The organism is Arthrobacter sp. U41, from assembly GCF_001750145.1.
In the GTDB taxonomy this organism is placed as follows: Bacteria; Actinomycetota; Actinomycetes; order Actinomycetales; family Micrococcaceae; genus Arthrobacter.
The window spans coordinates 730,999-1,648,264 of record NZ_CP015732.1; the positions used below are offsets into that span (position 1 = coordinate 730,999).

Annotated in this window: 814 protein-coding genes, 8 tRNA genes, 6 rRNA genes, 27 pseudogenes and 4 riboswitches (2 of these 859 running past the window's edge); of the genes and pseudogenes, 426 read left to right on the forward strand and 429 right to left on the reverse strand. The window is 66.5% G+C overall.

Features of this window, described 5'->3' with window-relative positions; translation table 11 throughout:
* Positions 1-3,553: the 5' portion of a methionine synthase gene (gene metH / locus ASPU41_RS03515; RefSeq protein WP_069949746.1), read on the reverse strand. 98 nt of this gene lie to the left of the window's left edge; 3,553 of the gene's 3,651 nt are visible here — the first part of the coding sequence; its start codon is at positions 3,551-3,553; the stop codon falls past the left edge of the window.
* A gap of 1,113 nt (positions 3,554-4,666) precedes the next feature.
* Here metH and ASPU41_RS03520 point away from each other — a divergent pair.
* From ASPU41_RS03520 to ASPU41_RS22975, 3 genes are all read left to right on the forward strand, one after another.
* On the forward strand, positions 4,667-5,782 hold the full coding sequence (locus ASPU41_RS03520; RefSeq protein ID WP_083266336.1) for a HupE/UreJ family protein: 1,116 nt from the start codon (positions 4,667-4,669) through the stop codon (positions 5,780-5,782).
* Positions 5,779-8,367: an outer membrane protein assembly factor BamB family protein gene (locus ASPU41_RS03525; RefSeq protein WP_069949747.1), complete on the forward strand. Its 2,589-nt coding sequence runs from the start codon at positions 5,779-5,781 to the stop codon at positions 8,365-8,367. Before ASPU41_RS03520 ends, ASPU41_RS03525 begins: the two co-directional genes overlap by 4 nt.
* A gap of 505 nt (positions 8,368-8,872) precedes the next feature.
* Positions 8,873-8,980 (forward strand): TetR/AcrR family transcriptional regulator, encoded by a 108-nt coding sequence (locus ASPU41_RS22975; protein ID WP_231941465.1) that lies wholly within the window; start codon positions 8,873-8,875, stop codon positions 8,978-8,980.
* Between the two features lie 256 nt (positions 8,981-9,236).
* On the opposite strand, the gene ASPU41_RS03530 is transcribed toward ASPU41_RS22975, so the two are convergent.
* From ASPU41_RS03530 to ASPU41_RS03565, 8 genes are all read right to left on the reverse strand, one after another.
* Positions 9,237-10,340, reverse strand: a complete 1,104-nt coding sequence (locus ASPU41_RS03530; protein WP_197515743.1) for an oxidoreductase — start codon at positions 10,338-10,340, stop codon at positions 9,237-9,239.
* 218 nt (positions 10,341-10,558) lie between these two features.
* Complete coding sequence (locus ASPU41_RS03535) at positions 10,559-10,777, reverse strand: hypothetical protein (protein ID WP_069949749.1); 219 nt, start codon at positions 10,775-10,777, stop codon at positions 10,559-10,561.
* A 68-nt stretch (positions 10,778-10,845) separates the two neighbouring features.
* The gene (locus tag ASPU41_RS03540; RefSeq protein ID WP_157356920.1) at positions 10,846-11,205 is read right to left on the reverse strand and encodes a hypothetical protein; all 360 of its coding nucleotides are present in this window, start codon (positions 11,203-11,205) and stop codon (positions 10,846-10,848) included.
* Between the two features lie 14 nt (positions 11,206-11,219).
* Positions 11,220-11,942, reverse strand: a complete 723-nt coding sequence (locus tag ASPU41_RS03545) for an SDR family NAD(P)-dependent oxidoreductase (RefSeq protein ID WP_069949751.1) — start codon at positions 11,940-11,942, stop codon at positions 11,220-11,222.
* A 20-nt stretch (positions 11,943-11,962) separates the two neighbouring features.
* A complete protein-coding gene (locus ASPU41_RS03550) occupies positions 11,963-12,730 on the reverse strand; it encodes an SDR family NAD(P)-dependent oxidoreductase (RefSeq protein WP_069949752.1) in 768 nt (255 codons plus the stop codon).
* A complete protein-coding gene (locus ASPU41_RS03555; protein ID WP_083266337.1) occupies positions 12,727-14,121 on the reverse strand; it encodes an MFS transporter in 1,395 nt (464 codons plus the stop codon). Before ASPU41_RS03555 ends, ASPU41_RS03550 begins: the two co-directional genes overlap by 4 nt.
* Positions 14,121-15,008, reverse strand: coding sequence for a polysaccharide deacetylase family protein (locus tag ASPU41_RS03560; RefSeq protein WP_069949753.1), 888 nt, complete (start codon positions 15,006-15,008; stop codon positions 14,121-14,123). Before ASPU41_RS03560 ends, ASPU41_RS03555 begins: the two co-directional genes overlap by 1 nt.
* Positions 15,009-15,084: 76 nt before the next feature.
* Entirely contained in the window at positions 15,085-16,104 is a 1,020-nt protein-coding gene (locus ASPU41_RS03565; protein ID WP_069949754.1) for an asparaginase, read from the reverse strand.
* A gap of 290 nt (positions 16,105-16,394) precedes the next feature.
* Between ASPU41_RS03565 and ASPU41_RS03570 the strand changes: the two genes are divergently transcribed.
* Entirely contained in the window at positions 16,395-17,450 is a 1,056-nt protein-coding gene (locus ASPU41_RS03570) for a LacI family DNA-binding transcriptional regulator (RefSeq protein ID WP_069949755.1), read from the forward strand.
* A gap of 266 nt (positions 17,451-17,716) precedes the next feature.
* Here the strand turns inward: ASPU41_RS03570 and ASPU41_RS03575 are convergent, their stop codons facing one another.
* Positions 17,717-19,162 (reverse strand): PucR family transcriptional regulator, encoded by a 1,446-nt coding sequence (locus tag ASPU41_RS03575; RefSeq protein WP_197515744.1) that lies wholly within the window; start codon positions 19,160-19,162, stop codon positions 17,717-17,719.
* 120 nt (positions 19,163-19,282) lie between these two features.
* Between ASPU41_RS03575 and pxpA the strand changes: the two genes are divergently transcribed.
* The 5 genes from pxpA to ASPU41_RS03600 are packed head-to-tail and all read left to right on the forward strand — an operon-like array spanning position 19,283 to position 23,533.
* Entirely contained in the window at positions 19,283-20,026 is a 744-nt protein-coding gene (pxpA, locus tag ASPU41_RS03580; protein WP_069949757.1) for a 5-oxoprolinase subunit PxpA, read from the forward strand.
* Positions 20,027-20,063: 37 nt separating this feature from the next.
* A complete protein-coding gene (locus ASPU41_RS03585; RefSeq protein ID WP_069949758.1) occupies positions 20,064-20,309 on the forward strand; it encodes an acetyl-CoA carboxylase in 246 nt (81 codons plus the stop codon).
* The gene (locus ASPU41_RS03590) at positions 20,306-21,655 is read left to right on the forward strand and encodes an acetyl-CoA carboxylase biotin carboxylase subunit (protein WP_069949759.1); all 1,350 of its coding nucleotides are present in this window, start codon (positions 20,306-20,308) and stop codon (positions 21,653-21,655) included. The genes ASPU41_RS03585 and ASPU41_RS03590 overlap by 4 nt, the downstream gene beginning before the upstream one ends.
* Complete coding sequence (locus ASPU41_RS03595) at positions 21,652-22,557, forward strand: 5-oxoprolinase subunit B family protein (RefSeq protein WP_069949760.1); 906 nt, start codon at positions 21,652-21,654, stop codon at positions 22,555-22,557. Before ASPU41_RS03590 ends, ASPU41_RS03595 begins: the two co-directional genes overlap by 4 nt.
* Entirely contained in the window at positions 22,547-23,533 is a 987-nt protein-coding gene (locus ASPU41_RS03600; RefSeq protein WP_069949761.1) for a biotin-dependent carboxyltransferase family protein, read from the forward strand. The genes ASPU41_RS03595 and ASPU41_RS03600 overlap by 11 nt, the downstream gene beginning before the upstream one ends.
* An 828-nt stretch (positions 23,534-24,361) precedes the next feature.
* Here ASPU41_RS03600 and ASPU41_RS03605 read toward each other — a convergent pair.
* The 10 genes and pseudogenes from ASPU41_RS03605 to ASPU41_RS21920 all read right to left on the reverse strand — a co-directional run bounded on the left by ASPU41_RS03605 (position 24,362) and on the right by ASPU41_RS21920 (position 34,170).
* On the reverse strand, positions 24,362-25,843 hold the full coding sequence (locus ASPU41_RS03605) for an NAD-dependent succinate-semialdehyde dehydrogenase (protein WP_069949762.1): 1,482 nt from the start codon (positions 25,841-25,843) through the stop codon (positions 24,362-24,364).
* 147 nt (positions 25,844-25,990) lie between these two features.
* Positions 25,991-27,325: an aspartate aminotransferase family protein gene (locus ASPU41_RS03610; RefSeq protein ID WP_231941160.1), complete on the reverse strand. Its 1,335-nt coding sequence runs from the start codon at positions 27,323-27,325 to the stop codon at positions 25,991-25,993.
* A gap of 286 nt (positions 27,326-27,611) precedes the next feature.
* Positions 27,612-28,589, reverse strand: coding sequence for a biotin-dependent carboxyltransferase family protein (locus ASPU41_RS03615; protein WP_069949764.1), 978 nt, complete (start codon positions 28,587-28,589; stop codon positions 27,612-27,614).
* The gene (locus ASPU41_RS03620; RefSeq protein WP_069949765.1) at positions 28,586-29,488 is read right to left on the reverse strand and encodes a 5-oxoprolinase subunit B family protein; all 903 of its coding nucleotides are present in this window, start codon (positions 29,486-29,488) and stop codon (positions 28,586-28,588) included. The genes ASPU41_RS03615 and ASPU41_RS03620 overlap by 4 nt, the downstream gene beginning before the upstream one ends.
* Before the next feature lies 1 nt (position 29,489).
* Positions 29,490-30,251, reverse strand: a complete 762-nt coding sequence (locus ASPU41_RS03625) for a 5-oxoprolinase subunit PxpA (RefSeq protein ID WP_069949766.1) — start codon at positions 30,249-30,251, stop codon at positions 29,490-29,492.
* Between the two features lie 68 nt (positions 30,252-30,319).
* Positions 30,320-31,564 (reverse strand): sugar ABC transporter substrate-binding protein, encoded by a 1,245-nt coding sequence (locus tag ASPU41_RS03630; RefSeq protein WP_197515745.1) that lies wholly within the window; start codon positions 31,562-31,564, stop codon positions 30,320-30,322.
* Positions 31,565-31,637: 73 nt separating this feature from the next.
* On the reverse strand, positions 31,638-32,669 hold the full coding sequence (locus ASPU41_RS03635; RefSeq protein WP_197515746.1) for an ABC transporter permease: 1,032 nt from the start codon (positions 32,667-32,669) through the stop codon (positions 31,638-31,640).
* Positions 32,666-33,403: an ABC transporter permease gene (locus ASPU41_RS03640; protein ID WP_197515747.1), complete on the reverse strand. Its 738-nt coding sequence runs from the start codon at positions 33,401-33,403 to the stop codon at positions 32,666-32,668. Before ASPU41_RS03640 ends, ASPU41_RS03635 begins: the two co-directional genes overlap by 4 nt.
* Before the next feature lie 153 nt (positions 33,404-33,556).
* Positions 33,557-33,982, reverse strand: a pseudogene (locus ASPU41_RS03645) (DUF4913 domain-containing protein).
* On the reverse strand, positions 33,979-34,170 hold the full coding sequence (locus ASPU41_RS21920) for a hypothetical protein (protein WP_083266341.1): 192 nt from the start codon (positions 34,168-34,170) through the stop codon (positions 33,979-33,981). The pseudogene ASPU41_RS03645 and the gene ASPU41_RS21920 overlap by 4 nt, the downstream one beginning before the upstream one ends.
* On the opposite strand from ASPU41_RS21920, the gene ASPU41_RS23230 reads away from it, so the two are divergent.
* The 4 genes from ASPU41_RS23230 to ASPU41_RS03660 are packed head-to-tail and all read left to right on the forward strand — an operon-like array spanning position 34,145 to position 37,157.
* A complete protein-coding gene (locus ASPU41_RS23230; protein ID WP_231941161.1) occupies positions 34,145-34,930 on the forward strand; it encodes a hypothetical protein in 786 nt (261 codons plus the stop codon). The genes ASPU41_RS21920 and ASPU41_RS23230 overlap by 26 nt on opposite strands.
* 35 nt (positions 34,931-34,965) lie before the next feature.
* Complete coding sequence (locus ASPU41_RS23235) at positions 34,966-35,586, forward strand: hypothetical protein (protein WP_231941162.1); 621 nt, start codon at positions 34,966-34,968, stop codon at positions 35,584-35,586.
* Positions 35,583-36,737 carry a winged helix DNA-binding domain-containing protein gene (locus tag ASPU41_RS03655; RefSeq protein ID WP_069949768.1) on the forward strand — a complete coding sequence of 385 codons (1,155 nt, stop codon included), beginning with the start codon at positions 35,583-35,585 and terminating at the stop codon, positions 36,735-36,737. Before ASPU41_RS23235 ends, ASPU41_RS03655 begins: the two co-directional genes overlap by 4 nt.
* A 30-nt stretch (positions 36,738-36,767) precedes the next feature.
* Positions 36,768-37,157, forward strand: coding sequence for a VOC family protein (locus ASPU41_RS03660; RefSeq protein ID WP_069949769.1), 390 nt, complete (start codon positions 36,768-36,770; stop codon positions 37,155-37,157).
* 186 nt (positions 37,158-37,343) lie between these two features.
* Here the strand turns inward: ASPU41_RS03660 and ASPU41_RS23965 are convergent, their stop codons facing one another.
* The 7 genes from ASPU41_RS23965 to ASPU41_RS03695 form a co-directional block, all read right to left on the reverse strand.
* Positions 37,344-37,463 carry a DUF4913 domain-containing protein gene (locus ASPU41_RS23965; protein ID WP_157357083.1) on the reverse strand — a complete coding sequence of 40 codons (120 nt, stop codon included), beginning with the start codon at positions 37,461-37,463 and terminating at the stop codon, positions 37,344-37,346.
* A gap of 552 nt (positions 37,464-38,015) precedes the next feature.
* Positions 38,016-38,897: an aminotransferase class IV gene (locus tag ASPU41_RS03670; protein ID WP_197515748.1), complete on the reverse strand. Its 882-nt coding sequence runs from the start codon at positions 38,895-38,897 to the stop codon at positions 38,016-38,018.
* Positions 38,898-38,919: 22 nt separating this feature from the next.
* Entirely contained in the window at positions 38,920-39,696 is a 777-nt protein-coding gene (locus tag ASPU41_RS03675; protein WP_069949771.1) for a creatininase family protein, read from the reverse strand.
* Entirely contained in the window at positions 39,693-40,799 is a 1,107-nt protein-coding gene (locus ASPU41_RS03680; RefSeq protein ID WP_069949772.1) for a mandelate racemase/muconate lactonizing enzyme family protein, read from the reverse strand. The genes ASPU41_RS03675 and ASPU41_RS03680 overlap by 4 nt, the downstream gene beginning before the upstream one ends.
* Complete coding sequence (locus ASPU41_RS03685; RefSeq protein ID WP_069949773.1) at positions 40,796-41,608, reverse strand: amidohydrolase family protein; 813 nt, start codon at positions 41,606-41,608, stop codon at positions 40,796-40,798. The genes ASPU41_RS03680 and ASPU41_RS03685 overlap by 4 nt, the downstream gene beginning before the upstream one ends.
* Complete coding sequence (locus ASPU41_RS03690; RefSeq protein WP_069949774.1) at positions 41,608-42,387, reverse strand: amidohydrolase family protein; 780 nt, start codon at positions 42,385-42,387, stop codon at positions 41,608-41,610. Before ASPU41_RS03690 ends, ASPU41_RS03685 begins: the two co-directional genes overlap by 1 nt.
* A complete protein-coding gene (locus ASPU41_RS03695; RefSeq protein WP_069949775.1) occupies positions 42,384-43,307 on the reverse strand; it encodes an NAD-dependent epimerase/dehydratase family protein in 924 nt (307 codons plus the stop codon). The genes ASPU41_RS03690 and ASPU41_RS03695 overlap by 4 nt, the downstream gene beginning before the upstream one ends.
* 151 nt (positions 43,308-43,458) lie before the next feature.
* Here ASPU41_RS03695 and ASPU41_RS03700 point away from each other — a divergent pair, with 151 nt between their 5' ends.
* The 18 genes from ASPU41_RS03700 (at position 43,459) to ASPU41_RS22510 (ending at position 61,251) form a co-directional block, all read left to right on the forward strand.
* Positions 43,459-44,145, forward strand: coding sequence for a GntR family transcriptional regulator (locus ASPU41_RS03700; RefSeq protein ID WP_069949776.1), 687 nt, complete (start codon positions 43,459-43,461; stop codon positions 44,143-44,145).
* A 41-nt stretch (positions 44,146-44,186) separates the two neighbouring features.
* Positions 44,187-45,050 (forward strand): dihydrodipicolinate synthase family protein, encoded by an 864-nt coding sequence (locus ASPU41_RS03705; protein ID WP_231941163.1) that lies wholly within the window; start codon positions 44,187-44,189, stop codon positions 45,048-45,050.
* Positions 45,050-45,823, forward strand: coding sequence for an SDR family oxidoreductase (locus ASPU41_RS03710; protein ID WP_069949778.1), 774 nt, complete (start codon positions 45,050-45,052; stop codon positions 45,821-45,823). The genes ASPU41_RS03705 and ASPU41_RS03710 overlap by 1 nt, the downstream gene beginning before the upstream one ends.
* 154 nt (positions 45,824-45,977) lie before the next feature.
* Positions 45,978-47,516 (forward strand): ABC transporter substrate-binding protein, encoded by a 1,539-nt coding sequence (locus ASPU41_RS03715; protein WP_197515749.1) that lies wholly within the window; start codon positions 45,978-45,980, stop codon positions 47,514-47,516.
* A gap of 77 nt (positions 47,517-47,593) precedes the next feature.
* Positions 47,594-48,655, forward strand: coding sequence for an ABC transporter ATP-binding protein (locus tag ASPU41_RS03720; protein ID WP_083266345.1), 1,062 nt, complete (start codon positions 47,594-47,596; stop codon positions 48,653-48,655).
* Positions 48,652-49,665 carry an ABC transporter ATP-binding protein gene (locus ASPU41_RS03725; RefSeq protein ID WP_069949780.1) on the forward strand — a complete coding sequence of 338 codons (1,014 nt, stop codon included), beginning with the start codon at positions 48,652-48,654 and terminating at the stop codon, positions 49,663-49,665. Before ASPU41_RS03720 ends, ASPU41_RS03725 begins: the two co-directional genes overlap by 4 nt.
* Positions 49,662-50,609 carry an ABC transporter permease gene (locus ASPU41_RS03730; RefSeq protein ID WP_069949781.1) on the forward strand — a complete coding sequence of 316 codons (948 nt, stop codon included), beginning with the start codon at positions 49,662-49,664 and terminating at the stop codon, positions 50,607-50,609. Before ASPU41_RS03725 ends, ASPU41_RS03730 begins: the two co-directional genes overlap by 4 nt.
* Before the next feature lie 62 nt (positions 50,610-50,671).
* Positions 50,672-51,517 (forward strand): ABC transporter permease, encoded by an 846-nt coding sequence (locus ASPU41_RS03735; protein ID WP_197515820.1) that lies wholly within the window; start codon positions 50,672-50,674, stop codon positions 51,515-51,517.
* Complete coding sequence (locus tag ASPU41_RS03740) at positions 51,517-52,476, forward strand: D-2-hydroxyacid dehydrogenase (RefSeq protein WP_083266347.1); 960 nt, start codon at positions 51,517-51,519, stop codon at positions 52,474-52,476. Before ASPU41_RS03735 ends, ASPU41_RS03740 begins: the two co-directional genes overlap by 1 nt.
* 35 nt (positions 52,477-52,511) lie before the next feature.
* Positions 52,512-53,438: a D-2-hydroxyacid dehydrogenase gene (locus ASPU41_RS03745; RefSeq protein ID WP_197515750.1), complete on the forward strand. Its 927-nt coding sequence runs from the start codon at positions 52,512-52,514 to the stop codon at positions 53,436-53,438.
* A gap of 133 nt (positions 53,439-53,571) precedes the next feature.
* Positions 53,572-54,321, forward strand: coding sequence for a fumarylacetoacetate hydrolase family protein (locus ASPU41_RS03750; RefSeq protein ID WP_231941164.1), 750 nt, complete (start codon positions 53,572-53,574; stop codon positions 54,319-54,321).
* 2 nt (positions 54,322-54,323) lie between these two features.
* The gene (locus tag ASPU41_RS03755; RefSeq protein WP_069949785.1) at positions 54,324-55,598 is read left to right on the forward strand and encodes an amino acid deaminase; all 1,275 of its coding nucleotides are present in this window, start codon (positions 54,324-54,326) and stop codon (positions 55,596-55,598) included.
* A 14-nt stretch (positions 55,599-55,612) separates the two neighbouring features.
* A complete protein-coding gene (locus tag ASPU41_RS03760; protein WP_069949786.1) occupies positions 55,613-55,993 on the forward strand; it encodes a RidA family protein in 381 nt (126 codons plus the stop codon).
* Positions 55,986-57,599 (forward strand): N-acyl-D-amino-acid deacylase family protein, encoded by a 1,614-nt coding sequence (locus ASPU41_RS03765; protein ID WP_069949787.1) that lies wholly within the window; start codon positions 55,986-55,988, stop codon positions 57,597-57,599. Before ASPU41_RS03760 ends, ASPU41_RS03765 begins: the two co-directional genes overlap by 8 nt.
* Positions 57,596-58,822 (forward strand): hypothetical protein, encoded by a 1,227-nt coding sequence (locus ASPU41_RS03770; protein ID WP_069949788.1) that lies wholly within the window; start codon positions 57,596-57,598, stop codon positions 58,820-58,822. Before ASPU41_RS03765 ends, ASPU41_RS03770 begins: the two co-directional genes overlap by 4 nt.
* Before the next feature lie 171 nt (positions 58,823-58,993).
* Positions 58,994-59,362 (forward strand): chorismate mutase, encoded by a 369-nt coding sequence (locus tag ASPU41_RS03775; protein WP_069949789.1) that lies wholly within the window; start codon positions 58,994-58,996, stop codon positions 59,360-59,362.
* Positions 59,363-60,120: 758 nt separating this feature from the next.
* Complete coding sequence (locus tag ASPU41_RS03780) at positions 60,121-60,993, forward strand: hypothetical protein (RefSeq protein WP_069949790.1); 873 nt, start codon at positions 60,121-60,123, stop codon at positions 60,991-60,993.
* Positions 60,994-61,068: 75 nt separating this feature from the next.
* Entirely contained in the window at positions 61,069-61,251 is a 183-nt protein-coding gene (locus ASPU41_RS22510) for a hypothetical protein (RefSeq protein ID WP_157356926.1), read from the forward strand.
* A gap of 182 nt (positions 61,252-61,433) precedes the next feature.
* Here ASPU41_RS22510 and ASPU41_RS03785 read toward each other — a convergent pair whose 3' ends face one another.
* Together ASPU41_RS03785 and ASPU41_RS03790 are read right to left on the reverse strand one after the other, a co-directional pair.
* Positions 61,434-62,420 carry an IS3 family transposase gene (locus ASPU41_RS03785; RefSeq protein WP_231941082.1) on the reverse strand — a complete coding sequence of 329 codons (987 nt, stop codon included), beginning with the start codon at positions 62,418-62,420 and terminating at the stop codon, positions 61,434-61,436.
* A 17-nt stretch (positions 62,421-62,437) separates the two neighbouring features.
* Positions 62,438-62,941: a transposase gene (locus ASPU41_RS03790; protein ID WP_197515666.1), complete on the reverse strand. Its 504-nt coding sequence runs from the start codon at positions 62,939-62,941 to the stop codon at positions 62,438-62,440.
* A 194-nt stretch (positions 62,942-63,135) separates the two neighbouring features.
* Between ASPU41_RS03790 and ASPU41_RS03795 the strand changes: the two genes are divergently transcribed.
* A complete protein-coding gene (locus tag ASPU41_RS03795) occupies positions 63,136-63,549 on the forward strand; it encodes a DUF6924 domain-containing protein (protein WP_069949791.1) in 414 nt (137 codons plus the stop codon).
* Here ASPU41_RS03795 and ASPU41_RS03800 read toward each other — a convergent pair.
* The 7 genes from ASPU41_RS03800 to ASPU41_RS03830 form a co-directional block, all read right to left on the reverse strand.
* Positions 63,533-65,002 carry a Fis family transcriptional regulator gene (locus ASPU41_RS03800; protein ID WP_069949792.1) on the reverse strand — a complete coding sequence of 490 codons (1,470 nt, stop codon included), beginning with the start codon at positions 65,000-65,002 and terminating at the stop codon, positions 63,533-63,535. The two genes, ASPU41_RS03795 and ASPU41_RS03800, sit on opposite strands and share 17 nt — an antisense overlap.
* Entirely contained in the window at positions 64,995-65,348 is a 354-nt protein-coding gene (locus ASPU41_RS03805; protein WP_069949793.1) for a helix-turn-helix domain-containing protein, read from the reverse strand. The genes ASPU41_RS03800 and ASPU41_RS03805 overlap by 8 nt, the downstream gene beginning before the upstream one ends.
* Positions 65,341-66,432, reverse strand: a complete 1,092-nt coding sequence (locus ASPU41_RS03810; RefSeq protein WP_069949794.1) for a tyrosine-type recombinase/integrase — start codon at positions 66,430-66,432, stop codon at positions 65,341-65,343. The genes ASPU41_RS03805 and ASPU41_RS03810 overlap by 8 nt, the downstream gene beginning before the upstream one ends.
* A 308-nt stretch (positions 66,433-66,740) precedes the next feature.
* Positions 66,741-68,780: an ABC transporter ATP-binding protein gene (locus tag ASPU41_RS03815; RefSeq protein ID WP_069949795.1), complete on the reverse strand. Its 2,040-nt coding sequence runs from the start codon at positions 68,778-68,780 to the stop codon at positions 66,741-66,743.
* Positions 68,777-70,516 (reverse strand): ABC transporter ATP-binding protein, encoded by a 1,740-nt coding sequence (locus tag ASPU41_RS03820; RefSeq protein ID WP_069949796.1) that lies wholly within the window; start codon positions 70,514-70,516, stop codon positions 68,777-68,779. The genes ASPU41_RS03815 and ASPU41_RS03820 overlap by 4 nt, the downstream gene beginning before the upstream one ends.
* Before the next feature lie 139 nt (positions 70,517-70,655).
* Positions 70,656-71,681 (reverse strand): DUF808 domain-containing protein, encoded by a 1,026-nt coding sequence (locus ASPU41_RS03825; protein WP_069949797.1) that lies wholly within the window; start codon positions 71,679-71,681, stop codon positions 70,656-70,658.
* Positions 71,682-71,869: 188 nt separating this feature from the next.
* Entirely contained in the window at positions 71,870-72,790 is a 921-nt protein-coding gene (locus ASPU41_RS03830) for a 2-hydroxyacid dehydrogenase (RefSeq protein WP_069949798.1), read from the reverse strand.
* A gap of 218 nt (positions 72,791-73,008) precedes the next feature.
* Here ASPU41_RS03830 and ASPU41_RS03835 point away from each other — a divergent pair, with 218 nt between their 5' ends.
* Positions 73,009-73,929, forward strand: coding sequence for a serine hydrolase (locus ASPU41_RS03835; protein WP_083266349.1), 921 nt, complete (start codon positions 73,009-73,011; stop codon positions 73,927-73,929).
* Positions 73,930-74,002: 73 nt separating this feature from the next.
* On the opposite strand, the gene ASPU41_RS22980 is transcribed toward ASPU41_RS03835, so the two are convergent.
* Positions 74,003-74,170, reverse strand: a complete 168-nt coding sequence (locus ASPU41_RS22980; protein ID WP_192815714.1) for a hypothetical protein — start codon at positions 74,168-74,170, stop codon at positions 74,003-74,005.
* Between the two features lie 179 nt (positions 74,171-74,349).
* Between ASPU41_RS22980 and ASPU41_RS03840 the strand changes: the two genes are divergently transcribed.
* Entirely contained in the window at positions 74,350-75,195 is an 846-nt protein-coding gene (locus tag ASPU41_RS03840) for an alpha/beta fold hydrolase (protein WP_069949799.1), read from the forward strand.
* A gap of 281 nt (positions 75,196-75,476) precedes the next feature.
* Positions 75,477-75,989: a hypothetical protein gene (locus tag ASPU41_RS03845; RefSeq protein ID WP_157356928.1), complete on the forward strand. Its 513-nt coding sequence runs from the start codon at positions 75,477-75,479 to the stop codon at positions 75,987-75,989.
* 201 nt (positions 75,990-76,190) lie between these two features.
* On the opposite strand, the gene ASPU41_RS03850 is transcribed toward ASPU41_RS03845, so the two are convergent.
* Complete coding sequence (locus tag ASPU41_RS03850; protein WP_083266350.1) at positions 76,191-76,448, reverse strand: hypothetical protein; 258 nt, start codon at positions 76,446-76,448, stop codon at positions 76,191-76,193.
* A gap of 128 nt (positions 76,449-76,576) precedes the next feature.
* Here ASPU41_RS03850 and uraD point away from each other — a divergent pair, with 128 nt between their 5' ends.
* From uraD to nboR, 3 genes are read left to right on the forward strand one after another with little or no spacing between them, the layout of a single operon-like run.
* Positions 76,577-77,074 (forward strand): 2-oxo-4-hydroxy-4-carboxy-5-ureidoimidazoline decarboxylase, encoded by a 498-nt coding sequence (gene uraD / locus ASPU41_RS03855; protein ID WP_069949801.1) that lies wholly within the window; start codon positions 76,577-76,579, stop codon positions 77,072-77,074.
* Entirely contained in the window at positions 77,071-77,412 is a 342-nt protein-coding gene (gene uraH / locus ASPU41_RS03860) for a hydroxyisourate hydrolase (protein WP_069949802.1), read from the forward strand. Before uraD ends, uraH begins: the two co-directional genes overlap by 4 nt.
* 31 nt (positions 77,413-77,443) lie before the next feature.
* Positions 77,444-78,052 carry a nicotine blue oxidoreductase gene (gene nboR, locus ASPU41_RS03865; RefSeq protein ID WP_069949803.1) on the forward strand — a complete coding sequence of 203 codons (609 nt, stop codon included), beginning with the start codon at positions 77,444-77,446 and terminating at the stop codon, positions 78,050-78,052.
* Between the two features lie 81 nt (positions 78,053-78,133).
* On the opposite strand, the gene ASPU41_RS03870 is transcribed toward nboR, so the two are convergent.
* Positions 78,134-78,775 (reverse strand): uracil-DNA glycosylase, encoded by a 642-nt coding sequence (locus tag ASPU41_RS03870; RefSeq protein ID WP_069949804.1) that lies wholly within the window; start codon positions 78,773-78,775, stop codon positions 78,134-78,136.
* 117 nt (positions 78,776-78,892) lie between these two features.
* Between ASPU41_RS03870 and ASPU41_RS03875 the strand changes: the two genes are divergently transcribed.
* Positions 78,893-79,420, forward strand: coding sequence for a DUF488 domain-containing protein (locus ASPU41_RS03875; protein ID WP_069949805.1), 528 nt, complete (start codon positions 78,893-78,895; stop codon positions 79,418-79,420).
* Positions 79,421-79,515: 95 nt separating this feature from the next.
* Here the strand turns inward: ASPU41_RS03875 and ASPU41_RS03880 are convergent, their stop codons facing one another.
* The 4 genes from ASPU41_RS03880 to ASPU41_RS03895 form a co-directional block, all read right to left on the reverse strand.
* Positions 79,516-80,499, reverse strand: a complete 984-nt coding sequence (locus ASPU41_RS03880) for an aldo/keto reductase (protein WP_069952465.1) — start codon at positions 80,497-80,499, stop codon at positions 79,516-79,518.
* A gap of 89 nt (positions 80,500-80,588) precedes the next feature.
* Complete coding sequence (locus ASPU41_RS03885) at positions 80,589-83,429, reverse strand: molybdopterin-dependent oxidoreductase (protein ID WP_069949806.1); 2,841 nt, start codon at positions 83,427-83,429, stop codon at positions 80,589-80,591.
* A 2-nt stretch (positions 83,430-83,431) separates the two neighbouring features.
* On the reverse strand, positions 83,432-84,388 hold the full coding sequence (locus ASPU41_RS03890; protein ID WP_069949807.1) for an FAD binding domain-containing protein: 957 nt from the start codon (positions 84,386-84,388) through the stop codon (positions 83,432-83,434).
* A 122-nt stretch (positions 84,389-84,510) separates the two neighbouring features.
* On the reverse strand, positions 84,511-85,005 hold the full coding sequence (locus ASPU41_RS03895; RefSeq protein ID WP_069949808.1) for a nucleoside deaminase: 495 nt from the start codon (positions 85,003-85,005) through the stop codon (positions 84,511-84,513).
* A 459-nt stretch (positions 85,006-85,464) separates the two neighbouring features.
* Here ASPU41_RS03895 and pucL point away from each other — a divergent pair, with 459 nt between their 5' ends.
* The 8 genes from pucL to allB all read left to right on the forward strand — a co-directional run bounded on the left by pucL (position 85,465) and on the right by allB (position 93,058).
* Entirely contained in the window at positions 85,465-86,373 is a 909-nt protein-coding gene (gene pucL / locus ASPU41_RS03900) for a factor-independent urate hydroxylase (RefSeq protein WP_069949809.1), read from the forward strand.
* A 123-nt stretch (positions 86,374-86,496) separates the two neighbouring features.
* Entirely contained in the window at positions 86,497-86,673 is a 177-nt protein-coding gene (locus tag ASPU41_RS22515) for a hypothetical protein (RefSeq protein ID WP_157356929.1), read from the forward strand.
* Between the two features lie 3 nt (positions 86,674-86,676).
* Positions 86,677-87,990, forward strand: coding sequence for a DUF6986 family protein (locus ASPU41_RS03905; protein ID WP_069949810.1), 1,314 nt, complete (start codon positions 86,677-86,679; stop codon positions 87,988-87,990).
* On the forward strand, positions 87,987-88,838 hold the full coding sequence (locus ASPU41_RS03910; protein ID WP_069949811.1) for a bifunctional allantoicase/(S)-ureidoglycine aminohydrolase: 852 nt from the start codon (positions 87,987-87,989) through the stop codon (positions 88,836-88,838). The genes ASPU41_RS03905 and ASPU41_RS03910 overlap by 4 nt, the downstream gene beginning before the upstream one ends.
* 52 nt (positions 88,839-88,890) lie before the next feature.
* Positions 88,891-90,264 (forward strand): aspartate aminotransferase family protein, encoded by a 1,374-nt coding sequence (locus ASPU41_RS03915; protein ID WP_069949812.1) that lies wholly within the window; start codon positions 88,891-88,893, stop codon positions 90,262-90,264.
* A gap of 123 nt (positions 90,265-90,387) precedes the next feature.
* Positions 90,388-90,549, forward strand: a complete 162-nt coding sequence (locus tag ASPU41_RS22520) for a glycine zipper domain-containing protein (protein ID WP_157356930.1) — start codon at positions 90,388-90,390, stop codon at positions 90,547-90,549.
* 33 nt (positions 90,550-90,582) lie between these two features.
* Complete coding sequence (locus tag ASPU41_RS03920) at positions 90,583-91,383, forward strand: hydroxypyruvate isomerase family protein (protein ID WP_069949813.1); 801 nt, start codon at positions 90,583-90,585, stop codon at positions 91,381-91,383.
* 292 nt (positions 91,384-91,675) lie between these two features.
* Complete coding sequence (allB, locus tag ASPU41_RS03925; protein WP_069949814.1) at positions 91,676-93,058, forward strand: allantoinase AllB; 1,383 nt, start codon at positions 91,676-91,678, stop codon at positions 93,056-93,058.
* A 100-nt stretch (positions 93,059-93,158) separates the two neighbouring features.
* Here allB and ASPU41_RS03930 read toward each other — a convergent pair whose 3' ends face one another.
* Positions 93,159-94,007 carry a class I SAM-dependent methyltransferase gene (locus tag ASPU41_RS03930; RefSeq protein WP_069949815.1) on the reverse strand — a complete coding sequence of 283 codons (849 nt, stop codon included), beginning with the start codon at positions 94,005-94,007 and terminating at the stop codon, positions 93,159-93,161.
* Between the two features lie 95 nt (positions 94,008-94,102).
* On the opposite strand from ASPU41_RS03930, the gene ASPU41_RS03935 reads away from it, so the two are divergent.
* From ASPU41_RS03935 to purM, 3 genes are all read left to right on the forward strand, one after another.
* Positions 94,103-94,447 carry a hypothetical protein gene (locus tag ASPU41_RS03935; RefSeq protein ID WP_069949816.1) on the forward strand — a complete coding sequence of 115 codons (345 nt, stop codon included), beginning with the start codon at positions 94,103-94,105 and terminating at the stop codon, positions 94,445-94,447.
* Between the two features lie 65 nt (positions 94,448-94,512).
* Positions 94,513-96,195 carry an amidophosphoribosyltransferase gene (gene purF, locus ASPU41_RS03940; RefSeq protein ID WP_069949817.1) on the forward strand — a complete coding sequence of 561 codons (1,683 nt, stop codon included), beginning with the start codon at positions 94,513-94,515 and terminating at the stop codon, positions 96,193-96,195.
* Positions 96,192-97,364 carry a phosphoribosylformylglycinamidine cyclo-ligase gene (purM, locus tag ASPU41_RS03945; RefSeq protein ID WP_069949818.1) on the forward strand — a complete coding sequence of 391 codons (1,173 nt, stop codon included), beginning with the start codon at positions 96,192-96,194 and terminating at the stop codon, positions 97,362-97,364. The genes purF and purM overlap by 4 nt, the downstream gene beginning before the upstream one ends.
* 70 nt (positions 97,365-97,434) lie before the next feature.
* Here the strand turns inward: purM and ASPU41_RS03950 are convergent, their stop codons facing one another.
* On the reverse strand, positions 97,435-98,217 hold the full coding sequence (locus ASPU41_RS03950) for a VOC family protein (protein ID WP_069949819.1): 783 nt from the start codon (positions 98,215-98,217) through the stop codon (positions 97,435-97,437).
* Positions 98,218-98,423: 206 nt separating this feature from the next.
* Positions 98,424-98,657, reverse strand: coding sequence for a DUF3073 domain-containing protein (locus tag ASPU41_RS21925; RefSeq protein ID WP_083266351.1), 234 nt, complete (start codon positions 98,655-98,657; stop codon positions 98,424-98,426).
* Positions 98,658-99,141: 484 nt separating this feature from the next.
* Between ASPU41_RS21925 and ASPU41_RS03955 the strand changes: the two genes are divergently transcribed.
* Complete coding sequence (locus ASPU41_RS03955; RefSeq protein ID WP_157356931.1) at positions 99,142-99,894, forward strand: septum formation family protein; 753 nt, start codon at positions 99,142-99,144, stop codon at positions 99,892-99,894.
* A gap of 105 nt (positions 99,895-99,999) precedes the next feature.
* Here the strand turns inward: ASPU41_RS03955 and clpB are convergent, their stop codons facing one another.
* Positions 100,000-102,669 carry an ATP-dependent chaperone ClpB gene (clpB, locus tag ASPU41_RS03960; RefSeq protein ID WP_069949821.1) on the reverse strand — a complete coding sequence of 890 codons (2,670 nt, stop codon included), beginning with the start codon at positions 102,667-102,669 and terminating at the stop codon, positions 100,000-100,002.
* A gap of 555 nt (positions 102,670-103,224) precedes the next feature.
* Between clpB and ASPU41_RS03965 the strand changes: the two genes are divergently transcribed.
* Complete coding sequence (locus tag ASPU41_RS03965) at positions 103,225-103,716, forward strand: carboxymuconolactone decarboxylase family protein (RefSeq protein WP_069952466.1); 492 nt, start codon at positions 103,225-103,227, stop codon at positions 103,714-103,716.
* A gap of 80 nt (positions 103,717-103,796) precedes the next feature.
* On the opposite strand, the gene ASPU41_RS23970 is transcribed toward ASPU41_RS03965, so the two are convergent.
* From ASPU41_RS23970 to ASPU41_RS03985, 4 genes are read right to left on the reverse strand one after another with little or no spacing between them, the layout of a single operon-like run.
* Entirely contained in the window at positions 103,797-104,846 is a 1,050-nt protein-coding gene (locus tag ASPU41_RS23970; RefSeq protein ID WP_069949822.1) for a sulfate/molybdate ABC transporter ATP-binding protein, read from the reverse strand.
* The gene (locus ASPU41_RS03975) at positions 104,843-105,694 is read right to left on the reverse strand and encodes an ABC transporter permease (protein WP_069949823.1); all 852 of its coding nucleotides are present in this window, start codon (positions 105,692-105,694) and stop codon (positions 104,843-104,845) included. Before ASPU41_RS03975 ends, ASPU41_RS23970 begins: the two co-directional genes overlap by 4 nt.
* Positions 105,695-105,700: 6 nt before the next feature.
* A complete protein-coding gene (gene modA / locus ASPU41_RS03980) occupies positions 105,701-106,501 on the reverse strand; it encodes a molybdate ABC transporter substrate-binding protein (RefSeq protein WP_069949824.1) in 801 nt (266 codons plus the stop codon).
* Positions 106,498-106,908 (reverse strand): TOBE domain-containing protein, encoded by a 411-nt coding sequence (locus ASPU41_RS03985; RefSeq protein WP_069949825.1) that lies wholly within the window; start codon positions 106,906-106,908, stop codon positions 106,498-106,500. Before ASPU41_RS03985 ends, modA begins: the two co-directional genes overlap by 4 nt.
* A 175-nt stretch (positions 106,909-107,083) precedes the next feature.
* Here ASPU41_RS03985 and ASPU41_RS03990 point away from each other — a divergent pair, with 175 nt between their 5' ends.
* The 3 genes from ASPU41_RS03990 to ASPU41_RS04000 all read left to right on the forward strand — a co-directional run bounded on the left by ASPU41_RS03990 (position 107,084) and on the right by ASPU41_RS04000 (position 110,589).
* Positions 107,084-108,415, forward strand: a complete 1,332-nt coding sequence (locus tag ASPU41_RS03990) for an FAD-binding oxidoreductase (protein ID WP_231941472.1) — start codon at positions 107,084-107,086, stop codon at positions 108,413-108,415.
* A gap of 85 nt (positions 108,416-108,500) precedes the next feature.
* Positions 108,501-109,694 (forward strand): AI-2E family transporter, encoded by a 1,194-nt coding sequence (locus tag ASPU41_RS03995; RefSeq protein WP_069949827.1) that lies wholly within the window; start codon positions 108,501-108,503, stop codon positions 109,692-109,694.
* Positions 109,695-109,719: 25 nt separating this feature from the next.
* Positions 109,720-110,589, forward strand: a complete 870-nt coding sequence (locus ASPU41_RS04000; RefSeq protein WP_069949828.1) for a DUF4031 domain-containing protein — start codon at positions 109,720-109,722, stop codon at positions 110,587-110,589.
* 88 nt (positions 110,590-110,677) lie between these two features.
* On the opposite strand, the gene ASPU41_RS04005 is transcribed toward ASPU41_RS04000, so the two are convergent.
* Complete coding sequence (locus ASPU41_RS04005; RefSeq protein WP_083266353.1) at positions 110,678-111,190, reverse strand: SRPBCC family protein; 513 nt, start codon at positions 111,188-111,190, stop codon at positions 110,678-110,680.
* A gap of 26 nt (positions 111,191-111,216) precedes the next feature.
* The gene (locus ASPU41_RS04010; protein WP_069949830.1) at positions 111,217-111,630 is read right to left on the reverse strand and encodes a YccF domain-containing protein; all 414 of its coding nucleotides are present in this window, start codon (positions 111,628-111,630) and stop codon (positions 111,217-111,219) included.
* 132 nt (positions 111,631-111,762) lie between these two features.
* On the opposite strand from ASPU41_RS04010, the gene ASPU41_RS22985 reads away from it, so the two are divergent.
* Together ASPU41_RS22985 and ASPU41_RS04015 are read left to right on the forward strand one after the other, a co-directional pair.
* Positions 111,763-111,921 carry a hypothetical protein gene (locus tag ASPU41_RS22985; protein ID WP_197515751.1) on the forward strand — a complete coding sequence of 53 codons (159 nt, stop codon included), beginning with the start codon at positions 111,763-111,765 and terminating at the stop codon, positions 111,919-111,921.
* 25 nt (positions 111,922-111,946) lie between these two features.
* Entirely contained in the window at positions 111,947-112,342 is a 396-nt protein-coding gene (locus ASPU41_RS04015) for a hypothetical protein (protein ID WP_069949831.1), read from the forward strand.
* 14 nt (positions 112,343-112,356) lie between these two features.
* Here the strand turns inward: ASPU41_RS04015 and ASPU41_RS04020 are convergent, their stop codons facing one another.
* The 3 genes from ASPU41_RS04020 to ASPU41_RS04030 form a co-directional block, all read right to left on the reverse strand.
* A complete protein-coding gene (locus ASPU41_RS04020; protein ID WP_069949832.1) occupies positions 112,357-112,902 on the reverse strand; it encodes a YceI family protein in 546 nt (181 codons plus the stop codon).
* 198 nt (positions 112,903-113,100) lie between these two features.
* On the reverse strand, positions 113,101-114,138 hold the full coding sequence (locus tag ASPU41_RS04025) for an LLM class flavin-dependent oxidoreductase (protein WP_069949833.1): 1,038 nt from the start codon (positions 114,136-114,138) through the stop codon (positions 113,101-113,103).
* A gap of 46 nt (positions 114,139-114,184) precedes the next feature.
* Positions 114,185-114,796 carry a phosphoribosylanthranilate isomerase gene (locus ASPU41_RS04030; RefSeq protein WP_069949834.1) on the reverse strand — a complete coding sequence of 204 codons (612 nt, stop codon included), beginning with the start codon at positions 114,794-114,796 and terminating at the stop codon, positions 114,185-114,187.
* Between the two features lie 205 nt (positions 114,797-115,001).
* Between ASPU41_RS04030 and ASPU41_RS04035 the strand changes: the two genes are divergently transcribed.
* On the forward strand, positions 115,002-115,670 hold the full coding sequence (locus ASPU41_RS04035; RefSeq protein ID WP_069949835.1) for a HutD/Ves family protein: 669 nt from the start codon (positions 115,002-115,004) through the stop codon (positions 115,668-115,670).
* A 132-nt stretch (positions 115,671-115,802) separates the two neighbouring features.
* Here the strand turns inward: ASPU41_RS04035 and ASPU41_RS04040 are convergent, their stop codons facing one another.
* Positions 115,803-117,023, reverse strand: a complete 1,221-nt coding sequence (locus ASPU41_RS04040; protein ID WP_069949836.1) for an IS481 family transposase — start codon at positions 117,021-117,023, stop codon at positions 115,803-115,805.
* A 222-nt stretch (positions 117,024-117,245) separates the two neighbouring features.
* Positions 117,246-117,311, forward strand: a riboswitch (guanidine-III (ykkC-III) riboswitch).
* Between the two features lie 9 nt (positions 117,312-117,320).
* On the opposite strand from ASPU41_RS04040, the gene ASPU41_RS04045 reads away from it, so the two are divergent.
* The 4 genes and pseudogenes from ASPU41_RS04045 (at position 117,321) to ASPU41_RS04060 (ending at position 119,860) form a co-directional block, all read left to right on the forward strand.
* Positions 117,321-117,644 carry a DMT family transporter gene (locus ASPU41_RS04045; RefSeq protein WP_069949837.1) on the forward strand — a complete coding sequence of 108 codons (324 nt, stop codon included), beginning with the start codon at positions 117,321-117,323 and terminating at the stop codon, positions 117,642-117,644.
* Between the two features lie 2 nt (positions 117,645-117,646).
* Positions 117,647-118,042 (forward strand): DMT family transporter, encoded by a 396-nt coding sequence (locus tag ASPU41_RS04050; protein WP_069949838.1) that lies wholly within the window; start codon positions 117,647-117,649, stop codon positions 118,040-118,042.
* Between the two features lie 134 nt (positions 118,043-118,176).
* Positions 118,177-119,187: pseudogene (locus ASPU41_RS04055) on the forward strand (aldo/keto reductase).
* A gap of 22 nt (positions 119,188-119,209) precedes the next feature.
* Positions 119,210-119,860 (forward strand): MBL fold metallo-hydrolase, encoded by a 651-nt coding sequence (locus ASPU41_RS04060; protein WP_069949839.1) that lies wholly within the window; start codon positions 119,210-119,212, stop codon positions 119,858-119,860.
* Between the two features lie 96 nt (positions 119,861-119,956).
* Here ASPU41_RS04060 and ASPU41_RS04065 read toward each other — a convergent pair whose 3' ends face one another.
* Together ASPU41_RS04065 and ASPU41_RS23255 are read right to left on the reverse strand one after the other, a co-directional pair.
* Positions 119,957-121,855 carry a DEAD/DEAH box helicase gene (locus ASPU41_RS04065; RefSeq protein ID WP_069949840.1) on the reverse strand — a complete coding sequence of 633 codons (1,899 nt, stop codon included), beginning with the start codon at positions 121,853-121,855 and terminating at the stop codon, positions 119,957-119,959.
* 335 nt (positions 121,856-122,190) lie between these two features.
* Complete coding sequence (locus ASPU41_RS23255; protein WP_231941166.1) at positions 122,191-122,577, reverse strand: hypothetical protein; 387 nt, start codon at positions 122,575-122,577, stop codon at positions 122,191-122,193.
* A gap of 217 nt (positions 122,578-122,794) precedes the next feature.
* On the opposite strand from ASPU41_RS23255, the gene ASPU41_RS04075 reads away from it, so the two are divergent.
* Positions 122,795-123,454 carry an SAM-dependent methyltransferase gene (locus tag ASPU41_RS04075; RefSeq protein ID WP_069949841.1) on the forward strand — a complete coding sequence of 220 codons (660 nt, stop codon included), beginning with the start codon at positions 122,795-122,797 and terminating at the stop codon, positions 123,452-123,454.
* 514 nt (positions 123,455-123,968) lie between these two features.
* Here the strand turns inward: ASPU41_RS04075 and ASPU41_RS04080 are convergent.
* Both ASPU41_RS04080 and ASPU41_RS04090 read right to left on the reverse strand, forming a co-directional pair.
* Positions 123,969-124,556 (reverse strand): hypothetical protein, encoded by a 588-nt coding sequence (locus tag ASPU41_RS04080; RefSeq protein ID WP_157356932.1) that lies wholly within the window; start codon positions 124,554-124,556, stop codon positions 123,969-123,971.
* Positions 124,557-125,588: 1,032 nt separating this feature from the next.
* Positions 125,589-127,028, reverse strand: coding sequence for an MFS transporter (locus tag ASPU41_RS04090; protein ID WP_069949844.1), 1,440 nt, complete (start codon positions 127,026-127,028; stop codon positions 125,589-125,591).
* A 537-nt stretch (positions 127,029-127,565) separates the two neighbouring features.
* On the opposite strand from ASPU41_RS04090, the gene ASPU41_RS04095 reads away from it, so the two are divergent.
* Together ASPU41_RS04095 and ASPU41_RS04100 are read left to right on the forward strand one after the other, a co-directional pair.
* The gene (locus ASPU41_RS04095; protein WP_231941167.1) at positions 127,566-128,792 is read left to right on the forward strand and encodes a hypothetical protein; all 1,227 of its coding nucleotides are present in this window, start codon (positions 127,566-127,568) and stop codon (positions 128,790-128,792) included.
* Positions 128,789-130,192: a hypothetical protein gene (locus ASPU41_RS04100; protein WP_157356933.1), complete on the forward strand. Its 1,404-nt coding sequence runs from the start codon at positions 128,789-128,791 to the stop codon at positions 130,190-130,192. Before ASPU41_RS04095 ends, ASPU41_RS04100 begins: the two co-directional genes overlap by 4 nt.
* A 2-nt stretch (positions 130,193-130,194) precedes the next feature.
* On the opposite strand, the gene ASPU41_RS04105 is transcribed toward ASPU41_RS04100, so the two are convergent.
* Positions 130,195-131,427 carry an MFS transporter gene (locus ASPU41_RS04105; protein ID WP_231941480.1) on the reverse strand — a complete coding sequence of 411 codons (1,233 nt, stop codon included), beginning with the start codon at positions 131,425-131,427 and terminating at the stop codon, positions 130,195-130,197.
* Positions 131,428-131,611: 184 nt separating this feature from the next.
* On the opposite strand from ASPU41_RS04105, the gene trmB reads away from it, so the two are divergent.
* The 3 genes from trmB (at position 131,612) to nagA (ending at position 134,756) form a co-directional block, all read left to right on the forward strand.
* Positions 131,612-132,535: a tRNA (guanosine(46)-N7)-methyltransferase TrmB gene (gene trmB, locus ASPU41_RS04110; RefSeq protein WP_069949847.1), complete on the forward strand. Its 924-nt coding sequence runs from the start codon at positions 131,612-131,614 to the stop codon at positions 132,533-132,535.
* Between the two features lie 92 nt (positions 132,536-132,627).
* Positions 132,628-133,503 (forward strand): DUF1206 domain-containing protein, encoded by an 876-nt coding sequence (locus ASPU41_RS04115; protein WP_069949848.1) that lies wholly within the window; start codon positions 132,628-132,630, stop codon positions 133,501-133,503.
* Positions 133,503-134,756, forward strand: a complete 1,254-nt coding sequence (nagA, locus tag ASPU41_RS04120) for an N-acetylglucosamine-6-phosphate deacetylase (protein ID WP_069949849.1) — start codon at positions 133,503-133,505, stop codon at positions 134,754-134,756. Before ASPU41_RS04115 ends, nagA begins: the two co-directional genes overlap by 1 nt.
* On the opposite strand, the gene ASPU41_RS04125 is transcribed toward nagA, so the two are convergent.
* The 3 genes from ASPU41_RS04125 to ASPU41_RS04135 form a co-directional block, all read right to left on the reverse strand.
* Positions 134,746-136,515, reverse strand: coding sequence for a hypothetical protein (locus ASPU41_RS04125; RefSeq protein WP_069949850.1), 1,770 nt, complete (start codon positions 136,513-136,515; stop codon positions 134,746-134,748). The two genes, nagA and ASPU41_RS04125, sit on opposite strands and share 11 nt — an antisense overlap.
* Positions 136,516-136,673: 158 nt before the next feature.
* Positions 136,674-137,363 (reverse strand): anti-sigma factor family protein, encoded by a 690-nt coding sequence (locus ASPU41_RS04130; protein WP_069949851.1) that lies wholly within the window; start codon positions 137,361-137,363, stop codon positions 136,674-136,676.
* Entirely contained in the window at positions 137,360-137,860 is a 501-nt protein-coding gene (locus ASPU41_RS04135; RefSeq protein WP_069949852.1) for a sigma-70 family RNA polymerase sigma factor, read from the reverse strand. The genes ASPU41_RS04130 and ASPU41_RS04135 overlap by 4 nt, the downstream gene beginning before the upstream one ends.
* Positions 137,861-138,051: 191 nt before the next feature.
* On the opposite strand from ASPU41_RS04135, the gene ASPU41_RS04140 reads away from it, so the two are divergent.
* Positions 138,052-138,591 (forward strand): COG4315 family predicted lipoprotein, encoded by a 540-nt coding sequence (locus tag ASPU41_RS04140; RefSeq protein ID WP_069949853.1) that lies wholly within the window; start codon positions 138,052-138,054, stop codon positions 138,589-138,591.
* A gap of 25 nt (positions 138,592-138,616) precedes the next feature.
* Here the strand turns inward: ASPU41_RS04140 and ASPU41_RS04145 are convergent, their stop codons facing one another.
* Positions 138,617-139,492, reverse strand: coding sequence for a DMP19 family protein (locus ASPU41_RS04145; protein ID WP_231941168.1), 876 nt, complete (start codon positions 139,490-139,492; stop codon positions 138,617-138,619).
* A gap of 226 nt (positions 139,493-139,718) precedes the next feature.
* On the opposite strand from ASPU41_RS04145, the gene ASPU41_RS04150 reads away from it, so the two are divergent.
* The gene (locus tag ASPU41_RS04150) at positions 139,719-143,243 is read left to right on the forward strand and encodes a DEAD/DEAH box helicase (RefSeq protein WP_069949854.1); all 3,525 of its coding nucleotides are present in this window, start codon (positions 139,719-139,721) and stop codon (positions 143,241-143,243) included.
* A gap of 477 nt (positions 143,244-143,720) precedes the next feature.
* Here the strand turns inward: ASPU41_RS04150 and ASPU41_RS04155 are convergent, their stop codons facing one another.
* From ASPU41_RS04155 to ASPU41_RS04185, 7 genes are all read right to left on the reverse strand, one after another.
* Entirely contained in the window at positions 143,721-144,326 is a 606-nt protein-coding gene (locus ASPU41_RS04155) for a bifunctional 4-hydroxy-2-oxoglutarate aldolase/2-dehydro-3-deoxy-phosphogluconate aldolase (RefSeq protein ID WP_069949855.1), read from the reverse strand.
* Positions 144,316-145,353, reverse strand: a complete 1,038-nt coding sequence (locus ASPU41_RS04160) for a sugar kinase (protein WP_083266354.1) — start codon at positions 145,351-145,353, stop codon at positions 144,316-144,318. Before ASPU41_RS04160 ends, ASPU41_RS04155 begins: the two co-directional genes overlap by 11 nt.
* Before the next feature lie 29 nt (positions 145,354-145,382).
* A complete protein-coding gene (locus ASPU41_RS04165) occupies positions 145,383-146,567 on the reverse strand; it encodes an ABC transporter ATP-binding protein (RefSeq protein ID WP_069949856.1) in 1,185 nt (394 codons plus the stop codon).
* A 4-nt stretch (positions 146,568-146,571) separates the two neighbouring features.
* Positions 146,572-147,408: a carbohydrate ABC transporter permease gene (locus ASPU41_RS04170; protein WP_069949857.1), complete on the reverse strand. Its 837-nt coding sequence runs from the start codon at positions 147,406-147,408 to the stop codon at positions 146,572-146,574.
* Entirely contained in the window at positions 147,405-148,343 is a 939-nt protein-coding gene (locus ASPU41_RS04175) for a carbohydrate ABC transporter permease (RefSeq protein WP_069949858.1), read from the reverse strand. Before ASPU41_RS04175 ends, ASPU41_RS04170 begins: the two co-directional genes overlap by 4 nt.
* A gap of 68 nt (positions 148,344-148,411) precedes the next feature.
* Positions 148,412-149,680, reverse strand: coding sequence for an ABC transporter substrate-binding protein (locus ASPU41_RS04180; RefSeq protein WP_069949859.1), 1,269 nt, complete (start codon positions 149,678-149,680; stop codon positions 148,412-148,414).
* Positions 149,681-149,784: 104 nt separating this feature from the next.
* A complete protein-coding gene (locus ASPU41_RS04185) occupies positions 149,785-151,386 on the reverse strand; it encodes an N-acyl-D-amino-acid deacylase family protein (RefSeq protein ID WP_069949860.1) in 1,602 nt (533 codons plus the stop codon).
* A 98-nt stretch (positions 151,387-151,484) separates the two neighbouring features.
* Here ASPU41_RS04185 and ASPU41_RS04190 point away from each other — a divergent pair, with 98 nt between their 5' ends.
* The 4 genes from ASPU41_RS04190 to ASPU41_RS04205 are packed head-to-tail and all read left to right on the forward strand — an operon-like array spanning position 151,485 to position 154,874.
* Complete coding sequence (locus ASPU41_RS04190; RefSeq protein WP_197515752.1) at positions 151,485-152,207, forward strand: IclR family transcriptional regulator; 723 nt, start codon at positions 151,485-151,487, stop codon at positions 152,205-152,207.
* A 19-nt stretch (positions 152,208-152,226) separates the two neighbouring features.
* Positions 152,227-153,354, forward strand: coding sequence for an aminotransferase class V-fold PLP-dependent enzyme (locus tag ASPU41_RS04195; protein WP_069949862.1), 1,128 nt, complete (start codon positions 152,227-152,229; stop codon positions 153,352-153,354).
* Between the two features lie 42 nt (positions 153,355-153,396).
* Positions 153,397-153,777 carry a RidA family protein gene (locus ASPU41_RS04200; protein WP_069949863.1) on the forward strand — a complete coding sequence of 127 codons (381 nt, stop codon included), beginning with the start codon at positions 153,397-153,399 and terminating at the stop codon, positions 153,775-153,777.
* Between the two features lie 56 nt (positions 153,778-153,833).
* Complete coding sequence (locus tag ASPU41_RS04205) at positions 153,834-154,874, forward strand: Gfo/Idh/MocA family protein (protein WP_197515753.1); 1,041 nt, start codon at positions 153,834-153,836, stop codon at positions 154,872-154,874.
* A gap of 465 nt (positions 154,875-155,339) precedes the next feature.
* Here ASPU41_RS04205 and ASPU41_RS04210 read toward each other — a convergent pair whose 3' ends face one another.
* Entirely contained in the window at positions 155,340-157,241 is a 1,902-nt protein-coding gene (locus ASPU41_RS04210) for an FAD-binding monooxygenase (RefSeq protein ID WP_069949865.1), read from the reverse strand.
* Between the two features lie 239 nt (positions 157,242-157,480).
* Here ASPU41_RS04210 and ASPU41_RS04215 point away from each other — a divergent pair, with 239 nt between their 5' ends.
* The 6 genes from ASPU41_RS04215 (at position 157,481) to ASPU41_RS04240 (ending at position 164,097) form a co-directional block, all read left to right on the forward strand.
* A complete protein-coding gene (locus ASPU41_RS04215) occupies positions 157,481-159,025 on the forward strand; it encodes a fumarylacetoacetate hydrolase family protein (RefSeq protein WP_069949866.1) in 1,545 nt (514 codons plus the stop codon).
* Complete coding sequence (locus ASPU41_RS04220; protein WP_069949867.1) at positions 159,018-159,716, forward strand: GntR family transcriptional regulator; 699 nt, start codon at positions 159,018-159,020, stop codon at positions 159,714-159,716. The genes ASPU41_RS04215 and ASPU41_RS04220 overlap by 8 nt, the downstream gene beginning before the upstream one ends.
* A gap of 56 nt (positions 159,717-159,772) precedes the next feature.
* Positions 159,773-161,317, forward strand: coding sequence for a 5-carboxymethyl-2-hydroxymuconate semialdehyde dehydrogenase (gene hpaE, locus ASPU41_RS04225; RefSeq protein WP_069949868.1), 1,545 nt, complete (start codon positions 159,773-159,775; stop codon positions 161,315-161,317).
* 34 nt (positions 161,318-161,351) lie between these two features.
* Positions 161,352-162,437, forward strand: a complete 1,086-nt coding sequence (gene hpaD, locus ASPU41_RS04230; protein WP_069949869.1) for a 3,4-dihydroxyphenylacetate 2,3-dioxygenase — start codon at positions 161,352-161,354, stop codon at positions 162,435-162,437.
* Between the two features lie 80 nt (positions 162,438-162,517).
* Positions 162,518-163,303, forward strand: a complete 786-nt coding sequence (gene hpaH / locus ASPU41_RS04235) for a 2-oxo-hept-4-ene-1,7-dioate hydratase (protein WP_069949870.1) — start codon at positions 162,518-162,520, stop codon at positions 163,301-163,303.
* Positions 163,288-164,097 carry an HpcH/HpaI aldolase family protein gene (locus ASPU41_RS04240; RefSeq protein ID WP_197515754.1) on the forward strand — a complete coding sequence of 270 codons (810 nt, stop codon included), beginning with the start codon at positions 163,288-163,290 and terminating at the stop codon, positions 164,095-164,097. Before hpaH ends, ASPU41_RS04240 begins: the two co-directional genes overlap by 16 nt.
* A 75-nt stretch (positions 164,098-164,172) precedes the next feature.
* Here the strand turns inward: ASPU41_RS04240 and ASPU41_RS04245 are convergent, their stop codons facing one another.
* The 7 genes from ASPU41_RS04245 to ASPU41_RS04275 all read right to left on the reverse strand — a co-directional run bounded on the left by ASPU41_RS04245 (position 164,173) and on the right by ASPU41_RS04275 (position 170,451).
* Positions 164,173-164,571 (reverse strand): hypothetical protein, encoded by a 399-nt coding sequence (locus ASPU41_RS04245; protein ID WP_197515755.1) that lies wholly within the window; start codon positions 164,569-164,571, stop codon positions 164,173-164,175.
* Between the two features lie 290 nt (positions 164,572-164,861).
* Entirely contained in the window at positions 164,862-165,284 is a 423-nt protein-coding gene (locus ASPU41_RS04250; RefSeq protein WP_069949872.1) for a heat shock protein transcriptional repressor HspR, read from the reverse strand.
* Between the two features lie 15 nt (positions 165,285-165,299).
* The gene (locus ASPU41_RS04255; RefSeq protein WP_197515756.1) at positions 165,300-166,283 is read right to left on the reverse strand and encodes a DnaJ C-terminal domain-containing protein; all 984 of its coding nucleotides are present in this window, start codon (positions 166,281-166,283) and stop codon (positions 165,300-165,302) included.
* 94 nt (positions 166,284-166,377) lie between these two features.
* Positions 166,378-167,052 (reverse strand): nucleotide exchange factor GrpE, encoded by a 675-nt coding sequence (locus ASPU41_RS04260; protein WP_069949874.1) that lies wholly within the window; start codon positions 167,050-167,052, stop codon positions 166,378-166,380.
* 2 nt (positions 167,053-167,054) lie between these two features.
* Entirely contained in the window at positions 167,055-168,917 is a 1,863-nt protein-coding gene (gene dnaK, locus ASPU41_RS04265; RefSeq protein WP_069949875.1) for a molecular chaperone DnaK, read from the reverse strand.
* Between the two features lie 259 nt (positions 168,918-169,176).
* A complete protein-coding gene (locus ASPU41_RS04270; protein ID WP_069949876.1) occupies positions 169,177-169,572 on the reverse strand; it encodes a hypothetical protein in 396 nt (131 codons plus the stop codon).
* Positions 169,573-169,701: 129 nt separating this feature from the next.
* Positions 169,702-170,451 (reverse strand): TetR/AcrR family transcriptional regulator, encoded by a 750-nt coding sequence (locus ASPU41_RS04275; protein ID WP_069949877.1) that lies wholly within the window; start codon positions 170,449-170,451, stop codon positions 169,702-169,704.
* A 204-nt stretch (positions 170,452-170,655) separates the two neighbouring features.
* Here ASPU41_RS04275 and ASPU41_RS04280 point away from each other — a divergent pair, with 204 nt between their 5' ends.
* Positions 170,656-171,618, forward strand: a complete 963-nt coding sequence (locus ASPU41_RS04280; protein ID WP_197515757.1) for an NAD-dependent epimerase/dehydratase family protein — start codon at positions 170,656-170,658, stop codon at positions 171,616-171,618.
* A gap of 33 nt (positions 171,619-171,651) precedes the next feature.
* Here the strand turns inward: ASPU41_RS04280 and ASPU41_RS04285 are convergent, their stop codons facing one another.
* Complete coding sequence (locus ASPU41_RS04285) at positions 171,652-173,910, reverse strand: MMPL family transporter (protein ID WP_069949878.1); 2,259 nt, start codon at positions 173,908-173,910, stop codon at positions 171,652-171,654.
* A 205-nt stretch (positions 173,911-174,115) separates the two neighbouring features.
* Between ASPU41_RS04285 and ASPU41_RS04290 the strand changes: the two genes are divergently transcribed.
* The gene (locus ASPU41_RS04290) at positions 174,116-174,634 is read left to right on the forward strand and encodes a MarR family winged helix-turn-helix transcriptional regulator (RefSeq protein WP_069949879.1); all 519 of its coding nucleotides are present in this window, start codon (positions 174,116-174,118) and stop codon (positions 174,632-174,634) included.
* A gap of 65 nt (positions 174,635-174,699) precedes the next feature.
* Here the strand turns inward: ASPU41_RS04290 and ASPU41_RS04295 are convergent, their stop codons facing one another.
* Positions 174,700-176,016, reverse strand: coding sequence for a YjiH family protein (locus ASPU41_RS04295; RefSeq protein WP_069949880.1), 1,317 nt, complete (start codon positions 176,014-176,016; stop codon positions 174,700-174,702).
* Positions 176,017-176,168: 152 nt separating this feature from the next.
* Between ASPU41_RS04295 and ASPU41_RS04300 the strand changes: the two genes are divergently transcribed.
* From ASPU41_RS04300 to ASPU41_RS04310, 3 genes are all read left to right on the forward strand, one after another.
* Positions 176,169-176,999: an IclR family transcriptional regulator gene (locus ASPU41_RS04300; RefSeq protein WP_069949881.1), complete on the forward strand. Its 831-nt coding sequence runs from the start codon at positions 176,169-176,171 to the stop codon at positions 176,997-176,999.
* A 25-nt stretch (positions 177,000-177,024) separates the two neighbouring features.
* Positions 177,025-177,840 (forward strand): methyltransferase domain-containing protein, encoded by an 816-nt coding sequence (locus ASPU41_RS04305; RefSeq protein WP_069949882.1) that lies wholly within the window; start codon positions 177,025-177,027, stop codon positions 177,838-177,840.
* A gap of 177 nt (positions 177,841-178,017) precedes the next feature.
* Positions 178,018-179,283, forward strand: a complete 1,266-nt coding sequence (locus ASPU41_RS04310; RefSeq protein ID WP_069949883.1) for a glycoside hydrolase family 26 protein — start codon at positions 178,018-178,020, stop codon at positions 179,281-179,283.
* Here ASPU41_RS04310 and opgC read toward each other — a convergent pair.
* Entirely contained in the window at positions 179,280-181,778 is a 2,499-nt protein-coding gene (opgC, locus tag ASPU41_RS04315; protein ID WP_083266356.1) for an OpgC domain-containing protein, read from the reverse strand. The two genes, ASPU41_RS04310 and opgC, sit on opposite strands and share 4 nt — an antisense overlap.
* Positions 181,779-181,847: 69 nt before the next feature.
* Between opgC and ASPU41_RS04320 the strand changes: the two genes are divergently transcribed.
* Positions 181,848-182,471, forward strand: a complete 624-nt coding sequence (locus ASPU41_RS04320; RefSeq protein ID WP_069949884.1) for a LysE family transporter — start codon at positions 181,848-181,850, stop codon at positions 182,469-182,471.
* A 20-nt stretch (positions 182,472-182,491) separates the two neighbouring features.
* On the opposite strand, the gene ASPU41_RS04325 is transcribed toward ASPU41_RS04320, so the two are convergent.
* The 6 genes and pseudogenes from ASPU41_RS04325 to ASPU41_RS04350 all read right to left on the reverse strand — a co-directional run bounded on the left by ASPU41_RS04325 (position 182,492) and on the right by ASPU41_RS04350 (position 189,163).
* Positions 182,492-184,066: an acyl-CoA synthetase gene (locus tag ASPU41_RS04325; RefSeq protein WP_069949885.1), complete on the reverse strand. Its 1,575-nt coding sequence runs from the start codon at positions 184,064-184,066 to the stop codon at positions 182,492-182,494.
* Between the two features lie 53 nt (positions 184,067-184,119).
* Entirely contained in the window at positions 184,120-185,487 is a 1,368-nt protein-coding gene (locus tag ASPU41_RS04330) for an MFS transporter (protein WP_069949886.1), read from the reverse strand.
* Between the two features lie 39 nt (positions 185,488-185,526).
* Entirely contained in the window at positions 185,527-185,982 is a 456-nt protein-coding gene (locus ASPU41_RS04335) for a MaoC family dehydratase (RefSeq protein WP_069949887.1), read from the reverse strand.
* 87 nt (positions 185,983-186,069) lie between these two features.
* Positions 186,070-187,331: pseudogene (locus tag ASPU41_RS04340) on the reverse strand (acyl-CoA dehydrogenase family protein).
* Between the two features lies 1 nt (position 187,332).
* The gene (locus ASPU41_RS04345; RefSeq protein ID WP_069949888.1) at positions 187,333-188,226 is read right to left on the reverse strand and encodes an amidohydrolase family protein; all 894 of its coding nucleotides are present in this window, start codon (positions 188,224-188,226) and stop codon (positions 187,333-187,335) included.
* 1 nt (position 188,227) lies between these two features.
* Positions 188,228-189,163 carry an SDR family NAD(P)-dependent oxidoreductase gene (locus ASPU41_RS04350; RefSeq protein ID WP_069949889.1) on the reverse strand — a complete coding sequence of 312 codons (936 nt, stop codon included), beginning with the start codon at positions 189,161-189,163 and terminating at the stop codon, positions 188,228-188,230.
* Positions 189,164-189,366: 203 nt separating this feature from the next.
* Here ASPU41_RS04350 and ASPU41_RS04355 point away from each other — a divergent pair, with 203 nt between their 5' ends.
* Entirely contained in the window at positions 189,367-189,861 is a 495-nt protein-coding gene (locus tag ASPU41_RS04355) for a MarR family winged helix-turn-helix transcriptional regulator (RefSeq protein WP_069949890.1), read from the forward strand.
* 25 nt (positions 189,862-189,886) lie between these two features.
* On the opposite strand, the gene ASPU41_RS04360 is transcribed toward ASPU41_RS04355, so the two are convergent.
* A complete protein-coding gene (locus ASPU41_RS04360; protein WP_069949891.1) occupies positions 189,887-190,711 on the reverse strand; it encodes a S1C family serine protease in 825 nt (274 codons plus the stop codon).
* Positions 190,712-190,959: 248 nt separating this feature from the next.
* Between ASPU41_RS04360 and ASPU41_RS04365 the strand changes: the two genes are divergently transcribed.
* Together ASPU41_RS04365 and ASPU41_RS04370 are read left to right on the forward strand one after the other, a co-directional pair.
* Entirely contained in the window at positions 190,960-191,529 is a 570-nt protein-coding gene (locus tag ASPU41_RS04365) for a low molecular weight protein-tyrosine-phosphatase (RefSeq protein ID WP_069949892.1), read from the forward strand.
* Positions 191,526-193,571, forward strand: a complete 2,046-nt coding sequence (locus tag ASPU41_RS04370; RefSeq protein WP_069949893.1) for a chorismate-binding protein — start codon at positions 191,526-191,528, stop codon at positions 193,569-193,571. The genes ASPU41_RS04365 and ASPU41_RS04370 overlap by 4 nt, the downstream gene beginning before the upstream one ends.
* A 46-nt stretch (positions 193,572-193,617) precedes the next feature.
* Here the strand turns inward: ASPU41_RS04370 and cls are convergent, their stop codons facing one another.
* Complete coding sequence (cls, locus tag ASPU41_RS04375) at positions 193,618-195,093, reverse strand: cardiolipin synthase (RefSeq protein ID WP_197515758.1); 1,476 nt, start codon at positions 195,091-195,093, stop codon at positions 193,618-193,620.
* A 93-nt stretch (positions 195,094-195,186) separates the two neighbouring features.
* On the opposite strand from cls, the gene ASPU41_RS04380 reads away from it, so the two are divergent.
* From ASPU41_RS04380 to ASPU41_RS04395, 4 genes are all read left to right on the forward strand, one after another.
* On the forward strand, positions 195,187-196,146 hold the full coding sequence (locus ASPU41_RS04380) for an aminodeoxychorismate lyase (protein WP_069949894.1): 960 nt from the start codon (positions 195,187-195,189) through the stop codon (positions 196,144-196,146).
* A gap of 179 nt (positions 196,147-196,325) precedes the next feature.
* Positions 196,326-196,440: riboswitch (SAM riboswitch) on the forward strand.
* A 13-nt stretch (positions 196,441-196,453) separates the two neighbouring features.
* Entirely contained in the window at positions 196,454-196,762 is a 309-nt protein-coding gene (locus ASPU41_RS04385) for a DUF1737 domain-containing protein (RefSeq protein ID WP_069949895.1), read from the forward strand.
* Positions 196,759-197,178 carry a rhodanese-like domain-containing protein gene (locus tag ASPU41_RS04390; RefSeq protein WP_069949896.1) on the forward strand — a complete coding sequence of 140 codons (420 nt, stop codon included), beginning with the start codon at positions 196,759-196,761 and terminating at the stop codon, positions 197,176-197,178. The genes ASPU41_RS04385 and ASPU41_RS04390 overlap by 4 nt, the downstream gene beginning before the upstream one ends.
* Positions 197,179-198,387 (forward strand): O-succinylhomoserine sulfhydrylase, encoded by a 1,209-nt coding sequence (locus ASPU41_RS04395; protein ID WP_069949897.1) that lies wholly within the window; start codon positions 197,179-197,181, stop codon positions 198,385-198,387.
* A 31-nt stretch (positions 198,388-198,418) separates the two neighbouring features.
* Here ASPU41_RS04395 and ASPU41_RS04400 read toward each other — a convergent pair whose 3' ends face one another.
* From ASPU41_RS04400 to ASPU41_RS04420, 5 genes are all read right to left on the reverse strand, one after another.
* Positions 198,419-199,603: a glutamate--cysteine ligase 2 gene (locus tag ASPU41_RS04400; RefSeq protein ID WP_069949898.1), complete on the reverse strand. Its 1,185-nt coding sequence runs from the start codon at positions 199,601-199,603 to the stop codon at positions 198,419-198,421.
* Between the two features lie 166 nt (positions 199,604-199,769).
* On the reverse strand, positions 199,770-201,293 hold the full coding sequence (locus tag ASPU41_RS04405) for a UDP-N-acetylglucosamine 1-carboxyvinyltransferase (protein WP_069952474.1): 1,524 nt from the start codon (positions 201,291-201,293) through the stop codon (positions 199,770-199,772).
* Between the two features lie 96 nt (positions 201,294-201,389).
* Positions 201,390-202,193, reverse strand: a complete 804-nt coding sequence (locus ASPU41_RS04410) for an energy-coupling factor transporter transmembrane component T family protein (protein ID WP_069949899.1) — start codon at positions 202,191-202,193, stop codon at positions 201,390-201,392.
* A complete protein-coding gene (locus ASPU41_RS04415) occupies positions 202,190-203,821 on the reverse strand; it encodes an ABC transporter ATP-binding protein (protein WP_069949900.1) in 1,632 nt (543 codons plus the stop codon). Before ASPU41_RS04415 ends, ASPU41_RS04410 begins: the two co-directional genes overlap by 4 nt.
* Positions 203,821-204,453 (reverse strand): ECF transporter S component, encoded by a 633-nt coding sequence (locus ASPU41_RS04420; RefSeq protein ID WP_069949901.1) that lies wholly within the window; start codon positions 204,451-204,453, stop codon positions 203,821-203,823. Before ASPU41_RS04420 ends, ASPU41_RS04415 begins: the two co-directional genes overlap by 1 nt.
* Positions 204,454-204,519: 66 nt before the next feature.
* A riboswitch (TPP riboswitch) is annotated at positions 204,520-204,663 on the reverse strand.
* 181 nt (positions 204,664-204,844) lie between these two features.
* Between ASPU41_RS04420 and ASPU41_RS04425 the strand changes: the two genes are divergently transcribed.
* Both ASPU41_RS04425 and ASPU41_RS04430 read left to right on the forward strand, forming a co-directional pair.
* On the forward strand, positions 204,845-205,390 hold the full coding sequence (locus tag ASPU41_RS04425; protein WP_083266358.1) for a heme-degrading domain-containing protein: 546 nt from the start codon (positions 204,845-204,847) through the stop codon (positions 205,388-205,390).
* A 129-nt stretch (positions 205,391-205,519) separates the two neighbouring features.
* Positions 205,520-205,783 carry a DUF4235 domain-containing protein gene (locus ASPU41_RS04430; protein ID WP_069949902.1) on the forward strand — a complete coding sequence of 88 codons (264 nt, stop codon included), beginning with the start codon at positions 205,520-205,522 and terminating at the stop codon, positions 205,781-205,783.
* Between the two features lie 3 nt (positions 205,784-205,786).
* Here ASPU41_RS04430 and mnhG read toward each other — a convergent pair whose 3' ends face one another.
* From mnhG to ASPU41_RS04460, 6 genes are read right to left on the reverse strand one after another with little or no spacing between them, the layout of a single operon-like run.
* Complete coding sequence (mnhG, locus tag ASPU41_RS04435; protein ID WP_069949903.1) at positions 205,787-206,203, reverse strand: monovalent cation/H(+) antiporter subunit G; 417 nt, start codon at positions 206,201-206,203, stop codon at positions 205,787-205,789.
* A complete protein-coding gene (locus ASPU41_RS04440) occupies positions 206,193-206,471 on the reverse strand; it encodes a monovalent cation/H+ antiporter complex subunit F (protein WP_069949904.1) in 279 nt (92 codons plus the stop codon). The genes mnhG and ASPU41_RS04440 overlap by 11 nt, the downstream gene beginning before the upstream one ends.
* Complete coding sequence (locus ASPU41_RS04445; RefSeq protein WP_069949905.1) at positions 206,468-207,013, reverse strand: Na+/H+ antiporter subunit E; 546 nt, start codon at positions 207,011-207,013, stop codon at positions 206,468-206,470. The genes ASPU41_RS04440 and ASPU41_RS04445 overlap by 4 nt, the downstream gene beginning before the upstream one ends.
* Positions 207,010-208,656, reverse strand: a complete 1,647-nt coding sequence (locus tag ASPU41_RS04450; protein WP_069949906.1) for a Na+/H+ antiporter subunit D — start codon at positions 208,654-208,656, stop codon at positions 207,010-207,012. The genes ASPU41_RS04445 and ASPU41_RS04450 overlap by 4 nt, the downstream gene beginning before the upstream one ends.
* Positions 208,653-209,231, reverse strand: coding sequence for a Na(+)/H(+) antiporter subunit C (locus ASPU41_RS04455; RefSeq protein WP_069949907.1), 579 nt, complete (start codon positions 209,229-209,231; stop codon positions 208,653-208,655). Before ASPU41_RS04455 ends, ASPU41_RS04450 begins: the two co-directional genes overlap by 4 nt.
* Positions 209,228-212,275 carry a Na+/H+ antiporter subunit A gene (locus ASPU41_RS04460; RefSeq protein WP_069949908.1) on the reverse strand — a complete coding sequence of 1,016 codons (3,048 nt, stop codon included), beginning with the start codon at positions 212,273-212,275 and terminating at the stop codon, positions 209,228-209,230. Before ASPU41_RS04460 ends, ASPU41_RS04455 begins: the two co-directional genes overlap by 4 nt.
* 153 nt (positions 212,276-212,428) lie before the next feature.
* On the opposite strand from ASPU41_RS04460, the gene ASPU41_RS04465 reads away from it, so the two are divergent.
* The 3 genes from ASPU41_RS04465 to ASPU41_RS04475 are packed head-to-tail and all read left to right on the forward strand — an operon-like array spanning position 212,429 to position 215,555.
* Positions 212,429-213,832, forward strand: a complete 1,404-nt coding sequence (locus ASPU41_RS04465) for an MFS transporter (protein WP_069949909.1) — start codon at positions 212,429-212,431, stop codon at positions 213,830-213,832.
* A 39-nt stretch (positions 213,833-213,871) separates the two neighbouring features.
* A complete protein-coding gene (locus ASPU41_RS04470) occupies positions 213,872-214,354 on the forward strand; it encodes a cation:proton antiporter regulatory subunit (RefSeq protein WP_069949910.1) in 483 nt (160 codons plus the stop codon).
* A gap of 4 nt (positions 214,355-214,358) precedes the next feature.
* A complete protein-coding gene (locus tag ASPU41_RS04475; protein WP_069949911.1) occupies positions 214,359-215,555 on the forward strand; it encodes a cation:proton antiporter in 1,197 nt (398 codons plus the stop codon).
* On the opposite strand, the gene dcd is transcribed toward ASPU41_RS04475, so the two are convergent.
* Positions 215,552-216,127 carry a dCTP deaminase gene (gene dcd, locus ASPU41_RS04480; RefSeq protein ID WP_069949912.1) on the reverse strand — a complete coding sequence of 192 codons (576 nt, stop codon included), beginning with the start codon at positions 216,125-216,127 and terminating at the stop codon, positions 215,552-215,554. The two genes, ASPU41_RS04475 and dcd, sit on opposite strands and share 4 nt — an antisense overlap.
* Positions 216,128-216,190: 63 nt before the next feature.
* Positions 216,191-216,634, reverse strand: coding sequence for an SRPBCC family protein (locus ASPU41_RS04485; protein WP_069949913.1), 444 nt, complete (start codon positions 216,632-216,634; stop codon positions 216,191-216,193).
* Positions 216,635-217,041: 407 nt separating this feature from the next.
* Between ASPU41_RS04485 and ASPU41_RS04490 the strand changes: the two genes are divergently transcribed.
* From ASPU41_RS04490 to ASPU41_RS04495, 3 genes are all read left to right on the forward strand, one after another.
* Positions 217,042-217,115 (forward strand) — tRNA-Gly (locus tag ASPU41_RS04490).
* A gap of 102 nt (positions 217,116-217,217) precedes the next feature.
* Positions 217,218-217,364 (forward strand): hypothetical protein, encoded by a 147-nt coding sequence (locus ASPU41_RS22990; RefSeq protein ID WP_197515759.1) that lies wholly within the window; start codon positions 217,218-217,220, stop codon positions 217,362-217,364.
* On the forward strand, positions 217,361-218,521 hold the full coding sequence (locus tag ASPU41_RS04495; protein ID WP_069949914.1) for a N(5)-(carboxyethyl)ornithine synthase: 1,161 nt from the start codon (positions 217,361-217,363) through the stop codon (positions 218,519-218,521). The genes ASPU41_RS22990 and ASPU41_RS04495 overlap by 4 nt, the downstream gene beginning before the upstream one ends.
* An 82-nt stretch (positions 218,522-218,603) precedes the next feature.
* On the opposite strand, the gene ASPU41_RS04500 is transcribed toward ASPU41_RS04495, so the two are convergent.
* On the reverse strand, positions 218,604-219,959 hold the full coding sequence (locus ASPU41_RS04500; protein WP_069949915.1) for an MFS transporter: 1,356 nt from the start codon (positions 219,957-219,959) through the stop codon (positions 218,604-218,606).
* Positions 219,960-220,099: 140 nt separating this feature from the next.
* Between ASPU41_RS04500 and ASPU41_RS04505 the strand changes: the two genes are divergently transcribed.
* Complete coding sequence (locus ASPU41_RS04505) at positions 220,100-220,954, forward strand: LysR substrate-binding domain-containing protein (protein WP_069952476.1); 855 nt, start codon at positions 220,100-220,102, stop codon at positions 220,952-220,954.
* Between the two features lie 266 nt (positions 220,955-221,220).
* The gene (locus tag ASPU41_RS04510) at positions 221,221-221,517 is read left to right on the forward strand and encodes a hypothetical protein (RefSeq protein WP_083266359.1); all 297 of its coding nucleotides are present in this window, start codon (positions 221,221-221,223) and stop codon (positions 221,515-221,517) included.
* 114 nt (positions 221,518-221,631) lie between these two features.
* Here the strand turns inward: ASPU41_RS04510 and ASPU41_RS04515 are convergent, their stop codons facing one another.
* Together ASPU41_RS04515 and ASPU41_RS04520 are read right to left on the reverse strand one after the other, a co-directional pair.
* Positions 221,632-225,174, reverse strand: a complete 3,543-nt coding sequence (locus ASPU41_RS04515) for a proline dehydrogenase family protein (RefSeq protein WP_083266360.1) — start codon at positions 225,172-225,174, stop codon at positions 221,632-221,634.
* A gap of 248 nt (positions 225,175-225,422) precedes the next feature.
* Positions 225,423-226,886 (reverse strand): amino acid permease, encoded by a 1,464-nt coding sequence (locus tag ASPU41_RS04520; RefSeq protein WP_069949917.1) that lies wholly within the window; start codon positions 226,884-226,886, stop codon positions 225,423-225,425.
* Between the two features lie 143 nt (positions 226,887-227,029).
* Between ASPU41_RS04520 and ASPU41_RS04525 the strand changes: the two genes are divergently transcribed.
* The 5 genes from ASPU41_RS04525 (at position 227,030) to ASPU41_RS04545 (ending at position 231,863) form a co-directional block, all read left to right on the forward strand.
* Positions 227,030-227,941 carry a LysR family transcriptional regulator gene (locus ASPU41_RS04525; RefSeq protein WP_069949918.1) on the forward strand — a complete coding sequence of 304 codons (912 nt, stop codon included), beginning with the start codon at positions 227,030-227,032 and terminating at the stop codon, positions 227,939-227,941.
* A 64-nt stretch (positions 227,942-228,005) separates the two neighbouring features.
* Positions 228,006-228,434 carry an aspartate 1-decarboxylase gene (panD, locus tag ASPU41_RS04530; RefSeq protein ID WP_197515760.1) on the forward strand — a complete coding sequence of 143 codons (429 nt, stop codon included), beginning with the start codon at positions 228,006-228,008 and terminating at the stop codon, positions 228,432-228,434.
* A gap of 116 nt (positions 228,435-228,550) precedes the next feature.
* Positions 228,551-229,477: an AEC family transporter gene (locus ASPU41_RS04535; protein ID WP_069949919.1), complete on the forward strand. Its 927-nt coding sequence runs from the start codon at positions 228,551-228,553 to the stop codon at positions 229,475-229,477.
* 70 nt (positions 229,478-229,547) lie between these two features.
* Entirely contained in the window at positions 229,548-230,798 is a 1,251-nt protein-coding gene (locus ASPU41_RS04540; protein WP_083266361.1) for an FAD-dependent oxidoreductase, read from the forward strand.
* 45 nt (positions 230,799-230,843) lie between these two features.
* Positions 230,844-231,863 carry a GmrSD restriction endonuclease domain-containing protein gene (locus ASPU41_RS04545; protein ID WP_083266362.1) on the forward strand — a complete coding sequence of 340 codons (1,020 nt, stop codon included), beginning with the start codon at positions 230,844-230,846 and terminating at the stop codon, positions 231,861-231,863.
* 48 nt (positions 231,864-231,911) lie between these two features.
* Here the strand turns inward: ASPU41_RS04545 and ASPU41_RS04550 are convergent, their stop codons facing one another.
* The 4 genes from ASPU41_RS04550 to ASPU41_RS04565 form a co-directional block, all read right to left on the reverse strand.
* Positions 231,912-234,539: a trehalase-like domain-containing protein gene (locus tag ASPU41_RS04550; protein WP_069949920.1), complete on the reverse strand. Its 2,628-nt coding sequence runs from the start codon at positions 234,537-234,539 to the stop codon at positions 231,912-231,914.
* A gap of 454 nt (positions 234,540-234,993) precedes the next feature.
* Entirely contained in the window at positions 234,994-235,983 is a 990-nt protein-coding gene (locus tag ASPU41_RS04555) for an LLM class flavin-dependent oxidoreductase (protein WP_069949921.1), read from the reverse strand.
* A 245-nt stretch (positions 235,984-236,228) separates the two neighbouring features.
* Positions 236,229-238,571, reverse strand: coding sequence for a chromosome segregation ATPase (locus ASPU41_RS04560; RefSeq protein WP_069949922.1), 2,343 nt, complete (start codon positions 238,569-238,571; stop codon positions 236,229-236,231).
* Positions 238,572-238,803: 232 nt separating this feature from the next.
* Positions 238,804-239,613: a hypothetical protein gene (locus ASPU41_RS04565; protein WP_069949923.1), complete on the reverse strand. Its 810-nt coding sequence runs from the start codon at positions 239,611-239,613 to the stop codon at positions 238,804-238,806.
* 247 nt (positions 239,614-239,860) lie between these two features.
* Here ASPU41_RS04565 and ASPU41_RS04570 point away from each other — a divergent pair, with 247 nt between their 5' ends.
* From ASPU41_RS04570 to ASPU41_RS04580, 3 genes are all read left to right on the forward strand, one after another.
* Entirely contained in the window at positions 239,861-240,562 is a 702-nt protein-coding gene (locus tag ASPU41_RS04570; RefSeq protein ID WP_069949924.1) for a type 1 glutamine amidotransferase domain-containing protein, read from the forward strand.
* Positions 240,563-240,620: 58 nt separating this feature from the next.
* On the forward strand, positions 240,621-242,300 hold the full coding sequence (locus tag ASPU41_RS04575) for a helicase HerA-like domain-containing protein (RefSeq protein WP_069949925.1): 1,680 nt from the start codon (positions 240,621-240,623) through the stop codon (positions 242,298-242,300).
* A 114-nt stretch (positions 242,301-242,414) separates the two neighbouring features.
* On the forward strand, positions 242,415-243,407 hold the full coding sequence (locus ASPU41_RS04580; protein ID WP_069949926.1) for a hypothetical protein: 993 nt from the start codon (positions 242,415-242,417) through the stop codon (positions 243,405-243,407).
* A gap of 147 nt (positions 243,408-243,554) precedes the next feature.
* Here the strand turns inward: ASPU41_RS04580 and ASPU41_RS04585 are convergent, their stop codons facing one another.
* The 7 genes from ASPU41_RS04585 to ASPU41_RS04615 form a co-directional block, all read right to left on the reverse strand.
* Complete coding sequence (locus ASPU41_RS04585; RefSeq protein WP_231941169.1) at positions 243,555-244,217, reverse strand: endonuclease domain-containing protein; 663 nt, start codon at positions 244,215-244,217, stop codon at positions 243,555-243,557.
* A 369-nt stretch (positions 244,218-244,586) separates the two neighbouring features.
* The gene (locus ASPU41_RS04590) at positions 244,587-246,548 is read right to left on the reverse strand and encodes an NHL domain-containing thioredoxin family protein (RefSeq protein WP_069949927.1); all 1,962 of its coding nucleotides are present in this window, start codon (positions 246,546-246,548) and stop codon (positions 244,587-244,589) included.
* Positions 246,545-248,704 carry a cytochrome c oxidase assembly protein gene (locus ASPU41_RS04595; protein ID WP_069949928.1) on the reverse strand — a complete coding sequence of 720 codons (2,160 nt, stop codon included), beginning with the start codon at positions 248,702-248,704 and terminating at the stop codon, positions 246,545-246,547. The genes ASPU41_RS04590 and ASPU41_RS04595 overlap by 4 nt, the downstream gene beginning before the upstream one ends.
* Before the next feature lie 144 nt (positions 248,705-248,848).
* Positions 248,849-249,136: an HU family DNA-binding protein gene (locus ASPU41_RS04600; RefSeq protein ID WP_069949929.1), complete on the reverse strand. Its 288-nt coding sequence runs from the start codon at positions 249,134-249,136 to the stop codon at positions 248,849-248,851.
* 392 nt (positions 249,137-249,528) lie between these two features.
* A 5S ribosomal RNA gene (gene rrf, locus ASPU41_RS04605) occupies positions 249,529-249,645 on the reverse strand.
* Positions 249,646-249,887: 242 nt separating this feature from the next.
* Positions 249,888-253,034, reverse strand: a 23S ribosomal RNA gene (locus ASPU41_RS04610).
* Positions 253,035-253,525: 491 nt separating this feature from the next.
* A 16S ribosomal RNA gene (locus ASPU41_RS04615) occupies positions 253,526-255,049 on the reverse strand.
* Together the 16S, 23S and 5S rRNA genes form the textbook arrangement of a ribosomal RNA operon.
* A gap of 584 nt (positions 255,050-255,633) precedes the next feature.
* Between ASPU41_RS04615 and ASPU41_RS04620 the strand changes: the two genes are divergently transcribed.
* Positions 255,634-258,090, forward strand: coding sequence for an HAD-IC family P-type ATPase (locus ASPU41_RS04620; RefSeq protein WP_069952480.1), 2,457 nt, complete (start codon positions 255,634-255,636; stop codon positions 258,088-258,090).
* A 135-nt stretch (positions 258,091-258,225) separates the two neighbouring features.
* Here ASPU41_RS04620 and rrf (ASPU41_RS04625) read toward each other — a convergent pair.
* The 6 genes from rrf (ASPU41_RS04625) to rpmB all read right to left on the reverse strand — a co-directional run bounded on the left by rrf (ASPU41_RS04625) (position 258,226) and on the right by rpmB (position 265,113).
* Positions 258,226-258,342 (reverse strand): 5S ribosomal RNA (gene rrf / locus ASPU41_RS04625).
* A 242-nt stretch (positions 258,343-258,584) separates the two neighbouring features.
* Positions 258,585-261,731 (reverse strand): 23S ribosomal RNA (locus tag ASPU41_RS04630).
* Positions 261,732-262,222: 491 nt separating this feature from the next.
* Positions 262,223-263,746 (reverse strand): 16S ribosomal RNA (locus ASPU41_RS04635).
* A gap of 654 nt (positions 263,747-264,400) precedes the next feature.
* Positions 264,401-264,706: a 30S ribosomal protein S14 gene (rpsN, locus tag ASPU41_RS04640; RefSeq protein ID WP_069949930.1), complete on the reverse strand. Its 306-nt coding sequence runs from the start codon at positions 264,704-264,706 to the stop codon at positions 264,401-264,403.
* Between the two features lie 3 nt (positions 264,707-264,709).
* Positions 264,710-264,877, reverse strand: a complete 168-nt coding sequence (gene rpmG / locus ASPU41_RS04645) for a 50S ribosomal protein L33 (protein WP_011693743.1) — start codon at positions 264,875-264,877, stop codon at positions 264,710-264,712.
* On the reverse strand, positions 264,877-265,113 hold the full coding sequence (gene rpmB / locus ASPU41_RS04650; protein WP_056342125.1) for a 50S ribosomal protein L28: 237 nt from the start codon (positions 265,111-265,113) through the stop codon (positions 264,877-264,879). Before rpmB ends, rpmG begins: the two co-directional genes overlap by 1 nt.
* A gap of 480 nt (positions 265,114-265,593) precedes the next feature.
* Between rpmB and ASPU41_RS04655 the strand changes: the two genes are divergently transcribed.
* From ASPU41_RS04655 to ASPU41_RS04665, 3 genes are all read left to right on the forward strand, one after another.
* Complete coding sequence (locus tag ASPU41_RS04655) at positions 265,594-267,030, forward strand: ferredoxin reductase family protein (RefSeq protein ID WP_083266363.1); 1,437 nt, start codon at positions 265,594-265,596, stop codon at positions 267,028-267,030.
* Positions 267,027-267,467, forward strand: a complete 441-nt coding sequence (locus ASPU41_RS04660; protein WP_069949932.1) for an FMN-binding protein — start codon at positions 267,027-267,029, stop codon at positions 267,465-267,467. Before ASPU41_RS04655 ends, ASPU41_RS04660 begins: the two co-directional genes overlap by 4 nt.
* Before the next feature lie 79 nt (positions 267,468-267,546).
* The gene (locus ASPU41_RS04665) at positions 267,547-268,308 is read left to right on the forward strand and encodes an FAD:protein FMN transferase (RefSeq protein WP_069949933.1); all 762 of its coding nucleotides are present in this window, start codon (positions 267,547-267,549) and stop codon (positions 268,306-268,308) included.
* On the opposite strand, the gene ASPU41_RS04670 is transcribed toward ASPU41_RS04665, so the two are convergent.
* From ASPU41_RS04670 to ASPU41_RS04680, 3 genes are read right to left on the reverse strand one after another with little or no spacing between them, the layout of a single operon-like run.
* Positions 268,305-269,066, reverse strand: a complete 762-nt coding sequence (locus ASPU41_RS04670; protein ID WP_069949934.1) for an SGNH/GDSL hydrolase family protein — start codon at positions 269,064-269,066, stop codon at positions 268,305-268,307. The two genes, ASPU41_RS04665 and ASPU41_RS04670, sit on opposite strands and share 4 nt — an antisense overlap.
* Positions 269,067-269,114: 48 nt before the next feature.
* Positions 269,115-270,932 carry a glutaminase A gene (glsA, locus tag ASPU41_RS04675; protein ID WP_069949935.1) on the reverse strand — a complete coding sequence of 606 codons (1,818 nt, stop codon included), beginning with the start codon at positions 270,930-270,932 and terminating at the stop codon, positions 269,115-269,117.
* 48 nt (positions 270,933-270,980) lie between these two features.
* Positions 270,981-271,469 carry a MarR family winged helix-turn-helix transcriptional regulator gene (locus ASPU41_RS04680; protein ID WP_069949936.1) on the reverse strand — a complete coding sequence of 163 codons (489 nt, stop codon included), beginning with the start codon at positions 271,467-271,469 and terminating at the stop codon, positions 270,981-270,983.
* A 101-nt stretch (positions 271,470-271,570) separates the two neighbouring features.
* Here ASPU41_RS04680 and ASPU41_RS04685 point away from each other — a divergent pair, with 101 nt between their 5' ends.
* On the forward strand, positions 271,571-271,858 hold the full coding sequence (locus ASPU41_RS04685) for a YciI family protein (RefSeq protein ID WP_069949937.1): 288 nt from the start codon (positions 271,571-271,573) through the stop codon (positions 271,856-271,858).
* 14 nt (positions 271,859-271,872) lie between these two features.
* Here the strand turns inward: ASPU41_RS04685 and ASPU41_RS04690 are convergent, their stop codons facing one another.
* The 9 genes and pseudogenes from ASPU41_RS04690 to ASPU41_RS04730 form a co-directional block, all read right to left on the reverse strand.
* On the reverse strand, positions 271,873-272,709 hold the full coding sequence (locus ASPU41_RS04690; RefSeq protein ID WP_069949938.1) for an SGNH/GDSL hydrolase family protein: 837 nt from the start codon (positions 272,707-272,709) through the stop codon (positions 271,873-271,875).
* Positions 272,710-272,904: 195 nt separating this feature from the next.
* Positions 272,905-273,915, reverse strand: coding sequence for a siderophore-interacting protein (locus ASPU41_RS04695; RefSeq protein WP_442856244.1), 1,011 nt, complete (start codon positions 273,913-273,915; stop codon positions 272,905-272,907).
* A 65-nt stretch (positions 273,916-273,980) separates the two neighbouring features.
* On the reverse strand, positions 273,981-274,817 hold the full coding sequence (locus ASPU41_RS04700) for an ABC transporter ATP-binding protein (protein WP_069949940.1): 837 nt from the start codon (positions 274,815-274,817) through the stop codon (positions 273,981-273,983).
* A 1-nt stretch (position 274,818) separates the two neighbouring features.
* Entirely contained in the window at positions 274,819-275,871 is a 1,053-nt protein-coding gene (locus ASPU41_RS04705) for a FecCD family ABC transporter permease (protein ID WP_231941170.1), read from the reverse strand.
* 86 nt (positions 275,872-275,957) lie between these two features.
* Positions 275,958-277,031, reverse strand: coding sequence for a FecCD family ABC transporter permease (locus ASPU41_RS04710; RefSeq protein ID WP_069949942.1), 1,074 nt, complete (start codon positions 277,029-277,031; stop codon positions 275,958-275,960).
* Positions 277,032-277,042: 11 nt separating this feature from the next.
* Complete coding sequence (locus tag ASPU41_RS04715; protein WP_069949943.1) at positions 277,043-278,143, reverse strand: iron-siderophore ABC transporter substrate-binding protein; 1,101 nt, start codon at positions 278,141-278,143, stop codon at positions 277,043-277,045.
* 227 nt (positions 278,144-278,370) lie between these two features.
* Positions 278,371-281,847: pseudogene (locus ASPU41_RS04720) on the reverse strand (ATP-binding protein).
* On the reverse strand, positions 281,844-282,806 hold the full coding sequence (locus ASPU41_RS04725; protein ID WP_069949944.1) for a DUF4194 domain-containing protein: 963 nt from the start codon (positions 282,804-282,806) through the stop codon (positions 281,844-281,846). The pseudogene ASPU41_RS04720 and the gene ASPU41_RS04725 overlap by 4 nt, the downstream one beginning before the upstream one ends.
* 2 nt (positions 282,807-282,808) lie before the next feature.
* The gene (locus ASPU41_RS04730; protein WP_069949945.1) at positions 282,809-284,257 is read right to left on the reverse strand and encodes a DUF3375 family protein; all 1,449 of its coding nucleotides are present in this window, start codon (positions 284,255-284,257) and stop codon (positions 282,809-282,811) included.
* A 263-nt stretch (positions 284,258-284,520) separates the two neighbouring features.
* Between ASPU41_RS04730 and ASPU41_RS04735 the strand changes: the two genes are divergently transcribed.
* The 3 genes from ASPU41_RS04735 to ASPU41_RS04745 all read left to right on the forward strand — a co-directional run bounded on the left by ASPU41_RS04735 (position 284,521) and on the right by ASPU41_RS04745 (position 288,058).
* On the forward strand, positions 284,521-284,847 hold the full coding sequence (locus ASPU41_RS04735) for a hypothetical protein (RefSeq protein ID WP_069949946.1): 327 nt from the start codon (positions 284,521-284,523) through the stop codon (positions 284,845-284,847).
* Positions 284,848-284,911: 64 nt separating this feature from the next.
* Positions 284,912-286,924, forward strand: a complete 2,013-nt coding sequence (locus ASPU41_RS04740; protein ID WP_069949947.1) for an acyl-CoA dehydrogenase family protein — start codon at positions 284,912-284,914, stop codon at positions 286,922-286,924.
* Positions 286,925-287,188: 264 nt separating this feature from the next.
* Positions 287,189-288,058, forward strand: coding sequence for a hypothetical protein (locus ASPU41_RS04745; protein ID WP_069949948.1), 870 nt, complete (start codon positions 287,189-287,191; stop codon positions 288,056-288,058).
* 77 nt (positions 288,059-288,135) lie between these two features.
* Here ASPU41_RS04745 and ASPU41_RS04750 read toward each other — a convergent pair whose 3' ends face one another.
* Positions 288,136-288,510, reverse strand: coding sequence for a YchJ family protein (locus ASPU41_RS04750; RefSeq protein ID WP_069952481.1), 375 nt, complete (start codon positions 288,508-288,510; stop codon positions 288,136-288,138).
* A gap of 303 nt (positions 288,511-288,813) precedes the next feature.
* On the opposite strand from ASPU41_RS04750, the gene ASPU41_RS04755 reads away from it, so the two are divergent.
* The 4 genes from ASPU41_RS04755 (at position 288,814) to ASPU41_RS04770 (ending at position 292,661) form a co-directional block, all read left to right on the forward strand.
* Positions 288,814-289,509 (forward strand): hypothetical protein, encoded by a 696-nt coding sequence (locus ASPU41_RS04755; RefSeq protein WP_069949949.1) that lies wholly within the window; start codon positions 288,814-288,816, stop codon positions 289,507-289,509.
* 40 nt (positions 289,510-289,549) lie between these two features.
* The gene (locus ASPU41_RS04760) at positions 289,550-290,554 is read left to right on the forward strand and encodes an aldo/keto reductase family protein (RefSeq protein ID WP_069949950.1); all 1,005 of its coding nucleotides are present in this window, start codon (positions 289,550-289,552) and stop codon (positions 290,552-290,554) included.
* A 3-nt stretch (positions 290,555-290,557) separates the two neighbouring features.
* Positions 290,558-291,412 carry an SDR family oxidoreductase gene (locus tag ASPU41_RS04765; protein ID WP_069949951.1) on the forward strand — a complete coding sequence of 285 codons (855 nt, stop codon included), beginning with the start codon at positions 290,558-290,560 and terminating at the stop codon, positions 291,410-291,412.
* A gap of 130 nt (positions 291,413-291,542) precedes the next feature.
* Complete coding sequence (locus ASPU41_RS04770; protein ID WP_069952482.1) at positions 291,543-292,661, forward strand: sulfite oxidase; 1,119 nt, start codon at positions 291,543-291,545, stop codon at positions 292,659-292,661.
* A 9-nt stretch (positions 292,662-292,670) separates the two neighbouring features.
* On the opposite strand, the gene ASPU41_RS04775 is transcribed toward ASPU41_RS04770, so the two are convergent.
* From ASPU41_RS04775 to ASPU41_RS04790, 4 genes and pseudogenes are all read right to left on the reverse strand, one after another.
* Entirely contained in the window at positions 292,671-293,135 is a 465-nt protein-coding gene (locus tag ASPU41_RS04775) for a ribose-5-phosphate isomerase (RefSeq protein ID WP_069952483.1), read from the reverse strand.
* A 59-nt stretch (positions 293,136-293,194) separates the two neighbouring features.
* Positions 293,195-294,936 (reverse strand): annotated as a pseudogene (locus ASPU41_RS04780) (dihydroxyacetone kinase family protein).
* A 34-nt stretch (positions 294,937-294,970) separates the two neighbouring features.
* Entirely contained in the window at positions 294,971-295,747 is a 777-nt protein-coding gene (locus ASPU41_RS04785; RefSeq protein WP_069949952.1) for an SDR family NAD(P)-dependent oxidoreductase, read from the reverse strand.
* 101 nt (positions 295,748-295,848) lie between these two features.
* A complete protein-coding gene (locus tag ASPU41_RS04790) occupies positions 295,849-296,673 on the reverse strand; it encodes a sugar phosphate isomerase/epimerase family protein (protein ID WP_069949953.1) in 825 nt (274 codons plus the stop codon).
* A gap of 193 nt (positions 296,674-296,866) precedes the next feature.
* Here ASPU41_RS04790 and ASPU41_RS04795 point away from each other — a divergent pair, with 193 nt between their 5' ends.
* The 4 genes from ASPU41_RS04795 (at position 296,867) to ASPU41_RS04810 (ending at position 300,886) form a co-directional block, all read left to right on the forward strand.
* Positions 296,867-298,204 carry an MFS transporter gene (locus tag ASPU41_RS04795; protein WP_069949954.1) on the forward strand — a complete coding sequence of 446 codons (1,338 nt, stop codon included), beginning with the start codon at positions 296,867-296,869 and terminating at the stop codon, positions 298,202-298,204.
* The gene (locus tag ASPU41_RS04800) at positions 298,204-299,106 is read left to right on the forward strand and encodes a transketolase (RefSeq protein WP_069949955.1); all 903 of its coding nucleotides are present in this window, start codon (positions 298,204-298,206) and stop codon (positions 299,104-299,106) included. The genes ASPU41_RS04795 and ASPU41_RS04800 overlap by 1 nt, the downstream gene beginning before the upstream one ends.
* Positions 299,103-300,095, forward strand: a complete 993-nt coding sequence (locus ASPU41_RS04805) for a transketolase family protein (RefSeq protein ID WP_069949956.1) — start codon at positions 299,103-299,105, stop codon at positions 300,093-300,095. The genes ASPU41_RS04800 and ASPU41_RS04805 overlap by 4 nt, the downstream gene beginning before the upstream one ends.
* A gap of 131 nt (positions 300,096-300,226) precedes the next feature.
* Positions 300,227-300,886: a GntR family transcriptional regulator gene (locus tag ASPU41_RS04810; protein WP_069949957.1), complete on the forward strand. Its 660-nt coding sequence runs from the start codon at positions 300,227-300,229 to the stop codon at positions 300,884-300,886.
* Positions 300,887-300,889: 3 nt separating this feature from the next.
* Here the strand turns inward: ASPU41_RS04810 and ASPU41_RS04815 are convergent, their stop codons facing one another.
* The 9 genes from ASPU41_RS04815 to ASPU41_RS04855 all read right to left on the reverse strand — a co-directional run bounded on the left by ASPU41_RS04815 (position 300,890) and on the right by ASPU41_RS04855 (position 308,696).
* Positions 300,890-301,669 carry an SDR family NAD(P)-dependent oxidoreductase gene (locus ASPU41_RS04815; RefSeq protein ID WP_069949958.1) on the reverse strand — a complete coding sequence of 260 codons (780 nt, stop codon included), beginning with the start codon at positions 301,667-301,669 and terminating at the stop codon, positions 300,890-300,892.
* Positions 301,670-301,751: 82 nt separating this feature from the next.
* Entirely contained in the window at positions 301,752-302,549 is a 798-nt protein-coding gene (locus ASPU41_RS04820) for an anti-sigma factor domain-containing protein (RefSeq protein ID WP_069949959.1), read from the reverse strand.
* A complete protein-coding gene (locus ASPU41_RS04825) occupies positions 302,536-303,165 on the reverse strand; it encodes an RNA polymerase sigma factor (protein WP_069949960.1) in 630 nt (209 codons plus the stop codon). The genes ASPU41_RS04820 and ASPU41_RS04825 overlap by 14 nt, the downstream gene beginning before the upstream one ends.
* The gene (locus tag ASPU41_RS04830) at positions 303,162-303,926 is read right to left on the reverse strand and encodes a class F sortase (RefSeq protein WP_083266364.1); all 765 of its coding nucleotides are present in this window, start codon (positions 303,924-303,926) and stop codon (positions 303,162-303,164) included. Before ASPU41_RS04830 ends, ASPU41_RS04825 begins: the two co-directional genes overlap by 4 nt.
* A 79-nt stretch (positions 303,927-304,005) precedes the next feature.
* Positions 304,006-304,830 (reverse strand): DUF4397 domain-containing protein, encoded by an 825-nt coding sequence (locus tag ASPU41_RS04835; protein WP_069949961.1) that lies wholly within the window; start codon positions 304,828-304,830, stop codon positions 304,006-304,008.
* 232 nt (positions 304,831-305,062) lie between these two features.
* A complete protein-coding gene (locus ASPU41_RS04840; protein WP_083266365.1) occupies positions 305,063-306,793 on the reverse strand; it encodes a DUF4389 domain-containing protein in 1,731 nt (576 codons plus the stop codon).
* 36 nt (positions 306,794-306,829) lie between these two features.
* Positions 306,830-307,276 (reverse strand): flavodoxin family protein, encoded by a 447-nt coding sequence (locus tag ASPU41_RS04845; RefSeq protein WP_069949963.1) that lies wholly within the window; start codon positions 307,274-307,276, stop codon positions 306,830-306,832.
* Positions 307,273-308,328 carry a zinc-dependent alcohol dehydrogenase family protein gene (locus ASPU41_RS04850; RefSeq protein WP_069949964.1) on the reverse strand — a complete coding sequence of 352 codons (1,056 nt, stop codon included), beginning with the start codon at positions 308,326-308,328 and terminating at the stop codon, positions 307,273-307,275. The genes ASPU41_RS04845 and ASPU41_RS04850 overlap by 4 nt, the downstream gene beginning before the upstream one ends.
* Entirely contained in the window at positions 308,325-308,696 is a 372-nt protein-coding gene (locus ASPU41_RS04855) for a hypothetical protein (RefSeq protein WP_069949965.1), read from the reverse strand. The genes ASPU41_RS04850 and ASPU41_RS04855 overlap by 4 nt, the downstream gene beginning before the upstream one ends.
* 356 nt (positions 308,697-309,052) lie before the next feature.
* Here ASPU41_RS04855 and ASPU41_RS04860 point away from each other — a divergent pair, with 356 nt between their 5' ends.
* Complete coding sequence (locus ASPU41_RS04860) at positions 309,053-310,558, forward strand: amidohydrolase (RefSeq protein WP_069949966.1); 1,506 nt, start codon at positions 309,053-309,055, stop codon at positions 310,556-310,558.
* Between the two features lie 9 nt (positions 310,559-310,567).
* On the opposite strand, the gene ASPU41_RS04865 is transcribed toward ASPU41_RS04860, so the two are convergent.
* Positions 310,568-311,077: a hypothetical protein gene (locus tag ASPU41_RS04865; protein WP_069949967.1), complete on the reverse strand. Its 510-nt coding sequence runs from the start codon at positions 311,075-311,077 to the stop codon at positions 310,568-310,570.
* A 118-nt stretch (positions 311,078-311,195) separates the two neighbouring features.
* Entirely contained in the window at positions 311,196-313,328 is a 2,133-nt protein-coding gene (locus ASPU41_RS04870; RefSeq protein ID WP_197515762.1) for a beta-glucosidase family protein, read from the reverse strand.
* A gap of 500 nt (positions 313,329-313,828) precedes the next feature.
* Between ASPU41_RS04870 and ASPU41_RS04875 the strand changes: the two genes are divergently transcribed.
* The 3 genes from ASPU41_RS04875 to ASPU41_RS04885 all read left to right on the forward strand — a co-directional run bounded on the left by ASPU41_RS04875 (position 313,829) and on the right by ASPU41_RS04885 (position 316,330).
* On the forward strand, positions 313,829-314,446 hold the full coding sequence (locus tag ASPU41_RS04875; RefSeq protein WP_069949969.1) for a uracil-DNA glycosylase: 618 nt from the start codon (positions 313,829-313,831) through the stop codon (positions 314,444-314,446).
* Between the two features lie 166 nt (positions 314,447-314,612).
* Entirely contained in the window at positions 314,613-315,356 is a 744-nt protein-coding gene (locus ASPU41_RS04880) for a glucose 1-dehydrogenase (protein WP_069949970.1), read from the forward strand.
* A gap of 17 nt (positions 315,357-315,373) precedes the next feature.
* Positions 315,374-316,330, forward strand: a complete 957-nt coding sequence (locus ASPU41_RS04885) for an L-lactate dehydrogenase (RefSeq protein ID WP_069949971.1) — start codon at positions 315,374-315,376, stop codon at positions 316,328-316,330.
* On the opposite strand, the gene ASPU41_RS04890 is transcribed toward ASPU41_RS04885, so the two are convergent.
* Together ASPU41_RS04890 and ASPU41_RS04895 are read right to left on the reverse strand one after the other, a co-directional pair.
* Positions 316,327-317,469: a cation diffusion facilitator family transporter gene (locus ASPU41_RS04890; protein WP_083266366.1), complete on the reverse strand. Its 1,143-nt coding sequence runs from the start codon at positions 317,467-317,469 to the stop codon at positions 316,327-316,329. The genes ASPU41_RS04885 and ASPU41_RS04890 overlap by 4 nt on opposite strands.
* Complete coding sequence (locus ASPU41_RS04895; RefSeq protein ID WP_069949972.1) at positions 317,466-317,801, reverse strand: ArsR/SmtB family transcription factor; 336 nt, start codon at positions 317,799-317,801, stop codon at positions 317,466-317,468. Before ASPU41_RS04895 ends, ASPU41_RS04890 begins: the two co-directional genes overlap by 4 nt.
* A gap of 138 nt (positions 317,802-317,939) precedes the next feature.
* On the opposite strand from ASPU41_RS04895, the gene ASPU41_RS22525 reads away from it, so the two are divergent.
* The 4 genes from ASPU41_RS22525 to ASPU41_RS04915 all read left to right on the forward strand — a co-directional run bounded on the left by ASPU41_RS22525 (position 317,940) and on the right by ASPU41_RS04915 (position 321,177).
* Positions 317,940-318,323 carry a hypothetical protein gene (locus ASPU41_RS22525; protein WP_157356936.1) on the forward strand — a complete coding sequence of 128 codons (384 nt, stop codon included), beginning with the start codon at positions 317,940-317,942 and terminating at the stop codon, positions 318,321-318,323.
* Entirely contained in the window at positions 318,320-318,922 is a 603-nt protein-coding gene (locus ASPU41_RS04905) for a DUF305 domain-containing protein (protein ID WP_069949974.1), read from the forward strand. The genes ASPU41_RS22525 and ASPU41_RS04905 overlap by 4 nt, the downstream gene beginning before the upstream one ends.
* A gap of 204 nt (positions 318,923-319,126) precedes the next feature.
* Positions 319,127-320,443, forward strand: coding sequence for an ATP-binding protein (locus ASPU41_RS04910; RefSeq protein ID WP_069949975.1), 1,317 nt, complete (start codon positions 319,127-319,129; stop codon positions 320,441-320,443).
* A gap of 92 nt (positions 320,444-320,535) precedes the next feature.
* Entirely contained in the window at positions 320,536-321,177 is a 642-nt protein-coding gene (locus tag ASPU41_RS04915) for a transmembrane-type terpene cyclase (protein ID WP_069949976.1), read from the forward strand.
* Here the strand turns inward: ASPU41_RS04915 and ASPU41_RS04920 are convergent.
* Positions 321,151-321,849, reverse strand: a complete 699-nt coding sequence (locus ASPU41_RS04920) for an HD domain-containing protein (protein WP_069949977.1) — start codon at positions 321,847-321,849, stop codon at positions 321,151-321,153. The two genes, ASPU41_RS04915 and ASPU41_RS04920, sit on opposite strands and share 27 nt — an antisense overlap.
* Before the next feature lie 9 nt (positions 321,850-321,858).
* The gene (gene gluQRS / locus ASPU41_RS04925) at positions 321,859-322,755 is read right to left on the reverse strand and encodes a tRNA glutamyl-Q(34) synthetase GluQRS (protein ID WP_069949978.1); all 897 of its coding nucleotides are present in this window, start codon (positions 322,753-322,755) and stop codon (positions 321,859-321,861) included.
* A gap of 396 nt (positions 322,756-323,151) precedes the next feature.
* Between gluQRS and ASPU41_RS04930 the strand changes: the two genes are divergently transcribed.
* Complete coding sequence (locus ASPU41_RS04930; protein WP_197515824.1) at positions 323,152-323,610, forward strand: Lrp/AsnC family transcriptional regulator; 459 nt, start codon at positions 323,152-323,154, stop codon at positions 323,608-323,610.
* A gap of 18 nt (positions 323,611-323,628) precedes the next feature.
* Here ASPU41_RS04930 and ASPU41_RS04935 read toward each other — a convergent pair whose 3' ends face one another.
* Entirely contained in the window at positions 323,629-324,084 is a 456-nt protein-coding gene (locus ASPU41_RS04935) for an Lrp/AsnC family transcriptional regulator (RefSeq protein WP_083266367.1), read from the reverse strand.
* Between the two features lie 103 nt (positions 324,085-324,187).
* Here ASPU41_RS04935 and ASPU41_RS04940 point away from each other — a divergent pair, with 103 nt between their 5' ends.
* Positions 324,188-324,838, forward strand: coding sequence for a LysE family translocator (locus ASPU41_RS04940; protein ID WP_069949980.1), 651 nt, complete (start codon positions 324,188-324,190; stop codon positions 324,836-324,838).
* 35 nt (positions 324,839-324,873) lie between these two features.
* On the opposite strand, the gene ASPU41_RS04945 is transcribed toward ASPU41_RS04940, so the two are convergent.
* The 6 genes from ASPU41_RS04945 to ASPU41_RS04970 form a co-directional block, all read right to left on the reverse strand.
* Positions 324,874-325,230 (reverse strand): nuclear transport factor 2 family protein, encoded by a 357-nt coding sequence (locus tag ASPU41_RS04945; RefSeq protein WP_069949981.1) that lies wholly within the window; start codon positions 325,228-325,230, stop codon positions 324,874-324,876.
* 62 nt (positions 325,231-325,292) lie between these two features.
* Positions 325,293-326,282: a hypothetical protein gene (locus ASPU41_RS04950; protein ID WP_069949982.1), complete on the reverse strand. Its 990-nt coding sequence runs from the start codon at positions 326,280-326,282 to the stop codon at positions 325,293-325,295.
* A 47-nt stretch (positions 326,283-326,329) separates the two neighbouring features.
* Positions 326,330-326,830 carry a DUF456 domain-containing protein gene (locus tag ASPU41_RS04955; RefSeq protein WP_069949983.1) on the reverse strand — a complete coding sequence of 167 codons (501 nt, stop codon included), beginning with the start codon at positions 326,828-326,830 and terminating at the stop codon, positions 326,330-326,332.
* Between the two features lie 125 nt (positions 326,831-326,955).
* Entirely contained in the window at positions 326,956-328,167 is a 1,212-nt protein-coding gene (locus ASPU41_RS04960) for an NAD(P)-dependent malic enzyme (RefSeq protein ID WP_069949984.1), read from the reverse strand.
* A 303-nt stretch (positions 328,168-328,470) separates the two neighbouring features.
* Positions 328,471-329,136, reverse strand: coding sequence for a helix-turn-helix domain-containing protein (locus ASPU41_RS04965; protein WP_069949985.1), 666 nt, complete (start codon positions 329,134-329,136; stop codon positions 328,471-328,473).
* A 163-nt stretch (positions 329,137-329,299) separates the two neighbouring features.
* A complete protein-coding gene (locus tag ASPU41_RS04970) occupies positions 329,300-330,616 on the reverse strand; it encodes an MFS transporter (RefSeq protein ID WP_069949986.1) in 1,317 nt (438 codons plus the stop codon).
* A gap of 108 nt (positions 330,617-330,724) precedes the next feature.
* Here ASPU41_RS04970 and rraA point away from each other — a divergent pair, with 108 nt between their 5' ends.
* Together rraA and ASPU41_RS04980 are read left to right on the forward strand one after the other, a co-directional pair.
* A complete protein-coding gene (rraA, locus tag ASPU41_RS04975) occupies positions 330,725-331,201 on the forward strand; it encodes a ribonuclease E activity regulator RraA (RefSeq protein WP_069949987.1) in 477 nt (158 codons plus the stop codon).
* Positions 331,202-331,448: 247 nt separating this feature from the next.
* Positions 331,449-332,900, forward strand: a complete 1,452-nt coding sequence (locus ASPU41_RS04980; RefSeq protein ID WP_069949988.1) for a sugar porter family MFS transporter — start codon at positions 331,449-331,451, stop codon at positions 332,898-332,900.
* Between the two features lie 105 nt (positions 332,901-333,005).
* On the opposite strand, the gene ASPU41_RS04985 is transcribed toward ASPU41_RS04980, so the two are convergent.
* From ASPU41_RS04985 to ASPU41_RS05000, 4 genes are all read right to left on the reverse strand, one after another.
* Positions 333,006-333,530 (reverse strand): GNAT family N-acetyltransferase, encoded by a 525-nt coding sequence (locus ASPU41_RS04985; protein ID WP_069952487.1) that lies wholly within the window; start codon positions 333,528-333,530, stop codon positions 333,006-333,008.
* Positions 333,531-333,700: 170 nt separating this feature from the next.
* On the reverse strand, positions 333,701-334,849 hold the full coding sequence (locus ASPU41_RS04990) for a mannitol-1-phosphate 5-dehydrogenase (protein WP_069949989.1): 1,149 nt from the start codon (positions 334,847-334,849) through the stop codon (positions 333,701-333,703).
* Complete coding sequence (locus tag ASPU41_RS04995) at positions 334,849-336,810, reverse strand: PTS mannitol transporter subunit IICBA (protein ID WP_069949990.1); 1,962 nt, start codon at positions 336,808-336,810, stop codon at positions 334,849-334,851. Before ASPU41_RS04995 ends, ASPU41_RS04990 begins: the two co-directional genes overlap by 1 nt.
* Positions 336,811-336,869: 59 nt before the next feature.
* Complete coding sequence (locus ASPU41_RS05000) at positions 336,870-337,589, reverse strand: TetR/AcrR family transcriptional regulator (protein ID WP_069949991.1); 720 nt, start codon at positions 337,587-337,589, stop codon at positions 336,870-336,872.
* Between the two features lie 204 nt (positions 337,590-337,793).
* Between ASPU41_RS05000 and ptsP the strand changes: the two genes are divergently transcribed.
* The 3 genes from ptsP (at position 337,794) to ASPU41_RS22995 (ending at position 340,341) form a co-directional block, all read left to right on the forward strand.
* Positions 337,794-339,479, forward strand: coding sequence for a phosphoenolpyruvate--protein phosphotransferase (gene ptsP, locus ASPU41_RS05005; RefSeq protein WP_069949992.1), 1,686 nt, complete (start codon positions 337,794-337,796; stop codon positions 339,477-339,479).
* 56 nt (positions 339,480-339,535) lie between these two features.
* The gene (locus tag ASPU41_RS05010) at positions 339,536-339,964 is read left to right on the forward strand and encodes a helix-turn-helix domain-containing protein (RefSeq protein WP_069952488.1); all 429 of its coding nucleotides are present in this window, start codon (positions 339,536-339,538) and stop codon (positions 339,962-339,964) included.
* Positions 339,965-340,038: 74 nt separating this feature from the next.
* Positions 340,039-340,341: a hypothetical protein gene (locus tag ASPU41_RS22995; protein ID WP_197515763.1), complete on the forward strand. Its 303-nt coding sequence runs from the start codon at positions 340,039-340,041 to the stop codon at positions 340,339-340,341.
* Positions 340,342-340,357: 16 nt separating this feature from the next.
* Here the strand turns inward: ASPU41_RS22995 and ASPU41_RS05020 are convergent, their stop codons facing one another.
* Entirely contained in the window at positions 340,358-341,578 is a 1,221-nt protein-coding gene (locus tag ASPU41_RS05020) for a PucR family transcriptional regulator (protein ID WP_069949993.1), read from the reverse strand.
* Between the two features lie 257 nt (positions 341,579-341,835).
* On the opposite strand from ASPU41_RS05020, the gene ald reads away from it, so the two are divergent.
* The gene (gene ald, locus ASPU41_RS05025; RefSeq protein WP_069949994.1) at positions 341,836-342,954 is read left to right on the forward strand and encodes an alanine dehydrogenase; all 1,119 of its coding nucleotides are present in this window, start codon (positions 341,836-341,838) and stop codon (positions 342,952-342,954) included.
* A gap of 80 nt (positions 342,955-343,034) precedes the next feature.
* On the opposite strand, the gene ASPU41_RS05030 is transcribed toward ald, so the two are convergent.
* Entirely contained in the window at positions 343,035-344,090 is a 1,056-nt protein-coding gene (locus tag ASPU41_RS05030) for a Gfo/Idh/MocA family protein (protein WP_069949995.1), read from the reverse strand.
* A gap of 94 nt (positions 344,091-344,184) precedes the next feature.
* A complete protein-coding gene (locus ASPU41_RS05035; RefSeq protein ID WP_197515764.1) occupies positions 344,185-344,781 on the reverse strand; it encodes a TetR/AcrR family transcriptional regulator in 597 nt (198 codons plus the stop codon).
* 125 nt (positions 344,782-344,906) lie between these two features.
* On the opposite strand from ASPU41_RS05035, the gene ASPU41_RS05040 reads away from it, so the two are divergent.
* The 3 genes from ASPU41_RS05040 (at position 344,907) to ASPU41_RS05050 (ending at position 347,387) form a co-directional block, all read left to right on the forward strand.
* Positions 344,907-345,470 carry an NAD(P)H-dependent oxidoreductase gene (locus tag ASPU41_RS05040; RefSeq protein WP_069949996.1) on the forward strand — a complete coding sequence of 188 codons (564 nt, stop codon included), beginning with the start codon at positions 344,907-344,909 and terminating at the stop codon, positions 345,468-345,470.
* A 139-nt stretch (positions 345,471-345,609) separates the two neighbouring features.
* The gene (locus ASPU41_RS05045) at positions 345,610-346,902 is read left to right on the forward strand and encodes an aminotransferase-like domain-containing protein (RefSeq protein WP_069949997.1); all 1,293 of its coding nucleotides are present in this window, start codon (positions 345,610-345,612) and stop codon (positions 346,900-346,902) included.
* A gap of 53 nt (positions 346,903-346,955) precedes the next feature.
* Positions 346,956-347,387: a universal stress protein gene (locus ASPU41_RS05050; protein ID WP_069949998.1), complete on the forward strand. Its 432-nt coding sequence runs from the start codon at positions 346,956-346,958 to the stop codon at positions 347,385-347,387.
* Positions 347,388-347,401: 14 nt separating this feature from the next.
* Here the strand turns inward: ASPU41_RS05050 and ASPU41_RS05055 are convergent, their stop codons facing one another.
* From ASPU41_RS05055 to ASPU41_RS05080, 6 genes are all read right to left on the reverse strand, one after another.
* Complete coding sequence (locus ASPU41_RS05055; RefSeq protein ID WP_069949999.1) at positions 347,402-347,650, reverse strand: CPBP family intramembrane glutamic endopeptidase; 249 nt, start codon at positions 347,648-347,650, stop codon at positions 347,402-347,404.
* A gap of 43 nt (positions 347,651-347,693) precedes the next feature.
* On the reverse strand, positions 347,694-348,245 hold the full coding sequence (locus tag ASPU41_RS05060; RefSeq protein ID WP_069950000.1) for a hypothetical protein: 552 nt from the start codon (positions 348,243-348,245) through the stop codon (positions 347,694-347,696).
* Between the two features lie 17 nt (positions 348,246-348,262).
* Complete coding sequence (locus tag ASPU41_RS05065) at positions 348,263-348,544, reverse strand: hypothetical protein (protein ID WP_069950001.1); 282 nt, start codon at positions 348,542-348,544, stop codon at positions 348,263-348,265.
* Positions 348,541-348,891, reverse strand: a complete 351-nt coding sequence (locus ASPU41_RS05070; protein WP_157356938.1) for a hypothetical protein — start codon at positions 348,889-348,891, stop codon at positions 348,541-348,543. Before ASPU41_RS05070 ends, ASPU41_RS05065 begins: the two co-directional genes overlap by 4 nt.
* 241 nt (positions 348,892-349,132) lie before the next feature.
* Positions 349,133-349,522, reverse strand: coding sequence for a YegP family protein (locus ASPU41_RS05075; protein ID WP_069950003.1), 390 nt, complete (start codon positions 349,520-349,522; stop codon positions 349,133-349,135).
* A 168-nt stretch (positions 349,523-349,690) separates the two neighbouring features.
* Positions 349,691-351,289, reverse strand: coding sequence for an AMP-binding protein (locus ASPU41_RS05080; protein WP_069950004.1), 1,599 nt, complete (start codon positions 351,287-351,289; stop codon positions 349,691-349,693).
* 218 nt (positions 351,290-351,507) lie between these two features.
* On the opposite strand from ASPU41_RS05080, the gene ASPU41_RS05085 reads away from it, so the two are divergent.
* Positions 351,508-351,846, forward strand: coding sequence for a hypothetical protein (locus ASPU41_RS05085; protein WP_069950005.1), 339 nt, complete (start codon positions 351,508-351,510; stop codon positions 351,844-351,846).
* A 55-nt stretch (positions 351,847-351,901) separates the two neighbouring features.
* Here ASPU41_RS05085 and ASPU41_RS05090 read toward each other — a convergent pair whose 3' ends face one another.
* The 9 genes from ASPU41_RS05090 to ASPU41_RS05130 form a co-directional block, all read right to left on the reverse strand.
* Complete coding sequence (locus tag ASPU41_RS05090) at positions 351,902-352,480, reverse strand: flavin reductase family protein (RefSeq protein WP_069950006.1); 579 nt, start codon at positions 352,478-352,480, stop codon at positions 351,902-351,904.
* Positions 352,481-352,633: 153 nt separating this feature from the next.
* On the reverse strand, positions 352,634-353,482 hold the full coding sequence (catA, locus tag ASPU41_RS05095) for a catechol 1,2-dioxygenase (RefSeq protein ID WP_069950007.1): 849 nt from the start codon (positions 353,480-353,482) through the stop codon (positions 352,634-352,636).
* A gap of 197 nt (positions 353,483-353,679) precedes the next feature.
* Positions 353,680-353,958, reverse strand: coding sequence for a muconolactone Delta-isomerase (gene catC / locus ASPU41_RS05100; RefSeq protein WP_069950008.1), 279 nt, complete (start codon positions 353,956-353,958; stop codon positions 353,680-353,682).
* A 54-nt stretch (positions 353,959-354,012) separates the two neighbouring features.
* Entirely contained in the window at positions 354,013-355,113 is a 1,101-nt protein-coding gene (locus tag ASPU41_RS05105) for a mandelate racemase/muconate lactonizing enzyme family protein (RefSeq protein WP_069950009.1), read from the reverse strand.
* The gene (locus tag ASPU41_RS05110) at positions 355,110-356,087 is read right to left on the reverse strand and encodes a LysR substrate-binding domain-containing protein (protein ID WP_069950010.1); all 978 of its coding nucleotides are present in this window, start codon (positions 356,085-356,087) and stop codon (positions 355,110-355,112) included. Before ASPU41_RS05110 ends, ASPU41_RS05105 begins: the two co-directional genes overlap by 4 nt.
* A gap of 144 nt (positions 356,088-356,231) precedes the next feature.
* Entirely contained in the window at positions 356,232-357,785 is a 1,554-nt protein-coding gene (locus tag ASPU41_RS05115) for a dihydrolipoamide acetyltransferase family protein (protein WP_069950011.1), read from the reverse strand.
* Positions 357,786-357,824: 39 nt separating this feature from the next.
* Positions 357,825-358,805, reverse strand: coding sequence for an alpha-ketoacid dehydrogenase subunit beta (locus ASPU41_RS05120; RefSeq protein WP_069950012.1), 981 nt, complete (start codon positions 358,803-358,805; stop codon positions 357,825-357,827).
* A complete protein-coding gene (gene pdhA, locus ASPU41_RS05125) occupies positions 358,805-360,070 on the reverse strand; it encodes a pyruvate dehydrogenase (acetyl-transferring) E1 component subunit alpha (protein ID WP_069950013.1) in 1,266 nt (421 codons plus the stop codon). The genes ASPU41_RS05120 and pdhA overlap by 1 nt, the downstream gene beginning before the upstream one ends.
* Before the next feature lie 148 nt (positions 360,071-360,218).
* Positions 360,219-361,337 carry a histidinol-phosphate transaminase gene (locus ASPU41_RS05130; RefSeq protein ID WP_197515765.1) on the reverse strand — a complete coding sequence of 373 codons (1,119 nt, stop codon included), beginning with the start codon at positions 361,335-361,337 and terminating at the stop codon, positions 360,219-360,221.
* A 97-nt stretch (positions 361,338-361,434) separates the two neighbouring features.
* Between ASPU41_RS05130 and ASPU41_RS05135 the strand changes: the two genes are divergently transcribed.
* A complete protein-coding gene (locus ASPU41_RS05135) occupies positions 361,435-361,821 on the forward strand; it encodes a phage holin family protein (protein WP_069950014.1) in 387 nt (128 codons plus the stop codon).
* On the opposite strand, the gene ASPU41_RS05140 is transcribed toward ASPU41_RS05135, so the two are convergent.
* Positions 361,772-363,289 (reverse strand): hypothetical protein, encoded by a 1,518-nt coding sequence (locus tag ASPU41_RS05140; protein ID WP_069950015.1) that lies wholly within the window; start codon positions 363,287-363,289, stop codon positions 361,772-361,774. The two genes, ASPU41_RS05135 and ASPU41_RS05140, sit on opposite strands and share 50 nt — an antisense overlap.
* Positions 363,289-363,660 carry a hypothetical protein gene (locus tag ASPU41_RS05145; protein ID WP_231941172.1) on the reverse strand — a complete coding sequence of 124 codons (372 nt, stop codon included), beginning with the start codon at positions 363,658-363,660 and terminating at the stop codon, positions 363,289-363,291. The genes ASPU41_RS05140 and ASPU41_RS05145 overlap by 1 nt, the downstream gene beginning before the upstream one ends.
* A 150-nt stretch (positions 363,661-363,810) precedes the next feature.
* On the opposite strand from ASPU41_RS05145, the gene purB reads away from it, so the two are divergent.
* From purB to ASPU41_RS05160, 3 genes are all read left to right on the forward strand, one after another.
* A complete protein-coding gene (gene purB / locus ASPU41_RS05150; RefSeq protein WP_069950016.1) occupies positions 363,811-365,253 on the forward strand; it encodes an adenylosuccinate lyase in 1,443 nt (480 codons plus the stop codon).
* Positions 365,250-365,918, forward strand: coding sequence for a histidine phosphatase family protein (locus ASPU41_RS05155; protein WP_069950017.1), 669 nt, complete (start codon positions 365,250-365,252; stop codon positions 365,916-365,918). Before purB ends, ASPU41_RS05155 begins: the two co-directional genes overlap by 4 nt.
* A 92-nt stretch (positions 365,919-366,010) precedes the next feature.
* On the forward strand, positions 366,011-366,514 hold the full coding sequence (locus tag ASPU41_RS05160; protein WP_069950018.1) for a GNAT family N-acetyltransferase: 504 nt from the start codon (positions 366,011-366,013) through the stop codon (positions 366,512-366,514).
* A gap of 12 nt (positions 366,515-366,526) precedes the next feature.
* Here the strand turns inward: ASPU41_RS05160 and ASPU41_RS05165 are convergent, their stop codons facing one another.
* Entirely contained in the window at positions 366,527-367,570 is a 1,044-nt protein-coding gene (locus ASPU41_RS05165) for an FAD-dependent monooxygenase (protein ID WP_197515766.1), read from the reverse strand.
* 115 nt (positions 367,571-367,685) lie between these two features.
* Here ASPU41_RS05165 and ASPU41_RS05170 point away from each other — a divergent pair, with 115 nt between their 5' ends.
* The 4 genes from ASPU41_RS05170 to ASPU41_RS05185 all read left to right on the forward strand — a co-directional run bounded on the left by ASPU41_RS05170 (position 367,686) and on the right by ASPU41_RS05185 (position 372,388).
* The gene (locus tag ASPU41_RS05170; protein WP_083266370.1) at positions 367,686-368,120 is read left to right on the forward strand and encodes an acyl-CoA thioesterase; all 435 of its coding nucleotides are present in this window, start codon (positions 367,686-367,688) and stop codon (positions 368,118-368,120) included.
* Positions 368,121-368,333: 213 nt separating this feature from the next.
* A complete protein-coding gene (locus ASPU41_RS05175) occupies positions 368,334-369,416 on the forward strand; it encodes an extracellular solute-binding protein (RefSeq protein ID WP_442856245.1) in 1,083 nt (360 codons plus the stop codon).
* Positions 369,417-369,515: 99 nt separating this feature from the next.
* A complete protein-coding gene (locus ASPU41_RS05180; protein WP_069950021.1) occupies positions 369,516-370,583 on the forward strand; it encodes an ABC transporter ATP-binding protein in 1,068 nt (355 codons plus the stop codon).
* A gap of 35 nt (positions 370,584-370,618) precedes the next feature.
* Positions 370,619-372,388, forward strand: coding sequence for an ABC transporter permease (locus tag ASPU41_RS05185; protein WP_069952493.1), 1,770 nt, complete (start codon positions 370,619-370,621; stop codon positions 372,386-372,388).
* Here the strand turns inward: ASPU41_RS05185 and ASPU41_RS05190 are convergent.
* Both ASPU41_RS05190 and ASPU41_RS05195 read right to left on the reverse strand, forming a co-directional pair.
* Complete coding sequence (locus tag ASPU41_RS05190; protein WP_069950022.1) at positions 372,385-373,584, reverse strand: 4-hydroxybenzoate 3-monooxygenase; 1,200 nt, start codon at positions 373,582-373,584, stop codon at positions 372,385-372,387. The genes ASPU41_RS05185 and ASPU41_RS05190 overlap by 4 nt on opposite strands.
* Positions 373,585-373,678: 94 nt before the next feature.
* Entirely contained in the window at positions 373,679-374,458 is a 780-nt protein-coding gene (locus ASPU41_RS05195; RefSeq protein ID WP_069950023.1) for an IclR family transcriptional regulator, read from the reverse strand.
* A 209-nt stretch (positions 374,459-374,667) separates the two neighbouring features.
* On the opposite strand from ASPU41_RS05195, the gene mscL reads away from it, so the two are divergent.
* Entirely contained in the window at positions 374,668-375,129 is a 462-nt protein-coding gene (gene mscL / locus ASPU41_RS05200) for a large conductance mechanosensitive channel protein MscL (protein ID WP_069950024.1), read from the forward strand.
* Positions 375,130-375,236: 107 nt separating this feature from the next.
* Positions 375,237-376,112, forward strand: coding sequence for an amino acid-binding protein (locus ASPU41_RS05205; RefSeq protein ID WP_069950025.1), 876 nt, complete (start codon positions 375,237-375,239; stop codon positions 376,110-376,112).
* Between the two features lie 45 nt (positions 376,113-376,157).
* Here the strand turns inward: ASPU41_RS05205 and ASPU41_RS05210 are convergent, their stop codons facing one another.
* The 13 genes from ASPU41_RS05210 to ASPU41_RS05270 form a co-directional block, all read right to left on the reverse strand.
* On the reverse strand, positions 376,158-376,940 hold the full coding sequence (locus ASPU41_RS05210; RefSeq protein ID WP_157356939.1) for a hypothetical protein: 783 nt from the start codon (positions 376,938-376,940) through the stop codon (positions 376,158-376,160).
* Between the two features lie 67 nt (positions 376,941-377,007).
* Positions 377,008-378,228, reverse strand: a complete 1,221-nt coding sequence (locus tag ASPU41_RS05215) for an O-antigen ligase family protein (protein ID WP_231941236.1) — start codon at positions 378,226-378,228, stop codon at positions 377,008-377,010.
* Between the two features lie 143 nt (positions 378,229-378,371).
* Positions 378,372-380,993, reverse strand: a complete 2,622-nt coding sequence (locus ASPU41_RS21930; protein WP_083266371.1) for a WecB/TagA/CpsF family glycosyltransferase — start codon at positions 380,991-380,993, stop codon at positions 378,372-378,374.
* 9 nt (positions 380,994-381,002) lie between these two features.
* Positions 381,003-381,599 (reverse strand): acyltransferase, encoded by a 597-nt coding sequence (locus ASPU41_RS05225; RefSeq protein ID WP_069952495.1) that lies wholly within the window; start codon positions 381,597-381,599, stop codon positions 381,003-381,005.
* Between the two features lie 182 nt (positions 381,600-381,781).
* Complete coding sequence (locus tag ASPU41_RS05230) at positions 381,782-382,915, reverse strand: DegT/DnrJ/EryC1/StrS family aminotransferase (protein ID WP_069950028.1); 1,134 nt, start codon at positions 382,913-382,915, stop codon at positions 381,782-381,784.
* Positions 382,916-382,917: 2 nt separating this feature from the next.
* Positions 382,918-384,435 (reverse strand): lipopolysaccharide biosynthesis protein, encoded by a 1,518-nt coding sequence (locus tag ASPU41_RS05235; protein ID WP_069950029.1) that lies wholly within the window; start codon positions 384,433-384,435, stop codon positions 382,918-382,920.
* Positions 384,432-385,514, reverse strand: coding sequence for a glycosyltransferase family 2 protein (locus tag ASPU41_RS05240; protein ID WP_069950030.1), 1,083 nt, complete (start codon positions 385,512-385,514; stop codon positions 384,432-384,434). The genes ASPU41_RS05235 and ASPU41_RS05240 overlap by 4 nt, the downstream gene beginning before the upstream one ends.
* A gap of 1 nt (position 385,515) precedes the next feature.
* The gene (locus ASPU41_RS05245; protein WP_069950031.1) at positions 385,516-386,193 is read right to left on the reverse strand and encodes an acetyltransferase; all 678 of its coding nucleotides are present in this window, start codon (positions 386,191-386,193) and stop codon (positions 385,516-385,518) included.
* Positions 386,186-387,316: a DegT/DnrJ/EryC1/StrS aminotransferase family protein gene (locus ASPU41_RS05250; protein ID WP_197515826.1), complete on the reverse strand. Its 1,131-nt coding sequence runs from the start codon at positions 387,314-387,316 to the stop codon at positions 386,186-386,188. The genes ASPU41_RS05245 and ASPU41_RS05250 overlap by 8 nt, the downstream gene beginning before the upstream one ends.
* A 38-nt stretch (positions 387,317-387,354) precedes the next feature.
* Positions 387,355-388,350: an NAD-dependent epimerase/dehydratase family protein gene (locus ASPU41_RS05255; protein ID WP_069950033.1), complete on the reverse strand. Its 996-nt coding sequence runs from the start codon at positions 388,348-388,350 to the stop codon at positions 387,355-387,357.
* Positions 388,347-389,459, reverse strand: coding sequence for a Gfo/Idh/MocA family protein (locus tag ASPU41_RS05260; RefSeq protein WP_069950034.1), 1,113 nt, complete (start codon positions 389,457-389,459; stop codon positions 388,347-388,349). Before ASPU41_RS05260 ends, ASPU41_RS05255 begins: the two co-directional genes overlap by 4 nt.
* A 17-nt stretch (positions 389,460-389,476) precedes the next feature.
* A complete protein-coding gene (locus ASPU41_RS05265; RefSeq protein ID WP_083266664.1) occupies positions 389,477-391,126 on the reverse strand; it encodes a sugar transferase in 1,650 nt (549 codons plus the stop codon).
* 360 nt (positions 391,127-391,486) lie between these two features.
* Positions 391,487-392,443 (reverse strand): diacylglycerol/lipid kinase family protein, encoded by a 957-nt coding sequence (locus tag ASPU41_RS05270; RefSeq protein ID WP_069950035.1) that lies wholly within the window; start codon positions 392,441-392,443, stop codon positions 391,487-391,489.
* A 229-nt stretch (positions 392,444-392,672) separates the two neighbouring features.
* Here ASPU41_RS05270 and ASPU41_RS05275 point away from each other — a divergent pair, with 229 nt between their 5' ends.
* Positions 392,673-392,912: a hypothetical protein gene (locus ASPU41_RS05275; RefSeq protein ID WP_069950036.1), complete on the forward strand. Its 240-nt coding sequence runs from the start codon at positions 392,673-392,675 to the stop codon at positions 392,910-392,912.
* A 1-nt stretch (position 392,913) separates the two neighbouring features.
* On the opposite strand, the gene ASPU41_RS05280 is transcribed toward ASPU41_RS05275, so the two are convergent.
* The 12 genes from ASPU41_RS05280 to ASPU41_RS05335 form a co-directional block, all read right to left on the reverse strand.
* Entirely contained in the window at positions 392,914-393,729 is an 816-nt protein-coding gene (locus ASPU41_RS05280) for an IclR family transcriptional regulator domain-containing protein (protein ID WP_069952497.1), read from the reverse strand.
* A gap of 47 nt (positions 393,730-393,776) precedes the next feature.
* Positions 393,777-394,481, reverse strand: a complete 705-nt coding sequence (locus ASPU41_RS05285; protein ID WP_069950037.1) for a 3-oxoacid CoA-transferase subunit B — start codon at positions 394,479-394,481, stop codon at positions 393,777-393,779.
* Position 394,482: 1 nt separating this feature from the next.
* Positions 394,483-395,142, reverse strand: coding sequence for a 3-oxoacid CoA-transferase subunit A (locus ASPU41_RS05290; protein ID WP_069950038.1), 660 nt, complete (start codon positions 395,140-395,142; stop codon positions 394,483-394,485).
* Positions 395,143-395,145: 3 nt separating this feature from the next.
* Complete coding sequence (locus ASPU41_RS05295; protein ID WP_231941174.1) at positions 395,146-396,408, reverse strand: thiolase family protein; 1,263 nt, start codon at positions 396,406-396,408, stop codon at positions 395,146-395,148.
* The gene (gene pcaC / locus ASPU41_RS05300) at positions 396,405-396,875 is read right to left on the reverse strand and encodes a 4-carboxymuconolactone decarboxylase (protein ID WP_069950039.1); all 471 of its coding nucleotides are present in this window, start codon (positions 396,873-396,875) and stop codon (positions 396,405-396,407) included. The genes ASPU41_RS05295 and pcaC overlap by 4 nt, the downstream gene beginning before the upstream one ends.
* Positions 396,872-397,690: an alpha/beta fold hydrolase gene (locus ASPU41_RS05305; RefSeq protein ID WP_069950040.1), complete on the reverse strand. Its 819-nt coding sequence runs from the start codon at positions 397,688-397,690 to the stop codon at positions 396,872-396,874. Before ASPU41_RS05305 ends, pcaC begins: the two co-directional genes overlap by 4 nt.
* Entirely contained in the window at positions 397,683-399,200 is a 1,518-nt protein-coding gene (locus ASPU41_RS05310; RefSeq protein WP_069950041.1) for a lyase family protein, read from the reverse strand. The genes ASPU41_RS05305 and ASPU41_RS05310 overlap by 8 nt, the downstream gene beginning before the upstream one ends.
* The gene (pcaG, locus tag ASPU41_RS05315) at positions 399,197-399,763 is read right to left on the reverse strand and encodes a protocatechuate 3,4-dioxygenase subunit alpha (RefSeq protein ID WP_069950042.1); all 567 of its coding nucleotides are present in this window, start codon (positions 399,761-399,763) and stop codon (positions 399,197-399,199) included. The genes ASPU41_RS05310 and pcaG overlap by 4 nt, the downstream gene beginning before the upstream one ends.
* 7 nt (positions 399,764-399,770) lie before the next feature.
* The gene (gene pcaH / locus ASPU41_RS05320; protein WP_157356941.1) at positions 399,771-400,667 is read right to left on the reverse strand and encodes a protocatechuate 3,4-dioxygenase subunit beta; all 897 of its coding nucleotides are present in this window, start codon (positions 400,665-400,667) and stop codon (positions 399,771-399,773) included.
* A 39-nt stretch (positions 400,668-400,706) separates the two neighbouring features.
* A complete protein-coding gene (locus ASPU41_RS05325) occupies positions 400,707-402,662 on the reverse strand; it encodes a bifunctional sugar phosphate isomerase/epimerase/4-hydroxyphenylpyruvate dioxygenase family protein (RefSeq protein WP_069950043.1) in 1,956 nt (651 codons plus the stop codon).
* Positions 402,662-403,543, reverse strand: coding sequence for a shikimate dehydrogenase (locus ASPU41_RS05330; RefSeq protein ID WP_069950044.1), 882 nt, complete (start codon positions 403,541-403,543; stop codon positions 402,662-402,664). Before ASPU41_RS05330 ends, ASPU41_RS05325 begins: the two co-directional genes overlap by 1 nt.
* A gap of 163 nt (positions 403,544-403,706) precedes the next feature.
* Positions 403,707-404,549 carry an IclR family transcriptional regulator gene (locus ASPU41_RS05335; RefSeq protein ID WP_083266374.1) on the reverse strand — a complete coding sequence of 281 codons (843 nt, stop codon included), beginning with the start codon at positions 404,547-404,549 and terminating at the stop codon, positions 403,707-403,709.
* A 225-nt stretch (positions 404,550-404,774) separates the two neighbouring features.
* Here ASPU41_RS05335 and ASPU41_RS05340 point away from each other — a divergent pair, with 225 nt between their 5' ends.
* Entirely contained in the window at positions 404,775-406,094 is a 1,320-nt protein-coding gene (locus tag ASPU41_RS05340; RefSeq protein WP_069950046.1) for an MFS transporter, read from the forward strand.
* A gap of 161 nt (positions 406,095-406,255) precedes the next feature.
* On the opposite strand, the gene ASPU41_RS05345 is transcribed toward ASPU41_RS05340, so the two are convergent.
* Positions 406,256-407,332, reverse strand: a complete 1,077-nt coding sequence (locus tag ASPU41_RS05345) for an ATP-dependent DNA ligase (RefSeq protein WP_069950047.1) — start codon at positions 407,330-407,332, stop codon at positions 406,256-406,258.
* Between the two features lie 94 nt (positions 407,333-407,426).
* Between ASPU41_RS05345 and ASPU41_RS05350 the strand changes: the two genes are divergently transcribed.
* The 3 genes from ASPU41_RS05350 to ASPU41_RS05360 all read left to right on the forward strand — a co-directional run bounded on the left by ASPU41_RS05350 (position 407,427) and on the right by ASPU41_RS05360 (position 410,518).
* Positions 407,427-408,422 carry a TIGR03885 family FMN-dependent LLM class oxidoreductase gene (locus tag ASPU41_RS05350; RefSeq protein ID WP_069950048.1) on the forward strand — a complete coding sequence of 332 codons (996 nt, stop codon included), beginning with the start codon at positions 407,427-407,429 and terminating at the stop codon, positions 408,420-408,422.
* On the forward strand, positions 408,419-410,113 hold the full coding sequence (locus tag ASPU41_RS05355) for an alpha-amylase family protein (protein WP_069950049.1): 1,695 nt from the start codon (positions 408,419-408,421) through the stop codon (positions 410,111-410,113). The genes ASPU41_RS05350 and ASPU41_RS05355 overlap by 4 nt, the downstream gene beginning before the upstream one ends.
* 168 nt (positions 410,114-410,281) lie before the next feature.
* Complete coding sequence (locus ASPU41_RS05360) at positions 410,282-410,518, forward strand: hypothetical protein (protein WP_069950050.1); 237 nt, start codon at positions 410,282-410,284, stop codon at positions 410,516-410,518.
* Between the two features lie 613 nt (positions 410,519-411,131).
* Here ASPU41_RS05360 and ASPU41_RS05365 read toward each other — a convergent pair.
* From ASPU41_RS05365 to ASPU41_RS05375, 3 genes are all read right to left on the reverse strand, one after another.
* Positions 411,132-411,419, reverse strand: coding sequence for a MoaD/ThiS family protein (locus tag ASPU41_RS05365; RefSeq protein ID WP_069950051.1), 288 nt, complete (start codon positions 411,417-411,419; stop codon positions 411,132-411,134).
* A 6-nt stretch (positions 411,420-411,425) separates the two neighbouring features.
* Positions 411,426-412,565: a WD40/YVTN/BNR-like repeat-containing protein gene (locus ASPU41_RS05370; RefSeq protein WP_069950052.1), complete on the reverse strand. Its 1,140-nt coding sequence runs from the start codon at positions 412,563-412,565 to the stop codon at positions 411,426-411,428.
* Between the two features lie 67 nt (positions 412,566-412,632).
* A complete protein-coding gene (locus ASPU41_RS05375; RefSeq protein ID WP_069952499.1) occupies positions 412,633-412,833 on the reverse strand; it encodes a hypothetical protein in 201 nt (66 codons plus the stop codon).
* Positions 412,834-412,998: 165 nt separating this feature from the next.
* On the opposite strand from ASPU41_RS05375, the gene ASPU41_RS05380 reads away from it, so the two are divergent.
* The 5 genes from ASPU41_RS05380 (at position 412,999) to ASPU41_RS05400 (ending at position 417,338) form a co-directional block, all read left to right on the forward strand.
* A complete protein-coding gene (locus tag ASPU41_RS05380; protein WP_069950053.1) occupies positions 412,999-413,511 on the forward strand; it encodes a universal stress protein in 513 nt (170 codons plus the stop codon).
* Between the two features lie 23 nt (positions 413,512-413,534).
* Complete coding sequence (locus tag ASPU41_RS05385) at positions 413,535-414,092, forward strand: DinB family protein (protein WP_231941175.1); 558 nt, start codon at positions 413,535-413,537, stop codon at positions 414,090-414,092.
* Between the two features lie 225 nt (positions 414,093-414,317).
* A complete protein-coding gene (locus ASPU41_RS05390) occupies positions 414,318-414,665 on the forward strand; it encodes a metal-sensitive transcriptional regulator (RefSeq protein WP_069950054.1) in 348 nt (115 codons plus the stop codon).
* Positions 414,666-414,732: 67 nt separating this feature from the next.
* Positions 414,733-414,963 carry a heavy-metal-associated domain-containing protein gene (locus tag ASPU41_RS05395; protein ID WP_069950055.1) on the forward strand — a complete coding sequence of 77 codons (231 nt, stop codon included), beginning with the start codon at positions 414,733-414,735 and terminating at the stop codon, positions 414,961-414,963.
* Positions 414,964-415,016: 53 nt separating this feature from the next.
* Positions 415,017-417,338 carry a heavy metal translocating P-type ATPase gene (locus tag ASPU41_RS05400; protein ID WP_069950056.1) on the forward strand — a complete coding sequence of 774 codons (2,322 nt, stop codon included), beginning with the start codon at positions 415,017-415,019 and terminating at the stop codon, positions 417,336-417,338.
* A gap of 27 nt (positions 417,339-417,365) precedes the next feature.
* Here the strand turns inward: ASPU41_RS05400 and ASPU41_RS05405 are convergent, their stop codons facing one another.
* A complete protein-coding gene (locus tag ASPU41_RS05405; protein ID WP_069950057.1) occupies positions 417,366-417,638 on the reverse strand; it encodes a DUF2277 domain-containing protein in 273 nt (90 codons plus the stop codon).
* 221 nt (positions 417,639-417,859) lie between these two features.
* Between ASPU41_RS05405 and ASPU41_RS05410 the strand changes: the two genes are divergently transcribed.
* Positions 417,860-418,123, forward strand: coding sequence for a hypothetical protein (locus tag ASPU41_RS05410; RefSeq protein ID WP_069950058.1), 264 nt, complete (start codon positions 417,860-417,862; stop codon positions 418,121-418,123).
* 64 nt (positions 418,124-418,187) lie between these two features.
* Here ASPU41_RS05410 and ASPU41_RS05415 read toward each other — a convergent pair whose 3' ends face one another.
* The gene (locus tag ASPU41_RS05415; RefSeq protein WP_069952501.1) at positions 418,188-419,150 is read right to left on the reverse strand and encodes an EamA family transporter; all 963 of its coding nucleotides are present in this window, start codon (positions 419,148-419,150) and stop codon (positions 418,188-418,190) included.
* 177 nt (positions 419,151-419,327) lie between these two features.
* Here ASPU41_RS05415 and ASPU41_RS05420 point away from each other — a divergent pair, with 177 nt between their 5' ends.
* The gene (locus ASPU41_RS05420; protein ID WP_069950059.1) at positions 419,328-419,870 is read left to right on the forward strand and encodes a CGNR zinc finger domain-containing protein; all 543 of its coding nucleotides are present in this window, start codon (positions 419,328-419,330) and stop codon (positions 419,868-419,870) included.
* 64 nt (positions 419,871-419,934) lie between these two features.
* On the opposite strand, the gene ASPU41_RS05425 is transcribed toward ASPU41_RS05420, so the two are convergent.
* The 3 genes from ASPU41_RS05425 to ASPU41_RS05435 form a co-directional block, all read right to left on the reverse strand.
* Positions 419,935-420,300, reverse strand: a complete 366-nt coding sequence (locus ASPU41_RS05425) for a hypothetical protein (protein ID WP_069950060.1) — start codon at positions 420,298-420,300, stop codon at positions 419,935-419,937.
* 83 nt (positions 420,301-420,383) lie between these two features.
* Positions 420,384-420,977, reverse strand: coding sequence for a hypothetical protein (locus ASPU41_RS05430; RefSeq protein ID WP_069950061.1), 594 nt, complete (start codon positions 420,975-420,977; stop codon positions 420,384-420,386).
* An 83-nt stretch (positions 420,978-421,060) separates the two neighbouring features.
* Complete coding sequence (locus tag ASPU41_RS05435) at positions 421,061-422,416, reverse strand: MATE family efflux transporter (protein ID WP_069950062.1); 1,356 nt, start codon at positions 422,414-422,416, stop codon at positions 421,061-421,063.
* A gap of 147 nt (positions 422,417-422,563) precedes the next feature.
* On the opposite strand from ASPU41_RS05435, the gene ASPU41_RS05440 reads away from it, so the two are divergent.
* Together ASPU41_RS05440 and ASPU41_RS05445 are read left to right on the forward strand one after the other, a co-directional pair.
* Entirely contained in the window at positions 422,564-422,998 is a 435-nt protein-coding gene (locus ASPU41_RS05440) for a DoxX family protein (protein ID WP_069950063.1), read from the forward strand.
* A 164-nt stretch (positions 422,999-423,162) separates the two neighbouring features.
* Positions 423,163-424,137, forward strand: a complete 975-nt coding sequence (locus ASPU41_RS05445; RefSeq protein WP_069950064.1) for an acyl-CoA thioesterase — start codon at positions 423,163-423,165, stop codon at positions 424,135-424,137.
* A 3-nt stretch (positions 424,138-424,140) separates the two neighbouring features.
* On the opposite strand, the gene dnaB is transcribed toward ASPU41_RS05445, so the two are convergent.
* A complete protein-coding gene (gene dnaB, locus ASPU41_RS05450; protein ID WP_024367946.1) occupies positions 424,141-425,523 on the reverse strand; it encodes a replicative DNA helicase in 1,383 nt (460 codons plus the stop codon).
* 636 nt (positions 425,524-426,159) lie between these two features.
* Here dnaB and ASPU41_RS05455 point away from each other — a divergent pair.
* Both ASPU41_RS05455 and ASPU41_RS05460 read left to right on the forward strand, forming a co-directional pair.
* On the forward strand, positions 426,160-426,627 hold the full coding sequence (locus tag ASPU41_RS05455; protein WP_069950065.1) for a hypothetical protein: 468 nt from the start codon (positions 426,160-426,162) through the stop codon (positions 426,625-426,627).
* A gap of 4 nt (positions 426,628-426,631) precedes the next feature.
* Positions 426,632-427,204, forward strand: a complete 573-nt coding sequence (locus ASPU41_RS05460; protein ID WP_069950066.1) for a hypothetical protein — start codon at positions 426,632-426,634, stop codon at positions 427,202-427,204.
* 15 nt (positions 427,205-427,219) lie between these two features.
* Here the strand turns inward: ASPU41_RS05460 and ASPU41_RS05465 are convergent, their stop codons facing one another.
* The 3 genes from ASPU41_RS05465 to ASPU41_RS05475 form a co-directional block, all read right to left on the reverse strand.
* On the reverse strand, positions 427,220-427,567 hold the full coding sequence (locus ASPU41_RS05465; protein ID WP_231941176.1) for a TFIIB-type zinc ribbon-containing protein: 348 nt from the start codon (positions 427,565-427,567) through the stop codon (positions 427,220-427,222).
* 85 nt (positions 427,568-427,652) lie between these two features.
* Positions 427,653-428,279, reverse strand: a complete 627-nt coding sequence (locus ASPU41_RS05470; RefSeq protein ID WP_069950068.1) for an FMN reductase — start codon at positions 428,277-428,279, stop codon at positions 427,653-427,655.
* Between the two features lie 197 nt (positions 428,280-428,476).
* A complete protein-coding gene (locus ASPU41_RS05475; RefSeq protein ID WP_069950069.1) occupies positions 428,477-429,337 on the reverse strand; it encodes a PhzF family phenazine biosynthesis protein in 861 nt (286 codons plus the stop codon).
* Between the two features lie 65 nt (positions 429,338-429,402).
* Here ASPU41_RS05475 and ASPU41_RS05480 point away from each other — a divergent pair, with 65 nt between their 5' ends.
* A complete protein-coding gene (locus ASPU41_RS05480; protein WP_069950070.1) occupies positions 429,403-429,837 on the forward strand; it encodes a DUF1801 domain-containing protein in 435 nt (144 codons plus the stop codon).
* Positions 429,838-430,013: 176 nt separating this feature from the next.
* Here ASPU41_RS05480 and rplI read toward each other — a convergent pair whose 3' ends face one another.
* The 4 genes from rplI to rpsF all read right to left on the reverse strand — a co-directional run bounded on the left by rplI (position 430,014) and on the right by rpsF (position 431,809).
* Complete coding sequence (gene rplI / locus ASPU41_RS05485) at positions 430,014-430,466, reverse strand: 50S ribosomal protein L9 (RefSeq protein ID WP_069950071.1); 453 nt, start codon at positions 430,464-430,466, stop codon at positions 430,014-430,016.
* 17 nt (positions 430,467-430,483) lie between these two features.
* Positions 430,484-430,723 (reverse strand): 30S ribosomal protein S18, encoded by a 240-nt coding sequence (rpsR, locus tag ASPU41_RS05490; protein ID WP_003800144.1) that lies wholly within the window; start codon positions 430,721-430,723, stop codon positions 430,484-430,486.
* Positions 430,724-430,848: 125 nt separating this feature from the next.
* Positions 430,849-431,448, reverse strand: a complete 600-nt coding sequence (locus tag ASPU41_RS05495) for a single-stranded DNA-binding protein (protein WP_069950072.1) — start codon at positions 431,446-431,448, stop codon at positions 430,849-430,851.
* Between the two features lie 55 nt (positions 431,449-431,503).
* On the reverse strand, positions 431,504-431,809 hold the full coding sequence (gene rpsF / locus ASPU41_RS05500; RefSeq protein WP_069950073.1) for a 30S ribosomal protein S6: 306 nt from the start codon (positions 431,807-431,809) through the stop codon (positions 431,504-431,506).
* A 241-nt stretch (positions 431,810-432,050) separates the two neighbouring features.
* Here rpsF and ASPU41_RS05505 point away from each other — a divergent pair, with 241 nt between their 5' ends.
* From ASPU41_RS05505 to ASPU41_RS05520, 5 genes are all read left to right on the forward strand, one after another.
* Entirely contained in the window at positions 432,051-432,734 is a 684-nt protein-coding gene (locus ASPU41_RS05505) for a DUF1345 domain-containing protein (RefSeq protein WP_069950074.1), read from the forward strand.
* A 315-nt stretch (positions 432,735-433,049) separates the two neighbouring features.
* Entirely contained in the window at positions 433,050-433,205 is a 156-nt protein-coding gene (locus ASPU41_RS22530; protein WP_157356942.1) for a hypothetical protein, read from the forward strand.
* A 15-nt stretch (positions 433,206-433,220) separates the two neighbouring features.
* Positions 433,221-434,126, forward strand: coding sequence for a DUF6492 family protein (locus tag ASPU41_RS05510; RefSeq protein ID WP_231941177.1), 906 nt, complete (start codon positions 433,221-433,223; stop codon positions 434,124-434,126).
* Positions 434,127-434,128: 2 nt separating this feature from the next.
* Positions 434,129-435,364, forward strand: a complete 1,236-nt coding sequence (locus ASPU41_RS05515) for a rhamnosyltransferase WsaF family glycosyltransferase (RefSeq protein ID WP_069950075.1) — start codon at positions 434,129-434,131, stop codon at positions 435,362-435,364.
* A gap of 505 nt (positions 435,365-435,869) precedes the next feature.
* Entirely contained in the window at positions 435,870-437,051 is a 1,182-nt protein-coding gene (locus ASPU41_RS05520; protein ID WP_231941178.1) for a hypothetical protein, read from the forward strand.
* Between the two features lie 28 nt (positions 437,052-437,079).
* Here the strand turns inward: ASPU41_RS05520 and ASPU41_RS05525 are convergent, their stop codons facing one another.
* The 8 genes and pseudogenes from ASPU41_RS05525 to ASPU41_RS05560 form a co-directional block, all read right to left on the reverse strand.
* The gene (locus ASPU41_RS05525; protein ID WP_069950077.1) at positions 437,080-438,390 is read right to left on the reverse strand and encodes a M18 family aminopeptidase; all 1,311 of its coding nucleotides are present in this window, start codon (positions 438,388-438,390) and stop codon (positions 437,080-437,082) included.
* 39 nt (positions 438,391-438,429) lie between these two features.
* Positions 438,430-439,336: pseudogene (locus ASPU41_RS05530) on the reverse strand (intradiol ring-cleavage dioxygenase).
* A 258-nt stretch (positions 439,337-439,594) separates the two neighbouring features.
* The gene (locus ASPU41_RS05535) at positions 439,595-441,067 is read right to left on the reverse strand and encodes an amino acid permease (protein WP_069950078.1); all 1,473 of its coding nucleotides are present in this window, start codon (positions 441,065-441,067) and stop codon (positions 439,595-439,597) included.
* 258 nt (positions 441,068-441,325) lie between these two features.
* Positions 441,326-442,066, reverse strand: a complete 741-nt coding sequence (locus ASPU41_RS05540) for a response regulator (protein WP_069950079.1) — start codon at positions 442,064-442,066, stop codon at positions 441,326-441,328.
* 38 nt (positions 442,067-442,104) lie between these two features.
* Positions 442,105-443,427: a sensor histidine kinase gene (locus tag ASPU41_RS05545; protein ID WP_069950080.1), complete on the reverse strand. Its 1,323-nt coding sequence runs from the start codon at positions 443,425-443,427 to the stop codon at positions 442,105-442,107.
* A gap of 28 nt (positions 443,428-443,455) precedes the next feature.
* Positions 443,456-444,355, reverse strand: coding sequence for an ABC transporter (locus ASPU41_RS05550; protein WP_069950081.1), 900 nt, complete (start codon positions 444,353-444,355; stop codon positions 443,456-443,458).
* Positions 444,356-444,358: 3 nt separating this feature from the next.
* Positions 444,359-445,303, reverse strand: coding sequence for an ABC transporter ATP-binding protein (locus tag ASPU41_RS05555; protein ID WP_069950082.1), 945 nt, complete (start codon positions 445,301-445,303; stop codon positions 444,359-444,361).
* A 131-nt stretch (positions 445,304-445,434) separates the two neighbouring features.
* A complete protein-coding gene (locus tag ASPU41_RS05560) occupies positions 445,435-446,931 on the reverse strand; it encodes a bifunctional phosphatase PAP2/diacylglycerol kinase family protein (RefSeq protein WP_069950083.1) in 1,497 nt (498 codons plus the stop codon).
* Positions 446,932-447,046: 115 nt separating this feature from the next.
* Between ASPU41_RS05560 and ASPU41_RS05565 the strand changes: the two genes are divergently transcribed.
* Positions 447,047-447,760, forward strand: a complete 714-nt coding sequence (locus ASPU41_RS05565) for a phosphatase PAP2 family protein (RefSeq protein ID WP_069950084.1) — start codon at positions 447,047-447,049, stop codon at positions 447,758-447,760.
* Here the strand turns inward: ASPU41_RS05565 and ASPU41_RS05570 are convergent.
* The 4 genes from ASPU41_RS05570 to ASPU41_RS05585 all read right to left on the reverse strand — a co-directional run bounded on the left by ASPU41_RS05570 (position 447,696) and on the right by ASPU41_RS05585 (position 454,411).
* Positions 447,696-448,883, reverse strand: a complete 1,188-nt coding sequence (locus ASPU41_RS05570; RefSeq protein ID WP_069950085.1) for an MFS transporter — start codon at positions 448,881-448,883, stop codon at positions 447,696-447,698. The two genes, ASPU41_RS05565 and ASPU41_RS05570, sit on opposite strands and share 65 nt — an antisense overlap.
* Complete coding sequence (locus tag ASPU41_RS05575) at positions 448,880-449,653, reverse strand: DeoR/GlpR family DNA-binding transcription regulator (RefSeq protein ID WP_069950086.1); 774 nt, start codon at positions 449,651-449,653, stop codon at positions 448,880-448,882. Before ASPU41_RS05575 ends, ASPU41_RS05570 begins: the two co-directional genes overlap by 4 nt.
* A 172-nt stretch (positions 449,654-449,825) precedes the next feature.
* Positions 449,826-452,651, reverse strand: a complete 2,826-nt coding sequence (locus ASPU41_RS05580) for an FAD-binding and (Fe-S)-binding domain-containing protein (RefSeq protein ID WP_069950087.1) — start codon at positions 452,649-452,651, stop codon at positions 449,826-449,828.
* Positions 452,651-454,411, reverse strand: coding sequence for an L-lactate permease (locus tag ASPU41_RS05585; protein ID WP_069950088.1), 1,761 nt, complete (start codon positions 454,409-454,411; stop codon positions 452,651-452,653). The genes ASPU41_RS05580 and ASPU41_RS05585 overlap by 1 nt, the downstream gene beginning before the upstream one ends.
* A gap of 144 nt (positions 454,412-454,555) precedes the next feature.
* On the opposite strand from ASPU41_RS05585, the gene ASPU41_RS05590 reads away from it, so the two are divergent.
* Complete coding sequence (locus ASPU41_RS05590; protein WP_069950089.1) at positions 454,556-455,248, forward strand: GntR family transcriptional regulator; 693 nt, start codon at positions 454,556-454,558, stop codon at positions 455,246-455,248.
* 85 nt (positions 455,249-455,333) lie between these two features.
* On the opposite strand, the gene ASPU41_RS05595 is transcribed toward ASPU41_RS05590, so the two are convergent.
* The 9 genes from ASPU41_RS05595 to ASPU41_RS05635 all read right to left on the reverse strand — a co-directional run bounded on the left by ASPU41_RS05595 (position 455,334) and on the right by ASPU41_RS05635 (position 467,193).
* Complete coding sequence (locus tag ASPU41_RS05595) at positions 455,334-457,016, reverse strand: ABC-F family ATP-binding cassette domain-containing protein (RefSeq protein ID WP_069950090.1); 1,683 nt, start codon at positions 457,014-457,016, stop codon at positions 455,334-455,336.
* A 43-nt stretch (positions 457,017-457,059) separates the two neighbouring features.
* The gene (locus tag ASPU41_RS05600; RefSeq protein WP_069952503.1) at positions 457,060-459,057 is read right to left on the reverse strand and encodes a penicillin-binding transpeptidase domain-containing protein; all 1,998 of its coding nucleotides are present in this window, start codon (positions 459,055-459,057) and stop codon (positions 457,060-457,062) included.
* 86 nt (positions 459,058-459,143) lie between these two features.
* Positions 459,144-459,800, reverse strand: a complete 657-nt coding sequence (locus ASPU41_RS05605) for a response regulator (protein ID WP_069950091.1) — start codon at positions 459,798-459,800, stop codon at positions 459,144-459,146.
* Positions 459,797-461,215 (reverse strand): sensor histidine kinase, encoded by a 1,419-nt coding sequence (locus ASPU41_RS05610; protein ID WP_069950092.1) that lies wholly within the window; start codon positions 461,213-461,215, stop codon positions 459,797-459,799. Before ASPU41_RS05610 ends, ASPU41_RS05605 begins: the two co-directional genes overlap by 4 nt.
* Before the next feature lie 56 nt (positions 461,216-461,271).
* Positions 461,272-462,711, reverse strand: a complete 1,440-nt coding sequence (locus tag ASPU41_RS05615; protein WP_069950093.1) for a phytoene desaturase family protein — start codon at positions 462,709-462,711, stop codon at positions 461,272-461,274.
* Entirely contained in the window at positions 462,704-464,173 is a 1,470-nt protein-coding gene (locus ASPU41_RS05620; RefSeq protein ID WP_069950094.1) for a glycosyltransferase family 87 protein, read from the reverse strand. Before ASPU41_RS05620 ends, ASPU41_RS05615 begins: the two co-directional genes overlap by 8 nt.
* Before the next feature lie 175 nt (positions 464,174-464,348).
* The gene (locus ASPU41_RS05625; RefSeq protein WP_069950095.1) at positions 464,349-464,552 is read right to left on the reverse strand and encodes a hypothetical protein; all 204 of its coding nucleotides are present in this window, start codon (positions 464,550-464,552) and stop codon (positions 464,349-464,351) included.
* A gap of 589 nt (positions 464,553-465,141) precedes the next feature.
* Complete coding sequence (locus ASPU41_RS05630; protein WP_197515768.1) at positions 465,142-465,726, reverse strand: histidine phosphatase family protein; 585 nt, start codon at positions 465,724-465,726, stop codon at positions 465,142-465,144.
* Complete coding sequence (locus ASPU41_RS05635; protein ID WP_069950096.1) at positions 465,727-467,193, reverse strand: CCA tRNA nucleotidyltransferase; 1,467 nt, start codon at positions 467,191-467,193, stop codon at positions 465,727-465,729.
* A gap of 171 nt (positions 467,194-467,364) precedes the next feature.
* Here ASPU41_RS05635 and ASPU41_RS05640 point away from each other — a divergent pair, with 171 nt between their 5' ends.
* From ASPU41_RS05640 to trxA, 5 genes are all read left to right on the forward strand, one after another.
* The gene (locus ASPU41_RS05640; RefSeq protein WP_442856235.1) at positions 467,365-467,913 is read left to right on the forward strand and encodes an NUDIX hydrolase; all 549 of its coding nucleotides are present in this window, start codon (positions 467,365-467,367) and stop codon (positions 467,911-467,913) included.
* A 70-nt stretch (positions 467,914-467,983) separates the two neighbouring features.
* A complete protein-coding gene (murJ, locus tag ASPU41_RS05645; RefSeq protein ID WP_069952505.1) occupies positions 467,984-470,029 on the forward strand; it encodes a murein biosynthesis integral membrane protein MurJ in 2,046 nt (681 codons plus the stop codon).
* Between the two features lie 172 nt (positions 470,030-470,201).
* The gene (locus tag ASPU41_RS23000) at positions 470,202-471,842 is read left to right on the forward strand and encodes an ABC transporter substrate-binding protein (protein ID WP_069950098.1); all 1,641 of its coding nucleotides are present in this window, start codon (positions 470,202-470,204) and stop codon (positions 471,840-471,842) included.
* A gap of 171 nt (positions 471,843-472,013) precedes the next feature.
* Positions 472,014-472,970: a thioredoxin-disulfide reductase gene (gene trxB / locus ASPU41_RS05655; RefSeq protein ID WP_069950099.1), complete on the forward strand. Its 957-nt coding sequence runs from the start codon at positions 472,014-472,016 to the stop codon at positions 472,968-472,970.
* Between the two features lie 38 nt (positions 472,971-473,008).
* Complete coding sequence (trxA, locus tag ASPU41_RS05660; protein WP_069950100.1) at positions 473,009-473,335, forward strand: thioredoxin; 327 nt, start codon at positions 473,009-473,011, stop codon at positions 473,333-473,335.
* A 4,395-nt stretch (positions 473,336-477,730) separates the two neighbouring features.
* Here trxA and ASPU41_RS05665 read toward each other — a convergent pair.
* The 8 genes from ASPU41_RS05665 to rpmH all read right to left on the reverse strand — a co-directional run bounded on the left by ASPU41_RS05665 (position 477,731) and on the right by rpmH (position 483,434).
* On the reverse strand, positions 477,731-478,966 hold the full coding sequence (locus ASPU41_RS05665) for a ParB/RepB/Spo0J family partition protein (protein ID WP_069950101.1): 1,236 nt from the start codon (positions 478,964-478,966) through the stop codon (positions 477,731-477,733).
* 68 nt (positions 478,967-479,034) lie between these two features.
* A complete protein-coding gene (locus tag ASPU41_RS05670) occupies positions 479,035-480,102 on the reverse strand; it encodes a ParA family protein (protein ID WP_269450079.1) in 1,068 nt (355 codons plus the stop codon).
* A gap of 86 nt (positions 480,103-480,188) precedes the next feature.
* On the reverse strand, positions 480,189-480,839 hold the full coding sequence (rsmG, locus tag ASPU41_RS05675; RefSeq protein ID WP_069950102.1) for a 16S rRNA (guanine(527)-N(7))-methyltransferase RsmG: 651 nt from the start codon (positions 480,837-480,839) through the stop codon (positions 480,189-480,191).
* An 18-nt stretch (positions 480,840-480,857) separates the two neighbouring features.
* Positions 480,858-481,460 (reverse strand): Jag family protein, encoded by a 603-nt coding sequence (locus tag ASPU41_RS05680; RefSeq protein WP_069950103.1) that lies wholly within the window; start codon positions 481,458-481,460, stop codon positions 480,858-480,860.
* Positions 481,460-482,440 carry a membrane protein insertase YidC gene (gene yidC / locus ASPU41_RS05685; protein ID WP_069950104.1) on the reverse strand — a complete coding sequence of 327 codons (981 nt, stop codon included), beginning with the start codon at positions 482,438-482,440 and terminating at the stop codon, positions 481,460-481,462. The genes ASPU41_RS05680 and yidC overlap by 1 nt, the downstream gene beginning before the upstream one ends.
* A gap of 16 nt (positions 482,441-482,456) precedes the next feature.
* Positions 482,457-482,852: a membrane protein insertion efficiency factor YidD gene (yidD, locus tag ASPU41_RS05690; RefSeq protein ID WP_197515769.1), complete on the reverse strand. Its 396-nt coding sequence runs from the start codon at positions 482,850-482,852 to the stop codon at positions 482,457-482,459.
* Positions 482,845-483,255 (reverse strand): ribonuclease P protein component, encoded by a 411-nt coding sequence (gene rnpA, locus ASPU41_RS05695; protein ID WP_069950106.1) that lies wholly within the window; start codon positions 483,253-483,255, stop codon positions 482,845-482,847. Before rnpA ends, yidD begins: the two co-directional genes overlap by 8 nt.
* A gap of 41 nt (positions 483,256-483,296) precedes the next feature.
* Positions 483,297-483,434 (reverse strand): 50S ribosomal protein L34, encoded by a 138-nt coding sequence (gene rpmH, locus ASPU41_RS21935; RefSeq protein WP_003800212.1) that lies wholly within the window; start codon positions 483,432-483,434, stop codon positions 483,297-483,299.
* 462 nt (positions 483,435-483,896) lie between these two features.
* Here rpmH and dnaA point away from each other — a divergent pair, with 462 nt between their 5' ends.
* The 11 genes from dnaA (at position 483,897) to ASPU41_RS05745 (ending at position 496,173) form a co-directional block, all read left to right on the forward strand.
* Positions 483,897-485,318 carry a chromosomal replication initiator protein DnaA gene (gene dnaA, locus ASPU41_RS05700; RefSeq protein ID WP_069950107.1) on the forward strand — a complete coding sequence of 474 codons (1,422 nt, stop codon included), beginning with the start codon at positions 483,897-483,899 and terminating at the stop codon, positions 485,316-485,318.
* Between the two features lie 520 nt (positions 485,319-485,838).
* On the forward strand, positions 485,839-486,963 hold the full coding sequence (gene dnaN, locus ASPU41_RS05705) for a DNA polymerase III subunit beta (protein WP_069950108.1): 1,125 nt from the start codon (positions 485,839-485,841) through the stop codon (positions 486,961-486,963).
* Positions 486,964-487,066: 103 nt separating this feature from the next.
* Positions 487,067-487,951 (forward strand): phosphogluconate dehydrogenase (NAD(+)-dependent, decarboxylating), encoded by an 885-nt coding sequence (gene gnd / locus ASPU41_RS05710; protein ID WP_069950109.1) that lies wholly within the window; start codon positions 487,067-487,069, stop codon positions 487,949-487,951.
* Between the two features lie 26 nt (positions 487,952-487,977).
* Complete coding sequence (gene recF / locus ASPU41_RS05715; protein ID WP_069950110.1) at positions 487,978-489,189, forward strand: DNA replication/repair protein RecF; 1,212 nt, start codon at positions 487,978-487,980, stop codon at positions 489,187-489,189.
* Positions 489,186-489,749 (forward strand): DUF721 domain-containing protein, encoded by a 564-nt coding sequence (locus ASPU41_RS05720; protein WP_069950111.1) that lies wholly within the window; start codon positions 489,186-489,188, stop codon positions 489,747-489,749. Before recF ends, ASPU41_RS05720 begins: the two co-directional genes overlap by 4 nt.
* 413 nt (positions 489,750-490,162) lie before the next feature.
* Complete coding sequence (gyrB, locus tag ASPU41_RS05725) at positions 490,163-492,247, forward strand: DNA topoisomerase (ATP-hydrolyzing) subunit B (RefSeq protein ID WP_069950112.1); 2,085 nt, start codon at positions 490,163-490,165, stop codon at positions 492,245-492,247.
* A 63-nt stretch (positions 492,248-492,310) separates the two neighbouring features.
* Positions 492,311-495,034, forward strand: a complete 2,724-nt coding sequence (gyrA, locus tag ASPU41_RS05730) for a DNA gyrase subunit A (protein WP_069950113.1) — start codon at positions 492,311-492,313, stop codon at positions 495,032-495,034.
* Entirely contained in the window at positions 495,031-495,666 is a 636-nt protein-coding gene (locus ASPU41_RS05735; protein WP_069950114.1) for a DUF3566 domain-containing protein, read from the forward strand. The genes gyrA and ASPU41_RS05735 overlap by 4 nt, the downstream gene beginning before the upstream one ends.
* Positions 495,667-495,764: 98 nt before the next feature.
* Positions 495,765-495,838 (forward strand) — tRNA-Ile (locus ASPU41_RS05740).
* Between the two features lie 70 nt (positions 495,839-495,908).
* Positions 495,909-496,025, forward strand: a complete 117-nt coding sequence (locus ASPU41_RS23265) for a DLW-39 family protein (protein WP_231941180.1) — start codon at positions 495,909-495,911, stop codon at positions 496,023-496,025.
* A gap of 72 nt (positions 496,026-496,097) precedes the next feature.
* Positions 496,098-496,173, forward strand: a tRNA-Ala gene (locus tag ASPU41_RS05745).
* Positions 496,174-496,258: 85 nt separating this feature from the next.
* On the opposite strand, the gene ASPU41_RS05750 is transcribed toward ASPU41_RS05745, so the two are convergent.
* Positions 496,259-496,627 carry a cupin domain-containing protein gene (locus ASPU41_RS05750; RefSeq protein WP_069950115.1) on the reverse strand — a complete coding sequence of 123 codons (369 nt, stop codon included), beginning with the start codon at positions 496,625-496,627 and terminating at the stop codon, positions 496,259-496,261.
* Between the two features lie 117 nt (positions 496,628-496,744).
* On the opposite strand from ASPU41_RS05750, the gene ASPU41_RS05755 reads away from it, so the two are divergent.
* On the forward strand, positions 496,745-497,659 hold the full coding sequence (locus ASPU41_RS05755) for a DMT family transporter (protein WP_069952507.1): 915 nt from the start codon (positions 496,745-496,747) through the stop codon (positions 497,657-497,659).
* A 25-nt stretch (positions 497,660-497,684) separates the two neighbouring features.
* Here ASPU41_RS05755 and ASPU41_RS05760 read toward each other — a convergent pair whose 3' ends face one another.
* Together ASPU41_RS05760 and ASPU41_RS05765 are read right to left on the reverse strand one after the other, a co-directional pair.
* Positions 497,685-498,560 carry a glycosyltransferase gene (locus ASPU41_RS05760; protein WP_069950116.1) on the reverse strand — a complete coding sequence of 292 codons (876 nt, stop codon included), beginning with the start codon at positions 498,558-498,560 and terminating at the stop codon, positions 497,685-497,687.
* Positions 498,561-498,741: 181 nt separating this feature from the next.
* On the reverse strand, positions 498,742-499,722 hold the full coding sequence (locus ASPU41_RS05765; RefSeq protein WP_069950117.1) for a hypothetical protein: 981 nt from the start codon (positions 499,720-499,722) through the stop codon (positions 498,742-498,744).
* 155 nt (positions 499,723-499,877) lie between these two features.
* Here ASPU41_RS05765 and ASPU41_RS05770 point away from each other — a divergent pair, with 155 nt between their 5' ends.
* Positions 499,878-500,423 (forward strand): peptidylprolyl isomerase, encoded by a 546-nt coding sequence (locus ASPU41_RS05770; protein WP_069950118.1) that lies wholly within the window; start codon positions 499,878-499,880, stop codon positions 500,421-500,423.
* 9 nt (positions 500,424-500,432) lie between these two features.
* Entirely contained in the window at positions 500,433-501,314 is an 882-nt protein-coding gene (locus tag ASPU41_RS05775) for a rhomboid family intramembrane serine protease (RefSeq protein WP_069950119.1), read from the forward strand.
* A gap of 1,158 nt (positions 501,315-502,472) precedes the next feature.
* Here ASPU41_RS05775 and ASPU41_RS05780 read toward each other — a convergent pair.
* The gene (locus ASPU41_RS05780; protein ID WP_069950120.1) at positions 502,473-503,078 is read right to left on the reverse strand and encodes a DNA-3-methyladenine glycosylase I; all 606 of its coding nucleotides are present in this window, start codon (positions 503,076-503,078) and stop codon (positions 502,473-502,475) included.
* 119 nt (positions 503,079-503,197) lie between these two features.
* The gene (locus ASPU41_RS05785; protein WP_069950121.1) at positions 503,198-503,452 is read right to left on the reverse strand and encodes a cell division protein CrgA; all 255 of its coding nucleotides are present in this window, start codon (positions 503,450-503,452) and stop codon (positions 503,198-503,200) included.
* 249 nt (positions 503,453-503,701) lie between these two features.
* On the opposite strand from ASPU41_RS05785, the gene ASPU41_RS05790 reads away from it, so the two are divergent.
* Positions 503,702-504,343: an aminodeoxychorismate/anthranilate synthase component II gene (locus ASPU41_RS05790; protein WP_069950122.1), complete on the forward strand. Its 642-nt coding sequence runs from the start codon at positions 503,702-503,704 to the stop codon at positions 504,341-504,343.
* A 16-nt stretch (positions 504,344-504,359) separates the two neighbouring features.
* Here the strand turns inward: ASPU41_RS05790 and pknB are convergent, their stop codons facing one another.
* From pknB to ASPU41_RS05825, 7 genes are read right to left on the reverse strand one after another with little or no spacing between them, the layout of a single operon-like run.
* On the reverse strand, positions 504,360-506,315 hold the full coding sequence (pknB, locus tag ASPU41_RS05795) for a Stk1 family PASTA domain-containing Ser/Thr kinase (RefSeq protein WP_069950123.1): 1,956 nt from the start codon (positions 506,313-506,315) through the stop codon (positions 504,360-504,362).
* Positions 506,316-506,321: 6 nt separating this feature from the next.
* On the reverse strand, positions 506,322-508,151 hold the full coding sequence (locus ASPU41_RS05800) for a protein kinase domain-containing protein (RefSeq protein ID WP_069950124.1): 1,830 nt from the start codon (positions 508,149-508,151) through the stop codon (positions 506,322-506,324).
* Positions 508,148-509,605: a peptidoglycan D,D-transpeptidase FtsI family protein gene (locus ASPU41_RS05805; RefSeq protein WP_069950125.1), complete on the reverse strand. Its 1,458-nt coding sequence runs from the start codon at positions 509,603-509,605 to the stop codon at positions 508,148-508,150. Before ASPU41_RS05805 ends, ASPU41_RS05800 begins: the two co-directional genes overlap by 4 nt.
* Complete coding sequence (locus ASPU41_RS05810; protein ID WP_069950126.1) at positions 509,602-511,053, reverse strand: FtsW/RodA/SpoVE family cell cycle protein; 1,452 nt, start codon at positions 511,051-511,053, stop codon at positions 509,602-509,604. The genes ASPU41_RS05805 and ASPU41_RS05810 overlap by 4 nt, the downstream gene beginning before the upstream one ends.
* A complete protein-coding gene (locus ASPU41_RS05815; protein WP_069950127.1) occupies positions 511,050-512,696 on the reverse strand; it encodes a PP2C family protein-serine/threonine phosphatase in 1,647 nt (548 codons plus the stop codon). The genes ASPU41_RS05810 and ASPU41_RS05815 overlap by 4 nt, the downstream gene beginning before the upstream one ends.
* Before the next feature lie 2 nt (positions 512,697-512,698).
* The gene (locus ASPU41_RS05820; RefSeq protein WP_069950128.1) at positions 512,699-513,178 is read right to left on the reverse strand and encodes an FHA domain-containing protein FhaB/FipA; all 480 of its coding nucleotides are present in this window, start codon (positions 513,176-513,178) and stop codon (positions 512,699-512,701) included.
* Positions 513,175-513,921, reverse strand: coding sequence for an FhaA domain-containing protein (locus ASPU41_RS05825; RefSeq protein ID WP_069950129.1), 747 nt, complete (start codon positions 513,919-513,921; stop codon positions 513,175-513,177). Before ASPU41_RS05825 ends, ASPU41_RS05820 begins: the two co-directional genes overlap by 4 nt.
* A 329-nt stretch (positions 513,922-514,250) precedes the next feature.
* Between ASPU41_RS05825 and ASPU41_RS05830 the strand changes: the two genes are divergently transcribed.
* Positions 514,251-514,333 (forward strand) — tRNA-Leu (locus ASPU41_RS05830).
* A gap of 85 nt (positions 514,334-514,418) precedes the next feature.
* Here the strand turns inward: ASPU41_RS05830 and ASPU41_RS05835 are convergent.
* A complete protein-coding gene (locus ASPU41_RS05835; RefSeq protein ID WP_157356946.1) occupies positions 514,419-515,105 on the reverse strand; it encodes a TetR/AcrR family transcriptional regulator in 687 nt (228 codons plus the stop codon).
* Between the two features lie 168 nt (positions 515,106-515,273).
* On the opposite strand from ASPU41_RS05835, the gene ASPU41_RS05840 reads away from it, so the two are divergent.
* The 4 genes from ASPU41_RS05840 (at position 515,274) to ASPU41_RS05855 (ending at position 519,774) form a co-directional block, all read left to right on the forward strand.
* Positions 515,274-516,686, forward strand: coding sequence for a flavin monoamine oxidase family protein (locus ASPU41_RS05840; protein ID WP_069950131.1), 1,413 nt, complete (start codon positions 515,274-515,276; stop codon positions 516,684-516,686).
* A 49-nt stretch (positions 516,687-516,735) separates the two neighbouring features.
* The gene (locus ASPU41_RS05845; protein WP_069950132.1) at positions 516,736-517,650 is read left to right on the forward strand and encodes a universal stress protein; all 915 of its coding nucleotides are present in this window, start codon (positions 516,736-516,738) and stop codon (positions 517,648-517,650) included.
* Positions 517,647-519,167 (forward strand): APC family permease, encoded by a 1,521-nt coding sequence (locus ASPU41_RS05850; protein ID WP_069950133.1) that lies wholly within the window; start codon positions 517,647-517,649, stop codon positions 519,165-519,167. The genes ASPU41_RS05845 and ASPU41_RS05850 overlap by 4 nt, the downstream gene beginning before the upstream one ends.
* A gap of 124 nt (positions 519,168-519,291) precedes the next feature.
* On the forward strand, positions 519,292-519,774 hold the full coding sequence (locus tag ASPU41_RS05855; RefSeq protein ID WP_069950134.1) for a pyridoxamine 5'-phosphate oxidase family protein: 483 nt from the start codon (positions 519,292-519,294) through the stop codon (positions 519,772-519,774).
* 19 nt (positions 519,775-519,793) lie between these two features.
* Here ASPU41_RS05855 and ASPU41_RS05860 read toward each other — a convergent pair whose 3' ends face one another.
* Positions 519,794-520,432, reverse strand: a complete 639-nt coding sequence (locus ASPU41_RS05860; RefSeq protein ID WP_069950135.1) for an NADPH-dependent F420 reductase — start codon at positions 520,430-520,432, stop codon at positions 519,794-519,796.
* A gap of 66 nt (positions 520,433-520,498) precedes the next feature.
* Positions 520,499-521,128 carry a hypothetical protein gene (locus ASPU41_RS05865; protein WP_083266377.1) on the reverse strand — a complete coding sequence of 210 codons (630 nt, stop codon included), beginning with the start codon at positions 521,126-521,128 and terminating at the stop codon, positions 520,499-520,501.
* A gap of 157 nt (positions 521,129-521,285) precedes the next feature.
* Between ASPU41_RS05865 and ASPU41_RS05870 the strand changes: the two genes are divergently transcribed.
* Positions 521,286-521,657 carry a VOC family protein gene (locus ASPU41_RS05870; protein WP_231941181.1) on the forward strand — a complete coding sequence of 124 codons (372 nt, stop codon included), beginning with the start codon at positions 521,286-521,288 and terminating at the stop codon, positions 521,655-521,657.
* Between the two features lie 90 nt (positions 521,658-521,747).
* Here the strand turns inward: ASPU41_RS05870 and ASPU41_RS21940 are convergent.
* Positions 521,748-521,936, reverse strand: a pseudogene (locus ASPU41_RS21940) (NADPH-dependent FMN reductase); the annotation flags it as partial.
* Between the two features lie 108 nt (positions 521,937-522,044).
* Complete coding sequence (locus ASPU41_RS05875) at positions 522,045-522,449, reverse strand: DUF5997 family protein (protein ID WP_069950137.1); 405 nt, start codon at positions 522,447-522,449, stop codon at positions 522,045-522,047.
* A gap of 89 nt (positions 522,450-522,538) precedes the next feature.
* Between ASPU41_RS05875 and ASPU41_RS05880 the strand changes: the two genes are divergently transcribed.
* Positions 522,539-523,291, forward strand: a complete 753-nt coding sequence (locus tag ASPU41_RS05880; RefSeq protein ID WP_069950138.1) for a LysR family transcriptional regulator substrate-binding protein — start codon at positions 522,539-522,541, stop codon at positions 523,289-523,291.
* Positions 523,292-523,313: 22 nt separating this feature from the next.
* Here the strand turns inward: ASPU41_RS05880 and ASPU41_RS05885 are convergent, their stop codons facing one another.
* On the reverse strand, positions 523,314-523,649 hold the full coding sequence (locus ASPU41_RS05885; protein ID WP_069950139.1) for a hypothetical protein: 336 nt from the start codon (positions 523,647-523,649) through the stop codon (positions 523,314-523,316).
* 102 nt (positions 523,650-523,751) lie between these two features.
* Here ASPU41_RS05885 and ASPU41_RS05890 point away from each other — a divergent pair, with 102 nt between their 5' ends.
* A complete protein-coding gene (locus ASPU41_RS05890) occupies positions 523,752-524,336 on the forward strand; it encodes a histidine phosphatase family protein (RefSeq protein ID WP_069950140.1) in 585 nt (194 codons plus the stop codon).
* A gap of 185 nt (positions 524,337-524,521) precedes the next feature.
* The gene (locus tag ASPU41_RS05895; RefSeq protein ID WP_069950141.1) at positions 524,522-525,238 is read left to right on the forward strand and encodes a GntR family transcriptional regulator; all 717 of its coding nucleotides are present in this window, start codon (positions 524,522-524,524) and stop codon (positions 525,236-525,238) included.
* 88 nt (positions 525,239-525,326) lie between these two features.
* Here the strand turns inward: ASPU41_RS05895 and ASPU41_RS05900 are convergent, their stop codons facing one another.
* From ASPU41_RS05900 to ASPU41_RS05910, 3 genes are all read right to left on the reverse strand, one after another.
* Entirely contained in the window at positions 525,327-526,139 is an 813-nt protein-coding gene (locus ASPU41_RS05900; protein WP_231941182.1) for a putative hydro-lyase, read from the reverse strand.
* A gap of 20 nt (positions 526,140-526,159) precedes the next feature.
* On the reverse strand, positions 526,160-527,377 hold the full coding sequence (locus tag ASPU41_RS05905; RefSeq protein WP_069950143.1) for an NRAMP family divalent metal transporter: 1,218 nt from the start codon (positions 527,375-527,377) through the stop codon (positions 526,160-526,162).
* 116 nt (positions 527,378-527,493) lie between these two features.
* Positions 527,494-528,237: a GntR family transcriptional regulator gene (locus ASPU41_RS05910; RefSeq protein ID WP_083266378.1), complete on the reverse strand. Its 744-nt coding sequence runs from the start codon at positions 528,235-528,237 to the stop codon at positions 527,494-527,496.
* Positions 528,238-528,343: 106 nt separating this feature from the next.
* On the opposite strand from ASPU41_RS05910, the gene ASPU41_RS05915 reads away from it, so the two are divergent.
* The 6 genes and pseudogenes from ASPU41_RS05915 (at position 528,344) to ASPU41_RS05940 (ending at position 536,312) form a co-directional block, all read left to right on the forward strand.
* A complete protein-coding gene (locus tag ASPU41_RS05915; RefSeq protein WP_069950144.1) occupies positions 528,344-529,108 on the forward strand; it encodes a LamB/YcsF family protein in 765 nt (254 codons plus the stop codon).
* Between the two features lie 46 nt (positions 529,109-529,154).
* Complete coding sequence (locus ASPU41_RS05920; protein WP_197515770.1) at positions 529,155-530,849, forward strand: carboxyltransferase domain-containing protein; 1,695 nt, start codon at positions 529,155-529,157, stop codon at positions 530,847-530,849.
* Positions 530,849-532,609 carry an acetyl/propionyl/methylcrotonyl-CoA carboxylase subunit alpha gene (locus ASPU41_RS05925; protein WP_069950145.1) on the forward strand — a complete coding sequence of 587 codons (1,761 nt, stop codon included), beginning with the start codon at positions 530,849-530,851 and terminating at the stop codon, positions 532,607-532,609. Before ASPU41_RS05920 ends, ASPU41_RS05925 begins: the two co-directional genes overlap by 1 nt.
* Positions 532,610-532,652: 43 nt before the next feature.
* A pseudogene (locus tag ASPU41_RS05930) lies at positions 532,653-534,121 on the forward strand (ATP/GTP-binding protein).
* Complete coding sequence (locus ASPU41_RS05935) at positions 534,118-535,887, forward strand: type IV secretory system conjugative DNA transfer family protein (protein ID WP_069950146.1); 1,770 nt, start codon at positions 534,118-534,120, stop codon at positions 535,885-535,887. The pseudogene ASPU41_RS05930 and the gene ASPU41_RS05935 overlap by 4 nt, the downstream one beginning before the upstream one ends.
* Positions 535,884-536,312: a DUF4913 domain-containing protein gene (locus ASPU41_RS05940; RefSeq protein WP_083266379.1), complete on the forward strand. Its 429-nt coding sequence runs from the start codon at positions 535,884-535,886 to the stop codon at positions 536,310-536,312. The genes ASPU41_RS05935 and ASPU41_RS05940 overlap by 4 nt, the downstream gene beginning before the upstream one ends.
* A 466-nt stretch (positions 536,313-536,778) precedes the next feature.
* Here ASPU41_RS05940 and ASPU41_RS05945 read toward each other — a convergent pair whose 3' ends face one another.
* The 12 genes from ASPU41_RS05945 to ASPU41_RS06000 form a co-directional block, all read right to left on the reverse strand.
* A complete protein-coding gene (locus ASPU41_RS05945) occupies positions 536,779-537,195 on the reverse strand; it encodes a DMT family transporter (RefSeq protein WP_083266665.1) in 417 nt (138 codons plus the stop codon).
* Between the two features lie 26 nt (positions 537,196-537,221).
* Entirely contained in the window at positions 537,222-537,545 is a 324-nt protein-coding gene (locus ASPU41_RS05950) for a DMT family transporter (RefSeq protein ID WP_069950147.1), read from the reverse strand.
* 463 nt (positions 537,546-538,008) lie between these two features.
* Positions 538,009-539,043, reverse strand: a complete 1,035-nt coding sequence (locus tag ASPU41_RS05955; RefSeq protein WP_069952410.1) for an IS30 family transposase — start codon at positions 539,041-539,043, stop codon at positions 538,009-538,011.
* Positions 539,044-539,152: 109 nt separating this feature from the next.
* Positions 539,153-539,821 (reverse strand): DUF5134 domain-containing protein, encoded by a 669-nt coding sequence (locus tag ASPU41_RS05960; protein ID WP_069950148.1) that lies wholly within the window; start codon positions 539,819-539,821, stop codon positions 539,153-539,155.
* 157 nt (positions 539,822-539,978) lie between these two features.
* On the reverse strand, positions 539,979-541,946 hold the full coding sequence (locus ASPU41_RS05965) for a primary-amine oxidase (RefSeq protein WP_069950149.1): 1,968 nt from the start codon (positions 541,944-541,946) through the stop codon (positions 539,979-539,981).
* 350 nt (positions 541,947-542,296) lie between these two features.
* Positions 542,297-543,295 carry a heme-dependent oxidative N-demethylase family protein gene (locus ASPU41_RS05970; RefSeq protein WP_083266380.1) on the reverse strand — a complete coding sequence of 333 codons (999 nt, stop codon included), beginning with the start codon at positions 543,293-543,295 and terminating at the stop codon, positions 542,297-542,299.
* Complete coding sequence (locus ASPU41_RS05975) at positions 543,292-544,278, reverse strand: PDR/VanB family oxidoreductase (protein ID WP_069950150.1); 987 nt, start codon at positions 544,276-544,278, stop codon at positions 543,292-543,294. The genes ASPU41_RS05970 and ASPU41_RS05975 overlap by 4 nt, the downstream gene beginning before the upstream one ends.
* Positions 544,275-544,760 carry a dimethylamine monooxygenase subunit DmmA family protein gene (locus ASPU41_RS23700; protein ID WP_069950151.1) on the reverse strand — a complete coding sequence of 162 codons (486 nt, stop codon included), beginning with the start codon at positions 544,758-544,760 and terminating at the stop codon, positions 544,275-544,277. The genes ASPU41_RS05975 and ASPU41_RS23700 overlap by 4 nt, the downstream gene beginning before the upstream one ends.
* A 9-nt stretch (positions 544,761-544,769) precedes the next feature.
* Positions 544,770-545,150 carry a cupin domain-containing protein gene (locus ASPU41_RS05985; RefSeq protein ID WP_197515771.1) on the reverse strand — a complete coding sequence of 127 codons (381 nt, stop codon included), beginning with the start codon at positions 545,148-545,150 and terminating at the stop codon, positions 544,770-544,772.
* Positions 545,151-545,600: 450 nt separating this feature from the next.
* Complete coding sequence (locus ASPU41_RS05990; protein WP_069950153.1) at positions 545,601-547,097, reverse strand: APC family permease; 1,497 nt, start codon at positions 547,095-547,097, stop codon at positions 545,601-545,603.
* Positions 547,098-547,490: 393 nt separating this feature from the next.
* A complete protein-coding gene (locus tag ASPU41_RS05995) occupies positions 547,491-548,282 on the reverse strand; it encodes a cache domain-containing protein (RefSeq protein WP_197515772.1) in 792 nt (263 codons plus the stop codon).
* A gap of 169 nt (positions 548,283-548,451) precedes the next feature.
* A complete protein-coding gene (locus ASPU41_RS06000) occupies positions 548,452-549,225 on the reverse strand; it encodes a FadR/GntR family transcriptional regulator (RefSeq protein ID WP_069950154.1) in 774 nt (257 codons plus the stop codon).
* A gap of 385 nt (positions 549,226-549,610) precedes the next feature.
* On the opposite strand from ASPU41_RS06000, the gene hxlB reads away from it, so the two are divergent.
* From hxlB to ASPU41_RS06035, 6 genes are all read left to right on the forward strand, one after another.
* On the forward strand, positions 549,611-550,210 hold the full coding sequence (hxlB, locus tag ASPU41_RS06005) for a 6-phospho-3-hexuloisomerase (protein ID WP_069950155.1): 600 nt from the start codon (positions 549,611-549,613) through the stop codon (positions 550,208-550,210).
* Between the two features lie 82 nt (positions 550,211-550,292).
* The gene (hxlA, locus tag ASPU41_RS06010) at positions 550,293-550,916 is read left to right on the forward strand and encodes a 3-hexulose-6-phosphate synthase (RefSeq protein ID WP_069950156.1); all 624 of its coding nucleotides are present in this window, start codon (positions 550,293-550,295) and stop codon (positions 550,914-550,916) included.
* A gap of 528 nt (positions 550,917-551,444) precedes the next feature.
* The gene (zwf, locus tag ASPU41_RS06020) at positions 551,445-553,022 is read left to right on the forward strand and encodes a glucose-6-phosphate dehydrogenase (RefSeq protein WP_083266381.1); all 1,578 of its coding nucleotides are present in this window, start codon (positions 551,445-551,447) and stop codon (positions 553,020-553,022) included.
* Positions 553,019-554,011, forward strand: a complete 993-nt coding sequence (locus tag ASPU41_RS06025; RefSeq protein WP_231941183.1) for a glucose-6-phosphate dehydrogenase assembly protein OpcA — start codon at positions 553,019-553,021, stop codon at positions 554,009-554,011. The genes zwf and ASPU41_RS06025 overlap by 4 nt, the downstream gene beginning before the upstream one ends.
* Positions 554,012-554,112: 101 nt before the next feature.
* Positions 554,113-555,219 (forward strand): S-(hydroxymethyl)mycothiol dehydrogenase, encoded by a 1,107-nt coding sequence (locus tag ASPU41_RS06030; protein WP_069950159.1) that lies wholly within the window; start codon positions 554,113-554,115, stop codon positions 555,217-555,219.
* A complete protein-coding gene (locus ASPU41_RS06035; RefSeq protein ID WP_069950160.1) occupies positions 555,216-555,836 on the forward strand; it encodes an MBL fold metallo-hydrolase in 621 nt (206 codons plus the stop codon). Before ASPU41_RS06030 ends, ASPU41_RS06035 begins: the two co-directional genes overlap by 4 nt.
* A gap of 255 nt (positions 555,837-556,091) precedes the next feature.
* On the opposite strand, the gene ASPU41_RS21945 is transcribed toward ASPU41_RS06035, so the two are convergent.
* Positions 556,092-556,829, reverse strand: a complete 738-nt coding sequence (locus tag ASPU41_RS21945) for an IclR family transcriptional regulator (RefSeq protein ID WP_083266382.1) — start codon at positions 556,827-556,829, stop codon at positions 556,092-556,094.
* The gene (locus ASPU41_RS06040) at positions 556,826-558,175 is read right to left on the reverse strand and encodes an APC family permease (protein ID WP_231941184.1); all 1,350 of its coding nucleotides are present in this window, start codon (positions 558,173-558,175) and stop codon (positions 556,826-556,828) included. The genes ASPU41_RS21945 and ASPU41_RS06040 overlap by 4 nt, the downstream gene beginning before the upstream one ends.
* Positions 558,176-558,789: 614 nt before the next feature.
* Between ASPU41_RS06040 and ASPU41_RS06045 the strand changes: the two genes are divergently transcribed.
* From ASPU41_RS06045 to ASPU41_RS06055, 3 genes are all read left to right on the forward strand, one after another.
* Positions 558,790-560,748, forward strand: coding sequence for a primary-amine oxidase (locus tag ASPU41_RS06045; RefSeq protein WP_069950161.1), 1,959 nt, complete (start codon positions 558,790-558,792; stop codon positions 560,746-560,748).
* Positions 560,745-562,394 carry an APC family permease gene (locus ASPU41_RS06050; RefSeq protein ID WP_069950162.1) on the forward strand — a complete coding sequence of 550 codons (1,650 nt, stop codon included), beginning with the start codon at positions 560,745-560,747 and terminating at the stop codon, positions 562,392-562,394. The genes ASPU41_RS06045 and ASPU41_RS06050 overlap by 4 nt, the downstream gene beginning before the upstream one ends.
* 84 nt (positions 562,395-562,478) lie before the next feature.
* Complete coding sequence (locus ASPU41_RS06055; RefSeq protein WP_069950163.1) at positions 562,479-563,135, forward strand: DUF5134 domain-containing protein; 657 nt, start codon at positions 562,479-562,481, stop codon at positions 563,133-563,135.
* Positions 563,136-563,262: 127 nt separating this feature from the next.
* Here ASPU41_RS06055 and ASPU41_RS06060 read toward each other — a convergent pair whose 3' ends face one another.
* Both ASPU41_RS06060 and ASPU41_RS06065 read right to left on the reverse strand, forming a co-directional pair.
* On the reverse strand, positions 563,263-564,507 hold the full coding sequence (locus ASPU41_RS06060; protein ID WP_069949528.1) for an ISL3 family transposase: 1,245 nt from the start codon (positions 564,505-564,507) through the stop codon (positions 563,263-563,265).
* A 271-nt stretch (positions 564,508-564,778) separates the two neighbouring features.
* Positions 564,779-566,083 (reverse strand): helix-turn-helix transcriptional regulator, encoded by a 1,305-nt coding sequence (locus tag ASPU41_RS06065; protein ID WP_069950164.1) that lies wholly within the window; start codon positions 566,081-566,083, stop codon positions 564,779-564,781.
* 293 nt (positions 566,084-566,376) lie between these two features.
* Here ASPU41_RS06065 and istA point away from each other — a divergent pair.
* From istA to ASPU41_RS06120, 11 genes and pseudogenes are all read left to right on the forward strand, one after another.
* Positions 566,377-567,045, forward strand: a pseudogene (gene istA, locus ASPU41_RS06070) (IS21 family transposase); the annotation flags it as partial.
* Positions 567,046-567,119: 74 nt separating this feature from the next.
* A complete protein-coding gene (locus tag ASPU41_RS23005; protein WP_197515666.1) occupies positions 567,120-567,623 on the forward strand; it encodes a transposase in 504 nt (167 codons plus the stop codon).
* A gap of 17 nt (positions 567,624-567,640) precedes the next feature.
* Positions 567,641-568,627: an IS3 family transposase gene (locus ASPU41_RS06080; RefSeq protein WP_231941082.1), complete on the forward strand. Its 987-nt coding sequence runs from the start codon at positions 567,641-567,643 to the stop codon at positions 568,625-568,627.
* Between the two features lie 14 nt (positions 568,628-568,641).
* Positions 568,642-569,442 (forward strand): annotated as a pseudogene (locus ASPU41_RS06085) (IS21 family transposase); the annotation flags it as partial.
* Positions 569,439-570,170 carry an IS21-like element helper ATPase IstB gene (gene istB, locus ASPU41_RS06090; RefSeq protein WP_197515774.1) on the forward strand — a complete coding sequence of 244 codons (732 nt, stop codon included), beginning with the start codon at positions 569,439-569,441 and terminating at the stop codon, positions 570,168-570,170. The pseudogene ASPU41_RS06085 and the gene istB, both read left to right, overlap by 4 nt.
* Before the next feature lie 250 nt (positions 570,171-570,420).
* Positions 570,421-572,553 carry a transketolase gene (gene tkt, locus ASPU41_RS06095; protein WP_069950167.1) on the forward strand — a complete coding sequence of 711 codons (2,133 nt, stop codon included), beginning with the start codon at positions 570,421-570,423 and terminating at the stop codon, positions 572,551-572,553.
* Between the two features lie 102 nt (positions 572,554-572,655).
* Positions 572,656-573,777 (forward strand): transaldolase, encoded by a 1,122-nt coding sequence (gene tal / locus ASPU41_RS06100; protein WP_069950168.1) that lies wholly within the window; start codon positions 572,656-572,658, stop codon positions 573,775-573,777.
* A gap of 37 nt (positions 573,778-573,814) precedes the next feature.
* Complete coding sequence (rpe, locus tag ASPU41_RS06105; protein WP_069950169.1) at positions 573,815-574,531, forward strand: ribulose-phosphate 3-epimerase; 717 nt, start codon at positions 573,815-573,817, stop codon at positions 574,529-574,531.
* Positions 574,532-574,541: 10 nt separating this feature from the next.
* A complete protein-coding gene (locus ASPU41_RS06110; protein ID WP_069950170.1) occupies positions 574,542-575,015 on the forward strand; it encodes a ribose-5-phosphate isomerase in 474 nt (157 codons plus the stop codon).
* 137 nt (positions 575,016-575,152) lie between these two features.
* Positions 575,153-576,172: a class II fructose-bisphosphate aldolase gene (gene fbaA / locus ASPU41_RS06115; protein WP_069950171.1), complete on the forward strand. Its 1,020-nt coding sequence runs from the start codon at positions 575,153-575,155 to the stop codon at positions 576,170-576,172.
* A 98-nt stretch (positions 576,173-576,270) separates the two neighbouring features.
* Entirely contained in the window at positions 576,271-577,266 is a 996-nt protein-coding gene (locus ASPU41_RS06120) for a Gfo/Idh/MocA family protein (protein WP_069950172.1), read from the forward strand.
* 117 nt (positions 577,267-577,383) lie between these two features.
* On the opposite strand, the pseudogene ASPU41_RS06125 reads toward ASPU41_RS06120, so the two are convergent.
* The 7 genes and pseudogenes from ASPU41_RS06125 to ASPU41_RS06150 all read right to left on the reverse strand — a co-directional run bounded on the left by ASPU41_RS06125 (position 577,384) and on the right by ASPU41_RS06150 (position 585,114).
* Positions 577,384-578,410, reverse strand: a pseudogene (locus ASPU41_RS06125) (ATP-dependent 6-phosphofructokinase).
* A gap of 339 nt (positions 578,411-578,749) precedes the next feature.
* Positions 578,750-579,049, reverse strand: a pseudogene (locus ASPU41_RS06130) (catalase-related domain-containing protein); the annotation flags it as partial.
* A gap of 142 nt (positions 579,050-579,191) precedes the next feature.
* Positions 579,192-580,649, reverse strand: coding sequence for a glyceraldehyde-3-phosphate dehydrogenase (locus tag ASPU41_RS06135; RefSeq protein WP_069950174.1), 1,458 nt, complete (start codon positions 580,647-580,649; stop codon positions 579,192-579,194).
* 383 nt (positions 580,650-581,032) lie between these two features.
* Positions 581,033-581,168: pseudogene (locus tag ASPU41_RS23975) on the reverse strand (IS3 family transposase); the annotation flags it as partial.
* Between the two features lie 437 nt (positions 581,169-581,605).
* Entirely contained in the window at positions 581,606-582,193 is a 588-nt protein-coding gene (locus tag ASPU41_RS06140) for a TetR/AcrR family transcriptional regulator (protein WP_083266384.1), read from the reverse strand.
* 793 nt (positions 582,194-582,986) lie between these two features.
* Positions 582,987-584,387, reverse strand: a complete 1,401-nt coding sequence (locus ASPU41_RS06145; protein WP_069950175.1) for an NAD(P)-binding domain-containing protein — start codon at positions 584,385-584,387, stop codon at positions 582,987-582,989.
* Between the two features lie 346 nt (positions 584,388-584,733).
* Positions 584,734-585,114 (reverse strand): cupin domain-containing protein, encoded by a 381-nt coding sequence (locus ASPU41_RS06150; RefSeq protein WP_069950176.1) that lies wholly within the window; start codon positions 585,112-585,114, stop codon positions 584,734-584,736.
* A 495-nt stretch (positions 585,115-585,609) separates the two neighbouring features.
* Between ASPU41_RS06150 and ASPU41_RS06155 the strand changes: the two genes are divergently transcribed.
* On the forward strand, positions 585,610-585,948 hold the full coding sequence (locus ASPU41_RS06155) for a cupin domain-containing protein (RefSeq protein ID WP_069952516.1): 339 nt from the start codon (positions 585,610-585,612) through the stop codon (positions 585,946-585,948).
* Positions 585,949-586,194: 246 nt separating this feature from the next.
* Positions 586,195-586,789 (forward strand): annotated as a pseudogene (locus ASPU41_RS06160) (thiazole synthase).
* A gap of 123 nt (positions 586,790-586,912) precedes the next feature.
* Here ASPU41_RS06160 and ASPU41_RS06165 read toward each other — a convergent pair.
* A pseudogene (locus ASPU41_RS06165) lies at positions 586,913-588,732 on the reverse strand (glycoside hydrolase family 15 protein).
* Positions 588,733-589,411: 679 nt separating this feature from the next.
* Here ASPU41_RS06165 and ASPU41_RS06170 point away from each other — a divergent pair.
* The 5 genes from ASPU41_RS06170 to ASPU41_RS06195 all read left to right on the forward strand — a co-directional run bounded on the left by ASPU41_RS06170 (position 589,412) and on the right by ASPU41_RS06195 (position 595,170).
* Complete coding sequence (locus ASPU41_RS06170) at positions 589,412-589,774, forward strand: cupin domain-containing protein (protein WP_069950177.1); 363 nt, start codon at positions 589,412-589,414, stop codon at positions 589,772-589,774.
* Between the two features lie 680 nt (positions 589,775-590,454).
* Positions 590,455-591,411 (forward strand): HAD-IIA family hydrolase, encoded by a 957-nt coding sequence (locus tag ASPU41_RS06175; protein ID WP_069952517.1) that lies wholly within the window; start codon positions 590,455-590,457, stop codon positions 591,409-591,411.
* Positions 591,412-591,586: 175 nt separating this feature from the next.
* Entirely contained in the window at positions 591,587-593,023 is a 1,437-nt protein-coding gene (gene gndA, locus ASPU41_RS06180; RefSeq protein WP_069950178.1) for an NADP-dependent phosphogluconate dehydrogenase, read from the forward strand.
* Between the two features lie 667 nt (positions 593,024-593,690).
* Positions 593,691-594,755 carry a PDDEXK nuclease domain-containing protein gene (locus ASPU41_RS06190; RefSeq protein ID WP_069950180.1) on the forward strand — a complete coding sequence of 355 codons (1,065 nt, stop codon included), beginning with the start codon at positions 593,691-593,693 and terminating at the stop codon, positions 594,753-594,755.
* Positions 594,756-594,867: 112 nt separating this feature from the next.
* Positions 594,868-595,170: a DUF4193 domain-containing protein gene (locus ASPU41_RS06195; protein ID WP_069950181.1), complete on the forward strand. Its 303-nt coding sequence runs from the start codon at positions 594,868-594,870 to the stop codon at positions 595,168-595,170.
* 688 nt (positions 595,171-595,858) lie between these two features.
* Here the strand turns inward: ASPU41_RS06195 and ASPU41_RS21955 are convergent.
* The 3 genes and pseudogenes from ASPU41_RS21955 to ASPU41_RS06205 all read right to left on the reverse strand — a co-directional run.
* Positions 595,859-596,245, reverse strand: a pseudogene (locus ASPU41_RS21955) (integrase core domain-containing protein); the annotation flags it as partial.
* Positions 596,246-596,303: 58 nt separating this feature from the next.
* Positions 596,304-598,058 (reverse strand): IS30 family transposase, encoded by a 1,755-nt coding sequence (locus tag ASPU41_RS06200; protein ID WP_083266386.1) that lies wholly within the window; start codon positions 598,056-598,058, stop codon positions 596,304-596,306.
* Between the two features lie 214 nt (positions 598,059-598,272).
* The gene (locus ASPU41_RS06205) at positions 598,273-599,151 is read right to left on the reverse strand and encodes a helix-turn-helix transcriptional regulator (protein WP_069950182.1); all 879 of its coding nucleotides are present in this window, start codon (positions 599,149-599,151) and stop codon (positions 598,273-598,275) included.
* A 190-nt stretch (positions 599,152-599,341) separates the two neighbouring features.
* Between ASPU41_RS06205 and ASPU41_RS06210 the strand changes: the two genes are divergently transcribed.
* Complete coding sequence (locus tag ASPU41_RS06210; protein ID WP_069950183.1) at positions 599,342-600,385, forward strand: NAD(P)-dependent alcohol dehydrogenase; 1,044 nt, start codon at positions 599,342-599,344, stop codon at positions 600,383-600,385.
* 166 nt (positions 600,386-600,551) lie between these two features.
* Here the strand turns inward: ASPU41_RS06210 and ASPU41_RS06215 are convergent, their stop codons facing one another.
* Positions 600,552-601,598 (reverse strand): hypothetical protein, encoded by a 1,047-nt coding sequence (locus ASPU41_RS06215; RefSeq protein ID WP_069950184.1) that lies wholly within the window; start codon positions 601,596-601,598, stop codon positions 600,552-600,554.
* A 255-nt stretch (positions 601,599-601,853) separates the two neighbouring features.
* Here ASPU41_RS06215 and ASPU41_RS06220 point away from each other — a divergent pair, with 255 nt between their 5' ends.
* The gene (locus tag ASPU41_RS06220) at positions 601,854-602,540 is read left to right on the forward strand and encodes an HD domain-containing protein (protein ID WP_069950185.1); all 687 of its coding nucleotides are present in this window, start codon (positions 601,854-601,856) and stop codon (positions 602,538-602,540) included.
* Positions 602,541-602,602: 62 nt separating this feature from the next.
* On the opposite strand, the gene ASPU41_RS06225 is transcribed toward ASPU41_RS06220, so the two are convergent.
* The 3 genes from ASPU41_RS06225 to ASPU41_RS06235 form a co-directional block, all read right to left on the reverse strand.
* Positions 602,603-604,108, reverse strand: coding sequence for a carboxyl transferase domain-containing protein (locus ASPU41_RS06225; RefSeq protein ID WP_069950186.1), 1,506 nt, complete (start codon positions 604,106-604,108; stop codon positions 602,603-602,605).
* Between the two features lie 2 nt (positions 604,109-604,110).
* Complete coding sequence (locus tag ASPU41_RS06230) at positions 604,111-605,343, reverse strand: CaiB/BaiF CoA transferase family protein (protein WP_069950187.1); 1,233 nt, start codon at positions 605,341-605,343, stop codon at positions 604,111-604,113.
* Positions 605,344-605,413: 70 nt separating this feature from the next.
* Positions 605,414-606,808, reverse strand: coding sequence for an SLC13 family permease (locus tag ASPU41_RS06235; protein WP_069950188.1), 1,395 nt, complete (start codon positions 606,806-606,808; stop codon positions 605,414-605,416).
* A 124-nt stretch (positions 606,809-606,932) separates the two neighbouring features.
* Here ASPU41_RS06235 and ASPU41_RS06240 point away from each other — a divergent pair, with 124 nt between their 5' ends.
* The gene (locus tag ASPU41_RS06240) at positions 606,933-607,634 is read left to right on the forward strand and encodes a FadR/GntR family transcriptional regulator (RefSeq protein ID WP_069950189.1); all 702 of its coding nucleotides are present in this window, start codon (positions 606,933-606,935) and stop codon (positions 607,632-607,634) included.
* 29 nt (positions 607,635-607,663) lie between these two features.
* Positions 607,664-610,033 (forward strand): ATP-binding cassette domain-containing protein, encoded by a 2,370-nt coding sequence (locus ASPU41_RS06245; protein WP_231941185.1) that lies wholly within the window; start codon positions 607,664-607,666, stop codon positions 610,031-610,033.
* 367 nt (positions 610,034-610,400) lie between these two features.
* Here the strand turns inward: ASPU41_RS06245 and ASPU41_RS23270 are convergent, their stop codons facing one another.
* The gene (locus ASPU41_RS23270; RefSeq protein WP_231941186.1) at positions 610,401-610,628 is read right to left on the reverse strand and encodes a hypothetical protein; all 228 of its coding nucleotides are present in this window, start codon (positions 610,626-610,628) and stop codon (positions 610,401-610,403) included.
* Positions 610,629-610,787: 159 nt separating this feature from the next.
* Between ASPU41_RS23270 and ASPU41_RS23275 the strand changes: the two genes are divergently transcribed.
* Positions 610,788-611,528 carry a hypothetical protein gene (locus tag ASPU41_RS23275; protein ID WP_231941187.1) on the forward strand — a complete coding sequence of 247 codons (741 nt, stop codon included), beginning with the start codon at positions 610,788-610,790 and terminating at the stop codon, positions 611,526-611,528.
* A gap of 40 nt (positions 611,529-611,568) precedes the next feature.
* Here ASPU41_RS23275 and ASPU41_RS06255 read toward each other — a convergent pair whose 3' ends face one another.
* Together ASPU41_RS06255 and ASPU41_RS06260 are read right to left on the reverse strand one after the other, a co-directional pair.
* Complete coding sequence (locus ASPU41_RS06255; protein WP_197515775.1) at positions 611,569-612,057, reverse strand: hypothetical protein; 489 nt, start codon at positions 612,055-612,057, stop codon at positions 611,569-611,571.
* Positions 612,058-612,072: 15 nt separating this feature from the next.
* A complete protein-coding gene (locus ASPU41_RS06260) occupies positions 612,073-612,564 on the reverse strand; it encodes a hypothetical protein (RefSeq protein WP_069950191.1) in 492 nt (163 codons plus the stop codon).
* Positions 612,565-612,737: 173 nt separating this feature from the next.
* Between ASPU41_RS06260 and ASPU41_RS06265 the strand changes: the two genes are divergently transcribed.
* From ASPU41_RS06265 to ASPU41_RS06290, 6 genes are all read left to right on the forward strand, one after another.
* Positions 612,738-613,142, forward strand: a complete 405-nt coding sequence (locus ASPU41_RS06265; RefSeq protein WP_069950192.1) for a hypothetical protein — start codon at positions 612,738-612,740, stop codon at positions 613,140-613,142.
* A 343-nt stretch (positions 613,143-613,485) separates the two neighbouring features.
* Entirely contained in the window at positions 613,486-614,562 is a 1,077-nt protein-coding gene (locus ASPU41_RS06270) for a 3-hydroxyacyl-CoA dehydrogenase family protein (protein ID WP_069950193.1), read from the forward strand.
* A gap of 69 nt (positions 614,563-614,631) precedes the next feature.
* On the forward strand, positions 614,632-615,822 hold the full coding sequence (locus ASPU41_RS06275; RefSeq protein ID WP_069950194.1) for an acyl-CoA dehydrogenase family protein: 1,191 nt from the start codon (positions 614,632-614,634) through the stop codon (positions 615,820-615,822).
* 10 nt (positions 615,823-615,832) lie between these two features.
* Positions 615,833-617,467 carry an AMP-binding protein gene (locus tag ASPU41_RS06280; protein WP_069950195.1) on the forward strand — a complete coding sequence of 545 codons (1,635 nt, stop codon included), beginning with the start codon at positions 615,833-615,835 and terminating at the stop codon, positions 617,465-617,467.
* Positions 617,464-618,663, forward strand: coding sequence for an acetyl-CoA C-acyltransferase (locus ASPU41_RS06285; RefSeq protein ID WP_069950196.1), 1,200 nt, complete (start codon positions 617,464-617,466; stop codon positions 618,661-618,663). The genes ASPU41_RS06280 and ASPU41_RS06285 overlap by 4 nt, the downstream gene beginning before the upstream one ends.
* On the forward strand, positions 618,647-619,330 hold the full coding sequence (locus tag ASPU41_RS06290) for a TetR/AcrR family transcriptional regulator (protein ID WP_069950197.1): 684 nt from the start codon (positions 618,647-618,649) through the stop codon (positions 619,328-619,330). Before ASPU41_RS06285 ends, ASPU41_RS06290 begins: the two co-directional genes overlap by 17 nt.
* 75 nt (positions 619,331-619,405) lie before the next feature.
* Here the strand turns inward: ASPU41_RS06290 and ASPU41_RS06295 are convergent, their stop codons facing one another.
* Positions 619,406-620,899 carry a GntP family permease gene (locus ASPU41_RS06295; RefSeq protein WP_069952520.1) on the reverse strand — a complete coding sequence of 498 codons (1,494 nt, stop codon included), beginning with the start codon at positions 620,897-620,899 and terminating at the stop codon, positions 619,406-619,408.
* A 149-nt stretch (positions 620,900-621,048) separates the two neighbouring features.
* Between ASPU41_RS06295 and ASPU41_RS06300 the strand changes: the two genes are divergently transcribed.
* From ASPU41_RS06300 to ASPU41_RS23015, 4 genes are all read left to right on the forward strand, one after another.
* On the forward strand, positions 621,049-621,777 hold the full coding sequence (locus ASPU41_RS06300; protein ID WP_069950198.1) for a FadR/GntR family transcriptional regulator: 729 nt from the start codon (positions 621,049-621,051) through the stop codon (positions 621,775-621,777).
* On the forward strand, positions 621,774-622,550 hold the full coding sequence (locus ASPU41_RS06305; protein WP_069950199.1) for an SDR family NAD(P)-dependent oxidoreductase: 777 nt from the start codon (positions 621,774-621,776) through the stop codon (positions 622,548-622,550). The genes ASPU41_RS06300 and ASPU41_RS06305 overlap by 4 nt, the downstream gene beginning before the upstream one ends.
* Before the next feature lie 43 nt (positions 622,551-622,593).
* Entirely contained in the window at positions 622,594-622,746 is a 153-nt protein-coding gene (locus ASPU41_RS23010; RefSeq protein ID WP_197515776.1) for a hypothetical protein, read from the forward strand.
* Between the two features lie 227 nt (positions 622,747-622,973).
* The gene (locus ASPU41_RS23015) at positions 622,974-626,057 is read left to right on the forward strand and encodes a PKD domain-containing protein (RefSeq protein ID WP_069950200.1); all 3,084 of its coding nucleotides are present in this window, start codon (positions 622,974-622,976) and stop codon (positions 626,055-626,057) included.
* Between the two features lie 85 nt (positions 626,058-626,142).
* Here ASPU41_RS23015 and ASPU41_RS06315 read toward each other — a convergent pair whose 3' ends face one another.
* Positions 626,143-628,809 (reverse strand): PEP/pyruvate-binding domain-containing protein, encoded by a 2,667-nt coding sequence (locus ASPU41_RS06315; protein ID WP_069950201.1) that lies wholly within the window; start codon positions 628,807-628,809, stop codon positions 626,143-626,145.
* 143 nt (positions 628,810-628,952) lie between these two features.
* Between ASPU41_RS06315 and ASPU41_RS06320 the strand changes: the two genes are divergently transcribed.
* Positions 628,953-629,303: a DUF3846 domain-containing protein gene (locus ASPU41_RS06320; RefSeq protein WP_069950202.1), complete on the forward strand. Its 351-nt coding sequence runs from the start codon at positions 628,953-628,955 to the stop codon at positions 629,301-629,303.
* Positions 629,304-629,329: 26 nt separating this feature from the next.
* Here ASPU41_RS06320 and ASPU41_RS06325 read toward each other — a convergent pair whose 3' ends face one another.
* Positions 629,330-630,076: a FadR/GntR family transcriptional regulator gene (locus ASPU41_RS06325; RefSeq protein ID WP_069950203.1), complete on the reverse strand. Its 747-nt coding sequence runs from the start codon at positions 630,074-630,076 to the stop codon at positions 629,330-629,332.
* Between the two features lie 91 nt (positions 630,077-630,167).
* Between ASPU41_RS06325 and ASPU41_RS06330 the strand changes: the two genes are divergently transcribed.
* Complete coding sequence (locus tag ASPU41_RS06330; RefSeq protein WP_157356948.1) at positions 630,168-630,845, forward strand: hypothetical protein; 678 nt, start codon at positions 630,168-630,170, stop codon at positions 630,843-630,845.
* Between the two features lie 231 nt (positions 630,846-631,076).
* Here ASPU41_RS06330 and ASPU41_RS06335 read toward each other — a convergent pair whose 3' ends face one another.
* A complete protein-coding gene (locus ASPU41_RS06335) occupies positions 631,077-632,363 on the reverse strand; it encodes an MFS transporter (protein ID WP_069950205.1) in 1,287 nt (428 codons plus the stop codon).
* A 22-nt stretch (positions 632,364-632,385) separates the two neighbouring features.
* The gene (locus ASPU41_RS06340; protein ID WP_069950206.1) at positions 632,386-633,624 is read right to left on the reverse strand and encodes a M20 metallopeptidase family protein; all 1,239 of its coding nucleotides are present in this window, start codon (positions 633,622-633,624) and stop codon (positions 632,386-632,388) included.
* A 137-nt stretch (positions 633,625-633,761) separates the two neighbouring features.
* On the opposite strand from ASPU41_RS06340, the gene ASPU41_RS06345 reads away from it, so the two are divergent.
* A complete protein-coding gene (locus ASPU41_RS06345; protein WP_069950207.1) occupies positions 633,762-634,793 on the forward strand; it encodes an Lrp/AsnC family transcriptional regulator in 1,032 nt (343 codons plus the stop codon).
* 276 nt (positions 634,794-635,069) lie between these two features.
* Here the strand turns inward: ASPU41_RS06345 and purU are convergent, their stop codons facing one another.
* From purU to ASPU41_RS23980, 5 genes and pseudogenes are all read right to left on the reverse strand, one after another.
* Positions 635,070-635,975, reverse strand: a complete 906-nt coding sequence (gene purU / locus ASPU41_RS06350) for a formyltetrahydrofolate deformylase (RefSeq protein ID WP_069950208.1) — start codon at positions 635,973-635,975, stop codon at positions 635,070-635,072.
* Positions 635,972-637,435 (reverse strand): amino acid permease, encoded by a 1,464-nt coding sequence (locus ASPU41_RS06355; protein ID WP_069950209.1) that lies wholly within the window; start codon positions 637,433-637,435, stop codon positions 635,972-635,974. The genes purU and ASPU41_RS06355 overlap by 4 nt, the downstream gene beginning before the upstream one ends.
* Entirely contained in the window at positions 637,432-638,259 is an 828-nt protein-coding gene (locus tag ASPU41_RS06360) for a methylenetetrahydrofolate reductase (RefSeq protein WP_069950210.1), read from the reverse strand. The genes ASPU41_RS06355 and ASPU41_RS06360 overlap by 4 nt, the downstream gene beginning before the upstream one ends.
* Positions 638,260-638,278: 19 nt before the next feature.
* The gene (lipA, locus tag ASPU41_RS06365) at positions 638,279-639,292 is read right to left on the reverse strand and encodes a lipoyl synthase (RefSeq protein WP_069950211.1); all 1,014 of its coding nucleotides are present in this window, start codon (positions 639,290-639,292) and stop codon (positions 638,279-638,281) included.
* 224 nt (positions 639,293-639,516) lie between these two features.
* Positions 639,517-639,614, reverse strand: a riboswitch (glycine riboswitch).
* 542 nt (positions 639,615-640,156) lie between these two features.
* Positions 640,157-640,246: pseudogene (locus ASPU41_RS23980) on the reverse strand (formyltetrahydrofolate deformylase); the annotation flags it as partial.
* Between the two features lie 2 nt (positions 640,247-640,248).
* Here ASPU41_RS23980 and ASPU41_RS06370 point away from each other — a divergent pair.
* The 11 genes and pseudogenes from ASPU41_RS06370 to ASPU41_RS06420 all read left to right on the forward strand — a co-directional run.
* Positions 640,249-640,803, forward strand: a pseudogene (locus ASPU41_RS06370) (cytosine permease); the annotation flags it as partial.
* Positions 640,804-641,285: 482 nt separating this feature from the next.
* Positions 641,286-642,080, forward strand: coding sequence for an IclR family transcriptional regulator (locus tag ASPU41_RS06375; protein WP_069950212.1), 795 nt, complete (start codon positions 641,286-641,288; stop codon positions 642,078-642,080).
* 333 nt (positions 642,081-642,413) lie between these two features.
* Complete coding sequence (locus ASPU41_RS06380; protein ID WP_069950213.1) at positions 642,414-643,691, forward strand: cytochrome P450; 1,278 nt, start codon at positions 642,414-642,416, stop codon at positions 643,689-643,691.
* 5 nt (positions 643,692-643,696) lie between these two features.
* On the forward strand, positions 643,697-644,857 hold the full coding sequence (locus ASPU41_RS06385; protein WP_069950214.1) for a PEP/pyruvate-binding domain-containing protein: 1,161 nt from the start codon (positions 643,697-643,699) through the stop codon (positions 644,855-644,857).
* Between the two features lie 69 nt (positions 644,858-644,926).
* Positions 644,927-646,807: a PEP-utilizing enzyme gene (locus ASPU41_RS06390; protein WP_069950215.1), complete on the forward strand. Its 1,881-nt coding sequence runs from the start codon at positions 644,927-644,929 to the stop codon at positions 646,805-646,807.
* Positions 646,800-647,588, forward strand: coding sequence for an SDR family NAD(P)-dependent oxidoreductase (locus ASPU41_RS06395; RefSeq protein ID WP_069950216.1), 789 nt, complete (start codon positions 646,800-646,802; stop codon positions 647,586-647,588). The genes ASPU41_RS06390 and ASPU41_RS06395 overlap by 8 nt, the downstream gene beginning before the upstream one ends.
* A 54-nt stretch (positions 647,589-647,642) precedes the next feature.
* The gene (locus ASPU41_RS06400) at positions 647,643-647,963 is read left to right on the forward strand and encodes a 2Fe-2S iron-sulfur cluster-binding protein (protein ID WP_069950217.1); all 321 of its coding nucleotides are present in this window, start codon (positions 647,643-647,645) and stop codon (positions 647,961-647,963) included.
* Between the two features lie 2 nt (positions 647,964-647,965).
* Positions 647,966-649,309, forward strand: a complete 1,344-nt coding sequence (locus tag ASPU41_RS06405) for an NAD(P)/FAD-dependent oxidoreductase (RefSeq protein WP_157356949.1) — start codon at positions 647,966-647,968, stop codon at positions 649,307-649,309.
* A 31-nt stretch (positions 649,310-649,340) separates the two neighbouring features.
* Positions 649,341-650,105 carry an HD domain-containing protein gene (locus ASPU41_RS06410; RefSeq protein WP_069950218.1) on the forward strand — a complete coding sequence of 255 codons (765 nt, stop codon included), beginning with the start codon at positions 649,341-649,343 and terminating at the stop codon, positions 650,103-650,105.
* Positions 650,102-651,622 (forward strand): aldehyde dehydrogenase family protein, encoded by a 1,521-nt coding sequence (locus ASPU41_RS06415; protein ID WP_069950219.1) that lies wholly within the window; start codon positions 650,102-650,104, stop codon positions 651,620-651,622. Before ASPU41_RS06410 ends, ASPU41_RS06415 begins: the two co-directional genes overlap by 4 nt.
* Positions 651,623-651,800: 178 nt before the next feature.
* A complete protein-coding gene (locus ASPU41_RS06420) occupies positions 651,801-652,109 on the forward strand; it encodes an antibiotic biosynthesis monooxygenase family protein (RefSeq protein WP_069950220.1) in 309 nt (102 codons plus the stop codon).
* A 124-nt stretch (positions 652,110-652,233) separates the two neighbouring features.
* Here the strand turns inward: ASPU41_RS06420 and ASPU41_RS06425 are convergent, their stop codons facing one another.
* Positions 652,234-652,941 (reverse strand): ferritin-like domain-containing protein, encoded by a 708-nt coding sequence (locus tag ASPU41_RS06425; RefSeq protein WP_069950221.1) that lies wholly within the window; start codon positions 652,939-652,941, stop codon positions 652,234-652,236.
* A 149-nt stretch (positions 652,942-653,090) separates the two neighbouring features.
* On the opposite strand from ASPU41_RS06425, the pseudogene ASPU41_RS23985 reads away from it, so the two are divergent.
* The 3 genes and pseudogenes from ASPU41_RS23985 to ASPU41_RS06435 all read left to right on the forward strand — a co-directional run.
* A pseudogene (locus tag ASPU41_RS23985) lies at positions 653,091-653,360 on the forward strand (response regulator transcription factor); the annotation flags it as partial.
* A gap of 158 nt (positions 653,361-653,518) precedes the next feature.
* Complete coding sequence (locus tag ASPU41_RS23990; RefSeq protein ID WP_442856236.1) at positions 653,519-653,779, forward strand: winged helix-turn-helix domain-containing protein; 261 nt, start codon at positions 653,519-653,521, stop codon at positions 653,777-653,779.
* Positions 653,776-655,134, forward strand: coding sequence for a sensor histidine kinase (locus ASPU41_RS06435; RefSeq protein WP_069950222.1), 1,359 nt, complete (start codon positions 653,776-653,778; stop codon positions 655,132-655,134). The genes ASPU41_RS23990 and ASPU41_RS06435 overlap by 4 nt, the downstream gene beginning before the upstream one ends.
* A gap of 79 nt (positions 655,135-655,213) precedes the next feature.
* Here the strand turns inward: ASPU41_RS06435 and ASPU41_RS06440 are convergent, their stop codons facing one another.
* The 4 genes from ASPU41_RS06440 to ASPU41_RS06455 form a co-directional block, all read right to left on the reverse strand.
* On the reverse strand, positions 655,214-656,515 hold the full coding sequence (locus ASPU41_RS06440; RefSeq protein ID WP_083266388.1) for a Dyp-type peroxidase: 1,302 nt from the start codon (positions 656,513-656,515) through the stop codon (positions 655,214-655,216).
* A complete protein-coding gene (locus ASPU41_RS06445) occupies positions 656,515-657,123 on the reverse strand; it encodes a copper chaperone PCu(A)C (protein WP_069950223.1) in 609 nt (202 codons plus the stop codon). The genes ASPU41_RS06440 and ASPU41_RS06445 overlap by 1 nt, the downstream gene beginning before the upstream one ends.
* Before the next feature lie 53 nt (positions 657,124-657,176).
* Entirely contained in the window at positions 657,177-657,734 is a 558-nt protein-coding gene (locus ASPU41_RS06450; protein ID WP_069950224.1) for a copper resistance CopC family protein, read from the reverse strand.
* A 106-nt stretch (positions 657,735-657,840) separates the two neighbouring features.
* Positions 657,841-658,452 (reverse strand): hypothetical protein, encoded by a 612-nt coding sequence (locus ASPU41_RS06455; protein WP_069950225.1) that lies wholly within the window; start codon positions 658,450-658,452, stop codon positions 657,841-657,843.
* Between the two features lie 296 nt (positions 658,453-658,748).
* On the opposite strand from ASPU41_RS06455, the gene ASPU41_RS06460 reads away from it, so the two are divergent.
* Positions 658,749-659,528: a GntR family transcriptional regulator gene (locus ASPU41_RS06460; protein WP_069950226.1), complete on the forward strand. Its 780-nt coding sequence runs from the start codon at positions 658,749-658,751 to the stop codon at positions 659,526-659,528.
* Here the strand turns inward: ASPU41_RS06460 and ASPU41_RS06465 are convergent.
* Genes ASPU41_RS06465 through ASPU41_RS06475 form a run of 3 tightly spaced genes read right to left on the reverse strand, consistent with a single transcriptional unit; the run spans position 659,525 to position 661,754 of the window.
* Positions 659,525-660,073: a hypothetical protein gene (locus ASPU41_RS06465; protein ID WP_069950227.1), complete on the reverse strand. Its 549-nt coding sequence runs from the start codon at positions 660,071-660,073 to the stop codon at positions 659,525-659,527. The genes ASPU41_RS06460 and ASPU41_RS06465 overlap by 4 nt on opposite strands.
* Positions 660,070-660,999 carry a cytochrome c biogenesis CcdA family protein gene (locus ASPU41_RS06470; protein ID WP_197515778.1) on the reverse strand — a complete coding sequence of 310 codons (930 nt, stop codon included), beginning with the start codon at positions 660,997-660,999 and terminating at the stop codon, positions 660,070-660,072. The genes ASPU41_RS06465 and ASPU41_RS06470 overlap by 4 nt, the downstream gene beginning before the upstream one ends.
* Positions 660,999-661,754 (reverse strand): DsbA family protein, encoded by a 756-nt coding sequence (locus ASPU41_RS06475; protein ID WP_069950228.1) that lies wholly within the window; start codon positions 661,752-661,754, stop codon positions 660,999-661,001. The genes ASPU41_RS06470 and ASPU41_RS06475 overlap by 1 nt, the downstream gene beginning before the upstream one ends.
* Before the next feature lie 252 nt (positions 661,755-662,006).
* Here ASPU41_RS06475 and ASPU41_RS06480 point away from each other — a divergent pair, with 252 nt between their 5' ends.
* Positions 662,007-662,432 (forward strand): DsrE family protein, encoded by a 426-nt coding sequence (locus ASPU41_RS06480; protein ID WP_231941188.1) that lies wholly within the window; start codon positions 662,007-662,009, stop codon positions 662,430-662,432.
* Positions 662,433-662,457: 25 nt separating this feature from the next.
* Here the strand turns inward: ASPU41_RS06480 and ASPU41_RS06485 are convergent, their stop codons facing one another.
* The gene (locus tag ASPU41_RS06485; RefSeq protein WP_069950229.1) at positions 662,458-663,003 is read right to left on the reverse strand and encodes a hypothetical protein; all 546 of its coding nucleotides are present in this window, start codon (positions 663,001-663,003) and stop codon (positions 662,458-662,460) included.
* A complete protein-coding gene (locus ASPU41_RS06490; protein WP_083266392.1) occupies positions 663,000-664,316 on the reverse strand; it encodes an MFS transporter in 1,317 nt (438 codons plus the stop codon). Before ASPU41_RS06490 ends, ASPU41_RS06485 begins: the two co-directional genes overlap by 4 nt.
* 402 nt (positions 664,317-664,718) lie before the next feature.
* Between ASPU41_RS06490 and ASPU41_RS06495 the strand changes: the two genes are divergently transcribed.
* Positions 664,719-665,312, forward strand: coding sequence for a LacI family DNA-binding transcriptional regulator (locus ASPU41_RS06495; RefSeq protein ID WP_069950230.1), 594 nt, complete (start codon positions 664,719-664,721; stop codon positions 665,310-665,312).
* A 253-nt stretch (positions 665,313-665,565) separates the two neighbouring features.
* The gene (locus ASPU41_RS06500; protein WP_197515779.1) at positions 665,566-667,182 is read left to right on the forward strand and encodes a SulP family inorganic anion transporter; all 1,617 of its coding nucleotides are present in this window, start codon (positions 665,566-665,568) and stop codon (positions 667,180-667,182) included.
* Between the two features lie 25 nt (positions 667,183-667,207).
* On the opposite strand, the gene ASPU41_RS22565 is transcribed toward ASPU41_RS06500, so the two are convergent.
* Complete coding sequence (locus tag ASPU41_RS22565) at positions 667,208-667,384, reverse strand: hypothetical protein (protein WP_157356950.1); 177 nt, start codon at positions 667,382-667,384, stop codon at positions 667,208-667,210.
* Between the two features lie 132 nt (positions 667,385-667,516).
* Here ASPU41_RS22565 and ASPU41_RS06505 point away from each other — a divergent pair, with 132 nt between their 5' ends.
* The 6 genes from ASPU41_RS06505 (at position 667,517) to ASPU41_RS06530 (ending at position 673,974) form a co-directional block, all read left to right on the forward strand.
* On the forward strand, positions 667,517-667,957 hold the full coding sequence (locus ASPU41_RS06505; protein ID WP_069950231.1) for a protein-tyrosine phosphatase family protein: 441 nt from the start codon (positions 667,517-667,519) through the stop codon (positions 667,955-667,957).
* 143 nt (positions 667,958-668,100) lie between these two features.
* Positions 668,101-668,385: a DUF1540 domain-containing protein gene (locus tag ASPU41_RS06510; RefSeq protein ID WP_069950232.1), complete on the forward strand. Its 285-nt coding sequence runs from the start codon at positions 668,101-668,103 to the stop codon at positions 668,383-668,385.
* A gap of 135 nt (positions 668,386-668,520) precedes the next feature.
* Positions 668,521-670,095 carry a pyridoxal phosphate-dependent decarboxylase family protein gene (locus ASPU41_RS06515; protein WP_069950233.1) on the forward strand — a complete coding sequence of 525 codons (1,575 nt, stop codon included), beginning with the start codon at positions 668,521-668,523 and terminating at the stop codon, positions 670,093-670,095.
* Complete coding sequence (locus ASPU41_RS06520; protein ID WP_069950234.1) at positions 670,092-671,462, forward strand: lysine N(6)-hydroxylase/L-ornithine N(5)-oxygenase family protein; 1,371 nt, start codon at positions 670,092-670,094, stop codon at positions 671,460-671,462. Before ASPU41_RS06515 ends, ASPU41_RS06520 begins: the two co-directional genes overlap by 4 nt.
* A complete protein-coding gene (locus ASPU41_RS06525; RefSeq protein WP_069950235.1) occupies positions 671,459-672,019 on the forward strand; it encodes a GNAT family N-acetyltransferase in 561 nt (186 codons plus the stop codon). The genes ASPU41_RS06520 and ASPU41_RS06525 overlap by 4 nt, the downstream gene beginning before the upstream one ends.
* On the forward strand, positions 672,019-673,974 hold the full coding sequence (locus ASPU41_RS06530; RefSeq protein ID WP_069950236.1) for an IucA/IucC family protein: 1,956 nt from the start codon (positions 672,019-672,021) through the stop codon (positions 673,972-673,974). The genes ASPU41_RS06525 and ASPU41_RS06530 overlap by 1 nt, the downstream gene beginning before the upstream one ends.
* 220 nt (positions 673,975-674,194) lie before the next feature.
* Here ASPU41_RS06530 and ASPU41_RS06535 read toward each other — a convergent pair whose 3' ends face one another.
* Both ASPU41_RS06535 and ASPU41_RS06540 read right to left on the reverse strand, forming a co-directional pair.
* Positions 674,195-674,620 (reverse strand): hypothetical protein, encoded by a 426-nt coding sequence (locus ASPU41_RS06535; protein ID WP_157356951.1) that lies wholly within the window; start codon positions 674,618-674,620, stop codon positions 674,195-674,197.
* A gap of 54 nt (positions 674,621-674,674) precedes the next feature.
* Positions 674,675-675,781: a GTP pyrophosphokinase gene (locus ASPU41_RS06540; RefSeq protein WP_069950238.1), complete on the reverse strand. Its 1,107-nt coding sequence runs from the start codon at positions 675,779-675,781 to the stop codon at positions 674,675-674,677.
* Positions 675,782-675,955: 174 nt separating this feature from the next.
* Here ASPU41_RS06540 and ASPU41_RS06545 point away from each other — a divergent pair, with 174 nt between their 5' ends.
* The 8 genes and pseudogenes from ASPU41_RS06545 to ASPU41_RS06580 all read left to right on the forward strand — a co-directional run.
* Positions 675,956-676,750 carry an alpha/beta hydrolase gene (locus tag ASPU41_RS06545; RefSeq protein WP_069950239.1) on the forward strand — a complete coding sequence of 265 codons (795 nt, stop codon included), beginning with the start codon at positions 675,956-675,958 and terminating at the stop codon, positions 676,748-676,750.
* Between the two features lie 43 nt (positions 676,751-676,793).
* Entirely contained in the window at positions 676,794-678,185 is a 1,392-nt protein-coding gene (locus ASPU41_RS06550) for a TrkH family potassium uptake protein (protein ID WP_083266393.1), read from the forward strand.
* Positions 678,178-678,873, forward strand: coding sequence for a potassium channel family protein (locus tag ASPU41_RS06555; RefSeq protein ID WP_197515780.1), 696 nt, complete (start codon positions 678,178-678,180; stop codon positions 678,871-678,873). Before ASPU41_RS06550 ends, ASPU41_RS06555 begins: the two co-directional genes overlap by 8 nt.
* Before the next feature lie 77 nt (positions 678,874-678,950).
* The gene (gene nhaA, locus ASPU41_RS06560; RefSeq protein WP_069950240.1) at positions 678,951-680,297 is read left to right on the forward strand and encodes a Na+/H+ antiporter NhaA; all 1,347 of its coding nucleotides are present in this window, start codon (positions 678,951-678,953) and stop codon (positions 680,295-680,297) included.
* Positions 680,298-680,346: 49 nt separating this feature from the next.
* The gene (locus ASPU41_RS06565) at positions 680,347-683,034 is read left to right on the forward strand and encodes a cation-translocating P-type ATPase (RefSeq protein ID WP_069950241.1); all 2,688 of its coding nucleotides are present in this window, start codon (positions 680,347-680,349) and stop codon (positions 683,032-683,034) included.
* A 134-nt stretch (positions 683,035-683,168) separates the two neighbouring features.
* Positions 683,169-683,882: pseudogene (locus tag ASPU41_RS06570) on the forward strand (MBL fold metallo-hydrolase); the annotation flags it as partial.
* A 210-nt stretch (positions 683,883-684,092) separates the two neighbouring features.
* Complete coding sequence (locus ASPU41_RS06575; RefSeq protein ID WP_069952527.1) at positions 684,093-685,319, forward strand: IS110 family transposase; 1,227 nt, start codon at positions 684,093-684,095, stop codon at positions 685,317-685,319.
* 253 nt (positions 685,320-685,572) lie between these two features.
* A pseudogene (locus ASPU41_RS06580) lies at positions 685,573-685,755 on the forward strand (IS256 family transposase); the annotation flags it as partial.
* A 194-nt stretch (positions 685,756-685,949) separates the two neighbouring features.
* Here ASPU41_RS06580 and ASPU41_RS06585 read toward each other — a convergent pair.
* The gene (locus ASPU41_RS06585) at positions 685,950-686,651 is read right to left on the reverse strand and encodes a FadR/GntR family transcriptional regulator (protein ID WP_069950243.1); all 702 of its coding nucleotides are present in this window, start codon (positions 686,649-686,651) and stop codon (positions 685,950-685,952) included.
* Between the two features lie 159 nt (positions 686,652-686,810).
* Here ASPU41_RS06585 and ASPU41_RS06590 point away from each other — a divergent pair, with 159 nt between their 5' ends.
* Both ASPU41_RS06590 and ASPU41_RS06595 read left to right on the forward strand, forming a co-directional pair.
* On the forward strand, positions 686,811-687,722 hold the full coding sequence (locus ASPU41_RS06590; RefSeq protein ID WP_069950244.1) for an NAD(P)-dependent oxidoreductase: 912 nt from the start codon (positions 686,811-686,813) through the stop codon (positions 687,720-687,722).
* Positions 687,723-687,741: 19 nt separating this feature from the next.
* Positions 687,742-688,596, forward strand: a complete 855-nt coding sequence (locus tag ASPU41_RS06595; RefSeq protein ID WP_069950245.1) for a class II fructose-bisphosphate aldolase — start codon at positions 687,742-687,744, stop codon at positions 688,594-688,596.
* 149 nt (positions 688,597-688,745) lie between these two features.
* On the opposite strand, the gene ASPU41_RS06600 is transcribed toward ASPU41_RS06595, so the two are convergent.
* Positions 688,746-689,582 carry an aldo/keto reductase gene (locus ASPU41_RS06600; protein WP_069950246.1) on the reverse strand — a complete coding sequence of 279 codons (837 nt, stop codon included), beginning with the start codon at positions 689,580-689,582 and terminating at the stop codon, positions 688,746-688,748.
* Between the two features lie 132 nt (positions 689,583-689,714).
* Positions 689,715-690,692, reverse strand: a complete 978-nt coding sequence (locus tag ASPU41_RS06605) for an aldo/keto reductase (RefSeq protein WP_069950247.1) — start codon at positions 690,690-690,692, stop codon at positions 689,715-689,717.
* Between the two features lie 217 nt (positions 690,693-690,909).
* On the opposite strand from ASPU41_RS06605, the pseudogene ASPU41_RS23995 reads away from it, so the two are divergent.
* The 3 genes and pseudogenes from ASPU41_RS23995 to ASPU41_RS06615 all read left to right on the forward strand — a co-directional run.
* Positions 690,910-691,560 (forward strand): annotated as a pseudogene (locus ASPU41_RS23995) (four-carbon acid sugar kinase family protein); the annotation flags it as partial.
* A gap of 195 nt (positions 691,561-691,755) precedes the next feature.
* Positions 691,756-693,266, forward strand: a pseudogene (pdxA, locus tag ASPU41_RS23025) (4-hydroxythreonine-4-phosphate dehydrogenase PdxA); the annotation flags it as partial.
* A gap of 36 nt (positions 693,267-693,302) precedes the next feature.
* On the forward strand, positions 693,303-694,079 hold the full coding sequence (locus ASPU41_RS06615) for a DeoR/GlpR family DNA-binding transcription regulator (RefSeq protein ID WP_069950248.1): 777 nt from the start codon (positions 693,303-693,305) through the stop codon (positions 694,077-694,079).
* Positions 694,080-694,220: 141 nt separating this feature from the next.
* On the opposite strand, the gene ASPU41_RS22570 is transcribed toward ASPU41_RS06615, so the two are convergent.
* Positions 694,221-694,388, reverse strand: a complete 168-nt coding sequence (locus ASPU41_RS22570) for a hypothetical protein (RefSeq protein ID WP_157356952.1) — start codon at positions 694,386-694,388, stop codon at positions 694,221-694,223.
* Between the two features lie 408 nt (positions 694,389-694,796).
* Here ASPU41_RS22570 and ASPU41_RS06620 point away from each other — a divergent pair, with 408 nt between their 5' ends.
* From ASPU41_RS06620 to ASPU41_RS06655, 9 genes and pseudogenes are all read left to right on the forward strand, one after another.
* Complete coding sequence (locus tag ASPU41_RS06620; protein WP_069950249.1) at positions 694,797-695,483, forward strand: aspartate/glutamate racemase family protein; 687 nt, start codon at positions 694,797-694,799, stop codon at positions 695,481-695,483.
* A gap of 17 nt (positions 695,484-695,500) precedes the next feature.
* On the forward strand, positions 695,501-697,000 hold the full coding sequence (locus ASPU41_RS06625) for a four-carbon acid sugar kinase family protein (RefSeq protein WP_157356953.1): 1,500 nt from the start codon (positions 695,501-695,503) through the stop codon (positions 696,998-697,000).
* 135 nt (positions 697,001-697,135) lie between these two features.
* Positions 697,136-698,116 (forward strand): sugar-binding protein, encoded by a 981-nt coding sequence (locus ASPU41_RS06630; protein WP_083266395.1) that lies wholly within the window; start codon positions 697,136-697,138, stop codon positions 698,114-698,116.
* 75 nt (positions 698,117-698,191) lie between these two features.
* The gene (locus tag ASPU41_RS06635; RefSeq protein WP_069950251.1) at positions 698,192-699,706 is read left to right on the forward strand and encodes a sugar ABC transporter ATP-binding protein; all 1,515 of its coding nucleotides are present in this window, start codon (positions 698,192-698,194) and stop codon (positions 699,704-699,706) included.
* Positions 699,707-699,726: 20 nt separating this feature from the next.
* Positions 699,727-700,752, forward strand: coding sequence for an ABC transporter permease (locus tag ASPU41_RS06640; protein WP_197515783.1), 1,026 nt, complete (start codon positions 699,727-699,729; stop codon positions 700,750-700,752).
* A 52-nt stretch (positions 700,753-700,804) separates the two neighbouring features.
* The gene (locus ASPU41_RS06645; protein ID WP_069950253.1) at positions 700,805-701,692 is read left to right on the forward strand and encodes an NAD-dependent epimerase/dehydratase family protein; all 888 of its coding nucleotides are present in this window, start codon (positions 700,805-700,807) and stop codon (positions 701,690-701,692) included.
* 120 nt (positions 701,693-701,812) lie between these two features.
* The gene (gene rbsD / locus ASPU41_RS06650) at positions 701,813-702,217 is read left to right on the forward strand and encodes a D-ribose pyranase (protein WP_069950254.1); all 405 of its coding nucleotides are present in this window, start codon (positions 701,813-701,815) and stop codon (positions 702,215-702,217) included.
* A 120-nt stretch (positions 702,218-702,337) separates the two neighbouring features.
* Positions 702,338-702,479: pseudogene (locus ASPU41_RS23280) on the forward strand (IS110 family transposase); the annotation flags it as partial.
* A gap of 122 nt (positions 702,480-702,601) precedes the next feature.
* Positions 702,602-702,898: a hypothetical protein gene (locus ASPU41_RS06655; protein WP_069950255.1), complete on the forward strand. Its 297-nt coding sequence runs from the start codon at positions 702,602-702,604 to the stop codon at positions 702,896-702,898.
* A gap of 717 nt (positions 702,899-703,615) precedes the next feature.
* On the opposite strand, the gene ASPU41_RS06665 is transcribed toward ASPU41_RS06655, so the two are convergent.
* Complete coding sequence (locus ASPU41_RS06665; protein ID WP_069950257.1) at positions 703,616-704,290, reverse strand: SDR family NAD(P)-dependent oxidoreductase; 675 nt, start codon at positions 704,288-704,290, stop codon at positions 703,616-703,618.
* A gap of 371 nt (positions 704,291-704,661) precedes the next feature.
* Here ASPU41_RS06665 and ASPU41_RS06670 point away from each other — a divergent pair, with 371 nt between their 5' ends.
* The 6 genes from ASPU41_RS06670 to ASPU41_RS06695 all read left to right on the forward strand — a co-directional run bounded on the left by ASPU41_RS06670 (position 704,662) and on the right by ASPU41_RS06695 (position 709,172).
* On the forward strand, positions 704,662-705,342 hold the full coding sequence (locus tag ASPU41_RS06670) for a rhodanese-like domain-containing protein (RefSeq protein ID WP_083266397.1): 681 nt from the start codon (positions 704,662-704,664) through the stop codon (positions 705,340-705,342).
* Between the two features lie 61 nt (positions 705,343-705,403).
* The gene (locus tag ASPU41_RS06675) at positions 705,404-706,408 is read left to right on the forward strand and encodes a carbohydrate kinase family protein (protein ID WP_083266672.1); all 1,005 of its coding nucleotides are present in this window, start codon (positions 705,404-705,406) and stop codon (positions 706,406-706,408) included.
* Positions 706,409-706,417: 9 nt separating this feature from the next.
* Positions 706,418-706,930, forward strand: a complete 513-nt coding sequence (locus tag ASPU41_RS06680; RefSeq protein ID WP_069950259.1) for a YbhB/YbcL family Raf kinase inhibitor-like protein — start codon at positions 706,418-706,420, stop codon at positions 706,928-706,930.
* A 165-nt stretch (positions 706,931-707,095) separates the two neighbouring features.
* Positions 707,096-707,914, forward strand: a complete 819-nt coding sequence (locus ASPU41_RS06685) for a Cof-type HAD-IIB family hydrolase (RefSeq protein WP_069950260.1) — start codon at positions 707,096-707,098, stop codon at positions 707,912-707,914.
* A 160-nt stretch (positions 707,915-708,074) separates the two neighbouring features.
* Complete coding sequence (locus tag ASPU41_RS06690) at positions 708,075-708,323, forward strand: hypothetical protein (protein WP_069952529.1); 249 nt, start codon at positions 708,075-708,077, stop codon at positions 708,321-708,323.
* Positions 708,324-708,428: 105 nt separating this feature from the next.
* Positions 708,429-709,172 carry a glycerophosphodiester phosphodiesterase gene (locus tag ASPU41_RS06695; RefSeq protein ID WP_197515831.1) on the forward strand — a complete coding sequence of 248 codons (744 nt, stop codon included), beginning with the start codon at positions 708,429-708,431 and terminating at the stop codon, positions 709,170-709,172.
* An 18-nt stretch (positions 709,173-709,190) separates the two neighbouring features.
* On the opposite strand, the gene ASPU41_RS06700 is transcribed toward ASPU41_RS06695, so the two are convergent.
* Both ASPU41_RS06700 and ASPU41_RS06705 read right to left on the reverse strand, forming a co-directional pair.
* A complete protein-coding gene (locus ASPU41_RS06700) occupies positions 709,191-710,150 on the reverse strand; it encodes an ADP-dependent NAD(P)H-hydrate dehydratase (RefSeq protein ID WP_197515784.1) in 960 nt (319 codons plus the stop codon).
* Positions 710,134-710,883: a histidine phosphatase family protein gene (locus ASPU41_RS06705; protein WP_069950262.1), complete on the reverse strand. Its 750-nt coding sequence runs from the start codon at positions 710,881-710,883 to the stop codon at positions 710,134-710,136. Before ASPU41_RS06705 ends, ASPU41_RS06700 begins: the two co-directional genes overlap by 17 nt.
* Positions 710,884-711,064: 181 nt before the next feature.
* Between ASPU41_RS06705 and ASPU41_RS06710 the strand changes: the two genes are divergently transcribed.
* The gene (locus ASPU41_RS06710; protein ID WP_069950263.1) at positions 711,065-712,189 is read left to right on the forward strand and encodes a glycerate kinase; all 1,125 of its coding nucleotides are present in this window, start codon (positions 711,065-711,067) and stop codon (positions 712,187-712,189) included.
* A gap of 4 nt (positions 712,190-712,193) precedes the next feature.
* Here ASPU41_RS06710 and ASPU41_RS06715 read toward each other — a convergent pair whose 3' ends face one another.
* A complete protein-coding gene (locus ASPU41_RS06715; protein WP_069950264.1) occupies positions 712,194-712,901 on the reverse strand; it encodes a DUF6766 family protein in 708 nt (235 codons plus the stop codon).
* Positions 712,902-712,903: 2 nt separating this feature from the next.
* Positions 712,904-713,416: a DUF6328 family protein gene (locus ASPU41_RS06720; protein WP_069950265.1), complete on the reverse strand. Its 513-nt coding sequence runs from the start codon at positions 713,414-713,416 to the stop codon at positions 712,904-712,906.
* Positions 713,417-713,630: 214 nt separating this feature from the next.
* Here ASPU41_RS06720 and ASPU41_RS06725 point away from each other — a divergent pair, with 214 nt between their 5' ends.
* Positions 713,631-714,530 (forward strand): SDR family oxidoreductase, encoded by a 900-nt coding sequence (locus ASPU41_RS06725; protein ID WP_069950266.1) that lies wholly within the window; start codon positions 713,631-713,633, stop codon positions 714,528-714,530.
* 88 nt (positions 714,531-714,618) lie between these two features.
* Complete coding sequence (locus tag ASPU41_RS06730; protein WP_069950267.1) at positions 714,619-715,140, forward strand: hypothetical protein; 522 nt, start codon at positions 714,619-714,621, stop codon at positions 715,138-715,140.
* Between the two features lie 189 nt (positions 715,141-715,329).
* On the opposite strand, the gene ASPU41_RS06735 is transcribed toward ASPU41_RS06730, so the two are convergent.
* Both ASPU41_RS06735 and ASPU41_RS06740 read right to left on the reverse strand, forming a co-directional pair.
* Complete coding sequence (locus ASPU41_RS06735; protein ID WP_083266398.1) at positions 715,330-717,117, reverse strand: HNH endonuclease signature motif containing protein; 1,788 nt, start codon at positions 717,115-717,117, stop codon at positions 715,330-715,332.
* A 130-nt stretch (positions 717,118-717,247) separates the two neighbouring features.
* Positions 717,248-718,585 (reverse strand): uracil-xanthine permease family protein, encoded by a 1,338-nt coding sequence (locus ASPU41_RS06740; RefSeq protein WP_069950269.1) that lies wholly within the window; start codon positions 718,583-718,585, stop codon positions 717,248-717,250.
* 215 nt (positions 718,586-718,800) lie between these two features.
* On the opposite strand from ASPU41_RS06740, the gene ASPU41_RS06745 reads away from it, so the two are divergent.
* Entirely contained in the window at positions 718,801-719,406 is a 606-nt protein-coding gene (locus ASPU41_RS06745) for a malonic semialdehyde reductase (RefSeq protein ID WP_069950270.1), read from the forward strand.
* Between the two features lie 315 nt (positions 719,407-719,721).
* Positions 719,722-720,885 carry a GGDEF domain-containing protein gene (locus ASPU41_RS06750; protein ID WP_069950271.1) on the forward strand — a complete coding sequence of 388 codons (1,164 nt, stop codon included), beginning with the start codon at positions 719,722-719,724 and terminating at the stop codon, positions 720,883-720,885.
* 62 nt (positions 720,886-720,947) lie between these two features.
* Here the strand turns inward: ASPU41_RS06750 and pgm are convergent, their stop codons facing one another.
* Entirely contained in the window at positions 720,948-722,609 is a 1,662-nt protein-coding gene (gene pgm / locus ASPU41_RS06755) for a phosphoglucomutase (alpha-D-glucose-1,6-bisphosphate-dependent) (RefSeq protein ID WP_069950272.1), read from the reverse strand.
* A gap of 126 nt (positions 722,610-722,735) precedes the next feature.
* On the opposite strand from pgm, the gene ASPU41_RS06760 reads away from it, so the two are divergent.
* Positions 722,736-723,371, forward strand: coding sequence for a DUF4190 domain-containing protein (locus tag ASPU41_RS06760; protein WP_069950273.1), 636 nt, complete (start codon positions 722,736-722,738; stop codon positions 723,369-723,371).
* Between the two features lie 9 nt (positions 723,372-723,380).
* On the opposite strand, the gene ASPU41_RS06765 is transcribed toward ASPU41_RS06760, so the two are convergent.
* The 3 genes from ASPU41_RS06765 to ASPU41_RS06775 all read right to left on the reverse strand — a co-directional run bounded on the left by ASPU41_RS06765 (position 723,381) and on the right by ASPU41_RS06775 (position 726,901).
* Positions 723,381-724,226 carry a phosphotransferase gene (locus tag ASPU41_RS06765; protein WP_069950274.1) on the reverse strand — a complete coding sequence of 282 codons (846 nt, stop codon included), beginning with the start codon at positions 724,224-724,226 and terminating at the stop codon, positions 723,381-723,383.
* 7 nt (positions 724,227-724,233) lie between these two features.
* Positions 724,234-725,346, reverse strand: coding sequence for an alcohol dehydrogenase catalytic domain-containing protein (locus ASPU41_RS06770; RefSeq protein ID WP_069950275.1), 1,113 nt, complete (start codon positions 725,344-725,346; stop codon positions 724,234-724,236).
* Positions 725,347-725,455: 109 nt separating this feature from the next.
* Positions 725,456-726,901, reverse strand: coding sequence for an amidase (locus ASPU41_RS06775; RefSeq protein ID WP_069950276.1), 1,446 nt, complete (start codon positions 726,899-726,901; stop codon positions 725,456-725,458).
* A 279-nt stretch (positions 726,902-727,180) separates the two neighbouring features.
* On the opposite strand from ASPU41_RS06775, the gene ASPU41_RS06780 reads away from it, so the two are divergent.
* From ASPU41_RS06780 to ASPU41_RS06790, 3 genes are all read left to right on the forward strand, one after another.
* Positions 727,181-727,507: a rhodanese-like domain-containing protein gene (locus ASPU41_RS06780; RefSeq protein ID WP_069950277.1), complete on the forward strand. Its 327-nt coding sequence runs from the start codon at positions 727,181-727,183 to the stop codon at positions 727,505-727,507.
* 18 nt (positions 727,508-727,525) lie between these two features.
* The gene (gene pheA, locus ASPU41_RS06785) at positions 727,526-728,506 is read left to right on the forward strand and encodes a prephenate dehydratase (protein WP_069950278.1); all 981 of its coding nucleotides are present in this window, start codon (positions 727,526-727,528) and stop codon (positions 728,504-728,506) included.
* A gap of 93 nt (positions 728,507-728,599) precedes the next feature.
* Positions 728,600-728,824 (forward strand): hypothetical protein, encoded by a 225-nt coding sequence (locus tag ASPU41_RS06790; protein ID WP_069950279.1) that lies wholly within the window; start codon positions 728,600-728,602, stop codon positions 728,822-728,824.
* A 12-nt stretch (positions 728,825-728,836) separates the two neighbouring features.
* Here the strand turns inward: ASPU41_RS06790 and ASPU41_RS06795 are convergent, their stop codons facing one another.
* Positions 728,837-729,901 (reverse strand): diacylglycerol/lipid kinase family protein, encoded by a 1,065-nt coding sequence (locus ASPU41_RS06795; RefSeq protein WP_069950280.1) that lies wholly within the window; start codon positions 729,899-729,901, stop codon positions 728,837-728,839.
* 89 nt (positions 729,902-729,990) lie between these two features.
* On the opposite strand from ASPU41_RS06795, the gene serS reads away from it, so the two are divergent.
* Positions 729,991-731,271: a serine--tRNA ligase gene (gene serS / locus ASPU41_RS06800; RefSeq protein WP_069950281.1), complete on the forward strand. Its 1,281-nt coding sequence runs from the start codon at positions 729,991-729,993 to the stop codon at positions 731,269-731,271.
* 137 nt (positions 731,272-731,408) lie between these two features.
* Positions 731,409-732,281, forward strand: a complete 873-nt coding sequence (locus ASPU41_RS06805) for an HAD family hydrolase (protein WP_069950282.1) — start codon at positions 731,409-731,411, stop codon at positions 732,279-732,281.
* Between the two features lie 33 nt (positions 732,282-732,314).
* Here the strand turns inward: ASPU41_RS06805 and ASPU41_RS06810 are convergent, their stop codons facing one another.
* Complete coding sequence (locus ASPU41_RS06810) at positions 732,315-732,914, reverse strand: MarR family transcriptional regulator (protein ID WP_069950283.1); 600 nt, start codon at positions 732,912-732,914, stop codon at positions 732,315-732,317.
* 232 nt (positions 732,915-733,146) lie between these two features.
* Between ASPU41_RS06810 and ASPU41_RS06815 the strand changes: the two genes are divergently transcribed.
* Complete coding sequence (locus ASPU41_RS06815; protein ID WP_231941248.1) at positions 733,147-735,528, forward strand: phosphoketolase family protein; 2,382 nt, start codon at positions 733,147-733,149, stop codon at positions 735,526-735,528.
* A gap of 135 nt (positions 735,529-735,663) precedes the next feature.
* A complete protein-coding gene (locus ASPU41_RS06820; protein ID WP_083266399.1) occupies positions 735,664-737,058 on the forward strand; it encodes an IS1380 family transposase in 1,395 nt (464 codons plus the stop codon).
* 150 nt (positions 737,059-737,208) lie between these two features.
* On the opposite strand, the gene ASPU41_RS06825 is transcribed toward ASPU41_RS06820, so the two are convergent.
* The 3 genes from ASPU41_RS06825 to ASPU41_RS06835 all read right to left on the reverse strand — a co-directional run bounded on the left by ASPU41_RS06825 (position 737,209) and on the right by ASPU41_RS06835 (position 739,991).
* Positions 737,209-737,970, reverse strand: coding sequence for a DUF429 domain-containing protein (locus ASPU41_RS06825; RefSeq protein WP_069950284.1), 762 nt, complete (start codon positions 737,968-737,970; stop codon positions 737,209-737,211).
* Positions 737,971-738,028: 58 nt separating this feature from the next.
* The gene (locus ASPU41_RS06830; protein WP_069950285.1) at positions 738,029-739,354 is read right to left on the reverse strand and encodes a carboxylesterase family protein; all 1,326 of its coding nucleotides are present in this window, start codon (positions 739,352-739,354) and stop codon (positions 738,029-738,031) included.
* A gap of 148 nt (positions 739,355-739,502) precedes the next feature.
* Positions 739,503-739,991 (reverse strand): inorganic diphosphatase, encoded by a 489-nt coding sequence (locus tag ASPU41_RS06835; RefSeq protein WP_069950286.1) that lies wholly within the window; start codon positions 739,989-739,991, stop codon positions 739,503-739,505.
* Between the two features lie 157 nt (positions 739,992-740,148).
* Here ASPU41_RS06835 and dacB point away from each other — a divergent pair, with 157 nt between their 5' ends.
* From dacB to panC, 14 genes are all read left to right on the forward strand, one after another.
* Entirely contained in the window at positions 740,149-741,669 is a 1,521-nt protein-coding gene (gene dacB, locus ASPU41_RS06840; RefSeq protein WP_069950287.1) for a D-alanyl-D-alanine carboxypeptidase/D-alanyl-D-alanine endopeptidase, read from the forward strand.
* 78 nt (positions 741,670-741,747) lie between these two features.
* On the forward strand, positions 741,748-742,866 hold the full coding sequence (locus tag ASPU41_RS06845) for a zinc-dependent metalloprotease (protein WP_069950288.1): 1,119 nt from the start codon (positions 741,748-741,750) through the stop codon (positions 742,864-742,866).
* Between the two features lie 80 nt (positions 742,867-742,946).
* A complete protein-coding gene (gene tilS, locus ASPU41_RS06850; RefSeq protein WP_197515832.1) occupies positions 742,947-743,984 on the forward strand; it encodes a tRNA lysidine(34) synthetase TilS in 1,038 nt (345 codons plus the stop codon).
* Between the two features lie 29 nt (positions 743,985-744,013).
* Positions 744,014-744,565 (forward strand): hypoxanthine phosphoribosyltransferase, encoded by a 552-nt coding sequence (gene hpt, locus ASPU41_RS06855; RefSeq protein WP_069950289.1) that lies wholly within the window; start codon positions 744,014-744,016, stop codon positions 744,563-744,565.
* Between the two features lie 213 nt (positions 744,566-744,778).
* The gene (gene ftsH, locus ASPU41_RS06860; protein WP_069950290.1) at positions 744,779-746,845 is read left to right on the forward strand and encodes an ATP-dependent zinc metalloprotease FtsH; all 2,067 of its coding nucleotides are present in this window, start codon (positions 744,779-744,781) and stop codon (positions 746,843-746,845) included.
* 57 nt (positions 746,846-746,902) lie between these two features.
* Positions 746,903-747,499, forward strand: coding sequence for a GTP cyclohydrolase I FolE (gene folE, locus ASPU41_RS06865; RefSeq protein WP_069952534.1), 597 nt, complete (start codon positions 746,903-746,905; stop codon positions 747,497-747,499).
* 11 nt (positions 747,500-747,510) lie between these two features.
* Positions 747,511-748,434: a dihydropteroate synthase gene (gene folP / locus ASPU41_RS06870; protein ID WP_069950291.1), complete on the forward strand. Its 924-nt coding sequence runs from the start codon at positions 747,511-747,513 to the stop codon at positions 748,432-748,434.
* Positions 748,435-748,448: 14 nt separating this feature from the next.
* Complete coding sequence (gene folB, locus ASPU41_RS06875) at positions 748,449-748,817, forward strand: dihydroneopterin aldolase (RefSeq protein ID WP_069950292.1); 369 nt, start codon at positions 748,449-748,451, stop codon at positions 748,815-748,817.
* A complete protein-coding gene (folK, locus tag ASPU41_RS06880; RefSeq protein WP_069950293.1) occupies positions 748,814-749,341 on the forward strand; it encodes a 2-amino-4-hydroxy-6-hydroxymethyldihydropteridine diphosphokinase in 528 nt (175 codons plus the stop codon). Before folB ends, folK begins: the two co-directional genes overlap by 4 nt.
* On the forward strand, positions 749,341-749,862 hold the full coding sequence (locus ASPU41_RS06885) for a DUF3180 domain-containing protein (RefSeq protein ID WP_069952535.1): 522 nt from the start codon (positions 749,341-749,343) through the stop codon (positions 749,860-749,862). Before folK ends, ASPU41_RS06885 begins: the two co-directional genes overlap by 1 nt.
* Positions 749,843-750,355, forward strand: coding sequence for a PH domain-containing protein (locus ASPU41_RS06890; protein ID WP_069950294.1), 513 nt, complete (start codon positions 749,843-749,845; stop codon positions 750,353-750,355). Before ASPU41_RS06885 ends, ASPU41_RS06890 begins: the two co-directional genes overlap by 20 nt.
* 36 nt (positions 750,356-750,391) lie before the next feature.
* The gene (locus ASPU41_RS06895; protein ID WP_069950295.1) at positions 750,392-751,948 is read left to right on the forward strand and encodes a PH domain-containing protein; all 1,557 of its coding nucleotides are present in this window, start codon (positions 750,392-750,394) and stop codon (positions 751,946-751,948) included.
* The gene (locus ASPU41_RS06900; RefSeq protein WP_069950296.1) at positions 751,941-752,849 is read left to right on the forward strand and encodes a Rossmann-like and DUF2520 domain-containing protein; all 909 of its coding nucleotides are present in this window, start codon (positions 751,941-751,943) and stop codon (positions 752,847-752,849) included. The genes ASPU41_RS06895 and ASPU41_RS06900 overlap by 8 nt, the downstream gene beginning before the upstream one ends.
* Before the next feature lie 14 nt (positions 752,850-752,863).
* Entirely contained in the window at positions 752,864-753,763 is a 900-nt protein-coding gene (gene panC / locus ASPU41_RS06905; protein WP_069950297.1) for a pantoate--beta-alanine ligase, read from the forward strand.
* Here panC and ASPU41_RS06910 read toward each other — a convergent pair.
* Complete coding sequence (locus ASPU41_RS06910; protein ID WP_069950298.1) at positions 753,760-754,215, reverse strand: SRPBCC family protein; 456 nt, start codon at positions 754,213-754,215, stop codon at positions 753,760-753,762. The genes panC and ASPU41_RS06910 overlap by 4 nt on opposite strands.
* A 238-nt stretch (positions 754,216-754,453) precedes the next feature.
* On the opposite strand from ASPU41_RS06910, the pseudogene ASPU41_RS06915 reads away from it, so the two are divergent.
* Positions 754,454-755,939, forward strand: a pseudogene (locus tag ASPU41_RS06915) (DHA2 family efflux MFS transporter permease subunit).
* A gap of 99 nt (positions 755,940-756,038) precedes the next feature.
* On the opposite strand, the gene ASPU41_RS06920 reads toward ASPU41_RS06915, so the two are convergent.
* Complete coding sequence (locus ASPU41_RS06920) at positions 756,039-756,872, reverse strand: alpha/beta fold hydrolase (protein WP_069950299.1); 834 nt, start codon at positions 756,870-756,872, stop codon at positions 756,039-756,041.
* A 57-nt stretch (positions 756,873-756,929) separates the two neighbouring features.
* Positions 756,930-757,556, reverse strand: coding sequence for a thymidine kinase (locus ASPU41_RS06925; protein ID WP_069950300.1), 627 nt, complete (start codon positions 757,554-757,556; stop codon positions 756,930-756,932).
* 233 nt (positions 757,557-757,789) lie between these two features.
* Between ASPU41_RS06925 and lysS the strand changes: the two genes are divergently transcribed.
* From lysS to dhaM, 9 genes are all read left to right on the forward strand, one after another.
* The gene (gene lysS, locus ASPU41_RS06930; RefSeq protein WP_069950301.1) at positions 757,790-759,322 is read left to right on the forward strand and encodes a lysine--tRNA ligase; all 1,533 of its coding nucleotides are present in this window, start codon (positions 757,790-757,792) and stop codon (positions 759,320-759,322) included.
* 2 nt (positions 759,323-759,324) lie between these two features.
* A complete protein-coding gene (locus ASPU41_RS06935; protein WP_069950302.1) occupies positions 759,325-759,528 on the forward strand; it encodes a hypothetical protein in 204 nt (67 codons plus the stop codon).
* A gap of 133 nt (positions 759,529-759,661) precedes the next feature.
* A complete protein-coding gene (locus ASPU41_RS06940) occupies positions 759,662-759,988 on the forward strand; it encodes a histone-like nucleoid-structuring protein Lsr2 (RefSeq protein WP_069950303.1) in 327 nt (108 codons plus the stop codon).
* Between the two features lie 434 nt (positions 759,989-760,422).
* On the forward strand, positions 760,423-762,915 hold the full coding sequence (locus ASPU41_RS06945; RefSeq protein ID WP_069950304.1) for an ATP-dependent Clp protease ATP-binding subunit: 2,493 nt from the start codon (positions 760,423-760,425) through the stop codon (positions 762,913-762,915).
* Positions 762,916-763,098: 183 nt separating this feature from the next.
* The gene (locus ASPU41_RS06950) at positions 763,099-765,261 is read left to right on the forward strand and encodes a S9 family peptidase (RefSeq protein WP_197515785.1); all 2,163 of its coding nucleotides are present in this window, start codon (positions 763,099-763,101) and stop codon (positions 765,259-765,261) included.
* 69 nt (positions 765,262-765,330) lie between these two features.
* Positions 765,331-765,840, forward strand: a complete 510-nt coding sequence (locus tag ASPU41_RS06955) for an amino-acid N-acetyltransferase (protein WP_069950306.1) — start codon at positions 765,331-765,333, stop codon at positions 765,838-765,840.
* 525 nt (positions 765,841-766,365) lie between these two features.
* Positions 766,366-767,367, forward strand: coding sequence for a dihydroxyacetone kinase subunit DhaK (dhaK, locus tag ASPU41_RS06960; protein ID WP_069950307.1), 1,002 nt, complete (start codon positions 766,366-766,368; stop codon positions 767,365-767,367).
* A gap of 2 nt (positions 767,368-767,369) precedes the next feature.
* Complete coding sequence (gene dhaL / locus ASPU41_RS06965) at positions 767,370-767,996, forward strand: dihydroxyacetone kinase subunit DhaL (RefSeq protein WP_069950308.1); 627 nt, start codon at positions 767,370-767,372, stop codon at positions 767,994-767,996.
* Positions 767,993-768,667: a dihydroxyacetone kinase phosphoryl donor subunit DhaM gene (dhaM, locus tag ASPU41_RS06970; RefSeq protein WP_069950309.1), complete on the forward strand. Its 675-nt coding sequence runs from the start codon at positions 767,993-767,995 to the stop codon at positions 768,665-768,667. Before dhaL ends, dhaM begins: the two co-directional genes overlap by 4 nt.
* 4 nt (positions 768,668-768,671) lie before the next feature.
* Here the strand turns inward: dhaM and ASPU41_RS06975 are convergent, their stop codons facing one another.
* Genes ASPU41_RS06975 through ASPU41_RS06985 form a run of 3 tightly spaced genes read right to left on the reverse strand, consistent with a single transcriptional unit; the run spans position 768,672 to position 770,969 of the window.
* A complete protein-coding gene (locus tag ASPU41_RS06975) occupies positions 768,672-769,364 on the reverse strand; it encodes a hypothetical protein (RefSeq protein WP_157356954.1) in 693 nt (230 codons plus the stop codon).
* Positions 769,365-769,389: 25 nt separating this feature from the next.
* A complete protein-coding gene (locus tag ASPU41_RS06980; protein WP_069950311.1) occupies positions 769,390-769,887 on the reverse strand; it encodes a hypothetical protein in 498 nt (165 codons plus the stop codon).
* A gap of 56 nt (positions 769,888-769,943) precedes the next feature.
* Positions 769,944-770,969, reverse strand: a complete 1,026-nt coding sequence (locus tag ASPU41_RS06985; protein ID WP_442856237.1) for an A/G-specific adenine glycosylase — start codon at positions 770,967-770,969, stop codon at positions 769,944-769,946.
* Between the two features lie 57 nt (positions 770,970-771,026).
* Here ASPU41_RS06985 and ASPU41_RS06990 point away from each other — a divergent pair, with 57 nt between their 5' ends.
* Positions 771,027-771,770 (forward strand): hypothetical protein, encoded by a 744-nt coding sequence (locus ASPU41_RS06990; protein WP_069950312.1) that lies wholly within the window; start codon positions 771,027-771,029, stop codon positions 771,768-771,770.
* 99 nt (positions 771,771-771,869) lie between these two features.
* Here ASPU41_RS06990 and ASPU41_RS06995 read toward each other — a convergent pair whose 3' ends face one another.
* Both ASPU41_RS06995 and disA read right to left on the reverse strand, forming a co-directional pair.
* The gene (locus ASPU41_RS06995) at positions 771,870-773,090 is read right to left on the reverse strand and encodes an IS481 family transposase (RefSeq protein ID WP_069949836.1); all 1,221 of its coding nucleotides are present in this window, start codon (positions 773,088-773,090) and stop codon (positions 771,870-771,872) included.
* A 171-nt stretch (positions 773,091-773,261) separates the two neighbouring features.
* Positions 773,262-774,338 carry a DNA integrity scanning diadenylate cyclase DisA gene (gene disA / locus ASPU41_RS07000; RefSeq protein WP_069950313.1) on the reverse strand — a complete coding sequence of 359 codons (1,077 nt, stop codon included), beginning with the start codon at positions 774,336-774,338 and terminating at the stop codon, positions 773,262-773,264.
* Between the two features lie 438 nt (positions 774,339-774,776).
* Here disA and ASPU41_RS07005 point away from each other — a divergent pair, with 438 nt between their 5' ends.
* Together ASPU41_RS07005 and ASPU41_RS07010 are read left to right on the forward strand one after the other, a co-directional pair.
* Positions 774,777-776,390 carry a peptide chain release factor 3 gene (locus ASPU41_RS07005; RefSeq protein WP_069950314.1) on the forward strand — a complete coding sequence of 538 codons (1,614 nt, stop codon included), beginning with the start codon at positions 774,777-774,779 and terminating at the stop codon, positions 776,388-776,390.
* A gap of 203 nt (positions 776,391-776,593) precedes the next feature.
* On the forward strand, positions 776,594-777,952 hold the full coding sequence (locus tag ASPU41_RS07010; RefSeq protein ID WP_069950315.1) for a GAF domain-containing serine/threonine-protein kinase: 1,359 nt from the start codon (positions 776,594-776,596) through the stop codon (positions 777,950-777,952).
* Positions 777,953-778,072: 120 nt separating this feature from the next.
* Here ASPU41_RS07010 and ASPU41_RS07015 read toward each other — a convergent pair whose 3' ends face one another.
* Positions 778,073-779,275: a PucR family transcriptional regulator gene (locus ASPU41_RS07015; RefSeq protein ID WP_069952537.1), complete on the reverse strand. Its 1,203-nt coding sequence runs from the start codon at positions 779,273-779,275 to the stop codon at positions 778,073-778,075.
* Between the two features lie 100 nt (positions 779,276-779,375).
* Between ASPU41_RS07015 and ASPU41_RS07020 the strand changes: the two genes are divergently transcribed.
* On the forward strand, positions 779,376-780,449 hold the full coding sequence (locus ASPU41_RS07020) for a ferredoxin reductase (RefSeq protein WP_069950316.1): 1,074 nt from the start codon (positions 779,376-779,378) through the stop codon (positions 780,447-780,449).
* A gap of 11 nt (positions 780,450-780,460) precedes the next feature.
* Entirely contained in the window at positions 780,461-781,651 is a 1,191-nt protein-coding gene (locus tag ASPU41_RS07025; protein ID WP_197515786.1) for a fatty acid desaturase family protein, read from the forward strand.
* Between the two features lie 97 nt (positions 781,652-781,748).
* Here ASPU41_RS07025 and ASPU41_RS07030 read toward each other — a convergent pair whose 3' ends face one another.
* The 7 genes and pseudogenes from ASPU41_RS07030 to ASPU41_RS07055 form a co-directional block, all read right to left on the reverse strand.
* The gene (locus ASPU41_RS07030; protein WP_069952539.1) at positions 781,749-782,384 is read right to left on the reverse strand and encodes a class I SAM-dependent methyltransferase; all 636 of its coding nucleotides are present in this window, start codon (positions 782,382-782,384) and stop codon (positions 781,749-781,751) included.
* A 5-nt stretch (positions 782,385-782,389) separates the two neighbouring features.
* A pseudogene (locus ASPU41_RS07035) lies at positions 782,390-784,439 on the reverse strand (heavy metal translocating P-type ATPase).
* Positions 784,440-784,566: 127 nt separating this feature from the next.
* A complete protein-coding gene (locus ASPU41_RS23850; protein WP_331712771.1) occupies positions 784,567-785,484 on the reverse strand; it encodes a multicopper oxidase family protein in 918 nt (305 codons plus the stop codon).
* Positions 785,481-786,074, reverse strand: coding sequence for a multicopper oxidase domain-containing protein (locus ASPU41_RS23855; RefSeq protein WP_331712772.1), 594 nt, complete (start codon positions 786,072-786,074; stop codon positions 785,481-785,483). The genes ASPU41_RS23850 and ASPU41_RS23855 overlap by 4 nt, the downstream gene beginning before the upstream one ends.
* The gene (locus tag ASPU41_RS07045; protein WP_069950317.1) at positions 786,074-786,358 is read right to left on the reverse strand and encodes an SHOCT domain-containing protein; all 285 of its coding nucleotides are present in this window, start codon (positions 786,356-786,358) and stop codon (positions 786,074-786,076) included. Before ASPU41_RS07045 ends, ASPU41_RS23855 begins: the two co-directional genes overlap by 1 nt.
* A gap of 135 nt (positions 786,359-786,493) precedes the next feature.
* Positions 786,494-787,867 (reverse strand): DNA repair protein RadA, encoded by a 1,374-nt coding sequence (gene radA / locus ASPU41_RS07050; RefSeq protein ID WP_069950318.1) that lies wholly within the window; start codon positions 787,865-787,867, stop codon positions 786,494-786,496.
* A 47-nt stretch (positions 787,868-787,914) separates the two neighbouring features.
* On the reverse strand, positions 787,915-789,042 hold the full coding sequence (locus ASPU41_RS07055) for an FUSC family protein (protein ID WP_069950319.1): 1,128 nt from the start codon (positions 789,040-789,042) through the stop codon (positions 787,915-787,917).
* A gap of 254 nt (positions 789,043-789,296) precedes the next feature.
* Here ASPU41_RS07055 and pstS point away from each other — a divergent pair, with 254 nt between their 5' ends.
* The 4 genes from pstS (at position 789,297) to pstB (ending at position 793,436) form a co-directional block, all read left to right on the forward strand.
* Positions 789,297-790,415, forward strand: a complete 1,119-nt coding sequence (pstS, locus tag ASPU41_RS07060; RefSeq protein ID WP_069950320.1) for a phosphate ABC transporter substrate-binding protein PstS — start codon at positions 789,297-789,299, stop codon at positions 790,413-790,415.
* A gap of 142 nt (positions 790,416-790,557) precedes the next feature.
* Positions 790,558-791,490, forward strand: coding sequence for a phosphate ABC transporter permease subunit PstC (gene pstC / locus ASPU41_RS07065; RefSeq protein ID WP_069950321.1), 933 nt, complete (start codon positions 790,558-790,560; stop codon positions 791,488-791,490).
* Positions 791,491-792,600: a phosphate ABC transporter permease PstA gene (pstA, locus tag ASPU41_RS07070; protein ID WP_069950322.1), complete on the forward strand. Its 1,110-nt coding sequence runs from the start codon at positions 791,491-791,493 to the stop codon at positions 792,598-792,600.
* Between the two features lie 56 nt (positions 792,601-792,656).
* A complete protein-coding gene (gene pstB / locus ASPU41_RS07075) occupies positions 792,657-793,436 on the forward strand; it encodes a phosphate ABC transporter ATP-binding protein PstB (protein WP_069950323.1) in 780 nt (259 codons plus the stop codon).
* 99 nt (positions 793,437-793,535) lie between these two features.
* Here the strand turns inward: pstB and ASPU41_RS07080 are convergent, their stop codons facing one another.
* The 4 genes from ASPU41_RS07080 to ASPU41_RS07095 all read right to left on the reverse strand — a co-directional run bounded on the left by ASPU41_RS07080 (position 793,536) and on the right by ASPU41_RS07095 (position 796,922).
* On the reverse strand, positions 793,536-794,552 hold the full coding sequence (locus tag ASPU41_RS07080) for an inorganic phosphate transporter (RefSeq protein WP_069950324.1): 1,017 nt from the start codon (positions 794,550-794,552) through the stop codon (positions 793,536-793,538).
* A 1-nt stretch (position 794,553) separates the two neighbouring features.
* Entirely contained in the window at positions 794,554-795,171 is a 618-nt protein-coding gene (locus tag ASPU41_RS07085; protein ID WP_069950325.1) for a DUF47 domain-containing protein, read from the reverse strand.
* A 392-nt stretch (positions 795,172-795,563) separates the two neighbouring features.
* On the reverse strand, positions 795,564-796,220 hold the full coding sequence (locus ASPU41_RS07090; RefSeq protein WP_069950326.1) for a hypothetical protein: 657 nt from the start codon (positions 796,218-796,220) through the stop codon (positions 795,564-795,566).
* Between the two features lie 261 nt (positions 796,221-796,481).
* Positions 796,482-796,922 carry a recombinase family protein gene (locus ASPU41_RS07095; RefSeq protein ID WP_069950327.1) on the reverse strand — a complete coding sequence of 147 codons (441 nt, stop codon included), beginning with the start codon at positions 796,920-796,922 and terminating at the stop codon, positions 796,482-796,484.
* An 80-nt stretch (positions 796,923-797,002) separates the two neighbouring features.
* Here ASPU41_RS07095 and ASPU41_RS22575 point away from each other — a divergent pair, with 80 nt between their 5' ends.
* Positions 797,003-797,326, forward strand: coding sequence for a hypothetical protein (locus ASPU41_RS22575; RefSeq protein ID WP_069950328.1), 324 nt, complete (start codon positions 797,003-797,005; stop codon positions 797,324-797,326).
* 240 nt (positions 797,327-797,566) lie between these two features.
* Here the strand turns inward: ASPU41_RS22575 and ASPU41_RS07105 are convergent, their stop codons facing one another.
* Positions 797,567-798,130 carry a dihydrofolate reductase family protein gene (locus tag ASPU41_RS07105; RefSeq protein ID WP_069950329.1) on the reverse strand — a complete coding sequence of 188 codons (564 nt, stop codon included), beginning with the start codon at positions 798,128-798,130 and terminating at the stop codon, positions 797,567-797,569.
* Positions 798,131-798,360: 230 nt separating this feature from the next.
* Entirely contained in the window at positions 798,361-798,798 is a 438-nt protein-coding gene (locus ASPU41_RS07110) for a VOC family protein (protein WP_069950330.1), read from the reverse strand.
* A gap of 549 nt (positions 798,799-799,347) precedes the next feature.
* On the opposite strand from ASPU41_RS07110, the gene ASPU41_RS23285 reads away from it, so the two are divergent.
* From ASPU41_RS23285 to ASPU41_RS07135, 6 genes are all read left to right on the forward strand, one after another.
* On the forward strand, positions 799,348-799,503 hold the full coding sequence (locus tag ASPU41_RS23285) for a hypothetical protein (RefSeq protein ID WP_231941189.1): 156 nt from the start codon (positions 799,348-799,350) through the stop codon (positions 799,501-799,503).
* Between the two features lie 22 nt (positions 799,504-799,525).
* Positions 799,526-799,945 (forward strand): GNAT family N-acetyltransferase, encoded by a 420-nt coding sequence (locus tag ASPU41_RS07115; RefSeq protein ID WP_231941190.1) that lies wholly within the window; start codon positions 799,526-799,528, stop codon positions 799,943-799,945.
* A gap of 237 nt (positions 799,946-800,182) precedes the next feature.
* Positions 800,183-800,255: transfer RNA gene (locus tag ASPU41_RS07120), tRNA-Lys, on the forward strand.
* A gap of 123 nt (positions 800,256-800,378) precedes the next feature.
* A complete protein-coding gene (locus tag ASPU41_RS07125) occupies positions 800,379-800,906 on the forward strand; it encodes a MarR family winged helix-turn-helix transcriptional regulator (protein ID WP_069950331.1) in 528 nt (175 codons plus the stop codon).
* A 129-nt stretch (positions 800,907-801,035) separates the two neighbouring features.
* Entirely contained in the window at positions 801,036-801,200 is a 165-nt protein-coding gene (locus tag ASPU41_RS07130) for a hypothetical protein (protein WP_157356955.1), read from the forward strand.
* Positions 801,201-801,307: 107 nt separating this feature from the next.
* Positions 801,308-802,330: a PHP domain-containing protein gene (locus tag ASPU41_RS07135; protein ID WP_069950333.1), complete on the forward strand. Its 1,023-nt coding sequence runs from the start codon at positions 801,308-801,310 to the stop codon at positions 802,328-802,330.
* A 139-nt stretch (positions 802,331-802,469) separates the two neighbouring features.
* Here ASPU41_RS07135 and ASPU41_RS07140 read toward each other — a convergent pair whose 3' ends face one another.
* Positions 802,470-803,552, reverse strand: a complete 1,083-nt coding sequence (locus ASPU41_RS07140; RefSeq protein WP_197515833.1) for a beta-propeller fold lactonase family protein — start codon at positions 803,550-803,552, stop codon at positions 802,470-802,472.
* A 78-nt stretch (positions 803,553-803,630) separates the two neighbouring features.
* Here ASPU41_RS07140 and ASPU41_RS07145 point away from each other — a divergent pair, with 78 nt between their 5' ends.
* Positions 803,631-804,464, forward strand: coding sequence for a putative protein N(5)-glutamine methyltransferase (locus ASPU41_RS07145; protein ID WP_069950334.1), 834 nt, complete (start codon positions 803,631-803,633; stop codon positions 804,462-804,464).
* A 26-nt stretch (positions 804,465-804,490) separates the two neighbouring features.
* Here the strand turns inward: ASPU41_RS07145 and ASPU41_RS07150 are convergent, their stop codons facing one another.
* From ASPU41_RS07150 to ASPU41_RS07170, 5 genes are all read right to left on the reverse strand, one after another.
* The gene (locus tag ASPU41_RS07150) at positions 804,491-805,030 is read right to left on the reverse strand and encodes a hypothetical protein (protein ID WP_069950335.1); all 540 of its coding nucleotides are present in this window, start codon (positions 805,028-805,030) and stop codon (positions 804,491-804,493) included.
* A gap of 131 nt (positions 805,031-805,161) precedes the next feature.
* On the reverse strand, positions 805,162-805,425 hold the full coding sequence (locus ASPU41_RS07155) for a GlsB/YeaQ/YmgE family stress response membrane protein (protein WP_069950336.1): 264 nt from the start codon (positions 805,423-805,425) through the stop codon (positions 805,162-805,164).
* Between the two features lie 214 nt (positions 805,426-805,639).
* Positions 805,640-806,611: an aldo/keto reductase gene (locus tag ASPU41_RS07160; protein ID WP_069952541.1), complete on the reverse strand. Its 972-nt coding sequence runs from the start codon at positions 806,609-806,611 to the stop codon at positions 805,640-805,642.
* Positions 806,612-806,732: 121 nt separating this feature from the next.
* Positions 806,733-806,942: a dodecin gene (locus ASPU41_RS07165; RefSeq protein ID WP_069950337.1), complete on the reverse strand. Its 210-nt coding sequence runs from the start codon at positions 806,940-806,942 to the stop codon at positions 806,733-806,735.
* Positions 806,943-807,038: 96 nt separating this feature from the next.
* The gene (locus ASPU41_RS07170; protein WP_083266400.1) at positions 807,039-807,809 is read right to left on the reverse strand and encodes an SGNH/GDSL hydrolase family protein; all 771 of its coding nucleotides are present in this window, start codon (positions 807,807-807,809) and stop codon (positions 807,039-807,041) included.
* 300 nt (positions 807,810-808,109) lie between these two features.
* Here ASPU41_RS07170 and ASPU41_RS07175 point away from each other — a divergent pair, with 300 nt between their 5' ends.
* The gene (locus tag ASPU41_RS07175; RefSeq protein WP_069950339.1) at positions 808,110-808,367 is read left to right on the forward strand and encodes a metal-sensitive transcriptional regulator; all 258 of its coding nucleotides are present in this window, start codon (positions 808,110-808,112) and stop codon (positions 808,365-808,367) included.
* Between the two features lie 27 nt (positions 808,368-808,394).
* Here the strand turns inward: ASPU41_RS07175 and ASPU41_RS07180 are convergent, their stop codons facing one another.
* Positions 808,395-809,105: a FadR/GntR family transcriptional regulator gene (locus ASPU41_RS07180; RefSeq protein ID WP_069950340.1), complete on the reverse strand. Its 711-nt coding sequence runs from the start codon at positions 809,103-809,105 to the stop codon at positions 808,395-808,397.
* 147 nt (positions 809,106-809,252) lie between these two features.
* Between ASPU41_RS07180 and ASPU41_RS07185 the strand changes: the two genes are divergently transcribed.
* The 8 genes and pseudogenes from ASPU41_RS07185 (at position 809,253) to ASPU41_RS07220 (ending at position 817,629) form a co-directional block, all read left to right on the forward strand.
* Positions 809,253-810,761 (forward strand): four-carbon acid sugar kinase family protein, encoded by a 1,509-nt coding sequence (locus ASPU41_RS07185; protein WP_069950341.1) that lies wholly within the window; start codon positions 809,253-809,255, stop codon positions 810,759-810,761.
* Positions 810,762-810,792: 31 nt separating this feature from the next.
* Positions 810,793-811,688, forward strand: a pseudogene (locus tag ASPU41_RS07190) (NAD(P)-dependent oxidoreductase).
* Between the two features lie 125 nt (positions 811,689-811,813).
* Complete coding sequence (locus ASPU41_RS07195; RefSeq protein ID WP_069950342.1) at positions 811,814-813,229, forward strand: GntP family transporter; 1,416 nt, start codon at positions 811,814-811,816, stop codon at positions 813,227-813,229.
* Complete coding sequence (locus ASPU41_RS07200) at positions 813,229-814,107, forward strand: class II fructose-bisphosphate aldolase (RefSeq protein ID WP_069950343.1); 879 nt, start codon at positions 813,229-813,231, stop codon at positions 814,105-814,107. Before ASPU41_RS07195 ends, ASPU41_RS07200 begins: the two co-directional genes overlap by 1 nt.
* A gap of 142 nt (positions 814,108-814,249) precedes the next feature.
* The gene (locus ASPU41_RS07205; protein ID WP_069950344.1) at positions 814,250-815,584 is read left to right on the forward strand and encodes an acyltransferase family protein; all 1,335 of its coding nucleotides are present in this window, start codon (positions 814,250-814,252) and stop codon (positions 815,582-815,584) included.
* Positions 815,581-815,925 carry a GNAT family N-acetyltransferase gene (locus ASPU41_RS07210; protein ID WP_069950345.1) on the forward strand — a complete coding sequence of 115 codons (345 nt, stop codon included), beginning with the start codon at positions 815,581-815,583 and terminating at the stop codon, positions 815,923-815,925. The genes ASPU41_RS07205 and ASPU41_RS07210 overlap by 4 nt, the downstream gene beginning before the upstream one ends.
* A gap of 123 nt (positions 815,926-816,048) precedes the next feature.
* A complete protein-coding gene (locus tag ASPU41_RS07215) occupies positions 816,049-816,819 on the forward strand; it encodes a hypothetical protein (RefSeq protein WP_069950346.1) in 771 nt (256 codons plus the stop codon).
* A 30-nt stretch (positions 816,820-816,849) separates the two neighbouring features.
* Positions 816,850-817,629, forward strand: a complete 780-nt coding sequence (locus ASPU41_RS07220) for an SDR family NAD(P)-dependent oxidoreductase (protein ID WP_069950347.1) — start codon at positions 816,850-816,852, stop codon at positions 817,627-817,629.
* 205 nt (positions 817,630-817,834) lie between these two features.
* On the opposite strand, the gene ASPU41_RS07225 is transcribed toward ASPU41_RS07220, so the two are convergent.
* Positions 817,835-819,448: an MFS transporter gene (locus ASPU41_RS07225; RefSeq protein ID WP_069950348.1), complete on the reverse strand. Its 1,614-nt coding sequence runs from the start codon at positions 819,446-819,448 to the stop codon at positions 817,835-817,837.
* A 397-nt stretch (positions 819,449-819,845) separates the two neighbouring features.
* Here ASPU41_RS07225 and ASPU41_RS07230 point away from each other — a divergent pair, with 397 nt between their 5' ends.
* Both ASPU41_RS07230 and ASPU41_RS07235 read left to right on the forward strand, forming a co-directional pair.
* The gene (locus ASPU41_RS07230) at positions 819,846-820,079 is read left to right on the forward strand and encodes a hypothetical protein (protein WP_069950349.1); all 234 of its coding nucleotides are present in this window, start codon (positions 819,846-819,848) and stop codon (positions 820,077-820,079) included.
* Positions 820,080-820,163: 84 nt separating this feature from the next.
* Positions 820,164-820,415 carry a hypothetical protein gene (locus tag ASPU41_RS07235; RefSeq protein WP_069950350.1) on the forward strand — a complete coding sequence of 84 codons (252 nt, stop codon included), beginning with the start codon at positions 820,164-820,166 and terminating at the stop codon, positions 820,413-820,415.
* A 36-nt stretch (positions 820,416-820,451) separates the two neighbouring features.
* Here ASPU41_RS07235 and ASPU41_RS07240 read toward each other — a convergent pair whose 3' ends face one another.
* Entirely contained in the window at positions 820,452-822,917 is a 2,466-nt protein-coding gene (locus ASPU41_RS07240) for an ATP-dependent DNA ligase (RefSeq protein ID WP_231941279.1), read from the reverse strand.
* Positions 822,918-823,041: 124 nt separating this feature from the next.
* On the opposite strand from ASPU41_RS07240, the gene ku reads away from it, so the two are divergent.
* Positions 823,042-824,040: a non-homologous end joining protein Ku gene (gene ku, locus ASPU41_RS07245; RefSeq protein ID WP_069950351.1), complete on the forward strand. Its 999-nt coding sequence runs from the start codon at positions 823,042-823,044 to the stop codon at positions 824,038-824,040.
* 32 nt (positions 824,041-824,072) lie between these two features.
* Here ku and ASPU41_RS07250 read toward each other — a convergent pair whose 3' ends face one another.
* The 7 genes from ASPU41_RS07250 to ASPU41_RS07280 all read right to left on the reverse strand — a co-directional run bounded on the left by ASPU41_RS07250 (position 824,073) and on the right by ASPU41_RS07280 (position 829,976).
* Entirely contained in the window at positions 824,073-824,360 is a 288-nt protein-coding gene (locus tag ASPU41_RS07250) for a DUF7218 family protein (protein WP_069950352.1), read from the reverse strand.
* A 2-nt stretch (positions 824,361-824,362) separates the two neighbouring features.
* Complete coding sequence (locus ASPU41_RS07255) at positions 824,363-824,863, reverse strand: SRPBCC family protein (protein WP_069950353.1); 501 nt, start codon at positions 824,861-824,863, stop codon at positions 824,363-824,365.
* Positions 824,864-825,102: 239 nt separating this feature from the next.
* Positions 825,103-825,381, reverse strand: coding sequence for an HPr family phosphocarrier protein (locus tag ASPU41_RS07260; protein WP_056428072.1), 279 nt, complete (start codon positions 825,379-825,381; stop codon positions 825,103-825,105).
* Positions 825,382-825,439: 58 nt separating this feature from the next.
* Positions 825,440-827,479 (reverse strand): PTS fructose transporter subunit IIABC, encoded by a 2,040-nt coding sequence (locus tag ASPU41_RS07265; RefSeq protein ID WP_069950354.1) that lies wholly within the window; start codon positions 827,477-827,479, stop codon positions 825,440-825,442.
* Between the two features lie 2 nt (positions 827,480-827,481).
* Complete coding sequence (locus tag ASPU41_RS07270; RefSeq protein ID WP_069950355.1) at positions 827,482-828,468, reverse strand: 1-phosphofructokinase family hexose kinase; 987 nt, start codon at positions 828,466-828,468, stop codon at positions 827,482-827,484.
* Positions 828,465-829,268 (reverse strand): DeoR/GlpR family DNA-binding transcription regulator, encoded by an 804-nt coding sequence (locus ASPU41_RS07275; protein WP_069950356.1) that lies wholly within the window; start codon positions 829,266-829,268, stop codon positions 828,465-828,467. The genes ASPU41_RS07270 and ASPU41_RS07275 overlap by 4 nt, the downstream gene beginning before the upstream one ends.
* Positions 829,269-829,712: 444 nt before the next feature.
* Positions 829,713-829,976, reverse strand: coding sequence for a DUF6458 family protein (locus tag ASPU41_RS07280; protein ID WP_069950357.1), 264 nt, complete (start codon positions 829,974-829,976; stop codon positions 829,713-829,715).
* 261 nt (positions 829,977-830,237) lie between these two features.
* On the opposite strand from ASPU41_RS07280, the gene ASPU41_RS07285 reads away from it, so the two are divergent.
* The 4 genes from ASPU41_RS07285 (at position 830,238) to ASPU41_RS07305 (ending at position 835,784) form a co-directional block, all read left to right on the forward strand.
* Complete coding sequence (locus ASPU41_RS07285) at positions 830,238-831,458, forward strand: beta-ketoacyl-[acyl-carrier-protein] synthase family protein (protein ID WP_069950358.1); 1,221 nt, start codon at positions 830,238-830,240, stop codon at positions 831,456-831,458.
* 9 nt (positions 831,459-831,467) lie between these two features.
* Complete coding sequence (locus ASPU41_RS07290) at positions 831,468-832,094, forward strand: alpha/beta hydrolase (RefSeq protein WP_069950359.1); 627 nt, start codon at positions 831,468-831,470, stop codon at positions 832,092-832,094.
* Positions 832,095-832,632: 538 nt separating this feature from the next.
* On the forward strand, positions 832,633-833,370 hold the full coding sequence (locus tag ASPU41_RS07300; RefSeq protein ID WP_069950361.1) for an HAD family hydrolase: 738 nt from the start codon (positions 832,633-832,635) through the stop codon (positions 833,368-833,370).
* 83 nt (positions 833,371-833,453) lie between these two features.
* The gene (locus ASPU41_RS07305) at positions 833,454-835,784 is read left to right on the forward strand and encodes a glycoside hydrolase family 65 protein (protein WP_069950362.1); all 2,331 of its coding nucleotides are present in this window, start codon (positions 833,454-833,456) and stop codon (positions 835,782-835,784) included.
* Positions 835,785-835,861: 77 nt separating this feature from the next.
* Here ASPU41_RS07305 and ASPU41_RS07310 read toward each other — a convergent pair whose 3' ends face one another.
* Positions 835,862-837,238 (reverse strand): MFS transporter, encoded by a 1,377-nt coding sequence (locus ASPU41_RS07310; protein WP_069950363.1) that lies wholly within the window; start codon positions 837,236-837,238, stop codon positions 835,862-835,864.
* A gap of 131 nt (positions 837,239-837,369) precedes the next feature.
* Between ASPU41_RS07310 and ASPU41_RS07315 the strand changes: the two genes are divergently transcribed.
* The 7 genes from ASPU41_RS07315 to ASPU41_RS07345 all read left to right on the forward strand — a co-directional run bounded on the left by ASPU41_RS07315 (position 837,370) and on the right by ASPU41_RS07345 (position 847,303).
* Entirely contained in the window at positions 837,370-838,272 is a 903-nt protein-coding gene (locus ASPU41_RS07315) for a hypothetical protein (RefSeq protein ID WP_069952543.1), read from the forward strand.
* On the forward strand, positions 838,263-839,012 hold the full coding sequence (locus ASPU41_RS07320) for a LamB/YcsF family protein (protein ID WP_069950364.1): 750 nt from the start codon (positions 838,263-838,265) through the stop codon (positions 839,010-839,012). Before ASPU41_RS07315 ends, ASPU41_RS07320 begins: the two co-directional genes overlap by 10 nt.
* Positions 839,013-839,127: 115 nt before the next feature.
* On the forward strand, positions 839,128-842,838 hold the full coding sequence (locus tag ASPU41_RS07325) for a nitrate reductase subunit alpha (protein WP_069950365.1): 3,711 nt from the start codon (positions 839,128-839,130) through the stop codon (positions 842,836-842,838).
* Positions 842,838-844,565, forward strand: coding sequence for a nitrate reductase subunit beta (gene narH, locus ASPU41_RS07330; protein WP_069950366.1), 1,728 nt, complete (start codon positions 842,838-842,840; stop codon positions 844,563-844,565). Before ASPU41_RS07325 ends, narH begins: the two co-directional genes overlap by 1 nt.
* Entirely contained in the window at positions 844,562-845,182 is a 621-nt protein-coding gene (gene narJ / locus ASPU41_RS07335; RefSeq protein ID WP_069950367.1) for a nitrate reductase molybdenum cofactor assembly chaperone, read from the forward strand. The genes narH and narJ overlap by 4 nt, the downstream gene beginning before the upstream one ends.
* Positions 845,183-845,184: 2 nt before the next feature.
* On the forward strand, positions 845,185-846,018 hold the full coding sequence (narI, locus tag ASPU41_RS07340; RefSeq protein ID WP_069950368.1) for a respiratory nitrate reductase subunit gamma: 834 nt from the start codon (positions 845,185-845,187) through the stop codon (positions 846,016-846,018).
* A 61-nt stretch (positions 846,019-846,079) separates the two neighbouring features.
* Positions 846,080-847,303: an MFS transporter gene (locus tag ASPU41_RS07345; RefSeq protein WP_069950369.1), complete on the forward strand. Its 1,224-nt coding sequence runs from the start codon at positions 846,080-846,082 to the stop codon at positions 847,301-847,303.
* 19 nt (positions 847,304-847,322) lie between these two features.
* On the opposite strand, the gene ASPU41_RS07350 is transcribed toward ASPU41_RS07345, so the two are convergent.
* Positions 847,323-848,660: a DUF445 domain-containing protein gene (locus ASPU41_RS07350; protein WP_069950370.1), complete on the reverse strand. Its 1,338-nt coding sequence runs from the start codon at positions 848,658-848,660 to the stop codon at positions 847,323-847,325.
* A gap of 50 nt (positions 848,661-848,710) precedes the next feature.
* Here ASPU41_RS07350 and ASPU41_RS07355 point away from each other — a divergent pair, with 50 nt between their 5' ends.
* Entirely contained in the window at positions 848,711-849,610 is a 900-nt protein-coding gene (locus ASPU41_RS07355; protein ID WP_069950371.1) for a glycerophosphodiester phosphodiesterase, read from the forward strand.
* 18 nt (positions 849,611-849,628) lie between these two features.
* On the opposite strand, the gene ASPU41_RS07360 is transcribed toward ASPU41_RS07355, so the two are convergent.
* Complete coding sequence (locus ASPU41_RS07360; RefSeq protein ID WP_069950372.1) at positions 849,629-851,221, reverse strand: ABC transporter permease; 1,593 nt, start codon at positions 851,219-851,221, stop codon at positions 849,629-849,631.
* Complete coding sequence (locus tag ASPU41_RS07365; protein WP_069950373.1) at positions 851,214-852,185, reverse strand: ABC transporter ATP-binding protein; 972 nt, start codon at positions 852,183-852,185, stop codon at positions 851,214-851,216. The genes ASPU41_RS07360 and ASPU41_RS07365 overlap by 8 nt, the downstream gene beginning before the upstream one ends.
* Positions 852,186-852,294: 109 nt before the next feature.
* Here ASPU41_RS07365 and ASPU41_RS07370 point away from each other — a divergent pair, with 109 nt between their 5' ends.
* The 4 genes from ASPU41_RS07370 to ASPU41_RS07385 all read left to right on the forward strand — a co-directional run bounded on the left by ASPU41_RS07370 (position 852,295) and on the right by ASPU41_RS07385 (position 854,082).
* Positions 852,295-852,768 carry a DoxX family protein gene (locus tag ASPU41_RS07370; protein WP_069950374.1) on the forward strand — a complete coding sequence of 158 codons (474 nt, stop codon included), beginning with the start codon at positions 852,295-852,297 and terminating at the stop codon, positions 852,766-852,768.
* Positions 852,765-853,505 carry an AzlC family ABC transporter permease gene (locus ASPU41_RS07375; RefSeq protein ID WP_069950375.1) on the forward strand — a complete coding sequence of 247 codons (741 nt, stop codon included), beginning with the start codon at positions 852,765-852,767 and terminating at the stop codon, positions 853,503-853,505. The genes ASPU41_RS07370 and ASPU41_RS07375 overlap by 4 nt, the downstream gene beginning before the upstream one ends.
* Complete coding sequence (locus ASPU41_RS07380; RefSeq protein WP_069950376.1) at positions 853,502-853,813, forward strand: AzlD domain-containing protein; 312 nt, start codon at positions 853,502-853,504, stop codon at positions 853,811-853,813. Before ASPU41_RS07375 ends, ASPU41_RS07380 begins: the two co-directional genes overlap by 4 nt.
* A gap of 74 nt (positions 853,814-853,887) precedes the next feature.
* A complete protein-coding gene (locus ASPU41_RS07385; RefSeq protein WP_069950377.1) occupies positions 853,888-854,082 on the forward strand; it encodes a hypothetical protein in 195 nt (64 codons plus the stop codon).
* Between the two features lie 4 nt (positions 854,083-854,086).
* Here ASPU41_RS07385 and ASPU41_RS07390 read toward each other — a convergent pair whose 3' ends face one another.
* On the reverse strand, positions 854,087-854,488 hold the full coding sequence (locus ASPU41_RS07390; protein ID WP_331712773.1) for a YkvA family protein: 402 nt from the start codon (positions 854,486-854,488) through the stop codon (positions 854,087-854,089).
* 20 nt (positions 854,489-854,508) lie between these two features.
* The gene (locus ASPU41_RS07395) at positions 854,509-855,141 is read right to left on the reverse strand and encodes a TetR/AcrR family transcriptional regulator (RefSeq protein WP_069950379.1); all 633 of its coding nucleotides are present in this window, start codon (positions 855,139-855,141) and stop codon (positions 854,509-854,511) included.
* Positions 855,142-855,308: 167 nt separating this feature from the next.
* On the opposite strand from ASPU41_RS07395, the gene ASPU41_RS07400 reads away from it, so the two are divergent.
* Positions 855,309-855,656 (forward strand): thiamine-binding protein, encoded by a 348-nt coding sequence (locus ASPU41_RS07400; RefSeq protein WP_069950380.1) that lies wholly within the window; start codon positions 855,309-855,311, stop codon positions 855,654-855,656.
* Between the two features lie 193 nt (positions 855,657-855,849).
* Here the strand turns inward: ASPU41_RS07400 and ASPU41_RS07405 are convergent, their stop codons facing one another.
* Positions 855,850-857,643: an HNH endonuclease signature motif containing protein gene (locus ASPU41_RS07405; protein WP_083266404.1), complete on the reverse strand. Its 1,794-nt coding sequence runs from the start codon at positions 857,641-857,643 to the stop codon at positions 855,850-855,852.
* A gap of 160 nt (positions 857,644-857,803) precedes the next feature.
* Between ASPU41_RS07405 and ASPU41_RS07410 the strand changes: the two genes are divergently transcribed.
* The 4 genes from ASPU41_RS07410 (at position 857,804) to ASPU41_RS07425 (ending at position 861,971) form a co-directional block, all read left to right on the forward strand.
* The gene (locus tag ASPU41_RS07410) at positions 857,804-858,481 is read left to right on the forward strand and encodes an O-methyltransferase (protein ID WP_069950382.1); all 678 of its coding nucleotides are present in this window, start codon (positions 857,804-857,806) and stop codon (positions 858,479-858,481) included.
* A 162-nt stretch (positions 858,482-858,643) separates the two neighbouring features.
* Positions 858,644-859,747, forward strand: coding sequence for an acyl-CoA dehydrogenase family protein (locus tag ASPU41_RS07415; protein WP_069950383.1), 1,104 nt, complete (start codon positions 858,644-858,646; stop codon positions 859,745-859,747).
* Entirely contained in the window at positions 859,741-861,171 is a 1,431-nt protein-coding gene (locus ASPU41_RS07420) for a bifunctional PIG-L family deacetylase/class I SAM-dependent methyltransferase (protein WP_069950384.1), read from the forward strand. The genes ASPU41_RS07415 and ASPU41_RS07420 overlap by 7 nt, the downstream gene beginning before the upstream one ends.
* Positions 861,172-861,176: 5 nt before the next feature.
* Positions 861,177-861,971, forward strand: coding sequence for a glycosyltransferase (locus ASPU41_RS07425; RefSeq protein ID WP_069950385.1), 795 nt, complete (start codon positions 861,177-861,179; stop codon positions 861,969-861,971).
* A gap of 180 nt (positions 861,972-862,151) precedes the next feature.
* Here the strand turns inward: ASPU41_RS07425 and ASPU41_RS07430 are convergent, their stop codons facing one another.
* The 6 genes from ASPU41_RS07430 to ASPU41_RS07455 are packed head-to-tail and all read right to left on the reverse strand — an operon-like array spanning position 862,152 to position 869,191.
* Positions 862,152-863,378: a fumarylacetoacetate hydrolase family protein gene (locus ASPU41_RS07430; protein ID WP_069950386.1), complete on the reverse strand. Its 1,227-nt coding sequence runs from the start codon at positions 863,376-863,378 to the stop codon at positions 862,152-862,154.
* Between the two features lies 1 nt (position 863,379).
* Positions 863,380-864,924: an aldehyde dehydrogenase (NADP(+)) gene (locus ASPU41_RS07435; protein WP_083266405.1), complete on the reverse strand. Its 1,545-nt coding sequence runs from the start codon at positions 864,922-864,924 to the stop codon at positions 863,380-863,382.
* Positions 864,924-866,252: an enolase C-terminal domain-like protein gene (locus ASPU41_RS07440; RefSeq protein ID WP_069950387.1), complete on the reverse strand. Its 1,329-nt coding sequence runs from the start codon at positions 866,250-866,252 to the stop codon at positions 864,924-864,926. The genes ASPU41_RS07435 and ASPU41_RS07440 overlap by 1 nt, the downstream gene beginning before the upstream one ends.
* A 21-nt stretch (positions 866,253-866,273) precedes the next feature.
* Entirely contained in the window at positions 866,274-867,554 is a 1,281-nt protein-coding gene (locus ASPU41_RS07445; protein ID WP_069950388.1) for a TRAP transporter large permease, read from the reverse strand.
* Between the two features lie 9 nt (positions 867,555-867,563).
* Positions 867,564-868,157, reverse strand: coding sequence for a TRAP transporter small permease (locus tag ASPU41_RS07450; RefSeq protein ID WP_069950389.1), 594 nt, complete (start codon positions 868,155-868,157; stop codon positions 867,564-867,566).
* Complete coding sequence (locus tag ASPU41_RS07455) at positions 868,154-869,191, reverse strand: sialic acid TRAP transporter substrate-binding protein SiaP (RefSeq protein ID WP_069950390.1); 1,038 nt, start codon at positions 869,189-869,191, stop codon at positions 868,154-868,156. Before ASPU41_RS07455 ends, ASPU41_RS07450 begins: the two co-directional genes overlap by 4 nt.
* A gap of 173 nt (positions 869,192-869,364) precedes the next feature.
* On the opposite strand from ASPU41_RS07455, the gene ASPU41_RS07460 reads away from it, so the two are divergent.
* The 3 genes from ASPU41_RS07460 (at position 869,365) to ppsA (ending at position 875,460) form a co-directional block, all read left to right on the forward strand.
* Positions 869,365-870,081, forward strand: a complete 717-nt coding sequence (locus tag ASPU41_RS07460; protein WP_231941192.1) for a GntR family transcriptional regulator — start codon at positions 869,365-869,367, stop codon at positions 870,079-870,081.
* A gap of 263 nt (positions 870,082-870,344) precedes the next feature.
* Positions 870,345-872,975 (forward strand): cation-translocating P-type ATPase, encoded by a 2,631-nt coding sequence (locus ASPU41_RS07465; protein ID WP_069950391.1) that lies wholly within the window; start codon positions 870,345-870,347, stop codon positions 872,973-872,975.
* A gap of 94 nt (positions 872,976-873,069) precedes the next feature.
* Complete coding sequence (ppsA, locus tag ASPU41_RS07470) at positions 873,070-875,460, forward strand: phosphoenolpyruvate synthase (RefSeq protein ID WP_069950392.1); 2,391 nt, start codon at positions 873,070-873,072, stop codon at positions 875,458-875,460.
* Here ppsA and ASPU41_RS07475 read toward each other — a convergent pair.
* Positions 875,408-877,405, reverse strand: coding sequence for a heavy metal translocating P-type ATPase (locus ASPU41_RS07475; RefSeq protein WP_083266406.1), 1,998 nt, complete (start codon positions 877,403-877,405; stop codon positions 875,408-875,410). The two genes, ppsA and ASPU41_RS07475, sit on opposite strands and share 53 nt — an antisense overlap.
* A 183-nt stretch (positions 877,406-877,588) precedes the next feature.
* Here ASPU41_RS07475 and ASPU41_RS23290 point away from each other — a divergent pair, with 183 nt between their 5' ends.
* From ASPU41_RS23290 to ASPU41_RS07490, 3 genes are all read left to right on the forward strand, one after another.
* Complete coding sequence (locus ASPU41_RS23290; RefSeq protein ID WP_231941194.1) at positions 877,589-877,762, forward strand: hypothetical protein; 174 nt, start codon at positions 877,589-877,591, stop codon at positions 877,760-877,762.
* Between the two features lie 135 nt (positions 877,763-877,897).
* Entirely contained in the window at positions 877,898-878,905 is a 1,008-nt protein-coding gene (locus ASPU41_RS07485; protein WP_069950394.1) for a polysaccharide deacetylase family protein, read from the forward strand.
* A gap of 85 nt (positions 878,906-878,990) precedes the next feature.
* On the forward strand, positions 878,991-882,164 hold the full coding sequence (locus tag ASPU41_RS07490) for an HAD family hydrolase (RefSeq protein ID WP_069950395.1): 3,174 nt from the start codon (positions 878,991-878,993) through the stop codon (positions 882,162-882,164).
* 20 nt (positions 882,165-882,184) lie between these two features.
* Here the strand turns inward: ASPU41_RS07490 and ASPU41_RS07495 are convergent, their stop codons facing one another.
* The 6 genes from ASPU41_RS07495 to ASPU41_RS07520 form a co-directional block, all read right to left on the reverse strand.
* Complete coding sequence (locus ASPU41_RS07495) at positions 882,185-883,159, reverse strand: zinc-dependent alcohol dehydrogenase family protein (RefSeq protein ID WP_231941195.1); 975 nt, start codon at positions 883,157-883,159, stop codon at positions 882,185-882,187.
* Between the two features lie 95 nt (positions 883,160-883,254).
* The gene (locus tag ASPU41_RS23705; protein ID WP_069950397.1) at positions 883,255-884,181 is read right to left on the reverse strand and encodes a universal stress protein; all 927 of its coding nucleotides are present in this window, start codon (positions 884,179-884,181) and stop codon (positions 883,255-883,257) included.
* A gap of 74 nt (positions 884,182-884,255) precedes the next feature.
* The gene (locus ASPU41_RS07505; protein ID WP_083266407.1) at positions 884,256-885,422 is read right to left on the reverse strand and encodes a YihY/virulence factor BrkB family protein; all 1,167 of its coding nucleotides are present in this window, start codon (positions 885,420-885,422) and stop codon (positions 884,256-884,258) included.
* Between the two features lie 83 nt (positions 885,423-885,505).
* On the reverse strand, positions 885,506-886,114 hold the full coding sequence (locus tag ASPU41_RS07510; RefSeq protein WP_069950398.1) for a DUF3618 domain-containing protein: 609 nt from the start codon (positions 886,112-886,114) through the stop codon (positions 885,506-885,508).
* Positions 886,115-886,133: 19 nt separating this feature from the next.
* On the reverse strand, positions 886,134-886,547 hold the full coding sequence (locus ASPU41_RS07515) for a phage holin family protein (protein WP_069950399.1): 414 nt from the start codon (positions 886,545-886,547) through the stop codon (positions 886,134-886,136).
* Positions 886,544-887,410, reverse strand: coding sequence for a hypothetical protein (locus tag ASPU41_RS07520; RefSeq protein WP_069950400.1), 867 nt, complete (start codon positions 887,408-887,410; stop codon positions 886,544-886,546). Before ASPU41_RS07520 ends, ASPU41_RS07515 begins: the two co-directional genes overlap by 4 nt.
* Before the next feature lie 204 nt (positions 887,411-887,614).
* Between ASPU41_RS07520 and ASPU41_RS07525 the strand changes: the two genes are divergently transcribed.
* A complete protein-coding gene (locus ASPU41_RS07525; protein WP_069952546.1) occupies positions 887,615-888,535 on the forward strand; it encodes a spermidine synthase in 921 nt (306 codons plus the stop codon).
* Positions 888,536-888,563: 28 nt separating this feature from the next.
* Here the strand turns inward: ASPU41_RS07525 and ASPU41_RS07530 are convergent, their stop codons facing one another.
* Positions 888,564-889,481 (reverse strand): LysR family transcriptional regulator, encoded by a 918-nt coding sequence (locus ASPU41_RS07530; RefSeq protein WP_069950401.1) that lies wholly within the window; start codon positions 889,479-889,481, stop codon positions 888,564-888,566.
* Between the two features lie 141 nt (positions 889,482-889,622).
* Between ASPU41_RS07530 and ASPU41_RS07535 the strand changes: the two genes are divergently transcribed.
* The gene (locus tag ASPU41_RS07535) at positions 889,623-890,372 is read left to right on the forward strand and encodes a 3-hydroxybutyrate dehydrogenase (protein WP_069950402.1); all 750 of its coding nucleotides are present in this window, start codon (positions 889,623-889,625) and stop codon (positions 890,370-890,372) included.
* 11 nt (positions 890,373-890,383) lie between these two features.
* On the opposite strand, the gene ASPU41_RS07540 is transcribed toward ASPU41_RS07535, so the two are convergent.
* Both ASPU41_RS07540 and ASPU41_RS22585 read right to left on the reverse strand, forming a co-directional pair.
* Positions 890,384-890,608, reverse strand: a complete 225-nt coding sequence (locus ASPU41_RS07540) for a helix-turn-helix domain-containing protein (RefSeq protein WP_069950403.1) — start codon at positions 890,606-890,608, stop codon at positions 890,384-890,386.
* 17 nt (positions 890,609-890,625) lie between these two features.
* On the reverse strand, positions 890,626-890,817 hold the full coding sequence (locus ASPU41_RS22585) for a hypothetical protein (RefSeq protein WP_157356957.1): 192 nt from the start codon (positions 890,815-890,817) through the stop codon (positions 890,626-890,628).
* A gap of 382 nt (positions 890,818-891,199) precedes the next feature.
* Here ASPU41_RS22585 and ASPU41_RS07545 point away from each other — a divergent pair, with 382 nt between their 5' ends.
* Entirely contained in the window at positions 891,200-892,168 is a 969-nt protein-coding gene (locus ASPU41_RS07545) for an NAD(P)-dependent alcohol dehydrogenase (RefSeq protein WP_069950404.1), read from the forward strand.
* Between the two features lie 11 nt (positions 892,169-892,179).
* On the opposite strand, the gene ASPU41_RS07550 is transcribed toward ASPU41_RS07545, so the two are convergent.
* Positions 892,180-892,515 carry a hypothetical protein gene (locus ASPU41_RS07550; RefSeq protein ID WP_069950405.1) on the reverse strand — a complete coding sequence of 112 codons (336 nt, stop codon included), beginning with the start codon at positions 892,513-892,515 and terminating at the stop codon, positions 892,180-892,182.
* Between the two features lie 228 nt (positions 892,516-892,743).
* Here ASPU41_RS07550 and ASPU41_RS07555 point away from each other — a divergent pair, with 228 nt between their 5' ends.
* The 5 genes from ASPU41_RS07555 (at position 892,744) to ASPU41_RS07575 (ending at position 898,962) form a co-directional block, all read left to right on the forward strand.
* Entirely contained in the window at positions 892,744-893,583 is an 840-nt protein-coding gene (locus ASPU41_RS07555; RefSeq protein WP_069950406.1) for an IclR family transcriptional regulator, read from the forward strand.
* 153 nt (positions 893,584-893,736) lie between these two features.
* Entirely contained in the window at positions 893,737-895,434 is a 1,698-nt protein-coding gene (locus ASPU41_RS07560) for a urocanate hydratase (protein WP_069950407.1), read from the forward strand.
* A gap of 108 nt (positions 895,435-895,542) precedes the next feature.
* Positions 895,543-897,147: a histidine ammonia-lyase gene (hutH, locus tag ASPU41_RS07565; protein ID WP_069950408.1), complete on the forward strand. Its 1,605-nt coding sequence runs from the start codon at positions 895,543-895,545 to the stop codon at positions 897,145-897,147.
* A 150-nt stretch (positions 897,148-897,297) separates the two neighbouring features.
* Positions 897,298-897,543 carry a hypothetical protein gene (locus ASPU41_RS07570; protein ID WP_069950409.1) on the forward strand — a complete coding sequence of 82 codons (246 nt, stop codon included), beginning with the start codon at positions 897,298-897,300 and terminating at the stop codon, positions 897,541-897,543.
* 114 nt (positions 897,544-897,657) lie between these two features.
* The gene (locus ASPU41_RS07575; RefSeq protein WP_069950410.1) at positions 897,658-898,962 is read left to right on the forward strand and encodes a cation:proton antiporter; all 1,305 of its coding nucleotides are present in this window, start codon (positions 897,658-897,660) and stop codon (positions 898,960-898,962) included.
* A 33-nt stretch (positions 898,963-898,995) separates the two neighbouring features.
* On the opposite strand, the gene hutG is transcribed toward ASPU41_RS07575, so the two are convergent.
* Positions 898,996-899,958, reverse strand: coding sequence for a formimidoylglutamase (hutG, locus tag ASPU41_RS07580; RefSeq protein ID WP_069950411.1), 963 nt, complete (start codon positions 899,956-899,958; stop codon positions 898,996-898,998).
* 237 nt (positions 899,959-900,195) lie between these two features.
* On the reverse strand, positions 900,196-901,638 hold the full coding sequence (locus ASPU41_RS07585; RefSeq protein ID WP_069950412.1) for an NCS2 family permease: 1,443 nt from the start codon (positions 901,636-901,638) through the stop codon (positions 900,196-900,198).
* A 109-nt stretch (positions 901,639-901,747) separates the two neighbouring features.
* Here ASPU41_RS07585 and ASPU41_RS07590 point away from each other — a divergent pair, with 109 nt between their 5' ends.
* A complete protein-coding gene (locus ASPU41_RS07590; RefSeq protein ID WP_069950413.1) occupies positions 901,748-902,341 on the forward strand; it encodes a copper resistance CopC family protein in 594 nt (197 codons plus the stop codon).
* A 121-nt stretch (positions 902,342-902,462) separates the two neighbouring features.
* Here ASPU41_RS07590 and ASPU41_RS07595 read toward each other — a convergent pair whose 3' ends face one another.
* On the reverse strand, positions 902,463-903,086 hold the full coding sequence (locus tag ASPU41_RS07595) for an FAD-dependent monooxygenase (protein WP_069950414.1): 624 nt from the start codon (positions 903,084-903,086) through the stop codon (positions 902,463-902,465).
* 479 nt (positions 903,087-903,565) lie between these two features.
* Here ASPU41_RS07595 and ASPU41_RS07600 point away from each other — a divergent pair, with 479 nt between their 5' ends.
* The 5 genes from ASPU41_RS07600 (at position 903,566) to ASPU41_RS07620 (ending at position 910,553) form a co-directional block, all read left to right on the forward strand.
* Entirely contained in the window at positions 903,566-904,603 is a 1,038-nt protein-coding gene (locus tag ASPU41_RS07600; protein WP_069950415.1) for a universal stress protein, read from the forward strand.
* Positions 904,604-904,644: 41 nt separating this feature from the next.
* Positions 904,645-907,392: a PEP/pyruvate-binding domain-containing protein gene (locus tag ASPU41_RS07605; protein WP_069950416.1), complete on the forward strand. Its 2,748-nt coding sequence runs from the start codon at positions 904,645-904,647 to the stop codon at positions 907,390-907,392.
* 60 nt (positions 907,393-907,452) lie between these two features.
* A complete protein-coding gene (locus ASPU41_RS07610; protein ID WP_069950417.1) occupies positions 907,453-908,613 on the forward strand; it encodes a LolA family protein in 1,161 nt (386 codons plus the stop codon).
* A 19-nt stretch (positions 908,614-908,632) separates the two neighbouring features.
* Complete coding sequence (locus ASPU41_RS07615) at positions 908,633-909,646, forward strand: ABC transporter ATP-binding protein (RefSeq protein WP_069950418.1); 1,014 nt, start codon at positions 908,633-908,635, stop codon at positions 909,644-909,646.
* A gap of 157 nt (positions 909,647-909,803) precedes the next feature.
* Complete coding sequence (locus ASPU41_RS07620; protein WP_069952547.1) at positions 909,804-910,553, forward strand: ABC transporter permease; 750 nt, start codon at positions 909,804-909,806, stop codon at positions 910,551-910,553.
* A gap of 15 nt (positions 910,554-910,568) precedes the next feature.
* On the opposite strand, the gene ASPU41_RS07625 is transcribed toward ASPU41_RS07620, so the two are convergent.
* The 4 genes from ASPU41_RS07625 to ASPU41_RS07640 all read right to left on the reverse strand — a co-directional run bounded on the left by ASPU41_RS07625 (position 910,569) and on the right by ASPU41_RS07640 (position 913,960).
* Positions 910,569-911,495 (reverse strand): cation diffusion facilitator family transporter, encoded by a 927-nt coding sequence (locus ASPU41_RS07625; RefSeq protein WP_069950419.1) that lies wholly within the window; start codon positions 911,493-911,495, stop codon positions 910,569-910,571.
* Between the two features lie 10 nt (positions 911,496-911,505).
* A complete protein-coding gene (locus ASPU41_RS07630; RefSeq protein WP_069950420.1) occupies positions 911,506-911,958 on the reverse strand; it encodes a metallopeptidase family protein in 453 nt (150 codons plus the stop codon).
* 21 nt (positions 911,959-911,979) lie between these two features.
* Positions 911,980-912,981, reverse strand: coding sequence for a DMT family transporter (locus tag ASPU41_RS07635; RefSeq protein ID WP_083266409.1), 1,002 nt, complete (start codon positions 912,979-912,981; stop codon positions 911,980-911,982).
* Between the two features lie 97 nt (positions 912,982-913,078).
* Positions 913,079-913,960 (reverse strand): ArgP/LysG family DNA-binding transcriptional regulator, encoded by an 882-nt coding sequence (locus ASPU41_RS07640; protein WP_069950421.1) that lies wholly within the window; start codon positions 913,958-913,960, stop codon positions 913,079-913,081.
* A gap of 69 nt (positions 913,961-914,029) precedes the next feature.
* On the opposite strand from ASPU41_RS07640, the gene ASPU41_RS07645 reads away from it, so the two are divergent.
* The 6 genes from ASPU41_RS07645 to ASPU41_RS07670 all read left to right on the forward strand — a co-directional run.
* Positions 914,030-914,632 carry a LysE/ArgO family amino acid transporter gene (locus tag ASPU41_RS07645; protein WP_069950422.1) on the forward strand — a complete coding sequence of 201 codons (603 nt, stop codon included), beginning with the start codon at positions 914,030-914,032 and terminating at the stop codon, positions 914,630-914,632.
* A gap of 54 nt (positions 914,633-914,686) precedes the next feature.
* Positions 914,687-915,325: an FMN-binding negative transcriptional regulator gene (locus ASPU41_RS07650; protein WP_069950423.1), complete on the forward strand. Its 639-nt coding sequence runs from the start codon at positions 914,687-914,689 to the stop codon at positions 915,323-915,325.
* A 158-nt stretch (positions 915,326-915,483) separates the two neighbouring features.
* Positions 915,484-915,556, forward strand: a tRNA-Glu gene (locus ASPU41_RS07655).
* 96 nt (positions 915,557-915,652) lie between these two features.
* Positions 915,653-915,726 (forward strand) — tRNA-Asp (locus tag ASPU41_RS07660).
* A gap of 48 nt (positions 915,727-915,774) precedes the next feature.
* Positions 915,775-915,850: transfer RNA gene (locus tag ASPU41_RS07665), tRNA-Phe, on the forward strand.
* Between the two features lie 379 nt (positions 915,851-916,229).
* Positions 916,230-917,266, forward strand: partial view of an IS256 family transposase gene (locus ASPU41_RS07670; protein ID WP_069950424.1) — the 5' portion only. The gene runs 214 nt beyond the window's last position; the window shows 1,037 of its 1,251 coding nt (coding positions 1-1,037); it begins with the start codon at positions 916,230-916,232; its stop codon lies off the right edge, out of view.

Here is a 917,266-nt window from a genome sequence, read left to right on the forward strand (position 1 = left end):
TCCGCTCGGGTTTCAGGAGCTCCGTCACCTTGCGGCGGTCCTCCATGTCAGGGCACGCGGGGTACCCGAGCGAGAACCGCGCACCGCGGTAATCGAGCTTGAACAGGCCGGCCTTGTCCTTCGGCTCCTCGGCCGCGAAACCCAGCTCTGAGCGGATGCGCGCATGCCAGAATTCCGCCAGCGCCTCGGTGAGCTGCATGACCAGGCCGTTGAGCTCGTAGTAGTCGCGGTAGTGGTTCCCGGCGAACAGCTCGGAAGTCACCTCCTCGATCTTCGAGCCGGCGGTGACCAGCTGCACCGGAAGCACGTCCACCTGGCCCGATTCGCGCGAGCGCACGAAGTCGGCGAGGCACAGGTGCCGGTCGCGGCGTTGGCGCGGGAAGTCGAACCGCAGCCGCTCGGTGCCGATCGGACCGCCGGATCCGCCGTCGGGGGCGAGCAGTCCCGCGGTGCCGAGGACGCCGTCGTGGTCCTCTCCGTGGTGCAGCACCACCACCTGCTCCCCCTCGGAGACCACCGGGAAATAGCCGTAGGCGACGGACGCATCGAGCATGCCTTCGCCGAGGATGCGGTCCAGCCAGTACCGCAGGCGCGGCCGGCCTTCACGTTCCACCAGTTCCTCATAGGAGGCGCCGTCATCGCCGCGGCCGGGCTTGAGCCCCCACTGCCCCATGAAGGTGGCGCGCTCGTCGAGCATGGCCGCGTAGTCGTGGAGTGCCACGCCGCGAACGATGCGTGTGCCCCAGAACGGCGGCGACGGCACGTGGTTGTCGGCGGCGACGTCGGAACGGCCGGGCATTGCCTCCGGTTCGGTCACCGTGAACTTCGGGCCGCCTTTGTGGATCCGTTTCTTCAGCGGCGGAAGGCCGACGGTGTCCGGGTCAGCGCCGCGGGCCACCTGCACCAGCGGTTCCATGAGTGCGAGGCCCTCAAAGGCGTCCTTGGCGTATCTGACGGTTCCTTCGAACTGCTCCGCCAGGTCCTGCTCCACGTAGGCGCGGGTCAGGGCTGCGCCGCCGAGGATGATGGGCCACTTCTTCGCGAGGCCACGGGACTGCAGTTCGGCGAGGTTCTCCTTCATCACCACAGTGGACTTCACCAGCAGGCCGGACATGCCGATCACGTCGGCGTTATGGTCCTCGGCTGCGGCCATGATCTCGGCGATCCCCTGCTTGATGCCGATGTTGATGACTTTGTAGCCGTTGTTGGTGAGGATGATGTCCACCAGGTTCTTGCCGATGTCGTGCACATCGCCGCGCACAGTGGCGATCACCATGGTGCCCTTACCCGAAGAATCCGACTTCTCCATGTGCGGCTCAAGCAGGGCGACAGCGTTCTTCATCACCTCGGCGGACTGCAGCACGAACGGCAGCTGCATCTCGCCGGCACCGAAGCGCTCGCCCACAACCTTCATGCCCTCGAGCAGCTGGTCGTTGATGATGCCGAGCGGGGTCATGCCCTCGGCGCGCGCCAGGTCGAGGTCCTCTTCGAGGCCCTTGCCTTCGCCGTCGATGATGCGCCGTTGCAGGCGTTCGCCGGTGGGCAGCGCCGCAAGTTCCGCGGCGCGCTGGTCCTTCAGCGCTGCGGTGTCGACGCCGGCGAAAAGGTCCAGCATGCTATTCAGGGGGTCGTACGTGACGTTGCCGTCGGCGTCGTATTCCCGGCGGTCCCAGACGAGGTCCAGCGCCACCTTGCGCTGCTCCTCCGGAAGGGAAGCGAGCGGCACGATCTTGGCGGCGTCGATGATGCCGCTGGACAGGCCGGCCTGCACGGCCTCGTGCAGGAACACCGAGTTCAGGGCCATGCGCGCCGCCGGGTTCAGGCCGAACGACACGTTCGAGACGCCGAGCGTGGTGTGGATTCCGGGGTACTTCGCGGTGATCTGGCGGATGGCCTCGATCGTTTCGATGCCGTCCCGGCGGGTCTCTTCCTGGCCGGTGGCGATGGGGAAGGTCAGGGCGTCGACGATGATGTCTTCCACGCGCATGCCCCATTCGCCCACCAGAGCGTCGATGAGGCGGGAGGCGATGGCCACCTTGCCCTCGGTGGTGCGTGCCTGGCCCTGCTCGTCGATGGTCAGGGCGATCACGGCGGTACCGTGTTCCTTCACGAGCGGCATGATGCGCCCGAAGCGGCTGTCCGGGCCGTCGCCGTCCTCGTAGTTGACGGAGTTAATCACGGGGCGTCCGCCGATGAGTTCGAGCCCGGCCTGCAGCACGGGCGGTTCGGTGGAGTCGATGACGAGCGGGAGCGTGGAGGCCGACGCGAAACGGGAGACGATCTCCTTCATGTCGGCGACGCCGTCGCGCCCCACATAGTCAATACAGACATCGAGCAGGTGCGCACCGACGCGGACCTGCCCGCGGGCGATGTCGACGCAATCGTCCCAGCGCTCGTCGAGCATCGCCTGGCGGAACGCCTTCGAACCGTTAGCGTTGGTGCGTTCGCCAATGGCGAGGTACGCGGACTCCTGGTCGAAATTCACATGATGGTAGAGGGAAGCGATGCCGGCTTCACGCTCGGTGGGAACGCGGCTGCCGTCGGCGCCCCTCCCGCCGCTGGTGACGGCGGCGCTGGTGCGCAAGGGCGCAAGACGTTCGACGACGGCGGCCATGTGCTCCGGCGTCGTACCGCAGCAGCCGCCCACCAGGCCGAGGCCGAATTCCCGCACGAACTGCTCGTGCGCGGTGGCGAGTTCGGTGGGCGAGAGCGGATAGTGCGCGCCGTTGGCACCAAGGACGGGCAGGCCGGCGTTGGGCATGCAGGCGATCGCCACGGAGGACTGTTTGGAGAGGTGGCGCAGGTGCTCGCTCATCTCATCCGGCCCGGTGGCACAGTTCAGGCCGATGGCGTCGACGCCGAGCGGCTCGAGCGCGGTGAGCGCGGCGCCGATCTCGGAGCCCATCAGCATGGTTCCGGTGGTTTCGACGGTCACCTCGACGAAGATCGGGAGCCGGATGCCGCGGGCCACGATCGCCTGCTTGCAGCCGTTGACCGCGGCTTTGGTCTGCAGGAGGTCCTGGCTTGTCTCGATGAGGAAGGCATCCGCTCCCCCGTCGATGAGGCCCCCGGCCTGCAGGGCGAAGGTCTGCTTGAGGTAGTCGTAGCTGGTGTGGCCGAGGCTGGGGAGCTTGGTGCCCGGACCCATCGAGCCCAGGACCCAGCGCATCCGTCCGTCTGTTTTTTCTGCCGCCTCAGCGCGTTCGCGGGCGATCCCCGCCCCCTTGCGGGCGAGCTCCTCAATCCGGTCGTCGATGCCGTAGTCGGAGAGGTTTGACCAGTTGGCGCCGAAGGTGTTGGTTTCCACCGCATCGATGCCCACGGCGAAGTACGCGTCATGAATGTCCGCGAGGACATCCGGTCGCGTGGCATTGAGGATCTCGTTGCAGCCTTCCAGCCCCAGGAAATCGGCCTCAAGCGACAGTTCCCGGTCCTGCAACATGGTGCCCATCGCCCCGTCGGCAATGACGACCCGGTGGTTCACTGCATCCAGCAGTTCCTGCGAACGGACGGGGCGTGGGACGGACTCAATATCAAGCGCAAAACGAGGCATCTAAACAGACTACGGGCGGGGCCGGGAACGTTGCGATGTGTGTCCACGTACTACGACGGCTCGACAGTCTTGACTACCGCAAAGACGGCGCGGACGACGGCGAGGTCTCCCCGCGTCGACCGCTTGCGTTGGGTGCCGCGCACCTACAGCGGGGCTGCGCGAGGCGGCAGTCGCCGGGGTTTCCGTTCTGCCCGATCTCGCGGTCACGCGCGGCTGGCTGCAGCTGATCGCCGAACACCCCGGGCTGGCCTGCCGGAGCTACGAGGCTCTGGCGCCGTAGCGGGACAGCACCGGGAATACCTGGTTTCGGTCCGTGTCCGCGACGACGTTTGAGACCCGGATGCAGTGGGCCGCGGCACCTGCCGGATCCGGATCCGGTGCCGTATTTGGTGGCGGCGGTTGGGGTGCTGCGTCTGCCAGCCACGTAGTGGTGGCAAAACAAATCAAACGCTCCGGACTTGAACAAGCAGACCGAAAACTTTGCTACAAACTGGCCGATATCGGATCTTACGGAAGGTCCGCTTGACGAAATCACGCATATCGGCCTGTGAAAATGTCCGGTCTCAGTTTTGTTGGCAAAAATCTCAATAGACGTGGCAACCTACGGGTTTTCGTCCTTGTCTCACTCGAGTTGGCAACGCAGGTCGGCGGCGCCCATGGAGCCCGCGGGCCGAAGGGCTGCGCTCCAGCGCCGAGACGCATACGGAATTGCCAACTTAAGTGAGACAAGGGCCGCACGATCTGTCTCAGTCAACTTGGCAAAACCCCACGTCAGCGTTGCCAACTTCACTGAGACCGGACACAGCACCCGCCGAAACACCCTTTCCGCATATGGCCCACTTGGCCATGCAAAACAGCGCCATTACGGGGGTCTGCACCCATCCCGTGAGGGCGTCGATCAGATGCCGGCCCAAGTCTGGCGGTCATGAACACCACGACGAGCGATCCCACCCGATCCGCGGGGAGCAGCCCAACGCCACCCTGACGCTTGGGAGTACCGTAATCATTCCGCCGTCTGGGAAGATGCTGGCGTTAACCTGAGAGCCACCTGGAAGACGAACCCCGAGAGTAGGTTGGCTTACGCCCGCCGGATCCCTCTCTAATTGAGTTCCCGTGTTCGTCCTGCGCCACCGCGCCTCGCTCTTCACCCTCCCCTGCTCGCTGGCCCTGTTGACAGCCGTCCTGCTGACCCTTGGTGCACCGCCAGCTTCCGCCCACGTGCGGGAAAGTCCGGGTTACTCGACGGTCCGCGGCGAGGGCGCGCAGGTGGTCTACACCCTCAGCCTGGAGTATGAGCTGCTGGCCCGGGCCGTGGACCTGGGCCCGGAGGCGGCCGCCGCCGCAGACGACTCCGCCCGGCGGGGGGCGCTGCAGAACGCCCGCCCGGCCCTGCAGACGTATCTGGCTGAGCGGCTCACCGTCTCCCTCGATAACGCCCGCTGCGCGCCGGAGCTCGCCGGCACCTCCACGGAAGAGCACGATGGCGCGCCCTTTGCCCGCCTGGACCTTCGCTACAGCTGCCCCGGTGAGAACGGCGAGTACCGCATTCGCTACGACGTCTTCTCCCCTAGGGACGCCGTCGTCGATGGGCACACCAACATCGTCGACTACAGCCTCAGTGGCGCCCAGGGACGCGAGATGTTGGATGCTGGCCACCGGGAATTCGTGGCGGGCAGCTCTTCCCCGGCCGCGGCCGTCGGCCGCTTCGGCGCCATGGGAGTGGAGCACCTGCTCACAGGCATGGACCATGTCCTCTTCGTCGTCGCCCTCCTGCTGGGGGCGGCACGGCCGCGGCAGCTTGTGGCGGTACTGTCCATGTTCACCCTCGCGCACAGCCTCACCCTGGGAGCGGCGCTACTGGGCCTGGTCCACGTCCCCGCCGAGATCGTGGAGCCCCTCATCGCGCTCTCCATCGTCTTCGTGGCGGTGGAAAACCTGCTCGGCGCCCGCGGCCGTATGCCCGTGACCTTTCTGTTCGGCCTGGTCCATGGCCTCGGCTTCGCCGGGAGCCTGCAGGTCGACGGCCGGGTGGACTGGTCCATGCTGCTTTCCCTGTTCAGCTTCAACCTCGGCATCGAAGTCGCCCAGCTGTTGCTGGTGCTCGTCGGCTTCCCCCTGATCCTGCTCGTGCGCCGGACCCGCTTCGCGGTTCCGGCGGTACGCGGGGCGACCACCACGGTCGCAGTCATAGGCTTCTTCTGGTTCGTCGAAAGGTTCTTTTCCGGATGAAAATTCAATCTACTTCTCACCCAAAGCGGCTCCGGCTGGCGCTCTACTCCGGCACCGCCGCCCTGTCCGCGCTCGTCATCGCCGCGCCCCTGACCGCGGCGGTCGCCGAGACCGTCAGCCCACCACCCAGCGCCACCATCTCGGGCCAGGTCTTCGAGGACCGCAACGGCAACGAGGCGCGCGACGCGGGCGAGCCGGCCCTGGCGGACGTCAGCGTCTCGGACGGCAACAGCGTGGCTGTTACAGACGCGGACGGCCGTTATAGCCTCACCATCTCAACCGAGCGCCGCGGCACGGATCTAGTGTTCGTTACCCAGCCCACGGGCTATTCCGTGGGCTTGGACGAGTTTAAATCTCCCAAGTTCTACCGCAACGTCGGCGCCCTCGCCGCCGGCGATGCCAAGACCGCTGACTTCGCCCTGCTCAAGGACACCAAGTCCGCTGGCGGCAACTTCACCTTCGGAAACGTTGCGGATCCGCACGTGAACGCCCAGCTGCCGGACCAGATCGCCGAGATCAACTCCACCCAGCAGGACCTGGCCTTCATCCAAGTCAGCGGTGACCTGACCAACAACGCCACAGACACCCAGTTCAACACCTACAAGGCCGGCACGGCTAAGTCCAAGGTGCCGGTCTGGCCGGCCGTGGGCAACCACGAGTACTCCGCCGGAACGGACTACTCCGCCCGAATCAACAACTACCGTAACCACGTCGGCCCCGAATGGTACTCCTTCGACTACGGCGACCGTCACTTCCTCGTGCTCGAAAACAACGGCGCGGCCCCGTTTGAGGAACAGCTCGCCTGGGCCAAACAGGACCTAAAGCGCAACGTCAAGGACGGCAAGCACCTGGTGGTGCTCACCCACCAGCCGATGAATGTCCCATTCGGCTCCAAGGAGGTCTACGACCAGTACGGCTCGCTGCTGGAGCAGTACAAGGCCGAACTGATCCTTGTGGGTCATGAGCACTCCAACGACGTCGAACCGAACAGCGCTTTCGCTGGCACGGCCAAGCACGTCCAGACCACGTCGAGCTCCTACACAATCGACAACGCTCCGCGCGGCTTCCGCTACGTGCACATGACGGACGAGTCCTTCGACAACCCCTTCCGCATGTATTCGGCCGAGAAGGAGCTCACCATCACCAGCCCGGCCGACGGCGCCCCCGTTCCGCTCGCCGGCTTCCCCGGCATTCAGGCCGATGCCTACGACACCACCGACGCCCCTGTGAAGGGCCAGTTCAGGGTCGACGGCGGAAATTGGCGCCCGCTGCAGCACACCGGCGAGTTCACCTGGTTCTCTGAACTGCCGGCGGACTTGCGCCGGCTGGGCCAGCACACCGTCGACGTGCAGATCTTCGACGCCACCGGCGCCTCCTGGACCAAGACCTCCACCTTCACCCTCACCGACGAGAAGCCCCTGACGCCGGTGCCCGGAGCCGACTGGGCCCAGCACCACGGCGACGCCGCCCACACTGGCGCGGCGGCCGACGTCGTCGGCTCCGGCCAGCGCCTGGCCTGGTCCTACCGCACAGCCGGCAGCTTCCTGACCGGTTCCCCCGTGATCGTTGACGGTGTCATCTACGCCGGCACCCGCGACGAGAACGGCGACGGCAACAGCGAGGTCCACGCCGTGGAACAGTCCACAGGCAAAAAGCTGTGGAGCTACAAGGTACCGTCCTCCGTGCACGGCAGCATCGCAGTCGCTGAGGGTACGGTGTACGTTCCCACGCTGCGCGGCACGCTCTTCGCCGTCGATACGGCCACCGGCCAGCTGAAGTGGCAGCACGATCCCGAGCCCGCCCCGGCAGGCTTCAACCAGCGCACCTACGGCTACTACGGCGTCACCGTCGCCGACGGCAAGGTCCTGTACCCGTACCAGACCCGCCACGGCGAGGCCAAGACCGGCCTCCTGCTCGCCCTGGATACCAAGACCGGCCAGCGCGTCTGGGCCTCGGCAATGAGCGGGTCAACCATGAGCGACGGCACCCCTGCCGTGGCAGACGGCAGAGTCTATGTTGGCAGCCAGACTGCGGACCGCGTCCTGGCTTACGACCTGAAGACCGGCGCCAGGCTCTGGCAGTCCGGGGCCGAGCTCGGCGGCTGGCAGGACGGCATCCCGGCGGCCGCTAACGGCAAGGTCTTCATCGGCTCCAACAACGGCATTATCGCCCGCGACGGAGCGACGGGCGCGACCCTGTGGACCTACCGCAGCCCGAACCCGTCGCTGATAAACGGCGGTGCCACCCCGGCCGCTCCGACCATCCGCGGCAATGTGGTCTACATGGGCTTCCCCAGCGGCGAGGTCGCGGCGCTGGACGCCACGACGGGCTCGGTGCTCTGGACGAAGCTGCTCCCGGGCAATCTGGACCGCGGCGGCGTACACACCTCCCCAGCGGTGTCCGGAGACTCGCTGTTCGTCGGCTCCAACAACGGCAGTTTCTACTCCCTCGATGCCAACACGGGCCAGGTCACCTGGGAGTACGGCATCGGCGCGTGGGTTTCGGCCGGGCCGGCCGTGAGCGGGAACACGGTCGTTGCCGGCTCTTTCGACGGGAACCTGTATGCGTTCACCTCGACCAAGTGACCTGAGGTTGGACGGTATGCGGTAGGTAACTGCCGCTCCGACAACGGCGGGGGACGGCTCCGATGGGCCATCCCCCGCCGCTATGCCTTAACGCTCCGTCTGTCGAGAGGGACCTCCGCTAGCCTGAGGCCGCCCAATCGGGGCAGCCTTTTGACAGGCATTGTTCTCCCTAAGAGGGCTGATCCAGCGCCCGGTCAGAAATCCCGGCGGATCGTCCAAGGCCGTAGGAAGGATCGCCTCAGAAGCTGCCTTTGCCCTGCAGCCGGCGACATGTTGGGCGCCGCGTCTCAGCGGTTGCGAATTTCTTCCAACGCCAAACCCAGCACGAGCACGTCGGATTCTGAGAGCGTATGCAGAGCATGGATGAACGCTTCGATGTCCAAAGCGTCGACGTCACGTCCGTATGACGAGAACCTGATCCAGATGTCTCACAGGGTGAAGTCGCCACCTTCCAATCCGGATGCGCGGAAACCTGGTGGCAGCGCAGATGGTGGGGCTGATGCTGATGCGGTACGTAATCCGGCTCGATCGCCTCGCTTGGACGTCCCAAGACGATGTGGTGCGTCTCGTCGCGCCGAACGTCCAGCACTATCTCACGGGCGACCCTACCTAGCGCTTACATCGCATCCAGGGTCGTTGCGGCCGGGACGTCGACGCTTTGATGCCTTTGCCCCCTGAAAGGAGCGCGACGGCCGGGCGAAGTTTGCCGCGGTGGTCCGCGCGACGGGCACGATTGGACGGTACGCCCCGGCCTTTGCTGCATGACAGCCGGACAGGGCCACCTCATCGGCAGACCATCGATCCATCCCAAGGACAGGGCGGCCTGGTTCGAGGCCTCATGCCGGGGCCGGTCCGTTTGCAGTGCTGCCTTACGCGGGAAGCTCCAGTTCCCAGTCCTTGACATCCGCTACCGGAGCGAAGATGCTGGCGTCGAGCTCGTCAAAGGGCAGGTTATTCCGTACGCGGTGCGGCCAGTTCCGATTAGCCAGGGCCCCCTTGCCCAGGGCGACAACGTCCGCACTGCCGTCGCGCAACATGGACACGGCCGTTTCCGGGTCGTCAAGGTTGCCATTGGCTATCACGGTTAACCCCGAGTGTTGTTTGGCCAGGGCAGCCAACGACTCAGGCCCGTCCGCGAATGCCGGGGCCGCGGCCCGGTATTCGGTGGTGTGGATAAAATCAATTCCCGTTGCCCCCAGGGTTTCAAAGATGATCCGGGCTTCCTCAGCGCCCCCGCTCCACCGGTGTTCGTTGTCGCTCACCTTGGACTGGGAAATACGGATTCCCACGGTCATGTCCGGGCCTACTGCCGCGCGTACGGCGCGGCAGATCTCGGCGGCGAAACGCACCCTGTTATCGGGCGTGCCCCCGTAGTTGTCAGTCCTGTGGTTCAGGTAGTCCGTGAGGAACTGATCAAGGAGATACCCGTTGGCGCCGTGGATTTCGACGCCGTCGAATCCGGCCTGCTTGGCATGAAGCGCCGCCGTGACGAAACCGTCCCGGACCTCGTCCATCTGCGCCGCGGTGATCTCTCCCGGGACAGGGTAGGGGCCTTTTCCGCGGTAGAAGGTTAGCTGTTCGCCCTTGGGTGCAACAGCTGACGGACCCACGGAGGAGTCAACGTACCGGTTCCCCTGGGACTGTGCCCCTGCATGCATGAGCTGGGCGAATATGCGGGCACCGGCCAAGTGGACAGCCTCCACGACCTTTGCCCAGGACTGTGCTTGTTCCTTGGTGGCTATGCCGGGCTGGAACAGATAGCCCTGGCTGTACGCGGTGTCAGGGTAGATACCCTCGGTGATCAGCAGCCCGAAGTCACCGCGAGCATACGCCTGATAGTACGAGACCATTCTCTCGGTCGCGTGACCGTCCTCGGTGGCACTGATGCGTGTCATGGGAGCCAGGGCAACACGGTTGGACAGCCCGGTTGGGCCGATCTGCATAGGGGACCAGAGCGGTGCGAAATTCGGCACGAATATCTCCTTCATTTTTTGGGGATTTCTAATGAAAGGGAGGCCGCCATCGCAGTGAAGGGGGCTCCGTAAGAGCGAAAACGACGGGGCACAGGCCTGTTTTTCAGCGCGATCGGCCAGTCCGCCGGCAAGTCCCAGCCCCGCTAGCTAGAAACTGTTCCACCGGAGTGGTTCCGGTTGCCTTGGCGGCCGGGCTTGTTGTTTGTCGCGGACTCACTTCACCATTCCTGGCGTTCTCGGGTCAGGCCGAAGGGCACGGTCTCGCTGAGCTCGACGGTGAAGCAATTGGGTCCGTGGCGTGTGACGAGAATTCCTCGGCATCGTTCGCGCATTGCGCGCTCCCGTGCGGCAGTCACCGCTTCGTCGAGCTCGCGGTCCATGCTGGCACGGTCCGTGGCCGTCACCGTTAGCGTCAGGTCGGGTGTGGTGGTTCTCACGTGGCTCTCCTTCTGATTCTCTGTAGATTGTGGGCCCGCCACCGGCGCCGAGGATAATTTGCCGGCGTTTATACGGCGGCCCTTGCTGTAAGTCCGCTGCCCACTTGGGCGGTGCGCGCCGGCAGGCCCTCGTTGTCCGGGTCATCCGCATAGGCCTGTTGGTGCTTGAGCAGACGGCTCAGGAGGGATGGATCCGTGAAGACACTGATGACGGCGGCCCACACCTCTTCGACGGTATGGCATATCCGTTTTGACCCTGTGGGGGCTGAAAGCAGCCAACCGTCGGACAGCGCCGTGACGTAGGGCACTCCAGGCTGTCCCTTGCTTATCGCGTTCACCGTCTGGGCCACGATCAGGTGCTGCCGGGTGGTCCGCACTACTCCAAGCACCGGGTCCGGTACGGTCGTTCTTCCACAGGCGCCGCACATGGTTCCCCCCTTTCTTAAGGCATCACATCGCCGGAGTTTGGGCCGAGGGTTTGTCCGACGAAGAGGTTACCTCCGGGGTCGCTGGCCAGCAGTAGTGCTGTGGGCGCCACCTCCGCGGTCGTTCCGAACCTTCCCAGTGGGAGTTCCTCCCGCTTGGCGGCTTTCCAGCTCTCGGAGATGCCGTTGACCAGCGGCGTCTCGATGGGGCCCGGGGCGATGCTGTTGACGAGCACGTTGTCTGCGGCGGTTTCCAGAGCCAGAGCCTTGGTCAGGCCTACGACCCCGGCCTTGGCGGCGCTGTAGTGGCTGAGCCCGGTGCCGCCCTTGATGGCCAACTGGGAGGCGATGTTGATGATGCGGCCCCACTTCTGCTGCCGCATCTCCCCCACCACCTCCCGGCAGCAGAGGAAGACGCCCGTCAGGTCGACGGCAATCGTTTCGTTCCACATGGCCAGGGTCATATCCTCGAGCGGTGATTCGGTCAGCAGTCCTGCGCTGTTCACGAGAATATCGATGCTCCCGAGCTGCGCACGGGCGGCGGCGAAGGCGGTCCGCACGCTGGCTTCGTCGGAGACATCGACGGCGATTGTTCCCGCCGCGCCGGACCGGTCGAGGACAGCCACTCTGTCGCCGTTGGCGGTGAAGGCTTCGGCGATGGCTTTGCCGATGCCGCTGGCTCCGCCTGTGACCACTACAGCGCGTCCCTTCGTGTGAAGGGAGGCGTCGGGGTTGTTCATTCTTGTCCTTCCGGGCTTTTTCAGGCGCGCATCTTGATGGTAAGACCGCCGTCGACGATCAGGGACTGGCCGGTGACGTAGGAGGCGTCATCTGAGGTCAGGAAGCCGATCACGCTGGCGACCTCCTCGGGCCGTCCGACCCGGCCCCAGGGGATTTCCAGCCCGGCGCGTTGCAGTCCGTCAGGACCGAGCGAGTTCACCGGGTCCAGGGACTGGGGCGTCTCGATGAGTCCGGGAATCACGGCGTTGGCGCGGATGCCGCGCGGTCCCAGCTCTGCGGCCACGCTGCGGATCAACCCGAGCACGCCGGCCTTCGCGGCCGCGTAATGGGCATGTTCCTCCCATCCGTAGACTCCTCCGGCAATGGAGGACACGGCAACCATCGCTCCGCCGCCGGTCATCCGCGCGGACCCGGCCCGCAGTGTCCGCATCACCCCGGTGAGGTCGACGTCTAGCATATCGTCCCAGCGCTCATCGGTCATCTCGCCCAGGGGCGAGTTGCGCAGGATTCCTGCGTTGGCCACCGCGTAGTCCAGACGGCCGTACTCCGCCAGGGCGCGTTCGGCGAACGCATCGACGGACGGGGTGCTGCGGACATCCACTTCGTGGACGACTCCCTGGCCGCCTGCGTCCTTCACCAGGCGGAGGGTTTCTTCCGGGTCGTGCGGGTCCCCGGGAAAGGTGCCGATCACCGCGTGCACGCCGCGTTGGGCGTAGTGGACCGCGAGTGCCCGTCCAATGCCACTGGCAGCTCCGGTGATCACGGCCACCTTGGTTTCCGGTGTCATGCTTCGACTTCGTGCGGGTGGTCCTCGAGCAGGGCTTCTACGGGCGGCTTGGCGGCGATCATCAGGAGTCCGGAGAACAGCGTTCCGGCGGCGCCGACCCACAGGGCTGCAGTGCCGGTTCCCGCGCTGGCTGTCGCAGCTGTGAACAGTGCACCGCCGAGAATGATGCCGGGCTGGCTCATCGCGCCGATGAAGGCGGTGCCCGTGGCTCGGCAGCTGACGGGGTAGCACTCGGCCATGAAGTACTGGATTGCGGCGTAGGGTCCGACCAGGAAGAACAGTCCGGCTCCGTAGGTGACGATGATCATGAAGGGGCTCGTGGCGAAGGGGCTGAGCATGATGCTGAACGAAATGCCGGAGAGAATCCAGCCGCCGATGATGGTCCGTTTGCGGCCGATCTTGTCACCGAGCCATCCGTGGAAGACGTAGCCGAAGTAGGCCAGCATGTTGATGACGATCAGCATCCAGAAGGCGTCGGAGAGTTCCACGCCCTTGGCGTTCTTCAGGACGGAGCTGCCGAGGATGCTGAAGATCATGATGCCGAAGAAGTTGAAGATCCAGGCCAGCGAGAAGACGATCGTGTTCCGGCGCAGGTGCGGTTCCCAGATGCGCTTGAGCGGGGCCGCGGAAGAGTGTTCGACGCCGTAGGCGCGGGCCAGGGAGTGGGCTTCCTCGGTCTTGCCGCTCTTCTCAAGTTCGGTCAGCTTGTGGTGCAGCTCGAACTGAGGTGTCTCCTTGAGCTTCTTGGCAATGGCCCACACGATGATCACGGCCGGAATAGTTGCCATGAGATAGAGGGCTCGCCATCCGAGGGACGGGAGGAAGGCGAGGGCAAGGGCACTGGCGAGCAGGAAGCCCAGCGGCCAGCCGCCCTGGATGAAGGAGTAGTGGAAGCCGGGGCGCTTGCGCTTATCGGCGACTTCGGTGACCTGGTAGACCTCGTTCATGTAGGTCGCGTTGACTGCCTGCTCCGAGAAACCGAGCCCGCCGAAGGAACGCACCAGCACGACCAGGGCGTTGCTGAGGAACGGGATTCCGGTCGGGATCAGGGCCGTCAGACCGGAGACAGCGGCGGTTCCGCCGACGGTGACCATCATGCCTTTGCGGCGGCCGAGCCTGTCGATGACGGGGCCGATGCCGAAGGCGACGACAGCGGTTCCTACGGCGATCCAGGTGTTGATTGCGTAGGCTTCGGTTTCGGTCCATCCAAACTCTTCCTGCATGGCCGGCAGGAGGGTTCCGAAAAGTCCGTAGTCGAACACGGCTACGGTCCAGGCAAGCAGGGCCAGCACGGTGGCGGTGGTCGTGTGGCGCTTGGAGAATACCGGGAAGCGGCGTTTCTCGTTGGGTGCGGGTGTCGTCAGGTCGACGCCGGGCTGCTGGATGGTCATTACTGGTTTTCCTTTCGGGGGCTGCGGGCGAGGAAGGAGTCTGCGATTTGGTCGAATGTGAGCCAGCTGACGCCCTCGTGGGAGTTGATGTGTTCGATGAGGCGTTCGAGCATGAGCAGGACCTGGGGGCGGCCCGAGACATCCGGGTGGATTGTCATGGTGAAGACGGCCTGGTCCATTTCCCGGTAGACCCAGTCGAACTGGTCGCGCCACATTTGTTCGATGTCCCGGGGGCTGACGAAGCCGTGGGAGTTCGGGGCGGCCTTGATGAACATCATGGGAGGAAGATCGTCCAGGTACCAGTTGGCCGGGATCTCGACGAGGTCGGTCTCCTTGCCCCGGACGAGCGGCTCCATCCAGGTCTCCGCGGCCTTGGTGTAATCGATCTTCTTCCAGCTGTCACCGACACGCACGTAGTAGGGCTCGAAATCGCGGTGCATCAGGGAGTGGTCGTACTTGATCCCGCGTTCCAGGAGGATCTCGTTGGTGACCGGGGAAAATTCCCACCAGGGAGCGACGTAGCCGGTGGGGCGGCGGCCGGAGACCTTTTCGATGAGTTCGATCGACCGGTCCAGGATGGCGGTCTCCTGATCGCGGGTCATGGCGATGGGGTTTTCATGCGAGTATCCGTGGACGCCGATTTCGTGTCCCGCGTCCACGATCATCCGGGTCAGGTCCGGGAAGGTCTCGATGGAGTGGCCGGGCACGAACCACGTGGCGGGAAGGCCGTACTTCTCGAAAAGGCGGATAAGGCGCGGGCCGCCGACCTCGCCGCTGAACAGGCCGCGGGAGATATCGCACGGGGAGTCCTCGCCCCCGTAGGAGCCGAGCATTCCGGCTACGGCGTCCACGTCGACGCCGAACGCGACTTGGATGTCCTTAGTCATGAGATCAACCTTTCACTGCGCTTGTTGTTAAGGTTTTGTCGTTGGGGTTTTGGTTTCGGGGTGGAACGGGGTGGAACTAGTCAGGAAGCATGCCCCGGCGGGCGAAGGTTTCCGCAATGCCGGCCGCGGGGGTATCCAGCCTGAGCAAAAGGCTCAGCAGGACCAGGGACTGGGATGGTCTGAGCAGCCCTGAGGGTATGGCACCAGCCGCGCTGAGGTCGGCACCGCCGCCGTCGCCGTAGCGGGGAACGACGGCGCCGGCTTCCACCCGCGTGCTCGTCACCACCACGACGCCGGCCGCGGTAGCATCGGCGATCTGAAGGCACAGGTCGCGGTTGGCGTTGCCGGTACCAGTCCCCTGGAGCACAATCCCGGCCGCGCCGGCCTGAAGGGAGGCCCGCAGGAGTGTTGAGTCCGCTCCCGGGTAGGCAGCTATCAGGTCCACGCGCGGCGATCCGGCACCGACGCCCGGCAACGGCAGGGGTGCTCGTCGGGACGGTGCCTGCTGCATCTGGACTTCGCCGGTGTCGGAGACCCATCCTGCTGTCCCAAAATCCGGGTTACCGAACGCATCAAGCCGGGTTGTGTGGTTCTTACGTACTCCCGCCGCCGGGAAGATGGTCCCGGCAAACGCCAGAAGTACGCCCCTGCCCCGGGCCTGCGGGGAACCGGCGACGGCGATCGCTCGCGACAGATTGCCGGGACCATCCGGCATCCGGGAGTCAGCCGCCTGCTGCGCCCCGGTGAACACCACCGGGCGGGGATCATCATGGACGAGATCGACAAGGTAGGCCGTCTCCTCCATCGTGTCCGTACCGTGGGAAACGACAACACCCAGAACCTGGGGGTCGGCCAGGGCCTTCCTGATCCATGCGCAGACGACGACCATGTCATCGACCGTCAGCAGGTATGAACCCTTCCGGAAGACATCGACCACACGGACCGGATGCGAGGCCGGGACTCCGATACTGGCGAACACCTGCTCGCCCGTGTCCGACGCCACGGCGGCTCCGGCGGTCCCCGACGCACGGGAAGAGATTGTTCCTCCCGTGGCCAGCAGCACCACGTGGGCCTCACGCAACTCTGTGACGGTCATTTTCACTCCGTTTGCTTTGCACCTTTTGCCAAGGCTCGTACCCAATCGATTGGGTTGATGGGTAAAAAAATATCCTTGCGATGTTTCCCGCCGGAACGCCCGGGCGTTTCCCCGATGTAAATACGTCCCCGCCAGGTTCCGGCACTAAGGCTACCCAATCGATTGGGTAGCCTGATGAACTGACTATAGAATGTGAAGTGCGGCACGTCAAGGGTCCGGAGGCCAGGGATACGCGGGCCAACGTGCACGCTTGATGATGAAGAGGTATTTGCGTTAGGGCAGGGGAACAAATGGAAGACAGCACAGTCACGCTGAAGGATCTCGCGAACGAGCTCGGCATCCACCCGTCGACCGTGTCCAGGATCCTGCACTCCGGCTCCGAAGTGGCGCGGGGGGCGGCCTCCGTTGCAACTGCCGAACGCGTGCGTGATCTGGCACGGAAGCGGGGCTACTCCCCGGACCCCCAGGCCGCCGGTCTGCGGACACGGCGCACCCACCTCCTGGGTGTCATCGTGCCCCGGCTTTCGGACCTCGTACTCGCCATCATGTACGAGGGCATTGAAGAGGCCTCAGCTGAGCTCGGCTATTCCACGTTTGTCATGAACTCCCGGGACGACCCGGAGGAACAACGCCGGAAAACGGACACCATGCTGGCCCGCCGGGTGGACGGGCTGATCATCGGAGACGCCCATCTGGACAGCAGCCTGTTGCGGGATCTGACCGCCCGCAAGGTCCCTTTCGTGCTCATGAACCGCCGCGCACCCGGTTACCCGTCCGCCACCTGCGACGACGTCCTGGGCGGCCAGCTTGTGGCCGACCATCTGTGGAGCAAAGGGCATCGAAACGTAGCCGTGATCGCCGGTGAGCCCTACGCCAGCACCGCCGTCGACCGGACAGCCGGTTTCGTCGACCGATGGCAATCCCTGGGCGGCAAGATTCCCCAGAAAGCCGTGGTCTGGTCCCGGTTCGACACTGCCGGCGGAAGGGAAGCGGCCGAGACAATCCTGACCGACGGCAATCCCCGTCCCACTGCCGTGTTCGCCGTCAATGACTTCGCAGCGATCGGCGCCATGGGATCATTGCGGTCCCATGGACTCACGGTCGGCCATGACATGGCGGTCGTGGGTTTCAATGACACATCCCTGGCCTCGGAGCTTCCGATCCCGCTGTCCTCGGTCCGTTCCCCCATGCTGGACATCGGGCGGACGGCGGTACAGCTCCTGCAGCGCGTCCTTGACGGCGAACACGTCGAATCCATCAGGTTGAAACCAACCCTGTGCGTGCGGGAAAGCAGCGCCCGGACGGAGCCCCCGGCCGCGGTTCCAGTGCCACCGGGCAGCATTTGATTCAGCCTCCAGGACATGGCCCGACCAACCGGCACAGGGGCGTCGCCGCTGTGGGCATATTCGTCCGGGTTTCACTGTCGCTACGACCTACAACCACATCCACTCCCTAACGTGCCGAGGCCTGGGAAGACTCGTGAGCGCACCGATAGAACGGCGTCCCGCCTTCAAAAGCGTCGCCGCCGCGGGCCCCGGACCCATCTCGGGCACACGAAATGCCCACAAGATCAGAAGACTTACGCGCATCGGGCCACGGTGCGACCACAGGATTATTGAAGCGCCGTGGCGATGCTCAGGGCGAGCATGCAAGTGGCCCGGACTTCGCCGTCGGACAAATCCAGTTTGAGGAGCTCCTCGATTTTCCGCAGCCTGTAGCTGAGCGTGTTCCGGTGGATGAAGAGCTCATCGCAGATCTCCCGGGACTTTCCGCTGTGGCGTAGATATGCGTCGAATGTCTCCCGCAAAGCGCTGCCGCCGTCGGCGGCCAACGGGGCTAACAGCCGCTGGCACATGGCCACCAGGCCCGGGCTGGGCAGCCCCTGCACAATGCCGGCGAGATCGGCCAGCGGCGCCTGGTGCACGCCGGCCGGCCCAACGTTTCGTCGGGCAAGCTGCAGCGCCAGCGGCAATTCGCTGAGGCTCAGGGATTCGGAGACGATGACGGACAATTCCGGGGCGTCCGTAAAAAACCCCCGCGTGGTCTCGAGCAGATCGGCTGCTCCGTGCCGATGCTGCAACAGAAGAGTCGTGAGCCCGGATTCCTCCATGAACCTCACCGTGCTGAACCCGGCCTGCAGCCCCACGCGTGCGCGCCAGGCGATGGCACGCAACTTTGCGGGGGCTACATCGTCCGAACTGCCGATCAGCACCGCGCCCCAGTCGCCGTCAGGGTCAAACCCGGATTCGTGGGCGTAGCGGCGCAACGGTGCCAACGGCTCACCGCGGTCCTCATAGAGTGCCTCAATGAAGCGTGCGGCCTCCCGGGAATGCAGGGGTGAATGCGACCCGAGGGTGTAGCTCAGCTGCATCGCGATGACTGCAGCGACGGGGCCAAGTATGGGCTGCAGCACGATGTCGCTCCCGATTCCCTCGATGGCAAGCCGGAATTGCTCGGAGTCGCCGCTGGGCAGGCGCAGCGCTGTTCGCGTGTGCCCGCCGTGAGCCGCGCCTGCGGAGACAAGCTCGAACGCATTGTGATCGATCACTGCCACCCGCGCGTTGACGACGTCCGCCACCCGCTCCAGAACCTCGGCCAGGGAATGCCCGCCGGCCGCCAACCGGGTGCATCCATCGGCCAGCTCCCAGCCCTTTCGCAACTCCTCGTATCGCTCGGCGGCGATGGCCTGCTCCACATGGCGCATGATCAGCACGAAGGGCACTTCCGGCGGGAGCTCCAGCAGTGGCAGGCCGTGCGCCTCGCAGGCCTGGACCAAGCCTGCCGGCAGCTCGCTGTGCGCGGCGCCCAGCCCGAATGCCAGCCCGGAGACAGGGACGGAGACCAGGCGTTCCACGTAAGCGTCCCAGATCCTGAAGTCCTTGACGTTCAGGCCCATGCCATTGGTCAGCACAAGGGCATTCACACTGAGGAAGGGCGTGGGGTCCATATGCTCGGTCGGAGCGCACCAGGTGATGGGTCGAGCCAACCGGCCTTCGCCGCCTGTAACGCGCAGGCGGATGTTGAGGTCGGCGTCGTTCGCCAAGTCTGAGATTCGCAAGGAGGCCTCCAAATGTGGCGGGAGTCGCCCGCCGAACAGTGCAATAAGCATAATGTATGCCGTTAGATTCAGCGGCCTGCACAATGTCGATAACCCGAAATGCTGAGTAGCGTTGCACCCATGCAAACAAGCGTGACTCCCGACACTCCCGGCCGTGTGCTCTTGAACTCCGATATGGGTGAAGGCCTCGGTCTTCACGAGTTCGGGCACGATGACGAACTTATGCGGATCATCGACGTCGCCAACGTCGCCTGCGGCTATCACGCCGGTGATCCGGACGTCATGAACCGGACCGTGGCTCTGGCCGCTGAGCATGGCGTGGCAGTGGGAGCGCACCCCGGCCTGCCTGACCTCGTGGGATTCGGACGCCGTCGAATGGTGCTGACCCCGGCTGAGGTCGAATCGATCATCCTCTTCCAAACCGGAGCCCTGACGGCTTTTCTGGCAAAGCACGGACTTGAACTGAACCACATCAAACCCCACGGCGCCCTCTACGGAATGCTGGCCGGCGACGAGGAACTGATGCAGGCCGCCGCCGGAACCGCCAAACAGTTTGGCGTCCCCTTCTACGGGCTCGCCGGGACCGCTCACGAATCCGTGTGCCGGGCCGTGGGGGTGGAGTTCGTGCCGGAACTCTATGTTGATCTCAATTACGGCTCGGCCGGCGAACTGCTGATCCAGCGCCGCCCGGTCCCCACGGACCCGGTCGCCGCTGCCGATCGCGTCAGCCGGGCGCTGGCGGGACAGCCCATTCTGGCCGTTGACGGCACCGAACTGGACATCTCGTTCCAGAGTATCTGCGTCCACTCCGACGCACCCAACTCTGTTGCAGTGGCCACCGCGGTGCGCGCGGTCCTGGGCTGACTCTGACTTATCCAACCATCTGAAAGCGAGCAACCTCTTGGCAACCATCGTCTCCCCGCTCCCCGGGATCTTTTACCGTAAGCCGGGCCCCGGCAAACCGCCGTTCGCCAACGAAGGCGACACCATCGAGATCGGCCAGACCCTGGGCATCGTCGAAATTATGAAGCAGTTTACCGAAATCCAATCCGATGTGGCCGGGGTCCTCGAGTCCTTCGAGGTCAATGAGGGCGACATGGTCAACCCGGGCGACGCCATCGTCGTCATCCGCGAAGGAGAGCTGTGAAGAAACTGCTCATCGCCAATCGCGGCGAAATCGCCGTCCGAGTTGCACGGACCGCACGCGAAATGGGCATCGAAACAGTCCTGGTCGCCAGCGAACCCGACGCCAATTCCCTTGCAGCCCGCACCGCCGATATCGTGGTGGTAGTGGGCCCGGCTCCTGCGCCGGCCAGCTACCTGAACCAGGACGCCATCATCTCCGCGGCCTTGGACAGCGGCTGCGATGCCGTCCACCCGGGCTACGGCTTCCTCTCCGAGAACTCCGCATTCGCCCGGAAGGTCGCAGATGCTGGGCTGACCTGGGTGGGTCCTGACGCGGATGCCATCGAAATGATGGGCAACAAGTCCATGGCCAGAGAATCCGCCCGCAAGGCCGGCGTCCCGGTACTCCGCGGCTCGGACGGACCAATGGACCCCGGGGCCGACGCCATTGAGGTGGCCCGCGGCATCGGCTACCCGCTGGTGGTGAAGGCCTCCGCCGGCGGCGGCGGCCGGGGCATCCGCTTCGTCAACAGCGAAGACGAGCTCCTGAAAACGATCGAGACGGCCCGCGGGGAGGCGGCATCCGTCTTCGGGGACCCCACGGTTTACCTGGAACGATTTGTGCAGCATGCCCGCCACGTGGAGGTGCAGATCCTCGGCGACGGAACCAGCTTCATCCACCTCGGAGACCGCGACTGCTCCATGCAAAGACGCTCGCAAAAAGTCATCGAAGAAGCACCAGCACCGGACCTTCCCGATGCCGTCCGCCGGAGGATCCGGGAATCCTCCGTGGAACTCGCCCGGGAATGCGGCTACAGCGGAGCCGGAACGGTCGAATTCCTCTACGACCCCATCAACCACGAAGCCGCATTCATCGAAATGAACACCCGGATCCAGGTTGAGCACCCCATTACCGAGCAAATCACCGGAATCGACCTGGTCCGCGAACAGCTACTGATAGCTTCCACAGGAGCAATGTCCATCCGACAGGATGACGTCCACTTCAGCGGGCACGCCATCGAATGCCGCATCAACGCCGAAGACCCGGAGCACAACTTCTTCCCCAGCCCGGGCCTCATCACGGCCATGGAGTGGCCCTCCGGCACAGGCATCAGGGTAGACACGGGCGTGGAAGCAGGATCCGTAGTGAGCCCGTACTACGACTCCCTGCTCGCCAAGCTGATCGTCCACGCACCCGACCGTGAAACGGCCATCGCAGCCATGCTGACAGCCTTGGACGGAACACACATCAAAGGTGTCAAGACCACCATCCCGGTGCACAAGACCCTTCTGGCGCGGCCCGAATTCGCCGCCGTGACCCACCACTCGAAATTCCTTGAAACCGCCGATCTCCTGGAGGCAAAATGAGCAGCCCGACACCCGCCTCACAGGAGGCACGCTACACCTGGGGCGGGGACGAATTCCTCTTCGTCGAAGTCTCAGAGTCAATGAGCCTGGCCGCCAACTTCAGGGTCATGTCCATTGCCGCGAAGCTCTCAGCCATGGAACTGCCAGGCATCGTGGACATCTGTCCCGCCAACGCCTCACTGCTCGTGAGGTTCGACCCCGACGTCCTGCCGCCGTCGACCCTCGAAAACACCGTACGAACCATCGAAGGGGACCTGACCCACCATCAGGAGCAGGCGCTCGAAACCCGGATCATCGAGGTGCCGGTCTGGTATAATGACCCCTTCACGGCGGAAGTAGCGCAGCGATTCCGCGAAGGGTTCCATCAGGAGCCGGGAGGTACCGACATTGACTACGCGGCCAAGGTCAACAACCTGAAGGATGCCGCCGAATTCATCCAGCGGCACCATGAGCAGCCGTGGCTTGTCTCCATGGTTGGCTTCGTGGCCGGCCTGCCGTTCCTCTTCCAGCTCGTCGAGCAAGAGAAACAACTGGAAGTCCCCAAGTATCTGAGCCCCCGCACCGATACCCCCAAACTGACGGTGGGCCACGGCGGCTGCTTTGGCTGCATCTATTCCGTGCGCGGTGCCGGCGGATACCAGATGTTCGGCGTTGCCGCCGCGCCAATCTTCGACCCGGCCCAGACACTGTCCGATTTCAAGGACTTCATGGTGTTCTTCCGCCCGGGAGACATCGTTAAGTTCAAGCCCGTCACCGAGGCCGAATATAACGGCATCCAGGCCGAAATCGCCGCGGGGACGTTCCGCTACCGGCAGGCACCGGTGATATTCGAGCTGTCCAAGGCCTTGGCGAATCCCGAAGGCTACAACCAGGAACTCATGGAGGCCCTCAATGGCGTTTGACCTCAAGAACCCCGGACTGGCCACCACGGTCCAGGACCAGGGCCGCACCGGCCACTACAACGTGGGTATCCCACAGAGCGGTTCCATGGACCAATACTCGGCCGAACTCGGCAATGCCCTCGTGGGCAACACCGCCAGAGAAGCCGTCCTTGAATGCACATACCTAGGCCCGGTGCTGACCACCGATACCGATGCCATCATCGCCGTCACCGGCGCCCCCGTAGAGGTCAAGGTCAACGGGGAACCCCGCCCCGAGTGGACCCGGCTCCAGCTGAATGCCGGCGACGAACTCAGCTTCGGGGTCATCCAGGGCGGCACGCGCTACTACATCGCAGTCCAGGGCGGCATCGACGTTCCCGAGGTACTCGGCAGCCGGTCCACCTACACCCTCGGCGCAATCGGCGGCTTCAACGGCCGAAAACTTCAGGCGGGAGACCTGGTTCCCGTCGGCAGCCCACTCAATGCCGGAAAACTCCCCGCCGCCGACACCGTTCCGGAAGAATTCCGCCCCGCGTTCGCGAAAGAACAGACTGTCAGGATCATGCTTGGCCTTTACGACCACCTCCTCACCGACGAAGGACTGGACAACCTTCTCAACGGCGAGTGGAAGCTGACCCCAGTCGCCGACCGAATGGGGCTGAGATACTCCGGCCCCGGCGTGAAGTGGAAAGAACGCGAGCAGCCGTTCGGGGCCGGTTCCGACCCGTCCAACATTGTGGATGCCGGCTACGCCGTCGGTTCCATCCAGATACCCGGCGGCACACAACCCATCATCCTGCACCGCGATGCCGTCTCCGGCGGCGGGTACGCCATGGTGGCCACGGTAATCAGCGCCGACATGGATCTCGTGGCCAGGGCTGCACCCGGGACGGCCACCAGGTTCGTCGCCGTCAGCCAAGACGAGGCCCTCGCGGCCCGCAAGGAACTTGCTGAACGAAAGAACAACGCGAGGGCAACCCTGGGTCCCAACAGCTGATTACAGAGGTGGTCTCTGGCCTGAAGACCACAGTTGAGTCCCCTGGGAAAGCTGCCTCCCTGAAGCGCAACCATCGTGTCTCGGCGTCAGCGCGGAACTCTTGTGCCACGGCGTTGATATCGTCCTCCCTCCGCACAGTATCGGATGGAACCCATCGAGGTTGCAGCGGGCACCCGTGGTTGGGCGTTTGATCTGATGACGACCCGCAGCAACAGTCCCGCCGAATAGTTCTAATCCGAATATGCAGTGTTACCAGTAGAACCATCCAATTCGCATCGGCTGCGAATTGGATGGTGCCCGTTGTCCTATTCGATCTCACTTGACGCACGGTCACGCTTCTTGTCGCACTGTGATGCCGGCGCCTTTACAGTTGAGGCATGTTCACCTCCGTGCCGGTGAATATACGCAGGCCGGTCGGACCCGGCCGCTGCGGCCCGGCCGCACTGCTCCCTGCAACCGAGGCCATACTTCGCAGCCGTGCGGCAACTGAATGAATAATTCCATGGCATCCGTTGCTTTTGATTGCCGATACAAGCCCCCGGTTGCTGGCGAAGTCTGCCGCATATCGGGCGTCCCGGGTGATACCGAACCGGGTAAAGACAGACTCGGCGCTTTCCCATGCCGAGCCAGATACAGCCGACCGCCGATCTCCAAACGTAACTTCGGACTAAAGGTTGACATAGTCAGTCATATTGATCCCGAGGCTCCCAAAAAGCAGCGGGCTGGGGCTCTCCCCGGCAATCCACCGGACCGCGCCAATGCCACCGCGATGGCTGGGCGCTCCGCCCGCCATCACAGATTAATCCATGAGGGTTTTCGTGGGCTGACTCAGCTGACGTACGGGTCGGCGATGCCGATGTACTGGGTGTAGAGGTATTCCTCGATGCCTTCGAGGCCGCCCTCACGGCCCAGGCCGGACTGCTTGACCCCGCCAAAGGGTGCCGCGGCGTTGGAGACCACGCCGGCGTTCAGGCCCAGCATGCCGGTCTCCAGGCGTTCGCCCATCCGGATGCCCCGGTTCAGGTCCCGGGTGAAAACGTAGGCCACCAGACCGTACTCGGTGTTGTTCGCCAGCCGGACCGCCTCATCCTCGGAGGAGAAGGTGATGATCGGGGCGACCGGCCCGAAGATTTCCTCGGACAGGATCCGGGTGCCCTCGGTGACGCCCTTGAGGATGGTGGGCTGGTAGAAGTAGCCCGGACCCTCGACGGCGGCGCCGCCGATCACCGCGACCGCACCGGCGGACACCGCATCGGAAACCAGCTCGTGGACCTTGTCCCGGCTCTTCGCATCGATCAGCGGGCCGACCTTGGACTCCGCCTCGGTGCCGCGGGCCGTGGTCATGTCCGCCATCTTCGCGGCGAACTTCTCCGCGAATTCGTCCGCGACGGACTCGTGCACGATGAACCGGTTCGCGGCCGTGCAGGCCTCGCCCATGTTCCGCAGCTTCGCCAGCATCGCCCCGGCGACGGCGGCGTCGACGTCGGCGTCCTCAAACACCACGAACGGGGCGTTCCCGCCGAGTTCCATCGAGGTCCGCAGCACGTTCTCGGACGCGTCGGCGAGCAGCCGGCGGCCGACCTCGGTGGAGCCGGTGAAGGAGAGCTTGCGCAGCCGGGAGTCCTTGATCAGCGGCCCCGTGGTGGCACCGGCCGTGGAGGTCGGGATGACGTTCAGCACCCCGGCGGGGAGTCCGGCCTCCATCATCACGGCCGCGAACAGCTGGGAGGTCAGCGGGGTCAGGTTCGCGGACTTCAGCACCATGGTGCAGCCGGCGGCGACGGCGGGGGCAACCTTGCGGGTCGCCATGGCCAGCGGGAAGTTCCACGGCGTGATCAGCAGGCAGGGGCCCACCGGCTTCTTCGTCACCAGCAGCCGGGACTTCCCGTCCGGGGATACCGAGTAGCGGCCGAAGGCCCGGACGGCTTCTTCGGAGAACCAGCGCAGGAACTCGGCGCCGTAGGTGACTTCGCCGCGGGCCTCGGCCAGCGGCTTGCCCATTTCCAGTGTCATCAGCAGCGCGAAGTCCTCCGCGCGTGCGGTGACGAGCTCGAAGGCCCGGCGCAGGATCTCCCCGCGCTCACGGGCCGGGACCTTCGCCCAGGAGTCCTGCGCGGCGGCCGCGGCATCCAGGGCCGCCGCCCCGTCCTCGGGGCCGGCGTCGGCGATGCTCAGCAGGACCTTGCCGGTCGAGGGGTCCTCCACGTCGAAGGTCTTACCAGAAGCGGCAGCCTGCCATTCGCCGTTGATAAGCAGGCCAGTAGGAACAGTCTTTAGAAGTTCGATCTCGTTGAGGATGGAAGTTGGCATGGTGCATGATCCGTTCAGAATAGCGCGACCGAGGAGTCTGGGATCCTTGATCGGTCGCAAGGCTGATGTTGAGTGGTCTGACATTGCTGTGCCGCCTATGTGGCTCACGTTAGGGCTGTTCTCGCCCGGCAACGCCCGAGACCTGCACTATCCATGAAGATCCTCCATAACGGCGCGGAAGCTCTCAAGAAACTCTTGAAGGTCGGAACCTGAAAAGACCAACGGCGGACGAATCTTCAAAACGTTCTCATCCTTACCGGAAGAACTGATAAGCACCCGGCGGCTCCTGAGTCCGTTGACAATTCGCACGGCGCCGGCCTGATCTGCTCGTCCAGTGCCGGAAGCATCCGTGACATCAACGCCATAGAACAGCCCGCAGCCCCTGACCGCCGACAGCATGGGGTAGTTTTGCGCAATCTCACGCAGACCAGATCCCAGGTTCTTGCCGACTCTTTTCGCGTTGCCGAGGAGATCCTGGTCTTCAATTACATCCAAGACTGCGTTAGCGGCAGCAATGCTGACAGAATTTCCCCCGAAAGTATTGAAGTAGCGCATGTCTTTTCCGAATCGGTCCAAGACTTCTGGTCGGCCCAGTACAGCTGAAATAGGCAACCCGTTGCCCATTGGCTTGCCTAGGACGACCAAGTCAGGAACGATACCGTGCCGGGCAAAGCCCCACCAAGACTCACCCGTGCGCCCGAACCCAGGCTGCACTTCGTCGGCGATGTACAAGCCGCCAGCGGCATGGACTACACGAGCGACAGGTTCAAGGAATCCTGCCGGATCCGTCTGGAGTCCGTCGCTGGAGAAAATCGAATCCACAATGAGAGCGGCAAACCCCACACCGTCAGCTTCGAGTTCTGCGATTGCTTCCGCAACCCGTGCTGCCAGCAGCGGCCCGGCGTCGGATCCTTCTGCAGATGTGTCCGGGGCATCGACATACCGTACCCAGTTGGCGACCGGCCGGTGCGGCCCGAGGCTTGGTGAGATGGTAGCCGCCTCCGTCGTTGTCCCGTGATAGGCATTCCGGGTGACGATGATCCCCTCCTTGCCGGTCTCGTACTTAGCGATACGAAGGGCCAGGTCCACCGCCTCGCTGCCGGTGCACGCGAAGATCACCTGTTGGATCTCATCGGGAAAAAGCCCAAGGAGCCGTTCCGAGTATTCGATGATCGGCATGGTCACATAGCGGGTATGAGTATTCAGCCGTGACATCTGTTCGCAAACGGCCTGGGTGACATGGGGATTCGCGTGACCGACGGCCGGAACGTTGTTGTAGGCATCAAGGTAGGACCTCCCCTGGCTGTCAAACAACCGAACGCCGCTCCCCCTGATGATTTCGACGGGTTCCTGGTAGAAAAGTCGGTAGGACGGTGCCAGCACTCGATTACGCCTATCTACCATTGCCCTGACTTCCGAGGGAATCAAGTCAATGGACGAAGGATCGAATGCGTTCGCCATATGGACGTTTTTGCTGGACAACGTTTCTCCTCAATAGCTTCTGATTACTAGGGTTGGTGCCCGTGGCGCTCCAGCAGGAAGATTTTGGGGTGCTACTGATGGCGTCATGGCATTAGGGGGTCAAACAGTGGAGCCCATCGCCATGCGCGGGCGGTCCGGTCACGTAGGCATCGAACACGAGTGTCAGGACCTCGGCGGTCCCACGCCCGCCATTCGCCGGCTCCCTGCCCAGGAGGCAAAGGCCGGAAGCCGGCGTGGCTGGCACGACCAGGCTCCAGGAGGTCAAGCAAGGTTCTGCGGGAATTCATTACCGCAGAATGGATGCGATTTCGCTTAGCGTCGCCTGGCGTTGCCGCCGCAGTTCCAGCGCTTGGCCTATGTCGACCCGGACAAACCGCACTTTGTCGGGAACCTTTGCCTGGGCCAGCAGGTCCAGATCGCGGCTAATCACTGTGCCAAGTGTGGCGTAACCGCCGCCCGTGACTGCGTCCCGGAGAAGGCAGATCGGCTCTGCACCGTCCGGCACCTGAATCGACCCAATGGGATACCCGAGATCCACGACGTTGCTCGGATTATCCCCCGTGCCCAAGAGGGGGCCACGGTCAACAAACTTGAGGCGTTCACCCTGCAACCGGTAGCCGGTGCGGTTGGCCTCGGGCGACACCTGGTACACGGAGGAGAAGAAAGTCTCGAGGCTCTCTGGCTGGAAGCGGTAATTACACAGTCCTTCAACGACCCTGAGTTCATATTCGCGGGACAGCTTCGGGAGAAACCGCTTATCTAAGCGGAAGCCGGGACGCGGCGCCGTCCATGTCGGGCGCAGGTCGCCCACCGGCAATTTATCCCCCTTTTTTAGGGGCCGACCGTCCAGACCCCCCATGGCAGAGGTCGAATACGTTGATCGGCTGCCCAGGAACGGCACCGTGTCGATGCCACCGGCTACGGCGATGTAAGCCCTGCAGCCAGCGCTCATCGAGCCGAATCTAAGTGTCTGCCCGGTCGATACCGACAGCGGTGCCCACTGTTCCGCGGGCTGGTCGTCCAGAAAAACGGGTACAGTTGCCCCCGTTACCGCTACGGTGGCGTCCTTTTGAAAAAGAAGTTCGGGTCCGAGGAAAGTGGCTTCCACTGTCGCAGCGGAATCGTCGTTTCCAACCAACATGTTTGCGATCGAATGGGAATACTGATCGAGTGCTCCGGAAGGTGGCATGCCGATGGCGTAGTAACCGTCGCGGCCCAGATCTTGGACGAGTGAGTGCAGGCCCGGAGAAACTACCTCAATCACGACAGCTCCCCCATCAGCCGGGTGTTGTATCCATCAATGTCCTGGATGAAATCGGCATAGTTGAAATGCACGGGGCTCCTTCGGTAGACGTACTGCCCGCATTCTGCGCTGGCACGGATTTCGAAGTACTCGTCATAGTCGATGGGCCGGTACTTGAAAATCGTTCCCGGTCGGGCGAGGACCATGGATTCTTCGAAACCGGGGTTCGACTGTGTGATGTCGAAAACCGGGACCGGGCTTCGTCCGATGAGCTGGTATCCGCCCGGGCTCTGAGCCGGATAAATGGTGGTGAAGGCTCCCCCATGGCCTACTGCTCTGGCGGGCGTTTCCGTCCGCGGGCTGACGTACTTTGGGGCCTGAATCTGGCGCTCCGCCGGAACCAGCTGGAAGCACTCCGCGTTACCGGGGACAAAGCATGGAAATGTCGTCATGAACGGACTACCGGAGTGTGCCGAAACAAAGTCTCCTACGCTGGAGAACCCGTTGGTTCGCGCAAGAAAGGCGATGTCAGTCTCAGCCGGCGACTGATGCCGCTCGCGGAATTTCATCAAGACTTCCGTGGTCCAGGGATCGTCGTAGAAGACAGGGATCTCGATAATCTCTGTTTCCACGACGGAATTTTCGGCATCAGGAAACTTTTCGTGGGCCTCACCCAAGGTCGCGACCAGATCGCGCGGGTCAGTACGGTTAGGATCCACTCGAATCATGTAGCTGATATGTGAAGGGCAGACGTCGAGGACGCCGGTCAGTTTCAACGAGGATATCTCGGTGGTAATCAGCTGGACCCTCAGTGCATCGACCAAGGACATGGATTCCGAAAGTTCAACAAAGATGAACTCATCAGCGCCGAAACTTATCCTCGACCCATCACGGAAATAGCGGTAAACCGGGCGGTCCAATTTAGCTCCCCGTTTCAAAGACGCTGCGAACGATGATTTCGGATTTCTCGAGTGCCTGCCGCACCACCCGGGCAATCTCCACAGCATTGGGACGATCGCCGTGGATGCACATGGACTGCACAGGCATAGGAATTACGGTCCCAGACACCGTCCTCGCCTGCCCGTTGGCCATCAGTAGTGCCTGAGCGGCTACCGCGTCGGGATCCTTCTGGGAGGGTGTCCTTTCGATAATGTTCTGCCCCTGATCGTCAAAATCCAGGTCGACGGCGTTTTCATGGACGACCGGCAGTCCCGCTTCTTTTAACGCCAAGGCGGACGCCCCGGGCGATATCAGGATTGGGAGTCCGGACTGGAGTCGTTGGAGCTGGATGCTCACCTCTACTGCCAGGCCGGGATTCCTGGCAACTTCGGCGTACAAGGATCCGTGAGGCTTTACATGGCTCAGACGAATGTTCTCGGAGGCCGCAATACCGTGGAGGGCGCCGACCTGGTAGAGAATGTAGTCGACAGCATCTGACTGCGTGACGGGAAGGGCTCGGCGGCCGAAGCCGAGCAGATCAGGGAACCCGGGATGTGCTCCGATTGCCAGTCCGCTGTCCCGTGCTCGGCAGAGGGTTTCCCGCATCGTGGATGGGTCACCCGCGTGGTATCCGCAGGCCACGTTCACCGTCGTTACGTACTTGAACAGTTCGGCGTCGTCGCCAAGTTTCCACCGGCCGAAGCTTTCGCCAGCATCCGCATTGATATCGAAGGTCTTCATCATTTCCGCTCAATTCAAGGACTTGTCCTGCGGCACATTTGGACCGCAGGACAAGTCACCATGAGATTTATCTATTGCTTGACGCAGCCACGGAGTCCGGCCGGCGTCTGGCCCGAGTCGACGTTTCCTTCGACCCATCCGGAATCGCAGGAGGCCCTGGTGTAGATCCTGCGGATCTCGGGCTGAGCAAATTTGCTCATGTCCGGCAACGGCTGGACCTTCGCTACGGGTGAGCCCGACTTTGCCGAATCCATGGAGCTTTCCGGAAGGAGCTCCTTCTGGAAGACCTCCGTGACAAAGGTGTCATCAGCCTGCGGGAAGAAATTGCACCCATCGGTAAACTCATTGCCCGTACACGCCTTGGCGGTATCGGTGGTCACCCAGGGAAGCGGCATTTCGATGTTCTTGGGAACGGATTCAGCCCCGTCCTCAAGGATCTTCAGCCCGACCTTCATGGCGACCGCAGCCTGAGCGGGCGGAGAACCCGAGGAGATGCCGGGCCAGCCTTCGCTAAGCCGCAGCCGGAAGTAGTTGCTGTTTTCCCCGGTCACCGGGATTTTCTTGCCCGCTGCTTCCAAAGCCTTGAGGACGCCGGCCTCACCGTCCTGGGACCATATGCCGTCCACATCGGGGTGCGCGGCGAGTGCCTTCGCGGTTTCCTGCTGGCTTACAGATGAATCCCATTTGCCGTAGTACTCAGAAACCACCTGGATGCCGGGATAGCGGTCGAAGACTGCCTTAGCAGTGTCGTAGTGCACCGTGTCTGTCGAAGTGCCCGGCACACCACGATTCATAAAGACCTTGCCCTTTTCCTGCAGCAGGTCTACCAGGGCCTGGGCCGTCTGCGCCCCGAAGAATGCCTTCTGGGGGTCATCCACCCGCGCTCCCGTAATGAAGGCCACGTTGTAGGCGCAGTCGGCGTTGACCGTGGAGTCGTAGAAAACGAACGTTACGCCGCGCTGGCATCCTTGCTTGACTACGGATTCCAAAGCCGTCGGCGAAATCGGGTAGGAAACGATCAGTTTCGCTCCCGAAGCGATCATGGACTGGAGGTCGGAGATCTGCTTCTGCACGTCGGTGCCGGAGATCTGTTTGACGACATCGTACTTCGCGGCGTTCTCAGGTGCCTTAGCAATGGACATGGCCAGGTTGGCCGCTTCATCCTGCCAGTTGTTGCCGCTATAGCTTAGGTTCAAATAGATCTTTTGCTTGTCGCCGGTGGACCCTGGCTGCCCAGAGCCGCCGCAAGCAGCGAGGCCTAAGACCATAGCTCCCGCGGCCACTGTCCGCAGAACGCTGCGTAACTTCTTGTTCATGATTCCCCTTTTTCTGGTGTTTGGGCTTTGTTGGTCTGGCTTGGATATCGCCTCAAGAACTTGGTTGACGGTCTCAACGGCCGCGCTGACTAAACCTCGCGCCGACGAGGGCCAATAGGATGATCACCCCGTACAGCACCTGCTTCGATCCTTCGGGGATGCCAGCAGCGGAAATGCAAATGCCGAGCAGCGTCAGCAGCACCGCGCCGCCGACTGTGCCCAGAAAAGACCCTGCGCCACCGCGGATCGAGGAGCCGCCGACAACAACGGCTGTAATGCTGGGAAGCAACCAACTGGCGCCGATGTTCAGGTCAGCCCCGGAGGAATAGCCGAGCAGCATCACGCCGGTGAGCCCGTAAAACGCGGCCGCTACGGCGTACACGGCAATGAGGGTTGCTGGCACAGACAATCCTGCAATTTGTGTTGCCCGGACGCTGTTGCCGACGCAGTAGGCCTGCCGTCCCAGGCGCGTTCGATTCTGAATCAGGAGTCCTAGCAGTACTACGATCACCAGCACGATAATTGGCGTCGGAACGCCCATGACCGCGATCCGCCCGCTGAATATGTCGGCCAGGACAGACGGCGACCTCTGTGCAGGTGCCCCCTTGCTCACACCCAGCAGAATCGACGCCAAAATGGTTCCTGAGGCAAGCGTGACGATGAATGGGGGAAACCCGGCGTATGCCACAAATAGGCCGTTAATGAAACCGAACAGGGCACTGAGGCCGATCGCGATGGCGGTGGCAGCAAGAACCGGAACTCCGGCATTGGCTAGGATGCCAGTTACGAAGGCTCCCAGGCCGATCACCGAGGCGACCGACAGGTCAATGCCTCCCGTTAGGATCACAAGACCCTGCCCGAAGCCCACTGCAACCAAGAATAGGCTTAGGATCAGGACACTGTTGATCTGGGTGAACGAGGGGAAGTTGGGGCTTACAATCCGCGAAAGCGGGATACAGACCAGGACAATGAGCCACACGATCGTGACTTGATTGATTCGGTCCCTTATTGACCAGCGCCGGCTGCTGATGGAAGCTTCGTGCCGTGTTTTCGCACGATCGATGTCAGCGATCTTCTCCGCCGGGATTTCCTGCTGAACCTTCACGTTGCCGCTCCTTGAGTGTCCCTTGCCGATTTTCCCGAAGCCGGGGCTTGCAGCTCGGCTAGATGTGCTCGCCCTTTCCTTGCCGCAGATCGCGAGCTCAGGCCGCGGGTCAGGACGGGGATGCTGAGGGCGGCTAGGATGATCAGGCCCTGGAAGGCCCCGACCCAGAAGTCCTCAATACCCAGACCGAACAGAAGCTTCGGTATGGTCATCAGGCTGGCCGCCCCCAGGATCGCGGCTACTGGGTTGCCTGCCCCGCCTCGGAAGCTGACCAGGCCCAAGGCCATGGCCGCGAAGGCTGTCAGCAGGAACGGCCTGCCGGCATTTGGATCGCCGGACGAAGTCACCGCCGTCAGGTAGACTCCGGCCGCCGCATACAATCCGCCAGCCAAGATATAGGCCGTAATCTCGCTTCGATTGACAGATATGCCCGACATGACGGCCGCGGGCCGATCGGCCCCGATCGCAAACAGGGAGTTACCGGTCCTTGTCCTGCGGAAGATGGACCAGAGGATTCCGATTGCGATCAATGCTAAAAGAGCCACCGGGATATCTCCGAAGGAGGCGAGTGCGACATTGGTGAATGCTGAGGGGGTTGAACCTCCGGGGGCTGGCAGGATCATCAGTGCAATTCCAGTGGTGCAAATGAAGGAAGCAAGAGTGACCGCCCGGCCGACATCACGGTATTGAACTTGGCCTATGATGCCTACAACCCTGACCACGAAAGAATTCATGGAACCTAGCCCACGAATTGCAGGCCTCGCTGCCATTCCCTTGGAGCTATTGCTTTCTTTCCCCCAGCAGCACCCTCGCGTGCCAGGTCAGATCCTGCCACTGCAGCCGAGTGCGCTCTTGCCATGTAGACGCGAAGCGCGTCCAGATAGTCTTTAGTCGGCGAAGACGCCTGCCTCCGGTGTGACGTGGGGCAGTGCTGCCTTCTCCGGCACCGGAGGCTTGTGCCCGTCGTAGGCGCATTTCTTGAAAGGTCCTTCTTTGTCCATGAGGATGCGCATGTGGGGGTCTGCGTGGTTGAGTCACCAAGTGCTGATCCCGAGGGCGGGTTCCAGGCGGAGGTGTTCCCACGCCCGCCAGATGGCTTCCATGCGGATGAGGGCCTCGGGGTGTTTGTACCATTCGGGGCACCAGGCGAAGGTCGCGCCCTCGTTGACTTCCCGCACGTAGGACTGGGCCAACAGCTCGGCGAAAAATTCAACAGCACTTGAGTAGACGAGTTCGGGCTTGGGCTCTATAGGGCCGTGACCACTAGTGGACTGGGCCTCGTCGCCGAACGCGTCCCCGAACTCTTCACTCATGCCTTGTCGCCATCAATCCAGGGGTTGTGTGCCGGAACGGTCACGGGATCCCGATGCAGCTGTTCCCCTGCGGCAAGGGAGTCTTTGACTTTCTGGGCGTGGGGGCCGTTCATCCAGGGGATGGTTTCGATCATGGTGGCAGGGGCGCCGGAGGCGAGCAGGATGGCCCCATGGAAGCGGCGGGACAAGAACAACCTGCCCGGCACCGGATCCGCCGCCGACCTCGGCGTGCAGATGACGTTGTTCGACCTGGCGCCCGATCCGAAGGTCATCGCAGCGCGTGCCCGCCTCGAAGACAGCGACCTGACCCGCTACTGCGCCGCCATCGTCCGTGAACACGCCGAGAGGGCCGGCTGGAGCAAGCGGCAACGCAACGACCTGACCCGCTCGCTGCGGCTGCTGCAGGGCCTGCGGCTCAGCCCGACCGCGAAGATCCGCGCCACCGACGTCCTCCAACTGCGCCAATACTCCGGCAACGTCATCTCCACCATCGACGTGCTGGCCGCGGCCGGCCCGCTCATCGAGGACCGGCCGACCCGGATCGAACGCTACTTCGCTGCCAAGACCAGCACCCTGCCGCCGGTCATGAAGGACCAGCTCGATATGTGGCTGCAAGTCCTGACCAACGGCGCCCACCAGGCGCCACGGCAGATCCCGCGCGACCCAAAGACCATCAGGGCGCACATCATGGGCATCGAACCCATCATCCACGCCTGGGCCGAGGCAGGCCTCCAGTCCTTCGCCGAGGTCACCCGCGCCGACATCACAGCCGCGCTGGACGAAACGACGGCCCGCCGCCACATCGCCGGGAACGGGCTCAAGTCGCTCTTCAGGACCCTCAAAGGCCGCCGGCTCATCTTCGCGAATCCGACCCGCTGGATGAAGGCGTCCCCGAAGGCCAGCACTATCCCTCTCGCTCTGGACGCCGCAGTGATCGCGAGGAGCTGAACTCCCCGAAGCCGGTCGTCGCCCTCGCGGTTGCCTTGGTCGCCTTCCACGCGCTGACCAAGAAACAGCTCAGCGAGCTGCGGCTCACCGACATCAGCGACGGACATCTGGTACTGGGCAACCGCGACATTCCGCTGGCCGCGCCCGTGCGCACCCGCCTGGCAGCCTGGCTCGATCAGCGCAACCGGACCTGGCCAGGCAGTGCCAACCCGCACCTGCTCATCAACCGGCGTACTGCGCCCAGGCTCCTCCCCGTCAGTCGCCAGTTCCCCTGGACCGGATTGACGCTGCGGCCCCAGGCGCTGCGCGAGGACCGTATCCTGCACGAGATCCACGCCACCGGCGGCGACATCCGCCGCATCTGCGACCTGTTCGGGCTCAGCGTTGAAGGAGCCACCCGCTACCTCAACACCGTCGAGCACCCCGACCTCACCATGCCGGGAGAGCGGTCCGTGCCGCCGTCGGAATCCACGAAGACTGCCAGAGTTGGGCACACTCAGGTTCTGGCAGGAGCCATCGGCACTCATAATGCACCGAAGCATCTGGGACGTTGGGCCACCCAAATACGGGTTCGGGTCGTATGGCTCTGGTGGGAGTATCCCCGCCGGTCCACGATTGCCCTGTGGCATACGCGGCGCGCTCGGCAGGTCCCATGAACCTGACCGCTGCTGCCACATGGCGGCAGCGCTTGGACTCGCCGGTCACCTCCTCGGCGGAGAGTATGCTGCGTGTGGTGCGCGATACCGTTGGGCTCCACTCGACTCTGCCTGGCACGCCGTATCTGTCGTTGAACGCACGAATCGGCGACTTCACGACCGATGACCTCGACATCGAGGTCTATGAACACCGCTCGCTTGTGCGCCTCAAGGTCATGCGTGGAACCGTGTTCCTGCTGACCCGGGACCTGGCCCAGATTGCTTTCGCTGCGATCGTTGAGCTCACCCTGGATCGCGATCGGAAGTGGCTTCGCATCGATCCGGGCGTTTATCGCCGCGTCGCACCCGTCGTTCTTAATGCCTTGGGTCAGGAGTCGCTGACCGCGTCGGAATTGCGCATCCAGGTGCACCACGCCGACTTGTCCGCTGTGGTTGCGCTCCTGTGCGAGGAGGCGAGAATCGTCCGCGATCGCCCGGCCCGTGGTCGCACCAGCACCAGCTACCGGTACCGCCGCTGGGACCAGGCCTTCCCGGACCTGGACCTCGCTGCCTATGACGGTGAGACTGCGACGGATGAGCTCATCCGCAGGTACATCGCCAGCTACGGACCCGTGTCGGTTGCAGATGTGGTGTGGTGGACGGGATTGCCGGCGAAGCGAGTCTGGGCCGCACTCGGCCGCGTGGCCGCCGAGTTGCAGACCATCGACGGCCCGCTCGCCGGGCACCAGTGGTTGAAGATCGGCGACACCAATTACGGGCAGCCCCTCCCGCGAGGACGCACGCCGCGGGTCCGGCTGCTGCCCCAACTGGACCCGTACACGATGGGCTATCGCGATCGTGAACGACTCATCGACGCAGAACATGAGGCTCTGGTCTACGACCGTGGCGGTAACGTCACCTCGGTCGTGCTCCAAGATGGGCGGATCACCGGCGTCTGGGACCTGACCGAATCGCCCACCTGCACCGGGCGAGTGATGCTGTTCGACCCGGCATCGGCAGTGAAGCGACAAGTCCTCGACCTGGTAGCCGAGACCGGCGCGTTCTGGTTCGGGCACAGCATTCCGGTGCGGGAGTACGTACAGATGGTGCCGTTTGATCAACGAACCGGAGTGATGCGCAAGCCACTCGACGGCGCCACCCCGGCAGCGTGACCACGAGTACCCGAATCCAAGGAGGCGAGAGTGACCGAACCGAACACATTCATCTGGAACGAACTGGTGACGCCCGACCAAGCAGCTGCCGGGCCGTTTTACAGCACCCTGTTCGGCTGGGAAAGACACGAGGTCGATGCCGGACCGCTCGGCACCTACACACTGTTCCGCCAGCGAGGCAAGGACGTCGCCGGGATGATGAACCCGACAGCACGAGACTATGCCGGATCGCCTCCGCCACGATGGATCGGCCACATCGCAGTTGCGGATGCCGACGCCACCGCCGCCAAGGTCTCGGAACTTGGCGGCAAGGTCCTGGAGGAGCCCCACGACGTCCCCGGCGTCGGTCGGGTCGGCATGTTCACGGACCCCGCCGGAGGGCTCGTCTATGTGATGCAACCCGAGGAAGGCGAGCCGTAGTGTCCGGTCCTCGCCCAGCAGGCGCAACCCCAGATCGCGGGCACCGAGCGCCCGAACACAGCGCCTGACGCCGGGCAAGTTCGGCGAACCTGAGCATCCATGGTGGTGGCCAGCCTGATGGACACTCACGTTCCGGCGGAAAGCGTCAAAATTCACGCGAACTTCTCAACGTTGGCGTGCCCGCGCTTATTTGTATCGTTCAGGGACGCCTCGATGGAGGTCAGGCCGATTTGGACGGAGGTGTTCCCAGGCCCGCCAGATGCTTTCCATACGGAGCAGGGCTTCGGAGTGTTTGTACCAATGCAGGCTGGTCCTGGAAGGAGATGAGTTTCTGCTGCTCCTGCCAGGAGAGTGGGATCGCTGCGGTCAACAGGAGCATCTCGGAGGCGACGATGCCGCCCAAAGATGACCATGCCGAAACGTTCAACGAATCGGCGGGCAGAAGGGGCCATTTTTGGACCTGGACCCAGTCCGAAACTGGCACGAACGGGTATTCATGGGCCGGGAGTAGCTTGGTCGCCCTCAGCGTTGCCGGCCGCCATAGGTTTCACGCCATAACCGACCGGACGAACGGGGACTGCCTTGGGCAAACAGCGGCTTAAGCCACAAGGACTTCAGCCTCCGGTCCCGATATGCCGGAGGGAGGCAAGGTCCGGGTCCTCGGCGTTTGTGGCCGTCGTAAGCGCATTTTTCAAGGGGCATTATTTCGTCCATGAGGATGCCCTGTGCGTGTCGGCGTGATTGAGGCACGAGGTGCTCAGGTCACAGATAGGATCTCCTCTTGTCATCCCGGATGAAGCGCCTTCTTCGTCCGGCAGCAGGTCGGCCACAAACGCGCAGCAAAGGATTCTACGCTTGTCAGGCGTGGTGGCCGAAGCGCAGGTGGTCGTTCAGTAGCCGGGTTAGCCCGGGGTCCGCCGACACCTCAGCGCCGTCGATGTGGTGCACGGGCAGTGCCAGGCTCCCGCTCCCCAGCATCCAGACGGCGTCCATGGTGAGGAGCTCGCCACGATGGATGTCGGCGTAGACCGGCTCGAAGCCGATCGATGGGGCGTAAGCGAAGGCATTCTGCTGAGTCGTGCCCTCGAGGATCCCAATGCCAGGAGCTGGCGTGAGCAGCTTGTCGCCGCGTTTCATCATGACCGAAGATGTCGGTCCCTCCATCACGAATCCCTCAACGGTAAGGAAGAGGGCCTCGTCCGCACCCCGGCGTCGCGCCTCCCGTGTGGCAGCCATGTTGAGCGCGTACGAGAGCGTCTTCGCACCCATGAGCAGCCATGGTGCCTCACGAGCTGCCGTGCGGGTCACACCTCGCGACATCGTCGCTAGGCTGATCCCCGCGTTTCGCCGAGTGGAGTGGTCCGCGGCGGCTTCGACGTGAACCCAGCTGCGAACCATTCCGTCATCGCCTTCATGATGACGGGCGAGCACCACCTTGACCGACAGTTCCGGCCAGGGGGGATGCTCCTCGACAGCGGAGAGAATTGTCGCCGTCCACAGATTGCGCCCGGGTTCTGCCATGTCGAGCTTGCGGGCAGAACCCGCCAGCCGGTCGAGGTGTTGATCGAGTGCTTGTGGGCGTCCGTCGAAGAAGGCGATGGTCTCGAACACTGCATCGCCCCTGGTGACGGCGAGGTCGGTGACCGGCAGGGCGGCCGACCGAGCGTCGGCGAATCGAACAGCCCAATCCCCGCCGATCGAGGTGAGGATCGCGAGTACGGCATCCGGTGAAGTGGCCACGCCAGGCCTGTCGTGGGACGACTCAGACATCAATTTGGGTGATGACTGCACCGGCAAAGTCCGCCAGGGCTTCGCGGGTGGCGTTCACGCAGATGGACAGGAATTCGGCCCCGCGTTCGGCCGAACCCGCATCCGGGCTGTCACTAAAACCGTCTGGGGCCCTGAAAGGCTCAGGGCTCGCGAAGTGATATGCCTTAGGGCCCACCCACCCGGCCGCCGGTCGTTCGCGATGGGGAACAGAGGACTGGCGAACGAGTTCGGGGTGGACCGCGAGCATCATCGAGGTTTCGAAGGCTCCGGCGTGGCCGGGGACCAGACCGATGTCGCCTGCGCCTGCAGCCTCGAGCTGCTCGGCGGCCAGCTGGAAGTACGAGCCGGAGCCAGCGAACGCGCCACGCCGGATGCCGACGTCCCTCGCGACGAGCTTTATGATTTCAACGTTGCCACCGTGCCCGTTCAGTAGGAAAACTGAAGCGAAGCCGCTCAACAGCAGGGACTCCACGGCGTCGGTCAGGACGTGGACGAGTGTGCCCGTAGAGAGGGACGCAGTCCCGCCGTAGGGCAGATGGTGGTCAGAGCTGCCGACAGTGAAAGTCGGGCCGACGACGGCTCCCGGCACAAGGGCTGCAGCCCGCTTGGCTACCTCTTCGACCAGGATCGCATCCGTCGCGAGCGGGAGGTGCGGGCCGTGTTGCTCAAACGCCCCGACGGGAAGCACGACGATGGTGCGTGCGGCGTGGTGCCGGGCATCTTCCCGTGTCCAGTGCGCGAGCAGACCCGGAGGTGTTTGTGTGGTCATGAGTCTTCCATTCGGAGTCGTATGAGCGCTTGAGCGTCGATTTCGACGCCAAGTCCGGGGCCTGTTGGAACAGCGACCGATCCCTGTTCTACGACGAGGGGCGTCGTGAGGATGTCGTCCGCGTGGTAGGCGAAGCCACAGACGTCACTCGCCAGACTGAGTCCGGGGATAGCGGCAGCGAGATGGGCGTTGGCCGCCGTTCCGAGGCCCAGCTCTGGCATGCTTCCCACCCACACCTCCATGCCGCTCGACCGAGCAAGTTCGGCTATGGTGCGCGCTTGGAGCAGGCCTCCGGCCTCGCTGAAATAGAGGTTCAGGACATCTGCTGCTCTTGCCCGTGTGATCTCCAGGGCATCCCGCAGGTTCCAGACGCTCTCATCCGCCGCTATCGGTAGGGCTGACACTCGCCGCAGCTCTGCCATGCCGGCCAGATTGTCACCGTGAAGCGGTTGTTCGACGAGCTCTACGTCGTATTCGCTCATCGCCGCGATCCGGCGGACGGCCTCGGAAACAGACGTCCACGCGCCGTTCACGTCCACGCGGATGGAAACGTCCGGTCCTACTGCTGCACGCACGGCGGCGAGTGATGCAAGGTCCTCTGCCCAGGTGCGACCCATCTTCACCTTGAGGGTGCCGTATCCGGCTGACGCGTAGTGCGCCGCCTCTGCCGCCATCTCTTCCGGGGCTTTGATGTGAAGCGAGTAGCTGACGGGGATACGTTCTCTGTAGGCTCCCCCAAGCAGTTGGTGCACCGGAACCCCTGCCTCTTTTCCGCAGATGTCTAGAAGCGCCATCTCGATGCCCGCTATGGCGGGGGCATCCTCGCGCCCTGGCAGAAGCTGCCGCATCCGGTCGCAGAGCAGGGACACTGCGCGGGGGTCTTCTCCAATCAGCGCGGGAGCGAGCAGCCGCTGCACGTCCCCGCACAGGCCGCTGCCCATCCGCCACCAGACGAGACAGATCTCGCCCCACCCGGTGATGCCCGTATCGGTGTCGATCCGTACGATCCCTGCTTCTGTGTATGCACGGGTCCCGAACGAGCTTTGGTCAGGGCGCTCACGCGGCACCCTCACGGGGATCGCCTCTACGCGCACGATCTTCATCGGCGGGCCTCCTCGATAACGCCGTCGACTACCCGTATTTTCAAGACACGTGCGAGGTTCTCATACAAGATGGCGGTCTTGACCGCCTCGGGGATATCCGCGTGAACCACCGCTCCAAGGATGATGCCGGGGTCGATGAACGGGCTATCGGAGCCCCAAGTGAGGCGGGTCGGGTCGGCGCGGTTGGCGAGGAGCTCGACGGCGTTGCAGTGACGTTGGATCGCCGTCATGTCGAGCAGCACATTGCTGGTGCGATCGAGCAGGGCAAGTGCGTTCTCCGTTCCGAGGTCCACGCCCGCATGCCCGAGAAAAATAGTTGCGTCGCGGTATCTCGCGGCAACGCCCTCGAATGTTGCGAGGCGGTCCCCGCCGAAATAGCTGTGGGAGAGCACGGGCAGGGCGTTCGCGTCCGCGAACTCCCACATCGCCCGATAGCCGGGGCCGTCGAGCGGGTAGTCACCGTGAAGCTCCGGGTGCACTTTGAACCCGCGAAAGCCGGGCTGACCGAAGCAGCGGGCAATCTCGCTCGCGGCGGTCCCGGGGTAGTTCGGGTTCACCACACAGAACCCGATGAGGCGATTCGGGTGGCGCCGGACGGCATCTGCCACAAGGCTATTGCCGTACTCCTGGTCCGCGGAGATTCCGGCGTGGTGGCTGACGCATGCGACGTCGATCCCGACAGCGTCGAAGCGGGCGATCATCCCCTCAGCGTCGTTGTTTGGGATCGCGAAGTTGCGGTAGTGCCCCATGTGGGCATGCCCGTCGATGATGGGCGACGTTTTCGTGTACCCCTTGTACGTGATTCCCATCAGAGGTTCACCTCCGAAAGCACGCGGTCGAGGTTGCCGTGGGCGATCAAGGCCTTTTCGGACTCGGAGACGCCGGCGGTCGCGACGTGGAAGACCGCTCCGGAGGGGGTCCAGTACGGGAACCCCGAGCCGAACAGGATCCGCTCAGGGCCGAACACGCTGCAGATCTTTTCGATTCCGTTGTGCACCCAGTAGCCTCCGCTCTCGATGTATACGTTGGCTGCACGGGTGAGCAGCGGGTAGAGCCCCCTGTCGCTCCTGCCGCCGGGGCGGATCAGCACGATGGGCAGGTCGGGGAAGGCGTCGGCGAGATCGTAGAGCCCGACCCAGTCGGCTTCGTCGCGCCGCCCGAGCTCGAAGTCCACGAATAGCGGGACCCGAGCCGTCTCGAGAACCTCGCAGATGGTCCCGATCACGCGAATATCGAACGGATACCGGTGCCCCGTGAGCGACGGGAACAGGCGGGCAGCGCGCGCTCCGCGTTCGCGCAGCTCGCCGAGGATGTCTTCCGGGTTCCAGAGCTCGCCAGTGAGCGGGGGCATGAGCGTGATGCAGGGAGTGAAGCGATCTGCCCCTTCCAGTTCCTTACGCAGCAGGTCGTTTCCGACCGATGGGGCATATTCTTTCGCGGCGACATGGGTGACGAGCGCCCTGTCAATTCCGAGGCGGTCGTATTCCCTGCAGAGAACGGGCACTGTGACACGTTCGGGGAAGTACTTGACGACGGAAGGCTGGCCGATGAAGGCGTTGCAGTCAAAGAAGGTTAGCCCGTCCATCATGCACCCACCCGTCCGCCGGCGGTCACGCTCTCTATGAGCAGCTTTTGGACGGCTGCCGCGTAGCGAACCTCTGAGTCATCCACTGGTCGGTAGCCGAAGACCTGCCTGGCCGATATGAGAGACCAGAACGCGCGCGTGTTGTTACTGATGCCGTAGACCACTTGCCAGGGAACCCCGTGCTCGTTCTCGATGTTCTCGGTCTCGATGCAGCGGACGAAGAGCTGTTGGGCGTCGCGCTCGGAGAGCCATGCGCCCAAGTCCCGCTTGAACCGCGCTATGCCGGTCGGGAACGCCGGACCCGGCTTCGGCGCGGGCGGCTCGTCTGCGGAGTAGTCGCCCCCATCGAGCTCCCGCGGAGCGCCGATCCGAACCTGCACCACCTCGAGAGGCCGCCCGAGTCCGCCGCAAGCATACACGAAGCCAAGGTGCTCATAGCACGCTTTGGACCAGCCGTAGAAATTGTCGGCCAGGGGGAGCTCGTAGGGGTCTATAACGTCTTTAAGTCCTTGGTGCACGAGTGTGTGCTCGTACCAGTCGGCGGCGTGGTTGGAACTCGCCACAACCACACGTCGCACCCCGGCATCGAGGGCGGCCCTATAGACGTTCTGCGCCATGCGGAGGTTTCCGAATTCGACCTCGAACTTGTCAACCGCCTGGACGCTGCCGTCGTAATTGCTGCCCGGGGCGGAGTGCTTGTACGCAAGATGCACGACTGTGTCGACGCCCTCGAACAGCCCAATCAGGGACGAAAGATCCGCTTGGAACAGATCGATCACTTCGATGTCCGTGCGGCCAGCGTTTGCGACATCGACTAAACGCACCCGGTAGCGCGAGTGCAGTGCCGGAACTATCTGCCGGCCCATATAGCCGTTTGCGCCGGTGACAAGGACGACGGGAGGTTGTGCAGACTCACTCGGCATAATTCGCTTCTTCCCTTTAGTGTCGACAACCGATCCAAAATCTTTACCTAGGCCCTACGAAATATACGATATCTCGGATATGGTGTCTAGCATGCCGAATATGAAATATGGCTCCAAAAGAAGCCGAAACGATTGCGGGACGGAGTAATCAGTGACCATTCCCCAGCTAATGCCCCTGGGCACCAGGCCCGAAAGCCTGTCGAATCTCGTCCTCGAACAGATCAAGTTAGCCATCGTCAATAAGGAGATCGCTCCTGGAACCAGGATTTCAGAGGCAGCGCTGGCTAAACAGCTCCAAGTCAGCAAGACTCCGGTCAGAGAGGCGCTGCTGAGGCTGAGGCACATCGGTCTTGTCTCCCCTCACGGGACTGGACTCCAGGTCGTGCAGCCATCGCGTGAGTCGATCCGCGAGGCGTACGAACTTCGGGGGGGCCTCGAGCGTGCATCGGCGCGCTTTGCATCCATGCGGTGCACGGAGAGCCAGCAGCTGCTCCTCGCCGAGCTGGCCGACGGTTCTCTCGAAACAACTCTCGCCGGGGACGCACGGGGGTTCAGGGAGTTCGACTCCAAGTTCCACCGCCACGTGGCGCTCTTCTCGGGGAATGAACTGTTGAACTCGGCGATCGACGACGCGCTCATGCTCACATCCGCCCTCCGTGCGCGGGATGTTCCCATGCCGAAAAACGATTCTGTGAGCTGTGCCAAGGAGCACGTCCGAATCGCGGAGGCGATCGCCCACGGCAGGGCGGACATCGCCGGAGAAGCGATGGAAGAACACGTCGGCCACGTGATGTCGATGGTTCTCGCCGTCTTCGACGAGACGGATTTGACGCGATGAACACGACGCCGGATCTTCTTAAACGCGGACTCTGGGGTGTCATGGCGACACCGTTTACCGGTGAATCACTGACCCTCGACGAACACGGCCTGCGGAGTCTTGTCACTCTTTACCGAGAGGCAGGAGCGCAGGGGCTCGTCCTGCTCGGTGTCTTCGGTGAGGGCGCGCAGCTCGACGATGCCGAGAGCGCCCGCATCGTCGAAATCGCGCTGGAACATGCACCGGGAATGCCCCTCGTACTCGGCCTCCCCGACCTCACGACAGAAACAGCCATCGCGAGAGCGAACCGCCTTCTCGCGGTCTGCGGGGACGCCAAACCTGCGCTCATGGTCCAGGTAAACACAGACGAAGTGGCCGAGCTTGCGGCCCACTTCGCGGCCATCCATGAAGCCACCGGCGCCGGCATACTCGTCCAGGACTACCCGGTCGCCAGTGGCGTGACGATTGCCAATGATGCACTTGCCGCCGTGGTGAACGCGAGTCCTTTCGTGGTCGGCATCAAAGCAGAAGCGCCGCCGACCGCCGTCGCCATCGGACGTCTCACGGCCCTCACCCGTGTTCCCGTATTCGGAGGTCTCGGAGGTCTTGGCCTGCTCGACGAGCTCGTGGCGGGAGCGGCGGGAGCGATGACAGGGTTCTCGTACCCGGAAGCTCTTGTCACGGTCGTCGAGGCATTCGACCGCGGCGGATTTACCGCCGCGCGGGAGGCATACCTTCCGTGGATGCCGCTCGTGAACTTCGAGGCCCAAGCCAAGGTCGGGCTCGCAATTCGCAAGGCAGTCTTCGTAGAGCGGGGAATCTTCGACGAGGGCGCAGTGCGTCCACCAAGCCAGGTTATGCCCGAGGAACTGCATCCTCTACTGTCCGCGCAGCTCGCGGCCGTCAACGAATCGGAGGCACTGTAATGGAGCTTGGACTGAAAGGCAAGGTTGCGTTCGTGGTCGGCTCGACGTCCGGACTTGGGCTCGGAATCGCAGAGGCGTTGAGTCATGAGGGAGCGTCGGTCGCGGTTACCGGCCGTCGGGGTGATCTCGCTCGTGCTCTCGCGGCCAACATGCCGTCGGCTGTCGGCGTCGAGCTCGATCTAACGAATGTCGCGAGCCGCATGGCAGCCATCGATCAGGTTGTTTCTACGCTCGGGCCCATCGATGTCCTGGTGCTCAACTCCGGTGGACCGCCCGCCGGACAGGCCGCACTCCTGCACCGGGATCAGATGATGTCGACGATTGACACTTTACTGATGGCACAGATCGACCTCGTCCAGGCCGCGCTACCGACCATGCGGGCGCAGGGCTGGGGACGCATCCTTGGCATCGGATCTCGGGGCGTGGAACAGCCGATTCCCAATCTCGCACAGTCGAACATCGCCAGATCGGCACTCGCCGCCTACCTCAAGACTCTCGCGGGCGAGGTCGCCCAAGACGGTGTCACTGTCAACATGATCCTGCCCGGGCGCATAGCGAGCGAGCGAGCCCTTTCCCTCGACGCCGGACAGGCGAAACGCGAGGGCACAACGGCTGAGGACGTGCGTGAGCGGTCGCAGAATAGTATTCCCGCCGGCCGGTACGGCACGGCCGAAGAATTCGGGAGTGTTGCGGCATTTCTGAGCAGTGTCAAGGCCTCGTACGTCACCGGCGCCCAGATCCGCGTGGATGGAGGCCTTATCTCGAGTATGTAACCGCGCACTGGGCCGCACTGCAGGGTCACGAAAAGAGCGCATCAGAAACATCGTTCTACCTCGAATTGCCCCCAGGGTCGACAGTCCATCGACCCTGGGGGTCCCTTGGATCACGTTGAAGCCGTGATCCAGCTCTAGAGAGGATATGAAGCACATGAGAATATCACGTTTCAGAGGAACGGCCGCCATTGGAGTGATGGCCGTCGCGCTCACGGTGATGACCGCTTGCGGCGGCGGCGTCCCGACCACGGGGAGCCAGGTGAGTGCAGGTACTAAGCTCGTCATCGCCGAAACCGTCTCGCCCCAGACCTTCGACCCGATCCAGTCGTCCCAGATCGCGACCATGTATGCCTGGCAGCTTGTGTACAACGGTCTCGTCAAAGTCAACGGCGAGGGCAAGGTCCAGCCGGAGATCGCGACGGACTGGACCGTGAGTGATGACCGCCTGACGTACGACTTCACCCTTCGGAGCGGTGCGAAGTTCTCCGACGGCAGCCCCCTGACCGCTGATGACGTCGAATTCTCGTTCCAGCGGCTGCTCGCAGAAGGGCTCCCGTACGCCAAGGCGCGGTTCGGGAGCCTGGCATCTGTCACTAAGGTCGACGAGACGCACGTACGGTTTCAGCTGAAGACCGCTGACGCGGGTTTCCTGCTCAATCTCGGCAGCCCCTTCCTTATCGGCTCAGGTATCGTGAGCAAGGCGTGGGCAGCATCTCACGACCTCAAGACCCAGGTCCTGGGAGCCGGCCCGTTCCAGGTCGTCTCTTACGCTCCGAACAGCCAGCTCGTCCTCAAGCGCAACGAGAACTATTGGGACGCCAGTGCCGCCCCGAAGTACACGGACCTGCAGGTCAAGTACATGCCGGACCAGGCTGCCCAGGTGGCCGCCGTGCAGGCGGGGCAGGTCGACCTGATCTTCCCGAGTGCCGAGAACGCCCTTCAGCTTAAGAACAGCAAAACAGTGCAGATCTCGAGTGTTCCCGGAACCAATACCGTGCGCCTGAACATTAACTCGTCTCGTGCCCCCTTCGACAACCCCGACGTCAGGGCTGCGATCTCACTCGCTCTGGACCGTGACGCCATCGTGAAGGGTGCCTTCCTCGGTGAGGCGGTGCCGAGCTCGCAGCTCCCCGCTTCGACCCCTTGGGGTCTACCCCTGGACCAGCTGGAAAACCAGACACGCGACGTCAACAAGGCGAAGCAACTGCTGTCAGCAGCTGGCCACCCGGATGGCGTTGACATCACTCTGACCCACCTTGCCGGATACGGAACGTATCTCGACCGGTTCGCTGATCTCGTGAAGACACAACTTGCAGAAGCGGGCATCAATGTCACCATCCAGGCCGAGCAGAACCCTGTGTGGCTTGATCGCCAGAACAAGGCCAACTACGACATCCTTGACAACGTCTACGCGTTCACCGGCGATCCCATGTCACTGCTTTCCCCCCGTCCCGGGCGCCAAGGGCCAACCCCGCCTGAGGTGACGGCCCTAATGGCGAAGGCCGCTCAGGGTGACCCGGCAGAGTACGGGGCAAACCTGCAGGAACTTATGCGGCTGGAAGACAAACTCGTTTTTCCCGACATCGCGGTGGCCGCGCCGAACGCGATGATCGCCTACGGCCCTAACGTCACCTCTGCAGCGCCGGACCCGACCCTCGCACGGCAGTTCCTCACCGACGTCACCGTCAAGTAGCACTCAATCCTTCGCCGTCCGGGTCGTTGAGGCGACCCGGACGGCGGAATCCACCACTTCATGGGCGGAGACGATTTATGAATACCACTGACACTGACCGGCTGCACGATCCGGCGGAAACCGTTGGCAAGGGTACGCCTGTACTCTCGGTGCGCGGCCTAAAGACCTGGTTCAATACGCCTGGCGGCGATGTCCGCGCCGTCGACGGTGTGAGCTTCGACGTGGCGGCGGGGGAAACCCTCGGCCTCGTCGGCGAATCCGGCTCGGGAAAAAGCGTGACCGCCAGCTCCATCCTCAGGCTCGTCCCTCAGCCAGGTCGGATCGTTGCCGGCGAGATCCGGTTCAACGGCAAGGACCTGAAAGAGCTGAGCCCCGAGCAGCTGAGGGAGGTCAGAGGATCTGATATCGGCATGGTCTTCCAGAACCCAATGACGGCGCTCAACCCTTCCTTTACCGTCGGATGGCAACTGGCGGAGGCGCTGCGCGCCCATGGCGGCCCCACCGGCCGCGAAGCCGAAGCCCGGATCGAACAGGCCTTGGCTGACGTCGGAATGCCTGACCCGGCCAGGCAACGCGCGTCGTTCCCTCACCAAATGTCCGGAGGCATGCGCCAGCGGGTCGTGATAGCCATCGGCATGATCAACAGCCCCCAACTGCTCATCGCCGACGAGCCGACTACGGCGCTCGACGTCACCATCCAGATGCAGGTCATCGCCCTGATGAAGCGCCTGACCGACGAGCGCGGCACCGCCCTGCTCCTGATAACTCACAACATGGGCGTCGTAGCGAAGATGTGTGATCGGGTTGCGGTGATGTATGCGGGCGAGATCGTCGAGCAGGCGCGCGTCGAACCCCTCTTCGCCGAGCCGCTACACCCCTACACCGCGGGCCTTCTCGACTCCCTTCCCCGGGCAGACCACGTGCGCGGCAGACTGCCCACGCTGCCCGGATTCCCACCGGACATGGCAAACGTCCCTAGCGGCTGCCGCTTCGCCGACCGCTGTCGCTTCGCGCAGGACCAATGCCGAACAACGCACCCAGAACTGGTTGAGATCGAACCTGGGCGCAGCACGCGCTGCTTGATCGTCCAACAGACCGGCAAGCCCGTCTCAGCCCTGACCCCGAGTGAGCCAACATGACCACAGCAGCCCTCCACACGCCACCGACCACCGCCCTGCTGGAGGTGCGGGACCTCAAAAAGCACTTTCCGGTCAGAGTCAGGGGCAAAGAACAGACCCTGTATGCCGTCGACGGCGTCTCCTTCACCATCAATCGAGGAGAGACGCTCGGCGTGATCGGGGAGTCCGGCTGCGGCAAGTCCACGGTAGCCCGGCTCGTCGTCGGTCTGATGAAGCCGTCGGGCGGAGCCGTGGAGATCGACGGTGGGGACATCTGGGCCCGGGGCGCCGAGGGCCGGGAGCGGCGGCTCGGCTTGCAGATGGTATTTCAGGACCCTGCAAGTTCGATGGACCCAAGACGCACAGTGGGGCAGGCGATCGCCGAACCCCTGCGTGCGCGACAGGCCAGGACGACCAACGAGCGAATCGCCGAAGTGCTGTCACTGGTCGGCCTGAAGCCTGAGATGGCCGGACGCATGCCGCACCAACTCTCGGGCGGACAGCAGCAGCGGGCCGCCATCGCCCGATCGCTCATCGCCGACCCCTCTCTTGTCGTGCACGACGAATCCATTGCCTCACTCGACATTTCGATCCAGGCCCAGATCCTCAACCTCATCGTCGACCTGCAGGACCGGCTGGGGGTCTCGTACCTCTTCATCAGCCACGACCTGGCGGCCGTACAGGCCATCAGTCACCGAATCGTCGTGATGTACCTCGGAGAGATCGTCGAGGCGGCTACGGCCGAGCAGTTCGTGGCGCGTCCCCTGCACCCATACTCCGTCGCACTGAGGGCTTCGGCCCTCACCCCGGACCCCCGGATTGAGCGTCATCGAGAATCCGTGGTGCTCGAGGGTGACGTCCCCAGCCCACTGAATCCCCCGAGCGGATGCCGCTTCCGCACGCGTTGCCCTCTCGCTCAAAAGATCTGCGAAGAGATCAAGCCTGCGCTCGCCCCCGCCGGCGACGGCCGCATGGTGGCCTGCCACTTCCCGGGCGAAGCGAAACTGACGATGCAGGAGCTGCCCCGATGACCGCCGGCAGGATTACCACGCGCCTTCTCAGCTTGGCAACCGTCTTGTTTGTGGTCTCCGTGCTGATCTTTATGCTCGGCACCCTCATCCCTGGCGACCTGGCCAGTGTGCTCGTGGGGCAGGAGGGGGCCACGCAGGAGCAGTTCGAAGAAGTGCGCCAACGGCTCGGACTGGACCAGCCGCTTATCATGCAGTATTTTCACTGGCTCACGTCGGCGATGCAGGGAGACCTTGGCACATCGCCCATCACCGGTCGAAACGTCTCAGCCGACCTCGCCCAGCAGATCCCGGTCTCTGCTGACCTCGCGATCCTCACGCTCGTATTCTCGACCCTCGTCGGTGTTCCCATCGGTATCATCGCCGCCGTCCACGCCAACAAGCGGGCGGACGTCGTCGCCCGCGGAGTTCTGCTGACAATCTTTTCGATTCCAGTCTTCGTGATCGGCATAGTTCTTCTTCTTGTGGTATCCGCGGTCGCGCCGGAGCTGTCTCAGGTGAGCTACATTCCCTTCACGGAGGATCCGGCAGGCAATCTTCGCTCCATGGCGCTTCCCGTGCTCGCGAACACCCTTCCGTTCGCCGCCATGACGATGCAGCTCACCCGGAGCGCCATGCTCGAGGTTCTCAGGAACCCGTTCATTGTCACCGCCAGAGCTGTCGGCGTGCGCAGCACCAGAATCCACTATCTCCACGCGCTACGGAACGCACTCCCGCCCCTCGTCACTTTCTTGGGCTTCCAGCTCGGTGTGATGCTCGGTGGGCTGATCGTCGTCGAGCAGCTGTTCGGGCTGCCCGGCCTCGGCCGGGGCTTACTCGAAGCGATCAACAACCGAGACTACCCCGCCGTCACCGCGACGACCATGGTGTTCGCCATTGCGTTCGTGCTGATCAATGCAATTATCGACATCCTTTACCCGATCCTCGATCCCCGACAGAGGCGATGATGAGTCAGACAATAACCCAAAGCGGCCCCCTGCCACGAGCTCGATCAGCCAAGAGCGGCGCGATGAGAAGTCTTGCGCGCAACCGGGCAGCCGTCGTGTCGTTTGCCGTCGTGCTGATCTTCACCCTGTTCGCCATCCTCTCGTCGGTGATCACCCCGTACGACCCCAACGTCGGAAACGTCGCCGACAGCCTGGTCTCGCCGTCGGGGGCCCATTGGCTCGGCACCGACGACCTCGGCCGTGACGTCTTCAGCCGGGTCATCGACGCATCGAAGATCGCTATGACGGTGTCGCTGCTATCGGTCGGCATCGCCCTGGTGATCGGGCTCGTCCTTGGTGTCATCGCCGGGTACACGGGCGGCGGTGTTGACGGCGTGATCAACCGCTCGCAAGACGTCCTCTTTGCCTTTCCTGAGCTGCTCCTCGCGATCATCATCGTCGCCGTCATGGGTCCCAGTCTTTTGAATGCCTCATTCGCGATCTCGCTGCTGTACATCCCCCGGTTTGTGCGCCTCAGCCGCTCAGCGACGCTACAGATCAAGACGAGCGAGTTCCTCGACGCGGCAAGACTGGCAGGCGTCCGGCCACTAAGGATTCTGTGGACCCATGTCGTACCGAACGTCTTCCCGTCCGTCATAGTGCTCGCCGCGCTCAGTATGTCCACGGCCCAGCTGGCCTACGCTTCGCTTGCCTTCCTCGGCCTCGGCGTGAGTCCTCCTCAGGCGGACTGGGGAGGGATGTTGTCGTCCGGGCGCAACTTCATCACGGTGGCGCCATGGATGGTGCTCGGGCCAAGTGTCGCGGTGGTAGCCCTAGTGCTCGCGTTCAACGTTCTCGGCGACGCGATCCGTGACGTGCTCGACCCGCGCAGCGAGAGCACTCGCGGTGCCGGGGTGCCAACAGTCTGATGGGAAAGAATTCGATGATAAGAGTTGTGGTCGACCCTGGATGCCCTGCGGGTGTTCCCGAGACCGTGGAGGCGATGCCGGGCCTGGACGTGGTCCTTGCGCCAGATCGAGATGCGGTCGCTGCAGAACTGGCAGCAGGTGCGGAGGTGCTCGTCACCTCGTACTGGAGAGACGACTTCCTGACGCAGAACCTGCGCTGGGTGGCGGGGAACGGCGCCGGCACCGAGCAGTATCCGCTGGAGCAGTTCAGGCGGAACGGTATCGAGCTCACGACGGCGCACGGCGTGCATGCCGCGTGCGTCGCTGAGCACGCGTTCGGGCTGCTTCTCGGCGTGACACGGGCAATCGGATTGGCCGGGCGGAACGCCGTGACGCACAGCTGGGCGCCCACGACGACGGACGAACTTGGCGGCAAGAAGATGGGGATCATCGGGCTCGGGCGCGTCGGCGAGGAGGTCGCCCGCAGAGCGATTGCGTGGGACATGGAGGTCGCCGGCCTCAAGCGGACGCCGGCGCGTTATGAAGGGTGCGTCTCGGTGGTCCGTGGGCCAGACGCTCTGCATGAGCTGTGCCGCTGGGCTGACGTCCTGATGATCACGGCCCCTGCAACGGACGAAACCCGCGGGCTGATCGGAACGGAAGAGCTCGCATTGCTGGGAGCGGGGTGGTTGGTGAATGTCGGTAGGGGGCCACTCGTCGACAGCGACGCCCTTCTCGTTGCACTACGTGACGGTGCGTTGCGCGGTGCGGGCATTGATGTGACCGATCCTGAGCCGCTGCCGCAGGATTCACCGCTCTGGGATCGCCCCGATCTCGTCATTACACCTCATATTGCGGGCGACGGCCCGAACTTCGCACCCAGATGGGCAAGGATTTTCGAGCGCAACCTGCATGCCTACGCCGGTGGCGGCAACTGGCAGAATCGGTTCGAGCACGTGGGGCCGGGGGCGGACGCATGACCACGCGGTTGGTGATGCTCCCCCCGCAGTCTGACTTGACACGCTCGTGGGCAGTCGAGCTCGCGGCCATCGACGGGCTGGAGGTGGTGATCGCTGAAGACGAGGGCGAGGCGACGGAACTGCTCCGCGGCGCCGAGGCCGCATACGGCACGCTCAACAGCAGGATGCTTGCAGTCGCCGGCAGGCTCAGGTGGCTCCAGGCCCCGATGGCTGCTCCGCCCCCCGGCTACTTCTTCGACGAACTCACCGTGCATCCCGTGACTGTGACCAACTTCAGGGGCATCTACAACGACCACGTTGCGACCCACGCCGTCGCACTCGTGCTGTCACTCGCCCGGAACATCCCCGTCTATGTCCGGCAGCAGGCTAACGGTGACTGGGACCGGCATCTGGCCGACTCCAGTGTCATGCACCTGCAGAATGCGACAGCACTTGTGGTCGGGGTCGGCGCGATCGGTGCAGAGATCTCTCGGATGCTCGCCGCATTCGGTGTCACCGTGCACGGGGTCGATCCGCAGCTGGCGGCCCCTCCCGACGGGGTGGTCGCCATGCACACCCCCGGGGAGCTCGATTCGCTGCTTCCGGGCGCCGACATTGTGCTCCTGACCCTGCCGCACACCCCGGAGAGCGAGGGACTCATCAACGCCCGCCGGATCTCCCTGATGCAACCCCACACGATGCTCGTCAATGTCGGCAGGGGTCCGACAGTCAGTCTCGAGGCCGTGAACGATGCCCTCGACCGCGGCGCCCTCGGCTCGGCCGCCCTCGATGTCTTTGAGGTCGAACCGCTCCCGCCCCAGCATCCGCTTTGGCGTCAACCCCGCGCGCTGCTGACACCCCATGTCGCCGTGGTCGGGCCCTACATCGACGATCGACGCCTGGGGGTGCTGAAGCGCAATGCAGAGGCATTCGTCCGGGGCGCGCCGCTCGAGAACATCGTGAACAAGACCCTCTGGTACTGACGGAATAGGTGGAAAAATGACAATGCATCTCGCAACGATCATCCGGAATGACGAAGCCAAAGCGGCCCTCGTGGACCCTCGGAGGGGGGTGGCTACGGTTGAAGACCTCGTCCCCGGGTTCAGCGGCGATGCCATGCTGCTTCTCGACGACAGACTCTTCACGGCGGCGTGTGCCGCTGCGGAGGACGCGCCCGAGGAGGTGTTCTCAGCGTGGGAGGACGTCGTCTTCACCGCACCGTACCGCTCGCCGCGCAAAATCTGGGGAATCGGCCTGAACTATCGGGCCCATGCCGGGGACCTGTCGGAAAACGTGCCGACGGAGCCGGCGTCATTTATCAAAGGCGACCACACGATCATCGGGCAGGACGGGCAGATAGTGCTTCCCGAGCAGAGCGGGCGGGTGACCGCAGAAGCCGAACTCGGCCTCGTGATCGGAAGCTACTGCCGCAATGTCTCAGAGGAAGAGGCGCTCGAATATGTTTGGGGAGTTGTTCCGATCCTTGACCAGACCGCAGAAGACATCCTTCAGCGCAACCCTCGCTTCTTGACACGCTCGAAGAATTTTCCGTCGTTCTTCTCGTTCGGCCCCGAAATCATTCCGCTCCATGAGGTGCTCGATGACCAGGGCAGCCTCGATAACGTTGTCGTGAAGACGGTGCGCAACGGCGAGGTCTGGCGAGAGAACACAATCTCGCAGATGACGTTCTCTCCCGCTTTCCTGGTGAGCTTCCACAGCAAGATCATGCCGTTGTACCCTGGAGACATCATCTCTCCAGGAACCCCAGGGGCAGCTGTCATCCGTGCAGGGGACGTGGTCGAAAGCAGCATTCCCGGGGTCGGAACACTCCGGAACACGGTCGTCGCGCCGAACACGGTCGCTTGATCATGGAACTCTCGGCCCTCGGGCAGACGACGCTCAACTGGAGATACAAAGGAGTTCCGCTCGGCGAGACGATAACGTTGTCCGAGATCGGAACCCGCGGCTGGAACGTGGCCGCCGGCGATCTCTCGCTCCCTGTCACCACTCTTCGTGTCGAAGCGGTCCGTCACAACGTCGCAGCGATGGCTGCCTATTGCGAACGAAACGGTGTTTCGCTCGCTCCCCACGGCAAGACAACGATGAGCCCGCAGCTGTTTGGTTGGCAGCTTGAAGCCGGTGCGTGGGCGATGACAGCCGCCACGCCCGGACAGGTTCAGATCATGCGTCATTTCGGGGTTCCCCGCGTCATCCTGGCAAACGAACTCGTCGAAGCGGACGCCCTGCGCTGGGTCGGCAAGGAGCTTGAGGACGACGACGGTTTCGAGCTCATCTGCCTCGTCGACTCGATCGAGACGGTTGCGTTGATGGATGCGGCGCTCGACGGTGTGCTCACGACGCGGCGTCTGCCGGTATTGCTCGAGGTCGGCGTCGCAGGGGGACGGACAGGCATACGCGACCTTGAGGATGCCCGTCGCTTGGCTAAATCGGTCGCCGCATCGCGAACGCTCGATCTGGTCGGTGTCGAAACCTACGAGGGGCTGGCAGGCCGGTCCGCGTCCGTCGAAGATATCGCCGCCGTCGATGACCTGCTCAGCGCTGTGCGCGAGCTCGTGATCTCCCTGTCCACTTCGGGGCTTTTCGCGCGAAACGAGGTGATCGTGAGCGCAGGGGGCAGCGTATATTTCGATCGTGTGGTCGAGAGCTTCAGGAACTGGCCGTTCGGAGAGGTTCCCCACATCGTCCTGAGAAGCGGATGCTACATCTCGCACGACGCGGGACGATATCACCGACTGTCACCGCTTGACGGCAGACGCGAATCCGACGAGACGCTGAGCCTGTGGAATGCCCTGGAGTCGTGGGCCGTCGTGCTCTCGGTCCCTGAGCCCGGACTCGTTATTCTCGGCACGGGAAAGCGGGACGTTCCATACGACGTCGACCTGCCGACGCCCATGCGCGTTCACCGCAAGAACGGCTCTGTCTCGGAACTTGAGAACTGCCACATTACCGGGCTGATGGACCAGCACGCCTTCATGTCGGTCGAGGCCTCGCTGTCGATCGCTCCCGGAGACATCGTCGCACTGGGGCTCTCGCACCCGTGCGGCGCATTCGACAAAATGCCCTTCATCCCGCTAGTCGACGACGCCTGGAACGTCGTCGACGGCGTCCTCACGTTCTTCTGACCAGGAGGTCACCCATGACTCGAATCTCGATCCCCGTCACCGACGGCCCGGCGCCAGGCGGCCCGTACTCCGCCAGTGTGCGTATCGGCAACGTCGTCGCCGTCGCCGGGCAGTGCGGCTACCTTCCCGATCGTTCACTCGTCGACGGAGTCACCGCGCAGACCAGGGTGACGATGCAGAACGTCGACTCTGCCCTTGCCGCCGCCGGCGCGAGCCTCGACGACGTCATCAGTACCAGCGTCTACCTGACCGACGTTGACGACTTCGCCGCGTTCAACGAGGTATATGCCCCCTTCTTCGCGGAGCCGTACCCGGCCCGGACCACGATCTACTGCGGGCTTCGCCCCGGCGTCCTGGTCGAAGTGAGCGTCATGGCGGTCCTCCCGGATGCGTGACATCGTCTTTCGCGGGGCGAGCGTCGTTGACGGCACGGGCGCTGCCGCTTTCACGGCCGATGTCTCTGTGGCCGACGGGAGGATCGATACCGTCGGTTCGGTTGCCCGCGGCTCGGCTGTTTCCGTCGACGCGCGCGGGATGGTATTGAGCCCCGGTTTCATCGATCTCCACACACACTCGGACTTCGCGCTGCCGATTTACCCCCGGGCATCTTCGATGACGCGTCAGGGCGTGACGACCCAGCTCACAGGCAACTGCGGCTTTTCGCCGTTCCCCGTCGTCGACGCACGGGCAGACATGCTGCGGGAGTACAGCGGGTTTCTCGATGCAGGGTTGCCGTGGGGCAGTTGGAGCAGCGCGTCGGAATACCTGAAGCTGTTGGACGCGCTGCCTCTCGCTGGGAACGTCGCCTGTCTGGTCGGGCACGGCACGGTGCGGATGGCTGTGATGGGCTTCGACACCGGGGTCCCGGACCCCTCCCAGCTCGAGGCGATGCGGGCCTTCGTCGAGGAGGGGATGCAGGCAGGGACCTTCGGTGTTTCGACGGGCCTCACCTACGCTCCCGCCAGCGCAGCGGCCATAGAGGAACTGGTCGCCGTCGCCGCGGCAGTGGCACCCTACGGCGGTTTCTACGCCACCCATATCAGGAGTGAGGCCACGACGCTCCTCGAGGCGGTGGCAGAGGCACTGGAAGTCGGGCGGCGAGGGCACGTTCCCGTGCAGCTAAGCCACCACAAAATCATGGGGCGCGACAACTGGCCAAAGCTCGCTGCATCCCTGGCGCTCATCGAATCAGCACGCGCAGATGGCCTCGACGTAATGCTCGACCAGTACCCATACACCGCCGGAAGCACGACCCTCGCAGTCATCCTCCCCCGCTGGGCGCTCGTCGGCGGCGTCGCGGCCATGCGGCAACGCCTCGCGAGCCCTGAAAACCGTGCGGAGATCCGTGCCGTGATCGCCGACCAACGACCGGAAGACCTCGTCGCGGGGCTGCGCGTGTTCGAACCAGACTTCGTCGTCATCGCAGAGGTCCCGGAGGGGCCGCTCGCCGAGTACATCGGCCTGACGGTCACGGATGTGGCGAGACGACGGAATCAGGAACCGGTGGACACGGTTCTCGACCTTCTGGCCGCAGCGGGTGGCGACATCCTCACTGTGGTGCACGGCCAATCAGAGGAAAACCTCAGGACGATCATGGCGAACGAGTTCACCGCGATTGCGAGCGACGGATGGACGCTCAGCCCGGAGGCCGGGGGGCGCCCACACCCCCGCAACTACGGCACATACGCGAGGGTCCTCGGCCGGTATGTTCGGGAGGAGCAGGTTTTGGGCCTCGAAGACGCCGTGCGGAAGATGACTTCGCTTCCCGCGTCTCGCATGGGCCTCAGCGACCGCGGGGTGATCAGAGAGGGGGCAGCAGCGGATCTTGTGCTGTTCGACCCGTCAACCGTCGCCGACCGGGCCGACTTCGACCGGCCGCACCAGTTCTCGGCGGGCGTGCGCACCGTTGTTGTCAACGGAAGAATCGTCATCGACGACGGCGAAGACACAGGAGCGGTCTCAGGAACGGTACTCCGCAAGAACGACAGGGGCAGAGCATGAAATCGTCGATGTTCGTCTTCGGCACAGACATCGTCGGCGAGGGGGTCGAGACGGTACTCGACAACATCACCTCGCGGGCTGCTGTCGACACCATCTCGTTCTCGGCGACATACCATAACGCCAGAGACGTCTTCCCGCACAACCCCCGCTATCGGGTCTATCGGCACGAGGGAGACATCGCCTGGTTCAAGCCGAGGGAGAAGTTGTACCCGGCCGGAACGGCGCCTCCGCTCGCTCGTGACGCAGAAGGCGCAAACGTGCTCGGTCTGGTGACGGAGGCCGCCCAGCGACGTGGCGCGGACGTGAATGCATGGACTATCTACTCTCATAATTCAAGATTGAGCAAGAATGTGCCTAGCAGTGGTGTCAGGAACGTCTTCGGTGACAGGATGCGGGGCGATCTGTGCCCGTCGAATCCGCTCGTGCAGGACCATTTCGCCGCGCTCACGGCCGACATCTGCAGCTACCCGATCTCGACTTTGTTGGCAGAGTGCCTGCACTACCGGTCATTTGAACACGGCGAGCACCACGAAAGGTACATGATCGACATCCCTGGCCATGTGCGCTCTGCGCTCGGGCTTTGCTTCTGCGAGTCATGTGCCGCAAAGGCGACCCTGCACGGCGTTGACGTGCCATTTCTCGAGACCGCGCTCCCTCACGCCATCGACGCGGCGCTCGCCGGGGCGACGGGGGACTTCGAGGCTTCGCTGGCTGAGGAGCTCGAACGATTTGCGGCTTCGAGGGTCGCGACGGTCACCGCGCTGACCAAAGACATTACGAGTGTTGCCACGGCTCACGGAGTACGGCTCAGTTTCATTGACCACTCGGGAGCGATGTCGCACGTGATGACCGATGTCACCCCTGAGGAGGCGACGTCCACGGCGGCACGGCGGCTCGGAATCGATCCGCGGGCTGCAGCGGGTGCTGCTGATGAGTATCTTGCCCTGATCTACACGGATGACCCTCAGCGAGCGGATATGATGATGAGGGGATACCGTGCCCTGCTCGGTGAAGCCGTGCCGATTTCCTACGGGATCAGACCGCTCAAGCCTGACTGCGCTGACGAGGGCAATCTCGCGGCCAAGGTCTCCGCCGCGCATGCCGCAGGGGCAGATCGGGTTGACTTTTATCACTACGCGATGATGCCGCTCGAACGACTTGACTGGATCGCCCGAGCGCTCGATGGCACGAAGAGCTCGCCTGCGGGCAGCTTTACATCATGAATCCTGGACTGCTGCTGCCAGGCGATTCAGAAGCCACGGACACGCTGATGAACGTAAGTCGAATACGGCCCTGTGTGGAAATCCGTTCCGCCCCCAGCCGCAGTTCCCACGGACGGGGGCGCACGACGTCCTGTGCCAGACGGTGCTCGGCTCAAGCTGAAAGATTTGGTTATGTCATCTCCCGATTCGCCATACCCCGCCAGCGGGAATGCGGCCGCAGAACTTGCTCAACTTCGAGCTAACGTGGACAGCATCGACTGCGCGCTAGTCCAAATCCTGGGGGTGCGGTTCAACATCACCCGACAAGTGAGCGAGCTCAAAGCGAAACATTCGCTCCCTGCCTCAGATCCTCAGCGCGAGGCCAAGCATTTGAACGAGCTCCGCACGTTGGCTGCCGCGCGAGGGCTCGAAGCTTCGGTGCTGGATCCGGTCTTTTCACTAATATACGGCCGCGTTGTGCGCTCACACCAGGACGTTGCCGCCTGGCACCGGATCCACGACGAGAAGGACCTTCCTCGACCGCACGATTACGAGAGATAAACGAAGAATCACGAAGATGCGCCAGAACGATTTCGTCACACCAGTTCGCGGCCCGGCGCAGCGGCGCGACGCTTTTGAAAACCTGATGCACGAGAACCGCAAGTTGGCCCTCCTCCGAGTTTGCCGCCAACGCGGAGGATTCCCCGCAGAGTACGACGAGGCCGACGCCGAGCCGCACTCGGGGCGAAGCTCGCCGCGAAATACTGAGCTGGAGCAAGGATTTCACGCAGGCCTTGGACTGGTCGACGCCGCCCTTGGCGAAGTGGCTCGTCGAAGGCGAGGTCAACGGGACTTACAAGGCTCTCGACCGCGTCGCCTTCGTGATCCCGCGCGGCGACGCCGTGGACACTGGAGACGCGATCGTGCAGGAACTCTGGAACCACATCAGCAAGGAGATCGGACCGATCGCCAGGCCCATGAACTGACGCAACAGTAGCGGTTCCGTCCCAAGGGAATACGAGCATGCGAACATTTTCGCATCTCCGCGGGGCCATGCCGAGCAGCTTCTCAGCCGCTCTAGCGCCACTCCCCGTCGAATTTTGAGCGCCGATAATGACCTTATGTCGGCGAGTATCCGATGAATCGCATCTGGTGAGAATTCGACGGACATTGATACCATCCCCCATTCGGTGCTCGGCGTGGGGTGAGCTTTCGGCGCGGAATCTTTGCGGGTTGGCGTAGCCGGTCCTCGCAGTGGCTTCCCCCTCTCGACGGCGCGCCAGCCGGTCGAGTCACAAGGGCCGCCGTAGGCTTCATGAGTGCAAAAACTTCATGAGGCCGTTGAGTTCTTTGGCCGTTGGTGGAAGACCTTCCTGACCATCGTCGGTGCGGTCATGGTCTTCATTGCGGGTTTTTTTGCTTTCCTCGGTGAGGATGACCCGGCACTAAGGGGTTGGTTAATCGCGCTCGGCCTCGTCGGTACGGGCCTTGCCGTCACCCTGTCCGTCAGCGAAACAAGAACGACCCATCGAAAGATCGTGGCACTGACAGCTGATCTCGATAGGGAGAAAACAAACGCGGCGCAGGCGGTAGAGGACGCGAAGCGCGAAGGGCGTGAGGAGTTCCTGCTTGTTGTGGACTTCGCGATCAGACCGCTGTTGGAGAAGCTCGGGCCTTTAGTACGATCTCGCTGGGCCGCAACGAGGATTAACCTTGCAACCGAGCTGAAACAGACGGCCCTCTCGGCGCTGAAGGAAGTGATCGACCCGTCGGTCCCGCGGCTTCGAGCGAACTATTTCAAGTTGAAGTACCCGCCGTCCCAAGACCAGGGTCCTTATCTTCAAGATGCTGCCTCAACCGCTACGGCCCCAAGGGATCGTTTCGACTTGGGCAATAAATCGTCTGAGTCTGACGCTATCCTCGAAATGCTGGCAAAGAACGCATACATCTTTACCCCCGATTGGGTGACGGACCCGCCAGCAGGCTTCGACACGACCCGCGAACGTAGCTATCGAACCTTCATCTCGGCGGCCGCTTCTGACGGCATGGACGTCGATGGAATGATCTCGGTAGACTCTCCGGAGAGTGGGAGTCTGAGCGAAGCCGACGCGGTGGTGGTCCAACTAGTGGGCACCATCATCGCTATATCGGAAGCTGTAAGGGACAACAAGAGGAACGACACAGAGGTGTAGTTGGCCTTAGTATGTCTAGGCCAAGGCTTGGACATATACAGTACGATTGGTAGACAACGTGAGGGAGCGTGGCCCATGGCAGTAGCACTGAAAGTGACCTCTAGTCGCGTCGAAGAGATGCAAAAGAATCCCCAAGAATACTTCCGAAAGGCGCGCGAAATAGCGCGCAAGCGGGCAGTCGCCCAGTTGAAAGCCGAGCAGCAACAGCGTGCAAATCGCAGTCGCCAGCAAAGCGGCCAGCGCTTGGCCGCTGGCTAACCGAGGATTCAACCACCAAGAGGCTCCGTCAGATGGCGGGGGCTCTTGTGTGTCCAGAGGTCGATCGAGCGACTCTCCTACCGATATTGAGTCGCCTCAAGCTTTGTGACTCGCTATGGCTGTACTTCGGCCTCTGCCGGCCTTGACTTACGTCCTTTATCAGGCCCTCGGAATTTGTCAAATCAAATGAGACGTAGTGGTTGTTGTAAATGCACCGAGGGCGCGGCTCTTTTTGCCGGGTCGTTGATCGCCGCCTTCAGCGGCAGCGGAGGTGCGGCAGGACGGCGGACAAACCGCTCGGGATGCGCGCCGTACGCCCGGTCCAGGGTGTGCTGGCGTTGTTCACGCACGTCCTCGGCTGTGCCGTAGTGCACGCTGGCCGGGGTGTGATAGCCGATCCCGGAATGCCTGTGCTCGTGGTTGTAGTAGGCGGTGAATCCTTCCATCCAGGTCCTGGCCTCGTTCACGGAGTCGAACCGTTCCGGGTAGTCAGAGGTGTATTTCATGGTCTTGAATTGGGCCTCGCTGAACGGATTGTCATTCGATGTATGGGCTCGGGAATGCGACCTGGTGATATCCATGTCCACCAGCATCGAGGCAAGGGCTTTGGACGTCATCGCCGCCCCACCATCGGCGTGCAGGTACCCCGGAGGGTTACCACCGGTCTCGGCGACAATCTCCTGCACGAGGTCCGCGGCCAGCTGGCCGTCCTCGATACGCTCGATGCGCCAGCCCACCACGTAACGGGAAAAAATATCCAGCACCACGTAGGCGTGATACCAGATTCCCTTCGCCGGGCCACGCATCTTCGTTATATCCCAGGACCACACTTCGCACGGTTTTGTGGCCATGAGCTCCGGAATCACCTTGGTCGGATGAGTGGCTTGCCGTCGGCGTTCCCCGCCCATCTTCGCGTCCGCCAGCACGCGATACATGGTGCGCTGCGAACACCAGTACCGCCCCTCGTCCAGCTCACGGACATAGACCTGGGTCGGTGAAAGGTTCGCGTAGTCTTGGCGGTTGAGCACCGACAGGATCTCGGCACGCTCGGCCGGCGAGAGCTCCGCCGGGTGCTGGGCCTTGGGCCAGGGCCCGTGCATCCGGGGCTTGGGCGCGGCCTGCCGGTGATGGGTGGCCCGGGAGCGGCCCACCAGCCTGCAGGCCCTCACCACCCCGAGGTGCCCGGTCAGTTCCGTTGCGGTTGCTGATTGCCACGACTGGTGTGCGGTGCTGGTGATTGCGCGTTCTTCGATGAGAGAGCTTCCAAGAACGCGACTCCTTTTCCCAAGGTATCCAGGGCGGCATCCGAGGAAGCCAACTTCCCGCGGGTCCGCTCGTGTGCGGCCCGCTCCGCGACCAGGTCCTTGGTCAGCTGGGCGATCTGGGCCTGCTCGTCCGTGTTCTTCGGCCGGCCCCGGCGTGCCGCCGGCTTCGCGAGCCTGCCCGCATCGAACGCGGCCCGCCATTCCTGGATATGGGAATCGTAGAGCCGTTCGCGGCGTAGCACTGCGCCCTTGGAACCGTTCGGTGCCGCATCGTATTCCTGGACGATCGCGCGTTTGAACTCGGCGGTAAAGGTCCTGCGTGCCGACCGGTTGGAACGCGGGCCCTGCTCCGCTGATCCTTGGTCCTGGCTGGCTATTTCTTCCGGTACGGGCTGTCCAGTCCCTGCTGGTGTGGATGTATTCATGGTGAAGTTTCCCTCCTGCCTCCAGCCTCTATTCTCGTTCAAGAAGCGGTCTCTAACGAGTCTGGCCGATAGGGCCTCCCCTAGCAGATTCAAACTGGCATGCGCGGGTATTCACGAGCCGGGAGTAGGTGCGCGGTGCTAACAACATGAGTCGTTTCTCGGACCGGCCCTGATTCGCATGGTTGGATAGCGGCATGCCGATTCTTCCAAGCACAGAGAATTCACTTTTGGTCCGTACGAGCTTCGCCGATGCCGAAGCTTGGGCCGATGCGCTTTCCGTTGTCCGGACTGAAAACGAAGACGGTTTCCGTGCCTACGTGGAAGTCGTTGACGATAATGCCTGGGAAGACGCTGATTGGGAGCAGGTCCGTCGTGCGGCTCTGGCAACCGACGAACAAGCAGCCGTCCTCTTCATTGTGGACAGCGCCGCTCTAGAACCGGACTATCCGGTGTTGGTAGTTGACTTGGGCGACTTGTCGCATGAACCGTTCCGGTGCGTTGCCAGTGAACTTTGGGGAGTCGATAACAACTTGAACATCGCCAACATGGACTGGGAAGAGTTCGCCGACATGACCGAGAGTGATGGGGTTTTTAGGGGTTTTGCCTGACAGCTCTTGCTGCAGCGACGTACTGGGCGTAAGCGGCGGCCGAACCGGTGGCGTGGCGTTCGATGGTGGTAGGCGAGTAGCCCAAGGTTTCGGCGATGATGGCCACGGGTGCGAGTTTGGTGAGTTCGTGGAGGGTTCCGAGTCGCGCCGCCCGGGTGCTGAACAACTTGCTGAGACGGGTTGTGAGGTGTCCGGGGTGGATGTGACGCCCAGGTGAGGCTCCGCGGAATACCCACTTGCTACTGGGGTGTGAGGCGGTCAGGTCGTGGCCCGGGTTTGCGGCGAGTTCGCGCCATGGCTCGGCCAGCGGATCCGGTAGTGCGATCCGGGTGGCCCCGAGCTGGATGGCCACCAGTTCTTCGGTGACGGTCACATCGTTCCAGGTCAGTCGTGCGATGTTTTCAGCCTGTTGTCCGAAGACGAGGATGAGGATCGCGGCGGCCCTGTCACGTGACTCGAGTCCGTCTTCGTGGATGACTCGTTTGAGTGCTTCATCCTGTCCGGGCTTGGCGAGTCGTGGGCTGGTGCCGCGCCGGTGCGGAACGATGATTAGCCCGGATGGGGCGGCTTTGGACTTGATGGCCCATTTGAGGAAGCGCTCAGCGATGCGCCGGGTTGTCGGACCCTCGGCTTGCCATACGTCGAGGGGGGATTGCTGCAGCTCGGGAAGTTTGATGTCATGTCCGGTGAGCCAGTTGAGGAGGTCTATGGCCACGGTGACTTCCTGTTTGGCGCGAAGGAAGGTGCCGCGGCTGACTTCGTCCATGTGGTTCATCCGTCGTTGGTGGTGCCAGCGGATGTAGCGGCGGACCACTTCCCGGTTCTGCGGGTCACTGACGCGTTCGAGGGCTTCCGCAGCCCACCTGTCATAGCGCATCCCGAGTTCGTCGCGTTGGGGGAGCACCCCATGTTCCGTGAGGAGGCCGCGGACGTAGTCGCGGGTGCGTGAGTCGGGCAGCTCGTCGAAAGTCTCGTGGGTGATCCTTGGTGCGACCGCGAGGTTGCGGAGGAATGCGGTGACGTGCTTTTGGCGGATCCAGGTCATGCCGCTGTTGGCCCGTTTCATCGACTTCAGCGCTGCCGCCAGCGGGATTAGTTCCGTGGCGATGGCTCCCGTGGCCGGGTCGGTGAGCAGGTCATCTACGACATTGCCGAGGACGCAGGTCCAGCAGCGCCCGCCGCTGTGAAGTTCGTCCTCGGCTCCGCAGGTCCGGCAGTCGACGTTGAGTCGGATGCCTGAGCATCGACGGCAGGCGGGTTGGTTATCGATGAGGCCGGGCAGGACGCCCTCGTGCCCGCAGGCGCAGATTCCTCGCGTGCGTTTGGCTTGCTGGTAGCAGTAGCCGCAGACTCCGCCGTCGGGCCATCGTGCGACGGTTTGGTGGTGCTGGCCGCAGCGGTTGCAGGGGACCGGCCAGCGGATGGGGTCCTCTGCTTTGCGTGGCCTACTCACCGTCCTCGGGTGTGACGAGGCGGATGCGCTTGGCTATCGGGTTACCTGGTTGGATTCCGAGGTCTTCGCTGCGCTGTGGTGCGTTGGCTGTCGCCGCGGCGCGCATCTCAACGAATGGTTCGAACAGGTCGTTCGGGGTGCAGTCCAGGATGTCGCAGAGCGCCGCGAATGTTCTGGCCGGGATGCGTTCCGGCGTGGCGGTGACCAGCCGGTAGACCTGGCTTTCGGAGAGATTGATTCCGCGGGATCTCAGAAGGGGCATCAACTCGGTGGTCTTCCAGAGGTTGCGCTTGGCCATGAGGGCACGCAAATTCCACCGGTAGCCGATCCGGCGTTGTTCAGGCATCTGGGTCCTCCAAGGTCGTGATGCGGCGTGCGATCATCTGCTGCACGGTTTTCTGCTTGAAGTCCGACGATACCGATGTGTAGAGGCCGGTGGTCGAGGCGTACGAGTGACCAACCTGGGTCTGCACGAATGCCGGGTCGTAGCCGGCTTCGATCAGGTGGGTCACATATGAATGCCTGAGGCAGTGCAGCCCCAGTTCCTTGGGCAACCCAACGGCGTCCCGTGCCGCTGCGAAGGCATCCCCGAAAGAACCAAGAGACATCCGGGCGCCCCGCTCGCTCGGCCAGAGAGCTGATGACCGGTCCGCTGTTGCGAAATTCGCCCGCATCCCGCCGGATGTCCACGTCCTCAGCTGATCCACGACCCAGTCGAACTCCGGCACGGTCAGAACGGTGCGTCGCCTGGGCCCGGAACCTGCCGTGCCTTTGGCAAACCGCACCTGGATGGCACCGAAGCGGCCATAGTCGGTGACGTGGGGATTCGGGCCGAAGTCCTCCAGATCCAGCATGGTCATCTCGCGCCGGCGAAGCCCATAGGCGTAGCAGACTTTGAACGCCACCGAATCACGGAACAGGGGCAGCCAGCGCTTGCTGCCGGCCGCGTATTCACGGTCGACGAGATCGTCGATGTAATCGAAAAGCCTTTGCAGTTCCGCCTTGGTGAACGCCCGGCGCTGTGCCGGGACGGCGTCATCGGTCGTGTGCCTGGGCGTGTTCCATTCAAAGCAGATCTGGCTTGGAATATCGCCGAAAGTGCGTTCGCAGAACTCACCCCATCCATAGCCAGGATGCGTCAGGTAGGAGCAGAACATCGCCACGGCATTGCTGTACGAGCGCAGCGTCTTCAGGCTGATCGGCTTCTCACCGGAACGCAGTCCTGCCAGGAAATCATCAACGTCTGCCGGCCTCCATTGCCACGGAAATTCACCCGTGAATCCCTGGAACCGTTCCAGCAGCTGACAGCGCTGCTTGATGGTCTGCGCCGTGAGCCCACGGGCCAGCATCTGTGCCCGCCAGCCATCCAGCATGGCCGTGAAAACCCGCTCGTCAGCTCGAAACAGCCCAACAGCCGGATCCACCAGCATCCGCGGGACGAAACCCGGAACGGCACTACTCACTGCAACCCCTAAACCGTGGAAACATGCATTAGATGCAGGAAACCTATAGCTTTCGGCCACAGAGGATCAAATCCAGATGACGTGCCTTGATCATGAACGAATGCGAAACTGCCTCTGGCCTGCGGAAACGCCTAATTCTTCAGCAGACGGGAGTTCTCGCATCCACTTCTACTCCCGTTATTTCTTAGCCGATAAGGGCCGTTACGTAAGGTTCGGGCGCGCAGAGGCGACACGAGCTGCTACCCCGCTACTGGGACAAGAAACGTATTGGACCCCTAAACCTCCGCCACAGGAGCCGCGAACTGCGCGGCATACAGCGCCGCGTAAGCCCCGCCCGCGGCCAGCAGCTCAGCGTGCGTGCCCTGCTCCACGATCTGGCCGGCCTCCATCACCAGGATGAGGTCGGCGTCGCGGATGGTGGACAGGCGGTGGGCGATCACGAAGCTCGTCCGGTCCGACCGCAGCGCGCTCATCGCCTTCTGCACCAGCACCTCGGTCCGTGTGTCCACAGAAGAAGTCGCTTCATCCAAAATCAAAACAGAGGGCCTGGCCAGGAACGCCCGGGCGATCGTCAGCAGCTGCTTCTCCCCCGCGGACACATTGGAGCCCTCGTCGTCCAGCACCGTGTCGTAGCCCTCCGGCAGGGAGCGCACGAACCGGTCCACGTACGTCGCCTTTGCGGCCTCGAGGATCTCCTCTTCAGTAGCAGCAGGCCGGCCGTAGACTATGTTGTCCCGGATGGTCCCGCCGAACAGCCAGGTGTCCTGCAGCACCATGCCCATCCGCGAGCGCAGCTCGTCGCGGGTCATCGTGGTGACGTCCACGCCGTCGAGCGTGATCCGGCCGGCGTCGAGCTCGTAGAAGCGCATCATCAGGTTCACCAGCGTGGTCTTCCCCGCCCCGGTCGGGCCGACAATCGCCACGGTCTGCCCCGGCTCGGCCACCAGACTCAGGTCCGTGATCAGCGGCTTCTCCGGCGAATAGGCGAACGAGACGTTCTCGAACACCAGCCGCCCCCGCGTCGCCGCCGGTGCCACCCCGGGCGCAGGATCAGGCGACTGCTCCTCGGTGTCCAGCAGCTCAAACACCCGCTCGGCCGATGCCACCCCGGACTGCAGCAGGTTCGCCATCGACCCCAGCTGGGCCAGCGGCTGGGTGAACTGCCGCGAGTACTGGATGAACGCCTGCACATCGCCGAGCTGCATCGCCCCGGCGGCCACCTGCAGGCCGCCCACCACGGCGATCCCCACATAGACCAGGTTCCCGATGAACGTCATGGCCGGCATGATCAGCCCGGACACGAACTGCGCGCCGAAACTGGCCTCATACAGCTCCGCGTTCTTCTGCCGGAACCGCTCCTCCACCTCCCGCTGCCGGCCGAACACCTTCACCAGCGCGTGCCCTGTGTACGTCTCCTCGATCTGCCCGTTCAGCTCCCCCGTGTGCTTCCACTGCGCCACGAACAGCTTCTGCGAGCGCTTGGCGATCACCGTCGTCGTCACCAGCGTCAGCGGCACGGTGATCAGCGCGATCAGCGCCAGCGTGGGCGAGAGGATGAACATCATCACCAGCACGCCCAGCACGGTCAGCAGCGAGGTGACCGCCTGGCTGATGGACTGCTGCAGGCTCTGCGAGATGTTGTCCACGTCGTTGGTGACCCGGCTGAGCAGCTCGCCGCGCTGCACGGTGTCGAAGTAGCGCAGCGGGAGCCGGTTGATCTTGGCCTCGATCCGCTCGCGCAGCCGGAACATGGTGCGCTGCACCACGCCGTTGAGGATATACGCCTGGATCCACATAAAGCCCGAGGCCAGCACGTACAGCACCAGCGCCCACAGCAGCACGGTGGCCAGCGCGGCGAAGTCGATCCCCGTGCCCGGCGTCAGCGTCATGGCACTGAGCATGTCCGCCTGCCGGTCCTCGCCCGCGGCGCGCAGCCCGGCGATCAGCTGCTCCTGGCTCATCCCGGCCGGCAGATCCCGGGACACGACGCCGGCGAAGATCAGGTTGGTGCCCTCGCCCAGCAGCCGCGGCCCGATCACCGAGAACGCCACACTCACCACCGCGAGCATCAGGACCAGCACCAGCCAGAGCCGCTCGGGCCGGAGCTGGCCCAGCAGCCGTCTGGCGGAGGGGCCGAAATTCATCGCCTTCTCCGCGGGCACGTTCATCCCGGCGAACGGCCCGCCGTGGCCGGGGCCGCCGCGCGGGCGGGGGATGCGTTCGACGGCGGGGGCGGCGCCGGGTGCCCCGGCTCCCCCGCCGGGCCCCGATCCGCCGGCCGGCGCGGCCGGCCCGGTGCGGTTGGCGGCGCTCATGCCGCCTCCTCCGCCGCCAGCTGGGAGTTCACAATCTCCTGGTACGTCTCCGAGGCCTCCAGCAGCTCCTGGTGCGTGCCGTGCGCGACGATCCGGCCGTCGTCGAGCACCAGGATCTGGTCCGCGTCCACAATGCTGGACACCCGCTGGGCGATGATCACCAGGGTGGCGCCGGCGGTGTGCTGCCGGAGCGCCTGCCGGAGCCGGGCGTCCGTGGCGGTGTCCAGCGAGGAGAAGGAATCGTCAAAGATGTAGAGCTCGGGCCGTTTCACCAGTGCCCGGGCGATCGCGATCCGCTGCCGCTGCCCGCCGGAGACGTTGGTGCCGCCCTGCGAGATCGGCGCGTCCAGCCCGCCGTCCATCTCCCGGACGAAGTCCTCCGCCTGCGCAATGGACAGCGCCTGCCAGAGTTCGTCCTCGGTGGCGTCCGGCTTGCCGTAGAGCAGGTTGCTGCGCACCGTGCCGGAGAACAGGTAGGGCCGCTGCGGGACCAGCCCGACGTGCCCCCAGAGCAGGTCCGGGTGCAGCTCCCGGACGTCCACGCCGTCGATCCGGACCGAGCCGGAGGTGGCGTCGAAGAGCCTCGGCATCAGGTTCACCAGGGTGGTCTTGCCGGAGCCGGTGGCGCCGATGAGCGCCGTCGTCTGCCCCGCCCGGGCGGTGAAGCTGATCCCGGACAGGACCGGCTGCTCGGCACCCGGGTAGGCGAACCCGACGTCGCGCATTTCCAGCTCGCCGCGGCCGGTGCGGCCGGAAAAGTCCAGCGGGTGTTCCGGCGGCCGGACGCTGGACTCGGTCCCCAGCACCTCGCCGATCCGGTCCGCGGAGACCGCCGCGCGCGGGATCATGATCGCCATGAACGTGGCCATCATGACGGACATCAGGATCTGCATGAGGTAGCTCAGGAACGCGATCATGGTGCCCACCTGCATGGAGCCGTCCTGGATCCGGAACGCGCCGAACCAGATCACGGCCACGGACGAGACGTTCAGCACCAGCATGACGGTGGGGAACGCGAGCGCCATCAGCCGGCCGGCGCGCAGGGCGGTGTCCGTGACGTCCTCGTTGGCCCGGCCGAAGCGGGCGGTCTCTACATCCTCGCGGACGAAGGCGCGGACCACGCGGATGCCGGTGAGCTGTTCGCGGAGCACCCGGTTCACGGTGTCGATCCGGGTCTGCATGAGCCGGAACAGCGGGACCATCCGGGTGATGATCAGCCCCACCGCCCCCATCAGCACCGGGACACTGACCGCGATCAGCCAGGAGAGCTGCACGTCCTGCCGGATCGCCATGATCACCCCGCCGACACTGAGCATGGGCGCGGCCACCATCAGGGTGGCGGAGACCAGCACCAATTGCTGGACCTGCTGGACGTCGTTGGTGGACCGGGTGATCAGGCTCGGTGCGCCGAAGCGGGTGATCTCCTGTTCGGAAAAGGCCGCGACCTGGCTGAAGATCGCCCCGCGCACGTCCCGGCCCATCGCCATCGCCGCTTTCGCCCCGAAGTACACGGCGGCGATGGCGCAGGCGATCTGCAGCAGGGTCACCAGCAGCATCACCCCGCCGACTCGCAGGATGTAGTCCGTGTCCCCCTTGGCCACGCCCTGGTCGATGATGTCCGCGTTCAGGGTGGGCAGGTACAGCGAGGCGATGGACTGCGCCAGCTGGAGGACGACGACGGCGAGCAGCAGCCCGCGCTGCGGCCGCAGGAATTCAACGAGCAGTTTCCAGAGCATCCGTACTCCCAGCCACGCGTTCCGCCGTGTGATCCGAAGGTCAGTTTACGTCCGGAGGCCGGGCGTGGGCCGGGTTCCTCTCACCGGGACCGGCGGTTCGCCCTCCGGCGACGGCGGGCGTGCGGGTCATGGGCACGAGTTAGGAGGCGGGATCGGCGTCGTGTTTCGCCGGCTGATGGCCGTCGACGGCGGCGCGGACGTCGCCCCCTTCATGCCCGTCCGTCTTCTTGCCGAACGGCAGCACTTTGAGCAGCGGGTGCAGGACGGCCATCACGAGGAGGCCCCAGGCGAGTCCGAGGACGGCGGAGCACAGGGTGTTCACGAGCCAGGCCAGGAAGCCGCCCGCCACCGCGATCCCGGCGAACGGAGCCTCGAGGACGTGGACCAGGTCATACGGCAGGTGCCAGCCGAGGTCGTAGGCGCCCTGCAGCATGATGTGGCCGCCCACCCACAGCATGGCGACCGTCCCGATCACGGTGATCGTGGTCAGCACGGCGGGCATCCCCTTGACGAGCAGCTCGCCGAAGCGCTTGGATCCCGCGGAGTCCTTGGTGGTCAGGTGCAGGCCGATGTCGTCCATCTTGACGATGAGTGCGACGGCGCCGTACACGGCCACCGTAATCGCGAGCGCCACGACAACCAGGATGGCCGCCCGGGCCCAAATGGACTCGGCGGAGATCTCGTTCATCGCGATGACCATGATCTCGCAGGAGAGGATGAAGTCGGTGGTGATGGCGCCCTTGGTGACCTTGGCCTCCGCCTCCGGGCCCCGGTCGACCGCCGGCGTGTCTTCCTCGGCCTCGTGCTGGCCGCGGAGCTTGTGCCAGACCTTCTCGGCACCCTCGTAGCAGAGGTACGTGCCGCCCAGCATGAGGATGAACGGAATGACGCCCGGGATGAAGGCGCTGATGAGCAGCAGCGCCGGCAGGATGATCAGCAGCTTGTTTCGGAGCGAGCCCCAGAAGATCTTCTTGATCATCGGCAGTTCGCGGGACGGGTCCGCCCCGGACACGTACTGAGGGGTGACTGCGGCGTCGTCAATGACGACGCCGGCTGCCTTGGCCCCCGCCTTGGCCGCTCCGGCCGCGACGTCGTCCACCGAGGCGGCCGCGATGCGGGCCAGGGCTGCGATGTCGTCCAGCAGGGCGACGAGACCGCCGCTCACAGCCCGCTTCCAAACTGCTCGACGGCGGACGGCTGGACGAGGTTGCCTCGGTCAAGGCTCGTGATTGGCATGCTCAAATTATAGGGTGGCGGGCAGCACGCCGACGGCAGTGGCGTGCGTTAGCCGGGACGGCGCCAGCCCACGGCTGCGCGCATTGACTCCGATTCAATCAGGACCCGGAGTGCCTTTTATGGGCCGAGCACCACGTTCACCGGCGGTTCGCCCGCCAGCATCAGCTCGATCTGCCGCTGGATGAGCTTTCCCATCCGCGGGCGCATCGCCGAGCTGGCCCCGCCCACGTGCGGGCTGATGATGACGCCGGGGGTCCGCCACAGCGGGTGGTCCTGCGGCAGCGGCTCGGGATCGGTGACGTCCAGGGCGGCGCGGATCCGTCCGGAGCTGGTGTGCCGGAGAAGGGCGTCGGTGTCCGCGACCGGTCCGCGGGCGACGTTGACGACCAGCGCGCCGTCGGGCATGGCCGCCAGGAAGGCATCGTCGACGAGGTGGCGGGTCGCGTCGCTGAGCGGAACGCCCACGATCACGATGTCGTGTTCCGGCAGCAGGGTGTGCAGCTCCGCGATGCCGTGGACGTGGCCGCGCGGGTCCGACCGTTCCCTGCTGGCCACCCGGGTCACGGTGGTTTCGAAGGGCAGCAGGCGGTCCTCGATGGCCTTGCCGACGCCCCCGTAGCCGACGATCAGCACACGCCGGTCCGCGAGGCTGGCGGTAGGCCGGGTCTCCCAGCGGCCCTCCTGCTGGTTCTGCAGCAGCCGCGGGAGCTCGCGCTGGCTGGCCAGGATCAGCGCCAGGGTCATTTCGGCGGTGGAGGTTTCGTGGACGCTGGCGGCGTTGGCGAACACCCTGCCCGCAGGCAGCCATTCCGTGACGCCGTCGTATCCGATCGACTGGCTCTGCACGAGAGCGGTGTCCACCGCTTCCAGGTTGCGCAGGACCTCCATGCCGCCCATGTACGGCGGGACCACGATCTCGATCCGCGGCCGGGGCGGTTCCCCGGTCAGGTCCCATTCCAGGACGGTGACGTCCGGGTGGGGCTGGAGGTACTCCCGCAGGGTCGGGTCCGGCAGGCTGACAGTAATTTTCCTCGGCATAGCTGCCAGCCTAATGGTGCGGCCGCCGCTTGCCGGTGCTCCCGGTGCGTACCGGTGCTTACCGGTGCTTCCGCTGCGGGCCGTGTCACATCTCCGGCCCGCTCCCGGCTGGGAGTTTGCCCTCAGCTTCGGGTCGCCCCGCGCGGCTTTTGGACATGCCCCCCGGCCGGGCATACATTGCAGGAAACCCCCTCTTGTGACGTGAAAGGTCCTGCACCATGAACACCTCGGGACCATCCCGTCCGGCCGCCCGTTCCCTCACCGCCGGGGCCAAGCTGCTCCTGGTCTGGGCGGCCACGGCCCTTGTGCTGCTGGGCGCGGTCTCCGTCGCCGTCGTCCGCACCGGGCCGACCCCCGGGACGGACTTCCTCGACAGCCCGCAGGGCCCGTGGCAGGAGCAGTCCGCAGCGGCCCAGGAAACGCAGGCCCCGGAGACGCAGGCCCCGCGGGCCGCCGTCGACCTCGACACCGAGATCCAGCGGATCCTGGCGGAAAACTCCGGCTACCGGATCGGCGTCGCGCTGGCGGACACCCGCGACGGGGAACAGCGCAGCTACGGCGACGGGTCCGAGTTCGTGGCCGCCAGCACCGCCAAGATCATCACCGCGGCGGCCTACTACCATCTGGTGGAAACCGGCGAGAAGTCGCTGGACGTGCCCCTGGGGAGCTTCGACGCCGCTTTCCAGGTCAAGTCGATGGTCAACGCGAGCAGCAACGACGCCTGGCTGCTGCTGATGCAGGACATCGGCTACCCCAAGCTGATCGAATACGCCGCGTCCATCGGGATCAGCTACGACCCCGAGCAGAACCTGCTGACGCCGGCCGAGATGACGGACCTGCTGAAGCAGCTCTCCACCGGGAAACTGCTCAATGCCGAGCACACCGAGGAGCTGCTCGGCTACATGCAGCAGACCAACAACGAACGGCTCATCCCCGCCGCCGTCGGCCCGGACATCACGGTCCGGCACAAGTACGGCGAGCTGGAGGGCTATGTCCACGACGCGGCCCTCCTGTCCTCCGGCGAGCGCTCGTACGCGCTGACTATCTACTCCTGGGGCGAGGACGGCGAGAGCGAGGAACGCCTGGCCATGATTCACGGACTGACAGAGGTTGTCACGAGGGCGCTGCTGGAGAAGTGAGGGCCGTTAACGGGCCGAGCCCCCGCTGCACAATGTGCAGCGGGGGCTCGGCGTTCCAGCTGGAGAACCGGGGCTAGCGGCCGAAGAGCTTGGCGAAGAAGCCGGTCTTGGTGCTGACTTCACCCTCGTGACCCTTGCAGCGGTCGGCGCTCTTGACGCCGCGCATGACCTGATCAACGTGCTGGCCGCAGCCAGCCCAGGTGGTCTTACCGCACTTCTTGCATGCAACCTGTCGGCACATCTGGTTCTCCTTATTGGTAGGTCCGTTATCACCACTATACCCCTAGGGGTATCTATGGCCAAAATGCGGATCCCGGGAACACGCTGTCGCCGCGCCGCGTTGGTTCCGTACAGTGGCACCAGCGCCGGGCCGCTCCTGCCCGGACTTACTTTGCGAACCGTACCGAGAGGACCGCTGACATGGCTTACATCAAGGTTGGAACCGAGAACAGCACCGACGTCGAGCTCCACTACGAGGACCACGGGACCGGGCAGCCGGTGGTCCTGATCCACGGCTACCCCCTGGACGGATCCTCCTGGGAGAAGCAGACCACGGCCCTGCTCGGCGCCGGCTATCGCGTCATCACCTACGACCGCCGCGGCTTCGGCCAGTCCAGCAAGCCCAGCGACGGCTATGACTACGACACTTTCGCCGCGGACCTGGACACCCTGCTCACCACTCTGGACCTGAACGACGCCGTGCTGGTGGGCTTCTCGATGGGAACCGGCGAGGTGGGCCGCTACCTCGGCACCTACGGTTCGGCCCGGGTGGCGAAGGCTGTGTTCCTCGCCTCGCTGGAACCCTACGTCCTGCAGGCCGAGGACAACCCCGGCGGCGTCCCGCAGGCCGTGTTCGACGGGCTGATGGAGGCTGTGACGGCCGACCGCTATGCCTTCTTCACCGAGTTCTTCCAGAACTTCTACAACAGCGATACCTTCCTCGGCACGCCCCGGCTCAGCGAGGAGGTCATGCGGGCGGGCTGGAACCTCGCCGCCTCGGCCGGGCCCACCGCCTCGGCCGCCGCGCAGCCCGCTTGGCTCACCGACTTCCGCGCCGACATCCCCAAGATCGACGTCCCCGCGCTGATCGTGCACGGCACCGCGGACAGAATCCTTCCGATCGACGTCACCGGCCGGCAGTTCACCAAGGCCCTGCCCAGTGCCGAGTACGTGGAGATCGAGGGCGCACCCCACGGCATGCTCTGGACCCACGCCGCCGAAGTCAACGAGGCGCTGCTGGGGTTCCTGGCGAAGCCGCAGGTTTAGGCTGAGTCGCCTGGGGCGGGCTGGGCGGGCGGCCTGGTGCGGTCCGGGCCGGCCCGCCCCGGGCCTATTGCTCACGGGCCGCAGCAGGCGCAGGATTGAAGGACAGGGTCCCTCAACTGGCTCGAGTGGACGCCGGTGTGACTCGCCGCAGACGACGGGCGAGGCAATTGAAGCTGGAGGGGATTGCCGCCGCGCTCACTTGCGGTGTTGCCGCGGTGTGATCATGGCGGGCTCCATCCAGGGCTAGAGATTCGGATCCTCAGTCACAAGGACCAAAACGAATGTCCATCATCAATTCACCAAGAAAATCCCCCCCGTTGGCGGCCAGGATCGTGCTCGTCCCGGCCCTCGCCTTGGGGCTCATCGGGGGATCTGTTGCATTGGCCGGGCCGGCCACCGCCTCAACCACCGAACGAGGCTGCACAGTGGATCCGCTGAAACCCACCCAGCACCACCATGAAGTGGACTTCCGGATCTATGTGGACTGCGACGGCAACAAGACCGTGGAGATCCGGCAACTGCGTTTCGAAGACGACGACCACGGACGTGACGATCTCCTAGGGAAGTCCACGTTCGAGGAGTCCTTCGGTCCCCGTGACGACTCCGTGACGCTGCACAGCTACTGGGACGTGCCGAAGAAATCGGACCACAACGAGGTCTACCAGCTCGTTTCCTTCCGCGTCCGCAGCGGCAACAGCGACAATTGGTCCGACTGGACCCGCTGGGAGAAGAGCGACGTGGCCAGGATCCACGACTGCCCCTGCAGCAGCGACTCCGCGCCAGGAGCCAGCTGACCTGTCCCCTGACTCCTCCGGCGGCCCCCGTGACGCCTGTTTGGGGCACTCCGGGTCACGTCCCGGCGCCAACCGGGGGCACTTCGACACGAAACGCCGGGCCTGGGGAGTCACTCTCCAGGCCGGGCGGCCGCAAAGTGCCGCCGGACCGCAGGGCCACGTCCCCCTCCACCCCGGCAGGGTGGAGCCTGGGTGTAATTCCTAGGTCTCTTCGTCCCACATGCCGGTGTCCGCGGCGTCTTCAGGTTTGTCCTCCGCCTCGGGGGCCCCCGAACCGACGTAGGCGGCGGGCACCGTCCCTGCGGCCTGGGTCAGCTGTTCCTCACGGATGTTCCCCTGGCGGCCGGGTTCGGCGTGCGGCTGGTGGACTTCGACAGCTTCGCGGGACTCGACGGCGTCCGGGTCGCCCGGGCCCCGCAGGCCGGCCGGATCGGTGCTGGGTTGATTCGGATCACTCACAACGGTGCCTTTCCTCTGTGGATTGGATCCTACCCACACTAACGTCGCGAGCGGACTGGCTGACTGACCGGTGGACATCCAGTCTGGAATTCGGAACTCGCGGAGCTGTCCCGTGTACCTTGAGTTCCATGGACCTTGAACAGTTCAACGCGGCCGGCCGGGCGGAGGCAGCCGGTTCCCTGCGCCCCTGCCTGGACATCCAGCGCTGGATCGATGAGCTCATCGACGCACGGCCCTACGCCAGCCTCAACGCGCTGCTCGAGGCGGGCCGCAGCGCCGCGGACCCGTTCACCCCGGCGGAGATTGAAGCGGCGCTCGCCCGCCACCCCCGGATCGGCGAGCAGGCGCAGGGATCCAGCACCGAGGCCGGGCTGTCCCAGTCGGAACAGGCCGGACTCGGTGAAGCCGATGCGGCCATGGCGGCGGCCCTGGCGGACGGCAACCGCGTCTATGAGGAGAAGTTCGGGCAGGTGTTCCTGATCCGCGCAGCCGGCCGCAGCCGCGGGGAGGTTCTGGCCGCGCTCCACACCCGGCTGACCCACACACCGGAGGAAGAACAGGCAATCATTGGCCAGCAGCTGCGTGAAATCGCGGTGCTCCGACTCGAACGACTGATGGGCAGATGAGCATGTCGCACGTAACCACCCATGTACTCGATACCGGCTCCGGCAGGCCGGCGGCGGACGTGCCGGTCACCCTCCATGCGCTCGACGGCGGACAGTGGGTCCAGATCGCGGCCGGCGCCACGGACTCCGACGGGCGCATCAGGCAGCTGGGTCCGGAACGGCTGCCCTCGGGCACATACCGCCTGGTCTTCGATACGGGAAAGTACTTCGCCGCCCGCGGCACCGAAACGTTCTTCCCCGAAGTCATTCTCACCTTTGAAGTGGCGGAGTCGGAGGGCCACTACCATGTGCCGCTCCTGCTGAGCCCGTTCGCCTATTCCACCTACCGGGGCAGCTGAGCCTGCCGCCGTCGGGCGTTAGGGTGGGCTGATGGGCGACAGCGGAGCACCACAAACGACGGCGGTGCTGCTCGCCGCCGGCGCCGGGACGCGGCTGGGGCTCGGGCCCAAGGCGCTGCTCCCGTTCCGCGGCCGCACGCTCGTTGAAGTGCTGGCAGACGTGCTGCTCGCGGGCGGCTGCCGGGAGGTGGTGACGGTGCTCGGCGCGGACGCGGCAGGGGTCCGCGCCGCCACCGACCTCAGCCGGCACCGGGTCATCGACAACCCGGACTGGGCCACCGGGATGGGCAGCTCGTTCCGGCTGGGCGTGGCCGCGGCAGCCCCGGAGGACCACGTGCTCATCGCGCTCGTGGACCAGCCCGGCCTGAGCCCTGAAGCTGTCTCACGCTTGCTGGCATCCCACCGGCCGGGGCGCGTCACTTCTGCCGCCTACCGCGAACCCGACGGGAAGCTGCGGCGGGGGCATCCGCTGCTCCTGGATTCCAGCCTGCGCGCCGGCGCCGCGGAAGCGGCAACGGGGGACGCCGGGGCGCGGGTCTTCCTGCAGGCCCATCCGGAGCTGATCGACCTTGTGGACTGCGGCGAGCTCTCCGGCGGCGAGGACCTCGACTCCCCCGAGCAGCTGCATCTCCTCGACTAGCGCTGCCAAACCACAACGCGGGGTCAGATACGGCCCATTGGACCCCTCCGGATGGGCCGCAACTGACCCCGCGTTGGGGTTTTACGGGGGCGCGAGCAGCTGCTGCAGTCCCCGTTTGAAACCGGACCGGCCGCCGTGGGCGGGGTGCCTGATTTTCGGCACGTCCAGGCCGCTGCGCTGCAGGCTTCGGTGCGCCACGTTGCCCACGGCCACCACCGCTTCGATTGCAAACTCCTCAGTCAGCGCCTGCCAGAACGGGGTTCCCAGCGCCGCTTCGGCTGCCGTCGGAGTGCGGTTGGACAGCGGCCGTCCCGGCACGTGGGTGTGCCAGGGGCAGGCACTCCAGAGCAGGGGAAGGAAGTCCAGCTCCGCCAGCACTTCCCACATCACCGTGGCCGTCGGCTCCGCCGCAACTCCCGCAGCTTCCGCCGGCAGCACGTATCCCTTCCCCGGCCCGAACAGCCCGAAGCTGTTGGCGGGTCCCTGGAGCATCGTGCGGTTGGTGAAGGGAACGCCGGTGATCCTCATGCCCCTGAAACCGGGGGCCTCCCCCACCAGAAGCACCGTGGGGGCGCGGTCCAGCATTTCCCGCAGGTAGATCGACAGGTTCCGGCGCCGCTGCGCATTCCCCGGCACGGTGTGATCGAAGAAGTTGGTGCACCCCGGCCCCGTTTCCACGGCCGCGAGCCGGTCAACAAAGCGGTCGATCGAGGATGAAGTCATTCCGTGCCCGTTCCCTTGGCAGCTTGTAAGCCACCCAGAATATCCGGGCTGCTGCGCCGGCGGCACAGGCCACTTCGCCCCCGGCACGTGGCGGAAGCGCCGCCTTAGCATGGTGGCATGAAGGACATGACCATTTTCACGGTGGGTCATTCCACTCATCCGATCGACGAATTCATCGACATCCTGCGGGCCCACGGGGTCAAGAAGCTGATCGATGTGCGCACCGTCCCCAAATCGCGGCACAATCCGCAGTTCAACGGTGACGCCCTGGCCGCGAGCGTGCGTGCCAGCGGGATCACGTACCGGCGGATGGAATCCCTCGGCGGCCTGCGGCACGCCCGGAAAGACAGCCCCAACGGCGCCTGGCGGAACGCGTCCTTCCGGGGGTACGCGGACTACATGCAGACCGAGGAGTTTTCCAGTGCCATCGAGCAGCTGATCGAACGCGGACGGACCAACAATGCCGCGATCATGTGCGCCGAAGCCGTCCCGTGGCGCTGCCACCGCTCGCTGATCGGTGACGCGCTGCTGGTCCGGAACGTCCAGGTCCTGGACATCATGACCGAGAAGTCCGCCAAGCCCCACACCCTGACCCCTTTCGCCCGCGTCGAGGGGCAAAGGCTCTGGTACCCCGCAGACCAGTAACGGCCGGTAACCCAAACCACAACGCGGGGTCAGCTACGGCCCAAGAAAGGCCCCAACATGGGCCGGATCTGACCCCGCGTTGGTTTGAGGAGGGGCTACCAGCGCGGGTGGATCGACTCGCGGAAGTAGCGGTCATAGATTTCGTGGACGCCGACGTCGAACGTTGCATCGATGCCGCTGACACCGGCGGCAGCGGCGTTGGAGCGCGCCTGGTCCACGTTCCGGGCGCCGGGGATCACCGTGCTGACGCCGTCCTGTGCCGCGATCCAGGCGAGGGCCGCCTGGGCGGTGCTGACGCCGTCGGGCACCAGTTCCTCGAACTCGGTCACCGCCTTGAGGCCCAGCGCGAAGTCCACGCCGGAGAAGGTCTCCCCGACGTCGAACGCTGAACCGGTGCGGTTGTAGTTCCGGTGGTCGTCCGCCGCGAAGGAGGTGTCCGCGGTGTATTTGCCGGAGAGCAGGCCCGAGGCGAGCGGAACGCGGGCGATGATGCCGACCCCGGCGGCCTCCGCCGCGGGAAGCACCTCGTCCAGCGGCTTGAGCCGGAAGGCGTTGAGGATGATCTGCACCGTGGCGGTGCCTGCGTGGCGCAGGGCTTCGAGGGCCTCGTCGGTCCGTTCCACGCTGACGCCGTAGTTCCGGATGGCACCCTCGGCCACGAGGGTGTCCAGCGCGTCGTAGACTTCGGCGTTGCTGTACACCGCGGTGGGCGGGCAGTGCAGCTGGACCAGGTCGAGCTGCTCCGTGCCCAGGTTGCGGCGTGACCGGTCCGTCCACTCGCGGAAGTTGGCGAGGTTGTAGTTCTCCGGCCGCTGCTCCACCCGGCGGCCCATCTTGGTGGCCACCGTGATCTCCAGGCCCGGATTGTCCGCCAGGAAGGCCCCGATTGCCTGCTCGCTGCGGCCGTCGCCGTAGACGTCCGCGGTGTCGAAGAACGTGACACCTGCTTCCGCGGAGGCGGCCAGGATGGCCCGGGCCTCCGCGGGGTCCACATTGCCCCAGTCCGCGCCAAGCTGCCAGGTCCCCAGTCCAACAATGGAGACGTTCCGTCCGGTTTTGCCCAAGATTCGCTGTTCCATCATCCGACTATAGGCCGGAACAGAAACGCGGGGTCAGATCCGGCCCAAGAACCCCCACAACATGGGCCGTATCTGACCCCGCGTTGGTGTTAGGGGGAGGCGGGCTGGCCTGCTTCCTTCAGGGCCAGGTAGATCCGGTCCCGGGCGATCGGCAGCTCCGCGAACCGGACCCCGGTGGCGTTCCGGATGGCGTTGGCCAGTGCCGGCGCGACCGGATTGAACGGGCTCTCGCTCATCGACTTCGCGCCCAGCGGCCCCAGCTTGTCGGACGTGTCGGCGAAGTACACCTCGCTGCGCGGCACGTCCGCGAAGGTCGGGATGTGGTACTGCCGGAGGATATCCGTGTTGACCCGTCCGGCGTCGTCGACCCTGACCTCCTCATACAGCGCCGCGCCCAGGGCCTGTGCGATGCCGCCTTCGATCTGCCCGCGGCACTGCCTCGGGTTGACCACCACTCCGGCGTCGGCCGCCTGGACGCTCTGCAGGATCCGCAGCTCCCCGGTCCCGGTGTTCACCGCCACCCGGAAGCCGTGCACGTTGAACGCCACCGACCGCGGGGTCCCGCCCCAATGCCCCTCGCCGGAAAGGTCGACGCCGGCCGCTGCGGCGGCGTCGTACAGTTCCGCCAGCGGCACCCGGGTTCCCTCGCAGCTGACCGCGTCATCCTCCAGCACGCACCCGGAGGCCTGGACCTGCCGGATCCCGGCGGCGAAGGCGCGGATGCGCACCGCCAGCTCCTCGGCCGCGGCCAGGGTGGCCTTCCCGGCCACCACCGTCCCGGCCGAGCCGAAGGCGCCAGAGTCGTGGTCCACGAGGTCCGTGTCCGACTGCCGGACCGTGATCCGGCCCGCGGTGGTGGAGAGGGCGGTGGCGGCGAGCTGCGCGTGCACCGTGGTGGTGCCGTTGCCGAACTCCGCGGTCCCCACGTCCACCTGGTAGCTGCCGTCCGGCAGGACCCGGATCCTGGAATGCGCGAAGTGGCCCCGCGGCGGGACGGTGTCGATCATGGACAGCGCGGAGCCCTCCCCGGTGACCCAGTCCGGGCCGAGGTCCCCGGGCCCGGCGTCGCGGTCGCGTTCCCGGCCGCGCGCCAGGGCGTCCTGCACCAGCTGCGTGCACTGGTCCAGCCCGTAGCTGCCATAGAACACGTCCTCCTGCGGGTCGGGGCGGGTGGAGAGCATGTCGTCGCCCTCGCGGACCATGTTGCGGCGGCGGAATTCCATCGGGTCCATACCGATCCCGGTGGCGAGCTCGTCGATGGCGGACTCGATCGCGAAGATCATCTGGCTCAGACCGTAGCCGCGGAAGGCGCCGGAGGGGACGGTGTTGGTGTAGACCGCGTGGGCGTCCACTTTCTTGTTGGCGCAGTTGTACACGCCCAGGGATTCGCCGCAGCCGTGGAACATGACGCCCACGGAATGGTTGCCGTAGGCGCCGGCGTTGGTCAGCACCTCCAGCTGCAGGGCCGTCAGTTGGCCCTCGCTGCTGGCGGCGGCTTTGAGCCCGATGGTGAACGGGTGCCGGGTGGTGGCCGCGGTGAACTGCTCGGTGCGGGTGAATTCGAGCTGCACCGGCCGCCGCAGTTTCAGCGCGGCGAGGGCCACGATGTCCTCGGTGAGGACTTCCTGTTTGCCGCCGAAGCCGCCGCCCACCCGGCCCGTGACCACCCGGATCCGGTCCACCGGGAGGCCGAAGACCCGGCCCAGGGTGCGCCGGACCAGGAAGGGCACCTGGCTGGAGGTGCGGACCTGGAGCCGGCCGTCGTCGTCGATCGCGGCGATGGCGGCATGGGTCTCCAGCGCCGTGTGCGCGACCCGCTGGGTGCGGTAGGTCTGCTCGTGGATGAAGTCCGCGGCGGCGAAGGCCGCCGCGACGTCGCCCAGTTCGGAGTGCAGTTCGGCCACGACGTTCCGCTCCGGCCTGCCGATGCGGGCGGTGCGGGCGTCCTTGTCCCCGTGGATCGCCGGGGCCCCGGGGCGCATCGCATCCTGCGGGGTGAACACCGCGTCCAGCACCTGGTACTGAACTTTCAGCGCCCGGACCCCGGCTTCGGCCGCGGCGACGGTGTCGGCGACGACGGCGGCGATCCGCTGCCCGACGAACCGGACGACGTCGTCCAGCACGCGGGTGTCGTCCGGGTCATCGGTGTAGAGCTCGTGCTGCGCCGTGGAAAACAGCTGCGCGGGCGAGTCCTCGTGGGTGAAGACCGCCTCCACGCCGGGGATCCGCAGGGCGTCGGCGGAATCGATGGACAGCACGCGGGCGTGGGCGTGCGGGGAGCGCAGGAGTTTCAGGTGCAGCAGCCCCGGAAGCTCCGACGCCGGGACGTCCAGGGTGTAGCGCGCCGCGCCGGTGACGAGCGCCTGGCTGGCGGGGGCCGGGACGTCGTCGCCGAGCTGGCCGGGACGCGGCCCGGGCTGGCCCTTTCCGGCGATTCCGGACCCCGTCCCGGCGGGGTCCGGGTGGCTCGATTCGCCGTGCGTGGCCTCGCCGCAGACGGCGTCCGCAATGGCCCGGTAGCCGGTGCAGCGGCACAGGTTCCCCTTGAGGTTCCGCGGCAGGTTGGCCTTCTGGTCCTCATCGAAGGTGGCCGCCGTCATCACGATGCCCGCGGTGCAGAAACCGCACTGAAAGCCCTGCCGCTCCATGAACTGCTGCTGCATCGGATGCAGGCCCGCGCCGCCTTCGGCGCCGGCCTCGGACCCGGCCAGGCCCTCAATGGTGGTCACGGAACGGCCCTCGGCGCGGACCGCGGGGTAGATGCAGCTGTGCACCGGGGTGCCGTCTACGTGGACGGTGCAGGCACCGCAGTCGCCGCCGTCGCAGCCTTTCTTCACGCCGAAGTTGCCCTGCTCCCGCAGGAACGTCCGCAGGCACTGCCCCGGCCTCGGGCCGGCCTGCGCCGGGGCGCCGTTGATTTCGATGGACATGCTCAGTCCCCGTCCTGCGGTGCCGGATCCTGCGGTGATGCGCGCCGCGGGGGCCAGAGGTCGCCGGACACGCGTGCGGGCCGGGTGCCCGCCGGGGCTGCCAGTTCGGCGCGGATTTCCTCGGCGAGCCGGTAGGTCATGTCCTTGCGCCAGTCGGGCAGGCCGTGGATGTCGTCGTGGTAGAGCCCGTCCGGGATGGCGGCATCCAGCGCTTCGGCAAGGGCTGCCGGCGACGTCGCGGCGCCGGCAGAGGTGCCGGTCGGCGCCGCGAGGCGCAGCTGCACGGGGCGCTGGGTGGCGGCGGTGACGGTGAGGACGAGTCCGCCGCCGGCGTCGAGCCTTCCGATCAGCAGCACTCCGGACCGTCCCAGGTTGCTCAGCGACAGCCGGCGGAACGCCACCCGGGAGGCGAGGGCCGACGCCGGGAGGTGGATGATGCGGAGCAGCTCGCCGGGTGCCAGGCAGTTGCGCCCGTTCCCGGTGACGAACTGCGCCACCGGGACGGTGCGGCGGGCACCGCCCGGACCGAGCACCGCGGCCACCCCGTCCAGGGCCGCGCAGAGCGAGATCATGGGACCGGCCGGCAGGGAGGTGCAGAGGTTCCCGCCCACGGTGGACATGTTCCAGACCTTGAAGGACGCCACGAACGAATCGCAGCACGGCCGGATCAGCTCCAGCGCAGGCCAGGCGGCCGCGTGCGTCCGGCCGGTGTCGCCGGCGGGAAGCGCATAGAGCTCCGCGACGGTGCAGGTGGCCGCGAGCTCAATCCCGGCTTCCGAGACCGTGATGGCCGGCCAGCCGGTGGAGCCGAGGTCCAGCAGCCGCCGGAGCGGTTCCGCACCGAAGGCGAAGCTGCCGTAGGAAAACAGCACGGTGCCGCCGGCCAGCCAGGCGTCCCCGGCCCGCCAGTCGGACGGATCCGCGGTGCGGACCACCGCCTCGATGGTGTTCATGTCCATGGCATCTCCTGTTTACGGCCGGCCAGGTGCGCCGGAAACCGCTGCGGATTCGGACGTTCGCGGCCCGGATCCCTGTCGCGCCGGTCTGAAAGCGCAGCGGAAACGGCAACCCCGGCCGAGGGCTAGTAGTCGGTCCGGCTCTGGAGCCGGTTCCAGGTGGTGAAGGGCTGCAGCACGGGCGGCGCGCCCGGACCGTCCAGCGTCAGCTGCCGCACGGGCAGGACGGCATCGGGCCGGTTGTTCTCGAAGAACTCGTAGAACACGGCGTCGTCGAATCCGACCGAGGCGGCGTCGTGGCGGTCGGCGGCGAAAACAACGCGGTCCACGCGGGCCCAGAGCGCTGAGGCCAGACACATGGGGCACGGTTCGCAGCTGGTGTACAGCGTTGATCCGCTGAGCTCGAACCGGCCCAGCTCCGTGCAGGCCCGGCGGATGGCCGTGACCTCGGCGTGGGCGGTGGGATCGTTGGTGGCGGTGACGCGGTTGACGCCGTCGAACGACAGTCCGTCCGCCGTGACGATGACGGCCCCAAAAGGACCTCCGCTGTCCAGGACGTTGGCCGTGGCCAGCTCGATGGACCGGGCGAGATACGCCTGCGCCGTGACGGTAACGGTCATGATGCGACTCCCTTTGCTGTGGAAGCCGGTTTCCCGAGGCGGACAGGTGAGCCAGCTGCGTCGGTTATCAGCTTCCGCGTGCGCGTTGAAGGATAAGTTGCGCCTGGTAGATAGCCTCCCGAGTCCCGGGTGCCCGCCTTTGACACCAGCGAGACTAGCAGCGGAATGGGGACTGCGCCATTGTCTTAGGGAAGATCAGTTCCGTGATGTGAAATGGGTGTTTCCGTGTTTTCACCATGCTGATCTTTTTGTGTACAGCACCGACCGGACGGGTTAGCCTGAGGGTAATTCGTGGCCCCGGCCGCGTGACCTGGGAGCAGCAGGCAGGGTTGTAATGAGCTGGCGTCAATTGGCGTCGGCTCTTTTTTGTGGGCCGGCGAGAAGGCAACGAACGCGAAACGCGGGCGAAATTTCTGTGTGGGACTTTGATTCCACCTACCGGAAGTTGGGAAATCCACCATGAACAACAAGATCGTCCTTGGACCGAACCAGTACGGCAAAGCCGAAGTCCGCGTCGTCAAGATCACCCGCGACACCCCGCGCCACGAGATCGAAGACCTCAACGTCACCTCACAGCTGCGCGGCGACTTCGCCGCGGCGCACCTTGCCGGCGACAACAGCCACGTGGTGGCCACGGACACGCAGAAGAACACCATTTACGCCTTCGCCCGGGAGGGCATCGGTTCCCCGGAGGCGTTCCTTCTCCGGCTCGGGGAGCATTTCACGTCGAGCTTCGACTGGGTGACCGGCGGCCGCTGGGAGGCCGAGTCCTACCGCTGGGACCGCATCCAGGCCCACGGCGCCGCCCACGACCACTCCTTCGTGCGCACCGGCCAGGAGGTCCGGACCGCAGTGCTGGTCCGCGACGGCGCGGACCGGCACCTCATCTCGGGGCTCAAGGACCTCACCGTCCTGAAGTCCACGCAGTCGGGCTTCGCCGGCTACCCGCGGGACAAGTACACCACCCTGCCGGAGACCGCCGACCGGATCCTCGCCACCGAGGTGTCCGCCCGCTGGCGCTACAAGACCGGGACGGATTTCGGTTCCCTCGATTTCAACAAGAGCTACGGGGACGTCAAGGCCCTCCTGCTGGAGGGTTTCGCCGAAAAGTACTCACACGCCCTGCAGCAGACCCTGTTCGACATGGGCGCCAAGGTCCTGGAAGCACACAGCGGGATCGATGAAATCAGGTTCTCGATGCCGAACAAGCACCACTTCCTGGTGGACCTCTCGCCGTTTGGCCTCGACAACCCCAACGAGGTTTTCTTTGCCGCTGACCGCCCGTACGGCCTGATCGAGGCGACGGTCCAGCGCGAAGATGCGGAGCCGGCCGAAGCCGCCTGGTCCGGCATCGCGGGATTCTGCTAGGAGCAGCCTTACGCCGCCGGGGACGCTAGTGTGTTCGCCATGACCAGGCTCCGCCGGAAAGCGTTCCGGTCATCGCCTGACGCCTGATTCGCAGCACGATTCGCAGCCTAGGAAAGGACCACGATGGCTCTCACCCTTTCAGCCCACTGCCCTGCTGACCGTGCGGAGGAGATTCCCACCCCCGAGGACCTGGTGTTCCTTGAGCAACTGCACCAGCGATTCGCCTGCACCCGCGGGGATCTGCTCTCCGGGGACTGCACGGACTTCCTCACCATTCCGGCCCACGAACTGGCGGGCTGAGCGGTGGCCCTGCCGCCGTCCGGGTCCCTGACGGGCGCCGACCTGGGCAGGATCGACGCCCAGCTCGCGGCGACGGACCTGCTGCTGGAGCGGGACTATCCGGGCGACGACGGCACCCGCCAGCCGGTGCACACCGTCTATGTCCCGGCGGACCGCTTCACTCCGGGCTTCGCAGCGGACTGGGGCGCGCAGGCGCTGGCCGCCGCCGAAGCCCACGGCGGGCTGGAGCGCCTTGGCGCCCTGCTCGGCCAGGACCCCGCGCTGGCCGCCGCCGTCGCACCCCGCGTGGCCGCGAAGCTCGGCGGCGAGCCGATCGAGGATCTCCGGCTGGACTTCGAGGACGGCTACGGGGACCGGGGTGACGACGCCGAAGACGCCGACGCCGTCGCCGCCGCGGCCGCCGTCGGGGCCGCGGCAGCGGACGGCACCGCGCCGCCGTTCATCGGGATCCGCTTCAAGTGCCTTGAGGCGGCAACCCGGGCCCGCGGGCTGCGCACCCTGGACCTGTTCATCTCCAGCCTGGCCGCCGCCGGCGAGCTCCCGGCAGGACTGGTCCTCACCCTGCCCAAGGTCACCACCGTGGCGCAGGTGCAGGCCATGGCGTACGCCGTGTCCCGGCTGGAGGAACTCCACTCGCTGCCCGCCGGCCGCCTGCGCTTTGAGGTCCAGGTGGAAACGCCGCAGCTGATCCTGGGCCCGGACGGCACGTCCCCGGTGGCGCAGCTGCCGCACGCGGTCCCCGGGCGGATCAGCGCCCTGCACTACGGCACCTACGACTACTCGGCGTCCCTGCAGATCTCCGCGGAATACCAGTCGATGGAACACCCGGCGGCGGATTACGCCAAGGAGGTGATGCAGCTCGCCGTCGCGGGAACCGGCATCCGGCTCTCCGACGGGTCCAGCAACGTCCTGCCCGTCGGCGACGGGGTGCTGGACGCCTGGCGGCTCCACGGCCGGCTGGTCCGCCGCTCGCTGGAACGCGGCTACTACCAGGGCTGGGACCTGCACCCGGCCCAGCTGCCGAGCCGCTTCGCCGCCACCTACGCGTTCTACCGGCAGGGCCTTCCGGCCGCCGCCGCGCGGCTCCGCAGCTACGGGGAGGGCACCGAGGGCGGCGTGCTGGACGAACCCGCCACCGCCAGGGCCCTGGCGGCCTTCGTGCTGCGCGGCATCCAGTGCGGGGCCGCCGGCGCGGAGGAAGTCCGCGAACTGACCGGGCTCGGGCTTCCCCGGCTCACCGTCCTGGCACACCCCCGGCTGGCGCAGGCCGCCGGCTCCCACAACCGCCGGCCCGCCCACCCAGGAGTGCACCCATGAGCAACTATTTCTCTCCCGACGGCGGGCTGCCGCCGCAGACCCAACTCCTCACCGACCGCGCCGTGGTCAAGGAGGCCTACACGGTCATCCCCAAGGGGGTGCTGCGCGACATCGTCACGTCCAACCTTCCCGGCTGGACCGGGACCCGGGCCTGGATCATCGCCCGGCCCATCGCCGGCTTCGCCACGACGTTCTCGCAGTTGATCGTGGAAGTCGCCCCGGGCGGCGGCAGCGACAAGCCCGAGGCGGAGGCCGGCGTCGAAGGCGTCATCTTCCTCACCAAAGGCGAGCTGACGCTGACGCTCGACGGCGGGACCCACCATCTGGAGGCCGGCGGCTACGCCTACCTCGCCGCGGGCTCGGACTGGAAGGTCTCCAACGATGCCGCCGGCGGGGACCCCGCCGGGGCTGCCGGAGGGGATAGCGGCGGGGCTGCCAGTTTCCAGTGGATCCGCAAGGCCTACGAGCCGCTGGACGGATACACCGCGAAGTCCTTCGTGACCCGGGACCAGGACATCGAGCCGCGGCCCATGCCGGACACCAACGGCGTCTGGGCGACCACCCGCTTTGTGGACCCGGACGATCTGGCCCACGACATGCACGTCAACATCGTCACCTTCCAGCCCGGCGGCACCATCCCGTTCGCCGAAACCCATGTGATGGAACACGGGCTCTTCGTCCTGGAGGGCAAAGCGGTCTACCGGCTCAACGACGACTGGGTGGAAGTCGAGGCCGGGGACTTCATGTGGCTCCGCGCCTTCTGCCCGCAGGCCTGCTACGCCGGCGGGCCGGGCCCGTTCCGCTACCTGCTCTACAAGGACGTCAACCGCCAGATCCGCCTTACCTGAGAATTTTTGCCTCCCGCAGAACGCCGGCCGGCCCCACCCCTGAAAGGGACAAATGACTTCCACGATTGACAACACCGTTCTGCCGCTCCGGCACGATCCCGACGGCGCCCGACGGGCGTACGAACTGGACCGCAAGCACGTCTTCCACTCATGGTCCGCCCAGGACCTCCTGGACCCGATGGTCATCACCGCGGCCGAGGGATCCCATGTCTGGGACGGTGAGGGCAAGAAGTATCTGGATTTCTCGTCCCAGCTGGTCAACACGAATATCGGCCACCAGCACCCTGCCGTCGTGGCCGCGATCACGGCCCAGGCCGCGAAGCTCTGCACCATCGCCCCGAGCTACGTCAATGACGCGCGCTCCGAGGCAGCCCGCCTGATCGCGGAGCGGACCCCCGGCGAGCTCGACAAGATCTTCTTCACCAACGGCGGAGCGGACGCCAACGAGCACGCCGTCCGGATGGCACGGCTGCACACCGGCCGGCACAAGGTCCTCTCCGCCTACCGCTCGTACCACGGCGGTACCGAGCTCGCCGTGAACCTCACGGGGGATCCGCGCCGCTGGGCCAGTGACAACGCGAGCACCGGCACCGTCCACTTCTTCCCGCCCTACCTGTACCGCACCGCCTTCCACGCCACGACGCAGGAGGAGGAAAGCCAGCGAGCCCTGGAACACCTCGAACAGCTCGTCAGTTTCGAAGGCCCGTCCACGATCGCGGCGCTGATGCTGGAATCGATTCCCGGGACCGCCGGCATCTACCTGCCCCCGCCCGGGTATCTCCAGGGAGTGCGGGAACTGTGCACCCGGCACGGCATCATCCTCATCGCCGACGAGGTCATGGCCGGTTTCGGCAGGACCGGCAAGTGGTTCGCCATCGAGCACTTCGACGTCGTCCCCGACCTGCTCACCTTCGCTAAAGGCGTGAACTCCGGCTATGTCCCGCTCGGCGGGGTGGCCATCAGCCCCGAAATCGCGGCCACGTTCGGAAAGCGTGTTTATCCGGGTGGCCTGACCTACTCCGGCCATCCGCTCGCCACCGCGGCCGCGGTGGCCACCATCAACGCGATGGAGGACGAACAGATCGTGCAGCAGGCAGCGTCGCTCGGTGAGACCGTGATCGGGCCGGCCCTGTCCGACTTCGCGGAAAACCATCGCTCGGTGGGCGAAGTCCGGGGAACCGGGGTGTTTTGGGCCATCGAACTGGTCAAGAACCGCGAGACCCGCGAGCCCATGGCCGCGTACGGCAGTTCCAGCCCGGAAATGAACCAGCTGGTGGCGGCCTGCAAGTCCCGCGGCTTGCTCCCGTTCGCAAATTTCAACCGTATTCACGTTGTGCCCCCGTGCAACATCAGCGCCGCCGACGCCCGAACCGGCCTGGCTATCCTGGACGAAGTTCTCGAAATCGCAGACGGTTTGACCAGCTGACGTTGCCGCCACGCCGTGACCTGCCGTCCCCGGGTTGGGTCGGCAGGTCACGGCGTTGTGGAGCGCAAGCGGGGCGGTACCGGTGCCGGTCAGCTGCTTGGCGGGGCTTGCTAGCCTGAGGGGGTGAAGTATGAGTCCCTGTGGATCGGAATGCTGATTGGCGCCGCGATCGGCCTTGTCATCGGAGTCGTTACCGCCGACAAGCCGTTCACCGGCCTGTTGATCGGCATTGCCGTCGGGGCGCTGGTGGGTCTGGCGGCCCGGAAGGACCCCACCAAGGGGTAGCGAAGTCCCCTTGCCCCACCGGAAGGACCCACCATGACGTACACCGTGAACTGCTCCATCCTGCTGACCGAACTGCCCCTGCTCGAGCGGCCCGCCGCGGCGAAGAATGCCGGCTTCGACGCCGTCGAGTTCTGGTGGCCCTTCGCGTCGTCAGTCCCCGGCGACGCCGAGCTCACGCGCTTCGAGCGGGCGGTCACCGACGCGGGCGTCCAGCTCACCGGCCTCAACTTCAATGCCGGGGACATGCCGGCCGGGGACCGGGGCCTGGTGTCCTGGCCGGGCCGCTCCTCCGAGTTCAGGGACAACATCGACGTCGTGGCCGGCATCGGCGGACGGCTCGGCTGCAAGTTGTTCAATGCGCTCCACGGCAACCGGGAGGACGGTCATACCCCGGAGTCCCAGGACGAGCTGGCGGTTGGCAACCTCGCGGCCGCGGCCGCCGGCGTGGCCCGCATTGGCGGCACCGTGCTGCTCGAACCGGTCAGCGGCGCCCCGCGCTACCCGCTCCGCACGGCCGAGGACGCCCTCCGGGTCATCTCCCGCGTGACGGCGGAAACGGGTGCCGGGAACATCAAGCTCCTCGCCGACTTCTATCACCTCTCGGTCAACGGCGACGACGTGGCCGCCGTCATCGAGAAGCACGCCCAGGACTTCGGCCACATCCAGATCGCCGACAGCCCGGGCCGCGGCGCTCCCGGGACCGGGGCGCTGCCCCTCGGCGACTGGATCGCGCGCAGCCGCCAGCTCGGCTACGAAGGCTACATCTCCCTCGAATACAAGGAACCGGCGGAAACCGCCTTCGACTGGATTGCCCGCCAGCGCGCGTCCTCCTGACCCCGTCTGCACCTGCGCCTGCGTTCCGGGGGCACATCGCCACGGACACGCCGGCCGCCGTCGTGATTTACGACGTCGGGGCCGCCAAAGTGCCCCTCGACGGTTGCCCGCCCGCGCCCGCTTGGACGGCGGCAGCGAACCCGGCGCGGTGCATCCTTTGCCGGAGCCCGAAAGCAAGGTAGACACAGGGGGAGCGGAGCGGCGGCGCTTCTGGAATGCCTGGGCCGGACGTCGGCCAGCGGCTGGTGGCCACGTCTGCAGAAGACCCGGCCTGTGAGCAAGGAGAGCCTGAATGTCTGAAGAAACCTTCGACCTCGTCATCCGGGGCCGGCGCGTTCTGACCGAGGCCGGGATCGCGCCGCGCGAAGTGGGAGTGCGCGGCGGCAAGGTGATGGCCCTTGAACCGCTCGGCAGCGGGCTGTCCGGCGCGGAGGTCATTGAACTCGCGGACGACGAAACCCTGCTTCCCGGACTCGTGGATACGCATGTCCACGTGAACGAGCCGGGCCGCACCGAGTGGGAGGGTTTTGCCTCCGCCACCCGGGCCGCGGCGGCCGGCGGCGTGACCACCATCATCGACATGCCGCTCAACAGCATCCCGCCCACCACCACGGTGGACGCCCTCAACCTCAAACGCGAGGCGGCAAAGGACCAGGCGTTCGTTGACGTGGGGTTCTGGGGCGGAGCCATTCCCGGCAACAAGGCGGACCTCCTCCCGCTGCACAACGAGGGCGTCTTCGGCTTCAAGTGTTTCCTGCTGCACTCCGGCGTGGACGAGTTCCCGCACCTTGACGCCGAGGAGCTGGAAGAGGACCTGGCCGAACTCAAGTCCTTCGATTCGCTCATGATCGTCCATGCCGAGGACGCCCACGCGATCGACCGCGCCCCGCACCCCGGCGGCAACCAGTACGCCACGTTCCTCGCCTCCCGGCCGCGCGGCGCCGAGAACAAGGCCATCGCCGAGGTGATCGAACGCGCCCGCTGGACCGGCGCCCGCGTGCACATCCTGCACCTGTCATCCTCGGATGCCCTGCCCATGATCGCCAGCGCCAAGCGCGACGGCGTGCACCTCACCGTGGAGACCTGCCCGCACTATCTCACCCTTACGGCCGAGGAAATCCCCAACGGGGCAACGGCCTACAAGTGCTGCCCGCCCATCCGAGAGGCCTCCAACCGGGAACTGCTCTGGAAGGGCCTCCAGGACGGCACCATCGACTGCATCGTCTCCGACCACTCCCCCAGCACCCTGGAGCTCAAGGACCTGGAACACGGCGACTTCGCCGTGGCATGGGGCGGGGTCTCCTCGCTGCAGCTAGGCCTGTCACTGGTCTGGACGCAGGCCCGGCACCGCGGCATCCCGCTGGAACAAGTGGTGTCCTGGATGGCGCAGAAGCCCGCCGAACTGGCCCGGCTGGGCAACAAGGGCCAGCTTGCCCTGGGATACGACGCCGACTTCGCCGTCTTCGCGCAGGACGAGGCCTACGTCGTGGACGTCGCCAAGCTCAAGCACAAGAACCCCATCACCCCCTACGACGGCAAGGCGCTCTCCGGCGTCGTCCGCAGAACCTTCCTGCGCGGCCAGGAGGTCGACGGCCGGACTCCCCGCGGAAGACTGCTCCGCGGCACGCCGGGGCCTGGTACTACGTCACCGCCCGGGGCCACGTCGCGGCGCTGACGGAAGAACTCGGCGTGTAGGCAGTACGATTCCGCGGCGGTTTCGGACGCACGCACCCCGGATCCGCGCCGCACCCGTCCGAAACCGCCGCGGAAACCGGCTACACCCGCGTCCCTGCCACGATGGTGGCGGTGGAACGGAGCCGGATGGCGCCGTCGTGTTCGTAGCGGCCCAGCAACTGGAAGACGTCGGAACGGATCAGCTCCCGGGATTCGCGGTCCGCCCCCGCCAGGCCCACGCCCACGGTGGTCGCAATCTCGGTCATGAACTCCCAGTAGAGCTCCGGTGACCCCTTGACCAGGTCGGTGGTGACCTTGCGTTCGCTGACCGCGGCCAGTCCGGCGTCCTTGAAGACCCTGGCCATGTATCCCGGCGCGGCGCACCGGAACAGCCCGGGGGCGCCCGTCGTGGGCACCGGCAGTTCGGTGTGGCGGGCGATCGTGCCGAGGATCAGGGTGGCCCACGGGTTCTCGGCGGCACGGCCCCAGACAGCGGCGCTGATCCGGGCGCCCGGCCTGGCGACGCGCGCCATTTCCTCCACCGCGGCGGAAACGCTGGGGAAGAACATCACACCGAAGCGGCAGAGGACCGCGTCGAAGGTGCCGTCGTCGAACGGCAGCCTGGCGGCGTCGCCGACTTCGGTGCGCACGTTGTCCAGCCCCCGGGCTGCTGCCTTCTCGGATGCAACCCGCAACATCCCCGCGGAGAGGTCCAGCAGGGTGACGCTGCCGCGCGGAACGAGGGCGGCCGCGGTGAGGCCCGGTTCGCCGGTTCCGGCTGCGACGTCGAGAACCGCGGAGTCCGGACGGAGCCTCGCCTCCTCGATGACCGCGTCGCCGAAGGGGGCATGCCAGCCGAGCACTTCAGCGTCCCATTTCCGCCAGCCGGTGGAAAACTCATCCCAAGTGCTGCGCTGCTGGTCCCTGATGCGCTCGGCTGAGGCTGACATGGCGCTCCTTGGCTGTTCCGTGCCCTCCCCCACCCCTAGTCTGCTCCCGGCGCCCCGGCGGTCGCAATGGCTGTCGGGGCAGTAGGCTTAACGGCATGTCTACCCCCGAAAACCCCGGCACCGCAGGCCAGCAGCACGTTCCCGAACGGCGCGAAATCACCGTGCGCCGGGCGCCGAAGTACGTGCCGATCCTGGTCCTGGGCGGGCTGCTGGGCTTCGGTGTGGCCGCCTTCCTCGCCTACGGGCTCCCGGGCGATGAGAGCTACGATGCCAGCGCCGTGTTTGGCTTCTTCATGATCCTGTGCGGCGCGGGCGGCGTCATTGTGGGTGGCCTCGCGGCGCTCATCCTGGACCGCCTGAGCGTCCGCCGGGCCAAGCGCGCCGTCGTCGAATCCGTTCCGGATTCCGTTCCTGATGCCGAGGACCAGCACGGCGCCTGAGCAGGGCCCAGGTCATAATCGGGCCCCCGGAAAAGACCCAGCGCACAACGTGAGATAATCGACCAGTGGCACGCGGCGATGGAAAACTCTCTCATGACCTTCTCTCTGGCGAAAAAGGCCCCCAGGACGCATGTGGCGTCTTCGGGGTCTGGGCTCCCGGTGAAGAGGTTGCAAAACTCACCTATTACGGGCTGTATGCACTACAGCACCGCGGTCAGGAGTCGGCTGGCATAGCCACCAGCGACGGCAAGCGGATCAACGTCTACAAGGACATGGGACTCGTATCCCAGGTCTTCGACGAGACGACGCTCAACACCCTGACCGGGCACCTGGCCGTCGGCCACTGCCGTTACTCCACCACCGGCGCCAGCCACTGGGCCAACGCGCAGCCCACCCTTGGCGCGACCGCGACCGGCACTGTGGCCCTGGCCCACAACGGCAACCTGACCAACACCGCCGAGCTCAAAGCCATGATCGTTGAACACAACGGCGGCCAGCTCACCGGTGAAATGAAGCAGGGCAACACCTCGGATACCGCCCTCGTCACCGCCCTGTTGGAGGGCGAAGAGGGCAAGTCGCTCGAAGAGACCGCGATGGACCTGTTGCCCAAAATCAAGGGCGGCTTCTGCTTTGTCTTCATGGATGAAGGCACCCTTTACGCAGCCCGCGACACCTACGGAATCCGCCCGCTCTGCCTGGGCAGGCTGGAGCGCGGCTGGGTGGTCGCCTCCGAGCAGTCCGCCCTGGCCACCGTCGGCGCCAGCTTCATCCGCGAAATCGAGCCCGGGGAGTTCATCGCGATCGACGAGGACGGCGTCCGCTCCCAGCGCTTCGCCGAGGCGACGCCGGCCGGCTGCGTCTTCGAGTACGTCTACCTCGCCCGCCCGGACGCCTCCATTGCAGGCCGTTCCGTGTACGAGTCCCGCGTGGAAATGGGCCGCCAGCTGGCCCGCGAAAACACCCAGGAAGCGGACATCGTCATCCCGGTCCCGGAATCGGGCACCCCCGCCGCCGTGGGCTACGCCGAGGAATCCGGCATCCCGTTCGCCCACGGCTTCGTCAAGAACTCCTACGTTGGCCGGACGTTCATCCAGCCCTCGCAGACGCTGCGCCAGCTGGGAATCCGGCTCAAGCTCAACGCGCTCGAATCCGTGATCCGCGGCAAGCGGGTGGTGGTCGTCGATGACTCGATCGTCCGCGGCAACACCCAGCGCGCGATCGTCAGGATGCTCCGCGAAGCCGGCGCCGCCAGCGTCCACATCAAGATTTCCTCCCCGCCGGTGAAGTGGCCGTGCTTCTACGGGATCGACTTCGCCTCCCGTGCGGAGCTGATTGCCAACGGTGCCACCGTCGAGGAAATCACCCAGGCGATCGGCGCCGATTCGCTGGCCTACATCTCCGAAGACGGCATGATCGGCGCCACCCAGCAGCCGCGCGAACGCCTGTGCACCGCCTGCTTCACCGGCAAGTACCCGATCGAACTGCCGGGTGCCGATAAGCTCGGCAAGAACCTGCTCGAGCGCACCGATCTCGGCGGGCTCCCCGCCGCCGGAGATGCCGCCCTCGGCGCTGCCGCGTCGGAATCCGCCGCCGAAGCCGCCGCCGGCATCAGCGCCGATGAGGATCCGGCCGAGAAGCCCGGTGCCACCGGCTGCGATCCGGGCCCGGACGCCGAATTCGAAGAACTGCTTACCGACGGCGATCGCATTGATCGTCCACTCGCTGCCGACAAGAAAGAGCCCGTATGACTTCCGCCTCCCCGGCCGCTGACATGAACGCCGCCCAGAACTCCGTCGGCATCACCTACGCTTCAGCCGGCGTCGACGTCGAAGCGGGCGACCGCGCCGTCGAACTCATGAAGGACGCCGTCAAGGCGACCCACAACTCCTCGGTGATCGGCGGCGTCGGCGGCTTCGCCGGCCTGTACGACGTCTCGAAGCTGCTCACGTACAAGCGCCCGCTGCTGGCCACCTCCACCGACGGTGTGGGCACCAAGGTCGCGATTGCGCAGGCCATGGACATCCACGACACGATCGGCTTCGACCTCGTCGGCATGGTGGTCGATGACATCGTCGTGGTGGGCGCCGAACCCCTGTTTATGACCGACTACATCGCCTGCGGCAAGGTTGTCCCGGAGCGCATCGCGGACATCGTCCGCGGCATCGCGGCCGCCTGCTCCGTTGCCGGCACCGCCCTGGTGGGCGGCGAAACCGCCGAGCATCCGGGGCTGCTGGGCGAGCACGAGTACGACGTCGCCGGTGCCGCCACCGGGGTTGTCGAAGCCGCCGACCTGCTGGGCCCGGACCGCGTCCGCGCCGGCGACGTGGTGATCGGCATGGCCTCCTCCGGGCTGCACTCCAACGGCTACTCCCTGGTCCGCCGCGTCATCAACCACGCCGGCTGGGCCCTGGACCGCCACGTGTCCGAATTCAGCCGCACGCTGGGTGAGGAACTCCTCGAACCCACCCGCGTCTACGCCGCCGACTGCCTGGACCTGGCCCGCACCTTCCCGGTGAACGGCTCCGCCGCCGGCCAGGCCGTGCACGGCTTCAGCCACGTGACCGGCGGCGGCCTCGCCGCCAACCTGGCCCGCGTCCTGCCGCAGGGCCTGCTGGCCACCGTGGACCGCGCCACCTGGCAGCTTCCGGCCATCTTCCGGCTCGTCGCCGAACTGGGCAACGTCCCGCTGGCCGACCTGGAGCGCACCCTGAACCTTGGCGTGGGCATGGTCGCGATCGTCTCCCCCGAGGCTGCCGACGCCGCCGTGAGCCGCCTCAACGAGCGCGGCCTGCCGGCCTGGGTGATGGGCACCGTGGAGCAGAATTCGGACTCGATCGTCAAGACCGGCCCGGACTACGTCCAGGGCGCCAAGGGCGTCGACGGCGGCGCCGTCCGGCTGGTCAACGCCTACGCCTAAAACCCCATCGAGTGCTCCGCAACGGCCGTTTAGCAGCTCCAAAACGGCCGTTGCGGAGCACTCGATCTGTTTAAACCTCCAGCACGCTGAACACGCCGCCCTGCGGATCCGCGAGGGTCGCGATGGTGCCGGCTTCCTCGACCTCGTCCGGTTCAATCAGGACCGTGCCGCCCGCAGCCACGGCCGCCGTGACCGCTTCCGCGACGCTCGACACCCCGAAGTAAACCTGCCAGCCCGGCTTGAGCGTGCCCTCGGCCTCCGCCGGGACAGCGGCGATCCCGGCCACCTCCGCGCCGCCCACCATCAACGTGGTGTACTTGCCGCCGTCGTCCTGCGGGTATTCCGTCACCTCGTGCCCGAACAGCTGCTGGAAGAATCCGACGGCGGCCTGCGGCTCGGGCGTCAGCAGCTCGGCCCACGCGAGCGTGCCGGGTTCCCCGCTGCGGGCGGTACCGAAGTGGCTTCCGGCCTGCCAGGCGCCGGTGGTGCCGCCTCCGGGCGGGGCGAAGAAGACCATCACCCCGGTGCCGTCCACGGCCTCGGGGCCAAATTCCAGGGTGCCGCCGGCGTGGACCAGGCCGTCAGCGAGCTCCCGGGCGTCAGAGGAGGCGAGGTACACGTTCCACTGCCCGGGAGCGCCGGCGGCCTGCTGCTGCGGATTCTGCGGCGCGATCACGGTAACCAGGTCCTCGCCCAGGAATGCCTGGGCATAGCTGCGCCCGTCGGGAGTGGGCAGGTCCTCGTAGCGCCAGCCGAAAACGGCGGCATAGAAGGCCTTGGCCGCGCCGACGTCGCTGGTCTGGAGATCCGTCCAGCAGATCTCGCCTTCGGTGAACCCCGTGCGCATGGTCATGGCAATCCCTCCGGAAAGTTGGTTCGGGCCGGTGGAGCCGGCAGCTTCAACCTAGCCTGAGGGTCCGGCCGGGACAACCGCGGACGGCCGCAGTCCGCGGGCAGCAGAAAACCCACCGTCCACACCCGTGTTGGGAGTGGCCGGCGGGCCTGAAATCATGTGGTCGGCAATCCGCTAGCGGAGGAGCATGCCGGGAAGAAGTCCGACTAACCTATCCGACGGGAATCTACTTCGTCGTCGTCATCTTCCACATCGTCCGCGTACTTATCCACATAAGCCGAATAATCTGGCTCAACCGGTTCACTCGAGAAGCGGCTCGGTGTACGAACCTCAGAGCTCTTGAGCTCACGCTGAAGCGCAGTGTAGTCAGTGTTCGGGGAGTAGTACTTGATGTCCCGAGCCTGCTTGGTAGCTTTTGCCTTTTGACGGCCGCGCCCCATGGCGTGACCCCCTTTTGTACTCGGACCGGAGGTGGTCACCATTGGCGTTAGTGAGGCCCCGGAATGTTTGGTCAATTTGTCGTACACCTAGATTACATGCTTTCAGCGGTAACTGCTCCCCGGGACGGCCGCCGCGGGCGGTATCGGGCGCGCCGCCAGTCCGCACGGTGCCCGGGCGGCGTGCGGCCCGCCCGGCATCTTAGATAGAGTTCCCTAGTGGACTCCCGGAAACGGGTACCTCCGTCGGGCGACCAGCCGCGGAAAAATGCACGGAAGTGGTGAATTCTCAGTGACCGAAGAGAACGAGAGGTCTGGCCGCCACGGCAGCCCTGGGGTTCCCCCTGCCGGCGGACCCGCCGAACGGTCCGCGCCTGCTGTCCCGCCTGCTGTTCCGTCAGTTGAACGGCCCGCAGTGCCCCCGAAACCGTCGACGCCGCCAACCTCCGCGACGCCCGTTGTGCCGTCAGCGGCGCCGGTTGCACCGTTGGCTGCCCCCATCACTCCGCCGCCTGTCCGCCCGCCCGCGCCGCCGGTCAACCCGGTCAACCGGCCCGCCGCCGGCCAGCCCGGCCCACGCCAGCCCGGCCCACGCCAGCCCGGCCCGCGCCAGCGCCGCGTCGCCGAGGGCGCCCAGGCCGCCACGGGGGCCGCCGGCGCCGCTCTGGCGGGAGCCGGCAAGGCCGCTTCGGAAAAGGCCTCGCAGCTGGGCGGCCTGGTACGCCGCCAGAGTGCCGCGAGAATCGGCGGCGCGGTTGCCGCCGTCGTGGTTATGGGTCTGCTGATCTGGCTGACCTCGCTGGGCGGCAGCACCAACCAGCCTGCCGCGGACGCCTCCCCGGCGGCCGCCGCCACGACGCCGTCCGCCCCTGCGGGCCGCGGGCCGCTTCCGCTGGAAGGGGTCGGCCCGCTGGATTTCCAGCTCGGCGACTGTTTCAAGGATTTCGACCCGGAGGCGCCGCAGTCCACCATCGTGGATTGCGCCGAGGGGCACTCGGCGCAGCTGATCGCCGTCGAACACTACGCGACAGCCGACTCCTACCCGGGCCTGTCGGCTCTGAAGGACAAAGGCCGCGAGACCTGCCGCAACGCGCAGCTGACCGCCGCCGCCACAACCTACGACCTGAAGCAGCGCAACGCCTACCCGAGCTCCACGAGCTGGGACAACGGCGACCGCCGCGTGGACTGCTACGTCACCGCGGATACCGGGAACATCATCACGGAGTCCCTGGTTCCCTAGGGAATTCGCGCGGGCCCTCAGGGACGCGGGCACTCAGGGGCCAGCGCCAAAAACTGCCAGCCGGACCAAAGTCAGGCTGGCAGCTCCGTTTGAGGCCGCGGGTCCTTACCCCTTGCGGCTGACGGACAGCCCGCTGCCGGTGGAGGCGCCGCCGTCGGGCCGGTCCGACCCTTCGGCCCCGCCCACGGTGAGCTCCGTGAGGTCCGGGGCGGTGTCCACGAGCACGGTGTCGCCATCGGTAATCGTCCCGGCCAGGATGGCCTTGGCCAGCCGGTCGCCGATTTCACGCTGCACCAGCCGGCGCAGCGGCCGGGCGCCGTAGGCGGGGTCGAAGCCGGTCACCGCGAGCCAGGCGCGGGCGCCCTCGGTCACTTCCAGGTTGAGCCGGCGGCCCTTGAGGCGTTCGCCCAGTTCCTTGACCTGCAGCTCGACGATCCGGGACAGCTCCTCGACGTTCAGCGGGTCGAACAGCACCACCTCATCGAGCCGGTTCAGGAACTCGGGCTTGAAGGAGGCGTGCACGGTGGCCATCACGGCCTCGCGCTTGGCGGCCGCATCCAGGGCCGGGTCCACCAGGAACTGGCTGCCCAGGTTGGAGGTCAGCACCAGGATCACGTTGCGGAAGTCCACGGTGCGGCCCTGGCCGTCGGTGAGGCGGCCGTCGTCGAGCACCTGCAGGAGGATGTCAAACACCTCGGGGTGGGCCTTTTCCACCTCATCCAGCAGCAGCACGGAGTACGGTCGGCGGCGGACGGCCTCGGTGAGCTGGCCGCCCTCCTCGTAGCCCACATAGCCGGGGGGCGCCCCGACGAGTCGGGCCACGGAGTGCTTTTCCGAATATTCGGACATGTCGATCCGCACCATGGCGCGTTCGTCGTCGAACAGGAAGTCGGCCAGCGCCTTCGCCAGCTCGGTCTTGCCGACGCCGGTGGGGCCGAGGAACAGGAACGAACCGGTGGGCCGGTTGGGGTCGCTGATCCCGGCACGGGCGCGGCGGACGGCGTCGGAGACCGCGGTGACAGCCTTGGCCTGGCCGATCAGCCGCTCGCCGATCACGTGTTCCATCTCCAGCAGCTTCTGGCTTTCGCCCTGCAGCATGCGGCCGGCGGGGATGCCGGTCCAGGCGGAAATCACCTCGGCGATGTCGTCCGCGGTGACCTCGTCCGCGACCATAAGGTCCTGCTTGGCACCGCCGCCGGCCACCCGGGCCGATTCCGCTTCGGCGGCTTCGTTGAGTTCCCGCTCCAGGGCGGGAAGTTCGCCGTACAGGATCCGTGAGGCCGCTTCGAGGTCGCCTTCACGCTGGTATTTCTCGGCGGCGGAGCGCAGTTCGTCGATCCGGGCTTTGAGGTCACCGACGCGGTTCAGGCCGGCTTTCTCGGCTTCCCAGCGGGCGTTCAGCGCGGAGAGCTCTTCCTTCTTGTCCGCCATGTCCGCCCGGATCGCGGCGAGCCGTTCCACCGAGGCGGGGTCGGTTTCGTTGGCCAGGGCGAGTTCCTCCATGGTGAGGCGGTCCACCTGGCGGCGCAGCTGGTCAATCTCCTCCGGGGCGGAATCGATCTCCATCCGCAGCCGGGAGGCGGCCTCGTCGACGAGGTCGATCGCTTTGTCCGGCAGCTGCCGGCCCGAGATGTAGCGGTTCGAGAGCGTGGCCGCGGCTACGAGGGCGGAGTCGGAGATGGCGACCTTGTGGTGCGCCTCGTAGCGTTCCTTGAGGCCGCGCAGGATGCCGATGGTGTCCTCCACGCTTGGCTCCCCGACGAAGACCTGCTGGAAGCGGCGTTCCAGTGCGGGGTCCTTTTCGATGTTCTCGCGGTATTCGTCCAGGGTGGTGGCGCCGATCAGCCGGAGCTCGCCGCGGGCCAGCATGGGCTCGAGCATATTGCCCGCGTCCATGGAGCTGTCCCCGGACGCGCCGGCCCCCACCACGGTGTGGATCTCGTCGATGAAGGTGACGATCTGGCCCTCGGAGCCCTTGATCTCCTCCAGGACGGCCTTGAGCCGTTCCTCGAATTCGCCGCGGTATTTGGCGCCGGCCACCATGGAGGCGAGGTCCAGGGCGATCAGGGTCTTGCCGCGCAGGCTCTCGGGGACGTCGCCGGCGACGATGCGCTGGGCCAGGCCTTCGACGACGGCGGTCTTGCCGACGCCGGGTTCGCCGATGATGACGGGGTTGTTCTTGGTCCGGCGGCTCAGCACCTGGATGATGCGGCGGATCTCGGCGTCGCGGCCGATCACCGGGTCCAGCTTGCCGGAGCGGGCAATCGCGGTGAGGTCGGTGCCGTACTTCTCCAGCGCCTGGAAGGTGTTTTCGGGGTCGGCGGTGTCCACCTTGCGGTCGCCGCGAACCCCCGGCAGGGCGGCGAGCAGCGCCTCGTGGGAGGCGCCGGCGTCGCGCATCAGCTTGCCGACGGCGTCACTTCCGGACGCGAGCCCCAGCAGCAGGTGCTCGGTGGAGACGAAGGTGTCGCCGAGCCGCTCGGCCTCGTTCTGGGCGTTCTTGATGGCCTGCAGGGCGGTGCGGGACAGCTGCGGCTGCTGCACCGAGGTGCCGGAGGTGGACGGCAGGGCCTTGATGGCAGTACTGGCCTGGACGCTGACGGAATCGGGATCCGTGCCGGTGGCGCGGAGGAGCGCCACGGCCACACCCTCGCGCTGGTCCATGAGCGCCTTGAGCAGGTGGGCGGGTTCGAGCTGGGGATTTCCCGCCGTCGAGGCGTTCATGGCGGCTGCCGCAAGAGCCTCCTGGCTCTTGGTGGTGAATTTGGCGTCCAAAGAGAGCTCCTTCCGGGAACATGCTGATATTAAAGTTGAGTCTACTCCGCTCAACTCTGCATTGGGTCCCTTTGGCTCCATGTTTGCCGACAGCGAAAGGACTGTCTAGGGCCAGAGTCCCCCGCCGGGCACCTGGCCACCTCCGCGGGACATGCCCTCCGCGCGCGCTGAGCGCTGGACATAGTCCCAACCTGCCCACCGGCCAGGTCCAGGACTGGACATGTCCCGCGGCCAGGTTGCCAGCCCTGGAACGCGCCTCGAGGAATTTCACCGCGCGAACAGGACATGCCCACCGGCCAGGTCCAGGACTGGACATGTCCCGCTCCGCTAACCCGGGTCCGGGACTGGGCGTGTCCCGTTAAAGCCATTCGACGGTCGGCTCCCCCAAGGAGCCGACCGTCGAATAATGGGGCCGGTCCGATGTCGGCGGACCAGTCCGTAGAGCGGTCGGGGGAACCGCTCCTGCAGGGAATTTCGCTGTTCATCCATCTTGTCACACACATGACAAGTCTGTCACGCGTGTCAACGAAGTTTCCGGTGGGTAGGCTTTGGATCATGGATGAGACCGCGGCAGCACAGCACCACACCACCCGATCCGTTTTCCTGGACAAGCAGCACCCGGCCGCCTGGCGCGCCCTGAACGGACTGGGCCTGAAAGCCAAGGAGGCCGCTGATGAGGCCGGCCTGGACCGGACCCTGATCGAGCTGCTGAATGTCCGCATCTCGCAGATCAACGGCTGCGCCTTTTGCCTGGATCTGCACGTCGGCGACGCCGTGAAGAACGGCGAGTCCGCCCAGCGGCTTGCAGTCCTCCCGGCCTGGCGCGATACGGACCTCTTCAGCGAGAAGGAACGCGCCGCCCTGACCCTGGCCGAGGCCATCACCAACATTTCGGACGCCGGCGCCCGGGAACACGAGGGTGCCGCCGCCAGGAAACACCTCACGGACGAGGAGTTCTCCGCCATCAGCTGGCTGGTGATCACCATGAACGCCTTCAACCGGGTTTCGATCGTCAGCCAGCACCCGGTCCGCAAAGACCGCGGCTAGCCGGACCCGGGACGCGGCTTCGCTTTCACGCTGCGCATTCCCGTCGTGAAGACGTCACGCCGATTGGATCTGTGACGCCGCTACGCCGGGTAGATCGACACCGCCGCCGCCTTGACCACGAAATAGACCGCGAGACCTGGAGCCAGCCCGAGGTCCGCCGAGGCAGCGGGGGTTACGTCCGCGGACAGCTCGCCGGCGCGGACCCGGATCTGGTCCCCGTGCGGCTCCAGGTCCGTGACCGTGACACGAAACGAGTTCCGCGGGCTGCCGTGTGCCTCGCTCAGGAAAACCGACACGGCCGACGGCGGGAATGCCGCCACGCCCGCCTGCCCGGCGGCGAGCGGAGCGTCGTGCTGGCCGGCAAACTCGAGGCCCCCGGGGGTCCGGATCCCGGCGGACGTCACGGTCCCCGGCACCAGGTTCAGCCCGGCCAGCCCCGCGGCGAAGCGGCTGCGCGGCCGCCGGAGGACCTCACGGGTGGGGCCCTCCTCGGTGATCCGGCCCTCCTCCATCACGATCACCCGGTCCGCGAGCATGTAGGCGTCCAGCACGTCGTGGGTGACGATAATGGCACTCCGGCCGCTCAGAACCCGCCTGAGCAGCCGCCGCAGCAGCGGAGCGGCGTGGATGTCCAGGGCGGACAGCGGCTCATCCAGCAGCAGCACCTCCGGGTTCGCGGCCAGCGCCCGGGCCACAGCCACGCGCTGCGCCTGCCCTCCGGACAGCTCCCCCGGCCGCCGGGCGGCGAGTTCCGAAGCGTCGACCTCGGCAAGCCAGTGCCGGGCAGCCTCCCGGGCCTCCCGTTTGGGCACCCCGCTGCTCCGGGGTCCAAAGGCCACGTTTTCAAGTGCGCTCAGGTGCGGAAAAAGCAGCGGATCCTGGGCCAGCAGGGCGGTTCCGCGGCGGTGCGGCGCGGTCCAGGCAGGCGCTCCCGCGCCCCGGTCGAACAGGACCCGGCCGTTCACCTCGGCCCGGCCGGTGTCCGGACGGAGCAGCCCGGCGATCACGGACAGCAGCGTGGATTTCCCCGCCCCGTTCGGCCCGAGCACCGCGACCGTCTCGCCGGGCGCCAGGCTGAGCGAGACCTCAAAGCGGCGGGCGGCCAGGGCGGCGTCGAAGGTGAAGGTCATGGCGCCACCCGCCCGGGGGTGCCCGCACTTCGGGCCGTTCTGCCGCCCGGGCCCGCCGGTGCGGGACCCCGGTAGGAGAGCCCGACGACGATGACCGCCACCGCGACCAGCAGCAGGGACAGCGCGACGGCGGCGTCGGCGTCGGTCTCGCGCTGCAGGTAGATTTCCAGCGGCAGGGTGCGGGTGACGCCCTGCAGGCTCCCGGCGAAGGTGAGGGTGGCGCCAAATTCGCCCAGGCTCCTGGCGAAGGAGAGCACGGCCCCGGACGCGAGTCCCGGCAGGACCAGCGGGAGGGTGACCCGGCGCAGCACGGTGGTGGGGCGCGCACCGAGGGTCGCGGCCACGGCCTCGTACCGGCTGCCGGCCGAACGGAGGGCACCCTCGAGGCTGACCACAAGGAACGGCAGGGCAACGAAGGTCTGGGCCAGCACCACCGCCGTCGTCGAGAACGCGATCTGGATGCCGGCGACTTCAAGGCTCCTGCCCAGGAGGCCCTGGCGGCCGAAGGCGTAGAGCAGCGCGATGCCGCCCACCACCGGGGGCAGCACCAGCGGCAGCAGCACGAAGGACCGCAGCAGCCGCTGGCCGGGGAAGTCGCCGCGGGCCAGCACCAGCGCCAGCGGCACCCCGAACAGCACGCACAGCGCCGTGCTCGCGGCTGCGGTGCGGAGGCTCAGCCCCAGGGCCGTGAGGGACGAGTCGGAGGTGACCAGCGGGATGAACTGCGGCCAGTTGACCCTGCCCACCATCGCCGCGAGCGGCAGCAGCACAAACAGCGCCCCGACGGCGGCCATGGCAAGGACCCAGCGCGGAATCCCGCTGTAGGCACTGTCTCTCCGGCGTTCCATGCGGTCCTACGGCGCTCCGAAGCCGGCATCGCTGAGCAACTGCCGGCCTTCGGGTCCCGTGACGGCCGCCAGGAAGGCGGCCGCCAGTTCCTTGTTCCTGCTGGTCCGCAGCACGGCGATCGGATAGGTGTTCACGGCCGCGGCGGACTCGGCGAACCGGATTTCTTTGACCCTGTTCCCGGCGGCCAGGACGTCCGTGACGTAGACCAGCCCGGCGTCGGCCTCTCCCGAAATGACTTTGCCCAGGACATCGGTCACGGACGATTCCTCACTGACCGGGTTCAGCGTGGTGCCGGTTTCCCTTTCGGCCACTTTCGCGGCCGCGCCGCACGGAACCTGCCCCGCGCAGATGACTGTCCGGACGCCGGGCCGGGCGAGGTCCGCGAAGGAGGTGATGGCCGCGGGGTTCGCCGGGGGAACGGCGATGGTCAGCACGTTGCTGGCGAAGTCCTGGGGTGGTCCTTCGAGCTGTCCCGCGCTGCTCAATTGGGCCATCGTGCCGGCATCGGCGGAGGCGAAGACATCCGCCGGGGCCCCCTGGCCGATCTGGGTGGCCAGGTCGGAGGAGCCCGCGAAGCTGAGCGCCACTGTGGTTCCCGGGTTCCCGGCCTCGAACTGCTCGGCAAGCGCCGTGAAGGGGGCCTTGAGGGAGGCTGCGGCGAAGACGGTGACAGTCTTGCCGGCGCCGCCGTCGCCGGAGACCGCGCCGCAGGAGGCGAGCGCGGCCGACAGCGTTCCCGCCGCCAGCAGGGCACCGAACCTCAGGGCGGCCGTCCGCAGGGCACCGAACCGCAGTGCGGCCCTCATATGACGCTCTTGCCCTTGGGGGTTTCGATGATCACCGTGGTGGCCTTGACGACGGCGGTCGCGACCGAGCCGAGTTCCAGGCCGAGCTCCCGCACGGCCTCGCTGCTCATCAGCGACACCACCCGGAACGGCCCGCACTGCAGTTCCACCTGCGCCATGACCGTGTCGGCGGTGATGGCCGTGACCAGTCCCACGAAGCGGTTGCGGGCCGAGCTGCCCGCCTTGGCCGGATCATCCGGAAGCTGGGCCTGCTCCCGGGCCAGCGACGCGAGTTCCAGCCCGTCCACGGCGAGCCGCCCGGCGTCGTCCCGGTGCGGGGTCAGGCTTCCGTTCTCGGTCCAGCGCCGGATGGTGTCATCGCTGACACCCAGCAGCCGGGCCGCCTCGGAAACGCGGATATTAGGCATATGGACACTCTAACCCGCATCTGCGGAGTTCTTCCGTCTTGCGGCCCGCAAATCCGGGAATAGCCGGCCGCGGCACCTGACCGGTCCGGAAAAGGATCCTCTGGCCCCGGCGCCCTCCCTGGACTTAAAATTTCTGCGAGGGGTGGAGCCTCGGTCGCCTAGGAGCACCGCCGTGATGTGGATCAAACCGGAAGACCCGGGCTATGACGAGTCCAGGACACTGTTCAACGCCATGATCGACCGCCGCCCGGCGGTGATTGCCCCCTGCAGCACCCCGGCCGACGTCGCCGAAGCGCTCAAATACGCCAAGGACCACAACCTTGCCGTCGCTGTCCGGGCCGGCGGTCATTCCGTGGCCGGTATGTCGATGAACGACGGCGGTCTCGTGGTCGATGTGCGGCCGATGAAATCCGCCCGGGTCGACCCGGAAACGCGCACCGCGACGGTCGGGGCCGGCCTGACCTGCGGGGAATTCGACCGGGCCACCCAGCAGCACGGCCTCGCCCTCACCGGAGGCCGGGTCTCCACCACGGGCCTCGCCGGCTTTACACTCGGCGGCGGCTCCGGCTGGCTGGAGCGTGCCTTCGGCTTCGCCTGTGACGACCTGATCTCCCTGGACCTGGTCACCGCCGACGGGGAACAGGTCACCGCCAGTGCAACGGAGAACCCCGAACTGTTCTGGGCCCTGCACGGCGGCGGCGGGAACTTCGGCGTCGTCACGTCCTTCACCTTCGGCCTGCACCGGCTCGGCCCGACGGTCCACGCGGGACTGATGCTGTGGCCCGGCGACGCGGCACCTGAGATCAGCCGCGGCTACCGGGAACTGGCACTCGCGGCGCCGAACGAGGAATGCGCGACCATCCTCTACCTGACCATCCCGCCCGAACCGGAGATGCCCCCGCAGATGGTCGGCAAGATGGCGGTCGGCGTCGTCTACGCCTACGCCGGGGACGCCGCGGAAGGTGCCGAGCACGCCAAGCCCTACCGCGAGCTGGGACCCGCCGTGGATCTCGTGGAGGACACCGGCTACGCGGACTTCCAGTGCTCACTGGACGACCCGCCGGGCAAGTACAACTACTGGAGTGCTGACTACCACGACGAACTCTCCGATGCCGCCCTGGATGTCATCCTCGACTCCGCCCGCAACCTGCCGGGGCCCAGTTCCCAGCAGCTCGTGGCCCACTGGGGCGGGGCGGTGAGCGGCCCGGCCGCGGCAGCCACCCCGCTGCTGAACCGGAACGCCAGCTGGGTGACCCACCCCTTCGGTCTGGGCGACACCCCGCAGGGCGGCCAGGAGGCGAAGGCCTGGGTCAAGAGGTTCCGCCAGGACATCGCGCCCTACGCGACCGGGGGCGTGTGGCTGAACTTCATCGGCGACGAGGGCCAGGAACGGGTCCGGGCGGCCTTCGGCGAGGAGAACTACAACCGGCTGGCCCAGGTGAAACGGGAGTTCGACCCGGAGAACACGTTCCGCGGGAACCAGAACATCCGGCCCGCCGATTCCTGAAAACGGGCCAGTCCCCGGGCTGGAGCCCCGGCTGTGAGACGGTTGGTAAGTAGCATGACCATCCGAGAGCGGGAGACAAAACAGCATGGGCAGTCCGGAGAAGACAACACCCTGGAGCGACAGCCTGGGCCGCGCCAGCATCAGGACCGCGCAGGTCCTCCTGCTACTGGTCCTGACCGTGGTGGTGGTCTATGCCCTGATCCAGGTGCGGCTCGTGGTGATTCCGGCGCTGCTGGCCCTGATTCTGGCCGCCGCGATCTCACCGTTCGTCCACTGGCTGCGCCGCCGCGGCTGGCCGAGCGCCGCCGCCACGGGCTTCTCGTTCGTGGCGCTCCTGCTCGCGTTCGGTGCCGTGATCACCGGCATCGTCTTCGCCGTGATGAGCCAGGCCGACGAACTGGCCAGCAAGGCCACGGAGGGATTCGACCGGGTCTATGACTTCATCCGCACCGGTCCCATCCCGGTCGATGACGCGCAGATCCAGCAGGTGCGCGACGCCGCCATCGACTTCGCCACCTCCAGCACCGTCGGAGCGGGCGCCATCTCCGGGCTCAGCGCCGCCGGCAACTTCATCACCGGCGCCCTGCTTATGGCCGTGATCCTGTTCTTCTTCCTGAAGGACGGCGAGCGCATCTGGGCGTTTGTGCTGCGGGCGTTCAAGGGCAGGAAGCTGGTGAAGGCACGCCGCGCCGGCGAGCGGAGCCTCAACGTGCTCGGCGGCTATGTGCGGGGAACATCCATTGTGGCCCTCGTGGATGCCTTCTTCATTGGCCTCGCGCTCGTGGTGATGGGGGTGCCGCTCGCCCTGCCGCTCTCCGCACTGACCTTCATCGGGGCCTTCATCCCGCTGATCGGCGCCACCCTGGCCGGCATCCTGGCGGCGCTCGTCGCGCTGGTCGCCAACGGTCCGCTCGCGGCCCTGATCGTCATCATCGTCGTGATCGTCGTCAACCAGCTGGAGGGCAACTTCCTTCAGCCCGTGGTGATGGGCCAGGCGCTCAACGTGCACGCCCTCGTCATCCTGCTCGCCCTCACGGCCGGCACCATCCTCGCCGGCATCATCGGCGCGATCCTTGCCGTCCCCCTCGTGGCGGTGGGCTGGGCCGCGATCAAGGCCTGGAACTCGGAGGAGACCATCACGCCCGAGGCCATCGCGGAGGCCGAGCATGAGACGCGGCTGAATGAACAGGGCGAAGGCGTGCGCTCCAAGCCGCTCAGCGCCCGGACCCAGTCGGAGAAGCAGTCCGACACCGCCGCCACCGACGCCAGCCAGGGCTGATCCGCAGCCGGATTAGACTTCCCCCATGGCCATCTATGTTGATCCTCCGCTCTGGCCGGCGCACGGAACGCACTTCTCGCACCTGATCTCGGACACCTCGCTGGAGGAGCTGCACAGCTTCGCCGCGGCTGCGGGGATCCCGGACAGGGCGTTCGACGGCGACCATTACGACGTCGCCGAGGCCCGGTACAGCGCCCTCGTGGCGGCGGGGGCCGTCCCGGTGGAGGGCCGGATCCTGGTGCGCAAGCTGATCGCCAGCGGACTGCGGATCCCGGCCCGGCGGCGCAGCAGCTCGCTCAAGCTCCCGCTGCTGACACGCTGGAACGAGGTCCTCCCGGGCCACGACGCGCTCTTTTTGGACCTGCTGGACCGCTGGGGCGAGGAGCACCGGAGGTACCACGGCCGCACGCACCTGCTGGCGGTCCTCGAGGCCCTGGACCTCCTCACCGCACCCGCCGGTCCGCCCCGGACCGTGCTGCTAGCCGCCTGGTTCCACGACGCCGTCTACCGCGGCATCGCGGGCCAGGACGAGGAGGAGTCGGCCCGGCTCGCCGAAGACCGCCTTGCCCATGCGGGCCTTCCCGCGGCCGAGGTGGACGAGGTGGCCCGTCTGGTGCGGATGACGGCGGAGCACCGGCCGGAGACAGGCGACGAGGCCGCTGCCCTGCTCAGCGACGCGGACCTCTCGGTGCTGGGCGGAACCCCGGCGGCGTACGCCCGGTATCTGGCCGCCGTCCGGCAGGATTTTGCGCATATCGGCGACGACGACTTTGCCGCCGGACGCGCCGCCGTCGTCCGCCGGCTCCTGGAGCTGGATCCGCTGTTTCACACCCAGCGGGGCCGGGAACTGTGGCGGGAAGCAGCGCGGCGGAACCTGCAGGGCGAACTCGGCTGAGCAACCCCCGCCACAGCGACGCAGGGTCACTCCGCGCCCATAAACCCAGTCCGGACGGGCGCGGAGTGACCCCGCGATGCCTGGTTGCTCAGGCGCTCCGGTGGAGGTGGTCGGCCAGGCGGTCGAAGGACTCGCGCCAGCCGACGCCGTGGCCGTCCCGGTTCTCGATCGTGTCGAAGGGGCCCTGGATGAACGTCATCCGGGTGCCACCGTCGACCTCGTCCAGCTGGAAGGTCACCTCGGTCTCAAAGCCGCGGGTTCCGTCGGGCTTGTCCCAGGCATGGGTGTAGACGAAGAGACTGGGCGGTTCGATGTCCGTGAACACCCCGCTCCACCAGTGCTCGTCCCCGCTGCTGTCCTGGACCATGCAGGCCCGGTAGAGGCCGCCGATTTCCAGGTCCGCGTCGATGCTCTCGCGGGGAGTGTGGAAACCGCGGGGGCCCCACCAGGCCGTCGCCTGTTCGGGGTCCGTCAGGGCGGACCACACCCGGGCGATGGGGGCCTGGAATTCGCGGGTGATGACCAGCATGAGATCTTCGGGCGGGGCGGGCGCTTCCCCCTGGCCGGACGTTGCTGGAACAGCTGTTACATGCTCGGACATTGTGCTACTCCTCCTCGGAAAAAGGGCTAGTGGTAGCCCCTGCTGTAGGCCGTCACGAAGGGCTTGTCACTCGGGACGATCTGTTTGCCCAGCGGCATAAGCGAAACCGGAATGAGCTTGAGGTTGGCGATCGCGAGCGGGATCCCAATGATGGTGATGGCCATGGCGAAGGCGGTGACCACGTGTCCGATCGCGATCCAGATCCCGGCGACGAGCAGCCAGATGACGTTTCCGAGCAGGGAGAACACCCCCGTGCCGCCCGGGCGGTCCACCACGGTGCGGCCGAACGGCCAGAGCGCGTAGTTCGCGATGCGGAAGGACGCGAGGCCCCACGGGATGGTGACGACCAGCAGGCAGCAGATGATCCCGGCCACGAAATAACCGAGTGCGAGCCACAGCCCGCCAAAGAGCAGCCAGATGATGTTGAGCAGAGTCTTCATGGCTCCATTCTCCCCCGCCGCGGGCCGATCCGGCCTAGGGGTTCACCCTGAACTGTTCCTGAATTGTGTCCCGTGACGCGGGCGGCAGCCGGGGAGCTTTGCGAACGCGGGAAAGAGCACAATACTTGGAGCATGCCTGCTCTCCTGAAGATTGCCCTGATCGTTGCCCTCGTCCTGCTGGTCGTCGGCCTTGTTGTTGAGGCCGTGCAGTTCCTGCTCTACGTTGGCCTTCTGATCCTGGTGGGCGCCGGCATCATGTTCTTCCTGCGCCGCTCGCGCACCACGCGCTGACGCCGCCGGCCCGGGACGCGCGCAGATGACAAGCATCGGGGACCTCCTCGGCCCCATCCTCGAAGTCATGACCTGGGTTGGTTTTGTCCTGGGCCTGCCGCTGCTGGTCTGGGGCTGGATTTCCCGACGGCGCCATTGCCAGTGGGCCGGGACCACCGGCACGGTAATCAGCGCCGGCGGGTTCACCGGATACAGCTGGACGGACCACCACGACGCCGACCACCGGTCGCTGCTGCCGGCGGCCGAGTCGCACGGCCTGGTGGTCGGGTCCGACGTCGACCTTTTCTATGACGTCTGCCATCCGTCCCGCTGGGGGCTCACCCCGCCAAAGCAGGACAACGCTGCGTGGGTCCTGGGCTGGATCCTCACCGGGGTGGGGATCGTCTCCACGGTCGGCGGCTTCGTCCTGCTGCTTTTCTAGACGCTGCCGCCCTGCTAGGCCTGCTTCACCATGGCCGCCTCGACACCGATCTTGACCTTGTCGCTGACCAGCAACCCGCCGGCTTCGAGCGCGGCGTTCCAGGTCAGGCCGAATTCCTTGCGGCTGATGTCCGCCTCAGCGCTGAACCCGGCGCGGGTGGCGCCGAACGGGTCCACCGCGATGCCGGTGAACTCCACTTCCAGGTCCACCGGCTTGGTGACGTCACGGATGGTCAGGTCTCCGGTGAGCACGTAGTCCTCGCCGTCGCCCCTGATTCCGGTGGCACGGAAGGTCATCTCCGGGTACTTTTCGACGTCGAAGAAGTCGGCGCCGCGGACGTGGGCATCGCGGTTGGCGTCGCCGGAGTCGAAGCTGGCGGTCTTGATGCTGGCATGCAGGCTGGACTCCGCGAGGGAGTCGCCCACCCGGGCCTCCGCCGTGGCCTCGTTGAAGCGGCCGCGGACCTTGCTGATGCCGGCATGGCGGACGCTGAAGCCAACTTCGCTGTGGGACATGTCCAGTGTCCAGACGCCGGGGGTCAAACCTTCGGGCAGTGTCACAACGGTCTCCTTCGCGCAGGGCAGGCGCTGCCCGCCGGGTCATCGGGGTACTCCCCAAGGAGCCATGCTAGCGACGGCGCCGCGGCCCGGCTAGCCTTTTGGCGGTGCCCGGACTTTTCCGGTGCCCGGCCCGGCTAGCCTTGGCGGTGCCCGGCGCCCGGCCCGGCTAGCCTTGGCGGTGCCCGGCGCCCGCCCGGGCTACGGCCGCGGCTTCGCTGCCCAGCCGATCGCCGGAGCGATATGCCGGACCACGGTGCCCAGCAGCTTGGCATTGAAGTCCAGGCCGAGCTGGTTGGGGACCGTCAGCAGCAGCGTGTCGGCCGCCTGCACGGCGGCGTCGGCGGCAAGCTCCGCGGCGATGGCGTCTGGCTCGCCGACGTAGCTCCGGCCGAACCGGGCCACGAGCCCGTCGATCACCCCGACCTGGTCGCGTTTCTCCCGCAGTGCGCTGAGGCCGAAGAACCGCCGGTCCTCATCGTCGGTGATCGGCAGGACGCTGCGGCTGACCGAGACGCGCGGCTCGTGCAGATGGCCGGCGTCGGCCCAGGCCTGGCGGAACATGCTGATCTGCTCGGCCTGAAGCTGGTCGAAGGGCACACCGGTGTCCTCGGTGAGCAGCGTGGAGCTCATCAGGTTCATGCCCTGTTCCGCGGTCCACACGGCGGTGGCCCGCGACCCGGCGCCCCACCAGATCCGCTCGCCGAGGCCCGCCGAATGCGGCTGGACGGGCAGCAGCCCGGACCCGCCGCCCGCGTAGCGCGGCTCCGCCTCCGCCATCCCGGCCCCCGAGATCGCGCGGCGGAACACCGCGGTGTGCCTCCGCGCCATGTCCGCGGCGGTCTCGCCCTCGGCGGGGACATGTCCGAAAGCGGCGGCGCCGTCGCGGGCAGGTTCGGGTGAGCCGCGGCTGATCCCCAGCTGCAGCCGCCCGCCGCTGATCAGGTCCGTCGCGGCGGCCTCCTCGGCCATGTACAGGGGGTTCTCGTAGCGCATGTCGACCACGCCGGTGCCCATTTCGATCCGGCTGGTCCGGGCGGCGACGGCGGCCAGGAGAGGGAACGGGGAGGCCTGCTGCCGGGCGAAGTGGTGCACGCGGAAGTAGGCACCGTCCACGCCCAGTTCCTCCGCGGCGACGGCCAGCTCAATGCCCTGAAGCAGGGCGTCGCGGGCGGTCCGGGTGCGGGAGCCCTCGCCGGGGCCCCAGTGTCCGAAGGACAAAAATCCGATGCGCTTCATGTCAGGGCCAACACGGTGCGGCCCGGCGGCATTCCTGCGGCCGCGTTCAGGGCCTGGCAGCCAGGGACTTGGCCGCCGTCACGAAGTCACGGATTTTGGCCAGGTCCTTCACCCCGCGGGAGGACTCGACGCCGGAGGAGACGTCCACACCCCAGGCGCCGGCCTGCGACGCGGCGCCGGCGACGTTGGCCGGGTCGAGCCCGCCGGCCAGCAGCCAGTGGCGCCCGGCGAGCCCCTTCGCGCGGACCGAGGCGTAGTCCCAGGCCTCGCCGGAGCCTGGGACGGCGGAGTCGATCAGGAGCAGTTCCTCGCCCCAGTCCTCGAACGCTTCGGGTGCGGCGGACATGGTGACGGCCCGGATGAGCTTGAACCCGGCGTCATGCACGGTCCGCACGTCTGCCGGGGTGCGGTCCCCGTGGAGCTGGACCCAGTCCAGCCCGGCTTCGCGGGCCACCGCGACGGCGTCCGCCGCGGCCTCGTGCCGGAAGACGCCGACCGCGGGGAGCCCCGCCGGGACGTGGGCCAGGAGACCCCGGACCTGCGCGGGGGTCACTTCGCGGGGGCTGCGGGTCAGGACGAAGCCGACGGCGTCCGCTCCGGACTCCGCCGCGGTCCGGACCGATTCGGGGGTGCTGAGCCCGCATACCTTGACGAACATTCGGCTCCTTTTGCAGTGTTTCGTTCCTTCGACGTTAGCAAGGACATTGGCGCGCCGCCTCACCCGCCCCCGAGGTGAGATTTGGCTCCCATGTTTGTCCGGCAAAGTCATATGGTCGTTGCAACGGCGCGAAGTCTGACCTCGGCGTTATTGGCAGCGGCACGGCCCCGCGACTACGTTCCCGGCCGGCGGATAGGGTGGAAGGATGGAGATCATCCGCTATGCCGAGCTGAACGCCCAACCCTGGCGCAACGGCGGCGGGGTGACTCGCGAACTGGCCAGCCATCCCCACGCTGCTTCCCCGCAGGCGAGCACGGCGCAGACGCCCGGCTGGGACTGGCGGGTGAGCATCGCCGAGGTGGCCAAGGCCGGTGACTTCTCGGCGTACCCCGGCATGGACCGCGTGCTCACCGTGGTGGAGGGCGAGCTGCTGCTGCTGAGCGTCGACGGGGCCGAGCACCCGCTCGAGAAGTACCGCCCGTTCCGGTTCTCCGGCGACGCCGCCGCGGCCGGGGCGCTGCCGACGGGCGACATCCGCGACCTGAACGTCATCACCCGCAGCGGCGCCTTCAAGGGCTACACCTCCATCATCGAACTCTCCAAGAAGCGGGCGCACCCCGTGTTCGAGGGCCAGCTGGGGATCCTGCTGCAGGGCCAGGCGACCGTCAGCCCCGGCACCGCCGGCGACGAGCCGGGCACAGCCACCGGTGCAGAGGCGGCCCAAAGCCCGGCGGCCGGCGCGTCTGAAACGGCCGCCGCCGAGCCGATCACGCTGAACCGCTATGACGCCGTCGTCGGTTCCGACACCGCCACACCGGAAATCCTGGGCCGCGGCTTCCTCGCCGTCGTCTCGATCGACCGCGTCGCGGACTAACCTCCGGACCACGGCGCTCCGACGCTGCCGGGACCCTCATCGAGTGCTCCGCAACCGCCGTTTTGAACCCTTGTCATGTCTCAGTACCTCGTGGACAGTTGATGTCTCAGTACCTCGTGGACGTTTCCTGTCTCAGCACTTCGTGGACGTTTGGTTGGCCATGAAGCCTCGGGGCTTGTTGTTCCCGACGTAGTTTGTGCCTATGGGCGGGCGCGGGTGGGTGATGATTTCCGTTCCGCGCCCGTCGAAGAACATGATCGTGGCCTCGTCGTAGAGGACATGGACGGTCGCGCCGACGTGGTCTTTACCCATGCCGAAATGCATGCCGATGACGGCAACGGAACCGTTTTTCCCGACCCGTCGCTGGACGCTGCGCCTGGTGGCGGGCACGGTGATTTCAGGGTTGGGCGGCTCGGGTGGCGTGGCTTTGGCCGTTGCATACCAGGCCTCCTGCGGGGTGGTGCCTGGTGGCAGTGATTGATGCTCACGTTCGGTGTTGTAGTACCGGTCAAACTCGTCGACATAGGCCTGGAGTTCTGCCATCGTGTGTGCCGGCGGTTGTTGATTCAGATACCTGTGCAGCGTCTGGTGGAAGCGTTCGTTCTTGCCCTGGGTGGTGGGTTTGTAGGGTTTGCCGGTGATCGGCTCCACTCCGTGGGACTTCAGATATTCCACCAACGCGCCGGTCCTTCCGCGTCTGGTCGGGTTCAGCGCGGCACCGTTGTCCGAAAGAAACTTCTGCGGGACGCCGTGGCGGGCGATGGCTGCCGATACGACGCGGATGGCGGCTTCGCTGGTCTCGCCGGTGGCTACCAACGATGCCAGTGCCAGTCGCGAATGATCGTCAATGAGTTGGAAGATCGCGACTTTCGTGTTGCCGGCCAACAGCCACTCGGTCGAGTCGATCTGCCAGCACCCGTTCGGCTCGGGATATACAAACCGCTGATAGGCGCTCCGGGGCTTCTTCCTCGGCTCCGGGACGACGACCCCGGCCCGGGTGAAGATCCGGGCCAGGGTCGCCCGTGACGGTGGTTCCAGACCTTGCCGACGCAGTTTTGCGGCAACGCTCAGTGGTCCGTAGTCGTGGCCCATCCTCTTCAAGGTTTCCCGCGTGTCCAGGACCAACTCGACCATCCGCGGGGTGACTTGGGCCGGGCTGGTCCGGGGTTTCGTGGAGCGCATCTCCATGGCCTTCATCGGGCCCTGAGCGGACGCAGCGGCCTTGATCTTGTAGAACCAGGCCCGGGAGACTTTGTGCTTGCGGCAGAACGCCGTCACTGAACCCCGAGGGGCATCCTCAGGCCACGACGCTACGAGATGACGGACCTTCATATCCAGATTGCGTTCGCTCATGAGATGAGCAAAACGCCATCGAGTGTCCACGATGTCCTGAGACACACTGTCCACGATGACTTGAGACAGAAGTGTCCATTAAGTCATGAGACTCCACAGCCGTTTTGAACCCTCTAAACGGCGGCTTCGGAGCAGTCGATGGGGGGTGGGTGGTGCGCTGTGACCCCGCGGTGACCCCTGGGAGGGAGTTCGCCTCACTGCGGGGGCGTTGCTAGGCTGGAATCAAGGCCCCTTCTTCGGGCCTCCGGACGACGGATCAGTACCCGGCACGCGACAAGACTGGCCACAGGAGCAGTTATGTCGTGGGTAATCCTCGTACTTTCCGGGTCACTGGAAGCAGTCTGGGCCGCAGCCCTGCACCGGACCGCGCAGGCCACGGGCCGACGCCGGATTGCACCGGCCGCACTCTTCCTCGTCTCCGTGCTGGCCAGTACCGGCGGCCTCGCGGTCGCCATGCAGTCCATCCCGACCGGCACCGCTTACGCCGTCTGGGTGGGCGTCGGCGTGGTGCTGACCTCCGCCTACGCCATGATCACCAAAGTTGAGCCCGCGACGGCGGCACGGATTCTGCTGCTCGGCGGGATCGTCGCCTGTGTGGCCGGCCTGAAGCTGGTGGCTTGAGGATGGCCCCGAACCGCGCGCCGATATCAGCCAACACGGCACCGCTGGCCTGGCCCATCCTGCTCGCCTCCGCCGTGCTGGAGGCGGTCTGGGCGACCGCCCTCGGGCTGTCCGACGGCTTCACCCGGCCACTGCCCACCCTGGTGTTTGCCCCGACAGCGACGCTGAGCATGGCGGGGCTGGGCCTGGCCGTGAGGAGCATCCCGCTCGGCACGGCCTACGCCGTCTGGGTGGGGATCGGCGCCGCCCTGACGGTCGGCTGGGCGATGGCGACCGGCGTCGAACCGGCCAGCCCGCTCAAATTGCTGTTCATCGCGGGGATTGTGGGCTGCGCGGCCGGCCTGAAGCTGCTGCCGGCCCGGGAATCCTCGGCTTCCCCGACGCTCCCGCCCAGTTAGTCCGCCCTTCGACCGGTAATTCCGGGCGACACGCCGTGGCTGCGGCCCGTCCGCTGGCGGCAACTGGGCGGGAGCGGCGGAATACACCGGCAAAGGCCGGGGTTGGGGGTAGAAACAACGAATGGAGACCGAAAATGAACGCAGCGAAAGTCCTACTCGGCGACGGATTGATGGTCAGCCCCCTGGGGTTCGGCGGCATGGCCCTGACCCCGGTGTACGGGGAGGTGGATCCGGCGGAGGCGCTGCAGACTCTGCACCACGCTGTGGATGCCGGCGTCAGCTTCATCGACACCGCGGACATCTAAGGCGGGGGCAGTAACGAGGAACTGATCGCCAAGCTTCTGAAGGAACGCCGCGGGGAGGTGCAACTGGCCACCAAGTTCAGCCTGGTTGGCACCCCGTCCGCCGGCTACTCGGACATCCGGGGCGACGCCGCCTACGTGCGCCAGGCCGTGGACCGCAGCCTGCAGCGCCTCGGCACCGACACCATCGACCTGTACTACATGCACCGCCGTGACCTCCGCGTTCCGATTGTGGAAACCGTGGAGGCCATGGCGGGTCTGGTGCAGGCCGGGAAAGTGCGGCATCTTGGCTTGTCTGAAGTGACGGCCGAGGAGCTGCGTGAAGCCAGCAGCGTTCACCCGATCGCCGCGGTCCAGAGCGAGTGGTCCATCTGGAGCCGCGATGTGGAACGCAACGTTGTCCCGGCGGCGGCCGAGCTTGGGGTGGGTTTTGTGCCCTATTCGCCGCTGGGCCGGGGATTCCTCACCGGCACCGTGGACGCGTCGAAGCTGGGCAGCAACGACTTCCGCCGCAACATCCCCCGCTTCGCCGAGGCGGCACTGGACGCCAACCAACAGGTGGTTGCCGCCGTGCAGGAAGTCGCGGCTGAACTTTCCGCTTCCGGGCAGGATGCAACTCCTGCCCAGGTCGCCCTGGCCTGGCTGCTCGCGCAGGGCCGGAAGCTGGGACTGCCCGTGGTCCCCATCCCCGGCACGCGCAGGGCGGACCGGATCGACCAGAACCTGGGGGCCCTGACGCTCGGGTTCACTGCGGCGCAACTGACGAAATTCGACGCCGCCGCGGACGCCGTCGTCGGGTCCCGCTCCGCAGACCCCAACTGGGTATCCGAGGGCCGTGAATAACAGCGTCCGTAGACTGAAGCCCATGGACTCGCTTATTCACTCTTTACGTGACATCACCATCCGCCGGATTTCGGTCGGCGAGATGGACAACAACGTCTATCTGCTCACCAGCAAGGCCTCCGGCGCGCAGCTCCTGATCGATGCGGCCGATGATCTGGCCGCCATCCAGGGGCTGCTTGCCGACGCCGCCGCGGATACCTCCGCGACGCCGAAGCTGGCGCTGGTTGCCACCACCCACCAGCACTGGGACCATGTCCGTGCGCTGCCGGGCCTGGTGGCGGCCACCGGGGTGAAGACAGCGGCCGGGGCGGATGATGCCCCGGAGCTGCCGGTGCCGGTGGATGTGCTGCTCAATCACGGGGACGTCGGCAACTTCGACGGCTTCGACGTGACCGCAGTGCACCTGCGCGGCCATACCCCGGGCTCGATCGCACTCGTGTACCAGGACCCGGAAGGCCCGGCGCACATCTTCTCCGGCGACTCACTGTTCCCGGGAGGCGTGGGCAACACCCAGAACGATCCTGAGCGGTTCGCGCAGCTGGTCAGCGATGTCAGCGAGCGGCTGTTCGAGGCTTATCCGGATGACACCGTGGTGCACCCGGGCCACGGAAAACCGACCACCCTGGGCGCGGAACGCCCGCATCTGGCGGAGTGGCGCGCCCGCGGCTGGTAGCCGGCGCTGCGCCTCCTGCTTTGCGCTGCGCTTTCGGACGGGCGCTACGGGGATCCCCGTAGCGCCCGTCCGTTTGCCTAGCGAAAACCCGAAGGCTTAGCGGCTGCGGCGTTCGTTCGACGCCGGGGCGGACGCGCGGCGGGGGCCGCCGCTGCGTGCCGGACGGCCTTCGCTGGAGCGGCCGTTGCCGCCGCCTGCGTAGGATCCGCCCGAGGTGCCGCCGGTGTTCGAGGACCAAACGGCCGCGTTGGATCCGGTTTTGCTTCCGCCGGTCTTGGCGCCGGCAGCTGCACGCTGGCCCGTTGCCGGACGTCCGCCGCGCTGACCGCCGGTTGCGCCGCCGGTGCGGGGTGCGCCGCCGGAGCGGGGTGCGCCGCTGCGGGGAGCCGAAGCGCCCCGGGCGTCGCTGCGTCCCTCTGCGGCGCGGCCGTCTGAACCACGGCCGGCCGATGCCCGGCCGCCTGCAGCCGGAACATCGTTGCGGTGAGTGCCGTACGAGGTTGAACGGCTGCGGACGCTGCGGCGCTCGGCGCGCTCGGCATCCTGCCGGTCCTCGTTGCGCTCGATGACACGCTCTGCGGCGTTGCGCGCGGCAGCCTGGCCTTCGTAGGCCACGGCACGGCGCTCGGCGCGGGGAAGATCGGTGCGGGGGGCCTCGGTTCCGACGCGTCCGCGTCCGCCACGGCCGCCTCGGCCACCCGCGGTGGGTGCAGCCTGGGTGGTGCGGCGGGCGCGCTTGCGCTCGGCGTTGGCGCCGGTGGAGCTGCCGCCGCCCTGGTTGGACTTGGCTGCCAGCAGCGCGGCACGGGTGCGCGGATCGATCTTGTCGGCCATTTCGCCGACCAGTTCTGCAACCAGCGGTGAGTTGGCGGTGACGCGCTCGAAGTTGACCTCGACGCCGGCAGCCTTCATGAGCTTCTTGACGTCGGACTGCTGCTCCGGCAGGGTCAGCGTGACCACGGTGCCGTCGGAGCCTGCGCGGGCAGTTCGGCCTGAGCGGTGCAGGTATGCCTTGTGCTCTGTGGGCGGATCCACGTGGATGACCAGCTCGACGTCGTCGACGTGGACACCGCGGGCGGCGACGTCGGTGGCGACCAGGACGCGGACCTCGCCGGAGGAGAACTCGGCCAGGTTGCGGTCACGGGCGTTCTGCGAGAGGTTGCCGTGCAGGTCGACGGCGGGGATGCCGGCGTCGGTCAGGGTCTTGGCAAGCTTGCGGGCGTGGTGCTTGGTGCGCAGGAAGAGCACCCGGCGGCCGGCACCCGAGGCGAGCTCGACGATCAGCTGCTTCTTGACGGTCTGGTCGTTGACGACGAGCACGTGGTGTTCCATGGTCGTCACCGCGGCCTGGGATTCATCCACCGCGTGGGTCAGCGGGTTGGAGAGGTAACGCTGGACGATCTTGTCCACGCCGTTGTCCAGGGTGGCGGAGAACAGCATGCGCTGGCCCTGGCTCGGGGTCATGTCCATGAGCTTCTTGACCACCGGGAGGAAGCCGAGGTCGGCCATGTGGTCGGCCTCGTCCAGCACGGTGATCTCGACACCTTCGAGGGTCAGGACGCGCTGGCGGATCAGGTCCTCAAGGCGGCCCGGGCAGGCGATGACGATGTCGACGCCGGCGCGCAGCGCCTTTTCCTGGCGGGCCTGGGAAATGCCGCCATAGATCACGGTGGTGTTCAGGCCCATGGCCGTGGCCATCGGTTCGATGGTGGCGTTGAGCTGGGTGGCCAGCTCGCGGGTCGGGGCGAGGACCAGGCCCATCGGGCGGCCGGGCTTGCGGAAGTGCTTGGCTTCCCGCTCAGCGAGTCGTGCTACAAGCGGGATGGCGAAGGCAATGGTCTTGCCCGAGCCGGTGCGGCCGCGGCCCAGGACGTCGCGTCCGGCCAGGGTGTCCGGCAGGGTCTTGACCTGGATGGGGAACGGTTCGACGATCCCCTGGGCGGTGAGCGTGTCGGCGAGGGCCTTGGGCGTGCCAAGGGCAGCAAAAGTAGTCATATGTTTCAAAGGTCTTTCAGGCGGTATCCGTGCGGATATCGGCCCCCGGTGCCGGTTGGCCCAGGGGTTCGCCGAAGAAAAGTCAGGTGATCAACCGGCCAGCTGCTAGGTAACACGGCGGCCAGGACCAAATAGAACGCGTTCATCGACGCAGGATGTGCCTCTCACATGAAAAAATCCCACTCCCTGAAGGCGGAATCCGGAAGGAATCCATCAGGGGAACCGGTTGATGAACCGGAACATCAGTGGGCATCACTGCACATCAAGTTTCACCAGTCTATCATCCGGCGGGCCCGGTGCAGTGTTCGCCCGCTCACGGCACCAGCCCCTCGCGCTCAAGTCACCAGGCTGGGGGCCTGGAACAGCGGGACGTGCGACGCCGGCACCCTGGCCGCCGGGGCCTCCCCCGCAGGCCTCCCGGACACCCCGACGGCGGCCACCGGACCGCAGCTGGCTGCCTGACCGGACGAGGCCGGGCCGAAGTTGGCTGCCGGACCGGACGTGGCTGTCCGGGCCGGGACCCGCAGGACCTCCAGGGCCTCGGCGTCAATCAGCCTCCGGGTGCCGGTCCGCTCATCCAGGATCCAGAAAAGGTCCGTGGCCGCCACCGTCCGGATCACCTCGCCCCGATGGAAGAGTTTTCCGTTATGCCATGCTTCGATCCGGTCCCCCACCGACAGCTCCCCGCACGATTTAACCTGCCGCGCATCTTCTGCAGTCATAGCCCGATCCTTCCTCGAATTCGGATTCACCCCAGCGTCATTCCGCTTTCCGGCTCCAGACTCCACCACCGAGGTTTCGGGAGCGTTTCCGGACCGTGGTTTTCACGTGTCGATTTTCTGCTGTGGCAAATGTGGCGATTGCCGGGTGTCTCCGGGAGCTCTCCCCTGCCATGATGTGGGAACGACATCAAGACCCCCGAGACCCCGAAGGACAACGATGACGGAGCACGAGCACCCCGAGGACAACAGCAACGTCAGTGCGGCCAAGGTGTGGGATGAGAAGTACCGCAGCCGGGCCAGGATCTGGAGCGGCGAGCCGAATCCGCAACTGATCGCCGAAGCCGCTCCCCTTCCTCCCGGAACGGCCCTTGACCTGGGTTGCGGAGAGGGCGCGGACGCCATCTGGCTGGCCAGCCGCGGCTGGAAAGTCACCGCCCTCGACGTCTCCGCCGTCGCGCTGGAACGGGCCGAGGCGCATGGGCAGGAACGCGGGCAGGGCGGGAACATCGAATGGGTGCAGCAGGATCTTGCCACCTGGGTCCCCGGGCAGCTCTATGACCTGGTCACGGCCCAGTTCCTGCATTCAACCGTGATGCCCTGGCAGCAGGCCCTGCAGCTGGCCGCCGCAGCGGTGCGGACCGGCGGAACCCTGCTGATCGTGGGCCACCACCCCGACGGGCTGCCGCAGTGGGGGCACCATCACGAGCCGGAGAAGTTCTACACGGCCGAGCAGCTGGCCCGCGAGCTGGGGATTGAAGCACCCGAGTGGCGGCTCGACGTCGTTGACACCCGGCACCGCAGCGCCACCGGTCCCGACGGCGAGGCTGCTGCCCTGACGGACGCGGTGCTGCGCGCCACCCGGCTCGCCGCCCACTGACCCCCGCCGCAGGGAGAACGAGCCTGCAGGACCAAGAACGCCGTGACCTGTGTGCCACTGGGCCACTTCGGAGGAGGAAACGGCGCTCGTTGCTCTTGCCGCCCGGGCATCTGACGGTCCCGAATTTGTTGGTCTCGGCTGCGTTTTCGGAGGCCTAATCCAAAGGGGCAGCCAAGGCTCGGAAGACCCGAGGCGGGGCACCGGACCTTGCCGATAGTTCCAGGTAGTAGGGACTGACCCAACGAATTCAGTTGAATCGTTCCCTTTACCGGTCAGTCGTCCATGCACTGGTGCCCCGTTCGAGCCGGTCAGCAAGTTGGCGGGCTAGAAGAGACTTTCTTCGGAGTCCTTAACGGCCCTCGACCGCAGCGCTGATAGTACTGACAAACCCTGACTCAATCTTGCAGCCCGATTTGGCTCGGCAATCGACAGTGTTGTTGTCCAGGGGATCAGGGTCAACGGGTGGAGAAAATATTGAAGCCCTTCGCTGTTCCGCGAGACGTCCGGTTTTGCTCTACGGGAGGGAGACGAATGAGCTGGCCATGTCGGTGAACTCGACTTCTCGAAAATCCCTGATTTCGAAGTACGGGAGGCCCACCATATACAAACGCCTGCCGCTGTACCAAGTGTGCTGAAAGAGAATGTTTCCCCCCCAGGCTTTGCCGGAGGAAGCAGTATCGTTGAATCTGTACGGGGACCACTTGAAGTTGGGCCACGTCACTGAAAAGAACTTGGAGCCACCTCCAAAGTTCGAGTCTCGGTAGAGTAGAGCCGAACCTATACCCCCAATCCGGTGGTACTCGTCCACGCGTTTGCGGTGTGATTTTTCCTCTAGCCCGTCGAGATCAAGCCCCAATAGTTCGTCGGTCTTGCTGCGGGAATGTTGAAGCAGAAAGTATTCCACTGTCATGTCCGGATTGGAAATGACTTCTTCCCTAGCGATCTCGATTCTTTTCTCTGCGGCCTTCAGTCGTTCTCCCAGAGCTGGATCCGCCTTTGATACAACCTCCAGGCTTTCCCTGACCGACAGTTCACGTATGATCTGTGGTTTTGAATCTCCCACTTGAAATGCAACGACGTTGTTTGAAGCATCATCTTCCACGATGACATCTCCTTTTCGGTTCCTGCGATCTCTTTTTGGATGGGTCGCATCCGTGGCTCGTGCCTGGATGGACCGATTTGAGCCAGTTGGCTCTGTGGCGTAGTCACCTCCTCGAAGATCAGGACGACGAGCCCCATTTCCGCGCTCTCGGGCACCTGGAATGGGGGGATTAGTTCAGAAGAGTGTGCACCTGAATGAACAGCCACAGGCTACTGCAGTAGCCAAGGAACCAGAGTATTTTTTTCGTCGCGGCCGGCCACCATCAGGAGGCCACTATATATAACCACCCTCGCCGCACAGAGGGGGACCATTCCACGCTGTCGCCCCAGAGGGTAAGTGCGATGGTGGCATCAGGACCTCCGATGCAACGGAAGCGGTATAGGGGAATCGGATCGCAGGAAATTAGGGGCGATCGTCGGAGTAAAAAGAGTCTTATACCCGTACACAGTTAATTCAGCTCCCACAATGGGCATCTCTGTGGAGAATACCTAGTTCCACTGAACACTGTCAATGACGCGACGAGAGTCACACATAGTGCCGCGAATTGAGGCGAGTGACTCATTTGGGAAATGCCCCAGGAGCGGTGATCCCGGGGCCCGGACCATATGGATGCGATTCTGTGCGGGTGCGAACGATCTTAGCTCTGAAACTTCGAGGCCATCGGGTCCGAAGCAAATTCCGTCCTTGACATTTACTGTCGATGGAGTCCCTTTGTCACTGCACATGCAAATCTGACTTACAGTTGCCCAAGCGGGAAGCGGCAGCCAGCCCTGAAGTCTCACCCACGGATTGACCACCCCGGTTGCGCTGACCGGTACGAGTTCATCGTCGTCATCGCGGCGGGGGCTGTCTGCCGGAGTGGACGATTCCACAGCTTCCTTGTGAGGGTGGACGAGAGAGAATGCCTTCGGCTTTGGGATCGAAGTACGCATCCGGCTTTGACCTTGGCGTCCGCGAACCGCGGGCGAAATGCCGGATCAGCTTGCAGGTCTTCCCTTCGTCCGCGACATAGGACCGCGGAGCCAGCGGGAACTAGGTGTCCGAGCGCGCCGCCGCCACGCGCGGTGCGACCGCGACCGCGGCGATCCCGATCAGCACTGTCAGGGCGAAGACACCGCCGAAGGACGCCGCCGTCGTCGGGAACGCGGCAAAAATGATACCCGTCGTGGCGAGGGACAGCGCCCCGCCGAGCGAGTCGGAAATGGACATTGCCGGACTGTTGAAGCCCTCGTTTTGCTTGTTGGAAAGGGCCAGGGTCATCACGCTCAGCCGCGCGTACATCAGCCCCATGCCGCCCCCGGCGAACACCCAGGCGATGATCGCGACGGCGGCCGGCCAGCCGAGGACCGTGGTCACCAGCACCAATATCACGCCGCCGAGTACGAGGGCTGCGCCGGTCCGGACCGCGCGGCGGTGATCCAGGCGCGCCCCGAGCCGGCCCTGGACCGCCGAGCCTGCGGCCCAGGAGACGGCTCCGCCCGTGAGCGCCAGGCCGGCGAAGGTGGGCGAGAATTCGTAGCGCTCCACCAGCAGGTACGGCAGGTAAACTTCGGCGCCAAAGAACGCGGCAGAAGCCAGGCCGCGGGTGAGGATGACGCTGGGCAGGCCGCGGCGGGCGCTCAAGGTTCCCCGCGGCACCAGCGGGCGGACCGCGAGGAGGGCCACGGCGACGGCCGCCACGGCCACGACCCCGCCGGCCGCCGGAAGCCTGACGGAAAGGTTCAGGCCGAGGACGGCGAGCGCCGCGAGCGCGGCCCAGGCCAGCCGGCCGGAGCCCGAGGACCTGCGCGCAGGACTGGACATGTCCCCCGGTGCGGCGCCGGCCGGGGTGCCGCGCTCGGGGGTGCCGTGCAGCCCGCGAAGGGCCGGCGCAATCATCAGCAGGGCCGGCACCACCAGCCCCACCACCCCGAGGAACACCCAGTGCCAGCTGAGCAACTGCGCCACGAGGCCGGCAGCGAAGGGACCCACCAGCGAGGGAATGACCCAGGCTGCGGAAAAGGCGGCGAAGATTTTCGGGTGCAGAACGGGCGGATAGACCCGGGCGATCACCACATACAGCGCCACCGTCAGGGCGCCGCCGCCCAGGCCCTGGACTAGCCGGCCGGCCACGAGGGCGGACATGCTCCCTGCTGTTCCTGCGATCAGCAGTCCCAGCACAAACATGGTGACGGAGGCGTAGAGGGGTCCCACCGGGCCGCGCCGGTCGGACCAGTTTCCGGCAGCCACCATCCCGATGACACCGGTGGCGAGCGGGCCGGCGAACGCCAGGGCGTACAGGGCGGCCCCGTCCAGCTCCCGGCTGACCAGCGGCATGATCGTGGTCACCGCCAGCGATTCGAAGGCGGCCAGGAACACGAGGGCACAGGCGCCCAGCGTCACCCACCGGTAGTCGCGGTGGAGGATGCCGGCTGATTCCAGCGTCGCGGCGGGGACGGAACGGGGCAAGGGCGTGGCCTGATCGGTAGTCATGGACGAAACCCCACCCGAGTCCAGGTCAGGGCTGGCTGCCGGGCGGAGGTTCCGGGAGCCGGGATGTTGGCTAAAGGGGAAGCATGCCACAGCCGGCGGGCGGCGCGCACCATTCCCGTCTGGTGACGCCGCCCCTCAGCGAAAATCCTCCCCGTCGGCCAGTACCTGCAGGCCGGCGGATCTGATCCTTGGGCGGGCGGTCCGGTCCCATGTGAGGCCCAAGTGCTCTGGCTGGGATTCTCAACTGAACCGTAGCCTGTGGCCTACAAGTAAAGGGGGCCTGCGATGTCCGCTCGGGCAGTTGAGACAGCTGGAACTTTCCGGACGGCGCCGGGGGCGAGGGACAGGCGGCGGCGTGCCTGCGTCGTCGCTGCCCTGCTGGTACTGGCGGGATGTTCCTCCGGGCCTTCGACGCCCGGCGGGCCGACGACGGCGGCTCCGTCGCCATCATCCGCCGGCACGCCCCCGGCGGGTACACAATCCGCCGGCACGCCGTCGGCAGGCACGCCCAGCAAGGTCTATACGGACCAGGAACTGATGGCGATCATCAATGCCGTGGCCCAGAACCGCCAATCGCAGGGATGGGCCCAGGACTCCCAGCGGATGCGGAGCGTGGCGGCGGGCGGCTCCATTCCCGGCGCTGAAACCGTGACGACGCCGGGCGACTGTGCGGTCTTCGCGTCCCAGAATCCCTTCGCCAAATGGGCGGACAAGAGCGTGAGCATGGCGGACGGTATGATGCCAGTCGCCGGAATGCGGGAGTCGGGACCGACGACAACCATCATCCTCACGCTCCAGAGCGCGGAGGCGCCCGCGATCGCCCAAGCCGACTTCAACTACACGGTCGAACTGGCTGCCCGCTGCAGCCAGTTCGACCTCGCGTCCACGGAGTCCGGCATGACCTCGACATACGCGGTCCAGCTCCTCAGCGCCCCGGATGCCGGGGAGAAGAGGTTCGCCTGGCTGCAGACCACAAAACCCCAGGGACCCGGGGATTTTGGCTGGGTCGGGCTCCGGGTGCTGGCGGGCACGATGTCCGTGAACCTGGGTCTCTCCGTTGCCGCAGCGGGCTCCGAGGCCGACGTCCGCCCTGCCCTCGATTCGATGGCCGCGCTGGCGCAGGAGCTCATCGACCAGGCTGCGCAGCACCCGCCGTCGGTGGCTGCGGCTCCGCCGAACTCCCGCACCCCGGATGATGTCGTCGCACTGCTTAAGGGCGTCGCGGGGCCAACCGGGAAAACAGTGGACATGCCGGCGGCTTCAGTCATCGGTTCGGAGCGTCCCGGCATTGATCTTGGCCAGCCGTCCCAGGGGCCGCGGCCGCCATGCAGCTTCAGCGGCGCCGCCTACCAGTCACCGATCGGCTCAGTGGTCGGCCAGGGGCAGATCCAGGGTGCCAGCAAGATGGATTTCATCGAGCTCGCAGTGATCAGCATGCCCACGACCGCGACGCCGCCCCACCCGTTCGACACCCAGGCCGCAGCGCTCCGGGACTGCCCGATGATGCAGGAGGACCTGGGCGAAGGCACGCGCCAGTGGTCGGCCATCAAACACCTGACCATGGCCGTTACCGGCGACTCAAGCTACGCCGTCGCTTACCAGCTGGCTGACGGGACCGGTCAATGGCACGTCCTCCTCGGCGCACGAAAGGGGACGCTGGCGGTGGAGGCGAGCACCATCAGGTCCTCGGAGGCCGACGCGCAGCCGGCCGCGGACGTGCTTGGCGGCGTCATCGGCCAGGTCTTCGCCAAAGCGGGCCTGTGATGCCACGTCCCGGCTGGACGGCCGGCGCCGTCGCGGCCCTAATGGCCCTCGCCGCCTGCTCCCCGGCACCCGGCGGCACATCCCCGTCGTCCTCGAGCGCGCCACCCGGCGCTGCGGCGCCGGGCGAGGTCTATGGCGACCAGCAGCTCGTTGAGCTGGCCACGACGGTGGTGCGCTCGCGTAACCTTCGGGGCCTCGTGGATGACACCCGGAACCTCCGCGAGACGGCCAAAGTCGCCACTCCGTCCGCCAGCACCGGCGTCACGAGGCCGGAGCAGTGCGCCGCCTTCCGGCTGCACGAGGAGACGGAGACCGCGATACGGCGTACCGCTCCGGACGTGAGCTTCGCGGAGGGCCGCATGCCCCTCACCGGGCAGTCTTCGCAAACGACAACCATCCTTTTCGTGATCAGGAGCGCCCCGCACGACAAACTCGCCGCCGCGGACTTCAACAAGACGGATGCCCTGGCCGCAGAGTGCGCCCACTTCGAGCGGAGCTACACCTACTCCATGGCCGGCGGAACCATGTCGGCAACGTACGAGGCCCAACTCCTGACGGCGCCGCCCGTCGGGCAGCAGGCCTACGCGACCACGCAGAAGGCGAAGGGACTGGGACCCAAGGACATCGGAACCGCCGGGCTGCAGGTGCTGGCCGGGACGGTCTCCATCGACATGGCGCTGACGGTCTGGCCGGTAAATTCAGAGACGACGGCACGGGCAGTGGACTCCATGGCGGGCTTCGCCCGGGACCTCATCGACGAGGCAGTGAAGAACCCGCCTGGCGCTCCGCAGCCGAATCCGGCGGGCGCCCGCAGCCCGGAGGAGCTGACCCAGCTGCTCAAGGGGGTGAAGGGAGGGGCCGGCCGGGAGCTCTACGTGACGCCGACCGAGGCCCGCGCGGTCACACGAGCCTCGGGGGCCTCCCCGCTTCCGTCACGGGCCAGCTGCGCCTACGATGACGCCGCCTACTACGGGGCACTCGCCGCCGGAGCGACCATGGCCCAGGCCATCGTCTCCACCGGCGACAAGTTGCTCTCGCTCGATGCGAGCATCATCAGCATGGGTTCAGCGGTCACGCAGCCCTACCCCTTCGACACCCGGACGTCGGCAATCAGCGGCTGCACGTCCATCCAGGCGAACGTCCTGGGCCAGGGCCAACTTTCCTGGTCAGCGGTGCAGCCCCTGGCCGTGCAGCTCGACGCCGATTCCAGCCATGCCTTCCGGTACCAGGCCCCGGACGGATCCGGCCGTTCCTACGTCCGTCTCGGTGCCCGGAAGGGGACGCTGTCGGTGGAGGCCAGCACGATGACGTACCGGCCGCTTGCGGAGGGCGAGGTGCAGGCCGCAGTCGACGCGGCAACCACCGTCATCGAGCAGGTGTTCGCGAAGGCGGGCGTGTAGGGTCAGCCGCCGATGAAGCGGTTCCGTCCGGCACGGTAGCCGAACACCGCGGCCAGCGATCCGACGGCGAGGAAGAGGGCACCCGCCGCGGCGAAGGACCCCGTGGCCTGGTGCAGTTGGCCGACCAGCAGGGTGCCGGTGGAGCCCACCCCGTAGCCCACGCCCTGCATCATCCCGGACAGGTGCGCGGCGGTGCGGCCGTCCCGGGTGCGGACCATGATCATGGTCAGGGCGACGGCGGTCAGGGCACCCTGGCCCAGGCCGAGCAGCCCGGTCCACAGCCAGATCAGCTCCAGCGGGCCGGAAATACTCAGCGCGAAGCCGAAGCCGGTCATGAGCGCCACCAAGGTGTTGATGGCGCGCTGGTCCCGGAGCCTGGCGGCGAGCGCCGGGGCGAACAGGGACCCCAGCATCTGCAGCACGATCGAGACGGAGACGATCACCCCGGCCGTGCCGCCGTCCACGCCGCGTTCACGCAGGATCGGGGCCAGCCAGGCGAAGACGCTGAAGGACATCATCGACTGCAGCACCATAAAGATGGTCACCTGCCAGGCGACCGCCGAGCGCCACACGTTCACGCCCCCGTGCAACACCTGGTGCCGGCCGTGGCGCTGCCGGATGGCCACCGGCAGGAACAGCAGAAGAACGACGCCGGCGGGCAGCGCCCAGAACTGCAGCGCCGCGGTCCACTCCCCCGTCGCGCTGAAGACCGGGTAGGTGAAGCCTGCGCCCAGGGCCGCGGAGGCGCAGATCGCCGTGGTGTAGAGGCCGCCCATCAGGCCGAGCCGGTGCGGGAAGTCACGCTTAACCAGGCCCGGCAGCAGCACGTTGCAGACCGAGATCGCGGCACCGCAGGCCGCCGTCCCGGCCAGCAGGGCCGGGAGGTGCCCGGCACCCCCGGCTTCCAGGGGCCGCAGCAGCAGTCCGGCCGTGAGCACTGCCATGGCACCCAGCAGCACGCGCTCGGCACCGAAGCGGCGGGCCAGGCCGGGCGCGAGCGGGGCGAAGACCCCGAGCAGCGTCACCGGGACCGTGGTGAGGACCACAACCGCCCAGCCCGGCAGCCCGGCGTCGGCCGTCACCTCGGGAAGAACCGCGGAGAAACTGGAGAAGACAGTGCGGAGATTCAGTCCGATCAGGACGAGGCACACGCCCAGGTAGGCCAGGCTGCGGCGGCCCCCGACCCGGGTGGGCTCCGCCGCGGGGACGTCATCGATCTCGGCGTCCACCAGCATGCCGGGGAGGTCGTCGATCCCAAGGTTGCTGGCGGTGGAGTCCCGGGAACTTTTCGGTGCAGTCACGGATCCCATTCTGGCAGGCTGCCCGGCCGTCTGCCGTGCCACCGGCACCCGGCCGGGCAATCCGGCCCGGCAACCCTGCCCAGCCGGGCGGGCGCCGGACTCCACTATTCTGGAGGGGATGAGTGAATCCCCAGAATCCCCCGAAACACCTCAGCCGCCGCGCCCGGTGACCCCCGGCAGCCAGGCCTCCTTCGGCACGTACGGAGGCCGCCCGGTCAGCTTTGTGCGCCGCGGCACCCGCCTGCAGGGCCGCCGGCAGGTCGCCTGGGAGGAACATTCAGACCGGTGGGCCGTCGACGTCCCCCGGCACATCGCCAACACCTCCGTGCACCCGGACTACGTCTTCGATGCCGAAGCCGAATTCGGCCGCACGGCCCCGCTGATCGTGGAGATCGGTTCCGGGCTCGGCGACGCCGTGTGCCACGCCGCCGAGGAGAACCCGGACAAGGACTTCCTTGCCGTTGAGGTCTACACCCCGGGGCTGGCCAACACGCTCATCAAGATCAACAGCCGCGGCCTGAGCAACGTCCGGGTCGTGGAGGCGAACGCCCCCGAGGTGCTGGCCACCATGCTGCCGGCCGGATCCGTCACGGAACTCTGGGTTTTCTTCCCCGACCCGTGGCACAAGTCCCGGCACCACAAGCGCCGCCTCATCCAGCCGGCCTTCGCCGAACTCGCCGCCCGGGCGCTCAGGCCGGGCGGCCTCTGGCGGATCGCGACGGACTGGTCCAACTACGCCGTCCACGTCCGCGAGGTCCTGGCCGGCTCCCCCGACTTCGAGAACCTGCACGACGGCGAGCGCAGCGGCACGGAGAGCCCGCTCACCCAGGTCTGGGAATCCGGCGTCGAGTCCCTCGTGGGCGGGGCCCCCGTCAAGGAGGGCCGCGCACCCGTGAGCACCGAACACACCGGCCCCAACGAGGGAACCGATGAGACCGGCGGCTGGGCCCCGCGGTTCGACGGCCGGATCCTGACCAGCTTTGAAAACAAGGCGCACGACGCCGGGCGGCTTGTTTTCGACCTCAGCTACCGCAGACTCTAGGTCCGCAACTGGTGTGGGGTGCCGTCGCAGGATCCTGATGGGCGGCTGTGCTGTTCCCGGCGGGCTTCGCGTGGCACGATTACCGAAGAGGCATGAACCGGGCCGAACTGAAGTCCGGCAGAACCACCGAGCCAGTTGAAGGATCGACCATCAAAAGAGAACTGAAGGGCGTCGCGGACGCGGCCGAGGACATCACCAACTCGCGGACCCTTGAGCTAGTCGCCCGGGCCGGTTTTGCCGTGAGCGGCATCCTGCATTTGCTGATCGGACTGGTCGCGATCCGGCTCGCCATGGGCGGCGAAGGCGAGGCTGACGTCAGCGGGGCAGTGGCGCAACTCGCCAGCCAGCCGGCCGGGCCCGTGCTGCTCTGGAGTTCCTTCGCGGCGTGTGTGGCCCTCGCCGTGTGGCAGGCGAGCGACGCCATTTTCGATTTTGAACACCTGCCGGCCAAGAAAAAGGCTGCCAAAAAGGCCAAGGCCGGTCTCCAGGCCGTGGTCTACGCCGGACTCGCCGTCACCCTGTTCTCCTTCGCCAGCGGCGCCGGCAAGGATCACAGCAGCTCCACGAGCGACCTCACGGCGTCCGTGATGACAGCCCCCGGCGGTTACGCGCTGCTGCTCGCCGTCGGCGCGGGCGTGGCCATCGCCGGAATCGTCTACGCCATCCGGGGCTTCCGGCAGTCCTTCGCCAAACACCTCCGCCTCCCCGCCGGGCAGAAGGCACGCTCCGCGGTAATCATCCTCGGCGTCGTTGGCTACGCCGCCAAAGGCATCGCCCTGTTGCTGGTGGGGCTGCTGGTCATCATCGCCACGATCAAAGTCCACCCCGAGGAATCCACCGGGCTCGACGGCGGCCTGAAGGCCCTCCGCGACCAGCCTTTCGGCCTGTACATCCTTGCGGCGATCGGCATTGGCCTGATCTGCTACGGCATCTTCATGATGGTGCGGGCCAAACTCGCCAAGATGTAATGCCCGATGCCTATGTCCTGTCCGGGACACTGATCTCGGACGGGCACACCTTCGCAGATTCCGTTGTCGCGGTGGCTGGCGGTCGGATCGCTTACGCCGGGCCCCGGAGCGGTTTCAGCGCCGCGGGCTTCCGGGGCGCGCGGGAGCTGAGGCTTCCGCCGGGCGGCTCGATCCTTCCCGGGCTCGTTGACCTCCACTGCCACGGCGCGGCGGGCGGCGGATTCCCCACCGGCGACAGCCGGGCGTGCCGCGCCGCCGTCGGATTCCTGCACCGCAGCGGAACTACGACGCTGCTGGCCAGCCTCGTCTCGGCGCCTGCGGAGGAGCTCGTCCGGGGAATCGGCGTGCTGAGGCCGCTCGCGGACGAAGGCCTCATCGCGGGCATCCACGCCGAGGGCCCGTTCCTCTCCCGGGCACGCTGCGGCGCGCAGAACCCGGAGTGGCTCCGGAACCCTGACCCGGCACTGCTCCGCCGGCTGCTGGACGCGGCCGGCGGCACCCTCAAGACCATGACCTATGCCCCAGAACTGCCCGGCGCCGCCGAGCTGGTCAGCATGCTCACCGGGAACGGCGTCACGCCCTCGCTGGGGCACACCGACGCCGGCGACCGCACCACCGCAGACTCCCTGACCGGCGCGGCCCAGTCCCTCAGGGCTGGCGGGGCTGCCCGGGCCTCCGGGGCCGCGGGCGCCGGAACGGGCCCGCGGCCGACAGTGACGCACCTGTTCAACGGGATGCCGCCGCTCCACCACCGGAGCCCCGGGCCGGTGGCGGCGTGCCTGCGTCTGGCGGCCGCAGGCACCGTTGCCGTGGAGCTCATCGGCGACGGCGTCCATCTGGATCCCGGGACGGTCCGGATGGTGTTCGGGCTCGTCGGCGCCGACAACATCGCCCTGGTCACCGATTCCATGGCGGCCACCGGCCTGCCCGACGGCGACTACGAGCTCGGCCCCTCCGCCGTGGTGGTGCGCGACGGCGTGGCGTCGCTGAAGAGCAACGGGGCCCTCGCCGGCGGCACGGCCACGCTGCTGGAGGTGGTCCGCCGGACCATCGAGGCCGGAGTGGCGCCCGCAGACGCCGTGAAGGCTGCGACCCTGGTTCCGGCCAGAATCCTGGGCCTGGAGACCGAAATCGGGAGCCTGAGGGCAGGAATGCGCGCCGACATCGTGGCGGTGGACCGAGACTTCGGGCTGGTCGAGGTCCTGCGCGGCGGGCAGCCCCTGGTCCGCCCCGCCGCCCGAATCAGGGCTTGAAGTCGTCGTGGACCACAACCCGGGACAGCTCCATCGTTCCGTCCGGCAGACGCCAGAAGTGCAGCCGCCGGGCCGATGCCACGTTCTGCTCGATTGCCGCGCGGAAGCACTTTGCCCCGTCCCCGCGCACCACCTGGGCGGTGTCTCCGCCCGGGTTCGCCCGCAGCGGGTGGACCTCCCGCGCCGCGTTCCGTTCCGCCGCCCCCGTCAGGACCTCCACCGCGGCCTTCAGTGCCTTCGCCACCACGCCCGGCTCGGTGAAGCTGTAGAGGGACGCCGCGAACTCCGGGCCCGCCGTCCAGCCCGGGGGCAGCGCCTGCCGTGCCTTCTCGGACGCCGGAACGTTTTTGGCCCAGGCGAGGTACACATCGTGCCGCAGGCGCTCTCCGGAGCTCGCGAACAGCCCGTCCGAATCCGCAGCCAGCGCACGTTTGAGCGAGGCCTGTGTGCGGCGCTTGTAGGCCTTGAGGCCCAGGAGTTCCTCCTGCCGCCGGGAGAGCCGGACCTCCGCATCCGCCAGCGCCGCACGGGCCGACTCCGCGATCAGCTGTTCCGCCGCCAGTTCCAGCCGAAGGGCGTCCTGCTGCCGCTGGAGGCTGACGATCCCCGCCCCGGCCCGGCTGGCGGCTGCGACCAGTTCCTGCAAAGCGGCGACCTTCCCCCGTTCAACTTCCAGCTGGAGCTGGGTGCTCATCAGGGCCGCCGACGGCTTTGGGGCCGGGCCCGCCGCCACCGCGGAACTTTCCAGGTCCGCGGCTCCGGGCGCCCCGGTGACGTTTGCGGACCCGGCCGGGAACGTCCGGCCCGAGGTGGACTGCTCGGCGAGGTTCCGTCCGGACCGCAGCCAGGGGGTACCGCCCGCCAGGAGCGCGGGCGCCTCGACGACGTCGGCGTCATCATCGACGTCGAGCAGCGACAACGCCACGGCGCCGTGTTCCCGCAGGAACCGCGCCACCACCACTTCGCCCTCCGTCACCAGGCTGTCCACGGTGTCGAGGGGGTTGGAGGAGACCCGGGCCTGTTCAACGGTCCAGCTGGAGCCCGGGTAGAGGGTGAGCCGCGTGTTCCTGGAGCCGACCTGTTCGGCCAGGGCGAGGACGAGGTCTCCGGGGCGGTAAAGCTCCGCGAGCCGGGGTGCGGTCTTCAGGCCGTTGATGTCGAGCGTCCTGTCCTCGTCGTTGAGATCGCCCTCGACGGACTGGCCGAGGTCCAGCATCCAGTCGAGGCGGACCGGGGGAACCACGTGCTCGCGCTGGATGGTGCAGCAGCTGCCGTCGCCCAGTTCGATGAGGGCCCGGGAACCCGCGCTGGCGAAGGCTTTGACGGTGCCCTGGACGCGCCGGGGCCTGGCGCGGGCTGTCGCCGGCTTCGGCGGGACCACGGTGATCAGGCGCAGCACGTCCTCGATGATGTCATCGGCCGCGCGGGCAGCCGTCTGGCGGTCGCGCGCCATTCGGAGCGGCCTTCGGTGCACGTCCGTCATCCAGCGAAGATCCTCCGAGTAGACGCGTGCCGCATTGCCGAACACGTGGGCCCCGGCCGGCAGGCTGTCGCCGAAGGCATAACTCTCCGCACCGTTTTCAAGCCAATAGACCTCGGCCAGCTCCCCGACTTCCCGGGCGATATGTTCCACGTCGATCCGGTTGCCCCGCTGCTCCGGGTGCCAGGAGATTACCGCCGCCGGTTTGGTCCGCCCGGCCGCCGTCAGGCGCAACGCAAGTTCTTTCCCCGAGGTGACAACCGCATAAGCCTGTTCCATAACGAATCCCCAATCGCCGGTGCGGACGTGCGTGCCGCAGGTGGTGGGGAAGCCGGCAGCTCCCCCACCTTGAGTAGAGCAGGAGGGGCCGACAGTTTGAGCGGGTCCTGACGACCTAAGCGGCCCGGCGGCCTTGAGTGGGGATTCGCGGGGGGCCGTTACCCCCGCGGCACGGCGATGACCGCCAGGGTCTGCTGCTGCCCGTTGCGCATCTCGACGCTGGCGATGTTGGAGAGCTGCAGGGGCGTGGCTCCGGTGATCCTGACCCTGCCACTGGGTGTTGCCGTCCACGCGCAGGCGCGGTCTTCGACGCCGTCGTTGTCCTTCACCCAGAGCGAGAAGGTGCCGTCCACCGGCAGGCTCCGGCCGTCGACCGCGAGCTCGGTGCCCCAGGTCTTCTTCACCATGCCCACCGTGAGCTGCAGTCCGTCGCTGGCCTGGACGGAGTAGCTGGCGTCCGGTCTGGGCGGCGGGTTGACCAGCGGCGCGGCCAGGATCCCGAGCGCGAGGCACGCCGCGGCCGCCGCAGCGAGCGCCGCGGTCCAGCGGCGTCGTGCCTTCCGGCGGCGCGTGGACAGTTCCTCGAGCATGCGCCGCGGCAGGGCGGCCGGCGCGGGATACGGCGTCGACGGTTCCCGCCCGGCAGCGGCAGGAGCGGCGGCGCCGAGCGCGACGGCGTCGGGCACCGGGAGCGCGTCCAGCAGCGCCGGAAGGCTGGCGAGTTCGTCCAGCTCCTGCCGGCAGTCAGCGCAGCTGCCCAGATGCTGCTCAAAGGCGGCGGCCTCCTCAGGCTCCAGACCGCCCAGCAGGTAGGCGCCGAGCGGCCGGTGCGGTTCCGTGGCGTTCACCGTTCCACCCCCATCTCGTCAAGGATCGTCCGGAGGGCCCGCACGGCGTAGAACGCTCGGGACTTCACTGTTCCGCTCGGGATATTCAAACTGACCGAGGCCTCCCGGACGGTGTAGCGGCGGTAATGGAGGGCCACGATGACCTCCCGGTGCTCCGCGCTGAGCCGCAGCAGCGCCTCTTCCATCAGCACCCGGTTGAGGAGTTCGTCGACGCGTTCTTCGCCCTCGGCCGGGTCGGCCAGGTCCCGGTCCGCCGTTTCGCGGGGCCGGCGCTGGGCCTTGCGGTAGTTGTCGATCATGATGTTGCGGGCGGTCCGGAACAGGTAGCTGCGCAGGCTTCCGGTGATGTGGGGCGCCTGCTGCCAGACCCGCAGGACGGTCTCTTGCACCACGTCATCCGCCAGTTGCGGATCCCGGCAGGCGCTGAGGACGAACCTCCTGAGGGCCGGCCCGTGGTCGCGGTAAATCGCCGCCACCACGTCTTCGTCCAGCGACATGACCGTCCTCCCCTGGCTCGTGGGCTTCTGGGCTTTGTGCCTTTATGACGTGCGGACCGCCGGAACGGTTCAGGCGCGCGTTTTCCGGGGTGCAGTCCACTGCCTGCTGTGAACCATTCTTCCCCCGGGGGCGTCGTAACGGTTAGCGCCGGCCGTGCCAGATTGGCCGGTTCGAGTCAAGGAGCAGCAAGATGAAAAAGCACCTCAGCATTGGCCTGTCCGCTTTCGCCCTGGCGGCAATGCTCTCCGGCTGTGCCGGCACTGGCGGGACCAGCACTTCCACGCCGCCGGCGGCCGCGACGACGGCGCCCGGCAGCGTTGCGGCGACGTCGGGCCCGGCGTCGACCTCATCCCCGGCCGCGGCCGCCACGGACCTGAAAGTCGCGGACTCTTCCGCCGGCCGGATCGTGGTCGATGGCAAGGGGATGAGCGTCTACTTCTACACCAAGGACGTCAGGGACTCCGGGACGAGCACCTGCACCGGCGGCTGCCTCGAGGCCTGGCCGCCGGTCCTGGCCGCCGCTGACACGCCAACGGCCGAAGGCGTCACCGGCACCGTGGGCACGCTTGCCACCCCTGAGGGCAGGAAGCAGCTGACCATCAACGGGATGCCCGTGTACTACTACGCCAAGGATCTGGCCGCCGGGGACATCCGGGGCCAGGGCGTCGGCGGCGTCTGGTACCTCGTGGCCCCTTCAGGTGACATGATCACCGCCGCCGCCGGGTATTAACAGCCGGGCCCGGCGGCCTTCAGGCTCAGTCGTCTTCGACCTCGACCTCGAACTCGACGGCGGCGAGGATCTCCTTGGTGTCCGGGTGGATCATGACCGCTTCCTGTTCATCGTCCAGCATGAGGAACTCGCCCTGGTCCGTGGTGAAATGCCACGCCAGGGTGGTCTGGCCGTCGTGGTCATAGTTGGGATCACCCATCGTGATCTTCAGGAGCGTGTGGCCGGCCACGTCGCAGAGCTCGCGGATGATCACCTCGAATTCCGGGGTGTCGAGCAGCTCATCTTCGGCGGCCTCGGCCTGGCGCTCGGCCAGGTTTGGGATCCGGGATACGCGCTCGGCGATGTGGCGGTCGAGTTCCTCCTCGTCCAGAATGAGGAGGTCCGCCTGGTCCCGGAGCCAGGCGGCGTTGAGCGCGGTGAGATCTTCGGTTTCCAGCAGGGTTTCGAACTCGCCGTCGAGTTCTTCCAGGTGCCGGACAGCGTCCGGGATGACGTCCGCGCCGTCGTCCAGGTCCGCGTCCCGGTCCAGATACGCGTCGGCTTCGTCCTCGGAAAGGGAATCGAAGGCGGCGGCGGTGCGGTTGAAGAGGTCCAGGTGCGCGGCGGCCCCCATCCCTTCGAGCCCGGCCCGGATGTAGGCGTCGATGTCCTCGCGTTCGGGCGCGGTGAACACGTACTGCGCGAACCCGCCGCCGAGTGACTGCGTCAGGTAGAAGTCGACGTAGTAGCTGCGCAGGGCGTTCGGTGCGATTTCCCCGAGGTCGAGCAACTCCGCGTACATGGCGTTGACGACGTCCACGTTCGCGTCAACGACGTCGGCGTCGCTGCCGTTGATGCTCTCCCGCGGCAGGACGGCGGCGTAATTTGTGGCGGGAAGGGTGGTGGAAAGGCCGTTGCTCATGGAAAATCCTCACTGCTGAAGGCGGGTGCCGCTCCGAACCCTTTTACGGTACGTGGCACCGCCGGCACAGCGGTTGAGCCTGAGCTGAACGTCCGGCGAAGTTTGGGTGTCCCGGTCGGCGCCTCCCCTGCCCTGGATATCCACATGGACGGGGAGCGACGTACGGGGAGTCCGGCCAGGCTCGCTAAGATGGATCAGATGACCAACTGCTGAAAGTAGTGCGCACATGCCATCCCATCCGGACGAGAGTGCGGCACTGGCAATACAGACTCCCGCGATCAACGACCGTTCCCTAGCGGCCGGACTTGCCTACGCCATGGGGAGCCGTGTTTCCGGGATTTCCTTCGATCCCGCCACCGGGCTCATGCTCGGCAAGGTGCGGGGCGGCTCCGACGTGCCGTATTCGACGACGGCGAAGCTGGTCCGCAAGGCGGGCGGCTGGAGCTGCACCGTGGGCGTCTGCAGCTGCCCGGTCCGGAAGGACTGCAAACATGTGGCCGCGCTCTTGTTCTCGGCCGAAGACAACCCCGCGATCCGGGTCCAGCTGCTCGCTCCCGCCGATTCCAGCCGGCTGTCCCGGCAGGCTCCCGTCCTTGAAGTTGCGGACTGGGAACAGGCGCTCAGCCCGCTGATCGCCCGGCCGGGAATCACGCAGTCCACCAACGGCATCCCGCTGGCGCTCCAGTTTGAGATCGAAGAACCCGCCCCGCATTTCTCCTACACCGGCCGGCGGGATCCGCTGCGCAGCGTGCGCCAGCTGAAGGCGCGTCCGGTCATCATGGGAGCCAAGGGCAAATGGATCCGCGGCGATGTCTCCTGGAACACCCTGAGCTACCTGAGCTACCGGCGCGAATGCAATGAGGCCCACGTCGAGTGGATGCAGGAGTTCCTCGCCTCGCACACGGCCCAGGCCAACCGCCAGCACGCCGGGACCGGGCTGTGGCTGGGCCTGAACACCTACGCCGGCAAGAACCTGTGGAGCCTGCTGGCCCAGGCCGGGAAAATCGGCGTCGCGCTGGTCCACAGCCGGGGTCCGGAGCCCGTACGGCTCGTTGAGCAGCCGGCCGCCGTCGGGCTCAACCTGACCCGGTTCGGCGCCGCGCCGGTCCGCACCGAGGGGGCCGACGCGGACGACGTTGCGCCGGCTGCCGGCGGGGACGAGGGCGGACTGTCCCTCGCACCGACCATCACGGTTGAGGACCGCGAGGTCGATCCGGCTTCCGTCGGGACCATCGGGCGCCCGGCCCACGGGATCTTCCTGACATCCGGGGCGGACGCCCTGCCGGGAGTCGCACCGGCGGATTCCGTCATCACGCTCGCCCCGCTGGAAAGCGGGCTCAGCGAGGAGCTCCTGACCTTCGTCACGGCCGGAACCACGCTGCACATTCCGGCCCGCGATGAGAGCCGCTTCCTGACCGGTTTCTATCCCAAGCTCAAGCAGAGCGCCCGGGTGACGGCCTCCGATGAGTCCGTGGAACTGCCCCAGCTCGCGGTTCCCACCCTGTCGCTGCTGGCGAACTATGGCGCCGACCACCGGGTCCGGCTGCACTGGGAATGGCATTACAAGTCCGGCAAACTCGTCACGGCCCAGCCGTTGTGGCGCCACCCCGGCGATCACGGCTATCGGGACGATGCTGCCGAGGCCCGGATCCTCGAAGCCGTGGGGCAGCCCTGGGACGTGGTGCCGGCTCTGGGCGAGTCCGCCACGGGCGGCTGGGGTACACCGCGGCTGGCAGCTTCGGCTGAACTCAGCGGCCTGGACACCCTGGCCTTCACCGAGGAGCTGCTCCCTGCGCTCCGTGAGGTCCCCGGCGTCGCAGTGGATACCTCCGGCGAAATCGCCGACTACCGGGAGGCCGAAGAGGCGCCGGTCGTGGCGATCTCGACCAAGGCCACCGACAGCCGGGACTGGTTCGATCTTGGCATTGTGATCACCCTGGAGGGCCAGCCGGTCTCCTTCGCGGCGCTGTTCTCCGCCCTCGCCGCGGGGCAGACCCGGATGCTGCTGCCCAGCGGCGCCTACTTCTCGCTTGACCTCCCCGAGCTGCACCAGCTCCGGGCGCTGATTGACGAAGCCCGCTCGCTGCAGGACAACCAGGGCAACAAGGATGCGCCGCTGCAGATCAGCCGCTTCCAGGCCGGGCTCTGGGACGAGCTGGCCCAGCTCGGCATCGTGGACGAGCAGGCATCGGCCTGGCGCGAGGCGGTGGGCGGGCTGCTGGAAGGCGGCGTGAAGGGCCTGCCGCTGCCGGCAACGCTGAACGCCGAGCTGCGCCCGTACCAGCTGGAGGGGTTCAACTGGCTCAGCTTCCTCTACCGCCACGGACTCGGCGGGGTGCTGGCCGATGACATGGGCCTGGGCAAGACCGTGCAGGCGCTGGCGCTGATCTGCGCCGCCAAGGTCGCGGCAGGCGTTCCCGGTGTAGCCTCCGACGGCGGCGCTGCCGCGGCGGGCGCCGCTGCCGCCGGAACTGCTGCTCCTGCGGATCCTGCTGGTGCCGTGCCCGGCGCTGCGCCCTTCCTCGTGGTGGCCCCCACAAGTGTCGTGGGCAACTGGGAGGCCGAGACGGCACGGTTCGCGCCCGGCCTCACGGTGCGCGCCATCAGCGAAACCTTCGCCAAGAGCGGCTCGGACCCGGTTTCGGCCATGGCGGGGGCGGACATCGTCATCACCTCCTACGCCCTGTTCCGGATCGACTACGAGGCCTACGCCTCCAAGGAATGGGCCGGCCTGGTGCTGGACGAGGCGCAGTTCGTCAAGAACCACCAGTCCAAGGCATACCAGTGCGCCCGGAAACTTCCGGCGGTGTTCAAACTGGCCATCACCGGCACCCCGCTGGAGAACAACCTGATGGAGTTCTGGGCGCTCACCTCGATCGTCGCGCCGGGGCTCTTTTCCAGCCCGAAGCGGTTCGCCGAGTACTACCAGAAGCCGGTCGAAAAGAACGGCGACAAGGCGCAGCTGGACAAGCTCCGGCGTCGGGTCCGTCCGCTGATGATGCGGCGCACCAAGGAGCAGGTCATCCACGACCTGCCGCCCAAGCAGGAGCAGATCCTCGAGGTCGTGCTGAACCCGCGGCACCAGAAGGTCTACCAGACCCACCTGCAGCGGGAACGGCAGAAGATCCTGGGCCTGATCGATGATGTCAATAAGAACCGCTTCACCATCTTCCAGTCCCTCACGCTGCTGCGGCAGCTCAGCCTGGACCCCTCGCTGATCGATCCATCGCTTTCCGGGGTGCGGTCCAGCAAGCTCGATGTGCTCTTCGAACAGCTGGAGGACCTCGTGGCGGAAGGGCACCGGGCCCTCATTTTCAGCCAGTTCACCGGCTTCCTGGGCAAGGTCCGCGAGCGGCTCGTCGAGGAGAAGATCGAGTTCTGCTACCTCGACGGCAGCACCCGCAACCGCACCGACGTCGTCAATGAGTTCAAGAACGGCGCCGCCCCGGTGTTCCTGATCAGCCTCAAGGCCGGCGGCTTCGGCCTGAACCTGACCGAGGCGGACTACGTTTTCCTGCTGGACCCGTGGTGGAACCCGGCTTCGGAGGCGCAGGCCGTGGACCGCACGCACCGGATCGGGCAGGCCCGCAACGTCATGGTCTACCGGCTCGTCGCCAAGGACACCATCGAGGAAAAGGTCATGGCGCTCAAGGCCAGGAAGTCCCAGCTGTTCGCCGACGTCATGGAAGGCGACGCCCTCTCCGGCGGGGCGCTCACGGCGGAGGACCTGGCCGGGCTGTTCACAGACTGACGGGTTTCGGCCGTGGGGCAGCCGCCGGTCTGCCCCACGGAGCCGGGCCAGAAAAGTCGTCGTCTCCATCTCGGCGTCTGACTCACCGGCTTACTGCACATGGCCGAAGTTCCCGCAACTCGGCCGCCACGGACTCCGAGCCGACCTCGGAGACGTGAGCATCTAACATCTGCTAGCCGACTACCGTTATGGACACCACGTCCAGTGGAAGTTAATATCCGATTGCAGAACCTAAGAGAATAGGGAATGGTGATGCTCCTTCACCTGCTTAGGGGCATCCGGGCATCTAAAGACGCGTTGTTACAGTGGTCCGAGTCAATCACGGACCTACGGATCCAGTGTGGCTACGACTTTTGCGGCCGATCCGGCCCATGACTGGGTCCGGGGGTTTGGGCTGCTCTCCCGCTCAGCTCATTACCGAACTCAATCGGCAACGCCAGGCCCAGAACAAGGAACAGCCGTCGGCACAGCGCGGGGTTAGCGCCTTGAAGCGATAATTTCAGCGACCATGTCTAACTGCCGCTCGTCGGCCAAGGCTGAGCCGACAGCAACGGTTGCCGCTCCAGCGTCAAGGAAGGCCGTGGCGTTCGAAGCGTCGACGCCGCCCGTGGCCACGAACGAGACATCGGGAAAGGGGCCCCGCATGGCCTTGAACCATGCGGGTCCGAGTACGGATGCCGGAAATGCCTTCACTACGGAGCAGCCGAGCCGCACAGCTGTCTGAATTTCACTGGCCGTGGCTACACCGGGCAGGTGGGGCAGGCCTGCTTCCCTGCATAGTTTGACGATTTCCTCATCGAGTCCGGGTGCCACGGTAAAGGCCACGCCGAACTGCACACATTTAAGGACCTGCTCGGACGAAATAATGGTCCCCGCTCCGACCATTTTGCCCCGCTCCGCGCCGGCTTTGACGACGGCGGCAAGAGAGGGGATTGCGTCCGGGGATTGAATCGGCACTTCCACCAGATCAATTCCCAAATCCCAGGCCCTTGTGGCTAGAGCGACCGATCGATGGGGATCCATATTGCGGAGGATGGCCATTACCGGCTGCCGGTGGATGATGTCGATGACTTCAGTCGTCATGTGAAGTTCCTTTGAGTAGGAGCAGATGCAAGTTGTTGAGATGGGAAGGGCCTAGCCGCATGTTCGCCCAACCTTCATCTTCCACGGCGCTGACTGCAAGGATGTCCTCGGCAGCAGGCATTGAAGGCAAATCACTTACGTGCTGCAGCGTGAGCCCAGCCATGAGATGACCGAGACGAAGCGATCGCGGAATATCAAATTTGCGCACGAGCCCTGAAAGAAATCCTGCCGCGAAAGCATCGCCGGCTCCGACAGGTTCCACGACGTCGGTTTTCAGCGCAGACTGGAAAGTTGCGAGACCCTGAGCGAAATGCGTCGCGCCGATAGCTGCGTCCTTAACTACGAGGTGAGCAGCGTCGGGAAGAATTTCTCGCACGTCTTCGGCCCGTGGTGTGCCCCAAAGAGTCTGGGCTTCATCTCGACCCACAACGACTATGTCGGCACCGCGGGCCAGCTCGAGGAGTCGGGGGGCAGCGTCGGCTTGCGACCAGAGGGCGGGCCGGTAATTGACGTCAAAACTGACCAGCCCGTCCCCCGGATTACGGTCGATGACCAACCTCTGCATAAGGTCATTAGCGCTGGCCGAAAGGGCGGCCGTTATACCGGAAACGTGGCAGAGCGTACGGCTTTCCAGGCGCAGGTGGGGTAGGTCCGCCGGGCCTAGGGCGGACGCAGCAGATCCGGACCGGTAGTAATAGACGTGGCTGTCTTCGTCGTCCCGATCTTTGAAGTAGATGCCCGTGGGGCGTGTCCGGTCTACCGCGACGTTCTCGAGAGAGACACCGCGCGCCCGCAGGAACTCGCAGATTATCCTCCCGAAGGGGTCGTTCCCGACTTTGCTGAACCATTCGACGTCGTGCCCCAGGTGGGCCAGCCCGGCGGCTACGTTGCTTTCGGCTCCTCCGACATGAATGCCAACGTGCCTGTTCTGCTCCAGGGAGCCTTCGTCAGGGGTGAGTAAAACCATCGTTTCCCCAATGCACAGCAGCTCCGGCACTTTGGTCGCCGCCGTTCTTTCTCTGATCATGCTAAATTTCCCACGCCCGTCCTCGTCGACTAACTCGATGCCATCTGCGCGCGTTCGAGGAGTATTCCACTGTCCGCGGAGTACCAAAGAACGTCCTCCGGATCGAACGAGATGCTGACCCTCTCACCGTGGGCAAGTACTACATCACCGACGAGCTTTGCGTAGAACAGGTCCTTTGACGCTCTTGCTCCGACCTCGGCTGCGTGCGGTTCAGCACCGAATTTGAAGCCCACTACCGTTTCCGCGCCGAGATGTTCCACAGTCAGGACGCGTGCGGGGTACTCCGGCAGTCCGTCGATCCTGCGGGACGTGTGAATGCGGACCTTTTCGGCACGAATCCCGAGTTGCACTGCCCCGGCGTCAGAAATTTCGGGGGATGCAAACGGCAAGGCGTTACCGAACATGTCCGCGTTGCCGTCCGTGAAAGTCACTGGAATGAGGTTCATTGGCGGTGAACCGATGAACTTCGCGACAAAGGTGTTGGCCGGCTTGTTGTAGATTTCTTTGGGCGTCCCGTATTGCTGAACGACGCCGTCGTTCAGCACGATGATCCGGGTCCCCATGGTCATTGCTTCGACCTGGTCATGAGTGACGTACACAAAGGTCTTTTGGACCCTGTCATGCAGCGCGGATATTTCCGCCCTCATCTGCGTCCGCAATTTGGCGTCGAGATTACTCAGGGGCTCGTCCAAGAGGTATAGCGCGGGTTCGCGGATCAGGGAGCGGGCTACGGCGACACGCTGGCGCTGTCCGCCGGAGAGGGCTTTGGGGCGCCGGTCCAGGTAGTCCGTCAGCTCCAGCATCTCGGCCACTTCATCGACTTTCCTTGCGATGTCGGCGCGCTTCATTAGCGAACGGCGTGCCAGACCGCCCACGAGCGGGATATGGTGCCACCATTTGAAATTGTCCATCACCAGCGGGAAGGCAACGTTGGCGCGGACGCTCATGTGCGGGTACAGGGCATAGGACTGGAAGACGAAGGCGATGTTCCGCTTCTTTGGCTCCAAATCGTTCACGACAACCCCGTCGAAACGCAGCTCGCCGGAGGAGATGTCCGTCAGCCCTGCGATCATCCGAAGCATGGTCGACTTACCGCAGCCCGAGGGCCCCAGGAGGACCAGGAACTCTTTGTCCGGAACCGTTGCATCGAATCCCTTGATGACGGTGTTGCCGGCGAAGTTTTTGCTGACTTGATCAAATTCAATCGTTGGCATGGATCTATCCCTTTACTGATCCGGCGGTAAGTCCGGAGACGATCTTGCGTTGCATGAGGAGGAAGAAAATTACTGCAGGGATCGTGAAGACCAGAGCTGCACTGAATACCGTGTCAAGGGGAGTTGAAAACTCGCCGATGAAAGAGGCGAGACCAGTCGACGCGACCCAGGATGAGCGGTCCTGAATGAATGTGGTGGCGAAGAGGTATTCATTCCAACCGTCAAAGAAGGTAATGACCGCTGCGGCCGCCATGGACGGCGCCACAAGCGGCACCACCATAAACTGCAGAATGCTCAAGGGACTGCAGCCGTCCACTCGGGCAGATTCCTCGAGTTCGTAGGGGACGTTATCAATTGCTGATTTGAGGATGAAGAGTGCCACCGGCATTGCAAAGGCTGAATTGACCAACACCAGCCCCGAGAGCTGGTTCAGTAGCCCGAGAGCGGCAAACAGTGAGTATAACGGCACTACGAGCAACGCTTCAGGAAGCATTTGGGTGGCAAAGAAAAGGAAACCCATGGGTCCCTTGCCCACGAACTTGTAACGGGACAGGGCGTAAGCGCCCATAGTTGCCATCAGCAGACTCAACATGGTGGTGCCGAAAGCGACGAAGGCGGAGTTGGCCATCCAGCCCAGGAACGGTGTGTCGGTAGTTAGCACGGAGAACAGATCCAAGGCCCGGGAGATGTCGGGCAAGGGCTTCTGCTGACCTTGGTAGAGATCATTTGTGGGGGTCATCGCTGTGTTGATGATCCAGTAAAGCGGGAAGCCCGCAAGGCAGGTGAGAAGCAGCGCGAGCAGGGCTCTTACTCCGGTGCTCAGACGTCGGCGCACAATCATGCGTGGACTCCGTTCTGCTTGTTGGCACGTTGTTCGGCGACAAAATAGACTGCAGTCACGATCAGCGATAGCAGCAGCCCGAGGACGCCTGCCGCGGCCGCCATGCCGAGTTCACTGTTGCTGAATGCATGCCGGTAGACGTCGATGACGATCGTCGTGGTGACATCCACAGGGCCGCCGCCGGTAAGCAGCCAGATGATTTCGAACCGTCTGAAGGACCAGATCGTCATCAGCAAAGCGACCACGCGCAGAGTCGGCAGCAGGAACGGCAGCACCACGAATTTGAATGTGCTGTAGCTATCGGCTCCGTCAATTCTTGTGGCTTCGTATAGATCCTCTGGGACTGACTGCAGGGCTGCCAATACCACCAGCATGACGAAGGGGGTGACTTTCCAGACGGTCGCAATCACGACGGAGAGCATGCCGTAGTTCGGATCGGTCAGCCAGCCCCTCTCCCCGAGCCCGAGTGCTGCGGTGGCTGCGTTGGCTACACCGGTGGAATCGTTGTAGATCCAGCGGAAGACGAGCACGACGGCAACCGTGGGCACTGCCCACGGCATGACCATGACAGCTCTGGCCAGTGTGCGACCGGGGAAGAAGCGGTTGATGACAAAGGCCGACACGGTGCCCAGTGTCAGGGATCCAACGACGGTGAAAACGGTGTATATAAGTGTGGTCGCCACCGACTTGAAGAAGGCTCCGCTGCTCAAAAGTTGGTTGTAGTTTTCGGTGCCGATGTACTTCCCGGCGGTCGGATTCAGCAGGCGAGTGTTCGTGAAGCTAAGGTCAAGGCCCTTCAGCAGCGGCAGCACAGCGAACACCAGCAGATACAGGACAGCCAGTCCTATGAACAGATAGGGGGTCCAGCTGAAGCGCCGGCGTCGAGACGGAGGCCGGGACGGAGCTTGCGTCCTGACGGGTGTGGTGACAGTCATCGCTACGTTCTCTCGATTCAGGAACAGGCTGCCCCGCACGGTTCTCCGTCCAGGGCAGCCTGCGGCTTCTAGGGGGTGAGGCTTGCGGCCTGTTGCTGGGCGGCGTCCATAGCGTCCTTAGCGGAAATTCCGGTAGTCAGCATTCTGGCCACCTGTGTGAGGACTATGGTCCGGACCTGCGGTGTCTTGGTTTCAAATCCCGGAATCACGACGGATGAAGAGTTGTCAAGCTGCTTGTAGAAGGCGTCGATCCAAGGATTGGCGTCGATCTTGGCCTGCGGAGCAGATACTCCGGTGGCGATACCGGAGGGGAACAGCGCGTCCGCAAACTTTGACTGCGTGTCGGCGGTCATCATCCACTTGATGAAGTCCTTGGCCAGCTCCTTGTTCTTAGAGTTGGCGTTGATGCCAATGGAGAATCCTGCATAGGCGGATCCCCCGCCGGGGAACGGTAGGACCGAGGCGGAGACCTGGGATGACTTCACGCCGTCTTTGCTTGAAACCATGGTCAGCAGGGCAGATGAATTGTCGATGACCATGCCGACCTGTCCGGCCGCGAATTTGCTGCGGTATGTCGAGGCGTCATCGCCTACGCCGAACCCACCGGACTTGTACGCCTTGAGGAAGGCGTCCGCAGCCGCAATGTTCTCTTCACTGTTGAGAGTCAGTTTTTTGCCATCAGACCATTTGCCGCCGAACCCGTAGGCCCAGTTGCTGTAGTCAGTGAACCACGGTGATTCCTCGTTGAGCTGGTGTCGGACGGCGAATCCCGTTTTGCCGGTTTTGTCCTTGATCGTTCGGGCGGCAGTGGCCAGCTCGTCCGGCGTGGTTGGGGGCTTGACGCCTGCCGCCGACATGATGTCGTTGTTATAGAACAGGGCGTACGGCACAGCCTCCCAGATGAGGCCCAGCTGCTTCCCATCGAATTTGTAGTTCTCATTCGTTTTGCGCAGTGCGCTTTCGCTGGCCGGATCAAGCACCCCGTCCAGTGGTTCGAGTGCTCCGCTGGACGCCAGTTCGGGGAAGAACGGGTCCGGAATGATAAGAATGTCCGGACCCGCCCCGGATCCGATCTGGGTGCTGATCGTCTTCTCGTAATCGGCGCGGGTGATCTCCTGCTTCTCGACTTTGGCCTTGGGGTTGGCACTTTCGTACTGCTTTACCGCGTCCAGAATGTTGGCCCCGCGACCTGGCTCTAGCCACTGCCAGTTGGCGAAGGTCAGTGTGCCGCCTTCCGCTGCCGGGGGGCCCGAGGCCTTGGCGGCTCCCCCGTCGGCGCCGCCGCTGCAGGCGCTCAGCGCCAGCCCCACCGCAACCGCCATGATTGCGCTCTTCATCGCTGTTCTAGTCTTCACTAACACTCCTGATGTGTGCATATGTTGCAACGCGTGTTGCGGTAGCTGCCATCCTGTCAGGTGCAATCCCGGCTTGTAAACAGTTTTTACAAAGAAGTCGGTCCTGGCGACCTGCGCACGGCCCGCCCGGGCCGGATTTCCGTCCTTTTTCCCCCCGCGATGGTGGGCTCCCCGTTAACGAATACGTACGGGATGCCATCTGGCCAGACTTTGGGGTTGTCGTACGTGGCGCGTGATCCCACAGTGCCGGGATCGAACACCACGAGATCGGCCCAGTTGCCTTCCGCCACCACTCCGCGGTCGGTCAGGCCCAGTCGCCTGGCAGGGCGTGACGTGGCGTGAAGCACCGCCTCCTCCAGGGTCATCACGCCCAGGTCGCGAACGTAGTGCCCCAGGAACCTCGGAAAAGTACCCCACCCGCGAGGGTGGGGACGTTCTCCGACCAGGATGCCGTCACTGCCGATGGTGTGGGCGGAGTGCCGCATTACGGCTTGGACATTCTCTTCATTGCCGACCTGTACCAGGCACCCGGCACCGAAGTTATCGTCAAGGAGGAGGTCCAGGAAAACCTCCCCGGCGGACGACAGCCGTTCCCCGGCCAGTTCCGTCACAGATTTTCCTACCGCCCAGTCGTTCTTGGGGTGCTGGGTCGACGCGATAACAATCGTTGACCAGTCCATGGGGACTCCATGGTGGCCGTCAGAGCCCTGCACCTCGATTTCCTGAAGAATAAGCGCGCGCGTTTCGGGGTCGCTCACACGGGCGCTCATCGCTTCATTCCCGCCTTCATGAACCCAGCTTGGCAGCAGCGCGGCAAGGTACGTGGCGCCGGCCAGATAGGGGTAGGAATCCAATGTGATGTCGATGCCGGCCGCAATCGCCTCGTCGAAGGCTGCGAGAACCTCGCCGGCGCGACCCTTGTTCTGGGGAAAATTGACGTGGCAGTGGGCCAGGTGGAGCGGCACCTCGGCGGCCCTGACTATTTCGAGGCAGGCACGGTAGCCTTCCACCACGTCAATACCGTAGTTCCGGTGGTGCGGACAGTAGTAGCCGCCGAGCTCCCTGACAGCGGCCAACGCGTGAATAATCTCCTCGTCGGAGGCGTACATTCCAGGCGTGTATGTCAGCCCGGTCGACATGCCCATGGCCCCGTCCCGTAAACCCTGAGCCACAATCTCGCGGATTCGCTCCAGCTCTCCGGGCGTCGCGGCCCGTGATGCGGTCCCCATGACTGCCATTCTGGCCGTTCCGTGCGGTACGAGCACGGCTACGTTGACAGCTGCACCTTGGTCTACCTGATCCAGATAGTCTGCTATGCTGCGCCAGGCGTAGTCGAGATCCGGAGTGCCATTCCACCCCGCGATCTGCTCTCTGGTCACGGCCATGACGGCATCAGTCACCGGCGCATATCCGAGCCCGTCCTGGCCAACTACCTCCAGCGTGACTCCTTGGGCAGCCTTGGCGACATGCGCGGGATCCGCTAGAACCGCCAGATCTGAGTGTGCATGCATGTCAATGAACCCGGGACAGACCACGAGTCCCGAGACGTCGATGTCCTCTCCGGCCGCCCCCTGCCCCGGAACTAGTATGCCTGCGATGCGGCCTTCGCTTATGCGAATGTCGGCCGCATAACGCGGCCCCCCTAGACCGTCAATGACGTAACCGCCGCGCAAAACCCAACTAGCCATAGTTGCCTCACTTCGGAATGATGTTGCATAGTATGCACATGTGTGTGCAAAATTGGACGAACTGGATCAGTATATAGGGGTGAAGAATGTCACAAGCTGTGCAACGGGCCACCGAAATACTGGACTTCCTCGGTGAAGGATCGCAAAGCCTCAGCGCGGTAGCGAAGCGATTTGACGTGCACCGGTCAACGGTCCTGCGCCAATTACAGACGCTGGAAGAAGCGGGATTCGTGCTTCGCCGCGGAAACGGCCATTACAGCATTGGACCCAAAATGATCTCCATTGCCCAGCAGGCCCTGGACAGTCTGGACCTGCCTTCCGTTGCCCACGACGAAATCCGAAAGCTGCACGCTCGCACTGGCAACACCATCCACCTTGCCCAACTCGTGGAATCAACGGTGATGTACGTGGACAAGGTGGAAGGTCAGGACAGCGTGCGGATGTACTCACGCATAGGCAAGACCGTTCTTCCCCACTGCACCGGCGTGGGCAAAGCGATACTCAGCCAGATCTCAGAAGCCCGTCGTGACGCAGTGCTCGCCGGTGCCGAATGGACACCCTTCACCGAGCACACCGTCGTTTCGAGGGAAGCCCTGGACGAGCAACTGGCTGTAATCGAGGCCCAGGGGTGGGGGGTCGATGACGGGGAATTCGAGGATTTCGTTAACTGCATCGCAGTTCCCGTCTCAAATACCAGCGCCACGATCGTCGGTGCTATTTCCCTCACCGCCATCAAGGCTGTGGCAACCATTGAGGACCTTAAGGTCTATCTGGAGGACATCCGCAGCACCGCCCGGGCAATTTCCCGGCAACTCGGCTAACTAGGATCTGAAAGACACTATGACCTTCTATTCCGATCTGGGCCTGAAACCCGTCATCAACGCAGCCACAACCTTCACCGCACTCGGCGGTTCGCTGATGCCCAAAGAGGTGCTGGATGCCATGAGCGACGCAGCAGGTTCGTTTGTGGACATGCACGAACTGCACCTGGCCGCCGGGAAACGGCTGGCACAGATCACTCGGAACGAGGCAGCATATGTCACGTCCGGTTGCGCCGCCGCGCTGATCCTGGCGCTGCTGGGGATCCGGACCAAGGGGGATCCCCAGGTTTTGACCTCGTTCCCAGGGCGGGACCTAGCACCGAGCGAAGTGATCATGCACGCTGCGCACCGCATTCCATATGATGCCGCCATTGCAATGGCGGGTGTAACCATCCGCCAGATCGGGAACATCCAACAGACTTTTGACTGGGAACTGGAGGCCGCCATCAACGACAATACGGCCGCCATCCTCTACGTGGCAGGTTCTCATCTGCCCCAAGTCGCCCTTCCTCTCTCTGAAGTGGTCCGCATCGCGAAGTCCCGTGGGGTGCCAGTCCTAGTCGATGCCGCCGCACAGCTGCCGCCCGTGGAAAACCTGTGGCACTTTACCCGCGAGGTGGGTGCTGACGTAGCCGTGTTCTCCGGCGGAAAGGCGCTGCGGGGTCCCCAAGCCAGCGGATTCATGGTCGGCCGCGCCGATATCATCGAGTCCGCACGCCAGAATGGAGCACCCTACCAGCGATGGGCCCGCGCCATGAAGGTGGGCAAGGAGGAAATCGCGGGTCTTGTCGCCGCAGTGGAACGCTTCATCGACCTGGATCACGCCTCCCTTCACGCGCAATGGCTAGCAACGGTAGGTGCCTGGTCCGACGCCTTGCTCGATCTTGATGGAGTTTCACTGCGAACCGAGATGCTAAATGAGGCCGGCCAGCCGGTGCCCCGGCTCTACGTGGGAATGTCGGACACCACCCACGCCGGCCGGACGCTTTCCGCGCTTGCGGAAGCGACGCCTCGGGTGGCAGTGCATCCGGATCTGCGCAACGGCACTCCGCACGGATTCTGGATTAGCCCCGACCTTCTCCAGGACGGTGAAGAGCAGATGGTCGAAGATGCCGTCCGCGCCGCCGTCGCCACCTCAACTGCCTAGCGAACCATCAAACCGCTCGAACACCACAACACCAGGAGCATCATGCCCAAGAAAGCCATCGTCATACCGAACGCCCCGGCCCCGGCCGGCCCCTACAGCCAGGGCATCGTGGCCAACGGTTTCCTCTACACAGCAGGCTTTGGCCCCCAGGATCCCATCACCGGCGAGGTCCCCGACGGAGTCGCGGCGCAGACCCGTCAAGTATTGAGGAACCTGGATGCGGTCCTCGCTGAGGCTGGCGCCACCTTCGCCGACGTTGTCAAGGTCACCACACACTTGCAGCACCTCAAAAGGGACTTCGACGAGTACAACCAGGCCTACGTTGAATTCTTTCCGGCTCCGTTCCCCGTCCGCACCACCGTCGGCTCGGACCTTTACGACATACTGGTGGAAATCGATGTTGTCGCGGCCCTCCCAGAGTAACGCCAGGCCGATCTGATGGTTTCGTAATGTCAGGATCAGCGGCCGCGGAACGGCCCGTGAGGATTGGTGTGATCGGGGCCGGCGTCATGGGACGCAAGCACGCTGAGGTTATTGCCCGCAACCCAAACGCGAGGCTTGCGGCGGTCGCGGACCCGGGCAGTCGTGCACTGGCAGCGGAGCACGCTGTCCCATACTTTTCCGGGCACGCCGCGCTGCTGGCGGCAGGAGAAGTGGATGCGGTGATAATAGCCAGTCCCAACGCCTTCCACGTCGACACGGCATTGGCCTGTCTGGACCGCGGTATTCCTTCCCTCCTGGAAAAACCGATGGCCACCTCCTATGCGGAAGCCGCGCGGCTCGTTCAGGTCGCTAAAGCGTCTGCCACACCCGTCCTCGTCGGCCATCACCGCCGCCACCACCCGGCAGTCAAGGCAGCAGGAGATCTCATTGCCGCCGGGGAATTAGGCAAATTGGTCGCCGTCAACGGCACTTGGCTCACCAAGAAAGCGGACAGCTACTTCCGTGAGCCTTGGCGCAAACGTCAGGGAGCAGGAGTGATGCTGATCAATCTGGTGCACGACCTGGATCTGTTCCGGCATCTGTGCGGGAATATCGTCGCTGTGCAGGCCAAAGTCAGCAACCGGACGCGCGGATTTGAAGTCGAGGACACAGCCGCAGTAATCGTCGAGTTCGAAAATGGCGCACTGGGGTCGTTCATTATCTCAGACACGGTTGTGGCCCCGTGGGGGTGGGACCAGGCGACAGAGGACGACCCGACGTTTCCCTTCAATCCCACCATTTCCTGCTATCAGATTGCCGGAACGCGCGGGTCCCTGGCGTTCCCACAGTTGGCCCGATATCATCACGAAGCACTCTCGGATTGGACGCAGCCACTGAGCATGGCCTTCGTGGAGAAGGCCACCGGCGATTCCTACAGTAACCAACTGAGTCACTTCATCGACGTCGTGCGTGGCGTTGTCGAGCCGTACGTAACAGTGGCCGACGCGGCACAGTCGGTGGCGGTCATCGAAGCCGCGAAACTCGCGGCCGCGACTGGCGGGTCGGTCGAGGTCTCAACTATCACGAACCTCTCCTAGCGAGGCCCCACGCCAAAATGCCACGGGGCCGCTTGTGGTGCGCATCGGGTCGATCAAACGACGAACGCCTGTTGTGGGTCAACAGGCTTCGCCGTCTGAAGGCTAAGTCCTTGGCCACCAGCGGCCCCTGGAAACGCCGGGCCGGAACACGATCGACGGTTTCAGCAAGAATGCGCAGAGCGCGGTCCGTGATGGTTTGCACGTGGCCCGACGGCGGGTTGTTGCGGCTGACAGCGATGAGTGGAACGAGCAAATTCGGCCCGCGGCCGTGGGCGTCGGCGCCCGGGCTCGGATAGCGGCTCATGTTGGAGCTGTTCCACAAGGGTCCGGGCCACCTCCACGGCCTGTCCCGGGCGCGGATGTTCATGTACCCTCGGCCCAGGCGGATGACCTGTTCCGCCGAGGGCATCCACTGTGCCCGCGTCCGCGTGAGCGGATCGGGCGCCGCGAGACCCCGCGTACGGGTCACACGGCCTTCCGCAGTCCTCCCTGCAGGAGCGCCGCAAAGAACGCGCCAAGCTCGGCCGTCGCCGACAGGGGCAGGACGTTCGCCACGTACTGGTCCGGTCGCACCACCACGACGACGCCGCCGCGGTCGAGGCCGCGCAGCTCGAAGATGTCCGCCCTCGGATCGGAGGCGTAGACCTTCTCGTAGTCCGTGAGCTGGAACGGACCCACCTGGGGCTTGAACACCGCCGGCACGGCGCCGATGTCGATGCTGGTGTGGTCCTGCTGGTAGATCACCTTCACATCGAACCACGCGTCCAGGTCGGCCCCCTCGGGGGTTGCGGCGAGCGGTGAGTCCGGAGCGTTCGCGATCCATTCGGCGAAATCGGCGAGCCGCGACGCCGGACCCGGCGTCGCGGCGTCGGCGAAGACGTAGATGCGCCACCGCCCGTCCGCCGTGGCGTGGTGGCCGAGGTGCATCGGGTTGGTGTCGCAGACCCGCACCACAGGCACGGACTTGAACCGCTTGCCGACGGGAAAACCGGTGGCAAGGTCCTGGTGGGTGGCCTCGCCGATGAGCATCGAGGGGGTGTACTGGGTCATGAATCCGGCCGGGAACTCCGCGGTACTCACGTAGAAGTCCTCGAGCTCGGAGGGGCTGTTGAATTCCTCGGGCTTCTTCGCCATCAGCGTCGACCACTCCTTGTCGAAGTCGATGAGGTTCTTCGCGATGACCTGGCGCTCGGCGGAATAGGTGGACAGCAGGCTCTCCGGGCTTCGGCCCTCGAGCACGTGCCCGAGCTTCCAGCCGAGGTTGAAGCCGTCCTGCATGGAGACGTTCATGCCCTGGCCGGCCTTGGCGCTGTGCGTGTGGCAGGCGTCGCCGGTGATGAAAACGCGCGGCGTGCGCGTGCCGAGCTGGTCCGGCAGAACGTCGTCGAACCGGTCGGTGAGGCGGTGCGCGACCTCATACACGCTGTGCCAGGCGACATTGCGGACATCGAGGGTATAGGGGTGGAGGATCTCGTTGGCCTGGGCGATGATCTGCTCGATGGTGGTGCTGCGCACGGCGCCCTTGTCCTCCTTGTCGACCTCGCCGAGATCGACGTACATGCGGAAGAGGAAGCCGCCTTCGCGCGGGATCAGCAGGATGCTGCCGCCGGTGCCGGACTGGATCGCGCACTTCGTGCGGATGTCCGGGAAGTCCGTGTTGGCCAGGACGTCCATGACGCCCCAGGCGTGGTTCGCCTGGTCGCCCGCGAGGGTGCAGCCGATCGAGTCCCGGACCTTGCTCTTGGCACCATCCGCGCCGACGACGTACTTCGCCTTCACGGCGCGCTCCCGGCCCGCGTCGGGGCCGACAGTGTGGACGAGGGTAACGGTGACGGGGTATTCCTCCCCGTCGGTGACCTTGAGGCCCCGGAACTCCAGGCCGTAGTCCGGCGACATGCGCGTGGGCGAGTTCGCCATGAACTCACCGAAGTAATCCAGGACGCGGGCCTGGTTGACGATGAGGTGCGGGAACTCGCTGATGCCGGTCGTGTCGTCCACGGCGCGGGCGCCACGGACAATCCGGGACGGGTCGGCGGGGTCCGGCTTCCAGAACGCCATCTCGGTGATGCGGTACGCCTCGGCGATGATCCGCTCGGCGAAGCCGAAAGCCTGGAAGGTCTCCACACTCCGGGCCTGGATGCCGTCGGCCTGGCCAATGGGGAGCCGCCCGCCGCGGCGCTCCACGATGCGCGTCGTGATGCCGGGGAACTGGGACAGCTGCGCGGCGGTGACCACGCCTGCAGGCCCGGTGCCCACGATGAGCACGTCGACCTCGTCGGGAAGTTCTGCGGGCCGGTCAATGCCGACGCCGGCTGCTGGCTGGACTCGCGGGTCACCGGATACGTAACCGTGGTGGTGGAACTGCACGGGCTTTCCTCACTTCGTCGTGTGGCACTTCGCTGTGTGGCGGACCGCTGCCGCCACCGCGTGTTCGATAATAGAACTTGATGTTCGATATTAGAATTTTGTCTCCATCCAAAACTCTACGCAGATATGACCCGCGTTACAAGTGCCGCGAAAACTCACCCCGAAGAGGGGGTTGACGATCCGCGGGTTTCTGGGCAATAGTCTTCGTATACGATTTCGTACTCGATGAGGAGTCATTCTTGGAACAGGTCACCGACCACACCCTGGCCGCGGCCCGCAAAGTCATCGCGGTGCATACCAACTACCCCAGCCGGGCAGCCCAGCGCGGCCGCACTCCCGAGCAGCCGTCGTATTTCCTGAAGCCTTCCTCCTCCCTGGCCCTCAGCGGTTCAACAGTGGAGCGCCCGGCCGACTGCGAACTCCTCGGCTACGAAGGCGAAATCGCCCTGATCATCGGCAAGCCCGCCCGCCGCGTGGGCATCGAGGACGCCTGGAGCCACGTCGAGTGGATCACCGCCAGCAACGACCTCGGCGTCTACGACCTCCGCTACGCCGACAAGGGCTCCAACCTCCGGTCCAAGGGCGGCGACGGCTTCACCCCCGTGGGCCCGGGACTGATCGCCGCCTCCGCCGTCGACCCCGCAAAACTCCGCATCCGCACCTGGCACAACGGCGACCCGGTCCAGGACGACACCACCGGGGACCTGCTCTTCCCGTTCGCCCGGCTGGTCGCGGACCTCTCCCAGCTGCTCACCCTCGAGGAGGGCGACATCATCCTGACCGGCACCCCCGCCGGGGCCTCCGTGGCCACGCCGGGCGACGTGCTCGAGGTTGAAGTCAGCGCCGTTGAAGTCAGCGCCGAAAGCACGACGGCGGGCGGCGGCGCTGCCGGCGGCCTCACCACGGGCCGCCTGGTCACGCTGGTGGCGGAAGGCACGACGCCGTTCGCTGACCTCGGCGCCCAGCCCAGGACTGATGACCTCCAGCGGGAGGAAGCCTACGGATCCCGCGCGGCGGCCGGGCTCGCGGCCGTCGGGCCTGTCCAGCCGGCAGAGGCGCCGCCCGCCGCCGTCGGACATGTCCTCTCCCCGGAGCTGAAGGCGAAGCTGGAAAGCGTCTGCACGGCCACCCTGTCCTCCCAGCTGCGCAAGCGCGGCCTGAACAACGTCAGCATCGACGGTCTCACCTCCACCCGCCCGGACAAACGGATCGTGGGGCTGGCCCGGACCCTGCGCTATGTGCCCAACCGCGAGGACCTCTTCAAAACCCACGGCGGCGGCTTCAACGCCCAGAAGAAGGCCATCGACTCCGTCAACGAAGGCGAAATCCTGGTGATGGAGGCCCGCGGTGAAAAGGGCACGGGCACCATCGGCGACATCCTGGCCCTGCGTGCCCAGGTCCGCGGCGCCGCCGCCGTTATCACCGACGGCGGTGTCCGCGACTTCTCCGCGGTGGCCGCGATGGACATGCCCACCTACTATGCCAACCCGCACCCCGCAGTGCTGGGACGCCGGCACATCCCGTGGGACACCGACATCACGATCGCCTGCGGCGGCACCACGGTCCAGCCCGGGGACATCATCGTGGCCGACGCGGACGGCATCCTGGTGATCCCGCCGGCGCTGGCCGAGGAGCTCGCGGATGATTCCATCGCCCAGGAGCGCGAGGAGGTCTTCATCGCCGAGATGGTGCAGCAGGGCCACAGTGTGGACGGCCTTTACCCCATGGACCCTGATTGGCGGGCCCGCTACGAGAATTGGGAAGCAGGCAAAGCCAATGAGTGACACCGCCATAGGCGCGCACACCGCCACCCACACCGGCAGCAAGTCCGAGCAGGCCTATGCGGCCGTCAAGGCACGGATCGTGGACGGGAGCTACTCCCCCGGCTACCGGCTGGTGCTGGCGAAGATCGCCGAGGATCTGGGCGTCAGTGTGGTGCCGGTCCGCGAAGCCATCCGCCGGCTCGAAGCCGAGGGCCTGGTGAAGTTCGAGCGGAATGTGGGCGCCACCGTGGCCGGCATTGACCCCACCGAGTACCTCTACACGATGCAGACCCTCAGCATTGTCGAGGGCGCCGCCACGGCCTTGTCCGCTCCCCTCATCGACGCCGTAGCAATCGCCCGGGCCCGGGACGTCAACGCCGAGCTGCGCGAATGCCTGGAGCACTTCGACCCCGTCCGGTTCACCCGGCTGAACCAGGACTTCCACAGCATCCTGTTCGAGCACTGCCCCAATCCCCACATCCTGGACCTGGTCCACCGGGGCTGGAACCGGCTGGCATCCCTCCGCTCCTCCACGTTCCGTTTCGTCCCCCGCCGCGCCCATGAGTCGGTGGACGAACATGAGGCGCTGCTCCGGCTCATCGAGTCCGGCGCCAGCGCCGACCAGATCGAAAAAGCCGCCCGCCTGCACCGCTCCGCCACCCTGGACGCCTACCTGGCCCAAAACAACGCGGGGTCAGATAGCGCCCATTAATGGGGCCCGCACGGGCCGTAAGTGACCCCGCGCTGCACTATCAGTAAGGAAAAACAATGACGTTCACCGCCGAAGACGCTCAAACCCATTACGTCCCGCAGGACCTGACCACCCACATCCAGCACTACATCAACGGCGAATTCGTTGACTCCGTCAGCGGCCGGACCTTCGATGTGCTGGACCCGGTGTCCAACACCAACTACGCCACCGCGGCCGCCGGCCAGAAGGAGGACATCGACCTCGCCGTCGCCGCCGCCCGGGAAGCGTTCGTCAGCGGCCCGTGGCCGCGGATGAAGCCCCGCGAACGCGCCCGCATCCTGAACAAGATCGCGGACGCCGTCGAGGCCCAGGAGGACCGGCTCGCGGAACTGGAGACCTTCGACACCGGGCTGCCGATCACCCAGGCCAGGGGCCAGGCCCTCCGCGCCGCGGAGAACTTCCGGTTCTTCGCGGACCTGATCGTGGCCCAGTTCGATGACGCCATGAAGGTCCCCGGCGCGCAGATCAACTACGTCAACCGCAAGCCGATCGGCGTCGCCGGGCTCATCACGCCCTGGAACACCCCGTTCATGCTCGAGTCCTGGAAGCTGGCCCCCGCACTGGCCACCGGCAACTGCGTGGTGCTCAAACCCGCCGAGTTCACGCCGCTCTCCGCGTCCCTCTGGGCCCGGATCTTCAAGGATGCCGGCCTGCCCGACGGCGTGTTCAACCTGGTCAACGGCCTCGGCGAGGAGGCCGGCGACGCGCTCGTGAAGCACCCGGACGTGCCGCTGATCTCCTTCACCGGCGAAACCACCACCGGCCAGACGATCTTCCGCAACGCCGCGGAAAACCTCAAGGGCCTGTCCATGGAGCTCGGCGGCAAGTCACCGTGTGTTGTGTTCGCCGACGCCGACCTGGACGCCGCGATCGACTCGGCCCTGTTCGGGGTCTTCTCGCTCAACGGCGAGCGCTGCACCGCCGGGTCCCGGATCCTGGTGGAGCGCGCCGTGTACGAGGAGTTCTGCGACAAGTACGCCGCCCGCGCCAAAAACATCGTGGTCGGTGACCCGCACGACCCCAGGACCGAGGTCGGCGCCCTGGTCCACCCCGAGCACTACGCCAAGGTGGCTTCCTACGTCGAGATCGGCAGGTCCGAGGGCCGGCTGCTGGCCGGCGGCGGGCGCCCGGACCACCTCCCCGAAGGCAACTACATTGCCCCCACGGTCTTCGCCGACGTCGCACCGGACGCCCGGATCTTCCAGGAGGAGATCTTCGGCCCCGTCGTCGCGATCACCCCGTTCGACAGCGACGAGGAAGCGCTGGCGCTGGCGAACAACACCCGGTACGGCCTGGCGGCCTACATCTGGACCCAGAACCTGACCCGGGCGCACAACTTCTCGCAGAACGTCGAAGCCGGCATGGTCTGGCTCAACAGCCACAACGTCCGGGACCTCCGAACCCCCTTCGGCGGCGTCAAGGCCTCCGGCCTCGGCCACGAGGGCGGCTACCGCTCGATCGACTTCTACACCGACCAGCAGGCCGTCCACATCACCCTCGGCACCGTGCACACGCCAAAGTTCGGCAGCGTCGAAGACGCCGCCGCCGGCGGCGACAGCTAATCCCCGCACCCCCTTTAAAGGAAGAGAGAGCATCATGACCAACTTCATCCCCAACCCCACCGTCCCGGCTCCGGACATCGTCCGCTGCGCCTACATGGAAATCGTCGTCACCGACCTCGCCAAGTCCCGCGCGTTCTACGTGGACGTCCTGGGGCTGCACGTGACCGAGGAAGACGAGAACAACATTTACCTGCGCTCCCTGGAGGAGTTCATCCACCACAACCTGGTGCTGCGCAAGGGCCCGATCGCAGCCGTTGCCGCGTTCGCATACCGGGTGAAGTCCCCCGCCGAGGTGGATGCCGCGGAGGCCTACTACAAGGAGCTCGGCTGCCGTACCGAACGCCGCAAAGAAGGCTTCACCAAGGGCATCGGCGACTCCGTCCGCGTCGAGGACCCGCTGGGCTTCCCCTACGAGTTCTTCTACGAAACCGAGCACGTCGAACGCCTGACCCAGCGCTATGACCTCTACTCCGCCGGCGAACTCGTCCGTCTGGACCACTTCAACCAGGTCACCCCGGACGTCCCCCGGGGCCGCAAGTACCTTGAGGATCTGGGCTTCCGGGTCTCGGAGGACATCCAGGATTCGGACGGCGTCAGCTACGCCGTCTGGATGCACCGCAAGCAGACCGTGCACGACACCGCCCTCACCGGCGGCAACGGCCCGCGCATGCACCACATCGCCTTCGCCACCCACGAGAAGCACAACATCATCCAGATCTGCGACAAGATGGGCGCGCTGCGGATCTCGGACCGGATCGAACGCGGCCCCGGCCGCCACGGCGTCTCCAACGCCTTCTACCTCTACATCCTGGATCCGGACGGCCACCGCGTGGAGATCTACACGCAGGACTACTACACCGGCGATCCGGACAACCCCGTCATCACCTGGGACGTGCACGACAACCAGCGGCGCGACTGGTGGGGCAACCCCGTGGTGCCGTCCTGGTACACCGAGGCCTCCCTGGTGCTGGACCTCGACGGGAACCCGCAGCCGGTCATCGTCCGCGAGGATAAGAGCGAAATGGCCGTGACCGTGGGCGCCGACGGGTTCTCCTACACCCGCAAGGACGGTTCCCCTGAAGGAGACAGGACGGGGTTCAAGCTCGGCGCGCAGCTCTAACGTCCATCCCCTTGACCGGTCCCGCATCCCAGGCTGCGGGACCGGTTGCCCGTCCCACCGACTGAACGGAACACGAACGAATGCTTGAGCCCGCAACGATCGAGGCCATCGCGGATGAGCTGCTGGAGGCCGGCCGAAGCCGGACTCCGGTCCCCCTGCTGACCGCCCGCTATCCGGGGATGACTGTCGAGGACTCCTACGCCGTCCAGCAGCTCTGGCGGCGCCGCAACGAGAACGCCGGGCGGAAGCTGGTGGGCCGCAAGATCGGCCTCACCTCCAAGGCCATGCAGGCCGCCACCGGCATCACCGAGCCGGACTACGGCGCCATCTTTGATGACATGGTGCTGGAGACGGGCTGCTCCGTGGAATGGGACAGGTATACCCATCCCCGGGTGGAAGTCGAACTGGCGTTTGTGCTGAAGAAGGACCTCACCGGCCCCGGCTGCACCATCTTCGATGTCCTGAATGCCACCGACTACGTCATTCCGGCCCTCGAGATCCTCGATTCCCGGATCCAAATGGAGGGCCGGACCATCGTGGACACCATCTCGGACAACGCCGCGATGGGGGCCATGGTGATCGGCGGCAACCCGGTCCGCCCCGATGCCGTGGACCTGCGCTGGGTCTCGGCCATCCTCTACAAGAACCAGACCGTGGAGGAAACCGGCGTCGCCGCCGGCGTCCTGGACCACCCCGCCAACGGCGTGCACTGGCTGGCCAACAAGATCGCCGCGCACGGGGACAGCATGAAGGCGGGCGACATCATCCTGGCCGGCTCCTTCACCCGGCCGATGTGGGTGTACAAGGGCGACACCGTCCACGCAGACTACGGACCCCTGGGAGTTGTGACATGCCGCTTCGAATAGAACCTCAGAACACTTTCCGGGAAGCCCTGGCGGCGGCGGACCGTCCGCTGGCCGGGATGTGGATCTGCTCCGGCAGCCCCCTGGTGGCCGAACTCTGCGCCGGATCAGGCCTGGACTGGCTCCTGGTCGATGCCGAACACAGCCCCAACGGGCTCGAATCCATCCTCGCCCAGCTGCAGGCCATCAACGGCTACCCGGTCCACACCCTGGTCCGCCCGCCGGTGAACGACACCGTGCTGATCAAGCAGTACCTGGACCTGGGCGTGCAGAACCTGCTGGTCCCGATGGTGAATTCAGCGGCCGAGGCGGAGGCCGCCGTGGCCGCCACCCGCTACCCGCCGCACGGGGTCCGCGGCGTCGGCTCCGCCCTGGCGCGCGCCGCACGCTGGAACCGGATCCCGGACTACCTCGCCCGCGCCAGTGAGACCATCAGCGTCACCGTGCAGATCGAGTCCAGTGCGGCTGTTGACGTGGTGGAGAACATCCTGGCGGTCGACGGCGTGGACGCGATCTTCCTGGGGCCCTCCGACCTCGCGGCCTCCATGGGCCTGCTCGGCCAGCAGGAACACCCCGAGGTCCGGGCCGCCGTCGAACGTTGCCTCTCCGCCGCCCAAGCGGCCGGCAAACCCGCCGGCGTCAACGCTTTCATCCCCGCCACGGCGCGCCAGTACCTGGCCGCAGGGGCGGCATTTGTCCTCGTGGGCGCCGATGTGGCGCTGCTTGCCCGCGGCTCCGAAGCCCTCGCGGCCGACTTCATCGCTCCGGCCGACAACGACACCCCCGCAAGTTACTGACGATCCAACGCGGGGTCACCTAGCGCCGGTAAAACCACCCGGGATGGGCGCGGAGTGACCCCGCGTTGCGGGGGGTCAGGCCGCGGCCGGCGCAGTCACGGACCGGGGGGCCGTCCGGGTCCGGAACCAGGTGGCCAGCTTCTTGCCCCTGCCCTTCCACCAGCTGTCCTCGTCACCGCCGTGGCGCCACCGGAAAGTCACCGCGACCATCATGAAGACTCCGCCCGCGACGTCCTGCCACGTCCCGCTCGCGGCGTCGATCAGCACACTGACCCCGCAGATCAGGATCGAGGGCCAGGCCAGCGTGGTGAAGACGGTGTTGGCCACGTAGCGGCGGTGGGACCGCGGTACGGAAAGGGCCCGAACCATGTCGAAGCAGACACACACAACGACGATTGCCTGGCCCAGGGACAACAGGATCGAGCCCGTCAGCGATCCGGCGAACATGGCCAGGGCCTGCAGCCCGGAGTTCATGACCGGCCCGCGGTCAGTGCAGGTTCGGGCGCCGATTCACCCGGCGTAAATGGATCAAACATGCAGTGCCCCCCGGCTGTCCTCGCTGTTTCGCTGGCTGTGGCGCCAGTCTTTTATGCCAGGACAATTCAAACGGCCGGGCGGCCCGGAAGTCACGCAATCGCTGTACCCGTCTTTGCAGCCTGCGACTACCCGGATGCGGGCGCGGGTACTCGTTCCGCGGGCCGCGGACTACGTGGACGGACCAGTGGACTTCTTGGAGGGGTGAAGGAACGCACAGCCCAGCGACGTTATTCGCTGTTCCGCGGCCTCCACACGACGACGGCCTGCGAGCGGGCGCGGGGCCGCTTGCCGCGGGCCAGGCTGACGACGTCGCCCGCGGCTCCGGCGGCGAAGATGCGGGATTCCAGGCTGCGGGGGCGGCGTTCGAGCTCCTCGCTTAGTTCGGTGACGCGGCGCTGCAGCGCGGCCACCTGGTTCTCCAGCTGGAGGATCCGTTTGATGCCTTCGAGGGAGACGCCCTCCTGCGAGAGCCGCTGCACCTCGCGGAGCATGTTGATGTCCCGCTGCGAGTAGCGGCGGGACTTGCCGGGGGCCCGGCTGGGCGAGACGATGCCCAGCCGGTCGTACTGCCGAAGCGTCTGGGGGTGCATGTCCGCCAGTTCCGCGGCCACGGAGATGACGAAGATCGGCTGCTCGAAGTCGATGGCCATGGCAGGCGTCCGTTCCTAGAGCCTGGCCTTGGCTGCCAGTTCGGCGCGGACGTCCTCGCCGGCGGTTGCCGCGGCGAAAGCCTTGACGGCCTCCTCGGCTTCCTTGTTCAGCTTCCGCGGAACGGCGACGTCGATGGTCACCAGCAGGTCGCCGGTGGCCTTGGCATGCTTGACGCCGCGTCCCTTGACCCGGAGGGTGCGGCCCGACGGTGTACCGGCCGGGACGCGGACCTTGACCTTGTCGCCGTCGATGGTCGGAACCTCGATGTCGGCGCCCAGGGCTGCCTCCGGGAAGGAGACCGGGACATGGATGCGCAGGTTGTCGCCGTCGCGGACGTAAAAATCGTGCGGCTTCACCGAGACGGTGACCATAAGGTCCCCGTAGCCGGCCGGACCGTTCTGGCCCTTGCCGCGGACCCGGACCTTCTGGCCGTCCTTGATGCCGGCCGGGATGCGCACGTCGATGACTTCGCCGTCCGGTTCGCGAAGGCCGATGGTGGTCCCGCGGATGGATCCGGCGAAGGAGATGGAGGTCGACGCCGTCCGGTCCGCACCCTTCTGCGGTGCACGCTGGAAGGACTGGCCGCCGCCGAAGCCGCCGCCACCGCCGAAGAGGTCGGCGAACTCCGGCGGAATGCCGCCGGAGGTGCTGTAGCCGCCGGAATGGCGTCCGCCGCCGCCGGTGAAGAGCCCGCCAAAGAGGTCCTCGAAGCCCGCACCGCCACCGGCCGCACCGCTGCCGCCGGGAGCGAACCGGGCTCCGCCGCCCATGGCCCGGATGGCGTCATACTGCTGGCGCTCGTCCGGATCGGAAAGCACGGAGTAGGCCTCGGAGATGTCCTTGAACTTCCGCTCCGAAGCGGTGTCCCCCGCGTTGGTGTCCGGGTGGTGCTGCCGCGCGAGCTTCCGGTAAGCCTTTTTGATGTCGGCGTCGGAAGCGTCCTTGGCGATTCCAAGGATCTTGTAAAAGTCCTTGTCCACCCAGTCCTGGCTAGCCAATGGCGTTTCCTTTCAAGTCTGTGTGCCGAGGTGACAGTTCGCGCCGATGTTTGGTCGAAACACGGGCGCGAACTGTCACCTCGATGGGGTACTGCTACGCCGGGACGGCCACGATGACCTGGGCTGCCCGCAGGACCCGGTCGCCGGTTTTGTACCCGGAGCGCAGGACCTGGCTGACGGTGTCGATCTCGACATCCGGGCCGGGCTGCTGGATGAGGGCCTCGTGGATCGTGGGATCGAACTCCACGCCGGTCTCATCGATGCGCACCAGGCCGTACGTCTTCAGCGCGTTCTCCAGCTTGGCGGCGATCGCGGCGAAGGGTCCGTCCGTGAGGTCACCGTGCTGGCGGGCGGCGTCGACGTCGTCCAGTACCGGGAGCAGGGAGTTCAGGACGCCGATGACGGCCATCTCCCCTGCCACGGCACGGTCGCGTTCGACGCGCTTGCGGTAGTTGACGTACTCGGCCTGGAGGCGGCGCAGGTCATTCCTGAGCTCCTCCGCCTCCGCAGCGCCGGCACCCTGGGCCACCGACTCCGCGGCCGGCACCTCAACACTGTTGAGGATGTCCTCCGCCTGGGACAGGGCGTCCCCGGAGTCTGAGTCCCCTGCGGCGGCGCGCTCCTGGTCGGGGTGGCGGGCCTGGCCGGTCTTCGGATCAACCTTGCGGTTGTCGTGGATGATCGGCTTCTGCGGCTCGTTCTCCTGCTGTTCAGCGTCGCGACGGCTCTCGGAAGAACCGTGCTCTTCTTCGTTACCGTGATGCGGCATGATTACTTCTTCTCGTCTTCGTCAACGATCTCGGCGTCGACGATGTCATCGTCGGCTCCTGCTGCCTTCTCACCGGCGGGTGCACCCTGGGCGCCGGTGGCGCCGTCCGGGGAACCTGCCTGGGCGTAGATGGCCTCGCCGAGCTTGGTCTGGGAAGCCTGCAGCTTCTCAAACGCGGTCTTCACCGCTGCGTCGTCGGTGCCTTCAAGGGCGGCCTTGAGGGCGTCGACGTCGGCCTTGACCTCGGTCTTGACCTCTTCGGGCAACTTGTCCGCGTTGTCGGCGATCAGCTTGTCCACGGAGTAGGCAAGCTGCTCGGCAGTGTTGCGGGTGTCGGCTGCCTCGCGGCGGGCCTTGTCCTCTGCTGCGTGCTCCTCGGCATCCTTGACCATGCGGTCGATGTCTTCCTTGGAGAGGCTGGAACCGCCCGTGATGGTCATGGACTGTTCCTTGCCGGTGCCCTTGTCCTTTGCGGAGACGTGCACGATGCCGTTGGCGTCGATGTCGAAGGTGACCTCGACCTGCGGGACACCGCGCGGGGCCGGAGCGATCCCGGTCAGCTCGAAGGTACCCAGCGGCTTGTTGTCGCGGGTGAACTCGCGCTCGCCCTGGAAGACCTGTATGGCCACGGACGGCTGGTTGTCATCCGCCGTGGTGAAGGTCTCGGACCGCTTGGTCGGGATGGCCGTGTTGCGCTCGATCAGGTGCGTCATGATGCCGCCCTTGGTTTCAATGCCGAGCGAGAGCGGGGTGACGTCGATCAGGAGGACGTCCTTGCGCTCGCCCTTCAGGACACCGGCCTGCAGCGCGGCGCCGACGGCGACGACCTCATCCGGGTTGACGCCCTTGTTCGGCTCCTTGCCGCCGGCGAGTTCCTTGACCAGGTCGTAGACAGCAGGCATACGGGTGGAACCGCCCACGAGCACGATGTGGTCGATTTCGGAGAGCTTGATGCCGGCTTCCTTGATGACGTCCTGGAAGGGCTTCTTGGTGCGGTCCAGCAGGTCCTTGGTGAGGTCCTGGAACTTGGCACGCGTGAGCTGCTCGTCCAGGTGCACCGGGCCGTCGGGGGTGACGGACAGGTACTGGAGGGAGATGTTGGTGCTCGAGGAGGAGGACAGTTCCTTCTTGGCCTGCTCGGAGGCCTCACGCAGGCGCTGCAGGGCGATCTTGTCCTTGGAGAGGTCGATGCCCTTGACCTTGAGCTGGTTCAGCAGGTAGTCAACGACACGCTGGTCCCAGTCGTCGCCGCCGAGGTGGTTGTCACCGGCGGTGGAGCGGACCTGGATCGTGGAGAAGTTGTCTTCGTCCTTGCCGACTTCGAGCAGGGAAACGTCGAAAGTTCCGCCGCCGAGGTCGAAGACGAGGATGAGCTCGTCTTCCTTGCCCTTGTCCAGGCCGTAAGCGAGGGCGGCCGCGGTGGGCTCGTTGACGATGCGGAGGACCTTCAGGCCCGCGATCTCGCCGGCCTCCTTGGTGGCCTGGCGCTGCGCGTCGTTGAAGTACGCGGGCACCGTGATAACGGCGTCGGTGACTTTTTCACCCAGGTAGGACTCGGCGTCGTTCTTGAGCTTCATGAGGATACGGGCGGAGATTTCCTGCGCCGTGTACTTCTTGTCGTCAATGGCGACACTCCAGTCGGTGCCCATGTGGCGCTTGACCGAGGCAATGGTGCGGTCAATGTTGTTGACGGCCTGGCGCTTCGCGATTTCACCAACGAGCACTTCGCCGGACTTGGAGAATGCAACAACCGACGGCGTGGTGCGGCCACCCTCGGCGTTGGCAATGACGGTGGGCTCGCCACCTTCGAGAACTGAGACGACGGAGTTGGTCGTTCCGAGGTCAATACCTACTGCACGTGACATGTGTTGCGTCCTTAACTTTCCGTGGAAACTTGCCGGTTTGGCTGCGGACCCAGAGGTCCGACCGTTATTGAGCGATCTACACTCAACTTTACTCAGACCCGTTTCAATGTCAATTCAAAGTTGAGCGCGGTGCGCTCAACTTTGAATTTCGGCCTGTCCGCAACCGTCCCCGGCGGCAATACTTCCCCGGAATTCCGGGCCTGCTCACACAATACCGAGGCAGGCGACTTGAGTGTTCGCTGAACGCGAAGCCTGTTGATCAGCGGTCCCCGCGGCCAGCCTCGCCTGCGGAGTCATCCCGGGCGGGTTCCGCCTCGGTTTCCCGGTTCACGGCGCGCCGGCCGCCCGCGCCGCCGGCGCCACCGTAGTCGCCTTCGGGATATTCGCCTTCTTCGGCGGCCGTCGCCGGCGTGCCGCCGGCACCCGCCGCGCCATAGTCGCCCGTGGGGTAGTCGCCTTCCTCCACTCCGACGGTGGTGGCGCCGCTGACGCCCGCAGCCCCGTAATCACCGGCAGGGTATTCGCCTTCGCCGGCCTGGGCCGGATTCTCCCCGGCGGTGCCCGCCGCACCGTAGTCGCCCTCGACGTACTGGCCCTCGGCGGTGGCCGCTTCGGATTCCGTTGCCTTTCGATCAATCTCGTTGTTTTCGGACATGGTTGGATCCTTCCGGGAAGCCTCGGCGCGCCCAGGCAGGCGCAGGGGCAGTCTATCGAGCGCCGCCGGGAGGCAACAGAGGCGAGTGTTACCCCGCCCCGGAGGCACTTCCGGGCCCCGGGTGTCCCGTCAGCGGGGCTGCTCCTCGGAGGGTCGAAGGCCCGCGAGTTCCGCCAGCACGGCCAGGTGGTGGGCGAACAGTTCATCCGGGGCGGCGAAGGTGTCCGCGCCGTACTGGCCGAAAACTTCGAAGCTGATGGCGCCGAATAGGGAGGTCCAGACAAGCGCGCCGCGCGCCAGCAGCCGGTCAGGCACGGCCAGTCCCATCCCGCTGCGGATACGTGCCAGGTCAGCGGCCAGCGGCGGCCCGACGGCGGCCTGGCCGCCGGGTTCCGCCAGCCGGCCCGCGCGGTAGGCGCCGTCGAGGATTGCCATCAGGGCGAGGATGACCCGGGTCCCCGGTCCCGTGGTCCGTTCAGCCGGCGCCCGGTATCCGGGCACGGGGCTGCCGAAGAGGAGTCCGTAGCAGGCCGGCTCGCGCAGCGCCCACCGCCGCACCGCGGAGCCCAGGGCATTGAACCGTCCGGCAAAGTCGGCCCCGGGCAGGGCGGCGACGGCGGCCTCCACGTCGTCGCCGAGTTCGTTGTAGGCGTCGATGAGCAGCAGGGTCAGCAGCTCCTCACGGTTCTCCACATACCGGTAGACCGCAGAGGAGACGACGCCGAGATCCCGGGCCACGGCGCGGAGGGACAGTGCGGCCGCACCGCGCGCCGCCAGATGCTCCCGGCCAAGGCGCACAATGTCCTCGATGGTCCGGACCCGGGCTCGCTCGCGGGGCGTGGGCGGCTTTACGGGAGGGGCGCTGGCGGGCTGCGGCATGGCTCCAGCATTCCACAAGGCAGAGCGGTGTCAACTAATGTGAGCACCGCTCTTGACTTCGCGGCCGACCAGGGCCATCCTGAATCCAGAGAGCACCGCTCTCTCTATGCGAGGGGGAACCCCGACCGGAGAGACGGCGGAGAGACGGCGGAGAGACACAGCCAGGCAGCCGAAACCCAAACAAACACGGAAAGTGAGCACTCGATGTCCCAGTCCGAATCCCCTGCGGCCCGCACCCCGGCCCTGTACGTCGTCACCGGCGCCGGCCCGGTCGGCTGGACGGTTGCCGAACAGCTCGCCGCGGCGGGACACCGGGTGCGGGTGCTTACCCGCTCCGGCAGCGGGCCCGAGCACCCGCTGGTCGAAAAACTGGCCGTTGATGTGTCCGACCGGTCGCAACTGGGCAGGCTGTTCCGCGGGGCCAGGGCCGTCTTCCACTGCATCCACGGCTCGCAGTACAGCGCCAAGGCCTGGGCGGAGGAACTGCCCGGCGCCGAGCAGACGGTCCTGGCCGCGGCGGGCGAGGCCGGCGCCGTCGTCGTCTTTCCGGAAAGCCTGTACTCCTACAGCGAGCCGAACCGGCCGATGACCGAGGAGGGCCCGCGGGACGCCCGGGGCGGCAAGCGGGGTATCCGCACCGCGCTGCTGAGGGCCCGTGCGGCGTCGGCAACAGACACCGTGAGCGTGGTGGCGGGCGATTTCTTCGGTCCCCGGGTCCGCGGTGCGCATGCCGGCGAGCGGATGCTGAAGCCGGTCCTGGCGGGAAAATCCCTGATGGTGGTCGGCAATGCGGGACTGCCGCATTCCTTCACCTATGTGCCCGATCTGGCCGCCGCCATGATCAGGGCCGCGCAGGATCCTGCGCTCTGGAACCGGGTCTGGCATGCACCGACCGGCCCGGCGCTGAGCCAGCGGAGGATCGCCCAAGCGTTCGCCGCCGCCGCCGGCGTCCGGACACCGCGTGTGGCCGCGGTCCCCGGCTGGGCCCTGCGGACCATGGGCATGGTCTCCGCCGGAACACGGGAACTGGCCGAGACCCTGTACCAGTTCGAGCACCCCTTCGTGATGGACTCGCGGGCCAGCGAGGCGGCCCTGGGGCTGCGACCCACCCCGCTCCAGGAGGCAGCCGCCGCCACCGTTGCCGGGTGGAGGGACCAGGCGCAGTGACGGCGGCCGCCTGTTCCGGCTCGCGGGTTCCGGCTAGCGGGTTCCCGCCTCCGCAGGTTCCGGTTCCGGCTCCGGGGCAGCCGGCAGGGCACGCGCGGCAGCATCCGTTTCAGGGCGGCCCAGCTTGCTCGGCCACCAGATCCGCGGCCCGATGTCGTAGGCCAGGGCCGGGACCAGCAGCGACCGGACCAGGACGGTGTCCAGCAGCACGCCGAAGGCCACAATGAAGGCCAGCTGCACCAGGAACATGATCGGGATGACACCCAGGGCCGCAAAGGTGGCCGCCAGGACCACTCCGGCGGAGGTGATGACGCCGCCGGTGACGCCAAGGCCTCGCAGGATGCCGGGCCGGGTGCCGTGCTTGATGGATTCCTCCCGGACCCGGCTCATCAGGAAGATGTTGTAGTCCACACCCAGGGCGACCAGGAAAACGAAGCCGAAGAGCGGAACGGTGGCATCGGCTCCCGGGAACCCGAAGAGGTTGTTGAACACGAAGGCGGAGACACCCATCGCGGCGCCGTAGGACAGGACGACCGAGGCCACCAGCAGGACCGGCGCCAGCACGGAGCGCAGCAGCAGCATCAGGATCACAAGGATGACCGCGAGGACCACCGGGATGATCGTGACAAGGTCACGCTGGGCGGTTGTGTTCGTGTCCAGGGCCGTCGCGGTCACGCCGCCCACCAGGGCTCCGCCGTCGACCTTCTTGAGTTCCTGTCGGAGGGCCACGACGACGTTTTCGGCCTCGGTGGAATCAGCGGCGAAGTTCAGCGTCGCGTTGATCAGGACCTTGCCGTCCCTGACCGCGGGCGCCGCGGGGACGCCGGGAGCCGTCGGCGCACCGGGCGCGGCAGGGGGCCCGGGCGCCGCGGGGGAACCGGCGATGATCGGCACCCCGCCGTCTGCCAGCAGGTAGGCGTCCCCGACGCCGTCGGTCGCTCTGGTCTTGTCGAGCACCGCCTGCGCCTGGGCCTCATCAGCGACGATCACGGCGGGGCTGCCGGTGCCGGCGTCGAAGTGCCGGGCCAGGGCGTCCTGGCCGTCGACGGCGTTGGAGGCGGTGAGGATGACATCGGTCTGCGGGACACCGTTGGCCTTGAGCTGCAGGACGCCGGCGGAGGCCACCAGCAGCAACAGCACGGAGGCAATCCAGACGGTCCGGGGCCGGCGCGAAACAAGGGAACCGGTGGCACGCCACAGGCCCTTCTGGCCCTCGAGCCCGGTGACGAGTTCCGGCTCGCGCTCGGTCTCCGGAAGGAGCTTGGGGCGGAAGGGCCAGAATGCGGCGCGGCCCAGCAGCGCCATCAGCGCAGGCAGCAAGGTCAGTGCGGCGAAGAGCGAACACAGGATGCCCGCTGCGGCCACCGGCCCGAGAGCCTTGTTGGAGTTGAGGTCGGAGAACAGCAGGCAGAGCAGCGCGATGATGACCGTGGCTCCGGAGGCGATGATGGGCTCCCACGACTTCTTCCACGCCGTCAGCGCCGCGGCCGTGCGGTCGGTGGTGTGCGACAGGGCTTCACGGAACCGTGCCACATAGAGCAGTGCGTAATCCGTGGCGGCACCGATCACCAGGATGGACAGGATGCCCTGGCTCTGGCCGTTGAGCTGGATCCAGCCGAGCTTGGCCATGCCAAAGACCAGCAGGATGGCGGCGCAAAGGGCGAAGACCGAGGTGAACAGCACGGCGATGGGCAGCAGCAGCGAGCGGTAGACGATCAACAGGATCAGGAACACCGCCCCGAGGGCCACGAGCAGCAGGATGCCGTCAATTCCGGCGAAGGCGCTCACGAGGTCCGCGGTAAGCCCCGCCGGACCGGTCACGAAGGTCTGCATTCCCTCCGGGGCGGACGCCTGCACCTCCTCGCGGAGCTCCTTGACAACTTCCTTCACTTCACCGGCGGAATCGATCGGGACTACAAACTGGACGGCCTTGGCGTCCTCTGACGGGATGGGGCCAATGACGGTGCTGCCGGCCCCCAGGGCCTCCAGCTTTCCCTTGAGGGCTGCCGCCTCGCCGAGCTGCGCGGGGGTGAAGGCTGATCCGCTTTCAATGACAATGACAGCAGGGATCTCGTTGGAGTCCCGGAATTTGGCCTGCCAGTCCTGGGCCTCCGTGGCCTCGGCTCCTGCCGGCAGGAAGGACGCCTGGTCGTTTGAGGAGACCTCGCTGAGCCGGCCAAAGGTGGGTCCGCCGATCCCGGCGATGGCGAGCCAGGTGACAACGAGCAGGACGGGAACCAGCCAGCGCAACCAGAAAGGGACACGGGCACTGCTGCGTGGGGTCTTGTTCATGGTTCCTTCTGGTGGTTGCCTCGGAGGAGTAGAATTTAGTCCATAGTAGACTATCTCCACCATGGAGATAAACCCGGCCGGGCTGAATTCTTGGCAAAGTTTGCGGGACCGGGCCGGGCCCGGGGCCGGTGGCCGCTGAAGTAAACTCCGGAGGGCGCCAACTGCGGAGCGGGCGTGACCGAGCCACAGGAGAGGAAGGCGCACCGTGACAGTCGATCCGTCGGGACGCCCCGAATCTTCCGGACCGCCTCCCCTGGTCCGGCTGCTGCAGGAATTCAGCCTGGAAGCCAACCGCTATGTGGATTCCGCCGGCGGACGCAACGACATGCACCGGACAGACCTCAATGCCCTGGCCGTGATCATGCAGCACACCGCAAGGAACCAGATCGTCACCCCCGGCGTCCTCCGCAAGGACCTCCACCTCAGCTCGCCCGCCACCACGGCGCTGATTGACCGGCTGGACAAGTCCGGCCACGTGGTCCGCGAACGGCAGGGCACCGACCGGCGGCAGGTCCAGCTCCGGATGACCCCCAAGGCCTACCGCGACGGCGGCGCCATGTTTCAGCCGCTGGCCCGCCACATGGGCGCCGCGATGGCCGAATTCACTCCCGAGGAACTGGAGATCGCCACACGCTTCATGATCTCGATGATCGAGGCGACGGTCAGGGCCGGGCAGGAGGCGGCGCAGCCGACGGCGCCGCCTCCAATAGCGCCCCGACGATGAATGGGATGCGCGCCGAACCCGCGCCGGCGTATCGGGCGGGTCTTCTTGCCGCCGAAGCCAGCCGGCTAAAAGAGGAGGAACGCGATGGGCGTCACCAGGATCAGCGTCAGCACGACGCGCTGGAACCAGATGATCACTAGCTTCCACACGGGAATGGGGATGTCAGTGGCCATGATGCACGGCACCAGGGCCGAGAAGAAAATGATGCCCGAGACGGACACCACTCCGATCACAAACTTCACCACCGGGGCCGCCTCGACGACCAGCAGGGCCGGCAGGAACATCTCTGCGATGCCCACCGCGCTGGCCTTTGCCACGAGCATCGGTTCGGGCAGTTGGAGCGCCCACGTGAACGGGTAGAACACGAACGCCAGCCAGTCAAAGACCGGTGTAAACGTGGCGAGAACCAGTCCAAGCAGCCCGATCGAGAGAATCGAAGGCAGGATTGCCATGGCCATCAGCAGCCCGTCGCGGACGTTGGTCCAGATATTGACCCCGAGCGAAGGCGCCGACGCTACCGTTTCCCGGGCCTCGCGCCACGCCACGTGCAGCCGCTTCCCCGTGACTTCCTCCTCCGGCTGCGGCTTTGCGTCCGGGTGGTACTCGTCGGGAATGCTGTTCAGCGGCCAGATCCGGACCGTAATGGCTGTAACCATAAAGGTCACCAGGAACGTCACCCAGAAGTAGGTCATCCACTGTCCCATCAGGTCCAGCGTCTTGGCCACGATGACCATGAAAGTGGCCGACACCGTGGAAAATCCGGTGGCGATGATGGCCGACTCCCTGGCCGTGTACTTGCCCTCCTTGTAGATACGGTTGGTGATCAGCAACCCCAGGGAGTAGCTGCCGACGAATGAGGCTACGGCGTCGATCGCGGAGCGGCCGGGAGTCCTCCAGATAGGACGCATGACCCGCTGAACCATAACGCCGATGAATTCCAGCAGGCCATAGCTGACCAACAAGGCGAGGAAGACAGCGCCGATGGGAACCAGCAGTCCCACCGGAATCACGAGTTTCTCAAAAAGAAACGGACCCATATCGGGCTTGAAGAGCCACGCAGGACCGACCCTGAAGACCATCATGAAGCCGACCGCCATGCCCGCAACCTTAAATGCAGAGAACACGCCGTCCACGACGGATCTTTTCCAGGATCCGGTGATGAAGGGATACACGGCTCCAGCCACAATGACCGCGAGTGCGTAGTAGGGCAGCACCGGGCCCAGGCTCGCCTGGAGGAACGTGACAATGTGGTCCAGCATGATGGTGTTCTTGCCGCCGATGGTCAACGGCACGAAGAACATGAACGCCCCGATCCCGCTGTACACAAAAAGTTTCCACATCTGCCGCGGCTTTGTTCGCGGGGCCTCCGAAGTGATGGCCATCGTCGTCTCCTGACACGTACGTGTGCCGCTGTCCGTCCGGACGCGGCCGTTTACTGTATAGAACCAATCAGACCTTTATCCGGAAGCAGGGACAATGGAATACCGGCGGAAGCGGTCTCACATATGAGATTCAGATCACTCGGAGGGCTGACATGGGAAACGACGCGGACACTTCCATGCGCTCCCTGCACGTCCTGAGCTACCTAGCCACCCAGGCAACCCCGGTGTCCGCGGCGCGGATAGCCGAGGCCATCGGCTCCCCCCGGTCCTCAACGTTTCGGCTCCTGCGCGGAATGCAGTCCCTGGGGTACGTCACGCATATTCCTGAACTCAAGTCCTACGCGTTGGGAATCGCAGCCCTGGAAATCGGACAGGCCTTCAGCATCCAGGCGCCGCTGGCGAGGTTCGGAAGGCCCGTCCTGGAGCGTTTGGTCCTCGCACTAGGAGAAACCGCCCACCTGGCAGTGCTGCACGGGCACGAAACCCTCTATATCCACGAACAGACAGCCCCCTTGCGGACGCCGCTGGTGACCGCCAAGGACGTCCGTCTCCCGGCCCACCTGACAGCCTCCGGACGGGTGATCCTGGCGGCCCTCGGGGAGGACCAGCTGCGGGCGCTGTTCCCGCCCAATTTTGCGTTCATCCGAAGAACGGGCAGAGGACCCGTCACTTATACCGATTTGCTGCAGCAACTGGATGCCGCGAGGAGGCAGGGCTTCGCGCGCGAGTTCGGGGAAGTGACCGCAGGCCTTGCATCCATTGCCAAGCCTGTCCGGGACAGGACCGGACGCACCGTCGCCTCCATTGCCGTCACACATGCCTACAGCACCGAGGCAGCGGCCACCCTTTCACGGTCCCCGCAGGTCCCGGCGCAGCAGACTATTCTGGCTGCCCTGGACCGGGCCACCCGTGAGTTGAGCCGTCGGCTCGGGTGGGAGGACACTTCCGAGAAGCATCCACTGGCGAGGAATGGCGGTGGATAACGGCGCGAAGCGGTAGCGTTTCCTTATGAGTGCGCAGCAGCCCGAAGATGTGTACACCCACGGCCACCACGAGTCGGTGGTCCGCGCCCATGCCTCGCGGACAGCGGAGAACTCCGCGGCGTTTGTGCTCCCGCATCTCACCCCCGGGGTTTCGGTGCTCGACGTCGGCTGCGGGCCGGGCAGCATCACATGCGATTTCGCCGTGCTCGTCGCCCCCGGGAAGGTCACCGGACTGGACCGCTCGCCCGAGGTGATCGGCCAGGCGACCGCCCTCGCGGCCGAGCGCGGCGTGCGGAATGTCGAGTTTGTCGCCGGGAACATCTACGATCTGGACTTTGAGGACGAATCGTTCGACGTCGTGCATGCCCACCAGGTGCTGCAGCACCTCACTGACCCGGTCGCGGCCCTGCGGGAAATGCGCAGGGTCGCCAAGCCCGGCGGGATCGTTGCGGTACGCGACGCGGATTTCCACGGCATGAGCTGGTTCCCGGCCGTCCCCGAGCTGGATGAATGGATGGAGCTCTACCAGCGGATCGCCCGCCGGAACGGGGCCGAGCCCGACGCCGGCCGCCGCCTGGTTTCCTGGGCCCAGTCCGCCGGGTTCACCGACGTCGCGCCGTCCAGCAGCAACTGGCTGTACGCCACCGGCCAGCAGCGCCGCTGGCAGGCGCGGGTCTGGGGCGAACGCGTGCTGCACTCGGCCTTCGCGGACCAGGCGCTCGAATACGGCTTCGCCAATGCCGCCGATCTGGCCCGCATTTCGGCCGGCTGGCACCTCTGGGGTTCAACGGAGGACGGCTGGTTCCTGATTCCCAACGGCGAGGTGATCGCCCGGGCCTGAGCCGCGGGCCTTACGGACATATTCGCTGCCTGCCAGGGACTCCGGGTGCGGGCAGCAAATAGCGGCGTTACGGGTGGTATTTTGAGCTACCGCGCTCAGGCGGTTGACTATCCACTGACGCGGTACCAGTCCATACACTGAAGCCGCGTCTTTCTGCGCTAGGGGCTGGGGAGTCTTATGGGACAGGCATTCAAATCATTGGTTATCGGGGCTGCGACGGTTCTGGCTCTGCTGCTGGGCGTGGTCCCGTCGGCGGGCGCCGCCACGGCGGGTCTCACGTTGAGCCCAAGTTCCGGGCCGGCCGGCACGTCCGTGAAGGTGACCGGAACAGGATTCCCGAAAAAATCGCAGGGAACGGTCAAGGCGGGCAGCAACAGCGTCAGCTTCACGTCCAGCGCTTCGGGCTGGTTCAGCGTGCCTGTTGTTATCCCGGAGTCCGCCAACGCTGTCGTGCTGATTACGGCCCAAGTGTCCGCCACCGCAGTGACGGCACCTTTCACCCTCACCCACAGTTCCCCCTCGGTCGGCGAGGGTGAGACCGCGCCGGACCCCGCTCCGGCCGCCGCAGTTCCTGCCATCAGTTCCGCAAGCCTGCGGTTCGGTGTGGGCACCCCCGGAGGCCCGGCAGCCTCGGCAGAACTGGATGCCGCCGCGTCGCTCGCCGGCGAAGCGCCGTCGATTGTTCTGTCGTATAAAGACTTCAACCAGGCCCCGCCGCTGTCCGAACTGGATGCCGTCCGTGCCCGGGGGGCCGTGACCTTGCTGACGTGGGAGCCGTGGGCCTGGGGCGGCGGGACCATTCAGCCGGCCTATTCGCTGGACCGGATCACCGCCGGAGACTTCGATGCCCATCTGGCACGGTGGGGCACCGCACTGGCGGGGTGGGGGCACCCCGTCCTGCTTCGCTTCGGCCATGAGATGAACGGCAACTGGTACCCGTGGGCCGAAGGCGTCAACGGCAACGGCCCCGGCGACTACGCGGCCGCCTGGCGGCACGTGCATGACGTGATTGCCTCCACCGGCGCCTCCAACGTGTCGTGGGTCTGGAACCCGAACGTTCCGTACTACGGTTCGACGCCGATGGAGGGCCTCTTTCCCGGCACCGGTTACGTTGATGCTGTGGCGCTGGACGGCTATAACTGGGGAACCTCCGCGAGCTGGAGCAGCTGGACCGCCCCGTCCGCCCTCTTCGGGACCGGCCTGGCCGAGCTAAGGTCGCTGGCTCCGGGCAAGCAGATCCTAATCGCGGAAACGTCCTCCGCGGAACAGGGCGGGTCCAAAGCCGACTGGAATGCCCAGCTGGTCAGCTATCTGGCGGGACAGCCGGACATCACTGCTTTGGTCTGGTTCCACTTCAACAAGGAAACGGACTGGCGGATCAACAGCAGCACGGCGTCCTCGAGCGCCTTCGCGGCCGCCCTGGCGGCGCGCCGAAGCGGTTAGCGGGGGATGACGCTGAACAGGAACCTGGTCTTGACCATCGTCCACACCAGGCCCAGCAGCAATATGTAGGCACCGGTGTTCAGCCAGAGGTTGCCCGGCTGCAGCACCGGGATATTGGCCAGGGCCAGGATCAGGAACACGTGGATGATGAAAACATACAGGGTGTTCTGCCCCAGCGGGATAAGGAACCAGCCCAGCGCACGCTCCAGCAGCTTCCAGTAGGCGGTCAAGAGGGTATACGCCGTGATGACCACCAGGAGGACATTGAGCAGCCGTCCCGCGCCAAGGTACGTCCGGCCGAAATAGCCGCTGTAGAGCATCTGGTGCAGGGCATCCGGCAGCAAAGCAAGGCGGACATCGTAGGCGTTGGAAAGGTACGGGTTGGACAGGGCGAACAGGGCAAAAAGTACTGTCAGCAGCACGCAGCAAGCCAGCACGCTCCTGCGCCGGGAAAACCAATCCACGAGGGGCCTGCGGTAATAGCCGGCAGTCACGCCAAGGACAAAGAGGATCTGCCAGACCATCAGGGGAAAGGAATCCTCGAACTGCGAGGGCAGGAGACGGATGCGGGACAAGGAGCCCACCGTATACAGGGCGCCGCTCACCAGCAGGACCAGCCATGCCAGCCTCCGGGACAGCGCCCAGAGAATCAGGGGGCTGAGGAGCAGGAGCACAACGTACAGGCCCATGATGTTGAACTGCCACGGACCGAACTCAAGCAGCAGGATTTTCGGGATCAGCCAGGCCGGGACCGGAAACTGCAGCAGCCCCTCCACCTCCGAATACATGTCATAGCTGCGGCCCGCCGCTGCAGCGCCCGCCGCACCGGTTCCTTGGTCCGTGAACCCGGTCAGGACCGAGCTTTGGACGAGCGGTATGAGGCTGATCAAGAAGGCCGCCATGACGACGGTCAGGGCCGTGACGTAGAGCTTCCAGGACCGGCCGGCTGTTTTGTCCACCACGTCCCCGGGATTGTCCTTGATCCTTGGCCCGTAGACCATGCCCAGCACCGTTCCGGAGAGCAGGACAAAGAATTCCGCGCCGGACACCGCGCCAATCGTTTCCTGGGTCAGCAGCTGAAACAACGAGGTGAGGCCAACATGGTTCACCACCACAAAAAGGATCGCCATGCCGCGCAGCATATCCACGCGCCGGTCCCTGAAAGTCTCTTCCTGATAGGCCCACGAGCGCGCTGCGGACCAGCGAAACGGCAGCACCCACAAAACGGCGGCCAGCGCCACGCCCGCCGCAGCAGCCATCCACGCCCAGCCGCCGGAAATCACCCCGCCGCCCGCGGGCGTGTCTGCCGTGGTTCCGCCTCCTCCTGCCGTCTCCGCGCCCGTCCGGAAGCTGGTCGCCGCCAGCGCGTCGGCCAGCACCGCAGCGGTGCCGGAATCTGCCGTCAGGCGCCAGTCGATGGCCACCTCCCCGGATGCGCGCTGTTCAACGGTTTCGTTCCAGAGCACGGCTCCGATGTTGTCGTATCCGGAGTCCGGCGATGCGAGTATCTGGCTCACCCAGGCACTTTTGATGTCCTTTTCAGTCGGTCCACCGCTTGCGGGGCTGTAAAAGGCTCCCGTTTCCAACAGCAGCGGCTTGTTCCTGGCCACGGCGTAGCCGGCGTAAAAGTCCAAGTCGACCGCGGCCTGGACCGGCTGCGCGGGTCCCAGCATGCGGGCAAGCCCGTCCGCAGCGGGCAGGGTGTTGGCCGGCGGTCCGCCGGCAGTGTCGTCATGGAACGCGGACAGCCCCACCCAGTCCACCGCGTCGTCCCCGGGGTAATACGGCGAGTAGGCCGCGTCCTCAGGGTTCCAGACGCCGTCGGAATTTGTGTCCAACGCGCTGAAGCCCGGGCTGCCGGGCTGCGCGGCATCGGGGGCCGGGACGAAGGGGTAGTCCCCGCCCTGGAACGGCGACCAGACCATCACCGGGTCTTCCAGCGTGTCGCGCATGGAGGCAGTGACGACGCGAAACGCCGCAATGTACTCCGCTGGCTTTTGACCCCAGGCCGGCCAGCCGGCATTCATGTCGGGGGCGAACCGGATGAACAGCCGGCCCGGAAACCCCTCAGCCATCGCTTTGATCTCCTGCGCCAGCTCAGCTGAGGTCTTCTCATCAACCTGCGCCAGGGGAATCCTCGGATTAACCGTGATCAGCGCATCGGCACCTTTGGACTGCGCTTGCTCCAGGAACTGCGGGATGAACGTCTTTTCCTGCTCCCGGACGGGCAGCGACAATTCATGGCCATAGAGAGCCGCCGGTTTCCCCAGACGCCCGGCATACCGGGCGGCGGAGTCCGTCGACCAGTCAAGCTGCACCCCCCACAGCGGCCCTTCTTCCCCCTGCCCGGAGGGCTTACGGTCCGCCTGCCCGCCCGCGCCGGGAACCGGGTCGGGGCCGCTGGCCTGCGCTGCTGCACCGGAGACGGAAGTGAAGGAAAGGACCAGCAGTAACAGCAGTAAGGCTAACGCGCGGCGCAGGATCACAGTCGCCATAGTAGCGACCCGGCAGCCCGGAGCCTCCGTCGGACGCGGGAGTCCCATTCACGGACGTAAACTGAATCAGTGCAACCCTCCCTGTGGCTGGCCCTAGCGGGCGCCGGCGTCCTGATCAGCTTCACTCCCGGCGCGGGCGCCATCAACACCATGAGCAATTCCCTGAACTCCGGCTTCCGGCGTTCCATCTGGGGAATCCTCGGCCAGCAGGCCGCCCTGATTGTGCACATCGTGATCGTGGCCCTCGGCGTCGGGGTGCTGGTGGCCAGCTCGCCGGTCGCGTTCAACGTCATCCGCTACGCCGGCGCCGCCTACCTGGTCTACCTGGGCATCCAGCAGTTCCGGCACAAACCCGATCTGGACCAGGAGAAGGCTGCCGCGCTGCGCAACGAGCCGGCCTTCTCCATGTTCCGCCGCGGCCTGTGGGTCAACCTGCTGAACCCCAAGGCAATCGTCTTCTTCCTGGCCTTTATGCCGCAGTTCATCCGCCCGGAGGCGCCGCTCCTGCCGCAGTACGTGACCCTGTCTGTCACCGTGGTGGTCATCGACATCCTGGTCATGTGGTTCTTCTTCGCCGCCGCCGCCAAGTCCTTCCAGCGCTTCACCCACGATGCCCGCGGGCAGCGGATCCTCAACCGGACGTTCGGCGTGCTGTTCATGGCCGTCGGCGTCGCGCTGGCCCTCATCCACTGACGGTCCAGCACGACACCCGGTCAGGGCTGGATGGAACTCAGTTTCCGAAGGTCGGCCTTCCTGATTTTGCCGCTGGCTGTCCGGGGCATCTCATCGACGAACACGACGGACTTGGGGATCTTGTAACGTGCCAGGCGTCCTTCCAGGTGGCGCCTGAGCTGCTCCTCCGTGAGTTGGGCGCCCTCGCGCAGCAGGACGACTGCCCGGGGCACTTCACCCCACTTCTCATCCGGCACACCAATCACGGCCACGCTTCCGACCGCATCGAGTTCGGTGATGGCCTGTTCCACTTCGGCGGGATAGATGTTCTCGCCGCCGGAGATGATCATGTCCTTGATCCGGTCTGAGACGAAGACGAACCCGTCGTCATCCTTGTAGCCCATGTCGCCTGACTTGAACCAGCCGCCCTCCGCGTATGACTCGGCGGTGGCGTCAGCCCGGTTCCAGTACTCGGGGATCACGTTCGGGCCCTTGATCTGGATCTCGCCGACTGTCCCCGGCGCAGCGGTGCTCCCGTCAAATGCTGCGATCCGCACATCGGTGAAGAACTGCGGAAGCCCGGCCGATCCAGCCTTGTCCCTGGACCGGGCTGCCGGCAGGGTGGTGGCGCCTGGCGCAGTCTCGGTCATGCCGTAGCCATTGGAGAACCGCAGGCCGCGCGCTTCGTACGCCTCCAGCACCCGCATCGGCACCGCTGATCCGCCACAGGTGAGCTTGTTCAGGGAGCTGAGGTCCGCCGTGGCCCACGCCGGGTGCTCGGCGAGCATCTGATAGGTGGTGGGTACCCCGCTGATGGTGGTCGCCCGGTGCCGCTCAATAAGCTCCAGCGTCCGGCCGGCGTCGAACTTCGGCTCCAGCACCACCGTTCCTCCCTTGAGCAGGGTCGGCAGGACGCCCATGTCCAGCGACGCCACGTGGAACATCGGCGAAATCATCAGCGCCACGTCCTGCGAGGAGAAGTCGAAATCCACGATCACGTTGAAGCAGTTCCACGTGACGTTGCCGTGGGTCAGCAGGGCCCCCTTGGGCCGGCCCGTGGTACCGGAGGTGTAGAGGATCATGGCACCGTCGTCCAGCGTGACCGGTTCATCGAGCGGCTGGTCCGAGCCGGAGGCCACCAGGTCCTCAAAGTCCTCCACCGCCGTCGGGCCCCCAGTGACTCCGGTCGCCACCGCCGGGCTACTGCCGTCGCCGGCAACGTCGGCGACGACGACGAGGGTCGCCACCGCCGTGCCGGCCGCCCCGCGGGCTGCCAAGTCTCCGAGGCTGCCTGCGTGAACCAGCGTCCCGGCGCCGCAGTCCTGCAGCTGGAACTGAATTTCCGGGGGTGCCAGCCGCGTGTTGAGCGGGACGAAGATTGCGCCCAGCGTGCCGCAAGCAAAGAGGGTCTCCAGGAAGGACGGGTGGTTCTCGCCCAGATAGGCAACCCTGTCGCCCTTGGCCACGCCGCGGGCCCGCAATGCGTTGGCGAGCCGGACGGTCCGGTCCGCGAACTGTTCGTAACTGACTTCCCGGTCTCCGCTGATGAGTGCGGTTTTGCTGCCGGACTTCGGGCGGCGACGCTGCAGCCACGAGCCGATGCCAAAATTCTCCACGGCGAATCCTTTCTACTGTGAGGTTAGCCCGTTTGCCGGGACCCGAAAAAGGGTCAGGCCTGGACGGTCTGGAGGTCGTTGTTCTTTGTTTCCCGGGTCAGCAGGATGAAGACGATTGAGACCACCGACATGATCGCCAGGTACCAGACCACCGATGTTGTGTCCTGCCCGGAGTCCTTGTAGATCTGCGCCACGATGCCCGGGGTGAAGCCGGCGCCCAGCAGGGTTGCCAGCTGGTAGCCCAGGGATGCGCCCGTGTAGCGGGAGGTGGTGCCGAACTGCTCGGACACGAAGGCCGCCAACGGCCCGAACAGGGTGGAGTGGATCATCAGGCCGATGGCGAAGGCCACGAAGATCAGCATGATGTTGTTGGAGGACAGCAGGGAGAACATGGGGATCAGGTAGATGATGAACAGCACCAGTCCGCCGATCATCACCGGGCGCCGGCCGAGTTTGTCGGAGAGCTTTCCGCCCAGGATGACAAACACAATGGACAGGGCCGAGGCTGCGGCGAACGCGTACAGCACGCCCTGCCGGTCCGCGCCCTTGGAGACTGCATACGTGACGGAGAACGTCGCCAGAACCACCTGGAGGGCGAAGCCGGCGGCGCCGGCGAGCATGGTGAAGATCAGAGTCTTCGGGCGCCGCAGCACCAGGAACAGCGGAATATCCCGCTTGGCGGTCATGCCCTGCCGGACGGCTTCCTGTTCGGCCTGAGCCTTCTCGGCCTCCTCCTGTTCCAGCGCCGCCTTGAAGATGGGGCTTTCGGAAACCTTAAGCCGGACGAACATGCCCACGCCCAGCAGCACGAAGGAGAGCAGGAACGGCACCCGCCAGCCCCAGGCGAGGAACTGATCGTTCGGCAGCGCGGAGAATGCGCCCATGATGAGGGTGCCCAGGACGGCACCGGTGGGCGCCCCGGCGTTGACGAACGAGGCGGCAAACCCGCGTTTGCCCGATTCGGAGTGCTCCAGCGCCATCAGGGCGGCCCCGCCCCATTCGCCGCCGACGGCGATGCCCTGGAAGACGCGAAGAATCACGAGAAGCACCGCACCCCATGGTCCGGCCACGGAGGCACCCGGGACCAGCCCGATCAGGGTGGAGGCCAGGCCCATGACCAGCATGGAGATGATCAGCATGCTCTTGCGGCCCATCCTGTCGCCGAAGTGGCCGAAGATGATGCCGCCCACCGGGCGTGCCACGTAGCCCGCGGCAAACGTGCCGTAGGCCGCCACGACACCCACCCAGTCGTCCATGCCGCTGAAGAAAACCTTCGGGAAAACGACCGCTGCGGCCGTGGCGTAGAGGAGGAAGTCGTAGTACTCGATCGTGCTGCCCAGGTAGCTGGAGGCAATGACCGTGCGCGCTTCCTTGCGACGCTCGGCGGTGCCCATAGCCTGAAGCTGAGTGAGTTGGGACATGGTTGTTCCTTTGAACAGAGGAAGGTTCTTGGCGGGCTTTTACTTGTAGAAGCGGGCGAGGAATTCGGCCACGACGGCGGGGCGCTCCTGGCCTTCGATCTCGATGGTGTTGGCGACCTTGATCTGGGCTCCGCCCTTGACCTCGGTGACTTCGGTGATGGTGGACCGCATCCGGATCCGCGCGCCCACCTTGACCGGGGAGGTGAAACGGACCTTGTCCAGTCCGTAGTTGACCTTCGTGGTGACGCCGTCGACGTCGAACAGCTCGCCCCAGAAGGGGATGATGAGGGAGAGGGTGAGGAAGCCGTGGGCGATCGGGGCGCCGAACGGACCGTCCTTGGCGCGTTCCGGGTCAACGTGGATCCACTGGTCGTCACCGGTGGCGTCGGCGAACTTGTTGATCTGTTCCTGGGTGATTTCGCGGTACCCGGTAACGCCGAGGTCGGTGCCGGCGAGGGTGAGCAGTTTGTCGAAATCGACGACGAGATTGGGCATGATGTCCTCCTGGAGGGCTGGGCGGGGTAGGGAAGGGTCCGACGGCGGTGCCGGAGCGGGGTGTGATGGTCGAGTTAGGTGCTGTGGTCAGCGGGTGAAGGCGCTTTCACCGGTCAGCGCCCGGCCCACGATGAGGGCGTTGATCTCGTGGGTGCCTTCGTACGAATAGACGGCCTCGGCGTCGGCGTGGAAGCGTGCGACATCCGTTTCCAGCGTGATGCCGTTGCCGCCGACCACTTCGCGGGCCAGGGCGACGGTTTCGCGCATCAGCAGGGACGTCTGCATCTTGGCCAGGGCGGAGTCCTGGTCGCGGTAGATGCCCTTGGACTGCTGTTCGGTCAGCCGCACCACCAGGGACAGCGCCGAGGTGACGTTTCCAAGCATCCGGGCCAGTTTCTCCTGGACGAGCTGGAAGGATCCGAGCGTGCGCCCGAACTGCCGGCGCTCCGTGACATAGCGCAGGGCCGCCTCGAACGCGCCGGCCGCGATGCCGGTGGCGATCCAGGCGACGTCCGAGCGCATCGCGCACAGCATCGCCGCGACGTCCCGGAACGAGTTCACGTTGTGCAGACGCATGGATTCGGGAACCCGCACGCCGTCGAGGGTGATGTGGGCGTTCTGCATCATCCGTAACGCGGTCTTGCCGTGGATCTTCTCCAGCGTCACACCGGCGGCTTCCCGCTCGACGAGGAAGGACTTGACCTGGCCGTCGGAGACATCACGGGCAAATACGGCCAGGACATCCGCGGTGGCGGCACCGCCGATCCAGCGTTTGGCGCCGTCGAGGACCCAGCCGTCACCGTCGCCGCCCTGGACACGGCGGGCGGTGGTGGTGAGCCCGCCGGCGATGTCGGAGCCGGACTCCGGTTCTGTCAGCGAGAAGACGCCCTTCAGCGAGAAATCGATGACCTTCGGCATCCACTCGTCCTGCTGTTCCGCGGAGGCGCCGACCCGGATCGCGGTCCGGAACAGTCCGGCCTGGGCCGTGTAGAACGTGGCGAGCGAGGCGTCGGTGCGGGCGAGCTCGAAGATCCGGAAGCCCTGGTAGATTCCCCGGGCCGGTGTTCGCTCTGCACCCGGGGCGCCGGTCAGTTCTGCCGGTTCCATCAGGTCCAGGTCGATCAGCGGCTGTGCCAGCTGGTCCGGGAATTCGCCGCGTTCCCAATAATCCGCCAGCAGCGGCCGGGCCTTCTCGTCGAGGAAGGTCCGCAGCCTGCCCAGCACGCGGCGCTCGTCCGCCGTCAACAGGGACTCGGCGTCAACAGGGACTCGGCGTCGTAGTAGTCGCAGACGCCGTACAGCCTGGTTTGGTTTACAGCCTTTACGGACAGGCCCGTCTCTACCGACATCTCAGCCTCCCAGTCCGAGCAGGCGGACGGCGTTGTGTTTGAGGATCTTGGGCCGGACCTCGTCCTTGAGCGGCAGGTCCGCGAAGGCCCCCAGCCACTTCTGCGGGGTGATCAGCGGGAAGTCGGTACCGAAAAGCACCTTGTCCTGCAACACGGAGTTGGACATCCGCACCAGAGATTCCGGGAAGTACTTGGGCGACCAGCCGGAAAGATCGATGAAGACGTTGGACTTGTGTGTGGCAATGGAGTTTGCCTCGTCCTGCCACGGCACCGAGGGGTGGGCCATGATGATCTGCAGCTCCGGGAAGTCCGCCGCGACGGCGTCCAGCAGCAGCGGGTTGGAGTAGCCGAGCTTGATGCCGTAGCCGCCCGGGAGCCCTGCGCCCATGCCGTTTTGTCCGGTGTGGAAAATGGCCGGGAGACCGAGTTCCTGCAGCGCGTCCCAGAGCGGGTAGAACTGTTCGCTGGAGGGGTCGAAGCCCTGGAGGCTGGGATGGAATTTGAACCCGCGGGCGCCCAGGTCGATGGCCTGGTGCTTGGCGCCCTGGATGGCCTCGGCGCCGGTGCGTGGATCCACGCTGCCGAAGGGAATCAGCACATCGTTGTTCCGGGCGGCACCGGCGATGAGCTCCTGGATGCTGTTGGGCTCGTGCTTGAGCTGGGTGCGGGCATCCACGGTGAACACGACGGCGGCCATGTTCAGTCCGCGGTACACCTCCGCGATCCGGTCCAGCGACGGGGTCCGGTCCTCGGCCTTGAAATATTTGGCCGAGGCCTCTGTCAGGGCCGGCGGGAGGGACTGGTGGCCGTGGCCGTCCACCTCGAGGTGGACGTGCATGTCGATCGCGTCGAGCTTCGCGGCGTCGATGCCGAGTTCATAGCGCTGGGAGGCCATGTCAGCGGGCCTCAGCCGGTTCGGGCTTCAGCTCTTCCGGAAGCGGCAGGAATTCCTCGCCGACGCTTTGCAGCTTGTCGCCGAAGAGCGCGCCGAAGTCCTCCACCAGGTCCTGGTAGCCCCAGCCGCCCTCTCGGTACTCGGTGACCGAGGCCTCGGGGTGGGTCCAGAGCTGCAGGCGGTCCCCGCCGGCGCCGATCGCCTGGCCGGTGATGCCGGCAGCTTCGTCGGAAGCGAGGAAGGCAATGAGTCCCGCGACGTCGTCAGCGGTTCCGAAACCCAGATCGTGCCGGAAAAAGGCCGGCATGGTCTCGCCGCGCTCGTCCGCTTCGACCGCCTTCTGGAAGTACGGGACCGTCTTGGTCATGGCGGTGGCGGCCACCGGGATCACAGCGTTGGCAGTCACCCCGGCCTTCTTCATTTCCAGCGCCCAGGTGCGGACCATGCCGACGATCCCGGCCTTGGCCGCGGCGTAGTTGGTCTGGCCGAAGTTACCGCGCTGGCCTGTGGGCGAGCCAATGGTGATGATGCGGCCGGCGATGCCGTTTTCCTTGAAGTAGGCGAACGCTTCCCGAACGCAGGTGAAGGTGCCCTTCAGGTGGACATTAATCACGAGGTCGAAGTCCTCATCCGTCATCTTCAGCAGGGATTTGTCCCGCAGGATGCCGGCATTGGTGACGAGGATGTCGAGGCGGCCGAACTCCGCAACGGCGGCCTGCACCAACTGCTTGGCCACCTCCGTGCTACCGACGGGAGCGACGACGGCGGTGGCCTTCCCGCCGTCGGCCTCGATGGTCCGGACCGCTTCCGCGGCCACCCCGGCATCGACGTCGTTGATGACGACGGCGGCACCCTGGCGGGCGAGTTCCCGGGCGTAGGCCAGACCCAGGCCCCGGCCGCTTCCGGTGACGATTGCTACTTTTCCTGACAGGCTCATGTTGCTCCTTCGCACTGCGCCTTGCGGCGGCTATCCCCGGGAGCCTGCGGCGTGATGCGCGTCTCCCTTGAGTGCTTTCAATTAGAGGCCAAATCCTTGAAAATGTCAATCATTTATTTATGCATTCAATGTGCGTCGCCGCGTCCCGCGTGGGATCATTGAATAATTCAACGACCCGGCCGGCTACCCGCCCGAAAGGCACCATGACACAACAGGTAAATGACGCCACCGAAAGCTCCGGCGGGGCTTCAGCACGACTGGCGAAATCAAGCATCAGCACGGATATCGGCTTCCTTCTGGCCAAGCTGCACGCCGCCGGCAGCGTACTTAACAACGCCGCCCTTGCGGAGTTCGGGCTGAAGGAGCGGTCCTACTCCGTTCTGGCGCTGGCCTGTGGCAACCTGGGACCCACCCAGCGCGAACTGGCCGAGTTTCTCAGCCTTGACCCCAGCCAGATCGTGGCCCTCATCGACGAACTGGAACAGCGCGGCCTGGTCGAAAGAAGGCCGGGAATCTCGGACCGGCGCCAGAAACTGGTGGCCGCCACAAAGGCGGGCCGCACACTCCACGCTGCCGCCCAGAAGGCAACCCGGGCCGCGGAAGCGCGCCAGCTGGACATGCTCACCGGCGATGAGGTGGCATCCTTGCGGTCCATTCTCCACAAGGCGGTCTGGTCAGGAAATCCCGCAGACCGTTAGTTCCAGCGGTTCGCTTGCGAGCCCCTCAGCCTCCCGCGCGAAGGCCCGGGAGCAGGGACTTCACCGTGTCCGCCGCGATGGCGAAGCTGATCCCGTTCACCGAGACTTGCGCGGTGGACGTCGCCACCATGGTGTTGATGCCGATCACGTGGCCGCGGCTATCGATCAGGGGCCCGCCGGAGTCACCCGAGCTGATCGGCGCATCGGTCTGGAGCAGCTCGGTCAGTCTGGAACTGGTGCCCAGGCCCGTCGCCGCAACGGACGTCCGTCCGGTGGCCGAGATGATTCCCGTGGTGACACTTGGACCGCCGGCCAGGCCCAGGGCGTAGCCAATGGCGATCACGGCGTCACCGGGCGCCGCGGATCCCGAGTCCCCCAGCTCCAGCACGGGCAGGTTCCTCACGCCCTTGACCTTCAACAGTGCCAGGTCGTTCTCTGAGTCCGAGCCGACGATCTCGGCTGCGTGTTGGCTCGCGTCGTGGAACGTCACGGTCACGGTCGAGGCCCCGCCGACCACGCCCGTGACCAGATGCGCGTTCGTAATGATCTCCCCCGTGCTGCCAATCACGATGCCGGTCCCCTGCGCCATCACACGTCCGCCGCCACTAGGGTCCAGGAAGGGGTTGGACTGGGTGGTCGTGGCATGCACAGAGACCACGGCGGGCAGCGAGGCCGCCAGCAGGGCCTGGATATCCATGGGGTGATCCGACATCGCGCCGCCGGTGGTCAAGTACTGCCTGATCACGGTTTCGGTGCCCCAGCCGGTGGCACGCGCCACGACCAGCGCGGCCCCGGCACCGGTCAGCGCAGCAACCAGGAGCACGGCCAGCAGCGGGAGGAGTCCGAGCACGTATCGGCGGGGCCGCTTCGGCGGGTTCGGTGCCCCATCCACAGGCTGCGGCGCCACCCTCGCCGCGGAAACCGGAGGCGGTACGTTGGTTTCCAACGTCATAGGGATATGATCCGGCCACCGGCGGCCGACGGATAGGGGCAAAGGCCCCGCCCAACATGACAAACCCAAATACAAGCGTGACAAGCTTTGTAATACACGCTGCCCGGAAACTAGCCAAGAGGACCGGCATGATTCATGCTTGCACTATGACCTCACTGTCGAGCCAGTACCGGATCATCGCGGTCTGCACCGGGAACATCTGCCGGTCGCCGATGGCCGAACTGATGCTGGCGGAGGCCCTCGCCGCGGACGGCCTGGCCGGGGCGGTGGTGGATTCCGCCGGAATCACGGCCTATGAGGTGGGCCACCCGATCGACCCGCGGGCCGCCCGCAAGCTCACCGCCCACAGCATCTCCTCGGACCGTCACGTGGCGCGCGAATGGCGGGCAGAGTGGTTCCAGAGCCGCGAACTCATCCTGGCCCTGGACGTGGACCACTTCGGCTGGCTGCAGCAGGCGGCGCCTGACCGCGCGTCCCTGGCCAAGATTCGAATGCTGCGCAGCTTCGATCCGGCCGTCGCCGGCAAGGACCCCCTTGACCAAGGCATCGAGGACCCCTGGTACGGCGGCCACGCGGACTTCGACCTCACCTGGACCCTGATCCGCGCTGCCCTTCCCGGGATCGTGGCGCACGTCCGGGTAGAACTCGACCAGCGTCGAGGGCCGGACGGACAACAGCCCGGCAACGCAGGGCAGCGGGTACGCTCTATTTCATGAGCCCCGCACCCGTTATCATCGCCATCGACGGACGGTCCGGAGCAGGCAAGACCACCCTGGCGATCGAACTGGCGGCCCGGCTCCGCGAGCACCACAAGGTTTCCCTCTTCCATCTTGAGGACATCTACCCCGGCTGGAACGGACTCGCCGCCGGCATCGAACGCTACGTCTCAACGGTTCTGGCCCCGCTGCACCGCGGTGCGCCGGCCGAGTGGGTCAGCTGGGACTGGAAGGCGCACTACGACGGCGACGTCCGCACCACCCAGCCCGCCGAAATCGTCCTTGTGGAGGGCGTGGGCGCCGCCGCGGAGGCCGCACGCCCCTTCCTTTCCGCGGTGATCTGGGTCGATTCGCCCGAACAGGACCGGCGCACCAGGGCCCTGGCCCGCGACGGCGACAGCTACGAACCCTACTGGGACCAGTGGGCCGCCCAGGAGAAGGAGTGGCTGGCCGGGGACGACGTTCCCGCCCAGGCTGGTGTCAGGGTGCTGAACCTTGCCGACGGCGCCGCTCCGGCGGACGTGCTGCAGGCACTCCAGTACCTGCCGGCGCTGTCCCCGGTGCTGCTGCCGGAGCTGGCCGCCCGCCGTGGCCTCGAGCTCCGCGCCGAACGGATCGAGGCCGCGCCGGACCCTGCCCGGCTGTTCGAGTCCCTCTTCGGCCACTCGGCCAACGCCGTTTGGCTCGATTCCTCCCTGCCGCCGGAAGGCGACGCGGCGGAACGGAGCCGCTTCAGCATCCTGGCGGACGACGGCGGCCCGTTCGGCCAGTCGGTCCGGCACAGTTCGGGCAAAACCCAGGTGAGCGTAGGCAACGCCCTGGTCCGGACCGAAGGGCCGTTCTTCCGCTGGCTGGACGGAGTCTGGGGCCGCCGCGCCCTCCGCGGCCCCGAGGGCTACCCCTGCGAGTTCACGCTGGGCTGGCTCGGCTACCTCGGCTACGAACTCAAACGTGAGACCGGCGGCAGCGACGTCACGGCCGAAACCCCGGACGCCTGCCTGCTGTTCGCCGGCCGGGCCGTGGTGCTGGACCATGTGGAGCGCGCGGTCTGGCTGCTGGCCCTGGACAGCGCGGACGCCGGGGACTGGCTGGAGACGGCCCGCGCCGCCGTCGAGGCATCAACCGGACACCCCGGGGCGGGCGGCGGCGCCGTCGAACCATCCGCCCCCGGCCACGCCCCCCTGGACTTTGCCGCGCGGGACTCGGAAGTCTCCTACAAGTCCAAAATCACCGAGGCCCAGTACGAGATCACCGAGGGCAACACCTACGAGGTCTGCCTGACCACCGCACTGACCGCAGAGCTTCCCGCCGCCGCCCTGGACCCGCGGGAGGCCTACCTGGCACTGCGCCGGCGGAATCCCGCCCCGTTCGCCAGCTACCTGCGGTTCGGGGAGCTCACCGTGGCGAGCACCTCGCCGGAGCGTTTCCTGCGGATCGCGGCCGACGGCGGGATGCGCGCCGAGCCGATCAAGGGCACCCGGCACCGGGACGCCGATCCCGCCCGGGACGCGCTGCTGCGGCAGGAGCTCGAATCCTCGCCGAAGGACCGCGCCGAGAACATCATGATCGTGGACCTGCTGCGCAACGACCTGAGTCACTTCGCCGTGCCCGGCTCGGTGTCGGTCAGCCGGCTCTGCGCGATCGAAAGCTACGCCACGGTGCACCAGATGGTGAGCACCATCGATGCCCGGCTCAGGCCCGGGATGCCCCGGGCCGAGGCCGTCGCGGCCTGTTTCCCTGCCGGGTCCATGACCGGCGCCCCGAAGGTCAGCACCATGGCCATCCTGGACCGGCTGGAGGGCGCGCCCCGGGGTGTGTACTCCGGCGCGATCGGCTATTTCTCGCTCAATGGCGCGACCGACCTGGCCGTCGCGATCCGGACCCTCGTCCGCACCGAGCAGGCCGGCGGCCGCGCGGGACTCAGCCTCGGCGTTGGCGGCGCGATTACAGCGGATTCCTCCCCGCAGGAGGAGTACGAGGAAATCCGGACCAAGGCCTTCGGGGTCCTGTCGGCGCTCGGCGCGGAGTTCCCCGCCGGCTGACGCCGGCCGCGCGGGCCGCCGCAGGCGCACACCCGCGCGCCTGCGGCTACTGCAGAGTGGCCGTCAGCCGTGCCACGTTGTCGACGTATTTGACGCCCATCGGCCGCTTCATCCAGTCCTCAAGGATCAGTTCCTTCGAGATCGCCCGGTAGGCATCCTCAACAGCGCTGATGCGCCGCACGATGTCCTCGCCCAGGAGCATCACCGAGACTTCCAGGTTCAGCGAGAAGGAGCGCATGTCCATGTTGCTGGAGCCCAGCACGGCCACGTCGTTGTCAATGGTGAAGTGCTTGGCGTGCAGCACAAACGGCGCCTGGTACAGGTAGATCCGCACCCCGGCCTCCAGCAGCGCCTCGTAGTAGGACTGCTGGGCGTGGTGGACCAGGAACTGGTCGCCCTTTTCCGAGACGAAGAGTTCGACGTCCACGCCGCGCTGCGCCGCCGTCGTCACCGCATACAGCAGGGAATCATCCGGGACGAAGTAGGGGCTGCAGATCGAGATTTTGCGCTGCGCCGAGTAGATCAGCGTGTTGAAGAGCCGCAGGTTGTTTTCGGTGATGAAGCCGGGGCCGCTGGGCACCACCTGCGCCGTGATGTTGCCGGCGTGCAGTTCGGGCCGGTGCGCGAGCTGGCCTTCCAGGGACTCGTCGGTTTCGCTGAGCCAGTCGGTGGCGAAGACGACGTTGAGCGTGGTGACGATCGGCCCGCGCAGGCACGCCATCAGCTCGACCCATTCGCGGCCCACTTTGCGGTGACGCGGGTTGTTGTAGGAGGGCTCGATCAGGTTCTGCGAACCGGTGAAGGCGACCTCGCCGTCGATCACCATGATCTTGCGGTGGTTGCGCAGGTCCGGCCGGCGCCACTGCCCCTGCAGCGGGTTCAGCGGCAACATGGGCCGCCAGCGGATCTTGCTGGCCTTGAGCCGGGCAATGAGCCTGCGGTAGCCCTTGATGCGCAGCGTCCCCAGGTGGTCGAACAGCAGGCGGACTTCGACGCCGCGCTCTGCGGCTTCCTCCATCGCGGTCAGCAGATCGTCCGTGATGTGGTCCGAGCTCATGATGTAGAACTCCGCGTTGACGAAGGATTCAGCTTCACGGACGGCGGCCGCCATGGCCTTGATCGAGTCCGGGTAACCGGGCAGGAGCTCCACGTGGTTGCCGTCCACCATGGGAAGGGAGCCCAGGGTCTTGTTCAGTTCCGCCGCGGAGGACACCCATTCCGGGCCCTCGTAGCTGCTTTCCAGCATCGCCAGTTCCGAGGCGCCGGCGCGCACCCGGGCGTTCACCGCATCCTGCTGCGACCGGCGCTTGCGGGAGAGCCGGAAATTGCCGAAGAGCAGGAAGAGGACCAGGCCCACGGCCGGAACAAAGAAGATGATCAACAGCCAGGCCATGGCCGTGGTGGGACGGCGGTTTCCGGGGATGATACCGAGGGCCAGCACCCGGATGGCGAGGTCAACCACAGTCAGAATCAGGATCACCCAGGACGGAAGTGTTTCCGCCAGGGAAAATGGCCACAGCACAGGCGAACCCCTCAAGTTCCAGACCCGCGGAATAGTTCCGGAACGGGCAATCTTCAAATCCTATCCCGCGGCCTGCCGCACTAAGCTGAAGCCATGACTTCTCCTGCCCTTCCCGCCCCCGTCCCGGTGCTGGTCTTCCTGGATCCCGCCTTCGACGACGGCCGGCTGGCCGATGCGACCAAGCCGCAGCTGATGGCGACGGACCAGGGCGCCACCCGCGGCGACGGCGTCTTCGAGTCGCTGCTGGCAGTGGGCGGCCAGCCCCGCAAGCTCCAGGCACACCTGGACCGGCTGGCCGGGTCCGCCCGGCTGCTGGAGCTCGACATCCCCGCGGAGGGCGCCTGGCGCCGGGCCATCGCAACGGCGATCAGCGAATACCGGCGCCAGCATGCGCCCAGCGCCGCGGCCGTCAACGACGACGAACTGGTGGTCAAGCTCCTCGTGACCCGCGGCGTCGAGGGGGCGGCCGGGCCCACCTGCTGGGTCCAGGCCTCCGCCCCCGGCCCCACCGGGAGACGCCAGCGCGAGACCGGCGTCGACGTCATCCTGCTGGACCGCGGCTATGACAGCGATGTCGGGGAACGGGCCCCGTGGCTGCTGATGGGCGCCAAGACCCTCTCCTACGCCGTCAACATGGCGGCCCTGCGCTACGCGCACCGCCAGGGCGCGGACGACGTCATCTTCACCTCCGCGGACGGCCGGGTCCTGGAGGGTCCGACGTCGACCGTTCTGCTCGCGCACCTGGAAACCTCCGACGACGGGGCCGGCGGGGTCCGCACCGTCCGCCGGCTCATCACGCCCCAGCTCGACAGCGGGATCCTCCCCGGCACCTCGCAGGGAGCCCTGTTCACTGCGGCCAAGGCCGCCGGCTGGGAGCTGGGCTACGGCCCGCTGGAACCCCATGACCTGTACGACGCCGACGCCGTGTGGCTGATCTCCAGCATCCGGCTGCTGGCGCCCGTCAACCACATCGACGGCAAGGAAATCGGCACGCCGGAGCTGCGCCGGCAACTCACGGCGGAACTGAACGCGCTCTACGCCACCATCGAGTAGTCCCGCCCCGCACCCACCCCAACGCCGACCACAACGCCGACCACAACGCGGGGTCACTTTGCGCCCGTCCGGAGGCCCCGGATGGGCGCTACGTGACCCCGCGTTGCAGTTGGTCCCGTTACCTAACATGACGACGGCGGGTCTGCGGGCCGGCGTCGGAGGTGTTACGTTTTTTGGTGAGTAATGAGAACCGGCGCCAAGCCCTGACTGGCCGGTCGGCAACCCTCCCTTTCGCGGCGGGGTGCCTCAGGTGAATACTCGGCATATCGACCATTCGAGCTGCAAGCGTGAAAGAAGGAGATCCGTCATGCCTGACGCGTCCGCCCCCGCTGTCCCCGGTACAGCACCAGCCCCGTCCCCCGCACTCCACGGGTCCGCCGAGGAGAAACTGGCGTACCGCCTGTTCACCGGCCCCGATGACCGCGCCTTCTGCGAGCGCGTCTCGGCCGCCCTGGCCGACGGCTACGTGCTGCACGGCAGCCCGGCAGCCACATTCAACGGCGGCAGCGTCATCGTGGCCCAGGCCGTCGTGCTGCCGGCGGCAATCGCCAGCGCCGACGCCGCCGTCGCCAACGCCGTGGATGATCTTGAGTTCGACGGCGAGGGCCACGCGTGAGCTACGCCGGGGACCTCACCCCGCAGCAGGCCTGGGCCAAGCTCGAGGACGGCGCCATCCTGGTGGACGTCCGCACCGAGGGCGAATGGGCCCACATCGGCACCCCGGACACCGCCCCCGCAGGCGGGAAACGGAACGATCCGCTCTTCATCCAGTGGAATCTTGCCGGAGGCATCCCCAATTCGCAGTTCGTTGCGCAGCTGAAACAGCAGGCCGCCGGCGCCGAAGGCAACGAGCTGGTGTTCCTGTGCCGTTCGGGTGCCCGTTCCATCGCCGCTGCGGTCGCCGCGACGGAGGCCGGCTACACCTCCTATAACGTCCTCGAAGGTTTCGAAGGCGAACCGGACCGCGACGGCGAGCGCACTGTCAACGGCTGGAAGAACCGCGGCCTTCCCACCCAGTCCGGAAAGCACTAAGTGAGCTTCAACCCTGACGCCGCCGGCTGGAGCGCCGACACCCAGGCTGTCCGCGGCGGACTCGACCGCACCGCTTTCCAGGAAACGTCCGAGCCGATCTTCCTGAACTCCGGCTTCGTCTACGAATCCGCGGCCGCCGCGGAGCGGGCGTTCACCGGCGAGGACGAGCGCTTCGTGTACTCCCGCTACGGCAACCCCTCGGTGGCCACCTTCCAGGAACGGCTCCGGCTGCTCGAAGGCACCGAGGCATGTTTCGCCACCGCCTCGGGGATGTCCGCGGTCTTCACCGCCCTCGGCGCCCTGCTGGCCGCCGGCGACCGTGTGGTCGCGGCCCGTTCACTGTTCGGCTCCTGCTTCGTGATCCTCAACGAAATCCTTCCCCGCTGGGGTGTGGAGACGGTCTTCGTGGACGGCCCGGACCTGGAGCAGTGGCGGTCGGCGCTCTCGGAACCCACGACGGCGGTCTTCTTCGAGTCGCCGTCGAACCCGATGCAGGAAATCGTGGACATCGCGGCCGTGAGCGAACTGGCGCACGCCGCCGGGGCGACGGTCGTCGTCGACAATGTCTTTGCCACTCCCCTGCTGCAGCGCTGCGGGGACTTCGGTGCGGATGTGATCGTGTATTCCGGGACGAAGCACATCGACGGCCAGGGCCGGGTGCTTGGCGGCGCGATCCTGGGCACGAAGGAGTTCATCGGGGGCCCGGTCAAGCAGCTGATGCGCCACACCGGCCCGGCGCTCTCGGCCTTCAACGCGTGGGTGCTGACCAAGGGGCTGGAGACGATGGCCCTGCGGGTGAACCATTCCTCCGCCTCCGCGCTGCGGCTGGCCGGATGGCTTGAGGAGCAGCCCGCTGTCAGCTGGGTCAAGTACCCGCTGCTGCCGTCCCATCCGCAGTTCGAACTGGCCGCGCGGCAGATGAAGGCCGGCGGCACGGTGCTGACCTTCGAGCTCTCCCCGTCGGCCGGGCGTTCGGCGAAGGAAGCGGCCTTCGCGCTGCTGGATGCGCTGCGGATCATCGACATCTCCAACAACCTGGGCGATTCGAAGTCCCTCGTCACCCACCCCGCGACCACGACCCACCGCGCCATGGGGCCCGAGGGGCGCGCGGCGATCGGGCTCAGTGACGGCGTGGTGCGCCTCTCCGTGGGCCTTGAGGACGTCGAGGACCTGATCCGCGACCTCGGCCAGGCGCTCAAGCAGGTCTAGCTAGGGCCGGTCCGGTACGCCGGCTGGGAGGTCAGCCCCGGCGGACCCGGCCCAGGGACGAGCCCTCGTCGGCAGGGTCCCCGATGGCGGCTCCCCGCATGGTCACTTCGACGGCGTGTTCGACGACGGCGGCCAGCCCGCCGGACCGGAACGGTGCCCGTTGCAGCTGCGAACCGGTGCCCTCCGCCAGGATCCGGCCGACGCCCTCACGCACCAGGTCCAGCTCACCCTGTTCCTCCAGCACGGGGGCCAGGAAGTCCACCAGCGCCTGGACCACGTCCGCGGCCGGGGCTGGGGTAAAGGTTCCGAAGTCCAGCAGCTGCCCGCGCAGCCCGCAGTTGCTGGCCTGCCAGGCTGCCATCCGCAGCAGCAGCGTCGGCACCGGGGCGGGATCGATGCCGTCGTTCCATTCCCGGGACGCCGACTCCACCAGCGCCCGCACCAGCACGGCGATCACCGCCGCGTCCTCGGCCCGCAGGCAGACATCGGCGACCCGCACCTCCACGGTGGGATGATGCCGGCACAGCCGCGAGTCGAAATAGATCATCCCCTCGTCCATCAGGACGCCGCTTTCCACCAGCCGGGTCACTACCCTCCGGTACACCGGAAGGCTGCCGAAGATCATCGTCGGACCCGAGCCAGGCCAGCGGTTCCACGCCTGCGTACGGTAGCTTTCGAACCCTGTCTCCGCGCCGTTCCAGTAGGGGGAGTTCGCGCTGAGGGCGATCAGCACGGCGAGCTTGTCCCGGATCCGGTCCATCACCGCCACGCCCTCCTCCGGGGACTCCACGAACGTGTGGACGTGGAGCCCGCAGGTCAGCTGGTTCCGGACCGTGAGCCCGAAGCGCCGCTGCATGGTCACATAGCGCTGCTTCGGCGTCAGGTGCGTGGCGGAGCCGTGCGGCGAGGTGGCGAGGGCGGCGACCCGGCCGCCATGCACCCGGGCGGCGCGGTCGGCGAGGGCCCGGCCCTGCCGGAGCTGGCGGAGCAGTTCGGTGTAGTCCAGGCACGGCCGCGTCTGGGTTTCAATCTGTTCGAGCTTGAGCTCGAAGCTGAAGTCGGAGTCCTCATGGACCTGCTGCCAGGCCGGGTCGGCCGGATCGGCGGCCTGCCCGGACGGGACCAGGCTGGGGATCATGACATCGGCGAGGGCAAGCAGCATCCCGGTCTCGGGATCCACAATGAGCAGTTCTTCCTCCACGCCGAAGGTCCGCATGAATCTATTGTGCGTCAGGTTCCGCCGAAAAGCTCAACAACGCGGGGTCAGATAGCGCCCACGCAGAGCCCCCGGATGGGCGCTATCTGACCCCGCGTTGCCTGAGACGTGCCCAGCGGATTCAGCCGATTCAGCCGATTCAGCGGATTCAGCGGATTCAGCGGATTCAGTCTTGGAAATACTCGATCTTCGCGCCGATAGTGTTGAGCCGCTCGGCCAGATCCTCGTAGCCGCGTTCGATCACGTAGATGTTGCGCAGTTCGGAGACGCCCCGGGCCGCGAGCATCGCCAGCAGCAGGCAGGCCGCGGGGCGGAGTGCCGGCGGGCAGCCGACTTCGGCCGCGCGCCACCTGGTGGGCCCGTTGACGTAGATCCGGTGCGGGTCCAGCAGCTGCACCTGGGCGCCGAGTTTGTTCAGCTCGGTCAGGTAGATCGCGCGGTTGTCGTAGACCCAGTCGTGGATCATCGTCTGGCCGTGGGCATTCGCGGCGATCACCGCGAAGAACGGCAGGTTGTCGATGTTCAGCCCGGGAAAGGGCATGGGGTGGATCTTGTCTTCCGGGGCGCGCAGCTCCGAGGGCTTGGTGGTGACGTCCACCAGCCGGGTGCGCCCGTTGCGGGCCAGGTACTCGCCGGACACTTCGAGCCGCTGGCCCATCTGTTCCAGCGTCGCGAGCTCGATTTCCATGAACTCGATCGGGACGCGGCGGATGGTGACTTCCGAGTTCGTGACGATCCCGGCGGTGATCAGGCTCATCGCCTCGATCGGGTCTTCGGAGGGGAAGTACTCGATGTCGGCGTCGACCGAGGGCCGGCCGGTGATCTTCAGCGTCGTGGTGCCCACACCCTGGATCTCGACGCCGAGCATCTGCAGGTAGAAGCACAGGTCCTGCACCATGTAGTTGGGGCTGGCATTGCGGATGGTCGTGGTGCCGCTGCGGTGGGCGGCGGCCATGATGGCGTTTTCGGTGACGGTGTCGCCGCGTTCGCTGAGCACAAAGGAGCGGTCGCGCCCGTCCGCCGGAGGCGCCTGCACGGCGTAGAAACCGGAATTGGCGTCGACGCTGAGGCCGAACTGGCGCAGCGCCTGCATGTGCGGCTGCACGGTGCGGGTGCCAAGGTCGCAGCCGCCCGCGTAGGGCAACCGGTATTCACCGGCTTCGTCCAGGAGCGGGCCCAGCAGCATGATGACACTGCGGGTCCGGCGGGCGGCCTCAACGTCCATCGAGTCGAGGTCCAGGGCGGCGGGCCGGCGGATCTGCAGATCGGTGGCGTTGAGCCAGGTGCACTCGACGCCGATGCTGGTCAGCACCTCGACGATCCGGTTGACCTCTTCGATCCGGGCCAGCCTGCGCAGGGTCGTGGTGCCGCGGTTGATCAGGCTGGCGCACAGCAGGGCGACCCCGGCGTTCTTGCTGCTGTTGACGTCGACGGAGCCGGACAGGGTGCGGCCGCCCTCCACCCGGAGGTGCGTCATGGCCGGCCGCCCCACCTTAACGATGCTCCGGCCGAAAATGGATTCAAGCCGCTGGATCATTTTCAGGCTGAGGTTCTGCTTGCCCTGTTCCATCCGGGCGATGGCGCTCTGGCTGGTGCCCAGCTCGGCAGCGAGCTGCCCCTGGGTCCAGCCCTTCTGGCCGCGGGCCTCGCGGAGCAGGGCGCCAACATGTTCAGCGGTCTCTTGAGTCATACCCAAAAAATATCACGCATGACGTACTAGCGCCCGGAATTCCAGACCCGGTGCCGCGTATCTCACCGAAATACCCGCGCCGTGCGATAAAGGAGGCTACTGCCGTGCGAGGAAGACCATGTTCCAGGTCCCTGCGGCCAGAGCGGAAGCCACGGCGGCGCCGGCAATCAGCAGCCCGCCCAGGAACACCCAGGCGTCCAGGCCGCTGTAGGAGGATTTCCGGGCCCAGGTGCGTTGTGCGCCGCCGAAGCCCCGGGCCTCCATGGTGACCGCGAGCCGGGAGGCTCGCCGGACGGCCTGCACCAGCAGCCCAAAGCTCTGCCCCAGGGTGGCGCGAAGCCGTTGCAGCGGGTTCCCGTGCGAGCCCACGCCTCGGGCGCGCCGTGCCATCCCGATCGTCTGCCATTCCTCGGCCATCAGTCCCACGAGCCGCATCGCGGCCAGCGTCCCGAGGACGAAGCGGTGCGGGAGTTTCGCCTTCTGCGCCAGGGCGTCCGCCAGGTCCGTGGGGTCGGTGCAGCTCATCAGCAGCACGGCCGGCAGCGCGATGGCCAGGCCGCGGACCATAAAGCCCAGCCCGAGTTCGAGGGAACCCTCGCTGATGGACCAGATCCGGGCGTCCAGCAGGATGCTCCCGCTGTCGGGTGCGAGGATCGTGGTACTCCACCCGCCCAGCGTCGCGGCCAGGATCAACGGCCAGCCGCGCTGCCAGAGCAACACCAGGGTCAGTCCGGCCAGCGGCAGGAGCGCCAGTTCGAAGGCGAGCGCCACCGAGGCGGACACCCAGTCAATGGACAGCGCCAGGACCATCGTGATGAGCATAACGGCGGCGAACTTCGCCAGCGGGTTGGCCCGGGTCAGCAGGGCATGGTTGCCGCGCAAGGTCAGTTCCTGCCTCATGGCGCCGCGACCTTCCCCGGTTCCTGGCGCTCCGGGGCGCGGAGGCTCAGCTCGGTGCCGCCGAGGACCTCGCTGAATTCGGCATCGTGCGTCACGGACACGACGGCGGCGCCGTCGTCGAGGAGTTCGGAGAGGAAGGACGCGAGTTCGGCCCAGGTGTTGGCGTCCTGGCCGAAGGTCGGTTCGTCCAGGATCAGCACCTGGGGATGGGCGGCGAGCACGGTGGCCACGGACAGGCGCCGCTTTTCGCCGCCGGAGAGAGTGTAGGGATTGGCGTCCACCAGCCCGGTCAGGCGAAGCCGCTCCAGCAGTTCGTCCACCCGATCCTCGCCGCGGCCCAGGTGCCGGGGGCCGAACATCAGCTCATCCAGCACACGCCCGGTGACGAACTGGTGCTCGGGTTCCTGGAACACGGTGCCTATCCTGGCGATCAGCTGCTGCGCCTTCCACTTGTACGGATCGATCCCCGCGCCGGCACTGAGCTCCAGGGTGGCGGAGACCGTGCCGGACACCGGCGGGAGCAGGCCGGCGAGGGTCAGGGCGAAGGTGGACTTCCCCGAGCCGTTGGGGCCCGTGATGGTAAGGGCTTCGCCGGCGCGGACCTGGGCGATGATGCCGGACTGCACGGGCTCCGGCGGGATCGGCCGGAAGCCGCCGCGGAGACCGGCCCGCCGCGGACGTTCGCGCGACACGGCCAGATCCTCCGCGGCGAGCAGCAGCTGGCCCGCGGGCCCGGCACCGGGGGTGGCGCCGGGCCCGCCCCCGGCCCCCGCGGCGCGGGCCCGGGTCGGCGGCACGTAGCCGGGGACCCAGACGCCGGCTGCGGTGAGCATGTCCCGTGCCTCGGCCAGGACCCGGTCCGGCGGCCCGTCGATCAGCACGGCGGAGTCCGTCGCCGATCCGGGCTGCAGCACCACGATCCGGTCCACCAGGTCCTTCCAGACGGAAACCCTGTGCTCCACCACCACCAGGGTGGCCCCGGTCTTGTCCAGGCAGCGGCCGACGGCGTCGCGGACTTCCAGGACACCCGCGGGGTCCAGATTGGCGGTGGGTTCATCGAGCAGGATCAACCCCGGGCGCATCGCCAGGATGCCGGCGAGCGCCAGGCGCTGCTTCTGCCCGCCGGAAAGCGCCGACGTTGGGTGGTCCAGCGGCAGCCGGCCCAGCCCGACGTCGTCCAGCGCCTCCGCTACCCGCGGCCAGATCTCCGCCGGGGGCACGGACAGGTTTTCGGCGCCGAAGGCGACATCGTCGCCCAGGCGCGAGAGCACCACCTGGGTCTCCGGATCCTGCTGGACCAGCCCGGCCCGGCCGCGCCGGGCCCGGGGCGGGGCCCCGTCGACCAGCAGGCGGCCGGTCTCGTCGGCGTCCTCGGCGTCCACCGGTGCACCGGCACGGTCAGCGTCACCGGCGGAGCTGTCGCCCAGCACCCCGGCCAGGGCATGGAGCAGCGTGGACTTGCCGGCACCGGAAGGTCCCAGCAGCAGCACCCGCTCCCCGGGCCCGATGTCCAGGTCCAGGCCGCTGATGGCGGGCCGGAGCCGGCCGGCGTGCCGCCAGCCCCAGCCCCGCGCGGTGACCGTGGCCGGGCGGCCCCCGCTGCAGGCGGACGTGCTGTAGGCGGACATCAGGAGAAAACGGGCTCCGTGGCCGCCCTGCGGGAGGCAAAGGAACTCAGTACGCCCGTCCTGGCCAGGCCCCGGGTAGCGAGCCAGGACAGGCTGCCGGCGATCACCGCGCCGGAAACGGCCGTGAAGATGATGTAGGCGAGCTTGTCGCCGCCGGCATACGCGATGTTCCAGCCCCAAGGCATAAACGCATCGTTCAGCCCGCAGAACAGGCCCGCACCGGCACCGGCCAGCACCGACACCGGCAGGTTGAACTTCTTGTACACGAATGCGGCGAACACCAGCTCGGCGCCAAGGCCCTGCAGCAGGCCGGAAATGAGCACCGTGGTGCCGTATTGCGAGCCCATGATCAGCTCGCCGGTGGCGGCCACGGTTTCGCAGAACAGCGCGGCTCCCGGCTTGCGGATGATGAGCATTCCCAGCACCGCCGGGATCATCCAGCCGCCGGCGTAGAGCCCGGTCAGCGGCGGGTAGAACGCGTTGACGGGGGCGGAAATGAGGTTGGCGCCCTGGGACCAGGCCCAGAAGATCACGCCGCCGGCGACCGCGATCAACGCGGCCACCACAATGTCCACCACACGCCAGTTGTAGCCGCGTCGGGTGAGCGTCTGCTGGGCAGATGTATCAGTCATGTCGTCCTCCTGAGGAACAGGAGGGGAGAGTGCGCCGGGGTCCGCGGCTTCCGCCGCCGCTCCGGGCACTCTGAGAACTCGACTCCCTTGCGCCGGTACTAACCGGATCAGGTTCGAGGGTCTGCGGCTGTCCGCACTCTCAGCGCCCACCTGTGGTTTCCCCGGATTTCCCCGGTGATGCCCGACGGCGGCGCTCCCCTGTCGTATTTAATATCGCCCTTGTGGGCGTGGCCCAGTTTACACCCACCGGGCGCTGCTTTCTTAGGTTACCGTCACAATCCGCGGCCTCCGGTGCCGGTGACCCGGAAGCCTCTGCTTGGTAGAGTCGGCAAGGCATGGGAACCCCCGGATGCCGCCACCGCCGGCGGCTACCTAACGGAAGCTGAAACACTTGACCAACGCACCAGCGACTTCCCCCGACTATGACCCGGACTCCGAGGACGAGCAGCCGCACGGATCCCTGGGGGCGCTCATCGGACGCATCCTGGCCGAAATCGACGAGCTGCAGTTCCGGTCTTTCGGCAAGGACGATGCCCTGGACCTGGGCCTCCTCCTGGTTGAACTCGGCAGGCAACGCTCCCATCCGATCGCCATCGACATCACCAAGGGTGAGCAGGTGCTCTTCCACGCGGCGCTGGAGGGCGCCACGCCGGACAACGAACGCTGGGTCAGGGCCAAGCAGCGCACGGCCGTCCGCTACGAGGTCCCGTCGCTGCTGGTCGGTCTCCGGGCCCGGGCCGCCGGGACGAGGATCGAGGACAACGCATGGTTCGACCAGGCAGAGTTTGCCGCCCACGGCGGCGCCTTCCCCGTCTACGTGCGCGGGACCGGGATGGTCGCCACCGTCACGGTGTCGGGGTTGCCGCAGAAGGCCGACCATGAGCTGGTGGTCGAAGCCCTGTCCGAGATCCTCGGCCGCGCCGGGACCTCAGGCTAGCCTGCCGCCGCTGCCGCACCCCAGCCATGCGGGACCCCGCGGCATCAGCTCCTTTGCCCTGGCTGGACCGCCGGGCAAGGACCGCTAGGCTAGGGGAAGCCCTGTTTCCTCCCGCTAGGAGTCCGAAGAATGAACATCTTCATCAAACTGCTCGGCACCGGCATCAGCCTGCTCGCCGGCTTTGTCGGCACCAAGCTCGTTGACACCGTCTGGGAGAAATCCACGGGCAACAAGCCGCCCAAGGGCCACGACGACGATGTGCCCACCACGCTGCGCTCTGCCCTGACGTTCGCGCTGATCTCGGCATCCGTCAGCGCCATCATCCAGGTCCTCGCGAACCGCGGGACCCAGCGCGCGATCACCCGTTTCGCCAAGTCCCAGGACCTCGTCTAGCACTCACCGCCCGTCGGTGACCGCGTCGCCGTCGTCCTCGGTGAAACCGCGTGTGCCCGCCGCCTGCTGCACCACGGCCTCCAGCTCGTCCGTGCTGAGCAGCTCCGGGTGCAGGTGCTTGGTGCGGTACCCGGCCCGGCCCACCATGTGGGCCGACACCGGCACGGTGAGCAGCTGGAAGATCCAGGCGACCACCAGCACCGGCCAGACCCACCAGGTGCGCATTTGAAGTCCCAGCGCGAAGAGCAGCAGGAACAGCCCCAGCACCTGCGGCTTGGTGGCCGCATGCATCCGGGTCATGAGGTCCGGGAATCGGAGCAGCCCCACCGCCGCGGCGAGGGACATCAGCGCGCCGAGCACCATAAGGACCGCGGAGACGGCGTCGATCACGGTGTCGCCGGAGAAGGTTTCAGGATTCACGGGGCTGCTCCCGCCGGTCGGCAACGAAGCGGGCCACCGTGACGGAGCCGACGAACCCGATCAGGGACACCGCCACCAGCAGCATGAGGTTGTTCAGGTGACGGTTCACGGCCATGTCGATGCACAGGGCCGCCCCCACGATCGCCAGCAGCACATCGGCGGCGAGCACCCGGTCCAGCAGTGACGGGCCCCGCGCGATCCGGATGATCGCTCCTCCGGCGGCCAGGGTCAGCACCACCGTGGTCACGGTCAGGACAAGCTGCATCATGAGCCCACCTCCTGGTTGCGAGCCGACAGTTCGGCCTGGGTGCCCATGATCCGGATCAGCCCCGCCTCCGTATTGCGGACGCTTCGGCGCAGCTGCGCGGCATCTTCCGCGTTGCGGACGTTGATGCCGTGGATATACAGCGTGGACGTGGAACGGTCCACCTCCACCACGAGTGACCCCGGGATCAGCGCGGTCACGTGCCCCGTGGCAGTGACCAGCAGGTCGGAGTGGCTCCGCAGCGGGACGGCCACGACGGCGCTGATCACCTTGGGGCCCTTGGCCACGGCAAGGAACAGCACCTGAAAGCTTGCCGTCACCACCTTGGCGATGAAAAGCAGGGCGAACGGGACCGCGCGAAGCACGTTGAAGCGCCCGCCGAGCTCCACCGGCGGCAGGTAGAACAGCCGGGCCACGACGACTGCGACCAGTGCGCCGAAGAGCAGGTTCCCCGGGCTGAAGTCCTGCCACAGCGCGCCCCAGACAATCACGAGCCAGACCAGGAGCGGGAGTTCCTGGCGCAGCGATATCCGTTTCCGGTTCATTTGCGCTCCTGTCCGCTGGCCGGCGGAACGCCGGCGGGGGCCGGGTCCGGCTCCGGCCGGGAGATCGCGGGAACCGGCGCGTCCTCCCCGAGGACCGCGTGAATGTACGAGGTCCGGTCCAGCATGTCGACGGCGGACTGGTCCGCCACCTTGAACAGCGGACCGGCGAAGAGCGTCAGCCCGACGCCGAGGATGACCAGGCCCAGGGTGGAGCCCACCATGGTTCGCGGCAGCAGCGTGACGTTCGTCTTTCCGGCCCGGTCGCCGGTGGCCGAATCCGCGGGATCCGCCAGCAGCACGGGATCGGGGTGTTCGGCGTCCTCGGGCTTGCGCCAGAAGGCACGGTTCCAGACCCTGGCGATGGCCAGCAGGGTCAGCAGGCTGGTCAGTACACCGCCGATCACCAGCGCAAGGGCCAGCGGAGTTCCGAGCTGGATGCCGGCCTGCATCAGGCCGACTTTGCCCAGGAAACCGGAGAACGGCGGGATGCCGGCCAGGTTCATGGCCGGGACGAAGAACAGCACCGCCAGCAGCGGGGACAGCTTTGCCAGTCCGGCGACACGGTCCATCGAGGAACTGCCGCCGCGGCGCTCAATCAGGCCGGTCACCAGGAACAGGCTGGTCTGGATCGTGATGTGGTGGGCGACGTAGAAAACGGCGGCGCCCAGGCCGGCCACCGAGGACATCGCCAGGCCAAAGACCATGTACCCGATGTGGCTGACCAGTGTGAAGGACAGGAGTCGTTTGATGTCGCTCTGGGCCAGGGCGCCAAGGATGCCCACCAGCATGGTCAGCAGGGCGGCGACCATCAGCGGGCCGTTGAACGTGTCTCCCGGGAACAGCAGTGTTTCGGTCCGGACCATGGCGTACACGCCCACCTTGGTCAGCAGGCCGGCGAACACCGCCGTGACCGGCGCCGGCGCCGTCGGGTAGGAGTCAGGCAGCCAGAACGACAGCGGGAACACGGCGGCCTTGATCCCGAACGCCACGAGCAGCATCACGTGCAGCAGGTTCTGCGTGCCCTGGTCCAGGTCCGCGAGCTTGATGGCGAGGTCTGCCATGTTGATGGTTCCCGTGGCCCCGTAGATCATCGCGATCGCGATCAGGAACAGCACGGAGGACACGACCGAGACCACCAGGTAGGTCACTCCGGCCCGGATCCGCGGGCCCGTGCCGCCGAGGGTCATCAGCACATAGCTGGCGGTCAGCAGGATCTCGAAGCCCACATACAGGTTGAAGAGGTCCCCGGAGAGGAAAGCGTTGGACACGCCCGCCACCAGGATCAGGTAAGTGGGGTGGAAGATTGAGACCGGCGCGTCCCGGTCGCCGTCGGCCATGCCCTGCCCGGTGGCGTAGACCAGCACGGCGAGGCTCACGGAGGATGACACCACGAGCATCAGCGAGGAAAACTGGTCCACCACCATGACGATGCCCCACGGCGGGAGCCAACCGCCGATGTTCACCGCGGCGGTGCCACCCTCCCAGACGGAGGCCAGCAGCCAGCACTCCAGCAGCAGGGTCACGGAGAGCAGCACGATGCTGACGGTCCGCTGTGCCCGGGGATTCCGGATCAGCAGGAAGGTCAGGGCGGCGCCGAGCAGGGGAAGGATGACGGCGAGCGGGGCGAAACTGGCAATGTTCACTGTCCGCCTCCTTCCTGGCTGGGGGGCGCGACGTTCCGGGATCCGGGCTGTTCCTCCGAGGCGGCCACACCGGCATCGAGGGTGCGGTCGGCGACCTTGACGGTGGCTTCGGCCCCGGAAGGAACATCGGAGACCGATTGGCCGTCCGTGCCGATCATGGTCAGCGGGAATTCTGAGGTCTCCACCGGAATCACGGAGTCGTCCTCGGCGTCGAAGCTGGGGGTCTTGGCGACGCGGCGGTCTTCAGCGTCATCCTGGATTTCGTCCTGGCGGGCCAGCACCCAGGTGCGGTAGATGATGCCGAGCATAAACGCGGTGACGGCGAAGGAGATCACGATCGAAGTGAGGATCAGGGCCTGCGGCAGCGGGTCGTTGTACTCCGCGGGGTTGGTGTCCTTGCCGTACAGCGGCGCCAGACCCGCATAGCCGCCCGTGGTGAGGATCAGCAGGTTGGTGGCGTTGGCGAGCATCATCAGGCCCAGGAGGACGCGGGTGAGGCTGCGTTCCAGGAGCAGGTAGATGCCGCAGGCATACAGTGCACCCATCACCGTCAGCAGGGTCAGATTGACGCTCATACTCTCCCCTTGGCGGTGGTTTCGGCCGCTGTTGCGCCGGCCTCCTGCTCGTCGGACGGTCCTGCCGGGTCTTCCTCGAAGTGCTCGTCGATCTCGGCCCCCAGGCTGCGCAGCACATCCAGCACCAGGCCAACGACGACGATGTAGACGCCGATGTCGAAGATGGTGGAGGTGACGAACTTAACGTCGCCAAAGACCGGCAGCCAGAACTCGAGAATGGCGGTCTGGAAGACCTGGCCGCCCAGCAGCAGGGGCGCCACACCGGAGGCCGCCGCGGTGGCCAGGCCGATGCCCAGCAGGGCCCCGGCGCTGACCGGGGTGGCTTCGCGCAACTCGAAACGGCCGCCGGCCAGGTAGCGGATCGTGAGGGCCAGTCCGGCGGTGAGGCCGCCGGCGAAGCCTCCGCCGGGAAGGTTATGGCCGGCCAGCAGGAGGTAGACCGAGAAGACGATCATGGAGTGGAAGATGAGCCGCGTGACGACCTCGAAGATGATTGAGCGGCGTTCCGGGGCCAGGGTCCGCCCGGCCACGAGCCACGCATCGCGGCCGGAGGCGGCAAAGCGGCGGCTCATGGCCAGCGCGGCGTCGTCGCGGGTTTTGCCCCGGCCGGCGCTGCGGCTCGGCTGCCGGCGCCCGACAGAGCCTTCCTCCACCGTGGCGGAAGTACTGATCCGGTCCCCCCGGCCCCGGACGAAAATGAGGCTCGCGACCCCGGTGGCGGCCAGCGCCAGCACCGCAATTTCCCCGAAGGTGTCCCAGGCGCGGATATCCACCAGGGTGACGTTGACGATGTTCAGGCCCCCGCCACCCTCGTAGGCCAGTTTCGGGTACTCGAGCGAGACGGGCGCCGCCACCCGGGCGCCCAGGGCGTAGATGGCGGCGAAGACCATGGTGATGCCGAACGCGGCGCCGATGATCACCCGGACCACGCGGTATTTGCCCCCGGTGCGGTCGCGCAGCTGCGCGGGGAGGCTGCGCATGGCGAGGACAAAGGCCACCAGGATGATGGTTTCCACCAGCATCTGGGTCAGCGCCAGGTCCGGCGCTCCCTGCAGCGCGAACATCAACGCGATGCCGTAGCCGGAGACGGACACCATCAGGACGGCCAAAAAGCGCTTGTTGGCCCGTACGGCGGCCAGCGCGCTGATCACGATCCCGGCTCCCACCACGAGCTGCAGCGGGGCGTTGGGGTCGATGAAGTAGAGGTCTCCGGGCAGCGGCTTGTTGGCCAGCAGCAGCGCGGTCAGCGGCAGGGCGAACGCCACGGTCAGGATGACGGACAGGTAGAAGTACAGCGAACCCCGCTGGGTCCGGCCGGTGATCCAGACGGCGGCGTCGTCGAGGGCGCCGATCGCCAGCTGATAGCTGCGGTCGCCGTCGAGCCAGGCCGGGACCAGGCCCTGGAGCCGGGCGACGGCGTTGCGGCCGTAGAACATGGACAGGCCGAGCGCGAAGGTGATGGCGGTCAGCCCCAGGGCGGGGGTCACGCCATGCCACAGCGCCAGGTGCCCGGCGGCGGCCGCCGGGTCCTCGCCGTCGGGCACGAACAGCGCCGCGTACGGCTGGATCCAGCCGTCCACCGATGCCGGCCACAGCCCGTAGACAATGGTCAGCAGGCTCAGGATGGCAGGGGCGGCCAGAAATGCTGGCTTGATCGGTTTGAACGGGGTACTCTCGACGCCGGGCTTCACGGCAAAGGCGCCCCACATGAACCGTGCACTGTAGGCGAAGGCCAGGATGGATCCCAGGACCAGGCCCGCCAGGATCGCCAGCCCCCACGGGCCGGCCGAGGCGTCGGTGCTGTAGTGGACGAACGCTTCGAACACCGATTCCTTCGCCACGAAGCCGGCCAGCGGCGGGATGCCGGCCATCGAGGCGGCCCCGATCGCGGCCACGATCGCGAGGGCGCGGGAAGAACGGTAGACGCCGGATAGTTTGCGGATGTCACGGGTTCCGGCCTGATGGTCAATGATGCCCACCACCAGGAAGAGGGTGGCCTTGAAGAGTCCGTGCGCCAGGAGCAGGGCGAGGCCGGCCAGCGCCGCATCGGGTTTACCGAGGCCCACGACCATGGTCAGGAAGCCGAGCTGGCTGACCGTGCCGTAGGCCAGGATGAGCTTGATGTCCGTCTGCCTCAGCGCCCGGTAGCCGCCGACCAGCATGGTGGCCAGGCCAAAACCGAGCACCACCGGCAGCCAGTAGGGGGTTTCCGCGAACCCGGGCGCCAGCCGCGCCACGAGGTAGATGCCTGCCTTGACCATGGCCGCCGCGTGCAGGTAGGCGCTCACCGGGGTGGGGGCCGCCATGGCGCCGGGGAGACAGAAGTGGAAGGGGACGAGCGCCGATTTGGTGATCGCACCGACCAGGATGAGAACGACGGCGGCGGCCACGGCTCCGGCGGCGGGCCCGGTGACGAGGGTTGGTGCCAGTTCCAGGATGGTGGAGATCCGGTACGTTCCGGCGTTGAAGCCCAGGACGATCAGGCCCACCAGCATCGTCAGTCCGCCGGCGGTGGTCACCACGAGGGCCTGCAACGCGGAACGTCGTGCTGAGAGCCTGGTCCGGGCGTAGCCGATCAGCAGGTAGGACAGGACCGTGGTCAGCTCCCAGAAGATGAACATCAGGAGCAGGTCATCGGCCGTCACCAGGCCGAACATGGCCCCGGCGAAGGCGAGCAGCTGGGCGCCAAACCCGCCGAGGTATTCATCCTTGTCCTTGAAGTACCGGGCGCAGTAGACGAGGACCAGCGCGCCCACGCCGAGGACGAGCAGGGACATCACCCAGACCAGGGCGTCCATCCGGAAGGCGAGCTCAATCTTCAGCTCGGGGATCCAGGGCAGGACTTCGGCCGTTCCGGTGTTGGCGCTTCCGCCGCCCTGGACCGAGCCGGCGCCGGAATACACGGCTCCATGCTGCAGCATCAGCCAGGCGAACGAGCCCGCGGGCACCGCGGCGAGGGCGTAAAACGAATTCCGGCCGAACTTCCGGAAGAGAAATGGCGCCACAGCAGCCACCGCAAAGTGCACGGCAAGGACTGTGATCACTGGTGTCTCCGCAACGTCAGGAATTCGATTGTCAAAAAGTTGGAGCAGGCGGGGCATTAGTTAGGTTCAGTCCGGACAGTTTACCAAGCGTGGACAAATTCTTTTCGCAGCATGCGTCCCGGCCCCGCGCCGACTGCGGATAACATTCCAGCTATGAACTCCGCCGCTCCCCCAGAAGCCATGCGTCCCGGCTCGGAACTGGAATCCGGAGACCGGGTCTCCCAGAAGGGCCGCATCCTCGCCTGGGCAGCGTGGGACTGGGGTTCGGCCGCCTTCAACGCGGTGATGACCACCTTTGTGTTCACCGTGTACCTGACGTCCAACGCCTTCGGCGGGGAGGACCGTGCCTCTGCTGTCCTGGGCGGTGCACTCGCCATCGCCGGCGCCGCCGTCGCGCTGCTGGCACCGGTCACCGGGCAACGCTCCGATACCGGCGGGCGCCGGAAGCTCTGGCTGGGAGTCAACACCGGCGCCGTCGCGCTCCTCACCGCGCTGTGCTTTTTCGTCTTTCCGCGCCCGGAGTTCCTGCTGCTCGGCGTGACGCTGATCGCGCTGGGCAATGTCTTCTTCGAATTTGCGGGCGTGAACTACAACGCCATGCTTGCCCAGATCTCCACCCCGCGGAACATCGGCAAGGTCAGCGGCTTCGGCTGGGGCATGGGATACCTCGGCGGCATCGTGGCCCTGCTGCTGGTGCTCCAGCTGTTTGTCCAGCCCAGCTTCGAATGGTTTGGCTCCTCGACAGAGGACGGCCTGAATATCCGCCTGGTCGCGGTGTTCTCGGCCCTGTGGTTCTTCATCTTCGCGTTGCCCGTGCTGTTCGCCGTGCCGGAGCTTCCCAAAACCAGGCGCGGCTCGGGCCTCGGATTCCTGGCTTCCTACGGCCTGCTGCTGCGACGGATCAGGGCAATCTACCGGACCAGTCCGCACACCATTTACTTCCTGCTCGCCAGTGCGGTCTTCCGGGACGGGCTGGCCGCGGTGTTCACCTTCGGCGGCATCATCGCCGCGGGCACGTTCGGCTTCGAGCTCAAGGACGTCATTTTCTTCGCGATCTTCGGGAACGTCGTTGCCGCGGTCGGCGCCATTATCGGCGGCTTCCTCGATGACCGGGTCGGGCCGAAGGCGGTCATCATCGGTTCGCTGCTCGGGCTGCTGATGGCCGGCTCCGTGATCGTGGCCCTGGGCAACGGGAACTATTCCATCTTCGGCATGGACTGGGCCGGCAGCACCACATTCTGGATCTTTGGCCTGTTTCTGTGCCTTTTTGTCGGACCGGCACAGTCCTCCTCGCGGGCCTACCTGGCCCGGCTTGCCCCGCACGGCGAGTCCGGGGAGCTGTTTGGCCTGTACGCCACCACCGGCCGGGCCGTCAGCTTCCTCGCCCCGGCGCTGTTCACGCTGTGCATTGTGATCGCCGCCCCGCTTGTGGAGCCCGGCGGGGCGCAGCGCTGGGGCATCCTCGGCATCATGGTGGTGCTGCTGGCCGGGCTGCTGCTGCTGCTCCCGGTCAAGGCACCGGAGGAGACCGAAATCGCCGTCGTCCCCGCCGCCTGAAGCAACCCGAAAAGCGGTCCGGCGCACTAGGCTGGAGGAATGAACGTGGATGAAACAGACCTCCCGGGACTGGGCCGGCGCAAAGACTTCATGACCGCCTCCGGGCGGCGGATCGGCGTCGTGGAATACCGCGAAGGCCAAACCGAACTGATCGTCTCCACGTGGGATGATCCGGACACCTGCCAGGCGTCCATTCCGCTGACCGCCGACGAAGCCGCCGCGCTGGGGAACCTGCTTGGCGGACAGCGGCTGGCCCAGCAGCTCTCCGAAGCCCACCGCGAGGTCCCGGGCATTGTCACCCGGCAGTTCTCAATCGCTGCCGACTCCCCGTTTCATAACCAGCCGATGGGCAAGGCAGCCATCCGGACCCGCAGTGGCGTCTCGATCGTCGCCATCATGCGCGAGGGCGAGGTGCTCCCCTCCCCGGGACCGGACGTCGTCCTGCACCCCGGCGACCTCCTCGTTGCCGTAGGAACGCAAGAAGGCCTGGACACGGCGGCCCGCATCCTGCGCAACGGCTGACGGTATGGATCCGCTCGCACTGACCCTGATAGAGCTCGGGGCCGTCGTCTTTTGCCTCGGCCTGCTGGCGAGGCTGGCCGGGCGGATCGGCATGTCCCCTATACCGCTGTACCTCATCGGCGGCCTGTTCTTCGGCGCCGGCGGCATCGTCAAACTCGAAGGCATGCACGAATTCACCCATCTCTCGAGTGAGATCGGTGTCATCCTCCTGCTGCTTATGCTCGGATTGGAATATACGGCGGCGGAGCTGGTCACGGGGCTGCGCCGTTCCTGGCAGGCCGGTGTCCTGGACCTGGTCCTGAACTTTCTGCCGGGCGCAATCCTCGCGGTCCTGCTGGGCTGGGGACCCGTCGGAGCCATGGTGATGGGCGGTGTCACCTACATTTCGTCCTCGGGGATCGCTGCCAAGGTGATTACGGACCTTGGGCGGATCGGTAACCGCGAAACCCCGGTGGTGCTCTCGATCCTCGTTTTCGAGGACCTCGCGATGGCGGTCTACCTGCCGATCCTTACGGCGACCCTGGCCGGCGTCAGCTTCGTTGTGGGGCTGCAGACCGTCGGGATCTCACTCGCCGTCGTCACGGTGGTGCTGCTGGTGGCACTGCGCCACGGGCACCACGTGTCCAAAGCCGTGCACAGCGAGAACTCCGAGGTGTTCCTGCTCAACCTGCTGGGGGCCGCGCTGCTGGTCGCGGGGCTGGCCTCGGCCCTGCAGGTCTCCGCTGCGGTGGGGGCCTTTATGCTCGGAATCGCCATCTCGGGTGCCACCGCGCACAGCGCCACCAGAATTCTTGAGCCGTTGCGGGACCTCTTCGCCGCCATTTTCTTCGTGGTCTTTGGCCTCAATACCGATCCCAGCACCATCCCGCCCGTGCTCGGCTGGGCCCTGCTGCTGGCCTTCGTGACCGCGGCCACCAAGATGGTCACCGGGATCTGGGCGGCGAAGCGCGCCGGGATCGGCCTGCCTGGGCGTTTCCGCGCCGGCGCGGCGCTGATCGCCCGCGGCGAGTTCTCGATCGTCATTGCCGGCCTCGCGGTCGCCTCGGGCGTGGTGCCCCAGGAACTCGCTGCCCTGGCCACCGCCTACGTGCTGATCATGGCCGTGACCGGCCCGCTTGCCGCCCGGTTCGTCGAACCGGTGGTGGCAATGCTGCGCCGCCCGGCCAAACCGCCCGCCGTCCGGACCGCCGACGGAATCTAGACCTCGGTGCGGTGGAAGTTCAAGTGGCTGCGGCTCGCCGTCGGGCCGCGCTGGCCCTGGTAGCGGCTGCCGTACGGGCCGGATCCGTAGGGGTGCTCCGCGGCCGAGGTGAGCCGGAAGAAGCACAACTGGCCGATCTTCATGCCCGGCCACAGCTTGATTGGCAACGTCGCCATGTTGGACAGCTCCAGGGTCACGTGGCCGGAGAAGCCGGGATCGATGAATCCCGCCGTCGAGTGGGTGAGCAGGCCAAGCCGGCCCAGCGAGGACTTGCCCTCGAGCCGGGCGGCGATATCGTCGGGGAGCGTCACGGTCTCATAGGTGGAGCCCAGCACGAATTCCCCGGGGTGCAGGATAAAGGGTTCGCCGCGCTCAACCTCCACCAGGCGGGTCAGTTCGGGCTGTTCCTCCGCGGGGTCGATGTGGGCGTACTTGTGGTTGTCGAAGAGCCGGAAGAACTTATCGATCCGGACGTCCACCGAGGAGGGCTGGACCATGGCAGGGTCGAACGGCTCCAGAACGATCCGTTGGGAGTCAATTTCGGCACGAATGTCGCGGTCAGAGATCAGCACAGTCCCAAATTACCGTACTCGCCCGGGTCACCCGTGCGCCGGGCCAGTATTACAGCCCTTGCCTTACAGCTCTGCCCGGTCCTCAAGGACCGACTTGAGCTGCTCGAGCTGGCAGACTTCAGCCTTCATCCGCCGACGGAAGGGTGACTTCAGCCGGGCCAGGAAGCCCCGGGGCTCACTTTCCAGGGCGAAACGGACGCGGGTGCTCCCGCCTTCGGTGCTCAGGTAGTAGCCGCCGCGTGTCCGCTCGGGACCGGCAAGGACCCGGTACTGGATCTCCGCACCCGGCCGCGCCTCGGTGATCTCGAAATCTCCACAGACGGTCCGTCCGCCGGGACCCGCGATGGTCTGGCGGTACACGGCACCTCTGGAACCGGCAGCGCCGGATTCCAGTTCAATGCTGTGGACGCCGGACCGCCAGCTCGGCAGGTTCCGGGCGTCGAGCAGGAAGTCGTACACGCTCATGGCATCCCGCTTGATGACGACGTCGTATTCTGCGATGGCCACGGAAATCCTTGCTCGGCGGACGGCTGATGGGCGTAGCCCGCTTCCCCGGAACTGCAGCTAACTCCTTCAGGATAGACAGCCAGGCCCGTCCCCGCGCATTGCGGGGACGGGCCTTTATCGAAGAGTTACCGGACTCACCGGTTTATGTACTGGCCCGTGACTACCGCCCCGAACACGAACGCGGGGTCAGCTACGGCCCATCCGGGGGCCTCGGACCGGCGCGAGGTGACCCCGCGTTGGTGTGCGGAGTCGCAACAACCGGGCTGCGCGGGGCGCGCCACATGGCACGCCAGGGCGGCTGAGGGCGCAACGCGGGCCCGGCTGTTCTGAGAAGGCTTCCGACTGGGGTAAGGTAAATCTCGTCGTTTTCACCGGGATTATTGACCAGATTATTGGCTAGTCCCACTGCGGCTGTAGCTCAATGGTAGAGCGCTAGCTTCCCAAGCTTGATACGCGGGTTCGATTCCCGTCAGCCGCTCCAATCCCCGGCAGAAGCCCGCCCAGCGGAGGTCCTGAGGCCGTTAGGTCGCTACCTGTATCGTTCGAAGTCAGGAACTTCTTCGGTTCCGCTACAGGAGCGATCATGGCTGACAAATCCCCCCGCCAAGCAGCATCCCAGAAATCCGGCAAGTCCATCAAGGAAAAGCGGGCCGACAAGAGGAACGCCGCAGCGCCGCCCAGCTCCCTGGACAAGGCCACCAGCAAGCCGGCGAGCCCCAAGAAGAAGTGAGCGGCAATTTGAGCCACCTCACCCTCGGAGCCCTTGCCAGCACGCGGAAACCCGACGAGCGCCGCCTCCCGATCCATCCCCTCCACTTGGACCGCATCGCGCCGGAAATCCGGCAGCAGCTGATCCTGGAGGAGGGCTACGGGGTGCGTTTCGGCGTTGCGGACGCCCAGCTCGCACCGCTGGTGGGGCGCATCGTCCCCCGCACGCAGCTGCTGGCCGAGGCCGACGTCGTCCTCCTGCCCAAGCCGCAGCCCGAAGACCTGGCCGAACTCCGGGACGGGCAGGTCCTGTGGGGCTGGCCGCACTGCGTCCAGGACCGGGCGATCACCCGGCTGGCGATCGACAAGAAGCTCACCCTGATCGCCTTCGAGGCGATGAACCACTGGGCCAGCGACGGCGGCTTCGGCCTCCACGTCTTCCACAAAAACAACGAGCTGGCCGGCTACTGCTCGGTGCTGCATGCCCTGGCTCTGACCGGATCCACCGGAGTCTACGGCCGCCGCCTGAGCGCCGTCGTCATCGGTTTCGGTGCCACGGCCCGGGGTGCGGTCACGGCCCTCAACGCCCACGGCATCCACGACGTCCAGGTGCTGACCAACCGCGGGGTTGCTGCGGTTGGCTCCCCCATCCATTCGGTGCGGATTGCGCAGTTCGACCACGACGACAAGGCGCCCTTCCGCAGCGAGGTCATCACCGAGCGTGGCCGCGTGCCGCTCGCGCCGTTCCTTGCCGGGAGCGACATTGTGGTCAACTGCACCCTGCAGGACCCGAACGCGCCGCTCACGTACCTGCATACCGAGGACCTCGACGCGTTCCGGCCCGGCAGCCTGATCGTGGACGTGTCCTGCGACGAAGGCATGGGCTTCAGCTGGGCGAAAAGCACCACCTTCGCCGAGCCGATGTTCAAGGTCGGGGAGCACATCGACTACTACGCCGTGGACCACAGCCCGTCCTACCTGTGGAATTCCTCCAGCTGGGAGATCAGCGAGGCGCTGCTGCCCTTCCTGGAAACCGTGGTCTCCGGCCCCGAGGCCTGGTCCGCGAACGAAACCATCCGCCGCGCGATCGAAATCCGCGACGGCGTCGTCCGCAACCCCGAGGTGCTGCAGTTCCAGCAGCGCGAGCCGGAATACCCGCACGCCCCGCTGGCCGGCTAGCGCCGCCCCAAGGTTTCCGCTGCTAAAACGGACAGCCGCTGCGTGGATCCACGCAGCGGCTGTCCGAAAACGGTGCGGAAAGCTAGGATCCGGCGTCCTTGCGGACAATTCGCACGAGCCGCCGCCGCGCCTTCAGATCCACCTTGAGCATCAGCTGGTCGCGGCGCGCCAGCACGACGGCGACCGTCGCCGCGGCAAGTGCCGGCACCCCGCCGGAGACCAGGATGGCCGTGTGCGGATCCACATGCTCGGCCAGCCAACCGATCATCGGCCCGCCAATGGCCTGCCCGCCGATCAGCACCATGATATACAGGCTCATGACGCGCCCGCGGATGGCCAGATTGGAGCTGACCTGGACCAGCTGGTTGGCTGCTGTCAGGAACATCAGGCACCAGAACCCGGCGAGCACCATCGCCGCGCCGAACCACACCAGGGAGGGCGCCAGCGAGGCGAGGCAGAGCATCAGCCCGTACATTCCTGCCCCCAGCATCACCGAGCGAAGCCTCAGTTCCCGCCGGCGGGCAGAGGTGATGGCCCCCGCCAGCGCACCGAGGGCCACAAGAGCGTTCAGCAGCCCATAGCCGCCGGCGCCGACGTCGTAGACGTTGTCCGCGAAGGCCGCCAGCAGCACCGGCAGGCTCATCGCGAACACGGCAATGAAGCCGGCCATCAGCCACGGCCAGTAAATGGTGGGTTTGCTCAGCGCATAGTTCAGCCCCTCCCGCAGCATGCCCTTGCGCTTTGGCGCGGGCGTGCTGCTGTGCAGCTGGTCCTTCCGCAGCGTGAGCAGCATCGCGACGGTGAAGCAACAGGCGACGGCGTTCGCGGCGAAAGCCCAGCCGGCCCCCACCGCGGTGAGCAGCAGCCCGGCGAGCGCCGGTCCGATCAGGCCGCCGAGCTGGAACGTCGTGGAATTCACACTGATGGCGTTCCGGAGGTAGACCGGGCCCACGAGTTCATTGACGAAGACCTGCCGCGCCGGCTGGTCCAGCACGGTGACCAGGCCCAGTGCCAGGGCGATCACGTACACGTGCCAGACCTCGATCCGCTGGCTCAGCGCCAGCACCGCGAGGATGGCCGCCAGCACCGCTGCCACCGACTGGCACAGCATCAGGATCTTCCGCTTCGCGAAGCGGTCCGCCATCATGCCCGCCCACGGGCCCAGGAACAGCGAGGGCAGGAACTGCAGCGCCACCGTGATCCCGACGGCGGTGACGGAACCGGAGAGCTGGAGTACCAGCCAGTCCTGGGCAATCCGCTGCATCCAGATGGCGATCACGGCGATGAAGTGGCCGATCGCGAAGATGCGGAAATTGCGGACTTTCAGCGAGATGAAGGTGTGGCGCCACGGAAGCCGCTGGCTGACGACGGCGATGGGCTGGGTAATCGTGTCGGGCAGTGCAGTTACGTTGGCCTCTAACGGCGGAGGGGGTGCCACAGAAAGTCCTCAAAGGAGCGGGTGAGCGGGGATTCCCTAACGCTAAACTAGCCGCAACAGATTGTGGAAGCTTATTCACCGCATAACTCGCATTACGAAACGCAATGCGGCGCGAGAACGCCGCAGCTCAGGAGACCGCCATGTTCGAACCCGCCCAGCTTCGCTCCTTCCTGGCCGTGGCTGAAACACTGAGCTTCACCAGGGCCGCGGAACGGCTGGGCCTGGCGCAGCCGACGGTCAGCCAGCACGTGCGCAAGCTCGAGGCCGCCGCGAAGCGGGTCCTGGTGGCACGGGACACGAGGGACGTGCGCCTGACCGACAACGGGGACGCCATGGCCGGGTTCGCCCGCAGCATCCTGTCCGCGCACGACGCCGCCTCCCGCTACTTCTCCGGGTCGGCCATGCGCGGCCGGCTGCGTTTCGGCACGGCGGACGACCTCGCGATCACCGGCCTGCCGAGGATCCTGCGGGAGTTCCGGCAGGTCTACCCGCAGATCAATCTCGAACTGACAGTGGGCCAAAGCGACCAGCTCTACAAGCGGCTCAACGCCGGGCAGCTGGACCTTGTCTTCGTGAAATGGGTCGCCGGGGCCAAAGACGGCACGGTGGTGCAGCAGGACTCCTTCGCCTGGGTGGGCCTGGAACAGACCTCGCTGGACCCGGCCGAGTCCGTGCCGCTGATTGCCTACCCCGCTCCCAGCCTGAGCCGGAAGCTGGCCATCGACGCGCTGGAATCCGCTGGCCGGACCTGGCGGATCACGTGCACCACGCGGCAGATCAGCGGGGTGCTGGCCGCCGTCCGCGCCGGCATCGGGGTGGCGGTCATGCCGTCATCGCTGGTGCCGGACGACCTCAGGATCATCACCCGGCGGTTCCATCTGCCGCCGGTGGGCGACGTCGACTTCACCCTGATCCGCAATCCGCTGGCCAACACCGAGGTGATCGAGGCCCTGACCCAGACCATCGCGGGCCGGGCCCTGAAGCGCCCCGCCTAAGCGGCCGGGGGTCACCTGCGTACTCGATGGTGTACCTACTCGGGTTGCGTACTTACGCATACCATTGATCCACTCGGATTCGTGGCTTATCCTGAGTGTGTTGAAGGTCAAGCAGAGGCCTGTGACAACGATTCGAAATACGAACGCTGTCCTTTGTGTCTGCCACGCGGCGACTCACCGGAGGCGTTCGGGATAGGCCGACAATGACGCCAGCCATAAACCGACCACATCGTCCCGCAGCATCGGCAACCCGGAGCCTCAAACCGGTGGCCCCCCTTTCCCAGGCAGTGCACCGCGGCGCCGCCGCCCATCACCCCAGCCGCGGACGCCTGGACCCGCACCCGACGACCCTGGTTGAGGCCGAATACGTCGGCAGCCCATACTGCGAACGTTGCGGGACCGACGAGTTCATCTACCTCGAGACTTTTGTCCCGGCCACACACAACAGGGACGGTTCGATCAACAGACTGGGCGAAGTGACGTACTTCTGCTCGGGCTGCGACGACTTCTCCGCACATGCGGTGCCTGCCACCTGGGTTCCACCAGGCTGGTACTTCGGCTGATTCCGCGGGCGCCGCGCCGCACAGACAACGAGCCGGGCGGCCACCATTGGAGGGTGGCCGCCCGGCTCGTTTGTGCTGCCGGCGCGCTGGTGTTGCCGGCGCGGGAGGCAGCCCCTAGATCAGACCGTCCGAAAGATGGTTCGGCGTCCCGAAGCGGTGCGCGGTGATGCTGATGGCCTGCTCGTGCAGGAACGGCAGCAGCTCAACGCGTCCGGCTTCGGTGACCGGGTGGAAGTAGATGGCCAGGTCGGGACGTCCGCCGGTCGCCTCGGCCAGGGCCCTCGCATCCCCGCCGATAAGCCTGATCCGTGAGATGGGCAGCCGCCCCGCGCCGGCGAACCTGCCCGCCGAGGCCAGCCAGCCGGCGTCGTTCTCCACGGCCAGATCGATGCCGAGCCCGGAGAGCACGGTTCGCAACTGGGCGGGAAGCTCAACGGCGGTGGACACCGTCAGCTGCGAACCGGCCAGGACGCCGGCCGCCACTGTCCGGACCAGGTGGGCGAGGGGTTCACCTTCAGAGAGGCGCACCCTGACCGGCAGCGGGCGGTAGCGGAAGATGTTCCGTTCGGCGCTCAGCCCGGATACGTCCCTGGCCGTGCCGAATTCCTCCGTCCAGGCGAGGGCGTCGGAGGCCAGGGCTCGCTGCAGGGCTTCCAGTTCACCGGCGGACAGGAAGCCGCTGGCTGCCTGCTCGATCCGGCGGATGCCCGGGGTGGCGGGCGTGGCGGCACTGGACCCGGCCGCGGCGCTGGGCTTGCTGACCCATTCGCCAAGGCCGAGTAGGTAGTTGGGCCCGCCGGCTTTGGTGCCTGCCCCGACGGCGGACTTCTTCCAGCCGCCGAAGGGCTGGCGCTGCACGATCGCACCGGTGATGCCACGGTTGACGTAGAGGTTGCCAGCCTGGACCGTGTCGAGCCAGAGGTCAAGTTCCGCCGGGTTCAGCGAATGCAGTCCCGAGGTGAGGCCGTACTCGATCTGGTTCTGGATGGCGATGGCGTCCTCAAGGGACTCCGCGGTCATCACCCCCAGCACGGGGCCGAAGAATTCGGTGAGATGGAAGTAGGAGCCGCGGCGCACCCCGTGGCGGACGCCCGGGCTCCAGAGCCTGCCCGTCCCGTCCAGCTTCTTCGGCTCGACGGCCCAGCTTTCCCCTTCGCCCAGGGTGGTCAAAGCGTTGAGGAGCTTGCCGCCGGCGGGTTCGATGACCGGGCCCATCTGGCTGGTCGGGTCCTCGGGGTAGCCGACCTTGAGCGAGGTGACGGCGTCGATCAGCTGGTTGTGGAATCGCCGCGACTTGGCCACAGATCCGACGAGGATCACCAGCGACGCGGCGGAGCACTTCTGCCCGGCATGGCCGAAGGCGGAGTACGCGACGTCCTTGGCCGCAAGGTCAAGGTCGGCGCTTGGGGTGACGATGATGGCGTTTTTGCCGCTGGTCTCGGCCAGCAGCGGCAGGTCCTGGCGGAAGGTGCGGAACAGTTCGGCGGTTTCGTAGCCGCCGGTGAGGATCACGCGGTCCACCGCGGGGTGGGAGATCAGCTGGCGGCCAAGCTCCCGCTCGCCGAGCTGGACCATGGTCAGCACGTCCCGCGGGACGCCTGCCTCCCAGAGTGCCTCGATCATCACGGCACCGCTGCGCCGGGCCTGCTTGGCGGGCTTGATCACGACGGCGGAACCCGCGGCGAGGGCCGCCAGCGTGGAACCGGCCGGAATGGCCACCGGGAAGTTCCACGGCGGGGTCACCACGGTGAGCTTCGCCGGAACGAACGCGGCGCCGTCGACGTCGTCGAGCTTGCGGGCCGATTCTGCATAGTAGTGCGCGAAGTCAACAGCCTCGCTGACTTCCGGATCGCCCTGGTCGATGGTCTTGCCGGTTTCGCTGGCCATGACCTCAAGCAGTTCGGTGCGGCGGGCCTCCAGGACGTCGCCGGCGCGGTGCAGGATCGCGGCCCGCTCGCCACCGGAGAGGGCGCCCCAGGCCTTGCCCTGCTCCAGGGCGGTCTCGATCACGGTATTGAGGGTCGCCTCGTCGTTGATCGTGGCGGCCTCGACGGCGGCGTTGCCGAGGGTCGAGAACGGGACCCGCCCCAGGATGGCGCGGCCCCAGTCGCGGTTGGCCGGCAGCGAGGGGTCGGTGTCCGCGGTGTTCACGAAGGAGTCGTGCGGCATCGGTTCGGCCGGAAGGCTGCGGTTCTGCCGGCGGTTGGGCAACGGGACCTCGTCGTCGAGCCTGGCGAGGGAGGCGAGGAAGCGCTGCTTCTCGCGCTCGAAGAGCGTTTCGTTCTCGCTGAGCTCGAAGACCGCGGACATGAAGTTGTCCTGGCTGGCACCCTCCTCGAGCCGGCGGATCAGGTAGGCGATTGCGACGTCGAACTCGGCCGGGTGGACCACGGGGGTGTACAGGAGCAACGAGCCGACGTCTTGTCTGACGGCTTCCGCCTGTCCCTGGGCCATGCCGAGCAGCATCTCGAACTCGATGCTCTGCTGTGCGGTATCCGCGATGCCGCGCTGCTTGGCGAGCAGCCAGGCGAAGGCGATGTCGAAGAGGTTGTGGCCCGCGACGCCGATCCGGATGTTGCGGATCCGGTCCGGGTGCAGCGCGTAGCTGATGACGCGCTTGTAGTTGGTGTCCGAGTCCTGCTTGGTGTTCCAGGTCGCGAGCGGCCAGCCGTGCAGCGAGGCCTCCACCTGCTCCATCGGCAGGTTGGCGCCCTTGACCACCCGGACCTTGATCGCGGCGCCGCCGCCGGCGCGGCGGGCGGCGGCCCAGTCCTGCAGGCGGATCATGGCGGCGAGCGCGTCCGGGAGGTAGGCCTGCAGCACGATGCCGGCCTCGAGGTGCTTGAACTCCGGCTTGTCCAGGATCCGGGTGAAGACCGCAATGGTCATGTCCAGGTCCTTGTACTCCTCCATGTCCAGGTTGATGAACTTGGCCTTGTTTCCGCCGGCGGCAAAGGAGGCAGCGCGGGCGAACAGCGGCGTGAGCTTCTCGACGACGTGCTCCACCGCCTCATCGAAGGCCCAGGCCGAGTGCGGGGCCACCGTGGAGGAGACCTTGATCGAAACGTAGTCGACGTCGGGGCGGGCCAGCAGCTTGTGCGTTCCCTCGAGGCGGCGTGAGGCCTCGAGCTCGCCGAGCACGGCCTCGCCCAGGAGGTTGACGTTGAGCTTGATGCCGTCCTTGCGGATCTTGGCGATGGCGGGGCCCAGCTTGGCGTCCGTGGCGTCGACGATGAGGTGCCCGACCATCTCACGCAGCACACGGCGGGCGATCGGGATGACCACCTGCGGCAGCGCTGGAGCTATGGTGCCGCCGAGGCGGACGGCGCCGCGCATGTACCAGGGCAGGAACGCGGGGACCTTGGGGGCCAGCACGGCGAGGTTGCGGGCGGCGACCGCCAGGTCCTCGGGACGGACAACGCCGTCGACGAACCCGACCGTGAAGTCCAGGCCGTTGGGGTCCTTCAGGACGCCGGCGAGCTGCTCGGCGGAGGCGTCGGCCGGAACCTTGGCCGCCTCGGTGAGCCAGTGGCGTACCAGCCCGATGGTCTCCTCGGCGAGGGCTGCGGCCTCAAGGGCCGGAGAGCCCTCCGGGACGGGGGCGTGCCCGGCCGCGTTGCCCGCGGTCACACCGGACTCCGTTGAAATGTTGGTCATGGCTGGTACTCGTTCTTTCTCGAAAGCGGGACGTTCTAAATTCAGTATGGGTCCGGATTTTCATAAGATAAAGCGATCTTTTCCGAGCAATACTGGTCAGGAAACTCGAAGATTCCCGTCCGGGCGAACACCATCCGGAACCCACCCCCGGACGCTCCCTCACTACCGGCGGCGAAACGGCGAACCCTCCCCCACGAGGTGAGAGAGGGTTCGTCGTTTCGCCGCCGGATCTGGGGGAGCGTCGGGGGTCAGCCGGCGTGGCGGTGCATCTCCACGAGCTCCTCATGCCGCGGGCTGTCCGGATTCATCAGGGAGTGCTTGCGGCCGTAGCCGAAGTAGATGATCAGGCCGATCACGAGCCAAACCCCGAAGCGTGCCCAGGTCTCCCAGTGCAGCTGGAACATCAGGAACGCCGACGCCAGCACACCGAAGGCCGGAACCGCCGGCATCCACGGCAGGCGGAAGGTGCGCGGGGCATTGGGCTTCGTGTAGCGGAACACGATGACCGAGAAGCAGACGACGACGAACGCGGCCAGGATGCCGATGTTGGTGAGGTCGGCCACGGCCTTGATCGGGAAGACGCCGGCCAGCAGGGCGGAGCCGATCCCGGCGATCCAGGTGACGCGCTGCGGGGTGCCTCGGCTGTCGGTCTTGGCGAACCACCCCGGGAGCAGCCCGTCGCGGCTCATCGAGAACCAGACGCGGGTGACACCGAGCAGAAAGGTGAGCATCACGGTCAGGATGGACAGCACGGCAAAGACCGAGATAATCGTGGCGATGACCGGCAGGCCCACGCCGTTGAATGCGGAGGCGAACCCGGCCTTGGGGTCGATGTCCTGGTAGTTCTGCATGCCGGTGAGCACCAGGGTGGCCGCCACGTAGAGGAGCATCGCGATGATCAGGGACAGGATGATGGCCTTGGGCATGTGCTTCTTGCCGTCCTTCGCCTCTTCCGCGGCGGTGCTCATAGCGTCGTAACCGAACACGGCGAAGAACACCGTGGCTGCGCCCGCCACAACCGGGCCGAACCCGCTGGGCATAAACGGGTCGTAGTTTTCCGTATTGATGTAGAAGATTCCGAGGCCGATGATGAACAGGATCAGGATGACCTTGATCGCGACGGCCACGAGTTCGAAGCGGCCGAAGGTCTTGGTGCCGCGGGACAGGATCCAGGTCACGATCAGGCAGACCACAATCGCCGGAATGTTGACGATGCCGCCGGTGCCTTCATCCGGCGTCGCGGTCATCCAGACCGGCATCTGAATACCGATGCCGGCCAGGAAGGCAGCGAAATAACCGGAAATGCCGATGGCCACTACGGCCACGATCGCGATGTACTCCAGCAGCAGGTCCCAGCCAATGAACCAGCCGATGATTTCGCCGAGCGCCACGTAGCCGTACGTGTACGCCGAACCCGCCCGCGGGATCATGCCCGCGAACTCCGCGTAGGACAGCGCGGCGGCCGCGGAGGCGAGTCCCGCGATCAGGAAGGAGAACAGCACCGCCGGGCCGACTCCGGGTTCCGTTTCGCTGCCGTGGGCCACGAGGCCGGCCAGCGAGAAGATGCCGACGCCGATGATGCCGCCGACGCCGATGGCGGTCAGCTGCCAGAGCCCGAGGCTCTTCAGCAATCCGCTGTGTAGGTTTTCTTCCTCGATGTCGTCGATGGGCTTGCGCCGCATGATCGACTTACTTAAGTCTTTTGTGCTCATCAGGGTCTCCTGCTTAGGTGTGGCGCCCATCAATCCACCCTGTGATGGGAGTTACTGAACGACAACAGTATGCAAGCCGGATTGCATTAGATAAAGTGAATTCTCCTAATCAATAACCATTAGAATTCACAAAGGAAATAGCGATGCTGGATGTCCGGCGGTTGCGCCTGCTGCGCGAGCTGAAAATCCGCGGCACCCTGGCCGAAGTCGCGGAGGCGCTCCAGTACAGCCCTTCCTCGGTCTCACAACAACTGGCCCTCCTGGAGAAGGAAGCCGGCGTCGAGCTGCTGCGCAAAACCGGGCGCCGGGTCCAGCTCACCCCGCAGGCCGAAGTCCTGGTGGCCCACACGGCCCACCTGCTGGAAACGCTGGAGCAGGCGGAGGCCGACCTGGCAGCCTCCCTGACCACCGTGACAGGCACCGTCCGCATTGCAGTCTTCCAATCTGCGGCGCTGGCCCTGATGCCGGACGCCCTCACCCGGATGTCGTCGCGTTATCCCGCAGTGCGGATTGAAATGACCCAGCGGGAGCCGGAAACGGCACTCCACGAGACCTGGGCGCGGGACTTCGACCTGGTGATTGCCGAGCACTACCCCGGACACTCGGCACCGCGGTATGCCGAACTCGACCGGCTCCGGCTCACGGGTGATGCGATCCGCCTCGCGGTGCCTCCGCGCGCCCCCGGCCGGCCGGCCATAACGTCCCTCACGGATACCGCCGGGCTGGCCTGGGTGATGGAGCCCCGCGGCGCGGCGTCACGGCATTGGGCCGAGCAGGCCTGCCGAAGCGCCGGATTCGAGCCCGACGTCCGCTTCGAGACCGCTGACCTGCAGGCGCAGATCCGGCTGATCGAATCCGGAAATGCAGTAGCCCTCATGCCTGACCTCGTCTGGACCGGCAGAGGCACGACGTCGCAGCTAATCACCCTCCCGGGCGACCCGCACCGGAGCATCTTCACCTCGGTTCGGCGCTCCAGCATCAGGCGTCCGGCCATCCTGGCCACCCGCGAGATCCTGGCCGAGACTGCGGCGTCCATCCCGGCCGCCGGCCCGTAACCTGGAGGGCTGTGTTGGCTGGCTCACAGCGGTGCGGGCCGGCCGGCGCTAGACTGGACCCGTTATGAATCGCACAATATTCAAGTCCAAGATCCACCGCGCCACGGTCACGCACGCGGACCTCCACTATGTCGGTTCGGTCACCGTGGACCTGGACCTGCTGGAGGCGGCGGACATCCTTCCGGGCGAGCTGGTTTCCATTGTCGACGTCACCAACGGTGCCCGGCTGGAGACCTACACGATTGCCGGCGAGCGTGGTTCCGGGGTGATCGGAATCAACGGCGCCGCTGCGCACCTCATGCACGAGAACGACATCATCATTCTGATCACCTACGCCCAGATGACCACGGATGAAGCCAAGGCCTACAGCCCCAGGGTCGTCCATGTGGACAAGGACAACAGGATTGTCCAGATCGGCAGCGACCCCGCGGAGGGCCACACCCCCGGGATCATGCGCCCGCCGTACGCACTGAACAACGCCACGCTCAACTGACGGGCCCGGCCCGCCAGGGTTCCTGGGCCGTAACAGGCCTCAGGCGTCAATAAAGCTGATTACTCTGGAAGGGTGACTGCCGCCCTTCCACCGCCTCCGACGCCGCGGACTTCCGCATGCTAGGCGTCCTCGCCGGATTCTTCGTGGTCTGGTCGATCATCCTGGTGGGCATGTTCGTCGGCCGCCGCGGGATCCTGGGCGAGAACGCCCGCTCCGTGCTCAGTGCGCTGACATTCTTTGTTGCCAGCCCGGCACTGCTGTTCGACACCCTGAGCAAGGCCAGGGTCCACGACATCTTCGCCGCACCGCTGCTGGTATCGGCGGTCGGTGCCATCGCGACGGCGGCACTCTTCTTCAGCATCGTCCGCTTCCTGCTTAAGCGCTCCCTGCCGGAGTCCCTGATGTCCTCCATGAGCGCTTCGCTGGCCAACTCCGCCAACCTCGGCATCCCGATCGCCGTGTACGTCCTGGGGGATGCAAGCTACGTGGCCCCGCTGCTGATCTTCCAGCTGGCTTTCTTCACTCCCCTGTTCCTGATGGTCCTGGACGCCACCACCAGCAAACACCGGACCACCCCGTTGAGCTTCCTGCTGATGATCCTGCGCAATCCCATGATCGTGGGCTCCGGCCTGGGCCTGGCCGTGGCCGCAACCGGCTGGCAGGTGCCGCCACTGGCGATGGAGCCTATCCACCTGGTCGGCGGGGCCGCGATTCCGGCCATGCTCCTCGCGTTCGGGATGAGCCTGAACGGCTCCCGCCCGCTGCAGGCCTCGGCCGGGCGCCGGGCCGACACCCTGCTGGCCAGCGGCTTCAAGCTCATTGTCCATCCGCTGCTGGCCTACCTCTTCGCCCGGTTCGCCCTTCAGCTGGAGGGCCAGGCATTGTTCGCCGTGGTGGTCACCTCCGCCCTGCCCACCGCGCAGAACGTTTTTGTGATCGCCAACCGCTATCGGACAGGCCTCACCGTCGCCAAGGACACCATCCTGATCACGACCATCGTCGCCGTGCCGGGCATGATCGGCGTGGCCCTGCTGCTGGCCTGAATGCAGGCGTCCCGCGGCGCCCGTCCGCATCCCGAACCACACCACACCACACCACACCATCCGGAGGACCATGAGAACCCACCTGGACACCGTCATCATCGGAGGCGGGGCCATGGGCTCGGCCGCGGCCTGGGCCCTGGCCAGCCGCGGCCGTGCTGTTACCCTGCTGGAGCAGTTCAGCCCCGGGCACCGCAACGGCGCCTCCCACGGCGCCACCCGCAACCTCAACCCCGGCTACGCGAATCCGGACTATGTGGCCATGCTTGCCGAGGCCGTCCGCCTGTGGGACGAGCTCGAAGCCGACGCCGGCGAGCGCCTGCTGGCGCGCACCGGCGTCGTGAACCACGGAACCGATCCGGGGCTGGGCGAGGTGCGGCGGGCCCTGCACCGGGCCGGGCTGCGGGCCGAATTCCTAAGCGCCGCGGAAGCGGGCGAACGCTGGCGCGGCATCCGGTTCGACCAGCAGGTACTCCATATGCCCGACGGCGGGCAGTTGAATCCCGACGCCGCCCTGCCGGCACTGCAGCGCCTCGCCGTGGGCCGCGGGGCCGACATCCGGCACCGGGTTAGGGTGCTGGACCTCGCGGTGGAGGACGACGGCGTCCGGCTCACCATCGACGCCGACGGCTCCACCGAGGTGCTGACCGCCCGGCAGGCCGTGGTCACCGCCGGCGCCTGGACCTCTAAATTGCTCGGCGCGCTGGCGCCCCTTCCCCGGCTCACCGTCACGCAGGAACAACCGGCGCACTTCGCCGTTGCGGACGAGGGCGCAGTCTGGCCGGGGTTCAACCATGTCCCCGGCACGGGCGCGGAATACGCGGACTGGTACTCGCCGGTCTATGGCATGCAGACGCCCGCGGAGGGGATCAAAGCCGGCTGGCATGGCGTGGGGCCGGTGGTGGACCCCGACCGGAGGTCCTTCACGCCCGAGCCCGCGCAAATGGCCGCGCTGCAACGCTACGCGCGGCGGTGGCTGCCCGGAGTGGATGCCGACACCCTCGCCGACATCAGCTGCACCTACACCACCACCGTGGACGAGAACTTCATCCTCGACCGCATCGGACCGCTCGTGATCGGGGCGGGCTTCTCCGGCCACGGGTTCAAGTTCACGCCCGCCGTCGGGCGGATCCTCGCCGATCTCGTCACCGGTGCAGGCCCGGCGCCGGCGATCTTCTCGGCCTCCCGGCCGGGCGTCCGCTGCCCCTCACCCGCGGCACCTCAGCAGCGACGCGGGGTCACATCGCGCCCATCCGGGGCCCCGGGACCGGCGCAAGGTGACCCCGCGTTGCGGTGTGCGCCGGTAGGCTGGGACCGGTCTTAAGGCGTTGCGCGGGTATCCCCGGGCAACAGCACGAAATGGGGAGAATTGCACAGGGTCAAAACACGCGGCGGCGGCCGGTCCGGAGCTGTTGACTGGGTCGCGGCAGGGCTGGCCGGACTGCTGTTGGTCTCCGCGACGGCCTGCGCCAACACGGCGACGGCCCCGCCCGCCGCCCCGCCCGCCGCGAGCCCCAGCGCCAGCGCGTCCGCGGCTGCCTCACCGTCACCCGGCGTCCCGCTGGAGGCGGAGCCCGGCGCGAACGAGGGCCCCGCGTCTCAGCAGCCGGCCTCCGCGGCCAGTGCCCTGGACGTGCTGGCCACGATCCCGGTCAAGGGCCGGGCGCCCAAGACCGGCTACTCGCGCGACCAGTTCGGCCAGGCCTGGGCCGACACCGACCGCAACGGCTGCGACACGCGCAATGACATGCTCCGCCGGGACCTTACTGACCTCGCCCTCAAGCCCGGCACCCGGGACTGTGTTGTCCTCTCCGGCGTCCTGAACGACCCCTACACGGCAACCCTGGTCAACTTCCTCCGCGGCGAGAGCACGAGCGCCGCGGTGCAGATCGACCATGTGGTGGCCCTCAGCGATGCCTGGCAGAAGGGCGCCCAGCAACTCACCGCGTCCCAGCGGCTCTCCTTCGCCAACGATCCGCTGAACCTGCTCGCGGTGGACGGCCCCAGCAACCAGCAAAAAAGCGACGGCGACGCCGCCACCTGGCTGCCCGCAAACAAGTCGTACCGCTGCGACTACGTCGCCCGCCAAATCTCGGTCAAATCCAGCTACGGGCTGTGGGTCACCCGGGCCGAGCACGATGCGATGGCGCGGATCCTCGCCGGATGCCCGGGCCAGGCCGCACCCACCGGCCAGGAGCCGCCGCCTCCCCCAAGCCAGGCGGCGACTCCCGCGCCCGTCCCCGCAGCGCCGGCCCCCGCACCACCGGCACCGGCGTACTACGCCAATTGCGCCGCGGCCCGTGCCGCCGGCGCCGCACCGCTTCGGGCAGGCCAGCCCGGGTACCGGGAGCAGATGGACGGCGACCGCGACGGTGTCGCCTGCGAATAGCGGCAACAGCGGGCCCCGCGGGCAACAGATCGGGCTCCGGCGGAGCCCCTAGTTTTTCGGCAGGGCGTCCAGCAGCCGCGCGCAGCGGATGAAACCGAGATGGGAGTAGGCCTGCGGGTGGTTTCCCAGGTGCGTTTCGGTGCCCGGGTCGTATTCCTCGGGCAGGAGCCCGGTGGGGCCGAACAGGTTGACCAGCTGGTCGAACAGGTCCCATGCCTCCTCGATCCGGCCCACCGCGACATAGGCCTCGATCAGCCAGGTGGTGCAGATGTGGAAGCCGCCCTCCAAGCCCGGCAGGCCGTCGTCGTACCGGTAACGGAATACCGTGGGGCCCACGCGCAGTTCACGTTCCACCGCCGTGACGGTATCCAGGAAGCGCTGATCGCTGACGTCGAGCAGTCCGGAGAGACCAATGTGCAGCACCGCGGCGTCCAGATCCGGGCTGTCGTAGGCAACGGTGTAGGACTCCGCGCTCTCGTCCCAGCCTTCGCGCAGGACTTCGTCCCGGATGGTGGCAGCGGCGGGTTCCCAGGCGGGGACCGGTGTCCGGCCATGCCGCGCGGCGGCGCGCAGGGCCCGGTCCAGCGTCACCCAGCACATCACTTTGGTGTAGACGTGGTGCCGCGGCGCCCGTCGGGCCTCCCAGATCCCGTGGTCCGGCTCGTGCCAGCGGGCCAGGACGGCCGAGGCCATCTGCACCATCAGCTCCCAGTGGGCGTCGGACAGCTCTCCGCGCCGGGCGGCCAGGGCGTCGATCAGCTCGGCGATCGGCCCGAAGACGTCCAGCTGCACCTGGTGGTCGGCGGCGTTGCCGATCCGGACCGGGCGGGAGCCCGCGTAGCCGGGGAGGCTTTCGATGATGGCCTCGGTGGACAGCGGTGACCCGGTCACCGAATACAGCGGATGCAGCCATTCCGGGCCGGGGGCGTGGGCGAGGATCCGCCCCAGCCAGGCCAGGAATCCTTCCGCCTCCGCGGTGGAGCCCAGATCCACGAGTGCGTTGACGGTCATGGAGCCGTCCCGCAGCCAGCAGTACCGGTAGTCCCAGTTCCGGGTGCCGCCGATGCCCTCCGGCAGCGAGGTGGTGGGCGCCGCCAGGACCGCGCCGGTGGGCTCGTGGACCAGGGCACGGAGCACCAGGGCGGAACGCCGGACGAGGGAGGGCTTCACGGCCGGCAGCTGGAGCGCCTGCACCCAGCGCCGGGAATGGTGCGCGACGGCGGCGCGCCGCGAGTTTTCCTCGGGCGCTTCAGCGCGCTGGGGTTCCGTGTCGCCGCAGCGCAGGTTCAGCACCAGCGGGCCGTGCCGCAGGTTCACCTCGGCGGTGGCGGTGGCATGCCGCCCGTCCGAGGTGATGGCGAAGACGGCACCGGGCGCCAGCAAGCTGATGGGATCCGCGGTGCCCACTACGTGCAGCTCCTCCCCGCGGGCCTCCATGCTGAAGGGCGCATTCGCGTAGTCCGGCCGGGGCGCAAAGACAATCCGCGCCGTTCCCGTGCCCGAGAGCACCCGGACCAGGCTGGTAACACCTTCCGGCGCCGGTTCCAGGTAGTCAGTGACGGTAACATCCGCCCAGCGGGTCTCCACGATCATGGTGCTGTCCACATAGCGCTGGCCCAGGACCTGCGAGGCCTTCAGCGGTTCGACCGAAAAATGACCGGCCGCGTCGCCGCCGAGAAGGTGGGCGAAGAGGGATCCCGAGTCCGGCAGCGGGTGGCTCATCCAGCAGATCTTGGCGTCGGGGGTGATGAGTGCGGTGGAGGAGCCGTTGCCGATCAGTGAATGCCGCTCCAGGCCGACGGCGTCCTCCCCGAACAGCCAGGCCCGCCGCAGTTCAAAGAGGATGGCCAGCACCCGGGCGAAGGACTCCGGGTCCCGGAGCCGGTGCGCGGCCAGCGTCGGGCCCTCCCCCACCCGCAGCGCCATGTCCGGTCCGCGCAGAGTCGCCATCGCCAGCTCGTCGCTGGAGGCGTCCCCGGCGTAGAGGGCCGCGCTGACACCGAGCATGGAGCGCAGGTGTTCCAAAGCCGTGGCCTTGGACGGTTCCACCACGGAGAGGTCCAGGACCGAGCCGTCCACGATGAAGGACAGCCCGTGCGCCCGGGCGATTTCCTCCGCCTGCTGGGTGGCCAGCGCGACGACCTCGGGAGCGGCGGGGCGGGTGTGCACGGACACGGCCACGGGCTTCCGCTCGACGGTGATGCCGCGGTAGGCGCCCACGGTTTCGGCGAGCGCCTGGCTGGTCTGCTGCAGCACCGATTCTGTGGCCAGGGACAGCCCGTGGGCGTAGCCCATGTCGAACTCGGCGCCGTGCGAACCTACAAGGTGCACCTCTGCGGGGAGCCGCGAAACGGCGGCCAGGTCACGCAGGGAACGCCCCGAGATAACGGCAGCGTGGGTGTTCGGGAGGGCAGCCAGTGCCCGGAGGGCAATCGCGGCACTGCCCAGCGGCAGGGTCTCGGTGGAAATGCCTTCCGCTGTGCACAGCGTCCCGCCGTAGTTGCAGGCCACCAGCAGCCCGGGGGTGCGGGCCAGGATCTTGAGTTCCGCCAGCAGTTGTGGCGTGAGCCCGTCGTCGGCGGCGTTGGTCTGCACAAAGGCCCGGAGCAGGCCCAGCGGCAGGGATTTGGTCAGGAGGGCAGAGTCGGCCAGGGACTGGTTGAGTGGAGTGGGCATGGGCGGAGTCCTTTGAGTAGTCCCCAATGCCTGCGTGAGACCGTCCGTGAAGGACGTACTTCCAGTATCCTCCCGGCCGATTTCCCGCGGGTGTCCCGGCGGTTGCAGGTGTGTAACATCGCAACCGCCGGGACACCCGCGACGGTGCCGTCCTCGCCTAGCGGGCCACTGGCGATGAGGCCCTGCACACGGGAGTCCACGCCATAGGCGATCTGCGACTCGCCCGGCGTGGGGCTCCAGGCATTGTCCGGCCTGCCCGCCGCGAGCCGGCCCCCCGCCGGAGGGCGGCACGTAGCCGGCCGCGTCACGCAGGGCGGGTTATTGGCGCGGGAAATGCCGTCCTGCCGCGCCGGTCTGCGGCAGGACGGCGTCGAGCGACGCTAAAGCCTGCCGTGCGTGACGGACCCCGCGGCCCCGGACCGGTGACGGACCCCGCGGCGTGAGGGGACCCGTGCTAGACCCGGACCAGTCCGGCGACGTCGGCCAGCAGCTGGACCGAGCGGAGCCGCGCCTCGGTGCCGGTGCTCTGGTGCGCGACGATGAGCTCGTCGGCGTCGGCGTGGGCGGTAAATTCGTCCAGGTATTCCAGCACAGCGTCCGGGGTTCCCACGGCGGAGTACTTCATCATCTGGGTCACGTGCTGGCCCTGCGGCGAGTCCAGGATCATGTCCGCTTCGTCGTCGCTGAACTCGCGGCCGTTGCCGAAGAACAGCGAGACGCGGGCGCGTTTGGTGGCGTGGAACATCTCCTGCGCCTCGGCCGCGGAATCCGCGGCGATCACGTTGACGCCGGCGATCACGTGCGGGGCGTCCAGCTGTGCGGAGGGCCGGAAGTCGCGGCGGTAGCTGGCGACGGCGTCCTGGAGTGCGTTGGGCGCGAAGTGCGAGGCGAAGGCGTAGGGCAGGCCCAACTGCGCGGCGAGCCTGGCACCGAACAGCGAGGATCCCAGGATGTAGAGCGGCACGTTGGTGCCCTTGCCGGGGGTGGCCTCCACGCCCGGGATGCGGGTGGGGCCGGTCAGGTAGCCCTGGAGTTCCAGCACGTCCTGCGGGAAGCTGTCCGCGGACATCGGGTCGCGGCGCAGGGCCCGCAGCGTGTTCTGGTCACTGCCCGGCGCGCGCCCCAGGCCCAGGTCGATCCGTCCCGGGTGCAGGGTTTCAAGGGTGCCGAACTCCTCGGCGATGGTCAACGGGGAGTGGTTGGGCAGCATGACACCGCCGGCGCCGAGACGGATGCTCTCGGTCTGCGCGGCGATGTGGGCGATCAGCACGCTGGTGGCCGAGGAGGCGATGGCGGACATGTTGTGATGCTCGGCGTACCAGATGCGCCGGTAGCCAAGCTTCTCGGCGAGCTGCGCCATGGCCACGCTTCCCGCGAAGCTCTCTGCCGCCGTCTGGCCCTTGCCGATGGTTGCCAGGTCAAGGATGGAAAGCGGAACAGTCACGGAAAAGCCGGCCTTTCGTAGCGGGGAGTCTCAGGCGCTGCGCCGGATCCCGGCACGCGCACACTGTGGACAACGACGCCGGGCTCCCGGATATTTCTGCCTGCCCGCTGCGGCCGGCGGCCCCGCTGCCGGCCCCGCTGCCGTTTGCCACCACACGCGCCCCGGACGACGGACGGGACCGGCCGCTCTGGCCGGTCCCGTCCGTCGTCCGGCTGCGCCGGACCGTCAGTGCCTTGTCAGCACGTTCAGGCGGCGCAGCCTCCCAGGGCGATCTGTCCGTCGATGGACTTGATCTGGTTCTGGAGCGTGCCGAGCTGGTCCTGGAGGCCGGACACGATCGTCCTCTGCGCCGCGATGGCGTCCTTGTTGGCGTTCTTCTTTGCCTGCAGCGCCGCGAGGGTGGTGTTGGCATCAGTCAGCTTGAGGTCCAGTGCCGTCAGCTGCGCCTGGAGCTCCTTCAGCTGGGCTTCGGTGGCGCTGATCTCGCCGTTGAGGCGGTCCAGTTGAGCCAGCAGCGGAGCGACCTGGGCTTGGAGGTCGGTGATCTCGCGTTCCTTCGCGGCAATCTGCGCGTTCAGACCGGTGAGCTCCGCCACGAGGATATCCATCCGGGCGTTCAATGCCGTGATCTCTGCCTGCTTCGCGCTGACCGCCGCGGCAGCATCCTCCAGGGTCTGGGCCAGGCCCGGCAGCTGGGACTGCAGCCCGGCCAGCTCGGCGGCCTTGGCAGCGGCGGCAGCCTGGGTGGCGGAGAGCGCGGTGTTGGCGTCCGCCAGCTCGCCCTCCAACTGGCCGAGCACGAGCTTCTGCGCGGCGATCGCGTTCTGGCTCTCCGTGACGTTGTCGGTCAGTGCCGGCACGGCTGCCTCCAGGTCCGCCACAAGCTGCTCCTGCGCTGCCGCCGCACTGGCCGCGGTGGCTGCAGCGGCCTCCAGTGCGGGGAGCTGGGCCTGCAGGGCCGTGAGCTCGGTCTGCTTGCCGGCGACCGCGGCATTGGTGTCGCTGACAGCCGTCTGGAGCGTCGGGACCTGCGCCTTCAGCGCGGCGATTTCGCTTTCCTTGAGGGCGACGGCGTCGTTGGCGGCGGTCAGCGAGGACTGGAGCGGTGCGGCCTGCTGCTGCAGGTTACTGCTCTCCAGCTGCTTGGCCAGCAGCTTCGAATTGAGGCTGTTGACTTCCGTCTGGAGGGCGGCCAGGTCCCCCTGGTACCCGGCGATGAGGCCGTTCGTGGCCGTGATCTGGCCATTGACGGTGTCGAGCTCACCCTGCTTGACCACCTGCAGCGCGATCAGCTCACGCTTCTTCTTCGAATTCGAATTCTCTTCGAACTCGGCGATCTCAACAGTGAGCCGAGCGATCTCAGCCTCCAAGGTGGCTTTGGTGGTTTGCCGCGCGGCAAGCTCAGTCTGCGCGGCGGTGATCTGGCCCTCCTTGGCCGTGATCTCCGCGTTCTTCGCCGCGATCTGCTGCTCCAGCGCGGTGATCTCAGCTCCCAGCGCAGCGATGCTGTTCGTGTTGGCGGTAACGGCTGCAGCCGCGCTGCGGGCGGCGGCCTGCAGCGTGGTGAGCTCTGCCTCGGCCGCGGTGATGGTCGTTGTCATGGCGGCGAGCGCGTCGGCTGCGGCCTCGGCCTCGGCTTGCAGCGAGGTGAGCTCGGCCTGGGCCGCCGAGATCGCGGTGTTTTTGGCCGTGACGGCGCCCGCCGCTGCGGTGGCTGCACCCTGCAGCTCAACGAGGGTCGTCTTTGCGTCGCCGATCCTGGCCAGCTGGGCATCAAGCTCGGCCTGGGCGGCTGCACCCGTTGCCTCAAGTTTTTGAAGTTCCGATGCGGCTTCACTGACGGCGGTCCCGGCGGTGATGACGGCTGCAGCGGCGGCTGCTGCTGCGCCGGTCAGCGTAACGAGGTCATCTTCGGCAGCGGCAATCTCTGCCGTCTTGGCGTCAAGGGCTTCCGCAGCTGCACCGGCCGCCGCCGCCAGGACTTCCTTTTCATCCATTGCCACGCTGAGCTGGCTGGTCTTGGCTGCGATCCGGGCGTCAAGGTCGGCGGCGCGGCTCTGCAACTGCTCTTTGGCCGCCAGCGCCAGCGCCTCTTCGTCCTGCAGGGGTGCCAGCTGGTTCTCGGTCGTTATCTTTTCCGCTTCGAGATCTGCCAGGGTTCCCTGCAGTTCGAGCACGGCAGCGGCCGTGCTGGACTTTTCAAGGTCAAGTGCGGCGAGGTCATCCTGCACGGCCTTGATCTCAGCGTGGAGGGTCAGCTCGGCCTCCTCGATGGCGGCAATGGCGTCCTTTGCTTCACCGATCTGCACGCTCAAGGCAGCGGCGGTGGCCTGCAGGCCGGAGCGTTGGGCCTCCAGCCGCGCGATGATGTCGGCGTTCTTCTTGGCCGAGGCCTTGAGCAGGTTCTCCTGGACGGCGCCCCGGTGTGCCAGCTGGTTGACCACCCCGTTGCAGATGCCCGTGGCGGCGGGGTCCGTACCCGCCGTCGCCTGGCGGGCGAACAGCAGCATGCTGGTCAGCACGCCCGGGACGATGACGGCAGCGGCAAGGCGGCGGGTGAAGACAGAGTGGTGCGAAGGACTGAGCATTGAGACCCCTAGGCGAGACACGGTGAATGTGGCCCCCTGGCCGCATTTGATAGTCCTGATGCTATGCGTGGAAATACGCAGTTCGGGGGGGGTCGTCCCCACTCGACTTTTCGTTGGTCCTACGTGTCTTTTGCGGGGGTGTACTCACATTTTCGGAGCCGACTACTTGGTGTGCCATTTCTGCCGGAGACCAGAGTGCAGCCCGGGCAACTCGGAGGTCAGGTCCTGAGGCTCAGGGGCAGGAATAGTTGTAGTCCAGCCCGCCGGAGACGTACTGCGTCAGGGCGACGCGGCTGCCGGGAGTAAGCGCCGGCAAAGAGCAGTTGGACTTGGCACCCCTCAGGGACCGCGCACCCGCGAGCCAGCTCGGCAAGCCGGCGAGCGGGCTGCCGGACGGGACTGCCCCGGCGATCTGTCCCCACTGGTAGCCGGTGGAGTAGAGGCCGACGTCGGCGTTGATGCCCTTGAAGTAGGTGGCCATTCCCTCCAGGACGGCAACGTTGGCGGCCTTGTCGGGCTGCCAGCTGTTTTCGGTCTCGACGTCCAGCCACCACAGGTAGTCCTGCGGATTGTCGATCCCGCGGATAGTGGCGTCGTCGTAGGCTTTCGCGTAGCCGTACATGTAGGAGCAGGCTTTGAAATCGTCCGGGCCGCTGCCACAAACGCCGTAGGGGTTGACCACGTCCGCGCCGCCGTAGTGGTTCGAGGTGGGCCACCATGACCCCTGCAGGCCCGGGTTTGCCGTATTGACGTAGAGAGCCACCCGCGGCTGGGCGGTGAGTGCCGGGTCCGGTGAGGTGTTGGCCCATGCGAGCTGGGCTGCCAGGCACGGGTTGGTGGTGTTGGCCAGGCCGTTGTTCACCCCGACGATGGCGAATGCCGGCTTTTCGGGGAGGGTCTTTCCGCACTGGGGCCAGGAAACGTCGATGCCGACGGGCTCGGACGTCCGTGGCGGGGCCGCGGCGGCCGGACCCCCTCCCAGCAGGACAAGGCCAAGCGTGATGGCGGCGGTAGCAAGTTTGGTCAATACCCGGGAAGCCATACCCCAGTTTACTTCCGGGCCCCGCCCGGACCGGGAAACCCGGCACGCGAGTCGGCGAACGGAATACTCAGCCGGATTAGGGAGTTGCCGCCTCTATGGGCTCTGACAGCTCGCAGCATCCGGAAAAATCCGCCGGCCGCTGCCCGCATCGTCGTCGCTGACGCCAAGGAGTGCCGGTCCCGGAGCCGCGCCCTGAGCCCTAACTTTTCAACGCTGGCCCCCGTGGCCGGCAGAACAGGAGCCTGACATGGCCAACATCTTGATGGTTGTTTCCGCCGCCGATTCCCTCACCATGCGCGACGGGAGCGAACACCCCACCGGTTTCTGGGCCGAGGAACTGGTGGTCTCCCACCAGCTGCTGGTCGAAGCCGGTCACACGGTCCAGCTGGCCACTCCCGGCGGGGCGAAGCCCACGGTCGACGAGGTCAGCCTCGCCGCCGAGTCCGCCGGCGGCCAGGACCGCGCCGACGGCTTCCGGAAGTACCTCGCCGGGCTCGACGCCGAGCTGTCCGCTCCGCTGGCACTGGCCGACGTCGATCCCTCCGGCTACGCCGCGATCGTCCTGCCCGGCGGCCACGGCCCGATGACCGACCTCTACCGGGACGCCGACCTCGGCAAGATCCTGGTCGCGGCGAACACGGCCGGCAAGGTCATTGCCCCGTTCTGCCACGGCCCGGCCGGCTTGCTGAGCGCCACGGACGACGCCGGGGAGTTCGCCTTCGCGGGACGCCGCCTCACCGTTTTCACCAACGAGGAGGAACTCAACGGCGGCACCGGCCCCAACACTCCGTGGTTCGTGGAGGACGCGCTGAAGGACAAGGGCGCGATCGTCGAGAACGCCGCCGCCTGGACTTCCCACGTTGTGCGCGACGGCAATCTGGTCAGCGGCCAGAACCCGCAGTCCAGCGAGGACGTGGCGAAGGAAGTCCTCAAGGCCCTCGCGGAATAGCAGCCCGGGTGTAAGACCTGCCGGGTCCGGGATCCCCGGACCCGGCTAAGCTGTCGGCATGGCCATCAAACCCACTGCAGATAAAGTCGCCACGATCCAGAAGGGGTACACCCTCGAAGGCCCCACGATCGAGCTGGGTGCCGCGATTATCGACGGGGAAGTTCACAAGGATGCCCCCGTCCGGCTCCCGCTCTCCATGATGAACCGCCACGGGCTGGTGGCCGGCGCAACCGGTACGGGCAAGACCGTCACCCTGCACATGATGGCCGAACAGCTCTCCACCGCCGGCGTCCCGGTGTTCCTGGCGGATATTAAGGGCGACCTCTCCGGGCTGGCCACGGCCGCCACCGGCAGCGAAAAACTGATGGCCCGCACGGACGGGATCGGCCAGGTCTGGTCCGGCAAGACGTTCCCGGTGGAGTTCCTGGCGCTCGGCGGCGACGGCTACGGCATCCCGGTCCGCGCCACCATCACGTCCTTCGGCCCGATCCTGCTCTCGCGCATCATGGAACTCAACGACACGCAGGAATCGAGCCTGCAGCTGGTCTTCCACTTCGCGGACAAGAACGGCCTTGAGCTGATCGACCTGAAGGACCTGCGCGCGGTCATCCAGTTCCTCACGTCCAAGGAAGGCAAGGACGAACTCGAGGAACTTGGCGGGCTGTCCAAGGCCACCGCCGGGGTCATCCTCCGCGAACTCATCACGCTCGAGGCGCAGGGCATGGAGAAGTTCTTCGGCGAACCCGAGTTCGACACCGCCGAACTGATGCGAACCGCCCCGGACGGGCGCGGCGTCATCACCTGCCTGGAGCTGCCCACCCTGCAGACCAAGCCGATGCTGTTCTCCACCTTCCTGATGTGGCTGCTGGCCGATCTGTTCGAGGACCTGCCCGAGGCCGGCGACCTGGACAAGCCCAAACTGGTGTTCTTCCTGGACGAGGCCCACCTGTTGTTCAACGGCGCCTCGAAGGCTTTCCTCGACGCCATCACCACCACCGTCCGGCTGATCCGGTCCAAGGGCGTCGGCATCTTCTTCGTCACCCAGACCCCCAAGGATGTCCCCGCCGAGGTCCTGGGCCAGCTCGCGAACCGCGTGCAGCATGCCCTCCGGGCCTACACGCCGGAGGATGCCAAGGCGCTCAAAGCGACCGTATCCACCTTCCCGATGAGCGACTACGACCTTGAGGAAACCCTCACCTCCGCGGGGATCGGCGAAGCTGTCATCACCGTGATGAACGAGAAGGGCGCCCCGACGCCGGTGGCGCTCACCCGCCTGCGCGCGCCGGAATCCGTGATGGGCCCAAGCGCGGACGCCCTGATCGCCAGCACCGTGGCCGGCTCGGCGCTGCTGCCCAAGTACGGCACCGCCGTTGACAACGTCTCCGCTTTCGAAAGGATCGCCGGGAAGGCGTCGGCGGACACCGGCGCGGCGGCCCCGGCCGCGACGGGCCCAGGCGGCGGTACCTCCGACGTCGACGCCGAAGCGCGGCGGATCGAGGAGGACATCCTGGGCCGACCCAGCAGCCGGCCCGCTCCGGCACCCGAGCGCAAGGAACCTGAGCGCGCGGCACCCCGGCAGTCCCAGCGGCCGCCGTCGGACGGCGGCGGCCTCGCCGGGGCTCTGGGCGGCGCCCTCGGCGGCGGGCTCAAGAGCATGGCCCGGTCGCTGGGGACCCAGCTCGGACGCGAACTCCTGCGCGGAGTCTTCGGCACGGCACCCAAGCGCCGCCGCCGTTAGGAACCCTGGGCCGGGCCCAGGGGCGCCGGGCCGTAATCCGGGCGGCCCCCGTCACGCGGGTCCGCGCTGACAGGAAGATTCCGCTGGGGTGCAGGTAACGTAAGGTACGTGCAAATGAGTCAGGCGTTGGTCAGGATCGCAGCCTTGTGGCTGCTGGGCCTGATGCTCGCCGTGGCCGGGAGCATTGTCGCGGTCAATATCGTGAACGACACCATCGCGAGCCCGCAGCAGCCGGTCCGCGAATACCTCGAGGCTCTGCAGAATGGCGAGGGCGAGAAGGCGCTGGGCCTGTTGCGCGCCTCGGTGCCCCAGGGCAATCCCGCCATGCTGGACGGCACGGCACTGCAGACCGCCGCCGCGCGGATCAACGGCATAAAATACGGCGAGGCCGAGGACCGCGGCGGCAGTCAGGTCATGGTGCCTATTGACTTCACGATTGACGGCAGCCAACTGCGGACAGAGTTCCTGCTGGAGAAGTCCGGCGTCGAATGGCTGTTCTTCCACAAGTGGGCCTTCGTCCCGGCCGCGCTTCCGGTCCTGGACGTCACGGTGGTCAACGCCAACGAGGCCACCCTGAACGGGGTTCCGGTGAACATGCCCAACGGCCGGAACTCCTTCGCCGTTTTCTACCCGGGCGAGTACGAGGCCTCCCTGACCGGTGAGTACTTCTCCGCCCCGCCCACGAAGGCCACGCTGTCAGGCCGGGACGCGCCCGCAGCCCCGCTGAACCTGATGACCCAGGCCACGGACGGGCTGAAGGAAGCGGTGGGGGCCAAAGTGAAGGAGTTCCTGGACGGCTGTGCCGACACGGCCGACAAGCAGCAAAAACTCCAGCCCGACTGCCCGTTTTACCACACCACCAACAACCGCGTCATCGACGGCACCATCGACTGGAGCATCAGCGAGTACCCTGCCATCAGCATTGAGCCCTTTGGCGGACGCTGGGTGGTGGCGCCCCTGGACGGCAAAGCCCGGATCAAGGCCCAGCAGGTGGACCTGTTCACCGGGGCAGTGACGGAACTCAACGCTGTCCACGATTTCAGCTTCACCACCCGGCTGGACGTCGACTCCGCAACCGTCAAGGTCACCCCGCTCCTGAACTACTGAGCGTGCAGGCCCGCGGCGGCTGTTGCGGCACCGCGGCAACACCTGGCGTCACGCCGGGCGGTCTTTTGGCTCCGACGGCCCCACCGCAACCCGTCATTCCGCGAAATCCGCTGTCCCAAGCTGCCAAGAACCTGCCCGCCGTGACGCCTACACCGGCCCGGGCGGCCGGCCCAGGACTGCCAGGACCTCGGCCAGCATCCGCGCCGGGTGGTGCACAACGTCGTCATAGTAATACCGGAGCACGGAGTAGCCCCGGACCACGGACACGTTGTTGCGCCGCTGGTCCTTCTTCACCTGGACCCACTCACCGTGATGGCGACCATCCAGTTCCACAATCAGGGTGCCCTCCAGCAGGAGGTCCACATATCCGACGCCGTCGATGTGGACCTGCGCTTCAAGCCTGATCCCGGCCTGGCGGAAATACGTCCTGGCGAGGGTTTCCAGCAGGGATTCGGCTCCGCGGTCCACCCAGTCAAGGACCTGGCGGGCGCGGCCATTGCGCTTCGCGGGGAGCCGGTCCCGCAGGAACCCGAGCGTCATATCGCCCCGGCCGACGGCGCACTCCACCATGACCAAGGCTTCAGCGAACGGCAGGCACCTCATTGCGTGGATGAGCACATCGCCGAGGGCAGCAACAGGCCGGTAGGGGTGCGGTTCAAGGAGCAGTCCGTGGTGTCCGGCCTGCCCCGCGAAGACATCACCGCGGCTGTGATGCACATGGAGCGGACCGGCGGAGTTCACACACCAGAGCCGGTAGAAGGGCGCCGCGCTGCTGCACGTGAGGAGCTGCCGGTGCTGCAGCAGCGCCACATGGTCCGGCGCCGCCGTCGGGAGCGCATAGAGCCCCCGACGGCGGCAGGACGCCGGTCCTCACCGCGCGCCGCAGTGCGGCGTCGTCGATCCCCAAACGGGCCAGCGCAGGCCGCCGGGCCGCACCCCCGCAGATGGCCAAGGCCCTAAAAATATCCATGGGGCAATCGTTTCCCCGGCCGCGTGGCCCCGGCAGCCCGTTGACCCGCTATGTGGACATCTTCACGTCACCCGGCGCAGCGTTTTGCGGCCGCCAACACCGTGGAACTCCGGGATTCCGCGGATCCGGGGCCGGATTAAAGCCAAATGACTGCTGTCCGTGACGCCGAGTCACGAACAGCAGCCACAGCCGGGCCGCAGAGGCGGACGTCAGTCCATGCCGCGCAGGTCCAGCACCAGTTCGGTGTCGCCGTCGGCCTGCAGCAGCACCGGAATGCCCCAGTCCTGCTGGTACAGGTGGCAGGCGGCATGGTCCGGGATCTCGCCGTCCGCGTCCTCCGGGCCGTCGCAGGCAGCGGCGCGGGCGGTTATATGCAGCACGCCCTCCGGCACGTCGGAAGCGAGTTCCAGGGTGCGGAGCAGTCCCACCGAGGTCCCGCCGCCGGCCAGCAGCAGTCCCGGCGGGGTGGAGGAAATCTTCAGCTGCGTCGGGTCGCCCCAGCGGTCGTCCAGTTTCTGGCCGGTCGGCGCGGTGAACCGGACGGTCAGTTCCAGCAGCCCGGGGGCCACCGGGCTCTTGGGGCGGTGGGTCCGGGCCGCGCCCTCGTCCACCTGCTGCGCCTCCTTCGGGATCGGCACGTAGACCAGCTGGTGCTTGTTCGCCTCGACCACCACCAGGAGCGGCTCGGCGCCGGCGACCTGCGTGTGGTCCACAATCACGTCGGAGGGCTCGGACAACCCCCGCGCCAGCGTGGAGACCGTGCCCGAGGCCGGGTCGTAGCGCCGGACGGCACCGTTGTAAGTATCGGCAATCGCCACCGAGCCGTCCGGCAGCACGGTGACGCCCAGCGGGTGCTGCAGCCGGGCATCGGCGGCCTTCCCGTCGCGGAAGCCAAAGTCGAACAGTCCCTTGCCGACGGCGGACTCGACGGTGACTGCGCCGCCGTCGCCGATCACGAGCTTGCGCAGCGCCGAGGTTTCGGAGTCCGCCACCCAGATGTTGCCGTCGGCGTCCTCGGCGAGACCGGAGGACTGGGCGAACCAGGCCTCCTCGGCCGGTCCGTCGAGGAGGCCCTCAAGTCCGTTGCCGGCGATGATGGCCACGGCGCCGGAGCGCGGGTCGAAGCTGAAGATCTGGTGCACGCCGGCCATCGCGACCACGACGGCGTTCAGCTTGGCGGACCAGACAACGTCCCAGGGTGAGCTGAGGGAAACCTGCAGCGGGTCCGCTTCCAGCCGGGCACCGTAGGCGGCGCCTTCTTCGTCGACCCGGGCCGGTCCCGTCTCCAGGAGCCGCTGGACGCCGTTGCCGGCCAGCGTGCTGATGGTTCCGTCCGCGAGGTTCAGGCCGCGGAGCCGGTGGTTCACGGTGTCGGCCACCACAACGTCGTAGCCCGCCTCGGCGGCGGCGTCCTCCGGGAGCAGCATCAGGCCCTGGGGCTCGTTGAAGAGGGCCGTTGCGGCATTGCCGTCAGCATGGCCCTTGTCGCCGGAACCATAGGTGGCCAGCACGGTCTGGAAGTCTGTGGAGAGCTCCACGAGGCGGTGGTGCCCGGTATCGGTGACCAGCCAGGAACCTGCCTCGGAGGGGCTTCCGACGCCGCGGCCGTCCGGGAGGAACAGGGCCTTGCCGGGGAACCGCAGGGTGCCCGACGTCGGCTCCGGCGCCACATAGGGCCCGTCGCCGCGGTGCAGCGTGCCCTTGGCCTCGTGCTCGGCGATCAGCTCGGGGATGAGCACGGCGAGGCCGTCGGCGTGGCCTTCGCCGGAGAGGTGGGCCACGATGTAACCCTCGGGATCGATGACCACCAGCGTGGGCCAGGCGCGTGCCGTGTAGGCCTTCCACGTGTCCAGCTCGGGATCGTCCAGGACCGGGTGGCGGATCTCGTAGCGCTCGACGGCGGCGGCGAGGGCCACCGGATCAGCCTCGTGCTCGAACTTGGGAGAGTGGACACCGACCGTCACAAGGACGTCGGAGTACTGCTGCTCGAGCGGGCGGAGTTCGTCCAGGACGTGCAGGCAGTTGATGCAGCAGAAGGTCCAGAAGTCCAGCAGCACGATCTTGCCGCGCAGGGCTTCCAGGTCCAGGGACTTGCCTCCGGTGTTGAGCCAGTTGCGGCCCACCAGCTCGGAGGCCCGGACCCGGAGATGGGTGCGTACGGTTTCGGTCATGAGCGTCCTTCCAGCTTTGAGTTGCGTTCGGCCAGCTCGGCATCGCGCTCGGCCAGCCTGGCAAACATATCGTTGTAAGCGGTGAGATCGGCGTCGTTATTCCTGTCCGCCGCCCGGTCGGTGCGCTTGGACTCGCGGGCATCGGAGCGGGACCACATCACGGCGACGCCGATCGCCACCAGCAGTGTGGGCACTTCGCCGATGCCCCAGGCCACAGCGCCGCCCATCTGCTGGTCCAGCAGGGCCGAGGGGCCCCAGGTCCGGCCGAGGTTGCCGAAGTAGTCCGCGGCCAGCAGCCCGGTGCCGCCCATGATCGCGACGCCGAAGAAGGCATGGAAGCCCATCGTGGCCAGCAGGAGCAGCAGCCGCATGGGGTACGGCGCGCGCCGGGGCAGCGGGTCGGTGCCGATCATGGTCAGGACGAAGATGTAGCCGGTGAGGGCGAAGTGCAGGTTCATCAGCTCGTGGCCCACATGGTCCCGCATCGCATATCCGAACGCGTCCGAGTAATAGAACAGCACGATCGAGCCGGCGAAGTTGGCGGCGGCGAACAGCGGATGCGTCACGAGCTGGGAGAACTTCGAGTGGACGAAGATCAGCAGCCATTCCCGGGGGCCGCGGGAGCTGTCGCGCCGCGGCGTGAGTGCACGCAGCGCCAGCGTCACGGGGGCGCCGAGGACAAGGAAGATGGGGGCCACCATGGTCAGGGCCATGTGGTCCACCATGTGCGCCGAGAAGAGCACCCGGCCGTAGACTGCCGGCGGACCGGAGGTCACGTACGTCAGGACCCCGAGCCCGATTACCCAGTTGACGGCCCGGAACCAGGACCAGGAGTCCCCGCGCTGCAGCACCTTGCGCAGGCCAAGGCTGTAGGCCACGAGGCCAAAGACCGCGACGGCGACCCAGAGCCAGTCGGGGCGCCATTCGGTCAGCCAGCGCTCCGGTGTCAGCTCCGGCGGCAGATCGTAGCCAGAGATGATGAAGGCAGGGGAGGCGTCCGGTGCGAGGGCTTCACTCTGCGGCGGCGCGGAGCGGCCGAGCGCGACGGCGATGCCCGACGTCGCTCCCATGATGAGCAGCTCCGCGATGACGAGCTGCCAGAGCACGCGGCGTGCGGACAATCCACCGCCTTGGCTGCCCAGCTGCGGGATGACCCAGCGGCGGTGCATCAGCCCGACGCAGCCAAGGACGAGCGTCGCCGCGGCCTTGGCCAGGATCAGCTGCCCGTAGGCCGAGCCGAACAGGTCGTTCCAGGAGGTGAGGCGGATGCTGGAATTGATCACGCCGGAGGCGAAGACGAGGATGAAGGCGAAGCCGGCGAGGGAGGAGAAGCGCCGGAACGTCGGCTCGGTAATATCGGGGCGGTTGCCGGACATGGAGCCGGATGAGGCGCCTCCGAGGACCCCGGAGAGCAGGGCCAGCATGATGATGCCGCCGACCCAGGCCGATACCCCGACCAGGTGCAGGCCGAGCGAGTTGATGGCACCTTCGTGGTCGGCCGAACTGGCGGAGTGGCCGATCAGCGCTGACGGCACGAGTCCGATGAGGGAGAGCACCAGGATTGCCGCCAGGCCGCCCTGGGAGCGGACCCCAAAGAGTGCCGTAGTGACAACGGCGGCGATGATGACGACCGCCAGCCACGCGCGGCCGGTGTCGATGTCGCTCATGTAGTAGACCAGGGAGCGGGTGAACTCGGGGTCCCCGGAGACGCCCTGCCCGGCGATATCCGAGTAGCTCAGCACCAGGACGGCAATCGCTGACAGCGTCCAGACGGCGCCCGCGGCGGCCGCGACGGCCAGCGCCCGGGTGAAAGCTGGATGTTCCGGGAGGTCCTTGGCCTTGGACCTCGAGCCGGCAAGTGTGCGGGGCAGGATTCCGACGGCGAAGAGCAGCCCGCCGATCACGGTGGCCAGCGACGCGTTGTGTACGGCCTTGCTGACCGGGAGGCCCCACCGGACCAGGCCTCCCGGGTCGGAGACCCCGCGGGCGGCTGCGGCGCCGGAGAACAGCAGGGCGGCAACAAGACCCAGGAACAGCGCCGCGAGGCCCACAAAGAGCCATGGCCGGGAGATCGGGCCAGAACCCGACGCGGGACCCCGCGCTCCCCCGGTCGGGGTGGGAGCGGCTGTGGCACGGGGATTTGCTGCGGAAGGCACAGTTCCATTGTCCGCTACGCCCCGCCTGCTCACCGAATCGGGCGACGTCCCGCAACGGCCCTGGTGCGCCCGCGGGAGGGCGCCCTTAACGAAAAAGGAGCGGCGACCCATTGGGTCGCCGCTCCTTTCAAGCGTTCAAGAAGACTACTTCTTCTTGGAGACTGCAGCCTTCAGCTTGGAGCCGGCCGTCAGCTTCACGCTGTGGCCTGCGGCGATCTGAATGGTCTCGCCGGTCTGCGGGTTGCGGCCGGTGCGAGCTGCACGGTCGGTGCGCTCAACGGCAAGCCAGCCCGGGATGGTGATCTTTTCGCCCGAGGCGACGGAGGTCTCGAAGACCTCGAACAGTGCATCCAGCACGGAGTTGACGGCTGCCTGGCTGGTGCCGGCCTTGCCTGCTACCTCTGCAACAAGTTCACTTCGGTTCTTAGCCATTTATGTCCTCCTGGACGGTCATGATTCCTGGAGCCTGCACACGGCATGCGCACAAGCCACTGTTCGAAAACTTACCAGCTTGCCGCTGTCGAGGCGGCAAATTCCGCGTGTTTTCGGCCTTTTTTGAGGAAAAACACTTGATTCGGCGCCTTTCGGCCCAATATTTCGCCATCAGCGGACGCTCCCTCAGCTCCGGCAGGCTATGCCCCGACGCTCCCGCAGATCCTGCCTGATCCGGGGCCATCGCCCGGCTCGACGGTTCAGGCTGTCCCAAAGGCGAGGCGTCCGGGTTCGGGGGCCGGGTGGGCGGCGGTGATGGGGTTGTTTGGAGGGGTGGTTAAATGCGGGAGAGCCCCAACCGTGTGGTTGGGGCTCTCGACCGTTTAATGATGTTCCGGCGGTGACCTACTCTCCCACACCCTCCCGGGTGCAGTACCATCGGCGCTGTGGGTCTTAGCTTCCGGGTTCGGAATGGGACCGGGCGTTTCCCCCACGCTATGACCGCCGTAACCCTTGCTCCCGACCCCGGTGCGCCTGGTGGGCGTGAGGGGTGGGAAATCTGTGGTTACAACCTCGCTGCACCGGTACCCCTGGGGGTGGTGGTGCAGTTGTGGTGTTGTTATGTAGTTGTTCGTTCCTCAAGCAACGGGTTTGTTGTTTGGGAACCACATAGTGGACGCAAGCAGTCTTGTTTTCTTTTTACCCTTTTCATGGTGTGAACGTCTTTTGAATCCGTTCACGAAGAGGGTGTGTGGTGTAAGTTATCGGCCTATTAGTACCGGTCAGCTTCACGAGTCGTTAGTCCTCGCTTCCACATCCGGCCTATCAACCCAGTGGTCTGGCTGGGGGCCTCTCACACACAAGGTGTATGGAAATCTCATCTCGAAGCGAGCTTCCCGCTTAGATGCTTTCAGCGGTTATCCCATCCGAACGTAGCTAATCAGCGGTGCACTTGGCAGTACAACTGACACACCAGAGGTTCGTCCGTCCCGGTCCTCTCGTACTAAGGACAGCCCTTCTCAAATTTCCTGCGCGCGCAGCGGATAGGGACCGAACTGTCTCACGACGTTCTAAACCCAGCTCGCGTACCGCTTTAATGGGCGAACAGCCCAACCCTTGGGACCTACTCCAGCCCCAGGATGCGACGAGCCGACATCGAGGTGCCAAACCATGCCGTCGATATGGACTCTTGGGCAAGATCAGCCTGTTATCCCCGAGGTACCTTTTATCCGTTGAGCGACGGCCATTCCACAATGTACCGCCGGATCACTAGTCCCGACTTTCGTCCCTGCTCGAGATGTCTCTCTCACAGTCAAGCTCCCTTGTGCACTTACACTCGACACCTGATTGCCAACCAGGCTGAGGGAACCTTTGGGCGCCTCCGTTACTTTTTAGGAGGCAACCGCCCCAGTTAAACTACCCATCAGGCACTGTCCCTGACCCGGATTACGGGCCGAAGTTAGATGTCCAAAGTGACCAGAGTGGTATTTCAACGATGACTCCACCCGAACTGGCGTCCGGGCTTCAACGTCTCCCACCTATCCTACACAAGCCACTCCGAACACCAATACCAAACTATAGTAAAGGTCTCGGGGTCTTTCCGTCCTGCTGCGCGTAACGAGCATCTTTACTCGTACTGCAATTTCGCCGAGTTTATGGTTGAGACAGCGGGGAAGTCGTTACTCCATTCGTGCAGGTCGGAACTTACCCGACAAGGAATTTCGCTACCTTAGGATGGTTATAGTTACCACCGCCGTTTACTGGGGCTTGAATTCTCAGCTTCGCCTTGCGGCTAACCGGTCCTCTTAACCTTCCAGCACCGGGCAGGAGTCAGTCCGTATACATCGTCTTGCGACTTCGCACGGACCTGTGTTTTTAGTAAACAGTCGCTTCCCCCTGGTCTCTGCGGCCCCTGCACGCTCCGGACAGCTAGTGTCCATCACGATGGGGGCCCCCCTTCTCCCGAAGTTACGGGGGCATTTTGCCGAGTTCCTTAACCATAATTCTCTCGATCGCCTTAGTATTCTCTACCTGATCACCTGTGTCGGTTTGGGGTACGGGCGGCTAAAACCTCGCGTCGATGCTTTTCTAGGCAGCATAGGATCACCGAATCCCCCCTTACGGGAGTCCCATCGGGTCTCAGGCATCATGAACGGCGGATTTGCCTACCGTTCGCCCTACATCCTTAGACCGGGACAACCATCGCCCGGCTCGGCTACCTTCCTGCGTCACACCTGTTAATACGCTTGCCTCCCAGGATCAGGTCCCGCGCTCCACCAAAACCCTCCACCCACAAGGGGTGTCAGGCAGGTCTCGGGCGGTTAGTATCCCCTGTTCAGCATGGGCGGTTTTTCGCCGGTACGGGAATATCAACCCGTTGTCCATCGACTACGCCTGTCGGCCTCGCCTTAGGTCCCGACTTACCCAGGGCAGATTAGCTTGACCCTGGAACCCTTGATCATTCGGCGGACGGGTTTCTCACCCGTCTTTCGCTACTCATGCCTGCATTCTCACTCGTGTAGGCTCCACCGCTGGTTTACACCGCGACTTCACTGCCCACACGACGCTCCCCTACCACTCCAGACGCCTGAACCAACCCCACAAAGGAGGCGGCTTGGCTACTATCTGAAATCCACAACTTCGGCGGTGTACTTGAGCCCCGCTACATTGTCGGCGCGGAATCACTTGACCAGTGAGCTATTACGCACTCTTTTAAGGATGGCTGCTTCTAAGCCAACCTCCTGGTTGTCTTCGCAACTCCACATCCTTTCCCACTTAGCACACGCTTAGGGGCCTTAGTTGGTGGTCTGGGCTGTTTCCCTCTCGACTATGAAGCTTATCCCCCACAGTCTCACTGCTGCGCTCTCACTTACCGGCATTCGGAGTTTGGCTGACGTCAGTAACCTTGTAGGGCCCATTAGCCATCCAGTAGCTCTACCTCCGGTAAGAAACACGCAACGCTGCACCTAAATGCATTTCGGGGAGAACCAGCTATCACGAAGTTTGATTGGCCTTTCACCCCTACCCACAGCTCATCCCCTCCATTTTCAACTGAAGTGGGTTCGGTCCTCCACGACGTCTTACCGTCGCTTCAACCTGGCCATGGGTAGATCACTTCGCTTCGGGTCTAGATCACGCCACTGCAACGCCCTATTCAGACTCGCTTTCGCTACGGCTTCCCCACACGGGTTAACCTCGCGACGTAACACTAACTCGCAGGCTCATTCTTCAAAAGGCACGCCGTCACACCCATACAGCAAGCTGCAGATGCTCCGACGGATTGTAAGCACACGGTTTCAGGTACTGTTTCACTCCCCTCCCGGGGTACTTTTCACCTTTCCCTCACGGTACTGGTCCGCTATCGGTCATTAGGGAGTATTTAGGCTTATCAGGTGGTCCTGACAGATTCACACGGGATTTCTCGGGCCCCGTGCTACTTGGGATACTCCCCGGGCGGTACACAACATTTCGGTTACGGGGCTCACACCCTCTCTGGCCGGCCTTTCAAGACCGTTCACCTATGCCTGTACTACTCACCCCACTGTCCCGGCAGAGACAGAATGGGAAGTCCCACAACCCCGACCATGCAACGCCCGCCGGCTATCACACATGGAACGGTTTAGCCTGATCCGCGTTCGCTCGCCACTACTGACGGAATCACTATTGTTTTCTCTTCCTGCGGGTACTGAGATGTTTCACTTCCCCGCGTTCCCTCCACGCACCCTATGTGTTCAGATGCGGGTCACCAGGTAACTCGCGCCCCTGGCGGGGTTTCCCCATTCGGACACCCTGGGATCACAGTCCGGTTATCGACTCCCCCAGGCTTATCGCAGATTCCTACGTCCTTCTTCGGCTCCTAATGCCAAGGCATCCACCGTGTGCTCTTAAAAACTTGACCACAAAAGATCAAAAAAACTACTTCACGAGAGAACCATGAAAACCATCACCCCACCCCGAAGGATGGAACAACAGATCCAGGTTCATAATTCTTGGAAATTGCTTCTTATAAAAGATGCTCGCGTCCACTATGTAGTTCTCAAACAACAACCCCATACCACACACCCCACACACAAAAAAGTGCATGCCCGGTGCAGCCAGGAAACCAGAAACAAACAAACCCGGGAAAGAAACCCCTCCCGACCCTGTTGCCTCAGGACCCAACAGTGTGCCAAACACTAAACCGCCCGTACCCTCCCCGCACCGTTCCAGAACCACACCCCGAAGAGTGAACAGTCCGTACTGGGTGCCGGAAAAAACCGGCGGCCGCTATTCATTGATATTCCACCCGTGAGCACCCGCCGCAGAACTAGCGTCTGCGCAACGGGCGTACTCCTGACAACCCCGACACACTCACATACATGAGGCACGGTGATCGTAGGTGCTCCTTAGAAAGGAGGTGATCCAGCCGCACCTTCCGGTACGGCTACCTTGTTACGACTTAGTCCCAATCGCCAGTCCCACCTTCGACAGCTCCCTCCCACAAGGGGTTAGGCCACCGGCTTCGGGTGTTACCAACTTTCGTGACTTGACGGGCGGTGTGTACAAGGCCCGGGAACGTATTCACCGCAGCGTTGCTGATCTGCGATTACTAGCGACTCCGACTTCATGGGGTCGAGTTGCAGACCCCAATCCGAACTGAGACCGGCTTTTTGGGATTAGCTCCACCTCACAGTATCGCAACCCTTTGTACCGGCCATTGTAGCATGCGTGAAGCCCAAGACATAAGGGGCATGATGATTTGACGTCGTCCCCACCTTCCTCCGAGTTGACCCCGGCAGTCTCCTATGAGTCCCCGCCATAACGCGCTGGCAACATAGAACGAGGGTTGCGCTCGTTGCGGGACTTAACCCAACATCTCACGACACGAGCTGACGACAACCATGCACCACCTGTAAACCGACCGCAAGCGGGGCACCTGTTTCCAGGCGTTTCCGGTTCATGTCAAGCCTTGGTAAGGTTCTTCGCGTTGCATCGAATTAATCCGCATGCTCCGCCGCTTGTGCGGGCCCCCGTCAATTCCTTTGAGTTTTAGCCTTGCGGCCGTACTCCCCAGGCGGGGCACTTAATGCGTTAGCTACGGTACGGAAAACGTGGAATGTCCCCCACACCTAGTGCCCAACGTTTACGGCATGGACTACCAGGGTATCTAATCCTGTTCGCTCCCCATGCTTTCGCTCCTCAGCGTCAGTTAATGCCCAGAGACCTGCCTTCGCCATCGGTGTTCCTCCTGATATCTGCGCATTTCACCGCTACACCAGGAATTCCAGTCTCCCCTACATCACTCTAGTCTGCCCGTACCCACCGCAGATCCGGAGTTGAGCCCCGGACTTTCACGGCAGACGCGACAAACCGCCTACGAGCTCTTTACGCCCAATAATTCCGGATAACGCTTGCGCCCTACGTATTACCGCGGCTGCTGGCACGTAGTTAGCCGGCGCTTCTTCTGCAGGTACCGTCACTTTCGCTTCTTCCCTACTGAAAGAGGTTTACAACCCGAAGGCCGTCATCCCCCACGCGGCGTCGCTGCATCAGGCTTTCGCCCATTGTGCAATATTCCCCACTGCTGCCTCCCGTAGGAGTCTGGGCCGTGTCTCAGTCCCAGTGTGGCCGGTCACCCTCTCAGGCCGGCTACCCGTCGTCGCCTTGGTGAGCCATTACCTCACCAACAAGCTGATAGGCCGCGAGTCCATCCAAAACCACAATAAAGCTTTCCACCCCCCACCATGCGATGAGGAGTCATATCCGGTATTAGACCCAGTTTCCCAGGCTTATCCCAGAGTTAAGGGCAGGTTACTCACGTGTTACTCACCCGTTCGCCACTAATCCACCAGCAAGCTGGCATCATCGTTCGACTTGCATGTGTTAAGCACGCCGCCAGCGTTCATCCTGAGCCAGGATCAAACTCTCCGTTGAAGTAAAACAGACACAACCAACACCCCCGGGAAAACGGGACGTATTGGCTGCACAAAATTTGAAACCAGCTGTAAAAACCAGACCACACCACGGGGTGGCGGATCCAGTCAATTCAACCAATTCAATATAATAAATTGGTATCAACAAACTTGGCACACTATTGAGTTCTCAAACAACAGACACACCCGGCACCACCACAACCTCAGCCGTGGATCGCTCCGGAGCAACTTCCCAAACTTACCCGACTCCAAGGAACAACGCAAATCAGCGTTTCCGCGATTTCCAGTTCCAGGAATGGATCCCCACCCATACTCAGCACGCCAATCAGCGCGCCATTTCCAGGCTGTTCAGCAGGGGGTCGGTCGCAATCTCTCCGCATCAGCGGCGGCGACTCGAATTACTTTACACGCCCACCGCACCCCACACAAATCCACCCCCACCACGGCCCCCAACCCCCCAAAAACCCCGCCACCACACGGATCCCAAGCCCGCCGGCACCACCTCCCGCACCAAAACCCCCGAAAACCCTCCCTGTGCGCTGCATCACCCACAAGACGAAGCCCTCCGGCTACGATCAGGAGGTGATGGGAGAACGCCGGCGCCACAGACCCGAGCTGCTCCGTCGTCGTGTGTCCGGCCCCGCAGCGGCCGGCCTGTCCCAGGGCGAAGTCGCCTCCCGGATGCGGCACGGTCTTGCGAACCTTGTACCGGACACCACCAGCCGCAGCCTTTGGGAAATTATCCGAGCTAATGTGCTGACGCTGTTCAACGCGATCGTGGTCACGAGCTTTATCCTCCTCCTGCTGCTGGGCAGCTGGCAGGACGCTCTCTTTGGCCTGGCCGCCGTTGGCAATGCCGTCATTGGAGTCGTGCAGGAGTATCGCGCCAAACGGTCTCTGGACCGCCTCGCCGTCCTCGAGGCCCCGCTGGCCCGCGTCCTGCGCGATAGCACCGTGCAAGAGATCGCGACCGCCGACGTCGTGCTTGACGATGTCCTGGTCCTGCGGGCCGGCGACCAGGTCACGGCCGATGCCGTCGTCCTCGAGAGCGGCGGGCTGGAGGCCGATGAGTCCCTCCTCACCGGGGAGTCGGACCCCGTGGATAGGGGTACTGGCACTGAAGTGCTCTCCGGCTCGATTATTGTTGCCGGCCGGGGCACTGCGCGGGTGGTTCGGGTGGGGGCTGAATCGTTTGCCAGCAAGCTTGCCGCCGACGCGAAGCGGTTCTCGCTCGTCAACTCTGAGATCCGCAACAGTCTCAACCGGATCTTGGGCTGGCTCACCTGGGCGCTGTTGCCGGTTGCCCTCATCGTTGCCAACGGGGAGATGCAGTCCAGGGGCGGCTGGGAGGAGGCCATCGCCAGCGGCGCCTGGACATCCGCGCTGGTAGGGGTGATTGCGAGCGTCATCGCCATGGTTCCGCTGGGGCTGGTCCTGCTGTCAAGTGTGGCTTTCGCTGTTGGCGGGGTCCGTCTGGCCGGGAACAAGGTTCTCATCCAAGAGCTGGCGGCGGTAGAGGGGCTGGCCCGCGTGGATGTCCTCTGCCTCGACAAGACGGGGACGCTCACTGAAGGCCGAATCGTCTTCGACGGCGTGCACGAGCTTGCCGAGCATGCGGAACCTGGCTGGGAGCACGCCTTGGGGTGGTTCGCGACGGATCCGGAAGCAAACGCGACGTCGCGTTGCCTCGCGGCGGGTTTTGAACACGACGGCGGGAGCCCCGCGGTCTCGTCGGTTCCGTTCTCTTCCGCACGGAAGTGGAGTTCTGTGACGTTCGACGGCGGACGTACGCGCAGGGGCACATGGATCCTCGGCGCCCCGGAGGTAGTGCTGACGGACCGGTCTGCTGCCGGTCCGGATACCGGGTCCGGGACTGGCGCCGCTCTGGGCATGGCCGGCCGGCTCGCCGCCTCCGGCCTGCGGACCGTTGTGCTCGCCTACGCCGACGGCACCACCATCGCTGCCGGCGACGCAACGCTGCCGGCACAGGTGAAACCGGTCGTCATGCTCACGTTCCGGGAACAGATCCGCCCGGATGCCCGACAGACCCTGGCTTACTTCCGTGAGGAGGGCGTCGAACTAAAAGTCATTTCCGGGGACGACCCCCGGACGGTCGCGGCGATTGCCCGGGCCGTGGGCCTGGTGGTCGGGGACGGATACGATGCCCGGCATCTCCCGGCTGACCCCGGGTTGCTCGAAAAGATCATGGACACCAACACCGTCTTCGGCAGAGTGAGCCCGGAGCAGAAGAAGGACATGGTGGCAGCGCTGCAGCGTCGCGGGCATACGGTCGCGATGACCGGCGACGGCGTCAACGATGTGCTGGCTTTGAAAGAGGCGGACCTGGGCATTGCAATGAACTCCGCCGCGCCTGCCACGAAGGCTGTGGCCCGGCTGGTCTTGCTGGACGGACGCTTCGACCGGCTGCCCGGAGTGCTGGCCGAAGGCCGCCGGGTGATTGCCAACGTCGAGCGGGTGTCCAAGCTGTTCCTCAGCAAGACGGCCTACTCGGTCGCGATCGCAGTCACGTTCGGCCTCCTGAACCTGCAGTTTCCTTTCCTGCCTCGCCAGCTGTCCTTTACAGACGGACTGACGATCGGGATTCCCGCATTCTTCCTGGCACTATTTGCCAATACCCGCCGATACCGGCCCGGTTTCCTGCGCCGGTCGCTGTCCTTCTCTGTTCCCGCCGGGCTCATCGTTGCTGCTTCATTGCTGGGTTTAGCCGTGTATGCGAATACGGGCGGACACAGCGGGGCCGGGCCAGGGGCGCTGCAATCCGCATCGGTGCTGACCCTGGCTGGGATCGGGCTGTGGATACTCATGGTCGTCGCCCGGCCGCTCGATGCGAAGAAATCGGCAGTGGTGCTGGCAATGTGTGCGGCCCTCCTGATCCTGGTCAACCTGCCGCCCGCACAGGAGTTCTTCCACCTGGCGTTGCCTCCGGCAGACATGCTGCGGGCGGCCGCCGCCGCCGCGGTTGGCGGGGGACTCGCCATCGAGCTGCTGGCCTGGATCCACGGCAGGAAATTCCCGCGCTGACCCAGCCGGCTTCACCCGTTTCCCGGCTGGTAGGCGGCGGCAGGGCGGCTAAATGAAACGGATGTTTATGGAAGGGGTGGTTAAATGCGGGAGAGCCCCAACCGTGTGGTTGGGGCTCTCGACCGTTTAATGATGTTCCGGCGGTGACCTACTCTCCCACACCCTCCCGGGTGCAGTACCATCGGCGCTGTGGGTCTTAGCTTCCGGGTTCGGAATGGGACCGGGCGTTTCCCCCACGCTATGACCGCCGTAACCCTTGCTCCCGACCCCGGTGCGCCTGGTGGGCGTGAGGGGTGGGAAATCTGTGGTTACAACCTCGCTGCACCGCTACCCCTGGGGGTGGTGGTGCAGTTGTGGTGTTGTTATGTAGTTGTTCGTTCCTCAAGCAACGGGTTTGTTGTTTGGGAACCACATAGTGGACGCAAGCAGTCTTGTTTTCTTTTTACCCTTTTCATGGTGTGAACGTCTTTTGAATCCGTTCACGAAGAGGGTGTGTGGTGTAAGTTATCGGCCTATTAGTACCGGTCAGCTTCACGAGTCGTTAGTCCTCGCTTCCACATCCGGCCTATCAACCCAGTGGTCTGGCTGGGGGCCTCTCACACACAAGGTGTATGGAAATCTCATCTCGAAGCGAGCTTCCCGCTTAGATGCTTTCAGCGGTTATCCCATCCGAACGTAGCTAATCAGCGGTGCACTTGGCAGTACAACTGACACACCAGAGGTTCGTCCGTCCCGGTCCTCTCGTACTAAGGACAGCCCTTCTCAAATTTCCTGCGCGCGCAGCGGATAGGGACCGAACTGTCTCACGACGTTCTAAACCCAGCTCGCGTACCGCTTTAATGGGCGAACAGCCCAACCCTTGGGACCTACTCCAGCCCCAGGATGCGACGAGCCGACATCGAGGTGCCAAACCATGCCGTCGATATGGACTCTTGGGCAAGATCAGCCTGTTATCCCCGAGGTACCTTTTATCCGTTGAGCGACGGCCATTCCACAATGTACCGCCGGATCACTAGTCCCGACTTTCGTCCCTGCTCGAGATGTCTCTCTCACAGTCAAGCTCCCTTGTGCACTTACACTCGACACCTGATTGCCAACCAGGCTGAGGGAACCTTTGGGCGCCTCCGTTACTTTTTAGGAGGCAACCGCCCCAGTTAAACTACCCATCAGGCACTGTCCCTGACCCGGATTACGGGCCGAAGTTAGATGTCCAAAGTGACCAGAGTGGTATTTCAACGATGACTCCACCCGAACTGGCGTCCGGGCTTCAACGTCTCCCACCTATCCTACACAAGCCACTCCGAACACCAATACCAAACTATAGTAAAGGTCTCGGGGTCTTTCCGTCCTGCTGCGCGTAACGAGCATCTTTACTCGTACTGCAATTTCGCCGAGTTTATGGTTGAGACAGCGGGGAAGTCGTTACTCCATTCGTGCAGGTCGGAACTTACCCGACAAGGAATTTCGCTACCTTAGGATGGTTATAGTTACCACCGCCGTTTACTGGGGCTTGAATTCTCAGCTTCGCCTTGCGGCTAACCGGTCCTCTTAACCTTCCAGCACCGGGCAGGAGTCAGTCCGTATACATCGTCTTGCGACTTCGCACGGACCTGTGTTTTTAGTAAACAGTCGCTTCCCCCTGGTCTCTGCGGCCCCTGCACGCTCCGGACAGCTAGTGTCCATCACGATGGGGGCCCCCCTTCTCCCGAAGTTACGGGGGCATTTTGCCGAGTTCCTTAACCATAATTCTCTCGATCGCCTTAGTATTCTCTACCTGATCACCTGTGTCGGTTTGGGGTACGGGCGGCTAAAACCTCGCGTCGATGCTTTTCTAGGCAGCATAGGATCACCGAATCCCCCCTTACGGGAGTCCCATCGGGTCTCAGGCATCATGAACGGCGGATTTGCCTACCGTTCGCCCTACATCCTTAGACCGGGACAACCATCGCCCGGCTCGGCTACCTTCCTGCGTCACACCTGTTAATACGCTTGCCTCCCAGGATCAGGTCCCGCGCTCCACCAAAACCCTCCACCCACAAGGGGTGTCAGGCAGGTCTCGGGCGGTTAGTATCCCCTGTTCAGCATGGGCGGTTTTTCGCCGGTACGGGAATATCAACCCGTTGTCCATCGACTACGCCTGTCGGCCTCGCCTTAGGTCCCGACTTACCCAGGGCAGATTAGCTTGACCCTGGAACCCTTGATCATTCGGCGGACGGGTTTCTCACCCGTCTTTCGCTACTCATGCCTGCATTCTCACTCGTGTAGGCTCCACCGCTGGTTTACACCGCGACTTCACTGCCCACACGACGCTCCCCTACCACTCCAGACGCCTGAACCAACCCCACAAAGGAGGCGGCTTGGCTACTATCTGAAATCCACAACTTCGGCGGTGTACTTGAGCCCCGCTACATTGTCGGCGCGGAATCACTTGACCAGTGAGCTATTACGCACTCTTTTAAGGATGGCTGCTTCTAAGCCAACCTCCTGGTTGTCTTCGCAACTCCACATCCTTTCCCACTTAGCACACGCTTAGGGGCCTTAGTTGGTGGTCTGGGCTGTTTCCCTCTCGACTATGAAGCTTATCCCCCACAGTCTCACTGCTGCGCTCTCACTTACCGGCATTCGGAGTTTGGCTGACGTCAGTAACCTTGTAGGGCCCATTAGCCATCCAGTAGCTCTACCTCCGGTAAGAAACACGCAACGCTGCACCTAAATGCATTTCGGGGAGAACCAGCTATCACGAAGTTTGATTGGCCTTTCACCCCTACCCACAGCTCATCCCCTCCATTTTCAACTGAAGTGGGTTCGGTCCTCCACGACGTCTTACCGTCGCTTCAACCTGGCCATGGGTAGATCACTTCGCTTCGGGTCTAGATCACGCCACTGCAACGCCCTATTCAGACTCGCTTTCGCTACGGCTTCCCCACACGGGTTAACCTCGCGACGTAACACTAACTCGCAGGCTCATTCTTCAAAAGGCACGCCGTCACACCCATACAGCAAGCTGCAGATGCTCCGACGGATTGTAAGCACACGGTTTCAGGTACTGTTTCACTCCCCTCCCGGGGTACTTTTCACCTTTCCCTCACGGTACTGGTCCGCTATCGGTCATTAGGGAGTATTTAGGCTTATCAGGTGGTCCTGACAGATTCACACGGGATTTCTCGGGCCCCGTGCTACTTGGGATACTCCCCGGGCGGTACACAACATTTCGGTTACGGGGCTCACACCCTCTCTGGCCGGCCTTTCAAGACCGTTCACCTATGCCTGTACTACTCACCCCACTGTCCCGGCAGAGACAGAATGGGAAGTCCCACAACCCCGACCATGCAACGCCCGCCGGCTATCACACATGGAACGGTTTAGCCTGATCCGCGTTCGCTCGCCACTACTGACGGAATCACTATTGTTTTCTCTTCCTGCGGGTACTGAGATGTTTCACTTCCCCGCGTTCCCTCCACGCACCCTATGTGTTCAGATGCGGGTCACCAGGTAACTCGCGCCCCTGGCGGGGTTTCCCCATTCGGACACCCTGGGATCACAGTCCGGTTATCGACTCCCCCAGGCTTATCGCAGATTCCTACGTCCTTCTTCGGCTCCTAATGCCAAGGCATCCACCGTGTGCTCTTAAAAACTTGACCACAAAAGATCAAAAAAACTACTTCACGAGAGAACCATGAAAACCATCACCCCACCCCGAAGGATGGAACAACAGATCCAGGTTCATAATTCTTGGAAATTGCTTCTTATAAAAGATGCTCGCGTCCACTATGTAGTTCTCAAACAACAACCCCATACCACACACCCCACACACAAAAAAGTGCATGCCCGGTGCAGCCAGGAAACCAGAAACAAACAAACCCGGGAAAGAAACCCCTCCCGACCCTGTTGCCTCAGGACCCAACAGTGTGCCAAACACTAAACCGCCCGTACCCTCCCCGCACCGTTCCAGAACCACACCCCGAAGAGTGAACAGTCCGTACTGGGTGCCGGAAAAAACCGGCGGCCGCTATTCATTGATATTCCACCCGTGAGCACCCGCCGCAGAACTAGCGTCTGCGCAACGGGCGTACTCCTGACAACCCCGACACACTCACATACATGAGGCACGGTGATCGTAGGTGCTCCTTAGAAAGGAGGTGATCCAGCCGCACCTTCCGGTACGGCTACCTTGTTACGACTTAGTCCCAATCGCCAGTCCCACCTTCGACAGCTCCCTCCCACAAGGGGTTAGGCCACCGGCTTCGGGTGTTACCAACTTTCGTGACTTGACGGGCGGTGTGTACAAGGCCCGGGAACGTATTCACCGCAGCGTTGCTGATCTGCGATTACTAGCGACTCCGACTTCATGGGGTCGAGTTGCAGACCCCAATCCGAACTGAGACCGGCTTTTTGGGATTAGCTCCACCTCACAGTATCGCAACCCTTTGTACCGGCCATTGTAGCATGCGTGAAGCCCAAGACATAAGGGGCATGATGATTTGACGTCGTCCCCACCTTCCTCCGAGTTGACCCCGGCAGTCTCCTATGAGTCCCCGCCATAACGCGCTGGCAACATAGAACGAGGGTTGCGCTCGTTGCGGGACTTAACCCAACATCTCACGACACGAGCTGACGACAACCATGCACCACCTGTAAACCGACCGCAAGCGGGGCACCTGTTTCCAGGCGTTTCCGGTTCATGTCAAGCCTTGGTAAGGTTCTTCGCGTTGCATCGAATTAATCCGCATGCTCCGCCGCTTGTGCGGGCCCCCGTCAATTCCTTTGAGTTTTAGCCTTGCGGCCGTACTCCCCAGGCGGGGCACTTAATGCGTTAGCTACGGTACGGAAAACGTGGAATGTCCCCCACACCTAGTGCCCAACGTTTACGGCATGGACTACCAGGGTATCTAATCCTGTTCGCTCCCCATGCTTTCGCTCCTCAGCGTCAGTTAATGCCCAGAGACCTGCCTTCGCCATCGGTGTTCCTCCTGATATCTGCGCATTTCACCGCTACACCAGGAATTCCAGTCTCCCCTACATCACTCTAGTCTGCCCGTACCCACCGCAGATCCGGAGTTGAGCCCCGGACTTTCACGGCAGACGCGACAAACCGCCTACGAGCTCTTTACGCCCAATAATTCCGGATAACGCTTGCGCCCTACGTATTACCGCGGCTGCTGGCACGTAGTTAGCCGGCGCTTCTTCTGCAGGTACCGTCACTTTCGCTTCTTCCCTACTGAAAGAGGTTTACAACCCGAAGGCCGTCATCCCCCACGCGGCGTCGCTGCATCAGGCTTTCGCCCATTGTGCAATATTCCCCACTGCTGCCTCCCGTAGGAGTCTGGGCCGTGTCTCAGTCCCAGTGTGGCCGGTCACCCTCTCAGGCCGGCTACCCGTCGTCGCCTTGGTGAGCCATTACCTCACCAACAAGCTGATAGGCCGCGAGTCCATCCAAAACCACAATAAAGCTTTCCACCCCCCACCATGCGATGAGGAGTCATATCCGGTATTAGACCCAGTTTCCCAGGCTTATCCCAGAGTTAAGGGCAGGTTACTCACGTGTTACTCACCCGTTCGCCACTAATCCACCAGCAAGCTGGCATCATCGTTCGACTTGCATGTGTTAAGCACGCCGCCAGCGTTCATCCTGAGCCAGGATCAAACTCTCCGTTGAAGTAAAACAGACACAACCAACACCCCCGGGAAAACGGGACGTATTGGCTGCACAAAATTTGAAACCAGCTGTAAAAACCAGACCACACCACGGGGTGGCGGATCCAGTCAATTCAACCAATTCAATATAATAAATTGGTATCAACAAACTTGGCACACTATTGAGTTCTCAAACAACAGACACACCCGGCACCACCACAACCTCAGCCGTGGATCGCTCCGGAGCAACTTCCCAAACTTACCCGACTCCAAGGAACAACGCAAATCAGCGTTTCCGCGATTTCCAGTTCCAGGAATGGATCCCCACCCATACTCAGCACGCCAATCAGCGCGCCATGTCCAGGCTGTTCAGCAGGGGGTCGGTCGCAATCTCTCCGCATCAGCGGCGGCGACTCGAATTACTTTACACGCCCACCGCACCCCACACAAATCCACCCCCACCACGGCCCCCAACCCCCCAAAAACCCCGCCACCACACGGATCCCAAGCCCGCCGGCACCACCTCCCGCACCAAAACCCCCGAAAACCCTCCCTGTGCGCTGCATCACCCACAAGACGAAGCCCTCCGAATCCGCCGTCGAACCTTAAACGCAAGAAGGGCCGGCGCCAATAGGCGCCGGCCCTTCTTCAAGCCACTGGCAACAGGCGTGCTGAATTACCAGGAAGACTTCGTGATGCCCGGGAGCTCACCGCGGTGAGCCATGTCGCGGAAGCGAACACGGGAGATGCCAAACTTCTGGAAGGTCCCGCGGGGGCGGCCATCGATGATGTCGCGGTTACGCAGACGTACCGGTGAGGCGTTGCGGGGCAGCTTCTGCAGGCCAAGGCGCGCGGCTTCGCGCACTTCGTCGGTCGAGTTGGGGTCAACCAGAGCCTTCTTCAGTTCGAGGCGCTTTTCAGCGTAACGCTCGACGATGACTTTACGCTGTTCGTTCTTAGCGATCATTGACTTCTTAGCCATGTGTTAGCGCTCCTCTCGGAATTCGACGTGCTTGCGGATGCGGGGATCGTACTTCTTCAGAACCATGCGGTCCGGGTCGTTACGACGGTTCTTCCGCGTCACGTAGGTGTAACCCGTACCCGCAGTCGACTTGAGCTTGATGATCGGACGTACGTCCTTATCCTTAGCCATTAGAGCTTCACTCCTCGTGCCAGGATGGCGGCGACGACTACGTCGATGCCACGAACGTCGATGGTCTTGATGCCCTTTGCAGAGAGCTGCAGAGTGACATTACGGCGCAGGGACGGAACCCAGTAGCGCTTCTTCTGGATGTTCGGATCGAACCGACGCTTGTTGCGTCGGTGCGAGTGCGAAATGCTGTGTCCAAAGCCCGGCTCGGCTCCGGTCACCTGGCAGTGTGCTGCCATGACGACTCTCCTCAAAAATAAATGAAACGGTTGCGGAGTTCCCGCTAACCGTGCGACAGGCGGCGTTCGCATCCAGCTCCCACTGGGTTTCGGTAGTTCCGCAGTGTTCGGCAGACGGCGTAAACCGGCTGCTTTCCTCACTGCGGCGAAGATTGTGGGCCACGGGCACCGGGCTGCGGAATCCCTAGGGAAGACCACGGCGAAGCACCGGGATGCTGGGCGAATACAGGAGTGCACGCAACTTGAGCCCCTAACTACCGGCCACCAGGACTGCCAAAACTGCAGACAAATCCCGCCAACCGGAGCAATTGCACACGCTCCGCGCCACCTAGCGCCTACCAAGTCTACGAGCTGGACCAATTAAAGACCAATCCGGTGTTCGGAGGTGTATAAGGGACACCTCCCGATCCGGGCCGAAGTCACATCGGCACCTTAGCGCTTTCACAGCCAAATGAAAGGCTCCGGCCGGACCGTGGAACCATGAACCCTTCCCTACAGATGGCCGTGCCGGCCGCGGCCCGCCGCCCTCCCGTGGAGCGGTTCCGCGGCCAGTCCAGGAGCCGCATGCTCCGGACGGACCTGCTGGCCGTGCTCGCGTGGGCCTCGGTGGCCTTGGCCGTCGCGCTCTGGCTCGCCGACGGCGGCGCCGCCGGATTCTCGACGCTGGCCGGATCCTTCACGGCCCTGGGCATTGTCGCGGGCCTTGCCGGCATGGACCTTGTGCTGCTGATGTTGCTGCTGGCGGCGCGTATTCCTTTGGTTGATGGTGCCGTCGGGCACGACCGGGCCCTGGAATTCCACCGCAAACTCGGCAAGCCGTCGCTGTACCTGCTGCTCGCACACGGGATCCTGATCGCCATCGGGTATGGGATGGCAGAGGGGCTCGATCCGGTCAGTGAGCTGGCGGTCCTCTGGGCGCTGGTTCCCGACATGTCGCTCGCCATCGTGTCGCTGGGACTGTTCATCTCCGTCGTTGTAACCTCGCTGGTGGCGGTCCGACGCCGGTTCCCTTACGAGTTCTGGTACGCCATCCATCTGCTGACCTACGCCGCAGTTCTGACCGCGATCCCGCATCAGTTCAGCGCCGGCGCCCACTTCGCCGAGGGCACGTGGCAGCGCTGGTACTGGCTGGCCGTCTGCATCGCCACCGGAGCCGCCCTGGTGCACTACCGCGTCTTGGAACCCCTTGTGGCCACGGTCCGGCACCAGCTGAAGGTGAGCCGGACCGTGCCGGAGGCGCCCGGCGTCGTCAGTATTGAACTGACGGGCCGGCACCTCGACGAACTGGCCGGCCACGGCGGGAGGTTTTTCACCTGGAGGTTCCTCTCCCCGGGCACGTGGTGGCATCCGCACCCCTTCAGCCTCTCCGCGGAACCCGCACTGTCCGGTTCCTCGGGCCGGGGCAGGCTGCGCATTACCGTGCGGAACCTCGGCCACGGTTCGGCGCAGCTGGCACGGCTGAAGCCGGGGACCAGGGTGGCCATCGAGGGACCCTACGGGCTGTTCAGCACAGCGGCCCGGAGCCGGAACCGCGTGGTGCTGATCGGGGCAGGCATCGGAATCACGCCGATCCGCGCCCTGCTGGAGCGCACCCCCTTTGAACCGGGCAACGCCACGGTGATTCTCCGCGACCACAGTGAGGCGGAACTCTATCTGGGCGAGGAAATCCTGGAACTTTGCCGCCGCCGCGGCGCAACTTTGTTCCATCTCACCGGCGTCCGGAGCCCCGGCGGACAGAGCTGGCTGCCTGAGTCGGCCGTCCGCTCGGGGCCCCGGCTGGCGAGCTACGCCCCGGACGTCGCCGACGCGGACGTGTATATCTGCGGCCCGTCCGCCTGGGCGCGAACTGTGATCGGTGAAGCCCGTGCGGCCGGCGTCCGCGAAGAACAACTCCACTACGAAAGGTTCGACTGGTGAGAATACGAGCAGCGGTCTCAGCAGCACTGGCCTCCGCCGGGATCCTTCTGGCCGGCTGGCAGTCGGGCGCGCACGTCGCCGACACGGGGAAGGCAGCAGCGACCACATCGGCCGCGACGTCGTCCGGCGCGTTGTCCGGGTCGGGAACGGGCGGCGGGGCCGGGGGAACCTTTGCCGGCAGCGTGGTCCAGACCCGTTTCGGCGCCGTCCAGGTGCAGATCACCGTTAAAGCCGGCGCGATCACGGATGTCACGGCCCTCCGGCTCACCGACGACGACCGCAAGTCCGCGCAAATCAGCAAGCGGGCCGCACCCGTGCTGCGTGCCGCGGTCATCAAGGCCCAGTCCGCCCAGGTGCAGACGGTCAGCGGCGCCACCGTCACCAGTGACGCGTACCTGAGTTCGCTTCAGGCAGCCCTCGATGCAGCGAACCTCTAAGCCTTCGCCCGCCGAGAACACGGCGGAGGGCGCCCCCAACCGGAGCGGCCCGGTCCTGAAAAGCAGGACCTTCCAGTGCATGGGAACCGTCATCAGCCTCGCCCTGCCCACCGGAGCGTGCGGGGCGCCCGACGGCGGACCCGCGCTGGAGGGTGCCACGGCCGCCGTCGAACGCGTGTTCACCGGCCTTGATTCGATGTTCAGTCTCTACCGGCCCGATTCTGAGGCGAGCCGGATGGCCCGCGGCGAGGTCACGCTCCGGGACGCCTCGGCCGCCTTCCGCGCCCGCTTTGCGGATGCCACGGGCTGGCGGCTGCTCACCGACGGATTTTTCACCCCCGAGCGGCCCGACGGTGTGCTGGACCTCTCCGGAATCATCAAGGGTTACGCCATCGACCAGGCAGCGTCCGCCCTGGAGTCCGCGGGCGTCGAGGACTGGTGCCTGAACGCCGGCGGCGACGTGCTGGTGAGCGGCTCGCCCGTACCGGGGACAGGGTCCCCGTGGCTGGCCGGTATCGTGGATCCGCAGCATCGGGGGACGCTGCTCTCCGGCTTCCCGCTGGGCGGAGCCGGCCGCTTCGCCGCCTTGGCAACGTCCGGGACTGCTGAGCGCGGCGACCACATCTGGCGGGCCGGAGTGGGCCGCACGGAATTCCGCCGCACCGATTTCCGCCAGGTGTCGGTGGCAGCCGCGGACATCCTCACCGCGGACGTCCTGGCGACGGCGGTGGTCGCCGGCGGGCGGCGCATGCTGGACTGGGCTACTGACAGCTGGGACGTCGAGGTGCTGGCCGTCCTCGGCAACGGGGAACTGCTCGCGACCCCCGGGTTCCGGGTTTAGAGGTGCGTGAGCCGGGGGTAGCGCGGTGTCAGTCCGTCGCCTGAGGACTTCCCGGTGACCCGGCGGACCACCCACGGGCCGGCGAATTCGCGCACCCAGCGGGCATTGGCCCGGAGTGCCTCGGCCCGGTTCAGCTCCGGGACCGGGGTCATGGGCGGGACATCGATCGAGTGGTCGTGCTCCAGGACGGTGAGGACACGCTTGGCCATGTTCGCGTGGCCCGCGGCGGACATGTGCATCCGGTCCGTGGCCCACATTCCCCAGTCGTAGTACTCGCTGAAGCGCCAGTAGTCCACCAGGAGGGCGCCGTGATCCCCAGCGATGCCGCGGACCAGTTCGTTGTAGATTGCGGTGCGGCCGCGGGTCGTGCCGAAGATCTTCGAGCCGCGGGAGTCAAAACCGGTGAACATGACAATGGTCGCGCCGGTCGCCTTGAGCTTGCGGACGCCCGCGTCGTAGTCCACCAGGAGCTCGTCGATATCGACCCTGGGCCGGAGGATGTCGTTGGCCCCGGCGTAGATGCTCACCAGGGTGGGTTTGAGAGCGACGGCGGCATCGACCTGTTCGGCCATGATCTGGCGGAGCTTCCGGCCGCGGATGGCGAGGTTCGCGTACCCGAAACCCGGATCGGCGGCGCCGAGCTGCTCGGCCACCCGGTCCGCCCAGCCCCGGACGCCGTTGGGGCGGGTGGGGTCGTCGTCGCCGACGCCTTCCGTGAAGGAGTCGCCAAGGGCCACGTAGCGGGAGGTGAAATCCATGGACCCAGTCTGCCAGCAGTTACCCCAAGCAAACAAAGCAGGCTCCTGCTACTCGCGGATCCGGACCGCCGATTCACGCAGGTACTGCTCCACCCGGGTGTAGGCGTCCCGGGTCAGCGCCTTCCACAGGGCGAGGGCCAGCCGCGCGTCGGTCGCCTCCAGCTCGGCGATCGCCTCGGCACTGAGCACCATGACTTGGACCGGGCCCACCGCCCTGACGGTGGTTTCCTGCCGGTTCCCGCTGCCCAGCGCCAGTTCACCGAAGGTCATGCCGGCGCTGAGCGTATTCAGCTTCACCCGGTCCGCGGTGGGTCCCGGGGAGGTGCTGCTGACCCGGCCGGAGGTGATGAAGTAGACCCCGCCGAACCGCAGCCCGACGCGGCGGATGACGTCGCCGTCGTCGTAGGATTTTGGGGTCATGAGGGCTTCCAGCGCGGCGGCGTCCGCCTCGTCCAGCGGCGCCAGGGCCGGCGACGCGGTGACCGGCACGAGGTCCGGCAGCAGCAGGTGTTTCCCGTGCCGCTCCAGGAGGCGGTTTTCGCAGTATTCGACGGCGGCGCTCCGGGAGTCGAATGACGGCACCGGATGCTGCGCTGACGGTTCCAAAGCCTCCGCGACGGAACCGTCCGCCTCGATGAGCACGAGTTCCCGGCCGGCGCCGGACATACTTTGCCGGGACATTTCCAGCATGCGCACGGCGACCTCGCTGACCTGGTCGGTGCGGCGCAGGTCCAGGACCACCAGCTCGACCTCGTCCGCCAGGCTGCTGAGCTCGCGGACCATGGACTCGGTCCCGGCGAAGAGCAGGTCGCCGTTGAGTTCGATGATCCGGGCCCGGTGGCCGTGGGTGCGGAGGACGTCGGCGGCCTCGTCGTTCCGGCGGATGCCCGAGGGCGTCTCGGTCACGTCGTACGCGGCGAGGATGGCGGACCGTCCGGTCCGGGCGGCGCGGACGAAGTGCAGTTCCATGTCCCGGGAGAGCCGCTGCGCAGTCGCCAGTCCGCGGACGCTGCTGCCGTGCTCATCCAAGGGCGGCGAATACACTGCCAGGCCCACCTGGCCGGGCAGCACCGCGATGATCCCGCCGGCCACGCCGCTCTTTCCGGGCATGCCCACGCTGCTGATCCAGGCACCGGCGTCGTCGTACATGCCGGAGGTCATCATGACGGAGAGCACACGTTCCACCGGGCCGATCTCCAGCACCTGTTTGCCGCTGAGCGGGTTCCGTCCGCCGTTGGCGAGGGTGGCGGCCATGATCGAGAGGTCGAAGGAGTTCACCAGGACGGAGCACTGGCGGAAATAGTCCGCCAGGACCGGCGTGGGGTCATCCTCGATGATGTTGAAGGAGCGTAGCAGGTACGCGAGCGCGGTATTGCGGTGGCCGTGCTTGAGCTCGGATTCGAAGACCTTTTCGCTGACCGAGAGCTGCCGGCCTGCGAAAGCGGAGTACGTGCTGAGGATCCGCTTGAAGCCGGACTGCCCGCCGGATCCCCTGATCAGCGAGGTGGCAGTGAGCGCACCGGCGTTGATCATCGCATTGGCCGGCCGGCCCGTCCCCTCGGCAAGGGAGATCTCGTTGAAGGAATCGCCCGAGGGCTCCACGTCCACTTTGGCGTCCACGGCCTCGCTTCCCAGGTCCTCGAGCGCCAGCCCGTAGGTGAAGGGCTTGGAGATGGACTGGATGGTGAATTCCTCGCGGGTGTCACCGATCTCGTACACCTTGCCGTCCACGGTGGCGAGGGCGATACCGAAGTTGTCCGGGTCCACGTTGGCCATCGCCGGAATGGTGCTGTACGGCTTGCCGTCCTTGAGCTGGGCGATCTCGGCGTGGATCTGGCGCAGGTAGCTGTCGATCGGCGATTCCATAGTGCCAACACTAGGCGACGCCCTGCTGCGGAAATCCCTGCGCGGCTCTTAGACCTGCTGGCGCTCCCGCAGTATCCAGTGGTCCTTGTCAAGGCGGCCGACGATTTTCTCGCCGATCCGGGCAAGGTCGGCGACGTCTTGGTCGCTCAGGGCGTCGAGGAAGAGCTGACGGACGGACTCGACGTGGGCGGGGGCGAGCTCCCGGATGGTTTCCATTCCCGCGTCGGTGAGGTGCGCCGTCGTTACCCGCGCGTCGCCGGGGTGCGGACGGCGCTCCACCCAGCCGCGGGTCTGCAGTTTGGTGACAACATGCGAGAGCCGCGACAGGGAGGCGCTGGTGCGCGCGGCCAGTTCGCTCATGGGCAGAAAGCGGCCGTCGGCTTCGGAGAGCATCGCCAGGACGTTGTAGTCGAAGAGGGAGAGCTTGCGCGCGTGGTGCAGCTGGGTGTCCAGGGCTGCCGGCAGCAGGGTGTTGATGCTCATTTGGGCCAGCCAGGCCCGGCGTTCGTCGGCGTTCAGCCAGCGCGGTTCAGTCATGCCTACAGTCTAGAAGCATTAAAGATTGACGGTTCAACTTCGCCGGATTGTGAGGCGGAAATTTCCCGTCGGCGCCACGGGGCAGGCGGTAGGCTGACCCCATGTATGTAGTCTCCTTGACCTACAAGGTCCCCGAAGAGATCGTTGACTTCCACCTGCCGGCGCACGTCACCTGGCTGCAGGAGGCCTTCGACCAGGGCATTTTTATGGTCGCGGGGCGGAAGATTCCGCGCACCGGCGCTTTGCTGCTCTCCAACGCGGACCGCGACGCGCTGGATGCTTCGCTGGCCAGGGATCCGTTTTACATCAACGGCGTGGCCGAATTCGACGTCGAGGAGTTCCACGCGAGCCGGGTGGCGCCCGGCTTTGAGAACCTGTTGGACAGCTGAGCCGCCCGCCCTGTTTAGTCTGCAGGGATCCTGGCGGTCAGTTTTTTCAGTCCGGCCTTCGGCGGGACCCGGACCGGCTCCGGCCAGCGCGGGCTGAGCTCGTCCCCGAGCGTGACGCCCCGGAGTTTGCGCGCGAAGAGCGGCAGCACCCAGTCCCGGACCCAGCGCCGCTGCCGGCGTTCCCAATCGCGGAGGCCGAGTTTCGCCGGCGGTGCCCAGTCCTTGGGTTTGACCTTGTGCGGCACACCGAGCTGGTTGAGGACCTGGCCGGCGAGATACTTGTGGCCGGCCTTGGACATGTGCAGCCGGTCCGAGTCCCACATCCGCGGGTCGTAGAACGCGTCGAAGCACCAGTAGTCCACCAGCACAGCCTCGTATCTCGCCGCCACTTCGCGGACCCGCTGGTTGTAGACGGCGTTCCGCTTTTTGAGCGGTTCCAGCAGCGCCGAGACCCTGACGTCGAAACCGGTGAACAGCACCACGGTGGCCCCGCTGGCGGCGAGTCTGGCGACGAGGAACTCGTAGTCCTTCATCAGGGTGTAGATGTCGGTCCCGACATCCAGGATGTCGTTCCCGCCCGCGTACAGGGTGATCAGTGTTGGTTGCATGGCGAGCGCGGGATCCAGCTGTTCTGCGATGATGTGCCGCAGCCTCTTGCTGCGGATGGCGAGATTGGCGTATTTCCAGCCCGGGGCTGCCCTGGCCAGCTGCTCCGCCACCCGGTCCGCCCAACCGCGCACCCCGTTGGGAAGCCGGGAGTTGTAGTCCCCCACGCCCTCGGTGAAGGAATCCCCCAGGGCAACATAAACCCGCCGCCCATCAGCGCCCGGGGAGAGCAGGTTATCGGCCATGCCGCCACGCTAGCCCCGGAGGACGACATCGGGGTTAACACGCGGGGCACAGCAGGTGAGCCGGCCGCAGAAGCCCGGAAGGAACTGCGGGAGCGTCGGAGCGGGAACCGCCGAACGTGCGGGAGCGTCGGAGCGGGAACCGCCGAACGTGCGGGAGCGTCGGAGCGGGAACCGCCAAACGTGCGGGAGCGTCGGCTAGAGTTCGGCCTTCCCCTGCCGCCAGTACCCCATAAACGCCACCTGCTTCCGGTCGATCCCCACTTCCCGCACGAGGTACCGGCGCATCTCCTTCACGACCCCCGCCTCACCGGCAATCCACGCGTAGAACGGCATTGCCCCGGCGGGTTTGTCCGGATTCCTGCTGGCGCTGATCGCCGCGGCATCCATCCGGGCGGGTGTCTCCCACAGGATGTCGTGGTCCACGTTGACGTCCTCGGGCTCGGGGCCGGCGGCGGACCCTGTGGCTGATCTGAGCCCGACCCAGCCGGGAAGGGTGACGGCGGCGCGGACGGCTTCCTGCAGCATTTCGCCGTGCGGACGCGACCGGCCGATCGCTGCACCGCGCGCGAGCCAGGTGATCTCGACGTCGGCGGCTGTCGTGATGCCCTGGAAGTCGCCGGCTTCCGGAACCTCCAGGATGGCGTGCCCGCTGAAGTATGGCGGCAGGCTCTCGAGAATGGCGCTGATGGCAGGGACAGCCGTCTCATCTCCTGCCAGCAGGACCCGCTGGGCCATCCCCGGTCGCCATTCGATCCCGGAGTAGGTTTCGGCGGTGACGCAGTGCGCGGCCCGGTTGTTGGGTCCGATGAGGGTCAGGGTGTCCCCCGGTTTGGCGTTGAGGGCCCAGTTGGCGGCAGGTCCGCCGTGGCCGGCGTCGTCGAAGTGCATCACGAAGTCGACATCGAGTTCCGGGTAGACGGCGTCGAGGCGTTCCTGCCGCACCGTGTAGGTGCGCATGGACCCGCGGGTCTCAGGATCCATGGCCAGCCACTCGCGGTACCAGCCGGCCTGCTCCGTCCGGAATTCCGGCAACGGCAGCGCGGTGCCGTCGGGAGCCAGCGAGGGGATCATGAGTTTGATGCGCAGGTCCAGGGTTCTGCCATGGACACCGAAGTTCCGCAACGAATAGCCGCCCAGGGTGATCCGCCGGAAGTTCGGTCCGAGTTCCTGGACCGCCGTGACCTGCACGTCGAAGGCCTGGGTCATGGGCTCGGTGGCGGATGGCGTCTTGAGGACCGACCGGGTGCGGGCCGGGGTGGGGTTCGTGGCAGTCATGGGACCAGCTCCAGGGTGGTGGTTTGTGGGACATCGGCGTGGTGGCGTCCCAGCGGGATGATCAGGGGTGCACCGGACACCGGGTCGGGGAGCACCCGGGACGCCAGGCCGAACACCTCGCGGACGAGTTCCTCGGTGACCACCGCCCGGGCGGCGCCTTCGGCGACGATCTGTCCGTTCTTCATCGCGATGATGTGGTCGGCGTACCGGGCTGCGAGGTTGAGGTCGTGCAGCACGATCGCCACGGTGGTGCCGCGCTGCCGGTTCAGGTCCGTGATGAGGTCCAGGACCTCCACCTGATGGGTGAGGTCCAGGTAGGCGGTGGGCTCATCCAGCAGCAGCACTTCGGTTTCCTGCGCCAGGGCCATCGCGATCCACACCCGCTGCCGCTGCCCGCCGGAGAGTTCGTCCACGTTGCGCCCGGCAAGGTCCAGTGTTTCGGTGGCGGCCATCGCCTGCTGCACGGCACGCTCATCGTCCGGGGAGCCGCCCGCGGCCCCGGACCGGAAGAAACCCTGGTGCGGGTAGCGGCCGCGGCCCACGAGGTCCCGGACTGTGATGCCGTCCGGCGCCGTGGGATGCTGCGGGAGCAGGCCCAGGATGCGGGCCACCTCGCGGGCGGGACGGCGGTGGATGTCCTGCCCGTCGAGGGTGATCGTGCCGGCCGCAGGCTTGAGCAGCCGGGCGAGGCCCCGAAGCAGGGTGGACTTGCCACACGCGTTGGCGCCGACGATCATGGTCACCTTGCCCTCCGGGATTTCCGCCGAGAGCCCGTCGATCACGGTCCGCTGATCGTATTTGAGCCGCAGGCCGGAGGTCTGGAGAGTTGCCATCTCAGGCGTCCTTTCGGTTGGAGGTGACGAGCAGCCAGAGCAGGAACGGGGCGCCGAGGGCTCCGGTGACCACACCGACCGGCAGGACCGTTCCGGCCAGCAGCAGCGGCGCGATGTTGGCGGCAAAGTAGTCGGCGCTGAGGACGATCAGGACGCCGGTCAGGGCCGACGCCGGCAGGCTCGCCTTGCGGACGAACCGGCGGGCGATGGGCCCGGCAAGGAACGCGACGAACGCCACGGGTCCGGCTGCCGCCGTCGCCGCCGCGGCAAGGCCGACGGCGGTGACCACGATGCCCAGCCGGGCCGGACCGACCGGGACACCGAGGCCCGCGGCGGTGTCGTCGCCGAGTTCGAGCATGCGCAGCGGGCCGGCGAGGACCGCGACGGCGGGAACCAGGACGAGCAGTGCAATGCCGAGGACTCCGGCCCGCTCCCAGTTTGCGGAGTTGAGCGAACCGTTGAGCCAGATCAGGACCTCGGCGGCGGTCCGGATGTCCGCCCGGGTCATCAGGAAGCTGACCACGGCGTGGAGGGCGGCGGCAATGCCCACTCCGGCCAGGATCAGCCGGCTGCCGGCGGCGTCGCCCCGCTGTCCCCCGGAGCCGAGGGATCCGCTGCGGGAGATGCTGTAGATCAGCGCGGCCACACCGAGGGCACCGGCGAAGGCGGCGCCCGAAACCACGGCACCGGAGGCGCCGAAGACGACAATCGCCGTCACGGCGGCGGCGCTGGCCCCGTAGCTGATGCCGGTCACGTCCGGGCTGGCCAGGGGGTTGCGGAGCATGGTCTGGAACAGCGCGCCGGACAGCCCGAACGCGGCCCCGATCAGCGTCCCCACGACAGCGCGTGGCAGCTTGTGCTCCATCACGATGAAGCTTGCGCCGGGGATCTTCTGCCCGCCGGTGAAGTGCGCGGCCAGGATCCTGAAGAAGTCGGGGATGGTGACGGTGTAGCTGCCCAAAAGCACACTCGCGGCGAAGAGCACCACAACAGCAAGGGCCAACCCGGCGGTCCGGTTCAGCACAGCCCGGTTCAGCAGGGTCCGACTCCGCACAATCCGCCGAGGTGTCAGATAACGCCGATGTTCGGGCGGAACATGGGCGTTAAGTGTCACCTCGGCGGTGGTTTTGGGGCCGGTGCTCACAGTCCTGCCCCCTTGCCGCGCCGGACCAGCCAGACGAAGACCGGCGCACCGACGAGCGCGGTCATGATCCCGGCAGGGACTTCACCGGGGAGCAGAATGACGCGGCCGATCACGTCGGCGGCCAACAGCAGGGCCGGGGCCAGCAGCAGGGAGAAAGGCAGGATCCGGCGGTAGTCGGGACCGGTCAGGAAGCGGACAGCATGCGGAATCACGAGGCCCACGAAACCGATCGGGCCGGCCAGTGCCGTGGCCGAGCCGCAGAGCAGGACGATGCCGAGGGCGGTGATGCCGCGGGCCAGTCCCACGCGCTGGCCCAAGCCGCGGGCAATGTCGTCGCCGAGGGCGAGGTTGTTGAGGATCCGGCCGGTGGCCAGCACAACCGCGGCACCCAGGAGCAGGAACGGCAGGGCCGGGAGGATCACGGACCAGTCCCGGCCGGCGATCCCGCCGACCTGCCAGAACCTGAAACGGTCGAGGGTGTCCCGGCTGGACACCAGGATGACGTTCATCAGTGAGAAGAGCCCCGCGCTCAGGGCTGCGCCGGCGAGGGCGAGCTTTACCGGCGTCGCGCCGTCCCTGCCGAGCGACGCGATCAGGTAAACCACGACGGCGGCGGCCGCGGCACCGATGAACGCGAACCAGATGTAGCCGGTCAGCGAGGAAACGCCGAACACGTAGATTCCGGTGACGACTGCCAGCGCGGCGCCGGCGTTGATCCCGATAATGCCAGGGTCCGCGAGGGGATTGCGGGCAAGCCCCTGCATCGCGGCTCCCGCGACCCCGAGGGCGGCGCCGGCGAGCAGGCCCAGGACGGTGCGGGGAATGCGGGCATGGACCACTGCGTGGTCGCCGTTGGCCGGGTCGAAGTCGGTAAGCGCCTGCCAGACAGTGTCCAGGGCCAGGCCCCGGGCGCCGATGGCGAACGACGCCAGGGTCACCAGTGCCAGTACGACGACGGCGGCCAGCAGCCAGAGAGCGTGCCTGCCCCGGGCAGGGCGGGCCTCAGCCGGGGCTGTCTCCGGGACGGCCCCGGCGGCGGTGCTGCCCGCCGTCGTCGTAAGTGGATTCATGGACCGGGCGCCTACTTCACCGCGGCAGTGGCGTTGTCCGCCGCGCTGGCCAGCTGCGGCAGGAACGTGTCCAGCGCCCAGGGCAGGCTCAGCGGCGAGGAGGCGGAGATGGACAGCGTGAGGGTGTTGTCCGGGTCGGCGACGAGGGCCCCGGTCTTGATGGCCGGGATCTGGCTCAACAGGGGGTCAGTCTTGATCGATTCTGCCGTTGCCGCGTCCGGGACCCAGGTCACGAAGACGTCGGAGGTGAGTTCGTTGGCCTTCTCGGCGGACCACGGGATGAAGAACTCCGCGGAGCCCCTGGAGTTGTCCTCCACCACGGGGGCCAGCTTCATGCCGATCTCGCTGAGGAAGCGGGGGCGGTTGTCATTGGCGGTGTAGACGTTGACACCGTCGCCCTTGGCCGGTTCGAGGTTGCCGTAGATAAAGGTTTTGCCGGCCAGCTGCGGGTACTCCGCGACCTTGTCCTGGATTGTGGCCTCGGTGTCGGCGACCAGCCTGGCTGCTTCGGTTTCCTTGCCGAGGGCCTCGCCGATAATCGCGGTGGAATCCTGCCAGGACGTTCCGTACGCCACCTCGGGGTGGGCCACGACGGGGGCGATTTCGCTGAGCTTCTTGTAGTCCTCGCCCGTCAGGCCGGAGTAGGCGGCGAGGATAACGTCCGGGTTGAGCTTGGCGATCTCGGTGAAGTTGACGCCGTCGGCCTCGGAGAACTGGGCCGGCGCCTTCTCGGAACCGAAGCCGGCGCCGAGCTTCTCCAGTGCGGCGTCCTTCCAGGGAGTGGATCCCTTGTCGTCGCCGCCCCATTCGTTCTTCGGGACACCTACCGGAACCACGCCGAGGGCAATCGCCACGTCGTCATTGACCCAGGAAACGGTGACGACCCGCTTCGGCTGTTCGGGGATGGTGGTTTCGCCGAACGCATGCTTGATGGTCACCGGAAAAGCGGAGCCGGCCGACTGGCTGGGTGCGTCCGCCGCGGTCGAGTTTGCCGGGCCGGTGGAGCACGCGGTCAGGGAGAGGACGACGGCGGCCAGGGCAGCGGTTGCCTGGCCGGTGGCGCGGAGGAAGCGGCGCCGGGGCAGGGCGCTGCCCGGAAGGGGGAGTGGCATGGGATTCCTTAGGTCAGTGATGCGAACCTAAGTAAGGCTAGCCTACCCTTGGAGAAATAACGCAAACCTTTTGTAACCTAATCGGCGGAATCCCGGGGGCTTGTGCCGTTGACACAGCAACGCGGGGTCACTTACGGCCCATTCCGGCGGGGATTATGGGCCGTAAGTGACCCCGCGTTGCATGAGGTGAGACCGGAGGGGTGGGAGGGGTGGGAGGGGTCCGGGGGTCAGCGGAGGACGATGTCCACCGGGTTCGCCTCGGAGCGCCAGGTTCCCTCGGATCCGGGGCGGGGGCCGATCACGGGAGCGGTGAGCACGCCGGAACGGTTCGTGCGCTTGTCCCGCAGGATCTCGGTGACCGAGCCAAGGTGACGGGACAGGTCGATCACATTCTCCGGTGCGGCCAGGAGCAACTGGAAACCGAACTCATGCAGGGCCTTGATGCCGGCGCCGGCGAATTCCTCCGAGGCCAGCACAAAGGCCTCGTCCATCATCACCGTGCCGTAGGTGGTGAAGCCCTGCTCGGCGATGCCCAGCTGGTAGCTCAGCGCCGCTGCCATGATGAACGCGGTGAAGCGCTGCCGCTCCCCGCCGGACATCGAGCCGGTGTCGGCATGCATAAAGACCTCGGTCTTCTTCCGCCCGCCCTTCGCGGCGCCCGGTCCCTGGACCTCGCGGTGCTCCTTGCACTGAATGAAGAGGTGTCCGCGGACGTCCAGCACCTCGGCACGCCAGCGCCGGTCCTCCGGGGTCTGCGAACCGAGCCGCTTCACGAGTGTTTCAAGCGACTTGTAGCGGTTGGTGAGCTCGGCGTCGTCGTCCCCTTCCGTGGCGGAGGGCCCGGACGCCGGGACGGCGGCCTTTCCGGGACGGGCGTGTCGGACCTTGAGCGCGTTCTGGATCGCGTCCTTGAACTGTTTGGCGGTGGCGGGCAGGGTCTGCTTGATGTCCAGTTCCAGGAAGCTGCCCTCATGGAAGTTCACCTCGGACAGGATCCCGTTCAGCGGCAGGATGCGGCTGGTGATCGAGCGGCGCTCCTCGTCCAGCAGGTGCAGCAGCGTGCTGAAGGATTCGTGCGTGCGCTGGTTGAAGAACTGCCGGAATTCGGCCTCCTGCGCCGGCAGCCCGTCGCTGACGATGGCGTGGTACCGGGCCTCGAACTCCCCCGCGGCGCCGATCGACGTGCCGTGGTCCGCGGAAACCGCCGTTTCCCACTCGCGCACGAAGCCCTCGAAGCTGCGGGTCAGCCGCTCCGAGGTGGCCTGGCCGCGGGATTCGGCGGTGTGCAGCTCGGCGAGGAGCCGGGTGCGGACCTGGCCGGCAAGATTGTCCAGCTCGTGCATTTCCAGGACATCGCCAAAGTCGGTGAAGTACGGTTCCAGCGCGGCGACGGTGGCGTCTGCCGGCGGCGACTGCGCCAGGCGCGCCCGCGCGGCGTCCAGCAGCGAATCGGCGGCGGAAAGCCGAGAGTCGACAGCCTTGTATTCGCTCTGCAGCACGGCCGCGGCCTCGGTGCTGGACTGGTGCTTGTGCCGGGCCGTCTCGATGTTGGCGCGCAGCGGTTCCAGATCCGCCTGCGCGTCGAGCGCCGCCTTGAGCCGCTGTTCGATCCGGGCGAGTTCCTCCGCCGCCACGGCGGCCGAGACCTGTGCCCAGGGGCGGTGGTCCTCGGCCACCCGGCGCAGGGCCTCGAGCTGCCGGCTCATCCCCTGGTGCGATTCCTCCCGGCTTTGCGCCAGCTCGGCGGCCTTGGCCAGTTCCTGCTGCAGGTCCTCCACCTGCGCCGCCACGAGTTCCAGTTTGGAGGCGTTGTCGAAACCGAGGACGTAATCCTGGCGGCCGGTGAAACGGTCGTCCTTTTCCACCGTGTGGCGGTTTCGCTTGACCACGCCGCCCAGGCTCAGGCCCTTGTCCAGCCTGGCCAGTTCGTCGGGATCCTCAACGCACGGGTAGGCGAAATCGAGGGCGATCCGCTCGCGGATCCACTCTCCGGCCGCCGCGCCGGGTCCCATGGTGAGGATGTCCAGCCTGGTGAGCAGATCGCCGTCGGCCGCGTCCTGCACGGCCAGCGCACCGCCGGCAAGGGGCTTGGAGACGTCCACCGCGCGCAGCGCACCGCGGACGGAATGGTCGTTGAGGTAGCGGGTGACGGCGGCGAAGTGCTCACCCGGGACCAGCAGCGTGGTGGCGAGGCTGCGCAGCGCGCGCTCGGCGGCTGGCCGCCAGCGTTCCTGGCCTTCCGCGAGGTCGATCAGTTCGCCGCCGAACGGCATCTGTTCCTCGGGTACTCCCGTGGCTGCCGCGATGGCGCTGCGGTTTTCAATGCTCGACGGCGGCAGCAGGGATTTGCGTGTCCTGAGCGACACCAGTTCCTGCTGGGCGGCCGCGAGCTCAAGCTTCTTGGTGGCGTGGCCGTCGAAGGCCTCGAAACGCAGCTCCTTGAGGGCCTCCGAGTCGTCCGTCAGCTCGGCCGAGCGGGCGGCCGCGTGTGCGTGGGCCTGCTCCCAGCCGGCCGCGGACCACTGAAGTTCCAGGCCGGCGTCCGCGAATGCCTTGCGGGCTGATTCTTCCACCTACTGGCGGAGTTTGAGCCCCACCCGGGCGTTTTCGAGCGACTGCTCAATCGCGGAGATCGCATTGCCGCCCTGGTTGTTGTAGTCCGCCTCGAGCTCGCGCAGCTCCTTGGCCCGGCCGTCCCGGACGCCGCGCTCGGCACCGAGTTCCTTGGCTTTCGCCTGGGCCAGTTCCTTGAGCCGGACGAGCGATTTCTCGTGGACGGTGACGGCCAGCTGCTGCTTGTAGGCCTCGAATTCCTCGCCGGCGAGCTCCCGCAGCTTGTTGGCTTCGAGCAGGCACTGGGCGTACTCCTTGTTCAGCCCGGGGACCGGTTCAAGCTGGTCGCGCTGCTGCCGGACGTCCTCGAGCCGCTGCCGGATGGACATCAGGTTGCTGAATTCCTCGACGACGTCATCCGCCGCGGCCAGCGTGGCGGGCGCGTCCAGAACCTGGTCGCGGAAGAAGTTGTTGACGCTGCCGCCGAGGCCCTTGCCGGCCTGGATGACGCGCAGCAGCGGCAGGGCCTGGTCGGAATTGATCCCGAGCAGGCGCCGGAAGCGCTCCGCGAAGGCCTTGTGCACGTCAAAGATCTGGGCGTCCGGGAACATCGCATCGAGCGCCGACTTGGTGAAGCGCTTCTCCGCGATGCCCTCAATGGCCATAAGGTCCAGCGGCTTGTTGTCGATCAGGTAGTACCGGCCGACGCTGGACTCCGTGCCGTTCTTGGGCAGGTCAAACAGCGCCGACACCGTCACCCGTGTGCCGGCGGCGTTGTCGAAGGTCAGGGCGACGGCGGACCAGGTGGCGCCGGGGCGCTGGAACGCACTGGCCGAGCCCTCGCCCACGGCCTTGTCCCCCACCTTGCCGCGCATGTACGTGAACGTGGTCCGCTTGTCCTCGACCGCGCCGCCCGCACGCTGGGCGGCGGCCTCGTTGGAGCGCGGCCTCGCATCGAAGACCCGGAGCATCGCGTCGAACAGGGTGGACTTGCCCACTCCGGAATTGCCGGTGAGCAGGGTGCCGTTGCGGTCGACGTGCATCGTGTGGGCGCCGTGGAAGGTGCCCCAGTTGACCACCTGGACGAGGGCGAGGCGCATCTGGCCGGGGTTGGTGAGCTCGCCCATCGGGAGCATGGTTGCGATGCTCATTTGATTTCCTCCGGTGCGTTGGTCACGCCCTGGTGGTCGCCTTCCGCGGCGCCACCGGACACATGCTCTGCATGCTCGCTCGTTCCTCGCTTAGACGCATGCTGCCGCATGTCCCCGGCGTCACCGCTGCTGTCAGTCACCGAATCGTCGTCGTCGGTGGTCACGTCACCTTGAGCGTCGTCTTCGGTGTCGTCCTCTGCGGGGTTGCCGCCGTCGAGCTCGATCAGGGGTTCGGTGCCGGAGGGGTCGGTGCTGGCGGCTACCAGGGCGTCGATTTGGGCGGGGATGTCACCGATGTTGTCGAACGGGAGGGCCAGGGGCAGGGCGTTGGAGATGGTGTAGACCTCGTCCAGGCCGGTGGTGAGGAGGAGCTGGCGGGCCAGGAGCTTGGTGATGGCGCGGTTGGCGACGTCGGAATCGCGGAGGGCGTCCTGCTGGCCGGCCGGCTGGTAGTGGGCCACGAGTTCGGCGATTTCCTCGCGGGTGATCGTGGGGTCTGTCTGGGCGGTGACGTGGCGGTCCAGGAGCAGGCGCAGGCGGAGCAGCACGATGGTTTCCACCCGGCTCAGGGCCCGCTGCTGGCGCAGGATGCTGGAACGGGTGCCACCGCCGATTGCCTCGGGGTCCACCGGGCGCAGTACGGCCACTTTGCGTTCGTGGTCCAGCTGCAGGGTGAGGAAGAGTTCGGACAGGCGGCTGCGCAGGATCAGCTGGTTGTCCAGCAGTGTGGTCCAGAGCTTTTCGTCCCGGCCGCCATCGATGTACGGGCCCTTCAGGAGCTTCACGAGGGCCTGGCGGACCTTCATCGGGAGCACCCCGGTGTCCCCCGGGAAGAGCGCGGCACCGTCGACGAAGCTGTCGCGCGGGGTGACCGTAAAGGGGTCCGGGTGGACGTGCTGGGCAGGCTCCGGCACCACTGCCGGCTGGCCCTGCGCTGCTTCCTGGGAAAGTTCAGTCATCTTCAGTCCTTCTTAAGCGTGACGACCGGCAGGTACGCGGTGCGCGTGGAGCCGTCGATCTGTTCGAAGTCGAGTGTGTCCCAGGCCGCGCGGTCAAAGCCGGCACCCTGGTGCAGGGCGTGCGAGAGCAGCGCGCGGATCGAGTTGATGTGCTGTTCCCCGGGCGGGAGCTGCCCCCAGGCCTCGGCCAGGGTGGCAGCGCCGGCGAACGCGGCACGGATCGCCGCGGGGCTGGCTTTGCCGGTCCTCGGCGAGCGCACCCGGTCCGCGTCGCTGAAGGCGATCGGGTCGGCCAGCTTGGGCGGGGCGGCGAACTCGTCCGGGTCGAACAGCTTCACCATGGCCAGGGATTCGAAGCCGGCGTTGAACAGCACCGGCCCGCGGACCAGTCCGGGGCGTTCGCGCTCGAACGGCAGGGACCGGATGGCCTGCTCGGCCTCGCGGAGCACCTTGCGGAGCCGGACGGACTGGCGGAAGTCGTCGCTCTGGATGTAGGTGTTCAGGCTTTCGCTGAGCTTGCCGTAAATCCGCTGGATCTGGCTGTGCTGGGTCCGCAATTCCGCCACGAGGTTCTTCAGCGTCTCACGCTCCTCATGGCTGAGGTCATCCGCGAACTGCCGGCTCAGCACCTCGCCGATCGCCGAACGGAAGCGCAGCTGCTGCTGCGGGTCCTCCAGGAACGCCGTGAAGGACCGGAAGGTCCTCCCCTCCGGGCTCTGCCGGAGCCGTTTGTCCGCCTCCAGCACCTGGGCCATCGTGGCGCCCTTGCTCAGGGACTCCTCGATAATCTGGTTGCGGAGCTCCCCCACCAGCTCTTCGATCCGGTCACGCATCTTCTTGTAGTCAGCGGGCAGGCTCGCGGCGAGGTCCAGGATGTTCCCGGCAGCCTCCACGGCCTCCTCATCGTCGAGGACGCCGTCAAAGTCACCGGAGCTGATGTCGTCGATCAGCTGGCGCCGTTCGCCGATCTCTTCCTGCAGGGATTCCAGCCGGGCGCTCTGGTCCGGGTTGGTCTCATTGGCGAGTTTCTCGACGTCGCCCAGCAGCGTGCCGAGCCGTGACCCGTTGAGCGTGGAGCGTTCGCTGGAGAGGCTGTCCAGGAAGGCGAGGACACGGGCAGCAGGCTCGGTGACCTCGTAGACAATCTGCCCGGACTGGTTCCGCCGGGTCAGGAAGTTCTTGCGCGTCCACTCATCACCAAACGACTTCCCGTTGGCGGCGCCGCCCAGCCCGGGTTCCTGGCGGCGGAGCTGCTCGAGGAAGGCGTCGACGTCGGCGTGGAACTGTTCCAGCGGAAGCTGCGGCCGGATGCGGGTAAAGGATGCCTGCAGCACGGCGATCACCCACGGCGCCGATCGGGTCAGTGCCCAGGCGGGACCTTTGGTGAGGAGTTCGAGGTCTCTCAGCCGGGCGCTGATGGCGTCGGCGGAGGACAGGGCGGAGCGGGACACGCACACTCTCCTTCAGCTGCCGCGGGATGGGGATCGGGCAGCGGATGCGGAAAAACTGCCAGCTACAAGGTTAACGCAGGCCCCGGCTGCTATTTTCGGCCGCGCAACCTGAAGCTGCCGCAACCGCCCCGTGACCTACGCCCCGGTAGCATTTCGATCCCGTATCAAGAATCACGGCACGGGCGGTGGACTCTGGCTAGCGCAGTTCCCGCACCCTACGCTCGGGCTACAGATTCAGCGGTAGCAACGGTGCAGGGGGAACAATGCAGTTCGACTTAAGCGCAGTGGAAACGGCAACGCTGGTGTTCGTGGGAACGCTGGTTTTCGCCTTGGTAATCACGCTCTTTATGATGACGGCGTCGTTCGCGGCCCTGGTGCTGGTCGGCGTCGGGCGGCTTGCCTGGATCATCGTCGCGAATATCCTGCTGGGGCTCGTCCACGGCATCAACCACGCCTGGGACCGGCTGGTGCACCATGCTTCCACAGTCGAGCTTCCGGGTGACTTCGTCGGAGATATGGCAGCCGAAATTATGGGCCAATCGGCCCCTAGTACCGGCACCTACCCGCGGGTAGTATTGCGGGACAGCTGAAGGGTCCTCCACCCACGGCGGATCCAGGGCTCGAACCGGTAACCCCGGTTAGAGGAGATGCCCGATGAGCTCCGCCGTTGAGAATCCAGCCACCGACAATCCGGCCGACAGCCCCGCCGCGGATGTCCCGGTCCCGCCTGAGGCCATCGGGCCCGACGCCACCGCCGCCGACGCGCGGGCCATCACCGAGGCCGCCCGCGAGACCAGCTGGGACCGGCCCAGCTTCGCGAAGGGACTGTACCTCGGCAGCTTTGACCTCAGCCTGGTCCACCCCTGGCCGGAAGCCCCGGCGGACGACGTCGAACGCGGTGAAGCGTTTATGGCCCGCCTGACCGACTACTGCCGCACGATGTCCGGGCGCACCATCGAGCGCGATGCGCTGATCCCCGACGAGTACCTCAAGGGCCTCGCTGATCTGGGGGTCTTTGGCATGAAAATCCCCCGCGACTACGGCGGGCTTGGCCTCTCGCTCGTATACTACGGACGGGCGCTGGCGCTGCTGGGTTCCGTCCACCCCAGCCTCGGCGCCCTGCTCTCCGCGCACCAGTCCATCGGCGTCCCCGAGCCGGTCAAGGTCTTCGGCACCCCGGCGCAGAAGCAGGAATATTTGCCGCGCTGCGCCGCCGGCGCCATCACCGCGTTCCTGCTGACCGAGCCCGACGTCGGCAGTGACCCTGCCCGGATGGGCAGCACCGCGGTCCCCTCGGACGACGGCGGGTCATACCTCCTGGACGGCGTGAAGCTCTGGACCACGAACGGCGTGATCGCCGAACTCGTGGTGGTCATGGCGGTGGTCCCCTCCCGCACCGACGATGACGGGACGGTCCACAAGGGCGGAATCAGCGCCTTCGTCGTCGAGATGGACTCCCCCGGCATCACCGTGGAGAACCGCAACGCCTTTATGGGCCTGCGCGGCATTGAGAACGGCGTCACGCGCTTCCACCAGGTCAGGGTGCCCGCGGCCAACCGGCTGGGACGCGAAGGACAGGGCCTGAAGATCGCCCTCACCACACTCAATACCGGCCGGCTCTCCATACCCGCACTCTGCGTCGCCTCCGGGCGCTGGAGCCTGAAGATCGCCCGGGAGTGGTCCAATGCCCGGACCCAGTGGGGACAGCCGGTGGGCAAGCATGAAGCCGTGGGCAAGAAGATCGCCTTCATCGCGGCGAGCGCCTTCGCCCTCGACGCCGTCTTCGAGCTGTCCGCCGAAATGGCCGACGCCGGGCAGAAGGACGTCCGGATCGAGGCGGCCCTGGCCAAGCTGTGGTCGACGGAGATCAGCTGCCGGATCGCCGACGAGCTGGTGCAGATCCGGGGCGGCCGCGGCTTCGAAACAGCGGACTCGCTCGAGGCGCGCGGCGAGCGCGCAGTGCCGGCCGAGCAGCAGCTCCGCGACCTGCGGATCAACCGGATATTCGAGGGGTCCTCGGAGATCATGAAACTGCTGATCGCCCGCGAGGCAGTGGACGCCCACCTCGCGGCAGCCGGGGAGCTCGCCTCCGAGGACGCCAGCCTCTCCGACAAGGCCAGGGCCGCCGTCGGCGCGTCCGGTTTCTACGCGAAGTGGCTGCCCAAGCTCGTCGCCGGCGCGGGCATGGACCCGCGTTCCTACAGCGACTTCGGCCGGCTGGCGAAGCAGCTGCGCTTCGTCGAGCGGTCCTCGCGGAGGCTGGCCCGCCAGACCTTCTACGGGATGGGGCGGTGGCAGGCAAAGCTTGAGCACAAACAGGCCTTCCTGGGCCGGATTGTGGACATCGGAGCCGAACTGTTCGCGATGGCCGCCGCCTGCTCCCGGGCGGAAATGCTGCTGCGGACCTCCCCGGAAAGGGGCGCCTCCGCCTATGAACTCGCCGAGGCATTCTGCGAGCAGGCCCGGGTGCGGGTGGATGAGTACTTCGACCAGCTGTGGAGGAACACTGACGACGGCGACCGCGTGCTCTCCCGCAAGGTCCTGGCCGGCGACTACGAGTGGCTGGAGGCCGGCGTACTTGACCAGTCGGAAGGCACCGGGCCCTGGATCGCCGATGCCAGCCCCCGCGCGTCGGTGAAGGCGAACCTGCACCGGAAGTACCGCTGACGATCGCCCGCGCGCAGGTCACGAGAGAAGCCCACGAGGTGGAGCACTTCCACCACCTTGCGGAGCCTTAGATGCTCATCATTGAGTCCAGGGGGAACCCTGCAGCCACCCGGGACCCCGATAACGAGTGGAGAATAGTAAGCATCCTTGCTGCCTTGGACTGCGCGTGGTTAGGTGGACTGGAGACGTGCACCCCGGTCTCCGCCTTGCCGTGCCCGGCCCAAACCATGGGTCCGGGTCAATCAGTGAAAGTGAGCAGTCCTCATGAGCAACCCAGCAGGCCCCGAAGATCGAACTCCCCGACGCGCCCGTGACGAGGAAGGGGCCGCCGGCCAGGACGCCCGGATCCACGACGCCCGGCAGGATGCTGCCCGCACCGGCGACACCCGCGCCAACGACACGCGCGCCATCCCGACCGGCGCCGCCTCGGACGCACCCACGCGGGCCCAGGACGCGGTCTACGCTGAACCGGCCCGTCCCGAACCGACCCGCAGCCAGCCTGTAACGGCCGTGCGGCACGATGAGCCTGTCACGGACACGTTCGTCGAGGAGGTCCCCACCCGGCAAACGGTGGTGGCGCGGGAAAGGGAGCAGTTCGGCGGCATCAAGATCGGTTCAGCCTTCTTCGGCTGGCTTGCCGCCACCGGAATGGCCGTGCTGCTGACCGCGCTGGTCGCCGCCGCCGGCACCGCCGTCGGACTCGCCACCAACACCGATGTCAACGCAACGGTCACGTCCGGCAATGAGTCCGTGGGAATCGTCGGCATCATCGTGCTGCTGGTCATCCTGTTCGTGGCCTACTACTGCGGCGGCTACGTTGCCGGCCGGATGGCCCGCTTCAACGGCGCCAAGCAGGGCTTTATGGTGTGGGTCTGGGCCGTTATCGCCGCGGTCGTCGTCGCCATCCTCGGCGTTGTGGCCGGCCAGCAGTACAACATCCTGGCCCGCCTCAACAGCTTCCCACGCATCCCGGTCAACGAGGGCGAACTGACCACCACGAGCATCATTGCCGCAGTTGTCGTGGCCGCGGTCGCCCTGGTTGCCGCCGTCCTCGGCGGAACCGCCGGCATGCACTTCCACCGCAAGGTGGACCGCGCCGGTTTCACCCCGGCGGAAACCGTCGAGGAACGCTAGGCAGGCACCCGTCTGGACCTGCCGGTCGTCGGGGCCCTGCCGCCCGACGTCCGGCAGGTTTTTAAGCCTCAGCGGCTTTAGCCGAAGTTGACGGCGTCTGCGGCGACGTCAACGTAGTACCAGCGGCGGTCGACACGCACGAAACGGCTCGTTTCGTGGTGGACTCCGCGTTCGCCGTCGTGCCGGAAATGGGCCTTGAACTCCACGGTCCCCTCGGTGTCCAGCGGGCCGCCCCTCATCGTGGAGACGATGTCCAGCCGCCGCCACTGGATCTCCGGATCCAGCTCCAGTGCGGCCGGCCGGGTCTCCGGAAGCCAGGTCCGCAGGAGGTAGCCGGCGTCCAGCACGACGAAGGCGCTGTACCGGGAGCGCATCAGTTGTTCCGCCGTAGGAGCCTCCGCGTCGCCGCCATGGAACCGGCCGCAGCAGTCGCCGTACAGCTCCCCTGACAGGCAGGGGCAGTTGCCCCGGAAAGGGGACGGGACCGGCTGGGCATCGGCTCCGGGAGCGGCGGCGGCTGGGGGCGTCACAATAGTCCTTTCCGGGGGCCGGACCACGCCGGCGGGGCTTCTTCCGACTATAGACGCACGCTTCCGCAGTAAGAACGCGGCGGAACCCATAACAGCTTTGACACGTCTCCGCGAAGACGCCGGATGCCTGCGTGTCCGAGGGAAAATGTCCGTATTGTTAAGGGGGTGCTGTTACCGCCGTCCTGGGCGGGACGCGTCGCCGCAAGGCCAGCTAGGAGAGGTGAAATGGGAGATCCGACAACCATCGCTCTCAACCTGACCTTCTTCGGGACCCTGGGAGTGGCGCTTGTCATGTTCTTCGGTCTCTTCCTCGTCTTTGTGGCCACGCTGGTGATTGCCGGCCTCGGCCGGCTGGCCGCTGTGACCATCATGGCAGTGGGGCGCGGGCTGTTCAGGACCGCCGGCAGAACTGATCGAACCGCCGCAACTGCCCGGGACCGCCCGGTCCGGACGATCGGGGCCACCCCGCAGATTCAGCCCCATAAGACGGCAAAAACCGCGAAGGCTCCGAAGCCGGCCAAATCCGTCCGGCCCGCCAAACCGGCCAAGAAGGAACCGGCTTTGGCACCGGACTGGGCTGCCGCCGTCGCGAAGGCCGACGCCCGCGCCGCCGCCCGGGCCAAGGCCGCGGCCGCCCCGGCCGTCAAGGTCTCGGTCCGCGATCTGCCCAGCCCCACGGCTCCGGCACAGGACCTAGCGGCCGTGGCACCGCTCGTGGAGTCAGCCACGGACCGGAATGGCCAGCTCGGCAGCGTCCCGCCGGCCTTCAAGAAAGCCCCGATGCCCGCCGCCAAGTCCCTGCTGGACACGGGCTCGCTGGTCTCCCTTCCCGGCCGGCTGCCGCTGCCCAGGAAGCCCCTGGGCAGGAACCTGAACGAACAACAACCCGAGCCTCAGGCCCAAGAGCGCAAAGCAGGCTGAGGCCTTACCCCCGGCAGGCAAGTCGGCTACGGTGAAACCCATGGAATTCAGATACCTCGGGAACAGCGGCTTCAAGATTTCGGAAATCACCTTCGGCAACTGGCTCACCCACGGCTCCCAGGTGGAAAACGAGGTCGCCACCCAGTGCGTCCGGGCCGCCCTCGACGCCGGTATCAGCACCTTCGACACAGCAGACGTCTACGCGAACACGGCCGCGGAGACCGTGCTGGGCAAGGCCCTCAAGGATGAGCGGCGTGAATCGCTGGAAATCTTCACCAAGGTCTTCGGCCCCACCGGCCCCAAAGGACACAACGATCTTGGCCTCTCCCGCAAACACATCATGGAGGCCGTCAACGGTTCCCTGACCCGGCTGCAGACGGACTACGTGGACCTCTACCAGGCCCACCGCTACGACTACGAAACCCCGCTGGAAGAGACCATGCAGGCTTTCGCGGACATCGTGCGGCAGGGCAAGGCGCTCTACATTGGCGTCAGCGAGTGGACGGCCAACCAGATCCGCGACGGCCACGCCCTCGCCCAGGATCTCGGCTTCCAGCTGATCTCCAACCAGCCGCAGTACTCCATGCTGTGGCGGGTCATCGAGGCCGAGGTGATTCCTACGTCCGAGGAGCTGGGCCTTTCCCAGATCGTCTGGTCGCCGATGGCGCAGGGCGTGCTGAGCGGCAAATACCACCCCGGCAAGCCGGCCCCGGAAGGCAGCCGCGCCACGGATTCCAAGGGCGGCTCGAAAATGATCGAGCGCTGGATGTCCAACGAGGTCCTCACCGGAGTGCAGCAGCTCAAGCCGATTGCCGAGGAGGCCGGCCTGACCATGGCGCAGCTCAGCATCGCCTGGGTCCTGCAGAACAAGAATGTTGCTTCGGCCATCATGGGCGCATCCCGGCCGGAGCAGATCGAGAAGAATGTGGCGGCCGCGGGCGTGAAGCTCGACGCCGGAATCATGGAGAAAATCGACGCCGCGATCGGCTCGCTGGCCGAACGCGAACCGGCGCAGACCAAGTCGCCCGCCTCCCGGGAGGCCTAGGCGATGACACGTCCGCCGGCCCTCGCCGTCACCGGTTCCACCGGACACCTCGGCGGGATGGTGGCCCGGCTGCTCGCCAACGCCGGAACCCCGCAGAGGTTGCTCGTGCGCGACCCCAGCCGGGCGCCGGCTCTGGACGACGCCCTCCCGGCGGTCATCACCTACGCCGATCCGGTGCTCGCGAAAGCAGCCCTCGAAGGGGTAACGACGCTCTTTATGGTCTCCGCCGCCGAGGCCCAGGACCGGCTGCAGCAGCACTACACCTTCGTGGACGCGGCGGCCGCAGCAGGCGTGCTGCACATTGTCTACACCTCATTTTTCGGCGCGGCAGCAGATTCCATCTTCACCCTCGGCCGGGACCACTTCGCGACCGAGGAGCACATCAAAGCCTCCGGAATGGATTTCACCTTCCTGCGCGACAACTTCTATCTTGACTTCCTGCCGTTGCTGGCGGGCGAGGACGGCGTAGTCCGCGGACCCGCCGGGGACGGCGTTATGGCGGCCGTTGCCCGGGCGGACATCGCACGCTCCGCCGTGACCGTGCTCCGGGACCCGGCCCTGCACATCGGCAGAAGCTACGATCTCACAGGCCCAGAGGACATCTCGCTGACCAGGGCCGCGGAACTCCTCACCGCCGGGACCGGCCGGACCATCACCTTCCACAATGAGACGCTCGAGGAGGCCTACGCCTCGCGGGTGCCCTACGGTGCTCCGCCCTGGCAGGTGGACGCCTGGGTGAGCACCTATACGGCGATCGCCGCCGGGGAGCTCGCCGGGCCGACGTCGGCGGTGCACGAACTCACCGGCCGCGAACCGCTGGGCCTGGCGCAGTTCCTGGCCGAGTCGCACACGATTTAATCACCCGCGGGCGCCGCCGGACCGGCCCAGTATTGACGGCTTCCGGGCTGCGGCGTAGACCTGAAGGCAGGTGACACCGGTCCACAACCGGACCGGTCCGGAGCAGAATCGCAATGCCATGCCCAAGCAAATGTCCCGACACTCTTCCATTTTGAAAACACCCCGCCACGGACGGAAGCTCACGCCGCACCCTGGCGAACCCAGCCACGGCCCGCTGACGGCGGAGGAACTCCAGCTCGCCGTGCGGAATCACTCGATGCCGCTGGAGGCCCTGCGCAATGACACCACCCCGCCCGGGCTGCACTACCTGCTGAACCATTTCGACATCCCGTTCATTGATGCCGAGCATTGGCACCTCCAAATAGGCGGTGCCGTGCAGCGGTCCCTGGAGCTGAACCTCAAAGCGCTCCGCCGGGCGCCGAGCATCAGCGTGCCCGTGACCCTGGAATGCGCCGGCAATGGCCGCTCCCTGTTGCGGCCACGACCGCTGAGCCAGCCCTGGCAGCTCGAGGCCGTCGGCACCGCCGTCTGGACCGGGGTCCCGCTCGCCTACCTGCTGGCCCAGTCCGGCGTGGATGAGGATGCCGTGGAGGTGGTGTTCACGGGCGCCGACAGCGGGGTCCAGGGTGGCGTCCGGCAGCAGTTCGCCCGGAGCCTCCCGATTGCCGAGGCGCTGCGGCCGGACATCGTGCTGGCCTACCGGATGAACGGCAATGAGCTGCCGCCGCAGCATGGCTACCCGTTGCGGCTGGTGGTCCCGGGCTGGTACGGCATGGCGAGCGTGAAGTGGCTCTCCTCGATCAGGGTAGTGACCAAGCCGTTCGACGGCTTCCAGCAAACGGTCGCGTACCGCTACCAGCAGGACGCGGACGACCCCGGCATTCCCGTCAGCTGGATCAGGGTCCGCTCGCTGATGATCCCGCCGGGCGTGCCGGACTTCTTCACCCGGAGCCGGATCGTGCCGGCCGGGCCGGTGATGCTGACGGGCCGGGCGTGGTCCGGGGAAGGTGCGGTGCAGCGCGTCGAGGTGGGGATCGACGGCAAGTGGGCGCCGGCCCAGCTGGAACATCCCGCCGCGCCCTTCGCGTGGTGCGCCTGGTCCCTGCCGTGGGTGGCCGACCCCGGCGAACACGAGTTGGCCTGCCGCGCCACGGACGCCACCGGCGCGACCCAGCCGCTGGAGCAGGTCTGGAACTACCAGGGCATGGGCAACAACGTGGTGCAGCGGATCAAGGTTACGGTGGAGTAGGCGGCGCGTTCAGCAGCCCTCGAAGTCGATGAGCACCTTTACCTTGTCCGCCGAGGCTGATGAGGGGTCGAAGGTGTAGCCCAGCCACTCCCGGGCGAGCCGGCGGGCCAGTTCCACTCCGACCACGCGCTGGCCCATCGTCAGGACCTGGCAGTCGTTGGACAGCACCGACCGCTCCACGCTAAACGAGTCATGGGCGGTGGCCGCGCGAATGCCGTCCACTTTGTTCGCGGCTATGGCCACACCGATCCCCGTGCCGCAGAACAGGATGGCCCGGTCCGCGTGCCCGTCCCGGATCAGCTCGCCGGCCGCGATGCCCACGTACGGGTAGGGCCGGGTGAACTCCTCGGGTGCGTCGCTGCGGTTGACACCGATGTCGATGATCTCGCTGACCCGCGGGTCCGCCCGGAGATCCTCCAGAATCCGGTTCTTGTAGTCAACACCCGCCTCGTCGGCGCCAAGGACGAGCCTGATGCCCGCCGGAAATCCTTCCGGCACAACGGCTGTGGTTTCGATGCCGGTCAGCGCGCGGCTCACGAGCGTGCCCCTGCCGGCTGCCGCACCGCAGCAAGGTGCGGTCCCATGACGCGGAAGATCATCGCCAGGGAGGTCGCTCCCGGATCGGGCGTCCCCACGCTCTTGTCCGCAAGCGGACGGGCGCGTCCCTTGCGCGGACGCAGGGCTGCGGTGGCTTCCGCCGCCGAGGCAGCCGCGTCGGCCGCCGCCTCCCACATCAACCCCGGTGCGGACCCCTCCGCCGCTTTCCGGCGAAACATTTCCGTGAACGGGACGAGGGCGTCCACCATGGTCTTGTCGCCGATCTCGGCCTGGCCAAGTTCAACAATCCGGGACGCAAAGGACTGAACCGCGGCGGCGAGCTCATCCACGCCGGGGGCGTGGTCGTTGCCAAGGGACTCTCCGAAGGCCCGGAGCCCGGCACCCCAGAGCACGCCGGAGGTGCCGCCGGCCTTGTCGGCCCAGGCGTCACCTGCCGCGACCAGCACCTGGCCGGCACCCGCGCCGCGGGTCACCGCCTCCACGGCTGCGGCGGCTGCCGCGTCGACCCCCCGGACCATTCCCCGCCCGTGGTCCCCGTCTCCGGCAACAGCATCAAGGTCGCCCAGGCGCTGCTCTGCACCGTGCAGTGCTTCGCGGGCGGCGCCCAAGGCAGCAACGCAGTGATCCGCATAGGCCTGCGAACCGTCCCCGGCCTCAAACGCCTCCGTATCAGCGGCGTCATCGGCCGTCGGCCCGGCGGAGGAGTCCCCCGCCAGCGGTGCCGCCGAACCCCGCCGGTAGGCCGGGGTCTCCGCCGGTGCCGTCCAGAGGGGTTCCAGCTCCTCATCCAGCCACGTGACTGTCAGTGAGACGCCCGCCATGTCCAGGCTCGTGACCAGTTCGCCGACCTCCGGCATCACGAGTGTGTAACCTGCGGCGCGCAGCAGCGGGGCGACGGTCAGCCACAGCACAAACAGCTCTTCGTGCTTGGTGGATCCGAGCCCGTTGAGGAGCACGGCGATCCGCCGTCCGGCGCCGTGCGGGGTTTCCGCGAGCACCCGGGTCACGAGTTCCTGGCCCAGCTCCCTCGCCGGCGGCAGTTCGGTGTCGAAGAGCCCGGGCTCGCCGTGGATCCCCAGGCCCAGGCCCATCTTCCTGTCCTCAAGAGTGAACAGCGGAGCCTCGGCTCCCGGGAAAGTGCAGCCATGGAACGCGCTTCCGATGCTCCGGGTCAGTTCATTCGCCTTGCGGCCCACCCGGACGACGTCGGCCAGGCTGGCTCCGGCCTCGGCAGCGGCCCCATGACCTTGAAAACGGTGAAGTCCCCGGCGATGCCGCGGCGTTTGCCGGACTCCGACGGCGGGGCGCTGGCGATGTCGTCCGTCACCAGGACGTTCTCCACGGCAATCCCCTCGGCGGCCAGGCGTTCGCTGGCCATGCCGAAGTTCATCACGTCACCGGCGTAGTTGCCGTAGGCGAAGACGACGCCGGCGCCGTTCTCCGCGGTCCTGGCCACGGAATACGCCTGCTGGGCCGAGGGCGAGGTGAAGATGTTTCCCACCACGGCGCCGTCGGCCAGTCCCGCACCGATCAGTCCGGCGAAGGCCGGGTAGTGGCCTGAGCCGCCGCCGGCCAGCACCGCTACTTTCGAGTGTCCGGACCGCCGGCGGCGGACGGCGCCGCCGGGCACCTGGCGGACCAGGTCCGAGTGGAGGTCGCAGAAGCCCGCGAGGGCTTCCTCGGCAAAGTCGGAGGGGTCGTTGAATATTCTGGTCATCTTGGGGCTCTCTAAGCTTCGGCTGCGAAGGCTGCTAGTGGATGTGGCTTCCGCCGTTGATGTCGATGGTGGTTCCGGTGAGGTAGGCGGACTCTTCGGAGGACAGGAACGTGATAACGGCCGCGATTTCCTCGGTGGTGGCGTTCCTGCCCACAGGGATACCGGCGTTGATGGCGGCCTCCTGCTCGTCCGTGCTGCCGACCCGGATGTTGGTGTCCACCGCGCCGGGCGTGATGGCGTTGACGGTGACGCCGGTGCTGCCGATTTCACGGGCCAATGCCTTGGTAAAACCGAGGATGGCGGCTTTGGCGGCGGAGTAGGGGACTTTGCCGAAGACGCCGCCGCCGCGCTGGGCCGAGACGGAGGACATGTTGACGATCCGGCCCCAGCCGCTGGCAATCATGTCCGGCAGGAAAGCCTTCGTGACGAGGTAGGTGCCCGTGGAATTCACTGCCATGACCTTGTTCCACAGCTCCAGGGTGGTTTCCAGGAACGGCACCGGCGAGGTGATGCCGGCGATGTTGGCCAGGGCGCCGACCGGGGGAAGGTTGCCGGAACCGACTTCGGCCGCGACGGCCCGGTAGGCGGCGTTGACCGATTCCTCGTTGGCGACGTCGATCTCGTGGCCGAACGCCGGGACGTTGAATTCGTTGCCGATCTCCGCGGCGACCTTGGCGGACTTCTCGCCGTCGAGGTCCAGGATCACGACGGCCCAGCCGTCGCTGGCGTAGCGGCGTGCGGTGGTGATGCCGATGCCGCGGTCCGAGGTGGCTCCGGTCAGGACGGCGGTGCGCTGGATGGTGTTGCTCATGATGCTCCTTGAATGGTGTGTGCTGTGACTGTTGCTGGGATCGATTGCTCCGCAACTGCCGTTTTGAGGGCTCATAACGGCAGTTACGGAGCAGCCGGTGGTCAGATGAGGTCGGTGATGAAACTGGCGGCCTTGGCGGCCGCGGCGGGGCGTTCCCCGTGGGTGACGTCACGGGTTTCGAGTTCGAGCGAGAAATGGCCGGTATAACCCTGCGCCGCGAGGCTGCGGAGTCCTGCGGCGAAGTCCGCGTGCCCGTTGCCGATGCTGAGGTTGATGTTGCCCGGGACTGCGTCGCGCAGGTGGACGTGGGAAATCCGTCCCTCGTGGCGCCGGAGGTACTCGAGGGGCTCCTCGCCGGCGGCCACGATGTGGCTGAAGTCCATGACGATTCCGACGCCGGACCCGGCCAGCCGCTGGGCGAGCAGTTCGGCGCGCTCGAGGTTCCAGCAGAACCGGAGGAAGTGCAGCGATTCGGTCCAGACTTCGACGCCGAACCCGGCCGCACGCTGCCCGGCGTGGATCAGTCCGGCAGCGACGGCGTCCAGGTCCTCCTCCAGGCTCCGGCCCGGTTCGTGGTTCAGGGCTCCGCAGGGAAGAACCAGCGCCCTCGCTCCAGTGTCGGCCGTGAGGGTGAGCAGCGCCGCCAGGTGCCGTTCGCGGGCCGCCTCCCCGCCGGCGTCGAGTACCGCGTTGAGGTCCCCGATGTCTCCGTTGACCGAGCGCACCCGGAGGCCGGAGGCCGCGACCTCGGCCGCAACGACTGCGACGGCGGGCAGGTCAAGTTCGTAGGGGACGTGGTCGCAGACGCCGGGGAGGGCGCCAAGGTCGATTTCCTCGAAGCCGAGCTCCGTCATGGTGCGGAGCGCCGTGGGCAGGTCCTGGTGCCGGAAACTGATGGACGAGCAGCCGAGTCGGGAGTTGAACATCGTCGTTGATCCTCTGGTCATGCCCGGGGGCGGTGGTGATGCAGACCACAGTACGGAAGCTTACTGTCAACAGTCAACCTTTGAAGTTGACTGTTGACAATGACATGAGGCGCGGGTCACACTGGCGTATCATTTGTTAACAGTCGACAGTGATGGCGCTGAGGCGTCAGCCGCTATTCGAAAGGGATTCACCATGAGCAACGAAGCTCTGAACATGAGGGGGCCGGTCCACGGCACCAAGGACGCAAAGCGGGTCGCCATCGGCTCCGGCGTCGGCGCAGTGATCGAGACCTATGACTTCATTGGTTTCGGCACGGCAGCTGCCCTGTACTTCGGCACGGCGTTTTTCCCGACCGGCGACCCGGTAACGGGAACCCTTGCCGCCTTCGCCACGCTGGGCGTCGGCTTTGCCGCCCGGCCCATCGGCGGCATCATCGGCGGCCACCTCGGCGACAAGCTCGGCCGCAAACCCGTCCTTGTCGCATCGCTGATCCTTATGGGCATCGCAACGTTCATGATCGGCCTGCTCCCCACCTACAGCCAGGTTGGCCTGCTGGCCCCCGCATTGCTCGTCTTCGTCCGTATCGTCCAGGGCCTGGCTTTCGGTGCCGAGTGGGGCGGCGCGATCCTGATGAGCTACGAACACGCCCCGTGGAAGGCCAAGGGCCGGTACACCGGCATCGTCCAGGCCGGATTCCCGGTCGGGCTGCTGCTGGCCAACCTCGTCTTCCTCTTCAGTGTCCAGCTCGGCGGTGAACTGGCCTGGCGCATCCCGTTCCTGGCCAGCATTGTGCTCGTCGCCGTCGGCCTGATCATCCGTTCCAAGGTCCCCGAGTCCCCCGTCTTTGACGAGGTCAAGGACAGCGGCGCCATCGTGAAGTCGCCGATCGTCGAGGTCATCAAGACCGACTGGCGCAACATCGTCAAGGGGATCGGTCTCCGCATTGCCGAGACCGCAGGCTACGCCGTATCCATCACCTACATGATTTCCTACCTTCACACCCAGCAGCTGGCTGACAAGACCCAGACCCTGGTGGCCCTCTGCATCGCTTCGGCGATCGGCATCTTTGCCACAATGGCCTGGGCCCGCCTGACGGACAGGATCGGCCGCCGCCCCCTCTACATCTGGTCCTGCGCTTTCGCCCTGCTGTTCGGTCTCCCGATGTTCATGCTGGTCAATACCGGCCTGTTCATCTTGATCATCGCCACGCTCGCGATCTCCTACGCCGTGTGCCAGAACTCCCTCGCCGGCGCCCAGGGCGCCTGGTTCCCGGAGCTCTTCCAGGCGAAAACCCGCGCGTCCGGCGCCTCGCTTGCCTACCAGATTTCGGCCATGGTTTCCGGCTTCACGCCGTTCATCACTACGCTGCTGTTCGTCAGCTTCGGCTGGATGGGCCCGGCATTGCTCTTCAGCTTCTACGCCGCCATCGGGCTCTGGGCCGCCGTCGTCACCCGCGAAACCTGGGGCAAGCGTGAGCGCCAGCTCGCGGACCAGGCCAGCAAAAGCACCCCCGAGCTGGTGAACTTCTGATGGCCACGGCTGAAGCGCTGCACACAGCCGCGCGGCTTCCCGGCGAGACCGCAACCGAGCGCACAGCGCGCGTCAGCGGCGCCGCGTACCGGATCCGGCACCACGCCCTGAACATGGGCGAGGTCCAGGGCCAGGGCTACGTAGGCCAGGCCCTGGGCGCGGCGGACATGCTCGCCGCCGTGTACGCGGACCAGCTCAGGTTCCGCCCCGACGATCCGGAGTGGGAGGAACGTGACCGGTTCCTGCTCTCCACCGGCCACTACGCCATCGGGCACTACGCGGCGCTGGCCGAGGCCGGGATCCTCCCGGTCGAGGAACTGGACACCTACGGCTCGGACGATTCCCGGCTGCCGATGTCCGGAATGTCCACCTACACCCCCGGCATGGAAATCTCGGGCGGGTCGCTGGGCCACGGTCTCTCCATCGCAGTCGGCATCGCCCTGGGCCTGCGCCACCAGGGCTCCACGTCCAGGGTCTACAACTTCCTCTCCGACGGCGAACTCGACGAGGGCTCCACCTGGGAGGCCGCGATGGGCGCCCACCACCACCAGCTCGGCAACCTGACCGCGATGGTGGACATCAACGCCCTGCAGGCCGACGGGAAAACGGACACCGTGCTCCGCACCGAACCCGTGACCGAAAAGTGGGAGGCCTTCGGCTGGTACACCCGGCGCGTGGACGGCAACGACATCGGCGCCCTATTGACAGCGTTCGACAACGCCGCCGACCAGGCAGCCGTCACGGGACGGCCTTCCGTGATCCTGTGCGACACGAAGGTCGGCCGCGGCGTGCCGCTGCTGGAGGACCGGGAAAAGGCGCACTTCATGCGCATCGAGGAACACGAATGGCAGACCTGCCGCGAGCAGTTGACTGCGGGATACGAAGAAAAGGCCAGCCGATGAGCACCTCCACCGCACCCAAGCTGAAGACTTCAGCCATGATCGCGTCCTTCGCGGACCCTGGCCAGAACACCGTGTCCGCACCGTTCGGGCACGCCCTGGCAAAGGCCGCCCACGACAACGACAAGATCGTCGGCCTGACCGCGGACCTTGGCAAGTACACCGACATGCACATCTTCGCCCAGGCCTACCCGGAACGGTTCTTCCAGATGGGCATGGCCGAGCAGCTGCTCTTCGGGGCCGCCGCCGGCCTGGCCGAGACGGGGCTGGTGCCCTTCGCTTCGACCTATTCCGTCTTCGCCGCCCGGCGCGCCTATGACTTCCTCTGCCTGGACGCCGCCGAACCGAACCTGAACGTCAACATCGTCGGGGGGCTCCCCGGCCTCACCACGGGGTACGGGCCCAGCCACCAGGCCACCGAGGACATGGCGATTTTCCGCGGCATGCCCAACCTGACCATCGTCGATCCCTGCGACTCCCTGGACATCGAGCAGGCCGTCCCCCAGCTCGCCGCCAGCGCAGGACCCAGCTACCTGCGGCTGCTGCGCGGCAACGTCCCGACCGTGCTGGACGAGTACGACTACAGCTTCGAACTCGGCAAAGCCAAAGTCCTGCGCGGCGGCGCCGACGTCGTCTTCATCTCCAGCGGCCTGATGACCATGCGCGCGCTTCAGGCCGCCCAGGCCCTCGCCGCCCACCACGTGGATGTTGCCGTTGTCCACGCCCCCACCATCAAACCCTTCGACACCGCGACGGTGCTCGCGGAGCTCAACACCGACCGGCTGGCGGTGACGCTGGAGAACCACAGCGTGATCGGCGGCCTCTTCGAAACCGTCGCGGCCGCCGTCGTTACCGCCGGGCTGGGCAGACGCGTCGTACCGATTGCCCTGCCGGACCAGTTCCTCGACGCCGGCGCACTGCCCACCCTCCATGACCGCTACGGACTCACCGTCCAGAAAATCGTCGCGAAAGTCCTCGCCGAACTGCGTTAGCCCGGAAACGGGAGAAGCGCGGCACAGGCACACGCCTGTGCCGCGCTTCTCCCGTAGGATCAACAGTTAACACACCAACGGTTGACATTAAGTTGTCAACCGTCACCCCGAGACATTTGAGGACACCCGCCATGGCCGGAGCTACAGCACCGCTGCTGGGACTCGAGAAGAAGAGCCTCCGCGAACAGGCCTTGTCCGCGCTGCGCATCGCTATTACCAGCGGCGAGCTGGAGCCCGGACGGCACCTCGTGGAGACGGAACTCTCTGACATGCTGCAGATCAGCCGCGGAACCCTGCGGGAGGCACTGCGCCAGCTGGAACAGGAGGGCCTGCTCTCGGCCGGGCCGCGGGGCAGGCTGTCGGTTCGCCATCTGGACGCCAAGGAAATCCGCGACATCTTCGCGGTGCGGGCCGCGCTTGAATCGCTGGCCGCGCGGACTCTGTGCCAACTGCCGGACCGGGTGCAGGTCACCGCTTCGCTGCGCAAAGCGATCGAAGCCATGGCGGCGGCTGCGCAGGGCAGCCTGGAGGAGCGGATTGAATCCGACCTCGAGTTCCATCGGACCTTGTGCCGCCTCACCGGCAACGAGACCCTGCTGCACTCATGGGAGTCCCTGGAAGGTTCCATCCGCATGTCGATCATGTTCGCGGGTGTGGAGCGGGCTGTCAGCAACATGAGCGTCGACAGGCACTACGACATCGTTACGGCGATCGAATCCGGCGACTCCTCGCTCGCGCGGCAGACCATCCTTGAGCACATGGATGGCGCCGCGGCGAATCTGGTGGCTTAGCCCCTAATAGTCCACGATCGCGCCGGCGGAAATGTTGACCGTGGCGTCGGTGATCGCCCCGGCCTTGTCCGAGGCGACGAAGCAGGCCACGTTTCCGACGTCGGCCAGCGTAGCGGTGCGGTTCAGGTGCGCGGACCTGGAGATCTCCACGATGATCTCCTCGCGCCCTTCCGTCTGCCACGGGATCGTCTCGATGATGCCGCCGGACACCAGGGTGACCACCCGGACGCCGTGTTTTCCCAGCTCCAGGGCCCACTGCCGGCGCAGCCCTTCCATCGCGTCCAGGGCCACCTTGAAACCGCCCAGCCCGGGCAGCGTCTGGGGCCCGGAACCGCCGAACATCAGCACCACACCGGAGCGCTGCTTGATCATGTGCGTCGCCGCGGCCCTGGTGGTGAGGAAGTGGGTGCGGGTGGCGAGGCTGATGGGCTGCGTGAAGTCGTTGACGTCGATGTCCATAAGCGGCTGCTGGATATCGCCGAAGGAGATGACGTTGAAGGAGATATCAATCCGTTTGCTCTTCTTCGCCACCCGGTCCACGAACGCGTCGACCTGTTCCTCGTCCAGGGCATCGACGACGGCGGTTTCCGCTTTCCCGCCCTCCTCATGGATGTCCCGGGCCACTTTTTCCAGCGGCGACCCGGTGCGTCCGGCGAGGTGGACGAAGGCGCCCTCCGCCGCGAAGGCCCGGGCCACCGCGCCGCCGATGGAACCGCCCGCACCGTAAATCAGCGCGGTCTTGCCGTGCAGCAATCCGTTTCCCGGCGCCTCGTTGTTCAGCATGGTCGCCTGCCTCCCGCGGTGGAGTGGTAAATTCCCTCCACTATGTTCTCGCCGGAAGCCGGTGGCAAGAGGCGTCCCCAGTTTAGGAGGCGAGGGTTCCTCGGACAATGCTCACGCTGGAGTGCGCGGGATTGCCGTCGACCGGCTCGTCGGAGACGTCCACGATCGGGAACTCGCCCAGATCCAGGCCCGCCGGCACCGCAAAAGTTCCGGACTCGGAGGTCATAACTCCCAGGCTCACCAGCCGTGTCAGGTCCGGCGCGATCAGCCAGACCTCCTGGTAACCGCGGGCCTCGACCTTGTCCACCCGCACCTCCAGGGTACGTTGCCCGTCCTTGGCCTCGACAACCCGGGCCGATCCGGTGGCGGAATGCTGGTCCACCGGCGCGAGTTCGGCCCTGGCAAGCGGGGTCACTGCGGGCTGGCTCTGCTGCACGGACCAGAAAACGCCCCCCGCCAGCAGAGCCGTGGCCGCGGCCGCCGCCAGCCACACCCCGGGTCGGCGGAGCCAGCCGGAGCCTCCGCCAGGTTCCTGCTTTCGGCCGGCACGCTCCTCCCGGGTCGGGAGCGGCGTCACGGAACTGGACGGTGGCAGTGGCAGTGGCGCCGGGCGGGTGCCCGACGCCGTCGGGGAATCAAGCGGGTCGGCGGCGACGGCGGTGGAAAGTCCCAGGGCGCTGTGAATTCCGGCCCACACCTGCGGCCCCGGTGACTCCAGCGTGGCGGCGTCCGGTCCGGGCTTTGCCGCCACCACGGCGCGACGGAGACCCATGTATTCCGATGCGCAGCTGGCACAGGAACGGAGGTGGTCCGCGGCGTCGTCTCCGAGCTCTTCGCCGAGGGCCAGCAGGCTCAGGGACTCCGGGTCAAGATGTTGCACGGTCTACCTCCAATCGGCTTCTGAGTTGGGACAGGCTGCGGCGGATGTGGCTTTTGACCGTACCAAGCGGCAGGTCCAGTTTCTGTGAAATCTGCGAATGCGTCAGGTCATCGTAGAAGGCGAGCTTGAGGATGGACCCTTGCGGCTCCCCCAGCCTGTCCAGTTCCCCGTCCAGCAGCAGGCGGTCGGCCAGGACCTCCGCCGATGCGTGCCCGGCGCCCTGTTCCGGGTCCGGGGACAGCTCGACGGCGGCCAGCACCTTCCGGGTTTCCCGCATTGAGGCCGCCTGCGCATCCGTGATCACGTTGCGGGTGATGCCCACGATCCACGCCGGCAGCCGGGCTTTCGCCGGGTCGAATGCAGCCCGCGAGCGCCATACCCGGATGAACACTTCCTGGGTGACGTCGTCGGCCGCGGAGTTGTCGCGCAGCGAGCGCAGCGCCAACGTGTGCACCAGGGGCGAGAACTGCCGGTACGCCTCGGTCAACGCGTTTTCGTCACCTGCGGCGAAGGACTCGTTCAGTCCCGCGTCCCAGTCGGAGGAGGCCTCGAAAGGTGCCAAGACCGGCTCCTTCCCCCTGTTGGTGGCGACGCTGAGCGCTGCGTGCTGAATCATGCAGGCACCGCCGTGACAATGACATTGTCGCCGTAGTCCTGTTGTTCGTCCAGCCATCGTCCGCCGCAGGTCACGAGCTTCAGCTCGGGCGGGCCGTCGCGCCGGAAGATCGATGCGCCGTCGAACGCGTCCTTGGCCATAAGTTCCACCCCGGTCACCCGGAAGGTCAGGGGCTGGGCCCCTTCGCGCTGGACAGCCACGAGGGTGCCCGGCGCGAGGGATTTGAGCTGGGAAAAGGGCGCCGAATCGGACGTTGTGTCGACGTGCGCCGCGACCACCGCGGTGCCGGCGGCAGCTCCGGGAGCCGGCCCGAAGCGGTACCAGCCGGCCTCATTGAACGGCTCCGGGATCTCCATGGCCCCGTCTGGGCTCACACCCACCTCGACGATCGGCATGTTGATCGTGGTTCCCTCCACGGTGAGGAAGCGCGGGGCCGGCTCCGCGGGTGCCTGGGCCGGTGGGGTTGCCGGGCGGACCGGGATGGTTGACCCTGGAACGGGGTTTGGCGGAGCCTGCGCCGGCGGGGTCCCCGGTGGCTCGGTGCCGGGTCGTGCGGTTTCCGGGGAGGCTGTCTGGGTGGCGGTGGGCTCCGGAGTGGCGGGGCTCTGCGGTGCGGTGCAGCCGGCGATCAGCAGCGCCATCGTGACGACGGCGGCCGCGACCCGTGCGGCGGAGCCGAGAGCGGCGGAGCCGTGTGCGGCCGTCCGCGGAGCGGGGGCGAGGGGTCGCCGGGTCCCGTCCGACGTCGTCTTGCGGTTCATGTCCGTCCTCCTGCCGTGGTGGAGCTCAGGGGCCGGCCGCCCGGCGGTTAACCGGGCGGCCGGTGTTAGCGGATGCGGCCTAGCGGATGCGGCGGACCGCCGGCTGCCTGCGGGACACAGCGACCCCGCCGGCAAGGAGCAGGAGGACCGCGGCGCCGATGCCTACCGTGGCGGCTGTTGCGTTCCCGGCGTCAGCGGCGCCGGAGCGTGCGCCGGGAACGCCGGCGGGAGCGGAGTGCAGCCCCTCAACGTTCTGCACAGCCAGCTGCAGGTTGTTGTCTGCGAGGCTGCCCCACGCGTACACCACCGTATGTGTTCCTTCGGTGACGGTCACATCTGCCGGTCCGATCACCGGAGCCGTGGTGCCTGCCGCGGCCACCGCAACGGACAGGGTGCCGGGATCCAGCGTGAGCGTCTCCTCATTGGGATTGGCCAGGCCCGAGATCACGGGGGCGCCGCCTGCGAGGACATCCACGGCCGGCGCCGCCGCCGTTTGGCGCACGGTGAGCTTGCCCTTGCCGGGATCGAGCGGTGAAACGTCGTTTGTGAAGAAGTTGGCCGTCGGTTTGCCCTCTGCGTCGAGGTTCGCCACCGCCGTGTAGTTGCCGCTGGCGGCGAGGGTGACGGTCACAGGCCCAATCACGGGAGCGGAAGCGTCCGCGGCATCGGCGGCGGTAATAGCAAGGGCATAGTCCCCGGCCGGCAGGGCCAGCGGCCCGGCCAGGGTGCCGGGAGCGAAGTCGTCAAGCGTGCGTTCGCCGTTGACCCAGACGTCAACGGTCAGGCCGGGCACGCCGTGCAGCACGGAAAGCTGGGCGTCGGACTCGGCCGCCTGGGCGGGGCCGGCCAGGGTGAGAGCTGCCGCGATGGCCACGGCGCCTGCTGAGAAAAGGCTGGTACGCATTTACATCTCCTTCAACGGCCCGCCAGGCGGGCGATTTTTGCTTACACCCCTACTACCGGCGCGCGGGACCGTTTGGATGCACCTGCATGTAAAAGTTTTTTAAGGGGTGTGCTTTTTGGCGCAGCAAAGGGCATCACGGAGTGCAGCGGGCACACTTCGCCGCGGGCACAGCAAAGCGGCCGGGCGGCTCCACTGAGCTGCCCGGCCGCGGCTGTCGATGTTCCGGAGCGGGCTAGATACGCGGCGGGTTGTCCGGGCCGGCAGCGTTGTCCCGGCCGGCGGGGGCTTCCGGTTTGTCGGGGCCGGCGGCTGCGGGCCCGCCGATACCGTAGAAACCCGCATGGCCGGCGGCTGGCCCGGCGGTGGGCGTGGCCGTCCCACCCGGACCGCCAGCAGCGGGTGTGCCTGTCCCGCCCGGGGCAGGCTGGCCGTAGAGGGGCGGGGCACCGCCGGGAAGCGCGTAACCAGGTCCGGCCGGGGGCACCGCCGGGGGAATCGCCGGAACATCCCCCGGATCCCGCGGCCCCATGTCCAGATGGAATGGCGGATATTCGTCGCGCATCAGGGAAACGTAGGCGGCCACGCGGTAGATCCAGCGGTTCAGGCCCATGATGAAGTCGAAAAGACCCCTGGAGTACACCCCGGTGAACAGCAGGATGACCCCGGCGATGAAGACCAGAAGCCCGAGCAGGGAGGCGCCGGCGCCACCCTGCACCCATTGCCCGTCGCGGTACACCCAGGTCTGGGCGGTCCCGGTCAGCAACGCAATGATCAGCAGGTGGGGGATGGCCAGCAGCCAGGACTTCACGAGGACCAGGCCGCGGGACAGTTTCTCGGGATAGTCGACGTCGAAGTCGGCCGGGTAGCCGGTGCGCTCCAGAGTGAACGGTGGATAGAGATCCGTGCCGAGCGCCCCGTACGAGTAGAAGGCCACACGCCAGCTCCAGCGCATCACTCCGACGTTGAAGTTGAACAGCGAGCGCGGGTAGCGCCCGGTGAAGAGGATCGCGAACCACGCCACGATGGTGACCACGACGAAGGCAAACCACAGGAAGAAGAGGACGATGAAGTGCGGGATCGCCAGGAGCCACTTGAACAGCCACATCCAACGGGACAGGTTCGGGTCCAGATGTCCGCTAAGCCGGGCGGGGTAGACGACGCCAGTGCCCGGAGGGACGCCTGCCACCGCACCTGGCAGCGCTCCCGCCGCATGGAGCCGGGGTGGCGGTGCAGTGGCCGAGTACTGCGGCTGGCCGGGCACGGGCTGGCCGGGCAGCGGCGGTCCGCCCTTGCCGCGTCCCAGCCCCGCGGCACCCAGCACGATCAGCGGAACGCCAATGAGCAGGAAGACGATTCCGCCGGCGAGCAGACCGATAAAGACCGGCCACAGCAGGTCGGAGCGGCCTCCTGCCTTCATGTCGACGGCCACCGGCGCAGTTGCGTCGGCGTTCATGATGACAACAGCCCAGCTTCCGGACCGCAGGTCCCACTCGAGCTGCTGCTCCCCCGCGCCGGTGGCTGACGCGGTCCAAAAGCCCTGATCCGCCGGCCTCGCCGGAACCCGGGCTCCGGCCACATCCCGGTACTCCGCCCGGAAGGGGTTGAACCGTACTTCCGTGATCTCCGAATGGCTGACGCCGTCCAGATAGGCCGCCACATCGCTCCGCGGCCCGATCCCGATGAAGATTTCCTTGCCGGCGGCCGCCGAACCGCCCAGCAGGATACTTCCCACCATGCCGACCGGTGCTGTATCCGGGACCCCGTCTTCGGTCATGATGTCGAGGCGGGGTGTTGTCAGGGCGTAGGAATTCGTGGCGTAACGTTCCGACGGGGTCGTGAAGTACCCGTTGTCACGTTGCAGGTAGTTGGCGAAGCCCGCGGCACCGGCGCCGGCCAGCAGCCCCAGTCCGAGGAGAGCGCTGAGCGTTCCCAGCACCAGCATGACTATCCGGCCTGGTCGCATGGCCGCCGTCCTTTCAGATGACTCAGATCAGCTGACTCAGCTCGTGAGGGAGGTGAGTAGGGTTCGTGCCCAGGCCTCGGCCTTCTCGATTTCGCCGTTGCGCAGCGGTCCTTCGCTGCCCTTCACATAGAAGGGCATGGGTTCGGCGATGATGTCTGCCCCGCCTGCCTTCAGCGCATGGGTTATCTTCTTGGCGGCGTCGCCGTGGATGAACATCCGGACGCGGGTGTCGAACGCGGCAGCTTTCACACCGTTGAGCGCACCGTTGCCCAGGGCCGAGAGCAGCGCGGTGATCTTCGGCGTCGGACGCCATCCGTTGATCGGGCTTCCGACCACGAGCAGGTCCCCTGCGTCGAGCGATTCGGTCCTGAAGTCGCCGACCGCGACGGAACTCGCCTGGATCCCCTCGAGCGAGCCGGTGATCGCCTCCGCGACCGATTTCGTGTTGCCGTACGCCGAATCGTAGACAACCAGGGCTTTCATGCCGTGATCACAACCTTCAGCGCCTTCGTCTCCGCGGCCCGGGCGAAGGTGTCGTAGGCGTCCAGGAACTGATCGAAGCTGAAATGGTGGGTGGCGAACTTCTCCGCCGGCACCTTCTTCTGGGCCACAAGTTTGAGCAGCATCGGGGTGGTGTTGGCGTTCACCAGGCCCATGCTGATGTTGATGTTCTGGATCCAGAGGTTTTCCACATGCAGCTCCACGGACTTGCCGTGCACGCCGACGTTGGCCACGTTGCCGCCGGGGCGCACGATCTCCGTGCACATGCTGAAGGTCGCCGGGATGCCCACCGCCTCGATCGCCACGTCAACGCCCTGTCCGTCGGTCAGGGCAAGCACCTGCTCCTTCCAGTCAGCGTCGCCGGAGAGGACGACGTCGGTGGCGCCGAATTCGCGGGACTTTTCCAGCCGGTTCGCGTCAAGGTCGATGGCGATGATGGTGGCGGCTCCGTAGAGTCCGGCGGTGGCGATGGCGGCGAGGCCGACCGGGCCGGCGCCGACGACGGCGACCGTGTCGCCGGGTTTCACGCGGCCGTACTGCACACCGATCTCGAAGCCGGTCGGGAGGATGTCGGAGAGCATCACGGCCTGTTCGTCGGTGACGCCCTCGGGGAGCAGGTGGAGGGAGTTCTCCGCGTACGGGACACGGACGTACTCTGCCTGGGTGCCGTCGATCAGGTGCCCGAAGACCCATCCAATGCCGGACGCCCCTTCCTCGCCCATGCAGTGCGAGTAGAGCCCGGTCTTGCAGTTGGCACAGTGGCCGCAGGACTTGATGCAAGAGATGATGACGCGGTCCCCCACCTTCAGGCTGGTGACTGAGGAGCCGACTTCCGTGATGGTCCCGACGCCTTCGTGGCCGAGGATCCGGCCCTTGGTCACCGCGGGGACATCCCCCTTAAGGATATGAAGGTCCGTGCCGCAGATCGTGGTGGTATCCACTTTGACGATCACGTCGCTGGGATTCTGGACCTTGGGATCGGGGACGTCCGTCCAGGACTTTTCTCCGGGACCGCCATAGACGAGGGCTTTCATGCGTTCTCCTTGATTCTGAGGATGTTCGGCGGATCCACAATGCGCAGCCGGCACGGCGTTTCTGAGGCGTCGATGCCGGATGACACGACTGAGCGGCGGGCATGCTCGTGGAGTTCTTCAATGGCATCGGAGGTCACATGGGCGTGGGCGAGGTCCACTACGATTTCGTAGCCGGGAAGTTTGGCGGCGACGCGGCGGCAGACGACGTAGAGGGCCCGGATATTTGCGGGTGTAACGACGCCCCGCACGTTGACCTTCGCCGACTCCTCCACGGCGTCGATCCGGATCAGCACCTTGATGCGGGGATCCCCGTGCGCGGGGTGCGCGTAGTAAGCGCTGGATCGGTTCCCGTGTTGCCTGTGCGTCACGGGGTATCAGAGCTCCCGCGCGGCCGGTGCGCGGACTCCAGTGTGTACATATCGCTAGTGACGGTCATGTTTGGCTGCGGTCTCCTGCCGTGATCCCGCAGACGCGGGATTGGGCAGAATGCCTTTTCCTTCCCCAAGGTTCGAGCGAGACCGTACAACTGATAAGCAAGCGGTTCATCCCCCGATGGCCGTGCAGGAACCGCCCCAAATCCAGCATGCTGGGTGGGTGTTACCGGTGCAAGGGGCGAAAGTCCCTTGCTCCGGCGGGACCGGACCCGGCCGTTGGTGCGGTTCCTCATTGGCGCGTGGGCGGGTCCGGATTGGCGCTGAGCCCTCCGGCCCATAGCCTGTTTTCTATGCCTGAGACTCCTGTTGATGCCGTGAACCACCTCGTGCTCGCCTCGGTGCGGGTCCCCGGCGCGACGGCGCTGTGCGACGTGCACGTGAGCGACGGCGTGGTTTCGCGGATCACCCCGGCCGGAAGGCCCGGCGGCCGCCGGGTCCGGGTGGTTGAACTGGATGGCCGCTGTGTCATCCCGGGATTGTGGGATGAGCATGTCCACATGACCCAGTGGGCTCTCGCCGCCAATCGGATCGACCTCTCCGGCGCCGCCACGGCACGGGAGGCGGCCGGCGTCGTGCGTTCCTCCCTGTCCGGCCCGGGCCTGGCGGATGAAGGAGGCAGCGGCCCCACCGTGGTGGGCGTCGGCTTCCGGGACGCCGTCTGGGCGGACGTTCCCAGCCTGGAGCTGCTCGACGGCGCCACCCGGGGCCTGCCGACGGCGTTGCTGAGCCATGATCTGCACTGCGTCTGGCTCAACAGCGCGGCGGTCGAACGCTACGGTGTGGCGGTGGACGCATCCGGGCTGCTGCGCGAGGAGCCGGCCTTTCAATTGACCCGCGAGCTGGGAAAACTGCCGGACGCCGTGGTGGATGCCTGGGTGCGGGAGTCCGCGCAGGCGGCGGCGGCACGCGGGATTGTGGGGATTGTCGATTTCGAAATGACCTGGACCCGGGACGTCTGGCTGCGTCGTATGGCCGGCGGTTTCGATGCTTTCCGGGTCGACGCCGGCGTCTATCCGCAGGACCTCGCGCGGGCCGTTGCGGAGGGGATGCGGACCGGGCAGGCGCTTGACGGCGGGGCGGGGCTGCTGCGGGCGGGCCCGCTCAAGGTGCTGATCGACGGCTCGCTGAACACCCGGACGGCTTACTGCGTGGACCCCTATCCGCACGGCGGCCGCGGGCTGCTCACCGTGAGCCAGCCGGAACTGCTGGAACTGCTCGTCCGTGCCCGGGAGTCTGGATTCCTCCCGGCGGTGCACGCGATCGGCGACGGCGCCAACGAGGTGGCGCTGAATGCCTTCGCGGCGGCCGGGACCGGCGGCCGGATTGAGCATGCCCAGTTTGTCCGCGCCCAGGACTTTGCCCGCTTCGGCGAGCTGGGCGTAACGGCGAGCGTCCAGCCCGCCCATGCCCTGGATGACCGTGATGCCGCCGATTCCAATTGGGCCGGGCACACGGACCGGGCGTTTCCGTTGCGGTCGCTGCTGGCTGCCGGGGCCACCCTGGCGCTTGGTTCGGATGCGCCGGTGGCGCCGCTGGACCCGTGGACCGCGATGTCGGCGGCAACCACCCGTGCGCGGCAGGACGGCCGGGAGCCCTGGCATCTCGAGCAGGCACTCACCCGGCAGGAGGCTCTGACCGCGTCAACGCGCGGGCGGGCCGGTATCCGCGTGGGGGACCCTGCGGATCTCGTAGTCCTCGACGGCGACCCGCTGGCGGTAGCGGACGATACTTTCGCCGCGATGCCCGTGGCCGCGACGCTGGTGGCTGGACGGTTCACATACCTAAGCGGCCTCTGACCGGACGAATTAGCCTCCCTTGACCCGCGACTGGACCAGGTTGGCGAAGGGCAGCCGCGCGTACTCATCCTCGAATGCGGCGTGGTACGCGGCTTCGGCCGCGTTGAGCTGCTCAACGGGCAGCTCCTTCCACGCGACGATCAGCGAGCCGGCCGCGGCGAGCTGCCAGATCAGCCGGCCGTCCCAGTGGCCAGGCGGCTTGCCTTTGCCGAAGTCGACGAATTCCTGGATCTGCCGGCGCAGCCCACGGTTGCCCTTGCTCCCAGGTCCGGCCTTGCCCACATAGAGGACGTCGGCGCCGTCGACCCATTCGGCGGCCAGCGCCTCCGCTTTAAGGGTGGGATCCTTCTTCTTGAAGATGCCGGCCGTGCTCTTGGCCAAAAACTGCGGCCGGAAGCCTTCGGGCTGCAGTACCGCGAAGATCCCGGGCTTCTGCGGGATCCGGTTGATGTCGAGGTCCCCGAGCGGGCGGAACCCGGTGAACCCGTCCTGTTTGAGTGACTGTCTATTGATCGGCATGGGTTCCTTGAGTCGGGGCGCTGGGAGTTCCTTCAAAGCTTACGGATCCGCAGGTTCCGTGGCCCGTTCGCTGGCTTCGGCCGCGGCCTGAACCCTGCCGAATTGGCCAGCTGGCCGGCTACCGCCCGAACCACGATTCGGCCAGGGAAACGTCGGCCTCCACCGTGTAGTTGCCGGCCGAGTGCCCCAGCGCCAGGCGGTAGCTCCCGCCGGGGATGTGCCACTGCCCGCGGCCGGTGTTGTACGACGCCAGCAGCCGCGGATCAACATTGAGCGAGAGCGTCCGTGATTCGCCGGATTCGAGGTCCACGCGCTCGAAGCCGAGCAGCCGCAGCCGGGTCCCCGCCGGCTCCTCGAGCAGGTAGAGCTGGGCGACATCGGCCCCGCGGCGCGGCCCCGCGTTGGTGACTGTGAACTCGGCACGCACCCCGCCCCGGTCCTGGACTGTCAGGTTCGTATGCTCGAACCGGGTGTAGCTAAGCCCGTGGCCGAACGGGAACAGGGGCTCCTGCCCGGTCTTTGCGAACCAGCGGTAGCCGACGTCGGATCCCTCGTTGTAATTGACCGTTGTCGGGGTCCCCCACGGCGTACCGAGGCCCGGCAGCTTCGGCCGCGGCGTCTGCTCCAGGCCGGTGGGGAAGGTCAGCGGTAGTCTCCCGGACGGGTTGGTGACGCCGGCGAGGATTTCGGCGATCGCCTGCCCGCCGCACTGGCCGGGGTACCAGGCCTCCAGGACAGCCCTGACCTTCGGGAGCCACGGCATCGCCACGGGGTTTCCGGTCTCAAGGACGACGACGGCATTCGGGTTGGCGTCCGCGACGGCGCCGATCACGGCGTCCTGGCCCCAGGGCAGGGACAGGTCTGCGTTGTCGTACCCCTCGCCCTCCACGCGGATGCCGAAAACGACCGCGACGTCGGACCGGCGCGCCAGCAGCGCCGCCTCGGCCGGGCTCATCCCGGGGTCGTATTCAATCACGGCGTCGGGCAGCAGTCTCTGCAGCTCCGCCAGGGGCGAGGAGGGCAGCAGGAAGAGATTGCGCCCGGCGCCCATGATGCCCGGCCCGCCGATGGAATGAACCTCGGCGTAGCCGCCGGGCGGCACTACGGCGCTCGAGCCGGCGCCGATCGGGACGCCGAGCTGGGCATGTCCTCCGATGACCGCGATCTTGAGAGGCGCGGCGTCACGTGACTGCGTCTCCAGCGGCAGCACGCCGTCGTTCTTGAGCAGGACTATCCCCTGCCGCACCGTTTCCAGGGCGATGTCCGCATGGGCGCCCAGGTCGACGTCGGGCGTTCCCTCCCAGCGGTCGACGCCAATGTCGAAAATGGCGTAGAGGATCCGCTGCACCATCCCGGACAGGCGTTCCTTGGGGAAGTCACCCGCCGCGTAGGCCGCGCGCAGCGGGGCCGTGAAGGCCTCGTGGCCCCACATCATGACGTCGATCTGCACGCCGGATTCCTGGTCCTGGCCCTGCAGCGCGAAGTCCCAGCTCGGCGTCGCGCCCCAGTCGGACATGACCCAGCCGGGGAAACCCCAGGCGCCTTTCAGGATGCCCTGAAGCAGCGCCTCGTTGCCGCCCGCGTAGGTTCCATTGACTTTGTTATAGCCGGTCATGACCGATCCGGGCTGGGCGCGTTCGATGGCGATCTCGAACGCAAGCAGGTCGGATTCCCGGTGCGCGGCCGGGTCGATCACGGCGTCCAGCCAGTGCCGGTTGGTTTCGTTGCAGTTCAGGGAAAAGTGCTTGACCGTGGAGATGACCTGCTCGGCCTGGATTCCCTTGACCGATTCCGCGCCGAGGACTCCGGTGAGCCAGGGGTCCTCGGAGAGGTACTCGAAGTTCCGGCCGTTGCGCGGGTCGCGGTGCAGGTTGAGTCCGCCGGCGAGCTGGACGTTGAGACCTTTGCTCCGGGCCTCCCGGCCCACCAGCTGCCCGGATTTGCGGGCGAGTTCGGGGTTGAAGCTGGCCCCCAGCGCGATCGACGCCGGGAGCGCCGTGGCCGTGTCACCCTCGCGGTAGCCCGGGTTGGTGACGCCCAGGCTCGCGTCGCTCATCAGCAGGGCGGGGATGCCCAGCCGCGGGATCCCGGGAGTGTAGCCGGCGCTCATCGGGACGCCGTCCGGAATGCGCGCGTCCTTTTCAGTGAGCACCTCGTTGGTGCCCATGACGCTGATCAGGAGGGAGAACCGCTCCTCATCCGTCAGCTGCGCCTCGACCTCCCGGGCCCGTTCCATCGCTTCTGAATTCACGCGTTGCCTGCTTTCGGGTCATCCCGGCGCTGGCGCCGCGGCGGAGTGGGGACCTTGCGGATCGCTTCCATCATGCCCGTGGCGGGAGGGCGGAACCAGAGGTTGGCGGAATTCAGCGTGGCAACGGGCTTCCGCCCCGTTCACTTCGGACCAGGGCGGGACTCTCCAGGCGATGACGAGCGACTGCGGCTCCGCCAACTGCCAGGTAGTGGGCGCCAATGGATTGGGGGCCGGATCGGGCCGGTCGCGCCTTTAAATGCGAGGCCTGCAGGTACCTTCGCGATCTCGCTATGAGATGGCTCGGACATTTTCATGTCCTGAACGACCCGGCTAAACCAGATGGTTACCTGCAGGCGCTTTAAGCGTACGCCCGGCCCTCCGACCGTGGCTAGGGGTCGAACGCCTCTGGTCGCGACCCGGGCATAAAACACCCCGGCGCCCAAAAGCGTAGAGTGGAACAAGACGCCTGATTCTGGACGCCGAGCGCTGAGGGAGAAATCGTGACGATTGACTGGGACGAGAAGAAGACCCTGCTGCAGGAACCGAACATCGCCGCCGTAACGCAGCTTTGCGACGAACTCATGGAAAAGAAGCCGGGGTCGGTCGTCCCCTACATCGATCCCGTCCATGACGAGGACGAGTGCCGGATTGTCAGCCTCCACATCGCCCCGGGCAAGGGCACCGAATCGGGGTTCGTGTCCCACTTCAACGATGACGAGGCGGCCCGTCGCGCCACCTCCATCTACGAGGCCGTCGAGCTCGACCCCCGCTACGTCATGCCGTGGAATGCCTACCCCTGGGTCCGCGACCCGGATCTCCCCTCCGCGCTGAACGTCCAGGAGAAGACGGACGGCCTGCGGCCGTTCCGCCAGTTCCTCAAGATCAACAAGCGCGTCTCCGCCGTCATCGCCCACGGCGCCGACGCCTTCGCCTTCCTGACGCTCTTCGAGAAGACCTACCACTCCTCCCTGAAGAACCGCGGGGTCAAGATCTACAAGGCCACCGCCCTGGGCGGCCGCGCTTTCGCAGTCTCGGCAACCAAGCAGGAGGAACTCCTGAGCAAGAACGTCGAGGTCTACAAGGACGCCATGCAGCGGGCCGGCATCCAGCACCTCTGATCCGGCGGGCCCGGACAGGCGCGACGGCGGTTCCGCCGGCGCTGCCGGTCCGGGACGCCGCTAGGGTCCAACGGCCCTGCCCAAGCCCTGCAGTCCTTGGTGAGCTTGAGGCGAGCCCGGACAGCCGCGTCCTTCATGAGGCTCGCTGCCGGTAAAGGACTCAGCTATGGGACGGTTGGACGGCAAAGTGGCCCTGGTCAGCGGCGGCGCCCGGGGAATCGGCGCGGCCATCGCAAAACGCTTCCTTGATGAGGGGGCGAGGGTCGTCGTCGGCGACGTTCTAGACGAGGACGGCCACCAGCTGCTGACGCAGCTCGGGGACGGCATCCGCTACGTCCACTTGGACGTGACGAAACCGTCGGACTGGAACTCGGCAGTGAGCGAGGCCGTGACCGCCTTCGGCAGCCTCAGCATCCTGGTCAACAATGCCGGCATCGTGACCTTCGGCCGGATCGACGAGTACGCGCACGAGCAGTGGGCCCGGATCATCGACGTGAACCTCACCGGGGTCTTCAACGGGATCAAGGCTGCGGCGCCGGTCATGGCACGGACAGCGTCCTCCTCCATCATCAACGTTTCCTCGATTGCCGGCCTCCGGGGCTACCAGAACGTCTCCGGATACACAGCATCGAAGTTCGGCGTCCGCGGCCTGACCAAGAGTGCCGCCCTGGATCTAGGCGGCTCCGGCATCCGGGTCAATTCAGTCCATCCCGGCGTCATCGAGACGCCTATGACCGCAGGAATGACGTTCGACACCGGACATGTCCCCCTGCACCGGGTCGGACAACCCGTCGAGGTCGCGGACCTGGCGGTGTATCTGGCCGGCGATGAGTCTTCTTTTGTCACAGGCGCCGAGTTTGTGATCGACGGCGGCGAGATGGCCGGCACCGTCGCACCGCCCTCCGACTGACCGGAAAGATCAAGCCCATGTCCCAGAGCCCCGGATCAAAGCTCGCAATTGTCGGCGCCGGCAGCGTCGGCACCTCCCTCGCCTACGCCGCCCTGATCCGCGGCTCGGCCAGCAACGTCGCCCTCTTCGACGTCAATGTCACCAAGGCTGAGGCCGAGGTGCTGGACCTGGCCCACGGCACCCAGTTCGCGGCCGCTGCGGCAACCGTCACCGGTGGCGGGGACATCTCCGTGACGGAAGGGGCCGACGTCGTCGTCATCACCGCCGGGGCCAAGCAGGCGCCGGGGCAAACGCGGCTGGACCTGGCCGGCACCAACGTCCGCATCCTCGAACAGCTCATGCCGCAGCTGCTCGTGCACGCCCCGGATGCCGTGTTCGTGCTGGTGACCAACCCCTGTGACGTACTGACCGTCGCGGCGCAAAAAATTTCCGGACTGCCGTCCTCGCGGATCTTCTCCTCGGGCACGGTGCTCGACACGTCACGGCTGCGCTGGCTGCTGGCGCGGAAGGCCGGTGTCTCCCTCACCAGCGTGCATGCCAGCATGGTGGGCGAGCACGGCGACACCGAGTTCCCCATCTGGTCCGGCGCGACGATCGGACCGGTCCCGATCCGCACCTGGAAGGTGGACGGGGAACACGTCTTCACCTCCGATTACCTCGCCGAAACCGCGCGGGAAGTGACGCAGGCCGCCTACAAGGTGATCGCCGGGAAGGGCGCCACGAACTACGCGATCGGGCTGTCCGGCGCCCGCATCGTGGAGGCCCTGCTGCGCGCGGAAAACGCCGTCCTGCCGGTGTCCACCGTGTTGGACGGCCAGTATGGAATCACCGGCGTGGCGCTGTCCCTGCCCAGCATCGTGGGGCACGGCGGGGTCCGGCAGGTCCTGGAGACGCCCATGGACGACGGCGAACTCGCCTCCCTGCACCACTCGGCGGAGACGCTGCAGCAGAGTCTCGCCGCGCTGGGGATTTAGGCCCTCTGTGGCGGCTCGTCCATCGCGAAGAGGGGCACGACCGTCACCGAACCGACGTGCGTCAGGGCCCTCCGGACCCCGAGTTCCAGGTTGGATGACACCGAGGCCAGCTCAACCAGGTGCGCGTCCGTCGCAATCGGCACGGTGATCTCGACCTGCAGCCGGTGGCCGGACCAGCGCAGCCGTGCGGTTCCGCCGGCCCGGGAATGTTCTGCAATGAGGGCTTCAACCCGCCCCGTAAGCTTAGGGTCGACGCCGTCCATCAGCCGCCGTCCGACGTCGCGCACGGTGCCCCACAGGAGCACGACGATGGCGGCGGAGATCAGCAGGCCAACGATCGGGTCCGCGAGCGGAAAGCCGAGCCAGACGCCGATGACGCCCGCGACGACCGCCAGCGAAGTGAAGCCGTCCGTCCGGGCATGAATACCGTCGGCCACCAACGCCGCGGAACCGATCCGTCGGCCGACGCGGATCCGGTAGATCGCGACGAGTTCGTTGCCGGCGAAGCCCACCAGCCCGGCGGCGAGCACCCACCCGAGGTTGTGCACGGGCTGCGGCTCGAAGAAGCGGCGGATCGATTCGACGGCGGCCACCACCGCGGAGAGCGCGATCATCGCCACGATGAACAGCCCGGCGAGGTCCTCGGCCCGGCCGAAACCGAAGGTGTAGGTCCGGGTGGCCTTGCGGCGGCCCAGCAGGAACGCGATCCAGAGCGGGACAGCGGTCAGCGCGTCAGAGAAGTTGTGCACAGTGTCGGCCAGCAGCGCCACCGAGCCGCTGATCAGCACAATCACGAGCTGGAAAAGCGAGGTGGCGCCGAGCCCGATCAGGGAGACCTTGACGGCACGGATTCCCTGGGAGCTGGATTCGAGCGCCTCGTCGATGGAGTCCGCGGCGTCGTGCGAGTGCGGGACGAAGACCGACTGCAGCCAGCCCTTCAGGCCGGTGGCGTGGGTGTGTCCGTGCGGTCCATGATCGTGGTCATGCGGGTGGTCCTGATCGTGGGTGTGTCCGTGCGGTCCATGACCGGGGTCATGCGGGTGATCGTGCTCGTCTTCGTGAACGTGGCCGGCGTTATGGATCTTTTCCTGGCCGTCGCCGTGGCTGTGCTCATCCACGGCGTCCGAAGGGCGGCTCATGCGCCGTGACCCGGGGCCGTGCCGAGCGCGTGCTCGGCCTGGTGGATTGCATCCATCACCAGTTGGCGGGCATGGTCGTTCTGCAGCCGGTAGAAGACTTTCGTGCCTTCCTGCCGCGTGGCGACCATCCCGCCGAGCCGCATTTTGGCCAGGTGCTGCGAGACTGCCGACGCCGGCTTCCCCACGCGCTCCGCCAGCGCGTTGACCGGCAGCTCACCCTCCCCCAGGACCAGGATCAGCCGGACACGCGTGGCGTCGGCCAGCATGGAGAACACTTCGACAGCAAGCTCCACATGGGGGCTGTCGACCTCAACCCGCATATCTGCATTCATATGCAGATACTTTCACAGTTGTCCCCGCCAGCCAATTGTTTCGGCACCGCACCCCGGAACACAATGCCCGGGGCAGACGTTGAAGACAGGTAGCCTGAAAGCTTCGTGAAGCTGCCCAACTGCGGAAGGAGGACGGCGATGTCCGCTGCTGGCGCGGCCAATCCCATCACCCTGCTCCGTCGTGCCGCGCTGCTGGCCGGCCTGCACCGGGAAGCCCGCTCTGCACATCGGCTGCACACCCTCGCCGGCCGGGGCTTCCCTGAGCGCGCCGCAGCCGGGAACCACGCCGCTGGCCGGGCTCTCCCGGACGGCAGCCCTGACCGACCTGCAGCCGGACCACGCCTATTCCCCCGGGACACCAACGCCCCGCGACCTGTCCGTCAGCCGCACGTAGGAATGGGCATGTGCCGCGACGACGGCTCTCCTCCTGCCCCGCAGCGCACGGCCACCCATCCCGGAGGCCTGCGCAACCCAGACCACCGGCTCCGCCATCGGATCCACGAAGGACACGATCTCCCATGAAGAAGACCCTCGCAATTTCCGCCACCGCCCTCGCCGCCGTCATTGCGCTGGCAGGCTGCTCCACCGGCTCCGTCTCCGGCGGCAGCACCGGGTCCGGGATGGACCACAGCAGCATGCCGGCGAGCTCGGCCCCGGCAGCGGCCGCGGACCACAACGGCTCGGACGCGATGTTTGCCCAGGCCATGATTCCCCACCATGCCCAGGCCGTCGAGATGAGCGACATGATCCTGAAGAAACAGGGCATCGACGCCGGCATCACCGCGCTGGCCACGAAGATCAAGGCGGCCCAGGCTCCCGAAATCGAGAAGATGACCGGCTGGCTGAAGGACTGGAACGAACCCACCCAGGCGCCCAGCGGCCACTCCATGACCGGCATGATGAGCGGCGAGGACCTCGCAAAACTCGACGCCGCCCAGGGCACGGAGGCAGCGAAGCTGTTCCTTAGCCAAATGATCGCGCACCACGAGGGCGCCGTGGAAATGGCCAACGCCGAGGTCCGCTCCGGGAGCAACCCCGAAGCCATCCAGCTGGCCAAGGACATCGCGGCCTCGCAGACGGGCGAGATCCAGGAAATGAAGGACCTGCTCGCGGGGCTCTAACCCGGCCGTTGACGCGGAGGTGAGACTTCGCGCCCATGCCCGGACGGCAAAGTCATATGGGCGCGAAGTCTCACCTCTAGGGGTGCTGCCGTCCGCGGGGCCGCCGTAACGCAACGTCCCCGCAACCTCTCACGGAGTCCGTTCGCATATGCTCAGCAGACAGATTCACACTGGCTCAGCGACGAACCACCCGGGAGAAACCTCATGACCAACTGGCGAATCAGGGATTTCCACTCCGCCGACCTTGACGGCATCCTGCACCTCTGGGAGACACTCAAGGCCACCAACGTCGAGCCGGTCTACGCGCTCTCCGAGGTGCTGGCCTCCTGCGAAAAGGACCACGCCGTCGTCGCAGTGCAGGGCGATCAGGTGGTGGGCGCCGCCATCGGCCGCGCCGCCCACGACCAGGGCTGGATCGTCTTCCTGGCCACTCTCCCCGAGTTCCGCGGCCGCGGGATCGGCACCTCGCTGCTGGCCGCCGTCGAGAACCGGATGGCGCCGCACGGGCTGAACAAGCTCTCCGCCCTCATGCCGGAATCCGAGACCCGGGTGGAAGCGTTCCTGGGCCGCGGCTTTGTGCTGAAGAAGAACCTGCGCTATTTCGAGCGGAAGATCCCGGTACAGCGCCAGGAACTCGAACCCCTCAGCCAGCTCGGCGGCCGGATCCTGGCCCGCGACCTCTGGGAAAACGTCGCCGGCATGCGGAACGAGAAGGAACTGCTGGAACGCCGCCTGGTGCTTCCGCTGGCCGAGGCTGACCTCGCCGACGAATACGGTGTGGTGCCGCCGCGCGCCGTCGTCCTCTTCGGCCCTCCCGGCACCGGCAAGACCACTTTCGCGAAGGCCATCGCTTCCCGCCTCGAGTGGCCCTTCGTGGAGGTTTTCCCTTCCCGTCTGGCCTCCGACCCCAAGGGCCTCGCGGGTGCACTGCGTGAGACCTTCCTGGAAATCGCCGAGTTGGAACACGCTGTCGTTTTCATCGACGAGGTGGAGGAAATTGCGTCCCAGCGCTCCGGCGAGCCGCCGTCGCCCCTGCAGGGCGTCACCAACGAACTCCTCAAGATCATCCCGGCCTTCCGCGAACAGCCCGGCCGGCTGCTGGTCTGCGCCACCAACTTCATCCGTGCCCTGGACACCGCGTTCCTGCGTCACGGCCGCTTCGACTACGTCATCCCGATCGGGCTGCCCGACCGCCAGGCCCGCGAGGCCATGTGGCAGCGCTTCATTCCCGCCACTGTCTGGGACGACGTGGACGTGGAGCTGCTGGTGGACCGGACCGAAGGCTTCTCCCCCGCCGACATCGAATATGCGGCCCGGAGCGCGTCCCAGCGTGCGCTGGAGAAGGCGGTGTACGACGACGGCGGGCTGGCTTCGAGCGCCACCGCCTCCATCCGCGAGGCGGTCCGGAAGGGTCCCGCGACGCAGGACTACCTCGACGCGATCGCGGACACCCGGACCACGGTCAGCGACGAGGTCCATCAGCAGTTCCTTGAGGACATCGACGCCCTGGGCCGGGTGTAGCCAACGCGGGGTCAGATGCCGCCCATGTCGGGCCCCGGGATGGGCCGGAAGTGACCCCGCGTTGCTTCGGGTGCTAAGCCAGAGAGGAAAGCGTGATCCTGTTCCTGACGGTGGTGAGCGGCCTGGCCTGGACCGCGGTCTACGTCGAGGCCATCCGGATCGGGTTCAGGGACAGAAGCTACGCGATCCCGGCCGCGGCGCTCGGACTCAACTTCGCCTGGGAGACCCTCTATGCGGCCCGCTCCGTTGCGACGGGAATATCCGCCCAAGGGGTCTTCAACATCGCCTGGGGACTCGCCGACGTCGTGATTGTCTATACCTTCCTCAGGTTCGGCCGCTCCGAGCTGCCGGCCTGGGTGACGCGCAGGCACTTCATCGGCTGGGCGATCCTGCTGGGCAGCACGTCCTTCGCAGTTCAGCTGCTGTTCATCGTCGAGTTCGGTTGGGACGATGCTGCGCGCTACGCGGCGTTCCTGCAGAACCTGCTGATGTCCGGGCTGTTCATCGCCCTCGTCGTTGCCCGCCGGGGTTCCCGCGGACAGAGCCTGCTGATCGCGGTGGCGAAGTGGATCGGGACGCTGGCACCCACCGTTGTGTTCGGCTGGTACGGCAACTCGCCACTGATCCTGGGCGTCGGGATCCTCTGCAGCATCTTCGATCTCGCGTACATCGGCCTTCTGTGGCGGGCCGCTGCAGCCGGCGCAGGCTCAGTCCCGGTGCGGCTCGGGCTCTGAGGACCCCGACGGCGTCGCCACCGGCTCCGCCGGTGACGGATTCCCCTCCGACGGGCTCCCCTCCGCGGCGTCGTCATAGGAGAGGTTCTCGTAGTCGGTGTCGTCCGCCTCGTCGAGCAGATCGTCGAGCTCCTCCAGCAGCCACGGGTTGATCCGTGCCAGGATCTTGCGGGTCTCCTCCACCGGAACCGCGGCGTAGAGCACCGGGCGGGCCTCGTTGTAGCGGGTGACCGGCGGCTTGTCCGGCCACTTTTCCGCCAGCGCCTTGACGCGCTCCGGCAGGGAGTTGTGCGCGTTGTCCGCGATCTTCACCAGGGTGGCGTCATGGTCCTCGGCAATGTAGCGGATGCCGGCCTGGTAGTCGTCCGGATTCTCATGCAGGCGCTTGGTGACGCGCTCGATGATGTCCACGGCACGCTCGGAGACGCCCATCTCCAGCAGCGCCTGCCGGGTCATCGGGGTGTCCTCGGCGATGTCGTGGAGGTAGCCGGCGATCCGGATGTCGTCGTCGAAGTCGGCCAGGGCATCCCCGACGGCGATCACGTGCTCGCGGTAGGGACGCTTGAGCTTGTCCTTCTGGCGGTTGTGGGCCACTTCGGCGAGGATTTTCGCCGTCTCGACAGTAAAACTCGGCTGCGGGCTGCGCGCTTCCATGAACTCAGGTTCTGACATGCATCCAGCCTACGCGTCGCGCCCGGCCATCCCCGGCCAGGTCCAGGGCTCCCGCGGCAGCGCGGCGGGCTGGAACGCGGCCAGCGCGTGTTCCAGCGGCCCGGCCGGCAAACCGAGGGAGGCCAGCAGCGCGTCCCGCACCTTGTCCACGGGGACTCCGGCGGCCGCTAGATCCGCGAGCGTGACGGCGCCGTCGCGCTTGGCCAGCCGGGCGCCGTCGGCGTTCAGCACGAGCGGAACGTGTGCATATTCCGGGACAGGCATATTCAGTAGCGAGGCGAGATAGACCTGCCGGGGCGTTGACGGCAGCAGGTCGTCACCGCGCACCACCTGATCGACGCCCTGGGCGGCGTCGTCCACAACGACGGCCAGATTGTAGGCGGTCACGCCGTCGTTGCGGCGGAGCACAAAGTCATCCACCACGCCCGTATAGATGCCATGCAGGACGTCCCGGACCTCCGCTTCGGCGACGGCGGCCCGGAGCCGGATCGCCGCGGGCCGGACGGCACGCTTCGCCTCACGCTCCGCCGCGGACAGGTTCCGGCACGTGCCCGGATAGGCTCCCTGCGGGGCGTGCGGCGCCGACGGCGCCTCGTGGATTTCCCGGCGGGTGCAGAAGCACTCGTAGGTCAGACCTGCCGAAGTCAGGCGGTCGATCGCTGCAGTATAAAGGTGCCCGCGGTCGGTCTGGCGGATGACACCGCCGTCCCACGTGATGCCGATCGCGGCCAGGTCCCGGAGCTGCTCCGCCTCGGCGCCGGACCGGGCGCGGTCCAGGTCCTCGACGCGCATCAGGAACCGCCTGCCGGTGGACCGGGCGAAGAGCCAGGCGAGGATGGCGGTGCGGAGGTTGCCCACATGCAGTTCGCCGGAGGGGCTGGGAGCGAAGCGGCCGGCAGAGGTCATGCCACCAGCCTAAGCGCCGCCAACAGCAGAGCCCGAACACACAAGAGCCCCTCAGCTACCGATGACTTCGGGAAAACCGACGTCGGTGGCTCAGGGGCTCTTGCCGTGCCGGGCCCGGGGCGTTGCTCCAGGCCATGGCACTGCGATTGCGGAGATTTGTGCGGAATGACGATGGGTGTGAACAAGAGTCACTCAGCGGGCGGGTTCCTTGCGGGAAACCTCATCCAAGGTCCGGGTGGTGTGCCGGGGTGCCTGTAGCCTGTGGGATCCGGCGGTGGCCTCGGTCCCTTTGTTGTCACTATTTCAACAGAAGTCCTACAGTTGGTGCAACGGCCTTGCCGCCGACTGGTCAGACTGTCCAACGCATGCCGCAGATACGTACAGGATGTGGTCATTTTGCAGGAACTCGACGCGACGGACCGGCGAATCCTCCTCGCTCTCGACGGGGATCCCCGGCTGCCGATCATGGTGCTGGCCCAAAAGCTGGGCCTGGCCCGCGGCACCGTGCAGTCGCGTCTGGAGCGGATGACGGCGTCGGGCGCGCTCCGGCCCAACAGCAGCCGTGTGCTGCCCTCGGCGCTGGGCCGGGGTGTGGCGGCGTCGGTGAGCGCGGAGCTGGATCAGAGCCACCTGAACGAGGCGATCGCTGCGCTGCGGAACATCCCCGAGGTACTCGAATGCCATGCCCCGGCCGGCGAGACGGACCTGCTGATCCGGGTGGTGGCGAAAAGCCCGGACGATCTGTACCGCGTCTCGGAGGAAATCCGGCTCTGCCCGGGAATCGTCCGGACCTCCACGAGCATGTTCCTGCGCGAAGTCATCCCCTACCGGACCACGGGGCTGCTCGGCACCTGAGTTGTCCGGCGGCCCGGATTACACCGGTGGCCCGATATTGGTTTTCAGGTTCTTCATCACCAGCGTCGAGGTCAACCGTTCGACGCCGGGCAGCGAAGTCAGCTCGCTGTCGTAGAAACGCTGGTAGGCGGGCAGATCCTCGGCGATGACTTTCAGCAGGTAGTCAGGGGAACCGAACAGCCGCTGCGCCTCGACGATGTTCGGGTTGTCAGCCACGCGGTTCTCGAAGATCTCCATCGTTGCCCGGTCCACCTGGCGAAGCGTGACGAACACGATCGCCTCGAACCCGAGACCGACGGCGGCCGGATCGATGTCCGCCCGGTAGCCGCGGATGACGCCGGATGCCTCCAGGTCGCGGAGCCGCCGGTGGCAGGGTGCCACGGTCAATCCCACCTTCGCGGCGAGGGCAGTCGCCGTCATGCGGCCGTCCTCTTTGAGGTAGCGCAAAATACTTCTGTCCAAGTGGTCAATCACGCAATAATCTTACTCCCGTGCGGCATTTCTCCGCGAAAAGAGGGAACACTTCTGCCGGGAAGTTTCCTAGACTTTTCCTGTACCCACGACTCAGGAGACCGCCATGAATCCGCAGCTTTTCCTCGCCTTTCTGGTGGTCGCCGGCGCCCTTGCCTGCACTCCGGGGGTGGACTGGGCCTACTCCATCACCGCGGGCCTGAAGCAGCGCAGCTTCGTGCCCGCCGTCGCGGGACTCTGTGGCGGTTATGTGCTGCACACTGTGCTCCTGGTCGCGGGGCTGGCGGCCCTACTCACCGGAATTCCGGGCGTGCTGGGGTGGCTGACGGTCGCCGGCGCGGCCTACCTGCTCTGGCTCGGTCTCGCGACCATCCGGTCCTGGCGCGGAGCGAGTTTTGGCGGCGCAGAGGTGCGGGCCCCGGCGAACCAGTTCCGGACCTTCCTGCAGGGCATGGGCACCAGCGGCATCAACCCGAAGGGCCTGCTGTTCTACGTGGCCCTGGTGCCGCAGTTTGTCAGCCCGGAGGCGCCGCTGCCGGTGCCGGTGCAGTCCGGGCTGCTTGGCCTGACGTTTGTTCTGCTGGTTGCCGTGGTCTACAGCTGCGTTGCCTTGCTGGCACGCAGGCTGCTGCACTCCCGGCCCGGGGCGGCGCGGCGGGTGACACTCGCCAGCGGCATCATCATGGTCGCGCTGGGCGCCGTACTGCTGTCCGAGCAGATCGTCCCGCTCCTGGGCCAGGCCCTCGCGCGCAGCTGAGCACGCGGCGGGGCCGCCTGGCCAAAACCGGCCGGTCACCTGCGAGGCATGTACCACTCGGTGAATTCCGTGGCGCGGCCGTCCCCCGTGAGCTGGATGACCCACAGGTTGTCGTAGCTGCGGCTGTCGCCGCGGTAGTCGGTGCGGCCCTGCACGAAGGCCCTCCCGCCGTCGACCCCCAGAAGTTTCCACTCGAACGTCCAGTCCCCCGGCTCATCATGTGCGGCGATCCAGCGCTCGACGATCTGCTCGCGCCCGGTCCAGGGTTCGGGATCGTCCGGGCGGGTGGAGTACACGGCGTCTTCGGTGAAGAGGGCCCTGATATCTTCCGGCTCGTTCGACGTCCAGGCCGTGATGTAGTGCTGCATCCAGCGCGCTGCGGCATCTCTCATCCCTCGTTTGTACTCCCTGTTTCCGCGAGCCCGCAAGGGTTGCGGAACCCGACCGCAGTAGTTCAGTCGTCGTCGGCCCGGCCGTATTCGCGGTCCCAGAGCTCATGCATTTCCGCGTCCTTGCGGATGGCCCTGACCGTGTCCAGTTCGGCGGGCTGGCGGTGCTGCCACTCCAGCCGGTTCAGCGCTTTCCGCCCGTTGTCCAGCAGCAGGAGCGCCCGGTCAGTCAGGGCATCGCTGCGGAGCGTGAAGTCGGTCCCGCGCCGGCGCAGGACCTCCTGCAGGGCGGTGCGCGCGGCCGTATTGGCCCCGAGTTTCCGCAGCGAGCGTGCCCGCACCAGGAGCAGCGCGGCCGAGAGGTCGTCCCCGTTGAGCAGACCGTCAGTGTCGGCGACCACATTCTCGTGCCGCCCCAGCGCGGCGGCCATCGAGCAGCGTGCCAGGGCCATGGGCAGCGACGGCGGCAGGCCGGTCAGCGCCGCGAGGGCGGCCTCCCCCTGGCCGGCCTCGCGCAGCGAGTGGGACAGCGCCAGGAACACCCCCTCTTCGCTGAAGAGGACCGGAACCTCGACCCGCTCGGCGACGGACACCCGGGTGACGACACGGGTCAGGTAAGCGGAGGCATAGAGGTTTGCGTCGTCGTCGTTCCTGATCAACATTCCGCGCTGGAGAAGTTCGGAGGCGCGCAGGTAGCCGCCGCGGGTATAGCTCAGCAAACCGGCCATCAGGTAGCACAGCCCGGCCCACCCGGGGTAGCTGTGTGCCAGGCCTATCAGCCGGTTTGGGTCGGAGCTGCCGAAGATTGCGGCGTGCACGGCCTTCGCCGCCTTGCCCGGCGGCCGGCCGCCCACTTTACCGAGCCGGGGAGCGCCGCCCTCCACGGGCAGGGTGCCGCGGATCCGCCCTGCCAGGACTCCTCCCACCACTCCGCCCACGCCGTCGGCGAGGCCGCGGACAGGGGTCCGGATGACCGGAGTGCGGAACGGCGTCAGGTCGCGGAGGTCCCGGTACACCACGGGGCGGGGTGCGGATTCTGCTGGTCCGGCGCTCATGCGTCCATGCTAGTTGGCTGACGGAGGCTGCGGGAGGCAGGGGCAGACTAGGCCGCGGCGGCCACCCAGAGGCCGATCACCCAGGTGCTGGCGGCGAGGCAGGCGAGTCCGAACTCCACGATCATTCCCAGTCCGGTGGCCTTCAGTGCGGCCCAACTCGATGCCACGGCGGTGCCGAAGACGCGCGTGCGGTGCAGTTCGCTCAGCAGCAGACCGGCGGCGAAACCGACGAACAGGCCCACCACGGGAATGATGAACATTCCCACGACACCGACGACCAGCCCGGCCATCACCGAGCGCCCGGGAATGCTGTGCTGTTTGAGTTTCCGGCCGGTCAGGACCGCGCTGGCGGCCATCCCGGCCAGCACGAAGACCAGGCCGATCCCGAACACCACCCAGCCGGTGGTTCCGGCGCCGCCCCAGATGGCCCAGGCCAGCAGGCTCAGGCCGATGAGGATGCTGCCGGGAAGCACGGGAATGACGGTGCCGGCCACACCCACCAGGATGGCGAGGCCGCACAGGATCGTCACGACGGTTTCGGGGTTCATCGCCCCAGTCTATGGCGCGGCGGTGCATGGTTCCGGGCCTTCATGGCCGGGGGTTGAACGCAAAAGACGACGACGGCACCGCTTCCCCCAAGGAAGCGCCACCGTCGTCGTCTGTTTCGCTGTGGCTACTCTGCTTCAACCGCCGCGGCGACGGCGGCGGAAACTGCCGGCGCCACCCGCGGGTCCAGCGGGCTGGGGACGATGTAGTCCGCGGAGAGGTCCTCTTCGGCCAGTGCGGCGATGGCGCGGGCCGCAGCCAGCTTCATGGCCGGCGTGATCCGGCGCGCGCCGGCGTCAAGGGCCCCGCGGAAGATGCCGGGGAACGCGAGGACGTTGTTGATCTGGTTCGGGAAGTCGCTGCGGCCGGTGGCGACGACGGCCGCGTACTTGCTTGCGACCTCCGGCAGGACTTCGGGATCCGGGTTGGACAGGGCGAACACGATGGAGTCCTGGCTCATGAGCTTGAGGTGGTCCTCGGCCAGTTTGGACGAGGAAACGCCGATGAACACGTCGGCGTCCAGCAGCGCCTCGGCGGGTCCGCCGGAGACACCGCGCGGGTTTCCGCTCCGGGCCAGCTGGGCCTTCTTGCTGGCGGGATCGGCGGCGATGTCCGCACGCTCGCTGTTGATGACGCCGCGGGAATCAAGCAGTACAACGTCGGTGATCCCTGCGGTGAGCAGCATCTGCGCGACGGCGATCCCGGCTGCGCCGGCGCCGGAGACGACTACGCGCAGCTTCTCGAGTTCGCGTCCGGTCACCTTGGCCGCGCCGGTCAGGGCCGCCAGGACGACGATGGCGGTGCCGTGCTGGTCATCGTGCATCACGGGGCAGTCGAGGGCCTCGATGAGCTTCTCTTCGAGTTCGAAGCAACGCGGCGCCGAGACATCCTCGAGGTTGACGGCGCCGAAGCTCGGACGCAGGCGGACCAGGGTCTCCACGATTTCGTCGACGTTGGTGGTGTTGAGTACCAACGGGATGGAGTCGAGCTCGCCGAAGGCCTTGAACAGGGCTGACTTGCCCTCCATTACGGGCAGCGAGGCACTTGCGCCGATGTCGCCAAGGCCGAGGACGGCCGTGCCGTCGCTGACGACGACCACGAGGCGCTGCGCCCAGGTGAGGGTCTTGGCGAGTTCCGGGTTGGCGGCGATTGCGCGGCTGACCTGGGCTACTCCGGGTGTGTAGGCGATGGAAAGGTCGCGCTTGCTGTCGAGCGGCACGGTGCTGGAAATTGAAAGCTTGCCGCCCTGGTGGGATGCGAAAATTTCCTCGTCGCTGATCGCCGCTGCGGGCTCTGCGGGGGAGGTGGCGTCGTTGGGGATAATCGTTTCAATGGACACTTCGTTGTCTCCTGGGGCTCACCGTGGGCGTACGGCTCATGGAAGCTCAAGCACAGGGATGCTCAAGATGGTCTGGGGAACGTCAGCAGGGGCCCGAGGTTGGTGGGTCTGCGGTGAAGCTCCCGGTAACGCAGGCGGCTGGGCCGCCCCGGTTCTCCAATGGTAAACAAAGCCGTCCACCCGCGACGTGTCCCGCGACACACTCCGAAGCGTGGTGAAACGTTTATCCAGCGGTTTTGGTGAGCCTAATCACCGAAAAACGGCGTTATCCCCCGGTAAAAAAATCAGATTGGTCTAGACCAGTTACGCCGTCTGACGGCCGGATGTCAGCAGGAAGCAGGCCTTTTTGAGGTCCTCCTCCGCCTCGAACAGGGAAAGTCGGCGGCAGCGGACGGACTGGACCAGTCCAGTGACGGCCAGCAGCAGCACCCGCGAGATGGCGGCGTCGCCGCTCACGGCCGTGACGGCCTTCTCGGCGGTGGTGTCGATCTCGCGCAGCAGCCTCGTGGTGTCCGTGTCCTTGGTGTAAACGGCCCTGCTCAGGCACTGCTCAACAGCCGGCTGCATAAGGCGCATGTGGAAGATTTCCATTGCTACGCCGACGAGCGCGTGGGCCGGAACGGCGCCCTTGGTGGTCGCCGCGGAAGCCTTCGCGGAGCGCCCTGCGGACTTCTTCGCGGATGAGCCCGCCGCGCCGGCCCCTGCGGCGGCCGGCGAGTTGGCTGCGTGCAGTTCCGCGAGCTGCTTCCGATAGAGCGCCAGCATCAGCTGGGTGGCGGAGGGAAAGTAGCGGTAGAGGGTCCCCAGCGGAACGTCCGCCCTGTCGGCGACTTCGGAGAGGACCACGGAGTCCAGGCCCTTGCGGGCGAAGCCCGCGGCGACGTCGAGGATCCGGGTGTAGCGGAGCCGTTGCCTGGGCAGGGTTGGCGGCGGGGCCATTGGTGGAAGTTCTGAGTGAATTTCAGGCATCAGCAGCGTTCCGGGGTCGGTTTTCTCGGCAGCGGGGAGGGGTCCCCCCACAGCGCTGCCGCGGCAATTCCCGTCCACTATACGCCACGCACCCGGGCCCTCGGCCAGTCACAAAGAGCGCCCGAAATGCCCGGAAGGAGTGCCGCGCCGGCGGGTCCGTGGCCTAGTCAACGCCCTTGATCTTGACCACGAAGACAGCCCCCAGCAGGCCAATCACCGCGGCCGCCACGTACAGCGAAACGTAGCCTCCCCACATCGTTACGAACGGGAACGCGATGAGCGGGGCGAGCACCTGGGGCAGCGAATTGGCGATGTTGAGGACGCCCAGGTCCTTTCCGCGGCTCAAGGCCGTGGGGAGCACCTGGGTGATGAGGGCAAAATCCACGGCGAGGTAGCAGCCGAAGCCGATCCCCAGCACCGAGGCGCCCAGCAGCGCCCCGGGCCAGTTCGGCGCGAACGCCAGGATCAGCGAGGCCACCGCGATGATGACCGAGGAGATGATCACGAGCGGCTTCCGCTTCCCCATCCGGTCGCTCAGCCGCCCCCCGATCACACTGGTGATGATCACCATCACCGCATACAGGCCGGTCAGGATCAGTACACCGAACTCCGGCGTGATGCCCTGGGTTTCCTTAAGCTGGACCGCGTCCTGGAGGAAGAAGAAAAGGTAGAGGGTGACCATGTGGTTGCCGATGTTCACCAGGAGCCGGGTCAGCCAGGCCCAGGCGAAGTCGGGATAGAGCACCGGGGAAATCCAGAAGCCCCTGGCGAATCCGGCCAGGCTGAACGGTGGGCGTGCCTCCGCGGGGAGCGGGGAGTCGTCGTTCCTGAAGAAATACAGCACGACACCGGCAAGCAGCGCCACGGCACAGACCATATAGCCGACGGCAAAGTTCCCGGTCACCGCTGCGGCGATCACCGCGCCGAAGAGGATTCCGACGGTCTGTCCCATGGCCCCGAGGCCGCCCACCGTGCCGCGCTGGGCCACGGGTACGCGGTCCGGGATGGCCGCGGTAATGGCAGCATAGGCCCCGTTGCAGCCAGCCTGGACGAGGCACCAGAGAAGCGTCATGATGGCAACGTTTGGCGCCCCGGCGAGCGCGATCAGGGCCGCGGCGCCGAGGATGGCCCCGAAGAGGACCCAAGGCACCCGGCGGCCCAGTCGTGAGGTGGTGCGGTCGCTGAAGGCACCGAACAGGGGGTTGGCCACAAGTGAGACGGCGGCTCCGGCTCCGGTCACCAGGGCGAGGATGGCCTCTTTGTCCCCTTCGCTGAACGCTTCCGCCTGCTGGCCGAGGAGCACCTGGAGCGGGGCGAAGAACGCCGCGTTGATGCCCACATTGACGAGGACGACGCCAGCGATCCAGACCGGGCGTACCGCCCGCTCGGGCTCGGCGAGCGCCACCGCCGTCGGGCTTTCCGCGGCGAGGGCGCCAGGGGCTGGGTCCGGGGCTGCTCCGGGTCGATCGGAAAGGCTCATGTAATTCGGTTCCCCCGGAAACTGACAAGGATCGCTGAAGATCGGTGTGGAGCCAGACTATCGTGGGGACGACGATCCGCCCGCTTATTTCCAGCACGAGGAGAACCGATGGCTGCATCCGCCGTTAATACCGCCGACCTCTACGACCAGCGGGGTGAGGAGCTCGACTCCGTGGCCCTGCAGTTCCAGTCGCTCGGCGGCCACACCCACTTCAGCGGCCCGGTCCGGACCATCCGCTGCTTCGAGGACAATGCCCTGGTCAAGTCCACCCTCGCCTCCCCCGGCGGCGGCGCCGTCCTGGTGGTGGACGGCAGGGGCTCGCTGCGCACCGCCCTGATGGGGGACCTGATCGCGGCCAGCGCCGTCGCGAACGGCTGGGCCGGCGTCGTCATCAACGGCGCCATCCGCGACCGGGTGGCAATCGCCGGGCTGCCGCTCGGGGTGAAGGCGCTGGGCAGCAACCCGCGCAAGAGCGCCAAGGCAGGCGCCGGCGAGGTGGACGTGGAACTGGAGATCGACGGCGTCGTCCTCCGGCCCGGCGCGATGATCTGGTGCGACCCGGACGGGATCCTGGTCGAGCGCTGACCCGCCGAGGTGAGGCTTCGCGCCCATGTGCCGACGGCAAAGTCATATGGTCGTTGCAACGCTCTGATTGATGGAGCCACCTCGGCGGGGTTCGACGGCGGTGCCGTCCGCCGGCCGGGTCCGGCGGCCCGCCTAAACTGTATGTTTCCTCTCACTTTTGCCGCTGTGACAGTCGTCGCTCCGGCTCCGGTGCAAGACTGGGTAGCTGCGGCGCGGGCCGTGTAGTGCGACATGCCGAGGGAGCCAGATGACAACCACCCAAGACCAGACCGTAGCCAAGATCCCCCAGCGGGTCATCTGGCTGGCCGTGGCAGGCGCCGTCGGCGGCTTCCTCTTCGGCTTCGACTCCTCAGTCGTCAACGGCGCCGTCGACGCCATCAAGGACGAGTTCGCGCTCAGCGAGGCGGTGACCGGCTTCGCGGTGGCCGTGGCCCTCCTCGGCTGTGCGGCGGGCGCCTACCTGGCCGGCAAGGTCGCCGACCGCTACGGCCGCATCCCGGCCATGAAAATCGGGGCGCTGCTGTTCCTGGTCAGTGCGATCGGAACGGGCTTCGCCTTCAGCGTGTGGGACCTCATCTTCTGGCGCCTCGTCGGCGGCCTGGGCATCGGCCTGGCCTCCGTGATCGCCCCGGCGTACATCTCCGAGATCTCCCCGCGCCACGTCCGCGGCCGTCTGGCCTCGCTCCAGCAGCTCGCCATCACCACAGGTATCTTCGCCGCGCTGCTCTCGGACGCCCTTTTCGCGAACTTCGCCGGCGGTGCCGGCCAGGATCTCTGGTTCGGTCTGGAAGCGTGGCGCTGGATGTTCATGGTCGCCGCCGTCCCCGCCGTCGTCTACGGCTGGATCGCCTACACCTTGCCCGAGTCACCGCGGTTCCTGGTCTTCCAGGGCAAGGACGAGGAAGCGCTCACAGTCTTCCAGTCCATCGCCCCGGACGAGGACACCGACCGCCACCTGCGCGACATCAAGAAGGCCATTGAGGAAGACAAAGTCGCGGGCCAGAAGGGCTCGCTGCGCGGCAAGGCTTTCGGCCTGCAGCCCGTGGTGTGGATCGGCATCATCCTGTCGGTGCTTCAGCAGTTCGTCGGCATCAACGTGATCTTCTACTACTCCACCACCCTGTGGAAGGCCGTCGGTTTCCAGGAGCAGGACTCCCTGACGATCTCCGTGGCAACCGCCATCACGAACATCCTCGTGACCCTCGTGGCGATCGCCCTGGTGGACCGGATCGGCCGCCGGCCCATCATGCTCGCAGGTTCCATCGGCATGGCCGCCTCGCTGGGCACCATGGCGCTGGCCTTCGGCTCAGCCACCGGCACCGGTGACGCGATTTCGCTGCCGGGCGCGTGGGGCCCGGCAGCCCTGGTTGCCGCCAACGTCTTCGTGATCAGCTTCGGCGCATCCTGGGGCCCGCTCGTCTGGGTGCTGCTGGGCGAGATCTTCCCGTCGCGGATCCGCGCCCGCGCACTGGGCCTCGCCGCGGCCGCCCAATGGATCGCCAACTTCGCCATCACCCTGAGCTTCCCGGTCATGGCGGCGGCCTCCCTGCCCCTGACCTACGCCATGTACGCGATGTTCGCGGCGGCGTCCTTCTTCTTCGTAAAGTTCAAGGTGCCCGAGACCAACGGGATGTCCCTGGAACACGCCGAGACCCTCTTCGTCCCGAAGGGCTCCGCGAAGGAGCCCGTCAAGGCCTGAGCCGCGCGCACCGCGGCGCATGCTTCCGCCGCCTCACGAGGTGATGGATGATGCCCATGTTTCCGGGAACATGGGCATGAGCTGTCACCTCGGCGGGCACCGGGGCTAGAGAATGAGCTTCATGCCCTCGTGGCTCGCCGCTAAGCCGAGCCGCTCGTAAAACCGGTGGGCGGCCGTGCGGGACTTGTCCGTGGTGAGCTGCAGGAGGGAACAGCCGCGGAGCCGCGACTCGTCGATGGCCCATTCCACCATCGCCGCCCCGACGCTCTGGCCGCGCAGCTCGCTGCCCACCCGCACAGCCTCCAACTGGGCGCGCCATGAACCCCGGCGGGACAGCCCCGGCAGGAAGCTCAGCTGGAAGGTCGCCACCAGGCGGGTACCGGACGCGTCCGCGGTCTCCAGCTCCCCCACGAGCAGGAGGTGCGCCGGATCGGCGGCGATCGCGGCAAACGCCTTCTCGTAGGGGGCCAGATCGGACGTGTCCTCGCGGCTTGACCCGAGCTGGTCATCGGCCAGCAGCCGGAGAATGTCGGGCAGATCGGCGCGTTCGGCATGGCGCAAGCGGAAAGTCCCGCCGGCTACGTCGAGGGTCAGCAACGAGGTCCGGTCACGGGGGTTCGAAGTCACCAGTCCAGCTTGCCCTACCGCCCCGCCGAGGTGACAGATGATGCCCATGTTTTCCCGAAACATGGGCATCATCTGTCACCTCGGGTGGGGGCCTGCTGAGCACGCAGACGCCGACGCCGGAACTCGGGTGAGTTCCGGCGTCGGCGGCTATGCTTCGGCGATATTGAAACGGACTAGGCGGCAGCCTTTGCGTCTTCGACCACGGCGACGACGGCCGGGAACAGCGGGTGGTCCGGGGCCAGTCCGGTGATGTTCGCGGTTGCCTCCTCGGCGCTCGAGGATGCCAGGATCTGTCCAAGCTCCACGGCTTCGGCGTCGGCCGGGTCGTTGAAGCGCAGGGCCGCGGCGATCGCGCCGAGCAGCGCCTCCGGGACGATCCCGCGTTCGGCCAGCTCCGCCGCCGGACCGATAAAACGTTCGTGCCGGCTGAGTTTGCGCAACGGCGCCCGACCCACGCGGTTCACGGTGTCCGGCAGGTGCGGGTTGGTGAAACGCCCCAGAATTTTCTGGACATAGGCTTCCTGCTCGTCACGGTTGAAGCCGTGCTTGGCGACCAGGAGCTCTTTCGTTTCGTCCAGGACGGCGCGCACATCGGCGGCGACGTCCTGATCGGCCATGGCCTCGGAAATCTTCCCGAGCCCGGCATCAAACCCGAAATACGCCGCCGCGGCATGCCCGGTGTTCACGGTGAACAGTTTCCGCTCGATATACGGCTCCAGGTTGTCCACGAACGTGGCACCCGGAATGACCGGCGCCGCAGCACCGAACGGCGTCCGGTCGATAACCCATTCGTAGAACGTCTCGACCGTGACGTCCAGGCCCTGCCCCGCCTCCTGGTTGGGCACGATCCGGTCCACCGCCGTGTTCGCGAAGACCGCCTTGTCATCGAGGGATCCCGCAGCCGCGTCCCACTGGGCAAGCACCTCGGACTTCAGGATGTCCGTGGCGTTGATAGCGTTTTCACACGCCATCACCTGCAGTGGAGCCATTCCTGCGGCCCGGCCGGCGATGCCCTTGGCGATCACGGGCGCCACGAATTTGAGAATGTGCGGCCCGACGGCGGTGGTGACGATGTCCGCCGTCGCGATCTCCGCGACCACGTCCGCCTCCTGGCTGCTGGAGTTCAGCGCCCGGAAGTTCTCCACCGTCCGGTCAGTGGGGTTCTCGCCCACCTCGTGGACCCGGTAGCTGTCCGCGGCGGCCAGCTGGGTGATGAGGTCGTCCGCGACATCTGCGAAGACCACCTCATACCCCGCCTCGTGCAGCAGCAGCCCGACAAAGCCGCGGCCGATGTTTCCGGCCCCAAAATGAACAGCCTTCACTAGGAATTGACCTTTCCGAACAGGGCCAGGACTTCATCGACGGTGGTGGCCGCCTCAAGTTGCGCCACCTGCGCCTTGTTCGTGAAGACCTTGGCGATCGAGGACAGGATCTGGAGGTGTTCGTTGTTGATGCCGGCGACGCCGACGACGAACTTCACTTCCTTGCCGTTCCAGTCGATGCCGTTGGGGTAGCGCACCACGGAGACCGCAGACTTCATGATGTGGTCCTTGGCAGCGTTGGTGCCGTGCGGGATCGCAAGGTAGCTGCCCATGTAGGTGGAGACGGATTCCTCGCGTTCGTGCATGGCGTCCAGGTAACCGGAGTCGACGGCGCCGCGGTCCAGCAGGAGCCGGCCGGCCTCGTCGATGGCGGCGTCACGGCTGGTCGCCGTGCCGTTGAGGACGACGCTTTCCGCCACGAGGATCCCGGACGGGCCGGCTTCGGCTTCCGGCTCCGGTTCCGCCACGGCGGTGGCGGCGCCACCGGCTGTGGTCGCAGCTGCGCCGCCGTCGGAAGCATTGCTGCTCCTGACCAGTTCCACGATCTCGTCGTACTTCGGCGAGTTCATGAAGTTGTCGACCGAGACGTGCACGGCGCTGGATGTCACGGGCTTGGCCCGCTCGGTCAGGTCCTGGTGCGTGATGACCACGTCGTAGGTGTCGCTGAGGTTCGCGATCGCCGAGTTCGTGACCTTGACGTCCGGGAAGCCGGCTGCCTTGATCTTGTTCCGAAGCACCGAGGCGCCCATGGCGCTTGAGCCCATGCCGGCGTCGCAGGCAAAGACGATGTTCTTGACCGGTCCCGCGAGCACGGCGACGCCGCCGGCACCCGCACCGGCGAGGGCGGAGGACACGGAGCTCTTCTTACCCTTCATGGTCTCCATCCGGGTGGTGGCTGCGCCGAGCTCATCCTCGTCGGGGGTCTTGCTGGACTTCAGGATCACCGAGGCGATCAGGAAGGACACCGTGGCTGCCAGCAGCACCGACAGCGCCACGCCCACGAAGCTGTCCGGCGGGGTCGCGGCAAAGACCGCGATGATGCTGCCCGGGGCAGCCGGGGAGCGCAGGCCTGCACCGGTCAGGACGAGGGTGAAGATGCCGGTCATGCCGCCGCCGATCGCGGCGAGGATGATGACGGGCTTCATCAGCACGAACGGGAAGTAGATTTCGTGGATGCCGCCGACGAACTGGATCAGGGCGGCCCCGGGTGCCGATGCCTTGGCCAGGCCCTTGCCGAAAATCGTGTATGCCAGCAGGATGCCCACGCCGGGACCGGGGTTGGCTTCGAGCAGGAACAGGATGGACTTGCCCTGGGCGAGCGCCTGCTCCGTTCCCAGCGGTGTCAGGATGCCGTGGTTGACGGCGTTGTTCAGGAACAACACCTTGGCCGGTTCGATAAAAATGCTGGTGAACGGGAGCAGGCCGTTGGTGACCAGGAATTCGACCACGGAGCTGGCGCCGTCGCTGAAGGCCTTGACCACCGGGCCGATCACCAGCATGCCGACAATGGCCATGACAGCTGCCACGATGCCCGCGGTGAAGTTGTCGATCAGCATTTCAAAGCCGGGCTTGACCTTGTTCTCCCAGAGGCTTTCGATCTTCTTCATGATCCACGCCGTCAGCGGCCCCATGATCATGGCGCCGATGAACATCGGGATGTCCGTTCCGACGATTACGCCCATGGTGGCGGCAGCACCGACGACACCGCCGCGGATGCCGTAGACCATGCGGCCACCGGTGTAGCCGATCAGGAGCGGGAGGAGGAAGGTGATCATCGGGCCGACCAATTGGGCCAGGTCTGCGTTGGGGGTGAAACCGGCCGGGATGAAGAAGGCGGTGATGATGCCCCAGGCGATGAACGCGCCGATGTTGGGCATGATCATTCCGGACAGGAACGTCCCGAACTTCTGAACGCCGACCCGCACGCTGGTGCGGGGTTTCGCAACTGTCTCTGTTGCCATGTGATTTCCTAACCGTCATTCCTGCTGCACCGCAGGATGGTCCGATAATTTCGCGAAAGCTAGCTGGTGGAGATCCGGTGGAGCCATTCGAGGAAGAGCTTGAGTTCCGAACTGGAGAGCTGGTCCGAGTGCGATGCCTGCAGTGCCGCGTTCAAGGCGATCGCCGCTGCAACCACTGACGATTTCCCGGTCTGTTCAGGGCCGCTGGCCTTGGCCTGGTCCGAGGACACCGCAAAGATCATGGCGTCGCGGGTCATGGCGGACAGCTCGAGGTTGCGCTCGGGCGCCTTTTCCGTGATCAGCATGAGCGTCACTCCGACGTTGGCGGCCAGGATGCTCCTGGCCGCTTCCCGCGGAGGGACGTTGAGTTGGCCGGCGACGGCGGCCTTGTTCAGCATTTCCTCCATCAGGCCCTCGGCGTCGGCGACGACGGCCGGGCGGCTCTCCGGGCGGATATTGCCAAACATAACCAAGTACAGTTCCGGCTGCTTGAGCCCGAACTGCACATGGTTGTCCCACATCCGCCGGATATCTTCCAGCGGCTGCCCGGACGGCGCGAAGTCGCGTTCGCCCGCCACGTACTCCTCAAACCCCGCCGCGACGACGGCATCAAAGAGCCCTTCCTTGTCACCGAAGTGGTGATAGAGGGTCGGGGCCGTGACTCCGGCCAACTGGGTGATCTGGCGGGTGGAAACGGCGCCGCCGGCGGAGTTGGCCAGCAACTCAGCGGCGGCACGCAACAGCCGCGTCTTTGGCGGAAGCTGGCCATCGAAACTCATAACCGCTACCCTAGCACCTATAGCAACGCTATATGAAGTGCATCACATACAATTTTTTCAGGTACCGGGATCCGCCTGCTGACGTAGCTGTCGGCAGGCCTGCCGGACCGGCCGGACCGGATTATCCGGCCGGATCGGACGGCGGGCTCCGGCGGTACCTGACTCACCGGCTTACCGGCCCACGGCAGAGAATGAGGACCTTCAGTGCAGAACTTCCCAGGAGTAGGCGTCAGCCCCGGCCGCATCATCGGAACCATCCGCCAGATGCCCAAACCCGTCAGCGAACCGCCCGCCGGGGAGCAGCTGCCCGCCGGGGTTGCTGCTGAGGAAGCGACTGCGGCACTGAAAGCGGCGGCGAAGGCTGTCCATGATGAGCTGAAGGCGCGGGCGGCGACGGTCAGCGGCGATGGCAAGGCCGTCCTCGAGGCCACCGCGCTCATGGCGACGGACACGATGCTCCTGAAGTCGGCGGCCAAACTGATCGGCCGCGGAATGTCCAACCAGCGGGCCATCTGGGAGGCCGGCGCCTCTGTCTCGGAAATGTTGCACAACCTGGGCGGTTACATGGCGGAGCGCGCCACTGACGTCCTGGACGTCCGGGCACGGATCGTGGCCGAATTGCGCGGCGTCCCGGCCCCGGGCATTCCTTCCTCCCCCACCCCGTTCATCCTGATCGCCGAGGACCTGGCCCCGGCGGACACCGCCACGCTGGATCCGGAGAAGATCCTTGCCCTGCTCACTGCCGGCGGCGGACCGCAGTCCCACACCGCGATCATTGCCCGTTCCCTGGGCCTTCCCGCCGTCGTTGCCGCAACCGGCGTCGACCAGCTCCCGGACGGCACGGAGGTTTACGTGGACGGCGCCGCCGGCCTGATCACCGCGGATCCGGACGATTCCCAGCGGGCCGCCGCCGAACACTGGGCCGCCACCGCCTCGCTGCTGGCGGAGTTTGACGGCACCGGCGCGACGGCGGACGGCCACCTGGTGCCGCTGCTCGCCAATGTCGGCGGGGCCAAGGACGCCGTGGCGGCCGCGAAGCTCAACGCGCAGGGCGTGGGGCTGTTCCGGACCGAATTCTGCTTCCTGGAACGGGACACCGAGCCCACCGTGGACGAACAGGCCGCCGCGTACAAGGGCGTTTTCGACGCCTTCCCGGGCAAGAAGGTGGTGCTCCGGACGCTCGACGCCGGCGCGGACAAGCCGCTGCCCTTCCTCACCGACGCTACCGAACCCAACCCGGCCCTCGGCGTCCGCGGCTACCGCACCGATTTCACCACGCCGGGTGTGCTGGAACGCCAGCTGCAGGCCATCGCCCGGGCCGAGCAGGACTCCGGGGCGGACGTCTGGGTGATGGCACCGATGATTTCCACTGCGGAGGAGGCAGCCCGCTTCGCCACCCTGTGCGCCGGGGCCGGGATCAAGACCCCGGGTGTGATGGTGGAGGTCCCGTCCGCGGCGCTGACCGCCGAGGCCATCCTCCGGGAGGTGGCCTTCGCGAGCCTGGGCACCAACGACCTGACCCAGTACGCCATGGCCGCCGACCGGCAGCTCGGCCCGCTCGCTGCCCTGAACACTCCGTGGCAGCCTGCCGTGCTCCGGCTGGTCGGCCTGACCGTGGAAGGTTCCGCCGCGGAGGGCCACCACAAACCCGTCGGCGTCTGCGGCGAGGCTGCCGCGGACCCGGCCCTCGCCGTCGTCCTGACCGGGCTGGGCGTCTCGACGCTGTCCATGACGGCCCGGTCGCTCGCCGCCGTGGCCGCCGTGCTGAAGACCGTCACCCTGGCCGAGGCGCAGGAACTGGCGAAGCTGGCCCTGTCCGCGCCGAGCGCCACCGAGGCCCGCGCCTGGGTCCGGGCGAAGCTGCCGGTCCTCGAGGAGCTCGGGCTGTAGCGCCGCAGCAGGCAGCGGCGGTGTGAGGCCGAACGGGGGGCGCTAGGATGCACTTCATGACACTGATTGCTCCGCGGGTGACGGCCGCCCTTCCGGTTGAGGACGCGCAGAAACTCCAGTACGCCCTCAGCGGCAGCGACGACATCACCGTGTTCGTCGACGGCACCGTCCACCGGCTGCCGCCGCAGGCACGGGACGCCGTCGTGGACCTGCTGGCGCGCTTCAGCCGGGGCGAGGCGGTGACGGTCAGCAGCGTCGAGGAAATGCTGACCACGTCACGGGCCGCAGAGCTGGCCGGCATCTCGCACACTTACCTGCGGAACATGACGGACCGCGGCGAAATCCCGGTGGAATACCGGGGCACGCACCGGCGGATCCGGCTCGCCGACATCATGGCCTGGCTGGAGAGGCAGAGGAAGAGGAAGAACAGTACCGCTGACGGCGCGCCGGATCACGGGGATGACGGTGCCGCCGATGCTTCGTGACGGCGTGATAAGGATCAAACAACGATCCCGGCCCTGCGCGGTAACGCGGAGAAGGCCGGGGCTACGCTTGGATCGTGGGTAAGTTCAGAGGGTGGCACATCGTGGCCGGCATTGCCGCCATGGTGCTCACCGGTATCCTCGGAACGGCCATGGGGCTCAACAATACTGCCGCCTTTATGTCCAGCTGTGTTGCCTTTGTGGCGGTCTCCCTGTGGACGGACAGCCGGATTTCTCGCCGCAGGCGGGAGACGGCGCGGGAAGCAGCGCGGCAGACAGCGAATGAGGCCATCCGCGCCGCGGATCCTGATAATCCCCGCTCCGAACCGGACCGCCCGTTCGGGGCCGATCAGCCCAAACGCGAGGGCCGCGGCGCCTAGAGCCGCCTAGAGCCGCCTAGATCCTGGGGCGCACGGCCCAGCGCCGCGCCTTCAGCGCCGCGTGGAGTTCCAGCCGCGCCATCCCCTTCAGCGGGTCGACGCCGAGCAGCTGGCGGATCCTGCCCAGGCGGTTGTAGATGCTGCTGCGGTGAAGGTGGAGTTTGTCCGCCACTTCCTGGACCGAGCCGTCGTTGTCATAGAACAGCTCCAGCACCGGCAGCAGCTCGTGGTTCCGGTCGTGGTCCTCCAGGATGCGGAAATAGACCGAGCCCGCGTCCGCCCACGCCCCTGCTCCGCCGCCGGCCGAGGCCAGCAGCTGGTAAATCCCGGTGGCGCGGCAGTCCACGAGCTCACCCAGCTGGGGATCCACCGCCGCCGCCTGAGCGGCCTGCCGGGACTGCCGGTAGGCATCGGCGATTTCCCGCGGCTTCGAGAAGCCTTCTGAGGTCCCCAGGATGATCCGGTGGACCGGCCGGCCCGATCGTTTGGCCAGCTCCAGCTGGTAGTGGACCAGCACCTGGGCGTGGTTCGCCCGGCCGGTCGATTCCTTGAACAGGACAGCGGCGTGGGTCTCTGTGCCGGCGCTGAACAGGGCTGCGTCCACCCCGATGGTGGCCTGCAGCGCCGCGGAGCGGTGGATCAGCGTGGAGGCGATCGGATCCGAACCTTCCGCCCAGCCGTCGGCATCCAGTACCGTCACCAGCTGCCAGGGTCCGCGCCCCTGCACTTCCTTCCAGCCCGCCACGGCAGCGACGGCGTTGGACTCGCCCCGGCAGGCCGCCAGGAATTCCTGTTCGCGGCGGCGGCGGAACTCGGATTCGGCCGTGTTGGATTCCAGCAACAGGGCGGAGAGCTGCTCCAGCTCGCCGGCCACCCCGGGCAGCTGGCCAAGAACCGACGCCGCATTCGGCTCCTCGGCGTCCAGCTGCACCCAGAGGTAGCCCACCCGGAAGCCGCGCACCAGCAGGGGAACGCAGACCCGGCCCAGCATTCCGAGCTCCTCGTTGGCGGGCACGACCACGGGGCGGACGGCCGTCGCGATCCCATGCGAGAGCTGCCAGGCGCTGACGTCCAGCGGGACGCGCTTGCTGAGCAGGAAGTTCACCCGGACCCGGTCAGCGTGCGACTGGTTGGAGCTGTAGGCGAGCAGAAGACCGTCGAGATCCTCAAGGGAGAGGCCGCGTCCCAGTTTCAGAGCGACCTGTTCCACAAGCTGTTCGACATCCTGTTGCTGCATGCTGCCAGACTACTGCCGATGCCGCTCCGGTTGGGAACGCCGGGGCGGACCCGCCGCCAGCGGACAGCAGGCGACACCTGACGCTTGGTGATTCGACAAATGTCCAGCCCGGTATTTGAAAAAGCGCGGATTTCCGCGGGAAGCGGGCGGGGCCCTGCGGCGGCGCCTGTCGCTTGCCTCACAGCCGGATTTATTCTGGAAGTACGACTTCCCGCACAGACCCAGGCCCACAAAGCCGCCAGCAATGGAGCCCACAAATGATCATCGGTGTCCCCAAAGAGATCAAGAACAACGAATTCCGCGTCGCCATCACGGCTGCCGGTGTCCATGAGTTCCGCACCCACGGCCACTCGGTCCTGGTGGAGCGCGGCGCAGGCCTGGGCTCGGGCATCACGGACGAGGAGTACGCCATTGCCGGCGCCGAGATCGTCGCCGACGCCGATGACGTCTGGGCCCGCGCGGACATGGTCATGAAGGTTAAAGAGCCGGTCAAGGCCGAATACCACCGCTTCCGCAAGGGCCTGATCCTCTTCACCTACCTGCACCTCGCGGCCGAGCCGGAACTGACGCAGGAGCTCATCAACACCGGCGTCACCGCCATCGCCTACGAGACCGTGCAGGAAGGCCGCACCCTGCCGCTGCTCGCCCCCATGTCCGAGGTCGCCGGCCGCCTGTCCGTCCAGGTCGGCGCGACCTCGCTGATGGCCCCGGCCGGCGGCAAGGGTGTGCTTCTCGGCGGGGTTCCGGGCGTCCGCCCGGCCAAGGTTGTTGTCCTGGGCGCCGGTGTCGCCGGGACCAACGCCGCCGCCATGGCCCTGGGCCTCGGTGCCGACGTTACCATCCTGGACATCAACATCAACCGCCTGCGTGAACTGGATGCCCAGTACCAGGGCCGGCTGAAGACTGTTGCCTCCAACGCCTACGAGATCGAGAAATCCGTTGTCGACGCCGACCTCGTGATCGGATCCGTGCTGATCCCGGGCGCCAAGGCCCCCAAGCTCGTCACCAACGAGCTCGTCTCCCGGATGAAGCCAGGCTCCGTGCTGGTGGACATCGCGGTGGACCAGGGCGGCTGCTTCGAGGACACGCACCCCACAACGCACCAGGAACCGACGTACAAGGTCCACAACACGATCTTCTACTGCGTTGCCAACATGCCGGGCGCGGTTCCGAACACCTCCACCTACGCGCTGACCAACGTCACCCTGCGCTACGCGGTCTCGCTGGCCAACCTCGGCGTCAAGGCCGCGTTCGAACGCGATGCCGCCCTTGCCGCCGGCCTGAACATCGCCGGCGGCAAGGTCGCCCACCGCTCGGTCTCGGAGGCGCACAACCTGCCCCTCGTCACCGACTGGCACGAGCTGGTCTCCGCGTAACCCCTGCCGGACACAATCGGCTGCTCCGTTACCGCCCTTTGGGACCCCCAAAACGGCGGTTGCGGAGCAGTCGATTGTGTTTAAGCCAGTGACCGGGCCTGTTCGATCAGCCGCAGCACTTCCACCGGTCCCGCCGGGTCCACCGGCAGCGGCAGCGCCGAGGCGGCCCCGCCGTCGTGGATCTTCGCCGCCAGGATCCGGTAGAACTCCGGGTAGGCGCCGCGCTCGGTGGGCAGCCGGTCCAGGTGCCCGTCCCGGCCCAGCAGCCCGGCCCAGTCGCGGTCTTCGACGCCGTAGTCCGGGTCCAGCAGGCTGCCGCCGGCCACGATAAAGGGTTCCTGCGGGTCAACGCCGTGCTTGGTGAAGCCGCCCTCGCTGCCCAGCAGCCGGAAGCGCGGTCCCTGCTGCGCACACAGCATGTTCATCCACAGATGGCTCGTCACACCGGATTCGTGCCGCAGGGCGAGGAACACGTCGTCGTCGGTCTTTTCGCCGGGCCGCCGGGCATCCAGTTCCGCGTGGGTGACCGTTGCGGGACCGAACAGCTGCACGGCCTGGTCCAGCAGGTGTGTGCCGAGGTCGAACAGCACCCCGCCGCCGTCGTCCGCCGTCGCGGCCGCCTTCCAGGCCTTCGCGACTTCCGGGGACCAGCGTTCGAAGCGGGATTCGAACCGCGTGACGTTGCCGAGCACGCCGCGCTCCAGCAGGCCGCGGACGGTCAGGTAGTCGCCGTCCCAGCGCCGGTTCTGGAAGACCGTGAGCACCCGCCCCAGCCGCGCCGCGAGCTGGATGAGCTCCTTGCCTTCGGCGCTGCGCACGGTAAACGGTTTGTCGACGACGACGTCGAGTCCGGCTTCCAGCGCGGCTTTCGCGAGCGGGTAGTGGGTGGCCGGCGGGGTTCCCAGGACCAGCAGGTCCAGTTCGCCGGCGAGTTCCAGGATCTCCGCCGGGGTATCCACCAGGCGGGTGCCCGGATACCGGGCAGAGGCGTCGGCCCGCCTCTCGGCGTCGGAAGTGGAGATCACCTCGACGGAGAACGCAGGGTCGGCGGCGAGCAGCGGGGCGTGGAAGACACTGCCCGAGAGGCCGAAGCCGGCGACGGCCGTGCGGAGGGGCCGGTTGGAGTCTGTTGTCATGGTCCCACGCTACCCCCGCGCACCGCGTCAGTTCCCGGCTTAAACGGCGACGGCCGGAGAAGGATCTCCTGGTCCGGGCGCAGACCCTGCGGGGCTAGGCGCCGCGCACGACGCGCGAGACGAGCTCACGCCAGGACGCGGCGAGACGCTCCGGAGCGATATTGTGCTCCCGGACCGCGTGCAGGATCCGCTCCGGCTCCAGGACCGCACTGAGCGAAGTGGCCATCAGCCAGGGGTCCGCCGTGACCCCCGCTTCCCGGAGCAGCATCTCCAGATGCCGGTGCCAGAGCACGGCCGCCGGGACGTCGAACCGGTTGAAGGCGGAAACGTCCGCGGCCCGGGCCAGCTCGCCGAATTCCAGCACCCACGCGATGCGCGCCTCGCCGAAGGCGATGAGCCGCTCCAGCGGCGGAGCGCCGGGGCCGAGCGGCGGCGGGCCGAACATAAAGCGCCCCTGGAACTGGGCCTCCGCGTCACTGAGGAGGGACATCATCAGGCCTGCCCTGCTGCCGAAGCGTCGGAAGACCGTCCCCTTTCCCACGCCCGCCCGCTGCGCCAGCGCGCCCATGGTCAGGCCGTCCGCCCCGCATTCCTCGATGAGCTCCCGGGCAACCCGAAGCAGCAACTCGCGGTTCCGGGCAGCGTCGCGGCGTTCAGGCTCCACGCCGGGACGGATGGGGATTAAGCTCACACCGCACATTCTAGCCCCGGGGAAATAGAAACGGACCGCAGTCCGTTTAGATCAGTGAAGGCCGCCAAAGCCTCCATGACCAGCCAGCCGCAGGATCCCCCGCGGCGCGACCCCCAGGAGTTCACATGTCCAAGAACACCGTCCTCACCCTCGTCGGCAGCCTGCGCGCCGAATCCACCAACCAGAAGCTCGCCGAAGCCATCCAGCTGAACGCCCCGGAGCAGGTCGAGGTGCTCATCCACGAGACCCTGGGCAACATCCCGTTCTACAACGAGGACATAGACGTCGAGGGCCAGGTTCCCGCCGCAGCAGCCGCCCTGCGCGCCGCTGCGAACAGCGCCGACGCCCTGCTCCTGGTCACCCCGGAGCACAACGGCACGGTCCCCGCCTCGCTCAAGAACGCCATCGACTGGCTGTCCCGCCCCTACGGCGCCGGCGCCCTGAACGGCAAGCCCACCGCCGTCGTCGGCACCGCCTTCGGCCAGTTCGGCGGAGTCTGGGCCCAGGACGAGGCCCGCAAGGCCGTCGGCATCGCCGGCGCCCGGGTCCTCGAGGACGTCAAGCTCGCCATCCCGGGCTCCATGGTCCGCTTCGCCGAGGTCCACCCGAAGGACGACGCCGAGGTTGTGGAACAGATCAAGGGCATCTTCGCCGCACTGGAGGATTCCCGCACGGTCGCAGCAGCATAATCTCACGCTCCATACCGAACACCCCCGACGCCGCCAGCGACCAGTTCAAAGCGGCCGGGGGTGTTCTGCGTCCGGGACCCGCGGCCAGTTTGGAAACAAAGGTTTTCTATATAGCAACATGGGTTGTATTCTGGGAGATGTGACCCACGAAACACTTGATGCCGCCGCAGAGGTACTCCCGGCCGAGGCAATTGACGCAATCGAACGCGCGGCTACGTCCGCCCACCGCCACGAGGAACTGTTCTCGGAGCGCGCAGCAAATATCAAGCAGTCGGCAGTCCGCGATGTCTTCGACATCTCCCTGCGGCCCGGCCTCGTCTCCCTGGCGGGCGGAAGCCCCTACCTCCAGTCCCTGCCGCTGGAACGGCTCGGCCAGACCGCCGCGAAAATCATCGCCGAGCAAGGCATGACCGCGCTGCAGTACGGCGGCGGGCAGGGCACCGAGGAACTTCGTACCCAGGTCTGCGAAGTCATGGCCGCGGAAGGAATCCTCGACGCCAAACCTGAAAACGTCGTGATCACGGCGGGTTCACAGTCTGCGCAGGACGTTGCGACCAAGGTCTTCTGCAACCCCGGCGACGTGGTGCTCGTCGAGGACCCGACCTACGTGGGTGCCCTGAACACCTTCGAGGCCTACCAGGTCGAGGTCGCCACCGTGCCGATGGACGGTGACGGCATTATCCCGGACCTGCTGGAGGCCCAGATTGCCGCTCTGCAGGCGGCGGGCAAGAACATCAAGTTCCTGTACACCATCCCGAGCTTCAACAACCCCTCCGGCATCACTCTTTCCGCGGAGCGGCGGCAGCAGGTTGTTGATATATGCCGCAAGGCGAATGTTTTGGTCCTGGAGGACAACCCCTACGGGCTGCTCCGTTTCGACGGCAAACCGCTGACCCCACTGCGGGCCGGCAACCCGAACGACGTGATCTACATGGGGTCCTTCTCAAAGATTTTCGCGCCGGGCTTGCGGATCGGCTGGGCCCTCGTCCCGGCCCACCTTCAGCGCCGCTATTACCTGGCCTCGGAGGCTGTCACCCTGTGCCCGCCGACCTTCAACCAGATGCTCGTCTCCGCCTACCTCCGCGACTACGACTGGCGCGGCCAGATCGAGACGTACCGGGGGCTGTACAAGGAGCGGTGTGACGCGATGCTGGCCGCCCTCGACGAGTACATGCCCCCGGGCCTGAGCTGGACCCGTCCGGAGGGTGGCTTCTTCGTCTGGGTCACCCTGCCCGAAGGCGTGGACACCTACCCGCTGTTGAAGAAGGCAATCGAAGCCGGGGTGGTCTTCATACCTGGCGCGGCGTTTACCCATTCCGATAATCCCTCAAACAAGATCCGGCTGGCTTTCAGCGCCGTTCCGCCGGAGTCCATCCGCGAGGGAGTCCGCCGGCTGGCGCCGGTCCTGCGCGAAGCCATCGCGGCGCTGTAGCCTGAGTCATTGGCGCATGGCCGCAAACGTTCGTTGACCTCAAGGAGCATTTCATGACCGGAATTATTGTTGTCGGCGTCGATGGCAGCGAAACTGCCCTGAAGGCGGCGCACACCGCCCGCGACCTGGCCGCCTCGCTCGGGGCCACCCTTCATGTGGTCAGCGCGTTCGACAGCGACCGGACCGAGGTCTTCGGCAGCGGCAGCGACAAATGGATTGTCTCCGATGCGGGGGACGCGGAAAAGGTCGCCCGCAGCGTCGCGGACAGCCTGCGCACCCCGGCACTGCACGTCACCTACGCCGCCGCCCGCGGCAAGCCGGCCGAGGCACTGATCGACGAAGCGGCCCGCTCCGGGGCCCAGCTGATCGTGGTGGGGAACCGTCGGATGCACGGCCTGGGCCGCGTGCTGGGCAGCGTCGCCAACTCCGTGGCCCACAATGCCCCCTGCGACGTTTACATCGCCAAGACCGACGCTTCGGCGTAGGGGTGCGTCGGCCCTCATCCCATGCTGTTGAGGGCGACGTGCACGACCGTGGGGACAAGCAGGTTTCGGGTGCGCTCGAACAGGACACCGAGGGCCAGCCCGAGGAGTGACTGGTGAACGATGGTGCTGGCAATGGCCGGCACCAGGCCGGCATGCCCGGTGTTGGTGAAGCCCAGGCCAAGATGCCAGACGCCGAATGCCAGCGCCTGAAGGACCAGGGCCCACCCCGTGCCCGCCAGCAGGCGCAGCCGCGTCTGCAGCACGCCCCTGAAGAGGAACTCTTCGATAAAGCCGTTCTGGAGGAAATCAAATCCGAAATTCCCCAGCAGCCTGAGAACCGTCGACTGGCCGGTCGCCAGGACGTGCGCCGGCCAGCAGCAGCAAGACCAGCGGAATCACGACGTATGTAACGGGATTGACCACAACGGACCCCAGACCGGTACCGAACCACTGCTCCCCGAGCCGTCCCAGCCAGTCGACCAGCACGGTCCACCCCGGGATGGCCGAGCCTGGTGGCAGAACATGGTGGAAGGCCAGGTTGTTCCAGGCGGTTAGGACGATAACAACCAGCACCAGTCCGAGCTGCAGCCACACGCGGCGTCGCGCCCCTCCGGTGAGGGCCACCGCTGCCGGTACCGGCCGGGAGGTTCCGACCACCAGCAGGCTGAGCAGAAGCAAAACACAACCTACCAGCAGGCTCACCGCCACCGACAAGCCGGCGCCTCCGACGCCGAGCACAAGCGCGCTGGCCAACCACAGCGCGGCATAGAACCAGGCGGACGGCGACGCGGCGACCCGCTTCAGGGTGTGGGTGATGTTGGTGCGAAAATCCGACGGTGAGCTGGTGGTGAGAACCATGTCCTGCCTGACCTCTTTCAGCGGAGGAACTTCCGCAGTGACTCCCCCATCTCCTGGGAGTGTGTCCAGTGAAGGTAGTGACCGCCCGGCAGCACGACGAGCCGGGAACGATCCAGCGGTTCCAGCTGCCGCTTGTGCGCGGGATGCCACTCCGGGTTGGCGTTGATGAGCTGTTGGGACAGGAACGCCAGCACAGGAAGATCCTCCGGATAGCCCAGAGCCGACACCGCCGCGAAGTTCTGCGCCATCCTGTTGTTCTCGTCGATGACGGCCGGATTGGCAAAGTTCCAGATGGTCATCGACCGGATCCCCCCGAGGTCGGCCTCCGGATAGACCCCGAGGGGGCATCTGGGGCGGTGATGGCGGGATTGAGTGCGGTCATCCAGCGCACCCAGCCGCTGACCGACAGGGCACGTTCCCACGGGCTCTTCCGGGGAGCTACAGCGAAGTCCTCAGGCACTGTGGCATCGATCGTGACAAGGGCCGAGACCTCACCGGGGTAGCGGTCGAGGTTGTCCAGGCTGTAGATTCCCGCCAGCCAGTGGGCCACCAGCACGTACGAACCCTGCACGTTCAGCCCGGCCAACGTGTCGTGGAGCTCCGTCGAGATGTTCTCGACCGTGCGGTCGGCCGCGTTGGTCGCCACGGAGGCCGCAATGAGCACCGCGAGGCCAGACGAGGGGCACCGAGGACCCGGATCACCTTGCCCATCCCGCTGATTAACTGGAGGAGCTTGGACACTGGGCCGACTTTCACTGTCACAGGAGCCGACAGCGCCAGCACCCATGGGGGCGCTGGCGCTCGTCTCCGGCGGCCTCCGGTCACCCCCAATGGTGATCGGCAGCCACCGGACAGGAAATTCCGTGTCGGCGGTAGTGCGGCCGCTTTTACGGAAGCGGAAGGGGATCGGATGCCAGGCCGGCAGCGGGCCAGGCAGGTCCGGTCGATGTCGGGAGGGAGCCTGCGTCGAGGGAGCCGGCCGTCTGGTCCGAGATGTGGGAGGTGGCGGCGCACTCGCGCACGGCCTCGACACCCTGCACGGCGGCGGCAATGTCCGGGTACGTTCGGGAGAGGGCCAGCACGGCCCCGTTGCCGTCAAGGATACGGATGAGGAACCCGTCCCCGTCGGCCCGGACGAGTTCAAATTTTCCGGGCGCCGAGGGCCGGCGGACTTCAGCTGGCGCACGCGTGCCGGACCGGGCCGGGGCATGCGGGGCGTTCCGAACGGTGTGTGCGCGTTTGGCGCCGGAAGGCAGGACGGGCGAAATCTTTGGCATGAAAGCTCCACGAGAGGATCCAGTGGCCGCGTCCTGACCTGCTCCCGACTATACGCCTTTGGGACGGCGCCCCGGGTGTGCTGTGTCACAATTATTGTCCGCTGGAACCTTTTATGACAGCTGCCGGGCCCGCCGCCCCCGAGTCCGGGGCGTGTCTGCCCCCCGGGCCTATCCGGCGGCCGCCCCTGCCGTTTTCAGCATCCGGCGCAGGATCTTGCCGGAGGAGGACTTCGGCACGGCGTCGATGAACTCGACCCGACGGATCTTCTTGAAGGGCGCCACCTTGGCAGCCACGTAGTCCATCACCGCGGCCTCGTCGAGCCGCTCGCCGTCCTCCCCGGGCTGGCGCACCACAAAGGCCATCGGCACCTCCTGGCCGTCGGCGTCGGACGTCCCGATCACCGCCGCGTCCGCGATGCCGGGGTGGGTGAGAAGCAACGCCTCAAGCTCCGCCGGAGCGATCTGGTAGCCCTTGTACTTGATCAGTTCCTTGAGCCGGTCCACTATCGTGACGACTCCGTCGGCGCGCACGGTGGCAATGTCCCCGGTGCGCAGGAAGCCGTCGGCATCGAGCGTGTCCGCAGTTTCCTCGGGCCGGTTAAGGTAGCCGAGCATCACGTTCGGTCCGCGGCACAGCAGGTGTCCGGGCGCGCTGACGCCCTCGGCCGGGATGTCGATTTCCATTCCGGTGGCTGGGTCCAGCAGCCGGCAGTCCATGTTGGGCACGGTGTAGCCGACCGAGCTTACGGGCACCTCCGCGGCGTCCACCGGAATCAGGTGGGACACCGGGCTCATCTCGGTCATGCCGTAGCCCTGCAGCACCCGGCAGGACAGTCGTTCGGCCAGCCTGTTGCCCAGTTCGCCGTCGAGCGGTGCGGCACCGGAGAGGGTGGTGTGCACGGAGCTGAGATCGTAGTCGGCAACCAGCGGGTGCTTTGAAAGGGCCACGGCCACCGGCGGGGCGATGAACAGGTAGCTGCATTTGTGGTCCTGGATGATCCGCAGGAACTCGGCAAGCTCGAATTTCGGCATAGTGACCAGGCAGGCACGCTGACGCAGGGCGAGGTTCAGCAGCACGGTCAGTCCGTAAATGTGGAAGAACGGCAGCAGTGCCAGCAGCCGGTCCTCTGGCGTGACCTTGAGCAGCCCGCGGGACTGCTCCGCGTTCGCGACGAGGTTCCGGTGGCTGAGCATCACGCCCTTGGGCCGGCCGGTGGTCCCGGAGGAGTAGGGCAGCACGGCCACGTGGGTTGCCGGGTCGAAGCTGACTTCCGGTGCCGGGGCGCCCGCCGTCAGCAGGTACTGCAGGGAAGGGTGTCCGGCGGCGCCGTCGAGGACAACGAGCCGGTCAGCCGGGATGCCGGCCCGGGTCGCCGCTTCCTGGGCTGCCGGGAGCAACGCGGAGACGGTGAACAGCCACTCCGCGCCGGCGTCGGCGAGCTGGAGGGCGATCTCGTCCGCCGTGTACAGGGAGTTGACGGTAGTCACCGTCGCGCCGGCCCGCAGCAGCCCGTGGAAAACAACGGCGAACGTCGGGACATTGGGACACAGGATGGCGGCGACGCCGTGGACCCCCAGGCCCTGGGCTGCGACGGCTCCCGCCACGGCATCGATCTGGCCCACCAGCATCCGGTAGCTGGTCTCCGCACCGCTCGTGCCGTCGACGACGGCGATCCGGTCCAGGTCCGACTCCTCCAGGCCGCCAAAGAGATAGTCGTAAACGCTGACGTCGGGAATTTCCACATCGGGGAACGGGCTAGAAAACACGCAACATCTCCTTTGATCCGCGTCCGCCCGGCTGGCGGCGGCTGGTGCCACTCTAGTGCCGGGCTGCCGTCCTGGACAGGACCCCGCTGGCGCGCGTTACCGCGGCCAATGGGCCGTTCCACGCGAATTCCGGCCCGCCGAAGCCCCTCGCTGGCAGCAAAATTGAAAGTGCCCCCACCGGCGTGGACATCCAATTTATAGAGTTCCAGGGGATGGAAATGCCTTCTCTTCAGCGCCGTCAGCTCGTTGGCCACGACATTCTCCTGGCCCGGCACGGCAACCACATCATCACCATGCGCGTCGACCGCCAGGCCGACCGCGTGTTCGCCGTCCTGGACGACAACTCGACGGACAGTGCCCCCAACAGGATCTCCCCCGGCCTGCGCATGCCCGGAACGCTGCGGAGCGTCGTCCGCGACGACTGGAAGTTCTTTGCCGTCATAACCGCGTGCACCACCGGCTTCGCCGGCGCGATGTTCGCCGCCGCCGTCGCCCTCGCCGGCATCAGCGGGGATCCGGCCATGGCCGAGCTGCTGTCGAACTACACGGGCAGCTAGGCCAGCTGCCCTTGCCTCCCGGATGGCAGCGTCGCGCCGGGGCCGGTCCGGGAGTTTAGTTGCGCTTGAGAAGCGGTTTGAAGGAGCTGGAGCCTGCGAACCAGCCCGATTCGGGCGCGTCCCCGGGGAGGTCCCACGGGGCCCCCTCGACGAACCGGCCGAGCTGGCGGAACTTGCCGCCAAAGAGCAGGAGGGGTTCCCGCGTGGTGATTTCCAGGGCGATGACCTCGCCGACGACGATGATGTGGTCGCCGCCGTCGTAGATGTTCCACGGCCGGCATTCCAGCGTGGCGGCGTTCCGGGTCAGCACCGGGACATTGCCTGCCAGGGTCCATTCCGGTTCCTCGCCGGGGGCCTTGCCGGCGAAGTGCAGGGCCACATCCGTCTGTTCGACGGAGAGAATGTTGATGGCGAAGGGAGCACCTTCGAGGTATCGTGCGGCGCGCGAGCTCCGGGTCAGGGTGACCTGGGCGAGCGGCGGGTCGAGGGAAACCGCAGTAAAGGCATTGACCGTGGCGCCGTGCGGGGCGTCGTCGTCCGTCCGGGTGGTGACCACCGTGACGCCCGTGGGAAACGTGCCGAAAGCCTGGCGCAGTCCGCGGGTGTCAATGGCACCCATGACTTCCTGGGTCATCGGCCTCTCCTTCCTGCTGTTGTTCATGGCCGGGGCGGCTGGATTTTGGGCGAGCGGCATCAGGGCCGGTGGTGGGGCGGGTGTTTGGGTTGGGTCCGGGGCCGAACGTGTTCGGCCCCGGACCCGGGCTGGAGGTTTAGTCCTGGTGGAGGATTAGTCCTGGGGGTCGAGAACGAAGTTGTAGGTGACTTCGCGACCCTTGCCGTCGGCGCGCTCCGTGGGGGCGAGGACGAGTTCGGGCTTCACGGCAGAGGCGATGTCGTCCGCGACGTGCTCGTCGCCTTCGAAGTAGAGCTGGGTGGTGATGAGCTGGTGCTCCGGGGCGGAGACCTTCAGGTGAAGGTGGGCGGGCCGCCAGGCGTGCCAGCCGGCCGCGGCGATGAGCGCACCGCAGGCGCCGTCGGTGGGGATCTGGTAGGGCGCCGGCTGCATGGTGTTGATCTGGAAGTTGCCCTGGGCGTCGGCGATGATGGAGCCTCGGAGGTTCCATTCCGGCAGTCCGGGGGCGAACTGGGAGTAGAAGCCGAGGTCATCAGCGTGCCAGAGTTCGATCAGCGCCCCGGCGAGCGGCTCCCCGGCGACATTCGTGACCTGGCCCTGGAACAGCAGCGGGGTGCCGGGTTCGTCGTCGCGCATCGGCAGGGTGGCCGGGGTGTTGAGCGTGGGGGCGTCCGGGACGTAGTAGGGCCCCTCAATGCTGCCCTTGGAACCGTGCCGGTTGGCGTTGGCCACCTCCTCGACGGAATGCTCCACCCAGACGTCCAGGAACAGCGGCCATTCGCCGTCCTCGCCGACCTGGATAAGCCAGGCCTTGACGGCGTTGTACTCGTCGTAGGTGACGTTCTCTTCCAGGACGGTGTCGTTGATCGCCTTGATGACGCGGCCGGCGAGGGTGCTGACCCGCTCCTGGCTGGTGCTGGTGGCGAAGTGCTTGTTCTCCCGGAAGCGGGCGGTTGCGCCCGCGCCCGAGGTTGCGGCGGTGGCCTGGGTTTCCGTTGTCATGGTGACTCCCTTGTCAAAGAACGGTTAGTGAGGAACCGTGGTCAGAAGCGGTTCGAGGGTTCCGGCATGTCGTGCTTGATGCCGCGTGGTGCTGCGGATCACATCCGGTGGTGTTTCAACGGTAGGCCCCTAATTGAGCGAGGGGAAATACCTATTTCCGGAGCATTGAAAGCTTTTCGATATGAATGCGGTGCGGGCTATTCGACGGCGGAGGGGTGCTTGGCCAGCGGCGTGACCTTGATGTCCATGTACTGGAAGAGCGGCAGTCCGGAGAGCAGAGTGTGCAGCTCGTCGTTGTCCGCGACGTCGAACACCGAGTAGTTGGAGTACTCGCCGACGACCCGCCACAAATGCGGCCAGCGGCCGTCGCGCTGGAGCTCCTGGGAGTACTCCCGTTCCTCCGCCTTGATGGCGTCCGCGCGTTCCGTGGGCATGTCCAGCGGGATATTAACGTCCATGCGGACCAGGTAGAGCATGTGGTTCTCCTTGCGGTGGTGGGGTTGCCTGAAGTCAGGTGCGGCCTGGCAGGCCTAGTCCTGACGGTACTTCTGCAGTTTGTCGGCATCGATGGCGGCCCCGACGCCGGGGACCTCGCGGACCCGGATTGCGCCGCCGTTGATTTCGAGCGGCTCCGCGAGGAGATCGTCCGTCATGTCCAGGTAGTTGGAGAGCTCCCCGGCCCGCCGGGAGCTGGCCTCGAAGGCCGCGCCGAAGGTGACCGTGGCGAGGCTGCCGACCTGGGTGTCAATCTGGTTGCCCATCGTGACGTCCACCCCGAGGCCCTCGCAGAGCCCGAGGATCTGCTGGGCTTCGGTAAACCCGCTGCGCGCGGTTTTGATGCAGATGGCGTTGCTGCCGCCGGAGAGCAATTCCCGGGAGACATCGCCGAGGGTGGGGACGCTCTCATCGCCCACGATCGGGATGCTGGAGCTCTGCACCAGCCGACGCCGTCCCATCGCCTCGCCGGCATCGCACGGCTCCTCCAGCATGGACAGGCCCAGACCCTCGGTCCGGCGGAGGACCTCCATGGCCTCGTTCGCCGTCCACCCGCGGTTGGCATCGAGGTAGATCTCGGTGTCCGCACCGAGGCCCTCCCGCAGCACATGGCAGGCCTCGACGTCGAGGGAGAGCGGCCGCCGCCCGGTCTTGAGCTTGAAGGTGTCGATCCCGTACGTTTCACGGAACCGCAGCGCTTCCTCCAGGAGCTCGGCGGCGGGCTTGAATCCCAGCATGTGCGAGACCCGCATGCTGTCGGTGAAGCCGCCCAGCAGTTTGTGCACCGGGGTGCCCAGCGAAATTCCGATGACATCCCAGAGCGCAATGTCCAGGGCCCCCTTGGCCGTGGGGTTGTTGACCGTGCGCCGGAGCAGCCGCTGGACCTTGGAACGGTCCAGCGGGTCCAGCCCAATGAGCTGCGGGGCAAAGACCTTGGTCACCACCGAGACGATCGAATCCTGGGTTTCGCCGTAGGTGTAGGGCCGCGGCGGGGTGTCCGCGATACCGCAAATGCCGGTGTCCGTGTAGATCCGGACCAGCACGTGCTCCGCGGAGGTCACCTCGCCGCTGGCGAATTTCAGCGGCCGCGCGTAGGGGATGGAGTACGGGATGGCTTCAATGCGTTCAATTTTCACGACGTCGGTTCCTTTGCGGCGGCTGTGGGCTGTGACTCGGACGGGGGCTGTGCTGGCGACTCCCCGGGGCGAAGGCTGTGCTGTTGCCGGCCCGGGTCCGGGGCGGCCAGGGAATCGAAGAGCTGCAGGAAGCTGCGCAGCAGGGGTGTCTCGGCGTCCCGGATCCAGGCGACGGCGAGGTCGACCGGCGGCGGGTTGCGCAACGGGCGGAAGACCACACCCTGGAAGGAGAACATCCGGGAGGTCATCGGCACCAGGGCGATGCCCATGCCCGCCGCGACGAGCGAGAGCAGGGTGGAGGTTTCCCTCGCCTCCTGCACCAGGCGGGGCTGGAACCCGGCTTTCCTGCAGACGTCCACGAAGATGCTGCTGACCGCGGAATAGCTCGGGTAGCCGATGAAGTCCTGGCCGGCGAGCTCCGCCAGTTCCAGGGTCCCTTTTTCCGCCAGCGGGGAGTCCGCCGGCAGCGCCGCAACCAGCTGGTCCTGTTCGAGCAGTTTGAGGGCCACCGTTCCGGCGCGGACCGGGGGCCGGAGAACCGCGACATCGAGCCTGCCCTCCTCGAGCGCGGACTCCATCTGCGGCGTGAGCATCTCACCCTGGACGGTAATGCGCAGCCCGGGAAGGGTGCGCCGGGCGGCCTGGACGATGCTGGGCATCAGCCGGTAGGTGGCGGTTCCGGTGAAACCCACGCGGATGACGCCGGTGGCACCGGCGCCGACCTGGCGGACGTCCTCCTCCAGTGCTTCCAGTTCCTGCAGGAGGAGCCGTCCGCGGTCCAGCAGAACCTGTCCGGCCGGGGTGAGGTCAACCTTGCGTGTGGTGCGCAGCAGCAGGGCTGTGCCGAGCTGCTCCTCCAGCTGCCGGATCTGCTGGGACAGCGGCGGCTGGGCCATGTGCAGCCGCTGGGCTGCACGGCCGAAATGGCGTTCCTCGGCCACGGCAATGAAGTACTTGAGGTGACGCGTCTCCATTGGAGCTCCCGGGCTGCTTGGAGCAGGCGATATGCCGTGCTCCGTCTAGCTTAGGAGGGTGCATTAGTAAGGGGAAATACCTATTTCGAAGCTATTGGGACGTTTTGCATACCAATGCTGAGCAGCCGCGGCGCCGGCACCGCCTCAGTCGAGCAGCAGCGCGGGCTCTTCCAGGATCGCCGCGACGTCGGCCATGAACCGCGCCGAGAGGTCACCGTCCACCACACGGTGGTCGAAGGAGCCGCCGAGGGTGGTGATCCAGCGCGGGATCACTTCGCCGTCGAGGACCCAGGGCTTCTGCTTGATGGTGCCGAAGGCCACGATCGCCACCTCGCCGGGGTTGATGATCGGAGTGCCCGTGTCGATCCCGAGGGCGCCGATGTTCGTGACGGTCAGGGTGCCGCCCTGCATTTGTGCGGGCTGGGTCTTACCGGCCCGGGCGGTCGTGGCAAGCTCATTCAGGGCCAGGGCCAGTTCCTTGAGCGAGAGATCCTGGGCGTTCTTGATGTTCGGGACCATCAGGCCGCGCGGTGTGGCGGCGGCGATTCCGAGGTTCATGAAGTGCTTGACATGGATCTCGGCGGAGTCGCTGCCGTCCGGGTCGTCCACCCAGGTCGCGTTGACGCTGGGGTTGCGGGCCGCGGCCCAGATGACTGCCTTGGCCAGGATCAGAAGCGGGGAGACCTTGATGCCTTCGAAATCGCGGGAGGCCTTGAGGCGTTTGACGAACTCCATGGTCCGGCTGGCGTCGACGTCAACGAAGATGCTGACGTGCGGGGCCGCGAACGCCGACTCAACCATGGCCCTCGCGGTGGCCTTGCGGACGCCCTTGACCGGAATACGTTCGATCCGCTGTTCCTGGGGGCGGCCGGTCTTGCCCCAGAAGGTGTCCGCCTTGTCCACCTCGGCGTCTCGCTGCGCCTGGTAGCTCACCAGGTCCTCGCGGGTCACTTCGCCGCGGGCGCCCGTGGGGACGACGTCGGCCAGGTCGATGCCAAGGTCCCGGGCGATTTTGCGCACCGGAGGCTTTGCCAGGACCCTGCTGACCAGGCCGCTGATGGCGCCGCCGAGTGTGGGCCGGAGGTCGATGTTCTCAGCAGGGGCCGGGCGCACCGCATGGGCCACGGCCTCCGGGCTGATCCAGATGTCGTGTGCCTCCATCCCCGACAGTTCCCCTGCCTCGCTGGCCCGGACCGGGAACCCGGCGGTCGGGGCTCCGAGCTCGGCCGGCGGAACCGGAGCAGCAATGGAGCCTGCCGAAGCCGCCGGCTTCGTTGCCGGGGCGGCCGCCCGGCGGCGGCGTTTGACGGCGTCGGCCTTGGGGCCGGAGCCGACCAGGGGGCCGGCGGCCGGGCGCCCGGCCGATTCGCCGTCGTCGGAGGTGTCCGCCTCGAGCTTGCCGTACAGCGGAGCATCGGAGGCCGGCGCGGCGGCGGAAACCGGGGCGGCGGCGGGCGCAGCATCGCTCACGCTGATAATCGGGGTCCCGACGTCGACTGTCAGGCCCTCGGGGACGAGCAGTTCGGTGACGGTTCCGGCGAACGGTGATGGCAGTTCGACGAGGGATTTCGCGGTCTCGATCTCGCACAGGACATCGTTGATGGCCACCGTGTCGCCGGGTTTGACCTTCCAGGCGACGATCTCGGCCTCGGTCAGCCCTTCGCCCACATCGGGGAGGTTGAACTTGTGAAGAGTCATGTTGTCCTTGGTGGGAGAAGGCGCCTCAGCGGGAAGCGGTCAGTAGGAAAGGGCACGGTCCAGTGCCTCGAGGATGCGGTCGATGTCCGGGAGGTAGTCTTCCTCCACCTTGGCCACCGGGTAGGGCATGTGGAAGCCGCCGACGCGGATGACAGGCGCCTCGAGTGAGTGGAAGGCACGCTCACTGATCCGGGCCGCGATTTCGCCGCCGATTCCGCCGAAGGTCGGGGCCTCGTGGGCCACGATCAGCCGGCCCGTCTTCCTGACGGAGTCAGTCACGGTATCGAAGTCGATCGGCGAGATGGAACGCAGGTCGATTACCTCAACGCTGCGGCCGTCCTCGGCGGCGGCGTTGGCGGCAGCCAGGGCCACCGGCACCAGCGGGCCGTAGACCACAACGGTGGCGTCCGTTCCGGCGCGGAGCACGTTTGCCTTGAACGGGTCGGCGGCAGTTCCGGGGGATTCCGTGTCGACCTCCCCCTTGAGCCAGTAGCGGCGCTTCGGTTCAAAGACGATCACGGGGTCCTGGCAGTCGACGGCCTGCTGGATCATCCAGTAGGCGTCGTGCGGGTTGGACGGAGTGATGATGCGCAGGCCGGCTGTGTGGGCGAACAGCGCTTCGGGGGACTCCGAGTGGTGCTCGATCGAGCCGATGCCGCCGCCGTAGGGAATCCGGATGACGACCGGTACGGTCAGGTTGCCGTTGCTGCGGGCGTGCATTTTCGCCAGCTGGGTGGTGATCTGGTTGAAGCCCGGAAACACGAACCCGTCGAACTGGATTTCGCAGACGGGCAGGTATCCGCGCAGGGACAGCCCGATCGCGGTGCCGATGATGCCGGACTCGGCAAGCGGGGTGTCCACGACGCGGTCCGCACCGAACTCGGCGATGAGGCCGTCGGTGACGCGGTACACGCCGCCCAGCGGACCGATGTCCTCGCCCATGAGCAGGGCCCGGGGGTGGTTGTTCAGCGTAGCGCGGAGACCTTCATTGAGGGCCCTGGCAATGGTCATGGTGGTCATCAGTTGGCCGCACCTTCTGCCTGGGCTGTCCCTGCCTGGTCGGCGGACGGACCGTCGGCGAATCCTGCGCTGTATTCCTCGAACCAGGCCAGCTCCTCGGCCACCAGCGGGTGGGCCTCCACGTAGGTGTTGGCGAAGGCAGTCCGGATGTCCGGAGTTTCCAGATCATAGGTGGTCTTGCGGACATAGGCGGCGAGTTCATCGCCATCGGCCATGACCTGCTCGAAGAAGTCGTCGTCGGCCAGGCCCTCGGCGCGAAGGTATTTCTCCAGCCGCTCCAGCGGATCCTTGGCCCGCCACCGGCCCTCCTCTGCTGTCTCCCGGTACTTCGTGGGATCGTCGGCCGTGGTGTGCGCCCCGACGCGGTAGGTGAAGGCCTCGATCAGCACCGGGCCCTCCCCCTGGCGGGCACGTTCCAGCGCCCATTCGGTGACCGCATGGACAGCGATCACGTCGTTGCCGTCCACCCGGATGCCGGGGAATCCGTAGCCTTTGGCCCGGTCGGCGAGCGGGACGCGGGTCTGCACGGAGCTGGGCACCGAGATCGCCCAGTGGTTGTTCTGGCAGAAGAACACCACGGGAGCCTTGTAGGAAGAGGCGAACACCATGGACTCATGGACGTCCCCCTCGGAGCTTGCGCCATCGCCAAAGTAGACCATAACGGCGGCCTTGGGCTCCTCGGCCTGGCCCGCTGTTCCGTCCGCTATTGCGGCCGCAGCCGCGAATTTCTGGTCGCGCTGGATGCCCATTGCGTAGCCCACCGCATGCGGGGTCTGGGCTGCAAGGACCAGGGTGTACAGGTGGAAGTTGGTGTCCTTGGGATTCCAGCCGCCGTTGGAGACGCCGCGGAACTGGCGCAGGAGCTCGGCAAGGTCAACGTTGCGGGTCAGTGCGACCCCGTGCTCGCGGTAGGTCGGAAAGATGTAGTCCTGCGGCTGGCTGGCCCGCCCGGAGCCGATCTGGGCAGCCTCCTGGCCGGTCAGCGGTACCCACAGCGCCAGCTGGCCCTGCCGCTGGAGCGCGGTCGCCTCCACGTCGAAGCGGCGGATCCTGGCCATGTCAGCATAGAAGCCGCGCAGTTTCTCCGGGTCGATCCGCCGGGCGTATTCCGAGAAGAAGGGGTCGGAGCCGAGGGTGCCGTCAGGAGCGAGGAGCTGCACCATCGGCTCGGCGGGATCGCCCAGGCGGGCTTCGGCTTCCGCCTCGAGCTGGTCCTCGATGTCGTTTCCGTCGAACTCGGTAGAGGGCAGATGTGTGGCGCCCATACCGTCTCCTTGCTTGACGCATCCGAATGCGCCGCAATCGCTGGGGATATATGCCGGACCGGTAATACATTCCCGGTCCGGCATATATTTTGGCTTACTCGACCTTACTTTATCCGCAGCAGGCCGGCCGCGGCGGTCATGTTAAGCGCTAGGAACGCCGCGGCGGTTTTGTATAGATCGCACAGACTTCCAGGAAGCGGGTGTTCGCCTCGGTTTCGCCGATGCTGACCCGGACACCCTCGTCGGCGAAGGCCCGCACGGAGAGCGCCCGTTCCCCCGCAAGGGCGGCGAATTCCGCGCTGTCGGCACCCAGGTTGAGCCACACGAAGTTGCCCTGGGCCTCCGGCACGAACCAGCCGAGGTCCCGCAGTCCGGCGGTGACCCGGTCGCGTTCGTCCACGAGGCTTTGTACCCTTTCTACAACCTCGCCGAAGTGCTCCAGCGAGGTCACCGCGGCGGTTTCGGCGATCTGGGAGACCGCGAAGGGGGTGGCCGTGACTCGCAGGTGCTGCGTGAGCTCGGGGTGGGACACGCTGTAGCCGACCCGCAGCCCGGCAAGGCCGTGGGCCTTGGAGAACGTCCGCAGCACCACCACATTGGAGTACTTCCGGTACATGTCGATGCCGTCCACGGCGTGTTCGTCGCGGACGAACTCCTGGTAGGCCTCATCGATGACCACAACAACGTCGGAGGGAACCTGCTTGATGAAGCGCTCGGTTTCCTCGGCGGTGAGGATCGGGCCGGTGGGGTTGTTCGGGGTGCACAGCAGGATCATCCGGGTGCGGGCCGTGACGGCTTCGGCCATGGCACCCAGATCGTGGCGGCCGTCGCCGGTCAGCGGAACCCGGACGCTCTCGGCGCCGGCCACGCCGACGCAGATCGGGTACGCCTCGAAGGAGCGCCAGGCGTAGATGACTTCGTCGGGTTTGCCGTCGTCGTTCTGCCCGGCGAACGTGGCGAGCAACTGGTTCAAAGCCCCGAGGCTGCCGGCGCCGGTGACGATGTCCTCGGCGGGTACGTCCAGGAATCCCGCGAGCGCGGCGCGGAGCTTGCTGCTCAGCGGATCCGGGTAGCGGTTGAAGTCGTTCTGCGCCGCGATGGCCTGCTGCACTGCAGGGATCGGGGGGAGCGGGTTTTCGTTGGAGGAAAGCTTGTAGCTGACCAGGCCCTCAACGGGGACGGGCGGTTTGCCGGCCGCGTAGCGGGGAAGGAGGTCTACCACCGGGCGGGGCCGGACGCCCCCGGCCGGGTTCTCTGATGAAGTCATGCCAACCAGCCTACTTCGGGTCCCAGCCGGAACAGTATGCCGGAACAGGGGGATATGGTCCCTGCCGGTGCCCCCGGGCGTATGACAGCATGGCCCCATGCGCTCCTTCATCGTTCGAGTCATCATCAACGGGCTGGCCCTGGCCATCGCCTGCTGGATCCTCACGGGCCTGGATATTTCCACCCCAGGCAACGACACGGCCAGCACTATCTTGGGCTACCTCTTCATCGGCGTGATCTTCGGCCTCGTCAACGCCTTCGTCAAGCCCGTCGTCAGCGTGCTCTCGCTGCCGATCACCATCCTCACCCTCGGGCTTTTCACGGTGGTGATCAACGCGGCCATGCTCTACCTGACGTCCTGGATCAGCAGCTACACCACCGTGCACTTCACCATCGACAGCTTCTTCTGGACCGCGGTGCTCGCGGCCCTCATTATCAGCGTGGTCTCCCTCGTGGCCAGTTCGCTGCCCGCGCTCGATCGTTAGGAGCCAGGCCGAGGGCTGCGCGCTCCGCGGGGCCGGATGGTCCTGCGGGCTTTCCTCCTGTCCCGGACCGTGGCCCGGGCGCCAGGGGCACGCCCGGGCGCGACGGCATCGCTTCACGCCGCAGGGAGAATCGGGTCACCGTGGCGGTTCCGCCCGCGCCGACCACGGCAGCGAGCGCAGCGGTCGAGAACTGGAGTGAGGGATCCGGGCTGGCCGCCACGACCCGGGCGCCGTCGGCATAGCGGCCCATGCCGTGGCCTGGGCCCATGCCGGGCTCCAGCCATTCGTGTCCGGGGATGGGACCGGCCAAGGTGACGGTCACGCGGTTCTTTGTGTCCGGGTTGGGGAGTCCGTCCGCCCCGGGCACCCAGTCCTGCTCATGCTCCAGGTGCAGGGTGCTGGTGCCGGCCGCCGTCTCGATCCCGCCGACCGGGGAACCCGCTGTGAGTACAAACTTGAGGTCGTATTCGGCCAGGAACGCCTTATCCTGGCCGAGGTTCATGGCATGGATGCCGCCCTGGCTGTAGCCGACGGCGGCCACCTGGTCGCCCGCCGCAGCGCCGGCCTCCGCCAGGGCTTTGCGGATGGCCGTGGCGGTCTCGGCCGAGTCGTAGCCCAGGCCCTCCGCGATGCCGCCGGCATCGAACGGATTGGTGCCCTGCGGCAGTCCGTCCAGCTGCGTTCCGGGGATGACCACCACCCAGGCGCGGCTGCCGCGATCCCCCAGCTCAACGACCTCGATCTCCCCGCTGTTCCGTCCGACCGCCTCGGCCCGCAGCAGCAACCCGGCCGGTGAGAGGTCAACTTCCTGCGTCCGGGTTTCCCTCCCGGTGATCCGGACGGGCCGGGGCCGAAGGAACTCCAGGCCCTGTGCGGCCGTCAACCCGCGGATGATGGAGCGGACACCTGCCGCGCTGCCGGCGGTCTCCCCTGCCGCGGCAAGGCCCGCGGCCAGGCCGGTAGGCAGGCCGAGAAGCAGGCCCAGCCTCGCCGGCACCTGGGAGATCTCGTCCTCCACAGTGTCGCGCAGGGTGATGGGAGGCAGGCCGAACATTTTCCACAGGGGCCCGTACCCGGGACCGGTCCGGGCGATCCGCAGGAGCAGGGCGCTGCGGCTTTCGGCGGCCTCGTACTCCCGGTGGCTCGCGCGGACCTCGCTGCAGAGACGGTCCAGCTGCATCCGTACCCGGCCCAGGGCCCGGGTACCCTCGCCGACTGCGGTGATCGCATGGCTGCCGCTCGTGTACGAGTCGGACTGGTACGCGAACAGGGCACGACGCACCCCGTCAGCCTCTGCCTCCACGGCTGCCAGCTCCCGGATCATCCCGTCAAGGGCCGAGGCTCCGGCCAGCAATTCCTCGAACTGGAAGCTGAGCCCGCCCACTCCCCCGCGGATCCGGAGCGTCCCGTCCGCCGGGGCGGAGGGGACCGGTGCTCCCCCTGAGCCGGCCGGCGAGGTTTCTGCCATCAGTAACCCGGCCGTCCCGGGGACAGCGCCACATTCCGGGCATGCCCGAGCACCGCGGCAACGGCGTCCTCCAGGGCCGCCCGGCTGCGGCTCAGGGCCGCGGCCTGGAGGGACAGCGACGTCCGGTAGGCCCGGCCGGCCGGGGACTGCCAGCCCTGCAGTTCCACCCGGACGACTTGGGCGAGCACGGCGTCGGCGCGGTCTGCGCAGGCGGCCACGCGGGCGGCAAGCTGCTGGACCTCATGGCCGCGCGATGCGCACGCCGCGGCATCCCAGGCCCCCAACCTGCCCGCGGACACACTGTCGCCGGCGCTGTTGCCGGCGAAGTTGCTTGGGTCGTTGCTGCGCGGGCGGGTTGTTCCGGTGCTCATAATACCGACGCTAGGGATCCCGGTCCGCGAGCTGAAGCTGCCCGGTAAGCCATGTGGACAACTGCCGGCAGAACCGGGGGCGGTCCCGGCCGGAAGTCACATGGATCAGCGTGCTTAAGGCCCGGCGGGACTTCGTGAAAGAATCGGGGCATGCCTGAAACTGCCGCCACAGCCGATACCCGCACGCCGTCCGGACGCCTGGCCCTCGCCGCGTCCTCACACCAGATCGCGCTCGGCCCGTTGGACGGCCGGTACCAGTCCGCCGTCGCGCCGCTGGTCGACTACCTTTCCGAGGCCGCCCTCAACCGCGACCGGGTCGCCGTCGAGGTGGAATGGCTCATCCACCTGACCGGCAACAACGTGCTGCCAGGCGCCGGGGCGCTGACCGCGGAGCAGCAGGAGAAGCTGCGCGCCATCGTCACCGAATTCGACGCCGACTCCGTACGCGAACTCGCGGACATCGAGGCCGTCACGGTCCACGACGTCAAAGCCGTCGAATACTACATCGGCCGCCGCCTGCCGGGCATCGGAATCGAACACCTGACCGCCATGGTGCACTTCGGCTGCACCTCCGAGGACATCAACAACCTCTCCTACGCCCTTGGCATCAAGGGCGCCGTGGAGGACGTCTGGTTGCCGGCCGCCCGCGACCTGGTCGCACAGATCAGCGCCATGGCCGAGGCCAACCGGGCCGTGCCGATGCTGTCACGCACCCACGGCCAGCCCGCCACCCCGACCACGCTCGGCAAGGAACTGGCCGTCATCGCCCACCGGCTGACCCGCCAGCTGGACCGGATCGCCCGGACCGAGTACCTCGGCAAGATCAACGGCGCGACCGGCACCTACGCGGCCCACGTGGCCTCCGTCCCCGGCGCCGACTGGCAGCAGGTCGCCAGGAGCTTCGTCGAAGGTTTGGGCCTGAGCTGGAACCCGCTGACCACCCAGATCGAAAGCCACGACTGGCAGGCGGAGCTGTACGCCGACGTCGCACGGTTCAACCGGATCCTGCACAACGTCTGCACCGACATCTGGAGCTACATCTCGATCGGCTACTTCGTGCAGATCCCGGTCGCGGGCGCCACCGGCTCCTCCACCATGCCGCACAAGGTCAACCCGATCCGCTTCGAGAACGCCGAGGCCAACCTGGAGATCTCCTCCGGGCTGCTCGATGTCCTGGGCTCCACCCTGGTCACCTCCCGCTGGCAGCGCGACCTCACCGATTCCTCCTCGCAGCGCAACATCGGGGTGGCCTTCGGCCACTCGCTGCTCGCCATCTCGAACGTGGTCAAGGGCCTGGACCGCCTGAAGGTCGCGGAGGACGTGCTCGCCGCGGACCTCGACACCAACTGGGAGGTCCTTGGCGAGGCCATCCAGATGGTCATGCGCGCCGAGGCCATCGCCGGTGTCGAAGGCATGGAAAACCCGTACGAGCGGCTCAAGGACCTGACCCGCGGGCAGCGCGTTGACGCGGCCAGGATGCAGGAGTTCGTCCAGAGCCTGGGCCTGTCCGCGGACGCCGAAGTGCGGCTGCTGGCACTCACCCCCGGCAAGTACACCGGCATTGCGGACAAGCTGGTCGACCACCTCGCATGAGGCTCCTGCTCATCCGCCACGGCCAGACGCCCGGGAACGTCCTGGGCCAGCTGGACACCGCCCACCCCGGCCCGGGGCTGACCGAACTCGGGGAGCGGCAGGCCGCCGCCCTGGCGCGGTCGCTGGCCAATGAGCCAATCGACCTCCTCTACGCCTCCACACTGATCCGCACCCAGATCACGGCCAGGCCGCTCGCGACCCTGCGCAGCCTCGAAATCCAGGTGCTGGAGGGGCTGCGGGAGATCGAAGCCGGGTCGCTGGAGAAGCTCACCGACAAGGAATCGCACCTGCGCTACTTCGGGACCGTAATGGGCTGGGCAGCCGGGGAACTGCACCGCAGGATGCCGGCCGGACCCAGCGGCCACAACTTCTTCGAGCGCTACGACGCGTCGATCACGGGGATCGCCGCGTCCGCTGCAGCCGTCAACGCCGGGACGGTGGCCGTGGTCAGCCACGGCGCCGCTATCCGCGTCTGGGCGGGCCTTCGGGCCGGGAATGTGGAGGCAGGCTTCGCAGCCCGCCATGTCCTCGCCAACACCGGGATCGTGGCGCTGGAGGGGGACCCCGACGCCGGCTGGCGGCTCATCCACTGGGACGACAGTCCCGTGGGCGGCCTGGCGCTGGTGGATCCGACCGCGGAGGACCCGGCCGGCCGCACCCTCTAGGAATTCTCCGAACCCTAACGCGCAGGAAACACGGCCGAAACCGGCGCTGCCTAGCGTTGATCTGCATAACCCTTCGGCGAAGCGAGGCAGCCATGCAGACCAATCCGCGGCTCAACATCCGGCAGGTCACCTGGGCCAACCCGGTGGGCGCGGATCTCCGCGCAGCCCAGCAGGCCGAACTCGACGCCCGTTTCGGCACGAACGACCACGAACCCGGGCCGGCGCCGTCGGAGGCTGACACGGCCGTTTTCCTCGTCGCCCACGACAAGGCTTCCGGGCAGCCCGTCGGCTGCGGCGGCCTGCGGATCCTCGACGCGCGGACTGCTGAAATCAAGCGGCTCTACGTGCTCCCGTACACCCGCGGCTCCGGGGTCGCCAGCTCCATCCTCGCGGCCCTGGAGGCGCATGCCCATTCCCTTGGCATCACTTCGATCACGGCGGAGGCCGGTTCGGTGCAGACTGATGGCCGGCAGTTCTACGAGAACTCCGGTTTTGTCCCGGTGCCGAACTTCGGGCCGTACGTCGGGGTCGAGCACTCCTACTGCTACGCCAAGGCCATCGACTCGCACAGCGCGGCACACACGGCCATGGCCTAGTCCGGCGTTCGGTCAGCCTTCGACGGCGGCAGCGCCCCTGCGTCTGCCGGCCAGCCGCAGCAGCCCGTCGCGGAGCGGCTGGGCACTTTCCGCGAGCGCCAGCCGTGCCATTGCGGACGACGCCACGCGCAATGCCTGGCTGCGCCACAGTCTCCGCCTGTTGTAATCCTGCAGGGCCTCCGGGAGCGCGCGGGAGTTGAGCAGATCCGCGAGGGTGACAGCATCGATCAGCGCCTCGCAGGCCCCGCGGCCCAGGTTGGGGGTCATGCCGTGGGCCGCGTCCCCCACCAGCACCGCACCGCCCCGCTGGTAGCTGCCCGGATATGGCACCGTCCAGACCCGCTGGGCCAGCGTTCCCTCCGGCGTCGCGACCGCCAGGACGCGGTCCACGCCGGGAGCCCGGCCGGAAAAACGCGCGCGGGTGACGGCCAGGGCTTCCTCGACATAGATGCCGCCGGGCCCCAGCCCCGACCGGTACGAGGCGTACCAGTAGGTCCGGCCGCGGGACGCGGGCGTGATGCCAAACAACTGCCCGCGGCCCCAGTATTCACCGCCGCGGCCCGGCGGGACCGTCTCGTCGATGATGCCGCGCAGGGCAAGATAGGGGCTCAGCCTGGCCCTCGTGCGTTCGCCCCAAATACTCCGGCGGACAATGCTGTGCACCCCGTCGGCGCCGACCACGAGGCCCGAACGCGGCGGGGATGCCACCGGTTCGTACACTCTGGTCACCGAAGCGGGCACCGCTGCGTCCAGCAGCCGGAGCAGGTCCGCACGTGGGACCCCGATGACGTTTGCCGCCCGGGCCTTGAGCAGCACGTTTCCGGATCCGTCCCGGAGTGCCAGGCCCCCGAAACCTGCGCCGGCCGCGCGGACCGCCTGGAGAATACCCACCTCGGCAAGGGCCCGCTGGGCTTCCGGCCACAGGGCCAGGGACGTCTGCACCGACGGCGGCTCTTCCCGGCGCTCGTGGACGGTCACTTGAAAGCGGCTGGGGTCAAGGCGTGCGGCCAGCGCCAGGCCGGCGATGCCGCCGCCGATGACCGAGAGAGCGTCCATGCCCAGAGTCTACGGCCGGCGGGCGCAGCGCCGGGCGGAACATTGGGCGGGGACGGTGGCAGTGCCGCCGCCGTCACACAGGGTCCGGCGTGCCGGCGTCGGCTAATCTCGCACTATGGAAAAGGCAGACATCACCTTCCGCACCCGAAAGTGGGTTCGCCCCGAAGACCTCAACGCGAACGGCACGCTGTTCGGCGGGAGCCTGCTCAAATGGATTGACGAGGAAGCCGCGATCTACGCCATCCTGCAGCTTGGCAACGGCCGGGCGGTCACCAAGTACATTTCCGAAATCAACTTCGTCAGCTCGGCCGTCCAGGGTGACCTGATCGAGATGGGGCTGACCGCCACCCACTTCGGCCGGACGTCGCTCACCATGCGCGCCGAGGTCCGGAACATGATCACCCGGCAGAGCATCCTCACGATCGAGGAAATCGTTTTTGTGAACCTCGATCCACACGGCAAGCCCGCGCCCCACGGGTACACCGAGATCACCTATGACCGGGACCGGATCCCGACGCACCACCTGACGGAGACGCTCGCGGAGGACTAGGCTCCGGCCCCCGCGGCCGATGTTCACGGCCCGTTAAGGCGGGGTAATCCAGCTGTTGCGTCAGGTCGACCAGACTCAAGGCCCCACCCTGAGTTATTTAGTCGATTTGATGGCCATTTAGTGCGATTCCGGTTCTTGCCGCTATAGGCTGGCCGGACGTTGACCTCTGGTCCCATTCAGAAATGAGTCTCCCTCGTGCGCAGATTGAAAATCATGGTCGCCGGCATTGTCGCCGTCTCCCTTCTTTCCGGTTGTGGAGCGGGCGCCGCAGCCCCCGCACCGTCCGAACCCGCCACCGGCCCCGCCGCCGTCGCCCCCTCCGGGCCGCCCTCCGGGGAAACCCTCATCGTCTACACCAACTCCAACGGTGAGGGCCGCGGCGAATGGCTGACCCAGAAGGCCGCCGAGGCCGGCTTCAAAATCGAAATTGTGGGCGCTGGCGGCGCCGACGCCACCAACAAACTGATTGCCGAGAAGAACAACCCGATTGCGGATGTCGCGTTCGGGCTGAACAACATGTACTTCGAACAGATCAAGACCGCCGGGGCGCTTGAGACGTTCACCCCCTCCTGGTCAGGGGAGATCGACGACGCCAAGGGCGACAAGGGCGCAACCAAGGCCTACTGGCCGCTGGTGCAGCAGGCGATCCTGCTGGGCTACAACTCCGACAAGTTCAGCAAGGACGAAGCCCCCAAGGACTGGCCTGAGCTGTGGACGGAAGAGAAATTCAAGTCCCGCTACGAGCGCGTCACCGGCCTCGGCACCGCGACCGCACAACTGGTGTTCGCCAGCATCCTGACGCGCTACAAGGACGACAGCGGCGATCTGGGCATCTCGGACGAGGGCTGGAAGCAGATCGAAGAGTACTTCAAGAACGGCACCCCGGCCGTGGCCAAGACCGACCTCTTCGCCCGCATCGCCTCGGGCGACACCGACATGGGCCAGATGCCGTCCTCGATCATCGCCGAGCGTGAGAAGTCGTTCAAGGTCAACGTGGAAACCGTCATGCCGTCCGTTGGTGTGCCGCTGGCCATCGAGCAGGTTGCCCTGGTCAAGGGCACGGACAAGAAGGATGAGGCCTTGAAGTTCATCGACTGGTTCGGCAGCGCCGAGACCCAGGGCGCGTGGGCGCAGCAGTTCAATTCCATGCCGGTCAACAAGGCCGCCGCTGCCAAGGCCAAGCCCGAGGTCGTCGAGTTCTTCAACACCCTCAAGCAGCAGGACATCGACTGGACGTTCGTCCAGGAGAACATGGGCGCCTGGGTTGAAAAGATCGAACTGGAATACATGAGCTAAAGCGGGAGACGCGGGCGGCCGGCGGCGCTAGCCGGCCGCCCCCGGCCCACCGCTGCCCGTAGTGCCCAGCCGCCCAGCCGCCAGAAGGAACAGATTCCCATGATCCGATTCGAGAACATCGAGGTCACCTTCGGTGACTTCACCGCCATCCCAGAGCTGAATCTCGAGGTGAAACAGGGTGAGTTCTTTACGCTTCTGGGGCCATCCGGTTGCGGAAAGACGACGGCGCTTCGCACCTTGGCCGGGTTCATTGAGCCGACCGCCGGCGAGGTCTACGTCGACGGCAAGCCGGTCACCCGGCTCCCGAGTGACAAGCGGCAGGTGGGTATGGTTTTCCAGAACTATGCGCTGTTCCCCAGCATGAGCGTATGGGAGAACATCGCTTTCGGGCTGCGGGTCCGGAAGGAAAAGTCGGCCGAAAGCGACAGGCTCGTCCGGGATATCGCCAAGCGCGTGGACCTGTCCGAAGACCAGCTGCGGAAGAACGTCACGGAGCTGTCCGGCGGGCAGCAGCAGCGCGTCGCCGTCGCCCGTGCGCTCGTTCTGCAGCCCAAGATCCTGCTCCTCGACGAGCCGCTCTCCAATCTTGATGCCAAGCTCCGGCACCAGCTGCGGCAGCAGCTCAAAGACCTACAGAGCGAATTCGGCATCACCACCGTCTACGTCACCCATGACCAGGACGAGGCACTGGCGATGAGCGACCGGGTGGCCGTCTTCAACAAGGGCGTCGTGGAGCAGGTTGGCACCCCGCAAAGCATCTACGACGAGTCCGCCACGGAGTTCGTTTGCAATTTCATCGGCGACAGCAGCCGCCTCACCGCCGGCTTCGTCGCCGAACTGAACCGGAAGTCGAACCACACCCTCGACCCCGCTGCCAATTCCTACCTCCGGGTGGAAAAAGCGTCCCTGGACCCTGCCGGCAGCGACGGCTCGGCCGTTCCGATGCAGGGAACTGTCGTCTCGAAGAGTTACCACGGGCTGCACAGCCGGTACGTGGTGCGTTGCCACGGATCCGACGTCCGGCTTCTCGTCAAGGAGGACGGCGGGGACCAGCCCGGTACCGGCAGCGCGGCAACGGTCTACGTCCAGCCGCGGCACGTCCTGCAGTACCACCCGGAAACCGGTGTCTCGCTGGGCACCCGGCTGCCGGAAGCGGCCCGCCCGTGAGCAGCGGCGGCTCGAACGGCGCGGGCACCAGGAGCATGCTCCGCTCCCCCGCCGTCCTGATTGCCGGGGTGGTGCTGACCTGGTTCATTGCGGCTTTCCTCGTCTGGCCCAATGCGAACGTGTTGATCCAGACCTTTTTCCCGGACGGGGTCTTCTCGGGACGGGCCGCCGAAAAACTTTTCTCCTCCCAGCGCGCCATGAAATCACTGGGCAACAGCTTCCTGCTGGCGGTCGCCTTGTCCGTCACGGTCAATGCGGTGGGAATCTTCATTGTGCTGGTCACGCATTATTTCAAGATTCGCGGCTCAAGGATCCTGTTCCTGGGCTATGCCTCGACCTTCATCTACGGCGGCATTGTGCTGGCGGCCGGTTACAAGTTCATCTACGGGGACAGGGGGATCGTCACAGGTTTCCTGCTGTCGATGTTTCCCGGCATGGACCCGGGCTGGTTCTCCGGGTTCTTTGCCGTGCTCTCGGTGATGACTTTTGCCACCACCACGAACCACATGCTCTTCGTCGCCAACGCCCTCAAGGGGGTGGATTACCAGACCATCGAGGCGGCCCGGAACATGGGCGCCTCCACTTGGACGATCCTGCGGCGGATCGTCCTGCCGATGCTCAAGCCGACGCTCTTTGCCGTCACCGTGCTCTCCTTCCTGACCGGCCTCGGTGCCCTCAGCGCCCCCCAGGTCCTGGGCGGACGGGATTTCCAGACCATCACTCCGATGATCCTCACCTTCTCCAACAGCCCGACGTCGCGGGACCTCGCCGCGTTGCTCGCCATCATCCTCGGCCTGGCCACCGTCCTGATGCTGGCCGTGATGACGCGGCTGGAAAAGGGCGGCACCTACTTCTCGGTGTCAAAAGTCTCCTCCGGGCTGCAGAAACAGCAGATCCGCAACCCGGCGGCCAACGCCGCCGTCCACGTTGCCGCATATGTGCTGTTCGCGGTGTACACCCTGCCCGTGGTGCTGATCGTGGTCTACTCCTTCGCCGACGGCGCCGCGATCCAGACCGGACAGCTGTCGCCGGGCAGCCTGACCCTGGACAACTACGTGCGTGTGCTCACCCAGCCCTCGGGCCTTCGGCCGTTCGTGATCAGCATCGTATACAGTGCCCTGGCTGCCGTGATCGCCGTCGGCGGGCTGCTCTTCGTGGCCCGGCTCCTGCAGAAATACCGCAACTGGGTCACCACGGCCTTCGAATACCTGCTCCACATCCCGTGGATCCTGCCCTCGGCCCTGCTGGCCCTGGGCCTGATCCTGAGCTACGACCACCCGAACCCGCTGGTCGGCGGCGCCGTGCTGACCGGGACCACGGTGATCCTGCTGATCGCCTTCGTGACCGTGAAGATCCCGTTCACCCTGCGGATGCTGAAGGCGTCCTTCGCCTCGGTCAACTCCTCGCTCGAAGAGGCCGCCAACATCATGGGCGCCAAGACGCCGTACGTCTTCCGCCGGATCCTGCTGCCGATCGTGCTGCCGGCCGCAGCCGCCATCACGGCGCTGAACTTCAACAGCATGCTCGACGACTACGACACGGCGATCTTCCTTGCCCACCCGCTGTTCCAGCCCCTGGGCCTGGTCATCAAGGCCAACACCGACGGCGCGGAGGGCGTCGACGGGGTATCCAACACCTTTGTCTACACGGTGCTTCTTATGGTCATCACCGGAGTGACGATGTATCTGGTGTACGGCAGGGCGGGCCGGAAACCGGGACGGACCGCGAAGGCCTCGGGCGGAAAGGCCGGCACCGCCCCGGTCCTGGCCGAGGCGGCGCCGGCCGAGCCGGCGCGCGTCCCCTAACCTGCCTGGTTCGCGCCCGGCCAGCCGGTATAGGCCTCGGCGAGGAAGGCCCGGCCGTGCCTGGATGACACCACGGAGTTGAGCTCGCCGAGCTGGCGGGCACGGGCGAAGTCGTCGCCGTCGACCGGGGTGTGCAGCATGGAGGTCATCCAGTAGGAGAACTGCTGTGCCTTCCAGACCCGGTCCAGGGCGCGGTCACTGTAGGCATCCAGGAGCACGGTGTTTCCGGTCTTGTAGAAGCTGTCGAAGCCTTCAAACAGCACCTTGACGTCGTGCAGCGCCAGGTTCAGGCCCTTGGCCCCGGTCGGCGGGACGGTGTGGGCGGCGTCGCCGGCGAGGAACAGCTTGCCGTGCCGCATCGGGGCGTGCACGAAGCTGCGGAACTTCAGGACCGTCTTGTCGATGACCGGGCCCTCTTTGAGCTCGAAGCCGTTGCCGTTGACCCGGCTGCGGAAGGCGTCCCAGATCCGGTCCTCGCTCCAGTTGTTGACGTCTTCGTCCGGGTCGCACTGGAAATACATCCGTTGGACGGTTTCGGTCCGCTGGCTGATCAGGGCGAACCCGTTCTCGGAGTTGGCGTAGATCAGTTCCTCGGAGCTGCGCGGCGCCTCGGCCAGGATCCCGAACCAGGCGAACGGGTACTCGTGGAAGTACCACTTGCGCCGGGCCTCCGGGATCTGGAAGCGGCTGTGGCTGCGCGAGCCGTCGGCACCGGCGATGAAGTCCGCCTGCAGCTCCCATTCAACGCCGTCGGCGTCGGTGAACCAGACCTTCGGCTGGCCCTCGAGGTCGTGGATGGTGGTGTCGGTGACGCTGTAGCGGACGTCACCGCCGTCGGCCTGGCGCCGCGCGGCGAGGTCGAGGAAGACGTCCGTCTGGGGGTAGAGCCAGACCGACTCGCCGACCAGGTCCTGGAAGTCGATCCGGTGGCTCTCACCGTTGAAGCGCAGTTCGATTCCGTCGTGCCGGTCCCCGTCGCGCAGGACCCGATCCGAGACGCCGCTGTCCACGAGGAGGTTCACCGACCCGTGCTCCAGGATGCCCGCCCGGACGGTCTCCGAGATTTCCTTGTGGCTGCGGACCTCGATCACGGTGGATTCGATTCCTTGCTTGGCCAGCAGGTGGGAGAGCATCAGCCCTGCCGGGCCAGCGCCCATGATCGCGACCTGGGTGTTGATGACCCTGCGTTGTGCCATGCTGTCCTCGCTTCGTTGCGGGGCCCGGGCTGCTGGGCGTCCGGGGCCGGGTGGTTTCTCTGGCTACAGTGTGCGCCCGGACACGTGACAGGCGTTACAGGGATTCCGCTGAATGGAATGCTGGTCCGGCCCCCGCGTCATGCAGCTGCCGCCCGATCCCGCGGGCCGCCGTCTGCAGGGCCGGAACCAGCGCCTGGAGCCGCATCTCCCGCAGCGGCACGACGACGCCGAGCGCCGCCACGGTGCGGTTCCTCGCGTCACGCACCGGGACGGCGATGCCCCAGGTGTCCGGGTCCACGACGCCGGACAGCTGGGCAAAGCCATGGCCGGCCGTCTCCCGGAGCAGAACACGGAGCGCCTCCGGCTGGACCTTGCCGGCGGGATCGTGGAACTGGCGGAGGTAGTCCGCCTGGACGGCAGCCGGCTGTCCGGCCATCAGGGCCAGCCCGGCCGAGGAAACGTGCACCGGCATCCGGCCGGCGACCTGGGCACGGTTGGCCACGGAACCGCGGCGTGAGAGCCGCTCCACGAACAGCGCTTCCCAGCCTTCCAGCACGGCCAGGTTCACATTCTGGTTCAGCACCTGCTGGATGTCCTCCATAAAGGGCATGGCGGCCTGGCGGAGTGCCAGGGTGGGGGAATTCCGGTTGACCAGCTCCCACAGGCGCAGGCCCAGCCGGACGGACCCCCCGCCGCCCAGCTCAAGGAGCCCGTGCCCGGCGAGCTGCCGGACCAGCCGGTGGGCGGTGCTCAGCGGCAGCCCGGCCCGCTCTGCGAGTTCGGAGAGCTGCAGCGCGGTGACACCCTCGGGGAAGGCTTCGATCACCCGGACCACGCGGTCCACCACCGAGTCTCCGGTGCCGGAGTTAGCCATTGATGCCTCTTCCGTTGAATGGATTCTGCGTCCACTCTACGCCGCCGGTACGGGTGCCGGGCCGGGCGCCGTCGGAACAGCCGGGACCCCGGCAGCCCAATCCATTCAGTGGAACCGGGCCGGGGCGGCATAAGTGATAGCGTCTAGCGGTTGATTCCCTGCCGGGGACACGGCACCCAGACTCATCCCAAGGCACACCGGAGGACCCCATGCTCAAAGGATTCAAGGACTTCATCCTGCGCGGCAACGTGATCGAACTGTCCATTGCAGTTGTGGTCGGCACCGCTTTCACCGCACTGGTCAGTGCGTTCACCTCGAACATCGTCAACCCGATTATTGCGGCGGCCGGCGGGGTCGAGACCGACGGGCTGGGCTTCCGCATCTGGTCGGGAAACGATAAGACCTTCCTCAACTTCGGTGCCGTCATCACGGCGTTCGTCACGTTCCTGATTACGGCCGCCGTCGTTTACTTCATCTTCGTCGCGCCGATGAACCGGATCAACCAGCTGGTCAAGAAGCGTCTGGCCACCGCGGAGCCGGAAGAGAAGCCGCTCCCGGCCGACACGGCCCTGCTGGCCGAGATCCGTGATCTGCTGGCCCAGCTCGCCGGTCCGGAACACAGCCGCGCCGCCAGCCACAACCAGCAACGCGGGGTCACTTACGGCCGATAATCCCCTCCGGGATGGGCGGTAAGTGACCCCGCGTTGCAGTGTAAACCGAGCGAGATCGTCACCGGCCGGCAATAGGCCGGTAACAGCGGCCGGACATCATGGGACCCATGAAGCCCTCAGCCCCTGGCAGAAAACGCGGCGCAACACAGTCCCCGGCCGCCTCCGAGCTGAGCTGCGAAGTCTGCGGCCAGATGCCCGAGCCGACCAAAGCCCGGCTGACCCTGGCCAACATCGCGGTGATGCTGCCGATCGAGCTGGTGGTCCATGCGGCGGTGGTCGGGACCCCCCTGCCCTATGCGGCCAAGGTCCTGGTCCTCACGTTGACCGCCACCATCCTCGTCATCTGGGTGGCGGAACCTTCCGCGGCGCGGGTGCTCCGCCGCTGGCTGCATGCCCCCGCCTTGCGGCACCGCAGCCGGCTGGGCGCCGCACCGGCCCTGTGGCGGGCCCGCACGGTACTGAAGGACCGCCCCGGTTCACTGCAGAAACTGACGCAGTCGCTGGCCCGGCTGGAGACCAACATCCTGAGTATCCACGTCCACCCGGTCGACGACGGCGTGCTGGACGAGCTTGTGCTTTCCGCGCCCGGCGAGCTGCGCGAGGCCGAACTGCTCAAGGCCCTGCGCGACGGCGGCGGCAGCGATCCGCATGTCTGGCCCACCACGGCGCTGGCCATGGCTGACGGGCAGACCGGGGCGCTGAGCCTCGCGGCCAGGATTGCGGCCAATCCCGCGGAACTCCCGTTTGCGGTGGCTGAACTGCTACGCGCCCGGATTGAACCACGAACGCAAACGGACACCGCGGCCCCGGCTGCCACGGCGCCTGCTACGGACGGGACCGTGCTGAGGATCCCGACTGCCTGGCACGGTCCCATTACCTTCAGCCGTCCCGGCGAGCCGTTCACCCCGGCGGAGTCCGCCCGGGCGCACCGGCTGGCCGAGCTGGCCGAGATCCTTGCGCACCGTCCGGTCTCCGGCCGGTGACGGCTCGGCTTCCTCCTGCTGTGGCGCCGGGGCGGCAGCCCGGCCCTAGCTCCTGCGCGGGCGGCTCTCCCGGTCAGGCACCGTCACCAGGTCCTGATCATCTTCGACGCTGGCCTGTTCCACACTTTCCACGCTGCCAGCTTGCCGGACAGAGTCCTCGCCCCTGCCCGGCCGGCTGCCTGGCAGCTCCGCGTTTCTGACCTGATCCCTGTCCACGTGCTTTGCCGGTTTTTCGACGACGGGCCGCCGCGTCCTTGCCACTTCAACGGACCGTGCCACGGAGACCGACACGAAGACCAGCAGTGCACCGGCGACGGCCACAATGATGAGGGTCCGCAGCCTGCTCGAGAAGATCTCGCTCGCCTGGCCTGGACCGTCGATGACGAGGGCGGAATAAAGGTAGCTGTCGTCCGCACCGTTGATGACCTGGACTTCGTGCAGGGTCGTCTTGAGCCGCCTGCCGAGTTCCTTCGCGGTGTCCACCGCCTGGGCCGGAGTCTCTCCCGAGGCCGATAGTTCCAGCAACATTCCGGAACCGGAGCTAAGAGATTGCCCAACGGTGTACTCGGCCCCCAACCCCTGACTCTTCATTTGCTCCGCAGTCTCTTGGGCTCCGAGCTTGGTTATCAGAACCTGGGCCAGGAGGGCGCGGTCGCCACTGCGCAAGTACGGGTTGTCGCCGTTGATCGCGGCCAGTTCCGGCTGGGCCCGCATTTCCGCCTCGGTGGGCGTCTTGGGGCTCAGCAGAGCGTAGGTCATGGTGGCCTCGTAGGTACGCTGGGCAAAAAACATTACGTAAACGCAGGCAAAGATTGTCAGCAGAGCCATGGGCAAGGCTGCCCACTTGTGCCTCCAAAGTGTTTTGAGTACCGAAATCGGATCCATTAGTCTCTTCCTATCCCCCGGGTTGCCGGTCTGGAGACGCCCCCGAAGGAGCTGCCGGACCGTGTTCAGTTTGACTCTTGACCATCAGCCAGGACGCTCCTGACAGACCTATAAAAAACGGATAAATCAGGGCAAACACCGGGAACGACATCGAGTCGAAAGTGCCTGATGCCACGGCTGCAATCAACCCGGCAGCGCCGGCTGATGCTGCCAGCAGCTTCAGTTCGGCTCCCTCAGCATTCCTGGCCGCGGCCAGTGCGGCGAGGGCGGGAACCAGCAGGTAGACAAGCAGCCCGACCAGCCCGACTACGCCCATTGTCACGGCCGTGAGCAAATACTCGTTGTCGAAAATATCGAGCGCGTTCGTCGGGATCCAGGTTCCCGGACCCGTGCCGAGCCATGGCCGGGCCGCGACCAGACGAAGCGCCAGCGGGTAGTCTTCCGTCCGATACGTGATGGAAGCATCGGAACTTCCCGCCGTGGCGGCATTGACCAGAGTGGATATCAAGCCCGGTACGGAGATGAAGAGCCCTGCGGCGCCCAGCGGCATGACCACGAGGGCCCACTGCCTGGCGAGCCTGGGCAGGAAGGGAACGGTGACGGCCAAGGCTACGACGAGGGCGAGCAGACCGGATCGGGATACAGTCAGCGCGTTCGCGAGCACGAACACCCCGACAAGGGCCCAGTGCAGGGGCTTCCTGCCCCGCCTGTCATAGATTGCCCGCCAAATGGCGATGGGCAGCACCATCGCACTGACCACACCCAGCTCGATGGGGTGAAGCGTCGTGCCCGCGACGCGCACTAGCGCGCCTCGGGCCTGGAACGCGTTCGAGCCTCCGTTATCCGAGAATCCCACCATGAGCCCGGTGATCCATTCCACGGGATTCGTATGGGTGGTGAACTGGATCAGCGCCGCGATACTGCACACGGCACCGCCGGCGAGAACCCACCTGACGACGACCATGGCGTCTTTGACAGTCCGCAGGCAATCGGTGGTGACAAAAGCGATCCCAGCCGCCGCGAACAGCAGGAGCATCCAACGGTCCGCAGCTGACCTTCCGTCGGCAGTGCTGGCCCCGCTGAGCCCGGCAAAAAGATGGGCGTAGCTGAGGCACGAAGCGAGGAGCAGGGTAAGAACCGCGGCCCGGCCCGGGTGCCGGAACGCCACCGGATCATGCAGCCCCAACAATGAGGAGAGTGCCCAGAGGCCAAAGAGGCACAGGGCGAGCATTTGTGCCACGCTGCTGCTGGCCCCGACCGGTTGCAACACCATGTAGGGCGGAAATGCCATGACTGAGAACACGGTTGCCTTGAGCAGCCAGGGGGGGCTCGCCTGCCTTCGACGGGCGAGCTGGGCAGGAAAATTTGACTCCGTCAGCACGGTTCGTCCGCTTCAGCCGGCCGCCGGGAGCTGGCATCGCGTTCCCAGGCCCCCGGTCCCGCGTTCCCACGACGGCCGGCAAGGGCAAACCCCACGTAAACCAAGGCGTGGCCGGCCGACAACGGACCGCGAATGGAGCGGGCTACCTCGGACAGCGTCTGGCTGGCAGTCCCACGTCGGCCATGCTGTTCGGCATTCCCGCGATAAACGCGGTGCAGCACGGCCACCTGGTCCCTGGGCGTTCGCGGCGGGCAGATCACCGCCGGCGCCACGTCCAGGACGGCTTTTTCCCCCGGCTCAAAAAGACGGTCCACGAACAGATCATCGGCGATCAGGTCGGGAAACTTCTGGAAACGCTGTCGCCCTACTTCGGACAAACCGTACACGCCGCCGCCCCATAGGCCGTTGCGGGCCGCAGGAAGCTGCAGACGCGTCCGGTAGTACGAGTGGATCAGCGGGTGGGCGCCCTGCAGGTCAAAGCGCACTGCCGGACGGGCCGCCAAAACTTGGCCGGAGGCTAGTGCATTGAGGACCTCGCCCACCGTGCCGGGGCTGATCTGGACATCCGCGTCAAGGTACAACCGCGGCCAGTGGGAGGCGACGGCGTCGCCCGCGTTGAGAGCAGCAGTCTTGGACGGCTCCGGCATGTCCAGTACCGTCACGCCCTCGAATCCCCGCGCAATCGCGGCGGTGGCATCGGTACAGCCATTGCAGGCCACAATGACCTCCAGTTCCCCTGCCGCAGCCAATGGGGCGAGTGGCGCCAGGGTCCGGGCGATCACGGAGGCCTCGTTGTGGGCGGGAATAATCACCGAACCATGGGGGAACCTTCCGGCGTCCGCGACGTTTGCATCCTCCCTACTCGGCCCAGGCAGCGCAGCCCATCGTCCTTCGTCGAGCACCGTCTGCAGCACACCCCTGCGATCCGGTTTCCAGCACCGCAACAGCTCAGAGAATGCCACGACCCCGTGAAACACTGCCGCATAGGCCGCGGAATGATACTTGCGGATATAGCGGACACGGTTGACGGCCAGGAGCGCATTCAATTGAGGCGAACTGCCGGAAGCCCCGCCCGCATGGCTCATGACAGCCGCAGGCTCATACCAGACGGTTTCCCCCATCATTCGCAGACTTCGGAAGAAATCGGTCTCTTCGCAATAGAGGAAGTAGGACTCGTCCCACGTCAGTGAGTCGGCCAAGGGACGCCGGATCATCAGCGCAGCACCCGTCGCCCAATCCACCGTGTGGGGATGGGCGTAGCTCTCCGGGTTGAGGTCGGTGCCGGAAAGCCAGTCAGGTCGGCTGGGCGCCCGGCGGCCCATCAGCGCATCACCAACGGCGGTGGGGATGTTCGGCTCTCGATAGAGTGAGCGGCTAGTTTCACCTCCTGGATTGAGCAGGCGGGGAACCACCGCGCCCGCCTGTGAGGCAAGCAGCCGTTGCATCATCGTCTTCAAGGCGCCGCGTTCCACCGTGAGGTCCGGGTTCAGCACCACAACGGCCGCGGCATCACCGGCCCTTCGCATGGCCGCATTGATGCCCCCGGAGTAGCCCAGATTGCCGCCGGTGGCAAACGCCAGCACGTCAGGGTGCCGGCTGCGCGAGAATTCAAGCGTCCCGTCGCTTGAGGAGTTATCTGCCACCACAACCCGCAAGGTCAGGTCGGCCGTTTCGGCCCTCAGGCTCTCGATCAGCGCCCCCAGGCAATCTGCGCTGTTGTACGTCACAACGATCACAACGGCGTCCGCCACTCCGTCAGGTCCGGTGAAGTGGCCGGGAGTCCTGGGTGCCGGATCGGTCGTCGTCAAGCTGTCCGGCATGGCCGGCGGGATGCAGCAGGAGGACGTTCGCAGTTTCAGGTAGGCCGGCGGTCCATTAACGAGGTAGCGGCCTGCCAGCCGCTTAGGCTCCAAGGCCAGCCGGTACCCCCATTCCAGGCCGTGCTCACAAAACCACTGGGGGGCCCGCTGGACCCTGCCGGCGAGGAAGTCCACCGCCGCACCGAAGGCCAGCAGGACGGCCGCCCCGGTGAGCCCGGCGTAGCGGTCGATCCAGAGTTCCTGGCGCGGTTTGCCGAGTCCCACGTAAAGGATTTGTACGCCGGCATGGGAAATCTCCAGGGCAATCCGTTCGGATTCCGTGGTGGAGGCCAGCTCCTCGCGACCCGGGGACCACATGCCCACGAGCTGAAGGCCGGGATGCTCCGTCGCGAGCTTCTGAGCCAGGAGCTGTTGGTTCGCCTCAGACCCGCCCAGGAATCCCACCCGCAGCCCGAGTTGCTCGGCCTGTGCCAAGAGCGGAGACGCAAGATCGCTGCCGGCCAGTCGCGGCCACCGGTGCCCGGTGAGCCGCTGTGACTGGGAAACCAAAGGTGCGCCATCAAGCAGGTAGAGCCAGTCCGCAGTGCTGGCGGGGTCGGCGTGCAACGTGCCCGCCCAGCGGCCGCCGGTGCCAAAATGGTGCAGATGGTCGAGATTGACCGAAGCCACTCCAAGCGGCCTCAACCCGCCACCGCCGGCCGCCCTCGCAAGGATCCGCTCCAGTGCCGGTTCGGGATCCATCAGGTCCACCGGCGTGCCGCCCAGGATTACTCTGTTCTTGCCCAGCTCTTCCATGCCGCCCCCTCAAGACCTTTCCGCGGGCAGTAGCTGCCCGCCAGCTTCGATGTAGCGGCGCCCTGTGGCCGGGCACAGCCAGATTCCGCCGTCGTCTTGTTTCAGCGGTAGTCCGGCCTCGCCGACCCAGCCCATCTGCCGCGCCGGCACCCCGGCGACGACGGCGTAGGCGGGAACGTCTTTTGTGACGACGGCCCCCGCGGCCACCGTCGCCCATTCGCCGATGCGGACCGGGGCGATGCAGACAGCGCGGGCGCCGATGGAGGCGCCTTTGCCGACGGTCACCCCGACGGCCTCCCAGTCCTCCGCCCCTTTGAGGAATCCTTCGGGGGTGATGGCCCTCGGGTGCAGGTCGTTGGTCAGCACGGCCGCGGGGCCGACGAAAACGCCGTCGGCAAGGCGTGCCGGTTCATAGACCAAGGAGTAATTCTGCAGCTTGCAGTTATCACCCACCCGGACCCCGGGACCGATATACGCGCCCCGGCCGATGTTGCAGTTTGCCCCCACAGTCGCCTCTTCCCGGACCTGGGCAAGGTGCCAGATCCGGGTGCCCTTCCCGATGTTTGCGGTCGCTGCCACGTCTGCTGTGCTGGCAACGTTTCTCATGTCATTCATGTCACTCCTGCCGTAGGCGGTTCCTGTGCCGGGGACCGGCGTGATGGGGGAGGCGCTGCGCCGGACATGCGTCGGCCGGACGGCCGCCGCTCCCCGTAGTGCGCCGGGTGTGTCGGCTACGACGCCTCGCGGGACGCTTGTCTTTGCGACGAATTCGCGGGGGCCGAGGCGACTCATGATTTGCTCTCATCGACTGCAGTCCGGAGGCTGGCCACGACATGCTCCTGCTGGCGGGCAGTGATGTGGGGATAGATCGGCAGGGACAGGATCTGCCTGGCGGCTGCTTCGGCAACGGGGTAGCTCCCGGACTTCAGGCCCAGCCGCCGCCAGGCCTCGGTGCGATGGATGGGCACCGGATAGTGGACCCCCGTTGAGACGCCGGATTCCTTCAGGCGGGCCGCCACTTTGTCGCGGCCGGCAAGCCGGACCACGAAAACATGCCATACATCCGAATTCCCTGTTGCGGACCGAGGCGTACGGACGGCGTCAAGATCCGCCAGCAGTGCCTGGTACAGGGCTGCGGCCTGACGCCGGTGCTCATTCCAGTCCCGGAGCCGTCTGAGCTTGGTCAGCAGCACGGCCGCCTGGATGGTGTCCAGGCGGGAGTTCATTCCCATGAATTCATGCTCATATTTGCGTTCGCTACCGTGCGCGCTGAGCAGCCGAACCATGCGGGCGGTGCTGTCGTCGTCCGTGATAACCGCCCCCGCGTCGCCGGCCGCGCCCAGGTTCTTTCCCGGGTAGAAGCTGGTGGCAGCTACGTGGCCCAATGTTCCGGCGGACCGGCCGAACCGTGTTGCACCCTGTGCCTGTGCAGCATCTTCAATGACCACCGCGCCGCAGCGTTCTGCGATCTCCGCGAACCGCTCGACTGGAGCCACCTGGCCGAAAAGATGCACAGGGATTATGGCCGCTGTCCGGCTGGTGACCGCACGCTCAACGGCGTCCGGATCCAGGAGAAGATACTGCTCGTCAACATCCGCGAGCACCGGCACAGCTCCCATCCGGACGACGGCTTCCACGGTGGCAATGAACGTATTGGCCGGCACAATGACCTCCTGACCGGGCCGGATGCCCGCCCCAAGCAGGGCGAGTTCCAGCGCATCCGTGCCGTTGCCCACACCAATGCAGTGGCGCGCGCCGAGGAAGTCGGCGAACTGTCGTTCGAAAAGTTCCACTTCCTTGCCGCCGATAAAGGCGGCGCGCTTCAGAATGTCCTGCAGCTGCGGAGCCAGTTCATGTTCGATTTCCGACTGTTGGGCGGCGATGTCGACCAAGGGCACGTGAAGTTGGGCAGGGGGGTGCATTGTCAGCTCCGTAGGCTTAAGGGCGCGGTCGTGGAGGCTGGCACTCGCGCTCCATCCGCACCACTGGCGGTGAGTGACCGCAGGCTCTTCAACGCCTGCAGTGCATACTTCAGGGTCAGTAACAGATACAACGCGGTGCCGGTGAGGCCGCCAGCGATGAGGGCGAAGAGCGGTTGTCCCACGACAGTGGCTACCAGCCAGCCAGCCAGCCCGGCAACGGTAGCGGCCGCTACCGGCGGCAGACAGTTGCGCAGCATCGCGCCCGTCCGGGCTCCGACGGTGATCCTGACGACGACGAAATAGAGCGGGAGAACAACGAGCCAGACCACCACGGCCTGCGCCGCACCTATACCGGCCAAGCCGCTGAACGATGCTCCGACCAGCAACGCCGGCAGCAGCGTGGCGAACCATGCCACCTGGACCCAGAAGAGCCCACCGGTCCGCCCGGCCCCGACACACATATCGGCGAGCATTTCCGTCAGGATCCGGCCGGCCCCGAAGATTCCGAGACCGATCATCGCCGCTGAGGCCCCGGCCCATGCCTGTCCGTAAAGTACGTGGATCAGTGGCTCCGCAAGACCAACGAGCAGCGCGGAAACCGGCATGGCCAGGTAGGCGCTGATTCCCAGCATCCCCGGTGCCGCCCCAGCAAGCCGCCCCGCCCTGTGGAGGCGCCCGAAGGTCGGCACGGCCACAGTGCGGATCACTGCGGTGATCAGGCTGCTGGGCAGGCTGGCGAGGTTGAAGGCCAGGAGATATACGCCCAGTTCCGCGGCTCCGAGTTCGCGGCCCACGACGATGTAGTCCAGATTAAGGGTCGCGAAGACCACCAGATTTGCCATGGCCAGGGGCATACCCAGGCGAAGGACATATCCCGCCACGGTGCGGTCGAACCCGGGGCGGAAGCGTTGCGGGGTGATCAGCCAGTACCCCGCTGTCGTCACCAGTTGGCCGCCCAGCCGCGACCAGGCCAACGCGAAAGCCCCCCACCCATCGAGCGCCATGGGGATAACCAGGATCAGGGTGCAGACTGTGCCGGCAATTTCCACCAGTGCCCGGGGCCGCTGGAGGTAGTCCCGCCAAACCATGGCAGCCGGAACCCCGGAAAGTCCTGCCAGCAGGATGGTGAATGCCATAATCTGCACCACCTGGGTTGCGGCGGGATCCCCCATTGCTGCGGCGAGGGCCGGCGCACCCAGGAACACGGCGCCGGTAAGAAGGGCGCTCGTGACCAGGCCGATCGTGAAAATGGTTGGGGCTATTTCCTGGGGGTCACGGTCCGCGCGGGCTAGTGCGGCCGTTGCGCCCAGCTCGGTGATGTTCAGGGCAATCGTCTGTACCACGAGGGCTACGGCCAGCGCGCCGAAATGTTCCGGGGCCAGGATGCGGGCCAGGATCAGCGTGGTGACGAACTGGAGCACCCTTCCGGAGCCGACACCGACGGCACCCCAGACGATACCGCCCCGGAGGCGGGTCCTGACCGTCTCGAGGCCACTGTCCGGACTCTGTGCCGGGCTCACGATATCCCCACCTTGCGCCAGGCGGTCCAGCGGACCCGATCCAGCTGCCGTCGAAAACCTTCAATGAGACCCTGGATGCTGGCAGGTGCCTCTCCCCGTCGCGCCCGCTGAAGCCTGTACGCCACGGATCTGCCCCGAAGCGTTTCGGCGGCTTCCGCGCAAGCTGACTGCGCCACGTCCAGCAGGGAGAGCGAAAGGTCAATGGCGCCACCCGCGTCCAGGTTCCTTTCCGCCAGCAGAAGTGCCTCCCGGCAGATTCCCCGTCGGGCCTGCCGGTGGAACAGGTCCGCACCCGGGAGTTGTTGTTGGAGTTCGGCGGTGGCGAGCACATTGAATGCGGCCAGTCTTTCTTTCAGGTCCACCTGGATCGTGTCAAAGGTGGTCAAGTGCATGTTGTTGCCGTGGACCCGGTAGAAGGCCTGCGCCGGACCGTTGACCCGCCCCACGTCCCAGCCGGCCGCGGTGCGGACCCAGTACTCGAGGTCGCCTGAGTGGGGCAGCCCCGTGTTGTAAGGGCCCACCTTGCGCATGGCTTCAGTCCGCATAACGACTTCAGGGGACAGGATGAAGCATCTACCCCGCCGGCACGTCCAGCGCAGCCACTCGCGGCCGCTCCAAATGGTCCAGCTGGCAAGGCGGCCTGAATCGTCGGTGCACGGTAATCCCTGCTCCGTGCTGAACTCCAGCGGCATTCCATACACGAGTCCCACCTGTGGGTGAGCTTTCATGAGGTCCGCCGCCCGCCCCAGTGCGCCGGGCGCCAACAAATCGTCGGCGGAAAGAAGCGCCACATACTCCGTCTCGACCCGCGCCAGACCATCGTTGTAGGTAGCGATGTGTCCCTGGTTCCGCGTGTGGGAAACCACGGTGATGCGGGAATCAGCGGCCGCGAGAACTCTGGCGACTTCCAGGGACCCGTCAGGGGACGCATCGTCGACAATGATGACCCTTGGGTCCACTCGTTCCTGCGACAGAACACTCTGCACGACTTCGGGAAGGTACCGGCCGTAGTTGTAGCAGGGCACGACCACGGTCACCTCGGCAGTGCCTGTGTGCGGGAACGGCCTTGAGAGACGCACGTTAAGTCCCCGCCACGATGTGTTGAGTCTTCCGCGCCGCGTACTTGTTCGCGGTAATGGCCCGTGCCGGCACACCAACCCAGGTCTCCTCCACCGGCACGTCTCCCAGCACGGCGGCTCCCATGCCGATCACGGCCCCGGCCCCCACCGAAGTCCGTTCACGGACCGAGGAGTTCATGCCCAGGTAGGCCGCGCGCCCGACCCTGACCCCGCCGCCGAGCGAGACGCCGGCGGCCAGGGTGGCGAAGTCCTCCACGACGTCGTCGTGGGTCAGCGTCACGCCGGGCATCATCACAACATGGCTCCCGACCGTGATCCCGGCGGTCAGTGTGACATTGCCCAGCAGGATGCTGCCGGGACCGATGTCGCAGCAGTACGGAATCCGCACCGAAGGTTCAATCACCGTCGCGAAGCGGTACCCGGGGAAGCCCAGCCCGGCGAGTCTGGCGACAACCCGCTCGCGCCCTTTCCCGGCACCGATGCAGACGATCACGCGCGCTTCGGGGTAGCGGAGGGCGTGGCTGGCGGGACCCAGGACGGGGGCGCCGTCAAGTGCTGACCCGACCTTGGATTCGTCATCGTCAAGGACTCCGACCACGTCGAATTGGCCGTTTTCGCGCACGCAGGCAAGCACCTCACGGGCGAGGCCGCTGGCGCCAATCAGCAGTAGCTCAGTCATCGGATTTCCCCGCAGCCTTCAGGATCGAATGGATGACCCGGGACTGCTCATCCAGGGTCAGCTGGTGGTAGACGGGCAGAATGACGGTGTGGTCGGTGAGCCGCTCCGTCACGGACAGGTCGGCCCCGCCGGTGTCCCGACCGGCGTAGGCGGGTTGCCGGTGGGCGGCCATGATGCCCCGCCGGGCGGAGATTCCGTCCTGCGCCATCCGCTCCAGCAGTTCCTCCCGTCCGAGCGCAAAATCCGGCAGGACTTCGAACCAGAACGACTGGAAATTGCTGGTTCCGTAGAGGGGGTCCTCGCTGAAGCGCAGTCCCTCCACCCCGGCGAGCGCCACCCGGTAGGCTGCGGCGATGGCCCGGCGCCGGGACACCGCCTCGGCAAGCCGGCCCAACTGCACGATCCCGACGGCGGCCTGCATGTCTGTCATCCGGTAGTTGAACCCGATCTCCCCGTATTCCTCCGCCGGTGCCAGGACCGAAGCGTGGCGGTCGTTCGCCGAGACGCTCATGGCGTGTTCGCGGAGCTTGCGGGCGCGGTCGGCCCATGCCGCGTTGCGGGTGGTCAGCATCCCGCCCTCACCGGTGGTGAGGATTTTGCGCGGGTGGAACGACCAGGCGGCGAGCTCGGCACCCGCTCCCACCGGCCTGCCCCGGTACGTGGAGCCCGCCGCGCAGGCCGCGTCCTCGATGACGGTGATGCCCAGCCCGTCGCAGAGGGCGCGGATCGGGTCGAGGTCAACCGGCATGCCGCCCTGGTCGACCACGATCACGGCGCGGGTGGCCGGCGTCAGGGCGGCGGCAAGGGTGCGCACGGACACATTTCCGGTGTCCGCCTCGACGTCGGCGAAGACCGGCCGGGCGCCCACATAGGTGACCGAGTTGGCGGTGGCGATGAAGGAAAAAGAGGGGACGACCACGTCGTCATGCGGTCCGATGCCGGCCACCTTCAACGCCAGATGCAGGGCCGTGGTGCAGTTGGAGACCGCGACGGCATGGCTGGCCTGCTGCGCGTCGGCGAAGGCTTCCTCGAAGCGCGCCACGCGGGGTCCCTGCGCCACCCAGCCGGAGGCGATCACTTCGGCCACGGCCTCGGCTTCCTCCACTCCGAGCCACGGCTTCATCACGTTGATCCGGTTCAGGGCCTGGCCCTGGCCGACCGTCACCGCGCACCCCCGACCCTGGCGTCCGCAATTTCAACGCGCAGCGGCCGCCACCACTCCACCAGTTCGCGCAGGCCCTCCTCGAGCCCGGTTTCGGCACTGAACCCAAGGTCGCGCCTGGCCGCGGCGGTATCCGCCTGACGCCGGACAACGCCGTTGACGGCCCGCTCCGGGCCGTGCTCCACGTGCAGCGTCGAGTCCATGGCACGCAGCAGCGCCTCGGCGAGTTCCAGCAGGCTTGTCTCTGCCCCGCTGGCGACGTTGTACACACCCTCGTCCACCCCGCTGCCTGCGGCGAGGATATTGGCCCGGGCCACGTCCCTGGTGTGGACAAAGTCCATGGTCTGCTGTCCGTCGCCGAAGATCAGCGGCGGCAGCCCGTCCTCGATCCGCTCCATCCAGCGCACGAGCACTTCGGTGTAGAGGCCATGGACGTCCATCCGCGGCCCGTACACGTTGAAATAGCGCAACAGCACGTAGTCCAGGCCGGACATCGCGCGGAAGCTCCGGGCCATGGCTTCGTTGAAGGACTTGGCCGCACCGTAGAACGTGTCGTTGTTGTGGTGGTGATGGCGCTCGGTGGTGGGAAACGTCTCCGCCATGCCGTAGACCGAGGCGCTGGAGGCGGCCACGAGCTTCCCGACCCGATGGGCCGTCGCGGCCTCGAGCACGTTGAAGGTCCCGTCCACCAGCACTTCCAGCGCCAGCCGGGGTTCCTCGGCGCACTGGGTGATCCGGATGGCCGCCTGGTGGAAGACGATGTCCTTGCCCCGGCTCAGGTCGTGGACCAGATCCCGGTCGCGGATGTCCCCTTCGACGAGTTCGACCCGTCCGCTGGCCAGGGCCGGGTCCAGGTTGGCCCGCCGCCCCCGGACCAGGTTGTCCAGCACGTCGATCCTGCCGGCGCCGGCGTCGAGCAGGTGGTCCACGACCGTGGAACCGATGGTCCCGGCTCCGCCTGTGACCAGAACCTGTGCTCCCTGCAGGATGCTCATCTGCTTGCCTCCAGTTGCGGTTCATTTCCGACGACGATGCTGGCTTTTCCGTCCGCGCTGAGGCTGTCGCTGACAGCCTCCAGAACGGACAGGACGCGGAGGCCGGAGGCACCGCTGGTCCGGGCGGGTCGCTGCTGCCAGATGCTGTTGGCGAATTCGGCCACCATCTGGCCAAGGGCCTCGTATTCGGGCAGCGCCGGTGACCAGGTGTCGCCGAGCCGGTAGGAGATGGCGGAGTTCCGTCGGTCCGCTGCGGAGCGTGATTCCCGGTCCAGGCTGACTCCGCGGTCATAGACGCTCAGACGCTGCTGGGGATTCAGGTCATCCCAGACCAGCGTCCGTCGGGAGCCGCCCACCACGAGCTGGCGGATCTTGGTCGGGCTCAGCCAGTTGACGTGGACGTGGGCCATGGCGTCGTTCGGGAGGGCGAACGTCAGGTGCCCGATGCAGGCTTGGCCCGTTCCCAGGGGATCCGCCCCGTGCGCTGTCACCTCCACCGGCCGCAGCCCGTCGGGGAGAATGAAGTCGAGAATGGACAGATCATGCGGCGCGAGGTCCCAGAAGACGTCCACGTCCGGCTGCACGAGCCCCAGGTTGATCCGGACCGAGTCGATGAACAGGATCTCGCCGAGCGATCCGTCGGCGATCAGCTCCCGGATCTTCAGCACGGCGGGGGTGTAGCAGTAGGTGTGGTCCGCCATCAGGACCAGGCCTCGTTCCTGCGCTTCCTCGACCATCTCCAGTCCCTTGACCCGGCTGTCCGCGAGTGGCTTCTCGACCAGCACGTGCTTCCCTGCCTTCAGGGCCGTCAGTGCGATGCCGTGGTGGGTGTGCGCCGGCGTCGCAATCGCAATGGCGTCGACGTCGGCGGTGTCCAGCAGTTCGTCGACGGATCTGAAGACGGGCACCCGGCCCTGGGCTGCCGCAAGCCTGGCGGCCCTGCCCTGGTCCAGGTCCACTATTCCCGCCAGCTCCCAGTCGGGGCTGGCGGTGAAGTTCCGGGCCAGGTTGGGCCCCCAGTAGCCCGCGCCGATGACGGCTACCCGCAGCGGCCCGGCGGCCGGCGCCGGGTCCAGTCCGCGAGAATACCCCGAGCGTGATTCATTCATTGTGTTTCCTCACTCAGTCAGTACGCGCCGGCAGGCACGCACATAGCCTTGAAGGTGCGCCATATGATGATGACGTCGCCCATGATTGACCAGTTTTCGACGTAGTAGAGATCCAGGCGCACGGCCTCATCCCACGGCAGGTCCGAACGGCCGTTGACCTGCCACAGCCCGGTAATTCCCGGTTTGATCAGCAGGCGGCGGTGGGTGTGCCTCTCGTAGCGGCCCACCTCGCGCTGCAGCGGCGGGCGGGGTCCGACAAGGCTCATTTCGCCGGACAGGACGTTCCAGAACTGCGGCAGTTCGTCCAGCGAGTAGCGGCGCATCCAGCGTCCGCAGCGGGTCACGCGGGGATCATTGCGGATTTTGAACAACACGCCGGCGCCGTCGTTCTGGGTGCCGAGCCCGGCCAGCGCGGCTTCGGCGTCCGTCACCATGGACCGGAATTTGAGCATCCGGAAAGGTTTTCCGGCTTTGCCCACCCGCTCTTGCCGGAACAGGACGGGTCCCGGGCTGTCGCGTTTGACGATGATTGCCAGGGCCAGGAGCAGCGGCGAGAGCAGGATCAGGGCAGCAGCAGCCACCGCGATGTCCAGCAGCCGCTTGAAGACATGTTTGGCGCCGCTGTACCGCGGTACATCCACGTGCATCAACGGCAGCCCTTCCACCGGGCGCCAGTGGATCCGCGGTCCGGCAACGTTGGTCAGGGACGCGGCCAGCACAAGTTCCGCCTTGTGCTCTTCCAGCCCCCAGCCCAGTTCGCGGATGTACTGGTTGCCCCCGGGTACCGGGCCGGCCACGATGACTGCCTCCGCGCCGCAGAGGCCAACCGTCCGGACGACGTCATCGGTGGAGGAGAGGACCGGCACCCTGCGGCCGTCGACGTCGAACGACGTCCCCCGCCGCCCGCCAGGCAGCGCGACCCCAAGGATCTCGTAGACGGCGTTGGATTTGCGGGCGATCCGCTTGAGAACGTAGCGCACATCCTCGGCCTGGCCAATGACAATCGCCCTGACGAGGTACTGTCCCTGGGCCTGCCGCGCATTGTACCAGCGGCGGGCAATCCACCGGCTCAGCGGCAGCAGGATCAGTCCCAGCGGAAGGGACACCAGGTAGAACGCCGACGCCGGCTGGACGCTGAAAACCACCAGCCCCACGGCAAGCAACCCGAAGACTGCACTGCTGGCGGCTGCCACGCGCTTGTACTCACTGGTCCCGGCTCCCAGAATCTTGGGGTCCCGCGTGCGGTAAAGGCCCAGGGCTGCAATCCACAGCACGCCGAGGACAACTCCAATCGATGTCCCGGTGAGGTCCGCGGCGGTTCCCGCGAAAGGCCGTCCGCCCTCGATATGGATGAAGAATCCGGCGATGACGGAGGCGATGACGAGCAGGGAATCCGTGCCCCGCAGCAGGCGGCGCAGGAACCGCGCCCATTCCCGGCCGGAGAGCCGTGCCGGAGCGGACTGCGCAGCGGCGGCAACAGCGGAGGGCTGGACGGGCGGCCCCGCGGCGGGCCGCCGCAGGGGCGCCAGGGTTGCGGCGTCTCCGTGGGCGGCCTGGGGCGTACTGAGGACGCGGGGGGCGTGGGGGGCGTACGCGAGGTCGGCCACGGTGCCCCCGGGGTGGCCGGCACTGCGTGCGGGGCTTTGGAGGGTCAGGCCGAGCGGCATGCCCTCGGACCGGGGCGTCACCGGCACCCGCTGGGGTCCGTGGGGCGCCGGTGTGCGGATGCTTCGTCCGCACACCTTTCCGCACAAACTAAGGATGTTCGGTCATTCGGCCGAACATCCGGGGCGACAAGCAACCAGCGGGCCATTGCGACTCCCTCCAAAAGGCAATTGGCTGCATCGTTTGATGCCTGAGCCAATCCAAGTTGGTGGGAATACCCCGGTCACGGGTGGTTGATACCTGCCTTTGCGGCAGGGCTTAGAGGACGGGTCCCGGGTAGTACTCACTACCCGGGACAGTCCCCCCAATGCTGGCGCCGGTTATCGGTAGACAAGTATCGCCCTAAGCCGCCGGCCGGTGTTTTAGATGGACATCCGAATCTTCAAGGAGTCGGGCTCAACAGTCACGGCCAGGTGCGTTCCGGTGCCAAGGTGGTCGCCGTCGAGCTGGAATTCCTGCTCATGCTCCAGGGTGATTTCGGCCGATTTGCCCTGGAAGTACTCCACCGATTCGGTCTCGTTCTTGTTCCGGCCGAAAATGCCGGCAACGACTCCCAGCCAGCCGAGCCGGCCCCGCGGGGCCAGGACCAACAGATCCAGCACTCCGTCGTCAATTCTGGCGTCGGGGAAGATCTCGACCCCGCCCATGATCCGGCCGCAGTTGCCGATCATGACGCTGCGGATCCTGCGGCGGACAGGCTCGCCGCCGTCGACGCTGATCTGCGCCTTGACCGGTTTGCCGGGGAGCTTACGGATGCCGGCCTCGACGTACGCCAGCCAGCCCATCCGGTCCTTCAGCACATCGACGGTGTCGGCCATGATGGCGGCGTCGTAGCCGAGCCCGGCCATGACCAGGAACACCTGCTCCTTGTCCGAGTGGTTCAGCCGGGCCTTGACGACATCGATGGCCTGGTCGCTGCCGTTGAAGGCGTCGTAGCAGGCGGAGACCGGGTCGGTGATGTCCACGCCGAGGTTGCGGGCCAGCAGGTTCCCGGTTCCCAGCGGGACCAGGCCCATCGGCGTTCCGGTGCCGGCGAGCACCTCGGCGACGCAGCGCACGGTTCCGTCGCCGCCGGCGGCAATCACGACGTCGACTCCGGCCTCCAGCGCCTGGCGTGCCTGGCCGGTGCCCGGGTCTTCAACGGTCGTTTCCAGCCAGAGCGGCTCGGCCCAGCCCTGCGTTTCGCAGAGCCTGAAGATCGCCCCCTGGAGCGCCGGACCACCGGATTTGGCGGGGTTGATGATGACGGCCGCGCGTCTGGGCGGCGCCTTGCTGTCGAGCGCGGTTAGGCTGTCAAGCGCCGGTTCGTTCTCTGTCATGGCGTCCTTCGATCGCAGGCGGGCATGGGGTGTCCCGGATTGAAATCCTAGCGGGATTCCGCGCGTAACTTCCGCAGCAGGGGCGCGAACCGTGGACGTCCGAGCTCCGCGGTCACTAGACTGGCCATGCTCAAGTACTGGAGCCTGCCGGCGTGAGATATCGTCCGGGCAGGCCGCCTGTCCGGACCAGCCAGACAGGACGCGCTCCAGGGGCGGGAAGCGGGAGCACATGTCCGAAGCACAGGAGAACTACTCGGCCGAGGCCGAGGCGTCCAGCACTGATCCCCACGACTGGGGCAGGGCCATGGCGCTGGCGGTCACACGACTGGCGGAGCAGATCGCCCCCGCGGACAGCGAGGATATCCACGCCTCGCTCGTGGGCAAGGACCTGCACCTCAAGATCCGTGACGACGAGGGTGGGGTCACCATCATGGTGTCCACCGCGCCGGGTTCTGACCCCTCCAGCTGAGCTAGCGGCCGGAAGACAGGTCCGCGGAGATGAGTTCGGCAGTGGCCACGGTGGCCGTCCGCACCGAGTCCAGGTAGGCCTCCGGATCCGGCCGGCTCGCGACCGACTGGGCCTGCAGGGACACGTTGATGGCGGCGACCACCTTGGGGCCGTCGTGGACGGGCGCGGCGATGGACATCAGCCCGAGCTCGAGTTCCTGGTTCAGCAGGCACCAGCCCTGGGCGCGGACGCGGGCCAGTTCCGCCAGCAGGGCCTCCCGGGTTCCGATGGCCAGCGGCGTCAGTGGCCGGATCTCAGCCCTGGCGAGGTAGTCCTCCAGCTCGGCGGGCGGCAGGGCCGCCAGCAGCACCCTGCCCATCGAGGTGGCGTACGCCGGGAAGCGGGTGCCGACGGTGATGCCGACCGTCATGATCCGGCGCGTCGCCACCCGGGCGATGTAGGCGATGTCCGTGCCTTCCAGCACAGCGGCCGACGTCGACTCCCCCAGCTGCAGAGACAGCTCCTCGAGGTGGGGCTGGGCGAGCTGCGGCAGCGACAGGCCCGAGAGGTAGGCGTAGCCGAGCTGCAGCACCTTCGCGGTCAGGGCGAAGATCTTGCCGTCGGTGCGGACGTAGCCCAGCTCCACGAGTGTGTACAGGAAGCGCCGCGCCGTGGCGCGGGTGAGGTCCGTCCGGGCCGCCACCTCGGTCAGCGTCATCTTCGGATGGTCCGTGTCGAAGGCGCGGATCACTGCCAGCCCGCGCGCCAGCGACTGTACGTATTGGTCACTGGCCGGTGGCGCGCCAGCGGCCTTGGCGCCCTTTGCTGCGACAATCATTTCCATGCCTCTCGGTCCCGCCCCACTTTATCCGGGTGAGCGGAGTCTTAACTTCCTTCGGAGGATGCGGCCTTGAGCGGGACCGGAACCATTGCCTGCAGCTCCTCGAATGTGCAGCCGAATGTCTCGCGGACCTGGACACCGCCGGGCCCGGTCAGGAAGACGGCCTTGTCCGTGTAGACCCGGGTCACGCAGCCGACGCCGGTCAGCGGGTACGTGCACGCCTCGACGAGCTTGGACACGCCCTCGCGCGTCAGGAGCGTCATCATCACGAAGACGTCCTTGGCGCCGGTCGCGAGGTCCATGGCTCCGCCGACCGCCGGGATCGCATCCGGCGCGCCGGTGTGCCAGTTGGCGAGGTCGCCCGTCGCCGAGACCTGGAAGGCCCCCAGCACGCAGATGTCGAGGTGGCCACCGCGCATGATCGCGAACGAGTCGGCGTGGTGGAAGTAGGACGCCCCGGGCAGTTCGGTCACCGGGATCTTGCCGGCGTTGATCAGGTCGGGGTCGATCTGGTCCCCGGTGGCAACCGGACCCATGCCCAGCATGCCGTTCTCGGTGTGGAGTGTGATGTCCTGCTCCGGCTCGAGGTAGTTGGACACCAGGGTGGGCTGGCCGATGCCCAGGTTCACGAAGGAGCCGGGCTTGATGTCCCGGGCCACGAGGCGGGCCAGGTCATCGCGGCCCAGCGGCTTGTCGGAGCTCTGGATGCCGGTCTGGGTACTCGCCTGGTCATTTGACTGGACGCTCATATCAGGCCACCTTCACAATGCTGTTGACGTAGATTCCGGGGGTCACGACGACCTCCGGGTCGAGGCCGCCCGTCGGGACGATCTCCGTGACCTGGACCACCGTGTGCTTGGCCGCGGCGGCCATGATCGGGCCGAAGTTGCGCGCCGTTTTGCGGTAGACGAGGTTGCCCTTGCCGTCGGCCTTGAGCGCCTTGATAAGCGCGACGTCGGCGTGGAGGGGAGTCTCGAAGACCTGGCCGCGGCCGTCGAGGATGCGCGTTTCCTTGCCCTCGGCCAGCATGGTGCCGTAGCCGGTGGGGGTGAAGAAGCCGCCGATCCCGGCGCCTGCGGCGCGGATCCGTTCAGCCAGGTTGCCCTGCGGCACCAGTTCCAGCTCGATCTCACCGGCGTGGAATTTCGCGTCGAAGTGCCAGGAATCGGACTGCCGCGGGAAGGAACAGATCATCTTTTTCACCCGGCCTTCCTTGATCAGCAGGGCGAGGCCCTGGTCGCCCTGGCCGGCGTTGTTGTTGACGACGGTGAGAGCCTTGGCGCCGCAGTCCATCAGGGCGTCGATCAGTTCGAACGGCTGCCCGGCGTTGCCGAAACCCCCGATCATCACCGTGGATCCGTCCTTGATGCCGGCGACGGCCTCGTTGACGCTGTCGAGAAAGTTCAGCATGTCCTAGCCCTTTACTGTTGCTGTTGTTGCCGGTGCTGTAGCCCGTGTTGTAGCCCGTGTTGTAGCCCGCTGGGCCTTCGTTGCCGTGACGTTTTCGAGCACGATGGCGAGGCCCTGGCCGACGCCGATGCAGATCGCGGCGACGCCCCAGCGCTCACCGGAGGCCTGCAGGGACCGGGCCAGGGTGCCCAGGATACGTCCGCCGGAGGCGCCCAGGGGGTGGCCCATCGCGATCGCGCCGCCGTGCCGGTTCACGACGCCCGGGTCGACGCCCCAGGCGTTGATGCAGGCCAGGGACTGCGCGGCGAACGCCTCGTTCAGTTCGACGGCGCCGACCTGGTCCCAGCCGATGCCCGCCTTGGCGAGGGCCTTGTTGGCCGCCTCCACCGGGGCGTAGCCGAAGAACTGCGGGTCGTTGGCGTGCGCGCCGCGCCCGGCGATGCGCGCCAGCGGGTCAAGGCCCAGGATCCCGGCGGCGTTCTCGGAGCCGAGCCACGCCGCGGACGCGCCGTCCGAGAGCGGGGAGGCGTTCCCGGCGGTGACGGTGCCGTCCTCGGTGCGGAACACCGTCTTCAGGCCCGCGAGCTTTTCCGCCGAGGACCCGGCGCGGATGCCCTCATCCCGGACCAGGCCGGTGCCCGGGACCGGGGTGACGAGCCGGTCGTAGAATCCCTCGTCCCAGGCCGCGGCGGCCAGGTTGTGGGAGGCCGCGGAGAACTCGTCCTGCGCCTGCCGGGTGATCCCGTACTTCTCGGCCAGCCGTTCGGTGGCCTCGCCCAGGGACACGGTCCAGTCCGGGCGCATGGCCGGGTTGACCAGGCGCCAGCCCAGCGTGGTGGAGACCAGGGTCATGTCCCCGGCCGGGTAGGGCTTCTCCGTCTTGGGCAGCACCCAGGGCGCGCGGGACATCGACTCGGCGCCGCCGATGAGCATCAGCTTCGCGTCGCCGGTGTTGATCTGCCGGGAGGCGATGATCGCCGCGTCCAGCGAGGACCCGCACAGCCGGTTCACGGTGGTGCCGGGGATCGAGACCGGCAAACCGGCCAGCAGGGTGCCCATCCGGGCGATGTTGCGGTTCTCCTCGCCCGCGCCGTTGGCGTTGCCGAACACCACCTCATCGATCCGCTCGACGTCCAGCCTCGGCGCACGCTTCACGGCCTCACCGATCACATGCGCGGCCAGGTCATCCGGACGGACCCCCGCCAGTCCCCCGCCGAACTTCCCGAACGGGGTCCTGACGGCATCGTAAAGGTAGGCCTGCTTCATACGGTCTTGTCCATTTCAGTGTTGTCCATTCCGGCATCGTCCATGGAACGGAATACTTGCTGCGCGGTCTTGAAAGCGGTGTTGGCGGAGGGGACCCCGCAGTAGATGGCGGTCTGCAGCAGGATTTCCTTGATCTCGTCCCGGCTCAGACCGTTCGTGATGGCGGCGCGGATGTGCATGGCCAGCTCCTCCCAGTGACCGTGGGCGACCATCGCGGTGATGGTGACGGCGGAGCGCATCTGCCGGGTCAGGCCCGGTCGGGTCCAGATGCCGCCCCAGGCGATCCGGGTGATCATGTCCTGGAAGTCCTCGGTGAAGGGATCCTTGTTGGCGTTGGCACGGTCCACGTGCGCGGTGCCGAGCACTTCGCGGCGGACCACCATGCCGCCGTCGTAGATCTCCTGGCTGGTGGCGTCAGGCTGCACTACTCCGTGGCGTTCCAGGCCGGTCCGCTCCGGGCCGGTCACTGTCCGGCCCCGCGGGATTCGGACCAGGCGATCAGCGTCCGCAGCAAGTCGGCCACGTGCCCGGGAGCTTCGAACGGCGCCAGGTGTGCCACGCCTTCAAGGCTCACGGCACTTGCGGTGCCACCGCCGGCGGTGATTCCTTCGACAATCTCCTGGGCGAACGACGGCGGCGCCACGGTGTCCTCCACGCCCGCGAGGGCCTGGGTGGGGACCCGGATGCTGCCGAGTTCGGCCCGGACGTCAAAGCCGGCGAGGGCTTCACAGCAGAAGGCGTAGCTGAAGCGGTCGGCGTCGCGCAGGCTGTGCAGCAGCCGGCCGCTGAGTTCCGGCTGGCGCTCCATGAAGCCGGGGCCGAACCAGCGCTGCGCCGAGCCCTGGATCATCACGGGCGTTCCCTGGGTGCGCACGGTTTCCGCGCGTTCCAGCCAGCCCTCGGGCGTGCCGAGCTTCGCTCCGGTGCACTGCACGGACAGGCTCTTGAGCCGTTCACCGTGCTTGATGCCCAGCTGCAGGCCGGTGGCGCCACCCAGCGAGACACCGGCGTAGTGGAACCGCGCGCCGGGCGCGATCGAATCAACCAGCTCGACGACGGCGTCGGCCAGCTCGGCGACGGTGAAGGGTTCCTTCGCGGCCGGCGAGATCCCGTGGCCGGGCAGGTCCCAGGCGACGACGTCGACGTCGTCCCCGAGCAGGGCCCCGGCCTGGGTCCACAGCAGCGTGGACGTGCCCAGGGACGGGCCCACCACGAGGAGGGGCTTGTCCCCCAGCGGGCGCTGGGGCGACAGCAGTACTGCCTTGACTGTTGGTCTAGCCACGGAAGGCTCCGTTCAGGTCGGGGATCGGTGATGAGGAGCCGGCGCCGGTGGCGCCGAACTCCGGATAAGCGGCGAGGATGCGGCGGGTGATTTCGGCGGCCTGGCCGAGGTAGTTGCCGGGGTCGAGCAGCTCCTCCAGCCGGGCATCGGAGAGCAGCTCCGCCGGGACGGCGGCGCGGAGCAGCCGCCGGTAGGTGGCGGGCTGTTCGGCGGCCGGGACCTGCAGCGTCTGGTCCACCACGGCCTGCAGCCGCTGTTTGCCGTCGGCGCTGTCCTTACCCGCGACGCTGCCGGCCATCAGCGGCGCGACGGCGGCCGTGACGGCTTCACTGAGCAGCAGCGGTCCGGAAATCTCCAGGTTGCGGCGCATGGCGTCGGGGAAGACCTCCAGGCCTTCGGCAAGTTCGCGGAGATGCAGGGCGGCGCCGAGGGCGAGGCGGAGGAGCTGGCGGAGGGCCGGCCATTCACTGTGCCAGGCACCGTCGGGTCGTTCGTCGTTGAAGTTGGCGGCGGCCAGGTGCAGCTGTGCGGCCTGGCCGGGCGCCTGCAGGGCCGCGCTGCGGACCAGCACGGACAGCACCGGGTTCTGCTTCTGCGGCATGGCCGAGGACCCGCCCCGGCCGGCGGCGCGGGGTTCCGCGAGTTCGGCGACCTCGGGGCGGCTGAGGAACAGCACGTCGGAGGCAATCTTGCCCGCGGCGTCGGTCACGGCGGCCAGGGCGTCCCCAAGGGACGTCACAACCAGCCGGTTCGTGTGCCAGGGCGCCGGAACGGCGGCGAGGCCGAGTTCCGCGGCCAGCCGGTCGGAGAGATCAAACGGGGAGAGCCGGGAACCCGGGACCGGCGCCGTGCCCGCTGCAATGGTTGTGGCGGCCAGCACGGTGCCGGCCGCGAGGGTTCCGGCCGCTCCCCCGGTCTGCACCGGGAATTCGAGGGCCTCCAGCCGGCGCGCGGCGGCGGCAAGCCCGTGGAACCATTGGGCCGCCTTGAGTCCGAAGCTGAACGGCAGCGAGTGCTGGGTCAGGCTGCGTCCCACGCACAGCGTGTCCGCATGGTGTGCGGCGAGGGCGGCCAGGGCCGCGGTGGTGGCCCGGAGTTCGGTGAGCAGTGCGCCGACGGCGTCCCGGGCGAGCAGGATCAGCGCGGAATCGAGCACATCCTGGCTGGTCAGCGAGGTGTGTACGGCCTTCCCGGCACCGATGCCCGCCGTATCCAGGGCCTTGACCTGGGCGCGGAGATCCGCCAGCAAGGGGATCACCGGGTTGGCGCCGCCCTGGGCGCGCACGGCAAGGCCCGGGAGGTCATAACGGCCCACCTCGGCGGCCGCGGCGACCACCGCGGCCGCCCCTGCGGGCACCAGGGACGCGCCTTCCAGGACCGTGGCCCAGGCGGCCTCGACCCGGAGAATGGCAGCCAGTACCGCCCGGTCCCCGGTCAGCGCCGCCACGCGGGGTGACGCTGACACGGGACTCAGGAGGCCGACGTCGCCCTCGGCGCCGGGGGAGGTCACTTCGAGGAGCCCTCGAAGTCGAGGAACACCGTCTCGCCCTCGCCCTGGAGCCGGACGTCCCAGGTCAGGCCGCCGTCTGCGTCGCGTCGTGCGATCAGCGTTTTGCGCCGTTCCGGGTCCAGCGAGGACAGCAGCGGATCCGCGGCCAGGGCGTCCACGTTTTCCGGCAGGTAGATCCGGGTGAAGAGCCGGTTCATCAGGCCGCGGGCAAAGACCGCGACAGAGATGAACGGGGCAGCACCTTCCTCGGTGGGACCGGGGTTTACCGTGGTGAAGGTGAAAACACCGGTGTTGCCCACCGCGCTGCGGCCGAAGCCGGTGAAGGTGTAGCCGTCGCGCACCAGCGAACCCGTGTGGTGCGGAACCTTGCCCTCGGCGTCGGCCTGCCAGATCTCCAGGATCGCGTCCGGGATCGGGTGCCCGGCGCCGTCGTACACGGTGCCCTGGAGCCGGATGGAGCCCGGGGAGCCGGGGGCCAGCAGCTCGCGGTCCTTGGTGAAGGGCAGCGCGTAGCCGTAGAACGGTCCCACGGTCTGGCCGGGAGTGGGGGTGAGTTTGGTCATGCTGGCCCTATTCATTCTCGTCTCCTTCTGCGCCTAATGCCTCGTTCTCGGTCCAGGTCCGCTTCGACCCGGTCAGGACGATGTCCCAGTTGTACGCGAGGGCCCATTCCGGCTTGGTCTGCTCGTGGTTGTAGGTGGCCACGAGCCGGTCTCGGGCGTCCTGGTCCACGATCGACTGGTAGATCGGGTCCAGCGGGAAGAGCTGGTCGCCGGGGAAGTACATCTGCGTGACGATCCGCTGGGTGAATTCCTGGCCGAACAGGGAGAAGTGTATGTGGGCCGGACGCCAGGCGTTGAGGTGGTTCTTCCACGGGTAGGCGCCGGGTTTGATGGTGGTGAAGCTGTAGGAGCCGTCGGCGCCCGTGATGCAGCGGCCGACGCCGGTGAAGTTGGGATCCAGCGGTGCCGGGTGCTGGTCCCGCTTGTGGATGTAGCGGCCGGCGGAATTCGCCTGCCAGATCTCCACGAGCTGGCCCGCGACGGGGCGGCCGTCGCCGTCGAGCACACGGCCGGAGACGAGGATGCGTTCGCCCAGCGGTTCACCGTTGTGCGCGATGGTGAGGTCTGCTTCCAGCGCGTGCACGTCCATGTGCCCGAATGCGGGAGAGTACAGCTCGATGGTCTCCGGGTCCGCGTGGTGCAGGTCCTTTGTGGGGTGGCGCAGGACGCTGCTGCGGTACGGGGCATAGTCCAGCCGCGGCTGGGTCTCCGCCGGGGCACCGTTCTGGAGCGCCTGGGCGTAGGCATCGCCGAGCGCCTTCATTTCGGCGCTGAGGTCCGCCTGCGATTCCGCGGCCGCGTCGAGGGGCGCGTACGTCTTCGGTGCGGCCTCCGTGGCTTCGTCGGACACGTCCTCCGTGAGCGGATCCGCGTTGTAGATCTCAAGGTTGATTTCTTCAGGCACAGCAGCCTCCTTTCGTTGGGTGTTGGTGTTTTTGACGGGTCAGGGGGTGAGGTTCAGCTGGTGCAGGTGGTCGTATTGGACGGCGTGCCGTACCGGGGCGTTGGGCGCCCCGTAGCCGTCGTAGGAACCGCGGCGCTCCACCATTTCGAAGAAGACGCTGCCGACGGTGGCGGTGTAGAAGTGCAGGAACTCGCCCTCGGCGTCGCGGTCGTAGAGCAGGTTGAGGTCCCGGAGAGTGGCCAGGAAGGCCGGGTCCAGGCCGAACCGTGCATCGAGATCCTCGTAGTAGTTCTCCGGGATCCGGAGGAAATCAAGGCCGCGCGCCTTGGCGGCCCGGGCCGTCGCCACGAGGTCAACCACCGCAAAGGCGATGTGTTCCTGGTAGGTGGGCCGCTGGCCGGTGCCGGCCGTAGTTCCTGCGGCCGAGTCGGCGCCTTCGCGCTGGATCAGCGGCGCCAGGTTCAGCACCAGGCGCACTCCGCGGTCACGGGTGAGCATCACCTGGGACCGGACCAGCCCGGTGGGGCTCGCGACTTCCGCATACGGCTGAGGTTCCAGGGCCAGGGCGCTGGTATAGAAGAGCACGGCCTCGTCGAAGTGCTGCCAGGGCTGGGCAAGGTTGACGTGGTCGATCACGGCACCCTGTTCCCCGTTCCGGGCGGCGGCGGGGGCTTCCAGTCCCTCGCCGAATTCGCGGGTCCACACGGCGGTGCCGTCGGGGCTGCCCTGGCAGAGGAAAATCTCAGTGGAGTCCGGGGCGGCGAAGCCCTGGAAAATTTCCTCGTCGGCCTGGCTCTTGCGCGGCACGGCGGGGGCCTTGAGCTGCTGGGCCCGGGCCGCGGCAATCACGGGGGAATCAACGTCGAAGCCCAGGGCGGAAATTGCCGGCGCGACGGCGGCCCCGTCGTCGCGGGATTCCTGGGACGAGTCCTCGTTGATGATCACGCGGGCGTTGCCCATGGTCCACAATTGCACATTCTTGGTCCGGTGGCGCCCGTTGAACGCGAAACCGAGCTGTCCCAGCAGGGTTTCCAGTCCGGCGCTGTCCGCGGCCCTGACCTCGGCGAAGTTGAATCCGCCCGGTTCGGCCACCTGCGGGAGCGTGGCCAGTTCCATCGGGTACCGGCGGCGGCCCGTTGCCGGGGCACCGGAACCTTGTCCGCCGGAGGGATTCGCGTCCAGCCACTTCGCGGTCTGCTCCTCGAGCCAGATCAGCGACCGCATCGCGTCCACCGCGGTGCGTTCGACGTCGGACTGGCGGAAGACGTCGTTGAAGACTTCCAGGGAAACCGGCCCGGTGTACCCTGCCCGGACCACGTGGCCGAGGAACTTGGCGAGTTCGAACTGCCCCTCCCCCGGGAACACCCGGAAGTGCCGGCTCCAGGACAGCACGTCCAAGGACAACTTGGGCGCATCGGCCACCTGGACGAAGAAGATCTTCTCCGGGTTGAAGGACTCGATCGGGGCCGTGTCCCAGTCACGGGAGAGGATGTGGAACGAATCGAGGCAGGTGCCCAGGTTGGGGTGGCCCACCGTCTCCACCAGGCGGTGGGCGTGCTCGTAGTCGTTGACGTACTTTCCCCAGGCCAGGGCCTCGTAGGCCACCTTGACGCCGTGGTCCTGGGCAAGGGCAGCGAGGGCGGCGAGCTGTTCCGCCCGGAGTCCGTCGTCATCAATGCTGGCGGTGGCCACGTTGGAGCAGACCAGGATGGTGTCCATGCCGAGGCGGGACATCAGCCGGAACTTCGCCTCCGCCCGGCGCAGGTTGGCGGCAAGCAGCTCGTCGGGCACACTGTCGAAGTCGCGGAACGGCTGGTACAGATCCAGCGTCAGGCCGAGGTCGGCGGCCATCTTCCGGACGTCCTCCGGGCTCAGCGGCGAGGTGACAAGGTCTTGTTCGAAGATTTCGATCCCGTCGAAGCCGGCAATGGCGCAGGCCTGCATCTTCTCCCGCAGTGTGCCGGAGAGGCAGACCGTGGCGATTCCGGTGCGCATCAGACGGCCACCTCTTCGGCTGCGACGAGCTCCAGGAAGTGGGCCCGCATCCGGTCCGCGTCGGCCTCGAGACCGGTGAAGATCCGGAAGGCATCGGCTGCCTGCCCGACCGCCATCCGGCCACCGTCGAGCACGTCGCAGCCCTTGGCCCGGGCTTGCCGGACCAGCTCGGTCTCGATCGGGCGGTACACAATGTCCGCGACCCAGTGCCGGGGTGCCACGAGGGACATGTCCAGCGGCGTCCCGGGGTGGGCGGCCATGCCCACCGGGGTGCAGTGCACCAGGCCATCGGCCAGCGGCATCAGTTGCGGCAGTTCCGCCGTCGTCCGCGCGCTGACCAGCTGGTCCGGGAAGAAGCCTGCGAGTTCGGCGGCGCGTGCCGCGCAGCGGACGGGATCGGTGTCCACAAGGTCGAGCTCCTGGACGCCGGCGGTGAGCAGGGCGTAGGCGACGGCGGACCCGGCGCCGCCGGCGCCGAGCTGCACCACGCGGTTCAGCTTGGCTCCCGGCAGGCCGGTGGCGAGGGCGGCGGCGAACCCGGAGAAGTCGGTGTTGTGGCCGATGAAGCGGCCGTCCCGAATGGTCACGGTGTTGACCGCACCGAGGCGCCGGGCGTCCTGGGTGACCTCGTCCAGGTGTTCCAGGACCAGCTGCTTGCAGGGGTGGGTGATGTTCAGCCCGTTGAACCCCAGGCGGTAGGCGCCGGTCAGGAGTTCGCCGACGCTCTGGCCGGGAAGTCCCAGCTCGGTGAGATCGATGGGGCGGTAGAGGTACCGGAGGCCCTGCACATCGCCTTCGCGTTCATGCATGGGGGGCGTGAGGGACGGCATGACGCCATCGCCTATCAGGCCCACGAGGAAGGACTCTGCTCGATTGCTCATCCGTATAGCTCCTTTGACAACGGCACTCGGCGGGCGGAGACGCTCTGGGCGCAGGCCGCGGGCCGGGTGATGGGGATTACATTAGCGCATTTGTTCACATGTTGCACGTTTGTTCTAGGAACGAACAAATAATTACGGGACGGTGCCGGACAGGCTCGCGGACTCATCCCTGGGGCAGTCGGGCCGACAGCTCCGCCGCCGCCGACTGGAGCAGCGGAACCAGGGCCACGAGGGCCTCTACGCTCATCCGGAAGACCGGAACCGCCGTGGCCAGCGAGGCGAAGGCGTGGCCCTGGGCGTTGAACACCGGGACGGCCACCGCCCGCATGCCCAGTTCGTTTTCCTCGTCCATCACGGCATAGCCGCGCTGGCGGACGAGCCCGATCTCGGCCCGGAAGGCCTCCCGGTCCGTGATCGAAAATTCTGTCAGCGGCTCCAGTTCGAGCTCCTCAACGAGCTGGCTGCGGGTGGCGTCATCGGCGAAGGCCACGAGCACCTTGCCGACCGAGGTGGTGTGCAGTGCGCCCAGATGGCCCGGGTCGCTCGTGACGCGGAAAGTCTGCGGGCCGTCCACCTTGTTGACGGTGAGGTGGTGGTTTCCGTCGCGCACGGACAGGATGGTCGCCTCGCCCGTCTGCTCCGTGACGCGCCGCAGGATGGGCAGGGCGGTGCCGGCGAATCCGTGATGGTTGGACACGCGCTGTCCGAGCTGGAAAATGCGCAGGCCCAGGTGGTAGCGGCGCCCGTCCGGCTCATAGTCCACGAAGCCGTCGCGGGTCAGAGACCCCAGCAGGCGGTAGGTCGTACTGAAGGGCAGCTCCGCGCGGCGGGACAGCTCCGCGGCACTCGCCCCCCGCGGCTCGTCCCCCAGCAGGACCAGCAGGCCCAGGGCCTTGCCGACCATATCCGTCCGGGAGTCGTCCCTGGCGGCTTTAGTGCCCTTGCCGGCGGGAGCCGGAGGGGTGGAGGCGGCCTCAGCCGATTCTGTGTCTTGATTCACACTCATGGTTCAATGCTCTCACATCGTGAGAGCTATTTCTAGATGGTGATTATTTTGGTTGACAAGTGACTGCCCTCACAGCCATGATTGCTACATCGCACAAGTAGCTCCCACCATGTGGCTACTCGTCCGGGTCTTTCCACGAACCTCCTGGTGCCGCACACTTTAAGCCAGCGGCGGCCGAGACCTTCCTGATCCATCCGCGACAATGTCGTCACACAAAGGAACACCATGAGCCAGACACTCCCGTCCACGACGCCGGGCACTGACGTGCCGGCCGGGACGCCGAAGAAGGCAGCCCTCGCCAGCTTCCTGGGCAGCGCCGTCGAGTATTACGACTTCTTTATCTTTGGATCCGCCGCCGCGCTGATCTTCCCCACCGTCTTCTTCCCGGACGCCGGCGCCAACGCGGCGATCATGTCCTTCGCGACCTTCGGCTTCGCCTATGTCGCCCGGCCGGTCGGCGCGGTCATCCTGGGCCACTTCGGTGACCGGGTGGGCCGCCGCAAGGTCCTGATGTTCACCCTCCTGCTGATGGGCGCCTCCACTTTCGTGATCGGCTGCCTGCCCGACTTCAACACCATCGGCTGGTGGGCCCCGGCCCTGCTGGTGCTGGCGCGTCTGTGCCAGGGCCTCTCCGCGGCCGGCGAGCAGGCCGGCGCCTCCTCCATGACCCTGGAGCACGCCCCGGACAACCGCCGCGCCTTCTTCACGTCCTGGACGCTGACCGGAACCCAGGGCGGCCAGATCCTCGCAGCCCTCGTCTTCATCCCCGTCCTGGCCCTGCCGGATGAGATCAAGTACGGCATCGGCTGGCGCATCCCGTTCTGGCTGAGCGCCGTCGTGGTGATTGTTGCGTTCTTCATCCGCCGCACCCTGCACGAGCCGCCGGCCTTCGAGGAAGCCCAGAAGACCGCCCAGATCTCCAAGCTGCCCGTCGCGGACCTGCTCAAGGACCACTGGCGCGATGTCCTCCGCGTCGTCGCCTGCGCCTTCATCGCCGCCGTCTCAACCGTCTTCGGCACCCTGGCCATCAGCTACGCCAAGAACGTCGCCGGCGTGGACGGCACGACCACCCTCTGGCTCGTCGTCGGCGCCAACGTGGTTGCCCTCGGCACCCAGCCGCTCTTCGGCAAGCTCGCGGACCGGATCGGCCGCAAGCCGGTCTTTATCTACGGCGCGCTGGCCAGCGCGGTCCTGACTCCGCTGTTCCTGCTCAGCCTTGAGTCCGGCAGCGTCCCGCTGATGTTCCTGGCCGCGATCGGTTTCTTCTCCTTTGGCTACGCGGCGTCCAACGCCGTCTGGCCCGCGTTCTACGCGGAAATGTTCAGCACCAAGGTCCGCTTCTCCGGCCTGGCCATCGGCACCCAGCTCGGCTTCCTGATGGCGGGCTTCGCCCCGGCGATCGTCGCGGCCATGGGCGGCATCAGGCCCGGCGGCTGGGTCCAGATCAGCATCTTCACTGCCGTCATCTGCGTCATCTCGGCCGTCTCGGCACTGACCGCGAAGGAATCCTTCAAGATTCCCACCAAGGAGCTCGGCCTCAAGTAACCGGCCGCAGCGTTCCCGCCCGGTTGCTTCGGGCCGCAACACCGGAAGCCCGGCGTGTTCACAGGACACGCCGGGCTTTTCCGTGTCCGGGGACGGCCGCGGAACAGCAACCCGGCGGGAACGCCGGGCAGCCGCCCCCGGGACCGGGCGGGAGCCCAGGGTCAGTCCTGGCGGGCGCCCAGCACCTCTGCCAGATCGAACCTGACCGGTTCCTCAAGCTGTTCGTAGGTGCAGGACCGCGGGTCCCGGTCCGGGCGCCAGCGGACGAACTGCGCCGTGTGGCGGAACCGTTCGCCTTCCATGTGGTCGTATTTCACTTCCACCACCCGCTCCGGGCGGAGCGGGGTGAAGGAGAGGTCCTTGCCTCCGCTCCACCGGCTGCCTTCGGCATTGCGCGGCGTCCGGGTCCCGTCCTCCTGCCGGTCCCAGGCCCAGGGGTGCTCGTCGAAGCCGGTCACGAGCGGCTGGAGTTCCTCGAAGAGTTCCTTCCGGCGTTGCATCGGGAAGGCCCCGACCACACCGACATTGGCGAGTCCGCCGTCGTCGCCGTAGAGCCCCAGCAGCAGCGAGCCGATCCGGTCCGGCCCGGAGGTGTGGACGCGGTACCCGGCGAGGACGCAGTCTGCGGTGCGTTCGTGCTTGATCTTGAACATGGTGCGCTTGTCCGGCAGGTACTGCCCGTCCAGCGGTTTGGCCACGACCCCATCGAGGCCGGCCCCCTCGAACTGGTGGAACCACTCCTCGGCGGTTCCCTTGTCCCGGGTCGCGGCGGTGAGGTGGATCGGCGCCGCACTCCCGGCCAGCACGCGTTCCAGCGCCGCGCGCCGTTCGGCGAAGGGGCGCGCGGTGAGGTCCTCGTCGTCGAGGGCCAGCAGGTCGAACGCGACAAATCTCGCCGGCGTCTGTTCGGCCAGCAGCCGAACCCGGCTTGCCGCGGGATGGATCCGTTGCTGCAGGGTGTCAAAATCGAGCCGGTCGCCGGAGGCACCGATCATGATGATTTCACCGTCGAGCACGCAGCGCGGCGGCAGGTTGGCCTTCAGCGCCTCGACGAGTTCGGGGAAGTAGCGGGTGAGGGGCTTTCCGTTCCGGCTGCCGATCTCCACGTCCTCGCCGTCGCGGAAGATGATGGACCGGAACCCGTCCCACTTCGGTTCGAACATCAGCGGGCCGTCAGGCAGGGCACTTACGGACTTCGCCAGCATGGGCGCGATCGGGGGCATCAGCGGCAGTCGCATAGGCCCCATTCTGGTCCCGCATTCGGCCGTCCGCCAGAGGGATCCGGGCAGATCTTTCCTCGACAAGCGGCCGGGCCGACGGTAGACATGAACGATGGCTACCCTCGGTTTCCACGCATCGCATGAACAGATCAGTCCCGGCCGGCTCCTCAAGGACGTGCAGCTGGCGGAGCAGGCGGGCTTCGACGCCGCCATGTGCTCGGACCACATCGAACCCTGGTCCGCCCGGCAGGGCCATTCCGGCTTCGCCTGGTCCTGGCTGGGGGCCGCCCTGGCAACCACCAAGCTGCGCCTGGGCGTTGTGACAGCGCCGGGCCAGCGCTACCACCCTGCCATCATCGCGCACGCGTCGGCCACGCTGGCGGACATGTTTCCCGGCCGGTTCTGGCTGGCGCCGGGCAGCGGCGAGTACATGAACGAGCACATCACCGGGGAGGTCTGGCCGGACAAGGCGACGCGGCAGCAGCGCCTCGAGGAAGCGGTGCAGGTCATCCGCGAACTCCACGACGGCAAGGAAGTGACCCGGGACGGGCTGGTCACGGTCCAGCAGGCCAGGATCTGGGATGTGCCGGAGATCAAGCCGCCGCTGATCGCTCCAGCCATCAGCGTGGAGACAGCGCGGCGCGGTGCGGCCTGGGCGGACGGGCTGGTCACGGTCAACCAGCCGCACGCGAAGCTGAAGGAAATGCTCGCCGCCTACCGCGACGCCGGCGGCCGCGGCCCCGCCGTCCTGCAGGTCCATCTGGCCTGGGCGCCGTCGGAGCAGGAAGCCGTCGCGGTGGCGATGGACCAGTGGCGCAGCAACGTCTTTGCCCCGCCCATCCCCTGGGATCTTCCGACGGCGGCCCACTTCGACGGCGTCAGCGCCGACGTCGGCGAGGAACAGGTCCGGAACGTCGTGAACATCTCCGCGGACACCGGACAGCATGCGCAGTGGCTCGCGGAATATGTCGATCTCGGCTTCGACGAGCTGTACCTGCATTTCGTCGGGCAGGAGCAGACTCCGTTCATCGATGCCTTCGCGGAGCACGTGCTCCCGCAGCTTCGCGCCTCCGGCGGCCCGCGGCAGGACCGGGAGGTGCTGCTGTGAGAATCGCCGAAACCTCGGATCTCTGGTGGAAGAACGCCGTCATCTATTGCCTGGATCCGGAGACGTTCTTCGACGGCGACGGCGACGGCACCGGGGATTTCGGCGGCCTGATCCAGCGCGTGGACTACCTTGCGGCCCTGGGCGTGACGTGCATCTGGCTGATGCCGTTCTACCCCAGCCCGGACAAGGACGACGGCTACGACGTGACGGATCTGTACGGCGTGGACCGGCGGCTGGGCAACCTGGGCGACGTGGTGGAGTTCATCCGGACCGCGAAGGACCGGGGGATGCGGGTGATCGCGGACTTCGTCCTCAACCACACCTCGGACAAGCACCCCTGGTTCGTGGAGTCCCGGAAATCGGTGGACAACCCGTTTCGCGATTACTACGTCTGGCGCAAGGACACACCCCCGGACACTTCCGAGCAGGTCGTGTTTCCGGGCGAGGAGACGTCCATCTGGACCCGGGACAAGGCCACCGGTGAGTGGTACCTGCACATGTTCGCCAAGCACCAGCCGGACCTGAATGTGGCGAACCCGAAGGTGCGGGACGAGATCGCCAAGTCCATGGGGTTCTGGCTGCAGCTGGGACTGGACGGATTCCGGCTGGACGCGGTGCCGTTCTTCCTCGAGCTGCAGGGAACGTCCAAGGAAGGCTCGGCACAGGTCGACCCGCACGACTATCTCAGCGCGCTCCGCGGCTTCCTCAACCGCCGCAACGGCAGCGGGCTGCTGCTGGGCGAGGTCAATGTCCCCTACAAGGATCAGCTGAAGTACTTTGGCGGCACGGCAGGAAACGAGCTGAATATGCAGTTCGACTTCCTGTCCATGCAGAACCTGTACCTGTCCCTGGCCCGGGAGGATGCCCGGCCGCTGGCCAGATCGCTCAGCTCCCGCCCGGCGACCCACCCGGACAACCAGTGGGCCATGTTTGTCCGCAACCATGATGAGCTGACCCTGGACAAACTCAGCGACGCCGAGCGCGGGGAGGTCTTTGCCGCGTTCGGACCGGACGAGGACATGCAGATGTACGGCCGCGGCCTGCGCCGCCGGCTGCCCACCATGCTCAACGGTGACCCCGCCCGGATCCGCATGGTCTACTCGCTGATGTTCGCGCTGCCCGGAACCCCGGTGCTCTTCTACGGCGAGGAGATCGGCATGGGCGAGGACCTGTCGGCGGAAGGCCGCTCGGCCGTGCGGTCCCCCATGCAATGGAACGACACCGAGAACGGCGGATTCTCGACCGCCCCGGCGAAGGACCTCGTGGCCCAGGTGGTGGAGGGCTACTTCGGGCCAAAGAACGTCAACGCCGCGGCGGCGAAGCGGGATCCGGAGTCGCTGTGGAACTTCATGGCCACCCTGATCCAGCGCTACCGGGAAAGCCCCGAACTGGGATGGGGCGACTTCGAGCTCATCAAACACCCCGCCGCGAAGGTGCTGCTGCACCGGTGCTCCTGGGGCGGCTCCACCGTCGTCCTGGCCCACAACTTCGGCGCGGAACCAGCCTCGGTGGCCGCGAATGTGGCCTCCGCCGGAGACCCGGAACCGGGATTCGAGGGCGCCTACCTGCGGGACCTGCTGGACGGCCAGGACATCGAGCTGGCGGACGACGGCGGTTTCGAACTCGAGCTGGGCCGCTATGGCTACCGGTGGTTCCGGATCCAGCGCCCGGGAGAACGCCACATCCCGTGAGGCTCCCCGGGCCGGACCGGCGGTAGCAGGACGGCGGTGCCGGTAACGGCCCCGGCGCCGAACGCTTACCCACGTCTTACCGGGACGAAACGCAGCCGCAACATGCGCGCCGGACACTGGAAGTGCCGGCAAGAGCAGGCACCACTCTCCAGTCCAGGAGGCCCCGCCATGTTGAAGGAAGCCAAAGCCCATGTAACGCGCATCCGCGCCCTGGAGCAGCTGCACCGCGGCGACGAGATCGAGGCGCGTCTGAAGGTCGGCCCGAACTACGACGACGTCGTGATCCGCCGCGGCGCCGTCCAGGAGACCGCCCCCGGAATCGGCGTCGTCTGGATCATGGACCGGCAGTCCGGCACCCGGAAGGCCATCAACACCGATGAATGCAGCCTCTGGCGGGTCGCCTGAGGCTGCGGGGGCAACTTCCTCCGCCGTCCCCACCGGGCGTTCGGCCGACACCGCGGGCGTAGTCAGTAAGGACTGCCCGCGGTCAGGTCCGGACCCGTGTGGACCTGGCTCAGCCTGGATCCGACCGCGACAGCGAATGCAGCCACTCGATCGCGCCGTCTGTCGTCGGAAGCTCACTTCCTGCAGCACCTTGACGCCGCCGAAGTGCAGGTTCACGTCCTTCAGGCTCAGGCTAGCGGCCACCGGAGTACCTTCCTATCGCATCATTGCTAGGATAACGACGCGATCCGTCACGACCGCCCGAGACCGACGGCGGATCGGAAACGAAATTGTTAACGATCTTGAACGGGCGCTGCCGGCCGCTGATTATGGCGCGATTTGGGGAGCTCGATCTACTTGGCGGGAATGCCCTCACCGAGGATCGATCCGAGCGGCCGAGCCCGATGCCGCAGCGGGTCACGCAGTAGTCGGCGGCATCAGCCGAGTAGGAGCTGCCTCCGAATGAGCCCGCCTTCGACAGGTCGAGCCATGCCGGCCGGCCGGCCGGTGACCTTCTCGATGATCGCCAGCGAGTTCAGTCGCTCTGCAATGAGCAGCGTCGTTCTTGCAGAGCCTAGCCACCGGCTACGGACTGGATGATCAGGACCTCCTGGCCCGGGGACACCTCGGTGGCGAGGCCCTGCAAACGGCGGATCTCATTCCCGTTGACGTATATATTCACGTAGCGCCGGACCGCCCCGGTCTCATCCCGCAACCGCCTCGACAGGGCCGGGTAGTCCCCGGTCACCAGGTCCAGCACACCCTCCACCGTCACCGCCGAGTCGGCGGGCGCAGTCAGCAAAGGCTGCCCCCCGGCCAGCGGCTGGAGGACACTGGGCAACACCACACTGATTCCGGCCACGGGGCCTCAGGCGTTCACAGCGGCGCCGGGCAGGCCGGAAGCGGGGATAAAAGCCTGGGAGACGGAAGCGGCCCGCACGCACAGCACGTCCGGCAGATGCGAGGCCACCTCGGCGAAGTGTTCACCCTCGTCGGCGCTGGCATAGACACTGCCGCCTCGGGTGCCGAAGTACACGCCGGCCGGTTCCGCGGAGTCTACGCAGGCGGCATCCCGAAGCACGGAGTTGTATTCCGCCCCGGGCAGTCCGTCGTCCAGTCGCTTCCAGCTCGCACCGGCGTCGTCGGTCCGGTGGACGGCGAGTTTTCCCTCCGGCGGGATCCTTTCGCCGTCCGCTTTGAGCGGGATCACCCAGGCGGTGCCGGCCCGGCGGGGATGCGTGAGCATCACGAAGCCGAAGTCCGCCGGCAGGCCTTCCGCGATTGATTCCCAGTTGTCCGCGTCGTCGTCACTGCGGTAGACACCGTGGTGGTTCTGCGCGTAGAGCCGGCCGTCGACGGCCGCATCGGCCGCAATCTTGTGCACGCACTGGCCGAACTCCGGGTTGGGGTCGGGCATGAAGTAGGCCGATATTCCCTTGTTCCGCGGTTCCCAGGAGCTGCCGCCGTCGAGCGAGCGGTAGACCCCGCCGGTGCTCATGGCGACGTGCACCTTCTCCCCGCTGGGGTCGATGACGATTGAGTGCGCCGCCGCGCCACCGTACCCGGCGCCCCATTCGCCGCGGTGCGGGTGGTCCCAAAGCCCGCGGTTGAGTTCGAAATGTTCGCCGCCGTCGGTGGATTTCCAGACCGAGATCGGCTCGCAGCCGGCCCAGACGACGCCGGGGCGGGACTCGGCGTCGGGGTGGATCTGCCAGACGCGTTCCAACGCCGCCTCCGTACCCTCGGGGAAGCGGATGGCGCCCTGTTCGGGCTCGTTCCACGTTTCGCCCAGGTCATCGGAGTGGAAGACAGTGGGACCCCAGTGCTCGGAACGCACACCAACCAGGATCCGGGTCCGGCCGTCACGGGTGTCGATGCCGACGCTGGGAACTTCGCTCATCAGAAAATGCGGACCGGTCACGGACCAGTCCTTGCGGTCCGGGCTGGTAGCCAGCCAGAGGCCTTTTTTGGTGCCGATCGCCAGGACATAACTCTCTGCGGTAGCCATGACCCTTATCGAACCACTCATGCAGGGTGGCCGCAACGGTTTTTCGCCGCTCGGAGGCCCGAGCCGGTCAATCCACGAATTCGGACTGCGTCTCGATGAAGTCCCAGTCGGCGTCGGTCAGCACCCCGGAAACGGCATCCGGGTGCGGGCCGCCGGCCTCGGCAATGCCCTGCAGCACGGGTAGCGGCAACTCGGCGGCCCGCAGGTTTTCCCGCAGCCACTCCTTGCTCGCCAGATCCAGATCCAGCCACCACATGAAGATTTCCACGGCGGTCACCCTTTCCTCAGTTCCTCAACGTTAGGCCCGGCACCGGAGGTGTTCAAGGGCCGCATGGCTCTGGCGGCCTACAGCGCCGGGAGCAGATCGGCGGTCCGCGGAAGGACCGGGGAGTAAGTCCCTGTTCTGGCCGTGGAGCGGGGGCCACAATTGAGTATGTCCGCCGAACGCACGAGTGGTCCGCCGCCCCTTGTCGTCGGCGTGCTCCCGGGGCAGAGCCCCGAAGTGCTGCAGACCGCCGCCGCGCTGGCCTCGCAACTCGCCGCCCCGCTGATCTGCGCCCACGTGGATGAGGCCAGCTATCTTGTGGAATGGGATCCGGCGCGGTCCGCGCACCGGCTGTCGCTGCACCCGGACACCGACAACGCCGAGATCCGGGCCGTAACCCAGGAGCTGCGGAACAGCATCGGCTCAGCCTGCGACGCCCTTGGCATCCACTGGACCCTGCGGACGCTGGCGGGGGACCCGGCACGGGCGCTGGGCAGGCTGGCGGCCGACGTCGGCGCCGCCATGATCATCGTGGGCACACCGGAACCCGGCTTGGGCCACAGGATTTCCGCTGCGCTCAACGGGTCGGTGGCCGCGTGGCTTAGCCACCATCAAGACCATCCGATCCTGATCGTTCCGGTCCGGTCGGCAGTCCACCACCGGACAAAACATGGTTCCTGACCTGCATCCTTACCGGGGCCGTTGTGACCGTGCCGTTTGACCGCGAGGCCGTGGTCGCCGAATACCGGCGCAATTGCGCAGAGCTCGAAGCCACCCTGGCGGCTGCCCCGCCCGAGGCGCTGTTGCGCCGCAGTGCGGGCACCCGCTGGAGCAACGAGGAGCTGCTCTACCACATGGTGTTCGGCTACGTTGTAGTCCTGGCCCTGCTGCCCCTGGTGCGGATCTTTGGACGGCTGCCCGTTCCGGTCAGCCGAGGTTTCGCGTGGCTGTTGAACGCCGGAACGGCACCGTTCAACGTCGTCAACTACTGGGGATCCAAAGGTGGCGCCCGGATTTTCAACCGGCGGCGGATGGCCGCCAAGCTGCGCCGGGTGACTTCGGCGCTGGAAAAGCGGCTGCGGCGGGAGACCGCTCATGGCCTGGCCCGCCGGATGTATTTCCCGACCCGCTGGGACCCGTTTTTCAAAGAGACCATGACCCTGGCGGACGTTTATGCCTATCCGGTGGCCCACTTCGGTTTTCATGCCGCCCAGTTGTCCCTGGGCTCCGCTCACGGGAACCGGCGCGATCCCCTAAAGTAAAGCGAAAGTAGTTATTCGGGGTGCTGGCTTTCTCCGCCTACCGCCACGTAAGCTGGAGTCCGTAGGCGGACGATCGACCGCCTACCCAAAGACTGCTCCGGAGTGCGTATCCCCCAATAACGCACTCCGGAGCTTTTTTGTCTCGTGACCTGCCCCTGGCCGTCAGCCGCAAGATACCCCCACCGGGTACTTGCCACATACCCCTAGGGGGTATAGGTTTGGCTTATGAACGAGCCCGAAGTCCCCGCCATGGCATCCGCGGACGCTGAGCTGCACCCAGAGCACGGCTATTCCTCCAACAAGGAGGCCTACCTGCGGCGGCTCAAACGGATCGAAGGCCAGGTGCGCGGCATCGCCCGGATGGTCGATGAGGACAAATACTGCATCGACATCCTGACCCAGGTCGCAGCCGTCACCAAGGCCCTGCACGCCGTCAGCCTCGGACTGGTGGAGGAGCACATCGGCCACTGCGTCGTCGGCGCCGCCTCAGAACCGGACGCGGAGCTTCGGGCCGAGGCCATCGACTTCAAGGTCAAGGAGGCCACCGATGCCATCGGGCGCCTGCTGCGGTAGCGGCAACACCACACACCACACGTCCGGGCTGTTGGACCCCCAGCAGCCCAACCACAAGGAGCAAGCCATGAGCACCGTTTCCACCACAGTCAACGTTTCCGGCATGACCTGCGGGCACTGCGTGTCCTCGGTCAGCGAAGAGCTGGAGGCGCTGGCCGGGGTCGAGAAGGTCGACGTCGACCTCAACTCCGGCGGGATCTCCACCGTCACCATCACCTCCGCCGGCGCGCTGTCCGACTCCGAGATCGGCGAGGCCGTTGCCGAAGCCGGCTACCTGGTCGTGGCCAACCGGGCCTGAGCAGCACCCGCCCGGAACCCCGCACAGCGCAGACCACCAGGATTAGGACCACCGTGAACAGAGAGCAACTGCTGGACCAGCCCGGCACCCGGGTTATCGAACTCGATATCGAGGGAATGACCTGCGCCTCCTGCGTCAGCCGCGTGGAACGCAAGCTCGGAAAGCTCGACGGCGTCACGGCCACCGTCAACCTCCCCCTGGAATCAGCCCATGTGACGGTCCCGGCGGACATCACCGACGACCAGATCACCGGCACAGTGGCGTCAGCAGGCTACAAAGCCACGATCCGCGGAGGTGCGCCGTCGACGCGCGCCGACGGTGCCGGCATGCGGGAGCATGCCGAGCATGGCGGGCCGGCGGCGGGCAGCGGCATCCCCATGGCAACCCACCCGGCGGCCAAGCTCCGCCCGCGCCTGATCGTCGCGGCCATCCTCACCGTCCCGGTGTTCCTGATTTCGATGTTCCCGGCCTTCCAGTTCGCCAACTGGGGCTGGGTAGCGGCAGCCCTGGCCCTGCCCGTGGTGACCTGGGCAGCCTGGCCGTTCCACCGGGCCGCCGCCGTCAACGCCCGGCACCTCGCCTCCACGATGGACACACTCGTCTCCATCGGCGTCACCGCGGCCTACGTTTTCTCGGCGTGGCAGCTCGCCGTGGACCCGCGGATGACCGAGCACGCCGGTATGGAGATGGGTACCGGCGGCCTCTACTTCGAGGTTGCGGCGGTCGTCACGACCTTCCTGCTGCTGGGCCGGTATCTGGAGGCCAATGCCAAGCAAAAGGCAGGAGACGCGCTCAAGGCACTGCTGAACCTGGGCGCCAAGGACGCCACGGTCCTCCGCGACGGCCGGGAGCTGCAGGTCCCCGCCGATCAGCTGGGGGTGGGCGACCTCATCGTGGTCCGCCCCGGCGAGAAAATTGCGACTGACGGCATTGTCGTCGACGGCTCCTCCGCGGTCGACGCCTCGCTGGTCACCGGCGAATCGGTGCCGGTGGAAGTCGGCCCGGACAGCCCGGTCACGGGTGCCACCATCAACACCTCCGGCCGCCTGCTGGTCCGCGCCACGCGCGTCGGGGCAGAGACCACGCTGGCCCAGATGGGTCGGCTGGTCTCGCAGGCGCAGACCGGCAAGGCGCCGATCGCGCGTCTCGCGGACCGGATCAGCGCGGTGTTCGTGCCGGTGGTCCTGGCCGTCGCCGCGGTGACCTTTGGCGCCTGGCTGCTCGCTGCCGGGCCGGCGATCAGCGAGGTTGAACTCCGTGCAGCGTTCACGGCCGCCGTCGCCGTGTTGGTCATCGCCTGCCCTTGTGCCCTGGGCCTGGCCACGCCGGTGGGGCTTCTCACCGGGACCGGCCGGGGGGCGCAGCTGGGCATCCTGATCAGGGGACCGCAGGTTTTGGAGGACACCCGGACCGTGGACACTATCCTGCTGGACAAGACCGGCACCGTGACCACCGGCCACCTCGCGGTCGACGGCACGGACGCCTTCGGAACCTTCAGCGCTGCCGAGGTCCTGCGCCTGGCCGGAGCCCTGGAGTCCGCATCCGAACACCCGATCGCCCGCGCCATCGCTGCTTCGGCCCTCTCGGCCGAGCGCCGCAACAGCGACCCCGCATCCCTTCCCGACGTCGTCGGCTTCCGCTCCGCGCCCGGTGGCGGAGTCCGGGGAACCGTCGAGGGCCGGCTGGTGACGGCAGGCCGGACCGGCTGGCTGGAGAAGAACGGCATCGCTGCCACCGCCGCGCAACTGGAGGTCCTCAACGCGGCCGAAGGCTCCGGGGCCACTGCGATCTGGCTCGCTGTGGACGGAGAGCCCGCCGGCATCATTAGCCTGCGGGATACGCTCAAGCCGGGATCCGCAGCCGCGATCTCGCGGCTCCGCGATCTGGGTCTGCGGCCTATCCTCCTGACCGGGGACAACGCGGCCGTGGCCGCGCAGGTGGCAGCCGCCGTCGGCATCGACCCGCAGGATGTGTTTGCGGGCGTGCTGCCGGAGGGCAAGGTCGAAGCGGTGCGGAAGCTGCAGTCCGCCGGCGCCACTGTCGCCATGGCCGGCGACGGCGTCAATGACGCCGCGGCACTGGCCCAGGCGGATCTGGGCATCGCGATGGGCTCCGGCACTGATGTTGCGATCGAGGCCGCCGACCTGACGGTCATGGGCAATGAGCTGGGCCAGGTCGCGCAGGCAATCGAGCTTTCCCGCAGGACGCTGGCGACCATCAAGACGAACCTCTTCTGGGCCTTCTTCTACAACGCCATCGGGATCCCGGTGGCGGCCCTGGGGCTGCTCAACCCGATGATCGCCGGCGCCGCCATGGCCGCCAGTTCCGTGCTGGTCGTGGCCAACTCGCTGCGGCTGCGCAGCTTCGGGAAGTAGTCCGCCCGCCGCCCGGGCGCCCCTCCCTCAGGCCGCACCAAAGCGGACGGCCGACCGGGCTTTTGCCTTGGCAGCCTCCTCGCCGCGGTCCTTTGCCGGCGCGTGGGTCACCAGGGAGTCGAGCAGGTGCTGCGTGGCGTGGGCAATCTCATGCACAGCCCGGTTGAAGGCCTCTTCGTTGGCCTTGGACGGCTTGGTGCTGCCACTAATCTTGCGCACGTATTGCAGCGCGGCGGCTTCCACCTCGGCGGTGGTCGCGTGGGGTTCAAAATTGTGGAGAGTCCGGATGTTTCGGCACATATCTCCATGTTAGGTGCCTTCAGGCCCGGGAACGAGAGCCCGTATGAGGGCGTTGCCACCGGCGGGCAGGAACGTGAAGGCGGGATGGGCAGTGGTGCCCATCGACACTTTTTCGGCAGGCAGGGTAGGTTCGAGGCAATGGACTTCCGGGAACTGCCGGGGGCCTTTGGGGGACGCCGGCATGGATCGGGTCCGTTTCACTTACTGAAGGAGATTTACGCATGGCTATTTGGGGTGCAGACATTGCTCAGCTCAAGACTCTTGGGACGAAGCTGCAGGCCGGTTCGTCCGAGATTGACAAGCAGAAGTCGCTGCTGACCAAGGTGCTCGAGGGCACCGACTGGAAGGGCCCGGACGCCGAGAAGTTCCGCAGCGAGTGGAACGGCCAGCACGTTGCCGCGCTGGCGAAGGTTTCCCAGGCGCTGCAGGAGGCCGGCAAGCAGGCCAGCCGGAACGCCACCGAGCAGGAAAACGCCTCCCGCTAGGCCAAGGTCCTCCACCGAACGGCCCGGACGCACCCGCGTCCGGGCCGTTCGTGTCGGAGCCGGCTTACGGCACGGGCTCGACGTCGTTCGCATGGTCCAGCGCTGCCGGCATTCCCGCACCCGCGCCGGAAGGGGACCGGAGCTCGTCCAGCCGAACCAGCACCACCCCGCCCACAATCAGCAGCCCGCCGACGAGCTGGATGGAGCCCGGCAGTTCGCCAAGGAGCAGCCACGCCCAGATGACGGCGAACAGCACCTCGGTCAGTGAGACAAAGGACGCCACCTTCGAGCCCAGCGCCCGCGCCGCCACTATGCCGGAGACGTAGGCCAGCACGGTGGCCAGCACCACGAGTCCACCCAGCGCCACCCACCAGGGTGTGACCCACGGGCCAAGCCGGGTGTCGGTGGTGCTGAACGCCATGGGCAGCAGGCCGGTTGCCCCGGCAAGCCACATGGTGACGGCGCCGACCACGAGACCGCCGGAGGCCAGGACGATCGGGGGCAGGGTGTCGTTTTCCTTGGCCGTGATGAAGAAGTAAATGGCCAGGCAGACGGCCGCTGCGATCCCCCACAGCACGCCGACGAAGTCGATCCTGACGGCTCCGGTGAGGTCCAGCACCAGGACCAGACCGCCGAGGGACAGCAGGGTTCCGGCGACCGTCAGCGGCCGCGGGCGTTTCCTGCTGGCAGCCCAGAGCCACAGCACGATGATCACGGGTGCCAGGTATTCCAGCAGCAGGGCGACCCCCACCGAGAGCCGGGCCACCGCATTGAAATAGAACAGCTGGCAGGCGGCAACGCCGATGAGGCCGAAGAGCAGCACCGTGAGCCAGTTGTCCCTGAGCTGGTGCCAGCGCCCGCGCAGCGCCGGTATGGCGGGAACGGCCAGGATGAGCGCTGCCCCCGTAAGGCGGGCGGTAACGGCTGCCCCGGGGCTCCAGCCAGTTTCCAGCAGCGCCTTGGCAAAGGAGCCGGAGAGACCGAACACCGCGGATGAAAACAAGGCAACGCCCAGGCCCGAAGCCATGAATCCCGAGGCCGGTCCGGGCCGGCCGGCACGAAGTGTCCCGGGAGCGGACACTCCGGATTTGTTCACGGCCGGGGCGTCGGCGGAGCGGCGTGCGGCAGACACAGACTGCCTCCTGTCAGGGGTAAAGTAGGTTTATGCTCATGACAGTACGCCGCGCCAACGTAAGGAGTCAAGATGGTCTTTGCCCCTGACACAGAGGTGGCCCTGCGGTCCGTCGTCAACCTGGTCAACTCCGCGGCCAACGGGGAGGAGCACCTGTCCTCGACGCAGGACCTGGATCGGTTCCTGGAAGCCGAGGGCTTCACTGGCTCGCGGACCCGGGACGCGGCCGAACTGGCCAGCGTGCACCGTCTCCGCGGCGAGCTCGCCGCCCTTTGGCTCGCGGAGGAATCCGTCGCAGTGGACACCGTGAACAGGCTGCTGCGGGAGGCGAAGGCACTCCCCCAGCTGGTCAAGCACGATGACTGGGACTGGCATCTGCACGCCACCACCCCGGACGCGCCGCTGGCGGACCGGATGAGCACAGAGGCGGCGATGGCCCTGGTTGATGTCATCCGCAGCAAGGAAATGGACCGCCTGCTGGTGTGCGCCGCCGAGGACTGCAACGCCGTGGTGCTGGACCTCACCCGGAACCGCTCCAAACGCTACTGCGACACCGGGAACTGTGCGAACCGCGCGCACGTGGCGGCGTACCGGGCCCGGAAAGCCGCGTCCTGAGCCCGCCATAGGGGCATCAAGCCTCAGGGATGGCCGTGCGCCGTAACTACGGCAGCCGAAGGCCCTAGCGGCGGTCGTCGCCGGGACCCGCGTCCGGGGCGTCCGCTTCCGGCCGGCCCTGTGCCGGGTGGCCGCCGTGGCCGGCGTGGCCGGCGTTTCGGGAGCTCAGGTTGATGCCGGACCCCTTGCCGAGTTGTTCGTCGTTGGGCTTGTGGCCCATTGAAAGCATGGCGATGACGACCAGGATCACGATGAACGCGATGCCTGCGGCAGTGAAGGCCAGGTCGAACCGGGGAGCCTTGGCGCTGCCCCCGGAGGCGAAAACCAGGGTGGCCACAAAGGCCAGCACAGCCCAGAACGCGGAGAACATGAGCGGTCCCTTGACCGAGGTCCGCAGCTTGCGCGGTTCTCCTGATTTCTGCTGTGCCAAGGTGCTTCCTCCTGCAGCCGACGCCGCCAGGCGTGGCAGTTCTGATACCGCAATCGTTCTACGCAAGGTAGAACCTGTCGCTATTAGTTTACGGCCTCTGTGGAATCCGCCCGTGCATCGTGGCGCAGGGTAAGCCCGGCCAGCGTCCAGAGCACTCCGCTGATGATGGCTCCGCCGCCGGCGACGCCGAGCAGCGCATGCGGGCCGAGGTCAATGAAGAACGGCAGCAAAGCTGCCGTCCCCAGCCCGACGACGCCGGAGGCCATCCAGTCGCGGGCGAGCACGGACCGGCCCCGGCTGGTGATGCCGAGGTGGAGTTCTGCGGCGCCGGCAAGGCCAAGGCCAAGGCCTGCCAGCACACCGAAAACGAGATTGCCGGACATAAGGCCGACTGCGGCCCCGGTTCCGGTCAGCACGGCGCCTGCAGCCGAAAGGATCTTGCCGGACGGCGACCCGGCGCGCAGGCCCGTCCTGTTGACGCTCCAGAGCAGCACCACACCGGTGGCCAGCAGGTAGAGGCCGCCGGCCCAGCCCATGCCTTCCGCGGGCGGCGAAGCCCAGAACACGGTCAAGGCACCAAATGCCAGAGCGACGGCGGCCCGGACCAGCACGGGTTTCCAGAGGTCCGCTGCGGCGGGCAGGGCAGTGGAGGCGTCAGGGGCTGCGGGGAGAGTCACCCGTCCAGTTTAGTGCGAAGCCGCACCCGTGTGAGCCGGTTCCCGGGCAGGGCGGCCGGCAGGGCCGGCAGGGCGGGCCCCAGTCAGTGCGGGCCGAGCACCATCCACCGGTCCGTCCGGGCCCGGAGGCCCAGCGTCAGGGCCCTGGCCGCCATGTAGCCCAGCGAGAACGCCGCCCACAGCCAGAGCAGCCCCGCAGCGCCGTCGGCCCCGGACTGCCGGACTGCCAGCAGCAGCGGCAGATACACCGCGAGATTCACGACGCCGGCGATCGCCAGGTACTTCGCGTCCCCCGCGCCGATCAGCACGCCGTCGAGGACAAAGACATAGCCGGCGATCGGCTGTGCTGCGGCCAGCACCCACAACGCGAGCGTGAGTGCGGCCCGGACCTCGACGTCGGACGTGAAGAGCAGTCCTGCCCACGGCGCCGCGGCGGCCAGCAGGATCCCGGTCAGCACGCCGAAGCCGAGACCCCAGCGGACCATGGTTCCGGTGAGCTCCCGCGCCGCGGCGGGGCGGGAGCCGCCGAGTTCCTTGCCGATCAGCGCCTGAGCGGCAATCGCGAGGGCGTCAAGGGCGAATGCCAGGAAGGTGAAGACGGTCATCGCGAGCTGGTGGGCGGCCAGGTTGACCGGCCCCTGGGCCGTGACCACCAGGACCGTGGCGAGGATCGCGATGCGCAGGCTGAGCGTCCGCAGCATCAGCCAGGAGCCCACCTTGGTCATGGCGCGGATGCCCTGCCAGTCGGGCAGCAGCGGCACGCCGTGGCTGCGGGCGTTCCGCCGGACCATCACCACGTAGACCAGGGCCATGGCCCATTGGGCGATGCTGGTGCCGATCGCCGAGCCGGCGACGGACCACTGCAGCCCGTAGACCAGGAAGAGGTTCAGCACGACATTCAGCGTGAATCCTGCTGCCGCCACCAGCAGCGGGGTGCGCGTGTCCTGCATGCCCCGCAGCACTCCGGTGCCGGCGAAGATCAGCAGCATCGCGACGAGTCCGGGCATCGACCAGCGCAGGTAGTCCACGGCGAAGGCACGCACCTCGCCGCGGGCGCCCATCAGGTCAAGGAGCGGTTCGGCGGCAAGGAAGCCGGCGGCGGCCAGGACGGTTCCCAGCAGCAGGGCCAGCCAGATGCCGTCACGTCCGGCGGCGAGGGCCTTGGGCAGCTGGCCGTTGCCGATGGCCCGCGCCACGGCCGGGGTGGTCGAATAGGCGAGGAACACCATAAGTCCCACCGCTGTATGCAGCACCGCCGACGCGAGCCCGACGCCGGCGAGCTGGGCAACACCGAGGTGTCCGACGATCGCCGCATCCGCGAGAAGGAACAGCGGTTCGGCGATCAGCGCCCCCAGGGCCGGAACCGCAAGACGCAGGATCTCCCGCCGTCGCCCTGCCGGGGTCGGGAGCGCTGCGGGGGTCGGGGCGGAGGCTGGCACGGAACCACCCTAACCGGATCGCCGGCGTCGCACGGCTTCGTATTAGTTGACTTTTCAACCAACTGCCGGAAAAATAGAACTTGAATCTTCAACCAAATCGGAGGCGGTCTGCAGCCGCCACGGTCCCTACGTCAGAACGGTATTCCCATGAACCAGCCCACACTCACCACCACCGCCCGCACAATCCTGCGCGTCGTCACCGGCTTCCTTTTCGCCGCCCACGGATGGCAGAAATTCAACGAGTTCACCATTGCAGGCACCCAGGCCGCCTTCGCGCAGATGGGCGTTCCGGTCGCCAACCTCGTCGCCCCCGTCATCGCCACGCTGGAACTTGTCGGCGGCATCGCGCTGATCCTCGGCGTTCTCACCCGCGTGTTCGCCGCCCTCCTCGCGGTCGACATGCTCGGCGCCCTGTTCCTGGTCCATGCCCCGGCCGGAATCTTCGCCGCAACGGGAGGCTACGAATTGGTCCTGATCCTTGCCGCCGCCGCCCTGGCCGTTGCCCTCGTGGGCGCCGGCAAGGTCTCCGTGGACAAGGCCCTCTTCGGCCGCAGCGGCTCCAAGCTCAGCGTCCTGGCCTAGCCGCAGGCCTAGCCGCAGGCCTAGCAGCGCCGGGGCCGGCGTGCGACGGCGGGCGGTCACCTTCGGGTGGCCGCCCGCCGTCGTATCCGGCCGCGTATGGCATCCGGGTCCGCGTTTGTGTCCTCGGCCGCGACGCTTCCGCGGCCGGTCAGTAAACTCACAGCATGAGTGAGAATGCCCCCAATGCCGTGACCCTGCGCTTCCTTGCGGCGCCTACCGATGTTGGCCACAGCGGTTCGGTCGACGCCGGAACCGTGCTCGAGTGGGTGGACAAGGCGGCCTATGCCGCCGCCGTCGGCTGGTCGAAGTCCTATTGTGTGACGGCGTACGTGGGCAACATCCACTTTGCGGACCCGGTCAACAGCGGGGACATGGTCGAAGTCGAGGCAACAATTGTCTACACGGGCCGGTCCTCCATGCACATCCGCACGGTGGTGTCCTCGGGCGATCCGAAGGGCGGTCCGGCCACGATGCGCAGCCAGTGCATGGTGATCTTCGTGGCCGTTGGAGAGGACGGCAAACCCATCCCGGTGCCGGAGTTTGAGCCGACGACGCCGGAAGAAATTGAACAGCGCGACCATGCCCTGGCCCGGATCAAGGTCCGCGAGGACATCGTCCAGGCGATGAGCGGCCAGGAATACACCGACGCCGGAACCGCCGAGAATGTGGTCCTTCGCTTTATGGCCGCCCCCACGGATGTGAACTGGGGCGGCAAGGTGCACGGCGGCATCGTTATGAAATGGATTGACGAAGCGGCCTACGTCTGCGCCTCGCGGTACTGCGGGATGGACACGGTGGCCGTCTTCTCCGGCGGCGTGCGTTTTTATCGGCCGCTGCTGATTGGCCACGTGGTGGAGGTGGAGGCCCGGCTGGTCTACACCGGAACCAAGGGGATGCACATCGCGGTCCATGTCCGCTCCGGGGATCCGAAGGGACGCGAACTGGCCCTCACGACCTACTGCCTGACCGTGATGGTGGCACGCGACGAGCACGGCACGTCCGTCCCGATCCCGCAGTGGGTGCCGGTGTCCGAGGAGGACAAGCGGCTGCACGCGCATGCCCGCGAGCTGCTGGAGATCCGGGGCAATGCTCCGGGGAACCGGCTGCCCAACCACCTGCTTCGGGCCGGCGGCCAGTAGCCCCTAGAAGCCGCCGCCCCCGGCGTCGGCGGCCATGTTGGCGAACCGCGAGTAGTGCCCTTGGAAGGCGACCACTATGTCCTTGGTCGGGCCGTTACGGTGCTTGGCGATGAGGATGTCCGCCTCGCCGGCGCGCGGTGATTCCTTGTCGTAGACGTCTTCGCGGTGCAGCAGGATGACCATGTCGGCATCCTGCTCGATGGAACCTGATTCACGCAGGTCCGAGACCATCGGGCGCTTGTCCTGGCGTTGCTCGGAGCCACGGTTCAGCTGCGACAGGGCAATGACGGGCACCTGGAGTTCCTTGGCAAGCAGCTTCAGCGCCCGGGAGAACTCGGAGACTTCCTGCTGGCGGGACTCCACTTTCTTGCCCGAGCTCATCAGCTGGAGGTAGTCAAGGATGACGAGCTTAAGGTCATGCTGCTGCTTCAGCCGCCGGCACTTCGCCCGGATTTCCATCAGCGACATGTTGGGGCTGTCATCGATGAAGAGCGGGGCGTCATTCATCCGGCCCATCGTGGTAGCGATCTTGGACCACTGCTCGTCCTTGATTGTGCCCTTGCGCAGGTCCTGGAGGCCGATCGTGGCTTCCGCGGAGAGCAAACGCATGGCGATCTCGTTCCGGCCCATTTCCAGGGAGAACATAACAGTGGCGAGGTTGTTCTTGATGGCCGCGGAGCGGGCGAAGTCCAGCGCAAAGGTGGACTTGCCGACGGCGGGGCGGGCCGCAATGACGATCATCTGGCCGGGGTGCAGGCCATGCGTGAGCTCATCGAGTTCGTAGAAGCCGGTGGGAACACCCGTCATTCCCTCCTCGCGGTGCCCGGAGGCTTCGATCTCGTCCACGGTGGACTCCATCACGTCCTTGAGGACAACGTAGTCCTCCGCGGTGCGGCGCTCCGCCACGGCGTAAATCTCGGCCTGCGCCTGGTTGACCAGGTCCTCGACCTCGCCGTCCTGGCCGTAGCCGAGCTGGACGATCTTGGTGCCGGCATTGACCAGGCGGCGCAATACCGCGCGTTCGCCCACGATTTCGGCGTAGTAGCCGGCGTTGGCTGCGGTGGGAACCGTCTGGATGAGCTCGTGAAGGTAGGCGGGCCCGCCGATCCGGTTGATCTCGCCACGCTTGGTCAGTTCATCGGAGACCGTGACCGCGTCGGCGGGTTCGCCCCGGCCGTAGAGGTCGATGATGGCTTCGTAGATCGTCTCGTGGGCAGGGCGGTAGAAGTCCACGCCCCGCAGGATCTCGACGACGTCAGCGATGGCGTCCTTGGACAGCATCATGCCGCCCAGGACGGACTGCTCGGCGGGAATGTCCTGCGGCGGCTTGCGGCTGCCTTCGGCTCCACGAGTCCCCTCGACTGAGTCCAGATGCGTAACTGACAAAACTGCCGTCCTCCATAGTGTGCCGCGGCGGATGTCCGTGCGCCGGCGACGTGGGTGCCGTCGGCCTTCGTGCCCGCTGGCGTCGACGCCGGCGTAGGCCCGACGGTTCAGTACTACCAGCCGGCTCCGACACTTTGTCTGTCACCCCCACTCCCGGTTATCCACAGCCCGGGTCCGGCCTTGCGGGGCCCGGCTGTAAGGGAAGGCGTTATGCAGCCAGTAGAGGATTTCCGTATCCACGGCTCGATATCCAGCAACGTTAGCCCCCCATCCGGCGGGCACCAACCCGACCGGATGCCGACCCTGTGGATAACCTGTGCACTAGTGGCGCCTGCTTGTGCACAGCCTGTGGGAACAGCTGTGGATAGAAAATTAGTTGCGGCCACAATATGCCACTGACCTGCGGAAACACCGGGTTCATCTTGTGGACACAAAAGTTTTTCCGCCAAAGTTCATCCACAGCCCGCAGACTGCGGCTGGGGATACTCGGCGGGCCATGAGGCCATACAAGGCCGGAAATATGCACATTTCGTGATGGTCCTCACCCGGGCCCCGGAATTGACGCCGCGCACGGCCCAGGGTATGCCAAGCGCGGAATGTGCTGTGGATAACTGCGATCTGGCATAAGCTCTTCACATGGGCGATGTACTGCTAGTCATACTGCCTGCCCTCATCCTGGCAGCGGTCCTCTGGGCGTTTGCCACGGCCCTCAAGCCACGTGATCTCGGCATGTCCGACGCGGACCGCTATCAGCAGGAACTGGCCGTTCGTTCACAGGCGCATTACGCCGCTCAGGTCCAGGCCGCCACTGCCGCCCGTGCCCGCGTCGACGCAGCCACCCGTCCCAGCCAGAACGAGCAACAGCAGTCCCAGCAGGCCGATCACGCCCGCAGGGCCTTGCGCGCCCAGGCGGGATCAGCACCTGCTGCAGGGATGCCCGGCTACCAGGGGCCGGTACTGCCCGGTGGCCAGCTGAACCCGCAGTTCGCGCTGCAGCTCCAGTCGATGGCCCGGAACGGCAAAAAGATCCAGGCCATCAAACTGCTGCGGCAGGCTACCCATTCAGATCTTTTGACCGCCAAGAAATATGTAGATCGGCTGTAGTTTCATGGAATCCCTGCTCATTCCCCTCCTGATTTTGGCGTTCGTCGGAGCCGGCGTTCTGCTGGGCGCCCGCGTGCTCAGCCGCCGCGACGCCAGGTCCCGGCCGGAAGCCGCCGCCCCGCCAGGACGCGACCCGGTCCAGCTTGCGCGCGACGCCGCGGCGAAACTTACCCAGGAGCAGCACCGCCGCCTCTACGGGCTGATCGCCCAGGGGCAGGCCATGGCCGCCATCAAGCTGTACCTCGAGGCCACCGGAGACGGCCTGCGGGCCTCCCGCGATGCGGTGGGGGCACTGGCCGCCCACCCGCAGCCCTTCCGGCCCGAAGCACCCGTAGAGGCTCCCGGCGAGGACGAGGACGACGCGCCGCAGCGTTTCGCCTACCGTTACCGCGCGATCGCCAGCAAGGGCGATGTCACGCGCGAGGTCAGCAGCAACATGCTCAATGACGAGATCTATGGCAGGATCCGCACCCTGGCCAGGAGCGGTGACACCGAAGCCGCGGCCGAGGCGCTCACCCGCCACTCGGATATCTCGATCAAGCAGGCCCGCGAATTCATCGCCCTGCTCGAGGACTGAACGCAGCCGCCTAGGCTAGAAGTCGAACAGCTCGCCGAGCCAGCCCTCCTTCTTTTTGGTGCGGCGGCGGTCGTCGTAGCGCGGCTGGTCATAGCGCAGGCGCTCACGGCGTTCGTCGTGCCGGCGGTCGTCGTAGCGGGGGTCATCCGGTCGCCGTTCCTCCCGGCGCGGGTCCACAGTGTAGAGCGGCGGCGGAACGGGGCCGGACGCCACCGGCGGCAGGGGCGGGGCGGCCGGGGCTGAGGAGGCGCCACCCATGGTCTCAGCCACCCGATCCAGGATCTTGTCCAGTTCCCCGCGGTCCAGCCATACGCCGCGGCACTGGGGGCAGTAATCGATCTCGACACCACTGCGTTCGCTCATGATCAGGTCAATTGAATCCACAGGACATTTCATGTCCCCCACAACGACCCGCGGCCCCAAATAGTTCGTTGGGGTGGCCGGCGCGTCAGTGGCGGCCCGAAATTCCGGCGAGCAATTGTTCGAACGGCAGCGACTCGAGGGCAGCCTGTTTCTGCTGCGGCTGCGTTCCCTGCAGCAGACCGACAAACTCCCCTGCTGCCCTGTCGATCCGCGCGGAGAGGGGCGAGCCGCCGTCGTCGTTGTTGCCCCAGTCCTGGGGTCCGGCAAAGACGGCGGTGTTTGCCGTCCGGGTCCGGAGGTACGTGAACAGGGGACGCATGGCGAAGTCCAGGACCATCTGGTGCCGGTCCGTTCCGGCGGTGGCGCCGAGCAGGACCGCCTTGCCCTCGAGGGATTTGGGGTCGAGAACGTCAATGAAGGACTTGAAGAGCCCGCTGTAGGAGGCGCTGAAGACGGGACTGACGGCGATGATGCCGTCCGAGGCCTCCACCCCGGCGATCACTTCGGCCAGCTTCGGCGCCGCATAGCCGGTGACGAAGTTGTTGGCGATATCCACGGCGAGGTCCCGCAGTTCCAGCACCTCGAGCTCAACGGCATAGCCTGCAGCGGCGAGTTGACGTTCCGCGGAGGCGGCCAGCTGGTCGGCGAGCAGGCGGCTCGACGAGGGAACGCCGAGTCCTGCGGAAAGAACGGTAATGCGGCGGGATTCCACGGTGGTACTCCTCAAATCGTTTCACGGGCACAGACGTTGGTACATGCGTTTGCATCTACCTGTACAAGCCCGGGCCCGCGCCGTTTATTCCCGCCGGTGTTGCCCTACCAGTTTTGGACCCCAAAGGGACAGCATGGCAACCCGAAGTGAGAGCGCAACGAGGGCGGCCTGACGCCGCGGCCGTCGCGTTGAGTCACTCAGAGCAGGACAAAGCCCTCGATGCAGCTCACCGAGGTGCCGCCGACCCAGATGTCATCCCCCGCTGCGTCGATGTGGACCCGGCCGGCCCGGCCCAGCACCGTTCCCTGCGCCGCAATGTAGGACTCCGGCGCCCGGCCGCTGCGGATCAGCCACTCGGCCGCACCGGCGTTGAAGCTGCCGGTGACCGGGTCTTCCGCCGCGGCGTCGCCCGGGACAAACGTGCGCACTTCGAATCCGACCTCGGATCCGGCGGGATGGGGGCCGATCACGCCGACTTTGAGTCCCGCCATGGCCGCGTAATCGGGCCGGATGGCGAGCACCAGCTCCGCTGACTCCAGCAGCACACCGGCCCAGTCCGGGCCGTTGACCAGCCAGGACGCGTCCAGCAGCGCCTCCCGCGGCAGCCTCAGTCCGGCGGCGATGCGGGCGAGGTCCCGGTCTCCCACCGGACCGGACCGGGTGAGCTGCGGGGCCGCGAAAGCCAGCCGGCCGCCGTCGCGCTTCACCCTGACGAGCCCGGCGCCGCACTCCTGGACGAGCATGCCGTCCTGCTTGGGTACGCCGCCGGCTTCGAGCCAGGCATGAGCTGAGCCGAGGGTGGGGTGGCCGGCAAAGGGGAACTCCTCGCTGCCGGTGAAGATCCTGACCCGATAGTCGGCCCGGAGGTCGGTGGGCGGAAGCAGGAACGCGGTTTCAGCGAGGTTCGTCCAGTTGGCGAACTGCTGCATCACCTCCGCGGTGAGATCCCCGGCGTCGATGACCACGGCCAGCGGATTGCCCCGATAGGGCTCGGCCGAGAATACGTCCACCTGGGCGAAGGGGCGGAGGCGGGGCGTAGGTGCAGTCTGCGAGGTCACTGCCGCAGGCTACCACCGCCACGGGTCCGGCTGACAATGCTTCAGCGGTCTGCGAGACTTCCCGCATGGCTGCGAATAAGACCCAAAACAAGACGACAGCAACCGGCGCGTCCGTCGAGGCGTTTCTCGACGCGGTCGAGCATCCCGTCCGCCGCAAGGACGGCTTCCGGCTGCTGGAACTGATGTCCGCAATCACGGGGCAGCCGGCAGAGCTGTGGGGTCCGTCGATTGTCGGTTTCGGCCGCTACCACTACAAGTACGCGAGCGGCCGCGAGGGGGACGCCCCCGCCGTCGGCTTCTCGCCCAGGAAGTCGAGTCTTTCCCTCTACGGGCTGAGCTACGGGCCGGAGTCGGCGGAGCTGCTGGGGCGGCTGGGGAAGCACAGGACCGGCGCCGGGTGCGTCTACGTCAACAAACTCGACGACATCGACGGGGCCGTGCTGGCAGAGTTGATCCGGCACGGCTACCGCCACGTGACCACAGCCCTGCACCAGACCTAGGCGCCTCCAACCTACTCCAGCAACGCGGGGTCATTTAGCGCCCGTAACGCCGCCCCCTTTGGGCCGTAGATGACCCCGCGTCGGCGTTAAAAGCGGAAAGCCTCCGCGTCCGGTTCCCAAGTGGGATCCGAAGGCGGGGGCCTTCCAGCAGTTCAGGACTGCAGAGCCGGTGAGGGCTACTTGCCTGCGACTACGTCGAGTTCGATCACAGCGGCAACGTCGTTGTGCAGACGGACGTTGGCCTGGTAGGAACCAACCGACTTGATGTGCGTCGGCAGTTCAACCTTGCGCTTGTCGATGCGGCCAAGGCCAGCGGCCTCAACAGCGTCGGCCACGTCGCCCTGCTTGACGGTGCCGAACAGGCGTCCGGTCTCGCCAGCCTTGACAACGAGCTTGACCGGCTTGGCGGAGAGTGCAGCGGCCTGCTTCTGAGCGTCTTCCAGGGAAGCGTGCTCGCGGGCGGCGCGGGCAGTCTTGATGGACTCAACCTGCTTCTCGCCACCCTTGGACCAGGTCAGAGCGAAGTTGCGGGGCAGCAGGTAGTTACGTGCGTAACCGTCCTTGACCTCGACAACATCGCCTGCAGCACCGAGACCGGTTACTTCGTGGGTCAGTATGAGCTTTGCCATGTTAGTTAATCCCTTCCTTAGCCGCGGCCAGCGCCGGAGTAAGGCAGCAGAGCAACTTCGCGGGCGTTCTTGATTGCCTGGGCGATCTTGCGCTGTTCCTGCACCGTGACGCCAGTGACGCGACGGGCGCGGATCTTTCCGCGGTCGGAGATGAACTTGCGCAGCAATGCTACGTCCTTGTAGTCGATGACAGTGATGTCAGCGGCCTTCAAGGGGTTGGACTTTGGTTTGGGCTTACGGAGTTCAGCCTTAGCCATCGTGGAGCTCCTATTCGATGGAGCCCGTGGATATTGATCCACGGGATGGTGGTGATCCGACGCCGGTCAGCGCCCGTCCGCCTTGCGGCGTTCCGGCGGGTTCCGTCGTCGGACCTTGATGTTGTTTAGAAGGGAGGTTCGGAATCCGGGCCGTTGCCCCAGCCACCGCCTGCATTGCTGACACCGGGCGTGGCCCAGGGGTCATCCTGCTGTGCGGGCTGCTGGTTGCCGCCCCAGGTTCCGCCCGAGTTGCCGCCCTGGTTTGAACCAGAGCCGCCGCCGAAGCCGCCACCGCTGTTGCCGCCGGCACCGCCGCCGAAGCCGCCCTGGGCGCCGTTGCCGGCACCCCCACCGCCGGAGCGCTGGGTGCGGTTGACCTTGGCGTTGGCGTAGCGCAGGCTGGGGCCGATTTCATCGACCTCAAGCTCGATAACGGTGCGCTTCTCGCCTTCTTTGGTTTCGTAGGAACGGCTCTTCAGCCGGCCGGAAACAATCACGCGCATGCCCTTGGTCAGGGATTCGGCGACGTTCTCGGCTGCTTCACGCCATACCGACGCGCGGAGGAACAGGGTTTCCCCGTCCTTCCACTCATTGGACTGGCGGTCGAAGGTGCGGGGAGTAGATGCGATGGTGAAATTCGCTACTGCCGAACCTGACGGTGTGAACCTCAGTTCGGGGTCACTGGTGAGATTACCGATGACCGTAATAGTGGTTTCGCCTGCCATCTACTGCCTCCTTGTTCGTTCCTGCGGGGTGAAGAGTGAAAATCGAGAGCTGAAATTACTCAGCAACAACCTTCTGTACTTCGGGGCGGGTGATCTTGGTGCGCATGATGGTCTCATTGAGGCTCAGCTGGCGATCAAGTTCCTTGGCGGTAGCCGGCTCAGCGGTGAAGTTCACCACGGCGTAGATACCTTCAGTCTTCTTCTGGATTTCGTAAGCCAGGCGACGGCGGCCCCAGATGTCAACCTTTTCGATGGTTCCACCATCGGTCGTGATGACGTTCAGGAACTTCTGAAGCGTTGGCTCAACGGTACGCTCTTCGACCTCGGGGTCGATGATTACCATCAATTCGTAAGGACGCATATGTGAACCCACCTCCTTTGGGCTAAGCGGTTACGGCATTTCCGTAACAGGAGGTTCATTTGCGGTGCCATGTGCCCGCTTCGCCCCCAGGAACGGGGGCAGGGCGCAGCACAGACTTCAACAGCTTAGTGCATCGGGGCCGGATTCCGCGATTCCATCCCCGTCCAGGGTAGGCGCGGCCTGCGGCGCTCCGGAAGCGAAGCCGGCCGCCATGTGGACAACCCTGTGCCATGATCGGGGCATGAGATCCGGCCCCACGATCCGCGACAATCCCCGGCCGGTCCGGCGCAGCCGGCTGCGCCTGGCGGTTATGCTCCTCGCCGGGGTGCTCGCGGCCGCGGCGGCCGGCCAGGCCGGGCACTGGGTGGAGGCCCCCGCGGTTGGCTGGGGCAGCGCCTCGTTGACCTACGTCGTCTGGGTCTGGCTGGCGATCGGCCGCTTCAACCCGGCCGAAACCCGGGCGCATGCCACCGCAGAGGATCCTTCACGCAGCATCACCGACCTGCTGATCCTGGCGGCCAACGTCGCCAGCCTCGGCGCTGTGGCCGCCGTCGTCGTTGATTCCCACGCCGGCGACGGCGGATCCCGTTTCGGCGGCGGACTCCTGGCACTGGGGTCGGTGGCCCTGTCCTGGCTACTGGTGCAGACGCTGTTCACGCTGCGGTACGCCGAGCTCTACTACAGCACGGGCGGGAAGGCCGGGCCGGCAGTGGGCGGCATAGATTTCAACCAGGAAGGACCCCCGCAGTACACCGACTTCGCCTACCTCGCCACGAGCCTCGGTATGACCTACCAGGTCTCGGACACTGCCCTGCAGAGCCACGGCATCCGGGCGGAAGCCCTCAAGCACAGCCTGTTGTCCTACCTCTTTGGCACCGTCATCCTGGCCACGACGATCAGCCTCGTCATCAGCCTGGCCTTCTGAAAGCGTGAGGGGCCCACAGCCCGTCCGTCCTTGCCTGCATCGGGCATCCGAAGATTTTCGGGCCGGAAAACGAGTAGCGGACATGAAAACTACTCGACTTCCGTCGATGCCCTACTCGACTATCCGTGTGGCCTAGGCCGCCGGCAGAGCCCCGGCTTATATTTGCTGTCAGTATCACCAGCGGACGAACCTTCCGCGACAAGTCCGCGGACTCATCGCCGCGCTTGCCGCGGGCAACCCTGGTGAGGACCGTATCGGGAGTGCCGGCCTGATGAACAACAGAGCACGGTCTCTCCTCCAACGGACGGGGACCGCATGCCTGAAGAGCGCCGCAGCGAGAAGAGCCTCGATGACGCCGCGCGAATTCTGGTCTATCCCCATGAGCTGGCGCTGGGCGGCAGCCATGTCAACGCCTTCGAGCTGGCGGGCGCCGCACGCGACCTGAGGCGTGAAGCGGTGGCGCTGGCATAGGAATGGAGTGTAGTGATGATTGGTGCAGTATCGGGCGGCTCAGAGCTGACCGTCCTGACCCCGAGTTACCGACCCGACGCCGAGTTGTGCGCTGACCTGAATCGTTCGGTGATGGAACTGACAGACGACGTCGAACACCACATCGTAGTCCCGCATAGTGACCGGAAGTACTTCAGCGCAATGGAGGGGAGGCGAACCTTCGTCCACGACGTAGGCGAGTTCCTGCCTCGCCACCTGGTGAAAACTCCCGGCACAAACGTCTGGGTGAACGCGCTCCGCCCGTGGCCTCCCGTGCGCGGCTGGATCGCCCAGCAGCTCGTGAAGCTCTCTGCAGCGGCCTCTTTCGACGCCAGGGGCGTGCTGCTGATGGACTCCGACATGGTGCTGATCCGCAGGACCTCCCTGGACTCCTTCATGCAGAACGGGAATCCAGCGTTTTACCGCAACCCCGGGGCGGTTCATGCAGGTCTTCCCATGCACCGCAGATGGCACGAAACCTCCCGTTCATTATTGGGGTTGGCGCCGCCCCCGGCGGAAAATCTCCCCGACTACATCAGTTGGCCGTGCCTTTGGGAACCCGAAATTGTGCGCGGTCTGCTTTCCATGGTCGAGGCACAGACGGGCCGGACCTGGGCCACGGCCATCGGCAGCCAACTCCACTTCTCGGAAATGATTCTTTACGGGGTGTACGTGGACGAGGTCCTGGGCGGACGGGAATCAACCACGTCCGGCATGAAGAGCGTCGTCTATTCGGAGGAACGCCCGCTGGGCCCGGCGGAACTGTCCGCCTTGCTGGCCGGCGTCGTGTCCGACGATCTTGCCGTCATGATTTCGGCGAAGTCGGGAACCGACCTGAACCATCGCCGGCAGGCCCTGGCCGACGTCCGGGTCGCGCTGGCCGACGAAAGGAAGAGGGCCTGAGAATGGGCACCATACAGCGACTGACCGACATCGCATCGCGGATGAAGCGGGACGGCACCGGGGACCTCTTTCGGCGGGGAACGCGAAAAATCGCCCAGAAGGCCGGGGACTGGCTGAGCTGGGCCGAACTGGACCTCCCCCTGCGGCCGGAGGACATTGCAGATCCAGAAACGGTCCGCCGCCCGACGGACTATCCCGTGAAGGAGGGCAGCCTGCACATTGGGTGGGTCTGCACTCCGCCTGGAGCCGGATCAGGAGGGCATACCACCCTCTTCCGCATGGTCGAGGGCCTGGAGCGGCACGGCCACAACTGCACGCTGTTCCTGTACGACGTCAACTCCGACGATGTCACCCGCCATGAGGAAGTGATTCGGCGGTGCTGGCCCGGGATGAAGGCGGCCATCACGTCGGCAACGCCCCGCATCGACGGGGTTGATGCGGTGGTGGCAAGTTCCTGGCAGACGGCTCATGTGGTGGCGTCCCGGGTTGCCACTCCCATTCGCCGGTTCTACTTTGTCCAGGACTATGAACCCTATTTCTATCCGCGCGGTTCCCTCTACACACTCTCGGAGCTGTCCTATCACCTGGGGCTGGGCCTTATCGCCCTGGGCGACATGGTGGCGACGCAGCTTCAGAAGGAATCGGGTCTCGCGCCGGCCCTGACGGTCCCGTTTGGCTGCGACACGGACGTGTACCGGATCCTGGATGAGTCCCGCAGCCCGGCGTCGCGGAACGGCGTTGTCTTTTATGCCAAGCGGAGCAACGACCGCAGGGGATACCTGCTGGCCCGGCTGGCGCTGGAACGCTTCCACGAGCTGCACCCGGACGAGGAAATCCATGTCTACGGCGACCGCGTGGCGAACTGGGCTATTCCGGTGACCAATCACGGGAATCTCACCCCGGCTGAACTGAACGAACTCTACAACCGCGCCAAGGCCGGTCTGGTGATGTCATTTACCAACATCTCCCTCGCCGCAGAGGAACTCCTGGCCGCCGGCTGCAGGCCGGTCCTCAACGACTCGGCCCTGGCCCGGGCCGATCTTCCCGGACCAGCAGCCGTTTGGGCCCGGCCGACCCCCGCAGGCCTGGCCGCCGCGCTCTCGTCCCTGGTCGACGACCGGACCCTTACAGCCGCTCCCGCCGCGCCATTTCAGGTCAGGCCGGGCTGGGGCCAGACCCAGGCCATGGTGGCGGGTGTGATCGAATCGGCCTGCAAAGGTGTCCTGAGCCGCGGATGAGCAGGGCCCTAAACTCTGCGCTGGAAACAGTGATCTCTGAAAACGTCTTGTCAATGCGGGCTGTGCGGGTGGCGCTATCTGAGTAGGATGGCGCACAGGCCGGCCCTGCCGGCCCCTCCCACGAAGACCTTCAAGCTTTGAAGGGGTTCCTATGGTTAAGTTCGGAAATCTGGTCCCTGAGCTTCCGGGGCGGACCAAGAGCTTCGCCCGCGTAATGAATACGCCGCACTGGGTGCGCAACCCGGGCACCGACGGTCGGGACCGCGTCACCGATCCGATTCACAGCACACGCGGCGCCGGTATCCTGGCACAACTCATTCGAGGGGTATAGCCCATGAAACGCAGCCCAGAACGGTCCCCCGCGGCTTTGACAGCCGCCCTTTGTTTAGCGATAGTAATGCTGCTCAGCGGGAGCGGAGCGCCCCCCGGGCAGGCGCTTCCGGGGGGCGCCGGAAGCGCCGCGACGCCTTCAGAGGGAGCTGCGGCGGCCCGGAGCCTCCGCGCAGTGGATGGAGGCCCAGGTTTCTACGGCGGATTCGAGAACCCCCTGCCGGCAACACCGGGGTACTTCCCCCTTGGGGTGTGGCTGGAAAGCGTCCTGGAGCCGGACGATATCCGAAAGGACAAAGCCGTCGGGCTGAACACCTACGTGGACCTGACGGCGAACTCCAATACCGCCTTGCTGCAGCCCGCCGGTGTCCATGCCTTGACGAGCGGACCGTCTTCCTCGACCTCGGGCTATGTCCTCGCCGACGAACCGGACATGTGGGCGGGCCCAGGGTCGTCAGAATGGACCGGGAAGTGGCCCGGGCAGGGTGAAATCTGTAAGCCCGCAGGCGTGCCCTGCGGCTATACGGTGCAGCGGACGCTGTCGGCGCCGATTGCCGACGAAATCATGAAATATGCCAACTACGGCAAGGGTGTCAGCTTCTGGGAGAGCGATGAAGAAGCGTCCGTCTTCGTCAATGAGTTCCAGGACGTGGTTTCGGTCGACAACTACTGGTTTACGGATCTCAATATCTGCGGCCAGGGTGAAGGTGGCGGAAGCATGGGGCGGGAGCGGGACCTGACAGAGCAGGAATGCAGGCTGGCCGCCAACTATGGCTGGACGATTGACCGGGTCCGCTCCCTGATCCGGCCGGCCGGCAGCAAACCGGTGTGGGCGTTTGTGGAAGTCGGACACCCTTTCACCGAGGACCAAGCTCCCACGATTACCGGCCCGGAGATCCGTGCTGCCGTTTGGAGCAGTCTGATCCACGGAGCACGCGGGATCGTCTACTTTAATCACAGCTTCGGGGGCGACTGCCAGTCGCAGCACGTCCTGCGGGACGCCTGCGGAGACGAGGTCAGGCCTTGGGTCACCGCGGTCAACACGCAGATCACCGGCCTCGCCCCGGTCCTCAACGCGCCGTTCCTGGACGGCGCCCTGGCCCACGGCCCGGGCGTTGAGACGGCCGTAAAAGTGCACGGGGACGATCTCTACGTTTTCGCCGGCTCGGCGCAGGCGGATCCGCAGGACGCTGAGTTCACCCTGGCGTGCCTGCCGGGCGCGGCAGTGACCGCAACAGTCCTGGATGAGGACCGCACGGTGAGCATCGGTAACGGTGTCTTCAGGGACACGTTCGTGGACGGCAATGCGGTCCACCTCTACCGGATCGCCGGGGCCGCCGCCGCCTGCGTACCCTAGCGCGTCCGCTGTTCCGCGCGCGGGGCGCTTACGCCGCCGTGCGGAAGAACCGCTGCGTCACCTTCGCGAGCCGGTAGGGGTCCTCGACGCCGCAAAGTTCACGGGCCGAGTGCATCGAGAGCAGGGGAACACCGACGTCGACCGTCCGGATCCCGAGGCGGGTGGCGGTCAGCGGGCCGATCGTGGAGCCGCAGGGCATCACGTTGTTGGAGACGAACTCCTGGTAAGGGATGCCGGCGTCTGAGCACAGCCGCGCCCAGAGGGCCGCGCCGGTGGCATCGGTGGCATAGCGCTGGTTGGCGTTGATTTTCAGCAGCGGGCCGCCGTTCAGGGCCGGCCGGTTGGCCGGATCGTGCCTCTCGGCGTAATTGGGGTGAACGGCGTGCCCGGCGTCGGCGGACACGCAGAACGAGGCCGCGAAAGCCTGCCGCCGCTGGCTCGCCGAGGCTCCGAGCCCGTCGGAAATCCGCACCAGCACGTCCTCGAGGATGGGTCCGCTCGCACCGGAGCGGGAGGCCGAGCCGATTTCCTCATGGTCGAACGCGGCCAGCACGGCAATCGGCGACCCGGCCGGCAGCGGCGCGGCCGCGTGGTCGATCAGCGCGGTAAGCCCGGCATGGGTTGCCGACAGGTTGTCCAGCCGGCCGGAGGCGAAGAATTCACTCCTCGCCCCGAACACCGCCGGGGCCTGGGTGTCCGCGATGACGATGTCGTAGCCGCCGATCAGGGCCGCATCCACGTCCGCGCCGGCAACCCGGTCCGCCAGCAGACCCAGCAGGTCCTCCCCGGCCGGGTTGCCGAGCCCGTAGACCGGGTTCATGTGCTGCTGCTTGTCCAGGGCCAGTCCCTCGTTCACAGCGCGGTCCAGGTGGATGGCCAACTGCGGGAAACGCAGCAGCGGCCCGGTGGCGGTGAGATGCTGGGTGCCGTCCCGCATCACCAGCCGCCCGGCGAGCTGCAGTTCGCGGTCCAGCCAGGAGTTGAGCAGCGGGCCGCCATAGACCTCGACGCCGGCCTGCAGCCAGCCGAATTTGCCGCTCGTGGGTTTGGGCTTGAGCTTGAACGACGGCGAGTCGGTGTGGGCGCCCAGGATGTTGAAGCCGGTGGTGGAACCGGCCGTCTCGGGGGTGACCCAGGCGATGATCGCCCCGTCCCGGATCACGTAGAACTTCCCGGTGCCGGGGGCAGCCTCCCAGGCCTCCAACTCGTCGAGGGCGGTGAATCCTGCCTGATCCAGCCGGCTGGCGGCCTCATGAACGGCATGGAAGCTCGACGGCGACGCGGTGACGTACGCGCCGAGGTCCTGAATGTGGGCTGCGGCCGTGGACTCTGAAGGCATGGCTCCGAGTCTAGCGCCGTGGCGTCGGGCCGGAGGCTCCTACACGGTGACGTTGAGTCCGGCCGTGTACCCGCCGGACGCTGTGCCGGTCATGGTGGCCAACTGGTAGATACCGCCGTCGTGCCGAAAACGTTGTCCGAGTTCAGCGTGGTCCGCGGGAAGTTCCGGGCGCTGGATTCGTAGCCTGCCGAGGCGTAGACCTCCTTGCACGCGGCGTCGGTGAGCGCGATCTGGGACACGGCGAGGACCTGCCCGGCCGCCGTCGCGTTGTTCATCGACTCAAACACCTCGAAGTGGATGTGTGGCCAGCGGCCGCTGTACGCGCCGGGGAAGATGGTCTCGAAGGTGACCTGGCCGTTGACGTCGGCCGCCTGGACGCCGCGGAGGTAGTTCTCGTTCTTCAGGCCCGCGTCGTACATGGAGTATTTGCCGTCCTGGTCACAGTGCCAGGCGTAGACAGCGGCCCGGCCAGGGGCGCACAGCCATTGGCGTTGTCGAGCAGGGTCAGCATGACGGTCAGCGGCACGCCGTCGTCCCTGGTGCCGGAGCTCCCGAAACTGGAGGTGATGTCCTGCCGGACCACTCCCGAGGCGGACAGGACATTCGGGCCGTTGGAGCCGTCGCCGGGGTACGGTCCGGCGGTTTCCCGGGGTATTTCGACGCCGCACTCGGCAATCGCGCGCGTCAGGGTGGGTGACGCGGAGGGTGTGGCGGCGGCGGCCGCAGCTCCGGTGGTTGCCGGCGTCGACCCTGTCGCTGCGGCCGTGGCGGACGCCGCACCTGCGGAGGAGCCGCCCGGAGTACAGGCTGCCAGGGCCGCAGCCGTGCCGGCGCCGAGGAACATGCCCAGCGATCGGCGGCTCATCAGGGTGGAGAGGTCGAATTCCAGGCCGCGGTCGTGGTTGGGATGCGGCCCGTGTGGTGGCTGCGGAGAAGTGGTGGTCATGCGTCCATGGACCCCCGGGGTGCTATGCCCTGACTAGGCCCTTCCTGTGCGGCCGCTGTGGTTTGGGCCGCCGCAGCCCGGGCGCTGGCCGGCCGCGGGACATGCCCTCCGCACGCGCCCGGGGCTGGACATGTCCCGCCGACCCCGCGGGACATGCCCTTCGCTGCTGGCGGCGGGTGGACATGGTGCCAATACGTCCAGCGCTCCGCCGCAGGACTGGGCATGTCCCGTGGTGCAGACGAACGTTCCCTCCGGCGGCTAGGACGCCGGTCCGGCACCCACCGTGGCGTCCTCCGCCGGCATGGCGGTCCTTGCCCTGGTCGCGGAGGCGGGCTCGGTCGGGCCGGCCGTGGTGTCGTGGTCGCCGGCGGCGGGGGTCTTTCCGCCGTTCTTGCGGTAGCGCCAGACGCCGATACCGACCACGACGGCGGCGAGGGCCAGGGAGAGCAGCAGCGATTCCCGGGTGGAATCAAGGACAACCATGCCGACCAGCAGCGCCACGATGCTGACGATGGCCACCCAGGTCAGGTAGGGGAAAAGCCACATTTTGAGCTGGAGGTCCTTGGCGGCCGCGCCCATCCGCCGGCGAAGGATCAGCTGCGAGCCGGCGATCACGAGCCAGACGAACAGGGCGATGGCCCCTGAGGTGTTGACCAGGAACAGGAACACGGTGTCGGGGGCGATGTAGTTCAGGCCGACGGTGATGAATCCGACCACGGTGGAGGCCAGGACGGCGGCGGCCGGAACGCCGCGCTTGGAGATCCGCATCCAGGACTGCGGCGCGTCGCCGCGGCGGGAGAGCGAGAACAGCATCCGGCTCGCGGTGTACAGGCCGGAGTTGAGGCAGGACAGCACGGAGGTCAGCACAACGATGTCCATGATTGTGCCGGCGCCGGGGATGCCGTACAGCTCGATCACGGCTACATACGGGCTCTTGGCCACGGAGGCGGAGTTCCAGGGCAGGAGGGTGACCACGATCGCGATGGAGCCGATGTAGAAGACGAGGATGCGCCAGACGGTGGACTTCACGGCCTTCTTGACCGCATCGACGGGGTTTTCGGATTCCCCCGCGGCGATGGTGGCGATTTCAGCACCAAAAAAGGAGAAAACGACCACGAGAATGCCTGCCAGCACGGCGCCCGGTCCGTTGGGCATAAAGCCGCCGTTTTCCAGCAGGTTGCTGACTCCGGGGGCCGGCACGCCCGGGATGAAGCCCAGGATTGCCGCGACCCCGAAAAGCAGGAACAGCGCGATCGCCGCGACCTTGATGGAGGCAAACCAGAACTCGAACTCGCCGAAGGACTTCACCGAGCCCAGGTTGGTCAGGGTCAGCAGCACCATCAGCACAAGGGCCCAGACCCACTGGTCGATCCCGGGCACCCAGCGGTGCATGATAGCCGCGCCCGCCGTGGCCTCGATGCCCAGCACGATGATCCAGAACCAGGCGTACAACCAGCCGATGCTGAACCCGGCCCAGCGGCCCAGGGCCTTGTCCGCGTAGGTGGAGAAGGAACCGGTTTCCGGGTTGGCCGCGGCCATCTCGCCCAGCATCCGCATGACCAGGATGACGACGAGTCCAGCCGCCGTGTAGGCGACGAGGATGCCGGGGCCCGCCTGCTGGATCGCCGCGCCGGAGCCGACAAACAGGCCGGCGCCGATCACGCCGGCGATGGCGATCATGGAAAGATGCCTGGGTTTCAGGGATTTGGAGAGTTGCTGGTCAGCCTGCATGAAGCGCCGTCCTTCGGGGATTGTGCGGGTCCGCGGTGGATCGTGAAAGTTGTGTGCCGGACCACATTGACGTTTCACCCTAGGCCGGGAGGGGAGTCTGACGGTCTGTGCAATCCCACAAATGACGGCCGGTAAATCCGGGCACAGCTCCAGGAGGTGCGCGCTGGAGGCAAGGAAAGTTGCCCCACGGGCAATTCTGAAATGTGCCGGAAACCACTGGCCCCGGCCCCCGGCCCGCACGGCCGGCCCCCACCCGGCTCAGTAGTCGGGGTTGCTCGGCACCACCAGGCCGGTTTCGTAGGCGTAGACGACCGCCTGGACCCGGTCCCGCAGGTGCAGTTTTCCGAGGATCCGGCGCACGTGCGTTTTGACGGTGGCCTCGGAGAGGAAGTACCGGTGCGCAATCTCGGCGTTGGACAGCCCCTCTGCCAGTGCCCCCAGCATCTCGTTTTCCCGCGGGGTAAGGTCTTCCAGCAGCGGGTCCTTGGGCGGCCGGAGCCCGGCAGGCGATCCCTGCCCGGAGGCACCGGGCGTGCCCGCGGTCCCGCCGGCGCCCGACCCGCTGCCCTGGACATAGGTTTCCAGCAGCCGCCGGGTGATGCGCGGCGCCACCACCGCGTCCCCGCCGGCCACCACCCGGACGGCGCTGATCAGTTCGGCGGGCGCCACGTCTTTAAGCAGGAAGGCCGAGGCCCCGGCCCGGAGCCCGGCGAAGGCGTATTCGTCGACGTCGAAAGTGGTCAGGATGATGATCTTCGCGTGCGCGCCGGACGCGGTGATCGCCCGCGTGGCCTCGATCCCGTCCAGCACCGGCATCCGCACGTCCATCAGCACGACATCGGGCGCGAGATCCCGGACCTGGCCCACCGCCTCGGCGCCGTCGGACGCCTCGCCGACAATGCTCAGATCGTCCTCGCCCTCCAGGATCAGGCGGAAGCCCATCCTCAGGAGCGGCTGGTCATCCGCCAGCAGGATGCGGATCGGTCCGGTCCCGCTCATCGGTTCCCCCTCACTCATCTGCCCTCACCCATGTGCCCTCACTTGGCGTTGTCGCCGTTCCAGTGCAGGACGGCGTGCACGCGCCAGCCGTGATCGGTGCTGCGTCCTGCCGTCACGGTGCCCGCGTAGATGCGGGCCCGCTCCAGCATTCCGGCGAGGCCCTGGCCGCTGCCCACGGACCCGGGGTAAACCCGCGCCCCCGGGGCCGCGGCCGAGCCGTCGGAGCCGACGGAGCCTTTTCCATCGTCGACGACGTCAATGGTGACCGTGGATCCGTCCCGGACAACCGCCACGTCCACCCGGCCCAGGGAACGGCCGTAGCGCAACACGTTCGTGAGTGACTCCTGCACGATCCGGTAGACGGTCAGCTGGAACGCGGCATCGTCGGGCAGCGACGGTCCGGTGTGCGTGTAGTGCAGCGGGAGCCCTGCGGTGCGGAAGCCCTCCAGCAGTTTGCTCAGGTTGTCCCCCGCCACCACGGGTCCGCGCGGTTCCTGCCCGGGGGCCGAATCGTCGCGCAGCACACCGAGGACGCGCCGCATGTCGGCCAGTGCGGTGCGGCCGGTGCGGGAGAGCTCACCGAGTGCCTCCGAAGCCCGCGCCGGGTCCTTTTTGACCACGACGGCGGCCCCGTCCGAAAGGCTGATCATCACCGTGAGCGAGTGCGCCACGACGTCGTGCATTTCGCGGGCGATGCGGTTGCGTTCCGTGACCGACCCGAGCCGCGTGGCCCTTGAGGCCCAGGCGGCAACCTCGTGCTCGTGCTCGCGCCGCTGCCGGACCGAGACGCCAACCCCGGTGGCGATCACGTTGGAGAGCGTAATGCTGACCCCGGCGGCGATGCTGCTGATCAGCTGGAAGTTCTCGGGTGTGTTCACGCCCATGTCCGGCAGACGGCCATCCAGCGGACCGACGGCCAGCAGGGCGTACAGGAACACCAGCGGCGCCGTGGCCGCAACCAGGGACACCAGGGCGAAACGCCGGCCGCGCGCCACCGCCACCGAGTAGAGCGCAAACCACAGCCCGGCGGCGACGTTGGAGCCCCACGGGTGCAGCAGGGTCAGGCCCGCTTCCAGCACCGCCACCACCACAATCACCGGGACCGGATGGCTCCGCCGGAACAACAGCGACGCTGCGGCCGCTGCGAGCAGCACGGGCGCTGCCCAGACGCCGTCGAGCACGGACTCCACCGCGGTGGGGCTGACCAACAGCAGGTAGCAGGCAACGACCACGGCGTCCATGGCCCGCGGATGCTGGAACAGGTAGCGCCGGATCCGGCCGCGGCGGCGGGCGGTGAGTTCAGCGAGGGACGCGTCAGCCTGGGCGGCCGGCGCGTCCTTCACCGCAACTGCATCGATCATGCTCTGAGCCTAGACGGTGGCCGGGGCCCTAAACGTCACGCTTTTTCAGCAGCACGGCGGCCAGGACCACCGGGATGACAACCCAGGCGCCCAGCACCAGGGCGGCCTGCCAGGCTTCCAGCGTGTCCGGGACATGCTGGACGGCGGTCAGCGGCTCGACCGTGTTTCCGGGCAGGTACTTGCGGGCCTCGACGAAGAAATCGCCCGGGATCAGCTGGAAGGCGATCGGTGCCACGAAGAACAGCCCGACCAGGCTCATGATGCCGCCGGCGGAGTTGCGGATCAGCGAGCCCAGGGCCATGCCGATGGCGGCGACGGCCGCGACGTAGAGGCTGTTGACGAGCAGCATCTTCACCGACTGCGAACTGGCGAGGTCCAGCTTGAGGTCGTAATTGTCCAGGATCGGCAGCGACACCAGGCCGGCCAGGAACACGGAGGCCGCCGTGAGGACGAAGGCAGTCACCATGACGACCAGCAGTTTGGCGGCGAAGGCCGGGATCCGCTTCGGGACGGCCGCGAAGGTGGAGCGGGCCATGCCTGTGGTGAACTCGGAACTCATCAGCAGCACACCCAGGGAGCCCAGGATCAGCTGGGCGAAGGCGATGCCGGAGGTGGGGACGCCAACGGCAAGGTCCCCGCCTTGGGCGGCGAAGGCAGCGGGCGCCTGCGGGTCGGTGGCCGCCGCCTCGGCGAACTGTCCCGTTCCCCAGGCGGAGAGGGCGCCGAAGCCCACGACCACCAGGACGGTGCAGCCGAGCAGGATCAGGGTGGACAGGAGGGTGCGGAACTTGATGAATTCGGAGTTCAGCACCCGCAGGAAGCTGGGGCCCGGGCCGGTGCTGGTGCCGGACGTTCTGCCGGCAGGGGCGTCTCCGGCGGCGGCGTGCGCGCCGCCGCGGCGGGAGGGGTCAAGGGTGGTGGAGCTCATGGCTTAGTTGCCTCCGGACTGGACGGGAGCGGCAGCACCCGTGGTGATCAGCGAGTGGTATTCGACCTCATCCTTGGTCAGTTCCATGTAGGCCTCCTCGAGGCTGGCCTGAAGCGGCGTGAGTTCGTAGATCATGACGTGGCTGTCGAGGGCTGCGCGGGCGATCTGGCGCGGATCCAGGCCCGTGACTTCGAGGAGTTCGTTGTCCTGCAGCTCCATGGACACGCCGGCGCCGGCGAGCAGGTGCATCAGCTGGTCCGGCTGGTCGGTGCGGACGCGGGTGCGGATCCGTCCCTTGCCGTTGATGATGTCCTGGATCGGCGCATCGGCGATGATCCTGCCGCGGCCGATCACGATCAGGTGGTCCGCGGTCACGGCCATCTCGCTCATCAGGTGGCTGGAGAGAAACACCGTCCGTCCCTCGGAGGCCAGATGCTTGACGAGATTGCGGACCCAGACGACGCCCTCCGGGTCCAGACCGTTGACCGGCTCGTCCAGGATGACGGTCTGCGGATCGCCGAGCAGCGCCGCGGCGATTCCCAGCCGCTGGCCCATGCCGAGCGAGAAGCCGCCGACCTTCTTCTTGGCCACATCGGCCAGGCCCGTCATTTCGATGACTTCGTGCACGCGTTTCTTGGGGATGCTGTGCGTGGCGGCCATCGCCAGGAGGTGGTTGTAGGCCGAGCGGCTGGTGTGGACGGCCTTGGCGTCGAGCAGCGCGCCGACATCGCGCAGCGGCGCGGAGTGCCGGGCGAACGGTGTGCCGTTGACGGTGACGGTGCCCGACGTCGGCCGGTCCAGCCCCATGATCATGCGCATGGTCGTGGATTTGCCGGCTCCGTTCGGGCCCAGGAAGCCGGTGACCCGGCCGGCTTCGACGGTGAAGTTGACTCCGGCGACGGCGGTCTTGTCGCCGTAAACCTTGGTCAGGCCTCGTGCTTCGATCATGGAAGCGTTCCTTTAGCTAGCGGTGGGGGTGGTGTACACACCACGCTACCGAGGCGGGGAGCCGATTTCGCCGGTCTCAGGGATGATTCAGGGTCAAATCAGGGTAGTCCGCGAGGATGACACGGCGGCCTTCAGGAGACCGGCGAGTAGTACGTCAGGGCGCCGGGCATGACCGAGAATTCAACGCCGCGGACTCCGGGCATGACTTCCCCGTCCATCGCGAGGACCATGGTGGTGTCCCCCGGTTCCACCCGGATCCTTCTGGTTTCGCTGAGGTGGGTGATCCGGGACGTGGCCACGGTTCCGGTCAGCACCGACCACAGCAGCCGGAGCCGGGCAAAGGATTCGTCCGCGGTGATCATCCTGAGGTCGAAGACACCGTCGTCCATGACCGGGCGGACCAGCGGGGCATGGTCGCGGGGGTAGTACCGCCCGCGTCCGATGTACAGGATCCAGAGTTTGTGCCGCACGCCGTCGACGATCACGGTGGTGGGCGTTTCGGCAGCGAAGGTCCGGAACATGGCGACGACGCCGGCCAGGGGTTTTCCGAGGGCCGGCTGGAGCAGCTCGCGCCGGCGGACCAGGTTGGGGTAAAGGCCGATGCTCGCGGTGTTGAGCATGGTCAACTGCAGCAGCTCCGGGCTCTCGGGAAGTCCGCGCTCCACCGTTACGAGGCCGAGGTCCGCCCGTGCCGCTTCGCCGCGGGATGCGGCCGCAACAGCGGCCGTGAGGTTCGGGGTTCCGGCGTCCCGGGCGAAATGGTTAAGGGTCCCGCCCGGCAGGACCAGGAGCGGGAGGGAATACTCGACGGCGGTGGCTGCCGCGATGCCGACCGTGCCGTCCCCGCCCCAGACACCCAGGGCCCTGACCCCGGGCCGGCCGGCCACCCGGGAGATCTCCTCCGCGAGGTCCTTGGCCTGGTCAATCTCATGTATATACGCTTTGGGGAATACCTCTTGGAGGGCTGCTGCGGTTTCCTCCCCGTACGAGCCCCCAAGGGTATTGACCGCTATCCCCAGGCCCTCACCTTCCGGAAGCTCCGCGGCTTTCACGGCGGTCCGCCGGATCTCGGGGAAGGGTGGACGAACCGGCCACCATTTGCGCGTGATCATGGCGGCCCCGGCCCCGATCGCCGACCCGAAGAAGACATCCGAGGGCCAGTGGGCGCCGGTGTGCACCCGGGAGTAGGCTACTCCCGCCGTGAGGGGTGCCAGCGCTGCGCCGAGCGCCGGCCGCACGAGACCCACGCCGAGGGCGAAGGCGACGGCCGAGGCGGAGTGGCCCGAGGGCATGGAGGAGCTCGTGGGTTGGGGATGGACAAACCTGAAGACCGGCAGGTGCTCCGGAAGCGGGCGCGCGCGTGGCAGCAGCGTCTTGAACCCAAGATTCGTGACGGCGGACGCCACTGCCTGGGCCAGCAGTCCGTGGAGGGCTGCACGGCGCGTCCGCCCGGGGAAGAGGGCCATCACGCCGGCGATGCCGAACCAGAGCTTGCCCTTGTTCGCCGCGGCGGAAAGCCGCCGGAAGAACACGTCATGGTGGCCCCCGGGGAAGCCGGACACGGCGCGTACGAGTTTGCGGTCGAGTTTCCCCAGCCGTACCGGCGCCTTCCTCAGCATGCTGCGCATCCGACCACCTTACTGCCGGCGCAGTCCCGCGCGATGTCAGACAGGGAAGCGAGCCGGCGGTTCTGCTGCGGCAGGGTTCAGCCCGCCGCCGCGGACGCTTGGCTAGGATGAGGCAATGACCCGGATGCTGGAGCCTCAGCGATTGGCAACGGGCCGCGTGCTCGCGGCCACCACGCTCCTGCTCGCGCTGGGCGTGGTGCTCGGCGGACTGGTGCTGGCCGAGGAGTGGCTGCCCCCTGTCCAGGGCCTGGACGAAGGCTGGGCCCGCTGGATGGCGTCACTGCGCAGTCCGTTCTGGGACGTGGTGAACGCCTTCCTTAACCTGGCCGGCTACCGGGGTGTCCTGCTGTTCCACGTGCTGCTCGTCGTGGCCCTGCTGCTGAGAAGCCGCCCGCAGGCGGCCACCTTTGCCGCCGCCGCCGCTGTCGCCGTCCTGATTTCCACCCAGCTCCTGAAGGCGGGCATTCTCCGTGACCGGCCGGAGAACACGGTGGTCCTGACCGATACGGGGTCCTTCCCCTCCGGACATGTGGCCAGCACCGCGGCATTGCTGGTGGTGGTGGCCCTTCTCGTGGGGCGGGCCTGGCTGTGGGTGCTGACGGGGCTCGGTGTGCTGGCGATGATGGTCAGCCGCACGTACCTGTCCGCCCACTGGCTGGTGGATACCGTGGGCAGCGTGTGCCTGGCCGTCCCGGTGGTGCTCCTGCTTTGGCTCGTCTTCCAGGACATATGCATCCAGGAGAATACAGATGCCCGCCGGATGCTTAGCTGGCGCGCAAGGGCTTCGCGGCGCCGGCGAGCAGCAGCGCACCCAGGATCGGAATCATGATGGTCAGCAGGGCCATCCGGATTCCAACCAGGTCTCCGAGGTAGCCCAGCAGCGGCGGGCCGGCAAGGAACGCGACATACCCGATCGTGGATACAACCGACACCCGGGCGGCGGCATGCTTGGGATCGTCCGCCGCGGCGGACATCCCCATCGGGAACGCCAGCGCGGCGCCGGCTCCCCAAAGCACGGCACCGGCCGTGGCCAGCCAGAGGTCGCCAGCCAGCACGAAGAGCCCCAGTCCGCCGGCGGCGGCGGCCATGCTCACGCGCAGCACTGCCACGCGGCCGTAAACATCGATCGCCCGGCCGCCGAAGAAGCGCACTGCGGTCATGGCCAGGACGAAGGCCGCGAACAGCAGCGCACCGGCGGATTCCGTGGCCTCCAGTCCGCCGACTGCGGCTTTGGCGATCCAGTCATTTCCGGCGCCTTCGGTGAGGGTCGCACCCAGCACCACAACGCCAATCAGCAGCGTCCGTCCGTCCCGCCAGGCCGGGCCGCCCCTGGCTTCCTTCGTCTCCCCGGCTGTCGGAGCGGGCGCCGGGGTGTGCGGCAGGAAGTACCTTGGCGCAAGGAAGGTCAGGGCGGCGACGATGCCGGCGATCACCAGCAGGTGCGCCGGGAGCCCGACCCCAAGTCCCGCCAGGCCCGCGCCGATCAGGGCGCCCAGGAACGCGCCGCCGCTGAAGGCGGCGTGGAACTGCGGCATGATGGTCCGCCCGAGCTGGTGTTCGACGTCAGCGCCTTCGATGTTCTGGGACACGTCCCAGAGTCCGATGCCCATGCCAAAGAAGAACAGCGCAATGCCTGTCCCCGGGACGGACTCCGCGAGCAGCGCCAGCGCCACACCGACGCCGGCCAGGGCCGCGACCAGACCGGCACCCCGCACGGCGTTGGCCGTCCCGATCCGGCCCACAACGGGGCCGGCGGTGGGCAGTGCGATCAGGGAGCCCGCCGCCACGCACAGCAGCAGTGTTCCCATCTGGCCGGAGGAGATGTGCAGGATCTCCGTCACAGCGGGGATGCGGGCGGCCCAGCTGGCGAACACCAGCCCGTTGATTCCGAAGATCAGGAAGGTGGCCGCGGCAGCGGCATCGAGTTGCGGGCGGGTTGCCGTCCTGGTCATGCGATCACTACTTCCACCGAGTGTTGGGCGATTTGGGCTAGTTCTTCGGGACTTAGATGCTTGTCCGTCACGAGGACGTCCACGGCATCGAGGGATGCGACGAGAGCGACGGCGCTGGCGTCCCATTTGGTGCCGGAGCAGGCGACGATCACCCGGCCCGCGGATTCCAGTCCGGCGCGTTTCACGGCCGCGTCGTCGAGGTCGTGCGCCAACAGTCCGTCCCGGAGGTTCAGCGCGCAGGGCGTGAGCACGGCCGTATCGAACCGCAGCGAACGGATGTTGGATTCCGTCATGGGCCCGCGGAACGACAGTTCGCCCACTGTCAGGCTCCCGCCCGGCAGCAGCAGCTCGGGACGCCGGCCGGCAGCCGGGCCGCCGTCGGCCAGCGCGTTGACGGCCCGCAGCGACATCGGCATCAGGGTCATTTCGCGATGCCGCAGCTGGCGGGCCACCTCGGTGGCCGTGGTGCCGCTGTCCAGCCAGACGTGCCCGCGGTCCTCGAGCAGCGAGGCAACCCGGGCCGCAATCCGCACCTTGACGGCGTGGTCCTCGAGTTCGCGCTGCCGGTATTCGGGGTTCCCGCCACGCAGCACGAGGCTGCGGGCCCCGCCGTGGACCCGGCGGAGAACGCCATGGCGTTCCAGTACATCCAGGTCCCGCCGGATTGTGGCCCCCGAGGCGCCACATTCGGTGATGAGCTCGTCGACTGTCACGTGCTCCCGATGGCGCAGCAGCTCGCCGATGCGGCGGTGGCGCTCCTCAGTAATCATGGTCAAATGCTAACGCGGCATGATCATATAGTCAGAAATTTGCTCAGATGCAGCCCGGCCAATGGCTTTGAGCCCAACGCTCCCTCACGTTGCACCCGAAAAACGCCAACCCTCCCTCGCCTGATGAGGGAGGGTCGGCGTAAAACGTGCAGGAGCTGAGGGAGGGTCGGGTCTAGCGGGTGAGCTCCTCCAGCAGCTCCAGCACGTGCCGGTACTGGGCGCCGGTGGCCCGGGTCATGCCCAGTTCGCAGGTCCGGTTGCACGAGGCGTGGGCGGAGGCATCCATCTCCGCCACCTCCGCGGCCTGTTTCGCTGTCGCCGACGCCGTCAGTTCGGGGTGCAGCATGCCCCGGTCCCCGGCAAACGCGCAGCAGCCCCAGCTTTCCGGGATCTCGACCCGTTCGGCCACGGCGCCGGCGACGGCACCCAGGGCATCGTTGAGTCCCATCCGGGTGGACGAGCAGGTCGGGTGGAGGGCCAGCGACTCCAGCTTCCCGTGGTCGGGCAGCCGCGGCAGGATCCGCTCCGCGGCGAAGTCCACGGCGTCCACCAGGCGCAGGGCCTGCTGCCCTGCCGTGGGCACGTCCGACTCAACGGCCTGGCGCAGGCCCTCGGTGCAGGAGGACGCGTCGCAAACGATCGGTAGTTCTCCGTCCCGGGTTGCCTTCCGGAGCGCTGCCAGGGTTTTCTCCCGCATGGTTTTCTGGCCGGCGGCCATGCCCTTCGAGGACCAGGGTGTGCCGCAGCACAGGCCGTCGATCCCTTCGGGGACGAGGAGGGTGAGCCCGGCGCGGGCACAGAGTTGTTCGAAGCTGAACTGGACTCCGTGTCCTTCGCCGCCGGGACCTGCTGCTGCGGGTCCGAACATGGTGCCAACACACGCCGGGAAGTAGACGGCGTCTGGCTCTCCCGACGGCGCCGGACGCTTCCGCACCGAGCCGCCACCCGGAAGTTCGGCGGAATAGAGCGGCACGGTTTCGTCCCCAAGCACTGCCCGCGCGGCCTTGTTGGGCGGTGCGATGGCGGCGGCCGGGAGTTTGTTAACGACCGTCAGCGCCAGGGAAGCACCACGGGTGATGCCCTCCCAGTGTCTGGCGGCGCCGTTCCACGCCCCCTTGGCGAGCGGACCGGCGTCGGCAGCCCGCAGGCGTTTCACGAGCGATCCGGTGTTGATGTCCACCGGGCAGGCGGTCTGGCACATCCCGTCCACGGCGCAGGTGTCCACGGACTCGTACTCGTAGTCCTTTTCCAGTTCCCTGACCAGCGCCGCGTCACCGGCCAGCCGGGCCGATTCAATCGCGCGCAGGGTGACGATCCGCTGCCGGGGCGTCAGGGTGATGTCCTTGCTGGGGCACACCGGCTCGCAGAAGCCGCAGGAGACGCAGCGGTCCACTTCCTCCGCCACGGGCGGCGCCGTCTTGATGTGCCGCAGATGCGCCAGCGGATCCTCATCCATCAGTACGCCCGGGTTGAGCATCGCGGCAGGGTCGAAGAGCCGTTTGATGCTGCGCATGACGTCGTAGAGCTCGTCGCCGTACTGCCGGCGGACGTACGGCGCCATCACCCGGCCGGTCCCATGCTCGGCCTTCAGCGATCCGCCCTCGGCCAGGATCAGCTCCACCATGTCTTCGGTAAAGGCCCCGTAGCGGTCCAGTTCGGCTGCCGTGGCGAAGCCGTCAGTGAGCATGAAGTGGACGTTGCCGTCCTTGGCGTGGCCGAAGATCACGCTGTTGCTGTAGCTGTATTTGCCGAAGAGCCGGATCAGTTCCCGGCAGGTGCGCCCCAGCACCGGGACGGGGACCACAATGTCTTCCAGCAGCGCGGTGGTGCCCTGCGGGCGCGCCCCGGCGACCGAGGCGTAGAGGCCCTTGCGCAACTGCCACAGCTGGCCGCGTTCCCGGGCGTCACCGGTGAACCGGGCGGGCGCGGACAGCCCAAGGCCCGGGAGGATGCCCTCGCCGTGGCGCTGGAGTTCCGCCAGTTGCCCGGCACTGCCGGCGGAGTACTCCACAAGCAGGGCGGCGTGGTCCCGGACTGTCAGGTCCTGCACGACGGCGGGCGTTCCCTTGAGCGTCTGGCCCACCTTGAGGGACAACGCATCCATCAGCTCAACGGTGGCTGCCCCCGTCTCGACGAGGGCGGGCAGGGCTGCGTTGGCGGCCTCAAGTTCCGGGAACACCAGCAGGCCCGCGGCGGCATGCGGGAGCCGCGGGATGGTGCGGAAGACCGCCTCGGCCACGAATCCGAGGGTGCCCTCGCTACCGATGATCAGGTGGGCCATGACGTCCACCGGGCTCTGGAAGTCCAGCAGGGAGTTCAGCCCGTAGCCCATGGTGTTCTTCATGGAGAACTGCTGCCGGATCCTGCGCACGGAGTCCGGGTTGTTGCGGACCCGCTCCGCCAGCCGCGCCAGGCCCGCATAAAGTTCCGGCTCAAGGGCACGGAGTTTCCGGTCGGAGTCGGGCGCCCCGGTGTCGATCACGGTGCCGGAGGGCAGCACCACGGTCAGGGATTCCAGCGTGCGGTAGGTGTTGTCCACCGTGCCGCAGTTCATGCCGGAGGAGTTGTTGGCGACCACCCCGCCGATCGTGCATGCCGCCTCGCTCGCCGGATCAGGGCCGAACTTCCGGCCGTAGCGGGCCAGTCTCGCATTGAGCGCCCGCACGGTGACGCCGGGCTGGACGCGGACCCTCGCGCCGTCGTCGAGCACCTCGATGTCCCTGAAGTTGCGGCGCACGTCCACGAGCACGCCGTCAGTGACCGCCTGCCCGCTCAGGCTGGTGCCGCCGGAGCGGAACGTCAGCGGCACGCCCTGGGCAGCGCTGGCGCGCAGCAGCCCCCCGACTTCGGCGGCGCTCCCGGCCGTAATGACGGCCTGCGGGATCAGCAGAAAGTGTGAGGCGTCGTGGGCGTTCGCGTGCAGGTCAATCGCCCGGGTTTTTACCTGGGCGGGATCGCGCACAGCCGAGCGGAAGACGGCCAGGTCCAGGGGAGCCATCAGGGCACCATCCAGCCGAGCACCGGGGTGGACTGCAGGAAGATCAGCACGGTGATGAGCGCCAGGAGGCCAAGGCTCCAGCCGATCAGCTTGCGGAACAGCGTCCCCTCCGCGCCGTCAAGGCCGACGGCGGCAGCGGCAACGGCCAGGTTCTGCAGGGAGAGCATCTTGCCCATCACGCCGGCGGAGGAGTTGGAGGCGGCCATCAGCACCGGAGACAAGCCGGTTTGCTCGGCCGCGGTGGCCTGCATCTGGCCGAACAGGGAGTTGGAGGACGTGTCGGACCCGGTGAGGGCGACGCCGATCCACCCGATCAGCGGCGAGAGGATGGCGAAGAAGCCGCCCGCGGAAGCCAGCGCGAAACCCAGGGTAGTGGTCTGGCCGGACAGGTTCATCACGAAGGACAGGCCCAGGACGGCGGTGACGGTGACGATCGTCCAGCGCAGCTGGACCACGGTGTCGCGGTAGATGCGCAGGCCCTGTCCGGCAGTGATTTTGTACAGCACCATCGTGATCAGCCCGGAAAACAGCAGCAGGGTGCCGGTGGCCTTGAGGTGGTCGAGTTTGAACTTGGTGGCGGCGACCGGCTTGCCGGCCGAATCGGTGATGTCCAGGCCGGGCCAGGCGAACGTCACGCTGCCGACCTGGCCCAGCCAGGTCTTGACGAACGGAAGCTGGGCCACCGAAAACACCGCGATGATGATGAGGTAGGGAGCAATTGCCATCCAGATCTGCCGGGGTTCGGGCCGGGAGTTATCGGCCGGCACCGTCGTCCCGACGGCGGGCACGGCGGCGGAGTCAGCGGCCCGGTGACCGGCGGCGGAACCGCCGGCGGGGGCGGCGCTGCCGGGGGAGGCGCTGCCAGTCGTGACGGCGACCGCGGCGACCGCGGCGTGCGCCGCTTCGGCAGCGCCGCCCTCGACGGCACCTTCCATTCCGATGGTTTCTTTCGGCTGCCAGACCTTCAGCATCAGCAGCACGGCGGCCACCGTCACGACGGCGGCGACAACGTCGGTGAGTTCCACGGCGAAGTAGTTGGAGGTGACAAACTGGGCCACGCCGAAGGCGACGCCTGCCACGAGGGCCACGGGCCAGGTCTGCTTCACACCGCGGCGGCCGTCGACGATGAACACCAGCAGCAGCGGAACAATAAGTGCGATGAACGGCGTCTGGCGTCCGGCCATCGAGGAAAGATCCTGCAGCGGCAGGCCGGTGACACCGTTCAGGGCGATGATGGGCGCGGCCATGGCACCGAAGGCCACGGGGGCGGTGTTTGCCAGCAGGGAAACGACGGCGGACTTCAGCGGTTTCATACCGGCAGCCATCAGCATGGCGGCGGAGATCGCCACCGGGGCGCCGAATCCGGCCAGGGATTCCAGCAGGGCCCCGAAGCAGAAGGCGATCAGGATGGACAGGATTCGCAGGTCGTTGGAGATGGAACGGATGGTCCGTCCCAGCACTTCGAACCACGGGGTGGCCACGGTGAGCCGGTAGATCCAGAGGGCGTTGACCAGGATCCACAGGATCGGGAACAGGCCGTAGAAGACGCCGGCCGCGGTGGCGCTCAGCGCCTGGTTCACCGGCATCTGCCAGCCGACGATGGCCAGCACGAGGGAGAGGGCCAGGCCGGCAAGGGCGGCCACCGGGGCCTTGACCTTGAAGACGCCCAGGAGGACGAAGAGCAGGACGAGCGGAAGCGCCGCGCAAAGGGCTGAAATCACCAGGGACCCGGCTATGGGGTCAAGGATCTGCTGAAACATGTGTCTCCAGATTGTGTTAGGCGTCACAACTCCGTGGCGCCCTTCGATTGTCTTACAAGTACACATGATGGTCAAGCCATACCTGTTGTCTTGTCTGGCAAGATTGGGAATGACTCAAGAAACTCTTGGCGGAAGGGAGCTCCGGTGGCCGGGCGAATTGCAGCAGTCTCGATCGTGGACGCGGTCGCCGCGGACCTGCGGAGCCGGATCTTTGCCGGTGAACTGGGATCCGGGGATGCCCTGACGGAGTCAGAGGTCGCTTCCTCCTACGCCGTGGCCCGGCCCACGGCGAAGGCCGCAATCGAGAAGCTCGTCGCCGAGGGGCTGCTGGACCGGGGAACCCACAAAACCGCCCGGGTGGTCGAACTCGGCCCGGACTCCGTGCGGGACATCTATCTCGCCCGCGCCTATCTGGAAAGCGAAGTGCTCCGCCGGCTCGCACGCACCGGGACTGTCCCGGAAGCGGCGGTGCAGGCCAACCTCGACATCGCGGCGGTGCAGACGGGTGCTCCGCTCGACGTCGTCGAACCGGACATGCGGTTCCACACCAGCCTGATCGACGCCGTGGGCAATGAACGGATCAGCCGGATGTACCGCTCGCTCGTGGGTGAGGTGCGGCTGTGTATGGTCCGGATCCAGTCCCTGCACCTCCTGGACACCGCCTTCATCCAGGCCGAACACCAGAAGATCCTCGAACTGATCCAGGCCGGCCAGGGCGAAGCCGCCGCAGAACTGCTCGACGAACACCTGGGGCGCGCCCGGGAACGGCTGGTCGCCGCCATGGGGGGAATCCCGGGCCCGGAAGCCGAACTACAGTCCGGGCTGCTGCCGGAGTAGCCGGCCACGCGTCAAGCAACGCGGGGTCACGTATCGCCCATTCCCGAGGGTTCCATGGGCGATATCTGACCCCGCGTTGAAGTGGCTAGCGGGCGCGCTGGACGCGCTTTTCGTCCCAGACGGGCTCGGCCGATTCGTAGACCTTGCCGTCGGAGCCGAAGACCAGGAAGCGGTCGAAGGTCCGGGCGAACCAGCGGTCGTGCGTCACGGCCAGGACCGTGCCCTCGAAGTGGTCGATGGCGCGTTCCAGCGCCTCGGCCGAGTGCAGGTCCAGGTTATCCGTGGGCTCGTCGAGCAGCAGCAAGGTGGCGCCGGAGAGCTGCAGCAGCAGGATCTGGAACCGGGCCTGCTGCCCGCCGGAGAGGGATTCGTACTTCTGCTCCGACTGCGGGGCCAGGCCGTACCCGTCCAGCGCGCCCGCCGCCGCCTCGCGTCCCAGCCCCGAGCGGTGTTCGTCGCCGCGGTGCAGGATTTCCAGCAGGGTTTTGCCCAGCAGGTCGGGCCTGACGTGGGTCTGGGCGAAGAAGCCCGGCCGGATCCGGGCGCCAAGTTTCACGGTGCCTTCGTGCGGGACTTCGGCGATCTCGACGTCGGACACCGGCAGGTGCTCGCGTTCCGGGTCGGTGCCGCCGGTGGCGAGCAGTCGCAGGAAGTGGCTTTTGCCGGAGCCGTTGGAGCCAAGCACGCCGACGCGGTCGCCGAACCAGACCTCGGTCGAGAACGGCTTCATCAGCCCCGTGAGCTCCAGCTTTTCGGCGACGACGGCGCGCTTGGCGGTGCGCCCGCCCTTGAGCCGCATCTGCACGTTCTGCTCGATCGGCAGCGCCTCGGGCGGACCGGCTTCGAGGAACTTTGCCAGGCGGGTCTGCGCGGCGTGGTACCGGTTGGCCATGTCCGAGCGGAACGCGGCCTTGTTCTTGTACATGTTGACGAGTTCCTTGAGCTTCACGTGCTCCTCGTCCCAGCGCTTCCGGAGCTCCTCAAAGCGGGCGTTCCGGTCAGCGCGGGCGTCCACGTAGGAGCCGAAGCCGCCACCGTGGATCCAGGCCCCGGCGCCGTTGATGCCCGGTTCGAGGGTCACGATGCGGCCCGCGGCGTTGTTCAGCAGCTCGCGGTCGTGGCTGATGAAGAGCACCGTCTTCTTCGACTCATTGAGCTTGGCCTCAAGCCAGCGCTTGCCCGGGACGTCGAGGTAGTTGTCCGGCTCGTCGAGGAGCAGCAGCTCATCGGGGCCGGCGAAGAGCGCCTCGAGCACCAGGCGCTTCTGCTCACCGCCGGAGAGGCTCGACGCCGGGCGGTGCTGCGCGCGGTCAAAAGGCAGGCCCAGGGCGGCCATGCAGACCTCATCCCAGACGGTCTCGACGTCGTACCCGCCGGCATCCCCCCAGTCCACGATCGCCTGGGCGTACGCCATCTGGGTGGGCTCGTCGTCGTGTTCCACCATCGCCAGTTCCGCCTCGTCCACGGCGCGGGCGGCGGCCACCAGCGCGGGCGGCGCGGCCGAGACGAGGAGGTCGCGGACGGTCGATTCGTCCCGGACCTGGCCAACGAACTGGCGCATGATGCCCGTGTTGCCGGAACGCCCGACCACGCCTTCGTCGGCGATGAGGTCCCCGGAGATGATCCGGAACAGCGTCGTCTTGCCGGTTCCGTTGGGCCCGATCAGCGCCGTCTTGGTCCCGTCCGGGACCTTGAAAGTCACGCCGTTGAGCAGCTGGGTGCCGTCGGAAAGGAAATAATCGATGCTGGAAACGTCAATATGAGCCACCCCTCCATCCTCCCACGGCCGCAGTTGCAGCCGGTCAGCGGCCTCAGCCCGCTGCGGTGAGGAACTCCTTCAGGAGCGGACCGGAGACGGTGGCGCCGAGCCCGCCTTCCTCGACGAACACGGCGACCGCGAGGTCCCCTTGCACCGCCACGATCCAGGCGTGGGTCTTGGGAGGGTCGTCGGAGCCGAATTCGGCTGTTCCGGTCTTCGCGGCCACCGGGGCTCCCGGGACGGAGGCGAGGAAGCCGGTGTGCCCGGAGGTGACCACGGCGCGCATCATGTCCGCCAGGGCGGCGGCCTCCGCTGCGGTGACCGGCGCACCCGACGCCGCCGCCGGGGCAGGGGCGGACGATGCCGGCGCGGAACCTGGCGCCGCCGGCCCGGCTGTGGGTGCGGCTGCCCCGCCGGTGGCTGCTGCGGCGCCGGAGTCGGGATTCACGACGAGCTGCGGCGCGACGGGCGCACCCTTGGCGACCGAGCCCGCCATGACGGCGGCGGCCAGCGGGGACATCAGCACCTTTCCCTGGCCGATCATCGAGGCTGCGTGCTCGGTTCCCGTGGCCTCGCCCGGAACCGAGCCCAGAAACGCGCCGGCCCCGAGTGCCGGGGCTTCCACGGCGACGCCGAGGGAGGTCGCGGCGGATTCCAGCTGGGCCTGGCTGACGGTGCCGCGGGCGTTGATGAACGCGGTGTTGCAGGAGTGCGCGAACGCATCACGCAAGGTCACGGATCCCAGCGAGGTGGCCGGGTAGCCTTCGGCGTTCTTGAAGGTCCGGCCGTCGACGGTCAGGGTTGCGGGGCACTCCACCATGGAATCCGGGGTCATGCCGTTGCGGATCATGGCGAGGGAGTCCACGATCTTGAAGATGGAACCGGGGGCGTACTGGCCCAGCAGCGCGGTGTCGTAGCCGTTGCTGCCCGGCCCGGAGGCGGCGGCGAGGACGGCGCCGCTCGAGGGGCGGAGCGCCACGATGGCCGATGCCGGGCCCACCTTGGCCAGCACGTCTTCGGCCAGCTGCTGGAGGGCCGGGTCGAGGCTGGTTTTCACCGGTGTTCCGGGCTCCATCGGCACGGTGAACAGGACGCGGCGCCCGCCGTTGGGCAGTCCCTGCCGCTGTTCCGCGGTCAGGCCTGCCGTCCGGGCAAAGACCTGGGTTCCGCTGGTGCCGCGCAGCTGCGCGTCGTACTGCTGCTGCAGTCCGCCGGTGCCGGTGGTGTCGCCGGGCTGGAGGGCGCCGCCGGATTTTTCAATCTGCTCGGCGCTGGCCTCGCCCACGGTACCCAGCACGGCGCGGGCAAACCCGCGGGTGGGAGCGAGCGGGACAGAGTCGGCGACGGCCCGGGCCCCGGGAATGGCGGCAATTTGGTCGTCCGTGATGGTCCGGCCGTCCTCGCGCAGGGTGATGGCGGTGACGAAGGCCTCGGGTCCGGAGGCCTGGACCTGTTGGGTGTAGGCCGCGGGGTCCACTCCCACCAGCTGGGCGAGCCCGGTGGCGGATGCCGCCGGATCGGCTGAGGCCAGCAGGGCCTTGTCGATGCCGACATTCACGACCGGCCGGTAGGTGACCAGCTTGGCGTCGCCTGCGCCCAGGATGTCAGCCCGCTGCGGGGAGTCTGTCGAGGTGCCGAGGACTTCGTTTTCGGCGAGCTCCGGGACCAGCATGGCCGGGTCCCAGACGGTCAGCCACTTGTCGCCGGACTTCTTGAGCCGGGCGGACGCCGTGTACGCCCATTCGCCGGAGCCGATCCTCCAGCGGTAGTCCAGCGGGACCGTGGCGGTGTCGTTGTCCAGTGTCAGCTCGCCGCTTTCGACCGCGGGCTTCACCGGGTCCAGGGCCTTGAACACCGCGTTGAGCTGCTCATTGGCTGCGCCGGAGTCCTTGCCTTCAAAGGCGACGGAGCCGACGTCGAGCGCCGAGACAGCGGACGCAAGCTGCTCCGCCGCGTCCTGCGCGCCGGAGCGGCCGTCGTCGCAGGCCACCAACGAGGCGCCAAGAATGAGACCAACAAGGGCAGCTGAAAATTTTGATATGTTCCCCACCGCGCCATTATGCACCGTGCCGCAGACAAAGCCCCTGTCACACGACGCGTCCCGGCGGACCGTGGTGCCCCCGGTGCCGGCCGGACTCAGCACCGCCGGATGATCCTCCGCTGCGCGGCCACGGAGATTGCGGCCGTGCGGTTGTCCACGCCGAGCTTTCCGTAGATGTGCACGAGGTGGGTCTTCACCGTTGCCTCCGAGATGTACAGCTGCTTGGCGATGGCCCGGTTGCCCAGGCCGGTGGCGAGCAGCTCCAGCAGCTGGATCTCACGGGCGGAGAGGACCGGTTCGGGGTTGCGCATCCGGCCCAGCAGCCGGGCGGCCACTTCGGGTGCCAGCGCGGTCTGGCCTGCCGCGGCGGAGACTACCGCCTGGCGGATCTGCTCCGGCGGGGCGTCCTTGAGCATGTAGCCGCTGGCTCCGGCCTCCACCGCGGCGAGGATGTCGGCGTCGGAGTCAAAGGTGGTGAGGATCAGCACGGGCGGCGCGGGCTGGCCGGCTTCACCCGCCTTGATCCGGCCTGTCGCCGTAACGCCGTCCATGCCGGCGCCCATCTGCAGATCCATCAGCACGACGTCAACCGGCTCGCCCAGGGTGTGGAGCCGGGTGAGCTCGGCCAGCGCCGCGCCGCCGTCGGCCGCCTCGGCCGCGACGGAGATGCCCTCGAAGTCGCTCAGCATGGCCCTCAGCCCGGCCCGGACCACCGGGTGGTCGTCAACCAGCAGTACCCGGATATCGTTCACGGTTCGTTCCCTGCCGGGGAGTCCGCGAGCGGCAGCCGGATGGCCACCACCGTTCCTTCACCGGGGGCGGACTCGATGTCGAGGCTGCCGGCCAGTGCCGCCACCCGTTCCTGGAGCGACTTCAGCCCGTAGCCCGAGCCGTCGGGGCGCCCGGTGTGGTCCGTGACCGCCGAGGGATCGAAGCCGATGCCGTCGTCGTAGATATCCATCGCCACTTCGCTGCCCAGGAAGGACAGGGTCACGACGGCGGTGCCCGCCCTGGCGTGCACCCAGACGTTCGCGAGGCTTGCCTGCGCGGCGCGGAGCAGGGTGGTGCGGTACGGGTTGGGCAGTTCCACCGGTGTTCCTTCAAGGTCGAAGCGGCAGCGCAGACGGGCGCCGCGGGCGGCCGCCTCGGTTTCGGTTTTTTCGCAGAGCCGGCGCAGGCTGCCCACCAGGGGATCCTCCGGAGTCTCCCGCGGGGAGTTCTCCGGCCGGTCCTCAGCTGGGTTGTCTGCTGAGGTGTCTGCCGGGTTCCCCACTGACTGCCCCGCCGGGTTCCCCGGCTGGTTCTCCGCAAATGCGGGGGGCTGCAGGCCGCGGACGAAGTTGCGGGCCTCGGCCAGGTTGGCCGAGGCCGTCTCCTGGACCGTCCGGAGCCGGTCCCGGGCTGTGGCGGTGTCCCCGTCGTCGAGCGACTTTTCCGCCGAGCGGCCCATCAGCACGATACTGGAAAAACCCTGGGCGAGGGTGTCGTGGATTTCGCGTGCCAGCCTGGCCCGTTCGGCCAGTGTGCCGGCGTTGTGCTGGCTGCGGGCCAGTTCGGCGCGGGTGCGGCGCAGCTCCGCGGCGGCAAACCGCTGGTTTTCGGCTTCCAGGTACAGCGCCCGGTAGGCCAGCCCGGTGACCACGGCAAAGGCTGCCCCGAATGCCGGTCCCAGCACCATCGGCAGCTGCAGGGCCTCCCCGTCCGCACCGGCGTTGTGGAACCACAGCGCCACGATGACCAGAACGGTGCTCAGGACGTTCGCCGGCACCGCAAGCCGCAGCGGGAGCACGTGCAGCTGCAGGAAGAACAGCGGGAAGGCCAGCCACACGAAGTCGGCGCTGGCCCAGATCAGCAGCAGCCAGAGCAGGCAGACGGCAGCCAGCCACAGCTGCGAATACCGCCGGGGGTCGAACCGGGACGGATCCGTGGAGTGGCGTTTCTCCAGGACGGTGCCCAGGACGTAGACGGTGGCAAGAATCAGCGCAAGGCCCAGGGTGAGCCAGTTCGTGCCCTGGAGTCCTGTCCCCAGCAGCCGAACCAGTGCGACCAGCAGCAGCACGGCGAACCCGCTGTGAAGGCATACCCGAAGGATACGCAGGATCACCGCGGCCTCGGTCGTGCCTGGCGTGGCGTTCCCTGCCGGCGTGCTGCGGGCTGTGTCGTCCATGCTTTCAGCGTAGTGCCGGGCCGGGCGGTTCCGGTCCAAACGACCCTGTTGAAGACCTAGATCCCCAGGGGCGGCACCGCCAAGCCAAATATGTCTTTCAGGGCATATCTAGCGGCGTGGAAGCCGGACATGCCGGTCACCCCGGGACCGGGCGGCGTGGAGGAGGAACACAGGTACACGCCGGGCAGCGGAGTCCGCCAGGGGACGGGGCCCAGGACGGGCCGCCGGATGATGCCGCGGAGGTCCACCAGGCCGGCGCTGAAGTCCCCGCCGACGTAGTTCTCGTTGTAGGCGGCAAGTCCGGCCGCCGTCGTGACGTGATGGCTGAGCACAAGGTCGCGGAATCCGGGGGCGAAGCGCTCCAGCTGGGCGATCACGGCCTCGGCCATGTCCACGGTGGAACCGGCCGGTACATGGCAGTAGCTCCACAGGATGTGCCGGCCCCCGGGCGCGCGTCCGGCATCGAAGCGCGAAGGCTGGGAAACCAGGACATAGGGCCGGTCCGGATGCCGCCCGGTGGCGACGAGGTGTTCCGCCTCGGCCATCTCCGCACGGGTGCCGCCCACGTGGACCGAGCCGGCGTCAGCCAATCCGGGGCCCGCCCAGGGGACGGGGCCGGAAAGGATGAAGTCGACCTTGCAGGCCGCGTTTCCGAACCTGAAGGATTTCAGGGCCCGGCGGTACCGTTCCGGCAGCCTGCCGTCGGCAAGCCGGAGCAGTCCGGGCGGCGCAACGTCCAGCAGCGTGGCCCGGACCGGGGGCAGCTCCGCCAGGGATCCGATCCGCGCCCCGGTTTCCACCGCCCCGCCGTGGGCTTCAATGTCCGCCACCATCGCCTGCGCGATCGCAGCGGAGCCGCCTGCCGGGATGGGCCAGCCCACCGTGTGGGCCAGAGTGCCCAGCATGAGGCCCGCTCCGGCCGTCGCGGGGGCCGGGAGTTGCCCCACCGCATGCGCCGCGACGCCGGTCAGCAGCGCCGGCGCCAGTTCCTCCCGGAATCTCATGCCCCACAGGGGTGAGCCCTGCTCCAGGACGCGGGCGCCGAAGAGGACGGCCGCCACCGGGTCCCGCGGTATCCGCAGGAGCTGGTTCAAGGTCAGGTCCGTGATGCCGTCAGCCCGCTGCACGAGGGGGGCCATCAGCCGCCCGAACGCAGGCCCGTCGCGCCCGAGGCCGGTCACCGTTCGTTCGAGTGAGCGGTACGCCAGCGCCGCCCGGCCGCCGTCAAGCGGCGTGCCATACGAGACCTCGGGAACGTCAAGCCGGATCCGGCGGGACAGCTGGAACTGCCGGAAGAACGGCGAGGCCAGGGCCATCGGATGCACCGCTGAGCAGACATCATGAAAATGGCCGGGTTCCATGAGTTCGGTCGTCCGCAGCCCGCCGCCTGCAGTCGGCGCCGCCTCGTAGACGTGCACTTTCAGTCCTGCGCGGGCCAGGGTCACCGCCGCGGCGAGGCCGTTCGGTCCTGATCCAACGACGGCGACATCAGGCATCCGCGGACACCTGACGCCAGGGCAGGACGGAAGCCGGCGGGTGCCGCAGGTCCACCCGCAACCGGTCCGGAGCGCCTTCGAACGGCCCGCCCTGGGGATCATCCATCCCGTACCGGCGGACCACGTCATAACCGGGGTCCCAGATGTCCCAGGCCACCCGCGCCATCAGGTAGGCGGTGGCGATCATATGGAATGCCACGGCCAGGACGTAGTAGGGCATATCAATATTGTGCTGGGCAACACCGCCGCTCGTCACCTGCCCGAGGTACATCCAGACGGCCGCCCAGTGCAGGCCTTCGAACGTCTGCCAGATCAAAAAGTCCCTCCAGCGCGGCCGGGCCAAGGCAAGCAGCGGGATGAGCCAGATGACGAACTGCGGTGAATAGACCTTGTTCGTCAGGATAAACGCGGCCACAATCAGGAAGACCAGCTGCGCGAGTCGCGGGCGCCGGGGCGCGGCCAGGGCCAGGGCCCCGATCAGCACACAGGCCAGCACAAAAAGGTTCATTGCCAGGGTGTTGATGGTCTCCGGCTGCAGGGAAACCCAGCCCAGGCGACCCGCGACGAGGTTGTAGGCAAACCAGGGGGAGCTGTAGCCGGCGGGGCGGTCCTCGGTGAACTGGTAGAAGTATTTCCAGCCCTCCGGATTGGCGACGGCGACCGGGAGGTTGACGGCCAGCCAGGCGGCGGCGGCGGCGCCGGCGGTAACCAGGAGAGCCCGGATCCGCCCGGTCCGCAGGGCCAGGAGCAGGACCGCGCCAAGGATCAGCACGGGGTAAAGCTTGGTGGCCGTGCCCAGGCCGATAAAGACTCCGGCCAGCACGAGCTTGTTCCGGGAGAAGCAATACATGCCGAGGGCCAGCAGCCCGACAGCCCACATGTCCCAGTTGATGGTGCCGGCCAGGATGATGCCGGGGGCCACGGCCACCATTGCCGCATCCCACGGCCGACGGCGGGCCATCCGTGCCGTGGCAAGTACCGTGACGATCCAGACTGCCGCGATCAGCGTGGTGTTGATGTCGAAGTAGGCCAGGATCCGGCCGGCCGAGACGCCATCGCCCGGAACCAGCAGGGCCGTGGCACCGGCGATGAGCCCCATCAGGACGGGGTATTCAAAGAACGTCCCCTCAGTGAGAAAGGGGAAGGCTCCGTCGCCGAGACCGCGGTTCTTGAACAGCTCCGGGAAGTCCGAATAGCAGCTCGCGTAGAACTGGCCCGGGGTTTCCCAGCCGTTGGTGCGGCAATACGACCTGAGCAGTATTCCGAGGACTGCTGCCAGCACGGTGAGCAGGATCAGGACGCGTTCCACGGTGAAGAAGCCGGGGGAGACGATGCCGGGGGCCGAGCGGCGGCCCATGGGCCCGCCAATCAGTTCCGTGAAATTCCTTAGCAGGGGGTCGCTGCGGCTCGGGATGACCAGTCGGACACGTCTGCGGTGCTCCGGCGGCTTTGTCTCCTGCATGCCCCTGAGCTTACCGGGCCGCTCCGCCCGGCCGTGCTGCGCCGGGCGGGTGGGCCTCCCGGCCGGACGCGGACTTAAAAGGGGGAGCCCACGCGTCGCCGCGTGGGCTCCCCGGGGGTCTCAGTTGCGATGTCAGTCATCAGTTCCTCCTGGACGGGACGGGACTGGACCTGCCTCAGCGGATGAGGCCCATCTGGTGCATAACGACGTAGACGTCTTCACGCTTCTGGTCGAGGAGTTGTCCGTTGAACAGCGTCGTGTGCCGTGGGGCCGGCTGGAGGCCCAGGCGCAGGATTCTGTGGAGTTTCTGCTTCATGGTGGTCACCTCCCTCCGGCGGCTCGCGGTGCGTGGCCTGGCGGTGGTATTGGCGATAGTCACGACGGTCCTTTCATCGGCCTGCCGGAAATGCCGGAGTAATTGGGCATGACAATTAGTGCCTCTGTGAATTGAGGAAGAAAAGGCCGTAATTAGGGCATGGAATTATCCGGCGCTGATTTGATGGTTTCGCAAAGGCGGATGGACCGCCCCTGGACGCGTGCGTGCGGCAACCCCAACAGGAAGCTGGGTTCCGAACTTTGGGATGCTGCGCAACCGCGTGGTTCCGCCGGTGTCAGTCCGCTCTCACGGCGCTCCCTGTCACAGGGAGAGCCGGTATCGCCCTGGCTCTGGATCCTAGGGGAATGAACCTAGGTTGTGAGCGAAAGGGTCAGGAGGCAGCCGGGCCGAAATTTGGGCGCGGTTCAGCGACAGAGGCCGGGGTGGCGGTGACGAAGTACATCCGTCCGCTAGTCAAAGTAATCATTTCTCCCAACCTCCTTTACTGTTATGCCGGCACCGGCTGACTGGCCGGGCGACGCGCGCCTCGACCCCGGCAGGACGCTCTGGGGTCAGAAATAAAAATACACCATGAATGCGGCACTTGACCACCGAATTCATAAACTTCTTGAAGTTAATTCCTAAACCGTATTCATAGGCCCCAGCGGAGCACTGCCGGGGTCTTTTTATCCCAGCCCAACGTGCAGACTTTCGCTGTGCCCAGGATGAAGTGCCGGCCTTCGTGAGGATCGAGCCCGAGCCACCGGGCGGTGAGGATCCGCGAGAAGTGGCCGTGCGCCACCATCAGCACATTATCCAAGCCGGATTCCAGCACCCGCGCCACGATCTTGTCCGCCCGCGCGGCGACGTCATCCAGGGCTTCGCCGTTGGGGACGCCGTGGGTCCAGATCAGGTAGTCCGGGTTGTCCTTGCGGATGAGGTCCGAGCTGATGCCCTCGTAATCGCCATAGTCCCACTCGACCGCGAGCGGTTCGAGCTGGGCGTCGGGGAAACCGGCCAGTTCCGCGGTCCGCCGGGCCCGCCGCAGCGGAGAGGTCAGCACCAGGTCAAAGTCGACGGCGTCGAGCACCTTGCGTGCCTCCACGGACTGCTGCTCACCCTCGACGGTGAGCGGCAGGTCGGTGAGGCCGGTGTACTGGCCACTCTTGGACCACTCAGTTTCGCCGTGCCGCAGGATCCACAGCTGCGGGCGCGGGCCGTTCAACGGTGTAATCACTTAGGACTCCTCAGTTGAGAGTGCGACGACGGACTCGGGCTGGGCAGCCCACCATTCGTGAAGTTTTGCCTCGGCCACGTCGGGGTCCAGCGGGCCGTGCTCCATCCGTTCCTCCAGCAGGAATTTGTAGGCGCGTCCGACGACGGGGCCCGGCTTGAGGCCCAGCAGTTCCATGATCCGGCCGCCGTCCAGGTCGGGGCGGACGGCCTCGAGGGATTCCTGCTCACGCAGGGCCGCAATCCTGGCCTCGAGATCGTCGTAGGCAAAGGCGAGCCGCTCGGCCTTGCGCTGGTTGCGGGTGGTGACATCCGAACGGGTCAGCCGGTGCAGCCGCTCCAGGAGCGGGCCGGCGTCGGTGACATAGCGGCGGACGGCGGAATCGCTCCAGCCTGCCTCGCCGTAGCCGTAGAAACGCATGTGCAGCTCCACCAGTTTGGCCACGGCCTTGATGGTGTCGTTGTCGAAACGCAGCGCCTTCATCCGTTTCGACGTCAGTTTGGACCCGACCATGTCGTGGTGCCGGAAGCTCACCGCCCCGCCGGGCTCGAAACGGCGCGTGGCGGGCTTGCCGACGTCGTGCATCAAGGCCGCGAACCGCAGCACGAAGTCCGGCCCGGGCACGGCGCCGTCGGCCCCCGTTTCCAGCGCGGCGGCCTGCTCCAGGACCTGGAGGGAGTGCTGGTAGACGTCCTTGTGCCGGTGGTGTTCATCCGACTCAAGACGCAGGGCGGAGACCTCGGGCAGAACGAAGTCGGCAAGCCCGGTGTCCACGAGCAGATCCACACCAGCCCTGGGGTGCGCCGCGCAGATCAGCTTGACCAGCTCCTCGCGGACGCGTTCCGCGGAGATCATGGTGATCCGTTCCGCCATCCGGGACATCGCGGCGCGGACGTCCTCATGCACCGTGATGCCCAGCTGGGCCGCAAAGCGGGCAGCGCGCATCATGCGCAACGGATCGTCGGAGAAGGATGATTCCGGGGCGCCGGGGGTGGCGAGGACGGAAGCATGGAGGTCGCGGACACCACCGAACGGATCCACCAGCTCCAGCGCCGGGAGGCGCAAGGCCATGGCGTTGATGGTGAAGTCGCGGCGCAGCAGGTCATCCGTGAGCGACTCTCCGAACGCCACGGCGGGTTTACGGGAGTCGGGATCGTACGCCTCGGCACGGTAGGTGGTGATTTCGATCTGGAACCCGTTCTTGCGCATCCCGATCGTGCCAAACGCGCGCCCGATTTCCCAATAGTTGTCAGCCCACTTCTTGATCAGGGCAACGGTCTGGTCCGGAGTGGCGTCGGTGGTGAAGTCCAGATCGGGGGAAACCCGGCCAAGGAAAAGGTCACGCACCGGGCCGCCCACAAGCGAGAGTTCGTGGCCGGCGTCGACAAACCGCTGCCCAAGCTCCAGAACCACAGGGTCTACCTGGAAATCAACGGTGTGCGAGTCAGTCTCGTGATGTGGGTGCGCCATAGTTTCTTAAGCTTGTCAGAAATCCCGGCCAGCACCACACCGAATCCCTCCCCGAGTCGGGCTGTTGGCGCTGGACACGGGGGCGTCGCGGGCGATCCACTTTCCCGGCCGTCCACTTTCCTGCCACGTTTAGGTCATCAAGAGCGGACAAGAGTCGTTAGAGTGGACTTCATGGCCCATCCCGTACCGAGCGCTCCCGGCAGGAGGACAAACGCACCGTTGCCTTCGGCAATCGGTGGCAATGTCGCGCCGGTGCAGCACTCCGGACAGGCCTCCCTCCCCACGGTGGAGGAAATCTCCGCCGGCGGCGTCGTGGTGGACACCGCCGACGCCGAGCTCCGCGTAGCGATCATCGCCCGTCTTAATCGTGGCGGGCGGCTGGAATGGTGCCTGCCGAAGGGTCACCCCGAGGGCAAGGAAAGCAACGAGGAAGCCGCCGTTCGTGAAATCGCGGAGGAAACCGGCATCGAGGGCAAGATCCTCGCGCCGCTGGGAAGCATCGACTACTGGTTCACGGTCAGCGGACATCGCGTGCATAAAACCGTCCACCACTATCTGCTGCAGGCCACCGGCGGGGAACTGACGATCGAGAACGATCCGGACAAGGAAGCCGTGGATGTCGCCTGGGTTCCCATCCATGAACTGGCCCGCAAGCTTTCCTTCCCGAACGAGCGCCGCATCGCCGACCTCGCCAGGGAAGTCCTGCCGGATCACCGCTAGGGCCGCGCAACCGCCCTTAAAAGGACGAGGATAGCGCCCAAAGCCGTGCCCGAGTGAGACGATGAAGACAATGTCATCTGCCAAACCCACCCCCGCACCCTCCGGCCCCGCCGATTCCAAAGCCGTCCAATCCGGAGAAGTCCGTTCCAGCGCCATCATGGCCGCGGGAACGCTGGTCTCGCGCTTCCTGGGATTCGGCAAGACCTGGATGCTGGCGGCCGCCCTGGGCCTCGGCTCCACGGTCAACGACACGTTCATCAACGCCAACAACCTGCCGAACCTGATCTTCCTGCTCGTCGCGGGCGGCGTCTTCAATGCCGTCCTGGTGCCCCAGATCATCAAGGCGAGCAAGGCTCCGGACAAGGGAGCGGACTACATCAGCCGGCTGCTGACGCTGGCGGTCCTGGTGCTGCTGACGCTCACGCTGCTGGTGACGCTGCTGGCGCCGTGGGTCATTGAACTGACGACGCAGGGCTACTCCCCGCAGCAGAAGGCCCTCGCGGTATCCTTCGCGTTCTGGTGCCTTCCGCAGATCTTCTTCTACGGCCTGTACGCCCTGCTGACCCAGGTGCTCAACGCCCACGGTGCCTTCGGGCCCGCGATGTGGGCGCCGATCCTGAACAATATTGTCGCGATCGCCGGCCTCGGCATGTTTATCTGGACCTTCGGTCCAAACGTGGCCAACCCCCACACCCTGGACACGTGGGACTCCAGCCAGACCCTGCTGGTGGCCGGATTCTCCACGATCGGTGTCATCGCCCAGACGGCCATCCTGCTGGTTCCGGTGTTCAGGCTCCGCCTCGGCCTGCGGCCGCGCTTCGGCTGGCGCGGGGTCGGCCTGGGCCAGGCCGCCAAGCTGAGCGTCTGGACCCTGGCGACGGCCGCCGTCGGGCAGCTGGCCTTCCTCTACGTCATGCGCATCGCCACGATCCCGGGTGCCGAACGGCTGCGCCTGGAACAGGCCGGGGATCCGGCCGCCGACACGCTGCCGGGCAACGCCGTGCTCGAGGTGGCGAGCCAGTTGTACCTGCTTCCACACTCCATCATTGCGCTGTCGCTGGCCACGGTGCTGTTTAACCGGATGACCCGGGCGTCGCAGGACGGGGATCACGCAGCGCTGCGCAACGCGCTCTCCCACGGGCTTCGGACCATGGCCGTGGCGACGGTCTTCGGGGCCCTGGCCCTGTTCGCGCTGGCCGGACCGCTGGGGATGTTCTTCTCCGGCGGGGTGCCCCGGGACGGCGTGATGCTGGCACAGACGCTGACCATCCTGGCGCTCAGCACACCGTTCATGAGTGCGAATTTCATGATGTCCCGCGTGTTTTATGCCAACGAGGATGCCCGGACACCGTTCTTCATCCAGCTGGTTCTGGCGCTCGTGAACGTGGTTGCGGCCTTCACGATCCAGTTCCTGCCGTTCGATCAGATCATTTTCGCCATCGCCACCCTCTACACCGGCGGCAATATCCTGTCCGTGATCCTCAGCGTGGTCTTCCTGCGCCGGCTCCTGGGCCATCTGGACGGTCCGCGGATCGTCAACTCCTACATACGGATGGGGTATGCCGCACTGGGATCCGCGCTGGCCGGTGCCGTCGCGTTGTGGCCGCTGGGCAGCTACAGCCCGGACGGGTTCGCCTGGAGCACCCCCCTCGCCGCCCTCGTCACGATCGCCGTCGTCGGGCCTGTCATGCTGGCTGCCTACCTGCTGCTGTTGAAGCTGTTCCGGGTGACTGAGCTGAGCGACCTGCTCCAGCCCCTGCTGGGCCGCCTGCGCCGCCGCCCGGCGGCCGACGCAGACGCCGGCAAGCTTCCGGACGGCGCCGCAACTCGTACCCGGCCGGAACGGGCCACTGTCTCGGTGGACACCGGACTGATTCCGAGAATCTCCGGCGAATTCGACGCAGCATCCTTCCGTGCGGGTCCGGACCTCGCCGAACAGGACGAACGGTCCCGGCGCGCCGGGCCGGAAGGCGGTTACCTGCCCGCCGAGGATCTGCCCACCACGGCGGAGGGCGGCCTGGGCCGCGGCGAGGTCCCGCTGCCCGGGCGCAGGACGTACCAGGGCCCGGCGGGGCATAACCCCTATTTCCCGTTCGGCGGCAAGAAGAAAAAATAGTATCCGTCAGGGTCCGCGGCGCCGCGCTTCCGCGGCCGGGACACTGCATCGGCTAGGATCGAAGACTAACAAGGGGAGTTGCAGACCAAGGTCCACCGGCTTTACCGGGGGATCTGCGGCCACTGATGAAGTGATCAGTTCGGCAGCACCCCGGACAGTCTAGGAGGAGCCCGTGTCCCACCCGATCGATGTCGGATCAGTACTAGGTGGCCGTTACAAGGTCACTGCCACTGTACTGACCTCACATGACCAGGATCTGGTGCTGGACGGCGTGGACCAGGTGCTCAACCGTGCCGTGAGTATCCTCGTTGCCGGGCCGGGCAACGCTGATCAAGTGGCGCAGAGTGCCCGGGAAGTCGCCACGGGCGAACGTCCCGGCAGCGTGCAGATCCTCGACCTTGGGGTCAGCGACGCCACAACCTACCTCATTACCAACCACACCTCGGCCGCTGACCTGCTGGACCTGGTGGTGTCCTCCAACCCGCCCTACGTCGAGCCGTTCTTTACGGACACGCTGGGCAGCGAAATCTTCGGTCAGCCGCGCTCCCATGAACCGGAAACCTATGACGGGCTCTACGACGAAGAGGAAGTAGACGCCGGGTACATCAATTACGGGCAGAACCAGCAGCCTGCCGCCCCCGCGCCGCGAGTCAGTCCCGCCGCACCGCCGGTTTCCCCGGCCCGTGTGCCTTCGCGTCCGGCCGCGTCACCCGCTGCAGGTGCCGCAGGAAACGGTGCAACTGGAACCGGAGCGGCAGGAGCGGCAGGAGCGGCAGGCCTCGCTGCCGCTGCTGCCGGCAGCGCCGCCGCAACCCAGACGTCCTCCAAAGCAAAGTCCCCCGATGCCGCCTCCACGGAGGCCACCCCGAAGGTGACGGCGCCGCAGCCGGTCCAGGGCGGTGCCCCGGGTTCCGGTGCCCGTGACTCCACACCGTCCGCCCCCGCCGAAACACCCAAGGTTTCACTGTGGTCCGAGGACGACTACGACCAGCCTGCACCCGGAGGCAATAAGACGTCCCGACAGGATCACGCACCGGAGGTTGCCGCCGCGGCCGGCAGTGCCGCCACGAACCGCGCCCCCGGGGTCTTCCCGGGTTCGGCCCGGAGCAGCGACTCCACTCCTCCGGACGACGAGTACTACGGCGAGGACGAGGAAGCCCAGCGCGAGCCCCGCTCCATGCGCTGGCTCGTGGGCGGACTGCTGGCCGCGGTCCTCGTGGTCGGTCTGGTTCTGGCCGTGACCAACCTCGGCAGTCTGTTCAAGACCACCACGCCGCCGGTCGCCGGCGGCAGCACCCCCACCAGCACGCCGGCTGCAAGCTCGGCAGCGCCGTCAGGTACCGCCAGCCCCACGGCGCCGGTCGCCGGTCCGCCCGCCATTGAGGGCGTCACCCGGCTTGGCAGCTTCGATTTCGCCGGAACCTATGACGACGACCTGATCAAGACCTTCGATGGCAATGCCGCCAGCTACTGGTCGGACATGGAATTCGCAACGGACAACTGGGGTGGCCTCGCCGCCGAGGTTCCGCTCGTCGTCAAGCTCGAGAGCCCTGCTGAGGTCACTTCGGTCACCCTCAGCCAGTTGGGGGCCTCAGGCGGTAGCATCAGCGTCTTCACGAACGACCGGCCCTCCCTCGACGGCGCCAAACAGGTGGGCAGCAACAGCTTCACTTCCCCGGAACTGACGATGTCCCTGCAGGAACCCGCCACAGCCCAGTACGTCATCGTCTCGATCAAGACCTTGCCCAAGCTGGCGGCGCCAAAGACCCGCTATGGCTTTGGCCTGCGCCTGGCTGAAATCAAGGTCCAGTAGCTTCGAATCAGTGCGATAAACCATTGGCCCGCAGAAGCATTCGGTACGCTAAGCGGTGGTCTCCTCCGGCAGCGCCCAGCCCCACCGGAATATTCAGCAACGAGTAGTAGTTGTGCCATGTGGCCGGCCACCCAGGCGGGCGCATCGACAAAGGAAGAGGTTCACCGTCCAGTGAGCAACGCAGAAAACACCGCGTCAGAAGTGCGTGATGTCATCATCGTAGGCTCCGGCCCCGCGGGCTACACTGCCGCGGTGTACACGGCGCGCGCCAACCTGAAGCCGCTGCTCCTGGCAGGATCAGTGACGGCTGGCGGCGAGCTGATGAACACGACCGACGTCGAGAACTACCCGGGATTCCCGGACGGCATCATGGGTCCGGACCTGATGGAGAACTTCGAGAAGCAGGCCGCCCGCTTCGGCACCGAAATACAGTTTGAAGACGTCACCGAACTTGATCTCGACGGCGACATCAAGACCGTCACCATCGGCTCAGGGGAGACCTTCAAGGCGCGCTCTATCATTCTGTCGACGGGTTCGGCCTACCGTGAGCTCGGACTGCCCAACGAAAAGCGCCTTTCCGGCCACGGCGTCAGCTGGTGTGCAACCTGCGACGGTTTCTTCTTCAAGGACCAGGACATTGCAGTGATTGGCGGCGGTGACTCCGCGATGGAAGAGGCATTGTTCCTCACCAAGTTTGCGAGGTCAGTAACCGTGGTCCACCGCCGTGACAGCCTGCGGGCCTCCAAGATCATGGCCGACCGCGCCTTGGCGCACGAGAAGATCAGCTTTGTCTGGAACAGCGGCGTCGAGGATGTCCTCGGCCAGCAAAAGGTCACCGGGCTTCGATTGAAGAACCTCATCGACGGCGCCGAAAGCGAACTCTCCGTCACGGGTGTCTTTGTGGCAATCGGCAACGATCCCCGCACCGACCTCGTCAAGGGCAAGGTGGACCTGACCCCCGAGGGAACTATCGCCGTCGATGGCCGCACGTCGAAAACCAGCATCAAGGGTGTCTTTGCCGCGGGTGATGTCATCGACCCGACATACCGCCAGGCCATCACGGCTTCGGGATCCGGCTGTGTGGCCGCCCTCGATGTCGAGCACTACCTCGCAGACTTCCACGCCTAACCGGCGCGCAGCAACCAACCGAAGAGAGAGACAGGCCCATGAGCAACGCAAAAGACGTAACAGACGCTAGTTTCAGCACGGACGTACTGGCTTCCGCCAAGCCGGTCATCGTGGACTTCTGGGCCGAATGGTGCGGCCCGTGCCGCAAGCTCGGACCGATCCTCGACGAGATCTCCGTGGAGTACAGCGAGAAGGTGGATGTCGTCAAGGTGAACGTTGACGACAACCCGGCGATCGCAGCCCAGTACGGCATCACATCGATCCCCGCCGTGTACCTCTTCCAAGATGGCGAAGTCAAGGGAACCGTCATTGGGGCTCGCCCCAAGCAGTTCTTCGAAAAGGAATTCGCGGACGTTTTGTCCTAGTGCCTGTTAGGTCTGTGTAAGAGCAGGCCGGCACCAAGGTGGCCCCACTTCCGCCCAGGAAGCGGGGCCACCTTTTTTGTGGGGGTAGCCCGGTGCGCCTGTATATCGGAACCCATATATGGGCCCGCTGGCCGTTGGGGGAGTTGTGAATTTGCATGCTTATCATCCTATTCCGGTGCTATTTCCGGATGGCCTTCCCTGGATCGGGACTGTTTGCATTTGTTCGGATGTCCCTGGAATAGATGGGGCCATCCTCCGTTGGCTGTAGGGTCAACCAACGACGTGACTAGCCCCGGCGGTCCTTAGCCTATAGCCGGGCCCGAACCTGTAGTGGGGCAGGGCCCTGTGGCGGGAGCCTTGGGTGCTTGCTGGCGGCTGCGGGACTTCACTTCGCCCGGCAACTTCTTTGCCGATGTTTCACGTGAAACATGTCCTTCCCGGACGGGCTCCAGGCATCAAATGGAGACCCTACCGGCGTTGCTCCAACCCTTCGGTTCTCGATGTTTCACGTGAAACACACATGCTGGGAATTCCCCTATATATCTGCTGCGCACTCTCGCCTTTCCGCCGCGATGACGTCGCCAGATCTGGTTCCGTCTGCCGTCGGCCCGAAAACCTTGCCCTGGTTCAGTATTTCTCATCTATTCATTGTCCGCTGACCCGGATTGCTCTCCTGCCTGACTGCGCCTACTTGAGCAGATTCTGCCCAAATGCCGCACGGTTGGTCTCATTGCCGCCATCCCATCTGCGCCTTCCCCGGCCGTGAAACCTATAGTGATGCCGTAGCGGAGGCGTGGTGACTTTGAAGCCCGCCTGACGTCCGGGCTCTTTTCGGTATCCTGCGGTTCCGCCGATCAAAATGTCGCAGAGGGGTGTCGCCGCGCGGGACCTATTCCCACTCGAAGCCGGCAACCATCACGCCATGAACGCTGCAATGCAGCCAACCCAGAGCCTGGACGAAATGTTTCACGTGAAACACTGGTCATCGGGCGCTCCCAGAACGGTGGGGGACTCGGGTCGGCGGGGATCGGGTCGTTGATTTCTGCCCGGGTCTTTAGTCGAATTGAGGACTTGCCGGTCACTCAATATCTGGCTGGAACCCATGGTTCTGATCACCGATCATCTATTCCTAGACCGTGCAGCAATCCTATTTTGGGGCTGCATCCAGTCGCGCCGTTTCACGTGAAACACTGCAGCTCCCATAGGGAATCGATGGCTGGTCTGAATATGAAGAGACGGCGGTGCCAGTCCCACTTCAATTCGATACTCGACTCCCAAATAACCGATAGCCAAGGTGGAGGAGACATTCGACGGGCTGATCGATCCCTGGGCTCGATGCCTTGGACGATGGAAGTAAAGGATACGACCGCAACACCCGCCCACGTAGCACCTGAGGATAATGCGGACCGTATAGGCGTGCGTGAGCCGGCGCCAGACCGATACCGGGGATCCCAGATCGCCTTGAAGATATCCGTGGAACACAATCCACGGAATGTTTCACGTGAAACACTACAGCGACTTGGCGTTACCGACCGCTCTCTCGGGCTCTTGCGAATCCAGTCTGTCGTACATCCTGACAACAGCGTTCATGCAGTCAGCGCGAAGCCAGGTCTGGCTGCCGGAGGGGTTCGCACACGTACCTATGATCCCCTCAAAGCACCCGGACAAAGGATCCATAGGCACCGGCTGCGGTCGCCTGACCGGTCCGTCTCAAGGATGTCGGGAATGCACTCAGCCGTTGCACCGGCTTCTGCCGAGGACTCGGAAGCGCGGGTGGGCCGATATCTGTTTGGCCGCCCAGACGGTCCGGAGCGGCCCCAGGGCATCTTGGTAGAGGTGGCAACGGCGGCGGACAGGGCAGTCCATCTGCTTGCGCAAGAGTGATCCTTGACGAGAACAGACTGGAATCCCAGCCGGGTGGCCGGAAACCCGTGGACGCCACAGCGTTCCCGGTCGCGCTGAGTATCTCTAGCGTCCCCCGGGAGCGGTCAATCGACACCAAACTGGTGGAGCAGACCTCGTGGATATCCGTCGCTCGACCTTCCGTGTCAACGCCCGCTGTCTGCGCGCGCCCAGAGCTGCACGGCGTTATGCAGCACTTCGGCCGGACGGACCTTCACAGGTCCACGTGCGGCCCCCCTTCGAACAATGTGTCTGCTGTTCTTTCGGTGCCGGATCCGCGAGCGCACTCTCGTTCGAGGCGCGCAGGTCGTCCACGGCGGCGTGGGCTATTTCCACAGGGTTCTCCACAGAACTTATGCACATGGTTATCCACAAGTGCCGAGGGATTGCTTACACCTTCGTAGAACGTAAGTCCTGCGGTATTTTCACACATGTCGTTGGCTGTTGCTGCGACGTCCCTGGAAGCGTTCACTAAGGTGCCCTGGACAGCAGACCACCGAGGCCAGGACCGCACCTGGGTCGCCGCCGGAAAACAGCCGAATTCCCTGTAAAATTAACCATCAACGGGGGATTTAGAAAGCACGGACGAGTGTGTACTGGGTCACTAGAGAAGGCAAGACTATGTTTCACGTGAAACACAACGCCCCGAACGCCTATGACATCGCGCGCCCTTTGTTCTGACCGTCTGTGTATCCACTGAGGTCAGAGGACCGGTTGGCAATAGACCCAGGAGGTAATCCACATAGTTATCCACAGCGATATCCACCGCGATATCCACCGCGATATCCACCGTCGACCACGGAGCTCAAACAAGCTCTTGACCCCGGTGGAGCCTCTGCGTGCACGGTGCCAGCCGTGACCTCAGCCTCCGGTCCTGCCAAATCCTCGAATGGGGGAGCCCCATCAACAGTCGGGGCCCAGAACTCGACGCCTACAGGCTCCATGCGGTCGGCGAACACCGCCGACTTCGCGACCACCGATAATCCCTGGCAGACTCACCAGGGCGACTCACCGGACGCGGTAACCGAGGTGACAACGAACAGCGCTCGTTCGGGCCGGCAATTTTCCGTGGGAACACCCAGCAGCTCTGCCATTCCGGGCCATTAATTGCAGCGAGAGCGTCCCCTCATGACTGCTGCATCGAGACGAACAGTAGCGGCTGCTGCTGGACATATCCCGCAATGGATAGCGCCACTGGCCGAATGGTTCCAGCCATAACTCGCCCCTTTTAATCACGGTCGGATCCTTAAGGCTTGCGCCGACGGTCGGAGTTCGCTCAGTGGTCCTCGTGGAAGTAAGAACGCATCAGCTGTTCCACTAGGACGTCGTCCACTGCTTCGTTCGGAGCAGGGTCGTCGTTCGTTTCAAGGGGCGGTATATGGACCCCTTGGTCAGGATGTTCCATGTGGCACCAGGGCCGACGCGGCCGCTCAGCCGCAAATGATCCGGCTCGAGGATCGACCGGTCATCATCGACGCCCGGGAGTGCGGCCGCGGGAGGCTGCTGGTCCGGGTTAGGCGGCGGCCGCAGACCCTGTGTCGGGGGACGGGGACCTTCTCGACTTGCGAGCTGGACTGGTGAGACTGCGGCGCCAGAGAGCGCTCAGGCCTCCTGGGGGGTCCCTCCCGGCCTGAAAGAACCTGGCTGCACAACGAAGGCGGCAGGGGGCCACGGACGCTGGTTTAGGGCTTCCACGGGCGACATCGCTGTAACACCCCTGCGTCTCCTGCCGAAAGGCCCCGGAGCGACAGCAACCGGGACACCGAGTGCGCTACGCGCAACCGGGACACCGAGTGCGCTACGCGTACAGGGCGGCCCGAATGTTTCACGTGAAACACGGCCAATCCAGGGACACCCCACGGGTTATGCTCCGTCTGCCGCTCGCTGACCTGCCGCAACAAGCCGTTCAGGAAGCCAGGACAACAGCAATGCCGCAGTGACCGCAGTTCAAAGCCTCAAATGGCGAGCCTGGCCTTACTTCCTGGGGCACCTCCTGTGGTCCATAACAGGACAAGGAGCCTTGAGGGATAACGGACCTGCATCCGTCAGGGAGGTACCGAGAGGATCAACCACCTGCCCGTGACTGAGAAACCGGATTCTCATGTATCCAGGAACCCATCCAGAGTCTGCCGTTCCAACGCGGCGACAGCGGTGTGCAGAAGAGCCGGGAATGCCAACCGGAAGACAACAAACTGCCCAGAGCGGGGAGCTCCTTACATCTCCGATGCTTGTATACCTTCAGCACTGCACCGGAGCCCAGCACAGGCTCAATCGGCAGTACTGATGCCTTTCAAGGCGACACCACAGGCGAACGGACTTCGAACTCATTCGCCGGGAAGGCTCGGAGGCGCGTCCGGGAACCTGACCGGATGAACTCCAGGGGGAGTTGAAGCGGCGGTGCTTCCCAGGTTTTCGCCTTGAATGTCGTGTCAGACATACAAGTAAGGGGCCCGTTTCACGTGAAACGGGCCCCCTCAAAGTCGCGTTTCGGAGCTAACCGGGAGCCCCGGGCGTCAGCACGTCCATGATCCGGTTGAGGTCCTCAACGCTCGCGAACTCGATGCTCACGCGTCCCTTGCGTGCACCGAGCGATATCTTGACGTTGGTATCCAGTCGGTCAGAGAGAGAGGAAGCCAGGTAGTCCAGGCGCTCATGTCGAGCGCCTGGCCGCGGAATGTTGTTCTTCGGCGTAGACGCCGGATTCTGATACAGCGTCACCGCCTCTTCAGTGGCACGCACTGACATTCCTTCTGAGACGATCTTCTGGGCCAGACGCTCCATGGCAGCAGCATCGGGGAGTGCAAGCAGTGCGCGGGCGTGGCCGGCAGAGATGACACTGGCAGCTACGCGGCGCTGTACGAGCGGCGGAAGCTTGAGCAGCCGGAGCGTGTTGGACACCTGGGGCCGTGAACGGCCGATCCGGTCGGCCAGCTGCTCGTGCGTGGTTCCGAAGTCCTCCAACAACTGCTGGTATGCGGCTGCCTCTTCGAGCGGATTAAGCTGACTCCGGTGCAGGTTCTCCAGCAGGGCATCGCGGAGAAGGTCATCATCGGTGGTGTCACGGACAATGGCGGGGATGGTTTGAAGGCCGGCGGCCTGTACTGCCCGCCAACGACGCTCGCCCATAACGAGCTCGTAGGGTTCTCCACCTTCTTCGGTTGAAGTGCGGACCACAATTGGCTGGAGGACACCTATTTCACGGACCGAGTGGATGAGCTCCGCCATGTCATCCTCGTCAAAGACTGAACGCGGCTGCTTGCGGTTGGGGTGGATGTCAGTGACCAGGATTTCCGCGAAGCGGACACCTGGTACCTCGACGAGTTCCACGCCAGTATTTTCCGCTTCCGGGAGGGCTGAATTCCCTTCGTCTGCCGACTCCTGCGATGCGGAGTCCGGCGCTGCTGTCGGAGCCGAACCCTTGGCGGCGGCAGTCTTCCGTGCCGGTGACTTCCTGGATCCGGCAGCGGTCTTCGAATCGACTGCCTCATCGGAGCCGACAGCGGCCGCTGCGGCAGAGCCCTTCACCTGCGACGCTGCAGGCGCTTCCTCGCCGGGAACTGCCGTAGCCTCTTCCGGTGCCGGTATCTCGGCGGCAGGGGTGCGCTTTCGGGATTCAGGAAAGAAAAGATCCACAGGACGGGACGGCGCTGAACCGGTTCCGGAAGCCGCGGCGGAACTTGGAATGAGTGCCCCAAGTCCGCGGCCGAGGCCGCGTCGCTTATCGCTCATGGATAAATCCTTCCATTGGAAGAGCCGGGAATCACCGGGCTCTAGTTAGTGCAATTCTTGAAAAGATTCTAACGTTCCGCTATTTCGGATGCGGCTTCCAGGTAGGACAAGGCCCCGGTGGATGAGGGGTCATACGTCATCACGGTCTGCTGGTAGCTCGGTGCTTCGGAAATCCGCACCGAGCGGGGGACCACGGCGCCCAGGACCTGTTCCGGGAAATGTTCGCGCACCTCGGCTGCCACCTGGGCGGCGAGATTGGTGCGGCCGTCGTACATGGTCAAAAGTATGGTGGAGACAACCAGCTCAGCATTCAAGTGCTTCTGGATCATTTCGATGTTCTTCAACAGCTGGCTCAGTCCCTCGAGCGCGTAGTACTCGCACTGAATCGGAATGAGCACTTCGTTGGCTGCGCAGAACGCGTTGACGGTCAGAAGTCCGAGACTCGGCGGGCAGTCGATGAAGATATAGTCGAGCCGCTCCTCACCGTTCTTCGCCCGTTCCTTGGCGTAGACATCGATCGCACGGCGGAGGCGCTGTTCACGGGCGACGAGGCTGACCAGCTCGATCTCCGCGCCGGCGAGGTGGATGGTGGCGGGCGCACAGATCAGGTTGGCGATGTCCGGGCATGGTGCCACCACGTCCTGCAGCGGGATGTCGTTGATGAGAACATCGTAAATACTGTCAACGTCGGCGTGGTGTTCAATTCCCAGTGCCGTCGACGCATTTCCCTGCGGATCGATGTCAATGACCAGCACCTTCAGGCCGGCGGCCGCCAGGGCGGCAGCGATGTTGACCGTGGTGGTCGTCTTGCCGACTCCGCCCTTCTGGTTTGAAACGGTGAAGATGCGGGTCTTTTCCGGCTTCGGGAGTTCACGACCCAGGAGGCGTTCGCGCCGTTTGTTCTCATGGGCGAGCTCACGGGCAATGGGGCTGGTGTCATCAATGGAGTCGAGGACAGTCGCTTTCGGAGCAGTGGATGTTTCACGTGAAACGTTCGCCATGCCGGTGGTCTTCGCAACCGAAGCAGGCTGTTTTCCGGTGTAATCGTGAGCGACTGCGGGCGCGGCGAAAGCCCGTGCGGACCCCAGGGACACAAACGGGGGAATCCGTTGTGTGGAGGCTTCGCTTCTGGTCACTGTGACACACTCACTCTCGTTCGGCTCTTGCTGCCGGTTACTAGCCTAACCTCTCACCCTGGGGGTCCAAGGGCACCGGGCTGATGCTAGGCAATCTTTTGAGGCTTATTCACAACGATTCGGACAACGGTTGTGGGTTCTTCGAGCAGGTCCTCGCCCACGAGTACAACGGAGGTCTGGGTGCCGCCGAGCTTACGGATTACCTTGGCGGCCTTTTCAATTTCCTCGCCGGCGCTGCGTCCCTTGATCGCAACAACTTCACCCTTGCCCGCCAGCAGTGGGATGGTGAGTCCGGCAAGGTTCGACAGGGCTGACACGGCGCGTGCCGTGACGACGTCGGCGTTGACCATTCCAACGGCGAGCTCCGCCCGGGTGCGCATGACCGTGACATTGTCGAGACCAAGGTCATCCACGACCTCCTGCAGCCAGATAACACGGCGTTCGAGGGGCTCGATCAGGGTCAGCTCCAGATCGGGCCGGGCAATGGCCAGGCACAGGCCGGGGAGTCCGGCGCCGCTGCCGACGTCAGCGACATGGCTTCCCTTGGCAATCTGGCTCTCGATCACGGCGCAATTGAGCACGTGCCGGCTCCACAGCCGGGGAATTTCGCGGGGACCAATCAGGCCCCGCTCCGTGCCGGACGTGGCCAGGTGCTCCACATAGCGTTTTGCCAGATCCAGACGGTCACCAAAAATTTTCTCTGCTGCCTGCAGTTCGGCAGCGGTCATTTCAATCATCAAAGCTGTCCGGAGTCTTCAGTCGGAGGAAACGACGATGTGGCGGTCAGCGCCTTCGCCTTCGGACTCGCTGATGAGGCCCAGGTCGGCGACGGCGTCGTGCACAATCTTCCGCTCGTAGGCGCTCATGGGCGCCAGAGCCACGGCTTCACCGGACTCCTTGACGGACCCTACGGCGTCTTCGGCAAGCTTCTGCAGCTCCCCGGCGCGCTCTGAGCGGTAGCCATTGATGTCCAGCACCAGGCGGGAGCGGTTTTCCGTTGCGGACAACACCGCGAGGCGGGTCAGTTCCTGAAGCGCTTCGAGGACCTCGCCATCCTTCCCTACCAGGTTCTCAAGACCGGCCGATTCTTCTTCAGCGACGATCGAGATGTAGGTGCGGCCGTTGCGGACTTCGATGTCAATGTCGCCGTCGATATCGGCGATGTCCAGCAGTTCTTCGAGATAGTCCGCGGCGACGTCACCTTCTTCTTCCAGCCGGCTGGCGGAGGTGCCCGTTTCCTCGGAGTCGTCGGCGCCTTCGTTAGTGCCCTGCTCGGTATCCTGGACCGCGCTCAGGGCGTCATCCTGGTCTTCGATGGCTTCAGCGGAAATAGCGTGTTCGGTGCTCTCGGCGGACATTACTTCCTCTTCCTGTTCTTACGTTGTGGCTGGACGCGCTGGTTCTTGGCCACCAGTGCCGCAGCGGCTGCAGCTTCGGCGGCCTCGGCTTCGGCTTTCTTGGCACCCGTGAGGGGTAGCGCCGGAAGGCCCTTGGCGGCACGGCGCTCGGCCAGGGCCTTGGCGGCGGGAGATCCCGGCGTCGGCATACGGCGGATCACGAAGAACTGCTGCGCCATGGTCCAGAGGTTGGTGGTGGTCCAGTAGATCAGCACACCGATGGGGAAGTTGATGCCGCCCACGCCAAAGACGATCGGCAGGACATAGAGCATCATCTTCTGCTGCTTCATGAACGGGCTGGCCATGGCCTCTTCGGACATGTTTTTGGCCATGATCTGCTTCTGCGTGATGAACTGCGAGGCCGTCATGGCCAGGATCATCACAATGGAAAGAATCCACACCGCGACCACGTTGCCGCCCTCGGGCGTGCCGTGGAGCAGGGTTGCCGAGAGCGGGGCACCGAAGATGCTCGACTCATCGAACTGAACCACCTGTTCGTGGCTCATGGCGCCGATGCCCTTACCGCTGTTGGCCGCCGTCGTTATGCCGGACAGCACGGTGAAGAGGGCAAAGAAGAATGGCATCTGGATCAGCATGGGCAAGCAGGCCGAGAACGGGTTGGTGCCGTGCTTCTTGTACATGGCCATCTGTTCCTGGGCCATGGCCTGGCGGGACAGCTGGTCGGTCTTGCCCTTGTACTTGTCCTGAAGCTTCTTCAGATCCGGCTGCAGCAGCTGCATGCCTCGCTGGGCTTTGATCTGCTTGACGAAAACGGGAATCAGGGCGGCACGGATCACCAGCACCAGCCCGATGATGGACAGGGTCCACGTCCAGCCATTGGCGGCGGGCATGCCGATGGCGCTCAGGCCATCGTGGAAGACCACCATAATGGCGGACACAAGCCACTTGAACGGAAACATGATTGTTTCAAAGAAGTCCATACGATATCCCTATTCGTCAGGCCGCGGAGCGGCCTTCTCCATCAGTCTGAGCAGCCAGGTACTTGTCCGGATTGTTCAGCACAACAATTGTGGGGGTGCGGTCTGCGGGCCAATCGCATTTACCGGCGGGGACATGGTCCACACCGCCGGCATTCCAGGGATGGCAGCGCAGCAGGCGCCTGGCCGCCAGCCAGCTCCCTTTCACCGCGCCGTGCACCGTGATCGCCTCAAGAGCATAGGCCGAACAGCTGGGGAAGAAGCGGCAAACCTGGCCGTACAGCGGTGAGATCACCTTGCGGTACGCCAGGAGCAACAGGATGAGGATATTGCGGGGCAAGTTCCAGAGTGCCCGGCCCAGCCATACTGCTGCGGATTTTGCAGGAGGGACGACGGCGGCAGTTGAGTTACGCACGCGGGGTCCCTTCCTGTGTTGTCTCGTAAGAAACTGAAGAAGCAGCCTTCGGAAGGCGGCTGCCCAGCCGTTTCATATTGTTTTCCAAGGCGGCGTCGTAGTCCGAGCGGAGTTGGTCCCAGCTGGCACCGGCCGCGGCAGGCAGGGCCCGAACCACGATCGCGAACCCGCTGCCGTATTTCTGCAACGACATGGCGCCGACTTCTCTCAGTCTTCTCTTAACGAGGTTCCTGACAACAGCGTTCCCGACACTCTTGGAAACGATGAATCCGATCCGGCTTGGTTCATCGGCAGCGAGAGCTGCCGTATATAACACTACGTTCCGGCGTCCATTGCGGACACCGGAACGTACAGTTGTTGAAAAATCGGTTGATGTCCTCAGACGGTTGCGGGTGGCCAGCACCTTTACACTCGCACAGGGATGTGGACCGACGAGTCAGTTATTTAGGCCGACAGCTCGGTGCGACCCTTGCCACGACGGGCTGCCAGGATGGCACGGCCGGCACGGGTACGCATACGAAGGCGGAAGCCGTGCTTCTTGGCTCGACGGCGGTTATTCGGCTGAAAAGTCCGCTTGCTCACGTTAGTTACTCCAGTGGGATCAAAGGTGCGCCACCCGATCAAGGAAAAGAACTGGTCGACGCTAAGTTTTGTATGTGCCGCTTGCCTCGACTCGCAAGACGCGGAACGTCGGGCGTAATTCAAATGAGGCGAAAAGCGTACACATGGGACTTCACAACGTTAGGGCTTGCCGCCCTCCCGAGTCAAACCGGGGATCGTTTCGCAGAGTTTCCCCAGCTGTGGCTAACTCCGTCCGGGGCCTGTGGATGAAGCGGGTCACAGACCCTGTTTGGGAACCACACCGGTGTAATTATCCACAGGAGAGAACCCAGCTATCTTCTAGGCTTTTCATCCCCTACAGTGGCTCAGTAGCCCATTATCCACGGACTGTGCATAACCCTGTGGATGAACCGGGGTCCAGCGTGCTGGATTGGCCTGTTCGGCTGCAGGTAATGAAGGCAAGCAAGTTTGAGGAACTGATTGATGACAGTAGACGAAGCCAACCAAGCCAACACTGTCGGAAGTTCCTGGCGGCGGGTCGTGAGCCTGCTGGAGAACGACCACCGTGTTTCACCCCGGCAGCGCGGCTTCGTCATCCTCGCCCAGGCGCAGGGACTCATTGGTTCCACCCTCCTGGTGGCCGTACCGAATGAACTCACCCGCGAGGTCCTGCAGACCCAGGTCAAGGAGGCCCTCGACGACGCCCTCCGGAACGTTTTCTCCGACGAAATCCGTTGCGCAATCGACGTGGACACCGATCTGGTGCCGATCCACACCGAGCCGGAACCCGCCGTCGAGCTCTCCCTCGTGTCCGATCCCTCGGTGGAACTGAAGCCGCAGCCGATGCTGCCGAGCACGTCCCACGAATTCGGCCGACTCAACCCGAAGTATGTCTTCGACACTTTCGTGATCGGTTCCTCCAACCGCTTCGCCCACGCCGCCGCCGTCGCGGTGGCTGAAGCGCCGGCCAAGGCCTACAACCCGCTGTTCATCTATGGGGACTCCGGTCTGGGCAAGACGCACCTGCTTCATGCGATCGGCCACTACGCCCGCCGGCTCTACAGCGGGATCCGGGTCCGCTACGTGAACTCCGAGGAATTCACCAACGACTTCATCAACTCCATCCGGGACGACGAAGGCACCAGCTTCAAAACGACCTACCGCAACGTGGACGTCCTGCTGATCGATGACATCCAGTTCCTGGCCGGCAAGGACCGGACGCTGGAGGAGTTCTTTCACACCTTCAACGCCCTGCACAACAACAACAAGCAGGTGGTCATCACCTCCGATCAGCCGCCCAAGCTGCTGGCCGGTTTTGAGGACCGGATGAAATCACGGTTCGAATGGGGCCTGCTGACCGACATCCAGCCGCCGGAACTCGAAACCCGGATCGCGATCCTCCGGAAAAAGGCCCTCAGCGAGGGTCTCTCCGCCCCGGACGACGCACTGGAATACATCGCTTCAAAAATCTCCAGCAACATCCGCGAACTCGAAGGGGCCCTGATCCGCGTCACGGCCTTCGCCAGCCTCAACCGCCAGCCGGTCGACGTTGCCCTGGCCGAGATGGTGCTCAAGGACCTCATCACAGACGACGGGGCCCAGGAAATCACCTCCGCGCAGATCCTCACGCAGACTGCCGATTACTTCAAGCTCAGCATGGAAGAGCTCTGCAGCAAATCACGGACCAGGACCCTGGTGACCGCCCGGCAGATCGCCATGTACCTGTGCCGCGAACTCACGGACATGTCCCTTCCCAAGATCGGGCAGGAGCTCGGCGGCCGCGATCACACCACGGTCATCCACGCGGACCGCAAGATCCGCGAACTGATGGCCGAGCGCCGAGTGATCTACAACCAAGTGACCGAGCTGACCAACCGAATCAAGACGCAGCAGCGCAATTCCTGAGCCGGCCTGCCGCGCGCTCCTACCTTATTAACAGGCGCCTGTGGACAACCCTGTGGATAGTTAAGGGGACAACCGCGGTTAATGGGCTTAAAACCCTCAAGGCTCCTGTGGATCACCGACACGGCCGAAAATGTTATCCCCATCCACACCCTGTTTAAAACCTGCTCCACCCACAGTCCATGAACAGGGCTTAACCGCGGAATCGCACCGCCAAACGGGGTTATCCACAGTATCCACAGCAGTTATTAACACTACTAATCCCTAGAAAATGAAATTCCCTCAAATAACAACTTCCTTCCGGACCGCGCACACCGCCCAGGACCGTTCCGGACCCTGACCGGAAACCGGCCCCGGGCCGGGCCGGCCGAACCACAGGGATGTAACCCGGGGATGGGAGAATCACACTTCTTGCGGCTAAGCTGTCTGCAGTGTGTCCGTCCTGGACATCTTTGTAATTCCCTGCCGGGCCGGTGGCTCGGCCACTAGCGATGACAGCAGCAATGAAAGGCGGCACCCTTCCGTGAAGTTCAGAGTCGAACGGGACGTCCTGGCAGAGGCCGTGACCTGGACCGCCCGGTCGTTGTCTCCGCGGCCGCCAGTACCAGTACTCTCCGGCCTGCTCCTCAAAGCTGAAGCCGGGACTGTCAGCCTCTCGAGCTTCGACTACGAGACCTCCGCCCGGCTTGAAATCCCTGCTGACATCACCGCCGAAGGCACAATCCTGGTTTCGGGACGTCTGCTGGCTGACATCTGCCGCAGCCTGCCGTCCGCACCGGTCGAGATCCAAACCGAGGGCAACAAAGTCACCCTGACCTGCCGTCGAAGTAGCTTCCACCTCGCCACCATGCCGGAAGCCGAGTACCCGCCGCTGCCCGCGTTGCCCCCGATCAGCGGCACGGTTCCGGGCGATGCCTTCGCCCAGGCCGTGTCCCAGGTGATCATCGCGGCGAGCAAGGACGACACCCTGCCGATCCTCACCGGCGTGCGGATGGAAATCGAGGACGACCTCATTACGCTGCTGGCCACCGACCGCTACCGTCTGGCCATGCGGGAAGTCCCGTGGAAGCCGGTCACTCCGGGCATCTCCACCAGCGCACTGGTCAAGGCCAAAACGCTCAACGAAGTAGCCAAGACCCTCGGTGGCAGCGGCGACATCAACCTTGCCCTCGCCGACGACGACAGCCGGCTCATCGGGTTCGAAAGCGGCGGGCGAACCACGACGTCGCTGCTGGTGGATGGTGACTACCCCAAGATCCGTTCGCTCTTCCCCGAGTCCACACCGATTCACGCGACCGTGCAGACATCCGAACTTGTCGAGGCAGTGCGACGCGTCTCGCTCGTGGCGGAACGCAACACCCCGGTCCGGCTCGCGTTCACCCAGGGCCAGCTGCACCTCGACGCCGGTACCGGTGAGGATGCCCAGGCATCGGAAGAACTCGAAGCCCAGCTCACCGGCGAAGACATCACCGTCGCCTTCAACCCGCACTACCTGATCGAGGGCCTGAGTGTCATCGAAACGAAGTTTGTGCGTTTCTCCTTCACCAGTGCGCCCAAGCCGGCCATGATCACGGCACAGAACGACGCCGACGGCGAGGACCAGGGCGATTACCGTTACCTGGTCATGCCGGTCCGACTGCCGAACTAGCTGAGAGTTGTTGCCGTTCGGTCCTCCCGAACGGCAACAACCGCCCGGCAGGCCTCGCCCCGGCACCACCGGAAAATTCCCATCGCAGAAGAGAGTTCATACCGTGCACATCGGACTGATCGGCCTTGGAAAAATGGGTTTCAACATGCGCGAACGGCTGCGCAAGGGTGGAATCGAAGTCACCGGTTTTGACCGCAACCCGGACGTCACCGACGTCGCGAGTATGGACGAACTGATCGCCGCCCTGCCCGCGCCGCGACTGCTCTGGGTGATGGTTCCCTCCGGCGGGATCACCGACGCCGTGATCACCGAACTTGGCGGCAAGCTTGCCGCCGGCGACCTCGTGATCGACGGCGGCAACTCCCGCTACACGGAGGACCAGAAACACGGTGCCGCGCTGGCCGAAAAGGATATCCGGTTTGCCGACTGCGGCGTTTCCGGCGGGGTCTGGGGCCTTCAGAACGGCTACGGCCTGATGGCGGGCGGGGACGCCGCGGATATTGAACGTGCGATGCCGGTCTTCGATGCACTCCGTCCCGAAGGGGACCGCGCCGACAGCTTTGTCCACGTCGGCGGCGTCGGCGCCGGCCATTACGCCAAAATGGTCCACAACGGCATCGAATACGGCCTCATGCAGGCCTATGCCGAGGGCTATGAACTCCTCGCCGCCAAGGACATCATCACCGATCTTCCCGGCACATTCCGCGCCTGGCAGAAAGGAACCGTTGTGCGGTCCTGGCTGCTGGACCTTATGGTCAAGGCTCTCGACGAGGACCCCGGCCTGGAATCGATCGACGACTACGTCGAGGATTCCGGTGAAGGCCGCTGGACTGTGGAAGAGGCCATCGCCAACGCCGTGCCTGCCCCGGCCATCACAGCAGCACTGTTCGCCCGATTCTCGTCCCGTGAGGACAACTCGCCGGCTATGAAGATGGTTTCCGCACTGCGCCACCAGTTCGGCGGACATGCGTCCCGCCCGGCCAAATAGTCCTGCCCTGAAATCCTGAACCCGGCGTGTATCTAGAACAACTTTCGCTCACGGATTTCCGCAGCTACGCCCAGGTGGAACTGAGCCTCGAACCCGGCGTCACGGTGCTGGTCGGTTCAAACGGCATCGGCAAAACCAACCTGATGGAGGCCGTCGGCTACCTGGCAACACTCAGCTCCCACCGGGTCAGTTCAGATGCCCCGCTGCTGCGTTTCGGCACCGAACGGGCACTGATCCGCGCCAAACTTGTCCGCGGCGAGCAGTCAACAGTGCTCGAACTCGAAATTAACAGCTCCCGGGCCAACCGCGCCCGGATCAACCGCAGCAATCCGGTCCGGGCCCGGGACATCCTGGGCATCTGCCAGACCGTGCTGTTTGCCCCGGAGGACCTGGCCCTGGTCAAGGGCGATCCGTCCAGCCGGCGCCGTTTCCTGGATGAGCTCCTGGTCAGCCTCATCCCGCGGCACGCGGCCACCCGCAGCGACTATGACCGGGTGCTGAAGCAACGCAACGCGCTGCTGAAATCCGCCCGCGCCGGCAAGTTCTCCAGCGGCCACGAGGCCACGCTCGATGTCTGGGACCAGCACATGGCCCGGGCGGGGGCCGAACTTCTGCATGCCCGGCTCGAACTGGTGGAACGGCTTCGGCCCCACCTCAAGAACGCCTACGCACAGCTCACTGACGGGTCCAAGGAGGCCGGCGCAATTTACCGGTCCACGTTGCAGGGTGCCTTGGACGACGACGGCGCCGCACCGGCTCCCGCTGCTGGCCCCGGCGCGGGGACCGCCGGGCCGGCCGAGGACCTGCGCCTTCTGTCCGTCGACGAACTCACCGAACGCTACGTCAAGGCCTTCGCGGCGTCACGGCGCAGGGAGCTCGAACGCGGGATCTCCCTCGTCGGCCCGCACCGTGACGAGCTCGAACTGGTTCTGGGGATGGCCCCGGCCAAAGGCTATGCCTCGCACGGGGAAACATGGTCCATGTGCCTCTCCCTGCGCCTGGCCTCGTACTATGTCATGATCGACGACGCCCGCACCGGCGGATCCGCTCCCATCCTCATCCTTGACGACGTTTTTGCCGAACTTGATGTCCAGCGGCGGCGTAAACTGGCCGCAATAGTATCCGGCGCCGAGCAGGTGCTCGTGACCGCCGCCGTCGAGGACGATATTCCGGCGGAACTGGCAGGACGGCGGGTGACGGTTATCCCGGGAGGAATCGATGAGCAGGAAAATCGATGAATAAGGATACCGACGGCGGCCTGCAACCGGGACGCGATCCGGATGATATCGACGCTGCCCAATCGGCCCTGAACAGAATGCGCGAGGCGGCCGCATCCCGCGGCGAGATCCGGCGCAAGGCACCGCCCCGGCCCGGGAGCACCCCACAAAAAACAGGGCGCAGTTCAGGTGCCACCCGCGGCTTCGGACAATTCCACGGCACCGGCCGGGACCCCATGGGGCTCGGCAAGGTGGTGGGCCGCCTCGTCGCGGAGCGCGGCTGGAGCTCTCCCGTGGCCGTCGGTTCGGTGATGGCCGAGTGGGCAACACTCGTGGGACCGGAGATTTCCGCCCACTGCACCCCGGAAAGTTTCACCGACACCACCCTCCATGTCCGCTGTGATTCCACCGCCTGGGCAACCCAGTTGCGGCTGCTCAGCATCAGCCTGCTGGATAAATTCCGCGCCGAACTCGGGGAAGGCGTCGTGACCAAAATCCAGGTCCTCGGACCTGCGGCACCGAGCTGGCGGAAGGGCGGCCGGACCGTCAACGGACGCGGCCCGCGCGACACGTACGGATAGTTTCCGCGCCTTCCCGGACACCGGATCTGAAGCACTCGTTGCAAAACCATTGATAAATCCGCAAGCGGCGTGTAGGGCGCTCAGGCGCCCCGGCGTCGTATAGGAACCCCAGTACGGTACTCCTGGAGCCTTGCAGGCGGAGCCGGTGCCCTCCCAGCGGCACTTTGGTTCGCGTTTGGCCCCCCGGAATGCGGGTTTCGCCCCTATAACACGCTAGAATCGTGGTAGATAACTGGGCGCCGGTGAAACGTTGACTGAGTCCGTTTCCGACGCAATATCCGCGTGCGGTAGACGGATCCTCCAGCCAGCGGCACATTCGGTGTCATCAGTGACGTGCCCGTTGGCAGTAGCTGTTTCCTCCGGGAAAGTGCGATGGCCGGCCTTTACCGAAAAAAGAGGAGTCGAAAGCGCCTGTGGCTAACGACAATGCAGAGATCCCGGCAGTGGAACCAGTAACGGTTAAGGCGGCGGACACCCCGTCGGGAACCGCAACGGCCCACGGCTACGGAGCCAGCGACATCACGGTGCTCGAAGGCCTGGAAGCTGTCCGGAAACGTCCCGGGATGTATATCGGCTCCACCGGACCCCGTGGTTTGCACCACCTGGTCTATGAGGTCGTGGATAACTCGGTCGATGAGGCCCTGGCCGGGTACTGCACGCACATCGAAATCGTTCTCCAGGCCGACGGCGGGGTCAAGGTCGTCGACGACGGCCGCGGAATCCCGGTCGACATGCACCCGACGGAGCACAAGCCCACCGTGGAGGTCGTGATGACCATCCTGCACGCGGGCGGCAAGTTCGGCGGCGGCGGCTACGCCGTGTCCGGCGGCCTGCACGGTGTGGGCATCTCCGTAGTCAACGCGCTTTCGAGCCGCGTCGAAACCGAGGTCCGCCGGCAGGGCCACGTCTGGCGGATGACCTTCGCCGACGGCGGCAAGCCGCAGGGCGGCCTGATCAAGGGTGAAGAGACCAACGAAACCGGCACCACCCAGACGTTCTACCCGGACGCCAGCATCTTCGAATCCACGGAATTCGATTTCGAAACGCTCCGCGCCCGCTTCCAGCAGATGGCCTTCCTGAACAAGGGGCTGCGCATCACGCTGACCGACGAGAGGCGCGCCGCGGAGGAACCCTCCGAGGATGAAGACCTGGACCTCGACGCTGTTCCCACCGAAGGCGAAGTCCCGGCCGAATTCCACACCGTTGTGTACCAGTACGACAACGGCCTGCTGGACTACGTGAAGCACCTGAACTCCGGTAAGAAGGTCGATGTGGTCCACGAGGACGTCATCGCCTTCGAAACCGAGGACACGGAACGGCACATCGCGCTGGAAATGGCGATGCAGTGGACCAACGCGTACTCCGAGAGCGTCCACACCTACGCCAACACGATCAACACCCACGAGGGCGGCACCCACGAAGAGGGATTCCGTGCCGCGATGACCTCGCTCATCAACCGCTATGCGCGGGAGAAGAGCATCATCAAGGAAAAGGATGACAACCTCACCGGGGATGACATCCGCGAAGGACTGACCGCGGTCATTTCGGTCAAGCTGGCCGAACCGCAGTTTGAGGGCCAGACCAAGACCAAGCTCGGCAACTCCGAGGTCAAGGGCTTTGTTCAGCGGGTTGTCACCGACGGACTCGGAGACTGGCTGGAACGCAACCCCGGCCCGGCTCGGGACGTTATCCGCAAGGCCATCTCCGCCGCCCAGGCCCGGATGGCAGCGCGCAAAGCCCGGGACAACGCGCGCCGCAAGAGCCCGCTGGAGTCCTTCGGCATGCCCGGCAAGCTCTCCGACTGCTCCTCGAAAAACCCGGAGAAGTGCGAGGTCTACATCGTGGAGGGCGATTCCGCCGGCGGCTCCGCCAAGCGCGGCCGCAACCCGGAAACCCAGGCCATCCTTCCGCTGCGCGGCAAGATCCTGAATGTGGAGCGGGCCCGGCTGGACAAGGCCCTGGGCAACACCGAGGTCCAGTCCATGATCACGGCGTTCGGCACCGGGATCGGCGAGGACTTCGACCTGGCCAAACTGCGCTATCACAAGATCGTCCTGATGGCCGATGCCGACGTCGACGGCCAGCACATCACCACGCTGCTGATGACCCTGCTGTTCCGCTACATGCGCCCGCTGATCGAGAACGGCTACGTCTATCTCGCGCAGCCGCCGCTCTACCGGATCAAATGGTCCAACGCCCCGCACGACTACGTCTACAGCGACCGGGAACGCGATGCGCGGCTACTCTCCGGCCAGGCCGCGGGCCGCCGCATCCCCAAGGACAACGGCATTCAGCGCTACAAGGGCCTCGGCGAAATGGACTACACCGAACTGTGGGACACCACCATGGACCCCGACCACCGCACGCTGCTCCAGGTCACCATGGACGACGCCCTGGCCGCGGACCAGACCTTCTCCACCCTCATGGGCGAAGACGTCGAATCCCGCCGAAACTTCATTCAGCAGAACGCCAAGGACGTTCGGTTCCTCGATATCTAGCGGCCGGCCAAGGGCCCTGAATATTCCCGGACTGATATATACCTGAAACGGAAAATATAGATTATGAGTGACGAAACACCCGAAGTTCCGGCCGGACCGACCGATGCTGAGCCAGTTATTGAGGGCAGTGTCGTTGACACCGACGTGCTGACCGACCGCGTCGAACAGGTTGACCTGCAGACGGAAATGCAGCGCTCCTACCTCGATTACGCAATGGCCGTGATTGTGGGCCGTGCGCTTCCGGACGTCCGCGACGGTCTCAAGCCCGTCCACCGCAGGGTTCTCTATGCGATGTTCGACGGCGGCTACCGCCCGGAACGGTCGTTCAACAAATGCGCCCGCGTGGTCGGCGAAGTCATGGGCCAATACCACCCCCACGGGGACACCGCCATCTACGATGCGCTGGTCCGCCTCATCCAGGACTGGACCATGCGGTACCCGCTGGCACTGGGTCAGGGCAACTTCGGCTCGCCCGGCAACGACGGCGCCGCGGCGCCGCGGTACACCGAAACGAAAATGGCCCATCTGGCGATGGAAATGGTCCGCGACATCGACGAGGAAACGGTCGATTTCCAGGACAACTATGACGGCAAGAACCAGGAACCGACCATCCTGCCGGCGCGCTTCCCGAACCTCCTGGTCAACGGCTCCTCGGGCATCGCCGTCGGCATGGCCACCAACATCCCGCCGCACAACCTCCGCGAGGTTGCCGACGGCGTCCAGTGGTACCTGGCGAACCCGACCGCGAGCCGCGAGGAACTGCTCGAAGAGCTGATCGTCCGCATCAAGGGACCCGACTTCCCGACCGGCGCCACCATCCTGGGCCACAAGGGAATTGAAGACGCCTACCGCACCGGCCGCGGCTCGATCACCATGCGCGCCGTGGTCAACGTGGAGGAACTCCAGGGACGCACCTGCCTGGTGGTGACTGAGCTGCCGTACCAGGCCAACCCGGACAACCTGGCAATCAAGATTGCCGAGCTCGTCAAGGACGGCAAGGTTTCGGGCATCGCCGACCTGCGCGACGAAACCTCGGGACGCACCGGTCAGCGCCTCGTCATTGTGCTCAAGCGCGACGCCGTCGCCAAGGTGGTGCTGAACAACCTCTACAAGCACACCCAGCTGCAGGACAACTTCGCGGCCAACATGCTGGCGATCGTCGACGGCGTGCCCCGCACGCTGAGCCTGGACGCTTTCATCCGCCACTGGGTCACGCACCAGCTCGACGTCATCGCACGCCGGACCCGCTACCGTCTCCGCAAGGCCGAGGAGGAAGCGCACATCCTGCGCGCCCTGCTCAAGGCGCTGGACGCGCTCGACGAAGTCATCGCACTGATCCGGGCCTCGAACACCACCGAGGCGGCCCGCGACGGGCTGATGCAGCTCCTGGACATCGATGAGCTGCAGGCCCGCGCCATCCTGGACATGCAGCTTCGCAGGCTCGCGGCACTGGAACGCCAGAAAATCCAGGACCGCCACTCCGAACTCGAAGCCATGATCACCGAGTTCAACTCGATCCTGGCCTCCGAGGTACGCCAGCGCGAAATCATCAGCACTGAGCTGGCCGAAATCGTGGCCAAGCACGGCGATGACCGCCGCACCAAGGTCCTGCTGGGCTTCGACGGCGACATGTCGATGGAGGACCTGATCCCCGAAGAGGAAATGGTCGTCACCATCACCCGCGGCGGCTACGTCAAGCGCACCCGCAGCGACAACTACCGCTCGCAGCAGCGCGGCGGCAAGGGCATCAAGGGCGCTCAGCTGCGCGGCGACGACGTCGTCGAGCACTTCTTTGTGACCACAACGCACCACTGGCTGCTGTTCTTCACGAACCTGGGCCGGGTGTACCGGGCGAAGGCGTACGAGCTCGTGGAGGCCGGACGCGACGCCAAGGGACAGCACGTGGCGAACCTGCTCGCGTTCCAGCCGGACGAGCACATCGCCCAGGTGCTGGACCTGAGGGACTACCAGCAATCGCCGTATCTGGTTCTGGCCACCAAGCGCGGCCTGGTCAAGAAGACCCGCCTTGAGGACTACGACACCAACCGCTCTGCGGGAGTCATCGCGATCAACCTTCGCGACGGGGACGAGCTGGTCTCAGCCCAGCTGGTGTCCGAGACGGATGACCTGATGCTGGTCTCCCGCATGGGACAGTCGATCCGCTTCACCGCCACGGATGAGGCACTGCGCCCGATGGGCAGGGCAACCTCCGGCGTCACCGGAATGAAGTTCCGCGAGGATGACGAACTGCTCGCGGCCGACGTTGTCACGGACGGTTCCTTCGTGTTTGTCGTCACCGAGGGCGGCTATGCCAAGCGCACCGCCGTGGAGGAGTACCGGCTCCAGGGCCGTGGCGGCCTCGGCATCAAGGTCGGCAAGTACCAGGAGGAGCGCGGCCACCTCGTCGGCGCCCTGATCGTCCAGGAAGAAGATGAGGTCCTGGTGGTCATGGAAGGCGGCAAGGTGGTCCGTTCCTCGGTGGCCGGAGTGCCGGCCAAGGGTCGGGACACGATGGGTGTCATCTTCGCCAAACCGGACAAAAACGACCGCATCATCGAGGTGGCGCGCAACAGCGAACGCGGACTCGAAACCGACGACTCGTCCGAAGGACAAGATGCAGGCGAGGATGCCGAAAGTCAGGCATCGGCGCCGGATGACGTAACGTTGGCTGCAGATACCGGATCACATGAGGGGTCCGCAGCGGAAGAATCAGCACCGGCCCCGGAGTCAGATGAGTCATCAGGCAATGCCGAGCTGGACGAAGACAACACCGGAGGTAACGAGTGAGTAATTCCGACTCATATCCCAAGCCGAACAGCGGCGTTCCCGGCGGAGTGCGGCAGCCCGCCGCAGCACCGCGGGTAAGCGCGCCGTCCCGTCCCGAGCAGCGGCCCGGAGTACAGGGCAGCGTCAACGGAGTCAGCCAGCGGCCGCCCGCACCCGGCCAGCGTCCCGTCCAGGGGCGCCCGACGGATCAGGGCCAGCGCCCGGTGACGCCGGGCCAGCGGCCGGGCCAGGGTACGGCCGGGCTGATCAAGCCGGCACCCAAGGCCAAGGTCCGCCGTGCCCGCCTGCTGGTGAGCAAAGTCGACCCCTGGTCCGTACTGAAGATGGCCTTCCTGCTTTCCGTGGCCCTCGGCATCGTGACCGTCGTGGCCGCGATCGTGCTCTGGACGGTCCTGGACCTGACCGGGATTTTCGATCAGGTCGATGGCCTGCTGGGAACCCTGGCCGGTTCGGAGGGCGGCGGCTTCGAGTTGAAGAAGGTCGCCTCGCTCGGACAGGTGGCATCCTTCGCGACCATCATCGCCGTCATCAACGTGGTCCTGCTGACGGCACTGTCGATGCTCTCGGCGGTGCTGTACAACATCTCGGCCACCCTTGTTGGCGGCATCGGCGTCACCCTCACGGACGACTAAAACCCGTAGTTTTCCCGGATTTTTACCGGGGAAATGCCTCGATTTGAGATCGGGTCGGGATGTGCTGTACAGTCATATCTCGGCCCGATGAGGCATCGGGGCGTATAGCTCAGGCGGTTAGAGCGCTTCGCTGATAACGAAGAGGTCCCAGGTTCAAGTCCTGGTACGCCCACGGAATCTGTACAGATTCAAGTGGAGGTTTGGTTGGTATTCGTTTACCGCCGGATCAGAACGGGGTGCATGTGAAGAAGTTGCTGGTTGTTGCAGCCACGATCGCAGGCCTCCTGCTCTACAAGAAAGTGCAGGAATCCGAAGCCCGGAAAACGGTCTGGAGCGAATCAACCGATACGGTTGACTAGCCCGGATTCCCCGGACCACAGACTGGAAGACAGCTTGTCGGACTAGGGTATGATTGTCGGGTTGCTTCTTATGGGGGCATGGCGCAATTGGTAGCGCACCTGCTTTGCAAGCAGGGGGTTCGGGGTTCGAGTCCCCGTGCCTCCACCATAGGAAAGGCCCCGGATCGCGGAAACGCGGTCCGGGGCCTTTTGCATGCCCTGACGTATCCGGGCTCGCCTGCAGCTCGTCGGCATCATTCCTTGGGCTTGGCGTAGTCGTCCATGCCCTGCCAGTCGATAAAGACATAGGGCTCATCACCGACGACCCAGGCATCGTGCCCCGGCGGGATAATGCCGAAGTCACCCGGGCCGAACTCGTTCTCCTCGCCGTCGTCCATAACGACCTTCAGGCGGCCCGAAACGGTATAGCCCTTGTGGGCAACCATGCAGCTGTCCGTTTGGGCGATCGGCTTGACGTGCTGGGACCACTTCCAGCCAGGCAGGAATGTCGCACGTGCCACGGTTCCGGCGTCGAGATTGACGAGCTCCACCTGGCCCATCCCGTCTTTGACGGGGCGGGTTTCCTCCGGATGGTCCAGGCTCTTGCGGATGGTTGAAGCCATGATGGTCTCCTTTACGAATGAAGGTGAGACCGAATTTAAGACTGGCATCGCCGCCTGCCCCGGTCAAGGATGCTCGTGTCTGAGCTGGCCAGCCCCCGTCGCCACTACTGTGGGACCGTGAACTTCTTCCTTGCCGCCCTGGGCGTCCTCGGTGTGGCCTCCTCCGGGCCGCTTATTGCCGCCACCCTGGGGGCCACCTCGGTCAGTGCCCTGGCTATCGCCTTCTGGCGCAACGCGATCGGATCCGTCGTTATGGCCGGACCCGTGCTGGCTCGGAACCCGCGCCAGTTTGGCAGGGTGACGGGTAGGGAGTTTGGCTGGTCACTGGCGGCTGCGATCTCGCTGGCACTGCACTTCGCCTGCTTCATCACCTCGCTACAGTTGACCTCCGTCGCGGCGGCCACCGCCCTCGTCTGCCTACAGTCCGGCTGGATCGCCGTCTTCCAGCTTCTCCGGGGCGTCAGACACCGCTGGCCGGTCCTGGCCGGCCTGGGGATAGCCTTCGGCGGCGTTGTGGTGATTACGGGGTTCGACATGGGCAGCTCACCGGAGGCGCTGCTGGGTGACCTTCTGGCGGTGGCGGGCGGTGCACTCGCGGGCGTCTACACCCTGGCCGGGGGCAAGGCGCGCCAGACGATGGGGCTGGGTGTGTACACGACCCTCTGCTACGGGATGTGCGCGGCCGCCGTCGCGCTGCTTGCCCTGTTCTCACAGCAGCCGCTGGCAGGTTTCGAAGCAGCCGGCTGGCTTGGCATCCTGGCCATTACGGTATGCGCTCAGCTGATCGGGCATACCGCCTTCAACCACCTGCTGGCCACGATGAGTCCACTGCTGGTGTCGATGATTATCCTGCTGGAGATCCCCGGTGCCGCGCTGCTCGCGGCCGCATTCCTGTCCGAAACCCTCCCGGCCGGCACCTACGCCGGCCTGGCGCTGATCCTGGTGGGCCTGGCCGTGGTCGTCCTGGGGCAGCGGAGTTCCCGGTCCGTGCGGCGCGGGTCAGCCCCGCTGGCGGAGCTGGGGGCCGACTGACTTCCTAAGGCCGGCGCCGGCAGCGCTACTGGCCGCCGCGGCGGGCTGGCTGGGCCGTGTTGACGGTGTGGATCGCGCGGAGCAGCTTGGCCGGGAAGTAAACTGAGAAGAAGACGACCATGGGGGCCTTGAGCGCCATCTTTTTGACGTTGTGCGCCTTGTACGTGCGGTCGAAGCGCGTCACGTAGTAGCGGTAATCCCGGGGAGAATCTTCCAGCCGGCGGGCGGACATTCCGGAGACCATCTGGGGCCAGTACTGGATCCGGAGCTCGTGGTCGGCCAGGTGCAGGGACAAGTCGATGTCCTCGTGCATCTCGTCCTTCTCGTCCCGGCAGGTCTCGGTCCGGATGATTTCCCACGCCGACCGGCGCAGGGCCATGTTGGACCCAAAGAGAAAGTGATACTGGTGCTTGGCCAGTTTGAGCATCAGCTGGCGCATCTTGTCGTCGGCCTTCAGGCCGAACCGCCGCATCGGCATGTCGTAGTAGACCACCGGGCCGGTCGCGGCGTGCACGTTCTGGTCGCGGAAGGCCTTCTGAACCTGTTCAACCCAGTCGGGCTCGAGGACGGAATCGGCGTCGATCCGGCCAAGGATGTCCCCTGTGGCATGGTCGAGCCCGAAGTTGCGGGTGGGGATGAGGCCCTGGTCCCGATCCTGACTGAGCAGGATGATTGGACTCTCCGGATATTCCAATTGCATCTGCCGGACGATATCGGCAGTGCGGTCCTTCGACATGTTGTCCACGACGATGATCTCGTGCGCCGGGACAGACTGGTACACGGCAGCGATCAGGCACTGCCGGATGACGCTTTCCTCGTTGTAGGCCGGGATGACAATAGACACAGCAGGGGTCTGCACAGCATCGTATAAAGCATCCTCAGAGGATTTTTCGGGTGACATTCCCCCAAATTTAGCATCAACGGGGTTCCCCCGGCCCGCCGGCGGGCAATGCCCCGGCTACGAACTGGTAAACATCGCACGCAGCCACTGCACGCAAGCACTGAACGAAAAAAAGGGAGGAATCCCGCCGATGGCGGAATCCCTCCCTCGATGGCTGCTCGCGGGCAGCACCCAGGCTCTCTTAGAGGCCTGTGCTCTTGTCCGAGCCGTTGTTGCGGCTGGCGGCGATGTTGCGGACCGCAGTCTTGGCATCGGTGGCAACCTTGGCCGAAGCTTCCTGGCTGTCCTCGACAGCGTCGGTCGCCGCGTGCTTTGCGGTGTCCGCGGCGTCATCGGCGGACTTGGCAACGTCGGCCGAAGCGTCCGCTGCGGTGTCCGCGGCTGCAACCGTCGCTGCGCCGGCGTTGTCAGCGGCTTCCTTGACGGAATCCTTGACCTCGTTGACGGTGGTGGCCGGCACGGGCGCGGGCGTCACCGGAGCCGGCGTCTTCCACGGATCCTCGACCGGCTTGGAGGCCTTCCAGGCGGCGACACCGGCGGCCACGGCCGCGGCAATGACGCCGAAGATCAGCAGTCCGCGGTGCTTGGGCTTCTCCGGCTTGACCAGTTCGAGGCCGACGGCCTTGCCGGCCTGGTTGGCAGCGCCCTTGAGATGGCTTCCCGCCGTCTTCGCCTGCTCCTGGACGGCGTGGATAATCCCCACATCGCCGAGCCTCTGGGCAACCGCATCCACGTGGGCCGGAGCGCTCTCAAGCGTCCGGTGCACAGCATCGGAGGCGTGGCCGATCTGGTCCGAGAGCTTCGGCAGATACTCGACGACGACCCGGTCGCGTGCGTTGGCGATGACCGGCGTCGCCTTGTCCAGTGCCTCATGCAGGCGCGGGGTGGCGCCTTCGACGGCGTCGTGGATCTTCGGAGCGAGGTGTGCCAGTCCGTCCTGGATGCGCGGGGTTACCGTCGCAACACCGTCGGCGAGGTTGTAGGCCGCCGACTTGAGGCCTTCCTGGATCTTGGGAGAAGCGGTATCCAGACCCTGCTGCAGGCGCGGAACAGCCCAGTTCACTGCTGCTTCAACCCGCGGGGTGGCCCATTCCATGGCGTTCTCTACTCCGGTGCTGACTGACTGCTCCAGCTCCCGGGCAATACGATCCGTTTTCTTCACAACTACCTCCCGATTAATGTGACGGTTCTGCTGTTAGCCTACGTGTCCCAGACCTCACCGGCTATTCTTCAGGCCGATTTGGGCCGGATTTCACCCAGCGCGGAACTGGCGGACCGGCCCTGTGTGTGACGGGCTGTCATGGAAGAATAGGGCCCATGACTGCCATCGCAACTGCAAAAGCAACCATCCACACGAGCCTGGGCGACATTGTCGTCAACCTCTTTGGCAACCACGCCCCCAAGACGGTCGAGAACTTCGTCGGCCTGGCCACGGGCGAGAAAGCCTGGACGCATCCGGAATCCGGTGAGGACAAGACGGGTACGCCGCTGTATAACGGAACCATCTTCCACCGCATCATCAAGGACTTCATGATCCAGGCGGGCGACCCCCTGGGCCGGGGCGTCGGCGGACCGGGCTACAAGTTCGACGATGAAATCCACCCGGAGCTGACGTTCAACGAGCCGTACAAGCTGGCCATGGCCAACGCCGGCATCCAGATGGGCCGCGGCACCAACGGCTCGCAGTTCTTTATCACCACGATCCCGACCGGCTGGCTGCAGGGCAAGCACAGCATCTTCGGCGAGGTGGCCGATGAGGACTCGAAGAGGGTTGTCGACGCCATCGAGGGTGTCCGCACCGGGATGGGCGACCGCCCGGTCGAGGACGTCACCATCAACAGCATTGACGTAGAAAAGCTCTAAGCCCACAGCATGAGCTACGGACTTCCGGCGGCAGAGCCGTCCGCGCAGATCCCGGTGTGCCCACGGCACCCGGACCGGCCCGCCTATGTGCGCTGCCAGCGATGCGGGCGCCCTGCGTGCCCCGACTGCCAGCGGGCGGCCGCCGTCGGATTCCAATGCGTTGACTGTGTCAACGAAACAAAGCGCACCACCCCGGAGGTCAGGACCGTCTTCGGCGGTGCTGTGACCGCCGGCAAGCCCCTGGTCACCTTTTCCATCATCGGTCTCTGTGTCCTGGTTTTTGTTCTCCAGTGGCTGATCCCCAACGACAGGATCTACCAGGACCTGGCATTCGCCACCGTTTATGCCACCCCGGATTATGGGGTTTTCGAACCCTGGCGGATGGTGACGTCCGCCTTCCTCCATTCCCAGGGTTTCTTCCTCCATATCGTGCTCAACATGTACATGCTCTGGGTGTTTGGACAGGCACTCGAACCGCTGTTGGGACGAATCCGCTTCCTGGCGGTCTATTTGATCTCCGCCTTCGGCGGATCCGTCGGCTACCTCCTGCTGACGCCGGGCTACGTACCGGGTCAGCCGCTGAGCGGCGTTGTGGGTGCTTCGGGTGCCATTTTCGGGCTCTTCGGCGCCATGCTCGTAGTCCAGCGCCGCCGCGGCGGCGACACCAGGCAACTTTGGGTGCTGATCATCATCAACGGCGCCATCGGATTCGTGGTCCCCTCGATTGCCTGGCAGGCCCACCTTGGTGGCGCAGTCACCGGTGCACTGTGCGCCGCCGTCCTCGCTTACACCCCCCGCGGCCCGCGGCAGGGTCTGCTGCAGGCCGGTGGTCTGGTGCTGGTCATCGCCCTGCTGATCGCAGTCTCTGCCCTCAGGGTCGCCACCGCCTGACCCCGCTTCGCGTGGGTGTCTTGGCGCCCATTCGTCACAGGTGGCCGCTATGGGGCCTCCCGCGGCGGCCATCTGTGACGAACCGCTGAGCCCTGGGCGAGCCCCGGGGCTGCCACCCCTCCTCGACTTCCGGATAACCCGCCGCTGAGCCTAATCTGCGGCGGGTTCTTGCGTTCATCCCTGTTGGGAATCACGACGTTCCAGCCCAGTTGCCCGGCGCCGGAACGGTGCGCGGGTCCCTGGAACGGTGCGCGGGTCCCTGGAACCGATACTTTCCGCGGCTGCCTCGGTGTGGAGCCGGAAGGAACTGCGCGGGAACGTCGGGCCCTGCGCGGCATAGGCGGTTTTCCACAGCGTATTCCCCTTTTCCACAGCCCGCTCCGGCCCGGACGGGCCCTTTTACGCTGCCGCGACCGTTGCCCTCGGGCGGACGACGGGTCGTGCCGCAGGGCCTCTCAGAGTTTTCCACAGGGGTTATCCACACTGTTGGTAACTTACACGTCTGTAGTTCATCGACCGTCCCCGGATCTGAGGGCCACACCGGGCGATTCCGGTCCGGGACCCGGATAGATCTCCACAATTGTGGATAACTCCTGTGGCCGGCCCTGTGGTTAAGTGGACAACCCCGGGCCGACCTCCGCGGCCGGCCACCATGGGACGCCGGTCGGGTGCGCTGAACAGCAAAGACCGCACTCCCGCGCCGCAACGGACCCCGGATCAAATCTGATTTCAACAGGGTTATTCACAGTGTTAATAACTTGTCGCTCCAAGTAAACGGGCGGAATTGCCGCGATACAGGGCCCGCTACGTGCGAGAACCAACCCTGGAGCTGCGTTATCCCCACCTGTGGATAAGTTGTGGGTATTCGACTGTTGTTAAGTGGATAACTCCACCCGGGGCCGCGGCGAGCTGAAACTACGGTGGAGTCAGCGCCCCACGGTTGCCGGTTCAACGATCGGAAAGCATTGCCGGGAACTTATCCACAGGGAGTCCACACTGTTAATAACTAACGGGCCTGTCTTTCCGGGTGGACCTGGCTTCCCGCACTGGATTCTGATGGCCACAGTGCCCGGGGAAGGCGGTATGCAGGGGCCGGAGTCCGCAAATAGTTTTCAACATTGTGGATAACTTCGACCCGAGTTGTGCACACCGGCGGTCTCAGCGTGGCCAGACCCCCGAGCTGCCCCGGCGGTGGCTGTCCACCAGATGGGTGTCGATCATGCCGATCGCTTCCATCAGCGCGTACATCGTGGTGGGCCCGACAAAAGCGAAGCCCCGCTTCCGCAGTGCCTTGGACAGGGCAATCGACTCTGCCGAGGTGGTGGGGATTTCCGCGTGGCAGGTCGGCTCCGGCGTGGACTCCGGCTGGAAGGCCCAGACGAAGTCAACCAGCCCGGCGTCGTCCCTCAGGGCAACAGTGGCCTGGGCGTTGGTGATGGCGGCCCGGATCTTGAGCCGGTTGCGGACGATTCCGGTGTCGAGGAGCAGCCGGTCCACATCCGCCTCAGTGAACGCGGCGACCGTCTCGGGATGGAACCCGTGAAACGCGGTCCGGAACGCTGGCCTTTTCCGGAGAATGGTGGCCCAGGACAGCCCAGCCTGGGAGGCCTCGAGGCTGATGCGCTCGTAAAGGCCCTGCTCGTCCCGCACCGGCATTCCCCACTCGGTGTCGTAGTAAGCGCGCAGCATCGGATCCACAGCCGCCCAGGGGGGCCGGGCCAGGCCGTCGTCGCCAATTACCGAGCCGGTCACTGCCGGGGCCATGGGGATTCCTTCGCTCGATGATTTCGCTGTTCCAGCATTATCGGCCGGTTGGCGGCGCCGGCGTTAACGCGAAGGACCGGCACACAGGGTGTGCCGGTCCTTCGCTAGTGCCAGGAGGTTCAGGAACGCCAGCGGGTGGTCATCAGGAACCCGATGATGGCGATGCCAAAGCCGGCGACGATGTTTCCGGATCCCCAAGCGGCGACGGGAAGGGCGCCTTCGCTGATGTAGAAGGTGATAATCCACAGGAGGCCGAGGATCATCAGGCCGAACATCACCGGCTTGAACCAGACCGGGTTCGGCTTGTTCGCGCGCGGGGCGGAGGTCTGCGTCGTGGCGGGGGTGGTGCTTTTACGGCGCTTTGACTCGGGCACGGGTCCTCCTAGGCGGCTGGAACAAGGAGCTGGACCATGGCTTGATATCCTGCAAGAAGGAATACACCGGCGGTCAACGTGCTCTTGGTCCTGTTTGAGTTCTTATTCGGAGCCAATTCTAGCCGTAATTCAGGCCACGGGGGTGTCCGCCGCGAACGTCCGGGAGGCAGTGATGGTCCGGTTCCCTTTTTCCTGGATGGCAAAATCCACCCAGTTCACTGATTCAACGATTGGTTCAGCAAGGCACCCATGAGCACAACCAAAATCCTCGTCGTCGACAACTACGACAGCTTTGTGTACACCCTGGTGGGCTATCTCCAGGAACTGGGCGCGGAGACCACGGTGGTCCGCAACGACGACGTCACCCTGGCCGAGGCGATCGACCTGGCGGAAGCGCGCGACGGCGTACTCATCTCGCCGGGTCCCGGCAACCCCGCCGGCGCGGGGGTCTGCATCGAGTTGATCAAGTGGTGCGGAAGCCACAACAAACCGATGCTGGGTGTCTGCCTGGGACACCAGGCGCTGGCTGAGGCCTACGGCGGAACGGTCACGCATGCGCCGGAGCTGATGCACGGCAAGACCTCACTGGTGGAGCACCACGGCAACAGTGTGTTCGCCGGCCTGCCCTCCCCTTTCACCGCGACCCGCTACCACTCCCTTGCAGCCGTCCGCGAGAGCATCCCGGACGTCCTGGAGATCACCGCTGAGACGGGGACCGGGGTCGTCATGGGGCTTCAGCACCGCACAGCGCCGCTCTGCGGGGTGCAGTTCCACCCGGAATCCGTGCTGACCGAAGGCGGCTACCAGATGCTTGGGAACTGGCTTGAATCCCTCGGCATGGCCGGGGCGGCCCAGCGTGCAGCGGCGCTGAGCCCGCTCATCAAGCACTAGACCCGACCCGGCAAACTTAGCCGTCCTTATCGCTCTTCGTGGGCGTAGGGGTCGGCGTGGGGGTGGGAGTCGGTGTCGGCGGGGGCGGTGGAGCCTTGGCCACTGTGACCGTGACCGTCTTGCCCTGTTCCACCAGGGCATCCGCGGCGTCAGCCTGACCGGTGACCTTTCCAGGCTCCACCTGGGTGTTTTCGACTTCCGTGGCGTTTATGCCGAGGCCGAGCGCTTTCAGGGCGGCCTCAGCCTCGGCCAGCGGAAGCCCGACGAGCTGGGGAACCACCACCTTGCCGGTGGAGACGATGATTTCCACCGTGCTGCCCGCTGCCACGTTTTGGCCCGGCGCAGGGTTGGTCGTGATCACGATGCCGGCCGGGACCGTGGGGCTGTTGGCCATGGTGGTGCCGGGAGCCCCGGCGAGACCCTTCTGGCGCAGGACATCGCGGGCCGCGGCCTCCGTGCGCCCGGGCAGGTCCGCGGGGATGGTGATGACGCTCGGGCCCTCGGAGATGTTGAGCGTGATGTCCGAATTCGGGTCCAGTGAGGTCCCGGTAGCCGGGACGGTTCCGACGGCGAGGCCCTTGGCGATCGTCTCGTGCCGCATACGGCTGAGCTGGGGTTTCAGGCCGGCGTTGTAGAGCTTCTGGAGGGCTTCGGTCTCGGTCAGCGAAGTCACGGAAGGCACCAGGACCTTGGCTATGGGAGGCGGCGCCTGGTTCATCATGTTGTAGAGCCACAGACCGCCGCCGGCCAACACCAGCACCGTGACAATGACCAGCGCCGTGATCCACGTCCGGCGGCGCGACTTTTGCCGCGCGGTGTGCTCGCGTCCGGGAGGCAGGACCAGCGGCAGGCTGCCGGTGTCTTCGGCGCCGTAGGCCACACCTTGCGCCATCAGGGCGTTCTCGTCCCCGGATTCGGTCTCCTGCACCGGACGGAGCCGGCCTGTGGGGGCCTCATCGAGGAACTTCGCACCGGTCACGGGGAAGGCGGCCGTGGCCGCGTTGTCCGGCGTCGGTATCGTGTTATGGGGGTCAGTGGCAGCTTCGCTCGCCGCCGGAGCGGCGACGCCGACTCCGCTCCGCGCGGCCCGCAGGGCGCGGCGGAATGCGGCGGCATCCTGGAAGCGGTCCGCACGGTTCTTCTGCAGCGCCTTCATCAGAACGCTGTCCAGTGCCTCCGAGACGTCAGGATTCAAGCTGCTGGCCAGTTCGGGGATTTCGCGCACGTGCTGGTAGGCCACGGAAACGGGGCTGTCACCGATGAAGGGCGGGCGCCCGGTCAGCATCTCATACAGGAGGCAGCCTGCGGAGTAGAGGTCGCTGCGGGCGTCCACGGTCTCGCCGCGGGCCTGCTCCGGGGAAAGGTACTGGGCGGTCCCCACCACGGCCTGCGTCTGGGTCATGGTCGCTGCCGAGTCGGCCATGGCGCGGGCAATCCCGAAGTCCATGACCTTCACACTGTCGGTTTCCGGGCAGAACATCACATTGGCGGGTTTGATGTCGCGGTGCACGATCCCGGCCTTGTGGCTGTAGTCCAGAGCGGCGAGGACACCCAGGGTGAAATCGATCGCATGATCGATGCTGACTTCCTTGGCGCGAAGCAGATCCCGGATCGTTCTCCCGGAGACAAACTCCATCACGATGTACGGCACCCGAACGGTGTCCTCGTGGTCGCCGGGGACCGGGTGGTCACCGGTGTCATAGATGGCAACGATAGAGGGATGGTTCAGGGCGGCTACCGCCTGCGCCTCACGTTTGAACCGGGCCTGGAACTGCGGGTCCCGGGCCAGGTCCGGGCGCAACAGTTTGACAGCCACGGTGCGTCCCAGCCGGGTGTCGGTGCCGCGGAACACGTCGGCCATGCCGCCGCGGCCGATCAGCTCACCCAGCTCATAGCGTCCGCTGAGGACGCGCTGCGTGTTCACGGGGCCGCGGTCCTCCCGGTGCGATGGGGTGCGGGGTGAATCGGGCATGGTGGCCTACGTTCCCGTCGGGGTCGGCGTTGATTCCGCGGTCGCGGCCGGGGCCTTGGCAAGATGGTAGGTCACGAGGGAACCCGCGGCCACCTTGCTGCCGGAAGCGGGCTCGGAGCTGACAAAGGTGCCCGGTTCCTCGTTTTTGCTGGTCGGATTGACATCGGCCCCCTTCGCCCAGCGCAGGCCAGCATTCACGATGGCCTGCTGGACGGCAGCTTCGCTTGCACCGGACTGCAGCGTCGGGACCGAGACGGACTCCGGGGCCTTAGTGGGCTCCGGCCCCTTGGAGTACGTCACGGTGATGGTCTCGCCCCGTTCAACCGGGCCCGAGGGGTTGATGTCGAGGACCGTGCCCGCCGCGGAGGGATCAAAAACGGGATCTCCGCTGACTTTAAGGCCCATGCTGTTCAGCTCCGTGCGGACGACGTCGAACGCCCGGCCCTTGTAGGCGTCCGGGATCAGATTTATCGCAGCCGGTGTTGACTGGGTGGGTGTCGGGGAGCTGCTGGTGGGGCTGGCGCTCGTGGCGGTCGGCGAGGCGCTTGTGCTGCTCGGCGCCGCGCTGGTGACGGCGCTGCTGCTCGCGGGTGACTGCGGGAACAGGATTCCGGCCTGGGTCAGCATGACCCCGACCAGGGAGAACAGGACCAGCAGGATCAAGGCAATCAGCGGCCACGTCCAGGGGCTGCGGCCGCGGCGTTCTGGCTGGTTGGCCGGCTCGTCGTCGTAGTCGTCGTCCTCCTGGACCCAGTTGCGTTCCGCCGCGAGGGCGTCGGCGCGCGAGAGGGTGTTGCGGGCGCCGTACGCGCTGGCGGCAGCGGCTCCGGCTGCCAGCCCTGCCGCAGCGCCTGCCCCGGCGCCGACCACCGGCAGTGCCGAGGTGGCCGACGTCGTACGGTTCGCCGCGCTGATGACACCGGTCGGGGCAGTGTGGATGTCCACCGGAGCCGTGATGGGTCCGGTGGCTGCCTCGAAGAGGAGCATGCCCGGAACTGCGGCGTGCGCTGCGGCGATGTCGCCGTTGCGGATGGCTTCGGCGGCCTCGGAGAGTTTAAGCGCGTCGGCCGGGCGGTTCTTGGGGTCCTTGGCCAGCATGGACATCAGCAGGGCCCGGACCGGCTTCGGCAGGGTTTCCGGCAGCGGTGGCGGGGCGTCGTTGACCTGGGCCAGCGCGATGGCGATCTGGGACTCGCCGGAGAACGGGCGGTGTCCGGTGAGGCACTCGTAGCCGATCACACCCAGGGCATAGATATCCGAAGCGCCGGTAGCCAACTGGCCGGTGGCCTGCTCCGGAGCCAGGTACTGGGCGGTTCCCATCACCTGGCCGGTCTGGGTGAGCGGGACCTGGTCCGCAAGGCGGGCAATGCCGAAGTCCGTCACCTTAACGCGGCCGTCCGGGGTGATCAGCAGGTTGCCCGGCTTGATGTCGCGGTGGACCAGGCCTTGGGCATGGGCCACCGAGAGGGCACGCGCCGTCTGGGCGATCATGGAAAGGGTGCGGTCCGGGGAGAGCACCTGTTCGTGTTCGATGATGCTGCTCAACGGCTGGCCCGGAACCAGTTCCATCACGAGGTAGGCGGAACCGTCCTCCTCGCCGTAGTCAAAGACGTTGGCGATTCCCACGTGGTTCAGGAGCGCGGTGTGGCGGGCCTCGGCGCGGAACCGCTGGAGGAAACCGGGATCACCCGTGTACTCCTCCTTGAGCACCTTGATGGCCACGATCCGGCCAAGGATGAGGTCTTTGGCTTTCCAGACTTCCCCCATGCCACCGATCGCAATACGTGTGGTCAGCTGGAACCTGCCGCCGAGGGTGGTTCCTGATGAAGGCCTCACTTATTCAACACCGCCTCAAAAATCTTCTTCGCGTTCGGACTGGTTAGCTGTGCGCCGGTGGTGATGTCTACGCCTTCCATGACGATTGTGACAGCCACCTGCGGGTCATTCGCCGGGGCAAACCCGGTAAACCATGAGTTGTTCAGGCCGTCGCCGAGTTCCGCGGTGCCGGTCTTGCCGGCAACCCTGACGCCGGGCACGGCCGCGCCGCGGCCGATGCCCTCACTGACCACGCTGACCATCCACTCGTTGATCTGCCGGGCAATGTCGGGCGTGGTGGAGGTCTGCAGCACCTGGGGCTTCGGCTCGCTGATCGGCCGCAAGTCCGGGGACCGTACGGCCTTGATCAGGTTCGGCTGCATCTGCACTCCGCCGTTGGCGATTGCGGCCGTCATCTGGTTGATCTGCAGGGGGGTCGCCCGGACGTCCCGCTGGCCAATCGACGACTGGGCCAGGCTGGCGTCATCCAGCGGCTCTGTCGGGAAGAAACTCGGGGCCGAGTCCAGTTTCAGCTGGTCGCCGAAATCCTCGCCGAAACCGAACTTCTCCGCCTGGGCCGCAATGGCCTCCTGCCCCAGGTCCAAAGCGATACTGGCGAAGGGCGTGTTACAGGACTGCTGCAAGGCGAAGGCAAAACTTGCCGTGTCGCGGGTGTAGCAGTTGCCGCCGGCGTAGTTGGGCAGCTTGTACTGGATGCCGGGGAAGGACATCTCTGCCGGGTTGGGCAGGGTGCTGTCCTTGTTGTACTTTCCCGAGCTGAGGGCAGCGGCCGTGTCGATGAGCTTGAAGACCGAGCCCGGTGCCAGCAACGCGCCCGTGGGACCGCTGACGTTCTGGTTCAGGTTGATCCCGGGGACCTTGTTCAGGGCGGCGAAATTGGCGGCCTCTGCCACCGGGTCCTGGGTGGCGATCAGATTGGGGTCATAGGAGGGCTTGGACACCATGGCAATGATCGCACCGGTTTTCGGATTGGTCACCACGATCGATCCGCGCCGGCCGGCCGGAATCAGGTCGTAGGCAAGCTTCTGGATCCTCGGATCCAGCGTGAGTTCCACGGAGGCGCCCTTGGGCTGGTTGCCCAGGAAAAGCTGGCCGACACGGTCCAGGAACTGCTGGTCCGAGCTGCCCGCGAGCTCCTGGTTCATCGCCTTCTCCAGCCCGGTGACACCGTAGCTCCTGGAGAAATAGCCGGTGATCCCGGCGTAGGGCTCCGGCTGGGTGTAGGTGCGCTGGAACTTGCAGCTTTCTGCGGCCGCTACGGACTCTGCCACCGGGGTCCCGCCGACGATGATCGCGCCGCGGTCGTTGCAGTAATTCTGCAAGAGGGTGCGCTTGTTCCAGGCATTGGCCTCCAGCTCGTCCGCGCCGACCACCTGCACGTAGCTGAGGGCCCCGAAGATCAGCACAAACATCGCGATCGCGGCGATCCAGGCATTGCGGATGGCTTGGTTCACAGCGTCACCGACTCGGTCGGGGCGTCCGGACTGTTCCGTCCAGTGCCGGGCACGGCGGCCGGCTTCGAAGGCATGGCAGGAGTTACTTTCTGTGGGTCGGGTTCTCCACCCGGGGCCAGCGGTGTTGTGTCCACCGGGCCGCGGGCCGTGTGCGAGATCATCAGCAGGAGTCCGACGATGATCCAGTTGGCCAGCAGCGAGGAGCCGCCCGCGGCCAGGAACGGGGTGGTGAGGCCGGTGAGCGGAATAAGCCTGGTGACGCCGCCGATGACGACAAAGCACTGCAGTGCAATCGCGAAGGAGAGCCCGGTGGCCAGCAGTTTCCCAAACGCATCCCGCGTGCCGAGCGCCGCACGGAAGCCGCGGGTGAAGAGCAGAAGGTACATCAGGACGATCGCGAAGAGACCAATCAGCCCCAGTTCCTCACCGAAGGAGGCGATGATCATGTCGCTGTTGGCGAAGGGAACCAGATTGGGGCGTCCCTGGCCGAGGCCGGTTCCCACGAGGCCACCGTTGGCCATGCCAAACAGTCCTTCGACGATCTGCAGGCTGCCGCCGAAGGCCCGTCCGTAGACCTCGTCGGTGAAGGCGTTAATCCAGCCGTCAATCCGCAGGCCCACGTGGGAGAAGACCCGGGAGGCGACGAACCCGCCGGCGGCGATGAGGACGACGCCGATAATCACCCAGCTGATGCGGCTGGTGGCGACGTAGATCATCACAAGGAAGAGGCCGAAGAACAGGATTGAGGATCCCAGGTCGCGCTGGAAGATCAGCACGCCGATGCTCACGAGCCAGGCGGCGAGCATCGGACCCATGTCCTTGAACCGCGGGAATTGGAGGGGCCCGATTTTCCGGCCGGCCAGGAGGATGAGATCGCGGTTGGACGAAAGATACCCGGCAAAGAATATAGCGAGTGTGATCTTGGCGATTTCACCGGGCTGGAAGGTCATCGACCCGAATTTGATCCAGACCCGAGCGCCCAAAATTTCCCCGGCCGAGATACCGGGAACCAGTGGCAGGATCAGAAGCACTGCACTGACGGCCAGGGAGATGTAGGTGAAACGGCGGAGGATCCGGTGGTCCTTGAGGAACCAGATCACGGCAATCGAAACAGCCATGGCCACCAGGGTCCAGCGCAGCTGGTTGTTACCGGTGTCTTCCCCCACACGGTCCAGCCGGTGGATCATGGCGAGTCCCAGACCGTTCAGGGCCACCACGAGCGGAAGCATTACCGGGTCGGCATATTTCGCCCGGATGCGAAGCACAACGTGGAATGCGAGGGCGGCGGCGGCCAGCAGGCTCGACTGGAACCAGAAGTCTGCATCGAAAGCCTTCTGCTGGTCCACGCCGACCAGGGCGTTCGCACCAATGCCGACGGCAAGAGCCAGCACCAGCAGGGCCAGTTCAACGTTCCGTCGCGGTCTGGGCGTGGGATCGATGGGTGTCACTGGCCGACCTCGCAGGTGGGCGTCGGCATCGGGGAACCGGGGATTGCGGTTGCACCCGGACTGGCCGGGGCGCCGGGGGTTGCCGGGGTCGGGGACGCGGTGATGCATTCGTCCGCGGGGGCTGTGGTGCCGGTGCGCTCAAGGTTTTTGACGATCCGCTGGGCGTCATAGAGGTCCCGGGCCGGAACGGTCTGGCGCACCCGCTGCTGGGAAAATTCGGGGAGATCGGACATCCGGATATCGGTCACCGTTTCGAGGGTGGAAAGCTGGATGGGTCCCAGACGCTGTGAGACCCCGTTAAAGATGGCGACGTGCTGGTCCTGCTCGCCGATGTAGTACCGCGTCTGGGTCCAGGCGTAGCCGAGCCACAGACCCAGCGTCAGGAGTGCGATGATGGCCGCGGCGATGGCGACGGTCACCCAGCGGCGCGGCGGGCGGGCAGCCCGATCGTCGTCGGCTTCTTCCCTCGCCTGTTCAGCTTTATGGGTCAGCACGGTAGCGGCCCGGCGGGCCAGGGTGCGCCCCGCAATGGTGGGGATGGAACCCGTTTCCGCGGCGGAGGCGGCTGCGCCGACGAGTTCGTGGGGGCGGCTGGCCAGGTCCTCACGGAGCACCTCGGCGGAAAGATGCTCGCCAAGGTGCGGATCGGTGGAGGTTACAGGCTCCCCCTTGTCGGCGGCCCCGTCGGCCGGCTGGTCAACCGCTGCACCGGCGTCGTCGGGGTCCGGCTGTTCTTCGGGAGTTTTTGCTGCACCGAAGGTGCTTCCGGCCAGCCGGGCGGCGCTTTCTGAGACAACGGCGCTCACGGTGGACGTGGAGGCGGCCGGCACAATTTCGACCGCGGCGGTCCGGACGTCGTCGGTCGTCTGTTCGGCAATTTCCAGCATCACAACCGTGACGTTGTCCGGAGCCCCCGCCTCGAGGGTGAGGTCGACCAGCAGTTCCGCGCATTCGCGCAGGTCCGGGTTTTCCCGGACGGTGCGCTCCACCACGTGGCCGGCAACATAATTCAGACCGTCGGAACAAAGCAGCCAGCGCTCACCCGGCTCGACCTCAAGGGTCGCCAGGTCCAGTTCAGGGCTGGCATCGACGTCACCGAGGACCCGCATGAGGACGTTCTTGTGCGGATGGGTTTCCGCCTCTTCGGGGCGGAGCCGGCCTTCATCGATCAGGCGCTGCACGAACGTGTGGTCCACGCTGACCTGTTCGAATTTGCCGTTCCGGAGCCGGTAGGCGCGGGAGTCGCCAATGTGGGCGAAGTGCAGCTTGCCCTCGGCCAGCAGGAGGGCCGTGACCGTGGTGCCCATGCCGGCCAGCTTGGGGTTCATGTGGACAAGTTCGGAGAGCAGCGAATTGGCGGTCTGGATCTCGTCGGCCAGGACGGTGCCGGCGTCGCCCTCGTAGTCGTCCTTGTCCAGATGGATCATGTCCAGCACGGTGGCGGCCGAGGCGACATCGCCGCCGGCGTGGCCGCCCATACCGTCGGCGACGACGGCGAGGTGGCGGCCAACGTACGCGGAGTCGTCGTTCTTGGCGCGCACACGGCCGACGTCAGAACGCGCGGCATAGCGCATGATGAGCGGCCGCAGCGGGGCAGGTGTTTTGCCTTCGGCCCTGTCTGCGGGACGATCCGGGGCAGCCACGGCTACGGCCTCAATTCGATGACCGTCTTGCCGATTCTCACGGGGACACCGAGCTCAACGGGCAGTGCCCTGGTGAGCTGCTGATCGGCCAGATAGGTGCCGTTGGTCGAGCCCAGATCCTCGATGAACCAGCGGCTGCCCTGCGGGAACAGGCGGGCATGGCGGCCCGAGGCGTAGTCGTCCTCCAGCACCAGGGTGGCCTCCTGCGCGCGGCCGAGCAGGATGGGGCTCGCCGCCAGCGGGATGGTTGTGCCCTTGAGTGGACCTTCGGTCACGACCAGCTGTCGGGGCTGCTGCTTGACCGGGGCGGGCGGCTCGGCCAGCGCCGGGTTCTTGCGCACCTGCCGCGCGGTCGGGGCGCCCGCTGCCGCCTTGCTGCCGATCATGAGGTCGCGGCGCATGGCGGCCACGATGCTGAAGATCAGCACCCACAGGAGCAGGAGGAAACCGAAACGCAGGGCGGTGATGGTCAGTTCGCTCACTGGCGGCCCCCTGGGTTGGCGGGCAAAAGGCGGAAGATGATTTTGGTCCGTCCCATAGTGATGGTGGAGCCGTCGGTGAGTTCCGTGGATCCCGCGACCTTGTGGCCGTTGACGTAACTGCCGTTTGTGGAGCCCAGATCCACGGCCTGGGCGGTGCCCGGGCCCGTGCGGATTTCCAGGTGGCGGCGGGATACGCCGGTGTCATCAATCGGGATGTCCGCATCGGATGAGCGTCCGAGGACGATCGATGGTGCGTTCAGGGAGTAGCGCTGCCCATCGATATCCAGGACGGGCTGCATCCGGGAGGGCTGGCGCGTCGGCGCGGGAGGCATCCCGGCATGTGCCGCCGGCGCGGGTGCGGAGGGGGACGAGACCTTTTCGGTCCGGGATTTGATTTCGAAGTCCCCGGCGCGGCGTTCCCCGTCACGGCGGAAGCTGATCCGGACGGGACCCTGGAGCGTGTAGCCCTGGCTCCGCACGTGGTTGATGACGACGTCGCACAGTTCTTCGGCGAGCGGGGTGCCCCACTCCTGGGCCCGCTGGAAGTCGTCATCACTGAGGAGGACGTCAAAGACGTTGGGGGCAAGGGTGCGTCCTGCGGCGATGGTGATCGCCTTGTTATCCACCTCGCGGCGGAGGTGGCTGGCGATCTCGACCGGCTCAACCCGGGCGCGAGAACCGGTGGAGAAGACTCCGCGGACGGCCTTTTCGATGCCGCGCTCGACTTTGTCCAGCAATCCCATGGTCCTTCTCCTTTCGTGACGGCTGCAGGACAGCGTTCGTTCCGGAACTCGGTTTCCAAATCTGCGGGTCCCCGCCGCTGACGGGCACTCCTACATCAGATACTACTGGGCCAGTCTGGGAATGGCCTTAATGCGCGTCGGCACACCATGCCGGGAAACTGCGTCTGACCGGCCCTGACGTGCGCTGGCACTGTCCCGTCCGGGCTGGTGTTCCGTCGCTCCGGGTGGCCGATTGGTGTTTTGCCGCAGTTGTCCGTTATGCTTGATCTCGCTGCTTTTACGAGGTTGGCGGCCCGGATTCCGAGCCACAATTGAGTGGAAGAAGTTGCGCGCGAGTGGCGGAACGGCAGACGCGCTGGCTTCAGGTGCCAGTGTCCGAAAGGGCGTGGGGGTTCAAATCCCCCCTCGCGCACGCAATGTAAAGAACCCCGGTCTAAGGACCGGGGTTCTTTTTTCTTAAGACGGCCCGCGCCGCCAGCCCGGGGGAGCCGGCAAGCCTACGCCCGAAGCGCCCCGAAGCGCGCGATCATCGCCTCAAGCCCCAGGTTAAAGGCGACGTCGGCCGGCTTATCATAGCCTTCCAGGTCCTGCTGCTTGACTGCGGCGGTGAAGTTTGGCGTGGACTCGGCCATGCTTCCGGAGTCAAAGATGTCCGCGGGGGCCGTGACGTCGTACGCGGAGCCGAAAATGAAGGACTCCAGGGCCACGATCGCCGAAACTATCCGTTGCTGCGGGAAACCCGCGCGGCTGAATCCGGCGCTGACGGCCTCATACATGGCCAGCGTCTTCGGCGCGTCGGTCACCGGGAGCACGGCGATCACCGGGATCAGCGGCGTGTGTTTGGAGAATACGTCGCGGTAGCTCCAGGCCCAACTGCGCACGGCCTGGTCCCACGGTTCGGCGTCGAAGGCAGACACCTCAACGAAGGACGTGAGGTGGTCCTGGACCAGGACCAGTACGTCCCGTTTGGACGAGACATGGTTGTACAGGGCCGACGGCGCCACATTCAGCGTCCGCGCCAGGGCCGCCATGGTGAACCCGTCATAGCCGCTCTTTCCGATCAGCTGCAGCGCGGCCGCCGTAATGCCGTCCTGGTCGAGGACGGCGGCAGCAGGCCTGCCCACCCGGCGGCGCGGTGTCGCGTCCGGGTGTGGATCTGCTGGGGCGCTGGTTGATGCCGACATTTCTGGCCTTCCTGCTGTCGGGGGTGCTCCCATTCTGCCCCGTTTTTCCCGGCGCAAATTCCTGGACGGAAGGTCTTCCCTGCCGCATCCAAAGGGTCTATAGTCGAGTCGAAATGAATGGCATTCATTTAGTGGTCCGCCTCACTTTCGGGCCACAGAGAGGACATCATGCTGGAACTTGACCGCGACGTCGTCATCGTCGGAGCAGGCCCCGCCGGGCTGACTGCAGCCCGGGAACTGAAGAAGGCGGGCCTGAGCGTTGCCGTCCTGGAGGCACGCGACCGTGTCGGCGGCCGCACCTGGACGGACGTAATTGACGGCGCCATGCTGGAAATCGGCGGCCAGTGGGTCTCCCCGGACCAGACCGAACTGCTGGCGCTCCTCGACGAGCTTGGCCTGAAGACCTACTCCCGTTACCGCGAAGGCGAGTCCGTCTACATCGGCTCCCACGGCCAGCGGACCCTATATACGGGCGATACCTTCCCGGTCAGCGAAACCACCGCCGCGGAAATGGACAAGCTCACCGCCCTGCTGGACTCGCTCGCCGCCGAGATCGGCCCCACCGAGCCGTGGGCCCACCCGAAGGCCCGGGAGCTGGACACCATTTCCTTCCACCACTGGCTGCGGGCAAATTCCTCGGACGAGGAGGCCTGCAACAACATTGGCCTCTTCATTGCCGGCGGCATGCTGACCAAACCGGCCCATGCATTCTCCGCCCTGCAGGCAGTGCTGATGGCTGCCTCCGCCGGATCCTTCACCCACCTCACCGACGAGGACTTCATCCTGGACAAACGGGTCGTCGGCGGAATGCAGCAGGTCTCCGTGCTGCTCGCCGCGGAACTGGGTGACGACGTCGTGCTGGACAGCCCGGTGCGAACCATCAACTGGGCGCCATCCTCCGCAGGAGAAACCGAAGAAAACACGGCAGGACAGCGGGTGACCGCTATCTCGGAACGCGCCACCGTGACGGCGCGCTTCGTGATCATGGCGGTGCCGCCGAACCTCTACTCGAGGGTGTCGTTCAACCCGCCACTGCCGCGCCGCCAGCACCAGATGCACCAGCACCAGTCCCTGGGTCTGGTCATCAAGGTGCACGCCGTCTACAGCACCCCTTTCTGGCGCGAGGACGGCCTCTCCGGAACCTGTTTCGGCGCCGGCGCCCTGGTCCAGGAGGTCTACGACAACACCAACCACGAAGACCCCCGCGGCACCCTGGTCGGCTTCGTCTCGGATGAGAAGGCCGATGCCGTGTTCGAGCTCAGCGCCGAGGAACGCCGCCGCGCCATCCTCGAATCGATCGCCGGATTCCTGGGGGACAAGGCCCTCGACCCGGAGGTCTACTACGAGTCGGATTGGGGCTCTGAGGAGTGGACCCGCGGAGCCTATGCCTCCAGCTACGACCTCGGCGGACTCCACCGTTACGGCAAGGACCAGCACGCGCCGGTCGGCCCGATCTACTGGTCCTCCTCTGACCTCGCCGCCGAGGGCTACCAGCACGTTGACGGCGCCATTCGGATGGGACTCCACACGGCGGCCCGGATCGTCGCAGCGGCCGACCGCGCCCCCGTCGCCGCCAACTAATCCAGTGCTTCAACCCAGCCCGTCCAACAGTTCAGAGAGGAACTGCCAGATGCGTTACGTAGTGGGATATTCAGCCAATGCCAGAGGCCGCGATGCGGTTAATCTGGCCGTAGCGCTGGCCCGCGGCCGCGGGGCCAGCCTGGACCTTGTGCAGGTGGTGCCCGAAGTCCAGCAGTTCGGGGCCGCCCATGCCCCCCAGGCCGGGTTCGAGAACCTCCTGAACGAGCAGGCGCGCCAGTGGCTCGACGAGGCCCTCGCCCTCGTCCCGGCCGACGTCCCGGCGCAGGGGCACATCCGCACCGGTGACTCCGACGCCCAGGCGCTGATCGAGGCGGCTGAGGAGCTCGGGGCCGACATTCTCGTCATCGGGGCCACCAGCTCGGGGCTGTTCAAGCGGTTCAGCATCGGTTCGGTAGCCAGCGCGCTGCTCCACGCATCGACCGTCCCGGTGGCTCTGGCACCCCACGGCTACCACCGCAAGGATGCCCTGACCCGGATCAGTTGCGGCCTCGGCACCCGGGCGGGAGCGGAGCAGCTGCTCGACTCCGCCCTGGGCATGGCGGCGAACCGGAAGGTCCCGTTGCGGGTGGTGTCACTGCTGGCCCTCGACGGCGGCGATTCGGCCGCGGCTGCTGAAGCCGCCCGGGAGTGCGCGGAGCAGACAGTCGCGGCGGGTGCGCCGGTCGATCCGGACGGCGTCCAGCCGGCGGCGAAGACGGAGGTCGTCGTCGCGCAGGGCCGGAGCATCGAAGAGGCCGTGGACGGCCTCGACTGGGAAGACGGTGAGGTGCTGGTGATCGGCTCGAGCCGGCTGGCCCAGGCCCGCTCCATCTTCCTGGGCAGCACCGCCAACCGGATCCTCCGCGCGTTGCCGGTGCCCATGCTCGTGGTGCCCAGCGGCTACGAACTCAAGCACCAGAACCAGTCAACCCCGAATGACACCTCCCGAGAGGCACACCAATGAGCACCGAACAGGCGACGGCCAAGACCTCGCACGACACTCACGCAGGACTGAGCGCCAAAGGCCTCAAAGCCGGATCGGTCGGCCTGCTCGGCGCCGTCGTCATCGGGGTGTCCTGTATTGCCCCGGCCTACACCCTGACCGCGGCCCTGGGCCCCACCGTCGCCGAAGTCGGGGTCCAGCTGCCGGCGATTTTCCTGGTGGGCTTCATCCCGATGCTGCTCGTTGCCTTCGGCTACCGGGAACTGAACAACGCCATGCCCGACGCCGGAACCTCCTTCACCTGGGCGTCGCGCGCCTTCGGCCCGTGGATCGGCTGGATGGGAGGCTGGGGGCTGATTGCCGCGACGATCATTGTGCTCTCCAACCTGGCAGCCGTGGCGGTGGACTTCTTCTACCTCATGCTCGCCCAGCTTTTCGGCAACCCCGAACTGGCAGACCTGACCCTGAACCTGCCGCTGAACATCGCCACCACGCTGGTGTTTATCGCCCTGGCCTGCTGGATCTCCTACCGCGGCATGGAAACCACCAAGGGCGTCCAGTACGTGCTGGTCGCGTTCCAGCTCTTCGTGCTCGGCTGGTTCGCTGTCGCCGCCTTCAGCCACGTCGCCAACGGCTCGGCTTTTGATGCCACCGCGATCACGCCCGAGTGGTTCAACCCGTTCGCCGTCGAGTCCTTCTCGGCCTTCGCCGCCGGCGTCTCCCTCTCGATCTTCATCTACTGGGGCTGGGACGTTACCCTGACCATGAACGAGGAAACCCGCAACCCGGAAAAGACCCCGGGCCGCGCCGCCACCGTCACCGTGCTCGTCATCGTGATCATCTACATGACGGTCGCACTGGCCACGCTGGCGTTCGCCGGCATCGGCCAGGAAGGCCTGGGAGCGGGAAACCCGGAAAACCAGGGCAGCATCTTTGCCGTCCTCGCCGGACCGGTCATGGGCCCCTTCGCCATCCTGATGTCCCTGTCCATCCTGAGCAGCTCGGCCGCCTCCCTGCAGTCGACATTCGTCTCGCCGGCCCGGACCCTGCTGGCGATGGGCCACTACAAGGCGCTTCCGTCGAAGTTCGGCAAGATCAGCCCCACCTTCAAGTCCCCGAGCTACGCCACGATCGCGGCGGCCGTCGCCGCCGCGGGGTTCTACGTGATCACCCGGACCACGTCCGAGAACGCCTTGTGGGACACCATCACCGCGCTCGGCATGATGATCTGCTTCTACTACGGCATCACCGCCCTGGCCTGCGTCTGGTTCTTCCGGGCCGAGGCCTTCAGCGGGGCGCGGGCGTTCTTCTTCAAATTCCTCGCCCCGCTGCTGGGCGGCGTGATCCTGCTGGTGATGTTCGTCAAGACCGCCTATGACTCCATGGACCCGGCGTACGGTTCCGGGTCATCGGTCGGCGGCATTGGCCTCGTGTTCATCCTGGGCATGGGCGTGATCCTGCTGGGCGCCGTGCTCATGCTCGTCATGGCGAGGATCCGCCCCGAGTTCTTCAAGGGCCAGGTCCTGCCGAAGAGCTAGTACACGCCGGAAGCTACAGGTGGGGAGGTCCCTCTCCCGGCCGCCATTGGAAAGTAAGCACACTTACCAATAGGCTGGCGGGAGGGGGACTTTCCCCCGTTCGGAACCAGAACGAGGTGACAGCATGTCGGACGCAGAAAACATCAGCAAAGTTACGGGCATCATCAACGATTCGCGGATCGGGATGTTCACCACCGTCAACGAAGAAGGCGCGCTGGTGAGCCGCCCGCTGGCCGTCCAGGACGTGAAGGACGACGGCGACATGTGGTTCTTCACCTCCGCCACCACCTCCCAGGTTGCCCATGTCCGTGCGCACCCGGGCGTGAACGTCTCCTTCGGCAAGGGCACGGAATGGGTGTCGGTGGCCGGAACGGCAGAAGTTGTCACGGACCGGCAGAAGATCCACGAGCTGTGGAACCAGATGGTCGAAGCCTGGTTCCCGGACGGTCCGGACACCCCGGAGGTGGTGCTGCTGCATGTCGACTCCGACTCCGCCGAGTACTGGACCAGCCCCGGCGGAACCGCTGCGACGGTGCTGCAGTGGGTCAAGTCCAAGGTCATGCACAGCCGCATGAGCGTCGGCGAAAGCGGCACGGTGGAACTCTAGGCCCGCCGGCCTCCACCGGTCAGTCGAGGATCTTCAGCCCGGTCCCCCAGTTGAACGCCTTGTAGGCGGGGTTGGCCTGCAGGGCCATTACGAGGAGCTGGAATCCCTCCAGTTCCCGGGCATGCCGGAGCCCGCCGACCCGCAGGGGCCGGAGACCGGCTGCTGCCGCGAATGAGGCGACCTGGTTGCTGGCCTCCTCTGAGTCGGAGGCGATGAAGACATCGAGCGGCATCCCGCCCGCCGCTCCGGCCGTCAGCGGGCCGGCGAACGTGGTGTTGAACGCCTTGACGACGGCGGCCCCCGGCAGCAGGGCAGCGATTTCCTCGGCGGCGGAGGACCCCGGTTCGACGGTCAGCGAATCGAAGGTTTCCGCGTTGGCCGGGTTGCTGATCTCCACGACGGTCTTGCCGCTCAGGGTGTCGCCGTAGTGCGTCGCCACCTCCTTGGCAGGGCCGAAGTCGAGGGCCAGCACCACGATGTCACCCTCCGGGATATCGCCGAGTCCTCCGAAGGTCGTGTCACCGCCCAGCTCGGCTGCGAGTTTGGCCGCGTTTTCCGGGGTCCGGTCTAGGACCTGGAGCGAGCGTCCGGCGGCCACGGCGCGGGTTCCGATCGCCCGTGCCATGTTGCCGCTGCCGATGATGGTGATGTCAGTCATGGTGCTTCCTTCCGGGGACAACCGTGGAACGCAGGGGCTTCCCCCGGCGGTGGGCTGCAGCGCGCGTCAGCCGAGGGCAGGATCCGCGGCCGGGAATCCGGCGGCGCGGACCGGGGCCTTGCCACCGACGCCGGCGGCCCGTTCGGCGTCGGCGAGGGCCCGTTCCAGCCGGTCCACCGCCGGCGCGTAGCCGGCATCCGTGCCGCCGCGGAGCTGTTCCGCGGCCCTCATCGCCCGGATCAGGGCTGCCGTCTCCGGCTGCCGCGGGTCACTCATGGCGGGATAGTCGATGCCGTGCGCGGGGTCCAGTTCGTAGCGCTGCCACCGGGCCAGGGCGCTGCGGTGCCGGGCCGCCGCCACTTCGTTGCTGGCAGCTGTTTCCCGGACGAAACGCCGGTCCGCCTGCCAGCTGAAGACTCGGGGCGTCCAGACATAGGAGGCGGCGGCCGCGCCCGCAGCGACACACCCGAGCAGCAGGCCGGCCCATGGCGCCACCAGGGCGGGGACGATCACGGCGGGCGCAACGATGGCGAGCCCGGCGAAACCGTCCCAGAACACCGCATCCGGCAGGCCGTCGTCGGCGGCCAGATGCTTCCGGAGCGCATAGACCGAGGCTCCCGCCGCGCAGACGACAACGGCGGCCAGGGCAACTAGTTGCCAGAGCGCAAAGGGGGTGGGTTCGAACAGAGACGGCATTCCAACACCTCCAGGGATCCTGCCCGGGGCGGGCACGGTTCCGCTGATTCCATTGGAATCCATCGAAGGCGGGCCGTCAATGGTCCTGCGGCCGGGCGCGTAGGTCCGGTTCACACCCGGGCCGTCCCGGCGTAGCCTAGGCCCCATGCGACTGAAAATGTGCAGTATCCACGTCAGGGACCCCGCCGCCGCCCACGACTTCTACACCGGAATCCTGGGCTTCGATAGCCTCCTGGTCATACCGGAGCACAACCTGTTCATCGTGAAGGACCCGGCCGGAACCGGTGGCGGAACCGTCGGGCTCCTGCTGGAGCCCAGCGACAACCCGATCGGTGGCGCTTACATGAACGGACTCCACGACGCCGGGATGCCCGCGATTGTCCTGGGCGTCACCGATGTCCGGGCGGAGTTCAAGCGGCTCACGGCCAAGGGCGTGATCTTTCAGGGCGAACCCTCCGACGGTCCGGGCGGCACGACGGCAGTGTTCGACGACGGGTGCGGGAACTTCGTCCAGCTCCACCAAGACTGAGGCGGACCTGAGCCGAGCCGGCAGCCGGAGGGTGCAGCCCCAGTGGGTGTGGGCCTAACGGCTCAGTTTCTTCTCGTCAGGATGCTCGTCGCCGATGATACCGGTCGGGTTGCGCGCGAAGGAGTTGGCGCCCCAGGGCCGGGACCCCCAGTCAATGGCGTTCTTCAGGGCTCCGGGGATGGAGCGGTTGTACTCCGGCGAGACGAACAGGATGCCGTCCGGGGCCGCGACCGCATCCTTCAGGGCCTGTCCCTCGGGAGGGTGGACGGCGTCGAAATCCGGTCATTCCGCGACCGTGGACCGGCACGTTCCCGTTGGGAACCGCCCGGCGGAGGGATTAGCCGGACTCCTGCCCGCGCGCAGCGATCCCGACCGGAGCAGCGGCGGCTACTCGGCCGCGGGGCGTGCCTTCTTGGCGTCCTTCTTCGCGGCCTCGTCCTTGACCCGCTGGGCCTCGGTGCGGACGGCAGCGTGGGTGGAGCGTTCGGCGACCAGCCATGCCGGGGGAGCCTGCAGCAAGGCGGTGATTTCCGCCGTCGTCAGCGCTTCTTCAACGCCGCCGCGGGCGAGGCCGCTGATGGAGACGTTCAGCTTCTGCGCGACCACCGGGCGGGGGTGCGGGCCGTTGCGGCGAAGTTCCGCCAGCCACTCCGGCGGGTTGGCCTGGAGCTCGGCGAAATCGGCGCGGCTGATTTCCGAATCCTGGAACTCCTGGGGTGTTGCGGGCAGGTAGATGCCAAGCTTCTTGGCAACGGTGGCCGGCTTCATGGACTGGGAGTTTGCAGAGGTCATGCTTCAAGGGTATCCGGCGGGGCACCAAATCAGCACCAAAGAGCCAGCCGGGCGGAAGCCTACGCCAGCCCGGGCGGTACTGTGAACATGTGTCCGCAGCAGAAGAAACATCCCAGACCCCCGACGAAACCGCCGGTACCCCGGCCGAAGCAGCAGCGCGGGAGTTGCGGTTCGCCTACGTCGCCGGCGTGACCCCGGGCAAGTGGACCCGGCGCTGGGAAGAGCGCATGCCGGATGTTCCGCTGCACTCCTTTATGTCCGACGACGGCGCTCAGCTCACAGTTCTGCGCGACGGCTCCGCTGAACTGAGCTTCGTCCGGCTGCCGGTGGAGCGCGAGGGCCTGAACGTCATCCCGCTGTACGAGGAACAGCCCGTGGTGGTGGCACCCAAGGGGCACGAGATCTCCCTGTTTGAGGAGGTCGCCCTGGCCGACCTCGCCCGGGAGACGTTCCTCGACGTGGCCGAACTCGGCGGACCGGAAGCGGCCCTGCAGGTCGTGGCTACCGGAGCCGGTCTGGTGATCCTGCCGATGTCCGTGGCCCGCCACTTCAACGTCAAAGACACCGTGGCCCGCAGGCTAACCGGGGCGCCCACCACCGAGATCGCCCTGGCGTGGCCCAGCGACAGCACGGACGAGGTGATTGAGGAGTTCATCGGGATTGTCCGCGGCCGTACCGCCGCGAGCTCCCGCCAGCCCTCCGCCCAGCAGGAAAAGCCCAAGAAGGAACCGAAGCCGGACCGGCGGGGACCGGCAGTCAAGAAGCCCAAGGTGGCGCAGCGCTACGCGCCGAACCCGGACAAGGGCCGCGGCAAGGGATCCCGGAAAAAGGGCAAGCGCTAAGGAACCGCCCGAATCCCGGGCGCTACTTGGCGCAGGCGTCCTGCAGGGCCTTGATGGAATCCGCCGGAACCTGGTCGCCGGAGTCGGCGATCTGGCGCAGCGGGGTGGTGATCTCGGCGGGAACACCCGCAGTCTCCGCGCCGGCGACCAGGCCGCCCAGCAGTTCCTTGTCCTGGACACTGACCAGGCCGTCCTCCACCAGCGTGCAGGCCTGCTTTTTCACTTCACTTCCGGCCGCCGTGGCAACCTGGGATGCCCCGTCGCTGACGGCCTTGTTGGTGGCGTCCTGCACCTGACCGCAGCCCGTCAGCGCGATCATCAGGGCGGCAGCGGACAGGGCGGCGAGGCGAAGTTTCATTCATCCACCCTACCAATCGCGGCTGGAAGGGGAGGCCGATGAAGCTTCCCGGCTCATTGGCCGCAGTCCGGGACCTGCCCACTCTCAGGGCAGAATGGAAGCATGACCCTCACGACGTTCGCCCTCGTCCGCCATGGCCAGACAGACTGGAATGCGCAGCGACGGCTGCAGGGGTCCACCGACATTCCGCTCAACGACGTCGGCCGCGGCCAGGCGCGCGACGCGGTCGGCGTTCTCTCCGGCTACGAGTGGGACGCGATCGTGTCTTCGCCGCTGAGCCGCGCCGCTGAGACCGCGAACCTCGTTGCCGCCGGGCTGGGACTCAAGGTGGCCCGGCACGTTCCGGAGCTCACCGAGCGTGGCTTCGGACCCGCCGAAGGCCTGCAAGCCGGCCCCGAATTGGAAGCCCTCCGCATTCCGGGAGGTTTCCGTGGCGCGGAAAGCGAGGACGAGGCAGCCCGCCGCGGGTTGGCAGCCCTGGAAGCACTGGCGGATGAGTTTAGCGGCGGCCGCGTCCTGGTCGTCGCGCACGGTTCGCTCCTCCGGGTGAGCCTCAGCCGCGCGATCGGCCGCACGCTGCAAAGCATCGACAACGCCGCGCTCAACCTGGCCCACCACCATGCCGTGGACGGCTGGCAGCTCGAATACTTCAACGGCGAGCGGGAAATGGCTGCCGCGCAGGGCTGATTGGCGGCGGTCCCATCCTCAGCCCCGCGCCCAGACCCGAGGCGGCGGAAAGTGCCGCCGCGCAAAGCGGAACGCGCGGCGCAGCATTGATGACCTGGTTCAACGGCGACGAAGGACCGCCCTGATCCGGGGATCGCGGCGGACGCGGCGCGGGGAGTGCACGCTTCTTCTGTAGATTGGAATCCATGCCGATGAATGCCGCGCTCGAAGGGATCTCCGAGGAGGTCCAGGCCACTCACGCCCACACCGGATCGTGGGTGGCCGCCGTGCTGCGTTCGCGTATCTCGGCAGGCCAGCTCGCCCCCGGAACGAAACTCTCCGAGCAGAAACTCTCCGAGGTCCTCGGCGTCTCCCGAAACACGCTGCGGGAGGCTTTCACCGTCCTCGCCGGTGAGTCCGTGGTGCAGCGCATCCCCAATCGCGGCGTGTTCGTTTCCGCGCCGCAGGCCGAGGATGTCCGTGAAATCTACCGGGTCCGCCGGCTGATCGAGCCGGCGGCCGTGCTGTGGGGCGAATACCGGGCAGAGACCCTGGATGCGCTGGAGGCCATCATCGACCGGGCCCGCGCCGCCGCGAGGGCGGGGGTCGTGACGGATATGGCCGATGCCAACCAGGACCTGCACAAGGCGCTTGTGGCGCTCTCCGGGAGTGCGTCAGTGGCTGAACTTATGGACAAAGTCCTCGCCCAGATGCGGCTGGTCTTCCACGCCATGACCACCACGGCGGACTTCCACAGCCACTACGTGGAGCGCAACGCCGCCCTCGTGGCGCTGCTGCGGGCCGGCCGCCGGGAAGAGGCCGCGGCGGAGTTGCGCTTGTACCTGGATGCCGCCGAGCACGAACTCCTGGCGCATATCGGAGCCCTGCCGCGGGATTACAGCTCCGTGACCGAAGCTTCATGAGTCTGAACACGGACCCCGCCAGCCCGCCGGAACCATCGGTTCCGGCGGGCTGGCGGGACTAGTCCGGGGGCTTTCCGAGCCCGGCAGCCTACGGGACCTGGTAGGAACTATCGCGCGCGTCCGTGATGAGCATGTGCCCCGGAGCATGGCCAATCGCCAGTGCCGGTTTCGACTCCATCACGGCTGCCTGCGGCGTCACCCCGCACGCCCAGAAGACGGGCACATGGCCGTCCGGGATGTGCACCGGGTCGCCGAAGTCCGGCCGGCCCAGATCAGCGATGCCCAGCTCGGCTGGGTTGCCCACATGGACCGGGGCGCCGTGCACGGCCGGATAGCGCGACGTGATGCGGACGGCGTCGGCCACCTGGGACGCCGGAACGGGACGCATGGAGACCACCAGGGGGCCGGCCATTTGTCCGGCCGGTTCGCAGCGGACGGACGTGCGGTACATGGGCACGTTCGTTCCCTGGTCGATGTGGGCCACCCGGATGCCGTTTTCCTGGAGGGCAGATTCGAAGGTGAAGCTGCAGCCGACAATGAACGTCACGAGGTCTTCGCGCCAGTGCTCCGAGATGTCGGTTGGTTCGTCGACTTTCCGGCCGTCCCGGTACACCACGTACTTGGGCACATCGGTGCGGATATCCCCTCCGGCCAGCAGCGCACCGGAGGTCGCGCCGGCGTCCAGCACGCCCAGGACAGGACAGGGCTTGGGATTGCGCTGCGCGAACAGCAGGACGTCGAAGGCCTGCGCCTTGGGCACGATGATCAGGTTGGCCTGTGCGTAGCCGCTGCTCCAGCCGGAGGTGGGCGTCACGAGACCGGCGCGGAACAGGGCCCGAGCCTCGCCCGGGAGCAGGCCCTCCGGGTGCTCGGGACGGGCGAGGGGGGTCGGCGCGTTCACCGGAGGGGACATCATTGGTTCTAGGCCCACAGCTTGGCCAGGCTGGTGAGCGAGCTGTAGCCGAGGAACAAGGTCAGCAGCCAGGCCACTACGCCGATGACGAGCAGGCCCTTGGGGTAGACGTAGCCCTGCATGAGGTCCCGGCGGCGCCAGGCCACCCACAGCAGCACGCCGAAACCGACGGGGAGGATGAGGCCGTTGAAGGCACCCGCGAAGATGAGGAGCTGCTGCGGGGCCTGGCCGATCAGCAGGTAGGCCACGCTGCAGAAACCGATGAAGCCGACGGTGATCAGGTTGCGGGTGCGGTCCTTGGTGCTGGACTTCGTCACGAAGGAGACCGAGGTGTACGCCGCACCGATTACGGAGGTGATGGAGGCAGCCCACAGGATGACACCGAAGACGCGCATGCCGATATCTCCTGCTGCGGCCTGGAATGCGGAGGCGGCCAGGTTGCTGCCGGTCAGGGCCACGCCGCCGGCGACGACGCCGAAGATGGCCAGGAACAGCAGGATGCGCATGACGCAGGTGACCAGGATCCCCACGATCGAGCTCTGCGTGATCTGTTTGACGTTTTCAACGCCGGTGACGCCGGTGTCCAGCATGCGGTGGGCTCCGGCATACGTGATGTAGCCGCCGATCGTTCCGCCGATGAGGGTTGTGATGACCAGGAAGTCCACCTTCTCCGGCATCACGGTGTTCTTGAGGGCCTCACCCAGCGGCGGCGCGGAAACCACGGCCACATACAGTGTCATCAGGATCATCAGGGCACCGAGGATCACCACGATCCGGTCGAGGGCCACCCCCGCCTTCTTGCTCAGGAAGATCGCGATGGCCAGGACGGCGGACACGGCCCCGCCGATTTTGGGATCCACGCCCATCATGGCATTGGTGCCGAGCCCGGTTCCGGCGATATTGCCAATGTTGAAGACGATTCCGCCCAGGAAGACGAGCCCGGCGAGGAACCAGCCCACACCGGGGAGAACCTTATTTCCGAGCTCCTGGGCCCGCAGGCCGGAGACGCCGATGATCCGCCAGACGTTGGCCTGCACGGCAATGTCGACCAGGATGGAGACCAGGATCGCGAAGGCGAAGGCGGCGCCGAGCTGGACGGTGAAGGCTGTGGTCTGGGTGATGAACCCGGGGCCGATGGCGCTGGTGGCCATGAGGAACATGGCTCCCAGCAGGGCGGAACGCCGGGCGGCCGGTTTGAGGGCGGCCTTGACGGTGGTGGTTTCCATGGGGGTCCCAACAGTTGGGTGACTGGCGTCACAACGATTGTCTCCCGCCACTGTACAGACTGTTGAACAATCTGCGCAAGGGATTGTTCAACAATAAAGTTTCCGGCTACGTTGGTTCAGTCGCCGTGGACGGCGCGCTGCTTCTGCTCCGAGCGGTTCAGGTAGGCCAGCAGCAGGTCCCCGGCGCGGTCCAGTTCGCCGGCTTCGAGCGCCTTGCAGATCTCCTCGTTGTCGTCGAGGTAGCTCCGGTAGAAATGGGCATCCACGGTGGCCTTGTGGAAAAACAGCCGCATCTCGGCCAGCACCTGCGCCATGATCGTGTTGAGGCGACGGCTCCCGGCCAGCGCCACGATGGCGCCGTGGAAATGCTGATTGGCGGTGCCCAGGGCTTCCTCGTCGTCCGCTGCCGCCGCAGCTTTGCCTTCCTCCACCGCCGCGCGGACGGCGGCCACCCGCCCGGGGCTCCCTCCGCCCCGGATGGCGCTCACCTCAATGAACCGGCGGACCGTGTAGACGTCATGGATGTCCCCGGGCCCCAGGCTCGCGACGAATACTCCGCGGTTGGGGTGCCGGACGACCAACCGCTCGGCCGCGAGTTCGGCAAAGGCCTCGCGGACGGTGTTGCGCGAGACGCCCAGGTCCTCGGAGATTGTTGATTCGGTCAGCCGCGCGCCCGGCAGCAGCAGTCCCTCCGCCAGCTGCAGCCGCAGTTCCGCCGCCACCCGGTCCGCGACGGAGGGGACGGCCACCCGCAGCCGGGCCGCCGACCCCGGAGCCGCGCCGGCCGCGCCGGAGGCATGGTCCCCTCCGGCGGGGGTTGTGCCGGGAAGGTCGGGGAATCCTGGTGCGGCGCTCGTCATACCTGAGAATTTACACGAGCGTCGTATCGTGGGATCGAAGAATTGTTGAACAATTTTAGGATTTAGGGCATCCTAGATAGGGAACCCACTGAGACGAGGATCACAAATGGCAACCATCGACCTGAACAGCGACGTCGGCGAGTCCTACGGACGCTGGAGTCTGGGAGACGACACGGCGATGTTCCGCTCGGTTTCCAGCGCGAATGTCGCCTGCGGATTCCATGCCGGCGACCCCAGCGTGATCCGGAAGACCTGCCGCGAGGCGGTGGCCGCCGGCGTCGTGATCGGCGCCCATGTCGGCTACCGGGACCTTGCCGGTTTCGGCCGCCGCTTCCTGGACATCGACCCGATCGAACTCGCGGACGACGTCGTCTACCAGATCGGTGCGCTGCAGGCCCTGGCCGCCGCGGAAGGCGGCAGGGTCACCTACGTCAAGCCGCACGGCGGCCTGTACAACGCGATCGTGGCGCACACCGCGCAGGCGAAAGCCGTCGTTGACGCCGTGAAATCCGTCGACCCGAACCTGCCCATTCTGGGCCTGCCGGGCTCCGAAGTGCTCCGCCTGGCCGAGGCTGCCGGTCTCCGTGCCGTGACCGAAGCCTTCGCGGACCGGGCCTACAACCCGGACGGCACCCTCGTGTCCCGCACGCTGCCCGGAGCCGTGCTGCACGACCATGCGGAGGTCACTGAGCATGTCCTGCGGATGGCCTCCGATTCCGCCGTCCGCACCATTGACGGCTCCATTTTGAAGATCCGTGCCGAGAGCATCTGCGTGCACGGCGACTCCCCGGGAGCCGTCACCATGGCCGCCGCAGTCCGCGAGGCCCTGAACGCCGCCGGCATCAGCACGGCCGCGTTCGCCCGCGCCTAAGCGGCGGGGATCCACCATGAAGCACGGTCAACGATGAAGGCAGCTCATGATTGAGACAGCAGGGCAAACCCTGGCAGTACGAAAGGTCCGCTCCGTGCGGGCGGTCGGTACCCGCGCGGTACTCGCCGAGCTCTCCGGAACTCAGGACGTGCTCGCACTGCAGGCACTTCTGCTTGGGAACCCGTTGCCGGGGCAGCAGGACGTGCTGGCCGCGGCCGAGACGGTGCTGGTCACCGCAGACTCACCGGTGTCAGCCCGGCGGATCGCCGCGCTGCTGCTCCAGCTCGGCCTCACCGCGCCCGTGCAGCGGGATGGCGAGCTGGTGGTCATCGACACCGTGTACGACGGCGAGGACCTCGCCGAGGTGGGGGAGCTGACCGGCCTCGGAACCGACGGCGTGATCGCAGCCCATACCGGGCAGATCTGGACCGTGGCCTTCGCCGGCTTCGCCCCGGGCTTTGGCTACATGGTGGGGGAGAACCAACTGCTCGAGGTGCCGCGGCGCAGCTCGCCGCGCACCGCCGTCCCTGCCGGTTCGGTGGCGCTGGCCGGGAACTATTCGGCCGTATACCCGCGCCGCTCGCCCGGCGGCTGGCAGCTGATCGGCCGCACCGGCGCCGCCATGTGGGACCTGGACCGGGAACAGCCCGCGCTGGCCGCCCCCGGCCACCAGGTCCAGTTCCGGGCGGTCCGGGACATCGTGGCGCTGGCCCCGCAACACCCGGCCCGGATCCCGGCCCCGGAGGTGACGGACGGGCTCCGGGTCCTCTCGCCGGGGCTGCAGAGCCTGATCCAGGACCTCGGCCGCCACGGCCACGCCGGCCTGGGCGTCTCCGCGGCCGGCGCGCTGGACCGGGCCTCGCTGCGCCGGGCCAACCGCCTGGTCGGGAACACGCCGTCGGCCGCCGCCGTGGAGAGCGTCGCCGGGGGTCTTAAGGTGCAGGCAATCGGTGACCAGGTCCTCGCCGTCGCCGGCGCGCCGGCGGAACTGACCATCGAGGCGCCGGACGGTTTTGGCACCGACGACTCCGACGACACCGACGAGGAGACCGGGTCCGGACCGTCCCGGCGGACCGTCGCGATGGCAACCCCCTTCGCCCTGCTCGACGGCGAAACCCTGACCATCGGCGCGCCGGAAAGCGGCTTCCGCAGCTACCTCGCCGTCCGCGGCGGCGTGGACACCGCCCCGGTGCTCGGCAGCCGCTCCACCGACACCATGTCCGGGATCGGCCCGGCACCTCTGGCCGCCGGACAGCTTCTCGCCGCCGGCGGGGAGGCCGAATCCGGCGTCGTCGGGTCCCCCGAACTGCAGCCGGAATACCCGGGCACCGGCGTCACCGTGCTCGACGTCGTGCCCGGCCCCCGCGCCGACTGGTTCGACGCCGGGGCGCTGGAATCCTTCTGCGGCCAAGACTGGGAAGTGACGCCCCAGTCCAACCGGGTCGGCATGCGCCTGCAGGGAACCCCACTGCGGCGCACCCGCCAGGGCGAACTCGCCAGCGAGGGCACCGTCGCCGGAGCCCTGCAGGTCCCGCCGGAGGGGCTCCCCGTGCTCTTCCTGGCCGACCACCCGATCACCGGCGGCTACCCGGTCATCGCCGTGGTGGTCGACGCCCAGCTGGACCGCGCCGCCCAGGTCCCGATCGGCGGCAAAATCCGCTTCCGCTGGGCCGACACCACCGACTCCGTCACCCCCGATTCCACCGACTCCGTTATCCCCGAACAAGAAGCGAGCAACTGATGCGCAAGGTCCTGATCGCCAACCGCGGAGAAATCGCCGTCCGGATCGCCCGGGCCTGCGACGACGCGCAGCTGGCCTCCGTCGCGGTCTACGCGGACATCGATGCCGACGCCCTGCACGTCTCCGCCGCGGACGAAGCCTATGCCCTGGGCGGCAACTCGCCCGCCGAGACGTACCTGAACATCCCCAAGCTGCTCGCCGCCGCGGCCGAATCCGGCGCCGACGCCCTGCACCCCGGCTACGGCTTCCTCTCGGAGAACGCTGATTTCGCCCAGGCCGTCCTCGACGCCGGACTGACCTGGATCGGACCCACCCCGGACGCCATCCGGCTGCTCGGCAACAAGATCACCGCCCGCGAGACCGCCGTCCGCGCCGGCGCACCGCTCGTCGCGGGCAGCGACGGCCCGGTGGAATCCGCCGCCGAGGCCCGCGCCTTCGCCGAACAGCATGGATTGCCGATGGCCATCAAGGCGGCCTTCGGCGGCGGCGGCCGCGGCATGAAGGTGGTCCGCGCCCTGGACGAGGTCGAGGAAGCCTTCGACTCCGCCGTCCGGGAAGCGGTCGCCGCCTTCGGCCGCGGCGAGTGCTTCGTGGAGCGCTACCTCGACCGGCCGCGCCACGTCGAGGCGCAGGTCCTCGCGGACGCCCACGGCAACGTCGTCGTCGTCGGAACCCGCGACTGCTCGCTCCAGCGCCGGCACCAGAAGCTCGTGGAGGAGGCCCCCGCACCGTTCCTCACCGACGAGCAGACCCAGCAGATTTACGACGCCGCCAAGGCCGTCTGCCGCGCAGCCGGCTACACCGGCGCCGGCACGGTGGAATTCCTGGTCGCCGCGGACGGCACGGTGGCATTCCTGGAGGTGAACACCAGGCTCCAGGTGGAGCACCCCATCACCGAGGAAACCACCGGGATCGACCTGGTCCAGGAGCAGTTCCGCATCGCCGCGGGGGAGCCGCTGCGCATCACGGAGGACCCGGCCCCGCGCGGGCACTCCTTCGAATTCCGGCTCAATGCCGAGGACGTGGGGCGAGGCTTCCTGCCCTCGCCCGGCACCGTGGAGGAGTTCCACGGCCCCACCGGCCCCGGCATCCGGCTCGACACCGGCGTCCGCTCCGGCTCCTTCGTTCCGCCGCAGTTCGATTCCCTACTGGCGAAACTCATCGTCACCGGCGCGGACCGGCAGCAGGCGCTGCGCCGCGCCCGCCGGGCCCTCGCGGAAATCAGCATCACCGGGGTTGCCACCGTGCTGCCGTTCCACCGGGCGGTGCTGGAATCACCGGACTTCACCTCCGAAACCGGCCTCGGCATCCACACCCGCTGGATCGAAACAGACTTCGCGGACCGTGTCTCCATCGCCGCGGATCCGGGCTACAGCACTACCGCGCCCGACGGCGAACGCCGCACCATCACGGTCGAGGTGGACGGCCGCCGGATGGCTGTCGGGCTGCCGGCGGACCTGCTGGACGGCTGGGCGCGCTCGGGAGGGCCCCTGCCTGCCGGGGTGTCCGTGGACGGGGCATCCGACGCCGGAGCTGCCGCCGCCGACCCCGGGGAGCTGCGCGCCGACATGGCCGGGACCGTGGTGAAGTGGCTCGTCGAACCGGGCGCCGAAGTCTCGGCGGGGGATCCGGTCGTCGTGCTGGAGGCGATGAAAATGGAAACCCAGATCTCCGCCCACCGCGGCGGGACCGTGACCGGCGTCCGCGCGGAGGCCGGCGGCGTCGTTACTGCTGGAGCGGTGCTTGCCCTGATCGGGTAGCCGGGGATGGCTGCGGCTGCTGCGGCGCGCCGCCGCGGACGACATGAGGTGCTCTGCACTGGTCCCGGCGGTGCGGGGATACCGTGGGACGACGGTGCAGGTCTGCGGGCTGTGGCCGTTTTCCTCGGGTACGTCCTCGCCTATGGGCGGCGTCCCGCTGGGCCGGCACGAGGAAACCCAGGCCACGGTCTGCTGTGATCCGATCAGCTGGTTCCAGCGCGCGCACCTGATTTCCAACCCCTCCGCGTTCGTCCTGGGCAAGCCCGGGCTGGGGAAGTCCACGCTCGTGCGGCGCATGATGCTGGGCCTCTCCGGCCAGGGCGTCCATCCCCTCGTTCTTGGGGACTTGAAGGGCGAACACGTGGACGTCATTAGCGCCATTGGCGGGCAGGTCATCGAACTCGGCCGTGGCCGCGGCTACCTGAACATCCTGGACCCGGGCCAGGCCATTGAGGTCGCCCAGATCCTCGAGGAGCGCGGTCACCATGAAGCTGCCGTCCGGGTCCGGGTCCGGGTCCGGGTCCGGGCCGACGCCCACGGCCGGCGCTTGAACATGGTCGTTTCCCTCATCACGATCAGCCGGATAACCCGTCCATGGATCAGGAACAGACCATCCCGGACCGCGCACTGCGCGTCCTCGATGACTCCTTCGACGGTGTTCTGGTCCTGAAAGACCTGCTCGACGTCATCATCGCCGCCCCGGACGAGCTGCGCCAGGTCGCGCTGGACCGCGGGGACATGACCGTCTATCTGCAGGAAACCCGGGCGCTGGAAGCAACCCTCCTCGGCCTAACCGGCGTGGGGCAGCTCGGAGAAATCTTCTCCCGACACACCACGAACCCGATGCGGCGTGACCGGGCCGTGGTCTTCGATGTCTCCAGCATCGATGAGACAGAAACGGACCTGCAGGCCGCCGTGCTGCTGGCCTGCTGGTCCTACGGCTTCGGCACCGTGAACGTCGCCAATTCCCTCGCCGACGCCGGTCTGGAACCGCGCCGGAACTACTTCGTCGTCCTGGACGAGCTCTGGCGGGCACTGCGCGTCGGCAAGCGCATGGTGGACCGGGTGGACGCCCTCACCCGCCTGAACCGTTCAGTCGGCGTCGGCCAAGTCATGATCTCCCACACCATGTCCGACCTGCTGGCACTCCCGGCAGAGGAAGACCGGATGAAGGCCCGCGGCTTCGTGGAACGCTCCGGCATGGTCATCTGCGGCGGCCTTCCCGCCTCCGAGATGCCGCTGCTGACCGCAGCGATCCCGCTCTCGCGGCAGGTACAGCAGAAGCTCATCTCCTGGCAGGACCCGCCCGCCTGGGACTCCCGCGGCGGCGACGTCGGACCTCCCGGACGCGGGAAGTTCCTGATCAAGGTCGGCGGCCGCCCCGGCATCCCCGTCCAGATCGGCCTCACGTCCATCGAGGCCTCCCTGAACGACACCAACAAGCGCTGGCACGCCCCGGCAGAGTCCCTGCTGGAAGCCGCCGCTCCGGTCCAGGAAGAGGGTGCAGCATGAGTGCTCCGAACCGTAAAGGCACAGGTCTTGGCGACGGTCTGGGGATCTGGCTGGCCATCGGCGCAGCTGTCGTCATTGGGGGCGGGGCCTGGGTCTCGGCCCATCTCGGATCCTGGATGGCCGGTCTGGCCTCGCCACCGGCCCACCCGATTGATCTGGTGGCCGGGCTGGTCAAGGGCCGGGTGCCCTGGCCGGTCCAGTCCAGCATCGTGGCCTGCGTGCTCCTCGGAATATTGATTGCCCTGACGGTGACAGTGTTGGTGGTCCGCTCCCGAACAGCGCACAAGCGTACCCGGGTGGATAAGGCCGCCGTCCACATGGGCCGCGGCAAAGACCTCGATCACCTGGGCACCAAAGGGGCCACGGCCACGGCCGTGCGTCTCGGCGTGGCCAACTCCACAGGGGTGCCGCTTGGCCGCAGCGTCGCCGGGAAACGCCCGCTGTGGGCCTCCTGGGAGGACATGCTGATCCTCATCGCCGGTCCCCGCACGATGAAGACCACCTCCTACGCCGTCCCGGCAATCCTGGACGCACCCGGCGCGGTGATCGCCACCTCGAACAAACGCGACATCGTGGACGTGACCCGCCCGATCCGGGCAGAGGCCGGCGCCGTGTGGGTCTTTGACCCGCAGACCGTCGCGGAAGAAGATCCCACTTGGTGGTGGAACCCTCTGTCGTATGTGAAGAACGAGGCCACAGCAGGGAACCTGGCGCAGCACTTCGCCAACGGCTCCCGGGAACCCGGGACCAAACCCGATGCCTACTTCGACCCGGCCGGGCAGAACCTGCTCAAAGCCTTCCTGCTCGCCGCCTCACTCGACTCCGCCCCGGTCACACAGGTCTACACCTGGCTGACCCGCCCGCACGACGAGGCCCCCGCAGAACTGCTCCGGACCGCCGGCTATGACCTGCTCTCGGACATGGTGATGGGCCACATCCGCGAACCGGAAAAACAGCGGGCCGGTGTCTACGGCACCGCCCGGCAAATGGTTTCCTGCCTGACCGACCGCGAGGTCAGCCAATGGGTCACCCCGGCCCGGAACACGACGGTGCACACCGACCCACGGCCGCAGTTCGTCCCCGAGGACTTCGTGCGCGGCAAAGGCACGCTCTACAGCCTCTCCCGCGAAGGCGTCGGCACCGCCGGCCCACTCGTCACCGCCCTGACCGTCGCCGTCGTAGAAGCGGCCGAAAAGTACGCCACCTCCCAGCCCGGCGGACAGCTCGCGACACCGCTGCTCGGGATCCTCGATGAAGCTGCGAACGTCTGCCGGTGGAAGGCCCTCCCGGACCAGTACCGCCACTACGGCTCCCGCGGGATCATCCTCATGACCATCCTGCAGTCCTGGTCCCAGGGCGTGGAGGTCTGGTCCCTGGAAGGCATGCGGAAACTCTGGTCCGCGTCGAACGTGAAAATCTACGGCGGTGGCGTCTCCGAAGTCGGCTACCTCGACGAACTCTCCCGCCTCATCGGCCAGTACAGCTACATCAATGTCTCCCGCAGCCACAGCAAATCCGGGTCATCGTCCTCCCGGCAGGAGAACAAAGACGAGATCCTTTCCGTCGCCGACCTGACAGCACTGCCCCGATTCCGGGCCATCCTGCTCGCCTCCGGCGCCCCCGCCACCATGATCGAAACCATCCCGTGGATGAACGGTCCCCACGCCCTGAAGGTCAAAGACTCCCTCGCCACCACGGCGAGGATCGCTAGCAAGCCTGTGGCCGTTCCTGCGCACAACCCCTGGACAGACAGCGGGACGGCGTGAGTGAGGAGTTCGGGGACGCCTTTGCCGACGAAGAAGGTAAGTCCACGAGCGGCGCCCACAGCCATGACCAGCCTGAACCGGAGCTCGTGTACTCCAGTGCGGTGGAGTTCTTCGCAGATCTCCTGGCCCAGTCCTACGTCCGGGAAGTTAACGAGGGCGCCGCCTTCGCCTGGTGCCCCGAGTGGTACAAACAGCCCGAAGCCCTCATCCGAATGGAAGCCATCTGGCGCGCCTGGGAACACCTACGCCTGGAACCCGCCCTAGGCATCAGCACCTGGTGGCTCGACCACGCCGACCCCCACATGCACACCCTCATGGACAAAGAAGGCCCCTTTAAGAAGTGCGCCTACGAGGGACACAAAACCCCAGCTCTGGACAAGTCGTCCTTGCCCCACAAGCTGCCCGAAGAAGGGATCTTTGGCTAGGAACCTTGAGTAAGTCGGGGACCGGTGGCACTGCAGACGCTTAGAACCCGGACCCGCTGAGGCTATAGGAATGACACCTATGACCTCTGAGAAAGCACCTCTGGAAAGAACCGTTCGAAGCCTAATCTGACAGGTCTCAACGACGGGAGCTGCCATCAGGTTGGGGGATTATTCTGACCGAGACCAGATTGCCGGAAGTGCGAGGACAGTCCGCCGGAAGTCGCCTCAACCACAGTTCGAAGGTGAAGACGGCTGAACCAGCCGCATGAACGCCCCCAAAGACATATGAGTAGAAACCTCTTGATCCAGGAAGCCACCCCGGCCTGGTCGGTGGGGAGCTGTAGGCGTTGTTGGCGATTTCGACGCCGACGCAGCGTCTGCTCTCGTCGAAGACCCGCCGGATGGCCGTCCAGCTTGCTCACTGAGACTCCACGGCCCCCTGTCTCGTGGATTCGATACTAAGGGCCTAAACCGGCCGCTGAGTCTGCTCACCGTCGGTTACGCGGCGCGCATTTCCGACGACGGGTGGCCGGGACAGGCCGCCGGATGGTGTGAGTGGGTGGGACTCGTCAGGGGCAAGCACCGGAAGCGCTTTCAGCCCGGCTGCACAGGCCACAATCCCCACGATGAAAAAGAGTCTGAGGACACTGAAGGATTCGTTTCCCGTGACCATGGCCCAGCCCACCGTCAACGCAGCGCCGATCCCCACCCAGACGGAGTAAGCCGTGCCGAGCGGAATACAGCGGATTGCCAGGCCCAGCCCGACCATACTGAGGGTGGCCGTCACGGCGAAAACAAGGGTGGGCATAAGGATGGTGAGGTTGCCGGAGAGGCCCAGAGCGGTGGCCCAAACAGCCTCCAACACGGCGGAACCCAGCAGCATCAGCCACGCCAGTGAACGCTGAGTCACTACGCCACCACCTTCAGTCCGACCACACAGGCGGCGATACCGCTCAATAGCAGCAGGCGCGCGGTCGTCGGGCGTTCCGCCTTGGTCATGATGGCGTAGGTCGAAGTGAGCACCACGCCCACGCCCACCCACACTGCGTAAGCCGTGCCGGTGGGGATGGACTGCATGGCGATGGCGAGGCCGGCCATGCTGGCAAGGACGGAGAGCAGGAAGAGAAGTGCGAGTGCGAGCCTGCGCCTACCTGAGGCCTGGAACGCCCGGTGCAAGGCTGCCGCCCAAACAGCTTCCAGCGACCCCGAAAGAATGAGAATCAGCCACGCCATAAGAGCTGCTTTGGCCAGTGTTGTCGCGTGCCGGGCATTGAACCATTGTTCTGAAGGTCCGTTGCGGAGCCTTGCTTCCGGCGAGGCAATGCGACCGGGTTGGTGGCCCACGTAATCGCTGGGGCGCCACGCCATCGGTCAGCAACAAAGGTCACTTTTGTCGGAACCGGGCTTTGCATGAGGATCATTTGCCCAGATGCTTGGTACCGGGGCCTCCCGCGCTCTGAAACGGAAGGCCCCGGGGTACTATGCGCGCTCAATCCGTCTCCGGTCCTGTGCAGAAGAAGCACTCCCCGGACTCGAGGCTTAAGAGGCAAATCTTTTCTATGAGGTATTTATCGGTGTTGGTTCGGGCCACACTTAGGGTTCGGGTTCTCATGGCCGCTGCTTCCGCTTGTGGACGCGTTCCGCGTTCGGCGCTCGACAGGCTGATAAGTGTAGGCCGAAGCGAATCATGGCGGTGTCAACCCGTCTTAGCAACGTCGTCGTTGAGTAGCTTGGTGAATACTTCCCTCGGTGTGAAGTAGCCCAGGACGGCGCGTGGTCTGTCGTTGAGTTCATCGGCGATGGAGTCCAGGAACGGCTGGTGGCTGGGAAGGACTTCGCCTTTGGGCAGGTATTCCCGGATGAGGCCGTTGGTGTTTTCGTTGCTGGGCCGCTCCCACGGTGAGTGCGGGTGGGCGAAGTACACGGGCAGGTCCGTGGCGAGTGTCAGCTGGGCGTGGCGGGCCATTTCGGTGCCCTGGTCCCAGGTCAGGGATCCGCGCATCAGTGCCGGCAGGTCATTGACTTTCTCGATCAGCACATCGGCCAGTCCTGCAGACTTTTTGCCGTCGGGAAGGCCGAGCATGATCAGGAATCTGCTGTTCCGCTCCACCAGCGTGGCCACAGCGGTCCTGCCGGCCTTGCCGACCACGAGATCCCCTTCCCACGCCCCTGGAACCCGCCGGTCCGCGGCCTCTTCCGGGCGGTCATCGATGCTGACCATGCCGATGATCCTCCCGCCTGTCCGCTCACCCAACGGCTTGCGGGTTTTTCGCTTGGTTCGTTTGGACTGCAGCAGGATCCCGGACTTCGCCAGCTCGCCCTTGGGCAGGGCGTAGATCCACCGGTAGATGGCCTCGTGGGAGACGGTCCGGCCTTGCGCGTCAGGAGATTTAACCATGGTCTCAACGCTGGTCTCCGTGGCTTCCAAACGCAAGCGCCCGGCGATCTGCCGCGGCGTCCTGGACCGGAACAGGTCAGCCTTCACCCGTGCCGCGAGGACAGGATCGGTGTCCATCTTCCGGGCCTGCGGACGGCTGCGTTTCCGCTCCGCCCTCACGTCTGCGGTGACAGGGCGGTAGCCACGGGTCTTGGTGGAATTCCGCCGCCGTTCACGCCACACGATCGTGTGGTCCCGGCCGATATCGGACCCGATCTGCCGGTCCGTTTTACCGGCCTGAAGCCCCACCGCGATATCCGCCCGATCCGAAAAAGTCAACGCCCTGCGCGCCACCGGCAACCCCTCTATTCAACGTGTTGTTGCTTCGAGGGTATGACACCGCCCATTCTTATTCATAGGATTAACATCTCCAGCGTCATATCCCCGCATGAGGGACGTCCGCTCAAGCCGCCATGGTGGCGAACATGAGGGCCATAATGGTTGCGCCAAGGGCTTCGAATCCGTGTTCTGTACGGAGGGAGAGTCGTGGGGCTGCCGTTTTGTTGGGGGTCTTTGCCGTTATGTGGCTGCGCAGGAAAAGGATAAGGAAAATGACTGCCGCAGCCCCGAAGAGTACGGTCAACAGGATCGCCAGGGTGGGCTGCTGGTCAATTGCTGTTGCGGCTGTGTTGTGATTTTCGCCTGCTATCGCCTGGTGGCCGTGTGACATCGACATCCCGCTGGCGTTAACAGGGTTTCCAGGACTGGCAGCCGCATGGCTCATCATTGCGATCATGAAGGCAGCGCCGCCCATGCTGAGGCTGTGGTAGCCGCATTTCACTCGGCCCTGGCTACCCGCGCAGAGTAACTTGAATTCGGGCCGGGCTACGGCCTGGATAACAAACCACAGTGCCGCGCCGGTCAGGACTGCGATCTGAGCCAGAACGGTCGACGGCACGAGGTTCCACAACATCACAGCCATCAGGACGTTCATGAGGGCATGGAGGCTTTTGTTGATCTGGTCCGTGCGCGTGTGGGACTTCACAGCCTGCAGTAAGTAGTAGCTTCCGCTGAGCAGCAGGATGACCGTGAGGGTCCAGGTAACTGCGGGGATATTTAACACGCCGATCACGCTCTCACTACTGTGGTTTGGGTAGGGACGGGAACGGTCCCCGGAGTGGCTGGCGCCAGCACCGGGGACCGTATATTAATGGCTGCTATTTCTCCAGCTCTAGTTCATTCAGCTCCAGCCCCCGTGGCATGCTGCAGCTTGGTTTCTGCTTTGTCGCTTAGTGCGCTGTTTGTCCGGTTTCTGAGCTGCAGTGGTTTGTGGTTTCTGGGCTGCAGTGATCGGAGGGGGTCGCCGAGCTGGGCAGGTTGAGGGTTGGGTTTTGGTTGAAGAAGCCGTGTGGTTCGAGCATGAAGCCGATGTTTTGGCGGGGCATGACGGGCCAGTCTTCGAGGCGGACGACGTGGTGCATGCCGAAGGTGTACCAGACCACGATGTCTTCATCGACGATGTTCCGGTCTGCCTGGGTCCAGATGTGCAGGCCGTCGTCGGCGCCGGTGGCTTGGTTCGGGAATTCGCCGGCGGCGAAGCGTTCGGTGCGGTCGTAAGCGGTGACCCAGAGGTTGTTGCGGGCGAATTGTGCTCGTTTGCTGACGAAGGACTCATCGCCGGCGGCCAGGGTGATGGCGTTGGTGGGGATGAGGCGGTAGGCGACTGGTTCGTCCACGAGGTTCCTGCTGTCGCGGTTGGCGATTTTCCAGAAGCGGTGCTTGTCGTGGTCTGCCTTGCGGATTGCTGCCTGTTCGGTTTCGAGCAGCCGGTCCACGGCCTTGAACGCGGTGTGTGTGGGGTTGTTCTCGGGGATTTCCATGTCCACTTCGTAGACGACATTCTTCGGTCCGTCGATTTCGAAGTCCATGCGGACGTTGAACATGTGCTGGTGGATGGGTCCGTAGAGCCCGTCGTTGTTCAGCGTCTGACCGTACGGGGTTTTCTCGCCGGGCTTCTGGGCGGCGGTGGACAGGATGCCGGTGGCCTTGACCAGGAACTCGATGCTGCCGTCGAGGAACAGGTGCCAGTAGAAGGCGTACTCGTAGTTCGCGACGGTGGCGATGAAGGAGATCACGAGCTTGCGGCTGCGCCGGGTTTCGGCGGTGCCCTCGCGGAAGTCGAAGTGCTTCCACAGGATGGAATCGTCTTCCTCGTGCATGCAGATGGCGTTCTCGATGGTCCATGGGTTGCCGTGGCTGTCGGTGGTGATGCCATCGAAGTACTTGATTTCGCCCAGGCAGTCGCAGCCGAGGGTGAGGGAGTTGGCCATGTTGCCGATGTTGTATTCGCCGGAGTCGAAGGCGTTCTTCTTTGCCTGGACGGGGGCGGTGTCACCATAGGGGACCACCATTTCGGACAGTGATGCCCTGTTGATCACCGGACGCTCCACGCCCTGGTCCTGGAAGCGGAGCTGGTGAAGCACCAGGCCTTCCCGGGGAGTGAACCCGACCCGGAAGGACCAGTCGGCCCACTGGACGTGGTTTCCCGTGACCTTGAAGGACGCACCCTCGGGCTGGGTGATGGAGATGGGCTTGAGGTCAGTGCGGGCCGGCCCGACGTACTTGGGCAGGTAGTTGCCGCTGGCACTGGGTACGGGGATCGCCTGGTCGTCCTCGACTTCTACGACTTCGCCGGAGTTGAGGTCGACGATGACGATGAAGTTCTCGATCGGGTGCGCGTAAGGGCTGTCATCGGGCTCCTGGCGGACGAAGACCAGGGCGCGCATCAGGCGCCGTCCTTCGTTGTCTTCACCGAAGTAGCCCACAGACCACGGTTCGAAGCAGACAAGGTCCATATCGGTGATGCCCCGCTTGGCAAGGGCCGCCTTGACCTCCGGGTTCTTTCGGCAGCTCTCTTCACCTTCTGCAAACTCGTCCAGCATGAAGGGCGGCTGAACGCCGGAGGCCAGCTGCTTCCACGACGTGACGATGCCCGAATCAAGGTTGACGATGGCTTCGTAGGCATTTCCCGCGCCGCGGTCAACGAGCACCGAGTCCGCTTCGCGTTCGGTCTCCCCGCCGGTCCTCAGGGCTTCCTTGGACGGCTCGCGCAGCTCAACGCTAATGAAGCGGAACGACTCAGCCGCAGCCGGCCCGTCCTTGAGGATCGAGACAGCCCGCGAAATCTCGGCCCGGGACAACGGATCCAGAGGGTGCGCTACCCCTACTACAGTTTCGGTTTCAGTGTTGAGAGTCATGCTTTTCTCCTTAAATTCTTTCTTTCAGGACGAGGATCCCGACGGCCTGAGTGCCGAAGTGCCCCGTTAACAGATCGGGGTTTGGCTAAGCAGCCACCGAGTGTGCTGGAATCTGCCTTTAAGGACGCCCGGACAGAAGACCCAGTGAAGCTCTACTCTGAACTCCCCTGGGGTGATGCCGATCACGCGCTTCTCCTTGCCGCAAAGCTACGCGATGTAAATCATTTAGTCCAGACTTGTTTATACCTGCACTTGTGGAATCCAGCTATCACCGCAGAGTCTGTGAAACCTACGCAGCCGGCTCACCGGCCGCCCTTATTGTCTGGATCGGCACGGGTTGTGTTGCCTGATCAGCCAGCTAGCAGCCAATCAGCTGCCGCTTTGCGGTAGCGAATGATGCCTTTGTACTCGGCCATGTCTTCCGGTAGTTCGGCCAACACGTGGCCCAGCTTTTCTCGCCAAGCAGGTACCTTGGCGATGTCGGCGAGGGGCAGGAGGTAGCTCCGGATCAGGAACAGCAGGACCCCGGTGTGTGGGAGGCGGATCAGGTGCTGGACTTCCACTCGGAGGTGGAGCTTGTTGGGCAGGTCGGGATCCGTGGCGATGGTTCCGCGGTCGGGGCCCCATTCAGGGTAGGTTTCGGTCGAGGTGTCCAAGCGCTGACCGATAGTCATAGTCCAGTTTGTCCTGCGGAACTGTTCTCCGGGTTGCAGCCGCAGGAGGAATTGCTCCGCGCGGCGGATGATGTTCTCTTCCTTGACCCGCGGGACGGGGTGGTGGATCTCGAGGAAGTTCATGCCGACGTCGAATCCGAAGGACCAGTCCGCGGCGAAGCTGACCAGGCCGGCGTCGAGCCACATCGTGTTGTCTCTAACGTCGAGGAGAACGATGTCATCCTGGATCTGGCTGCCCAGGAACCGCAGTGGGCCCATGGGCAGCGAGTCATCGTCGCCGACGGTGAACTCAATGTCGAGGCCCTGCAGGGTGTTCTGCCAGCGGCAGGCGTTTCCTTCGCGGTGGAAGGACATGATGTCCGGGTATTCCTGTGCCATGGTGGGCAGCAGGGTGGCGATCGTGTCCCACACAGCCGGCCGCATGTGGGGCAGGACCTGCATGCGTGAGGGGTCGCGGGTCAGGATCTGGTCGCGGTCGGCCAGTTCCGGGAGGTAGAACTCATCGATGTCGATGAGCCCGGCCCCCCAGGCGCCAGCGTCTGTTGGCACGGTTTTGTTGGCCGGTTCGACGTTAGCGCTGTAGCGGTAGCTGTCACCGGTAAAAGGGAAGGGAAAGCGTCTGATGCGTTCCGGGAGGACAGCAATGTCAGGGTCTTTGTCGATGGTGATGCTCAAAGGTCCAACTCCAATTCTGGGTCTTCGCTGCGTGAAACGCAACACATCATGGTGGTGTTAGCTGCCTTTTCCTCGTCGGTGAGGTAGAGATCCCGGTGCAGTGGGGTTCCTCGAAGGACGGGCAGAACACAGTCACCGCAAATGCCTTTGCGGCACATGTTGGGGATGCTTTTCCCTGCCCTTTCGAGTGTCTCCAGCAGCGACACGCCGGCGGGCACCTCTAATCTGAGGCCGCTGCGAACCAGGTTTACTGCGAAGGGTTCGCCGTCGTCCAGCTCGGCCGCGCCGAAGGCTTCCGAGTGCAGCCTCGCCGATGTCCATCCAAGCTCACGCGCCTGGTCCAGAACCGCATCCATGAAGGCAGTCGGGCCGCAGACATAGAGGTGGGTTCCCAGGCTCTGGGTTGTTAGCGATTCCGTCAGAACCTTCTCGAAACTGCCGCGATCGGTACACTCAATGAGCGCGGTCAGTCCCGGCCCTAACAGCTGCTTGGCTTCCGCCATGTGGGCTCCGGCCGCTGGCCGGTGGACGTAGATCAGGGAAGCTTTGGTGCCCCGTTCGACAGCGGCCCTTGCATGCGAAAGAATCGGCGTGATTCCAATTCCTGCAGCAACAAGCAGATGATGCGTTGCCGTTGATGCAGGGGCAAAGGCGCTTCGGGGCCGCGAAACCTGAACACGGTCACCCACTGAGAGCTGGTGCATGGCGACCGAACCGCCGGCACCGCCTTCGACCCGGAGGACTGAGATGGTGTAATCCGACGGGCCGTTGCCAGAACCCGTAAGCGAATAGGCGTTTACGCCGCTTCCGTACTGGACCACCAGGTGGCTCCCCGGAACATAGGACGGCAGTTTCCTGCCCGCTGGGTCAGCCAGCGTGATGGTGACGATGGATTCCGTCTGAACGGCGACCTTCGTCACCTCCAGCTGGAGACCTCCCGCCACGGCTGGATGCGCACTGATCGGCAGCGCCGTGATAGTCATAATGCCTCCTCGGCGTGAGCGGAGTACCCTAGGTACGCGCCAAGCCGGCGCGAAAAGTGGTCAGTGGTGGCCAGGACCGTGCCGCATCCCTGGCACTGCACCTCCGAGCCGGCTGCCCGGCCGGTTTTAGTGGTGGAATGGCAGTGTGGGCAGTAAATAACCCGCGGGGCGGTGTCATCACTCAGCAGGGTCATTTCCTCCTGCTGCAGTCCACACTCCGCGGCGGCGGCTGCGGCTGCCCGTATGTCCGCCGGGGGGCCGACGAGCACGAGGCGGACCCCGACGTGCGAACTTCCGAGCGCAGACTTCAACTCCGAGAGGGTGTCCGCGGTTGCAGCTTCGAAATGGAGATCGTGCCGGGGCTGGACATCGGCGTCTAGACCCGCGGTGTCACCTGTGGAGCCGAAGCTTACACAGATGACACCGCGGAAACCAGGTGCCACGCCGGCGCCTATTGCCGACGGCATGGACACGGAACGCATGATCGATCCTTACGGGGCGAAAGAGCGGTGGCCGGTGAAGAACCCCAGAGCATACTCAGGGGTCTCAAACTTGACCGTTGTGCCCTTGGGGAAGAACAGCACGTCGCGCTCTTTGGCGTGTGTGACTTCGCCTGTCGACTGGTCGGTAAGGATGAACTCACCCTGCACGACGACCTTCATCTCGTCGTAGGTGTACGTGTATACCAAGGGCTCGGAAGCCTTCAGTTCGAAGAATCCGGCGCTCATGACGGACCCCTCCGGGTTGTGGAGGGAGTCGCCGATCGCAGCGACCGTTCCAGGTTCGTTCATGGACGGCAGCCCGATATAGCCGCCTTCTACCTTGTGGATGGATCCAGCTTTACTGAGTGTTCCTACGAGTGTGGTTTCCATGATTTCTCCTTTGAATAGTGCTATGGAAGGCGGGTCATCTTTAGGTCAGAACGCCGGGTGTCGTTTCGGGAAGCTCCTCGCGGACCGCGGTTTCCTCTGTTTCTCGAGGATCAGCGGAGCTCTCCTCGGAATTCTTCCGTGTGATCTGAATCACTGGCCTCATCCCATTAGCAAAGCTACGTCACGCAATTCATCTAGTCCAGTCTTTTTTGTGAAAATTCGGATTCCGCCCACAGGTTTTGCGATCCGCGGCAGCTGCTAGGTGGAAGCTGTCAAGGGCAACTGCCATCATGCTCGACGAACCCGTCCTACTTCCTGTGAAGCGCCCCTCCTGTCTATGGGACAGCACTTGATTGCGCGCCGAAGAATCCGAGGAACTGGACCTTACCCCAGGCTTGGCGTATCGAAAGCGACCTCGCGCCCCACCCGAAGAACTAGATGCCGGTCCTGTTATCGGGGATCCAGAACCCTGTCGGGGTCTGCGGCATCGTTATCTGAATCGATGTCTGACAGTGGGGCAGTGGTTGTTTTGTTGTTTGAGCGCCTTGATTCGTGCTGGGAGTACCACCAGATTGGTATGTAGAGCGACAGTACGATGAAGCCGAGCCAAGTGGAGGTCCAGCCGATTTCTAGGCTGTTCAGGTAGACCACGCCGAGCAGGCACAGTGGCACATTGAACAGGCCGAAGATCATGGCGACGTTTGTCCATCCCTTGGGTGCTTTGAAGGGTCGTTCCAGACCAGCGAAGGCCGGGTGCCTTTTAGCTTTGACGTAGGCGAACAAGCTGATGCCGTTGGCAAAGGTATAACCGATCGCGGCCGCGGCGAGAATTGCAGCGAGGGATCCCATGGAAATCAGCACCATGTTAAACGCTGCGGTGACGATCAGCGCAATGAACGGGGTCCCGTGGCGGTTGGTTTTGCCGAAAACCTTAGGAAGGTTGCCTTCCATTGACATGGAGTGCATGGCGCGGGAGGAACCCAGGTAAGCGGTTTGGATGATGAGCACCATGGCGGCGATCAACATGATGATGGTGACCACGGAACCGGCTTCGCCAAAGACAGCCTGGGCGACTGGAATCAGGGGCGACACATGCTCGGCCTGGACCCCCTCAACACCGAGAACGCCGATCACCGAGGTTTGTACCAATACGTAAAGGATGAGGCAGATGATGCCGCAGGCAAGAAGTGCTTTGGGGACATCTTTGGACGGGTTTTTGTATTCAGGGCCGTAGATGGCCGCGGTTTCCCAGCCACAGGCACTCCACTGTGCGATCCCGAAGATGCCAAAGAGGATCAGGATATGGTGCATATCCCAGACCCAGTCAGTCGGCCACCAGTTACCGGTGATGTTGGCCATGTCAACGTGTCCGGTAGCAAAAGGCGCCACGGCCAGGATAACCAGCGGTATCAGAGATACGGCCGCCAGGATGTAACCCAGCATGGCGCCATCCTTCAGACCGAACCAGTTAACCACGAACAGTCCGACGAAAATCACCCCGCCTGATATCAATGCGAGTTGAAACTCGGTAAATGTCTCACCCAGCACCGGAAACAGCCCATGAAGGTAACCGCCGACCAGGATTGCGAAGATCGCCAATACAGGGTTCCAGGCAAACCAGTAGCTCCAGGCGGTGAAGCCACCGATCAGCTTGCCCTTGTCGTACTTGCCTTGGTAGTTTTCGGTGCGAAACACATGCTGCGCAAAACCTGGCAGGCCGGAGGCCTTCGGAAAGGTAGTAGCCAATTCGGCGTACGCGGCGTTCTGCATGAAACCCTGAAGGACCGATAACCCCCAGATAAGAATCGCTGCGGCAGACACATACATCGGAAAGTAGCCTAGCGACGGCAGAATCAGCAAGGGCACACCCATAGCGATGGCCATGCCCTGCTTCCAGTCGATCGACCTTTCCAGATGGTCGACCCCATTTACACGATTTTCACTCATAAAAATCTCCCTTAGAAAGCCTAAATTCGATTATTAATCTGGACGCATAGCTCGTCCTGGCGGCAACCGGCTACGACCGGCGATTGGCCACCAACCCTCCTGCGGATCAGGTGGGGCCGATGGTTCAAAGCCCAGTGCGTTCTCCGATATGCATTACGTCAATGTAAGAACGTGGAAAACGCGGGGTATGCGCGGTAGGAAGACACCATCTGGGTTGAATTCGCAACGACTTCGGCGTGGGTGTGTCTAGTCGGAGAAGACTCTTCATGGTTCGCGAGAGCTTGAGCAAGACCTGCGAGTGGCGACGGTATCCTCTGTGAAATGGATCACTCCCAGAGGTTACAGCTAATAGCTGCAGTCCGACAGGTTTTCGAGAAAAATATTTTTTTCGATCTACACCTTGTCGCGGAGGTCGCTTGCCGCTACCGCGTTCGCTCCCAGCAGACCTTCAGCACCCGCTGCTTCGGGAGCGCGAAGCGACTTTGTGTAGACCAGCGATAGTCCCAAATGGGGAACATCCAGAGGCGTTTGATGCTGGTCTGAAGCGCCGGGTTTGATCCGCTCGCCGACCAGGTACCTCCCTGAGTTGCCGAGAATGACGCGGTTGCTGGCGTTGATGAGGGCGGCATCGCTTGAGACGGCGCGCAAACTGGGCATGAGCAGGGGTTCTAGGTCCTTGATCCTAATGTCGCATCCAGCTACCCCCGTGAAGTGTCCGTGGACGGAAAACGGTGCCGTGAACGTAAGGATGTATTCCTCGAAGCCGAGATAGTCTATGTACGGGCCCCAGACAGTCTGCTCACCTGTGGAAGCGGCGGTCGAGAAGAACGGCAGCTTTTCGTAGTCGTAGTATCGATTACTCCCTGGAGTCCGATCAGCATCAAGCCTTTCCATGGCTCCGGAGGTATTGCGGATCCACCATTCCAAGGCCCGACCGCCCTCCTCGACGGACTCCGCGGCGAAGAACGTCCCGGCGCCCACAGCATAAGAGTTCCCAGCCAAGAATGCCCGCGCGACTTCGTCCAGTCCGACTAGTGCAGTTTTGTCGACTTTGGATTTTCCCGCGAGATTTCGTTCCACGAGCGAGGCCACGTTCCTGGAGAGTTTCTTGGTTTCGTCGGCGACGCCGCTTATCCACGCAGTGAGGGCATCGGCAGCATGTACGACTTCGTTGTCGGTGTTCATTGGCCATCCTGGCTAGATTCGGCGTAACGCGAGGCGAGTTGGGGTCAGGGGAGAGGTGTTTCGCCTAGTGTGCTCAGGTCCCGTGTGTTTCTGGGCACTCTCGGGTCGGTCCTGGTCACTGCCCAGGCCGCCTTCAAGTGTTGGGCGGTTGCTGGTTCCAGGTCGAATGCTACTCCTGGAGGTCATTAGCATTTTCACTTGACGCAGCGTAACTGAGACTGAGTTTCGTGTCGATCAGGTGAAAAATGTTTCGCTTAATATGCGCCAGTACCAGCGTCTGGGCCCTTTCGGGTTGATCCTGGGCTACGGCCCGGACTAGTTCCAGATGTTCAGCGGTTGCCGCCTCGGGGTCAAGTGCGGCGGCGAGCGGGGCCCATATCTGTTGGACTGTTTCTTGCTGAAGGCGGATTTCCGCATTGACTAGCCTGGGTGATTGCGCGGAAACTGCTAATTCGATGTGGAAGCGGCTGTCGGCAGGTGCACGCACTTGAGGGGTTGTGGCCAGAACAAGTGCCCGCGCAAGTTCCTGAAGACGGTCGAAGTCGTGTGGTTCGGCGCGCTCACAGGCCAGACGGACGGTCGTGGCGGCTATGGCCGAGTGTTCGTCGCCGATGTCTCGTATCTCCGAAATAGACGTGGAGAGAAACCACTTCCGTATGGCGTCGGTTTGGGTTGGCGGCTGGTTGACGATAAAGGTTCCCCCGCTCCGGCCTCTGCGGGTCTCCACGACTCCCTGGTCCCTCAGCTCCGCCAAAGCCTCCCGTAGGGTGGCGCCGCCGACCCCAAACATGTCCGAGAGTGCGGCTTCGGGTGGTAAGCGTTCGCCTACTTTGAGAAGACCAAGGCCAATGGCTTTGGAAATTCTTTCAACGATCGCATCGGCCCTCTCGATTTCCGGTAAGGACCGGTATATCTGGGATTGGAATGGGGTTGGCGAGGCCAAGAGTCTGCGCTCCGAAATGGGCTTACGGGTTTGGTCAATCCTAACCAGTCAGGGTCGAACTTTTCTGGACTTTCGCCGCTCTTAAGAATCTATTCAAAGTAATCCCTCACTACTCGCTCCACAGCCTGCGTGGCGTTCCCCCTTCCATGTGGCCCCGCGAACGCGGTCCGTCAGCCCAGAGTCCTGATGATGGCGGTGGCAGAAGGCTGTAAGGGGCCATGAGACGCAGTTACGCCGCCTACCTCACTGGCACCAATCCTTAAGTGTAGTTAGAACCGTCAAAAAACAGTGTTACCCCTGCTCTTCCGCTTCGGGATTATGGATATCAACCGCAAAGCATCGTTCGGCCGCTCCCAGGCTGACGACCGAATGGAAAGGACAAACCGTGAATCCGACAGCAAATGCGACGCGTACCGGGTACAGCACCACGGATGACATCGTCCGGAATCTCTCTCTCGTCAAGGACGAGATCGCGGACACAGCGGCCAAGATCGACGAACAGCAGATTGCTGATCTGGCCCGCCACCTTACCCAACCAGGCCGCGTGTTTGTCGCCGGTGCCGGCCGGAGCGGGCTCGTCCTGCGGATGGCGGCCATGAGGCTGATGCACCTGGGCCTGAACGTCCACATCGCTGGTGACACCACGACCCCCGCAATCAGTTCCGGCGACTTGCTCCTGGTGGCCTCCGGATCGGGAACGACCTCGGGGGTGGTCAAGTCAGCGGAAACAGCGGCGAAGGCCGGAGCGCGGATTGCCGCGTTCACCACCAACGCGAGTTCACCACTTGCCGCCCTCGCCGACGCGCTGGTTATCATTCCCGCCGCCCAGAAGACCGACCACGGCTCCAACGTTTCCCGCCAGTACTCCGGGTCCCTCTTCGAGCAGGTACTTTTCCTCGCCACCGAGGCCCTCTTCCAGTCCCTGTGGGACAACACGGATGTGCCTGCCGAAGAGCTCTGGCTCAGGCACGCAAACCTCGAATAATCCAGGCTCACACTTCACCTACTGCAGTTTCCACTCAATTTTCAATACCCACCGCATTTCCCAACAGAAAGAAAACACCATCATGAAGCTCCAAGTTGCTATCGACCTGCTGACCACCGAAGCCGCCCTCGAACTCGCCGGCCAGGTTGCCGAATTCGTTGACATCATTGAGCTCGGTACCCCGCTGATCAAGGCCGAAGGCCTCTCCGTCGTCACCGCGATGAAGAACGCCCACCCGGACAAGGTTGTTTTCGCTGACCTCAAGACTATGGACGCCGGCGAACTCGAAGCCGACATCGCCTTCAAGGCCGGCGCTGACCTGGTCACCGTGCTCGGTGCGGCCGACGACTCCACCATCGCCGGCGCAGTCAAGGCTGCCAAGGCCCACAACAAGGGCGTTGTCGTTGACCTCATCGGCGTCGAGGACAAGGTTACCCGTGCCAAGGAAGTCCGCGCCCTGGGTGCGAAGTTTGTTGAGATGCACGCTGGCCTGGACGAGCAGGCAAAGCCCGGCTTCGACCTGAACGGTCTGCTCCGCGCCGGCGCAGAAGCCCGCGTTCCGTTCTCCGTGGCAGGCGGCGTGAAGCTCGCCACCATTGCAGACGTCCAGAAGGCCGGCGCCGATGTCGCCGTCGCCGGCGGCGCCATCTACGGTGCAGCCGACCCGGCATTGGCAGCCAAGCAGCTCCGCGCGGCCATCATCTAACCAGCCGGTTGACGGAGGTGTCCCGTAGGCCCAACAAGCCGCGGGACGCTCCCTCCGGGCTGCAGCCACCTTGTGATTGGGGCCTGGTCTGCAGCCCGGAATGTGTTTCCTGTACTGCCCGCGGACAAACGTAACCGCGGGCAGTACAGGTTCGGTGGAAGAACTAAAACGATCCCGTCGCACTGAACCCGATCCAAGATCACAACACCGCAGGATGCGGAGTGGCAGACAGGGAGCCCTAACCAATAGGAAGGAATCTGTTCATCATGCGAAGTCAGGCCACACACAAATTGGAAGTCGTCGTTACTGAGCCCAGTCGACTCTACGAGTTGCTCGACGATGCAGAGTCCGCGCTCCGGCAGGTAGCGATGCCCAATTGCTATGCGGGCATTCTGGTCACCCGCCATGATCCGAGCCGTTACACCCTCGCGCTCAGCGACGCTGTTCCCTATGGGGAGACCCGCGAGCAGATACTCTCGTGACCGTCGTTCCGCGGCCACACTGCCGTGTCAAAAGTTAGAAGCAGCAATGCCACTTACCTACGTTGATACAAGCGTGACGTCCGGGCCGCGAACCGGAAAATCGGGCCGTAATCCTTTGCGGGATCCGCGGGACCGTCGCCTGAACCGTATTGCGGGACCGTCATCGCTGGTCCTGTTCGGGGTCACGGGGGACCTCGCCCGCAAGAAACTCATGCCGGCCGTGTACGACCTGGCCAACCGCGGGCTGCTGCCGCCGAGCTTCGCCCTGGTGGGTTTCGCCCGGCGGAACTGGGAAAACGAGGACTTCGCCGCCGAGGTGAAGGCCGCGGTCAAGGCCTACGCCCGGACGCCGTTCGATGAGACGGTGTGGGAGCAGCTCGCGCAGGGCGTCCGCTTCGTGCAGGGCGAGTTCGACGACGACGACGCCTTCAAACGGCTGTCCGAAACCATCGACGAACTCGATGAGCAACGCGGAACACGCGGCAACCACGCGTTCTACCTCTCCATCCCGCCGAAGGCCTTCGAACTGGTCTGCCGGCAGCTCTCCAAGCACGGACTGGCCCAGGCCGAGGGTGACAAGTGGCGCCGCGTCGTGATCGAGAAGCCGTTCGGCCACGACCTCGAGTCGGCCCGGCAGCTCAACGACATCGTGGAGTCGGTCTTCCCGCAGGACGCTGTCTTCCGGATCGACCACTACCTGGGCAAGGAGACGGTGCAGAACATCCTGGCGCTGCGCTTCGCCAACCAGCTCTTCGAGCCGCTCTGGAACGCGAACTACGTGGACCACGTCCAGATCACCATGGCCGAGGACATCGGCACCGGCGGCCGGGCGGGCTACTACGACGGCGTCGGCGCCGCGCGCGATGTGATCCAGAACCACCTGCTCCAGCTCCTGGCGCTGACCGCGATGGAGGAACCGATCTCCTTCAACGCCGATGACCTCCGCGCCGAAAAGGAAAAGGTCCTCGGCGCCGTCCGGCTCCCCGAGGACCTCTCCACCCACTCGGCCCGCGGGCAGTTCACCGGCGGCTGGCAGGGCGGCGAAAAGGTGGTCGGCTACCTCGAGGAGGACGGCATCCCCGCTGACTCCAAGACGGAGACGTTCGCCGCGATCCGGGTGGACATCAACACCCGCCGCTGGGCCGGGGTGCCGTTCTACCTGCGCGCCGGCAAGCGGCTGGGCCGCCGGGTGACCGAGATCGCCGTCGTGCTCAAACGCGCCCCCAACCTGCTGTTCACCGACCACGGCGAGGACGACTTCGGCCAGAACGCCGTCGTGATCCGGGTCCAGCCCGACGAGGGAGCCACGATCCGCTTCGGTTCCAAGGTTCCCGGCACGCAGATGGAAGTCCGGGACGTCACGATGGACTTTGGTTACGGCCACTCCTTCACGGAGTCCAGCCCGGAGGCCTACGAGCGGCTCATCCTCGACGTGCTCCTCGGCGAGCCGCCGCTGTTCCCCCGCCACGCGGAAGTCGAGCTGTCCTGGAAAATCCTCGATCCGTTCGAGCATTACTGGGAGTCCCTGGACGAACAGCCCGAACCCTACGCCCCCGGCAGCTGGGGCCCCGCCTCCGCCGACGAGCTCCTTGCCCGTGACGGACGAACCTGGAGAAGGCCATGATCGTAGATCTTCCCGACACCACCACCTCCAAGATTTCCAAGAAGATCATGGCCCTGCGCGAGCAGGGCGGCGTGATCGCGCTGGGCCGGGTGCTGACCCTGGTGGTCGTCACCCGGTCCGGGCTGGAAGAGGACGCGATCGAGGCCGCGAACGAGGCCAGCCGGGAACACCCCTGCCGGATCATCGTCCTCGCCGACGCCGGCGCCAAGGCGCCGACCCGGCTCGATGCGCAGATCCGGGTGGGCGGCGACGCCGGAGCCTCCGAGGTCATCGTGCTCCGCGGCTACGGCGAACTGGCGGAGGAAAGCGAATCCCTCGTCGCGGCCCTGCTGCTGCCGGATGCGCCGATCGTGGCCTGGTGGCCGCACGGCGCCCCGAAGAACGCGTGTGAGACCTCGATCGGGCGCATCGCGCACCGGCGGATCACGGACTCGGCCAACGAGGCCGATCCGCAGCGCGCGCTGGACAACATCCGCCGGACCTACAAAGCCGGCGACACGGACCTGGCCTGGACCCGCCTGACCAACTGGCGGATCCAGCTCGCCGCCGTCCTGGACCAGGTGGACGGCTCCCCGGTCACGGCCGTCGCCGTCGAAGGCGCCTCCGACTCCCCCAGCACGATCCTGCTGGCCGCGTGGCTCACCCTGGCCCTGGACGCGCCGGTCACAATCGTCGCGGATCCGGCCGGCACCGGGATCCGGCGCGTGCGCCTGACCCGCACCGCGGGCGACGTGCAGCTGTTCCGGCCCGGACTCACCGTGGCGGAACTGACCCAGCCCGGACAGCCGGTGCAGCGCATCTCCCTGCCCCGCCGGAGCCTGAAGGACTGCCTCGCCGAAGAACTCCGCCGCCTCGACCCCGACGACGTCTTCGGCGAAACGGTTCGTAGTCTTGGTACTTCCAATATCCACCAAGAAACCCACCTGACGTTCACGTGCAGCGGGGAGCCCAGACGCAACGGAGATGCCTTATCACTGGTCGCAGTCTAAAGGACCGCGCCACCGAGGCCTGGAACCCCAACGCGCCAGTTAGATTGGCACTTGGTGCCGATTCACCGGTGCCGGCCGGATCCACGAAAGGAACACAAGAAATGGTCCATAAAGTTCAGGCCGTCATCGCCCGGGAGAAGAATGCCCCGGTTTCGCTCGAGACTATTCTGGTCCCGGATCCGGGGCCGGGGGAGGCGCTGGTGGACATTCTCACGTGCGGGGTCTGCCATACGGACCTGGACTACAAGCAGGGCGGCATCGGCGATGAGTTCCCCTACCTGCTGGGCCATGAGGCCACGGGTGTGGTCAGCGCCGTCGGACCCGGCGTCACAGACGTCGTCCCGGGCGATCGGGTGATCCTGAACTGGCGCGCTGTCTGCGGGGAATGCCGCGCCTGCGCCAAGGGCCAGCCCCAGTACTGCTTTGACACGCACAATGCCACGCAGAAGATGACGCTTGAAGACGGCACGGAACTCACTCCCGCGCTCGGCATTGGCGCCTTTGCGGAGAAGACCCTGGTGGCAGCAGGGCAGTGCACGAAGGTTGACGACGACGCCGATCCCGCCGTCGTCGGGCTGCTCGGCTGCGGCGTGATGGCCGGCATCGGTGCCGCCATCAACACGGGTGAGGTCAAGCGGGGCGAGTCCGTGGCCGTGATCGGCTGCGGCGGTGTGGGCATCGCCGCAATCGCCGGCGCAAAGCTGGCCGGTGCCACCACAATCATTGCCGTGGACATCGACGCCAACAAGGTGGAAATGGCCAGGCACCTGGGCGCCACCCACGGAGTCGACTCGAGCCGGGAGGATCCCGTCGAAGCCATCCGTGCGCTGACGGAAGGCCACGGCGCCGACCTGGTGATTGACGCCGTCGGACGTCCCGAAACGTACAAGCAGGCGTTCTATGCCCGCGACCTCGCCGGCCGCGTGGTGCTGGTGGGCGTGCCGAGGCCGGACATGAAGCTTGAGCTGCCCCTGCTGGACGTCTTTGGGCGGGGCGGGTCGCTGAAGTCCTCCTGGTATGGGGACTGCCTGCCCTCGCGTGATTTCCCCATGCTCGTGGCGCATTACAGGCAGGGCAACCTGGACCTGGATGCCTTTGTCACCGAGCGCATCACCATTGACCAGGTGGAGGAAGCCTTTGCCAAGATGCATGACGGCAAGGTCCTGCGCTCGGTTGTCGAACTACAGACTCTGAAGGAGCTCTCATGAGCGTCACCATCGAAAACCTCGTCACTTCGGGCACGTTTTCGCTCGACGGCGGCACTTGGGACGTGGACAACAACGTCTGGATTGTGGGCAACGAGGATGAGTGCGTGATCATCGATTCGCCGCACGATGCAGGCGCGATCATCAACCAGGTCCGGGGCCGGAAGGTCCTGGCCATCCTGCTGACCCACGCCCACAATGACCACATCGGCCCGGCGCGGGAGCTCGCGGCGGCAGTGGATGCCCCCATCCATCTCCACCCTGATGACCTCATGCTGTGGGAACAGGTCTACCCGGACCACAAACCGGACGAGGAGCTCGCCGACGGCGACGTGTTCAAGGTGGGCGGGGTAACCCTGCGGGCCATCCACACCCCTGGCCACTCTCCGGGCTCCAACTGCTTCTACCTGGAAAGCGAAGGAACCGTGTTCACTGGAGACACGCTGTTCAACGGCGGTCCGGGTGCCACGGGGCGTTCCTACAGCGACTACAACACGATTGTTGCTTCGATTCGGGAACGGCTGCTGACCCTTCCGCCTGAAACGGTGGTCCGCACCGGCCATGGTGAGAACACCACTATCGGGGCCGAGCGCGACACCCTGGACAGAATCCCGCAGTAAGGACATATCGAGGTTGTCGAGGGCGCTAGGACGGATCCGGCGCAACCGGCCACTGGGAGGGTGGAGAGAGAGCATCCATGGATCCGCATTAGCTGACTGGCCGGTTTATGGACTACCCCGGTTGTCCGTTGCCTAATCGGACACGAAGCGTACTCGGGACCGAGTTCTGCGTTTGGCGTTGGCCCGCATTACTGAGTTATGGCTGTCGGTATGCAGCCGTAGGGAATGCCGGGCTCGTTCCATTTCGACTTCTATTCAGAACAGCAAAGGTGCCAGTCGTGACGTCAGGTCGCGGGCCGCTTCCGAGTGTTCGCAGATTATGGCAAACCGTTCTGCAGGACTGGAGAGGCAAAGGGCTGCGCCGACCGGTTCGTTAGGCAGTCTTACTGGAAGTGCCAGGCTGGCAGATCCTTGCTCTAATTCGTTAATTTCAGAGGCCTCGCCCTTGATCCTTATTTCCGCGAGTTGTTCTTCCAGTTGACCCCTGTCCGTGATGGTGTGCCGTGTCAGTTGCCTCAGCGGCCCTTTCGGGAACGGGGGTGCGGAATCGGCAAGTTCAGCAAGCATCAGTTTCCCTGCGGCAGAGCAGTGTGGATACCGAAGCATTTCGAATACTGAGTGGAGCGGATAATCGGGATCTTCATCTGCGATTCTGAGGGAAGCGTTCCGGAACATGATTAAGTGCACTGCAAAACGGTTTCCACTTCGGAATTTTTCTATGACGGTTCGGGCCGCGGTGGGAACGGTGGGGGGAGTCGCTGCCGTAACCAGGCCCGACAGGGCGTGTCCGAGCGCGAATCCGCGGAGGTTAGATGTGCGGACTAAATATTCATCCGCGACGAGCGAATTCAGAATCCGGTAGGCGGTCGCCTGGGGCATCTGCAACGCGTTCGTGATCTCTTTCGCCGTAGTCCCTGTCCCGAGCCGTGCCACGATCTCCAGGATTCGGAACGAGTTGGACGCTGCATTGGAATGCGATGCCCTGTAGTTCATCGGTCGGGCCTACCGCGAAACAGGTCTAATTCCCGGGTCTCGTCGTAGATGCCCACCGCCGCCAGACGCTCGGGTAGCCGGAGGTGCAGGAAGGTGGCGTAGATGAGGCTGCCGAGGACGACGCCACCATAGATGACGGCCTGCAGGTTGCCTGTGCGAACTGATGCCGCCGCTGCCGTCCAGAGCACGGCCCCGAGGGTGACGGTGGATAACGCTCCCAATATCCAGCTGACCTGAGTGTTTTCTCCTATCCGGCGTAGGAAGAAGGGTAGGGAGGCGGTGGCAAGAATATAGGAGCCCAGATATCCGTAGGCGCCCAGGGTGAAGAGGTCCACTAGGCCCCGCTCAGGACTTGTACCAGAGATGATGATCGCGATTGGGACCATGGCAACTACCGGCATTACGCAAATGATTGCCGTCGAGGGGGTTCGAAAGGCGGGATGGGTGCGGCCGAATATTCGCGGCGCAACCCCTTCTCTTCCCATACAGAAAACTATGCGAGCAAGGGCATTTACCGATGCGATAGTGCACGCAAACCAAGATGCCGCGATGCCCAGGTCGAGGACTGCGGCGAACACGGGGGAAGTCTGCGAAAACAAGTCAGACAACGGTGTGGAACTGGCTACAATGTTTGGCGGTGCCCCTTTGAGAGCCACGTCCTGGGAGATCACGGCCAGAAGATAAAGCACGCCCGCCATGATGGGGGTCCACGTGATGGCCCTCGGGACGCTGACGAAAGGACTCTGCGCCTCGCCTCCCAATGTTGTCGGGCTTTCGAAGCCGACAAAGGCACTTACAGCAACGACGATTCCGATTGGTAACAAGTCTAAGTTCCCGGTCCAGACAAACAAGCTCTCGACGTTAACCTTCGGCGCGTGAAAGGCGAAGTAGGCAATCATGAGGACGGCGAGGACTCCAATTGAAATGGACTCCATTAACAACGTGGACCACGCGGATATCTGGATTCCCCGAACCATGAGGAAACAGGCGGCGGACGCCGTGGCAAGAATAACCAGCACAGTGACGACTCTAGAGTCCGCGGGGGTTACCCCAAGGTTGATGAACAGCTGAACGACATATGTGCCGACAACCAGTAGGCCGGCCATGGCGACGACGGCGTAACCGAACATGGCGGACCAGCCAGCGGTAATTGCGGTCCGCTGCCCAAGTCCCTTCGCCGTGTAGCTGTAGAGGCCGCTGACCGCAGCCATGCGCTTTGCCATCGGTCTCAGACAGAAGGAAACCAGAACCATGACCGCCATGGCTATACCGAATGTCAACACAAGGTTCGGTCCGCTGGATCCAAAGACAAGACCGGGAAAGACAAGAGCCGGAATGACAGACATGGCACCCGCGGGCGCCACGGCGGCTATCGCTTGTGCGAAAACCGGCAGGAATGAGAGTTTCCGGCGGTTCAGACCCTCCACTGGAGAACGGGGAGTAATGAACCGATCAGCACGGGCAGACACCAGGCACCAACTTTCCCTCACGCTCGGCCTGCTTGCTGGAGACGCAAGTCACAAGCCTCAAGTGCCAAACCTTAGCACCGCGGCCAGGGCGAGGATGCTCGCGGTCCCGGTTACCAATGTTTCCAACATGTTAACTGAGGTGGGAAGAGGTGGCCCTGAAGTTCTCACGCGAATAGCTATAAACAGCTCGCCTAGATGAATTCTGTGGCGTAATTTTTTCTACACGGACGGAATGTGCGTGATCGGCGTCATGCCCCAGGGGAGTTCAGAGCAGAGCTCCATGGGCCCTTAGCAACTTATGGGATGCCGGTCCGTTCGCCGGTGCCGGGATGTTGCGGGTCAGGTGCCGCTAGTCCTGTCCGGGCGTCCTTAAAGGCAGATTCCAGCACACTCGGTGGCTGCTTAGCCAAACCCCGATCTGTTAACGGGGCACTTCGGCACTCAGGCCGTCGGGATCCTCGTCCTGAAAGAAAGAATTTAAGGAGAAAAGCATGACTCTCAACACTGAAACCGAAACTGTAGTAGGGGTAGCGCACCCTCTGGATCCGTTGTCCCGGGCCGAGATTTCGCGGGCTGTCTCGATCCTCAAGGACGGGCCGGCTGCGGCTGAGTCGTTCCGCTTCATTAGCGTTGAGCTGCGCGAGCCGTCCAAGGAAGCCCTGAGGACCGGCGGGGAGACCGAACGCGAAGCGGACTCGGTGCTCGTTGACCGCGGCGCGGGAAATGCCTACGAAGCCATCGTCAACCTTGATTCGGGCATCGTCACGTCGTGGAAGCAGCTGGCCTCCGGCGTTCAGCCGCCCTTCATGCTGGACGAGTTTGCAGAAGGTGAAGAGAGCTGCCGAAAGAACCCGGAGGTCAAGGCGGCCCTTGCCAAGCGGGGCATCACCGATATGGACCTTGTCTGCTTCGAACCGTGGTCTGTGGGCTACTTCGGTGAAGACAACGAAGGACGGCGCCTGATGCGCGCCCTGGTCTTCGTCCGCCAGGAGCCCGATGACAGCCCTTACGCGCACCCGATCGAGAACTTCATCGTCATCGTCGACCTCAACTCCGGCGAAGTCGTAGAAGTCGAGGACGACCAGGCGATCCCCGTACCCAGTGCCAGCGGCAACTACCTGCCCAAGTACGTCGGGCCGGCCCGCACTGACCTCAAGCCCATCTCCATCACCCAGCCCGAGGGTGCGTCCTTCAAGGTCACGGGAAACCACGTCCAGTGGGCCGACTGGTCCTTCCGGGTCGGGTTCACTCCCCGGGAAGGCCTGGTGCTTCACCAGCTCCGCTTCCAGGACCAGGGCGTGGAGCGTCCGGTGATCAACAGGGCATCACTGTCCGAAATGGTGGTCCCCTATGGTGACACCGCCCCCGTCCAGGCAAAGAAGAACGCCTTCGACTCCGGCGAATACAACATCGGCAACATGGCCAACTCCCTCACCCTCGGCTGCGACTGCCTGGGCGAAATCAAGTACTTCGATGGCATCACCACCGACAGCCACGGCAACCCATGGACCATCGAGAACGCCATCTGCATGCACGAGGAAGACGATTCCATCCTGTGGAAGCACTTCGACTTCCGCGAGGGCACCGCCGAAACCCGGCGCAGCCGCAAGCTCGTGATCTCCTTCATCGCCACCGTCGCGAACTACGAGTACGCCTTCTACTGGCACCTGTTCCTCGACGGCAGCATCGAGTTCCTGGTCAAGGCCACCGGCATCCTGTCCACCGCCGCCCAGAAGCCCGGCGAGAAAACCCCGTACGGTCAGACGCTGAACAACGACGGGCTCTACGGACCCATCCACCAGCACATGTTCAACGTCCGCATGGACTTCGAAATCGACGGACCGAAGAATGTCGTCTACGAAGTGGACATGGAAATCCCCGAGAACAACCCCACACACACCGCGTTCAAGGCCGTGGACCGGCTGCTCGAAACCGAACAGGCAGCAATCCGCAAGGCAGACCACGACAAGCACCGCTTCTGGAAAATCGCCAACCGCGACAGCAGGAACCTCGTGGACGAACCAGTCGCCTACCGCCTCATCCCCACCAACGCCATCACCCTGGCCGCCGGCGATGAGTCCTTCGTCAGCAAACGAGCACAATTCGCCCGCAACAACCTCTGGGTCACCGCTTACGACCGCACCGAACGCTTCGCCGCCGGCGAATTCCCGAACCAAGCCACCGGCGCCGACGACGGCCTGCACATCTGGACCCAGGCAGACCGGAACATCGTCGATGAAGACATCGTGGTCTGGTACACCTTCGGCATGCACCACGTCGTCCGCCTCGAAGACTGGCCCGTCATGCCCCGCCAAAACATCGGCTTCATGCTCGAACCACACGGCTTCTTCAACCAAAACCCAACCCTCAACCTGCCCAGCTCGGCGACCCCCTCCGATCACTGCAGCCCAGAAACCACAAACCACTGCAGCTCCGGACACGAATCATGAGCACCCAAAGTCCTCGCGCTGACGCTCCCTCCAAGCACGGCTCCAAACCAGGCAAGCTGAAAGCCAACACCCTGGGGTTGTGGGATGTTGTTTTCATGGCTGTTGCGACGTCCGCACCGATTACGGTGATGAGCGGAAATGTCCCGTTTGCGGTTGGCTACGGTGTCGGAACCGGAACCCCGGCAACATATATCTGGGCGACGGTTATCCTGTCGATCTTTGCGGTCGCATATGTCACGATGGCCCGCTATGTGACCTCAACGGCCGCCTTCTACGGATTCATTTCCCGCGGTTTGGGACGCGTTGTTGGCCTCGGGACCGGCTACATGGTTACCTTCGGCTACATCATCTTTGAAGCCAGCATCATCGGTATTTTCTCCTACTTCGGCCATCTGGCTTTCCTGAGCCAATTTGGGGTGGACATCCCATGGGTTGTTTTCGCCTTGGTGGGCCTCGTCCTCATCGGGATACTGACCTACTTTGAGATCAGCTTCGCAGCGAAAATCCTGGCTGTACTGCTGGCCACTGAGATCGGGATTTTGGCAGTCATGGCCTTCGCCGTGCTCTTCAATGGCGGGGGCCCCGACGGGCTGATGCCTGAGACGCTGAATCCGGTAAATGCGTTCAAACCAAACGGTCTGCAAGTCGCCGCGACGGGACTCGCCATGTTCATCGCGTTCTGGTCATGGACCGGATTCGAGTCGACGGTCATGTATGGGGAGGAATCGAAGAACCCGAAGAAGATCATCCCTATCGCCACGATGATCGCGGTCACCGGCGTCGGTATCTTTTATACGTTTGTCTCCTGGATGTCCGTTGCCGGGAATGGTGCCGCAGGAGCCATTGCTTTGGCGCAAAGCGCCGAACCCCTGGACATGTTCTTTCACCCCACGGAAGTCTTTGTCGGCCCCGGATGGGTTTCGATCATGTTATGGCTGATGATGAGCGGATCCTTCGCTTGCGCCATGGCCTTCCACAACGCCGCATCACGGTACCTCTACGCGCTGGGAAGGGAAGGAGTCCTGCCCAGCGTACTTGGCAAGACCCATAAGAAGCACGGATCCCCCCACATCGCGTCGTACCTCCAGACAGGTCTTGCAACCCTGTGGATACTCGGGTTCTGGTACTTCAAGAAGGACCCATACCTGGATGTCTTTGTCCTCCTGGCCGTGCTCGGGACATTCTCGCTCCTGATTGTGCAGACCATCACCATGGCCGCCGTGTTCAACTATTTCCGCAAGCACCACCCGGAAGAAAAAGCGTGGCGCACCAAAGTCGCTCCCATAGTCGGGGGACTGGGGATGCTCGGTGTTGTCATCCTGATGGTCCTGAACTTGGACTCGGCTGCCGGGCCTGCAGCGTCGTCTCTGCTCTTCAAGCTCATCCCCTACATCGCCGCTGGGCTCTTCATCGCCGGGGCAGGTCAAGCACTGTACCTGAGGAAAACCAATCCGCTCAAGTATGAAACCATCGGCCACGTCGTTCTCGCCGAGGACGGTCACGGCCCGGTCCTGGACGAAGAAGATCCAGAGCCGATGCGCCCGATCGATCTCGAACGCATCAGGGAACTCGAGCGGAAGAATCCCTTGGGTGAACTCGAACTGAGTGATGAAGATGAACTAGAGCTGGAGAGGGAAAGGCCCTGAACGGGCGGTCCCCGGTGCTGTGTCAGCAGCGTCGGGGACCGGCCCCGTTAACTAACTCAAACCAGTAGGAAGAGCGTAATCCGCGTGTTCGATAGCCCCGCCATTACCTGGTCCCTCACGGCCTTCCTGCTACTTACCGGAAGCTATCAGGTTCTGCAGGCGACAAAGTCCAAGCAGCGCACGGACAGGATCAACAAGGGCCTCCATGCCCTCATGAACGTCCTGATGGCTGTCATGCAATGGAACCTCGCGCCGTCATTCATGCTTGCTCAGGTCGCCGTTCTCACCGGCGCGGCACTGTGGTTTGTCATCCAAGCGGTCGCACGGCCGGAATTCAAAACACTCTGCGCGGGCAGCCAGGGCCGGCTGAAATGCGCCTACCACAGCATTGCCATGGCTGGCGCTGCTCTCATGGTCGCCATGATGGGTCACGTGACCACAACGAGCAATGAAATGCAGGCAGGCGGAACGTCGACGCCTCACGCTCACCACGCGATGACAGCCGAAACCAAAAGCCTTCCGGCCGCAACATTTGATTACTCACCCGACCTCGCGCTTCTTCTAACAATAGTCTTCGGAGTTGCTGCGGTGGTATTCACCGCCCTTCTGCTCCGTTTCCGGGTACCGACAACCGCACTCCCCAACAAGGCGGCGCCAAGACTGTCTGTCCGCACAGAACACGGACTCGAAGCTCTCGGCGCCGCTGCCATGGCCCTAATGTTTGCCACCATGTCCGCATGATGGTATCTGCGCTTCGCCACAGCGCTCTCGCATGAAACCGTCCTTGGTCTCGGCCGCGCTTACTGCACCGCCTTCCGGACCGAGTCCTGCACTTTTTTCGGCTCTCCTGACGTGAATGTGGGTTCGGTTATGTCTGGTATGGGAGTTTGATTTCGACGGGTCCGCAGGCGAGCATGATCAGGGCGAGGGCGGCTTCGGGGGTGTGGAATCCGTAGGATCTGCGGGTCATGGTGCGGATCTTGTTGTTCAGTCCTTCGTGGCGGCCGTTGGAGAGTTTCCTGGTGACTGCTGCGTGGATCCCTTGGGTGTGGGATCGGATCGTGGCGGCGGCCCTGGCGAACTCGCGGATGTTGGATTTGGCGGCGAGGTCGCACCAGGTGGTGATCATCTCCATCACGTCATCGGGGTTGAGGTCGCCGGCGAAGACCTCCCGGAGGGATTCCTTGAGCTGGTAGGCGTCCCAGAGCAGCCCTCCGGTGCGTTCGAGCCCGGCCAGGGTGGCTTGTTGTTTTTCGGTGAGGTTCTGCGGGTTTTTCAGCAGCACCCAGCGGGTTCCTTTGAACTTCTTCGCGATGTCCTGATCGGGCAGCTCACGGGTCCGTTGCCAGATGGAACGGCGGAAGGCTTCCAGCGCGTTGGTGGCGACCTGGATGACGTGGAACGGGTCGTAGCAGATGACCGCGCCGGGTGCGTTGGTCTTCACGGACTTGGCAAAAGCCGGGCCCATGTCCATGCTGACGGCCTCTATCGCCGCCGTGTTCACCGGTCCGATCTCCTTGAAGAATCCATCCAGTGTCGCCGCGTTCTTTCCCGGTGCGCCCCAGACGATCTTCGAGGTGGCGTGGTCCGAGACGAGGGTCAGGTAGCGGTGGTGTTTGCGCCAGGAAATCTCATCCACGCCGATATTGACCAGGCCTTCGAAGCGGCTCTCATCGAGTTGTTCGGCCACGACGCGTTCACAGATCGCCCCGACGGTCCGCCACGCTATCCGGGCGAAGGTGGACACCGTGGTCTTGTCCGCACGGGTGACCAGCCAGGCGATCATGTCCTCAAATTCCGTGCTGAACCGGGAGCCGGGCCGGGCGAACGGCACGCCCTGCACCACGACGCCGTGGCTGGGGCAGACCAGCCGCCGGCGGAGCATTGTGAGCACCAGGACCCTGCCGGCGAAATCCAGATGCCGCCACGACGATTCCGCCCACCGGGTGTCATACCCGGCCATCGTTGAGTAGCTGCAGTGCGGGCAGTCCAGGCGCTTGCGGGCCTTCAACGCCACCCGCACCAGCAGCGGACCCCCGGCGCCAGGATCAACGTCAACAACCCGGACCCCGGCCAGATTCAAGACGCCGTTGAGTAGAGTAGTAGCACGCATGGGTAGCTCCGAAATTTGGACAGTGTGAGAACTCCCAAATCTACCGGGCTACCCATGCCTCATAACACGCAAACCCTGACCCACACTTACGTCAGGAGAGCCCTTTTTTCCACCTTGTTTCTCACGCTGTCGATGGTCCAGATGCCGGAATCCTGACCTGCTGACTATCGGGCAGCAGCGCGGCGGTGCCTCGTCAGAAGTAGGCCGCCCATTGTGCGGTCATCCATGGATGCGGCAGGTTGTTCCGCTACCGCAGTGTCTTTTTACACGGTCAACGGAGCCCGTGGCTGTGCGCCAGGGCGATCGCCTCGGTGCGTGAGCCGACCTCGAGCTTCTTGAACAGGTTTCGTACGTGAAACTTGACCGTATTCTCGCTGATGCCCAGCGTTGACGCGATGGTCCGGTTGCGGTGCCCCGCAACAAGGTACTGGAGCACCTCGAGCTCCCGGGCGGCAAGGTCCCAGCCGGCCACATCGCCGGCGGGACGCGTTGGCAGGTCCAGGGGGAGGGTGACAAAAACGTCCGCACCCCAGCCCGGCATAACGTCGATCCGCAGCTGTCCGGTGAGCGCCTGCACCCGGCGGTCCAGGCGGGCGATGCTCGGCGCGTCGGCTTTGAGTGCACCGCGGCCGTCGTCGCGTACGTTAATCAGCAGGTTCTCGCCGTCGCAGTCCCACTGCGTCCGTACCCTGCTGACATCCGGTTGTTCCGTCATGACCAGCACAAGTCCGCGGACGATGGCCCGTGCCGCGTGGGCAACCTCGCCGGGCAGGGCCCTTCCGTTCAGCGGCGGTTCGATGAATTCGATCTCGATGCCGCTGTAGCGTGTGAGCGGCCGCAGGTCCTCCCGCAGGCGTTCGAAGGCCTTGGCGACGGGCTCTCTTACGAGGTCCGTGGTGCGGTCGCTGTGAGTCCGGAGCCCGATCAGAGCCTTGGCGGTGAGGTCGGTGACGGTTGTGCGGGCTGCAGCATCGTCCAGGGAAGACGACCGTAGGGCTGCCATGAGCGTCTCTAGGGTGGTGGAGTGCAGATCGGTCAGTTCCGCCGTCACCCGGAGGCGTTCGGCGGATGCCGCCCGCGATTCCAGCAGGTACGAGGGCGGCGCGTCAGCCACTTTCTCGCGGATCCGCCGCGCAGTAAGGCGCCACAGATACGTCACCAGCTCAAGCCCGGCGTTGCGCCCCGGATCGGCAGGGGGATCCGTGAGGACGAGGAGGGCATTGCTGGAGGCGTGTTTCAGGGCAAGCACGGGGAGGGTCTGGCCGGCGAGCTCGGCTTCGCCGAACCAGGGTCCCTCATCGGAAAGGGTGTCGCGAAGCGTGTCCAGCTCGATGATGGAGACCTTGGAAATGATCTCTTTGTCGCCCGCCTTCTTCTGCGGCCGGCCCGTGCAGTCTTCGGTGAAGATGACCAGCGCGCTGCTTCCCATGTAGGGGAGTGTGGCATCACGCAGTCGCTCTGCTATCTGGGCCAGCGGGGCATCTGCCAATGCTGCCACGCTCTGCAAAAGCGGCCACGGCAGGTCTGCAAGGGGCGTGGTCGATTGTTTTAGGGATGGGTCGTGGGCGGCGCTCATCCTGCCAGCATACCGGGGCGGGGTGTGTGTGATCGACTATTTGTAGGCCGTTTCAGCTAGGAAATCCTGCCAAGTTAGTGGCTGGTTTCCTGCCAAAAGAGCGCTAAGAATCAGGCCAGGCAATTCCCCTCCAAATCATGGATTCCGGGAGTGCGCAGATAGAGATCACCCGGTGGCCCGGGCCGTTCCCAGAGTGTTGGGAACATGGGCCCGCCACCCCAGATAGGTTCCTTACGGCGCTGCCATTGCGAAGCGTGTGCGCCGGAAGGGCTGGAAAGCAGATGACGGTACCCATGTCCGTTCAAGAAAATATCAGAAGACTCGATTCCCAGGGAGTCCCGGGGCGTGAGATCGCCCGGAGATTGGGAGTGAGTCGTGATTCGGTGGCCAGGTACGCCGAGCAGCAGGACTTCTCCCCGGCACCGCCAACACCGTTGGCCCGGCCCGGGGGCTCGGTGTTGGCCGGGTTCGAGCGCATCATTGAGCAGTGGCTGGGCGAGGACCAGCGCCGGCCGCGCAAGCAACGGCATACGGCCAAGCGGATCTTTGACCGGCTCCTGGCCGAGCATGGTTACCTCGGCACCTATTCCCCGGTCCAACGCCACGTGAAGAAATGGACGGCCCGGAACCGGCAGGCCGGGGAGGGCTTCACCGAGCTCGTATGGCCGGCCGGCACGGTGCAGGTCGACTTCGGGCAGGCCGAGGCCATCATTGCCGGGATCCGGCAGGTCCTGCACATCCTGGTGGTGACCTTCCCGTTCTCGAACATGCGCTTCGTGCAGGGGTACCGGGGCGAGACCGCCGAGTGTGTCTGCCACGGGTTGCGCAGGGTGTTCGAACATATCGGGGCCGCGCCCCGGCACATGGTCTTTGACAATGCCACCGGCATCGGACGCCGGGTCGGTGCCAAGGTCGTGGAGACGAAACTGTTCGGCGCGTTCAAGCTGCACTACCGGGCAGAACCCTATCGGCCAGACTCGTTAGAGACCGCTTCTTGAACGAGAATAGAGGCTGGAGGCAGGAGGGAAACTTCACCATGAATACATCCACACCAGCAGGGACTGGACAGCCCGTACCGGAAGAAATAGCCAGCCAGGACCAAGGATCAGCGGAGCAGGGCCCGCGTTCCAACCGGTCGGCACGCAGGACCTTTACCGCCGAGTTCAAACGCGCGATCGTCCAGGAATACGATGCGGCACCGAACGGTTCCAAGGGCGCAGTGCTACGCCGCGAACGGCTCTACGATTCCCATATCCAGGAATGGCGGGCCGCGTTCGATGCGGGCAGGCTCGCGAAGCCGGCGGCACGCCGGGGCCGGCCGAAGAACACGGACGAGCAGGCCCAGATCGCCCAGCTGACCAAGGACCTGGTCGCGGAGCGGGCCGCACACGAGCGGACCCGCGGGAAGTTGGCTTCCTCGGATGCCGCCCTGGATACCTTGGGAAAAGGAGTCGCGTTCTTGGAAGCTCTCTCATCGAAGAACGCGCAATCACCAGCACCGCACACCAGTCGTGGCAATCAGCAACCGCAACGGAACTGACCGGGCACCTCGGGGTGGTGAGGGCCTGCAGGCTGGTGGGCCGCTCCCGGGCCACCCATCACCGGCAGGCCGCGCCCAAGCCCCGGATGCACGGGCCCTGGCCCAAGGCCCAGCACCCGGCGGAGCTCTCGCCGGCCGAGCGTGCCGAGATCCTGTCGGTGCTCAACCGCCAAGACTACGCGAACCTTTCACCGACCCAGGTCTATGTCCGTGAGCTGGACGAGGGGCGGTACTGGTGTTCGCAGCGCACCATGTATCGCGTGCTGGCGGACGCGAAGATGGGCGGGGAACGCCGACGGCAAGCCACTCATCCGACCAAGGTGATTCCGGAGCTCATGGCCACAAAACCGTGCGAAGTGTGGTCCTGGGATATAACGAAGATGCGTGGCCCGGCGAAGGGAATCTGGTATCACGCCTACGTGGTGCTGGATATTTTTTCCCGTTACGTGGTGGGCTGGCGCATCGAGCGTATCGAGGACGGCCAGCTGGCCGCGGACCTCGTGCAGGAGATTGTCGCCGAGACCGGTGGTAACCCTCCGGGGTACCTGCACGCCGATGGTGGGGCGGCGATGACGTCCAAAGCCCTTGCCTCGATGCTGGTGGACATGGATATCACCAGGTCGCATTCCCGAGCCCATACATCGAATGACAATCCGTTCAGCGAGGCCCAATTCAAGACCATGAAATACACCTCTGACTACCCGGAACGGTTCGACTCCGTGAACGAGGCCAGGACCTGGATGGAAGGATTCACCGCCTACTACAACCACGAGCACAGGCATTCCGGGATCGGCTATCACACCCCGGCCAGCGTGCACTACGGCACAGCCGAGGACGTGCGTGAACAACGCCAGCACACCCTGGACCGGGCGTACGGCGCGCATCCCGAGCGGTTTGTCCGCCGTCCTGCCGCACCTCCGCTGCCGCTGAAGGCGGCGATCAACGACCCGGCAAAAAGAGCCGCGCCCTCGGTGCATTTACAACAACCACTACGTCTCATTTGATTTGACAAATTCCGGAATCCCGCTACTGCAACCCGTACTCAGGGCACGAGAAAGGCAACGTGGAAAACGCGGTCGGATTCCTGCGCCGCAACCTCATGGTCCCCGAACCCGAGGCCGCCACCTTGGCCGGACTCAACGAGGTGCTGCTGGCGCGGTGCGATGCCTTGGCCACGACCACGCATTACCGCAAGGGCCTGGCGTTGGGCGAGCTGTTCATCCAGGACCTGGCGGCGTCCCTGGCCCTGCCAGGGGTCGGGTTCGACCCGGTGCGCTACGAGTCACGCAAGGCCGATAAGACCGGGAACCTGCTCATTGACGGAAACACCTACGCCGCCGGGTCCTCCTTCCACAGCCGGAGCCTCACCGTGGGGTTGCGCCACGACGTCATCCAGATCCTTGACGAGCATTCCGAACCCGTCCGGTCCTTCCCGCGGGCCTTCGGACGGCAAACCGAGACGATCTTCGAACCGGCATCCCTGCTGCCGTTGCTGGCGACCAAGCCCGGCGCGTGGTCCCATTCCCCGCTGCGCGCCCTGGTCACCGACCCGGTGCGCGACTGGCTGGATAAAGCCACTGCCACCGACCGGCGCCGGCTGCTCAACGCGGTGGATGCCGCGTCCGGGTCCGCCGGCTTCGACGCCGCAGTCCAGGCCGCCGACACCCTGATCCGGCGCGGGGATACCCCGGACATGGCAGCGCTGGGGATGCTGGCCCGCCGACTGGCCCACGGGACTGAACCGGCGGCCGCCAACGTGGACTTGAGCGTCTATGACACCTTCACCACCCTGGACACCACCACGGGAGAAGTCGCATGAACCCGATCACCGTCCAAGACATCATCGAGGCGGGCAAGCACGCCGCCCTGACCGGCAGCGTGCTGACCGAATGGGCCGAAAAAGGCACACCGAAACAACGCGAATACCTCCACGGGGTACTGGTCGCCGAACACGACTCCCGGCTCGAATCACGCCGCCAACGACTGCTGAAATCCGCGAGGCTCCCGGCCCTGAAAACCCTCACAGGATTCGACTACACCAGTGTCAGGTTCCCCGAAGACTACGGACGCGAAGCCCTGGCATCCCTGGAATTCATCAACCACGCCCAGGACCTGGTCCTCTACGGCGACGTCGGCACCGGCAAAACCCACATGGCATCCGCCCTGGTGGCAGCGGCCTGCCGGCAAGGCATCCAAGCCCGGTTCTTCACCACCTCCGCCCTGGTGATGATGCTGCGCAGGGCCAAGGACGAGGACCGGCTGGACAAGGAACTGGCCGCCCTGGCCAAAAACCAATTGCTCGCAATTGACGAGCTGGGCTACCTTCCGATCGATACCGAGGGGGCCAGGCTGTTGTTCCAGGTAATCGCGGACGGGTATGAAAAGCGCAGCCTGATCATCACCACCAATTTGGAGTTTTCCCGCTGGGGAACGGTGTTCGGAGATGACAACATGGCCGCCGCCGTTATCGACCGGCTGGTCCACCACGGGCGGCTGTTGCAGTTCCGTGGTGAGTCCTACCGGGTCAAGAACGCCCTCATGAAATAGCCAACTGCTGAAATGGCCTGGAAACGTGCCGCGGTGGCCTGATTCTTAGCGCTGAAATGGCCGACTTGAAGTTGACGAAACACAGGCGGGGCCTCCAACCAACCCAAAAGGGTAGTAAGAACCGTCAGAAAACAGTGTTACCCCTGCCCGTTTGTTTCGCAATCATGGATATAAACCAGAAAGCATCCGTCCGGCCGTTACAGGCCGACCAGATCCAAGAGGACAAACCGTGAACCCCACAACAAATGTGATGCTCTCCAGCACTGCGAATTCAGCGGCACTTGACTGGACTCCCGCGGACGAGCGCGCCGTGGACACAGCCCGTGTTCTGGCCGCGGACGCCGTCGAGAAGGTCGGCAACGGCCACCCTGGCACGGCCATGAGCCTGGCCCCGGCCGCCTACCTTCTCTTCCAGAAGCTGATGCGCCATGACCCCCGCGACCCGGACTGGCTGGGACGTGACCGTTTCATCCTGTCACCCGGTCACTCCTCGCTGACCCTTTACATCCAGCTGTTCCTGTCCGGTTACGGCCTGGAACTGGACGACCTCAAGGCGTTGCGCACCTGGGATTCGCTGACCCCCGGCCACCCGGAGTACAAGCACACCGCTGGTGTTGAAATCACCACCGGCCCCTTGGGCCAGGGCCTTGCCTCCTCCGTGGGTTTCGCCTACTCCCAGCGCCGGATGCGCGGCCTGTTCGACGCCGACGCCGCCGAGGGCACATCCCCGTTTGACCACACCATCTGGGTTATCGCGTCCGACGGCGACATCCAGGAAGGCGTAACCTCCGAGGCTTCCTCCTTGGCGGGTCACCAGGAACTGGGCAACCTCGTTGTTGTCTACGATGAGAACCACATCTCCATCGAGGACGACACCGACATCTCCTTTACTGAGGACGTCCTGAAGCGCTACGAGGCCTACGGCTGGCACACCCAGCGCGTTGACTGGACCGAGACCGGCGAATACGTCGAAGACGTCCAGGAGTTGTACGCGGCCCTGCTCGCCGCGAAGGCCGAGACCTCCAAACCGTCCATCATTTCGCTGCGCACCATCATCGGGTACCCTGCGCCGAAGAAACAGAACACCGGCAAGATCCACGGTTCAGCACTCGGTGCTGATGAAGTAGCCGGACTCAAGGAGGTTCTGGGCTTCGATCCGGCCAAGTCCTTCGAGGTGGATCAGGACATCCTGGCCCACGCCCGCGCCGTCGTCGACCGCGGTGCCGCTGTCCGCAGCGAATGGGACGAGTCCTTTCAGGCCTGGCAGTCGGCCAACCCTGAGGGCGCCGCATTGTTGAAGCGGATAGAAGCCAAGAAGCTTCCGGCCGGACTCGACGCCGCCCTGCCCGTCTTCGAAGCCGGCAAGGATGTCTCCACCCGTGCAGCGTCGGGGAAGGTCCTGAACGCGCTGGGTCCGGTTATGCCCGAACTGTGGGGCGGGTCGGCCGACCTCGCCGAGTCCAACAACACCACCATCGAAGGATCGCCGTCGTTCATCCCGGCCTCCCGCTCCACGGATGCATGGAAAGGCAACCCCTACGGCCGGGTCCTGCACTTCGGCATCCGCGAGCACGCCGCAGCATCGATTGTGAACGGCATCTCGCTGCACGGCCGGACACGCGCTTTCTCGGGCACGTTCCTGATCTTCAGCGACTACCAGCGCCCTGCAATCCGCCTCTCCGCCTTGATGGGTGTCCCGTCCATCTATGTGTGGTCCCACGACTCCATCGGCCTTGGTGAGGACGGCCCCACCCACCAGCCCGTGGAGCAGCTCGCTACCCTGCGCGCCGTTGTTGGCCTAGACGTGGTCCGTCCCGGTGACGCGAACGAGGTGGGCATAGCGTGGAAGACCATGCTGGAAAACCACGAGAACCCGGCCGGCATCGTTCTGACCCGTCAGAACGTCCGCACCTTCGCCCGCGGCGAGGGTGCGGCCGACGGTGACACCTTTGCCTCCCCGGCGGGCGTCGCAAAGGGCGGCTATGTTCTGGCCGAGGCTTCGAGGGACGGCGCTACCGTGCCAGCCCAGGTGTTGCTGATCGCTACTGGCTCCGAGGTGCAGCTAGCCGTCCAGGCCCGTGAAGCCCTCCAGGCCGAAGGTGTCGCCGCCCGCGTCATCTCCATGCCGTGTGTCGAGTGGTTCAACAAGCAGGACGCCGCTTACCGGGAGTCCGTGTTGCCGGCCGCCGTCAAGGCCCGCGTCTCGGTCGAGGCCGGACTGGCCCTGGGCTGGCGGGAATTTGTCGGCGATGCCGGCCGGTCCGTCAGCCTGGAGCACTACGGTGCTTCGGCGGACTACAAGCGCCTGTTCCAGGAGTTTGGTATTACCGCGGAGGCTGTCGCCGCGGCCGCCAAGGACTCCTTGGCCGCTGCCCGCGCCTGACCGCTGCGGCCGGCGCCGCGGGACGGCCTCATTGGGGGACGTCCCGCGGCGCCGCCGCGAACTGTCACCAGTCCGTACTTTATGAAGGAAGAAGCAGAAGCCATGATCAAAGCAACCCCTACCGCCCAGCTGTCCGATGCCGGTGTGTCCATCTGGCTCGATGACCTTTCCCGCGAGCGTCTCGCCAGCGGAAGCCTGCAGAAGCTCATCGACGAAAAGAACGTGGTGGGCGTGACCACCAACCCATCCATCTTTCAGGCCGCGATCACCTCCGGCTCGGACTACGACGCAAAGATCGCCGAACTTGCCGCGCAGGGCGCCGGCGTCGAGGAGACCATCTTCGAGATCACCACCACCGACGTCGCCGACGCCTGCGATCTGTTCGCACCGATCGCCGCCGCCACCAACGGCGTAGACGGCCGTGTCTCCATCGAGGTTGACCCCCGTCTCGCTTGGGACACCGAGCGCACCATCGCCGAGGCTAAGAACCTCTACAAGAAGGTGGACAAGGACAACGTCCTGATTAAGATCCCGGCAACGCTCGAAGGCTTGGCGGCCATCACGGCCACCCTGGGCGAAGGCATCAGCGTCAACGTGACCTTGATTTTCTCCCTGGACCGCTACCGCGCCGTCATTAACGCCTTCCAGTCCGGCCTGAAACTGGCCAAGGAGAACGGTCACGACCTCGCCAAGATTCACTCGGTTGCCTCGTTCTTCGTCTCCCGGGTGGACTCTGAGATCGACAAGCGACTGGACGCTATCGGCACCGACGAAGCCAAGGCACTCAAGGGCAAAGCGGGAGTGGCGAACGCCCGGCTGGCCTACCAGGTCTATGAAGACCTCTTCGCCACCGAACGCTGGGCGGTCCTGGCCGAAACTGGCGCACTCCCGCAGCGTCCCCTGTGGGCCTCCACCGGCGTCAAGGACCCGGCCTACCCCGATACCCTCTACGTGACCGAACTGGTTGCTGCCGATGTCGTAAACACCATGCCGGAGAAGACGCTCGACGCCACCTTCGACCACGGCGTGGTCGCCGGTGATACCATCACCGGCACCTACGCGGAAGCCAACCGCGTGCTGAACGCCCTGGACGAACTGGGCATCGCCTACAACGAGGTGGTGGCCCTCCTGGAGTCCGAGGGGCTGGACAAGTTCGTGGCCAGCTGGAAGGAACTGCTGGCCGACGTCGAAGGCGCCCTCGCCACCGCAGGGAAGTCTTCCTGACCCACCGAGCTCTGACCGCCACCGAAAGGTAGACATCATGTCCGCATCACCTTTGAACTGCTGCATCAACCCCAGCATCCTCTCGGCCGACTTCGTCAACCTCGAGGCCGAGCTTGCCCGCATCAGCAACGCCGATGCCGTACACGTGGATGTCATGGACAGCCACTTTGTGCCAAATCTGACCATCGGCCTGCCTGTCGTGGAACGGCTGCAGAAGGTCAGCACCATCCCATTGGACGCCCACCTGATGATTGCCAACGTCGACCGCTGGGCGCCGCAGTATGCCGACGCCGGCCTGAGCTCGGTGACGTTCCACGTCGAGGCATCCAATGCTCCCATCAAACTTGCCCGCGAACTTCGGGCACGTGGGGCCAAGGCGGGCATGGCATTGCGCCCGGCCACTCCGGTGGAACCGTACCTGGACATGCTCCCCGAACTGGACATGCTGTTGATCATGACGGTGGAGCCGGGCTTCGGTGGCCAGGCGTTCCTGGACGTCATGCTGCCTAAGATCCGCCGTGCCCGGGCGGCGGTAGAGGGCTCAGGGGTCAACGTGGCCATCCAGGTGGACGGCGGTATCACGGAGGAAACCATCACCCGCGCAGCGGAGGCCGGTGCCAACGTCTTTGTGGCAGGATCCGCCGTGTACGGCAAGCCGTCGCCTGCGGATGCCATCGAGTCGCTGCGCGCGAACGGCCAGCTGGCCTTCGGCCCGAGGGCTCTGCACCTCAACAACACACCCCAACCAGCCTGAAGGGCCACCGATGCGCGTTCATATCGCAACCGACCATGCCGGAATGGAGCTATGCTCCCACCTCATTACTGTACTTTCAGCCAAGGGCTACCAGATGGTGGACCACGGACCGGCGTCCTATGACGCCGAGGACGACTACCCTGCGTTCTGTATTAAGGCAGCGTCTGCCGTTGTGGCCGATCAGGCCGCGGGCGTAGACGCCCTCGGGATAGTGTTGGGCGGCTCGGGCAACGGCGAGCAGATCGCCGCAAATAAAGTCAAAGGTGTCCGCGCGGCCTTGGCATGGAACCTAGACACGGCGAAATTGGCCCGTGAACACAACAACGCCAACTTAGTGGCAGTGGGTGGACGGCAGCACACCGTTCAGGAAGCCACAGAACTGATCGAGGCATTCCTGGCAGAACCGTTTAGCAACGCCGAGCGCCACGAACGCCGCATTGGCCAGATCGCAACCTATGAGACCACCGGTGAGGTTGCCGGATAGCTTGGCATTTTCATATCTTCGTCCCACGGGGCGGGCTATGAGCAGCCGCTTTCCGTTGGCTGGAACCCAACGGAAGGCGGACAATGCCTTGACCAGCAGGGAAGGGCGCGCAGACGAACACCAGCACAGGAGTCAGCATGCCCATTGCAACCCCAGAGATCTACTCCGAGATGATCGACCGCGCTAAGACGGGCGGCTTCGCGTTCCCGGCCGTCAACGTCACCTCCTCCCAGACCCTTAACGCAGCCCTCCGCGGCTTCGCCGGGGCCGAGTCCGACGGCATCGTCCAGGTCTCCACCGGCGGCGCCGCGTACTGGTCCGGAGCCTCCACCAAGGACATGGTTGCCGGCTCGCTCGGCTTCGCCGCGTTTGCCCGCGAAGTCGCCAAGAACTACGGCGTCAACATCGCCCTGCACACCGACCACTGCCCCAAGGACAAGCTCGAGGGCTTCGTGCTGCCGCTGCTGGCAGCCTCCGAAGCCGAGGTCAAGGCCGGCCGCAACCCGCTCTTCAGCTCCCACATGTGGGACGGCTCGGCCGAGACGCTCCCGGAGAACCTGCGCATCGCCCGGGAACTGCTGGAGCGCACCGCTGCCGCGAAGATGATCCTCGAGGTCGAGATCGGCACCGTCGGCGGCGAGGAAGACGGCGTCGAGAACGCCATCAACGACAAGCTGTACACGACCGTTGAGGACGCCCTGGCCACCATCGAGGCTCTCGGCTCGGGTGAGAACGGCCGCTACATCACGGCGCTGACCTTCGGCAACGTGCACGGCGTCTACAAGCCCGGCGGCGTCAAGCTGCGCCCGGAGATTCTCAAGGACATCCAGGAGCAGGTCGGTGCCAAGATCGGCAAGGCCAACCCGTTCGACCTGGTCTTCCACGGCGGTTCGGGCTCCTCCGAAAAGGAGATCGCCGACGCCGTCTCCTACGGCGTGATCAAAATGAACATCGACACCGACACCCAGTACGCGTACACCCGCCCCGTCGCGGACCACATGTTCCGCAACTACGACGGCGTCCTGAAGGTCGACGGGGAGGTCGGGAACAAGAAGCTGTACGATCCCCGGGTCTGGGGCGCCTCCGCCGAAGCGGGCCTCGCGGCACGCGTCGTCGAGGCTGCCCGGCAGCTCGGCTCGACCGGCAAGACGTTCTAGGGATGTCGGACGAGTTCCGCAAAATCTGATGGTGGGTCGTCCCGCAGAGTTCGGCCCGTCGCAGAGCCTTCTGGGCAGCCTGCTAAAAGGAGTGTTAAATGAGCGAGAAACTGCGTTGGGGCGTCCTGGGAGGCGCCCGCATCGTACGCAAGACAATTCCGGCGTTGCAGGGAACGAAAAACGGTGAGGTAGTAGGTATCGCTTCCCGCACGGAGGAGAGGGCTAGAGAGTTCGCCAACAAGCACGGCATCTCACGGGTATTTGAATCTTATGAGGCGCTGCTCGCTTCCCCGGACATCGACGCTGTTTACATTCCGCTGCCGAACGCGCTTCACCTCGAGTGGATTCTGAAATCCTTGGACGCAGGCAAGCACGTCCTCTGTGAAAAGCCTTTGGCGATGAGCGTCACCGAATGCGAGGAGATTGCACGCAAGGCCGATGCGACCGGTCTTAAAGTCTTAGAGGGCTTCGCTTACCGTTTTCACCCGCGTTTCGAGAAGTTGCAAGAGCTGCTCGAGGCTCGTGTGGTGGGCAAGTTGACATTTGTCCACGTTGGTCACACTTTCGACGCGGGCGGAGACGACAACATCCGCTGGTACACGGGGCTCGGCGGCGGCGCACTTTTCGATACGGGCTGCTACTGCGTCAACGTGAGCCGGATGGTCACCGCCCAGGAACCCGCTCGAGTTGCGGCCTTTGGTAACTACCGCGACGCCAACGACAGCGGTCGAATTGAGCTCAGCATTGCTGGCATGCTGCGCTTTCCCGGCAACGCAACCGCGCTTTTTGATACCGGACTGAACCTCGAGCGCCGCAACTTTTTGGAAATCACGGGGACCGAGGGGCGACTCTACCTCGACAATCCTTTTGGCCTCTTGGAGGAGGACTCTGTCTTAGAGGAGCATCACTTCGGGCAGGACACTACCTATCACGCGGTAAAGGGCGAAAACAACTTCGTACGGATGGGCGAACACTTCGCCGACAGCGTCATGGGCGGTACGCCGCTCCGCTACGGTCTAAGGGACGCGGCAAACAACGCGCGGGTGTTGGAAGCTCTCGACAGGGCAGCGCGGAAACAGGAACAGAGCGTCTGAACCGAGACCGCATTCTGGCGCTGTCCAACCTGCGGTTGTGGCTATGGGTGCTTCTGGTGGCCCCTCGTCTAGCACCCGCTGAAGAGATACATGACCAGCCTAGGGGGAGTGCCCGGTTCAGCCGAACAGGACCGCGGCTTCGTCGTAGCGGTTCTGGGGAACAACCTTTAGCTGGCCGAGGGCCTTCTCAAAGCTCACATGCTCAATATTGGTGCCTTTCAGAGCCACCATGGTGCCCCAGCGGCCCTCCACCACTGAGTCGATCGCCGCCATGCCCAGGCGCGTTGCCAGGACGCGGTCGAAGGCAGAGGGAACGCCGCCGCGCTGGATGTGCCCCAGGATGGTGGCGCGGGTCTCGATGCCGGTACGGGCCTCAAGCTCGGGGGCTAGCTGGTCCGCGACTCCGCCCAGCCGCGGCCGGCCAAAGGTGTCCAGCCCGCGCTGGGAGTGCGGGGACTCCATGTGCTCCGGAACAAATCCCTCCGCCACCACCACCAGGGGTGCACGGCCGCGGGCGTGGGCTTCCTTCACCCACAGGGTGATCTGCTCAATGCTGACCTTCTGCTCCGGGACCAGGATGGCGTGGGCGCCGGCGGCCATGCCTGCATGGAGGGCAATCCAGCCCACATCGCGGCCCATAACCTCGGCGATCATGCACCGGTGGTGGGATTCTGCGGTGGTGCGGAGCCGGTCGATGGCCTCGGTGGCGATTTGCACGGCCGTGTCGAAGCCGAACGTGTAGTCGGTGGCGTCGAGGTCGTTGTCCACGGTCTTGGGCACACCTACGATCTTGAGGCCGGCGTCGGTGAGGCGCTTCGCGGCGGCCAGGGTCCCTTCGCCGCCGATGGCGATGATGGCGTCGATGCCTAAGCGTTCCATGTTGGCCTTGATGACATCCGGGCCACCGCCATTTTCGAAGGGGTTGGTGCGGGACGTACCCAGGATAGTTCCACCCTGTTTGGCGATGCCGCGGACCATGGTGCGGGGGATGTCGATGATGTCGCCTTCAACCACCCCCCCGCCAGCCGTCTAGGAACCCGACAAATTCGTGGCCTTGGATGGCGATGCCCTTAAGGACCGCTCCGCGGATCACGGCGTTCAGTCCGGGGCAGTCGCCCCCGCTAGTGAGAATTCCAATTTTCATGTATCGGCTCAAATTCTGGGAAGAGGATTAAGGCATGGTGCAAGGGCTGAGCTGACGGACAGAAGCTCCTGCTTGGACTCCGCCCTACTTGACTGGCGCATCGCACCCCGCTGCGAGAAGAGCGAGGTCGTGGATGAGCTGCTGCACCTCACGTTCACGGCCTCGCGGGAGCAGTATCGGAGGAGATGGTGCAGGTCTCTTTGGAGGAGCGGGACGCGGGCCGGTGACCGGTGACCGGTGCCACGAAAGGCCGGTCCTCAGCCGCAAGCGGACCAACATGCATTGAATTTCCTCAGATTCATTCGTTAGGGATTCAGCCGGCGGGATTGGCGCAGTCGTTTAGCCGATCTTGTTGGCCGACTCGGCGTCGGAGTCCGGCGCTGACGCGACAGTCGCCGCACCTAGGTTGGCCCGCAGCTTGGCGCCAAGCTCGGTGTCGACGTTGGTCCAGTACTGGATGGCGCGTTCCTTGATCCCGGCATTCTTGACGCCGCCGACGGCGTCGGTGACGGTGTCCAGCAGGCGGGCCTTCTCGCTGTCGTTGTACACCTCGCGGTACAGCGTGCCGGCCTGGCCGAAGTCGCCATCCTCGGCGTGCAGCGAGTGCGCGGAGAGGGTGAGCTCACCGTCGTTATCCCAGCGGGGGCACCAGACTGGGTTGTTGAAATGGCAGTCATTGTTCTCCTATATTTCGGCGCTTGGGCTTGAAGTGGGAGTGCAACTGCTTCTGCCTCTTCGTTTCGTTGATTTATTCCCTACGTATCAAGGGTGGGTGAAGCACCTAGACGGATCCCAAGGCCGCAAGCACCGACATGGCCTCCTGAACCACTCCCGTTGCGGGGAAGGACGGCCGATTCACGCCGGCCATTTCCTCCATGACCCGGACCACCTGGCAGCTGTAGCCGAACTCGTTGTCGTACCAGACGTACAGGACCAGGTTCTTCCCGGTGGAAACGGTGGCGAGGCCATCCACGATGCCGGTACGGCGTGAACCGACGAAGTCGGTGGACACCACTTCGGGTGAGTCGATGTAGTCGATCTGCTTGCGCAGGTCCGAGTGGAGGGACATCTCCCGGAGGTAGTCATTGACTTCCTCCTTTGTGGTGCCGTTTTCCAGGCTCACGTTGAGGATGGCCAGCGAAACGTCCGGTGTGGGGACACGGATGGAGCTGCCGGTGAGCTTGCCGAGCAGCTCGGGCAACGCTTTGGCTACTGCCTTTGCGGCACCGGTTTCGGTGATGACCATGTTCAGCGCGGCCGAGCGTCCGCGGCGGTCGCCCTTGTGGAAGTTGTCGATCAGGTTCTGGTCGTTAGTGAAGGAGTGCACCGTTTCCACATGGCCGTGGATGACGCCGAACTTGTCGTTGATGGCCTTCAACACCGGGGTGATGGCGTTGGTGGTGCAGGAGGCTGCCGACACGATCTGGTCGGTGTCTTCGATCGTGTGGTGGTTGATGCCGTGAACGATGTTCTTCAGTTCGCCCTCGCCGGGGGCCGTCAGGAGGACGCGGGCAACGCCCTTGCTCTGCAGGTGCTGCGATAGGCCTTCGGCGTCGCGCCAGCGGCCGGTGTTGTCCACCACCAGGGCGTCGTGGATGCCGTAGGCGGTGTAGTCGATGGCGGCCGGATTATCGGAGTAGATGACCTGGAGCTGCACACCGTTGGCGGTGATGGTGTCGGCTTCCTCGTCAACACGAATGGTGCCCTCAAAAGAGCCGTGGACCGAGTCGCGGCGCAGGAGGCTGGCACGTTTGGAGAGGTCGTTGTCCGACCCCTTCCGCACTACGATGGCCCGCAAGCGCAGGCCGTGCCCGCCACCGGCCTTTTCGATCAGGACGCGGGCCAAGAGCCGGCCGATGCGGCCAAAGCCGTAGAGCACGACATCTGTGCTGGTGCGGTCGTTGTTGCCGCGTTTGCCCACGACCTCTGCGAGCTCCTGGCGGAGAAAATCCTCCAGGGTAGCGTCGCCGCCATCTTCCTTAAACTTCTGGCTCAGCCGGGCAATGTCGATCGCTGCCGCTCCGAGTTCCAGCCCTGCCAGAACGTTTAAGAGGGGAGCGGTCTCCTCCAGGAGCAGTTCGTCATTGCTGATCCTGCGGGCGAAGCGGTGCGCCTTGAAGATGTTCATGGTGGACTTGTTGATCAGGCTCCGGCCATGGATGCTGGTCACCACGTTATTCTCGCGGTAAAGCCGGCCGATCACCGGAATCATGGCCTCGGCGAGGGCCTCCCGGCCCATCCAGGCATCAAAACAAGAATCTGAGGTTTGTAGCACCGGGCTGCCTTTCCAAAAGCGGGGTCTCCTCCTACAGAGATGGCGTTACATCCAATGGTCCTGTCATTTGCGGATAGGTGAAACGCTAATTCAGGATGGTTTAAACCACCCTTTATGATGGGCCCGGACCTTCACGTTTCGAGTGTGGCTTGAGTGACACGGGGTGCCCCGCTGTATCCAAGGGCCGCAGTATCCACTGACAACGCGGTGGTGACAGAAATCCGACCCCCATTGCGCCTCCCTGCCGCCGCCGGCGATAGCGGGCGCAGAGTCGACGCCGTCGATTCGCCCGAAGCGCGCATGGGGCCCGGGCCGGCCGCTGTGAGCGTAGTCCGGTTGATTGTTTATTAGTCGATAGGCGTGAGTTGGCCCGGCCGTCTTTGCCGTCGCCGGCGGTGGTAAGTCCGTTCGATCCAGGGCGTGATGGCAAGGCGCAGGTTCTTGCTGGTGAGCCAGCCGACGGTTCAGGACGTTCTTCTGCAGCGGCAGACTGAGCGGCGCGGAACCGCCAAGCCCCCTAATCCATGTTCGTGATCTGGTCGACGTCCGCAGCGGAATGTCCCAAGCGTCAGCTGACAGTTCGCCGCTCGAGCCGGAGATGAAACAGCAAAGCTGGCTCATGCCTTCCCATAGGAAGCCACGAATGTGCTGATCCCGTCGACGGCGTGAGTGCGACCTTGTCGACCCATTGGCGAAGTCGATCTAGCTCACGGTTACCAACTGTTGAGGAAGCGCCAATCGTTTGTCGGATATCCTCGGGCTGTTCGGAGCTTAAGATACTGCCTAATCGGTTTTGGATCCGGGTGCGCAGCCGCGCATTCGAACATACCCGTGCGTTCCCGTTCCGGTCTCTGCTCCTGAAAGCGAGATCATTTCGGTCGTTTATCTCTCCGCGTGGCACGGTTGACGGCAGACGAGTTTTAGACGCCGGCCCTGGTCAGCAGTGCATCAAGCGTCATGAAGAACAAGGCGCGGTGATCGGTCGCTGTGGGGTCAGTCAAGTATTGAAGGGCCGCGCCGTCGTAGATCATAAGGAAAGACCTTACGAGGTCGGGGACGCCGATGCGGCACTGATCACCATTGTTTTGGATCGCGGAGGAGAAGAGATTTCCAAGCTCCACCTCGTAGGCAGGATAGATCTTCGCGGCCAGCGGGCTGACGGGGGCATTGCGTGTTGCCCACAAAATGAGTTCGATCTCAGCAAGGAGACTGGCCGGCTCTTCTTCCAACGCCCGCCAGTAGCCTTGGGCTACTTGTTCCACCGCCTTACGGAGGCCCACGTGGACCGGGATGTCACCGGAAAAACTGCTTAGGTTCTTCAGCCAGGCCTCAGCGGCCGCCTCCATGAGCTCTTCTTTACCGCTGAAGCAATAATGCGCAGTTGCCAAGGGGGCATTAGCCTCTTTAGCAATGGCCCGCATGGTCACGGACTGAACACCCTCACGCCTCATCAGTTCCACAGTTGCTGAAATCAGCTGTTCTTTTCGATCTTTTGCGGACACCCGCATAGCTCGCTCTCCAGTCTCGCGATTTTTGGCCCGCCTAGGACACCTCCTAAGAGTATTGCTTGGAGAGTGAAAGGTTGTAGCACTGTCTGGAACGCCTGATCTGAACTTCTGTTCGTGCTTGAAGGAACGCATATCGCGTTGGAGGCCGCGCCGGTACCTAGACGATCGCAGCGGCCGGCTGGATTGCTAGTTTTCTAGCGGGCACAAATACCTTCGCGTCAGTTTAGTGGGGGATGAGGCGCCATATTTTGTGGGGTCTTCCCTTAACTTGGTGCTACATCTTCGACCTAGACGTGCCCTGCGGAGTAGAGGTCGTCAGAGACTGTGACAGGTTCGTCTGACTTCAGGCGCGACCAATCGGCTGCGTGGAACGGCGGCCTCGGGACTGGGACATGACCGTCGTTCAAGTGAGAGAAAAGCCATTGCCATGACCGAGTAGCAACCCGCCGAAGGCATAAGAGATCCCTAGCCGTTGTGATGGCCAGGCCGAACTGTTCCTCGGCCATGAGGGTGTTGTCGGTGTCGATGTCCGCCACCAAGGTGATGGGGTGTAAGTAGACCCGCTGGTTCGTAGGCGTGGCAGGCCGCCGTCTGGTAAGACCAGTCGGCGGCCTGTCACTGCCGGGGACACCCCTGCTGCCTTGGGAGGCCTCGAGGGCGAAGGCTGTTCCTCGCCCTCAATAGCGGAGGGGATCTAGAGAAGGTGCTCGAGCTGCATCGGGGACGGCCGGTCGAGGCCGCCTGCTAATCCCTGTTCGTAGGGGTACCCGAACAGCCACGTACGGGTCCTTCGTTACCCGGCGGCTACTGTCTCGGTGAGATTATCGGGTGTCATGTTGTCCAGATTCTGGGAGGTGCCGTGCAGGTAGCGCTCCATGGAGTCATCCATTGCGTTGATCCATCGGGTGTGGTGCTGGGTCGCCAGGGTACCGGTGACCACTGAACGGTGGAGCATATCGCGGTACCCGAGGATGTCATCGTGCTTGTGGTGCATCCAGTCCTTGAACAACTGGCAGACGGCGTCGAGATCAAAGGGCGGGTAATCTGTAGCTTCGATGAGTTCCCGCAGATAGTCCGTCTGGAAATCGGCTTCTGCGTCGTGATCGGACAGTGCGGCTTGGCGCTCGAGCCAGAGCTGGATGTCCGCGTCGCGCTCAGCGAGCGACGGAAGGTCGATCTTTCCGGTCATCACATCGCGGGCAAACCATGCCTGCGCGTCGAACATGTTGAACGTGTAGTACTGGTCCTGGGCACCCAGATAGAACAGGTTTTCGTTCTGCTGCCATACCACTCCCTTGTAGAGGTTGCCGGGGTACAGCACGTTCGGTGACTTCAGCGACAGCTCGCTGGGCAGATACGGGTATTTGTGCTGGTATCCGGTGCAAAGAACGACCGCGTCAAAGTCATCGTGTGTGCCGTCACTAAAGTAGGCCGTGCGGCCCTGAAAGTGGGTGACCAGCGGGCGCTCCACCGTGTTCTCCGGCCAGTGATAACCCATGGGGGCCGTGCGGTAGCTGAGGGTGAGGGACGCGGCGCCCATCTTGTGGGACTGCATGCCGATGTCCTCGGCGGAATAGCTGCTGCCGATCATGAGCAGCTTCTTGCCGTAAAAGCGCTCGGCACCGCGGAAATCATGGGCGTGCAGAACCTCGCCCGGGAAGGTTTTGATGCCCTTGAACTCGGGGATGGCGGGAACATGGAAGTGGCCGGTGGCCACCACCAGCTTGTCGAATACATGGGTCTCCGTGAGGTTGGTTTTGAGGTCCTCAACCGTCAGCGTGAATTCCTGCGTGGCCTCGTTGTAGCTAGTGTGGCGGGCAACCGTATTGAACTTGACGTACTTGCGGACGTCTGACTTTTCCACGCGGCCCTTGATGTAGTCGAAGAGGACCTCGCGAGGCGGGAATGAGGAAATCGGACGGCCGAAGTGCTCGTCAAAGGAGTAGTCCGAGAACTCCAGGCACTCCTTGGGCCCGTTTGACCATAGGTGGCGGTACATGCTGGAGTGCACCGGCTCACCGTGCCCATCCAGCCCGATCCGCCAGCTGCTGTTCCACTGTCCGCCCCAGTCGCCTTGCTTCTCGAAGCACATGATTTCGGGGATCGAGGCGCCCTTCTGACGTGCTGATTCAAACGCCCGCAGTTGTGCCAGTCCGCTGGGTCCGGCACCAATGATTCCGACTCGTAATACCATGGTGTTCTCCTCTACAAAAAGATCTTTTAGGTCGCCGGTATGCGGCGCTTTTATTGGGCTACGTGTCTCAGTCCGGGTGCGGCCAGTGCAAAGCCCACGCCCGTACGTCGAGAAAGCGGTTAGAGAATGCGGGAGGGTGGCGCCATCCTTGCCAGCTCGCCCGGAGTGGTGCTCCCAAGCCCGGAGATGATCCGACCCCCGACCCTTCAGTCAGGCATCTCAGGTCCGAAAAAGTCTTTACGGCAAACCGCCTTGGCCGGCGGGCCCCGTCAATGCCGCACGTTAGACGCCCGGTTCCACCGGCGCCTGGTGGCGACGGCATGGAACCGACCCGAGTTGTTTGGGTCTAGGGGGCGAAATTGCGGTCGCCGGCGAAGAACCCTAGAGCGTACTCAGGGGTCTCAAACTTGACCGTTGTGCCCTTGGGGAAGAACAGCACGTCGCGCTCTTTGGCGTGTGTGACTTCGCCTGTCGACTGGTCGGTAAGGATGAACTCACCCTGCACGACGACCTTCATCTCGTCGTAGGTGTACGTGTATACCAAGGGCTCGGAAGCCTTCAGTTCGAAGAATCCGGCGCTCATGACGGACCCCTCCGGGTTGTGGAGGGAGTCGCCGATCGCAGCGACCGTTCCAGGTTCGTTCATGGACGGCAGCCCGATATAGCCGCCTTCTACCTTGTGGATGGATCCAGCTTTACTGAGTGTTCCTACGAGTGTGGTTTCCATGATTCTCCTTTGAATGGGGAAAGACCTGGTGGTCTGGGATGCAGGCAGAACTGCCTTGAAGATCAAGTTGGTAGCCCCGTGAGGGCTCGGGGGATCATCACAAAGTTGATATTCTCTAGTTTCCTAGAGGCCTTTCGGGCGCAGGCACGAGCCTTGGTACTGTGATGCTTCTCACGTTTGCTCGTACAAAAAAGATGACATGAACAAGCGTGCAAGTCAATCGTTCAAGAAGACTTTTCCTCAAGCGGGCCGATAGGGATGTTGGATCTTACCCATTCTTTTAGACGATTGACTTGAACGCACGTCCCTGTCAAAGTGGACAGCGGCGGGACCCAGATCGCGATGACGCGCTCTCCCCGGATTCACAGGAGCATTCCGCATAGCAGATGACGCGCTGAAGAAAGGGGTCAAAAAATGGCCACTCCCACTCCCACCACCTCTCAGCCCCCGGCACCTAAGACCGGGGAAAAAATCGACTTTTGGCCAATGAAGGCCATGACGCCTATGAAGGATGAATGGCAACGATTGCACTGCAGGTTCATCAACGCCGATCCAGTAGGCGGCTGGGATGATTTCATACTCTCCGAGTGGGAACTGAACTCCTGTGGCTGGGAAGACTTCCACCCCCACACCGAGACGAACTTCGTTCTGGAAGGCGAGCTCCACATTGCCAGCGAAGGCAAGACTGTCATCTTGAGGCCGGGCGATTCGGCACGCGTAAACCCCGGACAGCTCGGCCGGTACTGGGCACCGGTCTACGCACGCATGGTCACCATCTACGGACCCAACCCCGAGGGCCTGGAGTCACACTCCTTCCGATACTTCGAAATCTAATACGCGCTACTGCTACACCCGCCTGCCGGCCGTCGGTGGCCTGCCCGTTGAGAAAACGGCCCGCCCTGTGATTTGGTTGGCAAGCGTTATAGCGAAGGCTTTTACTCCGAGGTGGTGCCGTGCAGCCATTGGCACCACCTCGATTTCTGTGGACGATGACATCGACTTCGTGATGGCAATCCAGGGTGGATGCGGATGAGGACCAAACAACTGCGCTGAATAGACACCGACTGCCTGGTCATCGGCATGGAACTGAGCTCCCGGCCCATCTCGGGCACAGGTGGAGCGCCCGGTCTTGACGGACTCGGTGCCGCGCTCCTGGCCCCCGGCGCGGAGCTGACTGACCACGGTAGCCATGCGCCGCTACTCGCCCGCCGAAACAGGTTCCCTTTCTATACTGCTGCTCGTGGCCAATAACGTCAGGTCCTCCCAAACACTGCCGGCTGCTTCACCGCAAGAAATGCCGTCGTGACGGCGGAGCTGGCCTGCGAGGCCCTCGAAACGGAATGGGCCAACCTCTAAGTCATGGCAGCAGAGGACACGCTCCTGCCCCATGCCGTAGAACTCGTCAGTGCCACTGAGCAGCTCGTCAACCGTGGTTTCAAAGTCTCATACACCAACGACTCCCCGTAACGCCTCTGACGCTGCCTTCTCAATGGAATTGGGCAGTGACGCCGCGCTGCTGGTCACGGCCGTGACCAGGGAGCAGAACCGCGTGTTCATGGGCGAAGCCTTGAAAGCATGCAGCCATCAGCGGTAGCTGGCGAAAGCCGCCGGGCGGATCCCGCGCCGCGAGCATGCACAGGCGTCGTCCGCGATGGAAGGCCGGGCAAGTTCCTAGAGGACGGACGGAGCCAGCGTTGGGCCCAACATCCGGAGAAGGCTGAGTGCACCCATGTTCGACGCCTGAGCAGGCAACCACACCGCTGGCTACTTCAATCGAGGCACCTCCGACGCCCTGCCACTAAACTACAGCGTCGACGGCCAGACTGAGGCGGTCAACCCCATGCATAGCGTCTGCCGCCCTGACTAGGGTTAAGTGTGAGAATGCTTGGGGGAAGTTCCCGGCCATCCGCTTTTCGTTCGTTGCGTACTCTTCGCTAAGCAGACCGAGCTCGTTGGCAAGCCCTACGAGTTTATCCATAAGGATCTTTGCCTCGGCTTGTCTACCTGTGCGCGCGTACTGCTCCACGAGCCAGAAAGAGCATGCGAGGAAAGGATGTTCACCCGGTGCCAGGCCGTCGACGCCACTTTCTGTTCGATAGCGCAGGAGAAGGCCGTCGTCGGTAAGGAGTTCTTCTTCCAGCCGTGTGACTGTGCTCAGCATGTGCTTGTCGTTGTAGGGGAGAAAGCCGACCTGTGGCATGACCAGTAGCGCCGCGTCTGTTTGCCTTCCGCCATATGTCTGCGTAAAGGAGTCAATCCTTTGGTCGAATCCCTCGCGCATTATCTCTTCACGCAACCGCTCTCGGAGGTGCTCCCACTTCTCAGCATTTCCAGGTAAACCGTGAATCCGTACCGCCCGGATCCCGCTGTTGAAGGCGGCCCACATCATTACCCGGGAGTGCGTGAAGTACTGCGCGTCGCCGCGCATCTCCCAAAGGCCGAAGTCCTTGTCGTCGAAGTGTTTTTCGACGAATCCCAAAAGTGCCCGCTGAAGCGCCCAAGAGAAGTGGTCTTCTTTACCTCCGGCCATACGCAGTCTTTCCAATGCCACCATCACTTCGCCGACAACATCAGCCTGGAACTGCGATACTGCCGCATTTCCAACGCGCACAGGCTTAGAGTTCGCATAGCCAGGGAGGTGATGGAGCTCGCGTTCAGGGAGTTCCCGTTCTCCCCCAACGCCGTACATAATCTGCATCTGCTCGGGATCGCCGGCGAGTGCCCGAAGGAGCCAGTTGCGCCATTGAAGCGCCTCTGTTTCATAGCCGTGGGTCAGCATCGATTCCAGTGTCAGGGCCGCATCCCGCAACCAGCAGTATCGGTAGTCCCAGTTCCGTGGTCCACCGAAATCCTCGGGGAGGGACGTCGTGGGCGCTGCAACAATCCCCCCGTTTCATAATGCGTAAGAGCCCGGAGTACCAACAACGAACGTTTAACCGCGCCCCCATAGACACCATCTTGCCGGCAATGGCTTCCCCAGCGGCTCCAATACTCAGTGGCTTCTTCAAGAGCGAAATCAACGTTAATCGCTGCTGGCAGGAGGCGGTGCGAGGGGAACCACGTTAGCTCGAAATCAACCTGCTCGCCCTTCGAAATGAGGAACTTTCCCTCGTGCCCGTGCTGATGTGCTTGTGGAAGATGAGGTCCTCTCAGTGCGAGAGCATCCGGACCGGCCATGGCCAACAGGACCGGTGCCGCCGTCTGCGCAGTGTCGCGTACACGACTCGCCCAAGGTAAGACCGTTGAATATCCTGGCCGGATCCGAAGTTCCTGACGCATTTCAACGCTGCCTTCCAGCCCGGTAACACGGCGGACCAGGGACGAACCGTTATCCCCAAGCGGCATGAAATCGGTAACTAGGACGTTTCCGCCACCAGTCTTCCAGATGGTCTGGAGCACGAATGTTGAGTCTATGTAGTGTCGATCGACAACGACAGCGCCTGGCTCGCTGGGCGCCAACAGCCAGCGGCCGTGGTCATCGGTGCCTAAGATGCTGCTAAACACGGACGGCGAGTCGAAGCGCGGGAAACAGAGCCAGTCCACGCTGCCATCCCGGGATATGAGAGGCCCGGTTTGAAGATCCGATAGCAATGCGTAGTCCTCTATTGGTGCAGCCATGCTCCACTCAATCACACCTTGTTCATCCAAGTTAGGCCCGTGGGCTGTCCTACCTGATCGGCGCCGAACCGCCAGACCATCAGATTCCTCATTCGGGATCTGGTTGGACTACCCCCGCCCGCCACCTCGCGTTCGCTGTTCATCGTGGGAGCCACCTCGGCAGGAAAGGCCGACCTGTCCCAGCCGTCGTACGTAGATTTACGGTGCTACCTATCCAAAGGGGTGGTTAAAACCATTCCAAATTAGCGTTTCCACTGCCTGCAAATGACAGGAGGATAGATGCCAAGCCCACCTCCGGCGGAAGAGGAGATAGTTCCCTTTCCAGCAATTCATGACCTAGCGAGAAAGACAGATCGACATGACACGAGAAGAAGCCTATGCAGGGTGCCCCTCGGATTCGTACGTGGAATTTTATGGCGGGCAATGGCTGGTAGTCCCATTTGCGCCCGTACAGCAGCCTGCCTTTTTCACGTGTCTGCCCGGCGAGGGCCGGGTCACCGGCCGTTGACCCCTGAATCGACCAAACTCGACCTCGAAACAATGGGATGAGACCAGAGAGACGGGCCTGCGCGGCATCCCCCTTGACGATTGACCACCGCTGCTCAATCGAGCCGCGGTCATTATTACTACCAGCCCGCCAGAGGCTATCCGGCTAGTAGCAGCAGAAAGGCAAATCCAGATGAGCATAACCTTCCAGCCCAGCGAACTTTTCGAAGGGGAGCTAGACGAATCCCTACTCGGCCCGCCCCTCGCCGAGGTACTGAGCGACGACATCCCGACGCGAATCACTATTCCCTTTACGAGCGCTGACTCTCGCATTCTCTCTGGAGTCTGGGAAGCTGAACCAGGCCTTTCTCGGTGGGAGTTTTTGGAGCGCGGTGAGGTGATTCACGTCCTTGAAGGCCGAATGGTCATCACTGAGGATGGCGGTAAACCGGTCACTGTGGAAGCCGGAACTGCAGCCGTCTTTCCCATCGGGTGGCGAGGGACTTGGGAAATCCAAGAACGGATTAGAAAGTTCTTTGTAATTTTTGTGCCCTGACACAGAACTCTGCCGCTCCGGGCCCGGGGGCGCACTCCGGGCCCGACAGATGATCATGAGCGGGCTTTGCTAAGAACAACGAATCAGCACGACATCAGACTGCAAACGCGCCGTACGGGTAAAAGACTTCGTAACAACTCTGACCAACCAGATCACAGGGCGGATACTCGCCTCCGATAGGCAGGCCGCCGACGGCCAGCGACCAACACAACACCTAGCCCTCCATGGATGCAGCCCTGTTCCACTCCGCGACCTGCTTAACGTCAGCAGCGGAGAAGGAACTAACTCCGGGCCCGCCACCCAGGGGCTCGAACTTCACAGTAGAAAGGGCGCTGCTCGGTCGAGCAGCTGTCGACACCGCCAGCCGGAGACGGTGTCGGCGAGTAGCAGCAGAAGGGTAAATTCAAATGAGTATGACCTCCCAACCGAGCGAGCTCTCCGAAGGGAGGCTGGACCTATCCCTCGGTGACGGTGAGGACGCTGCGCTGAACCGGAGTGTTGCAAGGGATACTGTCCAGAGCGTCAGCTCGGCAGACGGCCCAGGTGCCACCCCAAGAACTGGTGCGGAAGAATCAACCTCCAATGAAGAGAAGAGCCCCAGCGAGGACCCCCTGAGGATACGGAACCAAGTAAGAGTAAGTGAGCCGCTCGAGTCAGCACTGGCCCAACGTTATGGTGCAGTGCTCTCCGATCTCGACGGCGTGGTCTACGCAGGTCCGTCGGCAATCCCCGGAGCCACCGAAGCGCTTGAAAAGCTCGAAGACATTGGCGTCGCACTGGCCTACGTAACCAATAACGCGTCTCGGTCCTCAGCCGAGGTAGCTGCCCACCTCCGGGCACTGGGAGCGCCGGCAACAGCTGAGCAGGTCTTTGGTTCCGCACTCGCAGGTGCGGAACTGCTGGCCGAGCAGGTGCCGCCAGGAGCCACGGTACTCGTCACGGGCAGCGCTGTTCTTGCCCGGCATGTCGCGGAGCAGGGATTGGTCCCCGTGACCACTGCCGACCCCCTTCCGGATGCGGTGATACAGGGCTTCGAGCCCACGCTCGGCTGGAAAGACCTGGCAGAAGCCGCGTTTGCGGTGGCGGGGGGCGCCGTCTGGGTAGCCACGAACACGGACATGTCCTTTCCACAGGCGCGCGGAATCGCACCCGGGAACGGCACTCTCGTTGCCGCAGTGAGTGCCGCCACGGGCAAAGCCCCAATAGTTGCAGGCAAGCCCGAAGCGCAACTATTCAAGACGGCGGCGAATCACCTTGGCGTCCACGAGGCGCTGGTGGTCGGGGACCGACTTGACACAGATATCCTCGGCGGGAACCGTGCCGGTATGGCCACTGCACTGGTGCTCACCGGGGTAGACACGGCGGAGAACGCGCTGGCCGCCGTGACCGAGCAGCGCCCCATGTATCTGTTCTCAGACCTCGGCCAACTGCATCAGCCGTACCCGGACATCACCGAGAGGGATGGTGTCTACACCTCCGGCGGATCTCGCGCGAACGTTGAAGATGGCGTCGTCATAATGGGCGGCGCACGCGAGAATGTGGACACCTGGCGGGCAGGCTGTGCGGCTTGGTGGGCGGCATCACCCCGTCAACACACAGCAAGTCTGCCGCCGCTGCGATTTCTTGACGAGGAATAGGCCATTGAGAAGTGAGGCCTTAGGGAGCCCTCGTCCTCGGCCAGAGTCAAATTACGCCACTGGGGTAACTTCACCTTGGCGGCAACGATTTATCAACCTTGAGTCTTTGGCGAAGACGCCCTGGATTGAAGGGCTACATTCCTCCATTGCGGGACCAACTAATTTGGGAGTTTTGATGACAGCACACATCGGTGTCACCGGCCTTGCGGTGATGGGGGCCAACCTCGCCCGCAACCTGGCCCGGAACGGCTTCACCGTTGCCCTGCACAACCGGTCCGTTGAGAAGACCGATGCCCTGCTGGCTAAGCACGGCACGGACGGCGACTTCATCCGCACGGAGACCCTGCAGGAGCTCGTCGACTCGCTGGAGAAGCCGCGCCGCGTGCTGATCATGGTCAAGGCCGGCAAGCCGGTCGACTCCGTGATCGAACAGCTCGAGCCGCTGCTGGAACCGGGCGATATCATCATCGACGCCGGCAACTCCCACTATGAGGACACCCGCCGCCGCGAGGCAGCGCTGGCCAAGAAGGATCTGCACTTCGTCGGCATCGGGGTCTCCGGCGGAGAGGAAGGCGCCCTTATCGGCCCCTCAATCATGCCCGGCGGCTCGAAGGAGTCCTACGACGCCCTGGGCCCGCTGCTGGAGAAGATCGCCGCCCACGTCGACGGCAAGCCCTGCTGCGCCTGGATCGGCACCGACGGCGCCGGCCACTTCGTCAAGATGGTCCACAACGGCATCGAATACGCCGACATGCAGGTCATCGGGGAAGCGTTCGACCTGCTGCGCTCCGGCGCAGGGATTGAACCGGCCGAGCAGGCCCAAATCTTCGCCGAGTGGAATAAGGGCGACCTCGCCTCCTTCCTGATCGAGATCTCCGCCGAGGTCCTCGGCCACGTGGATGCGAAGACCGGCAAGCCGTTCGTCGACGTCGTGGTGGACGCCGCCGGGCAGAAGGGCACCGGCCGCTGGACGGTCATCTCCGCGCTCGAGCTGGGCTCGCCGACCTCCGGCATCGCCGAATCGGTCTTCGCCCGGGCCCTGTCCTCCCAGACGGAGCAGCGGAAGCTGGCCCAGGAACTGCTCGCCGGCGGCGAGACCGACGTCGAGGTCCCCGAGAGCTTCGTCGAGGACGTCCGCCAGGCGCTGTACGCCTCCAAGCTGGTCTCCTACGCGCAGGGGCTGGACATGCTCACGTCGGCCGCCAAGGAATACGGCTGGGACCTGAAGCTGGACGAGATCGCGTCGCTCTGGCGCGGCGGCTGCATCATCCGCGCCGAGCTGCTCAAGGAGATCACCAAGGCCTACGCCGCGGCGGAGAAGCCGGCCAACCTGCTCTTCGCCCCGGCCTTCACCAAGGCGATCGCCGACGTCCTCCCGGCCTGGCGCCGCGTGGTCGCCACCGCGGTCCAGCTCGGTATCCCGGTTCCGGTATTCTCCTCCTCGCTGGCCTACTACGACGGCCTGCGCCGCAAGCGCCTCCCGGCCGCCGTGATCCAGGGCCAGCGCGACCTCTTCGGCGCGCACACCTACGGCCGCGTCGACGCCGAAGGAACCTTCCACACCCTCTGGGGCGAGGACAAGTCCGAAATCGAAGCCGTGGACACCCACTAGGCCTTCAAGACAGGATTCGCGATGCTTATGGCGTTCGCAAGATGACAAAGGAATTCTGTGCCGAGGCGGGTCTTCGGGGTTCACGAGCTGCCCGGCGATAGTCGTATCTACGTCCTTGCGAGAGAAGAGCGGAAATGGCCAAGCACGCCGAAATTCACATCCGCGATGGGAACTCACGTCTATTTCTGTGATCCCGCGAGCCCCTGGCACCGAGAACGCCAATGGCATTGCCGTCGATACGTCCCCAAAGGCATCGAGCTCAGCGTTGTTGTGGCAGCTGACCTCCGTCAGACGGCAGAAGAGATTAACGATTGCCCCCACGCCGTCCTCGAATGGGTTCCCGCGCGGGCGCACAAGGTCTCAAGACCCACGGCACACGGCACACCAGCGTCGACGACCTCGTGGCGGCCACTGCCGGCGAGCCTGATGGGTGGGGGAGTGGTCAGGACCAGCAGAAGCAAGGGTGCGCGGTTGCCGCTGTGCGCCTGCAGGCAGAGCAGCTCCCGAGGAAGCTGCTAGACATTGAACGTGGCGCCTTTCCTGAAGCCTTTGGCCTCCACTAAAAGTTGGATCGAGGGGCTGCTGTCGCACGTCGTACCCGAGGCCGGTATCTTCGGCTGAGCAAATCCGTCGGAGTGACGGGCACCTGCTCCTTAGGATGGAACCCATGACTGATCCGCGTGACCTCGCCCTTCCCCTCGGCTACACGGATCTCCTGAGTGAGCTCAAGCACCGGGTCAGGACTGCCCGCACCGCGGCGCTGCGGACGGTCAACACCCAGCTGATCGCGCTGTACTGGTCCATCGGGAACGACGTGAGGACACAGCAGGAGGGCCAAAGCTGGGGGAGTGGCGTCATAAAACGGCTGGCGGAGGATCTGCGCGCTGAATTCCCTGAGATGAAGGGGTTCTCTCCTCGGAACCTTCAATACATGACCACCTTCGCCAAAGCCTGGCCGGAATCCTCAATTGCGCAACAGCCTGTTGCGCAATTGCCATGGGGTCACATCACCGTGTTGCTCGATAAGATTCAGCCCCGGAAAGACAGGGACTGGTATGCCGCAGCTGCCGTTAACTATGGCTGGTCCCGGAACGTCCTCATGAACATGATCATGAACAAGACGCTGGAGCGCACTGGCGCCGCACCTTCTAACTTTGCGCAACAGCTTGTTGCGCCACATTCTGAGTTAGCGCAGCAGGTCGCCAAGGACCCCTACAACTTCGAGTTCCTGGGCCTGTCCGGTGAAGTCGCCGAACGCGACCTCGAGAACGCCCTGACCAGCCGGATCACGGAGACCCTGCGTGAGCTCGGACCCGGCTTCTCCTTCGTCGGCCGTCAGGTCCACTTCGACGTCGACGGGGACGACTTCTACGTCGACCTTCTGTTCTTCCACGTCGAACAATCCCGCTACGTCGTCATCGAACTCAAAACCGGCAAGTTCCAGCCCGAATATGCCGGCAAGCTCAACTTCTACGTCGCCCTCGTCGATGACGTCCTCCGGCGCGGCCACCACAACGAAACTATTGGCATCCTCATCTGCGGCACGAAGAATGACCGCAGCGTCCGGTACAGCCTGGGACGCTCCACTTCACCTATGGCCGTCGCCGCGTACACCTACGACAAGCTCCCCCCCGCGGAACAACAAGTACTTCCTAACGAAGGACACATCGTCGCAGCCCTGGAATGGGCAGAACCAGACGCCAAGGACAACGCCACTCCAGGGCAAGCCTGACGACCGAATAGTCATACCAAGACTGCTCCGGTCCTGCGGCAGGGAAAAGCCGAACCCATGGTGTATCTTGCATTTCGATCCAGTAAACGCATCAGAGGAGAGAATCACCGCAGTGGCAACCGATTACGACGAAGTACGTTCCGACGTCATGGAATCACAGGACCGTTCCCTGGAGGCCTTGCAATCCGCGAACGCACCGGATGCCAGAAGCGTCGTCCGCGACCTGGACGAGGCCGACGCGCTGGATGAGGCGATGACGCCCGGCGGAGAGTTCGTCGCCGAGGAACTGACCGTCCAAGTTATTCCCCAGGCCGGAGACGAGTTCACCTGCTACTCCTGTTTCCTGGTCAGGCACCGTTCCCAGCTGGCACGCGAAAAGGACGGCCACTCGTACTGCGTCGAGTGTGAAGGCTAGCGCGCAGCTCCTTCCTATGCCCGAACCAACAGCAACAGTGTGAGATCGCCCGCAAGCCGCTTACCACAGAACGGAATCTAGGCCAGCAAGCCTCCTGGAGCGGTCAATCTGGCGCCGGCGCACAAGGTCTTAAATCCAAGGCGAAATTATCCTCGACCGGTGAGCCTGACGGGTGGGGGAGTGGCCAGGATCATCAGGACCAAGGAGGTATAGTCGCCGCTGCGGCATCCAGCAATGGGCTGAGAATCCTATCGTTGGCAGGGGAACTTGTCGATCTCGACGGGCACCGCAACGGCCTGGGTGAGCCCATCGACCACTCAGCGGGTGAACTCCTAGGCTCACGAGAGGAGCCCTCCCGCTCTGCCTTCCATCCGTCTTCACCTGGTACTACGAGATAGCTATTGCGTTCAGCCATTTGAATCACCCCCGACGTAGCTGATGAAGGCAACGTACCAAACGGGGCCGACAGAATGTTGTCGGGAGGCGGAATTTTTCAAGCTGAACGGTACCAAGGGGAGTTAGGCGGCTGACTGTTCGGTGATGTCCTTGGGTTGGTTGATCCACGCGGGTCCGGGGAGGGCGAGGATTCTGGGGTCCCGGGTGGTGGTGAAGCGTTCGGGGTGTCTCGCCCGTGCGGCAGCGAGTGAGCTGCTGCGGTGATTTCGGACAGCGGAATTAGTGGATTCTTCTACGCTGCCAAGGCTGGCTGTTGATAACCATAGTGGACTTCGTTGGGCCGCCGGTAACCCAGCGCGGAGTGACGGCGCCGGCTGTTGTAAAACCCCTCGATGTAGCGAATGACATCTCTCCGGGCTTGTGATTTAGTCGCGTAAACGGTCCGATAGACGCGCTCGTTTTTCAGGGCTGAGAAAAATGATTCGGCCATGCTGTTGTCCCAGCACACGCCGGTGCGGCCCATCGAGGAGCGCATGCCCAGGCTGGCCACCAGGGCCCTGAAATGAGTCGAGGTGTAGACGCTGCCCCGATCGGAGTGCCAGATCGCGGACGGCTCGATCCGGGTTGTCTCGGCGGCGTTCCTGAGTGCGTCGGCGACGAGCTCGGTGCGCAGGCGGTTTCTGGGGGTCGACGCAACAGATGCGTGTTTTTTGGGTGTATTTCCCGGTGCTTTGAGGCTATCGCAAAGCGGCGGCCGGCGCGGTGCGTTCGGCTTTGAATCGTGCTGCCGGGGTGTCGTAGTCGAGGGTCTTCCGTGGCCGTTGGTTGAGTTCGCGCATCACGTGAGAGACGTGCTCAGCGCTGTGAACGGAGAGGTTGGTGCCTTTGGGGAAATATTGGCGGGCCAGCCCGTTGAAGTTCTCGTTAGCGCCGCGCTGCCAGGGGCTGGAGCGTTCGGCAAAGTAGACCGGAACCCCGGTCTTCTTTGTTAGTGCCTCGTGGCTGGCCATTTCCACGCCTTGGTCCCAGGTGAGTGTTCGCTTCAGGTGTGTTGGCAGGTTCGCGAACGCGCTGATGGCGGCCGCGTTGACGCTCGCAGCGGTGTGATCCAACGGCAGATTCACGATGATTCCGTACTGGGTTTTCCTTTCCCTGAGTGTCATCATCGCCGAGACTGACCCGACGCCGACGATGAGATCCCCTTCCCAGTGGCCGGCCTCTAGACGGGTTTCGACCTCGGCGGGCCGTTGGTCGATCATGGTCATGTTGCGGATCCGTGATCCCTGCCCGGTGCGGGTACGCCATCGCGTCTTGCGGACGCGGCGACCGGTGCGCAGCTTCGTGGCATACCGCTGGTGGAGGCCGTGGTCCTCACGCAGCAGCAATGCCCGGTAGATCGTTTCCGGGCATAACCGCATCGCCTGGTCATCGGGGTATGTCCTCTTCATCCACCCGCAGATTTCGTCCGGCGACCAGAAACGGTTGAGTTTGCGTTGGACGAGGGAGCGCAGCCGGGCGTTGGCAACGAGCTTATGCACTTTCGGTCGGGCCCGTTGCAGCCGGGCGTCATGATCGGCAGTACGGGGCAGGTAGAAGCCCTGCGCGTCCCGATGACGATCCAGTTCCCGTTTGATCGTGGAGGCGTGACGGCCCAATTCCACCGCGATGCGCCGCATCGAGTGCCCCAGCCGCAGCAGATCCGCGATCCGCAACCGCTCCCGCGCATCCAGGTACCGGCCCGCCGTTACGGACGGCACTGTGATGGATGGGATCTGGAAATTGCTGGCTCGACGCAGCTGCGTCCCCGTTCTTCTGTGCATACCAAGAAGTCTGCACGCTTCTGCGTTGCTCACCCCGTTGCGCATCAGCTGCCAATACTTCTCGGCCCGTGCAGCACGGCGTTGCTGCGCCTCTGAGAGCACCGAGCCGAGCATCTGGTCTGCATAACGACCGGAGGAGAGGAAAGCGGCGTGCTGCGCCGCCGTTGCCGCGTTCCGCTCTTTCGATAGACGCGATAATCGGTCGCGCTCGAGGTTCAGGCTGAGGCGGTCCGTCAGACGCAATTGGCCCTGGCACCGCCCAACGGTCACCTTGGACTGACGCAACTGGTCGAAGCGATTGTGCATCCACCGATACCCGGTCGAACGGCTCACACCGGCATTCTTAGCTGCCTCCCCAAGGCTTTTCCCGCGATCAAACGCCGCCCAAAACTTGGCCTCCTCGTCCACGTCTACTCGAAGATGATGGCGGTCCTTGACCAAGCCGACGTCGGCTTCCCACGCCACGAGCCGGGACGTGGTGAACCCCAGCTCCGCCGTCGTCTCGCTCGGAGTCTTGCCATCGCGACGCCGCTGCAAGTATTCCTCGCGCAGCCAGCGGTAGCCGACCTCTTTATCAATGCCAGCATGTCGGGCGGACGGTTTGAGACCATGCCCGTGCTTTACCGAGGCAAGAAACCGGATACCTGCTGCTGAAGAGGAACTGAGATGCATGTCGAACCACCTTGAAAGAAGGTGTTGCTTCGATCAACAGAATCCGGTCCTGGCTACCAGGCTCCTGCTGCTTTGGACCCCTCTCCAGTCCCGCGCCTCGCTGCTGGGGCGGCCGCAATGGTTTCAGAGCGATCGATTAACGGCTTGGTCAGCTCCTCCAGCGTTCCGCAGCTGCGCCACACCCGCCGCGGGTGTTGCGCGCCTTGGCTGCCCCTTAGCCTTGCTTCAGCGGTTGTTCAGCCGCATGCTGTGTCGCGGCCCAGCTGGCGAGCAGCCGCAGCGCGTCCTCGGTGGTGGACCCGGGCTCGGCGGTATAGACGAGCAGCGACAGCCCGGCGTCGGCCGAGAGATCCAGGGCTTCGTACATCAGGTGGAGGTCCCCGACCACGGGGTGCCGGAGTTGCTTCAGCCCGGTGTAGTGCAGGCGCACGTTGTGGGCCGCCCACCGGGTCCGGAATTCCTCACTGCGGGTGGACAGTTCCCCGACGAGGTCGGTCAGGCCGCGGTCGTAGGGGTCCCGGCCGGCCTCGGTGCGGAGGATCGCCACCGTGTCGTTCGCGGCGCGCTCCCAGTCCGGGTAAAACCCGACGGAACGGTCGTCCAGAAAGACGAACCGGGCGTGGTTGGCCGGGCGGACGGGGCTGACGTACATCTCCGAATACAGGGCGAAGCCGAGCCGGTTGGCAGCGAGGATGTCCATCCGCCCGTTACGCACAAACGCCGGGGCATTGGTGATCGCGTCCAGCATGAGCTGCACGCCCGCGCGGACCGGCTGGGTGGTGGCGCGGCGGCGCTGCGGCCTGCGGCTGCTGCTGGCGGCCCGGGCCAGGTCGAACAGGTGCGCCTGCTCCGCCTCATCCAGCTGCAGCGCCCTCGCCAGCGCTTCCAGGACTCCTTCGGACACTCCGGAAAGGTTCCCCCGTTCCAGCCGGGTGTAATACTCGACACTGACCCCGGCCAGCAGGGCAACTTCCCCGCGCCGCAGTCCGGGGACGCGGCGTTTGCCGCCGTAGACCGGCAAACCCGCCTGTTCCGGTGTGATTTTCGCCCGCCGCGTGGCAAGGAAGTCCCGGGTCTCGTTCTGGTTGTCCATACCTTCAACGGTAGAGGGTGCCGCCCCGTGAGGGAGTCCCTGCCAGTACCCCTAACAGCAGGGCCTCCCTCATCGGCGGCCGAGTGGTGTTTGATGGATAGTGCCCCGTATGACGACCGGGCCGAAAAGCCGCACCTGACCGGTGCCGGACGCCGGGGCATCCCCCAAACCATCCACAAGCAGGAGATCCATGCTTACCGTTAACGCTTACGCCGCCCCCTCCGCGACGGAATCCCTCGTTCCGACCACCATCGAACGCCGGGACGTCGGCCCGCACGACGTCCTGATCGACATCAAGTTCGCCGGCATCTGCCACTCCGACATCCACACCGTCCGTGGCGACTGGGGCCCGCAGCAGTACCCGCTGGCACCGGGCCACGAAATCGCCGGCATCGTTTCCGAGGTCGGCTCGGCCGTCACCAAGCACGCCGTCGGTGACCGGGTCGGCGTCGGCTGCATGGTGAATTCCTGCCGCGAGTGCGTCAACTGCCAGAAGGGCGAGGAGCAGTACTGCCTCGCCGGGAACACGGGAACGTACGGCGCCGTGGACCGCGACGGCACGATCACCCAGGGCGGTTACTCCACCCACGTGGTGGTGACCGAGGACTTCGTCGTGCGGATCCCGGAGGGCATCGAGCTCGACGTCGCCGCACCCCTGCTCTGCGCCGGCGTCACCACCTACTCGCCGCTGCGCCACTGGGGTGCCGGACCCGGCAAGAAGGTGGCCATCGTGGGCCTCGGCGGCCTCGGACACATGGCCGTCAAGCTCGCCCATGCCATGGGCGCCGAGGTGACCGTGCTGTCACAGTCGCTGAAGAAGCTAGAGGACGGGCTGAAACTGGGTGCGGACCACTACTACGCAACCAGCGACGAAAACACCTTCGCGGATCTGGCAGGCTCCTTCGACCTGATCATCAACACCGTCAGCGCGAAGATCGATATCAGCTCCTACCTGCAGCTGCTGACCCTCGACGGCGCCCTGGTGAACGTGGGCGCCCCGGCTGAACCGCTGCCCGTCAACGCGTTTGCCCTGATTACGGGACGCCGGTCTTTCGCCGGATCCATGATCGGCGGCATCCGGGAGACCCAGGAAATGCTCGACTTCTGCGCCGAGCACAAGCTGGGCGCCGAGATCGAGGTCATCCCGGCCGGGAAGATCAACGAGGCCTACGAGCGCGTGCTGGCCTCCGACGTGCGGTACCGCTTCGTGATTGACACCTCCACGCTGAGCTAGCCCACGCGGCGGCGGCCAGGAGTCAGGGGATGGGGCCCGGCCGGTTTTCAACCGGCCGGGCCCCATCCATATTCCTACAATGCATGAGACCTCACAGCGTCGCTCTGTGCCGGTGCCACGACACGGAAAAGTACCGGGGGACACCCCCGACGCCGGACCGTTCAGGTCATTCCGTGAAGGGAACCTTCGTCCAGGCGAGCACTTCCCCGGTGGCCTCGCTGTTTGCTCCCACGGTGAACTTCACATAGTTGGTGGCATTGGCGGAGCCGTCAACGGTGATGCGTTGCAGGTCATCGGCGGCGGTGTCCTGGCCGTAGACCTGAAGCCAGGGTGACGCGCCCCCGAGGGGATGGTCCTCGGCGTAGACGTGGCTGTCGCCGTTGACCAGGTACACCGGGGCGTCGAAATTGTTGGTTTCCTGGACCAGAGTGTCGATGATTTCCCGGAAGCCGGACATGGCGGCCGGGTCCGCAGTAGCGGCCGCCAGCAGCGAGGGGTCGAACATGTCGGCCTGGGCCATGATTACCACGGCCCGGTCATTGCGCCGGGCTGCGTCGGTGAAGGTTTCACGCAGCTGCTCGACGGCAGCGTCGATCCGGTGTTCGACTTCGGCCTTCTGCTCCGGCGTGGTTTCGGTGCGGCCCAGCCCGGTCCACGGCTGCAGCGAATTGTTGCTGCCCTGGATATTTAGCACAGAGAAGGCCACACGGTTGCGGGTGAAGCGGACGTTTTCGGGCAGGCCAACAGCGTTTTGCGACTTGACCGGCATGGTCGCGCCGAGGGTCTTTCCGGCGGTCGGAAAGAAGACCTGTCGCAGTTTGTCCAGGCGTTCCAGGGGGTTGTAGGCGCCGTTGTTTTCCCGGTGGCAGTCCACCCATTCGTTGTCGCCCGGCGTGTAGACCAGGGGGTGCTCGAACGTGTCGAAAGCGGCACGGATGCTGGTGAAGTACCCATCGGTGCAGGCCGAGGAGCCGTTCTTGATGTCGCCGACGTGGGCCACGAAGTCGAGATCCCGGTCGGCGTTGATGTCCCCGATCCTGGAGGGGAACAGTTCGGCTTCCCGCTGGCCGTAGGGGATGTCTCCGATCACGCCAAAGCTGAAGGATTCGTGCGCGGTGTCCTCGGGCGGGACAGGAGCTGCGTGGGCCGGCGCGAGTGTAGTGGCGGCCGTGAGCACGGCAAGGCCGGCGGCGGCAAAAAAGCGAAATGGCATGGAGAGTCTCCCGGGCTGAACAAGGTCACGTGGTGAAACGGTCCCTGTCAGTGTGGTCAGCCCCGGTGAGCAGCAGGGGGCCGCCGAATGGCCCGCCGGTGAAAACCCGGGAATCTCTGCAGTTCCGTGCGGTGCTCCGAGGGGTTGCGATGGGAAAACTCCGAAGGGCAATGCAGCACAAGCCGGCCCCCTTCCGGTTCCGCTGGGCGGAAGTCCCACCTTGCCCGGGGCCCCTTGGGCGGGCACGCTGGCAGGATGACCAAACTGCAGCCCGAAGCCAATCTTTCCGGCCTGGACATCTCCGCGGGCATCGAGGCTGAGCCCGACGGCGTCGTCGTCCTGGACCCGGAACTGGCCGCCCTCTGGGATCTCGCGGCACCGTATTTAAAGGTCCGCGACAACGACGCCCACACCCTGTACGCCTTCGGGCTCGCCCGTGCCCTGCTCGATGCGCACCCGCAGGCGGACGCCGCCGTCGTCCTCCCCGCGATCATGCTGCACGACATCGGCTGGTCGCAGGTGCCGCCGGCAGAGGTCCTGGCAGCGATCGCGCCCGGCGGCGGCAGGCCTGATCTGGTGCTGCTGCACGAGAAGGAAGGCGCCCGGCTCGCCGCCGGAATCCTCGCCGCGGCCGGGTACGACGCAGGGAAGGTGCCGGCCATCCTGGACATCATCGACGGCCACGACTCCCGCCGGGAGGCACTCTCCATCGAGGACGCGATCGTCAAGGACGCGGACAAGACCTGGCGGCTCAGCCCGCACGGCATCGACACGGTGATGGACTGGTTCGGCCTGGACCGCGGCCAGGCCCTCCGCCTCTGCAGCCAGCGCGTCCACGGGCATCTGTTCACCGCAGAGGCCCGGGCCATCGCCCTGGCGCTGTCCGCGCTGGAGTCGGTGACGCTGTGGCCGCAGCGGCAGGCGCTGCCCGGCGGAGCGTAGAACAGCCGGAAACCGCGACGGCCGGCCCCGCCGGTTTGCGGACCGGCCCGGCCGGGCTCTGACTACGCGCCCAGCCGCCGGTACTTCTCCAGCCTGCGCGGCAGCAGCTCGCCCATTCCCGCGGAGGACAGTTCAGCCAGTTCGTACTCGATGGCCTGTCCCATGCGCTGGCAAAATGCCTTGCCCTCGAGCGCGGCGTCGCTGCGCTCGTCGACAATGTGTTCCACCAGCCCGTTGGCGTAGAGGGACGCCACGTTCACGCCCTGGGCCTCGGACATGGCCGGTGCGAAATCCGGGGTCCGGTGGACGATGGCGCTGGCGCCCTCCGGAGGGAGCGGGGACAACCAGGCGTGCTGGGCCGCGATGGTGCGGTCCGCCGGCAACAGGGCCAGGGAGCCGCCGCCGGCTCCCTGTCCGAGCAGTACCGACACGGTGGGGGTGCCCAGCCCGATCAGGTCGTGCAGGGACCGGGCGATCTCACCGGCCAGCCCGCCTTCCTCGGCCTCCTTGGAGAGTGCGGCGCCGCCGGTGTCAATGACGGTGAGCAACGGCAGCCCGAGTTCCTCGGCGAGCCGCATTCCGCGCCGCGCTTCACGCAGCGACGCGGGCCCCATCGCAGTCGGCTCCGAGGGCCGCGGCCGGGTGTGCCCGATAACCACACAGGATTTCTGGCCGAAGCGGGCCAGGGCCAGTTGCAGGCCGGGGTCCTTTTCGCCCTGGCCCGTGCCGTTCAGCGGGAGCACATCCAAGGCTCCATGGGCCAGCAGCTGCCGCAGGTCCGGCCGCCGCGGGTTCCGTGAAATCTCGATCGATTCCCAGGCGCCGGCGTCGGACGGTTTTACGGACAGGGTGGCCGGTGCGGTGACCTGCGGATTCGGTCCGGCGACCAGAATCCGGAGGGCGCGGTCGAGGACGTCGGACAGTTGCCCCGCCGGGACCACGGCGTCAATAAGCCCCTTGTCGAAGAGGTTCTCGGCCACCTGGACGTTCTCGGGAAAGGGTATGCCGTTCAGCGCCTCGTAGACGCGGGGACCAAGGAATCCCAGCAGGGCACCGGGCTCGGCGACCGTGACGTGGCCGAGCGAACCCCAGGAGGCCATAACGCCTCCGGTGGTGGGATGCCGAAGATAGACCAGGTAGGGCAGTCCGGCCTGGCGGTGCAGCCGGACGGCTGCGCTGATCTTCACCATGGACAGGAAAGCGAGGGTGCCTTCCTGCATCCGGGTGCCCCCGGAGGCGGGGCCCGCCAGGAGCGGCAAGCCCTCCCTGGTTGCCCGCTCGACGGCGTTGACGATCCGTTCCGCCGCGGCGAGGCCGATCGAGCCGGCGAGAAAGCGGAACTCGCTGACGATGACCGCAACGCGGCGGCCGCGGATGAGTCCCTCTCCGGTGAGGACGGATTCGTCCACACCGGTTTTCGCCCGGGCGGCTGCCAGTTCCTGCCGGTATTCGGGCCCTGCGGGAGGGTCCGTCACGGCCGAGTCCCAGCTGCGGTACGATCCGGGGTCCAGCACGGCGGTGATCAATTCCGTGGCGTCAAGATGCCGGACTTTCTGGTCCGCCAGCACGGTCAGTGCCCTTCCCGGGACGGGCCGGCTCCCGCGGCGGGCACCAGTCCGAGCCACTGCCGGATCTGCTCGCCGTCCTGGTCCAGCAACGGCGGCGCGGTGTGCGCCTTCGGCGTGGTTTCGGCAGTGTCGGCCGCGCTGAAGAACCGCAGCGGAGGACCGGGCAGGCTCACGTTTCCGAGAATCTTATGGTCGACGTCGATCACGAGGCCCTGCGAGTGGACCTGCTCCCATTTGTACACTTCGTCCAGGGTCCTGACCTTTCCGGCCGGGATCCCGGCCTCGTTCAGTTTGGCGAGCAGCGGCTCGGCCTCGAACTCGGAGAACACCCGCTCCACTTCCTCGAGGACTTTCTCGTGGTTCCGCACACGGTCCGCATTGCTGGCGAATTCCGGCCGCGTCGCGTCGATCCCGAACGTGGCAGCAAATTTACTCCACAGCTTCTCGCTGCCGACGCTGATTTGGACCCGGCCGCCCCGGCAGTGGAACAGCCCGTACGGGGATATGGAGGGGTGGTGGTTGCCCTGAGCCCTCGGCACCTCCCCGGCGACCGTCGCCCGGGTGCCCTGGAAGGCATGCACCCCGATAATTGCCGCGAGCAATGACGTCCGGACGATCTGGCCCTGACCGGTGCGTTCACGCTGCAGCAGGGCCGCCAGCGTGCCGAACGCCCCGTACATGCCGGAGAGCAGGTCTGCGATCGGGACGCCCACGCGCTGTGGATCGTCCGGCCCGGACCCGGTCAGGGACATCAGGCCGGCCTCGCCCTGCAGGATCTGGTCGTAACCGCTCCGCTGGGATTCCGGCCCGTCGTGCCCGAAACCGGTGATCGACAGGACCACCAGCGCCGGATTCAGCGCATGCATCTCCGCGGCGGAGAACCCGAGACGGTCCAGGACGCCCGGGCGGAAGTTCTCGATCACGACGTCGGCGCGTTCCAGCAGCTCGCGCAGGACCGTTCGCCCGTCGTCGCTCTTCAGGTCCAGGGCAATGGATTCCTTGTTGCGGTTGCAGGACAGGAAATACGTGGCCTGGGGATCGTCCTCGGGGCCGACGAACGGGGGCCCCCAGCCGCGGGTGTCGTCTCCGGTACCCGGGTTTTCGACCTTGATCACCCGCGCACCCAGGTCCGCCAGCATCATCCCGGCGTGCGGGCCGGCGAGGGCGCGGCTCAGGTCCACCACAACGTACCCCGCAAGGGGTCCTTCGGTTTGAGGAGTGGAATCAGTGTTCATGGTGGTGTTCCTTCTCTTGCTTATCGTGCAGCTGCAGGTCCGGCGATGCCGTGGGTTGCGGTTTTACCGGCTACATCCAGCCCGGGACGACCATGATCAGCCAGGCGATGGCGGGTCCGGCCACGACGACGATGCCGCTGTAGCCCAGGATCTGCTTGTAGAAGCGCTCCTTGTCCATGCCTTCGGGTGCGTTGGCCAGCACCAGGGCGCCGTTGGTGGAGAAGGGGGACACATCCACGATCGTCGAGGCCACGGCCAGGGCAGCGATCACGCCGACTGCGCCGATCTCTCCGGAGGCCAGGAACGGCACCGCCAGCGGAATGAGGGCCGCAAGGATGGCGGTGGAGGAGGCGAACGCGGAGACGATGCCACCGATGTAGCAGATCAGCAGGGCGGCCAGGAGTGGCATTCCAAGGCTCGCCACACCGCTGGACACGAATTTGATGGTGCCGGCTTCTTCCAGGACGCCCACGAAGGTGAGCATGCCGCAGATGAGCAGGACCGTGGACCAGCTGATCTTGTTGACGGCGCCCTTTTGGGCGGCCGGGGACACGAGGGCCAGGACGATGGCGATGGTGATGGAGACGAAACCGACGTCCACCTTGAAGCCCAGGGAAATGACGGCGAGGGCGATGAGACCCAGGATGGTGACGATCTGCGGCACCGAGGCACGGGGATCCGTGGTGGCCGGGCCGCCTGCCGGTGATTCCTTGGACGTAACCGAGGTGCCCTTCGATGAGACGCCGGCTGAGGAAATGTCGGACCCTGAACCCTGCAGCGTCACGCCGGCCGCGCGGGCGCCCAGGCTGACGGACATGCGCTTTTCAGCAGCCTGTTCCACGACTCGTCCGGCCGGGGTGGACAGCAGCTTGCTGCCGCCCAGAACCAGGAAGAGGACCAGTGCAATGGCGAGGTTGAAGAAGAAGCTGGCCAGGAAGATCGCCATCGGGTTGGCATCCAGGTCGGTCTTGGCAATGATGCCGTTGACTGTGACGCCGTAGACGGCGATGGGGGAGAACCCGCCGGCCTGGGCGCCATGGATCACCATCATGCCCATCATGAGCGGGTTGATCTTGTGCTTGGCCGCGAAGCTCAAGGCGATCGGCGCGATGATGGCGACAGCGGCGGGTGAGAGGGCGCCAACGGCGGTAATCAGGGCGGTGATGGCGAACATGACCCAGGGGATGAGGGCCACTTTGCTGCCGACCATCCGGACGGCGCCCCGGACTAGGAGGTCGATGGTGCCGTTGTTTTGCGCAATGGCGAAGAGGTAGGTCACCCCGACGATGGTGAGGAACAGGCCGCCGGGGAAGTTGGCGAGGATGTCGTTGGTGGACATACCCAGCACGACGGAGCCCAGCAGGAAGGCCCCCACGAAGGCCAGGGCGCCCATGTTGAGCGGCAGCACGGTGGCGAGCAGGAACATCACCACCAGGATGATGATTGAAAGGACGGGAGCGGACATCTTTGTTCCTCCGGATAGAAGTAGTAAGCGACAGGCTTAGTGGCCTAGCCTCCTAGACACTAGGTGTCCTTGTCAATAGTTTTTCGGTAGTCTTAGTCCCGAGGACCTCGCCGGAAGGACGCGCATGGCTAAGCAAGCAGCAATGAACCAGATTTCCCGCGTCACGCGGCCCCGGCTCTATGAGCAGCTCGTGGAACAGATCATGGACTTCATCGAGTCCGCCCAGCTGGGTCCAGGGGACACGCTGCCGGCGGAACGGGAGCTTGCCGAGCGGCTGGGGGTTTCGCGGGCCACGCTGGCCCAGGCTCTCGTGGCGTTGGAGGTGCTCGGCGTCATCGACGTCCAGCACGGCACGGGCGCGGTCCTGGTCTACCGACCCAATGTTCCGTCCGTGATCAAAGGCCTCCGCGAACACCGCAGCCGGCTTCCCGAGATCGCCGAGGCGCGAAGCACGCTTGAGGTCAAGCTGGCCGAGCTTGCCGCGGACCGGCGCACCGACGCGGACATGAAGGCCATCGAGAAGGCGCTCGATGCCATGGCTGAAGAGGTTGCCTCAGGTGCCCGGGGTGCGCACGGCGACGAGCTGTTTCACCAGGCCGTGACCGCCGCCGCGCACTCGGCAGTGCTGGCGCAGCTGATGACGTTCATCGCCGGCATGATCCTGGAAACGCGCATTGAATCGCTGGGGCAGCCCGGCCGGCCGGAGGAATCGCTGGCCTCGCACCGCAAGATCGCCAACGCGATCAGGGCCAAGGACGCCGAGGGCGCAGCGGCGGCGATGCTGGAGCACATTGCCATGGTTTCCGATGTTGCCCTGCTGAAATAGGCGCCAGCGCCGCTGCTAGCATGACCGTCATGGGAAACCCCGAGACGCATATTGCCGACACCCACGATCTGATCCGGGTGGTCGGCGCGCGCGAGAACAACCTCAGGGACATCAGCCTGGAGATCCCGAAGCGCCGGCTGACGGTGTTCACCGGCGTCTCCGGTTCGGGGAAAAGCTCGCTGGTGTTCGCCACGATTGCCGCGGAGTCGCAGCGGATGATCAACGAGACCTACAGCGCCTTCGTGCAGGGTTTTATGCCGACTCTGGCGCGGCCCGACGTCGACGTCCTGGAGGGCCTCACGACGGCGATCATCGTCGACCAGGAGCGGATGGGTTCGAACCCCCGGTCCACCGTCGGCACCGCCACGGACGCCAACGCGATGCTGCGGATCCTCTTCAGCCGGCTCGGGCAGCCGCACATCGGCTCTCCCAACGCGTACTCGTTCAACGTCCCCTCGGTACGGGCCAGCGGCGCAATCACGATCGAGCGCGGCGAGGGCAAGACCAAGACCGAAAAGGCGACCTTCAACCGGCTCGGCGGCATGTGTCCGCGCTGCGAGGGGATGGGCTCGGTCACCGACTTCGACCTGACTGCGCTCTACGACGACAGCAAGTCGCTCAGTGAGGGCGCGCTCACGATCCCCGGCTACAGCATGGACGGCTGGTTCGGCCGCATCTTCAGTGGCTCCGGCTTCTTCGACATGGACAGGCCGATCAGCAAGTTCACGAAGAAGCAGCTGCATGACCTGCTCTACAGAGAGCCGACCAAGATCAAGGTCGAGGGCATCAACCTCACCTATGAGGGGCTGATCCCCAAGATCCAGAAGTCCATGCTCTCCAAGGATGTCGATGCGATGCAGCCGCACATCCGCGCCTTCGTGGACCGGGCGATCACGTTCACGACCTGTCCCGAGTGCGAGGGCACCCGGCTCAGCAAAGAGGCCCGGTCCTCGAAGATCAACGGGAAGAACATCGCCGAGGTCTGCTTGATGCAGATCAGCGACCTGGCCGACTGGGTCAGGGACCTGGACGCGCCCTCGGTCGCCCCGCTGCTTGCCGGGCTGCAGCACCTCCTCGACTCCTTCGCGGAGATCGGGCTGGGCTACCTCTCGCTGGACCGGCCCGCCGGAACCCTGTCCGGGGGAGAGGCGCAGCGGACCAAGATGATCCGGCACCTCGGCTCGTCACTCACCGACGTCACCTATGTCTTCGACGAGCCAACGATCGGGCTGCACCCCCATGACATCCAGCGGATGAACCAGCTGCTGCTGCAGCTGCGGGACAAGGGCAACACGGTGCTCGTCGTGGAGCACAAGCCCGAGACCATCGCGATCGCCGACCACGCCGTCGACCTCGGCCCCGGAGCCGGCACCGCCGGCGGCGAAGTGGTGTTCGAGGGCACCGTGGAGGGGCTGCGGGGAAGCGACACCACGACCGGCCGCCACCTCGACGACCGGGCAACCCTGAAGGATTCGGTGCGTTCCTCCGGGGCCGTAATGGAGATCCGCGGCGCGTCCACAAACAACCTCCGGGACGTCGACGTCGACATCCCGCTCGGAGTGCTCTGCGTGCTCACGGGAGTGGCCGGATCCGGGAAGAGCTCGCTGGTCCAGGGCTCGGTCGCCGGCCGGGACGGCGTCGTCGTGATCGATCAAGGTGCCATCCGCGGTTCGCGCAGGAGCAACCCGGCGACCTACACCGGACTGCTCGAGCCGATCCGCAAGGCCTTCGCCAAGGCCAACGGCGTGAAGCCGGCGCTGTTCAGCGCCAACTCCGAGGGCGCCTGCCCGGTCTGCAACGGCGCCGGCGTCATCTACACCGACCTGGGCGTGATGGCCACCGTCGAGTCCACCTGCGAGGAGTGCGAGGGGAAGCGCTTCCAGGCGGCGGTGCTCGAGTACACGCTCGGCGGCCGGAACATTGCCGACGTGCTGGCGATGCCGGTCACCGAGGCGACCGGGTTTTTCGACTCGGGCGACGCGAAGGTCCCGGCCGCCCACAAGATCCTCTCCCGGCTCTCCGACGTCGGGCTGGGGTACCTCAGCCTCGGGCAGCCGCTGACCACACTCTCCGGCGGCGAACGGCAGCGGCTCAAGCTGGCCACCCAGATGGCCGAGAAGGGTGACGTCTACGTCCTCGACGAGCCGACCACCGGCCTGCACCTGGCCGACGTCGCGCAGCTGCTCGGCCTGCTCGACCGGCTGGTCGACACCGGCAAGTCGGTCATCGTCATCGAGCACCACCAGGCGGTCATGGCCCACGCCGACTGGATCATCGACCTGGGACCCGGCGCCGGCCACGAGGGCGGCCGGATCGTCTTCGAGGGAACACCCGCTGACCTCGTCGCCGGCCGCTCCACGCTCACCGGCGAGCACCTCGCGGCCTACGTGGGCAGCTGACCGGGGGCCTCGGGACCGTCCCCTGTCCCGCAGCCCTATCCGGAGGAGACCCGCGGTCCTAGAGTCGTGCCATGGCGACACGACGCAGGACAGTGGACGGGGACCGGGGGAGCAGCGCGGCCTGGGTGTGGTGGAACGCCGTCCGGGTCCACCGGCAGGGCCCCGAGGCGATCCGGCACCGGCAGCAGGCGCGGCTGGCTGAGTTGGTGACCTACGCACGGCAGCACTCGGCTTTTTACCGGGACCGGTACCAGGGGCTGCCCGAGCCTATCGAGGATGTCACTTTGTTGCCGGTGACGAACAAGGGCGAGCTGATGGCCCACTTCGACGAGGTGGCCACGGATCCGGCGGTGACGCTGGTGGCGGTTCAGGAGTTCGTGGCGGACCCGAGCCGGATCGGGGGCCGGTTCGCCGGGAAGTACCTGGTGGCCACCACCGCCGGAACCACCGGCACCCGGGGTATCTTCGTGCTCGATGACCGGTACTGGGCGGTGACCTCAGGCCTGATGGGCATCCTGGCCGCGAAATGGCTGTCCTGGCGGGACGTGATGGGGCTGGTGCGCCGCGGGTCTCGGTTCGCCGAGGTCGTCGCCACCGGCGGGCACTTCCTGTCCGTGGCCGCCGGCACCCGGGAGAGGCGGGAGAAACCACGGCGTCACCGCAGCCTGGGAGTGTTCTCGGTCCACACCCCAATGCCCCAGCTGGTGGCCCAGCTCAACGGCTTCGGCCCGGCCCTGCTCGGGGCTACGCCAGCGTGCTGCGCCTGCTGGCCACCGAGCAACAAGCCGGGAGGCTGCAGCTGCACCCGGTACTGGTGCTCAGCACCGCCGAGGGGTTGCCGCCGGCCGAGCGCGACCGCCTGGAGCGCGTCTTCGGGGCTGCCGTCCGTGAGGTCTACGGGTGCACGGAGTCCGGCTACGCCGCCTACGGCTGCGCCCAGGGCTGGTTGCACCTGCTCGAGGACTGGGTGATCGTCGAACCGGTCGACGCCGGCCACAATCCCGTGCCGCCGGGGACCGTGTCCCACACGGTGCTGATGACGAACCTGGCCAATCGCGTTCAGCCGATCATCCGCTACGACGTCGGCGACCGCGTCCTGGTCAGGCCCGATCCGTGCCCGTGCGGGGACCCGGCCCCGGCGATCCGCGTGCAGGGGCGGGCTTCGGACGTGCTCACTTTCCCTGCCGCCGGCGGCCGCGGCGTGGTGACGGTGCCGCCCCTGGCGCTGGCGACCGTCGTTGACCGCACCCCGGGGGTGGAGCTGTTCCAGATCGTCCAGACCGCCCCCACCAGCCTGTCGGTGCGGCTGCGCCCGGACCCGGGCGCAGACCCCGACCGGATCGGGGCAGCAGTGGAAGAGGGGATCGCCGCCCTGCTCGCCAACCTGGGCCTGGCCCACGTCACCGTCGACCCGGCCCCGGACCCCCCGGAACAGACCACCGGCGGCAAGTACCGCACCGTCATCCCCCTGCCGCCGGCACCGCCGTCGTCATAACCGGTTCCGCGGCCTTGGGCCGGCCGGCTGGGGCTGTCAGTCAGTTCCCGGTGCCAGCTGAGGGATTGGGCCGGAGGTAGTCGCGCAGCAAAGGGAACTCCGTGCGCACATGGGCCTCCAGGTCCGCGGCGAACCGGGGCGTGAAGTACAGCCGCAGCAGCGGGTCCAGCACCCGGCCGATCCCCGGCCACCCGGCGGTGATCGTGTGCCGCACAGACACCCCGCCCGGCACCGGGTTGAGCTCCAGGGACAGGCGTGCCGGAAGAGGCACGACCTTGCGGAACCGCCACACGAGCCTGCGGCCGGGCTCCACCGCCTCGACCACCCCGCGCAGGCGCAGCCGGCGGCGGCCGACGAACTCGTCCATCACCACCACGTCTCCCACCCCGCCGGTGGCCCGCCCCAGCACGTGCAGCTGCAGGTGGGTTCCCGGCCACCACGCCTGGTACTTCTCATCGGTGCAGGCCACCATAAAGTCGGTGACATCACGGCCGGTCAGCCCCGAGACGTCAACTCTCGACTCGATCACCAGCATCGGGGCGGATCACTCGTCCTGTACCCGTACGTCGCCGGCCGCGCCGGTGGAGATACCGCTCAGGGTGTCGATGTAATCCAGCGTTTTGGGGCTGACGTGCCGCACGGACGCAAGGGCCTCGCGAAGGACTGTCCTCGTGTCCTGGTCACCGAGCCGGTCGCGGAGTTCGATTACTGTTTCGATGCCTTCACGCTCGAACACGCGCGTGATGTCCTCCACCTGGGCGAGACGGCCAGGCGACGGCCAACTGATAACTTCGGAGAGTTTCCCCGTATCAAGGTGCCGCCGGAATCCGCTGGTCGTGGCGGCATCCGGCCAGGCCGCAGCCAGAGCGACGACCCGGGGCTTGACGGTCTCGTGATAGTTCTGCCGGCGCTGCAACGTGGCATCGACAATGATGGCCCCGATGTGGTCCCAGCCCCGGCCGACCTCGGTCGAGGCGTCTGTGCCCTGTGATTCCGCAGGCTCGGGAAGGTTGGCAGCATCATTATCGGTAGTCATAAGTGAATTCTTCCACGTGCCGGTGGCGGGTGGCTGCCTCGGCCGAGGTGCCCCGGGAAACCCCGAGCTGCCTGCCCAGTACCCTTGGAGATCTTCCCCCTTCTCACGACCGCTGAACTCAGTCAGGTCAGGTCCACAACCTCCGGTGCCGGCGGAAAGAATAGAGTCACAACATGGGAAAAATCATCACCGTACTGATCGTGGGTCTGCTGGCCACCGTCCTGGCAGGTTGCGGGCCAACACCGGGAACCTCGGACACGGATTACGCCGCCAAGTACAAGGCAGCGGTCCAGCCGCTGGCTCACGTGGCCAGGGTGGACGCCAGCTACAAGTCCTCCGGCGGCATCGGCCGGAGTGGGGATGTCTTTCTGCACGCCGACACCGCGGACCGGGAAACCATGATGGGACTCCTTCGGGATGCATTTCCGGCGATTGTGGACGCCGCCGCCGGCGATCCCGAGGCAAATCCGGCGATCCAGGTAATTTCAGCGGATGGCGCTTCGGCTGTGTCGCCCACCGATCTTGGGTATTCCGGGACCGGGTCTTTGACCAGTTATCGGCAGTTCCTCGGCAAGTAAACGTTCCGGCCCGGACGCCGGTCCGCGGACATCGCGGCGGGATCGCATGAGACGGTGCGGAGCAGACCGGCCCCGGCGATCCGGAGGCTGTCGCCATTCAAATGAAACTGAGTATCACTTGACGTGACACGCAGTTTCACGGTAAAACGGTGACATGGTTCCTGACAATGTCGTTGAAACTGCCACGCTCGCTGGGTCCGGCGCAGCCGTCCCCCGAGTCCCCGGAACGTCGGCCAGCGCGTACGCGGCGGCCCTCCTGGCCGCGGAGCGGCACGGGCCGCGCGGCGCGACCGGAGCGGAACCGCGCCCTGTCCGAAGTGTTGGAGTACTGGGAGCCGGGCTCATGGCCAGCCAGCTTGCCCTGCTCTTCGCCCAGCAGCTTGGGGTTCCGGTGCTGATCACCGACCTGTCCCAGGCAAAGGTGGATGAGGCACTTGGCCGGATCGCTGCGCACCTGGACAAGCTGGTTCTGCGAGCGGAGCTCACTGAAACGGGGGCGCGGGAACTTGGCAGCCTTGTCCGCGGAACGGTGGATAAGCGCGACTACCGGAACTGCGACGTCGTCATTGAGGCCGTCTTCGAGGAGTTGAGCGTCAAACGCGCCGTCTTCGCTGAGATCGAGCCCCTGCTGCGTGCTGACGCGCTGCTGCTGACCAACACCTCGTCCCTTTCCGTGGCAGCAATCGGCCAGGGCCTGACCCATCCGGAACGCCTGGTGGGACTGCACTTCTTCAATCCGGTGGCTGTGCTGCCGCTGGTGGAGATCATCAGCACCCAAGACAACGACGACGTCAGCGTCGCCTCCGCCTGTTCGCTCGCCCGGCTGATGGGCAAGACGGCGGTGCTGGTTACGGACACGCCGGGCTTTGTGGTGAACCGGATCCTGAGCCGGCTCTTCTGCGAACTTCTCCGGACCATCGATGACGGGGCCGATATACAGCTGGCGGACCACGCCTTGGATCCGCTGGGACTGCCGATGACCCCGCTGACCCTGCTGGGCTTCATCGGCCCCGCCGTCCAGCTGCATATCTGCGAGACCATGCACGCCGCCTATCCGGACCGTTTTGACGTCAGCACAAGCCTGGCCGCCGTTGCCAAGGCGGGCCTGCGCGGCTATCTCGACAAATCGGGCACCGTGCTTCCCGGGGCGGCCGCCCTGCTGACGCCGGCCGACGCCGGCCGTCCTGCACCCGGCGCGGAATCCATCAGGGCGCGGATCCTTGATGCCCTGGCGGAGGAGGTGGGGCTGATGCTGGCCGAAGGGGTGGTGGCCGGACCGGCGGAAGTGGATCTGTGCATGCTGCTCGGCGCCAACTTTCCGGAGCATCAGGGCGGCCTTACCCCGATGCTTGACCTCAGCGGCGCCTCCCGGCGCGTGTGGGGGAAGGAATTCCACCCCGGCCCCGGATTCGCCGAATAGCCACACCGCGCGGACCGTCCAGACAGGCGCCGCCTCCCGTCACCCCGTTCCTCAATTCCTCCGCTAAGGATGCAAGCCATGCCTGACTATGACGTCACCGAACCGCTCGACACCGACTACTACTCGGTCTTTGCCAATATTCCGGCCCCCGACCGTGAGGTCTGGGACCGCGCCAGGGCCTTCACGGCGGAGGCAATGCCGCAGATGAACGACTACTGGGAGCGCGCCGAATTCCCCGCCCACCTGGTGAAGCGGATGGGAAGCATGAACCTGCTGGCCGACGGCATTGACGTCCAGGGACTGGAACTGATGTCTCCGCTGGGCGCCGGACTGGTCAACATGGAAGTCTCCCGCGGGGACGGTTCGCTGGGTACCGTGATCGCAGTCCAGGGCGGCCTGGCCATGCGCTCGATCGCACTCTTCGGGTCGGAAGCCCAGCGCGCGACCTGGCTTGGCCCGCTGGGCCGGGGCGAAAAGCTCGGTGCCTTCGCCCTGACGGAACCGGAGCACGGCTCGGACTCCGTGGCACTGGAAACCACCGCCACACTCGAGGGCACGGAGTACGTCCTCAACGGCGAGAAGAAGTGGATCGGCAACGGCTCGGTGGGGGATGTAACCGTGGTCTGGGCACGCGATGACGCGGGCGACGTCCGCGGCTTCCTGGTGGAGCAGGACCGGGAGGGGTACGAGGCCGAGACCATCACCGGAAAGGCGTCGCTCCGCGCGATACACCAGGCCCGGATCAGACTCAACAACGTCCGCATCCCAAAGGACAATCTGCTCCCCGGAGCGCGCACGTTCAAGGACACCTCCACGGTCCTTGTGGCCACGCGCCTGGGCGTGGCCTGGTCGGCCCTCGGCCACGCCACCGCCGTCTACGAAGCCGCGCTGAACTATGCCACGCAGCGGACACAGTTCGGCAAGCCGCTCGCAAAGTTCCAGCTGGTCCAGGAACGGCTGACCTACATGCTCTCGGAGCTGACCAGCATGCAGCTGCATTGTGCCCATCTGGCGGGTCTTGATGCGGCCGGCCTGATGCGCCCCACCCAGGCCGCGATGGCGAAGTACCACAACACGCGCAAGGCCCGCGAGCTGGCATCCATTGCCCGCGACATGCTGGGCGGGAACGGCATCCTTCTGGAAAACCATGTGATCCGGCACCTGCTGGATATCGAATCCATCCATACCTATGAAGGCACGCAAAGCATTCAGACCCTATTGATCGGCCGCGATGTCACCGGACAAAGCGCCTTCGCCTAAAGGACCCGCCATGACCACCATCGAGCGTCCCAACGAAACACCGCTGAGCCCCCTGCGGTTCCTCCAGCGCTCCGCCGAGGTCTTCGGACAGAGGACCGCGATCATCCACGGCGACCGCTCCTACACCTACTCGGACTTCGCCGCCGAAGCCCAACAGCTGGCCAAGGCGATCAGGAGCAAGATCCAGCCGGGGGACCGGGTGGCCTTCCTGTGCCCCAATGTGCCCGAACTGTTGATTGCCCACTACGCCGTTCCCCTCGCCGGCGGCGTCCTGGTGGCCCTGAACACGCGGATGACCGCCCGGGAACTCCAGTACATCCTGGAACACTCCGAAGCCAGGCTGCTGTTTGCCGATTCGGAACTGCTGGGCACCGTGGCGGGACTGGACCTTGGCCTGACGCAGCTGGCCGGCGTGATCGAAGTGCCCGACAGCACCATCCCCTATCCGGTGGTTCCGGAGGATCTCGGCACCACCCGCTATGCGGAATTCCTCGATGCAGCGGATAGCCGGGATGTGGACCTCCCCTGGGGGGTCCAGGACGAACGCGCGCCCATCACGCTGAACTACACCTCGGGGACAACGGGCAGGCCCAAAGGCGTGCTGTATTCACATCGCGGGGCTTACCTGAACTCACTCGGGGAAACCATCCACAATCAATTCACCGGCGACACCCGCTATCTGTGGACTCTTCCGATGTTCCACTGCAACGGCTGGTGCACGACGTGGGCAGTGACCGCCGTGGCGGGTGTCCACATCTGCCTGCGCGCCGTGCGCGCGGACGCGGTCTGGGATGCCATCGACACACTCGGCGTCACCAACCTCTGCGGCGCCCCCACGGTGTGCAGCATCATTGCCGAAGCGCCCCAGGCGCACGAGCTGCACGCACCGCTGCGGATCACGACGGCGGGCGCCCCGCCCTCGCCCGCGATCCTCACGTCCCTGGACTCACTCGGAATCACCGTGGTACACGTCTACGGCCTGACCGAGGTGTACGGCCCCTACACGATCTGCGAGTATCAGCCCGAGTGGGATGAGCTGTCCCCTCAGGACCGGGCCGTGAAGCTCTCACGGCAGGGAGTGGGGATGCTCCAGGCCGAGACGGCGCGCATCGTGGACCTGGACATGATCGACGTCCCGGCGGACGGCACAACGCTGGGCGAGATCGTGCTGCGGGGCAACAACGTGATGCTTGGATACTTCAAGGATCCTGAGGCCACGGCAGAGGCCTTCGCCGGCGGCTGGTTCCACACCGGAGACCTCGGCGTGATGCATCCGGACGGCTACATCCAGCTCAAGGACCGGGCCAAGGACATCATCATCTCCGGCGGGGAGAACATCTCCACCATTGAGGTGGAGCAAGCCATCAGCAGCCACCCTGCGGTATTGAACGTGGCCGTGATCGGCGTCCCGCAGGAGAAATGGGGCGAACGTCCGGTTGCCTTTGTCATCCGCAGCAGCTCCAACCCGGTCACGGCCGAGGAAATCCGGTCCCACGTCCAGGGCCTCCTCTCCGGATTCAAGGTGCCGGACCGAGTCATTTTCCCCGACGAACTCCCGCACAACTCCACCGGCAAAGTCCTGAAGTCCCAGCTGCGCGCCCTGGGCGTCAGCGCCACGGCCCTCAGCCAGGAAGCCGCCAAATGAGCGGGCAGGACATCGTCATTGTGGGCGCGGCCCGCACGCCGCAGGGAAAACTGATGGGCCATCTTTCCGCTCTGAGCGCCGTGCAGCTGGGCGCCGCCGCCATCGCCGCGGCCCTGGGACGCTCCGGGATCGAACCGGCGGCCGTCGACGCCGTCATCGTGGGCCAGGTCCTGACCGCCGGCGCGGGCCAGAACCCCGCGCGCCAGAGCTCCGTGGCGGCAGGAATACCCCTCAAAACCCCCGCCGTCACGGTGAACAAGGTGTGCCTGTCCGGGTTGACGGCCATCATCGAGGGCACCAGGCTGCTGCGACTGGGCGAGGCCGACGTGGTCGTGGCCGGCGGCCAGGAATCCATGAGCCAGGCGCCGCACCTGCTCGCCCGCTCGCGCGCCGGTTACCTCTACGGCAATGTCACGGCCCTGGACTCAGCCAGCCACGATGGACTGACTGATGCGTTCGATGACGAGCTGATGGGCATTGCCACGGACCGCGCCAATGCGGACCTTCAGCTCTCCCGCGCGGCGCAGGACCGGATCGCGGCGCTGTCGCACCAGCGTGCGGCCGCGGCCCAGGCGGGGGGCCTGTTCGACGCCGAGATAGCCCCCGTCGCGGTGCCGCAGAAGCGCAGCTCACCCACGCTGGTGAGCATTGACGAGGGAGTCCGCCCGCAGTCCACCCCGGAGGCTCTTGCCGGGCTGAAGCCCGCCTTCACCGCCACAGGGACCGTCACGGCCGGAAACGCCTCGCCGTTAAGCGACGGCGCCGCGGCGGTCGTGCTGGTGAGCCGCGGGTACGCGGACGCCAACGGCCTCGAGGTGCTGGCCGTCGTCGGGCCCGCCGGACAGATTGCCGGCCCGGACACGACGCTGCCAGACAAACCGGCGCAGGCGATCACTGCGGCACTGGCCCGCGCGGGCTGGACACCCGGTGACCTTGACTTCGTGGAGATCAACGAGGCGTTCGCCTCGGTGGTTGAGCACTCCGCGGCCGCTCTGGGCGTCGGGCTGGACAGGGTGAACGTGAACGGCGGTGCCATCGCCATCGGACATCCGATCGGCGCCTCCGGAGCTCGACTGGTCGTCTCGGCCGTCCATGAGCTGGTGCGCCGCGGCAGCGGCAAGGCCGCCGTCGCACTCTGTGGCGGCGGCGGACAGGGCGACGCGCTGTTACTGTACCGGGATGGCATCAGTGGCTAATTTCCGTTCCGAGGTGGCCGAGGCCGCCCTGGATCTGTTCACCGACAACGGCTACGACCCGACCAGCGTGGAAGATATTGCCTTGGCGGCCGGAATCTCCCGGAGCACCTTCTTCCGCCAGTTCCGTGCCAAGGAAGACGTGATCTTTGCAGACCACGAAGCCTTGCTCGATGAGCTGGGCAGCTATCTGGCCGCGAGTCATCCCGATCCGTGGGAAGCGGTGTGCCAGGCCGCGGCACTCGTCTTCGGGATGTTTTCTGAACGCCGGGAAATAGCTCAAAAACGCTATCACGTGGTGCAGGCGGTGCCCGCGCTCCGGGACCGGGAAACGATCATGGTGTCCCGCTACGAGCGCCTTTTCTCGGACTACCTGCGGCGGGCCCTCCCAGGCCTGGCGGCACTTGATGCGATCCGGTTCGCCGCGGCGGTCACGTCCACGCATAACTATGTGTTGCGCGAAATGATGCTGGATTCCCCCCGCGGTTCACTCCAGAACCTGGAACACGAACTGCTGACAGTACGCCGCATCTTCGGCGTGCTGTCCCCGGATGACGCGTCCGCCGCCCCCGCCGAGGATGACCTCGTTGTGGCCGTTTTCCCCCGGTCCACCCCCACCGCGGAAGTGGCACGCCGCATCCAGTACGCGCTGGACGGGCGCTCCGCGTAGGGACCGATTCCCATGCAAAACGCCCGGCCGGGTTACCCCGGCCGGGCGTCCTGCGTGGCCCTTATTGCGGGGCGCTTAGCCCATGATGAGGCTCAGGATGAACAGCAACGGGATGGAACCAGCCCAGACGGCGGTGGTGATGCCCGACCAGCCGCGAAGCGCTGCGGTGCCTTCGAGCCCGGCGAACCGGGTGACCACCCAGAAGTAGGAGTCATTGAAGTAGCTCAGGATCATGGATCCGGCGGTGCAGGCCATTGCAGCCACCAGCGGATCGATACCGAGCGTTCCCACCAGCGGGGCCGTGACGGAGGCAGCCGTGATCATCGCCACCGTACCCGATCCCTGGGCCAGCCGGACGAGGGTGGCTACCAGGAAAGGCACAAGGAAGGCCGGCAAAGGCGTGGCGGCAATGGCCTCCGCCAGCGCATCGCCCACACCGGAGCTGCGCAGCACCTGTCCCAGCGCGCCGCCGGCGCCGGTGATCAGCAGGATGAGGCCAGCAGAGGCAGCCGCATCGGCGAACCAGCCCTGGACCCTGCTGCGCGGAGTCCACCGCGGCAGCAACACGTAGACGGCCAGCAGCACGCCAATGATCAGCGCGATCACCGGGTTGCCGATGAAGGCGAAGGGAACAACCCAATCGGACGGCACGTACTTTCCGCCGACAACGCCCTGCGCATTTTGGTCGATGGCGCCCGTGACCGTGTTCAGCACGATCAGCAGCAGCGGGACCAGAAGGGGCAGGGAGGCGAGGAACGCCCCGACGCGGTGCGGTTTGGCGCCTGCGGGCGGAGTGCCGAGTTCCAGATCAGGATCGGCCGGGAGTTCTGCCTCCGCAGGAGCGTCGGCGTAATCCGCGGTGATCGTTCCCGCGCCGCCGTGATGCGATCCTTCGGTGGCGCCGACCAGCGCGGCCCGGCCGTAAACTGCCTCGCGGACCTCCTCGGTGACGGAACTTTCGAGCTTGGGTCCCATCCACTTCGCGTACGCCACCACGACCGGAAGCAGCAGGACGGTGAAGACCAGGCCCGTAACGATGACTGCACCCAGATCCGCGCCCAGCAGGCCGCTCACGGCCAGCGGGCCGGGCGTCGGCGGCACGAGGTGGTGCGTCAGGGTCATGCCTGCGCCCAGTGCCAGGGCCAGCGTTACGTAGCCGGCGCGCTTGACCCGTGCGATGGAGCGGGCCAGCGGGTTCATGATCACGTAACCGGAGTCGCAGAATACCGGGATGGACACCAGGGCGCCGACGGTGCCCAGCGCCCAGGGTTCCCGGCCCTTGCCGAAAAGCCGGAGGAAGGACAGGGCAAGCGCGTTGGCGGCTCCGGAGACCTCCAGGATCTTTCCGATGGCCACACCAAGACCGATCACGATGCCAATGGAGGCGAGGGTGTTGCCGAAGCCGGTGGTGATTGCCTTGACGATGTCGAGGGGGGACTGGCCGGCCACCAGGCCGGTCACGAGGGCGGCTATAAGCAACGCCACGAAGGCGTCAAGCCGGGTGCGAAGCACGAGCACGACGATCGTCGCGATGCCCAGAACCAGCGCAAGTAGTAGTTGTAGATCCACGTTGATGTACTCCTTGGGGGACAAGAGCTCGGGCGCTCTGCCCGGCCACTCCTCGAAGGCGCCAGGTGCCGGGCGGAATTGACTCCATCGAGTGACGGGTGCCACACTAGCCGGACGTAAGACATCTGACAAGCCGAAGGAAAATGCCGATGAGCCGCCGAACGCTCGCTGATTCAGTGTTCGCGGATCTCCTCGAACGCATCCTCTCCGGGGACATCGAGCCGCACGCGTCGCTGCCGGCGGAGGCGGAGCTAGCCAGGGCCGCGGATGTCAGCCGGCTGACCGTACGCGAGGCCCTGAAGACGCTTCAGGCCCAAAATATCGTGACGGTGCGGCGCGGTTTGGGCACCTTCGTGAACCCGGTGGAGGAGTGGACGGGGCTCGAGGCCATCCTCCGCGCCGCGGCCCGCGGCACCGGCATCGGCGAGGTGGCACTGAGGCTTCTCGAAGTCCGGCGCATGGTGGAAACCGGAGCCGCCGAGCTGGCCGCCCGCCACGCCACGCCTGAACATCTGGCTGCCATGGGAGCGTCGATCTCGGACTTGGAGAAGGCCCATGAAGCCCGGGACCTCGACGCCGTGACCCTCGCAGACCTCGCCTTCCACAACACGGTTTTCCGGGCCTCGGCCAACCCGTTCCTCCCGGCGCTGCTTGGCCAGCTCGGCCAGCTGCTCTACACCACGCGCCGGGAAACCTCAGCGTTCCCCGAGGTCCAGCGCCACGCCCTCGAGCACCACCGGCTGGTCCTGGCAGCGATTGCCACAGGGAACCCGGAAAAGGCCCGCAAGACCATGGAAGCGCACATTGACCAGACCTACGACGATTATGAACGCTTCATCAGCAGCCAGGAATCCAACACAGGAGTTGAAATAGCATGACCGAAACCGCAATTTTCCCGACCGAGCGCACTGCGGTCCTCACCGGAGCCGCGTCTGAGCGCGGGATTGGGCGCGGAACAGCCGACCGATTGGCCCGTGACGGGTGGAACATTGCCATCCTGGACATCGACGGCGAAGCAGCCGCCCTGGCGGCCAAGGAGATTCAGGCAAAGCACGGGGTAAAGGCGCTGGGCCTGCAGACCGACGTTTCGGATGAGGCCTCCATTTATGCCGCCATCAGCCGCGTGGAGGCGGAGCTGCCCCCCATCGTGGGCCTGGCGAACATTGCCGGTATCAGCTCCCCGCGCACCTTCATGGACGAAACGAAGGAAGGCTGGGAACGCGTCTTCGCGATCAACATGACCGGGACCTTCCTGGTGACCCAGCGCGTCCTTGGCGGCATGATTGACCGGAAGATCGGCCGGGTGGTCAGCATTTCCTCCATCTCCGCCCAGCGCGGCGGCGGCACCTACTCCAAGGTCGCCTACAGCGCGGCCAAGGCCGGCATTATTGGCTTCACCCGCGCCCTGGCGCGCGAGATGGGTGAACATGGGATCACCATCAACTGCATCGCACCGGGGCCTGTGGACACGGACATCATGGGCGGCACCCTGACCGAGGAACGGAAGAAGGAGATGTCCAAGGACATCCTCGTGGGCCGCGTGGGCACCGTAAGCGAGATGGCAGCTTTGATGACCTTCCTCATGGGAGAGGAAGCCGGCTTCATCACAGCGGCCACCTACGACATCAACGGCGGACTGCAGGTTTCCTAAGCATGCGGACGGCAGCGAACTGAAGCTCTACTCCAAGGAGCAGGTGGATCAGGGCGGGAACATCGCCAGCCTGCTCATTAGCACCGCCACCGTGCGGCTGCGGGACACTGTGGAGAACGGTGACGTGGCTGTCGCAATTTCCGGACAACCCGATCTCGCCGTCACCCACGGCCTGACGTTAAGGACGACTCCCTGAGGTGCGGGCACCTGGGCGGGCAGGACCGGATGGTCCTGCCCGCCTTGATTTTGGGCCGCGAATGGCGCACAAGCTTTTCCAAAGCTCACCGAGGCACCATGATGCCAACGCAGTTCACGTTGGCATAGGTCCTGAGCTGGGCTGGGCCGACGCCGATCCCGGTCCCGTGCAATGCAGCGCGATCCGGATGACGAGTCCTTCAGCGCCCACCAGAAACGGCGATAAAGATGAAAAAAACCCTCCGCTGGCTTAGCCAACTGGTCGTGCTATCAGTCGTCGTTGCAGGTGGCCTGCTGGGCGTCTCCGCCCCGGCCCAGGCGGCCACAACCGGCACCCCCAGCATCACTTACTCCGGCGTCAGCAACCCTCCCACCGCGGACAAACCACAGAGCAAGTTGTGGTGGAACGACGGTTCCTGGTGGGCGAACATGTGGACGACCGGAAGCGGATGGTCCATCTACCGCCTGGACCGGGGCACAGCCACCTGGGTGGACACCGGGGTGCGGACTGACAGCCGGGCGAGCACCTCCTCGGACACGCTGTGGGACGGCACCCACCTGTTCATCGCCTCCAACGTGGTCACCTCCGGCGCCTCTGCATCCGGCCAACCTGCCCGGCTCTACCGCTTCAGCTATTCCGGCGGGGCCTACACCCTGGACACTGGTTTCCCTGCCACGATCTCGAACAACAGCAGCGAGACGCTGACCATCGACAAGGACTCCACCGGGGCCATCTGGGCGACCTGGACCCAGGCCACCAGCACCACCAGCACCGTGTACGTCAACAACTCCCAGCCCGGCGGCACGGGCTGGGGGACACCGTTCGTCGTGCCGGGCGCCGCGGACCCGAACCCGACGCCGGACGACCTCTCGGCCATCGTTGCCTACCGGAGCAACAAGATCGGGATCATGTGGACCGACCAGGCCACCGGGACAGCGTACTGGGCGACCCGCACGGACGGCACCAGTCCGACGGCGGCGTCGTCCTGGAACGTCCAGGAAGCGGTCAAGGGAAACAACCAGGTCGATGATCATTTGAACATCAAGACCCTGCAGGCCGATCCCAGCGGCCGGGTGTTCGCCGCGGTCAAGACCGGCCTCGACGACGGCTCGTCCGACCCGACGCTGGCCCAGCTGGTCCTGCTCGTGTTCAAGCCCGGCACTGGCGCCTTCGAGAAAACGACGATTGCCCGGACCGGGGACTGTGTTTCCCGCCCCCAGATCATGCTCGATACCCAAAACAACCTGGTGCGCGCCTTCCACACCGCACCGTCGAGCTCCGTCAGCGGCTGCGCCTACTCCGGCGTGGCCGGCAGCATCTACGAGAAGACCGCCTCCATGGACAACCCGGTGTTCGGGACCGGCCGCGGCACCGTCGTGATTGAAAACGCAGCGTCAGCGAACATGAACAACGTGACCAGCACCAAGCAGAGCGTGAACGCCACGACCGGGATTGTCGTCATGGCCACCGACCACGTGAACAAACGCTACTGGTTCTCCGACCGCAGCCTCGGCACCCCGCCTCCGCCGGGGGATACCGCTCCGGTTGCTTCGTTTACGGCCTCGCCTACCTCCGGGACGGTTCCGTTGACGGTGAACTTCACTGACACCTCGACCGGTTCCCCGACGTCCTGGGCCTGGGATTTCGGTGACGGCGGCACGGCAACCACGCAGAACCCGTCGCACGTCTACGACACCGCCGGGAGCTACACGGCGAAACTGACGGCCACCAACTCCGCCGGCGCCACCTCCAGCACGAAAACCATCACGGTGAACCCGGCCAGCACCTCGCCCGGGATCAACGCGCGCAGCTCAACCACGGCGTTCTCGGCAACGGCGACCGGCACGGTCTCCCTGGCCGCACCGGCGGGCAGAACGGCCGGGGATGTCCTGGTCGCCTCCTTCACCGCGGACAAGAACCCCACCGTGGCCGTCCCGGCGGGCTGGACCGCCATCGTCAACGGGCTCTCCATCGGCGGCGGCGCACGCGTCTTCTCCTACTACCGTGTCGTCGGTTCAGCTGACCCGACAAGCTACACCTGGACCCTCAGCACCGCCATGAAGTGGGGCGGCGGCATCACCGCCTACACCGGGGTCAACACCACCACACCCCTGGACAGCGCCGTGGCCACCGCCGTCAACACCACCTACACCGCCTCCAGCATCACCGTCGCCGGCATCACCACCGCCAGCAACGGGGCCCTGCTCATCGGCGGCGTCGGGTTCGACAGCTCCAATCCCGCCGCGACCGCGCCAACCGGATGGACCGAACGCTGGGAATCCACCGACGGCCAGATCGCCGAACAGGCCGACCGGATCCAGGCCACCGCCGGCGCCACCGGCACCGCGACCTGGACCTTCAGCACCGCCAAAGCCGTCGCCGCCTGGCGCACCGCCCTCAAACCGGCCGGCACCCCGCCTCCGCCGGGGGATACCGCTCCGGTTGCTTCGTTTACGGCCTCGCCTACCTCCGGGACGGTTCCGTTGACGGTGAACTTCACTGACACCTCGACCGGTTCCCCGACGTCCTGGGCCTGGGATTTCGGTGACGGCGGCACGGCAACCACGCAGAACCCGTCGCACGTCTACGACACCGCCGGGAGCTACACGGCGAAACTGACGGCCACCAACTCCGCCGGCGCCACCTCCAGCACGAAAACCATCACGGTGAACCCGGCCAGCACCTCGCCCGGGATCAACGCGCGCAGCTCAACCACGGCGTTCTCGGCAACGGCGACCGGCACGGTCTCCCTGGCCGCACCGGCGGGCAGAACGGCCGGGGATGTCCTGGTCGCCTCCTTCACCGCGGACAAGAACCCCACCGTGGCCGTCCCGGCGGGCTGGACCGCCATCGTCAACGGGCTCTCCATCGGCGGCGGCGCACGCGTCTTCTCCTACTACCGTGTCGTCGGTTCAGCTGACCCGACAAGCTACACCTGGACCCTCAGCACCGCCATGAAGTGGGGCGGCGGCATCACCGCCTACACCGGGGTCAACACCACCACACCCCTGGACAGCGCCGTGGCCACCGCCGTCAACACCACCTACACCGCCTCCAGCATCACCGTCGCCGGCATCACCACCGCCAGCAACGGGGCCCTGCTCATCGGCGGCGTCGGGTTCGACAGCTCCAATCCCGCCGCGACCGCGCCAACCGGATGGACCGAACGCTGGGAATCCACCGACGGCCAGATCGCCGAACAGGCCGACCGGATCCAGGCCACCGCCGGCGCCACCGGCACCGCGACCTGGACCTTCAGCACCGCCAAAGCCGTCGCCGCCTGGCGCACCGCCCTCAAACCGGCCAGCTGAGGAACGGCACCGGCCCGTGCAGGGCCTGGGACGGCACCGCGGAAACCGGCCGCCGTCCCAGGCCCTGATGGCTGGCTCCCTCTGCTCAGGAACCCTGCGCAGCGTCCGGGCGCTCGATCGTGACGGTACCGGCGTCGCCGTCGACGCGGATCCGCTGGCCGTTGGTGAGCCGTTGGGTGGCAACGCCGGTGCCCAGAACGGCCGGGATGCCGTACTCCCGGGCCACGATGGAGCTGTGGCTCAACGGGCCGCCGACGTCGGTGACCACGGCGGAGGCCATCGCGAACAGCGAGGTCCATGCCGGAGTGGTGATCCGGGCTACCAGGACATCTCCGGGCTCCATCCGGGCGAAATCCTGCGGCCCGCTCAGCACACGGGCAGGAGCACTGACCCGGCCCGAGCTGGCGCCGGCGCCCTTGATGATGTCCCCGGACTGGTCCTGCGGTCCTGCCGGCATCATTGACCCGAAGGCCCGTTCCATCCACCGGCTCTCCGGGAGCAGCTGCGGGGCAGCAGCCTTGGCCTGGCCCCGCCACAACATCCTGCGCCCCTCGACGGCGCCGGCGCGGACGGGCCGGTCTGCTCCGGTGATTGCCACTGCCGCCGGTGCGCCCGGGGCGGCGAGGCCGAAATCGACGGCGCTTTGCAGCTCCCGGTGGCGCAGCCAGAACACGTCGGCGGGCTCTGCGATGACGGCGGAGTTCACCAGCCGTCGTCCGAGCTCGAACAGCATCCGCCGCAGCAGCGGCCAGGCCAGGCCGACGTCGGCCAGGGCATCCTCGCGGATCGGGGCCGCGCTCTGTGCCCAGCGGAGCAGCCGGTTGAACGCGGCCCTGCGGCCCGGCCCGAGCCGGGCCACCGTGCGGCTGGTTTGGTCCTCCCTGCGGGCAGCGGACAGCCGCTGGCGCTCGTGCGGGTCGCTTCCGTGCCCGCGCAGGTAAAACTTCACCGTCTCCAGCAGCGGCGAGGGATCGTCGGCCGGCACCGGGGTGACGAAGTCCAGGTTGTAGACCGCATGGCCGAAGCGGCCGAGGTGGTCCTGGAGGCGGGGATGCCATTGCTGCCAGAGGGCCGGGGCCATCCCGGCGGGCGGGAACCCCGTGCGCTGCGACTCCACCAGCGCCGGGGTGGGCGCATTAAGGATCGCCGGGGCCAGCCCGGGAACTCCCCGGGCCCAGACTGCCAGGTCGTACAGCGACTTCTCCGCCCGGATGGGCTCGCTGTCGTAGCCGAGGAGGAACGTCTGGGCCGGGGGATCCCCGTCGCGCCGAACAAACTTGTCGTAGTAGGTCCGGAAGGATATTTCGCTGGTTGCGGCGACCGGAATGATGGACTGCACGGCCGTGTAGTACACGGTGCCGGCGTCCAGCAGCGCCTGCACACCCTCCAGCAGTTCCTCGCCGGTTAGCTCCCCGACGGGTCTGGCCGACCAGTCCTTGATCACCCGCTCGTAGAGGGGGTGCGAAAACTCCCGCCAGCCGGCCACTCCCATGTGCGCCTTGCCGCGGACCAGCGAGCGGACCGCGGCCAGGGACTTGCCCGTCACCCGCCACAGTGCCGAGGTGCGGTAGTAGTAATAGGCGTAGCCGTTAATAGTGGGCAGGCCGACGTCGTCCTCGCGGATGAGGTTCTTGCCGAGGGCCCGGGCCAGCAAAGCCCTCAGCGACCGGGACACCGAGCCGTCAATCAGGTCGGCGAACAGCGGCGAGAGCGGGTCAGGCAGCTGCTCCACGATGCTCGCCCGGAAGTAGAGCCCCTTCGGGTAAGGGACCGTCCAGGTGTCCGGGGTGTCGGCCGCCGGTTCCGGCAATGCGGTGACGGGCCGGGACTGCAGGATGAAAAACTCGTCACCGGCCCGTGCCCATTCGATGTCCTGCGGTGCCCCGAAATGATCGGCGATCCGGGTGCCCAGGCTGGCCAGCTCGGCCGCCGCCGGGTCGTCCAGCACCGGCAGACGACGGCGGCCCGCCGGCACCGGCTGCTCCCGGGTGCCGTGGTCCGCGGAGACCGTCATGATCTCCTTGTCAGCTGTCCGGCGCGACAGCACACGGCCCGTCCCGGCGTCGACGACGACGTCGTCCGTACTGACCGCTCCGCTGACCACGGACTCGCCCAGGCCCCACGCGGCACTGATCACGATCTGGTCGCGTCTGCCGTTGGCGGGATTGGCGGTGAACATCACCCCGGCTGCCTCGGCCTCGATCATCCGCTGGACCACGACCGCGAGTCGTACGGGGTCCGGTCCGACGCCGGCACGGGCCCGATAGGCCATGGCGCGCGCCGTCCACAGGGAGGCCCAGCAATCTGTCACGGCGGCGGCCAGGGCCCGGGTCCCGATGACGTTAAGGTAACTTTCCTGCTGCCCGGCAAAGCTGGCCGAGGCGAGGTCCTCGGCCGTCGCGGAGGAGCGGACCGCCACGGCTGTCTCCCCGTTGCCGAGACGGCCGTAGGCGGCGCCGAGTTCCGCTGCGATCGCGGCCGGCATGGCTGCGCCGGTGAACAGGGCGCGGATGCGTTTCGAGGCGTCCTCGTAGTCCCGCGGTGCCGCCTCCGGTGACAGTGCGGCCAGCTCACGGATGCCTGCCTCCAGATGGTTGGTTTCCACAAAATCGGCATAGGCTGCGGTGGTCAGTACAAACCCCGGAGGGACCGGCAGGCCGGCCTGAATGAGCCCGCCCACGCCGACGCCCTTGCCGCCGGCCACGGCGACGTCGCCTGGTCGCACATCACCGAAATTGCTGACGTAGGTCATGACCGTGTCTCCTCCTGCAGAGCCGGGGCGCCCGCACTGAGCCTGATGCCCAACATACTGGCACTGCCGTAAGCGCGGGGCTATAGCTCCGCCGCGGCGGGAACACAGGAAATTGCATCGTTGTTATAAGCAGTGGACCTAAAATGAGCACCAAATACAGAGCACTGATAATTCCGGTCCGGATCAGCGAACCCGTCCGGGTCGAAACCGTTGAACCCGATCTGCACACCCTGCAGGGCCTGGTTGGCGGAGACATTGAAGCGGTCACCCGCGGTGACTGGCATGTCTACCTCAACGCTGAGGGCGTGATCAGCAACCTGCCGCCCAACCTGCGCGCCGCCCAACTGATGCGCGACTGCGGCCTGGACCTCGCCGGAGTGGCGCGGGGCACCGCAGTCTTTCTCGGCCATGGCCCCCATGGCGCGGAAGCGGACGCGCCCCGGCACCTGATCCGGCTGGCAGAGGATCTTTGGGACACCAAGCTGGTGGCCTGACCGGCCGTTTCAGGGCGGCGTTTGGTTCAGTGCGCGGCCTGCGCGGCTGTCGCTTCCTGCGCCTGCCGGTAGAACCACTCGATGTGCTCGCGCAGAAGCCAGGCCGCAAGCTCCCCGTTGTGGGCCTCGACGGCGTCGAAGATGCCGTGGTGCTGCGCCCGCAGTGCAGAGAGGACGTCCGGCCACTCTTCCATCGCGTCCATCGCACCCTTGACATACCCGACGATGGAGCCGCTCAGGGATTCCATGATGGTGGCGACCACGGCGTTCCCCGCGAGCGAGCTCAGTGCGACGTGGAAGCGGGCATCCAGCTCGTGGAAGGTCGCCCGGTCAATCCCGGGATCGTCCATGGCATGCAGCAACCGGGCCGCCTGCTCCAGGTCTTCATCCCCTCCGGAGAGGGCGGCGCCGGTTCGGGCCGTCCAGGTTTCGAGCAGGATGCGGGTTTCCACGATGTCCGCGACCGGCAGCCTGCTGCTGGCGACATGCAGCCGCAGTGCGGAGGACAGGCCCGCGGAGGGATCGGAAATGATGATCGCCCCCGAGGTGGGACCGGATCCGACGGAGCTGCGCAGCACACCCATGGCGTCCAGGATCCGGATGGCCTCCCGGACTGACGCCCGGGAAATTCCGTAGCTCTCCGCCAGTGTGCGTTCACCCGGAAGCCGGTCCCCGACCTTGATCTTGCCCGAGCGCAGGTCCGCTTCGATGTCGTTCAGGAGCACGTCATAGGTGCGACGGCGTGGGGTTGCTCCTGCTTCAGCGGGTGTCACGGGCGTTTCCTTCGGGTGGTGGGAGTGCGGGCGCGCCGGAGCCTAGGGCAGCATCTAGCCGAGGACGGGGGTGGACTGCAGGTTGGAAAGCGTGCAGGGCACCAGCAGCAGAGCCTCGCTCCACCCGACTACTTTACGCAGGATCACAGGCTCCCGCCCTTCGAGGGTGACCGCGGATGCCGCGACGGTCAAAGCGACGGGTTGTGGTCCTATACTGGCGTTCAATCGGTGGCTTGGCTGCGGAGGCAGCGGGCAGTGGAAGAGGCGCCGGAGCTTCGCCGTTGGGGGCAGGCAGGGTATGCAGCGTCGAGGCAAGATCGCTCTGGCGGTCACAGCGACCATCGTGGCAGGGGTTGCCGGGTTCTCCACGACTGTCCATTTTCAGAACGAGGCCAACATCAGTCAGATGAAGGCAATCGCCGATCGGTTGCAGGCATCTCCCGGGTGGGAACCCCTTGGAGGGACACAACCCCCGCTGGGCGGGGCGTTCTGCATCCCCATCGACGGCCCGTGCGCCACCTTCGCATACCGGTGGGACACGCACACGCCCTATACAGACGGTGACCTTGAGCGGTACATGGATCAGGTCGGCCTGACTCCCAATGAGTACAAGCCCTGCGTCAGGGAACAACGGTTCAATTCGGGTGGCCCGAGCTGCCGTGGGATCGGGACGGTTGACGGCTGGGACGTACGGATCACCATTGAGGACTATGGTCCTGAGTCCGACGGTTACACGACGCAGATCGCGGTTCTGCGCTATGGCTACTGAACTGAGCCGGAATCGTCGCTGAGTTCGATCAGTTCCCCGACGGCGTCGAGGTCGCCGCGGGCGGCTTGTTCCCGCGACGCTGGGAGTTCAGCATCTGACATTGGGAAACCTCCCGTGTGTGTCGGGCCAGTCATTGCGGGCCGGTTCCGGGCTCCGCCCCGCAGGACGTCGCCCGGAACCGGGAGGCGATGTTGAAGCCTGCCGCCGCGGTCGAATTGGCGTGAAGAGCACCTAGTGTGTCAGGTCCTTGCCCTTGGTCTCCGGGATGGTGAAGACGAACAGCACGCTGACGATCAGGAGCGCCACGGCATACAGGTTGAAGAGCTGGGAAAGGCCGATGGTGCCCAGCCAGGTCTGCAGGTACGGGGCGGTCCCGCCGAACAGGGCCACGCAGATGGAGTACGGGACGCCGACGCCGATGGTCCGGATGCTGGTGGGGAACAGTTCCGCGTAGACGGCCGGAACGATCGCAGCGCTGGCGGCGATGAAGATCAGCATGACGGACATTGCCACGGCCAGCTGCCAGGCCGAATCCTTCAGCAGCCACGTCATCGGGAAGTGCATAACGGCGCTGCCTGCCGCTCCGGCCCAGAGCACCTTTTTGCGGCCGATTCTGTCGGACAGTTTGCCCCAGAAGGGCAGGGCGCCGATGAACACGATGTTGGCGATCACGCTGGCCCAGAGGGTTTCACCGCGGTCGATCTTCAGAACGGTGGCGGCATAGCTCGGGGCCACGACGCCCCAGATGTAGTAGATCACTGTGAGACCCACCGTGAGCCCGATGACCTGGATGGCCTGCTTGCGGTACTGGACAATCTGCGGCCAGATCGGGGCGCGCTTCTCGGAGGCAGTCTCGCCTTCGAAGGCCTCGGTCTCGTGCAGCTTGGAGCGCATGATCAGGGCGTAGAGGCCCATAACGGCGCCGACCAGGAACGGCACCCGCCAGCCCCAGGCATTCATGGCCTCGGCGCTGAGGGACATGTTGAGGATCGCACCCAGCAGGGTGCCGGCCAGGATTCCGACGGTGCCGGAGGTGTAAATCAGGGTGGCCCACAGGCCGCGTTTTTCTTTCGGGGCCACCTCGGAGAGATACGTCTGCGAGGACGGCAGCTCGCCGCCGTGGGCCAGGCCCTGGATCAGCCGCGCCGCCAGCAGCAGCACCGAGGCCCAGACGCCGATCGTGGCGAAGGACGGCGCGACGCCGATCATCAGGCTGCCCAGCGAGGCCAGGCCGACCGCGAGCGTCATGGAGGTCTTGCGGCCGATCCGGTCGCCGATCCAGCCGAACAGGAACCCGCCGACCGGACGTGCCACGAAACCGACGGCGAAGATCGCCAGCGTTGAGAGCACGGCCGAGGCGGGATCCGCTTTGCTGAACAACTGGCTGGCGATGAAGGGCGTGAACGTGGCGTAGATCGCCCAGTCGTACCACTCGACAGCGTTGCCGATACCCGTCCCGAGGAGGGTCTTCCGCGTGGCCGCCCGGCTGGCGTGCTGCTGGTCAATGATGGTGGTCATGATTTTCTCCGGAGAAGTAGGGCTAGGAAGCGAGGGAAGAAGGGCTGAGGGCGCCAAGGGTTGCGATGCGGGCGATGGCAAGCTCTGCGTAGAGCGCGGCACCGTCGGCGAGGACGCCGTCGTCGAACGTGGCGTAAGGGGAGTGGTTGAAGGCGGAGGCGGTATGGTCCGCTCCCGGGGCGACGGCGCTGAGCCCGATGAAGGTCCCGGGCACCTCTTCCATCACCCGGGAGAAGTCCTCGGATCCGCTGAGGGGGGTCGCCCAGCGGGTCAGCCGGGCGTCCCCGAACAGATTCTGGATCGTTTTCTCCGCGGTGCGGGTCTCGTTTTCGTCTGTGATGCTCAGCGGGTATTCGGCGCGGTATTCGACGTCCACCTCCAGTCCGTGGGCCTGGGCAATGCCTTTCAGGAGGACCGGCACGGCGGACATCATCCGTTCGCGGGAGGCGTGGGAGAACGTCCGGACGGTCGCCTCGATGCGCGCCGATTCGGGGATGACATTTTTTGTGGTGCCCGCGTGCAGGACGCCGACGGTCACGACGACCGGGTCGAACATGTTGAACTGCCGCGTGACCATAACCTGCAGCGCGGTCACCATCTCGGCGGCTGCCGTGACGGGGTCCTTGGCCGCGTGCGGAGCCGATCCGTGGCCGCCGGCGCCCAGAACCGTGACGAACAGTCCGTCCGAGGCGCTCAACATCACGCCGGGCTTGGTGGCGAACTGCCCGTGCGGCTCCAGGGAGGAGAACACGTGCATGCCGTAGGCGGCGTCCGCACGCCGCCCCGCGGCGTCAAGGACCCCTTCGCGGATCATGTGCCCGGCTCCGTCGAACCCCTCCTCGCCCGGCTGGAACATCAGGACAACGTCGCCGGCCAGCTGCTCGCGGCGTTCAGCCAGCAGCGTCGCGGCCCCGGCCAGCATCGAGGTGTGCAGATCGTGGCCGCAGGCGTGCATGGCGCCGTCGACCCTGGAGGAGAAGCCGACGCCGGTGCGCTCCTGGACGGGAAGGCCGTCCATGTCGGCGCACAGCAGGACGATGGGTTTCTCCGCAGAAGTGTGTGGTGCGCCGCCGCGCAGAACTGCGGTGACCGACGTCGTCGTTCCGCCCAGGTTGATCTCGTAGGGCAGGCCGTCGAGGGCTTTGAGGACTTTCTCCTGGGTGCGGGGGAGCTGGAGGCCGATCTCCGGCTCCTGGTGCAACTCGTGGCGCAGCCGGGTGATCTCGCCGTGCAGCTCCCCGGCATCTTCTGTGACCGACATGTGTTCCCGCTTCCCGAACGTTTGGTAAGTACCTAGCACCAATTGTGGGGTGACTGGAGTCACACGTTGAGGAATGGCTGGAAACATGCAAAAGTTCGGGGTAAGAGGCAGGAATCATGCAGCAAGGGAGGGCCCGGATGGAGATCAGTGAGGAAGACCTGCAGCTGGTCAACGCCCTGCAGATTGCGCCGCGGATCAGCTGGTCGGATGCCGCCGGTATCCTGGGCGCGCACGCCACCACTTTGGCCGCCCGCTGGGACCGGCTTAGAGCTTCCGGTGCCGCCTGGAGCACGGCTCATTTGATGGGGGATCCGAAGCAGATGTGTCTGGCGCTGGTCGATGTCGACTGCGAGATGACGTTGCGGGCCGACGTCACGGCGGCGCTGGCGGCCATCCCGGAAGTTGTCACGGTGGAGGAGGCTGCCAGCAACCGGGACCTCATGCTGACAGTCATCACGCCCACGCTGGCCCACTTCAGCGATGTTGTGCTGGAGCGGCTCAAGGAGATCCCCGGCCTCACGAAGTACCAGACGTCGTTGTGCACCCGCCTGCACTCAGGCGGTTACGCGTGGCGGCTGAACGTCCTGGACAAGGCGCAGATGGCCGCCCTTCAGGCGCTGGCAGGGCCGGAGGCTTCCGACCCGGCGACGGCGGGCCAGGGCGCGCCGCTGCCGCCGAGCCACCTGGAGCTGATCCCGTTCCTGGCCAGGGACGGGCGGGCGGCGGCCGCGGATATCGCCCGGGCCCTTGGACGCAGCCCGGCCACGGTCCAACGGCAGCTGAACCGGGTGCTGGCCAGCCAGGTGCTTTCTTTCCGGTGCGAAATCGCGCAGAAATACTCGGGATATCCGGTCAGCTGCCAGTGGTTCGCCAACGTTCCGCCCGGCCAGCACGAGGCCGCCGCTGCCGAGCTGCGCAGCTTCCGCAACGTCCGGCTCAGTGCTTCCACCACCGGCCGCACCAACTTCGTGATCCTGATGTGGCTGCATTCCCTGGCGGACGTTATGAACGCCGAGCAGGCACTGCAGCTGCGGATCCCCGGAATCGAGCTGATGGAAAGCGTTGTGGTGCTCAACTCCGCCAAGCGGGTCGGCTGGATGCTGAACCCGGATTCGACGGCCACCGGCGCCGTCGTTGTACCCGCTGCCGAGACGGCGCCGAAGGTCTGAGCTGCCCGTTCCGGTATCTGATGCCGGAGCTACGGTCAGCCGGCAATTTCTGCGCGCCCGGCGGTGGGCGGGCACGAAATAAAGCCGCCCACTTTTCGTCGCGTAAATTCGAAGCCCGAAAGCACTCAGGAAATTCGAGGGGCGAAAACGTCGTCATTTTCTGGAATTCCAGCCTGGCGGGAATGGCACCGTCGCTCACCTGATCAGGTGACCGGCCGGCGTCGTTATGCCTTGTCAGCGGGGTGGAGCGTCAGCAGTGCGGTGGCGGGGTGGCCCCTACCGCAGGATCACGGTCCGGTTGCCGAGGAGCAGGATCCTTCCCTCGCAGTGCCAGCGCACGGCGTTGCGCAGGGCCGCGCACTCGGCGTCCCGGCCCACCGCCACCAGGTCGTCGGCGGTGTAGGTGTGGTCCACGTCGATGACCTGCTGCGAGATGATCGGGCCCTCATCCAGCTCGGCGTTGACGTAGTGGGCGGTGGCGCCCACGGTCTTTACCCCGCGGTCGTGGGCCTGGTGGTAGGGCTTGGCGCCCTTGAAGCTGGGGAGGAAGGAATGGTGGATGTTGATCGTCCGTCCGGCGAGCTTGGCCGAGAGCCCGTCGCTGAGGACCTGCATGTAGCGGGCCAGGACCACGAGTTCGACGTCGAGTTCGTCCACGATGTCCAGCAGCCTGGCTTCAGCCTCCGGCTTGGAGTCCTTGGTCACCGGCAGATGGAAGAACGGGATGCGGTGCCACTGCACCAGGGCCTCCTGGTCCCGGTGATTGGAGACGACGGCGACGATTTCCATCGGGATGTCGCCCGTGCGTGCCCGGAACAGCAGGTCATTGAGGCAGTGGCCCATCTTGGACACCATGACCAGGACGCGGCGTTTGCGGCCCTGCGGTTCCAGTTGCCAGTTCATCTTCCAGGTTTCCCCCAGCGCGGCGAAGTCCTGGCGCAGCTGCTCAGTGCTGAAGGACTCCGGGGCGGAGGAGAAATGGACGCGCATGAAAAAGTGCCTTTGACTGCGGTCGCCGTATTGCTTGATGTCGATGATGTCGCAGCCGTGCTCCAGCAGGAATCCCGAGATCGCGTGGACGATGCCGGGGGACTCCGCGCAGTCGACGGTGAGCACATGCTCAACCGTGGGGACCGGTTTCAGGGACTCCGCGGTGGCAGTTATTGTCTCGGCGGTGTTCATCGCGGCAACCTTTCGAACCGGTCAACGTCCTGTTTCATGTCCTGGGCGAGATCGGCCTGGAACTCCGCGTAGCGGGCCAGGTGCGCAGGGCGGCGGCGCAGGATGACCCAGGCGACGCCGAGCAGGATGAACCAGACCGGCGTGACCAGCAGGGCCAGGAGCGTGTCCGGCTGCGTGGTCAGCGCCCAGAGCACGAAGGCGAAGAAGGCAAAGACCAGCCAGACCATGGGGATGCCGCCGGGCATCTTGAACTTGGACGCGTCATGAAGCTGCGGGCGGCGCTTGCGGAAGGCAAGGTAGCTGGCCATGATCATCGACCAGACGAAGACGAAGCAGACCGCGGCAACCGTGGTCACCATCTCGAAGGCCTTGCCGATGTCCTGCCCCGCATACATGAGGACAACGCCGGAGAGGAGCAGCACGCAGGAGAGGAACAGTGCGTTCTGCGGGACCTTCCGCCGGGACAGGGCGCCGAAAACGGACGGTGCGTCGCCCTCCTGCGCCAGTCCGAACACCATGCGGGACGTGGAGTAGATGCCGGAGTTGGCCGAGGACATCGCCGAGCTCAGCACCACCAGGTTCACCACGGTGGCGGCGGCACCCAGGCCGGCCAGGGAGAACATGGCGATGAACGGGCTGTGGCCGGCCTGGAACTCGGTCCAGGGGGTGACGGACATCAGGATGATGAGGGCGCCCACGTAGAAGAGCAGAACGCGGATCGGGATGGAGTTGATGGCCCGGGGCAGGTTCTTCTCAGGGTCCTTGGCCTCCGCGGCGGTGGTGCCCACCAGCTCAATGCCGACAAAGGCGAACACGGCGATCTGGAAACCGGCGACGAAGCCCATGAATTCGTTCGGGAAGAAGCCGCCGTGGCTCCACAGGTTGCTGAAGGTGGCCGGTCCGGCGTCGGACTGGAAGCCGCTGAAAATCATGAACAGGCCCACTATGATCAGTGCCGCTATGGCGATGATCTTGATCAGCGCGAACCAGAACTCGGTCTCGCCGAATGCCCTCACCGTGGCCAGGTTCAGCAGCAGGAGGATGCCGATGGTGACCAGCCCGGGGATCCACAGGGGAAGCCCCGGCCACAGTTCCTTTGAGTAGCCGGCTATGGCGATAACGTCCGCGATTCCGGTGATCACCCAGCAGAACCAGTAGGTCCAGCCGGTGAAGAAACCTGCCCAGGGGCCGAGCAGGTCCGCGGCGAAGTCGCTGAAGGACTTGTAGTGCAGGTTGCTCAGCAGCAGTTCGCCCATGGCCCGCATGACGAAGAAGAGCATAAATCCGATGATCATGTACACGAAGATCACGGACGGCCCGGCCGCCGAAATCGTCTTGCCGGAACCCATAAACAGGCCGGTGCCGATGGCGCCGCCGATTGCGATCAGCTGGATATGCCGGTTGCTGAGCTGGCGCTCAAGGTGGGGGGCTTGCGCCGCCGTTTCAGTCTGGGTTTTCATTCTGCTCCTCCTGGAACGGACACGAGTTCGGTGGTTGCGGGACCCGATGGAGGGGTTGGCTCGCCTGCCACCGCGTTCAGGTGGTTGAAAGTGTAGAAATGGATGCCCGCGACCCGGTCCGGGTGTTCGGCGAGCTCGGAGATAAGTGTCGCCGGCTGGTACCGTTCCCCGCTCAGGAGCCGGCGGGCCAGCGGGCCCTTGCGGCTCAGGAACTTCAGTGAGGCGCCGACGCCGATCTGGGTGCCCAGGGCGACCAGCCGGGTTCGGGGCACGGCGCCGGCGACGCCAGCCCAGACCGGCAGCTCCACGCCTTCGCGGCGCAGCAGTCCCACGTAGTCCACGATCTTCGGGGCGGAAAAGCACATCTGCGTGACAACGCGGCTCGCCAGGTGCTGCTTGGCCAGCAGCGCGTCCAGGAGCTCGATCCCGACGACGGACGGGTGGCCCTCGGGGTAGCCGGCGACTCCGATGGAGATGCCGCCGCCGGAGTACTGGGCGATGTCTTCCATCAGCTCTCCCGCCGTGCCGTAGGACCCGGCGGCCCGCGGCGAGTCCCCGCCGATGGCAAACACTTCCCTGATGCCGGCCGCATCGCACTCTCGCAGGATGCCGACGAGCTGGGGGCGGTCCTGCAGGGCCCGTGCGGCAAGGTGCGGAACCACCGGGTAGCCCAGCTCGGCCAGCCGGACTGCCGCGCGCATGGTGCGCCCGACGCCGTGCTGGGGCAGGCAGGTGATGGTGAGGGTGGTGCCCAGCGGCACCGCAGCCGTGACTTTTTCGACGATTCCCTCGGAGGGGATAATTTCTAGTCGTGTCGGGAACATCGTTGGTCCTTTACGGTGGTCAGACGCCGGCGTGCGCGGCGAGGATGGTGCTGGCTTCCTGGCGGGTGGTGCCGGAGGACTCGATGTGGGCGAGGTGGGCGGGGATTTCGCGGCCCTTTTTGCGCATCGCGGTGGCCCAGAGCCGGCCGGCGCGGTAGGAGGAACGCACCAGCGGTCCGCTCATGACCCCGAGGAAGCCGATCTCGTCGGCTTCGTGCTGGAGGTCCACGAATTCCTGGGGTTTGACCCAGCGGTCCACGGGCAGGTGCCGTTCGGACGGGCGCAGGTACTGGGTGATGGTGATCAGGTCGCAGCCGGCCTCGTGCAGGTCCCGGAGGGCTTCGGAGATTTCCTCGCGGGTCTCGCCCATGCCCAGGATCAGGTTGGATTTGGTGACCATGCCGAGTTTGCGGCCCTGGGTGATGACGTCCAGGGACCGCTCGTAGCGGAACGCCGGGCGGATGCGCTTGAAGATCCGCGGGACGGTCTCGACGTTGTGCGCGAAGACCTCGGGTGCGGACTCGCAGATCGCGGCGATGTGTTCGGGTTTGCCGGAGAAGTCCGGGATCAGGAGCTCGACGCCGGTGCCCGGGTTCAGTTCGTGGATCTTGCGGACCGTTTCGGCGTAGAGCCAGACGCCCTCGTCGGCGAGGTCGTCGCGGGCCACTCCGGTGACGGTGGCGTAGCGCAGCTGCATGGCCAGGACTGAGCGGGCCACCTTGGTGGGTTCGAAAACGTCCACGGGGGAGGGTTTGCCGGTGTCGATCTGGCAGAAGTCGCAGCGCCGGGTGCACTCGGAGCCGCCGATCAGGAAGGTGGCTTCCTTGTCTTCCCAGCATTCGAAGATGTTGGGGCAGCCGGCCTCTTCACACACGGTGTGGAGGCCTTCCTTTTTGACGAGGTTCTTGAGCTGGACGTATTCGGGACCCATCTGGACCTTGGCCTTGATCCATTCCGGTTTGCGTTCCACCGGGGTGGCCGCATTGCGCTGCTCAATACGCAGCATTTTCCGGCCTTCTGGTGCCAGGGTCACGAGATCTCCTGGCGGCGGGCACCGGGGTGCCGGTCTGCAAGCGCGGAAAGGGTGGTTTTAATCGTCACGGGGAACTCCATAATTCAGGTGGCACCGAGGTGCCACGTTGATTCGGGTTCCTCCCCGCTCTGTCATGGACCTGAGAGTTTCCGCGGAGCCTGCTGTTACAGGGCGCCGCTTGCACCTTCGGTGAGTCCGGAGACCGGACTGCTTTCCAGAGTTGCCTCGCCGCGGCGGTACGTGGGCCTGAGAGATTCCTGGGGAGGATTTGCTCCTACGGCGCCTGCTGAACGTACCGGCAGGACTCTCCCGCCGCAGATCAAAAGCGTGTGTCACTGGTGGGTGACACGCCTCACACAGTAGCTGTTACGTGGACCACACACAAAAGTTACTTCCACGCATCCGTTTTTTGCGCGCCCATTTGCGCGCCCGGCAGTGGGTTCCCCGGGGGGCGGAACCGGATGGCGTGGCGGCGAAACCGCGCCGCGGACTGCGAAAGCGGACCAGGCGGATCAGGTCACCTGTTACGGCGCTTCGGCCACTTCACGTTCAGCAGCAACAGCCCCAGCAGGAGCCCATCAACGGTCATGATTCCGGCTATGAGGTAGGCCCAGCCGATCATCATGAGTTGCTCACCGCCCACCGACAGCACGAAGTGCGGGGGTGCATCACAATGCCCATGACGATCTCCTGACTTGGAATCCCCCCAGTCAATCGATAGTCATCACAGTGTGCCACGGCGGCGCCCCGGAAGGAACGGCGTGTGCGGAATTGGCGCCGCGCTTTGTCCGTCCGGAAGCGGGCGCCGGGGGTGCGGCAAGGAGCCAAGGCGACGCGGCCCGCCGCACCCCTAAGGGCAGTATGTCAGCGCAGCACGACGGTCCTGTTGCCCTGCAGGAAGACACGTCCCTCGCAGTGCCAGCGGACGGCGTTGGACAGAGCCCTACGCTCGGTGGTGCTTCGTTCTGCTCGGCCAAAAGACCGGCGCCACCGGCATGGTCCTGGCCCGGGCCGCCTTTGGCCGGCGCGGAAACTACCTTCCCGCCGCCATCCAGGCGCTGCTGGTCATCGGCTGGTGCGCAGTCAACACCTGGATCATCCTGGACCTGGTGATGGCGCTGTTCGGCACCCTTGGCTGGGTGGACCCGACTGCACAAAACTACAGTTGGAAGATCGGGGTGGCGACGGCCATCATGGCCGCACAGGTCGCCATCGCCTGGTTTGGCTACAAGGCCATCGCGGCGTTTGAGAAGTGGACGGTGCCGCCAACCATCATCATCCTCGCAGTGATGTCCGTCGTCGCCTGGTTCGGCATGAAGATCAACTGGTCCTACGCCGGCCCGGCCGGGAACATCCTTGAAGGCTCGGAGCGGATCGCCGCCATGAGCGCTGTGATGACGGCCATCGGCATCGGCTGGGGCATCACGTGGTTCACCTACGCCGCCGACTACTCCCGCTTCGTCAGCACGGAGGTCCCGAAGCGCAAGGTATACCTGGCCTCGGTCCTGGGGCCGCGGTCCTCCCGCGCTTCGACCGGCTCCCGGTGGTTCCGGAGCGGACACCCGCCACCGGTTGCCTGTCATCGGCCGCCGGCTCCAACGCAGCCAAGGGCGGGTTGCTGTACGGACAGGTCGTCAAAGATCTGGCCTTGGATCTCGGAAGTGAACTGGTCCGTGAGCCCGCGCCTGCGGTTGTTCCGGCGTAGGGGACAACGACCCCACAGGGCAACGCGATTCACCCAGTGAAACCATGGCGCCGCGGGAGACTTTCCCGCGGCGCCTTTCGTGTCACGGCAGCCCCAACGCGGGGTCACTTAGCGCCCATCGGCGGCCCCGGGATGGGCGCTAAGTGACCCCGCGTTGCTTGATTTACTGACCGACTGGCCAGGTGTCGGCACTTGCGGACTACACTCGATTCCGGGCAGCCTGACGGCCCGGCTGACGGCCAAGCCAGATAACGAAGCTGGCATCAAGCCCGCAACGAGGAGGTCACGATGGCCGGCGGCAGCCGCGAACCCGGCAGGACCGTGACCTCGAAGGTCCTCGCTATCCTCGAAGCCTTCGAAAAGTCCCGGGGCGCCCTCAGCCTCACCGATATCGCCGAAAAATCCGGGCTGCCCTTGAGTACAGCCCACCGCCTGGTCAACGAACTCACTGACTGGGGCTTCCTCTCGCGCGAACCCAACGGCCGCTACCAGCTCGGCATCCGTCTGTGGGAGCTCGCCCAGAACACCGGGCGGCAGCTTCGCGATGCGGCGCGGCCCTACGTCCAGGACCTGTTCTCACTCACCGGCGAAACCGCGCATCTGGCGGTCCGCGCCGGCCACGAGGTGCTCTACATCGATCGGGTCTACGGCTCCAAGCGGGTGCCCCGTGCCGGCCGGGTCGGCGGCCGGCTGCCAATGCACGCGACCGCCGTCGGGAAGGTCATTCTCGCCTTCGAGGAGGACTGGGTCCGGGACGCCTACCTCAATCGGCAGCTGGAGCGGCACACTGCGCACACCCATGTGGACCCCAAAAAGCTGGCCGCCGAGCTGACCCAGATCCATGAGCAGGGCTACGCCACCACCCTGGAGGAAGTCCGGCTGGGCTCCTGCTCGATCGCCGTCCCGGTCTTCCACACCGGCAGGATCGGCGCGTCGATCGGGCTCGTGCTGCCGACCAGCCAGGCCGCCACCATGACCCGGCACCTGCCCGTGCTGCGCGGAATCGCCGCCCAGATTGAGCGCGCCACGGCCCGGATCCCGCTCGAAACGCTGCTGGGCAGCCACGTCACCGGCACGGACTGAACCGCCACGGGCCCCGCTATGGTCCAGCAGCCCGCCGGACGGCCGGCTGCCCGGAGTGGCCGGGTGGCTGGCAGCCAATGTTTGCGGCCGGGCACCGTCCGTCCGGGGGCACTTTGGGGGCAATATTCGACGCCGGCGGTTTAGCCGGCGGCGTGTCCGTGTCGAAGTGCCCCGGACCGCGGCCAACCCGGGACTGCTGCAGGCACGGAAATAACCGGCTTCCGTCCAGTGGAAGTGAACGCTGCCTTCCCGGAGTGATGGGGGCCACACTGGTGAATAAGAACCCCGGCATGCACTGGCGCTGCCGGCGGTACCGAAAACCAAGGAGCTTAGATGTCATCGTCGACGGAAACGGCAGGCCGCTGTCCCTACGGACACGGCGCCGAGGCCCCCGCAGGGCACCACGGCTACGAGCCGTTCCAGATGAAGAATCCCTTCCCGGCCTACGCTGAACTCCGGGCCGAACAGCCGGTCATGTTCGACGAGCGGGTCGGACTTTACATCGTCTCCCGCTACGACGACATCAAGGCCGTCTTCGAGGACTGGGAGACGTTCTCCAGCGAAAACGCCCAGGCCCCCGTCCGCGAACGCGGCGCCGCCGCGAAGAAGATCATGGAGGACGGCGGCTTCACCGCGTATTCGGGCCTCTCCGCCCGCCGCCCCCCGGAGCACACCCGCATCCGCGCCGTGGTCCAGAAGGCCTTCACGCCCCGCCGCTACAAGGCACTGGAGCCCTTCATCCGGCAGAACGTCGTCGGGCTGCTCGAAAAGATGCTCGCCCGTCCGGACCGTCACGGCGACCTGGTCAAGGATCTCGCCTACGACGTCCCCACCATCACCATCCTCACCCTGATCGGCGCGGACGTCTCCCAGGTGGACACCTTCAAGCGCTGGAGCGATTCCCGCGCGGCCATGACCTGGGGGGACCTCAGCGACGAGGAACAGATCCCGCACGCCCACAACCTCGTGGAGTACTGGCAGGAGTGCCTGCGCCTGGTCAAGGTGGCCCACGAGGAAGGCGGCGACCACCTCGCCGCGGACCTCGTGAAGTCCCAGCAGGAAGGTGCGGAAATCTCCGACCACGAGATTGCCTCCGTCCTCTACAGCCTGCTCTTCGCCGGCCACGAGACCACCACGACGCTGATCTCCAACGCCCTCCGCGAGCTGCTGGCCCGGCCCGAGCAGTGGAAGCAGCTCGTTGAGGACCCTAAGAAGATCCCCGCCGCCATCGACGAGGTCCTGCGCTACGCCGGCTCGATCGTGGGCTGGCGCCGCAAGGCCCTCAAGGACACCGAAGTGGGCGGCGTCGCCATCGAAGAGGGCGCGCAGCTGCTGCTCCTGATGGGCTCGGCCAACCGCGACGAGAACAAATTCAGCGCCGGGGAGGATTTTGACATCACCCGTCCCAACGCCCGGGAGCACCTCTCCTTCGGTTTTGGCATCCACTACTGCCTGGGCAATATGCTCGCCAAGCTCCAGGCCAAAATTGCGCTCGAGGAAGTGGCCAGGCTCGCCCCCGGGCTGCAGCCGGAGAACCCCGAAGCCATTTCCTTCCGGGAAAACCTCTCTTTCCGCGTCCCCGAGACCGTCCCCGTCAGCTGGAAGGCCTGAGAAATATGCAAAGCAACGAATACATCCAGTTCTTCGACGGCGGCATCGAACCGAAGCTCGAAAACCTCGGCGGCAAGGGCGCGTCCCTGGTCACCATGACCTCCGCCGGCATGCCCGTCCCGCCCGGCTTCGTGGTCACCACCGCCCAGTTCGATGCGTTTATGGAGGAAGCCGGCATCACCCGGCACATCCACCAGCTCCTCGCCGACCTGGACCCTGAGGACATGGGACAGGTGGACAAGGTCTCCGCCGCCATCCGGGAGGACATCTGCTCCCGCCCGGTGCCGCAGGCGATGCGCGAGCTCACCGTCGGCGCCTACGAGGCCCTGATGTCCCGCTTCGACGCACCCGTCCCGGTGGCCGTCCGCTCCAGCGCCACCGCCGAGGACCTCCCGGACGCCTCCTTCGCCGGCCAGCAGGACACCTACCTCTGGCTCGCCGGCGTCAAGGCCGTCACCGAGCACATCCGGCAGTGCTGGGCCTCGCTCTTCACCTCCCGCGCCATCATCTACCGGCTCAAAAACAACATCCCCAACGAGGGCCTCTCCATGGCTGTCGTGGTGCAGAAGATGGTCAAAGCCCGCGTCTCCGGCGTCGCCATCACCATGGACCCCACCAACGGGGACCGCTCCAAGATCACCATCGACTCCTCGTACGGGGTCGGCGAGATGGTGGTCTCCGGCCAGGTCACCCCGGACAACATCATGCTGGACAAGGTCACCCTCACCGTCATCTCCGAACACCTCGGGGACAAGCACGCCGAACTCGTCCCGGACGCCGCTGCCGGCCACCTGGTGGAGCGGGAGGTCGACGCCGAACGCCGCGGCCGCCGCAGCCTCAGCGACGCTGAACTCGCCGCCGTCGCGCAGATGGCCAAGCGCGCGGAAAAGCACTACAAGTGCCCGCAGGACATCGAGTGGGCCCTCGACACGGACCTGCCTGACGGCGAAAACCTGCTCCTGCTGCAGTCCCGACCGGAAACCGTGCACTCCTCCAAGCCGGCTGTCCCGTCGACGGCCACCGCCGGCGGCTACTTCAGCGGACTGAGCCCCGCCAGCCCTGCTGCCGCGCCCGCTTCGACGGCGCCGGGCGGCCCGGCGCCGTCGGCCTCCGCCGGCTTCAGCCTCGGCAGCATCACCGCGTCCCTCCTGAAGCCCTCCGTCTAACAAAGTTTTGACCCGCTCGTCCGCTTCCTCACCCAGGCTCAACGCCGAGCCCGCATTGAAAGGACCGCCATGTCCCTGAAGTCCTTCCCCAAACCCTCCGAGCTCGCGGTCCCCGCCGGCGCCGAGGGCTGGGAAAAGATCTACCCGTACTACCTGGTCTTCCAGGACAAGCTCAAGGAACAGGAAGACGCCAAGTTCTGGTTCTGCGACAGCCAGCACTGGCCCACAGTGTTCAAGCCCTTCGAGACCATTGGCGGCGAATTCGCGGTCAAGTGTCTGGGTCAGTACAACGCCCGGCACCTGATGATCCCCAACGCCAACGGCATCGAGTTCCGCGTGCACCTGGGCTACCTGTACATGTCGCCCATCCCGGTGCCGGAGGACCAGATCGCCGCGCGGGTGCCCCTGTTCGAACAGCGGGTGGGCCACTACTTCCAGAACTGGGACCAGCTCCTCAAGCAGTGGCACGTCAAGGTCAAGGGCACCATCGACGAGATGGAAACCATCTCCTTCCCCAAGCTCCCGGACGTGGTCCCGATGGAGGACATCCTCTCCGGCAAGGGCAAGGACGGTTCCGAGAAGCTACTGGAGAGCTACGACCGGCTGATCCAGCTGGCCTACCAGAACTGGCAGTACCACTTCGAGTTCCTCAACCTCGGCTACATCGCCTACCTGGACTTCTTCAACTTCTGCAAGCAGGTCTTCCCCAACATCCCGGACCAGTCCATCGCCACCATGGTCCAGGGCGTGGACATGGAACTCTTCCGCCCCGATGACGAGCTCAAGCACCTCGCCAAACTCGCCGTCGAACTCGGGCTGCAGACTCATTTCAGCAACTCCAGCAACACGGACGACGTCGGGGCCACCCTGGCTGCCATTGCGGCGGCCCCGGGCGGGGACCGCTGGACGGCCCAGTACGAGGCCGCCAAGGACCCGTGGTTCAACTTCACCGTGGGCAACGGCTTCTACGGCCATGACAAGTACTGGAACGAACACCAGGAAATCCCGCTCGGCTACATCGCGGACTACATCCGCCGCGTGGACGAGGGCCAGGAAATCATGCGCCCGGTGGAAGCCCTGATCACCGAACGCGACCGCATCATCGAGGAATACCGGGACTTGCTGGAGGGCGAAAACCAGGGCCTCTTCGACGCCAAGCGCGGACTCGCCGCCACCGCCTACCCCTACGTGGAGAACCACAATTTCTACATCGAGCACTGGACCATGGGTGTCTTCTGGCGCAAAATCCGTGAGCTCAGCCGCATGATGCAGGCCGAGGGCTTCTGGACCGAACCTGACGACCTGCTCTACCTGGGCCGCAACGAGGTCCGCGACGCGCTCTTCGACCTGGTCACCGGCTGGGGCGTCGGCGCCAAGCCGATCGGCCCGGACTACTGGCCGGAAGAGGTGGAGCGCCGCCGCGGGATCGTGGACGCGCTCAAGACCGCGCGGCCGGCCCCGGCCCTGAACACCCCGCCGGAAATCATCACCGAACCCTTCACCCGGATGCTCTGGGGCATCACCACGGAACAGGTCCAGCAGTGGCTGGGTGCCGGCGAAGCGGTGGAAGGCGGCGGCCTGCGCGGCATGGCAGCCTCTCCCGGCGTCGTCGAAGGCCTGGCCCGCGTTGTCACCGACGCGGACCAGCTCTCCGAGGTGCAGCAGGGCGAGATCCTGGTCGCGACGGTCACGGCGCCGTCCTGGGGCCCGATCTTCGGCAAGATCAAAGCCACGGTCACGGACATCGGCGGCATGATGAGCCACGCGGCGATCGTGTGCCGCGAGTACGGACTTCCGGCGGTGACCGGGACCGGCTCGGCGTCCACCACGATTAAGACCGGACAGCGGTTGCGCGTGGACGGGACCAAGGGCACGGTCCAGATCCTTGACGCGCTGGAACCAGAGCTGCAGGTCGCCGGACCCGGGGCGCACAGCCACAGCCATGTCTGAGCCGAATATGCCTGCTGCGGAATATGACGGTGCCGGCCAGCCTGCCCGCACCGTCCTGATCACCGGTGCCGCCGGCGGGCTGGGCCGGGCGTTCGCGCTCGGCTTCGGCCGCCGCGGCTACCGCGTGGCCGTTGCGGACGTGAACCTCGAAGGCGCGGAGGAAACGGCAAAGCTGGTCATCGATACCGGAGCCGAGGCTGCCGCTTTCCACGCCGACGTCACAAGCGTCGACTCCACCGAGGCCCTCGCGAAACGCTGCGCGGACTTCGGCAACGGGAACATCGACGTCGTGCTGAACAACGCTGCCGTGTACGCGGGGGTGACCCGCAGTCCGTTCGAGGACATCGACCCGGCCGAATGGGACCTGGTCATGAACGTGAACCTCAAGGGCCCCTGGCTCGTCACCCGCGCCGCGAGCCCGTACCTGCCGGAGGGCGGCCGCGTCATCAATCTCTCCAGCGCAACGATCTACAGCGGCTCGGAGCAGTGGCTGCACTATGTCGCCTCCAAAGGCGGGGTGGTGGCCCTGACCCGGGTGATGGCCAAGGAACTGGGCCGGCGGGGGATCACCGTCAACGCGATCGCCCCCGGCTTCACCCTGACCGAGGCAAGCTACGGGCTGATGGAGAACGCCGAGAACTACGGTGTGGACCGCGGTGCGATCAAGCGGGCCAGCCAGCCGGAGGACATTGTGGGCGCCGCCCTCTTCCTGGCCGGGCCCGACAGTTCCTACTACACCGGCCAGACCATGGTGGTCGACGGCGGACGCCAGTTCATCTGATTTGCCCACCTGACCGATCTGACAATTTTCCAACTTCAACCCCAAGGAGGACCAATGCCAACGGTCCATTTCACCGGCGCCGACGGCGCTGTCCGCGACGTCCAGGGCAATCCCGGCGACTCCGTCATGGAAACCGCGGTGCGCAACGGCGTCCCCGGCATCGTGGCCGAATGCGGCGGATCGCTGTCCTGCGCCACCTGCCACGTCTTTGTCCGCGAGGACTGCCTCTCGCAGCTGCCGCCGATGGAGGACATGGAAGACGAGATGCTGTACGGCACCGCCGTGGACCGCGAGGAGAACTCGCGGCTGTCCTGCCAGCTCCGGCTGACGGACGAGCTCGAACTCTTCGTCACCACCCCGGAAACCCAGGTGTAGGGATGGGCATCCATGTCGCCGCCGCCGAGCAGACGTCCGCGGGCGCCGCAGCGCAGCCGGACCGCCCAACCCGCACCGGCCTGCTGATCATCGGCGCAAGCCAGTCCGGCGTCCAGCTCGCAGTCTCCCTCCGCGCGCTGGGCTTCGACGAGCACATCACCCTGCTCGGCGACGAGGACCACCGCCCCTACCAGCGTCCGGCCCTGTCCAAGGAGTTCCTGCAGGGCACGGTGGAGAGCGAATCCCTGATTTTCCGCTCCAACGAGTACTGGGCCGAACACAACGTCGCCCTGGTCAAGGGCGAACACATCGTCAGGATCGACAAGGAGGCCGACGGCTCCGGCGTCGCGCACTCCTCCTCGGGCACACAGTTCCCCTTCAAACGCCTCGCCCTCACCGTGGGCGCCCGCGCCCGGAAACTGGAGATCGAGGGCAGTGACCTCGACGGCGTGCTCTACCTGCGCAACGCCGACGACGCCCTGGCACTCAAGGCCCGGGTGGGGGACGCGCAGGACGTCGTGGTGATCGGCGGCGGATTCATCGGCCTCGAAGCCGCGTCCAGCCTGCAGAAGATGGGCAAGAACGTCACCGTGCTGGAATTCGGCCCGCGCCTGGTGGGCCGCGCCGTCGGCGAGGAAACCGCCGAGTACTTCCTGCAGGCACACCGGGCCCGCGGCCTGGACATCCGGCTCAACACCAGCGCCAAACGCTTCACCGCCGGACACTCCCCGGGCGACGCCCCGGGTGACGGCCGCCGGGCCGTCGCCGGCGTCGAACTCCAGGACGGCACCGTGCTCCCCGCACAGATCGTGCTGGTGGGCATCGGGGTCATCCCCAACACCCAGCTGGCCGAACAGCTTGGCCTCACCGTGGACAACGGGATCGTGGTGGACCGCTTCGCGCTGGCCTCGGACGGCACCACGGTGGCGATCGGCGACTGCGCCAACATGCCCAACCCCGTGCCCGGGACGGAACCCGGCGAACGGATCCGGCTGGAAAGCGTCAACAACGCGATCGAACACGCCAAGGTGGCCGCCTACTCGCTCACCGGCCGGCGCGAGGAATACGCCGGCATCCCGTGGTTCTGGTCCAACCAGGCCGACCTCAAACTCCAGATCGCCGGACTCTGCAGCGGCTACGACCGGACCGTGCTGCGCCGCGACGAGGAACGCGGAAAATTCACCGTTCTCTACTACCGCCAGGGCCGGATCATCGCCGCGGACTGCGTCAACGCCCCGCTGGATTTCATGGCCGTCAAAAACGCGCTCGCCAAAGGCCAGAACATCCCCGCCGACGCCGCCGCGGACCCGGCCACACCCCTCAAGACGATCACCACGGACAGCTAGCCAGCCGGCTGGCCCCACCCGAAGGAGCACTATGACCACCCCCAAGACCCCGGTCGCCGAAGCCGGCGCCGGCACGGCGGACCAGGTTTCCGAAAACCCGGCGGCCGTCAATCCCGCGGCCGATGCCTTCGCGGCCGCGTACCCGGTCCGGCCGGTTCCGTCGCCTGGACCGGTGGACACCGCCCCGATCGCCACCACCCCCGCGGCGCTCGAGGAACTCGACGGGCTCTGGCGCGCCGTGGTGCACGAGACTCGCACCCGCGGCAACGACATCCACCTGCCGATCTCGCTCGCCTTCGCCGAACGGCTCTGCCGCGCCTACCCCGAGGCAGACGCCGAACTGGTCAGGGTGGCCACCCTGCTGCACGACACCGGCTGGGCCCACGTGGACGAATCCCGCATCATCTCCGAGGGCTTCGCGGGGGACTGGCGCAAGGCCGCCATCCGCTACGAACACGAGAAGCGGGGCTGCGACGTGGCCCGCCGGGTGCTCCCGGGCCTGGGCTACGCCCCGGAATTCGTCGAGCGGGTCTGCACGATCATCGACGGCCACGACACCCGCCCGGTGGCCCAGTCGCTGGAAGACGCGCTGATGCGTGACGCCGACCGGCTGTGGCGCTTCGACCAGGCCGGGATTGCCCTGGCCTCGTCCTGGTTCAAAATGGACCCTGCCACCTACACGGACCGGCTGGCCACGGAAATCGTGCCCGAACTCATCACCCAGGCCGCCCACGAGATGGCGACCGCCGACCTGAACCGCTCCACCGCCCTGCTCAAGACGGCGGTCATCCGATGACCGCCGCGACGCACGCCGCTCCGGCCCTGGCCGCCCGCGCCGCGCTCAAGCTGCCGTACACGCATGTGGACGATGTCTTCGTCAACGGCGCCTGGACCCCGGCGCGGGGCACAGGCCGCAACCCGGTCACCGATCCCGCGTCCGGCGAAGTCTGGGGATCCGTCCCGGACGGCGCCCCCGAAGACGTGGACGCCGCCGTCGGCTCCGCCCGCCGGGCGTTCGACGACGGCGAGTGGCCGCGGCTGGCGCCCTCCGAACGGGCCGCGTACCTGCTGCGGATTGCCGAGGAAGTGGAGAAGCGGGCCGAGGAACTCTCGCTGACGAACACCCGCGAGAACGGCTCGCCGGTCTCCGAATCCGCCGGGGCCGCAGCCAACGCCGCGGGCATCTTCCGCTACTTCGCCACCCTCGCCGGCTACCTGGAACGCGAGGACGTCCGGGCCTTCCCCAAGGGCGGCGGCGAATCCGTGGTCCGGCGCGAACCGATCGGCGTGTGCGCGCTGATCGCGCCCTGGAACTTCCCGATCAACCTTGTCGTGATCAAGCTCGCCCCGGCCCTGCTGGCCGGCTGCAGCGTGGTGATCAAGCCGGCGTCGCCCACCCCGCTCTCGCTCCGGGTGGTCATCGATGCGGTGGCCGCGGCCGGCGTCCCGGCCGGCGTCGTCAACCTGGTGACCGGTTCCGGCCGGCTGGGAGACGCGCTGGTGAAGCACCCGGGCGTGGACAAGGTCGCATTCACCGGTTCCACGCCGGTGGGCCGGAAGATCGCCGCGGCCTGCGGCGAGCTGCTGCGCCCCGTCACACTGGAACTCGGCGGCAAGTCCAGCGCGATCGTGCTGCCGGACGCGGACCTGGACGCGATGTCGAAGGTGCTGATCCGCTCCTCGATGCGCAACACCGGGCAGACCTGCTACATCTCCACCCGCATCCTGGCCCCCGCCAGCCGCTACGAGGAAGTCGTGGACATGGTCACCAGGACCATCGCCGCCGGCAAACAGGGCGACCCGCTGGACCCGGACACGGTCTTCGGGCCCTGCGCGACCGAGTCGCAGTACCGCACCGTGCTGGAGTACGTGGAATCCGGCCTGGCCGAAGGCGCCCGCGCCACCACCGGCGGACGCGCGGCCTCCCTGGGCGGCGGGCTCGAAGGCGGGTACTTCGTGGAACCCACCGTGTTCGCCGACGTCACCCCGGACATGCGGATCTCCCGCGAGGAGATCTTCGGACCGGTCATCTGCATCCTGAAGTACAACGACGCCGGCGGCAGCGCCGATGAGGCGGTTGAGCTGGCGAACAACACCGAGTTCGGCCTCGGCGGGCTGGTGTTCGGGACCGATCCGGAAGCGGCGCTGTCCGTGGCGGACCGGATGGACACCGGCTCGGTGGGCATCAACTTCTTCGCCTCCAACCACGCGGCGCCGTTCGGCGGCCGGCACGACTCCGGCCTCGGCACCGAGTACGGCGTCGAGGGGCTCAACGCGTACCTGAGCTACAAGTCGATCCATCGGAAGGTCTGAAAACTCCAACGCGGGGTCACACAGCGCCCGTCCGGGGGCCTCGGACCGGCGGGATGTGACCCCGCGTTGCTTCTTCGGCAAAGCGGCTGACCCCTCGGGTAAATCGGCCCTACCGGCAGGCCGACAGCCTGGCCGATAATCAGGTATCCACCCCTTGCAGACTACGGAGGCGATCAACGTGTCGGTTTATACGCTGGGAATCTGGCTGGTACACCCGGGACGCGAGAATGATTTCGTGCAGGCCTGGCGGGATCTGGCCCGGAAGACCCAGGAGGACTTCCCGCACGCGAAGGCCGTGCTGATGCATGACCGTGACGTTCGGAACCGGTTCATCAGCACCGGCCCGTGGGAATCCCTGGAACAGGTCGAACAGTGGCGGGCCTCCGAGATGTTCAAGCAGACCATGGAGGGCCTGCGCGAGATGCTGGAGCATTTCGAGTCGCGCACCCTGGACGAGGCTGCCAGCATCGGCGGGGATTCGCCCTAGGCGCCCGTTTCCCGTCGGCCGCCGTCGTGCAGGCAAGCCGGGCAGCCAAGTCGAGCAGCAATGAGGTGCTGACGACGCGAAGAGGGGACGCCCGCCGTGGCGGGCATCCCCTCTGAAAGCTTTCCTAACCGCCGAACGCGGTGAGGTGGTGCTTTGATGCCTCCAGCAGGCGGGTGAAGACGGCCTTCGCGTCGGGTGCCGTGGTGGCGCCCTCAACCGCGGCGGTCAGGCCCTCTATATCGGTCTTCTCGACGGTCCGCCCGGCCTCAAGTGCGCCCTCCTGGCTGGCCTGGCCCTGTACGAGCAGCTCATCGTAGAGCTTCTGCAGGCTCTCGTCCGAGAAGACGCCCGCGACGTGGTCGACGGTGGGATCGGTGACGCCGTAACGTTCCATCAGGTTCCGGACTGCCTCAAGGTGCTTGGACTCTGAGTTGGCGACCCGGCCGAACACCGGGGTGTCGTACAGGCCGGCAAAAGCGGTGTACAGGTCATGGGCCACCAGTTCCTCTTCGGCCATAAACGCAAGTTCTGCCTTCTGCTCGTCCGTCATGGTGCCGGTGGCGCTGCTCCCGGCGTCGAGACCCGCACCTGAACCCATTCCTGGCCCCTGCCCGCCGGCCTTGCCGTGGCCCGAAGACTTGCCGCCGGTGTGGTTGCCGGCCTGATCGCCTGCGCCGCGGCCATGGCCGTTCGGGGACTGCTTCTGCCCGCTTTGCTGGTGCTGGCCGTTCTGGGCGCCCTGCACGACGGCGGCCACGCTGGGCCCTGCAACGAGAGCGGTAATTACGGCCCCGCCGGCGATGGCAGTGGCAATCATGGTCTTCTTTCGCATGGTGTGCTCCTTGTTCGTTGTGCCGGAAATCAGCTTGTAGATCCAGAATGCCGCCGGCGTGTGCAGTGCCGCTGGCGTCCGTGTGCAGATTGTGTGGAGATTCGTTCCACCTGCCTCGCGGCGCAAAAGCTGGCATTAGTGTTAGCCCTATGCCCACCGTGCTGGTCGTCGAGGACGAAAAAGACATCCGTGAAGTGCTGCGCCGGTACCTGGAGCGGGCGGGGTTCTCGGTTCTGACTACCGGCTCGGGCGCCGAGGCCATGCGGTTCCTGCCAACCGCTGACCTTGTGGTGCTGGATCTCGGTCTGCCCGACGTCGACGGCACCGACATCCTCCGCGAGATCCACGCGATCGGAAGCCTTCCGGTGATCGTCCTGACGGCCCGCAGCAGTACCGAGGACCGGATCCGCGGTCTCGAACTGGGAGCCGACGACTATGTGACCAAGCCCTTCAGCCCGCATGAACTGGTCCTGCGGGTGCAGGCGGTCCTGCACCGCTTCGGCGGTGTTGCTGCTGCGGACGCGGCGGCAAGCTACGGGGACGGCAGGCTGCGAATCGACGCGGGCCTGCACAAAGCATGGCTGGACGGGAACCTGCTGGATCTGACCCCCACAGAGTGGGACCTGCTCGACGCCGTGGCGGCATCGCCGGGACGGGTTTACTCGCGGTACGAGCTGGTGAACCGCGTCCGGGTTACGAATATGCCGGTTATGAGCGCACCATCGACTCCCACATCAAGAACCTCCGCCGGAAGCTCGGCCCCGGAGGCTCGGACGTCGTGGAAACGGTGACCGGCGTGGGTTACCGGCTGGGCCTGCACCGGGACGAACGGAAATGAGGCGCACCGGGGAGGGCCTGGGACAACTCGGGAAGCGGCTCTTGCTGGCGTTTGTGCTCGTGGCTGTTTCGTCGGTCCTTGTGCTGGTCGGGGCTGCCCTGATCGGGGTGGACCGTGGTGTTCATGCCGCGCAGCTGGCGGAGCGCGAACAGCTGGCCGTCGCGGCTGCCGCTGCCGCCGCGGACGCCTATCGGCAGGCTGGCGGCTGGGAGGGCGCCGAGCTGAGTCGTTCGCTGGCCATCGGTGACGCCGCATCGGCCCGCCTGAGTATCGTCGACTCCGCCGGTACAGTGCGGGCCGGCTCCGGCAACCCGGCCCGAGGAAACGCCGGCCAGGCAGATTCCGGCGGCCAGGGAACGGTGAGCGCCGATGTCATCGTTGATGGCGCCCGGGTCGGGACAGTGCGGGTCAACCTCGGAGGGAACCTCGCAGGGAACAGCGGGACGAGGATCCTCGACGTCGCCTGGCTGTGGATTACCGTCGCCGCACTGGTGGCGCTGACGATGGCCTTAGCCGCGAGCTGGTTCGTCACACGGAGGCTTGTCCGGCCAATCCGCAGCATGACGGAGGCGGCGCGTTCATTCGGCGCCGGAGACCGGAACGTCCGGACCGCCGGGGAAGCGCCTGGAGAACTCGGCGACCTCGCCCACGCCTTCAATGACATGGCGGATGCGGTTGTCCGGTCCGATACGGAGAGGCGCAACCTCACCGCGGATGTGGCCCACGAACTGCGCACGCCGCTCGCGGCGCTGCAGGCCGGGCTCGAGGAACTGCGCGACGGACTCGTTGAACCGACGCCGGCCGGTCTGGCCGGTTTGCACGACCAGTCGCTCAGGCTTGGCCGGGTTGTGGCAGACCTCGCGGAGCTCTCCGCGGTTGAAACGGCGGCGCTGTCCCTGGACCTGGCACCCGTGGACCTTGCCGCGCTCGCAGCCGATGCCCTGTCCCGCTCTGAACCGCAGTTGAGGGCGGCCGGCCTGGCCACGGAGCTGGAAAGCGTCGGCCCCGTGTGGGTCAGGGCCGACGCCGACCGACTGCACCAGGCAGTGGGCAACCTGATGGCCAACGCCGCGCGCTACTGTCGAAAGGGCGACACGGTCACCCTCAGGGCATCAAGCGAGGGCGGCGATGCCGTGCTCACCGTCGCCGACACCGGCCCGGGAATCCCCGCCGAGGAGCTGCCGCATATCTTTGACCGGCTGTGGCGGGGGAAGTCCGCAGAACACATCGCCGGCTCCGGAATCGGGCTTGCCCTGGTCCGCGAAATCATCACCAGCCATGGCGGACGCGTTCACGCTGTGTCCGCGCCGGGAGAGGGGACGGCCATCTCCCTGCGGCTGCCCCGGCTCCGTTGAGCTGAACCGGGCCCGCACCCCGCGTTGCTTGGAGGCGTTGCGGGAGTATTGGCTCCGGGCTCCGGGCTCCGGGCTGTGGTCAGGCGAACAGGCCGTCGCCGACGAAACCGCCCTCCCGGCAGCCCGGCGGAATGGCAAACACGGCCGAGCCCACCGGCGTCGTCCACTGGTTGAGCATGTCCATTTCATCGAGCCGGCGCTGGATGGGCGTGAACTGCCTGTCGACGTCGGCCTGGTAGGACACGAAGATCAGCCCGGAGTCCGAGACCCCTCCGGCGCCGGGAGCGGCGTCGTAGTTGTAGGCCCGCCGGAAGATCCGCTGGGAACTGTCCTCGGGCCGGGCCCGGCGCAGGTGCGAAACGTCCGAGATGACCGGGAACCCGAGCTTGGACACGGCGGCCAGGTCCGGCTCGTCGTGCTCGTGCGTCCCGGTCAGGGGTGCCCCGTTGGACAGCCGGCGGCCCACTGATTCCTCCCGTCCGACGCGGTCCACCTCGTCCCACTTGTCCAGGTTCATCGCGATCCGGCGGATGACGACCGACGTGCCGTTCTCCGTCCACGCGGGAATGTCCCCGCCGCCCCAGACCACGCGCTCGTGGTCTGTGCTGTCCGGCGCCGGGTTCGAGGTCCCGTCCACCTGGCCGAAGAGGTTCCGCATGGTGGTCCCGGACTTCTCGCTGCCGTTCGAACGGCGGAAGCCGGTCTGCACCCAGCGGACGGTCGCGAAGCTCCGGCTGTCCTTCAGGAGCATCCGCTGGGCGTGCGCCACGGTCAACGGGTCATCCGCGCAGATCTGCAGCAGCAGATCACCGTCGGAGAACTCGGGCTGCAGCCTGTCGATGCTGAAAGCCGGCAGGGGTTTCAGCCAGCCGGGCGCCCGGGCGGGGTCCACTGCGGCAACCAGCCCGGGTCCGAAGCCGAACGTGACCGTCAGCCGTGCCGGCACCTGGGCGAGTTCGGCCTCGGTGTCGGCCAGTGCCGGTTTTCCCGCGCAGAGGTTCGCGGCATCGTCGCTGAGCAGCCGCAGGAGCGCTTTGACCTTGGCGCGCGTCGTCCCGGGCCGCAGGTCCAGGGCGACAAAGACGCCGTGGGCCTGTGCCGCCGTCGTGATACCCGCCTGCCGGTCGCCGTGAAACGGAACAACGCCGCCGCCGTGGAGGCTCTCCTCGGCTGCGGCTGCGGCTGCGGCTTCGGCTTCGGCCGGGGCAGGGCTCCCGGGCTGCTGGCTGCCCGCCCCGGCGAGGTGGGCGCCGGCCGCTGCCAGTGCCCCCAGGCCTGCCGCGGCGCCGCCGAAGAGGAGTCCGCGCCGCGGCAGTTTCCTCGGGGCGCCGGACTCGTCGCTGCCGGCGGACAGGCCCGCGGGCTGCTGGTTCCCGGCCATTACTTCGAGGTCGGCGACGGCGCGGAAGGGGTTGCGCTGCCGGCGGCTCCGGACGGCTGGCCGTGCTGCATGCCGGCGCCCTCGTCTTCGACGTAGTTCTCGTTGGCGCCGCTGAAGTCCTTCGCCACGGCGGTGAATTCGAAGCTGCCGCCGCCGGCCAGCTCCAGCGTGAAGGTGACGTCGTCACCGGCAGTGATGGGTGCGGTAAGGCCCATCAGCATGAGGTGGTCGGCGCCCGGCTCCAGTTTCAGTTCGCCGCCGGCCGGGATCACAAAGCCGCCCTGCTTGGCCTGCATCTGCATGGCGCCGTTGGCTCCAGCGGCGGTTTCATGCAGCTCCACCATCCGGGCCGCCGGGGTCGAGGCGCCGGTGACGGTGATGCCGGCGTCGGAGGTGTTCTTGATGACGCCGAATCCGCCGGTCATGCCGGATCCGGCGGCCTTGACCCAGGGCTGGCTGACCGCCGGCGCGGCGGCCGCACCGGCCGGGGTGGTGACGGCGGCGGCCGAGGACGGTGCCGGCGTCGAGGCTGAGGGAGCGCAGCCGGTGAGGGCCAGGGCCGCGGCGGCGAGAACGGAAAGGGCGGGGTAGACGAGCTTTTTGGACATGGTGGTACTCCTGAATCGTCGCAGGCGGCCGCAGCGGGCCGGCCCGGAAAGTGTTATTCGCTGGGGGATTGGACGTTGCGCTTGATGCGCCGGAGGCCTGCAAAGGCCAGGTAAATGCCGAGGCCTGCGGCCGCAGCGATTCCGGCGGCAGGCAGCCAGCCGGGTACGCCGGTGCCGGTTGCGGCAGGCGCGCCTGATTCAGCGCCGGGAGCCGGGCTGGCGGGGGCCTCCGGCGTTGCGGCGGCGGCCGGGTTGCCGACGTGGAACCGGTAGCCGCCATTGATCGGATGGCCGTCTGCGGAGACAACCCGCCAGCTGACCTGGTAGCCGCCGTCGGGGAGTTCCGGGAGCGGCTGGGTCAGTGTTTCCCGGCTGAGTACCGGCGAGCCGGCTACCCAGTTCTTTGCGTTGTCATCGACGACGCGGACCTCGTGGCCCAGCGTCAGCAGGGGCGAACCGAAATTCAGGGTGATGCTGGCTGGCGTTTTGTCCAGGCGCTCATCGGGCGCCGGGCTGGACGAAATCAGCTGGTCATGGGCGAACGCCGCAGGTGCTGCCGGGAGGCTGATGCCTACGCAGAGCAAGGGGGCGGCGAGCAGTGATGCTCCCAAGCCAGGATTCCGCCATGTTTTCAAGGGTTTTCTTGTCATGGCTGCTTTCCCGCCCCGGCGCTGTTCGGCAGCGCTGCGGGGCTTATCGGGTGAAAGGCGCGGGCGCCTAGGACACGAGCGGAAGCAGGGGTGGCCCGCGGTGGCGCATCACCAGCAAGGGCGCGCCGAGGTTGCGCACCGGCCGGACCGGCCGGTTGGCGGGCAGGGCTGCGGCGGCCGGGCGCACCGGAAGAGGCTGGAAAAGCGGGAAAAAGGCCGTCACGCGCAGGCGCATGGCCTGCAGCAACCGGACGACGGCGACCTCGCCGTGGCGCAGGACGGCCACGGTCAGGATGGCGGCAACGGCGTGTCCCAGCCACATCAGCGGCGAGGCGTGGTCCGTCGCGGAGGAGAAGATCGTTCCGGCAGCAGGGTCCAGCACGGATGAGTGCGCCAGGTGGCCGCCGGCCGGAGCGCGGGACACATGCGGAGCCGCCGCCCCGCTGAACAGCCAGTGGAAAAGCCCCTGGCTCAGGACCACGCCGACGGAGAGCCGCCACAGGGACAGGCCTCGGTCGGTGAGGGCGGTGCAGGCCAGCCCGGACAGGGCCAGGGCGAGCAGGAGCAGCGGAAGTTCCGGAGCGTTGCCGCCGGCCAGGAAATGCGAACCGGCGGCGATGGAGGTCGCGACGACGGCGCCGATCCAGCCGCGTACAAGGCGCAGGCCGCGTGCCGTCATCTTTCCTCCTCGCTCACGGGTAATTCTACAGGCTGTCGAAGACGTTCCCGGCGCCTGGCCGCGTTCAGGGCGATCACGGCCCGCGCAGGGGAGCCCGGGTTCGTTTGTGGATAGTCCCCTCAGCGCCGGTCGGCGAACCAAAACTTGGACGCAGTATCTCACATACCCCTAGGGGTATGAAAGTTCCGGCGTGGAAACAGCGCGGAACGGCCGCGTCCGGCTCGGATGCCAGGGGTGGGTTATGCAGTAACGTCGTAATGCCAGCAGCTTTGTGGAGCAAATCGGTCGGGAGCGATGTGAAGGATCACCAGGGGCCACCGTCCGCGTCCGGAGCAAAGGGGGCTGTTGAGCGGACCAAGGGCGGCCCGCTCTGGAAAACCGTCAGTGCCGAGCTTCTGGCGGAAGTCCTCGCCGGAGAGTTCGCGGCAGGCTTCCCGGGCGAGCTGGAACTGGCCCGGCGCTACGGAGTCAGCCGCGGCACGATCCGGGCGGCCCTGAAACCCTTGCGCGACGCCGGGCACATCACGGCGCACCCCGGGAAGAAACCCACGGTGGTCGCCGGAAGAAGTACGGCGTACGGGCCGATCTACAGCGTCCTGGCGTCCATCCGGGAGTCCGGGATGAAACACAGCAGTGTGGTCCTGGAGCAGCACCTGGTGGTCAACGCGGAGGTGGCTGCAAAGCTTGCCCTGCATCCGGACGCGGAGCTCTTTCACCTCTCCCGGGTCCGCTTCGCCGACGGCGAGCCGATTGGGCTGGACCAGGTCTGGCTTCCCGGAGCGACCGCCGGGAAGCTGCTGGAGGCTGACTTCCGTGACGCCTCCCTATACGGCGAGCTCGACCGGCGCTGCGGCGTCGTGCTCGACGGCGGCACGGAGCAGCTCACTGCAGTGCTTGCCACCCCCGGGCAGGCGGTCCTGCTCGGGTGTCCGGAGGGCTCCCCGCTGCTGCTGATCGAGCGGACCGGCTGCCACCGGGCTCGTGACCTCGAATTCCGGCGCAGCTATGTCCTGGGCGACCGCGTGGCGATCGCGACCGCCTTCGGCTGCAAGGCCACGCCGCCGCGTCGAGGCTAAGGGGCCCCCTGCCCCCGGCCGCCGGCGGCCGATTCCGCCGTGACGGCCCGCACGCGAGGCGCCGGGCACCGATCCTCGGAGGTTGCCCGCCTCAGGAAGGCCCACAGCAGCAGGGCGATGGAGAGGGCCGCCAGCACGGGCTGGATCGGTTCGAAGTACTGCATGGCGCCGGAAGTGCCGAGGGCCAACAAGACGAGCTTGTTGCAGACCGGGCAGCCCACGGCAAAGAACGAAACGATGGCCCCGGCGGCCCCGAAGCGGCCTTTGCCGTCGGACTCTTCCCCGCCCGCCCCGGCGTCGGCCGCGGGTTCACGGGAAACATAGGTGGCCAGCAGCAGCCCGGTGAGGACCGCTGTGACGCCGAGGACCGGGAAGGACCACCAGGTGGGCGGGACCTCACGGCTGAAAAGCGGCGTGTCGATCAGGTCCGTGGGCACGGCCACCACGAGGTAGGTGAGGGCGGCGGCGACCGCCGCGGCCAGCCAGCGTCGCACCGGCCACTGCGCCAGGGCAGGGATCAAGGTTTGGTATTTGCTGCGCATCATCTGGCATCCCTGTCTGCGACCGGGCCAGGGCCAGCGGTGGCTGTCCCGGTGGCCGTGGTGGTCTCCGGCGCATTCTGTTGGTCGACCGCTCCGGGGAGGTCGCGGTGGGTCACGGCCGGCTCGTTTTGCCGGCTCTTGAAATACAGTGCCATGCCGATGGCGAGAACGACGGTCGCGACCCCGGCGACAACAAGGTCGGGGACGCCGGCGGCGGCCTCGGTGGCAGCCGATTCCGCCCGGAACTGGTCCTGGACCGTCAGCACGCCGCCCAGCCCCGCCGTGCCGTCGCTGACCAGCAGGAGCACGCCGATGCCGACGGAAATGAGGCCGGAAATGAACATCAGCCAGGAATTCGACCACGTCCCGATGGTGAGCGGCCGCGGCCGCAACCAGCGGCGGCCGGAGATGCCCAGCCGGTCCCACAGGAGGGCCAGGACAAAGAGCGGCACGGCCATGCCAAGCGCGTAAACTGCCAGCAGCGCGCCGCCGTAGACGGCGTTGCTGCCCACTGCGGCCACGGTCAGGATGGAGCCCAGAATCGGACCGGTGCAGACGCCGGCGACGCCATAGACGGTTCCCAAGGCGAAGACGGACAGCCGGGACGACCCGGTGCCCGCTGCCGGCGTCAGCCCGGAGGGAAGCCGGATTGCGGCGATCTGGGCGGCGCCCAGGAGGATCACCAGGCCCGCTGAAACTGCGACCAGGACGGGCCGGTGCTGCGTGACGAGGGACCCGAGCACCCCGGCAAATACGCCCAGCGGCACCAGGGTGGTCAGCAGGCCCAGATAGAACAATCCCGTCCGTGCCACCAGCCGGGTCGTGGTGGAGAAGGCGTAGGCAAAGAATGCCGGCAACAAGAGGGCTGAACAAGGGCTCAACAGGGTAAGAATGCCGCCCAGGAGTGCGCCGGCGTAGCCGATATCCATCAGTTGCCCTTGGCAGACTTCAGTGCAGCATCGATGGCCTTCTCAAAGGCGGCCAGCGGCTGTGCACCAACGAGCGGGGTGTCGTTCACCAGGAAGGTGGGGGTCCCGGTTGCGCCAAGGGACGCGGCCTCCTGGGCATCCTTCGAGACCGCGGCTTTGAGCTCGGGGGAGTCCAGGTCCGCTTCGAACTGCTTCAGGTCGGGGACTCCTGCATCGGCCGCAAGCTTGACCAGGCGCTCCCGCGGCAGCTCGGCGTGGCCGCGTTCGGGCGCGATGGAGAAGACGGCCTTGTTGAACTCCCAGAACCTGCCCTGCTCGCCGGCCGCACGTCCGGCGACGGCGGCGGCGGATGACTCGGCCCCAAAGACCGGCAGATCACGCCACTCGACCCTCAGGTCGCCGCGGTCAACGTATTTCGCCACCAGCGGGGGAAGGGTGTCCCGGGAAAACAGCCCGCAGAAGGGGCAGCGGTAGTCCGCGTACTCCACCAGGACGACCGGGGCATCCCGGCTGCCGATCGCGGTCGGATCGTCCGCTTCCCTGCGGGACATGTCCAGTTTTTCGTCGGCGGAGCCTTTGGTGTCCTGGGACTGCTGCCGTGGCTCGGTGGCGTCTTTTTGCGCCGCTGCGCCCTGGTAGGAGAGCAGCCCCACGAACAGCAACAGCACGGCGATGCCCAGTGCCGGCAGGACTATCGATGCGGTGCGGCGGCCCGGCTTGGCCGCTGCAGGCTTGGATTTGGTCAGGGTGGGCATCCTGGCTCCTCGAACGTGCCGTAGGGGAAATGAAATGTTTAGACATTTAGTAGGGTGCGAGGCTACGTGACATGCGTGCCGTTGTAAAACACCGGTAAGCCGGCTGCGGGACTTTGCCGGCAGGCTTTGCCCGTCTGCCCCGGGTGACTATGGAGGAATGTTTGTACATTTGAGCGGCGGCCGCTAGCATGCAGGGAAACTCCCTGAACCGGCTGCACTGCGGGCGGGCCTGTCCGTGCCGAGGGGGACTGCGTGTCTGAATTTGGAGCCGAAAACCATAACGGGGACACCGCCGGGAACGGCAGGCCCGGGCCGGAGGGGCGGACGGTGCAGGCGCGGCGCGGGCTCGTGGCCCATGCCGTCGGTTCGTTGCCGGACGGGGCGCTTGCCGGGGTGCTGCGGAGCAGCCAGAATGCTGTTGCGGCGCTCGGACCGGAGGTTCCCGTCGAGGCTGTCATCCAGGGCCCCGGAGTGGCCCTCCTGGCGGAGGGATCGGGGTTCGGTGAAGCCATTTCCACCGCCGTCGCCGGCGGTGTCCGGGTGCTGGCCTGCGGGAACAGCCTGCGTTCGGCGGGAGTGCCGGCCGAACGCCTGCTGCCCGGCGTCGGGATGGTGCCGGCGGCCATCGCCCACCTCGCCAGACGGCAGTGGGACGGCTGGGCCTACGTCCGCCTCTAGCCGGTGCCGGCCCTGCCCTGTCGGCTCAGCCCTGCGGCCGCGGCCTGGCCGGGAACAGCGGGCGGCAGTCGGTGCAGACGTCGACGTCGGAATCCGGCGATCCGCTGCGGCCCAGTGTGGCCCTGCGCTCCAGCTCCAGGCGGCCGTGCAGGGCCCATGCCATGACGGCCACGGACAGCAGTCCGACGGCGACCTGGACTGACGGGAGAGTCTCCCTCGTCGAGCTCGCCCAGACCACGCCGAAGAGGCCCAGGACGGGCCAGCGCAGATCGCACAGCGTGGCCGCCGCGCCGATCGGCGCGTTCACATAGCTGCCTGCCAGGAAGCCGGCCAGGACCGATCCGGCAGCCACCAGGGCGTAGCCCGTCCAGCCGGTGCCGGTGCCGGAGATCATGCCGTTGGCGGCCATCAGGAAGACGCCGGCGAGGCCGGCCGCGGCCATGGTTGTCGCCACACGTGCCCGGGGCCAGCTGCGGAGCACCTGGGCGAGCTGGTGAACGCGGCCCCGGCCTGCGGGTGTCTCGGCCGCGTCCGGGCGGATGTTTTCTTCGGGCCTGCTGTTGGCTGTCATGCCTGGTCCTGTTCCTGGTTGGGATGCCGTGGCTGCAGGGTGGTCCAGACGATCACGGCGACCACCAGGGCAATGGAGAGGAAGCCGAGCCCGGAATACCCGACGGCGGCCAGCACCGGTCCGGCCAGTGCCCCGCCGGTCGCCCCTGCTGCGTTCATGCTCAGGTCCGAGACACCCTGGATCGCCGGCCGGTCCTGCACATGGGCGGACTCGGCCACCAGCGCGGACCCGGCGACCACGGAGGCGGACCAGCCCAGCCCCAGCAGGATCAGGCTCGCGGTCACGGCGGTGCCGGAGTCCGGCGCGACTCCGGCCAGCACCAGCGAAATCAGCAGCATGGCCTGGCCCAGCAGGATGGTGCGCAGCCGCCCTGCCTTGTCCGCCATCCAGCCGAAAACGGGAGACAGCGCATACATGCCGGCGATGTGCAGGCTGATCGTCAGGCCGACCACCGTGAGGCTGGCCCCATGGTCGCGCAGGTGCACGGGAGTCATGGACATAAGCCCCACCATCGTGGCGTGGCTGAGGGCGACGGCGGCCACCGCATACCGCGCCCTCGGGTTGCTGCGCAGAATCCGCAGCCCGCTCTTGGGCTGGGGTGCTTCGAGATCGGGCACCCGCGAGGACATTGCGGTGAGGAGGGGGTCCGGCCGCAGGCCCGTCGCATAGACGACGGCGGCCGCAAGCTGGGCGGCCACGGAAAAGGCGAAAGCGCCCGTCAGCGGGGGGAGGCCAAGGGCGGCGCCGACCATCTCGCCGGGACCGAACAGGTTCGGGCCCAGGACGGCGCCGATTGTTGTGGACCACACCACGATCGAGAGGTCCCGGCCCCGGGACCCCGGGCGGGATAGGTCGGTTGCGGCAAAACGTGCCTGCAGATTCACCGCGGATCCCGCGCCGAGGAGCATCAGGCCCAGCAGCAGCAACGGGAAGACCCCCAGCGCGGCGGAGGTGATTGCCACGACGGCGCCCGCCCCGGCAATCAGGGCGCCGGTGGACAGCGAGATCCGCCGGCCGCGGGCCTGGGCCAGCCGGGCCAGGGGGACGGCGGCGAAGGCGGCGCCGAGGGTGCTCATCGTGGCGGCCATGCCGGACCACGCGTTGGATCCGGAGAGCTGGGCTGCCAGCAGGGAGCCCAGGGAGAGTGTGGCTCCCATGCCGATGCCGCCGAGGATCTGGCCGCCGACGAGGACTGAGACGACTCGGCGTTGCAGCCGGTGATTTTCCGCTCCGGGCCGGGCCGGGGGTGTGATGGTTCCCGGTCTGGCGGCCTCGCCTGGTTTCAGGCCTTCCGGACGTTCCTGTGTGTTCATGCTGATCCTTCTGTGCTCCCGGCCATGGCCCCTGCGGCCGGGGCTCCCCTCAATATACCCCATGGGGTATTATTGTTTGTATTAGGTGTTGCATCCGCAGCACCCCGAGTTTGGAGATCCTATGTGTGCTGCAGTTCGTTGTAATCGTTGCGGAAAAATCACCTGGGCCGGCTGCGGCGAGCATGTCGACTCAGTTATGGCCGATGTGCCCCAGGACCAGCGCTGCACCTGCGACGGCTAAACCAACGCGGGGTCACCTCGCGCCCATGCTGAAGCCTCGGATGGGCGCTGTGTGACCCCGCGTTGTGGTGGGGGTTAGAGTTTCACCCTAGGGGACACCCCAGGACGAAGTTTTCAGCAACCGCCACGAATCCGCGGCGGGGAAGCAGCCGGGAGTCATCAGTGCGGCACGGATCCAAGCCCACCATCCGCGACGTCGCGGAGGCGGCAGGGGTGTCCCTGACCACGGTCTCCTACGTGCTGTCCGGCCGCCCCGGCGGAAACACCCGGATCAGCCAGCCCACCCAGGACCGTGTTCATGCCGCGGCCCAGGCGCTGGGCTATATCCCCAACCGGGCCGCGCGCGGCATGCGGCGCGGACGCACCGACGTCGTGGCCGTGGCCATCACCGACCTCGACGACTCCTGGGACCGCGCGCTGGCCGCAGCGACCGCCAGGATCCTGCCCCGGCACGGCTACCAGCCGGTCATCCTGATGGGTGAAAGCTGGCGGCAGTTTATGCTGACCGGCGGAGCCGACGGCGTTGTCCTCGGCTCCAAGCCGGCGGACCGTTCCTCCGAGGACCTGGAGACTATGACGGAACTCGCAGACCGCGGTGTGAGCCTGCTGGTTTTCTCGGACACCCTGCAGCCGGACGGCTTCGGCGTGCTGGCACCGGGGCACCACGCGGCTGCCGGGACGGGCAACCCGCCGGCCGGCGGCAACCCGCTCTTCGAAGAGGCCGTCTCCCTGCTGCTCGCCCGGCTTCGCGGCTGAGTGCCTTTCCCGTCACGGGGACGGGGAAGGGCCCGGGGACGGAGCCTTCACGGTCCGCGGCCCCACAGGGTCCCACGGTAAAGTTGCACCTGCAGGGCCGGCCGCGACGCTTCCGGCCGACGCCCTTGCCTCGTTACCTCCCTTTCGGTGCGGTGTCGCGCCCCATCCTTCACCTGTTTGCCGGCGTTGCCCACGCTTTGCTGAATACGAAAGCCGCCGCGGCGCGTCTTCCCGAGACTGAACGGAGCCAGCAATGGCCACCAAAACCGCCGGAACCGTCCCGGTCCTGACCCCGGAACAGCTCCAGTCCGTCCGCGGCACCCTGCGGTCACCGCGCCGGCTGAAGACCGAGGTCCTCGGCGGGCTCGTCGTGGCGCTGGCACTTATTCCGGAGGCCATTGCCTTTTCGATCATCGCCGGTGTCGATCCCCGGATCGGTCTCTTCGCTTCGTTCACGATGGCGGTCACGATCGCCGTCGTCGGCGGACGACCGGCCATGATCTCGGCGGCCACGGGCGCCGTCGCCCTGGTGATCGCCCCGCTGGTGAAGTCCCACGGCCTGGACTACCTCATCGCCGCCGTCATCCTCGCCGGCATCTTCCAGATCATCCTGGGCCTGTCCGGGGTGGCCAGGCTGATGCGGTTCATTCCCCGCTCGGTCATGGTCGGGTTCGTCAACGCCTTGGCCATTCTGATCTTCATGTCCCAGGTCCCCGAGCTGATCGGCGTCACCTGGCTGGTCTATCCGCTCACCGCGGTGGGCCTGCTGATTGTCTTCGGCCTGCCCGGGCTGACCAAAGCCGTGCCGGCACCGCTCGTTGCGATCGTGGCGCTGACACTCGTGACGGTGCTGGCCGCCGTCGCCGTCCCCACGGTGGGGGATAAGGGCGCGCTGCCCGACTCGTTGCCGTCCTTCTTCCTTCCCAACGTGCCGCTGACGCTTGAGACGCTGCAGGTGATCTTCCCGTTCGCCCTGGCCATGGCCTTCGTGGGGCTGCTCGAATCCCTCATGACCGCGAAACTCGTCGACGACATCACGGACACGCGCTCCCACAAGACCCGCGAGGCCTGGGGCCAGGGCGTCGCGAATATTGTCACCGGCTTCTTCGGCGGCATGGGCGGCTGCGCGATGATCGGGCAGACCATGATCAACGTCAAGGCGTCCGGCGCACGCACCCGGATCTCGACCTTCCTCGCCGGGGTGTTCCTGCTCATCCTGGTGGTGGCCCTGGGCGACATCGTGTCCCTCATCCCGATGGGCGCCCTCGTGGCCGTGATGATCTTCGTCGCCGTGGCCACCTTCGACTGGCACAGCATCCGGCCGTCCGCGCTGAAGGCGCTGCCCAAGAGTGAAACGCTCGTCATGGTGGCCACCGTGATCGTCACTGTGGCGACGCACAACCTGGCCATCGGTGTTGGCGTCGGCGTCCTGGTGGCGATGGTCATGTTCGCCCGCCGCGTGGCGCACTTCGTTACGGTGGACCGCACCGTGACAGAGGTCGACGGCCGCCAGGTCGCCACCTACAAGGTCGACGGCGAACTCTTCTTCGCTTCATCGAACGACCTCTACACCCAGTTCGAATACGCCCTGGACCCGGAGCGGGTGGTCATCGACATGCACGCCAGCCACCTCTGGGACGCGTCCACCATCGCTTCGCTGGATGCCATCACCGAGAAGTACCGGCACCACGGCAAGACCGTGGAGATTGTGGGCCTCAACGACGCCAGCCTGCTGATGCGCGAACGCCTCGCCGGAAAGCTCGGCGCCGGCCCCGCCCCGGCAGGCGGTGTCAGGCCAGCGGGGCCGGGGTGGCGGCTGAACCGGACCGCTGTGTTGCCGCCGCGGCAGGATCCACCAGCGGGTCGATGAAGGCTTCGGCGGAGGTGTGGGTGTCCTAGACTCCGTGCAGGCCGATGAGGGTGGGCAGGGCTGCGGCGGCCGCGGCGATGGCGCAGACGATGAACGCCTGGGAGAAGCCGTTGACGCCCCGTGGTCCATCTGGGCTAGCAGCAAGCCCCGGGTTCCGGGCGGCGGCGCGTTGAGCGCGCGTTCCTGCCCAGTTGCTCCGCACCGGACACTTATGAGCCCGGCGGGTCCCTTGGATCCGCCGGGTTTTTTGGCTGCGGCCGGGGTTTGACCGGGCAGTAACTGGGCAGGAACGCAGCCGGTGCGTGTTGCCGGGGGAAGGACTACGCTCGGGAATATGACGCAGACTTGGGATCCTGGCCGGCCCGGAATCCTGGAATTGCCGTCCGGCCGGCTCATCCGCGGCCGCGCTCTGCTCAGGCCGCTGCCCGCCGGGCAGCGGCCCGAGTTTGGCCTGTACTTGCTGGGAAGACGCCCTGGCCCGGTGGCCTGGGATTCCCGCTGGGTCCGCTGGCGGGACCTGCATGTGCCAGCCGACGACGCCGACACCCTGGACTCGCTCATCGAGGCCTGGCGACGTGCCGAAAACGAGCGGGTCGAGGTGGCCTGCTGGGGCGGCCGTGGCCGGACTGGCACCGCACTGGCCTGTATCGCGGTCCTGGACGGTGTCCCGCCTGCCGAGGCCGTAGCGTTCGTGCGAGCCCGCTACCGCCGGGGCGCCGTTGAGACACCGTGGCAGCGGAAGTACGTCGCCCGGTTTCAGAACCCAGGGGCATGACGCGCCGTGCCTCGTTGCGCCATCCCAACTCGATGCCCTGACATTAGGTCACATAATTGGGTCTTTTTGTTTGCTTCCGGGCGGCCTACCGTGGACTTGCCGAGCCGCCCGGCCCGGGTGGCCGAACCACGGAGGAATTTCCAATGACGACGCACGTGGCCGACTGCACGGTGAGCAACTGCTCCTTCAATGACCATTCCAACTGCAACGCCGCAGCCATTACCGTCGGTGGCGCTGAGGATCATGCCTCCTGCGCCACCTTCATCGATATCGGAGTGCATGGAGGGCTCCCCAAGGTCCTGGCCGACGTCGGCGCCTGCCAGCGTTCCGAATGCGCCCATAACGACCATCTGATGTGTAAGGCGCCCGAGGTACATGTGGGACCAGGCGTCGACAACGCCGATTGCCTCACCTACGCACACCGATAAGCCGCACGCACCTTCCCTCAGGCAAAGGATCAAAGACTTTCTCGGGAATTAAGTCACACTAGTTTGACGTTAAGGCTCGCCTAAGTAAGGGTTGGCTTAGTCGATGCTGTCTAACGTCAAACAAAGGATTCCTCTGTGGCGCCCACAACCCCCACATCTGTTCAGCCCGTGCCTCCCGGCACCCAGGCCGGTTCCGGTTCCCCGCCCGAGCTCGTGCAGGATGCCACCGCCCATCTCTTCAACGCCCGCAATGCAGCCGGCTACACGGCCCAGATGCTCAGGGGCGTGACGGCGGTCGCGGCCAGAGTCTCCCGATGCACCCGCCCGTTCACCGGGGCCACCCCCGCGGAACTGAAGAGCCGGGTCGACGGTGTGGACCTTGGCCTCCCGCTGGGGGATACCGCCTCAGCCCTCGAGGAACTGGAGGACGTCTACCTCCGGGACGCCGTCTATTTCCACGACGCCAAGTACGCGGCGCATCTGAACTGTCCCGTGGTAATCCCGGCCCTCGTTGCCGAAGCTGTCCTGTCCGCCGTGAATTCCTCGATGGACACCTGGGACCAGAGTGCGGGCGCCACAATGATTGAGCGCAAGCTCATTTCATGGGCCGCTGGGGAGCTTGGGCTCGGCGGCTCCGCAGACGGTGTCTTCACCTCGGGCGGAAGCCAATCCAATTTCCAGGCACTGCTGCTGGCCCGGAACCAGGCCGTGGAATGGCTGAGGCTGGACCCGGAACATGCCGGGTTCCGGCTGCCGGCGCTCCTCGAGAAGCTGCGGATCTACACCTCAGCGGACAGCCACTTCAGCATTGGCAAGTCCGCGGCGATGCTGGGGCTGGGGTACGACGCCGTTGTATCCGTCCCCTGCGGAAGGGACCACCGGATGGAACCGGCGGCGCTGGCCGGGGAACTGGCTCGGGCCCGGAACGCAGGACTCGTCCCCCTGGCGGTGGTGGCCACTGCCGGCACCACCGACTTCGGGGCGATTGATCCCCTTAACGAACTGGCCGCAGCGGCCCGCGAGAACGGTGCCTGGTTCCACGTCGACGCAGCGTACGGTGGCGGGCTGATGGTGTCCGGGCGGCACCGGCATCTGCTCGACGGCATCCACCGGGCAGATTCGGTCACGGTTGACTTCCACAAGACCTTCTTCCAGCCGGTCAGCTCGAGCGCCCTGCTGGTCCGGGACGCGGCCATGCTCCGGCACGTGACCCACCACGCCGACTACCTGAACCCGGCCGGAGCCCTCGACCGCCCCAACCAGGTGGACAAGAGCATCCAGACCACCCGCCGATTTGACGCGCTGAAGCTCTGGCTGACGCTGCGGATCATGGGCGCCGACGCGCTCGGGGCGCTCTTTGACGAAGCCATTGGCCTGGCGTCGTGCGTGGGTGAGGTCCTGGACTCCGATCCTGATTTTGAGCTCGCCGCCCCGCCACAACTCAGCACGCTGGTGTTCCGTTACCGGCCGCTTCAGCCTGACGGCCGCCGGCTGCACCAGGACGCCGCCGACAGGCTCAACCAGGACATCCGTTCCGCCGTCTTCGCCTCCGGCGAGGCCGTGGTGGCCGGCACCACGGTGGCGGGCAGGCATTACCTGAAGTTCACCCTGCTGAACGCCGAGGCCGGCGTGGCGGATATCCGAAGCATCATCGAGCTGCTCCGGACTACCGGGGCATCGCTGCTGGAAGCTGCGGAGGTGTCCGCATGACCGCCGGCGCCTGCAACGCAACGCAGCGCGTGCACGAATTCGCCGCGATCGGCGTCGGGCCCTTCAACCTGGGCCTCGCGGCACTGAGCGAACCAGTCCACGGGCTGGACGGGGTCTTCCTGGAGCGCCAGGAATCCTTCGATTGGCACCCGGGCATGATGCTGGAACCTGCCCATCTGCAGGTCCCCTTTCTGGCCGACCTGGTGACTCTGGCGGACCCGACGTCGCCATACTCGTTCCTGAACTTCCTGAAGCAGACCGGCCGGCTGTACCGTTTTTACATCCGGGAGAACTTCCAACCGCTGCGCGCGGAGTACAACCAGTACTGCCGGTGGGTGGCCGGCCAGCTGGATTCGGTCCGGTTCGGCACGGACGTCCGGGAGATCAGCTACGACGACGGCGTGTACCGGCTCGCGGTCGAAGCCCCGGACGGTCCCGAGGTGCTGCACGCGCGGCGGCTGGTGCTCGGCACCGGCACCTCGCCCTATGTTCCCGCGGGCTGCGGCGGCATCGTGGACGCCGGCGGACTGGTTCTTCACAACGCCGAGTACCTGCTGCGCAAAAGCGAACTCCAAACGCGGGGGAGCATCACGATTGTGGGCAGCGGCCAAAGCGCGGCCGAAATCTACCATGAGCTGCTGCAGGAGATCGACGTCCACGGCTACCGGCTGAATTGGGTCACCCGCTCCGGCCGGTTTTTCCCGCTGGAATACACCAAACTGACGCTGGAGATGACGTCGCCGGAATATGTGGACTACTTCCACGCGCTCCCGCAGGAACAGCGCGACGGCCTGATTAGGAGCCAGAAGAACCTCTACAAAGGCATCAACGCGGAGCTGATTGACGCCATCTACGACCTCCTCTACACCAAGAGCCTGTCAGGCATGGTGGACACCCAGCTGCTGACCCACTCGGTGCTAACCGGCGCGGCCTGGGATCCGGCGTCGGAGTCGCACACCCTGCAACTGCGGCACGAGGAAACGCGCGCCGACTACGCCCTGGAAACCGAAGCCGTGGTGCTCGCCACCGGCTACGGCTACCGCGAACCGGAGTTCCTTGCCGGCGTGCAGGACCGGATCGCACGCGACAGCAGCGGCAGGTTCGCCGTGGACCGCGACTACAGCACCGGCGTTGAACCCGGCGAAATATTCGTCCAGAACGCCGAACTTCACACCCACGGGTTCGTCACCCCGGACCTGGGCATGGCCGCGTACCGCAACTCCTGCATCCTGCGCGAAATCACCGGCCGGGAGGTCTATCCGGTGGAGCGGAGCATCGCGTTCCAGCAGTTCGGCCCGCCGCCGGGGACTGCGCGGCAGGACGTCGGACGCGGCGATGTCCGAGTAGCGACGGGGGTGCCGGCATGAGCTTCACCTTCCGCGGCCTGGACCCCGTGGCTGACGCGCCGATCCTCCACGCATGGGTCACCCGGCCCTATGCCAGTTTCTGGGGCATGCTGGGCAGCACCGTCGAGGACGTTGTGGAGGAGTACTCCAAGATCCAGTCCAGCGGCCACCACAACGCGCTCCTCGGGCTCGACGACGGCATCCCCGCCTTCCTGATGGAGGCGTATCTTCCGGAATCGTCACCGCTGGCCGGCGTGTACGCCGTCCGGCCAGGCGACCTCGGGATGCACCTGCTGGTCGGCCCGTCGGCCGGCCCGGCCCGGCCCGGCTACACCACGAACGTAATGGACGCCGTACTGGAGAAGCTGTTCTCCGACCCGGGCGTGGAACGCGTCGTGGTGGAACCCGACGCCCGCAACACGAAAATCCACGTCCTCAACGCCCGGCTGGGTTTCCTGCCCGCCGGGGAGGTGGCCCTGCCCGATAAGCGGGCCCTCCTCAGTTTCTGCACGCGGGCAGCCTTCGGTGCCGCCCGCCTTGATCTTCATCCGTCCCCGATCCGCCAGGGAGCATCTTGATGACAATCGCTGAACTTGAATCCGTGCTCACCGCCGGCAACGCCACCGCCCACCTGACCCGGGAACGCTGGGCCGCCGCCAACCGTCACGTGGTCCGCAAGGCGCTCGCTGAGTTCTCGCACGAACGGATCCTCACGCCTGAACTACTCCCGCCAGAACTCATGCCCGAACGGCCCGCGGGACTCCCGGCGCCGGGCCCGGCCGTTTCTGCGGGTCCCCGGGAGCCCGCCCAGTACCGCGTCACCAGCGACGACGGTTCCGTGGAGTACCGTTTTTCGGCCCGAAGACTCGATCTCGACCACTGGTCCATCGCGGACATGTCCATCCGCCGCCTCGAAGCGGGGGCATATCCCGACATGCCCTCGCCGGGTGCCGAAGAAGGGGCATGTCCCGCGGGGGAAAGAACGGAACTGGATGCCCTTCGCTTCATCACCGAGTTCCGGGACACCCTGGGAATCCGCGAGGAAATGCTCCCCGTCTACCTTGAGGAAATCAGCAGCACACTCTCCAGCCACGCGTACAAGCAATGGCGGGGCCAGCCCTTGGCCGCGGAACTGGCGGCAGGCGTGACGGGCGGGGCAGACGCCGCCGTTGATTTCCAAACCATTGAACGGAGCATGACCGAAGGCCACCCCTGCTTCGTGGCCAACAACGGCCGGCTGGGCTTCGGGATCGCTGACTACCGTGCCTTCGCCCCGGAGGCGGGAGACCCCGTGCAGCTGGAGTGGATCGCGGTGCACCGGGTCAAGGCCGTGTTCACGTCCGCCGAGGGCCTCGGGTACCGGAACCATCTCGACGCCGAACTGGGGACGTCCGCCATCGGATACTTCGACGCCGAGCTCGGGGCCCTGGGCCTGGATCCGGCTGGGTACTTCCTGATGCCGGTCCACCCGTGGCAATGGGACAACAAGCTGAGTGTGACGTTTGCCGCCGAAATAGCGCAGCAGCACATCGTGCATCTCGGGTTCGGGGCGGACGGCTATCAGGCCCAGCAGTCCATCAGGACGTTCTTCAACACGGTCTCGCCGGAGAAGTGCTACGTCAAGACGGCCATGTCGGTGCTGAACATGGGCTTCATGCGGGGACTGTCGCCGCAGTACATGAAGGACACCCCCGCCATCAACGACTGGCTTCACGGGCTGATCCTCAGCGACGCCGCCCTGCAGAAGTGCGGACTGAAACTCATCCGCGAGGTCGCCGCCATTGGTTACCACAACGGCTACTACGAGGCCGCCGCGGCGACGGAGTCACCGTACCGGAAGATGCTGTCCGCGCTCTGGCGGGAAAGTCCGTTGCCGCTGCTGGCCGACGGGCAGCAACTGGCCACCATGGCATCCCTGCTGCACGTTGACGCCGCGGGAAAACCGATGGTGTCCGCGCTGATCGAACGTTCCGGACTGGAGCCTGCGGAGTGGCTGCGCCGGTATTTCGAGGTGTATCTCGTCCCGCTCGTGCACTGCCTCTATTCCTACGAGCTGGCCTTTATGCCGCACGGCGAGAACGTCATCCTGATCCTGGAGAACGGTGTCCCGGTCAGTGCCGTGATGAAGGACATCGCAGAGGAGATCGCCGTCATGGGTGACCGCCTGGAGCTGCCCGAGGACGTGGCCCGGATCAAGGTCGGGATCCCCGACGAGGAGAAAGTCCTGGCCATCTTCACTGATGTCTTTGACTGCATTTTCCGGTTCCTCAGCGCACTGCTGGATCAGGACGGCACGCTCAGCGGCGAGGAATTCTGGAGGACCGCCGCCGCGGTCCTCCGGAACTATCAGGGCGAGCACCCCGAGCTCGCGGACCAGTTTGCCCGGCATGAGCTGTTCGCCAAGGACTTCCCGCTGTCGTGCCTCAACCGCCTGCAGCTGCGCAATAACCAGCACATGCTGGACCTGTCCGACCCCTCCGGCGGACTTCAGATGGCCGGCCGGCTGCAGAACCCCTTGGCGCGGTTCGCCTGATCCGCACGGACAGCCTGTCTTTCGCGGCGCAAAAAACCTGCCGCTACCGGAATTCCGGTCGCGGCAGGTTTTGTGCGCCGCGGAAACGCCTGGGCGGCGCGGGATCGGGAAGGCAGGCCGGGCGAGCTGCCGGTTAGACGGCGGAACACCCGATTCGACCTGTGTGGGGGCGACGGAACCCTTGGGCGGGACCCACGGCAGCGACGACGGCGTGGAGCGGCTACCTGGTGACCGAACTGGCGTCCGGAGGTCCGGTGGCTCCGCGCCTCGACCGGGCGAAGGCCACAACGGCAGCGGAGATGCCGAGGACACAAATGGCTGTGGCGACAAGCTGGGACGCCGGGTACGCGTCCGTGGAAATTCCCAGGGCAATGGACAGCGGGAACCAGATGGTGAGCCATCCGGCAACGGCCGCGACGGTTCGCGGCAGGGACAGCCCCCCGCGTCCAATCAAAACGGCGAGTCCAATGGCAGCGGTTGTCAGGCCGCCAACGATCATCGCCGCAAGACCCAGCCGTGTCAGCCCGCCGTCGACGGCTTCTACGGAAAAGACCCTCACTGCCTCAAGAATGCCGGCCAGCAGCGAGAACAGCCCCGCCGCCGTCAACAGCGTGGCCATGATCGTCATCCGCGTATCTGGGGTCATAGTCCCAGAACCTAGCATCCGCGGACTGGCTGCGGGCCGGGGCCCGCGCCGGTCCTACCCCTGCGTCAGCCGGTACCGCTCGATCTGCTTGAGCCGCCGCTGGAGGCTGTCGCGCCGCGGGTGCGGGACGGCGTCGGCCGGTTCGGCGGTGAGGTCAATGTGTTTGGTGCCGTACTGCCAGAGCAGCAGGTCATCGAGGAGCCGGTCGGGGCCGGGGGAGTAGCGGTGGTCCAGGGCCTTGCGGACCTCGGTGATCCGGTTGGCGCTTAGCAGCCCGGCCAGCTGCATGGTCTGGTTGAGGCCGTGGGCGGCCATCAGTTCGGCCGCCCAGCCCCAGTCGTCATCGACCTTCCGGTCCACGTGGGGCAGCAGCGTGCGCCAGACGTCGCGGATCCGGTTCGGGGTGAGCTGCGCGGCGCCTTCGCCGTCCATGTCCCAGAAGCTGCGGACCTCCTCGTAGCGTTCATGCAGGTCAGCGAACGCACTTTCCACCGTTTCCAGCATGGCTGCGGTGGCGGTGAACTGGCGGTCAAAGTGCGGGGTCCAGGCGCGCGGGTCCTCGGCTTTGAAGCGGATGTCGTGCTCGATTTCGCTCCAGGCGTGCGCGAACACGGTGCGGATCTGGCACTCGAAGAAGTAGCTGCCGTTCGGCGGGACTTCCGGGTTGTAGGCCTGCTGGTACTCCTTGACGGCTTCGTTCTGGATCGTCCGCAGGATCAGGTGGCGGCTGGAGTAGCCGTAGGTCCCGGACTCGATGGATCCGATGTCCTTCTCGCGGTCACCGCGGCAGTCGAAGAGCTGGCGCTGGCGCTTGATCAGGTTGGCCACCACGGCGTTTTCAGTTGGCAGCTTCGTGATCACCCGGATGCCCACCATGTCGTTCAAAGTCCGGAACGGATCCGGAAACTTCAGTACCGGCGGACCCCCCGGCTCCAGCGGCTCCTCCGTGCGGGAGATCTTCTCGCGGAAGGATTCGACCGTTTTGGTGCGGCCCGTGACGAACAGCGGCGTCACCTCGGTGCCTTTGAGCATGGTCCGCAGCGTCAGCAGGACCTCGCGGGTGACCAGCTTTAGGGCAGGACGCACCCGCTCGTAGAGTTCCACGTTTTCCTGCACGGATTCGCGCAGTTTTGGATCCAGCCGATCCCAATTGCTCGCCATGCATCCAGCTTACGGCCGGGTTGCGACGGCGGCGGGGCTGACACCCCAGCGCAGGGCTCAAGGTAGGCTCGGCACATGGCTGATGTGCGGCGTCGGGCTTTGCTGGCGGCCGCAGCGACGGTGACTCCGGGGGCAGTCTCCGCCGCCTGTTCACCGGGCCCCAAGGAGGACACTGTGAAGCGGCATAAGTACAGCTACGGCGATGACGCCAGCCAGTGGGGGGAACTCTTCCTGCCGGAGGCCGCCGCAACCAAGGGTGTCGTTGTGGTGATCCACGGCGGCTACTGGCGCTCGCAGTACGGCGCCGAACTCGGCGAACCCCTGGCCAAGGACCTCGCGGCGCACGGCATGGCCGCCTGGAACCTGGAATACCGCCGAGCCGGCAACGGCGGCGGCTGGCCCAACACTTTCTCGGATGTGCTGGCCGGCATCGACAAGCTCGGCGACGTTGCCGGTGAACACGGTCTCGGGCTGGATCGGGTCGTGGCACTGGGACACTCGGCCGGCGGGCACCTTGCGGTGTGGGCTGCGGGACGAAGCCGCCTCGCCCAGCTTGGCGCCCCGGACGCGGACCGCCAGTTGCTCCGCCGGGACAACGGCGGCGCGGTGCACCTGACCGGCGTCGTCAGCCAGTCCGGGGTGCTCAACCTCGCTGAAGCCGAACGGCTGAACCTCAGCAACGGCGCGGTCAGCAACCTGCTGGGCGGCTCATCCGTGAAGTACCCGAAACGACACAAATACGTGGACCCGATGAGCGCGGTGCCGCTGACGATCCCCGTCTATGCCGTCCACGGCACGGACGATGACACTGTTCCCGTGAGCCAGTCCGACTCCTACGCCGCGGCGGCAAAGTCCGCCGGCGCCCCGGTCCAGCTCCTGAAGGTCCCGGGCGACCATTTCGCGCTGATCGACCCGAAGGCCGCCGCCTACCGGAAATGCCGCGAACTCGTGCAAATTCTGCTCGGCTGAGCGCCATCCGCGGCGGCCGCCGCCCGGTGGTAGCGTGACCCCTATGCAAGTCGAAGCTCCCGCAGTCCCGCGCGCCCTGGCTGCGGGCTTCACCAGGTTCGTCCGGGCATTTGCGCCGCGCCACCCGGCGCAGGTGATCGTCCTCGGCTTCGCCGGTGCAATCGCCGCAGGAACCGGGCTGCTCCTGCTACCGATGGCCACGGCAGACGGGCACGGGGCCACCCTGCTGGAGGCACTGTTCACCGCCACCTCCGCCGTCTGTGTCACCGGCCTGATCACCGTGGACACGCCGGTCTTCTGGAGCGGATTCGGGCAGGTGGTCATCCTGGCGATGATCCAGATCGGCGGCTTCGGCGTGATGTCCTTCGGCACGCTGCTCGGGGTCCTGACCGCCCGCCGGCTTGGCCTGAGGTCCCGGATTTCCGCCGCCGCCGAGACCAAGAGCAGCGGTTTCGGTGACGTGCGCCGCGTACTGGTTGGAGTCCTGCTCATCAGCCTCATCGTGGAAGCTGCACTGGCGCTGATTCTGACGATGCGTTTTATGGCCGGGTACGGCTATCCGCTGGGCGAGGCGATCTGGCAGGGGGTTTTCCACTCCATCTCATCCTTTAATAACGCCGGCTTTGCGCTCTACTCGGACAGTCTGATGGGGTTTGTCGGCGACCCCTGGATCTGCCTGCCGATAGCCGCGGCCGTCATCATCGGCGGCCTCGGATTCCCGGTCCTGTTCGAACTGGGACGGCAATACCGGCGGCCGATCCACTGGAGCATGAACACAAAACTTGTCCTCGTCGGCTCAGCCGTCCTCCTGGCCGGGGGTACCGTGTTCCTCACAGCGGTCGAATGGACCAACGCGGCAACCCTCGGCGGACTCCATCCCGCCGAGAGGGTGCTGGCCGGTTTCTTCCAGTCCGTTATTACCCGCACCGCTGGCTTCAACAGCGTCGACATTGCGCAGATGCATCCGGTGTCCTGGCTGGGGATGGACATCCTGATGTTCATCGGCGGCGGTCCGGCCGGTACCGCCGGCGGCCTGAAGATCACTACCTTCGCCGTGCTGTTCTTCATCCTCAGCACCGAGCTCCAGGGCGGAACGGCCGTCAACATCTTCGGCAAGCGGCTGTCCCGCGCGGTGCACCGCCAGGCCATTACCGTGGTGCTCCTGGCGATCGCCCTGGTCACCGGCTCGACGATGTTCCTGATGCTGATCACCGACTTCGGGCAGGAGCGGATCCTGTTCGAGGTCATTTCGGCCTTCGCCACGGTCGGGCTGTCCACCGGCATCACCGCCGCGATGCCGCCGGCCGGGCAGCTCGTCCTCATTTTTCTGATGTTCGTCGGGAGGCTGGGCCCGGTGACGCTCGGTGCGGCCCTGGCCCTGCGCGAACGACCCGCGCTCTACGAGTACCCCAAGGAAAGGCCCCTCATTGGCTAGGAACATCTTCTCGTCCCACTCCGCTGCCGCCAGCGAAAAGGCGTCCTCGGTGGTGGTCATCGGCCTGGGCCGCTTTGGCGGCTCACTGGCCCTGGAGCTGGAGGCGCAGGGTACCGAGGTGCTCGGCATCGACCTCAGCGAAGAAACCGTCCAGTCCTTCAACGGGCGCCTCACCCATGTGGTCCGGGCCGACTCCACCAAAGAAGAGGTGCTGCGCCAGCTCTCGGTCCATGAATTCGACCGGGCGGTGGTCGGGATCGGCTCGGACATCGAGGCCAGCATCCTGACGACGTCCCGGATCCTGAAATTCCAGCGCCCGCAGATCTGGGCGAAGGCCATCAGCGAACCGCACGCCGAGATCCTGGGCCAGCTCGGCGTCGAGCACGTCATCCGGCCCGAACACGACATGGGCAAGCGCGTCGCTCACCTGGTCCTTGGCTCGATCCTCGACTACGTGGAATTCGAGGACGACTTCGTTATGGTCCGGACCGGTCCGCCCGCCGTCGCCCGCGACCGGCCCCTGGGCGTCCTCGGCCTCCGTGACAAGTACGGAATCACCATCGTCGCGGTCAAACGTCCCGGCGGCACGTGGGGGCACACCACGGCGCAAACAGTGCTCTACGACGACGACCAGATCATCGTCCAGGGCAGCAAAGCCAAGGCCGAACGGTTCAGCACGATGCCCTGACCCACTAGACTGGGTTGCAGGTGCGCCGGGAAGTCTGGTCGGCATAGTTCTGTCGACCCAAATTTTAGGACCCCCGCATGAGCCCCAGCACTCCTCCCACCCGGCCGCGCATGACCATCTTCGGCCGCGGCAGCTACGCCGAATCCCTCCGGATCGGCGAGATCCTCCGCAAAGAGACCGTTGGGGGCGCCCTCCTGGTCGCCGCCGCCGTGATCGCCCTGATCTGGGCGAACTCACCGGCTTCCGAGAGCTATTTCGCGCTGCGGGACTTCAAGTTCGGCTACGAACCCTGGCACCTGGAATTGAGTCTGGGCGCCTGGGCGGCCGACGGGCTGCTGGCGATTTTCTTCTTCCTGGTCGGACTCGAGCTCAAGCGTGAGTTCATCGCCGGCGACCTGCGGCAGTTGAACAAATCGATCGTTCCGGTCGCAGCGGCCGCTGGCGGTGTCGTCATCCCGGCGCTGATTTACGTTGTGGTCAACCTCGTGAGCCCGGAGACCCTGCGCGGCTGGGCCATTCCCACCGCCACCGACATCGCCTTCGCCGTCGCCGTGCTGGCCATCATCGGCTCGCACCTGCCCAGCGCCCTGCGGATCTTCCTGCTGACCCTTGCGGTGGTGGATGACCTGATCGCCATCACCATCATCGCCGTGTTCTACACCAGCGACCTTCAGCTGCTGCCGCTGCTGCTGGCACTGATTCCCCTGGCCATTTACACCTACCTGGCGCATAAGTACCGGCGCTTCTTCAAGATCAAAGCCTCAGCGGCGTGGCTGATTCTCCTGCCGCTGGGTGCGGTCACTTGGGCGCTCGTCCACGCTTCGGGCATCCACGCGACCGTGGCAGGTGTCCTGCTCGGCATCGCCATCCCGGTCCTGCGCTCCCAGGCCAGCGGCGGACCTGACGCAGGTCCGGGCCTCGCGGAGGTCTTCGAGCACCGGTTCCGCCCGATCTCGGCCGGCATCGCCGTCCCGATCTTCGCGTTCTTCTCGGCAGGTGTGGCGGTGGGCGGCTGGGACGGGCTGGTCTCGGCGCTGACTGACCCGGTGGCCGTCGGCATCATCATGGCGCTGGTCCTCGGCAAGCCGATCGGCATCATGGGCACCACCTGGCTGCTCACGAAGGTCACCAAGGCCCGGCTGGACACCAGCTTCAAATGGATTGACGTCTTCGGGGTGTCCCTGCTGGCCGGCATCGGCTTCACCGTCTCGCTCCTGGTGGCCGAGCTGAGCTTCGGCCACGGAAGCATCCACGACGACCATGCAAAGGTGGGCATCCTCGCCGCCTCCGTAGTGGCGGCATTGCTCGCAACGCTGGTCCTGAGGACCCGGAACCGGCAGTACCGGCAGGCCGAAGAGGCGGAGAAGGTCGACTCGGACATGGACGGGATCCCCGACGTATACCAAAGCGGGGCCAACTCCTAACGGGGCGGCTGCTCCCCTCAAATGATCGCTACTCGGGAGGGAGCTTGGCATGGCACCGCAGCCACTGACGCCAGCAAAAAACAGTGAAGAGCTCCCGGCGTGGCACGCACTGGCTTCCGAAGAGGTGTTCGCTGAGCTGTCGTCCGGGCCGGCCGGCCTGGGGGCGGCGGAAGCCTCCCGCCGGCTGGCGGACGCCGGGCCCAACGAGCTGAGCTTCGCGGGCGCAACACCGTGGTGGCGGGTGCTGCTGCGGCAGTTCGTCAGCCCTCTGATCGGGATCCTGCTGGTGGCCGCCGTCGTCACGCTTATCCAGCAGCACTGGGTCGACTCCGCCGCCATTTTCCTGGTCCTCTCCCTCAACGCCGCCCTCGGATTCGTCCAGGAGCGCAAGGCGGAGTCGGACGTGCGTGCCCTCCAGTCGCTTTCCACGCCTTCCTGCCGGGTGGTGCGGGGCGGCGCCGAGCAGGTGGTTCCAGGCCGCGACGTCGTTCCCGGTGACGTTGTGCTGCTGGAAAGCGGAGAACGCGTACCGGCTGATCTGCGCCTCTTCGAATCCAACAGCCTCCAGCTTGATGAGTCGATGCTGACGGGCGAGCCCTTCGCTGCCACGAAGGACACGGCACCGCTTCCCGAGGGCGTCGGTGATGCGGACAAATCCAACGTGGCCTTCAGCGGCACGTTCGTCGGCAGCGGACGGGGAAAGGGCGTGGTCATCGCCACCGGGGCCGGGACCGCCCTTGGCGAGATCAACGCGCTCGTCCAGGGCCCGCCCGGCAAATCCCCGCTTCAGCTGCTCACGCACAGCCTGGAGCGGCGAATCGGGCTGATCGTCCTGGGCGCCCTCGTTTTTATCTTCATAGCCGGCCTGGTCCTTGGCAACGATGTCTCCACGATGTTCCGGACGGCCGTCGGGCTGGCGGTTGCCACCATCCCTGAGTCCCTGCCGATCGTGCTTACCGTCGCCCTGAGCCTGGGGGTGTCCCGGATGGCGAAACGGAATGCAATCGTTCGTACCCTGCCGGCGGTGGAGACGCTGGGATCCACCAACGTCATCGGATCCGACAAGACCGGGACCCTGACCGAGAACCGCCTGACAGTGGAAAGAATCTGGACCACCGCAGGATTCCTGGACATCTCAGCCGGCTCCGGGAAGGAAGGTCACACCGACCCGCCGCTGGTCCGGGACGTACTTCGGGCGGGCGCGTTGACCAACGAAGCGACGCTCTCCGCCGAGGAGGACCTCGAATACTCCGGTGACGCCGTCGACGCGGCCATGGCCAGGACCGCTGTGGCGCGGGGAACGATCACCGAACAGGAACGCGCCGGCGAACCGCTTGCCCATCAGCCGTACGAACCCCATGTCCGGTATTCGCAGACCATCCACGCGGACGCGTCCGGGCGCCGGGTCCTGTATGTCAAAGGCTCGCCGGAAGCCTTGATCGGCGCGGCCGTCACTATGGCCGGAGTCGACGGCGACCGGCCGCTGGACACTGCCGGGATCCACGCCGCCAATGAGGCGATGGGCCGGGACGGTCTTCGGGTCATCGCGGCCGGCTCCCGTGTCATCGCCGACGACGAGGAAATCGAATCGCCCCTGCCGCCGCCGTCCGGACTCACCTTCCTGGGCATGGAGGGCATGACTGACCCGCCGAGGGACGGAGTGGCCGCTGCCGTGGCCAAGTGCCAGCGCGCCGGCATCAAGGTCATGATGATCACCGGGGACCACCCGGTGACGGCCATGGCCATCGCGGGGCGGCTGGGGCTCTCGGTCGACAAACCGGCCCTGACGGGCACCGAAATGGCGGAACTCGATGACCATATGCTGGCCGCGCGCCTCGACGAGACGAGTGTCGCGGCCAGGGTCTCCCCGGTGGACAAGCTGCGGATTGTGCACGCCCTGCAGAGCGCAGACAAGGTCGTCGCGGTAACGGGCGACGGCGTCAACGACGCCCCGGCCCTGAAAGCGGCCGCGATCGGCGTGGCGATGGGAAAATCCGGGACGGACGTGGCCCGCGAAGCAGCCGACGTCGTGCTGACCGACGACAATTTCGTCACCATTGTGCACGCCGTGGAGCAAGGCAGAGTCACTTTCGCCGCCATCCGGAAGACCACCTACTTCCTGCTGTCCACCGGAGCGGCCGCGCTGCTGGCCGTGACACTGAGCGTCTTTGCCGACACGCCCCTGCTGTTCCTGCCCGTCCAGATGCTCTGGATGAACGTGGTCACCAACGGGGTCCAGGACATCGCCCTGGCCTTCGAATCAGCGGAGGGCGATGAACTCAGCCGCCCGCCACGACCGCTGTCCGAAGGCCTGCTCTCGCGCACACTCTGGTTCCGTGCCGGGATCACGGGTGCCTGGATGGCTCTCGCCGTGATCCTGAGTTTCATGCTGACGCTCGACGCCGGCTACTCCGAGATCCATGCGAGGACCCTCGCGCTGACCATGTTCGTGATGCTCAGCTTCTTCCAGGTCTTCAGCTCCCGGGCCGAGAACAAATCGCTGTTCCAACTCCGGCTGCTTGGAAACAAGCCGCTTGTCTACACCTCGCTGGCCGCCCTTGCCCTGCACTGGTCAGTCATGACCTGGCCGGTATCGGCCGGCCTCCTGGAGCTCACCCCCCTGACGGGCTGGGAATGGGCGCTGTGCGTGGCAGTGGGCTCGACCGTGCTGATCATCGTCGAAGCCGAAAAGGCCGTCCGGCGCTGGACCCACCGGCACGACCCGGCCGCGGCATAAGCGCCGGTTCGCCCGATGACCTGCCCGCGGTCCAATCCGGTCTTGCCTTCATACCCTAGGGGGTTTGATGATGGGAAGTGCAGCCCGACGGCCGCCCGGCCGATCCCCGCTCCCAGGTACGCCAGGAGGAAAGCATGGACGTCATTGTCATCGAGACCACGCAGCTCGGGGACCGCAGCTACCTCGTCCATGACGGCGCTGTGGCGCTGGTCATCGATCCGCAGCGGGACACGGACCGCGTCGAAGCGGCCGCCCGCGAGGCCGGCGTCACCATCACGCACGTCGCCGAGACCCACATCCACAACGACTACCTCAGCGGAGGTCTCGAACTGGCCAGAACGCACGGCGCCAGCTACCTCGTGAACGCCGCGGACCAGGTGAAGTTCGAACGGCAGCCGATCACGGACGGGCAGACCGTCCGCGTCGGCTCGCTCACGGTCAAGGCAGTCGCCACGCCCGGCCACACCCACACCCACCTGTCCTTCATCGTGGACAACGGCGAGCAGCAGGCAGTCTTTTCCGGCGGAAGCCTGCTGTTTGGCTCGGTCGGCCGCACGGACCTTGTCGGCGCCGGCGACACGCTGGGCCTTACCCATGACCAGTACTCCTCGGTGCGCCGCCTCGTCGGGGAGGCCGCGCCCGAGGTCGCCCTGTTCCCGACGCACGGCTTCGGATCCTTCTGCTCCTCCGGTCCGGCCAGCGGGGCCGAATCCTCGACCATCGGTGAACAGCTCGCCCACAATCACGCGCTGACGGACCCGGATGAGGACCACTTCGTCCAGGAACTCATCGCCAACCTCACGGCCTATCCCTCCTACTACGCCCACGGTAATGATGGTAAAGGTCCTGAACTGGCGTGACTCGTCGCCCACCTGACGCGTGTGAACGCTGTCTTTCCCATGATTTGTCCACCAGTTCAGGACCCGCACCAAGCTCGTTGAGCCAGGCGGACATGACCTAATAGGAGCCTGAATCACCACAGTCCCGTTACCGTGCTGTCTGCCGGCCTGGCCAACGTGCAACACTCGAAGACCAGGAAGAGCAGGGCTGCCACCATTTTGACCGAGGAACGACCCCAAGTCATTGTCGGTGTTGATACCCACGCCGACACCCACCACGTCGCTGTTGTCACCGAGTACGGCAAACCCATCGCTGATCAAAGGTTCGCAGCAACAGCCGCCGGCTACAGCGAAATGCTTGATTTCATCACCAGCCACGGCATTGTGACCGCGGTGGGGGTGGAAGGGACGGGATCCTACGGGGCCGAATTGTCCCGGGTGTTAGTCAAAGAAGAACTGACAGTCTTGGAAGTGAACCGGCCGAATCGTCAGCACCGCAGGATCCGGGGAAAGTCAGATCCACTGGACGCCTACCAGGCAGCCCAATCGGTGCTCGCCGAAAGAGGCATCTCGACCCCCAAGACCAAAGATGGACCCGTGGAATGCCTTCGCGTCCTGCGGACAGCGCGGACCTCAGCGATCAAGGCGCGCACAGTCGCCATCAACCAAATCCGGAGCCTGCTTGTCTCCGCACCAGAAACGATCCGATCGAAGTACCGCGGGCTCCACACATCGGCGATGATCGCCACGCTTGTCCGTTCGCGTCCCTCCGGGCACCCCGCGGACACGGGATACATCACGGCGTTGACATTGAAAACACTGGCCATCCGCTACCAATCCCTGCGATCCGAAATCGCTTCCACTGACGCGCTCCTGCAGGAAATCCTTGATTCGTACGCACCAATGCTGACCGAACTTCCAGGCGTCGGCGTTGAAGTCGCCACCCAACTCCTTGTCACAGTCGGGGACAACCCCGAACGGATCAACAATGAAGCCCAGTTCGCAGCCCTCACCGGCACCGCCCCCGTGCCCGCATCATCAGGGAAGACCAACCGTCACAGACTCAGCAGAGGCGGCGACCGCCAGGCAAACAGCGCCCTCCACCACGTCGTACTCTCCCGCATGCAATCGGACCACCGAACCAAGGACTACGTTGCCAAACGTACCGCCGACGGCAAGAGCAAACGAGAAACCATGCGCTGCCTTAAACGCTACGTCGCCCGGGAAATTTTCCGCCAGATTTTCAACCCTGTTGCAGCGCCTGACATCACTGACCTCCGAACCGTCAGGAAGCAGCTCGGCGTCACGTTGCAGCAAGCCGCCGAACAACTCAGCCAGTGGCCCTCCAATCTTTCCCGCATAGAACGAGGGATCGCCAGAAACGACCATGTCGCCGAAAGTTACCGGCAATGGCTCGCCCAACAGCAGCTCTCCCCAAACATGTGAAATGGCTCCAAGGGTGAAGTGCTCGTCGCTCTCAGTAGCTGCTTGTTCTCCGCTGCCCACAACCGGGGACAATTCCCATGCGTTATCCACCGCTACCGCTGGCGAGGGAGCTACCCCAATGGCTCCCAAAGAATCAGCCGTGGACAACCCGAATTGACCCCAATCGTGGACAGCCCAAAGTCAGGGACTGTGGAATTAGCGGTGTATCCGGCTCGACACGCCGGGCGGTAAGCCTGGCGGGAAGGAGCCCGATATGGCCGCAACACTTGAGGCTGTGCCGAGTACGAAAACCGTTGACGAACTGACAGAGAAATCCGAGGCCGAGGCTGCCCGCGAGCTGGTCAGGATGGCGAGGGAGCAGGATCTCTCCCTGACCGGTCCTGACGGACTGCTAAAGCAGTTGACCAAGACCGTCATCGAGACCGCCCTGGACGAGGGATGGTTTCCCGATGTTCTGCTGAGGCCTCCCCGACGGGCATAGACGCGACGGGTCCTGAACGCTGAGAAAAACTGTCAACCGGGGTAGACCCGCATACTTCCGCGGCGTGATTTTCGATTACGGTGGCGGACTTTCAGCTCATAGAAGGCGGGGCGGAATTCGTGCGCTGGCCGCCATCCTTCGGGCACCGATCAGACGTGCAGAACGTATTGCTTTAGATCATTCATGGTCTGCGTCATGTGGCTGTCCATCGCCTGGCGTGCCCGTTCGGGATCTCCGGATTCGAAGGCCTCTACGATGCGGCCATGTTCCTCAATCGCGTTGGCTTGAATCTGCACCACTTTGGACGTCTCTGCGCGCCGGGCAGCAAGCACAACGGACAGGGGCTTGAAGAGAACCGCTAGAAAAACATTTCCGGAGGCATGATGGATCACGTCGTGGAACGCGAGATCCGCTTCGACGAAGTGGGCTACGTCGTTGGCTTGGTGGGCTGAACGCATCGCAGCAAGGTGCCTGCGGATGCTCTCGAGATCCTCAGCTGACATGCGTTCGGCGGCGAGTTCCGCCGCTCCCGTCTCGAGCATCCGCCGCAGTTCGATCAATTGGATGGAGGCCAAAGCATCATTTTCGCCCTCGGAAACTGCGCGCAAAACCGCCTCCATTGTCGTCCAGCGGTTTAGCGGATTCACAAACGTTCCGCGGCCACGCTCAATGCGCACAACACCTTGCGCTTCCAAAGTCTTGACCGCTTCGCGGATGGTCATCCGGCTGACTTCTTGTTGCGTCGTGAGCTCCAGCTCGCCGGGGAGGGTTGATCCAGGGGGAAACTCGCCGGACAGAATTCGGTTTAAAAGGTCATCGTAGACCATGCCGACCAGAGACTGACGTGCCACGTTGACCTTCCTGACTGTTGTCTGTTCATCATACGGTGACGGCTGGGGAACGAACCCTCTTCCACGTATATATATACGATGTCAGATGTATGATCTACGGTACGTGGGGCCGTGAATAAGCATCCGGCGACCGAAGTAATTACTCTAGGAGGTAAAACCATGGCACCGACAAACCACGCCGGCGTTTCAACTATCGCAGTGCTGGGACTTGGCGCTATGGGCCTGCCAATGGCAGCTCGCCTAGCCGGTCAGCTAACTGTTCGCGGCTTCGATATTAATGAAGGCCGCCGGAGGCTGGGCAACAACGCCGGCATAGAAACTTTTGATTCCGCTCGCGAAGCAGCGGCCGGAGCGAGCGTGGTTCTGGTCGCCGTGCGTAACGGCGACCAACTCAACGAAGTACTGTTTGGCCCGAACGGGGTTGCCGAGATCCTCACCCCTGACTCCGTCGTGATCCTGACCAGCACCGTCGGCACAGACTCAGTCCCCGCCGCGGTGGACGGACTGGCCAAGTACGGCATCGCATTGGTGGATGCCCCGCTGTCCGGCGGCCCCCTGCGCGCGGGTGCAGGAGATCTGCTGATCGTTGTAGGCGCAGAGCCCAAGGCATTGCAACGTGCCCGCCCTGTTCTGGAACTGCTCGGGTCCACTATCACCGTCGTCGGAGATAGGCCCGGGGACGGCCAGGCCCTGAAGACCGTAAACCAACTGCTCTGCGGGGTGCACATTGCAGCAGCAGCCGAGGCTCTGGCGCTGGCAGATGCCCTCGGCCTTGATCTGGACAAGACGCTCGAGGCACTTCAAGCGGGGGCGGCAGGGTCGTTCATGTTGTCCAACCGGGGTCCGCGAATGATTCAGGCCTATGACGATGACGGCGCCGAAGTATTGAGCCGTCTGGATATTTTCGTTAAGGACATGGGAATTGTGGGCCAGGCGACACGTACCGCTGGACTGCCGTCACCAGTGGCTGCTGCCGCCGAGCAGCTCTACCTGCTGGGTCAGGCGCAGGGCCTGGGCGCTGCGGATGATTCCGCAGTCATCAGCGTCGTTGCACCTGCCAAGCGTTCCTGACCAACAAGAGGGAGAACCCATGCGCACTCAACTCGACGTTCTAGTCACTTCTTCACTGGCCCGCGGAGCAGCCGTGCCGGCTTTCACCTGCTATGACTTCACCACGGCGCTGGCCATCGTGGAGGCCGCTGAAGCTGCCGGCGCGGGGGTCATTTTGCTTGTTGCTCCAAAGGCCGCCGCTTCGACATCCGGGCTTCGGCTGGTCCGAGCCCTGCGTGGGCTCGCCGACTCTGCCGCGGTTCCTGTTTGCGTCCAGCTCGACCATGCAAGCAACCTCGAAGCCATTAGGGCAGCGGTGGCGGCTGGCGCGGACGCGGTCTTGGTGGACGGGTCGGCTATGGATTATGAAGCGAACATCCAGCTGGTCCGGTCCGCACGGGATGCTATCGGCGACTCCAGCATTGTGCTGGAGGCTGAGCTTGGCGGGCTAGCCGGGGATGAGGACAGAGCTTTCGCCATGAAGGCCGCCGGACTAACCGATCCCGGCAAGGTGGCTGACTTTGTGACCCGCAGTGGTGCTCAGTTGCTCGCCGTTGCCGTCGGTAACGTGCACGGAAAATATGTGGGCGCGCCCGAGCTCCGCTGGGATCTCCTTCAGGCCATCTCAACCAGAACCAACATTCCTTTGGTACTCCATGGAGCGTCCGGGGTGCCTGCAGAAGATCTGGCCGCGACTCCTGAAATGGGGGTGGGGAAGGTCAACTTTAATACAGAGCTGCGCACCGGCGTTTTATCTGTTCTGGAAAGGCAAATCTTGCCCCACCGCAGCGACGGGGAGAATCTGCTGGGATTGTTGGGAGTATGGCAGGCGACCGTGCGGGGCTTCACTGGGGCGTCTCTGGATACGCTGTCGGGACGCGCGGCCATCAGGTAGTCATCGCTCAGTTTCAGCGATGACTACCTGATGAGGGGAACACATTGGGCAGGAAGCTACGATCGTAGGCGCGTCAGTCTCCAAATGCGGAGCGCCAGACATGCCTTAGCCCGTTTACCCCGACCGTAATACCCCGGCGCGAAAAGTCCTTAAATCTGAGGAAAATCGAATGTAGCGGGATCCCCGCTGGTGCGCAGACCGGACTCGAGCCCCGAGATCAAAACAACCTCCTGCTCACTCAGGGAGAAATCGAAGACGTCGATGTTTTCCTGTATGCGTTCAGCAGCGACCGACTTGGGAATCACTATGTGTCCAAGTTGCAGATGCCACCGCAGGATGATCTGGGCGGGCGTGACTCCATGCGTTTCGGCGAGTCTCCGTACGACGGCACTATTCAGGTCCTCCCCTTGGCCGAGAGGGCTGTAGGCCTCAACGGCAATCCCCCGGGCGGCCGAGTAGCGGGTCAGGTCCGCTTGCTGGAAGCTCGGGTGGAGCTCGATCTGGTTTACGGCCGGGACGATTTCGCCCTCGGCCAGGATGCGGTCGAGGTGCGGTTCCAGGAAGTTGGACACTCCAATGGCCCGAACGGCACCCTCCGCGTAGAGCTTCTCGAGTGCCTTCCAGCTGTCGACGAAACGGTTGTGGCGCGGGTAGGGCCAGTGGATTAAATACAGGTCTATGACGTCGACTCCCAACTCCCTACGACTATCCTCGAAAGCGGCCAGGGCGCTTTCATAGCCCTGATCGGCGTTGCGTAGTTTAGTCGTGATGAAGATCTCGTCCCGGGGGATTCCGCTGTTCCGGACTGCCTGGCCGACGCCCGCTTCGTTGGCGTAGGCCGCTGCGGTGTCGATATGGCGGTAGCCAGCATCCAGAGCCAGTTCAGTGGCACCTCGAACTTCGTCCGGTTCGATCTGGTAGACACCGAAGCCGAGCTGCGGGACCTTTACGGCGTTGTTGAGGACAATTGATGGAACGGTTGACACTGGTTCTCTTTTCGGTTGGGTTGGTCTCTTCGTCAGGACCGTCAGGGCTGACGGCGCTGGTACTTCCACTTGTTATCCCTACGTCGCATTTGCCCGGGGCCAGGAGCGTCCGGGCTCCCTGAGGGAAAGGGTCTACCTGTTGTAGCTTGACATGGGGCCGCGCAGCATCTTTCCGACGTCATCGCAGGCAGCCACTATTTCGGCAGGAAGCGGGCCCTCTTGCGCAACTCTGATGTTGAATTGCATTTGCTCGACGCCAGAAGCGCCCAGCAGGATGGCGCCGACAGCCCGCTGGCTTATCAGCCAACGCAACGAGAGTTCGACGAGCGTGATGCCGTTACTGTTGGAGATTTCCTTAAGCAAATCGATTGCGGCGAAAAGCCGTTGGTCCCAATACCGCTTCTTGTACATGTCGGCCAGTTTTGAACTTCCGAACCGTCCTTCAGCGGGCATCTCCGTGAAATTGTGCTTTCCCGTGAGCAAGCCGCCGCCCAGGGGGTTGTAGACCATGGTCAGCAGGCCGGTTGTCGCAGCGAACTCGACGTACTCCTCTTCGATTCGTCTGGCCACCAGGTTGAAGAGCTGCTGAGCTACAACGGGACGCGGTGTGCCGATGGCATCCGCGGCGTGGTTCAGTTCGCTGATCTGCCATGCTGCGAAGTTCGAGACACCCAGAGCACCGATGGTGCCCTGCTGAACTAACTCCGCAATGGCACCCATTGTCTCCTGCACGGGCGTGGCACGGTCCGGCTGGTGTAGATAGAACAGGTCGATGCGGTCCACACCCAGCCGGCGAAGACTGCCGTGCACAGACCGGTGCAGACCGGCGGCGGAGAGCGGCGGGTACTCGCCCGCATCAGGATGCGGGATGCCTGCCTTGGTCGCGAGCAGAAAGGAATTTCGGCGCTTTGGCAGGAGGGACGCGAGTATTTCTTCGCTGGCTCCGCCTGCATAGCCGTTGGCCGTGTCAATGACGGTCACCCCCGCGTCCAACGCAGCATCCACCATCGAAGCAGCCCCGTCCGCGTCGACGGTATCTCCGAAAGCCATTGTGCCGAGAACCAATTGCGAGATGGGCAAATCAAGGCCTTCAACGCGCGTTCCGTGCATTGCGGTACTTCCTTTGGCGAAGTGTCCTCTTATCGGACTCCTAATCCTGTCAGTATTGCGCGAAACACGCAACTTGCGTAGCGTGTTTCTCGCAAGGGTGGATCCTGTCGTTATGATTCTTTCGGGCGTCGTCATGGAAGGAACCATTCCAGGCGGCGTGCCGGCCGATGACTACACGGCTCCCGAAACAGACACCCAGAAGTGCGAAGAGGTCCGAATGAAGCGCATTATTGCCATCGCAGATGACCTTTCAGGCGCTGCCGAAACAGCAGCGGCCCTCACGCAGCTCTCTGCGCAGATGCCGCAACCCGGCGGCGATGTAAACTTCGACACAGCACATATCGTGCTGGTTCCGGAAGATCCTGAGGTCGCCGGGTTCGAGCACCCCGGGCATTCATGCGTGGTCTTTGATTCGGACAGTCGCAGGGTGGATGCCCACGAGGCGTCCGTGCGGCTGGAAACGCTCTTGCGGCGCATATATGAAAGCAGGGGACGTGATCCCCTCGTCTTTCTCAAGGTCGATTCCCTTCTACGCGGTCACATGTCCGCCGAGATCGGAGTACTGCTCAAGCGGGGCCCGATTATATTCGCTCCCGCACTCCCGGTGCTGGGTCGCAGCACGGTTGGCGGAGTCGTTCACAGCGCCGGCATTCCCTTAAACGAGTCCTCACTCTGGTCTGCCGAAAGGAAAGCGGCACCGGCAACAATTGCGGACGCATTGACGCCGCTGGCCTCAGGGCTGGTCGGGTTGAACACCATCCGCGGCGACACAAGAGAACTGGACCGGGTTCTCAGTGAGCTAGCAGATCGCCACGCAATCGCAGTTTGCGATGCCGAAACCACGGAAGATCTCGACATTATCGCCGCGGCAGCCCTAAGGGGGAAGGGAATCCAGTTAGCCGGCGCTTCAGCCCTCGCGGCGGCACTCTTCCGCGCCGTGGACTCAACACGGCCCCCTTCAGTACGGAAAATCGATCGGGATCGGGGCGAACATGCGGACCCTTCCCCGACCATCGAGGCCAGCTTGCGCCGGAAATCCGAACTGAAACCAGTACTCCTGGTTGTCGGTACAGCATCAACGCAGAGCCGAACTCAATTGCAGACCCTGGCCTCCTCCGGAGTCGGGCTGTTTACAGTGACCCCGGCTGAGCTTCTCACCGGCACCGCCGATTCCACCGCCCTGCGCACGGCATTGCTGACCGGGCCGGTCGCAGTGAGTATCAGCGCGACGGAGACCGCCAATGAGACCTCCACGCTACTGACCGCAGCTCTCGCACGGTTCATCGCTCCGATTGCCGAACGGCTTCCCCTGGTGCTCACCGGTGGCGAAACGGCACGTGCCGTCTTGAACGCCCTGTACGTCCATTGGCTCGAACCCATCGCCGAAATCGAACACGGTGCGGTGCTGTCACGGACCGACCACGACACGATTGTCGTCACTAGACCCGGCACATTCGGCGGCCCCGACAGCCTGCGCACCATTCTTGGCTACATTCACTCACATCTGGCATCCGAGACGGCAAGTCCGCACATGCCAGGAAAGGCACACGCATGAAAACCCTTGATCCAAACGACGTTCCCTTCATCGCCGTCACAATGGGCGACGGCGCAGGCGTAGGACCTGAAGTCGTGGTCGCTGCGCTCCTGGACCCGCACGTGAATGCGGAATGCCGGCCCGTCGTCATTGGCGATGCTCTCCGGCTGCGGAAAGCCGCCGGTCTCCTTGGCGTCAAGTCCACCATCGTGCGGATCGACAGCGTCAGCGATGCCATATTCGCGCCGGGTCGCATTAACGTCATTGACCTTGCATTGCTTCCGGAAGATCTCCCCTGGGGGCAGCTTTCCGCCCTCGCCGGGAACGCGGCATACGAATACATCAGAGTCGCTGCAGAGTTGGCCATGTCCGGCGACGTCCAGGCAATCTGCACCGCTCCCTTGAATAAAGAGGCACTACACGCGGCCGGCCACATCTACCCGGGCCACACAGAGCTCCTGGCCAGCCTCACCGGCACAGACGAGGTATCCATGATGCTGTCGACCAGCAAGATCAAGGTCATCCACGTGACCACACACATTGGTTTGGTAGACGCAGTAAAGAAGATCAACCCCGGCTTGGTGGAACGCACGATTCGGCGGGGGCATCAGGCACTTGTGCGGGCGGGCATCCCTAACCCGAAAATCGGTGTCTGTGCCATCAACCCGCACGCCGGCGAGGGCGGACTATTCGGCCAGGGGGAAGAAGCGGAAAAAATCGAACCAGGTGTCCGTGCCGCGCGTGAATCCGGCATCGATGTCTACGGTCCGCTGCCGGCCGACACACTTTTCTTCTTGGCAGGTCGCGGCGACTATGACCTTGTAGTAGCGATGTACCACGACCAGGGCCATGGCCCTGTCAAGGTTCTGGGAATCGAAGCCGGCGTGAACATTACCGTGGGGATGCCCGTCATCCGGACATCGGTGGATCACGGTACCGCCTTCGACATCGCAGGCAAGGGCATCGCGGACCCGCAGAGCATGGTCGAAGCGTTGCATCAGGCTGCCGAAATGGCTGCCCGACCGCCGGCCGATGGATAGACACTCCGGGAACCCCCATCGGAAAGGAAAGACAGCATGAGATCCTCGGACATTCGCAGGGAGGAAATAGTCAGCTTGGCCACCATGGCGGGCACGGCCAACGTTGAGGACCTGTCCAGCCAATTCGGCGTCACCCCTTCAACAATTCGCCGGGATCTCGCCGCGCTGGACGCACAGGGCAGGCTGGCGCGAACCTACGGTGGCGCGCTCGGCCTGATCCCGCATCCCGAATCCTCATTACGCCAGCGCATGGGGGTGGCCTACGAAGAAAAGCAAGCCATCGCACGATGGGCCGCGGCCCAGGTGAAGCCCGGCGAAAGTCTGCTCCTGGATGCCGGCTCCACCGTCGCCGCCGTCGCGCGTGAGCTGCGTTCCGCCAAAGACCTTCGCGTGGCATCCGTCGGGCTGACGGTGCTCGAGGAACTCTCCGACGCCGAAGGTATCCAACTTGACTGTCTGGGGGGGCGAGTTCGCCGGCTGAGCCAGAGTCTCCTCGGTCCGCTGACAGAAGCCGCACTGGAACGAATGACCTTTGATCGCGCCTTTCTGAGCGCCGACGCCGTCATGGCAGGCAGAGGCATCTGCGAAGCAGACCTAGAACAAACCAGGCTGAAAGAACTAATGGCTCAGAGAGCAGAGAAAGTCTATGTGCTTGCGCATGCAACCAAGCTGGGCAAGAGCCCATTCCACGCGTGGGCTCACCTCCCGTTGCCGTGGATTCTCGTAACGGACGATTCCGCGACTGAGGAAGACATCGAACCCTTCACTGCCGAGGGGATCGAAGTCATTGTCGTGGACCGCGCCGAACCCTGACTCCAGCGCCAGCCAATCTGCTTGCCTGATACGTCCAGCAGGGCCGCTGACGGTTGCTTGACAGCTTGACTTGCCCGAAGAATTGGTCAGATCTTGAAGACTGAGTCTCAGGCCGCTTGATCAGGGTCCTGAATGACGAAGTCAGCGGTTGTAGAGGGTCTCGATGTAGTCAAGGATCGTGTTTGCAAGGTCGCCCCGGGTCATTCCGCGTATCTGGTCCAGCAGTTCGATCTGCGTCACCGACGCCTCACCCCTCCGGGCCACATCAATAGCACCCTGGCGGAACTCAGCCCCATAAGTCGCATGCATCGTCAACACCCTTCCACGAGCCAACGCCCGCCAGGTCAGGGAGTCCACAAAACCGGGGCAGTCCCGAACCAGCCCACGACCCTCCGCCCGAACGAGTCCATCACGGATCAGCAGCAGACGTTGCTCGCCCTCGTAGACCGCCGGCGGAGAGTTCTGCGATCACCGTGTGGATCCTTTTGGGGTGCGGCTCGTCATCGCCCAGAAGCCGGGGCGCACCTGCGAATCTCAGCCGCCGCCTTCAGCTGACGGGTCCATTTCCGGCGTTGAGTTCATGAGGGTTCATCGGGAGACCTGAGACCCAGGTAAGCGTTGATTCCAAATTGGGACCCTAGGGTATTGACAAGCCCGGACCGCTCCGGAAAGATAAGTTGTAAGTCATCAGACATCCGGCGTCATACCAAGAAGGGGATGATTATCGTGTCAAAGAAGATCGCGATTCTGCATACAAGCTTCGTATTTGTTTCTGTCGAGCCTGTGATCAATGACCTCATTGCCGAGCTCATACCCGATGCTGAAGTTATCCATTTTGTGGACTCAGACGTTTTGGCCACAGTCGTGCGCGAGCAAGGGATATCGACAAATAGCGAGGCACGAATGACGCATCTTGCGCAGGCAGCAGAAGCGGCCGGCGCCGACATCATCTTCTCCGCGTGCTCATCGTTGGGACCGGCCCTGGACGTCGCGGCCCGCAGCGTTCATACACCGGTGGTGAAGATTGACGACGCGATGGCCATGCGGGCCGCCCGCGAAGGAGCACGCATTGGTGTCCTGGCCACCGTGCCCACCACACTCGGTCCGACGTCAGATCTCATCCAGAAAAAAGCAGACGAAATCGGGCGCAGCATCACGCTTGAGAAGCGGCTATGCGAAGGCGCGTTCGCTGTCCTCATGTCGGGAGACCGCGAAAAGCACGACGCGATGGTCACTGAACAGGCCACCGACCTCGCCAAGAATGTTGACATGATCGTCCTGGCGCAGGCATCCATGTCCCGTCTCGCCGGCGTTCTCCAGGAGAAGACCAAGATGCCGGTTCTGTCGAGCCCCCGCATCGGCGTGGAGTACCTGGCTCGACGTATCGCGGAACTCCCTGCGTGAAAAGGCCGGATCTGACCTTGGAAACCAGAAATTCAGATGAGTTGCTTTCCTCCGGACCAGCAGTCCTGCGCATTCCGGACTCCCGACTCCGCATTCGGGAAGCAAACGCTGCCGACAAGATCTGGGTGATAGTGCTCGACGACGACCCCACCGGAAGCCAGTCGGTCCAGGGAGTCCCGGTGCTTACCAGATGGGATGATGAAGATCTGAACTGGGCCTTCGAGCAGCCTGGCAACGGTTTCTTCATCCTCACCAACACCAGAGGACTCAACGATGAGGAAGCGCGGTCCACGGTCACAGCTGTCGCAGAGGCCATCAGACGTGTCGGCGCTGAATTGGGTGCCCGCTACACACTGATCACTCGCAGCGACTCCACCCTCCGCGGGCATTATCCTCTCGAAACCGATGTCCTCAGGGCCATGGCTAGTTCTTCAGGCGAACCCTATGATGCCTTACTCCTTGCCCCCGCATACATCGCGGCGGGAAGGGTGACGGTAGGTGATGTGCACTATGTCGGCAGTCGAGACTCATTTGTTCCGGTTGGCCAGACAAACTACGCAAAGGACGCCACGTTCGGGTTCACCAACTCAAACGTCCGGGACTACGTCGAGGAGAAGACACACGGGGCCATATCCTCGAACGAGGTTGTGAGCCTCAGCCTCGAAGACATCAGAATAGGTGGCGCCGATCGGGTGCGCGACGTCATCCTCTCCTGCAAGAACGCCACTCCCGTAGTTGTGAACGCGGTTGATGAGGCCGACCTTGACGTAGTCGTTCTGGGCCTCATCCTGGCGGAAGAGGCTGGCGCCCGGGTCCTGAGCCGGACCGGACCCTCCTTCGTGGCGGCGCGGCTGGGCATCAAGGCTCGCGCCCCGCTATCCCATGATGAAGTCTTCACTTTCGGAGAGCGCGCCGGTAACGGATTGGTAGTTGTGGGTTCGCACGTTGAGCTGACTACCCGTCAGGTATCGCGGTTGAAGAACGAATTCCCGGACATTGAGACCGTCGAATTGGATGTCCCGAAACTGCTCGATCCGGCTCAGCGCGCGGGCGAAATGGCCCGATGCGGTGACGCGCTTGTAGCAGCACTGAAGAAAACGGACGCGCTGCTTGTCTCGAGCAGAGAGCAAATCGTCGGAGACACGGGCCATTCAAGCCTGCTGATTGCCCAGACTGTGTCCCACGCGCTGGTCACCCTTACCGCGCGGGCGGTCCATGAGGTAGCAACCAAGTGGGTGCTCGCCAAGGGAGGAATCACCTCAAGCGATGTCGCCACTGAAGGGCTCGAGATTCGGCGGGCGACGGTCGCTGGGCAACTGTTCCCTGGAATCGTCTCCGTTTGGGTTAACGAAGGTGGCAGCAGTCAGGGACTTAAGGGCCTTCCCTATGTCGTCTTTGCCGGGAACGTTGGAGATGAATCGACTCTCGCCGACGCGGTCAGGATTCTGCGGGGGCCCGCCGCGCTGACCAACAGCAAAAGCGAGGCCCTCGGCCAGGGCGCTCCTCGGACTTTCTGACGGGAATCGGGAATACGCCTGCCAGAGGCATGAAGGTTTCCAGCCGTTTCTCACGGCAATTAAGAAATCGCACCAAGCCAAAATCTTCACAGTTTTACACCAGAGTCGCTTTGCAATAATTACAAAGGAGTAGTAATGCGTAAGATCACAGCCGTAACTGCAATGCTGGCCACAGCGGCGATTGCCCTCACCGCTTGCAGCGGGGGGACCCCCTCGGGCGGCGCCTCCGGGGCCTCCGGGGCCTCTGATGAACAGGGGGCATATGTCTTCCTACCGAAGTCGCTCAACAACCCTTACTGGGTTGACGCCCGCAAAGGGATGGAAGACGCAGCCGCCAAGCTGGGCGTAACGGCGAAGTTCCTGGGTCCGGACTCGGATAACGCCGCTGCGCAGGTCGCCATCTTCGATTCCGTCCTCGCCACGCGCCCCGCGGGTATCGCCATCTCACCGAACGACCCCGCGAGCGTCGTCGACAACATCGCCAAGGCGAAAGCGGCCGGCATCCCCGTTATCGCATGGGACGGACCCGTTCCGAACAGCGATGTGCTGGGCTATATCGGGACGGACAACGTCGCCGCCGGCGTCCAGGCCGGAGAAGCTCTCGCCAAGAGCATCGGGAACAAGGGCAAGGTCGCCGTTGTGATCGGCAGCCTGAGCGCGGTGAATCTCAACCAGCGGTTGGAGGGCGTCAAGAAGGCCCTTGCCAACCACCCGGACATCAAGCTTGTTGCCACCGAGGTCTCCGGCGAATCCATTGCCACCGCACAGACGAGCTCGGAGACTATCCTTCAGGCCAACCCTGACCTAGCGGGACTCGTCGGTATCGGCGGTTCTGACCTGCCCGGCATCGCCGGTGCGCTGAAGTCAGCCAATAAATGTGGGACGGTCAAGGCGATCGGCTTCGACGTTGTCCCGCAGGGTGTTGAAGGCATGAACGGAGGATGTGTAGACGCACTCATCTCACAGAAGCCGTTCGGAATGACCGCACAGGCTCTCCAGATTCTGGTGGACTTCCACAACAACAAGTCGAAGCTTGACAAGAACTTCTTCGTCGACACCGGCGTCGTGACGGTCACTCCGGACACGTTGGCGGAGTTCCAGAAGACCGCCCACTAGCTGTCCATACGGGTTGCGGGGCCGGCGCAGAATCACGTCGGCTCCGCACCTCACAACCGTTTCTAAGGAGTAGCTATGGCTACGCATCCGCTCATTGCCATGCGCGGTATCGTCAAAAGGTACCCCGGGGTCACCGCACTCCGCGATGTTAGCCTGTCGGTCGAGTCCGGCGAGGTTATGGCTCTCGTCGGTGAGAACGGCGCGGGCAAGAGCACCTTGTTGAAGATTCTCGCCGGCGCTGCACGTGCTGACGAAGGCGTCATTGAGGTTTCCGGAGAAACAGTTCAGGTCCATTCGCCCCGGGAGTCCCAGGCACGCGGAATTGCGGTCATCTATCAGGAGCTGAATCTCGCAAACGATCTGAGCGTAGCCGAGAACATCTACGTCGGCCGCGAGCCAAAAACCCGGCTGGGAACCGTCGATTTCCGTGCGATGAAGCGAGGCGCAGGTGAGCTCCTGTCCAGCCTGGGCATCGACATCGCCCCGACCGAAATCGTGGGAAACCTGAACATCGCACTGCGGCAGATGGTCGAGATCGCCAAGGCATTGCTGATAGACGCGCGCGTCGTCGTGATGGATGAGCCAACATCGTCGTTGACCGAGGAGGAAGTAGAAACCCTTCTCAAGCTCGTCCGTCAGCTCCGGTCCAATGGCGTGAGCGTCATCTACGTTTCACACCGTATGCGTGAGATTTTCGAGATCGCAGACCGCATTACCGTCATGCGGGACGGGGCGGTAGTGGGCGTCCGTGACGCCAAGACCACCACCCCGAACGATCTCGTTCATATGATGGTCGGACGCGAGCTCGAGGATCTCTACGGAGTGCGGACATCACCCGTGGACGCCACCGCGACCCCCACTCTGGAAGTCCGCGGGCTCAGCTCCGGAAAGCTCCTGCACGACGTGAGCTTCTCGGTGCGTCCCGGAGAAATATTTGCTCTGGCAGGGCTAATCGGTGCCGGTCGTAGCGACGCGGCAATGACCATATTCGGTGCGGCGAAACGCGGTGGTGGCGAAATCCTCATAGACGGACAGCCCATGGCGCTGCGCACGCCGCGTGAAGCGATGGACGCCGGGATCGGTTTTGTTCCTGAGGACCGTAAACACCAGGGCTTATTTCTCGGACTGCCGGTCCGGGAAAACATGTCTTCGGCATCCTTGTCCAAGATCAGCCGCCTGTCCTTCGTGTCGCGACGCCGCGATCGAGACCTCGCACGCCAGTATGCGAAGCAGCTGGGCCTTCGAGAGTCCGCGATCGAGGTCGCCGCAGGCACCCTCAGCGGCGGAAACCAGCAAAAAGTGGTGCTCGCCCGATGGCTGGCGCGAGTCCCCAAGCTTCTCATTCTTGATGAGCCAACTCGCGGCGTAGATGTTGGTGCAAAGGCTGAGATCTACCAACTGGTCCGCAAGATCGCCAGCGAAGGTGTCGCCATTCTGGTCATATCCTCCGAACTGACCGAGGTACTGGGGATCGCCGATCGCATTCTCGTCATGCGAGAGGGCTACGGCGTAGGCGAACTGGCCGCCGCGGAAGCAAGTGAAAAGCGCGTTATGGCTATGGCAACGGGAGTACAGGAAGACGTCTCATGACAATCAATGGAGGAGAGACCGTGAAACGAGAAACACAAACGACGCTAGACGGTGGTCCCACCTTGCCGGCGGCCGCTCGAACATCGTTGAGCGAGAAGATCCGCCACAGGTTGTTGAAGATCATCACTGCACGAGAGTCCACCCTGGGTGGCGTTGTGATTCTCCTGGTTATCTACCTCTCGTGGGCTTCGCCGTACTTCTTTACCGCCGGGAACCTAACGGTCGTCGGACGGCAGATTGCTCTGGCACTGCTGATCAGCGTTGGCATGACGTTCGTCATCCTGATCGGCGGGATTGACCTTTCTGTCGGCTCCGTCGTCGCGTTGGTGAGTGTCCTGTCAGGTGAGGCCATGGTCAACGCCGGGCTACCGCCGGTCGTGGCTGTGATTCTGGCCCTGGCCGCCGGTGCGCTCGTCGGGCTGGTGAACGGCTCGATCAATGCCTTTGCGGGGATACCTTCGTTTGTCGTGACTCTGGGCATGCTCGCCGTGGCGCGCGGATTGTCGCTCGGTATTACCGGCGGTTCGACCATCAGCGGCTTCCCGCCAGGCTTCCTCTACATCGGGCAGGGAGCATTCCTCGGTATCCCCGTCCCCGTCTGGATCGCAGCGGTCGTTGCGATTGTGAGCCACTTCGTGCTGACACGCACTACATTCGGCCGCCACATCTATTTCGTAGGCTCAAATGAAGAAGCGGCCAAACTATCGGGCATCCGAGTGCGCCGTGTGAAAATTTCCGTATTCGTTATTTCCTCCACCCTCGCCGCGGTATCAGGCATCCTGGAGACCGCGCGGCTGAGCGTCGGCCAACCGGCTGCAGGAAACGGGTACGAACTCCTGGCCATCGGGGCAGCCGTCATCGGTGGAACGAGCCTGTTCGGTGGTGTGGGCGGGATCCTGGGAACCGCACTGGGAACTTCCCTGCTCCTGCTTATCCAGAACGCGCTTATCCTCCTGGGTATTTCCGCCTACTGGCAGCAAGCATTCAGCGGCGTCATCATCGTCGGAGCCGTTGCACTGAACATGTGGCGTAGAAAACGTAACTAGAACGCGAAGACCAGCGCCTCGCTAGGGGCGCACATCAAACAAAGGAGCAATCATGAAGGTAGTAATCACTGGAGCCCACGGTAAAGTCGGTCGCGCAGCGACCCAGGCGCTGCTGGACGCCGGCCACGATGTTCACGCAGTGGACTTGACCCGACCGGGGTTTGAACGCCGCGCAGAAGGAACCGCCACTTACCAGATGGCGGACCTCACAGACGCCGGAGAAGCATACGCCGTTGTGCGCGGCGCAGACGCGGTTGTGCACACCGCCGCGATCCCCGAGCCCACCGGAAACCCGGCCCAAGTCGTGTTCCACACGAACCTCATGGCAACTTTCAACGTTCTTGAGGCTGCAGTCAGGTTCGGCGTGAAGCGTTTCGTAAACATCTCGAGCGAGACCGTCCCCGGCTTCTTCTTCCCGGAGCGCGACTTCCTGCCGGACTACGCTCCCGTTGACGAGGAACACCCCATCCACCCCCAGGATCCGTACGCGATCTCGAAGCACTTCGGCGAGCAGCTGATGGACGCCGCAGTCCGACGCTCCGACATCCGCTGCATCTCGCTGCGCCCAAGCTGGGTACAGTACGAGGGCAATTATGAGCAGAACCTCGGCCCCCAGGTTCGCGACGCCTCGGTCCTCAGCCCCAACCTGTGGAGCTACATCGACGCCTACGACCTTGCGGACTCAATTGTGCTTGCAACGGAGTCTGACCTGCCCGGACACGAGGTCTTCTACATCGCTTCACCCGACAACGTCGGTGGACGAAACTTCGGTGAGATCCTGCACACCTACTACGGGGACAAGATCGAGCTCCGCCCCACCGCACGCCCGGACGCCTCAGGAATTTCCAGCGCCAAGGCCCAGCGCATGCTCGGCTGGAGCCCGAAGCGGTCCTGGCGCGACTACCTGGATTCCGACGGCAAAGCTCTTCCGCGAGGCTGAGACAGTTCGCCCTATCGCCTGGGGTGCGGACCGCGTTAGGCGGCCCGCACCCCAGGCAACAACTGAATCCTGTCGATCAGGGCCAGACAATCCTAACGACCAGAGAGCAAGAGGCAACCAGTGAGACGCAACAACGGCACCTTGAATGCGCAACTGTCGCGAGTCATATCTGAGTGCGGGCACACCGACTCGATCGTCGTGGCGGACGCCGGCCTACCCATCCCCGCATCGGTCGAACGAATTGATCTGGCATATCGGGCGGGCGCACCCGCCTTTTTGGATGTACTCGACACCGTTTTGGCCGAATTCGTTCTTGAGAAGGCGGTTGTTTCCAGCGAGATGGTCGAGAGCAGTCCAGACATGCTGAACGCCATCAGGCAGCGGCTGGACCGGGCTGACGTTGAGATTGAGCTTGTGCCTCACACCGAGTTCAAACGGAGAACACACGTTGCTCGCGCGGTCGTTCGGTCAGGCGAATTCACACCCTATTCCAACGTCCTCCTGTTCTCAGGAGTTCCCTTCTAGGCGTACTCGGTCGGGTCGCCGGTTCCACAAGAATGAGTAGAGACCTCTTAGATTGGTGGTTAAAATGACTCCCAACTTAAGAGGCTTCATGGTCGGCGGTGATGCCGGTCTGACTTCTGCCGGGACGCGGCACCCATCGTAGAGGCCGCCCGGACCACGCCGCACACGCTCCGACGACGTGACATTGGCCGAACCCGGCATCCCCTACGGATTCGATAACGACCTCGCCAGCCAGATCACGGCGACGTCAAACCGGATCCGCAGTGCCCAGCACGTCAGAGGATGACTTCTGCGGCAACCTCGGATGCCTAGAAGCCATCACCGGGCGACTGGCCCTCCCCGTGCCGGGGATCCCATGAACCAGCGCAGTAAAGGAGGCGACCCGTGGTGAAGAAGACATTGCCACGCCCAGCCGAGGCGTCCTTCCCGGCCCAAGACTGGACCAACCTCGGGCCGGGACAGCCAGTCCGCGTCCAGGACAACAACGGGCAGAATTTCGTCGCCGTCATCGAAACGAAGACCGGTAATTCACGTGCTGTGTGGATCATCCGTGATGACACAAGGACCCGGCAGGTCATCGGAAATACCGAAGGCGTCGAGCTACTGCTGATCAATCAGTCTCCCTCTCTCCATCCAACAGCCGCGGTCCAAGACCCTTCCGGAAAGAACCAATGCTCGTAAAGACAAGCGCCCACTCTGTCCACGTCACTATCTCCTCTGCAGCCAATCTGGAAGAGACCCTCAACAAGGCTGTTGACATTCTCTTCCGGACAGCAGTTGCCAACAAATGCGGCATTCTCGTAACACGCCACAGCCACGAGCTGTATACGGCGGATGTCCACCCGAGCGTTCCTTTTGGCCTGACACGCGAAATCAGCATGTGAGGCTGGTTGGGTCCCCGCGTAGAAGTCGGGGGTCTGTGTGATGGGCTTTGCCGGCGTCGATACCGGAAAATTTCGCCAAAACAGCCGCCTGTCTGTCGGATGGGTGGAACCCGGCAGATAACCGCCGTCGTGTCCCTATCCGGCGATAACGTCGCGTCTCTCAATGAGCGGTCGGGCCATCGCGGGGTGACGGGCGGCCAATCCTTCGGAGCCGTCACGACGTGAATCGTCCGGCCAAAGTAACAAAGCCATACCCACCCCTTGGGTAGCCACGACCCTACAACGGCCACAGACAACTACCCGTCAACACCATAAGGTGTGATTCGCGGCGGTATTTGGCGTTGTTCTGTAAGCGGTAAATGCCGGGTGCCCGTTTCGGGTGCCATGTAGTCGACGACGTAACGATGGGGCGGCGAGGGCGGCGGCAATGATCCGGCGCCTGCTCTGAGCGACGGCCGGTTCTACGTCCTGGTCTCGAAGTCAACAGGCAACATGGCCAACGCCGATGGCGCCCCTACTCCCTGCCGTCCTCGAGCGGGATGAGCATAGTGCGGAACGGGCCCTCGACGGCGTGGAGGCCCCAAATGCGATCGGCGACGTCGTCGATGCCATTGACAAGCCGAAGCTTAGGAATGCCCCCGGGGATTACGAGTTGCGCGACACGGACGCCCTCACCCTCGAGTGCGTCGTGGAGCATCTCACCGTAGGCGCTCTCGGCCGGGAACGCGACCGATGTGCCTGCGAAGTCGGCGCGTGCCTTCACCGAGGTTCCGCCGTTGATCAGGATGATACTGCCGCGTCCTGCCTGGCGCATCGCTGGTAGCACCGTGCGCACCGCGTGAATGAGCCCGAGAGCCGAGAACCGCAATGCTTCCAGCGCGAGCTCGGGAGTCATGTCGAGTACCGGCTTCAGGTATTCACGCGCCGGGAGCGGGCTGTACTGCAACGTGGTGATGGATCCCAGTTCTGCCGCGGCACGTGCAAGGGCTTCTTCAAGCGCCGCCGGTACTAGCACGTCCGCGGCGTAACCACGCGCGGTCAGGCCGCCGGCCTCGAGCTCCGCGGCCATGACGTCAAGCTTCGACTGGTTCCTCGAGATCAGGGCTATCGAGAAGCCTTCGCGCCCAAACCTTCGCGCAACTGCCGCTCCAAGACCCGGTCCAGCTCCGATGATAGCGATGACAGACACGGTGGGTTCCTTCGATTGATTTATTGTCTTGACAATAGCGCGGTCAGGTTGGGCGACATTTTGTCGGCATCACCGTCGACAAACCCGAACCCCTGTGAGTCTAGTTCACGTCATCACTCCTCACGAGCGCGCGCCTCAGCTGGAGAGCTCGGCCGATCGGTGCCGAGCTCAGGCGAACCGCCTAACCCGCGGTCGTCAAGGTGCTCGGGACGCGGATTAGTCAAGCCAGACTGTCCGCCGGCCAACCATAGTTCACGGGCTGGCCCAGATGACGCGCCACGTGCTCAAGAAGCTCGGTCTCGAATCGGGGGCACGCCGGCCTTGGAACAGGACAGCAGCCAAAAACGCAATTTGACGCCTATAGGAGCATCATGGGCGTCGCCAATGCCGCCGGTCCCGGCCCAGCGGACCTGGCCGTCCCGGAATCGCTGGACCCCTCGGAACTCACGCGGCGCCTGGCGGCCGACGAGTGGGTGGTGGACCTGCGCCGCCGCGTGGCCTTCGCAAGCAACCACCTGCTGGGCAGCGTGAGCTTCGAATACGGCACCAGCTTCAGCACCTACCTGGGCTGGATCCTGCCCTGGGGCGAGCAGCTGACCCTGGTGGGATCCCGCGACGACGTGGAAAACGCCATCCGAGACCTCTCGCGGATCGGCATCGAGTCCACGGACGCCGCCCTCGGAACGGACCCGCACGCCCTGGCGCCCCGCGCCGCGCTCGCCTCCTATCCCCGCGTCGGCTGGGACGGGATGCTGGCGGGCCGCGCTCCCGGGGACACCGTCATCGACGTCCGCCGGGCCGACGAATTCGCCGCCTCGCGCGTGGCCGGAGCGGTCAATGTCCCGCTGCACGACCTGCTGCGGCAGCTGGATTCCGTCCCCGCAGGGAAGCTGTGGGTGCACTGCACCTCCGGCTACCGGGCAGGCATCGCCGCGAGCCTGCTGCAGCGCGCCGGCAGGGATGTGGTCCACATCGAAGCCAACTTCGACGACGCCGGGCCCGCCGGAATCCCGGTGGACGCCGGCGGGGATCCCTCGGCCTCCCCGGACTGAACCAGACATCCCGCTCCGAAACACTGGGGCGCCGGCCGGCGTTCTCTGGCAGAGTATGAGCATGCTCACAGTTATTGGTGAGGGCCTGGTTGATGTGGTCCAGCGTTCCTCCGGTATCCAGGCCCATGTCGGCGGAAGCCCCCTCAACGTCGCCGTGGGTCTGGCCCGGCTCGACCATCCGGTCCAGTTCATCGGCCGCTACGGCCGCGACGCCTACGGTGAAGCCGTGGCGGCCCACCTGAAGTCCAGTTCGGTGCTGCTCCCGCTGGGCCCGGACGAGCTCCCCACGTCCGTGGCCACCGCCCTGATCGACGACGACGGCTCCGCCAGCTACACTTTCGAGCTCGCCTGGCAGCTGCCCGGGCTCGCGGACAGCCTGCCGTTCATGCTGCAGGCAACGACGCTGCTGCACACCGGCTCGATCGCCACGATGCTGGCTCCCGGAGCCGCCGAGGTGCTCAGTGCCGTCGAACATGCCCATCCCCAGGCCACCATCAGCTTCGACCCCAACTGCCGGCCCAGCATCATCACCGACGTGGACTACGCGCGGCGGCAGGCGGAAAAGTTCGTCACCCTCGCCGACGTGGTCAAGGCATCGGACGAGGATCTGCAGTGGCTCTACCCGGGCGAGGATCCGCTGGATTCGGCCCGGCGCTGGCTTTCGCTCGGCGGCTCGGCAGGACCCGCCCTGGTGGTGGTCACCCGCGGGGCCCGGGGCCCCTGGGGCGTGAATGCGGCCGGCGAAGCGCACTTCCCGGCACCGTCCGTTAAAGTGGCGGACACCGTCGGCGCCGGGGATTCCTTCATGGCGGCGCTGCTTTCCGCGCTGGTGGACCTGGGCCTGGACGGGGCGCAGAACCGCAAGGACCTGCGCGAACTCTCCGCCGAAAGCCTCCGTGAACTCCTGGCCCACGCAGCCCGGGCCGCCGCGGTCACCGTTTCCCGGCCCGGCGCCAACCCGCCCACCCGTGCGGAACTGAAACGGATGGAACTCGGCACGCAGGCGCGGCACCCTGCGGAAACCGCGGGCAGCAACCCCGAAAGTGCAAAACTCCCCAGCAACTGAAAGGCAGCCATGACACACCACGATGCCCCGTCCTTCCGCGTCAGCAGTGAGTCATTCCAGGACGGCCAGATCCTGCCGCCGGCCCAGCGCGGCGCCGCAGCCGGGGCGGGCGCGAAGGACGAGTCCCCGCAGCTGAGCTGGAGCGGCGCCCCGGCCGGGACCTTGAGCTATGCCGTGACCATGTTCGACCCCGACGCCCCGGGCCGCGGCGGATTCTGGCACTGGGCCGTGCTCGACCTTCCCGCAGACGTCACGTCCCTGCCGGCCGGGGCGGGATCGCGCCAGACCGGGCACCTGCCGCCCGGCGCCTTCCAGCTGAGGAACGACGGCGGTGCCCCCGGCTATCTGGGGGCTGCGCCGCCCAAGGGCCACGGGCCGCACCGGTACATCGTCACGGTCCACGCCCTCGACGTCGCGCACACGGGGCTCGACGCCGGAGCCCACCCCGCCAAACTCGAAGCCAAGCTCGCCCCGCACACCCTGGCCAAGGCGACCCTGACCGGCGTCTACGAGCGGCGCTAGGCACGGGCCGCGCTGGCCCGCCTGCGCCCGCTCCCGCCGAGATCGCGGGTAGCCTTCGACGGAGCTGTTTCGTTCCGGCGAACGGGCACGTTTTCCGCGGTTTCGGTGCCGGGGAGCGTCGCCCGGGACGGAGCCCGCCCCGGCACCGCCACGTAGACTGGCAGTATGCGGCTGGTAGCAAGTGACATTGACGGAACGATCCTCGGCCACGACGGCAAAATCAGTGACCGTACCATCCGCGCGTTCCACGCCTGCCGGGCCGCCGGGATCGAACTTGTCTTCGTCACGGGACGCCCGCCGCGCTGGCTGCACCCGCTCCAGGAACAGCTGGGCCACACCGGCACCGTCATCTGCTCCAACGGCGCCGTCGTCTGGGACCTTGAGGCGGACCGCATGGTCTCTGCCCGTGCGCTGCAGCTCGACGCCATCTTCGAGGCCCGCCGCATCATCCAGCGGCTGCGCCCGTCCGCGCTTTTTGCCGCCGAGACCCTGACCGGTTTCCACCTGGAACCAGGGTTTCTCGAGAACGGCTCCAGCCGGCTGCTTGCCGAGTTCACCCCGGCGCCGCTGCACACCACGCTCACCGCCTCGGATTCGGTGGTGAAGTTCCTCGCCGTGGTCCGGGAGGGCTCGGCCGACGATTTCCTGGCCGAAGTCACGCCCGCCGTCGCCCACCTGGCCGCGGCAACCCACTCGGCGCCGAACATCGCGATGCTGGAACTCTCCCTGCCCGGCGTCAACAAGGCAGTCACGCTCGCCGAATACGCGGCGGCCCTTGGGGTCGACTCCGCCGACGTCGTGGCCTTCGGGGACATGCCCAACGACATCGAGATGCTGCGCTGGGCCGGCGACGGGTACGCGATGGCCAGCGGCCACCCGGAGGCGATCCTCGCCGCCGGGCAGCAGGCGCCGCACTTCGACGACGACGGCGTCGCTAAGATCCTCGAGGCCAAGCTCGCAGCCCTGGGCGTCCGGCTGCCCTGACCGGACGTCGGGCGGCTCTGGCCAGCCCGCAGGCCACTGCTTTGCGCACGGGACGCCGCCCCGCACGGACACCGGACTCCCAGCTGAGAGTCAACTAATGTTCACCTTGGCGCCCTACGCTGAAATCTCACGACGGATCAGCTGACTGACGGTGGGAATCATGGCCAAGTACCGCACGGAAAAGACGGACGAAACTCCCCTGCGCCGGGTTGCGCCGGACGCACACTGGCAGAGCCTGCAGCAGGGTGACCGCGTCAGCGTCCGGCTGGCTCCCGGCTTCGAAACCGAAGGCCTCGTGGACGCCGTCACCGCGGACCACACAGCAGTATGGGTGCACCTCGACGGCGGCCGTGGCCGCACGCTTCTGCATTGCAGCGACGGCGTGGAAATACTCCCGCCCGCGAACTGATCCCTGGCCCCACCACCCCGCAGTCCGGGGCTCCGCTAGGCTTCAGGAGTGAGCACTCCGCACCCCTTCTTTGCCGCCGGTGACGGGCCGGAGTTTCCCGTGGCCATGGCCCACCGCGGCTTCTCCCCGGACGGGCTGGAAAACACCATGGCGGCGTTCCGCGCCGCCGTCGAACTCGGCTTCCGGCATTTGGAGACGGACGTGCACACCACCGCCGACGGAGTCCTGCTGCTGTTCCACGACGAAACCCTGGACCGGGTCACGGATGGCCGCGGAAGGATCTCCGAGCTCACGGCCGAGACCGTGGCGCTGGCGCGAATCGGCGGCGCGGAGCCCATCCCGCTGCTTGCGGAACTCGCCACAGCCTTCCCGGACGTCCGGATCAACCTCGACGTCAAGGACTGGAACTCGGTGGACACCCTGGCTGCGGCGATCGAACGGTACAGCCTGCATGACCGCGTGCTGATCGCCAGCTTCTCGGACCGCCGGCGCCGGGCCGTGCTCAGACAGCTGAGCCGCCCCGCCGCGAGCTCGGCCGGTATGGTGTCCAACGCCCTCTTTGTCCTGCTTGGCCCGGTCCTCCCGGCGCCCCTGCTGCGCCTCACGGCGGGACGGGCGCTCCGCGGCGTCCAGGCTCTGCAGGTGCCGGTCAGCTACGGTGGCGTGACCGTGGTGAGCCCCGGATTCGTCCGGCGCGCCCACCTGCACGGGCTGCAGGTGCACGTCTGGACCGTCAACGATCCCGCGGAAATGCACCGGCTGCTCGACCTCGGCGTCGACGGGATCGTCACCGACCGCGCGGACCTGCTCAAGGCAGTCCTGCAGGAGCGCGGCCGGTGGAAAGACTGACCCAGCCTGGAAAACCGGTCAGGAACCGAGCTCCATCATCAGTGGCGGCAGCTCCTCCGTGAGTTCGCGGGCGAGGTAGCCGAGACCGCCCAGCCGGCTCGCGAGCCGGTCCCCGGCGCTCGCATGCAGATGCGTGCCCCAGCAGACGGCCTGGGCGTCCGCGGTTCCGCGCGCCCGAAGACCGGCAATCGTCCCGGACAACACATCGCCGGAACCCGACGTGCCAAGGCCGCTGTGTCCGGTGGTGATTTCCCAGAGCGTGGCCCCGGTCCCGCCGCCGTGGGTGTCGTCGGCCCCGCCGGCATCCCCGGCCGGCCGCGCGATAACCCCCTGGCAGCTCACCACGGCGCCATACTTCTCCGCGAGCTCCGGCACGTCCCGGGCCAGCTCCCCGGTCTCGTGCCCCAGCAGGATGCCCGCCTCGGTGACATTCGGGGTCAGGATCAGCCGGCCCGCCCAGGGGTCCAGCTCCCCGGCCAGCTCGGGCAGGCTGCCCAGGGCAAAGGCGTCGAGGATGATGGCCGGCGGCCGATTCCCTGCCGGCACCTTGAGGAGTCCGCGGAGCAACGCGGTGGCCTCGTCCTTGTCATCGAGCCCCGGCCCGATCAGCACCGCGTCCGCGGCTTCGACCGCTGAGGCGAGGACGGCGGCCGCCGAAGAGCCCTTGACCGTGCCCGACGCGGTTTCCGGCAACCTGAGCACGCCCGCCTCGGGCAGCGCGACTGCCAGTTGTACAGCAACCGATTCCGCAACGGCCAGGGTCAGCCGTCCGGCGCCGGAGCGCAGCGCGGCCACCCCGGCGAGCAGCGCGGCGCCCGGCGTCATCCGCGCGCCGCCGATCACCAGCACCGATCCGCGGTCGTCCTTGCCCGAGCCGCCGCCGGGCAACGGCCAGGCCCGCAGCAGGGTGGGTGTCACGGGCTGAGGGTGGCCCGGCTTCTGTCCGCCCCCGGGGGCAGCCTTACCGCGGGTGGACATTGGTATCTCCAGCGTGTTCGGTCACGGGGACTCCCTCGTTCATCAGGTGGTCTGCCATATTGAAGCTCTCGAGTTGCCACGGACCCGTGCCGCCCGGCCGGACGAAGCGGCTGACGGAGGCGTTGAGAATCGCGGACGTGGCGGCGATGTCCAGCACTTCGCGTTCCGTCAGCCCCTCCAGGATGTAACGGAACAGCACAATGATGGCATCGTGGCAGACCAGCAGCACACGCTGGCCGGAGTACAGCCGGTCCAGGTCGGCCAGCAGGGAGCGCAGCCGCAGCACGACGTCGGCCCAGGATTCGCCACCGGGCGGGCGGTAATAGAACTTGCCCAGCCAGCGCCGGCGCTCCGCCTCCTGCGGAAGCCTCGCCTCCACGCCGGCGGAGGTGAGCATGTCCAGGATGCCGAGCTCGCGGTCACGCAACCGTTCATCCAGCACGGGCTCTGTCTGCCAGCCCCCGGTGTGGACGGCCAGTTCCGCCGTCTGCCGGGCCCGGAGATAGGGCGAGGACACGACCGCGGCACGCCGGTCCGCCGGAAACCCGGCGAGCAGGCGGCCCAGGGCCAGCGCCTGCTCGCGCCCGGTGCCGGATAGCTCGACGTCGGCGTCCCGGGCCGGAACGTTGATGACATGGGCCCCGGACTGGTGTGCCAGCGTGGCGGCCACGTTACCCTGGCTCTCGCCGTGCCGGACGAGCAGAAGCTCGGTCATTCCGGGCAGGGCGGTCATGCCCTGCCGGGTCGTTCCGTTTTCGTTCACCGTTGCCCCCTGAGTCGGGTCGATCGAGTGTGGCTGCCACGTTACTACCGACGCCGGGGCCTGTCGCCGCTGCCCCGGCGTCGATCCTCGCCCCGGCGTCGATCCTCGCCCCGGGGTCGGTCCGGGTCCCGGGTGCTGGCAGGATGGAACCATGCGTATTCTGATCGCCCCGGACAAGTTCAAAGGCTCCCTCACGGCCGCCGAAGCCGCCGCCGCCATCGCCGAGGGGGCCTTGCGCGTCTATCCTGACGCCGAGGCCATCCAGTTTCCGGTGGCCGACGGCGGCGAAGGAACGCTTGAGGCGGCCGTCGCCGCGGGGTATGAGGAGCGCCTGAACGCGGTTGTCGGCCCCATCCTGGCGCCGGTCGGCGCAGCCTGGGCGATCCGGAAGGACGCCTTCGGCGGGGCCACCGCCGTAATTGAAACCGCGCAGGCCTCCGGTTTGGCGCACATGGATCCCACCCCGGCCAACGCCCTGCGGGCGCACAGCTACGGCTGCGGCCAGCTGATCGCGGCCGCCCTCGACGCCGGCGCGACGGAGATCGTGCTGGGCCTGGGCGGCTCGGCAATGAGCGACGGCGGCAGCGGCGCCCTGCGCGCGTTGGGCCTCAAGCCGCTCGACGCCGCAGGCAACGTGGTCCCGCTCGGTGGTGGCTCGCTCGCTGAGGTGGCCCAGCTCGACGCCAGCGGCCTCGATCCGCGGCTCAGCGCCGTGACCTTCCGGATCGCCGTCGACGTGCAGAACCCGCTCGTCGGCAGCGACGGCGCAGCCCACGTGTTCGGCCCGCAGAAAGGCGCCGACGAGGACGCCGTCGAGCTGCTCGACGCCGGACTCCGCAACTGGGCCTCGGTGCTGCGCCAGGCCACCGGACGGGACGTCAATGTTCCCGGCGCCGGAGCGGCCGGCGGTTTCCCCGCCGCCTTCCTGGCCTTCAGCGGTGCAGCCCTGGAAGGCGGCTTCGAACTCGTCGCCGGGCTCACCGGACTCGCCAGCAAACTCGCGCAGGCAGACCTCGTGATCACCGGTGAGGGCTCGCTGGATTCCCAGTCGCTCACCGGCAAGGCGCCGATTGCGCTTGCGCACGCCGCCCAAAGCCTCGGAATCCCGGTGATTGTGGTCGCGGGACGGATCCTGGTCACCCCGGAGGACCTCGCCGAGCACGGTGTGGTGGCCGCGGCGCAACTGCTGGACGTTGCCGGAAGCCCGGACGACGCCGTCGCAAACGCCGCGAAGTACCTCGCCTGGGCGACCAGCAAGGTGCTCGAGGGGGCCTGAGAGCTCAGGCGCCAGTCTCATAGTGCGGCTCCGCGACCGGCTTGGATTCGGGGGAGCCCCTCTCCCTCAGATACACCGAAGCGCCGACCAGGACGGCGACTGCCAGGAACTCGCTTTGCCAGTTCTGGAACGACTCAAACCAGAAGCGGCTCGTGGCGAGGTACCCGAGGACGGTCACCGGCGGCTGTCCGTGGCTTTGCTGTTCGGAACTGTATTCCTCGCTCCCGCCGATGGCGTGGAGTGTCATCGACGCCACGAACAGCAGCAGGAACATGATCGACAGCGAATGTTCATAGAGCTTGAGGACCCAGCCGCCGCGCCTCACGGGCCAGGGGGTGGCCGCCTTCAGGGCCGCGTCCCGGGGATCCTCATCCTGCGGAGCGGCCCGGTCCATGGGCTTGGACTCCGAGGATCCTTTCTGGAAAAGGAACACCGTCAGGATGACGTACATGCCCATCTGCAGGAACTCGGACTCCCAGTTCTCAAATGTCGCCTCGAGGAAGGACCCCGTGCCGAGGTACTGCAGGGCTGTCACGGCCGGCTCGCCGTGGGCCAATTGGTCCTCGCTGTAGGCGGCGGCGCCGCTGAAGACCATGCCGCCGAAGAACAGAAGGAACAGGCCGATGTTGGCCAGCATGAGTCCGTGGTCCTTGACCCACCCGCTGTCCTTTCGCGGCTGGGTGCTGCGTTGTTTGCTTGCGGCGTTCGTCATGTTTACGTCCTTTCCGCGGCCTGCCGGCGGAGCCGGCTCGGCACGTAAACGAGCAGGATGAGCAGCACTGCCAGCAGCATGGCCCCGGCAGTCAATCCCGCCGTCCGGCCCGCCGCGACGTCGAAGACCAGCGCGGAGGTCCCGACGCTGAGGAGTCCGATGCCCGCCAAGGCAGCCTTTGCGATCCTGTCCGCACTGGCCACGAGGGCCGCCCTGAGGTGCAAGCGGAACAGTCGGCGGTGCACGCTGACCGGGAGCAGGATCAGTGCTGTGGTGAGGGCGGCCAGCGCCACGTTAGCGAGGTAGAGGGTGACCTGGAAGTCGTCCAGCGATTCGAACCTCGACTGGAACGGCAGGGTCAGCAGGAAGCCCGCCAGGATCTGCACCCCGGTCTGCAGCACCCGCAGTTCCTGCAGCAGTTCCATCCAGTTGCGGTCCAGTTTTTCGATGGCGGTCTCGTTCCGCTGGTCCGTCGAGGGCTCCTGCGGAGCGGACTCTGGCTCAAGCTTGGACACTGGTCGCCTCCGGGTGAATGCGGGTCGAACTTCGGGGGAAGGTAACACTCAACCTAGACTTGAGTGTTCGGAAATTCAAGACAGTACTAAGGTTGCTGATGAAATTCCGGGTAGGGTGGAACTGTTTACTTCATGGGGACAGCTTCGGAGGCCCGCGTCAGTTCCGGGGCCGGGAAGCAGCCCTTGGAAAACCGACACATTGGGTAGGTGGACTATGAGTGATTCAAACAAGCAGCAGGACCAGCCGCGCGACCCCCGGGACGGTTACTACTCCGGGTCCTTTCCGGAGCAGGTCCAGGAACAACCGGGCCTGACCGCGCCCATGGACCCCCAGCCGGACCATGGCGAGGAGAGCTACGAAGGCAGCGGGGCCCTCGAAGGCAAGGCTGCGCTGATTACGGGCGGAGACTCCGGGATCGGCAAGGCGGTGGCCATCGCTTTCGCCCGGGAGGGGGCCGACGTCGCCATCTCCTACCTGCCGGAAGAGGAAGCCGACGCGCAGGACACAGCCGCCTGGATCCGCAAAACCGGCCGCAAGGCGCTGCTGATCGCCGGCGATGGCCGCAGTGAGGATTTCGCCACCAAAATCGTGGCCGACACGCTCGCCGAGTTCGGCCGCCTGGACGTCGTGGTGCTCAATGCCGCCTACCAGAAGAACCGCGACAGCTTCGAGTCCCTCCCGACTGAGGAGTTCGACCGCGTCTTCAAGACCAACCTTTACTCACTGCTCTGGACCGCACGGGCCGCCGTGCCGCATCTGAGGGCGGGCGCGTCCATCATCACCACCGCGTCGATCCAGGCGTTCCACCCCTCGCCCCAGCTCATCGACTACGCCATGACCAAAGCGGCGCAGGTCGCTTTCACCAAGGCCTTGGCACAGGAGCTCGGCCCGAAGGGAATCCGTGTCAACGCTGTGGCTCCCGGCCCCATCTGGACGCCCCTGATCCCGGCGACCGAGTGGCCGGAGAAGCTGCCGTCCTTCGGCCAGGACACCCCGTTGCAGCGCGCGGGTCAACCGGCGGAACTCGCGCCGGCCTACGTGCTGCTGGCCTCCGATCACGGCTCGTACATCTCCGGTGCCGTGGTTCCCGTTACGGGGGGCAAGGGCCTCTGAGCCCTGCACAGCATTTTCCGACAGATCCACGAATTCACCAGATCCACGAATCCGCACAGTTCAAGACTCCAGAACGGGAGGGAACGGTATGTCCCAAGAGAAACAGCAGGATCCGATCGAAGAGGCTGGCGGCTACGGGACGCCGACGGCGGAGCAGGAGCTCCCCGGCGGCGACACTAAGAAGTTTGCCCAGCCCCGCGAAGAGGAAGCATTCGACGCAGCTGGCCTCAGCCAGGACAGCCCGGACGGGGAAACTTACCCTGCGGGCGCCCCGGACCTGAGCCAGTTCGGCGCCGAGGACCAGGACAGTGCAGGAGAACCCGGAGCAGGACGCTTCGGAGGAACGGAGGAACAAATGAGTTCAGAAAACGCGAGCACAACCCCCGGATACGACTCAGACGCGTCGGAGAATTCCGAGGTGGCCATGCCTTCCTCGGAGGCGGAGATGGACGAGTCCAACACTGAAGAGCCCGACGCCGGGCGGCCGTTCTCCTCGGAGCCCGGCCAGGACGCGGCCGGCCTGCCCGACGGATCGGGAACGGATCTGCCCGAGGACAGGGCCCCCAAGGACCGCGACGGCGACGATGAGGAAGCCTTCGACGCCGGCTAACAGCCGCCGTCCCAAGAGCGAAGGCCGAACAACAAGAGGCGAAGGCCGGGATCCCCGCACCCTGTGGGTGTTGGGGTCCCGCCTTCGCCTTGCGATTGGCTGGCGCGGGCGTCCAGCTGGTGCCTGCGTGTCACCAACCTGCGTTCACCGCGCTGGATCGGCCCGCAACTTGGCCGGTCAGGCGCCGGGTCAGGAGGCTTTCCGGAGGGGGTCGTTGAGGGTCTCTGGCCAGTTCGGGGCTGCCGTGTCCGCGGTGGGGGACGGCTGCCCGGCCGTGGACAGGTACCAGTCGGGGAAGGGGTCCGCGGGCAGTTCCTGTTCCTGTTCTGGATTCGGGCCGGGGTCCGGGGGCAGGCCCGTGTCGAAGTCCAGGTCCGGATCCACGCCCGGTGGCGGGTCCATGCCCATGAGTGCGTCCAGGTCCATGCCCGTGGCCGTGCCTGTGTCTGATTCTGATCCCGAATCCGGCCAGTCGTCCGGCCAGTGGGGTGGTTCCCAGTCCTGCTGTTCGCTGGGGTAGTTTCGCCCAGAGGGGGAGGTCCAGCCGGGCGGGGCGGTTTTGCTGGCCCCGGCCGGTGTCCAGGCTGAGTTGTGTTTGAGCTTGTGGTGTTTGCGGCAGGGCTGTCCGAGGTTGGTGATCCCGGTGGTGCCTCCGTCGGCCCAGGCCAGGAGGTGGTCCGCTTCGTTGTCCAGGGAGTGGTTGTTGCACCCCGGGAACGGGCATCTACCGTCACGGAGCATCAGCCAGTGCCGCTGGGCTTTGGTGAGGCGGTAGCTGGTGCGGCCGATTTCCAGCGGCGCCCCGTCGCGGGGGTCGATCAGGACCCGGTGGAAGGACCCGGCGCCGTCGGTGATCAGGCGGCGGGCCATCGAGGGCGGGATCGGCCCGTATCCGTCCAGCATCGCCGGTTCCTGTCCGGCGCCGAGCAGGGACAGGACCGGGACGGTGATCAGGACCTGCGCCCGCGGCGACGGCACACCCCCGCCCACCGCATCTCCGCACACCGCACCCTCCCCACCAGCGCCGGTGGTGCCATTGTTACTGGTGGCGCCGGTGGTGAGGAGCCAGGTGGCGGCGATGTCGGCGCGGAGCTGGGTGAGGGTGCGTTCCTCGTCCGGGCCCTGCAGGGCGCGGGCGGCGGCGGTGGTCCGTTCCCAGATCCCAGCGGCGGTATCGGCCGGAAGGTAGGCGGAGAACCAGGCCATCCCGTCAGTGTCCGGGCGGAACTCGACCCGCCGGTCCGCGGCGCACCTGGCATGGCGCTGTTCGATGCTCTCCCGGTGGTGGCGTTCACGCCACGTGCGGGCCTTGGCCCGGAACCTGCCCGGGACCAGCTCCCCGGCCGGGCACCCCCGGGCCGGGTTCGGGGCGGCCGGGTCCAGGAAGTGCGCCTCCAGCGCCGCCGCCCCGGCCGGGTCCAGGCTGGTCGTTTCGTCCACCATGATCCGGGCGTGCGCCCAGGAAATCGTGCCCGCCGTCAGCGCCGCGAGGGTCAGCGGCAACGTCTTCGTCAGCGCCAGGCAGTCGCCCAGGAACGCCCCCGCGGTCTGCTCGCTCACCGTCAGGGCACACGCGATCTCCGCCGTCACCGCCATCTCCTGGCCCATGTTGTCGTGCAGCGCCACCGCCGGTGGCGCCAGAGCGTCGGCGGCCTGCAGATAGGTCGCTGCCAGCCGCACCTTCAACGCAGCGGCGCGCGCCTCCCACCGCGCCATGACGGTCAGGCCATCCAGGCAATCACCCGCCAAATCCCGCAACGGATCCTCCCACAACGGATCGACCCCTGACGAACCCGTCAGAACAGCACCTGACGGACCAGTCTGAACAGCACCCGGCGGACCCGTCTGATCAGCACCCGGCGGACCAGCCGGATCAGCGTCAGCGCCGGCCGCGGGGACGGAATCCAGCGCCGCGGTCCACGCCGCGACAGCCGCCAGCGCCGCCCTGCCCTCCGCACACCAGTCCGTGCATTCCATGAACCCAGAATCTCAGATGGCATCGACATTTTTACGAAACCAGCCGCAGTGCAGCGGAACAGGCGCCGGCACCGGCCGACGACCCGGAAGATGGCATGGGATCAAGGGGCGGGCAGAGGGTCGCCGAACCCTAGCGACGCTTCTTCGGCGCGCGCTTCACAGCGGCCGTGGCGGCGGCCACGGGCCCTTCCGTTTCCGGCTCGGCAACTGTGCCGCGGGCCTTGGCGATCGCCTTCATGCCGTGGTAGATCACCAGGGCCGCCGCGGAGCCGAGGGCGATGCCGGTGAACTTCAGGTCGCCGATGGTCCACGTGTAGTCGGCGATGCCAACGATCAGCGCCACGGCTGCCGTGGTCAGGTTGATCGGGTTCGAGAAGTTCACCTTGTTCTGCACCCAGATCTTGACGCCCAGGACACCGATCATGCCGTAGAGCATAGTCGCGGCGCCGCCCAGCACGCCGGCCGGGACGGTGGCGATCATCTCGCCGAACTTCGGGGAGAAGCTCAGAACCACGGCGAAGACACCGGCCACCCAGTAGGCCGCCGTCGAATAGACCTTCGTGGCGGCCATAACGCCGATGTTTTCCGCGTAGGTTGTGGTTCCGGAGCCGCCGCCCATGCCGGCAAGCACGGTGGCGGCGCCGTCGGCCATCAGTGCGCGCCCGGAGACGCCGTCGAGGTTCTGCCCGGTCATGGCGGCGACGGATTTCACGTGGCCGATGTTCTCGGCCACCAGCACCAGCACCACCGGCACGAACAGGCCCACGACGCCGAGGTGGAATTCGGGGGCCTGGAAGAACGGCAGTCCCACCCAAGCGGCGGAGTCCACCTTGGAGAAGTCCACTTCACCGCGGATCATGGCGACGACGTAGCCAAGTACGACGCCGACGAGGATGCTCAGCCGGCCCAGAATGCCGCGGAAGAAGACGCTGACGATGATGATCGTGGCCAGGGTGATGAGGGCCGTGACCGGGGCTGCGTCGAAGTTGTTCTTCGCTGCGGGCGCGAGGTTGAGGCCGATCAGTCCCACGATGGCGCCCGTTACGATGGGCGGCATCAGGCGGTTGATCCAGCCAGCGTCGAACTTCTGCACCACCGCACCGATGATGGCCAGCCCGACGCCGGCCAGCACCACGCCGCCGAGCGCGCCGGCGACGCCGTACTGCTGCTGCGAGGCCATGATCGGCGCGATGAAGGCGAAGCTCGAGCCGAGGTAGCTCGGCACCTGGCCCTTGGTGATGACCAGGAAGAGCAGCGTGCCGATGCCGGAGAAGAACAGCGTGGTGGCCGGCGGCATGCCCGTGATGATCGGGACCAGGAAGGTCGCGCCGAACATGGCGACAACGTGCTGCATCCCGACGCCAATGGTCAGCGGCCAGGCAAGGCGCTCATCGGGCTTCACGACCTCGCCCGGGCGGATGGACTTGCCGTTGCCGTGGAGCTTCCATTTGGTACCGAGCATGCTCATTGCCGGGGCCTTTCAGAGAATGTGTGGCGGAGCGGGAAGGAATCTTCCGGAGCAACTTTACCGCGCCGGTGTTTCCGGCATGCTTCACTGGCGGCGCCGCTGTGCCGGACGTCACGGGGCGATTCGGGAAGCGTAAGGCAAAGGTTGAAGTTGCAACTATGGACAGTAAGCAGTGGCCGCCGCCCCGGCGGGCACGCTGAGCGAAAGGTACCCCCATGACTATCGCCCACGACGAAGCAGTAATCGACGCCTCCGCAGTGGACGCCATCTTTGCCGAGGCCCGAACCGCCAACACCTTCACCGGCGAGGTCACCGAAGAGCAGGCCCGGGCCATCTACGAACTCACCAAGTTCGGCCCCACCGCGTTCAACTCGCAGCCGCTGCGCGTGACCTACGTGCGGTCCGCGGAAGCCCGCGATGCCCTGGTCGAAACCCTCGCGAACGGCAACCGAGCCAAAACCGCCACCGCACCGCTCGTCGCCGTCCTCAGCTACGACACTTCCTGGCAGGAGCAGTGGGACAACTTCCTGCCCGGGTACAACGCACCCAAGGCCATGTACGACGCCGCCCCGGACCTCGCCGCCGCGACCGGCAACAACAACGCCCACCTTCAGGCGGGCTACTTTATCCTCGCCGTGCGGTCCCTCGGCCTCGCCGCCGGGCCGATGACGGGCGCTGACTTTACCGCGATTGATGCGGCCTTCTTCCCCGACGGCGACCAGAAGAGCTTCCTCGTGGTCAACATCGGCCAGCCCGCTGCCGGCGCCTGGGGTGAAGCGAAGCCGAAGTTCGCTTACGAGGACGTTGTACGCACCGTCTGACGGAAAGGCGGAGGTGCCTTCGGGGCTGACCCGGGGGCTTTCGGCACTGAGTTGACGCGGAGGTGCCTCCGGCACCATGGGGGACAGGCCGGAGGCACTCGGGACGCTATTCTGCGGGTGAGCGCAAGGCCGCATCCGGGGCCATTTCCCAGTCTAGTCCGCCTCGATGCTTCCCCACAGGGCACCCGGGGCCGGTGGCAGGTCACATCGGAGGTAGAGGTCACATATTTGGCCGCGGGGGTGCAATACTAGGGTCACCTGCGGCGCGGAGTCGACGCGAATCGGGCTATTGCGAGCGGACCGGGGGGCCACTACATGATGCTTGACACCGCAACCCTGCGTGTGGCCCTTGCGGTGGTCGATCTAACCCTGCTGCTGCTCTTCTACTTCATCACTTATCGCCGGACGCGTTCGTCGTACAGCGGCTGGTGGTGTCTGGCTTTGCTGTTGTTCCTGGCCGGCAATGCCGCCTACCTGATGGACGGGACGCCCCACCAGGCGTGGGCCAACCCGCTCGGGAACGTGCTTCTCGTGGCGGGCGCGGCCAGCATCTGGGCGGGGGCGCGGTCCCTGCGGACCGCGGCTCCCGACATCTGGTACCTCTCGGCCGCCCCTGCCATCACAGCCGTTGCGTCGGCGCTGGACCAGCCGGCCATCAACGTGTGGTCCGGTGCGCCCGCCTACCTGGGGTTCATGGGCCTGCTGATCGGCCTCGGCTGCCGGGAACTGCTCCTGCTGGAACGGCATTTTTCCCGCGTGCACCTCACCTTGGCCGCGGGTTCCGGCATCCTGGCCGCGTTCTATCTCGGCCGCTTGGCAGTCTTTCTGGCGGAAGGACGTGACGGCCCGGTGTTCCAGTCCGTCTTCGGCTCGGTGACGACGACGCTCTTTTCGGCCGTGATCCTGGTCGTGGCGTCCTTGACGATGGCCGAGCTGAGCTACGAGCAGCAGACCCGCGACCTCCGGGCGCGCGCGACCGTTGACGGGCTGACCGGGCTGCTGAACCGCACGGCATTCCTGGACCTCGCCGAGGACGAGCTGCGCCGCCTCAACCGGGGCAGGACCACTGCGTCCCTTATCCTGGCGGATCTGGACCATTTCAAGGCCATCAACGACGAGTTTGGCCACTCGGCCGGCGACACCGCTCTGCAGGCCTTCGCGGAGGCGTGCACGGCCACGGTCCGATCCACCGACCTCGTGGGCCGCTATGGCGGGGAGGAATTCATCATGCTCCTGCCGGGAGTGACGGCGCAAACGGCGGGGGAGATCGCCGCCGACATCAGCACCCGGCTGCACGCCTCATCCTCGCCGGTGATCCCGCGCCTGCCCACCTCCAGCTACGGGATCGCGTCGACCGCGCCCGGCCGCGTGGATCTGGACGCGTTGATCGCCTCCGCGGACGCCGCTCTCTACCGCGCCAAGACCTTGGGCAGGGACCGTTCGGTGCTCGCCGTCGGCATCGAGGAAGAGCCGGCCTGAACGAGGCGGCCTCTTAACGGGTCGCCTGCCGGGCCGCCCAGGGGCTGCGGCCCGGCAGGCGGCTAGGAAATGACTCCGTCCACCAGCGCCTTTGCCTCGGCCTGGACCTGCTTGAGGTGCTCGGCTCCCTTGAAGGACTCGGCGTAGATCTTGTAGACGTCCTCGGTGCCCGAGGGGCGGGCCGCGAACCAGGCGTTCTCGGTGACAACCTTGAGGCCGCCGATCGCCGCCCCGTTGCCGGGCGCTTCGGTCAGCTTGGCAAGGATGGTTTCACCGGCAAGTTCGGTCGCGGTGACGTCCGCCGACGAGAGCTTCGCCAGGGCCGCCTTCTGCTCCCGGGTGGCGGCGGCGTCGATCCGGGCGTAGACCGGGTCCCCGAACTGGTCCGTGAGGCCCTTATAGAGCTGCGAGGGTGACTTGCCGGTGACCGCCGTGATCTCCGACGCCAGCAAGGCCAGCAGGATCCCGTCCTTATCGGTGGTCCAGACGCTGCCGTCCTTCTTGTTGAAGGAAGCGCCGGCGGATTCCTCGCCGCCGAAGGCGCCCTCGCCGGAGAGCAACCCGGGGACGAACCACTTGAAGCCCACGGGCACTTCGACGAGTTTGCGTCCCAGGCTTTGGGCGACGCGGTCGATAATCGAGGAGGACACGAGGGTCTTGCCGATCACGGACTGCGGGTTCCAACCGGTCCGGTGGCGGTAGAGGTAGTCGATCGCGACGGCGAGGTAGTGGTTCGGGTTCATCAGCCCGCCCTGCCCATCGACAAACGGTGTCACGATGCCGTGCCGGTCGGCGTCGGCGTCATTGCCGGTGGCGATGTCGAAGCTGGCACCTTCTGACATCCGGTTGATCAGCGAGGCCATCGCCGCCGGCGACGAGCAGTCCATCCGGATCTTCTCGTCCCAGTCGAGGGTCATGAATGCCCACTGCGGGTCGACGGTGGGATTGACCACCGTGAGGTTGAGGTGGTGGCGTTCGCCAATCTCGCCCCAGTAATCTACCGACGCGCCGCCCATCGGGTCCGCGCCGATCCGAACGCCGGCCTCGCGGATCGCATTGAGATCCAGGACGGAGGGGAGGTCGTCAACGTAGCTGCTGAGGAAATCGAACTTGCCCGTGGTGCCGGCGTTCAGGGCCTCGGCGATGGGAACCCGCTTAACACCGCGCAGGCCGTTTTCCAGCAGTTCGTTGGCGCGGTTGGCGATCCACCCGGTGGCGTCCGAGTCAGCCGGCCCGCCGTGCGGGGGGTTGTACTTGAAACCGCCGTCGCCGGGCGGGTTGTGGCTGGGGGTCACGACGATGCCGTCCGCCTGCGGAGCCCCGGCGGGGGAGTTGTTGTTGTGCGTCAGGATGGCGTGGCTCAGCGACGGAGTGGGGGTGTAGCCGTGGCGGGCGTCGATCAGCACGTTGACGCCGTTGGCTGCGAGGACTTCCAGCGCGGAATTTTGCGCCGGTTCGCTCAGGGCATGGGTGTCTTTGGCGAGATACAGCGGGCCTGTGATTCCCTGGCCGGCCCGGTACTCCACGATCGCCTGGGTGATGGCCAGGATGTGGGGTTCGTTGAAGGAGGCCTTCAGGCTTGAGCCCCGGTGCCCGGAGGTCCCGAAGGCCACCCGTTGGCCTGGGTCGCCCAGATCCGGGGAAACGTCATAGTACGCATCCAGGAGCGCAGTGAGATCAACAAGGTCTTGGGGTTGGGCAACAGTGCCCGCGCGGCTAGCCATGGCACCAGCATGCCAGACCGGGGTGGAAGGCAACATGATTACGGCCCCTATGACGCTGAAATACCCTGCCCAGCACAACGGGACGGCGGTAGGCTGAATCCAGAGACGTCCATGAGGGGGAAAACCATGACTGACCAGCCGAAACCGGAGAAAGACGGGACACCGGAGGGCTACCGGCCGCCGTCGTACATTCCTGCGCAGGAATCCGACGTTCCCTCGCCTCAGACCCCGCCCGCGACCGTGAAGTTCGATCAGCCGGGCTATGGCCAGCAGCCGTACGGAACCCCGGGACAGTCCGGCGGGCACGACGGGCAGCCGGCACCGGACTACAACCAGCCCACGGATCCGTATGGCACGCCTTATGGCGCGGCGCCGCAGCAGCCGTTCGGGCAGCAGCCCTACGGGCAACAGTCCTCCGGTCAGCAGTACGGTGCGCCGGTACAGTATGGCCAGCCTGGCAGCCCGTTCAACGCCTACGGCCAACCGTCCTATTACGGTATGCCTGAACCCAAGGGCCTGAGCATCGCGAGCATGATCTGCGGCATCGCGGCCTTTGTGGGGCTGGGCTTTTTCCTCCTGCCGCAGTTCGCGGCGGTCATCCTCGGGCACATGGCACTCAAGCGCGAGCCGTCGGGCAGGGGCATGGCGATAGCCGGCCTGGTGCTGGGTTACGCGGGGATCGCGCTGACCGTCCTGGCAATCGTGATCATCGCGCTGGGGTTGGCCATCGGCACCTCCGGCCGCATGTACTACGGGGCCTAGGCCCAGCCGTCAGCCGGTAAGGGCCGCAACCAGCCGCCCGGCGTTGTCCTCGAGCCACGTGCCGCGGCGTCGGATCATCCCGCCCACCCCTTCGTCCCACATCCGCGCCCACCCGCCGCCGAGAGTGCGTGCGTTGTGCTGCATCCGCTCGTGGCTCAGCGCCGTAGCCTCAATCCCGAATGCGGGCAGCCGCCGTCGTTCCTCTTCGTTCCAGCCGTAGGCGTCGGCGAAGATCCGGAGCCGCCGGAACGGATCCGTAGCCTCCCAGCCCGGCCACGCGTCGGCAGGATCCCGCAGGGGCGCCCAGTGCATCGCGGTGTTGAAGGAATCCTTGAAGGCCGTCGTGGGACCGGCCAGGTCGAAGTCCACCAGACCGGCGGCGCGGCCGTCCCGGACCACGACGTTTTGCGGGGTGACGTCCAGGTGGCAGACAAGTTCGGCCGGATCCTGCCGGACCGGGCGGGGCGGGAACGGGTGGGCGTCCGGCACAAACGCGGCCGAGGCCGCATGCAGCCGGCGCAGCAGCTGCGCCACGGAAACCAGGAGCTCCTCGGACTGGACCCAGGCCTCCGGGACGGGCCCGGCGCACTGTCCGGGCAGGAAAGTCAGCACGTCCCTGCCCTCCGCGTCCCGGCCGAGGAACCGCGGGGACCCGTCGAAACCGGCATCTTCCAGCCAGTCGAGGTACGCGGCGACGGCCAGGGACTGCGGCTGGTGCGGGCGGCGGACGGTTCCGCCGGCCCGCAGCACACCTGCGGTGACATCGCCCACCGGCATAAGTTCGACGTCGGACCCCTCGCCTGCGGCGGGGACGTGGACGCGGGACTCAAGCGGTGCGCGGTGCCTGGAGCTCATCGCGAGGCTACCCGGCGTCGAACATGATGACCTGGCGCACCGCTTTCCCGTCGGCGAGCTGGTCCATGGCCTGGTTGATGTCGGCCAGGCCGATGCGCGCCGAGATCAGCTCCTCGACCGGCAGTTTTCCTTCACGCCAGAGCTGGGCGTACTTGGGAATGTCCCGGGCCGGCACCGCGGAGCCAAGGTAGCTGCCGACGATTGTCCGGGCCTCGGCGGTGATGGTCAGCGGCGAGATCTGGGCACGGGCGTCCGGGTGCGGCAGGCCGGCGGTGATCGTGGTGCCGCCCACCGCGGTCGCGGCGAAGGCGGTTTCGAAGGCGCGAGGGTTCCCGGCGCATTCGATCACGTACCTGGCCTTGACGCCTTCCTCCAGGACCTGCTGCGGGGTGTACGTTTCATGGGCGCCCAGCCGTCGGGCGTGGTCAAGTTTTTCATCCAGCGTGTCCACGGCAATGATCCGCGAAACTCCCTGGGAGATCGCCGTGATCAGCGCGGCCATGCCGACGCCGCCGAGCCCCACGATCATGATGCTGTCCTGCGGCCCGGGCCGGGCCGCGTTCAGCACGGCGCCGCCGCCGGTCAGCACGGCGCAGCCGAGGACGGCCGCGATGTCCGCCGGGATGTCATCGTCGACCGGCACGGCCGAGGCGCGGTCCACCACCGCATGGGTGGCGAAGCCGGAGACACCCAGGTGGTGGAAGATCTTCTCGCCGTCGCGGTCCAGATGCATCGATCCGTGCAGCAGGGTGCCCTCACCGTTGCTCTTCGACCCCGCGGTGCAGGGGAGCCGTCCATCCTCGGCGCAGTTCGCGCACTTTTCGCAGCGAGGCAGGAAGGACATCACAACGCGCTGGCCCGGCAACAGGTCGTTCACCTCGGAGCCGACCTCGACGACGCGTCCGGCAGCCTCATGCCCCAGCAGCATCGGCACGGGGCGCACCCGGTTGCCGTCCACAACACTCAGGTCCGAGTGGCAGATACCGGCGGCCTCGATCCGCACCAGGATCTCGGTGGGTCCTGGGCCCGCCAGCTCCAGCTCGGAGATGCTGATGGGCTTGGAGTCCGCGAACGGGCGGGGGCGGCCGATTTCCTCAAGTACTGCACCGGTGATCTTCATTGATCCCTCTCGTGTGGGAAGTTTCCAGACTGGACATGTCCTGATCTTGCTCCGCTAAACCGTATCCCCGCGGGCCCGGGAAATCACCACCATCCGGCGGGTCGTGGGGCTAATACCCCAGCTGCACGGAGAGCTGCAGCAGCAGCGCCTCGGAACCCATCGGCCCGATCAGCTGGATGCCCATCGGCAGTCCGGCACCCTTGGCGCCGCCGGTCCAGTGCACCGGAATGCTGATCGCGGGCAGCCCGCACACGTTCACCATGGACGACCAGGGAGCGTACTCGCACTGCTTGCGGTAGTCGCCGTCGGCATCTCCCGTCCATTCGGCCGCCGGCCAGTAGCCGTCGCCGTGGGCTGCCCCGGTGAACCAGCCCACCGGGCGGGGCGTCTGAGCCAGCGCCGGCATCAGGATCAGGTCCCAGGCGGCGTACTGGGCGATGGTGTCCCGCCGGAAAAGCCGCAGGAATCCCAGCGCCTCGGCGAGCTGGGCCGGTCCGCGCTGCTGCGCGCGGCGCCGGAACGTCCGGGTCAGCGGGGTCAGGAGCGCCTCGCGCTGGGGAACGATCCGGGCATCCCCGACGGCGGCGGTCCAGGCTGTGGTGAACGCCGCCGGGTAGCGGTTGTCGTAGCGGAGGGAGGCCTCCGAGGTTTCGTGTCCGGCTGCCTCCAGCCGCCGGATGCCTTCGGCGAGGGCGTCGAGGGCCTCAGGGTCCGGGGTGAACGGGAAGATCGTCTGCCACGGGCTGTCCAGGCTCACGCCGATCCGCAGCCTGGGCGGGTCCTGCGAGGCGAGCTCAACGTAGCTGGGAGCGGGAATCCCGGCGTGACCTGACCCGGCCGGGCCGGGCACCAGCGCATCGAGCAGCAGCGCCGCGTCCCCCGCGGTGCGGGCCATCGGGCCGGAGGCGACCAGGCCGGCGGGGTCGCCGGTGCTTTCACCCGCGGGGGCCAGGCCGCGGCCGGGTTTCAGCCCCACGAGCCCGCAGGCGGCGGCGGGGATGCGGACCGAACCGCCGCCGTCGGAGCCGGGGGCAAAGGGAACCAGCCCGGCGGCCACGGCCGCGGCGCTGCCGCCGGAGGAGCCTCCCGAGCTGCGGCTGAGGGCGTGCGGGTTTCGCGAGGGCGGCGCGATCCGGTTCTCGCTGTACGCAGTGAGGCCGAACTCGGGAACCTGGGTTTTGCCCAGCGAGAGCACGCCCGCGCTTTTGAGCGTCGCGACGATGGCACTGTCAGCCAGGGCCGGCTTGTGGTCCAGGGCGGCGCTGCCATGGGTGGTCACGACCCCGGCGACGTCCGTCAGGTCTTTGAAGGCCACGGGCATGCCGTGCAGCAGCGCCAGCCCGGTGCCGTCCCGGACCGCTCGGGTGTGGGCCTCGTCCGCGGCGGCCGCGTCCTGCATGGCCTGTTCCGCGGTGACGGTGATGAAGGCGCCGAGGTGCCGGTTTTCAGCGGCGATGCGGTCCAGGAAATGCCGGGTGGTCTGCCGCGCGGACAGCTCCCCGGAGCGCAGCGTGTTGCGCAGCTCCACCGCCGAGAGCTCATGGATTTCAGCCAAGGTAGCGCGGCCCAGGTTCCCCGGCCGTCCGCTCCGCGGGACATGTCCAGTGGTGGCGCGGGCGGGTGAACATGGTGGGAATGTGCCCAGTACTCGTGCCCGGGGGAGGGCATGTCCGGCGGGGGGAGGTGCGGGGAGTTGCCTGAATCGTGGGCCGGTCAGCTGCCGTGGATCTCCATTGCGCCATGCCAGAAGCGTAACCTGCGACGGCCAGGGGTGTGGCGCAGGCGGCTGGCGATACGCTGGAGGCAGACCATGCATTCTGCGGAAGGGACGACCATGAGCGACTTTGACACCGTAACCGTGTCCGACATTCCTGACGGGGCCAAAATCCTCGACGTCCGCGAGGACTATGAGTGGGACGCGGGCCACGCTGCCGGAGCGCTGCATATCCCTTTGGACCAGCTCCCGGCCCGGCTTGAGGAACTCGATCCGGACGAGGACCTCTACGTCATTTGCCGCACCGGGGGCCGGTCCTTCCGTGCCGCCCAGTGGCTCTCCGGACAGGGGTATTCTGCCCTGAACGTGGCCGGCGGCATGGACCAGTGGCTGGAAACCGGAATGCCGCTGGTGTCCGAAAACGGACTCAAGCCCGTCATCTTGTAGTTGAAGAAAGAAGCACCGATGCCCGCATCACCCCTCACGTACACCTTCCTCGGACCCGCGGGCACCTTCACCGAGGCGGCCCTGATGCAGGTTCCCGATGCGGCGGAGGCCATCCGTATTCCGTCGTCCAACGTCAACACGGCGCTGGACAAGGTCCGTGACGGCTCGGCGGACGCGGCCATGGTGCCGATTGAAAACTCCGTGGAGGGCGGCGTCACGGCCACCCTGGATGCGATCGCCACGGGACAGGAACTGCGGATCCTGCGCGAAGCCCTGGTGCCGATCAGCTTTGTGCTGGTGGCCCGGCCCGGGACCCGGATCGAGGACATCCGCCGGATCTCCACCCACGGCCACGCCTGGGCGCAGTGCCGGCTCTGGGCCGACAATAATATTCCGAATGCAGAATATATTCCCGGCTCGTCCACGGCCGCCGCGGCCATGGGGCTGCTGGAGGGCGACGTCCACTACGACGCAGCCATCTGCGCCCCGATTGTGGCCACGGAGCAGCCGGGGCTCACCGTCCTGGCGGAGAATATCGGGGACAATCCCGGCGCGGTCACACGGTTTGTGCTCGTCGGCCGGCCGGGCGTACTGCCGGAGCCCACCGGCGCGGACAAGACCACCGTGGTGGTTCCGCTTCCGGAAGACCGCCCCGGCGCCCTGATGGAGATCCTGGACCAGTTCGCCACCCGCGGCGTGAACCTCAGCCGGATCGAGTCGCGGCCCACCGGCCAGTACCTGGGCCATTACTTCTTCAGCATTGACGCCGACGGCCACGTGGCCGATGCGCGCATGGCGGACGCGCTGGCCGGCCTGCACCGGATCAGCCCGGCCACCCGCTTCCTGGGTTCCTACGGCCGGGCCGACGGGCACCGGACCATCGTGGAGCCGCACACCTCGGACCAGGCATTCCGCGCGGCACATGCCTGGGTCAAAGACATACTGTCGGGGGCATCTGTGGTGCCGGAATATTTGCACAAGGCTTCGCCCACAGCGTAGACAAATGCCACTTCCGGCACTTCCGCCCCTATGAAACTGTGCGTATGCTTGCCTGATCCATATTGGGGAAGTCCTCTACCGAGGGAGCAGGTCATGGCAGATACCAGCCTTGAAAATGACGGCCAGGGAATGATTGTGAATCCCAAACCGACCGCTGAAAACCAGGACTGGGACGGCGACGACGCCGACCGTGCAGACCGGCTGCGCTTCGAAGAGGAGCAGGCAATGATCCGCGAGCAGTCCGAGGCCCGCGCCGCCAAGGCCGCGGCGGAAGCGAAAAAGTCCGCGGATGCGGACAAGGAATCCTCCAAGAAGTAACGAAGCCGGCGCCTAGAGTGCTTCGGTGCCGTCCTTGACCCGGACGAGCAGCGAGCCGGGGGCAACCTGCACGGTGACCTTCGTGGCCTCACCGGACGGGTCGCCGTCGACCTGGGTGGGCATCGGCTCCGCGCAGCGGATGGTGATCTTGCCGGAACGGTAATACGTCATCACCGGCAGGTGTCTCTTGTGCTTGAGCACGATCTTCCAGTACATCGCCAGCCAGCCGATCGCGCTGCGCGGACTCATCACCACGACGTCCAGCATCCCGTCGTCGATCATGGCCTGGGGGATGAAGTCGATCCCGCCGGGGATCAGGCCGCAGTTCGCGAACAACACGCTGCGGATCTTCCGGCTCTGCTCCGGCTGGTCGTCCAGCGAGATGGAGACCCTCTTCCGGCGGCCGGGCAGATGCCTCACCCCTGCCTCGGTGTAGGCCAGCCAGCCCACAGCCTTCTTGAGGCCGTCGTTGGTGTCGCCCACTACCTCCGCGTCCATCCCGATGCCGGCAATGACCAGGAAGGTGTACTCCGCGGTCTCGTTCGTCCGGGAGTTCTCCACCCTCATCCGCGCCGTATCGATGAAGCGCTGGTGCCCGAACAGGGCGGTTTCGACGCTCCCATGCAGGTCGCCCACGTCAAGGTGGATGTTGCGGGCCAGCAGGTTGCCGGTGCCGAGTGGGACCAGCCCCATGGCGATGTCCGTGCCGGCGAGAATGTCGGCCACCACCCGCACCGTGCCGTCACCGCCGCCCACGACGACGACGTCGGCGCCGTACTCGACAGCGGCCCGCGCCTGTGAGAATCCGGGGTCCTCGGCGGTGGTGTCGAAGAACCGCGGCGGCACCCATCCTGCCGCGGCGCAGGCACTTTCAATCAGCTTGCGTGCCTCATCGGACCGGGACTTGATCGGGTTCATCACCACGGCCACTTTTTGCTGGCCCAGGCCCGGACTGTGCGTTTCCTCCCACACGGCGCTGCGCGTGTGCCTGGCCCTGAGCTTGCGCACTCCCCACCAGCTGGAGACGGCAAACGCCAGCACTGCCGCGATGATGAGGTAAAGCAGCCAGTCGCTCATTGTGCTCCAACACTATCCCGCCGGTGACCGCTGACCTGATTGCCCGCCGATTGCCCGGTAACGGCGGCCGGATTGGATAGTCTTGTCAGGTGATCGACGTAAAAGACCTCAGCGAAAATCCGGACAAGTTCCGGGCCAGCCAGCGCGCCCGCGGCGCCGACGAGTCCGTGGTGGACGCGATCGTCGCCGCGGACGCGGCCCGCCGCGCCGCCCTGATCCGCTTCGAGAACCTGAGGGCCGAGCAGAATGCCTTCGGCAAGAAGGTCGCGCAGGCCAAGGGCGAGGAGAAGCAGGCCCTGCTCGCAGAGGTCAAGGTCCTCGCGGGCGAGGTCAAGGCAGCGTCCGCTGAGGCGGACGTCGCCCAGGCCGCCCAGGAGGAACTGCTGCGCGGCATCCCCAACCTCATCGAGGACGGCGTCCCCGCGGGCGGCGAGGACGACTACATCGTGGTCAAGACCGTCGGCGTCCCCCGCGAATTTCCCGACTTCGAACCCAGGGACCACCTGGAGATCGGTGAGCTGATCGGCGCCATCGACATGGAGCGCGGCGCCAAGGTCTCCGGTTCGCGCTTCTACTTCCTGCGCGGCGCCGGAGCCAGGCTGGAAATGGCGCTGCTGCAGATGGCGATGGAGCAGGCGATCGACGCCGGCTTCGTGCCGATGATCACCCCGACACTGGTGCGTCCGGAGACCATGCAGGGCACCGGCTTCGACGTCAAGCACGACGCCGAGATCTACCGCCTCGCCGAGGACGACCTTTACCTCGTGGGCACCTCGGAAGTGGCCCTCGCCGGCTACCACGCGGACGAGATCCTGGACTTCTCCGCCGGCCCGGTCCGCTACGCCGGGCAGAGTTCCTGCTACCGCCGCGAGGCCGGCTCGCACGGCAAGGACACCCGAGGCATCATCCGGGTTCACCAGTTCAACAAGGTCGAAATGTTCATCTACACCACGGTCGAGGAGGCTGCGGCCGAGCACGCCCGGCTGCTGGCCTGGGAAGAGGAGATGCTGGCCAAGTGCGAGCTGCCCTACCGGGTGATCGACACCGCAGCCGGCGACCTCGGCAACTCCGCCGCCCGCAAGTTCGACTGCGAGGCCTGGGTTCCCACGCAGGGCGCCTACCGCGAGCTGACCTCGACGTCCAACTGCACCACGTTCCAGGCGCGCAGGCTCAACATCCGCGAACGTGTGGTGAACGGGGAGGGGGCGCCCAAGGGCACCCGCGCCGTCGCCACGCTCAACGGCACCCTGGGCACCACGCGCTGGATCGTGGCCATCCTGGAGCATCACCAGAACCCCGATGGTTCCGTCAACGTCCCGAAGGCACTGCAGAAGTACCTCGGCGGCATGACGGTCTTCCCGGTCATCTAAGCCGCGCGTCGGCGCCGGTCATCTCAGCCGCGCGTCGGCGCCCGACAGGGCGGCGTCAACAGCTGTTCACCCCCGGTTCACCGTTCGCTGTGGTCTGCGTCCTAGCGGCGGTCGGGGGTGTCTGCTCTACTTATTGGATGACAACATTGACTGAAACCTCAGTCGCCGGCAACGATGACCGGCGAGAGAACAACCAGAACAACACCGACACCACGGCCCACAAGCTGATGGTCGCGCTCGACGTCGACGGCACCCTCGTGAACCACGACGGCCACATGTCCGTTCCGGTGCGCGAAGCCGCCCGGGACGTTGTGGCTGCCGGCCACCACGTCACCATCGCGACCGGCCGCTCACTCAACGCGACGCTGCCCATCCTTGAGCACATCGGGATCGAAAGCGGCTATGCCGTGTGCTCCAACGGCGGGGTCACCCTGCGGCTCGATTCCAGCCTGTCCGAGGGTTACGAGATCGTGCACAAGGCCACCTTCGACCCGGGCCCCGCACTCCGCGCCCTGCGCAAGCGGCTGCCCACGGCCAAGTACGCGCTGGAGGACGAGGACGGAAACTTCCTCTCCACCGAGCGATTCCAGGACATGAGCTTCGGCGTGGAAGCAATCGGCGTCGACTTCCAGACAATGCTGGAAGCCACCGCCGTGCGCGTGGTCGTGTTCAGCGCCGAGAACACCCCCGAGGAGTTCAACGCGGCGATCCGGCACATCGGCCTGGCCGGGGTGACCTACTCGGTGGGCTGGACGGCGTGGCTGGACATCGCCGCCGCCGGCGTCACCAAGGCCAGCGCCCTGGAGCACCTCCGCGGCCGGCTGGAGGTCGAGGCGCACCGCACGATCGCCGTCGGCGACGGCCGCAACGACATTGAGATGCTGACCTGGGCCGCGCGCGGCGTGGCCATGGGCCAGGCGCCGGAGGAAGTCATCGCCGCCGCGAACGAGGTCACCCACTCCGTTTTCGACGACGGCGCCGCCCACGTGCTGCGCAGCCTGCTGCTCTAGGCTCCGACGACCGGGCCCCGGCGGGGTGCGGTGTCAGCGCACCTCGAGGATCAGGCCCAGCAGCCTGGCCGCGGCGGGCCGCGCCGCGTGCTCCTCATTCCACTGCGCCCGGGCCACAGCCTTGCTGACCGCCTGGGTGGTGATACCGAGCTCCTCGGCCACCGCCTTCTGCTGTCCGCGGACCCCGGGGGTCAGCAGATCGAGTACCCGCCACTCCGCGGGGCTGCGGTCGTGCACGATGTGTCCCAGCAGCCGCAGCACGGCCTCGGACTCCGCAGCGAGGTCGGCCAGCGGGCCCTCCACGGCTACCGGGATCCGGTCCTTGCCGTTGCGCAGCCGGTCGACGGCCCGGCGGGCGTAAATCAGCCCGTGGCCGGAGGCGTCCTTGATCTGGTTCGGCAGGGGCTCATTGACGGGCCCGACGCCGATGCCGACGTACCAGCTGCCGGTCCGCAGCGCGATCATCGCCGCTTCGACGGCCTGCTGCGGAGAATCCACGATGCCCTGGACCTCGTCCTCCACCGAACGGTCGAAATCAAGGCGCGCCGGGATGTGCCGCAGGTCCTTGAGGAGCTGCGGCACGCAGTCGCCGTCGCGCCGGCTGTCTGTTTGGTTGATGGTCAGCGTGAACATTCTGGAACCACACTACCCGGTGGCAAGGGGCTGGCAGGAGCCGCCGCCAGTCCCCTGCGCGCAGGCTTGTTTCCGGCCCGGGGACGTGTTGCGATGGAGGTTGCGTACCGTCCAAGGCCCCCGTGAAGCGAGGAATCCATTGACCAGCGACCTGAACACCGCCGCAGATCCGATCGGCAGCAGCACTCCGGACAAGGCTTCCGGCACAAAACCGGACAGGGCCGCACGGGAGATCGACGGCGACCCGGAACTGGAGCTCGTAGACCGCTGGTGGCGGGCCGCCAACTACCTGTCCGTGGGGCAGATCTATCTCCGTGCCAACCCGCTGCTGAAGGAACCCCTGAGCGCCGGCGACACCAAGTCCCGGCTGCTGGGCCACTGGGGCACCACCCCCGGACTGAACTTCGTCTACGCCCACCTGAACCGGGTCATCCGCAGGGACAGCCGGAGCATGCTGTTCATTGCCGGACCCGGCCACGGCGGGCCCGCCGTGGTGGCGAACGCCTGGCTGGAGGGCACCTACTCCGAGATCTACAGCAACGTCGGCGACGACGGGCAGGGCATGGCTGAACTCTTCCGGCAGTTCTCCTACCCGGGCGGGATCCCCAGCCACGCCGCCCCGGAAACCCCCGGTTCGATCAGCGAGGGCGGAGAGCTCGGCTACTCCCTGGCGCATGCTTACGGCTCCGTCTTCGACAACCCTGACCTGATCACCGCCGTCGTGATCGGTGACGGCGAGGCCGAAACCGGGCCGCTGGCCGCGAGCTGGCACTCCCACAATTTCCTGGACCCGGTGCATGACGGCGCGGTGCTGCCCATCCTGCACCTGAACGGCTACAAAATCGCGAATCCCACCATCCTGGCCCGGATGCCCGAGTCCCAGCTGGAGCAGCTGCTCCGCGGCTACGGGCACGAGCCGCACTTCGTGACCGTGGGCCACCCGGACGACACGGCGGCCGCGCACCGGGACTTCGCCGCCGTCCTGGACGACTGCCTCACCGAGATCCGGACCATCCAGGCCTCCCGCAGAGGCGGGACGGCAGGCGGCGAAGATGCCGGCGATGCCCCCGCCGCCCGCTGGCCCATGATCGTGCTGCGTTCCCCGAAGGGCTGGACCGGGCCCAGGATTGTCGACGGACTGCAGGTGGAAGGCACCTGGCGGAGCCACCAGGTGCCGCTGTCCGAAGTGCGCACCAACCCGGAACACCTGGCGCAACTGGGGGAGTGGCTCGAATCGTACCGGCCCGGCGACCTCTTCGACGACGCCGGGCGCCTGCGGCCGGACGTCGCGGCGAATGCCCCCGAGGGCGGCCTCCGGATGAGCGCCACCCCGTACGCGAACGGCGGTGTCCTGCTGCGGGACCTGAAACTGCCGAAGTACGCCGATCATGCCGTCCCGGTCGCGGAACCGGGGGTCGAGCGGGTCAGCGCCATGATCACGCTGGGGTCCTGGCTTCGCGACGTGATCAGCCAGAATCCTGAGACGTTCCGGCTGTTCGGCCCGGACGAGACGGCATCCAACCGGCTGCAGGACGTCTACCAGGTCACGGACAAGGTGTGGCAGTACCGGATCGAGGAACTCGATGAGCATCTGGCCCGCGCCGGACGGGTCATGGAGGTCCTCAGCGAGCACCTGTGCCAGGGCTGGCTGGAGGGGTACCTGCTGACCGGCCGGCACGGGGTCTTCAGCTGCTATGAGGCCTTCATCCACATCGTGGATTCCATGTTCAACCAGCATGCCAAGTGGCTCAAGGTGCACCGCGAACTGCCCTGGCGCCAGCCGGTCGCCTCGCTCAACTACCTGCTGTCCTCGCACGTCTGGCAGCAGGACCACAACGGCTTCTCCCACCAGGATCCCGGCTTCATCGACCACGCCGTGAACAAGAAAGCCGAGGTCATCCGGGTCTACCTGCCCCCGGACGCGAACACCCTGCTCTCCGTCATGGAGCACTGCCTTGTCTCGAGGGACTACGTCAACATCGTGGTCAGCGGCAAGCAGCCCTCGCCGACCTGGCTTGGCCCCGCCGAGGCCGCGCACCACTGCCAGCGCGGCCTGGGAATCTGGGAGTTCGCCGGGTCTGAAGTCCCCGGCGAGGAACCCGACGTCGTACTGGCCTGCGCCGGGGACGTGCCCACGGTCGAGACGGTCGCCGCGGCGGAACTGCTCAAGGCCGGCGCCCCCGGGCTGAAGATCCGGGTGGTCAACGTGGTGGACCTGATGCGGCTCCAGGACGCGACGGAGCACCCGCATGGCCTGACGTCCCGGGACTTCGACGGGATCTTCACGGCGGACAAGCCCATCATTTTCGCGTACCACGGCTATCCGTCGCTCATCCACCGGCTGGCGTACCGGCGGACCAACCAGGAGGGGCTGCACGTCCGCGGCTACAAGGAGGAGGGGACCACCACCACGGCCTTCGACATGGCCATGCTTAACGGGATTGACCGCTTCCAGCTCGCCATCGATGCGATTGACCGGGTGCCGGGCCTGGCGGAGAAGCACTCGCTGCTGCGTCAGGCGCTGCAGGACAGCCGGATCCGGGCCCACAACCAGACCCGGGACCACGGCGAGGACTCGAAGGAAATCAGCGGCTGGACCCTCAGCCAGGAGTAGTCCCCCCAGCTAAGCCTTGATCCACCGATGATGGTCGGGGCGCCGACGGCGGTTTAAACCGAGAATGCCCGTCTTTTCAAGGAAAATGGAGCTTGTCTAGAGCACATTAACCACCGAAAAGAGGGCATCTCGTAGATGCAAGTTTCCCATAAGCGCGCCTCCGTGTCAGTTTCCTTTGACGAGCCGAATCTCGTGTCGGTGGCCGGGTTGCTGCCGGTGATGACCTTGGCCCGGGACGCCGGGCTGCAGGAACTGGCCGATGAGTGGCTGTCGGTGCCGACGGACAAGGGCGCCAACGCCGGGCTGAAAGTCGCCGCGCTGGTGGCCGGGATGGTCGCCGGCGCGGACAGCATCGATGACATGGCCCTGCTGCGCCACGGCGGGATGAAGCGGCTCTTCACCGCCGGTTATGCACCCTCGACCCTGGGCTCGTTCCTGCGGTCCTTCACGTTTGGGCACGTGCGGCAGTTGGATGCTGTCGCCTCCCGTTTCCTGGCCAACCTGGGGACTCTGGCGCCGCTGCTCGGGAGCCCAGGGGCGGCGGACTTCGTCTTCGTCGATGTTGACGACACGATCATCGAGGTCCACGGCTATGCCAAGCAGGGCTCCGGCTACGGGTATTCCGGGGTCCGCGGCCTGAACGCCCTGCTGGCCACGGTCTCCGCGAAGGACAATGCCCCGGTCATCCTGGCCCAGCGGCTGCGCAAAGGGGCGGCGAACTCGGCCCGCGGAGCCAAACGCCTGATCACCGACGCCCTGTCCACGCTCAGGCGTGTCCAGACCGGCAGGCGGGTGCTCTGCCGGTTCGATTCGGCCTACTATGGCCATGCCGCGGTTTCCGCGGCCCTGGCCGGCGGGGCGGAAGTCTCCGTGACGGTGCGTATGGACCCGGCCGTCAAACGCGCCATCACCGGGATCCCTGAAGCGGCGTGGAAAACCATCGAATACACCGACGCGGTCTTCGATGAGACCACCAACATCTGGGTCTCGAAGGCCGAGGTCGCCGAAACCGTGTTCACCGCGTTCAGCTCCCGCAAAAAGGACGAGCAGATCACCGGCCGCCTCGTCGTGCGCCGCATCCCGGAACTGAACCCGAAAACCGCCGACGGACAGGAAACCCTCTTCGAGACCCACCGGCACCACGCGTTCTTCACCACCGTGGACGCAGCGGTCCTGGACACCGTCGGGGCGGACAAAACCCACCGGAAACACGCCATTATTGAGCAGGTCAATGCCGATCTGAAGGACAGCGCCCTGGCCCACATGCCCTCGGGTGTTTTCGCGGCGAACTCGGCCTGGCTGGTCGCCGCGGTCATGGCCTACAACCTCACCCGCGCCGCCGGGCTCCTCGCCGCAGGGCATTTCGGGAAGGCCCGGACCGGAACGATCCGCCGCAAACTCATCCACGTCCCGGCCAGGATCGCCACCAGCGCCCGGCGCATCCGTCTTCATCTGCCCGAATCCTGGCCCTGGCAAACACCATGGCAGGCCCTATTCGACCACCTCTACCCGCCACAGCAACCCGCCTGAACCACCGTCAACCCAGCCACACGGCGCAACCGGAAACCACCAGTGGAACACCCAAGGGCAGCGAGGCCGGCACCCCAGCATGCCCGCTGCCCGCACAACGAGCCGAAACCGGATTCAGCTCATCAGCCCAGACGGATCGGTGGATCAAGGCTAAGGCCGGCTGCCGATGAGGCCGTCCAGGCCGCCGGTGGGCAGATGGATCCAGCCTTCGCTCAGGGCGGCCCGGGCCTGGCCGTCATGGGGACGGAGGCTCTTTCCCAGCGCGACGGCCCGCGCCGTGAGGGAGGCGATGAGCGCGTCGAACATGTCATCGGACCCGGCCAGCCGGTCCTCATATCCGGCCAGGTCCAGCCAGGGTGCAGCCGTGCCCAGCGCCTCGAGGAGCAGGGCCAGCCGCTCCGTCTCCGTGCCTCCGCGCCCCTTGTAGCCGCGGGCCAGCAGGCCCCAGGATTTCAGCGACGCCGCCGGGTAGACCTCGGCAAACCGGCCGCTGCCGTCACGCGCCTGCGGCCCGTACTCCCGCGCGATTTTCGCCTGGATGACGGCGCAGCGCATCGCAGGGTGGGCCAGCCGGTCCGCGGAGACGCTCAGCGGGATCAGCCCGGTCCTGCTCGTGACGAACCGGTCGGTGTCCCGGTAGGCCAGGAGCCGGCGGCCCTCGATTCCGTCGTGGTCCAGCACGGGGTGCGCATCTAAGGCCAGGTGCCCGGCTATGAAGGGCAGGAAAGCGTCCGGCCAGCCCACCGGGCAGTCGATCCCCGTCAGGTCGCTGGAGCCGAAGAGACGCACAATCTCCTCGTCGCCGACGTCGAGGACCAGGTGCGCCAGGCGGGCCGTGCCGTTGCCCCATTCGATGAGGGCGGCCGCGGTTTTCCTGGTGGCAGCGGCGAGGTCGACGCCGAGGGTCCTCACCGGGGTCCGCCCGGTGTGGTCAGCAGGGGCACGGGCAGGCCAACAACTCGCATTGGACTCAGACCGAACGGTACCGGAGGGCGCCGGGGATTCCGCCCCGGCTGTCCAGGCCTTCACCGGAGGCGAAGCGGACCCAGACGGCGCGGAGGGCCCGGCCCTGGGCGTCGATTTCCTCCCAGGAGGCGCCCGCGAGAAGCCCCGCTCCGGCCCAGGTCTTCTGGTCTCCGAACAGCAGCGGCAGGTCCACGGTGTGCGCGGCCCCGTAGAAGTTTCCCGGCGCCGCCCAGGACAGCACGTAGCTGTAAGCCGTCCCGCCCGCCCGGGCGTGCCGGCGGGCGAACTTCCGCGCGGACCGGCCGTACACCGCCTCGGTCACCGCCCAGCTGACGCCCTTGACGGCGGCGGCCCCGAGCACCGGGACCTTGCCGAGGACGCTGACGACGCGGTTGCGCGGCAGGAACATCCGCGCCTCCTCGGACGTGTGCCCGATCAGCACCTCGATCTCCGGGGCCGTGGTGTTCCAGGCGTCCTCAATTCCGGATTCCGGCGGCAAGGGGGAGTGCCCGTACTGGGTGCCGAACGGCATGGCCGCTATCAGCCCGAACTTCCGGGCCACCTGCGACACCTGTTCCTCTAGGGCCACAACGTCCATGGCCGGGGTGTCCTCGGTGACGGTTTCCGCGGCGATGCCCATCGCTACGCTCATCTTTTCCCGGCCCCGGGTGATGCCCAGCGGTGCGCTTTGAATGATGGCACGCTGGAAGAGGGCGGGGGCTTCCGGCGTCGCCATCAGGTGGGCGACGGCGTCGCCCCCGGCGGACTGACCGAAGGCGGTAACGTTTGCCGGATCGCCGCCGAAGGCGCCGATATTGCGCTGGACCCAGCGGAACGCCTCGAGCTGGTCCAGGAGGCCGAGGTTCGCGGGCCGGCCGGTGCCGGTGGCCAGATAGCCGAACAGGCCCAGCCGGTAGGTCACGGACACAACGATGACTCGGTTCTCGGCGACGAGGGCTTTGGGATCGAAGATCGCCAGGTCGCCGGAGCCGGAGGTGTAGGACCCGCCATGGAGCCAGACCATAACCGGGAGACGCTCGTTCCCGTTGAGGCCGGCCGGCATGGTGATCGAGAGCCGCTGGCAGTCCTCACTGCCGGGAAGTTCCCCGTAGCGGGTGCCGAGAATGTCGTCCAGGAACGGCACCGGACCCTGCGGGCACGCCGGGGACAGCGACGTGGCCGCAAGGACGCCGGTCCTGTCGGGTGCACTGACCGGAGGCTGGAAACGTCCCGCGCTGGCATAGGGGATCCCCGTGGCGCGCACGACGTCACCGTCCCGCCATCCGGTGATCGGACCGCAGGGAGGATTAAAGGAAGGGGCAACGTTCATAGGTCAACGATTTCACACAATCCTGATCCGCCACTGACAGCCGCCGTCGCGCTCAAACAGGACCTTAAACAGCAACGCGGGGTCACTTGCGGCCCATGTCCGGTGGCCGGATGGGCGGCAAGTGACCCCGCGTTGGAGTTGGGGAACGTTAGTGCGTGTGCGGAACGTAACGCTTGATGGAGGCCTCGAGCTCGGCCTCGGCGGCGGCGCGGTCGCCCCAGCCCTCGGCCTTGACCCACTTGCCCGGCTCCAGGTCCTTGTAACGGGTGAAGAAGTGCTCGATTTCCTTGATCAGGAATTCGCTGACGTCGCTGATCTCCTTGATGTGATCGAAGCGGGCGTCGACCGGCACGCAGAGCACCTTGGCGTCGCCGCCGCCGTCGTCGGTCATGTTGAACACGCCGATGGGGCGGGACTCAACGATGACGCCGGGGTGCAGGTCGAAGTCCTGCAGCAGCACCAGGGCGTCCAGCGGATCGCCGTCTTCACCCAGGGTGTTCTCGAAGTAGCCGTAGTGCGTCGGGTACTGCATGGAGGTGAACAGAACGCGGTCCAGGCGGACGCGGCCCGTTTCGTGGTCGACTTCATACTTGACGCGTGATCCCTTGGGGATCTCGATGGTCACGTCATGCTTCATGGACTACTCCTTGAGATTCGAGGGATGCGCGGATTTCCCGGGCGCGCGGCACACACAAAAGGCTGCCGGTGCCGCCGACTACTATTGAGGATATAGCGACAGGCCCTGGTTTCAGGAACTAGCGGGGACATTTCAGGACTAAAGGACCGGCAGCAGGATGAAACGCAGAACGAGCCGCCCGGGCACGGACCCGGCGCCCGGGCCGCTGCGACGGACCCTGCCGCTGCTGCTCCAGACCCTGCTGGTCGTGGCCCTCGCCCTCCCCGCCGGCTTCGCCGTCGCACCGGCCTTCCTGGGCCCCGCCCCCTCTGCCCCCGCACCGGCTGCCCCGCCCTGGCACCAGGCCCCCGGCGCGCTGGCCCCCCGCGGCGGCGCGGCTGCAGGCAGCAACCCGGAGGCCAGCGAACCGGACGGCATCGAACCGCTCAGTGCCACGGCTCCCGTCCCGGAGCCCGGTTCCCTGGCGGCCCAGCTCAACGAAACCCTGAAGGCCGACGGCGCCGGAAACTTCACCGGAGTGGTGCAGGACGCCGTCACCGGGGAGGTGCTCTTCGACCGTTCCGGCGACGCGCTCCGCGTTCCGGCCTCCAACATGAAGCTCCTCACCGCCGCCGCGGCCCTGCGCGCCCTCGGCCCGGAGCGCCGCTTCAGCACCAGGGCAGTGGCAGGCGCCGCCCCGGGCTCGGTCATCCTTACCGGCGGCGGGGACGTGCTTCTCGGCGCGGGTGAATCGGTCCCGGGCGCCGTGCCGGGCCGGGCCGGGCTCGCCAGCCTGGCGCAGGAGACCGTCCGCGCCCTGCAGGGCGGGGACGTCTCCGTCCCCGTGACGGTGCTGCTGGACGATTCCCTCTTCACCGGCCCCGCGCTGAACCCGGCCTGGAACCTGGACGATGTTGCCGCCGGCGAGGTGGCCCCGCTGTTCGCGCTGGCAATGAACTCCGCCCGCTTCGACCCCGCAATCACCACCGGTCCGCGCCCCCAGGATGCCGCGATGAGCGCCGCCGAGGCGTTCTCTGCCGAGCTCGCGGCCGCGGCGGCCGCGGCCGGCCTGACGGTGGCGCCGGGCGTCGCGCGGGTTCCCGCGGGAACGGGCGGCGGCGGCGACGGCGCCCGGGTCCTGGCCGAGGTCCAGTCCGCCACGGCAGGCGAGCAGGTGGACCTGATGCTGCGCAGTTCGGACAACTACCTCGCCGAAGCGATCGGCCGGATGGCGGCGCTCGCCTCCGGGAAGCCGGGCAGCAACGAGGGCGCAGCCGCAGCCGTGCTGCAGCAGCTCGAGGAACTGAAAATCCCCGCCGCCACCCTGCGCGCCGCCGATGTCTCAGGGCTGGCATTGAGCAACCAGGTCTCCGCCCGGCAGCTCGCCGACGTGGTCCGGGCGATCACCTCGGGCACCGACACCCGGCTCCGCGCCGGCCTGGCCGGGTTCCCGGTCGCCGGACTCACCGGAACCCTGGGGGACCGGTACACCGACGCGGCCACGGCCCGCGGTGCGGGGCTGGTCCGGGCCAAGACCGGCACGCTGAACACGGTGACCTCCCTCAGCGGATATGTGGTGGACGCCGACGGCCGGCTCCTGGTGTTTTCCTTCATCGGCAACGGACTGACCCCGGGGGCGGACAACCGGACCGCGCTGGACCGCACCGCCTCCGTTCTTGCCGGCTGCGGCTGCCGCTGACGGCTGCGGGGCGGTTCCCCGTTCGCCGCCCGACGAATTTAAGGCGGATTGTCATGCCCCTGTGATCTGATGGAGCCTATGGAGTCCTCTGCCGGCGAGACATCAGCCCAAGCCCAAGCCCTGATCAACTGGGAGCTTGCCGCTTCCACCGCGGCCCGCCTGACGCCTGCCGGGCCCACCCTGGGGTCGGCTGAGATCGGCGCCGCCGTGGAAAATCTGCGGCTGATGGCGGACATTTCCGTGCCGCACGTCCACGACATCACCGGGCTGGAGGCCGCACGCGAACTGCGCGATTCCTCGGTCCTCATCGTGGACCGCGCCTCCTGGGCCAGGGCCAACACCCAGAGCTTCGCCGTGATGCTCAAACCGGCCATGGAAAAGATGCTCGAGAGCCGCCGCGGCACCCTGAACCCCGGCGCGGCCAGCGTCAGCGGCGCCATCACGGGCAGCCAGCTCGGCGCGATCCTCGCCTTCCTCTCCAGCAAGGTCCTGGGCCAGTACGACCCCTTCTCCGCCCTCGCCGAGAACTCCACCGCGCCCGCCGCCGGCCGCCTGCTGCTCGTGGCGCCGAACATCATCTCCGTCGAGCGCGAAATCAACGTCGAACCCGAGGATTTCCGGCTGTGGGTCTGTCTCCATGAACAGACCCACCGTGTGCAGTTCGCCGCCGCGCCGTGGCTGCGGCACCACATGCTGGAGGAGATCGACAACCTCAGCGGCCAGCTGCTCGGCAATGTCGACTCCCTGATGGAACGGGCCTCGGCTGCGGCGAAATCGCTCAAGGACCGCACCGCCTCCGGCAGTTCACCCAGCAGGGGAGCCATCCTCGACCTGCTGCAGAACCCCGAGGAAAAAGCCGCGATCTCACGCCTGACCGCACTGATGAGCCTGCTCGAAGGGCACGCCAACGTGGTGATGGACGCCGTCGACGCCAGCATCGTGCCGTCCGTGAAGACCATCCGGCAGCGCTTCAACTCCCGGGCCCAGGACCGCGGTGTGATCGAGAAGTTCATCCGCAGCCTGCTTGGACTGGACGCCAAGATGCGCCAGTACAGCGACGGCGCAAAGTTCGTCCGCGAAGTCGTGGATGTGGCCGGCATGGAGGGTTTCAACAAGGTCTGGGAGTCCGCGGACCACCTGCCGAGCGAGCCCGAAATTCACGATTCAAAGCTTTGGCTCGAACGGATGGGGCACTAGTTTCCGTGACCGCCCGTCCCGTTTCCAGCGGACGACGCCGGCCCGGCCGGCTGGCGCCCGTCGTCGGCACCGCGCGGAAAATGCTGCAGGACGCCCTGGCCGCAGCAGGCTACCCGGAACGTGTCCTGGTCGCGTGCAGCGGCGGACCTGATTCGCTGGCACTCGCCGCCGTCGCCGCCTACTTCGCCCGCCGCGGGCACGTGCACGGACACCCCGTCTCCGTGGGCGCCGTCGTGGTGGACCACCAGCTGCAGCCCGGTTCAGCCGATATCGCCGCCGCCACGGCCGTGACGCTGCGGGAACTGGGGCTCTCACCCGTGCAGGTCAGGACCGTCGAGGTCTCCTCCACCGGTATGGGGCCGGAGGCGGCTGCCCGGGACGCCCGCCATGCCGCCCTGGAGGCGGCGGCGGACGACACCGGCGCCCAGGCCATCCTGCTCGGCCACACCCTGGATGACCAGGCCGAACAGGTGCTGCTGGGACTCGCACGCGGCTCAGGAACCCGGTCCCTGGCGGGGATGCGCCCCGCCCGGGACCGCCTGCTGCGGCCGTTCCTGGGGCTGCGGCGGGCGGACACCCTCACGATCTGCGAGGTCGAGAGCCTCGAACCCTGGCACGATCCCAGCAACGCGGACCCGTCCTTTGCGCGGTCCCGGACCCGGGTGGAGGTGCTGCCGCTGCTGGAGGCAAAACTTGGTCCCGGCGTTGCCGAATCGCTCGCGCGGACCGCCGCCATCCTGCAGCTGGACGCCGACTACCTCGAGGACGTGGCCAATGACACCTTCCTCCGGCTGCGGGAGCTGTCCGGTTCCACGATCAGCCTCCCGGAGGAAGCGCTGCGGGAACTGGCGCCGGCCGTGAGGTTCCGGGTCATCGCAAAGGCCGCGGCCGCCGTCGGGGGCCAGCAGCCCAGTTACCAGCGCCTGCTGGCCGCGGAAGCGCTGCTCCGCCGCCAGGGGTCGGCGGGTCCCGTGGAGCTGCCCGGCGGGGTCAGCGTCTACCGGCTCTCGCTCGCGCAGCTCCTCGCCGAAGGGCCGTCCGGTTCCGCCGGTGTTCCCCGTGAGGCGGCCCGCTGTGGGAAGCTTGTATTCCGGCCTCAAAAACCGCCCAAAATATAGTCGCCCCCGCATCTACACAGGAGTTATTGGTGGATTCAAACGACGTCCAGGCAGATCTCAAGCACGTTCTGTACTCCAAGGAGCAGATCCAGTCTCGGATCACCGAACTCGCTGCCCAGATCGACAAGGACTACGAAGGCCGTGATCTGCTGATCGTCGGCGTGCTCAAGGGCGCCGTGATGGTGATGGCCGATCTCGCCCGCGCCCTTCACAGCCACGTCTCGATGGACTGGATGGCGGTCTCGTCCTACGGCTCCGGCACCCAGTCCTCCGGCGTGGTCCGCATCCTCAAGGACCTCGACACGGACCTCATGGGCAAGGATGTGCTGATCGTCGAGGACATCATCGACTCCGGCCTGACCCTGTCCTGGCTCAAGACCAACCTGGAATCACGCGGCACGGCCTCGGTGGAAATCTGCACCGCGTTCCGCAAGCCCACGGCCGCCAAGGTCCAGATCGACGTCAAGTACGTCGGTTATGACATCCCCAACGAGTTCGTCGTTGGCTATGGCCTGGACTACGCCGAGAAGTACCGCAACCTGGACTTCGTCGGCACCCTGGCACCGCACGTCTACGAGTAGCGGGCGGCCGCAGGGTCCGGCAGGACTGACCCGGCCCAGGTCCGGCAAGGGGCCGGTCCCGGGCCGGCCCCGCTACGCCCTCAGGGAACTTTTGGACTACACCGTGCGTGAGTAACTCCGACGGTGTATAGCTTGAAGCTGATGCAGCACCACACGCGCGCAGATCGGTCGCCGTGCAGCACTACCAGGAGGGACGGGGCCTGCCCCGAACAGATGAAAGCTAAGAGTTTCTTCAAGGGCCCGGGCATCTGGATTGTCGTTGTTGTTGGCATGCTCCTGCTGGCCTTTGCCACCCTGTCCCCGGGCGGCGCAGCCCGGATCGACACGGACAAGGGTCTCGCGCTGCTGACCGATGGCGGCAAGGTCGAACAGGCAAAAATCTTCGACGCGGAGAACCGCGTGGACCTGGTCCTGAAGGAAAACCTGCAGGTTGACGGCCAGGACAAGGGCAAGAACATCCAGTTCTACTACGTCAACGCCCGCGCCGACGACGTGGTCAAGGCCGTCACTGACGCCAGGCCCCCGAGCGGCTACACCGACCAGCCGGTCGAGAACAACTGGCTCTCCGGGCTGTTCTCCCTTCTGATCCCCGTCCTCCTCCTGGGCGTCCTCTTCTGGTTCCTGCTTTCCCGCATGCAGGGCGGCGGCTCCAAGGTCATGCAGTTCGGCAAGTCCAAGGCCAAGCTGGTCAACAAGGACATGCCCCAGGTCACCTTCAGCGACGTCGCCGGAGCGGACGAGGCCGTCGAGGAACTCGAAGAAATCAAGGAGTTCCTGCAGGAACCGGCGAAGTTCCAGGCCGTTGGCGCCAAGATCCCCAAGGGCGTGCTGCTTTACGGCCCTCCCGGCACCGGCAAAACGCTGCTGGCCCGCGCCGTCGCCGGCGAAGCCGGTGTCCCCTTCTTCTCCATCTCCGGTTCCGACTTCGTGGAAATGTTCGTCGGCGTGGGCGCATCCCGTGTCCGCGACCTGTTCGAGCAGGCCAAGGCGAACGCCCCGGCGATCATCTTCGTGGACGAGATCGACGCCGTCGGCCGTCACCGCGGTGCCGGCATCGGCGGCGGCAACGACGAACGCGAGCAGACCCTCAACCAGCTGCTGGTTGAAATGGACGGCTTCGACGTCAAGACCAACGTCATCCTGATCGCCGCGACCAACCGCCCGGACGTGCTGGACCCGGCACTGCTGCGCCCGGGCCGCTTCGACCGGCAGATCTCCGTCGAGGCCCCGGACCTGATCGGCCGCGACCAGATCCTGAAGGTCCACGCCAAGGGCAAGCCGATGGCTCCCGGCGTCGACCTGAAGGCCGTCGCCAAGAAGACCCCCGGCTACACCGGCGCGGACCTGGCCAACGTCCTCAACGAGGCCGCGCTGCTGACCGCCCGCTCCAACGCCAACCTGATTGACGACCGCGCCCTCGACGAGGCCATCGACCGTGTGATGGCCGGCCCGCAGAAGCGCAGCCGCGTCATGAAGGAACACGAACGCAAGGTCACCGCGTACCACGAAGGCGGCCACGCCCTCGTCGCCGCGGCGCTGCGGAATTCGGCGCCGGTCACCAAGATCACCATCCTGCCCCGCGGCCGCGCCCTGGGCTACACCATGGTGGTTCCGGAGAACGACAAGTACTCCGTGACCCGCAACGAGCTCCTCGATCAGATGGCCTACGCCATGGGCGGCCGTGTCGCGGAGGAACTCGTCTTCCACGACCCGTCCACCGGGGCGTCCAACGACATCGAAAAGGCCACCGGGATCGCCCGCAAGATGGTCACCGAGTTCGGCATGAGCGAACGCGTCGGCGCGGTGCGCCTCGGCCAGGGCGGCGGCGAGCCCTTCCTGGGCCGCGACGCCGGCCACGAGCGCAACTACTCCGACCAGATCGCCTACATCGTCGACGAGGAGGTGCGCCGCCTGATCGAAGGCGCCCATGACGAGGCCTACGCCATCCTGATTGAGAACCGCGACGTCCTGGACGAGCTGGCGCTCGAACTGCTGGAGCGCGAAACGCTGAACCAGGCCGAAATCGCCCAGGTCTTCACCGACATCCGGAAGCGCGATTTCCGCGAGATCTGGCTGTCCAAGGAGACCCGTCCGATCCAGGAAATCGGGCCGGTGGAATCCCGCCGGGAGAAGGCCGAACGCGAAGCGCAGGAAGAAGCCAAGGAAGCCCGCCTCGAGGAACCGCTGGACACGTTCCCGCCGCACGCCCAGGGCGTTTCCGGACAGGAGCCGTTCCAGGGCGGTGTAACGGATCTCGGGCCTGACGGCCATCCCGGCTAGGCTTCTTAAGTGACTTCTTTCTTCAATGACGACGACGACGCTCCCGCCACCGATGATTTGGCGGCGGGAGGGCCCGTCCCCGGGCCCGACGTCGTGGACAAGCCCCGGATCGCCGCGGCCGTCCGTGAGATCCTGCTGGCCATCGGCGAGGACCCGGACCGCAGCGGCCTGCTGGACACCCCGAAACGGGTTGCCAATGCCTACACCGAGATGTTCGCCGGCCTCCACCACGACCCGGCGGAAATCCTGGCCACCACCTTCGACCTGGACCACGAGGAACTCGTCCTGGTCAAGGACATTCCGTTCTACTCCACCTGCGAGCACCACCTCGTTCCTTTCCACGGGGTCGCCCATGTCGGCTACATTCCCTCGCATGACGGGAAGGTCACCGGGCTGAGCAAGCTGGCGCGGCTGGTGGACATGTTCGCCCGCCGCCCCCAGGTCCAGGAACGCCTGACCACCCAGATCGTCGAGGCCCTCGTTACTCATCTCAAGCCGCGCGGCGCCATCGTCGTCGTCGAATGCGAACACCTCTGCATGTCCATGCGCGGCATCCGCAAGCCCGGCGCCAAGACCGTCACCAGCGCGGTACGCGGGCAACTCCATGACCCGGCCACCCGTGCCGAGGCCATGAGCCTCATCATCGGAAGGTAACAACACAGACTATGGATTCCCTAGCTGCAGCACCTGGAACCGGACCCGCGACCTCGCCCCTGCCCGTCCTGCGCAAGCCCCGCCCCGCAGCGAAATTCAAGGATCTCCCCACGGACCGGACGCTTGTTATGGCGATCCTGAACGTCACCCCGGACTCCTTCAGCGACGGCGGCAAACACGCCACCGCCGACACCGCCATCGCCGCCGGTCTGCGGATGTTCTACGGCGGAGCGGACATCATCGACGTCGGCGGCGAATCCACCCGCCCGGGAGCCGTCGAAGTCGGCGTCGAGGAGGAGCAGCGGCGGGTCCTGCCCGTGATCCAGGCGCTGGTGAAGGCCGGCGCCCTGGTCAGCATCGACACCACCCACGCCGCCACCGCCGCCGCGGCGCTGGAAGCCGGGGCCGCGATCATTAACGACGTGTCCGGGCTGACCATGGAACCGGAAATGGCCGAACTCGCCGCCCGCAGCAGGGTCCCTTACATCCTGACGCACCGCCGCGGCAACGCCAGCACCATGGACTCCCTGACCGAATACGGGAACGTCGCGGACGACGTCGCCGCCGAACTCGCCGGGGTCCGCGACAAGCTGTACGCGGCCGGAGTGGCACCGGAACAGATCATCCTGGACCCGGGACTCGGCTTTTCCAAGACCGACGTGCAGAACTGGGAGCTGCTGCGGCGCCTGGACGTGCTGCAGGCCATGGGCCACAAGGTCCTCGTCGCCGCCTCCCGCAAGCGCTTCCTCGGCAGCCTCCTGACCGAGTCCGGCAAGGCCGCCCCGCCGGCCGAACGCGACGCCGCCTCCGCCGCTGTGACCGCCATCAGCGCCTACCGGGGCGCCTGGGCGGTCCGCGTGCACGACGTCGGCCCCAGCCTCGACGCCGCCAAGGTCGCCGCCCGCATGGCACCGGCCGCCACCGGCCCCAACTGAACCGACAGGCCACCATGGACCAGATCACGCTGAGCGGCGTCACCGCCGTCGGCCATCACGGAGTGTTTGATTTCGAGCGGCGCAATGGCCAGCCGTTCGTGGTCGACGCCGTGCTGCACCTGGATTTCAGCCGCGCCGCCGCCTCCGACGACGTTCTGGACACCGCGCACTACGGTGAAGTGGCCGAATGCATCCGGGGCTGGATCACGGGGGAGCCGCTGAACCTGATCGAGGCGCTGGCCGTGCGGATCGCCGAGGAGGTGCTGCGGAGGTTCCCCGTCACCGCGGTAGACATCACCGTGCACAAACCCAAGGCTCCCATCGCAGTGGAGTTCGGCGACGTCTCCGTCAGCGTCCGGCGGGCCCGACAGGTGCAGCCATGAGCTACACCCGGGCCGTGCTCGCACTCGGCAGCAACCTCGGGGCGCGCAGCGACACCCTCTCGGCCGCCGTCGCGGACATCGTTGACCCGCCCGAAGTCCGCCTGCTGGCCATCTCGCCGATTGTCCAGACGAAAGCCGTCGGCGGGCCGGCCGGCCAGCCGGACTTCCTCAACATGGTGATCGCCGTGGAGACCACACTGACACCCCTTGAGCTGCTGACGCACTGCCACGCGGTCGAAGAGAAGCATCACCGGGTCCGCGACGTGCGCTGGGGCCCGCGCACCCTCGACGTTGACATCATCACCTACGGGGAGCTGGTCAGCTCCGACCCGGAGCTTACCCTTCCCCACCCGCGTGCCGCCCAGCGGGCATTCGTGCTCTACCCGTGGTCGCTCATTGACCCTGCCGCGGAGCTTGACGGCGAACGCGTCGGCGAACTCGCCGCCCGGGCCGCCGACTTTGCCGACCTGGTGCCCTTCGACGGCTTCAAAAAACTCCATGGCGTGGCCGGAGCGGCGGAATGATGAAGTTGACCAGCCCCCTGGTGCTGCTGGTGATCAGCGCGGCAGTGGGAACCCTGGGCTGGCTCGCAGCCCTGCTGACCACCCGCTACAGCCTGAACACCCCCGTGCTGCCGCTCAACGGACTCATCACGATGGGCGTGATCGTTGTGCTCACCCTCGTGCTGGGCATCCGGGTACTCCGCTGGCGGAACGGCAACAAGAAGAAGATGCTCAACCCCATCCTGGCAGCCTTGACCCTCGTCCTGGCCCAGGCCTGCGCCTACACCGGCGCCGTCCTGCTGGGCTGGCATGCCGGGATTTTCGTTGACCAGCTGCGCCTCTGGAACCTGCGCAGCGACCAGACCCTCGCCTGGCAGGCGCTGGCGATGGCCGGGGGCGGCCTGGCGATGGTCGTGGTTGGACTGATGGTGGAACGGTTCTGCCGGATCCCGCCCGAGGACGGGGAGGGCGAGCCGGCCCCGGGTCTTCAGGAAAAGCGCAAGCCCAAGGCGGAAGGCGAATATGCGTACCGAGGCGATTGACCCTCCGGGCATCACCTGGCTGCGCGTCTCCCCAAAATACGTCACGGTGCGTCTCGCCAGCTGGGCGCTGGCCACCCTCGTCATCGTCGCGCTGCTGTGCCTCCCGCTGATTCTGGTCCTGAACGGATGGTGGCAGTCCTTCCCGCTCTGGCTCGCGGCCGGACTCCCCGCCGTGATGCTTGTCCTGGCCCTGTGGAAGCTCCTGCTCATTCCCCGCCAGGTGCGTGCCATCGGCTACGCCGAGCGGGAGGATGACCTGCTCATCCGACGCGGCATCTTTTTCCAGCGGACCCTCGTGGTCCCCTACGGCCGCATGCAGTACGTGGACATCGGCGCCGGGCCGGTGGAACGCGGCCTGGGCCTGTGCACGCTGAAGCTGCACACCGCCTCTGCCGGCACCAACGCGGAAATCCCCGGACTGCCCGCCGCCGAAGGGGCCCGGCTCCGCGAGCAGCTCTCCGCCCGCGGCGAAGCCCGGCTGGCCGGACTGTGACGGGTCCGCCGTGAGGTCCTCCGTTAGGGGAACTCGGTGAAACCGGACGCGGCCCCGGAGGCTTCCGCGGGCGCCGGGGAGGGAACCCCCGACGGCGCGTGGCTGCGCGTGCACCCGGCCTCACCCTTCCTACGCGGCTGGGTGGCGCTGGCCGCCATCGGATTCTTCTTCTTCCGGGATACCTTCGAGCGGATGCTCCAGGGCGGCCCCTTCATCGATGAGCGGATCGCCGGCCGGGCACCGTGGCTGCTACTTGGCGGCGGCATCCTGCTGCTGCTTACCGTGCTCGGCTACATCCTGAGCTGGCACTTCACCCGCTACCAGGTGGCCGAAGGCTATGTCCGGCTGAACACCGGTTTCCTTTTCAAGCAGCAGCGGCAGGCCAGGCTGGACAGGGTCCAGGCGATCGACATCGTCCAGCCGCTGCTGGCCCGGATCTTCGGGCTTGCCGAGCTCAAATTCGAGGTCGCCGACGCCGGCGATTCCGCCGTGCGGCTCGCGTATCTCCGCATGGACGAGGCACGCCAGCTCCGGGCCACCATCCTGGCCCGCGCCGCCGGAGCGGTGCCGGACCCCGCACGCCCCGGGGCCGCCGCCGCGGAAGCGCCCGAACACGCCGTGCTGACCGTACCGCCGGGACGCCTGCTCGGATCCCTGGTCCTGAGCGAGCAGACCCTGTTCGTGGTCGCCGGCGGCGCCGCCTCCGTTGTGCTCTCCACCCTTACCGAGAACCGCAGCTTTTACCTCTTCCTGATTCCCGCGGCGCTGGGCATGGTGGCCGCGTACTGGAATTCCCTCAACAGGGGTTACAACTTCACCGCCGCCATTTCCCCGGACGGCATCCGGCTGCGCTACGGACTGCTGGACACTCAGGCGCAGACCCTGCCGCCGGGCCGGATCCAGGCACTGCGGATCAGCCAGCCCCCGCTCTGGCGGATCTTCGGCTGGTACCGGATCCAGGTCAACGTGGCCGGCTACGGCGCCGCGGGAAACGACGGCGAGGGCGGCACCTCCCGGACCACGCTCCTGCCGGTGGGGACCTTCCCCGAGGTCCTCACCATGCTCTCCCTCGTCCTGCCCGACCCGGGCACCCCGGACCCGGTGCGGGTCTTCGCAGCCGGCATCAACGGCCTCGCCGGCCCTGCGGCGGATCCGGCGGTTCCGGGGCACAACGACGGCGGCTTCGTCACCACCCCGCGGCGGGCCCGGCTGCTGGCGCCACTGGGCTGGCGGCGCAACGGATTCACCGCCACCGACACGGCCCTGCTGATCCGCTCCGGCCGCTGGTGGCGGAACCTCGTGGTGGTCCCGCACCAGCGCACCCAGTCGATGGCGCTGGAGCAGGGACCCCTGGCCAGACGCTTCCGGGTCGCGGACCTGGTGCTGCACACCACCGCCGGACCGGTTTCCCCGCGGCTGGTCCAGGCCGGCCTGGACGAGGGGCGTGCCCTGCTGGATGCACAGGCGGCCCGCGCCCGGGCGGCACGCAAACGCCAGACCAGCGAGCACTGGCTGGACCAGGTCCGGGCACTCGTGGCCGAACCCTCCCACACCGAAGAACCCAACAGACAGGACCACCGGCAGCATGGCTAAACCAGGACGACTCGGCATCGGAATCATCGGCGCCGGCAAGGTGGGCGCCGTGCTGGGGGCGGCACTGCGCGGGGCGGAGCACGCCATCATCGGAGTCTCCGCCGTTTCGGACGCAAGCCGCGAACGTGCCGACGCCCTGCTGCCCGGGGTCCCGGTGCTGGACGTGCCGGACATCGTCGAGCGCGCCGAACTGGTGCTCCTGGCCGTCCCCGACGACGCACTGGGCCCGCTCGTCGAAGGCCTGGCGAAGCTCGGCGCCTGGCAGCCCGGCCAGCTCGTGGCCCACACCTCCGGTCGTTTCGGCGTCGGGATCCTGCATTCCGTCCGGGCCGCCGGCGCCATCCCGCTGGCGCTGCACCCTGCGATGACCTTCACCGGAATGAGCCTGGACCTCACCCGGCTGCTGGATTGCACCTTTGGCGTCACGGCGGACGCCGCGATGCTACCCATCGCGCAGGCCCTCGTGGTGGAAATGGGGGCGGAGCCGGTCGCGATCGCCGAGGCCGACCGCACGCTGTACCACGCGGCCCTCGCCCACGGCTCCAACCATCTGGTCACCCTGGTGGCGCAGTCCTCGCAGCTGCTCCGGGAGGTCGGCGTTGAAGCCCCCGAGCGGATGCTGGGGCCGTTGCTGCGGGCGACCCTGGAGAACGCGCTCGCCTCGGGCGAGTCGGCCCTGACCGGTCCGGTGGCCCGCGGCGACACGGGCACCGTGGCCGCGCACGCCGAGTCCCTGCGGGAGCACGACGGCGGCTCCGACGGCGATATTCTGGAGGCGTACCTGGCCATGGCCCGGGCGACGGCCCGCCGGGCGGGACGCCGGGGTCTGCTGAAGCCGGAGCAGCTCGACGCCGTCACCAAGGCGCTCGAGGGCCCGGACGATAATGGCAAACAACCCTAAGGAAGGTCCCTAACTTGGCGATCCACCTCGTGACCACGGCCGCCCAGCTCCGGGCCGAAAGCACCCGTCTGCTCAAGGAAAAGGGCGGCACCTCGCAGGGCCTGGTTCCCACCATGGGCGCCCTGCACGAGGGGCACGCCGAGCTGGCGCGCACCGCCGTCGGGCAGAACGAGGTGGTGGTGGTGAGCATCTTCGTCAACCCGCTGCAGTTCGGCGAGGGCGTGGATCTGGAACGGTACCCACGGACCCTGGAGGCGGACCTGGCGCTGCTGGACGCCGTGGGCGTGGACCTGGTGTTCGCTCCGGACGTGGACGAGGTCTACCCCGGAGGGGCGCCCAGGGTGCGGATCAGCGCGGGCCCGATGGCCCAGAAATGGGAGGGCGCGGCCCGGCCCGGGCACTTCGACGGTGCCCTGACCGTTGTGGCCAAGCTGCTGCACTACGGAATGCCCGGCGCGGCCCCGGGCGGGGATTTGCCGGCGTACCGGGCGTATTTTGGCCAGAAGGATGCGCAGCAGCTGGCACTCGTCCAGCGCATGGTGGCGGACCTGAACTTCCCCGTGGAGATCGTCCCGGTGCCGATTGTGCGTTCCGCCGACGGACTGGCGCTCTCCAGCCGCAACCGCTTCCTCTCCGCCGAGGAACGCGAGGCGGCGCTGGTGCTCTCGCGGGCGCTGCGGCTGATCGAGGACCGGGCCAACGCCCACCAGCCGCTGGACCTTGAGTCCGCGCAGGCCCTCGTGGCGTCCCAGCCGCTCGTTGAACTGGACTACTTCGACGTGGTGGATCCCAACACCCTCGAACCGCTGGCCGAGAACTGCAGGGACACGCCGTTCCGCGGCGAGGGCCTGGCGCTCATCGCGGCCAGGGTGGGCCCGGTCCGTCTGATCGACAACGTCCCGCTGGACTCCTAGACGGTTCCGCTCTCGGCCATGAGCTTCAGGTTGTCGAGGGTTTGCTCCCTGGCCCTCTCCTGGAGCCGTTCCACGAGCACACGGTCTGCGAATTTGCCTATTGCTGCGCCCGGAACGTTGTATTCGATCTCCACGGATACCTTGGTGCCGTTATTCTCGGGCTCGTAGTCCCAGGTCTGCCAGCCTTTAAGCGGCCCGTCGAATTCAATCCGCACGTGTTTGCCGCCGGACCCGGTCTGGGTGCTCTCGACCACCTTGGTCGTGACCGGGAACGGCACCCCGGCCATCAGGTAGCTGTGCTTGACGACGGTTCCGGCGCCGCCGTCGCCCTCCACGTTCTTTGCCTCGCTGAGGTTCACCCACCAGGACGACCAATGGTGGGGGTCCGTGGCGATCTCCGTGACCCGGTCCACGGGTGCGGCGATCTGGATGCTCTGCTGGATGTGGCCCATCGAAAACTCCTTTGAACATGGGGTGAGGGGCAGCTCCCGGTTGGCACGGCGGGCGCTCCCTGCTCTCTCAAGGGAACGCCGCTGAGCGGACCGGGAGTAGGGCAGAAGGTCCTGCCGGACGCAGGGCGCAGTAATCTGTCTGCACCGGCGGGAATTACCTTGGCGCACCGCTGGTTGGCACCTGTTGTAGCGACGACGCTCGCAGACCCCATTTCAAAAACTCCCTGAGGGAACCCCCATGTCTACAGACGTCACTTCAAAGCAGCCCGGCGATCCCGGGCACGCCGCGCACAGCCAGGTTCCCGGCGCGGCTGCTGCTCCGCCTGCGCCGCCGGCGAAGATGTCCCGGGAATCGGTCACCGTCATCGCCACCCTGCTGGTGGCCACCTTCGTGGTCATCCTGAACGAAACCATCATGAACGTTGCGCTGCAGCGGCTGATGGTCGATCTCGGAGTCACCGCCCCCACGGTGCAGTGGCTGTCGACGGGTTTTATGCTCACGATGGCCATCGTGATCCCCACGACCGGCTTTATCCTGCAGCGGCTGTCCACCCGCGCCGTTTTTATGCTCGCCATGGGCCTGTTCTCCGGCGGCACGCTGCTCGCGGCGCTGGCCCCGGGATTCGAAATCCTCCTGCTCGCCCGGATCGTCCAGGCCGGCGGCACGGCCATCATGCTCCCGCTGCTGATGACCACCATCCTGACCCTGGTACCCGTGTCACGCCGCGGCTTCGTGATGGGCAACGTCAGCATCGCCATCTCGGTGGCGCCGGCCATGGGCCCCACGGTTTCCGGGCTGATTCTTGAGCACTTCTCCTGGCGCTTCCTGTTCGTCTTTGTCCTGCCGATCGCCCTGGCCGCGTTCGCCATCGGGGCCAGGTTCCTGACCAACATCGGCGAAAAGGAAAACACCCGGCTCGACGTCCTGTCCGTGCTGCTGACCGTTCCGGCCTTCGGCGGACTCGTCCACGGACTGAGCCAGATCGGCGGCGGCCAGGGCGGTCCCGGCGCCCGCCGTCATCGCCCTGGCCGTGGGCGTCATCGCCATGGTCGCCTTTGTGCTCCGGCAGGTGCGGCTGCAGAAGTCTGAGGCGCCGCTGCTGGACCTGCGCGCCTTCACGTTCCGGATGTTCACGGTGTCCGTGCTGCTGCTGGTGGTGGCCATGGTCGCCCTCTTCGGCGCGGTGATCCTCCTGCCGTTGTACCTGCAGGAAATTCGTGGCCTGACGTCGCTGGAGACGGGGCTGACCCTGCTGCCCGGCGGCCTCGCGATGGGCCTGCTGGGGCCCTTCATCGGGCGGCTCTTCGACAAAGTGGGCCCGCTGCCGCTGACTGTCACCGGCTCGCTGCTGCTGGTGGTGGCCCTCTTCCAGTTCTCCCTGCTCGACGCGGAAACGCCCGTCGGGTGGATCGTCGCGCTGTATGTGGGCCTGAGCCTGGGGCTGGCCCTGATCTTCACTCCCGCGTTCACGACCGGGCTGAACCCGCTGCCCCCGCACCTGTATTCACACGGCTCGGCGATTATGAGCACCCTGCAGCAGGTCGCCGGGGCCGCCGGAACGGCACTGCTCGTCTCCATCTACGCGGTGGTCTCCGCCGGCGCGGGAATGGTCGCGGGCATGCACGCGGCGTTCCTCACGGCATCGGTCATCGCCCTGGCCGCCGTCGTACTGGCCGTCATGATGCGCAAAACTGCCGGAGCGGAGCACCCCGCTTCGCACTAGCCCCAACGCGCTTAACTCAACGCGGGGTCACTTGGCGCCCATCCGGCCGACCGGAATGGGCGCCAAGTGACCCCGCGTTGCTGTCGCTGGGGCTGGCTGCTAGCTGGCGAAGAACTCGCTCAGCGCGGAGATGAGCTTGTCCGGTGCCTTGTTGACGCCGTCGTGGCCCATGCCGGGCAGGATCGTGTAGCTGGAGCCGGAGAGCACGTCGTGGATCTGGGCGCAGGCCACGCCGAAATACGCCGGGCTCTTCTCGCCAACGATGATCAGCGTTTCCAGCGGCAGTTCCAGGAACGGCTCGGCCGGCATGTCGGCGGCGATGATGGCCTTGATCTCCCGGACGCCGGTCTTCATCAGCTCGCGCATCTGTTTGCCGAGCGGCGTGCCAGCAGCCAGTTTGTTCGCCAGGGTCAGCATGGACAGCGGCATCCGGGACAGGGCGCTGCCGGTCTCGAGGCCCCTGAGCAGCACGGCGAGGGCGCGGTCGTCGTCGCCTGCCGCCGTCGCCTTCTCATACTCGGTGGTCCAGTCCGCGGTGACGCTGTGGTTCACGGAGACGGCCGGATCGTACACGGCGAGGCGTTCCACCGGCAGGGTGCGGGCGGCGTGCAGTGCCACCGCGCCGCCGAAGCTGTGGCCGAAAACGTCGGTGCTGGAGGTGTGCTTCATGACCGCGTCGAGGTCTTTGATGTCCACGTCGAGGGTGTAGTCCTCCGGCTGCGGTGAGGAGGAGCCGCGGCCGCGCCGGTTGAAGGTATGCACCGGGCGTCCCAGCGATGCGCTGAGCTTCTGGGCGAAGCGGGTGTAGTCGGCGGCGGTCACCATGGAGGCCGCCACAACGACGACGCCGGAGCCCGCCGAGGCCAGCTCGGCACCCGTGCTGAAAAGCTCGATCGTTCCACCGTCGGGGGTTCTGATGTTCTCGCGGGTCATGGTCAGAGCCTAGCCGAGGCTGCAGCTACGGCGTAGTAGCGTCCCCGGACTGCGAACCTAGCTCCCCAGCCGGCCGCCGGAGACCTCCAGGTAGCAGGAGCCGCAGAGCGACTCGTACCAGACGTCCTGGCCGTCGATCGCGACCTGGTCGCCGTCGAAGACCACCTGGTCCCCGGCCCGGCGGGTGTTGAAGATGGCCTTGCGGCCGCAGCGGCAGATGGTCTTCAGTTCCTCAAGGGTGTGGGCGATCTCCAGGAGGCGCAGCGATCCCGGGAACGCCCGGGTGCGGAAGTCCGTGCGGATGCCGTACGCCAGCACCGGGACGTTGTCCAGGACAGCGATCCGGAACAGGTCGTCCACCTGGGCCGGTTCGAGGAACTGCGCCTCGTCCACCAGCAGGCAGGCCACCGGCTGCGTGTCCACATGCTCCAGCAGGGCGTCCGGGTCGTCTCCATGGGCCTGGGCGGTGAACAGCTCCCGCGCGGACGCCCCTGCCGGGATCAGGAAGTCCACCGAGCGCGTCATGCCCAGCCGGGACACGACGTCGGCGTCACCCTTGGTGTCCACATCCGGCTTGGCCAGCAGGACCCGCTGGCCGCGCTCCTCGTAGTTAAAGGCCGCCTGCAGCAAGCCCGTTGACTTGCCGGAGTTCATCGCGCCATAGCGGAAGTAGAGCTTGGCCAAGGGGGTCCTTTCGAAAGGGTCGCCCACCGATTGTAAAGGCGCGCCCCTCCCGGCGAAGTACTCCGGACTCCCGCCCCCGCTCAGCATCGGAGCGGGGGCACGGACGCGAAGTCCGCCAAATCGGCGCCGGTGTCCAGCGCCGCCCGCATCCGGCGCAGCCTTGGGTCCGGTCCGCAACGGGCCGCAGCCGTGCCGGACCGGCCCGGGCGGAAACCCCGGTAAACTTAGGGATTGTGACTTCCCAAAACACCTCCGCCCCGAACACCGCCGCCGACTCCCACGACGCCAGCGAACAGACGCGCATCCGCATGGAGAAGCGCGCCAGGCTGATCGAGCGCGGCATTGAGGCGTATCCGGTGGGTGTTGAGCGCACACATTCACTGGGTGAAATCCGGGAGAAGTACGCGCACCTCGAGGCCGACGAAACCACCGGCGACGTCGTCGGCGTGACCGGCCGCATCGTCTTCATCCGCAACACCGGCAAGCTCTGCTTCGCCACGCTCCAGGAGGGCGGCACCGACGGCAAGGCCGTCCGTCTGCAGGTCATGCTGAGCCTGGCCAACATCGGCGAGGATGCGCTCGCCGACTGGAAGGCCCTCGTGGACCTCGGCGACCACGTGTTCGTCAAGGGCGAGGTGATCTCCTCGCGGCGCGGCGAGCTTTCGGTCATGGCCGGGTCATGGTCCATGGCATCCAAGGCGCTGCGACCGCTGCCGGTGCTGCACGCCGAGCTCAACGAGGAAACCCGCGTCCGCCAGCGCTACGTGGACCTCATCGTCCGGGACGAAGCCCGCGAAATGGTCTACACCCGTGCCGCCATTACCCGTTCCATCCGCGAGACCCTGCACCGCCAGGGCTACGTCGAGGTGGAAACCCCGATGCTGCAGCTGGTTCACGGCGGCGCCACGGCACGCCCCTTCGAGACACACATGAACGCGTTCGACCAGAAAATGACCCTGCGGATCGCCACCGAGCTCTACCTTAAGCGAACCGTCGTCGGCGGAATCGACCGCGTCTACGACATGGGCCGGGTCTTCCGCAACGAAGGTGTGGACTCCACCCACAGCCCGGAATTCACCACCCTGGAGAGCTATGAGGCCTGGGCCGACCAGTTCGTCATGGCGGACCGCATCAAGGAACTCATCCTTGACGCCGCCGACGCGGCCGGCGTTGGCCGGGTCCTGCAGACCGAAGCGGGGGAGATCAACCTCGACGGCGACTGGGCGTGGATGGCGGTCTACCCGGGACTGTCCGAAACCGTGGGCCAGGAAATCACGCCCGGGACCCCGGCGCCGGAACTGCTGGCGCTCGCCGCCAAGCACGAGGTCAAGGTTGACGCCAACTGGGATGCCGAGAAGCTGGTGGTCGAACTCTTCGGCGAACTGGTCGAGCCGACCCTGCTGAATCCGACCTTCGTCTACGACTACCCGCCGTCGGCCCAGCCGCTGGCCCGCCAGCACCGCGAGGATGACCGGCTGATCGAGGCGTGGGACCTCATCATCGGCGGCATGGAGCGCGGCACGGCCTTCTCCGAGCTGATTGACCCGGTCATCCAGCGCGAACGGCTCACCGAGCAGTCCCGCCGCTCGGCCGCCGGCGACGTCGAGGCCATGCAGCTGGACGAGGACTTCCTCCGCGCGCTGGAGTACGGTGCCCCGCCGATGGGCGGGATCGGCCTGGGCATCGACCGGCTGGTCATGCTCTTCACCGGCGCGGGCATCCGCGAGACCATCCTGTTCCCGCTACTGAAGCCCGAAGGACACTGACCATGGAGTACATCGCCGTATTGCTTCCCTCCGTCGTCGTTGGCCTGATTTTCTGGTTCGCCATGAAATCGATTTTCAATGCCGACAAATCCGAGCGCCAGGCCGAAGCGCGCGCCCAGGCGGAAGCCGACGAAAAAGCCCAGGCGCCTCATACCCTTGGCCGCGGCGACCATTCCGGCGGCCATTCCGGCGGCCCGGACAAATAACGGCCATTTGACCTTGGGTTTTCCTTTGGAAACCATTTTCCGCTTTGACTCGTTGCCATAAAGCAGAGGATACTTTTAAACAGGCAGAACCTGCTTTTCCTAAATACTCATCCTTTTGGAAAGAGAGTCTTTAATGGCACAGAAAGTAAAAATCATCCTTGTTGATGATCTGGATGGGGGATCCGCGGACGAGACCGTGCGGTTTGGCCTTGACGGCGTCAGCTACGAAATCGACCTGTCCTCGGACAATGCCGCAGCGCTGCGCTCTGCAGTTGAGCGGTTTGTAAGCCACGCACGCAAGACCTCAAGCGGCCGCGCGACCCGCACCAAGATTTCATCCGGCCGGAACCAGGACTCCGCCCAGATTAGGCAGTGGGCCCGCGATAACGGCTATGCGGTAAACAGCCGCGGGCGCATCCAGGCTGAAATTCAGGAAGCCTACCAAAAGGCGAATTCTTAGCCAGGGTCCTGCGGCGCCGTAAGCGCCCGGACGCAATATCATCAATGACTTTGCCCCCGCTTTTTGGCGGGGGCATTTTCGTGGTCCCCGCGGCGCTGCCGGAGCCGCCGCGCCTTCCAGCCCAGTTACCGGGCAAAGAAGCGGTCCAGAGCCGTGGACACACCGGTTGCGTCCCGTTCCGGAAGAAGCAACCGGGCAGGAGCGCAGCGCCCGGCATGGTTCAAGCACCCTGCCGGCACCGCAGGGGCCCGGCCGCCCCGCAGGGCGACGTCGCGGGGGCCCGGCTGCGTCCGTTGCGGAGGCCCGGCCGGCCCGCCGTTCGTGCCGTGATGTGACGCGGCTGCGGCGTCCCGGTTTCCCCTGTGGCGAACAAGCCACAATTCTTGAACCCGGACACGTAGCATCAAAGTATTCGTAGCTAGGAGTGTGGCGAAATGTTTGAGCGATTTACGGACCGTGCCCGTCGCGTAGTTGTGCTTGCCCAAGAAGAGGCGCGCATGCTGAACCACAATTACATCGGTACCGAACACATCCTCTTGGGTCTGATCCATGAAGGTGAAGGTGTTGCTGCCAAAGCCCTTGAGTCCTTGAGCATTTCGCTCGACGGCGTCCGCGAGCAGGTGCAGGAGATCATCGGGCAGGGCCAGCAGGCCCCGTCCGGACACATCCCCTTCACCCCCCGTGCCAAGAAGGTCTTGGAACTCTCGCTCCGCGAGGCCTTGCAGCTGGGACACAACTACATCGGCACCGAGCACATCCTGCTCGGCCTCATCCGCGAGGGTGAAGGCGTTGCCGCCCAGGTGCTGGTCAAGCTCGGGGCGGACCTCAACCGCGTCCGCCAGCAGGTCATCCAACTGCTCTCGGGTTACCAGGGCAAAGAAACCACCGGCGCCGGCGTTGGCCCGGGCCAGGCCGAAGGCACCCCTGCCGGTTCCGTCGTCCTGGACCAGTTCGGCCGCAACCTGACCCAGGCCGCCCGGGAGAACAAGCTGGACCCCGTCATCGGCCGCGAGTCCGAAATGGAACGCGTCATGCAGGTGCTTTCCCGGCGCACCAAGAACAACCCCGTGCTGATCGGCGAGCCCGGTGTCGGCAAGACCGCCGTCGTCGAGGGCCTTGCCCAGGCGATTGTCCGCGGCGACGTCCCGGAAACCATCAAGGACAAGCAGCTGTACACGCTTGACCTTGGCTCGCTCGTGGCCGGCTCGCGCTACCGCGGTGATTTCGAAGAGCGCCTGAAGAAGGTCCTCAAGGAGATCCGCACCCGCGGTGACATCATCTTGTTCATCGACGAGATCCACACCCTGGTCGGTGCCGGTGCCGCCGAGGGCGCCATCGATGCGGCCTCGATCCTGAAGCCCATGCTGGCCCGCGGTGAGCTCCAGACCATTGGCGCCACCACGCTGGACGAGTACCGCAAGCACATCGAGAAGGACGCCGCGCTGGAACGCCGTTTCCAGCCGATCCAGGTCAAGGAGCCCTCTGTCGCGCACGCGATCGAGATTCTCAAGGGCCTCCGCGACCGGTACGAGGCGCACCACCGCGTCACCATCACCGACGGCGCCCTCGCCTCGGCGGCGAGCCTTTCCGAGCGCTACATCTCGGACCGCTTCCTGCCGGACAAGGCGATTGACCTGATCGATGAGGCCGGCGCGCGGCTGCGCATCCGCCGGATGACCGCTCCGCCGGAGCTGAAAATCATGGACGAGAAGATCGCCGCCATGAAGCTGGAGAAGGAATCCGCGATTGACGCGCAGGACTTCGAAGGTGCCGCCTCGCTGCGAGACAAGGAGCAGAAGCTCATTGCCGAGCGTGCCGAGAAGGAACGCCAGTGGAAGACCGGCGGCATGGATGACATCTCCGAGGTTGATGAGGACCTGATTGCGGAGGTGCTGGCGAACTCCACCGGCATCCCGGTGTTCAAGCTGACCGAGGAAGAGTCCTCGCGGCTGCTGAAGATGGAAGACGAGCTGCACAAGCGCGTGGTCGGCCAGGACGAGGCCATCAGGTCCCTGTCCCAGGCGATCCGCCGCACCCGTGCAGGCCTGAAGGACCCGAAGCGTCCGGGCGGTTCGTTCATCTTTGCCGGCCCCACCGGCGTCGGCAAGACCGAGCTCGCCAAGGCCCTGGCTGAATTCCTCTTCGGCGAGGAAGACGCCCTGATCACCCTGGACATGTCCGAGTACTCGGAGAAGCACACGGTGTCGCGTCTCTTCGGCGCCCCTCCGGGCTACGTGGGCTACGAGGAAGGCGGGCAGCTGACCGAGAAGGTCCGCCGCCGCCCGTTCTCCGTGGTCCTGTTCGATGAAGTGGAGAAGGCGCACGCCGACCTCTTCAACTCGCTGCTGCAGATCCTGGAAGACGGCCGGCTGACCGACTCCCAGGGCCGGGTGGTGGACTTCAAGAACACCGTGATCATCATGACCACCAACCTCGGCACCCGGGACATCTCCAAGAGCGTTGCCACCGGCTTCCAGTCCGGCACGGACACGCAGACCGGCTACAACCGGATGCGGGCCCGCGTCACGGAGGAGCTCAAGCAGCACTTCCGTCCCGAGTTCCTGAACCGTGTTGATGACGTTGTGGTCTTCCCGCAGCTGACCCAGGACGAGATCATCGAGATCGTGGACATGTTCGTCGGCCGCCTGGAGAAGCGCCTCAAGGACAAGGACATGGGCATCGAGCTCACGCCCGCGGCCAAGATCCTGCTGGCAACCCGCGGCTACGACCCCGCCATGGGCGCCCGGCCGCTGCGCCGGACCATCCAGCGCGAGATCGAGGACCAGCTCTCCGAGAAGATCCTCTTCGGCGAGATCCACGCCGGCGACATCGTGGTGGTGGATGTGGAAGGCGAAGGTGACGACGCCAAGTTCACCTTCGCCGGCAACACCAAGCCGCGCATCCCGGAGATCGCTCCGAGCGTCTAAGCAGTAAATTCAGAGGCCCCGTCCGCTCCGAAAGGAGTTGGCGGGGCCTTTGTGCTGCCCTGGGCCGGTGCCCGCCGGGCCCGGTGCCCGCCGGGCCCGGGGCCCCCGGGCGGGTGTGAAGACAGTGTTTCACTGTGGGTGAAAATGGTGTGATGCGGGGCACAGGGGGTGTTGAATCGGTGCATGGCTTCCAACGGCTCAGCGACCCTGAGCGAAAAACCCGAGACCCCGTTCCACGATCTGGACCATTACCTCGCCATCCCCAGGGTCAGCGGCCTGGCCCTGAGCCCCGACGGCCGGCGGCTGGTCACGACCGTGGCCACGCTCAACGCCACGGGCACCGAATACGGCACCGCCCTGTGGGAGCTGGACCCGGAAGGGCACAAGCAGGCCCGCCGGATCACCCGCAGTGCCAAGGGGGAGGCCGGGGCCGTGTTTGCCGCCGGCGGGGACCTGTACTTCAGTTCCGCCCGCCCGGACCCGGAAAACCCTGACGCCGAGCCTGTCAACGCCCTGTGGATGCTGCCCGCGGACGGCGGCGAGGCCCGCGTCGTGCTCACCCGGGCCGGAGGAATCAGTGCACTCCTGGCCGCCCGGGAGACCGGCGCTCTTTTCGTCAATGCCCCCGTGCTGGCAGGGGCCACGGACGAGGATAATGATGAGGAGCGCCGCAAGGCGCGCAAGGACAACAAGGTCGCCGCCATCCTGCACACTGGCTATCCTGTCCGCTACTGGGACGCCGATCTGGGACCCGCCCAGCCGAGGCTCTTCGCCGTCGAGCCCGGCGAGGAAGAGGAGCCGGGCAAGCCCGCAACGGTTGACGCCGCAGCGCCGCTGAAGCTGCGCAATCTCACCCCCGACGCCGGCGCAGGCCTTCGCGACGCAAGTGCCGTCGTCAGCCCGGACGGCAGGACGATCTACAGCAGCTTCGCCAGGCCGCTCGCGCACGCGAATTCACGGTCGGTCCTCGTCGCGATCGACGTCGCCAGCGGCACCCGCACCGTGCTGCTGGACACCGCGGGAATGAGCTACTTCCCCGGGCCGGTCAGCCCCGACAACGGGACGCTGGTGGTGCTCAGCGAGAGCGACACCACCCCGGAACACGCACCCCAGCTCAGGCTGCACCTGCTCGACCTGACCGGTGCAGCATCCGGTGCTGGGTCCGGACCTGCGTCCGGCGCTGATGAGGGAACCGGCGGATCCGCGCTGACGCCGCTCGTGCACGGCTGGGACCGCTGGCCGCACCCCGCCGCGTGGCTGCCGGACGGATCGGCCCTGCTCGTCACTGCCGATGAGGACGGCGCCTCCCCGGTTTTCCGGATCAGCCTGTCCGGCGACGGTGGACCAGCCCAGGTCACCCGCCTGACCGCAGACAACGCCGCGTACACCGACGTCGTGGTCGCCCCGGACGGCCACGCCGCCTACGCGCTGCGCAGCTCCTACGAGTTCCCGGCCGAGGCCGTGCGGATCGACCTCGCCGGCGGCGGCACCGTCCGGCTCCCTGCCCCGGCCGAACGCCCCCGCTACCAGGGCTCGCTGGAACGCGTGGAGACGACGGCGGCAGACGGCACCCGCGTGCCGGCCTACCTGGCACTGCCTGAAGGCGCCTCTGCCGGCAGCCCGGCGCCCCTCCTGCTCTGGATCCATGGCGGCCCGCTCGGTTCCTGGAATGCCTGGACCTGGCGCTGGAACCCGTGGCTGCTCGTGGCCCGGGGGTATGCGGTGCTGCTGCCGGACCCCGCGCTGTCCACCGGTTACGGCCAGCACCACATCCAGCGCGGCTGGGGTGAATGGGGCAAGGCCCCGTTCACCGACCTGATGGCCATCACCGATGCCGTTGTGCAGCGGCCGGACATCGACGAGACCCGCACCGCGGCTATGGGCGGGTCCTTCGGGGGCTACATGGCCAACTGGGTGGCCGGCCACACGGACCGGTTCAAGGCGGTCGTCACCCACGCCAGTCTCTGGGCGCTGGATCAGTTCGGCCCCACCACCGACGCCGCGCAGTACTGGCTCAGGGAGATGACGGCCGAGATGGCGCTGGAGAACTCCCCGCACCTGCATGTGGAAAACATCAGCACCCCAATGCTCGTTATCCATGGCGACAAGGACTACCGGGTACCGATCGGCGAGGGTCTGCGTCTTTGGTATGAACTGCTCTCCAGGTCCCGGCTGGCGGCCGACGAGAACGGCGAAACCGCCCACCGCTTCCTGTATTTCCCGGACGAAAACCACTGGATCCTGCAGCCGCAGCACGCCAAGGTCTGGTACGGCGTCGTGGAACACTTCCTCGCCCGCAACCTGCTGGACAAGGATCTGCCGGTGCCGGACGAGCTGGGTTTATAGGCCTCACCATCCGGCCCGGGGGCACGGACGATTCTCAGGACACAGGCAGGGCCCCCGTAGGATTGGGCTGTGACTGAGACAATCCGCATCCGCCCTGCCCGCACGAGCGATGTCGGAGCGATCAAGACCCTCGTGGCGCCGCTGGCCGACAAGCGGATCCTGATGGCCAAGGAAACCGTGGCGTATTACGAAAGCCTGCAGGAGTTCCGAATCGCCGAATCGGCGGACGGTGAAGTGATCGGCTGCGGAGCGCTGCACGTCATGTGGGAGGACCTCGCCGAGGTGCGCACGCTCGCCACCTCGGATGCCTGGCGGGGCAAGGGTGTGGGCCACCTGCTGGTGGAGCGGCTGCTGGAGGAGGCCAGGGCACTCGGCGTCTCCCGCGTGTTCTGCCTGACCTTCGAGGTGGACTTCTTCAAGAAGCACGGCTTCGAAGTCATGGCCGACCAGACCGCCGTCGACCCCGTGGTGTATTCGGAGCTGCTGCGCTCCCATGACGAGGGCGTTGCCGAGTTCCTGGACCTGGCCCGGGTAAAGCCCAACACGCTCGGCAATACCCGGATGATCAAGACCCTCTAGTTTCACGCGGCCGGAGGCCGTCCGGGTAACGGGCTCCGGGGACTTCCCATCTGTAAATTTGATGGATAAACTGGCCCCGGTCCAGGGGGTGGACCACCCGACTTCCGGAGGCAAGAAATTGCACGAGCGCGTGATTTTTCCAGATTTCTCTGCTTTCCAAATGACGATGACCGGTGCGGGCGCGGCACGCCGCGCCGGCGCCCGCGGCGCCGGGGAAAATCCCGCTGAGGTCCCCGCGCCCGTACCGCCCGCGCGCCCTGCCGCCGGGCCCGGTCCGGCGCCCGGGAGCAACCGGGGGCAGCATGCCGCGCCGCCGTTCTCCTGGCTCGGCAGCGACGCCTGGCCGAGTTTCCCCCTGTCGGCAGACAAACGAACCTGACGTCCACACCCGCGGATCCCGGGACGGGCGTCGTCCGAGAGCACACGTTCCCGCGTCAGGGGTCGCAAAACCGGAGCCTACCGCTGGCTGGGCGCCGGTAGTAGGGTCAGAGCAAGCAGCCAGGACACCATCCAGGGAGCACCGCCATGAAGAAGCTCATCAATGATCCCCGCGCAGTGGTTGACGAGTCAGTGGAGGGTTTCGGGCTTGCCCATGCCGACCTCGTGACCGTCTTTGCGGACCCCAAGTACATCGTGCGCAAAGACGCGCCGGTGGCAGGAAAAGTCGGGCTGGTTTCCGGCGGCGGCAGCGGGCACGAGCCCCTGCATGGCGGCTACGTCGGAATGGGAATGCTCGACGCCGCCGTGCCGGGCGCCGTGTTCACCTCACCCACACCCGACCAGATCCTTCCCGCCACGCTCGCCGTCAACTCAGGTGCCGGCGTCGTGCACATCGTGAAGAACTACACGGGCGACGTGCTGAACTTTGAGACAGCCTCCGAGCTGGCCGAGGCGGAGGGCGTGCAGGTCCGCACTGTGCTGGTCAATGACGACGTCGCGGTGCAGGATTCGCTTTACACCGCCGGGCGGCGCGGCGTGGGCGGGACCGTCCTGGTGGAGAAGATCGCGGGCGCCGCCGCTGAACGCGGTGACAACCTGGACGCGGTCGCCGCGATCGGCGACCGCGTCAACGCGAACGTGCGCAGCATGGGCGTCGCATTGACCGCCTGCACGGTCCCGCATGCGGGGGCGCCAAGTTTTGTGCTGGAGGAAAACGAAATCGAGATCGGCATCGGCATCCACGGCGAGCCCGGCCGGCACAAGATTCCCATGGAGAACGCCGACGGCATCACCGACCGCCTGCTGGAACCGGTCGTCAGCGACCTCGGCCTGGCTTCCGGGGACAAAGTGCTCCTGTTCGTCAACGGCATGGGCGGCACCCCGCTGAGCGAGCTCTACATCGTTTACCGCCGCGCTGCGCAGCAGCTGGCCGGGAAGGGCATCACCGTGGCACGCTCGCTGGTCGGCAACTACATCACTTCGCTCGAAATGCAGGGGTGCTCCATCACCGTGCTGCGCCTCGATGATGAGATGACTGCGCTCTGGGACGCGCCCGTCCACACCGCGGCCCTCCGCTGGGGCGTCTGACCGTGGGGCTCGACGTCAACTGGGCGCTGCGGTGGCTGACGCTCTCGGCCCAGGCCATGGCGGAGCACCGGGAGGAACTCATCGAACTGGACCGGCCGATCGGCGATTCGGACCACGGCGAGAACATGGACCGGGGTTTCCAGGCGGTCATGCTCAAGATCGCCGAGACGCCGCCGGAAACCGCCGGGGCGGCGCTGAAGCTGACTGCCATGACCCTGATGTCCAAGGTCGGCGGAGCCGCCGGGCCGCTCTACGGCACGGCCTTCCTCCGGGCGGCCACGGCACTGGGCGAGACGGCGGACATCGACGCCGCCACCCTGGCCGCGGCGTATCAGGCCGCGCGGGACGGAATCGTGGCCCGCGGAAAGGCGGAATCCGGCGATAAGACGATGGTGGACGCCTGGACCCCGGCGGTCGACGCGGCTGCTGCTGCCGCCGGTGACAGCGATGTGCACAAGGTCCTGGCCGCCGCCGCGGAGGCAGCCGAAGCCGGGGCCGTATCCACCGACCCGATGCTCGCCCGCAAGGGCCGCGCCAGCTACCTGGGGGAGCGCAGCATCGGGCACCGGGACCCGGGCGCCGTCTCCAGCGCCCTGATCCTGCGCGCCGCCGCCGGGGCGGCCGAATGACGGTCACGCTCGTCGTCGTCTCCCACAGTGAAAAGATCGCCGACGGCGCCGTCGAGCTTGCCGCCCAGATGGCGCCTGACGTGCTGATCCTCCCCGCCGGCGGCACCGACGACGGCCGGATCGGCACAAGCCTCGAGCGGGTCATGGCCGCGCTCGAACAGGCGGGGGACGCCAACCGCGACGGCACAGTCGTCCTGACGGATCTGGGCTCGGCCGTGATGACAGCCGAGTCCGCGGTGGAATTCATGGCGGATCCGTCCTCCGTGCTGCTGGCCGACGCGCCCCTCGTCGAGGGCCTGGTCGCCGCCGCCGTGGCGGCCCAGGCCGGAGCCGACGCCGAAGGCGTGAAGGAAGCCGCGGAAGCCGTGTACCGTCCGCCGGCCGCGCCGCAGCACGCGCACGAGCGCCGGCCCCCGGAGGCGACCGGGGACTTTGAACTCGTCAACAAGGCAGGCATGCACGCCCGCCCGGCCGCGAAGATTGCCGGCGGGCTCTCCGGCATGGACGCCGAGGTGACCGTCAACGGCGTCGACGGAGCGTCGATGACGGAGCTCATGATGCTCGGAGCGGCCAAGGGAGCGGTGCTGCACATAGAAGCCAGCGGCCCGGAAGCCGCAAAAGCCGTGGACTACCTGCGCGGACTGATCACGGCGGGGTTCGGCGAACCCTAGGCTTTCAGGCCGTACCGGCCGCGGGCAGGTCCGGTTCCACCGGGACCTGCCGGGATCCACTCCAGGCGATCCATCCGCCGGCGGCTGCCATCAGCAGGGCCCCGGCGGTCTGGGTCGGCAGGCTGCTTCCCGTCGTCGCCTGCCCCAGGACAACGCCCAGCACATAGAACAACACGGCGCCGGCCGCCCAGAGCACCCCGGACCAGCGCGGCAGCTGGTGTGAGCGCCAGACCGCGATCCCCAGCAGCACGTTGCCGAGGAACGCGAGCAGGAGCCCCAGCAGGAACGCCGCTGTCATGGACCCGGGGAACTCCAGGTCCATCACGTCCTGGTTTCCGGCCAGGTAGGCCTTTCCGATGGCGGGAGTGGCGAAGGTCGAAATCACGGCGGGCACCAGCAGCAGGGCCGTGCCTGCGGCAGCGGTGACCATCGCTGCCAGGGCCAGGCCACCGACCCGGCTGTTGGCAAGGCAGCAGCCCAGGGCAAAGAGGCCGAAGATGGCGAGGACCGTGCCGGCGGTGCTGCCCCACAAGTGGCTCAAGTGGTATGAATCGGAGCTGACAAACCGGGCCCAGGCATCAGGGTCCCGCTCCTGGTCCGGCTGCGGTTCCAGCGTGGACCAGGCAGTGACGAGCGCCGAGACGGGCAGGGCCCACAAGCCGGCCCGGATCCAGCGGCTGATGTTTTTCGCGTTCACGGTGTTCACCTTTTCTCCGCGCGGGCTAGCCGGCCTGGTGGAGACCTTCCGCATCAAGTAGCACTCCGGCTGAGATGAACCTGCCGCACTGCTTTCCGTACGGGTAAGCAACCCGCGGCGTGAACGTCAGGGTCCGGACCGGCAGGGGCAGGCCGCCGGGGCCGGTTCCGCCCACGCTGGCCTCGATCGGGGACTCGGTGAGCGGATCAAGCGTGAGCATCCCCGTCAGGGTGCCGTCAGGGGAGGCGGTCGCCGAACAGGGGCGGTCGTCGCCGTAGGGCCCGGGCTCGCAGCCCTGATCCACCGTGGTGCTGCCCGGGAAGAGCTCAAGTTCAGCCTCCGTGCAGCGCCCGTCCTGGCAGGCTTCGAGCCTGAGTGTTTTCACCGAGGCGGTGTACTCCCGGGCCACGGTCAGCGCAACGACCGGTGCCTGGGCGATCGCCGGGCACGCCGTCTCGGGCTGGCACCCGGTGGCCAGCAGTGCGGTGCAAGCCAGGCCCGCAAGGGCCGTGAACGTGCGCATGCTTCAGGGTAGTTCCGGGAGGTCCGTCCAGCTAGGGGCCCGGCCTTCGGCCGGGATCAGGCGGGCAGCTGGAAGCCGGACGGATGCAGCTCGGCCAGACCGTCGCTGAGCAGTCCGGCCAGCGCGCGGTCCAGTTGCTCCGGCGCGGAGTTGAGCCGGTGTAGCGCGGCCAGCGGGATTCCGATGCCGGCCGGTGCGAAGCCAAGGTCCGCCGGGGCCCGCTCGAACAGCTCCGGGGCCACCGGCGACTCTGCCACGCGCAGCACCGCCAGCACGGCTCCGCGCAGCTGGCGGTCGGTTCCGTGCCAGGACTGCCCTTTCGGTGTGTAGCTCGGCGGCGGCTCACCGGCTGCGAGCCAGGCGCAGGAGCCGCGGACCGGGCATTCCCCGCATTTCGGGGACCGCGCGGTGCACACCAGGGCGCCCAGTTCCATGACGGAGGCGTTCCAGCGGACCGAGGCGCCGGCACCGTCCGGCAGCGCCTGCGCGGCCAGCCGCATCTCCGCGGCGGTCAGCGACTGGGAAGGCAGGGCTGCGCCGGAAAAGAGCCGCGCGTGCACGCGGCGGATATTGGTGTCGACCACGGTTGCCCGGCGCCCGAAGGCGAAGGCGGCGACGGCGGCTGCCGTGTAGCTGCCCACCCCGGGCAGCTCCAGCAGTTCCGGGTAGGTTCCGGGAACTTTTCCGCCGTGGTCCGAACCGATGGCGGCGGCGGCCGCGTGCAGCCGCAGCGCGCGCCGCGGGTAGCCCAGCCGGCCCCAGGCCCGGACGGCTTCGCCGGCGGGCTCGCGGGCCAGATCGGAGGGCTCCGGCCAGCGCCGCAGCCATTCCTCCCAGACCGGCAGCACGCGCACTACCGGCGTCTGCTGCAGCATGATCTCGCTGACCAGAACGCCCCATGGCGTGCATTCGGCTGCCCGCCAGGGGAGTTCCCGGGCGTTCGCCCCGAACCATGCGGCCAGGGCCTCATGCAGGGCGGCCAGCGGAAGGGCTGCGGGAACGGCTTCGGGGCGGGCGGCAGCGGGGACGGCGGGGGAATCGGCTAGAGCTTTGATGGATTCAGCGTAATAGATGAGGGCCACACTCCGCCTGCGGCGTGGGAGGGCCCCATACCCGGCGCGGTTCTCTAGCCTAGAAGGATGGGCAGGCAAGACAATTCCGGAACTCAGGGTTCCCGGCCGAGGGGTTCCGGCAGCGGAGCACCCGCGGCCCACGGCGCGGCGCGAAAATCGGCGCCCAAATCCGGGCGTACCCCTGCCCGGAAGCCGGCCCGGAAAACGGCCAGCCCCGTTTACCGGCGCCGCCGGCTGTTCGTGGGGGCCGCCCTGCTGCTGGTGATCGCCGTCGCGTTCGGGGGATTCGCCGCGGCCTCGGACATCTTCAATGCCGGGCAGTCCGGTTCCGGCGGGGGAGCGGCTCCGTCGGGCCAGGAAACGGGGCAGGCCGCCGGCCCGGAAGCCACGGCATCCCCTTCGGCTCCCCCGACGGGCAACGGCTGCGAGCAGAACCTCGTGACCGTCACGGCCGCCACGGACAAGCCCGCCTACGCTGCCGGTGAGAACCCGCTGCTCACGCTCAAGGTGACGAACGGCAACAAGGTGCCGTGCGAGGTCAACATGGGGACCTCGCAGATGGAATTCCTGGTCATGAGCGGCTCGGACCGGATCTTCTCGTCCACTGACTGCCAGGCCGACAGCACCGACGTCGTGAAGACCATCATGCCGGGGCAAAGTGAGACGGCCAACTTCCCCTGGCAGCGCAACCGCACGGTCCAGGGCTGCCAGCCCATCGAGGCCAGACCGGGAGCGGGCGGCGCGTATTACGTCTTCACCGCGCGGCTGGCCAGCAAGACCAGCCCCAAGGCCGTGTTCCAGCTCAACTGACCCCCGTCGAGTGCTCCGTAAGTGCCGTTTTGAGGGCTTGTCATGTCTCAGTACCTCGTGGACAGTTGATGTCTCAGTACCTCGTGGACGTTTCCTGTCTCAGCACTTCGTGGACGTTTGGTTGGCCATGAAGCCTCGGGGCTTGTTGTTCCCGACGTAGTTTGTGCCTATGGGCGGGCGCGGGTGGGTGATGATTTCCGTTCCGCGCCCGTCGAAGAACATGATCGTGGCCTCGTCGTAGAGGACATGGACGGTCGCGCCGACGTGGTCTTTACCCATGCCGAAATGCATGCCGATGACGGCAACGGAACCGTTTTTCCCGACCCGTCGCTGGACGCTGCGCCTGGTGGCGGGCACGGTGATTTCAGGGTTGGGCGGCTCGGGTGGCGTGGCTTTGGCCGTTGCATACCAGGCCTCCTGCGGGGTGGTGCCTGGTGGCAGTGATTGATGCTCACGTTCGGTGTTGTAGTACCGGTCAAACTCGTCGACATAGGCCTGGAGTTCTGCCATCGTGTGTGCCGGCGGTTGTTGATTCAGATACCTGTGCAGCGTCTGGTGGAAGCGTTCGTTCTTGCCCTGGGTGGTGGGTTTGTAGGGTTTGCCGGTGATCGGCTCCACTCCGTGGGACTTCAGATATTCCACCAACGCGCCGGTCCTTCCGCGTCTGGTCGGGTTCAGCGCGGCACCGTTGTCCGAAAGAAACTTCTGCGGGACGCCGTGGCGGGCGATGGCTGCCGATACGACGCGGATGGCGGCTTCGCTGGTCTCGCCGGTGGCTACCAACGATGCCAGTGCCAGTCGCGAATGATCGTCAATGAGTTGGAAGATCGCGACTTTCGTGTTGCCGGCCAACAGCCACTCGGTCGAGTCGATCTGCCAGCACCCGTTCGGCTCGGGATATACAAACCGCTGATAGGCGCTCCGGGGCTTCTTCCTCGGCTCCGGGACGACGACCCCGGCCCGGGTGAAGATCCGGGCCAGGGTCGCCCGTGACGGTGGTTCCAGACCTTGCCGACGCAGTTTTGCGGCAACGCTCAGTGGTCCGTAGTCGTGGCCCATCCTCTTCAAGGTTTCCCGCGTGTCCAGGACCAACTCGACCATCCGCGGGGTGACTTGGGCCGGGCTGGTCCGGGGTTTCGTGGAGCGCATCTCCATGGCCTTCATCGGGCCCTGAGCGGACGCAGCGGCCTTGATCTTGTAGAACCAGGCCCGGGAGACTTTGTGCTTGCGGCAGAACGCCGTCACTGAACCCCGAGGGGCATCCTCAGGCCACGACGCTACGAGATGACGGACCTTCATATCCAGATTGCGTTCGCTCATGAGATGAGCAAAACGCCATCGAGTGTCCACGATGTCCTGAGACACACTGTCCACGATGACTTGAGACAGAAGTGTCCATTAAGTCATGAGACTCCACAGCCGTTTTGAGGGCTCAAAAGGGCGGTTGCGGAGCACTCGACGGGGTTAATGGAGGGGTCAGACCGGCGGGGGTCAGAGGAAACGGTCCAGCAGGCTTGCCTCGGCCATCCGGCTCAGGCCTTCGCGGACCGTCCGGGCGCGCTGGTCGCCGATGCCGTCCACCGTCATGAGGTCATCGATCGTGGCCGCCATCAGAAACTGCAGCCCGCCGAAGTGGTCCACCAGGCGGTCGGCGACGGCCTTCGGGACGGCCTTCAGTCCGGACAGCAGCCGGTAGCCGCGCGGCTGCACGACGGCGTCGAGGTTGGCCTCGCCGCCGGCGAAGCCCACGATCCCGGCGATCTTGCCCAGGTCGATCAGCTCGGTGGGGCCAAGGGTCACGAGCGCCTTCACGGCCTTATCGATGTCCTCGGCGGAAGTGTCCGGGCCCGAGTAGTCGCGGATGATCACATCGCTGCCGGGCCCGCGGCCCACGGTCAGCTCGTCCAGCTGGAGGGAGAGCAGCCGTCCGTCCTCGCCGAGTTCCAGCACGTACTGTGAGATCTCTTCCGAGATCCTGCGGACCATTTCCTGGCGCTGCAGGGTCACCGCAACATCGCGGACCGTCACCATGGCCTCGATTTCCAGGGCCGAGAGGGAACTGGTGACCTGGTCCAGCCGGGAGCGGTAGCGCTCCAAGGTCGCCAGAGCCTGGTTGGCCCGGGCCAGGACCTTCTCCGAGCCCTCCAGGACGTGCCGCAGCCCGTTCACGTAGAGGGCGATGATCTGCATGGACTGGCTGACCGAGATAACCGGGACGCCGGTCTGGATGGCAACACGCTCCGCGGTCCGGTGCCGGGTGCCGGACTCCTGCGTCTCGATGCTGGAATCCGGAACCAGCTGAACGGCCGCGCGCAGGATGTTGCTGGCATCCTTGTCGCAGATGATGGCACCGTCCATTTTGGCTAGTTCCCGGAGGCGGGTGGGGGAGAAGTCGATGCCGATGTCGAAGCCGCCGGAGCAGATGGATTCGATGGTCCGGTCGATGCCCAGCACGATCAAGGCGCCGGTCCGCCCGCGGAGGATGCGCTCCAGGCCGTCGCGGAGCGCGGTGCCCGGTGCCACTCGGCCCAGGGTCGCCTTGAGTGAATCTTCAGGGCTCCGAGCCATAGATTTTCCCTTCAAAGGTGCAGGCATCGGCCTGCAGGTGCGCCGGTTTCCAGTGGTTCCCGGCAGGATCAAAAGTACTCGGTTCCCCGTTCTCACCATAGTAGAGGTAAAGCAGGTCAACTTCCGCACGGACAAGCCCCAAAGTGGCCCATCGGGACGCCCGCGGGAACGTCCGTGGAATGCCCCCTCGGGCTCCGCTCCGGGACCGTACTTTTGGCCGGCGGAGCTCCCGCTGCGCAGCGGCTTTGCGCCCGCATCGCGGCGGCGGCGCGGACTGCGATAAACTTGAAGCCTTGGGTGTACCGTCGGCTGCCCGTCGCCGCGGCCCCAGCAATCACGCAGAACCCCCCAGCAGAACAAGCAGTGATCCCGCCGGGCCAGCCTGATTCCCGCAGGCCCGGGACCGCAACCATTCAACGCCGCAGCGAAAGTAGCACCGTGTCCCAAGAAGTCCTTAGCCCCGCCCGAGTCCAGGAGATTCACGAGCAGGCGGCCCGGCGTCGGACTTTTGCGGTCATTTCACACCCTGACGCCGGCAAGTCCACCCTGACCGAGGCGCTCGCGCTGCACGCGAAGGTGATCGGCACCGCAGGTGCCTCCAGCGGCAAGGCCAACCGCAAGGAAACCATCTCGGACTGGATGCAGATGGAAAAGGACCGCGGCATCTCGATCAGCTCCGCGGCCCTGCAGTTCTCCTACCGGGACACCGTGATCAACCTGCTGGACACCCCCGGCCACGCGGACTTCTCCGAGGACACCTACCGGGTGCTGGCCGCCGTCGACTGCGCCGTGATGCTCGTGGACGCCGCCAAGGGCCTGGAAACCCAGACCATGAAGCTCTTCGAGGTCTGCAAGCAGCGCAACCTGCCGATCATCACCGTGATCAACAAGTGGGACCGGCCCGGCCTCGACGCACTGGCCCTCATGGACGAAATCACCGAGCGCACCGGCCTCCAGCCGATGCCGCTGACCTGGGCCGTTGGCATCTCCGGTGACTTCCGCGGCGTCTGGGACCTGCGCAATGACCGTTTCGCCCAGTTCACTCGCAACAACGCCGGCGCCAAGATCGCCCTCACCGAGTACTTCAGCCCGGAGCAGGCCGCAGCCAGCCAGGGGGACGACTGGTCCAACGCGGTCGACGAGGCCGGGTTGGTCATCGAGTCCAACCTTGAGTTCGACGTTGAGGCCTTCCACGCCGGCAAGGCCACCCCGATCCTCTTCAGCTCCGCCGCGTTGAATTTCGGCGTCAAGGAGATCCTCGACGCCCTCGTGGACTTCGCCCCGCCGGCCGCACCGCGCCCCGACGTCGACGGCGCCGCCCGGCCCGTCGACGCGCCCTTCGCCGGCTTCGTCTTCAAGGTCCAGGCCGGCATGAACAAGGCCCACCGGGACCACGTCGCCTTCATCCGGGTCTGCTCCGGCATTTTCGAACGCGGCATGGTGGTCACGCAGGGCCGGACCGGCAAGTCGTTCGCCACCAAGTACGCCCAGCAGGTCTTTGGCCGCGAACGCGAGGTCATTGACGAAGCCTTCCCCGGGGATGTCGTGGGCCTGGTCAACGCGTCCTCGCTGCGGGTGGGCGACAGCCTCTTCCTCGAACAGCCGGTGGAGTTCCCCGCCATTCCGCTCTTCGCGCCGGAGCATTTCCAGGTGGCGCGCTCCAAAGACCCCAGCCGTTTCAAGCAGTTTCGCCGCGGCATCGAACAGCTCGAGCACGAGGGAGTCATCCAGGTGCTCCGCTCGGACGTCCGCGGCGACCAGGCCCCGGTTCTGGCAGCCGTCGGCCCCATGCAGTTCGAAGTGGTGGAGGACCGTATGGCGCACGATTTCAGCGCTCCAATGCGCCTGGAGCGCCTGCCCTATTCGATTGCCCGGATTTCGACCGCGGACGCCATGCCGGCACTGGCCAACGTGCCCGGCGCCGAGGTGCTGCTGCGCTCAGATGGCGCATATCTCGCCCTGTTCAATGATGTGTGGGCCCTGCGCCGGATCGAGAAGAACCACCCGGACCTGACCCTTTTGCCCATCGGCACGCACAATCCCGCAAAATAGCGGCCAACAGCCCTGCGGCGGGCAGGAATTGATCCTCCGGAGGTCTTGCCGGATCCCGTTCCCGCGGTATCATAAGTAGCCTTGCTATTTTGCGGGCGCCGGACGGTTCCGGCTTTTTGGAATGATCCGCCCGATTTCATCGGCGGGCCCCGCACCCAAGGGACAACGAACACTCCTTGACTGACCACTACAGAAAACTCGGCATGAAAACAGGCTTCCTGCTGAGCGGGCGCTACCTGATCCAGGGCGTCATTGGCAGGGGCAGCCAGTCCACCGTGTACCGGGCCCGCGACGAACTCCTGCAGCGCGAAGTGGCCGTCAAGCTTTTCCGCGACGACGCGGACGATCTCGAGCACACCCGCCGGCAGGGACAGGAAATCCGCATCCTCGCCGGGATGAGCCACCACTCCCTCGTGACACTGTTCGACGCCGGTGCTGACCTGAGTGACCCGGAGGGGTCCCTGCGCTACCTCGTGATGGAACTGGTCCGCGGGCCCGACCTGCGGCACCGCGCCGCCCAGGGGCCGCTGTCCTCGGCGCACATGGCGGTGATCGGCCACGACCTGGCGGACGGACTCTCCTACATCCACCACCACGGCATCGTCCACCGCGACGTGAAGCCGGCCAATATCCTGCTGGTGGACTACAGCAACGATGACCGGCGCCCCCGGGCCAAGCTCAGCGACTTTGGTGTTGCCATCATGACGGGCAACAGCCCGGCGTCGGAGGACGGCGGGACCTCCGGGACCCCCGCCTACCTGAGCCCGGAGCAGGCTGCCGGCGAACCCGCCGGGCCGCTGAGCGATGTGTATTCCCTTGGCCTGGTGCTGCTCGAAGGGCTGACCGGAAAGATGGCCTACCCCGGCGCGCCCGTCCAGTCCGCCGTCGCGCGGCTGCTCCACGACCCGGACATCCCCGAAGAGCTGGCTCCCCTGTGGACGGCGCTGCTGTCCTCCATGCTCGCCCGCGACCCGGCGGAGCGCCCGGCGGCCCGGGAAGTCTCGCTGGCACTGCGCCAGGAAATCATCAACGGGGCAGCCCGCCACCGCCTGGAAGAGGCTCCCAACACCGTCGACGAGGAAGGCCGGATGCGCGCGGTGGAACGCTACCGGATCCTCGACACCCCGGCCGACGGCGCCTTCGACCGGATCGCAGGGCTCGCGGCCCGGATGTTCTCGGTACCGGTGGCGATCGTCAGCGTGGTGGACCATGACCGGATCTGGTTCAAGGCCCATCACGGCACCGATGTCACCCAGATCGGGCGGGACCCGGGACTGTGCGCCTCCGCGATCCTGCAGGACGACGCCTGGGTCGTTGAGGATGCCACCAGCGACCCGCGCACCCTCACGAACCCGCTGGTGGCGGGCGAGTTCGGCCTGCAGTTCTATGCCGGCGTCCCGCTGCGCACACCCGACGGCTACAACCTGGGCACTTTTTGCATCCTTGACCGGGAGCCCCGGGAGTTCAGCGCCGAGGACACCCGGACCCTGGAGGACCTGGCCGCGATCGTGATGAACGACCTTGAGATGCGGCTGCAGAGCCGGGGAGCCATCGCCGGTTAGCCGGGGCCGGGCCGCCGGCGCCATTCAACGCCTGCGCTGTTTAGCGCCTGCGCCATTCAACGCCTGCGCTGTTTAGCGCCTGCGCTGTTTAGCGCCTGCGCTGTCTAACGCCTGCGCTGTCTAACGCCTGCCGGCGTGGAGCGCCAGTTCCAGTTCGAACCGGGCCTTGGGGTCCTCCAGGGCGTCGCCGAACAGTTCGCGCAGCTGCGCCGCCCGGTAGCCCACGGTCTGCGGGTGGATGCCGAGCTCCGCCGCCACGGGCGCCCGCTGGCCCCAGTGCCGCAGCCAGGACAGCAGCGTCTCCGCGAGCCGCTCGCGCTGGGCCGGCCGAAGCCCCTCCAGCGGCGCCAGCCGGCGGTTGGCCAGTTCCGCGATGGCGGAGGGCGCCGCGCCGAGGATCACCTCGGCCAGGTGGTCATCGGCCCAGATCGGCGGGTCCTCCGGACCTTCGCGGGGCGGCAGCACCGAGGCCGCAAGCACTGCCAGGCGCAGCGAATCGGGGACCTTTTCCCAGCCTCCGGCCGGACCCACGGCCGCCCCGCGGCCCAGCAGCGCCTTTTCCAGGTCCGCCCGTGCGGACTTTGACTTCCGGGCCGGGACCAGGGCGACGGCGTCGGTCTCGCGTTCGATGACCAGCGTCCCCGGGCCCAGCCGGAGCCGCAGCCCCGCGGACCGGTCCACCGGCAGCGTCACCACCACCATCCGCTGCGGCAGGGACCAGTCCGCCATCGCGGCCGTCTGGCGCAAGGCCGCCTCATCCGCCTGTCCCAGCAGGAGCAGGTCCAGCAGTTCGGTGCGCCGCCGGTCCACCGCGCCGGCCCGTTCCGACTGTTCAAAGGCATACGCCTCGGCGCTGACGGCGGAGAGCTCGTCGATGTAGGCAAGGATCGATTCGCCCAGGTCCACCACGACACTCTGGCCGAGGTGGTGTTCCACGGACACCCTGGACATCTCGCGGAAAGTGACGCGGGCGCCCATCCGGTAGGCGCTCAGCAGCGCATCCATGCTCCGGCCCTGCCGGAATTCGCCGCTGCCCAGCCCCGCCACCAGTTGCCGGCTCTCCTCCGACAACGCGGGCAGGCGGGTTCCCGGCAGCTGCAGGAAGCGGTCCAGTGCGGCGGCCACTCCCCGGCGCAGCCCCCGCCCGAAGCGGCCCTCGATCGGCCGGGCGTAGGCAGGCACGAGCTGCGGCACCGCGGCGATGATTGCCTCGACAATGCCGGGCATCATCGGCCGGAGCATGTCGCTGACCTCGCGCGGCAGGGCCAGCCACGGAGGGTCGTAGGCGGGGGAGGCGGAGGCGCCGACCGGGGAAGCATTCATAAGGTCCGTTCCCAAAAGTTGTTGCGGGGAGATAGTTTCTTTGAGTCGATCGTATGCCTTGGATGAAGAAGTATGGCCCTGTCTGACATAAGATTGATGAATGATCCGGCTCCGTAAGCTGGCGCGCGCCGCATCTCTACTGACCACCCCACTAGCTCCAGAAGACATTCTGTCGCTGTTCAATCCTGTGTTTTCCGCCCGCCAGTTGCGCGGCGTGGTTACCCGGGTGGTTCCAGAAACGGCCGATTCCGCCACCATTTTCTTCCGTCCCGGCCGCGGCTGGCAAGCACACCTTGCCGGCCAGTGGGCCCGTATTGGCGTCGAGCTCGACGGTGTCCGCCACTGGCGGTCATACTCGCTCAGCGCGCCCGCCGGCAAGGACCCTGCCATCACCGTCAGTGACATGGGTGCCGTCTCCGGAACGCTCGTGCGCAACACCAAGCCCGGCGACGTGCTGTTCCTGGCGCCGCCGCAGGGGGACTTCATCCTCCCGGAACACCCGCGGCCACTGCTGATGCTCACCGCGGGCAGCGGCATCACCCCGGTCATGTCGATGATCCGCACGCTGGTCCCGCACCGCCCGGACTCCGACGTCGTGCTCATTCACACCGCCAGGACCCCCGCGGATGCCATCTTCCGCGAGGAACTGGCCGAACTCGCTGACCAGTTTCCCAACTTCCGTGTCATCCACTGGTTCACCGGGGAACGCGGGCGGCTTGACTTCAGCTCCGTTGCCGGGCTGGAAGAGCTTTGCCCGGACTGGCGCCAGCGGGCCGCGTACGCCTGCGGCCCGGAAGGCTTCCTGGACGACGCCGAGGCCCTTTGGGAGGCGGAGACCGCAACCGCGGAGTCCGCCCCGGAGACCACCCTCACCATCGAACGCTTCAGCACCAAGCTGGCCGGCGGCGCAGGGCACGACGGCGGTCTGGTCACCTTCGAAGCGTCGGACCGCGAAGTCGAAGCCGACGGCGATACCCCGCTGCTCGACGTCGGCGAGGATGCCGGCGTGCTGATGCCCAGCGGTTGCCGGATGGGCATCTGCCACAGCTGCCTCATCCCCCTCCGGGCCGGCCAGGTCCGTGACCTGCGCACGGACGAAGTCCATGGCGAGCCCGGCCAACTAATCCAGACGTGTGTCTCGGCAGCCGCCGGGCCCGTTAACCTCGACCTCTGAGGAGTACCCGCATGACGATTGTTTCCGACAAGCCTGACCTTTCCGAGGACGCTCCCCAGGGCGCCAACGCGGCCCCTGCCGTGAAGAGGCGGCCCGGCGCCCTCGCCGAGTCCGGCAGCCCGACGGTCCGGCCGCCGGCTGCCGCGCATCTCTCCGACGAGCAGATCGCCGAACTGGGCCGCGAGCTCGACACCATCAAGGACGAGATCCTGGCCAAGCGCGGCGCGTCCGATGCCGCCTATATCCGCCGGATGATCAAGATCCAGCGCGGACTGGAGATCTCCGGCCGCGCCACGCTGCTGGTCAGCAAGCACAAGGCCGCCTGGGTTGCCGGCACCACACTGCTCAGCTTCGCCAAGATCCTGGAAAACATGGAGCTCGGGCACAACATCCTGCACGGCCAGTGGGACTGGATGCGCGACCCGGACATCCACTCCACCACCTGGGAGTGGGACTTCGTCACCCCGGCGCGCGCCTGGCAGCACACCCACAACGACCTGCACCACCGCTGGACCAACGTCGTGGGCAAGGACAACGACGTCGGGTACAACCTGCTGCGGATGGACGCGGACCAGGAATGGAAGCCCTTCAACCTGGGCAACCCGCTCTACAACGCCCTGCTGGCCCCGGTTTTCGAATGGGGCATCGCGATCTACGATCTCGAGCTGAACGACTACAAAGAGGGCAAGAAGTCCAAGGAAGCCCTCACCAAGGACCTCAAGGCCCTCGGCCGCAAGGCGCTCACGCAGTTCACCAAGGACTACGCCGCCACTCCTGCCGTGGCCATGCTGACCGGATCCGGCAAGCAGGCGCTGTACGGCACCCTGACCGCCAACGCGGTCCGCAACGTCTGGGCGCACGCTGTGATCTTCTGCGGCCACTTCCCCGAGGGCACGGACACCTTCACCGAGGAAATGGTGGAGGGTGAGACCCGGGGTGACTGGTATGTCCGGCAGATGATCGGCTCCGCGAACATCTCAGGGTCCAAGTTCATGCACCTGATGACCGGCAACCTGTCGCACCAGATCGAGCACCACCTCTTCCCGGACATTCCGTCCAACCGCTACGCCGAGGTGGCGCCGAAGGTGCAGGAAATCTGCAAGCGTTATGGCCTGCCGTACACCACCGGCCCGATCTGGAAGCAGGTCGGCTCCACCTGGGCCAAGGTCTTCAAGCTGGCGCTGCCGCCCAAGAAGGCCTAAGTGCCGGGGCTCAACCGGCCTAAATGATTGACGTTCGGGGCGTCTGCCATCGCGGCAGGCGCCCCTTTGCGTGCCCGGGCGGGAACGTCACGGGCGCTCAGGGTTTGCCCGCGGCCCCCAGAACGTGCGCCAGCCGCGGGTTGCCCGGGAGGACCGAAAAGCCGAAGCGCTCCAGTCCCTGAACGGTGAGGCCCGCCCCGGCGACCACGGCAACGGTGTCACGGTTCGGGTGGCAGCCGCCCGCCACCCGGCTCCACAGTGGCGTGACCAGGTCCTCGACCGCCCCCAGCACCCGGTGTGCCGAGCGGACGTGCTCGTAGAACAGCAACAGGCCGCCCGGCCGCAGGACCCGGACCACCTCGGCCAAGGCAACGGACTGGTCCGCCACGCTGCACAGCACCAGGCTGGAGACCACGACGTCGACCGAAGCGTCCGCCGCCGGCAGCGATTCCGCCACGCCGTTCACCACGGTGACAGGCACCGGTGCCGTCCGGGCGGCGGCCTGCGCCAGCTCACGGAGCGTGGGGTCCGGTTCGAGGGCCAGCACGCCCGTCACTGCGGAAGGGTAGAACGGGAAGGTGGCCCCGTAGCCCGCCCCGATTTCGACGACGGCGCCGTAGGCCACTTCCAGGAGGCGACGGCGGTGGTCCGCGGCCCCGCGGGCGTCCATCCGCGGACCCATGCGGGCGAACGATTGCCCGAAGGACGGGTGGCGGGGGTTGGTCTCCGGCATGGGGGTCACTTTACGCCGACATCGGCGGGATTCAGTTTCAGGCCCCGCAGCAGCTGCGCGTTGAGGGCCACGACGATCGTAGAGGCGGACATCAGCACTGCGCCGGCGGCCGGAGAGAGGACCACCCCGGCGAAGGCCAGCACGCCGGCAGCCAGCGGCACCGCCACGACGTTGTAGCCCGTGGCCCAGACGAGGTTCTGCCACATCTTCCGGTAACTTGCCCGGGACAGGTCCACCATGGACAGCACCGCCCGGGGGTCGTTCCCGGCCAGGACCACACCGGCGGACTCCACCGCGACGTCGGTCCCGCCGCCGATCGCGATCCCCACCTCGGCCCGGGCCAGGGCGGGGGAGTCGTTCACGCCGTCGCCCACCATGGCCACCCTGAGCCCGCGGGACTGGAGTTCGGCGACCTTCTTGTCCTTGTCCGCCGGCAGAACCTCGGCGAAGACCTCGTCAATGTTCAGCTCGGCGGCCACGGCCTGAGCCACCTGCCGGGCGTCGCCGGTGATCATGGCCACCTTGATCCCGCGGCGCTGCAGGGCCGCGACGGCCTGCCGGGATTCCGGGCGCACCGCGTCCTCAAGGCTCACGGCGCCCAGCACGGTGGTGCCGTCCACCACGTGGAGCACGGCGGCACCGCGGTCCCGCCAGGCTGCGGTGGTGCCGGCCAGTTCCGGGGGTTCCGCTGCCTGCAGTTCCCTCAGCATCGCCGGCCCGCCGACGCGGACCGTCCTGCCGCCGATCGTCGCGCGGACTCCCCGGCCGGTCATTGAAGTGAAATCGCTTGCCTGCGCGACGGTGAGGCCGCGCCCGCGGGCGGCCGCCACGATCGCGCGGGCCAGCGGGTGCTCGCTGTCCGACTCCGCCCCCGCGGCCAGGGCGAGCAGCTGGTTCCGGTCCGTCCCTTCGACGACGGCAATGCCCTTCAGTTCCGGCTCTCCCCTGGTCAGGGTCCCCGTCTTGTCGAACAGCACCACGTCAACCGTCCGCATCCGCTCGAGCGCCATCCGGTTCTTGATCAGCACGCCGGCCCGCGCCGCCCGCTCCGTCGAGATCGCGATGACCAGGGGGGATGGCCAGGCCAAGCGCGTGGGGGCAGGCGATCACCAGCACCGTGACGGTGCGGGTGACGGCGTCGGGCACACTTCCCAACAGTGTCCAGACGATAAAGGTGATGACGCCGGCTCCGGCGGCGAAGTAGAACAGGAAGGCCGCGGCGCGGTCCGCGAGTGCCTGGGCCCGCGAGGAGGAAGCCTGGGCCTCGGCCACGAGCCGCTGGATCCCGGCGAGGGCGGTGTCCTCGCCGATGGCCGTGACCTGAACGCGGAGGCTGTTGTCCGTGGCGATGGTGCCGGCGACCACGGGGTCACCGGGGGAGCGGAGGACGGTTTTGGACTCGCCGGTGATCATCGATTCGTCGAATTCGGCCTGCCCCTCGGTCACGGTTCCATCTGCCGGCATCCGCCCGCCGGAACGGACCAGGATCGTGTCGCCGCTCCTGAGCTCGGATACCCTGACGATCTCGGTTCCGGACTCGGTGATGCGCTCGGCCTCGTCCGGCAGCAGCGCCGCGAGGGCATCCAGGGCGCCCTGGGCCGAGCCGAGGGCACGCATCTCGATCCAGTGCCCCAGCAGCATGATGTCAACGAGCAGGGCCAGTTCCCACCAGAAGTCCAGGTCGAAGCCGCCGATCCCGAGGGTGGTCACCCACGAGGCGGCGAAGGCGACCGTGATGGCCATGGCGATCAGCAGCATCATCCCCGGTTTGCGGGTTTTGAGCTCATTCAGGCCGCCCTTGAGGAACGGCTGGCCGCCGTAGAAGAAGATGACTGTGCCCAGCACCGGCGGAATCCACGCGGAGCCGGGAAAGACCGGCGCCTGGTAGCCGAGCAGGTGCCCGATCATGGGGCTGAAGAAGACCACCGGGACGGCCAGGGCGAGGGTCAGCCAGAACCTGTTCTTGAACATCGCCACGCTGTGCCCGGCATGCTGGCCGCGGCTGTGAACGAGGTGCTCGTCGTCCTGCCGGGGCTCCTCGTGCGGGTGGCCCATTTGCCGGCCGCCGACGGCCTGGCTGCTGTGCCGGTGTTCCATGACGCGCTCCTGGGGAGATTCATCGATGCTCGGATCCAGCTTCAACATACCCCTAGGGGGTATGCTTGGCAAGATATCCCGCAGCTCAGCGGACCTCGATCACGCCCATCATGCCCAGATCCTCGTGATCGAGGATGTGGCAGTGGTAGACCGAGCGTCCGCTGAAGTCGCGGAACGCGATCCTGACTTTGGCGCGCCCGTTCGCCCGTACGTTCACGACATCCCGCATGACCACGGAGTCCAGTGCCCGGCCGTTGTCCTCAATAAGCTGCATCGGCCACACATGCAGGTGGAAGGGATGGTCCATGGGGCTGGTATTGACCAGCGTCCATTCCTCGACGGTACCGGCCGCGACGATCGTGTCCGTGCGCGCCTCGCTGAATTCACGGCCGTTGATGGTGAACCGCATCATGGCGCCCATCCCGCCGCCCATGCCTCCGGCCCCCGCGCCCATGTCCAGGACCAGCTGCCGGCGCGCGGCCACGGCTGCAGTGCGGAGGTCCTCCTGGGCCGGCCGGGCCGTCACGGCACCGGGCGGGGTCGACGATTCGCCCTCCGCCCGAAAGGTCGCCAGCGCCGCCGTCCCGCGTGCGAACACCGGACCGCGCCCCATCATTCCCGGCATGGCGCCGCGGTCATAGGGAAGGGCCTGCAGCACGGATTCCCCGGCTGCGGCAGTCACCAGCACGTCCGCCCGGTTGCCCGGCGCCAGCAGGATTTCGTCCACCGCTTCGGGATCGGCGGAGCGCCCCGAATCCATCCCGACCAGCTGCAGTTTCTGCCCGTCGAGCCGGAGCCGGAGAAAGCGGGCGGCGCAGGCGTTGATGATCCGCCACCGTTCCCGATCACCCGGGCGGGCTGTAATGAGCGGGCTGCTTTGCCCGTTGAGCAGCAGCAGTTCACCTTCCCGGCCCGCCATGCGCTCCATCGGCGACACGGCGGAGATGTTCCCGCTGCTGTCCAGGGTGGTGTCCGAGACCATCAGAACCCGTTCCCTGCTCACGGGGATGGCTTTCGGATCCTCGACGATGATTGCCCGAAGAGTCCGCCGAAGATCTGCCGCGCGACCATGCCGTGGTGATGCGGGTGGTACCAGTACACACCCGGCGGGTGGTCCGCGGGGAGCCGGTAGCTGTAGTCGAACCCTGCTCCCGGCCGGACCCTGGTGAACACGTTGTCGCCGTTGGCCTGCGGGCTCACGTGCAAGCCATGGACGTGCAGATTCGTCGGTTCGTCGAGGTTGTTCACGAGCCTGACGGCGAGCTCATCGCCCGGCCGCAGGAAGAGCGTGGGGCCCGGGAGGGTGCCGTTGTAACAGAGCGGGCTGGCCGTGCGGCCGCCAAGCTCCACCCGTGTGCGGGCCGCCTCGAGGGTGAGTTGCAGCCTGCCGTCCGTGCTGCGAAGTTCCGGCGGGCTGCGCAGCTCGCCGCCGACCTGTACGGGCGCTGCGCCGCCGCCCTGTCCGGGTGCTGCGCCGCCGGGCGGCTGCTGCGCGGAAGCCAGGGACCACCACAGCCCGGCGCCGCCCGCCACTGTGGCCGCCGTGCCCAGGCCGCCCAACAGCAGTGCGTCGCGTCTGCTGACCGGACGCACTACGGCTCCTCGCCGAGTACTTTCAGGTTTTCGCGGTACTGGTCCGCGGTGAGCTCGCCCCGCGCGAAGCGTTCATCGAGGATCCGCCGCGCCTGGCTTTTTCCGCCCGGAGTATACCCCTGCTGGCCGTAGGGCGGCGGGCCGTAGGGTCCGGACTGGGCGGGGCCGCCGCGGCCGCCGGCGAAGAGGCGGACGGTGAGCAGCACCAGCACACCGATTCCGATCAGCAACAGCAGGCCCCAGAGCCACATCCAGCCGAAGCCGTCCCCGTAGTATCCCATCATGGCTGATCCCTCCGTCGGTGACCTTTCCTGGTCCCATGTTCCGCCGGATCCCGTTGCGTGGCTAGGGTCCTAAGTCGCGTTTCGGCACGCGCGGCCCGCAGAGGGGCCGGGCCGGAGGAGACGGCAGCGGGGGGCTCAGCCGATCAGCAGGTCCAGGGCCTCGGCCAGGTGCCCGACTTCCCGCACGGAGAAGCCCGCCGGCACCGGGCCCGGGCCGTTCGGGCTCGCGGGCACCACGGCGTGGGTGAACCCCAGCCGGTGGGCTTCCTGGATTCGCTGGTTGATGCCGGGCACCGGGCGGACCTCACCGGCCAGGCCCACCTCGCCGAAGGCGATCAGCCGCTGCGGCAGGGGTTTCTTGGCCTTCGACGATGCCACGGCCAGCGCGACGGCGAGGTCTGTGGCGGGCTCGCTGAGTTTCACTCCGCCCACGGTTGCCACATAGGAATCATCCTTGTTCAGCAGGCAGCCGGCCCGCTGCTGGAGGACGGCCAGCAGCATCGCCACCCGGGAACTGTCCAGCCCGCTGGTGGCGCGACGGGGCTGGGCATTGGCGCTTTCGGCCAGCAGCGACTGCACCTCCGCCAGCAGCGGCCGGCGCCCCTCCAGGGTGACCGTGATGCAGGTTCCGGACACGGGTTCCTTGGTCCGGGAAACGAACAATCCGCTCGGATCAGCCAGGCCCACGATGCCGTCCTCGTTCAGGTCGAAGCAGCCGACGTCGTCGGTGGGGCCGTAACGGTTCTTGACCGCCCGCAGCAGCCGCAGCCGGGAGTGGCGCTCGCCTTCGAACTGGCACACCACGTCCACGAGGTGCTCGAGCAGCCGGGGCCCGGCGATGGAGCCGTCCTTGGTCACGTGGCCCACCAGCAGGGTGGTCATGTTGCGGCGTTTGGCCGCGGCGATCAGGGAAGCGGCGACCTCGCGGACCTGCGAGACGCCGCCGGCGCTGCCTTCGACGTCGGCGCTGCTCAGCGTCTGCACGGAGTCCACGATCAGCAGGCGCGGCTCCAGCTTCTCCACCTGGCCCAGGGCCTGGCCGAGGTCCGTTTCGGCGGAGAGGTAGAGGGATTCGGCGACGGCGTCGATCCGCTCCGCGCGGAGCTTGACCTGGGCGGCTGATTCCTCGCCGGTGATGTAGAGGACGTCCTGCGCGGTGCGGGCAAACTTGGCCGCGACGTCCAGCAGGAGCGTGGACTTGCCGACGCCGGGTTCGCCCGCCAGCAGGATCACGGCGCCGGGAACCAGCCCGCCGCCGAGCACACGGTCCAGTTCGTCCACGCCGGTGGGCAGGAAGGCCGCGGACGTGGCGTCCACCTCCGAGATCCGGCGGGCCGGCTCCAGCACGGCGGCGGCCGCCGTCGTGCGCGCCACGGCGCCGCCGGTCTCCTCGACGCTGCCCCACGCCTGGCACTCGCCGCAGCGCCCCACCCACTTGGCCGTGGTCCAGCCGCACTCGGCGCATTTGTAGCCCGGCGCTTTGGAAGCCCGGGAAGTCTTGGTAGCCATCGCTCCACACTATCTGCGCCGGCCGACAACCACGCGCCGCGGCAGGGCTAGAGCGGCGGCAGGATGTCCCGGGCTTCCCGGGAATCGACCCCGGCCGCCTCAAGCAGGTCCACCATCAGCGGCCGGAACAGCATGACCACCGTTTCGCCCTCCAGCCGCTGCACGTCCAGCAGCCGCGGATGCAGCCGGCCGGCGATATCCCGCAGGTCCGCCCGCGCCGTCCGCAGATGCGCGCGGCGGGCGCCGTCGTGCACTTCCGCCAGGCCCAGCGACAGTTCGCCGACGGCGTCCGCCGTGTCCTGCAGGACGTCGGCGATGTTCTGGGTGGCCTCGTCGGACAACGCCGCGTGGTTGATGGCGCTCGTCAGCCGGCGGGCGAAGACGCGGCTGTTGCGCAGCGCCAGGTCGATGTAGTCCAGCGCCTGCTCCATCTGGTCCAGCTCCTCCCGGTGCCGGCGGTAGGCGGGCGCCAGCATCGCCACCTCCCCGGAAGCCCGGAGGGACTGCCGCATGCTATCAACGAGCGGCTGGCAGTTCCGCCCCCGGATGAGCGCGTGCCAGGCCTGGGTGGAGTCGCTGTAGCTCAGCGCGGAGGCGCACTCGCGCAGCACCTCGGCGAACTCGTGCAGGAGCTTCTTGACATCGCTGCGTGGTTCCCGGCGCGGGTCCTTCGGGATCAGGACCGTCACCAGCAGGGCGAACACGCCGCCCACGATCGCGTCGATGCTGCGGGTGAACGGACCCCCGGCCGGCGCCGGCAGAAGCACCACCAGCAGGGACTGCAGCCCCAGCTGGGTGGTGAAAATCGTGCCGCTGTCCAGGAAACGTGCCAGCAGGATCGAGAACAGCAGCACAACGGCGGCCTGCCAGATTCCGGGGCCCAGCCAGTGCAGCAGCAGGTCCCCGACCACGATGCCGATGGTGCAGCCCAAGCCGACCTCGATCACGCGGCGCAGCCGGGGGTCCCGGGAAAAGCCCAGGGCGATGAGGGAGGATGTGGCAGCGAAGAGCGGGCCGCTGTGGCCCAGGACGTACTCGGCGAACGCGTAGGCGCCGACGGCGCAGGCGGTCATCTGGATGGCAGGCAGGAGGGAGTTCCGGCTCCGGACCAGGCCGGTGCGGACCCGACCGCGGAGGAAACGGGCGCTTGCGGAGAATCCAATAGCGGGGGCCATGCGCACCAGTCTATGGGCCGTTGAACCCGCGGACCGTCGACGCGGACGCCTACGGCTGTGACGAAGCTTACGCAATGGCGACCCGGCGAATGTCAGCCAATGTCCCGGCGTCGTTAACCCTCCGTTCATCTTGGACGGCAATTCTCTTCATCTGGGGCACCTACCTTCAATAGAGGTACAAACCGTACGCATCCCTGCCCGGCCTTCTCCGGTCCGGCACACGCACAGAAAATCCCTGGAAGGGGTACATCTAAGTGAAGGCACTCCGCTTCGGCCGCAACGCGGCTATCGCTGTCATTTCAGCCGGCGCTCTCGCGCTGACCGCTTGCGGTTCGGACAACGCAACCAACACGGCCCAGACCGCGCCGTCCGCCTCGGGCGCCCAGGTCACGGGCACGCTGACCGGCATCGGTTCATCAGCACAGGGCGCCGCCATGGACGCGTGGAAGACCAACTTCGCCTCCGCGAACCAGGGCGCAACGGTGCAGTACTCCCCGGACGGCTCCGGTGCAGGCCGCAAGGCGCTCCTGGACGGCTCGGCCCAGTTCGGCGGCTCCGACGCCTTCCTCAAGGACGAGGAGTACGCCAGCTCCACCACCCAGTGTGGTCCCGACGGCGCCCTCAACATCCCCGTCTACATCTCCCCGATCGCCGTGGCCTTCAACCTGCCCGACGTCAAGGAACTGAACCTCGACGCCGTCACCGTTGCCAAGATCTTCCGCGGCGAGATCGCCACCTGGAACGATCCCGCGATCGCCGCCCTGAACCCGGACGCCACCCTCCCGGACCTCGCGGTGACCCCGGTCAACCGCTCGGATGACTCCGGCACCACGACCAACTTCACCGAGTACCTGGCCGCTGCAGCCCCCGAGGCGTGGACGGACAAGGCCTCCGGCGTCTGGCCGGCTGCGCTCCAGGGCGAGAACGCCAAGGGCACCTCCGGCGTGGTCAAGACCGTCACCGACACCCCGGGCGCCGTGACCTACGCCGACGACTCCGCCGTCAGCGGCAAGCTGGGCGTCGCGCAGATCAAGGTGGGCGAAACCTTCACGAAGATCTCCGCCGAGGCCGCCGCCAAGGCAGTCGACGCCGGCAAGCCGGTCGAGGGCCGCAACGCCAACGACCTGTCGATCAAGCTGGACCGCACCACCAAGATCGAGGGCGCCTACCCGGTTGTCCTGGTTTCCTTCCACGTCGTCTGCAGCACCTACGCCGACCAGAAGACCGTGGACCTCGTAAAGGCTTTCGAGAGCTACGTGGTCTCGGACGCCGGTCAGACCGCAGCTGCTGAGGCCGCAAAGTCGGCCCCGCTGTCCAAGACCCTGCAGGACAAGGCACTGAAGTCAATCGAATCCATCAAGGTCAAGTCCTAGGGATACCTTGCGCTGGCAGGCATAGTGGAAACACCAGCCTGATTCTGGTTCCCTGCCCCGGTTCGGCTGTCACCGACGGCCACACCGGGGCAGGGAACTGCCGTGTTTGTCCGAAGTACCCAAAGATCTGAAGGATCGTGAAGTGACCACCACCTCCCTGACCACGTCTCGGGGCGCAGGCCGCGCCGGAGACAAGGTCTTTTCCGCAGCCACCTTGGCCGCTGGGTGCCTGATCCTGGCCGTGCTCTTCGGAGTGGCGCTCTTCCTCGTCATCCAGGCATTCCCCGCCCTTGTGGCCTCCCCGGACAAGATCCAGGGCGGCGAAGGCTTTTTCGCCTACATCTGGCCGATCGTCATCGGCACCCTGATCGCGGCCGTCATCGCGCTCGTGATCGCCACGCCGGTCGCGATCGGTGTTGCGCTCTTCATCTCGCACTACGCCCCGCGCAGGCTCGCCTCGGGGCTGGGCTACGTGATCGACCTGCTCGCCGCGATCCCCTCCGTGGTCTACGGCGCCTGGGGTGCCGCTTTCCTGGCCAAGGAAATCTCGCCGGCCTACAACTGGCTGGCCAACAACATGGGCTGGCTGCCGATTTTCCAGGGTCCGGCTTCGGCCACGGGCAAGACCATCCTGACCGCGGGAATCGTGCTGTCCGTTATGGTCCTGCCCATCATCACCTCGCTGAGCCGCGAAATCTTCCTGCAGACCCCCAAGCTGCACGAGGAAGCCGCGCTGGCGCTCGGAGCCACCCGCTGGGAAATGATCCGGATGGCCGTGCTGCCCTTCGGCCGTCCCGGAATCATCAGTGCCGTTATGCTCGGCCTGGGCCGCGCCCTCGGTGAGACCATGGCTGTCGCGCTGGTGCTGTCCTCCGGCGTGCTGACCGCCAGCCTCATCCAGTCCGGCAACCAGACCATCGCCGCCGAAATCGCGCTGAACTTCCCCGAGGCAGGCGGCCTGAAAGTCAACACGCTGATTGCTGCCGGTCTGGTCCTGTTCGTCATCACCCTCGGCGTGAACATGATCGCTCGCTGGATCATCAGCCGGCACAAAGAATTCTCGGGAGCCAACTAAATGACCGCCACCCTGACCCCCGTAAAGAAGCGCTCGGCCCTCACCAAGGGCCAGCTGCCGAAGTGGGCCCCGTACCTGGTTCTCGGCGTCGCCCTGGTTCTCGGCGCCGCGGTTCTGGCCCTGATCGGCTTCAACGCGCTCGGCTGGGGACTCGTCTCCGCCATCCTCTTCGCCGTCGGGCTCGTCGGCTGGAGCGCCGCCGTGGAAGGCTCACGCCGCGCCAAGGACAAACTCGCCAGCTGCCTCGTCGTCGGCTCGTTCCTGATCGCGCTGCTGCCCCTGATCTCCGTGATCTGGACCGTCCTGGTCAACGGCCTTCCCGGCCTGACGGACCCCGGCTTCCTGACCACGTCGATGAACGGCGTCACTGGCGCGTTTGACAACAAGAGCGTCGAGGAGGGCACCCCCGTCGTCGGCGGCATCTACCACGCTCTCATCGGCACGGTGCAGATCACCCTGCTGGCAACGCTCATCTCGGTGCCGGTTGGCCTGCTGACCTCGATCTACCTGGTGGAGTACGGCAACGACCGCCCGCTGTCCCGCGCCATCACGTTCTTCGTGGACGTTATGACCGGCATCCCCTCGATCGTGGCCGGGCTTTTCGCCGCAGCCTTTTTCTTCGCCATCGTCGGACCGGGCACCAAAACCGGTGCCGTCGCCGCCGTCGCGCTGTCCGTGCTGATGATCCCCGTGGTGGTCCGCTCCAGCGAGGAGATGCTCAAGATCGTCCCGAACGAACTCCGCGAGGCCGCCTATGCACTGGGCGTCCGGAAATGGCGCACCATCCTCAAGGTGGTCATCCCGACGGCGATCTCCGGCATCGCCTCGGGTATCACCCTCGCGATCGCCCGGGTGATCGGCGAAACCGCGCCGATCCTGGTCACCGCAGGCTTCGCGACCTCGATCAACTCCAACGTGTTCAGCGGCTGGATGGCGTCGCTGCCGACCTTCATCTACACGCAGATCCTCAACCCCACCTCGCCGTCCAACCCGGATCCGTCCTCCCAGCGCGCCTGGGGAGCCGCCCTGGTCCTGATCATCCTCGTGATGCTGCTCAACCTCGTTGCCCGCCTGGTTGCCCGGATGTTTGCCCCCAAGACCGGCCGCTAGCCCGGCGCCGGTGACCCAGCTCTTCAGCCCGCACCTCCAGCAAGTGAAGGAACATCATGTCTAAGCGCATCGACGTCAAAGACCTGAACGTCTACTACGGCAAATTCCTGGCCGTCGAAGACGTCAACATCAACATCGAGCCCAAGTCCGTCACGGCCTTCATCGGGCCGTCCGGTTGCGGCAAGTCCACCTTCCTGCGCACCCTGAACCGAATGCACGAGGTGATTCCCGGCGCCCGCGTCGAAGGCGAGGTGCTGCTCGACGGCGACAACCTGTACGGCCCCGGCGTGGATCCGGTCACCGTCCGCTCCCAGATCGGCATGGTTTTCCAGCGGCCCAACCCGTTCCCCACCATGTCCATCCGGGACAACGTGCTGGCCGGCGTGAAGCTGAACAACCAGAAGATCTCCAAGGGTGAGGCCGACGCGCTGGTGGAACGCTCGCTGCGTGGCGCCAACCTGTGGAACGAGGTCAAGGACCGCCTGGCGAAGCCCGGATCCGGCCTGTCCGGCGGCCAGCAGCAGCGACTCTGCATCGCCCGGGCGATCGCGGTGGAACCGCAGGTGATCCTGATGGACGAGCCCTGCTCGGCGCTGGACCCCATCTCCACGCTCGCCATTGAGGACCTCATCAATGAGCTCAAGGACGACTACACCGTGGTGATCGTGACGCACAACATGCAGCAGGCCGCTCGTGTGTCGAACAAGACCGCGTTTTTCAACATCGCGGGGACCGGGAAGCCGGGCAAACTGATCGAATACGGTGACACCCACACGATCTTCAGCAACCCCACCGAGAAGGCCACCGAGGATTACGTCTCGGGCCGCTTCGGATAGGCCGCTCCTCCCCGTCGACTGCTCCATGGGCGCCCTTATGAGCCCTCAAAAGGGCACCTGCGGAGCAACCGACGGGGCCTTGGAGCTCCGCGAGGTTCCTTAGAGCTCCGCGAGGGGCGACAGGGACAGGGCCAGCACGAACGCCCCTGCCGCGGTGACGGCCGGGGTGAGCACCCAGAACATCAGGACCCGGATCACCACTTTCCGGTTGGTGGCGGGGAATCCCTGGTTGGCTCCGGCGCCCAGAACGGCCGAGGTGACAGTGTGCGTGGTGGATATGGGCCAGTACAGTCCGATCGCGCCCACCAACAGGATGGCCGAGCTGAACAACTGGGCCACGGAGCCGCGCAGGGGATCCATCCGGATCAGCCGGTAGCCGATGGTGTAGGAAATGCGCCAGCCGCCGGCCAGGGTCCCGGCGGTCAGCAGGGCCGCGGTGAACAGCGCCACCCAGACCGGCATCTGGCCACCGTCGGACAGCCCGGATGCCAGCAGGGCAAGGATCAGGACGGCGCTCGTGCGCTGGCCGTCCTGCAAACCGTGGGCGAACGCCACGGCGCCGACGGCAATGCTTTGGGCGCGCCGGGAGCGGCTGTTGACGACGTTCGGCGGCGTATACCGCGCGGTCCACGTCGCGGGCCAGACCAGCAGGTAGGCGCCGGCGAAAGCAATCGCCGGCGAGAGCAGCAGCGGAAGCGCCACCTGGATGAGCAGGGACGTGTCCACGCCCCCGACGGCGTTCCCCCCGACCGCTGCGCTCGCGATGCCGGCGCCGGCCAGCCCGCCCACGAGGGCATGCGTCGAGGACGACGGGATGCCGCGCCACCAGGTGTAGATTCCCCAGAGCACGGCGCTGAACAGGCCGGCCATCAGGATGCTCAGCCCGTTCTCGCCCGGGGGCAGCTGCACCCAGGCCTGGCTGACGGCAAGGGCCAGGGTGCCGCTCAGCCCGGCCCCGACGAAGTTGAAGAACGCCGCCAGCAGCACCGCGATGGTGGGGGTCAGGGCGCGGGTTCGGACGGCCAGCGCCACCGCCGCGGAGGCGTCCCTGAATCCGTTCAGGAAGGCGAATGCCCCGGCGAAGACCACCACCAGGGCAAACAGGAAGATGGTCACGTCAGGATTCCTTGACGATGATGCTGCCTACCTCGGTCGCGATCCGGCGCATGTCCCTGGTGACGCCGACCAGCTGGTCTGCAATGTCCCGGTTGCGCGCGTACTGCGCCCACTTCATCTCGTTGAGCATGTCCGCCACCCAGACCCGGTGGGACCGTTCTGCGCGCTTGGCGAGGCGGAGGATCTCGATCCAGTAGTCCTCGAGGTCGTCCAGGTTGTCCAGTTTCCGCATGGCGTCCACGGTCAGCTCGGCCTGCCTGCTGATGATTTCGAGCTGGTCCGCGGCGCGTTTGGGCAGGCGGTCCAGCTTGTAGAGGGACACCAGCTCTGCGGCGGCATCGAGCTTTTCCATCGCCTCATTGAGGAACCGGGAGAGCGCGTACATGTCCTCGCGGGGGAGCGGGTTCACGAAGGAGGTCCGCATGTGGGTCAGCAGCGCGAAGTGCAGCTCCGCGGACTTGGCCTCATGGTTGTGCATGTCCTCCACCAGCCGGGCATTCTCACTGGCCGGTGCGCCGAGGATCTCCGAAAGGGTGCCTGTGGCGAGCACAATCTGGCTTGCCAGCTGGGCAAGAAGTTTCAGCCCGGCGGGCTCCTGGGGGAAAAGGCGCAGCTTCACGTGTGATTACCGGTCTTCGGGAGGGAGATGCACGGGTGTTGTCTTCCGGGCATGTGAGCGGATGATGACCCGGGCATGAGGATTACTTTACCGTCCGGCCTGTGAGCGTCGGGAAAGCGCCCCGGCGGCGCCCCGGAAATATGACAGGAGCCGGAGAAATCGTTGCAGGACCAGGGCCGAAACCGGGCAGGAACCCGGCAGGCAACAGGCATGAAAATGGTGCCGAACCGGATACGCCTCTCGGCGGTAGGCCGCTCTAGGCGGCTAGATGTTGAAGCCCGGGGGTTTCGCGGTTCGGCACCGCCTTCAGTTTTCTATGACCTCGGGGACAAGTCAACATTGACAGTCCGTGGGCGGCATGCGTAGCCGGTATCCGAAGGCGCTGGGCCCTGTCAGTCCAGCTCGCCCAGACGCCACGCGTTGGCGGCGTGTTCGAGGTCCTCGGCGGTCTTGACCAGGAGGTGCGAATTGCGGGTGAGCTTGCTCGCGTGGTTCTCGTTGCTGTGCTCGGCACCGTCGGCGAGTGTGGCCTGGCCCAGCGCCACGACGCGGCAGAACGCGGCGGAGCGTTCCAGCGCGACGTCGAACTCGCCGTCGAAGGCGCCCGAGAGGATGGCGTCCGCCATTGACTTCATCTCGTCAGCCCCGGGCGGCTCGGCGGCGCCGGCCACCACATTCGACACCTGGGCGGTGTCCTTGCCGGCCTTGAAGTAGACGGAGATCCGCTCGGGGTCCTGGATCGTGGCCGCGCGGAGGGCGTACAGGCGCCAGAGGGCTCCCTGGAGGGAGCGGGCCGGGCTTTCGGCCCACATTTCGGCGATGGCTTCCAGGCCCTGTTCATCGGCAAGCTTGACGAGCCGTTTGGTCACCACGGGGTCGTCGCTGTCGCGACCGCGGCGCACCAGCGCCTGCGCGGCGAGATGGGCGGCCTCGGAGACGCGGGCAGGATCGGCCCCGCCCGCGAAGGGCTCAAAGTCGATGGGGGCGAAGGACTTCGGCTTGTGGTGCCGGTGCGGTCCGGGGGTGCTGGATCCTGCTTGCTCGCTCATGCCACCACGCTACTCCTGTGCTGCCGGGGAATCGAGCGTAAGGCCCGCCGCGGCCGGACCGGTGCCCGGCTGTCATTTTTCGAAGTCCTCTGCACGGGCATCCGCTAAAGTTCGGGGGTTGTGCGGCCGGCTCTGAACGCTTGGATGTTCGAACCCGCGTGCACAACCTGGCGTTTTGCATCGAAGTGGTCTGCAGCGAACGGTTGCGGCTGCTGCATTAACGCCTTCGCTCGGGGTCCGACGGAAATTCACGCTAAGCGGTCAGGCGGGGTCGCCTGCGCGTTTGATGGCACGGTGAACGGAGACCAGGTGTGCTTCCTGTTCCTTCGAGAGTTTGGGCTGCTTCCCCCGCAGGCGGCCCGTCGCCTCGGCGACGGCCATGCCCTCACGGGATCGTGCTCGGATCAGGTTGGCTTCGAATTCCGTGACCATGGCCACGATGTGAAAGAGGAGCCGGCCTACGGGATCGGTCGGGTCGTGGACAGAGCCGCTGACGCTCAGCTTGACCTCGCGGCGGGTGAGTTCGGCGACTATGTACTTTGCATCGTGCAGGGGGGCCGGGCCAGGCGGTCGAGTTTGGTCACGACCAGGGTCTCTCCGGCCCGGCCCGGCCCGGCATGCGGCCAGCGCTTCGCTGAGTCCGCGGCGTGCCCGGTTGGCGCCAGTCAGGCCTTGGTCCGTGAATGTCTTGTCCGGCGTCATTCCCAGAGCGAGAAGGGCGTTCTGGTGGGCGGTCTTGGTCCTTAGTGGATATGCGGGCGTATCCGATCAGGAGTCCGGCTGTGTCTATCCAGATTCGTGAATCCACCCTGGATGACCTGGAACATGTGAACGCGGTCTGTGATGCCAACGCCCGAACCTGCTGGACCAGAGAGATGATCTGGTACACGGACTTTTCGACGACGATCACTGTGGAGTCAATCGAGGTGACCGGTACGGAAGCGAGCGTCCATTTCAAGGAATTGACCGAGGAACACCAGGCCTCGGTGGCGAATGGGCCAAGCAACGTCCCGTCCGGCTACTCGCTGCCGCAGACGGCCACACCGGCTAAACTGAACACTTTTGTCGCAGTCAGAGGTGGCCGCGGCCCCGCTGCCGCGTCTTGATTGCTGCCCGGCTTAGGGTGGCGATGGCAACAACGACGATGACTTCCATCAAGTTATCAACGGGTTCCAGTCCTCAAGCATCATCAGTTGCCCGTGTCCCTTCAGGATGAGGTGCACAGACTCTACTCCCGCGGACGAAAACCGGACCGGGTTCAGTTGGTGGCCGTGATTCGCGCGCCGTCGGCGGGGCTGGGCCCGCTGGTGGTGGAGTACTTCCCCGACCGCTCGGAGGAATCGCGCTCAGCGCCTCGTCTCGTACCTGGTCAGGACCACGCCGCCGGGAAACGTCCGCGTCTCCACCAGGTCCAGGTTCACCCAGCCGTCCAGCGATGTGAAGAACGGAGTGCCGCCGCCCACCAGGACCGGATGGGTGGCTAGCGCGTATTCGTCGATCAGCCCTGCCCGCATTGCCGCCCCGGCGAGCGTTGCGCCGCCGATGCTCATCGGGCCGCCGTCCCCGGCCTTGAGCCGGGTGATCTCGGCGATCGCGTCGCCGGTGACCAGGCGGGTGTTCCAGTCGACCTTGTCGATCGTCGAGGAGAACACCACCTTCGGCGCGTCCCGCCAGTTCCGCGCGAACTCGATCTCCGCCGGGGTGGCGTTGGACTGCTGGTCGCCGGTCGGCCAGTAGGAGCTCATGGTCTCCCAGAGCTTGCGGCCGTACAGCGAGAGGCTGCTAGCCCGCTCCTGGTCGAGCCACCACCGGAACAGTTCCTCGCTCGGCCCGCTCCAGCCGATGTCGTCGCCGGCCGCGGCGATGTAGCCGTCCAGGGTGAGATTCATGCCGTAGGTCAGTTTCCGCACGGCGCCAGCCTTCCGTCTCGTAGTGGTCGAGGGCGTCATTGAACTCTGTCGTCCCCGCATATGATCGGCAGCATCCTGATCATGGAGCCACCGTAACTGCCCATTATCTGGATGCAATAGCTTTGGTCCGCGTTTCAACTGAGCTGCCCGGTGAAGGATCCTCGTGCGAGACAACCCCACGCACGCTGCGGCGAACCTTTCCCGGAAGACCCATACGACCGATCCGGGTATCAGTCTTTCTTCAGTTTCTCGGCGAGCATCACGATGATTCCGCTGGGACCGCGGAGGTACGTGAGTTTGTATTCGTCGCCGTAGGTCGCCACGCCGCGACGCGGATGGCATCCGTGCTTCGCAGCAACCTCAAGGGCTTTTTCTATGTCGTCGACCGAGAAGGCAACGCGGTGCATGCCGATGTCGTTGGGGCGAGTTGGGTTCGACTCGATCGCTTTGGGGTGGATGTATTCGAAGAGCTCAAGTCGACCATGACCGTCTGGGGTCTGGAGCATCGCTATGTTGGCGTGGTTGCCATCAAGTCCGACGGCAGTGTCGGTCCACTCGCCGCTGACCGTGTCACGGCCGACGACCGTGAGCCCGAGGTCGGTGAAAAAGGCGATTGTTGCTTCGAGGTCACGAACGGCGATACCGACGTTCTCAAGTTTGATGGCCATACGTTGAAGCTACCAAGGCGTACCGATTAGCTCCAGTGACGAGCCGGGACTCGACTGAACAAGCTCCGGCAGCCATTGGGAGCTGCGGCACGGCACGCAACCGATCGAGCACCTCGCTTACGGAACTTCGAGATGACGGGGACCCTCTGGGGCCTCCGGAAGACTGTGAGCATGACGGAACTACTTCAAATGAATCGGCTGATGACCCCGGCGATGGTCGAGCCACGCGAACGGAATCAGCTTTTTGCGCACTCATGGAAGGGGTCGCCCGGGCGGCGACCGAGGATCTCGGACTTGAACAGCTACACCTCGAATTGCGTGTGGGTATGGCTCTCGAGGGCTTCTACCAGTCGTGCGGTTGGCGAGAAATCGGACGATGGCCCGCCGCCCTCCGGATGCCCGCTGGGACGTCGACGAAGTGCTTATGGCGCTGGCCTTGCAGCGCAGCTCTGAACCTATCGGCAGCTAGGCGTCCGGATTACCGGGCGCTGTGATGATGATGTCGATGCCGGCTCAATCAAGACAACCTTGTCGGGGTACAGTGCACGGATGAACGCATTCGGCATGTTCTCCGCCAAGCCCACCGTCGAGGGCCGGCGAGCGAAACTTCGCCCCTTCACACCGGTCGATGTTGAGGCGATGGGACCGATTCTGGCGGATCCGGAGATGCTCCGCCTCCACCGGATCGGTGCATACCGTCGCTGAGACAGAAGGCAGATTGCCACACTTGGACGCAGCCACGCGGCAGTGGTGCGAAACGAGGGCGGATCAGGCAGATCGCCTCGACCTTGCGATAGTGGACCCATCGACCGATACGTGTGTGGGTGAGGTCGTGCTGAATGAATTGAGCGCACACAATGATTCATGCAACTTCCGCATCCTGATTGGAGCGGACGGACGCGATCGCGGAATTGGTTCGGAGGCAACCCGGATGCTTCTCGACTATGCCTTCAGTGCCACAAGCCTGAACAGGGTTGATCTTGAGGTGTACGCGTTCAATCCGCGGGCACGCCACGTCTATGAGCGCTGCGGGTTCGTTTATGAAGGGCGGAAGCGGGCCGCGCTTAAGTTCGATGGGGAGTACGTCGATGCGATATTGATGTCCATGCTCCGCTCTGATTGGGAGCCGGAAACCGACAATCAGTGACGGTCCGCTGACGGTTCCCAATACGGACATGAAGTGGTCCGTGCAGCCGACTCTGGACATTTCGTGCAGACGACTTCGGAAAATGACACCGGCCACGCCCGGGTGAGCGAGGGCGGCATCCGCGCCCGGTGCGAAAAACACCCGCAGGTCTGGGGTACAGTATTAACGTCCAGAAATGGACTGGGCTGATCAGCCTTGGAACAGCGGAATCATCCGCCGTTCCAGGGCCTTTGGCTGGGGCCTTTAGCTCAGTTGGTAGAGCATCGGACTTTTAATCCGTGGGTCGTGGGTTCGAGCCCCACAGGGCCCACTCTTTTAGCGAAGAGTGGCAAAACCCCCGGCATCCTGGCGACAGGGTGCCGGGGGTTTTTGTTGTCCCGGCACCGTGAAAAAACCGCGAGGGCCTGGATATCAGTTCCGCTAGGATTGCCGGATGAACGCGCACAGCCCCTCCGGCTCCGGGTACTGGTTTGGACCCGATGACAGGCTCGACCCGCCCGGCGCGGTGCTGCAGGCCCTGCGTGAGTACCGCAACGTCGAAGCCGCCCGGCGGCGCGCCACCCGGGATTCCATGGGAATGGGCGAGACGGACCTGCTGGCCCTGCGATACCTGCTGCGTGTCCAGGCCGATGGCGGGCAGGTGGTCCCCAAGGATCTCAGCCGCGTCCTGGGCATCACCACGGCCTCCACCACCTCATTGATCGACCGGCTCGTGGGCAGCGGCCACGTCCGCAGGGAGCCGCACCCCACGGACCGGCGCTCGCTGGTGATCGTCCCTACCGTGGCCACCGACTCGGAGGTTCGGGCCGCGCTGGGTGACATGCACCGCAGGATGATGGCCGTGGCGGAGGACCTCGGCGCCGAGGAGGCGCGGATCGTGGTCGGATTCCTGCACCGGATGAGTGACGCCGTGGCGGAGCCGCCGAGCCGCGTCGGGGGTAACTGCCCCCCAAATCGTTAGCCTGCCTAGTTATATGTATGCTTACTAACTATTTTTGATAATCGTTTGTCCGCCGGAACCGTGGCTGAACGGGCCGCGCCCGACAGCGTCCCTTCCATGCAGTCACGGGCCGCGCCAAGCCACTGCGGCATGCCGATGCAATGGAAAGCACCGGACACCGCCACAATGGCCGTGTACTCCTTCGCCCCGGCCGATGCGGCGGCAGTCCTGCCGCCCCTCTGGCGCTGCGTTTGCGGCTTCCAGCTGGACGAAATCGTGCGCCCGGCCAACACCCTGGCCGTGCGCAGCCGTTGAACAGCCCGTATCCTGCGGTGGCCGTCGGGTGCCGCTGAGGCGCGCGGAGCGCCAACGGTCCGGCGCCGTGAGTCCCCGAGCGCCTGCCGGGGGTGCAAGATGGTGCCATGGATGCCGTCGCCGCCCTGAATGAGATTGCCTTCTGGCTCGAACGCGAGCTTGCCCCGACGTTCAAGGTCCAGGCGTTCCGAAAGGCCGCCGGAATCATCGCCGGCCTGGAGCCGGAGGAACTGGCGGCACGGGCCCGGGACGGACGGCTCAAGAGAACCAAAGGAATCGGCGACCGGACACTCCAGGTCATCAGGGAGGCCCTCGACGGCGAAGTGCCGGAGTACCTGAGCGGACTGCGAAGCCGGGGGTCCCAGCCGCTCGTGCCGGGAGGGCACCAGCTGCTGGCCTCGCTCCGCGGCGACCTGCACAGCCATAGCGACTGGTCGGACGGCGGGTCCCCGATCCAGGCCATGGTCGATGCCGCCAGGCTGCTCGGCCGCGACTACCTCGCGCTGACCGATCATTCCCCCAACCTCAAGATCGCCAACGGGCTGAGTGCCGAGCGGCTCGCGGAGCAACTCGGCTTCGTTGCCGGGATCAACGCCGACGCCGCCAACGGCTTCCGACTGCTGCGGGGTATCGAGGTCGACATCCTGGAGGACGGCACCCTGGACCAGACCCCGGAGATGCTGGACCGGCTGGATATCGTGGTCGCCAGCGTGCATTCGAAGCTTCGCTCGGAGAAGCGCACCATGACCCGCCGCATGCTCGGCGCCATCGAAGACCCGCACACAAACGTGCTCGGTCACTGCACGGGCCGTCTGGTTCAAGGGGGCCGCGGCACACGGCCGCCGTCGGAATTCGACGCTCAAGAGGTCTTCGCCGCCTGCGCGGAACACAACGTCGCCGTCGAAATCAACTCCCGTCCGGAACGCCAGGACCCGCCGGGCGCCCTCATTGGGCTCGCCCTCGACGCGGGCTGCCTCTTCAGCATTGACAGCGATGCCCATGCCCCGGGCCAGCTCGACTTCCTGCAGTACGGGGCGGAGCGCGCGGAACGCAACGGCGTGCCGGCAGAGCGGATCGTCACCACCTGGCCCCTGGAGCGTCTGCTGGAATGGGCGGCGTCGGGGCGCTGAAGGCCCGCGGTGTGCCGGCAACAGGCCACCCGCTGCGGGACATGCCCCCCGGCCGCGGTCAGGGCTGGACATAATCCCGTTGTGCCCAGTCCTCGGGGCGAGGAATGGGCATGTCCCCGGCGGCAGCCTCCGGTCCGGGCTAGCCTGGTCCCGGCCGCGCCTGGCGGACCGGCGGGACCAGCGCGGTGGGGGAAGCCAGGACCAGGCTGCCCACGGCGTCACCGGGGAGTCCGCTCTCCGGATCCAGCGGGTACGTCACCACATCCCCGGAGCGTTCGTGCGCCACGTGCAGCCAGCCGTTCCTGACCAGATGATGCCGCGGCCAGTCGCCGCCGCTGGGGATGTCGGCCAGCGGACGGAGGGCGCTGCCGTCCACGTCCACCTCAAGCACACCGATCCGGTTGGAACCGCGCACCCCCACGTAGGCGTGCCTCCCGTCCGCGCCGAGCGCGATCTCGGCCGCGGAGTCCCCGGGAAGCGCGCCGGCGCTGGTGGCCGGTCCTATTCCGGCCAGGCCGAAGTTTCCCGTGTCGGGGGAGCTCTGCACGACCGCCACCTCAATCGAGTATTCAGTCACTACCAGCACGGTCCCGCCGGGATGCTGGACGAGGTGCCGGGGGCCGCTGTCCCGGGGAAGTGCCAGCTCGTGGTCCAGCCGCAGTCCCTGCGAGGGCACGTAGTTCCATACCCGCAGGAGGTCGTGCCCGAGGTCAGTGGTCATCACCCTGCCGTCGTTGAGCACCAGGCTGGCGTGGGCGCGGCTCGGGCGCCCGGTCACGATCGTGGCGGCGGCCGCGAACCGTGCCGAGATGCCGCCGTCGGCGTCCAGCTCATAGAGCAGGACCTGTCCGTCGCCCCAGCAGGCCACCATGAGGAAGCGGCCGAGCGGGTCGACGGCTACATGGCAGGCGGCGTCGCCGGCCGGCCAGGCCCGGCCGGCGGGAACCAGCCCGAATTCGCCGGAGCGGCGGTACGCCCGGACGGTCCGGGACGCCTCGCCCACCGCATAGACCACGTCCAGGGCGGGGTGCACGGCGAGGAACGAAGGTGAGTCCGCCGCGGCGGCTACTCCCAGCCGGCGCAGCCTTCCGTCAGCGCCGGCACGCAGCGCCCCGATTCCGGTCCCGTTCCCGCCGCTATCCGCGGTGTAGCACCCGGTCCAGATCAGCTCGTTTGACGGGACGGCGTTCGCCGGAAGGGGCGGCAATGATGCGGACGTCATTTCTGGGGTGGGCATGGTGCCATCCTGCCACTTCGATAGCATGGGATTCCGGCAGCGTACGCGGGAGGGGGTCCTGGCATGGCGGTCCCTGCTGAGCCCAATCCCTCGGTCATCACCCGGCTCCGGGCGGCCGGCTGCGTGTTTGCCGAGGATGAGGCCGTGCTGCTGGCTGCCGCCGCCACGACGCCGGAGGAGCTCGACGCCCTCGTGGAGCGGAGGGTTTCCGGTCTTCCGCTCGAGCACCTCCTGGGCTGGGCGGAGTTTTGCGGACTCCGGATCGAGCTGGACCCCGGGGTCTTTGTGCCCCGCCGCCGGACGGAGTTCCTGGTCCGGAAGGCCGCACAGCTCCTCGGAGGATCCCGGGGCGCCGGCCCGCTGCCCGTCGTCGTCGATCTCTGCTGCGGATCAGGGGCTGTCGGCGCTGCGCTTGCGGCGACGGCCGGTCCCGTGCAGCTGCACGCCTCCGACATCGATCCCGCCGCAGTGAGGTGCGCAGGCCGCAACATCGTGCCAGCCGGCGGTGCGGTCCACGAGGGTGACCTGTACGAGGCACTTCCGGAGCGGCTGCGCGGGCGGGTCGACATCCTCATGGTCAACGCCCCCTATGTTCCATCGGCGGAGATTGCCACCATGCCGCAGGAAGCCCGCCTCCACGAGCCGCGGGTTTCCCTCGACGGCGGCACAGACGGGCTACACGTCCAGCGGCGGGTGGCCGCCGCGGCGCGGGAATGGCTGGCGCCGGGCGGCTCCCTGCTGGTCGAGACGAGCCGGCGGCAGGCGCCGCGGACCGTCGAACTGTTCACCGGCAACGGGCTCAACCCCCGGGTGGCCAGCTGCCGGGGGTTGGAGGCCACGGTCGTCATCGGGACAGCGGCGATCGGTCCGCCCGTGCAGCCAGGCGGCCGGGTATAGCTGCCCGGTGTAGCTGCCTGATCTAGCTAGGAGACCTTGTCGGGATCGACGTTGGTCGCGGCTCCGGCCGGGGTGGCCCCGCCTTCGTCGGACCAGTCCTGGCCGTGCTGGTCGTTCAGCGCCGGGTCGGACTCGACGTCGGACGGGGCGGATGCAGTGGAGGTTCCGAGGTTCACGGTCTCCGGGGGGGTGCTGTGGGCCGGGATGCCGCCGCCCGCAGCAGTGGCACTGCCCTCGGTCGACGTGCCGCCGGTCGACGTGCCCTCGGAGGCTGCCCGCTCGCTTGGTGTCCGCTCGCTTGTTGTCCCCTTTGGGGTGGTGTCACGGTGGACAGCGGAGGTGATCACAGTCCCGGCACGCCGGGCCGCCTCGCCCAGCTGCTCGGATACCTCGGGTGCCTTTTCCTTAACTGCTTCGGCCGCCGCAGTCACCTTGTCCTGGACCGGCTGGCTTTCCCAGAGGGCTGCCGCGCGTGCCTTGAGCTTTTCGTACGCTGCCCGCCCGGACCGTGATCCAAGAACGTAGCCTGCGGCGATTCCGGCTCCGAAAAGAAGTTTGCCTTTCATGCGGTACTCCTGCTCATTGGTGGTGCTTGAAAAGATGGTGGTGGGTTGCCACGGCTAAAAGGTCCTGGGGCCGTGTGCCAAAAAACCGGCCCCGGGAAAAATCCCGGGACCGGCTTCGGTCGCGAACAGCTTTAGCGGGCTGAACGCTTGGTGATCATGCCGTAAACCAGCAGGACGATGATCGCACCGCCGATGGCCAGCAGCCAGGTCGACAGCGAGAAGAACTCATTGATGCCGGTGCCGAACAGCAGTCCGCCAATCCAGCCGCCCAGAATGGCGCCGACGACGCCGAGGAGCAGGGTGATGAAGATGCCACCACCCTGGCGGCCCGGGAGGATTGCCTTAGCGATTGCACCGGCGATAAGGCCCAGAATCAGAAATGCGATAAAACCCATTTTAATCGTTCCTTCTTCTTCATAGAGGAGGCACCCGGATTGCCGGGTGCGCTTCATCCTTCTGCCTCAATACTAATCATGCTTAGTATAAAAGAGCCAGTCAGGAGCTGGAAAGCCTGCGCCGGGCGACTTCTTTCGGCCCGTCCGGGCTCGCTACAGGTGGTTTTCCCTGATCTCTCGTTGTCCGGTATGGCCGGCCGGTCGGGCTTCCCGGTCACCACGCGTAATCCTCCGGTGCCGTCCGGTAACCCGGGAAGATTTCGTCGAGCCGCTGGAGCGCGCCGGCGTCGAGCGCCAGGTCCATGGCGCGGAGGGCGGCGTCGAGCTGGTCCGGGGTGCGGGGGCCCACGACCGGGGCGGTCACGGCCGGCTGGTGGAGCAGCCAGGCCAGGGCGACGTCCCCGGGCTCCTGGGCCAGCTCGACGGCGAAATCCTCGAAGCGGCGGAGCTGTTCCTGGTGCTGCTTGAGGGCCTCGAGCGCTCGGCCCTCGGTGCGGCGCTCGCCGCCGCGTCCCTCCCTCAGCACGCCGCCCAGCAGTCCGCCCTGCAGCGGGGACCAGGGGATCAGCCCCAGCCCGTAGTGCTGTGCGGCCGGAATAACCTCCCGCTCCACGTTGCGGTTCAAGAGGTTGTAAATGGACTGCTCGCTGACGAGACCGTAGGTGTGGCGGCGTGCGGCGGCTTCCTGCGCCTGGGCGATGTGCCAGCCGGCGAAATTGCTGCTGCCGGAGTATAGGATTTTGCCCTGCTGGACCGCGACGTCGGTCGCCTGCCAGATCTCTTCCCACGGGGTCTTCCGGTCCACGTGGTGGAACTGGTAGAGATCGATGTAGTCCGTCTGCAGCCGTTTCAGGCTCGCGTCCAGGGCGCGTCGGATATTCAGGGCGGACAGCCTCGACTCGTTGGGCCGGTCCGACATGGATCCATAGAGCTTCGTGGCCAGCACGGTCCGTTCCCGCCGCCCGCCGCCGGCGGCGAACCAGCGGCCAAGGATCTCTTCGGTCCGGCCCCGGTGGCCGGTGCCACCGTAGACGTTCGCGGTGTCGAAGAAGTTGATGCCCGAATCCAGTGCTGAGTCCATGATCGCGTGGGCGTCTGACTCCTCGGTATGCGGGCCGAAGTTCATGGTTCCGAGGCAGAGCCGGGAGACTTTCAGGCCGGAGCGGCCGAGTTGCGTGTACTGCACGCGCTGGTCCTTCGCAGGGTGGCGGAACATGCGGACCGGGACTAAAACCGGCGGCGGCGAGCCCGCCGGTGGACGGGACTGAAGGCGCCCGGGCGTGTGCCCGGGCGGCCCGGCGTGGCAGCTAACGTTCCAGCCGGAACCCGAGCTTGATTGTCACTTGCCAATCGGCGACCGCGCCGTTTTCCAGGTGTCCGCGGATTTCCTTGACTTCAAACCAGTCGAGGTTCCTCAGGGTCTTGGCTGCCTCTGCGATCCCGTTGCGGACGGCCGCATCAACGCCTTCGCTCGACGTTCCGACAATTTCAGAAATGCTGTACGTGTGATTGGACAACTTCGCTCCTCATGATCGCCATCGATACCCGGCGGTGGGCCGTTCCTGCAGATTAGCGGACAGATCGCAGCGGGACTAGGGGCCGGAGGCCGGGCCTCAGGATCCGTAAACCGGCCCCGGCTCGGGACGCTTGGGTGTCAGCGGCGGGGCATCTGACCGCTTCCGGACCCGGCCGACCATCCAGGGAAGGAGGTAGTTGGTGAACCAGGCGAGGTCTCCGGCCTTGCTTTCCCGCCAGCTTCCGGCGGGCATGGGCTTGGGCTCCAGCGGGCTCAGGGTGTGGGGGACGTTCAGGGACTCGAGCACCATGGCCGCGATGGTGTGGTGTCCCATCGGCGAAAAATGCAGGCGGTCGGGGTCCCACATGCGCGGGTCTGAGAGCTGCCGCAGGGCCCAGAGATCGGCAATCACACCGTGATGGCGTGCGGCGATGGTCCGGATGTTCTCGTTGAAGACCGCGACCCTTCCCCGGTTATGGCCCAGCAGCGGTGTAGCGCCCCAGTCAGGACCGGTGAACAGCACGATGGTGGCGCCGGTGGAACTGAGAATGCCCACTGCGGCGTCCAGCGTGGCAGCCAGCCGGTCAGGATCGCTCCGATGGAAGACGAGGTCGTTTCCCCCGGCCGAGAGCGTGACCAGGTCCGGCTTCAGCGTGATCGCCGGCCCGAGTTGGCGGTCAAGGATCTCGCGCAGCACGAGGCCGCTGACGGCGAGGTTGGCGTAGCGAAATTCCGGGCTTCCGCCGCTGAGTTCCTCAGCGATCCGGTCCGCCCAGCCCCTCATGCCGCCCGGACTCAGCGGTTCGGGGTCCCCGAGGCCGGCTGTAAACGAATCCCCCATCGCGACATAGCGGCTCCAGAGCCCCATGTTCCACTGCCTGGCATATGGGCCCAAATCCCGGCGCGGGCCCCGGCCCGCGGCAGGGCCACTGGTGCCGGACCGACCGGCGCCAGGATCCAAGAAACCGGCGGCGTTCACATTCCCAGCAATACGCCGATTATTCGCGTTTCGCTAGGTACTTAGGTCCCTAACCGGGCGCTCCCAGCCGGGTCCTGAACCCACCTCCGGGGGCCGCTGAAGTGCTCGTGATCATACCCGGCCGGATAGTTTCTAATACATAGGGGGGTATATCATGGAATCTAACCTTGTGAATCCCGGAGGAACAAAATGGAACTCGATCCCGCTGACATGAAGCCTGTCATCAATCGGCTTCGCCGCGCCCAGGGGCAGCTTGCCGCCGTAACCCGGATGATCGAAGAGGGCCGCGACTGCAAGAGCGTCGTGACCCAGCTTGCTGCTGTTTCCAGCGCGCTGGACAAGGCCGGATTCTCGATCATCGCCACCGGCCTGCAGCAGTGCATGCAGCAGGAGGACCCCAGCCTGGACCGGGCCGAACTCGAGAAGCTTTTCCTCTCCCTGGCCTGAGGCCCCCCTGGGCCTGCCCGCGGCCAGTCAGGCCGGGCGGTCCGCCAGGACATAGGTCTTGAGGTCATCCAGCGTCTGCTGCATGTGCGCGTCCATGGCATCCCGGGCCTGGTGCGGATCCCGCGTTGACAGCGCGTCCACAATCTTCTGGTGATGGCCGATCGCGTGCGCCTGGATCTCGCGCACCTCGGACGTCTGGGTCCGCCGCTTCTCCAGCACCCGGTGCAACGGCGCGAACAGGACGGCAACAAAGACATTTTCCGCGGCGCGCAGGATCAGGTCGTGGAACGCCAGATCTGCTGCCACGAAGGCGGCGACATCGTGCTTTTCGTGCGCCTCGCGCATCGATTCCAGATGCCCGTCAAGGGCCTTGAGCTCGGATTCGCTGATCCGGCCGGCCGCCAGCTCGCAGGCGCCCGTCTCCAGCATCCGGCGCAACTCAATCAGCTGGACAGCGGCCGCCGCATCATTCTTCCCCTCCGACGCTGCCCTGAGTACGGCTTCCAGGGACGCCCAGCGGCTCAGCGGGTTCACAAACGTGCCGCGACCACGCTCCACGGACAGGATCTGCTGAGCCTCGAGGGTCTTCATCGCCTCGCGGACCGTCATGCGGCTCACCTCGTGGCGGGCGCTTAGCTCCATCTCGCCGGGGACGGACGCCCCGGGCGGGAATTCGCCGGCAATAATGCGGTCCAGCAGTTCGTCTGCCACGACGCCGACCAACGATTTCCTAGCCAATTTTCCCCATTTGCTGTCGCCGACATGCCTGATTGACCAGTCTACTTGCGCGTCTTTGTGCCGTATGCCACACTAGCATTCAAATGTTAGATGTCAGACATCTTACAAATATCCCTCACGCAGCAGAGTTCCCACAATGGAGTGCAAGTGCCCTTTGAATCAGAGCTTTTCGAAGCAGATGTGCTGGCCGCCTTCCCGGCGGAGGTCCGGATTCCCGCCCGGACGGTCGCCGCGGCCCTGGAATCCGCAGCTGAGTCCTCACCCCGGATGCTGGTGGTGCTCGACGACGACCCGACTGGGACACAGTCCGTCGCGGACCTGCCGGTCCTCACCCGCTGGGATGTCGCCGACTTCACCTGGGCTTTCAGCCACCGCATCAACGGCCGCCGCCCGGACGCCGTCTACGTCCTGACAAACACCCGGAGCCTGGACCCCGACGAGGCTGCCGTCCGCAACGCGGACGTGGTCCGGAACGCCCTCGCGGCGGCCGCCCTCGAAATCGGGCTGCGCCTCGGTTTCGTCAGCCGCAGCGACTCCACACTCCGCGGCCACTATCCGCTGGAACCGGACACAATTGCGGCGACCGTCGCCGCCGTCAGCGGCGAGGTGACGGACGGCGTCGTGATCGTCCCCGCGTTCCCCGACGCCGGACGCGTGACGATCGGCGGCGTGCACTTCATGCGCGGCACCGGCGAGGACAAGGGCAAGCTCACCCCGGTGGCAGAGACCGAATTCGCCCGGGACGCGAGCTTCGGCTTCGCCAACTCCGAACTGGCCAAATACGTCGAAGAGAAGTCCAAGGGCCGTTTCCCGGCGGAATCCGTGATTGTGCTGTCCCTGGACGTAATCCGCGCCGCGGGCCAGGACGGCGACCCCCAGGTCTCAGCGAAAGCCATCGCGGACGCCATCGACTCCGCCACGGACTCCACCCCGATCGTGGCCGACATCGTGACCGAAAACGACCTCCGGGCCCTGGCGCTCGGCCTGGAGGAGGCCGAACGCCGCGGCAAGAAGCTGCTCTACCGGGTGGGTCCGCCGTTTGTCCGCGGCCGCATCGGCCAGGAAATCCGCGCCGAGCTCAGCGGCGAGGAGGCGTACGCGGGCAACACGCCCTCCGAGGCCGGCGGCCTGATCGTGGTCGGCTCGCACGTCGGTGTCACCACCCGCCAGCTCAAGGCCCTCGTCGAGCAGCACGGCGCGGCCCGCATCGTGGAGATCGACGTCGAAAGGCTGCTCGGCGGCACGGCTGACGGGTACCTGGACGAAATCGTCCGGACCGTCGTGGAGTCCCTGCGCAGCGCCGACGTCATTCTGCACACGAGCCGCCTGCTCATCAAGACCGACGACGCCGCCGAGAGCCTGCGGATCGCCCGCACCGTGTCCGCCGCGGTCGTCGCAGTGGTAAACCGGACCCTGAAGACGTTCCCGCCGCGCTTTGTCATCGCGAAGGGCGGCATCACCTCCTCGGACGTGGCCGCCCACGGCCTGGAAATCCGCCATGCCATTGTCCGCGGCCCCATGCTGCCGGGCATCGTCAGCCTGTGGGAGCCGGTGGACGGACCCGCGAAGGGCATTCCCTACGTCGTCTTTGCCGGCAATGTCGGTGACGACCAGTCCCTGGTCCAGGTCACCCGCAAGCTCAGCAACACCTTCTGACCCCCGCCGCCTCATTTCAACGGAGTAAACCATGAACTACAAAGTCACCGTCCTTGGCCTGGGCGCCATGGGACTGCCCATGGCCACACGGCTGGCCACCCGGCTGACCGTCCACGGCTTCGATATCGCCGAGCCGCGCCTGCGGCTCGCCGAAGCCGCCGGGGTCCGCACCTTCGCCTCTGCCCGCGAAAAGCGTCCGAGGGCGCCGATGCGCTGCTGCTGGCAGTGCGCAACGGCGAGCAGCTGGACGACGTCCTGTTCGGCGAGAACGGCGTCGCCTCCGTGCTGAAGCCGGGCGCCGTCGTGATCCTCGGCAGCACCGTCGGCACCGACGCCATTCCGGCCGCCGTCGCCCGGCTTGCGGAATTCGGGGTGGCCCTGGTGGACGCGCCACTCTCCGGCGGGCCCAAGCGCGCCGGCGAAGGTGATCTGCTGATCGTCGTCGGCGCCGAACCGCAGGCGCTGGAAGCGGCCCGCCCCGTCCTGAAACTGCTCGCCTCCACACTGACCGTCGTGGGGGACAAGCCCGGCGACGGACAGGCCCTCAAGACCGTCAACCAGCTGCTCTGCGGGATCCACATCGCCGCAGCAGCCGAGGCGATGGCCCTTGCGGACGCCCTCGGCCTGGACCAGGCCAAGACCCTCGCGGCCCTGGAGGCCGGCGCCGCCGGGTCCTTTATGCTGTCCAACCGCGGACCCCGCATCCTGGAGGCCTACACGGAAAACGGCGCGGAGGTCCTCAGCCGCCTGGACATCTTCGTCAAGGACATGGGCATTGTCGGCAAGGCAACCCGCGCCGCCGGCCTCGCCGCCCCGGTCGCCGCGGCCGCCGAACAGCTGTACCTCCTGGGCCAGGCCCAGGGCCTCGCCGCCGCCGACGATTCCGCCGTGATCAAGGTCCTCGCGCCCACGAAGCGCACCGCCTAGTTCCTGCCCCCAGCTCGGCCTGTAGTTCCCCAAAAACCCGGCGACGGCGGCTCCCCCTCCGCCGTCGCCGCTGAACCCCATCCCGCCGGTCGTCCAACCGACTGGCCCGTCAAAGGAGACACCCGATGAGCGCTCTCGCTCTCCTGGCCATCGCGGCAGCAGGCGTAGCCCTGCTGCTGCTGGCCGTCATCAAGTTCAAGATCCCCGCCTTTCTGGCGCTGCTGGTTGTCAGCGTCAGCGTGGCGCTGGCCGCCGGGATTCCGCTTCCGGACATCATCAAGACCGTCACCGAAGGCATGGGCGGCACGCTCGGCTCGGTCGCCATCCTGGTTGGCCTCGGCGCGATGCTCGGCAAAATGATTGAAATATCCGGCGGGGCCCAGGCCCTGGCCGGCAAATTCACCCAGCTGCTGGGACCCCGCCGGGTCATCGCAGCCCTGACCTCGGCGGCGTTCCTGCTGGCCATCCCGGTCTTCTTCGACGTCGGGTTCATCATCCTGATCCCCATCATCTACGGCTTCTCCAAGGCCGCCGGGGTCAACCCCGTCAAGATCGGGCTGCCCGTCGGTGCCATCATGCTGGCAATCCACGTCGTCGTCCCGCCGCACCCCGGCGTCGTCGGCGGCGCGGGGATCCTCAAGGCTGATATCGGCTGGACCACCATCATCGGCCTCCTGATCTGCATCCCCGTCGGAGTCCTCGGATACTTTGTCGCGAAGAAATTGAACCGCCGCGAATACAGCATGCTGTCCGGCACCGCCGAGCAGTTCCGCCTCTTCGGCACCGGCAAATCCGAGGTCGAACAGGATGCCACCGCCGGCGGCGGCGTGGCCGTCAAGACGGCGGCCAAAACCGCCCCCAGCCCGGCCATGATCATCACGCTGATCGTGCTGCCGATCCTGATGATCATGGTGGGAACTGTCGGAGCCGTCCTGCTGCCCAAGGGCAGCCTGGCGTCCGACGTGGCTGCCTTCGTCGGCGCACCCCTGATCGCCCTCCTGACCGCCCTGGGACTGGCCTACTACTTCCTGGGCATCCGCCGCGGCTGGTCTTCCCAGCAGACCGGCGAGGTCATGGACTCCGCACTCGCCCCCACCGCCATTGTGATCCTGGTGACCGGCGCCGGCGGCGTCTTCGGAAAGGTCCTCACCGTTTCCGGCATCGGCAAGGCACTCGCCGAGGGGCTGCAGAGCGTGGGCCTGCCGCTGATCCTGATGGCGTTCATCCTGGCCGCGGTGCTCCGCGCCTCGCAGGGATCGGCCACCGTAGCCATCATCACCACCGCCGGCCTGCTGGCCGCGTCGGTTGCCGACGGCGGCTACACGCCGGTGCAGACCGCCCTGATCCTGGTGTCAATCGGCTTCGGCGCCTTCGGCCTGAGCCACATCAACGACTCGGGCTTCTGGATCGTCACCCGGTATCTGGGGTTGTCCGTTGCTGACGGCCTGCGCACGTGGACCGTACTCACCACGATCCTCGGCGTGGCTGGCTTTGCCCTGACGATCCTTGTCTGGACCCTGGTGGGAGGCCTGAGCGCCTGATGCGTGCCCGCCTCGATCAGTTGGTAGTCTCGGCCCTCCAGCAGGGATCGGCCGTTCCGGCCTTCACCTGCTACGACTTCACCACCGCGCTCGCAGTGGTGGCGGCGGCGGAGGACGCCGGCCGCGGCGCCATTCTGCTCATCTCGCCCAGCACCGCGGCCACACCGAACGGACTCCGGCTGATCGGGGCGCTGCGGGGCCTCGCCGACGGCGCCAGCGTTCCGGTTGCCGTGCAGCTCGACCACGCCTCGGACCTCGGGGTGATTGCCGACGCCGTTACCGCGGGGGCCGACTCCGTCCTGGTGGACGGATCATCGCTTCCCTATGAGGACAACATCGCGCTGGTCCGGGCGGCGCGCGCCCTGCTTGACGGCGCCGGCTCCGCCCAGGGAATTGTGATTGAAGCGGAACTAGGCGGGCTCGCCGGCGACGAGGACAGGGCCTTCGGATCCGACGCCGCAGGCAGCGCCCCGGCGGCAGGCACGGCCGGCCTCACCGACTCCGCGCAGGTGGAGGACTTCGTGGCCCGGACCGGTGCCCAGCTGCTGGCCGTCGCGGTGGGCAACGTCCACGGCAAGTACCAGGGCGAGCCGGAGCTGCGATGGGACGTGCTGCAGGACATTGCCGTGCGGACCCGCATTCCCCTGGTGCTCCATGGCGCCTCGGGAATCCCCGCCGCCGAGCTCGTCAAAGCTGCCGCCATGAACGTGGGGAAGGTCAATTTCAACACCGAGCTGCGTACCGGCGTGCTGGAGACCCTCGAGGCACACACGGCCTCGCACCGGAGGGATGGCGAGAACCTCCAGGGATTGCTGGCGGAGTGGGACGCCTCGGCAGGGGCGTTCGCGGCCTCCGCGCTGGCGACGCTCTCACGCTGATTCTCGCACGGGCCGGAAACCGGCAGCAGGGCCCGGTGCCCGCCGGCACTGGCCCTCCGCATGGACAAGGCCGACAATGGAGCAACGCAGCAGCGTGCACGCTCACCACCCGGGCGTGCCGGCAGGTTTCCTAAGAGGCTCCATGGTTCCACGGCAGCGGGCAGCGGGAGGGCAGGCAGTGCGGCCCGACCGTGACCTGGTGATCGATCTCGCCAGGTTCTACTGTCTTGCGCTCGTGGTGGTGGGGCACACCATGATGGTCAGTCCGGTGCTGCACCCGGACGGTACCGTAACCTCTGTGAACACCCTCGGCAACCAGCGCTGGTTCGAACCGGTGATCTGGGTGCTGCAGGTCATGCCACTCTTCTTCGTCGCCGGCGGCATCACCGGTCTGCAGGCCTGGCGCCGCCTCCGCGCCCGGGGCGGCAACGCGTTCGACTTTATGCAGGCGCGGATGCTGCGGCTTCTGCGCCCGGCCGCCGTGCTGCTCGCCCTCATGTTTTCCGGGCTCTGGGCGGCGCGGCTGGCCGGCGTGGACCCGCAGGTTGTCCAGTTGCTGGTTGCCGGAGCCGGCATGCCGCTGTGGTTCCTTGCCGCATACCTGGCGGCGCAGTTGAACCTTCCGCTGCTGGCGCGGCTGCACGCACGGGCGCCCTGGCTGACAATGGCGGGGCTCACGTCGCTGGTGGTGGCGGTGGACTGCCTGCGGGGGACGGTGCCGGCTCTGGCATACCTGAACATGGTCTTCCTGTGGTGCGCCGTGCAGCAGCTTGGATTCCTGCTCGCCGACGGCGGACCGCTGGCCCTCCGGCGCCCGGCGCTGGCCGGCATGATCCTGGGCAGCAACCTGGTCCTGGGGCTGGTGGTGTGGCTGGGGCTGTACTCCGGGAACATGCTGGTCAACCTCAACCCGCCCAACCTGACCCTTTTGCTGCTCGGGGTTTCGCAGGCCGCCACCCTGCAGCTCTTCCGGCCTGTGCTGGCGGGACTGGTTTCACTCTCCCGGGTGCAGGCTTTCATTGCAGCGGCCGGGCGGCGGTCGATGACCGTCTACCTGTGGCATCTGCCCCTCCTCGCGGCGATGTCCGGCCTGCTGCTGCTGACCGACTTTCCCCAGCCGGCGGGGGGAACTGCCGCCTGGTGGTGGGGGCGGCCGCTGGTGCTGCTGGCCCTGATCGGCCTGCTGCTGCCCGTGCTGGCGCTCTTCGGCCGGCTCGAAGAACGCCCCACGACCCCCGCCTCCGCAAGGCGTCCGGCGGCCGCCGTGGCGACGGCAGCCGTCGCCGTCTATGTCCCGGTGGCCGACGCCGCGCTCAACGGATTGACGCTGGGACTGCTCGGCGGGGGAGCGGCGTGTTTTGTGCTCGCGGTCCTGCTGCTGGGGCGGATCCCCGCCCGGCTGGTGGCCGGTTCGGGCCCGGGCAGTGCGGGCCCGCCATTGCCACGCCCGCCTTTAAGTGCCAATGTCGAACCATGACGGAGAACTCGGCAGCCACTGAAGACACGTTCAGCCCGGACGTATCCACCACCCGCAATGATGAGCTGCACCGCTACGAACTCCACGTTGGCGGGAAGCTGGCCGTCCAGATCCGTTTCATAGACGAGCCGGGCCATGTGGACTTCATCCACACCGATACGGAGGAACAGTTCCAGGGCCAGGGGCTCGGCAAGGTGCTGGCCCACTTCGCCCTTGATGACGTGGTGGCGTCGGGCAAACGGATCATCCCGAATTGCCCCTTTATGTACCGGTACCTGCGCAAGCACGATGCCTACAACCAGTACATCGACTGGCCGGAGCATCCCCCGGAGGGAGCCTGAACTCCACGCTCCTGGCGGCCGGGGCTGCCGGGGAGCGCGCCGCCTTGTGACCGGGGCAACAACCGCATAAAGTTTGAGCAGAGTTATGCAGCCGGCTCTTGGACGTGTCCCTTTGGAGAACCCATGAACCACAAACTGCGTGTGCTTGTCCGTGTGGATGTCGATCCCGGACAAGTGACCCTCGAAGTCACCGGCTGCCTCACCCAAGCTGATTCCCCCGCCCTGCTGCACATCATGCGGAGGGCGGGCCGGCTCGGTGCCGGCACCGATGTCATGATCGATCTCCACAGGTCGTCCCATCTGGACCCGGAGATCCTCCTGCAGCTGCGGTCGATCGCCGGTGCCAGCGTGGCCGCTGCCGCGCCGGGCGCCGCGACCCCTGCCGGGGCGGAGCCGTTCCGCGTCACCCTGGCAGAACCCGCGGAACTCCCGATCTGCCTGCTGCACGTCGGATCCGACGGCGAAGTCCTCGCCGGACTCGAGGGGCAGATCCCGGCGGTGCCGCTGTTTGATGTCGCTTCCGACTCCCTCGCAGAACGCCAGATGGAGGTCTCCGCTGACCGTACCTCCGGCCTTGGCTCCGCGGGTGGGCTGACGCCGGGACTGAACGGGGCCTGCAGCCCAATCCCGGATGAGCTCAACACCATCAACGGCCTGGAGCTCTCGGAGTACTTCGAAGGAACCCTTGACCCGGCCGCCACGGTCCGGGCATTGTCCGACGTCGCCCTCGGCCAGCTGGCCGATGCCCTCTACCGTCACCTCGACACGCCCAGCCCGTCCTTTGGCGCGCACACCTGGTACGAGCTGGCGACCGAAGAGCTGCAGAACCGCAAACGGGACCGCGCGGGCGGCCCCGCCGAGGGCGAACTGGCGACCGGGCAGGCCCTTGCCTGAGGCAGGAACACGCCGGGTTAGGCTGTCGCCATGACATCTGAAGCGATGCCGGCCGGCACGACTGCACTGATCACCGGAGCGACCGCCGGGATCGGGGCGGAATTCGCGCGCCAGCTCGCCGAACAGGGGCACAGCGTGGTCCTGGTGGCCCGCGACGCCGCGCGGCTGAAGGCCACCGCGGAGCAGCTGGAGCGGCGGTATGGTGTCCGCGCCGAGGTGCTCGCCGCTGACCTGGCGGACGACGCCGGAGTGGCGGCTGTCGTCGGCCGGCTCACGGATCCGGCGCGTCCGGTGGAAATCCTGGTCAACAACGCCGGGATCGGCCTGCTGCGTTCCTTCGAGGAGAACGACATCGCGGAGGAGGCCGGCCACCTCAAGCTGCATGTCGAGACTGCCATGAAGCTGACCCACGCCGCACTGCGGGGCATGCTCAGCCGGCACTCGGGCCGGATCATCAATGTCGCCAGCGTGGCGGCGTTCGTTCCCCGGGGCAGCTATTCGGCGGCGAAATCGTGGCTTGTCAGCTTTTGCCGCTGGGCCAACCTTGCCTATGCCAAACAGGGGGTCAACGTGACGGCGGTGTGCCCCGGGTTCACCCATACCGAGTTCCACGACCGGATGGGCATGGACAAAACGGTGACCCCGCGCTGGATGTGGCTGCAGGCCGAGCGGGTGGTGCGTGAGGGCCTCGCCGACAACGCCCGGGGCAAGGCCGTCTCCATCCCGACCAAGCGCTACAAGGTGCTGACCGCGGCCGCCCGCATCCTCCCGGACCGGCTCGTTGCCGGCCCGCCCCGCCGCGCCAAATAAGCGGGGCAGCCGCAGGCGGATCAGGGGCGGGCACCCGACTGTTCGCGCGGGGCCCTGCTGCCGGACACGCCTAAGGCCTGCCCTGCGTGCTTGCCCCAATGGGTAATCACGTAAGGCAGGCCTCAAGGGCGGGGCTTTTGCTACAGAATCCGGATTAGCCGGCCGGGCTCAGGATGAACCCGACCGGGCTGCCAGAGGGGCAAGCTCAGGCCTTGGCCGGAACCCTTTCGGCGTCACGGGACGCCGTCGAATCAGCACCTGCATCCGCCGCAGCTGCGGCGAACGGCATGTCCATTTCCACCAGGTCAATCAGCGGGTTCTCGTCCTGGTTTGCGACCAGTTCCTTGGCCTCAGCCTGGGAGTCCACGCTGGGCATGGAACCCGGCAGAGGGCGCTGGGCCGATTCCTTGAGGAAGTAGATCGCCACGGCACCGATCGCCGAGGTGGCCATCAGGTAGTAGGCCGGCATCATGTCATCGCCGGTGACGCCGATGAGGGCCGCGACGACAAACGGTGTGGTGCCGCCGAAGATGGCCACCGAGAAATTGTACGCGATGCCCATGGCGCCATAACGGCTCGCCGTCGGGAACTGCGCCGGCAGGGCCGAGGCCAGGTTGGCCACGTAGAAGGTGACCGGGAAGGCGATCATGCCCAGGCCCAGGAGAGTGGACCAGATTTCCCCGACGCCGATCAGCATGAATGCCGGGGCGGCCAGAACCACGGTGCTGAGCGCACCGATCCACAGCACCGGGCGGCGTCCGATCCGGTCGGACAGCTTTCCGGTGAGCGGGATGCAGAGGCTCATGATCACGAGCACGGGGATGGTCAGCAGCGTGCCGTGGACGGGATCGTAGCCCTTGGACTCGGTGAGGTACGTCGGCATGTAGGACGTCAGGGCGTAGCCTGCGGTGTTCGCCGCTGCCACCAGGATCATGGCGACGATGAGTGAACGCCAGTAGGCCTTGACGATGCCCACCGGGCCCTTGGAGGCGGCGGCGTCGGAGGCGGTCGCGTCCTTGGCGTTTTCCTCCTGGGCGTCCAGGGTTGCCTGGAACTGGGGGGATTCCTCGATCTTGTTACGGAAGTAGATCGCGATCAGGCCCAGCGGGCCGGCGATGAGGAACGGGATCCTCCAGCCCCATTCCTCCATGGCGCTCTGGCCCATGGTCAGCTGCAGCCCGGAGACGAGTGCGGCGCCGATGGCGAAGCCGAGGTAGCTGCCCATGTCCAGGAAGCTGGCGAAGAAGCCGCGGCGTTTGTCCGGGGAGTATTCGCTCACGAAGGTGGTGGCACCGGCGTACTCGCCACCGGTGGAGAAGCCCTGGACGACCTTGAGCAGGACCAGCAGGGCAGCAGCCCACATGCCGATCTGCGCGTAGCCGGGCAGAAGGCCCACGGCGAAGGTACTCGCGGCCATCAGCATCAGCGTCCAGGCGAGGACCTTCTGGCGGCCCACCTTGTCGCCGAGCCAGCCGAAGATGACTCCGCCCAGCGGGCGGGCAATGAAGGTGGCGGCGAACGTTCCCAGCAGGAACAGGGTCTGCACGGACTTGTCCGCATCAGGCAGGAACACCGGTCCCATGGTGGTGATCAGGTAGCCGAACACGCCGACGTCGTACCACTCCATGGTGTTACCCACGATGGTGCCGCCGAGTGCTTTCTTGAGCATTGGCTTGTTGACTACGTTGACGTCGGACTCTTTGAGTCGGCGGCGCGTCCGGAGCTTTGGTTTCCTTGCACCCTTGGGTGCAACTTGGTTGGTTCCGCCGGCGTTCATAACGCCTGCTGAAGAGTCGGTCGTGCTTCGGTCTGTGGGCATTTGGGCCGCTCCTATGGAGGTCATTTGCTTGCGACTTGTAGCTGCCCCGCTCTGGGCAGGCCTTCAATTTTACGCGATTTCTATGGTGTTTCCGAGTTTGGTGCCGTATCATCCGGTAATTCAGCCCCGATTGGGGGTCGGTTAGCGGATTTCTTTTCCGCCGTCTCGCCGCGCCACCGCTGGAATATCCCGTCTTCACCGGGGCCGGCACAAACTTTTTCCCGGCAACCCTGCCGACAGCGGGTTTTCCCGCCGGAACCACGCCTTTTGGGCCGCCCTCCCGCGCCCCCTGACACCCCGCAACACCGCGCAGAAAGGGTACCCAAGGGGTCCGGCAAACGCTTAGGGTTGAATTCAGCGGAGTGCTGAACACAAAGCCCCAAAAGGAGAGCAGTCCATGACTGGCAAAGAGAGCAAGAAGAGCACTAACAGCGGAGCCGAGGCGGACACCAAGTCCCAGGCCAAGCAGGAGGAAGGCAAAGGCATCAAGTCCCGCCTCACGGACGCCCAGAAGGAGATGCTCGCCAGCAAGTCGCGGGGCGGAGCCGGCTCACAGAGCGTCGGCCACAGCCACAAGCCCACGCACGTCAGCGGCAAGCAGGGTCCGGCCGAGAAGAAAGTCCGCTGGTAGCCCTACAGACATCGCCGGCCGGCCGACCTACGATGGTTGGACACTTCATTCCACAGCGGTAATTGCACACGGAAAGGAAGAACAATGGCAGATCATCACTCAGGAGACGAGATCGAGCCGGAGGTGGCCAGCCACCTGGCCGACTCCATGGATGAGGCTCCGGGTCCCGAGCCGGTGCATCACCTTCCGCCCCCCGCATCCGAGGGGCATTCCTGGCCGGATGGCAGCGGCAAGCACCGCCACCCCAAGGACCAAGAGGATGTCCGCAGCCAGCACGTCGTGGAGGCCGCTGAGCACCGGATCAGCCGTCCGGACATCCCGCACCGCGACAAGTGACAGGGCGGCTCGGCTGGCGTTGAGCCCGGCGCGGCCCTATTCGAAGACCACGTCCTCAGGCTTCTTGTCCAGCCGCCAGCCGCGCCACACCGGGTGCCGGAGCTTGCCGGTACCCGTCCATTCCCCATAGGTGACCTCTCCAACAAGCCGGGCGCTCACCCAGTGGGCGTCCGAGGCATCGGCCGCCGGAACCTCCAGGAACGGCGAGGTCTTCCGCGGGAGCGCATCAAGCTGCTGGCGAAGCTCCTTGAGCTCCCGGTCGCTGAATCCGCTGCCAACCCGCCCGACGTAGCGCAGCTTGGAACCGTCCGGGATCCCCAGCAGGAGTGAACCCACGGACTGCCCGCGTCCGCCCTTTCCCGGCCGCCAGCCGCCAACCACCACCTCCTGGGTGCGTTCGAACTTGAGTTTGAGCCAGGACCTGCTGCGCTGCCCCACGTACCGGCCGCCGGTGCGCTTGGCCATCACGCCCTCCAGCCCCAGCTCCTCGGCGCTTTCCAGGATGTGCCGGACATCGCCGTCGATCAGCGGGGAGAGTTCCACCGGGCAGCCGGAAGGGGTGAAGAACGCTTCCAGCCCGGCCCGCCGTTTGCTCAACGGGAGGCGGCGCAGGTCCCTGCCATTCTCGGACAGCAGGTCGAACAGCATCAGCCGCACCGGCGTCGACGCCTGAGCCTTCGCAATGTCGGAGGCTTTGGTGAGCTTCATCCGCCCCTGCAGCAGCCCGAAGTCGGGGCGCCCCGAACCGCCGACGGCGATGATCTCCCCGTCGGCGACGAAATCCCGTTCCGGCCAGCAGGAACGGTCCGTCAGTTCCGGATACACCGCGGACATATCGTTGCCGTTGCGGCTGATCAGGCGGATTTTTTTCGTGTCACCGACGATCAGGGCACGTACCCCGTCCCACTTGAGCTCGAACTGCCATTCCTTGCCGGACAGGTCGGCGGGGGTTCCGGCACTGGCCAGCATCGGAGTGAAGTCCGACGTGCCGGGGGCGGCACTCTCCCGCGCTGCCGCGCCGGAGAGGCCCGGAGCGTCGTGCTGTGCGTCGTCGTCCGGCGCCCCGGCGGAGGCGTCCGACGCCGACGCCTCCGCTTGAGCGTGCCCCTTCTTAGAGCCGGGCGGGTCCATCAGGTGGATGAGCCATTGGTCGTCGGCCCGGCCGGTGTGGATCAGCGCGAACCTGCGGGTCCCGCCCAGGCCGCCCTCGTCCTGCCCGGTGAGGGTAACGATGACCTCTTTTCCGGCGATCCACTTCTCGCACTCGTAGTAGCCGCGGTCCCAGATGCTGACGGTTCCGGCGCCGTACTGGCCCTTCGGAATGGTGCCCTCGAAGTCCGCGTAGTCCATCGGGTGGTCCTCGGTCTGGACCGCCAGGTGGTTCTTCGTTTTGCTCGTGGGGACACCCTTGGGCAGCGCCCAGGACACCAGCACGCCGTCGCGCTCCAGCCTGAAGTCATAGTGCAGCCGGCTGGCGTGGTGTTCCTGGATGACGAACTTCTCCCGGACAGTGCCCTCTGCGGCCTCGGCGCGGTACCGCTCCGCGCTGAACGGCTCCGGGGTCGAGGCCGAGTCCCGCTTGGTCCGGTACCTTTCCAGCCGCGGATCGGTGTCGCCGCCGTCACCGGGTGCTTCCCCGGGAGCGTCGCCCGGATGGCCGTTATGCCGGGCCCCCGGCCGCCCCCGGCCGGAAATAACAGCGAACGGATCCTTGCCGGACTTCACCCGCTGCAGGACCTCCTGGTAATCGAGCTGGTGCAGCGACGGCGAGCTGAGTTCGCGCCAGTACCGGGGCGCCGCCACGGTAGGCCGGAGCCTCCCGCGCAGGGAATACGGGACGATGGTTGTCTTCGCGGCGCTGTTCTGGCTCCAGTCCACCAGGACCTTGCCGGTGCGCAGGGTCTTCTTCATGTCGCTCACGGCCAGTTCCGGGTGGTCGGCTTCCAGCGAGCGTGCCAGTTCATGGGCAAAATCCGAGATCTGCTCGGAGCTCTGCGTGCCGTCGAGGGCGGCGTACAGGTGGATGCCCTTGCTGCCGCTGGTTACCGGCACAGGATCCAGGCCCACGTCCTGCAGGATGGTGCGGGCGAGCCTCGCCACCTCGGCACATTCGGCCAGCCCGGCCCCCTCGCCGGGATCCAGGTCCAGCACCAGCCGGTCCGGGGGCAGGGCATTTCCATGCGAGTCGACGCGCCACTGCGGCACATGGATCTCGAGGGCCGCGATCTGCGCGAGCCAGGCGAGCGTGGCCGGATCATTGACCAGCGGGTACTGGATGGTCCTCTCCTTGTGCATGATGGAGGCCCGGGGCACCCACCCCGGGGTCGAATGGTCAAGGTTTTTCTGGAAGAACATCTCGCCGGGGGCATCGGCCGTCCCGACGCCGTGCACCCAGCGCTTCCGGGTGGCCGGCCGGTTCGCGGCGGCCGCGATCAGCACGGGCGCCACCGCGGCGTAGTAGGCCAGAACGTCGGCCTTGGTGGTGCCGGTCTCCGGATACATCACCTTGTCCAGATTGGTGACCACCAGTTCGCGGCCGCCTACCCGGACGCGCTCCCTGGTCCCGGCCGGCGTCCGTTCAGCCAAGGGGCTTCACCTCCACGCAACTGTGATGTTCACTTGATCCATGAGAGCCATCTGGAAAGGCGCGATTGCGTTCGGGCTGGTCAACGTGCCCGTCAAGGTCTACAGCGCGACCGAGGACCATGACATCAGCCTGCACCAGGTCCACAACGCCGACGGCGGGCGGATCCGCTACCAGCGCCGCTGCGAGGTCTGCGGCGAGATTGTGGACTACGAGGACATCGACAAGGCCTACGAGGACGACGGCCGCACGGTGGTCCTCAGCCGCGAGGAGCTCAAGTCCATCCCGGCCGAGAACAGCCACGAGATCGATGTGGTGCAGTTCGTCCCGGCAGAGCAGCTCGACCCGATGATGTTCGAGAAGAGCTACTACCTGGAGCCGGACTCCAAATCGCCCAAGGCCTATGTCCTGCTGCGCCGGGCGCTGGAGGACACCGACCGGGTGGCCATCGTCCAGTTCGCGCTGCGGGACAAAACCCGGCTGGGGGCCCTGCGGATCCGCGGCGACGTGCTGGTGCTGCAGGCTCTGCTCTGGGCCGACGAGGTGCGCGAGGCCAGCTTCCCCGCACTCGAAACCACAGTCCGCATCTCCGCCCAGGAGCGGGAGATGTCCGCCGCGCTGGTCGATTCGATGGCGGCGGACTTTGAGCCGGACCAGTTCACCGACGACTACCAGATCCAGCTGCGCCAGCTCATCGAGGCGAAGCTGGAGAAGGGCGAGTCGCTGGACACCGAGGAGACCTTTGGCGTCCCGGCTGCCGAGGCCGGCAGCGGTGAGGTGATCGACCTGATGGAGGCACTCAAGCGGAGCCTGGAGAAGAAGCGCGGGGGAGCGGCGGCATCCGCGGACGACAAGGCCGGCACCGAGTCCGCCACCAAGCCCGCTGCAAAGTCCCCCGCCAAGCCGGCCGCGGCCAAGGCGGCTCCGAAGACGGCTTCCCGGGCGCCGGCCAAAGCCGCGCCCAAGACTGCGGCGAAAGCCGCCGGCACCAAGGCCGCTGCCCCCAAGCCGTCCGTTCGGAGCGCGCGGAAGGAGGCCTGAGCCGTCGGCTGTCCGGCCGGTGGCCACCGGGATCAGGAATTCCTGAGCGCGGAAATGAGCTCGCTTTTCTTCTTGCCCGAGTAGCCTTTAAGGCCGATTTCCTTGGCGCGCTCCCTTAACTGGGGGACGGTCCAGTCCTCGTAGTCGCCGGCCTTGCCGCCCTTGCGGCCCACGGCTGAGCGGCCTTTTTTGGCCGCGGCGTTGGAGATGCGGGCGGCTTTCTGCTTCGACGCCCCGTCCTCCAGCAGCTCCTCGTAGAGTTCCGGGTCCTTGATGCTGGGGCTCTCGGAGCCGCGCGGGGCATTCTTCTTCGTGGGCACGGCTACCTCGGCAACGGGTTGCCGGTGGACCCGGTGGGGTCGTCCACCTCGCCCCGGTCGACCGAGGACCGCCATTGACCGGTCTCGCTCCCGCGGGATTCGATGAACTCCTTGAAGCGGCCGAGGTCCGCGGTGACCTGGCGGCTGTCCGCCCCGACGGCCGAGCCGGCCTTTTCCACCAGCCCCTCGGGCTCCCACTCCAGTTCCACGTTGACCCCGGCGCGTTCGGTGCCGAGGGGTTCGAAGGTCACGGTGCCCGCATTGCGCGGTTTGTCCGTGCTGACCCAGGCGATCTTCCGGTCAGGGGTCTGCTCGGTGATCTGGGCGAGGTATTCACGCCGGACCCCGGCGATGTCGGTGCGGAACTGGAGTGAGGTCTCGTCGATCTGCTCGACGGCCTCGACGCCCTCCATGAACTGGGGAAACGTCTCGAACTGCGTCCACTGGTTGTACGCGGTGGACACCGGAACGTCGACTTCAATGCTTTCCTGCACGCTTGCCACGGGGGTGACTCCTTCTGCCGGGAACTCGTCCTGCGGCAGGCCACGGGGGGTGGTGCCGCGGTTTCCAAACTAGCGGCGGCGCCGGGCCGTGACAAGCACTTACTAAGTTTGCTGAGGAACTCCGGGATCCCGGAAGCTCCGGAACACAAAGGCCCGGCCGCACCCTGTCCAGGGTGCGGCCGGGCCTCGTTGTCCCGGGCCTCGTTGTCCCGGGCGGCAGTGCCGCCCGGGAGGTGACGCTATTCGGCGTCGTGGTCCGTTTCGAGGATCTGGACCAGGCGTTCCAAGGCGGCATCGGCGCCGTCGCCCTCGGCGCGGAGGACCACAACTTCACCGTGCGACGCGCCCAGGCTCATGAGGGACAGGATGCTGGCGGCATCCATGGCCTCGTCAACGGGTTCACCCAGCCGGGCGATGGTGATTTCGAGATCGAACTCGCCTGCAGCCTCCGCGAAGATGGCGGCCGGTCGGGCGTGCAGCCCTACTCGGCTGGCGATGGTGGCGTTTCGTTCGGTCATTTCTGCTCCTTGTTTCAGCGTGGGACTATCAGCCGGATTGTTCGTTTTCCTGGGCGGCTCAGGCGGCTACGGGAACCGGTTCAACCGTATCAACGGTCTTCTTGGCTGCCCAGCGCTTCAGGGCGACGACGGCCAGGGCACTGACCACGGTTCCGGCGAGGATGGCAACGACGAACATCACCAGGTTGCCGATGGCGAAGAACACGAAGATACCGCCGTGGGGTGCCTGCGAGGTCACGCCGGTGGCCATGCAGAGGGCGCCGGTGAGGGCGCCGCCCACCATGCTGGCCGGGATGACGCGCAGCGGATCGGCGGCAGCGAACGGGATGGCACCTTCGGAGATGAAGGACGCGCCCAGCAGCCAGGCTGCCTTGCCGTTTTCACGCTCGGCGAGGCTGAAGAGCTTCTTGTCCAGGACGGTGGCCAGCGCCATCGCCAGCGGCGGGACCATGCCGGCAGCCATTACGGCTGCCATGATCTGCCACGGCGCCTGGTTGGTGGCGCTACCGGCGCTCAGGCCTGCCACGGCGAAGGCGTAGGCAACCTTGTTGACCGGACCGCCAAGGTCGAAGCACATCATCAGCCCGAGGATGATGCCGAGGACGACGGCGGAGGCGCCGGTCATGCCCGAGAGCCACTCGTTGAGAGCTTTGGTGAGGCCCGCGATCGGACCGCCAAGAACCAGGAACATCAGGCCGGAGGCAAAGATGGAAGCGAGCAGCGGGATGATCACCACGGGCATCAGGCCGCGGAGCCAGCGTGGAACCTGCCAGGTCCCGATCAGGTGCGCCATGTAACCGGCGAGCAGGCCGCCGACGATGCCGCCGAGGAAGCCGGCACCCATAAAGCCTGCCACCGCACCGGCGACGAAGCCGGGGGCGATGCCCGGCCGGTCGGCGATGGCGTAGGCGATGTAGCCAGCCAGTGCCGGAACCAGGAAGCCCATGGAAAGGGCGCCGATCTTGAACAGCACAGCGCCGAGGTAAATCGCGAGCCCGCCCTCGGGAAGGTTGCCGAAGTTGTTCTCCACGACCACTTTGTCAGCAACATCGGTGATGTCGTAGCCACCCAGGAGGAAGCCCAGGGCAATCAGCAGACCGCCGCCGGCGACGAACGGGATCATGTAGCTGACACCGGTGAGCAGTGCCCGCTTCAGCTTCTGGCCGATGTGTTCACCCTTCTCCTCGGCCTCGTGCTGGGCCTGTTCCTCGGCACCGAAGTGCGGGACGCGCCGGGCGTTGGGGTTGTCGGCCGCGGCGAGAGCCTCCTGGACCATCTTGCCCGGCTCGTCGATGCCACGCTTGACGGGCGCGTTGATGACGGGTTTGCCGGCGAAGCGCTCCTTGCCGCGGACGTCCACGTCCACTGCGAAAATCACGGCGTCGGCAGCAGCGATGACTGCCGGATCCAGCGGCTTGGCGCCGGAGGAGCCCTGAGTCTCGACCTGGAGGTCCACGCCGACTTCCTTGGCCGCGGCCACGAGCGAATCGGCGGCCATATAGGTGTGGGCAATGCCGGTGGGGCAGGCGGTGACAGCGACGAGGCGCTTGGGGCGGGCTGCCCCGGCGGTTTCCGGCGCTGCGGACGAGGCTGCTGCACCGGCTGCGGCCGCTGCGGGGGCAGCTGCGCCGGCTGCGGCGGCGGGCTTGTCCGCGAGTGCGCCTTCGACGAGCTCGACGACCTCGGCCTCGGAGCCGGCGGCACGCAGGGACGCGGTGAAGTCCTTCTTGATCAGCGAGCGGGCGAGCCTGGAGAGCAGCTTGAGGTGGTCCTGGTCCGCGCCTTCGGGGGCGGCGATGAAGAAGATCAGGTCCGCGGGGCCGTCCTTGGCGCCAAAGTCGACCGGCTGGGAGAGCCGCGCCATCACGAGCGTCGGTTCGGTGACCGCCGTCGAACGGCAGTGCGGGATGGCGATGCCGCCGGGCACGCCGGTGGCGGTCTTCTGTTCCCGGGCGAAGGCGTCGGCGAAGAGGCCTTCAACTTCGGTGGCGCGCCCGTTGGCCGCAACTTTGCCGGCCAGGTGCCGGATCACGTCCTCGGGCGAGCTGCCCAGGTTCTGGTCGAGCTCGACCAGGTCGGTAGTAATGAGCTGAGTCACAGTCAATCCTTCTTCAGGGCCGTGATGGTTACGGCGTCGGGGGTGGTTTGGTGGACCGCCGGGACTGTGGAGCCCGGCAGCGAAGCGGCGGCGGCACCATGGGCCACAGCCTGACGGAGACAATCGGCCGGGGCGGCGCCCTGGCTGGAGGCGAGCAGGTAGCCGGCCAGCGAGGAATCGCCGGCGCCCACCGTGCTCACCGCGGTGACCGGCGGATGCGTGGCCAGCCACGCGCCGTCGGCCGTTACAAGCACCGCACCCTTGGAACCAAGCGTTGCGAGCACGGCACCCACCCCGGATCGCACGACGGCGGCGGCGGCCACCGCGACAGCCTCCGGATCCGCTTCGAGCTCCTCGGCGGATTTGTGCGTGGCGAACCCGGCTGCGGCGGCCAGTTCCACCAGTTCCTCGGCGTTGGGTTTCAGGAGATCCGGTTTCCCCAGCGCGTCGCCGGAGATCGCGGCGGCGAGCGGTTCGCCGGAGGAATCGACGGCGATGAGGGGGGCCTCGTTGCCGTGATCCATGGAGCGCAGCCGCCGGGTGACGGTGGCGTAGAAGTCGGCCGGGACCCCGGGTGGGAGCGAGCCGGCCAGGACAACCCAGCTGGCGCCGCGGGAGTGGTCCAGCAGCAGCCCGATCAGGGCTTCCTGCTGTTCCTCACTGAGCACCGGGCCGGGTTCGTTGATCTTGGTGGTGACGCCCCCGGGTTCGGTGAGAGCCACATTGCTGCGCAGCGGCGCGCCTATCGGGAGGGCGGCAAACGGGACGTCGCCTTCCCGGAGCCCGGCGAGGACCGGGTCCGCCTCGGCTCCTGGCAGTACGGCGACCGTTTTCAGGCCTGAGGCGACGAGGGCTCGGGAGACGTTGACTCCCTTGCCGCCGGATTCCTGCGAGACGGAGACGGCCCGCTGGACTTCGCCGCGGAGCAGCGGGCCCGGCAGTGCCACGGTGCGGTCCAGGCTCGGGTTGGCGGTCAGGGTGACAATCATGCGACCACCACCTCGACTCCGGCATCGGCGAGGGCGTCGGCCAGCTCCTGGCTGGGTTTCGTGTCAGTGACCAAAGTGTCCAGATCTTTCAACGAGGCGAACTGGACCAGAGTTTCGGCGTCCAGCTTGGAGGCATCAGCCAGCACCACAATGCGGCGCGCTGATTGGACGAAGGCAGCCTTGACAGCGGCTTCTTCAGGATCGGGGGTGCTCAGCCCGAAGGCTGCGTGGATGCCGTTGGTGCCGATGAAGGCGATGTCCGGGCGGATCCGGCGGGCGGCCTCCACGGTGGACTGGCCCACCGCGGCCTGGGTGATGCCGCGGACCTTTCCACCCAGCAGGTGCAGCGCGATGCCGGGTTGGCCGGACAGCTTTGCCGCGATGGGCAGCGAATGGGTGATGACCACGAGTTCCGCAGCTGGCCCCGGCAGGGCGGCGGCTGCTGCCGTCCTGGCGGCCAGGAGTTCAGCGAGGGACTCGGTGGTCGATCCGGCGTCGATCAGGATGCTGCCGGTCCGGTCCTGCGGGATGAGCGCCAGGGCGGCCTCCGCGATCCGGGTCTTTTCCGGCTGCCTCCGGTCGGTCCGGACCAGGACGCTTTCCTCGTTCGTGCTGAAGCGGTCCGGGGACACCGCGCCGCCGTGGACCCGGCGCACACTGCCTGCGGACTCGAGGGCGGCAAGGTCCCGCCGGACGGTCTCGGTGGTGATACTGAAACGCTCGGCGAGGTCCGTAACGCTGGCACGGCCGCTGGCGGTAATGAGCCCAACGATCAGCTGTTGGCGTTCTTCGGCGAACACTGGCTCTCCCTTGCGTCAGTACTGCGGGCTTTCCTGCCACTTCAGTGATAACCATCACAGGTAGTGGAGTTGATTGACTTTATCTTTGAATCTGTGGCTTTGTCAATGGAAAACAACATGATCGCAGAAATCTCCCGGCCCCGCCCCGGGGGGACATGTCCGGTCCTCGCGCCCTGGGCTGGGCACATTGGCATTATGTCCATTCGTGGCCGCGAAGGCTGGGCATGCGCGCGCCCGGGGTTGGTGAAGCCTTGGACATGTCCGGTCCTCGCGCCGTGGGGTGGGCATATGGCGCTATGTCCATTCGTGGCTGCGGCGGCTGGGCATGTCCCGCGGGGCGGGCGGCGCGAATGGCGGACGCCGGGCCAGACCTTGGGTCCGGCCCGGCGTCCGGGTCGTTCGTCATTCGTGTGGCGCACCGTGGTGCAATCTGGTGCCCTGGGGCTAGAGGCCGGCGTCGCGGCTCTCGTTCCGGGTGATGGTTTCACCGGTGTTGGGATCGACGACGGAGCGGGTTTCGCTGACCCGGCGGGTGCGGCTGCGGCCCGGGGAGGCCAGGACCAGCGAGGCGATCAGTCCGATCACGCCCACCGCCATCAGGATGTAGCCGATCATGGTCTGGTCAACGTTGGGGATCAGTCCGGGGGTGATGGCCCACGCCAGGATGGCGCCGAGGGCGATGAGGAAGATGGAGGAACCGATTCTCATGACTTGCTCCTTGTGTCCGGTGGGACGGATAGGTACTGCTAAGCATGCTGTCCAGCGTCAGGCTACAGCCCGGTCTGTGTTGTTTCAACGATCCGGCCGCCGCGCCGCGCGGGGGCCGGACGAGGACGATCACCCGTATTCTTAAAGGGCGCAGGGCGGCAGCACCCGATGCACGCCGCCCCGCCAACCCCGAACTCACGCCTCCGGATGCCCGCACTCCCCGCGGATCTTCTGGTGGGCCTCACAGAAATACCGGTACCCATGCCTGAAGTTTCACCCAGAGTCGTTGTCACCGGACTCGGGGCCGTGACCCCGGTAGGCGGGACCGCGGCCGAGACCTGGGACTCGCTGCTGGCCGGCCGCTCCGGAATCGTGGCACTCGACGACGACTGGGCCCAGGCGTTGCCCGTCCGCATGGCCGGCCGGGTGAACGTTGACGTCGCAGCACTGCTTTCCATCCCCGAGTACAAGCGGATGGACCGGTGCGGGCAGTTGGCCCTGATTGCAGCCCGCGAGGCATGGGCGCAGGCCGGCCGTCCGGAGGCCGACCCGGAGCGACTGGCCGTGGTGATCGGCTCCGGCTACGGCGGCCTGGACACCACCCTGGAGCAGAACCGGACGCTGGACGCCCGCGGCCCGCGCCGGGTTTCCCCGCATACGCTCACCCGGATCATGGCCAACGGCCCGGCCGCCTGGGTGTCCATCGACGTCGGAGCCAAAGGCGGGGCGCGCACCCCGGTGAGCGCCTGCGCCTCCGGAGCCGAAGCCATCTCCCAGGCCGCAGACATGATCCGGGCCGGGGCGTCGGACGTCGTGATCGCCGGCGGCGTCGATTCCTGCGTCAACAGCCTGATCATCAGCGGTTTCGCGCAAATCAGGGCCCTGTCCACCCGCAACGACGACCCGCAGTCCGCATCCCGGCCCTTCGACCGGGACCGGGACGGATTCGTGCTGGCTGAGGGCGCCGCCGTCCTGGTCCTGGAACGTGAGGATCATGCCCGGGCCCGTGGAGCCGAAATCCTGGGCGTCGTGGCCGGCACCGCGGTGACCTCCGACGCCGTCGACATCGTCGCCGCTGATCCGGCCATGCAGCGCCGGGTGATGGAAAAAGCAATCGCGGCCGCGGGCCTGGGGGCCGGTGACATCGGCCTGGTCCACGCCCACGCAACCTCCACCCCGGTCGGCGACCGCCTGGAAGCGGGAGCGATCAGGGCCGTGCTCGGAAACCAGGTTCCCGTCACGTCCACGAAATCCCTCACCGGGCACCTCCTCGGCGGCGCCGGCGCCCTCGGGGCCATCGTTATGATCCAGGCCCTGAAGACCGGGGCCTTCCCGGGCACCGGCAACCTTGCCCGACCGGATGACGGGATCGACCTCCACCTTCTTCAGTCGACAGTTGAGGGGCAGCGGGCCGGAGCCGGCATTGCCAACGCCTTCGGATTCGGCGGGCACAGCACCGCGCTGGTGATCACCGAAAGCTAGGCTGTTCCGATGGAGACAGTCGTCTGGTCCAAGCCGGAACACGAACGCACCGGAACGCCGCTGCTGGTGATGATGCACGGCTACGGCCGGGACGAATCGCGGATGGTGAAACTCTTCGACCGCCTGCCCTCCGGGTTCAGCTGCGCCGCGCTCCGCGGCCCCAAGGTGATCGGGGACGGCTACGGCTGGTTCCTGCTGGACTATTTCCTGACCCACGACTTCGCCGACGTCATCTCCTCCACCAACGCCGTCTTCAGCTGGATCGAATCCGTCAAGGCCCGGCACAGCAGCGTCAGCCTGTTCGGCTACTCCCAGGGCATGGCGATGGCCACCACCCTGCTGCGGCTGCGGCCGGCGCAGTTCCAGGCCGTCGTCGGGCTGTCCGGTTTTGTCCTGGAAAACGAACTCCTGGCGATGAGCGAATCGTTCGATTCCCGCCCGCCCTTCTTTTGGGGCCGGGACCGGGACGACCTGGTGATCAACGACGCCGCCACGGAGCACACCGAGCAGTGGCTCCACGAGCACACACAGCTCACGGCGCGGACCTACCCCGGAATGGGGCACGCGATCTCGTCGGCTGAAATGGTGGATGTCAGCGCCTTCCTGCGTCATTACGTGCCGCGCCAAGACGACTGAACCGGCGCCGGAGGCAGCCGAGGACGCGCCGGCACGACAGGGCCGAAGGGCCTTACCTTATTAGTCCACTTGCGCGCCAATTTTCTGCCTTTATACTTAACGTTGGCCGTCTTCACGGCCCACTACTTCAGGGGGAAGAAAGGGCTGAGCCCCGTGCTGCAGGCTGAAACGCCGGTATCACCAACCAGGATGCCGCCGCACTTGCCATCTGCACCGCCTCCCGGCCCCTCCGGAACCGCCCCCAAGGCTCCCGGCCAGCCGCCGGTCCGGGCGCCCTCGGCGCCCACCTGCTGATTGAAAGACTCCACCTCACGGGACTTCCAAATTCCCCATTCAGCCGCGTGCTGGAGACCAGACTGATCGAGCGCAGGAGCCCCCGCCGCCGGGATTGAACCGCGCCCGGTCCGTGGGCCGTGGTCCGCCCCGGCCGAAACTGACACCTCCGGAACCTTTCGCCGTTCCGGAGCGCCTTCCACCGCTGGCCCGCCGACGCGCCGCACCCACCGATTTTGCTACCGCCGTCTGAAAGGACAATCGCATGACTGAGCTTCCCAACAGCACCCCGCCGAGCTGGACCGGGGCCGCCGCGATCCTTTTTGACCTTGACGGCGTCCTCACCCCCACCGCCATCGTGCACGAGCGCGCCTGGCAGGAACTCTTCGACGGATTCCTCGCGGCGGTGCCCGGGGTGCCCGGCTACCGCGAAAGCGACTACTTTGACCACATCGACGGCAAGCCGCGCTTCGACGGCGTCCGCGACTTCCTGGCCTCCCGCAACATCGTCCTGCCGGAAGGTCCGCTGGACGACGATCCGGCGCACAACACCGTCCACGGCCTGGGCAACCGCAAGAACAAGGTCTTCAACGACATCGTCGAGGCCGGGGGCGTCAAACCCTACGAAGGCTCCGTGCGCTTCATCGACGCCGCGCTGGCCCGCGGGCTCAAGGTCGCAGTAGTCTCCTCCTCCCGCAACGCCACCGCCGTCCTCAAGGCCGCCGGGCTCTCCGACTACTTCCCGGTGGTCGTCGACGGCGTCCTCGCCGTGGCCGAGGGGCTGCCCGGCAAGCCCAGCCCGGCGACCTACGAGTACGCCGCCCGGCTGCTGGGCGTGCCCAGCGAGGACTGCGTGGTCGTCGAGGATGCGGTCTCCGGAGTCCAGGCGGGCCGGGCCGGGCGCTTCCATTCGGTGATCGGCGTTGACCGCGGCGCCGGCCGTCAGACCCTGCTGGACGCGGGCGCCACCCTCGTGGTCAACGACCTCGAAGAGCTCCTCTAGCCGCCTCGCCCCGCGCCGCACGGCCCGCACAGCCCCGCAGACACTTTCACCGCAAGACTTCACCGCCTCAAGGAAACCCCACCATGGCTCTCATCACCTCGGACCGCGCACGGTTCCCCAACAACCCCTGGCAACTGGTCGAGACCGTCCATCTCCCCGACAACGCCGGCGTGCTGGAGACGCTCTTCAGCCTTGGCAACGGCCACCTCGGCATCCGCGGTGCCCACTGGGCGGCCGCCGACGCCGAGCTTCCGGGCAGCTTCATCAACGGCTTCCACGAGACCTGGGACATCAAGCACGCGGAGAACGCCTACGGCTTCGCCCGCACCGGCCAGCGGATCCTCTACATCCCGGACGCCAACAACTTCACCGTGATCATCGACGGCGAAACCCTGAGCCTGGACGAAACGACCGTGCTTGACTACCGGCGGAGCGTGGACTTCGCCACCGGCGTCTACGAGTGCCGGATCACCTGGCAGTGCCGCTCCGGCGCCACCGTGACCACCACCGAACGCCGCGCCGTCGGCTACCAGTCCCGCGGTGCACTCGGCATCTCGCTGGAGCTCGCCGCGGACCGCGACATCTCCGCGGACGTAACCTCCTCGGTGATCAACCGCCAGGACCAGCCGGTCGACGACCACTCGGCCCATGACCCGCGCCGCGCCGGCCGGCACGCCGGCCGTGTGCTGCTGCCGATCCGGCTCGACGGCGGCGACGGCTCGCTGCGCCTCTCCTGGCAGACCGCAGAATCCAAGCAGCGCATCGGCCTGGCCGTGGACCACTGGACGAATGCCGGAGTGCAGCCCTTCGACACCCAGGTGCATGAGGATGACAGCAGCGTCCGCTACGTCCTGGCCGTTGGTGCCGAGGAGCCGTTCGTCCTGGAGAAGAGCGTCAGCTACGCCGTCGGGCAGGCGTCCGAAGACCTGGCCGACGACGCGGAGGCCGGGCTGAGGCCGCTCGCAGAGATCTTCGCCGAAAGCGCGGCGCACTACCGCGACTACTGGACCACCAGCGACATCGTCATCGCCGGCCAGACCGAGCTGCAGCAGGCCGTCCGCTGGAACCTCTTCCAGCTGGCCCAGGCCACCGCCTGCGCCGACGTCGCCGGCATCCCGGCCAAGGGCGTCAGCGGATCCGGCTACGAAGGCCACTACTTCTGGGACCAGGAGGTGTACCTGATGCCCTTCCTGACATACACCAGCCCGGGCAACGCCCGCCAGGTCCTCGAGTTCCGGCACGGGATGCTGCCCGAGGCCAAGATCCGCGCCCAGGAACTCAGCGTGGACGGCGCCCTTTTCCCGTGGCGCACCATCAACGGGCTCGAGGCCAGCGCCTACTACGCTGCCGGGACCGCGCAGTTCCACATCGCGGCCGCGATCGCCTTCGCGACGAACCGGTACATCTGGGCCAGCGGCGACACCGCTTTCCAGGAAACCCTGGGCTCCGAACTGCTGATCGAGACCGCCCGGATGTGGGTCTCACTCGGCTTCTTCGGCAAGGACGGGCTGTTCCACATCCACGGCGTCACGGGCCCGGACGAGTACACCGCCGTCGTCAATGACAATCTCTACACCAACGTTATGGCGAGGTTTAACCTGCGCGCCGCGGCGGCCCTTGACCATGCGGAGATCGACGACGCCGAACGCGAGCTCTGGGTGCAGGCAGCCAACCGGATGCAGCTGCCCTACGACGAGGATCTCCAGGTTCACTCACAGGACAACGACTTCATGACCCTGGAACCATGGGACTGGACCACTCCCCGTTCGAAGTACCCGCTGCTGCTGCACTTCCACCCGCTGGTGATCTACCGCCACCAGGTCCTCAAGCAGGCGGACAGCGTGCTGGCCATGTTCCTGCAGTGGCAGGACTTCAGCGCCGAGGAAAAGCGCCGCGCCTTTGACTTCTACGATCCCATCACCACCGGCGACTCCACCCTGTCCGCCTGCGTGCAGGGCATCATGGCTGCGGAGGTCGGCTACGGCAAGGCCGCACTCGACCACTTCACCCACGCCTTGTTCATCGACCTGGACGACACCCACGGGAACACAATCGACGGCGTGCACATCGCCTCCACCGGCGGCGTGTGGAGTTCGCTGGTCAGCGGTTTCGCGGGCCTGCGCGACCAGGGCGAGTTGCCGTACTTCGACCCGCGGCTGCCCGCCGAATGGGACGGACTGTCCTTCCACCTGAAGATCCAGGGCCGGCTGCTGCAGCTCGAACTCGTCCAGGGAGCGATCAGTCTGACCGTGCGCACGGGCGAACCGCTTGCGGTCGACGTGCGCGGTGAGCAGCTCACCATCGGCGGCGATACGGTGCGGGTCCAGCTGGCGCCGGTTGCGGCACCGGAGCCCACGATCTTCCCGAGCGGACTTCCGACGGCGTCCATCCCGATTGTGCGCGCCGCGGTCTAAGCGCCGCCAAAGCAACGCGGGGTCACCTAGCGCACATGATCCCCACTGACATGGGCGTTACGTGACCCCGCGTTGCTTCAACTGCCCGCGCGGCGGTCGCCGGACCGGTTTTCGGCCCCGCCGTCGCCGGCGCGCTCCGTGGCATCCGCGAGGCCGTCCATCTGGTGGTCCAGCGGATGGGCAAGTTCGTCCGCAGGCATCCGAGCCGCGACTGAGGCGATAACGGCCATCACCGGGCACACCGAACCGGCGACCAGGAAGATCAGCCACACCGGCAGCACCTCGGCGGCGGGACCGGCGAGGGCCATGGAGACCGGCATCAGGGCCAGCGAGACGAAGAAATCCAGGCTCGAGACGCGGCCCAGCAGGTGCGGAGGCACCCGACGCTGCAGCAGGGTGCCCCAGATGACCATGCCGACGCCGCCGGTGGCACCGAAGATGAACAGCGCCGCGGCCACCGCCCAGAACTCGTCCATGATCCCGACGGCGGCGAGCGGCAGGCTGCCCGCACCCCAGGACACCATCATCACGGTCAGGTAGCGGCGGGGGAGCGGGAACGAGGCCGTGGCCAGGGAGGCCGCGGCGCCCCCGACGCCCATGATCGCAAGCAGGAAACCAAACATTCGCGAGTCGCCGCCGAGCTGGTCACGGACCACGAACGGCAGGAGCACCTCAATGGGGCCGATCAGGAACAGTACCGAGATGCAGGCCCACAGCAGGGTCCACAGCAGCCAGGGTGTGCGGACCGTGTAGCTGACCCCCTCGCGGAGATCGTGCAGCAGGGACGTCCGCGCGCCTTCGCCCGGACCCGGACCGGCGCTGCCCTCCGGGTGCTGACCGCCTGCCGCAACCGCCCCCGGCCGGGGCTGTCGGCGGAGCAGGTTGAGGATGGAGAAAGCCAGCAGGTGGCAGGCGGCCACCCCGGCCACAGCGTGCGCGGGGGAGAGCGCGGCGACCAGGACGCCCGCGACGGCCGGGCCGGCGGCCTGCTGCAGGACGGGCCTCATGGTCCCTTCCATCCCGTTGGCCGCCAGCAGGTCCTCCGGCGGCAGGATCCTGGGCAGAATGGCGGAGTAGGCGGGGAAGAAAAACGCGGCCCCGACTCCGAGCACAAACGCCCCGAACGCGAGGTGCCAGAGCTGCAGCCAGCCAAGGATGGCGAGCCCGCTGATGCTGGCGATGACGGCCAGGTTGGCACCCTCCACCGCGATGATCAGGAGCCGCTGCGGGAACCGGTCCGCCGCGATGCCGCCCGCGAGCACAAATGCGACAAGGCCCACGCTGCCCGCGGCCGCCACGAGGGAGAGCTCCAGCGGGCCCCCGCCCAGGTGGATCACCTCGTAGACCATCGCCACGGCCCACATCCCGGAGCCGAAAATGGAGATGGACAGGGCCGCAATCAGCACACGGTATTCCCGGTGCGCAAACGGACGGAGGGCCCTCGGTGAGCGCATGGCTCCAGTCTAGGTGCCCGGTGCAGGCCCCTGCAGAGGGATCGCTGCACCCGATACTCCGCCACCCGGAGAGCTGTGGCCTAGTGTTAAGGCTTGCACCGCAGCAGTTCAGGTTCAGACGAGAGGCGATGATGGCCAAGCGAAGCAACCCGGCAATGAAGATGGCCCAGAAATCAGCACACAACGCGATGTTCGACGCCGAGGGCAAGCCCAAGCCCGGCGTCCACAACGTGCTCCTGCGGGCCGTTGAAGTCCAGCGCCCGCTGGTGCTGGCCAACCTCCGCAGGCTCCAGCGGCGGCATCCGCACGCGACGGCGGCGCAGCTCGCCGCGATGCTGGAACGGGACTACCTCCTGGCCGTCACCGGCGGCGGCGCGCTCGTGGGCGGGGCCGCCGTGATCCCCGGTGTCGGGACCGTCGCCGCGCTCGGCCTCTCGGCCGCCGCCACCGTGGGCTTCCTCGAAGCCACCGCACTCTTCTCCACCTCCCTCGCGGAACTCCACGGCGTGCGGATGGTGGACCCCGAGCGGGCCAGCACCCTGGTCATGGCGATCATGCTCGGCGAGGAGGGCACCGCATTGCTGAGCTCGCTGAGCGGCCAGGCCGCGGGGCAGGGCAAGGGCCCCACGCAGGCCTGGGGCTCGCTCTTCGCCCGCCGGGCTCCGCTGGCCGGCTTCGGTTCGGTGCGCGAACGGATCCAGTCGATGTTCCTCCGGACCCTGCTGAAGAAGCAGGGCACGGCCCTGCTGGGACGGGCTCTGCCGTTTGGCATCGGCGCCGTTGTGGGCGGGGTGGGCAACCGGATGATGGGCCGCGCCGTCATCGCGAACGCCAAGGAAGCGTTCGGCCCGATGCCGCTCGTTATTCCCGGCGAACTGGGGGACCTGGCGAAAGCCGAGGCCCCGGCAGCGGTGCAGGGCCGGGACGCCAAGGACACCAAGGACGCCAAGGACACCACGGACACCGCGGGCAATACGGACACCGGGGACACCGGGAACAACACGGCGCAAAAAGGCGGCAACTTTTGGATCTGAACGCTGACCTGGGGGAGTCCTTCGGGACCTGGACCATGGGCGATGACGCCGCGATGTTCCCGCTGGTGACCAGCGCCAGCGTGGCCTGCGGGCTGCACGCCGGCGACCCCGTGACCATGCTGGACACCTGCCGCACCGCCTTCGAGCTCGACGTCCGGGTTGGCGCCCATCTCGGCTACCCGGACCTCGCCGGGTTCGGCCTCCGCGCCATGGACATCACCTTCGATGACCTCTTCGGCGCCGTGCTGTACCAGCTCGGCGCCCTGGATGGTGTGGCGCACGCCGTCGGTGCGTCGGTGGACTACATCAAGCTGCACGGGGCGCTCTACGACCGGACGGTGCGCGACGCCGAGCAGGCCTCCGCCGTCGTCGCCGCCATCCAGGCCTACGATCCCGGACTCCCCGTCCTGGGCTTCCCGGGCTCCGCCCTGCTCGGCATCGCCAAGGAGGCCGGCCACCCGGTCTTTGCCGAGGCTTTCGCGGACCGCGCCTACCTGCCGGACGGCACCCTCGTGCCGCGCTCCCAGGACGGCGCCCAGCTGCACGACGTCGGCCAAATCACCGAACGCGCCGTGCGCCTCGCGACCCTCGGCGAAGTCGGGGCCGTGGACGGCACCGTGCTCCGGATCGAACCGCACTCGCTGTGCATCCACGGCGACACTCCCGGCTCCATCGCCACGGCCACCGCCATCCGCGCGGCCCTGGAAAGCGCCGGCGTGGAACTGGAGAGCTTCGCCTGACCCCGGCTGAAGGGCGCCGGCAGGAAGGACACCGCGGGTGAATCCCGGCTTAACGGCACCTGGCCAGTGCCGTAGGGCCCTATCGAGGCCGGAGTGCGGCCCATAGCTTGAGGGCATGACTGCCGGAGGCCCCGCGGGGTTAGATGGACCCGCCTCGGATGCAATGTTGAAGCTGGGCCGATTTTTCACGAAATGGGACCAGACCGCCGACGGCAGGGCGGTATTCCGGGAAGGCGGCCGCAAGGGCGACATCTTCTACCGGGACCGGTGGAGCCACGACAAAGTGGTCCGGTCCACCCACGGGGTGAACTGCACCGGTTCCTGCTCCTGGAAGGTGTACGTCAAGGACGGCATCATCACCTGGGAATCCCAGCAGACCGACTACCCCTCAGTGGGCCCGGACAGCCCGGAATACGAGCCCCGTGGCTGCCCCCGCGGGGCGGCCTTTTCCTGGTACACCTATTCACCCACCCGGGTCCGCTTCCCCTACGCCCGGGGTGTCCTGGTCGAGATGTACCGCGAGGCCAAGGACCGGCTGGGCGACCCGGTGCTGGCCTTTGCCGACGTCGTGGGGGACCCGGAACGGCGGCGCCGCTACCAGCAGGCCCGCGGCAAGGGCGGGCTGGTCCGGGTGTCCTGGCAGGAAGCGATCGAGATCGCGGCCGCCGCCCACGTTAACACGATCAAGAACTACGGGCCGGACCGCTGCGCCGGCTTCTCGCCGATCCCCGCGATGTCGATGGTTTCGCACGCGGTCGGGACGCGCTTCATCCAGCTGATCGGCGGGGTGATGACCTCGTTCTACGACTGGTACGCGGACCTTCCCGTGGCCAGCCCGCAGGTCTTCGGGGACCAGACCGACGTCCCGGAATCCGGTGACTGGTGGGACGCGGGCTACCTCATGATGTGGGGCTCCAACGTCCCCGTCACCCGGACCCCGGACGCGCACTGGATGGCCGAAGTGCGGTACCGCGGCACCAAGGTGGTCACCGTCAGCCCGGACTATGCGGACAACACGAAGTTCGCCGACGAGTGGCTTCCCGCGCAGGCCGGCACCGACGCCGCGCTGGCCATGGCGATGGGCCACGTCATGCTCAAGGAATTCTTCGTCGAGCGTGAGGTCCCGTTCTTCACCGACTACGTCCGGCAGTATACCGACCTGCCGTTCCTGGTCCGGCTGGAACGGCGCGACGACGGCACCCTCACCCCGTCCAAGTTCCTCACCGCCAGGGACATCCCGGCCGAGTCCCTGGCCGAGGACGCGGCGTTCCGCACCGTGCTGTTCGACAAGAAGTCCGGACGCCCCGCCGTTCCCAACGGCTCCATGGGGTTCCGCTACGCCGGCAGCGGCGAGGGCAAATGGAACCTGGACCTCGAGGGGATCGAACCGGCGCTGTCGCTGCGTGAGGTCTCCGGCGAGAACGCCGAAATCCTGCTGCCCTGCTTCGAGCAGGCCGACGGCAGCGGCAGCGTGCTCCGCCGCGGGGTGCCCGTCATCGAGGTCGAGGGCCAGCTGGTCACGACCGTGTTCGACCTCATGCTGGCCCAGTACGGTGTCGGCCGCGAAGGGCTCCCGGGGGACTGGGCCGCCGGTTATGAGGACGCCGCGACGCCCTATACCCCGGCCTGGCAGGAGGAGATCACGTCCGTCCCCGCGCAGGCCTGCATCCGGGTGGCGCGGGAGTTCGCCCGGAACGCCGAGCAGTCCAAGGGCCGCTCGATGATCATCATGGGCGCCGGGATCTGCCAGTGGTTTCACGGCGACACCACCTACCGGGCCGTGCTGGCGCTGGTGATGCTGACCGGCTGCATGGGCCGCAACGGCGGCGGCTGGGCCCACTACGTGGGGCAGGAAAAGACCCGGCCGGTCACCGGCTGGCTGTCGCTGGCCAACGCCCTGGACTGGTCCCGCCCGCCGCGGACCATGATCGGCACCGGCTACTGGTACATGCACACCGACCAGTGGCGCCAGGACGGGTACTCCGCGGATGCGCTGAAATCGCCGCTGTCCACCGGAGCCCTGGACGGCATGCACACCGCGGACGCGCTGGCCCAGTCCGCCCGGCTCGGCTGGATGCCGTTCTACCCGCAGTTCGACCGCAACCCGCTGGACCTCGCGGACGAGGCGGAGGCCGCCGTCGCCGCCGGGACCGCGCAGGACACCCCCAGCTACATCGCGGACGCGCTCAAGAACCGCACCCTGAACCCGGCGATCGAGGACGTGGACGCCCCGGAGAACTGGCCGCGGACCCTCGTGCTGTGGCGCTCCAACCTGTTCGGCTCCTCCGCGAAGGGCAACGAGTACTTCCTGAGGAACCTGCTCGGCACCCACAACAACGTCCTGGGCAAGGACCACGCCGAAGGGCTCAAACCCCGGGACGTGAAATGGCACGAGCAGGCGCCGGAAGGAAAACTGGACCTGCTGGTCTCCGCTGATTTCCGGATGACCTCCACCACGCTGCTCTCCGACGTCGTGTTCCCGGCCGCCACCTGGTACGAGAAGCATGACCTGTCCTCCACCGACATGCACCCGTTTGTGCACGCCTTCACGCCCGCGATCGACCCGCCCTGGGAGACCAAAACGGACTTTGACATGTTCCAGCTGCTGGCCCAGGAGTTCTCCCGGCAGGCCAGAACCCACCTGGGCGTGCGCCGGGACCTCGTCAGCGTGCCGCTGCAGCACGACACCCCCGGCCAGCTCGCCCAGCCCGGCGGGATCGTCCGGGACTGGCGGGAGACGTCCATCCCGGCGGTGCCCGGGCAGAACATGCCCATCTTTTCCGTGGTGGAGCGGGACTACACGGCCATCGCGGACAAGCTGGCCGCCGTCGGGCCGCTGGCCGACAAGCTGGGCTTCACGGTCAAAAACGTCACCTACAAACTCGCCGGCCCGTTGGACCGGCTCAGCCGCTCCAACGGCGTGATGCTCGGCGGCGCCGCGGACGGCCGCCCGGCGATCGACACCGACGCGAAAATGGCCGAGGCCATCCTGGCGTTCTCCGGCACCACCAACGGCGCGCTGTCCGTGCAGGGCTTCAAGGACCTGGAACTCCGCACCGGCCGGAAACTGGCCGACCTCTCCGAGGGTTCCGAGGAAAAGTTCATCACCTTCGCCCAGACCCAGGCCGGGCCGGTCCCGGTAATCACCTCGCCGGAATGGTCCGGTTCCGAAACGGGCGGCCGGCGCTACGCCCCGTTCACCATCAACGTGGAAAGGCTCAAGCCGTTCCACACCCTGACCGGAAGGATGCACTTCTTCCTGGACCACGACTGGATGATCGACATCGGCGAGGCGCTGCCGATCTACCGGCCGCCGCTGGACATGCACCGGCTCTTCGGCGAGCCCAAACTCGGCGGGAACGGGCAACTGGAGGTGGTGGTCCGGTATCTGACCCCGCACTCCAAATGGTCGATCCACTCCGAATACCAGGACAACCTGCTGATGCTCTCGCTCTCCCGCGGCGGGCCGACGGTCTGGATGAGTCCCGCCGACGCGGAGTCCATCCAGGTCAAGGACAACGACTGGGTGGAGTGCCTGAACATCAACGGTGTCCTGGTGTCCCGGGCGATCGTCAGCCACCGGATGCCGGCCGGTGTGGTCTACGTCCACCACGCACAGGAACGCACCATCGACGTGCCGAAGTCCGAGGCGACCGGACGGCGCGGCGGCATCCACAACTCCGTCACCCGGCTCCTGGTCAAACCCTCGCACCTGATCGGCGGCTACGCCCAGCAGGCCTACGCGTTCAACTACCTCGGGCCCACCGGAAACCAGCGCGACATGGTTGCCACCGTCCGCCGTCGCTCCCAGGAGGTGCAGTACTGATGCGTGTTATGGCTCAAATGGGCATGGTCATGAACCTGGACAAATGCATCGGCTGCCACACCTGCTCCGTGACCTGCAAGCAGGCCTGGACCAACCGTGCGGGCACCGAGTACGTCTGGTTCAACAACGTCGAAACCCGCCCCGGTCAGGGCTACCCGCGCCGCTACGAGGACCAGGACAAGTGGCGGGGCGGCTGGGTGCTGAACAAGCGCGGCAAGCTGGTGCTCAAGGCCGGCGGCCGGGTGAAGAAGCTGTTCGGGATCTTCGCCAGCCCGGTCCAGCCCGAGCTCAAGGACTACTACGAGCCCTGGACCTACGACTACAAAACGCTCGTCGACGCGCCCCTGGGCGACGATTTCCCGGTAGCCCGGCCCAAGTCCCTGATCACCGGGGAGGACACCAAAATCACGTGGTCCGCGAACTGGGACGACGACCTTGGCGGTTCCACCGAGTACGGCCACCTGGACCCGATCGTGGAGAAGGTCCGGCGGGAATCCGAGGACAAGATCAAGTTCGCCTACGAGCAGACCTTCATGTTCTACCTGCCGCGGATCTGCGAGCACTGCCTGAACCCGTCCTGCATGGCCTCCTGCCCCTCCGGCGCGATCTACAAACGGGTGGAGGACGGGATCGTGCTGGTGGACCAGGACAAATGCCGGGGCTGGCGGCAGTGCGTCACCGGCTGCCCGTACAAAAAGATCTACTTCAACCACAAGACGGGGAAGGCCGAGAAGTGCACCTTCTGCTACCCGCGGGTCGAGGTGGGACTGCCGACGGTCTGCTCGGAGACCTGCGTGGGCCGGCTCCGGTACCTGGGGCTGTTCCTGTACGACGCCGACGCCGTCACCGAGGCGGCGTCCGTCACTGACCCCCAGGAGCTCTACGACGCCCAGATGGACGTGCTGCTGGACCCGAACGATCCCGCCGTCCAGGCCGAAGCCAGGGCCCAGGGCATCCCGGAGGACTGGATCGACGCCGCCCGGCGCTCGCCGGTCTACGCCCTGGCCAAGGTCTACAAGGTGGCCCTGCCGCTGCACCCGGAATACCGGACGATGCCGATGGTCTGGTACGTGCCGCCGCTGTCCCCGGTGGTGGACCTGCTGCGGGACCAGGGGCACGACGGCGAGGACGCCGGCAACCTCTTCGGTGCCATCGACGCGCTGCGCATCCCGGTGGAGTACCTCGCGGAACTCTTCACCGCCGGCGACGCGGACCGGGTCACCGCGGTCCTGAAAAAGCTCGCGGCGATGCGCTCCTTCATGCGCGGCATCAGCATGGGCAACGACCCCGACGAATCCATCCCCGAAGCCGTGGGCATGGACGGGCAGACCATGTACGAGATGTACCGGCTGATGGCGATAGCCAAGTACGAGGAGCGGTACGTCATTCCGAAGGCCCACGTGGAACAGGCCCATGACCTGGAGGAAATGGGCTGCTCGCTGGACTTCGAGGGCGGGCCGGGCATGCAGGATTCCTCCCCCTTCGGCGAGGCCAGCGGCAGGCCCGTTCCGGTGGCGGTGGAAACCTTCAACGCCCTGCGGGACCGGCAGACCTCCGGCTCGGCCCCCGGTGAAGCGACCCTCCGGGGGCGGGTGAACCTGCTGAACTGGGACGGCACGGGGGCACCGCCGGGTCTGTTCCCGGAAAAGGCGCTCGTTCCGGAGGAGCCGCCCGCACCCGTTCCAGGCACACCGGCGTCCCCCGGCACACCGGGGGAACGGCCGTGAGCCGGCGCCAGCAGGTGATGTACCTCGCGGCGGCCTGGTGCCTGTCCTACCCGGATGAGGAACTGATCGGCCGGGTGCCGCTCATGCGGGCCGCGCTGGGCGAGTTCCCCGGCGCCGTCGCGGACTTCCAGGAGGTGCTGGAGTCACTGGAATCCACACCGCCGATTGAGAGCCAGGCCCGTTACGTGCGCGAGTTCGATCTCGGAAAGCGCCACGCCCTGCACCTGTCCTACTGGACGGACGGGGACACCCGGCGCCGCGGTGAAGTCCTCGGCAACTTCAAAACGACGTACCGGCAGAGCGACATTCTGGTGGACACCCACGGGGAACTGCCGGACTACCTGCCGATGGTCCTGGAGTACGCCGCCCTGGTGGACCTCGCTGCCGGCCGCGGGCTGCTGACCCGTTTCCGGGCGAGCCTGGAGATGCTCCGCTTCGGGCTGCTGCGGGATGAGCTTCCGCACGCCCGGATCCTGCAGGCAATCTGCGACACCCTGCCCGGGAAGTCGCCGGCGGACGAGCAGGCCGTGATGCGGATGGCCGGCTACGGTCCGCCCGCCGAAGCGGTCGGCCTGGACCCTTACGATTCGCGCCTGCTGCCAGTGAAGGGGGCCTGACCATGCCGGTGTCCGAAACCGAGCCCGGATCCGCCGTCGAAATCTCCGCCCTGGACATCGTGCTCTGGGGCGTCCTGCCCTACGTGATGGTCGTGGTGCTCGTGGGCGGCCTGGTCTGGCGCTACAAATACGACCAGTTCGGCTGGACCACCAGGTCCTCCCAGCTCTACGAATCCCGGCTGCTGCGGATCGCCTCACCCCTGTTCCACTTTGGCCTGCTCGCCGTGATCGCGGGCCACTTCTTCGGCCTGGTCATCCCGATGGCCTGGACCCAGGCGGTGGGCATGAGCCAGGACTTTTACCACTTCAACGCCCTGTTTGTGGGCGGAATCGCGGGGGTGGGGACCCTGGGCGGGATCCTCCTGCTGATCTACCGCCGCCGCACCACCGGGCCGGTTTTTATGGCGACCACCAAAAATGACAAGACGATGTACGTGGTGCTGACCGCCGCCATTGTGTTCGGCCTGTGGACCACCCTGGCCAGTGTCTTCGAAGGCGAGCACGGGCACAATTACCGCGAGACCGTGGCCCCGTGGTTCCGCTCCCTGTTCATCTTCCAGCCGGACCTGGCGGCCATGGCGGCCGCACCGTTCTCCTTCCACCTGCACACCCTCGTGGGCATGGCGCTGTTCTTGATCTGGCCCTTCACCCGGCTGGTCCATGCCTTCACGGCCCCGTTCCACTATCTGTTCCGTCCCTACATCGTCTACCGCTCCCGTGACCGGGACAGGGACGGCAGCAAAGCCGGCGCCGCGTCCGCGCGGAACTCCACCGTCGCCGCCCGCCGCGGCTGGTCCGCCGTCGGAACCCGCGACCGGGACACCCGGAACCGCTGACCCGACCCAAAAACTGACCCGGCAATCGACTGAAAAACTGACCGAACTGAGAGGAACCCCAGTGGCCGGATCCGCGCCCCTTCCTTCGGCCGTCCCCGCGGGGCGGACGCTCAACCTGGTGCTCGCCACCTCCGCGTCGGTGGTCGGGTTCTGGGCCTGGAACTCGGTGGCGACCCTCGGAGCCTTCTATACCCAGAACCTCCAGCTGAACCCGGCCGCCACCGGCGTGCTCGTGGCCATGCCGGTGTTCGTCGGTTCGCTGGGCCGGATCGTTGTCGGCGCCCTGACGGACCGTCACGGCGGCCGCGTGATGTTCACCTTTGTGCTGCTGGCCTCGATCCTGCCGATCCTGCTCGTGGCCGTCGGCGGCACCCTCAGCTCCTTCGCCCTGGTGCTCGGCGCCGGGCTGCTGCTGGGCGTCGCCGGAACGGTTTTCGCCGTCGGGATCCCTTTCGTCAGCGCCTGGTACGAGCCGTCCCGGCGCGGCTTCGCCACCGGCGTCTTCGGCGCCGGGATGGGCGGCACGGCGCTGGCCGCGTTCCTGAACCCGCGCCTGGTCGCCGCAATCGGCTACTTCCCCACACATCTGCTGATCGCCGCAATCCTCGCCGTGATGGCGGCGCTGGTGTGGTTCCGGATGAAGGAGGCCCCGGGCTGGACCGGCAACAGCCTCCCCGTGCTCCCGAAGCTGCTTGACGCCGCGAAGACCCCCGTCACCTGGAAGATGTGCTTCCTCTACGCCGTGGTCTTCGGCGGTTTCGTCTCCTTCGCCACCTACCTGCCCACCTACCTCCGCGACGTCTACAGCTTCGACCCGAGCGGCGCCGGGGCGCGCACCGCAGGATTCGCACTGGCGGCCGTGCTGGCACGGCCGGTGGGCGGTGTGCTCGCGGACAGGTTCGGGCCCAAGCCCGTGGTGCTCACCTCACTGGCAGGCGTCGCGGTCCTCGCCTGGGTGGTGAACCTGCAGCCCGACGGCGAGGTCCCCGCCGGCCTGACGTTTGTCGCCATGGCGGCGGCACTGGGCCTCGGGACCGGCGGGGTTTTCGCCTGGGTCGGGGTGCTCGCCCCGCCGGGAAAAGTCGGCAGCATCAGCGGAGTGGTGAGCGCCGCCGGAGGCCTGGGCGGGTACTTCCCGCCGCTGATCATGGGAGCCACGTACGACGCCGCGACGCGCAGCTACTCGATCGGGCTGCTGCTGCTGGTGGTCACCGCACTTGCTGCGCTGGCCTTCACGATCTTCGCAGTGCCGGGCCGGACGAAGGCGAAAGTCGCGGCCGCCTAGCCGGCGCTGCGGCGCGCTGTCAGCCGAAGGCCAGATGCGCCACGCTAAAGATCGCGAGCCCGGCGAGGGCGCCCACCACGGTGCCGTTGATCCGGATGAACTGCAGGTCCTTGCCGATCTGGAGTTCGATCTTCTGCGAGGTTTCCTCGGCGTCCCAGCGGGCCACGGTATCGGTGATCACGCCCGCGATGTCCGAGCGGTAGGTCCTGACAAGGTACCCGGCGGCGTCGCCGATCCACTGGTTCACCTTGCCGGCCAGTTCGGGGTCAACCACCAGCCGGGTGCCGAAGTCATGGACGGCAGCCTTGAACCGGACGGTCAGTTCGCTGTGCGGATCGTCGACGGCGGAGAGCAGCGCGGCCTTGATGGTGCCCCAGGTGCGGGAGGCAAGCTCACGGATCTCCGGATCGCCGAGGACCTGGGCCTTGATGCCTTCAGCTCGGGCGATCATCACCGGATCATGCTGCAGGTCCTGGGCAAGGTCCTTGAGGTACTTATCGATGGAGAGCCGGACCTGGTGCCGCGGATCGGACTGCACGGCGCGGGTGAATTTCAGGATCTCCACATAGACCTTGTCGCCCACGAGCCCGTCCACGAACGACGGCACCCACGTCGGGGAACGGTCGGTGACAAGCCGGTTGACCGTGTCCTGGTTGTCCCGCACCCAGTCCACGGTGCGGTCCACGAGCACGTCCACCAGCGCGTGGTGGTGGCCGTCCTCGAAGATGCGCTGGGCGACCCGCCCCACCGGCGGCCCCCACGGCGGGGTGAGCAGATGCCGGCGGACCATGCCCTCGATCACGGCCTGGACGTCGTCGTCGTTCAGTACCGTAAAGGCGCCGCGGATGACGGCGGCGCCTTCCTTGGCGACACGCTCGGCACCGCCGGGACCGGAGAGCCACGCGCCCGCCTTGCGGGCAATGTCAACAGAGGCCAGTTTTTCCTGGACGACCTGCTCCGAGAGGAAGTTCGTCTCCACGAATTCTCCCAGCGAGGCGCCGATCTGGTCCTTGCGCTGGGGAATGATGGCGGTGTGGGGGATCTTGAGGCCCATCGGATACTTGAACAGGGCCGTCACGGCGAACCAGTCGGCGAGGGCGCCGACCATGCCGCCCTCGGCCGCGGCCCGGACGTATTCGAGCCACGGATACTGCTTCTGCAGGGCGAAGGCGACCACAAAGATGATGGCCATCAGGATCAGCAGCGCAAGCGCCAGCAGCTTCATCTTCCGCAGCGCGGACGCCTTCTCGGCGTCGCCGGCGGTCACGGTCTGGCGGCGGCCGGGACGCCCGGCCGCGGCAGCTCCGGCGCCGCCGGGGCCTTCAGAACGGGTACTTGGCTCAGTATTCACGTGCATGTGCCCAGCCTAGTCCCGCTTTCGCAGCGGCTGTCGGCTAACGTGTCAGCATGACGACTGACGAGTCCGCCGCAGCCCGTCCGCTGGTCTACGCCCACCGCGGTTCAAGCGAGACTTTCGCCGAGCACACCCGGGCCGCCTACCTGCAGGCAATCGCCGACGGCGCCGACGGCGTGGAGTGCGACGTCCACCTCACCCGGGACCAGCACGCGGTGCTGCTGCACGACGCCAACCTGGACCGCACCTCGGACGGCACCGGCCCGGTGGCGGACCGGACCCTGGAGGAGCTCCGGCAGCTGGACTTCTCCTCCTGGAAGGGCGTCCGGATTCCGGACGCGTACGGCGCCAGGTCCACCCAGCTGCTGACCCTCCCGGAGCTGCTGGCCCTGCTGCGGACCGCAGGCCGGGAGATCGGGCTGGCGATTGAGCTCAAACACCCCAGCCCCTTCCAGCTCAGGCTGGAGGACCGGGTGCTGGCGGTCCTCAGCGCCGCAGGCTGGGATTCTGCGACGTCCCGGCTCGGCAACATCACGGTGTCGTTCATGAGCTTCAGCCCGGACTCGGTGAAGCACCTGCTGAAATCAGTCCCGGCGTCCGCCGTCTGCCAGCTCGTCGATGACGTCAACGTCGAGGAGATCCGCGAGGAACTCGGCCTGGGTGCACTCACCGGCGGGGCGCTCGCGAACGTGATGAAGGCCGCGCGAACCGAAGCCGAGCGGATTCTGGATGACTGCGAGACCGGGCTGGCCGGGCCGGGCATCGACTACGTCCGCGAGCATTCCCGGACCATCCGGCGCTGGCTCCACTCCGGCCGGCGCTTCAGGGTATGGACCGTGGACTCGGAAAACGACGTCGCACTCTGCCAGCAGCTCGGGATCCACGAGATCACCACGAACCGGCCCGCACAGGTCCTCGCCCAGCTGTCGGCAGGGTCCCGGAGTCTCCGCTAAGCCCGCACCTTCACGGCATTAGGCTGCGAGATCGCGGCGCCGCCAACCGGCGTAGCCCAGTGCCGCGAGAGCTGCCGCGGCCACGATGAGGCCCGCCAGCGCCGGCACTGCGTCGGAGTCCACCGGGAGCAGCGGGGAGTGCCGGAACGGCGAGAGATCCATGAGCCATTCCGGGGCATTCCAGAGCACCCCGAATTCGCCCAGGGCGACCAGGCCCAGCAGGAGTCCCCAGACCGCCCCGGCCAGCCGGGGCGCCCAGCCAAACACCGCCAGCGCGGCACCGGTTACTACCCACGCGGCAGGCACCTGGGCCAGGGCGGCCACGGTGCTGCGGCCCACCAGCGCGGCGTCGCCAACGGCGAAGGCGGCGCCGGCGCCGATCGAAACCCCCGCCACCAGGAGCAGCGCAGCGACCGCGGCCAGCGCAAACGCGAAGTGGCTGCTGGCCCAGCGGATGCGGGTGGCAGCCGTGCCCAGCAGGGCTTCGGTGTGGCCCGCGGCCTCCTCGCTGCGCAGATGGTTGGCCGAGGAGACCCCATAGGCAGCAGCCAGCAACCCCATGATACTAATCTCCGCGGCCAGGAACGCGTCCGTCAGGGCCTCCCGGCCGCCCAGCACCTTGATCAGGTCCTGGGCGGTCGGTGAACTCAGCAGCTCTCCCACGTTGCTGACCAGGGACCCGATGACGACGCCGAAAATGAGGAATGCCACGGCCCAGGCCAGCAGCACGCGATACTGCAGGCGCACCGCCAGGTCCCAGACGCCGGAGAGCGAACCGACGGCGGGCCCCGGGCGCTCGGTACGCAGCCCGGTGCCAAGGTCGCGCCTGGCACGGAGCGCAAAAGCGGCCGGGACCAGGACCAGACACAGGCTGACCGGCAACACCAGCACCCACCAGCGGTCCCCGGCGAACGCCCGGATCTGCTGGTTCCACCCGATGGGCGACAGCCAGGAGAGCACCGACGGCCCCGGTTCGGCCAGGTCCCCGACTGCCCGCAGCGCGTACGTGACGGCGACGACGCCGATGCTGAGCCCGGTGGCGGCCCGGGCGCTGGCGGTCACCTGCGCCGCCAGCCCCGCCACGGCACTGAACGCCATTCCGGTGGCGGCCCAGCCCAGACCAAAAGCGAGGGAACCGGCCGCCGGCAACCCGCCGGCAGCCAACGCGGCCGCCGAGAGCAGTCCGAGTACCACATTGGCGCCGAGGCTGATCGAGAGCGCGGCCGCCAGCGGGGCGTCGCGGCCCAATCTGCCGCCGCCGAGCAACTCCAAACGTCCGGTCTCCTCATCGCTGCGGGTGTGCCGGATGACGAGAATGACCATCAGGACGGCGAGGATGGCGGTCATAAAAGCGGTGTACTTGATCAGCGAGAGCGCCCCGATGGAGGCGGGATCGTAGATCCGTCCGAAGAGCGCGACCATCGAGGCGGTCGCGTTCACGGCGGTGGAGGCCTCGATGCGGCTCGCCACGTCCGGGTAGAGCTCCGCTCCGGCCAGGGCCGTCGAATAGGCGATCAGGGCGAAGCCGGCGATCCAGACCGGCAGCAGCCAGCGGTCCCGCCGCAGCCCGAGCCTGATCAGGGCACCCGTTCCGGCCAGGGTCTCAGGCATCGCCGGCCCGTCGCCCGCCCGGCCCGGGGGAGCCCGTCCGGCCCGGCGACGCGCCGACGGCCGCGGCCGGAACCCCGGCGGTGATGTCACCGTAGTGCCGCAGGAACAGATCCTCCAGCGTCGGCGGCTGGCTCGTAAGGGCCGTCAGCCCCGCCGTCGTCAGCGCCTGCATCAGGTGGTTCAGTCCGGCAGGCTCGACCTGGGCAGTGACCCGGTGGTTGGTGATGACGACGTCGTGGACGCCGGGCAGGAGGTCCAGCCCCGGCGGCACGGTTGCGACGTCGGCCGTGACCGAGGTGCGGGTCAGGTGCCGCAGCTGCTCCAGGGGGCCGGTCTCCACCACCCTTCCGGAGCGGATGATGCTGACCCGGTCGGAGAGCGCCTCGGCTTCGCTGAGGATATGGCTGCTGAGCACAACGCTGCGGCCCTGCGCGCGCAGTTCGCGGACGCAGCCGCGGAACGCGTCCTCCATCAGCGGGTCCAGCCCGCTCGTCGGCTCGTCCAGCAGGAACAGCTCGGCGTCGGTGGCCAGGGCGGCAACGAGGGCCACTTTCTGCCGGTTTCCTTTCGAGTAGGTGCGCGCCTTCTTCGTGGGATCCAGCTCGAACAGTTCCAGCAGACGGTCACGCCGGGCGCGGTCCTGGCCGCCCTGAAGACGGCCCAGCAGCTCGATCACTTCGCCGCCGGTCAGGTTCGGCCAGAGGGCCACGTCCCCGGGCACATAGGCCAGCCGGCGGTGCAGGGTCGCCACGTCGCGCCACGGGTCCAGCCCAAGCACCCTGATGGAACCGGCATTGGAGCGCAAAAGGCCCAGCAGGAGGCGCAGGGTGGTGGACTTGCCGGATCCGTTGGGGCCGAGGAAGCCGTGCACCTCGCCGGCAGCGACCTCGAAATCGAGTCCGTCCAGGGCTGTCACGGCCCCGAACCGCTTTACGACACCGGTCATTTCCACGACGCTGCTCATAGTCAACAAGGTACGCCGGATTAACGGGCGCGGACCCCTGCGGAAAGTCCTGTTTCTTCGCCGCCGGGCGCGGTTAGCGGCGCGTCCATGGCTGTGATTGAGTTGTTCCATGCCATCTCGCTGGTCCCGCCGGGACACCCAGATGCTCTCTGCCGTGGCGATGAGCGCACTGCTGCTGGCCAGTGCCGCGAAGCACTTCAACGATCCCGGGTTCTTCGGGCCGGTCGTTCCGGATTTCCTCTGCCGCGACGACACCGGCGAACAGTCCAACAGCCCCGTCGCCGTGCTGTCCCGGGACGAATGGGTGGCGCTCAGCGGTCTGCTGGAGGCGGGTGCCGCCGTCGGACTCCTGATTCCGGCGACCCGCCGCGCCGCCGCCGGCGGTGTCGCGGCCATGTTCACCCTCTTCCTCGCCGGTCACGTCGCCGCCCTCCGCAAGGCCTACGGCCCGGACGGCACGCCCGGCCAGCGCCGCGCACACACCCTGCGGCTGCCGCTGCAGGCGCCGCTCATTGCCTGGGCCTGGAGCCTGAGGAACGCGGTTCCCAGGACGCCTCACCCGCGGAAACCGGTCCGCCAATGAATCTCCTGCAGTCCCCGGCCGTGCGCGTCGGGCTGTCCATCAGCATCGCCACCGGCCTCTATGGCGTCTCCTTCGGCGCACTGTCCGTCACCTCGGGACTCGACTTCTGGCAAACCATGGCTCTGAGCCTGCTGCTGTTCAGCGGCGGCTCGCAGTTCGCCTTCATCGGGGTGGTGGCCGGTGGCGGCTCCGGCGTCGCCGCGATGGGGGCAGCCACCCTGCTTGGCATGCGCAACGGTATCTACGGGATGCAGGTCAACGCGCTGCTGCAGCCCCGGGGCTGGCTGCGGTTCGCCGCCGCCCACGTCACCATCGACGAGTCCACCGCCACGGGCACCGGACAGGCGGACCCGCTCGAGCAAAAGCGCGGCTTCTGGACCGCGGGGCTGGGCATCTTCGTCCTCTGGAACCTGTTCACCGCCGTGGGTGCGTTGGCCGGAGGGGCCATGGGGGATCCCAAGCAGTGGGGCCTGGACGGTGCCGCCGTGGCGGCGTTCCTGGGCCTGCTCTGGCCACGGCTCAAGGGCCGCGAACCTGTGGCGATCGCCGTCGTCTGCGCTCTGGCCACCGTGCTCGCCGTACCTTTGGTGCCCGCCGGCGTGCCGATCCTGGTGGCCGCGGTCGTTGCGGCAGTAATTGGCTGGTTCAGCCATGGCCGCAGCGATGAAGGGCTGGAACCGGACGTGGATCCTTACGCCGAACACCCGCATGCGCGTCCCGGCGGGAGTGCCGCATGACGCTGTGGATGTGGCTGCTGCTCTCCTGCCTGTTGGCGTACGCCTGGAAACTGCTGGGCTACCTGGTCCCGGCCAGCGTGCTCCGCGATCCCCGGATGTCCCGGATCGCCGGGACCATGACCATCGGCCTGCTGGCGTCCCTGACGATCGTGAACACCGTGGCCTCCGGACAGACGCTGGCACTGGACGCACGCCTGGGGGCACTGGCCGCGGCCGGCCTCGCCCTGGTGTTCCGGGCACCCTTCCTCGTGGTCGTCCTCGCCGGAGCCGGCGCGGCAGCCGGGCTCAGGCTGCTGGGCTGGGGCTAGCGGTCCCGGCCGTGCCGGTCCAAAACGGTCTTTAGTCCCTACTTGCCGGCGAGGCCCCGTGGGAGCATTCGGGTATGAGCGACACTGACGATCCGGATACTCCTGCGCCCGGCAAAGGCCACCACTCCAAGCCGCACGAACCGTTCGTTCCGCCGGGAGCAGAGTCCACCCGCGAGCTGCGCGAGATGGCCCGGCGCCGTCGGGAGGCTGAGGAAAAACTGCAGCACCACCTGCAGGAGGCCAAAGAGAAACCGGCGGAAGACGACTGAGCTTCTAGCGCGGCGCTCCGAGGCCCGCGAGCCTGAGGACGAGCCGCAGCCCGTCCGGCGTTCCCGGCCAGTTCCGGCTCAGGGCCTCTTCGCCCGCCCGCGCAATCACGGCGCGCAACACGAGAGCCACAATGATCACATCGTCCGCGTAGCCAATCACGGGCACAAAATCCGGCACAAGGTCGACCGGTGAGAGCAGGTAGGCCAGCAGCAGGGCAAGCCGAATCCGCACCCCGGCGCCCAGCGTCTTGTCAGCGAGCAGCCGGCGCAGAAGTCTGAGCAGGTCCGGCAACAGCCGCAACGCGTCCTTCATCGTCACCGTTTCCGGGTGCCTGCGCGCATAGCCCCACAGCAGGAGCAGCAGCACGATGTAGACCAGCAGCAGGCCGCCGACTGCGCCTGCCACAGCTTCCCAGGGCACTGGTCCTAGCCGAGCACGGCGTCGTAGGCGGTGCCCGGCAACGGGGCCTGCGGCGGCAGCGGCCGGTGCGGGCGCTCCGTTCGGATGGCGTCCTCGACGAGGGCGACCGGGCGGCGCCAGGCATCCGAACCTGCCTCCATCGTGTCCACGACGCCGATCAGCATGGCAAGCAAACGGATCAGGTCCGTCATCGAAATGTCGCTGCGCAGGGTTCCCTGGCCCTGCCCGCGGCCGAGGAGCACTGCCACGGATTCAATCAGATCGCCGGTGATGCCGGTGAGCAGTCCGCGCCGGCCGGCGACGGCTCCCAGCAGGTTGGCCTCTTCGCTGGCCACCCCCATGAGCGCGTCAATGACACGGAAGAGACCGTCGGCGGCGTCCGGTCCGGCGAGGGCCTCCTCGATGACGGGGTTGACCAGCAGGCCGAGCTGCCGGTGCAGGGTCGCGAGGACGAGTTCTTCCTTGTCGGCGAAGTTCCTGAAGAGGGTGGCCGGGCCAACCCCGGCGGTAGCGGCGATGGTCTGAAGCGGGACCTCGGGGCCGTGTTCGCGGAAGCACTGGCGGGCGGCGGTGATGATCTTGTCCACATTCCGCGCGGCATCGGCGCGGAGCGGCCTTCGGTCTGCTACCCGGTTCATTTGCCTAGGTTAGCAACGCACGGCTGGGGCAGGGAGATTACTCCCGGGTATTGATTTATGTGACGGATCCGGTAGCCTGCCCCGGGCCATGGCCGAGCCCGGGAACCGGTCATTCCGGGGCTCCATCGCCACTGTCAGGCCGACGGAACACGTGAAAGACTGGTGCCATGTTGCTAGCATTCTCCGTCGCACCCTCAGGCCGTCCCGCGCGTACGGCCCCGCATTCCTCCGCCGGTTCCGCAGCCGTCCCAACCGACGAGGCGTCGGTCCACGACGCTGTCGCCGAAGCGGTGCGGATCGTCCGGGAGTCCGGCCTGCCGAACCACACCGACTCGATGTTCACCACGATCGAGGGGGAGTGGGACGAAGTCTTCGACGTCGTGAAGCGCGCCACCGAGGCCGTGGGCCGCTACGGCAGCAGGGTCTCCCTCGTCATCAAGGCGGATATCCGGCCCGGCTTTACGGGCGAACTCAGCGGAAAAATGGAACGCCTGGAAGGGGCCCTTCGCGACTAGGGCCAGGCTCCTGGCTCCTGGAGCCAGATCGTGATTGCGCGGGACGACTCCGCCGCTGCGGGTGGCGGAGCTGCGACATTGCCAGAACGCGTCATTGCTTGAAGATGCCGAACCGTCCGACGACGTCTCGTCGCTTGAACCTTTCCTTCACCAACCGCAGCGGGAGCGGCCCCAAACGCGGTCAGGCGCCGGGTCAGGAGGCTTTCCGGAGGGGGTCGTTGAGGGTCTCTGGCCAGTTCGGGGCTGCCGTGTCCGCGGTGGGGGACGGCTGCCCGGCCGTGGACAGGTACCAGTCGGGGAGGGGGTCCGCGGGCAGTTCCTGTTCCTGTTCTGGATTCGGGCCGGGGTCCGGGGGCAGGCCCGTGTCGAAGTCCAGGTCGACGTCCGGGTCCACGCCCGGTGGCGAATCCATGCCCGTGCCTGTGTCCAGGTCCATGCCCGTGGCCGTGCCTGTGTCTGATTCTGATCCCGAATCCGGCCAGTCGTCCGGCCAGTGGGGTGGTTCCCAGTCCTGCTGTTCGCTGGGGTAGTTTCGCCCAGAGGGGGAGGTCCAGCCGGGCGGGGCGGTTTTGCTGGCCCCGGCCGGTGTCCAGGCTGAGTTGTGTTTGAGCTTGTGGTGTTTGCGGCAGGGCTGTCCGAGGTTGGTGATCCCGGTGGTGCCTCCGTCGGCCCAGGCCAGGAGGTGGTCCGCTTCGTTGTCTAGGGAGTGGTTGTTGCACCCCGGGAACGGGCATCTACCGTCACGGAGCATCAGCCAGTGCCGCTGGGCTTTGGTGAGGCGGTAGCTGGTGCGGCCGATTTCCAGCGGCGCCCCGTCGCGGGGGTCGATCAGGACCCGGTGGAAGGACCCGGCGCCGTCGGTGATCAGGCGGCGGGCCATCGAGGGCGGGATCGGCCCGTATCCGTCCAGCATCGCCGGTTCCTGTCCGGCGCCGAGCAGGGACAGGACCGGGACGGTGATCAGGACCTGCGCCCGCGGCGACGGCACACCCCCGCCCACCGCATCTCCGCACACCGCACCCTCCCCACCAGCGCCGGTGGTGCCATTGTTACTGGTGGCGCCGGTGGTGAGGAGCCAGGTGGCGGCGATGTCGGCGCGGAGCTGGGTGAGGGTGCGTTCCTCGTCCGGGCCCTGCAGGGCGCGGGCGGCGGCGGTGGTCCGTTCCCAGATCCCCGCGGCGGTGTCGGCCGGAAGGTAGGCGGAGAACCAGGCCATCCCGTCAGTGTCCGGGCGGAACTCGACCCGCCGGTCCGCGGCGCACCTGGCATGGCGCTGTTCGATGCTCTCCCGGTGGTGGCGTTCACGCCACGTGCGGGCCTTGGCCCGGAACCTGCCCGGGACCAGCTCCCCGGCCGGGCACCCCCGGGCCGGGTTCGGGGCGGCCGGGTCCAGGAAGTGCGCCTCCAGCGCCGCCGCCCCGGCCGGGTCCAGGCTGGTCGTTTCGTCCACCATGATCCGGGCGTGCGCCCAGGAAATCGTGCCCGCCGTCAGCGCCGCGAGGGTCAGCGGCAACGTCTTCGTCAGCGCCAGGCAGTCGCCCAGGAACGCCCCCGCGGTCTGCTCGCTCACCGTCAGGGCACACGCGATCTCCGCCGTCACCGCCATCTCCTGGCCCATGTTGTCGTGCAGCGCCACCGCCGGTGGCGCCAGAGCGTCGGCGGCCTGCAGATAGGTCGCTGCCAGCCGCACCTTCAACGCAGCGGCGCGCGCCTCCCACCGCGCCATGACGGTCAGGCCATCCAGGCAATCATCCGCCAAATCCCGCAACGGATCCTCCCACAACGGATCGACCCCTGACGAACCCGTCAGAACAGCACCTGACGGACCAGTCTGAACAGCACCCGGCGGACCCGTCTGATCAGCACCCGGCGGACCAGCCGGATCAGCGTCAGCGCCGGCCGCGGTGACGGAATCCAGCGCCGCAGTCAACGCCGCAACAGCCGCCAGCGCCGCCCTGCCCTCCGCACACCAGTCAGTGCTTTCCATAAACCCAGATTCTCAGATGGCACCGACAATAATGACGAATGACGAAGCCGGCCGAGGCCATCCCCAACCGGCGCCTGGCCTGGCGCATGACCGGACGCCCCGCCCTGCGCCCTACCTCCGGCGGCCTACCGCCACGCCCGGTCAGCTGGGACACTGAGTCATGATCGAGCATCAGCCCACTGCCCGCTGGATTGCCGTCGAGGACTTCCTGTCCGAGGTCGTGGTCCGCCCGGACAACACCCTGAAACGCGCCGTCACCACCGCCCTCGAGGCGGGCATGCCGCCCATCGAGGTCGCCCCCACCGCCGGCAAGCTGCTCAAGCTGCTGGTCCAACTCTCCGGCGCCCGCCGCGTGCTGGAGATCGGGACGCTGGCCGGCTTCAGCACCATTTGGATGGCCCAGGGGCTGCCCGACGGCGGCCGGCTGATCACGTGCGAATACCTCCCCAAACACGCAGACGTGGCCCGCGCCAACGTCGACTTCGCCGGGCTGGGCCACGTCGTGGAGATCCGGGTCGGTGCGGCACTTGAGACGCTGCAGGAACTTGCCGACGAGGGCGCCGAACCCTTCGATTTCGTCTTCATCGACGCGGACAAGGAAAACAATCCCCACTACCTCGACTGGGCCATCCGCCTGGGCAGGCCAGGCACCGCGGTGGTGATGGACAACGTGGTCTGGGAAGGCTCAGTGCTGGAACCCGCCCTGGACCCCGTCAACGCCCCGGGCATCATCAGCGCCCTGCAAATGCTCGGCGACAACCCACGACTGGACGGCACCGTGATCCAGACCGTGGGCTCCAAGGGGTGGGACGGATTCGCGCTGGCCCGCGTGGTGTAGCAAACCGCGCGCCCCGCGCCGGGAGCGGCTGCCACCGGAATCCCGAAGTGCTAAGTGTGCTTAGATTTACTGAGCGACCAAAAATTACCGGGCAGTAGCCCGCCGGCAGGCATGGACGCCGATAGCATCAGGCACACTTTAAAAAGGAGCACAGGCCACCGAATGAACCGGACTCCCGATTCCCAGCGGCACCTCGTAAGGATCAGCTCTGCCCCGGAGGACCTGGCCGGACTCAGCACCCTGCTGGCGGCTGCCGGGTCGGCCGTCGGCGACGTTCCGGCGCTGCTGGAGCTGGCTAAAGCCGCCGCAGCAGCGGCCCCGAACCCCGGCGAGGGCCGGACGGCGTTCCTGTGGGAAATCCTGGCTTCCGTCACCGCCGTCGATGTCGCAGCCGGCCGGGCCATCGAACCCCATCTGGACGCCTCAGCGATCCTTGCCCAAGCCGCAGGCCAGGCGGCCATAGCGGGCTGGGACTGCCCGGACTTTGACGACGTCCCCTTCGACGGCGCCTGGGGCGTGTTCGCCGCCGAAGCCGCCGGCCTGCGGCTCAAGGCCCAACCCGCGGACGGCTGTTTCCTGCTACACGGTTCCAAACCCTGGTGCTCCCTGGCCGCCCAGCTCGACCACGCCGTCGTGACCGCCCATCTGGACGACGGCACCCGGGCGGCCTTCGCCGTCGACCTCCACGCCCCCGGCGTCAGCTTCGATGATCCGCAGTGGACCAGCCGGGGACTGACGGAAATCCCCAGCGGCACTGTGCACTTCGACGCCGTCCCGGCCGTGCCGCTGGGCGACTCCGGCTGGTACTACCGCCGGCCCGGCTTCGCCTGGGGCGGCATGGGCGTGGCGGCCTGCTGGCTCGGCGGCGCCGTCGCGGTGGCCCGCGGCTTCAGGGATTCGTTGCTCAAGGCGGCCGGCGGCGGACGCGAACCGGACCAGCTCGCGCTGGCGCACCTCGGCGAGATCGACCGCATGCTCACTGCCCTGACCGGATACCTCGCCCGGACCGCCGCGCGGATCGACGCCGGGGAACTCGCGGACACCGGCGCCTGGAGCGAGGCCCTGCGCGTCCGCGGCGCCGTCGCCACCGCCGTCGAACGCATCCAGACGCTGGTTAGCCAGAACCTCGGACCGGGCCCGCTCGCGTTCGACGAGGTCTACGGAAAGCGCATGGCCGACCTCTCGCTCTACATCCGCCAGCACCACGCCATGCGCGACGACGCCCAGCTTGGTGCCCTCACGCTCAAGGGGGACGATCCATGGTGAGCTTCACCCATCAGGACGCCGGAACCGGCGAGGACGCCTGGGCAGCCAGCGGACTGGCAGCCCTCCCGGAGCTGCCGCTCGACGCCGGGGAGCTCGCCGGCCAGGCATTCATCGTCCTGGCCGCGCATCCGGACGACGAATCCCTGGGTGCCGGCGGGCTGCTGGCCCGGCTCCGGGGACTCGGCGCCCGGGTGACGGTGCTGTTGTGCACGGCGGGGGAGGCCTCGCACCCGGACTCACCCACAACGACGCCGGAACAGCTCGCCGCCGTGCGGCTCCAGGAATTCGGCGGCGCGCTCACGCACCTGCTGCCGGACCCGCACTGGCGGTTCCTCGCCCTTCCCGACGGCAGGCTCGCCAATCACCGCACGGAACTGCACGCCGCGCTGCAGCACGCCATCGCCGAGGCAACGGCCGCATCGGGGCTGCCCGCGGAACGGATCACGCTTGTGGCCCCGTACCGGCACGACGGACACACCGACCACGAGGCACTCGGCTCCGCCGCCGCCGAGGCAGCCGGCGCCGGCGGCCACGGACTGCTGGAATACCCCATCTGGTACTGGCTCTGGGCCGATGGCACGGACCCGGCCTGGCAGTCGTGGCTGCGCCTGCCGCTGGACCCCGTGGAACAGCGTGCCAAGGCGGCGGCCATGGCCTCCCACCTCACCCAGGTCCGGCCCCTGTCGGCTCAGCCGGGCGATGAGGTGCTGCTCCCGCCGGCCTTTCTGGCACACTTCGAACGGCCGTTCGAGACGTTCGCGTGGCAGCGTCCGGCCGCTGGCGCGTCCGGCGGCTCCTACGCCGCGGCCGACGCCGAAGGCGTATTTGACGAGGTGCACACCGGAACCGACGACCCCTGGCAGTACACCACCAGCTGGTACGAACACCGCAAACGCTCCCTCACCCTCGCGGCCCTGCCCGGCCTGACCTACACCGCAGGACTCGAAATCGGCTGTTCGATCGGGACGCTCAGCGTGGAACTCGCGCAACGCTGTGAAAGCTTCCTGGCCGTCGACGCCAGCAGCGCCGCGCTGGCCCACGCCGCCCGGCGCCTCGAACCCCTGCCCGCGGCCAGGACCCGCCACCTCACGGTCCCGCAGGACTGGCCGGACGGCCGTTTCGACCTGATCGTGGTTTCCGAGGTGGGCTACTACCTCGCACCCGGCGAGCTGGCTGAGCTGTTCGGGCGGGTCGAGGCGGCGCTCCTGCCCGGCGGCACCCTGGCCCTGTGCCACTGGCGGCACCCCATCTCCGGCTGGGAGCTCGACGGTGATTCCGTCCACGCCGCCGCACGCCGCCAGCTCGGCTGGGCCGACGCCGGGCTGTATCGGGAGCGCGACTTCATCCTGGAGGTCCTGATCGCGCCCGGCTCCGGCGAGGACCCGGGAAGGGCAGCCGCCAGCGTCCCGGGCCCGGAAGGCTAGGCGGAATGGCCGCCCTTGCCCTGCCGCTGCCCCGCGGACACAGCATCGACCGGATCGCCGTCGTGCTGCCCGCCCACAATGAGGAAGAGCACCTCGGCCGCGCCCTGCAGGCCGTGCAGCGCGCCGCCGACGCCCTGCGCCGGCTCCGGCCCGCAGTGGACATCCACGTGACCGTGGTGCTGGACAGCTGCACCGACGGCTCCGCCGCCATCACGGCCCGCTACGCCGCGGCAGACCCGCGCTTCAGCGGCCTCGAAGTGTCCTTCCGCAACACCGGAGCCAGCCGTGCGGCCGGCATCCGGGCCGCCGGCATCGGACCATCCCGACGGAGACCGCCCGGCAAACGCTGGACGCCCCCGCCGTGGGCTGGACGGACCTGGCTTGCCAACACGGACGCGGACTCGCAGGTTCCGGAAAACTGGCTGCTCCGCCAGCTGGAATTCGCCGAGGCCGGAGCCGACGCCGTGCTGGGCTCGGTGGAGCCGGACCCCGCCGGCATGGACCCGGAGCTGCTCCGGCGGTGGCTGGAACGGCATCCCTTCGAGGAGGACCACCCGCACGTCTACGGGGCCAACTTCGGAGTCAGGGCCTCTGCCTACCTGGCCGCCGGAGGCTTCCCGAAGCTCGCCTCCCACGAGGACCGGACCCTGGTGCAGAGCCTCCGCAACCGTGCCTTCACTGTCACGGCCACGGACAGTATGCGCGTGCTGACCTCGGGCCGGATCCACGCCCGCGCGCCGCACGGCTTCGGCGCCTACCTCCGGACGCTGGGACGGCGCCGGCCGCCCGCGGTCGACTGACGCGGACCGGCACCGGCGACCGGTCCAGGCCCCGGAGGGCCAGCCTGCACCGCTGCTGTGCCCAATCGGCCGGCTCGCACGGCTCAAAGGCCGGCCATCCCACCATTTGATTCCAGGCCGGCGTCGCAGCCTGGCAGTGGCGCCGGACTCGGAAATCAGCAGCGGCGCTACAGGATGGAGCTACTTCGCCTGAAGCGCCGGACTCGAAGGGGTTCCCTGCCCGCTGAGACTCTGCTCAGCCAGGTATGCGAACAGCGAACGGATGCCGAAGTCCCATGGCGGCAGCTCTTCCGCGACGCCGGTGGTGTTCACCAGGGCACCCAGGTGCGGGCTGCTGATGGTCACCACGTCACTGGGATGGTGGGTGAAGCCGAGCCCCGAGGTGTCGCGGTCCTGCTTGGGGGCGAATAGTGTGCCGGTGAACAGTGCGAAACCGTCCGGGTACTGGTGGTGCGAACCGTACGTGGCAGCAACCAGATCCTCGAAGGGACGGCTGATGCGGGACACGCTGTTCCGGCCCTCCAACACGTAGCCGTCCTCGCCGGCAACGGTCAGGCTGATCTCCTCGGTGCGCAGCGTCTCCACGCTGAAGGGACCATCGAACAGCCGGATGAACGGGCCCAGCGCGCTGGACGCGTTATTGTCTTTGGCCTTGCCCAGCAGCAGCGCGCTGCGGCCCTCCACGTCGCGCAGGTTGACGTCGTTGCCCAGCGTGGCCCCGCGGAGGTTCCCTCGTGAGTCCGCAATCAGCACCAGCTCCGGTTCCGGGTTGTTCCACGAAGAGAACGTCGGAATGCCGATCCGGGAGCCGAAACCGACCGACGACAGCACCGGGGCCTTGGTGAAGACCTCGGGGTCCGGCCCGATCCCCACCTCGAGGTACTGCGACCACATGCCCTGCTCGATCAATACTTCCTTGGCATGGGCAGCCTCCGGCGACCCGGGACGAAGGCCGCCGATGTGCCCGCCCAGCGCCAGGGCCACTTGTTCGCGGACTGCCGCGCCCCGGGTGGCGTCCCCGGCACAGCGCTCCTCGATGACGCGCTCAACCATGCTGTCCACGAACGTGACGCCGCAGGCCTTCACCACCTGCAGGTCGATGGGGGCCAGGAGGAACGGCCGGAGACCGTCCTGCACCAAGGACGCGCCCACCAGCTCGTCCAGCTGCCAGCGCGGAACATCTCCGGCCTGAGCCAGGACGGTCAGCGGATCGGCGTGGTCCAGCAGCTCGGAGACGGTGGAGACAAGGTGCGTGAGGTCGACGACGCCTGCACCGGTCCCGCCGTTCGATGTCACTGCGACCACGCGGGGCCCGCCGGACTCCGGATCCCAGACCCGGCCGACCCAATGCCCGGACGCGTAATCTGCCGGCAGGATGTCGGCGGCAGCTGAAGAAGTCGCCGCCATCTCATTCACCTTCCCTGCTGGTAGGAGAAGCAGCCGGAGCGCCGGGACCCGGAGCCGGTTTCCACACTCCGTCCACCCTGCGGGTGATGCCCCACGGGTTGCCGTCCCGCAGGGCGGGAGGCAGCTGCGGTTCGGGGAAGGAGTCGTACGCCACCGGCCGCACAAAGCGTCCGACGGCGGCAGTCCCCACCGAGGTGGTGCCCGCAGCCGTTGTGGCCGGGTAGGGTCCGCCGTGCTGCTGCGCGTAGCTGACCGTGACGCCGGTAGGCCAGGCATTCCAGAGCAGACGTCCGGTCTTCTCCCGAAGGACAGTGATCAGTTCCGCCAGCTCCTCGTCGGGTTCGGCCTGCACGGTGGCGGTCAGCTGGCCTTCCAGCAACCGGGCAAGCTCTGTCAGGTCCGATCCGGGCGGGTACCGGATCAGCAGCGTGGCCGGGCCGAACATCTCCTGCGCCAGCAACGCCGGATTACTGGTCACTGCCTGCGCGGTGGTGGCCAGCACGGTGGGGCGCGGCGCTTCGGCCCGGTCGCCGGGGACCAGGACCTCAACGCCGTCGCTGCCGGCAAGGCCGGCCAGCGCCTGGTCGAAACCCTCGCGCAGCTTGGGGCTCAGCAGCGGGGCGCTGGGCTTGTCAGCGAGGTAGCCGCTCAAGGCGGTGCCGACGTCGTCCGCGTCAATGTCCGGGACGAACAGCAGTCCCGGCTTGGTGCAGAACTGCCCCATGCCCATGGTGAAGGACCCGGCATAGCCGGAGAGGATCGCGTCCTTCCGTGCAGCCCAGGCCTTTTCAGTGACGAACACCGGGTTGATGCTGCCGAGTTCGCCGTAGAAGGGGATGGGCTCGGGGCGGCGGTTGGCGCGGTCGAACAATGTCCGGCCGCCGGCGCTGGAGCCGGTAAAGCCGATGGCCTTGACCAGCGGGTGGTCCACCAGGGTACCGGCAGCGGCACGGCCGGTGACCGTGGAGAACATGCCGGCGGGAGCGCCGGCGTCGGCCAGTGCCTGAACCACCACTTCGCCGGTCCGCAGGGCCAGCAGCAGGTGTCCTTCGTGGATTTTGTGCACGACGGCGCAGCCCGCGGCCAGCGCCGAGGCCGAGTCGCCGCCCATGACGCTGAAGGCGAAGGGGAAGTTGGAGGCGCCGAACACGCCCACCACCCCGAGCGGCACGTTGACTCGCCGGATATCCGGGCGGGGACCCATCCCCCAGTCCGGGTCGGCATGATCGATGGTGGCGTCCAGGGGTTCGCCACGGAGCACTTCCCGGGCCAGGAGCCGAAGCTGGAAGACGGTGCGGCGCAGCTCAAAGCGGAGCCGGCCCTCGTCCAGATGGGTGTCCGTGATACCCAGGGCCACCAGCTCGTCGGCGCCGGTTTCGAGGCCGGCGGCCACTGCTTCCAGCCAGGAGGCGCGGGTGGCGGGAGCGGCGTCGCGGGACTGCTCGCAGGCCCGGTGGGCGGCCAGGATCTGCTGCGCCGCCTGTTCTGACGTGGTCTGTTCCATGGCGTTTGGGGTCGCCTCGAGGGCAGTCTTCGTGTTGCTCATCAGCTCACTCCTGCGGTAACAGCGGCGCGGCCGCCGAGTTCCAGCCAGCCCTGGCCGGCGGGGAAGGTCCAGCGCTCCCGGGAGGCCGGGTGCATTTCCGCGCCGGAACCGGGCCGGCGCGGCGCGAGGTAGCGGCCGCCGTCGATCCTTACCGGCTCGGTGAAGTGCTCGTGGAGGTGGTCCACGTATTCGATCATGCGGTTGTCCATGGTGCCGGTGACGGCGGCGTAGTCGAAGAAGGAGAAGTGCTGCACCAGTTCGCAGAGGCCCACGCCGCCGGCGTGCGGGCAGACCGGGGTATCGAAGCGAGCAGCGAGCAGCAGGGTGGCCAGGTTTTCGTTGACGCCGGCCACGCGGGTGGAGTCAATCTGGACGACATCGATCGCGCCGGCCTGCAGGAGCTGCTTGAAGACGATGCGGTTGGCGACGGCCTCGCCGGTTGCCACCTTGACGGGGGAGACGCCCTTGCGGATGTCGGCGTGGCCCAGGATGTCGTCCGTGCTGGTGGGTTCTTCGATCCACCAGGGGTTGTACTCGGCCAGAGCGTTGACCCAGTCGATGGCTTCTCCCACTTCCCAGCGCTGGTTGGCGTCGATGGCGATCCGGATGTCCGGGCCCACTGCTTCGCGGGCAAGACGCATGCGGCGGCGGTCCTCGTCGAGGCTTCCGCCCACCTTGAGCTTGATGAGTCCAAAGCCGTCTGCCACGGCCTCCTTGCTGAGCCGGACCAGCTTTTCGTCGCTGTAGCCCAGCCAGCCGGGGGAGGTGGTGTAGGCGGGGTAGCCGCTCTGCTGGAGCTCGGCGATGCGGGCTTCCTTTCCGGCGGCGCCGCGGCGCAGGATGTCCAGTGCGTCGGCCGGGGTGAGGGCGTTCTGGATGTGGGTGAAATCGATCGCGCTGACAATCTCCTCCGGCTGCATTTCGGCCAGGAGCAGCCACAGGGGCTTGCGTTCGCGTTTGGCGCGCATGTCCCAGAGGGCGTTGATCAGGGCACCGCAGGCCATGTGGGAGACGCCCTTTTCCGGGCCGAGCCAGCGCAGCTGGGAGTCGTGAACCAGGCGGCGGGAGGCGGCGCCGAGGTCGTTGACCAGTTCGTCGGTGTCCCGGCCGATCAGCAGCCGGCCGTAGGATTCGATCGCCGCGGTGATGATCTCATTGCCGCGGCCGCAGGTGAACACGAAGCCGTGGCCGCTTTCGCCGTCGTCCGCGGTGATGGTGACGTAGGCGGCGGAGTAGTCGGGGTCCACGTTGACGGCGTCGGAACCGTCCAGTTCCAGGGAGGTGGGGAACCTGACGTCCTGGGTGTTGACGGAGATGATTCGGGACATGGTGGTGAGCCTTTCAAAACGTTAGTGGAAACCCAGCAGCGTGGGCAGCCAGAGGCTGAGCGCGGGGACGAAGGTGATGATCACCAGGGTGGCGAGCATGGGAATGAAGAACGGCATAACGCCCTTGATGACCTTCGGAACGGGGACCTTGGTGACGCTGGAGAGGACAAAGAGCACCAGGCCCACGGGCGGGGTCAGCAGTCCGATGAGGAGGTTGAAGATGACCACGACGCCGAAGTGGATGGGGCTGAGGCCGAAGGTTTCGGCCACCGGGCCCAGCACCGGGACCAGGATCAGGATGGCGGCGGTGGGTTCCAAGACGCAGCCGATCACCAGCAGGAGCAGGTTGACCAGAATCAGGAACACGATGGGGTGGTCGGTGAAGCCGAGTATAAAGTCCGCGGCGAGCTGGGGTGCCTGTTCGCGGGCCAGGACCCAGCCGAACAGTGATGCCGCGGCCACGATCAGGAGCACGGAGCCGGATGTCTCCACCGAGCCGAGGAGGATGCGGTAGGTCTTGCGCCAGGTCAGGGACTTGTAGAGCAGCGCCAGGACGAAGATGTACAGCACGCCGATCCCGGAGGCTTCCGTGGGGGTGAAGATGCCGCTGAGGATTCCGCCGAGGATCACGACGCCGGCGCCGAATGCCGGCAGGGCGCCGAGCAGGGACTTGCCGCGCTGGCCCCAGGTGGAGCGGGGCATCACCAGGTGGTGCTGCTTGCGGGTGAGCCACCAGACCATGAAGCACAGGCATCCGATGAGGATCAGGGCCGGGACAATCCCGGCCATGAACAGTGCGCCCACGGAGACGCCGGCGGTGACGGCGTAGATGATCGCGGGGATGCTGGGCGGGATCATCGGGGCGATCAGCGAGGAGGCGCCGGTGATGCCTACGCCGAATTCCTCGGAGTAGCCGTGTTTCTTCATGGCCGGGACCTGGATCTTTCCCATGGCGGCGGCGTCGGCGATGGCCGCCCCGCTCATCCAGGAGAATCCGAAGCTGGTGGCGATGTTGACGTAGCCGAGGCTGCCGCGGATGTGTCCCAGGTAGGCGACGGCTGCGGTGTAGAGGCGGTCCGAGACGCCGGAGACGTTGGCCACATTGCCGAGCAGGATGAAAAGGGGAACGGCCAGGATGGCGAAGTTGTTGACGCCGGAGGTGGTCTGCTGGACGGCGATACCCAGGGTGGCGGACGGGTCAAGGACCACGTAGGCCAGGGCGGGGACCAGCAGGGCTATGGCCACCGGAACACGCAGGGCCAGCAGGCCCAGGAGGGCGGCGAGCATGAGGGTAAGTGTCATTGCGGGTCCTCAGAAGGCTTCTTTTTCAAGGTTTTCCATGGCGCCGGGAACCTGGTCCGGGTGCTTCAGGTTGACGTAGGTGTTCAGCAGCCCGTGGATGAAAATCAGGGCGAAGCCGACCGCGGCGGCCGTGTAGACGACGCTCATGGGCAGCTGGGTGGCGGGTGCTTTCAGCCGTGCCGCCGTCAGCGCGAACTGGAGTCCGGCGTAGGCCATGGCGCCGGAAACCACCAGGACCACCAGCATGGCGAAGGAATCCATCACCAAAGCGGCGCGTTTGCCCAGCTTGGCGGCCAGAAGGTCCACGGTGACGTGGAGGCGGCGGGCCATCACGAAGCCGGCGCCGATGAAGGTCAGCCACACCAGGGCAAACCGGGCGAGTTCCTCCGTCCAGGTCAGGGGGCTGGAGAAGATGTACCGGCTGGCCACCTGGCTTAGGACCAGGACGAAGACCAGGACCAGGAAACCGGCGGCCAGGATGCGTTCGGCATTGACCAGCGCCCGGACCGCGCGGCTCTTGGCCTCCAGGAAGTCGGGCTCGTCAGGATGGTCCGGGACGGCGGGTACTGTCCGCGACGGTGCTTCGGTGAGTTCGCCTGTCACTTGCTGGCCTGGATTTCCTTGTAGAGCTCGCCCCAGGAAACCTGGCCGGGCAGGGCCTCGCGGGCCTGGTCCATGAATGCTGCGCGATCCACGTCCTCATTGACCTTGATGCTGCCATCCTGCTTCCACTTGGCCAGCGTGTCCTTCTCCGCGGTTTCCACACATTCGCGGACACTGGCGGCGGCGGCATCCATGGCCTTGTCCAGGGCGGTCTGCTGGGATTCATCCAGGGAGTCGAAGATGGAGGCGCTGGTGACCACGTTGACGGCCTGGACCAGGTGCCCGGTGAGGCTGACGTAGTCCTGGACCTCGTTGAACTTGGCGGTGGCGATGGTGGGGATCGGGTTTTCCTGAGCATCGATCACGCCCTGCTGCAGGCCCAGGTAGACCTCGCCGAGGGCCATCGGGGTGGCGGTGCCTCCCATGATCTTGGTATTGAGCATGTACTGCGGGGCGTCCGGAGTGCGGATTTTGAGGCCCTTCATGTCCTCCGGGGTGTTGATGGGTTTGTTCGAGGTGACGTGGCGGGTGCCGTAGTACCAGCCGGAGAGGACCTGGAGGCCGGACTCGTCCTTGAGGTCCGAGTAGATTTTCTGCATCGTGTCGCCTTCCAGGGTCTTGGCGAAATGGTCCACGCTTTCGAACAGGTAGGCGCCGTCCAGGACCGCCGCCGGTTCATGCCAGACGCCCAGGAAAGAGGGGCCGGCGATGGACATGTCCAGCGCTCCGCTGGCCACCTGCTCCAGGGCCTGGGCCTCGCTGCCCAACTGGCCTCCGGGGAAGCTCTTGACCGTGATGCCGCTGCCAGCCAGTTTCTCCGTGAGGGTTGTGACGCCGCACTTTTCCACGGGGTGGCCCGCGTCGTAGACGTGTGCGAGTTTGAGGGTGCGGCCTTCGCCGGCGGCGGAGGCGGCCTCGCTCTTCTTGCTGGCGTCCACAGGCCCGCCGACGCCGCAGCTCGCCAGGGTCAGGGCGGCAGCGGCAGCCAGGGAAAGCTGGACGCCGCGGTAGATTCTGCTGGTGGTTTTATTCATGGCGGTTCTCCTTTGAACGGGGATGGATCGAGAGGCTTTCGGGTGCTCTGGGCTGCAAGGGCCCTGCCCGGCCCGGCGAATTCCGAAGAAATATAGGATTCGTGAAAAAACTATATATGATGAAGTTCACATTGCAAGCGCGGTGTGGAAAGTTCTTGAGAAAGGGTTGCGACGTGGCAATCTCAGCAGAGCTGCGGAGGCAGCGGCCGGCCGGCGGCGTCTATGAGGCGCTCAAGGAGCAGATCCTGGACAACAGGATCCCGCCGGGCACCAAGGTCAATATCGACGGCGTCGCCCGCGAGCTGGGCGTCTCACCGACGCCGGTGCGGGAAGCCCTGCAGCGGCTCCAGGGGGACAACCTCGTGGTGGCCACCTCCGGGCGCGGGTACAGCACGACGGCCCTGCTCGACGCCGGCGGGCTGCGGGATCTCTTCGAGTTCCGGCTGCTCGTTGAACCCTGGGCGGCGCGCACCGCTGCCGTGGACCGGCTGGACAATCCAGCGCGCCGGCTCGACGTCGAGCTGGCGGACTTCCGGGAGCGCAGCCGTTCCGGCGGGGATATCCGGCAGGACCTCGTCACCCACGACACCTCGTTCCACGAGCAGATCCTGGGGGCCTCCGGCAACGGCGTGATCCGCAACGCGTTTGGCCAGACGCACTGCCACCTGCACCTGTTCCGGCTTTATCCGGCCGACGTGGACGGAACCCTCACCATCGAAGAACACGGGCACGTGTGGGAAGCCATCCGCGACTGTGATCCGGCCCGGGCCGAGGACGCCATGTACCGGCACCTTACCGCCGCCTATCGCCGCTTTGCCGAAGCGTTCGACGGCGGCAGTGCAGCCGGGCTGGGAGCGCGGCGGGCGCCGCGGATGGCGGATGTGGGGTAGGGGTTGTGGGTGCGGCGTGGGTTCTCGGTTATGAGCCGTTTCGCACGTCGTTGGCTGCAGCTCGATGGGTACGACGTAATTCTTGTCAGGCCGGCTTGACGGCGTCGCCCCGCCGTGACCTTTGGCCCTAACGGCCCGCACCCGCAGGGCGCACCCTCAATCCATGAGCTACCTGACCCGGGCCGGTCTGCGGTGTTGCGCCTAAACGGCCCCGGCCAGCCGTGACGCCGGAGGCTCCCACCGGGGGGCCAAGCGCCGGGGCGTTGCCGGGTGTTGCCGGCCTGAGCTCCGCCGAGGCGGCCCGAAGGCTCACACAATTCGGGGCCAACAAGCTCCCGGAGACCGGCACCGTCCCTGGCTGGCGGAGGCTGCTGGGCGAACTGACGCACTTCTTCGCCATCCTGCTGTGGTGTGCCTCCGTCCTGGCCTACCTGGCGGGCATGCCGCAGCTGGCCATAGCGATCGTCGTCGTGATCCTGGTGAACGGGATCTTCGCCTACATCCAGCAGGAGCGCGCCCAGCATGCTGCCGCGAAGCTCCGCGAGCTGCTTCCGGCGATGGTCTCGGTCCGCCGGGACAACCGCATCATCAAGGTCCACACCACCGAACTGGTGCCGGACGACGCCGTCGTGCTGGTAGCCGGCGACCGGGTCCCGGCGGATCTCCGGCTGGTGCTGGCGGCAGGCTGTTCCGTCGACGAGTCAATGCTCACCGGTGAAAGTGAGGCGCTCGTCAAGGTCCCCGGCGACACCGTCTTTGGCGGGACCTTCCTGGTCAACGGCCAGGCTGAAGGTGTGGTCGCGGGCACGGGCGGGAAGACCCGGCTCGCCGAAATCGCAGCCCTGACGGGCAAGGTGGAAGCGCCGCCGAGCCCGCTGGCTCGGGAACTGCAGCGCATCGTCCGGATCACCGCGACGATGGCCCTGGGCATTGGTGCGCTGTTCTTCGTGCTGTCCCTGCTGGTCGGAATCTCCTGGCGGGACGCCTTCCTGTTTGCCATCGGCGTGATGGTGGCCCTGGTGCCCGAGGGCCTGCTGCCCACGGTCACGTTGTCCCTGGCCGTCGGGGCGCAGCGGATGGCACAGCGGAACGCACTGGTCCGGAACCTGGAGGCGGTGGAAACCCTCGGCTCCACCACGTTCATTTGCACGGACAAGACCGGCACGCTGACCCAGAACCGGATGAACGCTGTCGAGGTCTGGACCCCGGCCGGGGTGCTCAGCGTCATCGGAGCGGGGTACGGGCCGGAGGCTGAGGTCACCGGGGCCGGAGCCGGGGAAGCGCAGCACCTCAGCACCGCCGCGCTGGCCGCGTCCGTAGGCCGCGCGGTCCTCCACGAGGGCAAGTGGATCGCCGAAGGCGACCCGATGGAGGCCGCCATCGCCGCGCTGGCTGCCCGGCTGGCCGGTGCGGGGCCAGATCCCGGGTCGGGTCCCGCCGAGCCGGCGGTGTCGCACCGCTTTGCCTTCGATCCCCGGCGGCTGCGGGAGTCCGCGATCGTCGGCACCACGCTGTACGTCAAAGGGGCCCCGGAGTCCGTGATTCCGCTGTGCGTGCACGGCGGCGGCGACGCCGGTGAGGCGGCGGGCGCCGACCGCGCCCGGCAGATGGTCGATCAGATGGCGTCCCACGGGCTACGGGTCCTGGCCGTGGCCGAGCGGAGCCTGCCCGGCCTGCCGGGCGCCAGCTTCAGGCTCGAGGAGGTGGAGAGCGGCTTGACGCTGCTGGGGCTGATCGGCCTGCACGACCCGCCCCGGGCCGAGGTCCGGCTGGCACTGGAAGCGGCCCGTGAGGCCGGCATCAAAGTCGCCATGGTCACCGGGGACCATGCCTTCACCGCGGCCGCCATCGCCCGGGAAACCGGGCTGATCGGAACACCTGAGCTGGTGCTGGAGGGACACGACCTGCCGGAGGACGATGCCGTCCTGGCCGCGCTGCTGGACCGCGACGGCGTCGTGGTCAGCAGGGTCACCCCGGAACAGAAACTCCGGGTGGCCCGCCTGCTCCAGCGCCGCGGCCACGTGGTGGCGATGACCGGCGACGGCGTCAACGACGGCCCGGCCCTCCAGCAGGCCGACATCGGTGTCGCCATGGGGCTGAGCGGCACGGACGTGGCCCGCGAGGCGGCCGACCTGGTTCTACTGGATGACGACTTCGCCACCATCATCGCCGCGGTGGAGCAGGGCCGCGCAACGTACGCGAACATCCGGCGCTTCCTGACCTACCACCTGACCGACAACGTCGCCGAGCTCACCCCCTTCGTGATCTGGGCGCTCTCCGGCGGGCGGTTCCCGCTGGCCCTGAGTGTGCTGCAGATCCTCGCCCTCGACATCGGCACCGACCTGCTCCCCGCGCTGGCGCTGGGCAGCGAGGCCCCAAGCAAGGGAACGCTGAAACGTCCGCCGGAGCGGAGGCACCTGATGGACCGGGCCCTGATGTTCCGGGTGTTCGGGCTGCTGGGGCCGGTCGAGGCGCTCTTCGAAATGACGGCCTACACCGCGGTCCTGCTCGGCGCCGGCTGGACGCCCGGGGCGGAACTGCCGGCGGCAGACGTGCTGATGGCCGCCTCCGGCGCCGCATTCACCACCGTGGTCCTGGCCCAGCTGGCCAACGCCTTCGCCTGCCGCAGCGCCTCCGTACCCCCGTGGCGGCTCGGCTGGTTCACAAACCGGCTGCTGGTCTGGGCGGTGCTGGCCGAACTGGGACTGCTGGCGGTGTTCCTGTTCCTCGGGCCGCTGGCCACCCTGCTGGGCCACACCCCGCCGTCGCCCGGCGGCCTGGCCGTGGCGCTCGCCGCCATTCCTGCGGTGCTGCTCGCGGACTGGCTATACAAAATCGCCCGTCACCGCCGGGCCGCCAGGGCCATACCGGCCACCAAGGTCCAAAGCCTCTGACGTCGGAAGGCCCGCCGCCACAGGATGGGTCCAGAGGCGCCGGACGGCCGTGTCCGGCGCGTTCTTTCCTATTGCCGAAAGCAGGAGCTGCGACATGGCTGAATCCCCGGTGCTGTGGTTTGAAGAGATCGGCATGGGCGATGTCCCGCAGGTGGGCGGCAAGAACGCCTCCCTCGGCGAACTCATCCAGTCCCTCAAAGCCAAGGGCGTGCGGGTGCCGGACGGCTTCGCCACCACCGCGGACGCCTACCGCCGGTTCCTCGAGGCCAACGGGATCGAGTCCGCGATGCGCTCGCGGATCCAGTCCTACCGTTCCGGCGAAACCTCCCTGCGCGCCACCGGGGAAGCCATCCGGGAAATGTTCCTGGACAGTGAGTTCCCCGAAGACATTGCCGAGTCCATCCGCTCCCACTACCGGGAACTGGGGGAGCGTGCCGGACTCGACCGGCTCTCGGTCGCAGTCCGCAGCAGCGCCACCGCCGAGGACCTGCCCGACGCGAGCTTTGCCGGGCAGCAGGAGACGTTCCTGAACATCTCCGGGGAACGGGAGCTGCTGGACGCCTGCCGCCGCTGCTACGCCTCGCTGTTCACCGACCGGGCCATCAGCTACCGCGAGGTCAAGGGTTTCGACCACCTCGACGTCGCGCTCTCGATCGGGGTGCAGCGGATGGTGCGTTCCGACGTCGGCGCCTCCGGCGTGATGTTCTCGATCGACACGGATTCCGGGTTCCCCCGCGTGGCCGTGGTCAGCGCCGCCTGGGGCCTGGGCGAAACCGTGGTCCAGGGCACCATCAACCCGGACAAATACCTCGTGTACAAGCCGCTCCTGGCGCAGCAGGAGTTCGCCCCGATCATCGAAAAGACCCTCGGCTCCAAGGACCGGAAAATGGTCTACAGCCGGGGCGGCCATGCACGCACCAAGATGGTGGACACCTCGGACGCGGAACGCCGCGCGTTTGTCCTGGACGACGCCGAGATCCTCGCGCTGGCGCGCTGGGCGGTAAGCGTCGAGGAGCACTACGCCCGGCCGATGGACATGGAGTGGGCCAGGGACGGCGTGACCGGGGAACTGTTTATGGTCCAGGCCCGGCCGGAGACTGTCCAGTCGCAAAAGACGGGTTCCCGGTTCACCCTCCACCACCTGCTGGAAACCGGCACGGTGCTGGCACGCGGCGCCGCGATCGGCGACTCCATCGCGCACGGCACGGCATGTGTGATCAGGAGCGCGGCGGACATCGAAAACTTCCGCGACGGCGCCATCCTCGTCACCGAGATGACTGACCCGGACTGGGTCCCGATCATGAAGCGGGCGGCCGGCATCGTGACCGACCACGGCGGTCCGACGAGCCATGCGGCGATCGTGAGCCGCGAACTCGGGGTCCCCGCCGTTGTCGGAACCGGCAACGCCACCACCGTCCTGGCGGAAGGCCTGGACGTGACGATCTCGTGCGCCGAGGGCGATGAAGGCCGGGTGTACCGTGGCAGCCTCGCGTTCGAAACCGAGGAGGTGGATCTCGGGGAACTGCCGGAGACGCACACCAAAGTCATGGTCAACATCGCCAGCCCCGCGGCCGCGTTCCAATGGTGGCGGCTGCCGGCCGACGGCGTCGGGCTGGCACGGATGGAATTCATCATCAGCAGCCTGATCCGGGTCCACCCGATGGCGCTGGTCCATCCTGAGCGCGTGACCGACCCCGGGGAAGCCGCGCAGATCCGAGCCCTGACGAGCGGCTACGCGGACCCGAAGGATTATTTCGTGGACGCCCTGGCCCTCGGCATCGCCAAGATCGCCGCGCCCTACCATCCGCGGCCGGTGATCGTCCGGCTCAGCGACTTCAAGACGAACGAGTACGCGCACCTGATCGGCGGTTCCGCCTTCGAGGAGCCGGAGGAGAACCCGATGCTTGGCTTCCGCGGCGCCTCCCGCTACTACGACGAGCGCTACCGCGAGGGATTCGCCCTCGAGTGTGTGGCCCTCAAGCGGGTCAGGGAAAAGCTCGGGTTCGGCAACATCATCGTGATGATCCCGTTCTGCCGGACCCCGCAGGAAGCGGACCGCGTGCTGGCGGTGATGGCGGAGAACGGCCTGGCCCGGGGGGAGAACGGCCTGCAGGTCTACATGATGTGCGAGATCCCGTCCAACGTGGTCCTGGCCGAGAAGTTCGCGACCCGCTTTGACGGCTTCTCCATCGGCTCCAATGACCTCACCCAGCTGGTCCTGGGTGTGGACCGGGATTCGGGGCAGCTGGCCGCACTGTTCGACGAGCGGGACGAGGCCGTCATGGCGATGATCAGCGAGGCCATCCGCAAGGCGCACGCCGCCGGGATCAAGATCGGCATCTGCGGCCAGGGCCCCAGCAACCACCCGGAGTTCGCGGCGTTCCTGGTCAGCGAGGGCATCGACTCGATCTCACTGAACCCGGACAGCTATCTCAGGACCGTTCCGCGGATCGCGGAAGCCGAGAAACAGGCGGCGGCCCGGTAGCGCCGCCGGCGGCCGTTTGCCCCGGCGCCTTTGTTCCGGCCCGCTGCTTGCCGGGGCTGAGGGCGCGCAGGGCATTGAGGATCGTGGCCAGGTCCACGAGTTCCTGGGACAGCGCGCCGGCGATGGCCGGGATGTAGCCGGCGGCCGCCGCGACCATCAGCGCGACGCTCAGCGCGATCCCGATCCAGATGCTCTGCAGCGCCACCTTGACGGTGCGCTGGCCGATCCGCACGGCGGAGGCCGCCTTGGACAGGTCATCGAGGATAATCACGACGTCGGCCGACTCGCCGGCCGCCGTCGAGCCCCGCGCCCCCATCGCGATCCCGACGTCGGCGACGGCCAAAACCGGGGCGTCGTTGACGCCGTCGCCGACCATCATGACCGGGCGGAGGGGCAGGGCCCGGACGGCTTCGACCTTGTCCGCCGGCAGGCACTCGGCGCGGACATCGGTGAGCCCTGCCTCGTCCGCGATGTGCCTGGCCGTGGCGAGTGCATCGCCGGTCAGCATGACCGTCCGGGTGACGCCGAGTTCCGTGAGCTCGGCCAGGGTACGGCGGGTTTCCCGCCGGATCGGGTCGCTCATCACGAGGGACCCGGCGAATTCCCCGGCCACGCCCACGTAGATGGCGAGTTCGCCGCTGGCCAGCTCCGTTTCCACGACACCGGGGGCCGATTCAGCCACGAAGTTGGGCTTGCCGACCACCACGTCGCGGCCGTCGAAGCGGGCCCGGACGCCGTGCGTGGCAAATTCTGTGGCCTCCGTGGCGGTTTCGAACATCAGCCCGCGGGTGCGCGCGGCCTCCATCACCGAAGCGGCCAGCACATGGGATGAGTACTGTTCGGCGGAGGCCGCCAGGGCGAGAACCTCGTCCTCGGTGAAGGACCCCGAGGTCCGGACCCCGACCAGGGACGGCCGGCCGTAGGTCAGCGTGCCGGTCTTGTCGAAGGCGACCGTCCTGATCCGGCTCAGCTGTTCCAGGACCCCGGCGTACTTGACGATGATGCCGCCGCGCGCGGCGCGGCTCATGCCGCCCAGGAAAGCAACGGGGGCGGCGATCAGCAGCGGGCACGGGGTGGCCACCACCAGCACTTCCGCGAACCGGGCCGGGCTGCCGCTGACGATCCAGCCGACCGCGCCCAGGAGGTAGGCGAAGGCCGTGAACGGAACGGCATACCGGTCAGCGAGCCGCACCATCGGAGCCTTGCTGTCCGCGGCTTCCTTGACCAGGGCGACGATGCGGCTGTACTGCGAATCCTCCATCCGGGCCGTGACCTGCATCCGGACCGCGGCTTCGCCGTTCAGCGAGCCGCTCATCAGTCCCTCGCCGGCGACCCGATCCACCGGCAGGCTCTCCCCGGTGAGTGAGGATTCGTCGAAGCTGCCGGATTCTGAGAGCAGGATCCCATCCAGCGGCACGACTTCACCCGGCCGCACCAGCAGGATGTCACCGATCCGGACGTCGGTGGCGGCAACATCCTCGTGCTGGCCGTTTGCGCGGGTTCCGGCAGTGTGGGTTCCGGCGGCGGAGCTGCCGGCGCGTTCCCGGTGGGCCGTCTGCGGGACGCGTTCCAACAGGGAGGTCAGTTCTTTTTTGGCGCGGCCGGCCGCGTAGTCCTCGAGGGCTGTGCCGCCGGCCATCATGAGGACGATAATCATGGAGGCGATGAACTCGCCCACCAGCACGGTGCTGACGATGGCGGTGACCGCCAGGATGTCGATGCCCCATTGGCCGCCGATCAGCCGGCGGATCATGCCGACGGCAAGGTAGGCGGCCACGGCGAGTGCGTAGAGGCTGGCGGTGAGCTGCGCAATCAACGGCTGCCCGGACAGCAGCAGCACCAGCACCGCCACCAGGACGGCGAGAGTGCCCGCAACGAGCGGATACCGGAGCAAAAGTTTCACGGGGGAGCCGACCTTAGATTTCGCGTCCTGGACTACTTGCATCCTACTGCGGAGCCCTCCCGTGTAGGGCGGTAAGGGGGCAGGTTACGCAGCGCCGGCGGGCCGTCCCCGCATTGGCATGAGACGCTGGAGCCGGGCGGGATCCGTCCCGGCCAAACCGGCCCGCATGTTGGGGCCCTGGCCGGCGAACGGCCGAGCCACGTGTTCTACACCGCGTGGTCACGGATGAACACGGAACAGGAAAACATCGAGACCAACGCGGCCATGCTGCGGAACCTGCTCGCCAGCCGGCCTGCCGGTTTTAACGGGTACCGCCGGACGGAAGACTCCTTCATCCGCCTGTTTGACGGGTGCCGGGCCGACCGCCTGATTCCCGCAGGGCCCCCGGGCCCGGCCTAACAACGCGGGGTCAGATCGCGCCCATCCGAGGGGTCAACATGGGCGCCAGGTGACCCCGCGTTGCTTGGGGGATTTTGTTGTGTACCGGGCACTTCAGCCCTACTCCTGCTGTGGCCGGTGGCGCGACAGTGGAGCATGTGGGCGATCTTCACGGGGGACCGGCGCCGGTGGCTGGCGGCCGCGGCTGCGGTGCTGTTGCTCGCCGCCGGGGTGGTGCTGGCCGTCGTGCTTACGGCGGTCCCGCCCTCGTCCGCCCCGACGCCCTCGCCGTCACCGTCTTCGCCGTCGCTCCCGGCCAGCGCCAGCCCGTCGAGTAGCCCGTCGGAGAGCCCTGCGCCGGCGTCGCCGTCGGACACTCCGGTCCCCACCGAAACGGTTCCGGCCGGTCCCGCGCCGGTTCCTCCCGTTCCGCCGCCCGCACCTCCGGCGCCCGCCCCCGCCCCCCCGGCGCCCGCCCCCGCACCCCCGGCACCCGCACCTCCGGCTCCGTTCCCCGCAGCCCCGTTCCCCGCAGCCCTCGCCGGCCGCGACCTCGAGGTGATCCCGGGCGCCGGGGCGGTGGTGGCGCTGACGTTCGACGCGGGAGCCAACTCGGCAGGGCTGCCCAGCATCCTGCAGACCCTTGCCGGCACCGGAGTGCGCGGCACGTTCTTCCTCACCGGCAACTGGGCCGCCGCCAACCCCGCGGGGGTCGCCTCGATCGTGGCCGCCGGCCACCGGGTCGGCAACCATTCGATGACCCACCCGGGCTTCACCGGGCTCTCCGATGCCGCGATCGGGCGGCAGCTGTCAGCAGCCGAGCAGGCCATCCGGGCCGGCGGCGGCGAACCGCGGCCGCTGTTCCGCTTCCCCTTCGGCGAACGCGACGCCCGGACCATCGCCACCGTCAACGCCTACGGCTACCTGCCCGTCCGCTGGACCGTGGACACCCTGGGCTGGAAGGGCAGCAGCGGAGGGATCACGGCGCAAATCGTGGCGGACCGGGTGCTCGCCCGGCTTCAGCCGGGGGAGATTGTGCTGATGCACATCGGATCCAACCCCGACGACGGGACCACCTTGGACGCCGACGCGCTGCCCGGGATGATCGAGCGGATCCGCCAGGCCGGCTACGGCTTCACCACCCTCGACGCGCTGCTGGGCTGATGGCCGCCCTTAAAGCTCTGGAACGGCCGGAGATTGCGGCAGAAGGCCACTGTCGTGGTGACCGGATGCCTGATACGACTGAGGCATGACGGAGTCGCCCACCCTTGCCGCCGCCCTGGCGCCGGTCGATGCCGTGATCTTCGACCTGGACGGCGTGGTCACGGACACGGCGGAGCTCCGCGCGACGGCCTGGCAGCAGCTCTTCGACGAGGTCATGCAGGACCCGCGGCTTCCCGCCGGGACCCGCCGGGATCCGTTCAGCACCGGGGACTACCGGGACCTGGTCGCGGGCCGGACCTGGGAGGACGCCGTAACAACCTTCCTCGGCTCCCGCGGCGGAGCCATCCCGGCGGGCTCACCGTCGGATGGCTCCGGGGACTGGACCGCCTTCGGCCTCGCGGCACGCCACAGCGAACTTTTCGAAAAACTGCTCAGCAACACCCCGGTCCGGGTCTTCCCCGGCACGGCAGACCTGCTCAGCAGGCTGAAGGCAGGCCGGATCCCCGTGGTGCTTGCCACGTCCGCCCGGAACGCGGGAGCGCTGCTGTCCGCCGCCGGGCTCGGGGACGTCTTCGACCACATCATCGACGGGCAGACAGCGCTGGACCGCGATGTCGCGGGCAAACCGGCCCCCGCACTGTCACTGGAGGCGGTGCGCCGGCTCGAGATCCCGCCCGCCCGGGCCATGGTCATCGAGGAATCAGTCGCCGGCGTGGAAGCCGGCCGGCGCGGCGGCTTCGGGCTGGTCGTCGGCATCGACCGGTACGGACGCCGGGATCCGCTGGAAGCGGCGGGCGCCGACGTCGTCGTCGAAGATGTCGGCCAGCTGGACATTGGACTTGCCATCACGCACCCGTGGCTGCTGGTCTACCAGGGCTTCGACCCGGCGCACGAAGGCCACCGTGAGGCCCTCACCACCCTGGGCAACGGTTACCTGGCCACCCGCGGTGCCGCCCCCGAACACCGCGCGGGGGCGGTGCACTATCCCGGCAGCTATCTCGCCGGCGTCTACAACAGCCTGCGCAGTGTTGTTATGGACCAGGAAACCGTCGACGAACACATGGTCAATATCCCCGACTGGCTGCCGCTGGACCTCCGGATCGGCGAGGGCGCGTGGTGGTCCGAGGGCGGGCTTTCCCTCCGCAGCGAGCGGCGCACCCTGGACATGAAGCACGCAGTGCTGATCCGCGAGGCGCTTCTGGAGGACGACGCCGGCCGCCAGCTCCAGCTGCAGCAGCGCCGACTCGTGTCCATGGCCACGCCGAACCTTGCCGCCCTGGAAACCGTGATCACCGCTGTCGGCTGGGACGGCGCCGTCAGCATCCGCAGCGGCTGCGACACGGACGTCACCAACGCCAACGTCCCCGATGACGAGGCGCTGTCGAACCGGCACCTGGGGTCCGTCAACATTGCCGCTTCCGAGACCGGTCCTGGCGCCGCCGACCTCACCGTGGAAGTCCGGACCGTCACCAGCGGGATCGGGATCGCCCTCGCGCTCCGGACGGAAGTCTCCGGGTCCGATCGGCCGGCCGGGGCAGGGATTCCCGAAGTGCTGGGCGGGCTGCACGCGCACCGCTTCGAGCTTTCCCTGGCTGCCGGGGAGCAGCTGACCGTTCTCAAGACGGTGGCCGTGGCGTCCTCGCGCGACCACGCCATCGCCTCGCCGCTGGCGGCAGCCAGGGCCGTCCTGACCCGCGCCCCGGGCAGTTTCGCGGCGCTCCTGGCCGAACACGAGACCGCGTGGGCGATCCTGCTCGACCCCTTCCTCATCGAGCTCGAGGACGGCTCGCAGACGCAGCTCATCCTCAACCTGCACGTCTTCCATCTGCTGCAGACGCTCACCACCCACACCGCCGAACTGGACGCGGGCGTGCCGGCCCGCGGACTGCACGGCGAGGGCTACCGGGGGCACGTCTTCTGGGATGAACTCTTTGTGCTCCCGCTGCTGAACTCCAGGTTGCCCTCGCTCGCACGGGAACTGGTCGACTACCGGTGGCGGCGGCTCGGCGCAGCACGCGACGCGGCCCGGGCCGCGGGGCTGAAGGGGGCGATGTTCCCGTGGCAAAGCGGCAGCGACGGCACCGAACAGACGCCCAAGCTGTTGTTCAACCGGCTGTCCGGGCGCTGGATGCAGGACCACTCCCGGCTCCAACGGCATGTTGGCCTCGCCGTCGCCTACAACGCCTGGCAATACTTCGAGTCCACCCAGGACCGCGGCTGGCTGACCGAACATGGCGCGGAAATCATCGTCGACGTCGCCCGGTTTTTCGCGTCGATGGCGGAGTTTGACCCGGCGGAAGACCGCTTCCACCTCCGGGGCGTCATGGGCCCGGATGAATACCACACCGGAAACCCGGGCGACCCGGGCGGCGGACTGAACGACAACGCGTACACCAACGTTATGGCAGCCTGGGTGTTCGATCAGGCGGTCTGGATCATGCATTCAGTCCGGGGTTTTGACATGGAGGAACTGCGTACCAGGCTGCTGGTCACCGCCGCCGAGATCGAGGACTGGGAACACCTCAGCCGCCGCATGTTCGTTCCGTTCCACGCCGACGGCGTCATCAGCCAGTTCGACGGCTACGAGGCACTCCGGGAACTCGACTGGAAGCATTACCGCCGGACTTACGGGCTCATCGAGCGGCTGGACCTGATCCTGGAGGCGGAAGGGGACAGCGCCAATCACTACCGGCTGGCCAAGCAGGCCGACGTCCTGATGCTCTTGTATGTCCTGGGCGAGGACCAGCTCATCCAGTTCCTGGCCCGGATGGGCTACACCGTCACCTCCGCCCAGATGGCCGCCACGGTGGACTTCTACCTGGCCAGGACGGCGCACGGATCCACCCTCAGCCGGGTGGCCCACGCGTCTGTCCTGGCGCAGCGGGATCCCGAGCGGGCGTGGGCGGTGTTCCGGGAGGCCCTGGACGCGGACCTGGATGACACCCAGGGCGGAACCACCAGCTCCGGCATCCATCTGGGTGCGATGGCCGGGACGATCGACGTTATCCAGCGCAGTTTCGCCGGGCTGCGGATCACCAGGGATGCCCTCGACTTCGCGCCCCGGCTGCCCAAAGAGCTCCGCCGGGTGAAATTCCATGTCCGCTACCGGGACCAGATGCTCGCCGTCCATCTGGAACTCGACCGCCTGCTGGTGTCGGCGGCCCCCGGCGACGCCGCCCCGGTGCTGGTGCGGGTCGGTACGCAGCGGGTGCTGCTCCGGGCCGGCCAGGACCATGTGTTTCTGCGCCAGGACAACTGAACCGGCGGGCCCCGGGCCGGCTACGGGGAGTCCATCCGGAGGACGGCCGCGCCCGTGACCCGGTCCTCCGACAGGTCCAGCAGGGCCTGGTCGGCGGCCGAGAACGGATAGGACACCGTCGTGGGGCGCAGCGGGATCTCCGCGGCGATGCGGAAAAACTCCTCGCCGTCGGCCCGGGTGTTGGCAGTGACACTGCGCAGCTGGCGTTCCTGGAACAGGTCCGTGGCATAGTGCAACGGCGGAATGTCGCTCAGGTGGATGCCGGCGACGGCGAGGGTGCCGCCCCGGTCCAGGGCCCGCAGGGCCACCGGAACCAGGCCGCCGGCCGGAGCGAAGAGGATGGCGGAGTCCAGCGGATCCGGCGGCTGCTCATCGGCGCCGCCGGCGAAGGTCGCCCCCAGCTCGAGGGCGAGGCTGCGCGCTTCCTCGGACCGGGTCATAACGTACACGCGGGCACCCTGGAAGAGCGCGATCTGTGCCGCCAGATGCGCGGATCCGCCGAAGCCGTAGATCCCCAGCCGTCCGCCGATGGGCAGCTCGGCACGGAGGAGCGCGCGGTAGCCGATGATCCCCGCGCACAGCAGGGGCGCCGCCTCCTCGTCCGAGAAGCTCGGCGGCAGCCGGTAGGCGAACCTCTCGGACACCGTGATGAGTTCGGCGTACCCGCCGTCCCGGTCCCAACCGGTGAACACGGGGGTGAGGCAAAGGTTCTCCGCCCCGCGCAGGCAGAAGCGGCAGGTGCCGCAGGTCCCGCCGAGCCACGGGACCCCGATCCGGTCGCCGGGGGAAAACCGTGTGGCGCGGGACCCGCGCGCGATGACGTCGCCGACGACCTCATGGCCCGGGATGACGCCGGGGCGCCGCGGGGCGAGGTCACCCTCGGCCAGATGCAGGTCCGTGCGGCAGACTCCGCACACGCGGACCCGCAGCAGCACTTCCCCCGGGCCGGGCCGGGGATCGGGGCACTCGTCCGCCACCAGGGGGCCGCTTTTCATCGGCCCGGGCTGTCCTACCCGCCAGGCTCGCACGGGTGTCCTCCTCTGTTAGAACCTCCAGCTCCCCTCTGAAGGCGGTGGTCCGGTAGAGCGGGTCAGCGCGTGATCAGGACGTTGCAGCGCGCCTTGTTCAGGACGGCCGTGACGGTGTTGCCCGGGCCTCCCGTCCGGTTATGGGTTCCAATCACTAGTGCCTCGGCGTCGCTGGCGGCCGCCAGCAGTTCTTTGGACGCCGCGTGGCCTTCCCGCAGGTCGACTGAGATCGACAAATGCGGGGCGAGGTTCCGGGCCTCCTCAAGGGTGTGGTCCAGCAGTTCCTGCCCGTGCAGCGGGCCGTGGCGTCCGTGCCCTTCCCGGGCTCCGCCGCGGGTCTGGTCGATATGGACGATCCGCAGGTCCGTGCCAAGAAATCCGGCCAGCCGGGCGGCGGCGGCCAGCGCCGCGGAACTCCGGGAGCTCCCGTCGACGCCGACGACGACCGGGGCCGCCGGTTCGCCGGGACTGCGCACCCGGCGGATGACCATCAAGGGACAGGGGGAGGAGCCTGCCAGAGCGAGGCAGACCGATCCGGCGAGATGCCCCAGCACGCTTCCGAGCCCGCGGCTGCTGACCACCAGGAGCACGGCATCGCGGGCCGCGCCGCGCAGCACCGGTGCCGGGAGCCCGGTTTCCATGAGGCCTTCGACGGCGGGACCGGTTTCGGCCGCGGGTCCGGCGGGGGCGGGTTCCGCGTCCGCTGGTGCGGCGGCGCTGCGGGCGGCGTCGAGGGCTGTGCGTGCCAGTTCGATGCCTTCCGCGAGGATCGCCTCGGCTGCGTGCCGCAGTCCGCTGCCTTCCACGCCTTCGACCGGCCCGAGTTTCTTGGTGAACATGGGCCACACCCAGGCATGCACCACCCGGAGCCGGTGACCTCCGGCGGCCGCGTATCCCGCGGCCCACCGGACGGCGTCTTTCGCTGCATCCGACCCGTCGTAACCTACGGCCATGGTGGTGCGTTCTTGCCCCGCAGCGGGTGCCGTCATGCGTCCTCCCGGTCAGCCGTGTCCGCCTCCGGGCGGTACTTTGACCCCAGTAGAACGCGGTGGCCGGGAAAGGGCTAGGGGCTTTGGTCCCGCGGGTTGCGCGGGTCCGCCTCCGGGGTGTGCCCGGTGCGCGCGGCGGCCTCCGCGTCCGCCCCGCCGCTCCGTTCACGCAGTTCGCGGCCACGTTTGATGTCTTCCTCTTCGCGCGCCTGCAGCTTGTCGCTCTGCTTGGTATCCCGGGGCGGCAACTGGATGGTTTCCTCGGCTTCGATCCCGGCCTGGAGCTGGCGGCCGCGTTCCATCTCGGCGTCGAATTCCGCTCCGAACAGCAGCGACATGTTGAGGATCCAAAGCCACAGCAGCGAGATGATGACGCCGCCGATCGTGCCGTAGGTCTCGTTGTAACTGCTGAAGTTGGCGACGTAGAACGCGAAGGCCAACGAGGACAGCAGGAAGATCACCAGGGCGATAAAGGATCCCAGGCTCATCCAGCGGAATTTGGGCTGCTTCACATTGGGTGTGGCGTAGTAGAGGACGGCGATCGCGAGGACCACGAGCAGCAGCATGACGGGCCACTTGGCGATGTTCCAGGCAACGAGGACGGTCCCGCCCAGGCCCAGCGCCTTGCCGACGGACTCTGCCACCGGACCGCTCAGGACAAGCATGGCGGCCAGCAGCAGGACAATCAGCACGGTGGCGATGGTGACGCCGAGCATGGTGCCCCGCAGCTTGATGAACGGCCGGCCCTCGTCGACTTCGTAGATCCGGTTCATGGCCCGGCCAAACGCCCCGACGTAGCCCGAAGCGGACCAGAGGGCAGTGAGGATGCCGATGACCAGGGTCAGGCCGGCCGCGGAGGAGCTGCTGAGCTGCTCGACCGGCTGGCGGATGGCATCCACCGTTTCTGCGGGCGCGAAGCCCTGGACGATCTCCAATAGTGCGGACGTGGTCTTCCCGGCATCCCCAAAGATGCCCACCAGGGACACGAGGGCCAGCAGCGCCGGGAAAATTGAGAGAACCGAGTAATAGGTCAGGGCCGCGGCAAGGTCCGGGCACTGGTCCTTGGTAAATTCGCGCAGTGTCTTCTTGCCGATGTACGTCCACGAGGGTTTGGTGACATCGGTGGGGCTGTCCGGTTTGCGCGAGTCGTCGGGAGCAGGCGCCGTGCGGGCCTTGGCGGTGCTGCTCTCCTGGGTTTCGGCGTCGGCTGCAGGGTCTGCCGCGGCGGGGTTCTTGGCCATGGGAGTTCTTCCTTCGGGGATTAAGTGCCACGGCCGGCCGTACGGCGCGTGAGCGCAGGACGGCCGGCCGGGTTGGAACGGAATCAGACGTGCCGGACGTTGTCCTTGGCTTCGGCGGTCCGGTCCTTGACGTCCGTCACCGCGCCCTGGCCCTCGGCCTTGACGTGCTCGGTGGCGTCAGCGGCGGTGGCCTTGACGTTTTCCATGGCAGCCTGGGCGGGCTCCTTGAGTCCTTCCGCCACGTGCTTGGCGGCCTCGGTGAGTTCCGTGGTGAGCGGCTCGGCCGCGGTTTTCAGGGCATCCGCGGCTTCGCGTTCCTTCTGGCTGGGCGGGATCAGCGAGGAGACCAGCAGGCCGGCCCCGAAGGCCATCAGCCCGGCGGCCAGGGGGTTGCCCTGGGTCTTGGTCTTCACCTGGGTGGGGGCGTCCCCGATCGCCGAACCGGCGTCGCTGAGGCGCGCACCGGCGGTGCCCGTGGCGGAATGGACATTGCCCGCGGTGTGGTCGGTAGCTCCCATGACTTTCTCCTTCACTCCGAAGACGGCGTCGCGCACGTTTTCTTTGACTCTGTCCGTTTGCCGCTGGACGATGTGGGACGGGGTGACCTTGTCCGCCACGGCGTCGACGTTCGTGCCCAGCCGCGCGCGGGTAGCTTCAATATCTGCTCGGATGACATCCGGGTTTTCACTCATCGTGTTTTCCTCGCTGGATCTAGGTGGTGGGTTTGAGCGTGGGCGGGATTTCCTGAAGCGTCTCCGCGGTCTGGGGCATGCCCTTGATCGCGTTGAGTTCCTTCCGGCCCAGGGCTGCCAGGACTGCGGCGACGATTCCCCAGATGACTGCGACGACGACGGCAGCCCAGCCCAGCCCCATAACGGTCCCGAGGGCCCACCAGAGCGCCAGGGACAGGAAGAGCAGGACGAAGTGCCCTGCGACGCCGGCCCCGGCCAGCATCCCGCTGCCCTTGCCGGCGCGGGTCGCGGACTGCTTCAGTTCGACCTTGGCCAGTTCAACTTCCTGGCGCATCAGGGTGGACATGTCCCGCGTGACGTCACCCAGGAGATCGCCCAGGGACGTGGTGTCGGCCTTGGCGTGGGCCGCGGTGTGAGGGACTTCGCTGCTCATCGACGGCCACCGTCAAAAGGGTCCTCGCGGAGCGGGTCCTGCCGGAGCGGGTCGGTCACCACGGGCTCCGGGTCCCAGCGGTCCTGACGGCTGCCGCCGGCGACCGGGTCGGTGCCGCGCGGAGCCGGCGGGTAGGTGTCCGCGAAGCCCGCCGTCGTGGTTTCCGGGGCAGGCATCTGCACGGGCTGCGGCGGAACCGCCATGCCGGTGTCAGGAACCCGGGTGGCCGGCATGCCCGTACCGGCCTGCGCGGTGGCCGTGGACTCGGGGGCGCCTGCGCTGAGGCTGCGGCTCAGCCGGCCTGCCAGCACACCTGCCCCGGCAGCGAGCAGCAGGAAGGTGCCGGGGCGCTGACGGGCAAAGGACTTCACCTCGGTCAGCAGGGAACCCGGATCGCGGCCGTCGAGCCAGCCGGCTACGGCGGAAGACCGCTCGGCCACCTGGCGCACAAGGTCGGTGGCGACGCCGGGCTGATCGGAGGCGGCGGCCATGGTGTGCAGTTCGGTGGAGATGGAGCGCAGCCCCTCGGCGACTTTGTGCTGCTGTGTGCCGGCCTGGTCAGTCAGGTCGGATTTCGCCTGGTACAGGAGATCCCTGGCGTTCGTCTTGACCTCTGCGGCGACATTGGCGGCTTCGGTTTTGGCCGTCTCGGCCACGTTCTGGGCGGAATCCGTGGCCTGGCGCTTCAGTTCCGCCGCCTCGTCCTTGGCGGCGTCGGTTCTTGACGCCCCGCTGTCGGGAGTGGTGCCGTAGGGGCTGCCGCCGGTGGCTGGCGGGAGGGTGGTTTCGGCCTGAAGGGGAGTCTGCTGGGTGGCCATCGGTGTGCCGTAGCTTCCGTCCTGGGGCCATTTGTTCTCTGTCATCTTCGCTCTCTTTTCAAGATCGGCTGCTGATCACAAACCAGCAATAACTGGAGACTAAATAGTAAGCATGATTACTAACAAATGGTAAGTACCCTTGGTTGTTTTCTTTCCGTTGGGGACGGCCGCGGCGGATGCGCGGCGGCCGTGAAGGATGCCCCGGCCGGTGAACTAGGCTTGAAAGATGAGCAAAACGGTGGCTGGCTGATGGCGAAACGGGGCAGGGCCGCAGGCCGGAGCAACACCGAAAAAGCCGCGGGAGTGGTGGACGTACCCAGGGGAAGCCGCCCCGAAGGGCCCCTGGAGGGCGTCTACTACATCGATACCGGTGACTGCGAACTGATCGCTGACCAGGACAACTCCAATGGCTGGCTGCTGCGGATCAACGGCGTGATGAGTTCGCATATCGACCTGGCCGATCCGTTGTTCCTCGACTTCGAATACATGCGCTGGATCTCGGCCCTGGTGGAATCGCGCTGGCCGCGCGAATCCCGGCCCAAGCTGCGCGCCCTGCACCTTGGCGGGGGAGCGTGCTCCCTGGCGCGCTACTTCCACGCCGCCTACCCGGAGGCCCGCCAGGTGGTGGTGGAACTCGACGGGAAGCTGGCGGAGTACGTCCGGGGCTGGTTCGACCTGCCGAAGGCGCCGCTGATGCGCCTGCGTGTGGGCGAGGCCCGCGAGGTGACCGAAAGCCTGACCCCGCAGACCCGGGACCTGATCATCCGCGATGTTTTTGCCGGCTCGCTGACGCCCCGGCCGCTCACCACCAAAGAGTTCAACGAACAGGCACAGCGTGTCCTGGCCCCCGGCGGGATGTACGTGGTGAATTCCGGTGACGCGCCGGACCTGAGGAATGCCCGCGAGGACGCTGCGACCATCGCGGACGCCTTCAAGCACACGGTGATCATCGCGGACCCGGCCATGCTCAAGGGCCGGCGCTACGGGAACATGATTATGGCCGGCAGCGACGAACCGTTCGACGACGACCCGGGGCTGGCCCGGCGCCTGCTGGGCGGCGCGGTGCCCGCCCACATCTGGAATGACGCCAAGGTGAGGGCCTTTGCCGCCGGCGCCCCGGTCCGCCACGACCCGGAGACGGTGGACCCCCCGCCGTCGGCTGCTCCGTAACGGCCCTTTTGCGGCCCGAAAACGGCGGTTATGGAGCAGTCGATGCGTACCCGCCCCGCCCCATCAGCGCCTGACGGTGGGACCTCGTCTGTTCGCGCAGCGCCTGCACCAGCGCCGCGACGGCGGGGCGGCGCATGGAGTCGGGCCGCAGCACCATCCAGTACGGCAACAGTTCGGCGAACTCCTCCGGCAGCAGCCTGACCAGGTCCGGATGCAGGTCCGCCGCGAAACACGGCAGGAAGCCGATCCCTGCACCGGCGCGGGTCGCCTCCACGTGGACGAAGACGTTGGTGGAGCTCAAACCGTCCCGCATGGTCGGTACAAGACGGCGCGGGGCATCCAGATCGTCCACCTGAAGCATGGAATCCACGAAGTAGACCAACGAATGGGTGGTCAGTTCCTCGACGGTCGTGGGGGTGCCGTACTCGGCCAGGTAATCGCGGGAGGCATACATGCCGAGCATGTACTCGCCGAGACGGGCCGCTGCGGCCCGGTGCACCTGCGGTTCACCAACCACTACTTCGATGTCCAGTCCGGAACGCTGCTGGAGCGCCCGCCGGGTCACGGTGATGATCTCGACGCTGAGGCCCGGGTGGTCCCGGCGCAACCTGGCCACGGCGGGGGCCGCGATGTAGGCGCTGAAACCGTCCGTTGCGGTCATCCGGACGACGCCGGTGATCGGGTCCGGGACACGGCCGGGCTCCTCCAAGGTCCGGATTGCCGCTTCCACCCGTTCAGCCACCTGCACCGCCTCCACGCCGAGATCCGTGAGCTCCCAGCCGCCCGCGGCGCGGGACAGCACCCGCCCGCCCAGGGCCTTCTCCAGCGCCGCGATCCGGCGCGACACGGTGGTGTGGTTCAGCCCCAGACTCTGCGCCGCCGTGGTGAACTTCGCGGAACGGGAGACGGCCAGGAGCACGAGCAGGTCATCCGGGTTTGCGTTCATATCTGCAATTCTGCACATACGGGGTGCCGGTTTGACCATTGAATCGCCAACTTTGTGCGGCAATACTCAGTGAAGCTGCTCAGCGCTGTGCACCGCACCTCCTCTGGGCCGTTGACGACCGCGAACTTGAGGAGAGCAGACATGGAGAGCAGCTTGAACGGGCGCAAGGCCCTGGTGACCGGCGGAGCCGGCGGGATCGGAGCGGCCAGCGTCCGCGCCCTCGCCGCGCGGGGCGCCAAAGTGGTGATCGCGGACGTGGACGAGGCGGCTGCCACGGCCCTCGCCGACGAGGTCGGCGGCACCTCCTGGGCCGTCAACCTGCTCGACGTCGAATCCCTCGAGGCCATCAGCCTGGACTGCGACATCCTCGTCAACAACGCCGGCATCCAGCGGATCAGCCCGCTCGAGGACTTCGAGCCGGCGGACTTCCGCCGCCTCATCACGCTGATGCTGGAGGCGCCGTTCCTGCTCATCCGCGCAGCGCTGCCGCACATGTACGCGAACGACTTCGGCCGGATCATCAACCTGTCATCCGTGCACGGGCTCCGCGCCTCGCCGTTCAAGGGCGCCTACGTCTCGGCCAAGCACGGGCTGGAAGGCCTGAGCAAAGTCACGGCGCTGGAAGGCGGCGCGCACGGCGTCACCTCCAACTGCATCAACCCCGGTTACGTCCGGACACCGCTGGTCGAGTCCCAGATTGCTGACCAGGCCAAGGTGCACGGGATCCCGGAATCCGAGGTGCTCACCAAGATTATGCTGACCGAGGCGGCCGTGAAGCGCCTCGTCGAACCGGAGGAGGTCGCTTCCCTGGTGGCCTGGCTGGCCTCTGATGACGCCGGCATGGTCACCGGCGCTAGCTACACGATGGACGGCGGCTGGTCCGCGCGGTGACGAGCCGCTGATCAATCCGCTGGCTTGTCCTCTTCCGGTTCCTGGGTGGCAGGCTCGGTGGAGCGGCGGATGTAGTCGTTGACGGCTTCCTCGGGAACCCGGAACGAACGGCCCACCCGGACGGCCGCGATGGCGTGGGCTTTCACCAGCCGGTAGACGGTCATCTTTGACACCCGCATGGCCGCAGCGACTTCCGCGATGGTCAGGAAATGGGAGGAAACATTCGCTGAGCTCATGTCTTCTGGCCCGTCCACTATTCGGGGTACCGGAGTTGCCGGTAATCGTAGAAGACGACGCGCCCCGGAGCGTGGCCGGCGGTCCGCAGACCAACGTAAGGGGTCTCGATCACGGCCACTGTGCCCAGATGCCGGCCGTTGAACGGATCATCCCCGATCAGCACCTGCCCCACCCGGAATGGAATCCGCGGGGTTCTGGCGCGTCTCACGGTGTCCGACAATAGACGGGCCATTCGGCGTCGTTGGTGTTGTGCCTGCTGAGATGCTGGGGACCCCATCGGAACCACTTCCTTCGGAATGCATGCCACTCGGACTGTCGGCGGGTTCCGGGCCAGCTTTGGGAGGGCTCCCCAGCCAGCGTCCCCGCCGGTCCGGTGCCGCCGTGAAGCAACTGTAGCCCCCAGCCCCTTTCGCAACACGAGTAACTTCTACCCCCGCCGGACCGGGCACCACTTAGGCGGCAGCACCGACTACTTGCCGCAACGGTGGCTGCGCCCCCGGTCCGGGCGCCCGGGGCCTACCGGAGGGGTTCCTGCCGTGGTAGAACCGACCCGGGCCAGGAACTCCATCCGACAGTGCAGGAGATGCGCCATGAAAGCGATTGTCCAGGACGTGTACGGCTCCACGGACGTGCTGGAACTGCGCGACGTCGGCCAGCCGGCACCCGGCGACGACGAGGTGCTGATCCGGGTCCGGGCCGCCGGCGTCGAGCAGGGGGTCTGGCACCTCATGACGGGAATGCCCTATCTGACCCGTGCGTTCTTCGGGCTCAAGGCACCCAGGAACCCGATCCGTGGCAGGGAAGTCGCCGGCCGGGTGGAGGCAGTGGGGCGGAACGTCGTCGGGTTCCGTCCGGGGGATGAAGTGTTCGGGACAGCCGAGGGTACCTTTGCCGAATTTGTCTGCGCCAAGGAGGGCAAAATCGCCCGGAAACCGGCACGCCTCAGTTTCGAACAGGCGGCGGCCGTACCCATCTCCGCCACCACAGCGCTGCAGGGCCTGCGCAACAGCGGCCGGCTCCAGCCCGGCCAGGACGTCCTGATCATTGGCGCCGGCGGCGCGGTGGGCTCCTTTGCCGTGCAGCTTGCCAAGGCGCTCGGAGCGCAGGTCACCGGGGTGTGCAGCACCGCAAAGCTGGACCTGGTCCGCTCGATCGGCGCCGACCACGTCATTGACTACCGGCACGACGACTTCGCGGACGGAGCGAGGCGCTTCGACCTGATTCTCGATACGGCCGGCAACCGCCCGCTGTCAGTTCTGCGGCGCGCGCTCAGACGCCGGGGAACCCTCGTGATTGTCGGCGGCGAAGGCGGCGGCCGATGGACCGGAGGATTTGAACGCTCCCTCCGGGCCGCTTTGCTCACCCCTTTCGTGGGGCAGAAACTCAAGGGCCTGATGACAGCAGAGCGGCAGGAGGACCTCCGCTACCTTGCCGAGGTCATCGACGCCGGATCTGTCACCCCCGTCATTGACAAAAGCTATCCGCTGCGGGACGCTGCGGCGGCGATTCGGCACCTGCGCGACGGCCACGCCCGGGGCAAGGTGGTCATCACGGTCTGAGGACGCCCGCGTCAGGCCTGCTGCAGCGCGAGCACGATGATGGCGGCGTTGATCCCGAGTCCGATCAGCCACCAGCGGTTGAAGGTCAGGAGCAGCAGTGCGGCCGAGGCCGCGGCGCCCGTGACCGTGACGGGAATCCACCAGGACGCGTCCCCGATCAGGCCGATCCCGCCGAGCGCCAGGATCACAGCGGCCGCAATCGCCAGTGCGGATGCCAGCCGGCGGACATTGCCGGCAAACGGCGAGCGGCCGACGTCGAAGGGTGCCTTCTGGTCCGGCTTCGGCAGCCAGATGGCCAGATGGACCAGGCCGTGCGCAATCACGAACAACCCCGCAATCCAGCGCATCGCGGCCCTCCTCGCCTCCCGGCCGACCAGTCCATGAAAGCAGTGCCGCCGGGGCGCGGCAAGAGGCGGAAGTCCCTCCGGCCGCGGCGGAGCCCCGGATCCTGCGGCCGGCAACGGCGAACATGTCCGGTATGCCAGACAAGGGAGGGCGGGCCGGTCGGTTCTGGACGCCGGCCCGGGCGCATGCTTAAGTACGGGATACCGGACACCGCGCGATGAAGAGGATCCATGCCAGCCACCAGCACTACCCCGACCGCCAGCGAGGCGACGTCCAGAGCCGCCCCGGCGAAGGCGACCTCCAAGGTTCCGGCGGCGGAGAACACCCTGCGCATCCTCAAGCTGCTGGCCTCGAAGCGGGGGCCGATGGCGGCGTCGAACATTGCCACCGCACTCGGGCTCCCGCGCTCCAGCGTTTACCACCTGCTGGGCGTGATGGAGGCCAACGGCTTTGTGCTGCATCTGCATGAGGAGCAGCGCTACGGGCTGGGGATCAGTGCGTTCGAGCTCAGTTCGGCGTATTCGCGGCAGGAACCGCTCTCCCGCCTGGGCCGGCCGATGCTCGCCTCGCTGGTGGATGTGATCGGCGAAAGCGCGCACCTCGCCGTGCTGCACGGCCGCGATGTGCTCTACATCGTGGAGGAACGGGCCAAGAACCGCCCGTCGCTGGTGACCGACGTCGGCGTCCGGCTGCCCAGCCACCTCACCGCGAGCGGCCGGGCAATCCTGGCGGCGCTGCCGAAGTCGCAGGTCCGCGCGCTCTACCCGAACGCGGCCGCCTTCACCGCCCGGCACGAGACCGAGTCGCCCATCATGAAGTACTCCGCGCTGTCCTCGCATCTGGATCAGGTCCGGCAGCGCGGCTACGCGACGGAACACGGGGAGGTGACGCCGGGCTTCGGCTCGATCGCCGCCGCCGTCACGGACCACGTGGGCTGGCCGACCGCCGCCGTCGCCGTGACCTTCCTGGAGGACAAACTGCCGGCCGGGGAGTGGCCCGCACTGGCTGCCCGGGTGCAAAAGGTCGCGGACGAACTCTCCACGCGGATCCACGGCCGCCCCGCCACCTGATCCGGGCCGTCAATGCCGGGGCGGGGAGGCGAAGCCAGGGTCCGGAATCCCGGACAGTACCCTCCCGCAGGCCCTATTTCCGCAGCCGCGGACAGGCTTTAGTTGATACAGAACAGCATTTCCCCGACCCACCAGGAACACGAAGGAGCCCTCATGGCACCCGCCGATTTCACCACCGGTGCCCGTCCGGTCAAAGCAGCCCGCGGCACCGAGCTCACCGCCAGGAGCTGGCAGACCGAAGCCCCGCTGCGCATGCTGATGAACAACCTGGACCCCGAGGTCGCCGAACGCCCCGATGACCTCGTCGTCTACGGCGGCACCGGCCGCGCCGTCCGGAGCTGGGCGGCGTTCGACGCGATCACCCGCACCCTGGAAACCATGGAAAAGGACGAAACCCTCCTGGTCCAGTCCGGCAAGCCGGTCGGCGTTTTCCGCACCAACGAATGGGCGCCGCGGGTGCTGCTGGCGAACTCCAACCTCGTCGGCGACTGGGCCAACTGGCCCGAGTTCCGCCGGCTCGAGGCCGAGGGCCTGATGATGTACGGGCAGATGACGGCCGGGTCCTGGATCTACATCGGCACCCAGGGAATCCTGCAGGGCACCTTCGAAACCTTCGCCGCGATCGCCCGCAAGCTCACCGGGGACGACAACGGCACCCTCGCCGGCACCCTGACCCTCACCGGCGGCTGCGGCGGCATGGGCGGCGCGCAGCCGCTCGCCGTCACCCTCAACGACGGCGCCTGCCTGATCGTCGACGTCGACGAAAGCCACCTCCGCCGCCGCCTCGGCAAGCGCTACCTCGACGAGGTCGAGACCGACCTCGACGCCGCGATCGCCAAGGTCCTGGCGGCCAAGGAAGAGCGCCGCGGCTGGTCCGTGGGCTACGTCGGCAACGCCGCCACCGTGTTCCCCGAGATCCTGCGCCGCCACAACGCCGGCGAGCTCACCGTTGACATCGTCACGGACCAGACCTCCGCCCACGATCCGCTGAGCTACCTCCCCGAAGGCATCACCGTGGCGGAATGGCACCGCGAGGCCGCCGCCGATCCGGAGGGCTTCACGAAGAAGGCCCAGGCCTCCATGGCCAAGCACGTCCAGGCCATGGTCGAGTTCCAGGATGCCGGTGCCGAGGTGTTCGACTACGGCAACTCCATCCGCGACGAGGCCCGCAAAGGCGGTTACAACCGCGCCTTTGAATTCCCCGGCTTCGTCCCGGCCTACATCCGGCCGCTGTTCTGCGAGGGCCTCGGCCCGTTCCGCTGGGTGGCGCTCTCCGGTGATCCGGAGGACATCGCGGTCACGGACAAGGCCATCAAGGAACTCTTCCCGGAGAACAAGCACCTGCACCGCTGGCTCGACGCCGCCGCCGAGCGCGTCGAGTTCGAAGGCCTGCCGGCCCGTATCTGCTGGCTGGGCTACGGCGACCGGGCCAAGGCCGGGCTGCTGTTCAACCAGCTGGTCAGGGAGGGCAAGGTCAAGGCGCCCATCGTGATCGGCCGCGACCACCTGGACTCCGGCTCCGTCGCGTCCCCCTACCGCGAAACCGAGTCCATGGCCGACGGCTCCGACGCCGTGGCCGACTGGCCGCTGCTGAACGCCCTGCTCAACACCGCCTCCGGCGCCACCTGGGTCTCCATCCACCACGGCGGCGGCGTCGGCATCGGCCGCTCCATCCACGCCGGCCAGGTCTCGGTCGCCGACGGCACCGACCTTGCCGCGCAGAAACTCGAACGGCTGCTCACCAACGACCCAGGCATGGGCGTCATCCGCCACGTCGACGCCGGCTACGACCGCGCCGTCGAAGTCGCCAAAGAACGCGGGGTCCGCATCCCGATGTCAGAAACCCGTTAGGCACGCCCCACCCCCCATCGATTGCTCCGTAACTGCCGTTTTGAGCCCCCCAAAGGGCACCTGCGGAGCAACCGATCCGCACGAGCCCCCTGGAAATAGGAACACCCCATGACTGTCACAACCCACGAACCGCTCACCGTCACCCTTGGTTCCAGCGGGGTCACCCCCGAGGACGTCGTCGCCGTCGCCCGCCATGACGCCCGGGTGGCCATCTCCCCGGACGCCCTCGACGCCGTCGCCAAGGTCCGGGCCCACATCGACGAGCTGGCCCACAGCGAGGTCCCCGCCTACGGCATCTCCACCGGCTTCGGGGCGCTGGCCAACCGGCACATCCCCAACGAACTGCGCACCCAGCTGCAGAAGTCGCTGATCCGCAGCCACGCCGCCGGCATGGGCCCCGCTGTGGAGCGCGAGGTGGTCCGCGGCATCATGTTCCTGCGCGCCAAGACCCTCGCCTCCGGCCGGACCGGCGTCCGGCCTGTGGTGCTGCAGACCATGGTGGCGGTGCTGAACGCCGGCATCACCCCGGTGGTCCGGGAGTTCGGCTCGCTTGGCTGCTCGGGTGACCTCGCACCGCTGTCCCACTGCGCCCTCGTCCTGATGGGCGAAGGTGAAGCGGCCGGCCCGGACGGCGAGCTCTACGGAGCAAAAAGCGGCACCAAGGGCGCCCGCCCGGTCGCCGAGCTCCTTGCCGAGCACGGGATCGAGCCCGTCACCCTGGCCGAGAAGGAGGGCCTGGCGCTGGTCAACGGCACCGAAGGCATGCTCGGCATGCTGCTGATGGCCATCGCGGACATCCGCCAGCTGCTCACGACGGCGGACATCACCGCCGCATTGAGCGTCGAGGCGCTGCTTGGCACCGACCAGGTGTTCCTGCCCGAACTGCACGCAGCACTCCGTCCGCACCCGGGCCAGGCCGCCTCCGCGGACAACATGCTCCGGGTGCTGTCCAATTCCCCGATCGTGGCCTCGCACCGGATCAACGACACCAAAGTCCAGGACGCCTACTCGCTGCGCTGCGCCCCGCAGGTGGCCGGTGCGGTCCGCGACACCGTGGACCACGCCGCGATGGTCGCCTCCCGTGAGCTGGCCGCAGCGATTGACAACCCCGTGGTCCTGCCGGATGGCCGGGTCAGCTCCAACGGAAACTTCCACGGCGCCCCGGTGGCGTACGTGCTGGACTTCCTGGCCATCGCCGTCGCGGACCTGAGTTCAATCGCCGAACGCCGGACCGACCGCATGCTCGACCCGGCCCGCTCGCACGGGCTTCCGGCTTTCCTGGCCGCGGATCCCGGCGTCGACTCGGGCCTGATGATTGCCCAGTACACCCAGGCCGGGCTGGTCTCGGACAACAAGAGGCTGGCTGTCCCGGCGTCGGTGGACTCGATCCCGAGCTCCGCGATGCAGGAGGACCACGTATCGATGGGCTGGCACGCGGCACGAAAACTCCGCCGCGCGGTCGAGAACCTGCGCCGCGTCCTGGCGATCGAGCTCGTGACGTCGGCCCGGGCGCTGGACATGCGCACGCAGCTCTCCGGCGGCGAGCTCACCCCGGGGCCCGCGGGCGCCGCCGTGGTCGCCGCCCTCCGCGAGGTCGTTGACGGTCCAGGTGCCGACCGGTTCCTCTCGCCGGAACTGGAAGCGGCTGACCTCCTTGTTGCTTCGGGCAGGATCCGCGCCGCGGCCGAATCCGCCGTCGGAAATCTCGCCTGAGGGAAAACAAAATTCAGTTTGGCTGAACAAAATCCAGTGCCCCCGAAATAGTCGGCAACACACCCGGCGGGGGCCCTGGAACTGTAGTACAAATGGAAAGTCACACCAACGAAGTTGTGACAACGAACTCATACAAAGGGGTAAAAGTTCATGAAAGCACGCGGGACGGTAATGTCCGGGCGCCTGGCATCGGCATCCACGGTCTCTGACTGGCGGAGCCTGAAGGCCGGCGATCGGGTCGAAATTCTCAAGCACGCACAGGTTTTGGCGGCCGGTGAGGTCGAAGAAGTCTCACTGAGTGGCAATGTTCTCTGGCTGGTCCAGACGGAAGCGGCGGTCCCGTCTGAGGCCGGGCTGTTCCTGAAATCCGACGGAGTGGAGGTGCGGCGCAGCTAGCCGCACCCGGCGTTCGCGCCGCGCACGCGTATCTTTGGGAGAGGGGCGCCGTTCCGCAGGGACGGGGCCCCGACTCATCCCCGGGCATCCGGGTTCCGGCAGGAGGATACGCAGTTGTTTGAGGCACCCAGCATTGTTTTTGCGGCGGCAGGCATGGCCGTCTTCGCCGCCGCAATTCTTCCCAAGCTGCTGCGCAAAGCGCCGCTGTCCATGCCGATGGTCTTCCTGGGCGCCGGAATGCTGGCCTTCACCCTGATCCCGCAGCTGCCGGACCCGGACCCCCTGCAGTACGGGGAGTTCACCACCCACCTGACCGAAATCTGTGTCATCATCTCCTTGATGGGCGCCGGCCTGGCGCTCGACCGGCCCGTGGGACGACGCGAATGGTCCACCACCTGGCGGATGCTGGGCGTGGCCATGCCGGTCTGCATCGTTGCCCTCACGCTGCTGGGGCTCTGGGTGCTGGGGCTGGGACTCGGAGCCGCGCTGCTGGTCGCGGCAGCGCTCGCCCCGACCGACCCGGTGCTGGCCTCCGAGGTCCAGGTGGGGGAGCCCGCCGACGACGAGGACGAAAACGAGCGCGGCGAAGACGAGATCCGCTTCGGCCTCACCTCCGAAGCAGGCCTGAATGACGGGCTGGCTTTTCCGTTTGTCTACCTGGCCATCGCCATCAGCCTGTTCGGCTCCTCGCCGTCCCAGTGGTTTGTTCCCTGGTTCGCCACCGATGTCCTCTGGCGGATCTGCATCGGGGTGCTCCTGGGCTGGCTGACCGGGAAGGCGTTGAGCCTGCTGTTCTTCTCCGCCCGTGACAGCATCCGGCTGTCCAACCACTCGGAGGGCTTCGTGGCGCTGGCGGCGACCTTCCTCGCCTACGGGGTGACGGAAATGCTGGAAGGCTACGGGTTCATCGCCGTCTTTGTGTGTGCGGTGACCATTCGGGCCGCGGAACGGACGCACGGGTTCCACCGCGTGATGCACTCCTACGTCGAGCAGCTTGAACGGCTCATGACGGTGGTCATCCTGGTGCTCCTGGGCGGTGCGATCGCGCGGGGCCTGCTGGCCGGCATTGGCTGGGTCGAGATCCTGGTGGCGCTGGCGTTCCTGCTGCTGGTACGTCCGCTGGCCGGCTGGGTCGCCCTGGCGCGGGGCAAGACCGGACCGCGGGAACGGATCGCCATCGCTTTCTTTGGCATCCGCGGCATCGGATCGCTCTACTACCTCGCCTACGCGCTGGGCAAGGGCGACTTCAACGCCCAGGCCGGGCAGCTGTGGGCCTTCATCGGCCTGGTGGTGGCGATGTCGATCGTGCTGCACGGGGCAACCACGGCACCGATCATGAACCGGCTGGACCGGCTCCGCGAACGGCGGGCCGTGCAACAGCACGGCGATGAGGACAAGGCACCGAAAACACCCATCTGAGCCGGCCGCAGGCCCCGCCCGCCGGGCGCCCGGTTACCCCAGCAGCGTGGTGATGAGCCGCGCGGCCACCTTTGCCGTGCGGTGGTCCACGTCCAATTCCGGGTTCAGCTCGGCGACGTCGAGATGCAGGAGCTTTCCGCTCGCGGCCACCTGGCGGCATACTGCGCTGATCACCGGCAGCGGCACGCCGTACGCTGCCGGTGCGCTCACGCCCGGCGCCACCGCGGCCGGCAGCACATCCAGGTCGATGGTCAGATACACGGCGTCCACCTGCGCCAGGAATGCTGCCACGAACACGCGCGCCGCCTCGGCCGAGCAGTCCTCGTCCAGGAGGTAGTCGACGCCGAGGTCCTCGGCCGTGCGGAACAGCGCCCGGGTGTTGTTCGGCTCGGAGATCCCGACGACGGCGTACTTCAGTTCGCGGCCAGCGGCGGCTTCCGCGCGCGCCATCTGCAGGAACGGGGTACCGGAACTGGGCATGGCCTCGTCGCGGAGGTCGAAGTGGGCATCCAGGTTCAGCACGCCCACCTGCAGGCCCTCGCGGACCTCCGCCGAGCCGGCCACGCCCAGGTAGCTTGCGAAGGCGGTCTCGTGGCCGCCGCCCAGCACCACGGGAAGCAGCCCGGCGTCGAGCAGACCGGTGATGGCCAGCCCGGCACGGGCCTGCCCTGCCTCCAGCGCATCCCCGGAAACGGTGACGTCGCCGGCGTCGTGGACTTCCCGCCCGAGGTGGAACGCGAGCGGACCGAGGGCGGCACGGATCGCTGCGGGCGCCGCGGCAGCACCGGCGCGGCCCTTGTTGCGGCGCACCCCGGCATCGCTGCCGAACCCGAGGATGACGGCAGGCCGGGCGGAGGCTGACGCGCCGGCCCGGGCACGGCGCGGGGTGTACGGCGTGACGGCCTGCCACCAGCGGCGGTGCTCGGGACCCTCGCCGTCGAACCGCCCGGTCCAGGGCTGCGGCGGGACATCAACGGGGGGCACGGAAGAAACCATGACCCTAGCTCACCGCAGCGCGGGCCGGAAAACCAGCAGCGCCGCCGTTGTGCTGTCCGGAATTCCGGAATCCGCACCTGAAACACCCCCACCACAACGCCGAGGTGACATTTCGCGCCCATGTCGTGGAGGAACATGGGTGCGAAGTGTCACCTCGGCGGGAGTTGACGGCGCGACGGCGGGGAGGGGTGGGGCGTGCGGCGGGATGGTTGGGGCGTGCGGCGGGATGGTTGAGGCTTAGTGCATCCCCAGCGCGGCCTCGATCGGGCCGATCGCGAAGAACAGCAGGAAGGCCGCGGCCACGGCCCACATCAGCGGGTGCACCTCACGCGCGCGGCCCTGGAAGGTGCGGATCAGCACGAAGCTGATGAAGCCGGCACCCAGGCCGTTGGCGATCGAGTAGGTGAACGGCATCAGGGTGAAGGTCAGGAACGCCGGGATCGCAATGCCCAGGTCCTGCCAGTCGATCTTGCCGACCTGCGAAACCATCATGAAACCGACGACGACGAGCGCCGGGGCCACGGCCTCGAACGGCACGAGGTTGATCAGCGGGGTGAAGAACATGGCCACCAGGAACAGCAGGCCCGTGACGATCGAGGCGAGGCCGGTCCGCGCGCCTTCGCCGATGCCGGCGCCGGACTCGACGAAGATCTGGTTGGAGGAGACGGACGCGCCGCCGCCCACGATTGCGCCGAGCGCATCCACCTGCAGCACGCGGTCAACGTTGGGGATGTTGCCGTCCTTGTCGATGCTGCCGGCCTCGGTGGCCAGGCCCACCATGGTGCCCATGGCATCGAAGAAGATGCTCAGCAGGATCACAAACGCCAGCAGGGTCGCGGCGACAAACCCGAGGTGCTCGAAGGCGCCGAACGGGTTGGCCTTGCCGATCAGGGAGAGGTCCGGGGCCGCCCATTCGGAGAACTGCGGGGCCACAAGGGACCAGCCCTGCGGGTTGTAGGTCTTGCCGTCGAAGCTGGGGCCGATCTTCAGGGTGAATTCCAGGATCACGGACAGGATGGTCGCGGCGATGATGCCGATCAGGATCGCGCCCTTGACCTTGCGGACCACCAGGGCGATGGTCAGGATCAGGCCAAGGACAAAGACCAGGGTGGGCCAGCCCACGAGCTTGCCGTCGAAGCCCAGCCCGACCGGGACGGTGGTGCCGGCGACATCCGGGATGCGGCGCACGAAGCCCGCGTTGACCAGGCCGATCAGGGCGATGAACAGGCCGATACCCACCACGATCGCGGTTTTCAGCCCTTCCGGGACCGCTTTGAACACCGCGGTGCGGAAGCCGGTGAGGACCAGGATCAGCATGGTGACGCCCGAGAGCACAACGAGCCCCATCATGTCCGGCCAGGTCAGGCCGGGGTTGGTGGCCACCGTAACGGCGACGAAGGCGTTGACGCCGAGGCCCGTTGCCAGCGCGAAGGGGTGCTTGGCCCACGCCCCCATCAGGATCGTCAGGATGCCGGCCGCGAAGGCGGTGACGGCGGCGACGGCGGCGAAGCCGAGGGTCGCGCCGGAGGAATCGGGACCCGAGAGGATCAGCGGGTTCAGCACCACGATGTAGCTCATGGCGAAGAACGTGGCGAAGCCGCCGCGGATCTCGCGGGAGACGTTCGACCCCCGCTCGGATATCTTGAAGTACCGGTCGAGTGCAGAGCCCTGCTTAAGCATTATTCCTCCGGGGAAGTGGGTGTTCCTTGAATCCTATTAGGCGCGCCAGCAGCGTCCGGCCGATTTCCCTTACTCTGTAAGGAAGCCAACACAAGGAGCAGCTTTTCCCATGCGCCCCATCCGCCAGTTTCTGAGCGCCCTGCTGGGCGCCGCGGTCCTCGCCGCCGCCCTGCTGGGTGCGCTTGCTCCGGCCTCGGCCCACGACGCCGCCGAGTCCACCAGCCCGACCTCCGGGGCGACGGTGGCCGCGCCGCCCGAAATCGTTTCGGTCACCTTCAACAAGAGCCCGCTGGCGCTCGGTTCACAGATTCTCGTCAAGGATGACGCCGGCACCAACTGGGCCGACGGCGCTGTGGAGATCGTGGACAACGTCGCCGCGCAGAAGCTCAGGCCCGGCGCCCCGGCAGGGCTCTACACCGTCGCATGGCGCGTGGCCAGCTCAGACGGCCACCCCATCGAGGGCAGCTTCACATTCACCGCCACCGTCGGAGCTCCGGGCTCGACGGCGGCCGCGGCCGTCCCCACGATGGGAACCGCCCAGCCGGGCATGACACCGGCTCCGCAGCAGCCGGCCAGCTCATCGGAGCCGTTCCAGTGGAGCATTGTGATCTTCCTCGGAACGGCGGTCGGCATCCTGGTCGTCCTGGGCCTGATGGCCAGAAGCCGGCTCAAGCCCGGCTCCGGCAACAACACCGAAAGCTAAACCGAAACAACGCGGGGTCAGATACGGCCCATCCGACGCCTTTTGATGGGCCGTATCTGACCCCGCGTTGCGGCCGGCAAGCGCGTGACTCCGCGGCGTGACTCCGTGGCGGGTGCGCCGCTTAGGCCGGCGCGGCGAGGGCATAGCCCGCGGGCAGCACGGGGAAGCCGTCGGGGTAGACCTTGGCGGAGATCGCCTGGCCCACCACCTTGGCCTGGCGCAGCACTTCTTTGGGCGTCGGCGTGATGAGACCGCCCACGCCCACAAGGTACATCCCGAGGGCGTGCATGGCCGCCATCAGGTTCTGGCCCGCTGCCATGCCCAGCTCGGAAAGCATCCGCCGCAACTGGCTATGGGCGCAGCGGGTCAGGACCAGATGGTCCGCCAGGAGCACGCCGCCGGGTGTGCGGACCGCCCACTGCTGGGTGGCCCCACCGACCCCGGCCTCCACGTGGTCCAGCTGCAGGGCCCGGATGTCATGCCGGACGTCCAGCTTGTGGCTGGCGGCGTAGTTTCGCAGGTGCCGGAGGATCTCGTTGCGCTCCCGCAGGCTGGCGGCGTCGGCGGCGTCGCAGCGTTGCAGGGAGGACGTGTTGGCCGGATGGCCGGCGCCCAGCAGATCGAGCCCGTCCACAATGATGGAGTCCACGCCGCGCCGCTGCAGCTCGCTGGCAACCGCCAGCCCGGACAGACCGGTGCCGATCACGACGGCGTCGGTCCGTTCGATTCCACCGGACATTGGCATGCTCGACACTGCAGGGTCCCTCCTCGAATGGTGCCAGTTGCGGGGCCGATGCCCCGGACGCGCGGCCCGCCCCGAACGCAGGCTCCCCACGCCGTACCAGCGGGAGCCGCGTTCTGAAACACGAGTCTCGGTTCAGCAACGCCTCGAAGACTACCTAACATTTCCTGCCTTGGGTAGAGCAGCTGAAACTTTGCCCTGTCCGGGTATTCCCGGGCTTTTCGGGCGGCGCAGAGGACTCGAACCGGCCTGATCAGGGCGTCACCGGAAACCGTGTAAACACTGGGTAAAACTTGGGCGCCGCTCGTCCGGTTGGGCCCTGTTCCGGCCTGCTTGCTTGTTCCCGGCAAACCGAGAATAGTGAGGAAAACCAGGGGTTCTGGCCGCAGATTGTTCGGGCGCCTTGCCGGTGGACGCTGCACGGTGACACGTCTGGAAGAATAGCCGCAACATCAGGCAAGAATCGCAAGGAGGCGGACCCCATGGGCCGAGAACAGGTGCATCCGGATCCGGCACGGGACGGCGACGGCGGGTCGGCAGCTCCCCGGGGGATCGTGGTCGGCGTCGACGGTTCAGACCACAGCAAGTGCGCACTGGTATGGGCCGCCCGCGAGGCCCAGCGCCGCCGCCGTCCGTTGCACATCGTGACTGCCTATTCCGTTCCGATCTTCGCCGCATCGGGGCTCGACGGCGGTTACGCAACCGTCGACGACTCCGTGATCCGCGAAGGCGCAGAAGCCATCCTGAAGCAGGCCGTGAACAAGGTCGCGGGGTACGGCATCGACGTCGAAGCCTCCGTCGAGAACGGCGACGCCTCCGGCGTCCTGCTGGAAATGTCCGAAACCGCGGAGCTGCTGGTCTTCGGCACCCGGGGACGGGGCGGCTTCGTCGGCCGGCTGCTCGGCTCCGTCAGCAGCGCCCTGCCCGCACACGCCAAATGCCCCACGGTCACCGTGCCCCTGATCTGCGCCGACCGCCTCGGCGAAACCACCGACGACAAGCATGTCCTCGCGGAGCAGGCGAAGTCCGGGCACGTCCCGGTCGAAAACGCCGTGCTGGTGGGGGTCGACGGCTCCGAACAGGCCCGCGTGGCGGTACTGGAGGCGGCAGCGCAGGCCGAGCGGCTCTCGGCGCCGCTGCGCGTGGTGTGCGCCGTCCCGCAGTACAACGGGTCGCTGGCCTGGGTCCCGGCGCCGATGGACCGGGAAGCGCTCTTCGCCGACATCAGGATCCAGCTCGATGCCGGCGTCGCCTGGATCAAGAGCCACTTTCCCCGCCTCGCGGTGGAGACCCAGCTGGTGGATGGCTCGCCCGTGGACATCCTCGTTGAGGCCAGCCGGCACGTGGAACTGGTGGTCGTTGGCACCCGCGGCCGCGGCGGTTTCGCCGGGATGCTGCTCGGTTCCACCTCCGACGGCATCCTGCATCACGCCAAGGGCCCCGTCATGGTGGTCCCGGACCGGGACGATCCCCGGCTGGCGGACCGGGTGAAATTCGGACCCATCCTCGGGGACTCGTAGCCCGGACAGACCGCAGTGCGGGTTGAAGGGAGGACCGGCGGGTGGAGCAACTCCCCAGCCCCGGTGCGCCGCAACAGGAACCGCGGCCGGGGCTGGTGCTCGCACTGGAGCTGGTCGGCGCGGAGCTGCTTCCCGACGTCGGGGGCAAGGCTGCGAACCTTGGTGAACTGATACGGGCCCGGTTGCCGGTTCCGGCCGGTTTTTGCCTGACCACGCAGGCATACCGGCGTGCCACCGCGCCCGCCGGGCTCGACGCAGTCCATGCGGACCTGGCCTCGGCCGCCCCGGATGACCTTCCGGGGCTCGCCGGACTGGCTGCCGCTGCCCGCCGCGCGGTCCTGGCCGCGGACATTCCCGCGGACATTGCCGACGCCGTCCGCGACGCCTACACGGCGCTGGGAACGGACGTCCCGGTGGCGGTGCGCTCGTCCGCGACCGCCGAGGATCTGCCGTTCGCCAGCTTCGCCGGGCAGCAGGACACCTTCCTGAACGTTATCGGCCCCGACGCCGTCCTGGCTGCCGTCCGGCAGTGCTGGGCTTCGCTCTGGACGGACCGCGCCGTGAGCTACCGAGCCACCCAGGGGATCGGCCCCTCGACGGTGGCGCTGGCCTTGGTGGTCCAGCGGATGGTGGACGCAGCCGTGGCCGGGGTCCTTTTCACCGCCAATCCGGTCACCGGGAGGCGGCACGAGGCGGTCATCGATGCCAGCCCCGGGCTCGGTGAGGCGGTGGTCTCCGGGGCGGTCAACCCGGACCACTTCGTCGTTGACAGCACCACGCAACGGATTCTTCAGCGCCGGATCGGGAGCAAAGCGGTGGCGATCCGGCCGCTGCCGGACGGGGGAACGGAACGGATCGACCTCGCCCGTGCCGGGCCGCAGCCGTGCCTGGACGATGCACAGCTTGCGGCGCTGGAGCTCCTTGGCCGCCGTGCGGAGGCGCATTTCGGCGCGCCGCAGGACCTCGAATGGGCCATCGACGGCGGCGGACAGCTGTGGCTGACGCAGACGCGGCCCATCACGACCCTCTACCCGATGCCGGAGCGGCGGGGGATCCGGGCCGGGACACGCGTCTACCTGTGCTTCAGCCTGGCCCAGGGCCTGACCCGCCCACTGACCCCGATGGGGCTGGCAGGCTTCCGGCTGATTGCTTCGTCCGTGGCGCTCGCGGCGCATTTCGACGTCCCGGTTCCTCACGAGGGCCCGCCGCCGTATGTCCAGGCCGGTCAGCGCATGTTTTTCGACCTGACTCCGGTGGTGCGCAGCGCCCTCGGACGCGCGGTCGTGCCGCGGGTGTTCGATGTGATGGAGGCCCGCTCCGCGGAGGTATTGCGCCGGCTGTTCACGGACCCGCGCTTTTCCGTCACCAACAGGTCCCCGTGGCGGGCGCTGCGCCACATCGGCCCCGTGGCGGCGCGGGCCAGGGTCCCGGAGTCGCTGCTCCGCGCCCTGTTCCGGCCCGAGGCCGCGCTGCTTCGGGTGGACCGGTTCGGCGAACGGTTCCGGGCCGCCCTCGTCGTTCCGGCAGGGTCCACCCCGGCGCAGCGGCTGGACCACGTCGAACGGATCCTGGGGCAGGAGCTCTTCCCGGTGGTGCCCAACATCCTGCCGCTGCCCGCCCTGGGCTTCGCCCTGCTGGCCGCCGCCGGCAGGCTGCTGGGACCAGGCGCCGGCACGGGGGCGCTGCAGCCGGTCCTGCGGGGACTTCCCAACAACGTGACCACCGAAATGGATCTGGAACTCTGGCGGCTTGCCTCCGTCATCCGGGCCGACGCCGGATCCGCAGCGGCGTTCGACGGCGCGGCAGTGCCGGAGCTGGTCCGCCGCTACCGCGCCCGTGAGCTACCCGCCGTCGTGCAGTCGGGACTGGCAGGCTTCCTGGGCCGCTACGGGCACCGGGCTGTGGCCGAAATCGATGTGGGGATGCCCCGCTGGTCCGACGACCCGGCCCATATCCTCGGAGTCCTGGCCAACTACCTGCGCCTGGAGGACCCCGGCCGGGCCCCGGACCGGCAGTTCAGCACGGCGGCACGCGAGGCCGAGTCGCAGGTGGAACGCCTTGCCGCCGCAGCAGGGGAGCGGAGCAGGCTCCGTGCGGCGCTGGTGCGTGCGGCCCTGAAACGCACCCGGATGTTCGCCGGGCTGCGGGAACTGCCGAAATACCACATCGTCGAAGCCCTGGCCGCCGTGCGCGGGCAGCTCCAGGCCATCGGGACGGAACTGGCCGCCGCCGGCCGCATCGCCGAAGCGGATGACGTCTTCTTCCTCGACCTGGCCGAGACCCGCCAGGGCCTCGCGGGGAAGCCCCTGCACAACGTCGTGGCGCAGCGCCGCGACGACTACGCCCGGGAACTGGGCCGCCGGCACATCCCGCGGGTGCTGCTCTCGGACGGGACGGAACCGGAAGCACTGCAGGCCGCCGCCGGGGCGGATGCCGGACCCCCCGGGGTGCTGACCGGCACCCCGGCTTCGGCCGGGACGGTCAGTGCCGCGGCCCGCGTCATCCTGGAGCCGCAGGGTGCACATCTGGAGCCCGGTGAGATCCTGGTGGCACCCTCCACCGACCCGGGCTGGACGCCGCTGTTCCTCACCGCCGGCGGACTGGTGATGGAAATGGGAGGACCCAACTCGCACGGCGCCGTCGTCGCCCGCGAGTACGGGATTCCCGCCGTGGTCGGGGTCCCCGACGCCACCTCGCTGATTATCACCGGGCACCGCATCACGGTCGACGGCGCCGCCGGCACCGTTGTGCCCGTTCCCGGCGCAACCCAATCCGCCGTCCAGGGGTGAAGCGGGCCGCTTCCGGGCGTAATGTTGAATCATGAACTGCAAGGTTGGAGCGCGGTCACAATGACCCGCAAATGGCTGCGTTGGATTCCCGCCGCGGCGGTGCCCGCTGTGATCGCGGCCGGCGCCCTGTCCGGATCCCTTCCCGCGAGCGCCGGAGACCCGCTGCCGGAGAAGACACCTCAGCAGGTGCTGCTGATGATCGCCGAGCACGGAGAGAAGTCCCTGTCCGGGACGCTGGAACAGAGCTCCCAGATCGGCCTGCCGGAACTTCCGAAATCCGGGCCCGGCGCGGGGTCCCCGGAGACGGCCTGGCTGGAACTGCTGACCGGACCCCACACCGCCCGCGTCTACCTTGACGGGCCGGGGAAGGCCCGGGTGCAGGTCCTGGACCGGATGGCGGAGCGGGATGCGGTCAGGAACGGCAACGACCTGTGGTTCTACAACTCCAAGGACAACACGGCCGCGCACGCCCAGCTTCCTGCCGGTGCTGCCGACCGCCACGTGGCCCGCCCCGGAACGCCGACCCCCGGGGAGTTGGTTGACAAGCTGCTCGCCAAACTCGACGCCAGCACCGAGGTCACCGTCGGCCCGGACGCCGAGGTGGCCGGACGCGCGGCCTATAACCTCGTGCTCACCCCGAAGTCGGACGTCACGCTCCTGGATTCCATCGCCATCGCGGTGGACGGCGAAAGCGGACTGCCGCTCGGCGTCGAACTGAAGGCCCGCGGACAGTCCGAACCCGCCTTCAACGTCGCTTTCACGAGCCTCAAGCTTGAGGCCCCGGAGTCCTCCATCTTCAACTTCACCCCGCCGCCGGGAGCCACCGTGGAGGAAATCCCGGTGCCGGACCATCAGGCCATCGCCGGCACCCCGCCGCCGGACCCGGCCACAGCGAAGGCCGCAAAGCGGCCCGCCGTCACCGGAAGCGGCTGGGAATCGGTGCTCGAATTCCCGGCGGGTACCATGGCGCTTCCAGGCCGAACCCCGCCTCAGACCGGAGCGCCGGACCCGGAGACCGCCAACCCGCTGCAGCCTGACCCCTCCGACCCGGAGGGAACCCGGTCCGGCGCCGCCGCCCTGCTGGAGCAGGCCGCAGTAGCCGTCCCGGGCGGACGGCTCGTGTCCACGTCGCTGGTGAACGTGCTGATCCTCGACGACGGGCGTGTCCTCGCCGGTTCCGTGCCGTTGGAGCGGCTGCAGGCCGCCGCCACGGCGCGGTGAACCACCCGGTGACCGCCGCGTGACCGCCGTCGGGGAGGGGACGGAACTCAGCATCGAGACCTCCGGTCTCAGCAAGCGCTTCGGCCACCAGTTGGCAGTCGACGGCGTCGATCTTGCCGTGCCGAAGGGCTCGGTCTTCGGCTTCCTGGGCCCCAACGGCTCAGGCAAGACCACCACGATCCGGCTCATGCTCGGACTCGCCACGGCCACGTCCGGCTCGGTCCGGCTCTTCGGCCAGGAGATGCCGCAGCGGCTGCACCAGGTGCTGCCCCGCGTGGGCGCCCTGGTGGAGGGGCCGGCCTTTTACCCTTTCCTCTCCGGCGCGGCCAACCTGCACCGCTTCGACGCCGCGGACCCCCAGGTTTCCGCAGCCACCCGGAAAGCCCGGGTCCAGTCGGCGCTGGAGCGCGTGGGGCTGACGCACGCGGCCGACAAGAAAGTCCGGGCCTATTCGCTGGGGATGAAGCAGCGGCTGGGCATCGCCAACGCTCTGCTGGCGCCGCGCGAACTCCTGGTCCTGGACGAACCGACCAACGGACTCGATCCGCAGGGCACCCGGGAGGTCCGCAGCCTGGTGCGCTCGCTCGCGGCCGACGGCGCCACGGTGTTTGTCTCCAGCCATCTGCTGGCCGAGGTGGAACAGATCTGCACGCACGCGGCCATCATGAGCGCGGGACGGCTGGTTGCCCAGGGGACGCTTGCGGAGCTCCGGCAGGCAGGGCAGGCCCGGATCCGGGTGCTGACGCCCGACGCCGGGACCGCGACGGAGGTGCTGGCCCGGCTGGGCCTGAGCGCGGCCGTGGACGGCCCGGCCGGCGCCAGGGTGCCCGGCGGCACGGATTCCAACGGTGCCGGCGAAGTGCTCTACGCGCCGCTTCCCGCAGGGGCGGGCACCGGAGGCCCGGCGCCGGAGGCGGTTGTGGCCGCCCTGGTGGCGGCCGGCGTCCGGGTCCGGGGCTTCGCGGCCGAACAGGTCAGCCTGGAGGAGCGCTTTGTGGCACTGACGGGGGAGGGCTTCGACGTTGTCCAATAAAGAATCCGGTACCGGCGAAAGGGCCCCGGCGGGTGGAAACCCCGGTCCCGGCCGCGGCGGCGGCCCGGGCGCGGCATCCACCCGGCAGGGCCGGCAGGGGCGCGGTCTGCTCGCGTCCGAACTCGGGGTGCTGTTCCGCCGCCGCAGGACCTGGGCCATGCTGTGTGCGCTGGCGGCCATTCCGATCCTGATCGCCGTGGCGGTCCGGCTGTCCTCCGCGGTTCCGGCCGGCCGGGGTCCGGCGTTCCTGGACCGGATTTCGCAGAACGGCCTGTTCGTCGGCGTGACCGCCATGCTGGTGTCCGTTCCACTGTTCCTGCCGCTGACCGTGGGGGTGGTGGCGGGGGATACCGTGGCCGGCGAGGCCGGGCTGGGAACCCTGCGCTACCTTCTGGTGGCGCCCGCGGGCCGGGTCCGGCTGCTGCTCGTGAAATACGCGGGGGCGGTGGCCTTCGCGGTCGCGGCGCCGCTCGTGGTGGCTCTGGTCGGGGCCGGGATCGGCGCGGCGCTCTTCCCGGTGGGGCCGGTTACGCTGCTCTCCGGGGACTCGATCGGAGCGGCCGAGGCCTTGCTGAGGCTGCTGCTGATTGCCGCCTACCTTGCCGTCTCCCTGCTGGGCCTGTCGGCGATCGGGCTCTTTATGTCCACGCTCACGGACGTCCCCGTGGGAGCGATGGCGTCCACGGTCGTGCTCTCGGTGGTTTCGCAGGTCCTCGACGCGCTGCCGCAGCTGGAGTGGCTGCACCCGTGGCTGTTCAGCCACTACTGGCTGGACTTCGCGGACCTGCTCCGGCAACCCGTCGCCTGGGATTCCTTCCTCACCAACTCGCTGCTGCAGGGCGGCTACGTCGCCGTTTTCGGCGCGCTCGCCTACGGCCGGTTCGTCACGAAGGACGTGCTGTCCTAGGGTGCAGTTCCCGGCTCAGGCGTGCTGGTGCGATTCGTGCTCGGCGTGGGAGACCGGCTCCAGCTGGAAGGTGCAGTGCTCGGTGTCGAAGTGCGAGCCCAGGCAGCTGACCAGCTTGTCCAGGACCTGGTCGGCGCCGCGGGCACCCAACGCCGCATCCTCCACCACCACATGGGCGGAAAACACGGGCACGCCCGAGGTGATGGTCCAGATGTGGATGTCGTGCACGGACACCACACCCTCCACGGACAGGATGTGCTCGCGGATCAGCTGCACTTCCACGCCCTTGGGCGTCGCCTCGAGCAGCACGTCCACCACATCGCGGAGCAGGTGCCACGCCCGCGGGAGGATCATCAGCGCAATCACGATCGAGGCGATGGTGTCCGCGGCCTGGTAGCCGGTGACCATGATGACCACGGCGGCGGCGATCACGGCGAAGGAGCCGAGCAGGTCGCCCAGGACCTCGAGGTAGGCGCCGCGGACGTTGAGGCTCTCCTTTTGGGCGCCCCGGAGGATCAGCAGGGACACGAGGTTGGCGACGGCGCCGAGGACGGCCGCGTAAAGCATGACGTCGGTTTGTACCTCGGGGGCGGAGCCGAACCGGCGGACGGCCTCCGTGAAGATGACCACCGAGATGACGATCAGCACCAGGGCGTTGGCCAGGGCGGCCAGCACCTCGGCTCGCTGGTAGCCGTAGGTGCGCAGGTCGCTCGCCGGCCGGGCGGCGATCCAGGCGGCCAGCAGGGCGATGAAGACTCCGGCCGCGTCGGAAAGCATGTGGCCGGCGTCGGCCAGCAGTGCCAGGGACCCGGAAATCAGCGCGCCGATAATCTGGATCAGGACGACGGTGAGGGTGATGGCCAGCACGGCGATCAGGCGCTTCCGGTGCTTTGCGGTGCCGGTGGCCGAGATGCCGTGCGAGTGGCTGTGGTCGTGTCCCATGCCTACTAGGCTAGCCCCAGCCGAGCTCGTGCAGGCGGTCGTCGCTGATGCCGAAGTGGTGCGCGATCTCGTGGACCACGGTGATCGTCACCTCCTCGATCACGTCCTCGCGCGATTCGCAGATGTCCAGGATCGGCTGGCGGTAGATGGTGATCCGGTCCGGCAGCGAGCCGGCGTCCCACCACGAGTCCCGTTCGGTCAGCGGAACACCCTCGTACAGGCCCAGCAGAACGGTGTCCGGGTCCTCGCCGGGCTGCGGCGTGTAGTCATCCTCGATGAAGATGGCAACGTTGTTCATGGTCTTGGCGAGGTCCGGGGGGATCCGGTCGAGGGCATCGCTCACTGCGGCCTCGAAGTCGGTTTCGGACATCGGGAACGGTGTGTGATCGTGGCCGTCGCCGTTCCCGCCGTCGTCCGGGCTGTCCGGGATGATTGGCAGGCCTGGCGGCAGGGAGGCGGGCATAGCTGAAACTCTAGCCCCGAATCAGCGGGACCGGCGCCGGGTCAGCCCCACGCCGACGAGGCAGATGGCGCCGCCGACCAGTCCCCAGACCGTGGGGATCTCGCCGAGCACCAGCCAGGAGATCAGGATCGTGGTGCCGGGCACCAGGTAGGTGGTGGCGGCCAGCCGGCCGGCGTCGATCAGGGACAGCGCATAGGCCCAGGTGGTGAACGCGACGGCGGTGGGAAAGACGCCGAGGTAGGCAAGTCCCAGGGTGGCCGGCAGCGGGGCCGCCTGCAGTTCGGAGACCAGCTGGCCGCTGAAGGGCAGGCAGCAGACGGCCCCGACCATGATCCCGAACCAGGTGGCCTGGGCCGCGGGGAATTTCCGCAGCACGGGCTTCTGCACGATGACACTCACCGCGGCGAGGGCGGCCGCCAGCAGGCAGAGCAGCACCCCGGCGACGTCCGCCGTCGACCGCTGGCCGGAGCCGAGCGCGATCAACGCGACCCCGCCGAACGCGACGAGGCTGCCGATAATCAGCCAGCGCGGGAAGCCCTCCTTGAGGATGACGCCGGCCATGATGGCGACCAGGATCGGGTTGACGTTGATCAGCAGGGCGGCCGTGCCGGCATCGAGGAGGTGTTCGGCGGCGTTTAGCGCCACGTTGTAGCCGCCGAACCACATGACGCCGTAGGCCAGGATGGGCCACCATTCCCGGCCCCGGGGGATACTGCCGGGCCTGCGGTTCTTGCTCAGTTGGGGCAGCACCACAAGGCCGAGCACGACGGCGGCAATCGCCAGCCGGCCCAGGGTCAGGGAACCGGGGGAGAAGCTGGGACCGACGGCCCGGATGCCCACAAAGGCCGACGCCCACAGCACCACGGTGACTACCACGGCGGCGATGCCGAGCCTGCTGATCCGGCCCGGCGGCAGGGCCTGCCTTGCGGCGCGGGCGGCGGGAGCGTGCGGCGGCACGTCGTGGGTGCCGTCCGGGTGGGTGCTGTCCGGGTGCGGGGAGCCTGTCGGGGCGGTTGTGGCCATGCTGCCAATCTAGTCCGCGCAGCGGCCCGGGGACTGGCGGGAATCGGTCACGTCTGCTCGAATTTCTGCCAAAAGCGGCGCGGCCGCCCCTGCGGGCTCACCGGAGCGGGCGTGCGGCGGCCTGGATTGCGGCGGCGACCTCGTCGAGGGCAGCCGATCCGTGCCGCCACTGCTGCCAGTGCAGCGGCACGTCCACGTGCGCCGCGGGGTCCAGGGGGACCAGTGTGCGGCGCCTCAGCTCCTCCGAGACCTCGATTTCCGGGAGCAGTCCCCAGCCCATGCCCCAGCGGATGGCCTCGCCGAACTCGTGGGCGGCCGGGACATAATGCCGGGGCGGCTGGAGTGCTTTGCGGCTCACGGAGCGCAGGTACCGGTCCTGCAGGTCGTCCTTGCGGTCGAAGATGATCACCGGGGCGGCGGCGAGCGCATCCACCGTTGCCCCGCCGGGGAACCACCGGGCGGCGAAGGCCGGGGTGCAGACCGGCAGGTAGCGCATGACTCCCAGGCGCCGGGAGGAACAGCCCGGCGCCGCCTTCGCCGTGGTGGTGATGGCTGCGGCTGCGGCGCCGCTGCGCAGGAGCTCCAACGAGTAGTCCTGGTCCTCTCGCAGGATCTCCAGCTGGACCTTGTCCGCCGCGGCCGCCAGCCCGGGCAGTGCCCAGGTGTGCAGGGAATCGCTGTTGATGACCAGGGTCAGCCGGACACTGGCGGGCTGCGCGCCGGGCTCCAGTTCTTCGGCCAGATCGGCGGAGAGCATGTCGAGCTGCCGCGCGTACCGCACCACCGCCTGGCCGGAGGGGGTGAGTTCAACGGGGCGGGTCCGTTTCAACACCGGCCGGCCGACGGCCACTTCGAGGGCACGGACGCGCTGGCTCACGGCCGAGGCTGTGATCAGAAGGTGGCCGGCGGCTGCCTCGAAGCTTCCGTGGGCCACGATGGCCGCGAGCGTCCGGGCCTGGTCAGGGTGAATGTCGATCATTAGCCCATCTTATGTTGGCCCAGAATGATTAAGTGGCTTCATGTTTCTGAGCCCTCTAGCGTGGAACCCGTGATCCTCTCTTTGCTTTCAGGCCTGGCAAGCGGGCTGTCCCTCATCGTCGCCATCGGTGCGCAGAACGCCTTCGTGCTCCGCCAGGGCGTCCAGCGCTCGCATGTTCTGCTGGTTGTTGCCGTGTGCGCCCTGTCCGACCTTGTGCTGATCGTGCTGGGGGTGGCCGGGGTGGGCGTCCTCATTGAACGGGCCCCCGGTGTTCTCGAGGTCGTGCGCTGGGCGGGTGCCGCCTTCCTCCTGGCCTACGGCGGCATGGCTGCCTTGCGGGCCGTCCGCGGAACGCAGGCGTCCCGGCCGGTGGTCGGACAGAAAGGAACCTGGGCGGCCGCACTGGGGACCAGCCTCGCGCTGACCTGGCTCAACCCCCACGTCTACCTGGACACCGTCCTGCTGCTGGGATCCCTGGCCGGCACGCACGGCCCGGACGGGCGGTGGTGGTTTGCCGGCGGCGCCGGTCTGGGCAGCGTCGCGTGGTTCGCCGCCCTCGGCGCCGGTGCCCGGTTCCTCGCGCCGGTGTTCGCACGGCCGGGCAGCTGGCGTGTGCTCGACGGCGGCATCGCCTTGGTCATGGTCACCCTGGCTGTCATGCTCGTAGCCTGAGCTTGTCAGCCGTCCCGCACGGCACTTCACCACATACTCACGAAGGAAGAGCTCATGTACGTCCCCTCGCATTTCGCCGCCGACCAGGACGCCATACAGGAATTGCTCTCGAACCCGGGGGCAGCCAACCTGGTGACATCGACCGAACGCGGACTCATCGCCACGCTGCTGCCGTTCGTCTATGACCCGGTGGCCGGCGAGCACGGGGCACTGCTGGGCCACGTTGCCCGCAACAACGACCAGTGGCTCTTGCCGGCGCTGGGTGAATCCCTCGTCATCGTCCAGCGCCCCGATGCCTACATTTCCCCGTCCTGGTACCCCTCCAAAGCCGAACATGGCCGCGTGGTTCCCACCTGGAACTACACCACCGCGCACGTCTATGGCCGGCTGGTCATTCATGACGATCCGGCCTGGGTGGAAGGCCTGGTCCGGCGGCTGACCACACTGCATGAGGCGTCGTCGGCCGAGCCCTGGACGGTGGACGATGCGCCGGCACGGTTCGTCGCCGGTCAGCTCCGGGCGATTGTCGGCGTCGAACTTGCCATCACGAGGGTGGAAGCAAAGAGAAAGCTCAGCCAGAACCGGCCGGCCGCCGACATCGACGGCGTCATCGCGGGTTTGCGGGCGAAGGGGGAGCCGGATGTGGCGGACGACGTCGAGCGGGCGCAACAGGTCCCGGGCCGGCGGACCTGAGTGGTTCGGTCAGCGGCGACCGCCCCATTTTGGATAATCCGGGGGTCTGCCCTTATAGTTTTATAGTCCAGTTCGGAGGAACCCGAAAGGACAAAAACGGAAGGCTTCGGCCCTTAATTTTTGTCTTGTTTCAGTGGGTTCAACCGGATGGCGTTCTGGCCCCCATCGTCTAGCGGCCTAGGACACCGCCCTTTCACGGCGGCGGCACGGGTTCGAATCCCGTTGGGGGTACGCAAGGAACTGGTCAAACCGGATGTGAAAGTCTGGTAGGCTAAAGGCCTTGAAAAATTGCAGTAGCGATACTGCAGAGAAGCAAGAAAATAGCAAGGCCCTGTAGCGCAGTTGGTTAGCGCGCCGCCCTGTCACGGCGGAGGTCGCGGGTTCAAGTCCCGTCAGGGTCGCTCTGATTGCCAGAAGAAATTCCGGCTCTCATGGTGACGTGTCACCTAGGCTCTGTAGCTCAGTTGGTAGAGCGTTCGACTGAAAATCGAAAGGTCACCGGATCGACGCCGGTCGGAGCCACCAGCTAAAACCCCGCAGTTCCCAGTGTTTACACGGGAAGGGCGGGGTTTTTTCGTTGGACGATCGTTGCCCCTTTTCAGCCTTGTTCAGGTCGAATTCACCAAGCTCCCGTGCAGACCTCTGGTATTCCCTTGGTAGGATCCTCGCTGTCGTGAGGCCACCCGCGCCGACATGCCAGGGGCTCCGGACCATTGCATGCCGAGGCATGGCCCCCTCGAAGGATCGCGCCCAGGCTTCGCATGCCAGGACAGCGGCTCTCGGTAGTGCCCATTAGCGTGGTGTAACGGCCCGGACCCGGGCGTGTTGCTCCCGGACGTGAGGCGGCCACCGCGTGATTCTTGAAACGACCTACCAAAGTACGTTTCGAAAGAGAGCCCACGCGATGACCGCACCCCATGTTATCGATCCTGCCCGTTTCCTGTCAGAGCAACTCGAGCAGGCCTCCCCGGATCTGATGCGATCCATGCTGACCACCTTCATCAACGCGCTGATGAGCGCCGAAGCGGACGCGGTCTGCGGCGCCGAATACGGTGTCCGCTCCGAGGCCCGGACGAACTCCCGCAACGGGTACCGGCACCGGGACTTCGACACCCGCACCGGCACCCTGGACGTCGCCATTCCCAAGGTCCGGCAAGGCTCCTACTTCCCGGACTGGCTGCTCGAACGCCGCCGCCGGGCAGAGGCCGCACTCACGAGCGTGGTCGCGACCTGTTACCTGCTGGGGGTCTCCACCCGGCGGATGGAAAAACTTGTCGAGACCCTGGGCATCACCCGGCTCTCGAAGTCCCAGGTCTCGGTGATGGCCGCGGACCTCGACGCCCAAGTCGAGGCGTTCCGGACCCGCCCGCTGGACGCCGGCCCGTACACGTTCGTGGCCGCTGACGCCCTGGTCCTGAAAGTCCGCGAAGGCGGGCGCGTCGTCAACGTCCACGCCATGGTCGCCACAGGCGTCAACGCCGACGGGCACCGGGAAGTCCTGGGGATCCAGGCCACCTCCGCCGAGGACGGCGCCGGCTGGCTGGCCTTCTTCCGCGACCTGACCGCCCGCGGCCTGACCGGGGTGAAACTGGTGACCTCCGATGCGCACGCCGGGCTGGTCGCCGCGATCGGCGCGACCCTGCCCGGGGCCGCCTGGCAACGCTGCCGCACGCACTACGCGGCGAACCTCATGGCCGCGACACCCAAGAGCAGCTGGCCGTGGGTGAAAACCCTGCTGCACTCGGTCTACGACCAGCCCGACGCCGCCGGCGTCCAGGCCCAGTTTGACCGGGTTCTGGATGCCCTCGCCGAGAAGCTGCCCCGCGTCGCGGACCACCTCGACGCCGCCCGGGCGGACATTCTCGCGTTCACGCCCTTCCCCAAAGGCCTCTGGCGCCAGGTCTGGTCCAACAACCCGCAGGAACGCCTCAATCGGGAAAT

Coding starts and splice junctions, on each gene's coding strand:
- ASPU41_RS03525 (WP_069949747.1), top strand. CDS start 5,779: ATGAAAATTCAATCTACTTCTCACCCAAAGCGGCTCCGGCTGGCGCTC.
- ASPU41_RS22975 (WP_231941465.1), top strand. CDS start 8,873: ATGCGGTACGTAATCCGGCTCGATCGCCTCGCTTGGACGTCCCAAGAC.
- ASPU41_RS03540 (WP_157356920.1), bottom strand. CDS start 11,205: ATGTGCGGCGCCTGTGGAAGAACGACCGTACCGGACCCGGTGCTTGGA.
- ASPU41_RS03545 (WP_069949751.1), bottom strand. CDS start 11,942: ATGAACAACCCCGACGCCTCCCTTCACACGAAGGGACGCGCTGTAGTG.
- ASPU41_RS03550 (WP_069949752.1), bottom strand. CDS start 12,730: ATGACACCGGAAACCAAGGTGGCCGTGATCACCGGAGCTGCCAGTGGC.
- ASPU41_RS03555 (WP_083266337.1), bottom strand. CDS start 14,121: ATGACCATCCAGCAGCCCGGCGTCGACCTGACGACACCCGCACCCAAC.
- ASPU41_RS03560 (WP_069949753.1), bottom strand. CDS start 15,008: ATGACTAAGGACATCCAAGTCGCGTTCGGCGTCGACGTGGACGCCGTA.
- ASPU41_RS03565 (WP_069949754.1), bottom strand. CDS start 16,104: ATGACCGTCACAGAGTTGCGTGAGGCCCACGTGGTGCTGCTGGCCACG.
- ASPU41_RS03570 (WP_069949755.1), top strand. CDS start 16,395: ATGGAAGACAGCACAGTCACGCTGAAGGATCTCGCGAACGAGCTCGGC.
- pxpA (WP_069949757.1), top strand. CDS start 19,283: ATGCAAACAAGCGTGACTCCCGACACTCCCGGCCGTGTGCTCTTGAAC.
- ASPU41_RS03595 (WP_069949760.1), top strand. CDS start 21,652: ATGAGCAGCCCGACACCCGCCTCACAGGAGGCACGCTACACCTGGGGC.
- ASPU41_RS03600 (WP_069949761.1), top strand. CDS start 22,547: ATGGCGTTTGACCTCAAGAACCCCGGACTGGCCACCACGGTCCAGGAC.
- ASPU41_RS03605 (WP_069949762.1), bottom strand. CDS start 25,843: ATGCCAACTTCCATCCTCAACGAGATCGAACTTCTAAAGACTGTTCCT.
- ASPU41_RS03625 (WP_069949766.1), bottom strand. CDS start 30,251: ATGATGAAGACCTTCGATATCAATGCGGATGCTGGCGAAAGCTTCGGC.
- ASPU41_RS03630 (WP_197515745.1), bottom strand. CDS start 31,564: ATGAACAAGAAGTTACGCAGCGTTCTGCGGACAGTGGCCGCGGGAGCT.
- ASPU41_RS03640 (WP_197515747.1), bottom strand. CDS start 33,403: ATGAATTCTTTCGTGGTCAGGGTTGTAGGCATCATAGGCCAAGTTCAA.
- ASPU41_RS23230 (WP_231941161.1), top strand. CDS start 34,145: ATGGCCCCATGGAAGCGGCGGGACAAGAACAACCTGCCCGGCACCGGA.
- ASPU41_RS03655 (WP_069949768.1), top strand. CDS start 35,583: ATGAACCTGACCGCTGCTGCCACATGGCGGCAGCGCTTGGACTCGCCG.
- ASPU41_RS03675 (WP_069949771.1), bottom strand. CDS start 39,696: ATGACCACACAAACACCTCCGGGTCTGCTCGCGCACTGGACACGGGAA.
- ASPU41_RS03680 (WP_069949772.1), bottom strand. CDS start 40,799: ATGAAGATCGTGCGCGTAGAGGCGATCCCCGTGAGGGTGCCGCGTGAG.
- ASPU41_RS03685 (WP_069949773.1), bottom strand. CDS start 41,608: ATGGGAATCACGTACAAGGGGTACACGAAAACGTCGCCCATCATCGAC.
- ASPU41_RS03690 (WP_069949774.1), bottom strand. CDS start 42,387: ATGATGGACGGGCTAACCTTCTTTGACTGCAACGCCTTCATCGGCCAG.
- ASPU41_RS03695 (WP_069949775.1), bottom strand. CDS start 43,307: ATGCCGAGTGAGTCTGCACAACCTCCCGTCGTCCTTGTCACCGGCGCA.
- ASPU41_RS03705 (WP_231941163.1), top strand. CDS start 44,187: ATGGCGACACCGTTTACCGGTGAATCACTGACCCTCGACGAACACGGC.
- ASPU41_RS03710 (WP_069949778.1), top strand. CDS start 45,050: ATGGAGCTTGGACTGAAAGGCAAGGTTGCGTTCGTGGTCGGCTCGACG.
- ASPU41_RS03715 (WP_197515749.1), top strand. CDS start 45,978: ATGAGAATATCACGTTTCAGAGGAACGGCCGCCATTGGAGTGATGGCC.
- ASPU41_RS03720 (WP_083266345.1), top strand. CDS start 47,594: ATGAATACCACTGACACTGACCGGCTGCACGATCCGGCGGAAACCGTT.
- ASPU41_RS03725 (WP_069949780.1), top strand. CDS start 48,652: ATGACCACAGCAGCCCTCCACACGCCACCGACCACCGCCCTGCTGGAG.
- ASPU41_RS03730 (WP_069949781.1), top strand. CDS start 49,662: ATGACCGCCGGCAGGATTACCACGCGCCTTCTCAGCTTGGCAACCGTC.
- ASPU41_RS03735 (WP_197515820.1), top strand. CDS start 50,672: ATGAGAAGTCTTGCGCGCAACCGGGCAGCCGTCGTGTCGTTTGCCGTC.
- ASPU41_RS03740 (WP_083266347.1), top strand. CDS start 51,517: ATGGGAAAGAATTCGATGATAAGAGTTGTGGTCGACCCTGGATGCCCT.
- ASPU41_RS03750 (WP_231941164.1), top strand. CDS start 53,572: ATGCTGCTTCTCGACGACAGACTCTTCACGGCGGCGTGTGCCGCTGCG.
- ASPU41_RS03755 (WP_069949785.1), top strand. CDS start 54,324: ATGGAACTCTCGGCCCTCGGGCAGACGACGCTCAACTGGAGATACAAA.
- ASPU41_RS03760 (WP_069949786.1), top strand. CDS start 55,613: ATGACTCGAATCTCGATCCCCGTCACCGACGGCCCGGCGCCAGGCGGC.
- ASPU41_RS03765 (WP_069949787.1), top strand. CDS start 55,986: ATGCGTGACATCGTCTTTCGCGGGGCGAGCGTCGTTGACGGCACGGGC.
- ASPU41_RS03770 (WP_069949788.1), top strand. CDS start 57,596: ATGAAATCGTCGATGTTCGTCTTCGGCACAGACATCGTCGGCGAGGGG.
- ASPU41_RS03775 (WP_069949789.1), top strand. CDS start 58,994: ATGTCATCTCCCGATTCGCCATACCCCGCCAGCGGGAATGCGGCCGCA.
- ASPU41_RS22510 (WP_157356926.1), top strand. CDS start 61,069: ATGGCAGTAGCACTGAAAGTGACCTCTAGTCGCGTCGAAGAGATGCAA.
- ASPU41_RS03790 (WP_197515666.1), bottom strand. CDS start 62,941: ATGAATACATCCACACCAGCAGGGACTGGACAGCCCGTACCGGAAGAA.
- ASPU41_RS03795 (WP_069949791.1), top strand. CDS start 63,136: ATGCCGATTCTTCCAAGCACAGAGAATTCACTTTTGGTCCGTACGAGC.
- ASPU41_RS03805 (WP_069949793.1), bottom strand. CDS start 65,348: ATGCCTGAACAACGCCGGATCGGCTACCGGTGGAATTTGCGTGCCCTC.
- ASPU41_RS03810 (WP_069949794.1), bottom strand. CDS start 66,432: ATGCTGGTGGATCCGGCTGTTGGGCTGTTTCGAGCTGACGAGCGGGTT.
- ASPU41_RS03815 (WP_069949795.1), bottom strand. CDS start 68,780: ATGAGCGCCGCCAACCGCACCGGGCCGGCCGCGCCGGCCGGCGGATCG.
- ASPU41_RS03820 (WP_069949796.1), bottom strand. CDS start 70,516: ATGCTCTGGAAACTGCTCGTTGAATTCCTGCGGCCGCAGCGCGGGCTG.
- ASPU41_RS03830 (WP_069949798.1), bottom strand. CDS start 72,790: ATGCCGAGGAAAATTACTGTCAGCCTGCCGGACCCGACCCTGCGGGAG.
- ASPU41_RS03835 (WP_083266349.1), top strand. CDS start 73,009: ATGAACACCTCGGGACCATCCCGTCCGGCCGCCCGTTCCCTCACCGCC.
- ASPU41_RS22980 (WP_192815714.1), bottom strand. CDS start 74,170: ATGTGCCGACAGGTTGCATGCAAGAAGTGCGGTAAGACCACCTGGGCT.
- ASPU41_RS03840 (WP_069949799.1), top strand. CDS start 74,350: ATGGCTTACATCAAGGTTGGAACCGAGAACAGCACCGACGTCGAGCTC.
- ASPU41_RS03845 (WP_157356928.1), top strand. CDS start 75,477: ATGTCCATCATCAATTCACCAAGAAAATCCCCCCCGTTGGCGGCCAGG.
- uraD (WP_069949801.1), top strand. CDS start 76,577: ATGGACCTTGAACAGTTCAACGCGGCCGGCCGGGCGGAGGCAGCCGGT.
- uraH (WP_069949802.1), top strand. CDS start 77,071: ATGAGCATGTCGCACGTAACCACCCATGTACTCGATACCGGCTCCGGC.
- nboR (WP_069949803.1), top strand. CDS start 77,444: ATGGGCGACAGCGGAGCACCACAAACGACGGCGGTGCTGCTCGCCGCC.
- ASPU41_RS03870 (WP_069949804.1), bottom strand. CDS start 78,775: ATGACTTCATCCTCGATCGACCGCTTTGTTGACCGGCTCGCGGCCGTG.
- ASPU41_RS03875 (WP_069949805.1), top strand. CDS start 78,893: ATGAAGGACATGACCATTTTCACGGTGGGTCATTCCACTCATCCGATC.
- ASPU41_RS03880 (WP_069952465.1), bottom strand. CDS start 80,499: ATGGAACAGCGAATCTTGGGCAAAACCGGACGGAACGTCTCCATTGTT.
- ASPU41_RS03885 (WP_069949806.1), bottom strand. CDS start 83,429: ATGTCCATCGAAATCAACGGCGCCCCGGCGCAGGCCGGCCCGAGGCCG.
- ASPU41_RS03890 (WP_069949807.1), bottom strand. CDS start 84,388: ATGGACATGAACACCATCGAGGCGGTGGTCCGCACCGCGGATCCGTCC.
- ASPU41_RS03895 (WP_069949808.1), bottom strand. CDS start 85,005: ATGACCGTTACCGTCACGGCGCAGGCGTATCTCGCCCGGTCCATCGAG.
- pucL (WP_069949809.1), top strand. CDS start 85,465: ATGAACAACAAGATCGTCCTTGGACCGAACCAGTACGGCAAAGCCGAA.
- ASPU41_RS22515 (WP_157356929.1), top strand. CDS start 86,497: ATGGCTCTCACCCTTTCAGCCCACTGCCCTGCTGACCGTGCGGAGGAG.
- ASPU41_RS03910 (WP_069949811.1), top strand. CDS start 87,987: ATGAGCAACTATTTCTCTCCCGACGGCGGGCTGCCGCCGCAGACCCAA.
- ASPU41_RS03915 (WP_069949812.1), top strand. CDS start 88,891: ATGACTTCCACGATTGACAACACCGTTCTGCCGCTCCGGCACGATCCC.
- ASPU41_RS03920 (WP_069949813.1), top strand. CDS start 90,583: ATGACGTACACCGTGAACTGCTCCATCCTGCTGACCGAACTGCCCCTG.
- allB (WP_069949814.1), top strand. CDS start 91,676: ATGTCTGAAGAAACCTTCGACCTCGTCATCCGGGGCCGGCGCGTTCTG.
- ASPU41_RS03930 (WP_069949815.1), bottom strand. CDS start 94,007: ATGTCAGCCTCAGCCGAGCGCATCAGGGACCAGCAGCGCAGCACTTGG.
- ASPU41_RS03935 (WP_069949816.1), top strand. CDS start 94,103: ATGTCTACCCCCGAAAACCCCGGCACCGCAGGCCAGCAGCACGTTCCC.
- purM (WP_069949818.1), top strand. CDS start 96,192: ATGACTTCCGCCTCCCCGGCCGCTGACATGAACGCCGCCCAGAACTCC.
- ASPU41_RS03950 (WP_069949819.1), bottom strand. CDS start 98,217: ATGACCATGCGCACGGGGTTCACCGAAGGCGAGATCTGCTGGACGGAT.
- ASPU41_RS21925 (WP_083266351.1), bottom strand. CDS start 98,657: ATGGGGCGCGGCCGTCAAAAGGCAAAAGCTACCAAGCAGGCTCGGGAC.
- ASPU41_RS03965 (WP_069952466.1), top strand. CDS start 103,225: ATGGATGAGACCGCGGCAGCACAGCACCACACCACCCGATCCGTTTTC.
- ASPU41_RS23970 (WP_069949822.1), bottom strand. CDS start 104,846: ATGACCTTCACCTTCGACGCCGCCCTGGCCGCCCGCCGCTTTGAGGTC.
- ASPU41_RS03975 (WP_069949823.1), bottom strand. CDS start 105,694: ATGGAACGCCGGAGAGACAGTGCCTACAGCGGGATTCCGCGCTGGGTC.
- modA (WP_069949824.1), bottom strand. CDS start 106,501: ATGAGGGCCGCACTGCGGTTCGGTGCCCTGCGGACGGCCGCCCTGAGG.
- ASPU41_RS03985 (WP_069949825.1), bottom strand. CDS start 106,908: ATGCCTAATATCCGCGTTTCCGAGGCGGCCCGGCTGCTGGGTGTCAGC.
- ASPU41_RS03990 (WP_231941472.1), top strand. CDS start 107,084: ATGTGGATCAAACCGGAAGACCCGGGCTATGACGAGTCCAGGACACTG.
- ASPU41_RS03995 (WP_069949827.1), top strand. CDS start 108,501: ATGGGCAGTCCGGAGAAGACAACACCCTGGAGCGACAGCCTGGGCCGC.
- ASPU41_RS04000 (WP_069949828.1), top strand. CDS start 109,720: ATGGCCATCTATGTTGATCCTCCGCTCTGGCCGGCGCACGGAACGCAC.
- ASPU41_RS04005 (WP_083266353.1), bottom strand. CDS start 111,190: ATGTCCGAGCATGTAACAGCTGTTCCAGCAACGTCCGGCCAGGGGGAA.
- ASPU41_RS04010 (WP_069949830.1), bottom strand. CDS start 111,630: ATGAAGACTCTGCTCAACATCATCTGGCTGCTCTTTGGCGGGCTGTGG.
- ASPU41_RS22985 (WP_197515751.1), top strand. CDS start 111,763: ATGCCTGCTCTCCTGAAGATTGCCCTGATCGTTGCCCTCGTCCTGCTG.
- ASPU41_RS04015 (WP_069949831.1), top strand. CDS start 111,947: ATGACAAGCATCGGGGACCTCCTCGGCCCCATCCTCGAAGTCATGACC.
- ASPU41_RS04025 (WP_069949833.1), bottom strand. CDS start 114,138: ATGAAGCGCATCGGATTTTTGTCCTTCGGACACTGGGGCCCCGGCGAG.
- ASPU41_RS04030 (WP_069949834.1), bottom strand. CDS start 114,796: ATGTTCGTCAAGGTATGCGGGCTCAGCACCCCCGAATCGGTCCGGACC.
- ASPU41_RS04035 (WP_069949835.1), top strand. CDS start 115,002: ATGGAGATCATCCGCTATGCCGAGCTGAACGCCCAACCCTGGCGCAAC.
- ASPU41_RS04040 (WP_069949836.1), bottom strand. CDS start 117,023: ATGAGCGAACGCAATCTGGATATGAAGGTCCGTCATCTCGTAGCGTCG.
- ASPU41_RS04045 (WP_069949837.1), top strand. CDS start 117,321: ATGTCGTGGGTAATCCTCGTACTTTCCGGGTCACTGGAAGCAGTCTGG.
- ASPU41_RS04050 (WP_069949838.1), top strand. CDS start 117,647: ATGGCCCCGAACCGCGCGCCGATATCAGCCAACACGGCACCGCTGGCC.
- ASPU41_RS04060 (WP_069949839.1), top strand. CDS start 119,210: ATGGACTCGCTTATTCACTCTTTACGTGACATCACCATCCGCCGGATT.
- ASPU41_RS04065 (WP_069949840.1), bottom strand. CDS start 121,855: ATGACTACTTTTGCTGCCCTTGGCACGCCCAAGGCCCTCGCCGACACG.
- ASPU41_RS23255 (WP_231941166.1), bottom strand. CDS start 122,577: ATGACTGCAGAAGATGCGCGGCAGGTTAAATCGTGCGGGGAGCTGTCG.
- ASPU41_RS04075 (WP_069949841.1), top strand. CDS start 122,795: ATGACGGAGCACGAGCACCCCGAGGACAACAGCAACGTCAGTGCGGCC.
- ASPU41_RS04090 (WP_069949844.1), bottom strand. CDS start 127,028: ATGACTACCGATCAGGCCACGCCCTTGCCCCGTTCCGTCCCCGCCGCG.
- ASPU41_RS04095 (WP_231941167.1), top strand. CDS start 127,566: ATGGCGATCATCAATGCCGTGGCCCAGAACCGCCAATCGCAGGGATGG.
- ASPU41_RS04105 (WP_231941480.1), bottom strand. CDS start 131,427: ATGCTGGTGGACGCCGAGATCGATGACGTCCCCGCGGCGGAGCCCACC.
- trmB (WP_069949847.1), top strand. CDS start 131,612: ATGAGTGAATCCCCAGAATCCCCCGAAACACCTCAGCCGCCGCGCCCG.
- ASPU41_RS04115 (WP_069949848.1), top strand. CDS start 132,628: ATGAACCGGGCCGAACTGAAGTCCGGCAGAACCACCGAGCCAGTTGAA.
- nagA (WP_069949849.1), top strand. CDS start 133,503: ATGCCCGATGCCTATGTCCTGTCCGGGACACTGATCTCGGACGGGCAC.
- ASPU41_RS04125 (WP_069949850.1), bottom strand. CDS start 136,515: ATGGAACAGGCTTATGCGGTTGTCACCTCGGGGAAAGAACTTGCGTTG.
- ASPU41_RS04135 (WP_069949852.1), bottom strand. CDS start 137,860: ATGTCGCTGGACGAAGACGTGGTGGCGGCGATTTACCGCGACCACGGG.
- ASPU41_RS04140 (WP_069949853.1), top strand. CDS start 138,052: ATGAAAAAGCACCTCAGCATTGGCCTGTCCGCTTTCGCCCTGGCGGCA.
- ASPU41_RS04145 (WP_231941168.1), bottom strand. CDS start 139,492: ATGAGCAACGGCCTTTCCACCACCCTTCCCGCCACAAATTACGCCGCC.
- ASPU41_RS04150 (WP_069949854.1), top strand. CDS start 139,719: ATGCCATCCCATCCGGACGAGAGTGCGGCACTGGCAATACAGACTCCC.
- ASPU41_RS04155 (WP_069949855.1), bottom strand. CDS start 144,326: ATGACGACTGAAGTCATCGACATCATCCACCGGCAGCCGGTAATGGCC.
- ASPU41_RS04160 (WP_083266354.1), bottom strand. CDS start 145,353: ATGATCAGAGAAAGAACGGCGGCGACCAAAGTGCCGGAGCTGCTGTGC.
- ASPU41_RS04165 (WP_069949856.1), bottom strand. CDS start 146,567: ATGCCAACGATTGAATTTGATCAAGTCAGCAAAAACTTCGCCGGCAAC.
- ASPU41_RS04170 (WP_069949857.1), bottom strand. CDS start 147,408: ATGATTGTGCGCCGACGTCTGAGCACCGGAGTAAGAGCCCTGCTCGCG.
- ASPU41_RS04175 (WP_069949858.1), bottom strand. CDS start 148,343: ATGACTGTCACCACACCCGTCAGGACGCAAGCTCCGTCCCGGCCTCCG.
- ASPU41_RS04180 (WP_069949859.1), bottom strand. CDS start 149,680: ATGAAGAGCGCAATCATGGCGGTTGCGGTGGGGCTGGCGCTGAGCGCC.
- ASPU41_RS04185 (WP_069949860.1), bottom strand. CDS start 151,386: ATGGCTAGTTGGGTTTTGCGCGGCGGTTACGTCATTGACGGTCTAGGG.
- ASPU41_RS04195 (WP_069949862.1), top strand. CDS start 152,227: ATGACCTTCTATTCCGATCTGGGCCTGAAACCCGTCATCAACGCAGCC.
- ASPU41_RS04200 (WP_069949863.1), top strand. CDS start 153,397: ATGCCCAAGAAAGCCATCGTCATACCGAACGCCCCGGCCCCGGCCGGC.
- ASPU41_RS04220 (WP_069949867.1), top strand. CDS start 159,018: ATGAGTGACACCGCCATAGGCGCGCACACCGCCACCCACACCGGCAGC.
- hpaE (WP_069949868.1), top strand. CDS start 159,773: ATGACGTTCACCGCCGAAGACGCTCAAACCCATTACGTCCCGCAGGAC.
- hpaD (WP_069949869.1), top strand. CDS start 161,352: ATGACCAACTTCATCCCCAACCCCACCGTCCCGGCTCCGGACATCGTC.
- hpaH (WP_069949870.1), top strand. CDS start 162,518: ATGCTTGAGCCCGCAACGATCGAGGCCATCGCGGATGAGCTGCTGGAG.
- ASPU41_RS04240 (WP_197515754.1), top strand. CDS start 163,288: ATGCCGCTTCGAATAGAACCTCAGAACACTTTCCGGGAAGCCCTGGCG.
- ASPU41_RS04245 (WP_197515755.1), bottom strand. CDS start 164,571: ATGAACTCCGGGCTGCAGGCCCTGGCCATGTTCGCCGGATCGCTGACG.
- ASPU41_RS04250 (WP_069949872.1), bottom strand. CDS start 165,284: ATGGCCATCGACTTCGAGCAGCCGATCTTCGTCATCTCCGTGGCCGCG.
- ASPU41_RS04260 (WP_069949874.1), bottom strand. CDS start 167,052: ATGCCGCATCACGGTAACGAAGAAGAGCACGGTTCTTCCGAGAGCCGT.
- dnaK (WP_069949875.1), bottom strand. CDS start 168,917: ATGTCACGTGCAGTAGGTATTGACCTCGGAACGACCAACTCCGTCGTC.
- ASPU41_RS04270 (WP_069949876.1), bottom strand. CDS start 169,572: ATGTCCGAAAACAACGAGATTGATCGAAAGGCAACGGAATCCGAAGCG.
- ASPU41_RS04275 (WP_069949877.1), bottom strand. CDS start 170,451: ATGCCGCAGCCCGCCAGCGCCCCTCCCGTAAAGCCGCCCACGCCCCGC.
- ASPU41_RS04280 (WP_197515757.1), top strand. CDS start 170,656: ATGTCCCAGTCCGAATCCCCTGCGGCCCGCACCCCGGCCCTGTACGTC.
- ASPU41_RS04285 (WP_069949878.1), bottom strand. CDS start 173,910: ATGAACAAGACCCCACGCAGCAGTGCCCGTGTCCCTTTCTGGTTGCGC.
- ASPU41_RS04295 (WP_069949880.1), bottom strand. CDS start 176,016: ATGGCCATCACTTCGGAGGCCCCGCGAACAAAGCCGCGGCAGATGTGG.
- ASPU41_RS04300 (WP_069949881.1), top strand. CDS start 176,169: ATGGGAAACGACGCGGACACTTCCATGCGCTCCCTGCACGTCCTGAGC.
- ASPU41_RS04305 (WP_069949882.1), top strand. CDS start 177,025: ATGAGTGCGCAGCAGCCCGAAGATGTGTACACCCACGGCCACCACGAG.
- ASPU41_RS04310 (WP_069949883.1), top strand. CDS start 178,018: ATGGGACAGGCATTCAAATCATTGGTTATCGGGGCTGCGACGGTTCTG.
- opgC (WP_083266356.1), bottom strand. CDS start 181,778: ATGGCGACTGTGATCCTGCGCCGCGCGTTAGCCTTACTGCTGTTACTG.
- ASPU41_RS04330 (WP_069949886.1), bottom strand. CDS start 185,487: ATGTCCCAACTCACTCAGCTTCAGGCTATGGGCACCGCCGAGCGTCGC.
- ASPU41_RS04335 (WP_069949887.1), bottom strand. CDS start 185,982: ATGCCCAATCTCGTCGTCGATTTCGACAAACTGCTCACCCTCGCCGGC.
- ASPU41_RS04345 (WP_069949888.1), bottom strand. CDS start 188,226: ATGGCCTCCCAGCGCTATGAACTCGGCATCGACGCCGCGAAGCTCGAC.
- ASPU41_RS04350 (WP_069949889.1), bottom strand. CDS start 189,163: ATGAGCCTGTCAGGAAAAGTAGCAATCGTCACCGGAAGCGGCCGGGGC.
- ASPU41_RS04355 (WP_069949890.1), top strand. CDS start 189,367: ATGACACAACAGGTAAATGACGCCACCGAAAGCTCCGGCGGGGCTTCA.
- ASPU41_RS04365 (WP_069949892.1), top strand. CDS start 190,960: ATGACCTCACTGTCGAGCCAGTACCGGATCATCGCGGTCTGCACCGGG.
- ASPU41_RS04370 (WP_069949893.1), top strand. CDS start 191,526: ATGAGCCCCGCACCCGTTATCATCGCCATCGACGGACGGTCCGGAGCA.
- ASPU41_RS04380 (WP_069949894.1), top strand. CDS start 195,187: ATGACTTCTCCTGCCCTTCCCGCCCCCGTCCCGGTGCTGGTCTTCCTG.
- ASPU41_RS04385 (WP_069949895.1), top strand. CDS start 196,454: ATGCCTGACGCGTCCGCCCCCGCTGTCCCCGGTACAGCACCAGCCCCG.
- ASPU41_RS04400 (WP_069949898.1), bottom strand. CDS start 199,603: ATGCGGACCTTCGGCGTGGAGGAAGAACTGCTCATTGTGGATCCCGAG.
- ASPU41_RS04405 (WP_069952474.1), bottom strand. CDS start 201,293: ATGACTCAAGAGACCGCTGAACATGTTGGCGCCCTGCTCCGCGAGGCC.
- ASPU41_RS04410 (WP_069949899.1), bottom strand. CDS start 202,193: ATGAGGCAGGAACTGACCTTGCGCGGCAACCATGCCCTGCTGACCCGG.
- ASPU41_RS04415 (WP_069949900.1), bottom strand. CDS start 203,821: ATGTCCGCCTACAGCACGTCCGCCTGCAGCGGGGGCCGCCCGGCCACG.
- ASPU41_RS04420 (WP_069949901.1), bottom strand. CDS start 204,453: ATGACTGATACATCTGCCCAGCAGACGCTCACCCGACGCGGCTACAAC.
- ASPU41_RS04430 (WP_069949902.1), top strand. CDS start 205,520: ATGAACATCTTCATCAAACTGCTCGGCACCGGCATCAGCCTGCTCGCC.
- ASPU41_RS04440 (WP_069949904.1), bottom strand. CDS start 206,471: ATGATGCAGCTTGTCCTGACCGTGACCACGGTGGTGCTGACCCTGGCC.
- ASPU41_RS04445 (WP_069949905.1), bottom strand. CDS start 207,013: ATGAACCGGAAACGGATATCGCTGCGCCAGGAACTCCCGCTCCTGGTC.
- ASPU41_RS04455 (WP_069949907.1), bottom strand. CDS start 209,231: ATGAGCGTCAATCTGACCCTGCTGACGGTGATGGGTGCACTGTATGCC.
- ASPU41_RS04465 (WP_069949909.1), top strand. CDS start 212,429: ATGAACTCCGCCGCTCCCCCAGAAGCCATGCGTCCCGGCTCGGAACTG.
- ASPU41_RS04470 (WP_069949910.1), top strand. CDS start 213,872: ATGAACGTGGATGAAACAGACCTCCCGGGACTGGGCCGGCGCAAAGAC.
- ASPU41_RS04475 (WP_069949911.1), top strand. CDS start 214,359: ATGGATCCGCTCGCACTGACCCTGATAGAGCTCGGGGCCGTCGTCTTT.
- ASPU41_RS22990 (WP_197515759.1), top strand. CDS start 217,218: ATGGCTGACAAATCCCCCCGCCAAGCAGCATCCCAGAAATCCGGCAAG.
- ASPU41_RS04505 (WP_069952476.1), top strand. CDS start 220,100: ATGTTCGAACCCGCCCAGCTTCGCTCCTTCCTGGCCGTGGCTGAAACA.
- ASPU41_RS04515 (WP_083266360.1), bottom strand. CDS start 225,174: ATGACCAACATTTCAACGGAGTCCGGTGTGACCGCGGGCAACGCGGCC.
- ASPU41_RS04520 (WP_069949917.1), bottom strand. CDS start 226,886: ATGAGCACAAAAGACTTAAGTAAGTCGATCATGCGGCGCAAGCCCATC.
- ASPU41_RS04525 (WP_069949918.1), top strand. CDS start 227,030: ATGCTGGATGTCCGGCGGTTGCGCCTGCTGCGCGAGCTGAAAATCCGC.
- panD (WP_197515760.1), top strand. CDS start 228,006: ATGAATCGCACAATATTCAAGTCCAAGATCCACCGCGCCACGGTCACG.
- ASPU41_RS04535 (WP_069949919.1), top strand. CDS start 228,551: ATGCTAGGCGTCCTCGCCGGATTCTTCGTGGTCTGGTCGATCATCCTG.
- ASPU41_RS04540 (WP_083266361.1), top strand. CDS start 229,548: ATGAGAACCCACCTGGACACCGTCATCATCGGAGGCGGGGCCATGGGC.
- ASPU41_RS04550 (WP_069949920.1), bottom strand. CDS start 234,539: ATGCCCACTCCACTCAACCAGTCCCTGGCCGACTCTGCCCTCCTGACC.
- ASPU41_RS04560 (WP_069949922.1), bottom strand. CDS start 238,571: ATGCTCAGTCCTTCGCACCACTCTGTCTTCACCCGCCGCCTTGCCGCT.
- ASPU41_RS04565 (WP_069949923.1), bottom strand. CDS start 239,613: ATGGCTTCCCGGGTATTGACCAAACTTGCTACCGCCGCCATCACGCTT.
- ASPU41_RS04570 (WP_069949924.1), top strand. CDS start 239,861: ATGGCCAACATCTTGATGGTTGTTTCCGCCGCCGATTCCCTCACCATG.
- ASPU41_RS04575 (WP_069949925.1), top strand. CDS start 240,621: ATGGCCATCAAACCCACTGCAGATAAAGTCGCCACGATCCAGAAGGGG.
- ASPU41_RS04580 (WP_069949926.1), top strand. CDS start 242,415: ATGAGTCAGGCGTTGGTCAGGATCGCAGCCTTGTGGCTGCTGGGCCTG.
- ASPU41_RS04590 (WP_069949927.1), bottom strand. CDS start 246,548: ATGACCGAAACCGTACGCACCCATCTCCGGGTCCGGGCCTCCGAGCTG.
- ASPU41_RS04600 (WP_069949929.1), bottom strand. CDS start 249,136: ATGGCTAAGAACCGAAGTGAACTTGTTGCAGAGGTAGCAGGCAAGGCC.
- ASPU41_RS04620 (WP_069952480.1), top strand. CDS start 255,634: ATGGGAGAACGCCGGCGCCACAGACCCGAGCTGCTCCGTCGTCGTGTG.
- rpsN (WP_069949930.1), bottom strand. CDS start 264,706: ATGGCTAAGAAGTCAATGATCGCTAAGAACGAACAGCGTAAAGTCATC.
- rpmG (WP_011693743.1), bottom strand. CDS start 264,877: ATGGCTAAGGATAAGGACGTACGTCCGATCATCAAGCTCAAGTCGACT.
- rpmB (WP_056342125.1), bottom strand. CDS start 265,113: ATGGCAGCACACTGCCAGGTGACCGGAGCCGAGCCGGGCTTTGGACAC.
- ASPU41_RS04655 (WP_083266363.1), top strand. CDS start 265,594: ATGAACCCTTCCCTACAGATGGCCGTGCCGGCCGCGGCCCGCCGCCCT.
- ASPU41_RS04665 (WP_069949933.1), top strand. CDS start 267,547: ATGGGAACCGTCATCAGCCTCGCCCTGCCCACCGGAGCGTGCGGGGCG.
- ASPU41_RS04670 (WP_069949934.1), bottom strand. CDS start 269,066: ATGGATTTCACCTCCCGCTACGTGGCCCTTGGCGACTCCTTCACGGAA.
- glsA (WP_069949935.1), bottom strand. CDS start 270,932: ATGGAATCGCCGATCGACAGCTACCTGCGCCAGATCCACGCCGAGATC.
- ASPU41_RS04680 (WP_069949936.1), bottom strand. CDS start 271,469: ATGACTGAACCGCGCTGGCTGAACGCCGACGAACGCCGGGCCTGGCTG.
- ASPU41_RS04685 (WP_069949937.1), top strand. CDS start 271,571: ATGTATGTAGTCTCCTTGACCTACAAGGTCCCCGAAGAGATCGTTGAC.
- ASPU41_RS04690 (WP_069949938.1), bottom strand. CDS start 272,709: ATGGCCGATAACCTGCTCTCCCCGGGCGCTGATGGGCGGCGGGTTTAT.
- ASPU41_RS04695 (WP_442856244.1), bottom strand. CDS start 273,915: ATGACCCAGGCCTTCGACGTGCAGGTCACGGCGGTCCAGGAACTCGGA.
- ASPU41_RS04700 (WP_069949940.1), bottom strand. CDS start 274,817: ATGGCAACTCTCCAGACCTCCGGCCTGCGGCTCAAATACGATCAGCGG.
- ASPU41_RS04710 (WP_069949942.1), bottom strand. CDS start 277,031: ATGAATCCACTTACGACGACGGCGGGCAGCACCGCCGCCGGGGCCGTC.
- ASPU41_RS04715 (WP_069949943.1), bottom strand. CDS start 278,143: ATGCCACTCCCCCTTCCGGGCAGCGCCCTGCCCCGGCGCCGCTTCCTC.
- ASPU41_RS04725 (WP_069949944.1), bottom strand. CDS start 282,806: ATGACTGAACTTTCCCAGGAAGCAGCGCAGGGCCAGCCGGCAGTGGTG.
- ASPU41_RS04735 (WP_069949946.1), top strand. CDS start 284,521: ATGCAGTTCGACTTAAGCGCAGTGGAAACGGCAACGCTGGTGTTCGTG.
- ASPU41_RS04740 (WP_069949947.1), top strand. CDS start 284,912: ATGAGCTCCGCCGTTGAGAATCCAGCCACCGACAATCCGGCCGACAGC.
- ASPU41_RS04745 (WP_069949948.1), top strand. CDS start 287,189: ATGAGCAACCCAGCAGGCCCCGAAGATCGAACTCCCCGACGCGCCCGT.
- ASPU41_RS04755 (WP_069949949.1), top strand. CDS start 288,814: ATGGGAGATCCGACAACCATCGCTCTCAACCTGACCTTCTTCGGGACC.
- ASPU41_RS04760 (WP_069949950.1), top strand. CDS start 289,550: ATGGAATTCAGATACCTCGGGAACAGCGGCTTCAAGATTTCGGAAATC.
- ASPU41_RS04765 (WP_069949951.1), top strand. CDS start 290,558: ATGACACGTCCGCCGGCCCTCGCCGTCACCGGTTCCACCGGACACCTC.
- ASPU41_RS04770 (WP_069952482.1), top strand. CDS start 291,543: ATGTCCCGACACTCTTCCATTTTGAAAACACCCCGCCACGGACGGAAG.
- ASPU41_RS04785 (WP_069949952.1), bottom strand. CDS start 295,747: ATGAGCAACACCATCCAGCGCACCGCCGTCCTGACCGGAGCCACCTCG.
- ASPU41_RS04790 (WP_069949953.1), bottom strand. CDS start 296,673: ATGTTCAACTCCCGACTCGGCTGCTCGTCCATCAGTTTCCGGCACCAG.
- ASPU41_RS04795 (WP_069949954.1), top strand. CDS start 296,867: ATGAGCAACGAAGCTCTGAACATGAGGGGGCCGGTCCACGGCACCAAG.
- ASPU41_RS04800 (WP_069949955.1), top strand. CDS start 298,204: ATGGCCACGGCTGAAGCGCTGCACACAGCCGCGCGGCTTCCCGGCGAG.
- ASPU41_RS04805 (WP_069949956.1), top strand. CDS start 299,103: ATGAGCACCTCCACCGCACCCAAGCTGAAGACTTCAGCCATGATCGCG.
- ASPU41_RS04810 (WP_069949957.1), top strand. CDS start 300,227: ATGGCCGGAGCTACAGCACCGCTGCTGGGACTCGAGAAGAAGAGCCTC.
- ASPU41_RS04815 (WP_069949958.1), bottom strand. CDS start 301,669: ATGCTGAACAACGAGGCGCCGGGAAACGGATTGCTGCACGGCAAGACC.
- ASPU41_RS04825 (WP_069949960.1), bottom strand. CDS start 303,165: ATGATTCAGCACGCAGCGCTCAGCGTCGCCACCAACAGGGGGAAGGAG.
- ASPU41_RS04830 (WP_083266364.1), bottom strand. CDS start 303,926: ATGAACCGCAAGACGACGTCGGACGGGACCCGGCGACCCCTCGCCCCC.
- ASPU41_RS04835 (WP_069949961.1), bottom strand. CDS start 304,830: ATGCGTACCAGCCTTTTCTCAGCAGGCGCCGTGGCCATCGCGGCAGCT.
- ASPU41_RS04840 (WP_083266365.1), bottom strand. CDS start 306,793: ATGCGACCAGGCCGGATAGTCATGCTGGTGCTGGGAACGCTCAGCGCT.
- ASPU41_RS04845 (WP_069949963.1), bottom strand. CDS start 307,276: ATGAAAGCCCTGGTTGTCTACGATTCGGCGTACGGCAACACGAAATCG.
- ASPU41_RS04850 (WP_069949964.1), bottom strand. CDS start 308,328: ATGAAAGCCCTCGTCTATGGCGGTCCCGGAGAAAAGTCCTGGACGGAC.
- ASPU41_RS04860 (WP_069949966.1), top strand. CDS start 309,053: ATGCCTGAGACTCCTGTTGATGCCGTGAACCACCTCGTGCTCGCCTCG.
- ASPU41_RS04865 (WP_069949967.1), bottom strand. CDS start 311,077: ATGCCGATCAATAGACAGTCACTCAAACAGGACGGGTTCACCGGGTTC.
- ASPU41_RS04880 (WP_069949970.1), top strand. CDS start 314,613: ATGGGACGGTTGGACGGCAAAGTGGCCCTGGTCAGCGGCGGCGCCCGG.
- ASPU41_RS04885 (WP_069949971.1), top strand. CDS start 315,374: ATGTCCCAGAGCCCCGGATCAAAGCTCGCAATTGTCGGCGCCGGCAGC.
- ASPU41_RS04890 (WP_083266366.1), bottom strand. CDS start 317,469: ATGAGCCGCCCTTCGGACGCCGTGGATGAGCACAGCCACGGCGACGGC.
- ASPU41_RS04895 (WP_069949972.1), bottom strand. CDS start 317,801: ATGAATGCAGATATGCGGGTTGAGGTCGACAGCCCCCATGTGGAGCTT.
- ASPU41_RS22525 (WP_157356936.1), top strand. CDS start 317,940: ATGTCCGCTGCTGGCGCGGCCAATCCCATCACCCTGCTCCGTCGTGCC.
- ASPU41_RS04905 (WP_069949974.1), top strand. CDS start 318,320: ATGAAGAAGACCCTCGCAATTTCCGCCACCGCCCTCGCCGCCGTCATT.
- ASPU41_RS04910 (WP_069949975.1), top strand. CDS start 319,127: ATGACCAACTGGCGAATCAGGGATTTCCACTCCGCCGACCTTGACGGC.
- ASPU41_RS04920 (WP_069949977.1), bottom strand. CDS start 321,849: ATGTCAGAACCTGAGTTCATGGAAGCGCGCAGCCCGCAGCCGAGTTTT.
- gluQRS (WP_069949978.1), bottom strand. CDS start 322,755: ATGACCTCTGCCGGCCGCTTCGCTCCCAGCCCCTCCGGCGAACTGCAT.
- ASPU41_RS04940 (WP_069949980.1), top strand. CDS start 324,188: ATGAATCCGCAGCTTTTCCTCGCCTTTCTGGTGGTCGCCGGCGCCCTT.
- ASPU41_RS04945 (WP_069949981.1), bottom strand. CDS start 325,230: ATGAGAGATGCCGCAGCGCGCTGGATGCAGCACTACATCACGGCCTGG.
- ASPU41_RS04950 (WP_069949982.1), bottom strand. CDS start 326,282: ATGAGCGCCGGACCAGCAGAATCCGCACCCCGCCCCGTGGTGTACCGG.
- ASPU41_RS04955 (WP_069949983.1), bottom strand. CDS start 326,830: ATGAACCCCGAAACCGTCGTGACGATCCTGTGCGGCCTCGCCATCCTG.
- ASPU41_RS04965 (WP_069949985.1), bottom strand. CDS start 329,136: ATGCCTGAAATTCACTCAGAACTTCCACCAATGGCCCCGCCGCCAACC.
- ASPU41_RS04970 (WP_069949986.1), bottom strand. CDS start 330,616: ATGAGCCTTTCCGATCGACCCGGAGCAGCCCCGGACCCAGCCCCTGGC.
- rraA (WP_069949987.1), top strand. CDS start 330,725: ATGGCTGCATCCGCCGTTAATACCGCCGACCTCTACGACCAGCGGGGT.
- ASPU41_RS04980 (WP_069949988.1), top strand. CDS start 331,449: ATGACAACCACCCAAGACCAGACCGTAGCCAAGATCCCCCAGCGGGTC.
- ASPU41_RS04995 (WP_069949990.1), bottom strand. CDS start 336,810: ATGGCAACAGAGACAGTTGCGAAACCCCGCACCAGCGTGCGGGTCGGC.
- ASPU41_RS05000 (WP_069949991.1), bottom strand. CDS start 337,589: ATGAGTTTCGATGGCCAGCTTCCGCCAAAGACGCGGCTGTTGCGTGCC.
- ASPU41_RS05010 (WP_069952488.1), top strand. CDS start 339,536: ATGACACTGATTGCTCCGCGGGTGACGGCCGCCCTTCCGGTTGAGGAC.
- ASPU41_RS05020 (WP_069949993.1), bottom strand. CDS start 341,578: ATGCAGCAACAGGATGTCGAACAGCTTGTGGAACAGGTCGCTCTGAAA.
- ald (WP_069949994.1), top strand. CDS start 341,836: ATGATCATCGGTGTCCCCAAAGAGATCAAGAACAACGAATTCCGCGTC.
- ASPU41_RS05030 (WP_069949995.1), bottom strand. CDS start 344,090: ATGACAACAGACTCCAACCGGCCCCTCCGCACGGCCGTCGCCGGCTTC.
- ASPU41_RS05040 (WP_069949996.1), top strand. CDS start 344,907: ATGTCCAAGAACACCGTCCTCACCCTCGTCGGCAGCCTGCGCGCCGAA.
- ASPU41_RS05050 (WP_069949998.1), top strand. CDS start 346,956: ATGACCGGAATTATTGTTGTCGGCGTCGATGGCAGCGAAACTGCCCTG.
- ASPU41_RS05060 (WP_069950000.1), bottom strand. CDS start 348,245: ATGGTTCTCACCACCAGCTCACCGTCGGATTTTCGCACCAACATCACC.
- ASPU41_RS05065 (WP_069950001.1), bottom strand. CDS start 348,544: ATGACCATCTGGAACTTTGCCAATCCGGCCGTCATCGACGAGAACAAC.
- ASPU41_RS05075 (WP_069950003.1), bottom strand. CDS start 349,522: ATGCCAAAGATTTCGCCCGTCCTGCCTTCCGGCGCCAAACGCGCACAC.
- ASPU41_RS05085 (WP_069950005.1), top strand. CDS start 351,508: ATGCCTTCTCTTCAGCGCCGTCAGCTCGTTGGCCACGACATTCTCCTG.
- ASPU41_RS05090 (WP_069950006.1), bottom strand. CDS start 352,480: ATGACCCAGGAAGTCATGGGTGCCATTGACACCCGCGGACTGCGCCAG.
- catA (WP_069950007.1), bottom strand. CDS start 353,482: ATGACAACGGAAACCCAGGCCACCGCCGCAACCTCGGGCGCGGGCGCA.
- catC (WP_069950008.1), bottom strand. CDS start 353,958: ATGCTCTACCTGGTCCGCATGGACGTTAATATCCCGCTGGACATGCCC.
- ASPU41_RS05110 (WP_069950010.1), bottom strand. CDS start 356,087: ATGGAGACGCGTCACCTCAAGTACTTCATTGCCGTGGCCGAGGAACGC.
- ASPU41_RS05115 (WP_069950011.1), bottom strand. CDS start 357,785: ATGACTCTTCACAAGTTCAACCTCCCCGATGTGGGCGAAGGGCTGACC.
- ASPU41_RS05120 (WP_069950012.1), bottom strand. CDS start 358,805: ATGACCACCATGACCATTGCCAGGGCCCTCAATGAAGGTCTCCGCGCT.
- pdhA (WP_069950013.1), bottom strand. CDS start 360,070: ATGGGCGCCACACATCTGCCCTCTACCGAGTTCGACGGAAACGACATC.
- ASPU41_RS05130 (WP_197515765.1), bottom strand. CDS start 361,337: ATGACTTCATCAGAGAACCCGGCCGGGGGCGTCCGGCCCCGCCCGGTG.
- ASPU41_RS05135 (WP_069950014.1), top strand. CDS start 361,435: ATGCGCTCCTTCATCGTTCGAGTCATCATCAACGGGCTGGCCCTGGCC.
- ASPU41_RS05140 (WP_069950015.1), bottom strand. CDS start 363,289: ATGGCAGAAACCTCGCCGGCCGGCTCAGGGGGAGCACCGGTCCCCTCC.
- ASPU41_RS05145 (WP_231941172.1), bottom strand. CDS start 363,660: ATGAGCACCGGAACAACCCGCCCGCGCAGCAACGACCCAAGCAACTTC.
- purB (WP_069950016.1), top strand. CDS start 363,811: ATGCCTGAAACTGCCGCCACAGCCGATACCCGCACGCCGTCCGGACGC.
- ASPU41_RS05155 (WP_069950017.1), top strand. CDS start 365,250: ATGAGGCTCCTGCTCATCCGCCACGGCCAGACGCCCGGGAACGTCCTG.
- ASPU41_RS05160 (WP_069950018.1), top strand. CDS start 366,011: ATGCAGACCAATCCGCGGCTCAACATCCGGCAGGTCACCTGGGCCAAC.
- ASPU41_RS05165 (WP_197515766.1), bottom strand. CDS start 367,570: ATGGACGCTCTCTCGGTCATCGGCGGCGGCATCGCCGGCCTGGCGCTG.
- ASPU41_RS05170 (WP_083266370.1), top strand. CDS start 367,686: ATGGAAAAGGCAGACATCACCTTCCGCACCCGAAAGTGGGTTCGCCCC.
- ASPU41_RS05175 (WP_442856245.1), top strand. CDS start 368,334: ATGGTCGCCGGCATTGTCGCCGTCTCCCTTCTTTCCGGTTGTGGAGCG.
- ASPU41_RS05180 (WP_069950021.1), top strand. CDS start 369,516: ATGATCCGATTCGAGAACATCGAGGTCACCTTCGGTGACTTCACCGCC.
- ASPU41_RS05185 (WP_069952493.1), top strand. CDS start 370,619: ATGCTCCGCTCCCCCGCCGTCCTGATTGCCGGGGTGGTGCTGACCTGG.
- ASPU41_RS05190 (WP_069950022.1), bottom strand. CDS start 373,584: ATGGCACAACGCAGGGTCATCAACACCCAGGTCGCGATCATGGGCGCT.
- ASPU41_RS05195 (WP_069950023.1), bottom strand. CDS start 374,458: ATGGCTAACTCCGGCACCGGAGACTCGGTGGTGGACCGCGTGGTCCGG.
- mscL (WP_069950024.1), top strand. CDS start 374,668: ATGCTCAAAGGATTCAAGGACTTCATCCTGCGCGGCAACGTGATCGAA.
- ASPU41_RS05205 (WP_069950025.1), top strand. CDS start 375,237: ATGAAGCCCTCAGCCCCTGGCAGAAAACGCGGCGCAACACAGTCCCCG.
- ASPU41_RS05210 (WP_157356939.1), bottom strand. CDS start 376,940: ATGGCTCTGCTGACAATCTTTGCCTGCGTTTACGTAATGTTTTTTGCC.
- ASPU41_RS05215 (WP_231941236.1), bottom strand. CDS start 378,228: ATGCTCGCCCTGTGCCTCTTTGGCCTCTGGGCACTCTCCTCATTGTTG.
- ASPU41_RS21930 (WP_083266371.1), bottom strand. CDS start 380,993: ATGGAAGAGCTGGGCAAGAACAGAGTAATCCTGGGCGGCACGCCGGTG.
- ASPU41_RS05225 (WP_069952495.1), bottom strand. CDS start 381,599: ATGAGAAACGTTGCCAGCACAGCAGACGTGGCAGCGACCGCAAACATC.
- ASPU41_RS05230 (WP_069950028.1), bottom strand. CDS start 382,915: ATGCACCCCCCTGCCCAACTTCACGTGCCCTTGGTCGACATCGCCGCC.
- ASPU41_RS05245 (WP_069950031.1), bottom strand. CDS start 386,193: ATGACTGAGCTACTGCTGATTGGCGCCAGCGGCCTCGCCCGTGAGGTG.
- ASPU41_RS05250 (WP_197515826.1), bottom strand. CDS start 387,316: ATGAAGCCGTGGCTCGGAGTGGAGGAAGCCGAGGCCGTGGCCGAAGTG.
- ASPU41_RS05255 (WP_069950033.1), bottom strand. CDS start 388,350: ATGAGCATCCTGCAGGGAGCACAGGTTCTGGTCACAGGCGGAGCCGGG.
- ASPU41_RS05260 (WP_069950034.1), bottom strand. CDS start 389,459: ATGAATGAATCACGCTCGGGGTATTCTCGCGGACTGGACCCGGCGCCG.
- ASPU41_RS05265 (WP_083266664.1), bottom strand. CDS start 391,126: ATGCCGCTCGGCCTGACCCTCCAAAGCCCCGCACGCAGTGCCGGCCAC.
- ASPU41_RS05270 (WP_069950035.1), bottom strand. CDS start 392,443: ATGACAGAGAACGAACCGGCGCTTGACAGCCTAACCGCGCTCGACAGC.
- ASPU41_RS05275 (WP_069950036.1), top strand. CDS start 392,673: ATGTCCGAAGCACAGGAGAACTACTCGGCCGAGGCCGAGGCGTCCAGC.
- ASPU41_RS05280 (WP_069952497.1), bottom strand. CDS start 393,729: ATGATTGTCGCAGCAAAGGGCGCCAAGGCCGCTGGCGCGCCACCGGCC.
- ASPU41_RS05285 (WP_069950037.1), bottom strand. CDS start 394,481: ATGAGCGTCCAGTCAAATGACCAGGCGAGTACCCAGACCGGCATCCAG.
- ASPU41_RS05290 (WP_069950038.1), bottom strand. CDS start 395,142: ATGCTGAACTTTCTCGACAGCGTCAACGAGGCCGTCGCCGGCATCAAG.
- ASPU41_RS05295 (WP_231941174.1), bottom strand. CDS start 396,408: ATGAAGCAGGCCTACCTTTACGATGCCGTCAGGACCCCGTTCGGGAAG.
- pcaG (WP_069950042.1), bottom strand. CDS start 399,763: ATGACCAAACTCACCCCCACTCCCGGCCAGACCGTGGGACCGTTCTAC.
- ASPU41_RS05325 (WP_069950043.1), bottom strand. CDS start 402,662: ATGCGCACCGGAATCGCCACGGTCTGCCTCTCCGGCACACTGCGGGAG.
- ASPU41_RS05330 (WP_069950044.1), bottom strand. CDS start 403,543: ATGAGCAATCGAGCAGAGTCCTTCCTCGTGGGCCTGATAGGCGATGGC.
- ASPU41_RS05335 (WP_083266374.1), bottom strand. CDS start 404,549: ATGAGTGTGAATCAAGACACAGAATCGGCTGAGGCCGCCTCCACCCCT.
- ASPU41_RS05340 (WP_069950046.1), top strand. CDS start 404,775: ATGAGCCAGACACTCCCGTCCACGACGCCGGGCACTGACGTGCCGGCC.
- ASPU41_RS05345 (WP_069950047.1), bottom strand. CDS start 407,332: ATGCGACTGCCGCTGATGCCCCCGATCGCGCCCATGCTGGCGAAGTCC.
- ASPU41_RS05350 (WP_069950048.1), top strand. CDS start 407,427: ATGGCTACCCTCGGTTTCCACGCATCGCATGAACAGATCAGTCCCGGC.
- ASPU41_RS05360 (WP_069950050.1), top strand. CDS start 410,282: ATGTTGAAGGAAGCCAAAGCCCATGTAACGCGCATCCGCGCCCTGGAG.
- ASPU41_RS05370 (WP_069950052.1), bottom strand. CDS start 412,565: ATGGCTACCGCAGAGAGTTATGTCCTGGCGATCGGCACCAAAAAAGGC.
- ASPU41_RS05380 (WP_069950053.1), top strand. CDS start 412,999: ATGTCCGCCGAACGCACGAGTGGTCCGCCGCCCCTTGTCGTCGGCGTG.
- ASPU41_RS05390 (WP_069950054.1), top strand. CDS start 414,318: ATGAACGAGCCCGAAGTCCCCGCCATGGCATCCGCGGACGCTGAGCTG.
- ASPU41_RS05395 (WP_069950055.1), top strand. CDS start 414,733: ATGAGCACCGTTTCCACCACAGTCAACGTTTCCGGCATGACCTGCGGG.
- ASPU41_RS05405 (WP_069950057.1), bottom strand. CDS start 417,638: ATGTGCCGAAACATCCGGACTCTCCACAATTTTGAACCCCACGCGACC.
- ASPU41_RS05410 (WP_069950058.1), top strand. CDS start 417,860: ATGGCTATTTGGGGTGCAGACATTGCTCAGCTCAAGACTCTTGGGACG.
- ASPU41_RS05415 (WP_069952501.1), bottom strand. CDS start 419,150: ATGGCTTCGGGCCTGGGCGTTGCCTTGTTTTCATCCGCGGTGTTCGGT.
- ASPU41_RS05420 (WP_069950059.1), top strand. CDS start 419,328: ATGGTCTTTGCCCCTGACACAGAGGTGGCCCTGCGGTCCGTCGTCAAC.
- ASPU41_RS05440 (WP_069950063.1), top strand. CDS start 422,564: ATGAACCAGCCCACACTCACCACCACCGCCCGCACAATCCTGCGCGTC.
- ASPU41_RS05445 (WP_069950064.1), top strand. CDS start 423,163: ATGAGTGAGAATGCCCCCAATGCCGTGACCCTGCGCTTCCTTGCGGCG.
- ASPU41_RS05455 (WP_069950065.1), top strand. CDS start 426,160: ATGGGCGATGTACTGCTAGTCATACTGCCTGCCCTCATCCTGGCAGCG.
- ASPU41_RS05460 (WP_069950066.1), top strand. CDS start 426,632: ATGGAATCCCTGCTCATTCCCCTCCTGATTTTGGCGTTCGTCGGAGCC.
- ASPU41_RS05465 (WP_231941176.1), bottom strand. CDS start 427,567: ATGAGCGAACGCAGTGGTGTCGAGATCGATTACTGCCCCCAGTGCCGC.
- ASPU41_RS05480 (WP_069950070.1), top strand. CDS start 429,403: ATGGCTGCGAATAAGACCCAAAACAAGACGACAGCAACCGGCGCGTCC.
- rplI (WP_069950071.1), bottom strand. CDS start 430,466: ATGGCAAAGCTCATACTGACCCACGAAGTAACCGGTCTCGGTGCTGCA.
- rpsR (WP_003800144.1), bottom strand. CDS start 430,723: ATGGCTAAGGCTGAACTCCGTAAGCCCAAACCAAAGTCCAACCCCTTG.
- ASPU41_RS05495 (WP_069950072.1), bottom strand. CDS start 431,448: ATGGCAGGCGAAACCACTATTACGGTCATCGGTAATCTCACCAGTGAC.
- rpsF (WP_069950073.1), bottom strand. CDS start 431,809: ATGCGTCCTTACGAATTGATGGTAATCATCGACCCCGAGGTCGAAGAG.
- ASPU41_RS05505 (WP_069950074.1), top strand. CDS start 432,051: ATGAGATCCGGCCCCACGATCCGCGACAATCCCCGGCCGGTCCGGCGC.
- ASPU41_RS22530 (WP_157356942.1), top strand. CDS start 433,050: ATGCCTGAAGAGCGCCGCAGCGAGAAGAGCCTCGATGACGCCGCGCGA.
- ASPU41_RS05510 (WP_231941177.1), top strand. CDS start 433,221: ATGATTGGTGCAGTATCGGGCGGCTCAGAGCTGACCGTCCTGACCCCG.
- ASPU41_RS05515 (WP_069950075.1), top strand. CDS start 434,129: ATGGGCACCATACAGCGACTGACCGACATCGCATCGCGGATGAAGCGG.
- ASPU41_RS05525 (WP_069950077.1), bottom strand. CDS start 438,390: ATGCCTTCAGAGTCCACGGCCGCAGCCCACATTCAGGACCTCGGCGCG.
- ASPU41_RS05535 (WP_069950078.1), bottom strand. CDS start 441,067: ATGCAGGCTGACCAGCAACTCTCCAAATCCCTGAAACCCAGGCATCTT.
- ASPU41_RS05540 (WP_069950079.1), bottom strand. CDS start 442,066: ATGAGCGGGACCGGACCGATCCGCATCCTGCTGGCGGATGACCAGCCG.
- ASPU41_RS05545 (WP_069950080.1), bottom strand. CDS start 443,427: ATGATCGATGCAGTTGCGGTGAAGGACGCGCCGGCCGCCCAGGCTGAC.
- ASPU41_RS05550 (WP_069950081.1), bottom strand. CDS start 444,355: ATGAGCTCCACCACCCTTGACCCCTCCCGCCGCGGCGGCGCGCACGCC.
- ASPU41_RS05555 (WP_069950082.1), bottom strand. CDS start 445,303: ATGATCGAAGCACGAGGCCTGACCAAGGTTTACGGCGACAAGACCGCC.
- ASPU41_RS05560 (WP_069950083.1), bottom strand. CDS start 446,931: ATGCGCAGCATGCTGAGGAAGGCGCCGGTACGGCTGGGGAAACTCGAC.
- ASPU41_RS05565 (WP_069950084.1), top strand. CDS start 447,047: ATGACCCGGATGCTGGAGCCTCAGCGATTGGCAACGGGCCGCGTGCTC.
- ASPU41_RS05570 (WP_069950085.1), bottom strand. CDS start 448,883: ATGACCAGGACGGCAACCCGCCCGCAACTCGATGCCGCTGCCGCGGCC.
- ASPU41_RS05575 (WP_069950086.1), bottom strand. CDS start 449,653: ATGATTACTGAGGAGCGCCACCGCCGCATCGGCGAGCTGCTGCGCCAT.
- ASPU41_RS05580 (WP_069950087.1), bottom strand. CDS start 452,651: ATGGCTCCCCTGGACCTGGCCGTCTTCCGCTCGGCTGTGCGCGATCCC.
- ASPU41_RS05585 (WP_069950088.1), bottom strand. CDS start 454,411: ATGTTTCAGCAGATCCTTGACCCCATAGCCGGGTCCCTGGTGATTTCA.
- ASPU41_RS05610 (WP_069950092.1), bottom strand. CDS start 461,215: ATGGACGACACAGCCCGCAGCACGCCGGCAGGGAACGCCACGCCAGGC.
- ASPU41_RS05615 (WP_069950093.1), bottom strand. CDS start 462,711: ATGCCTGATGTCGCCGTCGTTGGATCAGGACCGAACGGCCTCGCCGCG.
- ASPU41_RS05620 (WP_069950094.1), bottom strand. CDS start 464,173: ATGCAGGAGACAAAGCCGCCGGAGCACCGCAGACGTGTCCGACTGGTC.
- ASPU41_RS05635 (WP_069950096.1), bottom strand. CDS start 467,193: ATGGCGCACCCACATCACGAGACTGACTCGCACACCGTTGATTTCCAG.
- ASPU41_RS05640 (WP_442856235.1), top strand. CDS start 467,365: ATGGCCCATCCCGTACCGAGCGCTCCCGGCAGGAGGACAAACGCACCG.
- murJ (WP_069952505.1), top strand. CDS start 467,984: ATGTCATCTGCCAAACCCACCCCCGCACCCTCCGGCCCCGCCGATTCC.
- trxA (WP_069950100.1), top strand. CDS start 473,009: ATGAGCAACGCAAAAGACGTAACAGACGCTAGTTTCAGCACGGACGTA.
- ASPU41_RS05665 (WP_069950101.1), bottom strand. CDS start 478,966: ATGAGCGATAAGCGACGCGGCCTCGGCCGCGGACTTGGGGCACTCATT.
- rsmG (WP_069950102.1), bottom strand. CDS start 480,839: ATGATTGAAATGACCGCTGCCGAACTGCAGGCAGCAGAGAAAATTTTT.
- ASPU41_RS05680 (WP_069950103.1), bottom strand. CDS start 481,460: ATGTCCGCCGAGAGCACCGAACACGCTATTTCCGCTGAAGCCATCGAA.
- yidC (WP_069950104.1), bottom strand. CDS start 482,440: ATGGACTTCTTTGAAACAATCATGTTTCCGTTCAAGTGGCTTGTGTCC.
- dnaA (WP_069950107.1), top strand. CDS start 483,897: ATGACAGTAGACGAAGCCAACCAAGCCAACACTGTCGGAAGTTCCTGG.
- ASPU41_RS05720 (WP_069950111.1), top strand. CDS start 489,186: ATGAATAAGGATACCGACGGCGGCCTGCAACCGGGACGCGATCCGGAT.
- gyrA (WP_069950113.1), top strand. CDS start 492,311: ATGAGTGACGAAACACCCGAAGTTCCGGCCGGACCGACCGATGCTGAG.
- ASPU41_RS05750 (WP_069950115.1), bottom strand. CDS start 496,627: ATGGCTTCAACCATCCGCAAGAGCCTGGACCATCCGGAGGAAACCCGC.
- ASPU41_RS05760 (WP_069950116.1), bottom strand. CDS start 498,560: ATGTCACCCGAAAAATCCTCTGAGGATGCTTTATACGATGCTGTGCAG.
- ASPU41_RS05770 (WP_069950118.1), top strand. CDS start 499,878: ATGACTGCCATCGCAACTGCAAAAGCAACCATCCACACGAGCCTGGGC.
- ASPU41_RS05775 (WP_069950119.1), top strand. CDS start 500,433: ATGAGCTACGGACTTCCGGCGGCAGAGCCGTCCGCGCAGATCCCGGTG.
- ASPU41_RS05780 (WP_069950120.1), bottom strand. CDS start 503,078: ATGGCCCCGGCAGTGACCGGCTCGGTAATTGGCGACGACGGCCTGGCC.
- ASPU41_RS05790 (WP_069950122.1), top strand. CDS start 503,702: ATGAGCACAACCAAAATCCTCGTCGTCGACAACTACGACAGCTTTGTG.
- pknB (WP_069950123.1), bottom strand. CDS start 506,315: ATGCCCGATTCACCCCGCACCCCATCGCACCGGGAGGACCGCGGCCCC.
- ASPU41_RS05825 (WP_069950129.1), bottom strand. CDS start 513,921: ATGGGATTGCTGGACAAAGTCGAGCGCGGCATCGAAAAGGCCGTCCGC.
- ASPU41_RS05835 (WP_157356946.1), bottom strand. CDS start 515,105: ATGTCGGCATCAACCAGCGCCCCAGCAGATCCACACCCGGACGCGACA.
- ASPU41_RS05840 (WP_069950131.1), top strand. CDS start 515,274: ATGCTGGAACTTGACCGCGACGTCGTCATCGTCGGAGCAGGCCCCGCC.
- ASPU41_RS05845 (WP_069950132.1), top strand. CDS start 516,736: ATGCGTTACGTAGTGGGATATTCAGCCAATGCCAGAGGCCGCGATGCG.
- ASPU41_RS05850 (WP_069950133.1), top strand. CDS start 517,647: ATGAGCACCGAACAGGCGACGGCCAAGACCTCGCACGACACTCACGCA.
- ASPU41_RS05855 (WP_069950134.1), top strand. CDS start 519,292: ATGTCGGACGCAGAAAACATCAGCAAAGTTACGGGCATCATCAACGAT.
- ASPU41_RS05860 (WP_069950135.1), bottom strand. CDS start 520,432: ATGACTGACATCACCATCATCGGCAGCGGCAACATGGCACGGGCGATC.
- ASPU41_RS05865 (WP_083266377.1), bottom strand. CDS start 521,128: ATGCCGTCTCTGTTCGAACCCACCCCCTTTGCGCTCTGGCAACTAGTT.
- ASPU41_RS05870 (WP_231941181.1), top strand. CDS start 521,286: ATGTGCAGTATCCACGTCAGGGACCCCGCCGCCGCCCACGACTTCTAC.
- ASPU41_RS05875 (WP_069950137.1), bottom strand. CDS start 522,449: ATGACCTCTGCAAACTCCCAGTCCATGAAGCCGGCCACCGTTGCCAAG.
- ASPU41_RS05885 (WP_069950139.1), bottom strand. CDS start 523,649: ATGAAACTTCGCCTCGCCGCCCTGTCCGCTGCCGCCCTGATGATCGCG.
- ASPU41_RS05890 (WP_069950140.1), top strand. CDS start 523,752: ATGACCCTCACGACGTTCGCCCTCGTCCGCCATGGCCAGACAGACTGG.
- ASPU41_RS05895 (WP_069950141.1), top strand. CDS start 524,522: ATGCCGATGAATGCCGCGCTCGAAGGGATCTCCGAGGAGGTCCAGGCC.
- ASPU41_RS05905 (WP_069950143.1), bottom strand. CDS start 527,377: ATGGAAACCACCACCGTCAAGGCCGCCCTCAAACCGGCCGCCCGGCGT.
- ASPU41_RS05910 (WP_083266378.1), bottom strand. CDS start 528,237: ATGACGAGCGCCGCACCAGGATTCCCCGACCTTCCCGGCACAACCCCC.
- ASPU41_RS05915 (WP_069950144.1), top strand. CDS start 528,344: ATGGCAACCATCGACCTGAACAGCGACGTCGGCGAGTCCTACGGACGC.
- ASPU41_RS05920 (WP_197515770.1), top strand. CDS start 529,155: ATGATTGAGACAGCAGGGCAAACCCTGGCAGTACGAAAGGTCCGCTCC.
- ASPU41_RS05925 (WP_069950145.1), top strand. CDS start 530,849: ATGCGCAAGGTCCTGATCGCCAACCGCGGAGAAATCGCCGTCCGGATC.
- ASPU41_RS05935 (WP_069950146.1), top strand. CDS start 534,118: ATGAGTGCTCCGAACCGTAAAGGCACAGGTCTTGGCGACGGTCTGGGG.
- ASPU41_RS05945 (WP_083266665.1), bottom strand. CDS start 537,195: ATGCTGCTGGGTTCCGCCGTGTTGGAGGCTGTTTGGGCCACCGCTCTG.
- ASPU41_RS05950 (WP_069950147.1), bottom strand. CDS start 537,545: ATGGCGTGGCTGATTCTCATTCTTTCGGGGTCGCTGGAAGCTGTTTGG.
- ASPU41_RS05965 (WP_069950149.1), bottom strand. CDS start 541,946: ATGACTCTCAACACTGAAACCGAAACTGTAGTAGGGGTAGCGCACCCT.
- ASPU41_RS05975 (WP_069950150.1), bottom strand. CDS start 544,278: ATGACTATCACGGCGCTGCCGATCAGTGCGCATCCAGCCGTGGCGGGA.
- ASPU41_RS23700 (WP_069950151.1), bottom strand. CDS start 544,760: ATGCGTTCCGTGTCCATGCCGTCGGCAATAGGCGCCGGCGTGGCACCT.
- ASPU41_RS05985 (WP_197515771.1), bottom strand. CDS start 545,150: ATGGAAACCACACTCGTAGGAACACTCAGTAAAGCTGGATCCATCCAC.
- ASPU41_RS05990 (WP_069950153.1), bottom strand. CDS start 547,097: ATGAGTGAAAATCGTGTAAATGGGGTCGACCATCTGGAAAGGTCGATC.
- ASPU41_RS05995 (WP_197515772.1), bottom strand. CDS start 548,282: ATGAACACCGACAACGAAGTCGTACATGCTGCCGATGCCCTCACTGCG.
- hxlA (WP_069950156.1), top strand. CDS start 550,293: ATGAAGCTCCAAGTTGCTATCGACCTGCTGACCACCGAAGCCGCCCTC.
- zwf (WP_083266381.1), top strand. CDS start 551,445: ATGCCACTTACCTACGTTGATACAAGCGTGACGTCCGGGCCGCGAACC.
- ASPU41_RS06025 (WP_231941183.1), top strand. CDS start 553,019: ATGATCGTAGATCTTCCCGACACCACCACCTCCAAGATTTCCAAGAAG.
- ASPU41_RS06030 (WP_069950159.1), top strand. CDS start 554,113: ATGGTCCATAAAGTTCAGGCCGTCATCGCCCGGGAGAAGAATGCCCCG.
- ASPU41_RS06035 (WP_069950160.1), top strand. CDS start 555,216: ATGAGCGTCACCATCGAAAACCTCGTCACTTCGGGCACGTTTTCGCTC.
- ASPU41_RS21945 (WP_083266382.1), bottom strand. CDS start 556,829: ATGAACTACAGGGCATCGCATTCCAATGCAGCGTCCAACTCGTTCCGA.
- ASPU41_RS06040 (WP_231941184.1), bottom strand. CDS start 558,175: ATGTCTGTCATTCCGGCTCTTGTCTTTCCCGGTCTTGTCTTTGGATCC.
- ASPU41_RS06045 (WP_069950161.1), top strand. CDS start 558,790: ATGACTCTCAACACTGAAACCGAAACTGTAGTAGGGGTAGCGCACCCT.
- ASPU41_RS06050 (WP_069950162.1), top strand. CDS start 560,745: ATGAGCACCCAAAGTCCTCGCGCTGACGCTCCCTCCAAGCACGGCTCC.
- ASPU41_RS06060 (WP_069949528.1), bottom strand. CDS start 564,507: ATGCGTGCTACTACTCTACTCAACGGCGTCTTGAATCTGGCCGGGGTC.
- ASPU41_RS06065 (WP_069950164.1), bottom strand. CDS start 566,083: ATGAGCGCCGCCCACGACCCATCCCTAAAACAATCGACCACGCCCCTT.
- ASPU41_RS23005 (WP_197515666.1), top strand. CDS start 567,120: ATGAATACATCCACACCAGCAGGGACTGGACAGCCCGTACCGGAAGAA.
- istB (WP_197515774.1), top strand. CDS start 569,439: ATGAACCCGATCACCGTCCAAGACATCATCGAGGCGGGCAAGCACGCC.
- tkt (WP_069950167.1), top strand. CDS start 570,421: ATGCTCTCCAGCACTGCGAATTCAGCGGCACTTGACTGGACTCCCGCG.
- tal (WP_069950168.1), top strand. CDS start 572,656: ATGATCAAAGCAACCCCTACCGCCCAGCTGTCCGATGCCGGTGTGTCC.
- rpe (WP_069950169.1), top strand. CDS start 573,815: ATGTCCGCATCACCTTTGAACTGCTGCATCAACCCCAGCATCCTCTCG.
- ASPU41_RS06110 (WP_069950170.1), top strand. CDS start 574,542: ATGCGCGTTCATATCGCAACCGACCATGCCGGAATGGAGCTATGCTCC.
- fbaA (WP_069950171.1), top strand. CDS start 575,153: ATGCCCATTGCAACCCCAGAGATCTACTCCGAGATGATCGACCGCGCT.
- ASPU41_RS06120 (WP_069950172.1), top strand. CDS start 576,271: ATGAGCGAGAAACTGCGTTGGGGCGTCCTGGGAGGCGCCCGCATCGTA.
- ASPU41_RS06135 (WP_069950174.1), bottom strand. CDS start 580,649: ATGGGCCGGGAGGCCCTCGCCGAGGCCATGATTCCGGTGATCGGCCGG.
- ASPU41_RS06140 (WP_083266384.1), bottom strand. CDS start 582,193: ATGCGGGTGTCCGCAAAAGATCGAAAAGAACAGCTGATTTCAGCAACT.
- ASPU41_RS06145 (WP_069950175.1), bottom strand. CDS start 584,387: ATGGTATTACGAGTCGGAATCATTGGTGCCGGACCCAGCGGACTGGCA.
- ASPU41_RS06150 (WP_069950176.1), bottom strand. CDS start 585,114: ATGGAAACCACACTCGTAGGAACACTCAGTAAAGCTGGATCCATCCAC.
- ASPU41_RS06155 (WP_069952516.1), top strand. CDS start 585,610: ATGACGCCTATGAAGGATGAATGGCAACGATTGCACTGCAGGTTCATC.
- ASPU41_RS06170 (WP_069950177.1), top strand. CDS start 589,412: ATGAGCATAACCTTCCAGCCCAGCGAACTTTTCGAAGGGGAGCTAGAC.
- gndA (WP_069950178.1), top strand. CDS start 591,587: ATGACAGCACACATCGGTGTCACCGGCCTTGCGGTGATGGGGGCCAAC.
- ASPU41_RS06190 (WP_069950180.1), top strand. CDS start 593,691: ATGACTGATCCGCGTGACCTCGCCCTTCCCCTCGGCTACACGGATCTC.
- ASPU41_RS06200 (WP_083266386.1), bottom strand. CDS start 598,058: ATGCATCTCAGTTCCTCTTCAGCAGCAGGTATCCGGTTTCTTGCCTCG.
- ASPU41_RS06205 (WP_069950182.1), bottom strand. CDS start 599,151: ATGGACAACCAGAACGAGACCCGGGACTTCCTTGCCACGCGGCGGGCG.
- ASPU41_RS06210 (WP_069950183.1), top strand. CDS start 599,342: ATGCTTACCGTTAACGCTTACGCCGCCCCCTCCGCGACGGAATCCCTC.
- ASPU41_RS06215 (WP_069950184.1), bottom strand. CDS start 601,598: ATGCCATTTCGCTTTTTTGCCGCCGCCGGCCTTGCCGTGCTCACGGCC.
- ASPU41_RS06220 (WP_069950185.1), top strand. CDS start 601,854: ATGACCAAACTGCAGCCCGAAGCCAATCTTTCCGGCCTGGACATCTCC.
- ASPU41_RS06230 (WP_069950187.1), bottom strand. CDS start 605,343: ATGAACACTGATTCCACTCCTCAAACCGAAGGACCCCTTGCGGGGTAC.
- ASPU41_RS06235 (WP_069950188.1), bottom strand. CDS start 606,808: ATGTCCGCTCCCGTCCTTTCAATCATCATCCTGGTGGTGATGTTCCTG.
- ASPU41_RS06240 (WP_069950189.1), top strand. CDS start 606,933: ATGGCTAAGCAAGCAGCAATGAACCAGATTTCCCGCGTCACGCGGCCC.
- ASPU41_RS06245 (WP_231941185.1), top strand. CDS start 607,664: ATGGGAAACCCCGAGACGCATATTGCCGACACCCACGATCTGATCCGG.
- ASPU41_RS06260 (WP_069950191.1), bottom strand. CDS start 612,564: ATGACTACCGATAATGATGCTGCCAACCTTCCCGAGCCTGCGGAATCA.
- ASPU41_RS06265 (WP_069950192.1), top strand. CDS start 612,738: ATGGGAAAAATCATCACCGTACTGATCGTGGGTCTGCTGGCCACCGTC.
- ASPU41_RS06270 (WP_069950193.1), top strand. CDS start 613,486: ATGGCCAGCCAGCTTGCCCTGCTCTTCGCCCAGCAGCTTGGGGTTCCG.
- ASPU41_RS06275 (WP_069950194.1), top strand. CDS start 614,632: ATGCAAGCCATGCCTGACTATGACGTCACCGAACCGCTCGACACCGAC.
- ASPU41_RS06280 (WP_069950195.1), top strand. CDS start 615,833: ATGACCACCATCGAGCGTCCCAACGAAACACCGCTGAGCCCCCTGCGG.
- ASPU41_RS06285 (WP_069950196.1), top strand. CDS start 617,464: ATGAGCGGGCAGGACATCGTCATTGTGGGCGCGGCCCGCACGCCGCAG.
- ASPU41_RS06290 (WP_069950197.1), top strand. CDS start 618,647: ATGGCATCAGTGGCTAATTTCCGTTCCGAGGTGGCCGAGGCCGCCCTG.
- ASPU41_RS06300 (WP_069950198.1), top strand. CDS start 621,049: ATGAGCCGCCGAACGCTCGCTGATTCAGTGTTCGCGGATCTCCTCGAA.
- ASPU41_RS06305 (WP_069950199.1), top strand. CDS start 621,774: ATGACCGAAACCGCAATTTTCCCGACCGAGCGCACTGCGGTCCTCACC.
- ASPU41_RS23015 (WP_069950200.1), top strand. CDS start 622,974: ATGAAAAAAACCCTCCGCTGGCTTAGCCAACTGGTCGTGCTATCAGTC.
- ASPU41_RS06315 (WP_069950201.1), bottom strand. CDS start 628,809: ATGACCTACGTCAGCAATTTCGGTGATGTGCGACCAGGCGACGTCGCC.
- ASPU41_RS06320 (WP_069950202.1), top strand. CDS start 628,953: ATGAGCACCAAATACAGAGCACTGATAATTCCGGTCCGGATCAGCGAA.
- ASPU41_RS06335 (WP_069950205.1), bottom strand. CDS start 632,363: ATGACCACCATCATTGACCAGCAGCACGCCAGCCGGGCGGCCACGCGG.
- ASPU41_RS06340 (WP_069950206.1), bottom strand. CDS start 633,624: ATGTCGGTCACAGAAGATGCCGGGGAGCTGCACGGCGAGATCACCCGG.
- ASPU41_RS06345 (WP_069950207.1), top strand. CDS start 633,762: ATGGAGATCAGTGAGGAAGACCTGCAGCTGGTCAACGCCCTGCAGATT.
- purU (WP_069950208.1), bottom strand. CDS start 635,975: ATGAACACCGCCGAGACAATAACTGCCACCGCGGAGTCCCTGAAACCG.
- ASPU41_RS06355 (WP_069950209.1), bottom strand. CDS start 637,435: ATGAAAACCCAGACTGAAACGGCGGCGCAAGCCCCCCACCTTGAGCGC.
- ASPU41_RS06360 (WP_069950210.1), bottom strand. CDS start 638,259: ATGTTCCCGACACGACTAGAAATTATCCCCTCCGAGGGAATCGTCGAA.
- ASPU41_RS06375 (WP_069950212.1), top strand. CDS start 641,286: ATGGCCGGCGGCAGCCGCGAACCCGGCAGGACCGTGACCTCGAAGGTC.
- ASPU41_RS06380 (WP_069950213.1), top strand. CDS start 642,414: ATGTCATCGTCGACGGAAACGGCAGGCCGCTGTCCCTACGGACACGGC.
- ASPU41_RS06385 (WP_069950214.1), top strand. CDS start 643,697: ATGCAAAGCAACGAATACATCCAGTTCTTCGACGGCGGCATCGAACCG.
- ASPU41_RS06390 (WP_069950215.1), top strand. CDS start 644,927: ATGTCCCTGAAGTCCTTCCCCAAACCCTCCGAGCTCGCGGTCCCCGCC.
- ASPU41_RS06395 (WP_069950216.1), top strand. CDS start 646,800: ATGTCTGAGCCGAATATGCCTGCTGCGGAATATGACGGTGCCGGCCAG.
- ASPU41_RS06400 (WP_069950217.1), top strand. CDS start 647,643: ATGCCAACGGTCCATTTCACCGGCGCCGACGGCGCTGTCCGCGACGTC.
- ASPU41_RS06405 (WP_157356949.1), top strand. CDS start 647,966: ATGGGCATCCATGTCGCCGCCGCCGAGCAGACGTCCGCGGGCGCCGCA.
- ASPU41_RS06410 (WP_069950218.1), top strand. CDS start 649,341: ATGACCACCCCCAAGACCCCGGTCGCCGAAGCCGGCGCCGGCACGGCG.
- ASPU41_RS06415 (WP_069950219.1), top strand. CDS start 650,102: ATGACCGCCGCGACGCACGCCGCTCCGGCCCTGGCCGCCCGCGCCGCG.
- ASPU41_RS06425 (WP_069950221.1), bottom strand. CDS start 652,941: ATGCGAAAGAAGACCATGATTGCCACTGCCATCGCCGGCGGGGCCGTA.
- ASPU41_RS23990 (WP_442856236.1), top strand. CDS start 653,519: ATGGCTGGACGGGAACCTGCTGGATCTGACCCCCACAGAGTGGGACCT.
- ASPU41_RS06435 (WP_069950222.1), top strand. CDS start 653,776: ATGAGGCGCACCGGGGAGGGCCTGGGACAACTCGGGAAGCGGCTCTTG.
- ASPU41_RS06440 (WP_083266388.1), bottom strand. CDS start 656,515: ATGGCCGGGAACCAGCAGCCCGCGGGCCTGTCCGCCGGCAGCGACGAG.
- ASPU41_RS06445 (WP_069950223.1), bottom strand. CDS start 657,123: ATGTCCAAAAAGCTCGTCTACCCCGCCCTTTCCGTTCTCGCCGCCGCG.
- ASPU41_RS06455 (WP_069950225.1), bottom strand. CDS start 658,452: ATGACGGCACGCGGCCTGCGCCTTGTACGCGGCTGGATCGGCGCCGTC.
- ASPU41_RS06465 (WP_069950227.1), bottom strand. CDS start 660,073: ATGATGCGCAGCAAATACCAAACCTTGATCCCTGCCCTGGCGCAGTGG.
- ASPU41_RS06470 (WP_197515778.1), bottom strand. CDS start 660,999: ATGGATATCGGCTACGCCGGCGCACTCCTGGGCGGCATTCTTACCCTG.
- ASPU41_RS06475 (WP_069950228.1), bottom strand. CDS start 661,754: ATGCCCACCCTGACCAAATCCAAGCCTGCAGCGGCCAAGCCGGGCCGC.
- ASPU41_RS06485 (WP_069950229.1), bottom strand. CDS start 663,003: ATGACAGCCAACAGCAGGCCCGAAGAAAACATCCGCCCGGACGCGGCC.
- ASPU41_RS06490 (WP_083266392.1), bottom strand. CDS start 664,316: ATGAACACACAGGAACGTCCGGAAGGCCTGAAACCAGGCGAGGCCGCC.
- ASPU41_RS06500 (WP_197515779.1), top strand. CDS start 665,566: ATGGCCACCAAAACCGCCGGAACCGTCCCGGTCCTGACCCCGGAACAG.
- ASPU41_RS06505 (WP_069950231.1), top strand. CDS start 667,517: ATGACGCAGACTTGGGATCCTGGCCGGCCCGGAATCCTGGAATTGCCG.
- ASPU41_RS06510 (WP_069950232.1), top strand. CDS start 668,101: ATGACGACGCACGTGGCCGACTGCACGGTGAGCAACTGCTCCTTCAAT.
- ASPU41_RS06520 (WP_069950234.1), top strand. CDS start 670,092: ATGACCGCCGGCGCCTGCAACGCAACGCAGCGCGTGCACGAATTCGCC.
- ASPU41_RS06525 (WP_069950235.1), top strand. CDS start 671,459: ATGAGCTTCACCTTCCGCGGCCTGGACCCCGTGGCTGACGCGCCGATC.
- ASPU41_RS06530 (WP_069950236.1), top strand. CDS start 672,019: ATGACAATCGCTGAACTTGAATCCGTGCTCACCGCCGGCAACGCCACC.
- ASPU41_RS06535 (WP_157356951.1), bottom strand. CDS start 674,620: ATGACCCCAGATACGCGGATGACGATCATGGCCACGCTGTTGACGGCG.
- ASPU41_RS06540 (WP_069950238.1), bottom strand. CDS start 675,781: ATGGCGAGCAATTGGGATCGGCTGGATCCAAAACTGCGCGAATCCGTG.
- ASPU41_RS06550 (WP_083266393.1), top strand. CDS start 676,794: ATGCAAGTCGAAGCTCCCGCAGTCCCGCGCGCCCTGGCTGCGGGCTTC.
- nhaA (WP_069950240.1), top strand. CDS start 678,951: ATGAGCCCCAGCACTCCTCCCACCCGGCCGCGCATGACCATCTTCGGC.
- ASPU41_RS06565 (WP_069950241.1), top strand. CDS start 680,347: ATGGCACCGCAGCCACTGACGCCAGCAAAAAACAGTGAAGAGCTCCCG.
- ASPU41_RS06590 (WP_069950244.1), top strand. CDS start 686,811: ATGGCACCGACAAACCACGCCGGCGTTTCAACTATCGCAGTGCTGGGA.
- ASPU41_RS06595 (WP_069950245.1), top strand. CDS start 687,742: ATGCGCACTCAACTCGACGTTCTAGTCACTTCTTCACTGGCCCGCGGA.
- ASPU41_RS06605 (WP_069950247.1), bottom strand. CDS start 690,692: ATGCACGGAACGCGCGTTGAAGGCCTTGATTTGCCCATCTCGCAATTG.
- ASPU41_RS06615 (WP_069950248.1), top strand. CDS start 693,303: ATGAGATCCTCGGACATTCGCAGGGAGGAAATAGTCAGCTTGGCCACC.
- ASPU41_RS22570 (WP_157356952.1), bottom strand. CDS start 694,388: ATGCATGCGACTTATGGGGCTGAGTTCCGCCAGGGTGCTATTGATGTG.
- ASPU41_RS06620 (WP_069950249.1), top strand. CDS start 694,797: ATGATTATCGTGTCAAAGAAGATCGCGATTCTGCATACAAGCTTCGTA.
- ASPU41_RS06630 (WP_083266395.1), top strand. CDS start 697,136: ATGCGTAAGATCACAGCCGTAACTGCAATGCTGGCCACAGCGGCGATT.
- ASPU41_RS06635 (WP_069950251.1), top strand. CDS start 698,192: ATGGCTACGCATCCGCTCATTGCCATGCGCGGTATCGTCAAAAGGTAC.
- ASPU41_RS06645 (WP_069950253.1), top strand. CDS start 700,805: ATGAAGGTAGTAATCACTGGAGCCCACGGTAAAGTCGGTCGCGCAGCG.
- ASPU41_RS06670 (WP_083266397.1), top strand. CDS start 704,662: ATGGGCGTCGCCAATGCCGCCGGTCCCGGCCCAGCGGACCTGGCCGTC.
- ASPU41_RS06675 (WP_083266672.1), top strand. CDS start 705,404: ATGCTCACAGTTATTGGTGAGGGCCTGGTTGATGTGGTCCAGCGTTCC.
- ASPU41_RS06680 (WP_069950259.1), top strand. CDS start 706,418: ATGACACACCACGATGCCCCGTCCTTCCGCGTCAGCAGTGAGTCATTC.
- ASPU41_RS06685 (WP_069950260.1), top strand. CDS start 707,096: ATGCGGCTGGTAGCAAGTGACATTGACGGAACGATCCTCGGCCACGAC.
- ASPU41_RS06690 (WP_069952529.1), top strand. CDS start 708,075: ATGGCCAAGTACCGCACGGAAAAGACGGACGAAACTCCCCTGCGCCGG.
- ASPU41_RS06695 (WP_197515831.1), top strand. CDS start 708,429: ATGGCCCACCGCGGCTTCTCCCCGGACGGGCTGGAAAACACCATGGCG.
- ASPU41_RS06700 (WP_197515784.1), bottom strand. CDS start 710,150: ATGTCCACCCGCGGTAAGGCTGCCCCCGGGGGCGGACAGAAGCCGGGC.
- ASPU41_RS06705 (WP_069950262.1), bottom strand. CDS start 710,883: ATGACCGCCCTGCCCGGAATGACCGAGCTTCTGCTCGTCCGGCACGGC.
- ASPU41_RS06710 (WP_069950263.1), top strand. CDS start 711,065: ATGCGTATTCTGATCGCCCCGGACAAGTTCAAAGGCTCCCTCACGGCC.
- ASPU41_RS06715 (WP_069950264.1), bottom strand. CDS start 712,901: ATGACGAACGCCGCAAGCAAACAACGCAGCACCCAGCCGCGAAAGGAC.
- ASPU41_RS06725 (WP_069950266.1), top strand. CDS start 713,631: ATGAGTGATTCAAACAAGCAGCAGGACCAGCCGCGCGACCCCCGGGAC.
- ASPU41_RS06730 (WP_069950267.1), top strand. CDS start 714,619: ATGTCCCAAGAGAAACAGCAGGATCCGATCGAAGAGGCTGGCGGCTAC.
- ASPU41_RS06735 (WP_083266398.1), bottom strand. CDS start 717,117: ATGGAATGCACGGACTGGTGTGCGGAGGGCAGGGCGGCGCTGGCGGCT.
- ASPU41_RS06740 (WP_069950269.1), bottom strand. CDS start 718,585: ATGAGCATGCTCGGTACCAAATGGAAGCTCCACGGCAACGGCAAGTCC.
- ASPU41_RS06745 (WP_069950270.1), top strand. CDS start 718,801: ATGACTATCGCCCACGACGAAGCAGTAATCGACGCCTCCGCAGTGGAC.
- ASPU41_RS06750 (WP_069950271.1), top strand. CDS start 719,722: ATGATGCTTGACACCGCAACCCTGCGTGTGGCCCTTGCGGTGGTCGAT.
- pgm (WP_069950272.1), bottom strand. CDS start 722,609: ATGGCTAGCCGCGCGGGCACTGTTGCCCAACCCCAAGACCTTGTTGAT.
- ASPU41_RS06760 (WP_069950273.1), top strand. CDS start 722,736: ATGACTGACCAGCCGAAACCGGAGAAAGACGGGACACCGGAGGGCTAC.
- ASPU41_RS06765 (WP_069950274.1), bottom strand. CDS start 724,226: ATGAGCTCCAGGCACCGCGCACCGCTTGAGTCCCGCGTCCACGTCCCC.
- ASPU41_RS06770 (WP_069950275.1), bottom strand. CDS start 725,346: ATGAAGATCACCGGTGCAGTACTTGAGGAAATCGGCCGCCCCCGCCCG.
- ASPU41_RS06780 (WP_069950277.1), top strand. CDS start 727,181: ATGAGCGACTTTGACACCGTAACCGTGTCCGACATTCCTGACGGGGCC.
- pheA (WP_069950278.1), top strand. CDS start 727,526: ATGCCCGCATCACCCCTCACGTACACCTTCCTCGGACCCGCGGGCACC.
- ASPU41_RS06790 (WP_069950279.1), top strand. CDS start 728,600: ATGGCAGATACCAGCCTTGAAAATGACGGCCAGGGAATGATTGTGAAT.
- ASPU41_RS06795 (WP_069950280.1), bottom strand. CDS start 729,901: ATGAGCGACTGGCTGCTTTACCTCATCATCGCGGCAGTGCTGGCGTTT.
- ASPU41_RS06805 (WP_069950282.1), top strand. CDS start 731,409: ATGACAACATTGACTGAAACCTCAGTCGCCGGCAACGATGACCGGCGA.
- ASPU41_RS06810 (WP_069950283.1), bottom strand. CDS start 732,914: ATGTTCACGCTGACCATCAACCAAACAGACAGCCGGCGCGACGGCGAC.
- ASPU41_RS06820 (WP_083266399.1), top strand. CDS start 735,664: ATGCAAGTTTCCCATAAGCGCGCCTCCGTGTCAGTTTCCTTTGACGAG.
- ASPU41_RS06830 (WP_069950285.1), bottom strand. CDS start 739,354: ATGAACGTTGCCCCTTCCTTTAATCCTCCCTGCGGTCCGATCACCGGA.
- ASPU41_RS06835 (WP_069950286.1), bottom strand. CDS start 739,991: ATGAAGCATGACGTGACCATCGAGATCCCCAAGGGATCACGCGTCAAG.
- dacB (WP_069950287.1), top strand. CDS start 740,149: ATGAAACGCAGAACGAGCCGCCCGGGCACGGACCCGGCGCCCGGGCCG.
- ASPU41_RS06845 (WP_069950288.1), top strand. CDS start 741,748: ATGGAGTCCTCTGCCGGCGAGACATCAGCCCAAGCCCAAGCCCTGATC.
- tilS (WP_197515832.1), top strand. CDS start 742,947: ATGCTGCAGGACGCCCTGGCCGCAGCAGGCTACCCGGAACGTGTCCTG.
- ftsH (WP_069950290.1), top strand. CDS start 744,779: ATGAAAGCTAAGAGTTTCTTCAAGGGCCCGGGCATCTGGATTGTCGTT.
- folP (WP_069950291.1), top strand. CDS start 747,511: ATGGATTCCCTAGCTGCAGCACCTGGAACCGGACCCGCGACCTCGCCC.
- folB (WP_069950292.1), top strand. CDS start 748,449: ATGGACCAGATCACGCTGAGCGGCGTCACCGCCGTCGGCCATCACGGA.
- folK (WP_069950293.1), top strand. CDS start 748,814: ATGAGCTACACCCGGGCCGTGCTCGCACTCGGCAGCAACCTCGGGGCG.
- ASPU41_RS06885 (WP_069952535.1), top strand. CDS start 749,341: ATGAAGTTGACCAGCCCCCTGGTGCTGCTGGTGATCAGCGCGGCAGTG.
- ASPU41_RS06890 (WP_069950294.1), top strand. CDS start 749,843: ATGCGTACCGAGGCGATTGACCCTCCGGGCATCACCTGGCTGCGCGTC.
- ASPU41_RS06900 (WP_069950296.1), top strand. CDS start 751,941: ATGGCTAAACCAGGACGACTCGGCATCGGAATCATCGGCGCCGGCAAG.
- ASPU41_RS06910 (WP_069950298.1), bottom strand. CDS start 754,215: ATGGGCCACATCCAGCAGAGCATCCAGATCGCCGCACCCGTGGACCGG.
- ASPU41_RS06920 (WP_069950299.1), bottom strand. CDS start 756,872: ATGACCCGCGAGAACATCAGAACCCCCGACGGTGGAACGATCGAGCTT.
- ASPU41_RS06935 (WP_069950302.1), top strand. CDS start 759,325: ATGGAGTACATCGCCGTATTGCTTCCCTCCGTCGTCGTTGGCCTGATT.
- ASPU41_RS06940 (WP_069950303.1), top strand. CDS start 759,662: ATGGCACAGAAAGTAAAAATCATCCTTGTTGATGATCTGGATGGGGGA.
- ASPU41_RS06945 (WP_069950304.1), top strand. CDS start 760,423: ATGTTTGAGCGATTTACGGACCGTGCCCGTCGCGTAGTTGTGCTTGCC.
- ASPU41_RS06950 (WP_197515785.1), top strand. CDS start 763,099: ATGGCTTCCAACGGCTCAGCGACCCTGAGCGAAAAACCCGAGACCCCG.
- dhaK (WP_069950307.1), top strand. CDS start 766,366: ATGAAGAAGCTCATCAATGATCCCCGCGCAGTGGTTGACGAGTCAGTG.
- dhaM (WP_069950309.1), top strand. CDS start 767,993: ATGACGGTCACGCTCGTCGTCGTCTCCCACAGTGAAAAGATCGCCGAC.
- ASPU41_RS06980 (WP_069950311.1), bottom strand. CDS start 769,887: ATGCGCACGTTCACGGCCCTTGCGGGCCTGGCTTGCACCGCACTGCTG.
- ASPU41_RS06990 (WP_069950312.1), top strand. CDS start 771,027: ATGGGCAGGCAAGACAATTCCGGAACTCAGGGTTCCCGGCCGAGGGGT.
- ASPU41_RS06995 (WP_069949836.1), bottom strand. CDS start 773,090: ATGAGCGAACGCAATCTGGATATGAAGGTCCGTCATCTCGTAGCGTCG.
- disA (WP_069950313.1), bottom strand. CDS start 774,338: ATGGCTCGGAGCCCTGAAGATTCACTCAAGGCGACCCTGGGCCGAGTG.
- ASPU41_RS07010 (WP_069950315.1), top strand. CDS start 776,594: ATGAAAACAGGCTTCCTGCTGAGCGGGCGCTACCTGATCCAGGGCGTC.
- ASPU41_RS07015 (WP_069952537.1), bottom strand. CDS start 779,275: ATGAATGCTTCCCCGGTCGGCGCCTCCGCCTCCCCCGCCTACGACCCT.
- ASPU41_RS07020 (WP_069950316.1), top strand. CDS start 779,376: ATGATCCGGCTCCGTAAGCTGGCGCGCGCCGCATCTCTACTGACCACC.
- ASPU41_RS07025 (WP_197515786.1), top strand. CDS start 780,461: ATGACGATTGTTTCCGACAAGCCTGACCTTTCCGAGGACGCTCCCCAG.
- ASPU41_RS07030 (WP_069952539.1), bottom strand. CDS start 782,384: ATGCCGGAGACCAACCCCCGCCACCCGTCCTTCGGGCAATCGTTCGCC.
- ASPU41_RS07045 (WP_069950317.1), bottom strand. CDS start 786,358: ATGATGGGATACTACGGGGACGGCTTCGGCTGGATGTGGCTCTGGGGC.
- radA (WP_069950318.1), bottom strand. CDS start 787,867: ATGGCTACCAAGACTTCCCGGGCTTCCAAAGCGCCGGGCTACAAATGC.
- ASPU41_RS07055 (WP_069950319.1), bottom strand. CDS start 789,042: ATGGCCCCCGCTATTGGATTCTCCGCAAGCGCCCGTTTCCTCCGCGGT.
- pstA (WP_069950322.1), top strand. CDS start 791,491: ATGACCGCCACCCTGACCCCCGTAAAGAAGCGCTCGGCCCTCACCAAG.
- pstB (WP_069950323.1), top strand. CDS start 792,657: ATGTCTAAGCGCATCGACGTCAAAGACCTGAACGTCTACTACGGCAAA.
- ASPU41_RS07090 (WP_069950326.1), bottom strand. CDS start 796,220: ATGAGCGAGCAAGCAGGATCCAGCACCCCCGGACCGCACCGGCACCAC.
- ASPU41_RS07095 (WP_069950327.1), bottom strand. CDS start 796,922: ATGACGCCGGACAAGACATTCACGGACCAAGGCCTGACTGGCGCCAAC.
- ASPU41_RS07110 (WP_069950330.1), bottom strand. CDS start 798,798: ATGGCCATCAAACTTGAGAACGTCGGTATCGCCGTTCGTGACCTCGAA.
- ASPU41_RS23285 (WP_231941189.1), top strand. CDS start 799,348: ATGAACGCATTCGGCATGTTCTCCGCCAAGCCCACCGTCGAGGGCCGG.
- ASPU41_RS07125 (WP_069950331.1), top strand. CDS start 800,379: ATGAACGCGCACAGCCCCTCCGGCTCCGGGTACTGGTTTGGACCCGAT.
- ASPU41_RS07130 (WP_157356955.1), top strand. CDS start 801,036: ATGCCGATGCAATGGAAAGCACCGGACACCGCCACAATGGCCGTGTAC.
- ASPU41_RS07135 (WP_069950333.1), top strand. CDS start 801,308: ATGGATGCCGTCGCCGCCCTGAATGAGATTGCCTTCTGGCTCGAACGC.
- ASPU41_RS07140 (WP_197515833.1), bottom strand. CDS start 803,552: ATGACGTCCGCATCATTGCCGCCCCTTCCGGCGAACGCCGTCCCGTCA.
- ASPU41_RS07145 (WP_069950334.1), top strand. CDS start 803,631: ATGGCGGTCCCTGCTGAGCCCAATCCCTCGGTCATCACCCGGCTCCGG.
- ASPU41_RS07150 (WP_069950335.1), bottom strand. CDS start 805,030: ATGAAAGGCAAACTTCTTTTCGGAGCCGGAATCGCCGCAGGCTACGTT.
- ASPU41_RS07155 (WP_069950336.1), bottom strand. CDS start 805,425: ATGGGTTTTATCGCATTTCTGATTCTGGGCCTTATCGCCGGTGCAATC.
- ASPU41_RS07170 (WP_083266400.1), bottom strand. CDS start 807,809: ATGGGGCTCTGGAGCCGCTATGTCGCGATGGGGGATTCGTTTACAGCC.
- ASPU41_RS07175 (WP_069950339.1), top strand. CDS start 808,110: ATGGAACTCGATCCCGCTGACATGAAGCCTGTCATCAATCGGCTTCGC.
- ASPU41_RS07195 (WP_069950342.1), top strand. CDS start 811,814: ATGAGCGCTCTCGCTCTCCTGGCCATCGCGGCAGCAGGCGTAGCCCTG.
- ASPU41_RS07200 (WP_069950343.1), top strand. CDS start 813,229: ATGCGTGCCCGCCTCGATCAGTTGGTAGTCTCGGCCCTCCAGCAGGGA.
- ASPU41_RS07205 (WP_069950344.1), top strand. CDS start 814,250: ATGGTTCCACGGCAGCGGGCAGCGGGAGGGCAGGCAGTGCGGCCCGAC.
- ASPU41_RS07210 (WP_069950345.1), top strand. CDS start 815,581: ATGACGGAGAACTCGGCAGCCACTGAAGACACGTTCAGCCCGGACGTA.
- ASPU41_RS07215 (WP_069950346.1), top strand. CDS start 816,049: ATGAACCACAAACTGCGTGTGCTTGTCCGTGTGGATGTCGATCCCGGA.
- ASPU41_RS07220 (WP_069950347.1), top strand. CDS start 816,850: ATGACATCTGAAGCGATGCCGGCCGGCACGACTGCACTGATCACCGGA.
- ASPU41_RS07225 (WP_069950348.1), bottom strand. CDS start 819,448: ATGCCCACAGACCGAAGCACGACCGACTCTTCAGCAGGCGTTATGAAC.
- ASPU41_RS07230 (WP_069950349.1), top strand. CDS start 819,846: ATGACTGGCAAAGAGAGCAAGAAGAGCACTAACAGCGGAGCCGAGGCG.
- ASPU41_RS07235 (WP_069950350.1), top strand. CDS start 820,164: ATGGCAGATCATCACTCAGGAGACGAGATCGAGCCGGAGGTGGCCAGC.
- ASPU41_RS07240 (WP_231941279.1), bottom strand. CDS start 822,917: ATGTATCCGGAGACCGGCACCACCAAGGCCGACGTTCTGGCCTACTAC.
- ku (WP_069950351.1), top strand. CDS start 823,042: ATGAGAGCCATCTGGAAAGGCGCGATTGCGTTCGGGCTGGTCAACGTG.
- ASPU41_RS07260 (WP_056428072.1), bottom strand. CDS start 825,381: ATGACCGAACGAAACGCCACCATCGCCAGCCGAGTAGGGCTGCACGCC.
- ASPU41_RS07270 (WP_069950355.1), bottom strand. CDS start 828,468: ATGATTGTCACCCTGACCGCCAACCCGAGCCTGGACCGCACCGTGGCA.
- ASPU41_RS07280 (WP_069950357.1), bottom strand. CDS start 829,976: ATGAGAATCGGTTCCTCCATCTTCCTCATCGCCCTCGGCGCCATCCTG.
- ASPU41_RS07285 (WP_069950358.1), top strand. CDS start 830,238: ATGCCTGAAGTTTCACCCAGAGTCGTTGTCACCGGACTCGGGGCCGTG.
- ASPU41_RS07290 (WP_069950359.1), top strand. CDS start 831,468: ATGGAGACAGTCGTCTGGTCCAAGCCGGAACACGAACGCACCGGAACG.
- ASPU41_RS07300 (WP_069950361.1), top strand. CDS start 832,633: ATGACTGAGCTTCCCAACAGCACCCCGCCGAGCTGGACCGGGGCCGCC.
- ASPU41_RS07305 (WP_069950362.1), top strand. CDS start 833,454: ATGGCTCTCATCACCTCGGACCGCGCACGGTTCCCCAACAACCCCTGG.
- ASPU41_RS07310 (WP_069950363.1), bottom strand. CDS start 837,238: ATGCGCTCACCGAGGGCCCTCCGTCCGTTTGCGCACCGGGAATACCGT.
- ASPU41_RS07315 (WP_069952543.1), top strand. CDS start 837,370: ATGGCCAAGCGAAGCAACCCGGCAATGAAGATGGCCCAGAAATCAGCA.
- ASPU41_RS07325 (WP_069950365.1), top strand. CDS start 839,128: ATGACTGCCGGAGGCCCCGCGGGGTTAGATGGACCCGCCTCGGATGCA.
- narH (WP_069950366.1), top strand. CDS start 842,838: ATGCGTGTTATGGCTCAAATGGGCATGGTCATGAACCTGGACAAATGC.
- narI (WP_069950368.1), top strand. CDS start 845,185: ATGCCGGTGTCCGAAACCGAGCCCGGATCCGCCGTCGAAATCTCCGCC.
- ASPU41_RS07350 (WP_069950370.1), bottom strand. CDS start 848,660: ATGCACGTGAATACTGAGCCAAGTACCCGTTCTGAAGGCCCCGGCGGC.
- ASPU41_RS07355 (WP_069950371.1), top strand. CDS start 848,711: ATGACGACTGACGAGTCCGCCGCAGCCCGTCCGCTGGTCTACGCCCAC.
- ASPU41_RS07360 (WP_069950372.1), bottom strand. CDS start 851,221: ATGCCTGAGACCCTGGCCGGAACGGGTGCCCTGATCAGGCTCGGGCTG.
- ASPU41_RS07365 (WP_069950373.1), bottom strand. CDS start 852,185: ATGAGCAGCGTCGTGGAAATGACCGGTGTCGTAAAGCGGTTCGGGGCC.
- ASPU41_RS07370 (WP_069950374.1), top strand. CDS start 852,295: ATGCCATCTCGCTGGTCCCGCCGGGACACCCAGATGCTCTCTGCCGTG.
- ASPU41_RS07375 (WP_069950375.1), top strand. CDS start 852,765: ATGAATCTCCTGCAGTCCCCGGCCGTGCGCGTCGGGCTGTCCATCAGC.
- ASPU41_RS07380 (WP_069950376.1), top strand. CDS start 853,502: ATGACGCTGTGGATGTGGCTGCTGCTCTCCTGCCTGTTGGCGTACGCC.
- ASPU41_RS07385 (WP_069950377.1), top strand. CDS start 853,888: ATGAGCGACACTGACGATCCGGATACTCCTGCGCCCGGCAAAGGCCAC.
- ASPU41_RS07395 (WP_069950379.1), bottom strand. CDS start 855,141: ATGAACCGGGTAGCAGACCGAAGGCCGCTCCGCGCCGATGCCGCGCGG.
- ASPU41_RS07400 (WP_069950380.1), top strand. CDS start 855,309: ATGTTGCTAGCATTCTCCGTCGCACCCTCAGGCCGTCCCGCGCGTACG.
- ASPU41_RS07405 (WP_083266404.1), bottom strand. CDS start 857,643: ATGGAAAGCACTGACTGGTGTGCGGAGGGCAGGGCGGCGCTGGCGGCT.
- ASPU41_RS07410 (WP_069950382.1), top strand. CDS start 857,804: ATGATCGAGCATCAGCCCACTGCCCGCTGGATTGCCGTCGAGGACTTC.
- ASPU41_RS07415 (WP_069950383.1), top strand. CDS start 858,644: ATGAACCGGACTCCCGATTCCCAGCGGCACCTCGTAAGGATCAGCTCT.
- ASPU41_RS07420 (WP_069950384.1), top strand. CDS start 859,741: ATGGTGAGCTTCACCCATCAGGACGCCGGAACCGGCGAGGACGCCTGG.
- ASPU41_RS07425 (WP_069950385.1), top strand. CDS start 861,177: ATGGCCGCCCTTGCCCTGCCGCTGCCCCGCGGACACAGCATCGACCGG.
- ASPU41_RS07430 (WP_069950386.1), bottom strand. CDS start 863,378: ATGGCGGCGACTTCTTCAGCTGCCGCCGACATCCTGCCGGCAGATTAC.
- ASPU41_RS07435 (WP_083266405.1), bottom strand. CDS start 864,924: ATGAGCAACACGAAGACTGCCCTCGAGGCGACCCCAAACGCCATGGAA.
- ASPU41_RS07440 (WP_069950387.1), bottom strand. CDS start 866,252: ATGTCCCGAATCATCTCCGTCAACACCCAGGACGTCAGGTTCCCCACC.
- ASPU41_RS07445 (WP_069950388.1), bottom strand. CDS start 867,554: ATGACACTTACCCTCATGCTCGCCGCCCTCCTGGGCCTGCTGGCCCTG.
- ASPU41_RS07455 (WP_069950390.1), bottom strand. CDS start 869,191: ATGAATAAAACCACCAGCAGAATCTACCGCGGCGTCCAGCTTTCCCTG.
- ppsA (WP_069950392.1), top strand. CDS start 873,070: ATGGCTGAATCCCCGGTGCTGTGGTTTGAAGAGATCGGCATGGGCGAT.
- ASPU41_RS07475 (WP_083266406.1), bottom strand. CDS start 877,405: ATGCAAGTAGTCCAGGACGCGAAATCTAAGGTCGGCTCCCCCGTGAAA.
- ASPU41_RS23290 (WP_231941194.1), top strand. CDS start 877,589: ATGAACACGGAACAGGAAAACATCGAGACCAACGCGGCCATGCTGCGG.
- ASPU41_RS07485 (WP_069950394.1), top strand. CDS start 877,898: ATGTGGGCGATCTTCACGGGGGACCGGCGCCGGTGGCTGGCGGCCGCG.
- ASPU41_RS07490 (WP_069950395.1), top strand. CDS start 878,991: ATGACGGAGTCGCCCACCCTTGCCGCCGCCCTGGCGCCGGTCGATGCC.
- ASPU41_RS07495 (WP_231941195.1), bottom strand. CDS start 883,159: ATGAAAAGCGGCCCCCTGGTGGCGGACGAGTGCCCCGATCCCCGGCCC.
- ASPU41_RS23705 (WP_069950397.1), bottom strand. CDS start 884,181: ATGACGGCACCCGCTGCGGGGCAAGAACGCACCACCATGGCCGTAGGT.
- ASPU41_RS07505 (WP_083266407.1), bottom strand. CDS start 885,422: ATGGCCAAGAACCCCGCCGCGGCAGACCCTGCAGCCGACGCCGAAACC.
- ASPU41_RS07510 (WP_069950398.1), bottom strand. CDS start 886,114: ATGAGTGAAAACCCGGATGTCATCCGAGCAGATATTGAAGCTACCCGC.
- ASPU41_RS07515 (WP_069950399.1), bottom strand. CDS start 886,547: ATGAGCAGCGAAGTCCCTCACACCGCGGCCCACGCCAAGGCCGACACC.
- ASPU41_RS07520 (WP_069950400.1), bottom strand. CDS start 887,410: ATGACAGAGAACAAATGGCCCCAGGACGGAAGCTACGGCACACCGATG.
- ASPU41_RS07525 (WP_069952546.1), top strand. CDS start 887,615: ATGGCGAAACGGGGCAGGGCCGCAGGCCGGAGCAACACCGAAAAAGCC.
- ASPU41_RS07530 (WP_069950401.1), bottom strand. CDS start 889,481: ATGAACGCAAACCCGGATGACCTGCTCGTGCTCCTGGCCGTCTCCCGT.
- ASPU41_RS07535 (WP_069950402.1), top strand. CDS start 889,623: ATGGAGAGCAGCTTGAACGGGCGCAAGGCCCTGGTGACCGGCGGAGCC.
- ASPU41_RS07540 (WP_069950403.1), bottom strand. CDS start 890,608: ATGAGCTCAGCGAATGTTTCCTCCCATTTCCTGACCATCGCGGAAGTC.
- ASPU41_RS07545 (WP_069950404.1), top strand. CDS start 891,200: ATGAAAGCGATTGTCCAGGACGTGTACGGCTCCACGGACGTGCTGGAA.
- ASPU41_RS07550 (WP_069950405.1), bottom strand. CDS start 892,515: ATGCGCTGGATTGCGGGGTTGTTCGTGATTGCGCACGGCCTGGTCCAT.
- ASPU41_RS07555 (WP_069950406.1), top strand. CDS start 892,744: ATGCCAGCCACCAGCACTACCCCGACCGCCAGCGAGGCGACGTCCAGA.
- ASPU41_RS07560 (WP_069950407.1), top strand. CDS start 893,737: ATGGCACCCGCCGATTTCACCACCGGTGCCCGTCCGGTCAAAGCAGCC.
- hutH (WP_069950408.1), top strand. CDS start 895,543: ATGACTGTCACAACCCACGAACCGCTCACCGTCACCCTTGGTTCCAGC.
- ASPU41_RS07570 (WP_069950409.1), top strand. CDS start 897,298: ATGAAAGCACGCGGGACGGTAATGTCCGGGCGCCTGGCATCGGCATCC.
- hutG (WP_069950411.1), bottom strand. CDS start 899,958: ATGGTTTCTTCCGTGCCCCCCGTTGATGTCCCGCCGCAGCCCTGGACC.
- ASPU41_RS07585 (WP_069950412.1), bottom strand. CDS start 901,638: ATGCTTAAGCAGGGCTCTGCACTCGACCGGTACTTCAAGATATCCGAG.
- ASPU41_RS07590 (WP_069950413.1), top strand. CDS start 901,748: ATGCGCCCCATCCGCCAGTTTCTGAGCGCCCTGCTGGGCGCCGCGGTC.
- ASPU41_RS07595 (WP_069950414.1), bottom strand. CDS start 903,086: ATGCCAATGTCCGGTGGAATCGAACGGACCGACGCCGTCGTGATCGGC.
- ASPU41_RS07600 (WP_069950415.1), top strand. CDS start 903,566: ATGGGCCGAGAACAGGTGCATCCGGATCCGGCACGGGACGGCGACGGC.
- ASPU41_RS07610 (WP_069950417.1), top strand. CDS start 907,453: ATGACCCGCAAATGGCTGCGTTGGATTCCCGCCGCGGCGGTGCCCGCT.
- ASPU41_RS07620 (WP_069952547.1), top strand. CDS start 909,804: ATGCTGTGTGCGCTGGCGGCCATTCCGATCCTGATCGCCGTGGCGGTC.
- ASPU41_RS07625 (WP_069950419.1), bottom strand. CDS start 911,495: ATGGGACACGACCACAGCCACTCGCACGGCATCTCGGCCACCGGCACC.
- ASPU41_RS07630 (WP_069950420.1), bottom strand. CDS start 911,958: ATGCCCGCCTCCCTGCCGCCAGGCCTGCCAATCATCCCGGACAGCCCG.
- ASPU41_RS07635 (WP_083266409.1), bottom strand. CDS start 912,981: ATGGCCACAACCGCCCCGACAGGCTCCCCGCACCCGGACAGCACCCAC.
- ASPU41_RS07640 (WP_069950421.1), bottom strand. CDS start 913,960: ATGATCGACATTCACCCTGACCAGGCCCGGACGCTCGCGGCCATCGTG.
- ASPU41_RS07650 (WP_069950423.1), top strand. CDS start 914,687: ATGTACGTCCCCTCGCATTTCGCCGCCGACCAGGACGCCATACAGGAA.